This is a genomic window from Pantoea sp. X-Soil-YNGN-785, assembly GCF_059730585.1.
Genome location: NZ_AP035942.1, coordinates 2869677 through 3785892, shown reverse-complemented (window position 1 = coordinate 3785892; position 916216 = coordinate 2869677). Strand labels below are relative to the sequence as shown.

844 protein-coding genes, 22 tRNA genes, 7 rRNA genes, 5 other RNA genes, 6 pseudogenes, 2 riboswitches and 1 other annotated feature (2 of these 887 only partly in view) are annotated in these 916216 nt (G+C 55.5%); of the genes and pseudogenes, 542 read left to right on the top strand and 342 right to left on the bottom strand.

Going from position 1 to position 916216, the window contains the following annotated elements:
- On the top strand, window positions 1–980 hold the 3' portion of the coding sequence (locus tag AC6I8E_RS17660) for a zinc-binding alcohol dehydrogenase family protein (protein ID WP_497824266.1). Its footprint begins 49 nt before the window's first position; only the last 980 of its 1029 coding nucleotides appear in the window; its start codon lies beyond the left edge, outside the window; it ends in the stop codon at window positions 978–980.
- Window positions 981–986: 6 nt separating this feature from the next.
- Here the strand turns inward: AC6I8E_RS17660 and AC6I8E_RS17655 are convergent, their stop codons facing one another.
- On the bottom strand, window positions 987–1907 hold the full coding sequence (locus AC6I8E_RS17655) for a nucleoside hydrolase (protein ID WP_195857588.1): 921 nt from the start codon (window positions 1905–1907) through the stop codon (window positions 987–989).
- Window positions 1908–2012: 105 nt separating this feature from the next.
- Window positions 2013–2088, top strand: a riboswitch (Fluoride riboswitch).
- Between the two features lie 88 nt (window positions 2089–2176).
- Between AC6I8E_RS17655 and crcB the strand changes: the two genes are divergently transcribed.
- Window positions 2177–2554 carry a fluoride efflux transporter CrcB gene (gene crcB / locus AC6I8E_RS17650; protein WP_013359414.1) on the top strand — a complete coding sequence of 126 codons (378 nt, stop codon included), beginning with the start codon at window positions 2177–2179 and terminating at the stop codon, window positions 2552–2554.
- A gap of 120 nt (window positions 2555–2674) precedes the next feature.
- Window positions 2675–3490 carry a sugar phosphate isomerase/epimerase family protein gene (locus AC6I8E_RS17645; RefSeq protein WP_497824265.1) on the top strand — a complete coding sequence of 272 codons (816 nt, stop codon included), beginning with the start codon at window positions 2675–2677 and terminating at the stop codon, window positions 3488–3490.
- On the opposite strand, the gene AC6I8E_RS17640 is transcribed toward AC6I8E_RS17645, so the two are convergent.
- The 3 genes from AC6I8E_RS17640 to AC6I8E_RS17630 form a co-directional block, all read right to left on the bottom strand.
- Complete coding sequence (locus AC6I8E_RS17640) at window positions 3487–4092, bottom strand: alpha/beta hydrolase (RefSeq protein WP_013359412.1); 606 nt, start codon at window positions 4090–4092, stop codon at window positions 3487–3489. The two genes, AC6I8E_RS17645 and AC6I8E_RS17640, sit on opposite strands and share 4 nt — an antisense overlap.
- Window positions 4093–4103: 11 nt before the next feature.
- A complete protein-coding gene (locus AC6I8E_RS17635) occupies window positions 4104–5045 on the bottom strand; it encodes a glutathione S-transferase family protein (protein WP_201252195.1) in 942 nt (313 codons plus the stop codon).
- Between the two features lie 98 nt (window positions 5046–5143).
- Window positions 5144–6049: a LysR family transcriptional regulator gene (locus AC6I8E_RS17630; RefSeq protein WP_013359410.1), complete on the bottom strand. Its 906-nt coding sequence runs from the start codon at window positions 6047–6049 to the stop codon at window positions 5144–5146.
- 141 nt (window positions 6050–6190) lie between these two features.
- On the opposite strand from AC6I8E_RS17630, the gene AC6I8E_RS17625 reads away from it, so the two are divergent.
- Window positions 6191–7315: a GNAT family N-acetyltransferase gene (locus AC6I8E_RS17625; protein WP_497824264.1), complete on the top strand. Its 1125-nt coding sequence runs from the start codon at window positions 6191–6193 to the stop codon at window positions 7313–7315.
- On the opposite strand, the gene AC6I8E_RS17620 is transcribed toward AC6I8E_RS17625, so the two are convergent.
- Window positions 7312–9144, bottom strand: coding sequence for an ABC transporter ATP-binding protein (locus AC6I8E_RS17620; RefSeq protein ID WP_497824263.1), 1833 nt, complete (start codon window positions 9142–9144; stop codon window positions 7312–7314). The two genes, AC6I8E_RS17625 and AC6I8E_RS17620, sit on opposite strands and share 4 nt — an antisense overlap.
- Before the next feature lie 72 nt (window positions 9145–9216).
- Between AC6I8E_RS17620 and AC6I8E_RS17615 the strand changes: the two genes are divergently transcribed.
- On the top strand, window positions 9217–9717 hold the full coding sequence (locus AC6I8E_RS17615; protein WP_013359407.1) for a GNAT family N-acetyltransferase: 501 nt from the start codon (window positions 9217–9219) through the stop codon (window positions 9715–9717).
- A gap of 35 nt (window positions 9718–9752) precedes the next feature.
- Here AC6I8E_RS17615 and AC6I8E_RS17610 read toward each other — a convergent pair whose 3' ends face one another.
- A complete protein-coding gene (locus AC6I8E_RS17610; RefSeq protein WP_110331034.1) occupies window positions 9753–10670 on the bottom strand; it encodes a sugar ABC transporter substrate-binding protein in 918 nt (305 codons plus the stop codon).
- A 420-nt stretch (window positions 10671–11090) separates the two neighbouring features.
- Between AC6I8E_RS17610 and AC6I8E_RS17605 the strand changes: the two genes are divergently transcribed.
- The 9 genes from AC6I8E_RS17605 to AC6I8E_RS17565 all read left to right on the top strand — a co-directional run bounded on the left by AC6I8E_RS17605 (window position 11091) and on the right by AC6I8E_RS17565 (window position 22707).
- A complete protein-coding gene (locus AC6I8E_RS17605; protein WP_497824262.1) occupies window positions 11091–12482 on the top strand; it encodes an MFS transporter in 1392 nt (463 codons plus the stop codon).
- Entirely contained in the window at window positions 12463–13419 is a 957-nt protein-coding gene (locus AC6I8E_RS17600; RefSeq protein WP_497824261.1) for a 2-hydroxyacid dehydrogenase, read from the top strand. The genes AC6I8E_RS17605 and AC6I8E_RS17600 overlap by 20 nt, the downstream gene beginning before the upstream one ends.
- Before the next feature lie 157 nt (window positions 13420–13576).
- Window positions 13577–14743 carry an HD-GYP domain-containing protein gene (locus AC6I8E_RS17595; RefSeq protein ID WP_033784242.1) on the top strand — a complete coding sequence of 389 codons (1167 nt, stop codon included), beginning with the start codon at window positions 13577–13579 and terminating at the stop codon, window positions 14741–14743.
- A gap of 108 nt (window positions 14744–14851) precedes the next feature.
- Window positions 14852–14941, top strand: coding sequence for a K(+)-transporting ATPase subunit F (kdpF, locus tag AC6I8E_RS17590; protein ID WP_010253443.1), 90 nt, complete (start codon window positions 14852–14854; stop codon window positions 14939–14941).
- On the top strand, window positions 14941–16629 hold the full coding sequence (gene kdpA / locus AC6I8E_RS17585) for a potassium-transporting ATPase subunit KdpA (RefSeq protein WP_013359402.1): 1689 nt from the start codon (window positions 14941–14943) through the stop codon (window positions 16627–16629). Before kdpF ends, kdpA begins: the two co-directional genes overlap by 1 nt.
- Window positions 16626–18674: a potassium-transporting ATPase subunit KdpB gene (kdpB, locus tag AC6I8E_RS17580; protein WP_033784240.1), complete on the top strand. Its 2049-nt coding sequence runs from the start codon at window positions 16626–16628 to the stop codon at window positions 18672–18674. The genes kdpA and kdpB overlap by 4 nt, the downstream gene beginning before the upstream one ends.
- Before the next feature lie 10 nt (window positions 18675–18684).
- Window positions 18685–19251 (top strand): potassium-transporting ATPase subunit KdpC, encoded by a 567-nt coding sequence (kdpC, locus tag AC6I8E_RS17575; RefSeq protein WP_278495452.1) that lies wholly within the window; start codon window positions 18685–18687, stop codon window positions 19249–19251.
- Window positions 19252–19476: 225 nt separating this feature from the next.
- A complete protein-coding gene (kdpD, locus tag AC6I8E_RS17570) occupies window positions 19477–22155 on the top strand; it encodes a two-component system sensor histidine kinase KdpD (protein WP_107319128.1) in 2679 nt (892 codons plus the stop codon).
- A gap of 54 nt (window positions 22156–22209) precedes the next feature.
- Window positions 22210–22707, top strand: a complete 498-nt coding sequence (locus tag AC6I8E_RS17565) for a TIGR00645 family protein (protein WP_003852093.1) — start codon at window positions 22210–22212, stop codon at window positions 22705–22707.
- A 37-nt stretch (window positions 22708–22744) separates the two neighbouring features.
- Here AC6I8E_RS17565 and AC6I8E_RS17560 read toward each other — a convergent pair whose 3' ends face one another.
- Entirely contained in the window at window positions 22745–23713 is a 969-nt protein-coding gene (locus AC6I8E_RS17560) for a LysR family transcriptional regulator (protein WP_497824260.1), read from the bottom strand.
- A 93-nt stretch (window positions 23714–23806) separates the two neighbouring features.
- Here AC6I8E_RS17560 and AC6I8E_RS17555 point away from each other — a divergent pair, with 93 nt between their 5' ends.
- The 4 genes from AC6I8E_RS17555 (at window position 23807) to AC6I8E_RS17540 (ending at window position 27849) form a co-directional block, all read left to right on the top strand.
- Window positions 23807–25009 (top strand): MFS transporter, encoded by a 1203-nt coding sequence (locus tag AC6I8E_RS17555; protein WP_013359397.1) that lies wholly within the window; start codon window positions 23807–23809, stop codon window positions 25007–25009.
- A gap of 61 nt (window positions 25010–25070) precedes the next feature.
- On the top strand, window positions 25071–26417 hold the full coding sequence (locus tag AC6I8E_RS17550; RefSeq protein ID WP_201252191.1) for a cation:proton antiporter: 1347 nt from the start codon (window positions 25071–25073) through the stop codon (window positions 26415–26417).
- Between the two features lie 22 nt (window positions 26418–26439).
- Window positions 26440–26784, top strand: coding sequence for a hypothetical protein (locus tag AC6I8E_RS17545; protein ID WP_013359395.1), 345 nt, complete (start codon window positions 26440–26442; stop codon window positions 26782–26784).
- Window positions 26785–26952: 168 nt separating this feature from the next.
- Window positions 26953–27849 carry an alpha/beta hydrolase gene (locus AC6I8E_RS17540; protein ID WP_013359394.1) on the top strand — a complete coding sequence of 299 codons (897 nt, stop codon included), beginning with the start codon at window positions 26953–26955 and terminating at the stop codon, window positions 27847–27849.
- Window positions 27850–27959: 110 nt separating this feature from the next.
- Here AC6I8E_RS17540 and gorA read toward each other — a convergent pair whose 3' ends face one another.
- Complete coding sequence (gene gorA / locus AC6I8E_RS17535) at window positions 27960–29312, bottom strand: glutathione-disulfide reductase (RefSeq protein ID WP_418162640.1); 1353 nt, start codon at window positions 29310–29312, stop codon at window positions 27960–27962.
- A gap of 127 nt (window positions 29313–29439) precedes the next feature.
- Between gorA and rnz the strand changes: the two genes are divergently transcribed.
- A complete protein-coding gene (gene rnz / locus AC6I8E_RS17530; protein ID WP_013359392.1) occupies window positions 29440–30351 on the top strand; it encodes a ribonuclease Z in 912 nt (303 codons plus the stop codon).
- Here rnz and AC6I8E_RS17525 read toward each other — a convergent pair.
- Entirely contained in the window at window positions 30348–31166 is an 819-nt protein-coding gene (locus tag AC6I8E_RS17525) for a CPBP family intramembrane glutamic endopeptidase (RefSeq protein ID WP_110331025.1), read from the bottom strand. The genes rnz and AC6I8E_RS17525 overlap by 4 nt on opposite strands.
- Window positions 31167–31172: 6 nt before the next feature.
- A complete protein-coding gene (locus AC6I8E_RS17520; RefSeq protein WP_095706545.1) occupies window positions 31173–32015 on the bottom strand; it encodes a 23S rRNA (adenine(2030)-N(6))-methyltransferase RlmJ in 843 nt (280 codons plus the stop codon).
- Between the two features lie 406 nt (window positions 32016–32421).
- On the opposite strand from AC6I8E_RS17520, the gene prlC reads away from it, so the two are divergent.
- Both prlC and rsmJ read left to right on the top strand, forming a co-directional pair.
- Window positions 32422–34464 carry an oligopeptidase A gene (prlC, locus tag AC6I8E_RS17515; RefSeq protein ID WP_013359389.1) on the top strand — a complete coding sequence of 681 codons (2043 nt, stop codon included), beginning with the start codon at window positions 32422–32424 and terminating at the stop codon, window positions 34462–34464.
- A gap of 8 nt (window positions 34465–34472) precedes the next feature.
- A complete protein-coding gene (gene rsmJ / locus AC6I8E_RS17510) occupies window positions 34473–35219 on the top strand; it encodes a 16S rRNA (guanine(1516)-N(2))-methyltransferase RsmJ (protein WP_033784229.1) in 747 nt (248 codons plus the stop codon).
- A 60-nt stretch (window positions 35220–35279) separates the two neighbouring features.
- Here rsmJ and uspA read toward each other — a convergent pair whose 3' ends face one another.
- Complete coding sequence (uspA, locus tag AC6I8E_RS17505; protein ID WP_013359387.1) at window positions 35280–35717, bottom strand: universal stress protein UspA; 438 nt, start codon at window positions 35715–35717, stop codon at window positions 35280–35282.
- A gap of 415 nt (window positions 35718–36132) precedes the next feature.
- Here uspA and uspB point away from each other — a divergent pair, with 415 nt between their 5' ends.
- Window positions 36133–36468, top strand: coding sequence for a universal stress protein UspB (gene uspB / locus AC6I8E_RS17500; RefSeq protein WP_013359386.1), 336 nt, complete (start codon window positions 36133–36135; stop codon window positions 36466–36468).
- 37 nt (window positions 36469–36505) lie between these two features.
- Here uspB and pitA read toward each other — a convergent pair whose 3' ends face one another.
- A complete protein-coding gene (gene pitA, locus AC6I8E_RS17495; RefSeq protein ID WP_133163748.1) occupies window positions 36506–38008 on the bottom strand; it encodes an inorganic phosphate transporter PitA in 1503 nt (500 codons plus the stop codon).
- Between the two features lie 243 nt (window positions 38009–38251).
- Here pitA and AC6I8E_RS17490 point away from each other — a divergent pair, with 243 nt between their 5' ends.
- The gene (locus tag AC6I8E_RS17490) at window positions 38252–39436 is read left to right on the top strand and encodes a BaiN/RdsA family NAD(P)/FAD-dependent oxidoreductase (RefSeq protein ID WP_013359384.1); all 1185 of its coding nucleotides are present in this window, start codon (window positions 38252–38254) and stop codon (window positions 39434–39436) included.
- A gap of 7 nt (window positions 39437–39443) precedes the next feature.
- Here the strand turns inward: AC6I8E_RS17490 and AC6I8E_RS17485 are convergent, their stop codons facing one another.
- Window positions 39444–40430: an aldo/keto reductase gene (locus AC6I8E_RS17485; protein ID WP_497824259.1), complete on the bottom strand. Its 987-nt coding sequence runs from the start codon at window positions 40428–40430 to the stop codon at window positions 39444–39446.
- A 293-nt stretch (window positions 40431–40723) separates the two neighbouring features.
- Here AC6I8E_RS17485 and AC6I8E_RS17480 point away from each other — a divergent pair, with 293 nt between their 5' ends.
- Both AC6I8E_RS17480 and AC6I8E_RS17475 read left to right on the top strand, forming a co-directional pair.
- Window positions 40724–40921 carry a hypothetical protein gene (locus AC6I8E_RS17480; RefSeq protein WP_013359382.1) on the top strand — a complete coding sequence of 66 codons (198 nt, stop codon included), beginning with the start codon at window positions 40724–40726 and terminating at the stop codon, window positions 40919–40921.
- A 1-nt stretch (window position 40922) separates the two neighbouring features.
- Entirely contained in the window at window positions 40923–41750 is an 828-nt protein-coding gene (locus AC6I8E_RS17475; RefSeq protein ID WP_033784226.1) for a hypothetical protein, read from the top strand.
- A 58-nt stretch (window positions 41751–41808) separates the two neighbouring features.
- On the opposite strand, the gene AC6I8E_RS17470 is transcribed toward AC6I8E_RS17475, so the two are convergent.
- A complete protein-coding gene (locus AC6I8E_RS17470; RefSeq protein WP_013359380.1) occupies window positions 41809–42828 on the bottom strand; it encodes a LacI family DNA-binding transcriptional regulator in 1020 nt (339 codons plus the stop codon).
- Window positions 42829–43055: 227 nt separating this feature from the next.
- On the opposite strand from AC6I8E_RS17470, the gene AC6I8E_RS17465 reads away from it, so the two are divergent.
- Entirely contained in the window at window positions 43056–43733 is a 678-nt protein-coding gene (locus AC6I8E_RS17465) for an SDR family oxidoreductase (protein ID WP_095706552.1), read from the top strand.
- A gap of 15 nt (window positions 43734–43748) precedes the next feature.
- Here AC6I8E_RS17465 and AC6I8E_RS17460 read toward each other — a convergent pair whose 3' ends face one another.
- Entirely contained in the window at window positions 43749–45137 is a 1389-nt protein-coding gene (locus AC6I8E_RS17460; RefSeq protein ID WP_013359377.1) for a sugar porter family MFS transporter, read from the bottom strand.
- Window positions 45138–45408: 271 nt separating this feature from the next.
- Here AC6I8E_RS17460 and AC6I8E_RS17455 point away from each other — a divergent pair, with 271 nt between their 5' ends.
- The gene (locus AC6I8E_RS17455; RefSeq protein ID WP_013359376.1) at window positions 45409–46068 is read left to right on the top strand and encodes an epoxyqueuosine reductase QueH; all 660 of its coding nucleotides are present in this window, start codon (window positions 45409–45411) and stop codon (window positions 46066–46068) included.
- On the opposite strand, the gene AC6I8E_RS17450 is transcribed toward AC6I8E_RS17455, so the two are convergent.
- A complete protein-coding gene (locus AC6I8E_RS17450) occupies window positions 46069–46569 on the bottom strand; it encodes a helix-turn-helix domain-containing protein (RefSeq protein ID WP_013359375.1) in 501 nt (166 codons plus the stop codon).
- A gap of 345 nt (window positions 46570–46914) precedes the next feature.
- Between AC6I8E_RS17450 and AC6I8E_RS17445 the strand changes: the two genes are divergently transcribed.
- Entirely contained in the window at window positions 46915–47937 is a 1023-nt protein-coding gene (locus AC6I8E_RS17445) for an alpha/beta fold hydrolase (RefSeq protein ID WP_033784224.1), read from the top strand.
- Window positions 47938–47963: 26 nt separating this feature from the next.
- On the opposite strand, the gene AC6I8E_RS17440 is transcribed toward AC6I8E_RS17445, so the two are convergent.
- The 5 genes from AC6I8E_RS17440 to uxuA form a co-directional block, all read right to left on the bottom strand.
- Window positions 47964–48932 (bottom strand): GGDEF domain-containing protein, encoded by a 969-nt coding sequence (locus AC6I8E_RS17440; RefSeq protein ID WP_013359373.1) that lies wholly within the window; start codon window positions 48930–48932, stop codon window positions 47964–47966.
- Between the two features lie 103 nt (window positions 48933–49035).
- Window positions 49036–50013: a porphobilinogen synthase gene (gene hemB / locus AC6I8E_RS17435; RefSeq protein WP_033734324.1), complete on the bottom strand. Its 978-nt coding sequence runs from the start codon at window positions 50011–50013 to the stop codon at window positions 49036–49038.
- A gap of 127 nt (window positions 50014–50140) precedes the next feature.
- On the bottom strand, window positions 50141–51646 hold the full coding sequence (proP, locus tag AC6I8E_RS17430) for a glycine betaine/L-proline transporter ProP (RefSeq protein ID WP_013359372.1): 1506 nt from the start codon (window positions 51644–51646) through the stop codon (window positions 50141–50143).
- A gap of 438 nt (window positions 51647–52084) precedes the next feature.
- On the bottom strand, window positions 52085–53692 hold the full coding sequence (locus AC6I8E_RS17425; RefSeq protein ID WP_497824258.1) for an EAL domain-containing protein: 1608 nt from the start codon (window positions 53690–53692) through the stop codon (window positions 52085–52087).
- Between the two features lie 282 nt (window positions 53693–53974).
- Window positions 53975–55159, bottom strand: a complete 1185-nt coding sequence (uxuA, locus tag AC6I8E_RS17420; protein ID WP_013359369.1) for a mannonate dehydratase — start codon at window positions 55157–55159, stop codon at window positions 53975–53977.
- Window positions 55160–55307: 148 nt separating this feature from the next.
- On the opposite strand from uxuA, the gene AC6I8E_RS17415 reads away from it, so the two are divergent.
- Entirely contained in the window at window positions 55308–55991 is a 684-nt protein-coding gene (locus tag AC6I8E_RS17415; protein WP_033784220.1) for a FadR/GntR family transcriptional regulator, read from the top strand.
- On the opposite strand, the gene AC6I8E_RS17410 is transcribed toward AC6I8E_RS17415, so the two are convergent.
- On the bottom strand, window positions 55980–57035 hold the full coding sequence (locus tag AC6I8E_RS17410) for an AI-2E family transporter (RefSeq protein ID WP_013359367.1): 1056 nt from the start codon (window positions 57033–57035) through the stop codon (window positions 55980–55982). The genes AC6I8E_RS17415 and AC6I8E_RS17410 overlap by 12 nt on opposite strands.
- Before the next feature lie 276 nt (window positions 57036–57311).
- On the opposite strand from AC6I8E_RS17410, the gene AC6I8E_RS17405 reads away from it, so the two are divergent.
- Window positions 57312–58526: an MFS transporter gene (locus AC6I8E_RS17405; protein WP_312217075.1), complete on the top strand. Its 1215-nt coding sequence runs from the start codon at window positions 57312–57314 to the stop codon at window positions 58524–58526.
- Between the two features lie 84 nt (window positions 58527–58610).
- Here the strand turns inward: AC6I8E_RS17405 and AC6I8E_RS17400 are convergent, their stop codons facing one another.
- Complete coding sequence (locus AC6I8E_RS17400; RefSeq protein WP_312217074.1) at window positions 58611–59426, bottom strand: TIM barrel protein; 816 nt, start codon at window positions 59424–59426, stop codon at window positions 58611–58613.
- Between the two features lie 420 nt (window positions 59427–59846).
- Between AC6I8E_RS17400 and AC6I8E_RS17395 the strand changes: the two genes are divergently transcribed.
- Window positions 59847–61352, top strand: a complete 1506-nt coding sequence (locus AC6I8E_RS17395; protein WP_095706558.1) for a CoA-acylating methylmalonate-semialdehyde dehydrogenase — start codon at window positions 59847–59849, stop codon at window positions 61350–61352.
- A 112-nt stretch (window positions 61353–61464) separates the two neighbouring features.
- On the top strand, window positions 61465–62283 hold the full coding sequence (gene iolB, locus AC6I8E_RS17390) for a 5-deoxy-glucuronate isomerase (protein ID WP_312217072.1): 819 nt from the start codon (window positions 61465–61467) through the stop codon (window positions 62281–62283).
- A gap of 79 nt (window positions 62284–62362) precedes the next feature.
- On the opposite strand, the gene AC6I8E_RS17385 is transcribed toward iolB, so the two are convergent.
- Together AC6I8E_RS17385 and AC6I8E_RS17380 are read right to left on the bottom strand one after the other, a co-directional pair.
- Entirely contained in the window at window positions 62363–63211 is an 849-nt protein-coding gene (locus AC6I8E_RS17385; protein ID WP_033784214.1) for a MurR/RpiR family transcriptional regulator, read from the bottom strand.
- A gap of 561 nt (window positions 63212–63772) precedes the next feature.
- The gene (locus tag AC6I8E_RS17380; protein WP_497824257.1) at window positions 63773–65686 is read right to left on the bottom strand and encodes a bifunctional 5-dehydro-2-deoxygluconokinase/5-dehydro-2-deoxyphosphogluconate aldolase; all 1914 of its coding nucleotides are present in this window, start codon (window positions 65684–65686) and stop codon (window positions 63773–63775) included.
- 544 nt (window positions 65687–66230) lie between these two features.
- On the opposite strand from AC6I8E_RS17380, the gene iolD reads away from it, so the two are divergent.
- The 3 genes from iolD (at window position 66231) to iolE (ending at window position 70188) form a co-directional block, all read left to right on the top strand.
- Window positions 66231–68171, top strand: coding sequence for a 3D-(3,5/4)-trihydroxycyclohexane-1,2-dione acylhydrolase (decyclizing) (iolD, locus tag AC6I8E_RS17375; RefSeq protein ID WP_033784213.1), 1941 nt, complete (start codon window positions 66231–66233; stop codon window positions 68169–68171).
- Between the two features lie 62 nt (window positions 68172–68233).
- On the top strand, window positions 68234–69244 hold the full coding sequence (gene iolG / locus AC6I8E_RS17370; protein WP_013359358.1) for a bifunctional inositol 2-dehydrogenase/D-chiro-inositol 1-dehydrogenase: 1011 nt from the start codon (window positions 68234–68236) through the stop codon (window positions 69242–69244).
- A gap of 47 nt (window positions 69245–69291) precedes the next feature.
- A complete protein-coding gene (gene iolE / locus AC6I8E_RS17365) occupies window positions 69292–70188 on the top strand; it encodes a myo-inosose-2 dehydratase (RefSeq protein WP_033784211.1) in 897 nt (298 codons plus the stop codon).
- A gap of 49 nt (window positions 70189–70237) precedes the next feature.
- On the opposite strand, the gene AC6I8E_RS17360 is transcribed toward iolE, so the two are convergent.
- Both AC6I8E_RS17360 and AC6I8E_RS17355 read right to left on the bottom strand, forming a co-directional pair.
- Entirely contained in the window at window positions 70238–70792 is a 555-nt protein-coding gene (locus AC6I8E_RS17360) for a DcrB family lipoprotein (RefSeq protein WP_041457273.1), read from the bottom strand.
- 117 nt (window positions 70793–70909) lie between these two features.
- On the bottom strand, window positions 70910–71575 hold the full coding sequence (locus tag AC6I8E_RS17355) for a 7-cyano-7-deazaguanine/7-aminomethyl-7-deazaguanine transporter (protein WP_033784210.1): 666 nt from the start codon (window positions 71573–71575) through the stop codon (window positions 70910–70912).
- Window positions 71576–71779: 204 nt separating this feature from the next.
- On the opposite strand from AC6I8E_RS17355, the gene tusA reads away from it, so the two are divergent.
- Window positions 71780–72031 (top strand): sulfurtransferase TusA, encoded by a 252-nt coding sequence (tusA, locus tag AC6I8E_RS17350; protein ID WP_010253330.1) that lies wholly within the window; start codon window positions 71780–71782, stop codon window positions 72029–72031.
- Window positions 72032–72083: 52 nt separating this feature from the next.
- On the opposite strand, the gene AC6I8E_RS17345 is transcribed toward tusA, so the two are convergent.
- Both AC6I8E_RS17345 and AC6I8E_RS17340 read right to left on the bottom strand, forming a co-directional pair.
- Entirely contained in the window at window positions 72084–74360 is a 2277-nt protein-coding gene (locus AC6I8E_RS17345; protein WP_497824256.1) for a zinc/cadmium/mercury/lead-transporting ATPase, read from the bottom strand.
- A gap of 93 nt (window positions 74361–74453) precedes the next feature.
- Window positions 74454–75083, bottom strand: a complete 630-nt coding sequence (locus tag AC6I8E_RS17340) for a lysoplasmalogenase (RefSeq protein ID WP_013359353.1) — start codon at window positions 75081–75083, stop codon at window positions 74454–74456.
- Window positions 75084–75220: 137 nt separating this feature from the next.
- On the opposite strand from AC6I8E_RS17340, the gene AC6I8E_RS17335 reads away from it, so the two are divergent.
- Complete coding sequence (locus tag AC6I8E_RS17335) at window positions 75221–75577, top strand: DUF2500 domain-containing protein (protein WP_013359352.1); 357 nt, start codon at window positions 75221–75223, stop codon at window positions 75575–75577.
- 24 nt (window positions 75578–75601) lie between these two features.
- On the opposite strand, the gene AC6I8E_RS17330 is transcribed toward AC6I8E_RS17335, so the two are convergent.
- Window positions 75602–75874, bottom strand: coding sequence for a DUF1145 family protein (locus AC6I8E_RS17330; RefSeq protein WP_003852192.1), 273 nt, complete (start codon window positions 75872–75874; stop codon window positions 75602–75604).
- Window positions 75864–76463: a 16S rRNA (guanine(966)-N(2))-methyltransferase gene (rsmD, locus tag AC6I8E_RS17325; protein WP_497824255.1), complete on the bottom strand. Its 600-nt coding sequence runs from the start codon at window positions 76461–76463 to the stop codon at window positions 75864–75866. Before rsmD ends, AC6I8E_RS17330 begins: the two co-directional genes overlap by 11 nt.
- 231 nt (window positions 76464–76694) lie before the next feature.
- Between rsmD and ftsY the strand changes: the two genes are divergently transcribed.
- The 4 genes from ftsY to rpoH all read left to right on the top strand — a co-directional run bounded on the left by ftsY (window position 76695) and on the right by rpoH (window position 81139).
- Window positions 76695–78389, top strand: a complete 1695-nt coding sequence (gene ftsY / locus AC6I8E_RS17320; protein ID WP_497824714.1) for a signal recognition particle-docking protein FtsY — start codon at window positions 76695–76697, stop codon at window positions 78387–78389.
- Window positions 78390–78394: 5 nt separating this feature from the next.
- Window positions 78395–79063, top strand: a complete 669-nt coding sequence (ftsE, locus tag AC6I8E_RS17315; protein WP_313680121.1) for a cell division ATP-binding protein FtsE — start codon at window positions 78395–78397, stop codon at window positions 79061–79063.
- The gene (gene ftsX / locus AC6I8E_RS17310; RefSeq protein ID WP_313680123.1) at window positions 79053–80042 is read left to right on the top strand and encodes a permease-like cell division protein FtsX; all 990 of its coding nucleotides are present in this window, start codon (window positions 79053–79055) and stop codon (window positions 80040–80042) included. The genes ftsE and ftsX overlap by 11 nt, the downstream gene beginning before the upstream one ends.
- Before the next feature lie 239 nt (window positions 80043–80281).
- Complete coding sequence (gene rpoH / locus AC6I8E_RS17305) at window positions 80282–81139, top strand: RNA polymerase sigma factor RpoH (protein ID WP_003852201.1); 858 nt, start codon at window positions 80282–80284, stop codon at window positions 81137–81139.
- 60 nt (window positions 81140–81199) lie between these two features.
- Here the strand turns inward: rpoH and panM are convergent, their stop codons facing one another.
- Complete coding sequence (panM, locus tag AC6I8E_RS17300) at window positions 81200–81595, bottom strand: aspartate 1-decarboxylase autocleavage activator PanM (RefSeq protein ID WP_013359346.1); 396 nt, start codon at window positions 81593–81595, stop codon at window positions 81200–81202.
- A 395-nt stretch (window positions 81596–81990) separates the two neighbouring features.
- On the opposite strand from panM, the gene AC6I8E_RS17295 reads away from it, so the two are divergent.
- The 10 genes from AC6I8E_RS17295 (at window position 81991) to ugpQ (ending at window position 92435) form a co-directional block, all read left to right on the top strand.
- Window positions 81991–83103 carry a branched-chain amino acid ABC transporter substrate-binding protein gene (locus AC6I8E_RS17295; RefSeq protein WP_013359345.1) on the top strand — a complete coding sequence of 371 codons (1113 nt, stop codon included), beginning with the start codon at window positions 81991–81993 and terminating at the stop codon, window positions 83101–83103.
- Window positions 83104–83237: 134 nt separating this feature from the next.
- The gene (gene livH, locus AC6I8E_RS17290) at window positions 83238–84164 is read left to right on the top strand and encodes a high-affinity branched-chain amino acid ABC transporter permease LivH (protein WP_009087789.1); all 927 of its coding nucleotides are present in this window, start codon (window positions 83238–83240) and stop codon (window positions 84162–84164) included.
- Entirely contained in the window at window positions 84161–85432 is a 1272-nt protein-coding gene (locus AC6I8E_RS17285) for a high-affinity branched-chain amino acid ABC transporter permease LivM (RefSeq protein ID WP_033734298.1), read from the top strand. Before livH ends, AC6I8E_RS17285 begins: the two co-directional genes overlap by 4 nt.
- Window positions 85429–86196, top strand: a complete 768-nt coding sequence (gene livG, locus AC6I8E_RS17280; RefSeq protein WP_013359342.1) for a high-affinity branched-chain amino acid ABC transporter ATP-binding protein LivG — start codon at window positions 85429–85431, stop codon at window positions 86194–86196. Before AC6I8E_RS17285 ends, livG begins: the two co-directional genes overlap by 4 nt.
- Window position 86197: 1 nt before the next feature.
- Entirely contained in the window at window positions 86198–86911 is a 714-nt protein-coding gene (gene livF / locus AC6I8E_RS17275) for a high-affinity branched-chain amino acid ABC transporter ATP-binding protein LivF (RefSeq protein ID WP_095706565.1), read from the top strand.
- A 609-nt stretch (window positions 86912–87520) separates the two neighbouring features.
- Window positions 87521–88837, top strand: a complete 1317-nt coding sequence (ugpB, locus tag AC6I8E_RS17270; protein ID WP_095706566.1) for a sn-glycerol-3-phosphate ABC transporter substrate-binding protein UgpB — start codon at window positions 87521–87523, stop codon at window positions 88835–88837.
- Between the two features lie 53 nt (window positions 88838–88890).
- On the top strand, window positions 88891–89778 hold the full coding sequence (ugpA, locus tag AC6I8E_RS17265; RefSeq protein ID WP_013359339.1) for a sn-glycerol-3-phosphate ABC transporter permease UgpA: 888 nt from the start codon (window positions 88891–88893) through the stop codon (window positions 89776–89778).
- A complete protein-coding gene (gene ugpE / locus AC6I8E_RS17260) occupies window positions 89775–90620 on the top strand; it encodes a sn-glycerol-3-phosphate ABC transporter permease UgpE (protein ID WP_497824254.1) in 846 nt (281 codons plus the stop codon). The genes ugpA and ugpE overlap by 4 nt, the downstream gene beginning before the upstream one ends.
- Window position 90621: 1 nt before the next feature.
- Complete coding sequence (locus tag AC6I8E_RS17255) at window positions 90622–91695, top strand: sn-glycerol-3-phosphate import ATP-binding protein UgpC (RefSeq protein WP_013359337.1); 1074 nt, start codon at window positions 90622–90624, stop codon at window positions 91693–91695.
- A complete protein-coding gene (gene ugpQ / locus AC6I8E_RS17250; protein WP_497824253.1) occupies window positions 91692–92435 on the top strand; it encodes a glycerophosphodiester phosphodiesterase in 744 nt (247 codons plus the stop codon). Before AC6I8E_RS17255 ends, ugpQ begins: the two co-directional genes overlap by 4 nt.
- Here ugpQ and AC6I8E_RS17245 read toward each other — a convergent pair.
- Entirely contained in the window at window positions 92432–92719 is a 288-nt protein-coding gene (locus AC6I8E_RS17245) for a DUF2756 domain-containing protein (RefSeq protein ID WP_013359335.1), read from the bottom strand. The genes ugpQ and AC6I8E_RS17245 overlap by 4 nt on opposite strands.
- Before the next feature lie 208 nt (window positions 92720–92927).
- Here AC6I8E_RS17245 and ggt point away from each other — a divergent pair, with 208 nt between their 5' ends.
- A complete protein-coding gene (gene ggt / locus AC6I8E_RS17240) occupies window positions 92928–94679 on the top strand; it encodes a gamma-glutamyltransferase (protein ID WP_147789606.1) in 1752 nt (583 codons plus the stop codon).
- 316 nt (window positions 94680–94995) lie between these two features.
- Here the strand turns inward: ggt and AC6I8E_RS17235 are convergent, their stop codons facing one another.
- Entirely contained in the window at window positions 94996–95490 is a 495-nt protein-coding gene (locus tag AC6I8E_RS17235) for a GNAT family N-acetyltransferase (protein ID WP_312217064.1), read from the bottom strand.
- 348 nt (window positions 95491–95838) lie between these two features.
- Here AC6I8E_RS17235 and AC6I8E_RS17230 point away from each other — a divergent pair, with 348 nt between their 5' ends.
- From AC6I8E_RS17230 to gntU, 4 genes are all read left to right on the top strand, one after another.
- The gene (locus tag AC6I8E_RS17230) at window positions 95839–96534 is read left to right on the top strand and encodes a pirin family protein (RefSeq protein ID WP_013359331.1); all 696 of its coding nucleotides are present in this window, start codon (window positions 95839–95841) and stop codon (window positions 96532–96534) included.
- Between the two features lie 102 nt (window positions 96535–96636).
- The gene (gene gntR, locus AC6I8E_RS17225) at window positions 96637–97632 is read left to right on the top strand and encodes a gluconate operon transcriptional repressor GntR (RefSeq protein WP_013359330.1); all 996 of its coding nucleotides are present in this window, start codon (window positions 96637–96639) and stop codon (window positions 97630–97632) included.
- A 140-nt stretch (window positions 97633–97772) separates the two neighbouring features.
- On the top strand, window positions 97773–98309 hold the full coding sequence (gene gntK, locus AC6I8E_RS17220) for a gluconokinase (RefSeq protein WP_033784195.1): 537 nt from the start codon (window positions 97773–97775) through the stop codon (window positions 98307–98309).
- A 2-nt stretch (window positions 98310–98311) separates the two neighbouring features.
- On the top strand, window positions 98312–99652 hold the full coding sequence (gntU, locus tag AC6I8E_RS17215; RefSeq protein ID WP_013359328.1) for a gluconate transporter: 1341 nt from the start codon (window positions 98312–98314) through the stop codon (window positions 99650–99652).
- Between the two features lie 24 nt (window positions 99653–99676).
- On the opposite strand, the gene AC6I8E_RS17210 is transcribed toward gntU, so the two are convergent.
- From AC6I8E_RS17210 to AC6I8E_RS17195, 4 genes are all read right to left on the bottom strand, one after another.
- Window positions 99677–99994 carry a DUF805 domain-containing protein gene (locus tag AC6I8E_RS17210; protein ID WP_081463855.1) on the bottom strand — a complete coding sequence of 106 codons (318 nt, stop codon included), beginning with the start codon at window positions 99992–99994 and terminating at the stop codon, window positions 99677–99679.
- Window positions 99991–100416 (bottom strand): hypothetical protein, encoded by a 426-nt coding sequence (locus AC6I8E_RS17205; protein ID WP_013359326.1) that lies wholly within the window; start codon window positions 100414–100416, stop codon window positions 99991–99993. Before AC6I8E_RS17205 ends, AC6I8E_RS17210 begins: the two co-directional genes overlap by 4 nt.
- Window positions 100413–100994: a hypothetical protein gene (locus AC6I8E_RS17200; protein ID WP_312217062.1), complete on the bottom strand. Its 582-nt coding sequence runs from the start codon at window positions 100992–100994 to the stop codon at window positions 100413–100415. Before AC6I8E_RS17200 ends, AC6I8E_RS17205 begins: the two co-directional genes overlap by 4 nt.
- A 128-nt stretch (window positions 100995–101122) precedes the next feature.
- On the bottom strand, window positions 101123–101716 hold the full coding sequence (locus AC6I8E_RS17195) for a YhgN family NAAT transporter (RefSeq protein WP_013359324.1): 594 nt from the start codon (window positions 101714–101716) through the stop codon (window positions 101123–101125).
- A gap of 217 nt (window positions 101717–101933) precedes the next feature.
- Between AC6I8E_RS17195 and asd (AC6I8E_RS17190) the strand changes: the two genes are divergently transcribed.
- The 7 genes from asd (AC6I8E_RS17190) to AC6I8E_RS17160 all read left to right on the top strand — a co-directional run bounded on the left by asd (AC6I8E_RS17190) (window position 101934) and on the right by AC6I8E_RS17160 (window position 114539).
- A complete protein-coding gene (gene asd, locus AC6I8E_RS17190) occupies window positions 101934–103043 on the top strand; it encodes an aspartate-semialdehyde dehydrogenase (RefSeq protein WP_013359322.1) in 1110 nt (369 codons plus the stop codon).
- A 911-nt stretch (window positions 103044–103954) separates the two neighbouring features.
- Window positions 103955–106138, top strand: coding sequence for a 1,4-alpha-glucan branching enzyme (gene glgB / locus AC6I8E_RS17185; RefSeq protein WP_013359321.1), 2184 nt, complete (start codon window positions 103955–103957; stop codon window positions 106136–106138).
- Window positions 106135–108117 carry a glycogen debranching protein GlgX gene (gene glgX / locus AC6I8E_RS17180; RefSeq protein WP_497824252.1) on the top strand — a complete coding sequence of 661 codons (1983 nt, stop codon included), beginning with the start codon at window positions 106135–106137 and terminating at the stop codon, window positions 108115–108117. Before glgB ends, glgX begins: the two co-directional genes overlap by 4 nt.
- A gap of 10 nt (window positions 108118–108127) precedes the next feature.
- Complete coding sequence (gene glgC, locus AC6I8E_RS17175; protein ID WP_013359319.1) at window positions 108128–109420, top strand: glucose-1-phosphate adenylyltransferase; 1293 nt, start codon at window positions 108128–108130, stop codon at window positions 109418–109420.
- Between the two features lie 63 nt (window positions 109421–109483).
- A complete protein-coding gene (gene glgA / locus AC6I8E_RS17170) occupies window positions 109484–110917 on the top strand; it encodes a glycogen synthase GlgA (protein WP_013359318.1) in 1434 nt (477 codons plus the stop codon).
- A 19-nt stretch (window positions 110918–110936) separates the two neighbouring features.
- Entirely contained in the window at window positions 110937–113384 is a 2448-nt protein-coding gene (gene glgP / locus AC6I8E_RS17165) for a glycogen phosphorylase (RefSeq protein WP_013359317.1), read from the top strand.
- A gap of 228 nt (window positions 113385–113612) precedes the next feature.
- Entirely contained in the window at window positions 113613–114539 is a 927-nt protein-coding gene (locus AC6I8E_RS17160) for a LysR family transcriptional regulator (RefSeq protein WP_033784187.1), read from the top strand.
- On the opposite strand, the gene mdcH is transcribed toward AC6I8E_RS17160, so the two are convergent.
- From mdcH to glpD, 9 genes are all read right to left on the bottom strand, one after another.
- The gene (gene mdcH / locus AC6I8E_RS17155; protein ID WP_095706574.1) at window positions 114529–115431 is read right to left on the bottom strand and encodes a malonate decarboxylase subunit epsilon; all 903 of its coding nucleotides are present in this window, start codon (window positions 115429–115431) and stop codon (window positions 114529–114531) included. The two genes, AC6I8E_RS17160 and mdcH, sit on opposite strands and share 11 nt — an antisense overlap.
- Window positions 115428–116045 carry a malonate decarboxylase holo-ACP synthase gene (locus AC6I8E_RS17150; protein ID WP_497824251.1) on the bottom strand — a complete coding sequence of 206 codons (618 nt, stop codon included), beginning with the start codon at window positions 116043–116045 and terminating at the stop codon, window positions 115428–115430. The genes mdcH and AC6I8E_RS17150 overlap by 4 nt, the downstream gene beginning before the upstream one ends.
- 1 nt (window position 116046) lies before the next feature.
- Window positions 116047–117006: an AEC family transporter gene (locus AC6I8E_RS17145; RefSeq protein WP_201252171.1), complete on the bottom strand. Its 960-nt coding sequence runs from the start codon at window positions 117004–117006 to the stop codon at window positions 116047–116049.
- Between the two features lie 133 nt (window positions 117007–117139).
- Window positions 117140–117940, bottom strand: a complete 801-nt coding sequence (gene mdcE / locus AC6I8E_RS17140) for a biotin-independent malonate decarboxylase subunit gamma (RefSeq protein ID WP_013359312.1) — start codon at window positions 117938–117940, stop codon at window positions 117140–117142.
- On the bottom strand, window positions 117940–118773 hold the full coding sequence (locus tag AC6I8E_RS17135; protein WP_013359311.1) for a biotin-independent malonate decarboxylase subunit beta: 834 nt from the start codon (window positions 118771–118773) through the stop codon (window positions 117940–117942). The genes mdcE and AC6I8E_RS17135 overlap by 1 nt, the downstream gene beginning before the upstream one ends.
- Window positions 118766–119065 carry a malonate decarboxylase acyl carrier protein gene (mdcC, locus tag AC6I8E_RS17130; RefSeq protein WP_033784182.1) on the bottom strand — a complete coding sequence of 100 codons (300 nt, stop codon included), beginning with the start codon at window positions 119063–119065 and terminating at the stop codon, window positions 118766–118768. Before mdcC ends, AC6I8E_RS17135 begins: the two co-directional genes overlap by 8 nt.
- 8 nt (window positions 119066–119073) lie before the next feature.
- Window positions 119074–119934: a triphosphoribosyl-dephospho-CoA synthase gene (locus tag AC6I8E_RS17125; protein ID WP_013359309.1), complete on the bottom strand. Its 861-nt coding sequence runs from the start codon at window positions 119932–119934 to the stop codon at window positions 119074–119076.
- On the bottom strand, window positions 119935–121590 hold the full coding sequence (gene mdcA / locus AC6I8E_RS17120; RefSeq protein WP_195857614.1) for a malonate decarboxylase subunit alpha: 1656 nt from the start codon (window positions 121588–121590) through the stop codon (window positions 119935–119937).
- A 349-nt stretch (window positions 121591–121939) separates the two neighbouring features.
- Window positions 121940–123445 carry a glycerol-3-phosphate dehydrogenase gene (gene glpD, locus AC6I8E_RS17115; RefSeq protein ID WP_013359306.1) on the bottom strand — a complete coding sequence of 502 codons (1506 nt, stop codon included), beginning with the start codon at window positions 123443–123445 and terminating at the stop codon, window positions 121940–121942.
- Between the two features lie 230 nt (window positions 123446–123675).
- Between glpD and glpE the strand changes: the two genes are divergently transcribed.
- The 5 genes from glpE (at window position 123676) to malQ (ending at window position 130296) form a co-directional block, all read left to right on the top strand.
- Window positions 123676–124002 (top strand): thiosulfate sulfurtransferase GlpE, encoded by a 327-nt coding sequence (gene glpE / locus AC6I8E_RS17110; protein ID WP_049788879.1) that lies wholly within the window; start codon window positions 123676–123678, stop codon window positions 124000–124002.
- Window positions 124003–124031: 29 nt separating this feature from the next.
- On the top strand, window positions 124032–124853 hold the full coding sequence (gene glpG, locus AC6I8E_RS17105; RefSeq protein WP_013359304.1) for a rhomboid family intramembrane serine protease GlpG: 822 nt from the start codon (window positions 124032–124034) through the stop codon (window positions 124851–124853).
- 32 nt (window positions 124854–124885) lie between these two features.
- Window positions 124886–125644, top strand: a complete 759-nt coding sequence (locus AC6I8E_RS17100; RefSeq protein ID WP_013359303.1) for a DeoR/GlpR family transcriptional regulator — start codon at window positions 124886–124888, stop codon at window positions 125642–125644.
- Between the two features lie 155 nt (window positions 125645–125799).
- Window positions 125800–128205: a maltodextrin phosphorylase gene (gene malP, locus AC6I8E_RS17095; protein WP_095706579.1), complete on the top strand. Its 2406-nt coding sequence runs from the start codon at window positions 125800–125802 to the stop codon at window positions 128203–128205.
- Window positions 128206–128214: 9 nt separating this feature from the next.
- The gene (malQ, locus tag AC6I8E_RS17090; protein WP_095706580.1) at window positions 128215–130296 is read left to right on the top strand and encodes a 4-alpha-glucanotransferase; all 2082 of its coding nucleotides are present in this window, start codon (window positions 128215–128217) and stop codon (window positions 130294–130296) included.
- A gap of 35 nt (window positions 130297–130331) precedes the next feature.
- Here the strand turns inward: malQ and nfuA are convergent, their stop codons facing one another.
- Both nfuA and gntX read right to left on the bottom strand, forming a co-directional pair.
- Window positions 130332–130907: a Fe-S biogenesis protein NfuA gene (nfuA, locus tag AC6I8E_RS17085; protein ID WP_010253194.1), complete on the bottom strand. Its 576-nt coding sequence runs from the start codon at window positions 130905–130907 to the stop codon at window positions 130332–130334.
- Between the two features lie 58 nt (window positions 130908–130965).
- Window positions 130966–131646, bottom strand: coding sequence for a DNA utilization protein GntX (gntX, locus tag AC6I8E_RS17080; protein ID WP_312217056.1), 681 nt, complete (start codon window positions 131644–131646; stop codon window positions 130966–130968).
- A gap of 34 nt (window positions 131647–131680) precedes the next feature.
- On the opposite strand from gntX, the gene bioH reads away from it, so the two are divergent.
- Together bioH and AC6I8E_RS17070 are read left to right on the top strand one after the other, a co-directional pair.
- Entirely contained in the window at window positions 131681–132457 is a 777-nt protein-coding gene (bioH, locus tag AC6I8E_RS17075) for a pimeloyl-ACP methyl ester esterase BioH (RefSeq protein ID WP_147789592.1), read from the top strand.
- A 170-nt stretch (window positions 132458–132627) separates the two neighbouring features.
- The gene (locus AC6I8E_RS17070; RefSeq protein ID WP_003853019.1) at window positions 132628–132897 is read left to right on the top strand and encodes a YdgH/BhsA/McbA-like domain containing protein; all 270 of its coding nucleotides are present in this window, start codon (window positions 132628–132630) and stop codon (window positions 132895–132897) included.
- On the opposite strand, the gene AC6I8E_RS17065 is transcribed toward AC6I8E_RS17070, so the two are convergent.
- The 4 genes from AC6I8E_RS17065 to yjbE all read right to left on the bottom strand — a co-directional run bounded on the left by AC6I8E_RS17065 (window position 132898) and on the right by yjbE (window position 138044).
- Window positions 132898–134583, bottom strand: coding sequence for a sugar phosphorylase (locus tag AC6I8E_RS17065; RefSeq protein WP_312217055.1), 1686 nt, complete (start codon window positions 134581–134583; stop codon window positions 132898–132900).
- A gap of 128 nt (window positions 134584–134711) precedes the next feature.
- Window positions 134712–137039, bottom strand: coding sequence for a Tex family protein (locus tag AC6I8E_RS17060; protein WP_312217054.1), 2328 nt, complete (start codon window positions 137037–137039; stop codon window positions 134712–134714).
- Window positions 137040–137142: 103 nt separating this feature from the next.
- Window positions 137143–137616, bottom strand: coding sequence for a transcription elongation factor GreB (gene greB, locus AC6I8E_RS17055; protein ID WP_013359296.1), 474 nt, complete (start codon window positions 137614–137616; stop codon window positions 137143–137145).
- A 179-nt stretch (window positions 137617–137795) separates the two neighbouring features.
- A complete protein-coding gene (gene yjbE, locus AC6I8E_RS17050; protein WP_013359295.1) occupies window positions 137796–138044 on the bottom strand; it encodes an exopolysaccharide production protein YjbE in 249 nt (82 codons plus the stop codon).
- Between the two features lie 535 nt (window positions 138045–138579).
- Here yjbE and ompR point away from each other — a divergent pair.
- Window positions 138580–139299: an osmolarity response regulator transcription factor OmpR gene (gene ompR, locus AC6I8E_RS17045; protein ID WP_003853014.1), complete on the top strand. Its 720-nt coding sequence runs from the start codon at window positions 138580–138582 to the stop codon at window positions 139297–139299.
- The gene (envZ, locus tag AC6I8E_RS17040; protein WP_013359293.1) at window positions 139296–140663 is read left to right on the top strand and encodes a two-component system sensor histidine kinase EnvZ; all 1368 of its coding nucleotides are present in this window, start codon (window positions 139296–139298) and stop codon (window positions 140661–140663) included. Before ompR ends, envZ begins: the two co-directional genes overlap by 4 nt.
- Before the next feature lie 39 nt (window positions 140664–140702).
- Here envZ and pckA read toward each other — a convergent pair whose 3' ends face one another.
- The 5 genes from pckA to AC6I8E_RS17015 all read right to left on the bottom strand — a co-directional run bounded on the left by pckA (window position 140703) and on the right by AC6I8E_RS17015 (window position 146861).
- Window positions 140703–142322: a phosphoenolpyruvate carboxykinase (ATP) gene (gene pckA, locus AC6I8E_RS17035; RefSeq protein ID WP_013359292.1), complete on the bottom strand. Its 1620-nt coding sequence runs from the start codon at window positions 142320–142322 to the stop codon at window positions 140703–140705.
- A 367-nt stretch (window positions 142323–142689) separates the two neighbouring features.
- On the bottom strand, window positions 142690–143556 hold the full coding sequence (gene hslO, locus AC6I8E_RS17030; protein ID WP_497824250.1) for an Hsp33 family molecular chaperone HslO: 867 nt from the start codon (window positions 143554–143556) through the stop codon (window positions 142690–142692).
- Between the two features lie 50 nt (window positions 143557–143606).
- A complete protein-coding gene (gene hslR, locus AC6I8E_RS17025; protein ID WP_497824249.1) occupies window positions 143607–144008 on the bottom strand; it encodes a ribosome-associated heat shock protein Hsp15 in 402 nt (133 codons plus the stop codon).
- 13 nt (window positions 144009–144021) lie between these two features.
- Window positions 144022–144669 (bottom strand): GMP/IMP nucleotidase, encoded by a 648-nt coding sequence (gene yrfG, locus AC6I8E_RS17020; protein ID WP_033784167.1) that lies wholly within the window; start codon window positions 144667–144669, stop codon window positions 144022–144024.
- Window positions 144670–144725: 56 nt separating this feature from the next.
- The gene (locus AC6I8E_RS17015) at window positions 144726–146861 is read right to left on the bottom strand and encodes an intracellular growth attenuator family protein (RefSeq protein WP_497824248.1); all 2136 of its coding nucleotides are present in this window, start codon (window positions 146859–146861) and stop codon (window positions 144726–144728) included.
- A gap of 391 nt (window positions 146862–147252) precedes the next feature.
- On the opposite strand from AC6I8E_RS17015, the gene nudE reads away from it, so the two are divergent.
- Complete coding sequence (nudE, locus tag AC6I8E_RS17010; RefSeq protein WP_033784164.1) at window positions 147253–147816, top strand: ADP compounds hydrolase NudE; 564 nt, start codon at window positions 147253–147255, stop codon at window positions 147814–147816.
- Between the two features lie 50 nt (window positions 147817–147866).
- On the opposite strand, the gene AC6I8E_RS17005 is transcribed toward nudE, so the two are convergent.
- From AC6I8E_RS17005 to mrcA, 4 genes are all read right to left on the bottom strand, one after another.
- Window positions 147867–149165 (bottom strand): cytosine permease, encoded by a 1299-nt coding sequence (locus AC6I8E_RS17005; RefSeq protein WP_497824247.1) that lies wholly within the window; start codon window positions 149163–149165, stop codon window positions 147867–147869.
- A gap of 19 nt (window positions 149166–149184) precedes the next feature.
- Window positions 149185–149874 (bottom strand): helix-turn-helix transcriptional regulator, encoded by a 690-nt coding sequence (locus tag AC6I8E_RS17000; protein WP_497824246.1) that lies wholly within the window; start codon window positions 149872–149874, stop codon window positions 149185–149187.
- 24 nt (window positions 149875–149898) lie between these two features.
- Window positions 149899–150309, bottom strand: a complete 411-nt coding sequence (locus AC6I8E_RS16995; protein ID WP_497824245.1) for a GNAT family N-acetyltransferase — start codon at window positions 150307–150309, stop codon at window positions 149899–149901.
- A gap of 487 nt (window positions 150310–150796) precedes the next feature.
- Entirely contained in the window at window positions 150797–153346 is a 2550-nt protein-coding gene (gene mrcA, locus AC6I8E_RS16990) for a peptidoglycan glycosyltransferase/peptidoglycan DD-transpeptidase MrcA (protein ID WP_497824244.1), read from the bottom strand.
- Window positions 153347–153463: 117 nt separating this feature from the next.
- Here mrcA and pilM point away from each other — a divergent pair, with 117 nt between their 5' ends.
- From pilM to hofQ, 5 genes are read left to right on the top strand one after another with little or no spacing between them, the layout of a single operon-like run.
- Window positions 153464–154270 (top strand): type IV pilus biogenesis protein PilM, encoded by an 807-nt coding sequence (pilM, locus tag AC6I8E_RS16985; RefSeq protein WP_497824243.1) that lies wholly within the window; start codon window positions 153464–153466, stop codon window positions 154268–154270.
- Complete coding sequence (locus AC6I8E_RS16980) at window positions 154267–154812, top strand: PilN domain-containing protein (RefSeq protein WP_497824242.1); 546 nt, start codon at window positions 154267–154269, stop codon at window positions 154810–154812. Before pilM ends, AC6I8E_RS16980 begins: the two co-directional genes overlap by 4 nt.
- Window positions 154805–155302, top strand: coding sequence for a HofO family protein (locus AC6I8E_RS16975; protein WP_195857622.1), 498 nt, complete (start codon window positions 154805–154807; stop codon window positions 155300–155302). Before AC6I8E_RS16980 ends, AC6I8E_RS16975 begins: the two co-directional genes overlap by 8 nt.
- The gene (locus tag AC6I8E_RS16970) at window positions 155292–155675 is read left to right on the top strand and encodes a HofP DNA utilization family protein (protein WP_497824241.1); all 384 of its coding nucleotides are present in this window, start codon (window positions 155292–155294) and stop codon (window positions 155673–155675) included. The genes AC6I8E_RS16975 and AC6I8E_RS16970 overlap by 11 nt, the downstream gene beginning before the upstream one ends.
- Window positions 155614–156885 carry a DNA uptake porin HofQ gene (hofQ, locus tag AC6I8E_RS16965; protein WP_497824240.1) on the top strand — a complete coding sequence of 424 codons (1272 nt, stop codon included), beginning with the start codon at window positions 155614–155616 and terminating at the stop codon, window positions 156883–156885. Before AC6I8E_RS16970 ends, hofQ begins: the two co-directional genes overlap by 62 nt.
- A 91-nt stretch (window positions 156886–156976) precedes the next feature.
- Here the strand turns inward: hofQ and AC6I8E_RS16960 are convergent, their stop codons facing one another.
- The gene (locus AC6I8E_RS16960; protein ID WP_223811662.1) at window positions 156977–157150 is read right to left on the bottom strand and encodes a hypothetical protein; all 174 of its coding nucleotides are present in this window, start codon (window positions 157148–157150) and stop codon (window positions 156977–156979) included.
- Between the two features lie 97 nt (window positions 157151–157247).
- On the opposite strand from AC6I8E_RS16960, the gene aroK reads away from it, so the two are divergent.
- The 7 genes from aroK (at window position 157248) to trpS (ending at window position 163360) form a co-directional block, all read left to right on the top strand.
- On the top strand, window positions 157248–157769 hold the full coding sequence (gene aroK, locus AC6I8E_RS16955; RefSeq protein ID WP_003852989.1) for a shikimate kinase AroK: 522 nt from the start codon (window positions 157248–157250) through the stop codon (window positions 157767–157769).
- Window positions 157770–157807: 38 nt separating this feature from the next.
- Window positions 157808–158896, top strand: coding sequence for a 3-dehydroquinate synthase (gene aroB / locus AC6I8E_RS16950; RefSeq protein WP_147789585.1), 1089 nt, complete (start codon window positions 157808–157810; stop codon window positions 158894–158896).
- A 72-nt stretch (window positions 158897–158968) separates the two neighbouring features.
- Window positions 158969–160021, top strand: a complete 1053-nt coding sequence (locus AC6I8E_RS16945; RefSeq protein ID WP_147789584.1) for an SPOR domain-containing protein — start codon at window positions 158969–158971, stop codon at window positions 160019–160021.
- 93 nt (window positions 160022–160114) lie between these two features.
- Window positions 160115–160930 carry an adenine-specific DNA-methyltransferase gene (gene dam, locus AC6I8E_RS16940; protein WP_013359279.1) on the top strand — a complete coding sequence of 272 codons (816 nt, stop codon included), beginning with the start codon at window positions 160115–160117 and terminating at the stop codon, window positions 160928–160930.
- A gap of 67 nt (window positions 160931–160997) precedes the next feature.
- Window positions 160998–161681 carry a ribulose-phosphate 3-epimerase gene (gene rpe, locus AC6I8E_RS16935; RefSeq protein WP_013359278.1) on the top strand — a complete coding sequence of 228 codons (684 nt, stop codon included), beginning with the start codon at window positions 160998–161000 and terminating at the stop codon, window positions 161679–161681.
- A complete protein-coding gene (locus AC6I8E_RS16930; protein ID WP_147789583.1) occupies window positions 161665–162342 on the top strand; it encodes a phosphoglycolate phosphatase in 678 nt (225 codons plus the stop codon). The genes rpe and AC6I8E_RS16930 overlap by 17 nt, the downstream gene beginning before the upstream one ends.
- A 16-nt stretch (window positions 162343–162358) precedes the next feature.
- Complete coding sequence (trpS, locus tag AC6I8E_RS16925; protein ID WP_013359276.1) at window positions 162359–163360, top strand: tryptophan--tRNA ligase; 1002 nt, start codon at window positions 162359–162361, stop codon at window positions 163358–163360.
- A 55-nt stretch (window positions 163361–163415) separates the two neighbouring features.
- Here the strand turns inward: trpS and cysG (AC6I8E_RS16920) are convergent, their stop codons facing one another.
- Genes cysG (AC6I8E_RS16920) through nirB form a run of 3 tightly spaced genes read right to left on the bottom strand, consistent with a single transcriptional unit; the run spans window position 163416 to window position 167689 of the window.
- Window positions 163416–164780, bottom strand: a complete 1365-nt coding sequence (gene cysG, locus AC6I8E_RS16920) for a siroheme synthase CysG (RefSeq protein WP_497824239.1) — start codon at window positions 164778–164780, stop codon at window positions 163416–163418.
- Window positions 164781–164825: 45 nt separating this feature from the next.
- Window positions 164826–165152 carry a nitrite reductase small subunit NirD gene (nirD, locus tag AC6I8E_RS16915; protein ID WP_013359274.1) on the bottom strand — a complete coding sequence of 109 codons (327 nt, stop codon included), beginning with the start codon at window positions 165150–165152 and terminating at the stop codon, window positions 164826–164828.
- Complete coding sequence (gene nirB / locus AC6I8E_RS16910; protein ID WP_497824238.1) at window positions 165149–167689, bottom strand: nitrite reductase large subunit NirB; 2541 nt, start codon at window positions 167687–167689, stop codon at window positions 165149–165151. Before nirB ends, nirD begins: the two co-directional genes overlap by 4 nt.
- Before the next feature lie 221 nt (window positions 167690–167910).
- Here nirB and AC6I8E_RS16905 point away from each other — a divergent pair, with 221 nt between their 5' ends.
- Window positions 167911–169188: a cytosine deaminase gene (locus AC6I8E_RS16905; protein WP_497824237.1), complete on the top strand. Its 1278-nt coding sequence runs from the start codon at window positions 167911–167913 to the stop codon at window positions 169186–169188.
- 35 nt (window positions 169189–169223) lie between these two features.
- Here the strand turns inward: AC6I8E_RS16905 and tsgA are convergent, their stop codons facing one another.
- Entirely contained in the window at window positions 169224–170402 is a 1179-nt protein-coding gene (tsgA, locus tag AC6I8E_RS16900) for an MFS transporter TsgA (RefSeq protein ID WP_033734170.1), read from the bottom strand.
- 261 nt (window positions 170403–170663) lie between these two features.
- Between tsgA and ppiA the strand changes: the two genes are divergently transcribed.
- The 5 genes from ppiA to argD all read left to right on the top strand — a co-directional run bounded on the left by ppiA (window position 170664) and on the right by argD (window position 174008).
- Window positions 170664–171236, top strand: coding sequence for a peptidylprolyl isomerase A (gene ppiA / locus AC6I8E_RS16895; RefSeq protein ID WP_003852970.1), 573 nt, complete (start codon window positions 170664–170666; stop codon window positions 171234–171236).
- Between the two features lie 99 nt (window positions 171237–171335).
- Complete coding sequence (locus tag AC6I8E_RS16890) at window positions 171336–171506, top strand: YhfG family protein (RefSeq protein ID WP_013359270.1); 171 nt, start codon at window positions 171336–171338, stop codon at window positions 171504–171506.
- The gene (locus AC6I8E_RS16885; RefSeq protein ID WP_033784152.1) at window positions 171496–172089 is read left to right on the top strand and encodes a putative adenosine monophosphate-protein transferase Fic; all 594 of its coding nucleotides are present in this window, start codon (window positions 171496–171498) and stop codon (window positions 172087–172089) included. Before AC6I8E_RS16890 ends, AC6I8E_RS16885 begins: the two co-directional genes overlap by 11 nt.
- Window positions 172090–172130: 41 nt before the next feature.
- A complete protein-coding gene (locus tag AC6I8E_RS16880) occupies window positions 172131–172706 on the top strand; it encodes an aminodeoxychorismate/anthranilate synthase component II (RefSeq protein WP_278495510.1) in 576 nt (191 codons plus the stop codon).
- Between the two features lie 81 nt (window positions 172707–172787).
- A complete protein-coding gene (argD, locus tag AC6I8E_RS16875; RefSeq protein WP_013359267.1) occupies window positions 172788–174008 on the top strand; it encodes a bifunctional acetylornithine/succinyldiaminopimelate transaminase in 1221 nt (406 codons plus the stop codon).
- 1 nt (window position 174009) lies between these two features.
- Here the strand turns inward: argD and AC6I8E_RS16870 are convergent, their stop codons facing one another.
- Entirely contained in the window at window positions 174010–176085 is a 2076-nt protein-coding gene (locus AC6I8E_RS16870; RefSeq protein WP_013359266.1) for a YccS/YhfK family putative transporter, read from the bottom strand.
- A gap of 57 nt (window positions 176086–176142) precedes the next feature.
- A complete protein-coding gene (gene crp / locus AC6I8E_RS16865; RefSeq protein ID WP_003852956.1) occupies window positions 176143–176775 on the bottom strand; it encodes a cAMP-activated global transcriptional regulator CRP in 633 nt (210 codons plus the stop codon).
- Between the two features lie 303 nt (window positions 176776–177078).
- On the opposite strand from crp, the gene AC6I8E_RS16860 reads away from it, so the two are divergent.
- Window positions 177079–177483: an OsmC family protein gene (locus AC6I8E_RS16860; RefSeq protein ID WP_013359265.1), complete on the top strand. Its 405-nt coding sequence runs from the start codon at window positions 177079–177081 to the stop codon at window positions 177481–177483.
- A gap of 519 nt (window positions 177484–178002) precedes the next feature.
- On the opposite strand, the gene AC6I8E_RS16855 is transcribed toward AC6I8E_RS16860, so the two are convergent.
- The 3 genes from AC6I8E_RS16855 to AC6I8E_RS16845 form a co-directional block, all read right to left on the bottom strand.
- Window positions 178003–178872: a phosphoribulokinase gene (locus AC6I8E_RS16855; RefSeq protein ID WP_013359264.1), complete on the bottom strand. Its 870-nt coding sequence runs from the start codon at window positions 178870–178872 to the stop codon at window positions 178003–178005.
- 61 nt (window positions 178873–178933) lie between these two features.
- Complete coding sequence (locus AC6I8E_RS16850) at window positions 178934–179152, bottom strand: YheU family protein (protein ID WP_013359263.1); 219 nt, start codon at window positions 179150–179152, stop codon at window positions 178934–178936.
- 4 nt (window positions 179153–179156) lie between these two features.
- Window positions 179157–180170, bottom strand: coding sequence for a hydrolase (locus tag AC6I8E_RS16845; RefSeq protein WP_497824236.1), 1014 nt, complete (start codon window positions 180168–180170; stop codon window positions 179157–179159).
- Window positions 180171–180228: 58 nt separating this feature from the next.
- Between AC6I8E_RS16845 and AC6I8E_RS16840 the strand changes: the two genes are divergently transcribed.
- A complete protein-coding gene (locus tag AC6I8E_RS16840) occupies window positions 180229–180831 on the top strand; it encodes a LysE family translocator (RefSeq protein WP_013359261.1) in 603 nt (200 codons plus the stop codon).
- 1 nt (window position 180832) lies between these two features.
- Here the strand turns inward: AC6I8E_RS16840 and AC6I8E_RS16835 are convergent, their stop codons facing one another.
- Window positions 180833–181813, bottom strand: coding sequence for a LacI family DNA-binding transcriptional regulator (locus tag AC6I8E_RS16835; RefSeq protein ID WP_497824235.1), 981 nt, complete (start codon window positions 181811–181813; stop codon window positions 180833–180835).
- A gap of 236 nt (window positions 181814–182049) precedes the next feature.
- Between AC6I8E_RS16835 and tauA the strand changes: the two genes are divergently transcribed.
- From tauA to tauD, 4 genes are read left to right on the top strand one after another with little or no spacing between them, the layout of a single operon-like run.
- A complete protein-coding gene (tauA, locus tag AC6I8E_RS16830) occupies window positions 182050–183027 on the top strand; it encodes a taurine ABC transporter substrate-binding protein (protein WP_107320139.1) in 978 nt (325 codons plus the stop codon).
- A gap of 9 nt (window positions 183028–183036) precedes the next feature.
- Window positions 183037–183804: a taurine ABC transporter ATP-binding subunit gene (gene tauB / locus AC6I8E_RS16825; protein ID WP_013359258.1), complete on the top strand. Its 768-nt coding sequence runs from the start codon at window positions 183037–183039 to the stop codon at window positions 183802–183804.
- Entirely contained in the window at window positions 183801–184628 is an 828-nt protein-coding gene (gene tauC, locus AC6I8E_RS16820; RefSeq protein ID WP_147789576.1) for a taurine ABC transporter permease TauC, read from the top strand. The genes tauB and tauC overlap by 4 nt, the downstream gene beginning before the upstream one ends.
- Window positions 184625–185464, top strand: a complete 840-nt coding sequence (tauD, locus tag AC6I8E_RS16815; RefSeq protein ID WP_013359256.1) for a taurine dioxygenase — start codon at window positions 184625–184627, stop codon at window positions 185462–185464. The genes tauC and tauD overlap by 4 nt, the downstream gene beginning before the upstream one ends.
- Before the next feature lie 31 nt (window positions 185465–185495).
- On the opposite strand, the gene AC6I8E_RS16810 is transcribed toward tauD, so the two are convergent.
- The gene (locus AC6I8E_RS16810) at window positions 185496–187400 is read right to left on the bottom strand and encodes an ABC transporter ATP-binding protein (RefSeq protein ID WP_497824234.1); all 1905 of its coding nucleotides are present in this window, start codon (window positions 187398–187400) and stop codon (window positions 185496–185498) included.
- Between the two features lie 112 nt (window positions 187401–187512).
- On the opposite strand from AC6I8E_RS16810, the gene kefG reads away from it, so the two are divergent.
- The 4 genes from kefG (at window position 187513) to slyD (ending at window position 190850) form a co-directional block, all read left to right on the top strand.
- Window positions 187513–188064 (top strand): glutathione-regulated potassium-efflux system ancillary protein KefG, encoded by a 552-nt coding sequence (gene kefG / locus AC6I8E_RS16805; RefSeq protein WP_013359254.1) that lies wholly within the window; start codon window positions 187513–187515, stop codon window positions 188062–188064.
- Window positions 188065–189873, top strand: coding sequence for a glutathione-regulated potassium-efflux system protein KefB (kefB, locus tag AC6I8E_RS16800; RefSeq protein WP_013359253.1), 1809 nt, complete (start codon window positions 188065–188067; stop codon window positions 189871–189873).
- A gap of 24 nt (window positions 189874–189897) precedes the next feature.
- The gene (locus tag AC6I8E_RS16795) at window positions 189898–190092 is read left to right on the top strand and encodes a YheV family putative zinc ribbon protein (protein ID WP_010253033.1); all 195 of its coding nucleotides are present in this window, start codon (window positions 189898–189900) and stop codon (window positions 190090–190092) included.
- A gap of 197 nt (window positions 190093–190289) precedes the next feature.
- Window positions 190290–190850, top strand: coding sequence for a peptidylprolyl isomerase (gene slyD, locus AC6I8E_RS16790; RefSeq protein ID WP_009087618.1), 561 nt, complete (start codon window positions 190290–190292; stop codon window positions 190848–190850).
- Window positions 190851–190947: 97 nt separating this feature from the next.
- Here slyD and AC6I8E_RS16785 read toward each other — a convergent pair whose 3' ends face one another.
- Window positions 190948–191166, bottom strand: coding sequence for a SlyX family protein (locus AC6I8E_RS16785; RefSeq protein ID WP_095706600.1), 219 nt, complete (start codon window positions 191164–191166; stop codon window positions 190948–190950).
- A gap of 269 nt (window positions 191167–191435) precedes the next feature.
- Between AC6I8E_RS16785 and fkpA the strand changes: the two genes are divergently transcribed.
- The 11 genes from fkpA to bfr all read left to right on the top strand — a co-directional run bounded on the left by fkpA (window position 191436) and on the right by bfr (window position 199677).
- Window positions 191436–192281, top strand: a complete 846-nt coding sequence (fkpA, locus tag AC6I8E_RS16780) for an FKBP-type peptidyl-prolyl cis-trans isomerase (protein WP_013359250.1) — start codon at window positions 191436–191438, stop codon at window positions 192279–192281.
- Between the two features lie 166 nt (window positions 192282–192447).
- The gene (locus AC6I8E_RS16775) at window positions 192448–193170 is read left to right on the top strand and encodes a helix-turn-helix transcriptional regulator (protein WP_013359249.1); all 723 of its coding nucleotides are present in this window, start codon (window positions 192448–192450) and stop codon (window positions 193168–193170) included.
- Window positions 193170–193556 carry a sulfurtransferase complex subunit TusD gene (gene tusD, locus AC6I8E_RS16770; RefSeq protein WP_013359248.1) on the top strand — a complete coding sequence of 129 codons (387 nt, stop codon included), beginning with the start codon at window positions 193170–193172 and terminating at the stop codon, window positions 193554–193556. Before AC6I8E_RS16775 ends, tusD begins: the two co-directional genes overlap by 1 nt.
- Window positions 193556–193915, top strand: a complete 360-nt coding sequence (gene tusC / locus AC6I8E_RS16765; RefSeq protein WP_497824233.1) for a sulfurtransferase complex subunit TusC — start codon at window positions 193556–193558, stop codon at window positions 193913–193915. The genes tusD and tusC overlap by 1 nt, the downstream gene beginning before the upstream one ends.
- 9 nt (window positions 193916–193924) lie before the next feature.
- Window positions 193925–194212, top strand: a complete 288-nt coding sequence (gene tusB, locus AC6I8E_RS16760; protein WP_095706601.1) for a sulfurtransferase complex subunit TusB — start codon at window positions 193925–193927, stop codon at window positions 194210–194212.
- A gap of 124 nt (window positions 194213–194336) precedes the next feature.
- On the top strand, window positions 194337–194711 hold the full coding sequence (gene rpsL, locus AC6I8E_RS16755) for a 30S ribosomal protein S12 (protein WP_003852912.1): 375 nt from the start codon (window positions 194337–194339) through the stop codon (window positions 194709–194711).
- Between the two features lie 96 nt (window positions 194712–194807).
- A complete protein-coding gene (gene rpsG / locus AC6I8E_RS16750) occupies window positions 194808–195278 on the top strand; it encodes a 30S ribosomal protein S7 (protein WP_009087603.1) in 471 nt (156 codons plus the stop codon).
- A gap of 90 nt (window positions 195279–195368) precedes the next feature.
- On the top strand, window positions 195369–197483 hold the full coding sequence (gene fusA, locus AC6I8E_RS16745) for an elongation factor G (protein ID WP_147789573.1): 2115 nt from the start codon (window positions 195369–195371) through the stop codon (window positions 197481–197483).
- Window positions 197484–197551: 68 nt separating this feature from the next.
- On the top strand, window positions 197552–198736 hold the full coding sequence (gene tuf / locus AC6I8E_RS16740) for an elongation factor Tu (protein WP_013359243.1): 1185 nt from the start codon (window positions 197552–197554) through the stop codon (window positions 198734–198736).
- 172 nt (window positions 198737–198908) lie between these two features.
- Window positions 198909–199103, top strand: a complete 195-nt coding sequence (bfd, locus tag AC6I8E_RS16735) for a bacterioferritin-associated ferredoxin (RefSeq protein WP_033784140.1) — start codon at window positions 198909–198911, stop codon at window positions 199101–199103.
- A 100-nt stretch (window positions 199104–199203) separates the two neighbouring features.
- Window positions 199204–199677 (top strand): bacterioferritin, encoded by a 474-nt coding sequence (gene bfr / locus AC6I8E_RS16730; protein ID WP_013359241.1) that lies wholly within the window; start codon window positions 199204–199206, stop codon window positions 199675–199677.
- Here bfr and AC6I8E_RS16725 read toward each other — a convergent pair.
- The gene (locus AC6I8E_RS16725; RefSeq protein WP_033784139.1) at window positions 199664–200431 is read right to left on the bottom strand and encodes a prepilin peptidase; all 768 of its coding nucleotides are present in this window, start codon (window positions 200429–200431) and stop codon (window positions 199664–199666) included. The two genes, bfr and AC6I8E_RS16725, sit on opposite strands and share 14 nt — an antisense overlap.
- Window positions 200432–200824: 393 nt before the next feature.
- Between AC6I8E_RS16725 and rpsJ the strand changes: the two genes are divergently transcribed.
- The 32 genes from rpsJ to AC6I8E_RS16565 all read left to right on the top strand — a co-directional run bounded on the left by rpsJ (window position 200825) and on the right by AC6I8E_RS16565 (window position 217513).
- Window positions 200825–201136: a 30S ribosomal protein S10 gene (rpsJ, locus tag AC6I8E_RS16720; protein WP_001181005.1), complete on the top strand. Its 312-nt coding sequence runs from the start codon at window positions 200825–200827 to the stop codon at window positions 201134–201136.
- A gap of 32 nt (window positions 201137–201168) precedes the next feature.
- Window positions 201169–201798 carry a 50S ribosomal protein L3 gene (gene rplC, locus AC6I8E_RS16715; protein ID WP_003850712.1) on the top strand — a complete coding sequence of 210 codons (630 nt, stop codon included), beginning with the start codon at window positions 201169–201171 and terminating at the stop codon, window positions 201796–201798.
- A 10-nt stretch (window positions 201799–201808) separates the two neighbouring features.
- A complete protein-coding gene (gene rplD, locus AC6I8E_RS16710; RefSeq protein WP_003850711.1) occupies window positions 201809–202414 on the top strand; it encodes a 50S ribosomal protein L4 in 606 nt (201 codons plus the stop codon).
- Complete coding sequence (rplW, locus tag AC6I8E_RS16705) at window positions 202411–202713, top strand: 50S ribosomal protein L23 (RefSeq protein WP_003850708.1); 303 nt, start codon at window positions 202411–202413, stop codon at window positions 202711–202713. Before rplD ends, rplW begins: the two co-directional genes overlap by 4 nt.
- A gap of 17 nt (window positions 202714–202730) precedes the next feature.
- On the top strand, window positions 202731–203552 hold the full coding sequence (rplB, locus tag AC6I8E_RS16700; RefSeq protein ID WP_013359239.1) for a 50S ribosomal protein L2: 822 nt from the start codon (window positions 202731–202733) through the stop codon (window positions 203550–203552).
- Between the two features lie 16 nt (window positions 203553–203568).
- Entirely contained in the window at window positions 203569–203847 is a 279-nt protein-coding gene (gene rpsS, locus AC6I8E_RS16695) for a 30S ribosomal protein S19 (RefSeq protein ID WP_001138115.1), read from the top strand.
- A gap of 13 nt (window positions 203848–203860) precedes the next feature.
- Window positions 203861–204193 carry a 50S ribosomal protein L22 gene (gene rplV, locus AC6I8E_RS16690; RefSeq protein WP_008927136.1) on the top strand — a complete coding sequence of 111 codons (333 nt, stop codon included), beginning with the start codon at window positions 203861–203863 and terminating at the stop codon, window positions 204191–204193.
- Between the two features lie 17 nt (window positions 204194–204210).
- Complete coding sequence (rpsC, locus tag AC6I8E_RS16685; RefSeq protein WP_008927135.1) at window positions 204211–204909, top strand: 30S ribosomal protein S3; 699 nt, start codon at window positions 204211–204213, stop codon at window positions 204907–204909.
- Between the two features lie 12 nt (window positions 204910–204921).
- Window positions 204922–205332: a 50S ribosomal protein L16 gene (gene rplP / locus AC6I8E_RS16680; RefSeq protein WP_008927134.1), complete on the top strand. Its 411-nt coding sequence runs from the start codon at window positions 204922–204924 to the stop codon at window positions 205330–205332.
- Window positions 205332–205523: a 50S ribosomal protein L29 gene (gene rpmC / locus AC6I8E_RS16675; RefSeq protein ID WP_003850146.1), complete on the top strand. Its 192-nt coding sequence runs from the start codon at window positions 205332–205334 to the stop codon at window positions 205521–205523. The genes rplP and rpmC overlap by 1 nt, the downstream gene beginning before the upstream one ends.
- Window positions 205523–205777: a 30S ribosomal protein S17 gene (rpsQ, locus tag AC6I8E_RS16670; protein ID WP_003850147.1), complete on the top strand. Its 255-nt coding sequence runs from the start codon at window positions 205523–205525 to the stop codon at window positions 205775–205777. The genes rpmC and rpsQ overlap by 1 nt, the downstream gene beginning before the upstream one ends.
- A gap of 358 nt (window positions 205778–206135) precedes the next feature.
- Window positions 206136–207488, top strand: a complete 1353-nt coding sequence (locus AC6I8E_RS16665; RefSeq protein ID WP_313680308.1) for an 8-oxoguanine deaminase — start codon at window positions 206136–206138, stop codon at window positions 207486–207488.
- A gap of 248 nt (window positions 207489–207736) precedes the next feature.
- On the top strand, window positions 207737–208108 hold the full coding sequence (gene rplN / locus AC6I8E_RS16660; protein ID WP_006120590.1) for a 50S ribosomal protein L14: 372 nt from the start codon (window positions 207737–207739) through the stop codon (window positions 208106–208108).
- A 10-nt stretch (window positions 208109–208118) separates the two neighbouring features.
- The gene (gene rplX, locus AC6I8E_RS16655) at window positions 208119–208433 is read left to right on the top strand and encodes a 50S ribosomal protein L24 (RefSeq protein ID WP_003850150.1); all 315 of its coding nucleotides are present in this window, start codon (window positions 208119–208121) and stop codon (window positions 208431–208433) included.
- 14 nt (window positions 208434–208447) lie between these two features.
- Window positions 208448–208987, top strand: coding sequence for a 50S ribosomal protein L5 (gene rplE, locus AC6I8E_RS16650; protein WP_003850155.1), 540 nt, complete (start codon window positions 208448–208450; stop codon window positions 208985–208987).
- 14 nt (window positions 208988–209001) lie between these two features.
- Entirely contained in the window at window positions 209002–209307 is a 306-nt protein-coding gene (gene rpsN / locus AC6I8E_RS16645) for a 30S ribosomal protein S14 (RefSeq protein ID WP_008927132.1), read from the top strand.
- A 32-nt stretch (window positions 209308–209339) separates the two neighbouring features.
- The gene (gene rpsH / locus AC6I8E_RS16640; RefSeq protein WP_003850158.1) at window positions 209340–209732 is read left to right on the top strand and encodes a 30S ribosomal protein S8; all 393 of its coding nucleotides are present in this window, start codon (window positions 209340–209342) and stop codon (window positions 209730–209732) included.
- Between the two features lie 13 nt (window positions 209733–209745).
- On the top strand, window positions 209746–210279 hold the full coding sequence (gene rplF / locus AC6I8E_RS16635; RefSeq protein ID WP_497824232.1) for a 50S ribosomal protein L6: 534 nt from the start codon (window positions 209746–209748) through the stop codon (window positions 210277–210279).
- Window positions 210280–210288: 9 nt separating this feature from the next.
- Window positions 210289–210642 carry a 50S ribosomal protein L18 gene (gene rplR, locus AC6I8E_RS16630; RefSeq protein ID WP_003850163.1) on the top strand — a complete coding sequence of 118 codons (354 nt, stop codon included), beginning with the start codon at window positions 210289–210291 and terminating at the stop codon, window positions 210640–210642.
- Window positions 210643–210656: 14 nt separating this feature from the next.
- Entirely contained in the window at window positions 210657–211157 is a 501-nt protein-coding gene (rpsE, locus tag AC6I8E_RS16625; protein WP_003850164.1) for a 30S ribosomal protein S5, read from the top strand.
- 5 nt (window positions 211158–211162) lie between these two features.
- A complete protein-coding gene (gene rpmD, locus AC6I8E_RS16620) occupies window positions 211163–211342 on the top strand; it encodes a 50S ribosomal protein L30 (RefSeq protein ID WP_003850166.1) in 180 nt (59 codons plus the stop codon).
- 3 nt (window positions 211343–211345) lie between these two features.
- Complete coding sequence (gene rplO, locus AC6I8E_RS16615) at window positions 211346–211780, top strand: 50S ribosomal protein L15 (RefSeq protein ID WP_003850168.1); 435 nt, start codon at window positions 211346–211348, stop codon at window positions 211778–211780.
- A 7-nt stretch (window positions 211781–211787) separates the two neighbouring features.
- Complete coding sequence (secY, locus tag AC6I8E_RS16610) at window positions 211788–213119, top strand: preprotein translocase subunit SecY (RefSeq protein ID WP_003850175.1); 1332 nt, start codon at window positions 211788–211790, stop codon at window positions 213117–213119.
- Window positions 213120–213151: 32 nt separating this feature from the next.
- A complete protein-coding gene (gene rpmJ, locus AC6I8E_RS16605; protein WP_010252805.1) occupies window positions 213152–213268 on the top strand; it encodes a 50S ribosomal protein L36 in 117 nt (38 codons plus the stop codon).
- A gap of 146 nt (window positions 213269–213414) precedes the next feature.
- A complete protein-coding gene (rpsM, locus tag AC6I8E_RS16600; RefSeq protein WP_003850176.1) occupies window positions 213415–213771 on the top strand; it encodes a 30S ribosomal protein S13 in 357 nt (118 codons plus the stop codon).
- Between the two features lie 16 nt (window positions 213772–213787).
- Entirely contained in the window at window positions 213788–214177 is a 390-nt protein-coding gene (gene rpsK / locus AC6I8E_RS16595) for a 30S ribosomal protein S11 (RefSeq protein ID WP_004160563.1), read from the top strand.
- Window positions 214178–214210: 33 nt separating this feature from the next.
- Window positions 214211–214831: a 30S ribosomal protein S4 gene (gene rpsD, locus AC6I8E_RS16590; RefSeq protein ID WP_008927131.1), complete on the top strand. Its 621-nt coding sequence runs from the start codon at window positions 214211–214213 to the stop codon at window positions 214829–214831.
- A gap of 25 nt (window positions 214832–214856) precedes the next feature.
- Window positions 214857–215846: a DNA-directed RNA polymerase subunit alpha gene (locus AC6I8E_RS16585; RefSeq protein WP_003850179.1), complete on the top strand. Its 990-nt coding sequence runs from the start codon at window positions 214857–214859 to the stop codon at window positions 215844–215846.
- Window positions 215847–215886: 40 nt separating this feature from the next.
- Window positions 215887–216273 carry a 50S ribosomal protein L17 gene (rplQ, locus tag AC6I8E_RS16580; RefSeq protein ID WP_003850180.1) on the top strand — a complete coding sequence of 129 codons (387 nt, stop codon included), beginning with the start codon at window positions 215887–215889 and terminating at the stop codon, window positions 216271–216273.
- A 95-nt stretch (window positions 216274–216368) separates the two neighbouring features.
- Window positions 216369–216740 (top strand): DnaJ family domain-containing protein, encoded by a 372-nt coding sequence (locus tag AC6I8E_RS16575; RefSeq protein WP_013359236.1) that lies wholly within the window; start codon window positions 216369–216371, stop codon window positions 216738–216740.
- Window positions 216741–217157 carry a Zn(2+)-responsive transcriptional regulator gene (gene zntR, locus AC6I8E_RS16570; protein ID WP_033784135.1) on the top strand — a complete coding sequence of 139 codons (417 nt, stop codon included), beginning with the start codon at window positions 216741–216743 and terminating at the stop codon, window positions 217155–217157.
- A gap of 59 nt (window positions 217158–217216) precedes the next feature.
- Entirely contained in the window at window positions 217217–217513 is a 297-nt protein-coding gene (locus tag AC6I8E_RS16565; RefSeq protein WP_071822199.1) for an alternative ribosome-rescue factor A, read from the top strand.
- Here AC6I8E_RS16565 and mscL read toward each other — a convergent pair.
- From mscL to def, 5 genes are all read right to left on the bottom strand, one after another.
- Complete coding sequence (gene mscL, locus AC6I8E_RS16560) at window positions 217449–217859, bottom strand: large-conductance mechanosensitive channel protein MscL (protein WP_013359234.1); 411 nt, start codon at window positions 217857–217859, stop codon at window positions 217449–217451. The genes AC6I8E_RS16565 and mscL overlap by 65 nt on opposite strands.
- Before the next feature lie 124 nt (window positions 217860–217983).
- Entirely contained in the window at window positions 217984–219360 is a 1377-nt protein-coding gene (trkA, locus tag AC6I8E_RS16555) for a Trk system potassium transporter TrkA (RefSeq protein ID WP_013359233.1), read from the bottom strand.
- 18 nt (window positions 219361–219378) lie between these two features.
- Window positions 219379–220680: a 16S rRNA (cytosine(967)-C(5))-methyltransferase RsmB gene (rsmB, locus tag AC6I8E_RS16550; protein ID WP_013359232.1), complete on the bottom strand. Its 1302-nt coding sequence runs from the start codon at window positions 220678–220680 to the stop codon at window positions 219379–219381.
- A 49-nt stretch (window positions 220681–220729) separates the two neighbouring features.
- Window positions 220730–221674 (bottom strand): methionyl-tRNA formyltransferase, encoded by a 945-nt coding sequence (gene fmt, locus AC6I8E_RS16545; protein WP_013359231.1) that lies wholly within the window; start codon window positions 221672–221674, stop codon window positions 220730–220732.
- Window positions 221675–221694: 20 nt separating this feature from the next.
- On the bottom strand, window positions 221695–222207 hold the full coding sequence (gene def, locus AC6I8E_RS16540) for a peptide deformylase (RefSeq protein WP_013359230.1): 513 nt from the start codon (window positions 222205–222207) through the stop codon (window positions 221695–221697).
- 115 nt (window positions 222208–222322) lie between these two features.
- On the opposite strand from def, the gene dprA reads away from it, so the two are divergent.
- The 6 genes from dprA to AC6I8E_RS16510 are packed head-to-tail and all read left to right on the top strand — an operon-like array spanning window position 222323 to window position 226117.
- Complete coding sequence (gene dprA / locus AC6I8E_RS16535) at window positions 222323–223447, top strand: DNA-protecting protein DprA (protein ID WP_013359229.1); 1125 nt, start codon at window positions 222323–222325, stop codon at window positions 223445–223447.
- Complete coding sequence (gene smg, locus AC6I8E_RS16530; RefSeq protein ID WP_013359228.1) at window positions 223419–223892, top strand: DUF494 family protein Smg; 474 nt, start codon at window positions 223419–223421, stop codon at window positions 223890–223892. The genes dprA and smg overlap by 29 nt, the downstream gene beginning before the upstream one ends.
- Before the next feature lie 24 nt (window positions 223893–223916).
- Window positions 223917–224465 (top strand): DNA topoisomerase family protein, encoded by a 549-nt coding sequence (locus tag AC6I8E_RS16525; protein WP_033734101.1) that lies wholly within the window; start codon window positions 223917–223919, stop codon window positions 224463–224465.
- 3 nt (window positions 224466–224468) lie between these two features.
- Window positions 224469–225041 (top strand): L-threonylcarbamoyladenylate synthase type 1 TsaC, encoded by a 573-nt coding sequence (tsaC, locus tag AC6I8E_RS16520; RefSeq protein WP_013359226.1) that lies wholly within the window; start codon window positions 224469–224471, stop codon window positions 225039–225041.
- Between the two features lie 3 nt (window positions 225042–225044).
- Complete coding sequence (gene aroE, locus AC6I8E_RS16515; RefSeq protein ID WP_278498533.1) at window positions 225045–225863, top strand: shikimate dehydrogenase; 819 nt, start codon at window positions 225045–225047, stop codon at window positions 225861–225863.
- Window positions 225860–226117 (top strand): DUF1488 family protein, encoded by a 258-nt coding sequence (locus tag AC6I8E_RS16510; RefSeq protein ID WP_095706606.1) that lies wholly within the window; start codon window positions 225860–225862, stop codon window positions 226115–226117. Before aroE ends, AC6I8E_RS16510 begins: the two co-directional genes overlap by 4 nt.
- On the opposite strand, the gene AC6I8E_RS16505 is transcribed toward AC6I8E_RS16510, so the two are convergent.
- Window positions 226084–226638, bottom strand: coding sequence for a gamma carbonic anhydrase family protein (locus tag AC6I8E_RS16505; protein ID WP_013359223.1), 555 nt, complete (start codon window positions 226636–226638; stop codon window positions 226084–226086). The two genes, AC6I8E_RS16510 and AC6I8E_RS16505, sit on opposite strands and share 34 nt — an antisense overlap.
- 491 nt (window positions 226639–227129) lie before the next feature.
- Here AC6I8E_RS16505 and AC6I8E_RS16500 point away from each other — a divergent pair.
- The 6 genes from AC6I8E_RS16500 (at window position 227130) to rrf (AC6I8E_RS16475) (ending at window position 232419) form a co-directional block, all read left to right on the top strand.
- Window positions 227130–228669: ribosomal RNA gene (locus tag AC6I8E_RS16500) — 16S ribosomal RNA — on the top strand.
- Between the two features lie 89 nt (window positions 228670–228758).
- Window positions 228759–228833, top strand: a tRNA-Glu gene (locus AC6I8E_RS16495).
- A 230-nt stretch (window positions 228834–229063) separates the two neighbouring features.
- Window positions 229064–231971 (top strand): 23S ribosomal RNA (locus AC6I8E_RS16490).
- Window positions 231972–232063: 92 nt separating this feature from the next.
- Window positions 232064–232179 (top strand): 5S ribosomal RNA (rrf, locus tag AC6I8E_RS16485).
- A 14-nt stretch (window positions 232180–232193) separates the two neighbouring features.
- Window positions 232194–232269, top strand: a tRNA-Thr gene (locus AC6I8E_RS16480).
- Between the two features lie 34 nt (window positions 232270–232303).
- Window positions 232304–232419: ribosomal RNA gene (rrf, locus tag AC6I8E_RS16475) — 5S ribosomal RNA — on the top strand.
- The 16S, 23S and 5S rRNA genes sit together here with 2 tRNA genes alongside, the layout of an rRNA operon.
- Before the next feature lie 202 nt (window positions 232420–232621).
- On the opposite strand, the gene AC6I8E_RS16470 is transcribed toward rrf (AC6I8E_RS16475), so the two are convergent.
- The 14 genes from AC6I8E_RS16470 to msrP form a co-directional block, all read right to left on the bottom strand.
- Window positions 232622–233383, bottom strand: coding sequence for an amino acid ABC transporter ATP-binding protein (locus AC6I8E_RS16470; RefSeq protein ID WP_013359221.1), 762 nt, complete (start codon window positions 233381–233383; stop codon window positions 232622–232624).
- An 8-nt stretch (window positions 233384–233391) separates the two neighbouring features.
- Window positions 233392–234492 carry an amino acid ABC transporter permease gene (locus tag AC6I8E_RS16465; protein ID WP_013359220.1) on the bottom strand — a complete coding sequence of 367 codons (1101 nt, stop codon included), beginning with the start codon at window positions 234490–234492 and terminating at the stop codon, window positions 233392–233394.
- 15 nt (window positions 234493–234507) lie between these two features.
- Window positions 234508–235686, bottom strand: a complete 1179-nt coding sequence (locus AC6I8E_RS16460; RefSeq protein WP_033784127.1) for an amino acid ABC transporter permease — start codon at window positions 235684–235686, stop codon at window positions 234508–234510.
- A 68-nt stretch (window positions 235687–235754) separates the two neighbouring features.
- Window positions 235755–236780 carry an amino acid ABC transporter substrate-binding protein gene (locus AC6I8E_RS16455; protein ID WP_095706608.1) on the bottom strand — a complete coding sequence of 342 codons (1026 nt, stop codon included), beginning with the start codon at window positions 236778–236780 and terminating at the stop codon, window positions 235755–235757.
- 544 nt (window positions 236781–237324) lie between these two features.
- Window positions 237325–237621: a DNA-binding transcriptional regulator Fis gene (fis, locus tag AC6I8E_RS16450; protein WP_003855228.1), complete on the bottom strand. Its 297-nt coding sequence runs from the start codon at window positions 237619–237621 to the stop codon at window positions 237325–237327.
- A 23-nt stretch (window positions 237622–237644) separates the two neighbouring features.
- Complete coding sequence (dusB, locus tag AC6I8E_RS16445; protein ID WP_497824713.1) at window positions 237645–238610, bottom strand: tRNA dihydrouridine synthase DusB; 966 nt, start codon at window positions 238608–238610, stop codon at window positions 237645–237647.
- Between the two features lie 367 nt (window positions 238611–238977).
- The gene (gene prmA / locus AC6I8E_RS16440) at window positions 238978–239859 is read right to left on the bottom strand and encodes a 50S ribosomal protein L11 methyltransferase (RefSeq protein ID WP_033784125.1); all 882 of its coding nucleotides are present in this window, start codon (window positions 239857–239859) and stop codon (window positions 238978–238980) included.
- A gap of 16 nt (window positions 239860–239875) precedes the next feature.
- Entirely contained in the window at window positions 239876–241321 is a 1446-nt protein-coding gene (panF, locus tag AC6I8E_RS16435) for a sodium/pantothenate symporter (RefSeq protein WP_013359215.1), read from the bottom strand.
- Window positions 241311–241553 (bottom strand): YhdT family protein, encoded by a 243-nt coding sequence (locus tag AC6I8E_RS16430; protein WP_013359214.1) that lies wholly within the window; start codon window positions 241551–241553, stop codon window positions 241311–241313. The genes panF and AC6I8E_RS16430 overlap by 11 nt, the downstream gene beginning before the upstream one ends.
- A 72-nt stretch (window positions 241554–241625) precedes the next feature.
- Complete coding sequence (accC, locus tag AC6I8E_RS16425) at window positions 241626–242975, bottom strand: acetyl-CoA carboxylase biotin carboxylase subunit (protein ID WP_013359213.1); 1350 nt, start codon at window positions 242973–242975, stop codon at window positions 241626–241628.
- Between the two features lie 11 nt (window positions 242976–242986).
- The gene (gene accB / locus AC6I8E_RS16420; RefSeq protein ID WP_013359212.1) at window positions 242987–243448 is read right to left on the bottom strand and encodes an acetyl-CoA carboxylase biotin carboxyl carrier protein; all 462 of its coding nucleotides are present in this window, start codon (window positions 243446–243448) and stop codon (window positions 242987–242989) included.
- A 25-nt stretch (window positions 243449–243473) separates the two neighbouring features.
- On the bottom strand, window positions 243474–243926 hold the full coding sequence (gene aroQ / locus AC6I8E_RS16415) for a type II 3-dehydroquinate dehydratase (RefSeq protein ID WP_013359211.1): 453 nt from the start codon (window positions 243924–243926) through the stop codon (window positions 243474–243476).
- Window positions 243927–244158: 232 nt separating this feature from the next.
- Complete coding sequence (gene msrQ / locus AC6I8E_RS16410) at window positions 244159–244761, bottom strand: protein-methionine-sulfoxide reductase heme-binding subunit MsrQ (protein WP_033784679.1); 603 nt, start codon at window positions 244759–244761, stop codon at window positions 244159–244161.
- 3 nt (window positions 244762–244764) lie between these two features.
- A complete protein-coding gene (gene msrP, locus AC6I8E_RS16405; RefSeq protein ID WP_013359209.1) occupies window positions 244765–245769 on the bottom strand; it encodes a protein-methionine-sulfoxide reductase catalytic subunit MsrP in 1005 nt (334 codons plus the stop codon).
- 284 nt (window positions 245770–246053) lie between these two features.
- On the opposite strand from msrP, the gene csrD reads away from it, so the two are divergent.
- From csrD to tldD, 8 genes are all read left to right on the top strand, one after another.
- Window positions 246054–248003: an RNase E specificity factor CsrD gene (csrD, locus tag AC6I8E_RS16400; protein ID WP_095706609.1), complete on the top strand. Its 1950-nt coding sequence runs from the start codon at window positions 246054–246056 to the stop codon at window positions 248001–248003.
- 311 nt (window positions 248004–248314) lie between these two features.
- Window positions 248315–249358, top strand: a complete 1044-nt coding sequence (gene mreB / locus AC6I8E_RS16395; protein ID WP_003855260.1) for a rod shape-determining protein MreB — start codon at window positions 248315–248317, stop codon at window positions 249356–249358.
- Between the two features lie 148 nt (window positions 249359–249506).
- Window positions 249507–250535: a rod shape-determining protein MreC gene (gene mreC, locus AC6I8E_RS16390; RefSeq protein WP_013359206.1), complete on the top strand. Its 1029-nt coding sequence runs from the start codon at window positions 249507–249509 to the stop codon at window positions 250533–250535.
- Window positions 250532–251020 (top strand): rod shape-determining protein MreD, encoded by a 489-nt coding sequence (gene mreD, locus AC6I8E_RS16385; RefSeq protein WP_013359205.1) that lies wholly within the window; start codon window positions 250532–250534, stop codon window positions 251018–251020. Before mreC ends, mreD begins: the two co-directional genes overlap by 4 nt.
- 8 nt (window positions 251021–251028) lie before the next feature.
- On the top strand, window positions 251029–251622 hold the full coding sequence (locus AC6I8E_RS16380) for a Maf family protein (RefSeq protein WP_013359204.1): 594 nt from the start codon (window positions 251029–251031) through the stop codon (window positions 251620–251622).
- Complete coding sequence (rng, locus tag AC6I8E_RS16375; protein ID WP_003855268.1) at window positions 251612–253081, top strand: ribonuclease G; 1470 nt, start codon at window positions 251612–251614, stop codon at window positions 253079–253081. Before AC6I8E_RS16380 ends, rng begins: the two co-directional genes overlap by 11 nt.
- Before the next feature lie 132 nt (window positions 253082–253213).
- Window positions 253214–257044, top strand: a complete 3831-nt coding sequence (gene yhdP / locus AC6I8E_RS16370; RefSeq protein WP_497824231.1) for an AsmA2 domain-containing protein YhdP — start codon at window positions 253214–253216, stop codon at window positions 257042–257044.
- 64 nt (window positions 257045–257108) lie between these two features.
- Window positions 257109–258554: a metalloprotease TldD gene (gene tldD / locus AC6I8E_RS16365; RefSeq protein ID WP_497824230.1), complete on the top strand. Its 1446-nt coding sequence runs from the start codon at window positions 257109–257111 to the stop codon at window positions 258552–258554.
- A gap of 33 nt (window positions 258555–258587) precedes the next feature.
- On the opposite strand, the gene aaeR is transcribed toward tldD, so the two are convergent.
- Window positions 258588–259505 (bottom strand): HTH-type transcriptional activator AaeR, encoded by a 918-nt coding sequence (gene aaeR / locus AC6I8E_RS16360; RefSeq protein WP_497824229.1) that lies wholly within the window; start codon window positions 259503–259505, stop codon window positions 258588–258590.
- A gap of 232 nt (window positions 259506–259737) precedes the next feature.
- Between aaeR and aaeX the strand changes: the two genes are divergently transcribed.
- The 5 genes from aaeX (at window position 259738) to AC6I8E_RS16335 (ending at window position 264733) form a co-directional block, all read left to right on the top strand.
- Entirely contained in the window at window positions 259738–259941 is a 204-nt protein-coding gene (aaeX, locus tag AC6I8E_RS16355; protein ID WP_003855277.1) for a p-hydroxybenzoic acid efflux pump operon protein AaeX, read from the top strand.
- Window positions 259942–259948: 7 nt separating this feature from the next.
- On the top strand, window positions 259949–260881 hold the full coding sequence (gene aaeA, locus AC6I8E_RS16350) for a p-hydroxybenzoic acid efflux pump subunit AaeA (RefSeq protein ID WP_013359200.1): 933 nt from the start codon (window positions 259949–259951) through the stop codon (window positions 260879–260881).
- A 9-nt stretch (window positions 260882–260890) separates the two neighbouring features.
- A complete protein-coding gene (gene aaeB, locus AC6I8E_RS16345; RefSeq protein WP_013359199.1) occupies window positions 260891–262843 on the top strand; it encodes a p-hydroxybenzoic acid efflux pump subunit AaeB in 1953 nt (650 codons plus the stop codon).
- A gap of 113 nt (window positions 262844–262956) precedes the next feature.
- Window positions 262957–264408, top strand: coding sequence for an NAD-dependent succinate-semialdehyde dehydrogenase (locus AC6I8E_RS16340; RefSeq protein ID WP_147789846.1), 1452 nt, complete (start codon window positions 262957–262959; stop codon window positions 264406–264408).
- Between the two features lie 55 nt (window positions 264409–264463).
- Window positions 264464–264733: a barstar family protein gene (locus AC6I8E_RS16335; protein ID WP_013359196.1), complete on the top strand. Its 270-nt coding sequence runs from the start codon at window positions 264464–264466 to the stop codon at window positions 264731–264733.
- A gap of 65 nt (window positions 264734–264798) precedes the next feature.
- Here the strand turns inward: AC6I8E_RS16335 and yhcN (AC6I8E_RS16330) are convergent, their stop codons facing one another.
- The 4 genes from yhcN (AC6I8E_RS16330) to argR all read right to left on the bottom strand — a co-directional run bounded on the left by yhcN (AC6I8E_RS16330) (window position 264799) and on the right by argR (window position 266714).
- Entirely contained in the window at window positions 264799–265062 is a 264-nt protein-coding gene (yhcN, locus tag AC6I8E_RS16330) for a peroxide/acid stress response protein YhcN (protein ID WP_013359195.1), read from the bottom strand.
- Between the two features lie 93 nt (window positions 265063–265155).
- A complete protein-coding gene (locus tag AC6I8E_RS16325; RefSeq protein WP_013359194.1) occupies window positions 265156–265422 on the bottom strand; it encodes a YdgH/BhsA/McbA-like domain containing protein in 267 nt (88 codons plus the stop codon).
- Window positions 265423–265505: 83 nt separating this feature from the next.
- Window positions 265506–265769, bottom strand: coding sequence for a peroxide/acid stress response protein YhcN (gene yhcN / locus AC6I8E_RS16320; RefSeq protein ID WP_013359193.1), 264 nt, complete (start codon window positions 265767–265769; stop codon window positions 265506–265508).
- 474 nt (window positions 265770–266243) lie between these two features.
- Window positions 266244–266714: a transcriptional regulator ArgR gene (argR, locus tag AC6I8E_RS16315; RefSeq protein WP_013359192.1), complete on the bottom strand. Its 471-nt coding sequence runs from the start codon at window positions 266712–266714 to the stop codon at window positions 266244–266246.
- A 440-nt stretch (window positions 266715–267154) separates the two neighbouring features.
- On the opposite strand from argR, the gene mdh reads away from it, so the two are divergent.
- A complete protein-coding gene (gene mdh, locus AC6I8E_RS16310) occupies window positions 267155–268093 on the top strand; it encodes a malate dehydrogenase (RefSeq protein ID WP_033784117.1) in 939 nt (312 codons plus the stop codon).
- Between the two features lie 49 nt (window positions 268094–268142).
- Here the strand turns inward: mdh and mscM are convergent, their stop codons facing one another.
- The 3 genes from mscM to rsgA form a co-directional block, all read right to left on the bottom strand.
- Window positions 268143–271472, bottom strand: coding sequence for a miniconductance mechanosensitive channel MscM (mscM, locus tag AC6I8E_RS16305; protein WP_033784677.1), 3330 nt, complete (start codon window positions 271470–271472; stop codon window positions 268143–268145).
- Between the two features lie 14 nt (window positions 271473–271486).
- On the bottom strand, window positions 271487–272386 hold the full coding sequence (gene asd, locus AC6I8E_RS16300; protein WP_497824228.1) for an archaetidylserine decarboxylase: 900 nt from the start codon (window positions 272384–272386) through the stop codon (window positions 271487–271489).
- Between the two features lie 171 nt (window positions 272387–272557).
- Complete coding sequence (gene rsgA / locus AC6I8E_RS16295; RefSeq protein WP_033784116.1) at window positions 272558–273607, bottom strand: small ribosomal subunit biogenesis GTPase RsgA; 1050 nt, start codon at window positions 273605–273607, stop codon at window positions 272558–272560.
- Window positions 273608–273708: 101 nt separating this feature from the next.
- Here rsgA and orn point away from each other — a divergent pair, with 101 nt between their 5' ends.
- The 4 genes from orn to AC6I8E_RS16275 all read left to right on the top strand — a co-directional run bounded on the left by orn (window position 273709) and on the right by AC6I8E_RS16275 (window position 274692).
- Entirely contained in the window at window positions 273709–274257 is a 549-nt protein-coding gene (orn, locus tag AC6I8E_RS16290; protein ID WP_003855299.1) for an oligoribonuclease, read from the top strand.
- A gap of 154 nt (window positions 274258–274411) precedes the next feature.
- Window positions 274412–274487 (top strand) — tRNA-Gly (locus AC6I8E_RS16285).
- A 28-nt stretch (window positions 274488–274515) separates the two neighbouring features.
- A tRNA-Gly gene (locus AC6I8E_RS16280) sits at window positions 274516–274591 on the top strand.
- Between the two features lie 25 nt (window positions 274592–274616).
- Window positions 274617–274692, top strand: a tRNA-Gly gene (locus AC6I8E_RS16275).
- A 350-nt stretch (window positions 274693–275042) separates the two neighbouring features.
- Here the strand turns inward: AC6I8E_RS16275 and queG are convergent.
- On the bottom strand, window positions 275043–276182 hold the full coding sequence (queG, locus tag AC6I8E_RS16270) for a tRNA epoxyqueuosine(34) reductase QueG (protein WP_013359187.1): 1140 nt from the start codon (window positions 276180–276182) through the stop codon (window positions 275043–275045).
- Here queG and nnr point away from each other — a divergent pair.
- The 15 genes from nnr to AC6I8E_RS16195 all read left to right on the top strand — a co-directional run bounded on the left by nnr (window position 276181) and on the right by AC6I8E_RS16195 (window position 294494).
- Window positions 276181–277701 carry a bifunctional ADP-dependent NAD(P)H-hydrate dehydratase/NAD(P)H-hydrate epimerase gene (gene nnr, locus AC6I8E_RS16265; protein ID WP_497824227.1) on the top strand — a complete coding sequence of 507 codons (1521 nt, stop codon included), beginning with the start codon at window positions 276181–276183 and terminating at the stop codon, window positions 277699–277701. The two genes, queG and nnr, sit on opposite strands and share 2 nt — an antisense overlap.
- Entirely contained in the window at window positions 277698–278174 is a 477-nt protein-coding gene (tsaE, locus tag AC6I8E_RS16260) for a tRNA (adenosine(37)-N6)-threonylcarbamoyltransferase complex ATPase subunit type 1 TsaE (RefSeq protein WP_201252441.1), read from the top strand. Before nnr ends, tsaE begins: the two co-directional genes overlap by 4 nt.
- Window positions 278171–279841, top strand: coding sequence for an N-acetylmuramoyl-L-alanine amidase AmiB (amiB, locus tag AC6I8E_RS16255; protein WP_418162685.1), 1671 nt, complete (start codon window positions 278171–278173; stop codon window positions 279839–279841). The genes tsaE and amiB overlap by 4 nt, the downstream gene beginning before the upstream one ends.
- 46 nt (window positions 279842–279887) lie before the next feature.
- Window positions 279888–281747, top strand: a complete 1860-nt coding sequence (gene mutL, locus AC6I8E_RS16250) for a DNA mismatch repair endonuclease MutL (protein ID WP_201252443.1) — start codon at window positions 279888–279890, stop codon at window positions 281745–281747.
- Window positions 281740–282690, top strand: a complete 951-nt coding sequence (gene miaA, locus AC6I8E_RS16245; protein WP_013359182.1) for a tRNA (adenosine(37)-N6)-dimethylallyltransferase MiaA — start codon at window positions 281740–281742, stop codon at window positions 282688–282690. The genes mutL and miaA overlap by 8 nt, the downstream gene beginning before the upstream one ends.
- 104 nt (window positions 282691–282794) lie before the next feature.
- On the top strand, window positions 282795–283106 hold the full coding sequence (hfq, locus tag AC6I8E_RS16240) for an RNA chaperone Hfq (RefSeq protein WP_009087468.1): 312 nt from the start codon (window positions 282795–282797) through the stop codon (window positions 283104–283106).
- 72 nt (window positions 283107–283178) lie between these two features.
- Window positions 283179–284459 (top strand): ribosome rescue GTPase HflX, encoded by a 1281-nt coding sequence (hflX, locus tag AC6I8E_RS16235; protein WP_013359181.1) that lies wholly within the window; start codon window positions 283179–283181, stop codon window positions 284457–284459.
- 227 nt (window positions 284460–284686) lie between these two features.
- Window positions 284687–285925: an FtsH protease activity modulator HflK gene (hflK, locus tag AC6I8E_RS16230; RefSeq protein WP_013359180.1), complete on the top strand. Its 1239-nt coding sequence runs from the start codon at window positions 284687–284689 to the stop codon at window positions 285923–285925.
- A gap of 3 nt (window positions 285926–285928) precedes the next feature.
- Window positions 285929–286933 carry a protease modulator HflC gene (gene hflC, locus AC6I8E_RS16225; protein WP_013359179.1) on the top strand — a complete coding sequence of 335 codons (1005 nt, stop codon included), beginning with the start codon at window positions 285929–285931 and terminating at the stop codon, window positions 286931–286933.
- Between the two features lie 56 nt (window positions 286934–286989).
- Window positions 286990–287190, top strand: coding sequence for a DUF2065 domain-containing protein (locus AC6I8E_RS16220; protein ID WP_010256126.1), 201 nt, complete (start codon window positions 286990–286992; stop codon window positions 287188–287190).
- Between the two features lie 166 nt (window positions 287191–287356).
- Window positions 287357–288655 (top strand): adenylosuccinate synthase, encoded by a 1299-nt coding sequence (locus AC6I8E_RS16215; RefSeq protein WP_013359178.1) that lies wholly within the window; start codon window positions 287357–287359, stop codon window positions 288653–288655.
- Window positions 288656–288873: 218 nt separating this feature from the next.
- Entirely contained in the window at window positions 288874–289317 is a 444-nt protein-coding gene (nsrR, locus tag AC6I8E_RS16210) for a nitric oxide-sensing transcriptional repressor NsrR (RefSeq protein ID WP_013359177.1), read from the top strand.
- Between the two features lie 16 nt (window positions 289318–289333).
- Window positions 289334–291829: a ribonuclease R gene (gene rnr, locus AC6I8E_RS16205; RefSeq protein WP_033734046.1), complete on the top strand. Its 2496-nt coding sequence runs from the start codon at window positions 289334–289336 to the stop codon at window positions 291827–291829.
- Between the two features lie 81 nt (window positions 291830–291910).
- Window positions 291911–292645, top strand: coding sequence for a 23S rRNA (guanosine(2251)-2'-O)-methyltransferase RlmB (rlmB, locus tag AC6I8E_RS16200; protein ID WP_033734044.1), 735 nt, complete (start codon window positions 291911–291913; stop codon window positions 292643–292645).
- Window positions 292646–292865: 220 nt separating this feature from the next.
- Complete coding sequence (locus AC6I8E_RS16195; protein WP_095706615.1) at window positions 292866–294494, top strand: isovaleryl-CoA dehydrogenase; 1629 nt, start codon at window positions 292866–292868, stop codon at window positions 294492–294494.
- Here the strand turns inward: AC6I8E_RS16195 and bsmA are convergent.
- Together bsmA and AC6I8E_RS16185 are read right to left on the bottom strand one after the other, a co-directional pair.
- A complete protein-coding gene (bsmA, locus tag AC6I8E_RS16190) occupies window positions 294468–294794 on the bottom strand; it encodes a biofilm peroxide resistance protein BsmA (protein ID WP_013359173.1) in 327 nt (108 codons plus the stop codon). The two genes, AC6I8E_RS16195 and bsmA, sit on opposite strands and share 27 nt — an antisense overlap.
- A 56-nt stretch (window positions 294795–294850) precedes the next feature.
- Window positions 294851–296782 carry a methyl-accepting chemotaxis protein gene (locus AC6I8E_RS16185; RefSeq protein WP_497824226.1) on the bottom strand — a complete coding sequence of 644 codons (1932 nt, stop codon included), beginning with the start codon at window positions 296780–296782 and terminating at the stop codon, window positions 294851–294853.
- 159 nt (window positions 296783–296941) lie between these two features.
- Between AC6I8E_RS16185 and yjfP the strand changes: the two genes are divergently transcribed.
- Complete coding sequence (gene yjfP, locus AC6I8E_RS16180) at window positions 296942–297691, top strand: esterase (protein ID WP_201252447.1); 750 nt, start codon at window positions 296942–296944, stop codon at window positions 297689–297691.
- A gap of 49 nt (window positions 297692–297740) precedes the next feature.
- On the opposite strand, the gene AC6I8E_RS16175 is transcribed toward yjfP, so the two are convergent.
- On the bottom strand, window positions 297741–297947 hold the full coding sequence (locus AC6I8E_RS16175; protein ID WP_013359170.1) for a hypothetical protein: 207 nt from the start codon (window positions 297945–297947) through the stop codon (window positions 297741–297743).
- A gap of 404 nt (window positions 297948–298351) precedes the next feature.
- Between AC6I8E_RS16175 and rpsF the strand changes: the two genes are divergently transcribed.
- The 4 genes from rpsF to rplI are packed head-to-tail and all read left to right on the top strand — an operon-like array spanning window position 298352 to window position 299792.
- Window positions 298352–298747 carry a 30S ribosomal protein S6 gene (rpsF, locus tag AC6I8E_RS16170; RefSeq protein WP_003855334.1) on the top strand — a complete coding sequence of 132 codons (396 nt, stop codon included), beginning with the start codon at window positions 298352–298354 and terminating at the stop codon, window positions 298745–298747.
- 6 nt (window positions 298748–298753) lie between these two features.
- Window positions 298754–299071: a primosomal replication protein N gene (priB, locus tag AC6I8E_RS16165; RefSeq protein WP_013359169.1), complete on the top strand. Its 318-nt coding sequence runs from the start codon at window positions 298754–298756 to the stop codon at window positions 299069–299071.
- Between the two features lie 4 nt (window positions 299072–299075).
- Window positions 299076–299303, top strand: a complete 228-nt coding sequence (gene rpsR / locus AC6I8E_RS16160) for a 30S ribosomal protein S18 (protein ID WP_002210155.1) — start codon at window positions 299076–299078, stop codon at window positions 299301–299303.
- A 39-nt stretch (window positions 299304–299342) separates the two neighbouring features.
- Window positions 299343–299792, top strand: coding sequence for a 50S ribosomal protein L9 (gene rplI, locus AC6I8E_RS16155; RefSeq protein ID WP_003855506.1), 450 nt, complete (start codon window positions 299343–299345; stop codon window positions 299790–299792).
- A gap of 82 nt (window positions 299793–299874) precedes the next feature.
- Here rplI and AC6I8E_RS16150 read toward each other — a convergent pair whose 3' ends face one another.
- On the bottom strand, window positions 299875–300552 hold the full coding sequence (locus AC6I8E_RS16150; RefSeq protein WP_156105718.1) for a LysM-like peptidoglycan-binding domain-containing protein: 678 nt from the start codon (window positions 300550–300552) through the stop codon (window positions 299875–299877).
- Between the two features lie 220 nt (window positions 300553–300772).
- Between AC6I8E_RS16150 and bamJ the strand changes: the two genes are divergently transcribed.
- Window positions 300773–301393, top strand: coding sequence for a BamJ family beta-barrel-assembly machinery protein (gene bamJ, locus AC6I8E_RS16145; RefSeq protein WP_010256433.1), 621 nt, complete (start codon window positions 300773–300775; stop codon window positions 301391–301393).
- 45 nt (window positions 301394–301438) lie between these two features.
- Here the strand turns inward: bamJ and AC6I8E_RS16140 are convergent, their stop codons facing one another.
- Entirely contained in the window at window positions 301439–303382 is a 1944-nt protein-coding gene (locus AC6I8E_RS16140; RefSeq protein WP_497824225.1) for a bifunctional 2',3'-cyclic-nucleotide 2'-phosphodiesterase/3'-nucleotidase, read from the bottom strand.
- Window positions 303383–303675: 293 nt separating this feature from the next.
- Here AC6I8E_RS16140 and cysQ point away from each other — a divergent pair, with 293 nt between their 5' ends.
- Window positions 303676–304419: a 3'(2'),5'-bisphosphate nucleotidase CysQ gene (gene cysQ, locus AC6I8E_RS16135; protein ID WP_033734032.1), complete on the top strand. Its 744-nt coding sequence runs from the start codon at window positions 303676–303678 to the stop codon at window positions 304417–304419.
- 66 nt (window positions 304420–304485) lie between these two features.
- Here the strand turns inward: cysQ and AC6I8E_RS16130 are convergent, their stop codons facing one another.
- Window positions 304486–305043, bottom strand: a complete 558-nt coding sequence (locus tag AC6I8E_RS16130; protein WP_095706619.1) for a YtfJ family protein — start codon at window positions 305041–305043, stop codon at window positions 304486–304488.
- 315 nt (window positions 305044–305358) lie between these two features.
- Here AC6I8E_RS16130 and AC6I8E_RS16125 point away from each other — a divergent pair, with 315 nt between their 5' ends.
- The gene (locus tag AC6I8E_RS16125; protein WP_003855513.1) at window positions 305359–305565 is read left to right on the top strand and encodes a DUF1107 domain-containing protein; all 207 of its coding nucleotides are present in this window, start codon (window positions 305359–305361) and stop codon (window positions 305563–305565) included.
- Between the two features lie 81 nt (window positions 305566–305646).
- Here AC6I8E_RS16125 and paeA read toward each other — a convergent pair whose 3' ends face one another.
- A complete protein-coding gene (gene paeA / locus AC6I8E_RS16120; protein ID WP_013359164.1) occupies window positions 305647–306969 on the bottom strand; it encodes a polyamine export protein PaeA in 1323 nt (440 codons plus the stop codon).
- 516 nt (window positions 306970–307485) lie between these two features.
- Here paeA and tamA point away from each other — a divergent pair.
- Genes tamA through AC6I8E_RS16105 form a run of 3 tightly spaced genes read left to right on the top strand, consistent with a single transcriptional unit; the run spans window position 307486 to window position 313321 of the window.
- On the top strand, window positions 307486–309201 hold the full coding sequence (gene tamA, locus AC6I8E_RS16115; protein WP_497824712.1) for an autotransporter assembly complex protein TamA: 1716 nt from the start codon (window positions 307486–307488) through the stop codon (window positions 309199–309201).
- Window positions 309198–312965, top strand: a complete 3768-nt coding sequence (gene tamB, locus AC6I8E_RS16110; protein WP_497824224.1) for an autotransporter assembly complex protein TamB — start codon at window positions 309198–309200, stop codon at window positions 312963–312965. Before tamA ends, tamB begins: the two co-directional genes overlap by 4 nt.
- A gap of 2 nt (window positions 312966–312967) precedes the next feature.
- A complete protein-coding gene (locus AC6I8E_RS16105; RefSeq protein WP_013359161.1) occupies window positions 312968–313321 on the top strand; it encodes a gamma-glutamylcyclotransferase family protein in 354 nt (117 codons plus the stop codon).
- Window positions 313322–313380: 59 nt separating this feature from the next.
- Here the strand turns inward: AC6I8E_RS16105 and ppa are convergent, their stop codons facing one another.
- From ppa to AC6I8E_RS16090, 3 genes are all read right to left on the bottom strand, one after another.
- Window positions 313381–313911 carry an inorganic diphosphatase gene (gene ppa / locus AC6I8E_RS16100; protein WP_003855519.1) on the bottom strand — a complete coding sequence of 177 codons (531 nt, stop codon included), beginning with the start codon at window positions 313909–313911 and terminating at the stop codon, window positions 313381–313383.
- 100 nt (window positions 313912–314011) lie between these two features.
- Window positions 314012–314461 carry a DUF441 domain-containing protein gene (locus tag AC6I8E_RS16095; protein WP_013359160.1) on the bottom strand — a complete coding sequence of 150 codons (450 nt, stop codon included), beginning with the start codon at window positions 314459–314461 and terminating at the stop codon, window positions 314012–314014.
- Window positions 314462–314521: 60 nt separating this feature from the next.
- On the bottom strand, window positions 314522–314932 hold the full coding sequence (locus tag AC6I8E_RS16090; RefSeq protein WP_013359159.1) for a lysozyme inhibitor LprI family protein: 411 nt from the start codon (window positions 314930–314932) through the stop codon (window positions 314522–314524).
- A gap of 169 nt (window positions 314933–315101) precedes the next feature.
- On the opposite strand from AC6I8E_RS16090, the gene AC6I8E_RS16085 reads away from it, so the two are divergent.
- The gene (locus AC6I8E_RS16085; RefSeq protein WP_013359158.1) at window positions 315102–316661 is read left to right on the top strand and encodes a methyl-accepting chemotaxis protein; all 1560 of its coding nucleotides are present in this window, start codon (window positions 315102–315104) and stop codon (window positions 316659–316661) included.
- Between the two features lie 375 nt (window positions 316662–317036).
- On the opposite strand, the gene fbp is transcribed toward AC6I8E_RS16085, so the two are convergent.
- Window positions 317037–318044: a class 1 fructose-bisphosphatase gene (fbp, locus tag AC6I8E_RS16080; RefSeq protein WP_013359157.1), complete on the bottom strand. Its 1008-nt coding sequence runs from the start codon at window positions 318042–318044 to the stop codon at window positions 317037–317039.
- Window positions 318045–318212: 168 nt separating this feature from the next.
- Here fbp and mpl point away from each other — a divergent pair, with 168 nt between their 5' ends.
- Window positions 318213–319565: a UDP-N-acetylmuramate:L-alanyl-gamma-D-glutamyl-meso-diaminopimelate ligase gene (mpl, locus tag AC6I8E_RS16075; RefSeq protein WP_033784102.1), complete on the top strand. Its 1353-nt coding sequence runs from the start codon at window positions 318213–318215 to the stop codon at window positions 319563–319565.
- Between the two features lie 352 nt (window positions 319566–319917).
- Window positions 319918–320658, top strand: a complete 741-nt coding sequence (locus tag AC6I8E_RS16070; RefSeq protein WP_195857652.1) for an oligogalacturonate-specific porin KdgM family protein — start codon at window positions 319918–319920, stop codon at window positions 320656–320658.
- 38 nt (window positions 320659–320696) lie between these two features.
- Here the strand turns inward: AC6I8E_RS16070 and yjgA are convergent, their stop codons facing one another.
- The gene (gene yjgA / locus AC6I8E_RS16065) at window positions 320697–321242 is read right to left on the bottom strand and encodes a ribosome biogenesis factor YjgA (RefSeq protein WP_013359154.1); all 546 of its coding nucleotides are present in this window, start codon (window positions 321240–321242) and stop codon (window positions 320697–320699) included.
- A gap of 115 nt (window positions 321243–321357) precedes the next feature.
- Here yjgA and pmbA point away from each other — a divergent pair, with 115 nt between their 5' ends.
- The 11 genes from pmbA to AC6I8E_RS16010 all read left to right on the top strand — a co-directional run bounded on the left by pmbA (window position 321358) and on the right by AC6I8E_RS16010 (window position 331041).
- Entirely contained in the window at window positions 321358–322698 is a 1341-nt protein-coding gene (gene pmbA, locus AC6I8E_RS16060; RefSeq protein ID WP_278497775.1) for a metalloprotease PmbA, read from the top strand.
- 63 nt (window positions 322699–322761) lie between these two features.
- Window positions 322762–323148, top strand: a complete 387-nt coding sequence (gene cybC / locus AC6I8E_RS16055; RefSeq protein WP_497824711.1) for a cytochrome b562 — start codon at window positions 322762–322764, stop codon at window positions 323146–323148.
- A 294-nt stretch (window positions 323149–323442) separates the two neighbouring features.
- Window positions 323443–323778, top strand: a complete 336-nt coding sequence (locus AC6I8E_RS16050) for a glycine dehydrogenase (RefSeq protein ID WP_061063460.1) — start codon at window positions 323443–323445, stop codon at window positions 323776–323778.
- A 13-nt stretch (window positions 323779–323791) separates the two neighbouring features.
- Window positions 323792–324148 carry an SFCGS family glycine-rich protein gene (locus AC6I8E_RS16045; protein ID WP_010256477.1) on the top strand — a complete coding sequence of 119 codons (357 nt, stop codon included), beginning with the start codon at window positions 323792–323794 and terminating at the stop codon, window positions 324146–324148.
- A gap of 2 nt (window positions 324149–324150) precedes the next feature.
- Window positions 324151–324450 carry a DUF4312 family protein gene (locus tag AC6I8E_RS16040; RefSeq protein ID WP_013359149.1) on the top strand — a complete coding sequence of 100 codons (300 nt, stop codon included), beginning with the start codon at window positions 324151–324153 and terminating at the stop codon, window positions 324448–324450.
- Between the two features lie 127 nt (window positions 324451–324577).
- Window positions 324578–325354, top strand: coding sequence for a DUF4311 domain-containing protein (locus AC6I8E_RS16035; RefSeq protein WP_008925780.1), 777 nt, complete (start codon window positions 324578–324580; stop codon window positions 325352–325354).
- Window positions 325355–325365: 11 nt separating this feature from the next.
- Entirely contained in the window at window positions 325366–326007 is a 642-nt protein-coding gene (locus AC6I8E_RS16030; protein ID WP_033734006.1) for a DUF4310 family protein, read from the top strand.
- A gap of 43 nt (window positions 326008–326050) precedes the next feature.
- Complete coding sequence (locus AC6I8E_RS16025; RefSeq protein ID WP_497824223.1) at window positions 326051–327181, top strand: amidohydrolase/deacetylase family metallohydrolase; 1131 nt, start codon at window positions 326051–326053, stop codon at window positions 327179–327181.
- Window positions 327165–328286: a DgaE family pyridoxal phosphate-dependent ammonia lyase gene (locus AC6I8E_RS16020; RefSeq protein WP_313678227.1), complete on the top strand. Its 1122-nt coding sequence runs from the start codon at window positions 327165–327167 to the stop codon at window positions 328284–328286. The genes AC6I8E_RS16025 and AC6I8E_RS16020 overlap by 17 nt, the downstream gene beginning before the upstream one ends.
- Window positions 328283–329023, top strand: a complete 741-nt coding sequence (gene dagF / locus AC6I8E_RS16015; protein ID WP_013359144.1) for a 2-dehydro-3-deoxy-phosphogluconate aldolase — start codon at window positions 328283–328285, stop codon at window positions 329021–329023. Before AC6I8E_RS16020 ends, dagF begins: the two co-directional genes overlap by 4 nt.
- A gap of 107 nt (window positions 329024–329130) precedes the next feature.
- Window positions 329131–331041, top strand: coding sequence for a BglG family transcription antiterminator (locus AC6I8E_RS16010; protein WP_041457115.1), 1911 nt, complete (start codon window positions 329131–329133; stop codon window positions 331039–331041).
- 22 nt (window positions 331042–331063) lie between these two features.
- On the opposite strand, the gene AC6I8E_RS16005 is transcribed toward AC6I8E_RS16010, so the two are convergent.
- Entirely contained in the window at window positions 331064–331963 is a 900-nt protein-coding gene (locus AC6I8E_RS16005) for a LysR family transcriptional regulator (protein ID WP_013359142.1), read from the bottom strand.
- Between the two features lie 129 nt (window positions 331964–332092).
- Here AC6I8E_RS16005 and AC6I8E_RS16000 point away from each other — a divergent pair, with 129 nt between their 5' ends.
- Window positions 332093–332797 carry a pirin family protein gene (locus tag AC6I8E_RS16000; RefSeq protein WP_095706626.1) on the top strand — a complete coding sequence of 235 codons (705 nt, stop codon included), beginning with the start codon at window positions 332093–332095 and terminating at the stop codon, window positions 332795–332797.
- A 52-nt stretch (window positions 332798–332849) separates the two neighbouring features.
- Here AC6I8E_RS16000 and dolP read toward each other — a convergent pair whose 3' ends face one another.
- The 4 genes from dolP to AC6I8E_RS15980 are packed head-to-tail and all read right to left on the bottom strand — an operon-like array spanning window position 332850 to window position 336422.
- Window positions 332850–333422 (bottom strand): division/outer membrane stress-associated lipid-binding lipoprotein, encoded by a 573-nt coding sequence (gene dolP / locus AC6I8E_RS15995; protein ID WP_013359140.1) that lies wholly within the window; start codon window positions 333420–333422, stop codon window positions 332850–332852.
- A 14-nt stretch (window positions 333423–333436) separates the two neighbouring features.
- Complete coding sequence (gene diaA / locus AC6I8E_RS15990; RefSeq protein ID WP_003855538.1) at window positions 333437–334024, bottom strand: DnaA initiator-associating protein DiaA; 588 nt, start codon at window positions 334022–334024, stop codon at window positions 333437–333439.
- A 14-nt stretch (window positions 334025–334038) separates the two neighbouring features.
- On the bottom strand, window positions 334039–334434 hold the full coding sequence (locus AC6I8E_RS15985; protein ID WP_033784093.1) for a YraN family protein: 396 nt from the start codon (window positions 334432–334434) through the stop codon (window positions 334039–334041).
- Entirely contained in the window at window positions 334392–336422 is a 2031-nt protein-coding gene (locus tag AC6I8E_RS15980) for a penicillin-binding protein activator (RefSeq protein ID WP_497824222.1), read from the bottom strand. The genes AC6I8E_RS15985 and AC6I8E_RS15980 overlap by 43 nt, the downstream gene beginning before the upstream one ends.
- Before the next feature lie 62 nt (window positions 336423–336484).
- Here AC6I8E_RS15980 and rsmI point away from each other — a divergent pair, with 62 nt between their 5' ends.
- Together rsmI and rnpB are read left to right on the top strand one after the other, a co-directional pair.
- Window positions 336485–337351 carry a 16S rRNA (cytidine(1402)-2'-O)-methyltransferase gene (gene rsmI, locus AC6I8E_RS15975; protein WP_098052308.1) on the top strand — a complete coding sequence of 289 codons (867 nt, stop codon included), beginning with the start codon at window positions 336485–336487 and terminating at the stop codon, window positions 337349–337351.
- A 33-nt stretch (window positions 337352–337384) separates the two neighbouring features.
- Window positions 337385–337763: RNase P RNA component class A (gene rnpB / locus AC6I8E_RS15970), an RNA gene on the top strand.
- 175 nt (window positions 337764–337938) lie between these two features.
- On the opposite strand, the gene AC6I8E_RS15965 is transcribed toward rnpB, so the two are convergent.
- From AC6I8E_RS15965 to AC6I8E_RS15920, 10 genes are all read right to left on the bottom strand, one after another.
- Window positions 337939–338913, bottom strand: a complete 975-nt coding sequence (locus tag AC6I8E_RS15965) for a glutathione S-transferase family protein (RefSeq protein WP_497824221.1) — start codon at window positions 338911–338913, stop codon at window positions 337939–337941.
- 76 nt (window positions 338914–338989) lie between these two features.
- Entirely contained in the window at window positions 338990–339400 is a 411-nt protein-coding gene (locus AC6I8E_RS15960) for a DoxX family protein (protein WP_098052311.1), read from the bottom strand.
- A 202-nt stretch (window positions 339401–339602) separates the two neighbouring features.
- Complete coding sequence (locus AC6I8E_RS15955) at window positions 339603–339887, bottom strand: YqjK-like family protein (protein ID WP_013359134.1); 285 nt, start codon at window positions 339885–339887, stop codon at window positions 339603–339605.
- Window positions 339887–340282, bottom strand: coding sequence for a phage holin family protein (locus AC6I8E_RS15950; RefSeq protein ID WP_033733987.1), 396 nt, complete (start codon window positions 340280–340282; stop codon window positions 339887–339889). Before AC6I8E_RS15950 ends, AC6I8E_RS15955 begins: the two co-directional genes overlap by 1 nt.
- Window positions 340283–340284: 2 nt before the next feature.
- Window positions 340285–340590 carry an ElaB/YgaM/YqjD family protein gene (locus AC6I8E_RS15945; protein WP_033733985.1) on the bottom strand — a complete coding sequence of 102 codons (306 nt, stop codon included), beginning with the start codon at window positions 340588–340590 and terminating at the stop codon, window positions 340285–340287.
- A gap of 35 nt (window positions 340591–340625) precedes the next feature.
- Window positions 340626–341000: a DUF1090 domain-containing protein gene (locus AC6I8E_RS15940; protein ID WP_033784674.1), complete on the bottom strand. Its 375-nt coding sequence runs from the start codon at window positions 340998–341000 to the stop codon at window positions 340626–340628.
- 190 nt (window positions 341001–341190) lie between these two features.
- Window positions 341191–341538 (bottom strand): EnvZ/OmpR regulon moderator MzrA, encoded by a 348-nt coding sequence (gene mzrA / locus AC6I8E_RS15935; RefSeq protein ID WP_013359131.1) that lies wholly within the window; start codon window positions 341536–341538, stop codon window positions 341191–341193.
- Entirely contained in the window at window positions 341538–342212 is a 675-nt protein-coding gene (locus AC6I8E_RS15930; RefSeq protein ID WP_003850219.1) for a DedA family protein, read from the bottom strand. Before AC6I8E_RS15930 ends, mzrA begins: the two co-directional genes overlap by 1 nt.
- A 323-nt stretch (window positions 342213–342535) precedes the next feature.
- On the bottom strand, window positions 342536–343312 hold the full coding sequence (gene exuR / locus AC6I8E_RS15925) for a transcriptional regulator ExuR (RefSeq protein ID WP_013359130.1): 777 nt from the start codon (window positions 343310–343312) through the stop codon (window positions 342536–342538).
- A gap of 86 nt (window positions 343313–343398) precedes the next feature.
- On the bottom strand, window positions 343399–344703 hold the full coding sequence (locus AC6I8E_RS15920) for an MFS transporter (RefSeq protein WP_418162695.1): 1305 nt from the start codon (window positions 344701–344703) through the stop codon (window positions 343399–343401).
- Window positions 344704–345103: 400 nt separating this feature from the next.
- Between AC6I8E_RS15920 and uxaC the strand changes: the two genes are divergently transcribed.
- The 5 genes from uxaC to AC6I8E_RS15895 all read left to right on the top strand — a co-directional run bounded on the left by uxaC (window position 345104) and on the right by AC6I8E_RS15895 (window position 350291).
- Complete coding sequence (uxaC, locus tag AC6I8E_RS15915) at window positions 345104–346519, top strand: glucuronate isomerase (protein ID WP_095706630.1); 1416 nt, start codon at window positions 345104–345106, stop codon at window positions 346517–346519.
- A 2-nt stretch (window positions 346520–346521) separates the two neighbouring features.
- Window positions 346522–347970 carry a tagaturonate reductase gene (locus tag AC6I8E_RS15910; protein WP_095706631.1) on the top strand — a complete coding sequence of 483 codons (1449 nt, stop codon included), beginning with the start codon at window positions 346522–346524 and terminating at the stop codon, window positions 347968–347970.
- Between the two features lie 4 nt (window positions 347971–347974).
- Entirely contained in the window at window positions 347975–349465 is a 1491-nt protein-coding gene (locus AC6I8E_RS15905; protein ID WP_095706632.1) for a UxaA family hydrolase, read from the top strand.
- A gap of 278 nt (window positions 349466–349743) precedes the next feature.
- Window positions 349744–349983 carry a type II toxin-antitoxin system CcdA family antitoxin gene (locus tag AC6I8E_RS15900; protein ID WP_013359125.1) on the top strand — a complete coding sequence of 80 codons (240 nt, stop codon included), beginning with the start codon at window positions 349744–349746 and terminating at the stop codon, window positions 349981–349983.
- Window positions 349983–350291 carry a CcdB family protein gene (locus AC6I8E_RS15895; RefSeq protein WP_041457112.1) on the top strand — a complete coding sequence of 103 codons (309 nt, stop codon included), beginning with the start codon at window positions 349983–349985 and terminating at the stop codon, window positions 350289–350291. The genes AC6I8E_RS15900 and AC6I8E_RS15895 overlap by 1 nt, the downstream gene beginning before the upstream one ends.
- 342 nt (window positions 350292–350633) lie before the next feature.
- On the opposite strand, the gene sstT is transcribed toward AC6I8E_RS15895, so the two are convergent.
- The 3 genes from sstT to AC6I8E_RS15880 form a co-directional block, all read right to left on the bottom strand.
- On the bottom strand, window positions 350634–351866 hold the full coding sequence (sstT, locus tag AC6I8E_RS15890; protein ID WP_033784084.1) for a serine/threonine transporter SstT: 1233 nt from the start codon (window positions 351864–351866) through the stop codon (window positions 350634–350636).
- A 235-nt stretch (window positions 351867–352101) separates the two neighbouring features.
- Window positions 352102–353070, bottom strand: coding sequence for a TerC family protein (locus tag AC6I8E_RS15885; RefSeq protein WP_161735347.1), 969 nt, complete (start codon window positions 353068–353070; stop codon window positions 352102–352104).
- 255 nt (window positions 353071–353325) lie between these two features.
- A complete protein-coding gene (locus AC6I8E_RS15880) occupies window positions 353326–354312 on the bottom strand; it encodes a Gfo/Idh/MocA family protein (protein ID WP_095706633.1) in 987 nt (328 codons plus the stop codon).
- Between the two features lie 146 nt (window positions 354313–354458).
- Here AC6I8E_RS15880 and AC6I8E_RS15875 point away from each other — a divergent pair, with 146 nt between their 5' ends.
- Entirely contained in the window at window positions 354459–356147 is a 1689-nt protein-coding gene (locus AC6I8E_RS15875; RefSeq protein WP_013359121.1) for a chloride channel protein, read from the top strand.
- Here the strand turns inward: AC6I8E_RS15875 and AC6I8E_RS15870 are convergent.
- Window positions 356144–356647 (bottom strand): M48 metallopeptidase family protein, encoded by a 504-nt coding sequence (locus AC6I8E_RS15870; protein WP_497824220.1) that lies wholly within the window; start codon window positions 356645–356647, stop codon window positions 356144–356146. The genes AC6I8E_RS15875 and AC6I8E_RS15870 overlap by 4 nt on opposite strands.
- Window positions 356648–356730: 83 nt before the next feature.
- Here AC6I8E_RS15870 and rlmG point away from each other — a divergent pair, with 83 nt between their 5' ends.
- Window positions 356731–357849 (top strand): 23S rRNA (guanine(1835)-N(2))-methyltransferase RlmG, encoded by a 1119-nt coding sequence (gene rlmG, locus AC6I8E_RS15865; RefSeq protein ID WP_497824219.1) that lies wholly within the window; start codon window positions 356731–356733, stop codon window positions 357847–357849.
- Here rlmG and AC6I8E_RS15860 read toward each other — a convergent pair whose 3' ends face one another.
- On the bottom strand, window positions 357850–359868 hold the full coding sequence (locus AC6I8E_RS15860; RefSeq protein WP_095706635.1) for an NADPH-dependent 2,4-dienoyl-CoA reductase: 2019 nt from the start codon (window positions 359866–359868) through the stop codon (window positions 357850–357852).
- 209 nt (window positions 359869–360077) lie between these two features.
- Window positions 360078–360785, bottom strand: coding sequence for a purine nucleoside phosphorylase YfiH/LACC1 family protein (locus AC6I8E_RS15855; protein WP_013359117.1), 708 nt, complete (start codon window positions 360783–360785; stop codon window positions 360078–360080).
- A gap of 106 nt (window positions 360786–360891) precedes the next feature.
- Here AC6I8E_RS15855 and AC6I8E_RS15850 point away from each other — a divergent pair, with 106 nt between their 5' ends.
- The 4 genes from AC6I8E_RS15850 (at window position 360892) to AC6I8E_RS15835 (ending at window position 366079) form a co-directional block, all read left to right on the top strand.
- On the top strand, window positions 360892–361701 hold the full coding sequence (locus tag AC6I8E_RS15850; RefSeq protein ID WP_033784078.1) for a 5'-nucleotidase, lipoprotein e(P4) family: 810 nt from the start codon (window positions 360892–360894) through the stop codon (window positions 361699–361701).
- A gap of 579 nt (window positions 361702–362280) precedes the next feature.
- Entirely contained in the window at window positions 362281–362916 is a 636-nt protein-coding gene (locus tag AC6I8E_RS15845; RefSeq protein WP_041457109.1) for a carbonic anhydrase, read from the top strand.
- Window positions 362913–364388 (top strand): SulP family inorganic anion transporter, encoded by a 1476-nt coding sequence (locus AC6I8E_RS15840; RefSeq protein ID WP_033784076.1) that lies wholly within the window; start codon window positions 362913–362915, stop codon window positions 364386–364388. The genes AC6I8E_RS15845 and AC6I8E_RS15840 overlap by 4 nt, the downstream gene beginning before the upstream one ends.
- A 269-nt stretch (window positions 364389–364657) precedes the next feature.
- Window positions 364658–366079 carry a GGDEF domain-containing protein gene (locus tag AC6I8E_RS15835; RefSeq protein WP_013359113.1) on the top strand — a complete coding sequence of 474 codons (1422 nt, stop codon included), beginning with the start codon at window positions 364658–364660 and terminating at the stop codon, window positions 366077–366079.
- Window positions 366080–366099: 20 nt separating this feature from the next.
- Here the strand turns inward: AC6I8E_RS15835 and ddlA are convergent, their stop codons facing one another.
- Window positions 366100–367197, bottom strand: coding sequence for a D-alanine--D-alanine ligase (ddlA, locus tag AC6I8E_RS15830; protein ID WP_013359112.1), 1098 nt, complete (start codon window positions 367195–367197; stop codon window positions 366100–366102).
- Between the two features lie 197 nt (window positions 367198–367394).
- Here ddlA and AC6I8E_RS15825 point away from each other — a divergent pair, with 197 nt between their 5' ends.
- Entirely contained in the window at window positions 367395–368435 is a 1041-nt protein-coding gene (locus AC6I8E_RS15825; protein WP_497824218.1) for a LacI family DNA-binding transcriptional regulator, read from the top strand.
- A 26-nt stretch (window positions 368436–368461) separates the two neighbouring features.
- Here the strand turns inward: AC6I8E_RS15825 and AC6I8E_RS15820 are convergent, their stop codons facing one another.
- From AC6I8E_RS15820 to AC6I8E_RS15800, 5 genes are all read right to left on the bottom strand, one after another.
- Entirely contained in the window at window positions 368462–369808 is a 1347-nt protein-coding gene (locus tag AC6I8E_RS15820) for an MFS transporter (protein ID WP_095706641.1), read from the bottom strand.
- 36 nt (window positions 369809–369844) lie between these two features.
- A complete protein-coding gene (locus tag AC6I8E_RS15815) occupies window positions 369845–372328 on the bottom strand; it encodes a PA14 domain-containing protein (RefSeq protein ID WP_497824217.1) in 2484 nt (827 codons plus the stop codon).
- A 30-nt stretch (window positions 372329–372358) separates the two neighbouring features.
- Window positions 372359–373441 (bottom strand): beta-galactosidase BglB, encoded by a 1083-nt coding sequence (gene bglB / locus AC6I8E_RS15810; protein WP_497824216.1) that lies wholly within the window; start codon window positions 373439–373441, stop codon window positions 372359–372361.
- A 1044-nt stretch (window positions 373442–374485) separates the two neighbouring features.
- Window positions 374486–374561 (bottom strand) — tRNA-Ile (locus AC6I8E_RS15805).
- 202 nt (window positions 374562–374763) lie between these two features.
- Window positions 374764–375555: an SDR family NAD(P)-dependent oxidoreductase gene (locus AC6I8E_RS15800; RefSeq protein ID WP_313677709.1), complete on the bottom strand. Its 792-nt coding sequence runs from the start codon at window positions 375553–375555 to the stop codon at window positions 374764–374766.
- Between the two features lie 138 nt (window positions 375556–375693).
- Here AC6I8E_RS15800 and AC6I8E_RS15795 point away from each other — a divergent pair, with 138 nt between their 5' ends.
- Both AC6I8E_RS15795 and mug read left to right on the top strand, forming a co-directional pair.
- Window positions 375694–376278, top strand: coding sequence for a TetR/AcrR family transcriptional regulator (locus tag AC6I8E_RS15795; RefSeq protein WP_370419264.1), 585 nt, complete (start codon window positions 375694–375696; stop codon window positions 376276–376278).
- Complete coding sequence (mug, locus tag AC6I8E_RS15790; RefSeq protein ID WP_497824215.1) at window positions 376275–376793, top strand: G/U mismatch-specific DNA glycosylase; 519 nt, start codon at window positions 376275–376277, stop codon at window positions 376791–376793. The genes AC6I8E_RS15795 and mug overlap by 4 nt, the downstream gene beginning before the upstream one ends.
- Window positions 376794–376868: 75 nt before the next feature.
- On the opposite strand, the gene rpoD is transcribed toward mug, so the two are convergent.
- The 3 genes from rpoD to rpsU all read right to left on the bottom strand — a co-directional run bounded on the left by rpoD (window position 376869) and on the right by rpsU (window position 381114).
- Window positions 376869–378710 carry an RNA polymerase sigma factor RpoD gene (rpoD, locus tag AC6I8E_RS15785; RefSeq protein ID WP_013359071.1) on the bottom strand — a complete coding sequence of 614 codons (1842 nt, stop codon included), beginning with the start codon at window positions 378708–378710 and terminating at the stop codon, window positions 376869–376871.
- A 323-nt stretch (window positions 378711–379033) separates the two neighbouring features.
- Window positions 379034–380779 (bottom strand): DNA primase, encoded by a 1746-nt coding sequence (gene dnaG, locus AC6I8E_RS15780; RefSeq protein WP_095706648.1) that lies wholly within the window; start codon window positions 380777–380779, stop codon window positions 379034–379036.
- A gap of 119 nt (window positions 380780–380898) precedes the next feature.
- Window positions 380899–381114, bottom strand: coding sequence for a 30S ribosomal protein S21 (rpsU, locus tag AC6I8E_RS15775; RefSeq protein WP_001144069.1), 216 nt, complete (start codon window positions 381112–381114; stop codon window positions 380899–380901).
- A 277-nt stretch (window positions 381115–381391) separates the two neighbouring features.
- On the opposite strand from rpsU, the gene tsaD reads away from it, so the two are divergent.
- Window positions 381392–382405: a tRNA (adenosine(37)-N6)-threonylcarbamoyltransferase complex transferase subunit TsaD gene (tsaD, locus tag AC6I8E_RS15770; protein WP_110330904.1), complete on the top strand. Its 1014-nt coding sequence runs from the start codon at window positions 381392–381394 to the stop codon at window positions 382403–382405.
- Window positions 382406–382630: 225 nt separating this feature from the next.
- Here the strand turns inward: tsaD and plsY are convergent, their stop codons facing one another.
- Window positions 382631–383236, bottom strand: a complete 606-nt coding sequence (plsY, locus tag AC6I8E_RS15765; RefSeq protein WP_003848436.1) for a glycerol-3-phosphate 1-O-acyltransferase PlsY — start codon at window positions 383234–383236, stop codon at window positions 382631–382633.
- Window positions 383237–383344: 108 nt separating this feature from the next.
- Between plsY and folB the strand changes: the two genes are divergently transcribed.
- Both folB and bacA read left to right on the top strand, forming a co-directional pair.
- Window positions 383345–383704, top strand: coding sequence for a bifunctional dihydroneopterin aldolase/7,8-dihydroneopterin epimerase (folB, locus tag AC6I8E_RS15760; RefSeq protein ID WP_013359068.1), 360 nt, complete (start codon window positions 383345–383347; stop codon window positions 383702–383704).
- A gap of 191 nt (window positions 383705–383895) precedes the next feature.
- Entirely contained in the window at window positions 383896–384714 is an 819-nt protein-coding gene (bacA, locus tag AC6I8E_RS15755; protein ID WP_013359067.1) for an undecaprenyl-diphosphate phosphatase, read from the top strand.
- A 15-nt stretch (window positions 384715–384729) separates the two neighbouring features.
- Here bacA and AC6I8E_RS15750 read toward each other — a convergent pair whose 3' ends face one another.
- The gene (locus tag AC6I8E_RS15750) at window positions 384730–385962 is read right to left on the bottom strand and encodes a multifunctional CCA addition/repair protein (protein WP_201252475.1); all 1233 of its coding nucleotides are present in this window, start codon (window positions 385960–385962) and stop codon (window positions 384730–384732) included.
- 158 nt (window positions 385963–386120) lie between these two features.
- Window positions 386121–386741: a TIGR04211 family SH3 domain-containing protein gene (locus AC6I8E_RS15745; protein WP_008925741.1), complete on the bottom strand. Its 621-nt coding sequence runs from the start codon at window positions 386739–386741 to the stop codon at window positions 386121–386123.
- Between the two features lie 273 nt (window positions 386742–387014).
- On the opposite strand from AC6I8E_RS15745, the gene AC6I8E_RS15740 reads away from it, so the two are divergent.
- The 3 genes from AC6I8E_RS15740 to hldE all read left to right on the top strand — a co-directional run bounded on the left by AC6I8E_RS15740 (window position 387015) and on the right by hldE (window position 392706).
- On the top strand, window positions 387015–388325 hold the full coding sequence (locus AC6I8E_RS15740; protein WP_013359065.1) for a CYTH domain-containing protein: 1311 nt from the start codon (window positions 387015–387017) through the stop codon (window positions 388323–388325).
- A 33-nt stretch (window positions 388326–388358) separates the two neighbouring features.
- Window positions 388359–391211 carry a bifunctional [glutamate--ammonia ligase]-adenylyl-L-tyrosine phosphorylase/[glutamate--ammonia-ligase] adenylyltransferase gene (gene glnE / locus AC6I8E_RS15735; protein ID WP_497824214.1) on the top strand — a complete coding sequence of 951 codons (2853 nt, stop codon included), beginning with the start codon at window positions 388359–388361 and terminating at the stop codon, window positions 391209–391211.
- A 70-nt stretch (window positions 391212–391281) separates the two neighbouring features.
- Complete coding sequence (gene hldE, locus AC6I8E_RS15730) at window positions 391282–392706, top strand: bifunctional D-glycero-beta-D-manno-heptose-7-phosphate kinase/D-glycero-beta-D-manno-heptose 1-phosphate adenylyltransferase HldE (RefSeq protein ID WP_013359063.1); 1425 nt, start codon at window positions 391282–391284, stop codon at window positions 392704–392706.
- Window positions 392707–392744: 38 nt separating this feature from the next.
- On the opposite strand, the gene ubiK is transcribed toward hldE, so the two are convergent.
- Window positions 392745–393134, bottom strand: a complete 390-nt coding sequence (ubiK, locus tag AC6I8E_RS15725; protein WP_095706653.1) for a ubiquinone biosynthesis accessory factor UbiK — start codon at window positions 393132–393134, stop codon at window positions 392745–392747.
- A 171-nt stretch (window positions 393135–393305) separates the two neighbouring features.
- Window positions 393306–393463: riboswitch (FMN riboswitch) on the top strand.
- Window positions 393464–393573: 110 nt separating this feature from the next.
- Here ubiK and ribB point away from each other — a divergent pair.
- The gene (gene ribB / locus AC6I8E_RS15720) at window positions 393574–394230 is read left to right on the top strand and encodes a 3,4-dihydroxy-2-butanone-4-phosphate synthase (protein WP_497824213.1); all 657 of its coding nucleotides are present in this window, start codon (window positions 393574–393576) and stop codon (window positions 394228–394230) included.
- Between the two features lie 236 nt (window positions 394231–394466).
- Window positions 394467–395252 (top strand): 4,5-DOPA-extradiol-dioxygenase, encoded by a 786-nt coding sequence (gene ygiD / locus AC6I8E_RS15715; RefSeq protein WP_497824212.1) that lies wholly within the window; start codon window positions 394467–394469, stop codon window positions 395250–395252.
- A gap of 53 nt (window positions 395253–395305) precedes the next feature.
- Here the strand turns inward: ygiD and AC6I8E_RS15710 are convergent, their stop codons facing one another.
- The 3 genes from AC6I8E_RS15710 to tolC form a co-directional block, all read right to left on the bottom strand.
- Entirely contained in the window at window positions 395306–396466 is a 1161-nt protein-coding gene (locus AC6I8E_RS15710; RefSeq protein WP_013359058.1) for a glutathionylspermidine synthase family protein, read from the bottom strand.
- A 7-nt stretch (window positions 396467–396473) separates the two neighbouring features.
- Window positions 396474–397145 carry a DUF1190 family protein gene (locus AC6I8E_RS15705; RefSeq protein WP_033733914.1) on the bottom strand — a complete coding sequence of 224 codons (672 nt, stop codon included), beginning with the start codon at window positions 397143–397145 and terminating at the stop codon, window positions 396474–396476.
- Between the two features lie 142 nt (window positions 397146–397287).
- Entirely contained in the window at window positions 397288–398754 is a 1467-nt protein-coding gene (tolC, locus tag AC6I8E_RS15700) for an outer membrane channel protein TolC (RefSeq protein ID WP_278497716.1), read from the bottom strand.
- Between the two features lie 213 nt (window positions 398755–398967).
- Here tolC and nudF point away from each other — a divergent pair, with 213 nt between their 5' ends.
- The 6 genes from nudF to AC6I8E_RS15670 all read left to right on the top strand — a co-directional run bounded on the left by nudF (window position 398968) and on the right by AC6I8E_RS15670 (window position 404418).
- Window positions 398968–399603, top strand: coding sequence for an ADP-ribose diphosphatase (nudF, locus tag AC6I8E_RS15695; protein ID WP_033734725.1), 636 nt, complete (start codon window positions 398968–398970; stop codon window positions 399601–399603).
- On the top strand, window positions 399600–400025 hold the full coding sequence (locus tag AC6I8E_RS15690) for a DUF1249 family protein (RefSeq protein WP_008925735.1): 426 nt from the start codon (window positions 399600–399602) through the stop codon (window positions 400023–400025). The genes nudF and AC6I8E_RS15690 overlap by 4 nt, the downstream gene beginning before the upstream one ends.
- Window positions 400026–400067: 42 nt before the next feature.
- Window positions 400068–400895: a 3',5'-cyclic-AMP phosphodiesterase gene (cpdA, locus tag AC6I8E_RS15685; RefSeq protein WP_497824211.1), complete on the top strand. Its 828-nt coding sequence runs from the start codon at window positions 400068–400070 to the stop codon at window positions 400893–400895.
- A gap of 3 nt (window positions 400896–400898) precedes the next feature.
- Window positions 400899–401480 (top strand): esterase YqiA, encoded by a 582-nt coding sequence (yqiA, locus tag AC6I8E_RS15680; protein ID WP_013359053.1) that lies wholly within the window; start codon window positions 400899–400901, stop codon window positions 401478–401480.
- A 49-nt stretch (window positions 401481–401529) separates the two neighbouring features.
- A complete protein-coding gene (gene parE / locus AC6I8E_RS15675) occupies window positions 401530–403425 on the top strand; it encodes a DNA topoisomerase IV subunit B (protein ID WP_033784060.1) in 1896 nt (631 codons plus the stop codon).
- A 93-nt stretch (window positions 403426–403518) separates the two neighbouring features.
- On the top strand, window positions 403519–404418 hold the full coding sequence (locus AC6I8E_RS15670) for a LysR substrate-binding domain-containing protein (RefSeq protein WP_107320108.1): 900 nt from the start codon (window positions 403519–403521) through the stop codon (window positions 404416–404418).
- 373 nt (window positions 404419–404791) lie between these two features.
- Here AC6I8E_RS15670 and AC6I8E_RS15665 read toward each other — a convergent pair whose 3' ends face one another.
- The gene (locus AC6I8E_RS15665) at window positions 404792–405100 is read right to left on the bottom strand and encodes a putative quinol monooxygenase (RefSeq protein ID WP_013359050.1); all 309 of its coding nucleotides are present in this window, start codon (window positions 405098–405100) and stop codon (window positions 404792–404794) included.
- Window positions 405101–405148: 48 nt separating this feature from the next.
- Window positions 405149–405730, bottom strand: a complete 582-nt coding sequence (locus AC6I8E_RS15660) for an NAD(P)H-dependent oxidoreductase (RefSeq protein ID WP_013359049.1) — start codon at window positions 405728–405730, stop codon at window positions 405149–405151.
- 167 nt (window positions 405731–405897) lie between these two features.
- Between AC6I8E_RS15660 and AC6I8E_RS15655 the strand changes: the two are divergent.
- From AC6I8E_RS15655 to ftsP, 4 genes and pseudogenes are all read left to right on the top strand, one after another.
- Window positions 405898–406662: pseudogene (locus AC6I8E_RS15655) on the top strand (transporter substrate-binding domain-containing protein).
- Between the two features lie 192 nt (window positions 406663–406854).
- Window positions 406855–409128, top strand: coding sequence for a DNA topoisomerase IV subunit A (parC, locus tag AC6I8E_RS15650; RefSeq protein WP_013359047.1), 2274 nt, complete (start codon window positions 406855–406857; stop codon window positions 409126–409128).
- 45 nt (window positions 409129–409173) lie between these two features.
- Window positions 409174–409911, top strand: a complete 738-nt coding sequence (locus tag AC6I8E_RS15645) for a 1-acylglycerol-3-phosphate O-acyltransferase (protein WP_013359046.1) — start codon at window positions 409174–409176, stop codon at window positions 409909–409911.
- Between the two features lie 142 nt (window positions 409912–410053).
- Window positions 410054–411484 carry a cell division protein FtsP gene (gene ftsP, locus AC6I8E_RS15640; RefSeq protein ID WP_497824210.1) on the top strand — a complete coding sequence of 477 codons (1431 nt, stop codon included), beginning with the start codon at window positions 410054–410056 and terminating at the stop codon, window positions 411482–411484.
- Between the two features lie 74 nt (window positions 411485–411558).
- On the opposite strand, the gene dkgA is transcribed toward ftsP, so the two are convergent.
- The gene (gene dkgA, locus AC6I8E_RS15635; protein ID WP_013359044.1) at window positions 411559–412383 is read right to left on the bottom strand and encodes a 2,5-didehydrogluconate reductase DkgA; all 825 of its coding nucleotides are present in this window, start codon (window positions 412381–412383) and stop codon (window positions 411559–411561) included.
- A gap of 203 nt (window positions 412384–412586) precedes the next feature.
- On the opposite strand from dkgA, the gene AC6I8E_RS15630 reads away from it, so the two are divergent.
- Window positions 412587–413495, top strand: a complete 909-nt coding sequence (locus tag AC6I8E_RS15630) for an AraC family transcriptional regulator (RefSeq protein ID WP_013359043.1) — start codon at window positions 412587–412589, stop codon at window positions 413493–413495.
- A 30-nt stretch (window positions 413496–413525) separates the two neighbouring features.
- On the opposite strand, the gene AC6I8E_RS15625 is transcribed toward AC6I8E_RS15630, so the two are convergent.
- The 5 genes from AC6I8E_RS15625 to AC6I8E_RS15605 form a co-directional block, all read right to left on the bottom strand.
- Window positions 413526–414188, bottom strand: coding sequence for a DedA family protein (locus AC6I8E_RS15625; protein WP_033733897.1), 663 nt, complete (start codon window positions 414186–414188; stop codon window positions 413526–413528).
- 175 nt (window positions 414189–414363) lie between these two features.
- Complete coding sequence (gene metC / locus AC6I8E_RS15620) at window positions 414364–415554, bottom strand: cystathionine beta-lyase (RefSeq protein WP_497824209.1); 1191 nt, start codon at window positions 415552–415554, stop codon at window positions 414364–414366.
- Window positions 415555–415687: 133 nt separating this feature from the next.
- Entirely contained in the window at window positions 415688–416974 is a 1287-nt protein-coding gene (locus tag AC6I8E_RS15615) for a TRAP transporter large permease (protein WP_061063367.1), read from the bottom strand.
- A 14-nt stretch (window positions 416975–416988) separates the two neighbouring features.
- The gene (locus AC6I8E_RS15610; RefSeq protein ID WP_147789804.1) at window positions 416989–417495 is read right to left on the bottom strand and encodes a TRAP transporter small permease; all 507 of its coding nucleotides are present in this window, start codon (window positions 417493–417495) and stop codon (window positions 416989–416991) included.
- 49 nt (window positions 417496–417544) lie between these two features.
- On the bottom strand, window positions 417545–418516 hold the full coding sequence (locus AC6I8E_RS15605) for a TRAP transporter substrate-binding protein (protein WP_013359038.1): 972 nt from the start codon (window positions 418514–418516) through the stop codon (window positions 417545–417547).
- Window positions 418517–418865: 349 nt separating this feature from the next.
- Between AC6I8E_RS15605 and exbB the strand changes: the two genes are divergently transcribed.
- From exbB to AC6I8E_RS15590, 3 genes are all read left to right on the top strand, one after another.
- The gene (gene exbB, locus AC6I8E_RS15600; protein ID WP_013359037.1) at window positions 418866–419588 is read left to right on the top strand and encodes a tol-pal system-associated acyl-CoA thioesterase; all 723 of its coding nucleotides are present in this window, start codon (window positions 418866–418868) and stop codon (window positions 419586–419588) included.
- A gap of 6 nt (window positions 419589–419594) precedes the next feature.
- Window positions 419595–420017: a TonB system transport protein ExbD gene (gene exbD / locus AC6I8E_RS15595; protein WP_013359036.1), complete on the top strand. Its 423-nt coding sequence runs from the start codon at window positions 419595–419597 to the stop codon at window positions 420015–420017.
- A gap of 236 nt (window positions 420018–420253) precedes the next feature.
- Window positions 420254–421576, top strand: a complete 1323-nt coding sequence (locus tag AC6I8E_RS15590) for an MFS transporter (RefSeq protein WP_013359035.1) — start codon at window positions 420254–420256, stop codon at window positions 421574–421576.
- Here AC6I8E_RS15590 and AC6I8E_RS15585 read toward each other — a convergent pair.
- From AC6I8E_RS15585 to AC6I8E_RS15565, 5 genes are read right to left on the bottom strand one after another with little or no spacing between them, the layout of a single operon-like run.
- On the bottom strand, window positions 421573–422550 hold the full coding sequence (locus AC6I8E_RS15585; protein ID WP_013359034.1) for a Csu type fimbrial protein: 978 nt from the start codon (window positions 422548–422550) through the stop codon (window positions 421573–421575). The two genes, AC6I8E_RS15590 and AC6I8E_RS15585, sit on opposite strands and share 4 nt — an antisense overlap.
- Entirely contained in the window at window positions 422547–424994 is a 2448-nt protein-coding gene (locus AC6I8E_RS15580) for a fimbria/pilus outer membrane usher protein (RefSeq protein ID WP_370426752.1), read from the bottom strand. The genes AC6I8E_RS15585 and AC6I8E_RS15580 overlap by 4 nt, the downstream gene beginning before the upstream one ends.
- Window positions 424995–425001: 7 nt before the next feature.
- Window positions 425002–425697, bottom strand: coding sequence for a fimbrial biogenesis chaperone (locus AC6I8E_RS15575; protein ID WP_497824208.1), 696 nt, complete (start codon window positions 425695–425697; stop codon window positions 425002–425004).
- A 25-nt stretch (window positions 425698–425722) separates the two neighbouring features.
- The gene (locus AC6I8E_RS15570; RefSeq protein ID WP_013359031.1) at window positions 425723–426238 is read right to left on the bottom strand and encodes a Csu type fimbrial protein; all 516 of its coding nucleotides are present in this window, start codon (window positions 426236–426238) and stop codon (window positions 425723–425725) included.
- A gap of 22 nt (window positions 426239–426260) precedes the next feature.
- Window positions 426261–426830 (bottom strand): spore coat protein U domain-containing protein, encoded by a 570-nt coding sequence (locus tag AC6I8E_RS15565; protein WP_013359030.1) that lies wholly within the window; start codon window positions 426828–426830, stop codon window positions 426261–426263.
- Between the two features lie 545 nt (window positions 426831–427375).
- On the opposite strand from AC6I8E_RS15565, the gene AC6I8E_RS15560 reads away from it, so the two are divergent.
- From AC6I8E_RS15560 to AC6I8E_RS15550, 3 genes are all read left to right on the top strand, one after another.
- Window positions 427376–429457: a putative bifunctional diguanylate cyclase/phosphodiesterase gene (locus tag AC6I8E_RS15560; RefSeq protein ID WP_497824207.1), complete on the top strand. Its 2082-nt coding sequence runs from the start codon at window positions 427376–427378 to the stop codon at window positions 429455–429457.
- A gap of 144 nt (window positions 429458–429601) precedes the next feature.
- Window positions 429602–431749, top strand: coding sequence for a putative bifunctional diguanylate cyclase/phosphodiesterase (locus AC6I8E_RS15555; protein WP_497824206.1), 2148 nt, complete (start codon window positions 429602–429604; stop codon window positions 431747–431749).
- 127 nt (window positions 431750–431876) lie between these two features.
- Complete coding sequence (locus tag AC6I8E_RS15550; protein ID WP_312216966.1) at window positions 431877–433280, top strand: aminotransferase-like domain-containing protein; 1404 nt, start codon at window positions 431877–431879, stop codon at window positions 433278–433280.
- Here AC6I8E_RS15550 and AC6I8E_RS15545 read toward each other — a convergent pair.
- On the bottom strand, window positions 433277–433759 hold the full coding sequence (locus AC6I8E_RS15545) for a YlaC family protein (RefSeq protein WP_312216965.1): 483 nt from the start codon (window positions 433757–433759) through the stop codon (window positions 433277–433279). The two genes, AC6I8E_RS15550 and AC6I8E_RS15545, sit on opposite strands and share 4 nt — an antisense overlap.
- Before the next feature lie 331 nt (window positions 433760–434090).
- Between AC6I8E_RS15545 and AC6I8E_RS15540 the strand changes: the two genes are divergently transcribed.
- Window positions 434091–434702 carry a cupin domain-containing protein gene (locus AC6I8E_RS15540; protein ID WP_497824205.1) on the top strand — a complete coding sequence of 204 codons (612 nt, stop codon included), beginning with the start codon at window positions 434091–434093 and terminating at the stop codon, window positions 434700–434702.
- Window positions 434703–434974: 272 nt separating this feature from the next.
- Complete coding sequence (locus AC6I8E_RS15535; RefSeq protein ID WP_312216964.1) at window positions 434975–437824, top strand: EAL domain-containing protein; 2850 nt, start codon at window positions 434975–434977, stop codon at window positions 437822–437824.
- A gap of 11 nt (window positions 437825–437835) precedes the next feature.
- Here the strand turns inward: AC6I8E_RS15535 and AC6I8E_RS15530 are convergent, their stop codons facing one another.
- Window positions 437836–438900, bottom strand: coding sequence for a LacI family DNA-binding transcriptional regulator (locus tag AC6I8E_RS15530; protein ID WP_033733874.1), 1065 nt, complete (start codon window positions 438898–438900; stop codon window positions 437836–437838).
- A 223-nt stretch (window positions 438901–439123) separates the two neighbouring features.
- Here AC6I8E_RS15530 and AC6I8E_RS15525 point away from each other — a divergent pair, with 223 nt between their 5' ends.
- A complete protein-coding gene (locus AC6I8E_RS15525; protein ID WP_497824204.1) occupies window positions 439124–440434 on the top strand; it encodes an MFS transporter in 1311 nt (436 codons plus the stop codon).
- A gap of 10 nt (window positions 440435–440444) precedes the next feature.
- Window positions 440445–442808, top strand: a complete 2364-nt coding sequence (locus AC6I8E_RS15520) for a glycoside hydrolase family 31 protein (RefSeq protein ID WP_370420168.1) — start codon at window positions 440445–440447, stop codon at window positions 442806–442808.
- Between the two features lie 304 nt (window positions 442809–443112).
- Here the strand turns inward: AC6I8E_RS15520 and ftnA are convergent, their stop codons facing one another.
- Window positions 443113–443619 (bottom strand): non-heme ferritin, encoded by a 507-nt coding sequence (gene ftnA, locus AC6I8E_RS15515; RefSeq protein WP_033733871.1) that lies wholly within the window; start codon window positions 443617–443619, stop codon window positions 443113–443115.
- A 490-nt stretch (window positions 443620–444109) separates the two neighbouring features.
- Between ftnA and AC6I8E_RS15510 the strand changes: the two genes are divergently transcribed.
- From AC6I8E_RS15510 to mrdA, 13 genes are all read left to right on the top strand, one after another.
- Window positions 444110–444778: a nucleoside recognition domain-containing protein gene (locus AC6I8E_RS15510; RefSeq protein ID WP_013359020.1), complete on the top strand. Its 669-nt coding sequence runs from the start codon at window positions 444110–444112 to the stop codon at window positions 444776–444778.
- Window positions 444768–445241: a YjiG family protein gene (locus AC6I8E_RS15505; RefSeq protein ID WP_003848518.1), complete on the top strand. Its 474-nt coding sequence runs from the start codon at window positions 444768–444770 to the stop codon at window positions 445239–445241. The genes AC6I8E_RS15510 and AC6I8E_RS15505 overlap by 11 nt, the downstream gene beginning before the upstream one ends.
- A gap of 4 nt (window positions 445242–445245) precedes the next feature.
- Entirely contained in the window at window positions 445246–446349 is a 1104-nt protein-coding gene (locus AC6I8E_RS15500) for a M20 peptidase aminoacylase family protein (protein ID WP_095706678.1), read from the top strand.
- 291 nt (window positions 446350–446640) lie between these two features.
- Complete coding sequence (gene prfC, locus AC6I8E_RS15495; protein WP_033784671.1) at window positions 446641–448227, top strand: peptide chain release factor 3; 1587 nt, start codon at window positions 446641–446643, stop codon at window positions 448225–448227.
- Window positions 448228–448484: 257 nt separating this feature from the next.
- Window positions 448485–449099: a molecular chaperone OsmY gene (osmY, locus tag AC6I8E_RS15490; protein ID WP_013359017.1), complete on the top strand. Its 615-nt coding sequence runs from the start codon at window positions 448485–448487 to the stop codon at window positions 449097–449099.
- A gap of 96 nt (window positions 449100–449195) precedes the next feature.
- Window positions 449196–449357 carry a DUF1328 domain-containing protein gene (locus tag AC6I8E_RS15485; RefSeq protein ID WP_003848537.1) on the top strand — a complete coding sequence of 54 codons (162 nt, stop codon included), beginning with the start codon at window positions 449196–449198 and terminating at the stop codon, window positions 449355–449357.
- A gap of 221 nt (window positions 449358–449578) precedes the next feature.
- Window positions 449579–450631 carry a patatin-like phospholipase family protein gene (locus AC6I8E_RS15480; protein WP_095706680.1) on the top strand — a complete coding sequence of 351 codons (1053 nt, stop codon included), beginning with the start codon at window positions 449579–449581 and terminating at the stop codon, window positions 450629–450631.
- On the top strand, window positions 450628–451425 hold the full coding sequence (locus tag AC6I8E_RS15475; RefSeq protein WP_195857681.1) for a TatD family hydrolase: 798 nt from the start codon (window positions 450628–450630) through the stop codon (window positions 451423–451425). The genes AC6I8E_RS15480 and AC6I8E_RS15475 overlap by 4 nt, the downstream gene beginning before the upstream one ends.
- A gap of 234 nt (window positions 451426–451659) precedes the next feature.
- Window positions 451660–452439 (top strand): deoxyribose-phosphate aldolase, encoded by a 780-nt coding sequence (gene deoC / locus AC6I8E_RS15470; protein WP_013359014.1) that lies wholly within the window; start codon window positions 451660–451662, stop codon window positions 452437–452439.
- A gap of 62 nt (window positions 452440–452501) precedes the next feature.
- Window positions 452502–453830, top strand: coding sequence for a thymidine phosphorylase (deoA, locus tag AC6I8E_RS15465; protein ID WP_497824203.1), 1329 nt, complete (start codon window positions 452502–452504; stop codon window positions 453828–453830).
- Between the two features lie 95 nt (window positions 453831–453925).
- Window positions 453926–455149 carry a phosphopentomutase gene (gene deoB, locus AC6I8E_RS15460; protein ID WP_033784036.1) on the top strand — a complete coding sequence of 408 codons (1224 nt, stop codon included), beginning with the start codon at window positions 453926–453928 and terminating at the stop codon, window positions 455147–455149.
- Between the two features lie 26 nt (window positions 455150–455175).
- Window positions 455176–455889 (top strand): purine-nucleoside phosphorylase, encoded by a 714-nt coding sequence (deoD, locus tag AC6I8E_RS15455; RefSeq protein WP_013359011.1) that lies wholly within the window; start codon window positions 455176–455178, stop codon window positions 455887–455889.
- A gap of 221 nt (window positions 455890–456110) precedes the next feature.
- On the top strand, window positions 456111–457982 hold the full coding sequence (gene mrdA, locus AC6I8E_RS15450; protein ID WP_013359010.1) for a penicillin-binding protein 2: 1872 nt from the start codon (window positions 456111–456113) through the stop codon (window positions 457980–457982).
- 29 nt (window positions 457983–458011) lie between these two features.
- On the opposite strand, the gene AC6I8E_RS15445 is transcribed toward mrdA, so the two are convergent.
- Window positions 458012–459331, bottom strand: a complete 1320-nt coding sequence (locus AC6I8E_RS15445) for a methyl-accepting chemotaxis protein (RefSeq protein ID WP_013359009.1) — start codon at window positions 459329–459331, stop codon at window positions 458012–458014.
- 222 nt (window positions 459332–459553) lie between these two features.
- Between AC6I8E_RS15445 and AC6I8E_RS15440 the strand changes: the two genes are divergently transcribed.
- A tRNA-Phe gene (locus AC6I8E_RS15440) sits at window positions 459554–459629 on the top strand.
- A 76-nt stretch (window positions 459630–459705) separates the two neighbouring features.
- Here the strand turns inward: AC6I8E_RS15440 and AC6I8E_RS15435 are convergent.
- The 6 genes and pseudogenes from AC6I8E_RS15435 to AC6I8E_RS15410 all read right to left on the bottom strand — a co-directional run.
- Window positions 459706–459816: pseudogene (locus tag AC6I8E_RS15435) on the bottom strand (DUF3487 family protein); the annotation flags it as partial.
- 11 nt (window positions 459817–459827) lie between these two features.
- Window positions 459828–460040: a DUF2976 domain-containing protein gene (locus AC6I8E_RS15430; RefSeq protein WP_497824202.1), complete on the bottom strand. Its 213-nt coding sequence runs from the start codon at window positions 460038–460040 to the stop codon at window positions 459828–459830.
- A gap of 339 nt (window positions 460041–460379) precedes the next feature.
- The gene (locus AC6I8E_RS15425) at window positions 460380–460721 is read right to left on the bottom strand and encodes an integrative conjugative element protein, RAQPRD family (protein WP_497824201.1); all 342 of its coding nucleotides are present in this window, start codon (window positions 460719–460721) and stop codon (window positions 460380–460382) included.
- 89 nt (window positions 460722–460810) lie between these two features.
- Complete coding sequence (locus AC6I8E_RS15420; RefSeq protein ID WP_497824200.1) at window positions 460811–461515, bottom strand: HNH endonuclease; 705 nt, start codon at window positions 461513–461515, stop codon at window positions 460811–460813.
- Entirely contained in the window at window positions 461512–462882 is a 1371-nt protein-coding gene (locus AC6I8E_RS15415) for an AAA family ATPase (RefSeq protein WP_497824199.1), read from the bottom strand. The genes AC6I8E_RS15420 and AC6I8E_RS15415 overlap by 4 nt, the downstream gene beginning before the upstream one ends.
- Before the next feature lie 98 nt (window positions 462883–462980).
- Window positions 462981–463694 (bottom strand): annotated as a pseudogene (locus AC6I8E_RS15410) (TIGR03747 family integrating conjugative element membrane protein); the annotation flags it as partial.
- Between the two features lie 344 nt (window positions 463695–464038).
- Between AC6I8E_RS15410 and AC6I8E_RS15405 the strand changes: the two are divergent.
- Window positions 464039–464920, top strand: a complete 882-nt coding sequence (locus AC6I8E_RS15405) for a hypothetical protein (RefSeq protein WP_497824198.1) — start codon at window positions 464039–464041, stop codon at window positions 464918–464920.
- Here the strand turns inward: AC6I8E_RS15405 and AC6I8E_RS15400 are convergent.
- From AC6I8E_RS15400 to AC6I8E_RS15385, 4 genes and pseudogenes are all read right to left on the bottom strand, one after another.
- Window positions 464903–467434: a DEAD/DEAH box helicase gene (locus AC6I8E_RS15400; protein ID WP_497824197.1), complete on the bottom strand. Its 2532-nt coding sequence runs from the start codon at window positions 467432–467434 to the stop codon at window positions 464903–464905. The two genes, AC6I8E_RS15405 and AC6I8E_RS15400, sit on opposite strands and share 18 nt — an antisense overlap.
- The gene (locus AC6I8E_RS15395) at window positions 467431–468258 is read right to left on the bottom strand and encodes a HamA C-terminal domain-containing protein (RefSeq protein WP_497824196.1); all 828 of its coding nucleotides are present in this window, start codon (window positions 468256–468258) and stop codon (window positions 467431–467433) included. Before AC6I8E_RS15395 ends, AC6I8E_RS15400 begins: the two co-directional genes overlap by 4 nt.
- A gap of 336 nt (window positions 468259–468594) precedes the next feature.
- Window positions 468595–469086: an STY4534 family ICE replication protein gene (locus AC6I8E_RS15390; protein ID WP_497824195.1), complete on the bottom strand. Its 492-nt coding sequence runs from the start codon at window positions 469084–469086 to the stop codon at window positions 468595–468597.
- A 614-nt stretch (window positions 469087–469700) separates the two neighbouring features.
- Window positions 469701–470155 (bottom strand): annotated as a pseudogene (locus AC6I8E_RS15385) (PFL_4669 family integrating conjugative element protein).
- A gap of 566 nt (window positions 470156–470721) precedes the next feature.
- On the opposite strand from AC6I8E_RS15385, the gene AC6I8E_RS15380 reads away from it, so the two are divergent.
- From AC6I8E_RS15380 to AC6I8E_RS15365, 4 genes are all read left to right on the top strand, one after another.
- Window positions 470722–471687 (top strand): sensor domain-containing diguanylate cyclase, encoded by a 966-nt coding sequence (locus tag AC6I8E_RS15380; RefSeq protein WP_013359008.1) that lies wholly within the window; start codon window positions 470722–470724, stop codon window positions 471685–471687.
- 751 nt (window positions 471688–472438) lie between these two features.
- Window positions 472439–472603, top strand: a complete 165-nt coding sequence (locus AC6I8E_RS15375; protein WP_004571242.1) for a con-10 family general stress protein — start codon at window positions 472439–472441, stop codon at window positions 472601–472603.
- 503 nt (window positions 472604–473106) lie between these two features.
- Window positions 473107–473589: a YciE/YciF ferroxidase family protein gene (locus AC6I8E_RS15370; RefSeq protein ID WP_033784034.1), complete on the top strand. Its 483-nt coding sequence runs from the start codon at window positions 473107–473109 to the stop codon at window positions 473587–473589.
- Window positions 473590–473599: 10 nt separating this feature from the next.
- A complete protein-coding gene (locus AC6I8E_RS15365; RefSeq protein ID WP_147790041.1) occupies window positions 473600–474106 on the top strand; it encodes a ferritin-like domain-containing protein in 507 nt (168 codons plus the stop codon).
- A 74-nt stretch (window positions 474107–474180) separates the two neighbouring features.
- On the opposite strand, the gene treF is transcribed toward AC6I8E_RS15365, so the two are convergent.
- Together treF and AC6I8E_RS15355 are read right to left on the bottom strand one after the other, a co-directional pair.
- On the bottom strand, window positions 474181–475839 hold the full coding sequence (gene treF, locus AC6I8E_RS15360) for an alpha,alpha-trehalase TreF (protein WP_071822194.1): 1659 nt from the start codon (window positions 475837–475839) through the stop codon (window positions 474181–474183).
- A 351-nt stretch (window positions 475840–476190) separates the two neighbouring features.
- Complete coding sequence (locus AC6I8E_RS15355; RefSeq protein ID WP_013359004.1) at window positions 476191–477048, bottom strand: SDR family oxidoreductase; 858 nt, start codon at window positions 477046–477048, stop codon at window positions 476191–476193.
- 98 nt (window positions 477049–477146) lie between these two features.
- On the opposite strand from AC6I8E_RS15355, the gene AC6I8E_RS15350 reads away from it, so the two are divergent.
- The 8 genes from AC6I8E_RS15350 to AC6I8E_RS15315 all read left to right on the top strand — a co-directional run bounded on the left by AC6I8E_RS15350 (window position 477147) and on the right by AC6I8E_RS15315 (window position 484281).
- Window positions 477147–477527, top strand: coding sequence for a winged helix-turn-helix transcriptional regulator (locus AC6I8E_RS15350; RefSeq protein WP_013359003.1), 381 nt, complete (start codon window positions 477147–477149; stop codon window positions 477525–477527).
- A 782-nt stretch (window positions 477528–478309) separates the two neighbouring features.
- A complete protein-coding gene (locus tag AC6I8E_RS15345) occupies window positions 478310–479722 on the top strand; it encodes a cytochrome ubiquinol oxidase subunit I (RefSeq protein WP_013359002.1) in 1413 nt (470 codons plus the stop codon).
- Between the two features lies 1 nt (window position 479723).
- On the top strand, window positions 479724–480728 hold the full coding sequence (gene cydB / locus AC6I8E_RS15340; protein WP_013359001.1) for a cytochrome d ubiquinol oxidase subunit II: 1005 nt from the start codon (window positions 479724–479726) through the stop codon (window positions 480726–480728).
- 1 nt (window position 480729) lies between these two features.
- Entirely contained in the window at window positions 480730–480903 is a 174-nt protein-coding gene (locus AC6I8E_RS15335) for a DUF2474 domain-containing protein (protein ID WP_071822193.1), read from the top strand.
- Between the two features lie 305 nt (window positions 480904–481208).
- Window positions 481209–482078, top strand: a complete 870-nt coding sequence (locus AC6I8E_RS15330; protein WP_033784030.1) for a helix-turn-helix domain-containing protein — start codon at window positions 481209–481211, stop codon at window positions 482076–482078.
- A gap of 240 nt (window positions 482079–482318) precedes the next feature.
- Entirely contained in the window at window positions 482319–482501 is a 183-nt protein-coding gene (locus tag AC6I8E_RS15325) for a hypothetical protein (protein ID WP_223811653.1), read from the top strand.
- A gap of 341 nt (window positions 482502–482842) precedes the next feature.
- Window positions 482843–483670, top strand: a complete 828-nt coding sequence (locus AC6I8E_RS15320; protein WP_430736511.1) for a siderophore-interacting protein — start codon at window positions 482843–482845, stop codon at window positions 483668–483670.
- Window positions 483671–483741: 71 nt separating this feature from the next.
- Window positions 483742–484281 (top strand): PadR family transcriptional regulator, encoded by a 540-nt coding sequence (locus tag AC6I8E_RS15315; RefSeq protein WP_033784027.1) that lies wholly within the window; start codon window positions 483742–483744, stop codon window positions 484279–484281.
- Here the strand turns inward: AC6I8E_RS15315 and AC6I8E_RS15310 are convergent, their stop codons facing one another.
- Window positions 484282–484578, bottom strand: coding sequence for an Rdx family protein (locus tag AC6I8E_RS15310; RefSeq protein WP_013358996.1), 297 nt, complete (start codon window positions 484576–484578; stop codon window positions 484282–484284).
- A gap of 239 nt (window positions 484579–484817) precedes the next feature.
- Here AC6I8E_RS15310 and AC6I8E_RS15305 point away from each other — a divergent pair, with 239 nt between their 5' ends.
- The 6 genes from AC6I8E_RS15305 to AC6I8E_RS15280 all read left to right on the top strand — a co-directional run bounded on the left by AC6I8E_RS15305 (window position 484818) and on the right by AC6I8E_RS15280 (window position 491446).
- On the top strand, window positions 484818–487190 hold the full coding sequence (locus AC6I8E_RS15305; protein WP_147790039.1) for a TonB-dependent receptor domain-containing protein: 2373 nt from the start codon (window positions 484818–484820) through the stop codon (window positions 487188–487190).
- 48 nt (window positions 487191–487238) lie between these two features.
- On the top strand, window positions 487239–488270 hold the full coding sequence (locus AC6I8E_RS15300; protein ID WP_147790038.1) for a hemin-degrading factor: 1032 nt from the start codon (window positions 487239–487241) through the stop codon (window positions 488268–488270).
- Window positions 488267–489088, top strand: a complete 822-nt coding sequence (locus AC6I8E_RS15295; protein ID WP_013358993.1) for a heme/hemin ABC transporter substrate-binding protein — start codon at window positions 488267–488269, stop codon at window positions 489086–489088. The genes AC6I8E_RS15300 and AC6I8E_RS15295 overlap by 4 nt, the downstream gene beginning before the upstream one ends.
- Window positions 489081–490079: a FecCD family ABC transporter permease gene (locus tag AC6I8E_RS15290; protein WP_497824194.1), complete on the top strand. Its 999-nt coding sequence runs from the start codon at window positions 489081–489083 to the stop codon at window positions 490077–490079. Before AC6I8E_RS15295 ends, AC6I8E_RS15290 begins: the two co-directional genes overlap by 8 nt.
- Window positions 490076–490855 carry a heme ABC transporter ATP-binding protein gene (locus AC6I8E_RS15285; RefSeq protein ID WP_147790036.1) on the top strand — a complete coding sequence of 260 codons (780 nt, stop codon included), beginning with the start codon at window positions 490076–490078 and terminating at the stop codon, window positions 490853–490855. The genes AC6I8E_RS15290 and AC6I8E_RS15285 overlap by 4 nt, the downstream gene beginning before the upstream one ends.
- 93 nt (window positions 490856–490948) lie before the next feature.
- Entirely contained in the window at window positions 490949–491446 is a 498-nt protein-coding gene (locus AC6I8E_RS15280; RefSeq protein ID WP_013358990.1) for a CinA family protein, read from the top strand.
- 31 nt (window positions 491447–491477) lie between these two features.
- Here AC6I8E_RS15280 and acuI read toward each other — a convergent pair whose 3' ends face one another.
- Window positions 491478–492461 (bottom strand): acrylyl-CoA reductase (NADPH), encoded by a 984-nt coding sequence (gene acuI, locus AC6I8E_RS15275; protein ID WP_013358989.1) that lies wholly within the window; start codon window positions 492459–492461, stop codon window positions 491478–491480.
- A gap of 563 nt (window positions 492462–493024) precedes the next feature.
- Between acuI and AC6I8E_RS15270 the strand changes: the two genes are divergently transcribed.
- The gene (locus AC6I8E_RS15270; RefSeq protein WP_497824193.1) at window positions 493025–495178 is read left to right on the top strand and encodes an ornithine decarboxylase; all 2154 of its coding nucleotides are present in this window, start codon (window positions 493025–493027) and stop codon (window positions 495176–495178) included.
- Between the two features lie 389 nt (window positions 495179–495567).
- Here the strand turns inward: AC6I8E_RS15270 and AC6I8E_RS15265 are convergent, their stop codons facing one another.
- From AC6I8E_RS15265 to mutY, 4 genes are all read right to left on the bottom strand, one after another.
- Window positions 495568–495828 carry a hypothetical protein gene (locus AC6I8E_RS15265; protein WP_497824192.1) on the bottom strand — a complete coding sequence of 87 codons (261 nt, stop codon included), beginning with the start codon at window positions 495826–495828 and terminating at the stop codon, window positions 495568–495570.
- 441 nt (window positions 495829–496269) lie between these two features.
- The gene (gene mltC / locus AC6I8E_RS15260) at window positions 496270–497349 is read right to left on the bottom strand and encodes a membrane-bound lytic murein transglycosylase MltC (RefSeq protein ID WP_013358985.1); all 1080 of its coding nucleotides are present in this window, start codon (window positions 497347–497349) and stop codon (window positions 496270–496272) included.
- Between the two features lie 54 nt (window positions 497350–497403).
- The gene (locus AC6I8E_RS15255; protein WP_003853409.1) at window positions 497404–497676 is read right to left on the bottom strand and encodes an oxidative damage protection protein; all 273 of its coding nucleotides are present in this window, start codon (window positions 497674–497676) and stop codon (window positions 497404–497406) included.
- Window positions 497676–498761, bottom strand: coding sequence for an A/G-specific adenine glycosylase (gene mutY / locus AC6I8E_RS15250; protein ID WP_033784019.1), 1086 nt, complete (start codon window positions 498759–498761; stop codon window positions 497676–497678). Before mutY ends, AC6I8E_RS15255 begins: the two co-directional genes overlap by 1 nt.
- A gap of 154 nt (window positions 498762–498915) precedes the next feature.
- Between mutY and trmB the strand changes: the two genes are divergently transcribed.
- The 3 genes from trmB to AC6I8E_RS15235 all read left to right on the top strand — a co-directional run bounded on the left by trmB (window position 498916) and on the right by AC6I8E_RS15235 (window position 500743).
- Window positions 498916–499635 (top strand): tRNA (guanosine(46)-N7)-methyltransferase TrmB, encoded by a 720-nt coding sequence (gene trmB / locus AC6I8E_RS15245; protein ID WP_010248887.1) that lies wholly within the window; start codon window positions 498916–498918, stop codon window positions 499633–499635.
- A complete protein-coding gene (locus AC6I8E_RS15240; protein ID WP_003853403.1) occupies window positions 499635–499961 on the top strand; it encodes a YggL family protein in 327 nt (108 codons plus the stop codon). The genes trmB and AC6I8E_RS15240 overlap by 1 nt, the downstream gene beginning before the upstream one ends.
- Before the next feature lie 65 nt (window positions 499962–500026).
- Window positions 500027–500743 (top strand): YggN family protein, encoded by a 717-nt coding sequence (locus AC6I8E_RS15235; protein ID WP_013358982.1) that lies wholly within the window; start codon window positions 500027–500029, stop codon window positions 500741–500743.
- A gap of 49 nt (window positions 500744–500792) precedes the next feature.
- On the opposite strand, the gene hemW is transcribed toward AC6I8E_RS15235, so the two are convergent.
- The 4 genes from hemW to AC6I8E_RS15215 are packed head-to-tail and all read right to left on the bottom strand — an operon-like array spanning window position 500793 to window position 503814.
- The gene (hemW, locus tag AC6I8E_RS15230; protein WP_061063312.1) at window positions 500793–501932 is read right to left on the bottom strand and encodes a radical SAM family heme chaperone HemW; all 1140 of its coding nucleotides are present in this window, start codon (window positions 501930–501932) and stop codon (window positions 500793–500795) included.
- The gene (locus AC6I8E_RS15225) at window positions 501925–502518 is read right to left on the bottom strand and encodes an XTP/dITP diphosphatase (protein ID WP_041457076.1); all 594 of its coding nucleotides are present in this window, start codon (window positions 502516–502518) and stop codon (window positions 501925–501927) included. The genes hemW and AC6I8E_RS15225 overlap by 8 nt, the downstream gene beginning before the upstream one ends.
- 21 nt (window positions 502519–502539) lie before the next feature.
- On the bottom strand, window positions 502540–503094 hold the full coding sequence (locus AC6I8E_RS15220; protein WP_013358979.1) for a YggT family protein: 555 nt from the start codon (window positions 503092–503094) through the stop codon (window positions 502540–502542).
- Window positions 503095–503106: 12 nt separating this feature from the next.
- On the bottom strand, window positions 503107–503814 hold the full coding sequence (locus tag AC6I8E_RS15215) for a YggS family pyridoxal phosphate-dependent enzyme (protein ID WP_095706708.1): 708 nt from the start codon (window positions 503812–503814) through the stop codon (window positions 503107–503109).
- A gap of 14 nt (window positions 503815–503828) precedes the next feature.
- Here AC6I8E_RS15215 and AC6I8E_RS15210 point away from each other — a divergent pair, with 14 nt between their 5' ends.
- Window positions 503829–504824: a type IV pilus twitching motility protein PilT gene (locus AC6I8E_RS15210; protein WP_312217397.1), complete on the top strand. Its 996-nt coding sequence runs from the start codon at window positions 503829–503831 to the stop codon at window positions 504822–504824.
- Window positions 504825–504829: 5 nt separating this feature from the next.
- Here the strand turns inward: AC6I8E_RS15210 and ruvX are convergent, their stop codons facing one another.
- The 6 genes from ruvX to AC6I8E_RS15180 all read right to left on the bottom strand — a co-directional run bounded on the left by ruvX (window position 504830) and on the right by AC6I8E_RS15180 (window position 509047).
- Window positions 504830–505249 (bottom strand): Holliday junction resolvase RuvX, encoded by a 420-nt coding sequence (ruvX, locus tag AC6I8E_RS15205; RefSeq protein ID WP_013358976.1) that lies wholly within the window; start codon window positions 505247–505249, stop codon window positions 504830–504832.
- Entirely contained in the window at window positions 505249–505812 is a 564-nt protein-coding gene (locus AC6I8E_RS15200; protein ID WP_013358975.1) for a YqgE/AlgH family protein, read from the bottom strand. The genes ruvX and AC6I8E_RS15200 overlap by 1 nt, the downstream gene beginning before the upstream one ends.
- An 87-nt stretch (window positions 505813–505899) precedes the next feature.
- Window positions 505900–506844 carry a glutathione synthase gene (gene gshB, locus AC6I8E_RS15195; RefSeq protein ID WP_147790033.1) on the bottom strand — a complete coding sequence of 315 codons (945 nt, stop codon included), beginning with the start codon at window positions 506842–506844 and terminating at the stop codon, window positions 505900–505902.
- Window positions 506845–506950: 106 nt separating this feature from the next.
- On the bottom strand, window positions 506951–507682 hold the full coding sequence (gene rsmE, locus AC6I8E_RS15190; protein ID WP_013358973.1) for a 16S rRNA (uracil(1498)-N(3))-methyltransferase: 732 nt from the start codon (window positions 507680–507682) through the stop codon (window positions 506951–506953).
- Window positions 507683–507753: 71 nt separating this feature from the next.
- The gene (gene endA / locus AC6I8E_RS15185; RefSeq protein ID WP_107320079.1) at window positions 507754–508458 is read right to left on the bottom strand and encodes a deoxyribonuclease I; all 705 of its coding nucleotides are present in this window, start codon (window positions 508456–508458) and stop codon (window positions 507754–507756) included.
- A 76-nt stretch (window positions 508459–508534) separates the two neighbouring features.
- Window positions 508535–509047 (bottom strand): SprT family zinc-dependent metalloprotease, encoded by a 513-nt coding sequence (locus tag AC6I8E_RS15180; protein ID WP_051926533.1) that lies wholly within the window; start codon window positions 509045–509047, stop codon window positions 508535–508537.
- 209 nt (window positions 509048–509256) lie between these two features.
- Here AC6I8E_RS15180 and AC6I8E_RS15175 point away from each other — a divergent pair, with 209 nt between their 5' ends.
- Window positions 509257–510402, top strand: coding sequence for a glycosyltransferase (locus AC6I8E_RS15175; RefSeq protein WP_312217396.1), 1146 nt, complete (start codon window positions 509257–509259; stop codon window positions 510400–510402).
- A gap of 25 nt (window positions 510403–510427) precedes the next feature.
- Window positions 510428–511660, top strand: a complete 1233-nt coding sequence (locus AC6I8E_RS15170; RefSeq protein WP_497824191.1) for an O-antigen ligase family protein — start codon at window positions 510428–510430, stop codon at window positions 511658–511660.
- An 81-nt stretch (window positions 511661–511741) separates the two neighbouring features.
- Here AC6I8E_RS15170 and AC6I8E_RS15165 read toward each other — a convergent pair whose 3' ends face one another.
- Window positions 511742–513139 carry a sugar porter family MFS transporter gene (locus AC6I8E_RS15165; RefSeq protein WP_013358968.1) on the bottom strand — a complete coding sequence of 466 codons (1398 nt, stop codon included), beginning with the start codon at window positions 513137–513139 and terminating at the stop codon, window positions 511742–511744.
- Between the two features lie 533 nt (window positions 513140–513672).
- Complete coding sequence (metK, locus tag AC6I8E_RS15160) at window positions 513673–514824, bottom strand: methionine adenosyltransferase (RefSeq protein WP_010248851.1); 1152 nt, start codon at window positions 514822–514824, stop codon at window positions 513673–513675.
- Between the two features lie 843 nt (window positions 514825–515667).
- Between metK and speA the strand changes: the two genes are divergently transcribed.
- The 3 genes from speA (at window position 515668) to AC6I8E_RS15145 (ending at window position 519340) form a co-directional block, all read left to right on the top strand.
- On the top strand, window positions 515668–517644 hold the full coding sequence (gene speA, locus AC6I8E_RS15155) for a biosynthetic arginine decarboxylase (protein WP_071242808.1): 1977 nt from the start codon (window positions 515668–515670) through the stop codon (window positions 517642–517644).
- Window positions 517645–517814: 170 nt separating this feature from the next.
- Complete coding sequence (gene speB / locus AC6I8E_RS15150) at window positions 517815–518735, top strand: agmatinase (RefSeq protein WP_013358965.1); 921 nt, start codon at window positions 517815–517817, stop codon at window positions 518733–518735.
- A gap of 194 nt (window positions 518736–518929) precedes the next feature.
- On the top strand, window positions 518930–519340 hold the full coding sequence (locus AC6I8E_RS15145) for a YidB family protein (protein WP_033733689.1): 411 nt from the start codon (window positions 518930–518932) through the stop codon (window positions 519338–519340).
- Window positions 519341–519404: 64 nt separating this feature from the next.
- Here the strand turns inward: AC6I8E_RS15145 and loiP are convergent, their stop codons facing one another.
- Entirely contained in the window at window positions 519405–520160 is a 756-nt protein-coding gene (gene loiP / locus AC6I8E_RS15140) for a metalloprotease LoiP (protein ID WP_013358963.1), read from the bottom strand.
- A 271-nt stretch (window positions 520161–520431) separates the two neighbouring features.
- Between loiP and tkt (AC6I8E_RS15135) the strand changes: the two genes are divergently transcribed.
- From tkt (AC6I8E_RS15135) to AC6I8E_RS15105, 7 genes are all read left to right on the top strand, one after another.
- On the top strand, window positions 520432–522426 hold the full coding sequence (tkt, locus tag AC6I8E_RS15135; RefSeq protein ID WP_033733687.1) for a transketolase: 1995 nt from the start codon (window positions 520432–520434) through the stop codon (window positions 522424–522426).
- A gap of 313 nt (window positions 522427–522739) precedes the next feature.
- Complete coding sequence (gene epd, locus AC6I8E_RS15130) at window positions 522740–523759, top strand: erythrose-4-phosphate dehydrogenase (RefSeq protein WP_033733686.1); 1020 nt, start codon at window positions 522740–522742, stop codon at window positions 523757–523759.
- Window positions 523760–523810: 51 nt separating this feature from the next.
- The gene (gene pgk / locus AC6I8E_RS15125) at window positions 523811–524974 is read left to right on the top strand and encodes a phosphoglycerate kinase (RefSeq protein WP_013358959.1); all 1164 of its coding nucleotides are present in this window, start codon (window positions 523811–523813) and stop codon (window positions 524972–524974) included.
- Between the two features lie 105 nt (window positions 524975–525079).
- Entirely contained in the window at window positions 525080–526159 is a 1080-nt protein-coding gene (fbaA, locus tag AC6I8E_RS15120; protein ID WP_013358958.1) for a class II fructose-bisphosphate aldolase, read from the top strand.
- A gap of 190 nt (window positions 526160–526349) precedes the next feature.
- Complete coding sequence (gene mscS, locus AC6I8E_RS15115) at window positions 526350–527225, top strand: small-conductance mechanosensitive channel MscS (protein WP_147790030.1); 876 nt, start codon at window positions 526350–526352, stop codon at window positions 527223–527225.
- Window positions 527226–527358: 133 nt separating this feature from the next.
- A complete protein-coding gene (gene argO, locus AC6I8E_RS15110) occupies window positions 527359–527982 on the top strand; it encodes an arginine exporter ArgO (protein ID WP_095706716.1) in 624 nt (207 codons plus the stop codon).
- Window positions 527983–528126: 144 nt separating this feature from the next.
- Window positions 528127–528849, top strand: coding sequence for an oxidative stress defense protein (locus AC6I8E_RS15105; protein ID WP_147790029.1), 723 nt, complete (start codon window positions 528127–528129; stop codon window positions 528847–528849).
- A 344-nt stretch (window positions 528850–529193) separates the two neighbouring features.
- Here AC6I8E_RS15105 and AC6I8E_RS15100 read toward each other — a convergent pair whose 3' ends face one another.
- Window positions 529194–530099: a LysR family transcriptional regulator ArgP gene (locus AC6I8E_RS15100; protein WP_010248822.1), complete on the bottom strand. Its 906-nt coding sequence runs from the start codon at window positions 530097–530099 to the stop codon at window positions 529194–529196.
- Between the two features lie 182 nt (window positions 530100–530281).
- Here AC6I8E_RS15100 and rpiA point away from each other — a divergent pair, with 182 nt between their 5' ends.
- Together rpiA and serA are read left to right on the top strand one after the other, a co-directional pair.
- Window positions 530282–530941 (top strand): ribose-5-phosphate isomerase RpiA, encoded by a 660-nt coding sequence (gene rpiA / locus AC6I8E_RS15095; RefSeq protein ID WP_013358954.1) that lies wholly within the window; start codon window positions 530282–530284, stop codon window positions 530939–530941.
- 279 nt (window positions 530942–531220) lie between these two features.
- The gene (gene serA, locus AC6I8E_RS15090) at window positions 531221–532459 is read left to right on the top strand and encodes a phosphoglycerate dehydrogenase (protein ID WP_033733680.1); all 1239 of its coding nucleotides are present in this window, start codon (window positions 531221–531223) and stop codon (window positions 532457–532459) included.
- 429 nt (window positions 532460–532888) lie between these two features.
- On the opposite strand, the gene AC6I8E_RS15085 is transcribed toward serA, so the two are convergent.
- From AC6I8E_RS15085 to zapA, 3 genes are all read right to left on the bottom strand, one after another.
- Window positions 532889–533482: a 5-formyltetrahydrofolate cyclo-ligase gene (locus AC6I8E_RS15085; RefSeq protein WP_497824710.1), complete on the bottom strand. Its 594-nt coding sequence runs from the start codon at window positions 533480–533482 to the stop codon at window positions 532889–532891.
- Between the two features lie 92 nt (window positions 533483–533574).
- Window positions 533575–533758, bottom strand: a non-coding RNA gene (gene ssrS / locus AC6I8E_RS15080) — 6S RNA.
- Window positions 533759–533798: 40 nt separating this feature from the next.
- The gene (gene zapA / locus AC6I8E_RS15075; RefSeq protein WP_008925677.1) at window positions 533799–534128 is read right to left on the bottom strand and encodes a cell division protein ZapA; all 330 of its coding nucleotides are present in this window, start codon (window positions 534126–534128) and stop codon (window positions 533799–533801) included.
- A gap of 170 nt (window positions 534129–534298) precedes the next feature.
- Here zapA and AC6I8E_RS15070 point away from each other — a divergent pair, with 170 nt between their 5' ends.
- The 8 genes from AC6I8E_RS15070 to AC6I8E_RS15035 all read left to right on the top strand — a co-directional run bounded on the left by AC6I8E_RS15070 (window position 534299) and on the right by AC6I8E_RS15035 (window position 544342).
- On the top strand, window positions 534299–534877 hold the full coding sequence (locus AC6I8E_RS15070) for a YecA/YgfB family protein (RefSeq protein ID WP_033733679.1): 579 nt from the start codon (window positions 534299–534301) through the stop codon (window positions 534875–534877).
- Window positions 534878–534923: 46 nt separating this feature from the next.
- Window positions 534924–536246 (top strand): Xaa-Pro aminopeptidase, encoded by a 1323-nt coding sequence (gene pepP / locus AC6I8E_RS15065; protein WP_497824190.1) that lies wholly within the window; start codon window positions 534924–534926, stop codon window positions 536244–536246.
- Complete coding sequence (ubiH, locus tag AC6I8E_RS15060; protein ID WP_497824189.1) at window positions 536243–537421, top strand: 2-octaprenyl-6-methoxyphenyl hydroxylase; 1179 nt, start codon at window positions 536243–536245, stop codon at window positions 537419–537421. The genes pepP and ubiH overlap by 4 nt, the downstream gene beginning before the upstream one ends.
- 13 nt (window positions 537422–537434) lie before the next feature.
- Window positions 537435–538637: an FAD-dependent 2-octaprenylphenol hydroxylase gene (gene ubiI / locus AC6I8E_RS15055; RefSeq protein WP_418162750.1), complete on the top strand. Its 1203-nt coding sequence runs from the start codon at window positions 537435–537437 to the stop codon at window positions 538635–538637.
- Between the two features lie 433 nt (window positions 538638–539070).
- Window positions 539071–540168, top strand: a complete 1098-nt coding sequence (gcvT, locus tag AC6I8E_RS15050) for a glycine cleavage system aminomethyltransferase GcvT (RefSeq protein ID WP_033784006.1) — start codon at window positions 539071–539073, stop codon at window positions 540166–540168.
- Between the two features lie 23 nt (window positions 540169–540191).
- Window positions 540192–540578 (top strand): glycine cleavage system protein GcvH, encoded by a 387-nt coding sequence (gcvH, locus tag AC6I8E_RS15045; RefSeq protein WP_033733675.1) that lies wholly within the window; start codon window positions 540192–540194, stop codon window positions 540576–540578.
- A gap of 80 nt (window positions 540579–540658) precedes the next feature.
- On the top strand, window positions 540659–543532 hold the full coding sequence (gene gcvP / locus AC6I8E_RS15040; protein ID WP_418162752.1) for an aminomethyl-transferring glycine dehydrogenase: 2874 nt from the start codon (window positions 540659–540661) through the stop codon (window positions 543530–543532).
- A gap of 66 nt (window positions 543533–543598) precedes the next feature.
- Complete coding sequence (locus AC6I8E_RS15035; protein ID WP_033784003.1) at window positions 543599–544342, top strand: SDR family oxidoreductase; 744 nt, start codon at window positions 543599–543601, stop codon at window positions 544340–544342.
- Between the two features lie 17 nt (window positions 544343–544359).
- Here the strand turns inward: AC6I8E_RS15035 and AC6I8E_RS15030 are convergent, their stop codons facing one another.
- Together AC6I8E_RS15030 and AC6I8E_RS15025 are read right to left on the bottom strand one after the other, a co-directional pair.
- Window positions 544360–545799 (bottom strand): 6-phospho-beta-glucosidase, encoded by a 1440-nt coding sequence (locus AC6I8E_RS15030; protein ID WP_497824188.1) that lies wholly within the window; start codon window positions 545797–545799, stop codon window positions 544360–544362.
- A gap of 115 nt (window positions 545800–545914) precedes the next feature.
- Entirely contained in the window at window positions 545915–546634 is a 720-nt protein-coding gene (locus AC6I8E_RS15025) for a MurR/RpiR family transcriptional regulator (RefSeq protein WP_013358940.1), read from the bottom strand.
- A gap of 170 nt (window positions 546635–546804) precedes the next feature.
- Here AC6I8E_RS15025 and trhA point away from each other — a divergent pair, with 170 nt between their 5' ends.
- Window positions 546805–547470 (top strand): PAQR family membrane homeostasis protein TrhA, encoded by a 666-nt coding sequence (gene trhA, locus AC6I8E_RS15020; protein WP_313678110.1) that lies wholly within the window; start codon window positions 546805–546807, stop codon window positions 547468–547470.
- Window positions 547471–547519: 49 nt separating this feature from the next.
- Here trhA and ygfZ read toward each other — a convergent pair whose 3' ends face one another.
- Window positions 547520–548506 (bottom strand): tRNA-modifying protein YgfZ, encoded by a 987-nt coding sequence (gene ygfZ / locus AC6I8E_RS15015; protein ID WP_497824187.1) that lies wholly within the window; start codon window positions 548504–548506, stop codon window positions 547520–547522.
- A gap of 226 nt (window positions 548507–548732) precedes the next feature.
- On the opposite strand from ygfZ, the gene sdhE reads away from it, so the two are divergent.
- Together sdhE and AC6I8E_RS15005 are read left to right on the top strand one after the other, a co-directional pair.
- On the top strand, window positions 548733–548999 hold the full coding sequence (sdhE, locus tag AC6I8E_RS15010; protein WP_497824186.1) for an FAD assembly factor SdhE: 267 nt from the start codon (window positions 548733–548735) through the stop codon (window positions 548997–548999).
- Window positions 548974–549384: a protein YgfX gene (locus AC6I8E_RS15005; protein ID WP_497824185.1), complete on the top strand. Its 411-nt coding sequence runs from the start codon at window positions 548974–548976 to the stop codon at window positions 549382–549384. The genes sdhE and AC6I8E_RS15005 overlap by 26 nt, the downstream gene beginning before the upstream one ends.
- A 72-nt stretch (window positions 549385–549456) precedes the next feature.
- Here the strand turns inward: AC6I8E_RS15005 and fldB are convergent, their stop codons facing one another.
- On the bottom strand, window positions 549457–549975 hold the full coding sequence (gene fldB / locus AC6I8E_RS15000; protein WP_201253051.1) for a flavodoxin FldB: 519 nt from the start codon (window positions 549973–549975) through the stop codon (window positions 549457–549459).
- Window positions 549976–550077: 102 nt separating this feature from the next.
- Between fldB and xerD the strand changes: the two genes are divergently transcribed.
- The 6 genes from xerD (at window position 550078) to AC6I8E_RS14970 (ending at window position 556918) form a co-directional block, all read left to right on the top strand.
- Complete coding sequence (xerD, locus tag AC6I8E_RS14995; RefSeq protein ID WP_013358934.1) at window positions 550078–550971, top strand: site-specific tyrosine recombinase XerD; 894 nt, start codon at window positions 550078–550080, stop codon at window positions 550969–550971.
- Between the two features lie 21 nt (window positions 550972–550992).
- Window positions 550993–551706 carry a bifunctional protein-disulfide isomerase/oxidoreductase DsbC gene (dsbC, locus tag AC6I8E_RS14990; protein WP_013358933.1) on the top strand — a complete coding sequence of 238 codons (714 nt, stop codon included), beginning with the start codon at window positions 550993–550995 and terminating at the stop codon, window positions 551704–551706.
- A 3-nt stretch (window positions 551707–551709) separates the two neighbouring features.
- Window positions 551710–553446: a single-stranded-DNA-specific exonuclease RecJ gene (recJ, locus tag AC6I8E_RS14985; protein WP_147790018.1), complete on the top strand. Its 1737-nt coding sequence runs from the start codon at window positions 551710–551712 to the stop codon at window positions 553444–553446.
- Between the two features lie 232 nt (window positions 553447–553678).
- A protein-coding gene (prfB, locus tag AC6I8E_RS14980) for a peptide chain release factor 2 (protein ID WP_098052461.1) occupies window positions 553679–554777 on the top strand; the annotation gives its coding sequence in 2 pieces (ribosomal slippage) (window positions 553679–553753 and window positions 553755–554777; 1098 coding nt in all).
- Between the two features lie 2 nt (window positions 554778–554779).
- Window positions 554780–556300 (top strand): lysine--tRNA ligase, encoded by a 1521-nt coding sequence (gene lysS / locus AC6I8E_RS14975; RefSeq protein WP_013358930.1) that lies wholly within the window; start codon window positions 554780–554782, stop codon window positions 556298–556300.
- A gap of 123 nt (window positions 556301–556423) precedes the next feature.
- Window positions 556424–556918, top strand: a complete 495-nt coding sequence (locus tag AC6I8E_RS14970) for a cupin domain-containing protein (protein ID WP_497824184.1) — start codon at window positions 556424–556426, stop codon at window positions 556916–556918.
- On the opposite strand, the gene AC6I8E_RS14965 is transcribed toward AC6I8E_RS14970, so the two are convergent.
- Window positions 556915–557541: a serine protease gene (locus AC6I8E_RS14965; RefSeq protein ID WP_013358928.1), complete on the bottom strand. Its 627-nt coding sequence runs from the start codon at window positions 557539–557541 to the stop codon at window positions 556915–556917. The genes AC6I8E_RS14970 and AC6I8E_RS14965 overlap by 4 nt on opposite strands.
- Window positions 557542–557902: 361 nt before the next feature.
- Here AC6I8E_RS14965 and AC6I8E_RS14960 point away from each other — a divergent pair, with 361 nt between their 5' ends.
- A complete protein-coding gene (locus tag AC6I8E_RS14960; RefSeq protein ID WP_497824183.1) occupies window positions 557903–559066 on the top strand; it encodes an MFS transporter in 1164 nt (387 codons plus the stop codon).
- Here the strand turns inward: AC6I8E_RS14960 and AC6I8E_RS14955 are convergent.
- Complete coding sequence (locus AC6I8E_RS14955) at window positions 559063–559983, bottom strand: LysR family transcriptional regulator (protein WP_013358926.1); 921 nt, start codon at window positions 559981–559983, stop codon at window positions 559063–559065. The two genes, AC6I8E_RS14960 and AC6I8E_RS14955, sit on opposite strands and share 4 nt — an antisense overlap.
- A 102-nt stretch (window positions 559984–560085) precedes the next feature.
- Here AC6I8E_RS14955 and lysA point away from each other — a divergent pair, with 102 nt between their 5' ends.
- Window positions 560086–561342: a diaminopimelate decarboxylase gene (gene lysA / locus AC6I8E_RS14950; RefSeq protein WP_201252834.1), complete on the top strand. Its 1257-nt coding sequence runs from the start codon at window positions 560086–560088 to the stop codon at window positions 561340–561342.
- Between the two features lie 3 nt (window positions 561343–561345).
- Entirely contained in the window at window positions 561346–561795 is a 450-nt protein-coding gene (locus AC6I8E_RS14945) for a GNAT family N-acetyltransferase (RefSeq protein WP_497824182.1), read from the top strand.
- Window positions 561796–561834: 39 nt separating this feature from the next.
- On the opposite strand, the gene AC6I8E_RS14940 is transcribed toward AC6I8E_RS14945, so the two are convergent.
- The 4 genes from AC6I8E_RS14940 to mutH form a co-directional block, all read right to left on the bottom strand.
- The gene (locus tag AC6I8E_RS14940; RefSeq protein ID WP_061063274.1) at window positions 561835–562875 is read right to left on the bottom strand and encodes an NADP(H)-dependent aldo-keto reductase; all 1041 of its coding nucleotides are present in this window, start codon (window positions 562873–562875) and stop codon (window positions 561835–561837) included.
- 139 nt (window positions 562876–563014) lie between these two features.
- Window positions 563015–563233 carry a YgdI/YgdR family lipoprotein gene (locus AC6I8E_RS14935; protein WP_013358922.1) on the bottom strand — a complete coding sequence of 73 codons (219 nt, stop codon included), beginning with the start codon at window positions 563231–563233 and terminating at the stop codon, window positions 563015–563017.
- A gap of 118 nt (window positions 563234–563351) precedes the next feature.
- On the bottom strand, window positions 563352–564062 hold the full coding sequence (locus tag AC6I8E_RS14930; protein WP_003853954.1) for a TerC family protein: 711 nt from the start codon (window positions 564060–564062) through the stop codon (window positions 563352–563354).
- A gap of 100 nt (window positions 564063–564162) precedes the next feature.
- Complete coding sequence (gene mutH, locus AC6I8E_RS14925; protein ID WP_013358920.1) at window positions 564163–564840, bottom strand: DNA mismatch repair endonuclease MutH; 678 nt, start codon at window positions 564838–564840, stop codon at window positions 564163–564165.
- A 684-nt stretch (window positions 564841–565524) separates the two neighbouring features.
- Between mutH and rppH the strand changes: the two genes are divergently transcribed.
- From rppH to recD, 12 genes are all read left to right on the top strand, one after another.
- Window positions 565525–566052 (top strand): RNA pyrophosphohydrolase, encoded by a 528-nt coding sequence (gene rppH, locus AC6I8E_RS14920; RefSeq protein WP_009087042.1) that lies wholly within the window; start codon window positions 565525–565527, stop codon window positions 566050–566052.
- 12 nt (window positions 566053–566064) lie between these two features.
- Complete coding sequence (gene ptsP, locus AC6I8E_RS14915; RefSeq protein ID WP_033783993.1) at window positions 566065–568311, top strand: phosphoenolpyruvate--protein phosphotransferase; 2247 nt, start codon at window positions 566065–566067, stop codon at window positions 568309–568311.
- Between the two features lie 138 nt (window positions 568312–568449).
- Complete coding sequence (lgt, locus tag AC6I8E_RS14910; RefSeq protein ID WP_033733822.1) at window positions 568450–569331, top strand: prolipoprotein diacylglyceryl transferase; 882 nt, start codon at window positions 568450–568452, stop codon at window positions 569329–569331.
- Window positions 569328–570122, top strand: coding sequence for a thymidylate synthase (gene thyA, locus AC6I8E_RS14905; RefSeq protein ID WP_033783992.1), 795 nt, complete (start codon window positions 569328–569330; stop codon window positions 570120–570122). Before lgt ends, thyA begins: the two co-directional genes overlap by 4 nt.
- Window positions 570123–570310: 188 nt before the next feature.
- Window positions 570311–570781, top strand: coding sequence for a prepilin-type N-terminal cleavage/methylation domain-containing protein (locus tag AC6I8E_RS14900; protein WP_497824181.1), 471 nt, complete (start codon window positions 570311–570313; stop codon window positions 570779–570781).
- Window positions 570778–571305, top strand: a complete 528-nt coding sequence (locus AC6I8E_RS14895) for a prepilin peptidase-dependent protein (protein WP_346436538.1) — start codon at window positions 570778–570780, stop codon at window positions 571303–571305. Before AC6I8E_RS14900 ends, AC6I8E_RS14895 begins: the two co-directional genes overlap by 4 nt.
- Entirely contained in the window at window positions 571302–571706 is a 405-nt protein-coding gene (locus AC6I8E_RS14890; protein ID WP_013358914.1) for a DUF2509 family protein, read from the top strand. Before AC6I8E_RS14895 ends, AC6I8E_RS14890 begins: the two co-directional genes overlap by 4 nt.
- A gap of 25 nt (window positions 571707–571731) precedes the next feature.
- Entirely contained in the window at window positions 571732–571992 is a 261-nt protein-coding gene (locus tag AC6I8E_RS14885; protein ID WP_013358913.1) for a prepilin-type N-terminal cleavage/methylation domain-containing protein, read from the top strand.
- 101 nt (window positions 571993–572093) lie between these two features.
- Window positions 572094–575471 (top strand): exodeoxyribonuclease V subunit gamma, encoded by a 3378-nt coding sequence (recC, locus tag AC6I8E_RS14880; RefSeq protein ID WP_497824180.1) that lies wholly within the window; start codon window positions 572094–572096, stop codon window positions 575469–575471.
- A gap of 108 nt (window positions 575472–575579) precedes the next feature.
- Window positions 575580–578471, top strand: a complete 2892-nt coding sequence (ptrA, locus tag AC6I8E_RS14875) for a pitrilysin (protein WP_033783987.1) — start codon at window positions 575580–575582, stop codon at window positions 578469–578471.
- The gene (gene recB / locus AC6I8E_RS14870) at window positions 578468–582007 is read left to right on the top strand and encodes an exodeoxyribonuclease V subunit beta (protein WP_497824179.1); all 3540 of its coding nucleotides are present in this window, start codon (window positions 578468–578470) and stop codon (window positions 582005–582007) included. Before ptrA ends, recB begins: the two co-directional genes overlap by 4 nt.
- Window positions 582004–583845: an exodeoxyribonuclease V subunit alpha gene (gene recD, locus AC6I8E_RS14865; RefSeq protein WP_497824178.1), complete on the top strand. Its 1842-nt coding sequence runs from the start codon at window positions 582004–582006 to the stop codon at window positions 583843–583845. Before recB ends, recD begins: the two co-directional genes overlap by 4 nt.
- 49 nt (window positions 583846–583894) lie before the next feature.
- On the opposite strand, the gene argA is transcribed toward recD, so the two are convergent.
- Window positions 583895–585223, bottom strand: a complete 1329-nt coding sequence (gene argA, locus AC6I8E_RS14860; RefSeq protein WP_013358908.1) for an amino-acid N-acetyltransferase — start codon at window positions 585221–585223, stop codon at window positions 583895–583897.
- Window positions 585224–585455: 232 nt separating this feature from the next.
- Between argA and amiC the strand changes: the two genes are divergently transcribed.
- The gene (gene amiC / locus AC6I8E_RS14855) at window positions 585456–586700 is read left to right on the top strand and encodes an N-acetylmuramoyl-L-alanine amidase AmiC (protein ID WP_013358906.1); all 1245 of its coding nucleotides are present in this window, start codon (window positions 585456–585458) and stop codon (window positions 586698–586700) included.
- A 110-nt stretch (window positions 586701–586810) separates the two neighbouring features.
- Here the strand turns inward: amiC and AC6I8E_RS14850 are convergent.
- The 3 genes from AC6I8E_RS14850 to AC6I8E_RS14840 all read right to left on the bottom strand — a co-directional run bounded on the left by AC6I8E_RS14850 (window position 586811) and on the right by AC6I8E_RS14840 (window position 587154).
- Window positions 586811–586887 (bottom strand) — tRNA-Met (locus AC6I8E_RS14850).
- 54 nt (window positions 586888–586941) lie between these two features.
- Window positions 586942–587018 (bottom strand) — tRNA-Met (locus AC6I8E_RS14845).
- Window positions 587019–587077: 59 nt separating this feature from the next.
- Window positions 587078–587154 (bottom strand) — tRNA-Met (locus tag AC6I8E_RS14840).
- Between the two features lie 203 nt (window positions 587155–587357).
- Here AC6I8E_RS14840 and mltA point away from each other — a divergent pair.
- Window positions 587358–588506 carry a murein transglycosylase A gene (mltA, locus tag AC6I8E_RS14835; RefSeq protein WP_013358905.1) on the top strand — a complete coding sequence of 383 codons (1149 nt, stop codon included), beginning with the start codon at window positions 587358–587360 and terminating at the stop codon, window positions 588504–588506.
- A 48-nt stretch (window positions 588507–588554) separates the two neighbouring features.
- Window positions 588555–589367 carry a tRNA cyclic N6-threonylcarbamoyladenosine(37) synthase TcdA gene (gene tcdA / locus AC6I8E_RS14830; protein ID WP_497824177.1) on the top strand — a complete coding sequence of 271 codons (813 nt, stop codon included), beginning with the start codon at window positions 588555–588557 and terminating at the stop codon, window positions 589365–589367.
- On the opposite strand, the gene csdE is transcribed toward tcdA, so the two are convergent.
- Both csdE and csdA read right to left on the bottom strand, forming a co-directional pair.
- Window positions 589346–589801 (bottom strand): cysteine desulfurase sulfur acceptor subunit CsdE, encoded by a 456-nt coding sequence (gene csdE, locus AC6I8E_RS14825; RefSeq protein ID WP_497824176.1) that lies wholly within the window; start codon window positions 589799–589801, stop codon window positions 589346–589348. The genes tcdA and csdE overlap by 22 nt on opposite strands.
- Window positions 589802–589803: 2 nt before the next feature.
- Window positions 589804–591012, bottom strand: coding sequence for a cysteine desulfurase CsdA (gene csdA, locus AC6I8E_RS14820; protein WP_497824175.1), 1209 nt, complete (start codon window positions 591010–591012; stop codon window positions 589804–589806).
- Between the two features lie 209 nt (window positions 591013–591221).
- Between csdA and AC6I8E_RS14815 the strand changes: the two genes are divergently transcribed.
- The 4 genes from AC6I8E_RS14815 to rlmM all read left to right on the top strand — a co-directional run bounded on the left by AC6I8E_RS14815 (window position 591222) and on the right by rlmM (window position 594234).
- Complete coding sequence (locus AC6I8E_RS14815; RefSeq protein WP_003854643.1) at window positions 591222–591443, top strand: YgdI/YgdR family lipoprotein; 222 nt, start codon at window positions 591222–591224, stop codon at window positions 591441–591443.
- 334 nt (window positions 591444–591777) lie between these two features.
- A complete protein-coding gene (locus AC6I8E_RS14810; RefSeq protein WP_003854641.1) occupies window positions 591778–592695 on the top strand; it encodes a transcriptional regulator GcvA in 918 nt (305 codons plus the stop codon).
- Between the two features lie 50 nt (window positions 592696–592745).
- Window positions 592746–593141, top strand: coding sequence for a DUF423 domain-containing protein (locus AC6I8E_RS14805; RefSeq protein WP_013358901.1), 396 nt, complete (start codon window positions 592746–592748; stop codon window positions 593139–593141).
- Complete coding sequence (gene rlmM / locus AC6I8E_RS14800) at window positions 593134–594234, top strand: 23S rRNA (cytidine(2498)-2'-O)-methyltransferase RlmM (protein WP_033783981.1); 1101 nt, start codon at window positions 593134–593136, stop codon at window positions 594232–594234. The genes AC6I8E_RS14805 and rlmM overlap by 8 nt, the downstream gene beginning before the upstream one ends.
- Window positions 594235–594258: 24 nt before the next feature.
- Here rlmM and xni read toward each other — a convergent pair whose 3' ends face one another.
- The 3 genes from xni to queF form a co-directional block, all read right to left on the bottom strand.
- Window positions 594259–595014, bottom strand: coding sequence for a flap endonuclease Xni (gene xni, locus AC6I8E_RS14795; RefSeq protein WP_013358899.1), 756 nt, complete (start codon window positions 595012–595014; stop codon window positions 594259–594261).
- 34 nt (window positions 595015–595048) lie between these two features.
- The gene (gene ppnN / locus AC6I8E_RS14790; protein ID WP_201252825.1) at window positions 595049–596413 is read right to left on the bottom strand and encodes a nucleotide 5'-monophosphate nucleosidase PpnN; all 1365 of its coding nucleotides are present in this window, start codon (window positions 596411–596413) and stop codon (window positions 595049–595051) included.
- A 169-nt stretch (window positions 596414–596582) separates the two neighbouring features.
- Entirely contained in the window at window positions 596583–597428 is an 846-nt protein-coding gene (gene queF / locus AC6I8E_RS14785) for an NADPH-dependent 7-cyano-7-deazaguanine reductase QueF (RefSeq protein ID WP_013358897.1), read from the bottom strand.
- A 62-nt stretch (window positions 597429–597490) separates the two neighbouring features.
- Here queF and syd point away from each other — a divergent pair, with 62 nt between their 5' ends.
- The 4 genes from syd (at window position 597491) to AC6I8E_RS14765 (ending at window position 600195) form a co-directional block, all read left to right on the top strand.
- Window positions 597491–598039, top strand: a complete 549-nt coding sequence (syd, locus tag AC6I8E_RS14780; RefSeq protein ID WP_013358896.1) for a SecY-interacting protein — start codon at window positions 597491–597493, stop codon at window positions 598037–598039.
- Window positions 598040–598627: 588 nt separating this feature from the next.
- On the top strand, window positions 598628–598957 hold the full coding sequence (locus AC6I8E_RS14775; protein ID WP_013358895.1) for a YqcC family protein: 330 nt from the start codon (window positions 598628–598630) through the stop codon (window positions 598955–598957).
- Window positions 598957–599736, top strand: a complete 780-nt coding sequence (gene truC, locus AC6I8E_RS14770) for a tRNA pseudouridine(65) synthase TruC (protein WP_095706743.1) — start codon at window positions 598957–598959, stop codon at window positions 599734–599736. The genes AC6I8E_RS14775 and truC overlap by 1 nt, the downstream gene beginning before the upstream one ends.
- A gap of 12 nt (window positions 599737–599748) precedes the next feature.
- Window positions 599749–600195 carry a flavodoxin gene (locus tag AC6I8E_RS14765; RefSeq protein ID WP_013358893.1) on the top strand — a complete coding sequence of 149 codons (447 nt, stop codon included), beginning with the start codon at window positions 599749–599751 and terminating at the stop codon, window positions 600193–600195.
- A gap of 49 nt (window positions 600196–600244) precedes the next feature.
- Here AC6I8E_RS14765 and garD read toward each other — a convergent pair whose 3' ends face one another.
- Entirely contained in the window at window positions 600245–601804 is a 1560-nt protein-coding gene (gene garD, locus AC6I8E_RS14760; RefSeq protein WP_013358892.1) for a galactarate dehydratase, read from the bottom strand.
- A gap of 565 nt (window positions 601805–602369) precedes the next feature.
- Between garD and AC6I8E_RS14755 the strand changes: the two genes are divergently transcribed.
- The 6 genes from AC6I8E_RS14755 (at window position 602370) to AC6I8E_RS14730 (ending at window position 609349) form a co-directional block, all read left to right on the top strand.
- The gene (locus AC6I8E_RS14755) at window positions 602370–603731 is read left to right on the top strand and encodes an MFS transporter (protein ID WP_033733627.1); all 1362 of its coding nucleotides are present in this window, start codon (window positions 602370–602372) and stop codon (window positions 603729–603731) included.
- Complete coding sequence (locus AC6I8E_RS14750) at window positions 603728–605074, top strand: enolase C-terminal domain-like protein (protein ID WP_147790007.1); 1347 nt, start codon at window positions 603728–603730, stop codon at window positions 605072–605074. Before AC6I8E_RS14755 ends, AC6I8E_RS14750 begins: the two co-directional genes overlap by 4 nt.
- 10 nt (window positions 605075–605084) lie before the next feature.
- Window positions 605085–606416: a glucarate dehydratase gene (gudD, locus tag AC6I8E_RS14745; RefSeq protein ID WP_033783974.1), complete on the top strand. Its 1332-nt coding sequence runs from the start codon at window positions 605085–605087 to the stop codon at window positions 606414–606416.
- Window positions 606417–606461: 45 nt separating this feature from the next.
- On the top strand, window positions 606462–607232 hold the full coding sequence (gene garL, locus AC6I8E_RS14740; RefSeq protein WP_497824174.1) for a 2-dehydro-3-deoxyglucarate aldolase: 771 nt from the start codon (window positions 606462–606464) through the stop codon (window positions 607230–607232).
- A 19-nt stretch (window positions 607233–607251) separates the two neighbouring features.
- Window positions 607252–608136, top strand: a complete 885-nt coding sequence (garR, locus tag AC6I8E_RS14735; RefSeq protein WP_013358887.1) for a 2-hydroxy-3-oxopropionate reductase — start codon at window positions 607252–607254, stop codon at window positions 608134–608136.
- A gap of 73 nt (window positions 608137–608209) precedes the next feature.
- The gene (locus AC6I8E_RS14730; protein WP_013358886.1) at window positions 608210–609349 is read left to right on the top strand and encodes a glycerate kinase; all 1140 of its coding nucleotides are present in this window, start codon (window positions 608210–608212) and stop codon (window positions 609347–609349) included.
- Window positions 609350–609524: 175 nt separating this feature from the next.
- Here the strand turns inward: AC6I8E_RS14730 and barA are convergent, their stop codons facing one another.
- A complete protein-coding gene (gene barA / locus AC6I8E_RS14725; protein WP_013358885.1) occupies window positions 609525–612260 on the bottom strand; it encodes a two-component sensor histidine kinase BarA in 2736 nt (911 codons plus the stop codon).
- A 93-nt stretch (window positions 612261–612353) separates the two neighbouring features.
- Here barA and rlmD point away from each other — a divergent pair, with 93 nt between their 5' ends.
- From rlmD to queE, 6 genes are all read left to right on the top strand, one after another.
- Window positions 612354–613670: a 23S rRNA (uracil(1939)-C(5))-methyltransferase RlmD gene (gene rlmD, locus AC6I8E_RS14720; RefSeq protein WP_095706747.1), complete on the top strand. Its 1317-nt coding sequence runs from the start codon at window positions 612354–612356 to the stop codon at window positions 613668–613670.
- A 29-nt stretch (window positions 613671–613699) separates the two neighbouring features.
- A complete protein-coding gene (gene relA, locus AC6I8E_RS14715; protein WP_497824173.1) occupies window positions 613700–615931 on the top strand; it encodes a GTP diphosphokinase in 2232 nt (743 codons plus the stop codon).
- A gap of 151 nt (window positions 615932–616082) precedes the next feature.
- Window positions 616083–616871 carry a nucleoside triphosphate pyrophosphohydrolase gene (gene mazG, locus AC6I8E_RS14710; protein WP_147790004.1) on the top strand — a complete coding sequence of 263 codons (789 nt, stop codon included), beginning with the start codon at window positions 616083–616085 and terminating at the stop codon, window positions 616869–616871.
- A 230-nt stretch (window positions 616872–617101) separates the two neighbouring features.
- Window positions 617102–618739: a glutamine hydrolyzing CTP synthase gene (gene pyrG / locus AC6I8E_RS14705; RefSeq protein WP_497824172.1), complete on the top strand. Its 1638-nt coding sequence runs from the start codon at window positions 617102–617104 to the stop codon at window positions 618737–618739.
- A 76-nt stretch (window positions 618740–618815) separates the two neighbouring features.
- Window positions 618816–620111: a phosphopyruvate hydratase gene (gene eno, locus AC6I8E_RS14700; protein WP_013358880.1), complete on the top strand. Its 1296-nt coding sequence runs from the start codon at window positions 618816–618818 to the stop codon at window positions 620109–620111.
- A gap of 149 nt (window positions 620112–620260) precedes the next feature.
- Window positions 620261–620932, top strand: coding sequence for a 7-carboxy-7-deazaguanine synthase QueE (gene queE / locus AC6I8E_RS14695; protein ID WP_497824171.1), 672 nt, complete (start codon window positions 620261–620263; stop codon window positions 620930–620932).
- 91 nt (window positions 620933–621023) lie between these two features.
- Here queE and queD read toward each other — a convergent pair whose 3' ends face one another.
- Entirely contained in the window at window positions 621024–621383 is a 360-nt protein-coding gene (queD, locus tag AC6I8E_RS14690; RefSeq protein WP_497824170.1) for a 6-carboxytetrahydropterin synthase QueD, read from the bottom strand.
- Between the two features lie 298 nt (window positions 621384–621681).
- On the opposite strand from queD, the gene cysJ reads away from it, so the two are divergent.
- The 3 genes from cysJ to AC6I8E_RS14675 are packed head-to-tail and all read left to right on the top strand — an operon-like array spanning window position 621682 to window position 625945.
- Window positions 621682–623493 (top strand): NADPH-dependent assimilatory sulfite reductase flavoprotein subunit, encoded by a 1812-nt coding sequence (gene cysJ / locus AC6I8E_RS14685; RefSeq protein WP_013358877.1) that lies wholly within the window; start codon window positions 621682–621684, stop codon window positions 623491–623493.
- On the top strand, window positions 623493–625214 hold the full coding sequence (gene cysI / locus AC6I8E_RS14680) for an assimilatory sulfite reductase (NADPH) hemoprotein subunit (protein WP_013358876.1): 1722 nt from the start codon (window positions 623493–623495) through the stop codon (window positions 625212–625214). Before cysJ ends, cysI begins: the two co-directional genes overlap by 1 nt.
- A complete protein-coding gene (locus AC6I8E_RS14675) occupies window positions 625211–625945 on the top strand; it encodes a phosphoadenylyl-sulfate reductase (protein WP_004571209.1) in 735 nt (244 codons plus the stop codon). Before cysI ends, AC6I8E_RS14675 begins: the two co-directional genes overlap by 4 nt.
- A gap of 59 nt (window positions 625946–626004) precedes the next feature.
- On the opposite strand, the gene AC6I8E_RS14670 is transcribed toward AC6I8E_RS14675, so the two are convergent.
- Together AC6I8E_RS14670 and AC6I8E_RS14665 are read right to left on the bottom strand one after the other, a co-directional pair.
- Window positions 626005–626289: a YciI family protein gene (locus AC6I8E_RS14670; RefSeq protein ID WP_013358874.1), complete on the bottom strand. Its 285-nt coding sequence runs from the start codon at window positions 626287–626289 to the stop codon at window positions 626005–626007.
- A 9-nt stretch (window positions 626290–626298) separates the two neighbouring features.
- Entirely contained in the window at window positions 626299–627312 is a 1014-nt protein-coding gene (locus tag AC6I8E_RS14665) for an aminopeptidase (RefSeq protein WP_497824169.1), read from the bottom strand.
- A gap of 365 nt (window positions 627313–627677) precedes the next feature.
- On the opposite strand from AC6I8E_RS14665, the gene cysG (AC6I8E_RS14660) reads away from it, so the two are divergent.
- The 13 genes from cysG (AC6I8E_RS14660) (at window position 627678) to rpoS (ending at window position 639040) form a co-directional block, all read left to right on the top strand.
- Window positions 627678–629093: a siroheme synthase CysG gene (gene cysG, locus AC6I8E_RS14660; RefSeq protein ID WP_497824168.1), complete on the top strand. Its 1416-nt coding sequence runs from the start codon at window positions 627678–627680 to the stop codon at window positions 629091–629093.
- Between the two features lie 9 nt (window positions 629094–629102).
- Window positions 629103–630011 (top strand): sulfate adenylyltransferase subunit CysD, encoded by a 909-nt coding sequence (gene cysD / locus AC6I8E_RS14655; RefSeq protein WP_013358871.1) that lies wholly within the window; start codon window positions 629103–629105, stop codon window positions 630009–630011.
- 11 nt (window positions 630012–630022) lie between these two features.
- Entirely contained in the window at window positions 630023–631450 is a 1428-nt protein-coding gene (gene cysN, locus AC6I8E_RS14650) for a sulfate adenylyltransferase subunit CysN (RefSeq protein ID WP_013358870.1), read from the top strand.
- Window positions 631450–632055: an adenylyl-sulfate kinase gene (gene cysC, locus AC6I8E_RS14645; RefSeq protein WP_013358869.1), complete on the top strand. Its 606-nt coding sequence runs from the start codon at window positions 631450–631452 to the stop codon at window positions 632053–632055. The genes cysN and cysC overlap by 1 nt, the downstream gene beginning before the upstream one ends.
- Before the next feature lie 52 nt (window positions 632056–632107).
- Entirely contained in the window at window positions 632108–632428 is a 321-nt protein-coding gene (locus AC6I8E_RS14640; RefSeq protein ID WP_013358868.1) for a DUF3561 family protein, read from the top strand.
- Between the two features lie 169 nt (window positions 632429–632597).
- Entirely contained in the window at window positions 632598–632915 is a 318-nt protein-coding gene (gene ftsB, locus AC6I8E_RS14635) for a cell division protein FtsB (RefSeq protein WP_013358867.1), read from the top strand.
- Between the two features lie 3 nt (window positions 632916–632918).
- Window positions 632919–633635, top strand: coding sequence for a 2-C-methyl-D-erythritol 4-phosphate cytidylyltransferase (gene ispD, locus AC6I8E_RS14630; RefSeq protein WP_033783964.1), 717 nt, complete (start codon window positions 632919–632921; stop codon window positions 633633–633635).
- Window positions 633635–634117: a 2-C-methyl-D-erythritol 2,4-cyclodiphosphate synthase gene (gene ispF / locus AC6I8E_RS14625; RefSeq protein WP_008927107.1), complete on the top strand. Its 483-nt coding sequence runs from the start codon at window positions 633635–633637 to the stop codon at window positions 634115–634117. The genes ispD and ispF overlap by 1 nt, the downstream gene beginning before the upstream one ends.
- On the top strand, window positions 634114–635154 hold the full coding sequence (gene truD, locus AC6I8E_RS14620) for a tRNA pseudouridine(13) synthase TruD (protein ID WP_095706754.1): 1041 nt from the start codon (window positions 634114–634116) through the stop codon (window positions 635152–635154). Before ispF ends, truD begins: the two co-directional genes overlap by 4 nt.
- Before the next feature lie 191 nt (window positions 635155–635345).
- Window positions 635346–636107, top strand: a complete 762-nt coding sequence (gene surE, locus AC6I8E_RS14615) for a 5'/3'-nucleotidase SurE (protein WP_013358863.1) — start codon at window positions 635346–635348, stop codon at window positions 636105–636107.
- The gene (locus tag AC6I8E_RS14610) at window positions 636101–636727 is read left to right on the top strand and encodes a protein-L-isoaspartate(D-aspartate) O-methyltransferase (RefSeq protein WP_013358862.1); all 627 of its coding nucleotides are present in this window, start codon (window positions 636101–636103) and stop codon (window positions 636725–636727) included. The genes surE and AC6I8E_RS14610 overlap by 7 nt, the downstream gene beginning before the upstream one ends.
- Window positions 636728–636889: 162 nt before the next feature.
- Window positions 636890–637990, top strand: coding sequence for a murein hydrolase activator NlpD (gene nlpD, locus AC6I8E_RS14605; protein ID WP_013358860.1), 1101 nt, complete (start codon window positions 636890–636892; stop codon window positions 637988–637990).
- 57 nt (window positions 637991–638047) lie between these two features.
- Window positions 638048–639040 (top strand): RNA polymerase sigma factor RpoS, encoded by a 993-nt coding sequence (gene rpoS, locus AC6I8E_RS14600; protein ID WP_009086923.1) that lies wholly within the window; start codon window positions 638048–638050, stop codon window positions 639038–639040.
- A gap of 133 nt (window positions 639041–639173) precedes the next feature.
- On the opposite strand, the gene mutS is transcribed toward rpoS, so the two are convergent.
- Together mutS and narL are read right to left on the bottom strand one after the other, a co-directional pair.
- Window positions 639174–641735, bottom strand: a complete 2562-nt coding sequence (gene mutS, locus AC6I8E_RS14595) for a DNA mismatch repair protein MutS (protein ID WP_033783961.1) — start codon at window positions 641733–641735, stop codon at window positions 639174–639176.
- A 305-nt stretch (window positions 641736–642040) separates the two neighbouring features.
- Window positions 642041–642643, bottom strand: coding sequence for a two-component system response regulator NarL (gene narL, locus AC6I8E_RS14590; RefSeq protein ID WP_497824709.1), 603 nt, complete (start codon window positions 642641–642643; stop codon window positions 642041–642043).
- A 356-nt stretch (window positions 642644–642999) separates the two neighbouring features.
- Between narL and AC6I8E_RS14585 the strand changes: the two genes are divergently transcribed.
- From AC6I8E_RS14585 to AC6I8E_RS14555, 7 genes are all read left to right on the top strand, one after another.
- Window positions 643000–644391 carry a NarK family nitrate/nitrite MFS transporter gene (locus AC6I8E_RS14585; RefSeq protein WP_497824167.1) on the top strand — a complete coding sequence of 464 codons (1392 nt, stop codon included), beginning with the start codon at window positions 643000–643002 and terminating at the stop codon, window positions 644389–644391.
- Between the two features lie 101 nt (window positions 644392–644492).
- Complete coding sequence (locus AC6I8E_RS14580) at window positions 644493–648254, top strand: nitrate reductase subunit alpha (protein WP_497824166.1); 3762 nt, start codon at window positions 644493–644495, stop codon at window positions 648252–648254.
- Window positions 648251–649795: a nitrate reductase subunit beta gene (gene narH / locus AC6I8E_RS14575; RefSeq protein ID WP_313678027.1), complete on the top strand. Its 1545-nt coding sequence runs from the start codon at window positions 648251–648253 to the stop codon at window positions 649793–649795. The genes AC6I8E_RS14580 and narH overlap by 4 nt, the downstream gene beginning before the upstream one ends.
- Window positions 649792–650520: a nitrate reductase molybdenum cofactor assembly chaperone gene (gene narJ / locus AC6I8E_RS14570; RefSeq protein WP_497824165.1), complete on the top strand. Its 729-nt coding sequence runs from the start codon at window positions 649792–649794 to the stop codon at window positions 650518–650520. The genes narH and narJ overlap by 4 nt, the downstream gene beginning before the upstream one ends.
- Window positions 650517–651194 (top strand): respiratory nitrate reductase subunit gamma, encoded by a 678-nt coding sequence (narI, locus tag AC6I8E_RS14565; RefSeq protein WP_013358834.1) that lies wholly within the window; start codon window positions 650517–650519, stop codon window positions 651192–651194. Before narJ ends, narI begins: the two co-directional genes overlap by 4 nt.
- Before the next feature lie 149 nt (window positions 651195–651343).
- Entirely contained in the window at window positions 651344–652426 is a 1083-nt protein-coding gene (gene mltB / locus AC6I8E_RS14560; protein ID WP_033733598.1) for a lytic murein transglycosylase B, read from the top strand.
- A gap of 80 nt (window positions 652427–652506) precedes the next feature.
- On the top strand, window positions 652507–652842 hold the full coding sequence (locus AC6I8E_RS14555; RefSeq protein ID WP_013358832.1) for a zinc ribbon domain-containing protein YjdM: 336 nt from the start codon (window positions 652507–652509) through the stop codon (window positions 652840–652842).
- Between the two features lie 33 nt (window positions 652843–652875).
- Here AC6I8E_RS14555 and AC6I8E_RS14550 read toward each other — a convergent pair whose 3' ends face one another.
- Window positions 652876–653763 carry a dihydrodipicolinate synthase family protein gene (locus tag AC6I8E_RS14550; protein WP_497824164.1) on the bottom strand — a complete coding sequence of 296 codons (888 nt, stop codon included), beginning with the start codon at window positions 653761–653763 and terminating at the stop codon, window positions 652876–652878.
- Between the two features lie 165 nt (window positions 653764–653928).
- Between AC6I8E_RS14550 and tam the strand changes: the two genes are divergently transcribed.
- The 14 genes from tam (at window position 653929) to luxS (ending at window position 664972) form a co-directional block, all read left to right on the top strand.
- Entirely contained in the window at window positions 653929–654705 is a 777-nt protein-coding gene (tam, locus tag AC6I8E_RS14545; RefSeq protein ID WP_497824708.1) for a trans-aconitate 2-methyltransferase, read from the top strand.
- A gap of 105 nt (window positions 654706–654810) precedes the next feature.
- The gene (gene pncC, locus AC6I8E_RS14540; RefSeq protein ID WP_497824163.1) at window positions 654811–655305 is read left to right on the top strand and encodes a nicotinamide-nucleotide amidase; all 495 of its coding nucleotides are present in this window, start codon (window positions 654811–654813) and stop codon (window positions 655303–655305) included.
- A 95-nt stretch (window positions 655306–655400) separates the two neighbouring features.
- Window positions 655401–656471, top strand: coding sequence for a recombinase RecA (gene recA / locus AC6I8E_RS14535; RefSeq protein ID WP_013358828.1), 1071 nt, complete (start codon window positions 655401–655403; stop codon window positions 656469–656471).
- A 121-nt stretch (window positions 656472–656592) separates the two neighbouring features.
- Complete coding sequence (locus AC6I8E_RS14530) at window positions 656593–657111, top strand: regulatory protein RecX (RefSeq protein WP_013358827.1); 519 nt, start codon at window positions 656593–656595, stop codon at window positions 657109–657111.
- 133 nt (window positions 657112–657244) lie between these two features.
- Window positions 657245–659872 (top strand): alanine--tRNA ligase, encoded by a 2628-nt coding sequence (alaS, locus tag AC6I8E_RS14525; RefSeq protein WP_095706760.1) that lies wholly within the window; start codon window positions 657245–657247, stop codon window positions 659870–659872.
- Between the two features lie 250 nt (window positions 659873–660122).
- On the top strand, window positions 660123–660308 hold the full coding sequence (csrA, locus tag AC6I8E_RS14520; RefSeq protein ID WP_008927091.1) for a carbon storage regulator CsrA: 186 nt from the start codon (window positions 660123–660125) through the stop codon (window positions 660306–660308).
- 282 nt (window positions 660309–660590) lie between these two features.
- Window positions 660591–660683: transfer RNA gene (locus AC6I8E_RS14515), tRNA-Ser, on the top strand.
- Window positions 660684–660691: 8 nt separating this feature from the next.
- A tRNA-Arg gene (locus tag AC6I8E_RS14510) sits at window positions 660692–660768 on the top strand.
- A 211-nt stretch (window positions 660769–660979) separates the two neighbouring features.
- Window positions 660980–661056 (top strand) — tRNA-Arg (locus tag AC6I8E_RS14505).
- A gap of 85 nt (window positions 661057–661141) precedes the next feature.
- A tRNA-Arg gene (locus AC6I8E_RS14500) sits at window positions 661142–661218 on the top strand.
- Window positions 661219–661675: 457 nt separating this feature from the next.
- Window positions 661676–662242, top strand: a complete 567-nt coding sequence (gene yqaB / locus AC6I8E_RS14495) for a fructose-1-phosphate/6-phosphogluconate phosphatase (RefSeq protein ID WP_013358824.1) — start codon at window positions 661676–661678, stop codon at window positions 662240–662242.
- Complete coding sequence (locus tag AC6I8E_RS14490; protein ID WP_033783952.1) at window positions 662239–662667, top strand: YqaA family protein; 429 nt, start codon at window positions 662239–662241, stop codon at window positions 662665–662667. Before yqaB ends, AC6I8E_RS14490 begins: the two co-directional genes overlap by 4 nt.
- Window positions 662668–662698: 31 nt before the next feature.
- The gene (gshA, locus tag AC6I8E_RS14485) at window positions 662699–664306 is read left to right on the top strand and encodes a glutamate--cysteine ligase (protein WP_497824162.1); all 1608 of its coding nucleotides are present in this window, start codon (window positions 662699–662701) and stop codon (window positions 664304–664306) included.
- A gap of 150 nt (window positions 664307–664456) precedes the next feature.
- Window positions 664457–664972, top strand: coding sequence for an S-ribosylhomocysteine lyase (gene luxS, locus AC6I8E_RS14480; RefSeq protein WP_013358822.1), 516 nt, complete (start codon window positions 664457–664459; stop codon window positions 664970–664972).
- A gap of 61 nt (window positions 664973–665033) precedes the next feature.
- Here the strand turns inward: luxS and AC6I8E_RS14475 are convergent, their stop codons facing one another.
- Both AC6I8E_RS14475 and AC6I8E_RS14470 read right to left on the bottom strand, forming a co-directional pair.
- A complete protein-coding gene (locus tag AC6I8E_RS14475) occupies window positions 665034–666320 on the bottom strand; it encodes an HlyC/CorC family transporter (protein WP_013358821.1) in 1287 nt (428 codons plus the stop codon).
- Between the two features lie 15 nt (window positions 666321–666335).
- Window positions 666336–667136 (bottom strand): cytochrome C assembly family protein, encoded by an 801-nt coding sequence (locus AC6I8E_RS14470; RefSeq protein WP_013358820.1) that lies wholly within the window; start codon window positions 667134–667136, stop codon window positions 666336–666338.
- Window positions 667137–667301: 165 nt separating this feature from the next.
- Between AC6I8E_RS14470 and ffh the strand changes: the two genes are divergently transcribed.
- The 5 genes from ffh to rplS all read left to right on the top strand — a co-directional run bounded on the left by ffh (window position 667302) and on the right by rplS (window position 670810).
- A complete protein-coding gene (gene ffh, locus AC6I8E_RS14465; RefSeq protein ID WP_013358819.1) occupies window positions 667302–668663 on the top strand; it encodes a signal recognition particle protein in 1362 nt (453 codons plus the stop codon).
- A 141-nt stretch (window positions 668664–668804) separates the two neighbouring features.
- Window positions 668805–669053, top strand: coding sequence for a 30S ribosomal protein S16 (gene rpsP / locus AC6I8E_RS14460; RefSeq protein WP_003849041.1), 249 nt, complete (start codon window positions 668805–668807; stop codon window positions 669051–669053).
- 18 nt (window positions 669054–669071) lie between these two features.
- Window positions 669072–669620: a ribosome maturation factor RimM gene (gene rimM, locus AC6I8E_RS14455; protein ID WP_013358818.1), complete on the top strand. Its 549-nt coding sequence runs from the start codon at window positions 669072–669074 to the stop codon at window positions 669618–669620.
- Window positions 669621–669655: 35 nt separating this feature from the next.
- Window positions 669656–670420 (top strand): tRNA (guanosine(37)-N1)-methyltransferase TrmD, encoded by a 765-nt coding sequence (gene trmD / locus AC6I8E_RS14450; protein ID WP_013358817.1) that lies wholly within the window; start codon window positions 669656–669658, stop codon window positions 670418–670420.
- Window positions 670421–670462: 42 nt separating this feature from the next.
- Window positions 670463–670810, top strand: a complete 348-nt coding sequence (gene rplS, locus AC6I8E_RS14445; protein ID WP_003849035.1) for a 50S ribosomal protein L19 — start codon at window positions 670463–670465, stop codon at window positions 670808–670810.
- 96 nt (window positions 670811–670906) lie between these two features.
- Here rplS and AC6I8E_RS14440 read toward each other — a convergent pair whose 3' ends face one another.
- The gene (locus tag AC6I8E_RS14440) at window positions 670907–671443 is read right to left on the bottom strand and encodes a GNAT family N-acetyltransferase (protein WP_312217463.1); all 537 of its coding nucleotides are present in this window, start codon (window positions 671441–671443) and stop codon (window positions 670907–670909) included.
- Window positions 671444–671732: 289 nt separating this feature from the next.
- Between AC6I8E_RS14440 and AC6I8E_RS14435 the strand changes: the two genes are divergently transcribed.
- Both AC6I8E_RS14435 and tyrA read left to right on the top strand, forming a co-directional pair.
- Complete coding sequence (locus tag AC6I8E_RS14435) at window positions 671733–672812, top strand: 3-deoxy-7-phosphoheptulonate synthase (protein WP_497824161.1); 1080 nt, start codon at window positions 671733–671735, stop codon at window positions 672810–672812.
- 5 nt (window positions 672813–672817) lie between these two features.
- On the top strand, window positions 672818–673939 hold the full coding sequence (gene tyrA, locus AC6I8E_RS14430) for a bifunctional chorismate mutase/prephenate dehydrogenase (RefSeq protein WP_312217462.1): 1122 nt from the start codon (window positions 672818–672820) through the stop codon (window positions 673937–673939).
- A gap of 41 nt (window positions 673940–673980) precedes the next feature.
- Here tyrA and pheA read toward each other — a convergent pair whose 3' ends face one another.
- From pheA to bamD, 4 genes are all read right to left on the bottom strand, one after another.
- Window positions 673981–675144 (bottom strand): bifunctional chorismate mutase/prephenate dehydratase, encoded by a 1164-nt coding sequence (pheA, locus tag AC6I8E_RS14425; protein WP_147789999.1) that lies wholly within the window; start codon window positions 675142–675144, stop codon window positions 673981–673983.
- Between the two features lie 22 nt (window positions 675145–675166).
- Window positions 675167–675291 (bottom strand) — a sequence feature (Phe leader region).
- Window positions 675243–675290, bottom strand: a complete 48-nt coding sequence (gene pheL, locus AC6I8E_RS14420; RefSeq protein WP_187507180.1) for a pheA operon leader peptide PheL — start codon at window positions 675288–675290, stop codon at window positions 675243–675245. (Overlaps the previous feature by 48 nt.)
- Window positions 675292–675379: 88 nt before the next feature.
- Window positions 675380–675715, bottom strand: a complete 336-nt coding sequence (gene raiA / locus AC6I8E_RS14415; protein ID WP_013358812.1) for a ribosome-associated translation inhibitor RaiA — start codon at window positions 675713–675715, stop codon at window positions 675380–675382.
- A 281-nt stretch (window positions 675716–675996) separates the two neighbouring features.
- Window positions 675997–676728: an outer membrane protein assembly factor BamD gene (gene bamD / locus AC6I8E_RS14410; RefSeq protein WP_009086788.1), complete on the bottom strand. Its 732-nt coding sequence runs from the start codon at window positions 676726–676728 to the stop codon at window positions 675997–675999.
- Window positions 676729–676857: 129 nt separating this feature from the next.
- Between bamD and rluD the strand changes: the two genes are divergently transcribed.
- From rluD to AC6I8E_RS14365, 9 genes are all read left to right on the top strand, one after another.
- Window positions 676858–677835, top strand: coding sequence for a 23S rRNA pseudouridine(1911/1915/1917) synthase RluD (rluD, locus tag AC6I8E_RS14405; protein ID WP_033783946.1), 978 nt, complete (start codon window positions 676858–676860; stop codon window positions 677833–677835).
- Window positions 677835–678563, top strand: a complete 729-nt coding sequence (yfiH, locus tag AC6I8E_RS14400) for a purine nucleoside phosphorylase YfiH (RefSeq protein ID WP_497824160.1) — start codon at window positions 677835–677837, stop codon at window positions 678561–678563. Before rluD ends, yfiH begins: the two co-directional genes overlap by 1 nt.
- A 114-nt stretch (window positions 678564–678677) precedes the next feature.
- Window positions 678678–681263, top strand: coding sequence for an ATP-dependent chaperone ClpB (gene clpB, locus AC6I8E_RS14395; RefSeq protein WP_179291149.1), 2586 nt, complete (start codon window positions 678678–678680; stop codon window positions 681261–681263).
- A 473-nt stretch (window positions 681264–681736) separates the two neighbouring features.
- Window positions 681737–683278 (top strand): 16S ribosomal RNA (locus AC6I8E_RS14390).
- A gap of 73 nt (window positions 683279–683351) precedes the next feature.
- Window positions 683352–683428 (top strand) — tRNA-Ile (locus tag AC6I8E_RS14385).
- 146 nt (window positions 683429–683574) lie between these two features.
- A tRNA-Ala gene (locus tag AC6I8E_RS14380) sits at window positions 683575–683650 on the top strand.
- 208 nt (window positions 683651–683858) lie between these two features.
- Window positions 683859–686766 (top strand): 23S ribosomal RNA (locus tag AC6I8E_RS14375).
- A gap of 91 nt (window positions 686767–686857) precedes the next feature.
- Window positions 686858–686973, top strand: a 5S ribosomal RNA gene (gene rrf, locus AC6I8E_RS14370).
- 277 nt (window positions 686974–687250) lie between these two features.
- The gene (locus AC6I8E_RS14365) at window positions 687251–688540 is read left to right on the top strand and encodes an MFS family transporter (RefSeq protein ID WP_497824159.1); all 1290 of its coding nucleotides are present in this window, start codon (window positions 687251–687253) and stop codon (window positions 688538–688540) included.
- On the opposite strand, the pseudogene AC6I8E_RS14360 reads toward AC6I8E_RS14365, so the two are convergent.
- From AC6I8E_RS14360 to trxC, 5 genes and pseudogenes are all read right to left on the bottom strand, one after another.
- Window positions 688537–688772: pseudogene (locus tag AC6I8E_RS14360) on the bottom strand (YfiM family protein). The gene AC6I8E_RS14365 and the pseudogene AC6I8E_RS14360 sit on opposite strands and share 4 nt — an antisense overlap.
- A gap of 70 nt (window positions 688773–688842) precedes the next feature.
- Window positions 688843–690198, bottom strand: a complete 1356-nt coding sequence (gene pssA, locus AC6I8E_RS14355; protein ID WP_497824158.1) for a CDP-diacylglycerol--serine O-phosphatidyltransferase — start codon at window positions 690196–690198, stop codon at window positions 688843–688845.
- A 117-nt stretch (window positions 690199–690315) separates the two neighbouring features.
- Complete coding sequence (locus tag AC6I8E_RS14350) at window positions 690316–692973, bottom strand: bifunctional acetate--CoA ligase family protein/GNAT family N-acetyltransferase (RefSeq protein WP_497824157.1); 2658 nt, start codon at window positions 692971–692973, stop codon at window positions 690316–690318.
- A gap of 139 nt (window positions 692974–693112) precedes the next feature.
- A complete protein-coding gene (locus tag AC6I8E_RS14345; RefSeq protein WP_013358803.1) occupies window positions 693113–693790 on the bottom strand; it encodes a tRNA-uridine aminocarboxypropyltransferase in 678 nt (225 codons plus the stop codon).
- An 81-nt stretch (window positions 693791–693871) separates the two neighbouring features.
- Complete coding sequence (gene trxC, locus AC6I8E_RS14340; RefSeq protein ID WP_013358802.1) at window positions 693872–694291, bottom strand: thioredoxin TrxC; 420 nt, start codon at window positions 694289–694291, stop codon at window positions 693872–693874.
- Between the two features lie 159 nt (window positions 694292–694450).
- Here trxC and AC6I8E_RS14335 point away from each other — a divergent pair, with 159 nt between their 5' ends.
- On the top strand, window positions 694451–695635 hold the full coding sequence (locus AC6I8E_RS14335) for a tRNA/rRNA methyltransferase (protein WP_497824156.1): 1185 nt from the start codon (window positions 694451–694453) through the stop codon (window positions 695633–695635).
- Window positions 695636–695800: 165 nt separating this feature from the next.
- On the opposite strand, the gene emrB is transcribed toward AC6I8E_RS14335, so the two are convergent.
- From emrB to AC6I8E_RS14290, 9 genes are all read right to left on the bottom strand, one after another.
- Entirely contained in the window at window positions 695801–697336 is a 1536-nt protein-coding gene (gene emrB, locus AC6I8E_RS14330; RefSeq protein WP_033783940.1) for a multidrug efflux MFS transporter permease subunit EmrB, read from the bottom strand.
- Window positions 697337–697352: 16 nt separating this feature from the next.
- Window positions 697353–698525, bottom strand: a complete 1173-nt coding sequence (emrA, locus tag AC6I8E_RS14325; protein ID WP_013358799.1) for a multidrug efflux MFS transporter periplasmic adaptor subunit EmrA — start codon at window positions 698523–698525, stop codon at window positions 697353–697355.
- Window positions 698526–698675: 150 nt separating this feature from the next.
- The gene (gene mprA / locus AC6I8E_RS14320; RefSeq protein ID WP_003850381.1) at window positions 698676–699206 is read right to left on the bottom strand and encodes a transcriptional repressor MprA; all 531 of its coding nucleotides are present in this window, start codon (window positions 699204–699206) and stop codon (window positions 698676–698678) included.
- A 303-nt stretch (window positions 699207–699509) separates the two neighbouring features.
- Window positions 699510–700697, bottom strand: a complete 1188-nt coding sequence (locus AC6I8E_RS14315) for an MFS transporter (RefSeq protein WP_497824155.1) — start codon at window positions 700695–700697, stop codon at window positions 699510–699512.
- A gap of 295 nt (window positions 700698–700992) precedes the next feature.
- Window positions 700993–701952: a class 1b ribonucleoside-diphosphate reductase subunit beta gene (gene nrdF, locus AC6I8E_RS14310; RefSeq protein WP_497824154.1), complete on the bottom strand. Its 960-nt coding sequence runs from the start codon at window positions 701950–701952 to the stop codon at window positions 700993–700995.
- 8 nt (window positions 701953–701960) lie between these two features.
- Window positions 701961–704042, bottom strand: a complete 2082-nt coding sequence (gene nrdE / locus AC6I8E_RS14305) for a class 1b ribonucleoside-diphosphate reductase subunit alpha (RefSeq protein WP_497824707.1) — start codon at window positions 704040–704042, stop codon at window positions 701961–701963.
- A 26-nt stretch (window positions 704043–704068) separates the two neighbouring features.
- The gene (gene nrdI, locus AC6I8E_RS14300) at window positions 704069–704482 is read right to left on the bottom strand and encodes a class Ib ribonucleoside-diphosphate reductase assembly flavoprotein NrdI (RefSeq protein ID WP_497824153.1); all 414 of its coding nucleotides are present in this window, start codon (window positions 704480–704482) and stop codon (window positions 704069–704071) included.
- 4 nt (window positions 704483–704486) lie between these two features.
- Window positions 704487–704729 (bottom strand): glutaredoxin-like protein NrdH, encoded by a 243-nt coding sequence (nrdH, locus tag AC6I8E_RS14295; RefSeq protein ID WP_033783939.1) that lies wholly within the window; start codon window positions 704727–704729, stop codon window positions 704487–704489.
- Between the two features lie 297 nt (window positions 704730–705026).
- Window positions 705027–705344, bottom strand: a complete 318-nt coding sequence (locus AC6I8E_RS14290) for a DUF883 family protein (protein ID WP_033733577.1) — start codon at window positions 705342–705344, stop codon at window positions 705027–705029.
- A 154-nt stretch (window positions 705345–705498) separates the two neighbouring features.
- Between AC6I8E_RS14290 and AC6I8E_RS14285 the strand changes: the two genes are divergently transcribed.
- The 4 genes from AC6I8E_RS14285 (at window position 705499) to AC6I8E_RS14270 (ending at window position 708810) form a co-directional block, all read left to right on the top strand.
- Window positions 705499–705834 carry a DUF2002 family protein gene (locus tag AC6I8E_RS14285; protein WP_003850360.1) on the top strand — a complete coding sequence of 112 codons (336 nt, stop codon included), beginning with the start codon at window positions 705499–705501 and terminating at the stop codon, window positions 705832–705834.
- A gap of 136 nt (window positions 705835–705970) precedes the next feature.
- Window positions 705971–707380 (top strand): S-methylmethionine permease, encoded by a 1410-nt coding sequence (gene mmuP / locus AC6I8E_RS14280; protein ID WP_013358792.1) that lies wholly within the window; start codon window positions 705971–705973, stop codon window positions 707378–707380.
- On the top strand, window positions 707370–708305 hold the full coding sequence (mmuM, locus tag AC6I8E_RS14275; protein WP_497824152.1) for a homocysteine S-methyltransferase: 936 nt from the start codon (window positions 707370–707372) through the stop codon (window positions 708303–708305). The genes mmuP and mmuM overlap by 11 nt, the downstream gene beginning before the upstream one ends.
- Before the next feature lie 85 nt (window positions 708306–708390).
- Complete coding sequence (locus tag AC6I8E_RS14270; protein WP_497824151.1) at window positions 708391–708810, top strand: hypothetical protein; 420 nt, start codon at window positions 708391–708393, stop codon at window positions 708808–708810.
- Here the strand turns inward: AC6I8E_RS14270 and speG are convergent, their stop codons facing one another.
- From speG to AC6I8E_RS14240, 6 genes are all read right to left on the bottom strand, one after another.
- A complete protein-coding gene (speG, locus tag AC6I8E_RS14265; RefSeq protein ID WP_003850356.1) occupies window positions 708811–709356 on the bottom strand; it encodes a spermidine N1-acetyltransferase in 546 nt (181 codons plus the stop codon).
- Window positions 709357–709568: 212 nt separating this feature from the next.
- On the bottom strand, window positions 709569–710246 hold the full coding sequence (locus tag AC6I8E_RS14260) for an ABC transporter ATP-binding protein (RefSeq protein WP_013358790.1): 678 nt from the start codon (window positions 710244–710246) through the stop codon (window positions 709569–709571).
- Entirely contained in the window at window positions 710239–711069 is an 831-nt protein-coding gene (locus AC6I8E_RS14255) for an ABC transporter ATP-binding protein (RefSeq protein WP_061063185.1), read from the bottom strand. Before AC6I8E_RS14255 ends, AC6I8E_RS14260 begins: the two co-directional genes overlap by 8 nt.
- The gene (locus tag AC6I8E_RS14250; RefSeq protein ID WP_033733571.1) at window positions 711059–711916 is read right to left on the bottom strand and encodes an ABC transporter permease; all 858 of its coding nucleotides are present in this window, start codon (window positions 711914–711916) and stop codon (window positions 711059–711061) included. The genes AC6I8E_RS14255 and AC6I8E_RS14250 overlap by 11 nt, the downstream gene beginning before the upstream one ends.
- Window positions 711913–712965 carry an ABC transporter permease gene (locus AC6I8E_RS14245; RefSeq protein WP_110330788.1) on the bottom strand — a complete coding sequence of 351 codons (1053 nt, stop codon included), beginning with the start codon at window positions 712963–712965 and terminating at the stop codon, window positions 711913–711915. Before AC6I8E_RS14245 ends, AC6I8E_RS14250 begins: the two co-directional genes overlap by 4 nt.
- Window positions 712965–714533: an ABC transporter substrate-binding protein gene (locus AC6I8E_RS14240; protein ID WP_418162787.1), complete on the bottom strand. Its 1569-nt coding sequence runs from the start codon at window positions 714531–714533 to the stop codon at window positions 712965–712967. The genes AC6I8E_RS14245 and AC6I8E_RS14240 overlap by 1 nt, the downstream gene beginning before the upstream one ends.
- Before the next feature lie 658 nt (window positions 714534–715191).
- Here AC6I8E_RS14240 and mgtA point away from each other — a divergent pair.
- The gene (mgtA, locus tag AC6I8E_RS14235) at window positions 715192–717894 is read left to right on the top strand and encodes a magnesium-translocating P-type ATPase (protein ID WP_497824150.1); all 2703 of its coding nucleotides are present in this window, start codon (window positions 715192–715194) and stop codon (window positions 717892–717894) included.
- Between the two features lie 10 nt (window positions 717895–717904).
- The gene (gene mgtU / locus AC6I8E_RS14230; protein ID WP_368656836.1) at window positions 717905–717991 is read left to right on the top strand and encodes a magnesium transporter protection protein MgtU; all 87 of its coding nucleotides are present in this window, start codon (window positions 717905–717907) and stop codon (window positions 717989–717991) included.
- A gap of 56 nt (window positions 717992–718047) precedes the next feature.
- On the opposite strand, the gene AC6I8E_RS14225 is transcribed toward mgtU, so the two are convergent.
- The 7 genes from AC6I8E_RS14225 to AC6I8E_RS14195 all read right to left on the bottom strand — a co-directional run bounded on the left by AC6I8E_RS14225 (window position 718048) and on the right by AC6I8E_RS14195 (window position 724200).
- Window positions 718048–718902 carry a PA4780 family RIO1-like protein kinase gene (locus AC6I8E_RS14225; RefSeq protein ID WP_497824149.1) on the bottom strand — a complete coding sequence of 285 codons (855 nt, stop codon included), beginning with the start codon at window positions 718900–718902 and terminating at the stop codon, window positions 718048–718050.
- 316 nt (window positions 718903–719218) lie between these two features.
- Window positions 719219–719707 (bottom strand): cold-shock protein, encoded by a 489-nt coding sequence (locus tag AC6I8E_RS14220; RefSeq protein ID WP_013358783.1) that lies wholly within the window; start codon window positions 719705–719707, stop codon window positions 719219–719221.
- A gap of 195 nt (window positions 719708–719902) precedes the next feature.
- Window positions 719903–720148 (bottom strand): YmjA family protein, encoded by a 246-nt coding sequence (locus AC6I8E_RS14215; RefSeq protein WP_033783932.1) that lies wholly within the window; start codon window positions 720146–720148, stop codon window positions 719903–719905.
- 114 nt (window positions 720149–720262) lie between these two features.
- A complete protein-coding gene (locus AC6I8E_RS14210; protein ID WP_497824148.1) occupies window positions 720263–720991 on the bottom strand; it encodes a proteasome-type protease in 729 nt (242 codons plus the stop codon).
- A 73-nt stretch (window positions 720992–721064) separates the two neighbouring features.
- On the bottom strand, window positions 721065–721847 hold the full coding sequence (locus AC6I8E_RS14205; RefSeq protein ID WP_195857742.1) for a transglutaminase family protein: 783 nt from the start codon (window positions 721845–721847) through the stop codon (window positions 721065–721067).
- A complete protein-coding gene (locus tag AC6I8E_RS14200) occupies window positions 721844–722770 on the bottom strand; it encodes an alpha-E domain-containing protein (RefSeq protein ID WP_013358779.1) in 927 nt (308 codons plus the stop codon). Before AC6I8E_RS14200 ends, AC6I8E_RS14205 begins: the two co-directional genes overlap by 4 nt.
- Window positions 722764–724200 carry a circularly permuted type 2 ATP-grasp protein gene (locus tag AC6I8E_RS14195; RefSeq protein ID WP_278497565.1) on the bottom strand — a complete coding sequence of 479 codons (1437 nt, stop codon included), beginning with the start codon at window positions 724198–724200 and terminating at the stop codon, window positions 722764–722766. The genes AC6I8E_RS14200 and AC6I8E_RS14195 overlap by 7 nt, the downstream gene beginning before the upstream one ends.
- 178 nt (window positions 724201–724378) lie before the next feature.
- Between AC6I8E_RS14195 and AC6I8E_RS14190 the strand changes: the two genes are divergently transcribed.
- Window positions 724379–724501: a hypothetical protein gene (locus AC6I8E_RS14190; RefSeq protein WP_497824147.1), complete on the top strand. Its 123-nt coding sequence runs from the start codon at window positions 724379–724381 to the stop codon at window positions 724499–724501.
- Window positions 724502–725028: 527 nt separating this feature from the next.
- Here the strand turns inward: AC6I8E_RS14190 and oxlT are convergent.
- The 13 genes from oxlT to AC6I8E_RS14125 all read right to left on the bottom strand — a co-directional run bounded on the left by oxlT (window position 725029) and on the right by AC6I8E_RS14125 (window position 734951).
- The gene (gene oxlT, locus AC6I8E_RS14185; protein WP_497824146.1) at window positions 725029–726303 is read right to left on the bottom strand and encodes an oxalate/formate MFS antiporter; all 1275 of its coding nucleotides are present in this window, start codon (window positions 726301–726303) and stop codon (window positions 725029–725031) included.
- Between the two features lie 454 nt (window positions 726304–726757).
- Window positions 726758–727054, bottom strand: coding sequence for a contact-dependent growth inhibition system immunity protein (locus tag AC6I8E_RS14180; protein WP_095706782.1), 297 nt, complete (start codon window positions 727052–727054; stop codon window positions 726758–726760).
- 7 nt (window positions 727055–727061) lie between these two features.
- Entirely contained in the window at window positions 727062–727883 is an 822-nt protein-coding gene (locus AC6I8E_RS14175) for an RNase A-like domain-containing protein (RefSeq protein WP_147789544.1), read from the bottom strand.
- A 486-nt stretch (window positions 727884–728369) separates the two neighbouring features.
- A complete protein-coding gene (locus AC6I8E_RS14170) occupies window positions 728370–728843 on the bottom strand; it encodes a hypothetical protein (RefSeq protein WP_095706784.1) in 474 nt (157 codons plus the stop codon).
- A gap of 2 nt (window positions 728844–728845) precedes the next feature.
- A complete protein-coding gene (locus AC6I8E_RS14165; RefSeq protein ID WP_497824145.1) occupies window positions 728846–729568 on the bottom strand; it encodes a hypothetical protein in 723 nt (240 codons plus the stop codon).
- A gap of 489 nt (window positions 729569–730057) precedes the next feature.
- A complete protein-coding gene (locus AC6I8E_RS14160; RefSeq protein WP_497824144.1) occupies window positions 730058–731245 on the bottom strand; it encodes an Arm DNA-binding domain-containing protein in 1188 nt (395 codons plus the stop codon).
- The gene (locus AC6I8E_RS14155; RefSeq protein ID WP_497824143.1) at window positions 731209–731412 is read right to left on the bottom strand and encodes an excisionase; all 204 of its coding nucleotides are present in this window, start codon (window positions 731410–731412) and stop codon (window positions 731209–731211) included. The genes AC6I8E_RS14160 and AC6I8E_RS14155 overlap by 37 nt, the downstream gene beginning before the upstream one ends.
- A gap of 231 nt (window positions 731413–731643) precedes the next feature.
- Complete coding sequence (locus AC6I8E_RS14150) at window positions 731644–731841, bottom strand: hypothetical protein (protein ID WP_497824142.1); 198 nt, start codon at window positions 731839–731841, stop codon at window positions 731644–731646.
- 1 nt (window position 731842) lies between these two features.
- Window positions 731843–732073 (bottom strand): ANR family transcriptional regulator, encoded by a 231-nt coding sequence (locus tag AC6I8E_RS14145; RefSeq protein WP_497824141.1) that lies wholly within the window; start codon window positions 732071–732073, stop codon window positions 731843–731845.
- A 237-nt stretch (window positions 732074–732310) separates the two neighbouring features.
- Window positions 732311–732517, bottom strand: coding sequence for a ParE family toxin-like protein (locus AC6I8E_RS14140; RefSeq protein ID WP_497824140.1), 207 nt, complete (start codon window positions 732515–732517; stop codon window positions 732311–732313).
- A gap of 297 nt (window positions 732518–732814) precedes the next feature.
- The gene (locus AC6I8E_RS14135; RefSeq protein WP_497824139.1) at window positions 732815–733390 is read right to left on the bottom strand and encodes a hypothetical protein; all 576 of its coding nucleotides are present in this window, start codon (window positions 733388–733390) and stop codon (window positions 732815–732817) included.
- 173 nt (window positions 733391–733563) lie between these two features.
- Window positions 733564–733962 (bottom strand): transcriptional antitermination N peptide, encoded by a 399-nt coding sequence (locus AC6I8E_RS14130; protein ID WP_497824138.1) that lies wholly within the window; start codon window positions 733960–733962, stop codon window positions 733564–733566.
- A 308-nt stretch (window positions 733963–734270) separates the two neighbouring features.
- Window positions 734271–734951, bottom strand: coding sequence for a S24 family peptidase (locus tag AC6I8E_RS14125; protein WP_497824137.1), 681 nt, complete (start codon window positions 734949–734951; stop codon window positions 734271–734273).
- A 116-nt stretch (window positions 734952–735067) separates the two neighbouring features.
- Here AC6I8E_RS14125 and AC6I8E_RS14120 point away from each other — a divergent pair, with 116 nt between their 5' ends.
- The 3 genes from AC6I8E_RS14120 to AC6I8E_RS14110 are packed head-to-tail and all read left to right on the top strand — an operon-like array spanning window position 735068 to window position 736995.
- The gene (locus tag AC6I8E_RS14120; protein ID WP_497824136.1) at window positions 735068–735292 is read left to right on the top strand and encodes a transcriptional regulator; all 225 of its coding nucleotides are present in this window, start codon (window positions 735068–735070) and stop codon (window positions 735290–735292) included.
- Between the two features lie 36 nt (window positions 735293–735328).
- On the top strand, window positions 735329–736255 hold the full coding sequence (locus tag AC6I8E_RS14115) for a helix-turn-helix domain-containing protein (RefSeq protein WP_497824135.1): 927 nt from the start codon (window positions 735329–735331) through the stop codon (window positions 736253–736255).
- Entirely contained in the window at window positions 736252–736995 is a 744-nt protein-coding gene (locus AC6I8E_RS14110; RefSeq protein WP_497824134.1) for an ATP-binding protein, read from the top strand. Before AC6I8E_RS14115 ends, AC6I8E_RS14110 begins: the two co-directional genes overlap by 4 nt.
- 584 nt (window positions 736996–737579) lie before the next feature.
- Here AC6I8E_RS14110 and AC6I8E_RS14105 read toward each other — a convergent pair.
- On the bottom strand, window positions 737580–739319 hold the full coding sequence (locus AC6I8E_RS14105; RefSeq protein WP_497824133.1) for an AAA family ATPase: 1740 nt from the start codon (window positions 739317–739319) through the stop codon (window positions 737580–737582).
- 437 nt (window positions 739320–739756) lie between these two features.
- Here AC6I8E_RS14105 and AC6I8E_RS14100 point away from each other — a divergent pair, with 437 nt between their 5' ends.
- The 4 genes from AC6I8E_RS14100 to AC6I8E_RS14085 all read left to right on the top strand — a co-directional run bounded on the left by AC6I8E_RS14100 (window position 739757) and on the right by AC6I8E_RS14085 (window position 744961).
- Window positions 739757–741181, top strand: coding sequence for an Eco57I restriction-modification methylase domain-containing protein (locus tag AC6I8E_RS14100; RefSeq protein ID WP_497824132.1), 1425 nt, complete (start codon window positions 739757–739759; stop codon window positions 741179–741181).
- Window positions 741171–742208, top strand: coding sequence for a DUF262 domain-containing protein (locus AC6I8E_RS14095; RefSeq protein ID WP_497824131.1), 1038 nt, complete (start codon window positions 741171–741173; stop codon window positions 742206–742208). Before AC6I8E_RS14100 ends, AC6I8E_RS14095 begins: the two co-directional genes overlap by 11 nt.
- Before the next feature lies 1 nt (window position 742209).
- Window positions 742210–743178 (top strand): hypothetical protein, encoded by a 969-nt coding sequence (locus AC6I8E_RS14090; RefSeq protein ID WP_497824130.1) that lies wholly within the window; start codon window positions 742210–742212, stop codon window positions 743176–743178.
- Between the two features lie 508 nt (window positions 743179–743686).
- A complete protein-coding gene (locus AC6I8E_RS14085; protein WP_497824129.1) occupies window positions 743687–744961 on the top strand; it encodes a hypothetical protein in 1275 nt (424 codons plus the stop codon).
- Between the two features lie 111 nt (window positions 744962–745072).
- On the opposite strand, the gene AC6I8E_RS14080 is transcribed toward AC6I8E_RS14085, so the two are convergent.
- Window positions 745073–745906, bottom strand: coding sequence for a DUF6216 family protein (locus AC6I8E_RS14080; protein WP_497824128.1), 834 nt, complete (start codon window positions 745904–745906; stop codon window positions 745073–745075).
- A 950-nt stretch (window positions 745907–746856) separates the two neighbouring features.
- Here AC6I8E_RS14080 and AC6I8E_RS14075 point away from each other — a divergent pair.
- Window positions 746857–747273, top strand: a complete 417-nt coding sequence (locus AC6I8E_RS14075) for an antiterminator Q family protein (protein WP_497824127.1) — start codon at window positions 746857–746859, stop codon at window positions 747271–747273.
- 87 nt (window positions 747274–747360) lie between these two features.
- Here AC6I8E_RS14075 and AC6I8E_RS14070 read toward each other — a convergent pair whose 3' ends face one another.
- A complete protein-coding gene (locus AC6I8E_RS14070; protein WP_497824126.1) occupies window positions 747361–747909 on the bottom strand; it encodes a hypothetical protein in 549 nt (182 codons plus the stop codon).
- Window positions 747910–748646: 737 nt separating this feature from the next.
- Here AC6I8E_RS14070 and AC6I8E_RS14065 point away from each other — a divergent pair.
- The 3 genes from AC6I8E_RS14065 (at window position 748647) to AC6I8E_RS14055 (ending at window position 749795) form a co-directional block, all read left to right on the top strand.
- Window positions 748647–748895, top strand: a complete 249-nt coding sequence (locus AC6I8E_RS14065) for a hypothetical protein (RefSeq protein ID WP_497824125.1) — start codon at window positions 748647–748649, stop codon at window positions 748893–748895.
- Between the two features lie 152 nt (window positions 748896–749047).
- Window positions 749048–749389 (top strand): phage holin, lambda family, encoded by a 342-nt coding sequence (locus AC6I8E_RS14060; RefSeq protein ID WP_497824124.1) that lies wholly within the window; start codon window positions 749048–749050, stop codon window positions 749387–749389.
- The gene (locus tag AC6I8E_RS14055) at window positions 749376–749795 is read left to right on the top strand and encodes a structural protein (protein ID WP_497824123.1); all 420 of its coding nucleotides are present in this window, start codon (window positions 749376–749378) and stop codon (window positions 749793–749795) included. The genes AC6I8E_RS14060 and AC6I8E_RS14055 overlap by 14 nt, the downstream gene beginning before the upstream one ends.
- 381 nt (window positions 749796–750176) lie before the next feature.
- Here AC6I8E_RS14055 and AC6I8E_RS14050 read toward each other — a convergent pair whose 3' ends face one another.
- A complete protein-coding gene (locus tag AC6I8E_RS14050; protein ID WP_497824122.1) occupies window positions 750177–750455 on the bottom strand; it encodes a hypothetical protein in 279 nt (92 codons plus the stop codon).
- Here AC6I8E_RS14050 and lysC point away from each other — a divergent pair.
- The 9 genes and pseudogenes from lysC to AC6I8E_RS14005 all read left to right on the top strand — a co-directional run bounded on the left by lysC (window position 750454) and on the right by AC6I8E_RS14005 (window position 758454).
- On the top strand, window positions 750454–750714 hold the full coding sequence (lysC, locus tag AC6I8E_RS14045) for an Rz1-like lysis system protein LysC (protein ID WP_497824121.1): 261 nt from the start codon (window positions 750454–750456) through the stop codon (window positions 750712–750714). The genes AC6I8E_RS14050 and lysC overlap by 2 nt on opposite strands.
- A gap of 157 nt (window positions 750715–750871) precedes the next feature.
- Window positions 750872–751447, top strand: a complete 576-nt coding sequence (locus tag AC6I8E_RS14040; RefSeq protein WP_497824120.1) for a BRO family protein — start codon at window positions 750872–750874, stop codon at window positions 751445–751447.
- Window positions 751444–751659, top strand: coding sequence for a hypothetical protein (locus AC6I8E_RS14035; protein ID WP_497824119.1), 216 nt, complete (start codon window positions 751444–751446; stop codon window positions 751657–751659). The genes AC6I8E_RS14040 and AC6I8E_RS14035 overlap by 4 nt, the downstream gene beginning before the upstream one ends.
- Window positions 751660–751912: 253 nt before the next feature.
- Window positions 751913–752425, top strand: a complete 513-nt coding sequence (locus AC6I8E_RS14030; RefSeq protein ID WP_497824118.1) for a DUF1441 family protein — start codon at window positions 751913–751915, stop codon at window positions 752423–752425.
- Window positions 752422–754521 (top strand): phage terminase large subunit family protein, encoded by a 2100-nt coding sequence (locus AC6I8E_RS14025; RefSeq protein ID WP_497824117.1) that lies wholly within the window; start codon window positions 752422–752424, stop codon window positions 754519–754521. Before AC6I8E_RS14030 ends, AC6I8E_RS14025 begins: the two co-directional genes overlap by 4 nt.
- Entirely contained in the window at window positions 754518–754730 is a 213-nt protein-coding gene (locus AC6I8E_RS14020; RefSeq protein WP_497824116.1) for a DUF6148 family protein, read from the top strand. Before AC6I8E_RS14025 ends, AC6I8E_RS14020 begins: the two co-directional genes overlap by 4 nt.
- A complete protein-coding gene (locus AC6I8E_RS14015; protein WP_497824115.1) occupies window positions 754730–756235 on the top strand; it encodes a phage portal protein in 1506 nt (501 codons plus the stop codon). Before AC6I8E_RS14020 ends, AC6I8E_RS14015 begins: the two co-directional genes overlap by 1 nt.
- 13 nt (window positions 756236–756248) lie before the next feature.
- A pseudogene (locus AC6I8E_RS14010) lies at window positions 756249–756509 on the top strand (Clp protease ClpP); the annotation flags it as partial.
- A 256-nt stretch (window positions 756510–756765) separates the two neighbouring features.
- A complete protein-coding gene (locus tag AC6I8E_RS14005) occupies window positions 756766–758454 on the top strand; it encodes a phage tail tip protein J-related protein (protein WP_497824114.1) in 1689 nt (562 codons plus the stop codon).
- 168 nt (window positions 758455–758622) lie between these two features.
- On the opposite strand, the gene ssrA is transcribed toward AC6I8E_RS14005, so the two are convergent.
- Together ssrA and smpB are read right to left on the bottom strand one after the other, a co-directional pair.
- Window positions 758623–758984: a transfer-messenger RNA gene (ssrA, locus tag AC6I8E_RS14000) on the bottom strand.
- 43 nt (window positions 758985–759027) lie between these two features.
- The gene (smpB, locus tag AC6I8E_RS13995) at window positions 759028–759510 is read right to left on the bottom strand and encodes an SsrA-binding protein SmpB (protein WP_010257694.1); all 483 of its coding nucleotides are present in this window, start codon (window positions 759508–759510) and stop codon (window positions 759028–759030) included.
- A 158-nt stretch (window positions 759511–759668) separates the two neighbouring features.
- On the opposite strand from smpB, the gene AC6I8E_RS13990 reads away from it, so the two are divergent.
- Both AC6I8E_RS13990 and AC6I8E_RS13985 read left to right on the top strand, forming a co-directional pair.
- Entirely contained in the window at window positions 759669–760103 is a 435-nt protein-coding gene (locus AC6I8E_RS13990; protein WP_013358774.1) for a type II toxin-antitoxin system RatA family toxin, read from the top strand.
- Window positions 760096–760389 (top strand): RnfH family protein, encoded by a 294-nt coding sequence (locus tag AC6I8E_RS13985; protein WP_033783916.1) that lies wholly within the window; start codon window positions 760096–760098, stop codon window positions 760387–760389. The genes AC6I8E_RS13990 and AC6I8E_RS13985 overlap by 8 nt, the downstream gene beginning before the upstream one ends.
- A 91-nt stretch (window positions 760390–760480) precedes the next feature.
- Here AC6I8E_RS13985 and bamE read toward each other — a convergent pair whose 3' ends face one another.
- The 3 genes from bamE to nadK all read right to left on the bottom strand — a co-directional run bounded on the left by bamE (window position 760481) and on the right by nadK (window position 763639).
- The gene (bamE, locus tag AC6I8E_RS13980) at window positions 760481–760828 is read right to left on the bottom strand and encodes an outer membrane protein assembly factor BamE (RefSeq protein WP_013358772.1); all 348 of its coding nucleotides are present in this window, start codon (window positions 760826–760828) and stop codon (window positions 760481–760483) included.
- A gap of 186 nt (window positions 760829–761014) precedes the next feature.
- Window positions 761015–762676, bottom strand: coding sequence for a DNA repair protein RecN (gene recN, locus AC6I8E_RS13975; RefSeq protein ID WP_143813124.1), 1662 nt, complete (start codon window positions 762674–762676; stop codon window positions 761015–761017).
- 84 nt (window positions 762677–762760) lie between these two features.
- Entirely contained in the window at window positions 762761–763639 is an 879-nt protein-coding gene (gene nadK, locus AC6I8E_RS13970) for an NAD(+) kinase (RefSeq protein WP_497824113.1), read from the bottom strand.
- 122 nt (window positions 763640–763761) lie between these two features.
- Here nadK and grpE point away from each other — a divergent pair, with 122 nt between their 5' ends.
- Window positions 763762–764343, top strand: a complete 582-nt coding sequence (grpE, locus tag AC6I8E_RS13965; RefSeq protein WP_003848585.1) for a nucleotide exchange factor GrpE — start codon at window positions 763762–763764, stop codon at window positions 764341–764343.
- Window positions 764344–764400: 57 nt separating this feature from the next.
- Here the strand turns inward: grpE and ung are convergent, their stop codons facing one another.
- Window positions 764401–765081: a uracil-DNA glycosylase gene (ung, locus tag AC6I8E_RS13960; RefSeq protein ID WP_497824112.1), complete on the bottom strand. Its 681-nt coding sequence runs from the start codon at window positions 765079–765081 to the stop codon at window positions 764401–764403.
- Between the two features lie 242 nt (window positions 765082–765323).
- Between ung and grcA the strand changes: the two genes are divergently transcribed.
- Complete coding sequence (gene grcA, locus AC6I8E_RS13955; RefSeq protein WP_013358769.1) at window positions 765324–765707, top strand: autonomous glycyl radical cofactor GrcA; 384 nt, start codon at window positions 765324–765326, stop codon at window positions 765705–765707.
- 217 nt (window positions 765708–765924) lie between these two features.
- Here grcA and srmB read toward each other — a convergent pair whose 3' ends face one another.
- A complete protein-coding gene (srmB, locus tag AC6I8E_RS13950; protein ID WP_033783912.1) occupies window positions 765925–767253 on the bottom strand; it encodes an ATP-dependent RNA helicase SrmB in 1329 nt (442 codons plus the stop codon).
- Window positions 767254–767417: 164 nt separating this feature from the next.
- Between srmB and trmN the strand changes: the two genes are divergently transcribed.
- The gene (gene trmN, locus AC6I8E_RS13945) at window positions 767418–768167 is read left to right on the top strand and encodes a tRNA(1)(Val) (adenine(37)-N(6))-methyltransferase TrmN (RefSeq protein ID WP_497824111.1); all 750 of its coding nucleotides are present in this window, start codon (window positions 767418–767420) and stop codon (window positions 768165–768167) included.
- Here the strand turns inward: trmN and nadB are convergent.
- A complete protein-coding gene (gene nadB / locus AC6I8E_RS13940) occupies window positions 768152–769771 on the bottom strand; it encodes an L-aspartate oxidase (protein ID WP_033784661.1) in 1620 nt (539 codons plus the stop codon). The genes trmN and nadB overlap by 16 nt on opposite strands.
- A gap of 414 nt (window positions 769772–770185) precedes the next feature.
- Between nadB and rpoE the strand changes: the two genes are divergently transcribed.
- The 11 genes from rpoE to acpS all read left to right on the top strand — a co-directional run bounded on the left by rpoE (window position 770186) and on the right by acpS (window position 779643).
- Window positions 770186–770761, top strand: coding sequence for an RNA polymerase sigma factor RpoE (gene rpoE / locus AC6I8E_RS13935; RefSeq protein WP_013358764.1), 576 nt, complete (start codon window positions 770186–770188; stop codon window positions 770759–770761).
- Window positions 770762–770791: 30 nt separating this feature from the next.
- Complete coding sequence (gene rseA, locus AC6I8E_RS13930; RefSeq protein WP_013358763.1) at window positions 770792–771445, top strand: anti-sigma-E factor RseA; 654 nt, start codon at window positions 770792–770794, stop codon at window positions 771443–771445.
- Window positions 771445–772401: a sigma-E factor regulatory protein RseB gene (rseB, locus tag AC6I8E_RS13925; RefSeq protein ID WP_013358762.1), complete on the top strand. Its 957-nt coding sequence runs from the start codon at window positions 771445–771447 to the stop codon at window positions 772399–772401. The genes rseA and rseB overlap by 1 nt, the downstream gene beginning before the upstream one ends.
- Window positions 772398–772862, top strand: a complete 465-nt coding sequence (gene rseC / locus AC6I8E_RS13920) for a SoxR-reducing system protein RseC (RefSeq protein ID WP_033783909.1) — start codon at window positions 772398–772400, stop codon at window positions 772860–772862. Before rseB ends, rseC begins: the two co-directional genes overlap by 4 nt.
- A 218-nt stretch (window positions 772863–773080) precedes the next feature.
- A complete protein-coding gene (lepA, locus tag AC6I8E_RS13915) occupies window positions 773081–774880 on the top strand; it encodes a translation elongation factor 4 (protein WP_013358760.1) in 1800 nt (599 codons plus the stop codon).
- Window positions 774881–774889: 9 nt separating this feature from the next.
- Window positions 774890–775864: a signal peptidase I gene (lepB, locus tag AC6I8E_RS13910; RefSeq protein ID WP_033733550.1), complete on the top strand. Its 975-nt coding sequence runs from the start codon at window positions 774890–774892 to the stop codon at window positions 775862–775864.
- A gap of 131 nt (window positions 775865–775995) precedes the next feature.
- Window positions 775996–776676 carry a ribonuclease III gene (gene rnc / locus AC6I8E_RS13905; protein ID WP_010257656.1) on the top strand — a complete coding sequence of 227 codons (681 nt, stop codon included), beginning with the start codon at window positions 775996–775998 and terminating at the stop codon, window positions 776674–776676.
- Between the two features lie 144 nt (window positions 776677–776820).
- On the top strand, window positions 776821–777726 hold the full coding sequence (gene era / locus AC6I8E_RS13900; protein ID WP_033733549.1) for a GTPase Era: 906 nt from the start codon (window positions 776821–776823) through the stop codon (window positions 777724–777726).
- Window positions 777727–777730: 4 nt separating this feature from the next.
- The gene (gene recO / locus AC6I8E_RS13895; protein ID WP_497824110.1) at window positions 777731–778459 is read left to right on the top strand and encodes a DNA repair protein RecO; all 729 of its coding nucleotides are present in this window, start codon (window positions 777731–777733) and stop codon (window positions 778457–778459) included.
- A 72-nt stretch (window positions 778460–778531) separates the two neighbouring features.
- Window positions 778532–779263, top strand: coding sequence for a pyridoxine 5'-phosphate synthase (gene pdxJ / locus AC6I8E_RS13890; protein WP_013358756.1), 732 nt, complete (start codon window positions 778532–778534; stop codon window positions 779261–779263).
- Window positions 779263–779643 (top strand): holo-ACP synthase, encoded by a 381-nt coding sequence (acpS, locus tag AC6I8E_RS13885; RefSeq protein ID WP_013358755.1) that lies wholly within the window; start codon window positions 779263–779265, stop codon window positions 779641–779643. Before pdxJ ends, acpS begins: the two co-directional genes overlap by 1 nt.
- Here acpS and AC6I8E_RS13880 read toward each other — a convergent pair.
- Window positions 779640–779888 carry a YfhL family 4Fe-4S dicluster ferredoxin gene (locus AC6I8E_RS13880; RefSeq protein WP_033733547.1) on the bottom strand — a complete coding sequence of 83 codons (249 nt, stop codon included), beginning with the start codon at window positions 779886–779888 and terminating at the stop codon, window positions 779640–779642. The two genes, acpS and AC6I8E_RS13880, sit on opposite strands and share 4 nt — an antisense overlap.
- Before the next feature lie 55 nt (window positions 779889–779943).
- Window positions 779944–780783, bottom strand: coding sequence for a MurR/RpiR family transcriptional regulator (locus tag AC6I8E_RS13875; RefSeq protein WP_010257643.1), 840 nt, complete (start codon window positions 780781–780783; stop codon window positions 779944–779946).
- Window positions 780784–780938: 155 nt separating this feature from the next.
- On the opposite strand from AC6I8E_RS13875, the gene yfhb reads away from it, so the two are divergent.
- Both yfhb and tadA read left to right on the top strand, forming a co-directional pair.
- Complete coding sequence (gene yfhb, locus AC6I8E_RS13870) at window positions 780939–781577, top strand: phosphatidylglycerophosphatase C (RefSeq protein WP_370420421.1); 639 nt, start codon at window positions 780939–780941, stop codon at window positions 781575–781577.
- Window positions 781578–781664: 87 nt separating this feature from the next.
- A complete protein-coding gene (gene tadA / locus AC6I8E_RS13865; protein ID WP_041457032.1) occupies window positions 781665–782132 on the top strand; it encodes a tRNA adenosine(34) deaminase TadA in 468 nt (155 codons plus the stop codon).
- Here the strand turns inward: tadA and mltF are convergent.
- Window positions 782129–783586 (bottom strand): membrane-bound lytic murein transglycosylase MltF, encoded by a 1458-nt coding sequence (gene mltF, locus AC6I8E_RS13860; protein ID WP_013358751.1) that lies wholly within the window; start codon window positions 783584–783586, stop codon window positions 782129–782131. The two genes, tadA and mltF, sit on opposite strands and share 4 nt — an antisense overlap.
- Window positions 783587–783853: 267 nt before the next feature.
- On the opposite strand from mltF, the gene purL reads away from it, so the two are divergent.
- From purL to glnB, 5 genes are all read left to right on the top strand, one after another.
- Window positions 783854–787741, top strand: a complete 3888-nt coding sequence (gene purL / locus AC6I8E_RS13855; protein WP_497824109.1) for a phosphoribosylformylglycinamidine synthase — start codon at window positions 783854–783856, stop codon at window positions 787739–787741.
- A 562-nt stretch (window positions 787742–788303) separates the two neighbouring features.
- Window positions 788304–789731, top strand: a complete 1428-nt coding sequence (locus tag AC6I8E_RS13850) for a sensor histidine kinase (RefSeq protein ID WP_013358749.1) — start codon at window positions 788304–788306, stop codon at window positions 789729–789731.
- A gap of 3 nt (window positions 789732–789734) precedes the next feature.
- Window positions 789735–790403, top strand: coding sequence for a two-component system QseEF-associated lipoprotein QseG (gene qseG / locus AC6I8E_RS13845; protein WP_497824108.1), 669 nt, complete (start codon window positions 789735–789737; stop codon window positions 790401–790403).
- Complete coding sequence (gene glrR / locus AC6I8E_RS13840; protein WP_061063753.1) at window positions 790403–791737, top strand: two-component system response regulator GlrR; 1335 nt, start codon at window positions 790403–790405, stop codon at window positions 791735–791737. Before qseG ends, glrR begins: the two co-directional genes overlap by 1 nt.
- A gap of 184 nt (window positions 791738–791921) precedes the next feature.
- Window positions 791922–792260, top strand: coding sequence for a nitrogen regulatory protein P-II (gene glnB / locus AC6I8E_RS13835; RefSeq protein ID WP_003848647.1), 339 nt, complete (start codon window positions 791922–791924; stop codon window positions 792258–792260).
- Between the two features lie 280 nt (window positions 792261–792540).
- On the opposite strand, the gene hmpA is transcribed toward glnB, so the two are convergent.
- Entirely contained in the window at window positions 792541–793725 is a 1185-nt protein-coding gene (gene hmpA, locus AC6I8E_RS13830; RefSeq protein ID WP_095706788.1) for an NO-inducible flavohemoprotein, read from the bottom strand.
- A gap of 327 nt (window positions 793726–794052) precedes the next feature.
- Here hmpA and glyA point away from each other — a divergent pair, with 327 nt between their 5' ends.
- Window positions 794053–795306 carry a serine hydroxymethyltransferase gene (gene glyA, locus AC6I8E_RS13825; RefSeq protein ID WP_201252410.1) on the top strand — a complete coding sequence of 418 codons (1254 nt, stop codon included), beginning with the start codon at window positions 794053–794055 and terminating at the stop codon, window positions 795304–795306.
- A gap of 128 nt (window positions 795307–795434) precedes the next feature.
- Complete coding sequence (locus AC6I8E_RS13820; protein ID WP_497824107.1) at window positions 795435–796583, top strand: 3-phenylpropionate MFS transporter; 1149 nt, start codon at window positions 795435–795437, stop codon at window positions 796581–796583.
- Here AC6I8E_RS13820 and csiE read toward each other — a convergent pair.
- Window positions 796565–797833, bottom strand: a complete 1269-nt coding sequence (gene csiE / locus AC6I8E_RS13815) for a stationary phase inducible protein CsiE (RefSeq protein ID WP_497824106.1) — start codon at window positions 797831–797833, stop codon at window positions 796565–796567. The genes AC6I8E_RS13820 and csiE overlap by 19 nt on opposite strands.
- 155 nt (window positions 797834–797988) lie before the next feature.
- Here csiE and AC6I8E_RS13810 point away from each other — a divergent pair, with 155 nt between their 5' ends.
- The 3 genes from AC6I8E_RS13810 (at window position 797989) to AC6I8E_RS13800 (ending at window position 800798) form a co-directional block, all read left to right on the top strand.
- Window positions 797989–798615, top strand: a complete 627-nt coding sequence (locus AC6I8E_RS13810) for a DUF1007 family protein (protein WP_497824105.1) — start codon at window positions 797989–797991, stop codon at window positions 798613–798615.
- Entirely contained in the window at window positions 798606–799580 is a 975-nt protein-coding gene (locus AC6I8E_RS13805) for a nickel/cobalt transporter (protein WP_110330749.1), read from the top strand. Before AC6I8E_RS13810 ends, AC6I8E_RS13805 begins: the two co-directional genes overlap by 10 nt.
- Window positions 799581–799784: 204 nt before the next feature.
- Window positions 799785–800798, top strand: a complete 1014-nt coding sequence (locus tag AC6I8E_RS13800; RefSeq protein ID WP_013358739.1) for a TIGR04086 family membrane protein — start codon at window positions 799785–799787, stop codon at window positions 800796–800798.
- Window positions 800799–800861: 63 nt separating this feature from the next.
- On the opposite strand, the gene suhB is transcribed toward AC6I8E_RS13800, so the two are convergent.
- Window positions 800862–801665, bottom strand: coding sequence for an inositol-1-monophosphatase (suhB, locus tag AC6I8E_RS13795; protein WP_013358738.1), 804 nt, complete (start codon window positions 801663–801665; stop codon window positions 800862–800864).
- Window positions 801666–801797: 132 nt separating this feature from the next.
- Here suhB and trmJ point away from each other — a divergent pair, with 132 nt between their 5' ends.
- The 5 genes from trmJ (at window position 801798) to sseB (ending at window position 806684) form a co-directional block, all read left to right on the top strand.
- The gene (trmJ, locus tag AC6I8E_RS13790) at window positions 801798–802550 is read left to right on the top strand and encodes a tRNA (cytosine(32)/uridine(32)-2'-O)-methyltransferase TrmJ (protein WP_013358737.1); all 753 of its coding nucleotides are present in this window, start codon (window positions 801798–801800) and stop codon (window positions 802548–802550) included.
- 130 nt (window positions 802551–802680) lie between these two features.
- Window positions 802681–803178 carry a Fe-S cluster assembly transcriptional regulator IscR gene (iscR, locus tag AC6I8E_RS13785; protein ID WP_013358736.1) on the top strand — a complete coding sequence of 166 codons (498 nt, stop codon included), beginning with the start codon at window positions 802681–802683 and terminating at the stop codon, window positions 803176–803178.
- An 88-nt stretch (window positions 803179–803266) separates the two neighbouring features.
- Window positions 803267–804427 (top strand): IscS subfamily cysteine desulfurase, encoded by a 1161-nt coding sequence (locus tag AC6I8E_RS13780; RefSeq protein WP_013358735.1) that lies wholly within the window; start codon window positions 803267–803269, stop codon window positions 804425–804427.
- A gap of 159 nt (window positions 804428–804586) precedes the next feature.
- A complete protein-coding gene (gene pepB, locus AC6I8E_RS13775; protein ID WP_095706794.1) occupies window positions 804587–805873 on the top strand; it encodes an aminopeptidase PepB in 1287 nt (428 codons plus the stop codon).
- Window positions 805874–805919: 46 nt separating this feature from the next.
- Window positions 805920–806684 carry an enhanced serine sensitivity protein SseB gene (gene sseB / locus AC6I8E_RS13770; protein ID WP_147789529.1) on the top strand — a complete coding sequence of 255 codons (765 nt, stop codon included), beginning with the start codon at window positions 805920–805922 and terminating at the stop codon, window positions 806682–806684.
- Window positions 806685–806724: 40 nt separating this feature from the next.
- On the opposite strand, the gene sseA is transcribed toward sseB, so the two are convergent.
- Window positions 806725–807567, bottom strand: coding sequence for a 3-mercaptopyruvate sulfurtransferase (sseA, locus tag AC6I8E_RS13765; RefSeq protein ID WP_033783894.1), 843 nt, complete (start codon window positions 807565–807567; stop codon window positions 806725–806727).
- 146 nt (window positions 807568–807713) lie between these two features.
- Here sseA and AC6I8E_RS13760 point away from each other — a divergent pair, with 146 nt between their 5' ends.
- The 13 genes from AC6I8E_RS13760 to AC6I8E_RS13700 all read left to right on the top strand — a co-directional run bounded on the left by AC6I8E_RS13760 (window position 807714) and on the right by AC6I8E_RS13700 (window position 827831).
- Window positions 807714–812606: an alpha-2-macroglobulin family protein gene (locus AC6I8E_RS13760; RefSeq protein ID WP_497824104.1), complete on the top strand. Its 4893-nt coding sequence runs from the start codon at window positions 807714–807716 to the stop codon at window positions 812604–812606.
- Between the two features lie 12 nt (window positions 812607–812618).
- On the top strand, window positions 812619–814943 hold the full coding sequence (pbpC, locus tag AC6I8E_RS13755) for a peptidoglycan glycosyltransferase PbpC (RefSeq protein ID WP_497824103.1): 2325 nt from the start codon (window positions 812619–812621) through the stop codon (window positions 814941–814943).
- A 175-nt stretch (window positions 814944–815118) separates the two neighbouring features.
- Complete coding sequence (gene ndk, locus AC6I8E_RS13750) at window positions 815119–815550, top strand: nucleoside-diphosphate kinase (protein ID WP_003848684.1); 432 nt, start codon at window positions 815119–815121, stop codon at window positions 815548–815550.
- Between the two features lie 187 nt (window positions 815551–815737).
- Complete coding sequence (gene rlmN / locus AC6I8E_RS13745) at window positions 815738–816907, top strand: dual-specificity RNA methyltransferase RlmN (protein ID WP_013358729.1); 1170 nt, start codon at window positions 815738–815740, stop codon at window positions 816905–816907.
- 80 nt (window positions 816908–816987) lie between these two features.
- A complete protein-coding gene (gene pilW / locus AC6I8E_RS13740; protein ID WP_147789526.1) occupies window positions 816988–817722 on the top strand; it encodes a type IV pilus biogenesis/stability protein PilW in 735 nt (244 codons plus the stop codon).
- Window positions 817712–818728 (top strand): cytoskeleton protein RodZ, encoded by a 1017-nt coding sequence (rodZ, locus tag AC6I8E_RS13735; protein ID WP_312215860.1) that lies wholly within the window; start codon window positions 817712–817714, stop codon window positions 818726–818728. Before pilW ends, rodZ begins: the two co-directional genes overlap by 11 nt.
- Window positions 818729–818765: 37 nt before the next feature.
- Entirely contained in the window at window positions 818766–819887 is a 1122-nt protein-coding gene (ispG, locus tag AC6I8E_RS13730; RefSeq protein WP_003848692.1) for a flavodoxin-dependent (E)-4-hydroxy-3-methylbut-2-enyl-diphosphate synthase, read from the top strand.
- Window positions 819888–819992: 105 nt separating this feature from the next.
- Window positions 819993–821273, top strand: coding sequence for a histidine--tRNA ligase (gene hisS / locus AC6I8E_RS13725; RefSeq protein WP_095706797.1), 1281 nt, complete (start codon window positions 819993–819995; stop codon window positions 821271–821273).
- A gap of 33 nt (window positions 821274–821306) precedes the next feature.
- Complete coding sequence (locus AC6I8E_RS13720) at window positions 821307–821924, top strand: YfgM family protein (RefSeq protein ID WP_013358725.1); 618 nt, start codon at window positions 821307–821309, stop codon at window positions 821922–821924.
- Window positions 821925–821943: 19 nt separating this feature from the next.
- Entirely contained in the window at window positions 821944–823125 is a 1182-nt protein-coding gene (bamB, locus tag AC6I8E_RS13715; RefSeq protein WP_013358724.1) for an outer membrane protein assembly factor BamB, read from the top strand.
- A 174-nt stretch (window positions 823126–823299) separates the two neighbouring features.
- On the top strand, window positions 823300–824790 hold the full coding sequence (gene der / locus AC6I8E_RS13710; protein ID WP_346435208.1) for a ribosome biogenesis GTPase Der: 1491 nt from the start codon (window positions 823300–823302) through the stop codon (window positions 824788–824790).
- Between the two features lie 63 nt (window positions 824791–824853).
- On the top strand, window positions 824854–825075 hold the full coding sequence (locus AC6I8E_RS13705; protein ID WP_497824102.1) for a zinc ribbon domain-containing protein: 222 nt from the start codon (window positions 824854–824856) through the stop codon (window positions 825073–825075).
- A gap of 314 nt (window positions 825076–825389) precedes the next feature.
- Window positions 825390–827831, top strand: coding sequence for a glucose/quinate/shikimate family membrane-bound PQQ-dependent dehydrogenase (locus tag AC6I8E_RS13700; RefSeq protein WP_497824101.1), 2442 nt, complete (start codon window positions 825390–825392; stop codon window positions 827829–827831).
- 271 nt (window positions 827832–828102) lie between these two features.
- On the opposite strand, the gene AC6I8E_RS13695 is transcribed toward AC6I8E_RS13700, so the two are convergent.
- The 3 genes from AC6I8E_RS13695 to xseA form a co-directional block, all read right to left on the bottom strand.
- On the bottom strand, window positions 828103–828435 hold the full coding sequence (locus AC6I8E_RS13695; protein ID WP_033733520.1) for a protealysin inhibitor emfourin: 333 nt from the start codon (window positions 828433–828435) through the stop codon (window positions 828103–828105).
- Complete coding sequence (locus AC6I8E_RS13690; RefSeq protein ID WP_418162813.1) at window positions 828432–829445, bottom strand: M4 family metallopeptidase; 1014 nt, start codon at window positions 829443–829445, stop codon at window positions 828432–828434. The genes AC6I8E_RS13695 and AC6I8E_RS13690 overlap by 4 nt, the downstream gene beginning before the upstream one ends.
- A gap of 282 nt (window positions 829446–829727) precedes the next feature.
- Window positions 829728–831101, bottom strand: coding sequence for an exodeoxyribonuclease VII large subunit (xseA, locus tag AC6I8E_RS13685; RefSeq protein WP_147789565.1), 1374 nt, complete (start codon window positions 831099–831101; stop codon window positions 829728–829730).
- A 168-nt stretch (window positions 831102–831269) separates the two neighbouring features.
- On the opposite strand from xseA, the gene guaB reads away from it, so the two are divergent.
- The 3 genes from guaB (at window position 831270) to AC6I8E_RS13670 (ending at window position 835447) form a co-directional block, all read left to right on the top strand.
- Entirely contained in the window at window positions 831270–832736 is a 1467-nt protein-coding gene (guaB, locus tag AC6I8E_RS13680; RefSeq protein ID WP_013358717.1) for an IMP dehydrogenase, read from the top strand.
- Between the two features lie 68 nt (window positions 832737–832804).
- Complete coding sequence (gene guaA, locus AC6I8E_RS13675; protein ID WP_095706801.1) at window positions 832805–834385, top strand: glutamine-hydrolyzing GMP synthase; 1581 nt, start codon at window positions 832805–832807, stop codon at window positions 834383–834385.
- 288 nt (window positions 834386–834673) lie between these two features.
- On the top strand, window positions 834674–835447 hold the full coding sequence (locus AC6I8E_RS13670) for a DUF3750 domain-containing protein (RefSeq protein ID WP_201252420.1): 774 nt from the start codon (window positions 834674–834676) through the stop codon (window positions 835445–835447).
- Between the two features lie 30 nt (window positions 835448–835477).
- Here the strand turns inward: AC6I8E_RS13670 and AC6I8E_RS13665 are convergent, their stop codons facing one another.
- The gene (locus AC6I8E_RS13665) at window positions 835478–835657 is read right to left on the bottom strand and encodes a GDFGVC terminal motif YodC-like protein (protein ID WP_013358712.1); all 180 of its coding nucleotides are present in this window, start codon (window positions 835655–835657) and stop codon (window positions 835478–835480) included.
- A 176-nt stretch (window positions 835658–835833) separates the two neighbouring features.
- Between AC6I8E_RS13665 and AC6I8E_RS13660 the strand changes: the two genes are divergently transcribed.
- Complete coding sequence (locus AC6I8E_RS13660) at window positions 835834–836079, top strand: hypothetical protein (RefSeq protein ID WP_095706802.1); 246 nt, start codon at window positions 835834–835836, stop codon at window positions 836077–836079.
- A gap of 20 nt (window positions 836080–836099) precedes the next feature.
- A complete protein-coding gene (locus AC6I8E_RS13655; RefSeq protein WP_013358711.1) occupies window positions 836100–836597 on the top strand; it encodes a helix-turn-helix transcriptional regulator in 498 nt (165 codons plus the stop codon).
- Here the strand turns inward: AC6I8E_RS13655 and mgtE are convergent, their stop codons facing one another.
- The 5 genes from mgtE to ppk1 form a co-directional block, all read right to left on the bottom strand.
- On the bottom strand, window positions 836598–838031 hold the full coding sequence (gene mgtE / locus AC6I8E_RS13650) for a magnesium transporter (RefSeq protein WP_033783872.1): 1434 nt from the start codon (window positions 838029–838031) through the stop codon (window positions 836598–836600).
- Between the two features lie 134 nt (window positions 838032–838165).
- Entirely contained in the window at window positions 838166–838351 is a 186-nt protein-coding gene (locus tag AC6I8E_RS13645) for a YfgG family protein (protein ID WP_013358709.1), read from the bottom strand.
- 101 nt (window positions 838352–838452) lie between these two features.
- The gene (gene tehB / locus AC6I8E_RS13640; RefSeq protein ID WP_497824100.1) at window positions 838453–839067 is read right to left on the bottom strand and encodes a tellurite resistance methyltransferase TehB; all 615 of its coding nucleotides are present in this window, start codon (window positions 839065–839067) and stop codon (window positions 838453–838455) included.
- A 41-nt stretch (window positions 839068–839108) separates the two neighbouring features.
- Window positions 839109–840635 (bottom strand): exopolyphosphatase, encoded by a 1527-nt coding sequence (ppx, locus tag AC6I8E_RS13635; protein WP_497824099.1) that lies wholly within the window; start codon window positions 840633–840635, stop codon window positions 839109–839111.
- A 5-nt stretch (window positions 840636–840640) separates the two neighbouring features.
- Window positions 840641–842701, bottom strand: a complete 2061-nt coding sequence (ppk1, locus tag AC6I8E_RS13630) for a polyphosphate kinase 1 (protein ID WP_033733510.1) — start codon at window positions 842699–842701, stop codon at window positions 840641–840643.
- A gap of 150 nt (window positions 842702–842851) precedes the next feature.
- On the opposite strand from ppk1, the gene AC6I8E_RS13625 reads away from it, so the two are divergent.
- Genes AC6I8E_RS13625 through pstB form a run of 3 tightly spaced genes read left to right on the top strand, consistent with a single transcriptional unit; the run spans window position 842852 to window position 847350 of the window.
- Entirely contained in the window at window positions 842852–844939 is a 2088-nt protein-coding gene (locus AC6I8E_RS13625; protein ID WP_107320012.1) for an ABC transporter permease subunit, read from the top strand.
- Complete coding sequence (gene pstA, locus AC6I8E_RS13620; RefSeq protein ID WP_497824098.1) at window positions 844936–846570, top strand: phosphate ABC transporter permease PstA; 1635 nt, start codon at window positions 844936–844938, stop codon at window positions 846568–846570. The genes AC6I8E_RS13625 and pstA overlap by 4 nt, the downstream gene beginning before the upstream one ends.
- 12 nt (window positions 846571–846582) lie before the next feature.
- The gene (pstB, locus tag AC6I8E_RS13615) at window positions 846583–847350 is read left to right on the top strand and encodes a phosphate ABC transporter ATP-binding protein PstB (RefSeq protein ID WP_497824097.1); all 768 of its coding nucleotides are present in this window, start codon (window positions 846583–846585) and stop codon (window positions 847348–847350) included.
- A gap of 127 nt (window positions 847351–847477) precedes the next feature.
- Here pstB and purN read toward each other — a convergent pair whose 3' ends face one another.
- A complete protein-coding gene (gene purN / locus AC6I8E_RS13610; protein ID WP_313678314.1) occupies window positions 847478–848116 on the bottom strand; it encodes a phosphoribosylglycinamide formyltransferase in 639 nt (212 codons plus the stop codon).
- Window positions 848113–849153 carry a phosphoribosylformylglycinamidine cyclo-ligase gene (purM, locus tag AC6I8E_RS13605; RefSeq protein ID WP_033783865.1) on the bottom strand — a complete coding sequence of 347 codons (1041 nt, stop codon included), beginning with the start codon at window positions 849151–849153 and terminating at the stop codon, window positions 848113–848115. The genes purN and purM overlap by 4 nt, the downstream gene beginning before the upstream one ends.
- Before the next feature lie 229 nt (window positions 849154–849382).
- Here purM and upp point away from each other — a divergent pair, with 229 nt between their 5' ends.
- From upp to hda, 3 genes are all read left to right on the top strand, one after another.
- The gene (gene upp / locus AC6I8E_RS13600) at window positions 849383–850009 is read left to right on the top strand and encodes a uracil phosphoribosyltransferase (protein WP_009088774.1); all 627 of its coding nucleotides are present in this window, start codon (window positions 849383–849385) and stop codon (window positions 850007–850009) included.
- Window positions 850010–850154: 145 nt separating this feature from the next.
- Window positions 850155–851438, top strand: coding sequence for a uracil permease (gene uraA / locus AC6I8E_RS13595; RefSeq protein WP_033733504.1), 1284 nt, complete (start codon window positions 850155–850157; stop codon window positions 851436–851438).
- A 107-nt stretch (window positions 851439–851545) separates the two neighbouring features.
- Window positions 851546–852247 (top strand): DnaA inactivator Hda, encoded by a 702-nt coding sequence (hda, locus tag AC6I8E_RS13590; RefSeq protein ID WP_195719715.1) that lies wholly within the window; start codon window positions 851546–851548, stop codon window positions 852245–852247.
- On the opposite strand, the gene arsC is transcribed toward hda, so the two are convergent.
- Both arsC and bepA read right to left on the bottom strand, forming a co-directional pair.
- The gene (arsC, locus tag AC6I8E_RS13585; protein ID WP_095706808.1) at window positions 852244–852585 is read right to left on the bottom strand and encodes an arsenate reductase (glutaredoxin); all 342 of its coding nucleotides are present in this window, start codon (window positions 852583–852585) and stop codon (window positions 852244–852246) included. The two genes, hda and arsC, sit on opposite strands and share 4 nt — an antisense overlap.
- A 51-nt stretch (window positions 852586–852636) precedes the next feature.
- The gene (bepA, locus tag AC6I8E_RS13580) at window positions 852637–854100 is read right to left on the bottom strand and encodes a beta-barrel assembly-enhancing protease (RefSeq protein WP_095706809.1); all 1464 of its coding nucleotides are present in this window, start codon (window positions 854098–854100) and stop codon (window positions 852637–852639) included.
- 754 nt (window positions 854101–854854) lie between these two features.
- On the opposite strand from bepA, the gene AC6I8E_RS13575 reads away from it, so the two are divergent.
- From AC6I8E_RS13575 to AC6I8E_RS13535, 9 genes are all read left to right on the top strand, one after another.
- Window positions 854855–855460: a DsrE family protein gene (locus tag AC6I8E_RS13575; RefSeq protein WP_033783862.1), complete on the top strand. Its 606-nt coding sequence runs from the start codon at window positions 854855–854857 to the stop codon at window positions 855458–855460.
- A gap of 31 nt (window positions 855461–855491) precedes the next feature.
- Window positions 855492–856100 carry a DsrE family protein gene (locus AC6I8E_RS13570; protein WP_147789515.1) on the top strand — a complete coding sequence of 203 codons (609 nt, stop codon included), beginning with the start codon at window positions 855492–855494 and terminating at the stop codon, window positions 856098–856100.
- Between the two features lie 124 nt (window positions 856101–856224).
- A complete protein-coding gene (locus tag AC6I8E_RS13565) occupies window positions 856225–857247 on the top strand; it encodes a LacI family DNA-binding transcriptional regulator (protein WP_147789514.1) in 1023 nt (340 codons plus the stop codon).
- Window positions 857231–858253, top strand: coding sequence for an ABC transporter substrate-binding protein (locus AC6I8E_RS13560; RefSeq protein WP_147789513.1), 1023 nt, complete (start codon window positions 857231–857233; stop codon window positions 858251–858253). Before AC6I8E_RS13565 ends, AC6I8E_RS13560 begins: the two co-directional genes overlap by 17 nt.
- Entirely contained in the window at window positions 858253–859128 is an 876-nt protein-coding gene (locus AC6I8E_RS13555) for an ABC transporter permease (RefSeq protein WP_013358693.1), read from the top strand. The genes AC6I8E_RS13560 and AC6I8E_RS13555 overlap by 1 nt, the downstream gene beginning before the upstream one ends.
- Complete coding sequence (locus tag AC6I8E_RS13550) at window positions 859125–859940, top strand: ABC transporter permease (RefSeq protein WP_041457249.1); 816 nt, start codon at window positions 859125–859127, stop codon at window positions 859938–859940. Before AC6I8E_RS13555 ends, AC6I8E_RS13550 begins: the two co-directional genes overlap by 4 nt.
- Window positions 859937–860920: an ABC transporter ATP-binding protein gene (locus AC6I8E_RS13545; RefSeq protein WP_095706812.1), complete on the top strand. Its 984-nt coding sequence runs from the start codon at window positions 859937–859939 to the stop codon at window positions 860918–860920. The genes AC6I8E_RS13550 and AC6I8E_RS13545 overlap by 4 nt, the downstream gene beginning before the upstream one ends.
- Before the next feature lie 10 nt (window positions 860921–860930).
- Window positions 860931–861761, top strand: coding sequence for a phosphodiesterase (locus AC6I8E_RS13540; protein WP_095706813.1), 831 nt, complete (start codon window positions 860931–860933; stop codon window positions 861759–861761).
- Window positions 861762–861922: 161 nt separating this feature from the next.
- Entirely contained in the window at window positions 861923–863488 is a 1566-nt protein-coding gene (locus AC6I8E_RS13535; protein ID WP_013358689.1) for a sensor domain-containing diguanylate cyclase, read from the top strand.
- Between the two features lie 106 nt (window positions 863489–863594).
- On the opposite strand, the gene bcp is transcribed toward AC6I8E_RS13535, so the two are convergent.
- Together bcp and AC6I8E_RS13525 are read right to left on the bottom strand one after the other, a co-directional pair.
- Window positions 863595–864062 (bottom strand): thioredoxin-dependent thiol peroxidase, encoded by a 468-nt coding sequence (bcp, locus tag AC6I8E_RS13530; RefSeq protein WP_010260016.1) that lies wholly within the window; start codon window positions 864060–864062, stop codon window positions 863595–863597.
- 151 nt (window positions 864063–864213) lie between these two features.
- Window positions 864214–864795 (bottom strand): glycine cleavage system transcriptional repressor, encoded by a 582-nt coding sequence (locus AC6I8E_RS13525; protein ID WP_033783854.1) that lies wholly within the window; start codon window positions 864793–864795, stop codon window positions 864214–864216.
- A 143-nt stretch (window positions 864796–864938) separates the two neighbouring features.
- Between AC6I8E_RS13525 and dapA the strand changes: the two genes are divergently transcribed.
- The 6 genes from dapA to ypfH all read left to right on the top strand — a co-directional run bounded on the left by dapA (window position 864939) and on the right by ypfH (window position 871448).
- Window positions 864939–865817 (top strand): 4-hydroxy-tetrahydrodipicolinate synthase, encoded by an 879-nt coding sequence (gene dapA / locus AC6I8E_RS13520; RefSeq protein ID WP_010260008.1) that lies wholly within the window; start codon window positions 864939–864941, stop codon window positions 865815–865817.
- 14 nt (window positions 865818–865831) lie between these two features.
- On the top strand, window positions 865832–866863 hold the full coding sequence (gene bamC, locus AC6I8E_RS13515) for an outer membrane protein assembly factor BamC (protein WP_013358687.1): 1032 nt from the start codon (window positions 865832–865834) through the stop codon (window positions 866861–866863).
- A gap of 145 nt (window positions 866864–867008) precedes the next feature.
- Window positions 867009–867722 carry a phosphoribosylaminoimidazolesuccinocarboxamide synthase gene (purC, locus tag AC6I8E_RS13510; protein ID WP_013358686.1) on the top strand — a complete coding sequence of 238 codons (714 nt, stop codon included), beginning with the start codon at window positions 867009–867011 and terminating at the stop codon, window positions 867720–867722.
- A gap of 141 nt (window positions 867723–867863) precedes the next feature.
- Window positions 867864–868730: a KPN_02809 family neutral zinc metallopeptidase gene (gene ypfJ, locus AC6I8E_RS13505; RefSeq protein WP_497824096.1), complete on the top strand. Its 867-nt coding sequence runs from the start codon at window positions 867864–867866 to the stop codon at window positions 868728–868730.
- Window positions 868730–870694, top strand: coding sequence for a tRNA(Met) cytidine acetyltransferase TmcA (locus AC6I8E_RS13500; RefSeq protein WP_497824706.1), 1965 nt, complete (start codon window positions 868730–868732; stop codon window positions 870692–870694). Before ypfJ ends, AC6I8E_RS13500 begins: the two co-directional genes overlap by 1 nt.
- 73 nt (window positions 870695–870767) lie before the next feature.
- Entirely contained in the window at window positions 870768–871448 is a 681-nt protein-coding gene (gene ypfH / locus AC6I8E_RS13495) for an esterase (protein WP_095706815.1), read from the top strand.
- 268 nt (window positions 871449–871716) lie between these two features.
- Here the strand turns inward: ypfH and AC6I8E_RS13490 are convergent, their stop codons facing one another.
- From AC6I8E_RS13490 to AC6I8E_RS13480, 3 genes are read right to left on the bottom strand one after another with little or no spacing between them, the layout of a single operon-like run.
- Window positions 871717–871905 carry a YpfN family protein gene (locus AC6I8E_RS13490; RefSeq protein WP_003848800.1) on the bottom strand — a complete coding sequence of 63 codons (189 nt, stop codon included), beginning with the start codon at window positions 871903–871905 and terminating at the stop codon, window positions 871717–871719.
- A gap of 22 nt (window positions 871906–871927) precedes the next feature.
- Window positions 871928–873055 carry a succinyl-diaminopimelate desuccinylase gene (gene dapE / locus AC6I8E_RS13485; protein WP_013358682.1) on the bottom strand — a complete coding sequence of 376 codons (1128 nt, stop codon included), beginning with the start codon at window positions 873053–873055 and terminating at the stop codon, window positions 871928–871930.
- Between the two features lies 1 nt (window position 873056).
- Window positions 873057–873425, bottom strand: coding sequence for an ArsC family reductase (locus AC6I8E_RS13480; RefSeq protein WP_013358681.1), 369 nt, complete (start codon window positions 873423–873425; stop codon window positions 873057–873059).
- A gap of 413 nt (window positions 873426–873838) precedes the next feature.
- On the opposite strand from AC6I8E_RS13480, the gene ypfM reads away from it, so the two are divergent.
- Complete coding sequence (gene ypfM / locus AC6I8E_RS13475; RefSeq protein ID WP_376747919.1) at window positions 873839–873901, top strand: protein YpfM; 63 nt, start codon at window positions 873839–873841, stop codon at window positions 873899–873901.
- Window positions 873902–874000: 99 nt separating this feature from the next.
- Here ypfM and acrD read toward each other — a convergent pair whose 3' ends face one another.
- The 3 genes from acrD to narQ all read right to left on the bottom strand — a co-directional run bounded on the left by acrD (window position 874001) and on the right by narQ (window position 879733).
- Window positions 874001–877117 (bottom strand): multidrug efflux RND transporter permease AcrD, encoded by a 3117-nt coding sequence (gene acrD, locus AC6I8E_RS13470; RefSeq protein ID WP_497824095.1) that lies wholly within the window; start codon window positions 877115–877117, stop codon window positions 874001–874003.
- Window positions 877118–877285: 168 nt separating this feature from the next.
- The gene (locus AC6I8E_RS13465; protein WP_013358679.1) at window positions 877286–877915 is read right to left on the bottom strand and encodes a response regulator; all 630 of its coding nucleotides are present in this window, start codon (window positions 877913–877915) and stop codon (window positions 877286–877288) included.
- 129 nt (window positions 877916–878044) lie between these two features.
- Window positions 878045–879733 carry a nitrate/nitrite two-component system sensor histidine kinase NarQ gene (gene narQ, locus AC6I8E_RS13460; protein WP_033783845.1) on the bottom strand — a complete coding sequence of 563 codons (1689 nt, stop codon included), beginning with the start codon at window positions 879731–879733 and terminating at the stop codon, window positions 878045–878047.
- A gap of 254 nt (window positions 879734–879987) precedes the next feature.
- Between narQ and AC6I8E_RS13455 the strand changes: the two genes are divergently transcribed.
- From AC6I8E_RS13455 to AC6I8E_RS13440, 4 genes are all read left to right on the top strand, one after another.
- Window positions 879988–880260: a YdgH/BhsA/McbA family protein gene (locus AC6I8E_RS13455; protein ID WP_033783843.1), complete on the top strand. Its 273-nt coding sequence runs from the start codon at window positions 879988–879990 to the stop codon at window positions 880258–880260.
- A 280-nt stretch (window positions 880261–880540) separates the two neighbouring features.
- The gene (gene ansP / locus AC6I8E_RS13450; RefSeq protein ID WP_497824094.1) at window positions 880541–882037 is read left to right on the top strand and encodes an L-asparagine permease; all 1497 of its coding nucleotides are present in this window, start codon (window positions 880541–880543) and stop codon (window positions 882035–882037) included.
- Window positions 882038–882179: 142 nt separating this feature from the next.
- A complete protein-coding gene (gene nudK / locus AC6I8E_RS13445; protein ID WP_033733476.1) occupies window positions 882180–882758 on the top strand; it encodes a GDP-mannose pyrophosphatase NudK in 579 nt (192 codons plus the stop codon).
- Between the two features lie 186 nt (window positions 882759–882944).
- The gene (locus tag AC6I8E_RS13440) at window positions 882945–884018 is read left to right on the top strand and encodes a DUF1176 domain-containing protein (RefSeq protein ID WP_033783839.1); all 1074 of its coding nucleotides are present in this window, start codon (window positions 882945–882947) and stop codon (window positions 884016–884018) included.
- Here the strand turns inward: AC6I8E_RS13440 and ampH are convergent.
- The 5 genes from ampH to amiA form a co-directional block, all read right to left on the bottom strand.
- Window positions 884015–885178: a D-alanyl-D-alanine-carboxypeptidase/endopeptidase AmpH gene (ampH, locus tag AC6I8E_RS13435; RefSeq protein ID WP_033783837.1), complete on the bottom strand. Its 1164-nt coding sequence runs from the start codon at window positions 885176–885178 to the stop codon at window positions 884015–884017. The genes AC6I8E_RS13440 and ampH overlap by 4 nt on opposite strands.
- A 258-nt stretch (window positions 885179–885436) precedes the next feature.
- Window positions 885437–887437 (bottom strand): transketolase, encoded by a 2001-nt coding sequence (gene tkt / locus AC6I8E_RS13430; protein WP_497824093.1) that lies wholly within the window; start codon window positions 887435–887437, stop codon window positions 885437–885439.
- 57 nt (window positions 887438–887494) lie between these two features.
- Window positions 887495–888445 (bottom strand): transaldolase, encoded by a 951-nt coding sequence (gene tal / locus AC6I8E_RS13425; protein ID WP_013358671.1) that lies wholly within the window; start codon window positions 888443–888445, stop codon window positions 887495–887497.
- 346 nt (window positions 888446–888791) lie between these two features.
- Window positions 888792–889706 carry an oxygen-dependent coproporphyrinogen oxidase gene (gene hemF / locus AC6I8E_RS13420; protein ID WP_442797722.1) on the bottom strand — a complete coding sequence of 305 codons (915 nt, stop codon included), beginning with the start codon at window positions 889704–889706 and terminating at the stop codon, window positions 888792–888794.
- Between the two features lie 100 nt (window positions 889707–889806).
- Window positions 889807–890655, bottom strand: coding sequence for an N-acetylmuramoyl-L-alanine amidase AmiA (gene amiA, locus AC6I8E_RS13415; RefSeq protein ID WP_013358669.1), 849 nt, complete (start codon window positions 890653–890655; stop codon window positions 889807–889809).
- Between the two features lie 207 nt (window positions 890656–890862).
- Between amiA and AC6I8E_RS13410 the strand changes: the two genes are divergently transcribed.
- From AC6I8E_RS13410 to AC6I8E_RS13365, 10 genes are all read left to right on the top strand, one after another.
- Window positions 890863–891288, top strand: coding sequence for a GNAT family acetyltransferase (locus AC6I8E_RS13410; protein WP_003848834.1), 426 nt, complete (start codon window positions 890863–890865; stop codon window positions 891286–891288).
- Complete coding sequence (locus tag AC6I8E_RS13405; protein WP_497824092.1) at window positions 891278–891745, top strand: DUF2919 family protein; 468 nt, start codon at window positions 891278–891280, stop codon at window positions 891743–891745. The genes AC6I8E_RS13410 and AC6I8E_RS13405 overlap by 11 nt, the downstream gene beginning before the upstream one ends.
- 65 nt (window positions 891746–891810) lie before the next feature.
- Entirely contained in the window at window positions 891811–892428 is a 618-nt protein-coding gene (locus tag AC6I8E_RS13400) for an RpoE-regulated lipoprotein (protein WP_147789507.1), read from the top strand.
- Window positions 892429–892681: 253 nt separating this feature from the next.
- Window positions 892682–893698 (top strand): sulfate ABC transporter substrate-binding protein, encoded by a 1017-nt coding sequence (locus AC6I8E_RS13395; RefSeq protein WP_095706821.1) that lies wholly within the window; start codon window positions 892682–892684, stop codon window positions 893696–893698.
- Complete coding sequence (gene cysT, locus AC6I8E_RS13390; protein ID WP_013358665.1) at window positions 893698–894531, top strand: sulfate/thiosulfate ABC transporter permease CysT; 834 nt, start codon at window positions 893698–893700, stop codon at window positions 894529–894531. Before AC6I8E_RS13395 ends, cysT begins: the two co-directional genes overlap by 1 nt.
- The gene (gene cysW, locus AC6I8E_RS13385) at window positions 894531–895406 is read left to right on the top strand and encodes a sulfate/thiosulfate ABC transporter permease CysW (protein ID WP_013358664.1); all 876 of its coding nucleotides are present in this window, start codon (window positions 894531–894533) and stop codon (window positions 895404–895406) included. Before cysT ends, cysW begins: the two co-directional genes overlap by 1 nt.
- Window positions 895396–896484: a sulfate/thiosulfate ABC transporter ATP-binding protein CysA gene (gene cysA / locus AC6I8E_RS13380; protein WP_013358663.1), complete on the top strand. Its 1089-nt coding sequence runs from the start codon at window positions 895396–895398 to the stop codon at window positions 896482–896484. Before cysW ends, cysA begins: the two co-directional genes overlap by 11 nt.
- Before the next feature lie 81 nt (window positions 896485–896565).
- Entirely contained in the window at window positions 896566–897450 is an 885-nt protein-coding gene (gene cysM / locus AC6I8E_RS13375) for a cysteine synthase CysM (protein WP_033783827.1), read from the top strand.
- A gap of 168 nt (window positions 897451–897618) precedes the next feature.
- Window positions 897619–898299: a response regulator transcription factor gene (locus tag AC6I8E_RS13370; RefSeq protein ID WP_013358661.1), complete on the top strand. Its 681-nt coding sequence runs from the start codon at window positions 897619–897621 to the stop codon at window positions 898297–898299.
- The gene (locus AC6I8E_RS13365) at window positions 898296–899636 is read left to right on the top strand and encodes an ATP-binding protein (RefSeq protein WP_497824091.1); all 1341 of its coding nucleotides are present in this window, start codon (window positions 898296–898298) and stop codon (window positions 899634–899636) included. The genes AC6I8E_RS13370 and AC6I8E_RS13365 overlap by 4 nt, the downstream gene beginning before the upstream one ends.
- Before the next feature lie 61 nt (window positions 899637–899697).
- Here the strand turns inward: AC6I8E_RS13365 and crr are convergent, their stop codons facing one another.
- From crr to cysZ, 6 genes are all read right to left on the bottom strand, one after another.
- Window positions 899698–900198, bottom strand: coding sequence for a PTS glucose transporter subunit IIA (crr, locus tag AC6I8E_RS13360; RefSeq protein ID WP_008926530.1), 501 nt, complete (start codon window positions 900196–900198; stop codon window positions 899698–899700).
- A 42-nt stretch (window positions 900199–900240) separates the two neighbouring features.
- Entirely contained in the window at window positions 900241–901968 is a 1728-nt protein-coding gene (gene ptsI / locus AC6I8E_RS13355) for a phosphoenolpyruvate-protein phosphotransferase PtsI (RefSeq protein WP_013358659.1), read from the bottom strand.
- A 161-nt stretch (window positions 901969–902129) separates the two neighbouring features.
- Complete coding sequence (gene ptsH, locus AC6I8E_RS13350) at window positions 902130–902387, bottom strand: phosphocarrier protein Hpr (RefSeq protein ID WP_003848868.1); 258 nt, start codon at window positions 902385–902387, stop codon at window positions 902130–902132.
- 172 nt (window positions 902388–902559) lie between these two features.
- On the bottom strand, window positions 902560–902754 hold the full coding sequence (locus AC6I8E_RS13345) for a hypothetical protein (protein WP_013358658.1): 195 nt from the start codon (window positions 902752–902754) through the stop codon (window positions 902560–902562).
- Between the two features lie 20 nt (window positions 902755–902774).
- Window positions 902775–903743 (bottom strand): cysteine synthase A, encoded by a 969-nt coding sequence (cysK, locus tag AC6I8E_RS13340; protein ID WP_013358657.1) that lies wholly within the window; start codon window positions 903741–903743, stop codon window positions 902775–902777.
- A 141-nt stretch (window positions 903744–903884) separates the two neighbouring features.
- Window positions 903885–904652: a sulfate transporter CysZ gene (gene cysZ, locus AC6I8E_RS13335; RefSeq protein ID WP_095706823.1), complete on the bottom strand. Its 768-nt coding sequence runs from the start codon at window positions 904650–904652 to the stop codon at window positions 903885–903887.
- Between the two features lie 218 nt (window positions 904653–904870).
- Here cysZ and zipA point away from each other — a divergent pair, with 218 nt between their 5' ends.
- The 3 genes from zipA (at window position 904871) to AC6I8E_RS13320 (ending at window position 908183) form a co-directional block, all read left to right on the top strand.
- Window positions 904871–905869: a cell division protein ZipA gene (gene zipA, locus AC6I8E_RS13330; RefSeq protein WP_033783817.1), complete on the top strand. Its 999-nt coding sequence runs from the start codon at window positions 904871–904873 to the stop codon at window positions 905867–905869.
- Window positions 905870–905944: 75 nt separating this feature from the next.
- Window positions 905945–907963, top strand: a complete 2019-nt coding sequence (gene ligA, locus AC6I8E_RS13325) for an NAD-dependent DNA ligase LigA (RefSeq protein WP_312215818.1) — start codon at window positions 905945–905947, stop codon at window positions 907961–907963.
- A 1-nt stretch (window position 907964) separates the two neighbouring features.
- Entirely contained in the window at window positions 907965–908183 is a 219-nt protein-coding gene (locus AC6I8E_RS13320; RefSeq protein WP_041457009.1) for a DUF3820 family protein, read from the top strand.
- Window positions 908184–908210: 27 nt separating this feature from the next.
- Here the strand turns inward: AC6I8E_RS13320 and AC6I8E_RS13315 are convergent, their stop codons facing one another.
- Complete coding sequence (locus AC6I8E_RS13315) at window positions 908211–909221, bottom strand: bile acid:sodium symporter family protein (protein ID WP_013358652.1); 1011 nt, start codon at window positions 909219–909221, stop codon at window positions 908211–908213.
- Between the two features lie 95 nt (window positions 909222–909316).
- Here AC6I8E_RS13315 and AC6I8E_RS13310 point away from each other — a divergent pair, with 95 nt between their 5' ends.
- Window positions 909317–910237, top strand: a complete 921-nt coding sequence (locus AC6I8E_RS13310) for a LysR family transcriptional regulator (protein ID WP_013358651.1) — start codon at window positions 909317–909319, stop codon at window positions 910235–910237.
- Here AC6I8E_RS13310 and AC6I8E_RS13305 read toward each other — a convergent pair.
- The 7 genes from AC6I8E_RS13305 to AC6I8E_RS13275 form a co-directional block, all read right to left on the bottom strand.
- On the bottom strand, window positions 910234–910575 hold the full coding sequence (locus AC6I8E_RS13305) for a FlxA-like family protein (protein ID WP_013358650.1): 342 nt from the start codon (window positions 910573–910575) through the stop codon (window positions 910234–910236). The two genes, AC6I8E_RS13310 and AC6I8E_RS13305, sit on opposite strands and share 4 nt — an antisense overlap.
- A gap of 337 nt (window positions 910576–910912) precedes the next feature.
- Window positions 910913–911046, bottom strand: a non-coding RNA gene (locus AC6I8E_RS13300) — RtT sRNA.
- A 43-nt stretch (window positions 911047–911089) separates the two neighbouring features.
- Window positions 911090–911223: non-coding RNA, RtT sRNA (locus AC6I8E_RS13295), on the bottom strand.
- Window positions 911224–911266: 43 nt separating this feature from the next.
- Window positions 911267–911342: transfer RNA gene (locus AC6I8E_RS13290), tRNA-Lys, on the bottom strand.
- Window positions 911343–911346: 4 nt separating this feature from the next.
- Window positions 911347–911422, bottom strand: a tRNA-Val gene (locus AC6I8E_RS13285).
- A 34-nt stretch (window positions 911423–911456) separates the two neighbouring features.
- Window positions 911457–911532: transfer RNA gene (locus AC6I8E_RS13280), tRNA-Val, on the bottom strand.
- Between the two features lie 40 nt (window positions 911533–911572).
- Window positions 911573–911648: transfer RNA gene (locus AC6I8E_RS13275), tRNA-Val, on the bottom strand.
- A gap of 272 nt (window positions 911649–911920) precedes the next feature.
- Here AC6I8E_RS13275 and gltX point away from each other — a divergent pair.
- A complete protein-coding gene (gltX, locus tag AC6I8E_RS13270; RefSeq protein WP_013358649.1) occupies window positions 911921–913336 on the top strand; it encodes a glutamate--tRNA ligase in 1416 nt (471 codons plus the stop codon).
- Between the two features lie 35 nt (window positions 913337–913371).
- On the opposite strand, the gene AC6I8E_RS13265 is transcribed toward gltX, so the two are convergent.
- Entirely contained in the window at window positions 913372–913725 is a 354-nt protein-coding gene (locus tag AC6I8E_RS13265; protein ID WP_013358648.1) for a YfeC-like transcriptional regulator, read from the bottom strand.
- A gap of 111 nt (window positions 913726–913836) precedes the next feature.
- Window positions 913837–914625 carry a formate/nitrite transporter family protein gene (locus tag AC6I8E_RS13260; RefSeq protein WP_013358647.1) on the bottom strand — a complete coding sequence of 263 codons (789 nt, stop codon included), beginning with the start codon at window positions 914623–914625 and terminating at the stop codon, window positions 913837–913839.
- Window positions 914626–914984: 359 nt separating this feature from the next.
- Between AC6I8E_RS13260 and AC6I8E_RS13255 the strand changes: the two genes are divergently transcribed.
- A tRNA-Ala gene (locus AC6I8E_RS13255) sits at window positions 914985–915060 on the top strand.
- A gap of 44 nt (window positions 915061–915104) precedes the next feature.
- A tRNA-Ala gene (locus AC6I8E_RS13250) sits at window positions 915105–915180 on the top strand.
- 324 nt (window positions 915181–915504) lie between these two features.
- On the opposite strand, the gene AC6I8E_RS13245 is transcribed toward AC6I8E_RS13250, so the two are convergent.
- Window positions 915505–916216: the 3' portion of a NupC/NupG family nucleoside CNT transporter gene (locus AC6I8E_RS13245; RefSeq protein ID WP_497824090.1), read on the bottom strand. Its footprint extends 479 nt past the window's final position; only the last 712 of its 1191 coding nucleotides appear in the window; its start codon lies off the right edge, out of view; the stop codon is at window positions 915505–915507.

The window sequence follows — 916216 nt, the reverse complement described above, 5'->3', positions numbered from 1 at the left end:
GGGCCATCCGCGACACCCCCACGCCTGCCGCGGGCGAGGCACTGATTAAAATCCTGACTGCCGGAATCTGCGGCACTGATATCCACGCCTGGTCCGGCAATCAGCCGTTCTTCAGCTATCCACGGGTACTGGGCCATGAAATCTGTGCAGAAGTGGTGGCGCTGGGCAGTGGCGCGGAAGGCTTTCAGCCAGGCCAGCGGGTGGCACTCATGCCCTACATCTCCTGCCTGCGCTGCGACGCCTGCCAGAGCGGAAAAACCAACTGCTGTGAGCGGATCTCGGTGATTGGCGTGCATCAGGATGGCGGTTTCTGCGACTACCTGAGCGTGCCGGTCAGCACCCTGCTGGCGGTGGATGAGGTCGCACCGGAAGCGGCCGCGCTGATTGAGCCGTTTGCCATCAGCGCCCATGCGGTGCGGCGTGCCGGAATTGGAGCGGATGAGCAGGTGCTGGTGGTCGGAGCCGGGCCGATTGGGCTGGGTGTCGCCGCCATTGCCGCCGCCAGTGGTGCGCAGGTGGTGGTCGCGGATACCAGCGAATTTCGTCGCCAGCATGTCGCTGACCAGCTCGGTCTGGCGGCACTGAATCCGGCTGATGAGGCGTTCGATAGTGCGCTACGCGAGCAGTTTGGTGGCCGTCTGGCGCTGAAAGTGATTGACGCCACCGGCAATCCGGCGGCGATGAACAATGCAGTCAACCTGATGCGGCACGGCGGCACCATCGTCTATGTCGGTCTGCACAAAGGCGATCTGGTCATCCCGGACAGTGAATTCCACAAAAAAGAGGCCACGCTGATGGGCAGCCGCAACGCCACCCGCGAAGACTTTGATCGGGTGCGTGTGTTAATGGCCAGCGGCCAGCTGCGCGCCGACATGATGCTGAATCACCATCTGGCTTTCTCCACGCTGGATGAAACCTTTGAGGCGCTGGTCATCAACAACCGTGAGCTGATCAAAGGCGTCATTCACTTCGACAGGTAACGTGATTCAGGGCGCGGTGAGGATCTCAAAGAAGTGCGCCCGCACCGCGTCGGCATCCACGCCAAGCGCGATGCGCTGGGCCGGCAGACCGGCAAACGGATCGGCTCGTGATGCCAGCGCGCTGAGCTTACGCACCGTCTGACCGCAGGCGATGCCCTCGGTAATCACCCGCAGCGGGCTTTCGGTGAGCGTAAACGCCTGCGGCAGCGTCAGCCACGCCACCGCCAGGGTGTCGTGCAGCGCCATACCCGCAAAACCCTCTTTCTGCAGGCTGTAAGCCAGGTAAGGGCGACAGATCGCGCTCAGCACCGGCTGGTTCAGACGCTGCACCTCATCGCCGCTGATCAGCACCTTGTGCGTGACATCCAGCGGGATCACTACCACGTTCAGCGCCGACGCGAGCACCTGATCGGCGGCGTGCGGATCTTTCCAGATATTAAATTCGCTGAAAGGCGTCACGTTGCCGCTGTGGCCGTCGGTGCCAAACGCGCCGCCCATGATCACCAGCTCTTTGACCAGCGGAATAATATCCGGCGCCTGATTAATGGCCGTGGCGATATTGGTCAGCGGACCAATTGCCACCAGGGTGATCTGATGCGGCTGCGCCCGCACGCTGTCGATAATAAACTGCACCGCGCCTGGCGCCTCATCGCTAAAAGCATTATCAAACGCATCGCCCAGCCCATCTTCGCCGTGCAGCCTGGCGGGCGCAGAGGGGGTCAGCGCCAGCGGCCGTGAACAGCCGCGCCAGACCGCTGCGTTAATCGCCATTTTGTCGCAGAATAGCCGGGCATTTTTCACCGCCTGACCCACTGCCACGTTACCAAAAACCGTGGTAATCCCCAGCAGATGCTGCGTCCGCGCCGCATAAGCCAGCGCAAAGGCGTCATCCACGCCGATATCAGTATCAAAAATCAGGGTACGCATAGGCTCTCCGCAACAGGCTGTAAACCTTCAGCATTACCCCGCCAGCGGGCAGGGCGTCAAGCGATTCAGCCGTATTGCCAGCCTGGAACGGGCGTCGTATTATCACCGGCTCAAGGTGATGGCGTGCCACCTTTCCTAACCGCCGGTGGGCTTAACACCGGCTGATGACGCCTGACACTCAATTCCTTCGCGGGAGCTGAGGTGTCAGGCGCAGTTTATCTCTGCCTCTCCTCCTCAGCCCGGCATTACTCTGTAATCAGGAGCAAGACATGTTTAAACCCTTACTGGCTGTGGTGATCGGCGGCTCTGCCGGCTGTGTACTGCGCTGGCTGTTCGCAATGCGTTTTAATGCACTCTTTCCCAACCTGCCGCCCGGCACGCTGCTGGTGAATCTGATCGGCGGTCTGGTGATCGGCGGGGCGATGGCCTGGTTTGTCCGCCATCCCGACATCGACCCGATCTGGAAACTGTTAATCGTCACCGGACTCTGCGGCGGCCTGACGACTTTCTCCTCTTTCACGGCAGAATTAATGGTGTTGCTACAATCAGGGAAGTATTTCTGGGCGATGGCCAGCGCGCTGGTGCATGTAATTGGCTCGCTGCTGATGGCGTTTGCCGGTTTCGCACTGGTCACGCTGCTGGGCTGACCCGGCGCATCATACCGCTCAAGCGATACTGATTTCGGGCGTGTGCGCGGTGCATCGGATAATGCGCGGCGCTGACGCTGACCCTCACCGATTATTCCGGACGATTAAGGAGCCGAGCAAATGCGAACCAATCCCACCTTCCTTAACCTGGTGTTGTTAAACGGTGAACCCGGCCAGAAGCTGCAGGCGGCGCGTGACGCCGGTTTTGATCAGGTCGAGATCTGGCGCGAGGATGTTGAAGCCTGTGAAGGCGGTGCAGCGGCACTGGCTGAGATCAGCGCACGACAGGGACCTGGCTTTACCAATCTGCAGGTGCTGCGTGATTTCACCGGCGCACCCAGTGCGTTGCGATCTCAGAAGCGCGAAGAGCTGCGTCAGTTTATACAGATTGCCCAGGCGCTGAGCTGTGACACCATTCAGGCACCGGCCAGCACCCGTGAGGATTGCTGTGCCGACCAGATTGATGATGACCTGCGCTGGATGGCCTCTGAAGCCGCGCGCTACAACATGCGCATTATGTATGAGCCGATGGCCTGGTGCAGCGTGGACAATACGCTGCCGCTGGCGTGGCAGCGATTGCAGCGGCTCGATCAGCCTAATATCGGGCTGGTGGTCGATCTGTTCCACATCTGCGCGCTGGGCGGTGATGCCTCCCATCTGGACGGCATTCCCGCCGATCGCATCTATGAAGTGCAGCTGTGTGATATGGCCGCCGTTCCCGCGCAGGATAAGCAGAGCCTGATGGCGATGGCGAAGCACCAGCGTCTGCTGCCCGGCGATGGGATTATCAATGTTGAGCGCTTTGTCGATAAGCTCAAAAGCGCGGGCTATCAGGGGCCGGTGGGGATTGAAGTCTTTAATGATGCGCTGAAACGCCTGCCGCCCGACGTGGCTTCCCGCCATGCCTGGCAGGCGTTAACGCGCTGCTGGGGTTAATCCTGTAAGCACTGCCCGATAAACGCGGCGGCGTGCATGGCACCCTGAGCGGAAATGGTGTGGCCGGTGGCGGGTTCAAAGCGCGCGTCGACCGGCACCGCCGCGGCTCGCAGCCGGGCCGCCGCAGATTCGCTCTCCTGCCACGGGATGACTTCATCGGCCTGGCCGTGGATCAGCAGGGCGGGCACATGAGCCTGCGGAGTTAATTCACCGTCAACCGCCAGACGACCGGAAAAGGCGACCACGCCCGCCAGCGGATAACGGCCAGACGCCAGCGCATCCAGCGCCATGATCGACCCCTGAGAGAAGCCCACCAGCACCACATCCTGCCAGCGGTCGGCAAAGCCGTGCTGCGCGACAATTTCATTGAGTGTCGCATCAAACGCGGCCCGTGCCGCCCGAACCCGACCAGGCCGGTTTTCTGGCGTTACGTCTGTCAGGCTGAACCACTGCCAGCCAAAACCGGCGGGAAAACGTTCAGGTGCATTGGGCGAGGCAAAAACCACATCCGGCAACAGCGTCGCCCAGTGACGGCCAATCGGAGCCAGATCGTCGCCGTTACTGCCTACGCCATGCAGAAAAATCACCAGTGCTTTTGCCATCATTGTTCCTTTTATAAACCGTATTCACTCAGGTCAGGACCCGCCGGAACGATGCCGTTCGGGTTCAGCGCCTTGATCGAGTAGTAACCCTGTTTGATATGGTCAATGTTGACCGTTTCACGTACGCCAGAGACCGACAACATGCTCTTAAGATAGCGGTTCAGCAGCGTATAGTCGCGGATCCGGCGCAGGTTGCATTTGAACAGGCCATGATAGGCGACGTCAAAGCGAATCAGGGTCACAAACAGCCGGATGTCGGTTTCCGTCAGCCGTTCACCCAGCAGGAAGGTACGACCATCGCTGAGCAGCGCCTCCAGTTCATCGAGCTGGCTGAAAACGTCATTAAACGCCTGCTGATAGCTGACAGAGGTCGTGGCGAAGCCCGCGCGATAAACACCGTTATTCAAACGCGGATAAAGGCTCTCATTCAGCGCATCAATCTCCGCACGCAGCGCGGCGGGATAAAGGTCGATGCGGTTATCGGCCAGATCGCCAAAGCCGCTGTTAAACATCCGCACAATGTCCGCAGACTCGTTGCTGACGATGGTGGCAGTTTTCCTGTCCCAGAGCACCGGCACAGTGGCCCGCCCGGTGTAGTCGGGCGCGACGCGGGTGTAAATTTCATGCAGGTATTGCGCGTTATTCAGCGGGTCCGGCTGCGCGCCGGGAAAGTTGCCGAAGCGCCAGCCCTGAGAGCCAAGCTGCGGCTCGACCACCGTCACGCCGATCAGCGATTCCAGCCCCTTGAGCTTACGGGCGATCAGCGCACGCGACGCCCATGGGCAGATCAGCGCCACATAGAGGTGGTAGCGATCGGGTTCGGCGGCGAATGCCGTGGAGCCATCGCTGCTGATAAAGTCCCGGAAGCCGGACGTCTGACGGACAAAGCCGCCCTGTTTATCGGTAGCCTGCACCGGATGCCAGTCACTACTCCATTTGCCTTCTACTAACATCGCGCGACTCCTCTCTGTTTTGAGAAGCAGCTTAACTGATGACTAAACGGCTGATAATCCGGTCATAAAGACAATCATTTCTTCCATTATGGAAGGAATCACGCAGGCGGGAAGTGGGTAAAGTGGGTAACCAGAAAATCGATGAGCAGGCGCGCCCGGTGCGCCAGATGACGGGCGGGCGGATAGACCACAAACAGGCCCAGCGGCGGTGTGTCGAAGTTATCCAGCAGCCGGACAATATCACCCTGTTGCAGCGCGGGAGCGGCGATGAAACCGGGCAGGCGCGCAATGCCTAATCCGGCCATCGCTGCCTGCAGACAGGCTTCAGTGTTGGCAAATCGCAGACGGCCCCGGACCGGCACGGTGACAATCTCGTTGCTGCCGTCACCGCTGACAAACGGCCAGTGCCAGGGATCGCGGAAATTGGTGTCGATAATGCACTGATGCTGCGCCATGTCCCGCCAGTGTTGTGGCGTACCGAACTGCTCAAGATAGATCGGTGACGCAGCAATGCGGACATGCACTTCGCCCAGCTTGCGCGCCACCAGACTGCTGTCGCTGAGGTTGCCGATGCGGATCGCCATATCAAATCCCTCATCGACGATGTTCACGGCCCGGTCGGAAAAGCTGACATCCAGTTCAATCAGTGGATAGCGCCGGGCAAACGCCACCAGCACCTGAGAAAGCACCGCCGTGCCAAAAGAGCCGGGCGCACTGATTTTCAGCCTGCCGGTGGGGGTGGTGGCGCTTTCACGCACGCTGGCATCCAGCGTTTCAAACGCATCGAGCAGGTTTTTTACCCGCTCATAATAACTACGGCCAACGTCGGTGGGCGAGAGGGCGCGCGTGCTACGCTTAAACAGCTGGACGCCGAGCTGCTGCTCCAGCTTTGAAACCAGTTTAGAAGCCTGACTGCTGCTGGTACCGAGACGCAGCGCTGCCGCTGAAAAGCTGCCGGTTTCCAGCACCGTGACAAACATCCGGTCACAATCGAGTCGATCCATGGCGAAGTCCTGAAAGGGTAAAGTCGCAGTATAGAAGCTGCGGCCAGGCGTTGCAGCCTTCACTTTGCGTGCCTTAACCCTTTCGCTGCCGCGGAAAACCTGCTTGACTGACGCTCTGCCCGACGTTCTCTGGAGTAATTCATGTCGCTGATTCACCTGACGTCACTGGCGGCGATCCCGGCCGCCGAGTGGGATGCGCTGTTGCCTGATGACCAGCCGTTTTTGCGCCACGCTTTTCTGCTCACCTTAGAAGAGAGCGGCAGCGTGCGGCCTGAATCGGGCTGGCAGCCTGATCACCTGCTGTGGCGGGAAAAGGGCGTGACGCGCGCCGCGCTGCCGGGCTACCAGAAATATCATTCACAGGGCGAGTATGTCTTTGATCACGCCTGGGCGGATGCCAGCCAGCGCGCCGGGATCCGCTACTACCCGAAATGGCTGGGGGCGATTCCCTTCAGCCCGGTCAGCGGCGCGCGCCTGCTGGGTGACACCTCTGCCGCCGCACAGCTGCTGTCGGCCCTGCCGGAGAGCCTGTTGCAGCACGGCTTAAGCGGCGCGCACATCAACTTTACCGATGCGCAGGCGAACCTGCTGCTGGCCGATCAGCCCGACTGGCTCTCCCGGCTCGGCTGTCAGTATCACTGGCACAACCGTGGCTACCGTGATTTTCAGGACTTCCTGGACACGCTGATGTCGCGCAAGCGCAAACAGCTGCGTAAAGAGCGTGAGCAGGTGGCGCAGAGCGGCTTTGCGTTTGACCGCTATCGCGGTGACCAGCTGCGTGAAGATCAGTGGGATTTTGTCTACACCTGTTACGCCAACACCTACGCGGTGCGCGGCCAGCGGCCCTATCTGACGCGCAACTTCTTCAGCCTGCTGGCAGAGCGGATGCCGCAGAATATTGTGGTGGTAATCGCCCGCCTGCAGCAGCAACCGGCGGCGATGGCCTTTTATCTGCGCGACAGCAACACGCTTTATGGCCGCTACTGGGGCTGTCTGGCGGAGTTTGACCGGCTGCACTTCGAAACCTGTTTTTATCAGGGGATGGATTTAGCGATTGACGAAGGGCTGACGCGATTTGATGCGGGGGCGCAGGGCGAGCACAAGCTGGTGCGCGGCTTTGAGCCGCAGATTACCCACTCCTGGCACTATCTGCTGCATCCCGGCCTGCGCGAGGCCGTGGCAGATTTTCTGGTGCAGGAGCGGGAAGGCGTACGCGGCTGGGCGGAAGAGGCGCGCGACGCCTTACCCTATCGACGCGGCGATTAATCGACGCCGACAAATCCGCCGGTCTGAAGCTGCCACAGTCGGGCATAAAGACCGTTCTGCGCCAGCAGCTCCTGATGGCTGCCCATCTCGGCAATACCGCCTTTATCCAGCACCACCAGCCGATCCATCTTCGCAATGGTCGACAGGCGGTGCGCAATGGCGATAACGGTTTTGCCCTGCATTAAGGACTCCAGGCTCTCCTGAATGGCGGCTTCCACTTCAGAGTCGAGGGCAGAGGTCGCCTCATCCATGATCAGAACCGGCGCATCCTTCAGCAGCACGCGGGCAATCGCCACACGCTGACGCTGACCGCCCGACAGCTTCACGCCGCGCTCGCCCACGTGCGCGTCCAGCCCGGTGCGGCCCAGCGAGTCGGAGAGCAGCGGAATAAACTCATCGGCGCGGGCGCGGTGAATGGCCAGTTGCAGCTCCTCTTCAGTGGCGTCGGGACGGCCATAGAGCAGGTTTTCACGGATTGAGCGATGCAGCAGCGAGGTGTCCTGGGTGATCATGCCAATCTGGCTGCGCAGGCTCTCCTGGGTCACGGCGGCAATATCCTGTTCGTCGATCACAATCCGCCCACCGTTCAGGTCATAAAGACGCAGCAGCAGGTTCACCAGCGTCGATTTACCGGCACCCGAGGGACCAATCAGACCAATCTTCTCACCGGGTCGGATGTCGAGGTTAAAACCGTTAATCACCTGACGGCCACCGCCATAATCGAAGCGCACATTTTCAAAGCGGATGTTGCCACGCGTCACCTTAAGCTGCTTCGCCTGCGGCGCATCCTGCACGCTCAGCGGCTGCGCAATGGTGTTCAGGCCATCCTGCACCATGCCGATGTTTTCGAAGATGCCGTTGACCACCCACATGATCCAGCCGGACATATTCACCAGACGAATCACCAGCCCGGTCGCCAGCGCAATCGCCCCGACGCTGATCAGCGACTGGCTCCACAGCCACAATGCCAGGCCGGATGTTGAAACAATCAGCAGGCCGTTCAGCGCCGACAGCGTCAGATCCATACTGGTGACCATGCGGCTGGCGTGCTGGGTTTTGTCGGTCTGCTCCTGAATCGCCTCACGCGCGTACTGACGTTCCAGGTCGCTGTGGGCGAACAGCTTGATGGTGGCGATGTTGGTGTAGCCGTCAACAATGGTGCCCATCAGCTTTGAGCGCGCTTCCGAGGAGACCACAGAACGGGCTTTGACGCGCGGTACAAAGAAACGCAGCGAGGCGCTGTAGGCCACCATCCAGATAATCAGCGGGATCATCAGCCGCCAGTCGGCACCGGCAAACAGTACCAGCGAGGTTACGGCGTAGATCAGCACGTGCCAGATGGCGTCCACCAGCTGCACCGCCGAGTCACGCAGTGAACTGCCGGTCTGCATAATGCGCTGGGCAATACGCCCGGCGAAATCGCTCTGGAAGAAGTTAAGGCTCTGACGCAGCACGTAGTTGTGATGCTGCCAGCGGATCATGCTGGTCATGCTCGGGCTGATACTCTGATGCACCAGCATATCGTGCAGGGCGATAAAAACCGGCCGCAGAATCAGCGCCACCGCGCCCATCCACAACAGTATCGGCCAGTTATCCCGGAACAGGGTGGCGGGCGTTGAGTGATTGACCATATCGATAATGCGGCTCAGATAGCTGAACAGCGACACTTCAATCAGGGCTGATGCCAGCCCAACCACCAGCAGCGCGGCAAAACTGGGCCAGACCTGCCGCAGATAGTAGAGGTAAAACGACCAGACCGTTGAGGGGGGCGAATCGGTGGGTGCGTCCTGAAATATATTGATAAAACGCTCAAAACGACGATACAACATAGCGATACTCTTTCCGTCCGGTAAAGAGCTACAGCTTAGTGCATGAACCCCATTCGGCTAACAGGAGAAAATATGGAAATCACAATTCGGGCACGGGAACCGCAGGACGCTGCCGCTTATCAGCGGCTTTACAGTCATCCCGACGTCTATCCCTGGACGCTGCAGTTGCCGTTTCCCAGCGTCGCCACCTGGGAGAAAAAAATCGCCAGAATGGATGCCGAGGGCTTTATCGCCTTTGTCGCCGAGATCGACGGCGTGCTGGCCGGCGAACTGACGCTGTTTGTGGATAACAAGCCGCGCACCCGCCACTGCATCAGCTTTGGGCTGGGCGTGCATCCCGATTTTGGTGGTCGCGGCGTTGGTGAGCGCCTGATCCGCACTGCGCTCGACTACTCCCGCAACTGGCTGGGCATTACCCGTATGGAGCTGGAAGTGTTTCACGACAACGATCGTGCGCTGCGGCTCTATGAGCGGCTGGGCTTTGAGCGGGAAGGGGTGAAACGCCAGGCCGCACTGCGTGACGGTCAGCTGCGCGATGTGGTGATGATGGCGAAGCTGCTGAACGGGGAGTGATAACCGGCGCGGCAGTGCTGCCGCGCCGTGTTGCGTTACGGATTTTTAGGGCTGTACTGCTGCATGTTCTGCTGTGTGACCAGCTCAAACGGGATCCATTGGTGGGCGTCGACCTTCTGGCCTTTGATCATCTGTTGCGCCACCTCAACCGATTTCCTGCCCTGGCCCACGGCATCCTGGAACACCGTCACCGCCAGTCTGCCGCTCGCCAGCGCTTTCAGGCCATCCGGCGTGGCATCAATGCCGCCGACCAGAATGGTTTTCTTCGGCTTCGCCTGAGCAATCGCCATGGTTGCACCAATCGCCATTTCGTCGTTGTTAGCGGCGACAATATCAATCGCTTCCCCGTTCGACAGCCAGTTGAGCATTAAATCCATGCCCTCATTGCGCGCATAGTTGGCAGTCTGCTTGAGCACCACTTTCATTCCGGGATACTTTGCCACTACCTGCTCCACATCCCGGGTGCGCTGCAGTGCGCCCGCATCGCTGAGGTTACCGATCATGATGGCGACATTGCCGCGGTAACCGGCCTGCTTCGCCAGCGCCTCCATCTGCAACGTGCCGGACTCGCGTTCGTCAGAGCCGACAAACACCACGCCCGGTGGCAGGGTTTTATCGCCCGGCGTGCGGTTAACGTAGACCAGCGGAATGTGCGCCTGCTGCGCCAGTTTCGTCAGGGCTGGGGTGCTGGCGGAGTCGACCGGATCGACAATAATCGCATCCACCCCGGCGCTGATAAAGCTCTGTACCTGATCGGTCTGACGGCCGACGTCGCCGCGTGCATCTTCGAACTGCGCATCCAGCTGACGCGCTTTCGCCTCTTTCTCAATCGACTGGCGAATAATAGTCAGGAAGTTCTGGTCGAAATAAGCCATCGAAACGCCAATCTTCTCTGCCAGCGCCGACGTGGAAAGAGAGAGCAGACAGAGTAAGGCCCATGCGCGTGTTTTCATTGCGGACTCCCGAGGTTAACCGGATGGAATGGATTTTTCATTTATTATAAAAATGGATAAATAGGATCATCTGCAGCTTAGAAATTGCCGCCAGGTTTGACAAGCCGCCCGTTTCACTCTTGCTGGCGTCGCCACACTTTGCTGCAAATTCGTCGCGTCATAGCTGCCCGGGCCGGTTAAAACCCCGATCGGGTGCACACTCTGCGGAAGAGAGCAGCAGCTTTTTGCGCTTTTGTGCAGCGCCGCACGGGCGGTTGTGGCGGTTGCCAGAAAATCGCTGAATCGGCCCCGTCGATCTCTACATCCGCACAATGACCGATGGTTAGCGGCCTATCTATATTTCCAGAAGCGGGAAATCTCAGCGTTATTCCTGAAAAAAACCTCGTGGCGCAACCTGCCGCTTTTTAAGGAATTCAGCTCATGCCTAAAGATGCAACGCCTCAACGGACCACCCATGTCCGCATCGGGATCCTCTGCCTGATCCTGTTTTTGTCAGTCGTGGCGTACGCCGACCGTTCGATCCTCTCGATCTCCGGATCGGCCATCAAAGAGGAGTTCGGCCTGTCAGCGATCCAGCTGGGACTGATCCTCTCTGCTTTCAGCTGGGCCTACGTTATCGGCCAGATCCCCGGTGGACTGTTTCTTGACCGCTTCGGGGCCAAAAAAGTGTATGGCATCACGCTGGCGCTCTGGTCTGTCTCGACACTGGCGATGGGATTTGTGGGTGAATTCTCCAGCGGTATGACCGGCGCACTGATGCTGATGTTTGGTCTGCGCTTTATGCTGGGACTCATTGAAGCGCCCAGCTTTCCTGCCAATGCGCGCGTGGTGATTATGTGGTTCCCTGGCGCTGAGCGGGGACGGGCATCATCGCTGTTTAGTTCGGCGCAATATTTTGCCGTTGCCATCTTCTCGCCGCTGTCAGGCTGGCTGGTGTCGCGCTTCGGCTGGGAGTGGCCGTTCTTTGTGCTGGGCGGCATTGGCCTGCTGGCGGTGTTCGTCTGGGCGGCCTGGATGCGCGAGCCGCGCAATCACCCCGGCGTGTCGGAAAGCGAACTGCGCCACATCATTGACGGCGGCGCGCTGGTGGATATCGACGCGGCGCAGACGCTGAAAGCGCGGCCACCGGTCAGCAAAGCGATGTTCAGAAAGCTGTTTACCAATCGTATGCTCTGGTGCGCCTATCTTGGTCAGTACTGCATCATTGCGCTCAGCTACTTCTTCATTACCTGGTTCCCGATCTATCTGGTGCAGGCACGCGGCATGAACATTATGGAGGCGGGATTCGCCACCATCGCCCCGGCGGTGTTTGGTTTTCTCGGCGGGATCAGCGGCGGTTACCTGTCAGATAAGTTAATCGCCCGGGGCTGGAGCGTCTCATGGGCGCGTAAAACCCCCTACATCGTTGGCATGCTGATGGCGTCGAGCCTGGTGCTGGCGGCGATCATTCCCGGTAATGGCGGCATTATCGCCATTATGTCCTTCGCCTTTTTCGGCAAAGGCATCGCGGCGGGCGCAGGCACCTGGACGGTGATCAGCGACACCGCGCCCAAAGAGGCGGTGGGTCTGGCGGGGTCCATTTTTAACGGCATCGGCAATATTGCCGGTTTCACCACGCCGCTGCTGTTCGGCATCATCGTCGGGCTAACCGGCAGCTACAGCATCGGGCTGGCATTTGTGGCGGCACACTGCGTGGTCGCGGCGCTGCTGTTCCTGCTGGTGATGGGACCGATTGAACGCGTCGGCGAAGAGACCAATCGCCCGGCAGCCTATAACCATCAGGAGAAAGAAGATGGCATTAAAGCAATGTAAGGTGCTGATCAAACGGAAATTTCTGCCACCAGAGCTGATTGCGAATATCGAAAATGCGTTCACCGCCTTCCGGCTATGGGAGGCGGACGATGAGGCGGCTTTTCTGGCTGAACAGGGTGCTGCCATCGACATACTGGTCACCAGCGGCAACGCGGTGATGGGCGCACCCGCCGCACTGATCGCGGCATTGCCCAACCTCAAAGCGATCTGCAGTAACGGCGTCGGGTATGACAGCATTGATACGGAAGCCGCCCGGTCACGCGGCATTGTCGTCACCAACACGCCCGAGGTGCTGAATGATTGCGTTGCCGACCTGGGCATGGCGCTGCTGCTGGATGTGGCGCGCCGCATCAGTGAGGCCGATCGCTTCACGCGTGCCGGGCACTGGACGCAGGGTCGCTTTCCGCTGAGCAGTAAAATTGGCGGCAAGGTGTGCGGTATCGTCGGGCTGGGCAATATCGGCCAGGCGGTAGCCAGGCGCGCACAGGCGTTTGATATGCAGATTCACTATTACAACCCGCGTTCACGCCCCGACGTGCCCTTTACCCGGCATGAGAGTCTGATAGCGCTGGCGCAGCAGGCCGATTTTCTGGTGCTCACGCTGCCGGGCGGGGCCGCAACGCGGCATATTATCACTGCGGAAGTGCTGCAGGCGCTGGGCCCGCAGGGTTATCTGATCAACATCGCGCGCGGCAGCGTGGTGGATCAGCAGGCGCTGGTGGCGGCGCTGGAATCCGGGCAGATCGCCGGTGCCGGACTGGATGTTTTTGAACAGGAGCCGCAGGTGCCTGACGAATTGCGTCAGCGCGACAATGTGGTGATTACGCCACATATCGCCAGCAGCACCCGCGAAACCATGGCGGCGATGGCCGACCTGGTGTTTGAGAACATGCTGGCGTTTGCCCGTGGAGAGCCGGTGCTGACCCGCGTAGTCTAACGGCAACAACGACTTAACCATGATGGACAGAGAGTGAGGCAGGAGGCCTCTCCTCTGACCACTCGCCCGCACGCCGCCTCCGCACAAAACAGCCTGAAGAATATTTGTCCAGCTGCCGATATCACCTTACCACCCGCTGATCGTAAGGAGTGATAGCGTGATAAAGCTGATTACCATTGATGAACTGCGCCCAGGGATGTTTATCCACAAACTGGAGGTCTGGTGGATAAAGGACCAGCGTATTCATAATCAGATGCTGATCACCGATCCACGACAAATCGCCACGTTACGCAGTGAAGGGATCCGCCAGCTCTGGATCGACCTCGATCGTTCCGTGCAGGCGCCGATCTCCACCTCGATCGCGAAAAGAACCATTGGCCGCACCCCGTTTTTTCAGGAGCTGGACCAGGCACAGCTGATCTTTCAGCAGGGCAAACCGAAAGTACTGGCGATGTTCAACGAAGCGCGGCTGGGCAACGGCCTGAAGCTCGATTATATGATGGATCTGGTGGATGAAATCGCCGGCTCGATCACGCGTGAACCCTCAGCGATGCTCAGCGTGGCACGGCTGAAAAATCATGATGACTACACCTATCTGCACTCTATGGCGGTCTGCGGGCTGATGATTGCGCTGGGTAAAAAACTCGGGCTGGATGAGCAGCAGCTGCGTCGGGTGGGCATGGGCGGTTTACTGCATGATGTGGGCAAAGCCGCTGTGCCGCTGGCGATCCTGAACAAAGCAGGCAAGCTGACGGAAGAGGAGTTCAGGGTGATGCGCGAGCATCCGGTGGTGGGCACGCAGATGCTGATTGAAGCCGACGCCGATGACGATCTGCTCGATATCGCCCTGCATCATCATGAAAAATATGATGGCAGCGGCTATCCGCACCGTCTGAAAGGCGAGGCGATTTCGTTCTACGCCCGGATGGCAGCGGTGTGTGATGTCTACGATGCTGTCACCTCAACCCGGTCCTATCGCAACGGCTGGACACCGGCAGAGGCGATGCACCAGATGCTGAGCTGGCGTGGCCACTTCGATCCGGGCCTGCTGCACACCTTCGTGCGAACTATCGGCATCTATCCGGTGGGATCGCTGGTGCGTCTGGCCTCCGGCCGGGTGGCGCTGGTGGTGAAAGCGGGGGAAAAATCGCTGATGCGTCCCTGTGTGCACGTCTTCTGGTCGCTGCACGCCCAGCGTGAAGTGAAACCGGAGGAGCTCGACCTCGGCGACAGTTTCTGCACCGACAGCATTGTGGGCGCAGAGGACAGTACGCTATGGGGTAACGTCGATCTCAATCGCATCTGGGCGCTGGAAGTCGCCTGATTTTTCGCCATTTTTACACTATTTTTACGCCCGCCCGCTGCATTTTAACCCCTTCTTTATACGCCTCCGCGCAAGCTAAGCCATAAATCCAATCCTCTGGAGGTTCCTGTGAGCGTGGGCGTAATAACCGGCATTGTGCTGGTGGTGTTGTTACTGGGCTATCTGATCTATGCCCTGTTAAATGCGGAGGCCTTCTGATGGCGGCCAATGCTTTTTTACTCATCGCATTTTATCTGGTGCTGCTGATGGTGCTGGCACAGCCGCTTGGCCGGGGTCTGGCCGCGTTAGTGGCTGATAAACCGGTGTTTGCCCGTTTTGAAGCGCCGCTGTGGCGACTGCTGGGCGCGCAGCAATCGGAGATGCGCTGGCCGCACTACCTGCTGGCGATACTGCTGTTTAACGCGCTGGGGTTCGTGGTGCTGCTGGCCATACTGCTGTTGCAGGGCTCGCTGCCGCTGAATCCGCAGCAGCTGCCTGGCCTGAGCTGGCATCTGGCGCTCAACACCGCTGTGAGCTTCGTCACTAACACCAACTGGCAGTCCTACAGCGGCGAAAGCACCCTGAGCTATTTCAGCCAGATGGTGGGCCTGACGGTGCAGAACTTCCTCTCTGCCGCAACCGGGATCGCCGTGGCGTTTGCGCTGATCCGGGGTTTCGCTAATCGCAGCTCTGCATCCCTGGGTAACGCCTGGCGCGACCTGACACGCATCACGCTCTACGTCTTACTGCCGATCAGCCTGCTGATGGCGCTGTTCTTTGTCAGTCAGGGCAGCATTCAGAACTTCGCGCCTTACCACAGCTTCACCACGCTGGAAGGCGTACAGCAGACGCTGTCGATGGGACCAGTGGCGTCGCAGGAAGCGATTAAAATGCTGGGCACCAATGGTGGCGGCTTCTTTAACGCCAACTCCGCCCATCCGTTTGAAAACCCGACGGTGCTGACCAACCTGGTGCAGATGCTGAGCATCTTCCTGATCCCGGCCGCGCTCTGCTTTGCGTTTGGCGAAAGCGTGCGTGACCGTCGTCAGGGCCACATGCTGCTATGGGCGATGACGCTGATGTTTGTCGCGGCGGTCGCCGTCGTGATGTGGGCCGAACTGCAGGGCAACCCGCATTTCCTCCAGCTGGGTGCCGACAGCGCCGTCAACATGGAAGGCAAAGAGACGCGCTTTGGCATTCTTAACAGCAGCCTGTTCGCGGTCATCACCACTGCGGCCTCCTGCGGTGCGGTGAATGCCATGCACGACTCCTTTACCGCGCTGGGCGGCATGGTGCCGATGTGGCTGATGCAGCTGGGTGAAGTGGTGTTTGGCGGCGTCGGTGCCGGTCTCTACGGCATGCTGCTGTTTGTGCTGCTGGCGGTATTTATCGCCGGGCTGATGATTGGCCGTACCCCGGAGTTCCTGGGTAAAAAAGTCGACGTGTGGGAGATGAAAATGACCGCGCTGGCGATTCTGGTCACCCCGGCGCTGGTGCTGATCGGCACCGCGCTGGCGATGATGACCGACGCTGGTCGCAGCGCAATGGCGAACCCCGGCATTCACGGCTTTAGCGAAGTGCTCTACGCCGTTTCCTCGGCGGCTAACAACAACGGCAGCGCCTTTGCCGGACTGAGTGCTAACACGCCGTTCTGGAACCTGTTACTGGCGGTCTGCATGCTGCTGGGCCGCTTCGGCATCATCATTCCGGTGATGGCGATTGCCGGTGCGATGGCGGTGAAAAAAGTGCAGCCGGTGGGTAACGGCACGCTGCCCACCCACGGCCCGCTGTTTATTGCCTTACTCATCGGCACGGTGCTGCTGGTGGGTGCACTGACCTTTATTCCTGCTCTGGCGCTGGGCCCGGTGGCTGAGCATCTGCAACTTGTTCAGGGACAATCCTCATGAGTCGTCAACAACAGGCGTTATTTGACGCAGCCCTGCTGCGTACCTCGGCCTGGGATGCGGTGAAAAAGCTCGATCCGCGGGTACAGTTCCGTAATCCGGTGATGTTTGTGGTCTGGCTCGGCAGCGTGCTGACCACGCTGCTGGCGCTGGCAATGTTATTCGGCAGGATCAGCGGCAGCGCCAGCTTTACCGGCGCGATTGCACTCTGGCTCTGGTTCACCGTGCTGTTCGCCAACCTGGCGGAGGCGCTGGCAGAAGGGCGCAGCAAGGCCCAGGCCAGCAGCCTGAAAGGGGTCAAAAAGACCAGCTTTGCTAAAAAACTGTCAGCGGCGCGCTATGGCGCGGAGTGGCAGCAGGTCAGCGCCGATGCGCTGCGTAAAGGCGACGCGGTGCTGGTCGAAGCGGGTGACATCATTCCCTGCGACGGTGAAGTGATGGAGGGCGGTGCCTCAGTGGATGAGAGCGCGATTACCGGTGAATCTGCACCGGTCATCCGTGAGTCAGGCGGTGACTTCGCCTCTGTGACGGGCGGTACGCGTATTCTCTCTGACTGGCTAGTGATCACCTGTAGCGCCAACCCGGGCGAAACCTTCCTTGACCGGATGATCGCCATGGTGGAAGGGGCGAAGCGCCGTAAAACCCCGAATGAGATCGCCCTGACCATCCTGCTGGTGTCACTGACCATCGTGTTCCTGCTGGCGACCGTCACACTCTGGCCGTTCTCGGCATGGGGCGGCACGCCGGTCAGCATCACCGTGCTGGTGGCGCTGCTGGTCTGTCTGATCCCGACCACTATCGGCGGCCTGCTGTCGGCGATTGGTGTGGCGGGAATGAGCCGGATGCTGGGTGCGAACGTCATTGCGACCAGTGGACGTGCGGTGGAAGCCGCCGGCGATGTGGATGTGCTGATGCTGGACAAAACCGGCACCATCACGCTGGGTAACCGTCAGGCGACCCAGTTCCTGCCCGCGCCGGGCGTCAGCGAAGAGCAGCTGGCCGACGCCGCGCAGCTCGCCTCGCTGGCTGATGAAACGCCAGAGGGCCGCAGCATCGTGGTGCTGGCGAAGCAGCGCTTTAATCTGCGTGAGCGCGATCTCAGCAGCATGGGTGCCAGCTTTATTCCGTTCTCAGCCCAGACCCGCATGAGTGGCGTAAACGTGCAGGAGCGGCTGATCCGCAAGGGCGCGGTCGATGCGGTCCGCCGTCATATCGAAGCGAACCATGGCCGTTTCCCTGCCGAGGTCAATGCGCAGGTGGAAGAGGTGGCCCGCAGTGGCGGCACGCCGCTGGTGGTGTCCGAGGGCGCGAACGTGCTGGGCGTGGTGGCGCTGAAAGATATCGTGAAAGGCGGCATCAAAGAGCGCTTTGCCGAACTGCGCAAAATGGGCATCAAAACGGTGATGATCACCGGCGATAACCCGCTGACCGCCGCGGCCATTGCGGCGGAAGCAGGCGTGGATGACTTCCTGTCAGAGGCGACCCCGGAAGCCAAGCTGGCGCTGATCCGCCAGTATCAGGCAGAAGGACGGTTAGTGGCGATGACCGGCGACGGCACCAACGATGCGCCTGCCCTGGCGCAGGCGGATGTGGCGGTGGCGATGAACTCCGGTACGCAGGCGGCGAAAGAGGCGGGCAACATGGTCGATCTCGACTCGAACCCGACCAAGCTGCTGGAAGTGGTGCACATCGGTAAACAGATGCTGATGACGCGCGGTTCCCTGACCACTTTCAGTATCGCCAACGACGTGGCGAAATATTTCGCCATTATTCCGGCGGCGTTTGCGGCGACCTATCCGCAGCTCAACATGCTGAACGTGATGCAGCTGCACTCGCCCGCCAGCGCAATTCTGTCAGCGGTGATCTTTAACGCCCTGGTGATTATCTTCCTGATCCCGCTGGCCCTGAAAGGCGTCAGCTACCGCCCGCTGAGTGCCGCTGCGCTGCTGCGCCGCAACCTGCTGATTTACGGTCTGGGTGGCCTGCTGGTGCCGTTTGTCGGCATCAAAGCGATCGATCTGCTGTTAGTGCTTTCAGGCATGGCCTGAGGAGAAAAAAATGAGTCAGTTACGTCCGGCAATTTTACTGTTGTTGCTGCTTACGCTTGTTACCGGCGTGGTTTATCCTTTCCTCACCACCGGGCTGGCGCAGTGGCTGTTTCCGGCCCAGGCCAATGGCTCGCTGCTGGAAGAAGATGGCGTGGCGCACGGATCCGCGCTGATTGGGCAGAACTTTACCCAGCCCGACTATTTCTGGGGCCGTCCTTCAGCCACCAGTGATAAAGCCTATAACCCGCTGGCCTCGGGAGGCAGTAATCTGGCCGCCAGCAACCCGGCGCTGGATAAAGCGGTCGCCGACCGCGTCGCTGCACTGCGTGCCGCCAATCCGCAGGCACCTGCAGCCGTGCCGGTTGAGCTGGTGACGGCTTCCGCCAGCGGGCTGGACCCGGATATTTCGCCCCAGGCTGCCCTGTGGCAGGCTCCGCGTATCGCTGCCAGCCGCAACGTGCCGGTCGCGCAGGTCGAGGCGCTGATTGAAAAGATGACGCATCGTCCGCTGATGCCCTTCCTTGGCACGCCGACCCTCAACGTGCTGCAGCTGAACATGGCCCTCAACGAACGGTAATGGTGTTAAGAGCCTATCCCATCAGGCTATTTTATTTGTCAGTCTGAACCTGGGCAGTGCTCACACAGGCTGCTTTAGCAACCTGAACGCCTGTCAGGGCGGCCCTGAAGGGGCGAGCGCAGCGAGTAATCCTCACGTACTACGTGTACTACGGATTGTTCCGCGCTGTCCGTGTCCAGACTGTCTGCAACAATTACGCCTACTGGCATAGGCTCTAAGGAAGCGATGAACCACGACGAACCCCAGCGTCCCGATCCCGACGCGCTGCTGCAGGCTAACCGCGAAAGTCATCGCGGGCAGCTGAAGATTTACTTTGGTGCCTGTGCGGGCGTGGGCAAAACCTACGCCATGCTGCAGGAGGCACAGCGGCTGCGTGCGCAGGGTCTGGATGTGCTGATTGGCGTGGTAGAAACCCACGAACGGCCGGAAACCGCGCAGCTGCTGACAGGCTTAACCCTGCTGCCGCGGCGCGCAACCGGCCGCTCGCGTCATGCGGAGTTTGATCTTGATGCTGCGCTGGCCCGCCATCCGGCGGTGATTCTGATGGATGAGCTGGCGCACACCAACGTACAGGGCTCGCGCCATCCCAAGCGCTGGCAGGATATCGAAGAGCTGCTGGAAGCGGGCATCGACGTGCTGACCACCGTCAACGTGCAGCACCTTGAAAGCCTCAACGATGTGGTCGGCGGCGTCACCGGCATTCAGGTGCGCGAAACCGTGCCCGATCCCTTTTTCGACAGCGCTGATGAAGTGGTGCTGGTCGATCTGCCGCCCGACGATCTGCGGCAGCGGCTGAAAGAGGGCAAAGTCTACATTGGCGACCGCGCGGAACGCGCCATCGAAAACTTTTTCCGCAAAGGTAACCTGTTCGCCCTGCGTGAACTGGCCCTGCGTCGCACTGCCGATCGTGTGGACGACCAGATGCGCGCCTGGCGCGATCAGCAGGGACGGGATCGCGTCTGGCACACCCGCGACGCCATTCTGCTCTGCATTGGTGACGACAGTGGCAGTGAAAAGCTGGTGCGTACCGCTGCCCGGCTGGCGGCACGGCTCGGCAGTGAATGGCACGCGGTCTATGTCGAAACACCCCGGCTTAACCGGCTGCCCGAAGCGCGGCGACGGGCGATTCTGCGCACCTTACAGCTGGCGCAGGAGCTGGGTGCGGAAACGGCCACGCTGTCGGAACCGGATGAAGCGGAAGCGGTGCTGGGCTACGCCCGCGAGCACAACCTGGGCAAAATTGTCACCGGTCGTCGCCCGCTGCGACGCTGGCGGCGTGACAGTTTTGCCGAACGTCTGGGCCAGCTCGGCCCCGATCTCGACCTGCTGGTTGTCGCACTGGATGAGCCGCTGAAGGATGCGCCGCATCCGCTGCCGGATGGCCGCGTGACGAGTGAAAAATGGCGCATTCAGCTGCGCGGCGTGATGATGGCGCTGGTGCTCTGCATCGTCGTCACCGCAGCCGGACAGTCGGTACTGATCAATTTCGATCCTGCCAACTGTGTGATGATCTACCTGCTGGCGGTGGTGATCGTGGCGCTGCGCTATGGCCGCTGGCCGTCGGTGATCGCCACGGTGATGAATATCGTCGCCTTCGACCTCTTTTTTGTGGCCCCCACCGGCACGGTGGCGGTCTCCGACCTGCAATATCTGGTGACCTTTGGCGTAATGCTGGCGGTGGGCGTCATTGTCGGCAACCTTACGGCAGGCGTGCGTTATCAGGCGCGGGTGGCGCGCTACCGCGAGCAGCGGGCGCGGCAGCTCTACGAGATGGCAAAATCGCTGGGCAGCGCGCTGACGCCGCAGGATATCGCCGCCACCAGCCAGCGGGTGCTCGACGCCACTTTGCAGGCGCGCTGCCTGCTGTTGCTGCCGGATGAGCAGGGTGAGCTGCAACCGGTGGGCGAGGCGTTACCGGCCAGCGAACCGGATCGCGCCATCGCGAAATGGAGTTACAGCAAAGGCCAGCCTGCGGGCGCGGGCACCGATACCTTACCGGCGGTGCCCTATCAGATCCTGCCGCTGAAAAGCGGTGCACACTGTCGGGGTCTGCTGGTGGTGGAGCCGCAGAACCTGCGTCAGCTGATGATCCCCGAACAGCAGCGGCTGGTGGAAACCTTTACGGTACTGATTGCCAATGCGCTGGAGCGAATGGCGCTGTCGCACAGCGAGGCGGCATCCCGGCTCTCGGCCGAGCGTGAACAGCTGCGCAATGCGCTGCTCTCGGCGCTGTCCCACGACCTGCGCACCCCGCTGACCGTGCTGTTTGGTCAGGCGGAAATGCTGATGCTCGACCTGGCCAGCGACAACTCAAAATATGTGCCGCAGGCCAGCCAGATCCGTGAGCAGACGCTGAGCACCATCCGGCTGGTGAGCAACATGCTGGATATGGCACGCATTCAGTCGGGCGGCCTTAACCTGCGGGAAGAGTGGCTGGCGCTGGAAGAGGTGATCGGCGGCGCGCTGAGCAGCATGGCACCGTCGCTGAAAGGGCATGAGGTTCAGCTCGATCTGCCGGATGACATCGTGCTGATTAAAGGCGACAGCACGCTGCTGGAACGCGTCTTCACCAACCTGATTGAGAACAGCCTGAAGTATGCCGGTAACAGCACTCCGCGTGGCATCCGCGCCTGGCGTGCTGCAACACGGCTGGAGATTGCGGTGTGGGACAGCGGACCGGGCGTTGCCGAAGACGATTTAACCCGGATATTCGATAAGTTCTGGCGCGGTGATAAAGAGTCGGCGGTGCCGGGCGTCGGGCTGGGTCTGGCAATCTGTAAAACCATTATTGAGAGCCACGGCGGCCAGATCTGGGCAGAGAACCGACCCGAAGGCGGCGCGGCATTTCGTCTCTCACTGCCGCTGCCGCCGGTCCCTGAAATTTCTGACGAAGGGCTGAAATAACTTCACAGTGGATCGGTTATACTTCCGGACCTGTTTGATTATTCGTGGGATTGTATGGAACGTTTTACCGAAAACCTGATGTATGCATCGCGCTGGTTGCTGGCTCCGGTTTACATTGGACTTTCGCTGGGATTGCTGGCGCTGACCATTAAATTTTTCCAGGAAATTTTCCACCTGCTGCCCAACATTTTCAGCATTGCGGAAAACGATCTGATCCTGCTGCTGCTGTCGCTGGTGGATATGACGCTGGTGGGCGGCCTGCTGGTGATGGTGATGCTGTCGGGTTATGAGAACTTCATCTCCAAGCTTGATATCGACGAAGACAAAGAGAAGCTGAGCTGGCTGGGCAAGATGGACTCCGGCTCGCTGAAAAACAAAGTCGCGGCTTCTATCGTGGCCATCTCCTCGATTCACCTGCTGCGGGTGTTTATGGAAGCGCGCAACGTCGAAAACGACAAGCTGATGTGGTACGTGATTATCCACCTGACCTTTGTGCTCTCGGCCTTTGTGATGGGCTGGCTGGACAAAATGTCGCGCTACGATAAAAAGTAATTTATCACCTGGCGACCCGCTGACGCGGGCGCCTGCTTTATCCCTTCCGCTCTGCTTCCCCTGAACGACCTGCCGGCTGCGATGCCGGGCGCGTGCCCGCCAGCTGTGGCATCACCTCTTTGATCATGGCAAAAAAGTGTCGCAGCCTGGCCGGGTAGTAACTCGCCCAGGGATAGGTCAGCCATACCGGCAGCGGCGGGGCCTGCCAGGCGGGCATCAGCTGAACCAGACTGCCGTCCGCTAAATCGTCCTGCACCGCCCACGAGGAGACAATCGCCGCGCCCATCCCGGCCAGCGCCGCTTTGCGCACTGCATATAAGCTGTCGCTGCTCAGCCGGGGCGTAATCGCCAGGTTCACTGGCTGGCCGTCGTCAATCTTCTGCAACGCCACTTCATTACGGTAAAAGCTGGTCAGCGCCAGCCAGGGCAGATCGCGAAGCTGTGCCACACGTTCAATAGGCGGATGCTGCGCCAGCAGGTGCGGGGCCGCCACCACAATGCGCGGTACTTCGGCCAGCAGAATCGCCACGACCGAAGGATCGGTGGGCGCACCGACCTGAATGGCGCAGTCCACGTTCTCCGCCATGAAGTCGGGCGTGCGGTCATTCAGCATCCACTCGATATTGAGGCGGGGATAGCGGTGCAGATAGTCCACCAGCGGCGCGATCAGTTGATCCTGACCAAAGGCGTGCGGCGCACGAACCCGCAGCGTACCGACCGGGTCATCGCTGGCACCGGTCAGCTCATCTTCCAGCGCATGCCAGGTCGCCAGCAACTGCCGTGCCTGGGCGTAGCAGCGTTCGCCATCATCGGTGAGTTTCAGCGCATGGGTGGTGCGCAGGATTAGCTTGAGGCCCAGCCGCTGCTCCAGGGTCTGCAATCGGCGGCTGACGGTGGGCTGTGTCGTGCCAAGCTGGGCTGCTGCTGCGGACAGGCTGCCGCTCTCAACGATACGGATAAATGTCTGCATCAGGTCGATGCGATCGCTGCTGTTGGGATTGTTCATACGCGCCACGCATAACGGTTTTGTCTGGTATCAGTCTACCGCGTATAACCATAATGCGCTTTAATGGCTGCACGAAATGATGAGGATTACAGCATGTCAGCCATACAGACTCAGACGCAAAATGAATCGCTCTCTACGCCGCTGGTGTTTACCCTGGCGGCCGGAGCCGGGCTCAGCGTTGCATCGATTTACTACAGCCAGCCGATGCTGGATATCATCAGTAAGCAGTTTAATGCAGGCATCGGCGCAGTTGGCATGGTGCCGATGCTGACTCAGGCGGGCTATGCGCTGGGTATTCTGCTGCTGGCCCCGCTGGGGGATCGTCATGACCGCCGCACCATTATCTTTATCAAAGGCTTACTGCTGGTCGCTGCGCTGCTGCTGTGTGGCTTTTCCGGCGGACTCAGCGCGCTACTGGTTGCCAGTTTTATTACCGGCCTGACCGCCACCGTGGCGCAGGATATTGTGCCCGCGTCGGCGACGCTGGCCCCGGAACGCAGCCGGGGTAAAACGGTCGGCACGGTGATGACCGGACTGCTGGTCGGCATCCTCCTGTCGCGGGTAGTCAGCGGGGTGGTGGCGGAATATTTCGGCTGGCGCACCATGTACATGATCGCCGCACTGGCGGTACTGCTGATTACGCTGACGCTGTGGCGGGTGTTGCCACGCTTCGCGCCGGGCACCTCAGTGAGCTATCCGCGCCTGTTGCTGTCACTGGTGCATCTGTGGCGTCACCATCAGACGCTGCGCCGCGCCGCGCTGGCTCAGGGTCTGCTGTCGGTCGCCTTCAGCGCCTTCTGGTCGACGCTGGCGTTAATGCTCAGCGACCGCTTTCATCTCGACAGTGCGGTGGCGGGGGCGTTTGGTTTAGCCGGTGCAGCAGGCGCTATGGCAGCACCGCTGGCGGGCAGTTTTGCTGACCGCATCGGCCCGGCACGCGTCACGCAGGCCGGTGCCGCGCTAGTGACGATCTCTTTTGCGCTGATGTTTCTGCTGCCACTGCTGCCCATGCCCGCACAGTTGGCGCTGATTGTGGTCTGTACCATCGGCTTTGATTTAGGAGTGCAGGCCACGCTGGTGGCGCATCAGACGCTGGTCTATGGCCTGGCACCGGAAGCACGCAGTCGCCTGAATGCATTGCTGTTTACTGTGGTGTTTATCGGTATGGCGACCGGTGCGGCGCTGGGCAGTCTGGCGCTGGCTCACTGGGGCTGGAATGGCGTCGTTGCGCTCGCCACTTTAGCCGGTGCCGCGGCTCTCGCGGTCCGCTTCGCCAGTCGTCACCTGAAAAACTGACGCCTCGCCCGTCAAAAAATGTGCCAGGCTTATTCATAAACCCGAAATATTGTGGAGTGTTATGAACTTTTTAGCCTGGACAGCAGCGACGGGCGGCCTTCTGCTGCTGATGTCGCTGGCTTCCGGTTGGATTCACCGGGGGCCAGTCACCTCATTTGGTCTGTTCCTGATCGCGGGCATGCTGTGCGGCCCGTGGGGATTTGATGTTATCCACCTCGATATCGTCACCCATTCCGAAGCCGTGGCCCATATCACCGAAATCACCATGGCGGCCTCGCTGTTTATCACCGGTCTCAAGCTGCGTCAGCCGCTGCAGAACAACTGCTGGCACACCGGGCTGAAGCTGGCGTTTCCCGCCATGCTGCTTACCGTTGCCGCGATGACCCTGCTGGCACACTTCCTGGTGGGATTAGACTGGCCGATTGCGCTGGCGTTTGGGGCGATTGTCGCGCCGACCGATCCGGTGCTGGCGAGCTTAATCTCGGTCAACGATGCGCAGGATGATGACTCGCTGCGTGTGGCGATCTCCAGTGAAGCGGGCATGAACGATGGCTCCGCATTACCCCTGCTGATGCTGGCGCTGCTGCTGTTTAATGGCGAGAGCCTGAGTGGCGCGATGCTGGCGCACTGGGGCGCGGTCGAGGTGCTCTGGGCGATTGGCGGCGGTCTGATCATTGGCTTTGTTCTGGGGCAGTTAATCGGCATGCTGGCGACCCGACTGCGCAATGCGAATGGCGACGTTGCGCCCAATGATTTCCTGGCGCTGGCGCTGATAGCCCTCAGTTATTCGCTGGTGGAGTACCTGGGTGCCTCCGGCTTCCTGGCCGCCTTCGCCGCCGGACTGGGGTTACGCCGTGCCGAACTGGGTGTGTTCCATCGTCATCAGCCGGAAGACCTCTCTGACGATGAGCGCGTATTGCCCTCTGAGGCGCTGGTGAATCCTAACAAACGCCTGGCCCATCAGGGCGGCAATAATATGGTGAAGTCGATTGGGTTTGTAGTAGGCGACGCGCTCTCTTTTGGCGATACTATTGAACGTTTACTGGCGGCTGGCATGATGGTCGTACTGGGCGTAACACTGGCGCAGCACTGGAACATCTATGGCGTGCTGATTGGGCTGGTACTGTTTGCCGTAGTACGACCGATGGCCGTCTGGCTGGTGACGCTGCGCGCCGGACTGCCGCTCGGGCAGCGCTTGCTGATTGGCTGGCTGGGCATCCGGGGAATTGGCAGCCTGAACTACATCGCCTATGCCTGGACGCACGGCATGCAAGGCCCGCAGATGGAAATCATGACGAATATAGCGTTAACGCTGGTGGTCTGCAGCGTGGTGGTTCACGGCACCACCGTGACGCCGCTGCTGAACTGGCGTCAGAAGCGCCTCGAAGCCCTTCAGCGCAAGGTTTAACCTGAACGAACAGGAGTTAAAAATGAAAGTCACTCAGATAGTGCTGCTAAGCCTCCTTGCCTCCGGCAGCGCGCTGGCAGCGGACGACGCTGATACTGAGCAGAATGTTTACGCCAGTCAGTTGTGCCACATTGTCAGCGGCGAGAAAAAGGTCGCGAGTGCGGATCAATATGTTGAACAGATGAAATCGTCAGTCGCGAGCAGTCAGTCATCATCGGCGATGAATCAGCCGGAATTTGATGAAGAGTCCGCGCGTGAAGTGGCCAGTGCCTGGCTGCAACTTGGCGATGATGAGCGGGCCAAACTGCGCGTCAACGAACAGCAGTGTGAACAGGCCGTGATGGCGCAGTTCCAGCAGGAAGATTAACCATACGGAATGAAATAAAAACGCGCCTGCCCGGCGCGTTTTTTTATGGCTTTCCTGGGGCTATTGCGTACATAATCGCCACCCATGGCACCAGACTTGCATCTGTTACTTCTTCTGTAGCCTGCCGCAACGGCTTGCTCATTACTCTGGCATCACACAACAGGCATTATGATTACGCGTCGACGCTTTATTCTCGGCACGGGAGCGCTCGGGCTCTCCATGACCACCGGCAAATTATTTGCCCGCGATGACATTATTCCCCTCTGGCCGGACGATCCGCCCGGCGGCGGCGGCCCATCCGGCCAGTTGCATATTAACAGCAGTGGTTCCTGGTCAAATATCGTCAGCCCGGCGATTCAGCGGTTTAAACCAGAAAATCCGAATGGCGAAGCGGTATTAATCGCCGCAGGCGGCGGGTATCGCTGGATCGGCATGGCGCGTGAAGCCTGGCCGGTAGCGCGCTGGCTGAATGCCAGTGGCTATACTGCCTATGTGCTCAGCTATCGGTTGCCGCATGAGAAGTGGCAGGCGGGTCGGCTGGCGCCACTGCAGGATGCGCAGCGCGCCATCCGGCTGGTGCGATCTTTCGAACGCAAGGTGCATGTGCTGGGTTTCTCGGCAGGCGGACATCTGCTGGGGCTGGCGGCGGCGCGGCCAGACTTTGAATCTTATCCGGCCATCGATCCGCTGGATGAAGTGGTGCCGAAAGTCGACAGCGTCGGCCTGATCTATCCGGTCATTACCCTGGAAGCGCCTTATCAGCACACCAATACGCATCTGATGATGGTAGGTAAAAATGCCACGCCGCAGGATGAGGCGAACTGGTCAGTGCAGAACTATGTGACCCGGCAATATCCGCCGACGTTTCTGGCGCAGGCCGAGGACGATCACACCTCCAATCCGTTTAACACCGAGCTGATGCGCGACACCTGTCGCCGCAACCGCGTGCCGGTTGAGCTGATTCAGATCAGCAAAGGCGGACACGGATTTGGCCTCGGCAAGGCGGGTACGCCCGCAGCGTTGTGGGATCAGGCGTATGTCCGCTGGCTGGATCGCGTAAGCTGAAGTGCACTGACGCGGTGCTATGCTGCACGGTCAGAAAGCGGAAGTGGATGCGGCATAAAAAAACAGGCGACCTTAAGGTCGCCTGTTCTGTTTCTGAAGCCCGGTGCGGATTAACGCATTGTCACAAATTCTTCCGCTGCGGTTGGGTGGATCGCCACGGTGTTATCGAAGTCTTTCTTGGTCGCGCCCATCTTCAACGCCACGGCGAAGCCCTGCAGCATCTCATCCATACCGAATCCGATGCCGTGAATGCCGACGATCTTCTCATCGGCACCCACACACACCAGCTTCATGCGGCACGGCTGACGATGCTGGGTGACCGCGGTGTACATGGCGGTAAACGACGATTTATAGACCTTCACCTGATCGTCGCCATACTGTTCGCGCGCCTGCGGCTCGGTCAGTCCTACGGTGCCGATCGGCGGATGGCTGAACACTACGGTCGGCACGTTGCTGTAATCCAGATGCTCGTCCGGCTTGTTGTTAAACAGACGCTCAGAGAGACGACGTCCGGCGGCAACCGCAACCGGCGTCAGCTCAACCGCACCGGTGTTGTCGCCCACGGCGTAAACGCCTGAGACATTGGTGTTCTGGAATTTATCGACGCTGATATAGCCTTTCTCGTTCAGCGCCACGCCTGCGGCCTGAATATTGAGATTGTCCGTTTCAGGCTCACGGCCAATCGCCCAGACCAGGCAATCCACGGTGTAGTCGCTGCCATTTTCCAGCTGCAGCGTCAGGCTGCCATCGCTGTTTTTAACTACAGCCTTAGGAATGGCTTCGGTGTGCAGCGCCGGACCTTCGGTGTTCATTACTTCGACCAGCGTCTCGGTGAGCAGCGGGTCGAAGCTGCGCAGCGGCGCGTGTTTACGCACGAACAGGTGGGTTTCTGACCCCAGCGCGTTCACGACGCCCGCCAGCTCAACCGCGATATAGCCCGCGCCGACAACCGCGGTGCGTTTTGGCAGCGCGTCCAGCTCGAAGAAGCCGTCGGAATCAATGCCGTACTCCGCACCCGGAATAGAAGGGTGAACCGGACGACCGCCAGTGGCGATCAGAATGTGGTTAGCCGTAATAATCTCGCCGTTCACTTCAACGCTGTGCGCATCGACAAAGCGGGCAAAGCCTTTGATCACTTCAACTTTGTTCTTACCCAGCACGTTGTCATACGAGCTGTGGATGCGATCGATATAGGCGCTGCGGTTTTTGACCAGCGTGGCCCAGTCAAAGCGGTTTACGGTGGTGTCGAAGCCATAATCCGGGCCATAAAGATGGATAGCTTCGGCGATTTGCGCGGCGTGCCACATGATTTTCTTCGGCACGCAACCCACGTTCACGCAGGTGCCACCCAGCTCTTTTGCTTCAATCAGGGCGCATTTCTGGCCATACATAGCTGCACGGTTAATCGAGGCGATGCCGCCGCTGCCGCCGCCAATGGCGAGATAGTCGAAATGTCGGGTCATTGAAGTATCCATCCGGTTGCATAAAAAATTGGGGTTGAGTGTAACGCTGCGGGTCGAAATGACGCAAAGTTTGCGCCTATGATTGTAATAGGGTTCTGTTTTTCACTCGCTTACAGGGAAGCATACCATGCACCTTACTTTTCTTGGCACCGGCGGCGGTGCTCCCAGCCTGCAACGTAACGTGACCTCCATTGCTTTTACCCGCGCGCTGAGTGGTGAAACCTGGCTGTTCGACTGCGGGGAGGGCACGCAGTTACAGTTTATGCGCTCCAGCCTGAAACCGGGCAAGCTGGATAAGATTTTTATCACCCATCTGCATGGCGATCATATCTTCGGCCTGCCGGGCTTACTTACCAGCCGGTCGATGGCCGGACTGACCTCACCCATGACGGTTTATGGCCCCAGAGGATTGAAGACCTTTGTTGAGACGGCGCTGTCGATCAGCGGTTCCTACACCGATTATCCGCTGAACATTGTTGAGATTGAGGCGGGCTGGACGCTGGATGACGGTGAGTTTCGTATCAGTGCCTGGCCGCTGAGCCATCCGGTGGAGTGTTTTGGCTATCGCATTGAACAGCATGACAAACCCGGCCTGCTGGATGCCGAGCGGCTGAAAGCCGAAGGCGTGCCCCGCGGCCCGTGGTTCCAGCAGCTGAAGCAGGGGGAATGTGTGACGCTGGAAGATGGGCGGGTAATTAACGGCGCTGACTACCTTGGCCCGGCGACACCCGGTAAAAAGCTGGCCATCTTTGGCGATACGGCTCCCACGGAGGTTGCGCTGCAGCTGGCGGCGGAGGTTGACCTGATGGTGCATGAAACCACGCTGGAGGCGGCGATGGTGGAGAAAGCCAACGGGCGCGGGCACTCCACAACCCTGCAGGCGGCGGAGGTGGCAAAGCGCGCCGGGGCAAAGCGGATGATCGCCACCCATTTCAGCTCCCGCTATCTGGCAAAGGACATGAGCCGCCTGCTGGCGGAGTGCCAGACCATTTTCCCCCGCACCGAGCTGGCCTCGGACCTGGCGGTGTTTACGGTTTAGTGATGCAGCGCCGGATAAGTAAACAGCAGCAGATGGGTGAGGTTAAGCGCGAAGTGCAGGGCGGCTGCCAGCCATAAGCGGCCGCTCCAGTGCCACGCCAGACCATAAAGCAGCCCGGCCAGCGTCGCGAAAACTACCAGCAGTACGCCGCCGGTTGCATGCGCCAGCCCGAACAGCAGCGTGCTAATCAGCAGCGCGGGCAACCCACCCAGCTTCTCGCTCAGCCGCTGTTGCAGATAGCCCCGGAACAGCGCCTCTTCGGCCAGCGAGACAAAGAACAGATTCGCCAGCATAAACGCGGGCAGCCAGGGCGGAAAATGAGGCTCAACGGCCAGACCACCCAGCAGCACGGCGCTACCCAGCAGCAGCGGCACGGCGGCGATTAATGCCAGCGCAGCGATCCACGGATAACGTGGTGGACAGGCCCGGGCACGGAACAGCGTCGGCAGGCAGGCCAGCAGTACAAAGGGGATCAGCGCTTTATCGAAGTTGAAGGAGAAACTGAACGGCAGGCTCTGTGCGCCCACCTTTACCTCATCGACGACGAGGGGATTGTGAAAGCCGGGAAAAAGATGGAGGAACAATCCCAGCGAAATCAGCACCAGCAGCGCTTCACTCAGAATGTGCTGCCGGGAACGGATTGGGTCAAAGCGGCGCAGCGCGACCAGTGCCGCGATCCCGGCCAGCAGCGGCAGTACTGGCCATGTCAGGACGTCGTGATAAAACCCCAGCAGCGCAGCGAGCGCTAACAGCAGTAGCGCCAGCCGCCGGGCGGGTTGCAGCGCGCCCAGCGCGCCTGCCAGCAGAATCCACATAATCGGTTATTCAGGAACGATCTGGTTCACCACGAAGTGACCGGTACCGGCCGGAACCAGTTTTTTGTGCAGCCATGGCAGCAGGGTATTCATCTGATCGGCCAGCTTCCACGGCGGGTTAATCACGATCATGCCGGAGGCGGTCATGCCGCGCTGATCGCTGTCCGGACGGGCAGCCAGTTCGATCTGCAGGATATTGCGGATGCCGGTTGCTTCCAGGTCGCGCAGCATGTGTTTGATCTGCTGACGTAACACCACCGGATACCACAGCGCAAAGACGCCGGTGCCAAACCGTTTATGACCTTCCTGAATGCCTTTCACTACTGCCTGGTAGTCGCTTTTCATCTCATAAGGCGGGTCGATCAGCACCAGACCGCGACGCGACGGCGGTGGCAGTTTCGATTTTAACTGCTGATAACCGTCGGCACGGTCGACGCGCGCGCGGTTGTCTTTGCTAAACTCGTTGCGCAGCAGCGGATAGTCGCTGGAGTGCAGCTCGGTGAGTTGCAGCCGGTCATCTTCACGCAGCAGATGACGGGCAATCAGCGGTGAACCCGGATAGTAGCGCAGAGAAGGGCCACGATTCAGCGCACCGATGGCGTCAAAATAGGGTTGCAGCAGTTCCGGTGCATCGGGCTGTTGCCAGATACGCGCGATGCCTTCCAGATATTCACCGGTACGCTCGGCGTGCTCGCCGCTCAGCTGGTAGCGGCCTGCGCCCGCATGGGTATCCAGGTAGAAAAACGGTTTCTCTTTCTCTTTCAGCGCCGTGATGATCAGGCTCAGAACAGTGTGCTTCAGCACGTCGGCGTGGTTGCCCGCATGGAAGCTATGGCGATAACTCAGCATTGTTTATCCTGTTGAATGTATAAGGTTTTAATTGATGGAAAATCAATTTATACCAATTATTACCTCACGTATTACCTACAGAACGACGCACAGCAACCGACGCAGGAAAAGCATGAGAATCCGCGATTATATCAGGGATGGCCTGGCGATGGGCCAGAAGCGTGATAACAAATCGGGATTACAGGGCGCGGCATCCTGTTGCAGGCATGCAGGTACGGAAAGCTGCCCGACGCGCTCATCGCAATCGCAGCCATAGTTTAAAAGCAGCGGGCTTTCGGGTAGCCATTCGCGCGTTTCTTCCCCACCTCATCCTGACCCCCATTGATTTTCACTACACTAAGCCGCATGTTACTTAGATTGCGTTGCGCGACCCGCTGCGCCCCATACATCGATAAAGGACTGCGCTATGACCAATCCGCTACTGACATCTTTTACGCTCCCCCCTTTTTCTGCTATCCAGCCTGAGCATGTTGTTCCTGCCGTGACGGAAGTGCTGAGCCAATGCCGCGCAGAAGTCGAAAAAGTGGTGGCGCAGGGTGCGCCGTACACCTGGGATAACCTGGTTCAGCCGCTGGCGGAAACCGACGATCGCCTGAGCCGTATTTTCTCCCCGGTCAGCCATCTTAATTCGGTAAAAAACAGCCCGGAGCTGCGTGAAGCCTATGAGCAGACGCTGCCGCTGCTCTCTGAATACAGCACCTGGGTCGGTCAGCATGAAGGGCTGTATCAGGCGTATCGCAACCTCAAAGAGGGCGATCAATACGCGGCACTGGATCTGGCGCAGAAGAAAGCGGTCGATAACGCCCTGCGTGATTTCGAACTCTCTGGAATCGGCCTGCCAAAGGATAAACAGCAGCGCTATGGCGAAATCGCCGCGCGCCTCTCTGAGCTGGGTTCGGCTTACAGCAACAACGTGCTCGATGCGACCATGGGCTGGAGCAAGCTGATCACCGATGAAAGCGAGCTGGCCGGTATGCCGGAAAGCGCGCTGGCGGCGGCGAAAGCTCAGGCTGAAGCCAAAGAGCAGGAAGGCTGGCTGCTGACGCTGGATATTCCAAGCTATCTGCCGGTCATGACCTACTGCGATAACGCGGCGCTGCGCGAAGAGATGTATCGCGCCTATGCGACGCGTGCTTCCGATCAGGGTCCGAACGCCGGTAAATGGGACAACGGTCCTATCATGGCGGAAGAGCTGGCGCTGCGTCACGAGCTGGCTCAACTGCTGGGCTTCGACTCCTACGCGGATAAATCGCTGGCGACCAAAATGGCGCAAAGCCCGTCCCAGGTGATCGACTTCCTGAATGACCTGGCTGAACGCGCCCGTCCGCAGGGTGAAAAAGAGCTGGAGCAGCTGCGCGCCTTCGCGCAGAAAGAGCATGGCGTTGAGCAGCTGAATCCATGGGATCTCACTTATTATGGTGAAAAGCAGAAGCAGCATCTCTACACCATCAGCGATGAGCAGCTGCGTCCTTACTTCCCGGAAGAGCGCGCGGTCGCCGGTCTGTTCGAAGTGGTGAAACGCATTTACGGTATCACTGCGAAGCAGCGTACCGACGTTGAGGTTTATCATCCTGACGTGAAGTTCTTCGATTTGTTCGATGAAACCGGTGAACTGCGCGGCAGCTTCTATCTCGACCTCTACGCCCGCGAGCACAAACGTGGCGGTGCCTGGATGGATGACTGCGTGGGCCAGATGCGTAAAGCCGATGGCAGCCTGCAGAAGCCCGTTGCTTACCTGACCTGTAACTTTAACCGTCCGGTGAAAGGCAAACCTGCGCTGTTCACCCATGACGAAGTGATTACCCTGTTCCATGAGTTTGGTCACGGCCTGCACCACATGCTGACCCGCATCGAAGCGCCTGGCGTTTCCGGTATCAGCGGTGTGCCATGGGATGCGGTCGAACTGCCAAGCCAGTTCATGGAAAACTGGTGCTGGGAGCCGGATGCGCTGGCCTTTATCTCCGGTCACTTTGAGACCGGCGAACCGCTGCCGAAAGAACTGCTGGATAAAATGCTGGCGGCGAAAAACTATCAGGCCGCGCTGTTTATTCTGCGTCAGCTGGAGTTCGGCCTGTTCGATTTCCGTCTGCATACCGAGTTTAATCCGGAGAAAGGCGCACAGATTCTGGAAACCCTGCGCGAAGTGAAAAGCCGCGTAGCAGTCGTTCCGAGTCCGGAATGGGGCCGTTTCCCGCACGCCTTCAGCCACATCTTTGCCGGTGGCTATGCAGCAGGTTACTACAGCTATCTGTGGGCGGACGTGCTGGCGGCGGATGCTTACTCCCGCTTCGAGGAAGAGGGCATCTTTAACCGTGAAACTGGTCAGTCGTTCCTGGATAACATCCTGACGCGTGGCGGCTCTGAAGAGCCGATGGAGCTGTTCAAACGCTTCCGTGGCCGTGAGCCACAGCTCGATGCGATGCTGGAACATTACGGCATTCAGGGATAAGTCGGTTCGTGAAAATCTGTTTGCTCGATGAATCAGGCGCCGGAGACGGCGCCTTATCACGTTTAGCGCAGCGCTGGCAGCTGGAGCACGAGGAAGACGCGCTGCTGGCACTGGTGCAAACGCCGACGCACCTTGAGCTGCGCAAGCGTGATGAGCCAAAGCTGGGCGGTATTTTTGTTGATTTCGTCACCGGGGCAATGGCGCATCGCCGTCGCTTCGGCGGTGGACGTGGCGAAGCTGTCGCCAAAGCGGTTGGCATTAAAGGCGGCTATCTGCCGGATGTGGTGGATGCGACGGCCGGACTTGGACGTGATGCGTTTGTGCTGGCGGCGCTCGGCTGCCGGGTGCGGATGCTGGAACGCCATCCTGTCGTGGCTGCGCTGCTGGAAGATGGCCTGCAGCGCGGTTATCAGGATGCGGAAATTGGCCCCTGGCTGCGCGACCGCCTGACGCTGATTCATGCAGCCAGTGCGCAGGCGCTGGGCGAGATTACGCCGCAGCCGGATGTGGTCTATCTTGATCCGATGTATCCCCATCGCCAGAAAAGTGCGCTGGTAAAAAAGGAGATGCGGGTCTTTCAGTCGCTGGTAGGGCCGGATGAAGATGCCGATGCGCTACTGGAACCGGCCCGGCGGCTGGCGAAGAAACGGATTGTGGTGAAGCGGCCAGACTATGCACCGCCGCTGGCGGGTGTCGTGACGCAGGCGGCGGTCGTAACCAAAAGCCATCGCTTTGATATTTATCCTCCGCTTTAACCGATTTAAACGTATAAAAAAGCCGGCTCCGTGCCGGCTTTATTCATTTAAGCGGCTGAATTACGCCTCGTCTTCATCGCGCAGCGGCACAATCAGCATGTCGATATGCACGGTATTGATCAACTGACGAGCTGAAGACATCAGCTTGCTCCAGAAATCCTGATGATGACCGCACACCACCAGGTCAACGTCATATTTTTTGATCGCATCAACCAGCACCTGGCCGAGGTCGCCACTGCCGCTCAGCGTCTCGCTGATCGGATAGCCCGCGGCATCTGATAACCCTTTCAGTGCCGTATGCGTCTCTTCAGAGATGCGCTTCTGCATATCCCCTAAGTTGACATCAATCAGGCCGGTGTAGAGGTCGGAGTAATTCACATCAACGTGAATCAGGGAAATTCTGGCATCGTACGGGCGAGCCAGCGAGACGGCCTTATCCACCAGTAACTGACTTTCGGGAGAAAGGTCTACTGCAATCAGGATGTGTTTATAAGCCATGATAAAACTCCTTTCACGAGATTAAGGATGGCATCCGGTGTTCCTGCCGCGTCACAGCTTAGCGAAATCCTTTGCGCGAGCGGGCGATGAGCGCCACCAAAGTGTCTACCTGCGTTGCAGGTGATGATGTTGTTATGTTCTGAGTATAGCCTTCTCTCACTGCAAATGCTGCCGTTGCCGCCTGGCTTATGAATAAGATCAAGGCTATGCCAGATTTACTCGCGCTGAACGAAAATCATCGTTGGAAAAAATGTAAAGAATTCTCCTACACTGAAAAAAGGCGGTCCGGTTCGCAGCCGCTCAGGGGGTCGAAAATTTTCGCAGTCCGGTGATTCAGTGGCTGGTTTTTTCTGCAGGCGGATACAGTGTCTGACGCTGGGTCTGTTGCTGCGATGCCAGTCGGGAGGGGGAGAATATGATCAACACTATTGCGCTTTTTTGGGCTCTTTGTGTGGTGTGTATCGTGAATATGGCGCGCTATTTTTCATCGCTGCGTGCCCTGCTGGCGGTATTACGGGGCTGTGATCCGCTGCTGTATCAGTATGTCGATGGGGCGGGATTCTTCACCTCTCACGGTCAGCCGAGCAAGCAGGTGCGGCTGGTCACCTATATCTGGGCAAAGCGCTATCTTGATCATCATGACGATGAGTTTATCCGGCGCTGCGAGCGGGTGCGGGGGCAGTTTCTTCTGACCAGTGCACTGTGCGGACTGGTAGTGATAAGTCTGGTGGCGCTGGCGATCTGGCATTAAAAAAGGGCGACTTACGTCGCCCTTTTGTCTGCTGGCATCACACCAGTTTTAAGGCAATCCAGTAGAGCGAACCTGACAGCAGAATACAAACCGGCAGGGTGAATATCCACGCCATGGCGATGTTCTTGATGGTCCGGCTCTGCAATCCGCCCCCGTCAACCAGCATCGTACCGGCTACGGATGAAGAGAGGATATGCGTAGTCGAGACGGGCATGCCGGTATAGCTGGCGACACCAATCGACACTGCGGCGGTCACTTGCGCTGACATGCCCTGTGCATAGGTCATGCCTTTTTTACCAATCTTCTCACCAATGGTAGTGGCAACACGACGCCAGCCAATCATGGTGCCGATGCCCAGCGCCAGCGCGACGGCCACAATAATCCAGATCGGCGCATACTCAATGGTGCCAAGCAGGTCGCTTTTCAGCTTATTGAGGAAGCGCTTGTCATCCGGTGATGTCTCTTCCAGACGGGCCGCTTTATCGGCGGTGTCTGAGATACACAGCAGCAGACGACGCATCTGACCGCGCTGATCAACCGTCAGTTGGTCGTAGCTTTGCAGATTATTCAGCAACACCTGAGCACGCTGAACTGCCTGCAGTGCACGCGCGCTGTCACAGTGGAACTCCTGCGGGCTGGTCGCTGGCACTTCTTCCGGCGTTGGCAGCTTAGGCGGTGCCATCTGGATGATGTGCGTCAGCGAGGCGTTATGCTGCTGGTAATACTGCTCCAGGTGATTAACCGCATCGCGGGTACGCGTAATGTCATACCCGGAGGCATTCATATTTACCACGAAACCGGCCGGAGCCACGCCAATCAGGACCAGCATGATCAGGCCAATGCCTTTCTGACCGTCATTCGCGCCGTGCGAATAGCTCACGCCAATTGCCGAAACAATCAGGGCGATACGGGTCCAGAACGGCGGCTTTTTCTTGCCGTCGATCTTCTCGCGGTCAGCAGGCGTCATATGAATACGCGCACGCTTTTTGGTATTACTCCAGTAGCGACGCAGAATGAAGATCAAGCCGCCCGCCATCACCAGGCCGACAATCGGCGACAGGATCAGAGAAAGGAAGATGTTCAGGACTTTCGGGATGTTGAGTGCATCAACTACCGAGGTTCCGGTCATCAGGGCGTTGGTCAGACCGATACCGATAATGGCGCCGATCAGGGTATGGGAGCTGGAGGCCGGCAGACCGAGATACCAGGTGCCGAGGTTCCAGATAATCGCCGCCAGCAGCATAGAAAACACCATGGCGAGACCGTGAGCCGATCCAACATTTAACAACAGATCGGTGGGAAGCATATGAACAATAGCGTAAGCGACACTCAATCCACCGAGCAGCACGCCAAGGAAGTTGAATACACCCGCCATCACCACAGCAAGCTGGGCACGCATGGCACGCGTATAGATGACCGTCGCAACTGCGTTGGCCGTGTCGTGGAAACCGTTGATCGCTTCGTAAAACAATACAAACAGCAGGGCAAGAACCAATAACAGGCTAGTACTGAGGTCTAGACCAGCAAACAGATGTAGCATAAACGTTACGCCATTTTTGGAGGACATGAACGCGGCGCATTATCCGCGACAACGTGCTGTATGGGAAAGGAAAATATAGCGTTAATTTGACCTTTCGTCGTAAGGCTGAAGGGTAACTCAGCTAAAAAGGGTTAGATATTAAGCAGATACAATATGACACATTTACGGCAATTTTTTGACGCTGGCGTCTCAGTGAGCAGATCACTACAATCTGCGCCTTTCCAGTTAAGTGAGTGAACCGCAGTGGAACAGTTTGACGTTATCATCATTGGTGCCGGCGCCGCCGGTCTGTTCTGTGCCGCCCAGGCCGGACAGCGGGGACGCCGCGTGTTACTGCTGGATAACGGCAAAAAGCCGGGACGCAAGATTCTGATGTCGGGCGGTGGCCGCTGCAACTTCACCAACCTCTATACCGAACCGGCGGCCTATCTGTCGCACAATCCCCACTTCTGTAAATCGGCGCTGGCGCGTTATACCCAGTGGGATTTTATCGATCTGGTCAATCGTCATGGTATTGCCTGGCATGAGAAAACCCTGGGTCAGCTCTTCTGTGATGACTCGGCTCAGCAGATTGTCGATCTGCTGCTGGCCGAATGTGACAAGGGCAATGTCACCCTGCGGCTGCGCAGTGAAGTGCTCAGCGTGGCGCGCGATGAAAGCGGTTATACCCTGCAACTCAACGGCAGTACGGTTCAGGCGGAGAAGCTGGTCATCGCCAGCGGCGGCCTGTCGATGCCAGGTCTGGGGGCTTCGCCATTTGGCTATAAAATTGCGGAGCAGTTCGGCCTGAGCGTCTTTCCGACGCGGGCGGCGCTGGTGCCTTTTACTCTGCACAAGCCGCTGCTGGAGCAGCTGCAGACGCTGTCAGGCGTGGCGCTGGAGACCACGATTGATGCGCAGGATGGCACCCGCTTCAAAGAGGCGATGCTCTTCACCCATCGCGGCCTGTCCGGTCCGGCGGTATTGCAGATTTCCAGCTACTGGCAGCCGGGTGAATTCGTCACTATCGATCTGTCGCCCGCCACACCGCTTGAGGCGTTTCTGACGGCACAGCGTGAAGCACATCCGAATCTCAGCCTGAAAAACAGTCTGGCGAAAATCCTGCCGAAGCGTCTGGTGGAAGTCCTGCAGGCGCTGAAGGTGGTCCCGGACATCACGCTGAAGCAGCTCAACAGCAAACAGCAAACGGAGCTGGCGCAGACGCTGCACGCCTGGCGCATCCAGCCAAACGGCACAGAGGGCTATCGTACGGCGGAAGTAACGCTGGGCGGCGTGGATACGACGCAGCTCTCCTCGAAAACCATGGAGGCGCGTGCGGTGCCGGGGCTTTACTTTATTGGTGAAGTGGCCGATGTCACTGGCTGGCTGGGCGGATATAACTTCCAGTGGGCGTGGAGTTCTGCCTGGGCCTGTGCCCAGGCGTTGTAACGCGCGTTTACCAGCGCTGATGCACGTGAGGCGCGATCTTCTCCTGATAGATCTGCTTCAGCGCTGCCATTGTCTCCTCAGAGAGCGCATCGACATCGCTGGCGCGGGCATTGGCTTCAGCCTGTTCGCGATTTTTCGCGCCAGGAATCACCACGCTGACATCTTCGTTCATCAGGATCCAGCGCAGCGCAAACATCGCCATGGTGGTGTCCCCGGTGACGAAGCGGCGAATCTCCTCAACCACTTCCAGCGCCACCTCATACGGCACGCCGGAGAAGGTCTCGCCCTTATCGAACGCTTCGCCATTGCGATTAAAGGTGCGATGGTCGTCAGCGGCAAACACGCTGTCGGCATTCATTTTACCGGTCAGCAGACCTGACGCCAGTGGCACACGGGCGATGATCGCCACATCACGGCGTTTCGCCTCACGCAGCAGCAGTTCCGCCGGACGCTGGCGGAAAATGTTGTAGATCAGCTGAATCGACGAGACGTTGGGAAATTCCAGCGCCTTCAGCCCTTCCTCGACTTTCTCAACGGAAACACCGTAGTGACGGATTTTTCCGGCGGCCACCATCTCATCCATCACCGCGAAGACGTCCGGGTTGTAGTAGATCTCGGTCGGCGGGCAATGAAGTTGCACCAGATCCAGCGTTTCGGTCTGCAGATTTTCACGTGAGCGATCAATAAAGGCGTTGAGATTTTCGGCGTTGTAGCCCTCAGCCACGTGTGGTGAAAGGCGACGTCCCAGCTTGGTGGCGACAAACGGACGTTCCCCGCCGCGCTGGTTCAGCACCTCCGCGATAATCTTTTCGGAGCGACCATCGCCATAGACATCGGCGGTATCAATAAAGGTGATGCCCGCATCCAGCGCGGCGTTCAGCGCGGCTTTGGCATCCTCCATGCTCACTTTTCCCCAGGTTCCGCCAATGGCCCATGCGCCAAAGCCAATTTCAGAGACGCGCTGACCGGTACGGCCCAGTGTTCGTAATTTCATGCAAACCTTCCTCGATGCGTTTCAGACAGGGTGACAGAAAAGGGCTAACCATTGATCTTAGCGCTTTCCGGCGGTGAGGCGATTCGGCGTTGTTGCATACCAGACCCGTATAAACAGGAGGCTTTTTGCGGCAGGCTGCTGGTTACGTTGAAGATTTCTGCAAAAAACAGGCCGGATCGTGTGGATACCGCTTCGCTAATTAATTGATTTTAAGAAATTTCACCTGAAATTAAACAGGCGAGAGTGTGGATTCGGTCACATACTTCAATTTTCAGGCCAACAATGGGATCGCTATGTTTAAATTTGTTAAGTCGGTCTTTGCCAGTCCCGAGAAGTTTCTACAGATCATGACCCGTCAGGATATCAACGACTCCATCGCCGAAGGTGAGCGCATCATTATTGATGAGAACGGCAATATCTCGGTCAATACGCTGAGTGAGGAAGTCCACGAAGATTTTGCCCGCCATGTGAATACGTTAAAGGGAGTGTAAGGTGGGTACCGCAATATTTATGGTGCTGATGGTCAGTGGTTACTGGTACACCAGCCGTGATTTAAACAGCCGCTTTAAAATCCGCCGCTCGTCGGGCTGGGATGTCTATTTTCTGGTCGCGCTTTACGGCTGTATTTTTGTTCTGCAGGGCGTGTTCGCCACTGGCATCGTCTGGCTGCTGCTGCTCTGTATGTCCGGTATCGCCAATGCCCTGCAGATGATCCCCGGCGTGCATCTGAAGTGGCAGGTGGAGTTCATGAACTGGAGTTTCCTGGGCATCCAGGCACCGGTTGTCATTATGCTCGCCTTCGCCATTCTGCTCTGCCTCTATCGCTCAAACTGGGCGGGCAGCGCACGCCTGAATGTATCAGGGCGTAAAGATCTCTATCAGCGGCTGTCACGATCCAACGGCGTGGAGCAACTGCTGTTTCAGTGCATGGAAGAGGGTGAACTGGCGTGGATTACGCTGAAGTCGCGCCGTATTTACATCGGCATGGTGCATGCCTCGACCTTTGAATATGAGAGCACCAAAAACATCGTGCTGATCCCGATGCTGAGCGGCTATCGCGACAGCAAAACGCTGAAGCTGGCGGTAGAGCATAACTACAGCAAATGGTACGCCGAGCATGAGATCACGCTCGACTCGAAGCCTAAAGATGCGATGTCGTTTCGTAAAGTGATTATGGTGGACCAGATTGAGAGTCTGTCACTGTTCGATCCGGCCAGCGCCACGGCACTTTCGATGGGACATCCGCAGGAAGTGGAGAAGAGTCAGGGTAATGATGACGACAGTCCGGACAGCAATGAAAGCCGTGACGAGTCGGATTAAGAATGCTCACCTGGTTTTCCCTGATTAAATTGTCTCATCAGGGGAAACCGGGTTCATCTCACACCATATTTTCCGCCGTAAACAGCCGGAACGCGACTTTACCCGCCTGATAGACATCCGGCTGATAGCCGGTTTCCAGATGACTCAGCATCAGATCGATCGCTAATCGGGCATGCTGCCGGGCATGTTGATCCAGCGTAAACGCCACTTCATCGTTCAGCAGTAGCTGACGGGTCACATCATAAAGCTCATGGGTGATGTAGGTGCATTTACCCAGCAGCTGATGAGCGCGCAGGGTATCGCTGACGTCCGTGTTGCCCATGCCGGTGTTGTAGACCCCGGCAATCGCCTGTGACGAACGCAGATTGCGGGCCAGCTCGCTGCGGATGGTTTCCCGCTGATCCTGACCCGACAGCACCTCACGCAGATAACGCTGCGGCGCACGCTGCTCCATGGCTTCACGGAAGCCGGCGATACGCTGACGGTGGGCGCGATAATCAAAGCGGCCGCTGACCATCAGAATGTCGCCGGGCTGGTTCAGGGTTTTACTCATCAGAAGGCCCGCGGTGCGGCCTGCCTGATACTGGTCGATGCCAACATGACACAGGCGGTCAGCGTCGGGCAGATCGGTGACGATGGTGATCACCGGCACATTGCGGCTGCGGCACAGCGCCAGTGCCCGATAGACAGGCGGTGAGTCATGTGCAAACACGATAATGCCGTCGCGGGTGCTGCTGCGGGCGACAATGCTCTGCGCCAGCTGCTCGGGCTGCGCTTCGGCCACGAGCGTTTTGTGCAGCTTCAGGCGGCGATAGCCAAGCTGACTGGCGATCTCGCTGAAACAGGTGGTGAGCTGCTGAAAAAAGGATGAGCCGTTGTTACTAAGGAAGACTTCGATTTGCCACGGATGCTGATACTCCTCTGGCAGCAGACGCCGGAGTCCCGCTTCACGCGCGGCCTTCAGAACTTTGCGGCTGGTCTCCAGCGAGACGCCGCCGCGCTCATTCAGCACCCGGTCAACCGTCGCAATCCCGACGCCCGCCATTTTTGCCACCACCTCTAAGGTGAGCTTTTTCATTCAGACTCCACGCGTAAATGGCGATTAGCTGCTGCCTGCCAGACTGTTTATCTCTTCTAACCGGTTAAAAGTAAAAGATAAAGTAATTTGATGATGGAAAACCATCAACAGCGTTGCGCCATGCGCTTTTACCCTCAGTGCGGTCGTCAGGTTAAAAAGCACAGCGGGCCGCTGTCCGGGCGGAAATACCGTTAAGCTTGTAGCGAGACAATTAACGAGGAGTGAATATGGCGCAGCAAAAAGAAGTTCTGATTATTGGTGCTTCACGCGGTATCGGTCTGGCGGTCGTGCAGGCGTTTGCCGGTGAGGGCTGGCAGATCACGGCCACCCATCGCAGCGGTGTTCCGGAGCAGGGCAACAGGCCAGGTATCGACTGGCAGGCGCTGGATATGACCGACGCATCGGCGGTTCAGCAGCTTGCTGGCCAGCTCAGTGGCAACGCGTTCGATGCGATTCTCATCAATGCCGGAATTTCCGGGCCTTCGCACCAGAAGGTGTCGCAGAGTGACGATCAGGAACTGGCACAGCTGTTCCTGACCAATGCGATAGCCCCGGTTCGCACTGCAGAGATTCTGCTGCCGCTGCTGAAGCCGGAGGGCGTACTGGCGCTGACCTCATCCCAGCTCGGCAGCCTGAATGAAAATCCGGAGGCGCAGATGCCGATTTACTCGGCCAGCAAAGCCGCACTGAATATGCTGAGCCGCACGCTGACCCCGGCGGTTGAAGCACAGAACGGGACGCTGCTGACGCTGCATCCCGGCTGGGTGAAAACGGACATGGGCGGCGAGAGTGCGCCGCTGACGGCAGAAGAGAGCGCCGCCGGTATCGTTCAGCAGCTGACCCAATGGCGCGGACGCGGGGGTCATCACTACGTCGATTACGCCGGCCAGCAGCTGCAGTGGTAGGCTGATACGGGGCGGTTACGCCCCGATGTCACGCAGTGCCTTACCCTTCATCAGATTACGTTCAATGTGTTCCAGCGTTACATGTTTGGTCTCGGGTACCAGCATCATCGTCAGCACGATAAAGACCAGGTTGAGCGCGCCGTAGAACCAGAAGGTGTTGGCATTCCCCAGTTGATCCAGCATCGTCAGGAAAGTGGCTCCCACTATCATGTTGCCGACCCAGTTGGTGGTGGTGGAAGCAGTAATGCCGAAGTCACGCCCTTTCAGCGGCTGAATTTCTGAACAGAGCAGCCAGATGACCGGTCCGGCCGCCATTGCAAAGCCAACGATAAACATCAGCAGCATCGCGACCGCAAAGTATTTGCGGAAATCTGTTTCGACGCCGATATGCAGCAGCGTGCCCAGTACGCCCATGCCCACCGCCATCACCAGAAAACTGGTGGTGAGCATAGGCTTGCGACCCCAGCGATCGACAAAAAAGATGGCAATCAGCGTGGCCAGCATGTTGACCAGCCCGACAATCACCGTGCCCCACATCTGCTCACTGGTGCTGGAGAAACCGGCAATATTGAAGATTTTAGGGGCGTAATACATCACCACGTTCATGCCGGTAAACTGCTGCATTACCTGTAGCAGCATCCCCAGCCAGACCGCGCGGCGGAAATTGCCATTAGAGCGGAACAGCGACCAGCCGCGCTGTTTCACCTGGAGGCTTTCCCGGATCTCTTCCAGCTCCTCCCGTGCCTGTTCGCTGCTGTTACGCAGCCGATCCAGCACGCGCTGCGCCTCGTTGAAACGTCCGTGCGCCGCCAGCCAGCGCGGACTGTTGGGCAAAAACAGCACGCCGATAAACAGGATCACCGCCGGAATAGCGATAACGCCGAGCATCCCGCGCCAGTTGCCGCTGTAACTGAACGCGGTGTCGGAGAGATAAGCGACCACGATGCCGGTGGTCAGCATCAGCTGGTACATCGAAATCATTGAGCCACGAATACGTTCCGGCGCAATCTCCGCCAGATAGAGTGGCGCGGTATAAGAGGCGATCCCTACCGCCAGCCCCAGCATCACACGGGCACAGACCAGCGACTCCACATCGGGAGAAAAGGCGGACCACAGCGAACCAATCACAAACAGCGTCGCGCCCGCCAGCATGCTTTTCTTACGTCCCAGCTTTGAGGACATCCAGCCCGCCGCCAGCGCACCCAGCGCCGCACCAAACATCATCGAACTCACCACCCACTCCTGCTGATGGTTGGTAATCTGCAAATCTTTCGCCAGGAACGGCAAGGCCCCTGCGATGACGCCGATATCCAGACCAAACAACAGGCCGGACAGCGCCGCCATAAAACAGACGAACCAGGTAAAACGGTTCTGATGATTTCCCGATTTTTTAGCCGCGGCCATGCGAGTCTCCTTGCGGTGATTCAGTGTCAATATTGTTAATGTTATGTAAACATAGTCGATATCAATGTGGGTCCGATCACACTTCCGGCTATCGCTGGGGTCGCACAACATGGCTGTGAAAAGAAAGCATCGGAGATCAGCAGGTTGATGCAGAAACGGGAAACCGCAGCCAAGGCACGAATATGCAAAGCAGCCTGCATCAGGTCAGATTTTGCAACTGACCGCCTGCGGCATTACACTTCCGCCTTTCTGCTATTGATTGAAGGTACTTATGTCTGAACCTTTCCAGCGTCAGCCGCTGCCCTTGCCGGGCGGCCATAAAAAAGTTTTACTGCACTCCTGCTGCGCACCCTGTTCGGGGGAAGTGATGGAAGCGATGCTGGCCTCCGGCATTGAATACACCATCTATTTCTACAACCCGAATATTCATCCGCTCAAAGAGTATGAGCTGCGCAAAGAGGAGAATATTCGCTTTGCCGAGAAATTTGGCGTGCCGTTTGTCGATGCTGACTACGACCGGGATAACTGGTTTGAGCGGGCGCGCGGGCTGGAGTGGTCGCCGGAACGGGGTGAACGCTGCACCATGTGCTTTGATATGCGCTTTGAGCGCACGGCACTCTATGCCCATGAAAACGGATTCCCGGTAATGACCAGTTGTCTGGGTATTTCACGCTGGAAAGATATGAAGCAGATTAATAGCTGTGGTGTCCGCGCAGCGGCGGCGTATCCGGATCTGCTCTACTGGGATTTTAACTGGCGTAAAGGTGGCGGATCGGCGCGAATGATTGAAATCAGCAAGCGCGAGAGCTTCTATCAGCAGGAATATTGCGGCTGCGTCTATTCACTGCGCGACACCAATCGTCATCGCGTCACCCAGGGACGTGAGCGTATTAAGATTGGTGTGCAATATTATCAGCCGGATGAATCCTGATTAACTGATATCGCAGAAAGCATCTGCCTGCGCATAGCCGCGCGCTGAGCGCGTAACAGGCCGGACTGTTACGCCACAGCTCTGCTTTATGCTGCCTGGCCGGACGTAGCTGCACAGCGCGCAGGGGTCGTCAACGTCGGCCATCTGCTGCTTCGCTTCTTCACTCATCAGTCGTTTACGGCAGGCGCTTGGCGTGCAGCCCATAATCTGCTTAAACGAGCGGGTAAAAGATTGCTGGCTTTCAAAATGGTATTTCAGCGCCAGGCTGATGATGGGCGTGCGGCTGTTTTTTAAATCATTCACACTGGCGTTAAGTTTTTTCTTACGAATATAGCGCGCCAGCGTTTCATTATGATAACGGGCAAAGAGTTTCTGTAAATACCATTTCGAATACCCGGCTTTTTCTGCAATATCATCCACGCTTAAACGCTGGTCGAGATTATTGTTAATCCACTCAGTGATAGAGACGATCACGCTTTCGTTATATCTGTTTTCTTTCATAGCTGTTCTCCCCTGTTTAATTCAGCGGAATTATGAATTATTTATCTTAATGTGCTTATTCTTTGCGTAAAGTTCTTTCAGTATTTGAATCGTTATCTCTGAAGAGATTCATATGAACAGCAGTTTTTAATAAAACAGATGAATTGTAATTAGTCTGTTGTTAATTATAAGGGGAATAATTGATCCCGGGCGGATAACGATAAACGCGAGCATAGTATTTCGCTTGCCGCTTCGCGGTTAAGGCGGCCAGCGTCTGTGAAATCAACGCCATAGCACGGACCATCAATAGATTTTCTGCCGCGACATGCCAGGCTTACGACTCACCTTTAACCTGGAGAACCCCGGATGAGCCCGACATACGCGTTGAAAAAACCGCTTGCCGCTTTGCTCACCTCGCTGGCTTTATTTGCGCATGCGCCCGCCAGTGCCGCGCCTGTTTATGGCGAACAGCTGGAAGGATTTCATTACCCCTATCCTCTGCAGCATTTCGATTTTCAGTCCCAGCAGCAAACGCTGAGTATGGGCTATATGGATGTGAAGCCGGTGCAACAGGCCAACGGCAAAACGGTGGTGCTGATGCACGGTAAAAACTTCTGTGGTGCAACGTGGGAAGAGACCATTCGCGCGCTGAGTCAGCAGGGCTATCGCGTTATCGCGCCTGACCAGATTGGCTTCTGCAGCTCGACCAAGCCCGCCAGCTATCAATACAGCTTTCAGCAGCTGGCTGAAAACACCCATCAGCTGCTCGCCCGGCTGGGTGTGGAGAAGGCGGTGATCATCGGTCACTCTACGGGCGGAATGCTGGCCACGCGTTATGCGCTGATGTACCCGGAACAGACGCAGAAGCTGGTGCTGGTCAACCCGATTGGGCTGGAGGACTGGAAAGCCAAAGGCGCACCGTGGCGGTCGGTGGATCAGTGGTATCAGCGCGAACTGAAACTCAGCGCGGAGGGCATTAAGAAGTATGAGCAGCAGACCTACTATGTCGGGCGCTGGAAACCGGAATATGACAGGTGGGTCGATATGCTGGCCGGGCTCAACAGCGGGCCGGGACATCAGAAAGTGGCGTGGAACTCCGCTCTCATCTACGACATGATTTTCACGCAGCCGGTATTTTATGAATTTGGCGATCTGAAAGTCCCGACCACTCTGATGATCGGCACCTCAGACACCACGGCCATCGGCAGTGATATCGCCTCAGCAAAGGTCAAAACCCGGCTGGGCGATTACGCGGTGTTGGGTAAAGAGGCCGCAAAACGTATTCCGGGCGCGCGCTTAATTGAATTCCCCGGGATGGGGCACGCGCCACAAATGGAAGAACCGGCAACGTTTAATCAGACGCTGCTCGACGATCTGGCGCGGCCCTGAATGGTCAGGCGCTGCGGCGCCTGATCTCAAACCGCTACGCGTTTCTGCTTTTTCCTGAGGTACATCTGCTCATCGCTGTCGTGCAGCAACTGTTCCAGCGACTGTGGATGCGCTGCGTCAAACTCCACCACGCCGGACGAGAATTGCAGGCGGTAACGACGATTCAGACTGACTGACTGCTGTTGCAGATAATGGTCGAACCGGGCGAGTAACGCTTCGCTCTGCTGCTGCTGCAGGCCGTTAAACAGCACCACGAACTCATCGCCGCCCAGACGGGCAAACAGATCGGAGTGCTTAAACACCACCTTCATCGCATCGGCAAAGTCCATCAGCGCGCGGTCGCCTTCACGGTGGCCCAGCGTGTCGTTAATCTGCTTAAACTTGTCGAGATCGAGAAAGGTCAGGCAGGCGGGCCGGTTTTTCATCAGGCACTCATTCAGAACCATCTGCCCCAGCGTCATAAAGCCGCGACGGTTGGTAATCTGGGTCAGCTCATCGCAGGTGGCGGTCTGAAAGGCGACCAGTTCCGCTTCGGCCATCGCGGCCAGGTCGCGCATCGTGGCCTGATCCTCTTCGTTGAACTGACGCGGTTCGCGACCAATAATGCAGAGCGTACCCATTTTCGCGCCGCCGGGCGCACGCAGTGGACAGCCTGCATAAAAGCGAATATGCGGTTCGCCAGTCACCAGCGGGTTATCATGAAAACGCGCATCTTTTTGCGCATCTTCAACGATCATGATCTCATCCTGCAGGATGGCGTGGCCGCAAAAGGAGATGTTGCGGGGTGATCCTTTAGGTTCATAGCCCTGAGCAGATTTAAACCACTGATGGTCATTTTCCAGCAGGCTGACTAACGCGATAGGGACGTCATACAGGCGGCGCGCCAGGCGGGTTAAACGATCAAACCGCTCTTCCGCTGGCGTGTTCATTATGTTCAGCGCACGCAACTGCGATAAACGTTGTGCCTCGTCGGCAGGGATTTCAGGTGCTTTCATCACAGAGACCTTTATTGTTTTAGCGGAAGCCAGGTTCTGGTGTTTGCCTTACGGCGAAGAAGAAGAGCGTGACATAGCAACCACGCTCTTTATGAGGAGGGGATCAGAGCACTTTTTGTTCTGCGAGATCAAGGGCGAAATAGCTGAAAATCAGGTCCGCACCGGCGCGTTTAATCGCACCGAGACTTTCCAGCACCACATTACGCTCATCAATGGCACCGGCCTGTGCGGCAAATTTAATCATCGCGTATTCGCCGCTCACCTGATACGCCGCCAGCGGCAGTTCGGTGCGTTCACGAATGTCGCGCAGAATATCCAGATAGGCACCTGCCGGCTTCACCATCAATGAATCCGCGCCCTGGGCCGCATCAAGCAGCGATTCACGGATCGCTTCACGGCGGTTCATCGGGTTCATCTGGTAGGTTTTACGGTCGCCTTTCAGCGCCGTTCCGGCGGCTTCACGGAACGGGCCGTAAAACGATGAAGCGAATTTGGTGGAGTAGGACATGATGGCGGTCTGGGTAAAGCCCGCCGCGTCCAGTGCCCGGCGAATCGCCTCAACCTGACCATCCATTGCCGCTGACGGCGCAATGAAATCCGCACCGGCTGCGGCGGCAACCACGGCCTGCTTACCCAGATTGGCCAGGGTTGCATCGTTATCGACGCCGTGATCGCAGAGCACGCCACAGTGACCGTGGCTGGTGTATTCGCAGAAGCAGGTGTCAGACATCACGATCATTTCCGGCACGGTGTCTTTGCAGATGCGGGACATGCGTGCCACCAGACCGTTTTCGTTCCAGGCATCGCTGCCGGTCGCATCGGTATGGTGCGAAATACCAAAGGTCATCACCGAGCGAATGCCCGCTTTGGCGATGCGCTCAATCTCATAAGCAAGGCGTTTTTCCGGAATACGCATTACGCCAGGCATCGCCTGAATCGCTTTGTAATCGTCGACTTCTTCTTCAACAAAAATAGGCAGAGCCAGATCGTTCAGGCTCAGAGAAGACTCCTGGAACATTTCACGCATTGAAGCGCTGGCGCGCAATCTTCTTGGGCGCTGGATAAGGGAATAATCAGACATTTTCATTCTTACGCAGGTGAAAAAAGTGACGACAGTTTACTCTCTTTGCCCGCGAGGCATGAAGGTTTGTGTGCGGTAATAAGAGGGGAAAAGGACTCTCCCGCCGGACGGCGGGAGAGCAGAACGATTACTCGTTGATATCCGGATGCTGCTGCACCAGGTTTTTACGTTTCGCTTCCAGGCGTGCAATTTCTTCGTCGATATCTTCGATTTTGTGCTCGATGTTATCGTGATGCTCCTGCAGGATTTCGCGCGCTTCTTCCATGTCTGAGGCCGCTGGCGTCGCACCTTTCAGTGGCTTGTTTGCCGTCTCTTTCATGAACAGACCGGTAATCAGACCAATCACCGCCACCACCATGAGATAGTAGGCTGGCATGTAGAGGTTGCTGGTGGTTTCTACCAGCCAGGCCGCCAGCGTTGGCGTCAGACCGGCAACCAGTACCGAGATGTTAAACGCACTCGCCAGCGCACTGTAGCGGATGTGCGTCGGGAACATCGCAGGCAGTGACGAGGCCATCACACCGGTAAAGGCGTTGAGGATCACCGCCATCAGCAGCAGACCACCAAAAATCAGGCCCAGCACGCCACTGTTGATCATCATAAAAGCGGGAATTGCGAAGACCAGCAGGGCAATACTGCCGATGATGACAAACGGACGACGGCCAAAACGGTCACTCATCATGCCGATCATCGGCTGAACAAACAGCATACCGATCATAATGGCGATGATAATCATCACGCCGTGATCTTCGCTGTAGTGCAGGTTGTGCGACAGGTAGCTCGGCATGTACGTCAGCAACATGTAGTAGGTGACGTTCGTCGCGATAACCAGACCGATACAGGAGAGCAGGCTGCGCCAGTGTTTGGTCGCAATCTCTTTAAACGAAACCTGCGGACCATCCTGCAGGCCTTCGCGGTCGCCCTGTTCCAGTTTGTCCACGTGCTGCTGGAATGCCGGGGTCTCTTCCAGCGCATGACGCAGGTAAAGACCGATGATGCCCAGCGGCAGCGCGACGAAGAACGGCAGACGCCAGCCCCACTCAAGGAAGCTTTCTTCCCCGATAATGGAGGAGATCAGCACCACCAGGCCCGCACCGAGCACGAAGCCCGCAATCGAACCGAAGTCGAGCCAGCTCCCCATAAAGCCACGTTTACGGTCAGGCGAATATTCGGCGACAAAGATTGAAGCACCGGTATATTCACCGCCTACCGAGAAGCCCTGTGCCATCTTAGCTAACAGCAGCAGAATCGGCGCCCAGATGCCGATGGAGGCATAGGAGGGTATCAGGCCGATACAGAACGTACTGACCGACATGATGATGATGGTGATGGAAAGGATTTTCTGACGACCATATTTGTCGCCCAGCATACCGAAGAACAGACCACCCAGCGGACGGATCAGGAAGGGTACAGAGAAGGTACCCAGCGCGGCGATCATCTGCACGCCTGGTGATGCATCCGGGAAGAAGACTTTACCCAGTGCATAGGCCACAAAGCCATAAACACCGAAGTCGAACCACTCCATCGCGTTACCCAGAGAGGCCGCGGTGATGGCTTTACGTAAACGGGCATCATCGATGATGGTCACATCATCGATCCCAATTGGTTTTACACGCTTCCTACGCAATTTCATAGAATTACCCTGTAATGGAACACGAAAGTCCTCAACGGCGCGAGCCGCGGTGAGTCATCAGACCGCTGCGTTGAGAAATTTAAGCATAGCTTCAAATAAGCGCGGTTTACGCGCCCACTGACACAATAATTACTGTTGTTATTATTGCGAACAGCGACAGAGTATACCGTTTTTGTGTGATATCTGTCATGTTTGGGCTACATACAGGCTATTTTTACCACTGATACGGCTGATTAGCTGCGCAAAAAAATTATCACGCTGCGTGACGACCGCCGTTTTTTTCAGCAAATTGGGGGCGGGAAGGGGTGATGAGCGGCGATACCGACGCCGCAGGTGGTTATTCGCTATACAGAGCAGGGTGGCAGTAAGCCATGCGACCTAACGAAAGACACACAGACGCCGATATTGCGCGGCAAGCCTGTTAAGTTCAGGGTCGGTTCAGATGCTGGCTGCCTGATGAGTCTCAGGGGCGTGATCCGCTTTAACCAGCTGTTCGCCCTGTCTGGCGAGCCAGGCAATCAACGCCGCGTTGTCCATCGGGCGGGCATAATAAAAGCCCTGGATGAAGACCACGCCGCGCCGTTGCAGATAGCTGAACTGCAATGCGCTCTCGACGCCTTCCCCCAGCACTTCCAGCTCAAGCTCATGACTGAGCTGAATGATTGCATCCAGCACCGGGGTTCTGCCCTCCAGGGATTCAATCGCGTTGATAAAGCCGCGATCGATCTTCAGATAGTCCATGGTGAAGGTCTGTAAGTAACTCAGCGAACAGTGACCGGTACCAAAATCATCAATCGCCACTTTCATTCCGCAACCGCGCAGCTGCTCCAGCTTGCGTGCCACCTCAACGCCATCTTTGATCAGGCTGCGTTCGGTCAGCTCCAGGGTAATCAGGAACTGCTTATCTTTAACCCGGTCAGCAAAGTGCAGCATATCGTCGACAAAGTCCGGGTGCTGCAGATGATCGGCCGCCACGTTAATGGCCAGATGGAAGCCTGGTTCAACCTGCCACGCCTGCACATCCTCTGCAATTAAATCGAGCAGATGACGGGTAAGTGGCACAATCATGCCTTCCGCTTCAGCGGCACCGATAAAAATATCGGGCCGGATGCCGTTACCGTCGGGCGTTGTCCAGCGCAGCAGTGCCTCTGCGCCGCTACAGCGCTGCAGCCGGTTGTCATAGACTGGCTGATAGTGCGCCCTGAACTGACCGCTGGCGATGGCCCGCCGAATCTCATCGCGCCAGGAAATACGCCGTTGCAGCCAGTTCGCCATCAGCATCATCAACAGAATCGAGAAAATGATCGCCATCGGCATGATGATCAACATTACCTGACGCCAGGCCAGGATCAGCTCAGAGGGTGAGGCAATAAGGGTGACAGAGAGCGGATAGCGGCTGGAGCTGGCCTGATAAATCAGCGGTTCAAACCAGCCGGACAGGGCGATTTGCGGATCGCCAAACGAGATCGGCGCGCCGTCGTTAAATTCCATGCTGAAATGATAGAGATGGGTACTGCTGATGGCGCGCATAAAATCGATCAGATACTGGCCATCAACGACTGCCCAGAACCCCTCACCATCGGGCAGATCGCGCATAAAAATCACTGCGGGACGGTCCGGCACACCCGCCGTTCCGGCAATCGACAGGCTCCACCAGGCTTTTCCGGTGACCGGCGCATCACGCATGATCATATCGCTCAGAAAAGCAGGCTTCGTACCATAGGCTGAAGAGCAGGCAATTCTGTTTTCTTCCATTTTACCAATGGCGCGAAAATAGGGATTCAGCGCACCGATGCGCTGTAACTGGTTTTCAATCTGGCTGCAGGGCTGATGCTGAAACTGGCGCAGCTCAGTAATCATATTCCAGGCGCTGTCGCTCATTCTCTCGGCCTGAGATAACAGCGTCTTTGCCGCGTTCACCTGCTGCTGCCGCACGGTGTGGCGCGCATCTAGGGCCGTGAAAAAAATGCCAATAATCAGAGGCAGCACGCCGGAGATAATAATCACCAGCCTGGCGTAGTCGCGTTTTCGTTTCAGTAGCGGCACCGCTAAATCCTCTGGATATTATTGGTATTATACGGAGGGGCTAATCAGTGGCGCAGCATAGCATTTCTCCGGGCGGTGCAGATTAGCGTTTTTGCGATCAACTGAACTGACTCAGGTCAATTATCGACCAGACTTTACATTTTATTGACAGGTTGTTTTGCCTTTATTGGTATTCAGCAAAAAAACAGGTGAGAACGGGAGGCAGGGCAGAAGGACGAATCGCTGCTGCCGCCTGGGGTGACCCTGGCCCGCCTGAGCGCGGACGCAGGGTAAAGGTGATTCTTAATCAGCAAAATAGATCTGTTTCAGCGCCACTTCAACGCCGCGCAGCTCAGCCAGTCCTTTCAGCCGGCCAATGGCAGAATAGCCGGGATTGGTACGTTTATGCAGGTCGTCCAGCATCTGATGGCCGTGATCGGGGCGCATCGGAATTGCTCGCTGATTGCCCGTCCGCCGCCGCCGCTGCTCTTCCGCCAGAATGACCCTGATGACGCCGACCATATCGACGTCGCCCGCCAGGTGCGCGGCTTCATGGAAGCTGCTGGGGTTTGCCTCGCGCTTTGTGGCGCGCAGGTGGACAAAGTTGATGCGGTCGGCATAGGTTTCCGCCATCTCAACCAGCGCATTGTCGGCACGCACGCCATAGGAACCAGTACAGAAGCAGAAACCGTTGTGCAGACTGTCCACGGTTTCCTTCAGCCACTGCATATCTTCCTGGGTAGAGATGATGCGCGGCAGGCCCAGAATCGGTCGCGGTGGATCGTCCGGATGCACTGCCAGTTTAATCCCCACTTCCTCCGCAACCGGCACGATAGCGCGCAGGAAGGTTGCCATATGCTCGCGCAGTTTCGCTTTGTCGATGCCGTCATACTGTGCCAGCTGCGCCTGGAACTGCTCCAGGGTGTAACCCTCTTCGGCACCAGGCAGACCGGCGATAATATTGCGCACCAGCGTACTTTTATCCTCAGCGCTCATGGTGGCAAAGCGCTGAGCGGCGGCCTGCTGTTCAGCCGCGCTGTAATCCTGCTCCGCGCCCGGACGCTGCAGCAGATAAAGTTCGAAGGCGGCGAAAGCGTCGGCGTCGAAGCGTAGCGCTTTTGCGCCATCCGGCAGCGTCCAGGCGAGGTCGGTGCGTGTCCAGTCCAGCACCGGCATAAAGTTGTAGCAGACGGTATCGATGCCACAGGCGGCCAGATTGCGTATCGACTGCTGATAGCTGGCGATATAGCGAAGGTAGTCACCGCGCTGGGTTTTGATCGCCTCATGAACCGGGATGCTCTCCACCACCGACCAGACCAGACCCTTTTCCGCCAGCAGTGCCTGACGCGCTTTAATCTCCTCAACCGGCCATACTTCACCGTTAGGGATATGGTGCAGCGCCGTCACAATACCGGTTGCGCCCGCCTGACGCGCATCATCCAGGGAGACCGGATCGTTCGGGCCGTACCATCGCCATGTATGTTCCATTTTTACTCCTCAACTGTGATGTGGCCCAGTGGTCAGGCCGCTGGGCCAAGAGTATGATAGTGGACACATCAGGGCCGTGATCCGGATCGCAGCATGACAAACTGCATCCGGCAAGTGAGCGGTTTATGCGGAATAAAAGGAGAGGGTAATGAGCCTGCCAGTCATCAAGACGGAGCGCCTGTATCGTCAGATCGCCAACGCCATTATGGCCGGTATCACGCGCGGTGATTTTGTGGCGGGCGGCCTGCTGCCGCCCGAACGCGAGCTGGCAAAACAGTTAGGTGTCAGCCGTTCGTCAGTGCGTGAAGCATTGATTGCGCTGGAGATGACCGGTTGGGTCGATATCCGCACCGGCAACGGTATCTACGTCGCTCAGCCGCTGCCACAGGCCGCCATCCCGCAGGAGAGTGAAACCTGCAGCCTGCAGGATCTTTTGCAGGCGCGTGAAGCCTTTGAAGGCATGCTGGCAGGATTTGCCGCCCTTAACGGTACCGCCGTACAGCGAGAGGCACTGCTGGCGCTGACCGCTGAACTGCAGCACTACAATGAAAACGATGCGGCGTTTCTGGAGCAGGATAAACGCTTCCATCTGCTGATCGGCGAGATGAGCGGTAATGACGTGTTACGCGACCTGCTGGAGCAGCTCTGGAACCGGCGTCACAGCCCGCATGTGCAGCGGCTGGAACGCCATTATGCCGATAACAGCTTTGCGCAGGCGATGAACGCTGATCATCAGCAGATTGCCGACGCGATTGTGGCAGGCGATGAAGCAGCGGCTCGCCAGGCGATGGAGAGCCATCTGCAGCACGTGCAGCAGCGGCTACTTGGTTAGTCCCCGGACGCGTTTAGGTCGTCCGGTGCCCAGCATAATCGCCAGACGGCTGCCGCCCGGCGTGGTCTCCATCAGGATTTTGGTAATGCTGGTCAGCGGCACCGAGAGCAGCATGCCGACCGGACCGAGCAGCCAGCCCCAGAAGACCAGAGACAGGAACACTACCAGCGTTGATAAGCCCAGGCCGCGACCCATCAGGCGCGGTTCCAGCATATTGCCGAACACCATATGAATCGCGGTAAACAGCGCAGCCACCATCGCGGCATCAAACAGGCTGTTCAGTAAAAGCGCCTGCAGAAAGGGCGGAATGCCGGCAATAATCGGGCCGATATTAGGAATATAGTTGAGGATAAAGGCCACGACGCCCCACAGCAGCGCGAACTTCACATCCAGCAGATAGAGACTCAGCCAGACGGCGATGCCGGTGATGAGACTCACCAGGGTTTTCAGCGCCAGATAGTGCGTCACACCTTTCAGCGCCTTATGCAGCCCGGCGATACGAATTTTCGGGTTCACCAGCGCGTTACGCATTTTGTAAGGCAGATGGTGAACCTCAAACAGCATAAAGACCACGGTCAGCACCAGCAGCACAGTATTGGTCATCGCACCCGAAAAGCCGCTGAGCGCCGCGCTCGCCAGGTTCACCATGGTATTCGGATCGAAACGCTGCACCAGCGCGTCGGTAGAAATATTGAGATGAAAGCCCGCTGCCAGATGTTGCAGCACCGTCATTTTCTGTTCCATGGTGGCGCGCAGTTGCGGGTAAAGGTCAGAAAACTCGCTCATTGAGCTGGCGATGATGGCACCCAGCAGCAGGATACCGCAGAAGATCACAGTAATGACCAGCCCAATCGCCAGTCCACGGCGGAAGCCACGACGCATCAGCATTGTCACCAGCGGGTTGAGCACAATGGCAAAGAACGCCGCCAGCAGAAGCGGGACCAGAATATCGGACGCGGCCCGAACCCCGGCAAGAATGATGACCAGCATCGCCAGTTTTATCAGAATATTTTGTCCAATCTTTTCCCGTTGCAGCTCGCTCATTGCCTCTCCCGTGACGTAATCTGGCTGTTGGAAGTGTAGCTGAAAGAAAATTAACAATCTGATTTATCAGAGAAACGGTAAAGCGCGGCGGCATAATAGCGTGATAATCAGCACCATCGCACTCAGCTATGACGGCAGGACCGCGACCTCCTGCTGTTCCTGTTTTTGCGCCGCGTTTTACTGCCCGATAACCGTGCCAGTGTGATGCGCCGGTGGCGAAAGCAGGTATAGTTAAAGGATAAACCTTATCATTCAGCCAACTACGTGCGAGAACCTATGCCTGAACAGCCTGCAGCGGAACAGAATGCTCCATCCGGAAACATGAACATCTCGCTGCTGATCCTCTCAATCGTCGCCTACAACTTTGCCAGCTATCTCACCATTGGTCTGCCGCTGGCGGTCCTGCCTGGCTGGGTGCATGACCAGCTGGGCTTCAGCGCATTCTGGGCGGGCGTGGTGATCAGCCTGCAATATGTGGCGACGCTGCTGAGCCGGCCACATGCCGGGCGCTATGCCGATCTCTGGGGGCCAAAGAAAGTGGTGGTGACGGGCCTGGTGGGCTGTCTGATTAGCGGGTTGTGTATTCTGCTGGCGGCGCTGATCGCATCCCCGCTCTGGAGCCTGATACTGCTCTGTGTGGGCCGGTTGATTCTGGGTGTGGGCCAGAGCTTTACCGGCACCGGCACTTCGTTGTGGGGGGTAGCGCGGGTCGGTTCACTGCACATTGGCCGCGTAATTTCCTGGAACGGCATCGTCACCTATGGCGCGATGGCGATAGGTGCGCCGCTGGGCGTAGTGATCTTCCGGGTCGGCGGGCTGCTGTGGCTATCGCTGGTGATTGTGGCCATCTGCGTGGTTGGCATCGTCTGCGCGGTCCCGCGTCCGGCGGTAAAAGCCAGCCGCGCCAGACCGCTGCCGTTTCGGGCGGTGCTGGGGAAAATCGCTGGCTTTGGCGCGATTCTGGCGATGGGGTCAGCGGGTTTCGGCGTGATTGCCACCTTTATCACGCTGTTCTATCAGGATAAAGGCTGGGAGGGAGCCGCCTTTGCGCTTTCCCTGTTCAGCGGCGCTTTTGTCGGGGCGCGCCTGCTGTTCCCGAATGCGATTAACCGTCACGGTGGCCTGCGGGTCGCCAGCGTTTGTCTGGCGGTTGAGGCTGCCGGGCTCTTTCTGGTCGCCGCCGCAGGCGATCCGTGGATGGCAAAAACGGGCGCGTTTATGACCGGCGCCGGATTTTCACTGGTGTTTCCGGCACTGGGCGTGGTGGCGGTAAAAGTGGTGCCGCAGCAGAATCAGGGCAGCGCCCTGGCGACCTATACCGCTTTTATGGATCTGTCGCTGGGAATAACCGGGCCACTGGCCGGATTCATCATGAATTATGCCGGTGTCTCACGCGTCTACTTGCTCACGGCGCTGCTGGTCTGCGTCGCTTTCTTCTGCACGCTGCGCCTGCAGCGGCGTCAGGCTTCAGAGCCCGTAAGCGGGGATTGATCAGGATAAAAAAATGGCCCAGCAGCGGGCCATAACGTCTTTTCAGACACAGATAAACCAATAAATTTCGGGCGCGAACAGGTTTCAGGCCTGCAGCAGTTCAATACTGTGGCGGATCTGGCGTTCAATCTCCGCCGGTGTCCAGTTGTTGAGCTGACCGGAGAACGGCTCAAAAGCGTAGACGCCCTTGTAGCCGAGCATCTCCAGCCGTTTAACCTGCACCACGCTCTTCAGCACATCGTTGTCACTCAGCATGATGCGTTCGTCGTCGGTCAGTTCGGCAGTCGGGCGCCGATCTTCCACACCCGAAAGATGCACCAGCCCAATCTGGTCAATATCGATACCCGCCGGAAATTCCTGTTCAGCCTGTTCATAGAGATGATGGTGAAAGGTATCCAGCAGCAGCCTGAAGGGCACATCCGCCGCGGCGATCAACTGCTGCGCCTGTACGATCGAACGCAGTGAGCTGACCGGAAACCCCAGCGGCTCGACCAGCCCCTGAATGCCATAGTGTGCAAAGCGCGGCGCCAGCTGCTGCATAGCCGCGTGCGTCTGCTGAGGCGACACGGTAATCCCCTCATTCAGCGGACACATCACCAGTGCTTTTGCGCCGATCTGTTGTGCTGTCTGTAACAGCGACTCCGCCCGCGTCAGCAGCGCGTCATCGATCCGGTTAAAGGGATAGAGCGCATTAATCGTGACGATATCGATGTGATATTTATCCGCCAGGGCGCGCAGCTGATCGGTGCTGAGGTCATCGGTGACGCTGCCGCCCGGCATGTCATTACGCAGTTCGACCTTGCTTAGCCCCAGACGCTGAACCAGCTGAAAGAAGGCCTCCAGCGAGAGCCGGGGCGCAATTTTGCGGTTGATACAGAAACGTGTGGGATCGATGGCCATGCGCTGACTCCGGGACAGGAGAAGGATGGACTAAAGAAAACATTTATTTCATTAATAGTGAATTATGAAATGCAGATTATTAGATCGGTCTCGCATTAATTTCATATTCCGTTTCAGTCCGATGCATAAACGCTGGATCAACTTCGCAGGAATACCCGCTCTATCCGCCTCTGCTTTTCGCCTGCCTGACTAAGGCTGAGCGCTGGTAAACGCCTCCTGCCATCAGGACATCTTCAGTGGCTTGAGGGCGGCAAAAATGCGATCCGTGCCGCTAAAAGCAAATTTTCCAAAAAGAACTATTTGAAAAATTTATTCCACTGTAATAGCTTCATAGCACGCTTTCAGGTTTGCCTGGTCAGGCAGTGTGGCAGGCCACAGGGCCCGTCTGCAGGGAACTTAACCATCTTAAGAGGCAACATCATGACAATCATAGGTAACTTTATTGGCGGCAAAACGACTTTCAGCGCCAGCAACGAAACCATTCCTGTTTACGATCCGGCAACCGGCAAAGTGGTACGTGAACTGACGCAAAGTACCGCCGATGAAGTGGCCCAGGCGATTGGTGTCGCGCATGACGCATTTGCTGCCTGGTCAAAAACCTCGCCGCTGCGTCGCGCCCGCGTTCTGTTTAACTTTAAAGCCCTGATGGAGCAGCATCGTGAAGAGATGGCGGCGCTGATTGTCTCTGAGCATGGCAAAGTCTGGTCTGATGCCTTAGGTGAACTGACGCGCGGCATTGAAGTGATTGAGTTTGCCTGCGGGATCCCCCATCTGCTTAAAGGTGAATATTCCCCGAACGTCGGCGGCGGCGTTGACAGCTTTTCGCTGATGCAGCCGGTGGGTGTCGTAGCGGGTATTACGCCGTTTAACTTCCCGGCGATGGTGCCGCTGTGGATGTTCCCGATCGCGCTGGCCTGCGGTAATACCTTTGTTCTGAAGCCACCGGCGCTGGATCCCTCTGCGGCCGTGCGCATGGCCGAGCTGCTGACCGAAGCGGGCCTGCCGGATGGCGTATTCAACGTGGTGCACAGCTCTAACGAAGATGCTGAGCAGCTCTATAAAGATCCGCGCATCGCAGCGGTGAGCTTCGTCGGCTCGTCCGGTGTGGCTGAGCATATCTATAAAACTGCCAGCGCCCACGGTAAGCGGGTGCAGGCGTTTGGCGCGGCGAAAAACCACGCTATCGTTATGCCGGATGCCGATCTGGATGCCACCGTTAACGCGATTATGGGCGGTGCGTTTGGCTCGGCCGGTGAACGCTGCATGGCGCTGCCGGTTGTGGTCGCGGTGGGCGATGACACAGCTGACAAGCTGATTGCCCGTCTGACGCCACTGGTGAAAGCGCTGCGGATCGGTCCTGGGATCAATCAGGGTGCCGATGAAAATGAGATGGGACCGGTTGTCTCAGCCGCGCATCAGAAGAAGGTGCTGGGTTACATCGACAAAGGCGAGCAGGAAGGCGCGAAGCTAGTGGTCGATGGTCGTAACGTGCAGGTTGCAGGTCACGCCGAAGGTTACTACGTTGGCGGCACGCTGTTTGATAACGTCACCTCTGAGATGGTGATCTGGCGTGAAGAGATTTTTGGGCCGGTGCTGAGCATCATGCGTGCACCGGACTACGACAGCGCGCTGCAGCTGGTCAACAGCCATGAGTTTGGTAACGGCAGCGCAATTTTCACCAGCAACGGTCACACCGCGCGTGAGTTTGTGCAGAACGTTGAAGCGGGCATGGTCGGTGTTAACGTGCCGGTTCCGGTGCCGATGGCATTCCACAGCTTCGGTGGCTGGAAGCGTTCCGTGTTTGGCGCGCTTAATGTTCACGGGCCGGATGGCGTGCGCTTCTATACCCGCATGAAAACCGCCACCGTGCGCTGGCCGTCCGGTCAGCAGACCGTGTCTGAATTCAGTATGCCAACCTTAGGCTGATCTATTTCAACGCTGATCGCGACCGGCAGGAGACTCTGCTGGTCGCTTTGTTCGCGGGCACCTCGCCCGTGAAACGACCGCAGCGTCAATCGTGACAGAGAGGAGGATCAGGATGTCTTTACTGTCGAAAGCACAGGCCCCGGACGCACAGGGCCGTATTCAGCATGTCACGCCTGAGCGTGCTGGCTGGCGTTATGTTGGCTTTGATGCTTATCTGCTGAAAAAAGGGGAAACTCTGCGCCTGACCAGCGGTGACAAAGAGCTGTGTCTGGTGCTGGTGGCCGGGCTGGCCTCGGTGAAAACCCGCCATGCTGAGTTTCCCGGAATCGGTAAGCGCATGTCGCCTTTCGAACGCGTGCCGCCGTATTCCGTGTATGTGCCGCATGACGATGAAGTGGAAGTCTATGCTGACAGCGATCTTGAGCTGGCCGTCTGTAACGCGCCCGGTCAGGGCAATCTGCCTGCAAGACTGATTGCGCCAGCCGATGTCGGTGTTGAGCATCGCGGTAAAGGGCGCAACCAGCGTCTGGTGCATAATATCCTGCCTGATATTGAACCCGCTGACAGTCTGCTGGTGGTGGAGGTTTATACCAACGAAGGCGATACCAGCTCCTATCCCAGCCACAAGCATGATCAGGAGGAGAGTGAAAACGAAACCTACCTGGAAGAGACCTACTATCACCGTTTCGATCCGGAACCTGGTTTTGCCATGCAGCGCGTTTACACCGACGATCGCTCACTGGATGCCTGTATGGCACCCTATAACCGCGACGTCGTGATGGTGCCGCGTGGCTATCATCCGGTGGCGACGCTGGCCGGATACAACAACTACTATCTGAACGTGATGGCAGGGCCGGTACGGCTGTGGAAATTCAGCTGGGAAAAAGATCACGCCTGGGTGAACAGCGACAGCTATCCACGATCAGAGTAAGGCTCAGCGGTTTTATCAGCGCATGCCTGTAAAAAAGGGCAGCCGATTAGGCTGCCCTTTTTACTGTGCGAAACGCAGGTTACTGAGCGGAACTATCGGCGTTATTCAGCGCCAGTGACACCGCCAGCGTCTGTGCCAAACAGAGTGAGGCGACCTGCGAACGGAAGCCATCGACCTGCGCTTCACGCACCACAAAGCAGACATCGCTAAAGGCAGCCAGCGGGCTGACCTGGCTGTCGGTAATGGCGATCTGATGCGCGCCACGCTTGGCCCCCATTTCGACGACCTCGACCGCTTCACGCGCATAGGGCGAGTAGCTGATCGCAATCACCACATCTTTCGGATTAACCAGGCTGAGCTGCTCGGTAAACATCCCGCCCAGACCATCAATCAGAAACGCACGACGCTCCAGATGACGCAACGCGTAGACCAGATAGGAGGCGACGCTGAACGAGCGACGCAGGCCAATGACATAGATGTTCTCAGCCTCATTCAGCAGTTTTACTGCTTTGTTCAGCTGCTCAGGATTCACCTGCATCGCCAGCTGCTGCAGCGCCTGGCTGTTCACCATGGTAAAGACGTTGAGGATTTCCGCCGGACTCTCAGGCGCACTGGCGCTGTCGTCCGTTGAGGTCTGACGAAACAGACGCGCGCGCTCGGTATAGTTGACCGTCTCTTCCATCAGGTGCTGACGAAAAACCTGTTTCATTTCGTTGAAGCCGCTGAAGCCAAACGCATTCGCAAAACGGATCAGCGTCGACGGTGGTACATCGGCCTGCTGAGCAATCGAGGCGACGGTATCGAAAGCAATACTGTTACTGTTATCAAGGATGTAGCGCGCAACCTGTTTAAGACGCTTGCTCAGCGTTTCGTAGCGGCGACGAATATCGTCCTGCAAGAGAGAAAGTTGGGTGGGATTATTGTTCATCACTTCTGCCCGTATCATTAGAATAATGGCTGCATAATGAGCGCTATAGTATCAGATGGATGGAAAATTTCATTTGTTTGCGTCAACGAAGCGGTTTATTTCATGGCTTTATGAAATGGTTCACAGATTGGCTTTAGCGCGCCCAGGCGGGCAATGACAGGGTGAAAACCGGGATGAAATGACAGCAGGGATTAAGGGTAACCAGTAAAACGCCATCCCGGTTGGGATGGCGTGATATTACTAAAAAATCTGTCTCTGCCTGCTATGAGTCCGCACAGGCTCAGGTAACACGGTCAGATCGGAAAGTCGCTCAAGCCATCCATGGCCGCTCGGCCCGCGCGATTACGCACCTCATCCATGAGGTGCGCCCGTTGCCGGGCCAACGCTTCGCGTTGTTCAAAAACGCTCCCGGCGTTTTTGTCCCTGGCGCGGGACGCTTTCCTCTTCTGACCGTGTTACCTGCGCGCTGAGCTTATTCGTTGCTGCAACATTCACCCTGCTTTGAGTGAGTCAGCAGTCTGAGGCCATCGTGGTTGAGACAGTCTGGGGCAGAGCAGCAAATCAGGCGCGGGCAGCGCGCCAGTACGCAATCAGCCGCAGATAGTTGCCTTTTACGGTCTCAATCAGCGCCTGATCGTCCAGTTCACCCTGCAACCACTGACGCGAAGGCTGACCAAAGATGGTGCGACCCACCGCAAAACCTTTTACCCATGGCGCGTTGGCCGCCGCAGCGAAGCCCGCTTTAAGCTTCTCTTCGGGTGCATCCAGACCCAGCAACAGAATGCCGCGACAGAGAGGATCCTGCTCCTCAATCAGACGACTGATCGCCTGCCAGCTCTCTGCGGATAGCGGAGGCAGTTTCCACCAGTCCGGCTGAATACCCAGACTGTAGAAATGACTCAGTATATCAAGGTAATAGGCTTCATTCTTATCCGGGTTGCTCTCGGGAAGAATTACTTCCAGCAGCAGCTCATGGCCACTTTTGTTACAGCCTTTCCAGACGTCGAGCACCAGGTCATCCTGCTCTTTGCGCAGTTCAGCACTGTCATGCGGATGATAGAAAACCAGACATTTCACGACATGCTCGGCGGGCCAGTCGATTAGCTGCGAGCCGATGTTGCCATGCTCCAGACGCAGTGGACGTGAGCTGGGCAGCTCGATCGGGCGGCCAATCCACCACTTCTTACCCGTGATGGCATTCAAGGCTTTCTGACCATACGTGGTATCCGCCAGAATGCCGCTTTTGTTCTCTAATCCCGCCTCACTGGCCGCCTGCTGAGCGGCTTCCAGCAGCAGCAGTTTCAGCTGTGGAATACGGCTCTCATCAACGCCCGCTTCCTGCGCCATATCCGCCAGCTGTTTGCGATGGTCAAAAGCGAACACGTTCAGCTCCGGCCATTGCTGCTTACGGGTGGTCACACGGTGCAGATGGTTCAGACGACTGTCGAGATCGGGACGTTTCACCTCTGTGTCGCGGCTCAGGAAATCATCCAGCTCCGCTTTGGTTGGCATGGCAGGGGCACAGCCGTGGCGTGACACGACCAGCGCGCCACAGGCGTTAGCATAACGGCACGCCTGCTCCCAGCCTTCATCATTCAGCCAGCCGCGCAGCAGGCCAGACATAAAGGCATCGCCCGCGCCCAGCACGTTGAGCACGTCGACGCGCACGCCGGTGTGCAGCTGAGTCTGTTCCCAGCTATCCGGAATTTCACCTTCAAAAACCACGCAACCCAGCGGACCGCGTTTGCAGACCAGCGTCGCCTGGCTCGCCTGACGCACGTTCTTCAGCGCAGTCAGGGTATCGGTGCTGCGACCGGCAATATGAAACTCCTCTTCGGTGCCGACGATCAAATCGAAATAGTGCACCACTTCCTGCAACTGCTGAGTGACCTGAGACGACTCAATGAAACGTGTTTCACCGTCACCCAGAGAAGTCAGTCCCCATAACACCGGGCGGTAATCGATATCCAGCGCCGTTCGCAGGCCATTGCGGCGGGCGATATCCAGCGCTTTCAGCACCGCTTCACGGGTCTGCGGATGAGATAAGTGCGTGCCGGTGACTGCCACCGCGCGGGACGAGGTAATAAAGCCTTCGTCGATATCGTCCGGTACCAGACCCATATCAGCGCAGTTATCACGGTAGAAAATCAGCGGAAAAGTCTCTTCATCTTTAATCCCCAGAATCACCATGCCGGTCAGGCGTTTTGCATCGGTGATCAGAGCATCGGTGTTGCAGCCCACGCGCTGCAATTCCTCACGCAGAAAGCGACCATTGTGCTCATCTCCCACCCGCGCCAGCATCGCCGATTTCAGCCCCTGAATCGCGGTGCCATAAGCGACGTTGCCCGATGATCCGCCCAGATATTTAGCAAAGGAGGTGACATCTTCCAGCCGTGCCCCAATCTGCTGGCCATAAAAATCAACGGCGATGCGCCCGATACAAATCACATCAAGCGGCTTCTGTTGTGTACTCATACCTGTGGTTTCCTTCTGTGATTCGCAGAGCTGGCGGGCGAAAAGATCGATCCAGGCAGGCTCTGCTTCCGGGTCTGTGGGTATCTGGCTGGCTATGAGAGAAGTATGAGGAATAAAAATTCCATATTCAATATGAAATGAAATATCCATCGCAATTTTGTGAACCAGGTAAAACTCCTGATTGCCTCCCGCCTGCGCGGTCTCTGCTGTCACGATGTGCGGTATGTCAGGGTTGTGAAGGCGATCGCAGGAATCCGTACGCCAGTCAGGCAAGCTGCCCCATTGAAATGAATTTTTTCATCATGAACCACTCTCTGCTAAACGTTCCAGATTTCCCCGTCGTGATCGCCCGCCAGACCTGTTGCCATCGTTAAATTTGATCTCACTCGCAAAATGAAATGTTTCTTCTGTAATCGTGTTTTATGAAAAATATATTTGTTTATAATCGCCTCACGTTTCAGTTATTCCGGCCGCTTTTCCGCCAATGACAACGCCTTGCGCGCTGTCGCGGAAGTCGGGGTCCACCAGCATGTAAGGAAGAAACATGGGCACAATCAGACTGACCACGGCACAGGCGCTGGTTAAATTTCTTGATAATCAATTCATCGATGTTGATGGCACTGAGACGAAGTTCGTCAAAGGCATCTTCGCGATTTTCGGCCATGGCAACGTGCTGGGGCTGGGCCAGGCGCTGGAACAGGATAGCGGCGATCTGGTGGTCTGGCAGGGTCGTAACGAGCAGGGCATGGCCCATGCTGCCACCGGCTTTGCCCGTCAGTCGCTGCGCCGTCAGATTATCGCCTGCAGTTCGTCTGTGGGACCGGGTGCGGCTAACATGATTACTGCCGCCGCCACTGCGACCGCTAATCGCATTCCGCTGCTGCTGCTGCCCGGCGACGTCTTCGCCACCCGTCAGCCCGATCCGGTGCTGCAACAGATTGAGCAGAGCTACGATCTTAGCATCAGCACCAACGACGCCTTCCGCGCCGTCAGCAAATACTGGGATCGCGTCAGCCGTCCTGAGCAGCTAATGTCCGCCTGTATCAATGCCATGCGCGTGCTGACCGATCCGGCCGAAACCGGCGCGGTCACGCTGTCGCTGCCGCAGGATGTGCAGGGTGAGGCCTGGGATTACCCGGACTACTTCTTCCAGAAACGCGTGCACCGTCTGGATCGCCGCCTGCCGGTCGCGGCGCAGCTGGCGGATGCCCTGACGCTGATTAACCGTAAGCGCAAGCCGATAATTATCTGCGGCGGCGGGGTGAAATACTCTGAAGCGGGCGAGGCGCTGCGCCAGTTTGCCGAGCGCTATCAGATCCCCTTTGCCGAGACGCAGGCGGGCAAGGGCACGCTGGTCTCTGACCATCCGCTGAATGTCGGCGGCGTAGGCGAAACCGGCTGTCTGGCCGCGAACCTGCTGGCGAAAGAGGCCGATTTAGTCATCGGCATCGGCACCCGCTACACCGACTTTACCACCGCATCGAAATGGATTTTCCAGCATCCCGATGTCAGCTTCCTGAACATTAACGTCAGCAACTTCGACAGCTACAAGCTCGATGGCGTGCAGCTGCTGGCCGATGCCCGTGAAGGGCTGACCGCGCTCACCGCTGCACTGGCCTCACAGCACTACAGTAATGACTGGGGCAGCCAGATTGAGCAGGCGCAGAGCCAGCTGCTGAAAGAGACGCAGCGCGTCTATCAGGTGGAATATCACGATGGCGACTTTGTGCCGGAGATAGCTGACCATCTCGACCGCGAAGCGGTGTTCGCAGAATTTAACCGCCTGACTCAGTCACTGCTGACGCAAAGCAGCGTGCTTGGCACCTTAAACGAGCAGCTGCCGAAAGATGCGGTCGTGGTAGCCGCCGCAGGCAGCCTGCCGGGCGACCTGCAGCGCGTCTGGCGCACCAAAGATTACAACGCTTACCACGTCGAATATGGCTACTCCTGCATGGGCTATGAAGTCAATGCCGCGCTGGGTGCAAAACTGGCGCAGCCGCAGCGCGAGGTCTATGCGCTGGTCGGCGATGGCTCCTTTATGATGCTGCACTCTGAGCTGGTCACCTCGATTCAGGAAGGGGCGAAGATCAACGTCGTGCTGCTGGATAACATGACTAATGGCTGTATCAACAACCTGCAGATGGAACACGGTATGGACAGCTTCACCACCGAGTTCCGTTTCCGTAACGCGGAAAGCGGCAGGCTGGACGGCGGCTTTATTCCGGTCGATTTCGCGGCCATTGCTGCCGGTTATGGCTGCAAAACTTATCGCGTCACCAGCCTGGAACAGCTTAAAGCGGCGCTGGAAGATGCGCGCACCCAGACCGTCTCCACCCTTATCGACATCAAAGTGCTGCCAAAGACCATGATCCACAAATATTTCAGCTGGTGGCACGTCGGCGTGGCGCAGGCGTCGAAAACCGAACGCGCTCAGGCGGTGGCGGACAAGCTCAACAGCCATCTGGATCAGGCGCGCAAATATTAATTTCTGGGCCGTGCTGCGGCCCGTTTTCCTCTTCTCCGTACGAACCCTACACAGGTGTAATTATGACTTTGAAACTTGGCGTCATCGGTACAGGTGCAATTGGTCAGGAACATATTCGCCGCTGCAGCCATGTGCTGCAGGGTGCGCAGGTGGTTGCCGTCTCTGACATCAATGTCGACGGCGCGCGGGCCGCACTGCAACGCCTGAACATTGAGGCGGAGGTGTTCGAAAATGGCCACGATGTGATTCAGTCACCCAACGTCGATGCGGTGCTGGTCACCTCATGGGATCCGACCCACGAAGAGTTCACCTTAGCGGCGATTGCCGCCGGTAAACCGGTCTTCTGTGAAAAACCGCTGGCGATGAGCGCCGAGGGCTGCCGCCGGGTGGTGGATGCAGAGATTCAGGCGGGTAAACGCCTGGTGCAGGTTGGCTTTATGCGCCCTTACGATGCGGGCTACCGCGCCCTGAAAAAAGTGATCACCGATGGCGATATCGGTGAGCCGCTGATGCTGCACTGCGCGCACCGTAACCCGACCGTGCCAGAAAACTACACCACGCCAATGGCGATCACCAACACACTGATCCACGAGCTGGATGTGCTGCGCTGGCTGACAAACGACGACTATAAAACGGTGCAGGTGATCTTCCCTCGTGTGACGTCAAAGTCCCACGGTCAGCTGAAAGACCCGCAGATCGTCCTGTTCGAAACCCACAAAGGGGTGCGCATTGACGTCGAGATTTTCGTTAACTGCGCTTACGGCTATGACATTCAGTGTGAAGTGGTCGGTGAAGAGGGGATTGCCCGCCTGCCAGAGCCTTCTTCGGTGCAGCTGCGCAAAGATGCCCGCCTGTCGAACACCATTCTGGTGGACTGGAAAGATCGTTTTATCGAGGCGTATGACGTTGAGCTGCAGGCGTTTATCAACGACATCAAAGCGGGTCAGCTTACCGGTCCTTCTGCCTGGGATGGCTTCGCCGCCTCCGTGGCCGCCGATGCCTGCATCAAAGCGCAGAACAGTGGTGCGATTGAGCCGGTAGAGATGCCGCCGCGTCCTGCTTTCTATAACTGATTTAGCTCTCTCTGCGGCCTGGCCGCTCTCCATCCGGGAATAAGAAGATGAACAAAGAGAACGTAAAACTGGCGATCGCGCCGATCGGCTGGACCAACGATGACATGCCGGATCTTGGCAGTGAGAACACCTTCCAGCAGACCGTCAGTGAGATGGCGCTGGCGGGCTTTACCGGCAGTGAAGTGGGCAGCAAATATCCGCGCGATCCGGCGATTCTGAAACCGATGCTCGATATTCGCGGCATCGAAATCTGCAACGCCTGGTTCAGCACCTTTTTTGCCAACGGCGACAAAGAGAAAACCATCGAACAGTTCATCGAGCATATGAACTTCCTGCATGCGATGGGCGCGCGGGTGATTGGCTGTTCTGAGCAGAGTAAAAGTATTCAGGGCACCACGCTGGCAGTGTTTGAAGAGAAAGCGATTTTCAGCGATGAAGAGTGGCGGTTAACCGCAGAAGGCTACAACGAACTGGCTCGCATCGCAGCAGAGAAGGGGATGCGCGTGACACTGCATCACCACATGGGCACCGGCATTCAGACCACTGAAGAGATCGACCGGTTTATGGCGATGACCGACGAGCAGGTTGGTTTGCTCTATGACACCGGCCACGTCTACTACTCCGAAGGCTCCCAGCAGAAGATGCTGGCGGTACTGGAAAAATATCTGCCGCGCATCTTCCACGTGCATCTCAAGGATGTGCGTGATGAAGTAGTGGCTGAGGTACGCGAGAATCATCTCTCGTTCCTGGAAGGGGTAAAAAAGGGCACCTTTACCGTGCCGGGCGATGGCGTGATCGACTTTAAGCCAGTGTTTAAAATCCTGGACGATTACGGCTACAAAGGCTGGATGGTGGTGGAAGCGGAGCAGGATCCGGCGCTGGCCAATCCGTTTGAGTATGCGGTGAAAGCGCGGAAATATATTCGGGAAAATACAGGGTTATAACGTGCTCTGAATAAAGGCGGGCTTCCCTGTGGGAAGCCCGCCTTTTGTTTTACTTCAGCGTAATGCTTTTCACAATGCTGTCAGCATCGCTCTGGGCCTGCTGCTGATTATCGCCTGGCAGCGTAATCTGCAGCGTCACCAGTTTGCCATCCACTTTTGCCAGAACCACGGAAGACCATGAAGTCTGGTTGTTGGCAGAAATCACGGTATCCAGCTGCTGAGCGGGCTGATCTTTTAGCGTCACAGATTTGTTCGACACCACCTGCAGCTGCGGATCGCGGTTGCGCTGCTGCTGTTCCATGCGCTTCGACAGCACATCCAGCCCGTCATTGGTCGGGTCACCGGCAATCACAATAATGGCGCGGGCTCCGGTTTCATCCGCATAAACGTGCATGTTCGTGGTCTGCGAACCCAGTTTACCGCTTTTATCTGACATGCCTGGTGGCAGTGAGAAGCTCAGTTTGCCATCCATCAGCGTGACGGTCTGCGCCGACTGACTGGCGCTGACGCCATTGTCGTTCGCCGCTTCATCTTTCTTCTGGTCACAGGCCGCCAGGCCAAGTACCAGTAAACCCATTCCTACATATTTCACCAGGTTGCGCATCAGAATCCCTTTTTTAAGTTTCCAGTCAGGCATTAATACAACAGGAATCAGGTTGCAAACGCAACCTGATGATTGTCAGAAGATCTTAGCGGGTAATGGCGGAAATTATATAAGTTCTTAGCCGAAATTGACCTGGCGGGCGGTCTGGCGTTCAGCCAGACGTTTTAGCGCGGCATTGAGCAGCACGCCGTAGGCGGGCAGGAAGAAGACCATGCAGATCAGCACCTTGAAGCTGTAATCCACCAGGGCGATCTCGACCCAGTGCTGCGCCATAAACGCATCGGGGCTTTTATAGAAGGCGATAAAGAAGAAAGCCAGCGTATCGCTGATATTCCCCAGGAACATGGCGCAGCCGGGTGCTATCCACCACTGAGGCAGACGACGCAGACGGTTAAATACATGAACGTCGAGGATCTGACCCAGTGCATAAGCCATAAAGCTGGCGCAGGCGATACGGGCAACAAACAGGTTCATCACTTCCAGCGCCTGCCAGCCCTGCCATTCACCCTGATAGAACAGCGCCGAGACAGCGTAAGAGATAAATAGCGCCGGGATCATCACGGCCAGAATAATGCGTCGGGCCAGCGGTGCGCCAAAAATACGCACGGTGAGATCGGTCGCCAGGAAGATAAACGGAAAGCTGAACGCACCCCAGGTGGTGTGGAAGCCAAAGACAGAGATCGGCAACTGAACCAGGTAGTTACTGGAGGTGATCACCAGCAGGTGAAACAGCGATAACCAGAAAAGCGCATGCATGCGCTGACGTGAAGAAAATGCGAGCATATTCAACCTTTTTAATGTTGGGGTGAGGGAACCCATTGCGGGACGCCGTTCGGGCAGCGCCTGGCAGTTTTATGAGCAAAAAGCGGCGGCATATTACCGCGTTGTGCTTTTTATGCAATGGTTAATTTTAACGCAATCGTTATCGCCTTGCTTCACCGCCAGCACGCGCTAGAATGAGCGCCCCTTACCTGAACCGAGTTGATTATGAGCGATGCTTTTTCCTCTGCCGACCATCAGCTGGACGCCCGTGGCCTGCGTTGCCCGGAGCCGGTGATGATGGTGCGCAAAACCGTACGCAGCCTGCAGGATGGCGAGACGTTACTGATTATTGCCGATGATCCGGCGACGACCCGCGATATTCCCGGCTTCTGCCGCTTCATGGAACATGGCCTGCTGGCACAGCAGACCGACACGCTGCCCTATCAGTTTCTGATCCGCAAAGGTATGGCGGGTTAACAGCAGCCGTTCAGGCCGCCGTTAACCCTACTCTTCAGACAGAGCCTTTTACTCAGTCACGGCGCCGCAGTAACCGCAGCGCGTTGGCGGTGACCAGCGCGGTCGCACCGGAATCTGCCAGCACCGCCAGCCAGAGTCCGGTCAGACCCAGCAGGGTGGTGACCAGGAAAATCGCCTTCAGCCCCAGCGCAATGCCGATATTCTGGCGGATGATGCGCCGCGTACGACGCGCCAGCGCAATCATCGGGGCCAGGTTGCTGAGCTGATTCCGCGTCAGGGCCGCATCGGCCGCTTCCAGCGCGACATCGGTGCCGCTGCCCATCGCAATGCCCAGCGTCGCCGCTCTCATCGCCGGGGCGTCGTTAATGCCATCTCCGATCATCGCCAGCGGCTGCTGCTGACTCAGTTCACGGATGGCCGCCACCTTATCGGCGGGCAGCAGGCTGGCGCGATAATCAATATCGAGCTGGCGGGCAATGGTTGCTGCCGCGCGCGGGTTATCGCCGGTCAGCATCAGGCTCTCAATGCCCAGCTTTTTCAGCGCTTTTAACGCCTCCACGGCATCGTCGCGCAGCTGATCGCGCAGGGCCAGCGCACCGAGCGCCTCGCCATCGCGCATCAGTACCACCAGGGTTTCACCTTCGGCTTCCTGCTGCGCAATCTGCGCGCTTTGCTGCGGCGTCAGGCCGGGCGTATGGCCGGGCGTCAGCAGCTGAATCTGCTGGCCTGAGACCCGCGCACTGATGCCGCGTCCCGCCTGCACCTGCTGATCCTGCGCGTCAGGAATGACCAGATCACGCGCCTGCGCGGCCGCCACGATAGCGCTGGCCAGCGGATGGGTCGCACCCTGTTCCGCCGCAGCGCTTAACGCCAGCATCTCTGACTCGCTGGCTGTGCCAAACCGCAGGATCTGCGTCAGCTGGGGCTTACCCAGCGTCAGGGTGCCGGTTTTATCAAAGGCCATCCTGCGCAGCGAACTCAGGCGTTCCAGCGCCGCACCACCTTTAATCAGTGCACCCTGACGCGCCGCCGCAGCCAGCCCGGAGGTAATCGCGGCTGGCACAGAGATCACCAGCGCACAGGGGCAGCCAATCAGCAGCAGGGTCAGTCCTTTGTAGATCCACGGCTGCCAGTCGCCTGCGAAGAGCAGGGGTGGCACGACCATCACCAGCAGCGACAGCAGCATCACCAGCGGCGTATAGATGCTGCTGAACTGATCGATAAAGCGTTCAACCGGCGCACGGTGCGTTTCTGCTTCCTCAATCAGCTGCAGGATACGGTCAATCGCGCTTTCACCGGGTTTTGACACCACTTCCAGCGTCACCAGCCGGTCGATGCTGGTGGCCCCGGCCAGGATTTGTTCACCGCTGGCGCGGGTGACTGGTAATGACTCACCGGTCAGCGCGCTCTCATCGAAACTGGCGAGCGGGCTGATTAAACAGCCATCGACCGGCAAACGGCTGCCCGCCGCGACTTCAATCACATCACCCGGTTGCAGCGCCGCCAGCGGCACCTCACTGCGCTTGCCCTGTTCCAGGCGAATCGCTGATTCAGGCCGCAACGCCATCAGGCTGGTGACGCCGCTGCGTGCCTTGGACGCGGCATAGCTTTCCAGCTGTTCGCCCAGTTGAAACAGCACCAGCACCATGGCGGCTTCTGCATGCGCGCCAATGATCAACGCGCCTGCCGACGCCAGCGTCATTAATGTCTCAATGGTAAAAGGCGATCCGCTGCGCAGACGCTGCCAGGCACCGCGCGCGACCGGAACCAGGCCGACCATGGTGGTCAGCACAAACAGCCGATCGCCCCAGACGGGCGCGAACTGGCTGAGAACGCTGCTGGCAAGCGCCAGCAGCGCCAGTAAAATCAGTATCCGGTTCTGCTGCCAGAGCGAGCTTGCGGACGGCGTCTCCGAAGGTGTAGCAAGCCGGAAACCGGCTTTTTTTACCGCCTGTTCAACGGCGCTTTGTACATCGTTGTCAGCGTTAACCACCAGCTTCTCGCTGCTGAACAGCACGCGGGCATCGGTCACGCCTTTTACCTGGCGGACGGCGGTTTCAATGGTGCGGGCGCAGCCCGGGCAATCCATGCCGCTGACCTGCCAGCTAAAGGGCCAGGCACCTCGCCGGTCGCTTTCCTCAGCAGTGTCGGCCTCATTGCCAGGGCTGCTGTTGCAGTCACAGCAGCAGCCTGCCGTATCCGCCGTCACGGGCGTAGCAGCATGAATAGAAAGGGAGAGTGGACGGGCCTGACGAACCTGGCACAGCGGTTTTGCTGCGGCGTGGCTGGCACGCGGTTTGCCACAGCCACAGGCGTGATGTTGATGCATATGACCTCCGGAGTGTAAGAGTCGCGGGATGAGCAACGTTGCTCATCCCTTATCCTACACTCTGGAGTGAACTCCAGAGTCAAGACTAATTTCTCAGACGACCCACAGTGAACGCACGATCATAAAGTGACCGGCAAAGTAGCAGGCGGCCACAATCGCGCTGTCAGCGCTGAAGCGACGACGATAGTGCGAGATAAACCAGACCGCGTTGGCGAGCAGCAGCAGACCGGCACCGACCATGATCGAGAAGCTGTAATCGGTCGGACGGAAAAAGTACTGCTCGGTCGCTATCCAGGTCATCACTACCGTCATGCCAATAAAGGTGCAGACAGGCCAGCGCAGATCCTCCAGTCGGCTCCAGATGATGCCAATCAGAGCAGCACCGATGATGAGCAGCGTCAGCGGAATCGGCCAGAAGAAGGTCATGGTCATGCTGGCGGCGAAGCAGAGCGTATAGAGCAGGTGCGACAGGAAAAACGCCCCGACGGCATAGAGCATCTGCTGACGCGGCAGTAGCGTTAACGCATCACCGACCAGTGTCGCAACCAGACCGGCCAGAATCAGATAGTCCGTGGTTTGCAGCACCGGAGCCTGCCAGGCGAGCCCGACCAGCAGCAGCAGCGTGACGGGCTTAAACAGCCAGCGCTGCCATTGTGGGCCGCGATAGGTGGCATCGACATAGAGCCAGCCGGAGAAAAGTACAGCGAGGAAAGACCAGAGCATTGTTTCTCCCTTTTTTACTCAAAATGGTGAAAGATCCCAAAATATCTCTTCCAGTTTAGGTTAAGCCTCTGAGATGTGACAATCAGGCAACTCTGGTTGTATGCTTTGCCGCCTGATTTAACAGGCATGAGAGCGCTATGAGCAAACCACCGTTAATCTTTATCATCGTTCTGGCGATTATTGCCGTGCTGGCGAGTCGTCAGTTTATTAAGCAACGGCGTGAGGCTGCGGTGAATGATGCCTCCCCCACGCGTGCTCTGCAGGCTGAAGTCAAAACTAAGCGTGAATTCCCTTCGCCTAATCGTCGTTCACGGCAGCGTGAAGTCATCGCCGGGGAAGAGATGCGGTATGAGGTGCTGTTTCATCCGCTGAACGGTGACAGCGACATCAAAGTGCAGCTTAAAGAGGGGGAGTATCATCAGCTGGATAAAGGCGCGAGAGGAGAGCTGAAGATGCAGGGCACGCGCTTTATCAGCTTCACGCCCGTGCAGTAAGGCGGGCATTGCGCCCGCCCGACACTACTTTTTGCGTGGGAAGTTTTTCTTCTGCCAGGCGACCAGTTCAAACACGCCAAACAGAAACACTTTCGCCTGGGTGACGCGGTCAATCGGCGGTGCATCTTTGGTCTGCGTCGTGCGCAGTAATACCAGTTGCAGACCATGCATCAGGATCATGAAGATCAGTGCAACGTTGATAAAATAAGTCAGTGGCTTCGGGTAGGGATGGACCAGATTAGCCAGTAAAAATCCCCACACGCATAGCATCAACAGACGCCCCAAATTAAGTAACATCCTGCGTCTCCTGTTGACGTTGATACAAACGATAAGCCACTTGTCCGGCTATTCTCTCGCGATAAAGATCCCACTCTGGCGGCACCGGTGGTGCGCCATTTTCCACTTCACTTTCGACGTAAATCAGCGCCTGATCGGCCAGCCAGTTATTCTGCTCCAGCAACTGTAGCGTCTGCTCCAGCAATCCCTGACGAAACGGCGGATCGATAAACACCACGTCAAAGGGTGTACCCGCCTGTGCCAGCCAGTTTAGCGCATTGGTCTGAACCACGGTGGCATTCGTAGCGCGCAGCGTCTGCAGATTTTTTGTTAACTGCTGTGCCACCGGACGTTCCAGTTCCAGCAACGTCGCCGATCCCGCGTAACGCGACAGCGCTTCCAGTCCTAATGCGCCGCTACCGGCAAAGCAATCAAGGCAGCGCGCCTCTGGCAGCACCGGGGCCAGCCAGTTAAACAGCGTCTCGCGAACCCGATCGGTGGTCGGGCGCAGTCCGGCGCTGTCCGGCACCGGCAATTTGCGTCCGCGCCACTGACCGCCAATGATGCGAATCTGCCCGGCACCGCCTGTATTGCGGGGGTTTTTATTCATCTTGCTCACAACTCGTCATAATTTGTTGCGTAGTTTAACGGGCGAATCGGTGAGAAGAAACGTTAAAAAAGGGTGCTGTGGTGAGCTGGCTGGAAAGTGTTAGACTACTGAGTTGCTGAAGTCATGCATTATTCTGCGGTTTACGCCGGTCTGGCGCTGACCAATTTCATTGATTTACCCCTGGAAACCACGCGCGACCGGGACAAAGCCATCGAGGAGTGTCGTCACACAATGGCAAAAGAGAAAAAACGTGGCTTTTTTTCCTGGCTGGGATTTGGCAAAGAGGAAGAGAAACAACCTGCAGCAGAGGAGCAGACACCAGAGGTCGCTCAGCCCGAACAGCAGCAGACAGAACAGGAAGCCCCGGCATTAAGCCAGGCTGAAGCACAAGCGGAAGAGACTGTCGCCATCACCGAAACGGTGGCCGGACAGCAGCGTGAGGCGGAAGTCACTGCGGCAGCGCCGCATGAATCAGCACCTGCGGTGCTGGATGAGGCTGAGCCGATTGAGGCCGACCCTGAAGCGCTACTGGAAGTTGCTGCACCTGAACATGACGCGACGCCGGTTATCGACGCCGACGATGTGGTTACGCCGATCGCTGATGCGGAACCCGCAGACGCGCCGTTAAGCGAAGAGGAGCTGACGGCACTGGCGCTCGGCGACGCAGAAATCGTTGACATCCCGCACAGCGAAACCGAGGCGCCGTTAAGCGAAGAAGAGCTGACGGCGCTGGCGCTGGGCGATGCAGAGATCGTCGAACCCCCGCACAGCGAAGCACTGTTAAACAACGAAGTGCTCACGCCACAGGTTCTGGATGACGCAGCGATCGCGGAAACTCAGGATAGCGAAGCAGATGCGCCGCTGACCGAGGAAGAGCTGACCGCACTGGCACTGGGTGACGCCGACGTCACTGACCAGGAACCGACTGAGTCGTTATCCGATACCGTCAGCGATCTGCCGCTGGCCGCCGCACCGCTCATCGTGCAGGAGCAGGAGCGTCCCAGCAAAGAGGGCTTCTTCTCCCGCCTGAAGCGCAGCCTGGTCAAAACCCGTCAGAACCTCGGTTCCGGTTTTATCAGCCTGTTCCGTGGCAAAAAGATTGATGATGACCTGTTTGACGAGCTGGAAGAGCAGTTGCTGATTGCGGATGTGGGCGTGGATACCACGCGCCGCATCATCACCAACCTTACCCAGCAGGCAAACCGCAAGCAGTTGCGTGACGCGGAAGCGCTCTACGGCCTGCTGAAAGCAGAGATGGCCTCGATTCTGGCGAAAGTGGATGCGCCACTGGACGTGTCAGGCAAAACGCCGTTTGTCATCCTGATGGTGGGCGTCAATGGCGTGGGTAAAACCACCACCATCGGTAAGCTGGCGCGCCAGTATCAGGCCGAGGGCAAGTCCGTGATGTTAGCGGCCGGTGATACCTTCCGTGCCGCGGCGGTTGAGCAGCTGCAGGTGTGGGGCCAGCGTAATAACATTCCGGTCATTGCGCAGCATACCGGCGCAGATTCCGCTTCGGTGATCTTCGATGCCATTCAGGCCGCGAAATCACGCGGCGTTGACGTGCTGATAGCCGATACGGCGGGTCGTCTGCAGAACAAATCGCACCTGATGGAAGAGCTGAAGAAAATCACCCGCGTGATGAAAAAGCTGGATGATTCCGCGCCTCACGAAGTGATGCTGACGCTGGATGCCAGCACCGGACAGAATGCGGTCAGCCAGGCCCGACTGTTTAATGAAGCCGTCGGCCTGACCGGGATTGCGCTCACTAAGCTGGATGGCACCGCCAAAGGCGGCGTGATCTTCTCGGTGGCCGATCAGTTCGGTATCCCGATTCGCTACATCGGCGTCGGTGAAGGCATTGAAGATTTACGGCCGTTTAAGGCGGAAGATTTTATTGAGGCACTGTTTGCCCGAGAGGACTAATTAGGATGATTCGCTTTGAAGAGGTCAGTAAGGCATATCTCGGCGGACGTCAGGCGCTGCAGGGGGTAGATTTCCATCTGCGTCCCGGCGAAATGGCGTTTCTGACCGGCCACTCCGGTGCCGGTAAAAGTACCTTGCTGAAGCTGATTTGTGGCATTGAGCGCCCGAGTGCCGGAAAAATCTGGTTCAGCGGCCATGACATTTCCCGCCTGCGTAATAGTGAGGTGCCTTTCCTGCGTCGTCAGATTGGCATGATCTTCCAGGATCACCACCTGCTGATGGATCGGTCGGTTTATGACAATGTGGCGATCCCGCTGATTATTTCCGGTGCCAGCGGTGAGGATATCCGTCGTCGCGTTTCGGCGGCGCTGGATAAAGTGGGCCTGCTCGACAAAGCGAAAAGTTATCCGATTCAGCTTTCGGGCGGTGAACAGCAGCGTGTGGGCATCGCCCGTGCGGTGGTGAACAAGCCGGCCGTGCTGCTGGCCGATGAACCGACTGGTAACCTGGACGACGCGCTGTCAGAAGACATTCTGCGCCTGTTCGAAGAGTTTAACCGCGTCGGCGTCACCGTCCTGATGGCGACGCATGACAGCGGCCTGATCGCCCGACGCAACTACCGGATGATGACGCTGAATCAGGGACGTCTGCACGGAGGCCACGATGGTGAATAAACGTATTAAACGTCCGGCTGCACCGAAAGCGAAGCAGCCGTCGAAGTCGAAGAGTAAAGCGCTGAAGGGCGGCTGGCAGGAGCAGTGGCGCTATGCGCTGCGCGGCACACTTTCGGACATGTGGCGTCAGCCACTAGCGACGCTGCTGACGGTGATGGTCATCGCCATTTCGTTGACGCTGCCCAGCGTCTGCTACATGGTGTGGAAAAACGTCAGCCAGGCGGCCACGCAGTGGTACCCGGCGCCGCAGTTGACCGTTTATCTCTCCAAAACGCTGGATGATACGGCGGCAGAAAATGTGGTGGCACAGCTCAAGCAGGTTGAAGGCGTGGATAACGTCAACTACCTGACGCGGGAAGAGGCGCTGAACGAATTCCGTAACTGGTCAGGCTTTGGTGGCGCAATGGATATGCTGGAGCAGAATCCGCTGCCTGCGGTGGCCATCATCACGCCTAAACTCAATTTCCAGAACTCAGACACTATGCAGAGCCTGCGCGATCGGGTGAGCAAAGTGCAGGGCGTGGATGAAGTGCGAATGGATGACAGCTGGTTTGCGCGGCTGGCGGCGCTGACCGGGCTGGTGGGGCAAATCGCCTCAATGATTGGCGTGCTGATGATTGTAGCGGTCTTCCTGGTGATCGGTAACAGCGTCCGTCTTAGCATCTTTGCCCGGCGCGACACCATTAACGTGCAGAAGCTGATTGGTGCCACTGACGGCTTTATCCTGCGTCCGTTCCTCTACGGCGGAGCGCTGCTGGGCTTCAGTGGGGCAATGCTGTCGCTGCTGCTGTCAGAAGTGCTGGTGCTGCGTCTGCAGTCGGTCGTCGCCAGTGTGGCAACCGTATTTGGTACCACTTTCTCGCTGGAAGGCTTTTCCTGGGATGAAGCGCTACTGCTGCTGCTGATTGCGGCCATCATCGGCTGGGTCGCAGCCTGGCTGGCGACGGTACAACATTTACGTCGATTTACGCCGCAGTAAACGCCTGCAACATTTTTTTGTTATAATGGTCCTCTGCTACCGATGGTGGGTGCAGAGGATTTTCCCCTCTTCCCTTCCTGTCATCTGTGTGTAAAATATTCACTGCTATAATTGAACTTGTGGATAACTTTATCACTCTAAGTAGCACAGATTGCTTTCGGATCTCGCGTGACGTTGACGTAATGTATCGTCTGCGCAGGGAAATGTGCGGCAATTCCACTGAATTTGTGAGGGTTTGAATGACCAAAGAAATGCAAACTTTAGCTATTGCTCCTCTTGGCAACCTGGAGTCTTACGTCCGGGCGGCGAATACCTGGCCGATGCTTTCGGCAGAAGAGGAAAAAGCGCTGGCTGAACGGCTGCATTACCAGGGCGATCTGGAAGCAGCTAAGACGCTGATCCTGTCACACCTACGCTTTGTAGTTCATATCGCTCGTAATTACTCCGGCTATGGTCTGCCACAGGCTGACCTGGTCCAGGAAGGTAACATCGGCCTGATGAAAGCGGTGCGTCGCTTCAACCCTGAAGTGGGCGTGCGTCTGGTTTCGTTCGCCGTGCACTGGATTAAAGCGGAGATTCACGAATACGTGCTGCGTAACTGGCGTATCGTGAAAGTCGCGACCACCAAAGCACAGCGTAAGCTGTTCTTTAACCTGCGTAAAACCAAGCAGCGTCTGGGCTGGTTCAATCAGGACGAAGTCGAGATGGTTGCGCGCGAGCTGGGCGTAAGCAGCAAAGACGTGCGCGAAATGGAATCGCGTATGGCCGCGCAGGATATGACCTTTGATATGTCTGCTGACGACGAGAGCAGCGAAGGCCGTTCTATGGCACCGGTGCTGTATCTGCAGGATAAAACCTCTGACTTTGCCGACGGCATCGAAGAGGATAACTGGGATGCGCACGCGGCTGACAAGCTGAGCTATGCGATGGAAGGTCTGGATGAGCGTAGTCAGCACATCATTCGCGCCCGCTGGCTGGACGAAGACAATAAAACCACGCTGCAGGAGCTGGCCGATCAGTACGGCGTATCCGCCGAACGTGTCCGGCAGCTGGAAAAGAACGCCATGAAGAAACTGCGTATGGCGATTGAAGCGTAACGCACTTCAACACCTTAAGGGGCGACAGATGATGTCGCCCTTTTTGTTTTCTGCGTCTGGCTAGTCTGCCGCCCGTATCCAGCCGTCGCTCTGCGCCCTGAAGCCACACGCCTGCATAAACGCCGCGCGTACCTGCTGATCGTCACTGCCATCATCGGCAATCCACCAGTCCGCGATTGAACCATTCTGCCTGATCGTCTCCTCCAGCAAATACTGGCCTACCCCGCGTCGCCGGGTGACATCGCGCACCGCCAGCCGGTGAACCTTGCCGTGGATGCCGGAGATTTCCAGCTGCAAACCCGCCAGCAGGCGGTCGTTAAAACGCGCCGCGTAAAGACGATGAGACTCACTCAAACCCTGTTCCAGTTTTTCCATCTCCAGATCCGGCCAGACTTTGCCAAGATCGATGCGGTCCTGCGGCGTCAGCGCAGTCAGGCGCTGGATAGTGAGCTTCATAACAAAAACCTCTAAAAAAGGGGAAAGTGTAGCGAAAGTATACAACCAGAGGGCCACCACATTTTCATCAATAAAACAGGTCAAAAGATGGCCTGGATGCCAGGATAACAGGAGTAAACCTGGATAGCGGGCGATCAATCCAGCATAACGCGCTGGCAAAGTGGTTATAAACCGGCCGTTGCATCCAGTGTATTATGCTGTTTAACCCGGTCAATTCTGAATGTGTCAGTTGATTTACAGAAGAAACTTCCTGTTTAATAAACTGAAAAATAAAGCCTTATTACTAATAAATGTCAGAAAAGTACGCTAACTCATTCATCATTAATCAGTTTTCGACTTTATCTGGCAACGCAAGCACTCACAACATACACGACAAAACAAATGGGGTAGTCAGGATGAAAATGAAAGGTCGCGCATTACTGGCGGGATGTGTAGCACTGGCGATGAGCCATGCGGCGCTGGCTGAAGATATCAAAGTGGCCATTGTCGGCGCAATGTCGGGTCCGGTGGCGCAGTACGGCGACATGCAGTTCGCCGGTGCAACGCAGGCGATTGAAGATATCAATGCCAAAGGCGGCGTTAACGGCAACAAGCTGGTGGCGGTGAAATATGACGACGCCTGTGATCCGAAACAGGCGGTTGCGGTCGCGAACAAGGTGATTAACGACGGCATCCGCTACGTCATCGGCCACCTTTGCTCTTCCTCCACCCAGCCGGCGTCTGACATCTATGAAGATGAAGGCGTGCTGATGATCACCCCGGCCGCGACCGCACCTGACCTGACTTCCCGTGGCTATAAACTGATTATGCGCACCACCGGCCTCGACTCCGATCAGGGGCCGACCGCCGCGAAATACGTAATGACCGAGCTGAAACCGCAGCGTATCGCTGTGGTGCATGACAAACAGCAGTATGGCGAAGGCCTGGCGCGCTCCGTGCAGGAGAGCCTGAAAAAGCAGGGCGCTAATATCGTGATGTTTGAAGGGATCACCGCAGGCGATAAAGATTTCTCTACGCTGGTGGCCCGCTTCAAGAAAGAGAACGTCGATTTCGTCTATTTCGGCGGTTACTACCCGGAAATGGGGCAGATCGTGCGTCAGGCGCGCGCTGCGGGTCTGAAAACTCAATTTATGGGACCAGAAGGCGTGGGTAACGCCTCGCTGTCGAACATCGCCGGTGCAGCCTCTGAAGGCATGCTGGTGACTCTGCCGAAACGCTACGACCAGGTTGAAACCAACAAACCGATTGTGGACGCGCTGAAAGCGAAGAAACTGGATCCGACCGGCCCGTTCGTCTGGACCACCTATGCAGCACTGCAGTCGCTGGCAACCGGCATGGAGCGCAGCAAGAGCGCAGAGCCGGACGCTATCGTGAAAAACCTCAAGGAAGGCGCTGCGGTCCCAACCGTGATGGGCAACCTGAACTGGGATGAGAAGGGCGATCTCAAGGGCTTTGAATTCGGCGTCTTCAAATGGCATGCCGATGGCACCTCGACCGCTGTGAAGTAAACCAGGCTGTTTTGTGGTGAGCGGGAAGCCGGATAACCGGTTTCTCCTGACCAGCGACACGAACGCCTGGTGCCCGTTTGCCAGGCGTTTTTTGTACCCCGATCGCCTGCGATCGGTTAAGTAAGGGTCAAGGTATGTCCGAGCAGTTCCTCTATTTTATTCAGCAGATGTTTAATGGTGTGACCCTGGGAAGCACCTACGCGCTGATCGCCATCGGTTACACCATGGTTTACGGCATTATCGGCATGATTAACTTCGCCCACGGCGAGGTTTACATGATCGGTAGCTATGTCTCCTTTATCGTGATTGCCGCCCTGATGATGATGGGCATCGACACCACCTGGCTGATGATTGCAGCTGGCTTTGTGATGGCAGTGATTATCTCCAGCGCTTACGGCTGGAGCATTGAGCGCGTCGCCTACCGGCCTGTGCGTTCATCCAAGCGCCTGATTGCGCTGATCTCCGCCATCGGGATGTCGATATTCCTGCAAAACTACGTCAGCCTGACCCAGGGGTCACGCGACCTGGCGCTGCCGAGCCTGATCACCGGACAGTGGACGGTAGGCGAGAGCAACGGTTTTGCCGCGACCATCTCTACCATGCAGATTGTGATCTGGGTGGTGACCTTCCTGGCGATGCTGGCGCTGACCACCTTTATCCGTTACTCCCGCATGGGCCGCGCCTGTCGCGCCTGCGCAGAAGACCTGAAAATGGCCAGCCTGCTGGGGATTAACACCGACCGCGTGATCTCGCTGACCTTTGTGATCGGTGCCGCGATGGCGGCAGTGGCGGGCGTATTACTGGGCCAGTTCTACGGTTCGATTAACCCCTTCATCGGCTTTATGGCGGGCATGAAAGCCTTCACCGCTGCTGTGCTGGGTGGGATTGGCAGTATTCCGGGTGCCATGATTGGCGGCCTGGTGCTGGGGATTGCTGAAGCGCTGACTTCTGCGTATCTCAGCACGGAATATAAAGATGTGGTTTCGTTTGCCCTGCTGATTGTGGTGCTGCTGGTGATGCCGACCGGGATTCTGGGTCGTCCGGAGGTCGAAAAAGTATGAAGACCTCTTTTATCAACGCCCTGATCTCCTCCCTGATGCTGCTGGTGCTCGCCACCTTCTTTATGGGACTGCGCCTGAATCTGGACGGCACGAATCTGGTGGTGCAGAACGCCGGTAGCGTGCGCTGGAACTGGATCGCCGCAGGCTGTGCGGTGGTGTTTCTGTTCCAGCTGCTGCGTCCGATCTGGCAAAGCGGCCTGAAGAAAATCTCTGGTCCGGCGCTGGTGTTGCCTGGTCTGGATGGCTCGACGCCGAAGCAGAAGCTGGTGATGGCGGTGCTGATTATCGCCGCGATTGCCTGGCCATTCCTGGTGTCACGCGGCACCGTCGATATCGCTACCATGACGCTGATCTACGTGATGCTGGGTCTGGGCTTAAACGTCGTCGTCGGCCTCTCTGGCCTGCTGGTACTGGGTTATGGCGGCTTCTACGCCATCGGCGCTTATACTTTTGCGCTGCTGAACCACTATTACGGTCTTGGCTTCTGGCAGTGCCTGCCGCTCTCTGGCATGGTTGCGGCGCTGTTTGGCCTGCTGCTGGGCTTCCCGGTACTGCGACTGCGCGGCGACTATCTGGCGATTGTGACGCTGGGCTTCGGTGAGATCGTACGTATTCTGCTGCTGAACAATACCGCCCTGACCGGCGGGCCAAATGGCATCAGCCAGATCCCGAAACCGACGCTGTTTGGTCTGGAGTTTGGCCGTACGCCGCGTGAAGGCGGCTGGGATACTTTCCACAACTTCTTTGGGCTGAAGTACGATCCCAGCGACCGCATCATCTTTCTCTACCTGGTGGCGCTGCTGCTGGTAGTACTGACGCTTTTTGTGATCAACCGGCTGCTGCGGATGCCGCTGGGCCGGGCCTGGGAAGCGCTGCGCGAGGATGAGATTGCCTGCCGTTCACTGGGCCTGAGTCCGACCCGCATCAAGCTGACCGCCTTTACCATCAGTGCCGCATTTGCGGGCTTTGCCGGTAGTCTGTTCGCGGCGCGTCAGGGCTTTGTCAGTCCGGAGTCCTTTACCTTTGTCGAGTCCGCCTTTGTGCTGGCGATTGTGGTACTGGGTGGGATGGGCTCGCAGTTTGCGGTGATTCTGGCCGCCATTCTGCTGGTGGTGTCACGCGAGCTGATGCGCGATCTTAATGAGTACAGCATGCTGGTGCTGGGTGGCCTGATGGTGTTGATGATGATCTGGCGTCCGCAGGGATTATTACCGATGAAGCGTCCGCATCTGAAGCTCAGAGCCGCTAAAAAAGGAGAACAGGCATGATTCAGCCTTTATTAGCCGTTGAAGGCCTGATGATGCGCTTCGGCGGTCTGTTAGCCGTGAACAATGTGGCACTGGAGCTGCGTCCGCAGGAGATCGTTTCACTGATTGGCCCCAACGGTGCCGGTAAAACCACCGTGTTCAACTGCCTGACCGGCTTTTACAAGCCCACCGGCGGCACGATCAAATTGCGTGAGCAGCATCTGGAAGGGCTGCCGGGCCAGAAGATTGCGCGGATGGGCATCGTGCGCACTTTCCAGCATGTGCGCCTGTTCCGTGAGATGACGGTGATTGAGAACCTGCTGGTCGCGCAGCATCAGCATCTGAAAAGCGGCGTATTTTCCGGCCTGCTGAAAACCCCGGCGTTTCGCCGCAGTGAGAGCGAGGCGCTGGATCGTGCGGCGACCTGGCTGGAGCGGGTGGGTCTGCTGGATCTGGCAAACCGTCAGGCGGGTAATCTGGCCTATGGTCAGCAGCGTCGGCTGGAGATTGCGCGCTGCATGGTGACGCGCCCGGAGATCCTGATGCTGGATGAACCGGCAGCGGGTCTTAACCCGAAAGAGACCCATGAGCTGGACGCGCTGATTGCGGAGCTGCGTGGCGAACACAAGGTGTCGGTGCTGCTGATTGAACATGATATGAAGCTGGTGATGGGTATTTCTGACCGTATTTACGTGGTTAATCAGGGAACGCCGCTGGCTAACGGAACGCCGGAGGAGATTCGTAATAATCCGGATGTCATTCGTGCCTATTTAGGAGAGGCCTGAGATGGCAAATGCGATGTTAACCATTGAGAACGTCAGCGCTCACTACGGCAAAATTCAGGCGCTGCACAACGTCAGCCTCTATATCAATCAGGGCGAAATTGTCACCCTGATTGGCGCTAACGGAGCCGGAAAAACCACGCTGCTGGGCACGCTTTGCGGCGAACCGCGCGCGACCCAGGGCACTATCACCTTTGATGGCAAAGCGATTACCGACTGGCAAACGGCGCGCATTATGCGTGAAGCAATCGCCATCGTGCCAGAGGGACGGCGGGTGTTTTCGCGCATGACGGTGGAAGAGAACCTGGCGATGGGCGGCTTTTTTGCCAGCCGCCCGGAGTATCTGACGCGGATTAAGCGCGTGTATGAACTCTTCCCGCGGCTGCAGGAGCGTAAAATCCAGCGCGCCGGAACGATGTCAGGCGGCGAACAGCAGATGCTGGCGATTGGCCGTGCGCTGATGAGCCAGCCGCGCCTGCTGCTGCTGGATGAGCCGTCGCTGGGACTGGCACCGATCATTATTCAGCAGATCTTCGACACCATTGAGCAGTTGCGCAGCGAAGGGATGACGATTTTCCTGGTGGAGCAGAATGCGAATCAGGCGCTGAAGCTGGCGGATCGGGGCTATGTGCTGGAGAACGGGCATGTCGTGCTCGAAGATAGCGGTGCAGCTCTTCTCTCCAACGAAGCCGTCCGCAGCGCGTACCTCGGCGCTTAACGTTTAGAGGCCTGGCTTACTTGCCATTTCGACACCGGGCAGTGCTCGCATTCCTCACGTACTCCAGTACGCTCCGGATGCTGTGCGCTGGCCGGTGCCGAACTGCCTGCGACGCCGACGGCCTTTAGTGTTGGTTTGAGTGGTAGTGTCGATGGCCTTTACATTTGCGCAAAAGCACGGACAAGCGCTGCTATTGCCCGAGGCCGTTGCAGCTTATGGTAATAAATTCGACGTAGTAATGATGTGTAGCCGCTCAGACTGCTGACAAACCCAAATCAGGGTGAATCTGGCCGCAACAAATAAACTCAACGCGCAGGGAACACGGTCAGAAGAGGAAAGCGTCCCGCGCCATGGACGGCGCGGGCCGAGCATGTCATGGATGACGGATTTTGCGTCTTTCCGATCTGACCGTGTTTCCTGTGCATGCTCAGTCTTACAGCAACCTGGCTAGATTTTGTCCACAAAGTAGTGCTGCTCCGCCCTTCCTCTCTTTCGCCTGTCACCCCGCTGTCATCTGCCTGTTATTAATCCGTCATTTCCTCGTGTCATGTTACTTCGCGAACCAGAAATCCGTGATTTCACGCGTATTTACCTGCACAGGAAAATTCTATGTCCGTCGTTACCTTTCGTCGTAGCCTGATGAGCGTGCTGCTCGGTCTGACGCTCAGCAGCCATGCCATGGCCGCCACTGAGATCCCCTTCTGGCACTCTATGGAAGGCGAGTTAGGCAAAGAAGTGGATTCGCTGGCACAGCGTTTTAACGAGACGCATCCCGATTACAAAATTGTTCCGACCTACAAAGGTAACTACGAGCAGAGTCTGGCGGCAGGGATTGCGGCCGTGCGCAGTGGTAAAGCGCCTGCGGTGCTGCAGGTCTATGAAGTCGGTACGGCGACCATGATGGCCTCTAAGGCGATTGTGCCAGTGCATCAGGTTTTCAAAGATGCCGGCATCCCCTTTGATGAAAAACAGTTCGTACCCACGGTGGCGGGCTACTACAGCGACAGCAAAGGTCAGCTGATCTCTCAGCCGTTTAACAGCTCGACGCCGGTGCTCTACTACAACAAGGACGCCTTCAAAAAAGCGGGTCTGAACCCGGATCAGCCACCGAAAACCTGGCAGGAGCTGGCGACCGATGCCGCGGCACTGCGCAAAGCGGGCATGAGCTGTGGTTACGCCAGCGGCTGGCAGGGCTGGATCCAGATCGAAAACTTCAGTGCCTGGCATGCTCTGCCGGTGGCGACGGAGAACAACGGATTTGACGGCCTCGACGCGGTGCTGGAGTTCAACAAGCCGGTGCAGGTTCGTCATATCGACCTGCTGGAAGCGATGAATAAGAAAGGTGACTTCACCTACTTTGGCCGCAAAGATGAGTCCACCGCCAAGTTCTACAACGGCGACTGCGGTATCACCACCGCTTCATCCGGTTCGCTGGCCGATATCCGTCATTACGCTAAATTCAACTTCGGCGTCGGCATGATGCCGTATGACGACACCGTACCGAATGCGCCGCAGAACGCCCTGATTGGTGGTGCGAGCCTGTGGGTGATGAAAGGCAAAGATGCGGCAACCTACAAAGGCGTGGCTGAGTTTATGCAGTTCCTGGCGAAACCGGAAATCGCTGCGGAATGGCATCAGAAAACCGGCTATCTGCCGATTACCACCGCCGCCTACGAGCTGACGAAACAGCAGGGCTTTTACGACAAAAATCCGGGTGCAGATATCGCCACCCGCCAGATGATGAACAAGCCGCCACTGCCGTTCACCAAAGGGATGCGTCTGGGTAACATGCCGCAGATCCGCACCGTGATCGACGAGGAGCTGGAAAGCGTCTGGACCGGTAAACAGTCACCGCAAAGCGCGCTGGATAACGCAGTGAAACGCGGCAACGAGCTGCTGCGCCGCTTCCAGCAGCAAATGAAGTAATCTTTCCCCTGGCCAGCCCAGGCTGGCCCCTCTTTTCTGACGTCAGGTACGCCATGTCTTCATCCCGTCCGGTCTTTCGCACCAGCCTGTTGCCTTATCTTCTGGTGCTGCCGCAACTGCTGATTACCGCCATCTTCTTTCTCTGGCCTGCCGGTGAAGCGCTGTGGTACTCGCTGCAAAGTCTCGATCCCTTTGGCATCTCCAGCAGCTTTGTTGGGCTGGAGAACTTCAGACGCCTGTTTGCCGATCCCTACTATCTGGATTCGTTCTGGACCACCATCAAATTCAGCAGCATGGTCACGGTCTTCGGCATGGTGTTTTCGCTGCTGCTGGCGGCGCTGGTGGATTATGTGGTGCGACTGCGCCGCCTCTATCAGACCCTGCTGCTGCTGCCCTACGCCGTTGCCCCGGTGGTGGCCGCGGTGCTCTGGATGTTTCTGTTTAACCCCGGTCTGGGCCTGTTCAGCTATCTGCTGAACCACATCGGCTACAACTGGAACTATGCGCAGAACAGCGGTCAGGCGATGTTCCTGATTGTGCTGGCGTCGATCTGGCAGCAGATGAGCTACAACTTCCTGTTCTTCTTCGCCGCACTGCAATCAATCCCCAAATCGCTGGTGGAAGCCGCCGCCATCGACGGTGCCGGGCCGGTGCGTCGCTTCTTCAACCTTTCTCTGCCGCTGATTACGCCGGTCAGCTTCTTTCTGCTGGTGGTGAACCTGATCTACGCCTTCTTCGATACCTTCCCGGTGATCGATGCCGCAACCGGCGGCGGGCCGGTGCAGGCGACCACCACGCTGATCTATAAAATCTATCGCGAAGGATTTACCGGTCTGGATCTCTCCTCATCCGCGGCGCAGTCGGTGGTGCTGATGCTGCTGGTCATCGGGCTGACGGTACTCCAGTTCCGCTTTGTTGAACGTAAGGTGCAATACCAATGATTGAGAATCGACGCGGACTGGATCTCTTCAGCCACATCGTACTGGTGCTGGGCGTGCTTACCATCCTGTTTCCGCTCTATGTTGCCTTTGTGGCGGCGACGCTGGATAACGAGGCGGTCTATCATGTGCCGATGACGCTGGTACCGGGCACGCATCTGTGGGAGAACATCTCGCGCATCTGGACGCACGGCGTTAACGGCAGCGGACCGGCGTTTGGCCTGATGTTGCTCAACAGCATGATCATGGCGCTGGGCATTACCTTCGGCAAAATCACGGTGTCGATGCTGTCGGCGTTTGCCCTGGTCTGGTTTCGCTTTCCGCTACGCACGCTCTTTTTCTGGCTGATCTTCATCACGCTGATGCTGCCGGTTGAGGTGCGTATCTTCCCCACGGTGCAGGTGATTGCCGACCTTAATCTGCTCGACAGCTACAGCGGCTTAACCCTGCCGCTGATGGCCTCAGCGACCGCCACTTTTCTGTTTCGTCAGTTCTTTATGTCACTGCCGGATGAACTGGTGGAAGCGGCGCGCATCGACGGTGCCAGTGCGATGCGCTTCTTCATCGACATTGTTCTGCCGCTGTCGAAAACCAATCTGGCGGCGCTGTTCGTGATCACCTTTATCTACGGCTGGAACCAGTATCTCTGGCCGCTGCTGATCATCAATGACGCCAGCCTCGGCACCGCGGTGGCGGGGATCAAAAGCATGATCTCCTCCAGCGGATCGCCAACGCAGTGGAACGAAGTGATGGCGGCAATGTTATTAACCCTGATCCCACCGCTGGCGGTGGTGTTAGTCATGCAGCGTGCCTTTGTGCGCGGTCTGGTTGAGAGTGAGAAATAAGATGGCAGGCGTAACCCTTCAGGCAGTAACCAAGTCCTACGATGGCAAAAATCAGATCATTCAGCCGCTGAACGTCACCATCAATGACGGCGAGTTTATGGTGATGGTCGGGCCATCCGGCTGCGGGAAGTCGACCCTGCTGCGCATGGTGGCCGGACTGGAGCGCGTTACCTCCGGTGATATCTATATCGACAACCGGCGTGTCACTCAGGAAGAGCCGAAAGATCGCGGCATTGCGATGGTGTTTCAGAACTACGCGCTCTATCCCCATATGTCGGTGGAGGAGAACATGGCCTATGGCCTGAAAATCCGTGGGATGGGCAAAGAGCAGATCCGCCAGCGGGTGCTCGACGCGGCACGTAGTCTGGAGCTGGATCACCTGCTGATGCGCCGGCCTCGCGAGCTTTCGGGCGGACAGCGCCAGCGCGTGGCGATGGGGCGCGCCATCGTGCGTGAACCGGCGGTGTTTCTGTTCGATGAGCCGCTGTCTAATCTCGACGCCCGCCTGCGGGTGCAGATGCGGCTGGAGCTGCAGCAGCTGCATCGCCGCTTACAGACCACCAGCCTCTATGTGACGCACGATCAGGTTGAGGCGATGACCCTGGCGCAGCGGGTGATGGTGATGAATAAAGGTGTCGTCGAGCAGATCGGCACGCCGGTCGATGTGTATGAACGTCCCGCCAGCCAGTTTGTCGCCTCGTTTATCGGCGCGCCCGCGATGAATCTGCTGAAAGGGCAGATCAGCAGCGATGGTTCGCGCTTTAATCTCGATGCCTCGCACGCACTGCCGCTCAGTGACAGTAAACCGAAATGGGCTAACCAGCCGGTGGTGCTGGGTATCCGGCCAGAGCATATCCGGCAAAGCAGCCGTGAGCAGGGCGGCGTACCGCTACGCGTCGATACGCTGGAGATGCTGGGCGCCGATAATCTGGCACATGGTCGCATCGGGGACACGCCACTGGTGGTACGCTTAGCCCACAGCGAACGGCCGCAGCCAGGCAGTACGCTGTGGCTGCATCTGCCGTCAGATGCGTTACACTTCTTCGATTCAACCCATGGAAAGCGTCTGGAATGAGCACACAACACTGGCCCTATCCCCGCATCGTTGCCCATCGCGGTGGCGGTAAACTGGCACCGGAAAACACCCTGGCGGCAATTGATGTCGGCGCAAAGTATGGTCATCAAATGATTGAGTTTGATGCCAAATTATCAATGGATGCGCAGATCTTCCTGCTGCATGACGACACGCTGGATCGCACCAGCAACGGCTGGGGCGTGGCAGGTCAGCTGCCGTGGGAGAAGCTGTCGCAGCTTGATGCGGGCAGCTGGTTTGGCAACGCATTTACCGGCGAAAAGCTGGCGCGGCTGGACGAAGTAGCGGCACGCTGTCGTCAGCATCAGATGATGGCGAACATCGAGATCAAACCGACCACCGGCAGCGACGCTGAAACCGGACGCGCCGTGGCGCAGGCTGCCGCGGTTCTGTGGCAGGATCAGACCGCACCGCTGCTCTCGTCGTTCTCTTTTGAGGCGCTGGAAGCGGCGATGCAGGTCGAGCCGCAGTTGCCGCGTGGCCTGCTGTCGCACAGCTGGGATCCCGAGTGGCAGGAGAAAACGAGCGCGCTGGCGTGCGTCTCCATTCATCTCAATCACAAGGTCCTGACCGCTGAGCGGGTCACCGAACTGAAAGCAGGCGGACTGAAGATTCTGGTGTATACCGTGAACAGCCCGGACCGGGCGCGGGAATTGCTGAAGTGGGGCGTCGATGCCATCTGTACTGACAGCATCGACATCATTGGCCCCGATTTTCATTAGTTCTGATTCGGATTCTGGTTCTGCTGGCCCGGCTGCGTGGTAATCACCCGCTGCTGGGCGCTGTTGCGCTGCTCCTGCATTTTACGCTGCATGTCCTGCGTCTGACGCTGCTGATCCTGGCGCAGCTTCAGCTGTTGCTGCTGTTGCTGGCTCTGCATCTGCGACTGCATCCGCTGCTGACTCGGGTTATAACCCGGTTTATTCGGATCGTTGGTGCTGTTCAGCGTGTTCGCCTGACTGGCGAAAGGCAGCAGGGCGGCTAAAACAATCATCCACTTTTTCATCTTTCCTCCTTCCTTTATCGCGACAGGTTTTTTGGGTGCACAACGGCGCACACCGATATCAGGGTCGCACCCATAAGTTTACGCGATATCACAGACCTTACTTTCAGATGTATTCCTGATTTGACTTAACCCCGGTTATTTTGCTGTATTTGTAGGCACTTGCAGAAATGATAAAAAAATGTAAATAACAACATGGGATGGTGGCAGGATGAAAATGCAGCAGACAGTGCGTCAGCTTAGCTGGTCGCTGGTGATGAGTTTTACCGTGGTGGCAGGCGCGAACGCCGCGCCCACTCAGGCTCCGCCGGTCTCCTACGGTGTGGACAGTGATACTTTTCACCCGGTAAAAGCGCAGCACGGCATGGTGGCGTCGGTGGATGCGCTGGCAACCCAGGTGGGCGTGGAAATTCTGCGTCAGGGCGGGAATGCGGTGGATGCCGCGGTCGCCGTGGGCTTTGCGCTGGCCGTGACCCATCCGCAGGCGGGCAACCTGGGCGGCGGCGGCTTTATGCTGCTGCGCACCGCCTCTGGTCGCGCTACTGCTATCGATTTCCGTGAAATGGCGCCGGGCCATGCGTCGCGCGACATGTTCCTGGATAAGCAGGGCAACGCCGACAGTAAGCTGTCGCTGACCTCTCATCTCGCCTCCGGCACGCCGGGCACCGTCGCTGGACTGGCGCTGGCTGCGCAGAAATATGGCACTCTGCCGCTGAGCACTCTGCTGGCACCGGCTATCAGACTGGCGCGTGACGGTATTCCAGTCAACGATGCGCTGGCGGATGACCTGAAGACCTACGGCAAAGAGGTGCTGATTACCCATCCCAACAGCAAAGCGATCTTCTACAAACCGGACGGCACGCCGTGGCAGAAGGGCGATCGGCTGGTGCAGAAGAATCTCGCGCACAGTCTGCAACTGATTGCCCGCCAGGGGCCGGATGCCTTTTACAAAGGTGAAATCGCGGATGAGATCGCCGGCGAGATGGCGCAGCACGGCGGGCTGATCAGCAAAGCTGACCTGGCGGCCTATCGGGCGGTCGAGCGTCAGCCCATCAGTGGTACCTACCGCGGTTATGAAGTCTTCTCAATGCCACCGCCCTCATCCGGTGGTATCCACATCGTGCAGATTCTCAATATCCTGGAGAACTTCGATCTGGCGAAGATGGGCTTTGGCAGCGCTGACGCCATGCAGGTGATGGCGGAAGCGGAAAAATATGCCTACGCGGACCGCTCGGAATATCTCGGCGACCCCGATTTCGTGAAGGTGCCCTGGCAGGCGCTGACCAGTAAAGCCTATGCTAAAACGCTGGCGCAGCAGATTGACGTGGCAAAGGCGCGGCCTTCCAGTGAGATCAAACCGGGCAAGCTCGAACCTTACGAAAGTAACCAGACCACCCATTTCTCGGTGGTGGATAAGCAGGGCAATGCCGTTGCGGTCACCTACACGCTGAACACCTATTTCGGCAGCGGAATTGTGGCGGGCAAGAGTGGCATCCTGATGAATAATGAGATGGATGACTTCTCCGCCAAGCCGGGCACGCCCAATGTCTACGGGCTGGTGGGCGGGGAAGCGAATGCGGTGCAGCCGGCGAAACGTCCGTTGTCATCAATGTCGCCGACCATCGTCGCTAAAGGCGGCAAAACCTGGCTGGTGACCGGCAGTCCGGGCGGCAGCCGCATTATCACCACGGTGTTGCAGATGGTGGTGAACAGCATTGATTTCGGGATGAACGTGGCGGAAGCCACCAACGCACCACGCTTCCATCATCAGTGGCTGCCGGATCAGCTGCGGGTGGAGAAGGGCTTCAGCCCTGATACATTGCGTCTGCTGGAAGCCAAAGGCCAGCATGTGAAGGTGCTGCCGTCGATGGGCAGTACGCAGAGCATCATGATTGGGCCGGATGGCATGCTGTATGGTGCTTCCGATCCGCGCAGCATTGATGATTTGAGTGCGGGATACTGATACAAACCTGACCCAGGTGAATCTGACAGCAATAAATAAGCTTAACGCGTAGGGAACGGGGTCAGAAGAGGAAAGCGTCCCGCGACTGGGACAAAAACGCCGGGAGCGTTTTTGAACAACGCAACGCGTTGGCCCGGATACGGGCGCACCTCATGGATGAGGTGCGTAATCGCGCGGGCCGAGCGTGTCATGGATGACGGCTTTTGCGTCTTTCCGATCTGACCCCGTTTCCTGTGCAGGCGATGACTGACAGCGAACCGTGCCAGGGTTTTCAGCATAAAGGGCACCAGCAGGTGACCTTTTTCATCATCACACGTCAGGCTTTAACCCGCGCCATATAATGCGCGTCGATGAGTTCACCGTGCCGTATGGCGAATCCTTTAGCCGTTCCCTCAATCTCAAAACCGAAACGCTGATACAGGGCGATGGCCGGGCCATTATCGACGAACACCGTCAGCTCCATCCGGCTCACCTGTAGCCAGTTGTCGCACAACGAGACCATTTCACGCATGAGTGCAGTGCCGACGCCTCGCTGCCGGTAACGCTCATCCACGCCCATCCCTAACGAGGCGACGTGACGGCGTCTGGGGCGCGCTACTGCGTCCAGCGCGCACTGGCCAACAACCTCTTTGTCGATGCAGGCTACCAGCAGATGTGAATGAGGCTGTGGCGAAGCGAGTCGGGTCTGCCACATCTGTAGCGATGAGTGAGGCAGATGCAGCGTGCTGGCCTGGGTATCTGGCTGACTGTAAATCCTGTGCAGCGCGGCTGCATCTTCTGGCATGACGTGGCGGACAACTATTTCACTCATGATCGCTCCTTTCTCCCATAAAAACCTTTTAAACATCAAGGTATTCAGATCATTAATCAAGCTAAAAAAAGTGAAAATGACTTTACAGACGCGAATGATAATGATTATTATTGCCATGCGTTTCCGGGAGGTCGCCCGACAGCCTGGAAAAGCACGACATTGCTCACATTGCTTCCAGTATTATTTCGCCAGCTTAGATGCTGGCTTTTTTTTGCCTGCTCTCCTTCAATGCTTTTCAGCCACTCCTGCACGATCATTCAATGAATTTGAACAGAGGAGTGAAGTTTTTCAGCTATCAATCAAACCGCCTCAGGGACACACTATAAAAAACATTGAGGAGATTTGAACATGATCTATGTACGCAAAGCTGAAGAACGCGGTCACGCAAACCATGGCTGGCTGGATAGCTGGCACACCTTCTCTTTCGCCAGCTATCACGATGCGAACTTCATGGGTTTCTCCGCGCTGCGGGTCATCAATGAAGATGTGATCGATGGCGGTCAGGGATTTGGCACCCATCCGCATAAAGATATGGAAATCCTGACCTACGTGCTTTCCGGTACGGTTGAGCATCAGGACAGCATGGGCAACAAAGAGCAGATCCCGGCAGGGGAGTTCCAGATCATGAGTGCCGGCACCGGTGTGCGTCACTCTGAGTACAACGCCAGCGAAAGCGAACCGCTGCACCTCTATCAGATCTGGATCATTCCTGAGCGTACCGGTATTGAGCCACGCTACGATCAGCGCCGCTTCCCGGATGTGCAGGGACGCCAGCTGGTGTTAAGCCCGGATGCCCGTGAAGGGTCGCTGAAAGTTTATCAGGACATGACCTTGTCGCGCTGGGTACTGGCTGCCGGTGAGCAGGATAACGTTGCGATTGATGCGGGACGTCGTATCTGGATTCAGGTCGTGAAAGGTGATGTTACCGTTAACGGCAACGCGGTCACCACCAGCGACGCCCTGGCGATCTGGGACGAAAGCGCGCTGACGATTGAAGCCAGCTCGGCGGCCGAAGTCCTGCTGTTTGATCTGCCACCTGTCTAAGCAGATAACGGGCGCGCCTCGTCGCGCCCGGTTAGGAATTTTGTGACAGAAAAGTGATAGACTCATCGTACTTTAGCTTTCAGGGCGATCCCAGGCGCTACGATGAAGAAGAAAAGACCGGTATTACAGGACGTTGCCGATCGCGTCGGCATTACTAAAATGACCGTCAGCCGTTACCTGCGTAATCCTGAGCAGGTCTCTGTTGCCCTGCGGGACAAGATTGCAGTGGCACTGGATGAGCTGGGTTATATCCCCAATCGCGCCCCCGATATGCTTTCTAACGCTACCAGCCGTGCCATCGGTGTGCTGCTGCCGTCGCTCACCAACCAGGTTTTTGCTGACGTATTGCGCGGCATTGAAGCCGTCACTGACGAAGCCAACTATCAGACGCTGGTCGCCCACTTTGGTTACAACCCGCAAAAAGAGGAGCTGCAACTGCGCTCGCTGCTGGGCTGGAACATCGATGGCGTTATCCTCACCGAACGCACCCATACGCCAGGCACGCTGCGTATGCTGGAAGTGGCCGGTATTCCGGTGATTGAGGTGATGGACAGCGTTACACCCTGCCTGGATATGGCTGTCGGCTTTGATAACGTCGAAGCGGCCCGGCAGATGACACAGGCGATCCTCAGCAAAGGCCATCGTCACACTGTCTATCTTGGCGCACGCCTTGATGAACGCACGCTGCAAAAGCAGCGCGGTTATGAAATCGCCATGCGCGAAGCGGGTCTGACGCCGCACAGCGTGATGATGGAGGATGCCTCATCATTCAGCGCCGGTGGCGATCTGCTGCGTGAAGCACAACGTCTCTATCCTGAAACGGATAGCCTGTTCTGTACCAATGATGATCTGGCGGTCGGCGCGATGTTTGAGTGTCAGCGCCAGGGATTGCAGGTACCCACTCAGATGGCGATAGCGGGTTTTCACGGCCATGATATCAGTCAGGTCGTCACACCACAGCTGGCGACAGTGCTGACGCCGCGCGACCGAATGGGCCGTGAAGCGGCGGCAATGTTGCTGGCGCGTATTGCCGGTGAGAGCAGTGATGATCCGCTACGGGATATCGGTTTTGAGATCAGTGAAGGTGGCAGCATCTGATTGTGATGTTTTTATGAGTCAGCTCACACTTTCATGCTTTTCCTGGTAAAAAGGTTGCCAGGCTGTTAACCGGCCAGGAGAATGAGAAACGACATTGTTATCGGTAACATTGGCAAATTCTCACCTGCCGGAGCAGAAAAATGACAACGCAATCCCCGTCGCATCACGTTTTTATCCTGATGGGCGTTTCAGGCAGCGGAAAATCTGCTGTCGCCAACCAGGTCTCTCACCAGCTGAATACCGCTTTTCTTGACGGTGATTTTCTCCACCCGCGCGCCAACATCCTGAAGATGGCCGATGGTCATCCGCTGGATGACAGCGATCGCCAGCCGTGGTTACAGGCGCTGAATGATGCCGCGTTTGCCATGCAGCGCACCCAGGCGATCTCCATCATTGTCTGCTCAGCTCTGAAAAAAAGTTATCGCGACATTCTTCGTCAGGGCAACGATAACCTGCGTTTCGTTTACCTGAAAGGCGATTTCGACACCATCGAAGCCCGCCTGAAGGCGCGTAAAGGCCACTTCTTCAAGCCGCAGATGCTGGTCACCCAGTTTGCCACGCTGGAAGAGCCGGGCAGTGATGAGCCGGATGTCCTGGTCGTGGATATCGCGCATTCACTGGACGAGGTGGTGGCGGCTACGGTTGCGACTATCCAGGACGCTATCAGCCAGGATTAGAGATGAATACCGCAACACTCGTTTTGACCGCAGCAGGCTCCGTCCTGCTGCTGCTTTTTCTGGTGATGAAGGCCCGTATGCACGCCTTTGTCGCGCTGATGTTAGTCTCCATCGGTGCCGGACTCTTCTCCGGCATGCCACTGAACAAAATCGCGGAAACCATGCAGAAGGGGATGGGCGGCACGCTCGGCTTCCTTGCCATTGTGGTCGCGCTGGGCGCGATGTTCGGCAAAATCCTGCATGAAACCGGCGCCGTGGATCAGATCGCTATCCGGATGCTGAAAACCTTTGGTCAGAGCCGCGCCCATTATGCGATGGGCATTGCCGGTCTGATCTGCGCGCTGCCGCTTTTCTTTGAGGTGGCGGTGGTGCTGTTAATCAGCATCGCGTTTGCGGTGGCGCGGCGTACCGGCGGCAATCTCGTGAAGCTGGTGATCCCGCTGTTTGCCGGTGTGGCCGCGGCGGCGGCGTTCCTGCTGCCCGGACCGGCTCCAATGCTGCTGGCTTCACAGATGCACGCGGACTTCGGCTGGATGATATTGCTGGGTCTTTGCGCGGCGATCCCGGGCATGCTGATTGCCGGGCCGCTGTTTGGCAACTTCATCGGCAATCACGTTACCTTCAGCGCACCGCCGGAAGATCATCAGCCGGATGTCGATGAGAGCAAGCTGCCGTCGTTTGGCTTCAGCCTCTCACTGATCCTGTTCCCGCTGGTGCTGGTCGGCCTGAAAACCATCGGCGCACGCTTCACGACCGAAGGCACCACGCTGTACGAGTGGCTGGAATTTATCGGCCATCCTTTCACTGCCATTCTGCTGGCGCTGCTGGTGGCGATTTATGGCCTGGCTTACCGTCAGGGTATGGATAAAGAGCGGGTGATGCAGGTGTGCGGCAGCGCGCTGCAACCGGCCGGGATTATCCTGCTGGTGATTGGTGCGGGTGGCGTATTCAAGCAGGTGCTGGTGGATTCAGGCGTAGGGCCGGTGCTGGGCAATGCGCTGACCGGCGCGGGTCTGCCGATTGCGCTGGCCTGCTTTATTCTGTCGGGCGCGGTGCGGGTGATTCAGGGGTCGGCGACGGTCGCCTGTCTGACCACCGTGGGCTTAATCATGCCGGTGATTGAACCGCTGCATTACAGCGGTGCGCAACTGGCGGCGCTGTCGATCTGCATCGGCGGTGGCTCGATTATTATCAGCCATGTGAACGATGCCGGGTTCTGGCTGTTTGGCCGCTTCACCGGGGCCAGCGAAGCGGAAACGCTGAAAACCTGGACGCTGATGGAGACCATTCTCGGCACCGTGGGCGCGATCGTCGGGATGATTGCGTTCGAACTGCTTTCCTGACCAACCTGACGGGCTATCTGCCCGTCAGGTTTTTTCCCGCGAGCGGGGGAAGAGTAAAAAAGGGAACAGCAAATAAGGCGCTACCACCAAAAGGACAATGACGCCGCGTGAATAGCCTGCGTCATTTATTCTCCTCACTCCGCAGGAAAAAACAGGCAAAATAAACAGCAGCAGCGCGGTTAAGCCTATTTCATGCTCTGGCCCGGTTAACCATTGCAGATAACTGCAGAACCAGACCAGTTGGAACAGCAGGAAAATAAAATAGCTCGTCCTTCCTTCACGCCCTTGATAGTTAAACGTGCGCAGCAGACAGCTTTTGATAATCTGCAGCAGCCTGTTCATGCCCATTTTCTTCTTATCAGCGCAAAACTAACCAGCGTAATGGCGGCGGCAAGTAAGTAAACCCAGGCAAAATCAGTAACGTCAACCTGCATCAGTTGCACGTCATTCAACGCCGCTTTCTGTCCCGAGACGGATAATACGGTTAAGCCAGCTAAACAGAAGATATTTGCCAGAAAGAATAGCGCCTGAAAGGCTGTTTCTTTAGCTACGGACAGGAAGGCAATTTTTCTGAAACCCCACCAGGCTACCAGATAAACCAGCAGCCAGAACAGCGCGCAGAGTAGCGGGGCAACCAGATAACTGCGCATATCTGTGATCACCCCTGAATGCCCGCTGTTGGCATACTGCAGGACTTCCTGAAGGGAGAAGTAACCTGTAATCAGATAGAGCGCGCCGAAAAAAAAGGGTAATAACAATCTCATTGTATTTCCCTCCAGGTTTTCAAACGCTGCATCAGCTGCGGCAGCTCTTTTCCGGGGTCCACCATCACCAGCTGTTTACTTTTTGCATCGTATTTCGCGGCGGCGGTCGGGTCACCTTTACCGCCCTCCGCCATCACAAAGCGGGCATCTGAACGGCCATAAAGGCCAACATGCGGAAAAGGATCACTGCCAAACGCCAGCACGTTGCGGCCAGGCAGGGTATATTCTCTGGTCAAAAAATCCGGGATTCTTTTTGAGTCGATACCTGATAAAGGCGTAGTGACAAAGCGGGAACCTGCGTAGTCGAGGGAAAAGCAGATCTTGTTATCGGCTGCATTTTTCTGCACTAAATCCGCGCCAAACAGGATTTTTAAACGCTGCCAAACCGTCGCGCTGTCGGGTTCGATCTTCTCGCCTTCCAGATAAACATCTTGTTTATGATAAAGTTGGTAAACCATTTTGTGAATCTGCATCATGGAGGCGCCAACACCGTGCCAGTTCGGCCCATCCCTGCTGTAAAGCCGCTCAACGATAATAAAGACGCCTGTCCCAGCATAATTTTCGATACTGCCCGCCATAGAAACCTCCTTTTTTTACAGCATTATATAAATATTATTGTTCATTTCAACGCTGTGACTTTGTGATAAACAGGCTGGAATAATGTGGCTGCCTGCCGGCCTGGCAGGGTAAAGAGACAAAGGTGTGCTTACAACTTCAGATAAGCGCGAATGCCATCCAGGAACATCTGGGTTGCCAGCATAATCAGTATTAATCCCATCAGACGCTCCAGCGCATTCACACCCTTATCGCCCAGCAGACGCAGGAACAGACCTGACATCAGCAGAATAGCGACCGTTACGCCCCATGCGATCAGCAGCGCACCCACCAGATGCGACATCTGATGTGGATACTGATGCGACAGCAGCATCAATGTGGCCAGCAGCGATGGCCCGGCCACCAGTGGAATCGCCAGTGGCACCAGGAACGGTTCTTCGCCCGCCGGTAAGCCAGAACTGCTGCTTTCAGCCGACGGGAAAATCATCTTGATGGCGATCAGAAACAGGATGATCCCGCCAGAAATCGACACGGTTTCGGTGCGCAGATTCAAAAACGCCAGGATGCGTTCGCCGGTAAACAGGAACAGCAGCATGATGATCAGGGCAATCAGCATTTCACGGATTAGCACCACCCGCCGCCGTTTCGGCTCCAGATGCTTTAAAACCGACATAAAAATCGGCAGATTGCCCAGTGGATCCATAATTAACAACAATAATATTGTTGCCGAAATCATTTCAGTCATCGGTTTTGCGCCATGTTGTTCGCGAAAAAGCGGAGTTATTAGTTACGCTGCTGAAAAAGTTAGCGTAATCGAATTAATTCACTTGCTACCCGGCCTGCATTTTGTAGAGTGAGGGGACACAGGTAAATCCTATTATTACGCAGAGCGGCGTGAAAATAGCACGCGGCTCTCTCCTCTGAAATGAAAAGCAGGTGTAACTGCCTTAGACGGACACGACATGAAGAATGTAGGTTTTGTTGGTTGGCGCGGCATGGTCGGCTCAGTGCTGATGTCCCGCATGAGTGAAGAGCGTGATTTTGATGCAATCAATCCAGTCTTCTTCTCGACGTCGCAGCATGGTCAGGCGGCACCCGCGTTTGCGGGCAAACAGCAGGGCACCCTGCAGGATGCGTTTGATATTGAAGCGCTGCGCGCGCTGGATATCATTATCACCTGCCAGGGCGGCGACTACACCAGTGACGTCTATCCAAAGCTGCGCGCCAGCGGCTGGCAGGGATACTGGATTGATGCGGCCTCTACGCTGCGCATGAAGGATGATGCCATCATCATTCTCGATCCGGTCAACCATGCTGTGATTCGCCAGGGCATTGACCGTGGCATCAAAACCTTTGTCGGCGGTAACTGTACCGTCAGCCTGATGCTGATGTCGCTGGGCGGCCTGTTTGCGCAGGATCTGGTGGAGTGGGCCTCGGTTGCCACCTATCAGGCAGCCTCTGGCGGCGGTGCGCGCCACATGCGCGAACTGCTGACCCAGATGGGCATGCTGCACGATCACGTTGCGCCTGCGCTGCAGAACCCGGCTTCCGCCATCCTCGACATCGAGCGTAGCGTGACCGACTTCACCCGTTCCGGCACCTTACCAACCGACAACTTCGGCGTCCCGCTGGCGGGCAGCCTGATTCCGTGGATCGACAAGCAGCTGGAAAACGGTCAGAGTCGCGAAGAGTGGAAAGGCCAGGCGGAGACCAACAAGATCCTCGCCACCTCTAAGGTCATCCCGGTTGATGGATTATGCGTGCGCGTCGGCGCTCTGCGTTGCCACAGCCAGGCGTTTACCCTGAAGCTGAAACGCGATCTGCCACTGGCTGAAATCGAACAGCTGCTGGCCTCCCATAATGAGTGGGTCAAAGTGGTGCCGAATGATCGCGAGCTGACGATGCGTGAACTGACGCCTGCCGCCGTGACCGGCACGCTGACCACGCCGGTTGGCCGTCTGCGTAAACTGAACATGGGGCCGGAGTACCTTTCCGCCTTCACGGTAGGCGACCAACTGTTATGGGGCGCTGCCGAACCGCTGCGTCGCATGCTGCGGTTGCTGACCAACTAACCAGCAAACATCGCCTGAGTCATGCCGATCGGATAAGACAAAAAAGATCGGATGGCTATATGAAAGCCCGTAATCATCATTGATGGTTGCGGGCTTTTTTGCTGACTGGCCTGGAATGGTGTTATTGCGTTTTAAGCAACATACCGCTCTGTACTTCATGGCTTGTAGGGCCACTGATGGCTGGCGTCTGGCTGTGTGGCGTGCTTAACCTGTTTTTCGATAACCCATTCTTTTTGCATCCTTACAGAGTGTCTGTGCAGTCAGGGCGTTGAGTCATAACGACAATGTTACTCTGCCTGTAATACAGAGCAGGCGACACGAAGATGCTGAGCAGGATGAAGTACAGGTGCCCTGTATCTTAGCCATTATATGCTCTTATCTCTGAGTCGATTAGAAACATGCTGTTAACCATCGCTTTACAACACGTTATCAGGTAGCTTTTCTCCATCGCCGTCTGCGTTCATCACGCCGGGTGTCTGACATTGTCTGCCGGCAGAGATGCTGTTCCAGTCCGGTGAAAAATGCAGCGTCTTTCATCCGGACACGCCGGGCAGCATAAATGACACTAATCCGCGGATTTATCCGGCCTTTTTTGTCCCTTTCGTACACGAAACAATCTGCCGTTTCGCTTACTAAGTGATCAGCTTCCCTTTTTTGCCGATCGCTAAAGAATATTTTGCTTAAGTCCATGGCAACTGCCGCGACCAAGCTATGATTTAACCATGATGTGCCACAGGTCACTCTTGTGCTTTCCGGACTAAATGGTTGTGGTACACGGCAAAAAAATTTTCCCACGGAATGGCCTGACTTCTTTGTCGTTGTACGTATGGCTCAATGAAGAGCAGCGCAGGTGAAGCGTGACAGGCTATGTTGCGTTCATTTCGGCTGCCAATTATCACAGGAAGAAAGTCATGTCAGAGCTTCCCGATCGCGATGCGATCAATGCCCTGTTTGCGGGTAATTATGCCGACCCTTTTTCGTTACTAGGGATGCACCGAACTCAGCAAGGCCTGGAAGTCAGGGCATTGCTCCCCGAAGCGCTCGAAGTGTGGGTCATTGAAACCTCCACCGGGCGTAAACTGGCCCAGCTGGTGTGCGAGGATGCACGCGGCTTCTTCAGTGGCGTCATTCCACGCCGTAAAAATCATTTCCGCTACCAGTTGGCGGTGAACTGGCACGGCCAGCAAAATCTGGTCGATGATGCCTACCGCTTTGGCCCGCTGCTGCAGGAGATGGATCTGTGGCTGCTGGCGGAAGGAACACACCTGCGTCCTTACGAGACGCTGGGCGCGCATGGCGACGTCATCGATGGCGTCTTCGGTACCCGCTTCTGCGTCTGGGCACCCAACGCCCGTCGCGTCTCAGTGGTTGGTGACTTCAACTTCTGGGATGGCCGCCGTCATCCGATGCGCCTGCGTCAGGAACTGGGCATCTGGGAGCTGTTTGTACCGGGCGCGGTCAACGGTCAGCTCTACAAATATGAAATTATCGATGCCAATGGTGAACTGCGCATCAAAGCGGATCCTTACGCCTTTGAAGCGCAGATGCGCCCGCAAACTGCGTCGATGATCTGTGGCCTGCCAGAGCCGGTTGAGATGAAAGAGGAGCGTAAAGCCGCCAACGGTTTTGACGCGCCCATCTCCATCTATGAAGTGCATCTGGGCTCCTGGCGTCGTCACACCGACAACAACTTCTGGCTGAGCTACAAAGAGCTGGCTGAACAGCTGGTGCCTTACGTTAAAGAGATGGGCTTTACCCATATCGAACTGCTGCCGATCAACGAGCATCCGTTTGATGGCAGCTGGGGCTATCAGCCACTAGGCATGTATGCACCGACCCGCCGTTTTGGAACCCGTGATGAGTTCCGCGCCTTTATTGACGCCGCCCATGAAGCGGGCCTCAACGTGCTGCTCGACTGGGTGCCGGGTCATTTCCCCAGCGATGATTTCGGTCTGGCGCGCTTCGACGGCACGCAGCTCTATGAGCACAGCGACCCGCGTGAAGGCTTCCATCAGGACTGGAACACCCTGATTTACAACTTTGGCCGCCGCGAAGTAAGCAATTACCTGTCGGGCAATGCGCTCTACTGGACCGAACGTTTTGGCATTGATGGCCTGCGCGTGGATGCGGTGGCGTCGATGATATACCGCGATTACAGCCGTAACGAAGGGGAGTGGGTGCCGAATCAGTTCGGTGGCCGTGAGAACCTCGAAGCGATCGAATTTCTGCGTTACACCAACCGCACGCTCGGCACCGTCGCGTCCGGGTCGGTAACCATGGCTGAAGAGTCCACCGACTATCCTGGCGTGACACGTCCGACCGAAGGCGGCGGGCTGGGCTTCTGGTTCAAATGGAATCTGGGCTGGATGCACGACACGCTCGACTACATGCAGGTCGATCCCATCTACCGCAAGCACCATCACAACCTGATGAGCTTCGGCATGATGTACAACTACACCGAAAACTTTGTGCTGCCGCTGTCGCATGACGAAGTGGTGCACGGTAAGCGCTCGATTCTCGATCGTATGCCGGGCGACGCCTGGCAGAAGTTCGCCAACCTGCGTGCCTACTACGGCTGGATGTGGGGCTTCCCGGGCAAGAAACTGCTGTTCATGGGCAATGAATTTGCTCAGGGCCGCGAGTGGAACCACGACGTCAGCCTGGACTGGCATCTGCTGGAAGGGGATGACAACTGGCATCACGGTGTTCAGCGTCTGGTGCGCGACCTCAACCACACCTATCAGCACTACACACCGCTGCATCAGCTGGACTTTGATCCGGCAGGCTTTGAGTGGCTGGTGGTGAACGATGCGGAACACTCAGTCTTCGCCTTTGTCCGCCGCGACCGTGAAGGCAACGAAGTGATCGTCATCAGCAATTTCACCCCGGTGGCGCGTCCGGGCTATCGCTTTGGCGTTAATCAGCCTGGCTACTGGCGTGAAGTGCTGAACACAGATCAGCACGAGTATCACGGCAGTGACGTGCGCATTCATCGGGTGCATACCGATGAGCAGGAGAGTCACGGACGACCGCAGTCGCTGAGTCTCAATCTGCCGCCGCTGGCAACAGTCTGGCTGGTGCGGGAGGCTGAATGACCATTACTGCCGGCGATCCCGAACCGCTGGGTGCCAGTTACGATGGCAAAGGCGTTAACTTCACTCTGTTCTCACAGCATGCAGCGCGCGTAGAGCTCTGCCTGTTTGATGAACAGGGCGCAGAACAGCGTCTTGACCTGCCTGGCCGCAGTGGGGATATCTGGCACGGTTATGTTCCGGCGTTAAAACCGGGACAGCGCTACGGCTACCGGGTTTATGGCCCCTGGTCGCCGCAGCAGGGACATCGCTTTAATCCGGCAAAGCTGCTGGTTGACCCCTGCGCCCGCGCAGTGCAAGGCGATGTTCCGGATGACCCGCTGTTTCAGGGCGGCGAAGCGCAGCCCGATCCGCATGACAACGCCGCGATTGCGCCTAAATGTGTGGTGGTAGCCGAAGATTTTGACTGGCAGGGCGATGTCGCGCCACGTACGGCCTGGGGCAACACGGTAATTTATGAAGCCCATGTGCGCGGCCTGACGCAGCAGCATCCGGAAATTCCGGAAACGCTGCGCGGGACTTACGCGGCGCTGGGTCATCCTGTTATGGTGGATTACCTGCGCAAGCTGGGAATTACCACTCTTGAGCTGCTGCCGGTGGCCCACTTCGCCAGCGAACCGCGATTGCTGCAGCTTGGCCTGAGCAACTACTGGGGTTATAACCCTTTTGCGCTCTGGGCGGTGGATCCCCGTTACGCCTCCGATCAGCCGGGTGTGACGCCGTTGCAGGAGTTTCAGCAGGCGGTCAAGAGCCTGCACGCCGCGGGTATTGAAGTACTGCTGGATGTGGTGTTCAACCACACTGCCGAACTGGACGAGATTGGCCCGACGATCTCGATGCGCGGTATCGACAATGCCAGCTACTACTGGCTCGATGAGCAGGGCGGTTATCAGAACTGGACCGGCTGCGGCAACACGCTGAATATCCACCATCCGCAGGTGATGGCGTGGACCTTAGAGGCGCTGCGCTACTGGGTGCGCGTCTGCCATGTCGACGGCTTCCGCTTTGACCTTGCGCCGGTTCTGGGCCGCACACCCGATTACCAGCGTGATGCACCCTTTTTTGAGGCGATACGCGCCTGTCCGCTGCTCTCTCAGGTCAAGCTGATTGCAGAACCCTGGGATATCGGCCCTGACGGCTATCAGGTTGGCCGTTTTCCGCCACCGTTTGCCGAATGGAACGATAAGTTTCGCGACACCGCGCGTCGTTACTGGCTGCATGGCGGCTTGAGCAATGGCGAGTTCGTCCGGCGCTTTGCCGCCTCCAGCGATCTCTATCAGCATGATGACCGGCCGCCACACGCCACGGTTAACCTGATCACCGCCCATGACGGCTTTACGCTGTGGGATGTGGTGAGCTTCGAACGTAAACACAACGAAGCGAATGGGGAAGATAACCGCGATGGCCACGGTGATAACTACAGCCACAACCACGGCAAAGAGGGGCTGAACGTCAGCTTTGACGTGATCGAACGCCGCCGCCGCAGCGTGCGGGCACTGCTGACGACGCTGCTGCTGTCACAGGGCACGCCAATGCTGCTGGCCGGCGATGAGCGCGGCCATACGCAGCGCGGCAACAACAACGCCTACTGTCAGGATAACGCCCTGAGCTGGCTTGACTGGCAGGCGGATGAGAAGGGATTAGTCGGATTCACCGCAGCACTGATTGCTCTGCGCCAGCGCATTCCGGCGCTGACCGCAGATCGCTGGTGGCAGGACGGTGACGGTAATGTGCAGTGGCTCAATGCCGGTGGCCAGCCACTGCAACACGATGAATGGGCCCAGGGGATGCACAGATTGCAGATCCTGCTGTCCGGCCGCTGGTTAATAACAATAAACGCCACGGATACGGTGAATGACATCGTGTTACCAGACGGAGAATGGCGTGCCCTTCCTCCTTTCGCCGGGGACGATAACCCCATCCTGCTAACTGTCTGGCATGGTCCCGCACACGGTGTGTGCGTGTTCCAAAAGCAATCATAAGGAGTCAGACATGGTTAAGTTAGACAGAACAGATCACCTGATGCTGGCCCGCCAGCTCCCTACACAGACGGTTGCTCTGATCCTTGCCGGCGGACGCGGCACGCGCCTGGTCGATTTAACGGCCAAACGTGCTAAACCGGCGGTGCATTTCGGCGGCAAGTTCCGCATTATCGACTTTGCCCTCTCCAACTGCGTCAACTCCGGTATCCGACGGATTGGCGTGATTACCCAGTATCAGTCTCATACCCTGACTCAGCATATCCAGCGTGGCTGGTCGATCTTCAATGAAGAGATGAATGAGTTTGTCGATTTGCTGCCAGCGCAGCAGCGCTTTTCGACCGAACAGTGGTATCGCGGAACGGCCGATGCCGTGACGCAAAACCTTGATGTAATTCGCCGCTATCAGGCGCAGTACATCGTGATCCTTGCCGGGGACCACATTTATAAGATGGATTATTCACGCATGCTGCTGGATCACGTGGTGAACGAGGCGAAATGTACCATCGCCTGTTTACCGGTGCCGGTACATGAGGCTACGGCCTTTGGCGTGATGGCGGTGGACGAAGATAACATGGTGATCGACTTCGTGGAGAAACCCGCGAAACCGCCCACCATGCCGGGTGATGACACGCAGTCGCTCGCCAGCATGGGGATTTACGTGTTTAACGCGGACTATCTCTATGAACTGCTGGAGGAGGATCTGCAGACGCCAGGCTCTAACCATGATTTCGGCAAAGATATCCTGCCGAAAATCGTGGCAAGCGGCGAAGGCTATGCACACTCCTTTGCGCTCTCCTGCGTCCAGAACGATGACAATGCGCCGCCTTACTGGCGCGACGTCGGAACGCTGGAAGCTTACTGGCGCGCCAATCTTGACCTGGCCTCGGTGATGCCTGAGCTGGATATGTATGACGTCACCTGGCCGATTCGTACTCACATGGAGCCGCTGCCGCCGGCCAAATTTGTTCAGGATCGTTCCGGCAGTCACGGGATGACCATGAACTCACTGGTATCGGGCGGCTGCATCATCTCCGGTTCGGTGGTGGTCAATTCCGTGCTGTTCCCACGCGTCCGCGTTAACTCGTTTTGCAATATTGATTCAACTGTACTGTTGCCTGATGTGGTAGTGGGCCGATCGTGTCGCCTGCGTCGCTGTGTGATTGATCGCGCCTGCGAACTGCCGGAAGGCATGGTTATTGGCGAAAACCCCGATGAAGACAGTCGCCGGTTTCACCGTTCGGATGAAGGGATCGTACTGGTCACCCGCGCCATGCTGGCAAGGCTGGCCAAAGCGGGGCTGTAAGCGATAAGCGGAACTTACGCAATCGGCACGCGGAGCGTGCCGGATAACTTAATGAGGTCGAGGATGCAGGTTTTACATGTCTGTTCAGAACTTTTCCCGCTGCTGAAAACGGGCGGACTGGCTGATGTAGTCGGGGCATTACCTCAGGCGCAGATTGCGGGCGGCACGGATACACGGGTACTGTTGCCCGCTTTTCCCGCATTGCGCAAAGGCATACCCGATCTCCAGGTAGTGACGGAGCGAGAGACATTTGCCGGTCATATACGTCTGCTATTTGGTGAATTTAATGGTGTGGGCATTTACTTAATTGATGCGCCCGGCCTCTACGATCGTCCCGGCAGTCCCTACCATGACGAGTCGCAGTTTGCATATGTCGACAACTATCTGCGCTTTGCGCTGCTGGGCTGGGTCGGCTGTGAACTGGCGTGCGGCATGGACTCTATGTGGCGTCCTGAGATCGTGCATGCGCATGACTGGCATGCTGGCCTGACCTGCGCCTATCTGGAAGCGCGTGGTCGTCCGGCTAAATCCGTCTTCACCGTACATAACCTGGCATACCAGGGGCTGTTCATGGCGCATCACATGGATGAGATTGGCCTGCCGTGGTCGTTCTTTAACATGCATGGGCTGGAGTTCTTTGGTCAGATCTCCTTCCTGAAAGCGGGACTCTTTTACGCTGACCACATTACGGCGGTGAGCCCGACTTACGCTCATGAAATTACCTCTGCCGAATTTGCTTATGGCATGGAAAGCCTGCTGGCGCAGCGGATGCGGGAAGGCCGTCTTAGCGGGATCCTCAATGGCGTCGATCCCTCTATCTGGGACCCGGCGCACGACCTGCTGCTGAGTGCGCGCTATAACCGCGACACGCTGGAAGCGAAAGCGGAAAACAAACGGCAGCTGCAGGTGGCGATGGGGCTGAAGGTGGATGATAAAGCGCCGGTATTCTGCGTGATCAGCCGACTGACTAAACAGAAAGGCCTGGACCTGGTGCTGGAAGCGCTGCCTGGCCTGCTGGCGCAGGGCGGACAGCTGGTGCTGCTGGGACAGGGTGATGCCGAGCTGCAACAGGGATTCCTGGCGGCAGCGGCGGAGCATCCGGGCAGCGTGGGTGTGCAGATTGGCTATCACGAAGCGTTCTCCCATCGCATTGTCGGTGGCGCGGATGTGATCGTGGTGCCGAGTCGCTTTGAGCCCTGCGGCCTGACTCAACTTTATGGCCTGAAGTATGGTACGTTGCCGTTAGTGCGCCGCACCGGCGGGCTGGCAGATACCGTCAATGACAGCTCTCTGGAGAACCTGGCCGACGGTATCGCCAGTGGCTTCAGCTTTGAAGATGCCAACGCCTGGTCGCTGTTGCGGGCCATCCGGCGCGCGTTTGTGTTGTGGTCCCGTCCTTCACTGTGGCGTTACGTTCAGCGTCAGGCGATGGGCATGGACTTTAGCTGGCAGGTGGCCGCACAAGCCTACCGTGATCTCTACCAACGTTTGATGTAACGGATTGGGAAAACTGGATATGAATGCACCTTTCACTTACGCCTCACCAACGTTGACGGTTGATGCCTTAAAGCATTCGATTGCCTACAAACTGATGTTCACTATCGGCAAAGATCCCTCGATCGCCAACAAGCACGAGTGGCTCAACGCCTCGCTGCTGGCAGTGCGCGACCGGATGGTGGAGCGCTGGCTGCGTTCCAGCCGTGCTCAGCTCTCTCAGGATGTCCGCCAGGTCTATTACCTGTCGATGGAGTTCCTGATGGGCCGCACGTTAGGGAATGCGCTGCTGGCGATGGGGATCTATGACGATCTCAACCAGGCACTGGATGAGATGGGTCTGGATCTGGCCGAGCTGATGGAAGAGGAGAACGATCCGGGGCTGGGCAACGGTGGTCTGGGTCGCCTGGCGGCCTGTTTCCTCGATTCGCTGGCGACGCTGGGCATGCCGGGCCGCGGTTATGGCATCCGCTATGATTACGGCATGTTCAAACAGAACATCGTGGAAGGTGAGCAGAAAGAGTCGCCGGATTACTGGCTCGAATATGGTAATCCGTGGGAATTCCAGCGTTTCAATACCCGTTACAAAGTACGATTTGGCGGTCGCGTTCAGCATGAAGGCACGAAGGTGCGCTGGCTGGAGACCGAAGAGATCCTGGCGATGGCCTATGACCAGATCATTCCGGGCTTCGACACGGATGCCACCAATACCCTAAGACTGTGGGGTGCGCAGGCCAGCAACGAAATCAACCTCGGCAAGTTCAACCAGGGTGACTATTTTGCGGCGGTGGAAGATAAAAACCACTCTGAAAACGTGTCGCGCGTGCTCTACCCGGATGACTCCACCTATTCAGGCCGTGAGCTGCGTCTGCGTCAGGAATATTTCCTGGTCTCCGCGACCGTGCAGGACATCCTGAATCGCCACTGGCGGATGCACCAGACCTGGGACAACCTGGCGGACAAGATCGCCATTCACTTGAATGATACCCATCCGGTGCTGGCGATCCCCGAACTGATGCGCCTGCTGATTGACGAACATAAATTCAGCTGGGACAGCGCTTTCGACGTCTGCTGTCAGGTCTTCTCCTATACCAACCATACGCTGATGACCGAAGCGCTCGAGACCTGGCCGGTCGATATGATCGGTAAGATCCTGCCGCGCCACCTCAGCATCATTTTCGAGATTAACGACTTCTTCCTCAAGACGATTCAGGATCACTATCCTGATGACCTGGATCTGCTGTCGCGCATTTCGATCATCGACGAAAACGATGGACGCCGGATACGCATGGGCTGGCTGGCCGTCGTCGTCAGTCATAAAGTGAATGGCGTGTCAGAGCTGCACTCCAATTTAATGGTGCAGTCACTGTTTGCCGACTTCTCCCGTCTGTTCCCGGGCCGCTTCTGCAACAAAACCAACGGCGTCACTCCACGTCGCTGGCTGGCGCTGGCGAACCCGGCGCTGTCAGAGGTGCTGGATGAGGAGATTGGTCGCAACTGGCGTACCGATCTCAGCCAGCTGGATGAGCTGAAAGCCCAGATCGACTATCCGGCGTTTATCGAAAAAGTCGCGGTTGCCAAGCATCAGAACAAGCGTCGGCTGGCCGACTGGGTAGCGAAGAATCTGGATGTGGTGCTCGACCCGAACGCGCTGTTTGATGTACAGATCAAGCGTATTCACGAGTACAAACGTCAGCTGCTCAACGTGCTGCATGTGATCACCCGTTACAACCGTATCAAGGCCGATCCGCAGGCGGATTGGGTGCCGCGCGTGAATATCTTTGCCGGTAAAGCAGCGTCGGCTTATTACGTCGCCAAGCACATCATTCATCTGATCAACGATGTCGCGAATGTGATCAACAACGATCCGCAGGTGAAGAACAAACTGAAGGTGGTCTTCGTCCCGAACTACAGCGTGAGCCTGGCGCAGATCATTATCCCGGCGGCCGATCTCTCTGAGCAGATCTCGACCGCAGGGACGGAAGCGTCCGGCACCAGTAACATGAAGTTTGCGCTGAACGGTGCGCTGACGATCGGTACGCTGGATGGCGCCAACGTTGAGATGCTGGATCACGTCGGGGAAGAGAACATCTTTATCTTTGGTAATACCACGCCGCAGGTCGAAGCGCTGCGTAAGGGCGGCTATAACCCGCGTGACTATTACGAAAAGGACGATGAGCTGCATCAGGTGCTGACTCAGATTGCCTCTGGCGTATTCAGCCCGCAGGATCCGGGTCGCTACCGCAATCTGTTCGATTCTCTGGTTAACTTCGGCGATCACTACCAGTTACTGGCGGATTATCGCAGTTATGTGGATACCCAGGATAAGGTGGATGCGCTCTATCGTAAACCGGATGAGTGGCAGCGCCGCGCAGCGAAAAATATCGCCGGCATGGGCTACTTCTCGTCGGACCGTACCATTCAGGAGTACGCCGATGAGATCTGGAACATTACACCAATAAGGCTGTAGGGTCCGGGCAGTACGCCTTTCTGACGTTCTGTGCGGCCGGGTAACCGGCCGCCACATTGCCATCTTCTCTTCAGACCCTCCCGCCATCCCTCACCCTTTTTCACAGGGTTCAGCGTCTCATGATTTCTGTGCCTGTATCTGCCCGCAGAGCGAGCCAGATCATTACACCCTGGCTGAGAATCGCTACTATGCGGGAAAGCAAAACGACCCGACAGGCAACCGCGGCCCATGAGTGACAACATCAATCAGGAAATTACCTTTCGCAAGCTCAGCGTCTTTATGATGTTTATGAGCAAAGGGAATATCGCCCGCACGGCGGAAGCGCTGGCCCTGAGCAGCGTCAGCGTGCACCGCGCGCTGCACACGCTGGAAGAGGGCATCGACTGTCCGCTGTTTATCCACAAAGGCCGTAACCTGGTGCCGTTGCCTGCCGCCTGGACGCTGCTGGACTACTGTCGTGACGTGACCACCCTGATGGGTAAAGGTATTGAAGAGGCGCGCAAGGTGGCGGGTATCGGTGTGGGTCGTCTGCGGCTTGGCACGCTCTACTCGCTGACGCTTGAAACCATCCCCCGACTGATTATGGGCATGAAACTGCGCCGGCCCACGCTGGAGCTTGATCTGACCATGGGCTCCAATCAGATGCTGCTGAACATGCTGGAAGATGACGCGCTGGATGCCATTCTGATCGCCACCGATGACGGCGAACTCAGCGATGCGCATTTTGATGTGATTCCGCTGTTTGAAGACCGTATCTTTCTGGCCGCGCCAGCCGGGGAGACGCGGGAGGGAACCGGCCCGGTGGATCTGCGTGATTTTGCCGACCGTGATTTTGTTTCACTGGCTGAGGGATTTGCCACCTATACCGGTTCGCAGGAGGCGTTTCAGATAGCCGGATTTGAACCGCGCATGGTCACGCAGGTAAATGACATCTTCTCAATGATAAGCCTGGTGCAGGCGGGCATCGGCCTGGCGCTGATCCCGGGACGGATGAAGAAGGTGTATGAAAACAACATTCAGTTGCTGCCGCTGGCTGAGCCTTATCAGATGCGTCAGCAGATCTCGATTGTCTACTCACATCGTCGCGAACGCGATAATGACCTGCTGGCCCTGGCGGCAGAAGGGCGGATGTACGCCCGCAGCCTTACTGACTGAGTCGTTTAGCCAGATGCAGCGCAACGTCGATACTGTTACGCTCCAGACAAATCGCTTCGCCCTGCCAGCCCGCCTGCAGCGTCAGGCCGGTCAGCACATTGCCAGGCGGCATCTCAATCGCCAGTCGGGCATCGCGCTGATTAGCTGAAACCATCGCATCATTCCACTGCACCGTGCGCGCCATATTAAAGGCGAGATCGTCAGCAATCTTTTCCGGCTCCCAAATCACCCGTCCGGTGGAGCCGCTGAGGTAAGCGCAATCGGGCCGCGAGAGGCTGACGGACTCAAATGCGCGCGCCAGTTCAGCGGCGGGTTTATCCAGCAGCGCGCAGTGCGACGGCACGCTCACCGCGAGTTTAACGGCTTTACTGGCACCGGCATCCAGTGCTTTCTGCGCCACGACAGCCATATCCTCGTCACGACCGGCAATGACAATCTGCGTTTCCGCATTCAGGTTGGCGATGTAGGTATTGCTGCCAGCCAGCAGTTTCTCAAGACGACTCAGCGTTAAACCGGTGATCGCGGTCAGGCCATATCCCTGCGGATAAGCCTGTTCCATCAGATCGCCGCGCAACGCCACCAGCCGCAGGGCGTCGCTGAAATCGAGCGCGCCGGAAATCACCGCAGCGGGAAATGCACCAATCGACAGACCACTGACGATGTCCGGTTTCACCCCACGGCGGATCAGCTCGCGCGCCCAGGCGACTCCCGCAATCAGCAGACTGAGCTGGACGGCGCGGGTGTGGCGCAGCGCATCAGTGCTGTCGAGCCGGTCGGTCTCGTCGCCCAGTACCGCTCGCACGCTGTTTAACACCGCGTCGCCGTCGGGCAGATGCTGCAGCATCCCGGCACGCTGGGTGCCCTGGCCGGGAAAGGTAAAGAGTATTTTCATGGATTCTCCCTGCTCCAGGGTGAAGCGGTCAGTATCGGTCCGGTATCGGTTTTTAACAGCACGCGACCCTCACGCAGCCACTCGTTCAGCGCAAACGCGCCAGACGGCGTTTCGACCTGGGTATCTACCCGGCAGTCCAGTGCGTCAGTCTGCGTCAGCCACTGTTGCAGCGCATCGCGTGGCATTGGCTCTGGCGCGCGGATCACTAAATCAAGATCGCTGGCAGCGTGCAGCACAAGTCGCTGCGTCGCCAGCGCATAACCGGTGCTGCCGGTAATGCCCCAGTGCCAGGGCCAGAGAGTCTCGCTGAGCGCAATCGCCGCGCGAACCGGCGCATAAGCGGTAAAGGGTGAATCCAGCAGCCATGTCCGTTCTGCCAGCCTCTCTGGCGTCACCATCCGGACAATATCGGCTGGACTAATCCAGCCGGCGGCGCGCTGCTCACGTCGTTCACCGCGCACACCCACCGGAATCAGACCGGATTCACGGTGGTCGCGCCGTACCACCACCGGCAGATCGGGATGCCAGAACGGGCTGACCCAGCTCTCTTTAACCGCGGCTAACGCGTCACTGTGACGCAGCCAGAGCAGATCGTGGGGGCGCGGCGCACTCATATTACATTCCTGATGTCAGCGTGATGAACAGCGGTAACGATAAAATACACAGAATTGAGCTTAACAGCAGCACGGCTTCAGCATCGGGTGACTGCACGCCAAAGCGGTTGCCGAACACCACGCCGAAGAAACCGGCCGACAGCGCAATCATCAGGATAGCGGTGATGGCGACTGAACCGTTAAGTCCCAGCGCCAGTACCAGACCCCAGGCGATAAAGGGCTGAATCAGCAGCTTAGCCACAGTACCGACGCCGACGACGGCGTTGAGTTTCAGCTGACGCGCAGAGAGGATGACACCCGTCAGGAACAGCGCAGCGGCGGTGGCCGCCAGGCCCAGCGGTTTGATCGCGGCCAGCACCAGATCCGGCATTTTAACGCCCAGCGCTGACAGAACCACCCCAATCAACGGTCCCATCACGATAGGTTTTTTTACTGAACGCCACATCAGGATCGGCAGCATTTTCAGCGTTGAACCGTGTTCGGTACCTGCGGCAAACGCCTTTTCACGTTCCAGGATCAGCAGGCACAGCGGGGTGAGCAGCACTGAACCACAGGCAATCGACACCGCCACGGAGAGGGAGGTGGCCGCATTTTCACCCAGCACGCTGGCCAGAATGGGCAGTCCCAGTGCGGCGTAGTTAGGCAGCGCCACGGTCAGCGTCAGAACGGCCGCATCCTGCGGTGACTTTTTGAACACTTTGGTCGCAAGGAAATAGACGGTGCCATAGGTAATCCACATTGCACCGGTGATCACCACAATCAGCGGCCACTGCGCCACAATGCCTGGCCACGGTGTCTGAACCGTGGCGCTGAACAGCGCGGCGGGCAGTGCAAAATCCATCACGAAGATATTAAGCAGAGAGACATCTTGGTTGTTGACCATTCCGGCCTTACCGGCCCAGAAACCCAGCAGCATAATGACAAAGATCGGAGCAAGGGCATGAACAATTATATAAATCATAAATCACCTGTATTTAAGAAGAACTCTTTAAAAAACAGCGATGTTTATAATTCTGAACACGGCCACTGCTCCGGGGCGCAATTAGCGATGCGCCCCGTCAGACCGGTTTCGGCAGGTTTATTTTTTTAGTTAATTACCAGGCCGCGCGCATACGTTCGCGAACCAGGGAGGAGCTGTGACGATTGGAGGCACCGAGGCGGCTTTTCAGGCTCGGATCCTGGCGAGCGTCGCTGATCGCCTTGTGCAGCGCAATCTCAACCATCGCCACATCGGCGTCAGACGGCGCATCAGGATTGCCCACGTTCAGCAGATCGGAGAGCAGGCCCAGCGTGGCGAAGTTATTTACGTCGTAAGCCATCGGTGGAATGGTCGCAGCCAGTTTTTCCAGCGCTTCCACGGAACGCAGCGTAATACGCGCCGCCGATGCTTTGCCCATGGCATGCACCAGCACACCCTGATCGTTGAGCGCAATCAGTCGGTTAGCCTGATAACCGTGTGCCAGGAACGCACCGGACATCGCTTTGCCGACAATCAGGCCAATCACCGGATGACCGTCAAGGCGTGCGTTGGCATACGCCCCCGCTGCACCCGCCAGCGCCTGATGAATACCAAATGCCTCTTCGCGGCGGCCATAGGCCTGACTTGGCACATCAATCACCGCCACAATCGGACGTTTTACGGCACTGTTTTTGTCTGCTTCGCGCGTTTCATTCACCACTTTCGCCAGCGTCCAGCCCTCCAGCAGACCGACTTCACCCTGCGCGGCGCGCGGATAGTGGTTTTGTGGATCGGGCACGACGGCAATAAAGCGGACGTTTTCGCCATTGAGCTGGCCGTCAGCCACCTGAACAGAGGCACACAGGCCGCTAAGACGCTGTGCATTGGGTGCGAGTTTTTCCAGCCAGGTTGCACCGCGGCTGCTTGTCTGAGTCATTATTTCTCCTCCCGGGCGAAAAGCTGTTTAATCTGCGCGGTATCCGCCTGCTGGCGGGTATCAAACTGCGACAGACGTGACAGGAAATCGGCATAGTTATCGCTGCGGTTCTGAGCCGGAACGCCTTTGGCAATAAACTCATTCATGGCGGTTTTTACCGCGTTGATGCCGTCACTCACCAGCGCATCGACCAGGCCGCTGGCGTAGCGGATTTCGCCGCCGGTCATGCTCCAGATAAACGGGCGATCGCGCGAGTCATACTCTTCAATGCCTGCTTCCTGCTCAATGACCTGTGGACCGTTCAGTCCCAGACGGGCTTCGCGCGTGACAATCAGGTAGCTGCAGAGTGCGGCAGCGATAGACATCCCGCCGAAGCAGCCAACGGTGCCGCTGACGATGCCGATAACCGGGGTGTAGCGACGCAGATCGACAATCGCTGCGTGAATATCCGCAATCGCCGCCAGGCCAAGATTCGCTTCCTGCAAGCGCACGCCACCGGTTTCCAGGCAGAGCACCGCCTGAGTCGGAATGCCGTTGCGATTGTCTTCCGCCGCCAGCTCCAGCGCTGCCGCCATTTTCGCCCCGGAGACTTCGCCCATGCTGCCGCCCTGGAAGGTGCCTTCAATGGCAACCACCACGGCAGGCTGACCGTTCAGGGTGCCGCGTGCGACCACCATGCCGTCGTCTGACTGAGGCACCACGCCCTGCGGGGCCAGCCATGGCGACATAATGCCTTCAAAGGGATCAAGCAGTTCGCGGTAGCTGCCTGCATCCAGCAGCGCATGGGCGCGTTCACGGGCCCGTAATTCAATAAAACTGGCATCGTTACGCATGGCTCACCTCTTCAAAAACCTGTTCAATACGGATACGCGCTACGCCGGGTGTCGCGCCGAAATCGTGAATAATCAGCTTTCCTGCGGGCAGGCCGTTAATTAAGTTCAGGCGGTCAAACAGCGCCTTCCAGCGAGCGTCGCTGTTATCCAGTGAGGTGGTGATATCGATGTTCAGTGTCTGGCCTTCAGTTGCGGTGTACAGCACTTCCATATCACCGGAACCAACGACCCCGGCCAGCGCTCTGCCATTGAGCAGGCGGTTAGCAGGTAAAGATAATGTGATGTGTTCCATAATGGCCTCTAAAAATAAGAATGTTCAGGCGAGCAGACCCGATCAATAAACAGCGTCGCGGCCAGCAAATCGGCGGCCCCGCCAGGCGAAGCATTGAGCGCCAGCATGCGCCGGTCAAGCTGCGACAGTGCCACCTGACCTGCAGCTGTGCGGCAGCCTCCCGCCAGCAGTACGGCGCGTGCGCCCTGCTGCATGGCGTCTAGTCCGGTCATACCCGCACGTGACAGCACGCAGGTATCGCTGAGCGAGGTCATGATCGCCATCAGCGCATCAAGACGGGCTTCACTTTCACTGGCACCCACCGCCCGGCTGGTCAGCAGCTGCGGCAGCGCCAGCTTCATCACGTGAGGAAACGCCTGTTGCGCCTCTTCGCGTGCGCCGGGCACCTGATAGCGGTGCATTGCTTTTAACCCTTTGCTGAACAGCTTTGGCGCAGCCCGGTCGGGCAGGCTGGCCAGTGCGGCGGCGGTGCGGGTCAGCTGGTCGGCACTGGCAGCGCCACCGTGCATGGCCGCGGCACTCACCAGCAAGCCCAGCGCCCAGATTGCGCCTCGATGGGTGTTAACGCCGCCGGTTGCCGCCATCATCTGCTGCTCACCGTCACGGCCCAGGCGGCCTACCGTTTCGCGCAGGGCGATATCAGCGGGACGCAGCCAGCTGTGACGGGCCAGCGCCAGAAAAGCTGGCATCAGGCTGTGAGCGGAACGCTCCATTAGCGCCAGCGTCAGATCCTGATGCGCGCCGTTTCCCCGACTGTCGACCAGACCCGGCTTAGGGCTCAGGCGTGCTTCATCGATCAGACAATCGCGCGCCATCGTCGCCAGCTGGCTGGACTGCGCCTCGGCTTGAGTCTGTGACAGGAGTTTCATTTACCAGCTCCGGAATTTAGCAGGTGGGTTGTACAGGCCATCTGACCATTCAACCAGGTCAGCGACGCTGCCCGCTGCCAGCAGTGAACGCGTGGCGTCAGAGCGGCGGATACCCATATCTTCCGGGTAGACCACTTTGCCGCTTTTACGCAGGGCTGCGACGCGTGCCGCATCCACACCCAGGCCGATGTCGGTAATGCCCGCAACGGCAGCGACCATAGCGCGACGCTCTTCAAGACTTTCTGCGCGATAGAGATAGGCGATGCCTTCCTCAGTCAGCACATGGGTCACGTCATCGCCGTAAATCATGACCGGTGCCAGCGGCATACCGGAGGTTTTGGCGACCTCAACCGCATCCAGGGTTTCAACGAAGGTCGGTTTCGCGCCTGCCTGGAAGGTTTCGACCATCTGCACCACCAGTTTTTTACCGCGCTGCATCGGGTCTGGCTCGGTGATCATGTTCAGCCAGGCGGGCGTTGCATGACGACGGCCATGGGGATCGTGACCCATGTTAGGTGCGCCGCCGAAACCTGAAAGACGACCACGCGTCACGGTAGAGGAGTTGGCCAGACCATCAACCTGCAGGGTGGCACCGATAAACATATCAACTGCGTACTGGCCGGCCAGCTGACAGAAGGCGCGGTTAGAGCGCATTGAGCCGTCGCTGCCGGTAAAGAAGATGTCGGGACGGGCGCGGATATACTCTTCCATCCCCAGCTCACCGCCGAAGCAGTGCACGCTCTCGACCCAGCCGCTCTCAATCGCCGGGATCAGCGTCGGATGCGGGTTCAGCGTCCAGTGCTTACAGATTTTGCCTTTCAGGCCGAGCTGCTCGCCGTAGGTTGGCAGCAGCAGTTCAATCGCGGCGGTATTAAAACCGATACCGTGGTTCAGCGACTGCACCTGGTGTTCGGCATAGATGCCTTTAATCGCCATCATCGCCATCAGGATATGTTCCTGTTTAATCAGGCGCGGATCGCGGGTAAACAGCGGTTCGATAAAGAACGGTTTGTCTGCGACGACGACGTAGTCAATCCAGGAGCCGGGGATATCGACGCGAGGCAGGTCGGTTTCGTCATCGACCAGTTCATTGACCTGGGCTATCACGATACCGTCACGAAACGCGGCGGCTTCCACCAGTGCCGGGGTATCTTCGGTACTCGGGCCGGTATAGAGGTTGCCTTTGCGGTCAGCTTTGTAACCGGCAATCAACGCCACATTCGGGCTGAGATCAACATAGAGGCGGGAATAGAGTTCGATATAGGTATGGATAGCGCCGATTTCCAGCTGGCCATCCTGTAACAGCTGAGACATGCGCAGACTTTGCGGACCGGAAAAAGAGAAGTCGAGTTTGCGGGCGATGCCTTTTTCAAAAATATCGAGATGCTCACTGCGGCCGACGCTGGGCATAATCATATGCAGGTCGTGAATCTTTGCCGGATTCACCGCTGCCAGCGTGCGGGATAAGAAGTCAGCCTGTTTCTGGTTATTCCCTTCAAGCACCACGCGGTCGCCTGGTGCAATGAGTGTTTCCAGTGCTTCGGTAGCTCTTTCTGAAGGAATGACTTTGCCATTAAGGGGAAAGGAAGCTATACGGCGCGCTTTTTCACTGCGGCGTGTGTTCCACTCCCGGGCAGGCGTTTGGCCTGTGTTCATTTCAACCTCCTGATTAGAATCGCTGTTGCTTCGTTTATGCTGAGGGAAGTCTGAGCTTTCTTAATGCATCGTTCAATTAAGCAAAAAAACTGAACGTTAGATTTAAGGTAACGATAGAGAAAGAGGGGGAGAGAGATAAGCGAAGGGTTAAGTGTAGACTGAGAAAGATGAAGTAAAAGTTACAGTGGTGAATATTGCTGGTCGTAATTAATTATCAATATAAATATTCAGCCATGCTTAATATTCAGCTAGCGTTAATCCTGGAGCGTGAGGATTCTGAACGTTTATCCGGTGAATATGCCATAAAAGAAGCAGGCCGAAGCCTGCTTTCTGTATTTTAAGTCTCTGTTCAGGAGGCCAGTGACAGAACGGGTTTTGCTTTCGCTGCCAGCCACTCGGCAACGCGAGCCTGCTGCTCTTTGGTCAGCCACATACCCTGTTTGGTACGACGCCAGATAGCATCATCCAGTTCACGCACCCACTCATGCTGCACCAGGTAGCGCAGTTCGGCTTCGTAGAACTCGTGTCCGAAGTTCTCACCCAGGTCATCCAGACTTTTCGCGCCAGCCAGCAGGGTTTCCGTACTGCTGCCATAAGTGCGCGAGAAATGACGCGCCATATTTTCGCTGATGAACGGATAACGACGACGCAGACTGGCTGCATAATCCTCACGGGTGCCGGAGATATTGCCACCCGGCAACACGCAGTTTTTGGTCCAGGCCGGACCGGCGTTCGGGTAGTATTTCACCAGTTTTTCCAGCGCATGTTCCGCCAGCTTACGATAGGTGGTCAGCTTGCCGCCGAATACGGAAAGCAGCGGTGCCTGACCATTATCGTCGCGTACGTCCAGCGTGTAGTCACGGGTGATCGCCTGCGGTGAATCGGATTCATCATCACACAGCGGACGCACACCAGAGTAAGACCAGACGATATCGTCAGCGGTCAGCTGCTTTTTAAAGTGCCCGTTGAACACTTTCAGCAGGTATTCGGTCTCGTTGTCGTCGATATTGACGTTTTTAGGATCGCCTTTGTACTCCACATCGGTGGTGCCGATGATGGAGAACTCATCCATCCACGGGATGACAAACACGATACGGTTATCTTCGTTCTGCAGAATATAAGCCTGCTTCTCGGTATGAACGCGCGGCACCACGATGTGGCTGCCTTTGATCAGGCGGATACCGTAAGGCGATTTCAGCTTCAGGCTGTCATCAAACAGCTGCTTAACCCATGGGCCAGCAGCGTTGACCAGGCCTTTCGCCTGCCAGGTAAAGGTTTTGCCGGTATCGACATCTTCCGCTTCAACCTTCCACAAGCCACCTTCGCGCCAGGCACGGGTTACACGGGTGCGGGTACGGACTTCACCGCCACGCTTCACCACTTCCTGCGCATTCAGTACTACCATGCGGGCATCATCGACCCAGCAGTCAGAATATTCGAATCCGCGCGTAATCTCCGGCTTCAGGGCCGAATCTGCGCCAAACCGCAGACTTTTACTGCCTGGCAGGCTGGTACGCTTGCCGAGATGGTCATACATAAACAGGCCGGTGCGGATCATCCATGCCGGACGCAGGTGCGGACGGTGCGGCAGACGGAAGCGCATCGGGAACGCCAGATGCGGGGCCATTTTCAGCAGGACTTCGCGCTCGGCCAGTGCTTCACTGACCAGACGGAATTCGTAATGTTCAAGGTAGCGCAGGCCGCCGTGAATCAGTTTTGAACTGGCAGAGGAGGTCGCGCAAGCCAGATCCCGCGCCTCCAGCATTAACACCGACAGTCCGCGTCCTGCAGCGTCTGCTGCAATGCCGGCACCGTTGATGCCGCCGCCGATCACGATCAGGTCTTTGGTTTCCACGTCATCTCCTCCGATGTTCGGAATAGTTCATTAATGTTCGTTTTCGAGCATAATAATAATCGCAAACCAACATTGACGCCAGCTTTTAACCGGGTAAAAACATTTTTGCGTGATATAGCTAACATTCTGCCCACCAAAAAAACAGATAGCCGTAACGATTGTCAGGTTATCGGCGTGGATTCTCGGGTTACACTACGCAGCATTACGACGACGCTGTTATGAGAGATTCCATGGAAATGTTCGAATGTATTAACGTGCAGCAGGCGCAGGCGCATCTGGCTGAGGGTGCACTGCTGGTGGATATCCGCGATCCGCAAAGTTATGCCCTGGGCCATGCGGCAGGCGCGCTGCATCTGACCAACACCAACCTCAGCGACTTTGTCAGTGGCGCAGACCACAGCCTGCCGGTACTGGTAATGTGCTATCACGGCAACAGCAGCAAAAGCGCGGCGCAATATCTGCTGGGACAGGGTTTCAGCGCGGCCTACAGCATTGATGGCGGCTTTGATGCCTGGCGTGCCGCTTTTCCTCAGCAGGTTGCCCTCGGCAGTGAATAAATTGCAGCCCGTCACATGGAGAGTTAATGATGCGCATTACCCAGTTTAATCAGCCACGCATGGCGCAGGCGTTTGTGGACTACATGGCGACGCAGGGCATCACGCTGCGCATCGAGCATGAAAATCACTACGTCATCATGCTGGATGACGAGAGCAAGATCTCAGTGGTCGAAAACGAACTTCAGCAGTTTTTGCACGACCCTAACCATCCGCGTTATCAGGCTGCCAGCTGGCACAGCGGCAAGACTGACAGCGGTCTGCGCTATGAGCGTAGCAACATCTGGGCGAATATCCGCGAGCGGGCCGGTCCGCTGACCATGTCCCTGATGGTGCTCTGTATCGCTGTGTTTATTCTGATGCAGGTGATGGGCGATCAGACCGTGATGGCCTGGCTCTCCTGGCCGGATGCCGACCAGCATCTGCAGGTCTGGCGCTGGTTCAGCCATGCGCTGCTGCACTTTTCACTGCTGCACATCCTGTTTAATCTGATGTGGTGGTGGTATCTCGGCGGCGCGGTCGAAAAGCGCCTTGGCAGCGGCAAACTGTTCGTGATTATGCTGATTTCGGCGCTGCTCAGCGGCTGGCTGCAGGCGAAGTTCAGCGGCATCTGGTTTGGCGGTCTGTCTGGCGTGGTGTATGCGCTGATGGGTTACTGCTGGCTGCGCGGTGAGCGCGATCCTGACAGCGGCGTCTATCTTGAAAGGGGATTGATCGGATTTGCGCTGGTCTGGCTGGTGATTGGCTGGTTCGGCGTCTTTGGTCTGGCGATTGCTAACGCGGCGCACGTCGCCGGTCTGGTCGTCGGGCTGGCGATGGCGCTGGTGGATACGCGTCACGTCACGCGTCGTTAGACAGGATATAAGCGGGTTAACAGGAGAGGAACGTGAAGCAGACGCAACGTCATGATGCGATTATCGATTTAGTCCGTCGTCAGGGATATGTCAGTACTGAGGAGCTGGTGGATCACTTTGAGGTCAGCCCGCAAACCATTCGTCGCGATCTCAACGATCTGGCCGATCAGAACAAAATTCAGCGTCACCACGGCGGCGCGGCGCTTCCTTCCAGCTCTGAGAATACCGCCTGGCACGATCGTAAAATGATGTGGTCAGCGGAAAAAGCGCGGATTGCGCAGCGTGTTGCCAGCCAGATCCCGGATGGGGCCACGCTGTTTATCGACATCGGCACCACGCCGGAAGCGGTGGCGCACGCGCTGCTCAACCACAGCGATTTACGTGTGGTGACCAACAATCTTAACGTGGCGATGCTGTTAATGGGCAAACCCGACTTCCGGGTGATCATCGCAGGCGGTGAAGTACGGACCCGCGATGGCGCGGTGATGGGGGAAGCGACGCTCGACTTTATTTCCCAGTTCCGGCTCGATTACGGCATCCTGGGGATCAGCGGCATCGATATGGATGGATCGCTGCTGGAGTTCGACTATCACGAAGTCCGCACCAAGCGTGCCATCATTGAAAATTCACGCTGCGTGATGCTGGTGGTGGATCACTCGAAGTTTGGCCGTAACGCCATGGTTAACCTGGGTAACATGAGTCTGCTGGACTATCTCTACACCGACAAAATGCCGCCCGCCAGCGTTATGAAAGTGATTGAGCAGCATGAGGTTCACCTCGAACTCTGCTGATTCCTGCTACGCCAGCCGCCCGGCTGGCGTTTTTCTTTGATTGCTGTCGCTTTTTTCCTCACTCACGTCTTTACTTAACGGTTGCTGGCACCCGGTTGCCAGCCCGTGCGCTTTCTATTTTTGCTTCACCTCATTGCGTAACAGAAGGGAGTGATATGCCGCAGCAAAAATTTAATAAAGCCCGTTTTAACGCCGCATTGACCCGCCAGTGGCAGCAGTTAAGTCTCCTCTCCGCACAGCAGATGACCCCGCACCAGGCGTGGCAGGCGGTGAGCGCGGCGCTGGCCGAACTGCTGGCCGCCCAACCGGCACCGCGTCCGGCGGTGCAGCAGCGTCACGTTAATTATCTGTCGATGGAGTTTCTGATAGGCCGTCTGACCGGCAACAACCTGCTGAATCTCGGCTGGTATGACGAGGTTAAAGCGGCGCTGGCTGAGCAGCAGCTCGATTTAACCGAACTGCTGGAGCAGGAGGTCGATCCGGCGCTCGGCAACGGCGGGCTGGGACGGCTGGCCGCCTGCTACATGGATTCAATGGCAACGGTAGGGCAGTCCGCCACCGGCCATGGACTGAATTACCAGTACGGCCTGTTCCGCCAGTCTTTTGACGAGGGTAAGCAGATTGAAGCGCCCGATGACTGGCAGCGCGAACGCTATCCCTGGTTCCGTCACAACGCGGCGCTGGATGTTGACGTCGCGATGGGCGGTCGGGTAGAAAAACTGGAAAACGGCGGTGTACGCTGGCATCCCGATTTTACGCTGCGCGGTGAGGCCTGGGATTTGCCGGTCACCGGCTACCGCAACGGCGTGACGCTGCCGCTGCGCCTGTGGCAGGCAGTGAGCGCGCATCCGTTTGATCTCACCGCCTTTAATGACGGCCACTTCCTGCAGGCGGAGCAGCCCGGTATCGAAGCGGCAAAGCTCACCAAGGTTCTTTATCCCAATGACAACCATCAGGCTGGCAAGCGGCTGCGCCTGATGCAGCAATATTTCCAGTGCGCCTGTGCGGTGGCCGATATTCTGCGCCGTCACCATCTGGCGGGGCGCAGCATTCACAGCCTGCCGGATTTCGAAGTGATCCAGCTCAATGATACCCATCCGACCATTGCCATTCCGGAGATGCTGCGCGTGCTGCTGGATGAGCATCAGCTGAGCTGGGATGAAGCATGGCAGATCACCAGCCGGTTGTTTGCTTACACCAACCACACGCTGATGCCGGAGGCGCTGGAGCGTTGGGATGAGAAGCTGATGCGCAGCCTGTTGCCGCGCCACATGCTGATTATTAAAGAGATTAATCAGCGACTGAAGAAGCAGGTGAAGCAGCGCTGGCCGGATGACAAAGCGATGTGGCACAAGCTGGCGGTGGTGGCTGACGGTCAGGTGCGGATGGCCAATCTCTGCGTCGTCAGCGGCTTTGCGGTCAACGGCGTGGCGGCGCTGCACTCCCGTCTGGTGGTCAGCGATCTCTTCCCGGAGTATCACCAGCTCTGGCCGCAAAAATTCCATAACGTCACCAACGGCATTACGCCGCGTCGCTGGCTGAAGCAGTGTAACCCGGCGCTGGCCGGTCTGATTGATGAGACGCTGAAAACCGAGTGGGCCAATAACCTTGATGCATTGATCGGTCTGGAGGCTTATGCCGACGATCAGGCGTTTCGTCAGCGCTATCGCAGCATCAAACAGCAGAACAAAGCGCAGCTTACAAAGTATATCGCGCGGCACACCGGCATCATCGTGAATCCGGCTGCGCTGTTCGATGTGCAGATCAAGCGTCTGCATGAGTACAAGCGCCAGCATCTCAGCCTGCTGCATATCCTCTACTGCTATCAGACGCTGTGTAATAAACCGGAAGATGTCACCTTTACACCACGGGTATTCCTGTTCGGGGCTAAGGCCGCGCCGGGTTACTACCTCGCCAAAAATATCATCTACGCCATTAACAAAGTGGCGGAGGTGGTGAACAACGATCCGCGGGTTGGCGACAGACTCAAAGTGGTGTTTATCCCCGACTACCGTATCACCGTGGCCGAGCAGATGATCCCGGCAGCGGATCTCTCTGAGCAGATCTCCACCGCCGGTTATGAAGCCTCCGGCACCGGCAACATGAAGCTGGCGCTGAACGGTGCGCTGACGATTGGCACGCTGGATGGAGCTAATGTCGAAATTGCCGAACAGGTGGGCGAGGAGAACATCTTTATCTTCGGTCACACCGTGGATGAGGTGAAGGCGCTCAAGGCGAAAGGCTACAACCCGAAAAAGGTGCGTAAGCAGAACAAGCCGCTGGACGATTTACTGAAATCGCTGGAGAAGGGCAAATTCAGCGACGGGGATAAGCACGCCTTTGACCTGATGCTGGAAAGCCTGACGAAACACGGCGATCCCTGGCTGGTGCTGGCCGATTTCCAGGCCTATATCGAGGCGCAGCAACGGGTGGAAGCGCTATGGCGTGACCCCGAAGGCTGGACCCGCGCCGCCATCCTCAATACGGCACGAACCGGCATGTTCAGTTCGGACCGTTCCATTCGTGACTATCAGCAACGTATCTGGCAGGCACCGCGCTAAGGAGCAGCAATGAAGCAAAATTCACTCGATCAGGCCGCCCGTGCCGCAGGCATTTCACTGGATTACATCGACGTCAACGGCAGGAAAGAGGCTGTCAGCGATGAGACCAAACGCGCACTGCTGGCGGTGATGGCAGAACCGCAGAAGGCCAGTAAATCCCCGTTGCCGCCGGTCGCGGTGTTCAGCGGCAGCAGTAAGCGACAGCTGACGGCTCAGGGCAGTGGCACTTACAGCTGGCAATTGCAGACTGAAAAGGGCAAACAGCACAGCGGTGAGTTAACCGCCGGGGAGCCTTTTACGCTGCCGGGACCGTTGACCCAGGGTTATCACCAGCTGACGCTCACTAAAGGAAAGAAAAGCTGGCAGACGCGGGTTATCGTCGCACCGCGCCGCTGCTATCTGCCTCCGGCGCTGGAGGCCGGAGAAAAACGCTGGGGTGCACTGGTTCAGCTTTATACCGTGCGCTCTGAACAGAACTGGGGCATCGGCGACTTCGGCGATCTCGATCAACTGCTGGTGCAGCTGGCTGAACGCGGCGGCGATTTCGTCGGGCTGAATCCGCTGCATGCGCTCTATCCCGCCAGCGCCGGTTTTGCCAGCCCGTATAGTCCGTCATCGCGCCGCTGGCTGAACGTAATCTATATCGACGTCAGTCAGGTGACCGATTTTCAGCAAAGCGCGGCGGCGCAGAAATGGTGGAAAAGCGCGAAAACACAGAAGGCGCTGACCAAAGCACGTGAGGCGGAGCAGGTTGACTACGAAGCCGTGATGGCGCTGAAGCTGGCGGCGCTGCGCCATGCCTGGACACACTTTCAGGCGCGTGACAGCCAGAGCGAAGAGCCTCTCTCCTTTGCTGCTTTTGTGCGTGACGGCGGTGACAGCCTGCGCTATCAGGCTGCCTACGATGGCATACAGCTGGAGCGGCAGGCAGACAAGTCGCAGCAGGGCGGCTGGCCTGCCTGGCCAGAGGCGTGGCGCAACAGTCAGTCGCCGGAAGTGCAGCAGTGGTGTGAACAGCATGAACAGGAGATCGCCTTCTGGCAGTGGCTGCAATGGCTGGCGCAGCAGCAGTTCTCAGGCTGCTGGGCGCACAGTCAGGCGCTGGGCATGAGTGTCGGTCTCTACCGTGACCTGGCGGTGGGCGTGGCGGAAGGCAGTGCGGAGACCTGGCACGACCCGGAGCTTTATCGCCTCAAGGCCTCGGTGGGCGCACCGCCTGACCGTCTGGGACCGCTGGGACAAAACTGGGGCTTACCGCCGATGGATCCGCATGTGATGCAGGCGCGCGCCTATCAGCCATTTATCGACATGCTGCGCGCCAATATGCGTGACTGTGGCGCGCTGCGTATCGACCATGTGATGTCGCTGCTGCGTCTGTGGTGGGTGCCAGCCGGAGATACGGCGGATAAAGGTGCTTATGTGGCCTATCCGGTCAACGATCTGCTGGCTATTCTGGCGCTGGAGAGCCACCGGCTGCGCTGTATGGTGATTGGCGAAGACCTCGGCACCGTGCCTCAGGAGATCGTCAGCCTGCTGCGTAAAAGCGGCGTCTTTTCATGGAAGGTGCTGTGGTTTGAGCAGGAGAAAGATGAGCGCTATCGCGCCCCTGAAGACTATCCACGTCAGTCTATCGCCAGCGCCAGTACCCATGATCTGCCGACGCTGACCGGCTTCTGGGAGCAGGGCGATCTGGAACTGGGCGAGAAGCTGGGTCTTTATCCGGGCGATGCGGTAAAAGCGTTACATGAGCAGCGTGCCGCACAGAAGCAGGCGCTGCTGGATGCGCTGCAGCAGGCGGGTGCCTTACCGGCTCGCAGCCAGAAGAAGGCGGAGAAGCTGGCTATGACGCCTGCGCTGAACCGGGCGATCCATCGCTTCCTGGCGGATACCGACAGTGCGCTGCTGGGGCTACAACCGGAGGACTGGCTCGGAATGACCACGCCGGTTAACGTGCCGGGTACGGTGGATCAGTACCCTAACTGGCGACGCAAGCTGAGCAAAACGCTGGAGGAGATTTTTGCGGACAAGGAAGTGAATGCGTTACTGAAGGTCGTGAGTCAGCAGCGTCAGTCAGGAAAGAAAGAGAAGTAAGAAGGGCGCGGCAGCCGGACTGCCGCGCTTTATCATCAGTAGAACGAGTGTTCGCCGCGCTGATGCTCGGTAATATCGCGCACGCCTTTCAGTTCCGGGAAGGCGGCCAGCAGCTCTTTCTCAATACCATCTTTCAGGGTCACGTCGATCATCGAACAGCCGTTACAGCCGCCGCCAAACTGCAGGATGGCGTAACCTTCATCGGTGATCTCCATCAGCGACACGCGACCGCCGTGGCCAGCCAGCTGTGGGTTGATCTGCGCCTGCAGCAGATACTCAACGCGCTCAACCATGGGCGCATCATCAGAGACTTTACGCATTTTGGCATTCGGCGCTTTCAGCGTCAGCTGTGAACCGAGATTGTCGGTAACGAAGTCGATTTCGGCATCTTCCAGATACGGCTTGCTCAGCTCATCAACGTAGGCAGAGAGCTTTTCGAACTTCAGTTCGGTGTCAGTAGCTTCAACTGCATCGGGCGGACAGTAAGAGACGCCACACTCGGCTGTTGGCGTACCCGGGTTAATCACGAATACGCGAATCTGGGTGCCATCTTCTTGTTTGGATAGCAGTTTAGAAAAATGTTCCTGGGCAGAGTCAGTAATTCGGATCATGTCGATTGCTCAATAGTTGACTAATTTAGTTGGTTATAATACGCCCATCAATGACGCTCTACAAGGTACGGCACAGGCACCAGACCTGCACGCTGGCGGCACCCTGCGCCAGTAACAGACGACTGATTTCATCTACGGTACTGCCGGTCGTAATGACGTCATCCAGCAGGACGATATGGCGTCCCTGCACCGCCATTTCAAGGCGGAAGGCACCGCGTAAGTTGGTGCGGCGCTGCCGGGCGCTGAGCTGATGCTGTAATGCGCCCCTGCGCCTGCGGGAAACACCTTCACGCCATTCACATCCCAGCCAGTGCGCCAGCGGAGCGGCCAGCAGTACCGTCTGATTGAAGCCGCGCTGCCAGCGTCGCCGCCGGTGCAGCGGAACCGGCAGCAGCAGATCGGGACGCGGCACCGTGCCACGCCGGTAAACATTCAGCCAGCTTAGCAAAAGCAGCCGCGCCAGCATCACCCTGAGTGCGGTTATGTGAGAAAACTTCAGCTGATTAACCCACTGGCTGAACGGCGGACAGTAGTCATTGACGCAGACCAGCGCCTGCCAGGCAGGCGGTTTAAGCTGGCAGCGACCACAGGCGACCTTTGCTGAGCCTGCCGGTAATCCGCAGCGTGGGCAGAGCAATGGCAACGGCGGTAATCCGCGCAGGCATAAACTGCAGATGCCGTGCCGGGCTATCCGTAACGGCATCCGGCATAGCCAACACAGGGCGGGCATTGCTAGCATAGCGATCTCCTTATCAATTTCGGGATAGTAACTGATGACGTCGCTCTACTGGCACACCTGCGGGGAAGGAAAACGCGATCTTGTGCTGCTGCACGGATGGGGACTGAATGCCGAAGTCTGGCAAAGCATTATTCCGCGACTCAGCCCGCACTATCGCCTGCATCTGGTCGATCTGCCGGGTTATGGCCGGAGCGGTGATTTTGGTGCACTGACGCTGGCGCAGATGGCAGAAGAGCTACTGCCTTTGCTGCCACCGCAGGCGATAGTCGTGGGCTGGTCGCTGGGCGGACTGGTGGCAACGCAGCTGGCGCTGACAGCGCCAGAAAAGCTGGCTGCACTGATTACCGTGGCGTCGTCGCCCTGTTTCACCGCCACAGAGCGCTGGCCCGGCATTAAACCGGAGACGCTGCAGAACTTTCAGCAGATGCTCAGCAACGATTTTCAGCGCACGGTGGAGCGCTTTCTGGCGCTGCAGACGCTGGGCACTGAAACCGCGCGTGCCGATGCTCGACAGCTGAAAGAGGTGGTGCTGTCACAACCGATGCCGGAGGTAGCGGTACTGGATGGCGGTCTGGAGATTCTGCGCCAGGTCGATCTGCGCGACGCGCTACCGCAGATCAGGCTGCCGTTCCTGCGACTCTATGGGGCGCTGGATGGACTGGTGCCGCGCCGGATAGCCGCTGAGATAGATGAAATGTTGCCAGATTCGCCTTCGGTGGTTATCGAAAAAGCAGCGCATGCACCTTTTATTTCCCATCCTGACAACTTCTGTCAGCATATTGTTAACTTTATCAGTAATTTATCAGGATAGTGCTGCTTTATATTGGCAAAATCGCTGACAGCAGCAATACTTCTCTCTGTGAGCAAGGCCGCTGCAATTTTATGTGATTAGTCACGGAAATGACTATGCCGTTCCATACTGCCTTACGCGTTTAGCGGCTGCTTACATCTCACAATGGATCATGAATGAGGGTAAACATAATGAAGGTTTTTAAATGGGTTGTGGCTTCAATGATGATGGGCGCGATTTCATTTTCTGCGATGGCAGCGAAAGAAGTCACCAAAGAAGAAGTTAAGACAATGAACCTGCAGAAGATTGGCACCGTTAACACCACGGCGGAAACCACCTCGCCAATGGATGCTAAAAAAGTGCTGTCTAAGCTCGCTGACGAAAAAGGCGGTAAATATTACCTGGTGATCGCCGGTCGCGAACACGGTAAATTCAGCGCCACCGCTGAAGTCTACAAGTAATTAACGTAGCCACATGAACTGCCAGGCATCCAGCTTAACCGGCTGGGTGCCATCAATTTTCTCTCCGCTCACCACATCCTGCAACGTATGCGCCACCGGCAGTTGCGTCATCACTGACCGTCCACTGAGATTAAACACGCACAGCAGTCCGTCGCCGCTCTCTGGCTGATGACGGCTGAGCACCAGCACGGCATTTTCGCTGTCATAGATCGTCATCGGATTATCAGGATGAAACGCAGGCTGGCGACGTCGTAACTGAATCAGCTGGCCAAGACGGGTATAAACCTGCTGACGCAGCCAGTCATCGCCCGCCAGCGCCGCCTCAATCTGCTGCAAATCATACTTCTGCCGATTAATCGCCCGGTTGTGCCCGGCTGCGCGTACGCCATCATAATGGTTACGGCCGCCCAGAATGCTCTGGATATAGATAGCCGGCACGCCAGGAAAGACCAGCAGAATCGCATGGGCCAGCAAAAAGCGTTTCAGCCGCGTGGCGTCATCGTCAGCTTCGCTATTTAACGCATCCAGATAGGTGACGTTGATTTCATAGGGGCTGGTGGTGCCGTCGGGATTGTTTTTATAGGAGACCAGCGCGCCTTCCAGCGCCAGATCGCGCACTAGCGCCACAATCTCCACCTCCGACAAAATGCCGCGTGCCGGATTCAGCCCGATACCATCGTGGGATGCCAGAAAATTGAAGAAGGTGGTGTCGTTGCTGCTGAGATCCAGCGAACTGGCCCACTGCCGCAGTGCGCGCGCCGATCCGGTATGAATGGCGTGCAGGACCAGCGGCGGCAGTGAAAACTGATAGACCATCTGCGCCTCATCGTGCCCGTTGCCCAGATAACTGATGTTGTCCTGATGCGGCACGTTGGTCTCGGTGATAATCACCGTTCCAGGCGCGACATGGTCGGCAATGGCGCGAAACAGCTTCACCAGCTGATGGGTTTTTTCCAGATGAATACAGCGCGTGCCGGGCGTTTTCCACATATAGCCGACCGCATCGAGACGTACATAGTCAGCGCCACGGATCAGGTAGTCGAGCAGCACGTTGACCATGCGCAGCAACACATCAGGATTGGCAAAATTAAGGTCGATCTGGTCGGCGCTGAAGGTGGTCCAGATAAAGCGGGTGTCGCCATCAGCCATCTTAAACGGCGTCAGCAGCGGCGAAGTGCGCGGTCGCGTGACGGCACTGAGATCGGTGGCGGGCGGCATGCTGATAAAGAAATCGTTCCAGCCGGGATCCTGCGCCAGAAAGTGGCGGAACCAGGCGCTCCGTGACGACATGTGGTTGCAGACGAAGTCAAACATCAGCCGGGTTTCCTGATGCAGGCGCGCAATATCCTGCCAGTCGCCGCACTGCGGATCGACCTGATGATAATCAATCACCGAAAAGCCGTCATCGGACGACCAGGGAAAAAAGGGCAGCAGGTGGACCAGCGGAAACGTGGATTGCAGATGCTGCTGATAGAAACGGGAAAAGGTGCTGAGCGTGGGTTTACCTGCTTCCCGAAACTGATCGGCGTAGGTGATCAGCACCACATCCTGTTCATCCCAGTGTGCCTTACGTGGCAGCTTAATCGCCTCGCGGGCGGTAGCGATGTCAGCCTGCAGGCGCGCAAAGGTCGCCTCCGGGAATGTGCCAGCATAAATCTTCTCAATCAGATCGGTGATCGTTTCCATCGTGAATTGGGTGCCACAGCAGGTGTTGTTTTTATGACAGGCATCTTTTTAGCGTAGCGCGATGGCGGGGATTTTCAACCGGGGAGAAGGGTGTGAAAGGGGGGCCAGTTGATGGCCCCCTGAAAAGCTTAGCGTTTTTTACCGAACGCCGCAGCCAGCGCATCACCCATCGCGCTGTTACCCGCGGACGTGCTGACCGGACGTGGACGGCCTTTACCGGCGGCCGGACGTTTCTCTTCGCGCGGGGCGGCATGCTTCGCGCCGCCACGTGCATTGCTTTCGCCTGGCTGCTCATCAAGACGCATGGTCAGGGCAATACGTTTACGCTGGAGATCGACTTCCATCACTTTCACTTTGACGATATCACCCGCTTTCACCACCTGATGTGGATCTTCCACAAAGCGGTCAGAAAGCGACGAGATATGGACCAGGCCATCCTGATGCACGCCGATATCCACAAACGCACCGAAGTTAGTGACGTTGGTGACAGCACCTTCGAGGATCATGCCCGGCGTCAGATCGTTCAGCGTTTCCACGCCTTCCGCAAACTGCGCGGTTTTGAACTCAGGACGGGGATCGCGGCCCGGCTTCTCCAGCTCTTTCATGATGTCGGTAACGGTCGGCAGACCAAAACGTTCATCAATGAAATCGCGGGCGCTGAGATTACGCAGGCTGCCCGCGTTGCCCATCAGATCGCTCAGTGCCTGCTCGGTGGCGGCCAGAATACGCTCCACGACCGGGTAAGCTTCCGGGTGGACGGTCGAAGCATCCAGCGGATTGTCGCCGTGGTTAATGCGCAGGAAGCCCGCACACTGCTCAAAGGCTTTTGGCCCAAGACGGCTCACTTTCAGCAGCTGCTGGCGATTCTGGAAGCGGCCATTCTCATCACGCCAGCCGACAATGTTTTGCGCCATCATGCGCGTCAGGCCCGCGACGCGGGTCAGCAGCGGCACCGAGGCGGTATTCAGGTCCACGCCGACGGCGTTCACGCAATCCTCGACGACGGCGTCGAGTTTCTTCGCCAGCTGGCTCTGGCTGACATCATGCTGATACTGGCCGACACCGATTGATTTCGGATCGATTTTCACCAGCTCGGCCAGCGGATCCTGCAGACGGCGGGCAATCGACACCGCGCCGCGCAGCGAAACATCGAGATCCGGGAATTCCAGCGCCGCCAGTTCAGAGGCTGAGTAGACCGATGCGCCAGCTTCGCTGACAATCACTTTCTGTGCCGTGACCTGCGGGAACTGCTGCTGCAGATCCAGGAAGAAACGCTCGGTTTCACGGGAAGCGGTACCGTTGCCAATCGCCACCAGCTCGACCTGATGCTTAATGCAGAGCGCGGCAACAGCGGCAGCGGCTTTGGCGGTCTGGCCGGTGTGCGGATAAACGGTATCGGTCGCCACGACTTTGCCGGTGGCATCGACCACAGCGACCTTAACGCCGGTACGCAGGCCGGGATCCAGTCCCATGGTGGCACGCATGCCCGCCGGGGCTGCCATCAGCAGGTCGTGCAGGTTGCGGGCAAAGACGTTGATCGCTTCATCTTCTGCGCGTTCGCGCACCGTACCCATCAGTTCGGTTTCCAGATGCAGCATCACCTTGATGCGCCACGTCCAGCTCACGACGGCTTTACGCCAGCTGTCGGCAGGGGCGTTATTCAGGCGCAGGTTCAGGTGTTCAGCAATCAGGGTTTCGCCGTGGCTTTCACGCGGTGCTTCGTCGAACTGCGGATCGGCATTGAGCGAGAGTTGCAGCACGCCTTCGTTGCGGCCACGCAGCATTGCCAGCGCACGATGCGACGGTACGGTGCTCAGCGCTTCATGATGATCAAAGTAGTCACGGAACTTCGCGCCCGCTTCCTCTTTGCCTTCCACTACGCGTGAGACCAGGTGGGCATTTTTCCACAGGTAGTTACGCACTTTGGCCAGCAGCGCGGCATCCTCGGCGAAACGCTCCATCAGAATGTAGCGGGCACCATCCAGCGCGGCACGGACGTCTGCGACGCCTTTATCAGCATCGACATACTGCTCCGCCAGCTGCTCAGGGATGTGCGACGGATCCTGCCACAGTGTGTCCGCCAGCGGTTCCAGACCGGCTTCAATCGCGATCTGTCCACGCGTGCGGCGTTTCTGTTTGTAGGGCAGGTAGAGGTCTTCAAGCTCGGTTTTGCTGAGGGTGGTATTGATGGCGCGGGCGAGGTCGTCAGTCAGTTTTCCCTGATCGTCAATCGACTTCAGAATCGACTGGCGTCGCTCTTCAAGTTCACGCAGATAGCTGAGGCGGGTTTCCAGCTGGCGGAGTTGGGTATCATCCAGGCCGCCGGTGACCTCTTTACGATAGCGTGCGATAAACGGCACGGTATTCCCTTCATCTAACAGGCGAACGGCGGCATCAACCTGCTCTGGTCGCGCCTGTAGCTCACTGGCAATTATCTGGCTCAGAACTTTCATCATCAGGACTGTCTTGCTTTCCGGGTTGAGAAATAGCCGACAGTTATACGGATTGATGGTCAAAATTGCCAGAGACGCGGGCGGCTTTCAGCGATAATCTGAATCGTTATTGCGGGTAGTCAATCGCGTTGACATACCACAGTGCCGGACCCAGTGGCGTCTCAACGGTGGCGGCATCGCCGACCTCTTTTTTCAGCAGCGCCCGCGCCATCGGCGAGTCGATTGAGATGTAATCTTTGCGGCCAAAAATCTCATCGTAGCCCACAATGCGGAAGCGTTTGAGGTCGCCCTCATCGTTTTCAATTTCTACCCAGGCACCAAAGAAGACTTTGCCATCCTGCTGGGGGGAATAGTCAACAATACGCAGCTGTTCAAGACTTTTGGTCAGATAGCGAACGCGGCGGTCAATTTCACGCAGCCGTTTTTTGTTGTACTGATAATCGGCATTTTCACTGCGATCGCCAAGACTGGCAGCCCAGGTGACTTTTTTCGTCACTTCCGGTCGCTCTTCACGCCATAAATAGTCGAGTTCCGCTTTTAGCTTATCGAAGCCTTCGCGGGTAATAAGTCGGGTTTTCATGCTATACCGGCCACAGTGATCTCAGGAGCGACAGTGTAAGGCAAAGAGGGCGCAGCAAAAAAGAGTCGGGGAAAGGGTTTTTAAAGGCTAAAAACCCACGTTGATTTCCCCGGCGGCGAAAGGGTTGGTGCTGTGATTCAAAATCAAACCAGTAATCTGAAGCCAGTAGATGCTTAAACTTATTTTCCGGCGTGAGTCGCCGTGGTGGTCGAGGTGCCGGTGCTGTGACCGTCACCGCCGCCGCCGCCCATGGTGGCCAGCGCAACGCCCAGCAGGGCTGCGACTGCACCCACACCGATGGCGTCAGAGTTACCTTTTGCAGTCGTTGTCGCTGCTGCACCGGCGGCTTCACCGGTTGCTGTGGCAGCATAACCTGGGCTGACGCTGCCTAATGCCAGCGCGCTCAGCAGTAAAATTGTTTTTTTCATTGTGTATTCCCCGTTGAGACATCGAATGTTGCCAGAGCAGTCTGGTTCAAAACGAGAGGGGCGAAAAGTTGGCTTTACTGATTGATTTAAAGGGCTTTAATTTAAAATGGCCTTGCTGAGAGGGCCGCTGAAACTAATCCGAGAGGAGCGTGGGGCGTTACGCAGGTTTACTGGAATATTATGCTGCCGCTTCGCTGTTGAGGTAGATTATCTGGAGCTTATCTACAATGATGGCTGATCATTAAGTCAAATTATCTGCTAACTCACTGAATTGATTCATTGATTAAAAACTGGCTCGCTTCTGACGCCAGCGATACAGAGAAACAGGGCCTTTTTTTCAGATTTGCCGTATCAGGGGCCGGGCAGGGGCAAATGGGTTAAAACAGGCCCGAAATCACCTTAATTCAAATATAAGCTCCTGTTTAATATGCTTTGTAACAATTTTGGCTAGAATATAAACCATTAATGACTGTCACTATAAGGCATCTTTTTTTAACAATGTTGGCTCAGGCAATAGCGCCTTTGGGAGTTGAAAATGCAAGAGAACTACAAAATTCTGGTCGTCGATGATGATATGCGTCTGCGTGCACTGCTTGAACGCTATCTCACCGAGCAGGGCTTTCAGGTGCGCAGTGTCGCTAATGCCGAGCAGATGGATCGTCTGTTAACCCGTGAATCCTTTCATCTGATGGTGCTCGATCTGATGTTGCCGGGCGAAGATGGCCTCTCTATCTGCCGTCGTCTGCGCAGTCAGAGCAACCCGATGCCCATTATCATGGTGACCGCCAAGGGCGAAGAGGTGGACCGTATCGTGGGGCTGGAGATCGGCGCTGACGACTACATTCCCAAGCCTTTCAACCCGCGTGAGCTGCTGGCGCGTATCCGCGCGGTGCTGCGCCGTCAGGCCAACGAACTGCCAGGCGCACCGTCGCAGGAAGAGGCGATTATCGCCTTCGGTAAATTCAAACTTAACCTCGGCACCCGCGAGATGTTCCGTGAAGATGAGCCGATGCCGCTGACCAGCGGTGAGTTTGCCGTGCTGAAAGCGCTGGTAAGCCACCCGCGTGAGCCGCTGTCCCGTGACAAGCTGATGAACCTGGCGCGTGGCCGTGAATACAGTGCCATGGAACGTTCGATCGACGTCCAGATCTCCCGCCTGCGTCGCATGGTGGAAGAGGATCCTGCGCATCCGCGTTATATTCAGACCGTCTGGGGTCTGGGCTATGTCTTTGTGCCGGACGGCAGTAAAGCATGAAGCGACTGCGCTTCTCGCCACGGAGTTCGTTTGCCCGCACCCTGCTGCTGATCGTTACCCTGCTGTTCGTCAGCCTGGTCACGACCTATCTGGTGGTGCTGAACTTCGCCATTCTTCCCAGCCTGCAACAGTTCAATAAGGTGCTCGCTTACGAAGTTCGTATGCTGATGACCGACCGGTTGCAGCTGGAAGATGGCACGCAGCTGGAAGTGCCCCCGGCGTTTCGCCGGGAAATCTACCGCGAACTGGGGATCTCGCTCTACACCAATGCAGCAGCAGAGGAGAGCGGATTGCGTTGGGCGCAGCACTATGAATTCCTGAGCGAGCAGATGGGGCAGCAGCTCGGCGGTCCGACCGATGTCCGGGTTGAGGTGAACAAAAACTCACCGGTGGTCTGGCTGAAAACCTGGCTGTCGCCCGATATCTGGGTGCGGGTGCCGCTGACGGAAATTCATCAGGGCGACTTCTCACCGCTGTTCCGCTATACCCTGGCGATTATGCTGCTGGCGATTGGCGGTGCCTGGCTGTTTATCCGCATTCAGAACCGACCCCTGGTGGATCTGGAGCACGCCGCTCTGCAGGTGGGACGCGGGATTATTCCGCCGCCGCTGCGTGAGTATGGCGCGTCAGAAGTGCGATCGGTAACGCGTGCCTTTAATCAGATGGCGGCCGGGGTGAAGCAGCTGGCGGATGACCGCACGCTGTTAATGGCGGGCGTCAGCCACGATTTGCGTACGCCGCTGACCCGTATTCGTCTCGCCACCGAGATGATGAGCGAGCAGGATGGCTATCTGGCCGAATCGATTAACAAAGATATCGAAGAGTGCAACGCCATCATCGAACAGTTCATCGACTACCTGCGCACCGGTCAGGAGATGCAGACCGAGCGCGCCGACCTGAACAGCGTGCTGGGTGAAGTGGTGGCGGCGGAAAGTGGCTACGAGCGTGAAATCGAAAATGCGGTGATGCCGGAAGAGTTAATGCTGGATATCAACCCGCTGTCGATTAAGCGCGCGCTGGCTAACCTGGTGGTCAACGCCGCACGCTACGGCAATGGCTGGATCAAGGTCAGCAGCGGACGGGAACTGCATCGCGCCTGGTTCCAGGTGGAAGATGATGGACCTGGCATCAAGCCGGATCAGCTGGCGCATCTGTTCCAGCCGTTTGTGCGGGGCGACAGCGCCCGCAGCACCAGCGGAACCGGTCTCGGCCTGGCGATTGTACAGCGGATTATCGATGCCCATCAGGGCTCGCTGGAGATTGGCGAAAGCGAACGTGGCGGGTTACGTATTCGTGCCTGGTTGCCGTTAGTGGAAACGATGGCGCTGAGTCACAACAATGGCAGTAACAGCATCTCAAACTGATAAACGCGGCGCGGCAGCATCACTGCCGCGCCGGTTCTTTTAGCGTTGCGGGCCGGCTTTCACCAGCGCAGCACCTGCGGCGTTATCTGTATACTTGTCGAAGTTATCAATAAAGCGCTGTGCCAGACCTTCGGCGGCAGCGGTCCACTTCTCTTCACTTTCCCAGCTACGACGCGGATCGAGCGTGTCACTGTCCAGCTCGCCCAGCGCAACCGGCATCTGCAGATTAAAGATTGGCAGCGTTTCTGTCGGTGCATCATCCAGCTCACCCGCCAGGATTGCATTGATAATGGCGCGGGTATTCTTCAGTGAGATGCGTTTGCCACTGCCGTTCCAGCCGGTATTGACCAGGTAAGCCTGCGCACCGGACGCCTCCATCCGCTTCACCAGCACTTCAGCGTACTGCGTCGGATGCAGCGTCAGGAATGCCGCGCCGAAACAGGCGGAGAAAGTCGGGGTCGGTGCTGTCACGCCACGCTCGGTGCCGGCCAGTTTGGCGGTGAAGCCTGACAGGAAATGATACTGCGTCTGCTCCGGCGTCAGACGTGAAACCGGTGGCAGCACGCCAAACGCATCGGCGGTCAGGAAAATCACCTTCTTCGCGTGGCCCGCTTTTGAGACCGGCTGCACGATATTGTCGATGTGATTAATCGGGTAGGAGACGCGGGTGTTCTCTGTTTTGCTGCCATCAGCGTAATCAACACTGCCATCTTCGCGCACTACCACGTTTTCCAGCAGCGCATTGCGGCGAATGGCGCGGTAGATCTCCGGCTCAGCCTGCTCAGAAAGATTGATGGTTTTGGCGTAGCAACCGCCCTCGAAGTTAAACACGCCATCATCGTCCCAGCCGTGCTCATCATCGCCGATCAACTGGCGGTCAGGATCGGTGGAGAGTGTGGTTTTGCCGGTGCCGGAGAGGCCGAAGAAGACCGCCACATCACCTGCTTTACCGACGTTAGCTGAACAGTGCATTGAGGCGATGCCTTTCAGCGGCAGCAGGTAGTTCATGATGGCGAACAGACCTTTCTTCATCTCGCCACCGTACCAGGTGCCGCCAATCAGCTGCATGCGTTCCGTCAGATTGAAGGCAACAAAGTTCTCCGAGTGCAGACCCTGCGCCTGCCAGTCCGGATTGGTGCATTTGGCCCCGTTCATCACCACAAAATCAGGCGTGAAGTCGGCCAGCTCAGCGTCTGTAGGCTGAATAAACATGTTTTTCACGAAGTGCGCCTGCCAGGCCACCTCGGTGACAAAACGAACGCTCAGACGTGAATCGGCATTGGCACCGCAGAAGGCATCCACCACAAACAGACGCTTGCCGGAAAGCTGGCGGGTCACGCAGCTTTTCAGTGCGTTCCAGGTCTCCTGTGACAGAGGCTGATTGTCGTTTTTGCCGGTGCCCTGGTCGTTCCACCACAGGGTATCGCGCGTGGTGTCGTCACGCACAATGTACTTATCCTTTGGCGATCGCCCGGTGAAAATCCCGGTGTCTACTGCAATCGCGCCGCTCTGCGTCAGGGTGCCACGAGCAAAACCTTCGAGGTCCGGGCGCGTCTCTTCCTGAAATAGCGTGTCGTAATCAGGGTTGTAAACCACTTCCGTGGTATCCACGATGCCCAAAGCGGCAAGGTCTTGCGAGGTCAGGCCGTTAACGCGCATTTTACTGCTCCTTAAATCGGTGTCTGTTCTGCAAAGCAGAGATAGGTTGGGATCGTGCCACCGGCTGTTGTATCGGGTGCGGTGAATCACTGACGGTTTACTGCGCGTCGTTACGACAGCCTGCAAAGATAACCGGGCTATTCAGGGCATCTGCCCCTGGCTTCCGGGCGTTTGCACGATCGCGCGCAGTTTACTCTTCTGCGTTAAGGGAAAAAGGGCAGTGATCTAAAAATGCGACTCAGGGCGCGTTAAGGCCATGTTTCGAACGTTTAAAAGATGTTATGAAAGTAAAAAAAGATAATTTGTCTGAAAAATTATGGGGATAGGCTGGGGAATCGAGAAGGGGCGGCAGACGCCGCCCGATTAATCAGTGCAGTCGGTCGTTATTCTCATGGGAGTGGCTGCGGATGGCGGCAATGTCTACTGCGTCAAACACGTAGTTTGAGCCGCAATAGTCGCAGTGCATGTCAATTTTGCCATCTTCCGCGATGATCTCATCCACTTCTTCCTGCGGCAGCGTGGTCAGCACTTCGCCACAGCGTTCGCGCGAGCAGGTGCACTTGTAGATCACCGGCTGCGGATCGTAGAGGGTGACCTCTTCCTGATGGTAAAGACGCCACAGCGCCTCATTGGCAGGGAGATCGATCAGCTCTTCCGTTTTAATGGTTTCGGTCAGGGTCGCCAGGTGCTCGAAGACCTCTTTCTCCGTGTCCTGCGCGGGCAGCACCTGCAGCAGAATACCGGCAGCGCCTTTGTCGCTGGTGCGGATAAACAGACGCGTGGGCAGCTGCTCGGAGCGCATGAAGTAATCTTCCAGGCACGCCGCGAGGGTGTCACCTTCCAGCCCGACCACGCCCTGATAACGCTCACCTTTTTCAGGGGAGATGGTGATCACCAGATAGCCATTGCCGACCATGCTTTTCAGGGTGCTGTCGTCCGCGATGTCGCCTTTGATACGTGCGACGCCGCGCAGCTCCTGGTTGTTGTTACAGTTGATCACCGCCAGCGACAGCGGACCGTCACCCTGCAGCTGCACGGTGATTTCGCCATCGAACTTCAGCGTAGCGGTCAGCAGGCTGGTGGCGACCAGCATCTCACCCAGCAGCGTTTTAACCGGTGCCGGATAGTCGTGGTTCTTCACGGTTTCACGCCAGGTGTCAGAGACGTTCACCAGCTCGCCGCGCACGGCGGCATTTTCAAACAGATAACGGTGCAGTTGATCCTGGACTGACATATTTTTTTCTCTCACTGGAACGGGGCGATGGTGCGTCAGCGAAGACGGCGTTATTCATCGCCCGATAATTTAAACTTCATCAAATCGCGACGCTCTTTTTTGTCAGGTCGCCGATCGGGATGGGGCATAGTCAGCGCATTCATCTTGCGCGCCTGCGCCATTTTTTCGCGTTTTTCAATGCTGGCATCGGTTTCGTGATAGAGCTGCTGGGCTTCGCTGGCGGGACGGCGCTGCGCGGTGATACCCGCCACCACCACGGTGCGTTCATCATTGCCCTGACGCAGTGTCAGTTCCGCATTCATTTCTACCACTTTGCCGGGTTTGCTGCGCTGGCCGTTGTAATGCACCTTGCCGCCTTCAATCATTTCCCGCGCCATCGCCCGGGTTTTGTAGAAGCGCGCGGCCCACAGCCACTTGTCGAGGCGGACCTCTTCGCTGCTTTTCTCTTTCATTGCTGCTCCTGACTCAGATCAGCGTCCGGTAATCGTCCGTGGCGCGGTGACGCTGAAAGATTTGTTCAGGACGACCCGAATCGGGATTCTTAACGCCTAAACACCAGCCGATGCCCCATAACGTTGCAGCATCCAGAATCACTTCGCTATCGTCGATAAACAGCGTGCGCGGCGCAGAAAAGCCGGTGTGCTGTTGTACCGCGTGCCATAAACGCGGGTCTTCTTTCGGATACCCAAAGGTATGGGTGGAAAGTAATAAATCAAGGTGCGGCGCTAAACCTGTCTGCGCCAGTTTGACGTCCAGATTGTAAGGATGCGCGTTGGTCAGCAGAATCGTGGACTTTCCGGCGCGACGCAGGGCCTGCAAAAAAGGCAGCGTATCGTCACGCAGTGCGATCCGGCTGCGCATCGCCCAGGTCATGGCACGGATGTCCAGCGACAGCGCCTCTGCCCAGTAATCCAGACAATACCAGTTTAGCGTATGGGCGACGGCCTGATACTTTTCCGTGATGATCGCGTCGGCTTCTGCACGGGTGATGTCGCGTTGCTGGCTGAGCTGTTCAGGGACATGCTCCAGCCAGAAGTGGCGATCGAATGCCAGATCCAGCAGCGTGCCATCCATGTCAAGCAGCACGGTATCAATCTCAGACCAGTTGAGCATCGTAGTGTCAGACCCTGTAAAAAACCGGGCGACAGGGTAGCACAGAAGGGCAGGGCTCAGAATATCGAGCGCACGCTCTGCAAAGTGCCGAGGTTATGGTTGAAACACTTGTCGTAGTATTGCTGGATATCGATCATGCGCTGGCGATTACGGTGCATGCGACGCAGCGCCAGCAGTCCGTTGATCACGCCGCAGGTCAGCAGCACCAGCAGCAGCAATACGGTGCCGAGATAGCGCCACTGCGCCATAGCGTCCGGTTCATTGTGCAGCATGATGTGACGTGTGCCGTTGGCATCGGTAGAAATGCCAGTAATGATGCCGCTGGCGCTGAACGGCGTGTGCAGCAGCATGGCAGAAATACGTTGCAGCTCGTGCCACTGAGAGGGTGGATCAAGATCAAACAGTGACACGGTGGGCTGTGGCTGATTCACCAGCTGGCGACCCTCGTCGCTAACGATCAGGAATCCCCCTGGCGGCGGGCTGTTGAGATTTTCTGCCGCACGACGGGTTTCACGGAAAAAGAAGGTCGAGGTGGCGGTATTGACCAGATTTTCCAGCGCTTCGGCGCTTACCGGCCGCAGCAGCACATTCATGCCGTTGAGCTGACCGGAATCTGCCCGGCGCATCAGCGCTTCCCAGTCTTTAGCATTGCCCAGGTTCACCAGCGCATTTTTCAGGCGCATACAGTCCTGCGGCTGATTGCAGAGATCCTGCGTTTTCATCACCAGATCGGAGAAATCATCCAGCAGAATCATGCCGGACTTCTGAATCGCGGACGCCAGCTGTGGATTGAGTTTGGGATCGGTATTGGTTTCCGGATGCAGCTGCTTTGTCGTGGTATCCAGCAGCGCCGCGGCTTTGTCTATGATGTCAGATTGTGGCTGCGGCAATGGCATGGCGTTATTCCAGTAGACCGCCGAGCAGTCAAACGGCATATAGGCGTAACTGCGGTTGCTCTGGTAGTTGTCCGGCACGGAACACATGCCAGTGCCACTCACTTTGAGGTTGTCGCCAATATTCAGCGGCACGCTGCTGAGTTTATCGACGCTGTTGACCTCCAGACTATCCGTGCCTCTGGCCCAGGCCAGACTGAGCTTAATCGGCATACCCAGCGGGATCCAGGTGACCAGCATGGTCAGCACCATCAGCGAACCACAGGCCAGCACCACGTTTTTCCGCCAGCGCTGGATAGGGAAGTTTTTGACTTCATCCTGCAGCGACAGGAAACGTCCCTGACGCACCACCTGGCGGTTGAGGTAGATTTCGACATCCGTCACCTGACCGAGATCGTGTGCCACATAGGGCTGCCAGTGCGGGGGATAGGCCAGGTCAATAATCCCCAGCGTAATGTTGCTCTGCTCCTGATTAGATTCGCTGAACAGGCCCCAGCGCTTTGGCGCGCCGCGCAGGCAGTGAATATCACGCAATCCGCGCTCACCGGGAATACGATAGAGCAGCCACAGACTGGCCGCGATCGTGACTGCGCCCGTCAGTACCAGCCAGATCATTAGTGTGGTGGGCACTAGCAGGCTGAAGAAAAAGAGTAAGAAGGCAAGGGAGATCATCACCGCTTCACGCGTGCCGTCTGGCCGTGACAGCCGATACTCTTCCGCTGTCTCTTTGCGCACCTGCAGCAGTTCGACATTTTCCGTTTCTGCTTTGCGGATAGAGGCGTTGGTCGACACCGGGCGCATCAGTGTTGGCAGCGATTGCTGGTCGACCGCGTAATCCACCAGCGAGTGGCCGTTCAGTGAGATTACCAGCGGAATGGACTGGGTGCGGATTAACTCAACGTAGTTTTCGTCGGTGATGTACTGTTCCCACAGCGGCGGCAGATGAACTTCAACTTCATCCAGATAGTAGCGCCATTTATGGGGATCGTCAGTCGAGAGGCCATAGCGGGTAATGGCGCGGGTAACCGGATAGACATTGCTGCTCTGCGCCGTGAGTGTCAGACGTTCAGGCGCGCTGCGCTTATCGGTAGTCAGCGTGGTACGGGGCTGCTTTTCCAGCGCGGCGACATATTTATCGACCGCCTCACGCTCCTGGGCAGAAAGTTTACGGCAGGGCGGACTGATGAATGGCAGCGGTTTCGCCAACGGCGGGCGATGCCGCATAGCGTACCAGAACCCAATACCTGCCAGGATTGAACAGGTCAGCACTATGGCCAGGATCATAAAGATTGTGCTCATGCTCTGCTCAATTCAGCCAAAATGCTGCCTTCACTTTAAACTTTCGCCTCCGGTTATGCTCACTATAAAAGAGGCATTCCGGAAGATTATATAACCCTGAGGAGTCAGACACCCGATGAAATAGTGCCAGCGTATATCTTATTGGCATTTGTTAAACCCTGCCTTGTCCGAATGGTAACTGGCACAGACTGGATTAAATATCGGTATTATCTGAAACTTATCGCAGCATATTGACTAATGCAAATTTAGTCTTAACTGATCACCAAAGGCTGTTATTCAATCGCTGTAATCTATGCAACGATAACGTCATTGCCTGACTGTCGCACAATTGCCTTTGGTTAGGTATGCTAATTCGCTCCAGATAGCCGACGCAGAATAATTTGAGGCTGATATGAAAATTCCAAAAAAACCCGACATCCTCAATATCACCGCCGTGGCACGTTCACGGTTATTCACTATTGAGTCGGTCGATCTGGCTTTCAGCAATGGGGCGCATCGCGTTTATGAGCGGATGAAGCCCTCTGAGCGTGAAGCGGTGATGATTGTGCCGATTATTGATGACCATCTGATCCTGATTCAGGAGTATGCCGTCGGACTGGAAACTTACGAGCTGGGTTTTCCGAAAGGGCTGATCGATGCAGGTGAAACCGTGAATGAAGCGGCGGTGCGCGAACTGAAAGAAGAGGTGGGTTTTGGTGCCGAACAGCTGACCACGCTGGGTAAGCTCACAATGGCCCCCTCCTATTTTTCCAGCAAGATGAATATTGTGATAGCGGAAGGTCTCTACGCCGAAAAGCTGGAAGGCGATGAGCCGGAGCCGCTGATTGTCCACCGCTGGCCGCTGAGCGATATGCTGTCGCTGCTGGACGAACCCGATTTCCGCGAAGCACGCAATGTCAGTGCGCTGTTTATGGCGCGCGAATGGCTGGTGAAACAGGGGCGGCTGAATTACTGAAGCGTAACGGCTGAGAAAAGAAACGCGCCTGCCACAGGCGCGTTTTTGCTTTATTCAGCAGTAACTTTTTCCTGTAAGGACGATGATCGCTTTAAGAGTGGCGCGGTCAGCAGGTAAATGACACACGCGACAAGAATTGAATTAAGCACCGGTACGCCGCGCTCAACCAGCAGACCCGTGGCTGCACCTGCGACGCTGGCGATCAGCGCGGGCCAGCCAATAAGCTGGGAGGTTGCCGGTAAGGCATCGCTGGTACGACTGAGCGCCAGCGTCTGTCGGTCAGTTTTCAGTACGTAATAGTCAACGATCATTACGCCCAGTATCGGCGGGAAGATGACGCCCAGCAGTTCCAGAAAATCGACAAAACGATCAAGAATCCCGAACACTGAACAGAGTGTACCGAGCAGCCCCAGCAGCAGCGTAATCATCTGATAACGCGGTTTATAGCCGGTCACGCCTTCAATCGCGTTAGCGATGCCCAACGTGGATGAATAGAGATTCAGGTCATTGATGCGCAGGGTAGAAAAAACGACAGCCAGCAAACCCAGTGAACTGGTGGTTTGCGTAATAATCGCGATGATATCTGATGTCTGCAATTCTCTGGCGATAAGAATCGCTACGCCATTGACCCCATATTCGCCCGCCAGAATGGTCAGCAGCGTGATGGCAAACACATCTTTGCCGTGACGTGAGAAGCGCGTCAGGTCAGGCGTCATCAGGCTGGCAAGAATTGCGCCGCCAATCACCATGGTCATCGCGGCGCTTATGGTAATGGCCTGGCTGGCGATAACCGGCGGTATATTCTGGCCAGACTGGCTGTGAAATGCGTGCCAGAAAATCCAGCCGACCAGCGCGATGAAAAGCGGAACCGCAATGCGTGCGGTAAAGCGTAGCGCCTTAAAGCCAAAGGTAACCAGTAACGTCAACACGGTACCTGAGAGTGCGGCCGACTCTGCAAAGCTGAGCTTGCCATTCAGGGCATAGCTCAGCGATCGGGCAAACACCGCGTTCTGAATGCCGAACCATCCCAGCAGGCTGACCGCGACCAGCAGGCCAATCAGCACAGAGCCGTGGCGACCAAAACCACACCAGCGCGCCAGCAAGCTCCCCGGCAGTCCCTCGCGCATTCCTGCATAGCCGAGCGCAAAGGTCAGCACGCCAAACAGCAGGCTGGCCAGCGTGATTGCGGTAAACGCCTCTGCCAGCGTCATGCTGTTGCCCAGAACCGCGCCGAGCATAAACTGATCCAGCGCAGTCAGCATACCCATATGCACAATAGCGACGCTCAGCAGTGAGAGCCGTTTGTTTGCCGGGACAGGGCTCAGTGGATAATCATCAAATTTACTCACGACAGGGTTTCCTTACCGTTTATATATAAATAACGCCTGTGCTGAGAAACCGCTCTGGCAGATAATTCTCCAGTGACTCCGCACGGCAGTAGCTTTCAAATTGTTGTAGCGAATGCACACCCGCTTTTTGATACAGCGTGGTGATGCGATTACCGACAGTTTTTACGCTGAGGTTATAGATGCGGGCGATCTCTTTTGCGCTGAAGCGCCGTAGCAGCAGAAAAATGACATCCAGCTCGGCGGGGGTGAACAGGGCATGTTCCAGACGCGTCGTCAGTACAGAGGATTTTCTGGGGTCGATAAAGATCATTGCCGTAAGGTTATCAACCGGACGAGCATTCCAGATGCAGCCCAGCCACTGATTTCGATTGTCGAAAACAGGGTATTTTTCACTGATAAACGGGGTGAGATAATTGTTGCCATACCAGTAATGGGTTTCAATCACGGCTACGCAACGGTTATTCAATTTTACCTGTTGATCGTGATCGCAGAATTCATCGGCGCAATCACTCCAGCGCGTGGGAAACTCACAGTCTTTTTTTCCCTCTAATAAATAACTTTTAGGCGTAGCAGTATACAATTTCGCAGCTTCATTCATATAAAGATGCTGCGATGCAGCATTCTTAAAACCCCAGGGCGTTGGTAATAAATCCATGGTGGTGGCGAATGCAGAAATGAATTCATCGATACTACGGTATGGGCTGTCCATGGCGCCTCGCTGAAAGCGTTCAGATTATAATCTTTTTGCCAGATAATAACGTGCGTAGCGCTGCGCATAGCCATCCTGTTCGCCATAAACGCGATAACCCAGCTTTTCGTAGAAACCACGCGCCTGAAAACTTAACGTGTCAACGACGGACATATGGCAGCCTCGATTTCGTGCTTCCTCTTCCGCCGTCTGCATCAGCTGACGTCCGGTACCAAGCAGGCGCCAGGCATCATCTATCCAGAGGTAGTGAATATCCAATGTGCCGCACCAGGTATGGGCTAACAGGCCACCCTGGATATTTTGCTGATCGTCATACAGGATAACATTCAGCGTTTTCATGTTAATGTCAGCAAAGCGTCCATTATGCTGCCAGAGTCGCTGAATAATATATTCTTCGGTTTTGGGGTCTTGCGTATGGCCCACTTTAATTTCCATATACAAAATATCCATAGGTGATTAAATCAAATTAGAGGTTTTTTGAGCTTTCTATTCTTATCATGATGATAAGCGATGCGCAAGAGTTAGTATTCCTCCTGTTATTTATCGTAATTAACAGTACGCTGGTAACCGTTGTTTGTTTGATATGCCAATAATTATATTTGCTGGCACCAGGGAAGACTAAGCTAATCATAGCAATATAATAACTATATTATTTTTTTCGGTTCACTTACTGAATCGCTTAATACACATTGCTTTATATTGTCAGACTCAATTAATGCCGATCGCTCAGAGTGATCGGCATTTTTCTCAGCAACAGATGATGCTTTCTTCGGTTTTTACCTTTCTTATTTCCCGCCCCGACTGACTGAGCCGCGCAGGTACGCAAAGCATCGCCTGTTTCGTCAGGATAAACGGGCCGATAAAAAAGGCTGGTCACCTTACAGTGACCAGCCTCAGACAATTTAAATTGATGGATATCACATCAGAACAGCTCGTGACTCTCGCCGTTATCCATAATCGTCGTACCCACATCATGCACCGAATATTCGGTTGGCTGGGTGCCATTGATGAAGTACTCCTGACGGGTGTTGCCACCGCCATTGGCCAGCTTGCCGGTGCTGCGGTCGATAGTCACTGTGATCACGCCATCCGGCGGGGTTAACGGCTGTACCGGCACACCGTCCAGCGCGCTCTTCATGTACTCATCCCATGCCGGTTGTGCACTCTTCGCACCACCTTCATAGCCCGAAATCTGATCGGGAATCGCACCGGAGAGCGTGCTGCGGCCCAGATTGCGGCGCGCATCATCAAAACCGATCCAGACTGACGTCACCACGCCAGGGCCGTAACCCGAGAACCAGGCGTCTTTCGAGCTGTTGGTGGTACCGGTTTTGCCGCCGATATCATTACGCTTGAGGTCACGCCCGGCACGCCAGCCGGTTCCCATCCAGCCCGGTTCGCCAAAGATATTACTGTTCAGCGCGCTCTTAATCAGGAAGGTGAGTGGGGTATTGATCACGTGCGGCGCATATTGCTGCTCACCCTGCTGTGCCTGCGCAGGAACCTGCTCCAATTCAGGCTGAGGAACCGCCTGATTCTGGTTGTTATTTGAAGCAGCAACGTTCTCGACGCTCTCTTCATTCAACGCCAGCGCTTTTTTGGTCTCACCGTAGATGACCGGCAGATTGCACTGTGGACAGGCGATCTTCGGTTTCTCTTCAAATACGGTGCCGCCCTGTTCATTCTCAATTTTGGTAATGAAGTAAGGATCGACCAGGAAGCCGCCATTCGCCATTACGGAGTAGCCGCGTACCACCTGTAACGGTGTGAATGAGGCTGCACCCAATGCCAGCGACTCGGTGTGCACAATGTTCTGAGCCGGGAAACCAAAGCGCTGCAGATACTCTGCGGCGTAGTCTACGCCCATCGCACGCATCGCACGTACCATGACGACGTTTTTCGACTGGCCGAGTCCCTGACGCAGACGAATCGGACCATCATACGTTGGCGGTGAGTTCTTCGGACGCCAGTCCGCACCGGCACCCGCATCCCAGCGGGAAATCGGCACATCGTTAAGGATGGAAGCGAGCGTCAGGCCGCGATCCATGGCGGCGGTATAGAGGAAAGGCTTAATGTTAGAACCGACCTGGCGCAGCGCCTGGGTCGCACGGTTAAACATGCTCTGGTTAAAGGCGAAACCGCCGACCAGCGCGCGCACCGCACCATCATTCGGGTCCAGCGAGACCAGCGCCGAGTTCACATCCGGCATCTGGCCCAGCCACCAGTCGTCACCCACTTTACGCACCCAAATCTGCTGGCCTGCCTGCAGGACCTGCGTCACGCTTTTCGGCGTCGGGCCCTGCACGGTGTCAGACTTATAAGGACGTGCCCAGCGCACACCCGCCAGTGCCAGCGACACATTGCTGCCATCTTTCAGCATCACGGTCGCTTCATCGCTGCGTGCTTCTGTGACCACGGCCGGATGCAACGGTCCATAGACCGGCAGCGGCTTCAGCGCCTTCTCAATCTTCGTCTGATCCCAGGCAGGTTCACCCACTTTCCACAGCACGCTGGTCGGGCCGCGATAGCCATGACGCATATCGTAAGCCATGACGTTATTGCGCACCGAGGTCTGAGCGGCTTCCTGCAGACGGCGGGTGACAGTGGTGTAAACCTTGTAACCGTCGGTATAGGCATTGTCGCCGTAGCGTTTCACCATCTCCTGACGCACCATCTCGCTGAGATAGGGAGCAGAGAAGGCGATTTCCGGACCGTGATACTTCGCCACCAGCGGCGTATTGCGTGCCTCGTCATACTGCTGCTGCGTGATGTAATGCTGATCCAGCATACGCGCCAGTACTACGTTGCGGCGTGACAGGGCGCGGCTCGGTGAATAAAGCGGGTTAAAGGTGGACGGCGCTTTTGGCAGACCGGCAATCATCGCCATCTCACTCAGCGACAGCTGGTCAACCGGCTTACCAAAATAGACCTGCGAAGCTGCACCGACGCCATAAGCACGGTAGCCGAGGTAGATCTTATTCAGGTAGAGCTCAAGAATTTCATCTTTGTTCAGCAACTGCTCAATGCGGATCGCCAGGAACGCTTCCTTTATTTTACGCATCAGAGTGCGTTCCGGGCTCAGGAAGAAGTTACGGGCCAGCTGCTGAGTGATGGTACTGGCACCCTGTGAGGCGTGACCGGAAACCAGCGCAATGCTGGCCGCACGGAAAATACCCACCGGGTCAACACCATGGTGCTCATAGAAACGGCTGTCTTCGGTCGCAATAAACGCTTTCACCATCACAGGTGGCACTTGCTGCAGAGTCAAAGGGATACGGCGCATTTCGCCATACTGGGCGATCAAATCGCCATCGGCGCTGTAAACCTGCATCGGGGTTTGCAGACGCACATCTTTCAGCGTGTTTACGTCGGGCAGCTGTGGCTCTATGTATTTGTATAAACCATAAATCGAGCCAGCTCCCAACAGGATGCAACACACTGCAAGGATCAATAAATACTTTACGAACTTCACCTGGAATTTCCCATCTCTTGTCGTTTGAGCAGTTTATAAACAACCGCGCGGTAGTATAAAGGCAAGCCAGACGCTTTGATATGTCCATCTTTCCCGGACGATAAGGAGATCGCGCGCATGGCTTTTCATACCTGGCAAATTGGGCTGGATATTCAGAATAGGCAGATTTGTGCCCTGGCCCTCCAGCCTCGTCGTGATGGCTGGCAGCTACGCCACTGGTGGCAGCAGCGGCTGCCGCAAGATACGTTAAGAAACGGCGTGCTGCAATCTTCGCCTGAATTACTGGCAACCTTAACGGCCTGGCGTCAGCGGTTGCCGCGTCGTTACTCGCTGCGTGTCGCGCTGCCCGCCCGGCTGGTACTGCAGCGCCAGCTTCCCCTGCCCGCACAGTCGCTCAATGAGCCTGCGCTGGGGCACTACGTGCAGGCGGCCGCGCGCCGTCTCTTTCCGCTGGAGCCTGCTGCGCTGGCACTGGATTACCGCACGGATGCACAGAGCGGTCAGCTCTGCGTCACGGCGGCCCGGCTGGAGATTATAGACCAGTGGGCAGCGCCACTGTTGCAGGCGGGATTAAAGCCGCAGGTGTTCGAGCTGACTACCGAAGCGCTCAGGCGGCTGGCCCGCCAGGCCGCGCTGCAGGAGGGTGCGGTACTGGTGCTGCAGCAGGATAACCGCTGGCTCTGGAGCGATGTGCATACCGCGGCTGACAACGGCGAAGCTGCCACGCTTGCGGCACTACAGCAGCAGGCCTTCCCCGATGCCCGTTCTGTCGTCTGGTGCTCAGCCGATAATTCTGCGCTGCCCGCTGGCGCCCGCGCGTTTTCCCCTTTTGATCTGTTCCATTATAAACAGCCGCCGTTACCGGAAAATCCGGGTGCCTTTGCGCTGGCGGCCGGGCTGGCGCTGCGCGACGGAGATCAATGATGGTCGCAGTGAATCTGTTGCCGTGGCGGCAGCGCCGTCAGCAGCAGCAGCGGCGACAGAGCCTTGTCGTGCTGTCACTGATGCTGAGTGCTGTTCTGGTGGGAGTCATGCAGCAAAGCTGGCGCATCTGTCAGGCGCGTGAGCAGGTGGCGCAGACGGGCAGGGTACAGCAGCAGGCGCTGGAAAACCTGGACGCGCAGCTGGCGCAGCAAAAGACATTACTGGCACAGCGCACGGCAGTGCAAAAACAGCAGGCGAAGCAGCGCCAGAAGGCATTGCAACTGACCGCATGGCATCAGTTCTGGCTCGATTTACCCGCGTTACTGCCTGACACCGCCTGGCTGACCCGGCTGGAGAAGCGCGACAATCGTCTCACGCTGGAGGGGCTGGCGCAGGATATGGCGGCGGTCCGGCAGTTCCGTGAGCAGTTAACCACCGTCGCGCTGTTTGGTCAGGTGAGGCAGGGCAGCGTTAAGCGTCAGGCTGATAGTCATTATCGCTTTTCACTGCGGGCAGAGGTGAAGGAGGTGACTGATGAATGAGTGGTGGGATCGCTGGTGGCAGATGGCTGCACTTCCGCGTTACGGCATGCTCGCTGCCGTCTCAGCCAGCCTGTTACTGATCTCATGGGTTTTCTGGTTGCGGCCACAGCAGCAGACGCTGATCGCTGAACAGCAGAAACTGTTGCAGTTGAACCGTACCCTGGAACAGCGGCGGCGGCAGTGGGGCCAGAACCCGGATATAGCGCAGTTGCAGGCGCAGCTGCAGTCGATGCAGACCGCCAGATCTGCACCGGGTGCATCGGGCCGGGCAGTGGAAGCGATGCTGGCGGCACGGCGTCATCAGCTGGAAGAGTGGCAGCCGGATTATCCTTCACGCACGCTGACCCTGCATCTGCAGTGGCCGGCGTTTCAGTCACTTTTTGCCGAGCTTGCCGATGCTTCCCTGACGTTTCCGGTGCATTTCCAGCTGCTGGCGCAGCCGCAGTATCTGGTGGCTCAACTCTGGCTGGAGCCCGACGATGCGCAATAGCCTGCTGATTTTACTGCTGTGCTGTGGCGGTGTGCTGGCACGTGATCCGTTCCGGCCTGTTGCCGGTTCGATTTGTGAGGCGCTCGTGGAGCCGCTTACCGGCTGGCGTCTGCAGGGGATCATTGGCCATGAGACGGATTTTCATGCCTGGCTGCTAAACCCGCAGGGTGAGAGCGTCGCAGTCCGCACAGGCAAGCCATTTCCCCTGTCGCCCTGGCAACTCGCTGAGATGACCCGCCGCAGCCTCTCCTTAGCGGTACCGAATAGCTGCACTGCACAACAGACTTCGTTTTACTTAAAAGGACGTTCGCATGAAAAGGATAGCTACTCTGCTGCTGCTCATAAGCTGCCTGCTGCCGGTTTACGCCGCTGATGAGGAGCCTCTCAGCCTGACATTTGATAACGCGCCGGTAGCGCGCATTTTACAGGCGCTGGCTGACTATCAGCAGATCAACCTGATGATAGCGCCAGAGGTGGAAGGGTCGTTATCGCTGCGGCTTGATAACCTGCCGTGGCATCAGGCGCTGGACCTGGTAGCGCGCATGGCAAAGCTGACGCTGATAGAACAGGATAATGTGCTGCTGGTCTATCCGGAGAGCTGGCAGCAGGCTCAGCAGCAGGCACGGGAAGCGGAGCAGCAGGAAAAGTTGCAGCAGACGCCTTTGCAGCAGCGCGCCGTGATATTGCGCTATGCCAGCGCCAGCGAGGTGCATGCCAGCCTGCTGACTGAACGGCAGTCGCTGATGACACCGCGCGGTAGCGTGACGGTCGATAAACGCACTAACGCCCTGTTACTGCGCGATACGGCGGCGGCTTTGAAAGAGACGGAACGCTGGATACGGGCGCTGGACCTGCCACTGGAGCAAATCGAGCTATCGGCGCATATCGTCACCATCAGCGAAGAACATCTGCAGGAGCTGGGCGTGAAGTGGGGATTGCAGGCGGGTGACGCCGCCGTGACAGACATCCTGCATCATCCCCGGCTGGATATTCCGCTGGCGGTGAGTTCACCCGGCATCAGCGTGGGTATGGCGCTGGCGCGCATCGGCGGTCAGCTGCTGGATCTGGAATTAAGTGCGCTGGAGCAGGAGAACCAGATTGAAATCATCGCCAGTCCGCGCCTTTTTACTTCACATCAGCAGACCGCGTCGATTAAGCAGGGCACGGAGATACCTTATGAAGTGTCGGCGGGAAACAGCGGTGCCACCAGTATTGAGTTTAAAGAAGCGGTGCTGGGCATGGAGGTAACACCGACGATTTCCGGGAATGGCCGCATCCAGCTGAAGATCCATATCAGTCAGAACATGCCGGGTCGCAGCATCAGAACCGGCGACAGTGACATATTATCCATCGATAAACAGGAAATTGAGACGCAGGTCACGGTCAGTGACGGGCAAACACTGGCGTTAGGGGGTATCTTTCAGCAGCAGCGCAGTCACGGAGAGAATAAAGTGCCACTGCTGGGAAATGTGCCGCTGATTGGCGGGTTGTTTCGTCAGCAATCGGAGCAGCGCAAAAAAAGAGAGCTGGTGATCTTCATAACGCCGCGATTGGTCAGGGAAGCAGCGCTTACGGCTGGATAAAACGGAAAATGCGTCCCTTAAGGCCATCTGCGTTGACGCAGGAGAGGAATTAGCTTACAAGGTTTAGCGATTTTCAATACGGTGTAACCGTCTATGCAGGGTAAATCCCGGCAAACAGATCAGAAAACTCCTCTGTAAGCAGCGTTGTAAAGACGCAGCGCTGGCGCGTTACAGTTTCGCGAACACAGGCCAATTCAGAAATGGATGTGCTGAAGGCAATATAATCGGTTGCCAAACAGCCTTGAGTGTTGAGATAATTTTTCATCTGACTCTTGCTAACGCTCATGAGGTCTCAGTTCCTGTCCCGCCAGCAAATGCTGAACGCGGGGTATCATTAACGAATTCTTAGTAATACCGACAAAATGGCAGAGAAACGCAATATCTTTCTGGTTGGGCCGATGGGTGCCGGCAAAAGCACTATTGGCCGTCAGTTGGCTCAGCAACTCAACATGGAGTTCTTCGATTCCGATCAGGAAATTGAGCGACGCACCGGAGCGGATGTGGGCTGGGTTTTTGATGTCGAAGGCGAAGCTGGCTTTCGCGATCGCGAAGAAAAAATCATTAACGAACTGACCGAGAAGCAAGGCATCGTCCTGGCGACAGGCGGTGGTTCCGTCAAATCCCGGGAAACGCGTAATCGTCTCTCCGCCCGCGGTGTTGTGGTTTATCTTGAAACCACCATCGAGAAGCAACTGGCGCGCACCCAACGTGACAAAAAACGTCCGTTGCTGCAGGTGGATTCACCGCCGCGCGAAGTGCTTGAAGCGCTGGCTGGCGAACGCAACCCGCTCTACGAAGAGATCGCCGATGTCACCATTCGCACAGATGATCAGAGTGCAAAAGTGGTGGCGAATCAGATTATCCACATGTTGGAAAAAAGTTGATCCAACGTTCGAAGGCTTTTTAACAGGTATCGGGCATCATGGAGAAGATCACCGTCTCACTGGGGGAACGCAGTTACCCCATCACTATCGCCGCCGGACTGTTTAACGATCCGGCTTCTTTTTGGCCGCTGACCGCGGGCGAAAACGCCATGGTGGTGACAAACCAGACGCTGGCTCCGCTCTATCTTGACCAGCTGACAGCGCGGCTGACAGCGGCAGGTGTAAAAGTGGATCAGGTGATCTTACCCGACGGCGAGCAATATAAGACGCTGGCCGTGATGGATCAGGTCTTTACCGCGCTCCTGCAAAAGCCGCACGGTCGTGATACGACGCTTGTCGCCTTAGGCGGCGGCGTCATTGGCGATCTTACCGGTTTTGCTGCGGCCAGTTATCAGCGTGGCGTACGCTTTATCCAGGTACCGACCACCTTACTGTCGCAGGTTGATTCTTCAGTTGGCGGCAAAACGGCCGTTAACCATCCGCTGGGCAAAAACATGATCGGCGCGTTTTATCAACCCGCGTCAGTGGTGATTGATACGGCCTGTCTGAAGACGCTGCCTGCGCGTGAGCTGGCGTCTGGCTTAGCGGAAGTCATTAAGTACGGCATTATCCTCGACGGTGCGTTTTTCCAGTGGCTGGAGCAGAATCTCGATGCTCTGCTGGCGCTGGATGAACAGGCGCTGGCGTACTGCATTCGTCGCTGTTGTGAACTGAAGGCTGAAGTCGTGGCGGCCGATGAGCGTGAAAACGGTCAGCGGGCGTTGCTTAATCTGGGCCATACTTTTGGTCATGCGATTGAAGCACACATGGGCTACGGCAACTGGCTGCACGGTGAAGCGATTGCGGCGGGCATGGTAATGGCAGCACGCACGGCTGAACGTCTGGGACAGTTCCGGGCGGAAGAGACCGACCGCATTATTGCCCTGTTCAGGCGTGCCGGTTTACCGGTGCATGGGCCGCAGGCAATGAGTGCAGAGATGTATCTGCCGCACATGATGCGCGATAAAAAAGTTCTGGCGGGCGAACTGCGGCTGATACTCCCGCTGTTGATTGGCCGCTCTGAAGTGCGTGGTGGCGTGGCACATGATATGGTGCTGGCTGCAATTAACGATTGTCAGCAACCCTGAGATTAAGCAGTTGAGTGGTGACGCGGCGCGCAGGGTGCGCAGTGCGGAATGCCGCTTTACGGAGGAGCCAAAATGGATGAGTTTAAACCGGAAGACGAGTTAAAGCCTGACGCCAGCGACCGCCGTCCCTCGCGCCCTCGTAAGTCCTCTACTGCGGCCAAAACACCGGTTTCGCGCCAGCGTATCATGATGGGCGTCGGGATCCTGGTTCTGCTATTACTGGTACTGGGGATTGGTTCGGCCCTGAATGGCCCGGATGAGAAAAAACCGACCACGGCGGGCACAACCCCTGCCGCCAATGGCGGTTCCGGCAGCGAGAAGAACATTGACCTGGGCGGCTCCTCTTCCATGTCCGGTGGACAGACGCCTCCGTCAGGTGCGCAGACTACCCCCGCCACCAGCGAAAATAACGCGGCGACCAGCGGTGATGCTGCCTCTAATCCGCAGCGCGACATCTCGATGCCGCCTGTGGCTTCAACGCCTACCCAGGCCGCACCGGTTGATGCGCCTGCGAATCAGCAGCGTGTCACGCTGCCGGGCGATCTGAACAGCGCGCTGACTAATCAGCAGCAGCAGGTTGACAGTGCCGCGATGGGCACGCAGGGCGGCAGTTCACTGCCAACGGCGCCAGCAACGGTCAGCGGCAATGCCGGAACGGCTGCTAATCCTGTTACGGCACCTTCAGTCCGTCAGACACCGAACAAATCCAATACCGCTGCTCGTCCGGCGCACGATTCATCGCATAAAACAGCATCGAAGCCTGTAACCCGTGACAGCAAAACGCACACCACGCCAGCGCGTACGCCAGTGAGTTCTGCGCCAGCTACCACGGCTGCGGGCAGCAGTTCAGCCAGCAAATCACTGCCAGGTGGCAGCTACACTCTGCAGCTGAGCGGTGCATCGAAGCCGGAAAGCCTGAATGCCTGGGCTAAGCAACAAAATCTGAGTGGATATCACGTCTACAAAACCACCCGTAACGGTCAGTCGTGGTACGTGCTGGTGAGTGGCTCCTATGCCACACCGGCCGATGCCAAACGCGCTGTAGCATCGCTGCCTGCAGACGTGCGTGCGAAGAACCCGTGGGTAAAACCCGTCAGCCAGGTGAAGAAAGAAGCCAGCCAATAGCGGATGTGGGGCCAGGCTCTGGCCCCGTTTTAAGCGCAGATCTGCTGTCGGTCCAGCCACAGCCTCACAATAAGATGTTATAACCACGACAGCATGAAAAAAAATCGCGCTTTCCTGAAATGGGCAGGGGGAAAATTTCCCTTAGTAGAAGAGATCCATCGTCATCTGCCGCAAGGCGACTGTCTGGTCGAGCCATTTGTTGGCGCGGGTTCGGTGTTTCTGAACACGGAATTTGATCGCTACCATCTGGCTGATATCAACAGCGACCTGATTAATCTCTACAACATTGTCAAAACGCGTACTGCGGATTTCATCCGTGACGCGCAGCTGCTGTTTACGCCGGAAGGTAACAACGAAATCTGTTATTACCAGCGCCGCACCGAATTTAATACCAGCACCGACGCCTACCAGCGTGCGCTGCTGTTCCTCTATCTGAACCGTCACTGTTACAACGGCCTCTGCCGCTATAACCTGCGTGGTGAGTTCAACGTGCCGTTTGGCCGCTATCGCAAACCCTACTTTCCGGAAGCCGAACTGTTATGGTTTGCCGAGCGCGCGCAAAAAGCGACGTTTGTCTGTGAATCGTACGATGTTACCCTGACCAGTGCTGGTAAAGGCTCGGTGGTCTATTGCGATCCGCCTTATGCACCGCTGTCGGCCACGGCCAATTTTACGGCTTATCATACCAACAGCTTCAGCCTGCGTGAGCAGGAGAATCTGGCGGCGTTAGCGGCACAGCTGGCTGCGTCGGAGCACCGGATTCCGGTACTGATTTCTAACCACGACACTGCACTGACGCGTTTATGGTATCAGGATGCAGTGTTACATGTGGTCAAAGCACGGCGATCTATCAGCCGGAGCATAGCCGGTCGCACCAAGGTCGACGAACTGCTGGCACTTTATCGCTAGTCTGTTTCGTCCGCGACCAACGCATTACGCCAGCCTGAGTGCTGGCGCACAACAGTGGGAGAATCGGATGAAACAATATTTGCTGGCCCCTTCAATCCTGTCGGCGGATTTTGCCCGCCTGGGCGAAGACACAGCCAAAGCGCTGGCGGCCGGAGGTGACGTGGTTCACTTCGACGTAATGGACAACCACTACGTCCCTAATCTGACCATGGGTCCGATGGTGCTGAAAGCACTGCGCGACTATGGCATCACTGCCCCCATCGATGTGCATCTGATGGTAAAACCGGTCGATGCGCTGATCCCGGAGTTTGCCAAAGCCGGTGCCACCTATATTACCTTTCATCCGGAAGCCAGCGAGCACGTTGACCGCACCCTGCAACTGATCAAAGAGCACGGCTGTAAAGCGGGTATGGTGTTTAATCCGGCGACCCCGCTGAGCTACCTCGATTACGTCATGGATAAGCTGGATATCATTCTGCTGATGTCCGTGAACCCAGGTTTTGGCGGTCAGTCATTTATTCCCGGCACCCTGGATAAACTGCGTGAAGCGCGCAGACGTATCGATCAGAGCGGCTACAACATTCGTCTTGAAGTGGATGGCGGCGTGAAGATCGACAATATCCGCGAGATTGCGGCTGCCGGTGCAGATATGTTTGTCGCGGGTTCTGCCATATTTGGTCATCCTGACTATAAAAAAGTGATCGACGATATGCGCAACGAACTGGAGAAAGCCAATGGCTCATTTCACTGATATTCGTGCGCTGGCGTTTGATCTCGATGGCACGCTGGTGGATAGCGCGCCAGGCCTTGCCGATGCGATCGACCGCACGCTGAAGGATCTTCGTCTGCCGCAGGCGGGCCTTGAGCGTGTCTCAACCTGGATTGGCAACGGTGCCGATATCATGATGGCCCGTGCGCTGACCTTCGCGCTGGGCCGTGAGCCGCAGCCGGAAGAGCAGCGCGATGCACGCGCGCTGTTTGACCGCCACTACGCCGACACCGTGGATGCGGGCAGCACGCTGTTCCCACAGGTGAAGCAGACGCTGGATGCCTTAAAAGCTTCCGGGCTGCCGATGGCGATTGTGACCAACAAGCCGACGCCGTTTGTGGCACCGCTGCTTGAATCGCTTGGCATTGCCGATGCGTTTTCGCTGATTATCGGTGGCGATGATGTGCCGGTTAAAAAACCGCACCCCGCAGCGATCTTCATGGTGCTGGGCACCTTCGGCGTACTGCCGAACGAGTTGCTGTTTGTTGGCGACTCTCGCAATGATATCCAGGCGGCGCAGGCGGCAGGCGTACCTAATGTCGGTATGACCTTTGGCTATAACTATGGCGAGCCGATTGCCACCAGCCAGCCCGATTTAACCCTCGACTCTTTCGACGAACTTTTGCCCACACTGGGGCTGTAAATATCAGGACTTAAGTATGAAACCCATCGTTTTCAGCGGCGCACAGCCGTCCGGCGAACTGACCATTGGCAACTATATGGGAGCGCTGCGTCAGTGGGTGCAGATGCAGGATGATTTCCACTGCATTTACTGCATTGTTGATCTGCACGCGATCACCGTGCGTCAGGATCCTGCTGCACTGCGTAAAGCGACGCTGGATACGCTGGCGCTCTATCTGGCCTGTGGTATCGACCCGCAAAAAAGCACCATCTTTGTTCAGTCGCATGTGCCAGAGCACACGCAGCTGAGCTGGATCCTGAACTGCTACGCCTATTTCGGTGAACTGAGCCGTATGACGCAGTTCAAGGACAAATCAGCGCGTTACGAAGAGAACATCAATGCCGGTCTGTTCGACTACCCGGTGCTGATGGCGGCGGATATTCTGCTCTATCAGACCAATCAGGTGCCGGTCGGTGAAGATCAGAAGCAGCACCTGGAGCTGAGCCGCGATATTGCGCATCGCTTCAATGCGATCTATGGCGATATTTTCCGGGTACCAGAGCCGTTCATTCCGAAGTCTGGCGCGCGCGTGATGTCGCTGCTGGAACCGACCAAAAAGATGTCCAAGTCTGATGACAACCGCAACAACGTGATCGGCCTGCTGGAAGATCCGAAAGCGGTTGTGAAGAAGATCAAACGCGCCGTTACCGATTCTGAAGAGCCGCCAGTGGTGCGCTACGACATCAAAGAGAAAGCGGGCGTCTCTAACCTGCTGGATATTCTGTCGGGCGTGACCGGTAAAACCATCGCCGAGCTGGAGCAGGAGTTCGAAGGCAAGATGTATGGCCACCTGAAAGGCGCAGTAGCCGATGCGGTATCGGGCATGCTCTCTGAGCTGCAGGAGCGTTATCACAGCTTCCGTAACGATGAAGCGCTGCTGGAGCAGGTAATGCGTGATGGCGCGGCGAAAGCACGCGCACAGGCGCAGGAAACGCTGAAGAAGGTTTACGAAGCGGTAGGCTTTGTCGCGATGCCGTAATGGCTGAGCGGATAAAAAACGGCGGGCATTGTGCCCGCCGTTTTTATTTGCCCATTCAGAACCAGCGCAGGCTGTCGCGCAGACTCACCACGCTGCCAATAATCATCAGGCTGGGGCTGCTCACCTGACCGGCTAACGCTTCCAGTTCGTTCAGTGTCCCGGTGACCACGCGCTGACGCGTGCTGGTGCCGTTTTCCACCAGCGCCACCGGCATATCGCTGCGCATCCCATGTTTTATCAGCTGCTGCTGAATTTCTCCGGCCTGGCCCAGCCCCATATAAAACACCAGCGTCTGCTGTTCTGCCGCCAGCGTCTGCCAGGCGAGCGTACCGGATTTCTGCAGATGCCCGGTTACCAGCCTGACGCTCTGCGCATGATCGCGATGGGTCAGGGGAATGCCACTGTAGGCCGCACAGCCTGATGCCGCGGTGATGCCCGGCACCACGCTGAACGGAATCTTCAGCTGTGCCAGCGCTTCCAGCTCTTCACCGCCGCGACCAAAGATAAAGGGATCGCCGCCTTTCAGCCGCACCACGCGTTTGCCGCACTGTGCCTGTTCGCAGAGCAACTGGTTGATCGCATCCTGCGGCACGCAGTGATGTCCGGCGCGTTTACCGACAAAGATGCATTCGGCATCGCGGCGCACCAGATTCAGGATTTCATTGGAAACCAGCCGGTCATAGACGATGACGTCTGCCTGCTGGATCAGCTGCAGGCCTTTGAGTGTGAGCAATCCGGCATCGCCCGGACCGGCACCGACCAGCGCTACTTCACCCTGTTGCGGAAGGTCTGCGCTAAAAAGTGCGTCGGTAATCTGATCCGCGCGTTCACCGTCGCCGTTAGCCAGCGTCTGGGCCAGCCGTTCGCTGTTAAAAAAGCGCTCCCAGAAGTGGCGTCGGGCATTGAGGGAGCCGAACTGCTTTTTCACCCGATCGCGCAGGCCGCCCGCCAGCTGCGCTAGCTGACCCAGATGCTGCGGCAGCATCGCCTCCAGTTTCTCCCGCAGCAGCCGCGCCAGCACCGGCGCGCGTCCACCGGAAGAGACGGCGACCATCAGCGGTGAGCGGTCAATGATCGACGGCATAATGGCGCTGGCCTGCTGCGGCGCATCCACCAGATTGCAGAAGATCTGCTGTTTTTCAGCTGTGTCAGCCACCTGCTGATTGACCTTGTTATCACTGGTGGCGGCGACCACCAGCCAGCAGCCGGTCAGCCACGCGGGATCGAAATGCCCCGACAGCAGCGTGACGGCTTTCTGCTGCGCCCATTGCAGGAAGGCAGGGGAGAAATCGGGGGCTCCGACCCACAAATCGGCACCGGCCTCCAGCAGCAGGCGCGCTTTTCGCTCCGCCACGTCACCCGCGCCGACCAGCAGACAGCGTCGGCCCTGCAGGCGGCAGAACAAGGGAAAATAGTCCATCAGAGGTCCTTAAAAAAGCCCGCTAAGGCGGGCTGTTAACAGGCGTTACAGGCAGACTTCAACCTGTCCGGCATTGACCCGCACCGGCCAGGCCGCCACGGAGCGCGTTTCATCCTCCATGCAGTAGCCATCGCTGAGGCGGAAATGCTGCTTTTTCAGCGGGCTGGCCACCCACAGCGCATCCTGATGTTCGGCGATAATGCCGCGTGACAGCACGCTGGCATCGGCAAACGGGTCGATATTGCTGATGGCATAGAGCTGCTCATCGTCGCGCGGGCGGAAAATAGCCACCTGCTGGCCTTTGACCAGCGCACAGACGCCCGTGGCGGGCAGGATCTGCGTCAGCGGGCACACCGGATTCCACTGGCTCATAGTTCGGTCTCCTCAATCAGGGTCACGGCAATACGTTCTTCGGGGCGCGCCGGGCGATGCTGGTCGCGCTCCGCCACCCGCTGCACTGCAGGGTCGCGCTGCGGCGAATTGATAAAGTGGGCAAAGCGCGTCAGCTGGCTCTCATCTTCCAGCGTCGCCTGCCATTCACAGCGAACGCTGGCGCGCAGCGCGGCGAGCTGCTGTTCCATCTGGCTGTTAAGGCCGAGTTTGTCATCCACGATCACGCTACGCAGATAGTCGATGCTACCTTCCAGACTCTCCAGCCACAGCGAGGTGCGCTGCAGGCGATCGGCGGTGCGGATATAGAACATCATGAAGCGGTCAAGATAGGTGACCAGCGTCTGCTGATCGAGATCTGCCGCCAGCAGGTCGCCATGACGCGGTTTCATGCCGCCGTTGCCGCAGACGTAGAGGTTCCAGCCTTTTTCGGTGGCGATAATACCGACATCTTTGCCCTGGGCCTCTGCGCATTCACGGGTGCAGCCAGAGACACCAAACTTCATCTTGTGCGGTGTACGGATGCCTTTATAGCGGTTCTCGAGCATGACGCCGAAGCCGAGGCTGTCGCCCACGCCGTAACGGCACCACGCGCTGCCTACGCAGGTTTTCGCCATACGCAGCGCTTTAGCATAGGCCTGACCGGTTTCAAATCCGGCCTCGATCAGCTGTGACCAGATAGCGGGCAGATCGTCTTTCTGCGCGCCAAACAAGCCGATGCGCTGCGACCCGGTGATTTTGGTGTAGAGCTGGTAGCGTTCGGCGATCTCGCCAATCACTTTCAGTCCCTGTGGTGTAATTTCACCGCCGGGCGAGCGCGGGATGACCGAATAGGTGCCATCTTTCTGAATATTACCCAGATAGAGGTCGTTGCTGTCCTGTAACGGCGCGTGCTGCGGCTTGAGCACATACTCATTCCAGCAGGAGGCGAGCAGGGAGCCCACCGCAGGCTTGCATATTTCACAGCCGTAACCCTGACCATAGCGGGCCAGCAGTTCATCAAAGGTTTTGATCTCTTCAACCTGAATCAGGTGATACAACTCCTGACGTGACCAGGCGAAGTGGGCACAAAGGTGATTATTGACCTCGATACCCTGACGACTGAGTTCACTGTTCAGTACCTGGGTGATCAGGGGGATACAGCCGCCGCAGCCGGTACCGGCTCGGGTGCTGCTTTTCAGGGCGGCCACGGTGTGACAGCCACCCTGAACCGCTTTGATGATGTCGCCTTTGCTGACGTCGAAGCAGGAGCAGATTTGCGCGCTGTCTGGCAGGGAGTCGACGCCGATAGCCGGTTTATCTCCGCTGCCCGCAGGCAGAATCAGCGCTTCAGGGTTATCCGGCAGTGGAATACCATTCAGCACCAGCTGCAGCAGGTTGCCATAGTCGCTGGTGTCGCCCACCAGCACCGCACCCAGCAGGGTTTTCTGATCTTCGCTGATAATCAGGCGTTTGTAGACCGATTTGCTTTCATCCAGCCAGACCACGCTGCGTGCGCCTGGCGTGGTGCCGCGCGCATCGCCAATGCCGCCGACATCGACACCCAGCAGCTTGAGTTTGGCGCTCATGTCCGCGCCGGTAAACGCATTATCGCGGCCCAGCAGCTGATCGCTGGCGACCTGCGCCATTTTGTAACCCGGCGCCACAAGGCCATAGACGCGATTCTGCCAGGCGGCGCACTCACCGATGGCGTAAATGGCGGGATCGCTGGTGCGGCACTGGTCATCAATGGCGATACCGCCGCGCGGACCCAGAGTTAATCCACACTGTTTTGCCAGTTTGTCCTGCGGGCGGATGCCGGTGGAGAAAACGATGAAATCGACTTCCAGCGCACTGCCGTCGGCGAACTGCAGCGTTTTACCGCCGTGCTCATGATGCACTATCTGCTGGGTGTTTTTGCTGGTGTGGACCCGCACGCCCATCTGCTCAATCTTGCGACGCAGCTGTTCCCCGCCTTGCTGATCGAGCTGTTCTGCCATCAGTACCGGCGCAAATTCAATAACGTGGGTTTCAATACCCAGATTTTTCAGCGCGCCCGCGGCTTCCAGTCCCAGCAGGCCGCCGCCAATCACCGCACCGCGTTTGCTGCGGCGCGAGCAGGCTTCAATGGCATTGAGATCTTCGATGGTGCGGTAGACAAAGCAGTCGCTGCCTTCGGCACCCTTAATCGGCGGGATCCACGGATAAGAACCGGTGGCAAAAATCAGCGTGTCGTAGTGAACGGCTCGCCCGGTGCTGGAGTGGATGAGCTTCTCATCACGGTTAATGGTGATGGCGCGCTCGCCCAGCAGCAGATTGACCTGATGTTTGTCGTAATAGCCTTCACGAACCAGCGACAACTCTTCGGCGGTGTGATGGGAGAAGTAAGCGGACAGGTGGACACGGTCGTAGGCGACGCGGGGTTCTTCACAAAAGACGGTCAGCGAAAACTGGTCGGGTTCCGCTTTCTCAAGTAACTCTTCTATGAAGCGGTGGCCGACCATGCCGTTACCGATAACGACGACATTGTGCTTGCTCATTTTTGCCTCAAATTTGCGATATCTGCGGCTACAATAGCGCGCCCTTTCTGACGCTTATTGATATGTATCAACCACAACGCCATATACCCATTAAGAGGTATATAGTTGATTTTAATTAGGTTTATCTGGCGCGGCTAACCTGCTGAATATCCTGCATTGCGGGTGAGGGTAGGAATTGTGCTAGTTTTAACCACACGGGTTTTTCGGATAAGGAATCAGCCATGCTGTCACCTAAGTGGATCAATAACGTGCGTTTACCCTGGCGGGAAGGATTGTGGCAAATCGAAATCGCCGACGGAAAAATAGCCCGGATTTCAGCCCAGCCGCCGCAGCCTTCTCCGGTGGAGCAATCGCTGGACGGCGAGGGCGGCTTAGCCTGCGCGCCCTTCATTGAGCCGCATATTCATCTGGATACCACCCAGACGGCGGGTGAACCGGCATGGAATCAGTCCGGCACGCTGTTTGAAGGAATTGAGCGCTGGGCCGAGCGAAAGGCGCTGCTCAGCCATGAAGATGTCAAACAGCGGGCGTTGCAGACGCTGAAGTGGCAGATCGCCAACGGCATTCAGTTTGTCCGCACCCATGTTGACGTGTCTGACCCCTCACTGACGGCGCTGAAAGCGATGCTGGAAGTGAAAGCGGAGATGGCACCCTGGATCACCATCCAGATTGTGGCGTTTCCCCAGGAGGGCATTCTCTCTTATCCTAACGGCGAAGCGTTGCTGGAGGAGGCCCTGCGGCTGGGCGCGGATGTCGTTGGCGCGATTCCGCACTACGAATTCACCCGCGAATATGGCGTCGAGTCGCTGCATAAAACCTTTGCGCTGGCTGACCGCTATGATCGGCTGATCGATGTTCACTGCGATGAGATCGATGATGAACAGTCGCGCTTTGTGGAAACCGTGGCGGCGCTGGCACATCGCGACGGCAACGGCGCACGCGTGACGGCCAGTCATACCACCGCGATGCACTCTTACAATGGCGCGTACGCCTCACGGCTGTTCCGGCTGCTGAAGCTGTCGGGCATTAACTTTGTCGCCAATCCGCTGGTTAATATTCACCTGCAGGGCCGCTTCGACACCTATCCTAAGCGGCGCGGCATTACGCGGGTAAAAGAGATGCTGGAGGCAGAGATCAACGTCTGCTTTGGCCATGACGATGTGTTTGATCCCTGGTATCCGCTGGGCACCGCCAACATGCTGCAGGTGCTGCATATGGGATTACATGTCTGTCAGCTGATGGGCTATGAGCAGATTGATGCGGGTCTGGATCTGATTACGCATAACAGCGCGAAAACGATGCAGCTTGCAGGCTATGGCATTCAGAGCGGCAACGAGGCCAGTCTGATTATATTGCCAGCAGAGAGCGGTTTTGATGCGGTAAGAAGGCAGGTCCCGGTGCGCTATTCAGTGCGTCGTGGCGTGGTGGTGGCGGAGACGAAGCCTGCAGAAAGTGAGATTTACTGGCGGGAACGGGAGCGCGTAGATTTCCGACGTTAATGAGCAGGGCGGCGATCGCTCGCCGCCCTGAAGGATTAATGCGTGACGTGACCGTGAGTACGATGACGGCTGACAAAGCCGAGCAGGGCACACATCACAAATACCACGGCGTAAAGCGCATTCGCCGTCGCCAGTGCGGTATGCACACCACTTTTCTCAACGATAGGCGCCGTGACCACAAAGGTCAGCATGGTGCCGACGGTGCCGCAGGTCAGAATGAAGTTCACCAGCTTCGGTGACGCCACTTTGGTCTGGAGCGAGCCGAGAGTGATGATGGTGGTATAGATAGCACTTGAGCTGAAGCCCAGAATCATGATGATCCATTTCAGCATGCCGGCATCGCTGCTGCTGACGAACCAGTACATCAGTACCGTAGCCAGACCCGCCAGCACCATCAGAATACGTTGCAGATCGAAGAAGCGCAGCAGGAAGCTGAAGGCCCACATACCGACCATATATGCCGTCCAGAAGCTGCCCACCAGTTGTCCGGCGTCATTGATGTTCATGCCCATAACTTTGGTGGCATATTCCGGCACCCAGGAGATAAAACCGAGCTGGCCCAGGATGTAGCAGAGTGCCGCGACAGCCAGTAGCAGCACGCCCACACCCCATTTCTCTTTCTCAACGGTCGGGCTGTTCTCAGGCTTACGCAGCACCGGGAACTCCACAAACAGCGTCATGACGAAGATGGCGACGTAGATAACGCCAATGCAGACGTAGACCCAGTACCACGGCAGCTGACGCGCCAGCAGAATGCCTGCCAGCACCGGAAACAGCGTGCCCGCCATGCTGAAGAAGGAGTCGGTAAACAGCAGACGTGAACCACGCTGACGGCCTTCATACATGTGAGTGATCAGGAAGGTGCCGATCGACATGGTGATGCCGCTGACCACGCCCAGCACAAACATACAGAGCGAGAAGATGGTCAGATCGCGGCTGGTCATCAGCCCGATTATCGCCAGCACCATCAGGACGAAGCCGAAAATCAGCTGGCGCTTCAGTGGCACAATCACCATCAGCCAGGCGTTCAGGAAGACCGCCGCCAGGATGCCGCTGTTGAGGAATGTGAAGGTGTTACTCATGCTGGAGATAGGGATCTGGAAATCTTTTGCGATATCGCCCATTACCATGCCGGTAACGATCACCAGCGCGCCGGTCAGCGCGTAGGAGAAGAAGCTTATCCAGGTAAGGCCAATACGATTACGGTTTGTCATGTTCTGAACCTGTTGAGAACCGGGTGCCAAAAAGTGTCAGAAAGTGTAAACGGAACTGTGATCTTAATAAACAAGCAGTGAAACTACAGATCCATATTTCATGTGTTGTGTGATTTTAATCACGCAATTACGGTTGTTTAACGTTTGCTCAGCGCTTTTGCCGCAACAGCGTAAATATAGGTAAAACGCTGGCTCATGGAATAGAGTCTCTTTACAATCAATCACGTTTTTGTGCCCGCTCTCCCAGGTAAGGAATCTTTCATGTTTAAACGTACTTTAACAGCGGCCATCACCCTGTTAGCGCTCTCTTCCGTTTCCGCCCAGGCGCTGGCCGCAAAAGGTGACACCCACGTTCTGCTCACCACCTCCGCCGGCAATATCGAACTCGAACTGAATAACCAGAAAGCGCCGGTTTCTGTGAAAAACTTTGTTGATTACGTCAACAACGGTTTTTACAACAACACCATTTTTCATCGCGTGATCCCGGGCTTTATGGTGCAGGGTGGTGGCTTCACCACGGATATGCAGCAGAAGCAGACCAACGCGCCAATTAAAAACGAAGCGGACAATGGACTGCGTAACCTGCGCGGTACCATCTCTATGGCGCGTACTGCCGATAAAGACAGTGCCACCAGCCAGTTCTTCCTCAACGTTGCGGATAATGCCTTCCTCGACCACGGCCAGCGCGATTTCGGCTATGCCGTATTTGGTAAGATTGTGAAAGGTCAGGATGTGGTTGAAAAAATTTCTCAGGTTCCGACCAAAGATGTGGGTCCGTACCAGAATGTGCCGTCCAAACCGGTAGTTATCCTCTCTGCCAAAGTCCTGCCTTAACGCTTTTTGTCGCCATCTGCGGATGGCGACCGCCTGTCGCTTCCGGCAAAGCCAGAATTTGCTCTTATACTTAGGGCAAAAAACTGAGCAGGAGGCGGTATGGCGAACAAACTCACCGAAAAACAGAAGGTCACTCTGTGGCAACAGCGGCGTAGCGCCAGCTATCAGGCCAGCTGTAAGCTGGAAGGCTTTGCGCCGAATGAAACCAGCCTGAACAGTGAAGATGCGGCTGCACGCCTGGCGTCACTGAGGAGGCAATATGGACTCTAATACCGCTGTGACCCAGGATCCTTACCTGTGGCAGCATGACACGGTGCTGAAAAATCTGGCCGACATTCATGACGCCGCGCAACTGCGCAAGGCGGAGCTGAGCTTCAGTGCAGCGCGTGCCGCCACGCTGGAACTGGGGCCGCGTAATCCCGGATTGCCTTACCTGCGCCAGATCCACCGCACGCTGTTCCAGGACATTTACAGCTGGGCTGGCGAACTGCGCACCATCGATATCTGGCGTGATGAGACGCCGTTCTGCCATTTTGAATATATCGAAAAGGAAGGTAACGCGCTGATGGCCGCGCTGGAAGAGGAGAAAGGCCTGGCTGAGTTGCCGCGTGACGAATTTATTCAGCGCATCGCTCATTACTACTGCGAAATCAATATGCTGCATCCTTTCCGTCATGGAAATGGCCGGGCGCAGCGGATTTTCTTTGAGCAGTTGGCGCTGCATGCCGGTTATCTGCTGAACTGGGAAGAGACGGATGCTGAAAGCTGGAAAGCCGCTAATCAGGCGGGTGTAGCCGGAGACCTGACTCCGCTGGAGCAGGTGTTTGCGAAAGTGGTGAGTGAGGCGGCTTAACCGCGTAGAATAGCGGCGCGGTTTATCATTCTGGACGCGTCATGCTGCTGCTTATCGACAATTACGACTCCTTTACCTGGAATCTTTATCAATACTTCTGCGAGCTGGGCGCGCAGGTTCAGGTGGTGCGCAATGATGCCATCACCCTGGAGCAGATGGCAGCGTTACCGCTGACCCATCTGGTGATCTCCCCTGGCCCCTGCACGCCGTCAGAGTCGGGCATCTCGCTGGCGGCGATTCGGCATTTCGCCGGTAACGTGCCGGTGCTGGGTGTCTGCCTGGGCCATCAGGCGATTGCGCAGGCCTATGGCGCGAAAGTGGTGCGGGCGCGTCAGGTGATGCACGGCAAAACCTCCGCGATTCAGCACACCGGCCAGGGCGTGTTCCGAAATCTCAATAATCCCCTTACCGTGACCCGTTACCACTCGCTGATTGTGCAGCGCGATTCCCTGCCCGATGCGTTCGAGGTGACGGCCTGGACGGTGCGTGACGGCGAGCCTGACGAAATTATGGGATTCCGTCATAAAACCCTGGCGCTGGAAGGCGTGCAGTTCCATCCCGAAAGCATTCTCAGCGAGCAGGGACATCAGCTGCTGCGCAATTTCCTTTCGCAATAAGTTGCCTTTGAGTGATTTTTTATGCATATTTTGTGATTATTATTTCAATGTTGCACAACAATCATTCAAATGGGGTCACTAATGGCAGCGGAAAAAATGGCGGTCACGCGGGAGACGTTCGATAACGTTATTTTGCCTGTTTATGCACCTGCGCAGTTTGTGCCGGTAAAAGGCAAGGGCAGTCGCGTATGGGATCAGCAGGGCAAAGAGTATATCGACTTCTCGGGTGGTATTGCCGTTACCGCACTTGGACACTGCCATCCTGCGCTGGTAGAAACACTGAAAAGCCAGGGCGAAACGCTGTGGCATACCAGTAATGTCTTTACCAACGAACCGGCACTGCGTCTCGCCAGTAAGCTCATTCAGGCGACCTTTGCCGATCGCGTTTTCTTCGCCAACTCCGGTGCCGAAGCCAACGAAGCGGCGTTTAAGCTGGCGCGCTACTATGCCTGCAAACGCCACAGCCCGTTCAAAAGTAAGATCATCGCGTTTCACAATGCCTTTCATGGCCGGACGCTGTTTACCGTTACGGTCGGCGGCCAGCCAAAATATTCTGATGGATTCGGCCCTAAACCGGCGGATATTGTCCACGTGCCGTTCAATGACCTGGACGCCGTGAAAGCGGTCATTGACGATCACACCTGCGCCATTGTGGTTGAACCGATTCAGGGTGAGGGCGGCGTCATGCCCGCGACGCAGGAATTTATGCAGGGACTGCGTGCACTTTGCGATCAGCATCAGGCGCTGCTGGTACTGGACGAAGTGCAGAGCGGTATGGGACGTAGCGGCAAACTGTTCGCCTATGAGCATTATGGCGTCCAGCCCGATATTCTGACCTCAGCCAAAGCGCTGGGCGGCGGTTTCCCGGTGAGCGCCATGCTGACCACCAATGAGATCGCTTCGACTATGGCACCAGGCGTGCATGGCACCACCTATGGCGGTAATCCGCTGGCCTGCGCCATCGCCGAAACGGCGCTGGATATCATCAATACGCCAGACGTGCTGGCGGGCGTTGAGATGCGTCGCCAGCACTTTGTTACGGCGCTACAGGCCATCGACGCGAAGTATGACCTGTTCAGTGACATTCGCGGCAAAGGTCTGCTGATTGGCGCGGCGCTGAAACCTCAGCATGCCGGCAGGTCGCGCGACATTCTGAATGCAGCTGCCGCTGAAGGGGTGATGGTGCTGGTGGCGGGCACCGATGTGATGCGCTTTGCTCCGTCGCTGATCATCGAACCTGCTGACATTGAAGAGGGCATGCGCCGCTTCGCCACCGCCGTCGGCAAAGTGCTCAACGGCTAGCTTAGTTTTTACGTAAGCGTCTGATTAGCCAGCGGCCATGTTGCGGTCGCTGGTTCCACGCCAGCGATGAAATGGTGTACATCACGCTCAGGTGATCGAGAATGCGCCGCACATGCTGTTCCACCACCGTGATCGGTCCTTCACTGATGTTCTCCAGGTCATCCAGCAGATTCACCTGTGAGCTTTCACCATCATATTCCAGCCGCTGCTGACACCGCTGCAGCGCAATTTCGCAGGATTGCAGATAGCGTTGAGCCAGCGAGGCGGTCAGCATCGTGTGCTCGCGCGCCAGAATCGTTATCGCATTGATATGCTCGACGATAAACTGACTGTGGGTGACCCAGAGCCGCATATCACTCAGATAGCGGGAGTTGAATGCCGGTTCCTGCATCGCCTGATTCAGTGAGTTAAACAGCGCATTGTGTGCCTGATTCACTTTCACGCGCTGATAAGCCAGTTTCTCTGGCGACTGTTCATCGCCCAGCAAGAGCCGCAGCGCATCCTGATAGGTTTCCAGCGCGTCGTGGGCGTTTTGCCGCAGTAAGCCGCTCTGCCACTGCGGCCACAGCCACAGCATCCCGCCAAAGGCGATCAGACAGCCCATCAGCGTATCCATCAGTCGCGGCAGCAGAAACTGTGCGCCATTCAGTGACAGCAGTTGCAGCGAGTAAACCGCCGTGACCGTAAAACCAATCATCGACCAGCCATAGAACTGGCGGGTAAAGCGATAGCTGATAAAGGTGATCGCCAGCATGATCAGCAGTACCAGTGACTCCGGCACCGCCAGCCGCAGCGTGGCAGCCGCAATCACCAGTCCTGCAAAGGTGCCCAGCGCCCGGTGCTGGATACGGACGCGGGTAGCGCTGTAGCCGTTCTGGCTGACGAACATAATGGTCATCAGGATCCAGTAGGGCTTAGGGATGTTGAAGAACAGCGCCAGCGCACTGCCCAGCATCAGCATCACCGCAAAGCGACCCGCCGTGCGCAGCGCCGACGAGCGAAACGAGAGATAACTGCGCAGCGCCGGTAACAGCGGCAGGCGGCGCTGGCGGTCTGCCATCAGGTCGCGCTGGTAAAGCGGCTTCTGGGTGCGCAGCACGCGCGCAATGCGGTTGAAGTGATAAAGACAGAAGTTACCCACCGGATTATCGGGGTGCTGATGGGCGATTTTCTCCAGCGCGCCGAGCTGTTTATCCATCGCAAAGCGGTCGGGTAACTGGTGATAAAGGATGTTATCCGCCAGTACCCGCAGTCGGGCCGAGATGGTTTTGGCATTCCAGCGGATCACCGCTTCAGCATGGCTCTGCTCCACCAGCTTTTGCACCTCTTCCGGGCGGTGCAGGCTGACCGAGATATGCTCCTGCAGATCGAGTGCCACCTGAAAAGCGCGCGTCAGCCGCTTATGGCTGTGATCGCGGCTTGCCGACAGCATGTGCATCTGCTGATAACAGGTGTTGATCAGATCGACCACTTTCTGCTGGTGAGCCAGCAGCGGCGGCAGCGCTTTTTCGGGATCGGTCAGCTGCGTCAGAAGGGTATATTTGGCGTCGCAGTAGTTGGCCAGCTCGCGGTAGATCAGGCTCAGGCTCTCACGCATCGGCTGCTCTTTCCACAGCCAGAACCAGAACCAGTTAAATACCCCATACCAGAGCGTGCCGCCGATATAGAGCAGCGGAGTGACATAGATGGGCATGCGGCCAATCAGGCTGAGGGTAAAGATGGCGGCAATAAGGGTGCCGGGCAGCAGGCGACCATGCAGCGGGCTGATCTCACCGGTGACGCCAAGCAGCAAAGGCATAGCGAAGAGGATCAGCGGCAGTGGAATCGCATGCAGGGTGAGCCACTGGATCAGAAAACTGCCGAGGGCAAACAGGCTGCCGCCTACAATCAGACGTTTGAAGAAGCGTTTATGCGGAGTATCAAGACCGGCGATATTGCAGCAGGCGGGCACTAACGAGAACAGCAGACCTTTTTGCAGGTCGCCAGCCAGCCAGCCCAGCGCCACCGGCAGACAGAGCACCAGCGTTTGTCGCAAGGCGTAGTTAACTTCAGGATGGTAAATGATTCGACGCCACATCGGCCCAACACAAACAATAACGGCGTGATGTTGCCATCACGCCGTGGATGACAGGAATTAGCGGGTGCCGTAAACGACGATAGTTTTGCCGTGTGCGGAGATCAGGTTCTGATCTTCCAGCATCTTCAAAATACGGCCCACGGTTTCACGTGAACAACCCACAATCTGGCCAATTTCCTGACGAGTGATTTTAATTTGCATGCCGTCGGGATGCGTCATGGCATCTGGCTGCTTCGCCAGGTTAAGCAGAGTCTGTGCAATGCGTCCGGTGACATCGAGGAAAGCGAGATTACCCACTTTTTCAGACGTGACCTGCAGGCGACGCGCCATCTGCGAGGAGAGTCGCATCAGGATGTCGGGGTTAACCTGGATCAGCTGACGGAATTTCTTGTAAGAAATCTCCGCTACTTCGCACGCGCTTTTCGCACGTACCCAGGCGCTGCGCTCCTGACCTTCTTCGAACAGGCCAAGCTCACCAATAAAATCGCCCTGATTCAGGTAGGAAAGAATCATCTCTTTGCCTTCTTCATCTTTAATCAGAACCGCGACGGAACCTTTCACGATGTAGTAAAGCGTTTCTGCTTTTTCACCTTGGTGAATCAGCGTACTTTTGGATGGATACTTGTGAATATGGCAATGGGACAGGAACCATTCGAGTGTAGGGTCTGTTTGCGGTTTGCCGAGAACCATTCGCTATTATCCTCTGTTGTAATCGTGCCCAAAATACAGGGGGCAGTTTTCCCTGTCAGGCGGTGAAAGCTTCAAGCGTTTCCTTTTCAGGAAATTATTCGGGCCGCATCAGGCGCAGTGCGCATCATTCTTCCCGGCTTCGCCATCGGGTGACGAAAAATATTTTCAGCACTGTTTGTAGCACAGCTTTTGCCGACTGTCTTCTGTTGTCTCGCTTCAGCTACGGGCGGATTTCTCTGGATTGCTGTTTACCAGGTGAAAGCGTACTCTGGCGACAAAACAGCGTATTCCGGAGCAAAAATCATGCAGGCAAGAGTGAAATGGGTAGAAGGGCTGACATTCCTCGGAGAATCCTCATCCGGCCATCAGATACTGATGGATGGGAATTCGGGTGATAAAGCGCCCAGCCCAATGGAGATGGTGCTGATGGCGGCGGGCGGATGCAGCGCGATTGACGTGGTTTCAATTCTGCAAAAAGGCCGCAACGATGTGGCTGATTGTGAAGTAAAACTGACCTCAGAACGTCGTGAAGAGGCGCCGCGAATCTTTACGCACATCAACCTGCATTTTATCGTGAGTGGAAAAGCGCTCCAGGATAAAGCGGTCTCACGCGCCGTCGATCTTTCGGCGGAAAAATATTGCTCTGTGGCCATCATGCTGGGTAAAGGTGTGACGATTACGCATAGCTATGAGGTGGTTGAGCTGTAGTCATTGCAGACCTGCTAACTTCACTTCCAGTGTCTGCTGCAGGTTGCTTTAAGACTGTGCCTGCGCAGAGAACCGGGTCAGATCGGAAAGACGCAAAAACCGCCATCCATGGCATGCTCGGCCCGCGCAATTACGCACCTCATCCCTGAGGTGCGTCCGTAGCCGGGCCAACGCGTTGCGTTGTTCAAAAACGCTCCCGGCGTTTTTGTCCCTGGCGCGGGACGCTTTCCTCTTCTGACCCGGTTCCCTGCGTGTTGAGCTTATCTATTGCTGTCAGATTCTTTGTGCCCATGGTTTGTCTGTAGCGGTCTTACTGAAACCGGATGCGGTTGCCGGACGTGAAGCGAAGGGAGCATACGCCTGTAGCAAAGCATAGCGGGCCAGGGATGGCGGTTTTGCATCTTTGCGAAAGGCGTATGCTCCCTGAAGCCTGCTCAGCAGTAAGCCTTTATCCGCAGAAAAGCCGGTTTGACATTTTTGCGAAAGGCATCTGCTATCTGAGGGTTTTTTGCTGGCCTCTTACTCAATCCGTTTACCTTCCATCAGCCGCTTCACCAGCGGGCCCATGATCAACTCCATCGCCAGCCCCATTTTGCCGCCAGGCACCACCAGCGTATTTATGTGCGAAATAAACGAACCCTGCAGCATTGCCAGCAGGTACGGGAAGTCAATGTCCTCCAGCCCCTGAAAGTGAATCACGACAAAGCTCTCATCCAGTGACGGAATGGCGCGGGCTGCGAACGGGTTGGAGGTATCAATGGTTGGAACGCGCTGAAAGTTGATATGGGTGCGTGAAAACTGGGGCGTGATGTAGTTGATGTAATCTTCCATTGAGCGCACCACGGAATCCATCACTGCTTCACGTGAATGACCGCGCTCGCCGGTGTCGCGCACCAGCTTCTGAATCCACTCCAGGTTAACAATCGGTACCACACCCACCAGCAGATCGACCTGTTCCGCCACGTTGTGCTGCGCCGTCACCACACCGCCGTGCAGCCCTTCATAGAAGAGAATATCGGTGTTCTGCGGTAACGGCTGCCAGGGCGTAAAGGTGCCGGGCACCTGGTTCCACGGCACCGCCTCATCGTAGGTGTGCAGATATTTACGCGACTGCCCCTGCCCGCTGTGACCATACTCTTTAAAACTCTGCTCCAGCAGGCCAAAGTCATTGGCTTCCGGGCCGAAGTAGCTGACATGACGTCCCAGATCGCGCGCCTTACGAATCGCCATATCCATTTCCGGGCGGGTAAAGCGATGAAAGCTGTCACCTTCAAGCTCCGCCGCATGCAGGTCAAGCTGCTGAAAGATTTTGCGGAATGCCAGGCTGGTAGTGGTGGTTCCTGCGCCGCTGGAACCGGTCACCGCGATAATGGGATGACGTGCAGACATAGAAAAGCTCCCTGTGAGGTCGGACGATGAGCATTGTTATCATGAAAGGGTGCCGGGTGCATCAGCCACGAAATTCTTTGCGCGGCATGATATTGACCGATTCATGCAGTTCCGACCATACCAGCACCACTTCACCGGTTTCCAGCTGGCGTCGCACATCAGCCACCTTGTCCAGCAGACTACGTTCATGCTCGCCATAGTCAGTGCCTTCTCGCAGCACAAAGGTTTCAATCAGATTTTCAAGGGTCTCAGGAGAGACCTGTTGCCAGGGAATAATCACGAGATCAGTTATCCAGAAAAGGGGCGATCCACTGCGGGATGCGCTGTTCCAGCCACATTTCGGGCTGGCGTAATGTCCCGCCGACAAAACCGACGTGGCCGCCGTGTGGTGTCAGTTGATAAGTAATAGTGGCAGATAATTGGCTGCTGTGCGGGATCACCTCATCACTCATAAAAGGATCGTCTTTGGCGTGGATGATCAGCAGCGGTTTCTCTGCGTGCTTCAGCCAGGGCATGGCGCTGGCACGATGATAGTAATCGGCTGCATCGACAAAACCGTGGGCACGGGCAGTAATCGCATCATCAAAATCGCGCAGTCGCCGCAGTGCTTTTAGCTGCGCCAGATTAACCGGCAGCGTATCCGGCCAGGCGTGCAGTTTACGGCGGGCATTTTTCTTCAGCTGCGCCAGCAAATAGTATTGATAGAAGCGTGAGAAGCCGCGTTCCAGTTTTACGCTACACGGCTCCAGCAGCAGCGGGGCGGAGACAATGACGCCTGCATCCACTTCGGCAGCTGCGCCCTGCTGGCCCAGCAGGCAGCCCAGCATATTGCCGCCCAGCGAAAAACCGATGGCGACGGTCGGCACCTGGCCCCAGCGACGCAGCCAGTGCAGGAAAAAGCGGGCATCTTCCGTTTCGCCGGAGTGATAGATACGGTTTAGCCGGTTAGGTTCGCCGCTGCAGCCGCGAAAATGCATCACTACTGCCAGCCAGCCGCGCGCACGGCAGATGTTCATCAGGCCATGAATATAGGGGCTGTGAAAGCTGCCCTCCAGCCCATGAAACAGCACGACGCGCGGTTTATGCTGCGCCAGTTGTGGATCTTCGCTCCAGGCGAGATCGACGAAGTCGCCATCCGGCAGATCGAGTCGCTGCCAGTGAGGAACGAACGTGACACGGCGACGCAGCAGGCGCGGCAGCATCGTCTGAAGGTGGGCGTTACGCAGGCTGTCAGGCGGCGTGAATTGCTCGTTTTCCGGTCCGGTAAATTTCATGTGGTAAAAGCTTGTCTGTTCCATATCACACTGTTAGCTTCGATAAGTTTTTTCTTGCAAGGGTAAGGAGTACCCGATTGCCATGGAACTGAGTCTTTTCTTATCAATGTTGGGCTTTCTTTGGGTCGCGGCGATTACGCCCGGGCCTAATAATATGTTACTCACCGCCTCAGGCGCTAATTTTGGCTTTTTGCGCACCATTCCGCTGATGATCGGCATCATGATCGGCATGCAGGTGATGCTGCTGATGGTGGCCTTTGGCGTTGGCGGTCTGATCCTGCTCTATCCGTCTCTGCACCTGGTGCTGAAGATCGCTGGTAGCCTCTATCTGCTCTGGCTGGCGTGGAAGATAGCGACGTCCAGCTATGAAAAGCTGGAAACCGATCAGGCACCGGATGCGCCGATGCCGTTCTGGCAGGGTGGGTTGCTGCAGCTTATCAATCCTAAGGCCTGGCTGATGGCGCTGGGCGCGGTCGCCAGCTTCAGTCTGGCGGGTGATGCATATCGTCATTCAGTGATGGCGATAAGCGTCGGCATGTTTCTGGTTAATCTGGTGTCAGGCGCGATCTGGATGGCTTTTGGCGCGATGATCGGCCGCATTCTGCGCAGCCGTCGTGCCTGGAAAATCTTTAACCTGGCTATGGGGCTGCTGACTGCGGCCTGCGTGCTGTTAATCTGGCACTGAGTCAGCTGGATGCGCGTTCAACGCGCGTCCAGGGCAGCACCTCACGGATGACCGGCGCATTCGGATTGCGGATCTTCTGCAGCAGCAGCTGCACGCTGCGCGCGCCGAGCTGATTCATCGGCTGCTCAATGGTGGTCAGCGGTGGATTCAGGCTGCGGGTAAACGGCACGCCATCAAACCCGACGACCGCCAGATCTTCCGGCACGCGCAGACCTGCTTCCAGCGCCGCATGAACCACGCCCACCGCCAGTACATCTGATACCGCAAACACTGCATCCGGCGGTTCCGGCAGCGCCATCAACTCCCTCAGCCCCTGACTGCCTGCTTCAGGAGAGATTTCATAGGTATAAGAGACGCCAGACCACGCATACCCCAGCTCCTCAATCGCCTGCCGGTAGCCTTTTTCACGATGATGCGAGTAGAGGTAGCGCATGTCGCCATTGACCAGCCCGATGCGTTTACGCCCTTTACCGGCGAGGTAATGGACGGTGTCACGCGCGGCTTCAAGGTGATCAATGCTGACCGAGGAGGCGGGAATATCCGGATCAAATTCACAGCACTGCACCCAGGGGGCTCCGGCGATCAGCGCCTGCAAATCCTGTAAGCCGGAGGCCGCATCCATGGTAATCACGCCATCCACCACTTTGCCGGTCAGCAGACTCAGATAGGCGGCTTCGCGCTGAAGCTGCGAGGCGGAGTTACAGAGCAGGATATGATAGCCATGCAGTTCCGCTTCGGCCTCAATGCCCTGAACCACGCGTGAACAGAAGGGATTCGTGATATCCGAGATCAGTACCAGCAGCATGTTGCTTTGCGCCGTACGCAGCTGACGCGCCAGCAGATTGGGCTGATAGTCGCAGGCAGAGATTGCCGCCAGAACTTTCTCACGCGTATCGGGCTTTACGCCGGGATGCGCGTTGAGAACCCGCGATACCGTGGCTTTGGAGACGCCAGCCAGCAGAGCGACTTTCTCGATCGACATCGGATACAGAGACCTTAACAGGCAATAATTGGGAACGCATATCAATAGCACAGGGATAATGTGAGCGCCTGACATTTTTGCTTACTTTAGCTATTTTCAGCATTTGCGATTTTTAACTTAGTTTTGCAGATAGTGATCTAAGAACTTATTTCTATTAGGGATAATTTTTAATTCCTTTATGAAACTATAGCGGCCGCAGACACTACCTCCACTATAAAAACGGCGGGGTAATGATCATGGCAGCAACACGTTTAACTTTTTTAGCCGCAGCGCTGGCACTGCTGGCGTTTCGGGCAGATGCGGTCAATGTCACCGTGGCGTACCAGACCTCAGCCGAACCTGCGAAAGTGGCGCAGGCTGACAACAGTTTTGCGAAAGAGAGCGGGGCCAGCGTTGACTGGCGTAAGTTTGACAGCGGTGCAGGCGTCTTACGCGCACTGGCGTCCGGCGACGTCCAGATTGGCAACATCGGTTCCAGTCCCTTAGCGGTCGCAGCAGCGCAGAAACTGCCAATTGAAGCGTTTTTACTCGCCTCTCAGCTGGGCAACTCTGAAGCGCTGGTGGTAAAAAAGACCATTACCTCTCCTAAAGATCTCATTGGCAAACGCATCGCGGTGCCGTTCATCTCTACTACTCACTACAGCCTGCTGGCTGCACTGAAACACTGGGGCATCAAGCCGTCGCAGGTTCAGCTGGTAAACCTGCAGCCGCCAGCGATTATCGCGGCCTGGCAGCGTGGTGACATTGATGGTGCCTATGTCTGGGCGCCCGCAGTCAATGAGCTGGAGAAAGAAGGCAAGGTGTTAACCGACTCTGCGGAAGTGGGGAGCTGGGGTTCACCGACGCTGGATGTCTGGGTAGTCCGCAAAGATTTTGCCGAACAGCACCCGGAGATCGTGACCGCCTTTGCCCGCAGCGCGATCGATGCGCAGCAGGCCTATCTTAACAGTCCCGACAGCTGGCTGAAGCAGCCTGATAACCTCAGCAAACTCTCACGCCTGAGCGGCGTGCCGGAAGCGCAGGTGCCGGGTCTGGTGAAGGGCAATACCTACCTGACAGCGCAGCAGCAGGTTGAGCAGCTGGGCAAGCCGGTCAATAAGGCGATCGTCGATACCGCGCAGTTTCTGAAAGCGCAGGGCCGGGTGCCGCAGGCAGATAACGACTACAGCGGTTATGTGACCTCCCGTTTCGTCGAGCCATTAGTTAAACCGTAAGGAGGCACTATGCTGCGCATCGCTCACCTTAATGCCCGTTATGCCGGGCAGCCCGTGTTGCAGGATATCAATCTGCAACTGGATAGCCAGGAACTGCTGGTCGTGCTCGGCCCCTCCGGCTGTGGCAAAACCACGCTGCTTAATCTGGTGGCCGGATTCCTGCCGGTGGAGTCGGGCAGCATCACGCTGGATAACCAGCCGGTGACCGGGCCAGGCGCGGAGCGCGGCGTGGTGTTTCAGAATGAAGGGTTACTGCCGTGGCGCAACGTGCTGGATAACGTCGCCTTTGGCCTGCAGCTGGCGGGGATGCCGCGCCAGGCACGTGAGGCCATCGCGCGGAAACTCATCAGGCAGGTCGGGCTGGAAGGGGCGGAAAAGCGCGCCATCTGGCAGTTGTCCGGCGGTCAGCGTCAACGGGTAGGTATTGCCCGCGCGCTGGCCACCGATCCGCAACTGCTGCTGCTGGATGAGCCGTTTGGCGCACTGGATGCTTTTACCCGTGAGCAGATGCAGACCCTGCTGCTGACGCTGTGGCGCGACAGCGGTAAACAGATCCTGCTGATTACACACGATATAGAAGAGGCGATTTTCCTCGCCAGTGAACTGATTCTGCTGTCGCCAGGACCGGGCCGTATCGTGGAGCGGCTACGGCCCGAATTTGGCCGCCGTTTTGCTGCGGGAGAGTCGTGCCGCAGCATAAAATCCGATCCGCAGTTTATCGCTCAGCGCGAATATGTGCTGAGCCGGGTATTTGATCAGCGGGAGGCGTTTGCATGAGTGCGTTAATCCACGATAAGTCTCTGCCGGTGCGCCGTCGGTTGCGCTGGCCGTTTTCAACCGCCTTTACGCTGAGCGTTCTGAGCCTCTCTCTGCTGTTACTGCTCTGGTGGGGCGTCACCGCGCTGGGCCTGATTGCTCCGCTGTTTCTGCCGTCGCCGCAGCAGGTGTTCAGCAAGCTGCTGGTGATTGCCAGCGCGCAGGGCTTTATGGATGCCACGCTGTGGCAGCATCTGGCCGCCAGCCTGACGCGGATGCTGATTGCGCTGACGGCTGCTGCCGCTATCGGTATTCCGGTGGGGATTCTGATGGGCCTCAGCCCGGCCGCACGCGGGCTGCTCGATCCGCTGATTGAAATTTATCGCCCGATTCCGCCACTCGCCTATCTGCCGCTGATGGTGATCTGGTTCGGCATTGGTGAGACATCAAAAATCCTGCTGATCTATCTGGCGATCTTCGCGCCCGTGACGCTCTCTACCCTGGCCGGGGTGCGTAACACGCAGCAGGTACGTATTCGCGCCGCTCGCTCGCTGGGGGCTAACCGCTGGCAGCTGCTGCGCTGGGTGATCCTGCCGGGCGCGCTGCCGGAGATTCTGACCGGTCTGCGCATTGGTCTGGGAGTGGGCTGGTCAACGCTGGTGGCAGCGGAGCTGATTGCCGCAACGCGTGGCCTCGGTTTTATGGTGCAGTCAGCGGGAGAGTTTCTCGCCACCGATGTGGTGCTGGCGGGTATCGCGGTGATCGCCTTTATCGCTTTTAGTTTAGAACTCGGGCTCCGCGCGTTGCAGCGCCGTCTGACGCCCTGGAGTGGAGAACAGTCATGAATGAACGTATCAGTTTTACCCCGCTTAGCCCCTATATCGGCGCGCAGGTTTCAAACCTGGATGTCTCCCGGCCATTAAGTGATGCGCAGTTTGAACAGCTTTACCATGGCCTGCTGCGCCACCAGGTGCTGTTTCTGCGTGACCAGAAAATTACGCCGGAACAGCATCGTGCCCTGGCGATCCGCTTTGGCGACCTGCATATCCATCCGGTCTATCCCCATGCAGAAGGCGTTGAGGAGATTATCGTGCTGGATACGCATCAGGATAATCCGCCGGATAACGACAACTGGCACACCGATGTCACCTTTATCGACACGCCACCGGCCATCGCTTTGCTGGCCTCAAAAGTGTTACCGGAGGCGGGCGGTGACACGCTCTGGACCAGCGGCATTGCGGCCTATGAGGCGCTCTCTGAGCCTTTTAAACAGTTGCTGGCAGGCCTGAGTGCCGAGCATGATTTCAAAAAGTCATTCCAGGAATATAAGTACCGCAAAACCGAAGAGGAGCATCAGCGCTGGCAGCAGGCGGTGGCGAAGCATCCGCCGGTGCAGCATCCGGTGATCCGCACCCATCCGGTCAGCGGCAAAAAAGCGCTGTTTGTGAACGAGGGTTTTACCACTCGGATTGTGGATTTAAGCGAGAAGGAGAGTGATGCGCTGCTGGACTTCCTGTTTGCGCATGCCACCAAACCGGAGTTTCAGGTGCGCTGGCGCTGGCAGCCAGACGATCTGGCTATCTGGGATAATCGGGTGACGCAGCATTATGCCAATGCTGACTACTATCCCGCCCGGCGCATCATGCAGCGGGCAACGGTGCTGGGCGATAAACCGCGTTAAAAGATTCTCCCCGCGAGCGGGGAGAGTTTATTTATGAAGCCATCATCTGTTCGAGCTGTTCCTGGGCCTCCAGCCACGCCATCTCAACCTCTTCCAGCGCAGACTTACTCTCCGCCTGACGCTGCAGCGCGGTGGTCAGGTCCGCTTTACGGCTCGGCTCATAAATTGCACTGTCTGAGAGCTGCGCTTCGGCATCGGCCAGCTGGCTCTGCCATTTGCTCATCTGCTTTTCCAGCTTCTCGATCTCTTTGCGCAGTGGTTGCGTCTGGGTGCGCAGTTCGGCATCGCGGCGCTTCTGATCTTTACGCGCCTGGGCACTGTTGCCGTTATCCTGCTTCGGTGCGGCATCCTGTTGCGCCTGCTGTTTCTGCAGATCGCTCAGCCACTGCTGATAATCTTCGAGGTCGCCCTCAAACACATCCACTTTGCCATCGTGCACCAGATAGAGATCGTCGGTGGTGGCGCGCAGCAGGTGACGGTCGTGCGACACCACCACCAGCGCACCTTCGAAGTCGATCAACGCTTCGGTCAGCGCCTGACGCATATCGAGATCGAGGTGGTTGGTAGGTTCATCGAGCAGCAGCAGGTTAGGGCGCTGCCAGACAATCAGGGCCAGCACCAGTCGCGCTTTCTCACCGCCGGAGAAGCGCTCGGTGTTTTCAGTGACTTTATCTCCACGGAAATCGAAGCCACCCAGATAGTCGCGCAGCTGCTGTTCAAGCACCTGAGGCGCAATGCGCGACAGATGCTGCAGCGGCGACTCGTCAGCCCGCAGATACTCCAGCTGATGCTGGGCGAAGTAACCGAGCTTGATCCCTTTCGCCAGCCCCATCTTGCCGTCCATCGCTTCCAGCTCACCTGCCAGCAGCTTGATAAGGGTCGATTTACCGGCGCCGTTACGTCCCAGCAGGCCGATACGCGATCCCGGAACCAGGTTGAGCTTGATGGCGTCGAGAATGATACGGTCGCCATAACCCGCGGTGACCTTCTCCATCTTCATCAGCGGATTAGGCAGGTTCTCCGGCTTGCGGAAGGTGAAGCTGAACGGATTGTCGACATGGGCAGGCGCGACCATCTCCATGCGCTCCAGCATCTTGATTCGGCTCTGCGCCTGCTTGGCTTTAGTGGCCTGCGCACGGAAGCGATCAATGTAGCTGTGTAAATGCGCCACTTTCTCCTGCTGACTCTCATACAGCGCCTGCTGCTGAGCCAGTTTGGCGACGCGCTGCCGCTCAAAGGAGCTGTAGTTGCCGGTGTATTCGAACATCGACTCCTGTTCGATATGGATAATTTTGTCGATGACCGGATCGAGGAAGTCACGATCGTGCGAGATCAGGATCAGCGTGCCTTCATAACTCTTCAGCCAGCGTTCCAGCCAGATCACCGCATCGAGATCGAGGTGGTTGGTCGGTTCATCCAGCAGCAGCAGATCGGAACGACAAATCAGCGCTTGGGCCAGATTAAGGCGCATACGCCAGCCACCGGAGAAGTCGCTGACCGGACGCTGCAGCTGTTCCTGACTGAAGCCCAGACCGTGCAGCAGGCTTGAGGCGCGCGCATGAATGCTCCACGCCTGCACCGCATCCAGCTTGCCATGCAGCAGCGCGATGGCATTACCATCGTCGCGCAGATTGGCATCCGCCAGTTCTGCTTCAAGCTGGCGAAACTGGCGATCGCCATCAATCACGTACTCCAGCGCAGCTTTATCCAGCGCGGGAGTTTCCTGATTCACCCAGGCCAGTGCCCAGTGAGAGGGGAACGTGACGGTACCGGCATCGCTGGTGATTTCACCTTTTAACAGCGACAGCAGCGTGGATTTCCCACAGCCGTTTTTACCCACCAGCCCGACCTTCTGACCGGGATTGATGGTGGCGGTGGCATTGTCGAGCAGGACGCGGATGCCGCGGCGAATTTGTAAGGCTGAGAAGACAATCATGTAAGCGCCGTATCGTCAGAATATGTTAATTTACTGGCAACATAATGAGATTTTGCTGCGTCGTGCATGGTAGCGGAAAACCGCACCAATGACGACGCTTTGGAGGGAAAGGATGTCGCAGCCACCCAGGGTTTTGCTGCTTTATGCTCATCCGGAATCACAGGATTCGGTCGCAAATCGGATCCTGCTGCAGCCGGCTCAGGCACTGGAACACGTCACCGTGCACGATCTGTACGCGACCTATCCGGATTTTTTTATCGATATTCACTATGAACAACAGCTGCTGCGCGAACACGACGTCATCATTTTCCAGCATCCGCTCTATACCTATAGCTGTCCGGCGCTGCTGAAAGAGTGGCTGGATCGCGTTCTGTCACGCGGTTTCGCCAATGGTGTGGATGGCAATGCGCTCGAAGGCAAGTACTGGCGCAGCGTGGTGACGACCGGAGAACCGGAAAGTGCTTTTAAACAGCAGGGTCTGAACCGCTATTCGCTCAATGACATTATGCGTCCTTTTGAGCTGACCGCGCAGATGTGCCGTATGCACTGGATGCCGCCGATGATCGTCTACTGGGCGCGTCGGCAGAGTCCGGAGTTAATGAAAAATTATGCCCGCGCCTATGGCGACTGGCTGGCAGCACCGCTGCCGAATGGAGGGGTATAGATGGAAGGGCAAACGCTGCTGACCGCCGGGGTGATTTATCTGGTCGCGGCGGTATTGATTGTGCCGGTGGCGGCTCGCCTCGGTATTGGTGCTGTTCTGGGCTATCTGGTGGCGGGTATCGCTATCGGCCCGTGGGGCTTAGGCTTTATCAGCGACGTCGATGAGATTCTTCACTTCTCTGAGCTTGGCGTGGTTTTCCTGATGTTTATTATCGGGCTGGAGCTGAACCCGGCAAAGCTGTGGGCGCTGCGCCGCTCCATTTTTGGCGTCGGCGCAGCGCAGGTCATCTTCTCAGCGGCTATTCTGGGTGGCTTATTATGGCTGACCGACTTTAGCTGGCAGGCGGCAATTATCGGTGGGATTGGTCTGGCGATGTCTTCGACCGCCATGGCGCTGCAGCTGATGATGGATAAAGGTATGAACCGCAGCGAAGCCGGACAACTGGGCTTTTCGGTGCTGCTGTTTCAGGATATCGCGGTCATCCCGGCGCTGGCGCTGATCCCGCTGCTGGCCGGCACCGACAGCGGTCACATCGACTGGATGAAGGTCGGTATGAAAGTGCTGGCGTTTGCCGGCATGCTGGTGGGCGGACGCTATCTGCTGCGGCCGATCTTCCGTTACATCGCGGCATCAGGCGTGCGCGAAGTCTTTACCGCGGCGTCGCTGCTGCTGGTGCTGGGTTCCGCATTGTTCATGGATGCGCTGGGCCTGTCGATGGCGCTGGGCACCTTTATTGCCGGGATCCTGCTGGCAGAAAGTGAATACCGGCATGAGCTGGAAGTCGCTATCGATCCGTTTAAGGGGCTGCTGCTGGGCCTGTTCTTTATTTCGGTGGGCATGGCACTCAACCTCGGAGTGCTCTATACCCATATTGTGACCATCCTGCTGGGCGTGGTAACGCTGGTGGCGGTGAAAACGCTGGTGCTCTATCTGCTGGCGCGCATTTATGGCCTGCGCAGTTCCGAGCGCCAGCAGTTTGCTGGCGTACTGAGTCAGGGCGGCGAGTTTGCCTTTGTGCTCTTTTCAGCGGCCTCGTCGGCAAAGCTCTTCTCAGGCGATCAACTGCCGATGCTGCTGGTGACGGTGACGCTGTCGATGATGACCACGCCGTTGCTGATGAAGGGTATCGACCGACTGCTGGCACGCCGCTTTAATGAGCCGGACGAAAATGCAGAGAAACACTTTGTCGAAGATGATCAGCCGCAGGTCATTGTGGTGGGCTTTGGTCGCTTCGGACAGGTGATAGGTCGCCTGCTGATGGCGAACAACAAACGCATTACCGTGCTGGAACGGGACATCAGTGTGGTGAGTCTGATGCGCAAATATGGTTACAAAGTCTATTACGGTGATGCCACCGAGCTGGAGTTACTGCGTGCCGCCGGTGCAGCCAGCGCCCAGTCGATTGTGATCACCTGTAATGAGCCGGAAGATGTGATGACTATCGTGCATCTGTGCCAGCAGCATTTTCCGCAGCTGCAGATTCAGGCGCGCGCCCGGGGCCGTGTGGAAGCGCATGAGCTGCTGCAGGCAGGCGTCACCCAGTTCTCGCGTGAGACCTTCTCCAGTGCGCTGGAGCTGGGCCGTAAAACATTGATGTCACTGGGGATGCATCCCCATCAGGCGCATCGCGCTCAGCAGCATTTTCGCCGGCTTGATATGCGGATGCTTCGCGAGCTGGTGCCGACGCTCTCTGAAAGCGCTGCACAGGCTTCACGTGTCCGTGAAGCGCGGCGTGAACTGGAAGATATCTTCCAGCGTGAAATGCAGCGCGAAAAGCGGCAGATCGACGGCTGGGACGATGATCAATAACCTTTTTAAAACAGGCAGAAGCTAATGCGTAAACGTTTTATTGCTGGTGCGACATGCCCGCACTGCCAGGAGAAGGACACGCTGGCGATGTGGCGTGAAAACAATGTCGATGTAGTGGAGTGTGTGAAATGTGGTCATCAGATGCGTGAGGCAGATAAGCAGGCGCGCGATCAGGTTCGGACCAATGAACAGGTTATCGGCATTTTCCATCCTGAATAGCGGAATCGGGCAGCTTTTTTCACGCTTAAACTTACAGCGGGATTGAATTCCGTTACAATTGACGCCATTAAGGCTGAAGTCGCAAGAGAAAGTGAAACCCCTCTTGCACTCAACCCCGAACCTTTCTGGTTGGTGTTATTGCACGCAAGAATAGACCAATGAGACGGGATCTCAGCTCTCAACGGTTAGGAGATATCATGAAAGTAGCAAAAGACCTGGTGGTAAGCCTGGCCTATCAGGTACGTACAGAAGACGGCGTGTTAGTTGACGAGTCACCGGTGAGTGCACCGTTAGACTACCTGCACGGTCATGGTTCCCTGATTTCTGGTCTGGAAAATGCGCTGGAAAACCACGTTGCCGGCGACAAGTTTGACGTGCATATCCCGGCAAACGATGCTTACGGTCAGTATGACGACAACCTGGTGCAGCGCGTACCTAAAGACGTCTTCATGGGCGTTGACGAACTGCAGGTTGGCATGCGCTTCCTGGCAGAGACCGATCAGGGTCCGGTACCGGTAGAAATCACCGAAGTGGAAGACGATCACGTCGTGGTTGATGGTAACCACATGCTGGCGGGTCAGAACCTGAACTTCAACGTTGAAGTGGTTGCTATCCGTGAAGCCACACCGGAAGAACTGGCTCATGGCCACGTTCACGGTGCAGATGGCCATCATCATGACCACGATCACGGCCATGATCACGACCACGACCATGGTAAAGGCGGTTGCGGTACTGGCGGTTGCGGCTGCAGCCACTAAGTCTCAACAGACCTTTCAAGGCCACCTCCGGGTGGCCTTTCTTTTGGCTGATACTCTGGTTCGGCCCGGCTGAGCCAGGGCCAGACACCGCCCATCATCAGTAGTGTGGCGGTGGCGTCTCTTCAGACTGCGAGGCGACCATCGATGGCGCATTCGCTTTGAGCTTGTCGGTTAAAATGCGCATCTGTTCACGCATCTTGTTCATCTCCAGCTCGTGCTGAACCACCGCGTTGTTCAGCTGCTCAATGGTCATCTCCTGAAAGGCCAGTTTACTTTCTAACGTCTCCAGACGCTGTTCCCACTCAGATTGTTGCATGACCTGTTCCTCTGTTAAGGTGCGACTCAGGGCGTGATTCTACGACCTGAATGCCAGGAATCACCTGTTTTTTTCACGCCCGGAGGCGTTGCGCTTGAAAAAAGGCAGCGCGGCATCATCTCTGATGAAACTTCCCGATGTTATAAAGGTCGGAGGTAGACCGGGTAATTACATTGTGGGAGTGTTCGACACTGCCACGTAAAGTTATAGTGTGGGCCCTGAAGTCCGCAATGTTTCCCGAGGTTAGACGCTTCGGTTTTGGAGAATGGATGAAATCACTGTTTAAAGTCACATTGTTAGCTACCACCATGGCTGTTGCACTGAATGCATCAATGGCAATGGCAGCAGACACCGCTGCGGCGCCACAGGCTGCACCAGCCGCCGCGCCACAGTCCGCGCCTCAGGCACCTAAGAATGCGGCTTTCAAAGATGAAGACCAGCAGTCTGCCTACGCACTGGGTGCTTCACTGGGTCGCTACATGGACAACTCCCTGAAGGAGCAGGAAAAACTGGGCATCAAACTGGATAAGCAGCAGCTGATTGCTGGTGTTCAGGATGCGTTTGGTGGCAAGAGCAAACTGTCTGACGAAGAGATTGAGCAGACGCTGCAATCCTTTGAAGGCCGCGTGAAAGGCGCAGCCTCAGCGAAAATGGAAAAAGATGCGAAAGAGAACGCTGAAAAGGGCGACGCTTTCGCAACCAAATTTGCTAAAGAGAGCGGCGTGAAGAAAACCGAAAGCGGCCTGCTGTATAAAGTTGAGAAAGAAGGTACTGGCGACGCACCTAAAGACAGCGACACTGTCGTGGTTAACTACAAAGGTACGCTGATCGACGGTACTGAATTCGACAACTCTTATACCCGTGGTGAGCCGCTCTCATTCCGTCTGGATGGCGTTATCCCAGGCTGGACTGAAGGTCTGAAGCACGTGAAGAAAGGTGGCAAGATCAAGCTGGTGATCCCACCGAATCTGGCTTACGGCAAAAACGGCGTTCCGGGCATCCCGGCTAACTCCACTCTGGTCTTTGATGTTGAACTGCTTGATATCAAACCCGCGCCTAAAGCAGATGAAAAAGCACAGGCTCCTGCGCCTGCTGCTGCAGAAAAAGCGCAGTAATGTGCTGACCGCCGCCTCCGGGCGGCGGTTTCATTTTAGCTTCACGACAAACCTCTGGCATAAGCCGACGACATTTGCCAGACTAATGCCTGCCTAATTATCCCAATATTGAGTCTGCCCATAAGCCGCTGTGACAGGCTCCAGCCATTCAGGGTGATACTCTTCAATGTCTAATCCATTCAATCCGGGTGAACTGAGCGACTTCGATCTTCTGGAGCAGCGCCCGTTCGAAGAAACTGATTACGATATTCTGAAATCGTACGAGGCTGTCGTGGATGGCCTGGCGATGTTGATCGGCTCGCATTGTGAAATTGTCCTGCATTCGCTTGAAGATCTGAAGTGTTCGGCCGTGCGTATCGCCAATGGTGAACACACTGGTCGTAAAGTCGGTTCGCCGATTACCGACCTGGCCCTGCGTATGCTGCATGATATGCATGGCGCGGACAGCAACGTGTCACGTGCCTATTTTACGCGTGCCAAAAGCGGCGTGCTGATGAAGTCGGTCACCATCGCGATCCGTAACCGCCAGCAACGGGTTATTGGCCTGCTCTGCATCAACATGAACCTGGATGTGCCGTTCTCACAGATCATGTCGACTTTCATGCCGCCTGAGATGCAGCAGGTTGATTCCAACGTCAACTTCGCCAGTTCGGTCGACGATCTGGTGATGCAGACGCTGGAGTTCACCATTGAAGAGGTGAGTGCCGATCGCAACGTGTCGAACAACGCCAAGAATCGTCAGATTGTGCTGAACCTGTATGAGAAGGGAATCTTCGACATTAAAGATGCCATCAATCAGGTGGCGGACAGGCTGAACATCTCGAAGCACACCGTTTATCTTTACATCCGCCAGTTTAAAAATGGCGACTTCCAGGGACAGGATCGGTAATGCGTTACACCCTGCTGGTCACCGGCCCGGCTTATGGGACGCAACAGGCGACCAGTGCATATCTGTTCGCCCGCGCGCTGCTGACGGCGGGCCATCAGCTCGAAAGCGTATTCTTCTATCGCGAAGGGGTGCTGAACGCTAATCAGCTCACCGCTCCGGCCAGCGATGAGTTTGATCTGGTGCGCGCGTGGCAGACATTACATCAGGAGCAGGGTGTGGCACTGAACATCTGTGTAGCGGCTGCGCTGCGGCGTGGTGTCAGCGATCAGCAGGAAGCGGCCCGACTCCAGCTGGCGGGCAGTAACCTGCAGCCGGGTTTTACCCTGAGCGGGCTGGGTGCGCTGGCAGAAGCGGCGCTGAGCTGTGAACGTATGGTGCAGTTCTGATGAATCGTGTCGCATTTGTCTTTACCCAGGCTCCGCACGGTAGCAGTGCAGGGCGCGAAGGGCTGGATGCCGCGCTGGCCACGGGGGTACTCAGTGAAGATATCGGCCTGTTTTTTATCGGCGATGGCGTACTGCAGCTCAATCTGCACCAGCAGCCTGAGGCGATTAAGAGCCGTCACTATGCCGCGACCTTTGGCGTGCTGGCGCTGTATGACATTGAACAGTGTTATCTCTGCCGGACATCGCTGATAACGCGTGGATTAGCGGTTGACGCTGACCGGTTGCTGGATGTTACGCTACTGGACGCGACGGAGCTGCGTCAGACGCTGGCCAGCTACGATCGCATTCTGACTTTTTAAGAGACGTTAATGCTGCACACCTTAATGCATTCACCGGCACACTGTGACCTCGAAACCCTGCTTTTAATCGCGGGTGAGGGGGATGACCTGCTGCTGCTGCAGGATGGCGTGCTGGCTGCCTTAGCAGGCAGTCGCGCATTGGCGCAGTTGTCAGCGTGTAAAGCAACGCTATGGGTGCTTGCTGAAGATGTCCAGGCGCGCGGACTCACTGAACAAATTTCAACCAGCGTGCAGTCAGTAGACTATACTGGCTTTGTCACGCTAACGATCAGGCATCCGCAACAAATGGTCTGGTAATCGGCTAAAACCTGGTTATTTCTTGACACCCCTTTGACTCAGCCCTAAAATTCTGCCTCCTCGTAATTCTACGAGGCGATTTATTACGTGTTTACGAAGCAAAAGCAAATCCAGGAGCTATTTAATGGCAACAGTTAACCAGCTGGTTCGCAAACCACGCGTCCGCAAAGTTGCAAAGAGCAACGTGCCGGCGCTGGAAGCTTGCCCGCAAAAACGTGGCGTTTGTACTCGTGTGTACACCACCACTCCTAAGAAACCAAACTCCGCACTGCGTAAAGTCTGCCGTGTGCGTTTGACCAACGGTTTTGAAGTTACCTCCTACATCGGCGGTGAAGGTCATAACCTGCAGGAACACTCCGTGATCCTGATCCGTGGCGGTCGTGTAAAAGACCTGCCAGGTGTGCGTTACCACACCGTTCGTGGCGCGCTGGACTGCTCAGGTGTTAAAGACCGTAAGCAGGCTCGCTCCAAGTACGGCGTGAAGAAGCCAAAGGCTTAATGGTTCTCCGTTAAGTAAGGCCAAACGTTTTAAATTAAATGTCATAATAAACTCATAGAGTTTTGGACAATCCTGAATTAACAACGGAGTATTTCCATGCCACGTCGTCGCGTCATTGGTCAGCGTAAAATTCTGCCAGATCCTAAGTTCGGATCAGAGCTGCTGGCTAAATTTGTAAATATCCTGATGGTAGATGGTAAAAAATCTACTGCAGAATCAATCGTTTATACCGCGCTTGAGACCCTGGCTCAGCGTTCAGGTAAAAACTCCCTGGAAGCCTTTGAAGTAGCGCTGGAAAATGTGCGTCCGACTGTCGAAGTTAAGTCACGTCGCGTTGGTGGTTCTACTTATCAGGTACCAGTTGAAGTCCGTCCGGTTCGTCGTAATGCCCTGGCAATGCGCTGGATCGTAGATGCTGCTCGTAAACGCGGTGATAAATCAATGGCTCTTCGCCTGGCGAACGAACTTTCTGATGCTGCAGAGAACAAAGGTACTGCAGTGAAGAAACGTGAAGACGTTCACCGTATGGCTGAAGCCAACAAGGCGTTCGCTCACTACCGCTGGTAACAGTCGCGTAGTTGTTAAACCAGCGGGCGCCCAAAGGGCCAACCCGCTGGGGTTGACTAATTTTGAACGTCCGAAAAACCGAGGAATCAAATGGCTCGTAAAACACCCATTGCTCGCTACCGTAACATCGGTATCAGTGCGCACATCGACGCCGGTAAGACTACCACTACCGAACGCGTTCTGTTCTACACCGGTGTAAACCACAAAATCGGTGAAGTACATGACGGCGCAGCAACCATGGACTGGATGGAGCAGGAACAGGAACGTGGTATTACCATCACTTCCGCTGCGACCACCTGTTACTGGTCTGGTATGGCTAAGCAGTTCGAACCACACCACATCAACATCATCGACACCCCAGGACACGTTGACTTCACCATTGAAGTAGAACGTTCTATGCGTGTGCTTGATGGCGCGGTAATGGTTTACTGTGCAGTTGGTGGCGTTCAGCCACAGTCTGAGACCGTATGGCGTCAGGCTAACAAATACAAAGTTCCACGCATTGCGTTCGTTAACAAAATGGACCGCATGGGTGCTAACTTCCTGAAAGTTGTTAACCAGATGGAAGTTCGTCTGGGCGCAACTCCAGTTCCTCTGCAGCTGGCTATCGGCGCAGAAGAGAAATTCACCGGTGTTGTTGACCTGGTGAAAATGAAAGCAATCAACTGGAACGACGCAGATCAGGGTGTAACCTTCGATTACGAAGATATTCCAGCTGATATGCAGGAACTGGCTGAAGAATGGCGTGCGAAGCTGGTTGAAGCCGCTGCTGAAGGCTCTGATGAGCTGATGGAGAAATTCTTCGGTGGTGAAGAACTGACTGAAGAAGAGATCAAAACATCTCTGCGTAAGCGTGTTCTGAACAACGAAATCATCCTGGTAACCTGTGGTTCTGCATTTAAGAACAAAGGTGTTCAGGCGATGCTGGATGCAGTTGTTGAATATCTGCCAGCACCGACTGACGTTACCGCGATCAACGGTATGCTGGACGACGGTAAAGACACGCCGGCTGTTCGTCACTCAGACGACAACGAGCCGTTTGCTGCACTGGCGTTCAAAATCGCTACTGACCCGTTTGTAGGTAACCTGACCTTCTTCCGCGTTTACTCTGGTGTTGTTAACACTGGCGACACCGTGTTCAACCCGGTTAAGTCAAACCGTGAGCGTCTGGGCCGTATCGTTCAGATGCACGCTAACAAGCGTGAAGAGATCAAAGAAGTCCGTGCGGGTGATATCGCAGCTGCAATCGGCCTGAAAGATGTGACTACTGGTGACACCCTGTGTGACCCAGAGAACGTCATCATCCTTGAGCGCATGGAGTTCCCGGAGCCGGTAATCTCTATCGCCGTTGAACCAAAAACCAAAGCTGACCAGGAAAAAATGGGTCTGGCTCTGGGCCGTCTGGCGAAAGAAGACCCATCATTCCGCGTATGGACTGATGAAGAATCTAACCAGACCATCATCGCAGGTATGGGTGAGTTGCACCTCGACATCATCGTTGACCGCATGAAGCGTGAGTTCAACGTTGAAGCAAACGTGGGTAAACCACAGGTTGCTTACCGTGAAGCGATTCGCAACAAAGTTACCGATGTTGAAGGTAAACACGCCAAGCAGTCTGGTGGTCGTGGTCAGTACGGTCATGTTGTTATCGACATGTACCCACTGGAGCCAGGTTCGAACCCGAAAGGTTACGAATTTGTCAACGACATCAAAGGTGGTGTGATTCCTGGTGAATACATCCCTGCGGTTGACAAAGGTATCCAGGAGCAGCTGAAATCAGGCCCTCTGGCTGGTTATCCGGTTGTGGATCTGGGCGTGCGTCTGCACTTCGGTTCTTACCATGATGTCGACTCCTCAGAACTGGCGTTTAAACTGGCCGCGTCTATTGCCTTCAAACAAGGCTTTAAACAAGCGACACCTGTTCTGCTTGAGCCTATCATGAAGGTTGAAGTTGAAACGCCAGAAGAGAACACGGGTGATGTCATCGGTGACCTTAGCCGTCGTCGTGGTATGCTCAAAGGGCAGGAATCTAACGCTACTGGCGTTCAGATTCACGCTGAAGTTCCGTTATCTGAAATGTTCGGATACGCAACTCAGCTGCGTTCTCTGACCAAAGGTCGTGCTTCTTACTCCATGGAGTTCCTGAAGTATGACGATGCGCCGAACAACGTAGCGCAGGCCGTTATTGAAGCTCGTAGCAAATAAGCTACGGTTTAAATTTGAACTGATGCCTTCACCCAGATGGTGAAGGCACAACGTAAGGAATTATCGCCATGGCGAAAGAGCAATTTCAGCGTAACAAACTGCACGTAAACGTGGGCACCATCGGTCACGTCGACCACGGTAAAACCACCCTGACTGCAGCTATCACCACCGTACTGTCTAAAACTTACGGCGGCCAGGCTCGTGCATTCGATCAGATCGATAACGCACCAGAAGAGAAAGCACGTGGTATCACCATCAACACTTCACACGTTGAGTATGAAACCCCGTCACGTCACTATGCACACGTTGACTGCCCAGGCCACGCCGACTATGTGAAAAACATGATCACCGGTGCTGCGCAGATGGACGGCGCGATCCTGGTTGTTGCTGCGACTGATGGCCCGATGCCACAGACCCGTGAGCACATCCTGCTGGGTCGTCAGGTTGGCGTTCCTTACATCATCGTGTTCCTGAACAAATGTGACATGGTTGATGATGAAGAGCTGCTGGAACTGGTTGAGATGGAAGTTCGTGACCTGCTGTCAGCCTATGACTTCCCAGGCGACGACACTCCAATCGTTCGTGGTTCTGCTCTGAAAGCGCTGGAAGGCGAAGCTGAGTGGGAAGCGAAAATCATCGAACTGGCTGAGCATCTGGATACCTATATCCCAGAACCACAGCGTGCGATCGACATGCCGTTCCTGCTGCCAATCGAAGACGTATTCTCAATCTCTGGCCGTGGTACTGTTGTTACCGGTCGTGTTGAGCGCGGCATCGTTAAAGTCGGCGACGAAGTTGAAATCGTGGGTATCAAAGATACTGCGAAATCAACCTGTACCGGTGTTGAGATGTTCCGTAAGCTGCTGGACCAGGGTCAGGCAGGCGAAAACTGTGGTGTTCTGCTGCGCGGTATCAAGCGTGAAGACATCCAGCGTGGCCAGGTTCTGGCTAAGCCAGGCTCAATCAAGCCGCACACCCAGTTCGAGTCAGAAGTTTACGTTCTGTCTAAAGACGAAGGTGGCCGCCATACTCCGTTCTTCAAAGGCTATCGTCCACAGTTCTACTTCCGTACCACTGACGTGACCGGTTCAGTAGAGCTGCCAGAAGGCGTTGAAATGGTCATGCCAGGCGACAACATTAAAATGGTTGTTACCCTGATCCACCCAATCGCAATGGACGAAGGTCTGCGCTTCGCAATCCGCGAAGGTGGCCGTACCGTTGGCGCGGGTGTTGTTGCTAAAGTTATCGCTTAATTGTGATACCTGCTGTGGTCGTGCAAACGGCCACTGCAACACAGTGAAAAAGAGCACTCCGGTGCTCTTTTTTTTGCTCTGAAAATGGCCATAACCCTGCAAAGGGTAGGTTTGAAATAAAAACGATTCGCATTTACACTGTGTACAGAAAATGTACCCGAGTGATGAATCAATGTACGTCTGCCTGTGTAATGCCATCAGTGATAAAACCCTTCGTGAAGTTGTGCGTCGATATCAGCCCAAATCTATTCAGCAGCTGCGCCAGTTTGTTCCGGTAGGCAAACAGTGTGGCAAATGCGTTCGTGCTGCGCGTGAGATTATGGATGAAGAGATGCAGCATGCCCCGCTCTATAAAGAGATAGCCTGACTGCCCCTGGATGTGTGAATACCCACAATATCTATCGCGTTTTTTTGACTTCTTTTTAACCACATCTACGCTCTAATAAACCAGACGCGGAGGGTTAACAATGAAGGGCGATATCAAAGTTATCAGTCATCTTAATAAACTGCTTGGAAATGAACTGGTTGCCATCAACCAGTACTTTCTGCATGCGCGCATGTTTAAAAACTGGGGGCTGACGCGCCTCAACGATGTGGAGTATCACGAATCGATCGACGAGATGAAGCATGCTGACAAATACATTGAACGCATACTCTTTCTTGAGGGCATTCCAAATCTTCAGGATCTGGGACGTCTGCGTATTGGTGAAGACGTCGAGGAGATGCTGAGTTCAGACCTGAATCTGGAGCTGGAAGGCGCTAAAGATCTGCGTGAGGCCATCTCCTATGCTGACAAGGTACATGACTATGTCAGTCGTGACATGATGATTGAAATCCTGGCTGATGAAGAGCATCACATCGACTGGATTGAAACGGAACTTGAGTTAATCCAGAAGATGGGCATCCAGAACTATCTGCAGGCTCAAATCAAAGAAGAGTGAATCGGGTCTGCAGCACGATCGTTACCCAGCCCGCAATGGCCAGGAAAGGGCCAAACGGCAGCGGGCTTTTCCCCTGAATTATCCCCCGACGCTGCAGCATTACAATTGTCGCCAGTGCCAGAAAAGTGCTTCCCAGTGCAATCCAGGGTAGTGCCTGCCATCCACAGCACGCCCCTAACGCCGCGAAAAGCTTCATATCACCATAACCCAATCCTTCGTGGCCCCGAACCTGCCGATAGCTCCAGGCAAGTAGCCATAATGTACAGTAGCCCGACAGGGCGCCCCATATCGCTGCTGTTTCATTTCCGGTTACGGTGGCGTGAAGTAATCCCAGCCAGAGCAGCAGATAGCTGAGCGGGTCAGGTATACAGAAGTGGTGGCGATCAATGGCAGCCACCAGAAGCAGCAGGCTGGAGGCAGTAATGATGAAGATAGCGTCGGCAGGATCGGTGAAGCTTTGCAGCACCAGCAGGCAAAGTATTGCGACCAGCCATTCAGTGATAAAGCTTTTCGCACCGAACGGATGATGACAGAAGCGGCACCGGCCTCTTAACCATGGCCAGCTAATCAATGGCAGCGTATCGCGCCATAGCAGGCGCTGCTGACAACAATCACACCGTGAACCGGGAAAGCAGAGTGCGACAAACCACTGAGCGGGCGAGAGGGCAGGTGAGAAGCGCACACAGGCCAGCGAAAGAAAGCTTCCCAGTGCGCCTCCGCCAGCGAGTGCTATGAATTGAGTGAACAGTGACATGATGCTGCTCCGGATGAGAAGTTAAGAGCACTTTCATCGGCTTCTTATTCTGTGTCATCCATGGATAAATAACGGCGGAAAAGTGCTCGCAACAAAATTTGTGGTTTAACCGCTCTGTGGCAATGCATTGCGACGCGTGCCGCACGAACCGGCCACTATTTAACAGGGAAAACCGCAACACGGGTTGCTTCCTGAACAGATTTACGTATAATGCGCGGGCCTGCAGATATTGCAGGCGCGATTCGAGCAGAATCGCAGACGGCTGAAATATAGGCCGCCTGACAATACTCCCAATTGGGGAGTTATATGCTGAACGATTACACTCTCCCATCAATCGTAATGGGCTCGAGTAGTAATTTTTTTCGTCTATAAAAAGTTTGGAGCTCTGGTCTCATGCAGAACCAAAGAATCCGTATCCGTCTTAAAGCGTTTGATCATCGTCTGATCGATCAATCAACCGCGGAAATCGTTGAGACCGCCAAGCGCACTGGTGCGCAGGTTCGTGGTCCAATCCCGCTGCCAACCCGCAAAGAGCGTTTTACTGTTCTGATCTCTCCGCACGTTAACAAAGATGCGCGTGATCAGTACGAAATCCGCACTCACAAGCGTCTGGTAGACATCGTTGAGCCAACTGAAAAAACGGTTGATGCTCTGATGCGTCTGGATCTGGCTGCCGGTGTTGACGTGCAGATCAGCCTGGGTTAATCAGGTCATCGAGCGATTGAGAGGTTGAAACAATGATTGGTTTAGTCGGTAAAAAAGTGGGCATGACCCGCATCTTCACTGAAGATGGCGTTTCTATCCCCGTCACCGTAATCGAAGTTGAAGCGAACCGCGTTACTCAGGTCAAAGGCCTGGAAAACGATGGTTACCAGGCAATTCAGGTTACCACCGGTGCTAAAAAAGCAAACCGTGTGACCAAACCTGAAGCTGGTCATTTTGCTAAAGCTGGCGTTGAAGCTGGCCGTGGCCTGTGGGAATTCCGCACCGCTGAAGGTGAAGAGTACTCTGTAGGTCAGAGCATCAGCGTTGAGATTTTCGCTGAAGTTAAGAAAGTTGACGTAACCGGTACCTCTAAAGGTAAAGGTTTCGCCGGTACCGTTAAGCGCTGGAACTTCCGTACCCAGGACGCTACTCACGGTAACTCCTTGTCTCACCGCGTTCCGGGTTCTATCGGTCAGAACCAGACTCCGGGCAAAGTGTTCAAAGGCAAGAAAATGGCAGGTCAGCTGGGTAATGAGCGCGTAACCGTTCAGAGTCTGGACGTAGTACGTGTTGACGCTGAGCGCAACCTGCTGCTGGTTAAAGGTGCAGTTCCCGGTGCTACCGGTAGCGACCTGATCGTTAAACCAGCTGTGAAGGCGTAAGGGGATAGCAATGGAATTAGTATTGAAAGACGCGCAGAGCGCGCTGACTGTTTCCGAAACTACCTTCGGTCGTGATTTCAACGAAGCGCTGGTTCACCAGGTTGTTGTTGCTTACGCATCTGGCGCCCGCCAGGGTACTCGTGCGCAGAAAACTCGCGCCGAAGTAACCGGTTCAGGCAAAAAGCCATGGCGTCAGAAAGGCACCGGCCGTGCGCGTGCAGGTTCTGTAAAGAGCCCAATCTGGCGTTCAGGTGGCGTGACCTTTGCTGCGAAGCCGCAGGACCACAGTCAAAAAGTTAACAAAAAGATGTACCGCGGCGCGCTGAAAAGCATCCTGTCCGAGCTGGTACGTCAAGATCGTCTGATCGTTGTCGAATCATTTGCTGTAGAAGCACCGAAAACCAAGCTGCTGGTACAGAAACTGAAAGACATGGCTCTGGAAGACGTGCTGATCATCACCGGTGAACTGGATGAGAATCTGTTCCTGGCTGCGCGTAACCTGTACAAGGTTGACGTGCGTGATGCATCCGGTATCGACCCAGTTAGCCTGATCGCCTTCGACAAAGTCGTTATGACTGCTGATGCAGTTAAGCAAGTTGAGGAGATGCTGGCATGATCCGTGAAGAACGTCTGCTGAAAGTACTGCGCGCGCCGCACGTATCTGAAAAAGCATCTAGCGCGATGGAAAAAACTAATACCATCGTTCTCAAAGTTGCTAATGACGCGACCAAAGCAGAGATCGTTGCTGCTGTTGAGAAACTGTTCGAAGTTGAAGTTAAAGACGTAAACACCCTGGTAGTTAAGGGCAAAGTTAAGCGTCAAGGACAGCGTATCGGTCGTCGTAGCGACTGGAAAAAAGCTTACGTCACCCTGAAAGAAGGCCAGAATCTGGACTTCGCTGGCGGCGCTGAGTAAGTCGGAGGAGAAAGACAATGGCAGTTGTTAAATGTAAACCGACATCTCCGGGTCGTCGCCATGTAGTTAAAGTGGTAAACGCGGAGCTGCACAAGGGCAAACCATTTGCCCCGCTGGTAGAAAAAAACAGCAAATCCGGTGGCCGTAACAACAATGGTCGTATCACTACCCGTCATATCGGTGGTGGTCACAAGCAGGCTTACCGTATTGTTGACTTCAAACGCAACAAAGATGGTATCCCGGCAACCGTTGAACGTCTTGAGTACGATCCGAACCGCTCTGCGAACATCGCACTGGTTCTGTACAAAGACGGCGAGCGCCGTTACATCCTGGCCCCTAAAGGCCTGAAAGCCGGCGACCAGATCCAATCTGGCGTTGATGCTGCGATCAAAGCAGGTAACACACTGCCGATGCGTAACATCCCGGTGGGTTCAACCGTGCATAACGTAGAAATGAAACCAGGCAAAGGCGGTCAGATTGCTCGCTCAGCTGGTGCTTACGTGCAGATCGTTGCGCGTGAAGGTTCTTACGTTACCCTGCGTCTGCGTTCAGGTGAAATGCGTAAAGTCGAGTCTGACTGCCGCGCAACACTGGGCGAAGTCGGCAACGCTGAGCATATGCTGCGCGTTCTGGGTAAAGCTGGTGCAGCCCGTTGGCGTGGTGTTCGTCCGACCGTTCGTGGTACCGCGATGAACCCAGTTGATCACCCGCACGGTGGTGGTGAAGGTCGTAACTTTGGTAAGCACCCGGTAACTCCGTGGGGCGTTCAGACCAAAGGTAAGAAGACCCGTAGCAACAAGCGTACCGATAAGTTTATCGTACGTCGCCGTAGCAAATAATATTAGAGGATAAGCCATGCCACGTTCTCTCAAGAAAGGTCCTTTTATTGACCTGCACTTGCTGAAGAAGGTAGAGAAAGCGGTGGAAAGCGGTGACAAGAAGCCTTTGCGCACTTGGTCCCGTCGTTCAACGATCTTTCCTAACATGATCGGTTTGACCATCGCTGTCCATAATGGTCGTCAGCACGTTCCTGTCTTTGTTTCCGACGAAATGGTTGGTCACAAACTGGGTGAATTCGCGCCGACACGTACTTATCGCGGTCACGCGGCTGATAAAAAAGCCAAGAAGAAATAAGTAGGAGGAAGAGATGGAAACTTTAGCTCAACATCGCCACGCTCGTTCTTCTGCTCAGAAGGTTCGCCTTGTTGCTGACCTGATTCGCGGTAAGAAAGTGTCGCAGGCACTGGACATTTTGACCTACACCAATAAGAAAGCGGCTGTACTGGTCAAAAAAGTTCTGGAATCTGCCATTGCTAACGCCGAACACAACGATGGCGCTGATATCGACGATCTGAAAATCACGAAAATTTTCGTTGATGAAGGTCCGACCATGAAACGCATTATGCCGCGTGCCAAAGGTCGTGCAGATCGCATCCTGAAGCGCACCAGCCACATTACTGTGGTTGTGTCCGATCGCTGAGACTCTGGAGACTAGCAATGGGTCAGAAAGTACATCCTAATGGTATTCGCCTGGGTATTGTAAAACCATGGAACTCTACCTGGTTTGCGAACACCAACGAATTCGCTGACAACCTGGACAGCGATTTTAAAGTACGTCAGTTCCTGACTAAAGAACTGGCTAAAGCATCTGTCTCTCGTATCGTTATCGAGCGTCCAGCGAAGAGCATCCGTGTGACTATTCACACCGCTCGTCCGGGCATCGTTATCGGTAAGAAAGGCGAAGATGTAGAAAAACTGCGCACGGTCGTCGCGAAAATCGCTGGCGTTCCTGCACAGATTAATATCGCCGAAGTCCGCAAGCCGGAACTGGACGCGAAACTGGTAGCTGACAGCATCACTTCACAGCTGGAGCGTCGTGTGATGTTCCGTCGTGCTATGAAGCGTGCAGTTCAGAACGCCATGCGTCTTGGCGCGAAGGGTATTAAAGTTGAAGTTAGCGGCCGTCTGGGTGGCGCTGAGATCGCACGTACCGAATGGTATCGTGAAGGTCGCGTGCCATTGCACACACTGCGTGCTGACATTGACTACAACACCTCTGAAGCGCACACCACTTATGGTGTAATCGGCGTTAAGGTATGGATCTTCAAAGGTGAGATCCTGGGTGGTATGGCTGCTGTTGAACAACCGGAACCGGCTGCTCAACCTAAAAAGCAGCAGCGTAAAGGCCGTAAGTAAGGAGAGTCGCTGATGTTACAACCAAAGCGTACGAAATTCCGTAAGGTGCACAAAGGCCGTAACCGCGGTCTGGCTGCGGGTACGGATGTCAGCTTCGGTACTTTCGGTCTGAAAGCTGTTGGCCGTGGTCGTCTGACTGCTCGTCAGATCGAAGCAGCACGTCGTGCTATGACCCGTGCAGTTAAGCGTCAAGGTAAGATCTGGATCCGAGTATTCCCGGACAAACCGATCACCGAGAAGCCGCTGGAAGTGCGTATGGGTAAAGGTAAGGGTAACGTAGAGTATTGGGTTGCCCTGATCCAGCCTGGTAAAGTCCTGTATGAAATGGACGGCGTACCAGAAGAGCTGGCCCGTGAAGCATTCAAGCTGGCAGCAGCAAAACTGCCTATCAAAACCACCTTTGTAACTAAGACGGTGATGTAATGAAAGCAACTGAGCTGCGTGAAAAAAGCGTTGAAGAGCTGAACACTGAGCTGCTTAATCTGCTGCGTGAGCAATTTAACCTGCGCATGCAGGCAGCATCTGGCCAACTGCAGCAGACTCATCTGCTGAAACAGGTTCGCCGTGATGTTGCACGCGTTAAGACTTTACTGACTGAGAAGGCGGGTTCGTAATGACCGATAAAATCCGTACTCTGCAGGGTCGTGTAGTAAGTGACAAAATGCAGAAATCTGCAGTTGTTGCTATCGAACGTTTTGTGAAACACCCGATCTACGGCAAATTCATCAAACGTACGACCAAGCTGCACATCCATGACGAGAACAATGAATGTGGAATTGGTGACGTGGTAGAAATCCGCGAATGCCGTCCACTGTCCAAGACTAAATCCTGGACCCTGGTTCGCGTAATCGAGAAAGCGGTTCTGTAATAAGAATTGTATTCTCTGAGGAAACCCTCTGCTTCGGCAGGGGGTTTTTTTTTGCCTGTAATCGGGGGTTGATCCATTTGTGCCTGTGACAGAGCAGATTTGATGGTGCTCAAAAATTTAGCAGATTGTCAGGTCTAAGCTGAGACGGTTCAGGCAATGAGGCCTGAAAGCTGTGGGCCATAAAGGTCTGGGTTATCATAACTGTACAAGGAAATGTGCGGTGAAAATGGAGAGTCCTGACCGCTTACGCCGGTCACTGATAAAGCTGCCACTGTTAGCTGCGTTACCTGCGATTAGCTCTGCCAAAAGCTTGCCGCTATTATCGGGTAGCACACAATCTCAACCCACAGGCAATAGCATGGAACGAACTCTGTTACTGAAGAATGCTGAATGCGTGGTTTGCATGGATGCCGACCGGCGGGAAATACGGAACGCCAGTATTCTGATTAAAGGAAATCAGATCGTTGCGGTCGGGGAAGCAGGATCGTTACCCGATAGCGCAGATGAGATTATCGATCTGCGGGGACACATTGTTATACCTGGCCTGATTAATACGCATCATCACATGTATCAGAGCCTGACCCGGGCTATTCCTGCGGTACAAAACGGCGAACTGTTCAACTGGCTTACCCATCTCTACCCACTATGGCAGAATCTGACACCTGAGATGATTCATATCTCAACGCAGATTTCGATGGCCGAGTTAATGCTCTCCGGTTGTACCACCACCAGTGACCATCTCTATGTCTACCCTAACGGCTGTAAGCTTGACGACAGCATTGAGGCTGCAGCGTTAATGGGCATGCGTTTCCATGCCAGCCGGGGCAGCATGAGCGTCGGTAAATCCCTGGGTGGCCTGCCGCCTGATTCGCTGGTTGAGAATGAAGCCGCCATCCTCAGGGACACGCAGCGTGTGATTGAGCGCTATCACGATGACAGCCACGGCTCGATGTTACGCATCGTGGTGGCACCATGTTCACCGTTCTCGGTCAGTCGTGAGCTGATGAAGCAGTCCGCTGCACTGGCACGCAGCTTCAACGTCTCGATGCATACTCATCTGGCGGAGAACGACAGCGATATCCGCTATAGCCGCGAGAAATTCAACATGACGCCAGCGCAGTACGTTGAGGACCTCGGCTGGGTAGGGCCGGATGTCTGGCATGCACACTGCGTAAAACTGGATCAGCATGGTATGGAGCTCTTTGCACGTACCGGAACCGGCGTCGCACACTGCCCCTGTTCAAACATGCGTCTCGGTTCGGGTATTGCACCGATACGCCACATGTGTGATGCCGGTGTCCATGTCGGTATGGGCGTGGATGGGCCAGCCTCCAATGACAGCTCAGACATGATGGCAGAGGTACGTCAGGCGATGCTGTTGCAACGCGTGGGTTTCGGCCCGGATGCGATGACGGCACGTCAGGCTCTGGAGCTGGCGACGCTGGGTGGAGCAAAAGTGCTGAATCGCGACGACGTGGGCGCCATTGCACCGGGCATGATGGCTGACTTGGCGATCTTTGACCTGAATCGCATTGGTCTTGCCGGGGCAGGGCACGATCCTGTCGCCGCCATGGTGTTCTGTAATCCGGGGCAGGTCGCTTACAGCATCATCAACGGAAAAGTCAGGGTGCGTGACGGACAACTGGCCGGAATTGAACTGCCAGCCGTGCTGCATCAGCATAACCAACTGGCCAGAAAACTGGTTAGTTGAGTCAGAAGGGCACTTTATTAGGGAGGCGACGAAAAATAAGGCAGATTACATTTGCTACTGTTCGCACTATTCCCTAGAATACGCCCTCCCTGTCATCAGGGAAAATCAGCGGCTCGATTGAGAGCCGTTTATTTTTTCTACCCATCTGTGAGAACCGGTGTTACAATGCCGCGCCCTCAATTATGGGGCTTTCTAACGACCTGAGGTTTAGGTCCCGAAGTAGTAGTTGACATTAGCGGAGCACTAAAATGATCCAAGAACAGACTATGCTGAACGTCGCCGACAACTCCGGTGCACGTCGCGTAATGTGTATCAAGGTTCTGGGTGGCTCGCACCGTCGCTACGCAGGCGTCGGTGACATCATCAAAGTTACCATCAAGGAAGCAATTCCTCGTGGTAAAGTCAAAAAAGGTGATGTCCTGAAGGCGGTAGTGGTGCGCACCAGGAAGGGTGTTCGTCGCCCGGACGGTTCTGTCATTCGCTTCGATGGTAATGCATGCGTTATTCTGAACAATAACAGTGAGCAGCCTATCGGTACGCGTATTTTTGGGCCGGTAACTCGTGAACTTCGTACTGAAAAGTTCATGAAAATTATCTCTCTGGCACCAGAAGTACTCTAAGGAGCGAACAATGGCAGCTAAAATCCGTCGTAACGACGAAGTTATCGTGTTAACCGGTAAAGATAAAGGTAAGCGCGGTAAAGTTAAGAATGTCCTGTCTTCTGGTAAGGTCATCGTTGAAGGTATCAACCTGGTTAAAAAACATCAGAAGCCGGTTCCGGCCCTGAACCAACCAGGTGGCATCGTTGAAAAAGAAGCTGCTATTCAGGTTTCTAACGTTGCACTGTTCAACGCGGCAACTGGTAAGGCTGACCGTGTAGGCTTTAGATTCGAAGACGGCAAAAAAGTCCGTTTCTTCAAGTCTAACAGCGAAACTATCAAGTAATTTGGAGTAGTACGATGGCGAAACTGCATGATTACTACAAAGACGAAGTAGTCCAGAAACTCATGACAGAGTTTGGCTACAATTCTGTCATGCAAGTCCCTCGGGTCGAGAAGATCACCCTGAACATGGGTGTTGGTGAAGCGATCGCTGACAAGAAACTGCTGGATAACGCAGCAGCTGACCTGGCAGCAATCTCCGGTCAAAAACCGCTGGTCACCAAAGCACGCAAATCAGTTGCAGGCTTCAAAATCCGTCAGGGCTATCCGATCGGCTGTAAAGTAACTCTGCGTGGCGAGCGCATGTGGGAGTTCTTTGAGCGTCTGGTCACCATTGCAGTTCCACGTATCCGTGACTTCCGTGGCTTGTCCGCTAAGTCATTCGATGGTCGTGGCAACTACAGCATGGGTGTACGTGAGCAGATCATCTTCCCAGAAATCGACTACGACAAAGTCGATCGCGTTCGTGGTTTGGATATCACCATTACCACTACTGCGAAATCTGATGATGAAGGCCGTGCTCTGCTGGCTGCCTTTGACTTCCCGTTCCGTAAGTAAGGTAGGGTTACTTAATGGCTAAGCAATCTATGAAAGCGCGCGAAGTTAAGCGTGCAAAATTAGCAGACAAATTCTTCGCTAAACGCGCTGAACTGAAAGCGATCATCTCTGATGTGAACGCTTCCGACGAAGACCGTTGGGATGCTGTTCTGAAGCTGCAGAGTCTGCCGCGTGATTCCAGCCCTTCACGTCAGCGTAACCGCTGCCGTCAAACAGGTCGTCCGCACGGTTTCCTGCGGAAGTTTGGGTTGAGCCGTATCAAGGTCCGCGAAGCCGCCATGCGCGGTGAAATTCCGGGTCTGAAAAAGGCTAGCTGGTAATTGTCACCAATTGAATCACGGGAGTAACACAGATGAGCATGCAAGATCCGATCGCGGATATGCTGACCCGTATCCGTAACGGTCAGGCCGCGAACAAAGTTGCGGTCACCATGCCTTCCTCCAAGCTGAAATTGGCAATTGCCAACGTTCTGAAGGAAGAAGGATATATTGAAGATTTCAAAATCGAAGGCGACATCAAGCTGGAACTGGAACTTACTCTCAAGTATTTCCAGGGAAAAGCTGTTGTAGAAAGCATTCAGCGAGTAAGCCGTCCTGGCCTGCGCATCTATAAGAAAAAAGATGAGCTGCCAAAGGTAATGGCTGGTATGGGCATCGCTGTAGTTTCTACATCTAAAGGTGTCATGACTGATCGTGCAGCGCGCCAGGCAGGTCTTGGTGGCGAAATTATCTGCTACGTAGCGTAATCGGAGGATACATATGTCTCGTGTTGCTAAAGCACCTGTCGTTGTTCCTGCCGGCGTAGAGGTAAAACTCGACGGTCAGGTAATTTCGATTAAAGGTAAAAACGGCGAGCTGACTCGTACTATCAATGATGCTGTTGAAGTTAAGCATGCTGACAACGCTCTGACTTTCGCTCCGCGCGAAGGTTTCGTTGACGGCTGGGCGCAGGCGGGTACTTCTCGCGCGCTGCTGAACGCAATGGTTATCGGTGTTACCGAAGGCTTCATTAAGAAGCTGCAGCTGGTTGGTGTAGGTTATCGTGCAGCCGTTAAAGGCGACGTGGTAAACCTGTCTCTGGGCTTTTCTCATCCAGTCGATCACCAGCTGCCCGCGGGTATCACTGCAGAATGTCCAACTCAGACTGAGATCGTGCTGAAAGGCGCTGATAAACAGCTGATTGGTCAGGTTGCTGCGGACCTGCGCGCCTACCGTCGTCCTGAGCCTTATAAAGGCAAGGGTGTCCGTTACGCCGACGAAGTCGTGCGTACCAAAGAGGCTAAGAAGAAGTAAGGTAACACTATGGATAAGAAATCTGCTCGTATCCGTCGTGCGACCCGTGCACGTCGCAAGCTCAAAGAGCTGGGTGCTACTCGCCTGGTGGTACATCGTACCCCGCGTCATATTTACGCACAGGTAATCGCCCCGAACGGTTCCGAAGTTCTGGTCGCTGCTTCTACTGTAGAAAAAGCTATCACTGAACAACTGAAGTATACCGGTAATAAAGAAGCCGCAGCTGCAGTAGGCAAAGCTATCGCAGAACGCGCAATCGAAAAAGGCATCACTGGTGTTTCTTTCGACCGTTCCGGTTTCCAATATCATGGTCGCGTCCAGGCACTGGCAGATGCTGCCCGTGAAGCTGGCCTTCAGTTCTAAGGTAGAGGTCTAAGATGGCACACATCGAGAAACAAGCTGGCGAACTGCAGGAAAAACTGATCGCGGTAAACCGTGTTTCTAAAACTGTTAAAGGTGGTCGTATCTTCTCCTTCACAGCACTGACTGTGGTAGGTGATGGTAATGGTCGCGTAGGTTTTGGTTACGGTAAAGCGCGTGAAGTTCCAGCAGCGATCCAGAAAGCGATGGAGAAAGCCCGTCGCAACATGGTTAACGTCGCGCTGACCAACGGCACCCTGCAGCACCCTGTTAAAGGTGCACACACGGGTTCCCGCGTGTTCATGCAGCCGGCTTCAGAAGGTACCGGTATCATCGCCGGTGGTGCAATGCGCGCCGTTCTGGAAGTCGCTGGAGTTCATAACGTACTGGCAAAAGCCTATGGTTCTACTAACCCGATTAACGTGGTTCGTGCAACTATCGACGGCCTGGGCAATATGAAATCTCCGGAAATGGTCGCTGCTAAGCGTGGTAAATCCGTTGAAGAAATTCTGGGGTAATCACGATGGCTAAGACTATTAAAATCACTCAAACCCGTAGTTCAATCGGCCGCTTGCCTAAGCATAAAGCCACTCTGGTTGGCCTGGGTCTGCGTCGTATTGGCCACACCGTTGAGCGTGAAGACACGCCTGCAGTACGCGGTATGGTTAACGCGGTTTCCTATATGGTTAAAGTGGAGGAGTAAGAGATGCGTTTAAATACTCTGTCTCCGGCCGAAGGGTCTAAGCACGCTACCAAGCGTCTGGGTCGTGGTATCGGTTCTGGCCTCGGAAAAACCGGTGGTCGTGGTCACAAAGGTCAGAACTCACGTTCTGGCGGTGGCGTACGTCGCGGTTTCGAAGGTGGTCAGATGCCTCTGTACCGTCGTCTGCCGAAGTTCGGTTTCACCTCTCGCAAAGCAATGATCACCACAGAGATTCGTCTGTCTGATCTGGCGAAAGTTGAAGGCGGTATCGTCGACCTGAACGCGCTGAAAGCAGCCAACATTGTCGGTGTTCAGATTGAATTCGTTAAAGTAATTCTGTCTGGTGAAGTATCTACACCGGTAACGGTTCGCGGCCTGCGTGTCACCAAAGGTGCTCGTGCTGCAATCGAAGCTGCTGGCGGTAAAATCGAGGAATAAGTAGCAGATGGCTAAACAACCGGGATTAGATTTTCAAAGTGCCAAAGGCGGCTTTGGTGAGCTGAAACGCAGACTGCTGTTTGTAATCGGCGCACTCATTGTCTTCCGTATTGGCTCTTTTATTCCAATCCCTGGTATTGATGCCACTGTACTTGCCAAACTGCTTGAGCAACAGCGTGGCACCATCATTGAAATGTTTAACATGTTCTCTGGTGGTGCTCTCAGCCGTGCTTCTATTTTCGCACTGGGTATCATGCCGTATATTTCGGCATCGATTATCATCCAGTTATTAACGGTGGTTCATCCAGCGTTAGCGGAAATTAAGAAAGAAGGGGAGGCTGGCCGTCGTAAGATTAGCCAGTACACCCGATACGGTACGTTGGTATTGGCCATATTTCAGTCGATCGGTATTGCTACCGGTCTGCCGAATATGCCAGGGATGCAAGGCCTGGTCATGAATCCAGGCTTTGCTTTCTACTTTACCGCTGTTGTGAGTCTGGTCTCAGGAACGATGTTCCTGATGTGGCTGGGCGAACAGATTACTGAGCGTGGTATCGGTAACGGTATTTCGATCATTATCTTCGCAGGTATTGTTGCGGGTCTTCCGCCGGCCATTGGCCATACCATCGAGCAAGCGCGGCAAGGCGACCTGCACTTCCTTCTGTTGCTGTTGGTTGCAGTACTCGTATTCGCAGTGACCTTCTTTGTTATCTTCGTTGAACGTGGTCAGCGCCGCATTGTGGTGAACTACGCAAAACGTCAGCAGGGTCGTCGCGTTTACGCTGCACAGAGCACACATTTACCGTTGAAAGTGAATATGGCGGGCGTTATTCCAGCCATCTTTGCTTCCAGCATTATTCTGTTCCCGGCAACGATTGCATCGTGGTTTGGGGGCGGTACCGGTTGGAACTGGCTGACAACAATTTCGCTGTATTTGCAGCCAGGACAGCCGCTTTATGTGCTACTCTATGCGACTGCAATCATCTTCTTCTGTTTCTTCTATACGGCGTTGGTTTTCAACCCACGTGAAACAGCAGATAACCTGAAGAAGTCTGGTGCATTCGTACCGGGAATTCGTCCGGGAGAGCAAACGGCGAAGTATATTGATAAAGTAATGACGCGACTGACCTTAATCGGCGCGCTGTATATTACTTTTATCTGCCTTATCCCGGAGTTCATGCGTGATGCGATGAAGGTTCCCTTCTACTTTGGCGGTACTTCACTGCTCATCGTAGTTGTCGTCATCATGGACTTTATGGCTCAAGTGCAAACTCTGATGATGTCCAGTCAGTATGAGTCGGCACTGAAGAAAGCTAACCTGAAAGGCTACGGCCGTTAATTCAGTTGGTTGAGAAGTTACGGAGAGTAAAAATGAAAGTTCGTGCTTCCGTCAAGAGATTATGTCGTAACTGCAAAATCATTCGTCGCGACGGTGTCGTACGTGTGATCTGCAGCGCCGAGCCAAAGCATAAACAGCGCCAAGGCTGATTTTGTCACATATTTTTCTTGCAAAGTCGGGTTGAGCTGGCTAGATTAGCCAGCCAATCTTTTGTATGTCAGTACGTTTCCATTTGAGTATCCTGAAAACGGGCTTTTCAGCATGGGACGTGCTTGTTTAATTATAGGAGTGCATAGTGGCCCGTATAGCAGGCATTAACATTCCTGATCAAAAACATACCGTTATCGCATTAACTTCGATCTTCGGTATCGGTAAAACCCGTTCAAAAGCCATCTGCGCTTCAACGGGTATTGCTGAAAATGTTAAGATCAGTGAGCTGTCTGAAGAACAAATTGATCAGCTGCGTGATGCAGTTGCGAAATTCGTTGTAGAAGGTGATCTGCGCCGTGAAATCACCCTGAGCATCAAGCGTCTTATGGACCTTGGTTGCTACCGTGGTTTGCGCCATCGTCGTGGTCTTCCGGTTCGCGGTCAGCGTACTAAGACCAACGCACGTACCCGTAAGGGTCCGCGTAAACCGATCAAGAAATAATCGGGGTGAGTAAATAATGGCAAAGGCACCAGTTCGTGCACGCAAGCGTGTAAGAAAACAAGTCTCAGATGGCGTGGCTCATGTCCATGCTTCTTTTAACAACACCATCGTTACCATTACTGATCGTCAGGGTAACGCACTGGGTTGGGCAACCGCCGGTGGTTCCGGTTTCCGCGGTTCACGTAAATCCACTCCGTTTGCTGCTCAGGTCGCTGCAGAGCGCTGTGCAGAAGCGGTAAAAGATTACGGAATTAAGAACCTGGAAGTTATGGTAAAGGGTCCGGGTCCAGGTCGCGAATCTACGATTCGTGCTTTGAACGCCGCTGGTTTCCGCATCACTAATATTACTGATGTGACTCCGATCCCTCATAACGGTTGTCGTCCGCCGAAAAAACGTCGCGTATAACGCCCGTTTTTTTAGGATAGTTGGAGAAAGAAAATGGCAAGATATTTGGGTCCTAAGCTCAAGCTGAGCCGTCGTGAGGGCACTGACTTATTCCTTAAGTCTGGTGTTCGCGCGATTGATTCCAAGTGTAAGATTGAACAAGCCCCTGGTCAGCATGGTGCGCGTAAACCGCGTCTGTCTGATTACGGCGGTCAGTTACGTGAAAAGCAGAAAGTTCGTCGTATCTACGGCGTGCTGGAGCGTCAGTTCCGTAACTACTATAAAGAAGCAGCTCGTCTGAAAGGCAACACCGGTGAAAACCTGTTGGCTCTGCTGGAAGGTCGTCTGGACAACGTAGTTTATCGTATGGGCTTTGGTGCCACTCGTGCAGAAGCACGTCAGCTGGTGAGCCATAAGTCTGTTCTGGTAAATGGCCGCGTTGTTAACATCGCTTCTTATCAGGTATCTCCGAATGATGTCGTTAGCATCCGTGAGAAAGCCAAAAAGCAATCTCGCGTGAAGGCCGCTCTGGAGCTGGCTGAGCAGCGTGAAAAGCCAACCTGGCTGGAAGTTGATGCGACTAAGATGGAAGGTGTGTTCAAGCGTATTCCTGAACGTACTGATCTGTCTGCGGACATTAACGAACACCTGATCGTCGAGCTTTACTCCAAGTAAGGCTTAGTACCAAAGAGAGGACACAATGCAGGGTTCTGTGACAGAGTTTCTAAAACCGCGCCTGGTAGATATCGAGCAAGTGAGTTCGACGCACGCCAAGGTGACCCTTGAGCCTTTAGAGCGTGGCTTTGGCCATACTCTTGGTAACGCACTGCGCCGTATTCTGCTTTCATCCATGCCGGGTTGCGCGGTGACCGAGGTTGAAATTGATGGTGTACTTCATGAGTACAGCACCAAAGAGGGCGTACAGGAAGATATCCTGGAAATCCTGCTCAACCTGAAAGGGCTGGCGGTAAGAGTTCAGGGTAAAGATGAAGTTATTCTGACCTTGAATAAATCTGGCATTGGCCCTGTGACTGCAGCCGACATTACCCATGATGGTGATGTCGAAATCGTCAAGCCTCAGCATGTCATTTGCCATCTGACCGATGAGAACGCTGCTATCAGCATGCGTATCAAAGTTCAGCGTGGACGTGGCTATGTGCCGGCTTCTGCCCGAATTCATTCGGAAGAAGATGAGCGCCCAATCGGCCGCCTGTTAGTTGACGCTTGCTACAGCCCTGTAGACCGTATCGCCTACAATGTTGAAGCAGCGCGTGTAGAGCAGCGCACCGACCTGGACAAGCTGGTCATCGAAATGGAAACCAACGGCACAATCGATCCTGAAGAGGCGATTCGTCGTGCGGCAACCATTCTGGCAGAACAACTTGAAGCTTTCGTTGACTTACGTGATGTACGTCAGCCAGAAGTTAAAGAAGAGAAACCAGAATTCGATCCGATCCTGCTGCGCCCTGTTGACGATCTGGAATTGACTGTCCGCTCTGCTAACTGCCTTAAGGCAGAAGCTATCCACTACATCGGTGATCTGGTACAGCGTACCGAGGTTGAGCTGCTTAAAACGCCTAACCTTGGTAAAAAATCTCTTACTGAGATTAAAGATGTGCTGGCTTCGCGTGGTCTTTCTCTGGGCATGCGCCTCGAGAACTGGCCGCCAGCAAGCATTGCTGATGAATAATCAGATCACAGGTTAAGGTTTCACTGAGAAGGATAAGGTCATGCGCCATCGTAAGAGTGGTCGTCAACTGAACCGCAACAGCAGCCATCGTCAGGCTATGTTCCGCAACATGGCCGGTTCTCTGGTTCGTCATGAGATCATCAAAACGACTCTGCCGAAAGCCAAAGAACTGCGTCGCGTAGTTGAGCCGCTGATTACTCTTGCCAAGACCGACAGCGTAGCTAATCGTCGTCTGGCATTCGCCCGTACTCGTGATAACGAGATCGTGGCAAAACTGTTTAATGAGCTGGGCCCGCGTTTCGCGAGCCGTGCCGGTGGTTACACTCGTATTCTGAAGTGTGGCTTCCGTGCTGGTGACAACGCTCCGATGGCTTACATCGAGCTGGTTGATCGTCCAGAAGCTCAAGCAGAAGCAGCCGCAGAGTAATCTGTAGCAACGTAAAAAACCCGCTTCGGCGGGTTTTTTATTGCCTGAAATTTACTACCTTAGAAAGATGTCTTTCATGTTCAAAGGAGCCGATTATGTGGCTGGTTGATGAACTTGCGGAACAGCATATTAAGGCAGCGCTGGAAAAGGGTGAGCTTAGCAATCTTCCGGGCTCTGGAAAGCCATTACAGCTGGATGATGACAGCCATGTTCCTCCTGAATTAAGAGCGGGCTACCGGCTACTGAAAAACGCGGGCTTTCTGCCGCCGGAGCTGGAGTTAAGACGGGAGGCGATGGAAGTGAACGATCTTATTCGCCAGCTCGATCCCGCGGATCATCACTATCAGGATCATTGTCATCGGCTTCAGTTGCTGGCGTTGCGATTACGCCAGGCGGGTATGAGCACGGATTTTCTGCATGGCGATTATTCGACAGCCCTTCAGAATCACTTCAGCGAGGAGGAGTAGATGTTTCGCATCGGACAGTTAGCTAAGCTTGCTGACGTCACGCCAGACACCATCCGTTTTTATGAAAAACAGCAGATGATGGATCATGACGGTCGTACGGAAGGGGGGTTTCGCCTATATACCGAGGCCGATCTTCAGCGTCTGAAATTTATCCGCTACGGTCGTAAACTCGGGTTTAGCCTTGAAGCCATCAGAGAGCTACTTTCCATCCGGGTCGATCCTGCGCATCATACCTGTCAGGAATCAAAAGCGATCGTTGAAAAACGGCTAAGTGAAGTGGCTCAGATGATCACAGAATTAGAAACGATGCAGCGCTCTTTGCGACACCTCTCGGATGCGTGTTGTGGTGACAGTCACAGTAGCATTTCGTGCTCAATTCTTGAGGCGCTGGAGCGTGGAGAGGCGTTGAGTAAATAAGCATCTTGTTATTTTGCTGCAAAGGAATAGAGTATCTGACCATCTCAACAGGAGGCTTTATGAGTAAATATCAGCATACTAAAGGGCAAATTCGCGATAACGCGATTCAGGCATTGCTGCACGACCCGTTATTTCGACAACGTATTGAGCAGAAGCAAAAGGGTAAAGGCAGTTTTAAGCGGAAAGAGAAACATGGTAAGGGGACTGGATGGGAGGGCAGTGATAAGAAAGCGTCTTATCACTGCCCTTCTGCTTTTACAGTAAAAAACCGCCTTCGTGGCGGCTTATTCACTATACCCGGGTATTCTGCTGTTTCAGCAGATCGCGGATTTCGGTCAGTAAGACTTCTTCGTTAGACGGTTTAGCGGCTGGCTTCTCCACTTCTTTTTTCTTGTACAGACGATTCATCAACTTAATCGCCATAAAGATCGCGAAAGCGATAATGACGAAATCAAAGATGGTCTGAAGGAAGATACCGTACTGCATAACAACAGCTGGCGCATCGCCTGTTGCGGGCTTAAGAACCCATGCGAATGATTTGAAATCGACTCCGCCGATCAGCAAGCCTAATGGTGGCATGATGATATTAGCGACTAATGATGAAACGATTTTACCGAATGCTGCACCGATGATGACACCCACGGCTAAATCCATTACATTGCCGCGCATTGCGAAATCACGAAACTCTTTGATTAAACTCATACTTATCTCCTTGCCTAAGCCAACGCCATAAAGTCTAACAAACCTCACTGTTTTTGCCATCAACGCAGCCATTTAAGCGGCAGTTTTGCATGCAGCATGCTGAGTTAGCCTGTAAAAGCGGCATTTACAGGAAAAACGGACTCGGCTGGAATAGGCGTTCCACATCTGATACGAATTTCTTATCGGTCAGGAACATGATGACATGATCGCCTTGTTCAATACGCAGGTTATCATTGGCAATCATCACATCATCACCACGAACGACTGCGCCAATAATGGTCCCTGGCGGCAGTTTGATGTCATCAATCGAACGACCCACAACGCGTGACGTCGACTCGTCACCATGCGCTATCGCTTCGATCGCCTCTGCAATACCGCGTCGTAACGATGAAACGCCCACGATATCCGCTTTGCGCACATGACCCAGCAGAGCAGAGATCGTGGCTTGCTGAGGGGAAATAGCGATATCGATGACGCTGCCCTGGACCAGATCGACGTAAGCGCGGCGCTGAATCAGTACCATCACTTTTTTCGCACCCATCTTTTTCGCCAGCATGGCTGACATGATGTTCGCTTCATCATCGTTGGTGACGGCGATAAACAGATCGACCTGCTCAACGTGCTCTTCAGCGAGCAGCTCCTGATCGGACGCATCGCCATAAAACACCACGGTGTCATGCAGATGTTCTGCAAGTTCCGCTGCGCGCTGGGGATTCCGCTCAATCAGCTTAACGCTGTAGTGTTTCTCAAGTCGCTGCGCCAGACCGAAACCGATGTTGCCGCCACCGACCAGCATAATCCGTTTATAAGGTTTCTCCAGCCGCTGCATTTCACTCATCACCGCACGAATATTCTGACTGGCAGCGATGAAGAACACTTCATCACCTGCTTCTACAATGGTTGAACCCTGCGGACGAATAGGACGATCCTGCCGGAATATAGCGGCTACGCGTGTATCGATGTGTGGCATGTGCTCACGCATGATCGAGAGCGGATTTCCTACCAGCGGCCCGCCATAATAGGCTTTTACCACTGCCAGACTGACTTTTCCCTCAGCAAAGTTAACCACCTGCAATGCGCCAGGATACTGAATCAGCCGGTAGATATTGTCGATTACCAGCTGCTCAGGTGAGATCAGATGATCAATAGGCACTGCTTCAGGTATAAACAACTTGTCTGCATCGCGCAAATAGTCGGCCGCGCGGATACGGGCGATGCGATTCGGGGTATTGAAAAGCGAATAAGCAATCTGGCAAGCGATCATGTTGGTTTCATCCGAGTTGGTTACGGCAACCAGCATGTCGGCATCTTCCGCACCCGCCTCACGCAGAATTCGCGGATGGGAACCATGGCCCTGAACAACGCGCAAATCGAACTTATCCTGCAGATGACGCAGACGTGAAGAATCGGTATCGACCACCGTAATGTCGTTGTTTTCACCGACCAGATTTTCTGCCAGGGTTCCGCCAACCTGTCCTGCACCCAGAATGATTATTTTCATCGCTTATCAATACTCATCTCAGTTTGTACCCGATTTCTTTATCAGCTTAGCGTAGAAGAAACCATCTCCGCCTTCGGCCTGCGGGAATACCTGCAAGCCGTTCGCCGGCGCACCCCTGAGGGATTCTGCCTGAGCATCGTGCTGGCGTTGCAGGAAAGCCTCAATCTGCTGATGATTCTCTTCAGGCAGGATCGAGCAGGTGGCATAAATCAGCGTACCGCCTGGTTTCAGGTGCGGCCAGATGGCGTCAAGAATTTCACTCTGAAGCTTTGCCAGCTCGGCGATATCGCGATCGCGACGCAGCCATTTAATATCAGGATGGCGTCGGATTACACCGGTCGCAGAGCAGGGCGCATCCAGCAGAATACGGTCAAACTGACGATCACCGCACCACTGTTGCGGCGTTCGTCCATCACCCTGTTTAACGTCTGCTTTCATGCCCAACCGCTGCAGATTTTCCTCAACACGTTTAAGGCGCTGCGCATCTACGTCGACGGCCATCACTTCTGCTTCCGGCGCAATTTCAAGAATGTGGGTCGTTTTACCGCCAGGCGCCGCGCATAAATCCAGAATCTGTTCGCCATTTTGCGGTTCAAGCAGCAAAGCACAGCGCTGAGCGGATAAATCCTGCACGGTCACCCAACCCTGATCAAAGCCGGGTAGCTGGCTGACCGGGGCAGGCGCGTCAAGCCGCAGCGCATCCGGTACGTCGTCAGCGGGTTGTGCATTTCTGTCGATTTCGACCAGCATGGCCAGCCATGCGTCACGATTGTGGTGCTGGCGGTTAACCCGCAGCCACATCGGCGGACGAAGATTATTGGCTTCGACGATCTGCTGCCACTGTTCAGGCCAGGCATGCTGTAACCGCTTTAGCAGCCATCCCGGATGAAGATAACGCTGTGGACCATCCTGAATGCTGGCAAGCAGCTCTTCCCGCTGGCGCTGAAACTGGCGTAATACACCATTTAACAAGCCTTTCAGGCTGGTACGCTTCAGGACTTCGGCGCCCGCGACGGTTTCTGCCAGTGCGGCATGGGCAGGCACACGGGTATATTCCAGCTGATAAAGCCCGACCATGATCAGATAGTGCAGAACCCGCTGTTTGCCGGTCAGTGGACGCTCCATCAGTCTGCCGATCAGCGCTTCAAGCTGCGGCAATGTGCGCAATACGCCAAAACAGATTTCCTGCACTAACGCGCTATCTTTGTCAGAGAGTTTTTTCTGGGCGGCCGGCAGTGCGGTATTCAGGGATTCGCCTTTGTCGACCACACGCTCAATAAGTTGAGCGGAAAGGCTTCGCAGGTTGATAGATTTAGTCATAGGGTTTTGTCATCAAACAAAAGGCCCGGTGAGTGACCGGGCCTGGGAGTCAGTCGAGAAGGGTTCCAGGTTCAAACCATTCCCGGCGCGAGTTGAGAAGATCCTGAGCCGACATCGGTTTTTTACCGGCAGGCTGTAACTGCAGCAGATTCAGTACACCCTGAGCCGTCGCGACCTGTATGCCATGCTTATCCGCACTGATAATTTCACCCGGCGAACGATCGCTGTGCGGCAGAACGCTTGCCTGCCAGACTTTTACGGGTTGATCATCAATGGTGAAAAAGCTCATCGGCCACGGGTTAAACGCGCGAATACAACGTTCAAGCTGGTCTGCAGAGAGGGTCCAGTCGAGACGTGCTTCCTCTTTGCTAAGTTTCTCAGCATAGTTGGCCAGTGTTTCATCCTGCTTTTCAGGTGAAGCCTGTCCTGTGCTCAGTAACGTCAGCGTATCCAGCAGCCCCTGTGGACCAAGCTGTGCCAGCTTGTCATAGAGCGTTGCACTGGTATCTTCAGCGGTAATCGGGCAAGCCAGCTTATGCAGCATATCGCCGGTGTCTAACCCCACGTCCATCTGCATGATGGTCACGCCGGTTTCGCTGTCGCCAGCCCACAGTGCGCGCTGAATAGGCGCGGCTCCACGCCAGCGCGGCAGCAGCGAACCATGAACGTTGATACAGCCGAGACGTGGCATATCCAGTACGGCCTTTGGCAGAATTAATCCGTAGGCCACAACGACCATCACGTCTGCCTTCAGATCAGCGACCAGCTGCTGATTTTCTTCAGGTCGCAGTGACTTAGGCTGATAAACCGGAATGTCATGTGCCAGCGCCAGCGTTTTGACCGGGCCCGGCGTGAGTTTGTTACCGCGGCCCGCAGGACGGTCGGGTTGTGTGAATACGCCGATAACCTGATGTTCAGAAGCAAGCAGCGCGTCAAGATGACGCGCTGCGAAGTCAGGTGTGCCGGCAAAGATGATTTTTAGCGGGGCAGACACGTTTATCCCTTCTTAAGATCTCAGGAAGCCTGCGCGTTCTGACGCGCCAGTTTCTCTAACTTAGTTTTGATTCGTTGCCGCTTCAGAGGCGACAGATAATCAATAAACAGTTTGCCTTCCAGATGATCAATCTCATGCTGGATGCAGATGGCCAGTAACTCGCTGGCTTCCAGCTCGAAACTTTTACCATCACGATCAAGTGCGCGAACCTTTACCCGCTCAGCACGTGGAACAAACGCGCGCTGTTCCGGAATAGAGAGGCAACCCTCTTCAATACCGGTTTCGCCGCTTTTTTCCAGCAGCTCAGGGTTAATCAGGACTAAACGCTCTTCACGACTTTCAGAGACATCAATCACGATAATGCGCTGATGAATATCGACCTGCGTAGCCGCAAGACCGATACCTTCTTCGGCATACATCGTCTCGAACATATCATCAACGATACGCTGAATGTCTGCGTTAACTTCTTTAACGGGCGCAGCGACTTTGCGAAGACGCTCGTCAGGGAAATGTAATACCTGCAAAACTGACATAAATATCCAGATCTGTATTCGGTTAAGAAAAGATTACTGCCTCATATTGTAGACTTTTCGAGGCCTGATTGACAGCATTGTGCGGCAGGAAGCAAGGGCGATCAGGGAGCAAGAGATGGACAAAACAGGGCAGTATGTGCGGCTGGCGGCCGTCACCGGAATGACAGGAAAACGCTGGGTTGACGTGGCGCAGCAGACAGGTGCCGGACTGGCAGACGATGAGCAGCTTATCCGGCTTGGGTTAGATGCCAGCCAGCGACAGCAATATTATGAATTTAATGAAAAAAATATTGAGGAAGTCTTTTCCTGGCTGGCGCAGAGTCCGGCTCATCATCTGATTACCGCTCTGGATGCAGCTTATCCAGCCCGTCTTAAAGAAACCAATCGCTTTCCGCCGCTGCTTTATATTGATGGCGATCCTGCTGTTATCAGTACACCACAGTTAGCAATTGTAGGAAGCCGGAACAGCTCTCACTATGGCCGTTACTGGTGTGACTGGTTTACCCAGCATTTAAGCCTGGGCGGATTGACCATCACTAGCGGACTGGCGCGGGGTATTGATGGCGTTGCGCATCAGGCCGCACTTAACGTGGGCGGTAAAACGGTGGCGGTGTTAGGAAGCGGGTTGCAGCATCTTTATCCCAAAAACCATACCCGTCTTGCCGCAGAGATTGTCGGGCAGGGCGGTGCTATCGTTTCTGAGTTTCCACTGACCACCATACCGCATCCCCTTAATTTTCCACGCCGTAATCGTATCATTAGCGGCCTGAGCCACGGTGTGCTGGTGGTAGAAGCCTCGCTGAAAAGTGGCTCACTGGTGACGGCCCGCTATGCGCTGGAGCAAAATCGTAATGTCTATGCCTTACCTGGCGCGCTCGGTAACCCGTTAAGCGAAGGCGTAAACTGGCTGATTCAGCAGGGCGCGCTGCTGGTGGCTCATCCCAATAACATCGCAGAAGATCTGGCAAATGCACTTAACTGGCTACCTGTGGCTCAGGCGGATGAAATTTATTCTGAGGTGAGGGACGATGCTCCATTGCCATTTGCTGATGTGTTGGCTAACGTAGGAGATGATGTTACACCTGTTGACGTTGTCGCTGAACGTGCCGGCCAATCTGTGCCAGTTATCTCAGCTCAGTTGCTGGAACTGGAGTTAGCAGGATGGATCGCAGCTGTACCCGGCGGCTATGTCCGATTGAGGAGGGCATGCCATGTTCGACGTACTGATGTACTTGTTTGAGACATATATCCACAACGAAGCAGAAATGGGTGTTGATCAGGACAGATTGACAGATGACCTGACGGATGCCGGGTTCCATCGTGAAGATGTTTACAGTGCGCTGAACTGGTTAGAAAGACTGGCTGACTATCAGGAAGGTCTGGTAGAACCAATTTTACTGACAAATGATCCGCTCTCCATGCGTATTTATACCGATGAAGAGAGCAAACGTTTAGATGCTGACAGCCGTGGTTTCCTGCTGTTCCTGGAGCAGATTCAGGTGCTGAACCTGGAAACCCGTGAAATGGTCATCGAACGTATCATGGCGCTGGATACCTCTGAGTTTGATTTGGAGGATCTCAAATGGGTAGTGCTGATGGTGTTGTTCAACATCCCGGGATGTGAAAATGCCTATCAGCAAATGGAAGAACTGCTATTCGACGCCAATGAAGGTATGCTGCATTAAATTTCCTTTCATGCATTGATCGCTATGAGTAAAGCTGCACTCTTCACCGTGCGTAAACAGGATCCCTGCCCCGCTTGCGGGGCAGAACTGGTTATCCGTTCCGGTAAACACGGTCCTTTTCTGGGCTGCGCGAACTACCCGGCTTGTGACTACATTCGACCTTTAAAAGGTCAGGCCGATGGCCATGTGGTCAAAGTGCTGGAAGGACACGCCTGTCCTGAATGCGGTGCGGATAAAGTGTTGCGGCAGGGACGTTTTGGTATGTTTATCGGCTGCAGCCTCTATCCGGAATGCGGATACACAGAAACCATCGATAAACCGGATGAAACCTCGCTGGCCTGTCCACAGTGCCATGAAGGCCGGTTAGTTCAGCGGCGTTCCCGTTATGGCAAAACGTTTCACTCCTGCGATCGTTATCCGGCCTGCCAGTTTGTCGTCAATCTGACACCCGTTGCCGGAATCTGTCCTTATTGTGAGTATCCGCTGTTAGTTGAGAAAAAGACGGCGCAGGGCGTTAAGCGCTTCTGCGCCAGTAAGAGTTGTGGCAAAGCCATCGCTGAAGAGAATTCATAGACCATGGAAAATCAACACCTCGCCGATTCACTTGAGACCTGTTTAGAGCATCTGAATCGTCAGGCAGTCATCGCCTATCCTACGGAAGCCGTATTTGGTCTGGGCTGTGACCCTGACAGTGAATCTGCCGTTATGGCGTTGCTGGCGCTGAAACAGCGCCCGGTAGAGAAGGGGCTCATCCTGATTGCGGCTGATTACAGTCAGCTAGAACCTTACATCTCGGCGCGCGAACTTTCTGTAGTCCAGCGAGAGCGGATGTTTGCCTGCTGGCCCGGCCCGGTGACTTTTGTCGTGCCTGTGCCGCCACAGACGCCTCGCTGGCTTACCGGACAGTTTGATTCACTGGCCATTCGCGTCAGTGACCATCCGGATGTTCAGGCGCTATGTCGGGCGTTTGGCAAACCGCTGGTTTCGACCAGCGCAAACCTGTCAGGCCAGCCTCCCTGCCGTACGGCTGAAGAAGTGAAGCAGCAGTTTGGTGAGCCGTTCCCGGTTCTGTCGGGGAAAACGGGTGGACGACTCAATCCTTCTGAAATCCGCGATGTCATCAGCGGCGAACTCATACGTCAGGGTTAATTCATGGATCACTTCGCCGTTTTCGGTAATCCGATCAGCCACAGTAAATCGCCGCTGATCCATCAGGCTTTCGCTGAGCAGACGGGCATTGAACATCGCTATGGTCGCATCTGTGCCCCGGTTGATGGTTTTCCTCAATCGCTTTCTGCCTTTTTCGAACAGGGAGGTCGTGGTGCCAACGTGACGTTACCCTTCAAACAGCAGGCATGGGAATTTGCCGATCAGCTCAGCGAACGTGCAGCTCTGTCCGGTGCGGTAAACACCGTTAAAAAGCTCAGTGATGGGCAGATCCTGGGAGACAACACGGATGGTATCGGCCTGTTAAGCGATCTTGAACGGCTGAATATGATCAATGCTGGCGACAATGTCTTGCTGGTAGGAGCGGGCGGGGCCGCACGCGGTGTTATTCTGCCGCTGCTTTCAGCAGGCGTGACACTGACCGTCGTCAATCGTACCGCCGCGCGCGCTGAAGAGCTGGCGAACCTGTTTAGCGCGAGCGGGACTATCCGGGCATCTGGTTTTGAGCAACTGACGGATCAGCGCTTTGATCTGATCATCAACGCCACTTCAAGTGGTGTGAATGGAGAAACGCCTCCTTTACCTGCAGAGGTCATCCATTCTGAAGTGCGCTGCTACGACATGTTTTACCAAAGCGGGCTGACGCCTTTTTTACGCTGGTGTCAGGCGCACGGAAGTGATCATCTGGCCGATGGACTGGGGATGCTGGTGGGTCAGGCTGCGCATGCTTTCTACATATGGCACGGTGTGATGCCGGAAATCACGCCCGTGATTGCTCAGCTTAAGCAGGCCATGCAGCCATGAATCAGGCGATACAGTTCCCGGATGAGGAATCCTATGACGCTGAACTGAACGCGGTCTGTTTTCCAGTACTGGTCAACGGCATGCGGCTGAATTGTGCAATCAGCCGCGATTCGCTGAATTCACGTTTTGGTGAAGGAGAGGCGATGGCGCTGTTTCAGCACCATCGCTGGGATCTGGAAGATGAGGCCGAAGCGGCCATTCGTCAGGATGATGTAGATAATCAGGGCTGGATCTGGTTATCTCCCGCCAGATAATCATCCTTCCAGCCAACATAGTTATTAGCGGAATAGCGTAAACCTTCCTTTTCACTGTCATTCAGCGGCCTGACCTGCTTTACCGGGCTACCCAGGTAGAGATAGCCACTCTCCAGCCTTTTACCCGGCGGCACCAGACTTCCGGCACCAATCATTACCTCTTCTTCTACTATTACGCCATCCAGCAGAATCGATCCCATTCCGACCAGCACGCGATCGCCAATGGTACAGCCGTGTAGCATCGCTTTATGCCCGACGGTGACGTCCTCGCCGATAATAAGAGGGAAGCCCTGGGGGTTGGCGGCTGATTTATGCGTGACGTGCAGAACACTGCCGTCCTGCACGTTAGTACGGGCACCAATGCGGACCTGATTCACATCACCTCTTATCGCAACCAGCGGCCAGATGCTAACGTCATCCTCCATAATCACATCACCGACGACAACACTGCTTGGATCGACCATAACGCGCTGGCCCGTTTGCGGGAAAAGATCTTTATAGGGACGTAGGGCGGAAGTCATCTTGTTCTCCTTTGTTCTATTTTCACTGCAGCCTGATGCCATTTTAGCCAGCTGACAAGCCAATTTTGACGCGGATCGCTGGCGATCTCACCAATCTGGATCATTTATAACCGTTCAGATAAAAGATCCTAAAAAAGGGTTGTGCTCTCAAACGGGATCCCTATAATGCGCCTCCATCGACACGGAACACCGGCAACGGGAAACGGGTCGGGAGGCACAGGAGACTGCGCCGCCGGAGAAAAACTTCTGAAATAGAAGTTGACTCTGCAGGAGGAAAGCGTAATATACGCCACCTCGCGACAGGACGCTAACGCACTGTTCGCACTGCTCTTTAACAATTTATCAGACAATCTGTGTGGGCACTCGCAGGATTGATATCAGCGTCTCCGGACGCAACAAAATATCAAAGCCTCACGAGTGAACACATAATGAAATTCATTATGACGTTTTACAGATGAGCACCGCTTAACTTGTTTAAGCAAATCAAACTTAAATTGAAGAGTTTGATCATGGCTCAGATTGAACGCTGGCGGCAGGCCTAACACATGCAAGTCGGACGGTAGCACAGAGAGCTTGCTCTTGGGTGACGAGTGGCGGACGGGTGAGTAATGTCTGGGGATCTGCCCGATAGAGGGGGATAACCACTGGAAACGGTGGCTAATACCGCATAACGTCGCAAGACCAAAGAGGGGGACCTTCGGGCCTCTCACTATCGGATGAACCCAGATGGGATTAGCTAGTAGGCGGGGTAATGGCCCACCTAGGCGACGATCCCTAGCTGGTCTGAGAGGATGACCAGCCACACTGGAACTGAGACACGGTCCAGACTCCTACGGGAGGCAGCAGTGGGGAATATTGCACAATGGGCGCAAGCCTGATGCAGCCATGCCGCGTGTATGAAGAAGGCCTTCGGGTTGTAAAGTACTTTCAGCGGGGAGGAAGGCGATGTGGTTAATAACCGCGTCGATTGACGTTACCCGCAGAAGAAGCACCGGCTAACTCCGTGCCAGCAGCCGCGGTAATACGGAGGGTGCAAGCGTTAATCGGAATTACTGGGCGTAAAGCGCACGCAGGCGGTCTGTTAAGTCAGATGTGAAATCCCCGGGCTTAACCTGGGAACTGCATTTGAAACTGGCAGGCTTGAGTCTTGTAGAGGGGGGTAGAATTCCAGGTGTAGCGGTGAAATGCGTAGAGATCTGGAGGAATACCGGTGGCGAAGGCGGCCCCCTGGACAAAGACTGACGCTCAGGTGCGAAAGCGTGGGGAGCAAACAGGATTAGATACCCTGGTAGTCCACGCCGTAAACGATGTCGACTTGGAGGTTGTTCCCTTGAGGAGTGGCTTCCGGAGCTAACGCGTTAAGTCGACCGCCTGGGGAGTACGGCCGCAAGGTTAAAACTCAAATGAATTGACGGGGGCCCGCACAAGCGGTGGAGCATGTGGTTTAATTCGATGCAACGCGAAGAACCTTACCTACTCTTGACATCCAGAGAACTTTCCAGAGATGGATTGGTGCCTTCGGGAACTCTGAGACAGGTGCTGCATGGCTGTCGTCAGCTCGTGTTGTGAAATGTTGGGTTAAGTCCCGCAACGAGCGCAACCCTTATCCTTTGTTGCCAGCGATTCGGTCGGGAACTCAAAGGAGACTGCCGGTGATAAACCGGAGGAAGGTGGGGATGACGTCAAGTCATCATGGCCCTTACGAGTAGGGCTACACACGTGCTACAATGGCGCATACAAAGAGAAGCGACCTCGCGAGAGCAAGCGGACCTCACAAAGTGCGTCGTAGTCCGGATCGGAGTCTGCAACTCGACTCCGTGAAGTCGGAATCGCTAGTAATCGTGGATCAGAATGCCACGGTGAATACGTTCCCGGGCCTTGTACACACCGCCCGTCACACCATGGGAGTGGGTTGCAAAAGAAGTAGGTAGCTTAACCTTCGGGAGGGCGCTTACCACTTTGTGATTCATGACTGGGGTGAAGTCGTAACAAGGTAACCGTAGGGGAACCTGCGGTTGGATCACCTCCTTACCTGAAGATACCTTCCCGCGCAGTGTCCACACAGATTGTCTGATAAAAAAGTAATGAGCAGGACGGCTGCGAAGTCGTGACACTATCGTGTCCCCTTCGTCTAGCGGTTAGGACTCCGCCCTTTCACGGCGGCAACAGGGGTTCGAATCCCCTAGGGGACGCCACCTGCTTGGTGACAGGTGAAAGGTGTCTCCATACAGTATCTCAAAACCGATTTGGTTGCGTAAGCAGCCGGGCCGCGTTTGAGATATTTGCTCTTTAACAATCCGGAACAAGCTGAAAATTGAAACGACGTGTCGTTTTCATTCTCCGTAATAAGAATGAAAAATACGACATGTTCGAGTCTCTCAAATGCTTGCAGCTTACAGCGTTGAAAAACGCCTGTGGGTTGTGAGGTTAAGCGACTAAGCGTACACGGTGGATGCCCAGGCAGTCAGAGGCGATGAAGGACGTGCTAATCTGCGTAAAGCGACGGTAAGGTGATATGAACCGCTACAGCCGTCGATGTCCGAATGGGGAAACCCGGTGCACTCTGTGCATCATTGCAGCATGAATACATAGTGCTGCAAGGCGAACCGGGGGAACTGAAACATCTAAGTACCCCGAGGAAAAGAAATCAACCGAGATTCCCCCAGTAGCGGCGAGCGAACGGGGAGCAGCCCAGAGCCTGAATCAGCATGTGTGTTAGTGGAAGCGTCTGGAAAGTCGCAGGGTACAGGGTGATACTCCCGTACACAAAAGCGCATATGCTGTGAGCTCGATGAGTAAGGCGGGACACGTGGTATCCTGTCTGAATATGGGGGGACCATCCTCCAAGGCTAAATACTCCTGACTGACCGATAGTGAACCAGTACCGTGAGGGAAAGGCGAAAAGAACCCCGGCGAGGGGAGTGAAACAGAACCTGAAACCGTGTACGTACAAGCAGTGGGAGCCTTCTTTATGGGGGTGACTGCGTACCTTTTGTATAATGGGTCAGCGACTTATATTCTGTAGCAAGGTTAACCGTATAGGGGAGCCGCAGGGAAACCGAGTCTTAACTGGGCGTTAAGTTGCAGGGTATAGACCCGAAACCCGGTGATCTAGCCATGGGCAGGTTGAAGGTTGGGTAACACTAACTGGAGGACCGAACCGACTAATGTTGAAAAATTAGCGGATGACCTGTGGCTGGGGGTGAAAGGCCAATCAAACCGGGAGATAGCTGGTTCTCCCCGAAAGCTATTTAGGTAGCGCCTCGTGAACTCATCTTCGGGGGTAGAGCACTGTTTCGGCTAGGGGGCCATCCCGGCTTACCAACCCGATGCAAACTGCGAATACCGAAGAATGTTATCACGGGAGACACACGGCGGGTGCTAACGTCCGTCGTGAAGAGGGAAACAACCCAGACCGCCAGCTAAGGTCCCAAAGTCATGGTTAAGTGGGAAACGATGTGGGAAGGCACAGACAGCCAGGATGTTGGCTTAGAAGCAGCCATCATTTAAAGAAAGCGTAATAGCTCACTGGTCGAGTCGGCCTGCGCGGAAGATGTAACGGGGCTAAACCATGCACCGAAGCTGCGGCAGCGACACTATGTGTTGTTGGGTAGGGGAGCGTTCTGTAAGCCGTCGAAGGTGTGCTGTGAGGCATGCTGGAGGTATCAGAAGTGCGAATGCTGACATAAGTAACGATAAAGCGGGTGAAAAGCCCGCTCGCCGGAAGACCAAGGGTTCCTGTTCAACGTTAATCGGAGCAGGGTGAGTCGACCCCTAAGGCGAGGCCGAAAGGCGTAGTCGATGGGAAACAGGTTAATATTCCTGTACTCGGTGTTACTGCGAAGGGGGGACGGAGAAGGCTATATCAGCCGGGCGACGGTTGTCCCGGTTTAAGCGTGTAGGCGGAGGGTCCAGGTAAATCCGGTCCCTTATTAACGCTGAGGCGTGACGACGAGGCACTACGGTGCTGAAGTGATAAATGCCCTGCTTCCAGGAAAAGCCTCTAAGCATCAGGTAACACAGAATCGTACCCCAAACCGACACAGGTGGTCAGGTAGAGAATACCAAGGCGCTTGAGAGAACTCGGGTGAAGGAACTAGGCAAAATGGTGCCGTAACTTCGGGAGAAGGCACGCTGGCGCGTAGGTGGAGGGACTTGCTCCCCGAGCCGAAGCCAGTCGAAGATACCAGCTGGCTGCAACTGTTTATTAAAAACACAGCACTGTGCAAACACGAAAGTGGACGTATACGGTGTGACGCCTGCCCGGTGCCGGAAGGTTAATTGATGGAGTTATCCGCAAGGAGAAGCTCTTGATCGAAGCCCCGGTAAACGGCGGCCGTAACTATAACGGTCCTAAGGTAGCGAAATTCCTTGTCGGGTAAGTTCCGACCTGCACGAATGGCGTAATGATGGCCAGGCTGTCTCCACCCGAGACTCAGTGAAATTGAACTCGCTGTGAAGATGCAGTGTACCCGCGGCAAGACGGAAAGACCCCGTGAACCTTTACTACAGCTTGACACTGAACATTGAGCCTTGATGTGTAGGATAGGTGGGAGGCTTTGAAGCGCGGACGCCAGTCTGCGTGGAGCCAACCTTGAAATACCACCCTTTAATGTTTGATGTTCTAACGTAGGCCCGTAATCCGGGCTGCGGACAGTGTCTGGTGGGTAGTTTGACTGGGGCGGTCTCCTCCTAAAGAGTAACGGAGGAGCACGAAGGTCAGCTAATCACGGTCGGACATCGTGAGGTTAGTGCAATGGCATAAGCTGGCTTGACTGCGAGAGTGACGGCTCGAGCAGGTGCGAAAGCAGGTCATAGTGATCCGGTGGTTCTGAATGGAAGGGCCATCGCTCAACGGATAAAAGGTACTCCGGGGATAACAGGCTGATACCGCCCAAGAGTTCATATCGACGGCGGTGTTTGGCACCTCGATGTCGGCTCATCACATCCTGGGGCTGAAGTAGGTCCCAAGGGTACGGCTGTTCGCCGTTTAAAGTGGTACGCGAGCTGGGTTTAGAACGTCGTGAGACAGTTCGGTCCCTATCTGCCGTGGGCGCTGGAGAATTGAGGGGGGTTGCTCCTAGTACGAGAGGACCGGAGTGAACGCACCACTGGTGTTCGGGTTGTCATGCCAATGGCATTGCCCGGTAGCTAAGTGCGGAAAAGATAAGTGCTGAAAGCATCTAAGCACGAAACTTGCCCCGAGATGAGTTCTCCCTGACCCCTTGAGGGTCCTGAAGGGACGTTGAAGACTACGACGTTGATAGGCCGGGTGTGTAAGCGCAGCGATGCGTTGAGCTAACCGGTACTAATGACCCGTGAGGCTTAACCTTACAACGCCAGAGGCGTTTTTGAGAGACACGATTTTCAGCTTTGTTACCGGATATTCTGCGCGGCCCCTGTGGCGGCGCGGAGACAGAATTTGCCTGGCGGCTTTAGCGCGGTGGTCCCACCTGACCCCATGCCGAACTCAGAAGTGAAACGCCGTAGCGCCGATGGTAGTGTGGGGTCTCCCCATGCGAGAGTAGGGAACTGCCAGGCATCAAATTTAGTGTGCTGATATGGCTCAGTTGGTAGAGCGCACCCTTGGTAAGGGTGAGGTCCCCAGTTCGACTCTGGGTATCAGCACCAGTTAAGACACGAGTTCGGTAAATAAAAGAATTTGCCTGGCGGCTGTAGCGCGGTGGTCCCACCTGACCCCATGCCGAACTCAGAAGTGAAACGCCGTAGCGCCGATGGTAGTGTGGGGTCTCCCCATGCGAGAGTAGGGAACTGCCAGGCATCAAATAAGAGAGAGCCCTTCGCATATGCGAAGGGCTTTTTTCGTTGTGGCAAGCCGATAATCTGCAATAAAACCTCCTCTTATCAGCCTTCTGTCCCTTACCTTTATCATCGCATCCAGTTAGTCAGCTCAATGCACCTGCTGGTCAGGCCATAAAAAACCCGGCACCAGGCCGGGTAGTAAGATGAACGGAGTCGGTAATCAGTGAATAACCTGCGATAAAAACGCCCGGGTACGCTCCGATTGAGGATTCGCAAAGAACTCCTGCGGTGGTGCAACTTCGACGATCTCACCTCGATCCATGAAGATCACCCGGTCAGCCACCGTTCGGGCAAAGCCCATTTCGTGGGTGACGCACAGCATGGTCATCCCATCCTCAGCCAGACCAATCATCGTATCCAGCACCTCTTTAACCATCTCAGGATCCAGCGCTGACGTTGGCTCATCAAACAGCATAATTTTAGGCTTCATACAGAGTGAGCGAGCGATGGCGACACGTTGTTGCTGTCCCCCGGAAAGCTGACCCGGAAACTTATGCGCATGCTCAGCAATACGCACGCGTTGCAGATAATGCATAGCCAGTTCATCCGCTTCCTTCTTTGGAATCTTTCTCACCCAGGAAGGTGCCAGCGTGCAATTTTGCAAAACAGTCAGATGCGGGAAGAGATTGAAGTGCTGGAATACCATCCCCACTTCTGTGCGTACGCGCTCAATGTTACGTACGTCGTCATTAAGGTGGATACCGTCAACAACAATACGCCCCTGCTGATGCTCTTCCAGATGGTTGATACAGCGGATCGTGGTCGATTTGCCGGAGCCGGAAGGGCCGCACAGCACGATGCGCTCCCGGGGTTTAACCTGCAGGTTGATGTCTTTCAGTACGTGAAACTGCCCGTACCATTTATTCACGTTCTCAAGCGAAATCATCAACGCGTCGGAAGAGTGTGTCATAGAGTCAGTCATGTAAAACCTCAGTGCGATGTACGCCCGGTGTGAAAGCGCTTTTCCAGATACTGGCTGTAGCGCGACATGCTAAAACAGAAAATCCAATAGACCAGTGCAGCAAAGACATAACCTTCAGTCGACATGCCCAGCCAGGTCGGATCGACCGTTGCCTGCTGGACGCTGCTGAACAGATCGAAAAGACCAATGATGATGACCAGGCTGGTATCTTTAAACAGTGCGATGATGGTGTTAACCAGGCCAGGGATGGTGAGCTTCAGTGCCTGGGGAAGAATGACCAGCATCTGCGTTTTCCAGTAGCCCAGCGCCAGCGATTCTGCAGCCTCATACTGACCTTTCGGCAATGCCTGCAGGCCACCGCGCACCACCTCCGCCACATAGGCGGACTGGAACAGGATTACACCGACCAGGGCACGCACCAGCTTATCAATGGTGGTGCCTTCAGACATAAACAGCGGCAGCATCACCGATGACATAAACAGTACGGTAATCAGGGGCACGCCACGCCAGAACTCAATAAAGATAATCGACAGCGTGCGGACCACCGGCATCCGTGAGCGACGGCCAAGCGCCAGCAGGATGCCCAGCGGCAATGCACCGGCAATACCGACCGACGCGATAATCAGCGTCAGCGTTAACCCGCCCCACTGACGTGTTTCCACACGTTCCAGTCCCAGATAGCCGCCATACAGCAGGAACCAGACAATCACCGGATAGATGACGGCCCAGGCCGCAATGTAGCGTCCACGATAGGGCAGGCTTTTGAGAAACATCGGCACAATCGACAGCAGACCAATCACCAGCGCCAGGTTAATACGCCAGCGCAGCTCATGTGGATAAAGCCCATACATGAACTGACCGAAACGCGCATGGATAAAGACCCAGCAGGCACCTTCTTTGGTGCAATCGGCGCGCGTAGTGCCAATCCAGTTTGCCTGAAAGACCAGCCAGTTCAGCGCAGGCGGAATGACGTGCCAGATAACCCAGATGCAAAACAGCGTCAGTAACGTGTTAAACCAGCTGGAAAACAGGTTTTTACGAGCCCAAAGCCAGGCGCGACTGACAGGCGTCGTCGGCACGGGGGGCGTTTCATGCGTAGTGACAGACATAGTTATCCCGTTCTCTTAACGCTCAACCAGCGCAATTTTGCGGTTGTAGAAGTTCATAAGCAGCGATATCAGCAGACTGATAATCAGGTAAACGCCCATTGTGATAGCAATCGTCTCGATGGCCTGACCGGTCTGATTCAGCACCGATCCCGCGAACAGCGACACCATATCGGGATATCCGATAGCAGCTGCCAGTGAGGAGTTCTTCACAATGTTCAGATACTGGCTGGTCAGCGGCGGGATAATGACGCGCATGGCCTGCGGAATAATCACCTGACGCAGCGTCACCGGATTCGGCAGACCCAGCGAGCGTGCAGCTTCGTGCTGACCATGCGGCACCGACTGAATCCCCGAGCGGATGACTTCAGCGATAAACGACGAGGTATAGATCGACAGTGCCAGGGTCAGCGCCGCCAGCTCCGGAATCATCACCGAGCCGCCACGGAAATTGAACCCGCGCAGTTGCGGCACATCCCAGTGCGTTGCTGCACCAAACCCAAGGTGCGCAAGCAAAGGAAAGAGGATCAGCATTGCAACAGCGGCGGGCCATGTACGACGTAACTCACCGGTTTTCAGCTGATGCTGACGGTTAAAGCGGTACAGGCCATAGCTGACAGCCACGGCCAGCAGCAGTGCGATAACAAACGGCCAGCTGCCTGGTGCATAGGTCGGCCACGGGACGTAGAGTCCGCGATTGCTTACATAGGCCAGATCAAACGCATTCAGCGCCTGACGCGGGCCTGGCAGATTGCGTAATACCGCGAAGTACCAGAAGAAGATTTGCAGCAGAGGCGGAATATTACGGAAGGTTTCGATATAGATATTCGAGAGCTTCCGCAGCAGCCAGTTATCAGAAAGGCGGGCAAGACCGACCGCGAATCCGAGAATCGACGCGAAAACAATACAGAGTGCAGAGACCAGCAGCGTGTTGGTTAATCCGACCAGAAACACGCGCGCGTAGGTATCTCCCTCCGTGTACTCAATCAGATGCTGAACGATGCCGAAACCGGCAGTGCGCTCAAGAAATCCAAACCCTGATGTAATGCCGCGATTGGCAAGGTTGATAATGGTGTTATGCACCAGATAACCCACCACACCAAGCACCGCGACGACGGCGATGAACTGATAAATCCAGGCGCGAACCGTGGGATTACCAAATGAAAAATCCCTTTTCACGGTTGGGCGTTGTGACATGTTGAAACCTCAGTAACGAAAGCTGGGGTAGGGCACCGCAGAATACGGTGCCCGATTGGTGAGGTCTGTTAACGTACCGGTGGTGCGTACTGAATCCCGCCCTGGTTCCACAACGCATTCTGACCGCGCGCGATCTTCAGTGCGCTGTCTTTACCGACGTTACGGTCAAAGCTTTCCTGATAGTTGCCGACCTGTTTGATGATGTTATAGGCCCACTTGTTATCCAGCTTCAGATCTTTACCAAAGTCACCCTCAGCACCCAGCAGATGCGCCATATCTGGCGTGGTCGGCTTAGCTGTCATCTGATCAACATTCTTCGAGTTGATGCCCATCTCTTCGGCATTCAGCATGGCGTAGAGCGACCATTTGACGATGGTGAACCAGTCATCATCACCACGACGCACCAAGGGTCCCAGCGGCTCTTTGGAGATCACTTCTGGCAGGACGATAAATTCATCGGGTTTGCCGAGCTTGATGCGCAGGGCATAAAGCTGAGACTGATCAGACGCCAGCGTATCGCAGCGACCGCTGTCCAGCGCCTTAGCTGACTCGTCAGAGCGGTCGAAAGTCACCGGCGTATATTGCATTTTGTTGGCTTTGAAGAAGTCTGCCACGTTCAGCTCGGTGTCTGTTCCCGCCTGAATACAGACGGTGGCACCATCCAGCTCTTTCGCACTTTTCAGACCGGCTTTCTGGTGAGTCAGGAAGCCGATGCCGTCGTAATAGTTCACGCCCGCAAACAGGAAGCCCATGCCGCCATCACGCGATGAGGTCCAGGTGGTGTTACGTGAAAGTACATCCACTTCACCTGACTGCAGCGCGGTAAAACGCTCTTTTGCGGTCAGCGGGGTATATTTCACTTTGGTCGCATCGCCGAATACCGCGGCGGCGGCAGCACGACACACATCCACATCGATACCGGTAAACTTGCCACCAGCATCTGCATAGGAGAAGCCCGGCAGGCCGTCACTGATACCACATTGAACAAAACCTTTTTTCTTTATCGCATCCAGTGTGGTGCCTGCTTGTGCCTGCTGAGTAATGGCAACCAGCGAGGCGGCAGCGATCAGCGTAGAGAGCATCATCTTTTTCATAAAGCATCCTGTGTGGCGGGATCATGTTGTTATGTTTGCGCACTTTGGTGTGCGTTTTTCCTGTCTGTGGCGGTCAGCCATCCACGACTCTGCAAAGCTGATGCCAGGTTTGCAGAATCCTGAATTCGTATGAAAGAACGGTTAATAATCAGAAGCACCTGGAAAGTTTCGCTAATATGGCGCACCAAAAGGAAGCAATGCGAGTCGACCCGATCACATTTAGTGCAAATAGTTTCACTATATGAGAGCAGTGTGAGCGCTCGCTCAGGCAGAAATGTATGAAGAGAAGACGTTGCTTTTTTATGCGCAGGACGTCACATGCCCAGTAGTGACGGGCATAGGCAGCAAAGCTGGAGGCAGGACATTACTTAAATCAAATCAGATCGGACGAAAGCGAGGGGATGAAATATCACGCCAGCGATTGCAACTATAGTTACCATACGACAGGCAACTGTTTCACTCTCCCTGCCGTTACTTTGTGCGATGACGCACAAATAAAAACGCCAGCCCGAAGGCTGGCGTGATTAACAGACAGAACTAAAAATCAGTTCATGCCGTATTTTTTCAATTTCTTACGCAGCGTACCGCGGTTGATACCCATCATCAGGGCAGCACGGGTCTGGTTGCCACGGGTGTACTGCATCACCATGTCCAACAGAGGCTGCTCGACTTCAGCCAAAACCAGCTCATACAGGTCGCTCACATCCTGACCATTCAGTTGAGCAAAATAGTTCTTCAGTGCCTGTTTAACCGAATCACGCAAAGGTTTTTGAGTTACCTGATCCTGTGAGTTAACGGTAGAAACGGTCAGTACGTCAGAATTTACGCGTTGTTCGAACATAGTTCTTTCAGCTCTTTATTTCGTTACGCAAGATTTTCGAAGTATGCCTCCAACGCCTCCAGCTGTACGCTGGCATCCTCTATGGCGTTGAATGTGCGCCGAAACTGGTCATTCGGGGCGTGCTCCTGCAGGTACCAGGAGACGTGCTTTCGCGCTATACGGTATCCCTTGCCTGAACCGTAAAAGTCGTGCAGCTCACGTATATGCGAAACAAGCAAGCGCTTGACCTCTGCCATCGGCAGCGGGGCAAGCAACTCCCCAGTGTCCAGATAATGCTGGATTTCCCGGAAGATCCACGGTCTTCCCTGAGCAGCGCGTCCTATCATCAGAGCATCGGCCCCTGTATAGTCGAGCACCGCTCTGGCTTTATGCGGGTCAGTTATGTCTCCATTCGCGATAATCGGAATGGAGACACTCTGCTTAACTGTCCGAATGCTGTCATATTCAGCTTCTCCGTTGAACAGGCAGGCACGAGTGCGACCATGTATCGTCAGAGCCTGTATACCGCAGCGTTCAGCCAATTGGGCAATCGCGACACAGTTCCTGTTTTCAGGATCCCAGCCAGTACGAATTTTCAGCGTAACCGGCACATTCACTGCATTAACCACTGCGGAGAGAATAGACTCCACCACGGCGGGATATTGCAGCAAGGCTGAACCCGCCATTTTGCGGTTAACCTTCTTGGCAGGGCATCCCATATTAATGTCGATGACCTGTGCACCAGCCTCAACATTAATGCGTGCAGCTTGCGCCATTTCACTGGGATCGCAACCGGCAATTTGCACGGCGCGAATGCCTGGCTCATCACTGTGAACCATACGTAATCGAGATTTGTCGCTAGCCCAGACTTCCGGGTTAGAAGACAGCATCTCAGAAACTGCCATGCCTGCACCCATTTCGTGACACAGCGTCCTGAACGGCCTGTCGGTAATACCGGCCATCGGTGCTGCAATCAGTCGATTTCTCAGCTGGAGGTTTCCAATACGCATGAAGTCAGAATGGCCATACTGTGTCTGCAAGGCGGCGTATATTACGCATTTTTGCAGGAAGATGAAAGGCCAAACTTTGAACAATCAGCAAGAAAGATCAATGAAATCCGGATGATGATCGGTGTTATTCATTAATAATGTTAAATAACAATGATTTAGCTATTTATGCTGAAATTGTGAGCAAAAGTTATTCCAGAAAAGTACGTCAATTCGCCAGATAAAAAACGTCACATGCCGTGATTAACGATACAAGCATCCATTTGAAATCGGGAAAGCCCGCAACTTACGCTACGGGCTGGCTGAATATTCTGTTAAGCCGCTTTGTTACGGCGACGGCGATATCAGCGCAAACGAACTAACGTTAAAATCAGGATTTAATCCCGGTAATCCGGCACCACTCCTCTTTGACCGCAACCGGGTCGAGTGTGAACTCGCTGGCATAGGCCTCACAGACGCTCTCCGCCTGGCTCTCTAACACGCCCGAAAGACCCAGGTGACCGCCAGACTTCGGCAGTACCCCGATCAACGGTGCCAGTTCACGCAGCGGGCCTGCCAGGATATTGGCTACCACCACATCAGCCTGCAGATTGTCAGGTTGCTGGTGGGGCAGATAGAGCGACAGGCGATCGGAGACACCGTTGCGTTCAGCATTATCCCGGCTGGCCTGAATAGCCTGCGGATCGATATCAATGCCGATCGCCTGAGCCGCGCCCAGCTTCAGGGCGGCGATCGCCAGGATCCCGGATCCACAGCCGAAATCGATCACCGTTTTGCCTTCCAGATCCAGCCCATCAAGCCACGTCAGACAGAGCGAGGTGGTGGGATGCGTACCGGTGCCAAATGCCAGACCGGGATCGAGCATGACGTTGACGGCATCAGGATCCGGCACATCACGCCAGCTCGGACAGATCCAGAGACGCTCGCCGAAGCGCATCGGGTGGAAGTTTTCCATCCATTCGCGCTCCCAGTCTTTATCTTCGATCTGTTCGATCCGGTGACGAAAACCGTCACCCAGCAGCGGATGCTGCGCCAGTTCGGCAGTAATCAGGGCCATATCTGTTTCTGCATCGAACAGGCCGATAACGTCGGTGTCGCCCCACAGGCGCGTTTCGCCTGGCAGCGGCTCATACACTGGCGTGTCGTTGGTATCCTGAAAGGTGACTGAAACCGCACCGATCTCCATCAGCGCATCGCTCAGCGTTTCCGCATGTTCACCTGAGCTGTTAATTTTGATTTGAATCCACGGCATAACGTCTCTCTTTCCGTCAATGTTGCGGCGCGTCGGCCACGTGCGGCGCGCGTCCAAACAGGTTGCCCACCAGAAATGCCAGCAGGCTTAAAAGCAGGGAGGGCACGATAGGGTGAAAACCCAGAATCTGCAGGTTAAGGCTCGCCATAAAAGCGTAGCAGCCTCCACCTGTTACCATGCCGGTGATGGCGCCTGCGGCATTGGCACGTTCCCAGTAGAGGCCCAGAACCAGCGGCCAGAGGAAAACCGCCTCCAGGCCGCCAAATGCCAGCAGGTTGAGCCAGATAATCATATCGGGCGGATTCCATGCCGCAATCAGCAGCAGGATACCCAGTGCGAAGGTAATGGTGCCAGATAACAGCCGCAGCCGTGACTCATTTTCCAGCTGCTGCGGGGCGACACGCAGGTAGAGATCTTTAATCAGCGTGGCTGAAGCCTGTAACAGCTGGGCATTGATTGTCGACATAATTGCGGCCATCGGGGCTGCCAGAAACAGTCCGGCCGCTAACGGTGGCAGAACAGTGATCATCAGCGTCGGAATGACGCTATCCGGCACGGTCAGATTCGGCAGTACCGCGCGGCCCAGCGCACCGGCCAGATGCATGCCCAGCATCAACACCACCACGACAATAGTGCCCAGAATAATGGCCCGATGGACGGCCTTACTGTCTTTATAAGAGATACAGCGCACCGCCGTATGCGGCAGGCCAATCACCCCAAAGCAGACCAGCACAACGAACGAACTGAGGAAGGTTGGCGTAATAATCTCGCCCGGCCCCTGTGGCGACAGCAGAGCCGGATCGATGTCATGCAGTTTCTGCACCGCCGTGCTCAGGCCACCTGCCTGATGAATCACTGCGAACAGCAACAGAAAAGTGCCAATCAGCATTACAATGCCCTGCATGGCGTCATTGAGTACGCTGGCACGGAATCCACCGAAAGCGGTATAGAGCGCGATGGTGCCACCAAAAATCAGCAGGCCGGTGTCATACGGGATGCCAGCGGCGGTTTCGAGCAGCCGTGCACCACCGATAAACTGCACCGTCATGGCACCGATAAAGGCAATCAGCAGACTCAGACTCGCCAGCCAGATCAGCAGCGGGCTCTGATAGCGGGCATAGAGCATATCATTCAGCGTTACCGCATTATGCTTGCGTGCCAGAATGGCAAACTTTTTCCCCAGCACACCCAGCGACAGCCAGACGGCGGGAACCTGCACCATCGCCAGCAATACCCAGCCCAGCCCATATTTGTAGGCGGCACCGGGACCCCCGATAAATGAGCTGGCGCTGATATAGGTGGTAGTGAGCGTCATCGCCAGTACGAATCCGCCCATGGAACGGCTGCCAAGGAAATATTCAGTCAGGAAGCTGCCTTCACGCTTTTTACGGACGGCAAATACCGACAGCGCGGCAATCAGCACCAGATAAATCAGTAACGGCAGGATAATTTCACTGTTCACTTTGATCCTCCAGCGGCATGTCGCGGAAAATCACACGCACCATCATCCAGCACAGAAAAATGAACAACAGGGGAGCAAACAGGCAGGAGAGTTCAAACCAGCGCGGCAGGCCGGTAATACCGATTTCACTGCCACCCAGCCAGGCAGAGAGCCCCCAGGCGGCGAGCCAGAGCAGTGTGAGGTAAAGCGACCAGCGCGCCTCTTTATGTGCCTGTATAAAACGAGCATCCATGATTCAACCTTAACGCCAGCGGCAAAAGAAAAAGGCCGGATTAACCGGCCTCAGACTGACTCAGCGTTGCGATTATTTCTCGTGCAAGCCGAGTTTTTTCTCCAGATAGTGGATATTGGTTCCACCGTGCTGGAAGTTTTCGTCGGACATGATTTTCATCTGCAGTTCAACGTTGGTTTTGATACCGTCGATGATCAGTTCCGCCAGCGCATTTTTCATGCGAGCGATAGCCACGTCACGCGTTTCGCCATAGGTGATCAGCTTGCCGATCATGGAGTCGTAATAAGGCGGTACGGTGTAGCCTGAGTAAATATGCGACTCCCAGCGCACGCCAAAACCGCCTGGCGCGTGGAAGCGGGTGATTTTACCCGGGCTTGGCAGGAAGGTGACTGGATCTTCAGCGTTGATACGGCACTCGACCGCATGTCCGCGAATGATCACATCTTCCTGTTTAATTGACAGTGGCTGACCGGCAGCAATACGCAGCTGCTCTTTGATCAGGTCCACACCGGTGATCATCTCGGTTACCGGATGTTCTACCTGAATACGGGTGTTCATCTCAATGAAGTAGAACTCACCGTTTTCGTACAGGAACTCAAAGGTACCTGCGCCGCGATAGCCAATCTCAATACAGGCCTGGGAACAGCGGTTGCCGATAAAGCGACGCTGTTCTTCTGTGATGCCTGGGCCTGGCGCTTCTTCGACAACTTTCTGGTGACGACGCTGCATGGAGCAGTCACGTTCGCCCAGATAGATCGCGTTGCCCTGACCGTCAGCCAGTACCTGAATCTCGATGTGGCGCGGATTCTCCAGATACTTCTCCATGTAGACCATGTCGTTGTTGAAAGCCGCTTTGGCTTCCGCTTTCGTCATGTTGATGGATTCTTCCAGATCTTTGTCGCCGCGCACTACGCGCATACCACGACCGCCGCCGCCGCCAGACGCTTTGATGATGACCGGATAACCGATGCGCTTGGCAAAGGCACGGTTTTTTTCCATATCATCCGTCAGCGAACCGTCAGAACCGGGTACGGTCGGGACGCCTGCTTTCTTCATCGCATTGATTGCAGAAACTTTGTCACCCATCAGGCGAATGGTATCTGCTTTCGGGCCGATAAAGATAAAGCCGGAGCGCTCAACCTGCTCAGCAAAATCGGCATTCTCAGAGAGGAAGCCGTAGCCAGGGTGAATCGCCACCGCGCCGGTGATCTCTGCTGCAGAGATCAGCGCCGGGATGTTGAGGTAACTTTTGACTGACTGCGCCGGGCCGATGCAGACGGTTTCGTCTGCCAGCAGCACGTGCTTCAGGTCACGATCCGCGCTTGAGTGTACCGCAACAGTCTTGATGCCCAGTTCTTTACAGGCACGCAGAATGCGCAGTGCGATCTCACCACGGTTAGCAATAACAATTTTATCCAGCATGATCTGCCCCGTTACTCGATGATAACCAGTGGCTCGTCAAATTCGACCGGCTGACCGCTTTCAACCAGGATAGCTTTCACCACGCCTGATTTGTCAGCTTCGATCTGGTTCATCATTTTCATAGCTTCGACGATGCACAGGGTATCGCCGGCATTCACTTTCTGGCCAACTTCCACAAAGGCTTTCGCATCCGGGCTCGGCGTACGGTAGAAGGTACCTACCATTGGTGAACGCACGATGTGACCGCTGATTTCAGCCGGTGCCGCTTCGGCAACGGCTGCAACAGGGGCAACGGCTGTCGCCAGAGCAGGCTGTTGAACCGGCGCAGCGTAAGCCTGCTGCATCATCGGGTAACCCACGTTTGCAGGTGCACGACTGATGCGAACGGACTCTTCACCTTCAGAGATTTCCAGCTCAGAAATGCCAGACTCTTCAACCAGTTCGATCAGTTTTTTAATTTTACGAATATCCATGAGTGGGGTTCCGTACTCAGTTTGATTAATTAGTTTGAGACAGGCGTTTTACTGCCGTTTGTAAAGCCCATGTGTAGCCGTCAGCGCCAAGCCCACAGATCACGCCAGCAGAAACATCAGAAAGATAGGAGTGATGACGGAAGGGCTCGCGGGCATGCACATTTGAGAGATGAACCTCGATAAACGGTATTTCTACCGCCAGCAGGGCATCACGCAGTGCGACACTGGTATGGGTAAACGCGGCAGGATTAATGATGATGTAATCCACATTGCCTTTGGCCTCATGAATGCGATCAATCAGCTGAAATTCAGCATTGGTTTGCAGGTGGCTCAATTCCACATTCAACTGGTCTGCCTGACGCGTCAAATCATCAACGATCTGACTCAGCGTGGAATGACCATACTTCTCAGGTTCACGTGTTCCCAACAGATTCAGGTTGGGCCCGTTTAAAAGCAGAATATGTAATTTATGCGCCATCGTGCTGCCATCTCCCGCAATCATTGAGGCATCGCGTAAAATACCTTGCGAATCTTCATTTGTCACCTTTCAGGCTGAAAAAGAAGACCCGACGAGCAATAAAGCCGGGCATTATATCCGTTTCGTGTCATTTCGCAGCAAAATACTGGTCTTATCTGCGAAGATGATCGGATGTGGCCTGCGGGCCACATCTTTTATCAGAAAACAGCAGAGGAAAACAACGGGTGAAGTGCTAGCGGGGCCACCATTTGAGAAATTTTTTGTAACGCCAGGCTAACAGCAATGCAGCAAGGAGGGCATAGATAAGTGGCTGCGGGGACACGGTTTTTACCGACCAGATATAGTGAATCGGTACCAGAATCGCCACAAGATAGACCGCGTTGTGCAGGGTTTGCCAGCGTTTACCAAGCCTGCGCTGAGCGCGCTGAAACGACGTTACCGCCAGAGCCAGTAATATCAGCCAGCTGATAATTCCCAGTGTCAGATAGGGCCGGGAGATGAGTTCGCTGCCCAGCAGACGCAGATTATCCACGCCCAATTCCAGCAGGTAGTAGCTCAGCAGGTGGAGAGAGGCCCAGACAAACGTCCAGACGCCGAGCAGGCGCCGGGTGCGGATTAATAACGGCTGCCTGCCGTAGCGTGCCAGTGGTGAAACCAGCAGCGTACCCAGCAGCAGCTTCAGCGCCATGCGGCCGGTAAAATGCTGAATATCTTTTGCCGGGTCCGCACTCAGACCACCCTGCATCGCGGCAAGCACCAGATAGACCAGCGGCAACAGGGCTGCCAGGTGCAGAATCACCTTGAGCCACATGATCTGTTTTATCGACAGGCGCACCACCTAATAATTCTCCCGTAAGTCCATGCCGCGGTAGAGCGACGCCACCTGTTCGGCATAGCCGTTAAACAGTAGCGTTGGCTGACGTTCGACCTTCAGACTGCCGCCTGGGCCAATAAACCGCTCTGTCGCCTGTGACCAACGTGGATGATTAACGTGGGGATTCACATTGGCATAAAAACCATACTCGTCGGCGGCAATCTGGTTCCAGGTGGTTGGCGGCTGTTTGTCGGTCAGTGTGATTTTGACGATCGACTTAATGCCTTTAAAGCCATATTTCCACGGCACCGTCAGACGAATCGGCGCGCCATTCTGCGGCGGCAGCGCTTTGCCATAGACACCGGTGGTCAGTATGGTTAGCGGATGCATTGCTTCATCCAGACGCAAACCTTCGACATAGGGATAATTGAGGCCACCGCCAATAAAGCGATCCTTCTGGCCCGGCATCTGCTCGGGATCGTAGAGCGTCTGAAAGGCAACAAAGCGCGCTTTGCTGGTGGGTTCCGCCAGCGAGAGAAGTTTATTCAGCTCGAAGCCTACCCAGGGCACCACCATCGACCAGGCCTCCACGCAGCGCATGCGATAAATTCGCTGCTCCATAGCAAAGCGTTTGAAGATGTCATCCATATCCAGGGTTACGGGCTTCGACACTTCGCCATCAATGGTCAGTTTCCAGGGCTCTGTTTTCAATGTTCCGGCATTGGCAGCCGGATCGGCCTTATCCAGCCCGAACTCGTAGAAATTGTTGTAGCCAGAAACTTTATCCGCAGGCGTCAGCGTCAGATCGGCCTGATATTGCGCCGGTTTGGTGAAGTCGAGCGGCCGGCCTGCTGGGGCAGGTGGGCGATCGTTGCCTTTGAACCAGCTGAGGATATCGGCATTTGCCACGCCCGGCATACCCATCGCCGCAGCGCTCAGTCCCAGTGTTTTCAGCACCTGGCGGCGCTTCATATTAAATATGCTTTCCGGCGTTACGTCGGCTTCGGTCAGACAGGGTATGCGTTTCATGGGGCTTCTCCAGACAGGATGTCATCAACCAGCATGATGACTATCGCTGATATCAGCCAGTTTCGCCCTGAAAATGTGAAATTTCCTGGCTGGCCTGCGCGATGAGAATGCGCTGAAAAGTGTCGGGATTAACATCAGCAATCCTGTCCCGACGATATACTTCGGCTTCATGCGACTCGGCGCTGTCGGCAGCGGCAAATTATGCTATTTTGCTCGCGTTTTCGTCAGGCTGACGGTACAAGGTGGGGTGATCCGGTTATCACCGCAGCAATACAGGCACAGGGATGCGATTAACCACAAAATTATCTGCGTTTATTACCTTTTTAAGCCTGCTGGCGATGTCATTAATGCTGGCAGGCTGCGCATTCAGTGTTTTCTGGTTCAGTCATCAGCGGGTTGAACATCGGGCGCAGGTGCTGGCGACCGAGGTCGATCAGGCGATGTTCTCCGAGACGCCAGAACAGCTTCATAACTGGCTTACGCGCATGATGCCCATAATGAATGCCGAGCAGATTTCCCTTCATAACGGCAGGCAGACTTTCCTCACACTCTCCCGACACGAAAACCAGATGCTGGAAGACGAACCCAATCGTTTTATCCAGGTCGATGTGCCTTTGATGCATCAGACCGGTTTGCAGCTGCGGGTTGTCACCCTTGATCCTGCCAAAACCTGGCTGCGCTCATTCACCGGTACCTCTACGCTGGGCATTCTGTTTACGGCCATGCTGGTGATGAGTCTGCTGTTGCTGATGATGCATCGCTGGCTCAGCCGTCAGTGGCGTGGCATGGAGCATCTTGAAGTACGGGCAGAGGCGATTATCAACGGCGAACGCGGGGTCGTGCCGAAACGGGATGTGGATGAGTGGCCACCCAGAGCGAGTCGCGCGATGGATGTACTGCTGGCGGATCTTCAGGAAGCGGGCGAACAGCGTCTGCGTATCGACACGCTGATCCGCACCTTTGCCGCGCAGGATGGACGCACTGGCCTTAACAACCGGCTGTTCTTTGATAATCAGCTCGCGACCCTGCTGGAAGATCAGGAAGCTGTCGGTACCCACGGTGTAGTGATGATGGTGCGCCTGCCCGATCTGGACGCGCTGAAAGATTCACTGGAGCCGGCGCTGGTTGAGGAGTACCTGTTCAATTTCGTCAACATGCTCTCTACCTTTGTGCTGCGCTATCCCGGCGCCTTGCTGGCACGCTATTTTCGCAGTGATTTTGCTGTATTACTGCCGCATCGCAGTCTTAAAGAGGCAAACAGTATTGCCGATCAGCTGATCAATGCTGTTGATTCTCTGCCGCCGATGCGCCTGGTCAATCGCGATGATCTGATCCACATCGGTATCACCGCCTGGCACAGCGGGCAGACCGTCCTGCAGGTGATAGAAAATGCCGAAATGGCCACGCGACGTGCGGCACTGCTGGGGGGTAATAACTGGACTAATGGCGAAGGAAATCCTCAGGACGCCGGGCGGGGTAGCGTGCGCTGGCGAACCCTGCTGGAGAACACGCTTAGTCGCGGCGGTCCGCGGCTGTACCATAAACCCACCGTGAATACCGAAGGCAAGGTACAGCATCGGGTCATGCTGACCCGCATCTTCGATGGCGATAAAGAGGTGCTGGCCGCAGAATATATGCCGCTGGTGCAGCAGCTCGGTATGGCTGATGGCTGGGATCGTCAGCTGGTCACGCGCATCGCGGCACTCTCTGAACTCTGGCCGGAAGAGACGCTGGTGATGCCGGTGACGATAACCTCTCTCCTGCAACGTTCATTTGTCCTCTGGCTGCAGAATATGCTGCTGCAGTGCCCCAAATCACAAAGAAAACGATTTTTATTTGAACTTGCCGAGGCAGATGTCTGTCAACACATCGACCATTTAACGCCAGTATTCCGTGCACTTAAGGCTTTTGGCTGTCGGGTAGCGGTAAATCAGGCGGGTTTAACCGTCGTCAGCAGCGCCTATATACGACACCTGCCGCTGGAACTGATCAAGCTTGATGCGGGTCTGGTGCGCAACATTGAACGGCGGACCGCCAATCAGCTGTTTGTACAGAGTCTGCTGGAGGTCTGTAAGTCCACGGGTATTCAGGTGTTTGCTACCGGTGTCCGCACTAAAGCGGAGTGGCAGACATTAGTGGCGCTAGGTGTGGCAGGCGGGCAGGGCGACTTTTTTGCCCCTTCGCTTCCGGTTAACAGTAACGTGAAGAAGTATTCCCAACGTTACCGTATTTAATGATTTGCTGTCGTAATGACAGAAATTGACGGTTTTTTTTAATGTTAAGCCGCATCTGAACCCATAACCATCGTGCCGGAAATGTTAAATTTTATGTCGGGCATGGCAAGCGGAAATCACGGCAAATGCAGCACTGATGGCGTCTGGTCGCCATTCTGCTGCTACGGATCGCGGGTTCAGATGACTTAAACGCAATCAGGCGTCTTTTTTCACCGAAGCAGAACGTTTTTGCGCCTTGTGGCAGCTTCGTGTGGTTGGTAAAGTAAGCGGATTTTATTTTCCGCCCCCAGCTTGCAGGATTATCCCTTAGTATGTTTAAAAAATTTCGTGGCATGTTTTCCAACGACTTGTCCATTGACCTGGGTACCGCGAATACCCTGATTTACGTAAAAGGACAGGGCATCGTGCTGAACGAGCCTTCCGTGGTTGCTATTCGTCAGGACCGTGCCGGTTCACCGAAAAGCGTCGCGGCCGTAGGTCATGACGCCAAACAGATGCTCGGCCGTACGCCAGGCAATATTGCCGCTATCCGTCCGATGAAAGATGGCGTTATCGCTGACTTCTTCGTGACCGAAAAGATGCTGCAACACTTCATCAAGCAGGTTCACAGCAACAGCTTTATGCGTCCCAGCCCACGTGTGCTGGTCTGCGTACCCGTCGGGGCTACGCAGGTAGAACGTCGTGCGATTCGTGAATCCGCTCAGGGCGCCGGCGCGCGTGAAGTCTTTCTGATTGAAGAGCCGATGGCTGCAGCAATCGGGGCAGGTCTGCCCGTTTCTGAAGCGACCGGTTCAATGGTCGTTGATATCGGTGGTGGTACTACCGAAGTGGCGGTGATCTCCCTGAACGGTGTGGTCTACTCCTCATCCGTACGTATTGGCGGCGATCGTTTCGATGAAGCTATTATTAATTATGTGCGTCGTAACTACGGTTCACTGATCGGTGAAGCGACCGCAGAACGTATTAAGCATGAGATCGGTTCAGCCTATCCGGGTGATGAAGTCCGTGAAATTGAAGTGCGTGGCCGAAACCTGGCAGAAGGTGTACCGCGCGGCTTCACGCTGAACTCCAACGAAATTCTGGAAGCGCTGCAGGAGCCGTTAACCGGCATCGTCAGCGCGGTGATGGTTGCTCTTGAGCAGTGTCCGCCTGAGCTGGCCTCCGATATCTCAGAGCGCGGTATGGTGCTGACCGGTGGTGGTGCATTACTGCGCAACCTGGATCGCCTGCTGATGGAAGAGACGGGTATTCCGGTTGTTGTTGCTGAAGATCCGCTGACCTGTGTGGCGCGCGGTGGCGGCAAGGCGCTGGAAATGATCGACATGCATGGCGGCGATTTGTTCAGCGAAGAATAATTGCCTCAACCGGCTGAGAACGCAATGCTCATGCGAGGGAGTGGCATGTGAACCGGCGAAATCTGTGCCGGTACAGTGCGTTCAGCCCAGGGAAGCACGGTGTTTTGCCGTCGCTTCCTCTCCTGTTGTCGAGGATCACGCAGATTATATGAAGCCGATTTTTAGCAGGGGACCTTCCCTGCAGTTGCGTCTTTTCCTGGCGGTCATTGTGGCAATTGCCATTATCATTGCCGACAGCCGTGTGAGCTCTTTCACCCAAATACGCAACTATCTGGATACGTCGGTCAGTCCGTTTTACTTCCTGGCTAATGGGCCACGTCAGCTGCTGGATGGCGTGTCGGAGTCGCTGGCGTCGCGTCAGCAGCTGGAGCAGGAAAATAAAGCGTTACGTCGTGAGCTCTTCCTGAAAAACAGTAACCTGCTAATGCTGGGGCAATATAAGCAGGAAAACGCACGCCTGCGTGAACTGCTGGGTTCACCGCTGCGTCAGGATGAGCAAAAGATGGTGACACAGGTGATCTCCACCGGCACCGATCCTTACACCGACCAGGTGGTGATCGACAAAGGCAGCGTTAACGGTGTCTATGAGGGTCAGCCGGTCATCAGTGATAAAGGCGTGGTCGGTCAGGTTATCGCCGTCGGACAGCTCACCAGCCGTGTTCTGCTGATCTGCGATGCGTCACATGCGCTGCCTATTCAGGTGCTGCGTAATGACATTCGTGTGATTGCCGCGGGTAACGGCTGTACTGAAGATCTCCAGCTTGAGCATCTGCCGGGTAATACGGACATTCGGGTCGGCGATGTGCTGGTGACGTCAGGTATCGGTGGTCGTTTCCCTGAGGGTTATCCGGTGGGCGTGGTCTCCTCAGTGAAAGTGGATACTCAGCGCGCTTACACGGTGATTCAGGCGCATCCGACCGCGGGTCTGCAGCGTCTGCGTTATCTGCTGCTGCTGTGGGGCGCAGATCGCAATGGCGATATGCCGCTGCCGCAGGATGAGGTTCATCGCGTTGCGAATGAGCGTCTGATGCAGATGATGCCGCAGGTCTTACCGCCTGCGGGTGAAATGGGTCCGCCTGCACCCACCGCACAGATGGGGCCGCCTGCTCCATCAACAGGCAGCAGTGGCAGTAGCGGACAGAGCAACTCCTCGCGTTCACGCGGGGGGCAGCCTTGAGTCGATATCGCAGCCAGGGACGTTGGGTCATCTGGCTCTCTTTCCTGGTCGCGTTAGTCCTGCAGATCATGCCATGGCCGGATGAAATTTATATGTTCCGGCCTTCATGGCTGCTGCTCATCCTTATCTACTGGGTTCTCGCACTGCCGCATCGGGTCAACGTCGGCAGCGGATTTATGCTGGGTGCTATCATGGATCTGATTGCCGGATCCACGCTGGGCGTACGTGCGCTGGCACTCAGTATCATCGCCTACCTGATAGCCTTTAAGTTCCAGTTATTCCGCAACTTAGCGTTGTGGCAGCAAGCGTTAATGGTTATGGTGCTGTCACTGGCGATGGATGTAATTGTCTTCTGGGCTGAATTCCTGGTAATCAACGTTTCATTCCGACCTGAAATTTTCTGGAGCAGTGTCGTCGACGGTATTCTCTGGCCCTGGCTATTCTTACTTATGAGAAAAATTCGTCGTCAGTTCGCTGTTCAATAAGGAAATTTATGGTAACCCTCTATCTTGCTTCCGGTTCACCGCGTCGTCGTGAGCTGTTAACTCAACTTGGCCTGACATTTGAGCGCATCGTGACTGACGTTGAAGAACAGCGTCAGCCGAATGAAGCGGCTGAGAGCTATGTCCGCCGTCTGGCTAATGACAAAGCGCAGGCGGGCGTAAAACTGGCCGCGCAGGATCTGCCGGTGCTGGGCGCAGATACGATTGTCGTGCTGAATGGTGACGTGCTGGAAAAACCGCGCGATGCCGCCGATGCCCACGCGATGCTGCGTAAACTCTCCGGTCATACGCATCAGGTCATGACGGCAGTGGCGCTGGCCGACAGCCAGCAGGCGCTGGATTGCATCGTGACGACTGATGTGACATTCCGCACCTTAACTGAGAGCGACATCGACGACTATATCGCGACCGGTGAGCCAATGGATAAAGCGGGTGCATACGGTATTCAGGGCAGGGGAGGAAACTTTGTCCGCAAAATTAATGGAAGTTATCATGCAGTGGTCGGATTACCGTTAGTTGAGACAGCGGAACTGCTCAGCCATTTCCAGTCACTGCGTGCCGTAAGGGGTCAACATGACGGCTGAATTACTGGTTAACGTCACGCCTTCTGAAACACGCGTTGCTTACATTGATGGCGGCATCCTTCAGGAAATCCATATTGAGCGCGAAGCGCGGCGCGGCATTGTTGGCAATATTTACAAAGGACGGGTAAGCCGTGTTCTGCCCGGCATGCAGGCCGCCTTTGTCGATATTGGCCTGGAAAAAGCCGCCTTTCTGCATGCTTCTGACATCATGCCGCATACGGAATGTGTAGCGGGCGACGAAAAGAAAAATTTCATCGTGCGCGATATCGCCGAGCTGGTGCGTCAGGGACAGGACCTGGTGGTTCAGGTAGTTAAAGATCCGCTTGGCACCAAAGGCGCCCGGCTGACCACCGACATTACCCTGCCTTCGCGTTACCTGGTCTTTATGCCTGGCGCATCACACGTCGGTGTCTCTCAGCGCATCGAGAGTGAGAAAGAGCGCGATCGGCTTAAAGCGGTGGTGGCGGATTACTGCGACGATCTGGGCGGTTTTATCATCCGCACCGCCGCAGAAGGGATCGGCGAAGAGGAGCTGGCGCAGGACGCGGCTTTTCTCAAACGTCTCTGGACCAAAGTCAGCGAGCGTAAAAAGCGCAACCAGACCCGCTGCCTGCTCTATGGCGAGCTGGCCCTGGCGCAGCGTATCCTGCGTGATTTCGCGGGCGCAGCGCTGGATCGCATTCGGGTCGACTCGCGTCTGACCTGCGACATGCTGGTGGAATTTACCGGCGAATATATTCCGGAGATGGCCGGTAAACTGGAGCTCTACAACGGTAAACAGCCTATTTTTGACCTGTTTGACGTTGAAAATGAGATTCAGCGCTCGCTGGATCGCAAAGTTGAACTAAAGTCAGGCGGATATCTGATCATCGATCAGACCGAAGCGATGACGACTATCGATATTAATACCGGTGCATTTGTTGGGCATCGCAATCTCGATGAGACGATATTCAACACCAATGTTGAAGCCACTCAGGCGATTGCGCGTCAGCTGCGACTGCGTAATCTGGGCGGTATCATCATTATCGACTTCATCGACATGAGCAATGAAGACCATCGACGCCGGGTACTGCATTCACTGGAAAGCGCGCTCAGTAAAGATCGGGTTAAAACCGGGATCAATGGTTTCTCGGCGCTGGGTCTGGTGGAGATGACGCGTAAGCGTACCCGTGAAAGCATTGAGCATGTCCTGTGCCAGGATTGCCCGGTCTGCAAAGGGCGCGGCACGCTGAAAACGGTTGAAACGGTCTGCTATGAAATCATGCGTGAGATTGTGCGGGTTCATCACGCTTATGATTCTGACCGTTTCCTGGTCTATGTTTCACCAACGGTCGGTGAGGCGCTAAAAACCGACGAGTCTCATGCGCTGGCTGAAGTGGAAATCTTTGTGGGTAAGCAGGTGAAAGTTCATGTTGAAGCGCTCTACACTCAGGAGCAGTTCGACGTGGTAATGATGTAACGTCAGCCCGTAATCGGGCTGAATAAACGCCCTTGTTTGGGATAAAATGCGTATCTTTAACGCTTTTATTCGAAGACGGTCGGGTATGAGAACCAACTATCCGTCGTTTACGGAACACAAGGAGAGGCGTGAGTGAGGCAGTTGCCGAGGATTTTGTTACTGCTGGTCGCGGCAATCATCGTGATTGTCGCGCTGCTGGTCAGCGGATTGCGTCTGGTGATGCCGCATCTCGACAGCTATCGCAACAACCTTCTGCAATTCATCTCCGACAAAACGGATGTGCCGGTCAACGCCAGCCAGTTACAGGGTAAATGGGAGAATTTCGGCCCAACCCTGCAGGTTCGTGACCTCAGCGTCGATCTGCATGAAAACGGCAAACTCACGATTAAACGTATCAATCTGGCGCTCGACGTCTGGCAGTCCCTGCTGCACTGGCGCTGGCAGTTCCGCGATCTGACCTTCTGGCAGCTGCACCTCGACACGAATCGCCCCTTACTCGACAACGACAAAGAGAAAAACAGTTTCCGTCCGGCGCAGATTAACGAACTTTTCCTGCGTCAGTTTGACCACTTTGACCTGCGCGACAGCACCATTCGTTTCCGTACGCCTTCCGGCCAGCATGCTGAGCTGGCGATCCCCCGACTCACCTGGGTCAATGAAGATAACCGCCATCGCGCCGAAGGCGAAGTCAGTCTGTCGAGCTTTACCGGTCAGCACGGCGTGGTTCAGGTGCGGCTCGACCTTAACGACAGCAACGGTTTACTTAATGACGGCCGCATCTGGATGCAGGCCGACGATGTCGACATGCGTCCATGGCTGGGCCGCTGGGTGCGCGACAATACCCGGCTGGACAGCGCCCGCTTCAGCCTGGCGGCCTGGGTTAACCTGCGTGATGGCGACATCTATGCTGGCGATCTGCTGCTGCGCAAGGGCGGCGCCAGCTGGCAGGGCGAAACCGGACGACACCGCATAGAAGTCGATGGGCTGACCGCGCATCTGTCACGCTTCCAGAATGGCTGGGTGGTCAATGTGCCGCAGACGCGGCTCAGTACTGACGGCGAGGCCTGGCCTGCCGGTCACTTCTCGCTGCTATGGCGTCCTGAAGATAAGCAGTTGCTGGGGCCGGATGGTCAGCAGGAAGTGCGGGTGCGCGCCACACAGCTGGTGCTGAGTCATATTGCGCCGATCGTTCCGTTATTTGCGCCGCTCTCTCCGACGCTGTTTGAAAACTGGCAGACGCTGCAGCCACAGGGCACCATCGATGGCCTGGCGCTGGATATTCCATTACAGCAGCCTGAAAAAACCCGCTTACAGGTGAAGTGGCGTGATTTCAGCTGGCAGCACTGGAAACTGTTGCCGGGCATCAGTCACCTGAGTGGAGAAGCACGCGGCAGCCTGAGCCATGGTCAGGTCAGTGTGGATATGGGCGCGGCAACCGTCCCCTATGGCGACATGTTCCAGGCACCCTTAGAGATTAAGCGGGTGACCGGGGCACTGCGCTGGCTTAAAGATGAACATGGCCTGACGCTGGCGGGTGAAAACCTTGACCTCGAAGCGCGCTCACTCTGGGCGCGCGGCGACTTCAGCTACCAGCAGAATAGCGGCGGCGAGCCCCGTCTGGATATTCTGGCGGGTATCCGGCTTACCGATGCGGGCGATGCCTGGCGCTACTTCCCGGTGCCGCTGATGGGTAACAGCCTGACGCACTATCTGAGTGGGGCGGTGAAGGGTGGCAGGGTGGACAACGCCACGCTGCTGTTTGCCGGTAACCCGGCGCTGTTCCCTTTCAAGCACAATGATGGCATGTTCCAGGTCTGGGTGCCGCTTCGCCAGGCGACCTATGCATTTCAGCCCAAATGGCCGGCGCTGAGCAATCTCGATGTCGACCTCAATTTCCTGAACGACGGTCTGTGGATGAAAGCGCCAGTGGCCAGACTGGGCGAAGTAGATGCTCGCAACGTCACGGCGGTGATCCCTGACTACCTGAAAGAAAAACTGATCATCGACGGGGATATCAGTGGTGAAGGCCAGCAGATCGCTGACTATTTCGATCAGACGCCGCTTAAGCCGTCACTGGGTGCCGCGCTGGAGCAACTGGAAATTAAAGGCCGTGTCGGTGGTCATCTGAATCTGGATATTCCACTGGATGGAGAGCAGGTCCACGCCCGCGGCAATGTCGATCTCAATAACAATTCGCTGTTTATCAAACCGTTAAAAACCACCATCAACAATCTTTCTGGCCGCTTCCGTTATGACAACGGCAATCTGGCCAGTGAGGACCTGCGGGCGAACTGGTTTGGGCAGCCGATGGGCATCCGTTTCAGCACCCGGGAGAATCCGGATGACTTTGGCGTTAACGTCAAACTTCAGGGCGACTGGCAACCCGCGAAAATCAGCCAGGTTCCGGCAGCTGTCAGCAAGCAGCTCGGCGGGCATCTGCCGTGGCAGGGGGACGTCAATATTACGCTGCCGCATCATGGCGGGGCACGTTATGACGTGACGCTGAACGGTAATGCCAAAGAAGTAAGCAGTCACTTACCTGCACCACTCGATAAAAAAGCCGGTGAGGCGATGCCAGTTGCCATTCAGGCCAGCGGCGACCTGAACCATTTCGATCTCAGCGGCAGCGTCGATGCAAACCACCGTTTTAACAGCCGCTGGTTGCTGGAGCCGACGCTGCGCGTTGATCGTGGCATCTGGCTGAATGATGCACAGAAAACGCCTGCGCTACCTGATCATGAGGGCATGGTACTGAATCTGCCCGCGCTGGATGGTGAGGCCTGGGTAGCGATGATGGCTGCAGGCGGCTCTGCGGGAGCGGGTGTGTCGGGCGGCGGGAGCGACTTCCAGACCGGTGGCGTTACACTGCCGGGTAACATTACGCTGCGCAGTCCTGCGGTTACGCTGGCCGGACAGCAATGGCATGAGGTTGAGGCGACGCTGGCACAAAGTTCAGGTGGCCGAGGTCAGGTCAGCGTCAATGCGAAAGAGCTGCGCGGTGAACTGGCGATGGCCCCCAGAGCGCCATGGCAGGTGAACCTCGATTACCTCTACTACAATCCGCAATGGGAAAACGAGGCAGGCAAGGGCGGCAAAGCGTCTTCTCAGCAAACCACAAACATTAACTTCAGTCAGTGGCCCGCCTTACAGCTGCGCTGTAAAGAGTGCTGGGTACTGGGCCAGAAATATGGTCAGGTCTCCGCGATGCTGCAGCCTAAAGGAGATACGTTAGCGCTTACTAACGGAAAAGTGGATACCGGCAGCTCGCAGCTTAAAATTAACGGTGAGTGGGTTAATCGCGCGGACGACCAGCGCACCTCGCTGAAGGGCACGCTTAAGGGGCCGAATATTAATAATGCGACCAACTGGTTTGGCGTGAATACCCCGCTGCGCGATGCGCCTTTTGATATTGCTTACGACCTGCACTGGCGCTCTGCACCGTGGCAGCCCTCGGCAGAGACGCTGAGCGGCACCCTTAAGACCCACTTTGGCAAAGGCCAGATCGCGGATGTGAACACCGGCACGGCGGGAAAAATCCTGCGACTGGTGAGCTTCGATGCGCTGCTGCGCAAGCTGCGCTTCGACTTCAGCGACACCTTTACCAACTCGTTCTATTTCGATTCGATTAACGGCACGGCCTGGATCGAAAACGGCGTCATGCGCACCGATAACCTGCTGGTGGATGGACTGGAAGCAGACATCGCCATGCAGGGCAATCTCGACCTGGTGAAACGTCAGATAGATATGGAAGCGGTGGTTGCGCCTGAGATCTCTGCCTCTGTCGGCGTAGCGACTGCCTTTGCCATTAATCCGGTGATTGGCGCGGCGGTATTTGCCGCCAGTAAAGTTCTGGGACCCCTGTGGAACAAGATATCGCTGCTGCGTTATCACATCAGTGGCCCGCTGGATAAACCGGAAATCAATGAAGTGCTGCGTAAACCGCGTGAAACAGACAACAAGTGAATTTGACGCCGTACCGGAATTACCGCAGGCTATGATTATCTGAGCACATAATGAGTGAGAAACGATGACTCTGAACCTGGTAAGTGAGCAGTTACTGACTGCTAACGGCATTAATCAGCAGGACCTATTTTCCCTGTTAGGGCAGCTTTCAGAACGTCGTCTGGATTATGCCGATCTCTATTTTCAGTCCAGCTTTCACGAATCCTGGGTGCTGGAAGACAAAATCATTAAAGATGGCTCATACCATATCGATCAGGGCGTCGGCGTGCGCGCGGTCAGCGGTGAGAAAACCGGCTTCGCCTATGCCGACCAGATTACGCTGAATGCGCTGCGTCTTTCCTCTGAAGCGGCTCGCAGCATTGTACGCGAACAGGGAAACGGCAAGGCCCATACGCTTTCTGCCGTGATGAACCGTTCGCTCTATTCGGCGGTCGATCCGCTGAGCAGCCTGACGCGTGAAGACAAAATTGCCCTGCTGCATCGCGTCGATAAAGTCGCCCGTGCGGCTGATCCGCGCGTGCAGGAAGTCAATGCCAGCCTGACCGGTGTTTACGAGCAGGTGCTGGTGGCGGCCACTGATGGCACGCTGGCGACAGACGTTCGTCCGCTGGTTCGCCTCTCTATCAGCGTCCAGGTTGAAGATCAGGGCAAGCGTGAGCGCGGCGCAAGCGGCGGCGGTGCACGTACCGGCTATGCGTTCTTCCTTGAAGATGAAAATGGCGACGTACGTGCTGATGCATGGGCGCGTGAAGCGGTGCGTATGGCGCTGGTTAACCTCTCAGCCGTGGCGGCACCTGCTGGCGCGTTGCCGGTGGTGCTGGGTGCTGGCTGGCCTGGTGTGCTGCTGCATGAGGCAGTCGGTCATGGTCTGGAAGGCGACTTCAACCGCCGTGGCACCTCGGTGTTCAGCGGTAAAATCGGTCAGCAGGTTGCCTCTGAACTCTGTACCGTGGTGGATGACGGCACCCTCGAAGGTCTGCGCGGCTCACTGGCGGTCGATGATGAAGGCGTTCCCGGTCAGTACAACATGCTGATTGAGAACGGCGTGCTGAAAGGCTACATGCAGGACAAGCTGAATGCGCGACTGATGGGCGTCAGCCCGACCGGTAACGGACGCCGTGAATCCTACGCGCATTTGCCAATGCCGCGCATGACCAACACCTATATGTTGGCAGGCAAGTCATCGCCACAGGATATTATTGAGAGCGTTGAATACGGCATCTATGCGCCGAACTTTGGTGGCGGTCAGGTGGATATCACCTCCGGCAAATTTGTCTTCTCCACCTCAGAGGCTTATCTGATTGAGAAGGGCAAAATCACCAAACCGGTCAAAGGCGCGACGCTGATTGGCTCCGGTATTGAAGCGATGCAGCAGATCTCAATGGTGGGTAATGACCTGGCGCTGGATAAAGGCGTCGGCGTCTGCGGTAAAGAGGGTCAGAGCCTGCCGGTCGGTGTCGGTCAGCCAACCCTGAAGCTGGATAAACTGACCATCGGCGGCACCGCCTGATGTGACCTCAACAACCCGCCGCCCGGCGGGTTGTTAGCTTTTACGGTGCTGCTGATACTGTTCAGCCACCTGTTCAAAATAGTCGGTCAGATAATCGATGCAGACCTGCACCTTCAGCGGTAGTTTATCCTTCTCGGTGTAGAGCGCATACACCGGACGCGGATCGGACTGATAGTGCGGAAACAGAATATCGATCTCGCCTGCGGTGATCTCATCAATCACCCACATCATCGGCACATAGGCGATGCCATTGCCCGACTTGAGCCAGCGAATCAGCGTCAGCGAATCGTTGGTCACGAAACGCCCCTGTGGCGCGAGGCGGGTGACTAAGCCTTCTGGTGCCATCAGCTCAAAATTGTTGTCGGGCCGTACGCTATATTCCAGCCAGGAAAAATTATCGATATCGCCCGGCTTCTCCGGCGTGCCGTGCTGGGCCAGATAGCTTTTTGCGGCGCATACCACCATCGGCATCGCGCCAAGACGACGCGAAAAGAGGCTGGAATCTTTTAATGCGCCCACCCGAATCACCAGATCCAGACCATCCGCAATCAAATCCGGGGCCGGAACGCCAGTAACCAGGTTCACACTCAGCCCCGGATACTCCCGCAGCATATCGCTGGTCATACCGGCTAACACATTCTGCGCCATGGTCGAAGAGCTGCCAATGCGCAACACACCAATCGGCGTATTGTTAAACGCGTAGAGCTGTTCATGCACCTGCGTCGCTTCCGCCAGCATACGTCGGCAGCCCTGATAATAGATTTTACCCGCCTCGGTCAGCCCGATACTGCGGGTACTGCGATTCAGCAGCTTAACCTGCAATGCATCCTCCAGTTTCGCGACGATCTGGCTGATGGATGAGACGCTCAGATGGAGCTGACGCGCCGCAGCAGTAAACGAACCGAGTTCGACCACTCTGGCGAAGACAGACATACCTTTCAGTCGTTCCATTATTTACTCTGGCTTAAAAGTGATTTAGATCACATTCTGTAGAAAACTTATAGTCAGGCGCGTTATTATAAGCGCGCCGGGGTATTTCCCGGTGATTCTTCATTGCCTTAAACCCTTCGATGATACGCTATTATTAAGCCAGCTGCGGTTCGGATAGCGCTGCCAGAGGGTTTTCCTGCAACATCTGAAAGGGCAACGAAGTATCCCGGCAAGGTCGAACTAAGGATTTGTGATGAGTGTGCTTCCGGTATTTGTCATGTTTGGGCTCTCTTTTCCGCCCGTTTTCATCGAATTGATTATTTCACTGATGCTGTTCTGGTTAGTGAAACGCGTGCTGACGCCGAGCGGCATCTACGATCTTGTCTGGCATCCGGCACTTTTTAATACAGCGCTTTACTGCTGTGTGTTTTACCTTGTCTCCCGTTTATTAGTCTGAGGTTGAAGTGAAAGCACTCATAAGAAAAATCGCGCGCTACGCGATCACTATTCTGCTGGTCATCATCGCAGTGGTTATCATCTTCCGCGCCTGGGTGTTCTATACCGAATCACCCTGGACTCGTGATGCACGTTTTGCCGCTGACGTGGTGGCGATCTCGCCTGACGTCACTGGCCTGATTACTGAGGTCCCGGTACACGACAACCAACTGGTGAAGAAGGGCGATACGCTGTTTGTGGTTGACCGCCCTCGCTATCAGAAGGCGCTCGATCAGGCACAGGCGGATGTTGAATATTACCAGGCCCTGGTGAGTGAGAAACGTCGCGAAGCCGGCCGCCGTAATCAGCTTGGTACCTCTGCAATGTCGCGCGAGGCGATCGAGCAATCTAACAACGATCTGCAAACCAGCGAGCATCAGCTGGCAAAATCGGTGGCGACGCGCGATCTGGCGAAGATCGATCTTGAGCGCACCACCGTGAAAGCGCCATCCGATGGCTGGGTCACCAACCTCAACGTCTATCAGGGCGAATTTATTACCCGTGGTTCTGTGGCGGTGGCGCTGGTTCAGCAGCACTCTTTCTATGTGCTGGCTTACCTGGAAGAGACCAAACTGCACGGCGTTGAGAAGGGCTTCCGCGCTGAAGTGACGCCACTTGGCAGCAACATTGTGCTGCGTGGCACCGTCGACAGCGTCGCGGCGGGCGTCACCAACAGCAGCAGCTCGGTCGACAGTAAAGGCATGGCAACGGTAGATTCCAATCTGGAGTGGGTCCGTCTGGCACAGCGTGTGCCGGTGCGCATCCGGCTTGATCAGCAGCCCGGTAATCGCTTCCCGGCGGGAACCACCGCGACCGTGGTGATTACCGGTCAGGCCGATCGCCAGCCTGAACAGGTTTCACCCATGATCCGACTGTTCAATCGCCTGCGTGAGTTTGGTTAAGAGGGCGATATGATCGAGTTCCTGCGTTTCCCGGTAAAGCTGACCTTCGCGCTGGTGTTAGCGCTGATGGTAGGGTTTCACTTTAACCTTGAAACACCACGCTGGGCAGTCATGACCGCCGGGATCGTGGCGGGCGGCACCGCGTTTGCAGCGGGTGGCGATCCCTATTCCGGCGCACTGCGCTATCGCGGCGTTTTACGTATTATCGGGACATTCATCGGCTGTATCGCTGCACTCGCCATCATGATCGCCACCGTGCGTGCGCCGGTTGTGATGCTGCTGCTGTGCTGCATCTGGGCAGGGCTTTGCGTCTGGCTCTCTTCGCTGATTAAGGTAGAAAACTCCTATGCGCTGGGACTGGCGGGCTATACCGCGCTGATTATTGTGGTGACGGCTAACGCCAGCGGCGGTCTGACGCTGGTGCCGCAATATGCGGTTGAGCGCTGCAGTGAAATCGTACTCGGTATCCTGTGCGCCATTCTGGCCGACATGATCTTCTCGCCACGTTCGATTAAAAAAGTGATCGACGCGGAAGTTGATTCGCTGCTGGTGGCCCACTACCAGTTGCTGCAACTCTGCGTCGCCCATGGTGATAAGGAAGAGGTCGATAAAGCCTGGAGCGCGCTGGTACGGCGCACCACGGCGCTGAACAGCATGCGCAGCCAGCTGATGATGGAGTCGTCACGCTGGAAGAACAGCAACCGCCGTTTGCAGATGCTTAATACCCTGTCACTGACGCTGATAACGCAGGCTGCCGAAACCTTCCTCATTCAGAATTCCCGTCCGGACTACATTCCGCCCCAGTATCGGTTGATGGTTGAAAAACCGGCCTCGACGGTTGAAGAGGTGCATAAGCGGATGAAAGTGATGCGGCGGGTGATTGGCGCTACGGGCAAAATAACGCCGGTCACGCTGGCCAGTTGGGTAGGCAGCGCCACTGAATATCTGCTGCTGCTTAAAGGCATCAAAAGCAACAGCCGGATAACCTCGCTGGAAGAGGAGATTCTGCAGCGCGAAGTGGTGATTCAGGCGCGTTCGGCTGAAACACATCATGCAATGATTAACGGCATCCGTACCTTCGTTGCAACCGCGCTGGGTTCGCTGTTCTGGCTCTATACGGGCTGGACGTCTGGCAGTGGCTGTATGGTCATGCTGGCCGTTATTACCGCGCTGGCGATGCGTATGCCTAATCCGCTGATGATGGCCAAGGATTTTCTCTACGGCATGACGGTCGCGGTTCCACTCGGGGCGCTCTATTTTATGTATGTTCTGCCCGCGACGCAGCAGAGCGCGCTACTGCTCTGCATCGCCATCGGCATACTGGGATTTATCGGCGGCATCTTCATTCAGCGGCGTCAGCTCGGCACGCTGGGTGCGTTGATTGGTACGCTTAACGTTCTGGTCCTTGATAATCCGATGGAATTTCACATTAACGTTTTTCTCGATAATGTGCTCGGTCAGGTTATCGGCTGCTTTGTCGCGATGATGGTCATTCTGCTGATTCGGGATAAATCGAAGGCGCGCACCGGCCGCAAACTGCTGAACCGCTTTATGTATGCAGCGGTCTCGGCCATGACCACCAATCAGGCGCGTCGGCGCGAAAATCATCTGCCGGCGCTCTATCAGCAACTGTTTCTGCTGCTGAACCTGTTTCCTGGCGACATCAATAAATATCGCATCGCCCTGACGCTGATTATCGGTCATCAGCGATTACGCGACGCAGAAGTGCCCGTTAACGCCGATCTCTCTGCGTATCACCGACAGCTGCGTTACACCGCCGATCGGGTGATCTCCGCCAGCAGCGACGACAAGCGCCGTTACTACTTTGAACGTCTGCTCAAAGAGCTGGATGTCTATCAGGAAAAACTGGTCCATTACGAGGCTCCTGTCAGCGTAACGGAACCGGTCAAACGACTGGCGACGATGCTGGATAAATACCAGAACACGCTCATCCAAATCTGAATCTGGCCGCTGCGACCTGCAGCGGCCTGTGCAATCCCCATCCATCACAAAATCTGTCGCTTTTGCCAACTATACTCTCCAGACGGAAGAGCAAAACTGACAGGAGCGAATCAATGAAATCACTGCAAGAGAGCGAACTGTTTCGGACCGGCTATTTAGCGGACGGCCAATGGCATCAGGCGGCGTCCACCTTTGACGTGACCAATCCGGCAACCGGCGAGGTGATTGCGCAGGTGGCAAAAGCAGGTAAGGCGGAAACGGAACAGGCGATCGCTGCCGCGGAACGCGCCTTTCCCGCCTGGCGGGCGCAGACCGCAAAAGCGCGTGCTGAAATTCTCACTCGCTGGTACCAGCTGATCATTGAGAACAAGCGCTGGCTGGGCGAGCTGATGACGACCGAACAGGGCAAACCCCTGAAGGAGGCGGAGGGAGAGGTTGAATATGCCGCCAGCTTTATTCAGTGGTTCGCCGAGCAGGCGAAGAGGGCGAACGGCGAGATCATTCCGCCGGCAAAACCTGGATCCCGCATTCTGGCGACCCGCGAACCGATTGGCGTAGTGGCTGCCATTACGCCGTGGAATTTCCCGATGGCGATGCTGACCCGCAAGCTGGGTCCGGCTCTGGCGGCAGGCTGCACCGGCATTATCAAACCCGCTAATAACACGCCACTCTCCGCCTTTGCCCTGCTGGCGCTGGCGAAGCAGGCGGGCGTGCCGGATGGCGTGCTGAATGCGGTGGCGGGTGATACCCATGCCATCAGCGATGCGATCATGGCCAGCAAAGCGGTGCGTAAAATCTCGTTCACCGGCTCCACCCAGGTAGGCAAGCTGCTGATGCGTAATGCTGCCGAAACCATGAAAAAAGTGTCGATGGAATTAGGCGGAAATGCCCCATACATCGTGTTCGACGATGCCGACATTGATGCCGCGGTACAGGGTGCGATTGCCAACAAATTCCGTAATGCGGGTCAGGTGTGCGTCAGTGTTAACCGCTTCTATATTCATAACGCTGTCTATGATGCGTTTACTCAGCAACTGGCTGCCGAAGTGAACAAGCTGAAGGTGGGCAACGGCATGGACGAAGGCGTGATTGTCGGGCCATTGATTGAAGCGTCGGCGGTGGAAAAGGTTGAGCAGCACGTAAAAGATGCAGTAGCCAAAGGCGGCAAATTACTGGCGGGTGGTGAGCGCCATGCGCTGGGAGGCAACTTCTGGCAGCCTACGGTCATTACCGAGGCGCATGAAGGCATGCAGCTTGCGCAGGAGGAGACCTTTGGTCCGGTAGCCGCCTGTTTCCGCTTTGATGATGAAGATGATGTTATCCGCCGCGCCAATGATACGCCATTCGGCCTTGCCGCTTACTTTTATACCCAGAATCTGCAACGGGTGTTTCGCGTTTCAGCGGCGCTGGAAAGCGGCATGATCGGCATTAACGAATGTGCTGTTTCCACCGAGCTGGCGCCGTTTGGTGGAGTGAAAGAGTCGGGTCTGGGCCGCGAGGGTTCGGTACTCGGTATGGAAGAGTATCTGGAGGTCAAAGCGCTGCACCTGGGCGGTTTGAGCTAACGGTCACGAACGGGCGGCAGAGGTCGCCCGCAGACGGAGCATGGGAGCCGTCAGCATGAAAATCGAGCGTTTTGATTTTAATGAAATAGTCGACCAGTCCCATTTCTTTCGCCAGTTCAGCGAGCGATTTGCACTGGAGGAGCGCCGCATCTGCGATCTGGATGGATTGTGGGATGTCGTGACAGGGGATCTGTTACCGATGCCGCTGGAGATTGAGTTTGTCAATCTGGGCAGGGGACAGCGACGACGCTATGGCGCGCTGATTCTGTTATTTGATGAAGCGGAAGAGGAGCTGGAAGGCCGGCTGCACTTTAACGTCAGATAATACATCAGATGAAAAAAGGCCCCGGCGAGCGGGGCCAAAGGGTTCGTCATAGATCTGACGAGGAATTACTTATAAAGCTGTGCAGTGATGTGATAGCTATCACCGGTGCGCGCTTCAATGACTTTATAGGCGCTGGCACCCTGTTCATCCGCTTTCTGTGAAAGCTCAGCGCGGTAATCCATTGGGGATCCCCCGGTTCCACTGATGCTTACGGTGCCCGCAGGCTGCAGGTTCTGCGTCTGTTCGCTGGTGACCAGCTGTGCGGCTGATGCGCCGAACGCCATAACGGAAAGCAGACTGACTGTAGCGATGGTTGTTTTGATATTCATGATTATCTCCTCAATACATTCAACAACCTGCGGTTACTCGTAAGGGCCGGTCGTCGATATTTGTTATGCGCCTTCAGGCGTCATCACGGTTAATTATTTATAAAGCTCAGCGGTGACATGCCAGGTGTTGTCCTGGTTGTTTTCGATGATGCGATAATGGCTTGCGCCCTGTGCATCCGCTTTCTCTGACAGCACCTGACGGATATGCGTCTGGTCGCCGTTACGTCCACCAATGCTGATGGTCTGATTCATGGGCTGCAAACCCTGCGCCTGTTCATTTGATACCAGGCTGGCGGCGCTGGCACCCACTGAGAACAGGGACGCCAGACTAAGAGCAGCAATCGCTAATTTCATTTTCATGGTCAACTCTCCTGAAGATTTTGCTTCGGTCCTCCGGAGCGCAAAAAGGCGCGTCAGACAGAGAGCCGCTGGCATTATTGGGTTTAGTTATACAGCGCGGCGGTAGCGTGATAATTGCCGTTGTTGTAAGCCTCGATCACGCGATAGGCTTTTGCGCCCTGCTGATCCGCTTTGTCACTGAGCTTCTGTTTGATATCCATCGGGGAACCCGCGACGCCGCTGACACTGATGGTGCCAATAGCCTGCAGATCCTGTGCCTGTGCGGCATCGATAGATTCTGCTGCTACTGCACCAAATGAGAGTGCAGAGAAAATGCTCAGGGTAGCGATGGTAGTTTTTACGTTCATAGATATTTCCTCGTCGTCTATTTTTATCTTTCTAGTTAGTGTGATTTGCATCACGAAAAGAAGTATAGAACTAATAACGAGAGAAATTAATACCCGGCTAATAATGTTTTTTTGTGATTCTTTATCCTTATGCCTACTTTTAATAACTTAACGTTATAAAAACAGCATAAAAAATAGCCTTTACGGTGATTTTAATCAGAAAAACAGTGAGATAGATCACTTTAACGTTTAGTGCGAAACTATGAGGCGTATTGGACTGGAGTTTGATCTGGATCCGGGCAATGGTGCCGGATCACTGATGTAAAGCAGTGTAAAATAGCGCAGAAGGTTAAGCAGAGTAAGCGATCTGACCAGGAGTCAGGTGTATTAAAACTGGCTTATTAGTATTAAACAGCGGGGCAGTGTGCCGCAAAACGATGGGTAGAAAGAACAAACTGACGACCCGGGGCGGGATAGCAGGCCGTCAGTCAGCGATCAGAGTTCCTGTTCAAACAGGTTGAGGATCGCGCTGTGCAGCTGCTTAACCGTAAAGTCGCGCGCACGGGTAATAAAGATCGTGTCATCGCCAGCGATCGTGCCAAGAATCCCATGTGCTTTGCCCAGCGAATCCAGCATACGTGCAATCAGCTGTGCTGCACCCGGACTGGTATGAATCACCACCAGCGCATCGTTGTAGTCGATATCCAGTACCAGGTTTTTTAACGGGCTGGTGGTGGTCGGCACGCCCAGTTCAGCGGGCAGGCAATAGACCATTTCCATCCTGGCATTACGGGTGCGCACTGCGCCAAACTTGGTCAGCATCCGCGAGACTTTGGACTGATTGATATTTTCAAAGCCCTCATCCTGAAGCGCCTGAACAATTTCGCCCTGGGAACTGAATTTTTCTTCTTTTAATAAGGCTTTGAAAGCCTTGATCAGATCGTCTTGTTTCGATGGGTTTCGCATAGGTTACCAATAAATAGAGAGAATAACCGCGCATCCGCCCGCGGCAGAGTGGTGATTATGCATTTAAATGCATTTTTATGCAATCGGTCGATTGATGAGCAGAGTTCGGGTGGCTAGCGGGCGGCGATAATAGCAAATAAATCCGCTCAGACCAAAACCCCCGTCACAGCCCCGAAAGGCGAAGGTTGCAAAGTTGTTATATTATTGGTGGTGTAGTATCAGAAGTAGTAACAGAAAACGCACATAGCCGTTCTCTGTCTGACGACGGCAAAGTTGTCGGTCATTCAGGCGCAATGATAAGTAACTTTTGAATCCGGCGAGCAAGTGTGAAAACACGTAGAATTAACAGCGGATATTTATCATCGCCTGAGCAGTTGATTAAGGTCTGACACAGATAGAATTTCGGCCCATCTCTGCCCCACCTTAATAAGGAGTTAAGAATGAAAGTTGCCGTTCTCGGTGCCGCTGGCGGCATAGGCCAGGCGCTCGCACTTCTGCTCAAAACCCAGCTTCCCGCAGGTTCAGAACTCTCACTGTATGACATTGCGCCGGTTACGCCTGGCGTCGCCGTTGATCTCAGCCATATTCCTACTGCTGTCTCTATTGAAGGTTTTAGTGGAGAAGACGCCACGCCTGCCTTACAGGGTGCCGATGTGGTACTGATTTCTGCGGGCGTCGCACGTAAACCTGGTATGGATCGCGCTGACCTGTTTAATGTGAACGCAGGCATTGTTCGTAATCTGATTGAACAGGTTGCCACAACGGCCCCTAAAGCCTTGATTGGCGTTATTACCAATCCGGTCAATACCACTGTTGCCATTGCGGCAGAAGTGCTGAAAAAGCACGGCGTCTATGACAAAAATCGTCTGTTTGGCGTGACCACGCTGGACATTATTCGTGCTAACACCTTTGTGGCCGCGCTGAAAGGCAAGCAGCCGGATCAGGTGGAAGTCCCGGTGATTGGCGGCCACTCTGGCGTAACCATTCTGCCGCTGCTGTCACAGGTCAAAGGCGTCAGCTTCAGCGATCAGGAAGTGGCTGATTTAACCAAACGCATTCAGAATGCTGGCACAGAAGTCGTGGAAGCTAAAGCGGGTGGCGGATCGGCTACGTTGTCGATGGGCCAGGCGGCCGCGCGTTTTGGTTTGTCGCTGGTACGCGCGTTGAAGGGTGAAGCGAATGTTGTAGAGTGTGCTTACGTGGAAGGCGAGGGCGAATATGCCCGCTTCTTCTCTCAGCCGCTGCTGCTCGGTAAAAATGGCATTGCTGAACGCAGGCCAATTGGCACACTTAGCGCTTACGAACAGCAGGCGCTGTCAGGCATGCTCAATACGCTGAAGAAAGATATCGCTCAGGGTGAAGAGTTCGTTAAACAGTAACTGACGGCTCAGATCTGAAGTAACGCCCGGCTTTGCCGGGCGTTTTGCATTACAGGCCGCCAGATTTGTAGGCGCGGGCCGCGGGCGCACCGTTGCTGGCAGGCAGCTTCTTACCCAGCGTTTCCATGCGCATCTGGAACGGTGGGAACGGCATCTCGATACCGTGTTGCTCAAATCCGAGCAGAATCAGCTGGTGCAGTTCATGACGCAGCGGCATACGGTGCCCCATCTCTGCAGCATGTACCCTGATCTCAAACAACTGAATCCCCTGCTGCAGATCGACGAGGAACGCTTCCGGCGGTGGCGTATCAAGCACATAACTGCAGCGCTCGGCCGCCTGCACCAGAATGGTGGTTACCTGCTCACTGCTGACTTTGGCCGGGGCAGGGATAGTGAGTACCACCCGCGTTACGGAATCGGACAGCGACCAGTTAATAAACTGCTCGGTGATAAAGGCCTTGTTTGGCACGATGATCTCTTTGCGGTCCCAGTCGGTGATCGTGGTCGCACGCGTGTTGATCCGGGTAATACTGCCGGTCAGGTCGCGGATCGTCACGGTATCGCCGATACGAATCGGCTTTTCGAACAGGATAATCAGGCCAGAGATAAAGTTGGCAAAAATCTCCTGCAAGCCAAACCCCAGTCCCACACCCAGCGCAGCAACCAGCCACTGCAGTTTCGACCATTCAATACCAATCATCGAGAAACCAATCAGCCCGCCAATCAGCAGCAGCAGATATTTGGTCAGTGTAGTAATGGCGTAACCGGTACCCGGCGTCAGATTAAGATGCTGCAACAGTGCCAGCTCAAGCAGCGCGGGCATATTGCGCACCAGCTGAGTGGTGATGATAAACACCAGAATAGCAATCAGCACCGAACCCAGGGTAATTGGCTGAATCGACTCCACGCCCTGTACAGATGTACTGACATCCCACAGCTGAATATTCTCCAGGAAGCCGAAGGCCGAGTGAATTTCTGACCACAGCACGATCACCGAGACCAGGGCAATCAGCGTCAGGATAGAACGCACCAGCCGCAGCGACTGCGCACTGATCGCATCCAGATCAATCACCGGTTCTTCGATTTCAATCGCGTCGGTATTCAGCGCGCTTTGCTCTTTTTCTTCTTCACTGCGCGCCCGGTTAGCCAGCATATCGGCACGGCGCTGACGGGCGCGGTCAAATCCAAGACGGCGACGCTGAATCAGCATCCAGCGCCGGATAATGTGATAGATAACCAGCAGCAGAAACCAGATGGCGACGGAGGTTTCCAGTCGCGCCAGCAGCGCCTGCGCGGTTGCCAGATACCCTACAGCGGAGGCGAGGGCAGCCATCAGCGGCATGGCGATCATCAGGTTCCACAGCATCCGGTTCACTATGTTCTCGCCATTTCCCTCTTTATCGAGATAGAGCGGAATACCGGACCGCTTCAGGCTGACGGTAACAATGCTGATTGCTCCGCAGATCAGGATGAAACAGAGGCGACCCAGCGACGAGGAGAACTGCCGATCTTCCAGATTGCCAAAGGCGATTAGCAGCATAATCAGCGGCACAATCAGCCCGATGCTCAGCGAGTAGTAGCGCATGGCGCGCGCCACCCGGTTCTGCGGCCAGCGGAAATGCACAATGAACAGGCCATTCGGACGGGCAAAGGCGGCGCTGATCATAAATGCCCACAGCAGCGGCAGCGTGGCGGTAATGCCATCGCCAATCGCCACGGCGATAGGGTAGGGCCAGGCGTTCTGCAGGCCATAACCCAGTGCACCCCACAACACCGGCAGCGGCAGCGCCACCAGAATCGACCAGAACACGGTACGAATGGTCAGACGGAAACGATCCTGGGTGACCTTGCCGACTTTACTGGCAGAACGTTCAAGAAAGGCATTGAAGTGGCGGCGCGAGCTGATGCTAAAGCCGACCAGCAGCAACGCACCAATAATCGGCAGCACCGAATTGCGGCTGGTAAACATCATCGCCATCGCTTTGCCGAGCTGACCCAGCGTATCCAGCGACAGCAGGCGGGAAAGGTCTTTAGCCAGATCCAGCGGATAACTCAGACCGATCGGACTGACGTCAGCGGTCCAGAACAGATAGCGGTGCGTCGCGTCTTTGACTTCCGTCAGCGCATCCTGCAGCTGAGTGTTGCCGACCTTGAGCTTGGTGATCTCCAGAATCAGGGTGTCACAGCCGGAGATCAGGGAGTTGAGCAGTTCACGCTGGGTGCGTAGCTGCGCATCAAGAATACGCTTCTGTTCTGCGCTGAAGGGCTGACCATCGGCCTGCCGTCCTTTGCGCAGCGTCTCCTGACGCTCCAGCAGATCTTCATAATAGAGACGCTGCACGCGAAGCTGTGCCATCTCATTATCAATCTGCTGAGACTTAGGCATCTCTGGCAGACGTGCGACCTGCGCACGAAGCGCTTCGCCCAGCAGATTAGAGGCGCCCAGCCACTGCGACTGTTCTCTCAACGTAGAGAGCGCCTGACGGACCTGAATAATCTGGTTGGTGGCCAGCCGCTGCTGCGACGCCACCAGATCCATACGCTGCGCCTGCTGATTCAGCGCAACCGAGAGTTCGCGGTTAACCCGAAACTGATCGCTGATTGCTGGTGGCAGATCGCCGCTGTTTTCCGCCAGTTGCTCGGTGCGGGCGAGAGCGACTTCCGCTTCACGTTGCCGCTGATCGTTGAGCTGGTTGCGCAGCGCCTGCAGGTAGTTATCGAGCTGTGTCGCTTTACGCTGGTGAACTTCAGCCCGCATCCGCGCCAGTTCCTGACGGTTATTGGCGGAGAGCTGGGCCAGCTCAAGTTCATCGACCAGCGCTTTATTAGCGGCGCTTTCCGCCTGACGCGCCGCCAGTTGCAGCTGGCCCTGCGGTGAACTGGTACTGACGCCCTGCAGCCGGCGTTCACTCTCTGTCATCGCCCGGCGCGCTTCGGTCTGCTGCTGCGGCAGTTGCGACAACGAATCGCTGATTTCCCGCGCCCGATCCTGCTCCTGGCGAGCCTGACGACCCTCTTCCAGCAGCTGACTGCTGACCTGCAGAATCTCCTGATCCAGCTCGGCGCTGCTCATGTTGCTGCGTACGGTTTTTCCGCTGTCGCTCAGCGCGGCGATCTGCTGACGCAGTTCGCGCGCCAGACGCGGAAAGTCATCAATCACCTGCTGATATTGCGCCGCGCGCTCCAGCGAGTCATCGCGTTCAGAGAGGAAGTTCAAGGCAGCTTCAATCGTCTGGATCTGTTCCGCCTGGGATGGAGAACTTTTGGCCGATTTTATCTCTTCCAGCTGCTGTTTGAGCTGGCTGGCGTCAGGAAGGCTGGCCGCGAAGGCCGGGCTGCTGAGCCACAGGCTCAGCAGCAGGAGGAGAATCGAACGCACAGAGGACACTCAATTTAGTCGACGATGACGTCGGAAATGTCTGTCGCCACAGGCAGCGCGATCGCCAGCGGTTGGCCCAGACGGGTTTTGCTTTCTGCTTCCAGACTTTCAGCCAGTTTGACGCGGCCAGGTGCGAACAGGTTGATGACGGTAGAGCCAAGTTTAAAGCGGCCCATTTCCTGTCCTTTCAGCAGTACTACCGCGCCTTCATCATCCGCTGCCGGATAGTGCCAGCGTTTGATCACACCTTCACGCGGTGGCGTGATGGTGCCCGCCCAGACAGTTTCAATGCTGCCGACAATCGTCGCACCCACCAGAATCTGCACCATCGGTCCGATATCCGTTTCGAAATAGCAGATGACGCGCTCGTTACGGGCAAACAGGTTGGGAATATTACGCGCGGTCAGCGGGTTAACTGAATAGAGATCGCCAGGCACATAAATCATCTCACGCAGGATACCGTTGCACGGCATGTGGACGCGGTGATAATCGCGCGGAGCCAGATAGGTGGTGACGAACTCACCCTCGACAAACTGAGCGGCCATCCGCTCATCACCCGCCAGCAGAGCATCGATGGTGTAGTGATGACCTTTAGCCTGGAAAATCTGATCGCCATGAATATGGCCGAGCTGGCTGATAGCACCATCTGCGGGCAGGGCGATCAGGCTGGCGTCTGCATCCACCGGACGCGCATCGTCTTTCAGCGGACGAACGAAAAAGTCATTAAACGTGCGATAGCTGGCGGTATCGGGCTTGCGCGCCTCCGCCATGTCGACTTTGTAAAACCAGACAAAGATGTCAATGACCAGTTTGGTCAACCAACCACCGCGGCGACTGGCGCCCCAACCGGCAAGTTCAGTCAGCCATTTCTTCGGGAGAATATGATTCAAGCCGAGTTTTAAACGATCAAGCACCTTAGCCTCCTGGCTATTTCAGGACATGGTAAAAAAGGGGGCGGATTGTAGCAGTGCCCCGTTCAGATGGCGACTATACCTGATTTCCGGCACGCTGCACGCTCCGGACGCCTGATCGGAATCCACCTCGCAAAATGCAGCAGCTCATCCGCTCAGACGCGGTTACACCGATTAACTTTCACCATCAGGGAAGTTTTTACGCGTTTTTACCTGCGCCATGCTCTCCAGAATACGGTGGTAGTTATCGAAACGGGACCGGTTGATTTTTCCCTGTTCGACCGCTTCACGAATCGCACAGCCGGGATCGCTGCCATGTTTGCAGTCACGGAATTTGCAATAGCCCAGGAAGGGGCGGAATTCGACAAAGCCACGCGTAACCTGTTCCGGCTCCAGATGCCACAAACCAAACTCACGCACGCCGGGAGAATCGATCACATCGCCGCCATGCGGGAAGTGATACAGGCGGGATGCGGTGGTGGTGTGCTGGCCCAGGCCTGAGCCATCTGATACTTCATTGGTCAGAATCGCGACCTGCTCATCTTTGTCGAAGCCGAGCAGGGCATTCAGCAGGCTCGACTTACCGACACCAGACTGACCGGCAAAGATACTCACACGGTCGGTTAAGGCCGCTTCCAGATCGTCCAGGCCGTTTTTCGCCCGGCTGGAGACCATCACCACGCGATAGCCAATATCGCGATAAATATCCATCTGCTGATCAACAAAGCCGCGCGCCTCGTCATCCAGCAGATCGGTTTTATTCAGGACCAGTAACGGCTCGATGTCCAGCGTTTCACTGGCAACCAGATAGCGATCGATGATGTTCAGCGACAGTTCCGGCAGGATCGCAGAGACGATGATGATCTGATCGATATTCGCCGCCATCGGCTTTACGCCGTCGTAAAAATCGGGGCGGGTTAATACGCTGGTGCGTTCATGCACCGCTTCAACAATGCCTTTGCCGCCGCTGGTGGCCGGACGCCACAGCACACGGTCGCCCGTAACCAGCGAACGGATAGTACGGCGGATATTGCAGCGGTGGGCGACGCCTGCGCTATCCTCAACATCAGCATGCATGCCAAAACGGCTCACAACGACCCCATCTGCAGCTTCACCAAACAGGTTGTCATCCGCTTCCGGACGCTCTCTGCGCTGGTTGAGACGGCGATCGTGGTTAGCGCTTACGCGACGTTGTTGGCCCTTCGACAGTTTATTTTTACTCACTCACCCTCACAGCGTTAGCCAGATTTCGCCCGGCTGGGCAAAACGTCTATGATACACCTTATTCATCGTGAATGACGACTACAGCAACCGCAGGAAACAGCATGGCTACTGGAAATGAACAGAATCTGATCTGGATTGATCTTGAGATGACCGGACTTGATCCGACGCACGATCGCATTATTGAAATTGCGACCCTGGTGACTGACGCCAACCTGAACATTCTGGCGGAAGGGCCGGTCATGGCCGTCCATCAGTCCGATGCGCAGCTGGCGCTGATGGATGAGTGGAATGTCCGCACCCACACCAACAGCGGTCTGGTTGCGCGGGTGAAGGAAAGCCAGATTGACGATCGCGCAGCCGAACTGGCGACTATTGAATTCCTGAAACAGTGGGTGCCGGCTAACACGTCGCCTATCTGTGGCAACAGTATCGGGCAGGATCGCCGCTTCCTGTTTAAGTATATGCCTGAGCTGGAAGCGTATTTCCACTATCGTTATCTGGATGTCAGTACCCTGAAAGAGCTGGCTCGTCGCTGGAAACCGGAAATCCTGCCCGGCTTCAAAAAAGGCGGTACGCACCAGGCGCTGGATGATATCCGCGAGTCGGTGGCGGAGCTGGCTTACTACCGCGAACACTTTTTGCAGCTTTAATCGACGACGGGTGCGCATGAAATCACCAGGTTGCTGATTTAATCAGCAAACGCGCGGAAAGCGAAAAATTTTGCTTTCAGATGCTTGCAGCAGCAACGATTTCTCGTATAATGCGCACCCCGTACCGGTGAAGAATTTAGTGTCGGTACAAGGCGCGGGAATAGCTCAGTTGGTAGAGCACGACCTTGCCAAGGTCGGGGTCGCGAGTTCGAGTCTCGTTTCCCGCTCCAGATTTAAAATGTAAGCAGTAACCTCTTTGCGGGAATAGCTCAGTTGGTAGAGCACGACCTTGCCAAGGTCGGGGTCGCGAGTTCGAGTCTCGTTTCCCGCTCCAGTTTTATAAAGCAGTACCCTTCTATGCGGGAATAGCTCAGTTGGTAGAGCACGACCTTGCCAAGGTCGGGGTCGCGAGTTCGAGTCTCGTTTCCCGCTCCAGATTTTACATCACCCCCTGTTTCAGTTCGTTATACGACTGTTTTTGGTCGCGTGATTTTAGTTGTCTCCAGAAGGTTATCCACAGCACCACCTCCCATCTTTCGTGCCTGTCAGGGCGATCTGCAAATGCGTTCTGAACAGAGTTATCCACAGCTTTGTGATTTAACCGCAGCGGTAGTCTCATTATTAAATAAACACAACTTTTTCATAAGTTGTTGATATTTATGTTTATGAAGATATTTCAATTTGTTGTTTCACAGTGAAATCAGCGTTGTTGCAGTTGAATGACAACAGCTTTTTATTTTTATTCACAGCATGTGGAAAAAGATATCCAGTGGCTCGCTGTTCAATCATGCATCACGCGGTAAACCCTTCTCAACTGCACGAACCAGCCGTTTCTGCTGGGCGGGCTGCACTTCAACTACCAGCTGCTCGCGTTTCTGCTGCTGTTGCATCACTGCCCACTGAATATGTTCATCCAGCAGTTCACTCTCACCCAGTCGTTGTTCCAGCACATGAATAATGTGGGGCGACCAGGGTGCATTACCCAGCGCCACGGCAATATTGCGCAGCCAGCGCAAATGGCCAATACGGCGAATCGCTGAGCCTTCCGTGATGCGTAAAAATTTCGCTTCGTCCCACTGAAACAGATCGAGCAGCTCCGGTGCATGTAACGCCGCACGCGGTGAAAAGTCGCTTTCGTCACTGAGTTGTCCATAGCGATTCCACGGACAGATCAGCTGGCAGTCATCGCAGCCATAAATCCGGTTACCCATCAGCGGACGAAACTCTTCCGGGATAGCCCCTTCCAGCTCAATGGTGAGATAGGAGATACAGCGCCGGGCATCGACGACGTAAGGCTCAACGATAGCGCTGGTAGGGCAGATGGTCATGCAGGCAACGCAGCGGCCACACTGCTCCTGCTGCGGGGAGTCGACCGGTAGCGGAATGTCGATCAGCAGCTCGCCGAGGAAAAACCACGAGCCGGCTTCCCGATTCAGTATCAGCGAATGTTTGCCGGTCCAGCCGAGTCCGGCTTTAGCCGCCAGCGGGCGCTCAAGCAGCGGTGCCGAATCCACAAACGGCCGGAAATTCAGCTCGCCACAATGCTGCTGGATCATTTCTCCGAGCTTTTTCAGTCGATTGCGCAATACTTTGTGGTAATCACGGCCGAGTGCATAACGGCTGACATAGCCCAGTCGGGGATTTTTCAGCGTGCTGGCAAAGGCAGCTTTGGCCGGAAGGTAGTTCATACGAACGCTGATGACGCGCAGCGTGCCGGGCAGCAACTCATGAGCACGCGCCCGCATCATGCCGTGTCGCGCCATCCATGCCATCTCACCATGATACTGCTTATCCAGCCATTCCTGCAGGCGCGGCTCTTCTGCACTGAGATCGGTATCGGTGATGCCGACCTGCTGAAAGCCGAGATCCAATCCCCACTGTTTAATCTGTTGTGCGAGTTCATGAAGATCGAGAGGGTATGACATGAGTAACCAGGATTCGAAGAAAAACAGCCGCAGTTTACCATATTCTGTCTGGCCTGCGCAGGCTGTGGCGCAGCTTGAGCAAGAGGGAGCCGATGTGCTCGGGATTACTCTGTATGAGCTGATGCAGCGTGCCGGGCAGGCCGCTTACGAGCATCTGACAGCACACTGGCCCGAAGCCAGCCACTGGTTAATCCTGTGCGGTCACGGCAATAACGGCGGTGATGGCTATGTGCTGGCGCGACTGGGCCAGGCGGCGGGGAAAACCATTACGGTGCTGGCGTGCGAAAGTGAAAAAGCGCTGCCGGAAGAGGCGCAGCGCGCGCGGGACGCATGGCTGGACGCGGGCGGTGAAATCCATGCGGCCGATGCGGCCTGGCCAGAGCAGATTGATGTGATTGTCGATGCCCTGCTGGGAACCGGCAGCAATCGCGCGCCCGAAGAGCCCTATGCCATGCTGATCCAGCGGGCAAACGCCCATGCAGCACCGACAGTTGCCATTGATATGCCCTCCGGCTTATCCGCGCGCAACGGCACCGCGCCCGGCGAGGTGATTAATGCCAGTCACACGCTGAGTATGATCGCCCTGAAACCGGGCCAGATCACTGGCAAGGCGCGAGACTACATCGGAAAGCTCTGGTATGCCGATCTTGGTCTGGCTGCTTTTCTGGCCGGAGAAGAGGCACCTATCGCCCGTTATGATGCCAGCACATTAACCCGCTGGCTTAAGCCACGCAGACCAACCTCGCACAAGGGCAGTCATGGCCGTCTGCTGGTCGTGGGAGGCGATGCAGGTACCGCTGGCGCAGTACGCATGACGGCAGAAGCCGCGTTACGCAGCGGTAGTGGATTGGTGCGAGTACTTACTCACAAAGATAATATTATTCCGATTCTGACCGCACGGCCTGAAATTATGGTCGATGAACTGACGGATGAACGCCTGACGGAGGCGCTGGAGTGGGCTGATGTCATTGCGATTGGACCCGGTCTGGGTCAGCGTGAATGGGGAAAGCAGGCACTGAAGCGGGTAGCAGGCAGTGAAAAGCCGATGCTTTGGGACGCGGATGCACTTAACCTGCTGGCAATCAGTGCTGAGAAACGTCAGAATCGCATTATTACGCCGCATCCTGGCGAAGCGGCGCGTTTGCTGAATATCGAGACCAGTGAAATTGAGAGTGACCGCTTACATGCAGCGCAGACATTGGCGCAACGTTATGGTGGCGTAGTGGTACTGAAAGGTGCCGGCACGCTGATTGCCAGCGAGAAGGGCGAAATGGCGTTTGCGGATGTGGGCAATGCCGGTATGGCTTCCGGCGGTATGGGCGATCTTCTGAGTGGAATTATTGCCTCGCTGGTGGGTCAGAAACTGACGCTGTTCGATGCGGCCTGCGCGGGTTGCGTTGCACATGGTGCAGCGGCCGATGCGGTTGCGGCAGAACGCGGTACTCGCGGTATGCTGGCCACTGATTTACTGGATCTGCTGTGGCAGTTTGTTAATCCTGAGATGAATAAAGAAGCATGAAGACCTGTGTTATCTCTTTGCCCGATGAGGCGGCTACGCTCAGTTTGGGCGCTCAGCTGGCGCGCGCCTGTGGCAGCGCGGCAGTGATTTATCTCTATGGCGATCTGGGGGCGGGTAAAACCACCTTCAGCCGCGGCTTTCTGCAGGCGCTGGGCCATAAGGGCAATGTCAAAAGTCCTACTTACACCCTCGTTGAACCCTACTCGCTGGATGACCGTACGCTCTACCACTTCGACCTCTATCGCCTTGCGGATCCCGAAGAGCTTGAGTTTATGGGCATCCGCGACTACTTCAGCGATGAAGCCATCTGTCTGGTGGAATGGCCGCAGCAGGGTGCCGGTTTTCTGCCGCAGCCCGATCTCACCTTAACGCTGCGTTATGTAGGTGAGGCGCGTGAAGCGGAACTGACGGCACAATCCGCGTCCGGCCAGCAATGGCTTGAACACGTTGGGCAGGGCAGGGATCAGGCATGATGTCACGGATGAAAATAGCACTGGTATCATTGATGCTGCTGGTCTGTACGCCCCTGTTTGCCGCCACGCTGTCTGATATCAAAGTGGCCAATGGCGATAGTCAGGCTACCGTTACGCTGAACTTTGCCGGACAGCCGGTCTATGCCTTCTTCTCTCTGCACAACCCGAATCGTGTGGTGCTGGATGTGCGCCAGAGCGGCGTAGTTCAGGGGCTGCCGCTGAATTTCAGTGGCGAAAACATCGTAAAGCGAATTCGTACCAGCACCCCAAAAGACAAACAGAGCGTGCGGCTGGTGTTTGAACTGACGCAGGCGGGTAAAACCCGGGCAGTCACCCAACGCAATGGCAACAGCTACAGCGTGGTCTTCACAATTACCGGCAAGCCGCCCGCTGTCACGCGAAGTCTGCCTGCGCCCGTCACAGCACCGACGCGCCTACCTGCGCAGAGTGCCGCAGCGGCTAACCCGTTCAATTCGAATCCGGTGACGTCCGTGACCAGCACCGCGAGTTCCGTACGTCCCGGCACTGCCGTCAGCCAGAATGACACTGTGATTGTGGCAATCGATGCCGGACATGGCGGTCAGGATCCCGGCGCTATCGGGCAGCGCGGACTGAAAGAGAAAAACGTCACTATCGCCATTGCGCGCAAACTGCGGGTGTTGCTCAATAACGATCCGATGTTCAAAGGCGTCCTGACGCGCGATGGTGACTATTTTATCTCGGTCATGGGACGTTCCGACGTGGCGCGTAAAGCTAATGCCAATGTGCTGGTCTCTATTCACGCTGACGCCGCGCCAAGCCATGCGGCGACCGGCGCCTCGGTCTGGGTCCTGTCCAACCGTCGCGCCAACAACGAGATGGCAAACTGGCTGGAGCAGAAAGAGAAACAGTCTGAGCTGCTGGGCGGCGCGGGTGATCTGCTGGCTAACAGTCAGGCCGATCCCTACCTCAGTCAGGCAGTACTGGATTTGCAGTTCGGCCACTCGCAGCGTGTCGGCTATGACATCGCGCAGAAAGTCTTGCAGCAGATGCGCAGCGTCACCTCGCTGCACAAACGTCTGCCTGAGCATGCCAGCCTGGGCGTGCTGCGTTCGCCCGATATTCCTTCTTTGCTGGTGGAAACCGGCTTCATCAGTAATTCCTCGGAGGAGCGACTGCTAGGCAGTAGCGCACACCAGGATAAGATTGCGCAGTCGATCTACAAAGGTCTGCGCACTTATTTCCTGGCGCACCCGCTACAGTCCATCCCAAAGGAGGAAAACCGGCCGCTGGGCTCATCGCCAGCGGTTAGCGTCGCCAGCAACCCGGCGACCGGAGTGACGCAATATACCGGCGCAACGCAGCGCCATACGGTAACGCGCGGTGAGACACTTTCCGGGATTGCCGCGAAGTATGGCGTCAGCATGGACACCCTGCGTGAGATGAATACCCTGAAGCGGGATGTGGTGTGGGTCGGACAGCGGCTGAAAGTGCCGGCCAGTGCAGTCGCCAGTCGCACCGCGCCCGCTACGCCACGCGGCGTTGTGCGCCACAAAGTTGTGGTGGGTGATTCATTAACCGGCATTGCCGCACACTACGGCGTCAGTCCGAAAGCGATAATGCAGACTAATAATCTGAAGTCGACCAACGTCATGTTGGGGCAGAACCTGAAAATTCCTGCATCCTGATTGTTTGCCCGGCCACTGCGCCGGGCTGCCAGCTAAAAGGAAAATCATGCCGATTCAAATTTTACCACCCCAGCTGGCTAACCAGATTGCGGCGGGTGAAGTGGTTGAGCGTCCTGCCTCCGTGGTTAAAGAGCTGGTGGAGAATAGCCTGGATGCCGGCGCGACGCGCATTGACGTTGATATTGAAAAGGGCGGCGCAAAGCTGATTCGCATTCGTGACAACGGCTGCGGCATCGTGAAAAGCGAGCTGTCGATGGCACTTGCCCGACACGCGACCAGTAAAATAGCCTCACTGGATGACCTGGAAGCGATCATGAGCCTGGGTTTTCGCGGTGAAGCGCTGGCCAGTATCAGTTCTGTCTCCCGCCTGACACTCACCTCACGCACCGCCGATCAAACTGAAGCCTGGCAGGCCTATGCAGAAGGGCGTGATATGGCGGTAACGGTTAAACCGGCGGCACATCCCTGCGGTACCACGCTGGAAGTACTGGACCTGTTTTATAACACGCCGGCACGCCGCAAATTTATGCGCACCGAAAAAACGGAGTTCGGTCATATCGACGAGGTCATTCGCCGTATTGCTCTGGCACGTTTCGACGTGGCACTGTCGCTGAGCCACAACGGTAAAATGATGCGTCAGTATCGGGCCGTCAGCGAGGAGAGCCAGCGCGAACGGCGACTGGCTTCTATCTGCGGCACCACGTTTATGCAGCATGCGCTGCGCATCGACTGGCAGCATGACGACCTCTCGCTGCGCGGCTGGGTTGCCGACCCTGCCGGTTCGCGTCAGGTCACCGATCTGCAGTATTGCTATGTGAATGGCCGGATGATGCGCGATAAGCTGATTAACCACGCTATCCGCCAGGCGTTCCAGACCCAGCTTCAGGATGACCAGCAGCCCGCTTATGTGCTCTATCTGGAGATTGACCCGCATCAGGTTGATGTCAACGTCCATCCGGCCAAGCATGAAGTACGGTTTCATCAGTCACGCCTGGTGCATGATTTTATCTATCAGGGCGTGGTCAGCGCATTACAGGCGATGGCGGCACCGACCTTACCTGCGCTTCAGGCAGAAGAGCCCGCACCGCGCTGGCAGCCGGAAAACCGTCAGGCAGCAGGTGGTAATCATTTTGCGCAGCCTGCGGCGTCTGCCAGCGAGAAGAAATCAGCAGCATCCGGGCGTGAAACACAGCCTGCACCGGCCTGGCAGAACAAAGAGAATGTGTATCGTCAGCGTGAAGGGGCGGTTTATCAGCAGTTACTGAAAAACCCTGTCAGCACGTCATCACCGACAAAAGCCCGCGAGCCGATAGCGCGTCAGGCCGAAAGACCTTCGCCACTGGCCGCGCATGCTCAAAGTTTTGGCCGTGTACTGACCGTGTTGCACCATCATTTTGCACTGCTGGAGCAGGATCAGACATTAATGCTGATGGCGTTGCCGGTGGCGGCGCGCTGGCTGAAACAGGCGCAGCTTGAACCAGGCGAAGAGGGACTTAAACCGCAGCCATTGCTGATCCCGGTGCGCCTGAAAATCGCCCAGGAAGAACGACAGGCGGCAAAAGAAAATAGCAGCCTGCTCAATCAGATGGGCATTGAACTTCAGCCCGAAGGAGACCACGTGACGTTGCGCGCGGTGCCTTTACCGTTACGAACACAAAATTTACAAATCTTGATTCCTGAGCTGTTAGGCTATCTCGCCCGGCAGCAGGAGAACTCTGCGACGCAACTGGCCCAGTGGCTGGCGCGGCGTCAGGAAACAGAGTCCTCTGACTGGAATCACTCACAGGCGATCAACCTGCTGGCAGAGCTTGAACGGCTTTGCCCTCAGTTGCTGAAATCGCCGCCTTCAGGCTTATTACAGCCCATAGAGATTGAGAGCGCGGTCAACGCGTTGAAGCATGAGTGAACTAAACCAGGCTGGCCGGCCAAAGGCTATTTTTTTGATGGGACCCACGGCGTCTGGCAAAACGGCTTTAGCAATTGAATTGCGTAAGCAGTTACCAGTGGAACTAATCAGCGTAGATTCTGCCTTAATCTATCGTCAGATGGATATTGGCACGGCGAAACCGTCGGCTGAGGAGTTAGCAGTGGCACCCCATCGTCTGCTCGACATCCGCGACCCCGCAGAAGCTTATTCGGCAGCGGAGTTCCGGCGGGATGCTTTAGCAGAAATGGCGGATATCGTTGAAGCCGGACGAATACCGTTGCTTGTTGGTGGAACCATGCTCTACTTCAAGGCGTTACTTGAAGGATTGTCGCCGTTGCCCTCGGCCGATCCCGACGTTCGTCAGCGGATAGAGCAAACGGCGCGTGAAAAAGGCTGGGAAGCTTTACACCGCCAGCTGTGTGAAATCGACCCGGTTGCCGGAAGTCGTATTCATCCGAATGATCCGCAGAGACTTTCGCGAGCACTGGAAGTTTTTTTTATTTCGGGTAAAACTTTAACGGAACTGACAAAAACATCCGGTGAAGCGTTACCCTACGACGTGCAACAGTTTGCCATCGCCCCCGCGAGCCGCGAATTGCTGCACCAGCGCATCGCGTTGCGTTTTGAGCAGATGTTGGCGTCAGGATTTGAAGCGGAGTCTCGGGCCCTGTTTGCACGAGGTGATTTGCATACGGACATGCCTTCCATTCGTTGTGTTGGTTATCGTCAGATGTGGTCTTATTTGTCGGGCGAAATCGATTACAGCGAGATGGTTTATCGGGGAATTTGCGCAACCCGGCAGCTTGCTAAGCGACAGATGACCTGGTTACGCGGTTGGGAAAATGTTCACTGGCTTGACAGTGACGAGCCCCGGCTGGCGCGTGATACAGTGTTACAGGTTCTTAGTGCGAAGCATGGGTGATTGTGTACAATTGATGGGTTATCGTGCGCAAATTTTTACGCAGTTTTTTTCAGAACCATAGGTTCTACTAGCAACAAACAACAAGCATATAAGGAAAAGATAGAATGGCTAAGGGGCAATCATTACAAGACCCGTTTTTGAACGCATTGCGTCGTGAACGTGTTCCGGTTTCGATTTATCTGGTTAACGGTATTAAGCTGCAGGGTCAGATTGAGTCATTTGATCAGTTCGTCATTTTGTTGAAAAACACGGTAAGCCAGATGGTTTATAAGCACGCCATTTCTACCGTTGTTCCTTCGCGCCCGGTTTCTCACCATAGCAATAATACCGGTGGCGGCAGCAACAATTACCATCATGGTGGCAGCAACACATCTGCGCAGCCACAGCCACAACAAGACGGTGATAACGCAGAATAACGCGTCGCCGTACAGCCAGGAACGGAGAACAGAGGTTTTCCGTCCTGGTCTTTTATTTAGCGAGGTTATAGCTTGTTTGACCGTTATGATGCCGGTGAGCAGGCCGTACTGGTACACATCTGGTTCTCCCAAGACAAAGAAGTAGAAGATTTACAGGAGTTTGAAACCCTGGTCTCTTCTGCTGGCGTTGAGGCGCTGCAAGTGGTTACTGGCAGCCGTAAAGCGCCACACCCCAAGTATTTTGTCGGTGAAGGAAAAGCCGTTGAAATTGCCGATGCGGTAAAAACAACTGGAGCATCGGTCGTATTATTCGATCATGCCCTTACGCCCGCTCAGGAAAGAAACCTCGAGCGCCTGTGCGAATGCCGTGTCATTGATCGCACTGGTCTTATTCTGGATATTTTTGCCCAACGCGCGCGTACCCACGAAGGTAAATTGCAGGTTGAGCTGGCGCAGCTACGTCACCTTGCGACACGTCTGGTACGTGGCTGGACGCACCTTGAACGTCAGAAAGGCGGGATCGGCTTGCGTGGCCCGGGTGAAACACAGTTAGAAACCGACCGCCGTCTTCTGCGCGGACGTATCAGTCAGATCCTGTCTCGTCTTGAGCGGGTTGAAAAACAGCGTGAGCAGGGACGACAGTCTCGTGCTAAAGCGGATGTGCCAACTGTTTCGCTGGTGGGTTACACCAACGCCGGCAAGTCGACCCTCTTTAACGCTATGACCTCTGCCAACGTCTTTGCCGCAGATCAGCTGTTTGCGACACTTGACCCCACACTGCGTCGTCTGAATGTTGCCGATGTCGGAGACGTGGTTCTGGCGGACACGGTCGGCTTTATTCGCCATCTTCCTCACGATCTGGTTGCCGCATTTAAAGCCACGCTGCAGGAGACACGTCAGGCGACGCTGTTACTGCACGTGATTGATGGTGCCGATCTTCGCGTTACGGAAAATATCGCCGCCGTTGATGCCGTACTGGAAGAGATTGAAGCGGACGAAATTCCGACCTTACTGGTCATGAATAAAATCGATATGCTCGACGGATTCGAACCGCGTATCGATCGCAACGAAGAGAACCTGCCCATCCGCGTCTGGCTTTCCGCCCAGACCGGTGCAGGCATTCCGTTGCTGTGGCAGGCTTTGTCCGAGCGCCTGTCAGGGGAAATTGCCCAGCACGCGTTACGTCTGCCACCGGAGGCGGGGCGACTTCGCAGCCGTTTCTATCAGTTGCAGGCGATTGAGAAAGAGTGGAATGAAGAGGACGGCAGTGTAGGATTGCAGATACGTATGCCCATCATTGAGTGGATGCGTTTATGTAAACAGGAACCGTCGCTGACCAGTTACATTGTTTGATATTGCCCAAACGCATTTACCTTAAAAATTGAAGATTGTCGCACTTTCGTTGCAGGCCTGAATACGCAGGATTTACCCGGGTATTTCGGATTTCAGCAAGGCGGCAACTGAGTGAATCCCCGGGCGCTTACGCAGGTAAGTGAATGGGATGAGCGAAGGCAGCCAGTACCGCTGCAATCCGAAAGATGAAGGGTAAAAACCGTAATTACAATAAATGGAGTAGAGACATGGCGTGGAATCAGCCCGGAAATAACGGACAGGACCGCGACCCGTGGGGAAGCAGCAATAATCAAGGCGGCAACTCTGGGGGAAATAAGGGAGGACGGGAATCCGGGCCTCCTGATCTGGATGATATCTTCCGTAAGCTGAGCAAGAAGCTTGGTGGACTGGGCGGTGGCAAACAGAGCGACAACGGTCAGCGCGGCTCCGGCAGCGGTGGCAAAATCGTTGGCATCGTGGCTGTTGCTGCTGTAGTCATCTGGGCTGCAAGCGGTTTCTACACCATCAAAGAAGCGGAACGTGGCGTGGTAACGCGCTTCGGTAAGTTCAGTCACCTGGTTGAGCCCGGTCTGAACTGGAAACCGACATTTGTTGATCAGGTACGCGCGGTTAACGTTGAAGCAGTGCGTGAACTGGCGGCTTCTGGCGTGATGCTGACCTCAGATGAAAACGTCGTGCGCGTGGAAATGAACGTGCAGTATCGCGTGACCGATCCGGAACGTTATCTTTATGCCGTGACCAGCGCGGATGACAGCCTGCGCCAGGCCACTGACAGTGCGCTGCGCGGCGTGATTGGTCGTTCTACCATGGACCGCATTCTGACCGAAGGCCGTACCGTGGTGCGTAGCGACACCCAGCGTGAAATCGATGAAACAATTCGCCCTTACAACATGGGGATCGCGGTGCTGGACGTCAACTTCCAGGCTGCCCGTCCGCCGGAAGAGGTGAAGTCTGCGTTTGATGATGCGATTGCCGCACGTGAAAACCGCGAACAGTATGTTCGTGAAGCAGAAGCTTACGCCAACGAAGTTCAGCCTCGTGCTAATGGCCAGGCGCAACGTATTCTGGAAGAAGCGCGCGCTTACAAAGAGCGTACCGTTCTGGAAGCACAGGGTGAAGTGGCGCGTTTCGCCAAGATTCTGCCGGAGTATAAAGCCGCGCCTGAAATCACCAAAGAGCGTCTCTATATCGAGACCATGGAACGTGTGCTGAGCCATACCCGCAAAGTACTGGTTAACGATCGGGGTAACAACCTGATGATGCTGCCGCTGGATCAGCTGATGCGTGGCGGTCAGGCGACATCGGGTCAGAATGGTCAGAAAGGCGGTAACAGTTCTTCACTGCCAGCCACCTCCGATCGCAACGCCAGCCGCAATGACACGTCGTCATACAGTCCGGACAATATTATGGATCAGCGTCGGGCGAATGCTCAGCGCAGCGACAGCCAGCGCGAAGGGAGAGAGTAATCGATGCGTAAGCCAATAGTATTTTTAATCATTGTCGTGCTGGTGGCGCTCTATGCGTCGCTGTTTGTGGTGCAGGAAGGGCAGCGGGGCATTGTTCTGCGCTTCGGTAAAGTCCTGCGCGACGGCGAAAATAAACCCCAGGTGTTTGAGCCGGGTCTGCATTTTAAGATCCCTTTCCTGGAAACGGTTAAAACGCTGGATGCACGCATTCAGACTATGGATAACCAGGCCGATCGCTTCGTCACCAAAGAGAAGAAAGATCTGATCGTGGATTCCTACATCAAATGGCGTATCAGCGATTTCAGTCGCTACTACCTGGCAACCGGTGGCGGTGATGTTTCTCAGGCGGAAGTGCTGCTGAAACGTAAGTTCAGTGACCGTTTGCGTTCTGAAATGGGTCGTCTGGATGTGAAGGATATCGTCACAGATTCCCGTGGTCGCCTGACCACCGATGTGCGTGACGCGCTGAATACCGGTTCTGCGGGCAGCGATGATGAAATCGCCACGCCTGCGGCTGATGATGCGATTGCCAGCGCAGCAGCCCGTGTAGAGCGTGAAACCAACAGCAGTGAGCCAGCGCCGAATCCGAACAGCATGGCAGCACTGGGTATTCAGGTTGTGGATGTGCGCATCAAGCAGATCAACCTGCCGACCGAAGTGTCCGATGCAATCTTCAACCGTATGCGTGCTGAGCGTGAAGCCGTAGCGCGTAGTCAGCGTTCACAGGGTCAGGAAGAGGCAGAAAAACTGCGTGCTCAGGCCGATTATCAGGTGACGCGTACGCTGGCTGAAGCCCAGCGTGAAGCCCTGATCACTCGCGGTGACGGTGATGCAGAAACGGCGCGGTTGTTTGCGGATTCGTTCAGCAAAGATCCTGACTTCTACGCCTTTATTCGTAGCCTGCGTGCCTACGAAAACAGCTTTAATGAAAATCAGGATGTGATGGTGTTAAGCCCGGATAGCGACTTCTTCCGATATATGAAGGCGCCCTCTAACGCGACACGTTAAGAACTGATATAACCTGTGGGCCGACAATGTTGTCGGCCTTTTTTTTGGGTAGCAAGATGAAAACAAGCATCTGGATGGCACTGGCGCTGGTATTAGTGCTGGAAGGGTTGGGACCGATGTTTATGCCACGCGCCTGGCGACGCATGATCCTGACGATGACCCGCTTACCCGACCGTCTGCTGCATCGCTTTGGCGGCGGACTGGTGGTCGCGGGCATGGTGATTTACTGCATGCTCAGCCTGCATGGCAACCTCTGATACCAGGGTTAAGACCGGCTAAATTGTGCCTCTTCGCGCCATTATCCCCAACATGTTGTAGTGATCAAAACTCAGGCAAAAAAGCGCGCAATCGTATGCTAAAAGTGCTGAAAACCATGGGATCAGATGGTAGAATCCTTTTTTAAGCAATCGGTGATTTTGAGAAATGGGTAAGAACGTCGTCGTACTGGGCACCCAATGGGGTGACGAAGGTAAAGGTAAGATTGTAGACCTTCTGACTGAGCGCGCGAATTACGTTGTGCGTTATCAAGGCGGCCACAATGCGGGCCACACGCTTGTCATCAACGGTGAAAAAACCGTCCTCCACCTGATCCCCTCTGGCATTCTGCGCGATAACGTCACCAGCATTATCGGTAACGGCGTAGTGCTTTCTCCTGAAGCCTTAATGAAAGAGATGAAAGGCCTGGAAGCGCGCGGGATCCCGGTACGTGAACGTCTGCTGATTTCTGAAGCCTGTCCGCTGATTCTGCAATATCACGTTGCGATGGATATGGCGCGTGAACGTGCCCGTGGTGCCAAAGCGATTGGTACTACCGGTCGTGGCATCGGTCCTGCTTATGAAGACAAAGTCGCCCGTCGTGCACTGCGCGTCAGCGACCTGTTCAACAAAGAAACCTTTGCTGCCAAGCTGAAAGAAGTGGTCGATTTCTACAACTTCCAGCTGGTTGAGTACTACAAAGAGCCGGCAGTGGACTTCGACAAAGTGCTGAGCGATGTGATGGAAGTCGCTGACATCCTCACTGGCATGGTGGTTGACGTTTCAGAACTGCTGGACAGCGCGCGTAAGCGTGGCGATCTGATTATGTTTGAAGGCGCGCAGGGTACGCTGCTGGATATCGATCACGGAACTTATCCGTACGTGACGTCGTCCAACACGACCGCAGGTGGCGTGGCAACCGGCTCAGGCATTGGTCCGCGCTATGTCGACTACGTGCTGGGTATTGTGAAAGCGTACTCAACCCGCGTGGGCGCAGGTCCATTCCCGACTGAGCTGTTCGATGAAACCGGCGAATTCCTCTGTGCGCAGGGCAATGAGTTTGGTGCGACCACCGGACGTCGTCGTCGTACCGGCTGGCTGGATGCGGTCGCGGTTCGCCGCGCGGTTCAGATCAACTCCCTGTCAGGTTTCTGCATGACCAAACTGGACGTGCTGGATGGCCTGAAAGAGGTGAAAATCTGTGTTGCTTACCGTATGCCTGATGGCCGTGAAGTGACTACTACGCCACTGGCGGCAGAGAACTGGGAAGGCATTGAGCCGATCTACGAAACCCTGCCAGGCTGGAGCGAGACTACATTTGGCGTGAAGACGCTGGAAGGTTTGCCTCAGGCTGCACGCGACTACATTAAGCGTGTAGAAGAGGTAACGGGTGTGCCGATTGATATTATCTCAACCGGTCCAGACCGCAGTGAAACGATGATTCTGCGCGATCCATTCGACGCATAATCATTCAGGCCGGACGCTGTCCGGCCCTTGTTTTTCCACTCTTTGATGCCACTTTACCTCCCTTCGCTTGTCAAACCTTGTGCTGGCTTAAAAAAACGCACGGCAAATCAGACTCTGGTTTATCATCGTAGCTAATCGAATGACGATCCGATTTAATTCTGACATCAATCACAGGGCGAATAATGCAATGCCACGCCTGAAGGTTCACTGAGGTTACTGTGCAGCTCACGAGTTTTACTGATTATGGCTTACGGGCGCTGATTTATCTGGCAGCGTTGCCTGAAGGTCAGCAGACTAATATTACGGAAGTGACAAATACCTATGGTTTGTCCCGTAATCATATGGTCAAAATCATCAATCAGCTGAGCCGTGCGGGCTACGTTGCCGCAACACGTGGAAAAAATGGGGGCATTCGCCTGGGTATGCCGCCTCGTCAGATTGTTATTGGCGACGTGGTACGCAAGATGGAACCGCTACAATTAGTGGATTGCGCCTCCTGTTCCATCACACCAGCCTGCCGTCTGAAGCAGGCACTGCACGATGCAGTGCAGCGCTTTTTGCAGGAGCTGGATAGCTATACGCTGGCAGATTTGGTCGAAGGAAATACACCACTTTATGAAATCATCCTTTCCAAATCGCCGGCGGAAATAAATATTAAATGACATCGGAGGAACCGCTATGTCAAAAGATCCTTTTCAGGATAGAGAAGCTGAAAAATACGAAAACCCTATTCCAAGCCGTGAATTTATTCTGGCGCTGTTAGAAAAACGTGAAAAACCAGCCAGCCGTGAAGAGCTGGCTGAAGAGATGAACCTGCACGAAGAAGAGCACCTTGAGGCGCTGCGTCGCCGCCTTCGCGCCATGGAGCGTGATGGTCAGCTGGTGTTCACCCGCCGTCAATGCTATGCGCTGCCAGAACGTCTTGATCTCCTGCGCGGTAAAGTCATTGGCCACCGTGATGGCTACGGCTTCCTGCGGGCAGAAGGTCAGAAAGATGACCTTTACCTCTCCGCAGAGCAGATGAAATTCTGTATGCATGGTGACGTAATCCTGGCGCAGCCGCTGGGTGCCGATCGCAAAGGCCGCCGCGAAGCGCGCGTGGTCCGCGTGCAGGAACCACGTAACAATCAGATCGTTGGCCGCTACTTTACCGATGCCGGTGCCGGCTTCGTGGTACCGGACGACAGTCGCCTGAGTTTTGATATCCTCATCCCGCCTGAAGAGACGATGAATGCCCGCATGGGTTCCGTGGTGGTGGTTGAGCTGGTCCAGCGTCCGAACCGCCGCACCAAAGCGATCGGTAAAGTGGCTGAGATTCTGGGTGATGATATGGGCACCAGCCTGGCCGTTGATATGGCGCTGCGTACCCATGAAATTCCGCACACCTGGCCGCCAGAAGTGGAAGCTCAGGTCAGCAAGCTGAAAGAAGAAGTTCCGGAAGAGGCCAAAAAAGGCCGCGTCGATCTGCGCAAACTGCCGCTGGTCACCATTGATGGTGAAGATGCCCGTGACTTTGATGATGCGGTCTACTGCGAGAAAAAACGCGGTGGCGGATGGCGTCTGTGGGTCGCTATCGCCGATGTGAGCTATTACGTCCGTCCGGGCACGCCACTGGATGACGAAGCGCATCAGCGCGGCACCTCAGTCTACTTCCCGTCGCAGGTTGTGCCGATGCTGCCGGAAGTGCTGTCGAATGGCTTATGCTCGCTTAACCCGCAGGTCGATCGACTCTGTATGGTGTGCGAGATGACCATTTCGACCAAAGGTAAGCTCACCGGCTTTAAGCATTACGAAGCGGTGATGAACTCCCATGCGCGTCTGACCTACAACAAAGTCTGGAACATCCTGCAGGGCGACAAAGAGCTGCGTCAGCAGTATGCACCGCTGGTCAAAGATCTTGAAGAGCTGCACAACCTCTACCAGGTACTGGACGCTGCACGTGAAGAGCGCGGCGGTATCTCGTTTGAAACGGAAGAGGCGAAGTTCATCTTCAATGCCGAGCGCCGTATTGAACGGGTTGAGCGCGCGTCACGTAATGACGCCCACAAGCTGATCGAAGAGTGCATGATCCTGGCGAACATCGCCTCAGCACGCTTCGTTGAGAAAAATCAGGAACCGGCACTGTTCCGCGATCACGATCGCCCGACCGATGAGAGCATCAAGAGCTTCCGTACCGTGCTCAACGAACTGGGATTGACTCTGCCAGGCGGCAACAAACCACAGCCTGTGGATTATGCGGCGCTGCTGAAGCAGGTTGCCGATCGTCCTGATGCAGAAATGCTGCAAACCATGCTGCTGCGTTCGATGAAGCAGGCGGTATACGATCCGGAAAACCGCGGTCACTTTGGTCTGGCACTCTCATCGTATGCGCACTTTACTTCGCCAATTCGCCGCTACCCGGATCTGACGCTGCACCGCGCCATTAAATATCTGCTGGCAAAAGAGCAGGATGAAGGTAAAGGTCTGGTACAACGCGCCATCAAATATCTGATGCCGAAGGAGCGCAATGTCGCCAAAGATATGACGACAGCAACCGGCGGCTATCACTACGAGATGCCGGAGATGCTGCAGTTGGGTCTGCACTGTTCCCTGACCGAGCGTCGCGCCGATGAAGCAACCCGCGACGTCGCGGACTGGCTCAAGTGTGACTTCATGCAGGATCAGGTCGGCAATGTCTTCAACGGCGTCATCTCCAGCGTGACCGGATTTGGCTTCTTTGTCCGCCTGAGCGATCTGTTCATCGATGGTCTGGTGCACGTTTCAACCCTCGACAACGATTACTACCGTTTTGACCCGGTAGGTCAGCGTCTGATCGGTGAATCGGGCGGCCGCACCTATCGTCTGGGTGACACCGTTGAAGTGCGTGTCGAGGCGGTCCATATGGACGAGCGTAAAATCGACTTTGCTCTTATCTCCAGCCAGCGTCAGGTGCGTGGTGAAGGTAAAACTGCGCGTGATCGGGCGAAGCGTGAAGACAACGCGCCAGCTAAGCGTCGTCGTAACGTGAACAAAAAGTCCAACTTCGAGCCGGATGCTGCATTCCGGGGTGACAAGGGCAAACCTGCCGCCGCCAATACCGAGAAAAAAAGTAAAAACGTCTCGGAAAAAACCCGTAAAATCGCCGCCGCCACCCGGGCGAAGCGCGCCAGAAAAAAAGCTGAGCCTGAAGGCTGAGCGTAACAGGATGCGCGTACCCGCCCTTTCTCTCCGCAGAAAGGGCGGTCATTTATTCATTTCCAACCACTGAGCAGATCGATGAGCGAAATTATTTTTGGTATCCATGCCGTGCAGGCGCTGCTGGAACGTGATCCACAACGTTTCCAGGAAGTCTTTATCCTCAAAGGCCGCGACGATCGTCGCCTGCAACCCGTGGTCGCCGCGCTGGAAGCTCAGGGGATCGTGATTCAGCTGGCCGAGCGTAAGTGGCTCGACAGCCAGGTTGAAGGCGGTGTGCATCAGGGCATCGTGGCGCGGGTAAAACCGGGTCGTCAGTATCAGGAAGGCGACCTGCCGGATCTGCTGCAGAGCCTGGAGAAGCCTTTCCTGCTGGTGCTGGATGGGGTTACCGATCCGCACAACCTGGGTGCCTGCCTGCGCAGCGCCGATGCGGCGGGTGTTCATGCGATTATTGTGCCGAAAGATCGCTCTGCTCCCCTGAATGCCACGGCCAAAAAAGTGGCCAGCGGTGCGGCAGAGAATGTGCCGCTGATTCGCGTTACTAACCTTGCGCGTACACTTCGCCTGCTGCAGGAGTACAACATCTGGGTGGTCGGCACCGCAGGGGAAGCGGATCATACCGTCTTCCAGAGCAAAATGACCGGTCCGATGGCACTGGTGATGGGTGCGGAAGGCGAAGGCATGCGTCGTCTGACCCGCGAGCATTGTGATGAGCTGATCAGCATTCCGATGGCGGGCAGTGTTTCTTCACTCAACGTCTCGGTCGCAACCGGTGTCTGCCTGTTTGAAGCGGTGCGTCAGCGCAACGCCTGATCCCCGATGTGATCCTCGCCACAAATTAGTTTCTGTACCAGGCATAACTGCGCTTCATTCGTATATACCCAAAGGATTTCGGGTTGCATTGAGGCGGCAAGAGAACGAATCCCGATGAGCTTACATGAGTAAGTGATTCGGGTGAGTGAACGCAGCCAACAAAAATGCAGCTTGAAAGACGACGGGTATACTTAGTGAGTGACATCCGCGAGGAGTGGTTATGACCTGGACAACACACACCGTTTTTAATCAGCCCCATCCTCTGAGCAACAGTAACCTGTTCCTGTCCGACACGCCGCTTGGCGAGGCACTGTCACGCGAAGGCGCCGGATGGGATGGGGAATGGCTGGCGTCAGTCGGCCGCCAGCTGGGCAGCGCCGAGTCGCTGGAGCTGGGGCGGCTCGCCAACGCTGAACCGCCTGAACTGCTGCGCTACGATGCCCGTGGCGTGCGCCTGGATGAGGTTCGCTTTCATCCTGCCTGGCACTTGCTGATGCAGGGCGTCTGCGCCAGTCGTCTGCACAATCTCAGCTGGCAACCGACGGTGCGTGAACAGGCCAGTGTAGCGCGCGCTGCACGCTTTATTCTGCACGCACAGGTAGATGCGGGTACGCTCTGCCCGGTGACCATGACGCACGCCGCCATTCCGCTGCTGCAGGCTTATCTGCCCGCCGCGTTTGAAAGCTGGCTCGATCCGCTGCTCAGCGATCGCTACGACACGCACGCACAACCCGGCGACCAGAAACGCGGATTGCTGATCGGGATGGGCATGACAGAAAAGCAGGGCGGCAGCGATCTGCTTACCAGCACCACCCGTGCCGAGCCGCTGGGCGCACGAGGCCCGGGTGAAGCCTGGCGGCTGACCGGCCACAAGTGGTTTTTCTCAGCGCCGCAGAGTGATGCGCATCTGGTCCTGGCCCAGACGCCCGAGGGACTAAGCTGCTTTTTCCTGCCGCGCCTGTTGCCCGACGGGTCACGTAACGCCATCCAGCTTGAGCAGCTCAAAGATAAGCTGGGCAATCGCTCAAATGCCAGTTGCGAAGTGGAGTTTCGCGACGCGACCGGCTGGCTGCTGGGGGAGGAGGGCGAAGGCGTACGGCTGATCCTGAAAATGGCCGGTATGACGCGCTTTGACTGCGCGCTCGGCAGTCATGGTCAGATGCGGCGCGCCTTCTCGGTGGCGCTCTGGCATGCTCATCAGCGTCAGGTCATGGGGAAAAATCTGGTGGATCAGCCGCTAATGCGGCAGGTTCTGGCACAGCAGGCGCTGCAGCTTGAGGGGCAAACTGCCCTGCTGATGCGTCTGGCTCGTGCCTGGTCACAACCGGCCAAACCGCATGAGGTCGCCTTTGCCCGCTTATTCACGCCAGCGGCAAAATATGTGATTTGCAAAGCGGGTGCGCCGTTTGTGGCGGAATCGATGGAAGTGCTGGGGGGCATCGGCTACTGCGAAGCGAGTGAGCTGCCGCGCCTCTATCGTGACATGCCGGTCAACAGCATCTGGGAAGGATCGGGCAATGTAATGTGTCTTGACGTGCTGCGCGTACTCAGCCGCCATGCAGAGGTGACCGAGATGCTGAGTCAGGAGTTTGAGGCGGTAAAAGGGAGTAATCGGCATTTCGATACGCGCTGGCGTCAGCTGCGATTGAGGCTCAAGAACGTTCCCGAAGAGCAGGCGCGCGACGTCACCCACACGCTGCTGCAGCTGGCGACAGGCGCTCAGCTACTGAAATACAGTGAGCCACCCCTGGCTGATGCGTGGTGCCAGCAGTGGCTCGACCAGCGCGGTTCGCACCCGTCTGAGGCTGCAGTGACTGACCGGTTACTGGCCCGTGCCTGTGGCCGGTGAGGCACCGTACAGAATCGCGCTGGCGTACCATAAACCGGGCATCACCGTTTCGCTCAGCATCACAATTTGATAGTAAGCCGCGCCAGCCTGATTAGCCTGAGCGGCGATGGCCCGCTGGGCATCATCCGGTGAGCCATGCACGTTAACGGTAATGTTACCCAGCTTCGGCAAACCGCCACTCTGTGCCCGTGAAATCTCCTGCGCCTGTTGGGTTGGCGCAGGCGGGGCTTTGGGCGTGGTTTCAAGCGCAGAACAGCCTGCCAGCAACAGACTTATTATCAGTAAGTAAGCGGAACGCATAGCAAAACCCCTGTTCAGGACGAAACAGTAAGTGTATGTCATCGTCCTGAATGACGTCAGGATTTAAGGCTGAAAACGCTGACCAGTTGGGTCAGGTGATGCCCTTTATCACTCAGGTTCTGTGCGCTGTTTTCTGCCTGTGCCACCAGTTCGCTGTTCTGATGGGTCGCCTGGCTGATCTGGTTCATCGCCAGATTCACCTGGCCGATACCCGCCGCCTGCTCCTGTGCTGCCACGTTGATCTCGCCCATCAGCGCCTGCACCTGTTCGATGTGGGTCACAATGTCGGTCATCGCATCGCGCGTCTGCTCAGAGAGCTGGTGGCCCTCCGCCACGTTGGTGATGGAGGTGGCAATCAGTCCATCTATCTCCTTGGCGGCCTGCGCGGAACGCTGTGCCAGCGCACGCACTTCTGCGGCCACCACGGCAAAGCCACGGCCCTGATCACCGGCTCGGGCCGCTTCAACGGCCGCATTCAGTGCCAGAATATTGGTCTGGAAGGCGATCGACTCAATCACATGGGTGATATCCGCAATGCTTTGCGATGACACCTTAATGGCTGACATGGTGTTGACCGAGCGCACCACCGTCTGGCTGCCATGACTGACGATATCGCTGGCTTCGGCCACCAGTGACATCGCCTGACGCAGGCTGTCAGCAGTGTGTTCGACCGTGGCACCAAACTGCTCCATGCTGGCTGAGGTCTGCTCCACGCTGCTGGCCTGACGCCCGATCTGCTCGCTGATGTTATGGCTGCTGGCCGCGATGGTGTCCGTGCCGTCGCTGATCTCCTGCGCTGCGCCACGCACCTGGCCAACGATTTTTTCCAGCCCATCGCCAATGCCGTTAATCGCAATAATCAACTGACCGACTTCATCACGACGGCGGGTATCCATATGGACCTGCAGATTTCCGGCGGCATACTGCTCCGCCAGATGGATCACCTGCTGCAGCGGACGGGTAATCGCCCGACGGCTGTACCAGACAAAGCCCAGCGCGAAGATCACCACCAGAATCAGTCCGGTAATCAGGAACAGGTTACGGCTGTGGGTAATCGGGGCGAGCAGGCTGGCACGGTTAACTTCACCGGTAATCACCCAGTTCCAGCCCGGCAACTGCTGCCATGCCAGCATCTGCTGCTCACCGTTGATCTCCACCTGCTGCATGCCCTGCGGCTGCGTCAGCAGCGGCTGCAGTGTCGCATCATCCCAGTCTGGCCGTTTCCCTTCGTTGTGCTGATCGAACAGATACTCGCCCTGATTCTTGCCGGGCGTGCCGTTGAGCACATAGAAATGGCCGCTGTCGCCCAGCCGGCGTGCCAGAATCTTCTCGCGCATCAGGGCATACTGCTTATCAATGCCTACGCCGACAAACAGGATGGCGACGACCTTGCCACTCTCATCTTTTACTGGCTGATACTGGGTGATGTAGCGGTGGCCGAACAGCGTGGCCAGCCCCTGATACACCTCGCCCTGATGAACGCTTTTCCAGGCGGCACCTGTGCGGTCAAGCTGCGTACCAATCGCGCGGCTGCCATCCTGCTTTTTCAGGGAGGTGGAAATACGGATAAAATCGTCGCCGTCGCGCACAAAAATGGTCGCCACGGCGGCGGTGCGGTCGGTGAAATCGTCAACCGCGGTCTGATCGAGGTTCAGCGTTTTTAACCCGGCGCGCAGCACGGGCGTTGAAAAGGCACCGACCTGCACCCGCGAGCTTTCATCCAGGCTAAAGCGCTTAGGCAGAAAGCTGGTAAAGAGGCTGGTGTAATGAGACACCTCTTCGGTGAGGGTGGCATTGAACATCGTGGTCATTTCACTGATGCCCTGCACCTGATTGTGCATGTCATCAATGGCGAGATTTTCCAGCTGGCGCGAGGCGTTGTGGCTTTGAGTCAGTGTCAGTACCAGCAACAGCAGCGTTACGCTGAGAGACGTCAGTACAGACAGCTTAACTCCGAGACTCAGTCCGCTGAGAGATAGACGCTTCATAAATTACCTTTGATCAAGTTAGGGGAATACACGATCAACGGCACGCTGCGGAAAAAGTTTAGCGTGGAAAAGCATAACTAAGCGCAGCGGGGAATTTCGCAAATTAACCCGCAGTACGTACACTTGAACGGCACGCCTTACCCCTGCTCAGGAGAGACCATGATTGAACTCACCACAGAAACGCTGGCCGGTATCGAATGCCTGCACGCTACGCCTGCCGGACAGCGGCATCAGCCACTGCCGACCGTACTGTTTTATCACGGCTTCACCTCATCAAAAGAGGTCTACGCCTACTTCGCCGTTGCGCTGGCGCAGGCGGGATTTCGGGCAGTTATGCCGGATGCCGAACTGCACGGCGCGCGTTATCACGGTGACGCCGAAGCACGGCTGGGCCGCTTCTGGGAGATTCTGAAACAGAACATTGATGAACTGCCGCTGCTGGAGACTGCGCTGCGTAATAAGAATCTGATCGCTGACGGGCATTTCGCTGTGGCAGGCGCGTCGATGGGCGGGATGACGGCGCTGGGTGCGATGGCGCGTTATCCGCAGATTCAGAGCGTCGCCTGCATGATGGGATCGGGCTATTTTATGCAGCTCAGCGAGTCGCTGTTTCCGCCGCTGGTGGCTGACACGCCGGAGCAGAAGGCGCAGTTTGCGGCCCGCATGGCCCCGCTGGCGGACTATGATCCCTGCAACCATCTGGAGGCACTGGCAAACCGTCCGTTGCTGTTGTGGCATGGCGAGGCGGATGAGGTGGTGCCCTGGGCGGAGAGCGTACGACTGGAGCGCGCACTGCGTGAAAACGGGCTGGCCCAGCATCTGACCTCACTGTCAGAAAAGCAGATTGGTCACAAGATCACCCCATCCGCTTTAACGGCGCTGGTCAGTTTTTTTAAAAATCAGCTTTAAACGATGAACGGGCGGAGAAGGACTCTACCGCCCGTAAACTTACCGGCCCTTACCAGTGTGCAGACGATTTTTCTGCTGTTCTGGCAGGCGCATTAACCGGGTTTCTTTCCGGCGTATCCAGCCGGTTAACGTAGACATAACCCGATGCCGCTTCGCTGCTGTGACTTCTCATCTGCTGCGCACAGTCAGCATAGCTGGCAAGAGCGGGTGGAGACAGGAAGAGACCCAGTAAAGTGGCGATGACGAACGTTTTCATGCCCGACTCCTCACTTCAGGGAACACACTCTGAATGACGCCACTAAGCGAACCGTCGCGTCTTTATTCAGTTTAGCGACTGAGCATATTATCGCCAGATCGTTCCTCTGAACCTCTCTGTCAGCGTTTTTGAACAAAGCGGTATTAACCCGCTGTATTCACATCATTAGCACAAAAAGCCACGGTATCTGGCACGCTGCCGGCAATTTGTTTAAATGTGCGCTTGAGTTCAGGGGCCGTCGCCAGTATGATTACGCGTCAATTTTTCAGCCGCATTCTCAGGCTGTGTCCCACAAGCGCTCGTCACAGCGAACCTTTGTGGGACACAGCCTATAACGTTCCTTGCTTCCATGGGCCGCGGTTGACCCCGACAGGAGGCTGAATAATCCGTAAGGAGCAATTTCGATGCGTCATTACGAAATCGTATTTATGGTTCATCCTGACCAGAGCGAACAGGTTCCTGGCATGATCGAGCGTTACACTGGTGCTATCACTGGTGCAGAAGGCACGATTCACCGTCTGGAAGACTGGGGCCGCCGTCAGCTGGCTTACCCGATCAACAAACTGCACAAAGCGCATTACGTTCTGATGAACGTTGAAGCGCCGCAGGAAGCGATCGATGAGCTGGAAACGAACTTCCGCTTCAACGACGCCGTTATCCGTAGCATGGTTATGCGCGTTAAAAACGCGGTAACTGAAGCATCGCCGATGGTTAAAGCGAAAGATGAGCGTCGTGATCGTCGCGAAGATTTTGCTAACGAATCCGCTGATGAGTCAGATGCTGGGGATTCTGAAGAGTAATCCATCGTGACGGTCAATCGGCTTCGCCTGTCTGGCACTGTGTGCAGGACACCGGTTCGAAGAGTTAGCCCGTCAGGAATTCCTCACTGTCAGTTCGTGCTTGAGCACCGCTCAGTGCAGGAGGAGGCCGGGTTTCACCGGCAAGCCTGGTGTCGTATGCCTGTTATTATTAGCGGCAGCGCCCATCAGGTGATTACTCAACATATAACGGTCGGCACGCAACTCACACTCGACGGTTTCATTAGTTGCCATCAGGCACGAAATGGCCAGAGCAAAGTGGTGTTCCATGCCGAGCAGATTGAATTGATAGATTCTGGAGACTAGCCTAATGGCACGTTATTTCCGTCGTCGCAAGTTCTGCCGTTTCACCGCGGAAGGCGTTGTTGAGATCGATTACAAAGACATCGCAACGTTGAAAAACTACATTACCGAAAGCGGTAAAATTGTCCCGAGCCGTATCACCGGTACTCGTGCAAAATACCAGCGTCAGTTGGCTCGCTGCATCAAGCGCGCGCGTTACCTGTCTCTGCTGCCGTACACTGATCGTCATCAGTAATCGGCAACTGTCCATTAACGACTTTAAGAGGATAAGGTAATGCAAGTTATTCTGCTTGATAAAGTAGCAAACCTTGGCACCCTGGGTGATCAGGTTAACGTTAAAGCGGGCTACGCTCGTAACTTCTTAGTACCACAGGGCAAAGCTGTTCCTGCTACTAAGAAAAACGTTGAGTTCTTCGAAGCACGCCGTGCTGAACTGGAAGCCAAACTGGCTGACGTTCAGTCTGCAGCAACTGCTCGCGCTGAGAAAATCAATGCACTGGGCACGGTAACCATCACGTCTAAAGCAGGCGATGAAGGTAAACTGTTCGGTTCAATCGGTACCCGCGACATCGCTGATGCAGTGACTGCAGCAGGGGTTGAAGTGGCTAAGAGCGAAGTTCGTCTGCCAAACGGCGTTCTGCGCACTACCGGTGAGCATGAAGTAAGCTTCCAGGTTCACAGCGAAGTCTTCGCTAAACTGAACGTGAAAGTTGTTGCTGGTTAATCCTGATTAACTGAGCACGACATTAACGCCGGCCCTGTGCCGGCGTTTTTGTTTTTATGCCTTTCTCCAGGCACTGTTCGCGTTACTGCGCGCGAATAAAGCTGCCATCGGGCTGACGGGTAAACAGCACCGGGCCGTTAGCGCCATCCACGGTCAGTCCTGTTACCACGCCCTGCGCATCCTGACGGATTTTAACCTGCTGGCCACTTTTCAGTGTGCTGAGCGGCTGATCGCTGCCTTCCACCCGCGCCATCGCAAACACATCATTGACCGGCAGACTATTGTCACGAAACAGCTGCGCCAGCGTCTGACCGGATGCAATGGTCAGGTTACGCCATTCCCCCTGAGAATCGGCTTTTGGCGTCTGCTGAGATTGCGAGGATGAAGGCTGACGGGTACCGTTGTTTTCATAAATATCCGCCTGCATCGGCACCTCTTTCTCAGCCTGCGGTGCGACAGGCTGCTCAACCGGATAGCGCAATGTACTGGCGGGCCAGAGAAACGCCACCAGCATCACCAGCAGAGCGGCAACGATGCCCCGACGGTGCGGCGCAGGCAGCGGGTCCATCCAGCGAATGTGGTCGGTAAAATGCCAGATACGCTGAAGCCATGTCGGCAGGCGGGATGACGCGTCTGAAGCCATTCGGGGTTTCTCCTCTCCGGCAGGCTGCTGTGGCCTGCGTGCGGCCAGCCAGCTCTGCAGCCGGGATACAATATGTTGTGCACGCATCCTGCGGCGTCGTGGGGCAATCTGGCCCATGTTTGCTCTCTTATTCAGGTGCTACAGACGGGATGATCCCCATCGATAGTTATAGTATGGGCAATACCGGCGCGAAGTGCCTGCCAGCATTGATAAATTTGACGGCTCTATTGTTTCTCTTTCCCCCGCAAAAGTCATCTGCGACGCAGGGCATTTTACGCCAGCGGCCTGCGCTGCTATGCTGCCGGTTCGAATTTATCCGAGAGTGAAAGGAACGAAGATGACTACCCCTTCTTTCGACAGCGTCGAAGCACAAGCAAGTTACGGTATTGGTTTACAGGTTGGCCAGCAGTTGCTGGAATCTGGTCTGCAGGGTCTGCAACCAGAAGCACTGCTCGCGGGTCTGCGCGACGCGCTGGAAGGGAACTCACCGGCCGTACCGGTTGACGTGGTTCATCGCGCACTGCGTGAAGTACACGAACGTGCGGAAGGCGTACGTCGTGAGCGTACCGAAGCCATGGCAGCAGAAGGTCAGGCGTTCCTGCAGGAACATGCGCAGCGTGAAGGCGTGAGCAGCACCGAATCAGGCCTGCAGTTCAGCGTGATTACTCAGGGCGAAGGTCCAATCCCATCACGTCAGGACCGCGTACGCGTTCACTACACCGGCAAACTGATAGACGGCAGCGTATTCGACAGCTCGGTTGCCCGTGGCGAACCGGCAGAATTCCCGGTCAGCGGTGTTATCCCTGGCTGGATCGAAGCACTGACCCTGATGCCGGTTGGCTCAAAATGGGAACTGGTGATCCCACAGAACCTCGCGTATGGCGAGCGCGGTGCGGGTGCCTCTATCCCGCCATTCAGCACCCTGATCTTCGAAGTTGAGCTGCTGGAAATTCTGTAATACCCGGACGCTGCAACCAACCCGGTTGCAGCGTCTTCTCCCGCCTTATTTCTGCTGTAAATTCACCTGCCACAGCGCAAAGCCAATCGCATCTGTCCCTTTGGGCTGAAGCGGATATTGTGCATGCTGCTGAATAAAGCCGGTCGCCTTATCACCCGGTGCCGTTTCAAACTGAATATCGAGTGGGGTGGATGAGGTAATCGGTGCCAGACGCCAGTTATTGTCCGCCTTCGGCTGCACTTCACCGTGTGCTTTGGTTTCCGCGCTGATATAAGCCGCAACCACTGCCCGGTTCTCGTCCGGCGAAGCAAAGGCAATGTATTTATCCCCGGTGCCGGCAAACTTGCCGCCGTAAGCGCGATAGTTATTGGTCGCGACCAGGAAAGTGGCCTGCGGATCGACGGGCTTACCCTGCCAGGTGAGCTGACGGATACGTGAAGCATCCGGGTGGATCAGTTTACACTCCGCGTCGTAGCGCGCGGGCTGTGTCACATCGATCTGGTAATTCACCCCGTCAATCACATCGAAGTTATAGGTGCGGAAATCCCAGTTGATCAGCGACTGCGTTTTGCTGCTGTGTGGATCGATCTGGTTAAACTGGCCCGTAGAACACTCCAGCCACTCTTTGACCTGTGCGCCCGTGACTTTCATCACTACCAGCGTATTGGGATAAAGATAAAGGTCGGCGGCGTTACGGAAGGTCAGCGCGCCTTTCTCTACTTCGGTGTAGCTCGATGGGTCGTTTTTACGTCCGCCCGCTTTAAACGGCGCAGCAGCAGAGAGCACCGGCAGTCGGCCCAGATCCGGATCGCCCTGAATAAAGTGCTCTACGTAGGCGCGCTGCGCATTATTGACGATCTGCACTGTCGGGTCGTCCTGCACCAGCGACAGATAGCTGTACATCACATCGGCGGATTTGCCGATAGGCTTCGCCACAAACCCCCGCGTCGCGCGGTGATCGTCAGCGAGCACTTTCACCAGCGCCGGATCTTCAGCCGCCAGCGATTTCTTCGCGGCGATATCATAAATCGGCCGTGCCTGCGCTTTGCCGCTGCTTACCTGCCAGTGTCCATCTTGATTGCTCAGCACCAGATCGACCACGCCCAGGTGATCGCCCCACATGCCTGGCATCACCGCCGGAATGCCGTTCAGCGTGCCGTTAGCAATGTCCGCACCCTTAATGGCTGCGAACTCCTCACTGGGGAAGACCGCATGTGCATGACCAAACAGGATGGCGTTGATGCCTTCCACCTGGCTGAGATAGTAAACCGAGTTCTCCGCCATCGTGTGATACGGCTCGCTGCTCAGGCCGGAGTGGGGGATAGCGATAATCAGATCGGCACCCTGTGCGCGCATCTCAGGCACATAACGGCGTGCCGTTTCGGTGATGTCGTCGACCCGCACCTTGCCCTGCAGGTTGGCTTTGTCCCACACCATAATCTGCGGCGGCACAAAGCCGATATAGCCAATCTTCAGGGTCTGTGTTTTGCCGTCGCGATCAACCACCGTGGTGGATTTGATGATGTATGGGGTAAACAGCGGTTTGCCGCTCTTCACGTCAATCACGTTGGCATTTACATAAGGAAAGCGGGCGCCTGCCAGCGCTTTTTTCAGGTAGGGCAGGCCATAATTGAATTCATGATTACCGAGGTTGCCGACGCTGTAATCCAGCGTATTGAGCGCCTTATAGACCGGATGGATCTCGCCCTCACGTATTCCTTTGGCCGCCATATAGTCACCCAGCGGGCTGCCCTGGATGATGTCACCGTTATCGACCAGCAGACTGTTCTTCACCTCCTGGCGCGCGGCGTGAATCAGCGTGGCGGTTCGCACCAGGCCAAACTTCGCGGTTGGGGTGTCTTTGTAATAGTCGAAATCCATCATATTGCTATGCAGATCGGTGGTTTCCAGTATCCGCAAATCTACCGTTGCGGCCTGGGTTGCGACGGAAACGCTCAGGGCCAGTAACATCATTCCGGGCTTAAACATGCTTGCTCCTGCTGCAAATTAAATTAAGGCTCTCAAAATAATGTAAAAGCATGACAGATAGTCATTTTAAATCGTGATGGATATAACGTTTTGACGCATCAGCCAGCGGCGGATTCTTATACGACGAAGGCGCAGCAGCGCAGGCGTGGCGATTGTCGGATAACTATGATATTGATATATCTATGAATTGATGGGTCAGCCTGCCTGCACATGAGCACTGCAGGCTGAACTGCTAAAATGTCACTAGCTGGGGTGAACCTATCCCGCAGCAGACAGACACAACGAGGTGAAAAATGTTAGAGCAAATCTGCCAACTGGCACGCGAAGCGGGCGACGCGATTATGCAGGTCTATAACGGTGCCGCGCCGCTTGACGTTTCTCACAAATCGGACGATTCACCGGTGACCGCTGCGGATATTGCGGCGCACAACGTTATCATGAAGGGCCTGAAGCAGTTATCGCCAGAGATCCCGGTGCTGTCAGAAGAAGATCCCCCAGCCTGGGAGGTGCGTCAGCACTGGCAGCGTTACTGGCTGGTCGATCCGCTGGATGGCACCAAAGAGTTCATCAAACGCAACGGCGAATTTACCGTCAATATTGCGCTAATCGAAGCGGGCAAGCCGGTTATGGGCGTGGTTTATGCACCGGTGCTGGGCGTCATGTACGCCGCTGCAGACGGTAAAGCGTGGAAAGAAGAGGGCGGTCAGCGTGAACAGATTCATGCCCGTGACGCGCGTCCTCCGCTGGTCGTGGTGAGCCGCTCACATGGCGATGACGCCGAGATGAAAGAGTACCTGAAACAGCTGGGTGAACATCAGACCGTCGCCACCGGCTCTTCTCTGAAATTCTGCCTGGTGGCGGAAGGGAAAGCTCAGCTCTATCCCCGTTTCGGGCCCACCAACATCTGGGATACCGGCGCGGGTCATGCCGTGGCGATGGCCGCTGGCGCCCATGTGCATGACTGGCAGGGTAAAACCCTGGACTACGCGCCGCGCGAATCCTTCCTTAATCCTGGCTTCCGCGTCTCCCTGTTTTAATGCTGTCTGAATTTGCAGGCTGATGAAATCCCGGCGGTTGCGCTGTGACCGCCGGGATTTCAGCGATTACTCTTTCAGCAGTGAGGCCAGCAGCGCCATCACCTTTGTCACTTCATCCTGCGTCAGCGATCCATCCTTCACAAATCTCACCTTGCCCTGTTTATCCAGTACCACAATGGCGGAACCGCCCGACTGTAACTGCCAGGCGTGCTGGACATTGCCCTTGCTGTCGATGACAAACTGCGACCACGGATATTGCTGCTTGTTGGTCTCGACGCTGCTGCGAACAAACATGCCGGTGCCGGGAATGGCGTCATCGGTATTCACGATAGTGGTGGTCTGATAGCGATCGTGTGGCAGCTTCGCCGCTTTGATCGCCTCTATCAGTGCCGCATTCATCTCTTTAGCGGAGGAGCGACCAGCAATATGCTGGACCACACGAACTTTTCCACTGAGTTGCGCGCTATTCCAGTTTTTGTAGCTAAACTTCTCCTGCTGTAATAACAATTCGCCCTTATCGTTGACGCCAGTGGCGGGGACTCGTGATCCCAGCCTGAGGTCATGGGCCATCACGCTTGCTGGTATCAGCAAAGACAACGCCACAGCGGTCAGAATGTTTCGCATTGCTATTTCCTTAAGTGATCGGACCAGTCAGTCATTTTACTGCAATAGTAAGCAGGGATGATGCGCCTGTCATGGAAAGGTGTCAGGTTTGTTATGGACACCACAATTCCTTAACCAATGAAGGTTTATACTGTCTTGTATGACCCTGATAACAGAGTGTTCTGTAATGATGTGTCAATTCAGTAAAAAAATTCACTTTTCGGAACACCAGACGATTTTAGTGTTCTATAGTTATCGCGAATTCGCGCTTCATGGGCTGGAACCAAATTTGGAAACGGCGAAGCGTGCTTTAAAAATGTACAGGAGTTAGTCAGTATGAAGATCTTCCAGCGCTATAATCCGCTACAAATAGCGAAATATGTAAAAACGCTGTTCAAAGGAAGGTTGTATATCAAGGACGTTGGCGCGTTCGAGTTCGATAAAGGGAAAGTCTTAATCCCGCGCGTCAAAGACAAACAGCATCTGAGCGTGATGTCAGAAATTAACCGCCAGGTCGTTCGTCTCAAGCTTGAGTTCAACTAATATCAAGGGCGCCGATGGCGCCCTTAGTGTCTGGCCCGTCAGACTATTTATTTCACAGTCTGAAGCTGGCCCTCGGTCATTCTACTCTTCTTCGCTTTTCGTCATGCTCAGCACCGGCGGTCGTTCGTCGATGCGGGTAACCAGCAGCTGGTCGATGCGATAGCTATCAATATCCACCACCTCGAACTTGTAGCCAGCAAACTTCACAAAATCAGTACGCTTCGGAATCTTACGTAGCATATACATCATAAAGCCGCCGATGGTTTCGTAGTTGCCTGACTGCGGGAAATCATCAATGTCCAGCACGCGCATCACGTCATCAATCGGCGTACCGCCCTCAACCAGCCATGAGTTTTCATCGCGCGCCACAATCTGCTCTTCCATGCCCTGGCCCACGAGGTCACCCATCAGCGTGGTCATCACGTCATTCAGGGTAATGATGCCCACGACCAGCGCATACTCGTTCATGATCACTGCGAAATCTTCACCAGCGGTTTTAAAACTTTCCAGCGCTTCGGAGAGGGTCAGCGTGTCCGGCACAATCAGCGCAGAGCGAATCTGCAGGCCACTGTTCAGCGCCATACTTTGATTGCCCAGCACACGCAGCAGCAGTTCTTTAGAGTCGACATAACCAACGATATGATCGATATCACCGCTGCAGACCAGAAACTTAGAATGCGGATGCTCAGCGATTTTGGTCTTGAGGCTGGTCTCATCTTCATGCAGATCAAACCAGACGATATTCTCACGTGAGGTCATTGAAGAGGGAACGGTACGCGATTCCAGCTCAAACACGTTTTCAATCAGCTCATGCTCCTGCTTACGCAGCACGCCCGCCAGCGCACCCGCTTCAACGACGGCATAGATGTCGTCAGAGGTGATGTCATCTTTACGCACCATCGGCAGTTTGAAAATACGGAAGAAGACGTTGGCCAGGCCGTTAAACAGAAAGACCAGCGGACGCATCACCAGCAGGCAGAAACGCATTGGGTTGATGATGCGCAGCGCGATGGTTTCCGGGGCGACCATACCAACCCGCTTTGGGGTTAAATCGGCAAAGAGGATGAACAGGCTGGTCACGATAGTGAATGAGCAGATAAAGCTGAGCTGCTCCGCCAGTTCCGGTGAAACAAAGCGGTTAAACAGGCCGCTGAAAACCGGTGAAAAGGCGGCGTCGCCGACAATACCGCCAAGGATGGCGACGGCGTTAAGGCCAATCTGCACCACGGTGAAGAACATGCCCGGCGTTTCCTGCATTTTAAGAACACGCTGCGCATTAACATTGCCTTCATCGGCGAGCAGTTTCAGTTTGATCTTACGGGCGGCCGCCAGCGATATCTCTGACAGAGAAAAAAAGGCACTGATTACGATCAGCAACAGAATGACAAGCAAGCTATCTAACATATGAGATCCAAAGGGTTATCCACTTGTCATTTTTGGCCTGGGCAGCGTGGGTAAGCGCAAACAGAGTTGGTTTATCCGTGAATCACAGCTATCCGTGCCAAAAATGTCTGCGCCTGTTCGACAGGAAAAAGATGTCGGGGCAGAAATGAAAACAGGCGGAATGCCTGTGGTGGCAGATTATAGCAGGAGCGCTCATTGTGCCGCCAGAGGGCAAACCGCCGCATCACACCGCATCTGCGTCCAGAGCGGCCGGTTATTGACTCGGATTTATCTGAGTGAGTCATCCGGATTTGATCATTCCGCCCCTCGGGAGTTGTATCGCGATCCCCATTTACCGACAATACCCTGTTATTTGACTTAGATGTCAGCGTTGCGTCGCCGTTTACCATAAAGTGCGGCTATGATGAGGGTGTTGCCGTTGCGGTAGTGCGGGCAAAGATGATTAATAAGTGCCCCGCGGAAAAGGGGCAGGCATGATTAACAGGAGTACAGGTGCCACGATTTTATGTTTATTGCATGGCTGGCCTGCTGCTTGCCGCGCCCGCCCTTGAGGCGGCGACAGTGCGATTACAGGTAGACGGCTTAACCGGGGATCTTCAGCGAAATGTCAGGGCGCGCCTGTCGACCATCGGCAGCGATGAGGTCTCTAACGATGGTCGTTTTCGTGCGCGTGTTTCTGTTGCGATAAAAGAGGGGCTGCGCGCACTCGGTTATTATGAACCCACCATTGATTTTGAATCCCGCCCCGCGCCAGCGCAGGGCGGACGCCCGGTATTAGTGGCCCATGTCACCCCCGGCGAACCGGTAAAAATCGGCGGCAGCACCATCGTGGTCGAAGGCGATGCGCGCAATGACGCAGATTATAAAGCCTGGGTGAAGCAGGGACGGCCCAAAGTGGGTACGCAGCTTAACCACGGGCAATATGACAAATTCAAAAGCGGCTTCTCAAATCTTGCGCTGCGTAACGGCTATTTCGACGGCACCTTTAAAAAAAGCCAGCTCGGCGTCTCGGTAGAGCGGCGGGAAGCCTTCTGGGATATTGATTACGACAGCGGCGAGCGCTATCGCTTTGGCGACGTCACGTTCCAGGGTTCGCAGATTCGCGAAGAGTACCTGCAGAACCTGGTGCCGTTCAAAGAGGGGGATTACTACAGCTCCCGTGATTTAGCCGAACTGAATCGGCGTCTCTCCGCCACCGGCTGGTTTAATTCGGTGGTGGTCGCGCCCGAATTCAGCAAGGGACGCCAGACCAAAGTCCTGCCGCTGAATGCCGTGATGTCGCCCCGCACCGAAAACACCATTGAAACCGGTGTCGGCTACTCCACAGATGTCGGTCCGCGCCTGAAAGGCACCTGGAAAAAACCGTGGATCAACGATAGCGGCCACAGCCTGGCGGCCAGCGCCTACGTTTCTGCGCCGGAACAGCAGGTCGATCTCAGCTACAAAGTGCCGCTGCTGAAAAGCCCGCTGGAGCAGTACTACACCTTCTCTGGCGGCCTGAAGCGCACCGACCTCAACGACACTAAAGCCGACACCACGACGCTGGCGATGTCGCGCAACTGGGACAGCAGTAGCGGCTGGCAGAAGGCAGTTAACCTGCGCTGGAGCCTGGATCACTTTACGCAGGGCAGCGTGACCAACACCACGATGCTGCTCTATCCCGGCGTCAGCGTAAACCGTACCCGTTCGCGTGGCGGTCTGATGCCGACGTGGGGCGATTCACAGCGCTACTCGGTGGACGTCTCTGATACGACCTGGGGTTCAGACGTTGACTTCCTGATCCTGCAGGCGCAGAACGTCTGGATCCGCACGCTGGGCGACAGCCATCGCTTTGTGGCGCGCGGCGATCTTGGCTGGATCGAAACCAACGACTTTGACAAAGTGCCGCCGGATCTGCGCTTCTTTGCCGGGGGCGACCGCAGTATTCGCGGCTACAAATACAAAAACATTTCACCGCGTGACGACGACGGCAAACTCACTGGTGCATCCAAACTCGCCACCGGATCGCTGGAATATCAGTACAACGTCACCGGGAAATGGTGGGGCGCGGTGTTCGTTGACTCGGGTGAAGCCGTTAACGACATCAAACAGAGCAATATCAAAACCGGTGCGGGCGTCGGCGTGCGCTGGTCTTCGCCGGTTGGCCCCATCAAATTTGATATCGCCAGACCCATCGGGGATGACGAGGCACATGGATTACAATTTTACGTAGGGCTGGGGCCAGAACTATGAAGCTGTGGAAAAAGGTCCTGATCGGTATTCTGATCTTTCTGGTACTGCTGTTGGGCGGTATGGCATTTTTAATCGGTACCACGCCGGGGCTGCATTTAGTGCTGAAGGGGGCATCGCGCTGGGTGCCCGGCCTGTCCATCAGACAGGTTGATGGCGGCTGGCGTAACCTGACGCTCAACGGTCTGCGTTTTGAGATGCCAGGTGTCAGCGTCGATGCCGGGCAAATCCATCTGGCGGTGGATCTCAACTGCCTGCTGCACTCCTCCGTATGCGTTAACGATGTTTCCCTGCGTGATATCAGCGTGGTCGTCGACAGCAAGAAGATGACACCTGCTGCGCCAGCGCCGGAAGAGGAAAGTGGCAACACCAACCTCAGTACGCCGTACCCGATTACGCTGCGTCACCTTGGCCTGCACAACATCAATGTCAAAGTGGATGACACGGCGATCTCGCTGCTCGACTTCACTACTGGCCTGCAATGGCAGGATCGCGCGCTGACGCTGAATCCGACCCATATTCAAAGCCTGCTGATTGCGCTGCCGAAAGCGGCGAAAGTCGTGAATGACGAGGTGGTGGAGCCGAAGGTTCAGCAGCCTCACCCTGCGGAGAAACCGCTGGGTGAAACGCTGCAGGCGATGTTTGCCCAACCGCTGCTGCCTGCGCTGCCCGATTTCCGTCTGCCGCTGGATATTGAGGTGCAGCAGATTCTGGGTGAACAGCTGCGCATTACCGGCGACACCGATATCTCCGTCAGCCGGTTACTGCTGAAAGCTAAAAGCGCCGATCGTCATATGCAACTGACGACGCTGGAAGTGGACTCGAATCTTGGCAACCTCAACGGCAGCGGACAGGCGACGCTGGCGGATAACTGGCCGGTCGATTTCACCCTGAACGGCACGGTTAACACCGACCCGATCAAAGGCGAAAAGCTGGCGCTGAAACTGAATGGTGCAATGCGCGACGAGCTGAAGCTGGGACTGAATCTTTCCGGTCCGGTGAAGGCACAACTGGACGCCACGACGCAGCTGGCGGTAGCAGGACTGCCGCTGTCACTGCAGTTAACCAGCCCGCAGCTGCGCTGGCCGTTAACCGGCCCGGTACAGTATCAGGCCGATGACCTGAACTATCAGTTTAAAGGCAAAGCCACCGACTATGTGATGTCACTGCAGACCGCCGTGAAGGGCGAGTCCGTACCACCAGCCACTGTCTCGCTGACGGGTAAAGGCAATGTTGAGCAGTTCAGCCTGGATCGCCTGCGCGTGGCTGCATTGCAGGGCAATATTGACCTCACCGCGCTGGTGGACTGGAGCAAGGCGATCAGCTGGCGCAGTGAGCTGACGCTGGCCGGGATCAACACCGCAAAACAGTATCCTGACTGGCCGGCGCGGCTGGATGGAAAAATCACCACCCGCGGCAGTCTCTATGGCGGCAGCTGGCAGCTGAGTGTGCCGCAGCTTCAGCTGAAAGGAAACGTGAAGCAGAACGCCGTGACCGCTGACGGTTCACTGACCGGTAACAGCTACAACCAGTGGACGGTGCCGGGCATTAAGCTGGCGCTGGGACGCAACCATCTGGATGTCAAAGGGGCGCTGGGCGACAGTCTGGATCTTGATGCCAGCATCGACGCGCCACAGCTCGACAATGCGCTACCCGGTCTGGGTGGTGTCGTCAACGGCACCCTCAAAGCGCGTGGCACGCTGAAAGCCCCGCAGCTGCTGGCCGATCTCAATGCCCGTGGTCTGCGCTGGCAGCAGATGCAGATCAATCGCGTTACGCTGAATGGTGACGTGCGCTCCGGCGAACAGGTGGCGGGTAAACTGCAACTGCGCGTCGAGCAATTGAAGCAGGATGCGCTGAACATCAGCCTGCTGACGCTGAATGCGGACGGCAACGAGCATCAGCATCAGCTGAAGCTGAATGTGCAGGGCAAACCGGTCTCTGGCCAGCTGGCGCTGAACGGCAGCTTCGATCGCCAGACCGAACGCTGGAGAGGCACGCTGAACGATACCCATTTTGATACGCCTGTCGGCGAGTGGCGTCTGACCCGCGCGATGGCCATCGACTATCTCAACAGCCGCCAGACGGCGACCATCGGGCCGCACTGCTGGCAGAACCCGAATGCACAGATTTGTGTACCAGAACCGGTAGAAGCCGGGCCGGCAGGCAAGGCGCATGTCGTGCTGAATCGCTTTGACCTGGCGATGGTGAAGCCGTTTATGCCGGATGCGACCCAGCTCAGCGGCCTGTTCAGCGGCGATGTGCGCGTCAACTGGACGGCCGACGGCGCGCTGCCGACCGGCACCGTGGCGCTGAAAGGCAACGGCGTGAAAGTGGTGCAGGATGTGCAGGGCAATAACCTGCCGATCGCCTTCGACACGCTGAACCTCAATGCCGCGTTGCAAAACGGACGTGCTAAGCTCGACTGGCTGATCCGCATCGCCAAAAACGGGCAGCTGGATGGCAACGTGCAGATCGACGATCCGCAAAACCGCCGTAAGCTGGGCGGCAACGTTAATATCCGCAATATCTCGCTGGCGATGATCAATCCGGCGCTGATGCAGGGTGAGAAGATCAAAGGCAGCCTGAACAGCAGCCTGCGTCTGGGTGGCAGCATCCAGCAGCCGCAGGTATTTGGTCAGCTTGGTCTGACGGGTGTCGATGTGGATGGCAACTTTATGCCGGTCGATCTCACAGCCGCTAACCTGAATCTGGTGTTCAACGGGATGAGCTCGACCCTGAACGGGCTGGTGCAGACCGCGCAGGGCAACATTAACCTCAGCGGTAACGCGGACTGGAGTCAGCTTGATAACTGGCGTGCGCGCATTGCGGCGCAGGGCAGCCGGGTTCGCGTGACCGTGCCGCCAATGGTGCGTATGGATGTCTCGCCGGATCTGGTGTTTGAAGCGACGCCAGCCGCCTTTAACCTTGATGGCCGGGTCGACATTCCGTGGGCGCGCATCACGGTGCAGGAAGTGCCGGAAAGCGCCACTGGCGTCTCGTCGGATGAGGTGATGCTGGATGAACAGCTGAAGCCAATTGCACCGCAAACCGCCGCGATCCCGATTAACAGTAATCTGGTGATCCACGTCGGTAACGATGTGCGGCTCTCGGCATTTGGCCTGAAAGCGAAACTGAATGGCGATCTTAAACTGGTACAGGATAGGACAGGGCTTGGTCTGAATGGCCAGATCAACATTCCGTCCGGTCGCTTCCACGCTTATGGTCAGGATCTGATCGTCCGTAAAGGCGAGCTGCAGTTTGCCGGTCCGCCTGATCAGCCTTACGTCAATCTGGAAGCTATCCGTAACCCGGATGCGACTGAAGATGGCGTCACCGCCGGTCTGCGCGTCACTGGCCTTGCCGATGAGCCGAAAGCAGAAGTCTTCTCCGATCCGGCAATGTCGCAGCAGGAAGCGCTTTCCTACCTGCTGCGCGGTCAGGGACTGGGCAGTGACGGCGACAGTAACGCCCTTACTTCGGCCCTTGTTGGCTTAGGGGTTGCACAAAGTGGGCAGGTTGTGGGTAAAATCGGGGAGACATTCGGTGTCAGTAATCTGGCCGTTGATACTGCGGGTGTTGGCGACAGCCAGCAGGTGCAGGTCAGTGGCTATGTACTACCGGGTCTGCAGGTAAAATACGGTGTTGGCATATTTGATTCACTGGCGACGTTAACCTTGCGTTACCGCCTGATGCCTAAGCTCTATCTGGAAGCCGTATCCGGTGTGGATCAGGCTCTCGATTTGCTCTATCAGTTTGAGTTTTAGCAATGCGAATAATTGTCTACGGCAGTTTACGGCGCAAACAGGGAAACAGTCACTGGATGACGAATGCGCAGTGGCTGGGTGATCACCAGATTGAAGGCTTTGAGCTTTACAGTCTGGGGCATTATCCCGGCGTCATAGAGGGCAATGGAGCGGTACAGTGTGAAGTGTACCGCATTGATGCCTCAACCCTTGCGGAGCTGGATGCGCTTCGCACCAAAGGGGGAGAGTACAAACGTTATCTGACTCAGACGCCGTTTGGCAGTGCATGGCTTTATGTCTATCAACGCTCAGTGGCAGGACGCCAGCGCATTATGAGTGGTGACTGGCTGAAGCGCGATGAGGAGCCAGAGGCCTGAACAAAAACACCGTCCAGTTGGACGGTGTTTTTTTTTCGACTCACAAACCGGCAGCAGAATTACTTCTTCTGTGCACGCTCGTAAGAGGAGATGATTTCGGCTTTAGCGGCTTCGGCGTTATCCCAGCCATCCACTTTCACCCATTTGCCTTTTTCCAGATCTTTGTAGTGCTCAAAGAAGTGGGTGATCTGTGCACGCAGCAGTTCTGGCAGGTCGTTCACATCTTTGATGTGATCGTACTCTTTAGACAGTTTGGTGTGCGGAACGGCAACCAGTTTGGCATCTTCGCCAGACTCGTCGGTCATTTTCAGCACGCCAACCGGACGGCAGCGGATCACTGAGCCCGGGACCAGTGGATACGGGGTCGGAACCAGTACGTCAACCGGATCACCATCCAGAGAAAGGGTGTGGTTGATGTAGCCGTAGTTGCACGGATAGAACATGGCGGTAGACATGAAACGGTCTACAAACAGGGCACCAGACTCTTTATCAACTTCATATTTGATCGGATCAGCATTCGCTGGGATCTCAATGACAACGTAGATATCTTCTGGCAGGTCTTTACCTGCTGGCACCTGGTTCAAACTCATCTGGCATTCCTTCAGTAGTCGTATGTTGAGTGTCGGCTATTATAGCCAACTGACTCTGAAAGTATGCCCTCTTTTTGGCGTTTCGGAATGCGCCCTAACGCTACTTAGCCGCCACAAACAGCGAAACAATGCCTGCGGCAATCAGTGGTCCTACCGGCACGCCGCGGAAGAACGCTACGCCAATCACCGTACCAATCAGCAGCCCCCCGATAACCGACGGCTGCACGCTCATAAAGTTCACGCCACGACCGCCCAGCCAGGCGACAAAAATCCCCACCACAATCGCCACAATCGACTTCCAGTTGGCAAAGGATTTAAGCAGCGCGGAGGCGGGCAGTGAGCCGCTGGCCAGCGGCGCCATTACCGCCACGGTAAGAATAATGATGCCCAGGGTAATGCCCTGTTTTTCCACGTAGGGAAAGAACTGCGCCAGCGGGGTAATTTTAATCGCCAGCAGCACCAGGATAGAAATGGTGACTGCGTTGTTGTGAACAAAATAGCTCAGTACGGCAAGGGCAATCAGAATCAATGTCGAGGCGTAAGCAGCCATGGTTTCTCCCTGAAGGTTAACAGCGCACTGACGTCAGCCAGCGCAAAAGCGGGTTATGGGTCAGCAGTCATCGGGGTTGGCACAACTGCCTTTACCGAGGGACTGCAACATCAATGCCTGATTGCGTACCAGGCTCAGGCCCTGGGCACTCAGCGCTACGCTGCCCAGCGTTCCCTGCGTCGCCAGCTGGCTGTGGCTCGCTGCAAGCCAGCTATCGCGGTAGCTCAGCCACGCGCGCTGTGCAATACGCAGTCTGTTTTTAGCGTCGCCGTTCAGGGTCTTCATCAGTGTGTTGTACTGCTGATTCATCTGCTGATCCCAGATCGTTGTAGCCGCAGCATAGCACTGGTTCATCTCAAGGGTCGCAGAGGCGTCATTGAGGCAGCGATCCAGTGCGGCGTCTGAAGGCAAATCCTTCGCTATCGTCGCCGTACTGACGAACAGCAGCATCAGAAGTAATCCCGATTTCATTCTTTTCTCCGGATAGCGGGCAGGCGGCGATCAGATTGAGCGATGTTTCTGTGATGATCAAGTTGTTAACACTAATCAGAGTTAAAGTTTCGCCCCGTTACTGCCGATAATTTCTCCGCTTTAGGGCCGCTTCAAAATTCGCCTTTTCACATACACGGAAACTATCAGGATGAAACAGTTATCACTTCGCACGGGGTTGCTGGCATTGCTGGCATTTATGACACTGCTGCTGTTGGCGGTGAGTTTTATGGGTATCGTGGCAATTAATAAAGGCAATCGCTCGCTGGATGTAATCAATCGCATTCAGGGGATCGAGCTGAACAGTCTGTATAAGAGCAATTCCGATCTGATGCGGGCCCGCGCAAACGCGGCGCTGGCGGTACGTAAAATTGAAATTGGAATGCTGGAAGAGGGCGCGGCAGTGACAAAACTGTCGCAGGCGGATGTGGTGTCATCGCAGAAACACCTGAAGCGTTTTGTTGATGCCGGAACAGTGACGGCGCACGGCAAAATGCTGGCGGATGCGGTTTCAGCCAGTTACAAAGCCTATCTCGATCAGGGCATCAAACCGATGATGGATGCGCTGGATAAGCAATATACCGACGAATATTACCAGCTGCTGGAAGGCAATCTGGCGACGCTGGCGGCCAGTTACGACAAGGCGGTCAATGACTTCAGCCAGCTGGCCGATCAGATCACTCAGGCCCAGCTTGAACAGGCGGCCTACAACGAAACCAAAATGAAAATCCTGATCGCCGTAGCGGGGGTATTAACCCTGCTGCTGCTGGTGCTCGCCTGGCAACTGCTGCGCCGGATGCTGCTGCAGCCGCTGAACCAGGCAATTGTCCATCTTGAGCAGATCGCGTTGGGCGACCTGTCACAGGCGTTACCACCGTCAAGTAACAACGAGCTGGGACGACTTAACCACGCGCTGAGCGGGATGCAGCAGTCACTGCGCACCTCAGTGAGTCAGGTGCGTGAAGCGAGTATGCAGATCGACATCGGCAGCCGTGAACTGGCCGCGGGTAACGTCAATCTGTCGCAGCGCACCGAAGAGTCTGCCGCTTCGCTGGAGCAGACGGCGGCCAGCATGGAGCAGCTCACGGCAACCGTGCGCCTTAACGCCACGAATGCTCAGCAGGCGAATCAGCTGGCTAGCGCGGTCTCCGAGACTGCCGATCGCGGCGCTGAGGTGGTCAGCTACGTGATGGAAAAAATGCATGAGATCACCGACAGCGCCAATCGCATCGGCGACATTCTCAGCGTGATTGACGGTATCGCCTTCCAGACCAACATTCTGGCGCTCAACGCTGCCGTCGAAGCGGCGCGTGCAGGCGAGCAGGGCCGTGGCTTTGCGGTTGTCGCAAATGAAGTGCGCACGCTGGCACAGCGCAGTGCTAACGCCGCCAAAGAGATTCGCACGTTGATCAGTGATTCACAGTCGCGGGTCAAAGAGGGCAGCGAGATGGCGACGCGCGCCGGGGAAACCATGGATGAGATTTCTGGCGAAGTGATGCGCGTAACGGCATTGATGAAGGAGATCTCGATGGCCTCCGACGAGCAGAGCCGTGGCATTGAGCAGGTCAATCTGGCGGTCACGCAGATGGATGCGGCGGCGCAGCAGAACGCGGCGCTGGTGGAACAGGCCACCGCCGCGACCCAGTCGCTGGAAGCGCAGTCCGATCAGCTTCAGGCAACCATGGCGCAGTTCAGATTGCAGACGGCGTAAAAGCAAAAAGGGCGCGATATCGCGCCTTCAGACAGCTCATTAATACATATCAGGGCGAACCTGGCCGCAACGGATAAGCTCAGGGCGCAGGGAATATGGTCAGAGGAGGAAAGCGTCCCGCGCCAGGACAAAAACGCCGGGAGCGTTTTTGAACAACGCAACGCGTTGGCCCATTTACGGGCGCACCTCAGGGATGAGGTGCGTAATCGAGCGGGCCGAGCGTGCCATGGATGGCGGCTTTTGCGTCTTTCCGAGCTGACCGTGTTTCCTGCGCAGCGCCCGTATTAAAGCGGTTCGAATCCGTGCATCATCAAAAAAAGCAGGGCGCGATAAACGCGCCCTGCTTTTTTATATGGCTTTTATACTACGACCAGATTAACCCTGACGGCAATCCGGGAACTCAGCCAGGAAACGCTCAACGTCGTTTACCATTGCCTCATTACCGCAGTAGAACGGGCAGCGCTGATGCAGCGTGACCGGTGGAATATCCAGAATACGCTTCTGACCGTCGCTGGCTTTACCGCCCGCCTGCTCGGCCAGGAAGGCCATCGGATTGCACTCATACAGCAGACGCAGCTTGCCCTGAGGATGGCTGGCGGTGCTTGGGTAGAGGTAGATCCCGCCTTTCAGCAGGTTACGATGGAAATCCGCGACCAGCGAGCCGATGTAACGTGAGGTATAAGGACGGTGCGTTGGCAGATCCTCTTCCTGACAGAACTTCAGATATTTCTTCACACCCTGCGGGAAACGAATGTAGTTACCTTCGTTAATCGAGTAGGTGTAACCGGTTGGTGGATAGGTCATACGTTCGTGGCTGAGGCAGAACACACCCAGTGACGGATCGTAAGTAAACGCATGCACGCCTGCACCGGTGGTGTACACCATCATGGTGGATGAGCCGTAAACCACGTAACCGGCAGCAACCTGCTTGTTGCCTGGCTGCATGAAGTCCGCTTCAACCACTGGCGTACCCGGCTCGCTGACGCGATGATAAATAGAGAAAATGGTACCTACGGAAACGTTAACGTCGATGTTAGAAGAACCATCCAGTGGATCCATTAACACCACGTACTTACCGTTTTCCTCACCTTCAAAGATAACGAACTCGTCTTCTTCCTCAGAAGCGATACCGGCGACGATGCCACGTGCTTTCAGTGCTGCCTTCAGTTTTTCGTTAGCGAACAGATCCAGTTTCATCTGCTGTTCACCCTGAACATTTTCCACACCACTGGCACCGAGAATATCCACTAAACCGGCTTTATTGATGTCGCGGTGGATAATTTTGGCACCCAGCTTGATAGCTGAAATCAGCGCCGTCAGTTCACCTGTGGCGTGCGGAAAGTCGTGCTGCTTCTCGACGATAAATTCGCCCAACGTTTTCATAACACATTCCCTGAATCTTCGATGGAGTGGCAGCACGCGTAACAGTCTGCCAACGGATGCGTACGCAGTTTAGCCGATTGAACTTCAAAAACCATAGTCCTAATCCGTTTCTTCCGTCTGCGAGCGGCGTTACACTGTGCGCCGAACTTTTGAGTAATGGATCATGTTATGCGCATTCACATCCTCGGGATTTGTGGCACTTTTATGGGTGGTCTGGCGGTGCTGGCTCGTTCACTGGGTCATCAGGTGACCGGTTCAGACGCCAACGTTTACCCGCCAATGAGTACACTGCTCGAACAGCAAGGCATTGAATTAACGGAAGGTTATGACGCCAGTCAGCTTGATCCGGTGCCTGACTTAGTCATTATCGGCAATGCGATGACGCGAGGTAATCCTTGTGTGGAAGCAGTGCTGGAACGCAACATTCCCTACCTCTCTGGCCCTCAGTGGCTGCATGATTTCGTGCTGCGCGACCGCTGGGTGCTGGCCGTGGCCGGAACCCACGGTAAAACCACCACAGCCGGCATGGCAGCGTGGATTCTCGAGGCCTGCGGCCTTGAACCCGGCTTCATTATTGGTGGTGTGCCTGGAAACTTCGATGTCTCGGCAAAATTAGGAAAAAGTCCATTCTTCGTGATTGAAGCGGATGAGTACGACTGCGCGTTTTTTGATAAGCGTTCCAAGTTTGTCCATTACTCTCCACGAACCCTGATCCTCAACAACCTTGAGTTTGATCACGCCGATATCTTTGACGATCTGCGGGCGATCCAGAAACAGTTCCACCATCTGGTGCGGATCGTGCCGGGCCAGGGCAAGATCCTGCTGCCGGAACATGATCCTAACCTCAAACAGGTGATGGCGATGGGTTGCTGGAGCGAGCAGGAGAGCGTTGGCGAGCACGGGCGCTGGCAGGCGAAGAAGCTGACCAACGATGCGTCTCACTGGGAAATCTGGCTCGACGGTGAGAAAGTCGGGGAAGTGAACTGGGCGCTGGTGGGCGAACACAACATGCACAACGGCCTGATGGCAATTGCTGCCGCGCGGCATGTAGGTGTGAAGCCGGAAGATGCCGGCCAGGCGCTGAACACCTTTATCAATGCACGTCGCAGGCTGGAGCTGCGTGGCGAAGTGAATAACATCAAAGTCTATGATGACTTCGCTCACCATCCGACGGCCATTCTGGCGACACTGGCTGCCCTGCGCAGTAAAGTGGGTGGCAGAGCACGCATCCTGGCCGTGCTGGAGCCTCGCTCCAATACGATGAAGATGGGCGTCAGCAAAAACGACCTGGCGCCGTCGCTGGCGCGTGCTGATGAGGTCTTCCTGTTCCAGCCGCACCATATTCCGTGGCAGGTTTCAGATGTAGCAGAAGCGTGCATTCCGCCTGCGCACTGGAGCGCGGATATCGATACCCTGGTGGAAATGGTGGCTAAAGCCGCTCAGCCTGGCGACACGATTCTGGTGATGAGCAACGGCGGGTTTGGTGGCATTCATCAGAAGCTGCTGGACAGGCTGGCCTGAAAATCAGGCGCCCGTTTCGGGCGCTTTTTTTTAAAGCGTTATTGCCGTTAATATTATTTCCTGAATAAATCCCGCATAGTTTGAATCCGATCTGCTCACTCTTCCTTCAGTTGCCATATTTTCTTTATTAGTGTCTGAAACAGAAAGGCCACACCTGCCGGTTATTTTTAGCATCGTCTCTGTTGCAGCTGAGAAATAAATAATAATCAGAAGGATTGAGATTAAAGAAACAATTAACAGGTTTTCTTTATGTGGCATCTTATATTAATACAGGGTTTAAATATAAGTTAAATTTGGGTTAAATGAATTCGGATAATTCATTGCCCTTATTACTGAGAATAAGGACATTTTTATGGGAAAAAGTACAGCACGATCATTAGCTCTGGGCGTCACGCTGTTATGCACTTCGGCGGCAGCGCTGGCAACGGCTACGGTGGATTACCGGCACGAGTACCGTCTTCGCGACCGCACGCACTATGACAAGCTGGGGCTGAGTACCACACTGCCGGATAATATGTTTCTTGGCGTCGAAACCAAATTTAAAACCGGTGGCGCAGATCCAAAAGATAAATATTATAACGACACCGTGTTAAATGTGGTGGAAGTCACCTTTCTGAAGTCCTGGTACTGGGGGAACTGGACGCTATCGCCTTTTATTCAGCCGGAATTTAACTCCTCGCGCACCGAATGGAAGTTTGGTGTGGCACCCTGGTATAAAATTAATGACCGCTGGTCTGTTGGCGGATTATATCGCCTTGAACTGACCGATTATGCCCATGACGATCACTGCCGCACCGGGGGTATTGATTATTGCGATACTGACCGGCATCGCACGGCTAACCGTTTTGATCTCTATCTGCGGAATAAAACCGATCGCCTCACCACTACCTATAAGCTGGTGTATAAGCACGCGGATGCGAAACTGTTTGCTAATAAACATGATGACTATGAACAGGAGTTACAGTTCGATTATGCGCTTGGCAACGATCGCGTCTGGGTGCCTTACGTCACCTTTGGCGATATCGGACGTTCTGCTACATCGAGCGAACGCCAGTTGCGGCTGCGCACCGGTATTCTCTATATCTATCGGTAAGTGCTGCCGGGAGGCGGGCGAGACTGCCCGCCATGGCATTACTGCGCTTCGGCCAGCTCACGCAGATACTGGAAAATCTGACGGGCAGACTTCGGCGGCTTGTTGCCCGCTTTCTCTTTCTGCGCATTACGGATCATACTGCGTAACTGCTGACGATCGGCATCGGGATAAAGCGCAATCACGTCGCTCATCGCCTCATCACCTTGCTCAATCAGACGATCGCGCAGCATTTCCAGTTTATGGAACAGCGCAACCTGCTGGTTGTGGCGATTCTTGAGCTTATCCAGCGCAATGCGGATAGGCTCCACATCAATGCTGCGCAGCAGTTTACCGATCAGCTGCAGCTGACGGCGGCGACCCTCTTTCTTGATGCGCTGTGCCAGTTCGATCTCGGTGCGCAGGCGCTCATCCAGCGGGATTTTATCCAGCGAGTTTTTACCCAGATCAACCAGTTCGGCTCCCAGGCGCTTTAACTCTTCTGCATCGCGTTTAATTTCACTCTTACTGACCCAGATAATCTCTTCATCTTCTTCTTCGTCATTATCTGGCACATCGTCGAGCCACTCATCGGGCTGTCTGGTCATTTCCGGGCTCCCAAAAAAAAGAGGCTAATCCTACCAGTTTATCGGGTGACTGCGAAATTGTTCTCTGACTCTGATAGACTCAAATCATTCACACATAAGATTAGACGGCAGGTCGATGAACGTATCTACTCAGGTTGCAGAACAGCGAAAAGTACTGGAGCAGGCCATTGCGCAGGCACTTGAACTGGCTAAAGCAAGCACTGACAGCGCGGAAGTGGCTGTCAGTAAGACCACCGGCATCGGGGTCAGCACCCGTTATGGCGAAGTGGAAAACGTTGAATTTAACAGCGACGGTGCGCTGGGCATCACCGTTTATCATCAGAATCGTAAAGGCAGTGCCTCATCGACCGACCTCAGCCCGGATGCGATCAAACGTACCGTGCAGGCGGCGATTGATATTGCCCGCTACACCTCGCCCGATCCGTTTGCCGGTCTGGCCGACGCAGAGCTGCTGGCCTATGATGCGCCGGATCTGGATCTTTACCATCCGTGGGAAATTGACGCTGACCGCGCCATTGAACTGGCCGCGCAGGCGGAGCAGGCGTCACTGCGTGCCGACAAGCGAATTACCAACACCGAAGGCGGCAGTTTCAACAGCCACGTCGGCATTAAAGTCTTTGGCAACAGCCACGGAATGTTGCAGAGCTACTGCTCAAGCCGCCATTCGCTCTCCAGCTGCGTCATCGCTGAGCAGGATGGCAACATGGAGCGCGACTACGCCTATACCATTGGCCGTGCATTTGAAGATTTGAAAAGCCCGGAGTGGGTAGGAGCCGAGTGCGCGCGCCGTACGCTATCCCGTCTGGCCCCGCGTAAACTGCCGACCATGAAAGCCCCGGTAATTTTTGCCGCTGAAGTGGCGACCGGCTTGTTTGGTCATCTGGTTGGTGCGATCAGCGGCAGCAGCGTTTACCGTAAATCGACTTTCCTGCTGGATTCAATGGGTCAGCAGATTCTGCCGGAGTGGCTCACCATCAGTGAACAGCCACACCTGCTGAAAGGGCTCGCCTCTACGCCGTTCGACAGCGAAGGGGTGCGGACTCAGGCGCGCGACATCATCAAAGATGGCATATTGCAGACCTGGCTGCTGACCAGCTATTCCGCCCGTAAACTGGGTCTGACCAGTACCGGTCATGCTGGTGGTATTCATAACTGGCGCATTGCGGGTCAGGGCCACAGCTTTGACGACCTGCTGAAGCAGATGGGAACCGGATTAGTGGTGACCGAGCTGATGGGCCAGGGCGTCAGCGCCATTACCGGTGACTACTCACGCGGTGCAGCCGGTTTCTGGGTTGAGAATGGCGTCATTCAGTACCCGGTCAGCGAAGTCACCATTGCCGGCAATCTTAAAGAGATGTGGCACAACATGGTGACCATCGGTGACGATATTGAAACCCGCAGTAATATCCAGTGCGGTTCCGTGTTACTGCCTGAGATGAAGATAGCGGGCCAATAAAGATGAATTCCTGAAGCAGCCGGTTGGCTGCTTTTTTTTCATCACAATAAAAAGGAAGTAATGATGCGTAAGCATGTGATTGCAATGTTGTCGGCTTCTCTGTTGTTCTCCAGCGTCAGCCTCTATGCGGCAGATCTGGAGCAGGATATGGATACGCTCAATGCGAATCTGAAAATCGTTAAGAAAACGGACAGTGCGCAGGAGATGCAGCAGGCGTTAACCAAAATGCGAACCGCGGCGCAGGATGCCAAAAAGTCGACGCCCGATAAGCTGGAAGGTCAGCCTGCTGACAGTGCGCAGATCAAAGACTACCACGCGGGCCTTGACTCACTTATCGCACAGATTGACGTGGTCAGCGCGCTGGCGAAAGCTAACAACGTGGACGACGCAAAGCGCGAAGCCGCTAAATTTGATGACATCCGTAATACCAACCATAAGAAATTCCGCTAATCCGACCGCCGGTCAGCCCGACCGGCGGTTTTTACCATCACTTCTGCTTATCACCGCACCGTAAACCATCGCCCGGCAGTCTGGCTGCCGCACAACATCACCGCCTTGCGAGGCTAATGGCATCATTTTGCGCATTTTGCGACGCATATCGCACTAAGCGTGCAGCCTGCGATCTGACGCACAACCTTCACTTCAATTTCCACTTACTGCTGGAAATGTTGCCTCTCCACAGCCGGGGTGATGACCGCTAATTTATTTCTAACGCGAATTATCCGGTTTAACAGGAGTAGCAAGGTGAGCAATAACGGCGTCCCGGTGTATGAAGCGCCACCGGAGAAAGTGCAACAGCTGGCTGACAGCGTGATGACGCAGATTGCGGCGATCTATCAGCAGCATGGCATTCAGCCCAACGCGGTCCAGCAGCAGATGCTGCAATCGCATGTCGGGGCCATGGCGTCACGTTCGCTGAGCGGGGAGCCGCTGCCGGAAGTGGAAGCGGAGCTGTTTGAGGATATTCCGCCTGAAACGGTCGCGCTGGCGCAGCAGGTCGTCGACCTGTTCGGCAATCTCCCCCGCGAAGAGGCCTGGCTGCTGTCTGTGCATATTGAAGTCGCGCGATCAAATAACTGAAGAGGAACACACCATGGTAACAGTAGTGATTGGCGATCGTTTAGGTAAGGGCCAGAAAGTGGCGGCGGGCATCGAGAAAGCGGGTGGTCGTGCTGTCGTGGTGCCAGGCGTGGCCGCTGACATGAAGCTGGGTGACGTGATGAAGGCAGAAAACGCCGATTTCGGCATCTCGTTCTGCGGCAGCGGCGGCGCGGGTGCTATCACCGCGCAGAACAAATATGGCTACAAAGCCAAACACGGCATGCGTTCTGTTGACGAAGGCGTCACCGCCATCAATGAAGGCGCCACGGTGCTGGGCTTCGGCTTTATGGATAAAGAAGAGTTAGGCGAACGGCTGGTGCAGGCCTGGAACAAGAAGCACGGCAGCTGATTATGAAAGAACACTACGTTACCCAGGTGACGGTTGAGGGCAAAGGCGACACCAAAGCGAAAGCCTTTGCCGATGCCCTGAGTCGTGTGCAGAACCAGGTTCTGCGCGCGACGCAAAAAATTCTGCTGCGCATCGAACCTCAGGATGTCCGGGTGCTGCGCGCGCAGGAGAGCGTCAGAACCGAGAAGTTTCTCTTTTTCTTTCTGGCGCGCCAACGGCGGAGCTTCAGCGTGACGCTGGAGATCACCGTCAGCGTCACCGTTTTCGACACCGAGCAGGTGACGTTCACGGCGGCATCATAAAACAGAACCTGTTTACATCAGCCCGCCGTTTGCCCATTCCACTGCTGTAGCGATAGCGCGGCGGTCAGGCCGGGGCGATGCGGCGGCGCGGATAGGGCGGGTAAAAACGACAACAAGGTACAACAACATGTTTTTAATCATTTTGTTTAAGTCGTTGATCATTGGGGGCCTGGTAGGCGTCGGCGTTGGCGCGGGGGCTGCACGTATGTTCCACGCGCCCACCACCCAGGGCATGGGGGCGTTTCGTACGCTGGGCGAGCTGAACTCGTGTGAAGGCGATCCGGCATCTCATTTCTCCTTTGGTCTTGGCTTCTTTTTCAATGCCTGGGCATCGTCTGTCGCAGCCGGTTCATTCACGCAGGATGTGGACCATCGCATCATTCCAAACTGGGGTGCGGCTGCCCTGATGGTGAAGAATCGTAATGTGGCGGAGACGCTGCACGATCCGAAAAAAATGGCCATCGCCTGCGGCATCATCGGCATGATCGTGGTCGCATTCCTCAATTCTACCGCCTCTGCTGTGCCGGCTGCGCTGCAGGTGACGGCGGTCAAAGTGCTGGTGCCCGCCGCAAACCTGCTGGTGAACACCGTCATGCCGGTCATCTTCTGGCTGGCGGCGATCGATGCAGGCAAAAAATCAGGCTTCTGGGCCACCATTTTTGGCGGTCTGGCGCAGCTGATCATGGGCAACGCCGTACCAGGCCTGGTGCTGGGGATCCTGATCGGTAAAGGCGTGGAAGAGAGCGGCTGGAACCGGGTCACCAAAGTAATGATGACCGCCATCGTGCTGCTGTTTGTGCTGAGCGGCTTCTTCCGCGGTTTCGACATGAAGCTGCTGCAGTCCTTCCAGCTCGGCATTCCCGGCTGGCTCGACATGATCCACAACTCAGTCAGCGGCAAATAAGAGGCGATGCGATGAACGAAAATAAAGGCTTCTGGTACGCCGACTGGTCTTTCCCGATCTTTGTTGGCCTGCTCTCCTCGGGGGTTTTCGCCGGGACCCACATGTATTACCTCTATGGCATTGGCGCGTTTAACGAAGTGGCGTTTGTCTCGATGCTGCGCGCCGGCATGGAAACCGGCGTCTACGGTGCGGTCGCCGCCTTTGGTGCCAGCTTCCTGTTTGCCCGCATTATCGAAGGCTCGCTGGTGGGCATTCTCGATATCGGCGGCGCGATCCAGACCGGGGTCGGGCTGGGTGTGCCGGCACTGCTGCTGGGGGCGGGCATCATCTTCCCCGTAGCGAACTTCGCAGCTTCGCTGGCGACGGGCCTGGTGATTGGCGTGGCGATTGGCTACCTGATCATTCTGGCGCGTAAATTCACCATCAATCAGAGCGACTCCACCTACGGCGCAGACGTGATGATGGGTGCAGGTAATGCTTCAGGCCGCTTTCTGGGGCCGCTGATCATCCTGTCCGCCATGGCGGCCTCCATTCCGATTGGTCTGGGCTCGCTGCTGGGTGCGCTGCTGTTCTATCTCTGGAACAAGCCGATTACCGGCGGTGCCATCCTCGGCGCGATGATCCTGGGTGCACTGTTCCCGATTGCCCTCTGATCTCACCGGCAGCCCGGCAGCGGGCTGCCGTTAAGGAGAAACCATGTACGACTTGATTATCCGCAATGCGCGCCTCAGCGATGAGCAGGTGGTCGATATTGCGTTGCAGGATGGCCGCATTGCTGCCATCGGCAAGGTGCAGGGCAGCGCACCGCGTGAGCGCGATCTGGCGGGCCGCTACTACCTCAGCGCGGGCTGGATCGACTCCCACGTTCACTGCTATCCCAAATCACCGATTTACCATGATGAAGCAGACGCGATTGGCGTGGCGCATGGCGTCACCACGGTGGTCGATGCGGGCAGCACCGGCGCAGAACACATCGATGACTTCTACCAGCTGACGCGCGCGGCGCAGACCCAGGTCTATGCGCTGATCAATATCGCCCGCACCGGCATCGTCACTCAGAATGAGCTGGCCGATATGACGCAGATCGATGGCGAGGCGGTGCAGCAGGCCGTGGCTCGACTGCCCGATTTTATTGTCGGCCTCAAGGCGCGCATCAGCAGCAGCGTGGTCGGTCAGAACGGCGTTCAGCCGCTGATCAAAGCCAAAGCGATCCAGCAGGAGAGCGGCGGTCTGCCGCTGATGGTTCATATCGGCAATAATCCACCCAATCTCGACCAGATTGCGGATCTGCTGACCACGGGCGACATCATCACGCACTGCTTTAATGGCAAACCCAACCGCATTCTGACGCCGCAGGGTGAACTCAAAGCGGCGGTAAAACATGCCATCGCACGTGGCGTAAAACTCGATGTTGGCCACGGCAGCGCCAGCTTCAGCTTCGAGGTCGCCCGCGTGGCGATTGCGCAGGGCATTCTGCCCGACACCATCAGCTCTGACATCTACTGCCGTAATCGCCTGACCGGGCCGGTTCACAGCCTGGCGCATGTGATGTCGAAATTCTTCAGCGTCGGCATGATGCTGCCGCAGGTAATCGACTGCGTGACGGTCAATGCCGCCACCGGACTGCGCCTGCAGCGCAAGGGCCAGCTGAAAGTGGGTTACGACGCCGACCTGACTGTTTTTAGCGTCAAAGAGGAAATCCGGCCCTTTATCGATTCAGAAGGTGAACAGGTAACCGGTGAGAAGCATCTGGTTCCGCTGGCGGCCGTGGTCGCTGGTACGTGGATCGCGACAGAAGAAGGAATAGCGCATGACCTCGGTATATGAAAAGTATGGCCTGAAGCCGGTAATTAACGCCTCTGGCCGTATGACGATCCTCGGCGTCTCTACGCCGTCGAGTGACGTGATCGATACGGTGAAGTACGGCCTCGACCACTACTTCGAAATGAAAGATCTGGTGGATAAGACCGGTGCTTATATCGCCGGTCTGCTGAAGGTGGAGAACGCGCTGGTGGTCTCCTGCGCCTCCGCAGGAATCGCCCAGTGCGTGGCGGCGGTGATAGTGAAAGACAATGACTGGCTGGTGGATAACCTGCACGCCGCACCGCTGACCATCCCGCACCAGATTGTGGTGCCGAAAGGGCACAACGTGAACTATGGCGCCCCGGTCGGCAGCATGGTGGCACTGGGTGGCGGGCAACTGGTGGAAGCGGGTTACAGCAACGAGTGCTCAACTGCCCAGCTGGCGGCGGCGATCACGCCGCAGACCGCAGCAATCCTCTATGTGAAATCGCATCACTGCGTGCAAAAGAGCCATCTCGATGTAGCGCAGGCCGCGGCGGTTGCGCGTGAGCATGGTGTACCGCTGATCGTCGATGCAGCCGCGGAAGAGGATCTGCAGTGCTACTACCAGGCGGGCGCCGATCTGGTGATCTACAGCGGCGCAAAAGCGATTGAAGGGCCGACCAGCGGGCTGGTGATTGGCAGACACCACTACGTTGAGTGGGTCAAACGCCAGACCAACGGCATTGGCCGCGCAATGAAAGTGGGCAAAGAGGGGATTCTGGGGCTGACCCAGGCAATCGAAAACTATCTGACGCAGCCAAAAATCAGCGGCGCGCAGATGGTGGAAAAAATGACGCCGTTTATTGAGCAGCTCAATGGCCTGAATGGCGTGACGGCCCGCATCGTGTGGGATGGTGCCGGACGCGATATTGCCCGCGCTGAGATCGCCTTTGACGAAGCCGCGATCCAGCAGCGCACCGGCGATCTGGTGCAGGCGCTGAAAAAGGGCGACGTCGCGATCTACTTCCGTGGCTACAAAGCTAACGAGGGGATCATTGAAGCAGACGTGCGCAGTGTCAGCGCCGATCAACTGAACACTATTTTTACCCGCATTCAGGCACTGTTAAACGGAGAGAAACACGCATGACGCTGACCCCCAACTTTTATCAGGATCGTCTCTGCCTTAACGTTCTGGCGGGATCAAAAGAGAATGCCCGCGCCATCTGGCAGGCAGCAGAAGGTCACGTGCTGGTCGGCGTGCTGTCAAAAAACTACGCCAGCAATGACGCCGCTATCGCTGATATGCGTGAGTATGCCGCGCTGATTGATAATGCGCTGTCGGTGGGGCTGGGTGCGGGTGATCCTAATCAGTCACAGATGGTGAGTGAGATCTCCGCGGTGCTGCAACCGCAGCATGTGAACCAGGTCTTTACCGGCGTCGCCACCAGTCGTGCGCTGCTGGGCCAGTCACAGACCATCGTGAACGGTCTGATCTCGCCCACCGGCACGCCGGGTCAGGTGAAAATCTCTACCGGACCGCGCAGCGCAAAACAGCAGGACGGGATCGTGCCTATCGAAACGGCGATTGCGATGCTGCAGGATATGGGCGGCAGCTCGGTGAAATATTTCCCGATGGGCGGTCTGCAGGCGGTGGATGAGTATCGCGCCGTGGCGGAAGCCTGTGCAAAACTCGATTTCTGGCTGGAGCCCACCGGCGGTATCGATCTGGAGAATTTCGGCGAGATCGTGCGCATTGCGCTGGAGTCCGGCGTCAGCAAAGTGATCCCGCACGTCTACAGTTCGATCATCGACAAAGCCAGCGGAGAAACCCGCATCGAAGATGTGCAGCAGCTACTGGCTATCTGTAAAACGCTACTGGCGTAGAGATCGACACGATCAGCCTGCAGCAGGCCGATCGCGCAACATGGACGTTGTGTGACGATCGCCGTAGGCTGATGTTCCCACTTTCTGTCTGCAAACAGGTAACGCTTGTGAGATTTCCCAATCAGCGCCTCGCGCAACTGTTCGATGCCCTGCAAAACGAAACGCTGCCTCAGGATGAGCTGGCGCGGCGTTTTGCCGTCTCGACCCGCACCGTGCGCACCGATATCACGGCGCTGAATGCGCTGCTGGCAGAGCATGGCGCGCAGTTTATCCTGAGCCGTGGCGCGGGCTATCAGCTGAAGATTGAGGATGCTCAGCGCTTTCAGCATCTGCAGCAGCACACCGCGTCGCCGCTACGGGTGCCACGCAGCTCGCCAGACCGGGTTCGCTACCTGCTGACCCGCTTTCTCACTGCGGCCTATTCGCTGAAACTTGAAGAGCTGGCCGAAGAGTGGTTTGTCAGCCGCGCCACCCTGCAGAATGATATGGCAGAAGTCCGCGAATGGCTGGGGCGCTATCACCTCACTATTGAAAGCAAGCCACACTACGGCATGAAGCTGTTCGGCAGCGAAGTGGCGATTCGGACCTGCCTGACCGATCTGTTATGGCAAATCGATCAGGCGCAGCCGGAGAGTCCGCTGCTGACGATTGAAGCGCTCAACAGCGGCATGCTGGAGACGCTGCGCCCGCTGCTGCAAAACTGCTTTGCCCAGCACAATATTCGTCTCAGCGATGAGGGCGAGCGCTATCTGCGGCTTTACTGCGCCGTGGCGGTGCGTCGCATCAGTGAAGGCTATCCGCTAAACGATCCGGGAGCCGAGGAGATTGGTGATGAGGTGCGTGAAGCGGCACATCAGCTGATTAATCTGATGCGCCCGCTGGTCAGCAAACCGATTTCACCAGCGGAAGAGAACTGGCTGCGGGTCAATATTGCGGCGCGGCGCATTCAGGCGATCGCCCCCAGCGCTATTAATGCCGATGACGCCGACGCGCTGGTGGATTACCTGCTCAGCTTTATCAACACCCACTACAACTTCAATCTGCAAAACGATCAGCAGCTGCGTGCCGATCTGCTCACCCACATCAAAACCATGATTACCCGGGTGCGCTATCAGATCCACATTCCCAACCCCTTGCTCAGCAACATCAAGCAGCACTATCCGATGGCCTACGATGTCACCTTAGCGGCGGTAACCAGCTGGGGGAAATATACCCCGTATGTTATCTCCGAAAATGAGATCGGCTTTCTGGTGCTGCATATTGGCGTCGGGCTGGAGCGCCACTATGACGTCGGCTATCAGCGCCATCCGCAGGTGCTGCTGGTGTGCGACAGCGGTAACTCTACGCTGCGCATGATTGAGGCAATGCTGCTGCGTAAATACCCGCAGTTACAGGTCACGGCGCGCCTGTCACAGCGCGAATATGAGGCGCGCAGCCGTATCGACGAAGATTTTGTTATCTCGACCATCCGGCTCAGTGAAAAAGAGAAACCGGTGGTGGTGATGTCACCGTTTCCCACCGGTTTTCAGCTGGAGCAGATTGGCAAGCTGGTGCTGGTCGACCGGACCCGGCCCTATATGTTGGCGAAATTTTTTGATGCCCAGCATTTTCATATTGTTGACAGGCCGATGACCCAGTCTGAACTGTTTCGTCAGCTGTGCGATCAGCTGCAGGCGGAGGGCTTTGTGGATGCGGCGTTCTGTCCGTCGGTTGAAGAGCGTGAAGCGATTGTCAGCACCATGCTGGGCGAAGGGATCGCACTGCCGCACTCGCTGGGACTGCTGGCAAAGAAAACCGTGGTCTATACCGTGCTGGCACCGCACGGCATCGCGTGGGGCGACGATACCGCTTATGTCATCTTCCTGCTGGCAATCAGCAAAAGTGAGTATGAAGAGGCAATGGCGATATACGATCTGTTTGTGACGTTCCTGCGTGAACGGGCGATGACCCGCCTGCGGGACAGCAGCGATTTCAACAGCTTCAGGGCGGTAGCGATGGATTGCCTGAGCCGGTCTTAGCTTCGCCCTGAAACCATGATACTTAGTTTTTCTTCGCCAGCAGGCGCGGGATCTCGCGCAGACACCAGGATTTGGCTTCGCCCATGCTGTCACGTCGCCACGCCATAATAATATCGACCTCGCGGGTATACTCCGGACTCACCACCCGCAGGCGGCCTTCGGCAATATCCTGCTCGACTAATGAATAGGGCATGGTTGCCACGCCCAGGCCCGCCAGCAGCGCACGGCGCTTGTCGTCCATGCTGCTCACGGTCAGGCGCTGCTGCTTATCCAGCAACTGCACGGTCAGCACCGGACGCTCACGTGCGGTATCCGCAACCGCAATGCCACGGTATTTCACCCGCGTTACTTCAGACTGCGGTTCCGGCTCGTTATGAATCGGGTGATCCGCACTGGCGACGTAGACGCTCATCATGGTGTAGAGCTTGCGGGTGTTGATCTCGGTAGAGGCGCGGAAGTGCATATCGGGGGCAATCACGATATCGGCGCGGCCCTGTTCCAGTCTTTCCCATGCGCCCGCCAGCACTTCCGTCACCAGCGAAAACTGCGTGTTGGCTTTGTCGGCCAGACGGGTCACCAGCGGAAACAGTGCATCAATGGGCACCAGCGCTTCGGTAACAATGGTCAGATGGGTTTCCCAGCCACGCGCCAGCGCTTCCGCATCGGTGGTGAGCTTGTCGGCCGCTTCCAGCAGTACCCGGCCACGCTCCAGCAGCATGCGTCCCACGTTGGTAAATTTGGTACGGTGACCGGAGCGGTCAAACAGCACCACATCCAGCTCCTCTTCCAGCTTCTGCATGGTGTAGCTGAGGGCGGAAGGCACGCGCCCCAGTTCATCTGCGGCTGCTGCGAAACTGCCACGCCGATCAATCGCATCCATAACGCGTAACGATTCAAGGGTTAACGCACGCTCTTTAGCCATCCCGGTTCTCTGTCAGGAAATTTGAACATGCCGGGCAGATTAACTGGCTAACAATCCGGCGTCCAGACTTTTACCATAGGTGCATAAAGTCCGTGGCCGATCCTCGTCACCGGATGCCGGAGGTAAATAATGATAACGACACGCAGTGCGTCCGCCTGTGGTCAGGCCGATTTCGGCTGGTTACAGGGCCGCTACAGTTTCTCTTTTGGCCACTATTTTGATCCCAAACTGATGGGTTACGCGTCGCTGCGCGTACTGAACCAGGAAGTGCTGGCACCGGGTGCCGCTTTTCAGCCGCGCACTTATCCTCAGGTCGATGTGCTGAACATCGTGCTGCAGGGTGAAGCCGAATACCGCGACAGTGAAGGCAACACGATCAGCGTGCGGGAAGGGGAAGCGCTGCTGCTCTCTGCTCAGCCCGGAGTGAGTTACACCGAAATTAACCTGAGCAAAGATCGCCCGCTGACGCGCATGCAGCTCTGGCTGGCCGCCTGTCCAGAGCGCGAAAATCCGCGGATGCAGAAAATAGCCCTGACGGAAGGTCGCGTGTCTCAGCTGATTGCTTCGCCGGATGGCGTGGACGACAGCCTGCAACTGCGTCAGCAGGTGTGGATCCATCAGGTCGAGCTGGCACCGGGCGAACATTACTCGCTGCCGATACAGGGGCCGCGAGCCTATCTGCAGTCGATTCACGGTTCGCTGGAGGCGATGTCCGGCACGGATCATCAGGAGAAGCTGGGCTGTGGCGATGGTGCCTTTTTGCAGGAAGAGAGGCAGTTGCAGTTGACTGCAAAAACCGCGACCCGCGCGCTGGTTATCGACATTCCGGTCTGAAAACCGGGCAATAAAAAAGGCGGCCAGGGCCGCCTTTTTGCGCTTTTACCGGTTACTTCAGCATGGTAAAGGCGGTGGTGACGTGCTTCACGCCACTGACGCGGCTGGCAACATCGGCCGCGGCCTGCGCTTCCTGTTGCGTCACCAGACCCAGCAGGAACACTTCGCCATTCTCGGTCGTCACCTTCACGTTGGAGGATTTCACCTGATCGCTGCCCAGCAGTTGCGAGCGAATTTTGGTGGTGATCCAGGTGTCGGACGACGTGGTGCCCAGCGTCACTTTCTGGCCGATGCGGATCTCGTTGTAGACTTCGGTTGCGCCATCAACGCCCATGGTGATCTGTTTGGCACGATTGGCGATCTCCTGCGAAGGTGCCTGGCCGGTCAGCAGCACTTTGCCCTGATAAGCCGTGGCGATGACGCGGGCATCGGTTTTAATCTGCTGATCTTTCGCCAGCGCGTTAGTGACGCGCAGCTCCAGGGTGCCGTCATCAACCTGCGTCCCTACCGAGCGGGGATCGGTCGCCGTTTTGGTGGCAACCGCTGCGCCGCCAGCCACAACCGCAACGCAGCCCTGCAGCAGCATGGCGGTTAACAGAATAGCTATAGCATTCAATGCTTTCATTCGTGCTCCTTCGGTCATTCCTGATGGGGAAAGAGAGTGTTATCGATCAGATCGCATAAGCAATTAACGGTGAGCATATGCATCTCCTGAATACGGGCGCTGCGGTGCGACGGAATGCGGATTTCCACATCCTGCGGACCCAGCAGTCCGGCGAGCTCTCCGCCATCATACCCGGTAAGCGCAACGATAGTCATATCGCGTGTTACCGCCGCTTCTACCGCCTTGACGATGTCGCGGGTGTTGCCCCGGGTTGAGATAGCCAGTAACACATCGCCTGCGTGTCCCAGTGCGCGTACCTGCTTGGCATAGATTTCATCATGCAGACGGTCGTTACCAATCGCGGTCAGCATCACGTTGTCGGCACTTAAGGCCAGCGCCGGTAAGCTGGGGCGTTCGGTCTCAAAACGGTTGATCATGCTGGCGGCGAAGTGCTGGGCATTGGCAGATGAAGCACCGTTACCACAGCTCAGGATTTTATTGCCATTCAGTAGCGACTGCACCAGCGTCATGGCCGCGCGCGAGATAGCATCGGGCAACGCCTCGGCTGCGGCAATCTGGGTTTGAATACTTTCGGTAAAACACGCTTTAATTCTTTCCTGCACACGACCACCTGGTTCTAAACGTCTGCATTAAAGGCATTCGGCAGCCACTCGAGCGCCGTGCCGGTAATGGCGATGATGTCGAAACGGCAATTCACTGTTTCAAAACTGCCGCCGCGTTGCGCCAGCCAGAGAGCGGCAGCGCGCAGCAGCTTTTGTTGTTTATTCCGGGTAACGCTGGCAAGTGCGCCACCGTAACGCGCATCGCGCCGGTAGCGGACTTCAACAAACACCCAACAGTGCCCGTCACGCATAATCAGGTCAAGTTCACCATTGCGAAAGTGAACATTGCTGGCGACCCATATCAGGCCAGCCTGCTCCAGATAGCGCCGGGCATCTTCTTCATGCCCGGCACCAATCTGACGGCGATTTAGTTGGCCGGTGCGATTTCGCCCCGACGATACTGGTTCCATGTCAACTTCCTGTTGATCACACAATCCGTGTCGGCGCTGAGCTTGCCGGTATTGCCATCCAGCGTAAAGCCAGGAGACTGACGCATCTGGTTGAAGTGATTCGCCAGCGTCCAGGCATCCATACCCATGGCATAGAGACGCACCAGCGAGTAGTCATTATTGAATGACTTTGAGGTCTGCTGCATCAGGCCAGGGTTGCTGCCGGAGAGCAGCGGAATATCGCTGAACTGCAGGCCATCCATTTCCAGACGGAAGTCCGGGCCGGCACCCGCCTGCGCGCTGCGCGAGCTGGCATACAGCGAAATGTTGCTGCGGCTGCCGGTGCGCATGGCAATCATAGGCTTGATCAGCTGCAGTTCATCCTGCGTGGAGACGATGTAGACCGCATCGACGCCGCCACCGCTGCTGGTGCTGACCACATCTGGCGTGCTCTGTTGCGGTGCCGGAATGGTCAGGCCCGCAATCGAAACACCCTGCGGCTCAGCAGGTGCAGCGTTCACCGGCGTACCCGATAAGCTGATGCCCGCACCGCTGTTGATGCCCTGTTTCAGCTCAGATGTCGAGCCAAATCGCTGCTGCATGACGGTGCTGCCACCCAGTTTCTGCCACTCCTGAGCAAAAGCGTTGGTGACGCGATCGCCCAGTCCGCTGCGCGGCACCAGCAACAGCGGCTGGCGTTTGCCCTGATCCCAGATATGGTGCGCGGCATCGCGCGCTTCGTCTTCAGGAGAAAGCGCAAAGTAACAAATATTCGGATGGTTCTGGATCTTCTCCGGCTCATTAAGCGCCAGCACATTCAGTGGCGTCTGGCTGTTAGCGACCTTCTCAACGTTGCTCTTCAGCAGCGGGCCGACCACGATAGTCGCGCCATCCTGCTGTGCCTGCTGCATCACCTGCTCAATCGGCTGGCTGCTGGTGTCATAGACTTTGATCTGGGCGTTGCTGGCCGGTGCGGCAGTAGCAGGCTGAGACTGGGGCTGTGACTGAGGTTGAGTTGTGGTGTCGGCAGACTGCTGCGGTGCGCTGATGGGATCGGCAGCCGATCCCGCGGCACCGGCAGGTTGCGTGCTGGCCGTCGCATCTGCAGCGGCAGGCTGGGCAGCAGCAGGCTGAGCGACCGGTGCGGAGACGCCATTCTTCGCATCGTTAAAGCCTTTCTGAATCGCATTCGCGAACACCTGCGCCTGGCCGTTCAGCGGCAGCAGCAGCGCGATGATGCTGGTTGAGGCTTTAGTGTAGTTCTGCATCTGGCTCAGCTGCGTCGGCAGCGTTTTGGCCGCCGGGTTCTGTGGATAGCGGGTCTGCCAGTCTTTGATGCCTGACTTCAGCATCTCCGCATCCTGCGCGTTGGCGCGCCAGACCGCGAGCAGATCGAGCCAGCCCTGCAGCACATTTTCGTCGGCATTAATCACCAGGTTGCTGGCCTCCTGCGGCGACATCTGCGTCAGTGTCTGCCAGGTGGCGTCAATGTTGGCCTGATGATCGGTGCCTTTCAGCAGCGGCTCCTGCGCAATATAGGTGCGCAGCAGTGAGAGTGAAGGGCGACCCTGGGCGCTGGCGATCTGCAGGCTGTAATAACGCGCCAGCTGATCCTGCGACAGCGAACCGGTTTTCACCTGTGCTAACAGGGGTTCAGCCTCTTTGGTTTTCTGCTGTGAAATCAGCAATTGCGCTTTCAGCAGCAGGGATTCCTGTTGCTGAGTCTCAGAGAGCTGCTGCGGCAACTGGCTCAGTTGCTGGGTCGCCTCAGGATACTTTCCTTCCTTCAACAGGGCGCGGATTGCGAGTAATTGCCAGTCGGTCTTGCTATCATCGCTGCTTTGCTGCGCTTGCTGCAGATAGTAAGCGGAGCTGGCGGTGACTGGCCCCTGAATATTGACGGTTGAGGTTTGCGGCCCCTGACCGCTACATGCGGCTAAAATCAGCCCAGCAAGAATGACAGGCAGAAAGCGTCCTGCTTTATGACGAACGACTTTTGAAGGAAGCATACTGTATCCAGTGATGTTTTTTTCAAGATGCTCAATATTAAATCGGCAATTCGGATGAAACAATGAAACAACTCGATCGGGCAGAGATTTCTGCCAGCACGCTCTACATCGTTCCAACCCCGATTGGTAATTTGGGTGATATCACCCAGCGGGCGCTGACGGTGCTTTCGAGCGTCGATCTGGTCGCTGCGGAAGATACACGTCATACCGGGCTGTTGCTACAACATTTCGCCATCAATGCGCGACTCTTCTCACTTCATGACCACAACGAGCAGCACAAGGCTGAACTGCTGTTAACGAAGCTGCAGGAGGGTCAAAGCATAGCCTTAGTTTCCGATGCTGGCACGCCGCTGATCAACGATCCGGGCTACCATCTGGTGCGTCGCTGCCGTGAAGCGGGTATTCGTGTGGTGCCGCTGCCCGGTGCCTGTGCTGCCATTGCCGCGTTAAGTGCTGCAGGACTGCCATCCGATCGTTTCTGTTACGAAGGGTTTCTGCCCGCCAAAACCAAAGGCCGCTGCGATGCGCTGCGGGCGCTGGTACAGGAGCCACGCACGCTGATTTTTTATGAATCGACCCACCGTCTGATCGACAGTCTGCAGGATATGGTGAGTGAGCTGGGGGCTGAACGCTACGTCGTGCTGGCGCGCGAGCTGACCAAGACCTGGGAGTCAATTTACGGTGCACCGGTTGGCGAACTGCTGGCCTGGGTGAAAGAAGATGAGAATCGTCGTAAAGGTGAAATGGTGCTGATTGTTGAAGGGCACAAGGTCGATGACGAAGACGCGTTACCGGCCGATGCGCTGCGTACGCTGGCGCTGCTGCAAAAAGAGCTGCCACTGAAGCGCGCCGCTGCGCTGACCGCTGAGATCCACAGCGTGAAGAAAAATGCCCTCTATAAGTATGCGCTGGAGCAGCAAGAGGCGTGACAAATGCCGGCGAATGTCCTATTATCCCGCGCCGAAGCTGACCAGACAGTCGCCGCTTTGTCGTCGTCCTCACTTGTGGGGAGACGGGCAGAGGGGAGGAAAGTCCGGGCTCCATAGGGCAGGGTGCCAGGTAACGCCTGGGAGGCGCAAGCCTACGACCAGTGCAACAGAGAGCAAACCGCCGATGGCCCAGAAATGGGATCAGGTAAGGGTGAAAGGGTGCGGTAAGAGCGCACCGCGCGACTGGCAACAGTTCGTGGCACGGTAAACTCCACCCGGAGCAAGGCCAAATAGGGGTTCACAAGGTACGGCCCGTACTGAACCCGGGTAGGCTGCTTGAGCCAGTGAGCGATTGCTGGCCTAGATGAATGACTGTCCACGACAGAACCCGGCTTAACGGTCAGCTTCGACTTTTTACCAGAAACCCCGCCTCGGCGGGGTTTTTGCTTTTGCGGGCCTGGTGCAGGCAGCGATGAATGACTGTCCACGACGCTCTCTATGAAAAGAACGCGGCTTAACGGTCAGCTTCGACTTTTTACCAGAAACCCCGCCTCGGCGGGGTTTTTGCTTTTTGGCGCTAACAACATTTAACCGCGGCCGTGCGGTTCATCCCAGTCAAACGCCGGGCCCAGCGAAATGACGCCGCTCGGGTTGATGGTCTTGTGGCTGCAGTAGTAGTGATGACGGATATGCGGCAGATTGACTGTCTCCGCAATGCCCGGCATCTGATAGATATCACGCAGGAAACCGCTGAGGTTTCTGTAATCACCGATCCGGTGACGATCGCATTTGAAGTGGGTCACATAGACCGGATCAAAGCGCACCAGCGTGGTCCACAAACGCAGATCCGCTTCGGTCAGCTGATCGCCGGTGAGATAGCGATGCTGGCCCAGGACCTGCTCCAGGCGCGACAGCGAATGAAACAGCGCAGTGACAGCCTCATCGTACGCGGATTGCGACGTGGCGAAGCCCGACTTATAGACGCCATTATTCACGGTGTCGTAGATCCAGCCATTCAGCTCATCAATTTTTTCACGCAGCGCAACGGGATAGTAGTCACCGGCACGGGCGCCCACCGCATCAAACGCACTGTTGAACATGCGGATGATATCCGCCGACTCATTGCTGACGATGGTGTTCTGCTGTTTGTCCCACAATACTGGCACGGTGACACGCCCGCTGTATTGCGGATCGGCGTGCAGATAGAGTTGATAAAGGAACTCGTTCTGGTAGAGCTTATCGCCAGTCGCATCCTGAAAGGTGTCATCGAACGTCCAGCCATTCTCCAGCATCAGTGGATGCACCACGGAGACATCGATCATGCTGTCCAGACCTTTCAGCTGGCGCATCAGCAGCGTGCGGTGCGCCCAGGGGCAGGCCAGCGAGACATAAAGATGATAGCGATCGCGCTCAGCGGCAAATCCCGCTTTACCTGACGGACCGGCGCTGCCATCCGGCGTTACCCAGTTGCGAAAAGCCGACTCTGAACGCTTGAAACGTCCACCGGTAGATTTGGTGTCGTACCAGATGTCATGCCAGACACCGTCAATTAACTGTCCCATAATGGCTCCAATGCAAACAGGGCGGGGAAATGTCCCCGCCCTGTTAAGTATATGTGGCAATACGCTTTATGTGAGATTAGCGCGTAATCGCCTGTGGTTTTCTTTTGCTGATCAGGCGATCAAGGCTGTATGCACCCGGGCCGACCAGACCTAACACCAGGAAACCACCTGCGATAGAGAGGTTCTTCATGAACATCAGCTGGTTTACGCCTTCGGCGAAGTTACTGTGAAACAGAAACGCGGTCAGGATGGTGAAGCCGGCAGTGAACAGGGCAGTAAAACGGGTCAGGAAACCAAACAGGATGGCCAGACCGCCGCCAAACTCCAGCAGGATAACCAGCGGCAGCATAAAACCAGGCACGCCCATCGCTTCCATATATTGCTGAGTACCTGCATAACCGGTGATTTTGCCCCAGCCGGCCGTAATGAACAGAATTGGCATCAGGATACGAGCCACTAATAAACCAACGTCTTCGAATTTTTTCATCATTTACTCCAGCGCTATCAGGGATGCAGGGCAGACTGCCCGCAGGGTTTATGCCCGCTGAAAGCAGTTCTGCATTCATTGGGTTGATAGCTGGAGATGATAATCGCGGCGTGGAAAGGTTGTAAGCGAGATATACTGTCAGTGTTCTTCAGAAATTCTGAAGAAGAAAAGCCGGCCTTTTCAGGACCGGCTTTAAGCGGGATTAACGCGGGGGCATAGCAGACTTGATCATGCGCCAGGTGCTCCAGGCACCGAATCCCCGCTTCGCCCAGCGTAACAGCTTGCTCGGACTGCGAATGGAGTAAACGGCGAGCGCGCTGCTGCCAATGGCCAGATAGCGACGTAAGCTGAGGAAAGTAAACCAGCCGCGATCGTAGTGGGCGGTGCCTTCCAGCCAGTCACGCCGCGCAGCGCTTAAATCCAGCCGCTGCTGCTGCACATGCTTAAGCAGTTCATGGATGCGTTCTTCACGCTCGCGGCGGCTCATCAGCGCTGGTCCTCAAGCAAATTACGGTCTGTTTCCAGCTCTTTGCGCGTATGGCGCAACAGCGTGGACTGACGTGATTTGTGAAGCGTCCAGAGCCCGAAAATAACCGCCAGCAAAAACAGCGTACCGGTCGTGATGCCAATCGCCATCAGACGATATTGTGCATCGACTGCCCAGATGATCAGAACCATCAGGCTCATCAGACCAAATGCAGTGAACAGCATTGTCAGGCCAATCATCAACAGCATCTGTATCAGATTCGCTTTCTCATGCTCCAGTTCCACCACTGCCAGACGAACGCGTGTCTCAACCATGCCAACCAGCGTGGTAACGATACGCTGGCCGATGTTAATGACCCCTTTAGCCGGGCCGTGGTTCTGCTGTGAGTCGGCCATGGTTAGCGACGCGAAATGAGCATGCCGAGTGCGACGCCAATCGCTGCACCGATACCCACACCATGCCATGGATTCTCACGCACGTAGCCTTCGGCTTTCTGCGCCGCTTCGCGCGTAGTCGCTGCGATGCGCTCGCCTGATTCGCCCAGACGCTCACGTGAGCTGTCCAGCGCATCACGCGCTTTACTGCGAAGTTTATCCAGCTCGCCTTTGGATTTTTCGGTGCTGCTGCTCAGCACTTCTTCCAGGGTGTCGGCAAGGTTTTTCAGTTCAGCACGCAAATGTTCCGATGATGTGTCTTTAGACATAAAATACTCCTTTAACATCAGTTGGTTAATTCCGATTAATAGGGCTCCGCCTGTAACTTTTTCAGCTCCCGGCGCGCTTCATCCAGTTTTTGTTGTCGTTTGGCAATCTTCTCCCTGTCATGGCCCTCTTCACGCTCTTCCCTGAGTGCGTGCTCACGCTCAGCCACTTTCTGCTTCTGAGCATTAATTCTTTCCAGATGGGCGGCTTCCAGCTTTTTATCGCTGCAATCAGCCCGGACTTCGGTCAGCGCACGCTCCAGGCCGTTAACCCGGCGCTGGTTGTTATGCTTCTGCGCCATCCCGATTTCACGCTGAATATCCTGTTCTTTCTGTTCACAAAGCGATTCTGCTGCCAGCAGCGAACCCGACAGCGAAAGCAGCGCGACGCCCAGCAATACTTGATATTTCATCGGTCCTGAACCTTCCATTGCGACCTGATTCGTCATCACGCGTCAGGCATTATGCCTGCAGGTGCTGAAAATCGACTCTCGGTTAAGCATAGACATCGATAGTAAAAAGTTCAAAGAAGACCGGGAGATAGAGAGCCTTTCAGACCGCCGCACCCTTTCGCGGCGGTCTGAAAGCAAAGAGAGGGTCAGATTACGCCAGAGAGAGGTGCTGAGCGTGATCGTGCTGAGCGACGATAAAGCCCTGCGGCAGAAGGCGGCGTAATACCTTCTGTGCGGCCAGGCTCTGCTCTTCACTGTCAAAATGAATGATCAGTGCGTCACCCGCAGGCGTGATGCTTTTGATACGGATCCCCTGCGCGCTTAATTGCTGATAGAGATAAAAGCCATCAGGCAGCGTTGCGCCAGCATGAGAAACCCGAATCTGCACCACCGTCTCGTGCTGCATCAGAGGAGGAACCACACAAAGCGCGGTCAGCGCAAGCGCGCCAGCAATCAACCACGGTATCCACCGTTTAGGAATAGCCTGCAGCAGTTTCATTACTCGGCTTTCCCGTTCTGATTCGCCTGACGCTTACGCCATAACACGACCAGCGACCCCACCAGGCCAAAGACCAGCAGCGCCAGCGGCAGCATCATCAGGAAGAACATCATCTCATCTTCATAACGACGGAAAATGGGGGTTTTACCCAGTGCAAAGCCGATAACGGTCAGAATGACCACCCAGAGAAAAGCACTCACCCAGTTAAAGAACTGAAAGCGGGCATTGCTGAGGCCTGATAACCCGGCGATGGTTGGCAGCAGCGTTCGCACAAAGGCGATAAAGCGGCCAATCAACAGGGCAGATAAGCCGTGACGGTGGAACATACTGTGCGCGCGCAGATGATACTGGGCGGGTAGATGAGAAAGCCATTTCTGTACCGTAGGTGTATTGCCCAGCCAGCGGCCCTGAATGTAGCTCACCCAGCAGCCGAGGCTGGCTCCGGTGGTTAAAACCAGAATCGTTAATGGGAAACTCATGGTGCCTTTGGCAATCAGAACGCCGACCAGAATCAGCAGACTGTCACCCGGCAGAAATGCGGCAGGAAGCAGGCCATTTTCTAAAAACAAAATCATGAACAGCACGCCGTAAATGGCCCATACCAGCGTGGGGTCGGAGAGGGTTTCGTAGTCCTGTTGCCACAGGGCATGCAGCAACGCTTGCAAAATATCCATCAATCATTCCTGAACATCATTGTTAAACATGTCCCACAGGGACTTAAACGCAGACCGGCATTTCGTTATAAATTTTAGGAGCGCAGCCTGGGCGGGGTTTTCCGGATCCTTCCAGAATTGATTGTTAAATCAGCGACTTTATAAAACCCTGTCGCAAAGGGTAATAAAAGGGCGATAACTGTAACAAAAATCGCCTGTCTGAGACAGGAAAACTCTCTGGCGAACAGGAGTTTTACCTTGTGAAACGGCGTGTAAAAAGGAGCTTTACATGACCTGACACTATTGCAGATTAACTGACCATCTCAGGGTGTTTTCAGGCACGTTTAGCGGGCGTTATTGGACCCATCAGGCAGGATGACCGGATTTTCACCAAACATGTAACGATCCACGTTAAATTCAAAATCATCCGCCGTCGCGTTAAACAGCATCTGTTTAGTATTTTCCAGATGTTGCCACATCGCCAGTTTGCTGGCGGCGGGATCTTTACGCATCAGCGCTTTAAGAATCTGATCGTGGTCGTCGCACCAGCTGAGAATGCTGCGCTGGTCGATATGTTCGTGAAGTTTAAGCCAGTAGGGATTGTGCAGACGATGCAGCCACATTTTTTCAACGATGGCGGCTAAGGCACTGTTCTGGGTGGATTGCGCAATACGCACATGAAACTGCATGTCCCACTCGGAGTCGCGGAAGTGATCCTCCTGGCGGGCTTTTTCCTGTATCGCCATCAGATCGATAATGTCCTGACGCGTTACCTGGGTGGCAGCGAATTCCGCCACGTTACTCTCAATCAGCTGGCGCGCCTGAAGTAATTCAAACGGACCAAAGGTGGCAAACTCGAGCTGGCTGCTGGTGGCGGCGATACGATTCTGCTGCTGGCTGGCAATGACGTGAATGCCTGAACCTTTACGGACCTCAACATAGCCTTCCACTTCCAGCATGATAATCGCTTCGCGGACGACGGTACGGCTCACTTCCATCTCTTCGGCAATCAGGCGCTCAGCAGGCAGTTTGTCACCCACCGGATAGATTCCGGTTTCAATGCGGCTTTTCAGCTCGCTGGCCAGCTGTTGATAGAGTCGACGGGATTCAGTGATGTCCATAGCACAATCCTGGTAGCAGACAGATAAGTTGTTATACCACTTCAGGGCGTGCGAGGAAATGGGCTGACATAAGCCAGCCCGGCAGATTAACTGCGAACAACGCTGGCCTGCGGAATAACCGCTTCAGTATTCAGCTCTGAAATCGGTTTATTTTTCAGGACCGTCCAGATAACAACGGCACCCAGCAGATCAAATACCGCAAGTGCGGCAAACAGCGGGCTGAAGCCCAGCGTATCGGCCAGGGCGCCGACAACCAGCGCAAATAGGGTGCTGGCGGTCCAGGCGGCCATGCCGGTTAAGCCATTAGCTGTCGCAACTTCGTTGCGGCCAAAAACGTCTGACGACAGGGTGATCAGCGCGCCAGAGAGGGCCTGATGCGCAAACCCGCCGACGCACAGCAGACCAATGGCGACGTAAGGACTGGTGAACAGCCCGATGGTGCCCGGCGCTATCATCAACACCGCACCCATTGTCACCACCAGCTTACGGGAGACGATCAGGTTAACGCCGAACCAGCGCTGAAACAGCGGCGGCAGATAGCCACCCAGAATGCAGCCGAAATCCGCAAACAGCATCGGCATCCAGGCGAACATCGCAATCTCTTTCAGGTTGAAGCCGTACACCTTGAACATGAACAGCGGAATCCAGGCGTTGAACGTACCCCACGCCGGTTCTGCCAGAAAACGCGGCAGCGCAATGCCCCAGAACTGGCGGTTACGGATAATCTGCAGGGCCGACATTTTGCGGGTGTTGCCGGTCTGATGCTGCGCTTCCTGACCGGAGAGAATATAGTCGCGCTCTTCATCGCTCAGCTTCGTCTGCTGTTTCGGGTGCTTGTAAAACACCAGCCAGCAGAGCGCCCAGGCCATGCTCAGTACGCCGGTCATGATAAAGGCCATCTGCCAGCTGTGCGCCACGATCGCCCAGACCACCAGCGGCGGAGCCAGCATCGCCCCGATAGACGAACCGACATTAAAATAACCCACTGCGACGGAACGCTCTTTGGCCGGGAACCACTCACTGCTTGCCTTCAGTCCAGCCGGAATCATCGCTGCTTCAGCTGCACCGACGGCGCCACGTGCCAGAGCCAGGCCGCCCCAGCTGCCTGCCATCGCGGTTGCGGCACAGAATATTGCCCACAACACGGCAAACATGGCATAGCCGACTTTGGTGCCGAGAAGATCCAGCACATAACCTGCCACCGGTTGCATCAGCGTGTAGCAGGCTGAATAGGCCGCAATGATGTAGGAGTACTGCTGCGTGGTGATATGCAGCTCTGACATTAATGTCGGAGCCGCCACGGCAATGGTGTTACGGGTCAGATACCCCAACACTGTGCCGATCGTCACCAGTCCAATCATGTACCAGCGTAACCCTTTGATCTTACGCATCCTCTACCTCTTCCAGTTCTGTATGCGGTCTTGCCGCTGTTGTTATCTGGAGCGGGACAGCACGTGATGCAGCTCTGCTCACGCCCGCAGGTTCTGTGTGAGCAACCCTGTTATGACCTTGCCGTTATCTGAGTCTCTAACGACCTCATGATGGAGCGAGAGCCTAACTTGTTATACAACTTTAAAAGTTGAGAGCCATCACAAAAACCCTTTCTGCACTGTGGGATACTGGAAACCTGCGTAATGACAGCCATTTAGCGCGCTACGGGCGACAGAAATGTCCATAACGGCAGTCAGGGACCGCCGTTTATGTGAGCAGGATCGCAAATAAATTCGTAACGGACTAAAATTGGTATGATAACTTTGGGCCATCAGTGGTTCAGTCGATGAGGAAGCTTGTATGTCACGTTTCATGACCGAGGATTTTTTACTGGATAGCGAATTCGCCCGTCGTCTCTATCACGACTACGCGAAGGATCAGCCGATTTTCGACTATCATTGCCACTTACCGCCGCAGCAGATTGCCGAAAACTATCGTTTTGCTAACCTTTATGACATCTGGCTGAAGGGCGATCACTACAAATGGCGGGCAATGCGCGCCAACGGTGTGGCTGAAGCGTTCTGTACCGGTAACGCCAGCGATCGTGAAAAATTTGATGCCTGGGCACGCACCGTGCCGCACACCATCGGCAACCCGCTTTATCACTGGACCCACCTGGAATTGCGCCGGCCTTTCGGCATTACCGATACGCTGCTTTCTGAGAAAACCGCCGACAGCATCTGGCATCGCTGCAATGAACTGCTGGCTCAGGATAGCTTTACCACGCGCGGCATCATGCAGCAGATGAAGGTGAAGATGGTCGGCACCACCGACGATCCGCTGGATGACCTGCGCCATCACCGTGCACTGGCAGACGATGCCAGCTTCAGCGTCAAGGTGCTGCCGAGCTGGCGTCCGGATAAAGCCTTTAATATCGAAGCCGAAACCTTCCTGCCGTGGATCGCGACGCTGGAGCAGCTGACCGACATCAGCGTTCAGCGTTTTGACGATCTGCGCCGCGCACTATATCAGCGGCTGGATCACTTTGCGGCTCACGGCTGTAAAGTTTCCGATCACGCGCTGGATGTGGTCTGTTATGCCGAGGCGGATGACGCCACGCTGGATGCAATCCTGGCGCGTCGTCGTAGCGGTGCCGCGCCGAACCCGCAGGAAACGGCCCAGTTTAAAACGGCGGTACTGGTCTGGCTGGGCAGCGAATATGCCCGCCGTGGCTGGGTACAGCAGTACCACATTGGCGCACTGCGCAATACCAACCCGCGCCAGTATCAGCTGCTGGGGCCGGATGTGGGCTTTGACTCCATCAACGACCAGCCGCTGGCGGAACCGCTGGCACGCCTGCTGGGCGCGCAGAATCTCAACAATGCACTGCCGAAAACTATCCTCTATTGCCTGAATCCGCGCGACAACGAAGTGTTGGCCACCATGGCGGGCAATTTCCAGGGAGAAGGTCAGGCGGGCAAAATGCAGTTCGGTTCAGCCTGGTGGTTCAACGATCAGCTGGACGGTATGCAGCGTCAGATGACGCAGCTGGCGCAGATTGGCCTGCTGAGCCGCTTCGTCGGGATGCTGACCGACAGCCGCAGCTTCCTCTCCTACACCCGCCACGAATATTTCCGCCGGTTGCTGTGCCAGATGATTGGCCGCTGGGTAGAGCAGGGTGAAGCCCCCGCCGATGAAGCGCTGTTAGGTCAGATGGTACAGAACATCTGCTTTAACAACGCCCGCGATTACTTCGGTATCGAGCTGGGAGCCTGATAATGAAAAGGCTAAACCGCCACGACTTTCCCGGTGCAGTCTATCGCGACCGGGTGATCCAGTTTGGCGAAGGCAATTTCCTGCGCGCCTTTATCGACTGGCAGATTGACTGGCTGAATGAACATCAGGGCACCGATGCCGGGATCGTGGTGGTGCGGCCACGCAACCGTGAAGTCAGCGACAGCCTGAACCAGCAGGATGGCCTCTACACCACGCTGATCCGCGGACTGAACGATCAGGGCGAGCAGGTCAGCGAAACCCGGCTGATCCGCAGCCTCAACCGTGAAATCCAGCCCTGGCAGCAGTTCGGCGAATTTATGGCGCTGGCCCGGAATCCTGACCTGCGTATGGTCTTTTCCAACACCACTGAGGCGGGCATCACTTTTGTCGGCACGGACCAGCTCACCGATCAGCCTGCCAGTAGCTTCCCGGGCAAACTGACGCAACTGCTGTGGGCGCGCTATTCACACTTCAATGGGGCCAGCGATCGGGGCTGGCTGGTGGTGCCGTGCGAGCTGATTGACCATAACGGCGACGCGTTGCGCGATCTGGTTCTGCGCTACGCCGATCACTGGCATCTTCCATCCGAATTTAAAACCTGGATTCATCAGCACTGTGCTTTCTACAACACCCTGGTTGACCGCATCGTTACCGGCTTCCCGGCGGAAAGCGAGCAGCTGCAACGTGAGCTGGGTTATGAAGATCGCTATCTGGTGGCGGGTGAAGTCTACTATCAGTTTGTTATTCAGGGGCCGTCGGCGCTGTTCAGTGAGCTGAAGCTGGCGGCGCTGTCGCCGCAGGTCCGGCATGTGGATGACATTGCGCCCTATAAAGCGCAGAAAGTGGCCATCCTTAATGGCGCGCATACCGCGATGGTGCCGGTGGCGTTTCTGGCCGGGATTGAGAGCGTGGGTGAGGCGATGGCCGATCCGGCCATTGCCGGATTTGTGGACAACCTGCTGCGTTACGAAGTGATCCCGACGCTGGATCTGCCGACAAACGAACTGCACGCCTTTGCCGATGCGGTTCAGCGGCGCTTCCGCAATCCGTTCATTCGTCACGCGCTGCTGTCGATTGCCCTCAACGGCATGACCAAATTCCGCACCCGTCTCCTGACGCCACTGCTTGCCGCACATCAGCAAACCGGTGAATGGCCGGCACACATCACCTTTGCGCTGGCGGCGCTGATTGCTTTCTACCGCGGTGAGTCAGCCGGAAAAAGCTGGCCGTTACAGGATGAGCCGCAGTGGCTACAGCGCTACGCCGACGGCTGGAAAGCGGTTGATGCGGACCAGATGTCGCCGCAACAGCTGGTGCACGCTGTGCTCAGCGACGCGCAACACTGGGGCGAAGATTTAACCCGTCAGCCCGGACTGGCTGCGGTTGTTACCCGACACCTGCAAAATATCATCGCTCACGGAATGCGTGAGGCGCTGAGCCAACTGAGATAACGCTATGCAAGATGCAATCAAAATTGATCCCCGCGACAACGTCGCCGTGGCGTTACGTGACCTGGATGCGGGCGCCACGATAGCGCTGCCGCCACTGAGCGTGGCGCTGCAACAGGCCGTGGGACGCGGGCATAAATTTGCCCTGAAGCCTATCGCGCAGGATGAGCTGGTAATCAAATATGGGCTGCCAATTGCCCATGCCACACAACCTGTGGCCGCCGGTGAGGTCATCCATTCGCAGAACGCCCGCACTAATCTCAGCGATCTGGATCATTATGCGTATCAGCCCGATTTTGTGACGCTGCCACCGCAGCCGGGTGACCGTGAGGTGCAGATCTACCGTCGCGCTAACGGCGAAGTCGGCATCCGCAATGAGCTGTGGATCCTGCCGACCGTTGGCTGCGTCAACGGGATTGCACGTCAGATCCTGCAGCGTTTCCTGAAAGAGACCCAGGAGGCAGAAGGCATTGACGGTGCATTCCTGTTCAGCCACACCTTCGGCTGCTCGCAGCTGGGGCAGGACCACGAAAACACCCGCACCATGCTGCAGAATATGGTGCGCCATCCCAACGCGGGCGCGGTGCTGGTGATTGGTCTGGGTTGTGAGAACAATCAGGTCGATGCCTTCCGCGATACGCTTGGCGCGTTCGAAAGTGACCGGGTCGAATTTATGGTCTGCCAGCAGCACGATGACGAGGTGGAAGCCGGGCTGGAGCGTCTGCATGCGTTGTATGAAAAAATGCGCCACGACCGGCGCGAGCCAGGCAAGCTCAGCGAGCTGAAGTTTGGTCTGGAGTGCGGCGGCTCAGACGGTTTTTCAGGTATCACTGCCAACCCGCTGCTGGGGCGTTTCTCAGATCAGATGATCGCTAATGGCGGCACGACCGTGCTGACCGAAGTGCCGGAGATGTTTGGCGCAGAGCGGATTCTGATGAGCCGCTGCCGCGACGAAGAGACCTTCGGCAAAACGGTGGCGATGATCAACGACTTTAAACAGTACTTTATCGATCACCAGCAGCCGATCTACGAGAACCCGTCACCGGGCAACAAAGCGGGCGGCATCACCACGCTGGAAGAGAAGTCGCTGGGCTGTACCCAGAAAGCAGGGCAGAGCCAGGTGGTCGATGTGCTGAAGTATGGCGAGCGGTTAAAAACGCCGGGGCTGAATCTGTTGAGCGCACCGGGTAATGATGCGGTTGCCACCAGTGCGCTGGCCGGAGCCGGTTGCCACATGGTGCTGTTCAGTACCGGACGCGGCACACCGTATGGGGGTTTTGTGCCGACGGTGAAGCTGGCGACCAACACGCCGCTGGCGGAGAAAAAACCGCACTGGATCGACTTTAATGCCGGACGTTTGATCGAGGGGATGAGCATGGATGCGATGCTGGAAGATTTTGTCGACAGCATTGTGGCAATTGCCAGCGGTCAGCAGACCAACAATGAGAAAAACGATTTCCGCGAGCTGGCGATTTTCAAAAGCGGTGTGACGCTCTAAACAAAAACGACCCGCCAGAGTGCGGGTCGTTTCAAATCGTTGATAAAATCTGGCCGGTTGCAGGACCTACGTTTTGCGTTGTTCAAAAAATGCTCATGGCGTTTTTATCCGGGGGGCGGACCGCTTATCCTGCTCTGCCCGTATTCCCTGCGCTTTAAGGCGAAGAGAATGTCAGACACAAAGAAACATCTTTTCGATCGCCTGGACTTAATTTTCCTTGTTTGCGAGCTATTGATGTGCGTAGTCTACCCACATCAATACGCACGCTGGAGGTTTATATGGGCGAAGTAGCCACAAAACCAACGAAAAACATCAACGTCACTATCGACACGAAACTGGCCCTGGAAGCGCGTGAAGCAGGGATTAACTTCTCTCAGACACTTGCTAAAGCGGTGCGCGCAGAGCTGAAATCTCTCGCAGCAGAACGCTGGAAACATGAAAACGCGGACGCTATCGACTATCTGAACCAGCTCAGTGACGAGCATGGCCTTTTCTCTGACGAACACAGGACGTTCTGATGCAGTTTGACGTTTACAGGAACACCGGGAAGGCGGAGATATACCCATTAGTTTTGGACGTTCAGAGCGACATCATTGGCCGGCGGAAAACCCGGATGGCTATTCCTCTGTTCCCGCATGAGAACTACAAAGGGCCACGTGCTGAACGGCTAACGCCAATTCTGGTCATAGAGGGGCAAAAATACGTGATGATGACCCACGAAATGGCGAGTGTACCGGAAAAGGCGCTACGCGAAGACGTGGAGAACATCAGCGGTCAGGCGGTGGTGATAAAATCTGCCCTCGATTTTCTGTTTGATGGTATCTGAAAACCTGACTGAAAGGGCTGGTTTTAAGACACACGTTAAACCCTATCGTGTTTATCACACCCTAACGTGTCCGCCATTTGAAATCCTGCCCGCTTTAAAGGACGGGCAGTATGCCAAAAACGTCAGGTCGCGCCCGGCTACCCATTGCCTGGTGATTCAGGCATTGAAGCGACCTTCTTGTTATCGGTTTATCAGGGTGAAACAGGCGTAAGACCCAAATCTGAATTCAAAAATGTAATCAGTTAACGAATTCAGTCGGTACTTGGTTCAGGCAAGGCGCAAAGGCTTACTGTGAGCCGTCCAGGGCCATATACCGACTAATCGTCTTTTTGTCTTCCAGAATCAGGCCCGGCTGGTTTCGCGCTCCGCTTCTGCCTGACAGACAGCGGCGGTAAACAGAATATCCGTTGAGGAGTTCAGCGCGGTTTCCGCTGAATCCTGCAGGACGCCGATAATAAAGCCCACGGCCACCACCTGCATCGCCAGATCATTCGGAATGCCGAACATATTGCAGGCAACCGGGATCAGCAGCAGCGAACCGCCCGCCACGCCCGATGCACCACAGGCACAGAGTGACGCCACCAGACTCAGCAGAATCGCCGTCGGCACATCAATGCTGATCCCCAGCGTATGCACCGCCGCTAGCGTCAGCACGGTAATGGTGATCGATGCACCCGCCATACTGATGGTCGCGCCCAGCGGAATCGACACCGAATAGGTATCCTCATCCAGATCCAGACGTTTCGCCAGCGCCATATTCACCGGAATGTTGGCGGCAGAACTGCGAGTAAAGAAGGCGGTCACGCCGCTTTCACGCAGGCAGGTGAAGACCAGCGGATAGGGGTTACGACGGATTTTCCAGAACACCAGCAGCGGGTTTACCACCAGCGCCATCAACACCATGCAGCCCAGCAGCAGCGCCAGCAGATGGGCATATTGCCACAGCGCGCCAAAGCCGGTTGAGGCCAGAATCGACGCCACCAGACCGAAAATACCAACCGGGGCGCAGCGGATGACGCAGCGCACCAGCCAGGTCACCGCCTCAGAGGCATCGTTGAGAAAGGCACGGGTGCTGTCACTGCTGTGACGGAACGCCAGCCCCAGGCCAATCGCCCATACCAGAATGCCGATGTAGTTCGCCTGCATCAGAGCCGTGATCGGATTCGACACCATGCTCATCAACAGTCCACGCAACACTTCGGTAATGCCGGAAGGGGGAACGATTTCCGTGCTGCCCACCGCCAGCGTCAGCGTTTGCGGGATCAGATGGCTGAAGACCACCGCGACGACCGCCGCGAAAAAGGTGCTCAGCAGATAGAGCATGATGATTGGCCGGATATTGGTTTTCTGGCCCTGCTGGTGGTTGGCAATCGAAGCGATGACCAGTACCAGAACCAGCAATGGCGCGACCGCTTTCAGCGCACTGACAAACAGTTCACCCAGCAGACCGACCGCCAGCGCGGCATCGTGTGAAATCCAGGCGAGCGCCACACCGGCGATCAGCCCAATCATGATTTGCTTCACCAGGCTTCCGGCGAGCAGTGTGCCCAGACGTGCGGAGAGAGTTTTCTGCATAATATTTTCTATATTTTGTCGCGGATGTAGTTTCAGACGCGATGTTTTACATCGGCTAAAACGGTTTGCCCGGCGGAGTATAAGGAAATGACAGGCTGAGAAAAGAGAAAGTTCTGTCGCTGTGGCACAGGTCAGGTTTTTATTATGCTGGATAGTGGAAGTGTGACAGAGAGATGAAATGGCGTGACAGGCTGCCACAAAATAAAACAGGGGCATCCGCTGCCCCCGCAGGTAATTATGGTGTGAGCTTTTTCTGGTCTCTTTTGCGGTTAACCCAGGCGTTGATCAGCAGGGTAGACGCCAGAATGGCACCGACTACACCCAGTGAGATCCCGACCGGGATATGGTAGAGGTCGACAATCAGCATCTTGAAGCCGATGAACACCAGCACAATCGCCAGGCCATACTTCAGCATCGAGAAACGTTCCGCCACGTTCGCCAGCAGGAAGTACATGGCACGCAGGCCCAGGATAGCGAACAGGTTTGAGGTCAGCACGATGAACGGGTCGGTGGTCACGGCGAAGATCGCCGGGATACTGTCGACGGCAAAGATCACGTCACTGAGTTCCACCATAATCAGCACCAGCAGCAGCGGCGTCGCAAACAGCACGCCGTTTTTGCGGGTGAAGAACTTCTCGCCGTCGAGATCGTCGGTCATGCGTAAATGCTTACGCAGCCAGCGCACCACAGGCTTGTCGCCGACCGCACCGTCATCCTCTTTCGCCAGCGCCATTTTCACGCCGGTAAACAGCAGGAAGGCACCGAAGACATAGAGGATCCAGCTGAACTGCGTGACCAGCCAGCTACCCGCGAAGATCATGATGGTACGCAGTACTATAGCGCCCAATACGCCGTAGATCAGCACGCGGCGCTGCAGATTAGCCGGAATAGAGAAGTAGCTGAACAGCATCAGCCAGACGAAGACATTATCGACCGCCAGCGCTTTTTCCAGCACGTAACCGGTCAGAAAGGCGAGCGTCTGCGTATTAGCCACTTCACGTCCTGCGCTACCCTCCAGATACCACCAGAAGGCGGCGCTGAACAGCAGTGAGACAGAAACCCAGATCAGCGACCAGACAGCCGCCTGTTTGAAAGACATGGTCTGCGCGCCGCGGCGTCCCTGCAACAGCAGGTCGATAGCCAGCATGATCAGCACCACAACCGCAAAGCTGCCCCACAGTAGAGGCGTACCCACAGTTTGCATATTCGTATCCTGTCTTAAAAATAAAAAAACGGCTGAAGTCAGAAGACGTCAGCCGCTTATTTTTGTGTAAGCAAACCTCGCCTTCCGGCAAGGTCTCACTTACAACACAGAAATGGATTCCGGGTTGCCTGATGACCGGATGCTTGCGCAACGTAATGACGATCAATCAGCTTACAAGTTACTCCCCTTTGCAGGAGGGTAAGTTACGGTCTCGCCGCACAGGAAGCAACACCTCGCAGACATATTTAGAAATATTTACACAGCCGCCCGATCGGCCGGGAAGATCACGCCGGTCTGACGGCGGATTTCAGTCAGCAGTGCGGCGGTAATCCGCGAAACCTCAAGTCCCGGATGGTCCACCTGACGATGCTCAACCAGCCGGGCAAACGCGGCTGCTTCATACAGCATGGTGTTGATATGCTGCGGCTGGCTCAGCGCCTGCTTTTCCGCACCGCGAGGGATAAAGGTCAGCTGCTGGCACTCCGATAGCTTTTCAATCACCAGCGCGCCCGCCTCACCCTGAATCTCGCTGGGCAGGCTGGAGTCACTCACTTTTGAATGCAGGATCGTCACGTCGAAGTCGCCGTAGCTCAGCACGACGACGCCATGCGCATCCACGCCGCTCGCCAGCAAGGTCGCGGTGGCCTGCACACGACCCGGCTCGCCCCACAGCGCCACCGCCGAGGCCAGGCAGTAATAACCGATATCCATCACCGAACCGTTCGACCAGCGCGGATCAAAGGTATTCGGGTTCTCGCCGTTAAGATAGCGCGGATAACGTGAGGAGTACTGACAGTAATTCAGCAGCGCTTTTCGCAGTTTGCCCACGTCAGGCAGCGCCTGCTGCAGCCGCAGGAAATTCGGCAGGCTGGCGGTTTTAAACGCCTCAAATAGCACCACCTGATGCTCACGGGCGCAGGCGATCATCTTCTCTGCTTCCGCCAGATTCGAGGCCAGTGGTTTTTCGCAAATGACATGCTTGCCGTGCGACATAAACAGCAGCGCCTGCTCGCAGTGCAGGGCATTGGGACTGGCAAGATAGACCGCATCAATCTCCGGGCTGGCGGCCAGGGCGTCCAGTGAAGTGAAGGTCTGTTTGCAGGGATAATCGGCAATAAAGCCGTCAGCCTGTTGCTGACTGCGTGAATAGACCGCGCAGAGCTTCATCGCTCCGGTTTCATGAGCGGCATCAATAAACTGGCGTGTAATCCAGTTTGTTCCCACAATGGCAAAACGAATCACGTCATCTCTCCGGCAGCGGTAAAGCGGCAGAGTAACATCTCACCGACGCGGTGCAAGCGCGCCGGGCAGGCAGGGATTGATCCTGCGATCCGCATTCCAATACTATGCGGAAGCGATAATAAACAGGCATCAACCAGGGAGCACAGGTGAAAGCAAGTAAGCACGCATTAAACTGGACCACATTGCTGATTGCCATTCCGGTCGGGTGTGCGGCGTCGCTGGTGACGCTGGCTTTTCGCGGCGTCATTGAGCTGATCAACCATCTGCTGTTTGCCCGCAGCGGCGACATTACCGAATCACTGCATCTCTGGCCGTGGATCTTCTGGCCGCTGCTGGTGGGCGCAGGCGGGGTGCTGGCGGGCTATTTCCTGCGTTATGCGGTAGCCATCGAGCAGCAGCAGACGGTGAAAACGGATTACCTTGAAGTGATCAACGCCCGGCTCGACGCGGTGCCGACCAAAACCTCGCTGTTCCGCGCCTTGTCGTCGATTGCCAGTATCGGCAGCGGTGCGTCGATCGGTAAAGAGGGGCCGATGGTGCAGCTCTCGGCACTGTGCGGCAGCGCGATTGGCCGCCTGTTACCGTCCTCGCTTAACCTGAAAAACAGTGACGTGGTGGCGATGGCGGCCGCGGCAGGCCTCGCGTCGGTCTACCATGCGCCGCTGGCCTCCGCGATTTTCGTCGCGGAGATCGCCTTCGGCATTTCCGCGTTGCAGCGGCTGATCCCCCTGATCATCGCCTCGGCAACGGCGGTGATGACCATGTGGACGCTGGGCTTTCGCAGCGCGCTCTATCCGCTGGCGGAGGCGAGCTTCGCCATGGATCTCAGCAGCCTGCTGATGACGGTAGTGATTGGTCTGAGCGCCGGACTGGCGGGCTGGATGCTGATTAAGTGCATCGCCCGTAGCAAAATGATGTTCAGCCGGGTTGCCTCGCTGCCCGTGCGTCTGGGCGTGGGCGGCTTTGCGGTAGGCTTACTGGCGCTGATCTCCACCGATATCCTCGGCAACGGCTATGAAGTCATCGTCAAAGTGATGGCGGGCAACTATCTGCTGCCGGGGCTGCTGCTGTTGCTGGTGCTGAAAACCCTCGCCACCAGCCTGTCGGTAGGGTCGAACGCCGTTGGCGGACTCTTCACACCTTCGCTGCTGATTGGCGCGCTGCTTGGCGTCATCATCGCCACGGTGGGGGCAGCGCTGCATCTGCCGCTGGGTAATGTGCTGCTTTATGCCGCGATTGGCATGGCGGCGGTGCTGGCGGCAGTCAGTCAGGCGCCGTTGATGGCGATGCTGATGGTGCTGGAGATGACGCTTAACAGCAGCCTGCTGTTCCCGCTGATGATCGCCACCGTGCTGGCTTCAATGGTGGTCTATCGCCTGCAATCGGCCAGTACCTATCCAGTAGTGAGTCATCATTTCAGCCGTTCAGAGGCGAAATATGATTTCGATAACATGCGCATTGCCGAGTTAATCATTCCCGGTGCGGCGCTGCAGCCGGAAGAGTCAGTGGGGCAGGCGCTGGCGGTCAGCTCGCTGAAGCGTGAACGCTACGTCTATGTCATTAATGCCGCCGGCGCTTTCCTCGGCGTGGTGTCGATTCATGAGATTTCGCGCCGGGTGCTGGCGCAGGAGATCACCCTCGATTCACCGGTGCAGTGCGTGATGGATCAGGATTTCCCGGTGGTGTTTGAGAATCAGAGTATGCGCGAGGGCTGGGAGGCGTTTGCGGCGGTCACGCTGGAGCGACTGCCGGTGCTGAATAATCCCCGGGAGCGACGCTTTCTGGGGGCGCTGACCAAAACCAGCCTGATTCAGAAAGCGCAGGAGTTTCTTTAAGCTGCGTTGCCGCGCATCGCCTGGTCAGTCATCCAGAGTCGCGCATCAAATTCGAGCTGGTGGTAATCCGGCTCCATATGGCAGCAGAGCTGATAGAACGCCTTATCGTGATCTTTCTCTTTCAGGTGCGCCAGCTCATGCACCACGATCATCCGCAGAAACGGCTCTGGCGCGAGGCGGAAAATGGTCGAGATGCGGATCTCCGCTTTCGCCTTGAGTTTACCGCCCTGAATCCGTGAGATGGCCGTGTGCAGGCCAAGTGCGTGTTTCATCACCTTAATCTTGTTATCCCACATCACTTTGCTGATCGGTGGTGCGTTGCGCATATAGCGGTTTTTCAGCGCCTGGGTGTAGTCATACAGCGCTTTATCACTCATCACGTCGTGGGTGTCGGGATAACGTTCCTGCAGAAACGCACCTAAGCGCTGATGGGTAATCAGCGTCTGAACCTGCTCAAGCAGAGGGGCAGGATAGCCCTGAAGGTAGATCAGTGAGGACATTAGGGATTCCAGGCGAAAGACAGTATACTGCGCCCCCGTTTTTGGGGCGAAAATCAACCAAAGTGTACCACGCCGGAGAATTCATGAGCCAACTTGAACTGAACGATCGCACACTGATCCTGCATCGCTTCCCGCAGATGCGTGACGAAAGTCCATTACAAGCCTGGGATGCGGCTGATGAATATCTGTTACAGCAGGCGCTGCCGGGAGGACCGGTGCTGGTCTTCAACGACAGTTTCGGGGCATTAACCTGCGCCCTGAGTCCACGCACCGTCTGGCACGTCAGCGACTCCTGGCTCAGCCAGCAGGCCGCCCGTCAGAACCTTTCCTTTAATGGGCTGGATGACAGCGACGTACATTTTGTTGATAGCCTGGCTGAACTGCCGGCGGCTCCGGCGGCGGTGCTGATTAAGATACCGAAAACGCTGGCGCTGCTGGAGCATCAGCTGCGTGCCATTCGCGAAGTCGTCACACCCGATACGGTGATTCTGGCGGCGGCGCGCGCCAAAGAGATCCATAACTCGACTCTGCAGCTGTTCGAACAGATCATCGGTGAAACCAAAACCTCACTGGCGTGGAAAAAAGCGCGTCTGATTTTCAGCCAGTTTAGCAAGCCTGCACTGCGTGAGGCGACGCTGGCGCTGGTCTGGTCGCTGGATGGCACCCCTTACCAGATTCACAACTACGCCAACGTCTTCTCACGCTCGTCGCTGGATATCGGCGCACGGCTGTTTGTGCAGCATCTGCCGGAAAACATTGAGGGTGAGATTGTCGATCTGGGCTGTGGCAACGGCGTGGTAGGACTGGTGGCGCTGGAGCAGAATCCGCAGGCCGAAGTGCATTTCCTTGATGAGTCTTATATGGCGGTCGCCTCCAGCAAGCTTAACGTGGAAGTAAACCGCCCTGACGATCTGTCGCGCTGCCAGTTCCTGGTGAACAACGTGCTGAGCGGCTATCCGTCGGATCGGCTGCATGCGGTGCTGTGCAACCCGCCGTTCCATCAACAGCACGCCGTCACCGATCATCTGGCATGGCAGATGTTCCGCGATGCGAAACGCTGCCTTCAGTATGGCGGCGAGTTGCGCATTGTCGGCAACCGCCACCTCGATTATCACCACAAGCTGAAGAAGCTGTTCGGCAACTGCACGCTGATCGCCTCTAACCAGAAGTTTGTGGTGCTGCGCGCGGTGAAAATGCGCTAGTCAGACCGTTAACGCCAGCTGCGTCGCCTGCGCGATCGCGCGGCGCGCATCCAGCTCCTGCGCCACATCTGCACCGCCTATCACCGTCACCACCTGTCCTTTTGCACGCAGCGCGGCTTCCAGTTCGCGCTGCGGCTCCTGTCCGGCACAGATAATCACGTTATCCACCGCCAGCAGCAGCGTTTCGCCGTTGCGCCGCAGATGCAGGCCGCTGTCATCAATCGCCAGATACTCCATGCTGCCCCACATCTCCACGCCGCGCGCCTGCAGACTGGCGCGATGGATCCAGCCGGTAGTTTTTGCCAGTCCGGCACCGGGTTTCCCCGTCCTGCGCTGCAGCAGCCAGATTTGCCGTAACGCGGCAGGCGGCTCAGGTTTCACGATGCCACCGCGCTGCGTCAGGCTGTGGTCGATGCCCCATTCGGCGTAAAATGCCGCCCGATCCTCGTCATGGGAAGGCTGTGACAGATACTCCGCCACATCAAAGCCAATCCCGCCGGCGCCGATAATCGCCACCCGTTTACCCACCGGGCGCTTATCGCGCAGCACCTCAAGATAGCTGAGCACGCTGGGGTGATCGATGCCCGGAATATCGGGCGTGCGCGGCTGGATGCCGGTTGCCAGCACCACTTCATCGGCGTCACACAGCTGATCCGCCGTGACCCGACAGCCGGTTTTAACCGTCACGCCCGCAGCCGCCAGCTGATTGCGGAAGTAGCGCAGGGTTTCGCTGAACTCTGATTTGCCGGGGATCTGCCGGGCAATATTGAACTGGCCGCCAATGTCGGGCGCGGCTTCATACAGCGTCACCTGATGGCCGCGCTGCGCCGCCTGCAGCGCAAACGCCATTCCGGCGGGACCGGCACCTACCACCGCCAGCCTGCGCGGTGCGATGGTGGCAATGACCGGCATCAGCGACTCATGGCAGGCGCGCGGATTGACCAGACAGGAGGTGATCTTCCCGGCAAACACCTGGTCGAGGCAGGCCTGGTTACAGGCAATGCAGGTGTTGATGCTGTCGGGTTGGCCGCGCTGTGCTTTGCTGACAAAAGCAGGATCGGCAAGGAAAGGGCGCGCCATCGAGACCATATCGGTGCAGCCCGACTGCAATAGCTCTTCGGCAACGGCGGGGTGGTTAATGCGGTTGGTGGCGATCACCGGCACAGACACGTGGGCTCGCAGGCGCTGCGTTACCCAGGCAAAGGCCGCGCGCGGCACGCAGGTAGCGATGGTCGGGATGCGCGCCTCGTGCCAGCCAATGCCGGTATTGAACAGCGTGACGCCACACTGCTCCAGCTCGCCCGCCAGCAGCAGCGTCTCCTCCAGCGTGCTGCCCTCTTCGATCAGGTCGAGCATCGACAGCCGGAAGATGATGATAAAGGCGTCGCCGGTTGCGGCACGCACCGCGCGGGTAATTGCCAGCGCGAACTGCATCCGCTGGCGGAAGTCGCCGCCCCAGCGATCGGTGCGCTGATTGGTGTGCTTCACCAGAAACTGATTAATCAGGTAGCCTTCGGAACCCATAATCTCCACGCCATCGTAGCCCGCCTGCTGCGCCAGACGGGCACAGCGGGCAAAGTCCTCAATGGTCTGTTCAATCGCCGCCTCACTCATCGCCTGTGGCGTGAACGGGTTAATCGGGGCCTGACGTGCCGAAGGCGCAACCAGATCGGGCTGATAGCTGTAACGGCCGGTATGCAGGATCTGCAGGGCGATTTTGCCCTGATGCTGATGCACCGCCGCCGTGATCTGACGATGCCAGCTGCACTGCGCCTCATCGGTAAGCATCGCGCCATGCGCGGTGGTGACACCCTGCGCATTGGGCGCAATGCCGCCGGTGACGATCAGCGCGACGCCTTCACGCGCCCGCTCGCCATAGAACGCCGCCAGCCGGGCTGCGCCATCCGGATGCTCTTCCAGACCGGTGTGCATCGATCCCATCAGAAAGCGGTTTTTCAGTTGAGTAAAGCCAAGATCCAGCGGCGTAAACAGCGCAGGATAATCAGGATTGACGGACATGATAGTCACTCACAGTTAAGTGGTCGGATGAGTTTACTCTAGCCACTTCTGCGTTAAAAAAAAGTGAAAGAATGTCAGGGTGTGAGTGAAATCATAAACATCGGTGGGGAAAGGCGAATGAGTGGGAGCAGGGAGGTTGTGCGTTACGCAGCACCGCCATCTCCTGCATCGCTTTTGATGTTCAGACCGATTAACCGGCTCTGAAACCGCTAACGCCGCCGGATCCACGAATAGCGTGAGCGATAGCCGCTGCCATGGTGAGTATTAAAGCGGTAGCTTGATCCGCTCTCAGCCATGCAGTAGGTGCAGACATTCACGTTATCAATCTGCGCGGCCGGGACGCCCGCGATCACCAGCAACTGCGTCGCCAGCGCAGGCAGATCGAACCAGACGCCCTGCTGGTGAGCAGAGGCCTGAGTACGCTGCGCCAGCGGGTTGACCGGCTGCTTCTGGTGCCAGCGCAGCCCGAGGGCAAACGCCGGGTTCTGCGCTATCTCCGCCAGTTGCGGTTCGGCCAGTTCATAGCAGCAGGGGCCCATCGCCGGGCCGATGGCCACCACCAGATCCTGCGGCTCACAGCCCAGCTCGCCCAGTTTTTCCACGGCGCGGGTCAGCACGCCCGCCAGCGTGCCCTTAAGTCCGGCATGCACCGCCGCCACGATTCGCTTATTGCGATCGGCGAACAGCACCGGCAGGCAGTCAGCGGTATAAACCGCCACCGGGCGCGTCCCGCTGCCGATTACACCATCTGACTCGCAGCTTTTCGGCGGGATGTTCTCAATGTCGGTGACCACGGTCGCGCTGTGGCGCTGATGGCCCCAGGCGGCATCGGCGGGAGGCGGCTCACCGGCGGGCTGAAACGCATAATCGAGCCACTCCAGCGAATCGAGCAATGGCGAGCGCGGGATCACGGCCATAAGAATCTCCTGTTATAACAGCGTGCGTTGGGCTGCCCACAGCTTACGTTAACTGCTACATTTTTGAAGCTTCTCCTCAGACCTTTATCACCTTAAGGATGAAATGATGAAAACCTCCGCAAAACTCGCTGCATCCGGACTGGTCGCATTGCTGCTGACCGGTTGCGCCTCGTCGTCACATCAGACCGCACAACAGCAGCTCGGCCAGCAATCGGTGCTGGCGCTGAACTGGTTCCAGCAGTCTGGTGAATATCAGGCGCTGACCTGGCAGGCGTTTAACACCGCGCGCATGGCGTTTGATCAGGCACCGTCGCTGACCGGCAAACCCAAAGCGGTGATTGTCGATCTGGATGAAACCATGCTGGATAACAGCGCCTACAGTGCATGGCAGGCGAAGAACGGCCAGCCGTTCAGCAGCAAAACCTGGTCAGCCTGGACACAGGCGCGTCAGGCGAAAGCGGTGCCGGGTGCAGTAGAGTTCGCACGTCATGTGACAGAGAAGGGCGGTACGCTGTTCTATGTGTCGAACCGCGATCAGAAAGATTACGCCGCCACTGTCGCTAATATGCAGCAGCTCGGCTTCCCGAACGTCAGCGATAAAACGGTACGTCTGAATACCGACAGCTCCAACAAGCAGGCGCGTTTCGATGCTATCAAAAACGCGGGCTACAACGTGGTGCTCTATGTCGGCGACAACCTCAACGATTTCGGTGGCTCGACCTGGCATAAGGGTAATCAGACGCGTCGCGATTTTGTGAATCTTAACCACCAGCAGTTTGGTACGCAGTTCATCGTGTTGCCGAATCCGCTCTACGGCGACTGGGAGAGTGGAATGGCGGAAAACTACAATAAACTGACACCCGAACAGCAGCTGTCGGTGCGGGAATCACGGCTGCAGAGCTGGAACGGTAAATAATTCGTCAAGAAAAAGAGCCTGCCCGTTCAGGCTCTGTTCAGAAATGGCCCTGATTTACTTACTGCCGTCACTATTCTGCTGCAAATCAAATTAATCATCTCTTGCTTCATTCTTCTCTTATTACAGGCATATTTAACTGGCTGTCAGTAATTAAGCTGGTGGATTGTGCTAATGGTTAATTTTTTAATTAAGAGTATTCCTGGTAAAAAGCACGCCGGTTGGTATGGCAGTGAATATCCCCTTATTTAATGTTTGTATTTATTTGTCAGCGGCAACCTTAGTTTATTTTTACTTATTTTTTAGCTAATTGATTTTAATGGATTAATAAGGCGATTGGTTTATCTGACCTCATTTCTGCTGCTGAATTAAATTTACTTAAGCCTGACCTTTACTGACCGTTGACTGACAAAAACCGCGTTGTTAAATCGCTGTGAAATATTGCGCGTGCATTGAAATTGGTTAGCGTCTATAACCTTTTTCTGTGACTCAGTTCTTATTAACCTGGCGGCTCACGCTTTATTTGTGAGCCGATACACTTTGTGGTTAGCCAGGATGCGACATCCCGGTAGTAGAGAGAAGATGATTGTGACGACACTTAAACCCTTATTAGCGAAAAATCGCAGTTGGGCATTACAGCGCCGCCAGCGTAATCCGGATTATTTTAATAAATTCCTTCATCAGCAAAAGCCGCACTCACTCTGGATTGGCTGTTCTGACAGTCGCGTTCCGGCAGAAGTCTTAACCGGCTCCCATCCTGGCGAACTCTTTGTGCATCGCAATATCGCCAACATGGTGATCGAGGACGATGACAATTTACTGAGCGTGCTGCAATACGCACTCTTCTTTCTCGGCGTTAAACGCATTGTATTAAGCGGTCACTATGGCTGCGGCGGTGTAGAAGCCGCGCAAAATCTGCCGGGCAGCGTGCTGGACGGGCAGGATAGCGCGCTGGCGAGACGCATCCAGACCCTGCGTGATGATATTCAGCATGGCCTGGCAGAAATGCCTTCCTCAGACGTACCGCCGGGTGAACAGCTCGATCGGCTGGTTGAGGCCAATGTTAAGGCGCAATTCGCCAGACTGGTGAAATCTGAACCGGTCAGGCAAATCTGGCAATCGGGCCAGGAACTGGAGGTGTTTGGTTGTGTTTACGACCTGCGCTCCGGTCATCTCAAAGAGCTGATTCATCAATCTGCAGAGGAGCCTTCATTATGAACCTCGATACCCTGCGTCGCGATATTCCTGCGGGTCTGGTGGTTTTCCTGGTCGCCTTACCGCTCTGCCTTGGCATCGCACAGGCCAGCGGATTACCCCCGTTTGCCGGGCTGCTGACTGGTGTGATTGGTGGTCTGGTGGTGACGTCGCTGAGCCCATCCCGGTTTGCCGTCAGTGGCCCGGCGGCGGGTCTGGTCACCATCGTCGTCGCCTCAATGGCCTCACTGGGCAGTTTCTCCGCCTTTCTCACTGCGCTGATTATTGCCGGGGCACTGCAATGCGTGTTTGGTCTGCTGCGCGCCGGGCGGTTTATTTCGCTGGTGCCAGGTAGCGTCATCAAAGGGATGCTGGCGGCGATTGGCCTGCTGCTGATTATGCAGCAGATCCCGGTAGCGCTGGGTGCCGCTGGTGATGCAGAACTGGTGTCACTGGTGACCGGCCAGATGACTTTCTCGCTGCCCGCAATCATGGTAGCGGGTGTCGGTCTGGCCATTTTGTGTCTCTGGACGACCGCGCCGGTGAAACGGATCAAAGCGCTCGCCTGGATCCCCGGCCCGCTGATTGCGGTGCTGATCGGTTGCCTGGCTACCGTGGTGGGAGGACGACTTTTTCCTGAGATGACGCAGGGGCTGGCGCGCATCTCTTTACCCGCTTTTGACAGCGTCTCTGCGCTGGTGGCTGAACTGGAAACGCCCGACTGGATGGCCTGGCAGAATCCGCAGGTCTGGGTGGTTGCGGTGACGCTGGCACTGGTCGCCAGTCTGGAGACCCTGCTGAGTCAGGAGGCGCTGAAAAAATTGCGTCCTCAGACACCCGCGCCATCGCCCAACAAAGAGATGTTCGCGCAGGGTATCGGTAATCTGGCGGCCGGTTTTCTTGGGGCGATGCCGATAACGGCAGTGATTGTGCGCAGCTCAGTCAACGTCAGTGCGGGCGCGCAGACGAAGCTCTCGATCTTCATTCACGGCGTGCTGCTGCTGATTTGCGGCATGTGGTTCAGTGAGATGCTGAATGCCATTCCGCTGGCCAGCCTGGCTGCCGTGCTGCTCTATACCGGTTATAAACTGGCGACACCCAAACTGTTTGTTGAGCAGTTCCGGATGGGGGCACAGCAGTACGTGCCGTTTCTGGCCACCATCGTCGGCATTATCACGCTGGGTATGCTGGTCGGTATCGGCATCGGCATCGCCACGCAAATCCTCTACAGCATCTATAAGAGCCATCGTAACGCGCTGCAGCTTACCCGCTATGACGACCACTACGTGCTGCGTTTCCAGCAGAACCTGACCTTTATGCACAATCCAAAGCTGCAGGGATTGCTGGATGAGATCCCGGAGAACAGCGTCGTCATTGTTGATAACGACAATGCGGAGTATATCGATCCGGACGTTAAAGCGGTGCTGAAAGATTTTGGTGATAACGCCGACAAACGTGGCATCCGCCTGAGTCAGTGGCCGGTCGCGGTAAAATAGCGCTTAGCGCAACGGTAAAGTCGTTTAAAAGGCAAAAATCGGATATCTCGGATATCCGATTTTTTTATTTGCGAGGCATAATAAGTTCCTAATTTCTGCTGTCATCTGATGGGTTTAACCTCTGCAGGATAACTTTCCTGAATCAGCCCGTGAAATGAGGCTTTATCGCCGGATGACATTGAGGGTATTCAGGATTTAATCATTCTGACACCACGCGCCTGTTCAGGCTGGCGTGGACAGCCAGCCTCTCTGCGACAAGGTCCGGATGTATGCGCATACAGCTGTTTGAAGAGCACAACGCTAAGAAGAACGCATTTTTGCTGTTTTTGATCACGCTGCTGTTTTGCTTTATCGGCGGACACCTGCGTTTCCCCCAGGAGCTGTCTCTGTTCTGGCCGGTCAACGCGATCGTCACTGGCGTTATCGTCCGTAATCCTTTTCTGCATCAGACCCGCTCTTATTTGGCTATTTTTGCCGCGATGGTGTTTAACGACACCGTATTTTCTGGCTGGGCGCTCTCTGCATTTACCCTCAACCTGGCGAATCTTCTGTTTGTGCTGGTGGCTGCCACGCTGCTGGTAAAGCATCTTCAGCACGACTCCGGCAGCGAGCGTATTACCAGTGTGCTGCGTATTTTTCCGGCCTGTCTGCTGGCCGCGCTGGCCTGTGCCAGCTGGGGAGCACTGGCACAGCAGGCTGATTTTAATGCCGGACTGGCGGTGGCATGGGGTGACTGGTTCAGCGAGCAGTTCTCAACCGGGCTGATGCTGCTGCCCTTTTTGCTGACGCGCGACTGGTCGTCGCTGTCGCCCCGCCAGTTTCTGCAAATCCGCAAGCTGGCACCGGTCATCGCTGTGATGGTTTCGCTGATGATCGGCGCGATGATGGGCGGCGCGGGCAGTTTGACGCTGCCGGTTCCGGCGCTGGTCTGGTGCGCCATTGTGTTGCCGATGCCGCTGACCAGCCTGGTGATCCTGCTGACCGGCATTACCGAAATCATTCTGGTCTCTCATGGTGTGATGAACATTCAGGGCGACGATAATCTGTTGCCGATTAGCCATCTGACCTCTGCGCGGCTGGGCGTGGCAACCATCGCGATCAGTCCGCTGATCGTGGCCGCAAGCATGGATGCAATCCGCCAGCTTAATCAGCGTCTGGCGCTGCGCGCGAATTACGATTTCCTGACCCGCCTGCTGTCACGTTCCGGTTTATATGAAAGCCTGCGTGCGGAGCCGATTTTCCCGGATCGGAGAGTGGGCGTGATCCTGCTGGATGTCGATTACTTCAAAGCTATCAATGACAATTTTGGTCACGATGCAGGTGACAGCGTGCTGGAAGAGATCGCCCGCCGGATGCAGCGGGTAGTGGGTAAAGCGGGGCGTATCTGTCGCTTTGGCGGAGAGGAATTTGTGGTGGTGCTGTTCGACCAGAACGCGGAAAAGCTCTATTTTCTGGCGGAGGCAATCCGGCAGAAGATGGCGAAAGAGAAGTTCTGGCTGCAGGGCAGCACGGCCACGGTGACCGTCAGCCTGGGGCTGGCCCATGGCAGTGCCGATGAGGCGACGGAATGGCATCGCGTGATCAACCGGCTGATCTCCGCGGCGGATAAAAATCTCTATCTGTCGAAGCGTAATGGCCGTAATCAGACTTCGCCGGTTAACTACCGCGCCATTACCAGCGACGTGGCATAGCGCCACGTCGCCGGGTTCGGTCAGCTGACGCTGCTTTTCAGGGTGCTGGCCTGCTGGTGGCGTTCAATCGCCAGGTCGATCAGACGGCTGATCAAATCCTGATAACTGAGTCCGGCCGCCTGCCACAGTTTCGGATACATGCTGATATTGGTGAAGCCGGGCAGGGTATTCACTTCATTGACGATAATCTCGCCGTCATTGGTCAGGAACACATCGACGCGCGCCATGCCAAAGCACTCCAGCGCGGAGAAGGCTTTGATGGCGACGTCACGGATTGCATCGCTGGTTTCCGCTGCAATGGCTGCCGGAACCACCGTCTGTGCACCGCTTTCAGAGATATATTTGGTGTCATAAGAGTAGAAGGCGTCATGCACCACCACCTCGCCGCACGGGCTGGCTTCAGGCGCATCGTTGCCGAGTACCGCGCACTCAATCTCCCGGCCTTTGATGCCCTGCTCAATCAGCACTTTGCGGTCAAAGGAGAAGGCCAGCGCCAGCGCGGCATCAAATTCTTCAATGCTATCCACTTTGCTGACGCCAACTGATGAACCCTGGTTGGCAGGTTTGATAAACAGCGGCAGGCCAAAGCGGGCAATCACGGCTTCGGCGTCCAGTTGCGCGCGCTGCGCCTGGGTGACGCTCAGCCATGGCGCCACGTTGAGGCCAGCATCGCGTAACAGGCGTTTGGTAAAATCTTTATCCATGCTGACAGCAGAACCCAGCACGTCAGAGCCGACAAACGGTAATGATGCCATGCGCAACAGGCCCTGCAGGGAGCCATCTTCACCCAGCGTACCGTGCACGATAGGGAAGATAACGTCGATCTGCGACAGCGGATGGGCGTTGTGGCGGGTGATGATCTGCTGCTGCGTGTTACCCGGCACCAGCGCCACATCTTCAGCGGCGTGATTCAGCGCGATCAGCGCCGGGTTTTCAGCGTTCAGTAAGAAGTTCGACGCATCATTCAGACGCCAGTGTCCCTGTTTGTCGATGCCCAGCAACACTACGTCAAACCTGGTTTTGTCGATCGCCTCAAGGATATTTTTGGCCGACTGCAACGACACCTCATGTTCAGCCGATTTGCCGCCAAACACGATCCCTACCCGCAACTTTGTCATCAATTTTGCCCACTGAAAAAATCAAAACCACAAGATAGCATGGGGTTTGCGCGGGTTAAATTACCTGAAATTCAAATGTCGGTGACAGAAATGGCCAGCTTATGCTGTTTTAATAGTGGCCACTCTTTTAGAACATTGTACAAAGCAGGCCTCAGGGATTACGTCGGATGAAAAACTGCCCCAAAAAAGGATGATAAATGAGTAAATCTGATGATCAGGCAGAGGGCGGCGCAGGATATCGCCGCGTAAGACTGGAGGATATTGCTATCCGTTGTCGCACCTCGCTCAGTACGGTGTCGCGGGCACTTTCAGGAGAAAAAGGGGTTAGCCACGAACTGCGTACACGGATTCAGGATGTGGCGCGCGCTATGCGTTATACGCCAGCTCAGGAACTGGGCGGTGCGCGAATCGTGCTGGCCATTTCGCAGGTGGCGATGCTGGATTATCACCGCTATCAGTTTAGCTGGTACGTACTCCAGGGACTGAAGGCGCGGGCGACGTTGCTGGGTGTTGATCTCATCACTCATCCGCTCAACGATAACGATAATGGCGCTCTGCAGGCGCTGCTGGAAGAACCGGACGTCGGGGGCGTGCTGGCGCTGACGGTAGATGACAGCGGCTTTCTTGATATGCTGGTGAACCTGCAAAAACCGGCAGTATTGGTGAATACCGAAGATCCGCTGATGCGGTTATCCAGTGTGCTGCCCTGTAACCGTTCCGCCACGCGTATGGCCTGTGAATATCTGCTGGATCGCGGCCATCGCGACATTCTTTTTCTGACCCATCCTGGCAGACGACCTATCGAACAACGTGAGGAGGGCTGGCGTGAAGCGATGCGCTGCCGCCAGTTAATCTGCGACGATTCGCGCATACTGACGGTAACAGACTGGCTGCCGGAGCTGGCAGAGCGCGCGGTGATCGCCCGTTTCCGCGACAATCCGCATGAATGCACGGCGATACTGTGCGCCAATGATTCGCTGGCGCTTGGTGCGATGAATGGTATGCGGGCCTTGGGCGTGCGCGTGCCGGAAGAGATGTCGGTGATGGGGATGAATAACCTGCCGCAGGCGGAGTTTGCTACACCGCCATTGACCACCGTTCACCTCTCTGTGCAGGAGATTGGCACGCTGGCGCTGGAATTATTGCAGGACATCATAGAGGGCAGGATGGCAATCCCAAGGCGTGTTGAGCTGGCGTGTGCCATCGTCGAACGTCAATCGGTGGCTCGTATCGGGTGATAAGGGCCACCGGGAGAAGAGGCGGGTTACTCGAATTTAGCCCGATCCATTTTCGGTATTAACAGCAGATACATCACCGCCCATGCCAGCAGGTAAGCGACAGAGCTGATAGCAAACAGCGCCCAGTAGTTTCCTGAAGATTCAAGCACGGCGCCAATCACGGTAGAGAAGATCACGCTGCCGATCATCCCGAAGGTACTGCCGATTCCCACGACCGACGCCACGGCTGCGCTCGGGAAGAGATCGGATACCGAGGTCAGGATATTAGCGGACCAGCCCTGATGCGCCGCCGCAGCCAGCCCGACCAGTGCGACCGCTGCCCACAGATTTTCGACCTGCGTGGCGGCAAAAATCGGCAGTACCAGACAGGCGCAGATCAGCATCGTGATTTTACGCGCGCTGGCGGTGCTAAACCCTTTACTCATCAGCTTACCGGGTAGCCAGCCTGCGCCCAGACTGCCGACGATGGCGAAGAGATAAATGACGATCAGCGGCAGACCCAGACCCTCCATCCTGATACCGCGTGATTCATTGAGCCATTTCGGCAGCCAGAAGAGGAAGAACCACCAGATGGGGTCAGTTAACATTTTGCCTATTGCCACGGCCCACAGCTGGCGATAGCCCAGCAGACGCGTCCATTTGATAGCGGAAACACTGACGACTTGTTCTTTATCCTGCGCAATCCAGGCCTGCTCTTCTGCGCTGGCTTTTGCTTTTACCGGGCCAAAGAAGAGGAACCAGGGAATCAGCCACAGGAAGCCGATGGCACCAAGAATTAAGAATGCGCCGTGCCAGCCGTAGTGTACCGCGATAAGAGGGATAAGCGCTGGCGAGATGACCACGCCGACATTGACCGCGACGCCAAGAATGCCCGTTGCCAGCGTACGTTCCTTTTTAGGATGCCACTCGGCAATCACCTTCATCGCGGCCGGGAAATTAGCGGATTCACCCAGTCCAAGCAGAATGCGAACCAGCGCAAAACCCGCGACTGAACCGACGACCGCATGTGCCATTGCCGCAGCACTCCAGACCACCATCGCCATCGCATAGCTGATTCTGGTGCCCAGCTTGTCGATAATACGCCCGCATACCAGGGTGCCAAGGCCGTAGGCCAGGGTAAATGCATTGACCAGCCAGCTGTACTCCATCTGCGTCCAGCCAATATCTTTTTGCAGCATCGGCGCCAGCAGGCCGAGAATCTGACGATCCATGTAGTTAACCGTCGTCGCAAATACCAGCATGGAGCAGATGATCCAGCGATAGTTGCTTTTGGGTCTGGCCACCTCACGAGCCGGATTGTGCAGCGCATTCGGATTAACATCACCGGAGGTCTGCCGGGAAGGAACAGCCTGTTTGTCGATTTGCGTATCCATTATTATTTTCCTTGCCCGGTCTCTGCCGGGCGTTGGTTACAGAGGAAGTTCACGGCTGCTGCCCACGACGCTCCACTGCTGTGGATCAAGGGTCCGGTTTTCGGCGTTGACGCGTCCATCGGCCAGGAAGTGCACGGTTCCGTACAGTGGATCGTTCACGCTGATCGTGCCGTCATCGTCTTGCGTCATGGTCAGATCGCTGAAGCGCGCGCTAAAGGCATCCAGCGAGCTATCGACCTGGTCGTTGATACGAACCAGCCAGCAGGTTTGCTGTCCGTTAAGGCGAATTTCACAGCCGCGGGTGGGGCCGCTATTCACCGTTTCGAACGCGTGATTGCCCACCAGCAACGCCATACCCTCACCGCTGCGTACGAGCGCACGCCTGTCGCGGATAGCTACTTCATCGAACTGGCTTTGCGGCAGCCATGCGTGAGTAAAGGGCGGCTGATCGGCATGGAGATGAAAAGTCAGCACTGCCAGCCCGCGATATTGCTGAACGCGGGGCAGCGTGCCGCATCCACCCCAGTAGGAGGGGCGACCGAATCCACCGTGCAGGGTCTCGCCAGGATGATTGATCCAGATCTGCGCTTCGGGCTGGTTGCCCAGGCGTAAATGAAAGGGCGTCTCCTGATAGCCCCATTCCCCCCAGCGATAACCCGCTATCGATCCCATTGCCGCATGGCGATTTTTGTAGTGATAGAGTCGGGCAATCCGGTTAGCGCCCTGGGCAAAACACCACTCAAGGGCGCTCTCTTTTTGCCAGGCGGCAACCTCCCGGAGTTCTGCCGGAAGGGTGAGCAGGCCCTCGCGCAGCAGCAAGGCCAGTTGCGGCAGCGCATGGAAACGACAGCCGTAGTTGCCTTTGCCCCAGAGCAAACGTGAAATGGCCGCCAGTTCCAGAGAACGCCCGGCGCGCAGGGTATGTTCGTAAGACCGTCCCTGAGAGGCGGTCAGAAAACCCTGGTGGGTAGAATGGGCAATCTGCGTCAGTAAACGCTTGATTGCCGCGATGGCTCGCTGACTGATCTGCGCATCGCCCGACAGCGCAGCCAGTGCAGTGAGGCCTTTGAGATCGATGGGGAAGTAGGGCGCGGAGTTCCATTCGGCCATTTCGCACTGTTCGAAATGGTCCAGCCAGCTGATGACACGTGCTTTACCCGCCGCCGCCTGCTCACGCCCACTGCGCCCGGAGCGGGTAAAAACGGCATTCGGGTGGAGGTTACCCGCCAGCAGCGCCGCAGTGTGGAACAGCAGTGCGTGGTTCTCAGAGAAGTACCACTGAACATCGTTGCCAGGTTCATCCATCCAGTAGCGGAAGCGCAGAATGGCATCATCAATACGCCCGCGAACCGCCGGATCGATGCTGTCGCCCCATACCGTGCGGCACCACAGCAGCGGCACGAGCGTAAAATCCGCACAATCATGGCAGTCGAGTACCGAGGGCAAGACGCCATCCAGCATCTGCTGGGTCTGATCATCGTTGAGGCCACAGGCCAGTCGTGCCAGCGCTTTGACGCTGCTGTATTCACCTTCATGAGCGACCACGTTCAGCGCTTCAGTAATCCGCGCTTCCTGTGTTGGCGGGGTCGCTGTCTGGCGGTCGGCGTGGCAGATTTCAACGCCCAGCGTGCGGCTAATCCTGAACCCTTCACGTTGTAACGTGATATGGAAATTACGGAAGTCCGCTGGAATGGCTTCGCTTTCCGCAATGGCGACCAGCGACTCGTCCGCAGTCAGTCGGCTATGAAGTGTGACCGGCTCATCCAGCGAGATAAAGTCGCCCAGTACATCGACATGCAGATCGTAGTCCGTCGACGCAGGCTGAGGAAAGGCCAGACGAATAGTGCCGCGGTTGTAGACCGGGTGCTCAAAGGAAACGCCATCAAGTAACTGCTCAAGCTCTTTGACCTGCGCGGCGGGAAGCGGGGTTTCCAGCGCGATATGCAGCGGTTCACCGGCAAGGTAGTCGAGCTGAAAAAAGAAGCGGATATCGCGTTCGGCTAAGTCATCAAACCAGAGTTCCAGTTCGTTTTTTCCTGACTGAAGACACAGGCTGAATTCGCGCTGACTCTCCAGGTTACGCTGATAATCAGCCATCCAGAGCACATCTTTACCGTTCAGCTTCAGTAATGCCCCGCCGCACGTTGCCAGCCGAAAACGGTACTCGCCCGCCTGTGGGCAATCGATCAGCGTTCTGGCCCAGGCACCGACACGGGTTGGCCGGAACCAGAAGCCGGAGAGATCAACCCGATCTGAGGCGAAAGGGAACCACCAGCGAGAGTAAACTGCATTCGCGAACGGCTGCGGTTTCTGGCCAGCAAAATGCTGGTGAAAGTCGTCCCGGCACGGGTAGGTGTGAGGAATAAAATTTTTGTGCATACTTAAAAAGAAAAACGGATCCATTTCGCCAGCCATCGGTGAATCCACCGTGTCATAACGCAGGCTGGTAATATCGGATAACTGCCAGTAGTGCACAGCATTACCTGCCGTTAAATTAAAATTGCTATATTCGATAGGCATTATTTTTCTCCCGAAGAGAAGGGTCGTGTTTTATTTTTTATCAGCGAGGCGCAGACCTTCAGTCAGGCATAATATGGCTAGTGCCTGACCATATCCGGTAGGCTGCAATGGAATATCTTTATAAAACTGCAATGTCCGGCCCATTCGTGTGCCATAAGAAACATTGTGTACCGTCCCTTCGGCATCAATATTATTCTGAACAATTGTCAGCGCTTTTACTCCCGCCTGTTGCCATCGGTCATCGCCAATGCCAAGACGCGCGCCTTTTAATAAGCCGTAGCCAAAACCGGCGGTTGCGGAAATTTCGATATAGGAGTCAGGATGGTCGAGCAGGGTGTGCCAGGCACCGTTTTCCGCCTGCAGGTCGATCAGCGTATTAACCTGCTTTTTCAGGCACTCAATAAGGTATTCACGCACGCCCGCACTGACGTCAGCCAGCTCCAGCAGCTCAAGTATGCCAACGGTAATCCACGCATTGCCGCGCGCCCAGCGGGCTCTGGCAAAGTTACTGTTCTCAACAAAGCTCCAGCCGTGGAACCACAACCCGGATTGCGGATCGTTGAGGTAGCGCGCATGCAGCAGGAACTGTCGCACTGCCTCATCAACCAGCTCCTGACGCCCGGAGACTGTGCCGTAGTGGGCCAGGAACAGCACCACCATGAATAGCGTGTCGTCCCAGATTTCCATTTCGTTAACGCCGTCGGAAACCACATGCTGAAAGCCCTGTTCCGGCGTACGTGGGAGTTCAGTCATTACGCGCGTCGCCCATTTATCCAGTACCTGCTGATAGTGGGGCTGCCGGTGATGAGACCAGAACAGCGACAGGGGAAGCATCGGCGCGGTAGTATTTACGTTAAGGACTGGCAAACCCTTTTCAATATTGTTCTGGAACCACAGGTCGATAATTTTAAAAATCTCATCAGACTTCGTATTTTCCCATAAGCGAACCAGTCCAAATAGCCCAACGCCTTGTGGCCACTCCCAGCTGGAGAATGAAATATAATCTCCGGCGCTACCGTCAAGGTTGGGTTCATTAAATCGCCCATTATCTTTTAATTCAGTAAAGCCGCGCAGGAGTAATTGAATATTTTTATTTATCGAACGCTTTTCCATTTTTATCCCCAACTGTTTTTTAAAATAATTATTCAAAAGGGATTAAATCACTGTGCATTTCATATGCGCAATACGAAAAAATTTTGCGTTTATATTTTGTGAGCTTTACCTGAATTTATAAGACCTGAAGCACCCTCTGTTTTACAGTAAAAAAAACGGGAACCATTGATAAATAAATGATTTTATGAAACGTTATTTCATTTTTCAGGTTGGGTTTGCGCAAATTTTTTGCGTCATCGTTGAACAGGGTTTTAGGGCTGTTGATTAACAGCAGGTGTCACGGGTGTCAGGGGGCAGCGATCTGTGATGGGTCGATGATGTCGTATTCAGGATTGCATTGCGGCTGGTGATTGGCGGTGCTACAGGAGAAGGTAAAAGTTTGATCTGGCATACAGCAGTCATCATGGAAGGTGGCTTCTGCCCGGCCCGCTTGTGTTCAGGCCAGCAGGGATAAGGAAGAATACGTTTTCTCAGGTGCCCTCATCTTTGTGCGGCACAGCATCTTTTCTTTGATCGGACGTTATTTTGCATAGCGGTTTATAAGTAAGACCTGAGATCTTCCTGGCGTCCCTGACAGGCTTTCTCTCCTTTCGCTTTCCCGACATGAAAGGCCACGCGCTAAGTAACTCGGAAAGTATTTCGAAAAGCTGGTGCATGATTGTGTTCCTCTCTTCATCAGGTCCGGCAATGCCAATGACTTTAGCATGGCGCTAACATTTAGTGGGCTGGATTTATGAGAGGTGTTGAGGGTGAGTTGCAGGTGACAAAGCGGGTCGTTGTTGTACGTCTCGGTGATGGTTGATGAATGGTGGGTTCTTTGAAACCGTTCACCGGGTCTGCTGTATGACGCCTGGCCTGTCATTGATGATAAAGGCTGGCAGAAGGCACAATATTCACAGTTCTGATTCAGACTGTTTGAGGTAATCAGTTGAGTGTTTACCGTGGCGGTGAAAATACGCCGCCACGTTGCCGCCACTATAAAATGCAGGCACAAAAAAACCGCTTCAATGAGCGGCTTAACTCTATGTCTTCATAGGATAAATTTGGTGGCCCCTGCTGGGTTTGAACCAGCGACCAAGCGATTATGAGTCGCCTGCTCTAACCACTGAGCTAAGGGGCCAGCGGAGCGGGGATTATAAAGTATCTCTTCAGGGCAATCCAGCACTCCGCCACCGGTTGCCGAAATAAGCAGCAGCAATTTAGCTGCTGATTTCTATAACAAATCTGGCAACGCCTGAAGCTGCAGTCGCAAAACGGCACGGATAATGCTTCTCCGTACCGTTAACGAAACCGGACTTCAGCCGCGATAAGTTAACGCTGACTCAGTTCTGACGATAGCGGGATGCGGATTTATCCCGTGAAAGGTGAGGGACCATAGCACCACGCGCCCGATCGTAATCGTGCCACATCTGAAGATCCTCCAGCGCCGGAATGGTTACCCCCTCTTTGCTGTCCAGACCGGCAAGCGCGGCATCCACCATCTCATCAACGTCCATCAGCATCTCAGCCGGGATTTCGTTGATCGACTGGCCGGCACGGTCGAAAATTTCAGTGCGGGTTGCGCCGGGTAATACGGCCTGTACCTGCACGCCGCTCTCTGCAAGTTCTCGCTGCATGGCGCGCGTCAGAGTCAGCACGTAAGATTTAGTGGCGTTATAGGCGCCATTGAACATCTCGTGCATTAGCGACAGCACCGAGGCGATATTGATAATGATGCCATGACCGCGTGCTTTGAATGCCCGGCCCGCCGCCTGTGCCAGTCGGGTTGGGGCCAGAATATTTAACGCCAGCATGCTGTTGATGCGTGTAATGTCTGCCTCCAGAAACTCGCCTTCCACGCTCATGCCAGCGTTGTTCAGCAGCAGCGTAATCTCTGGGTTGTTCGCCAGCTCCGACTCCACGCGCTTCAGGTCCTGCTCCTCCGTTAAGTCAGCCTTCATGACGGTCACCCGGATAGCATGCTGTTGTGCCAGTGCATCCGCCAGAGTGGTGAGTCGCGCCTGATCCCGCGCCACCAGGATCAGATCATAACCGCGTGCTGCCAGTCGTTTTGCATAAGTCGCGCCGATACCGCTGGATGCGCCGGTGATTAATGCTGTGCCTGATTTTGACATCTTTTCTTCCTCGTATGATGATCGTCATAATGGCTATAAATATGACGATCATCATATCGGCAGTCAAGCTGGAATATGATGACCGTAATAATTACTATAATAGCCAGAAGCTACCGGGCAGAAACCGAAGGAAATAAGATGGAGAAGCAGAGCAGCAAAGCACAGACGCGACAGCGTATCCTTGATGAGGCGGCGCGTGTGATGCGTGAAACCGGTACCGAAGGGATCGGTGTGGCGGCGCTGATGAAGCGGGTAGGGCTGACACACGGCGGTTTTTATGCACATTTTGCGTCACGTGAGGAGCTGGTTGAGGAGGTGCTGAAACATATGTTCGCTGAAGCCGATACCTTTAAGCCCGCTCAGTCAGTGACCCAGCCAGCGCAGCAGCTGGCAGACTTTATTGATAGCTATCTTTCCGAGGCGCATCGCAATGCACCGGCGCAGGGCTGTCCGCTGGCGGCACTGGTGAGCGAAGTGGCCCATCTTCCACAGCCGACACGGCAGATCTTCGCCCAGGGCTTTAATACGATGCATGCCGGTCTGGCGCAGATACTGCGTGAGCTTAGATTGCCGGATGTGGAAGCGCTGGCCTCCAGCATGCTGGCAGAGATGGTGGGCGCACTGGCACTGGCGCGGGCCTGTCCGGATGCAGAGCAGGCCAGCCAGATGCTGCAACGCAGCCGCGATGCGCTGAAGCAGCGTACGCTGGAGGTGGCAGCATGAGTGAGCACGCTATCAGGGACATCATCAGCTCCGATCTTGATGTGCTGTTCTGCGGCATCAATCCAGGTCAGTCAACTGCCCATCAGGGATTTCACTTCGCGCATCCCGGCAACCGGTTCTGGAAGGTGATTCATCTGGCGGGATTCACCCAACAGCAGCTGAAACCGGAAGAGGAGCGGCGTCTGACAGAAACCGGCTGCGGCATCACCATGCTGGTTGAACGACCCACTGTACAGGCGAATGAATTAGCGCCTGATGAGTTGCGTGATGGCGGTAAACGTCTGATGCAAAAGGTGCTGGATTATCAGCCCGCTGCGCTCGCGATTCTGGGTAAAGATGCTTTTCGTCGCGCCTTTAAGCAGAGCAAAGTCGAATGGGGCAAACAGCCAATCTGTATGGGGAAAACGCAGGTGTGGGTGTTGCCGAATCCCAGCGGTCTGAATCGCGCATCACTGGACGAAATGGTTGAGGCATATCGTCAGCTCTGGCTGGAACTGCACCCGGAGAGCAAGTGAACCTGCTAAGGGCTGGGGAGAGGCGCTAACAGGCAGGCATAAAAAACCCCGGCGAACCGGGATTTTTGTCGGACTTTAATCGTCGAGGAAGCTACGCAGCACTTCCGAACGGCTCGGATGGCGCAGTTTACGCAGGGCTTTCGCTTCAATCTGACGAATACGCTCACGCGTAACGTCAAACTGTTTGCCCACTTCTTCCAGCGTATGGTCCGTGTTCATATCGATACCGAAACGCATGCGCAGTACTTTCGCTTCACGCGCGGTCAGGCCAGCCAGCACGTCGTGAGTAGCAGAACGCAGGCTCTCTGAGGTAGCAGAATCCAGCGGCAGCTCCAGCGTGGTGTCTTCAATAAAATCGCCCAGATGTGAATCTTCATCATCACCAATCGGCGTCTCCATCGAGATCGGCTCTTTAGCGATTTTCAGCACTTTGCGGATTTTATCTTCCGGCATCAGCATACGCTCAGCCAGCTCTTCCGGCGTCGGTTCACGGCCCATCTCCTGCAGCATCTGGCGCGAAATACGGTTGAGCTTGTTGATGGTCTCAATCATATGAACCGGAATACGGATGGTACGCGCCTGGTCAGCGATAGAGCGGGTGATAGCCTGACGGATCCACCAGGTCGCATAGGTCGAGAACTTGTAACCACGGCGATATTCAAACTTATCTACCGCTTTCATCAGGCCGATATTACCTTCCTGAATCAGATCGAGGAACTGCAGACCGCGGTTGGTATATTTTTTGGCAATCGAAATAACCAGACGCAGGTTCGCTTCCACCATCTCTTTCTTGGCGCGACGGGCCTTAGCTTCACCGATCGACATGCGACGGTTAATGTCTTTAACCTGCTCAATAGTCAGGCCGGTCTCTTCTTCAACCTGTGCCAGTTTCTGCAGGGACCGCATCACGTCATCCTGCACTTCCAGCAGCTTCTCAGACCACGGCTTGTTCATGGCCAGTGCGGCTTTGAACCAGCTTTCGTTGGTTTCGTTGCCGGTAAACAGCGTGATGAAGTTTTTCTTTGGCATTTTGCACAGCTCAATACAGAGCTTCATGATCAGACGTTCCTGAGTACGGACACGTTCCATCATGGTGCGCATGCTGCCTACCAGGTAGTCGAACTGCTTCGGTACCAGGCGGAACTGCTTGAAGACGTCGGAGAGGTTCTGGATTTCGGCAACGGCAGCAGCATGACTGCGACCTTTGCTTTTAATCACGTCGCGGGTGGTTTCATACTGCTTACGCAGGTCAGAAAACTTCTCGCGCGCCAGTTCCGGGTCGATAGAGTTATCGTCGTCGGAGCTGTCATCATCCTCTTCATCTTCTTCATCGTCGTCGTTACGATCGGCTTCAGAAAGTTCAGAACCCACGTGCGTTGCCGTCGGGGCCAGATCTTCTTCTGCGTTAGGATCGACGAAACCCGTGATCAGATCGGAGAGGCGTGATTCACCTGCTTCAACTTTGTCGTATTGATCCAGAAGATAAGTAATCGCTTCAGGGTATTCGGCTACAGAACACTGAACCTGGTTGATACCGTCTTCAATACGCTTGGCGATGTCGATTTCGCCTTCGCGCGTCAGCAGTTCAACGGTACCCATTTCACGCATATACATGCGAACCGGGTCGGTGGTGCGCCCGATTTCAGATTCAACGCTGGATAACACCTGAGCGGCAGCTTCCGCGGCATCTTCGTCAGTATCGGAGCTGTTTTCATTCAGCATCAGATCGTCGGCATCCGGGGCTTCTTCAACCACCTGAATACCCATGTCGTTAATCATCTGGATGATGTCTTCGATCTGATCTGAGTCGACGATATCTTCCGGCAGATGGTCATTGACCTCAGCATAGGTCAGATAGCCTTGCTCCTTACCACGGGTGACAAGAAGCTTGAGCTGTGACTGCGGGTTTTGCTCCATAAGACGGTATCCACACTTCTGTTAAATTAGATTGGTGTCGGTCGGCAGCGCGCCAACAATAGCAGTGAAGGCGTTTAATTCTTGCCGCTGCCTTCGTCGCGGCGTGGGCTTTGCCCAACAGTAATCGGCACTTAAGCCGCTTGTATAAATTTTTGGTGGTACAGGCCTGGCTTACTCGCCATTCTGCTTCCCGGCAGTGCTCGCTCTCCTCACGTACTTCAGTACGCTCCGGGAGCTGTGCGCTGGCGGTAACCAGACTGGCTTAACGCTCCCGGCCTTAAAACAGCCACGCCGCCCTTCGTCAGAACGGGCAGCGTGCAAAATTATTTCCTGGCAAACGCCTGACTGAGTGTCCAGAGTTCACGGCGCTCATCGGCGCTCAGTCCCTGGGTGCGCTCACGCGCAATTAAAAACTCCAGGCGCTCTTCAAGAGCAGAATCGTAGATGCTGGCCAGCGAGTCCTGAAACACCGCTTCGGCTTCTTCATCTACTATCATGTGGTTCCAGATCGCCAGCGTTTCAAGCGTCTGACTAAAATTTGTTCCGCGATATAACTCTAGTAGCTGTCCGGTGGTCAATCCAGGATTCTCGGTACAACGACCCACTAACTCAATAAATAGCGGTAAACCCGGCATTTTTGACTCAGACAGCCCATCAAGCGAAGGCACCAGGGTGGCCAGCTGCGGGTTCTGAATCAGCAATGCTACCAGCACGCGCATGGTGGTCCGTTTCAGCGGTGGCGCAACCGGCGCCGTTCCGCTTGCGGCCAGCTTTGGCATCAGCTTTTCAAGCTGATTGTCGTCAAGAATACCGAGCTTGTTCCCCAGTTCCTGACGCATATAAATACGTAAGGTCTCACCGGGGATCTGCGTAATCAGCGGTAAAGCCAGCGTGCTCAGACGCGCTTTTCCGTCGCGTGAGCTCAGATCAACCTGCGGCAGCAGGCTATCAAACAAAAACGAAGAGAGCGGCATCGCCTGCTCCATCCTCGCTTCGAAGGCGGCTTTACCCTCTTTGCGTACCAGCGTATCCGGGTCTTCACCATCGGGTAAAAACATAAAGCGTAGCTGACGACCATCATTCATGTAAGGCAATGCGGTCTCAAGCGCACGCCATGCCGCTTCACGACCCGCCCTGTCGCCGTCGTAACAGCAGATCACGGTGTCGGTACTGCGAAACAGCAACTGAATGTGTTCAGCCGTGGTGGAGGTACCTAACGACGCAACAGCATAATCAATGCCGTACTGCGCCAGCGCAACCACGTCCATGTATCCCTCGACCACTAACAGGCGGGCGGGTTCAGGATGGTTCTTAACTGCTTCATACAGGCCATAAAGCTGGCGGCCTTTATGGAAAATAGGGGTTTCCGGTGAGTTCAGATACTTCGGCGTATCGTTACCCAGTACGCGACCACCAAAACCGATGACGCGTCCGCGTTTATCGCGGATCGGAAACATGACGCGGTCGCGAAACCGGTCATAGGTACGGCCTTTGTCATTGCTGACCAGCATGCCCGCTTCCATCAACGATTCGCGGTCTTCCGATTGCTTACCAAAACGCTTGAGAACATTATCCCAGCCGGCTGGCGCGTAACCTATGGCGAAATGATTGATGATGTCGGCGCTCAGACCACGACGATCAAGATAGTCGCGTGCTGGCTGCGCACTGGATTGCTGCAGACCCTGCTGATAAAAACCGTTCAGGTTCTCCATCAGCTGATACAGGCTCTGGCGCTGATGGCGTTCCATCTGGCTGGGCCCGCTGCCTGCTTCGTAAGGCACGTCTAAACCGTGGGAAGTGGCCAACTCTTCAATACTTTCAACAAACTCCAGACGATCAAAGTTCATTAAAAAGTCGATAGCGTTGCCGTGTGCACCACAGCCGAAACAGTGATAGAACTGTTTTTCGCCGTTTACGGTGAAAGAGGGCGTTTTTTCATTATGGAAAGGACAGCACGCATGGAAATTCTTACCCTGCTTTTTCAGCTTAACGCGGGCATCGATAAGATCCACGATATCCGTGCGGGCAAGTAAATCGTTGATAAATACGCGTGGAATTCGTCCAGCCATACGCCCCAGATTTTCAGCTCATAAACGGCAACAAGCCGCGCTTCCTTTCGGAAAGCACGGCCTTTTACTTGACTCTGTCTGCGTGAATCACGCGTTGGAGGCGAACCTCCGGAACGACTTTAGTACAGACGAGTGCGGCGTGCGTTTTCGCGAGCCAGTTTCTTGGCGTGACGCTTAACTGCTGACGCTTTAGCGCGCTTACGTTCGGTAGTCGGTTTTTCATAGAACTCACGACGACGAACTTCAGCCAGAACACCTGCTTTCTCGCATGAACGCTTGAAGCGACGCAGTGCTACGTCAAATGGCTCGTTTTCACGTACTTTAATTACCGGCATGTAACTCTCACCTCGATAAAATTCGGTTTTGCTGCTGACTGCGGCGCCAGCACATTTCAAAATGGTGCAGCATTTTACTCCAACTCATGTTGGTTTGTAAAGCACCATGGATAATTTGAAACCAACAGGAGCGTTTGCCTGTGCGGCTGCCGGTTTTTCCAGGGGCGGGAGTATAGCGCACTCTTTAGCCGACAGAAAATGACTTTTTACGCGGGATGTCCGCGCTGCACATCACATTGCTGTGATAAACTGCGCGCCGCAAGAATGAGGTGATGCAATGCGAATTCTGGGTATTGAAACGTCGTGCGATGAAACCGGCATCGCAATCTATGATGACGAGGCTGGATTACTGGCTAACCAGCTCTACAGCCAGGTAAAACTGCACGCCGATTATGGCGGTGTGGTGCCGGAACTGGCCTCACGCGATCACGTGCGTAAAACCGTGCCGCTGATTCAGGCGGCGCTGAAAGAGGCGGGGCTTGAGCCGCAACAGATTGATGCCGTGGCTTACACAGCCGGTCCCGGACTGGTGGGTGCGCTGCTGGTCGGCGCCACCATTGGGCGCGCGCTGGCGTTTGCGTGGAAAGTGCCTGCCGTGCCGGTTCATCATATGGAAGGCCACCTGCTGGCACCGATGCTGGAAGAGAATCCACCGGAATTTCCGTTTGTCGCACTGCTGGTGTCTGGCGGACATACCCAGCTGATTAGTGTCACTGGCGTCGGTGAATATGAATTGCTGGGTGAATCGATCGATGATGCAGCAGGCGAAGCCTTTGATAAGACGGCGAAGCTGCTGGGTCTGGATTATCCGGGCGGGCCGATGCTGTCGAAGATGGCGCAGCAGGGTACGGCAGGGCGTTTCACCTTCCCGCGGCCGATGACCGATCGTCCGGGCCTGGACTTCAGCTTCTCCGGCCTGAAAACCTTTGCCGCGAATACGATTCGCGGCAATCCTGATGATGCGCAGACCCGTGCTGACATCGCCCGCGCCTTTGAAGATGCGGTGGTGGATACGCTGTCGATAAAATGTAAGCGCGCGCTGGATCAGACCGGCTTTAAGCGTCTGGTCATTGCCGGGGGCGTCAGCGCTAACCGCACACTGCGCGAGCAGATGGCGGTCATGATGCAAAAGCGCGGCGGCGAAGTGTTTTACGCCCGCCCGGAGTTCTGTACCGACAACGGTGCGATGATCGCGTATGCGGGCATGGTGCGGTTAAAAGGCGGAACGCGGGGCGAGTTAAGTGTCAGTGTGCGACCGCGCTGGCCGCTGGCGGAGTTGCCCGCCATCTGACGTAAAAAAAGCCGGCTCAACAGCCTGAATGAGAGTGCCTCTGGCCGCAACGGATAAGCTCAACACGCAGGGAACTGGGTCAGAAGAGGAAAGCGTCACGCGCCATGGATGGCGCGGGCCGAGCGGTCAGGGATGACGGCTTTTGCGTCTTTCCGATCTGACCCTGTTTCCTGAGCAGTGCCGGTCGCACAGCCACATTTTTTGGACACCCTATTGCCGGCTTTTTTATGGCTGAGATTTCTTTTTGCGCTTCCAGATTTTGCCTTCCTGACCGCGCCACAGCCGCTGAATATTATCGTGATGACGCAGCAGGATCAGACAGGAGAGCATGGACACCGGAAAGGTGAACTGCGGTTTGAACCACCAGACATAGAATGGCGCGATCAGTGCACTGACAATCGCCCCCAGCGAGGAATAGCCGCTGAGTAAAACCGTGAGCAGCCACGTGCCGGTGACCAGCCCGGTTAAGTCCCAGCCAATCGGCGCAATCGCGCCAAATGCCGTCGCCACACCTTTGCCTCCGCGAAAGTGAAAGAAGACCGGATAGATATGTCCGAGACAGGCGGCAATGGCGGTCAGGCCAAGATAGAGCGGCGTCACGTGCATCAGATAAGCCAGCCAGACCGGCACCATCCCCTTCAGCACATCAAACACTAATACGGTTGCTGCTGCGGCTTTACCGCCCAGACGCAGTACGTTGGTGGCACCCGGATTACCGGAACCGTGTGTGCGGGGATCGGGCAGGCCAGCGAGTTTGCAAACCAGAATCGCACTGGAAATCGAACCGCAAAGATACGCGAAAATAATCATACCAAGCGCGAAAGCACTCATAACACCGTACCGTTCCCTTTAGGGTCGTTTTGATCTCATCAACCGTGGATAATACGCATAATCCGCCGGAAGTGGTATCCGGCTTAGCCAAAAACAGAGACCCTCATCATGGATATCGTATTTATAGAACAACTCACGGTGTTCACCACCATTGGCGTTTACGACTGGGAACAGGGTATACAGCAGAAGCTGGTGCTCGATGTCGAAATGGCCTGGGATAACCGTCTGGCGGCCAGCAGCGACGATGTTAAAGATTGTCTCAGCTATGCCGATGTCTCCTCGGCGATTCTGACCCATCTGAACGGGGGGCGTTTTGCCCTGGTTGAGCGGGTAGCTGAAGAAATCGCGGATCTGTTGATGAACCGTTTCAATTCGCCTGGCGTACGCATAAAGGTAAGCAAACCGGGCGCTGTAGCCCAGGCGGCGCAGGTTGGCGTGCGAATTGAGCGCGGGACTATTCCTAAATAAATACGATGTGATTGCCATCACAATGAAACCAAACCAAATTACTGTCTGTCATAGCGTGAACCGTTTCGTTACAGCAGGCGAAACGGAGCGGACCTTAAGGTTTAATTCAGGCTAATTGCGGCATGATTTCAGGCGATAGCAACGCGCTACCGCCTTTTTAATGGTTTTGAAACGGATAGAGGGAACATTTGATGGCAGATATTCATCAGCTTTGGGTAGCTGCAATCCTGGGCGTTGTGGAAGGGCTGACCGAATTTTTACCGGTCTCTTCCACAGGGCACATGATTATAGTGGGTCACCTGCTGGGCTTTGAAGGTGAAAAAGCCGAGACCTTTGAAGTTGTGATCCAGTTAGGATCGATTCTGGCTGTAGTAGTGATGTTCTGGCGCCGTCTGTTTGGCCTGATCGGCATTCACTTTGGCGAAGTCAAACATGAAGGTGTCGGCACCGGGCGCCTGTCGCTGATCCATATCCTGCTGGGTATGGTTCCGGCTGTGGTAGTGGGTCTGGTGCTGCACGATCAGATCAAAACGCTGTTCAATCCGATCAACGTGATGTACGCGCTGGTGGTGGGGGGGGTGCTGCTGCTGGCCGCAGAGTATCTTAAGCCAAAACAGCCGAAAGCCGTCGGCGTCGATGATATTACCTATCGTCAGGCCTTCATGATTGGCTGCTTCCAGTGCTTAGCGCTGTGGCCGGGCTTCTCACGTTCCGGTGCAACCATCTCCGGCGGAATGCTGATGGGTGTGAGCCGCTATGCCGCGTCAGAGTTCTCCTTCATCCTGGCGGTGCCAATGATGATGGGTGCGACCGTACTGGACATGTACAAGAGCATCGGCTTCCTGACCATGGCAGACTTTCCGATGTTCGCCGTGGGCTTCGTAACGGCATTTATCGTGGCGCTGATTGCGATTAAAGCTTTCCTTGAGCTGATCAAACGCATCTCGTTTGTCTCGTTCGCCATTTACCGCTTTATCGTGGCGGCAGCGGTTTACATGATCTTCATGTAAACCCGTGGCAGCCTGCTAGTCAGGCTGCCCGATCGCCAGACCCTGCGCGACGGCGGCAATGCGTCGTCGCGTCATCTCTTCCCTCACTTCCATCCCTTTAAATCCCGCTTCGACCACCGCTCTGGTCGGCACCGCCTGCGCCAGCGCAAAAGCACGACGCAGATAGTCGCCCTGCGGATAAGGCATACTCTCCAGCCCGGCACGTCCGCGCGCATCTGCTTCGCTGGTCAGCGCCATCTGCTCAACGCGCTGCGGCTTACGCCAGGCATCAATGCGGTCAAACAGCGCTACCAGTGACGCCGCAGATTGCCGCTCAATGGTGTGCACAATGTCGTGAAACTCGGTCACGATCAGCGCCAGATCGCGAATTGCATTGGGCACCCGCAGCCGCTGGCACAGCGCCTCGACCAGCGGAACGCCTGCCAGACCATGACCGTGATGGCTCGGCCACAGCTCAGGCGGCGTCAGCGCTTTACCGACGTCATGAAACAGTGTGGCGAAGCGCACATCGATCTCACTGGAGAGCGCGGCGGCCATCGCCAGCGTCATCAGCGTATGTACACCGGTGTCGATCTCCGGGTGCCATTTAATCGGTGCAGGAATACCAAACAGATTATCCAGCTCAGGAAACAGTACCTGCAACGCCCCGCAGTCGCGCAGCACCTGAAAATAGACCTGTGGATTGCGTGAACTCAGCGCTTTTTCCGTCTCTTTCCACACCCGTTCGGCAGTGAGATTCGACAGCTCACCGCTTTCGGCCATCTGCTGCATCAGCTGCTGGGTTTCGGGGGCAATACGAAAGTTGAGATGGGCAAAACGCGCAGCAAAGCGCGCGACGCGCAATACCCGCAGCGGGTCTTCACTGAAGGCTTCTGAGACGTGACGCAGCAGGCGCTGTGCAATATCACGCTGGCCATTGTAGGGATCAACCAGCTCGCCGTTTTCATCCTGCGCAATAGCATTGATGGTCAGATCGCGGCGCTGTAAGTCCTGCTCCAGCGTCACGTCGGGCGCAGACCAGGTGACAAAGCCGGTGTAGCCTTTCCCGTTTTTCCGCTCGGTCCGGGCCAGCGCATACTCTTCGCGACTGACGGGATGCAGGAAAACGGGAAAATCGCGACCGACCTGTTGATAACCCTGCTCAAGCATGACTTCGGGCGTGGAGCCTGTTACCACCCAATCTTTGTCTGTAACCGGCAGATTCAGCAGCGCATCACGCACCGCACCGCCAACAAGAAACGTCTTCACGCAAAACTCCAGAGAAAAAGAAATGACCTGCACGCCGGGCGTATCCCGCGCCTGAAATCAGCGGTGCATCTCATTTTATTGTTGCACAGATTCCCCGGATTGCAGACATGCCAAAAGGGGGATCCTGCGATCCCCTGCTCAAACCCGACAGAAGGGGGTCAGTTCATCCAGCGATCGCTTTTCTTACGGCGCGGCAGCATGTGCGGCAATAAGAGTCCCAGCAGCAGGCCAACACCCAGCACGCCGCCGCCATACATAAACCACTGCATGATGATGGTGCGCTGCTTGTCATCCAGCTGAACGTTAGCGGCGCTGACTTTCTTCTGGGCGACGATCAGCTCATTTTTCAGCTTCTGATTCTCGCCTTTCAGCCCGTTGATCACGCCGTCGCTGCTGGCGACTTTGTTCTGCATCTCAGCAGTACGCTGATTCCAGCTGTTGTCGATGTTATCCAGCTTGGCCGTCAGATCTTTCACCTGCTGCTCAAGCTGCGGCACCCGGGTACGCAGGCTCGGATTGGCACTGAGCTGCGACAGGGGGATCCAGGTGGTGCGGCCTTCCGAATCACGGATCTGGCCATAATGGGTGTCATTGTTAGTCTGTAGCAGCTGCACCTCTTCCCCGGCGTTCAGCTTACCGAGCAGGCGGAACTGATCGCCCGGCCCGCTGCGGACCCAGGTTGAGAGTTCATCAGAAACATAGCGTTTTTCGTCGGCATGGGCAGGTGCAAGGGTGCTGAGGGCCAGCAAAGTGAGTCCAGCGAGTGTGATTTTTTTCATTCGATTTCGTTTGGCTTAGTCTGACTTAAAATTTACCGGCACAGTCTGGAGAGGCCTCGCATAAATCTGAATGAGAACTATCCTGGTCTCATGAGAGTGCGAAAAGGTCTGCGAAAGAGCAAAGAAAGCAGAGACAGCGCGGCTTCTGTGCATTAATCTTCGCCTCATAAACCCCTTGCCCTCCAGGCGGCAGCGTGAGTAACCTGCTGATAATCGCCTGAAATATGCAGGAAAAACCCTCTTAAGTGCCAGCGGCGTAGTGAATAAAAAATTATGACCATCGAAATCGAACTAAAGTTCATTGCAACTCCACAGGCAGCCGGGAAACTGGCTGAACTGCTCTCCACTCTGCCGCATCAGCATCAGGCTGCTCGCGAGCTGACCAACATCTACTTCGAAACTGACGACAACCAGCTTCGGCGCTGGGACATGGGATTACGTATCCGTGGCGTCGACCAGCGTTATGAAATGACGCTGAAAGCGGCGGGGCAGACGCTCGGCGGCCTGCATCAGCGTCCGGAATATAACGTTGAGCTCAGCGAGCCGGTGCTGGATATTGCGCGCCTGCCCGCAGAGATCTGGCCTAAGGGCACTGATGTCGCGGCGTTGCAACAGCGGTTACAGCCGCTATTCACCACCCATTTCCAGCGCGAAGTCTGGCTGATCACCACAGGCAATAGTGAAATTGAAGTCGCATTTGATCAGGGTGCGGTCACGGCGGGTGAGCTCAGCGAACCGCTGTGCGAGATCGAACTGGAGCTGAAAAGTGGCGAACGCCAGGATCTGCTGGCCTTTGCGCAGCAACTGGTGGCGCTGGGCGGTCTGCGTATGGGCAGCCTGAGCAAAGCCGCCCGCGGTTATCAACTGGCGCAGGGTAATCCGCCGCGCCAGATTGAGGCTTTCCCGCTGCTGAAAGCAGGCGCTAAAGCGACCGTTGAGCAGGGCATGGTCGCTTCAATGTCGGCGGGGCTGCGTCACTGGCAATATCATGAAGAAGTCTGGCTGCGCGGCAACGCGGCGGCGCAGGATGCAGTGCGCGAAGCGCTGGATCTGTTGCGTCAGGCGTTCAGCCTGTTTGGTGCGCTGGTGCCACGCAAAGCCAGCAGTGCTCTGCGTCAGCAGCTGACCACGCTGGAAGAGACGCTGGTAAACGAAGAGCAGGAGGCGGCGACGTTCTGCTTATCTTCCCTCTCGGTTGAAACGCAGCTGGCGCTGACCCACTGGCTGGCGGAGTCTCAGTGGCGTCAGTGGATCGATGCCAAAGGAGAAGCCAAGCTGCAGGGTTCGTTTAAGCGTTTCAGCGACATCATGCTGAGCCGCGTCAATGCCGATCTGAGAGAGACATTCATCACGGTCAAACAGCCCAATGAGTATCAGGACAAAGCTACCCGTCTGGCGCGTCAGCTGCTGACGGTGCACCTGCTGGCGGGTTCCTATCCCGTGGAAACGGTGATGGCCTGGCTCGAACCCTGGCAGCAACTGCTGTCGGCGATTCATGAAAAGCAGTCATCCGGATTAGCCTGGCTGACGTCGCAGGCACTGAAACAGCAGCCATTCTGGCTCACCAGCGGCGCTAGCCGCTAACGGGTAATTCGTACCGCCATCAAGGAGGGCGTTATGTTGGCAGCACTTCCCGCGTTGCTACGCGACCAGGCCGACCAGGCCGCCCGACAGCTTGGGGTTCCGCTGACTTCGCTTAGCCCGGAGCAGGCCGCCGGGCTGGCTTTCAGCGATTTCGTGCTGGAAAACCTGCAACAACATCCCGACTGGTGGCAGACGATGCTCGACCAGCCGCTGCAGCCTGATGAGTGGCAGCACTACGCTGTATGGCTAAATGAGGTACTCAGCGGCATTGACAGTGAAGCGAGCCTGATGCGCGAACTGCGGCTGTTTCGCCGCCGTATGCTGGTGCGTATCGCCTGGATGCAGGCTCTGCAACACGCCACGACTGAACAGAGTCTGCAACAGCTTAGTGTCTTAGCTGAGGTGCTGGTCAGCAGGGCGCGCGACTGGGTATATCAGGATTGCTGCCGTGATTTTGGTACGCCCTGTAATGCCGATGGCGACGCTCAGCCGCTGCTGATTCTGGGCATGGGCAAGCTGGGTGGCGGTGAACTGAACTTCTCCTCTGACATTGACCTTATTTTCGCCTGGCCAGAAAACGGCACCACGCGCGGCGGACGGCGTGAGCTCGATAATGCTCAGTTCTTTACCCGTATGGGCCAGCGGCTGATCAAAGTCCTGGATCAACCCACCATGGATGGCTTTGTCTACCGTGTGGATATGCGGCTGCGGCCGTTTGGCGACAGCGGTCCGCTGGTCATGAGCTTTGCCGCACTGGAAGATTACTACCAGGAGCAGGGACGTGACTGGGAGCGTTACGCCATGGTCAAGGCCCGCCTGATGGGCGATGACCACGACCGCTGGAGCCTGGAGCTGCAGCAGATGCTGCGGCCGTTCGTATATCGGCGTTACATCGATTTCAGCGTGATCCAGTCGCTGCGTAACATGAAAGGGATGATCAGCCGTGAAGTCCGGCGACGCGGGCTGAAAAACAATATCAAACTGGGCGCGGGCGGCATCCGTGAAACCGAGTTTATCGTGCAGGTGTTCCAGCTGATTCGCGGCGGACGTGAACGCTCGCTTCAGTTGCGTTCGCTGCTGCCGACGCTTGAGGCGATCAAAACGCTGGCCCTGCTGCCTGCTGAGCAGGTGGATGCGCTGCGTGACACCTATCTGTTCCTGCGGCGGCTGGAGAATCTGCTGCAAAGCCTGGGCGACGAGCAGACCCAGACGCTGCCCGAGGATGAGCTGCATCGCGCCCGGCTGGCGTGGGCGATGGATTGTGCCGACTGGCCTGCGCTGATGACCCAACTTGATGCTCAGATGGCAGCGGTACGGACAATCTTTGATGAGCTGATTGGGGAAGATACGCCTGAGATTGGCGATCAGCGTGAGCTGGCGGAGTTTCAGGTGCTGTGGCAGGACCAGCTGGAAGATAGTGAACTGGCTCCGCTGGTGCCGCAGCTCAGCGACGATCAGCGGCTTACGCTGCATCAGACGCTGGAGGCGTTTCGTCAGGACATCAGCCGGCGCACCATCGGCCCGCGTGGCCGTCAGGCGCTGGATCAGCTGATGCCGCGCCTGCTGAGCGAGGTCTGCCCGCGTGAAGACGCGGCGGTCACGCTGAGCCGTCTGACGCCACTGCTGCTCGGCGTGCTGACCCGCAGCACCTATCTGGAGCTGCTGATCGAATATCACGGTGCCCTGCGTCACCTGATTCGCCTGTGTGCGGCCTCACCGATGGTAGCCAGCCAGCTGGCGCGTCACCCCCTGTTGCTGGATGAACTGCTCGATCCCGCCACGCTCTATCAGCCGACTGCCACCGACGCCTATCGTGACGAGCTGCGGCAGTATCTGCTGCGCATCCCCACTGAGGATGAGGAGCAGCAGCTGGAAGCGGTGCGGCAGTTTAAGCAGGCGCAGCATCTGCGTATCGCTGCTGCTGACATCGCGGGCACGCTGCCGGTGATGAAAGTCAGCGATCATCTCACCTGGCTGGCGGAAGCAATCATCGACTCTGTGGTGCGTCAGGCGTGGAACATGATGGTGCAGCGCTACGGTCGTCCCTCTCACCTGAGCAATGAACATGAACGCGGTTTTGCGGTGCTGGGTTACGGCAAACTGGGTGGCTGGGAGCTGGGTTACAGTTCTGATCTCGATTTAGTCTTCCTGCATGACTGTCCGGCAGACGCCGTGACCGAAGGGGATCGCAGCATCGATGGTCGTCAGTTCTATCTGCGGCTCGCTCAGCGCATTATGCATCTCTTTAGTACCCGCACTGCCTCCGGCATTCTCTACGAAGTGGACGCGCGGCTGCGCCCTTCTGGCGCGGCGGGGATGCTGGTCAGTACCTTTGAGGCATTTGAAGAGTATCAGCGCAGTGAAGCCTGGACATGGGAACATCAGGCGCTGGTCCGGGCGCGCGTGGTGTTTGGTGAGGCGGCACTGGGTGACCGTTTCAACGCGATTCGTCAGACGATTCTGTCGCTGCCACGTCCTGCAGACGCGCTGCAAACCGAAGTGCGTGAGATGCGTGAAAAGATGCGCGCTCACCTCAGCAACAAACATAAAGGTCGCTGGGATATCAAAGCCGATGCGGGAGGCATCACCGATATTGAATTCATCGCCCAATATCTTGTCTTACGCTACGCCGCTGAGCAGCCTGAACTGACGCGCTGGTCTGACAATGTGCGCATTTTCGAGCTGATGGCGAAGTACCATAAAATGCCCGCCGATGAAGCGCAGGCGCTGACGCAGGCTTATGTCACGCTGCGCGACGCCCTGCACCATCGCGCCCTGCAGGAGCTGCCGGGCCACGTTGAGCCAGAGGCTTACGCAGCGGAGCGGCAGACGGTTCTGAACAGCTGGCAGCGCTGGCTGATAACGCCTGCGTCTATCCTGGCGTGATGCTGATAGCACAAATCGCAACTGTGCTATCATCCGCGCACTATTTTTAATGCAGTCTGGAGTGTCTGGAATGAAAGTGACTCTGCCCGCGTTCGGCCAAGCCTCAGTGCTGGTTGTTGGCGATGTAATGTTGGATCGTTACTGGTATGGCCCAACCAGCCGTATCTCCCCTGAAGCACCGGTTCCGGTGGTGAAAGTGGACACGGTTGAAGAGCGCCCTGGCGGCGCGGCAAACGTAGCGATGAACATTGCAGCACTCGGTGCCGCGTCCCGGCTAATCGGCCTGACCGGCGAAGATGATGCGGCGCGCGTGTTGAGCAACACGCTGAAAGACGTCAACGTTCATTGTGACTTCGTGGCGGTTAAAAGCCATCCGACCATTACCAAACTGCGCGTGCTTTCCCGCAACCAGCAGCTGATCCGCCTCGACTTTGAAGAGGGCTTTGAACAGGTCGATCCGGAGCCAATTCATCAGAAAATGCGTGATTCACTGGCCGCAGCGGGTGCGCTGGTGCTGTCCGATTATGCCAAAGGCGCGCTCTCCAGCGTGCAGACCATGATTACCCTTGCGCGCGAAGCGGGCGTGCCGGTATTGATTGATCCGAAAGGCACTGATTTTGCGCGCTACCGTGGCGCGACGCTGCTGACGCCGAACCTCTCCGAATTTGAAGCCGTGGTCGGCAAATGCAAAAACGAAGAGGAGATCGTGGCGCGTGGCACCCAACTGATCGCTGATTTTGATCTCTCCGCACTGCTGGTGACCCGTTCCGAAAACGGTATGACGCTGCTGCAGCCGGGCAAAGCGCCTCTGCATCTGCCAACCCAGGCGCAGGAAGTCTATGACGTCACCGGTGCCGGCGATACGGTGATTGGCGTGCTGGCGGCAGCGCTGGCAGCCGGCGACTCGCTGGAAGAAGCCTGTTTCCTGGCCAACGCGGCAGCGGGCGTGGTGGTGGGTAAACTCGGTACCTCGACCGTCAGCACCGTTGAACTGGAAAATGCGATTCATGCCCGCCCGGAACAGGGTTTTGGCATCATGACGGAAGCGCAGTTAAAAGCCGCCGTTGAGATGGCCCGCCGTCGTGGCGAAAAAGTGGTGATGACTAACGGCGTGTTCGACATTCTGCATGCGGGACATGTCTCTTATCTGGCCAACGCCCGCAAGCTCGGCGATCGACTGATCGTTGCGGTGAACAGCGATGCGTCGACTAAGCGTCTGAAAGGTGAAAGCCGTCCGGTCAATCCGCAGGAAAACCGGATGATCGTGCTGGGTGCGCTGGAAGCGGTCGACTGGGTGGTCGTATTTGAAGAGGATACGCCGCAGAGGCTGATTGCGGGCATTCTGCCTGACCTGCTGGTCAAAGGCGGTGATTACAAGCCGGAAGATATCGCGGGCAGTAAAGAAGTCTGGGCAAATGGCGGCGACGTGCAGGTGCTGAACTTCGAGGATGGTATCTCCACTACCAACATCATCAAAACCATTCGCGGCAGCTAACGCAGAGGGTAAGCGGGAGCCTGGCTCCCGCTTAACGCTTATTCTGACTTGTTGTCCGGAACAGGTTTCACGACATCGGCAACCGGTGGCGGTGAAACAGCGGGTGAGGTGGCTACTGAAGCAGATGGTGTGGCCGCTGCAACAGGTGTTGCCGGTGCGGTTGCCGTCGGAGGCGTACCCGCTGATGAACCCTGACTTTCCAGCTGGGCCAGACGCTGCTCCAGCGCCGCCAGTTTCTCCCGCGTACGCAGTAATACCTGCGTCTGCACATCAAACTCTTCACGGTTGACCAGATCCATCCGGGTCAGCTGCGCCTGAAGAACCTGACGAATTTTCTTTTCGACATCATCACCAAACTCACGAACACCTTTAGGCATCGCTTCGTGAACCTGACGGGCAAGTTGTTCAATTTTTTTCGTGTCGATCATGATGATTTCCTGGTTACGGGGAGCTGTGTCAGCGTGTTTACCAACGTAATAAGTGTTAAGTGTAATGCCAGAAATGAAAAGGATAAACCTCAAATCCGTAACGCAGGAAATGCAAAAGCAATTGCGCTATTGATGATTGCCGCCTCAAACGATCGGCGTTATAGTTGAAAGGCTTATTCTCAGGGCGGGGCGCAATTCCCCACCGGCGGTAAATCAGCTTTGGCTGAAAGCCCGCGAGCGCTTTATCTTGATGAAAAGAGAGATAAAGGTCAGCAGATCCGGTGTAATTCCGGGGCCGACGGTTACAGTCCGGATGGGAGAGGGTAACGACATCTGTCGGACAATTGTGTCTGCATCACGTTATTGCCACGTCTTTTTGACGTCACTCCTAAGCACGCCCTGATTCTGGTAACCCATACATTTTAAGGTTTTTATTACCATGAATCAGACGCTACTTTCTGAATTTGGCACGCCTGAACAGCGTGTAGAACGTGCTATCGCCGCCCTGCGTGAGGGACGCGGTGTGATGGTACTCGACGATGAAAATCGTGAAAACGAAGGCGATATGATCTTCGCCGCAGAAACCATGACCGTTGAACAAATGGCACTGACTATTCGTCACGGCAGCGGCATCGTCTGCCTCTGCCTGACCGAAGCGCGTCGCCAGCAGCTCGACCTGCCGATGATGGTAGAAAACAACACCAGCTCCTTTGGCACCGGCTTCACCGTGACCATTGAGGCCGCAGAAGGTGTCACGACGGGTGTTTCCGCGCAGGACCGTATCACCACCATCCGCGCGGCGATTGCCGACGATGCAAAACCAGTCGATCTGCATCGCCCTGGTCATGTCTTCCCGTTGCGTGCCAGCGAAGGCGGCGTGTTAACCCGTGGCGGACACACTGAAGCAACCATCGATTTAGTAACGCTGGCCGGCTTTAAGCCTGCAGGTGTTCTGTGTGAACTGACTAACGATGATGGCACTATGGCCCATGCGCCTGAAGCGATTACGTTCGCGCGTCAGCACAACATGCCGGTAGTGACAATCGAAGATCTGATCGCCTGGCGTCGTACGCACGAAACGCGCCACGCCAGTTAATCTTTCTGCTGCGATAAACAGGCCCCGATCAGGGCCTGTTTCATTTTTTTCATACCGCCATGACGCCGGCTGAACTCTCGCTTTTCCACACTTCTCTCTGCTGAATACCTATGCCAGCTGTTACGTCAGATTTCATTCAAATTTCCTGGTGATCATCATCATGGTTATCCGCGTGATAACCTGGCGAATGCGCGTATCGTAGTGGCTATTAAACCACCGGATGCCGGAGAGTACGAATGAGCCAGTTACGCATGCCAGCCCTGTTTTTAGGCCACGGCAGCCCGATGAATGCCCTTGAAGAGAACCGCTATACCGCCGCGTGGCGTCACGCAGGCGACACGCTGCCACGTCCACGCGCCATTATTGCGGTTTCGGCGCACTGGTATACGCGTGGCACCGCCGTGACGGCAATGGCAAAGCCGAAGACCATTCATGATTTTGGTGGCTTCCCACAGGCGCTGTTTGATACGCGCTATCCGGCACCCGGATCGCCTGAACTTGCTCAGCAGCTGGTGGAGCAGTTAGCGCCCGTTGAGGTGAAGCTGGATCAGGACTGGGGACTGGACCATGGCTCCTGGGGCGTCCTGATTAAGATGTACCCGGATGCCGATATTCCGGTGGTACAGCTCAGCGTTGATGGCACTAAACCTGCGGCATGGCATTTTGAGATGGGCCAGAAACTGTCTGCACTGCGCGATCAGGGCGTAATGATTGTCGCCAGCGGCAACGTGGTGCACAACCTGCGTAAAGTGCGCTGGGATGGCAACAGCGAAGTCTATCCGTGGGCCAGCAGTTTTGAACAGTTCGTCCGCGATAACCTGGCAGTACAGAGCGATGCGGCTTCTCATCCGCTGGTTAACTTTATGGATCATCCCGGCGCGGCACTTTCTAACCCGACGCCTGAGCACTATCTGCCGCTGCTCTATGTGCTGGGCGCACGTCAGCCGGATGACGTCATCAGTATTCCGGTTGATGGCATGGAGATGGGTGCTATCAGCATGCTGTCGGTTCAGGTAGGTTAGGGCGAAGCTGAGAGAAAACAGGCCAGAAGCTGGCCTGTTATTATCGCGGTGCGTTAACCGATAAAGGCGTGCGGATAGAAACGGGAAAGATCCTGAGTGATCAGGTCGCGATCTTCACGCAGGCCGATCCCAGCCGGTTGATCGTCGATCAGCCAGCTACCAATCAGCGTATAACTGTCGCCAAATTTTGGCAGCGGATGGAACTGCTGGACGATCATTCCCTCTTCGCCGTACGGCCCATCAACGCGGGCAATCTCCTGACCATTCTCTACGATGCGGATGTTAGCCCCTTCACGTGAAAACAGCGGCTTCACCACATATTTTTCCATGTGTGGCACGTCATCTTCCGCGAACCAGGCGGGCAGCAGGTTAGGGTGATTCGGGAACATCTCCCACAGCAGCGGCAGAAGAGCTTTGTTCGAAATGATGCTTTTCCATGCCGGTTCCAGCCAGCGCACGCCCGCATCGCCCAGCTTAGTAGAGAACATTTCACGCAACATGAACTCCCATGGATAGAGCTTGAACAGGTTACTAATCACCTGATCATGAGCGTCGGTGAATTCACCTTTTTCGCCCAGGCCAATCTCATCAATATAGAGAAACTCACTCGGCAGACCCGCTTCGGTAGCGCAATCCTGAAGGTACTGCACGGTGCCACGATCTTCGTCGGTGTCGCGGCAGCAGGCGAAGTGCAGCCAGTTAAAGCCGTGCTGCTGATGTAACGCGGCAAAGCGTTCAATCAGCTTTTCCTGCAGGCTATTAAACTGATCGCTGCCAGCGGGGAGCTGACCGGCATTAAGCTGGTCTTCCAGCCAGAGCCACTGGAAAAATGCTGCTTCATACAGCGAGGTCGGCGTATCAGCATTGTTCTCCAGCAGCTTCACATCACCCTTGCCATCCCAGGCGAGATCCAGACGAGAGTACAGTGATGGCTGACGTTGATGCCATGAATCGCGCACGAAATCCCAGGTATGCTTAGGGATGCGGAATTTAGTCAGCAGCGCTTCGCTGTTGACCACTTTTTCCACCACCTGCAGGCACATCTGATGCAACTCGGCGGTGACCTCTTCCAGATGCTCGATTTGCGCCAGCGTGAACTGGTAATAGGCCTCTTCACACCAGTAGGGTTCGCCATGCATGGTGTGAAAACGAAAACCGAACTCGGTGGCTTTTTCGCGCCAGCCTGGGCGCTCTGAAATGGCAATGCGTTCCATCGGGGCGTTAGCCTCCCATTGAGCGGCTGGAGGTGCCGGTGGCGCTGCTGCGCTGCATGCTGTTCTGCTTCGCGACGGTTTCACCGAAGCCACCACGGGTAATGGTCGACGTGGTGGCCGGTTTTGGTGCCAGCGCCGTTTTCGGCACGGTCATGGTTTTGCCGGAGGTAGCTGCGCCGTAGTTACGGCCCGATGCATCAACAAACTGACCATTGGCCGGGCTACGGGCATTTTTCGGCGAGAACAGCGGTTGCTGCGCAAAGCCTGAACCACCGCCCATCATGCGGCCCATCATGTAACCCGCCATCAGTGGCATCCAGAAGCTTCCGCCGCTCTGCTGTGATTCCGCATTGGTGGTGCCTACACCTGCCTGAGCCGGTGTCTGCTGACACTGGTTTTCGCCAAATTCAGCGACACAATCTTCACGGGTGGCATATTTTGGCGCGGTGCGTTCCGCCTCTTTTTTAGCCTCATTGAATGCGGTGGTACATTGCGCACTCTGGCCCGGATTGGCTTTCGAACAGTCATCGGCGTTCTGGTACATCGAAACCGTTTCATCGTTCTGTTCACAGCCAGCCAGCATAAATACCGCCGAAACGGCGATAGCAACGGGCGTTAAATGGCGTGCCTGCCAGCTCTTACGAAAAGCGGCATAGCGAATAGATTTTGTGCGTTTCATTATGATTATCCTGTGCCCAAAGGTAGCGCATAGAATAGGGGATGGGGGGGTAAAATTGAAGCTGGAGGCCTGATACAACAGGGATCTTTACTTAGTTATACGTTCAACAGAGAGGCGGGCCGCAAAGCAGCCCGCCCGCAGATTAATTACCGAAAGGATTACCGCTGCTGTGGCGAGCTGCAGGACGCGCTGCCTCAGAAGAGCCGGTTGCCGCCGGACCGCTATCCACACGTGCGGTCTGCTGGGCATTTTCCGGTGCCACGGTTTCCGGTGACGTCGGGATCTCTTTACCCAACTGACTGTTCAGTTTCTGCAGGCTCTGCTCATTGAGCGTACCCAGCGCATAGCTGATATTCAGCTGGTTAATCAGGTAGCTATAGCGCGCATCGGAAAGCTGCTGCTTCGCGTTATAGAGCACGGTAGTCGCATCGAGCACATCGACGATAGTACGCGTACCCACCTGATAGCCTGCTTCTGACGCATCCAGAGAGCTTTGTGCAGAAACGACGGCCTGTTTGTAGGCGTTGATGCTGCTGATAGACGCATTCACGTTGTTAAACGATGAACGTACCGTCTGGACGGCTGAGCGGTGCGCGCTTTCCAGCGATTCGCTGGCGCTGACGAAGCTGTACTGCGCCTGCTTCACCTGAGAGGTGACGCTACCGCCGCTATAGAGTGGCAGAGAGAAGCTCAGGCCAACCTGATTTGAACCGGTAATCGAGTCAGTAGAACCGGCACTCTGATTCGCACGGCTGCCGCCATATTTGCTGTTCGACATGCCGGTAGAGGCGGTCAGATCCAGCGTCGGCATATGACCTGTTTCTGCAGAGCGAATCTGCTCACGGGCTAAATCCTGATTCAGACGGGCAGAGAGCAGCGACAGGTTACGGCTTTCAGCCTGCTTAAGCAGCGCACTGACCGCTTCAGGTTTATCGGTTCTGAAGCGATCGATGCTCAGCGAAGCCAGCGACATGTAATCCATGCCGGTGATCTGACGCAGCGTTTCTACGTTATTATCAAGGTTGTTACGCGCGGTGACTTCGTTGGCCAGTACGCTGTCATATTGCGCGCGGGCGTTCTGCACGTCAGTGATGGCAACCAGGCCAACGTTAAAGCGCTGCGTGGTCTGATCCAGCTCGCGATAGATCGACTGTTTCTGCGCTTCGGTGTAAGAAAGAGTATCAATCGCTTTCAGCACGTTGAAGTAGGCGGTCGCGGTGTTCAGTATCAGATCCTGCTGTGCGACCTGATAGGTGACATCCTGAATACCGGCTGCTTTTTCCTGCAGGGTCAGCGCGCGCCATTTCGACATGTCGAAAATAGTCTGGGTTAATTGCAGCGAGCCGCTGGTCGTGTTGGAATGAAGACCGCTGCTGTCGCGATAGCCGTTGTTATAGGTGTAGTCTGCACCCAGGCCGAGCTGGGGTAATAGGGGGCTGCGCGCTTCGTTGATTTTCTCAAAAGCAGAATCGCGATCGGCAGCGGCACTGCGCAGATCCGGGTTGCTCAGACGCGCTTGTTGATAAACCTGAAGCAGGTCTTCTGCCTGGCTGGCGAAGCTGAAACCGCCCAGGCTCAGCCCAATAAAAAATGGGAGCAGTTTTTTCATTTGCATTCCTTTTGTTGCAGCAAATTGCAGTGGGTGCGCTGCCGGGTAAGCCAAAAAATTATCGCCGATTCTAGCAGAGGGCAACTGTGAGATAAGTTGGCTGAACGTGCCTTCTCCCCCTAATTTACGTAAATAATTCAGAAAGAACTACTTACATGGAGCACAGTTACAGGCTTTTTTCGCTCCACTCCAATCTGCACAAGGAACCTGATGATGCCGGAAGAAAAAAAATCCCCTGTGACTTTCACAAAAAACGATGTAGAAATTATTGCACGCGAAACCGTCTATGATGGTTTTTTTTCCGTCGAACGTTACCGCTTCCGCCACCGCCAGTTTAATGGCGAAATGAGTGGGGAAGTGCAGCGTGAAGTTTTTGAGCGCGGACATGCCGCCGTGCTGCTACCTTATGATCCCTTACGCGATGAAGTGGTGCTGATTGAACAGATCCGCATCCCGGCTTATGACAGCAGTGCTTCACCCTGGCTGCTGGAGATGGTCGCCGGCATTATTGAACCCGGCGAATCGGTTGAGCAGGTTGCGCGCCGTGAAGCCGTTGAAGAAGCAGGTTTAGACGTTGGCCGGGTTAAGCCTGTGCTTAGCTATCTGGCCAGCCCTGGTGGCACCAGCGAACGTCTGTCGGTGCTGATTGGGGAAGTGGATGCCAGCCAGGCAGAGGGATGCCATGGTCTGGAGGAAGAGAATGAGGATATTCTTGTGCATGTGGTGAGCCGCGAACAGGCTTATCGCTGGGTGGAAGAGGGGATAATCGATAATGCGGCGTCTGTCATCGCCCTGCAATGGCTGGCGTTGCACCATGAAAAACTACGCGAAGAGTGGATACAAAAATGAAACAGCGCTATACCCCTGACTTTCCCGAAATGATGCGGCTCTGCGAAACCAACTTCGCCCAGTTACGCCGCCTGCTGCCGCGCAACGATGAGGCGGGCGAATCGGTGATTTATCAGGTGAGTGGCGCCCGTTATCAGCTGACGATTCAGGAGTCGACGCGCTACACCACGCTGGTGGAGATCCGCCAGGTCGCGCCTGCCGTGAGTTACTGGAGCCTGCCCTCAATGTCGGTCCGGCTCTATCACGATGCGATGGTCGCCGAAGTGTGTTCAACTCAACAGATCTATCGCTTCAAAGCGCGCTATGATTATCCTAATAAAAAATTGCATCAGCGCGATGAAAAGCATCAGATAAACCAGTTTCTTGCAGACTGGCTGCGCTACTGCCTGGCGCATGGCGCAATGGCAGTTCCGGTCTGCTGATGCGTATAATGCAGTAAATGGCGTGGAGACGAAGGAAACGCTTTGGATAGCCTGCTAACTCTTCCTGCAGCGAACGGTTCCGAAATCAGGATTTTGCAAATCACGGATACTCACCTGTTCGCGGGAAAACATGAATCGCTGCTTGGCGTGAACACCTGGTCGAGTTATGACGCGGTGCTGGATGCGATTATTGCGCAACAGCGCGACTATGACCTGATCATCGCCACCGGCGATCTCGCCCAGGATCACTCTGTCGAAGCCTATCAGCATTTTGCTGAGGGTATCGCACGTTTACCGCGCCCCTGTGTCTGGCTGCCCGGTAATCACGACTTTCAGCCCGCGATGGTCGACACGCTGGCGGCAGCGCACATCAATGCCCACAAGCAGGTGCTGGTGGGTGAGCAGTGGCAGATTGTGTTGCTCGACAGCCAGGTTTACGGTGTCCCGCATGGGATGCTGAGCGACTATCAGCTGGAGTGGCTCGACAACGCACTGTCCCGCTTTCCGCAACATCATACGCTGGTCCTGCTGCATCACCATCCGCTGGCCTCGGGCTGTACCTGGCTCGATCAGCACAGCCTGCGTAATTCCCATCAGCTCGATGCGGTGTTACAGCGCTATCCCTTAGCCCGGACGCTGGTCTGTGGTCATATTCATCAGGAGCTGGATCTGGAGTGGCACGGTCGCCGCGTGCTGGCGACGCCGTCAACCTGCGTCCAGTTCAAACCGCACTGCACCAGCTTTACGATTGACACGGTGGCACCGGGCTGGCGCTGGTTTACCCTGCATCCGGATGGCGGCCTTGAGACCGAGGTCAACCGGCTCGACACCGACGCTTTTCGTCCCGATTTAGACTCAGAAGGATACTGACGCGTGGCGGCATTGCTTTATCTGCACGGTTTTAACAGCTCGCCGCAGTCGGCGAAGGCAACACAGTTCCGGCAATGGTTAGAGACGCAGCATCCCGGGATCGAGATGATCGTGCCTCAGTTGCCGACTTTTCCGGCCGATGCCGCGGCCATGCTGGAAGATCTGGTACTAAGCCGTAGTGGCGAAACGCTGGGGCTGGTGGGCTCCTCGCTGGGCGGTTATTACGCCACCTGGCTGTCGCAATGCTTTATGCTGCCTGCCGTGGTCGTTAATCCTGCGGTGCGACCTTTTGAGCTGCTGGCGGATTTCCTGGGCGAAAATCAGAATCCCTACACCGGCCAGCAATATGTGTTAGAGTCACGCCACATTTACGATCTCAAAGTAATGCAGATTGAACCGCTGGAAGCGCCCGATTTACTCTGGCTGCTGCAACAGACCGGCGATGAAGTTCTCGATTACCGCCAGGCGCTCGACTATTACAGCGCGTGCCGTCATACGGTAGAAGAGGGCGGTAATCATGCATTTACTGGATTCGAGCGCCATTTCCCGCAGATTCTGGACTTTCTCGGTCTGAATCATCCCTGAGTAATGCGGAAATCGCACCCCATTTCACCCTTCTAATCAGACATTTACGATGAGTCAATCTAACTATAACGCGGATGCCATTGAGGTCCTGACTGGCCTTGAGCCTGTTCGCCGTCGTCCGGGCATGTACACCGATACGACGCGTCCCAACCATTTGGGTCAGGAAGTGATTGATAACAGCGTCGATGAGGCGCTGGGCGGCCATGCGAAGCGGGTTGAAGTGATTCTGCACGCTGATCAGTCGCTGGAAGTGATTGATGATGGTCGCGGCATGCCGGTGGACATCCACCCGGAAGAGGGCGTGCCCGCTGTCGAGCTGATCCTGTGTCGTCTGCATGCGGGTGGCAAGTTCTCCAACAAAAACTATCAGTTCTCGGGCGGCCTGCACGGCGTCGGCATTTCTGTGGTTAATGCCCTGTCAAAACGTGTTGAAGTCACGGTGCGCCGTAATGGCGAAATCTATGACATGGCGTTTGAAAATGGCGACAAAGTGCAGGATCTCACCGTCACCGGCACGGTGGCGAAACGTAATACCGGCACGCGCGTCCATTTCTGGCCTGATGAAAGCTTCTTCGACAGCCCGCGTTTCTCGGTATCGCGTCTTTCCCATCTGCTGAAAGCCAAAGCGGTGCTCTGCCCTGGCGTTGAGATTGTCTTTAAAGACAAGCTGAACAATACCGAGCAGCGCTGGTGCTACGAAGATGGTCTGACCGACTACCTGTGTGAAGCGGTGAATGGCCTGCCGACGCTGCCGGAAAAACCCTTTGTCGGCAGCTTTGCCGGTGATGTGGAAGCGGTGGACTGGGCGCTGTTGTGGCTGCCGGAAGGCGGCGAGCTGTTAACGGAAAGCTACGTTAACCTGATTCCGACCATGCAGGGCGGGACGCACGTCAACGGCCTGCGTCAGGGGCTGCTGGATGCGATGCGTGAATTCTGCGAATACCGCAACATTCTGCCGCGTGGCGTGAAGCTCTCAGCGGAAGATATCTGGGATCGCTGCGCCTATGTGCTGTCGGTGAAGATGCAGGATCCGCAATTCGCCGGACAGACCAAAGAGCGTCTCTCTTCCCGTCAGTGTGCTGCCTTTGTCTCTGGCGTCGTAAAAGATGCCTTCAGCCTGTGGCTGAACCAGAATATTCAGACGGCGGAAATGCTGGCTGAGCTGGCGATCTCCAGCGCCCAGCGGCGTATGCGGGCAGCCAAAAAAGTGGTGCGTAAAAAGCTCACCAGCGGACCGGCGCTGCCGGGCAAACTGGCGGACTGCACCGCGCAGGATCTGAATAAAACAGAACTGTTCCTGGTCGAAGGGGACTCGGCAGGTGGCTCGGCCAAACAGGCGCGCGATCGTGAATATCAGGCGATTATGCCGCTGAAAGGCAAGATCCTGAACACCTGGGAAGTCTCTTCCGATGAGGTGCTGGCGTCGCAGGAAGTGCATGATATTTCCGTGGCGATCGGCATCGATCCTGACAGCGAAGATCTGTCGCAGCTGCGCTATGGCAAGATCTGCATTCTGGCGGATGCGGACTCCGATGGTCTGCACATTGCTACGCTGCTCTGTGCGCTGTTCGTGAAACATTTCCGCTCACTGGTCAGAAATGGCCACGTTTACGTCGCCATGCCGCCACTCTACCGTATCGATCTCGGTAAAGAGGTCTACTACGCGCTGGACGAAGATGAGAAAGAGGGCGTGCTGGAGCAGCTGAAACGTAAGAAGGGCAAACCGAACGTTCAGCGCTTTAAAGGGCTGGGCGAGATGAACCCGCTGCAGCTGCGCGAAACGACGCTGGATCCCAATACCCGCCGTCTGGTCCAGCTGACGATCAGTGAAGAGGATGTTGACCAGACGCTGCGCATGATGGATATGCTGCTCGCGAAAAAACGTTCCGAAGACCGGCGTAACTGGTTGCAGGAAAAAGGCGATTTGGCCGATATTGAAGTGTAAAAAACAGGACGCGAAAGCGTCCTGTTCTCTTTGTGCTTCAGCCCGCACATCCTCAGAGAACCCGGCAGATTCAGAGCAGAGACAGTAACCCTTGTGAAAATTACCCTGGAAGAGCTACGCGCCTGGGTGGCGGTGGTGGACAGCGGTTCCATTACGGCGGCGGCAACCCAGCTGGCGCAGACCAGTTCGGGCATTAGCCGGGCGTTGTCGCGGCTGGAGAGTAAGCTGCAGACCACCCTGTTACATCGGACTACCCGACGGCTGGCACTGACCGAAGAGGGACAGGTCTTTCTGGAGCATGCGCGCCAGATCCTGGCCTCGGTTGAGCAGGCGGAAGAGCAGATTGCCCTGCGGCGCGAGATGCCGTCAGGACGGCTGCGGGTGAACGCTGCCACGCCCTTTATGCTGCATGTGATTGTGCCACTGGTAGAGGATTTTCGCGCTCGCTATCCGCTGATCCAGCTTGAGCTGAATACCGACGATATTATGATCGATCTGCTGGAGCAGCAGACCGACATTGCCATTCGTATCGGGGAATTGCGCGACTCCACGCTGCGCGCCCGGCTGCTTGGCAGTAGTGCAATCCGGCTGATGGCCAGTCCGGCCTATCTGGCGAAAGCGGGCACGCCACAGAGTGTTGCCGATCTCGCGCAGCATCAGACTATCGGCTTCAGTTATCCTGACACCCTCAACGTCTGGCCGATCTGGCAGCCCGATGGTGATTTTATGCGCGTCAAGCCGACACTCGCAGCCTCCAGCGGTGAAACCATCCGGCAGCTGGCGCTGGCAGGACAGGGTATCGCACGGCTCTCCGACTTTGTCAGCCGGGAAGATTGTGCCGCTGGCCGACTGGTGCCGGTTCTTACCGCGGAAACCCGCGATTTGCGGTTGCCGGTGCATGCGGTTTATTACCGTAATACCACGCTCTCGTCGCGTATCGGCTGTTTTCTCGATTTTCTCCGCACCGAGATTGATCGGCGTCAGATGCTTTAAACCGGTCTGTCAGAAAGAAAAAATCTCTGACGCAGAGCAGAGGTTTAAGGTGGGTAACAAAGTCTGGCCGGTTTTGCTTTCTGATTGTGCCCGCTCAGGGAATATGGACAGATCGGAAAGACGCTCAAGCCAGTCCCTGGTCGCTCTACCCGCGCGATTACGCACCTCATCCCTGAGGTGCGCCCTTGTCGGGCCAACGCTTTGCGTTTTTCAAAAACGCTCCCGGCGTTTTTGTCCCTGACGCGGGACGCTTTCCTCTTCTGACCGTTTTCCCTTCGGGTTGAGCTAATGCGTTGCTGCCAGAGCCACTCAGCTTTGAGTTTGCCAGCAGCCTCCGGCACGAATACAGGAGCATTAGCAATCAGCTTATTAGTCAGGCACTCGGTTCCAGCACCAGAATCTTCACATCCACCACATCATCTTTAATGATGGCGCGATGCGCATCCATGTGCGGCATCTGCTGATGCTGCTCAAGATGGCGCAGCGTTTCCCACTGCTCCAGCATGAAAATAGAGTCTGGCGAGTTCTGCTTCCATGGCACCTGCGCCTGGTGATCCAGCAGCGCGTCATACTGATGGCAGCCATCTTCTTCTAAGACCTGCGGGATCAGCTTTTTCACTGCATCCAGCACAGCCTGACGGCGACCGGGTTTAACACAAATTTCAGCAACGACTGTTAACATTCGCGAATTCCTCTTTCGTGGGAAAATAGGGGATAGCCCCTTACCATCTTACGCAAAAACGCGGCTAAGATGGGTCCGATAAGCGGCAATATCGCGTGGCACGTCCGGCGCTTTAATCACGTCGTTGCAGATAAAGGTCGGCAGCGCGTCCATTCCCAGGAACTGGTTGGCCTTGTGGAAGTGCAGATAGAGACCATCGACGCCGACGCCTTCAAAGAACTGCTCCGGGTCGGTAAAGGCCTGCAGCGGCGCATTCCAGGTGAGCGACAGCATATATTTTTTGCCCTGCAGCAGACCGCCGGAACCATATTTTTTTGCTGCATCGGAACGGGTACGGCCATCGCTGGCATAGAGCGAACCGTGGCCTTCAGTAAAGACTTCATCGATGTAACGCTTCACCGTCCAGGGCTCGCCCATCCACCAGCCCGGCATCTGATAAATCACCACATCGCTGTCGACATATTTCTGCACTTCATCGGCGATCACGTAATCGCTGTCAGCTACGGTGACTGACACCTCATGTCCCATGTCACGCAGCTGGCTGGCCGCAACATCGGTCAGCGTGTGGTTCAGTTCGCCTTTAGAGTGGGCAAAAGTTTTGCCGCCATCGATAATTAAAATCCTGCTCATGAATAGGTTGCCTCGTTTCCTGAATATGGCGCTCAGCTTACGCGCGCCGCAGCCGCAGAAAAATGCGAGGTTGATCACAACACTTTTGCTGTAGCAGCAACAATACGCCGGTTTATGGCACCATCGGTGGGCAAACTCACCATAAAAAATCATAGAAAATAATCAGAATGAAAAAATTAATCCTCGCTTTGCTGCTGGCCAGCGGTGCTGTCCACGCGCAGTCTCATCTCGACACCGTTCTCAGTTCTAAGACGCTCAAAGTCTGCACCACCGGCGATTACAAACCCTACAGCTATCTGCGACCCGATGGTCAGTATGAAGGGCTGGATATCAGCATGGCGAACGCGCTGGCGATGTCGCTTGGTGCGAAGGTGGAGTGGGTACAGACCAGCTGGAAAAACCTGATGCCAGACTTTCTGGCAAAGCAGTGTGACATCGCCGTTGGCGGCGTCTCCGTCACGCTGAAACGCCAGCAGACCGCCTAGTTCGCGCAGCCGCTGGACGTGGATGGCAAAATCCCGCTGGTGCGCTGCAGTGATAAAGAGCGCTTCCAGACCATCGAACAGCTCAACCGGCCTGATGTGCGGCTGATTGAACCGGCTGGCGGCACCAACGAAGCCTTTGTCCACAGCCATCTGCCAGAAGCCTCACTGACGCTATTCCACGATAACGTCACCATCTTTCAGCAGCTGGTCGATAACAAGGCGGATGTGATGATCACCGATGCCTCTGAAGCGCGTTTTCAGCAGCAGCATTACCCGACGCTGTGCGCGATCAATCCTGATAAACCGCTGCAGTATGGCGAGAAGGCTTACATGATCCCGCGTGACGACATCAGCTGGAAGCTCTATGTCGATCAGTGGGTGCATCTCAGCACCGCCACCGGTGAATATCGCGATATTGCCCGGCAGTGGATAGGGGCAAAGCCCTGATTCACTTCCGCAGAGAGGTCAGGGACTTGCCGGTCTGAATCCGGCGTGCCTCCGGCACATGAAATCGCCCGGCGGGACGCCTCTTGTCCCGTGCTTCCCCTGTGACTAACACCAGGGAATAAGGTACTATCCTCGCCAAACCACCGCCGGGTGTCCCGCCGTTGTGGGTCACGATGTGAGGATGAAAAATTCATGAGTGAACTGACGCAGGATGGTGCAGAGCGTCTTGCCCTGCATACCTTTACCGAAGATGCGTATTTAAAATATTCGATGTACGTCATCATGGACCGCGCGTTGCCTTATATCGGCGACGGGCTGAAGCCTGTACAGCGACGCATTATCTACGCCATGTCGGAACTGGGCCTCAATGCCAGCGCCAAATTTAAAAAATCGGCGCGTACCGTGGGTGACGTGCTGGGTAAATACCATCCGCACGGCGACAGCGCCTGCTATGAAGCAATGGTATTGATGGCGCAGCCGTTCTCCTATCGTTATCCGCTGGTTGACGGTCAGGGTAACTGGGGTGCGCCGGATGATCCTAAGTCGTTTGCAGCTATGCGTTACACCGAATCACGCCTGTCAAAATATGCCGAGCTGTTGTTAGGTGAGTTAGGCCAGGGAACGGTAGAATATCAGCCAAATTTTGACGGCACGCTGCAGGAGCCGAAAATTCTGCCAGCGCGTCTGCCCAATATTCTGCTCAATGGCACCACCGGTATTGCCGTAGGTATGGCGACCGATATTCCGCCGCACAATCTGCGCGAAGTCGCTCAGGCTGCCATTGCGCTGATTGACGCCCCGAAAACCACGCTGGAACAGCTGCTGGATATTGTTCAGGGGCCTGATTACCCGACCGAGGCTGAGATCATTACGCCGCGTGACGAAATCCGCAAAATTTATCAGACCGGGCGCGGCTCCATCCGCCAGCGTGCGGTATGGAAGAAAGAAGAGGGCGAGGTGGTTATCACCGCGCTGCCGCATCAGGTATCAGGCGCGCGCGTGCTGGAGCAGATTGCTAACCAGATGCGCAACAAAAAGCTGCCGATGGTGGAGGATCTGCGTGATGAGTCGGATCATGAGAACCCGACGCGTCTGGTGATCGTGCCGCGCTCTAACCGCGTCGATCTCGATCAGGTGATGAACCATCTGTTCGCCACCACCGATCTGGAGAAGAGTTACCGCGTTAACCTCAATATGATCGGCCTGGATAACCGCCCGGCGGTGAAAAACCTGCATGAGATCCTGACCGAATGGCTGGTGTTCCGCCGCGACACGGTTAAACGTCGTCTGAACTACCGACTGGATCGCGTGCTGCGCCGCCTGCATATCCTGGAAGGTTTGCTGGTCGCATTCCTGAACATCGATGAAGTGATCGAGATCATCCGTACTGAGGATGAGCCGAAGCCGGTCCTGATGTCGCGTTTTGGCATCAGTGAAACGCAGGCCGAATCGATCCTTGAACTGAAGTTGCGCCACCTGGCAAAACTGGAAGAGATGAAGATCCGTGGCGAGCAGGCGGATCTGGAAAAAGAGCGCGATCAGCTGCAGGCGACGCTGGCGTCTGAACGCAAGATGAATACCCTGCTGAAAAAAGAGTTACAGGCTGACAGCGCCAGCTACGGCGACGAGCGTCGTTCGCCGCTCTGTGAGCGTGAAGAAGCCAAAGCCCTGAGCGAAACCGAGCTGGTGCCGTCTGAACCGGTCACCATTGTGCTGTCGCAGATGGGCTGGGTGCGCAGCGCTAAAGGCCACGATATCGATCCCGCCGGACTGAGCTACAAAGCGGGCGACAGCTATCTGGCTGCCGCACGCGGCAAGAGCAATCAGCCGGTGGCCTTTATCGACTCCACGGGCCGCAGCTATACGCTGGATCCGACATCGCTGCCTTCTGCGCGCGGACAGGGCGAGCCGCTGACCGGTAAGCTGACGCCACCGCCGGGTGCGGTGGTTGAACAGGTGCTGATGGAGCCAGATGACCAGCGTCTGCTGATGGCGTCTGATGCGGGCTACGGCTTTATCTGTACCTTTAGCGATCTGATATCGCGCAACCGCGCCGGTAAAGCGCTGCTGACGCTGCCCGACAATGCCCGCGTGATGACGCCAATGGCGGTGCATCATGAAGATGACATGCTGCTGGCGATTACCCAGGCGGGACGCATGCTGATGTTCCCGGTTGGCGAACTGCCGCAGATGTCGAAAGGCAAAGGCAACAAAATCATCTCCATCCCGTCAGCAGAAGCCGCCGCCGGTCAGGACAAACTGGCCTGGCTGATGATTCTGCCGCCGGGCAGCGCGATCACACTGCACGTGGGCAAGCGTAAAATGCTGCTGCGCAGTGAAGAGCTACAGAAATTCCGCGCCGATCGCGGACGTCGCGGCACGCTGTTACCGCGCGGCCTGCAAAAAATTGATCGTGTTGAACTGGATGCGCCTGCACGTCCGGCGAGCCCGGATAGCGAAGCGTAAACTACCCGGCTGACCCTGCGTCAGCCGTGGCTCAATGAGGGAACTATGTTACTGATTCTGCGTGCTATTATCGTCATCATTTATTCGATCCTGATCTGTATCTTTGGCTGTATCTGGTGTCTTTTTTCACCTCGCGATCCGCGCCACGTCGCCACTTTTGGCCATCTGTTCGGCAAATTGTCGACGGTATTTGGTCTTAAAGTCGATCTGCGCAGACCTGAAGGCGCTGAGAATTATGGCAATGCGATCTATATCGCCAACCATCAGAACAACTACGACATGGTCACCGCGGCCAAAATGGTGCAGCCCTATACGGTCACCGTGGGCAAGAAGAGCCTGCTGTGGGTGCCGTTTTTTGGCCTGCTCTACTGGCTGACCGGCAACCTGCTGATTGACCGCGATGACCGGGCGAAAGCGCGCGGCACCATCGGTGAGCTGGTGGATCAGTTTAACCGCAAGCGCATCTCTATCTGGATGTTCCCGGAAGGGACGCGCAGCCGTGGCCGTGGCCTGCTGCCGTTTAAAACCGGTGCCTTCCACGCTGCCGTGGCGGCGGGCGTGCCGATCATTCCGATTGTGGTCTCCAATACCCATGGCAAGATCGATCTCAATCGCTGGAACAACGGTCTGGTCATTGTTGAGATGCTGCCGCCGGTTGATGTAAAAGCATTCGAGTCTTCGTCGGTGCGTAAGCTGGCAACTCACTGCCGCGAACTGATGGCGGCGAAGCTGGAAGAGCTCAATGCCGAAGTCGCAGAACGCGAAAAAAACGGAAAAATCTGACCGGCGAGTCATTCGCCGAACTATCCTGCATGGATGCCGCGCGGCGAGCCTTATCCGGCTCGTCGTGAACGCAGCACAGCAAAAACAGATCAATAAAAACAGGGCCGGCGCTTAGCGCCACGCGTAAAGGGTCAGAAGTTTTATGTCTTTCAGCAGACGTCAGTTCATCCAGCTTTCTGCCGGAGCGGCGCTTAGCGCCAGTTTACTCCCTCATGCGGCATATGCCGCTTCTTCAGCTAATGGCGATACGCCACTTCCGGTTCCGCCGTTGCTGGAATCCCGTCGCGGCCAGCCGCTGTTCCTGACGATGCAGCGCAGCCACTGGTCATTTAATGGCGACAATAACAAAGTGCCGGTGTGGGGCATTAATGGCCTCTACCTTGGCCCGACCGTCCGGGTTTACAGCGGTGACGACGTTAAGCTGATCTACAGCAACCGGCTGAATGAGTCCGTCTCCATGACCGTCAGCGGTTTGCAGCTGCCGGGTGCGTTAATGGGTGGCGCGCCACGTATGATGTCGGCCGGTGTCGACTGGGCGCCGGTGCTGCCGATTCGTCAGGCAGCCTCAACCTGCTGGTATCACGCCAATACCCCAAACCGCATGGCGCCGCATATCTATAACGGTCTGGCGGGCATGTGGCTGGTGGAAGATGACATCGGCAAACAGCTGCCGCTGCCGAAGCATTACGGCGTCGATGACTTCCCCATCATCATTCAGGACAAGCGGCTCGATAACTTTGCCACGCCGGTCTATGACCCGCCGCAGGATGGTGGTTTCCTGGGTGATACGCTGCTGGTGAATGGGGTACGCAATCCTTATGTTGAGGTGTCACGCGGCTGGGTGCGCCTGCGTCTGCTGAACGCCTCGAATGCGCGACGCTATGAGATGGTGCTCAGCGACAATCGTCCGTTTATGGTGATTGCCAGTGATCAGGGCTATCTGCCTGCGCCGGTTGCGGTGCAGCGTCTGTCACTGGCGCCGGGCGAACGTCGTGAAGTGATGGTGGATATGTCGCAGGGTGACGAAGTGTCGATTACTGCCGGAACGGCGGCAGGCATTATGGATCGGCTGCGAGGTTTCTTTGAGCCATCTTCTATTCTGACTTCCACCTTGATCCTGACGCTGCGCCCAACCGGCTTACTGCCGCTGGTGACGGATAATCTGCCGATGCGGCTGCTGGCCGACCAGATTCTGGATGGCGTGGCGGTGCGCACCCGTGAATTCCGCATCGGTGATAGCATGCCGGGCATCAACGGCGCGCTCTGGGATATGAACCGCATTGACACCACTGCGCAGCAGGGCACCTTTGAGCGCTGGATCCTGCACGCCGATCGGCCGCAGTCGCTGCATATTCAGGGCGTGATGTTCCTGATTAAAAGTGTGAATGGCGCACAACCGATGGGTGAAGATCGTGGCTGGAAAGATACGGTGTGGGTCGATGGCAGCGTGGAACTGATGGTCAGCTTCCCGCAAAGTTCGTCAGATCACTTCCCGTTTGTCTACCACAGTCAGACCCTGGAACTGGCCGATCGCGGTACGGCGGGTCAGCTGGTGGTGCAGCCCACGGCATAACAGCGCGGTCAGGCGGGAAGAACCCGTCTGACCGCGTTACTCTCTCAGCCCGGCAACGGCAGGGCTGAGGGTTTTTAGTTAAAGGTTTCCGGATCTGGTCCCAGACGATTGCCGCTGTCCAGTTTCGCAATATCACTCACTTCATGCTTATCCAGACGGAAGTCGAACACCTTAAAGTTCTCTTCGATACGCGCTGGCGTCACCGACTTCGGAATCACCACCAGACCGCTATCCAGATGCCAGCGGATCACGATCTGCGCCGGGGTCTTGCCATATTTCTTCGCCAGCGACTTGATGATCTCCTGGTCGAAGACCCCTTTGCCGCCCTGGGCCAGCGGACTCCAGGATTCGGTCTGGATCTGGTGCAGCGCGTTCCACGCATGCAGCGTGCGCTGTTGTAGCATCGGGTGCAGCTCAATCTGGTTCACGACCGGCGTCACACCGGTTTCATCCAGCAGACGCTTCAGGTGCGCTTCATGGAAGTTACAGACGCCGATGCTTTTGGTCAGCCCCTGCTGCTGCAGTTCGATCATCTTCTTCCAGGCATCAACGTAATGGTCTTTTTCCGGGCACGGCCAGTGCATCAGATAGAGATCGACCTGATCCAGTTTGAGTTTCTCCAGGCTGGTTTCCATCGCCTGCTGAACATTCTGCTGATCGTCGTTCCACAGTTTGGTGGTCACGAAAATCTCTTCGCGCGGTACGTCGGTTTCCTGCAGAGCCTGGCCAATCGCCTCTTCATTCTTATAGGCGGCGGCGGTATCGATTGAGCGATAGCCGACCTCAAGCGCTTTCAGCACCGCATGACGCGCATCTTCGATGCTGGCCTGCCATACACCGAGTCCGAGTTGCGGCATCATATTGCCATCGCGCAGTTTGATAATGGGTTGGTCTGCCATAGTTGCTCCTTTCCGTTGCGGTTAACCCGTGAGAATTCACTGTGCTTAAGTCTAGCCAACAATTTTCAGCCTGCTCAGCGCCAGCAACAACAGCGGGTCTGCTCTCCTGCCCGATTCGGTAAATTTCTTGCCTGATTCTCCATGCTGCTGGCGGTTAAGGCATTAGCACGGCACACTGGCTTTTTGCCCGTAAAGGAGTCGCTATGGCGCACGATGCACTGTGTCACCGGCTGGCACAGCAGGTAGTCACCTTAATGACCCATGGTCGCGACCGTCTTTGCCCGGTCGAAAATGTGTCGCTGATTTATGCTAATCAATATCGTCCCCGTACGCCGATGATGTATCAGCCCGGCATTGTCATCCTGTTTCAGGGCAGCAAAACCGGCTATCTCGGCAGCACCGTGTTTCAGTATGACGCCAGCAAATACCTGATGCTGACCGTGCCGCTGCCGGTGGAGTGCGAAACCTGGGCCTCGCCGGAGATCCCGATTGCCGGGCTGTGTCTCAGGGTTGATACCGCCAGCCTGCAGGATCTGCTGATTGAAATTGGCGACGACGATCAGTTTCAGCCGCAGCCGCAGACTTCGGGTATTCACTCGGCCTGGCTGACGGAACCGATGCTGTGCGCCGCGGAGCGACTGCTGGATGTGATGACCCAGCCGCGCGATGCGCGCGTGCTGGGGCCGCATATCGTGCGGGAAATTATCTACTATGTGCTGACCGGCCCGATTGGCGGCGCGCTGCTTTCGCTGGTGAGCCGACAGACGCAGTTCAGCCTCATCGCGCGCGCCCTGCGACGGATTGAGAATCACTATGCGGAAAACCTCAGCGTCGATGCGCTGGCCGCGGAAGTGAATATGAGCGTCTCAGCCTTTCACCATAACTTCAAAGCGGTGACGCAGACCTCGCCGTTACAGTATCTCAAGCGCTATCGCCTGCATCAGGCGCGGCTGCTGATGCTGCACGATGGACTCAAGGCGAGTGCGGCGGCGGTGCGGGTGGGCTATGAAAGCCCTTCGCAATTTTCGCGGGAGTTTAAACGCTATTTCGGTGTGACGCCGGGGGAAGAGGTGAGTCGTGTCAGGCAGACGGTAGCGGATCCGTCCGCCTGAGTGGCGGTGGATCCGAAAGCCAGACGCGCGTCAGGCGCGTTTCTGGCGACGCTTTTTCCAGATCACCACAATGCTGCCGGACAGGCCGAGCACCAGCAGCACCATCGGCAGTATCATCAGAATCGCCATCACCTGATCTTCATGACGCTTGATAAACGGCACCTGGCTGATGCCATAGCCAAAGGCAACCACAATGCCGACCCACAGCACGCCGCTGAGCCAGTTAAACAGCTGAAAGCGGCCATTCTGCAGGCCTGCAATGCCCGCCATGGTCGGCAGGATAGTGCGGATAAAGGCAAGAAAACGGCCAACCAGCAGCGCCATCAGCCCGTGACGGTTAAACATATTCCAGGCGCGCTGGTGATACTGTGCCGGCAGATGCATCAGCCAGCTTTTCACCAGTCGGGTATTCCCCAGCCAGCGGCCCTGCAGATAGCTCAGCCAGCAGCCGAGGCTGGCGGCGGTCGTGAGGATCACCATCGTCGGCACAAAATCCATCACCCCTTTAGCCACCATCGCGCCTGCCAGCAGCAGCAGACTGTCGCCCGGCAGGAAAGAGGCGGGCAACAGACCATTTTCCAGAAACAGCGTCAGGAACATCACGCCGTACACCACCCACACCACATCCGGATTTGCCAGCGCGGCAAAATCCTGATGCCAGAGCGCCTGGACAATCTCGTGTAAAACACCCATTAGCGATTCCATCACGTCACAAGGAACAATCCGTCTGCGTTCAGGCAGCACGGCAATCTCACCGGTAAGCTGAACGATGCGGGATAAATTTTAACAACAAATGAGCCGGTGCCCGGCAAACTCTCCGGGCCGCCGCTACGTGGTTTATCTTCTGTTTACTTTCTGTTTATCTGACTTAGCGCGTCAGGCGCGCAAAACCGGCCTCCAGGTCAGCCAGCAGATCATCAACGTGCTCCAGACCAATGTGCAACCGCACCAGCGTGCCGGTGAAATCCACACCGCCCGCCGGTCGAATCTCAGCCAGCTCTTCCGGCTGATTCGCCAGGATCAGCGATTCATAGCCGCCCCAGGAGTAAGCCATGCTGAAATGATGGAAGTGATCGAGATATTCCGCCAGTTGGGGCGCGTCTAATTTTTCCTGCAGGATGAACGAGAACAGGCCGCTGCTGCCGTTAAAATCGCGCTGCCAGAATGCATGACCTTTGCTTTGCGCCAGCGCCGGGTGATTGACACGTGCCACTTCCGGGCGCGCCGCCAGCCACTCAGCCACCTGAATTGCGCTCTCTTCATGCTGACGCAGACGGGTGCCCAGTGTACGCAGACCGCGGCTCGCCATGTAGGCGGTATCGGCATCCACCATCTGGCCCATCAGATAAGAGTTCTCACGCAGCTGGTCGATACAGCGTGCATTGGCGACCGCCGTGCCGATCATCGCATCGCTGTGACCAATCAGATATTTGGTGCCAGCCTGAATCGAGATGTCGATGCCGTGCGCCAGCGCGTCAAACAGAATACCGGCCGCCCAGGTGTTGTCGATCATGATGATCGCCTCGGGCGCTTTAGCGCGTACCGCTGCCACAATCGCCGGAATATCCTGAACTTCCATCGTGATTGAAGCGGGCGACTCCAGGAAGACAACACGGGTGTTGGGTTGCACCAGCTCACCGATTTCACTGCCGATGCAGTGATCGAACCAGCCCGTGGAAACCTGCAGCTTAGCGAGAATTTTAGTACAGAAGTCCTGCGTCGGTTCATAGACCGCACCGCTCATCAGTACGTGGTCGCCCGCCTCGACAAACGCCAGAATCGCGTTTGCCACGGCAGCCGCGCCGCAGGGATAGAGCACACAGCCCGCACCGCCTTCCAGCTCGGTCATCGCATCCTGTAGCGCAAAGTGCGTCAGGGTGCCGCGACGGCCATAAAAAAGTTCGCCTTTTGCCCGACCGGCGGTGGCGCGTTTCTTCTCTGCAACCGTATCAAAAACCAGCGAAGAGGCGCGCTGAATGACGCTGTTCACCGAGCCCTGGGTATAACGCTTGCTGCGTCCTGCACTGACGAGCATGGTATCAATTTTTCTGGTGGTCATGAGTCGCCTTTACCGCTTCAGACTAAGCCCTCACGTTATCACGAAACGGCCAGCAGGGTTGAGACTCAATGGTGATTATCAGAGTGCGTCGCAGGAAAAAAACCGGCCCGCAAGCGAGCCGGTTTTCATTGCCTTACATCACGCCCATCAGGCGCGGCAACCAGAGTGAAATAGCGGGAATATAGGTAATCAGCATCAGCACCAGGAACAGCATGCCGTAGAACGGCAGCATCGCCCCGACGACCTGCTCAATCTTCTGCTTACTCACCGCGCTGGCCACAAACAGCACGGTGCCGACCGGCGGCGTAATCAGCCCGATGCCCAGGTTCGTCAGCATGATCATGCCAAAGTGAACCGGATCGACCCCCAGCGCGGTGGCTACCGGCAGCAGCACCGGCGTCAGGATCAGAATCAGCGGCGCCATATCCATCAGCGTGCCCACCACCAGCAGCAGGATGTTGATACACATCAGGATCACATATTTGTTATCGGAGAGGCTGGTGAACGCTTCGGTAATAATGGTTGGCAGCTGCATAAAGGTCATTACCGCGCCAAACCCGGCCGCGAAAGCGATCAGCACCATCACGATGGTGACGGTTTTAATGGTGCGGAACAGCAGGATATGCAGCTGACTCCATTTAAAGTCGCGATAGATAAACATGGTGACGAAGAACGCCCAGATACAGGCAATCGCAGCGGACTCCGAGGCGGTAAAGATGCCGGAGAGGATCCCCCCCATGATGATCACGACGGTAAACAGCCCCCAGAACGCGTCGAAGAAAATCTTCAGCGCCTGACGAAACGGAATACGCTCGCCTTTGGGGTAGCCGCGTTTACGGGCAAAGCCCAGACACATCACCATCAGGCAGGCCCCCAGCAGCAGGCCAGGAAAAATCCCGGCGACAAACAGCGAGGAGATAGTCACCATGCCGCCGGTCGCCAGCGAGTAAATCACCGAGTTGTGGCTGGGGGGCGTCAGCACCGCCTGAACGGAGCCGCTGGCGGTTACGGCCGCCGCAAAGTCACGCGGATAGCCTTTCTCCTCCATCTGCGGAATCATCACCGAACCAATCGAGGCGGTATCGGCTACCGACGATCCGGAGATAGCGCCAAAAAAGGTTGAAGCGACGATATTAACCAGCGACAGCCCGCCGCGAATAAAACCGACAAAGATATAGGCGAAGTTGACCAGGCGACGGGCAATGCCGCCCTCTGCCATAATCGCGCCAGCGAGGATAAAGAACGGAATGGTCAGCAGCGAAAATTTGTTAATTCCGTTGGTCACCTGAATCACCACCGCTTCCAGCGGCAGATCGATCCACCAGGCTCCAATAAAGGCGCTCAGTCCCACCGCAAAAGCGACCGGAAAACCCACCATCAGCAACACCAGCAAACTGCCTATCAAGATCAATGCATCCATTTTTCTGCTCCGCGTTAGTGGGTGCCGCCCAGCGTGACAATCGGCCGCTGGCTCTGATCGCCGCTCAGCAGACGCTCAATAACAAACAGCAGGGTGAAAATTGCACCAATCGGGATCGGCAGATACATCTCGCCGTAAGTCACTGCCGGGAGTGAGGCGAGGGTCTGCACCCACATCGCTTCGCACAGGCTGTAACTGGCCTGGAAGATCACCAGACAGGTGACGATCATCAGCAGATCGCTGACGCGCAGCATCAGGCGCTGCCGGGCAGGCGACAGGCGGTCAGTGACCATCGACACGCAGATATGGGTTCCGGCGCGCAGACCCACCGGTGCGCCAATAAAGGTAAAAATAATCATGCAGATAATGGCAACCGGCTCCGGCCAGGAGAGCGCGCCGTTCATCACGTAACGGGCGAAGATCCCCATCGGGATTACCGTCACCATGATCAACAGCGCCACGGCGGCCACCAGCATGCAGAGCAGATAAAGCCCATCCATCAGACGTGCATAAGCAGACATAATTGATACCTGATTAAATACGCCACACGGCAGCGCGGCGCGGGAAGGGTTATTTCACCTCAGCGATCCGGGTCATCAGATCCTGATATTTGCCGCCAAACTGATCGCGTACTGGCTGAGTCGCTTTGACGAAATAGTCGCGGTCGGTCTGCTGGAAGGTGACGCCGCCCGCCTTCATTTTGGCGATCGACGCTTCGGTATAGGTCGCCCAGAGCTGGCGCTCCTCATCCTGTGCCTCTTTGCCAAGCTTTTTCAGCAGCGCCTGATCCTCAGGCTTCAGGCGATCCCAGGCGCGTTTTGAAAACAGGATCATCTCTGGCTGGATAAAGTGGCCGCTGAGGGTGTAATACTTCGCGACCGGCATATAGTTATGGGCGACAAAGGTTGGTGGGTTGTTTTCGGTGCCATCAACCACGCCGGTCTGCATCGCACTGAACACTTCACTGACGCCCATCGCCACCGGATTGGCGCCCATCGCTTTCAGGGTTGCCAGCGAGATGGCGCTGTTCTGCACCCGGATTTTCATGCCCCTGAGATCGTCCGGCTTCACCAGTGGCTTCTTGGTGATCATGTTGCGCTCACCGGCATCGGTCCAGCCCAGGAACACCATGCGGGCGTTGGGATCGTTATCGAATTTGTCGGCAATCTCGCGGCCTATATCGCCATCCAGCACGTTGTGCATGTGGTCAACGTCGCGGAAAATGTAGGGCAGGGTCAGCACGCTGGTTTCCGGGGCAATCGAGGTGACCGGGGCCAGCGAGACGCGGATCATATCGATAGCCCCCAGCTGCACCTGTTGCAGCGTCTGATCTTCATCACCCAGCACGCCACCGGCGTAGAGCTTCATCTCCAGCCGTCCATCGGTGGCCTGTTTCAGTTTGTCGCCCATGTGTTGCAGAGCGACCACGGTGGGATAACCGGCAGGCTGCACTTCAGCCACTTTAATCACCTGTGCCGTGGCGGTGGCACTCGCTATCATCGCTGCCAGGGCACTGGCCACGCATGTTTTCATCATTCTCATTATATTGTCTCCCGCAGAGGTAAGACGGCCTGCGGTCAGGGCTAACCGCAGAGGGCCGTAAGGAGCCAGCATAGTGAAAACGTGTCTGAGTAAAATGCAGCAATGCTGATTGAATGAATTCCATCACATTTTGAAACGTTGTTTTAATAAATTTTCATGCGGCTTCACATTTTAGAAACATCCTCATAAACCGTGCCTGAACCTGCTCAACATCAGGTCAATAGGGCGGATCAGCTTTGTAAATAGTAATGAGAACGACTATCAATTCGCCGCCATTTTGCTATTATTTGCGCTTGTTTCGCATCCCTGAATCAGAAGTTGGAGAAGCAGCGTGGTAGCCAGTGATTTGATGCAAACGGACCTCTCCGTTTGGGGCATGTATCAACATGCCGATATCGTGGTAAAGGTGGTCATGATTGGCCTGTTATTGGCCTCAGTGGTGACCTGGGCGATCTTCTTCGGCAAATATGCCGAACTCAGCGCGGCTAAGCGTCGCCTGAAGCGTGAGCAACTGGCACTGGGCGAAGCCCGCAATCTGAATGACGCCGCCCGCATTGCCAAAGCCTTTACCGGGCACAGCCACTCTGTGGTGCTGTTGAACGATGCGCAGAATGAACTTGAACTGTCGGCTGGCGTGGAAGATACCAACGGCATTAAAGATCGCACCAGTTTCCGCCTCGAGCGCCGTGTAGCCGCCTTCAGCCGCCATGCGGGTCGTGGCAACGGTTTCCTGGCGACCATCGGGTCTGTCGCTCCGTTTATCGGCCTGTTCGGCACCGTCTGGGGCATCATGAACAGCTTTATCGGCATCGCGAAAACCCAGACCACCAACCTTGCGGTGGTGGCACCGGGTATTGCCGAAGCGCTGCTGGCGACCGCGATTGGTCTGGTTGCTGCGATCCCGGCCGTCGTCATCTATAACGTTTTTGCCCGCATGATTGCCAACTACAAAGCCTCGCTGGGTGATGTCGCCGCGCAGGTGATGCTGCTGCAGAGTCGTGATATCGATCTGGGCACCGTCGCCACAGAGGTTCCGCGTCCTGCGACCGCCCAGAAACTGCGCTTAGGGTAAGTTGTTATGGCCATGCGATTAAACGACGATCTGGAAACCGATGGTGAAATGCATGAGATCAACGTGACGCCGTTTATCGACGTCATGCTGGTGCTGCTGATCATCTTTATGGTGGCCGCGCCACTGGCTACGGTCGATGTGCGCGTTAATCTGCCTGCTTCCACCAGCGCGCCGCAACCGCGTCCGGAAAAGCCGGTCTATCTGTCGATTAAAGCAGATAAACAGCTTTACGTGGGTAACGATCAGGTCACCCCGGACTCGCTGGTTAACGTGCTGACCAGCCAGACGCAGGGCAACAAAGAGACCACCATTTTCTTCCAGGCTGACAAGTCGGTAGATTATGAAACGCTGATGAGCGTCATGGATAAGCTGCGCACGGCGGGCTACCTGAAAATCGGTCTGATGGGCATGGAAACCGTGAAGAAATAGCGGGTTATCCGGCAACATGAAAAGGCGACTGTTAAGGTCGCCTTTTTTTATGGCGACTCTTCAGCCAGATAAAATCAGGCAGATCAGCCGCCTGGCGGATCACTTATGCTGGCTGATCTGAATTGTTAATTGGTTGTTACTTATGTACACAGGATTGTAAAGTGCAATGGTGAGCCAGGTCACATTAATCTCGCCTCAGGCAGGCTAAAACGGCTAAAAAACAACAGGAAGCCGTTATGAGTCACACCCCGTCTTTACAAAAGCCGCCGAAAAGTGCTGCCCGAACCATCTTTAACGTCACCAGTGGTAACTTTCTGGAGATGTACGATTTTATGGTGTTTGGCTATTACGCCACCGCCATCGCCAAAACCTTCTTTCCCGGTGATGACCCGTTTGCTTCCCTGATGCTCACCCTGATGACCTTTGGTGCCGGCTTCCTGATGCGCCCGCTGGGGGCGATCATTCTGGGTGCCTACATCGACCATCATGGTCGTCGTAAAGGCTTATTACTGACGCTGGGCTTAATGGCGATAGGTACCCTGACCATTGCGCTGGTGCCAGGCTACGCCACGCTGGGCGCGGCGGCACCGATTCTGATTCTGCTGGGACGCCTGTTGCAGGGCTTCTCGGCAGGGGTTGAGCTGGGTGGCGTATCGGTCTATCTGGCGGAAGTCGCGCCGAAAGGTCGCAAAGGCTTTTTCGTCAGCTGGCAATCAGGCAGTCAGCAGATTGCGGTGATTTTTGCCGCCCTGCTGGGCCTGATGCTCAATCATCTGCTGGCGAAAGAGGCGGTGACGGAGTGGGGCTGGCGTATCCCGTTTGTGGTCGGCTGCCTGATTGTGCCGTTCCTGTTCTACATTCGCCGGATGCTGGAAGAGACCGAAGCGTTCAGCAAACGTAAACATCATCCGAGCATGACGGAAATTATGCGGTCAGTTGCCAGCAACTGGGCACTGGTGCTGGCGGGTATGCTGATGGTGGTCACCACTACGGTGATGTTCTACATGATCACTGCCTTTACCCCGACCTTTGGTAAAACCGTGCTGATGATGAGCGATAAGCAGGCGTTTCTGGTCACCCTCTGCGTGGGTGTCTCAAACCTGTTCTGGCTGCCGCTGATGGGCGCGCTGTCGGACCGCGTCGGTCGCCGTCCGCTGCTGATCATTTTTACCCTGCTGATGATTGTGACCACCTGGCCGGTGCTGCACTGGCTGGTGGGCTCGGCCAGCTTCGCTCATCTGCTGGAAGCGGAACTGTGGCTCTCGTTTCTTTATGCCAGTTACAACGGGGCGATGGTGGTATATCTGGCGGAGATTATGCCTGCTGAGGTGCGCGCCGCCGGTTTCTCTATGGCCTACAGTCTGGCGACGGCGCTGTTTGGCGGCTTCACACCTGCCATCTCCAGCTATCTGATCCACGCCACTGGTGATAAAGCGATGCCGGGCGTCTGGCTGACCTTTGCTGCCGTCTGCGGGCTGATCGGAACGCTGTTGATTGGCCGGATGGTGAAACAGTATCAGTTGCGCCACAGCGCGACGCCGGCCAGCGCTTCCCTCTAAAAAGACAAATCGACCACCACGCTGTCGCTGTAGTTACCGGCAGGCGGCGTGTTCTGCGTGGTCAGGATGCGCGCGGTGTAGTTAAAGCCGCGCGTCAGTCCATCCGTGGATACCGCCGTCGAGGTGGTACTGCTCCAGCGTTCCGTACCTGCCGGGCCCCAGCGATTGCTGGTGGTACTCTTATAAATCTCATAGCTCAGCCGATTCGTCCCGCTCGCCATATTCCTGACGCTGCTCACCGCATAGCTGCCATTGCTCAGTCCGACGGTATAGGTGCTGCCTTTACTGCACAATACGTTGATGGTTTGCGAGACGGTGGAAAAGCTGCCCACCAGCGGCGCGCTGCCAAAGCTGATATTGGGTGAGGTAATCGTCGTGCAGTCATTGGTCAGGATAGCGGTGATGTTAATCGGGATTACGCCGCTGCCGGTCTGCTCACTTAAGCAGAGATTGCCCACGCCGACGCTGGTGCAGATGCGATAAGTCACCGCCATGTTCAGCGTCACCTGATAGGTTCCGGCGGCAACCACCTGACCGGGAACGGTGCGCAGATAGACCGGAATGGCGAAGTTAAGGCTGCCCAGCAATCCCGCCAGGTTAATCAGCGTTTGTGAGCCATAGACAAAGGGCGTGCCACCGATGGTCAGTTCGGTGGCGCAGGCACTATCGGTGCAGAGTTGCACCGGCACATTATCGCTGCCGGTGTCACCGCTACGCTTGAGGATACCGCGCGTACCGCTGACAGTGGTTGCGCCGGTCAGCTGAAAGGTTATCTGGTTATTGCCGAGCAGCGACAGCGACGAGCCGGAGCCACAGTTGACGTTGGCGTTGGTGGTGACCGAGCTGACGGTGGTATTCGCCACAAAGGTGGTGACCGAACCAAAGCTTGCCGTGGAGGCGGGCAGGGTACAGGCGGCGTAGCTCAGTGACGGCAGTAGCAGCAACAGGCCAGCCAGTAACAGCGATCTCATCATAGTGGATTTCCGGACGTAAAAGGTTCAGCAGGCGCGGCGGCGCTGCCTGCAACAGGAGCCGGCAGCGCGCAGGTCAGAGGGCCATAGGTTTTCAGCGCCTGCGGCTGACCGCTGGCGATATGCAATTCGGTTTCGCAGCGGCGACCATCTGGCGTCACTACCTCGATCGGATTGCTGGCGGTAAGATCTTCCATCCAGACGATGCCATCCCAGCCGACATATCCGGTGGGATGGTCAGGACGCTGCACCAGGCTTGAGACCGGCAGCGGCTGGCCCTGCGCATCGACCAGGATCACACTGGCGGCGCGCAGTTTCTCCACCGGGAAATTGAGCAGGTAGCCGCTCTGACGTTTCACCGCGAAGCGCTGCTCAACCCGCGGCGTGGTCATATCGGCGGGCAGGTCGAGGGTGTCGATATCATATTTGGCCGGATAGTAGCTGCTGATGGCGGGCACCAGCAGATAGCCCTGTTGATTGGTGCGTCCCATCGACTGATTTTCGTAGCGCACGTTCACGTCGGGATAGCTTGTTTTCACCAGCACAAAGGCGTCGTTGATGGCGTTAGCGGCAAAGACGCTGTTATCCATTAACACCAGCGCACCGGAGAGATCGGCCCATTGCGTGAGGTTGTCATCATCGCCATAAAAACCGCCGGAGGTATCAATCTGGTTATTGCGATAGCGCAGACTGCCCTGACGATAATCGCCGCTGTCACCGCTCTGATTCGCCCATGAGGCATCCCAGGCGAACCCGCCGTCGCTGGGCATGGCGCTGGAGGCGTAGATACGCTGGCTGTCGCGACCGCGCTGATCGCGTTCGGTGCTGATGGCCGCGCTGCCCTGTTCACCAAACGGGATCACCAGCGAGAGGGCACCGGTCCAGCTCTTCTCCTGCTGATCGCGGCTGGCAGAGACATAGAGGCTGCTGTTACCCCACAGGTTTTTACTCCATGAGAGGTTCCACAGGCGGGTGCGGTCGCCCTGGCCGTCGGTGATATCGATGAAAGCGGCACCGACGCTGCCAAACTGGTTCAGCGAGACGCTGGTGCTGTACTGCGCACTCCGGCGCGACAGCGCGTAACGGCTATCCGCCTGGCTTCCGGCTCGGCTGCCAACCAGCGCCAGATTGCCGAAGTCGCTGCTGCGCTGGGTCTGCTGCGTGCCGATGTTGAACCAGCTATTGTTGTACTGATAACCCCAGCTGTATTGCCTGCCGCTCTCGCCCTCAAGCTGACTCTGCGCTACCGCGCCGTTGACCACGCCCCAGCTGCCGACGCGCAGCTGACCGCCCAGCCCGCCCATCGCCAGGCTTTCGCTGCCTTCAGCGTGACTCTCCAGCGTCAGCCAGTCGGTCATGCCGTATCGGTAAGAACCGCTGGCGGCGGCCTGCCCATAATCGAAGTTTTTTATGCCGTAGTTCTCGCGGATCGCGCCAGCGGAAAAGGCATAATCCGACAGGCCCGATTTCAGCAGATTACTGGAGACGTAAAACGGCATGGTGGTAGTGACGCGACGGCCCACCGCATCGGTAGTGGTGATCACCGCGTTACCCGCGCCATTAACAAACGGCACATTGGTCATCGACCAGGGGCCGGGCTGCACGTTTTCCTGGCTGGAACGATAGCCGTTGATAAAGAGATCAACGGTGGAGGGAACAGCTGCCTGGCCGGAAAAAGCGGGCAGCGGATAGGTCACCAGATCGGGACGGACGCTGAAGTCGCGGCCGACGCGGATGCCGCCAAGCCGCACGCTGCTGCTCCACGCCAGCGAATCGGTGACCAGATCGCCAACCCGCCAGCTTACCGCCGTGTTCTCATCTTCATTGCTCCACCAGCTGTCGTAGCGGATGTAGCCATCGTTCTGATAAGTCTTATTGCCTTCCAGCTGTTGCTGCCAGACACCGTTAGTGGAGACATGTCCGGTCTCACCAAACATCCGCAGTTCATGTCCGGCGGCAAGGCGGGTGCCGCTGTTATCGGTACGGCTGGCGTAAAGATCGTAGTTAATCAGCGCACCGCTACTGGTGCGGCCTGGATAACGCGGTCCGTTCTTTGCCTCACCAATGACCTGACCAGGCAGCCAGTCAGGCGGCACGGTCAGCAGCAGGCGCTGCCGCGCAGCGTCATACTCCACGCTGATGGATGGCAGGCTGCTGACATCAACCTCTGGCTGCTGGCCCAGCTTAGCCGGTGGCAGACCGGCACGCTGTAGATCGCCGCTACGCAGCCAGAAATGACCGTTGCGCTGCTCCACCGCCACAATGTTGCCGTTCGCCTGCTGGTTAATCACCAGCTCCAGCATATAACGCTGACCGCTGCCGGTGCTCTGCAGGCTGGGCGGCGGGGGCAGGGATGAGTAAGTCTCCGCCAGTACCGGATCCGGCGTAAGCGTGTAAATCACGCTGGCCACCGCCAGCGCGCAGGGATGCAGGGAAAAGGGTCTCATTCAGCGCTTACTTCTGAGCAGCGCTGCGCCACTGGCTTTTGTTCACGTCAGCGGTAAGTTCGCCCCCCACTGGCGAGGTGAGCGGCCAGCGATGCGTGCTGTCTGCCAGCACATAGCCGTATAAGCCTTCGCCCAGTTTGCGACCGCCAATCGCCACATTGCTGAGCCGGGCGTGGCCGTTGCCGCTGTTGGTCAGCTGAAGCCAGCGCTTGCCGCCCTCGCTGATCTGTTGCCAGCGCAGAGCAGGGCGGGCGCTGTCGGTGGAGAGCCCGGTACCATACACAAACAGCGGCACCGAATAGCGCATCTGAAAGGTCAGCCCGGCCTGATTCTCGCCAGGATTGTTCGGCGTCGGGATCTCATCCAGCACCACCCGATAGGCCAGCTCTTTACCGGCCGCCGGGGGCGTCTGTTTAATCAGCCTGACCAGCTGTTTCTGGCCCGGCTCCATTCGTACCATCGGCGGGCTGGCGACCACCTGCTGCTGGGTCTGATACTGCTCCTGACTGTTAATCTGCTGCCAGCTGAAAATCCGGATCTGCATCATGGTCGTACTGTTACCGCGATTCTCCAGCCAGAGTTCGCTGGCTTTCTCTTCAGGGTTAATGGCGGGGTCGATAGGCCAGATCATCACCGAGTTAGCGGCGAAGGCCGGAGAGAGCAGGGTGGGACTCAGCAGCAGCAGGGCGCGCAGTGGCTTCATGATCATATCCTTGTTTTCTATCGCCTCACCAGCTCAGGGTGACGGTCAGCGTGTCGGTATAGACGCCGGCGCGCGCAGTGCCGGGCAGTTGTAGCTGGCCATAGATCGGCAGCGTAATGTTATTGGCATTGCTATAGCTCAGCGACACCGCCTGGTTTACCGGGATGACCGTGGTGCGGCTGGCATTGCTAAAGAGCGTATAGGGAACGGTATTGGTGAAATTGGGCAGCTTCAGATTACGGGTCGTCGTGAAGTTGCTGCCCTGATTGATGCTCATGCTCAGCGTGGTGCCTGGCGTACAGGCAAGGTTAATGGAAGTGCTCTGCACGAAGCTGGCGTTGACGGTGCTGGTCGCCACACCAGACTGCGTGCCGAAATCAAGCGTGCCGAAAACGCCGGTATTGGTACCGGATATCACGCAGCCTGCCACAATCGACGCCGTAACCTGGAAAGTGCTGGTAGGCAGACTCCAGGCGTTAACGCTCCCTATCAGCAGAGGCAGACCGCGTGCGATCGTCAGGCAGGCTCGCCAGAGAACCACCTTTCTTTACCTGCGAGAGCAGTTAATAGTTCACGGCAACGTTGATCGTATCGGTATAGGTTCCGGCAGGGATCAGGGGGTTAAAGCCGCCGCCGACCACCCGGCCATAAATGGCGTAGTTGGTTCCCCGCGTCGGATCCGTCGTACCACTGGAGGCGATCGGCGTATTGTTGGCGATCGCCGTGGTGAAGGAGGCGTCACTGTAGAGGGTATAGGCGATACCCTGCGCATTATTCGATCCCAGAATCAGATAACGCGGCGAGGTAGAGGCAGTACCATAGATAGTAGCTGGCGCAGCATTGCTGCTGGTCACCACCACGTTGTAATCCTGACCGGTGGTGCAGCGCACAAAAATACCGTTACCGGCTGCACCGACCAGGGTGGCGTTCAGGGTATCAAAGGTGGCGGCGCTGCTACCAAAGTTCAGGGTACCAAAGTTAACGCCCGCCGTGGCTGACTGTCCGTTTACCAGACAACCGGTGGTCAGTGTTAACGTGGCATTGATGGTTCCCGAGGTCGTAGCCGCCTGGGTTAATGATGGAACAGCAACAGTTAATCCTGCAGCGGCAAACAGAAAAAGCTTGAGTTTCATAATATTTCCTTACGGATTATCGAGAGTCAGTGCTTTTTCACCCGGTGTTTATTAACGATTCAACCCAAAGTAAGGAAATAAAAATAACAAGTCCGGCAGCGCCGTAGTCCTAAGAAAAATCTCAGACTTAAGAATGATGATTTATATCAGTTTTATTTACTATAGATCAGTTAAAGCGTTACGCGAAGTGCGGCTGTTTATTTTTCGTTAATCAAATGGTCTTTCTGGCCGATAACCCAGTTACAGCAAGGCGTAAAAGCGAGACGGCAAAACAAAATCCCTTGTTTTTTCGGCCTCTGGTATGCTTTCTGCTTCGGTGATATGTTCCTGTACCAATCAGACATAATAACGATTTACCGCCAGAGACAGCAGGCGGTTAATAAGATGCAGGTCACAAATGGCCCTGCGTTTATGGGCCTGTTTTGCCCGGTCTTCAGGGCCAGTAAATACTGAAGTTAATTAACTTTCACCCATTGGGTGTTTTTAAAATTACTTTTCTGACTTTACACAGCACCTGCTTTTCTGCGGGTGGTGAGGAGTTGTACATGTTGCTTGTCACCTGGGATAGCGTGCTGATCTGCGTTTCGCTGCTCGTGGCGTTTATTGCCTCTTTTACAGCGCTGGACACTGCCGGACGGGTGGCGGTCTCCCATGGCTGGAGCGCGCGGTTCTGGCTGCTGGTGGGCGGCACGGCAATGGGGATTGGCATCTGGGCCATGCATTTTATCGGGATGCTGGCAATGATGATGCCGATGACGATGCGCTATGACACGCGGCTGACGATCCTCTCGCTGCTGGTGGCGATCCTGGCGTCAATATTCGCCTTCGGCCAGACGGTTGGCGGCCTGCATCTCACCCGTCAGCGGCTGCTGCGCGGCACGCTGATCCTGGGCGCGGGCGTGGTGGTGATGCACTATCTTGGTATGTCGGCCCTGCTGATTGATCCGCAACCTGAGTGGAATACGATGCTGGTGGCGCTCTCGGTGCTGATTGCGTTCGTCGCCTCGGGCGTGGCGCTGTGGCTGGCGTTTCATCTGCGGCAGGGTGACCATCATCTGCTGCTGATGCGTGGGCTGGCCTCAATAGTGATGGGGATCGCGATTGCAGGCATGCACTATGTGGGCATGGCGGCGGCGGTGTTCAGCCACGACAGCACCATGCTGCCGCACGGCGTCAGTAATCCGGGACTGGCGGTATGGGTCTCGCTGATTACGCTGAGTATTCTGGGGATCACCCTGCTGAGTTCGATGCTGGACGCTCAGGTGCGCGCCGCGCGGCTGGCAACCCGGCTCAATCGCGCTAACCAGGAACTGCGTCAGCTGGCGATGCATGACAACCTGACGGCGCTGCCCAACCGGGTGATGCTGGAGCAGCAGCTTGATCTCGCCATCAAACAGGCGACGCTGAATGAAGATCGCTTTGCCGTGATCTATATGGATCTGGACGGCTTCAAGGCGGTCAATGATACCTGGGGACATCACGTCGGTGACCGGCTACTGGTGGCAGTGGCGGAACGGCTACGCAGTCAGCTCAGTAACACCATGCTGCTGGTGCGGCTGGGCGGGGATGAGTTTGTGCTGATGGCGGAGTGTGATATCAGCCCGGCCCGGCAGCTGGCGCAAAAACTGGTGAAAGTAATCGGTTCGCCGTTTGAACTTGACCGCTATGTACTGCACGTTTCACTCAGTGCCGGTATTGCGATCTTTCCACTGCATGGCCGCAGCCGGCAGGAGCTGTTGTTTAATGCCGACGCGGCGATGTACCACACCAAACACAGTGGGCGAAACGGCTGGTGCCTGTTTGAGCCCGCCATGAGCGCGGCAACGCAGCATCAGCTGGAGCTGGCCAACGATCTGTGGGAAGCGATCGATCGCCAGCAGATGCGGCTGTTCTATCAGCCCAAATTCCGTTCCGGCGGCACACGATTAATGGGATTTGAAGCGCTGCTGCGCTGGCAGCATCCGCAGCGCGGTCTGCTGACGCCTGAGCTGTTTTTGCCGCGCGCCGAAAAAACCGGTCAGATTGTGGCGCTGGGCAACTGGGTGATTGAGGAGGCGTGCCGTCAGTTAAGGATCTGGCACAGTCAGGGACACAGCGACTGGACGGTCTCGGTAAATCTCTCGGCGTTGCAGTTTCACCAGCGCGATCTCCTCAGCACGCTGACCGGGACGCTGGCGCGTTACCAGCTGTCAGGGAGCGCGCTGATGCTGGAGATCACCGAAACGATTGCCATGCGAGACCCTGTTTTCAGCCAGCAGCGGATCCGTGAGTTGCAGCAGGCAGGCGTCAGCGTCGCCATTGATAACTTCGGCATCGGCTATGCCAACCTGTTGCATCTTAAGCATCTGGATGCCAGTGAACTCAAGATTGATCGCAGCTTTATCAACTGCCTGCGACCTGGCAGTGAAGATGCGACCGTGGTCAGCGCCATGCTGACGCTGGCGCAGAGTCTCAACCTGCGCATGGTAGCGGAAGGTGTTGAGACGGAAGAGCAGCAGCATCTGCTCACCAGCTTAGGCTTTGATGCATTGCAGGGATATCTGCTGGGCAAGCCAACGCCTCCGGATCGGGTTGACGCGTTCAGTTTTCCCGCACTGCGGCAGCCGGTGTCGTCGGTTTCTGGCTGAAGCTGACGATAGATTTCATCACTCAGAATGAGTGGAAAGGATGCAGGGTTCGCGGCTCATTAACCGCCGGGCTATGCCGATAACTCATACAAATTTAAAAAAACCTCTGCCCAACCACCAGCACGGCTTTCGCGGGAATGCACTATGTTAGCAACCTCATACGACTCTTTTATCGTCATCGTCTCAGTTCTTGTCGCGATGCTGGCTTCGTTTACCGCCTTAGATATGGCGGGACGGGTGGTACATTCTACCGGCAAAGTGGCGCTGGTCTGGCTGTTCGGCGGCGGTTTCTCCATGGGTATTGGCATCTGGGCGATGCACTTTATCGGCATGCTGTCGATGAGCATGGAGATGGTCATGAGCTACAACGCCGGACTTACCGCCCTCTCCGCCGCCATTGCCGTCTGCGCGTCGATATTTGCACTGTGGCTGGTCTGCAGCAGTGGCGATCTGCCTTTGCCGCGTCTGGCGGGCGGCGCGCTGATCCTCGGCAGTGGTGTCGCGGCGATGCACTACACCGGCATGGCGGCGCTGATGTTCTCGCCCGGTATCGTCTGGCAATGGGGCTGGGTAGCGCTGTCGGTGGCGATTGCTCTGGCCGCTTCGGGCGCGGCGCTGTGGCTGGCGTTTAACCTGCGTGAGGGTCAGACCGGCCGGGTCACACTGCTGCGCATTGGCGCTTCGGTGGTGATGGGCTGTGCGATTGCAGGCATGCACTATACCGGCATGATGGCAGCAGAGTTTCCCACCCACAGTCATCCGGTCGGGCAGGGCGTTAACAGCAACTGGCTGGCGATTCTGGTCACGGTGGTCACCATTTCGATTCTGGGCATTACCCTGCTGGTCTCGATGCTGGATGCGCGGATGCAGGCGCGTACCTCGATTCTCGCCAGTTCGCTGGCTGAAGCGAATCGCGAGCTGGCTCAGCTGGCGCTGCACGATAACCTGACCCGGCTGCCGAACCGTATCCTGCTGGAGGATCGACTGGAGCAGGCGATCAACAAAGCGAACCGTGAGCAGACGCAGTTTGCCCTGATGTTTATGGATCTCGATGGGTTTAAGGCGGTTAACGACGCCTTCGGACATCACATTGGCGACAGTCTGCTGGTCGGTGTGACCGAGCGGATGAGTCAGCAGATGACCGGCTACTACACGCTGGCGCGGCTCGGTGGTGATGAGTTTGTGCTGCTGGTTGAGATCGACGATCCCAATGATGCTGCGGCCATCGCCGATAAGCTGGTTAAAGCGGTGGATCGCCCGTTTGATATCTCACGCTATGAACTGGTGGTCTCACTGAGTCTGGGTATCGCCGTCTATCCCGGTGATGGCGTGGATGAGCGTGAACTGATGTTCAACGCCGATGCAGCGATGTACCATACCAAAAATAATGGCCGCAACGGCTACACCTTCTTCCAGCCCTCAATGAACATTCAGGCGCAGAGCCAGCTTCAGCTGAATAACGATCTCTGGCATGCGCTGGAGAACGACGAACTGCGCCTGTTCTATCAGCCAAAATATTGTGCACCGCGCGGCCCGATCCTCGGTTTTGAGGCGTTACTCCGCTGGCAGCATCCGAAGCGTGGCCTGCTGTCGCCCGATAAATTCCTGCCGATGGCGGAAAAGACCGGCATGATTGTCAGCATCGGCAACTGGGTGATCCATGAAGCCTGTCGTCAGCTGCGGCAGTGGCATCTGCAGGGCCATCCGGACTGGTCGGTGGCGGTGAACCTGTCGGCGCTGCAGTTTGAACAATCGAATCTGGTAGAGACGGTGGTGGATGCGCTGGCAAAACATCAGATTCCGGCCGAACTGCTGACGCTGGAAGTGACGGAGACCACTGCGATGCGCGATCCCGATGAGAGCGTGCGTATTCTCACCGAGCTGACCCAGCTCGGCGTGAAAGCCTCGATTGATGACTTTGGCACCGGCTACTCCAGCCTGCTCTATCTGAAACGGCTGCCGGCCAGCGAGCTTAAGATCGACCGGGCCTTTGTGAATGAGCTGCAACATCAGAAAGAAGATGCCACCATCGTGTCGGCGATTGTGGCGCTGGCGCAGTCGCTGCAGCTGAAAGTGGTGGCTGAAGGCGTTGAAACCGCTGAGCAGCAGGCCTTTCTGACCAGCCTGGGCTGCAATACGCTGCAGGGCTATCTGCTGGGCAAGCCGGTTCCCCCTGAGCGGGTGCCGGATCTGGCTAATTTTGTGGTGCCGGAAACGGAGGTGGCGATGGCAAACGTGAGCCCGATGACTGAGGCCGATCAGCCCCTGACGCCGCAGGTGGCGGTGATCTGACGCGCCTGAGTAGCGCTGAATCAGCGTAATCGGAGACGATAAGCGATGCGCGCCGCCTGTCATTGGCCGCCGTGCGTGGTAAAGTCTCGCGGTCAGACGACTCGCGGTAAACAAGGAGAGGCGACCCGTGGCGAAATACCAGCGCTTGATGGATGAGATTCAGCAGCAGATAGAGGCCGGCATCTGGCTGCCGGGCACCCGTTTACCGTCGCTGCGTCAGCAGGTTGCGCATCAGGGTGTCAGCCTGATGACGGTGCTGCATGCCTATGAGCTGCTGGAGAGTCAGGGCTGGATCGTCTCGCGTCCACAGTCGGGTTACTACGTGGCACCGCGCGCCTTAGCGCCCGCACCGCTGAGTGTGGCGATCAGCGAGCAGGTCGATATCAACGACTTTGTGTTTGATGTACTGCAGGCCACGCGCGATCCCGCCATCGTGCCGTTTGGCTCTGCGTTCCCCGATCCGGCACTCTTTCCGCAGCGTCAGCTGATGCGCTCGCTGGCGAACGTCTCTCATCATCTGACCCCAACCGATGCGCTGCACAATCTGCCGCCCGGCAACGCTACGCTGCGACAGCTGCTGGCGCAGCGCTATGCGCGTCAGGGCATCACCCTGTCGCCGGATGAAATTGTCATCACCAGCGGAGCGCTGGAGGCGCTGAACCTCAGCCTGCAATCCCTGACCGAGCCGGGCGACTATGTGGTGATTGAGCAACCGAGTTTTTATGGCGCGCTGCAGGCGATTGAGCGGCTCAAGCTCAAGGCGCTGGCGATTCCGGTCGATGCAAAGCAGGGCATCGATCTCGTCCAGCTGGAGGAGGCGCTGCAACGCTGGCCGGTAAAAGCCTGCTGGCTGATGACGACGCTGCAGAATCCGCTGAGCGTGACATTAACACCGGAGCGCAAACAGCAACTGGTGGCGCTGCTGGCGCGTTATCAGGTGCCGATGATTGAAGATGATGTCTATGCCGAACTCTGGGCGGGTGAGGCTGCGCCGCTGCCCGCGAAGGCCTGGGATCGCCAGGGAAACGTGCTGCACTGTGGCTCGTTTTCCAAGTCGCTGGTGGCGGGTTTCCGCGTCGGCTGGGTGGCAGCGGGACAGCATGCGCAGCGCATTCAGCGCCTGCAGCTGATGAGCACGCTCTCGACCAGCGCACCGATGCAGCTGGCGCTGGCCGACTTTCTTGCCACGCGGCGTTACGACACTCATCTGAAGCGGCTGCGACAGATACTGGCGAAGCGACAGCAGATGGTGCGTCAGGCGCTGCTGAAGGTGCTGCCGCCGCAGGCGACGGTCAGCGAAGCGCGCGGCGGCTATTTTCTCTGGGTGACGTTGCCGGACAGCATCAATACTACCCGGCTCTACCAGCAGGCGCTGGCGCAGGGGATCAGTATTGCACCGGGGCAGTTGTTTTCGGCAGGAGAGCAGTTCAGTCACTGCTTCAGACTGAATACCGCCTGGCCGTGGGATAGCCGGGCCGAGGCGGCAATAGCGACGCTGGGTCAGTTAATGGCGCAACCGCAGGCAGATTAGACGTGTGCCGCTTCCTGGTGGCCCCAGGTCAGGTAGTAGACATCATAAAAGTCCACTTCCCCTTTTTGCGTCAGCAGACGCTGGATACCACTTTTCACCCGTTCCGGCGTTTCAGGCAGCGACAGAATGCGTGAGATAGCCTGCTCGCGCACCGGCTGAACGTAATACCACTCACCGTTGTAGCAGACACGCAGATCGAGCGCATCGATATCTTCAAAGCGATACTTCGGGTTGATATCAAGCAGCATCAGCACGCTCATCACCAGCACAAATGCGGTGGCAAACCAGAAGGCGGGCCAGCCGAGCATCTCGGTGGTGAAGATCAGCGCCACGCACAGGCCGTAGCAGAGATACATAACGGCCCAGAGGCCGGGATGGTTCTTCAGAAACGAGAGGCTAAATCGCGGCAAATTGTCGCGACGTTCTTCGCGGTTAAGCGTGGCGATCTCGTCAATCAGGATTTGTTTAATAGCGTCCATTTGTTACCTCACTGTCATCTGTTAGCTATTACAACAGATAACAGTCAAGCATATCAGAAACAGATCTGTGCGATTTTTGTATAACAGTTTATCAAAAGAGTGTCCGGACATCGGGCTGCCGTATCTGCGTGCCGGGCCGCCTGACATTTTGCAACACTTTGCCGCAGTAAGAACCGCTATCTGCAGGCGTACAGGCACTATCTGGCCCTATTGTTAACGACACATTTGGCTTTAGTCAGCAATATCAGTTAATTATCTCAATTGTGTCGTCCGGCGCACATTGCATTGTGCTGCGGGTTTGCCACACTTAGAAAAAAACCGGAGAACCTGTATGCGTGCCTCATCCTCCAGTCTGTTATTAATGATGTCCTTTGCCGCGGGTACTTTTTCGGCCGGGGCCTCTGATAATCCTCAGCATCTGATGCTCGCCATCCCGTCGGGCGGCGTACCTAATAACCCGTTACCTCTGATTATCTGGCCGCGCGTGGTGCCGGAAGAGGAGGAGATCGCAGCGTGGTTTGAGAAAACTTTCGACGAAAACGGCTGGCCACCCGCCTGGCGCTATCCGATTTTCCCCTATACCCACTTCCATCCCAACACCCATGAACTGCTCGGGGTTGCGGAAGGCTGGGCGGAAGTGCTGTTTGGCGGTGACAGTGGCCGGATGGTCACCCTGCGCGCAGGCGATGCGGTGCTAATCCCGGCGGGTGTCGGTCATCGCCAGGTCAGCGCCAGCGAAGATTTTATGGTGATTGGTGCCTATCCGCGCGGCATGTCGCCTGAGACGCTGCGCGACGAATCCGCGCAGCTGAAAATGGCGCAGGAGCAGGTGAAAAAAGTGCCGTTGCCGACACAGGATCCGTTCACCGGTAAAGAGGGCGCGTTAACCGAGATCTGGCAGCCGATTGCCGCGATGCATTTACAGCAACAGATGGACTTGTAAACGCCGTTTCTGTCGCGAAATGATTAAGCGCGAGCCAGTCTCGCGCTCTGACCTGGCTGGCTGTAAAACCTGCCTTAACGCCTGACCTCAGGCGCTTATCCCGATCATCACATCATTGAACATTTGCTCGCCGCTGCCGATAACTCCCCTGTTAAGATTAGTTATTCTTCTTAATACGCTTGTCTTCGCAGACCTTTTCCGCTTTAGTCTCGGCTCGCGATTAAGAACATTCCTAAGCCTTTACCGGGCTACCGATCAGCAGGCAAATAACAATGGATAATAACTCTGATGTCATGTATCGCATGCTGGTACAAAGCGTGATCGACTACGCGATCACCATGCTTAAACCGGACGGAACTGTCGCCAGCTGGAACGGCGGGGGTCTGCACGTCCTTGGTTACAGGCCAGACGAAATTATTGGACAGCACGCCGCCCTGTTTTACAACGACGAGGATCGCCGTCGCGGTCAGCCGCAGCGCGAACTCGATATCGCCGTCACCACCGGACGTTACGAAAACGAAGGCTGGCGCTGCCGCAAAGATGGCAGCAGCTTCTGGGCACACGTGGTCATCTATCCGATCCGCGACGAGACCGCTCAGCTGATAGGATTTGCTGCTGTCTGCCGTGACTGCACCCGGCAGCAGGAGCAGCAGCGCAAAGAGCGGGAACAGGAGATGCGCTTCCGCCTGCTGGTGGAGGGCGTCACCGATTACGCCATCTACATGCTCGATCAGGACGGAAACGTAGTGAACTGGAACGCCGGCGCACAGCGGGCCAAAGGCTATGTGGCGGAAGAGATTGTTGGCCAGCATTTTTCCCGTTTCTACAGCGCGCAGGATCGACTCAATCATATCCCCAGCCAGAACCTGCAAACTGCGTATCGTACCGGCCGTTTTGAAGATGAGGGCTGGCGCTACCGCAAAGATGGCAGCGCGTTCTGGGCCCATGTGGTGATCGACACGATCCGTGACGATCAGGGTAAATTGCTGGGCTACGCCAAAATCACCCGTGACTGCACCGAACAGCAGCGTGTCCGCAGCGAGCAACGGGAACAGGAGCAGCGTTTTCGCCTGCTGGTAGAGGGCGTTACCGATTACGCCATCTATATGCTCGATGTCGACGGTGTGGTGGTCAACTGGAATGCCGGTGCCCAGCGCGCCAAAGGGTATAAAGCGGAAGAAGTAGTGGGTCAGCACTTCTCGCTGTTTTACAGCGCTCAGGAGCGACTGAACCGCACGCCGGAAGCCAACCTCGGTGTCGCGCTGAAAACCGGCCGCTTTGAGGATGAAGGCTGGCGCTACCGTAAAGATGGCAGCGCGTTCTGGGCGCATGTGGTCATCGACGCGATCCATGATGATGACGGTAAGCTGATCGGTTTCGCCAAGATCACCCGCGACCGCACGGAAGGCCGTGAGCAGGAGCAGCAGATCCTGCGCGCCCGGGATCTGGCCGAAGCACAGAGCACGCAGAAAACCGCCTTATCTAAATTCCTGGACAATATCATTGCTAATATTCCCTCCTGCGTGATTGTTGAAGATGCGATCACCCGCGAGATCCTGCTGGTGAATGACCGTACTCAGCAACTGTTTGGCCTGTCGAAAGCACTGATCGTCAACAAGCGTCCGCACGAATGCATGTCGCCTGAACTCAGTGACTATTTTAACAATCTGGCGGACGTTGCACTGCGCAGTGAGGGCATGCATGAGCGTGAGCAGTTACTGATGACCGCCAGCGGCGAACGCATTCTGCATACCCGCGCCACCGCGATTAATGGCCAGGATGCACGCCGCAACTACCTGATGCTGCTGGTGGAAGATGTCACCGACCAGCGTGCCGCCGATGCCCGTATTCACCATATGGCGCACCACGACAACCTGACCAGCCTGCCGAACCGCATTCTGTTCCGCCAGCGTCTGAGTGAGGCGTTGCGCACCGCGAATCAGACGCAGCGCCAGACCGCCGCGCTGTGCCTTGATCTGGATAACTTCAAAAATGTGAACGATGCGCTGGGCCATCAGATTGGCGATGAGCTGCTGCGCAGCGTGGCTAAACGTCTGCGTAACACGCTGCGCGATCAGGATACGCTGGCGCGCATCGGTGGCGATGAGTTCGCTATCGTGCTGCCCTCGGTCGCGAACAGTGAGGAGGCGAGCATTGTGGCGCAGCGTCTGATCGAGGCGATTCGTCCGCCGGTCAACGTTGAGGGGCATAATCTGTCGGTCGGGCTCAGCGTAGGCATTGCGCTCAGCACCACCATCACCAATACGCCGGAGCAGCTGCTGCGCTGTGCGGATATGGCGCTGTATGAAGCCAAGCGTAATGGCCGCAACCGCTATGAGCACTTTACGCTGGAGATGGATGATGTGGCACGCAGCCGCCGCCTGATTGAAAACGATCTGCGCGATGCAATCAGCGGCGGGCACCTGCGGCTCTACTATCAGCCCATCACCAATGGCGATCATCGCACCATTATTGGCTATGAGGCGCTGATGCGCTGGCATCATCCGATCCGCGGGCTGATCATGCCCAACGATTTTATCCCGATTGCGGAAGAGACCGGCCTGATTCATATGCTGGGAGCCTTTGCGCTCTATGAAGCCTGTCGTGAAGCGGCGAGCTGGGAAGGGGAGCAGTCGGTCTCGGTCAACCTCTCACCGCTGCAGTTTAAAAACAGCTCGCTGGTGCCGGTTGTCGAAGGCGCGCTGAAAGAGTCGGGTCTCGATCCGGCGCGACTGGAAGTCGAGATCACCGAATCGGTGCTGCTGGATGACTCACTGGGGAATATCCGTACCCTGCAGAATCTCAAGGCGCTGGGCGTACAGATTGCGCTGGATGATTTCGGCACCGGCTATTCGTCGCTGAGCTATCTGCGATCCTTCCCGTTCGATAAAATCAAAATCGACAAATCGTTTATCAACGATATGGGCGACAGCCGCGAGGCGCTGGCGATTATCCGCGCGATTACCGGCATGAGCCGCAGTCTGGATATCCAGATTACCGCTGAAGGCGTGGAGAGCGATGAGCAGTTCGCGAAGCTGCGTGATGAGGGCTGTACGCTGTTCCAGGGCTTCCTGTTCGGACGGCCTCAGCCGTCGGAATTGCGACTGAAAACGCTGGATTAATCAGCACCGGGTTAATCATAAAGGCCATGCTGCTGAACCGGCGCATGGCTGAGATTATCGCGGATGCGGCGCACCGACTCGCGCACCACCAGCCTGCCATTCAGCAGCAGGCTGCCAGTGGGTGTGCCGGGATTCAGCCGCATCTCCTGCAGCATTCTGACTGCTGCGGCGCCCAGCTCATCACGTGGCACCTGCACCGAGGTCAGCGGAATGTCGTGGATAGCGGCCAGGTTAAACCCGTCCATGCTCATTACTGAGATATCCTGCGGCACCCGCAACCCGGCCTGCTCCAGCGCGGTGACGGCACCTGCGGCGATGTAATCCCCGCTGGCGAGAATCGCCGTCGGGCGCAGTGCGTCAGGGCAGTGGCGCAGATATTCACCCAGTCGTTCTGCCGCCTCATTGCTGCTGAAACTGTTCAGGGTCAGCAGATGCTGGCGGCTGTCAAAGCGCAGATTCATGGCGTGCCAGGCGTCACGTACGCCCTGTAAGCGCTGCTCCATGGTGTAGCGGCGCAGGCAGTGCAGCGACAGGATCTGCCGGTGTCCCTGCTCAAACAGATAGCGCGCGGAGAATTCACCAATCAGCTGATGATGCGGCGAAACCGACGGCAGACGCATCCGGCGATCGCGGGCGTTGATCAGCACGCAGGGTTTGTTCATCTCCGCCGCCAGCTGATGAATATGCTCATCATCAATGCCGATCAGCAGGGCGGCTTCGGTCTGCTGCATCTTATCGATAAACAGCGCGGCATTACTCTCCACCTCTTCCAGCGGGCAGTAGCGCAGCCGCACCTCATGTGGCTCCACCGCCTGGCTGATCCCCTGAATCACCTTGTAGTAGAAAATGTCGCTGCGTACGTCAAAGGCGCGCGGCGGGGCAAAGACCATCAGGTTATTCAGCAGCAGGCGACCGCTGTGCAGGTTATCCAGCACGCCCTGCTGCTGCGCCACGGCCAGCACTTTGTCCCGCGTCGCGGGCCGGGTGTTCGCTTTCCCCGCCAGCACCCGCGATACCGTGCTGATAGAGACCCCGCTCAGCGCCGCAATCTCACCGATTTTCAGCCTTTGTTTCATTCTGTGATCGCCTTCAAATCTGCCAATGAAAAATTTTTCATAGCCTGCTGAATCGCGTCAGATAAGCGTTTCAGAGCCATTTTCTGTCGGTATCAAGCCTGCCATGAAAATCGTTGCAAAAAAGTGGCTGTACCCACGTTTCGCACTTTTCTAAGTTCGATAAAAGGACACGCGGTACGCCAGCAGGCGGTGTGCGTCATCAATGGCAATCAGGAGTGGCACAATGAGCCTCGAATCAACAACGAAACCCATCAGTGCATCACGCACGGTGCGCGTGATTAAAAATTTGCGCTGGTGGATGCTGGGAATGTTTTTGCTGGGTGTAACCGTCAACTACATCACCCGTAACTCCCTCGGCATTCTGGCACCGGAACTGAAAACCAGTCTGAACATGACCACCGAACAGTATTCGTGGGTCGTAGCCGCATTTCAGCTCGCCTATACCCTGTTTCAGCCGATTTGCGGCTGGCTGATCGATGTAATCGGACTGAAGATGGGCTTCCTGATCTGCGCGCTGATCTGGTCGGTAACCTGTCTGCTGCACGCCGGTGCGGGAAGCTGGCTGCATCTGGCGCTGCTGCGTTTTGTCATGGGCGCGTCCGAAGCGGCGGCCACGCCTGCTAACGCCAAAGCGATCGGTGACTGGTTTCCGAAAAAGGAGCGTCCGGTTGCGGCGGGCTGGGCGGGCGTCGGCTTTTCGGTTGGTGCGATGCTGGCGCCACCGATTATCTATGTTGCCCACATTACCTTTGGCTGGCAGGGCGCATTTCTGCTGACCGGCGGCCTGGGCCTACTGTGGGTGGGACTCTGGTGGTGGGGCTATCACTCGCCGGAGAGCCATCCCCGTCTTTCCGATGATGAACGCGCCTTTATTAACCAGGACAACGAGGCGATGGGTGAAAAGCTGCCGTTCTTCACCGCGTTGAAAGTGATTGGTAAAGAGAAGAAATTCTACGGCATCGCCATTCCAGCCTTTCTGGCTGAACCCGCCTGGGCGGTGCTGAGCTTCTGGGTGCCACTCTATCTTGCCAACGAGCGCGGCATGGATCTTAAGCAGATCGTCATGTTCGCCTGGCTGCCGTTTCTGGCCGCCGACCTCGGCAGCGTCGCCAGCGGCTATCTCACCAGAATCTATGTGCGCTGGTTTGGTATGACCCGCGTGAATTCCATTGTCGCCAGTTCCGTCACCGGTGCGCTGCTGATGGTGTCGCTGGCGCTGATGACGCTGGTGAAAGATCCCTGGCTGGCTATCGCCCTGATCTCCGTCGGCGGCTTCGGTCATCAGGTGATCTCCTGCATGCTGAGTGCGCTGGTGGTGGAGCGCTTTGATCGCCGCCAGATGGCCACCGTTAACGGCATGCGCGGCTCCTGCGCCTGGATCGCCAGCTTTATCTTCTCGCTGATTATCGGTGTTACCGCCGATACCATCGGCTTTAATCCGCTGTTTGTGGCGATGGGCTTCTTTGACCTGATTGGTGCCGTTTTCCTGGTGATGCTGATCGCCGAACGCCGCCAGCGCCCTGCTAACCCATAAGGATATCGCGATGAAAACCCTGAAGAACTGGACGCTGCATCAGCAGGCCGATCACTTTGTTGAACTCAAGGTCGACGCTCGACATTTCCTGCGACTTTACGTGCTGGAAGAGAAGCTGGTGCGCGTGCTGCTGAAGCGCGACGGCGAGCTGGCGCTGAACCGCACCTGGAGCATTGCGCCAGAGCACGATGTGCCCTGGCAGGGACGTGACCGTGAGGCGCTGGATGGCTTTACGCTGCCCGCGTTTCAGGTGGAGCATGATGCGCAGCAACTGCGCATCAGCACCCGACAGCTGCGGGTCACCGTGCATCAGCCGCTCTGCCTGAGCTGGGAGCAGTTTGATGGTGAGAGCTGGCAGCCGCTGACCGCCGATCGTCACACCGGTGCCTATCTGCTCAATGCCCACGGCGATGGCGTCGAGCACTATCAGCGTCGTCAGCCGCAGGATCGGGTGTATGGTCTGGGCGAGAAGAGCGGCGACCTGAACCGCGTTAACCGGCGTTTCGAGATGCGTAATCTCGACGCGATGGGCTATAACGCCGCCAGCACCGATCCGCTCTATAAACATATTCCGTTCACCCTGACGCAGCGCGATGGCGTCAGCTTCGGCCTGTTTTATGACAACCTCAGCAGCAGCTGGCTCGATCTGGGTAACGAGCTGGATAACTACCATCTGCCTTATCGCCGTTACCGTGCCGAGGCGGGCGATCTCGATTACTATATGATGCTCGGCCCGACGCTGCTCGACGTCACCAAAGCTTTTGTCCGTCTGACCGGGCGTACGCTGTTTCAGCCGAAGTGGAGCCTGGGCTACAGCGGTTCGACCATGCACTACACTGACGCGCCCGACGCACAGCAGCAGCTGCAATCCTTTATCCGCCTGTGTCGCGAGCATGAAATCCCCTGCGACTCGTTCCAGCTCTCTTCCGGTTATACCTCGATCAATAACAAGCGCTATGTTTTCAACTGGAACTACGACAAAGTCCCGAACCCCAACGCGCTGAGCGACGCATTTCACACTGCCGGAATGAAGCTGGCGGCCAACATCAAGCCCTGTCTGCTGCAGGATCATCCGCGCTACCAGGAAGTGGCGACGCAGGGGCTGTTTATTCGTGACTCTGAGTTCGATCGTCCCGAGCGTTCGGTGTTCTGGGATGATGAGGGATCGCACCTTGATTTCACCCATCCGCAAGCGGTGCGCTGGTGGCAGGAGAATGTCACGCAGCAGCTGCTGGAGAAAGGCATCGATTCCACCTGGAACGATAACAACGAATATGAAGTGTGGGATGGTGAGGCGCGCTGTCACGGTTTTGGTCAGCCGATCGCCATCAAGCATATCCGGCCGGTGATGCCGCTGCTGATGATGCGCGCCTCGATGGAAGCGCAGCAGCAGTTTGCGCCAGACAAACGCCCCTATCTAATCTCCCGTTCCGGCTGTGCCGGGATGCAGCGCTATGTGCAGACCTGGAGCGGCGATAACCGTACCAGCTGGCAGACCCTGCGCTATAACATCCGCATGGGGCTGGGAATGAGTCTCTCCGGGCTGTTTAACGTCGGACACGATGTCGGCGGCTTCTCTGGCGACAAGCCGGACGCTGAATTGTTTGTGCGCTGGGTTCAGAATGGCGTGATGCATCCGCGCTTTACCATCCACTCGTGGAATGACGATCACACGGTGAACGAGCCGTGGATGTACCCGGACGTGACACCGATGATCCGCGAAGCGATCCGCCTGCGTTATCGTCTGATGCCTTATCTCTACAACCTGGCATGGCAGGCGAGCGTGGAAGATGAGCCAATGCTGCGTCCGACCTTCCTCGACCATGAGCAGGATCCGCTGACGTATGAGGAGTGTGATGACTTTATGCTGGGCCGCGATCTGCTGGTCGCCAGCGTCGTGGAGCAGGGCGCGCGCAGTCGGAAAGTCTATCTGCCACGTAACCAGGGCGGCTGGTATGACTGGCACAGCGGCAAAGCGTTTGCGGCCGGCGAGACCATCACCCTTGATGCGCCGCTGGATCGGCTGCCGCTGCTGGTGCGGGCGGGTGCGGTGATCCCGCTGGGTGAGTGCGAAACCACCACCGATGCGCGGCGCGATACTGTGCGGCAGTGGCAGCTGTGGCCGGCACCGGAAGGCGTAACAACTCAGGGCGAAATGTTTGACGATGACGGTGAGAGTCACGGCTGGCAACAGGGCAACGCGCTGTGGCTGAGCTGGACGTTGTGCAGCAGTGCCAGCCGAATCGACCTGACGGTAGAAAAACGCGGAGATTATCAGCCCGCCTGGCGGGAGATCGCGCTGTTACTGCCTGCGGGTGAATGTCGTGAGCTGTGGGTAAATGGCGAGAAAGCGGCGAGTTACCGGCTGGGATAGCGGTGGCGTGGTCGCAAAGCCTAATCAATCAGGTTTTGGGCAGCAATGCTTAAATTCATTGAGCAGGGAACAGGGCCAGAGGAGGAAAGCGTCCCGCGCCATAGACAAAAGCGCCGGGAGCGTTTTTGAACAACGCAACGCGTTGGCCCGTTTACGGGCGCACCTCAGGGATGAGGTGCGTAATCGCGCGGGCCGGGCGTGCCACGGATGGCGGCTTTTGCGTTTTTCCGAACTGACCCTGATCCCTGTAAAGGCACGATCTCACAGCGACCGGGTCTTTCTGCCTCTGTGGCCCAAACATAAATTACTCTGCGTGGTTCTCGGTACTCATGCGGCCCAGGTCTTTATCGACCAGGAACAGACCGTTGCCGCTGTTGCTGACCAGCGCCAGTTTATCCAGCACGGTTTTGAACAGCTTCTCTTCTTCGTGCTGCTCGGCAACATACCACTGCAGGAAGTTGAAGGTAGAGTAATCCTGTGACGTCATAGCGGCGTGTGCCAGCTCATTGATTTTGCTGGTGATCAGCTGCTCATGCTCCAGCGCCTGCTGCAGGATTTCATTCAGCGAGGTGAAAGAAACCGGTGGCGCAGCGATGGTGCCCAGCACCGGCATCGCGCCGGTATCGCTCAGATAATCAAACAGACGCTGCATGTGCTGCATTTCTTCGCGTGAATGCATCTTCAGGAAGGAAGCGGCACCCTCAAAGCCTTTGTCGCTGCACCAGGCGCTCATTTGCAGATAAAGATTGGCAGAGAAAAATTCCAGGTTCAGCTGGTCGTTTAAACGCCCAGTCATTTCAGCAGTCAGCATGGCCGAGTCCTTTTAAAAAGATGTTAAATAAACAGGTGGATGCGGTGAATTATGCATCATACATGTTAGTAAAGTGAAGCCTTTTCCGCAAAATAAGTCAATTTATCTGATTGATTTAAATAGAATTATTTCGGAAATTGAATGCGACCAATTCTCATTCTGTATCGCGCAATATCAGGCAACAACATCAGGAGAATCAGCACCATGATAGTGCGGGCGATAGCTATTCTGCTGGTGCAATGGTCGCTGCGGCAGACGAAATACCCACCCTCTGATGCCGTCCCGGAAATATAACGTTGTGTTCTGAAAAATCATTTTCAGAGCGCGATAAGAGGTATGGCGTGGATTAAACGTCCTGTGTCGGCAAGTAAGGCGTTAACAATCGTTCTCATGGCGGCTCTGGCATAAATCCTGCTTAGAACTGAGTTCCATATATTGAAACTTGCCACGGCAGGAAACGGGCGGCAGGCCATGTTATCAGGAGAAAATAATGTCAGAAGAGAGTGTGGTTAATCCGGTAAAAATGACGGCGACCAAAGGCAGTTATATCGCTTTAATTTTTGCCATTCTGTTTTTCTCAGGGCTGTTTTATAACGTCGAGGGCCTTAAATGGCTGGGTGCGTTTGACTTCACCACGCTGGGCGGCAGCTTCGGCACCATGAAAGATCCCGCCAGCAACACCTTTCTTGGCGCAGGCGGACTCAGTGCCAAAGCAGGCTTCCTGTTTGCCCTGTCGCTGACGCCGACGGTAATGCTGGCGCTGGGCGTGCTGGAAATCTTTACCCACTATGGCGCGATTCGCGCGGCACATCGCTTACTGACGCCGCTGCTTAAACCGCTGATGGGATTACCGGGTCGTTGCGGTCTGGCGTTAATTACCGACCTGCAAAGCACCGACGCGGGTGCGGCATTAACCAAAGAGATGGCTGACCAGAAACAGATTGGCAAAAAAGAGCTGGTGGTGATGAGTGCCTGGCAATATTCCGGTGCCGGATTAATCAATAATTACTTCGCCATCGGTTCGGCGCTGTTCGCCTCAATGACGCTGCCGATCATTATTCCGCTGTTATTAATGTTCGTGCTGAAATTTGTCGGTGCGGCGATAACGCGCGCTGTGTTAAACAGTGTTTATAAGAAGGATTTCGCGGATGGAAAATAAAATTGCGACAAGCAGTAATCCGTTCGATGTGTTTGTGACCGGTGCGCGTAAAGGCTTTCATATCGCCATTCACAACCTGATGCCGAATGTGGTGATGGCCTATGTGCTGGCAGAAGTCCTGAATCTGCTCGGCATCATGCAGTTTCTCGGGCATGTGTTTGCGCCGGTGATGGGGCTGTTTGGCCTGCCGGGCGAGGCGATTACTGTGTTGCTCACCGCCTGGCTCTCCTCGTCGGCGGGCACCGGCGTCGCGGTAAGCCTGCTGACCAAAGGGCTGCTGACCGGTGCAGATATCACCATTCTGGCGCCGGCGATTTTCCTGATGGGATCGCAGCTGCAATATATGGGGCGGCTGCTGGGCGTGGCCGATGTGCCCAAAAAATACTGGCCGCTGCTGATGCTGGTGAGCATCATCAACGCGCTGATCGCAATGTCTGTTATGCGTCTGTTTATTCAGGAGTAACGCTGTGTCTAAGGTATTAGAGCATTACCACTATCTGCATGAAATTCCGGAGCTGGGTTTTCAGGAGGTGAAAACCTCGGCCTACATCGCCGATCAGCTCGAGAAAGCGGGCCTGAAGGTGACGCGCAACATCAATAACACCACCGGCATTGTGGCGGAGATCGACAGCGGTGTGCCGGGGCCGGTGCTGGCGCTGCGTGCGGATATGGATGCGCTGGGCCACATCATTGATGGCGTGCCGTGTGCGCGTCACACCTGTGGTCACGATGGACACTCTTCGGTAGTGCTGACGGCAGCATCGGCGCTACTGCAGGAGGGCACGGTGAAACGTGGCCGGCTGAAGATTCTGTTCCAGCCCGCCGAGGAGCTGGGTGCCGGTGCGCTCTCGATGATCGAAGGTGGCGCACTGGATGATGTGGAGATGATTCTGGGCTTCCATCTGCGTCCGCTTGAGGAGTGCGTGGTTGGTCAGGCGGTGCCTGCGGTGCTCTACTCCGCCTGCAGCACGCTGGAAGCGACGATCACAGGCCAGCCCGCTCATGCGGCGCGACCGCATCTTGGCGTGAACGCGCTGGATGCCGCCGTGCAGGCGGTTCAGGCCGTCAACGCCCTCCATCTTTCACCCGGCCTGACCTGGAGCGTCAAGGCGACCCGCTTCCTGTGTGATGCCGGTGTCACCAACTCGGTGCCGGATGAAGCCCGCGTGGTGTGGGATCTGCGTTCGCAGGAGAACGGGCCGATGACGCAGCTGAAAGAGCAGGTCACGCGTGCCATTACTCACAGCGTGGCGGCACTGGGTGCCACCGCCGAGGTCCGCGTGCTGAAAGAGATGCCCGCCGCCGAGATTGATGATGAGGCGACGGCGGTAATCCGCGCGGCCATCGTTGAAGTGCTGGGTGAAGAGGGCGCACTGCCGACCCGAACCACGCCGGGCAGCGAGGACTTTTTCTACTATCCGGTGAAGCGTCCGGGTGTGAAGGCGGGCTTCTGGGGGCTGGGCACTAACCTGACGCCAGGACTGCATCATCCCGACATGCGTTTCGATCTCAGCTCGCTGGAGATTGGTGTGCAGATCTTCAAAGCCTGCGTCAGAAAGGTATTGGGATAACAGAGTGGGGCGGGTGCAGACCCGCCAGATTCTGTTGCCGCATCCGCTATTCTCCGATTCTCCCTCTGCGAAATCCCGCCCCCTTCCCTGTAGGCCGCGCGCGCAAAATATTGTATGCTATGCCGCCTTAAAGCTGACCAGGTAACCGGACTTCACGCCAATGTAACTTCGCGCTGACCCGCCAACGATAAAACATCGTTTTGGCACCGTTTACCCGCCGGTAAGGTTCTGCCGGCCACCGTGATTTATCAGCAGCGCCAGTACGTTGCGCTGCCTATTGAGAAGAATTCCATGTCTAATCCCTTTTTAGAAGAGGTGGCACGCCGCCGCACCTTCGCGATCATTTCTCACCCGGATGCCGGTAAAACCACCATTACCGAAAAAGTGTTGTTGTTCGGACAGGCTATCCAGACCGCCGGTACGGTAAAAGGCCGTGGCTCTAACCAGCACGCCAAGTCGGACTGGATGGAGATGGAGAAACAGCGTGGTATCTCCATTACCACCTCGGTGATGCAGTTCCCTTACCGCGATAGCCTGGTGAACCTGCTGGATACCCCAGGTCACGAAGACTTCTCGGAAGATACCTACCGTACGCTGACTGCTGTTGACTGCTGTCTGATGGTGATCGATGCCGCCAAAGGCGTCGAGGATCGTACCCGCAAGCTGATGGAAGTGACCCGTCTGCGCGATACGCCCATCCTGACCTTTATGAACAAACTTGACCGTGACATCCGCGATCCGATGGAGCTGCTGGATGAGGTGGAAAGCGAGCTGAAAATCGCCTGCGCACCGATCACCTGGCCTATCGGCTGTGGCAAGCTGTTCAAAGGGGTTTACCATCTCTACAAAGATGAGACCTATCTCTACCAGACCGGTAAAGGCCACACCATTCAGGATGTGCGCATCGTGAAGGGGCTTAACAACCCGGATCTCGACACCGCGGTCGGTGAAGATCTGGCGGCACAGCTGCGTGAAGAGCTGGAGCTGGTGCAGGGCGCCTCGCACGAGTTCGAGCAGGAGGCCTTCCTGAGTGGCGAACTGTCGCCGGTCTTCTTCGGCACCGCGCTGGGTAACTTCGGCGTTGACCACATGCTGGATGGCCTGGTTTCCTGGGCGCCGCGTCCGATGCCCCGTGAGACCGATACCCGTACGGTTGAAGCGAAAGAAGAGAAGTTCACCGGCTTCGTGTTTAAGATTCAGGCCAACATGGATCCGAAACACCGTGACCGCGTGGCCTTTATGCGTGTGGTCTCCGGTAAATATGAAAAAGGGATGAAGCTGCGTCAGGTACGCACCGGCAAAGATGTGGTGATCTCCGACGCCCTGACCTTTATGGCGGGCGACCGTTCACACGTTGAAGAAGCGTATCCTGGCGATATCATCGGTCTGCATAACCACGGCACCATACAGATTGGCGACACCTTTACTCAGGGTGAGAACATGAAGTTCACCGGGATTCCGAACTTTGCGCCAGAGCTGTTCCGTCGTATTCGCCTGCGCGATCCGCTGAAGCAGAAACAGCTGCTGAAAGGGCTGGTTCAGCTGTCGGAAGAGGGTGCCGTGCAGGTATTCCGCCCGGTGCATAACAACGATCTGATCGTTGGCGCGGTCGGGGTACTGCAGTTCGATGTGGTCGTGGCACGTCTGAAAAGCGAATATAACGTCGAAGCGATCTACGAAGCGATTAACGTCTCTACGGCGCGCTGGGTTGAATGCAGCGACGCGAAAAAGTTTGAGGACTTCCAGCGTAAAAACGAAGTTAACCTGGCACTCGATGGCGGCAATAATTTGACTTATATTGCGCCAACCATGGTCAATCTTAATATTACGCAGGAACGTTATCCCGACGTGACCTTCCGTAAAACGCGCGAGCACTAATCGCCTGTTTCCGGGCCATTCCAGCAGGGAATGGCCCTGATTTCCCCACTCCAGACTCCTCCTAAAAACCTCGTTTTTTTTCTGTTTTGACGTGTGATCAACCAGTTAGCCAGGCAAATCGCAAAATGCCGTCTATGATTATTCTATCGGACGGCGGAAGAGACTTCTCTTGTCCTTACGTCCTGTAACGCAGCGGCACCTGTGCCTCTGTTTCGCCCACAGTTTTGGGTGAGTTAACTGATAGAAGGAAGATATCGATGAACAAGACTAAGATTGCTAAAACCCTGATGGCCGCCATGATTGGCTCAGCACTGATCAGCGGCAGCGCACTGGCTGACGAATCAGTGTCGCAGAAAGCGTCACAGACAGCCGACAGCGCGGGTTCGAAAATCGATAGTTCTATGAAAAAAGTCGATGGTTATATGGATGACAGCGGCATCACCGCCAAAGCCAAAGCGGCACTGGTGGATGACGACGCAATTAAAAGCACGGATATCTCGGTAAAAACGCATAGCGGCGTCGTGACCTTAAGCGGTTTCGTCACCTCACAGGATCAGGCTGAAAAGGCTGTGGCGGTGGTGCAGAAAATCGAAGGTGTTAAATCCGTCAGCGACAAACTACACGTCAGAGACAGCAAATCATCTTCAGTGAAAGGTTATGCCGGCGATGCCGCTACGACCAGCGAAATTAAAGCTAAGCTATTAGCAGACGACATTGTTCCGTCGCGCAACGTAAAAGTTGAGACCACCGACGGTGTTGTTCAGCTTTCAGGGCATGTTGCTACTCAGGCACAGTCAGATCGTGCAGAAAGCATCGCTAAAGCCATTGAAGGCGTGAAAAGCGTTAAGAATGACCTGACGGTTAAATCTTAAGCTTGCATGCGGTCACTTCGGTGACCGCATGGATAAAAGATACCCATCCGGGGATTAAATAAGCAGTTCGATTTTAAATAGGGTAAGGAGAGGCTTATGTTTCGTTGGGGCATTATTTTTCTGGTGATCGCACTGATCGCTGCAGCGTTAGGTTTTGGCGGTTTAGCGGGCACAGCAGCATGGGCAGCTAAAGTTGTCTTCGTCGTTGGTATTATCCTGTTCCTCATCAGCCTGTTTACCGGCCGTAAAAAGCTTTAGCCGATGAGTCCTGCAGCGTAATGCAACGCAAAGCATAGAGCGGAGACCAGTCATCTGTAGCGACTGACGTGAAGAGAGGGACACCTTCACATCGCTGCGATGGCAAGCCAGTTCAGCTGGCCTGCCGGTTAAAGGAATAGATGACTGGTTCTCCGGAATGCTGCTGTCTTTAACGGATCCCTCCTCCAGCATACCCGGAACCCTTTTTTGAGGTTCGTACAGTGGGTATACGCATTCCCGTCACACTCGGCGCCATTGAACCTCTGGCCCTGACACCCTTTAAAGCTCAGAAAATTGCCCTGGTCTGTGAAGGCGGCGGTCAGCGCGGCATTTTCACCGCAGGGGTACTGGACGAATTTCAGCGCGCCCGATTCAATCCTTTTCAGCTGATGCTTGGCACCTCTGCCGGTGCACAAAATCTCTCTGCCTTTGTCTGTGGTCAGCCCGGCTACGCCCGTCGCGTGATTACCCGCTATACCACCAGTAAACTCTTTTTTGATCCGCTGCGTTTTGTGCGCGGAGGCAATCTGATCGACCTCGACTGGCTGATCGATATCACCCGCAGTGAATTTCCGCTGGCGATGAGCAGTGCGGAGCAGCTGTTCTCCAGCGGCCGCGAGTTTTATATGTGCGCCTGCCGCAGCGACGACTATTCGCCCGGCTACTTTACGCCCACCGCCGACAACTGGCTGGATCTGATCAAAGCTTCCAGTGCGATTCCCGGTTTCTACCGGCTGGGCGTCAATCTGGAAGGGATAAGCTATCTCGATGGTGGCATCAGCGATGCGATTCCGGTGCGCGAGGCCGCACGTCGCGGTGCGGATACCATTGTGGTGATCCGCACAGTGCCATCGCAGATGTTCTACACCCCAAAATGGTTTAAACGGATGGAGCGCTGGCTCAGTACTGGCGCGCTGCAGCCGATGATCAACGTGCTGAATAAGCATGAGCAGAGCTATAGAGAAATTCAGCAGTTTATTGAGAATCCTCCCGACGATTTGCGCATTATCGAAATTTTTCCACCGCACGTGCTGGCCAGCAGTGCCCTGGGCAGCCGGGTTGCCGCGCTGAATCAGGATTATCATCTGGGGCGGCGCTGTGGTCGCTATTTCCTCGCCACGCTGGGCCAGTGGCTGAGCGATGCTGAACCGATGGTCTCAGCGCGCATCGTCACCCCGCCTGCGCCGGTCGCCAATGCACCGGATACCCGACGGATCATTACGCCGCCGCTGGCGGACAATGATGCGGATTACGACAAAGGATCGCTGGCATGACGTTTATCGATACGCACTGCCATTTCGACTTTCCGCCTTTCGAAGGGGATGTTGCCGCCAGCCTGACGCGCGCCGCGGAGGCGGGTGTAGAGAAGATTATCATCCCGGCAATTGATGCCAGCCGGTTTGAGCGCGTCTGCGCACTGGCTGCTGAACACCCGCCGCTTTACGCGGCGCTGGGCCTGCACCCTATCGTCATTGAAAATCACCTTGAGGCGCATCTTGAGCAACTGGAAACCTTACTGCAACAGCGGCCACGTAAGCTGGTGGCGATCGGCGAGATCGGGCTGGATCTCTATCGCGACAATCCGCAGTTTGATAAGCAGCAACGCTTTCTTGAAGCACAGCTGAAGCTGGCGAAACAGTATCAGCTGCCGGTGATCCTGCATTCGCGGCGCACCCATGACAAGCTGGCGCAGATTCTGCGGCGTCTCGATCTGCCGCGCCGTGGCGTGGTGCACGGTTTTGCGGGCAGCCTGCAGCAGGCGCAGGCCTTTATTAAGCTGGGTTATGCGATTGGCATTGGCGGGACCATTACCTATGAGCGCGCCAGCAAAACCCGTCAGACCGTAGCACAGCTGCCGCTCTCTTCGCTGCTGCTGGAAACCGATGCACCCGATATGCCACTGCAGGGCTTTCAGGGCCAGCCAAACCGCCCGGAACGTGCGCGTCAGGTGTGGGAAGTACTCTGCAGCCTGCGAGAGGAGTCACCCGAAGAGATTGCCGATGCGCTGTGGCACAACAGTCAGCAGCTGTTCCGGCTCGATCCCGCTTTCCCGGCGCTGCGTAACTGACCGGATCTGCCTCATCAGCGCTTAAATGTGATAATAGTAACATTGGGCCGGCTGGCGTATAATGGCCATTAAACGCTGTTATCTGCGATTTAAGTCACAGTGATTGTGACACAATTGCATCAATTTCTTATCCCTATGTGACTACTGGCACATATCAGGCCGCTTCTGAGTGTTATTATTATAACATTCCGCCGGCAAGCCGGTGGGTTGCACCCCGATCTTTTGGAGAGCCTCATGACCGATATTAAACCTCTTGCCCTGCGCGCCCTGAAACTGATGGATTTAACCACCCTGAATGACGACGACACCGACGCAAAAGTGATCGCCCTCTGTCATCAGGCTAAATCCCCGGCAGGTAACACCGCCGCCATCTGTATCTATCCGCGCTTTATTCCGATTGCGCGTAAAACGCTGCGCGAGCAGGGTACGCCGGAAATCCGCATCGCCACGGTAACTAACTTCCCGCACGGCAATGACGACATCGATATTGCACTGGCAGAGACCCGCGCCGCCATCGCCTACGGTGCAGATGAAGTGGATGTGGTCTTCCCGTACCGCGCGCTGATCGCCGGTAACAGTCAGGTTGGTTTCGATCTGGTGAAAGCCTGTAAAACCGCCTGTGCTGAAGCGAACGTGCTGCTGAAAGTCATCATCGAAACCGGTGAGCTTAAAGAAGAAGCGCTGATCCGTCAGGCTTCTGAGATTGCTATCGACGCGGGTGCCGACTTCATTAAAACCTCCACCGGTAAAGTGCCGGTTAACGCCACGCCGGAAGTGGCGCAGATCATGATGAATGTGATCCGTGACAAAGGCGTTAGTAAGGAAGTTGGCTTTAAACCGGCGGGCGGCGTGCGCACTGCTGAAGATGCCGCGATCTATCTGCAGATGGCAGAAGAGACGCTGGGTGCCGACTGGGCCGATGCACGCCATTTCCGCTTTGGTGCATCAAGCCTGCTGGCGAGCCTGCTCAACACCCTGGGTCATGACAGCGACACCAGCAAAGCGGGTTACTGATCTTTCAGGCGGTCGCTGACCGCCTGTTCTCCATCCTGATTTCCCTGAACCAGGGGGCTACTTTGTTTCTGCCACAAGAAATTATTCGCAAAAAACGTGACGGCCAGGCGCTGACTGAAGAGGAGATTCGCTTCTTCATTAATGGCGTGCGTGATAACACCGTCTCGGAAGGTCAGATTGCCGCGCTGGCGATGACCATTTATTTCCACGACATGACGCTGCCAGAGCGGGTCGCGCTGACGATGGCGATGCGTGATTCCGGTACGGTACTTAACTGGAAATCACTCAATCTTAACGGGCCGGTGGTGGATAAGCACTCGACCGGCGGCGTCGGCGATGTGACGTCGCTGATGTTAGGGCCGATGGTCGCTGCCTGCGGTGGATATGTGCCGATGATTTCCGGTCGTGGTCTGGGTCATACCGGCGGCACGCTGGATAAACTGGAAGCGATTCCGGGCTTCGATATTTTCCCCAGTGATGACCGTTTCCGCGACATCATTAAGCAGGTCGGTGTGGCGATTATCGGCCAGACCCGCTCGCTGGCCCCGGCGGATAAGCGCTTCTACGCGACGCGTGACATCACCGCCACCGTCGATTCCATTCCGCTGATCACCGCCTCGATTCTGGCCAAGAAGCTGGCAGAAGGGCTGGATGCGCTGGTTATGGATGTCAAAGTGGGTTCCGGCGCATTTATGCCAACCTATGAAGCCTCAGAAAGTCTGGCGCAGTCGATTGTTGGCGTTGCCAACGGCGCAGGCTGCCAGACCACCGCGCTGCTGACGGACATGAATCAGGTTCTCGCTTCTTCAGCCGGTAACGCGCTGGAAGTGCGCGAAGCGGTGCGCTTCCTGACCGGTGAACAGCGGAATCCGCGCCTGCTGGAAGTGACGCTGGCGCTCTGTAGCGAAATGCTGATCTCCGGCAAACTCGCCGCCAGCGACGCCGACGCGCGTCAGAAGCTGATGACGGTGCTGGATAACGGTAAGGCGGCTGAGGTGTTTGGCCGCATGGTCGCTGCCCAGCAGGGACCGGCTGATTTCGTCGAACGTTACGACGCTTATCTGCCCGCGCCATTGCTAAGCAAACCGGTCTATGCCGACCAGCCAGGCATCGTCAGCAGCATGGATACCCGTGCGCTGGGTCTGGCGGTGGTGGCGATGGGCGGCGGACGTCAGCGCGCCAGCGACAGCATCGATTACAGCGTCGGCTTCAGCGAAATGATCACCCTGGGCGAACGTGCCGATGCGCATCGTCCGCTGGCGGTCATTCACGCCAGCAGCGAAGACAAATGGCAGCAGGCCGCCGCAGCGGTTAAAGCTGCGTTGGTGCTCGGGGATTCCGCCCCGGCTGAGACGCCGGTCATCTATCGCCGTGTGAGCGATCTCAGCTAACTGACCAGTAACCGGTGCCAGCCGCGATGCATTCGGGTATACTGATCTGATCGCTTTTTTTTGACTTGTCACGCGCCAATGCGCAGGAGACTTGCATGAAACGTGCTTTTATTATGGTTCTCGATTCCTTTGGAATTGGCTCCAGTAAAGATGCCGATAAATTCGGCGACGCAGGTTCAGATACCCTGGGTCATATCGCCGAAGCCTGTTTTAACGGTGAAGCAGACAAGGGACGTAAAGGCCCATTGCATCTGCCTAATCTCACCGCGCTGGGGCTGGGTAAAGCCGCCGAGCTGTCGACCGGCCGCTTCCCGGCGGGTCTGGATCCTGAGGCAAAAATCACCGGCGCGTATGCTTACGCCAGTGAGCTTTCGTCAGGTAAAGATACGCCGTCAGGCCACTGGGAGATCGCCGGTGTGCCGGTGCTGTTTGACTGGGGCTACTTCAGCGACAAAGAGAACAGCTTCCCGCAGGAACTGCTGGACAAGCTGGTTGCGCGCGCCGACCTGCCGGGCTATCTCGGTAACTGCCACTCTTCAGGTACGGTGATCCTCGACCAGCTGGGCGAAGAGCATATGAAAACCGGCAAGCCGATTTTCTATACCTCTGCGGACTCCGTATTCCAGATCGCCTGTCACGAAGAGACCTTTGGTCTTGAGCGGCTCTATGCGCTGTGCGAAATCGCCCGTGAAGAGCTGACCGAAGGGGGCTACAACATTGGCCGCGTGATCGCCCGTCCGTTTGTGGGTGATAAAGCGGGTCAGTTCGAGCGTACCGGCAACCGTCACGATCTGGCTGTTGAGCCACCATCCGCCACCATGCTGAAAAAGCTGGTGGATGAGAAGGGCGGTCACGTGATCTCCGTGGGTAAAATCGCCGATATCTATGCGGAGCAGGGCATTACCAAAAAGGTCAAAGCGACCGGTCTGGATGCGCTGTTTGACGCGACGATTCAGGAGATGAAAACCGCGCCGGATCAGGCGATTGTGTTCACCAACTTCGTTGATTTCGATTCAACCTGGGGACATCGCCGTGATGTCGCCGGTTATGCGGGCGGGCTGGAGCTGTTTGACCGTCGTCTGCCTGAGCTGATGGCGCTGGTTGGCGAAGATGACATCCTGATCCTGACTGCTGACCACGGCTGTGATCCGACCTGGGAAGGCACCGAGCATACGCGTGAGCACATTCCGATTCTGATCTACGGACCGAAAGTGGAGCCGGGTTCACTGGGATACCGCGAGACTTTCGCTGATATTGGTCAGACAATTGCACACTATTTTGGCCTGTCCGAGATGGACTATGGCAAGAACATGCTGTAAATCAGCAATTTAATAAGGATTAAACAATGGCAACCCCTCATATTAATGCTGAAATGGGTGATTTCGCAGACGTCGTACTGATGCCTGGCGATCCACTGCGCGCAAAACACATCGCAGAAACCTTCCTGGAAAATGCGGTTGAAGTGAACAACGTGCGCGGCATGCTGGGCTACACCGGCACATACAAAGGCCGTAAAGTCTCTGTAATGGGTCACGGAATGGGTATCCCTTCCTGCTCCATCTACACCAAAGAGCTGATCACGGACTTCGGCGTTAAGAAGATCATCCGTGTCGGCTCCTGCGGTGCCGTACGCCCTGATGTAAAACTGCGTGATATCGTGATTGGTATGGGTGCCTGCACTGATTCCAAAGTGAACCGTATGCGTTTCAAAGATCACGACTTCGCGGCGATTGCTGACTTCGACATGGTGCGTAACGCGGTTGATGCGGCGAAAAACCTGGGTGTTGAAGCGCGCGTAGGTAACATCTTCTCTGCCGATCTCTTCTACACGCCGGATCCGCAGATGTTCGACGTAATGGAAAAATATGGCATCCTCGGCGTTGAGATGGAAGCTGCGGGTATCTACGGTGTGGCTGCAGAGTTCGGTGCGAAAGCGCTGACCATCTGTACCGTATCAGACCATATCCGTACGCACGAGCAGACGACTGCTGCTGAGCGTCAGACAACCTTCAACGACATGATCAAGATTGCGCTGGAGTCTGTCCTGCTGGGTGATTAATCCGCGCGGCGGGTGACGATTCCCGCCTGCTGCCCGATCGCCTGTTCAGATCCTCCTTAACCGGAGGATCTGAGTTTCCCGCCTCGCTTTCCCGGTAACATTCACATCAAATGACACACTTTTGCCGAGGCTTGTGCATCTTCGCGCTGGCACGCCGGCGATCGCGCTTTATCATAGTGTGCAATAACAGATAATAATTAGTCGCCTGATAATGCCCCCTGATGAACTTTCGTAACTTCGATGCTGAAGAGAAGCTGTTTGCCCGTCGCGCCGCAATCGCCTTTGCTCTGGTCTGTCTCTGTTTCACTATTCTTAGCGTAAACCTTTTCCGCTTACAGGTGCGCGACCATGCCTACTACCAGACGCGCTCCAACCAGAATGACATCAAGATGATCCCCATCGCCCCGACGCGCGGGCTGATTTATGACCGCAACGGTATTCCGCTGGTGCGTAACGTCAGCTGGTACGCCATCACGCTGACGCCTTATAAAATTGACGATATGAACGCCACGCTGCGGGCGCTGACGCCGATCGTAAATCTGACACCCGATGAGATCGACACTTTCCGCCGTGCGCTGAAGCAGACCAGTCGTTACAAGCCGGTCGTGCTGAAGGAGGAGCTGACCGAAGAGCAGGTTGCCCGCTTTGCGGTCAATCAGTTCCGCTTTACCGGTGCCAGCATTGAGACCTACCAGGATCGTGAATATCCCTATGGGGCCGATCTGGCCCATGTGATCGGTTATGTCTCGAAAATCAACGATAACGACTACAAACGGCTGAATGCGGAAGGTATCGCCGAAAACTATGCGGCTGACCACAACATCGGCAAGCAGGGGATTGAGGGCTATTACGAAGCGCTGTTGCATGGCAAGCCGGGCTATCAGGAAGTGGAAGTGGATAACCATGGCCGCATTGTGCGGGTGCTGAAAGAGGTGCCGCCGGTCGCGGGTAAAAACCTGACGCTGACGCTGGATCTGCATCTGCAACAGTATGTGGAGAGCCTGCTGGCCGGACAGCGTGCGGCGCTGCTGATTGAAGATCCGCGCGACGGCTCCGTGCTGGCGATGGTCTCCAGTCCCAGCTACGACCCGAATCCGTTTGTGAAAGGCATCAGCTATCAGGCCTACAAAAAGCTGCTGCAGGATAAAGACCTGCCGCTGATCAACCGCGTCACGCAGGGACTCTATCCACCCGCTTCCACGGTGAAGCCTTATATGGCGATGTCGGCGCTGCTGACCCATGTGATTACGCCACAGTCGCAGTTCTTTGGTGCGCCGACCTGGACGCTGCCGGGCACGGACCGGCGCTATCGCGACTGGAAGAAAACCGGGCACGGCATGCTGGATGTCACTCGCGCGATAGAAGAGTCTGCCGACACCTTCTTCTATCAGGTGGCTTTCATGATGGGCATTGACCGGATTCACACCATGCTCAGCCAGTTTGGCTATGGTAAATCGACCGGCATCGACCTGAATGAAGAGTACAACGGCTTATTACCAAGCCGTGAGTGGAAGCAGAAGGTGCATAAAAAGGCCTGGTATCAGGGCGATACGGTTTCGGTAGGCATTGGTCAGGGCTACTGGATTGCGACGCCGATTCAGATGGTGAAGGCGATGGTCGCACTGATCAATAACGGTCGGGTCATCGCACCGCACCTGCTGGAGAAAACCCAGCGCGGCACGCTGGTGGAAAACTACCATCCACAACAGCACGAGGCGCAGATTGGCGATCCTCACTCACCATACTGGTCGCTGGTGCGTCACGCGATGTTTGGCATGGCTAACGCGCCCAACGGCACCGGTTATAAATATTTCCATACGGCTCCTTATGGCATCGCGGCGAAGAGCGGGACGTCACAGGTATTCAGCCTGCGTCAGAACCAGACTTATAACGCGAAGATGATCCCAGTGCGGCTGCGTGACCATATCTTCTACACCGCCTTTGCACCGTTTAATGACCCGAAAGTGGCGGTGGCGTTAATTCTGGAGAATGGTGGCGGGGAAGGGGTAACGGCTGCGCCCGTGATGCGGGATATTCTGGACCATATCTTTATCCCGCCGGTGCCAGAAGCACCCGCTCAGGCCACACCGTAAAAAAGGGGGGCGAAGGCCCCCGCAGAGCATCAGACTTTAAGCGTTTTAGTGACCTGTCCGATGGCACGCACCACGTCCGTTGCGCCTTCACGGATTTCTGCAATCACGCCGCCCGCCTCCTGAGCCAGCTGTACACCCTGATCGGCACGTTTCAGGTTCGACTCAATACCTTTCAGCGCACGGCTTGCCAGTAGATGATTTTGCTGAATCCGGTTTTCAATGTCGGTAGTGGCGCGGTTAATGTTGGCTGCCAGCGTGCGGACTTCATTAGCCACCACAGCAAAGCTGCGGCCATGGGTGCCCGCCCGCGCTGCTTCAATGGCGGCATTCAGCGCCAGCAGGTTGGTCTGATCGGCGATCCGGCGAATACCTTCCACAATCGCGCCGATACGATCAGAAGACTCACTCAGGCCGGTAATATCACCGGAGATCCCCTGCAGTTCACCCGCCAGCGCATTCATGGTTTCCACGCTGCTGGCGATCACATCGGCACCCAGCTTTGTGCTTTCATCCGTTTGCAGTGCGGTGTGATAAGCCCGCTGCGCCGCATCATGCTCCTGCTGATTCTTTTCCACCTGTGCGGTCACATCCGTGGCGAATTTGACGATTTTGTAGAGCCGGCCCTGTTCATCAAAAACCGGGTTATAGGTGGCACGCAGCCAGACCGTCTCACCCCGTTTATTCACCCGGGGAAACTGACCCGAGACAAATTCACCCCGGTTCAGTTGCTGCCAGAACTCGCTATATTCGCGGCTGTCGCGTACAGCCTGCGAACAGAAACGACTGTGGTGGATCCCTTCGACCTCTTCACGACGGTAGCCCATGGTTTTCAGAAAATTGTCGTTGGCTTTCAGCACTTCACCTTTGAGGTTAAAGGCGATGACCGCCATCGACCGTTCAATGGCGGTGGTAATGGCGCGCTGCTCCTGGGCATCGTTGATATGGCCCGTAATGTCGGTGGCCAGTTTGACGATTTTAATCACCCGGCCATGGCGGTTCTGCACCGGCACATAGTTGGCTTCCAGCCAGATCGGGCGGCTGTTTTTCGCCATGCGCAGAAATTTATCGCTGAAGCTTTCGCCCCGGTTCAGCCGCAGCCAGAAATCCTGATAGTCCCGCGACTGAAGCTGTTCCGGCGTGCAAAAAAGGCTGTGGTGCTGGCCTTCAATCTCCGCCAGCGTGTAGCCCATGCGCGCCAGAAACAGCGCATTGGCGCTGAGAATGGTGCCATCGGGGGAGAACTCAACCATGGCGATGGAGCCGTTGAGCGAGCTCAGCGTGGCCGCTGAGTGAGCCCGCTTCTGCCAGCCGTGGCGTGAAGTGATACCTGATGTAATGGTGGAAAACATGGCGATCCTTATTATTAGTGTTGGTCTCGCCTCCTATATCGGCAAAATCGCGGCACAATGGAGCCTTTACCGCTCCGCTGACTAAAATTTATCCGGCCAGACGCGAGATTTTTGCGCCGGGTCAAACCCGATATTTGAGTTGATGGAAAAGCCGTCAGTCGATGTGATTTTGGTGAAAAGCGTTTGACGCTGCCGGGCCGCTTTGGTTTAATGCGCCCCGTTGCCCGAATAGCTCAGTCGGTAGAGCAGGGGATTGAAAATCCCCGTGTCCCTGGTTCGATTCCGGGTTCGGGCACCATCTTTAAAGAACCCGCCTCTGGCGGGTTTTTGCGTTTATTGAGCGATCGCCATTGCCCATCTGCTGTTTCATTTCCTCCAACCGCTAATCCAATCAATGCCGCCAGCCCTAATCCCAGCGTGGTGAAACCGCGAAACACTACAGGTTCGGCATTAAGTCGATCGGGAAAGAAACGGATTGTCTGTATGCTTATCCTCATTACAGAATGATTTCGGCAGACTGGCCGAGCAGCCAAATTGTCGCGACCAGCAACATGACGCCGGTTGCGACGATGGAGCCAAACCTGGTCCAGGTGGCGCGCTCGTTACTATGGACCGTGCTGGTTGCGACCCTGTAAATGCCACTACACAAATCAGCAAACCCATGAAGATAATGGAGTCTTCCGCGTAACCTGTGGTCTGATCCATTCATTTATTACCGCCGTTGGATTCCGGCGCTTCAAGGGATGGAAGTTCGGCCAGAGCCGGTTTGCATGTTAGCTAGGCCACAATCAACTCGTAGCCCAGACACATCACCTGAAGGTCCTTGAAGCCAGATAAGCGATCATCCTGATGCAGTCGATCAGTAAAGCCACAGAACAGATAACAAATCGGGCAAGAGCGGTATACCTAACTTTGGTATTTACTTGGTCATGCCAGACATCCATTGCTGTTCATGCTGCCGAGAGAAACAGCACACATTAGAAAAAATACAATAAACATTATATACAGAACGCTAATATCGAAGTCGCCGGATGCAGTTTTAAACGCATTAATTTGCGAGGCGGTCATCGCCATAGCGGACGGACTCAGGTCTAATCGCCGCTGACCTTGCCTGAATTGGCTGCGCACGCGAAGGCTGTGTGTAACGGTCATTACCGGCACGCATTGTGTTGAGGTCTTCGTTAGTTTTCTTCGAGTCAAACAGATAACGGCGGCGCTCATTGGGATCAGATTGGGCAGCAACGGTGCGAGCACGGTCGAGGGAGAGCTGGACTTGGTCTAGTAGGCGTTGGGTGGTGGCGAGTTCGTCGAGTTCAGATGAATAAGTTGATGAGGAAATAATGATTAGCACAAGGCTAATAAAATACTGTAAGGAAGATTTTAACTTCATGTTGCATGCACCAGTAGAGGGGGAGTGCATGCAAAATATTTTTTATTGTTAGAATCAGGAATCCTTAAGTGAATTTCGCGTTACAACAATTAAATACTGCTAGTGATACCACTCACAGAGATTGAGTTAAGTAACTCATCAACTTTCTCCTCTTCTTTGTCTGGAAGTGCATCTTTTAAAGCGTTAATATTAGCTAGTCTGTCAAATATCATATTCTCATCGTTGATTCCAAATGTTGTAATCATCAAGTCAGCTTTCTTTATATCGTCACTTATAATTTCCGCCACTCCATTAGTTAGATTGATTTTAAGGTGTTCTTCAATGTTTTCAAGGAATGGATGAACAATTAAGAACTCCATCGATTCATAAGGTGCATCTGGTGTTGCGCAAAAGTCTTTGTTGCCTTTAACAGTGAAGCCATTACAAATAAAACAGGCTAAAACCAAATTGTTCGGTTCAAATGCATACTTGCCATATTTTTTGTTTTCTGCATTCCTTGGCAAGAAATGATCAATGTGAATATATGAAAGATGACTAGGGCTAGGGCCAAAAATATAAAAAGATCGTCCGCAATAGTAGCAATATTCATCTTGAGAGATGACTAAGTGCTTCTTAATTTTATCGATCAAATTATCTCTAATTGTAATGTCGCCATATTCAAGCCCGATTTCATCTTTGAGTTTTCCAGTCCAAGATTTAGATCCTATTTCATTGAACCTAAGAACGTAGGGCAAGTGTTCTTTGTCATATTTAAAACTAGACTTTGGCTTGATAAACTTAAATCGTTCTTTCATTTTTTTCCCTCTAATGCTTTTCTCGCATTGATCAAAAATAATGAGATAGGATCATTATCTGGAAATTTATACTTCTCTAATCTTTGTAGGGAAACTTGATATTCTTTTAGCTTTTTACCATCTGCGTCCCATTTACTGAGTTGGTTTGCTAATGTTCTAATGTCACTTTCAAACGCCTTGTTTCCTCGAGTCAACACCCCAAAAACACTATAAAGCAACATATCTGAAGACCAACCAGAAGGCGTCGCATCTAAGGGAGAAATGCTTAAAACACCATTTTCGCTTCTTGTTACAAGTATATTTGAATTCTCTATAGGAAGACTACTAACCAAAAGATGAGAGTGAGTGGCAATAATGACATGGCAAGCCTTATAAGGTTTTAATATTTTGTCGATCATGTCTAAATATTTAATCTGCCAGGCTGGATGTAAGCTAATTTCAGGCTCATCAAGTAAAATTAATGAATTATCTTGGGCCTCTTTTACTAAGGTAGACATGTTTTTAATTAGACTGAATTGGCCCGAGCTAAGATTTAATAAATCATCTTTGCCATCGTCTCTCAGGTTTGTAATTCCAATTATTCGCGCAGCCAATAACTTGACTAAAGCAGCAGAAATGGTGGTGTCTGATTTCTCTTTGTTGTAATCTATACTGATTTTAACTGAGAAGGAACCATCAAGAGTTAAGTTATTGGCATCTGCAATGTTTTTTAACAGGAATAGTGACTCATGGTCAAATCTAGCCCGTCTTGTTCCTCTTGATGTATTTATATTTGAAAGGTCACCATCAATATTATTGATGGCATCTAGAACCAATTCTGATTCATTGTTTCTAACAGATTTAAGCTTACTTCTAGCGTCAGATGTTAAAGAGAAAACAAATCGATAGACTTTAGGGAGATCCATAAACTGAAGGAAATCAGAGAAAATATCATCTTTCTTTTTATCTAATGAGATATAGTGAAAATTATGAAAAAGAGCTGCTCTGTAGTTACCTATAAAAATACTATTCCCTGTAGATCTCATTCCTCCATAATAATAATTATTTTTCTCATTGACATCATCTTTGGAAAAAGGAAATTTATCATTAACGCTAAATGTCGAAGCTATAATCTTCTCTGGCCATAACACGCTATTGTTGTCATTTTTAATTTCGATAGTGGTTTTTTTTGCATCGTCATTACTTAGGCTGTATTTACGAAGTGTGTTTATGATTATTTTTAGTAATTCACTTTTTCCTGTGCCATTTTCACCAATTACTAAGGTGTAAACATTCTTATTACTAACTAGATCTTTTGAAGAAAACTCCACTTCCAAATTTCCAAATGCAGGATGTTTTTTAAAATTAACATTAGTGATGTAAGTCATAGTTATCCTTGTCGATGATAAGATTCTGCCGCGCCGCCTTTGCGGCTTGTCTGCTGACGACAGCGTGAAAAGTCGAGCTTTGCACGCTGTCGTCCAGCTTACAAATACTTCTTGAATGACGCTGTCAGCACCGCCAGCGCCATTCCCAGCAACAGCGTAGCAGGCAGCAGCAGCAGATTTGGGTACACAGCCGATGGCCACGATAGATACACCATGCAGGGCACATAGAACGCGGGTTTAACGAAGCGTTTGGCATGATGATAAACAAAGCTGGATTCATATGCCGCGCCATAGCGCCGCAGATCTCGCCGCCCCAAGCCATCAACCACCGCGACCAGTACCACCATCAGAAATAGCGGTATGGATAACACCAGAATCGTCACGCGGATCAGCGTCACCACCGCGACATACACCGTCGCCAGCAAGTATTCCCGCAGCGCCGATGCCAGCCAGCGGCTAGCGGCACTCAATCCGGCAGCAACAGCATTACCACCGCCTTCTATTGCCTGATTTTGCTGAGCGATCCATCCCTGCAAACCGCTGTCGACAACCAGCCACTGATAAACCTGTGTTACCCAAGCTGTGACTGTCACCGTTGGCTGTGACAGCAGCAGGCTGCGCGTGAACTCAGTTGAGAGATAGCCGCTCTCGATCTGCATCACCTGCTGGCTATGCGCCGCACCTTGATCTGGCCAGAAGAATGCAATGCCGATGTACTCCATTACCAGGCTGAAAAATAGCGATGCCAGCAGCACACCGATCAGCTTCCAAGGCCATCCCCATAACAGATTAAATAGAAAACCGTGCTCTTTGGTGAGACTCTATACCCATCGCAAATTTTGCGGTAAGTAAAAACACTACCGCCACACAACGTTGAAACGGCATCATTCATCTCCAATTAATTTATCAAGAATCAAAAAATATCTCAATTGTCGAGAAAGTTAAGTCATCTGATAGTTACCATATGGAAATTTTGATGCATTGATTTAATAAGAAGTGATATTCCACATTAAATCACTTCAATGAGAGTATTAAGTATAAAACTCGGAAAGTGAGTAAGAGGTTAATTATAATGCTAAAATAGACACTTAATGATTGATGTGCTAAAATACTGTTGATTTATACAGTTACTGGTGAGTTCATTGAGGCTTAGGCTATGAATGACAACAAAATTAAGAAAAATGCCACTGTTATATTTTTGAATATTAACGCTTGCGATGGTTTTTTTTCTGCATTCCCCTCTCATTTTAGAAGTATTGAAAATGATGACAGTAAAACAAGGATTATGAATTATAGAGGCAAGAAACATCTAATTAAAATCCAAGATAACAGCTATGGTATTGATGATGCTTACGTTCTGACTGTCGTTAAAGAGAGAAATACATGGCAAACAAAAGCAACTAAAGATGGAAATATTACAGGAATAAGTTTAAACCAAGGTATTGTGGGAGACCCATATTTTTTGTGTATAATCCCTGAAAGAAAAGTAATATTTGGTTTTACATCAGGCCCCAGTGGTACAGTTAAAAGTGTAGCTAAGTTCGTTCTTGAGCAATTTAACAGTAATAGAGCAGAAAAAATATCAATAAATCTAATTCCGAAAGAAAAAGAGTTTGATTCTCTCAATAATGTTCCTGAGTTTAGCAGCCTTCAATTCAATCTAAATTCTTCTTTGTTAAATGACTTAACAGAAAGTGCACCTGAATTTATTAGACAGCTTAGTTCCGCGCCTTATATTGGGCAAGGTATGCAACTGGCATTTAATTTAGATATCAATAAAGGTAACGAGTCTGATTTTTCTAAAGAGAGTATTCTAGAAATAGTTAACTTCCTATCAGACCACGATGGTTGCTCAGTTTTGAAAGTAAAAGGATTAGATCACAATGGGAAAAACTTAAGCTTAGATTTTTCCAATGCATTTTTAACCTACAAAACAGAAATCAATACAAGAAACAAATTTATTGATGAAAAGTGTTCCTCTCAGGTTCTTAAAGATGCCTACAATGATTACCTCAAAAAATTAGCCACGGCTAATTAAATGCCTTATCTCTTTAATCATAATAGCATGGAGGCTATTTTGGCTAAAGTTCTCAAGCACATTTTCAAGGTCACTTATCGATGTAATACTAACCCCTCTTGGGAGTTTATCATGTAGCTCTTTTGCTGCCTCCCTGGACAGACCTAAATTCAACAATGACATCATACGCTCCTCGCTAGCTCCAATCTCAAGAAAATAATGTAACTTCACGGAAGGAACTTCTATCCCCTTCAAGTTCGCAACATCTGCAAGGAGCAATTGATAGCACTTTACTGCATTTGAAAGCTTGAATCTAATATCATTATTTATTACTTTTATTATATTTCTAACTGATGAATTTATGTTACCCCCAGAACTTTCATCATCTTTAACCTTTGATTTTTTTGGTTTATGATTTAAATCCCAATTAATTTGATCATTAATCATTTCTTTGAGGCTAAATCCTTTAACCCATTTTCTCGAAATCATAGTAATGTAGGATGAGGAGTATGAATCTGTAGGATTAAATATGCCAAACTCAATTAATTTGTCGCATATTTTGAGCAGGCGATCATATAGTTCATCAGATTTAGGATGAGGTAAAGACCAAAGACTGAGGTTATCAACGTTACTTAAAAAACTATGAATTTTGTTCTGCTGAATGTAACCAATAGTAGGATTAGACTCTAAAACAAACTGGGGGACTTTTATTGATTCAATTGCAAATTTTACGGACTTTCTCAATTCCTCAATGTCTGACTTATTAAGGGTTATTTCGGGGGAGGAAAACGTTTCGTTAAGTTCATCACTAGAGAAACTCTTGATAAGCTTATTTGCAACTGTATAAAATTTATAATTATCACTTTCCTCAATAGCCGCGCCACCTCTTAAAACTGAAATGATATCACTCATATTTTTATTCATGAGGTTAAAATATGTAGGGATTTTGTCTTCCTTTTTTTCTGTGTCATCAAAATAATCTGTATACTGCCATTTCTCTGGCTCGATCAAGAAAACATTCCCAGAAAAATGCTCAAGCATCCTACCAGCTCGCCCCGTGATATTATTTATTTTTACATCTTCCAATCTAGTAGACGGTTTATATGGGACTCGGTTTATAGGATCGTGAAGAAAAAGATTTTTTGCCGGTAAATTAACACCTTCGGCTAAGGTGCTTGTGCAAACAATATAGTTTACAAGCCCCTCTTTGACCAAGTTTTCTACCAATACTCTAACAGAGGTTGGTAATGGTCCATAATGAAAGGCCACACCACGCCTTAAATTGTTAGCTAAACTATACTCCTCATGAATAAAGCTCTCGATATACTCTGCAGCTTCCTCAAGACTAGGGTTGTTGACATCTTCTTTAATCAGCTTAGCTATTTCATCTGCAGTATTATCGCATGAGTTCGTTTGGTTTCTATAAATGATATTACTTTGACCACCGCCAAGCCTTTTAGCAATATCAGAAAGTTTAGTTCCGTTAAATTTTTTGGGTATAATAATATTATCACCCGTATCCTTACGTTCAATAACAAGATTTCTACTTTTTGGAGTTACTGATATTAGAATTTTCGAAACTGGTGAATGCGATGTAATTCTTTTCGAAAAAGAAATGCCTCTAAATACACTTGAAAAACTATTTGCATATTGAGGTGAGGGCATGCCTATAATAATTTGAGGGGAACTATCTTCTAACAACTTCTCGAGCGTAATGTGTAAGAGCACTCCACGGCTTTCATCGGATATGTTATGAGCCTCATCAATAAACAAGTAGTTAAATGAAATATCACCTCGCTGCAGAATTTCATATAATCTTTCCTGTGTCATAACAAAAATAGTTTTATCCAAAAATTGCTCATCTTTGGGGATTGTACAAATTTCAACTTTATCCTCATGCCTCTTTTCCTGAAGGATCCCATAAATCTTCGATGAAACTTCGGTAATCAAAGCTCTAGTTGGGACCACAATAGCGGCAAAAGCACCGTCACTAGAAATTATCTCCTCAATTAGATAACTAAGAATAATGTGCGTTTTTCCTGCTGAAGTTGGGGCGACAGAAATTACATCTTCCCCGTTACGAAGTTCATCCCAAAGATTTTTTTGAAAATTTGTCAATGGAAAAGCCAACTGTTGGACAGTATTAGCTTCTAAGCGAAGATGCCTGGCCGTTTCTGTATATAAGTTAAAATTAAATGATATGTCTGGAAATCTTTTCTCCAATAAACTTATATTAGGAAAGTCACCTGAGTTGTAATATATATGATTCGCAATTGGAATAATATCATTGTATGTTATAGCACAAACCTCAATCAACATTGATAAAATTACTGTACCCTCCTTCTTTAATACTTCATCATCTGAGTAATAAAATATCTGGGAGGTGGAAATTAATTTTTTCACAGTGATTTTATCAATTCTGACACTATCGCCAACCATTAGGTTAATATATGACTTAAATAATAAAGACCTGTCTTTAATGTAATCATCCGAGTTGGTGATTTTTTTTGCTAGTTTATAATAAAAGTTATTCATTCTTGAATGCCTAAGTAATCAATGAATTGCTGGACGAGTTCATCAGTGGATGAAAAAGGTAAAAGCAAGAGTGAAGATTTTTTTATTTCAATCCCTTGGGCTACGAGTTTGTTAAAATAACTTACTGTATATATTTTAGCTAGATCAATATAGCTTTCAAAAAACTCATTTTCATTGGTTGAATTAGAGAATGAATTGGAATCTACAAACCCAATAAAGCAAGGTGAAAGTATTTTATTTCCATGATCATTTTCAGAATATGGGTCAATGAAGTCAAGAATATCATCTTGTAGATCATCTGTCATATTAGGGAAATCAAGATGGCTCTCAATTAAATCGAATTCATCTCTGAATTTCTCTCTGGCCGATTTAATTGAAGTAACGGCATCAGTTGCTGCACCATTAAAGTCTTTGTGGAGCTTTGATTCGCCAAAGTAGATGAATAAATCATTGCCAACATATTGAGCATGCACAGCATCAGCTCCAAAAACTGCAACGCGACGGCTTGTTTTAAAAGACAATTTACTTAGTATTTTGGGGGCTTCTAAATACACATCTAACAGTGTAAATAAGATTAACTCTCCCAACTCACCTTTAGCCGTGTGCTTACTGAAGCGTCTAATTGCTCTTTTAAATAATTTTTCCACTTCCGTGGGATCTTCAGACCCAATTTTACCTTCAACTTCACTACATTTAAATGCAAAATTTAGGAGTATCTCCTGCTTAATAATTTCAAAAAAATATGTGAAGTCATTATGGCCAGTTTTAAAGGGCAAATAAAAAAGAGAAACTTCTGCCATTGCATCATTTTCAAGAAAGATCATTACATCCTTTTTCTTGAGGATACTCTTGATTCCTTCATGATTTTTTAACTGAGGGGGAAGCTTTTTTATCATGCTTTTCATAATGTTAATTAAAATAACTGCAATTTCATTAACATTTCTCTCACGATTTCCTTGTATGTGTAACCGATGATATCGGTAAGGGAATCTGATGGAAAGGCTATTTTTTATTCTTGACCGGTGTTGCTATGATCCTCTAAAAATTTAACTAAATTTAGATAATTAAATTGCCCATCGTTATTTTTTTCTACTTAACTCTTGAAGTTTAAACTATAAAGATGTAGTGATGAAAAAAGCCTCTATGAAGTGGCTTTGGGGTTAGAACGAATTACTTGCATAGTTTTTTTTAGACAGCGAAGGTTGCGGTGGAGTTTCTTCAGTTTTATCAGACTTATAAACAATCGCCTGACCAATCTTGATCCAATGGACCTTAATCAGTCTTGCTTTCAGGCTAACCCTTGGTTCGCCTGCATGATCACCTTTGTTGAGCGTGAATATGTCAGACGTCAGGTTACTGAGAGTAAACCCAAGCAGCACTTTGTGGTCCTCGTCTACGGCTTTCTGGCAGCGGCTTACAAGGTCCGTTGCTTCTTTACCGGCATTAGTGGCATCAAAGCGCACATAGGTAGGGTTGTCAGTAGGGCCGCTCAGCGCATTAATCACTACGCTAATAAAGCCACCATTCAGGGTTTCAATTCTGCGAATGTTGCTCAGATAACCCAAGCCCTTGATGTTGAGGTTGAAGTATTCATCTTTGGTAGAAGTAGTGCTGGCGTTGTTTGCAGCGTTGTTGGTAGTGGTAGCAGTCATGATGTTTATTCCAGGAGTGGGAAATAGTGACGGAGAAACATTCATCCCTGACGGATAAATGCTTTCCGTCAGGAAGCGCGGATAGCTATGCCGTGTTGGCTGGTCAGTACTAAGAACCTCATCACACAGGTGACATCCGCATTAAGAGGTTGAGCGGATCGACCACTGCAAAAGCAGCACTTCTCTCAGGTCATGAAGTTTTAGGTGGCAACCGCGTAAGCGTCTCTCTCAGGTTGCTGAAACATTGGCTGGTTGTTGAGACAACAACAATAATGCCGTTCCAGTGTCCTGCCGCTAAAAGCGGTTGTCAGCGATAAAGTAGTTTTGCGGGGATGAAAATAAAAAAGCGCCAGCAATTGCCAGCGCTCAGGGCCTGCACGCAGACCGGTGATGTATTCGTTACTCCGGGAGTTGAAGCTCCGGCGCGGTTTTCACAGAGGGCGTGCGCCTTACAGACCAAATCGGATGTGCGGTGATTTGCCTGCCGGACTGATGATTTTCTGTCCCCGTAAAAGACATCCAACCATCCCGCAGTCACGGGGTGCTACATCGAAGCCTGTTAACCTTATCAGCATCGCTAAGGACATAAAAGGCTTTGCTGAAGCGCAAGAAAGTTATTCAGAAGCTTCACTATTTTCAGCCAGCTTTTTCAGGTTCGGTGAAAAGGTGGAGAGCATTTTCCCCGTCATCACCTCCAGATCAACGTCGCCCAGCAGCTTGACGGCTTCGCTGGCAATCACTGTCTTCTGCTCCAGATCGGCGCGCGTTACAGCGAACGAACGGTAATGCTGCGCGACGCCATATACTTTACGCACCAGATGGCCGCCATTACTGAGCATTTCATCGCGCTCTTTGCCGCTAATCAGGCCGTAATGGGAAGCCTGAAACACCTTAATCGACAGCTGATCGTAACCAACCAGCAGCCAGACGCAGCGATAACCCAGCGGTGTGCGGCTGAACACGCCAAATCCAGCGCGTTCTCCAGCTTCAACAGCGCCATATCTGCATAAGGATTATCTCTTTCAGCGTCACGGCTCATCAAACCGGCGCGCTGAATTACGCGCGGCATGCTGAGGATTTGCGGCCTGCCGCGCTCGCGTAAATCGTCAGGAGTTCGGGTGTACACCTGCTTATTGGGTCAATGCCCATTTACTACATTAAAACCGGTAAAAAAATCAAACCTAAAGTCTCAGCAAGGGGGATTGAAAAGCCCCTTGTCCCTGGTTCGATACACTCGCCACATCCTGTGGCTCGCCCTTCGGGTCGCGCTGACGCGCGATGCAAAAATGCTCCCGGCATTTTAGTCCGGGTTCGGGCACCATCTTTAAAGAACCCGCCTCTGGCGGGTTTTTGCGTTATGGCACGAACCCGTTATCGAAGGTTCGCCAGACTCCCCCGACATTTCCGAATTTCACTTCAGTCCGGCGCATTTCGCCGCACAACGCTGTAGCAATGCAAACAGATTTCACGGTGAAACCAATTTGCTGCTTCGCCTCTGTGCTGTGTTGCCAGACCCGCACCGCCTGATGTGCTGTCCAGCCTGCAATTGGCCGCGGCTAATCGTGTTTTAGTAGCCACTCTTTACAGAATCAACCTGACAGGCACAATAGCCATTTTTACAGTTCTCTCATGATCATGTCAGAAGAAGCGCTGCGTCTGCAGATACAGAACCTGAAAAAGCATAATGCGCGTCTGAAGCGTATAGCGCATGACGCCCGTACAAAACTCAACGCGGCGCTGGATGGCACCGGATTATTCCTGTGGCAGCTCGATATTCCCAGCGGCAAACTGGTGATCTTCAACCGGCGCTGGGGCGCGATGCTCGGCTTCCAGCCTAAAGAAACCGACGCCAACTTCGAATCGTGGAAAGAGAGTCTGCATCCTGATGATGCCGCCGAAGTTTTGCGCGCGTTTAACGATCACATCGCCGGAAAAGCGCCTTACTATGAAGCGCTGCATCGCATGATCGCCAAAAATGGCAGTATTACGTGGGTGCTGGATCGGGGCCGGGTCAGCGAGTGGAACGCGCACGGCGAGCCGGTTAAAGTCATCGGCACTCACATCGACATGACCAAAGAGAAGCAATATGAAGAGCAGCTAGCCCTGCTGGCGCTGCACGATCCCCTTACGCTGCTCAATAATCGCCATGCCCTGCAAAATGATTTCTGTGAAATGAAAGCGCAGGGGCCGCTCTGCGTTGTCTTTATTGATCTGGATAACTTTAAACACGTCAACGATACCCTGGGGCATCGCAGCGGTGATGAAGTGTTAATTCAGTTAAGCCAGCGATTGACTGAGCTCTCCCCGGCAGAAGTAATCATTGGCCGGCTCGGCGGCGATGAGTTCGTCCTGCTATTGCCGTTTGCACTCAGGCAGCCGCAGGTCAGACAGCTGGCGCATGCCTGCCTTGATGCGGTACTTACCCCTTTTGATTTGGCTAACGGGCACGCGCACATAGGCGCGTCAGTAGGCGTGTCACAGGTTGAGGTAAAAGATGACTTTGATACCGCCCTGGCACGTGCTGATGAAGCCATGTACCGCATAAAGAAGAACGGTAAACGCGGTGTTGCCTTTTATTCCGCCGTGTCTGACCCCCTCTGACGCTGCCAGGCTTCCTCCCTGCAGGCCACTGACGCCTGATTTCCCAACAGGCACTGCACGATTCCATCCGTCATTTTTTAATTTCTCCTTCTACTCGCCGCCTGCAGGCTCACAAAACCTATGAATGTCCCCACAGAAAACACTTTTTAGTACTATTCCGAAAACCCGATTTTCGTCCCCGATTTACCTGAATATCACCGCTTCGTTTAATTCTGAATATATGTACCAATTATTGCGTATCATTCTGATTAAAATTTTCATTAAATCAGCGTAATTGATCATTTATTGATCAAAATAAGCTATTTTCAGCTGGCGCGGTCAAAGCCTTGCGTCTCGCTTAATTCAGCTTCCAAAACAGCGGCGTGTAAATATATTTACCGCTTCGCTTAGGGAAATTGATCGTTTGTTGATCATCTTCACTAACTGATATTGATGAAGTTATCTCAGTACCGCTTCGGTTACTGTTTTTTCAATTGGACATTTTTCGAAAATGATCGATTAATAGGGCGCGGCGATTTTTGTAAGAAATGTATTTGGAGCCGTAGCTCTTTTTTGAATAGAACAGAGCGATAGTTGAAATGCGTTACCAGTCCGGATGAGGGTTGAGCTGCCAATAAGTCAGATCGGTAGCGGGTTTTTTATTTATCTCGCTTGATCGGTACGGTTTTCTGTCTACATTTAGATTGCTGAATCGGCCTGATTAAGCATTAACTGTGCAAATTCTGATTTTAATTTCAAAGAGGAACACAGAATGACTCAATATCGTGGTGGGGCCGGGAATTTTGCGGCTGACAAAGAGCGTGCTGCGGAAGCAGGGCGCAAAGGCGGTCAGAAAAGTGGCGGGAACTTTAAGAACGATCCCGAACGTGCCATCGAAGCCGGGCGCAAGGGAGGTAAGGTAAGCCGCAGAAGCTAAACGCTTTTAAGGCTGCCGGATGGCAGCTTAACGCGTTTGCCGGGCTGCACAGATTCTCTTTTCATTTTCCTGCAAGATAATTACCTCCTGAATTATGTCGCTGATTTATCATTGACACAGAGAGATGCCGTTAATTAAACCGGTTGGGTTTTACCTGCCGGTTTTTTTATTTCCGATCGATTAAAGCTATACGGTTTAATAAAGTTCTGTACAACTAAGTTTTGACTGGTGCTTTTTTTATGCACTTAATCCTAAAAAATTTATACAGAGATTTATTGCTTTGTACAAATTCCACCGCAGCGAGCGAAGCCGCAGCCATAAAAACCTTTTAGGCTAAATGACTGCTGTAAAAAGGAAAATGCATTTTGCATGCCACTTTTGTATTAAATTCATACTGCCACAGCGTGCGATATTAAGAATCTCCACTAAACTTTTCAGGTGCCAACGATATGACCGGCGTTGCGTTATTACCGACGCAGCTTTTTAATCAATGAGGCTATCTTATGACAGTGAAAACGTTAAACGATCTGTTCATCCACGACCTTTCCGATGTATACAGCGCTGAGAAACAGATAACCCGTGCGTTGCCTAAAATGGCGCGTGCTGCCAGTGACGAAAATCTTATCGCTGCGTTTAATCAGCATCTTGAAGAGACCCGTGCTCAGATTGAACGACTGGATGAACTGGTAGACGTGACACCTGAAGTCAAAATCAAAAGAATGAAATGCCATGCGCTTGAAGGTCTGGTTGAAGAAGCCCAGGAAATTATCGACTCGGTCGAAAAGGGCGAAGTCCGCGATCAGGGGCTGATCGGTGCGGCACAGAAAGTTGAGCACTATGAGATTGCCACCTACGGCACGCTGCATGCACTGGCGCTGAAGCTGGGGTATACCAAAGCGGCAGAGCTGCTGGCAGCGACCCTGAATGAAGAGAAACAAACGGATGAGAAACTCACCTCGGTAGCCGAGGCGATTACCGTCTCTTAAGGAGTGACACATGACTGCGATTGAACATTATCATGACTGGCTGCGCGATGCGCATGCGATGGAAAAGCAGGCAGAAAGCATGCTGAGCAAGATGTCAGGCCGTCTTGAACACTATCCGGCGCTGGAACAGCGTCTGGCGCAACATCTGGAAGAAACCAAGCATCAGCTGACCCTGCTGGAACAGCTGCTCGACAGCCACGCTATCGATCACTCTGTGGTGAAAGATGCGATGGGTAAAATGGCGGCGACCGGCCAGGCGGTGGGCGGTATGTTTAACTCTGATGAAGTGGTGAAGGGTGCCATCAGTGGCTACGTTTTTGAGAATGCTGAGATCGCCAGCTACACCAGCCTGATTGCCGCGGCGGAGCAGGTGGGCGATACGCAGGGCGTTCGCATCCTCAACGAGATTCGCGATCAGGAAGTGGCCATGGCGGAGTGGCTGCTGCAACACCTGCCTGAAGTGACTCAGAAATTCCTGCAACGTGCGTCGCAGCCGGGCGCAGAAGCGAAGAAGTAACGCCTGAATGCCTGTATGAAAAAAGCCGGGAATGACCCGGCTTTTGCGTTTTAGTGATTTACAGGCTGCGACACTCAGTCAGCCATTAAATGCCCATACATCGTCATCAGCTTACGTGTAACGCCGTTCGTCCAGCCGAAGCCATCCTGTAATGGATACTCGCCGCCGCCGCCGGGACGGGCGCGGTCGCCGCTGATGTCATACTTCTCGACCAGCTTGTGGTGCAACTGATAGAAGTTATTAACCGTATTAAGCCAGTTCACCGCGACTTCACTTGCCAGCGTCTCTTCACCATAGTTATTCAGACCCACAACGGCCATCCACTGCATCGGTGCCCAGCCGTTAGGACGGTCCCACTGCTCACCGCTTTCCACCATTGAGGTCAGCAGGCCACCGTTGCTCAGCAACAGATGACGCAGGGAGATTGACTGCAGGTGCGCCTGATGCGGCGTCGCCAGACCCACAAACAGCGGAACGACCGAGGCAACGGTAAAGGCACCAAAACGCTCACGACGCCAGTCGTAGTCACGGAACACACCAGCGGTGCTGTCCCACAGGTAACGGGTAATAGCGCGTTTCCGCGTTTCCGCCTTTTTCTGCCAGGCCAGCGCCGTCAGCTCTTCGCCTTTGGCGTGCGACAGGGTGGCAATCATCAACTCCAGCTTGTACAGGAACGCGTTCAGATCGATAGGGATAAACTGTGTCGTACGGATACTCGACAGACGTTTCGGGTTACGCAGCCAGCGCGAGGAGTAATCCCAGCCCGACTCAGCACCAGCACGCAGGTCACGATAGACTTCGCTGGCCGGACGTTTAGATTCGCGCGCGGTTTCAACATCTTCCATCCACGACTCATCACGTGGCGTATCGCGGTCATCCCAGTAACGGTTCAGCAGCGAGCCATTTGGCATCCGCACGACGTGACGATAAGCCTGGTTTGGCATCAGTGAGCCGGCACCATCCATCCAGAACTGATACTCCTTCATCAGCTGTTCCTGATAGCGCTTAGCACCGCGCACGCCATCCTCTTCGAACAGCTCCACCATCAGGGCAAAAACCGGCGGCTGAGAACGGCTGAGATAATAAGTACGGTTGCCATTTGGCACATGGCCGTAGTTATCGATCAGCCAGGCAAAGTTGTCTGCCATGTGACGCAGCAGGTCATCACGGCCCGATTCCGCCAGGCCCAGCATGGTGAAGTAGGAGTCCCAGTAGTAGGTTTCGCCAAAGCGTCCGCCCGGTACCACATAGGGTTTCGGTAACGGCAGCAACGATGAGTGTGGCATATGCTGCTGCGGCATTTTGGTCAGAACCGGCCACAGGTCATCGATATGCTCATTGAGCGATTTATCCGGGTTGGAGACATAAAAACTTTCGTTTACGCCAGGCAGATAAAAGTGATCGGCGACAAAACGCGACAGGTCGAAATCACTGCTGCGTTTCTGTCGACGATAGCGCATCAGCACATCCAGCGGATCGTACTTAGGCGAACAGTCGGGGAAGGTTTTGCTGTCCTCAAAAATCCGCGACATCTGGACATGTTCAAACAGTTCCAGATAACGATCGGCAGGCGTGAGCGCATCCGGTGCCGGTAAGCCTTCAATCAGCTCCGGTTCCGGTTCAGAATCCTGCATGCGATCCAGTTTCAGTTCATGGGGATCGTATTGATACTCAACTTCCGCCCCGGCACGAACCTCTTCAAGTGCATTTTGTTGCTGGCGATGGGTATTAATAACGGCCTCCTGAGCGGTCGTGGTTGCACAAAGGAGAAATTATAGACCTCTCATCCTGCGGAACAACAATGCAGAATATCTATGAACGTAATAAAAATTGTCGATTAATCGAGGCTTTTTAATAAATTCCAGTCAATTCAACCAAATATAGCGGTATCCACAAAAAACACATTTCGGATGAATCTCTTAGCAGCATGAATAAAAAAATTTAAGCTGAAGAAAACTGGCATTTATTCACATTTTGTAAAAGAAACCGCAGCCGCAAAGGGTGCAGAAAATGGCATACGCAACGGAAATCAGGGCAGGAGTGAGAAGTGAGCGGGCAGGGTTGCCCGCTCAGAGAGAGCTGGATTAAGTGTTCGCCAGTGCTGCGCGGATCACCGCCTGCCAGCTTGTGGTCGGGCGACCGATCAGTTTGCTCAGCTGACGCGAATCATCAAACAGGCCACCTTTTTCTGCACCGGCATCAGAATCCGCCAGCATCTCCGCCAGACCCTCTGGCAGGCCAGCGCCTTTCAGCGCGGCGGCAAAGTCAGCCTGAGACAGATTGACGTAATCGACCTTCTCACCACTCTGTGCGGCAATCTCCGCAGCAAATTGCGCCAGCGTATAGCTGTCGTCGCCGGACAGCTCATAGACTTTGCCCGCCTGATCGTCACGAGTCATTACTTCAGCCGCCGCTTCAGCATAATCCTGTCGGGCAGCCGACGCGATGCGGCCTTCACCTGCCGCGCCGATAAACGCATGATGTGCCAGCGCCGGAGGAATGCTGGCGGCATAGTTCTCGGTGTACCAGCCGTTGCGAAGCAGGGCGAACGGGATGCCTGCGGCTTTCAGCAGCGCTTCAGTCGCGCGATGTTCAACACCTAAACCCAGCGGTGAGGTATCCGCATGCAGCAGACTGGTGTAGGCGATAAAGCCCACGCCTGCAGCCTTTGCAGCGTCGATGACAGCTTTATGCTGCGCCTCACGCTGGCCCACTTCACTGCCCGAGATCAGCAGCAGCTTATCCACGCCTGCAAAAGCGGCCTCCAGCGTCTCTGGCTGGCCATAATCGGCCTGGCGGACAATCACGCCCAGCGCAGCAAGATCGGCCGCTTTGGCGGGCGTACGCACAGCGGCAACAATTTCTGCCGCCGGAACTTTTTTCAGTAATGCATCGATAACGATTCGGCCCAGCTGGCCGGTGGCACCTGTAACTGCAATCATGGGATGACTCCTGTGGCTGTTGGTAAAATCCAGACTAGGGTATAAACTAATTTTTAGTAAGTACTTACAGAATTGTTAGTTTGAGGTACGCAGGTTAAATGTCTGAAAAATTGAGTGAAAAATTTAGTCGTGGTGAACTGCTTAACGTTAATTGTCCGTCGCGCGACGTACTGAAACGGGTGACCAGCCGCTGGAGCGTACTGATTCTGCTGGCCCTGCAGGGCCAGACGCTGCGCTTCAGTGCGTTGCGCCGGGCGGTCGGTGGCGTCAGTGAACGGATGCTGGCGCAGAATCTGCGCTACCTGGAAGAAGATGGCTTCGTGCAGCGCATCGCTTACGATGTCGTACCGCCGCATGTGGAGTATCGTCTGACCCCGCTTGGCCGCGAAGTCAGTGAACAGGTGGTGGGGCTGGCGGACTGGCTGGAGCTGAACCTGAGCCGGATTCTGGCACAGCGTGAAAAATCTGCAGCTGAGTAAAATCCCCCGCCTGTCAGCCATCCCGTCGTGAAGGTGTGGGGATGCTGGCAGGAGATTTCTGATCTGTTCTTCTCTCCCATTTCTCTCACTGAAACCGGAATAACGTAACGGCAGCGAAAATAACCCAAGCGGTTTTTTCGCCTCTTTGCTGGTTATTAAATCATTTCATCAGGCTCTGGCCCGGAATAACCGACTGCTTCGGATGCGCTGTTAATTCAGTCCAGCTTTTTGACCCATTTTATTAACATCTCCCGTGGCGCTTAAAGGCGCCGCTCTGGCTATTTTTTGCCTGGGTGCAGGTCTGAATTAGCAAGGGTAATGCAAAAAAATAAACAAATCGGTGGTGGTACTCATTTACTGATTTAACTTGTTAAAAAATAAGATTATTTAATTTATTTGCTCTCAAATTTGACCTTTCTGAAATCAGGGTTTATAACAAAATAACGTCTGAAAACAGCCGGTTGAGGGCTTTTTTTAGTCAGGATTTGCTTTGCCAATGTGAATTTTTAAAGTGACAAATACCGTAACATTAACGACACATAAATACGCTCTGATTAACCTTTAAGCCTTATTTTTAAATAAGTAATTCCCGTTAAAAACAATGATCAAAATCAACAAAGACTGTTATAGTTTTCATTAACCCCACTGTTTCTGTTTCCTCGTCGCGAATAGTTCTAAATTTGCGGCAGGAATTTTAATAAGCGCAGAGAAGTCAGCGCATCAGGCTTAAGTTGTTAATAATAAGTAAATACATGGTGTTCTATGTGGCAAAGAGGTAAGCAATGTTCGGATTAGATGCCTTTCATCTGGCCAGGATTCAGTTCGCATTTACTGTTTCCTTCCATATTATCTTTCCCGCCATCACCATCGGTCTCGCCAGCTTCCTGGCCGTACTCGAAGGTATGTGGCTCAAAACCCGCGATCAAACCTATCGCGATCTCTACCATTTCTGGTCCAAAATCTTTGCCGTTAACTTCGGTATGGGTGTGGTGTCAGGGCTGGTGATGGCTTATCAGTTCGGCACGAACTGGAGCGGCTTCTCAGAGTTTGCCGGCAGTATCACTGGTCCGCTGCTGACCTATGAAGTGCTGACGGCGTTCTTCCTGGAAGCGGGCTTCCTGGGCGTGATGCTGTTTGGCTGGAATCGCGTAGGTCCGGGTCTGCACTTCTTTGCCACCTGCATGGTCGCCCTGGGTACACTGATTTCGACCTTCTGGATCCTGGCCTCTAACAGCTGGATGCATACGCCGCAGGGCTACATCATTCAGAATGGCATCGTGGTTCCGCAGGACTGGTTCAAAATCGTCTTTAACCCCTCTTTCCCTTACCGGCTGTTCCATATGTCGGTGGCAGCGTTCCTGGCGAGTGCCTTCTTTGTCGGTTCATCGGCGGCCTGGCATCTGCTGAAGGGCAACAATAATCCTGCCATCCGCAGGATGTTCTCCATGGCGTTATGGATGGCGCTGATCGTCGCGCCGATTCAGGCGATGATTGGTGATGCTCACGGTCTGAACACACTGGAGCATCAGCCTGCCAAGATCGCGGCGATTGAAGGTCACTGGGAAAACCCGCCGGGTGAAGCCACACCGCTGATCCTGTTTGGTATTCCCGACATGGAGCAGGAGCGCACCAAATATGCGCTGGAAGTGCCTTATCTCGGCAGTCTGATTCTGACGCACAGTCTGGACAAGCAGGTTCCGGCGCTGAAGTCGTTCCCGAAAGAGGATCGACCTAATTCAACGGTAATTTTCTGGTCCTTCCGCGTGATGGTGGCGCTGGGCCTGCTGATGATCACACTGGGCGTGGTCAGCCTGTGGCTGCGTTTCAAAGGGCGTCTTTATGAGTCGCGTCCGTTCCTGTGGTTTGCACTGTTGATGGGTCCATCGGGTCTGATTGCGATTCTGGCAGGCTGGTTTACCACTGAAATCGGTCGCCAGCCGTGGGTGGTTTATGGCGTGCAGCGCACCATTGATGCGGTCTCGGCACATGGCGATATGCACATGAGCATCAGCCTGCTTGCCTTTATTCTGGTCTACAGCTCGGTGTTTGGCGTGGGGTATCACTATATGATGCGTCTGATTAAGCAGGGACCGGTTGTCGGCGAAGGTCATATCACCGAAGAGGGTGGACCGGGTCAGAAGAAAACGCCAGCGCGTCCACTTTCCGCTGCCACCTTTAAGGATGGAGACCACTAAGATGATCGATTTTTCCGTTATCTGGTTTGTGATTATCGTCTTCGCAACCCTGATGTATATCGTGATGGATGGTTTCGACCTGGGCATTGGTCTGCTGTTCCCGTTCAACAAAGATGCTGGCGAGCGCGACATGATGGTGAATACCGTCGCGCCGGTCTGGGATGGTAATGAGACCTGGCTGGTGCTGGGGGGCGCAGGCCTGTTCGGTGCATTCCCGCTGGCCTATGCAGTCATCGCCGACGCACTATCTATTCCGCTGACCGCCATGCTGATCGGTCTGATTTTCCGCGGCGTTGCCTTCGAGTTCCGCTTTAAAGCGGTGGAAGGCCATCGTGCATTCTGGGACAAATCGTTTATTGCCGGTTCGATCATCGCCACCTTCAGTCAGGGTGTGGCGGTCGGTGCATTGCTGGATGGTATTCCGGTTGAGGGACGCCGCTTTGCCGGTTCCGCAATGGACTGGCTGGCACCGTTCCCGCTGTTCTGCGGCGTGGGTCTGGTGGTGGCCTATGCGCTGCTGGGCTGTACCTGGCTCATCATGAAGACCGAGAATGAACTGCATCGTAAGATGTCTGCGCTGGCGACGCCGCTGGTGATTGCGCTATTAGTGATTATTGGCATCGTCAGCCTGTGGACGCCGTTTGCGCATGCCGACATCTCTCATCGCTGGTTCAGCACGCCAAATCTGTTCCTGTTCCTGCCGGTTCCGGTGCTGGTGCTGCTCTGTTCGTGGGGCATTATTCGCGCCATCAAACGCGAGGCGCACTATTCACCGTTCCTGCTGACGCTGGCGCTGATCTTCCTCGGCTTCTCCGGACTGGGCATCAGTATCTGGCCAAATATTATTCCGCCATCCGTGACCATCTGGGCCGCTGCGGCACCTCCGCAGAGTCAGGCCTTTATGCTGGTGGGTAGCCTGCTGATTATCCCGATGATCCTGGGCTATACCTTCTGGAGCTACTACGTGTTCCGTGGAAAAATCAAAGCAGACGCAGGATATCATTGATATGAAAAGCCTCAGCAGCATGAAAGACCACAATCACACCGCAGAGACAAAAGCACCGTGGTGGAAGCGTGTGATGTGGCTGGTGTTTATCTACGCCGCCAGCGTGCTGGCGCTGGGCGTTGTCGCCTCGCTGTTCCGTATGATGATGACTGCGGCGGGAATGCGTAGTCATTAATTGTCGTGACGACTGCGAGTATTGATAACGAGCAAGCTCAGGGAGCATACGCCCTCCGCAAAGACGCAAAAACACCATCCATGGCCCGCGATGCTTTGCTCCTGGCGTATGCTCCCATCGCTTTACATTCTGAGTTGTCTGAGGCTGACGTCAGTCAGCCTTTTTTAGTTAGTAACCTAAGCAATTAATGCGGAATCGCCCCGAACAGGCGCGTGCGCCTTACCCTTTCCTTACACCGATTCGCAATTTTTGTTATTCTTTTGTAACGAAAATTCCAGTCCTAACCCGCGTCGTAAATCGCCATCATGCTCAGTCAGGCTATTAAAAAGCAGCACATTAACGATCTGGTCGAGTGGATAGAAGCCAACCTCACCGACGATCTCAATATCGATCAAATCACCCTGAAATCAGGTTATTCCAAATGGCACATGCAGCGCATGTTCAAGGAGATGACCGGACAGACGCTGGCGGCATATACCCGCAAACGGCGTCTGACGATGGCGGCCATGGCGCTGCGTCTGACACGCATGACGCTGATCGATATCGCCGTACGTTTTGGCTTTGATAACCAGCAAAACTTCACGCGGGTGTTCAAAGGCCACTTTTCACTGACGCCTGGCGCGTTTCGCCGTATTCCTCACTTGCCGGTTAAAAACTTCCATGGCCGCATTCTGGTGCGATCGCTGGCAGAGCGTGCGACGCTGGTGGAACGTGAGGAAGAACTGCATCTGTGCGGAGAGACACTGGAGTGGGAGTGCAGGTTTGGTGAGTATATTGCCGACCACGACCACCGGGTGGCAGAGCAGGCACGGCATCTGGTCGCGCTGGCGGGCAGCCATGCGACGCACGGCTGGTTAGGCTTTCAGTATGGTCCCGGCCATAGCTCTGCAGACCAACAGAATATCAGCCTGTTTCAGGCGCTGGCACCACAACATGCCGGGCTGCTGGGTGACAATACCGCCAGCTGGAGCGAGGTGTGCGGCCTCTATGCGTCGATCCGCTGGAGCGGCAGGCCGGAGCAGCTGACGCGCTTTATCGAGGATATTTACTATCAGCATTTGCCCATGCTGGGCGTGTCGCGCCGTCCGGGCAAAGACCTGTTGCGTCTTGATTTTGCGCACTGTAAGCCCGACTGGCTCAGCGGCGTTTTTTCTATTCCGGTGATGCAGGCGTAGCTGGCAGGGCAGGGCAGGGCAGGGGCGATCGCTTCTGCTCCTGCCAATGCATCTTTCGTGCGATAAACCGTGACAAACCGCACGATTTTATAAAATAAGTCGCCATTCTGGCGTAAAATCCTCCCCCGAAACCCTGCCATATCTGAATCATCGTACTTCTATGGTAGGGCTGGAACATTCATCTGCATTTCAGGCCTTTTCTGGCCAAAACGACAATCGAAGACAACTATGCGACGCTTAATGATTTCCCTGATCCTGGCATTGCCTGCAATGGCGATGGCGCAGCAGGCTGAGCCTTTCTCACCGCCTGCCGGACTGCATCCGCATTCTCAGGTTACCCAGCATGAAATCCTTGGTGATGGTGAACTGCCGGATCACACCAGCAGTAATGCCTCCCTTTCCGGATTCAACGACACGCTGTAAGTGTTGATGCGCTGCCAGAACCGGCGGCGCGAGATGATGCCCGGCTCATCAGGAGCCGGACAGCTTCTGCCTGATTTACCTGCTCATACTCTGCACCTGCGGCTTCCTCTCTGAGGCCCATTCACCTGCATCTGAAACAGTCTTTACCTGCATGCTGCATCTCTGATGCTTCTGATTCATGCCGCTTCCCGTCCGTATCTCCTCGCTTACGACACTGCTTAAAATATATCTTAAGTTGCAGAATCGCATTTTTCGTTCTTGTGCCGAAGATATATCATAGCTAATCTTGGTGCTTCAGATGAGAATGATTGTTATTCCATTGGTGTTTAATCATGGCGGGTATGCCCCTGACTATCGGGCATAAGCCCTGTTTCAGGAGAAAAATTTTGACTACAACAGCCGATAAGCGCACGCCGCAGCGCGTCCGCAATGAACTGTGTTTTCGCCATATCCAGGTCGAAAGTAAAACCCATATTGCAGGGAAATTCTGGCGCATCCGGTTCAGCGGCAGCGATCTGGCAGGCTTTACGTCGCCAGGCTTTGATGACCACATTAAGGTGTTTTTCCCTTCTGCTGAAGGTGAAACACTGGCTCTGCCGCAGATTACCGACGCAGGCATTGTCTGGCCGGAAGGTTTACGTCCGCAGGCGCGTGATTACACGCCGCTGGAATTCGATGGTGAATCTTCACTGACCCTCGACTTCTATATTCATCAGCAGGGCGTGGCCAGTGACTGGGCCGCGCAGGCGCAGGTGGGCGATAAACTGATTGTTGGTGGGCCACGCGGCTCGCTGGTGGTGCCGACCGATTACGCATTTCAGCTTTACGTCTGCGACGAAACCGGGCTGCCCGCTTTTACCCGCCGTCAGCGTGATGCCCGCGCCCAGGCGCTGCATCTCTATGCCTTTACCGATGAAGCGACCGGTCGCGACTATTTAGCGGATACGGCAGACGTAACGACAAACTGGCTGGGCAGCGGTCAGATGCAAAAAGCGCAGTTCAGCCAGCTGATTACCCGGCTGGATCAGATCGCTATTCCGACGGAGGATTACTTTATCTGGCTGACCGGCGAAGGTGAGTTTGTCAAAGCGCTGTCTGACTACTTTACCTCGCAGCGTGGTCTCGACAGCGACTTCGTACGGGCGGTGGCCTACTGGCATCAGAAGTAAGCCGCGCTGGCAATTGAGTTTTGCCAGATGGCGGACTACCATCACTCTCCTTTTTTTCAGCAGGGCAGGTCATGAAACAGCATCCGACGTCCACTTCATCTGACGAACAGACTTCGCGCGCAGGCGGCTGCGGCGGACGACGTAAACGACGTGAAAAGATGCTGGAAGCGAGTGAGATTCGCCTGCTGATGCTCCATTTCCTGGCGCAGAATGCGGCGCACGGCTATGAGCTGATCAAGTCCGTTGAGGAGCTGTCAAAGGGAGAGTATTCGCCCAGCCCGGGGATCATCTATCCCAATCTGACGCTGCTGGAAGAGATGGAGGCGATTCAGGTGGTGGATGCGCAGGCAGCGCGTAAAGCCTACCGATTGACGGCGGCTGGTGAGGCGCAGCTGTCTGATAATCGCGAAACCGTAGCCAGCCTGATTACGCGGCTCTCTACGCTGGCGATCGTGGTCAATAACCGCAGCATTCCTGCTGTGGAGCAGGCGATTCACGGGCTGAAGATGGCTCTGAATCAACGACTGGCGCAGGAAGATATTTCAGAAGCCGCGCTGCAGACGCTGATTAAGGCGCTGCACGACGCGGCTGATAAAATCACCCACAGTTAATCAGCTGATTTCACTCTTATTCTTGTCGATGTGGCCCAGGGTACGATCCGGGAAACAGATGTCGCGCACGCGCTGTTTCAGGGTAGTCGCATCCGGGAAACCACCGTCCCGCTTACGTTCCCACAGCAGATGACCATCCAGCGTAATCTCAAAAATACCGCCGGTGCCGGGTTTCAGCGTGACCTCTGCCAGATCCTCGGCGAAGGTATGCAACAGTTCCTGTGCCATCCACGCTGACCGCATCAGCCAGTTGCATTGCAAACAGTAGTGAATAACAACCACAGGTTTTTGCGCCATAACTCTCTTCCTTTACGTATTGATAAATGCAGATGCATTCGGGTTAACAATTTGTGCGCTGTGGTTTATGTCTTAATGTAAATAGGATTGATAATGATTATCAGTTGCATTAAATTCGCGGCGATAATGATTACACCCGCATGATGTTCTGACTTTTTACGGCTTTTATGCAGAGCCGTTTTTTATGTTCCAGCAAGCAAGTGAGCGAATACTAACAATTAATCAGGTAATTCGCGCCTATGTCACCACGTTTTCGGAGATTGACGCAACCGCGTCTGTCTGAGCTGGCGTTGCTCGCCACCTTTATCAATACCACCTGCACCTATGCTGCGGGCAGTGAACCTGCCACGCTGACCCTTTCCGACCGCTATGGCAGCAGTGCTGAACCGGTAATGACGGTGAATGCACCGGAAATTAAACAAACGGCGGGCAGTAAAACCACGCTCTCTGCCAGCGATCTGCAGCAACGTGGCGCTACTGATTTTGGATCGATCATGCGTTATGAACCGCTGATCAGTGCCACCGGCACCAGTGGCGGCTCCTCAGCCGGTAAGAGCGGCTTTGACCGGGCCGGTTACACCGGCTACAACATTCGTGGTTTAGAGAGCAACCGCGTGGGTCTCGATGTGGATGGCATTCCATTACCGCAGGCCACCGGCCGCAGCTATGTGGGACGAGCCGGTCTCGACAGCTTTGGGATTGGCCGCGATTACATCGATCCCTATATGTTTGGTCATATTGGAATTGAGAAGGGTGCCACGGCAGTGGATCAGCCGAATAACTCGATTGGCGGCAATGTCTCGTTCCGCAATAAATCCCCGGATGACTATCTGCATCCCGGTAAAGGCAACTATTTCGGTTATCAAAGCGACTACGACTCCGCCAGCCGCAGCTGGCACAACGGCGTTACGGCAGCAGCAGGCGATGATACGCTGCGGGGAATCTTTGTTTACAGTCGTCGTGACGGCCAACAGACCCGCAACAACAGCGACACGGTTGATGCCTATCCAGCCAACTGGCATTCCGATGCCTTTATGACCTCGGGCATCTGGCAGCCCAATGATCTTCACAAGCTCAGCGCGACTTTCGATTACTATCACAAAACGCACCACAGCCATTACGACAGCTGGAGCACGTCCGGCAATACGGTCTGGGGAACGGCGCAGCAGCAGAGCGATACACGACGCTGGGGCATCAGCCTGGTGGATGAGTACACGCCTTATAATGACCTGATCGACAGTCTGACAACCCGCGTTTACTGGCAGCAGACCCAGGCACATGACAACACCTTTATGCCGTCAGGTGCCACCACCTGGCAAACCGTCTACTCCGACTACAACAGCGACAGCTACGGTTTTGACACCCGCGCGCTTAAAAACATCGGGCGCCATGAACTGAGCGCCGGGCTGAATGCGCGTCTGGTGGATACCGAACGGCCTTTCCGTCAGTCGCCTGCGGCGAGCGCCACCAGCGTGATCATGCAACCGCAGGCTAACAGCCGCAGTTATACGGTTGGCGGTTATCTGCAGGATACCATCAGCTTCGATGCTGACGGACACCGTGCGGCTATCGTGCCGGGCGTGCGTGTGGCGTATCAGAACACCCGCCCACGCGATGTGGCGACACTGACGACAAACAGCAGTGTGCTCGACGCCAGCGAAGTCTCCGCGCTCTACGGTTCGCCAAACAGCGACACTCAGGTGTTGCCGTCGATCGCCTTCCAGTACGATCTGACCCCGGCATTGATGACTTATCTGCAATATACCCGTGGCGCGCAGTTCCCTAACGACTCTCAGCTCTATGGCTCATGGAACCTTGGCTCCAGCTATGCCGGTCCCGCGCAGTATGCGCTGATTGGCAATGCCGATCTGAAAACCGAAACCAGCAACAACTACGAATGGGGTATAAAAGGGCAGGTTGCAGAGGGCGTGACGCTTAACGCTGCCGCGTTCTATAACGACTACAAAAACTTCATTGCCTTTACCCGCTACAGCCGGGCGGCCAATCCGGGTAAGTTCGTCAATGTACCCAGCAACATCTATACCACCTATCAGGCGGAGAACCGCGACAAAGCCTATATCTATGGGGCTGAAATCAGCAGCAAGGTGAACTTCGGCAGCTGGTTCAGCGAGGTCGAGGGGCTGAGCGCTAATCTGGCGTTTGGGTACACCCAGGGTGCGGCGAAGTCGAGCTACCTGGGAGACCGCTACGTCGACCTGGAGAGCGTTGCGCCGATGAAAGCAATTGTCGGACTCGCCTGGGATGATGAGGCGCGCGGCTATGGTGCTGCCGTCACCGCCACGTTTGTTAAAGGTAAGAAAGCCAGCGCCACAAATCGCAACAGCTTTACCAACACCGGCAACAGCCTGACTGACTCCAGCACCGATTACATGCGGGTGCCGGGTTATGGCCTGGTGGATATGACGGCCTACTGGCGCGTCACGCACAACGTCAGGTTAAGCGGCGGGCTTTACAACATAACCGACCGTAAATACCGGGATTACCTCAGCAGCCGTCAGCTGACCAGCGCCACCCAACAGGATCGCAACGACCAGGCACTGGCCATAATGCCGGGTCGTACTTTCCAGTTAGGTGTTAATGTCGATTTTTAATCACCGCCGCCCTGCGCTGATGCAGGGCATGACTAAGAGAAGCGAACCATGAACCCGATTTATCAGCACTATCTCGCCCTGAAGAGTGAACATCCGAAGAAATATGCCCGCGATCTGGCCACGCTGATCGGTATCAGCGAAGCGGAACTGTGTGAAGCGCGTATCGGCGTTGATGCCGTGGCGCTGAAACACGATTTCCCGGCGCTGCTGAAGGCGCTGGGCGCGGTCGGCGAGACCAAAAACATTACCCGTAACGCTTATGCGGTGCATGAGCATCTGGGCGAATATCAGAATGTGCAGATCGGCGCACATGGCGGCCTGGTGCTGAATCCCCGGGCGCTCGACCTGCGTCTGTTTGTCGGACAGTGGTTCAGCGCCTTTGCCCTGCAGGAGACAACCGCGAAGGGCGTACGTCACAGCATTCAGGTCTTCGATCGTCACGGCGATGCGGTGCTGAAAGTTTACGTCACGGAGCAGACCAACATGGCGGCATGGCACGCGCTGATCGCCGACTTCACTGACGCCGCTGCGACGCCGCTGGTGGTTGAGCCGGTTACCGCTGCTACTCAGACAGAGACTATTGATGCCACCACGATTGACCGTGAATGGCGCGCCATGACCGATGTTCATCAGTTTTTTGCCCTGCTGAAGCGCCATAAGGTCTCACGGCCGCAGGCGTTCCGCGCAGTGGGTGAGGATCTCGCCTGGCAGACCGGCAACGATGCACTTGAGCGTGTCCTGGAGATGGCACAGCAGGCGGGCAACGAAATTATGATTTTTGTCGGCAACCGTGGCTGTACCCAGATTTTCACCGGCAAAGTAGAGAAGCTGGTACCTATGGATAACTGGCTCAACATCTTCAATCCCCGCTTCACGCTGCACCTGATGGCGGACCAGATCAGCGAAAGCTGGGTTACACGCAAACCCACCGGCGATGGCTTTGTGACCAGCCTGGAACTGTTCGCCGCCGACGGCACGCAGATCGCCCAGCTCTATGGACAGCGTACGGAAGGCACGCCAGAACAGGCCTGCTGGCGTGAGCAGGTGAACGCACTTCGCATGCCAGGAGCGGCGGCATGAAACACCTGAGTCTGTTGTGGCTGCTGCTGACGCTGCCCTCACTGGCCGCGGAGCGGGTGGTGTCGATTGGGGGTGACGTCACCCGGATTATCTACGCGCTGGATGCTCAGTCACAGCTGGTAGCGCGCGACAGCACCAGCCTGCGTCCGGCGCAGGCTGCCCGGCTGCCGGATGTGGGCTATATGCGCCAGCTGAATGCCGAAGGTATCCTGGCGCTGAAGCCGACGCTGGTGCTCGCCAGCGCGCAGGCAAAGCCGTCGCTGGTACTACAACAGATTGCCCGCGCGGGCGTCAGGGTAGTGACGGTCAGCGGCGACAACAGTCTGCAGGCGATCCCGCAGAAAATTATCACGGTGGGTCAGGCGCTGCAGCGTGAAAGCGAAGCTCAGGCCCTGGTGCAGCAAATAACGCAGCAGATTCGCCAGTTGCCGCAGCAATCGCTGCCGGTGAAGGTGCTCTACATCATGGCAAACAGCGGCATGAAAACGATGGCGGCCGGAAATCAGACCGCAGCCGACGGCGCTATTCGCAGCGCCGGGCTGGAGAATGCCATGGGTTCAGTGCCGCACTATCAGGCGCTGTCGCAGGAAGGCGTGATCGCCGCCGCGCCAGATCTGGTGATGATCGGCGAGGATGGCCTGAAAACCCTGGGTGGTGAAGCGCAACTGTGGCAGTTACCCGGCCTGGCGCTGACGCCAGCCGGACAGCAGCATCGTCTGCTGATCATTGATACCCAGGCGCTGCTGGGATTTGGCCTTGATACGCCGCAGGCAATAATGAAATTGCGGCAGGCTGCGGAATCGCTGAACCATGATTAATGGCAATGCGCTGCGGGGTCTGACGCTGATGCTGATTTTCCTGCTGGTGGCGATGGTAGTGGCGGCGAATCTGGGGGCGATGTCGCTGTCGGTGCGGGCGCTATGGCAGGCACCGCTCAGCGATCTCATCTGGCAGATCTGGCTGAATATCCGCCTGCCACGCGTGCTGCTGGCGGTGGCGATCGGTATGGCGCTGGCGGTATCTGGCGCGGTGATGCAGGGTGTTTTCCGTAACCCGCTGGCCGATCCTGGCCTGCTGGGTATCAGCAGCGGCGCGGGGCTGGCGGTCGCGCTGGCAATCGTTATTCCACTGGCGTTGCCACCCCAGCTGGCACTGTGGCTACCGATGATTGCCGCCTTCATCGGCAGCCTGCTGGTTACGCTGCTGATCTTCAGTTTCAGTCGGCTGGCAGAGGGCAATCTCTCCCGGCTGTTGCTGGTCGGCATTGCGATTAATGCGCTCTGCGGTGCGGCGGTCGGCGTGTTGTCGTGGCTGAGCGATGACCAGCAGCTGCGTCAGCTGTCACTGTGGGGGATGGGCAGCCTCAGCCAGGCGCAGTGGCCTGCGCTGCTGATCTGCCTGCTGCTGATTCTGCCTGCGTTGCTGCTGTTACAGAGCCGTGCCCGCCATCTCAACCTGCTGCAGGCAGGTGAAGAGGATGCGCACTACATGGGAATTGATGTGAAGCGTACCCAGCATGAGCTGCTGATCCTTAGTGCGCTGCTGGTCGGTACGGCGGTCTCGGTCAGTGGCGAGATCGGCTTCGTGGGATTAGTGGTGCCGCATGTGATGCGCTTTTGTCTTGGCAGCGATCATCGCTGGCTGCTGCCCGGTTCAGCGCTGGCAGGCGCGATTCTGCTGCTGCTGGCCGATACGCTGGCGCGCACACTTGTGGTTCCGGCAGAAATGCCGGTCGGGCTGCTGACCAGCCTGATTGGTGGCCCCTGGTTTCTCTGGCTGATCCTGCGTCAGCAGCGAGGATTTGAATGATGGAGATGTTAGAGGCGACGGGACTCTGTCTGGCGCGCGACGGCAAAACCGTTATCGATAATCTTGACGTTACGCTGTCAGGTGGAGAGCGGGTGGCGCTCATCGGGCCTAACGGCGCAGGTAAATCAACACTATTGCGGCTGCTGAACGGATTTTTAGCGCCCGACCGGGGCGAGTGCCGTCTGGGCGATCGTGTGTTGTCCGCATGGCCGCGTGAGCAGCTGGCGCGACGCCGGGCCGTGATGCGGCAGCAGAACAACCTGACTTTTACCCAGTCGGCGCAATCGGTAGTGGCGATGGGCCGTGCGCCGTGGCCTGAGAAGCAGACGTCGCAGATTGTGGCTGAAGTCATGCAACTCACCGGCTGTGATTCGCTGGCGTATCGCGATTACCGCCAGCTCTCCGGCGGTGAACAGCAACGGGTGCAGCTGGCGCGGGTGCTGGCGCAGCTCTGGCAGGATGGAAGACCGCGCGGCTGGCTGTTTCTGGATGAGCCGACCTCGGCGCTGGATCTCTTCTGGCAGCAGCAGACTCTGCGTTTATTACGTCAGCTGACGCGCACGGGTGATCTCACCGTCTGCACCGTGTTACATGACCTTAATCTGGCGTCATTATGGGCCGATCGCATACTGCTGCTGCACGCGGGCAGACTGGTGGCTCAGGGATCGCCGCAGACGGTGATGACTGAAAAGACGCTGACGCGCTGGTATCAGGCTGATTTGCAGGTGGTGTCACATGCAGAGAGTGGGAAGCCACATATCCAGCTGCGGGTTTAGACCGTTTCGCTTTAAAAACATTGCCTTGCGTGCTTTTAATCACTGATTTTGCGCTATACCTGGTGTTCAGGACATAATACTCAGGAGACCATAATGGCAAAATCATTAGATCAAACCGCTGAGCAACTGGGTAACATTTTACTCTCCTCCGGACTTCATCTGACGACTGCCGAATCCTGTACCGCGGGGCTGATCAGCATGACGCTGGCCGCGGTGGAAAGCAGCGGCGACTTCTACACCAGCGGCTTTGTGACCTACAGCGAAAATGCCAAAATTCGCCTGCTGGGCGTGCATCCTGACACGCTGAAACAGCACACGGCGGTGAGCGAGCAGACGGCGCGTGAAATGGTACAGGGAGCCTGCGCCCGTTCAGGCGAACCGGTAGGGTTATCGATTACCGGCTATGCCGGACCCGATGGTGGCGAAGATGGCACGCCAGCGGGCACTATCTGGTTTGGCTGGGTATTGCCGGACGGCAGGGACGAGGCGGAGTGCCATCAGTTCAGCGGCGATCCGAAATCCGTGATGGAGCAGGGCACGCAGTTCGCGCTGGAAGGGTTGATCAAACGGCTGCAGCGAGCCAGTCGATAAAGGCGCGCGGTACGCGCCTTATAAAAGCGGGTTAGCGGCAGTCGACAATCAGACGACCCTGTACGCTGCCATCCAGCAATGCCTGAGCACCTTCTCTGGCTTCACTCAGCGGGATCACCCGGCTCAGTTTGCTGAGCCGATCGCTATCCAGCAGCTCACCGAGTCGTTGCCACGCCTGCTGACGAAGCGGCTTCGGACACATCACGCTGTCGACACCCGCCAGCGTGATGCCACGCAAAATAAAAGGCGCGACGCTGGCGGGCAGGTCGAGTCCCTGCGCCATACCGCAGGCAGCCACCACCCCATCACGCTGAATACCGGCCAGCACGTTCGCCAGAGTGTGACTGCCGACGCTGTCTATCGCGGCGGCCCAGCGCTCTTTTGCCAGCGGCTTACCGGGATGGGAAAGCTCTTCGCGATCAATCACCGATGCCGCGCCCAGCGTATCGATAAGATACGCATGGTCACTGGCGCGACCGCTGGAGGCGATCACCTGATAACCCAGACGCGCCAGCAGGCTGACACTATAGCTGCCGACGCCGCCACTGGCACCGGTCACCAGCACGGGGCCATGTTCGGGCGTGATGCCCTGTTTTTCCAGCGCCATGACGCAGAGCATTGCGGTCAGCCCTGCTGTGCCGATGGCCATGGTCTGCAGCGGGCTAAGAGAAGCGGGCACGCGCACCAGCCAGTCGCCGCTGACGCTGGCTTTCTGCGCCAGGCCGCCCCACTGTTTTTCGCCTGCGCCCCAGCCCGTCAGCAGCGCCACATCATCCTCTTTCCAGTCGGGATGACGGCTGGCCGTCACGCGGCCGACAAAATCGATACCTGGCACCATCGGAAACTGGCGCACAATCGGGCCTTTATTGCAGATAGCCAGGGCATCTTTATAGTTCAGGGATGAGTAGCTGACGTCGAGCGTGACATCATAGTCGGGCAGTTGGGATTCGGGGAGATCTTTCAGCAGGGAACGGTAACCTTGTTCGTCATTTTCAATGACCAGTGCCTTAAACATGTAGCCTCCGGCAGAGTGGGAAAGAGAGGGTAAGTTTACGCCCGCGAGTGGCAATGCGGTAGGGCAATGGCCGCCTCTTCGGTTTATGGAGGCAACAGGCAGGGAAAAGTGCGCTGACAGCGCTAGCGAATTATGTGCATAAATCTGCATATAATTCATATAATTAGTCGTATTATGAATTTTTTATGATAAATAGACTATAAAAATCATGTTGTTATCTTTTTATTATGTGACTGAATAATTGCCTGGGTCGGGTTGTTCGTGCATAAAAAAGATGACATTATGACCGCCACTTTTTGACCCTGCTTGTTCACTACAGAGGACGTCGCCATGTCCGGTTCACCGCGCACCAGCCCGGATTACCGTTCGCTTTTTCCGGCGCTCACCGGGTTTTCCTCTTTTCCACACTCTCCGTTATTCGCCATGCGGTGAGGCCAGCCAGGCAGCGGCTGTGGATCTGCTCGCCACACTGCACTATGCCTTCTGACGCTTAATTATTCGCCGGGGCGCTGTCCCCATACTTGTGCTTCTGGCACCTCCTCCCTGACGTTAGGGATCCTGTTATGACTCCACTGAAAATTGCTGCCAGCGCCGCTGTCGCGCCCAGCCTGACCCTGAACACCGCGCGTGACGTAGTAACGCTGGATAACACTGATTTTACGGATGTGGCGGCGGTCGTCGTCTCGCTGGCAGATACCCGCAGCGGCGTGCTGGCGCTGCTGCGTCACACCGGCTTTAATCTGCCGGTATTTGTCGCGAATGCGTTTGAAGAAGAGGTGATGCACCTGCCCGGCGTCAGCGGTGAGCTGAATGGCGAGCCACAGGAGTGGCTTGCGCTGGAAGCAGCTGCGCAGGCGTATGAAGCGGCGCTGCTGCCACCTTTTTTCGAAACGCTGACCCGCTATGTCGATATGCAGAACAGCACCTTTGCCTGTCCCGGACATCAGGGCGGCGCGTTCTTCAAAAAGCATCCGGCAGGCAAACAGTTTTATGACTTCTATGGCGAGAATGTTTTCCGCTCTGACATGTGCAATGCCGACGTCAAACTGGGCGATCTGCTGATCCACGAAGGCTCGGCTAAAGATGCGCAGAAGTATGCGGCAAAGGTGTTTAACGCCGATAAAACCTACTTTGTGCTCAACGGCACCTCAAGCGCCAATAAAGTGGTGACCAATGCGCTGCTGACCCGCGGCGATCTGGTGCTGTTTGACCGTAACAATCACAAGTCGAACCATCATGGCGCGCTGATTCAGGCGGGCGCGACCCCGGTCTATCTTGAAGCAGCACGTAACCCGTTCGGCTTTATTGGTGGCATTGACGCGCACTGCTTTGATGAGGCTTATCTGCGTGAGCAGATCGCGGTCGTCGCCCCTCAGCGCGCAGAAGAGGCGAGGCCTTTCCGTCTGGCGATTATCCAGCTCGGCACCTACGATGGCACGGTCTACAACGCCCGCCAGGTGGTGGATCGCATCGGTCATCTGTGTGATTACATCCTGTTTGATTCCGCGTGGCTCGGCTATGAGCAGTTCATTCCGCTGATGGAAGGCTGTTCGCCGCTGACCCTGGATCTGAATGAAAACGATCCCGGCATTTTTGTCACCCAGTCTGTGCATAAGCAGCTGGCCGGTTTTTCGCAGACTTCGCAGATCCACAAAAAAGATAATCACATTCGCGGACAGCGGCGCTTCTGCCCGCACAAGCGTCTGAATAACGCCTTTATGCTGCATGCTTCTACCAGCCCGTTTTATCCGCTGTTTGCCGCACTGGATATCAACGCCAGAATGCATCAGGGCGAAGCAGGGCGTCGCATGTGGGATGAGTGCGTCATGCTGGGCATTGAGGCGCGTAAAGCGATCCTCGAACGCTGTGAAATGATCCTGCCGTTTGTGCCGGAAATTGTTGATGGACAGCGCTGGCAGGATGCGCCAGTTGAGACGATCGCCCGCGATCTGCGCTACTTCAGCTTTGAACCGCAGGCGAAGTGGCACGGTTTCGCCGGTTACGCGCGCGATCAGTATCGGGTCGATCCCTGCAAGCTGCTGCTGACCACGGCAGGGATCGATGCGGCAAGCGGGGAATACAGTGATTTCGGGATCCCGGCGACCATTCTGGCGAACTACCTGCGTGAGAACGGCATCGTGCCGGAGAAGTGCGATCTCAACTCGATCCTGTTTTTGCTGACCCCGGCTGAGAGCCCGGAGAAGATGGCGAATCTGGTGGCGATGCTGGCGCAGTTTGAGCAGCACATCAAAGAGGATGCGCCGCTGGCCGAAGTGCTGCCGACGATTTACCGCAAAAACGCCGAACGTTATGCCGGGTATACCCTGCGTCGCCTTTGTCAGGAGATGCATGACCTTTACGTCAGTCATAACGTGAAGGATCTGCAGCGCCTGATGTTCCGCGCCGCCGAGTTCCCGGCGGTCAGCGTAAATCCGCAGGATGCACATCAGGCTTATATTCGCGGCGAAGTGGAGCTGGTTCCGATCGCCGAGGCCGCAGGCCGTGTCGCTGCGGAAGGCGCGTTACCTTATCCACCGGGCGTGCTGTGCGTCGTGCCAGGCGAAGTCTGGGGCGGCGCGGTGCAGCGTTACTTCCTGGCGCTGGAGGAGGGGCTTAATCTGCTGCCGGGCTTCTCGCCGGAGCTGCAGGGCGTTTACACCGAAGAGGATGAGCAGGGACGTAAGTATCTGGTGGCCAATATGATGGTGGGGCGCTGATCTGAGCGGGGCAGAGGCGGGTAGCGGCCCGCCAGGCCTTTAGTTCGCTGCGCGAAAGGGCGCTGAGAGAGTTTCGTTCGTCTCACGAGGTGGGCATGCTTTGCAGCGGGCTGGCACTGAGAAGGTTTCGCCCGCCAGGCGATAGGCAGTTTCAGGTCGCCCGTGCAGGCGGACGCGTCAAGGGGCGGACGCCCGCCCCTTAACAATCCCGGCGTCCGGCAGCCTGCGCGCCCCGCTTTGCGGGGTGCCCTCGTCACGCCCTGCGGCCAGCGGACCGTCCGGACGCGCCATCCCTGGCGCGAACCGTCCTTTCGCCGACGTCCTGTCGGCTCATCCTGGCCTCCGGTTGTTCCTCAGCGCTTCGGATGCCTCTGGTAATTCCCCGCCTGTTATCTCTTTTGTTTTCTCTGGTGCTGTATTGTCTGCTGACCTGAAAAGCCAAAGCCAAAGCCAAAGCCAAAGCCAAAGCCAAAGCCAAAGCCAAAGCCAAAGCCAAAGCCAAAGCCAAAGCCAAAGCCAAAGCCAAAGCCAAAGCCAAAGCCAAAGCCAAAGCCAAAGCCAAAGCCAAAGCCAAAGCCAAAGCCAAAGCCAAAGCCAAAGTCAAAGCCAAAGCCAATCCCGGAAACGTAAAGCGATAAAATACCCAACACAAGAACAAGAAATAACAGCGAGGGGGCAGGGAGGCCATCTGAACCGCTGAGCGGATGAGGGATTTCAGGACGAGCGACAGGGATGTCGCGAAGAGGCGGGTTCGCGCCAGGGATGGCGCGTCCTGCCGGTCCGTAAGAAATCCTGAAGAAGCGAAGGAACCGCGAAGCGGCGGTGAAGCAGGCCGGAGCCGGGGGTCAAGGGGCGCGGCGACTGGCGCCCCTTGTCGGTCGCCTGCAGAAGCGTGTCTGAAACTGCACAACTGCTCAGGCGAACGAAACCCTTCTCAGTGCCACCCTGCTGCAAGCGAAACCTTTTCATAGCAAGCCCGCTGCGAAGCGTGCCCCGTTCGCGCAGCGAACACTTTCAGCGTCAGCCCGCGGCAAAGCGAACCTCAAGCCCCATTCGCGCAGCGAACAACCCCCCCGCTTCAGCGGCGCCGATCAGAATCCCCGATAACTCTTCTGCGCCGTACTCACCTTATACAGGTAACGACGCGACTCCGCCGACGGATGCTGGTTCGCCAGGGTCGAATAGACTTTGCTGGGTGACATGCCGTTGATCATGGAGAACGCCCGATCTTTATCGCTGGAGAAGACGCGCAATACGCTGCCTGCACCGCCGTTATAGGCGGTGATCACCGCATAGCGGCGTGATACCGGATCCTGAATGCCGCCCAGATAGCTGCGCTGCAACAGCGACAGATAAGCTGTACCGGCATCGATATTGTTCTCCGGATCCAGCAGATAGCTGCGGCTCGGCTTGCCCCATTTACCTTTCATGCGGAACACGTCAACACCGGCGGTATGCTGCACCACCTGCATCAGACCCAGCGCATCAGAATGGCTCACGGCGTAGGGGTTGAAGCTCGACTCGGTCTGCATAATCGCAAGGATTAAAGAAGCGTCGACACCATACTGCTCGGCGGCTTTACGCACCATCGGCAGGTATTTGTGCGCACGCTTATCCAGGTGGTTCGGCACCATCGGAATCGAAATGCTGTAAATCACATGCAGACCCGAGGTGCGGCGCATTAATTTATTCTGAATCAGATAGTCAGCAAAGGCTTCCGCGCGACCCTGCCAGCGAATCGGCTGACCGGTGTTATCCAGCACCTGACCATAGAGCAGCGGCTCTTTACTGATCTCGATGTCGTTGGCGTCAGAATAGAGATCGACATTGCCCGGATCTTCGCCAATCAACAGCGTGGTCACGATAGCCTGACGCAGACTGGCCATTGGATCGGTGCCAGAAATGGTCTCGATGGTCAGCTTACCGCTTTCAAAGTTGATGTGGCTGCGGGTGTAATAGTTGTCGCTATATTTGACGTAATCTTTCGGTCCGGCGATCAGGACCTCATTGATACCCCAGATATTCTCAATATTGTGAGCAAACTGGCCCATCAGAATATCAAAGCCGTTGGTGTCTTTAACCCACTCCTCGTGGGATTGCTGATTCTTTGACCCGGAACAGGAAACCAAAAGTGGTGCTATCACCAGCAGGGCGATTAATTTTTTATTCATTGGAAATGCAAGCCTGACCTGGATAACCGGCCTCAGCGATGAGGCCCGGAATGTTTACGCTTCTGGCGGTGTATAGCCTTCGATATGAACGTCTTTGCCTTCGAACAGGAAATTGATCATCTCCTTCTCCAGCACCTTACGATCTTCGGGATTCATCATGTTGAGCTTCTTCTCATTGATCAACATGGTCTGTTTCGCCATCCACTTCTGCCAGGCTTCTTTGGAGATGTCGTTGTAAATGCGCTTACCCAGGTCGCCCGGATAGAGTTGAAAATCCTGACCTTCCGCGTCGCGCTGTAAAAAAGTACAAAAAATGGTGCGGCTCATTACTCTTCCTCATTAATCTCACAACTGTCCAAAGCCAGTTGTCGGGGATGGCGCAGCTCGTGTAACAGGCGCTCAACGGGTGCAGCTAATCCCACAGATGGTGGCAGCGCTAAGTTATACCAGAGACCGCCTGCTTCATCCATCGCCGCCCCGGCAGAAGGCCACGACAGCCACATTGGCACGATATCGAGATGGAAATGACTGAAGGTGTGACGAAACGCGGTAAGCTGTTGCGGTTTTGCATGGATGCCACGCGCCGCCAGCCAGTCATTCAGCGCCGCTTCGGTGGTGAACTGCGGGAAGCAGAACAGACCGCCCCACAATCCTACAGGCGGGCGCTGCTCCAGCCAGACATCATCGCCATCCTGCATCATCAGGAACCAGCCGCTGCGCTCCGGCAGCACCTGCTTAGGCTTTTTGCCGGGATAGCTTGCCCAGCTACTGCTGGCGTACGCCTCACAGCCGCTGTTTAGCGGACAGATTTCACACTTCGGCTTAGAGCGGGTACAGACAATCGCACCCAGATCCATCATCGCCTGATTAAACTGGCTGACGCCCTCGGCGGGTGTGACCTCTTCGCTGATCTGCCACAGCCGTTTCTCGACCTCTTTTTTACCCGGCCAGCCGCTGACGGCATAGCAGCGGGCCAGCACGCGCTTAACGTTGCCATCCAGAATCGGGAAATGCTGACCCAAAGACAGCGACAGGATTGCGCCCGCTGTAGAGCGGCCGACGCCGGGCAGGGCAGAAACATCATCGAAATTACGCGGGAATTCGCCCCGGTGAACCTCGACAATCTGTTTTGCCGCTTTGTGCAGATTACGCGCACGGGCGTAGTAGCCGAGGCCGGTCCAGAGATGCAGCACCTCATCCAGCGGTGCCGCAGCGAGATCGGTGACCGTGGGGAAGCGCGCCATGAAGCGTTCAAAATAGGGAATAACCGTGGCAACCTGGGTTTGCTGTAGCATCACTTCGGAGAGCCACACCTTATAAGGCGTTTTCTCCAGCTGCCACGGCAGGGTTTTGCGACCAAAGCGCTGATACCAGTCCAGCACCTGTTGCGCGAACTGCGGCGCTTGCATCATAAGAAGGAAATTTTCCGTGTTTACTCTACACTCAGGCAGGAATTCCAGCACATGCGCACCTGGGTGTAAACCGGAAGATTGCAAAGGCTTGCTTCTGCTTATGAACTTTGCATAATGCCCGTTTCCCGGAACAGGCTAACCAGCAGGCTTTTACATGATTAATGACGTCATCACCCCAGAATTTGATGAGAACGGGCGGCCATTGCGCCGGATCCGCAGCTTTGTGCGCCGCCAGGGTCGCTTAACCAAAGGCCAGCAGCAGGCGCTGGATACCCTGTGGCCGGTCATGGGGGTGGAATATCAGCCTGAGCCTGTCGATCTGCCCGCGCTGTTTGGCCGCGAAGCCCCGGTCACGCTGGAGATTGGCTTTGGCATGGGCGCATCGCTGGTGACCATGGCGCAGAACACGCCACATCAGAACTTCCTGGGTATTGAAGTGCATGCGCCGGGCGTGGGTGCCTGTCTGGCCGCCGCCAAAGAAGCCGACGTGCAGAACCTGCGGGTCATGTGCCATGACGCGGTGGAAGTGCTGGAGAAAATGATTCCGGATAACTCGCTGCGCATGGTTCAGCTCTTCTTCCCCGATCCGTGGCACAAAGCGCGTCACAACAAACGCCGTATCGTCCAGGTGCCGTTCGCCGAACTGGTGATGCGTAAACTGAAGCTGGGCGGCGTTTTCCACATGGCGACCGACTGGGAAGCCTACGCGGAGCATATGCTGGAAGTGATGAACAGCATCGATGGCTACCGCAATCAGTCAGAGCAACAGAATTACGTGCCGCGTCCTGAGACGCGTCCACTGACAAAGTTTGAGCAGCGCGGGCAGCGTTTAGGCCATGGCGTATGGGATTTAATGTTTGAGAGGGTGAAATAATGGCCACACAACGCAGCCGCCGTTTACGTAAAAAACTGCACATTGACGAGTTTCAGGAACTGGGCTTCTCCGTTGCCTGGCGTTTCCCGGAAGGCACCAGCGAAAGCGAAATTGATGAGACGCTGAACCAGTTCATCAATGAAGCGATCGATCCTAACGGCTTGGCCTTTGATGGCAGCGGCTACCTGGTGTGGGAAGGTCTGGTTTGCCTGCAGAAAACCGGCAAATGCACCGATGAGCATCGTGCGCTGGTCCGCAAATGGCTGGAAGACCGCAAGCTGCAGGATGTGCAGATGACGGAACTCTTTGACGTCTGGTGGGACTAAGTCGTCACACAGTGTCGGGCTGCGGCCCGAACGGAGGGTTTCAGACCCGATCTTAGGGAGTAGATATGATGCGTAAAGCGCTTCTTGCTGTGCTGCTGGTGGCAGCAACTCAGGCTCAGGCAGCCTACGAATGCAGCGTTAAGCCGCAGGACGATGTGGTGATTAAACCGCAGAGCGTGCAGGTGGTCGGTGCTAACGGCAATATGGAAATCTCGCCGCAGGGCGACGTGCAGTTCAATGGCCAGAAAGTTTCGCTGGATATCGCTGAACGTCAGAAAGCGATCGACTATCAGAACGCGCTGCGTCGCGATCTGCCGTGGATCGACAGCGGAGCGACATCCCGTCTGGAGAAAGGACGTGCGGCACTGGATCGGGTCATCGTTGAAAAACTGGGCACCGACAGCAACGTGCGTAATCGGCTGACCACGCTGAATGGCCAGCTGAAACAGCAGATGAACCGCATCATTGAACACCGTGAAGACGGTCTGACGTTCCACCATCAGGCGATCGATCAGGTGCGCGCCGAAGGCGAAAGGCTGGTGCAGTCAACGCTGGGCGGCGTGATGCAGGACAGTCTGAATGAGATGGGCAGTAAGCAGGGCAGTGGCGGCAGTAATCCGCTGCAGGCGATTATGGGCAATCTGGGCGGTCTGCAACAGTCGATTCAGGCTGAGTGGAGCAAGCAGGAGCAGGATTTCCAGAACTTCGGACACGAAGTGTGTAATCGCGTGATTTCGCTGGAAGATCAGCGTAAACAGCTTACCGGCGCACTGAAAAAATAAGTTAACGCCTCAGCCTGACGGGCTGAGGCGCTTTTTTACTCTTCCGCACTCACTCTTCCGCTAAGAACAGCTCCAGCAGCGAATTCAGGAACAGCTTCCCTTTCTCCGTAATCTGCCACTGCTCAGCGGTTTCCGTCACGTAACCGGCGGCAATCGCGGCATCCATCTGCGGACGGATCACCTGCTCTGACAAACCGGTGTAGCGGCTGAACTCGTCGCGCGGCGCGGCCTCCAGCAGGCGAAAGCGGTTCATGAAATATTCAAACGGCTTGTCGCTATCGGCAACCTCATACTGTTTTTCGCGGTAGTTACCCTGCATGAAGCCACGCGGATGACGGGTTTTCACCGTGCGGACAATGCGGCCATCCGGCTGGGTCAGTTTGCCGTGTGCGCCACAGCCAATCCCCAGATAGTCGCCAAAGCGCCAGTAGTTGAGGTTGTGTTCACAGCGATATCCCGGCTTCGCGTAGGCGGAGGTCTCATACTGCTGATAACCGGCCGCCTGCAGCAGCCGATCGCCCTGCTCGAAAATATCCCACAATGCATCATCATCCGGCAGCACCGGCGGGCGTGAGCCAAACAGGGTGTTGGGTTCGATGGTGAGCTGATACCAGGAGAGATGCGGCGGATTCAGCGCAATCGCCTGACGTAAATCGTCGAGCGCCTCTTCCAGCGACTGATCGGGCAGGCCATGCATCAGGTCGAGGTTAAAGCTGCGCAGCGATAGAGACTCCGCCAGTTCAGCGGCGCGGACGGCCTCTTCCGGGCCATGAATGCGGCCAAGACGCTGCAGCTTTTGCGGACTGAAACTCTGTACACCAATCGAAATACGGTTGATACCGGCACGCTGATAAGCGCTGAACCGGTCAGCTTCCACGGTGCCAGGATTGGCTTCCATGGTCACTTCCGCATCAGGGGCGAGCGTCAGACGCGCCCGCACGCCATCCATCAGCATCTGCATCGCACTGCTGCTCAGCAGGCTGGGCGTACCGCCGCCAATGAAAATCGTGCGCACTTCCCGGCCATTGATCAGCGGCAGGTCGATCTCCAGATCGCGCAGCAGGTGCTGCACGTATTCAACGTGCGGCACCTCATCTTTCAGCGCGTGGGAGTTAAAATCACAGTAGGGACACTTCTGTACGCACCACGGAATGTGGATGTAGAGACTTAACGGCGGCAGATTAGGCATTACGCATCGCTTCCAGCAACAGCGTCAATGCTTTACCCCGGTGAGAAACTGCACCTTTTTCCGCTTTGCTCAGCCCGGCCGCGGTTTTACCCAGCGCCGGGACAAAGAAAATCGGGTCATAACCAAAGCCACCGGCGCCAGAGGCGGAGCGGGCAATCTCGCCCTGCCAGCTGCCGTGGAACACCAGCGGCGTCGGGTCTTCCGCATGACGCAGATAGACCAGCACGCAGTGGAACTGCGCCTGGCGCTGACCGTCAGGCACGTTTTCCAGCGCCTGCAGCAGTTTCTCCAGGTTCTGCTGATCGCTGGCCTCTTCACCGGCGTAGCGCGCCGAGTAGATGCCAGGCGCGCCGCCCAGCGCATCCACGGCCAGACCGGAGTCATCGGCGATGGCCGGTAATCCGGTGATCTGTGCCGCGTGACGCGCCTTGAGAATCGCGTTCTCAATAAAGGTCAGGCCAGTCTCTTCTGCCGATTCAACCCCAAGGTCAGTCTGCGCGACGATATCCAGACCAAAGGCGGAGAGTAACTCCGCCAGTTCACGCACTTTGCCGGGATTGCCGGTTGCGAGCACAACTTTTTGCATAACAGTTCCAGTTTGATTCATTTACAGCAGATACCAGAGACCCGGGAACAGGTCCATGCCGAGAAAGTTCAGGGCATACAGCACCAGGATGACGATCATCGCTGAGAAATCGATGCCGCCCATCGCAGGCAGAATACGGCGAATAGGTGCCATCATCGGCTCGGTCAACTGCACCAGCAGATAATCGACCGGGCCACGGCCCTGGCTGATCCAGCTCATCAGAGAGCGAACGATGATGACCCAGAAGACCAGATAGCCGGCGGATTTCACCAGCGATAGCAGACCGACCAGGAGATTCGTCGGATCGACCGAGAACACGCCTACCTGAATCAGCAGTAAAATCGGGTATTTCAGCGTGGTCAGCACAAAGGCCAGCAGCAGCGAGGCGGTATCAATCGGCCCCAGAGCCGGCAGTATGCGGCGCAGTGGCTTAACAATCGGCTGTGTCACTTTTACGACAAACTGCGCCACTGGATTGTAAAAATCGCAGCGGGACCACTGCATCCAGATGCGTAACAACAGCACCATGACGTAGAGATCGATCAGCGTTTTTACTAAAAACGTCAGTGTTAACATGAAGTTCCTCTGTTATTGTTGTGAGTTGTGCGCATAATCTCGTGCGCCAAAAATGGCGGTGCCGATACGCACCATCGTACTGCCTGCGGCGATTGCCGCCTCCATGTCATCGCTCATTCCCAGCGAAAGCGTATCTGCCTGCGGATAGTGCTGTTGCAACTGCCGGAAGGCTTCCGCCATCTGCTGACACACCGCCAGCTGCCGCTGGTAATCACTCTCCGCTGCCGGAATCGCCATCAATCCCCGCAGCCGCAGTTGCGGCAGGGCAGCGATCTGCTCCGCCAGCCCGGAAACGGCCTCCAGCATGATGCCAGATTTGCTGTTCTCGTCACTGATATTTACCTGAATTAACACATTCAGTGGTGGCAGCGAGGCGGGCCGCTGATCGTTGAGCCGCTGCGCAATGCGCTGGCGGTCAATGGTGTGACACCAGGCGAAATGCTCTGCCACCAGACGGCTTTTGTTGGACTGCAACGGGCCGATGAAGTGCCACGCCAGTTCAGGATGTGCGGCCAGTGCCTGAACCTTTTCAACCCCTTCCTGGACGTAATTTTCACCGAAGGCAATCTGGCCAGCGGCAAAGGCTTCTTCGACCGCGCTCGCAGGTTTGGTTTTGCTGACTGCAAGCAGGGTTATTTCTTCCGGAGCGCGGCCGCAACGCGCGGCAGCGGCGGCGATTCGCTGTCGCACTTGCTGTAGGTTCTGCTGGATTGAAGTCATAGTCAGGAGAAATTATGAATCTGGATGAAATGGTGGGGCTTAGTGTAAAGCATAATGCCGCCGATCTGCACCTTTGCAGCGGACATTTGCCCTACTGGCGGCGGCAGGGAAGGCTGGAGGTGATTCCGCAGCAGGCCAGACTTTCTGCCGCCTGGATGGCAGAGTTTATGACCCGCTGGCTCAGTGACCCGCAGCGTCAGCAGCTGGAGCATGCAGGGCAGCTCGATTTCGCCCTGAGCCTGACCTGCGGCCAGCGTCTGCGTGCAAATCTGTTTATGCAGCGCAACGGCCTGTCACTGGCGCTGCGTATCATTGCCACCGCGTGCCCGACGCTGGAGAGCCTGCAACTGCCCGCCGTTGTGCCGACGCTGCTGGAGCAGCAGGATGGCCTGATTCTGGTGACCGGTGCGACCGGCAGCGGTAAATCGACCACGCTGGCGGCGCTGGTCGATGCGCTGAACCGCCAGCAGGCGCGCCACATCATTACGCTGGAAGACCCGATTGAATTTATCCATCACAGCCAGCAGTCGCTGATTCAGCAGCGCGAAATTGGCCTGCACTGCGATTCGTTCTCGCTGGGGATAAAGGCGGCGCTGCGTGAAGATCCCGACGTCATCCTGCTGGGCGAACTGCGCGACAGCGACACCATCCGTCAGGCGCTGACGGCGGCGGAGACTGGTCATCTGGTACTGGCGACGCTGCACACCCGCGGCGCGGCGCAGGCGGTGGACCGGCTGGTGGATGTCTTTCCGGCGGAGGAGAAACAGCTGGTGCGTACGCAGCTGGCGGGCAGCCTGAAAGCAGTGATTGCGCAGCGGCTGGTGTCTTCAATTGCCGGATCGCGCATCGGACTGTTTGAAGTTCTGATTGCCACGCCCGGCATCACTAATCTGATTCGGGAAGGTAAGATGCACCAAATCCCTGCGCTGCTGCAGACCGGCGCGCAGGCCGGCATGCAGACGTTTGAGCAGAGCCGGCTGGCGCGTCAGGCCGCCGGTCTGATTGAGTAAGCCGATCAGTAATGGTTTTCGAACCAGTCCTGCAAAATGATGGCCGCGGACTGTGAATCGACCGACCCTTTGTTGAGCGCGCGATAGCCGCCGCGCTCAAACAGGCCAGCACGTGCTTCTACCGTACTGAGTCGTTCATCCTGCAGCTCTACCCGGATGCCAAAGCGACCATGCAGGCGGTTGGCAAATTTACGCGCGCGATCGGTCAGCGGCTGCTCGGTGCCATCCATATTCAGCGGCAGGCCGACGACCACGAAATCGGGCTGCCACTCTTTCAGTAGCTTTTCAATCACCTGCCAATCCGGGATGCCATCCTGCGCTTTAATCGCGGTCAGCGGACGGGCGCTGCCCGTGAGTTCCTGACCTACAGCGACACCAATACTTTTGGTGCCGAAGTCGAAACCTAACAGAGTCTGAGTTGACATCAGGCGTGTCCCGCGTCGCTGGCCATATTGTGAATATCGACGCCAATACTGCGCGCCGCTTCGCGCCAGCGCTCTGAAATCGGCGTCTGGAACAGGATATTGCTGTTAGCTGGCGTGGTCAGCCAGGCATTTTCCATCAGCTCATTTTCCAGCTGATCTTTTTCCCAGGCGCAATAGCCCAGCGCGACCAGCACATTGGTGGGCTGAGACGCGGTGCCGATCGACTCCAGCACGTCACGGGATGTGGTGATAATCGTGTTATCTGAGACACGGATGCTGGAGGTAAACGTGCGTTGTGCTGAGTGCAGGATAAAGCCACGATCTTCTGCCAGCGGGCCGCCGGTAAACACCGGTTTATCCAGCCTGATGGCCGGGTCGCGATCGTCAGCAGAGATTTTCAGCTTCTTCAGAATGCCTTCAACCGTCAGGTTTTCCATGGGTTTATTGATGATCAGTCCCATTGCGCCCTCTTCGTTATGTTCGCAGAGATAGACCACAGAACGCTTGAAGAAAGGATCCTGCAATGAAGGCATGGCAATCAAAAAGTGATGTTGTAAATTCATTCTCACACGATGTACCAAAAAAATAACCGGCACGCGACGACCGCACCGGTATTGGGTTGATCACGGAGCCACGCCCCGGCTTCTTGCTCAGCCCAGGCGCTTCTCAATGGCATCCATCAACATGCCGGTGATGGAGATCGGGAACGCAGCCTCAATTTCACGAATGCAGGTTGGGCTGGTCACGTTAACTTCAGTCAGTTTATCACCGATGATGTCGAGACCGACAAAAATCAGTCCTTTTGCTTTCAGTGTCGGGCCAACACGGCGCGCAATTTCCCAGTCGCTTTCGCTCAGCGGACGCGCTTCACCACGACCACCGGCGGCGAGGTTGCCACGCGTTTCACCGCCCTGCGGGATACGTGCCAGGCAGTAAGGCACCGGTTCGCCATCCACAACCAGCACGCGTTTGTCACCTTCTTTGATCGCCGCAATGTAGTTCTGCGCCATGCAGAAACGGCTCTCATGCTCGGTCAGGGTTTCGGTAATCACACCAAAGTTAGGATCGTCTTTCTTCACGCGGAAAATCGACGCGCCACCCATGCCATCCAGCGGCTTCATGATGATGTCGCCATGCTCCTGCCAGAAGGCACGCAGCTGCGCTTTGCTGCGGGTCACCAGGGTGTCAGGCGTGAACTCGGCAAACCAGGCGGTATAGAGCTTTTCGTTACAGTCACGCAGGCTCTGCGGTTTGTTCACGATCAGCGTACCCAGCTCTTCTGCGCGCTCCAGAATGTAGGTCGCATAGATGAACTCGGTGTCGAATGGCGGATCTTTGCGCATCAGCACCACGTTCAGGTCAGCCAGCGGGATCACCTGCTCGCTGCCGAACTGATACCAGTTTTCAGGGTTCTGCTCGACGGTCAGCAGGCGGGTGCGGGCAGAGGCCACGCCACCGCGCATAGAGAGATCGTGCATCTCCATGTAGTGAATTTCGTAACCACGGCGCTGTGCTTCCAGCAGCATAGCGAAGCTGGAGTCTTTTTTAATATTGATGGACGAAATAGGGTCCATCACGATGCCAAGTTTAATCATTATTATCTCCTCGGTGAGGCGGTATTTACCGCCTCGTCTGGTTCGGTCTGCAGTGGGCCGATCGGTCAGGACATCATGCCTGCGCTCTTTCCGCTGAAAGTATCGCTTAACCCAGGTCGCCAAACCTCACCTGAAGTGCCGTAATGGCCGTCAGCGCGGTGGTTTCGGTACGCAATACCCGTGGGCCAAGCAGAATGTCAGTAAAATCGTGCTGTGCCGTCATCGCAATCTCGTCCGCAGACAAACCGCCTTCAGGGCCAATCAGCAGTCGTACCCGCTCAACAGGCTGTGGCAGCGTGTTGATGCTGTGGCTGGCGCGCGGATGCAGGTTGAGCTTCAGACCGCTGTCAGCCTCTGCACACCAGGCTTCCAGCGTCATCGCTTCACGAATCTCCGGCACGCGATTACGGCCACACTGCTCGCAGGCGGCAATAGCAATTTTCTGCCACTGCTGGATCTTCTTCGCCAGACGTTCAGCATCAAGCTTTACGCCACAGCGCTCGGAAAACAAGGGTGTAATGACATTCACGCCCAGTTCGATCGATTTCTGGATAGTGAATTCCATTTTTTCACCGCGCGACATCACCTGACCTAAATGCAGATGCAAAGGTGACTCGCGATCGTCCGGCTGGCTCTCTGTGACCGATACTTTTACACGCTTTTTATCAACATGCGTGATCTCTGCTGCAAAAGTCAGATTAGTGCCATCAAAGAGTTCCAGACGCTGGCCTGCCGTCATCCGGAGTACCCGGCCCACATGATTGGATGCATCTTCATCCAGGGTAATTTCACTGCCGATCTCTAATGGCCCGGCGTGATAGATGCGAGGTATGCGCATAAGGTTCCTGAAACCGGACGCCGCGCTGCGGCGGCGTCATGGGGAAAAAAAGCTAGTGTAGGGCAGGGATTTTAGCGCTGGCAAGCCTGCTGCACATATGGATTGTGATTGCCCTGAACCTTTGCAATGCGCTGGTCGCGTTCGCACTCCCATTTTGTGACAGGATAGAGCTTGTCCCAGGCGGTAAACAGCTGCGTCTGCTGGCGCGAAATGCGCAGATGGTACTGGTCGCGCATATAGAAATAGGTGCGGGCAATGGCACCGCGCGCCCGCGCGGGTGGCTCCGCCTGTTTAAGTTTGAAATCGATCTTCATCTCACACTGACCGTACTGCTTCTCGCTGCCGTTCCATTGACTGTAGGCGAAGTTACCACGGTCGCCATTCACTTCACCCACTGCGGGCTGAAGGTTATGCAAATCAGTTTCGATGCGGCGATACTCGGGATCCTTGCTGCAGTTTTTGCGGCCACCGTCCTGCCAGCACTGGCGCTGATGACCAAACTCCCAGGCCGGCATCACATGTTCCCACTCAATGCGCCCGGCGCGATTGGCGTTCTTGCGCACCTGATAGCCACAGCTGTTGAGATCGGGAATGCCCTTTTTGCCCTGCCACTGAATCTTACAGCCACAGTAGAACGAACCCGGTGCATCGGCGTTAATCGCCGCCGCAAAGGTTTTGGCCTGCTGGAAGTTATTTTGATGATAGTTATTCAGATTAAGAGCGTCAGCGGCAGGTGCAAACAGCAGCGCAACCGCCAGACTTAGTATGCGAGACATATTCCGGATTTCTTCCTGGTACGAAAAAGGGCGGCAGGTTAACAGAATGTGGAATAGGGCGGAATGGGGATTGTTCTCAGGAAGCGACAAACTCGCCTGCCACCAGCAGGCTGCCGCAGTGCACGCAGCGATATTCACTTTCTTTGCGCAGAATACGATTGTGGCGGCGAACCGTCAGCTGATGCTGCTGGCACTGGCAGCGGTAAGCAAAGGTGTTACTGCGCACGGAGGCGATCTCAAACTGATGGGTGCGGCGTGCCGGCACCCCCAGCACCTGCTCCATCATCCACTTCCACTCTTTGCCGTGCGGTGCGACGCGGCCAAACTGTTTCCACACCAGCAGATGCGCCAGCTCGTGCGGCACCACTTCATCGATAAATGCCTGCTGGTTTTCCAGCAGCAGCACCGGATTGATGCGGATCTCCCAGGATGTCAGCCAGGCGGTGCCCGCCGCCGTACCGCGTTGCTGGTAGAGCAGCTTCGGTTCCGGATAATGGGTTTTCAGGGCCTGATTTGCACGCTCAAGCGACTGGCGCAGTGAGCGCATCACGGCCTGCTGCAGGGCAATGGGGAGACGAGGTGTTTTCATGGCGCTCAGAATAATCGCCGTCGCCCAGGAACTCAACGTTACCCGCGAAAACGACAGCGCAGCGACTATACTCTTCCGCCAGTTTTAATTCATACGATCCACAGCGAGCGTGTGGCCCGACGTAGCCCTGCAATTAGTTAAAATTCTGGATTAAATATTGTTACGGTCTTTTTTAGAATATCCTGTTGATAATGTTCACTGCAGAGTGAATGGATCAGAATCGGAAGGCACAGTGTACGGACAACGCAATGAAAAATAATAACATCAGGAAACAGCGTATTGTGCTGGTTACCGATCTCATGGCTGGCCGCGGCGGTATGGAGAATGTGACCTGCCAGCTGATTACCGCCCTGAATAAGGAACCCGGAACGGAAGCGGGGCTGTTTATTATCAACAGCGGAGAGGAGAGCCTCTCCCGTGCCTGGACCGCCAACGCAGTTTTATCAGAGAGCGTCTGCATGCTGCGGAATAAGAAAATAAAAAATCTTATTCACACGCTGAGAATGGCCGCCTTCTTTCGTCGCTATCAGCCCGACCATGTTCTGACCCTCAACACCATTCCCTGTCTGATGACGCGCCGGGCCATTACGCTCTCAGGACGCAAAATCGTGTTGTCGAGCTGGATGCACCTGCCACCGCGGGAGCGCTACCGTCCCCACTATCTGCTGCGGGCCGATCACCATTTTGCCATCAGTAAGCAGATCAAAGAGCAGCTGGTGGAGCTGGGCGCACCCGCTACTGACGTTGACGTCATCTATAACCCGATCCGGCGTAATGACGTGGTTATCGGCAGGCCGCAGGGGCTGAAGTTTCTCTATATCGGTCGCGTCCATTTTCAGCGGCAGAAACAGCTTAAAGATCTGTTTGATGCGTTGAAGCATCTGGATGCGCCGTGGACGCTGGAGATTGTAGGTGACGGAGAAGACCTGACGCAGTGTCAGCACTACGTGACGCAACTCGGCATTCAGGATCGTATTACCTGGCATGGCTGGCAGGAGAACGCCTGGGAGTACGTCATCCGCCATATCAGACAGGTCACCTGTCTGCTCATGACCTCGAACTTTGAAGGCTTTCCGCTGATCCTGCTGGAAGCGATGTCACGGGGTGTTTACTGCGTCTCATCCGACTGCATCAGCGGTCCGTCAGAGATTATTCAGAACGGTCTCAATGGTCAGCTCTACCCCACTAATGACAGCATGGCGCTGGCCGCTATTCTCAACGCCATGAGCCGGGATTTCCACTTTCCCGATCATCAGGTTATTAAAGCGAGCATCACCGGTTTTTATGAGGAAAATTATATGAAGCACCTGATGAGTGCGTTTAACCGTCTGACTGAGGTTAAGCATGACGAATAAAAGCAGTCGTAATGGATTAACGTTAATGGTTAATGCTTCAGTTATTGCGCTCTGTCTGGCGCTGTCACTGAATATGTTTGTTTCCGGCCTGCCGCAAAAAATATTTTATCTGGTCTCTTATCTCTCCGTCGCATCTGTGTTGTATGGCCTGGTGCGCAGGCGAGTGGCGTTTAAAGAGAACGGTTTTTATGTCGTCCTGTTTGCTGTGCTGATTCTCTTCGCTCTGATCCGTCTGTTCTGGGCGATACACACAAAGGGGCTTGAAACCGCACCCTCAAACGATGCCATCACCAATATCGCCAACTATCTGCTGGGGGCGAAGCGGCTGTTGCTGGGAGCCTTTGTGCTGCTCAGTCTGGCGATTTATGGCAACCGGGTCTCTGCAACCACGCTGCGCATTGGAAAAGTGTTAATTCTGGTCGGTCTGCTGATTACGCTGGGCTTTGGTATTCATGAGCATCTCTATACAGAGAATATCCGCATCAAGCTCACCACCGAAGCGGCCTCGATGTCCTCCTACATGATTCTGTTTATCTACTGCACCTGGCTGTGGCTGAGCCGTTACGAGACGCACGCATACTGGAAGATTGCCGATATCACTGTGCTGGCTGTGACCTTTGCCTTGCTCTACCTGTGCGGCACCCGCGTAACGCTGATTGCACTGATTGCCGTGGGGCTGCTGTTCCTGTTGCAGACCTACCGGCTGTCGCTGCTGACCAACTGGCGAATCAGCGCATTACTGTTGGGCGTGCTGGCGGTGCTGATCCTGATGACCAGTAACCGCTGGGTAGAAGGGATGCAGGACATTGAGAATTACGGGTCAAACAGCTCGACCTCGCTGGGCGCACGCGTGGCTATCTGGGGCGGGGCGGTCAACTTTATTGAGCATCATGGCGGTTTTGCCACGCCGGATGCACGCACCACGGAGGCGCGGGAGTTCATCATGGCGCGCTATCCGCTTAATGGTGAAGGCTACACCAACGTTAAGTACAACATGCACAACGAGTTTCTGGAAGTGACGACGCTGCAGGGCTGGCTGGGTGCGCTGTCGCTGGCGCTGATCTATCTGGCGGTGCCTGGCGGCTGGCTTAAGAAGTGCGATCTGCGCGGCGTGGCGCTGCCAATGCTGGCACTGTTTATCTGCGGACTGACCGATTCAGTACTGCCGTATAATCAGACAGCCACTATTTTCATTATGGCGCTGGCGCTCTGCTGCATACGGCAGCCATTGCCGGCAGGGCGGGTTAACACGCTTTAATCATGCATTGAACAAATAAAAACGGCGGGGTTTCCAGAGAAACCCCGCCGTTTTTTTTACCGCATTTTTTATCGGGTAATATTAGTCACGTGAACCGATGTCGCGCAGTTTCTTACCTGCCATCAGGTTACGTTCGATGTGTTCCAGCGAGACGTTTTTGGTCTCAGGAATCAGCATCACGGTCAGCAGAATGAAGAACAGGTTAAGCAGTGCGTAGACCCAGAAGGTATTTGCGTTGCCCAGTGTATTCAGCATCGTCAGGAAGGTCGCACCCACGATCATGTTGGCGATCCAGTTGGTGGTCGTGGAAACCGTGATACCGAAATCGCGGCCTTTCAGCGGCTGAATTTCGGAACAGAGCACCCAGATCAACGGACCGGCTGACATCGCAAAACCAACGATAAACATCAGCAGCATACCGACCGCGAAGTACTGTGCGCCCGCGGAGTGAATACCGAAGTGCAGCATCGTACCCAGCACGCCCATACCGGCTGCCATCACCATAAAGCCCAGAATCAGGGTAGGTTTACGGCCCCAGCGATCCACCAGACCAATAGCGATGAAGGTCGCCAGTACGTTGACCAGACCCACAATCACCGTACCCCACATCTGCTGGGTGGTGTTGGTGAAGCCCGCGATTTCAAAGATTTTTGGTGCGTAGTACATGATGACGTTCATACCGGTAAACTGCTGCATGACCTGCAACAGGATGCCCAGATAGACCGCACGACGGAAGTGGCTGCTGCTGGTGAACAGCCCCCAGCCAGACTGCTTGACCTTCAGGCTTTCACGAATCTCTTCCAGCTCACGTTTTGCCTGCTCACTGGTGTCACGCAGACGATCCAGTACGCGTTGCGCATCGCGGAAGTTGCCTCGCGCCGCCAGCCAGCGTGGGCTATTTGGCAGGAAGAAAACACCGATCAGCAACAGCAGGGCCGGAATGGTGATGATGCCCAGCATCCAGCGCCAGTTGCCGGTAAAGCTGAAGGCGGTATCGGTAAGGTAAGCACCCAGAATACCGATGGTGATCATCAGCTGGTAAAGCGAAATCATACTGCCGCGAATTTTTTCCGGAGCGATCTCAGAAAGATAAAGCGGGGCGGTATAAGAGGCAATACCGACGGCCAGGCCCAGCAGAACGCGGGCGCTGATCAGCATTTCCGGGTTTGGCGACATCGCTGACCAGAGTGAACCGATAACGAACAGAATCGCACCGGCCATCAGGCTTTTTTTACGGCCCAGGCGGGATGACATCCAGCCGCTGCCGATAGCACCGACCGCCGCACCAAACATCATGGAACTGACGATCCACTCCTGCTGATGAGGGGTGACGTTAAAGTCCTTTGCGATAAACGGCAGGGCACCGGCGATAACGCCGATATCCAGACCGAACAGCAGTCCCGCAAGGGCCGCCAGAAAGCAGACAAATAAGGTCATCGCCTTATTTGAAGTTCTGCTTTTGTGTGTATTGCCAGGCATGGGAGCCTCCAGGTTTATCCATCATTGTTTTTATCAATGTTAAAAAACCTTTTGCGGGAAAAAAGTGAGTCTGATCACATCAGTGTAATCGTTTACACATGCTGAAACCCTGAAATTCAGCATATTTTTCCCGGAAAGATTAATTAACCAGTGAGGTATAGCACTCATTAAGTTTCTGACAATGCTCTATTTAGTGGCTATCAGACGACGCTGAAAATAACGCATTTTCAGCATAATAACTACGTGCGTTAATTCCTAAATATCGGAAAAACAAAGCATTTCAATTTGTAATCGTTAACATTTTGTCGTCAGAAAAAGCGAAAGGAAGTGTAGCTGAGAATGGAAAATTTGCTGCAGAGTGAAAGAGATGCCGGGCAGATTGGTTTTTATAACATCTGACGGTCACCAGTAACTGCGCGGATAAAGCGTTCAGCCTGCATGCGTGAGAAAGCATTCTCTGGTCAGCAATGGGGCTGAAAAGGCGATAAAAAACCCCGCCGCAGGGGCAGGGTTTTCATCAGCAGCTGCTGACCTTACAGGCCAGCGGCTTCACGCAGCAGGGCCGCTTTGTCGGTTTTTTCCCAAGGGAAATGTTCGCGACCAAAGTGACCGTAAGCCGCCGTCTCTTTATAGATTGGGTGCAGCAGATCCAGCATCTGAATCAGACCGTATGGACGCAGGTCGAAGAACTCGCGTACCAGCAGCGTCAGCTGTTCAGTAGAGATTTTCTCAGTGCCGAAGGTTTCCACCATGATTGAGGTTGGTTCAGCCACGCCGATTGCGTAGGAAACCTGGATTTCACAACGGTCAGCCAGACCGGCCGCCACGATGTTTTTCGCCACGTAACGCGCTGCATAGGCTGCAGAGCGGTCAACTTTTGACGGATCTTTACCCGAGAACGCACCGCCACCGTGACGCGCCATGCCGCCGTAAGTATCCACGATGATTTTACGACCGGTCAGACCGCAATCGCCCATCGGGCCGCCGATCACAAAGCGACCGGTTGGGTTGATGTGATATTTGGTTGAGGCGCTCAGCCATTCTGCTGGCAGAACCGGCTTGATGATCTCTTCCATCACCGCTTCCTGCAGATCTTTCTGGCTGATGGATTCCGCGTGCTGGGTAGAGAGCACGACGGCATCAATGCCGACGATTTTGCCATCGTCATACTGGAAAGTGACCTGGCTCTTGGCATCCGGACGCAGCCACGGCAGGGTGCCGTTTTTACGCACTTCAGCCTGACGCTGCACCAGACGGTGCGCATAGGTCACCGGCGCAGGCATCAGCACGTCTGTTTCGTTAGTGGCGTAGCCGAACATCAGGCCCTGATCGCCCGCGCCCTGTTCCAGCGGATCGGTACGGTCAACGCCCTGATTGATATCCTGAGACTGTTTACCAATCGCGCTTAATACCGCACAGGAGTTGGCATCAAAGCCCATATCGGAATGAACATAGCCGATTTCACGTACGGTCTTGCGGGTGATCTCTTCGATATCGACCCAGGCGCTGGTGGTGATTTCACCGCCAACCAGCACCATACCGGTTTTAACGTAAGTTTCGCAGGCCACGCGCGCTTTCGGATCCTGTTCAAGGATCGCATCCAGCACAGCATCGGAGATCTGGTCGGCGATTTTATCGGGATGTCCTTCTGATACGGACTCGGACGTAAAAAGGTGTTTAGCCATTCTGTTCTTTACCTTAAATATGGTTTGAGTACGACTGCATAGCGCCAGTGAGGTTGTCTGACCTGACGCCCCTTCAGGCAAAGCCGCGAGCAGTGAGGTTGTGTCAGCACAGCGGGCCAACACCGCCTGGATAGTAACCTGTTTAGATGGAAAACCATCTGGACGGCTATTTTAGGATAGAGGGTAAACCAATTACCAGCCCTTTTTCTGTTTCAGCATTTAACCTGTTATCGTTATCGACATAATTTGCTGACACTTCACGCAATTCCCGGATAATCTTTTTGCATTTTAGGGCCGTAAACGGTATAAAACGCCGCTGCTTCGAGAGCAGCAGCAAGAATGACGCCACTCTCTGCGTCGCGCCTGTCGGACTCTGATCTGGCTTTCACCCAGGTTGTTTTCCATGTGCCCCTGGCATATGCGGAGGTGATACAAGTAATGAACCACGCTTTTTCTTTTTCCGGTTCTCTGCGCTGCGGCGTGGCGCTGGCTCTCTCCTGCTTCCCATCTGTTTCTCTTTTCTGCCGACACGACGTCCGATGCGGTAATTTTACCGACACAGGCGCCGGCTAATCTTTATCTCTGCTCGATCGGTTTTGTCTCTTCTCTGCGCCCGCGCAGCGGAACGACGCAGATTATCCATGGTCAATAGTGATCGGTTAAATGTTCTCTGTTTCAACGGAGATGGCCAGGGTGTTTTACACTTAACTCTCATGTGTGAATCGCGCTGACGGCAATGTCAGGTGAACAGGACAGTGGATTTAATGTGGCAACAGGTTTTCAGATTAGCGGCCATAAAGCCGGTTAACAGTTCTATCTTTCAACGGAAAATTGAGGTTCGCGATGTCTGACGACATGAAGAATATCAAAGGTTCGTCAGCTGGCGAACAGGGTACACTCCGCTCCATGCAGGAGGTTGCAATGAACGATCAGGATGCGAGCAAAATGTTGCGTACGTACAACATCGCCTGGTGGGGCAACAACTATTACGACGTTAACGAACTGGGCCACATCAGTGTCTGCCCCGATCCGGACCGTCCGGATGTGCGCGTTGATTTAGCCCGCCTGGTGAAAGAGCGCGAAGCGCAGGGCCAGCGTCTGCCCGCCTTGTTCTGCTTCCCGCAGATCCTGCAGCATCGTCTGCGTTCGATTAACGCCGCCTTTAAGCGTGCGCGTGAATCTTACGGTTACAAAGGCGACTACTTCCTGGTTTACCCGATCAAAGTTAACCAGCACAAACGCGTCATCGAATCGCTGATTCACTCTGGGGAACCGCTGGGACTGGAAGCAGGTTCCAAAGCAGAGCTGATGGCGGTGCTGGCGCACGCCGGACAGACCCGTTCAGTGATCGTCTGTAACGGCTATAAAGACCGCGAATATATTCGTCTGGCGCTGATCGGCGAGAAGATGGGCCACAAGGTCTATCTGGTGCTGGAGAAGATGACAGAAGTCCGGCTGGTGCTGGAAGAAGCGGAGCGTCTGAATGTGGTGCCGCGTCTCGGTATCCGTGCGCGTCTGGCTTCTCAGGGCTCCGGTAAATGGCAGTCGAGCGGCGGCGAAAAGTCGAAGTTTGGCCTGTCTGCGACCCAGGTGCTGAAGCTGGTTGAGATCATGCGTGAAGCGGGTCGCATCGACAGCCTGCAACTGCTGCACTTCCATCTGGGTTCGCAGATGTCCAATATCCGCGACATCGCCACCGGTGTGCGTGAGTCGGCGCGCTTCTACGTCGAACTGGCGAAGCTGGGCGTTAATATCAAATGTTTCGACGTCGGCGGCGGTCTCGGCGTCGATTACGAAGGCACACGCTCGCAGTCGGACTGCTCGGTCAACTATGGCCTGAATGAGTACGCCAACAATGTGATCTGGGCGATTGGTGCGGCCTGTGATGAGCACGGTCTGGACCATCCGACGGTGATCACCGAGTCCGGTCGTGCCGTGACCGCGCACCACACGGTGCTGGTCTCCAACATCATCGGTGTGGAGCGTAACGAGTTCAGCGAACCCGAAACGCCGGATGCGGATGCGCCGCGCCCGATCCTCAGCATGTGGGAAACCTGGCAGGAGATGCACGAGCCGGACACCCGTCGTTCGCTGCGTGAATGGCTGCATGACAGCCAGATGGATCTGTCTGATATCCACACCGGCTACGCGTCCGGCACTTACGATCTCAAACAGCGTTCATGGGCTGAGCAGCTCTATCTGAGCATCTGCCACTACATTCAGCAGCATCTGGATCCCAGCAACCGTGCGCACCGTCCGATCATCGACGAACTGCAGGAGCGTATGGCGGATAAGATCTACGTTAACTTCTCGCTGTTCCAGTCGATGCCGGATGCGTGGGGTATCGATCAGCTGTTCCCGGTTCTGCCGCTGGAAGGGCTGAACAAGAAGCCGGAGCGTCGTGCCGTGCTGCTCGACATCACCTGTGACTCTGATGGCACCATCGATCACTACGTGGATGGCGACGGTATCGCGACCACCATGCCGATGCCGCAATATGACGTTGATAACCCGCCAATGCTGGGCTTCTTCATGGTCGGGGCGTATCAGGAAATCCTGGGCAACATGCACAACCTGTTCGGTGACACCGAAGCGGTGGATGTCTACGCACGCGAAAATGGCGAAGTTGAAGTGCAGCTTTCGGATGAAGGTGACACCGTGGCTGACATGCTGCGTTATGTGCAGCTTGATCCTAACGAGCTGATGGCGCTGTTCCGCAATCAGGTGCAGGCGTCCGATCTCGACGACGAACTGCGCGCGCAGTTCCTGGAAGAGTTTGAGAGCGGCCTCTACGGATACACCTATTTAGAAGATGAGTAATCGGCCCTGGCAGCCCGCAATCGCATATTGCAGTTGCCGTTAACTATGTCGATAATCTGAACCACTCAATCCCTTCCTCGTCGGGCCTAACGACGCGGAGGGGATTTTTTTCATCTCAACCTTAATGGCATGCGGGCCTCGCCCGACTTACGCACATAGAGAGAGCAATTATGTATAACACGCTTGGCAATCAGTACGACAACTCCCTGGTTTCTAACGCCTTTGGCTTCATGCGTTTTCCGCTGAATTTCCAGCCTTACGACAGCGACGCCGAGTGGGTTATCACCGGCGTGCCGTTTGATGCCGCCACTTCCGGTCGTCCGGGCAGCCGCCTGGGTCCGGGCGCAATCCGTCAGATCTCAACTAATCTGGCCTGGGAAGGCTGCCGCTGGCCGTGGGATTTCGACCTGCGTCAGCGTCTGAACGTCGTCGACTGTGGCGATCTGGTTTACGCCTTCGGCGATTCGCAGGATCTTTCTGACAAGTTACAGGCCCATGCGGAAAAACTGCTGGCCAATGGCAAGCGCATGATGACCTTTGGCGGTGACCACTACGTTACGCTGCCTCTGCTGCGCGCCCATGCGAAACATTTCGGCAAGATGGCGCTGGTGCATTTCGATGCCCATACCGATACCTACTCCAACGGCCCGACCTTTGACCACGGCACCATGTTCTTTACCGCGCCGAAAGAGGGTCTGATCGATCCACAGCACTCCGTGCAGATCGGTATCCGTACCGAGTTCGACAGGAGCCTGGGCTTCAACGTGCTGGATGCGGCGCAGGTTAATGACCGCAGCGTTGACGATATCCTCGCCGAAGTAAAACGCACCGTCGGCGATCTGCCGGTTTACCTGACCTTCGACATCGACTGCCTGGATCCGGCCCATGCGCCTGGCACCGGCACACCGGTCATTGGCGGCCTGACCACCGATAAAGCGACCAAGCTGATTCGTGGCCTGCAGGGCATGAACATTGTCGGCATGGATCTGGTGGAAGTGGCACCGGGTTACGATCACGCCGATCTGACAGCACTGGCGGCGGCGACGCTGGCACTGGATATGCTGCATGTTCAGGCCGTGAACAAGGGCTAATCCCATTCTGAGCCTGCCGGGCCAACCCGGCAGGCTTTGCGCTGCCACCTGAAGCGGCGCAGTGTCAGTAACGGTCACCATCCGCTTTTTCCCCTCCGGATTTTTCTCCCGCTTTTGATAGCGCACGCGCCTCAGGCGTAACCACGCATCAGCAACTAAACTGACTGATATCAATTCTCAACGTGGAGGCAATTATGGGCTTTCTGGATGAACTGGCGGGAGCGCTGCAGGGCAACCAAAGCGACGGGCATCTGCCTGGGCAGTTGCAGGCGGTCTGGCACTGGGTACAGGAGCAGGGCGGCATCGAAGTGCTGCTGCAAAAATTCCAGCAGGGCGGGCTGGGTGAGGTGTTTGGTTCGTGGATCGGCACCGGGACGAATCAGCCGGTAGAACACAGCGACATCCACTCGGCGTTTGGTGAGGCGGAACTGCAGTCACTGGCGGATAAGCTGGGAACCGACGTGAAAGGCGCAGCGGGCACGCTGGCAGTTATCCTGCCGCAGCTGATTGATAAGATGTCACCGCAGGGGCATATGGATGAAGCCTCACTGCACGAGAACAAACTCGATTTAGGTTCGATGGTGGATCAGATATTCAAACGTTAGGCCACAGATACTGACCTGACACGCTCTGCAGGCGCATGCACAATGCACGCGCCTGCCGTCCGTATTACTTCGCGTCAGCAGCAATACGTTCGCGGATGTGCTCGGCGCGCGCTTCAGAAGCCGGGTGCGAGTCAAACATCGAGCTCTGACGTCCCTGTTCCAGTTTCGCCAGTTTCTCAAAGCTGGTGACCAGGCCTTCCGGGTTGATGTTGCGCTTCTTCATCAAATCGTAGGAGTAGTCATCCGCCTGTGATTCCTGTGTCTGGGAGAACTGCGCATTGACCAGTTTTTCCCCCATCTCACCCAGTTGCGACTGCGACAGTGAACCGATCACGCCGCCCACTGAGGCTGCTGCCGTGCGGGCTGCGGTCGTGGCATACGCCAGTTGCATCGCCTTGCGCGTATGACCTAACGCCACGTGCCCCATCTCATGACCCAGCACGCCTTCCACTTCATTGTCAGTCATCATATCCATCAGGCCGCTATAAACGCGGATACAGCCGTTGGCCATCGCCCAGGCGTTAACATCTTTGGTCTGATAGACCTTGTAGTTAGCCGGGACGCCGTTGATGTTGTCGCCCAGCGCGGCCGCAATCTTGTTCAGACGCTGCTGATACTCACTGTTCGCAGGCGCAACCTGATTATCTTTGTCCATCTGCTCACAGGATTTATCGCTCAGCTGCTTAACCTGATCGTCGCTCAGGGTGTACGCCTGAAACGCCTGCGCGCCCGACTGCATCAGTCCATTATTGTCTAAACCCTGACAGCCGCTGAGCAGCGTTGCCAGCCCAAGCGCTAACACCGTTTTCTGGATTTTCATGCTCTATCCCATTCATAACAAGGTAAGAAAAACAAACACCTGAAACTCAGTCAGGTGAATAAACGATTTGGTTATAGCGTGCCAGTCTGCACTTTGCTAGCAGAGTTGGCCGGAAAAGCCATACGAAGCGGTTACATTTAGCGTTTTACAGCATGTACTTTTGCCCCGATTTTCATGTACATTGATGGGCAACTTTTTCCTTGTTTTGCCCACTAACTCATTAATAACAATAAGTTAAGGCGCGAAGCATTAATCCGACCTGGAGTAGAAAATGCCCTCTCGTAAAGAGCTTGCCAACGCCATTCGTGCGTTAAGTATGGATGCAGTACAGAAAGCGAAATCGGGACATCCGGGTGCCCCAATGGGCATGGCGGACATCGCTGAAGTACTCTGGCGCGGCTACCTGAACCACAACCCAACCAACCCGCTGTGGGCCGACCGCGACCGTTTCGTTCTGTCTAATGGTCACGGCTCCATGCTGATCTATAGCCTGCTGCACCTGACCGGCTACGATCTGCCACTGAGCGAGCTGGAAAACTTCCGCCAGCTGCACTCAAAAACTCCAGGTCACCCTGAATATGGCTACACCGTGGGCGTTGAAACCACCACCGGCCCGCTGGGGCAGGGCATCGCGAACGCAGTCGGCTTCGCCATTGCGGAACGCACGCTGGCCGCACAGTTCAACCGTCCGGGTCATGACATCGTAGACCACAACACCTATGTCTTCATGGGCGATGGCTGCATGATGGAAGGTATTTCGCACGAAGTCTGCTCACTGGCGGGTACGCTGAAGCTGGGCAAACTGGTTGCGTTCTATGATGACAACGGCATCTCTATCGACGGTCACATTGATGGCTGGTTCACCGATGACACCGCGAAGCGCTTTGAAGCGTACGGCTGGCACGTGGTGCGCGGCGTTGATGGTCACGATGCGGACGCGATTGCGAAAGCGATCGACGAAGCGAAAAGCGTCAGCGACAAGCCTTCACTGCTGATGTGCAAAACCGTTATCGGCTTTGGTTCACCGAACAAAGCGGGTACGCATGATTCACACGGCGCACCACTGGGTGATGATGAAGTGGCACTGACCCGCAAACAGCTGGGCTGGAACCACGCGCCATTCGTTATTCCTTCTGACATCTATGCAGAGTGGGACGCGAAAGAAGCGGGCCAGGCAAAAGAGTCTGCATGGGATGAGAAATTCGCTGCGTATGCGCAGGCACATCCTGAACTGGCTGCCGAGTTCAAACGTCGCGTTAGCAACGAACTGCCCGCTAACTGGCAGGAAGAGTCGCAGAAGTTCGTTGAACAGCTGCAGGCGAACCCGGCGAAGATCGCCAGCCGTAAAGCCTCACAGAACGCTATCGAAGCTTTCGGTAAAATCCTGCCGGAGTACCTGGGCGGCTCAGCCGACCTGGCACCGAGCAACCTGACTATCTGGTCTGGCTCTAAGCCAATCAACGAAGATGCAGCGGGTAACTACATCCATTACGGCGTGCGCGAGTTCGGTATGACCGCTATCGCTAATGGCCTGGCGCTGCATGGCGGCTTCCTGCCGTACACCGCCACCTTCCTGATGTTCGTTGAATATGCGCGTAATGCAGCGCGTATGGCGGCACTGATGAAGATCCGTCAGATCATGGTCTACACCCACGATTCTATCGGTCTGGGCGAAGATGGTCCGACGCACCAGCCGGTTGAGCAGATGGCGAGCCTGCGTACCACACCAAACATGAGCCTGTGGCGTCCATGTGACCAGGTTGAATCTGCCGTGGCGTGGAAATATGCCATCGAACGTCAGGATGGCCCGACAGCACTGATCTTCTCTCGTCAGAACCTGGCGCAGCAGGAACGTGACGCTGCACAGCTGGCTAACGTGGCACGTGGCGGTTATGTACTGAAAGATTGCGACGGCACCCCTGAGCTGATCCTGATCGCTACCGGTTCAGAAGTTGAGCTGGCTGTCGGTGCATGGGACAAACTCACCAGCGAAGGCCGTAAAGTGCGCGTGGTCTCTATGCCCTCAACGGATGCTTTCGACAAGCAGAGCGATGAGTACCGCGAATCCGTACTGCCGAAAGCGGTCAGCGCGCGCGTCGCTATCGAAGCGGGCATCGCGGATTACTGGTTCAAATACACCGGCCTGAACGGCGCTATCGTGGGTATGACCAGCTTCGGCGAATCTGCACCTGCGGATCAGCTGTTTGAACTGTTTGGCTTCACCGTCGACAACGTGGTCGCGAAAGCGAAGGCGCTGCTGGCGTAAAAACCGGCCAGGCGGGTCTGTTCCCGTCTGGCAGTGAAACAAGAGGGGCGAAATTTTCGTCCCTTTCTTTATTATTCCTCCAGTAATAACTGACTATGGCCCGAATTTGTGACGCAGATCCAAATTTAAGCAGTCAGATTGATCACAGTCATTCCTGTTATTCCTTCCTTCTATTATTGTGGCTGAACCGTTTCAGTCGCTGTGCACACCGCCCTGATTTCGGACAATGCCGGGTAAGAATCTCCTGTACAAAATGCAGTGAAACGCTCAGGCTAACGGCACGTTTTTTTCAGTCTGACGTGGCAGGAGAGAAATGACGGTACGGGTAGCGATAAATGGTTTTGGCCGGATTGGACGCAACGTCCTGCGCGCGCTCTATGAAACGGGCCGGCGTGCAGAGATCACCGTGGTCGCCATTAACGAGCTGGCAGAAGCCACCGGTATGGCGCATCTGCTGAAATACGATACCAGCCATGGCCGTTTTGCTTTCGACGTCCGTCAGGAGCGCGATGTGATGTGGGTGGGGGGTGATACCCTGCGTATTCTGCACCGTGCAGACATTGCCGATTTGCCCTGGCGTGAACTCGACGTGGATGTGGTGCTGGACTGTACCGGCGTCTATGGCTCGCGGGCTGATGGCGAAGCGCACCTGCAGGCTGGCGCTAAAAAAGTGCTGTTCTCTCATCCCGGCGGCAACGATCTCGACGCCACGGTGGTGTATGGCGTTAACCAGCAGGCACTGACCGCCAGTGACCGCATCGTCTCCAACGCCTCCTGTACGACGAACTGCATTATTCCGGTGATTAAGCTGCTGGATGATGCGTTTGGAATCGAATCCGGCACTGTCACTACGATCCACTCGGCGATGCACGATCAGCAGGTGATCGACGCCTATCACAGCGATCTGCGCCGCACACGTGCAGCCAGTCAGTCGATCATCCCGGTAGATACGCGTCTGGCGGCTGGCATTACCCGTATTTTTCCGAAATTCAACGATCGCTTTGAGGCGATAGCCGTTCGCGTCCCGACGATTAACGTGACGGCCATTGATCTCAGCGTTTCTGTGCATAACGCGGTGACAGCGTGTGATGTTAACACCCTGTTGCGGAGCGCGGCAGAAGGGGCATTTCGTGGTATAGTTGACTATACGGAATTACCGTTAGTCTCAGTAGATTTTAACCATGATCCGCACAGTGCCATTGTGGATGGAACACAAACGCGGGTCAGCGGTCAACACCTTATCAAGACCCTGGTCTGGTGTGACAACGAATGGGGCTTTGCTAACCGAATGCTCGACACGACGTTAGCGATGGCCGCAAGCGGTTTCAGGTAAGACGCGGTTTGCGTCTGGCAAAACTTATGAGAATCAACGAGAGGGTTCACCATGTCTGTAATTAAGATGACCGATCTGGATCTGGCTGGCAAACGCGTTCTGATCCGTGCCGATCTGAACGTACCAGTTAAAGAAGGTAAAGTGACGTCTGATGCACGTATCCGTGCTTCTCTGCCAACCATTGAAGCGGCGTTGAAACAGGGCGCGAAAGTAATGGTTACCTCCCACCTGGGTCGTCCGACCGAAGGTGAGTACAACGAAGAGTTCTCGCTGCTGCCGGTAGTTAACTACCTGAAAGAGAAGCTGAGCGGCACCAATGTGACCCTGGCAAAAGATTACCTCGATGGCGTTGAAGTCGGCGCTGGCGAACTGGTGGTGCTGGAAAACGTTCGCTTCAACAAAGGCGAAAAGAAAGACGACGAAGCACTGTCTAAAAAATATGCTGCGCTGTGCGACGTATTTGTGATGGACGCCTTTGGTACTGCGCACCGTGCGCAGGCGTCTACCCACGGCGTCGGCAAATTTGCTCCTATCGCCTGTGCCGGTCCGCTGCTTTCTGCAGAACTGGAAGCGCTGGGTAAAGTTATGAGTAACCCGGAACGTCCGCTGGTGGCTGTTGTTGGCGGTTCTAAAGTCTCTACCAAATTTGACGTGCTGCAGTCTCTGGTCAAAATCGCGGACACCGTGATTGTGGGCGGCGGTATTGCTAACACCTTCGTGGCTATCGACAACAATGTCGGTAAATCACTCTATGAACCAGACTTCGTTGAAGCGGCCAAAGGCCTGCGCGATCAGCACGGTATCCCGGTTCCGACTGACTCACGCGTCGGCACAGAATTCTCTGAAACTGCGCCAGCGACCGTGAAAAAGGTTTCGGAAGTGGCGGATAACGAAGAGATTATGGACTTTGGTGACGAAACCGCACAGGCGATGGCGGCTATCCTGAAGGATGCTAAAACCATCCTGTGGAACGGCCCGGTGGGCGTGTTTGAGTTCCCTAACTTCCGTAAAGGCACCGAGATCGTGGCGAACGCCATTGCAGACAGCGATGCCTTCTCTGTTGCTGGCGGTGGCGATACCTTAGCGGCTATCGACCTGTTCGGCATTGAAGACAAAATTTCCTACATCTCTACCGGCGGCGGCGCGTTCCTTGAATTCGTTGAAGGCAAAAAACTGCCTGCAGTTGCTATGCTGGAAGAGCGTGCGAAGCAGTAATCCTTTGGGGGCGATGCCTGGCGGCATCGCCTGAAGTCTTGCCCGTCTGGGCGTTTAAATCGATGTTCCCGAGCGGGAACAACGGTCACGAAACAGGACACAATCATGTCTAAAATTTTTGATTTCGTAAAACCCGGCGTTGTCACTGGTGATGACGTACAGAAGATCTTCAAAGTTGCGAAAGAGAACAAATTCGCACTGCCAGCCGTAAACTGCGTCGGCACCGACTCTATCAATGCCGCACTGGAAGCCGCTGCGAAAGTTAAAGCGCCAATCATCATCCAGTTCTCTAACGGCGGTGCTGCATTTATCGCGGGTAAAGGCTTCAAGACTGATAAACCACAGGGCGCGGCCATTTTCGGCGCTATCGCGGGTGCACACCATGTTCACCTGATGGCTGAGCAGTATGGCGTGCCGGTTATCCTGCACACCGACCACTGTGCCAAGAAACTGCTGCCATGGATCGACGGTCTGCTGGACGCGGGTGAAGAGTATTTCCAGAAAAACGGTAAACCACTGTTCTCTTCTCACATGATCGACCTGTCAGAAGAGTCTCTGGAAGAGAACATCGAGATCAGCAGCAAATACCTGGCGCGTATGGCGAAACTCGACATGACGCTGGAAATCGAACTGGGCTGCACCGGTGGTGAAGAAGATGGCGTGGATAACAGCCACATGGACGCTTCTGCACTCTACACTCAGCCGGAAGATGTGAACTACGCGTATGAAAAACTGCATGCGATTAGCCCGCGCTTCACCATTGCGGCTTCATTCGGTAACGTACACGGCGTTTACAAGCCAGGTAACGTGAAACTGACCCCGACCATTCTGCGCGATTCGCAGAAATATGTGTGTGAAAAACATGGCCTGCCGCACAACGCGCTGGACTTCGTTTTCCACGGCGGTTCAGGTTCTTCAGCTGCAGAAATCGAAGAGTCTATCAGCTACGGCGTGATCAAGATGAACATCGATACCGATACCCAGTGGGCAACCTGGGACGGCATCCTGCAGTACTACAAAAAGAACGAAGGCTATCTGCAGTCGCAGCTGGGTAACCCGGAAGGCGACGACAAGCCAAACAAAAAATACTACGACCCACGTGTCTGGCTGCGTTCTGCCCAGGCCTCTATGGTCGTGCGTCTGGAGCAGGCTTTCAAAGAGCTTAACGCTGTCGACGTGCTGTAACTGACATTCAGTTATCGTACAAAAAAGGCCCGAAAGGGCCTTTTTTTATGCAAAATTTTCGTAAAAACGCGCTTTAAAGCCTGACGGTTTGGCGCTTAAGGGGATAATTGATTACCCTTGATGGCAGGGTGTCGGATGTCATCTGGCAGTTTTTTCATTCCCGGTGGGAATCTAACAACAGGGCTTATTAATGGAAGATTTACACGTCGTCGACGGCTTAAATAACGCAGGTAACTGGCTGATTCGCAATCAGGCGCTGATCATCAGCTATGCCGTGAATATCGTTGCCGCTATCGCCATCATCATTATCGGGATGGTCATCGCCCGTATCATCTCTAATGCCGTAAATCGCCTGCTGCGCGCCCGTCATATCGACGCGACTGTGGCAGACTTCCTCTCCGCGCTGGTGCGCTATGGCGTTATCGCGTTTACCATTATCGCAGCCCTGGGACGCATTGGAGTACAGACTGCCTCGGTGATTGCTGTACTGGGTGCTGCTGGTCTGGCAGTTGGTCTGGCCTTACAGGGATCGCTCTCAAACCTGGCCGCAGGCGTCCTGCTGGTCACCTTCCGCCCGTTCCGTACAGGCGAGTTTGTTGATCTGGGCGGCGTGATGGGCACCGTACTGCATGTGCAGATTTTCTCCACTACGCTCCGGACCGGGGATGGCAAAATTGTGGTGGTGCCAAACGGTAAAATTATCAGCGGAAACATCGTTAACTTCTCGCGTGAGCCGGTTCGTCGCAATGAATTTATCATTGGCGTCGCTTATGAAGCGGATGTGGATGAAGTCATTGCCTTACTGCAGCAGGTCGTTGAAGCCGACAGCCGTGTATTGAAAGAGAAGGGTATTCAAATTGGTCTTAACGAACTGGCTGCTTCTTCCATGAACTTTGTGGTGCGTTGCTGGAGCAACAGCGGAGACCTGCAGGACGTTTACTGGGATCTGCTGAAGAACTTCAAACGTGCGCTGGATAGCAAAGGAATTGGTATTCCTTATCCGCAGATGGATGTGCATCTGCATCAGAAATCCGTGCCTGAAGCCGTCGAAACGCAGGTTCAGTGACAATAAAAATCGATCAATGGGCGGCGACCGTCGCCCATTAATTTTGCTAATCGCAGATTAATTCTTTCAATTTCCGCTAATCATTTCCTCTCTTTATACTTCTTCGCATCTGACCATGTGAGGACGTAATGCTGTGATATCTCTCTACTTTCAGGGGCTTGCCCTCGGCGCCGCGCTGATACTGCCGCTGGGGCCGCAAAACGCATTTGTGATGAATCAGGGTGTAAAACGTCAGTACCATCTGATGACGGCGGCACTCTGCTCGCTGAGCGATATTCTGCTGATATGCGGCGGCATCTTTGGCGGCAGCGCCTTGTTGAGCCAGTCTCCGCTGCTGCTGATGGTCATCACCTGGGCGGGCGTGGCTTTTCTGCTGTGGTATGGCTGGGGCGCGTTGCGCAGTGCTTTTCGCGGTGAGGCCGATCTGACGGATGGTGCGCCGTTAAAGCAGAGCAGGGGACGCATCATTGCGACGCTGCTGGCGGTAACCTGGCTCAATCCGCACGTCTACCTCGACACCTTTGTGGTGCTGGGCAGTCTTGGCGGTCAGTTGCCGACTACCACGGCGCGTCAGTGGTTCGCGCTGGGCACCATCAGTGCGTCGATCCTCTGGTTCTTTGGCCTGGCCCTGCTGGCCGCGTGGCTCTCACCGCGCCTGCGTACCGCGAAAGCCCAGCGCATTATTAACCTGCTGGTGGGTGCGGTAATGTGGTTTATCGCCCTGCAGCTGGCGCGCCAGGGCATTGCCGGTTTTTGATCCCGGCTGCGATCCGCGCCAGTAATTGCCGCACCGCAGGCGAACTTTTGCCATAATGACCACTCAAAGCATGGCGCATACCGATGCGCTTTTGGGCTTCGCCGGTTGGAAGCCGTCATAGTGACCTTTTCAAGGAGGACTTTCATGAAACTGAAAGCATTGGCTCTGGCCGCAATCATGAGCGCCGGGGCATTGCCTGGCGTACACGCTGATGAGTTACCGAACGGACCGCACGTGGTGACCTCAGGCAAGGCAACGGTCGATGCCCGTCCCGATATCGCGACGCTCTCAATCGTGGTGAACGTGTCGTCGAAAGATGCTGCAGATGCGAAAAAGCAGGCGGATAGCCGGGTTGCGCAATATTTCGATTTTCTGCAGAAAAACGGCATTGAGAAGAAAGATATCGATGCAGCTAACCTGAGCACACAGCCTGAGTACGATTACACCAAAGAGGGTAAATCGGTACTGAAAGGCTATCGCGCGGTGCGTCAGGTGCAGGTCACCCTGCGTCAACTGGACAAGCTGAACGATCTGCTGGACGGGGCGCTGAAGTCTGGTCTGAATGAGGTACGCAGCGTTGAGTTAGGCGTGGCAAACCCGGAAAGCTACAAAGATCAGGCGCGTAAAGCCGCGATTAAGAACGCGACTCAGCAGGCCTCACAGCTGGCTGAAGGCTTCAACGCGAAGCTGGGATCCATCTACAGCATTCGTTATCAGGTTGCCAACTATCAGCCGATGCCAATGAACCGCATGTATAAAGCGGCAGCCGCGGCAGATACGTCGGCGCAGGAAACCTACGATCAGCAGAGCATCAACTTTGACGATCAGGTAGATGTGGTGTTTGAGCTCAAGCCCAACACGCCATAATGCAAAACGGAGCTGATGTCCCGTTTGAGATTGTTGACAAAACCTGGCCTGGTTCGCTGTGAGACGGTGCCTGCACAGGAAACAGGGTCAGATCGGAAAGTCGCTAAGGCCAATCCCTGGCCGCTCGGCCCGCACAATTACGCACCTCATCCCTGAGGTGCGCCCGTGACCGGACCAACGCGTTGCGTTGTTCAAAAACGCTCCCGGCGTTTTTGTCCCAGGCCGCGGGACGCTTTCCTCTTCTGACCCTGTTCCCTTCGCGTTTAACTTTTCTGTTGTTGTAAGACTCCTGGTTATCCCGATTTGTCAGCAACAAAAACGGGGCTTTCGCCCCGTTTTTGTTTTCAGGCTGCCACGTCATCCTGCCGCAGCACCCGATGTCCATGCGCAATCAGCGCATCGGTCACCCGACGCATTAAGCGGCTCTCCGGCGCAAACCGATGCCAGTAGAGCATCCGGCGCTGACACAATCCCGGCGTCAAATCTATTAACTCACCGCTTGCCAGCTCACGCTCAATCTGAAGATGCGGGATCATACAGCAGGTTGAACCCTGCCGCGCCATCTGCACAAAGGCTTCAGAGGAGTTCACGATGTGGCAGGGCACGCTGCCGGGTGAAAGATCAAAGTTCTGCTGCAGGAAGGCCTGATGCATATCATCAAGATGGTCAAACGCCACCGCAGGCGCTTTCAGCAGGGCTGAGCGCGTGACGCCGTTAGGAAAGAAGCGATCGGCAAAGTCGCGTGACGCGACAAACAGATAGTCGAGAGCACCGAGCTGATCCACCAGACAACTCGGTAGCGGCTGCGGCTGAATACTCACAGCACCGACTACTTCACCCCGACGCAGACGCTCCTGAGTGCGGGTTTCATCTTCGACCTGCAGATTCAGACGGACAGGGGAATCTGCCAGCACATCTTTCAGCGCAGGCAGCAGCCAGGTCGCCAGACTGTCGGCATTGACCGCCAGCGACAGCAGCAGCGGCGTGGTGCCACTGTTCTCATCGCCCAGCCACTCCTCTTCCAGCAGCTCTACCTGATGCAGTAACGCCAGCAGTTTTTGCCCCTGTTCAGTCGGACGCGGCGGCACGGTGCGCACCAGCAGCGGCTGACCAAACAGGTTCTCCAGCTGCTTGATACGCTGTGAAACCGCCGATTGGGTGATACACAACTTTTGTGCGGCACGCTCAAAGCCGCGTTCGCGGATCACTGAATCCAGCGCCTGAAGCGTTCGATAATCCGGGCGTTTCATTCTTCTTCTCTCTCCTTCAGGGTGGACGTCACTATGCCACAAAAGTGTCACCTGTGATGGCTCGCTTGTTTTTTGTGGGCTGGCTTCCAAAGCGTTAAATCCACGTCGGACAGCCGAGCATTTTCAGCAAGCCTTGTTTTATACTACGCGCACTTCGTTGTCGCACAGGTTTTAAACATACCATGACCCAGGATGAACTGAAAAAAGCCGTTGGCTGGGCTGCACTTGACTATGTGCAGCCGGGCACCGTTGTTGGTGTAGGCACCGGATCCACCGCTGCCCACTTTATTGATGCGCTGGCCACGGTCAGGCATCAGATCGAAGGTGCCGTCTCCAGCTCCGACGCCTCTACCCAGAAGCTGAAAAGCCTGGGCATTCAGGTGTTCGATCTGAACGAGATTGACCTGCTGTCGGTTTACGTTGATGGCGCGGATGAGATCAACCCACAGATGCAGATGATCAAAGGCGGCGGCGCAGCGCTGACGCGTGAAAAGATCGTGGCCGCGGTGGCCGAGACCTTTATCTGCATCGCTGACGCCTCAAAAGAGGTCGATGTGCTGGGGCGTTTTCCGCTGCCGGTCGAAGTGATTCCGATGGCGCGCAGTTACGTGGCGCGTCAGCTGGTGAAAATGGGCGGCTTACCTGAGTATCGTCAGAACGTGGTGACCGATAACGGCAACATTATTCTTGATGTGCATAATCTGCGCATTCTCGATCCGATTGAGCTCGAAAAAACCATCAATGCCTTGCCTGGCGTCGTTACCGTTGGCCTTTTTGCCGCGCGCGGTGCCGATATCGCATTGATTGGCGGTCCTGATGGCGTGAAGACCATCAAAAAATGATCTGTCTGGCGCTGTAAAGGCGCCGGTTATTTCTGCCTGCAAATCATCTTTTCTCACGTCGGTGAAATTTGGTGACTTATGTCACATAACCGTCATCGACAGTAGGTTCGTTCTCTCTTCATCGCTGACATCATGATTTTGTCCGGCAATGTGCTGCTGTCAGCCATTGCCGTGCTGGCTGCCGGGCAATCGTTTGTATTGCCGGACGCGATTTTTTTGATATTTTGACAGAAGGCTGGCTTATGGTAGTCCTCATTGAATGCTGAATAGGATCGGGAAATGGCAAAGGTATCACTGGAAAAAGATAAGATTAAGTTCCTGCTGGTGGAAGGTGTCCATCAGAGCGCGCTGGAGAATCTGCGGGCTGCAGGCTACACCAACATCGAATTCCACAAGGGCGCACTGGACTCCGACGCGTTAAAAGCATCGATCCGCGATGCGCACTTCATTGGTATCCGTTCCCGCTCCCAGCTCACTGAAGAGATTTTTGCGGCGGCTGAAAAGCTGGTTGCCGTTGGCTGTTTCTGTATCGGCACTAACCAGGTTGATCTGCAGGCGGCTGCGAGCCGGGGTATTCCGGTATTCAATGCGCCGTTCTCGAATACCCGCTCGGTGGCAGAGCTGGTCATTGGTGAGATGCTGCTGATGCTGCGTGGCATCCCCGAAGCGAATGCGAAAGCACACCGTGGTATCTGGAATAAGATTGCCAAAGGCTCATTTGAAGCGCGTGGTAAAAAGCTGGGTATTATCGGTTACGGTCATATCGGGATGCAGCTGGGCGTGCTGGCAGAAAGCCTGGGTATGCATGTTTTCTTCTACGACATTGAAAACAAGCTGCCGCTGGGTAATGCCACCCAGGTACGCCATCTGGCCGATCTGCTCAACATGAGCGACGTTGTCAGCCTGCACGTGCCGGAAACCGCCTCTACACAGGATATGATCGGTGCAGAGCAATTGGCGCAGATGAAACCCGGTGCGCTGCTGATTAACGCCTCACGTGGCACCGTCGTGGATATTCCGGCGCTGTGTGATGCCCTGGCCAGCAAGCATGTGGGTGGCGCAGCCATCGATGTCTTCCCGACCGAGCCTGCCACCAACAGCGAGCCGTTTATCTCTCCACTGAGTGAGTTCGACAACGTGATCCTGACACCGCACATTGGCGGCTCGACAGAAGAAGCGCAGGAGAACATCGGAATTGAAGTGGCGGGTAAGCTGGCGAAATATTCCGATAACGGCTCGACTCTCTCGGCTGTTAACTTCCCGGAAGTATCACTGCCGATTCACGGTATCAGCGCCAGTCGTCTGCTGCACATCCATGAAAACCGTCCCGGCGTGCTGACGGCCATCAACCAGATCTTCGCAGAGCAGGGCATCAACATCGCCGCGCAGTATCTGCAGACCTCGCCGTTTATGGGTTATGTGGTTATCGACATTGATGCAGAGCCAGAAGTGGCAGAGAACGCACTGCAGCTGATGAAGGCGATTCCGGGCACTATCCGCGCGCGTCTGCTTTACTAAGTGATACCAACCTGGAGAGGCGCTTAGTCGCGTCTCTTCAGGTAGTTAATACAGGCTGTCCCGATTTGCTGTAAGACCGAGACTGCGAAGAGAACACGGTCAGATCGGAAAGACGCAAAAGCCGCCATCCATGGCATGCTCGGCCCGCGCGATTACGCACCTCATCCCTGAGGTGCGCCCGTTGCCGGGCCAACGCGTTGCGTTGTTCAAAAACGCTCCCGGCGTTTTAGTACGCACCTCATACCTGAGGTGCGCCCTTAAAAGGGCCAACGCGTTGCGTTGTTCAAAAACGCTCCCGGCGTTTTTGTCCCTTGCGCGGGACGCTTTTCTCTTATGACCATGTTCCCTGCGCGTTGAGCTATTTCATTGCTGCCAGATGCGCCCAAATATGGGTTTAAGCCGTCTGAAAATCCCGTAACAGTGCTTCTTCTACTCCCACTGCCAGAGCTTTGACGGCGTCATCACCGCTGGCAAAGGCACATCCCATTCTGCAACCGGCAGGCTATCCACCTGCTGACAGTCGTGTGCCAGACCGACGGGCAAAAAACCGTGCTGCCGCCAGTTCTGTAGCGTACGGTCATAGAAGCCGCCGCCCATTCCCAGCCGTTGCCCATGCTGATCAAAGGCCACCAGCGGCACCAGCATCAGATCCAGTTGATCAAGTGTGATCAACTGCCGGATATCGAGCGGCGGTTCAGGAATACGCAGTTTATTCGGGATCAGTGGTGTATCGGGCGAGTAGCGCAGAAACAGTAAATTACCGGGGGAGAAAGGGTGTAAAACCGGCAGATAGACGGCTTTCTTCAGATGCCAGAGCCGGGCAATCAGCGGACGGGTATTCAGCTCACTATCAACCGACAGAAACAGGGCAATATTGCGCGCGGCAGTAACTGGAGCGTAGTTAAGGGCAAGTTCAGCAAGCTGTTCGGCCGCCTGGGCCTGCTGCTCATCCGTCATGGCACGACGCAGATGGCGCACCTGCTGACGAATTTCCTGACGCTGTAACATTGAAGGTGATGACATGGAAGGTTCAGACATGATTTCCCCGCCGTTTAAGCCGCTGTGCAGCGACTATAACATGTCGGTCCGGGGAAAAAAGCAGGACTACAGAAAGGGAGATCTCCGAGATGCCGCCGTAGGCTGTAACCCTTGAACCCTTGGTTCAAGGTGAACATGCCGTCGTAACCATCAGGCTTCTCGGACGAACCGAGCATGCACACAGGTTACAGAGCGTCACATTCTGTTTTTTCGAAATATCGGCTCAGGGGACTGGCCCACATGCAAACATCTCAGAGAAAATTTACCTCACCGTTGCTGTAACGATAGCAACCATGAAGTTTTATTCGAACTTCGCACCCTCACGCTCAGAGATGCGACCTTGCTCAACCAGTGCCTGTTCTATCGTCTGCTGCAACATACGAATACGCTGTTCCATATTAGCAGCATAATCGCGCGTTTTCACTTTCTCTTGCGCCAGCTCGTGGCAGACGTTTAACGCGGCGATGAACACCAGTTGTTCTGTATTTGTGACTCTAGTGCGAACTTTTAGATCTTGCAACCGTTGATTGAGATCTTCAGCCGCGCTATTGAGCGCATCTTGCTGCTCTGGCGGACAATTCACTCTCAACGAACGACCAAAAATTTGTAAATCTACCGGTTGTGCAGACATGCCACCTTCCTGACTGATTACTTCGCTCGCAACTCCCTTAGCAGTCAATGGCTTGGGAGGCGGGCAACTATATAGACCCACGAAATAAGATACAACCCCTTTTCTGGAAACCTTGAGGCAGCTAGTGGTAGCATAACACGAACTTATTCTGCCAACGACGATGAAAACTTATGTCCTTACAGAACGCAACCCCCGATTACAACGCGCTCGCGGCTGTGCTCTCCCAGCAGGGCGTTGGCATGACGCCCGCGGAAATGCATGGCCTGCTGAGCGGGATCCTCTGTGGCGGTAACCAGGACACCAGCTGGAAGACGCTGGTACACGATCTGGCTAACGAAGGCATGGCGTTTTCACACACTCTTGCCGTGCCGCTGGCGGCGCTGCACGAGCACACGGCCACCACGCTTGAAGATGACGGCTTCCTGTTTCAGCTGATGCTGCCTGCTGACGATGACATCACTGTCTTTGACCGCGCAGATGCACTGGCAGGCTGGGTTAACCATTTTCTGCTCGGCCTGGGCGTAACACAGCCTAAACTGGATAAGGTCACCGGCGAAACCGGCGAAGCAATCGACGATTTGCGCACTATCGCCCAGCTTGGTTACGAAGAAGATGAAGACCAGGAAGAGCTGGAGCAGTCGCTGGAAGAGGTGATCGAGTATGTGCGTGTCGCCGCACTGCTGTGCCACGATACGTTTACCCGTCCCCAGCCCACCGCGCCAGAAGTGCAAAAACCGACGCTACACTAATTTCAGGTCAACGCGTTTAACCGGTCAGTTTACAGGGAGTGCAGAGATGATTTCACTGGAACGATACCTGCAGCGTCGTCAGGCGCTGCTGGCAAAGATGGCGCCTGGCAGCGCAGCGCTAATTTTTGCTGCGCCCGAAGTGACGCGCAGTAATGACACGGAATACCCGTTCCGCCAGAGCAGCGACTTCAGCTATTTCACCGGCTTTAACGAGCCGCAGGCACTGCTGGTGCTGATCAAAAGCGATGAAAATCATAATCACAGCGTGCTGTTTAACCGCGTGCGTGACCCGGCAGCAGAAGTCTGGTCTGGCCGTCGGCTGGGCCAGGAGGCGGCTCCCGAAAAACTGGGCGTTGATCGTGCCTTACCCTGGAGTGATATCGGTGAACAACTCCACCTGCTGCTGAATGGCCTTGACGTCATTTACCATGCGCAGGGCGAATATGCCCATGCGGATACGCTGGTGTTCAGCGCGCTGGACAAGCTGCGTCGCGGTTTCCGTCAGAATCTCAGTGCGCCGGCCACCGTCACTGACTGGCGACCGTGGGTGCATGAGATGCGCCTGTTCAAAGATGCTGAGGAGATTGCACTGTTACGTCGCGCCGGGGAAATCAGCGCACTGGCGCATACCCGTGCCATGCAAATCTGTCAGCCCGGCATGTTTGAGTACCAGCTCGAAGGGGAGATTCATCACGAATTTACCCGCCACGGCGCGCGTTATCCCTCCTACAACACCATCGTGGGTTCCGGTGAGAACGGCTGCATTCTGCACTACACCGAAAACGAAAGTGAAATGCGCGACGGCGATCTGGTGTTGATCGATGCAGGCTGTGAATTCTACGGCTATGCGGGCGATATCACCCGCACCTTCCCGGTTAACGGCAAATTCAGCCCGGCGCAGCGCGCGATTTACGACATTGTGCTGGCTTCGCTGAAGCGATCGCTTGAGATGTTCCGCCCTGGCGTCAGCATTCGTGAAGTGAATGATGAAGTGGTGCGCATCATGATTACCGGTCTGGTTGAACTGGGCATTCTTGAAGGCGACGTTGATACCCTGATCGCTGAAGAAGCGCATCGCCAGTTTTACATGCATGGCCTGGGGCACTGGCTGGGACTGGATGTGCACGATGTTGGTCACTATGGCACGCCGAGCCGCGACAGGATTCTGGAGCCAGGTATGGTGTTAACCGTCGAGCCGGGTCTTTATATCGGGCCGGATGCGGACGTGCCCGCACAGTATCGCGGCATCGGCATTCGAATTGAAGATGACATTCTCATTACGGAAGATGGCATTGAGAATCTCACCGACAGCGTGGTGAAAGAGGCCGATGAGATTGAAGCACTGATGGCGGCGGCAAAACAGGCATGACGATTCTGATTGCCGGAGGCGGCATGACCGGGGCGACGCTGGCGCTGGCGATCTCCCATCTTACCCAGGGCACACTGCCGGTGACGCTGATTGAAAGCAGTGAGCCTGGCAGTCGGGCGCATCCTGGTTTCGATGGCCGCGCGATTGCGCTCTCTGCCGGCACCTGCCAGCAGCTGGCGGACATCAATCTGTGGCAGCGCATCGCCAGTTGTGCCACCCCGATTACCGATATCCATGTTTCCGACCGCGGGCACGCTGGCTTTGTATCGCTGGCAGCGGCTGATTACGCGATTCCGGCGCTGGGACAGGTGGTTGAACTGTTTGACGTCGGTCAGCGGCTGTTTGCTGAACTGAAAAAAGCGCCAGGCGTGACGCTGCGCTGTCCGGCGCGCGTCACGCATGCCCAACGCAGCGAGCAGCAGGTAGAGGTGACGCTGGACAGTGGCGAGCAACTCAGCGGCAAACTGCTGGTGGCGGCGGATGGCACGCGATCTGCGCTGGCCGCCTCGTGCGGTATCCAGTGGCAACGGGACGACTATCAGCAGCTCGCCGTGATTGCCAATGTCACCACTGCGTTGCCTCATCAGGGTCGGGCATTCGAGCGTTTCACCGAACATGGCCCGCTGGCGTTGCTGCCGATGTCCGGCAACCGTCTGTCACTGGTCTGGTGTCATCCGCTTTCGCAGCGTGAACGCATTGAGCAGTGGAGCGAGGCCGAATTCCTGAGCCAGCTTCAGCGTGCCTTTGGCTGGCGCCTGGGCAAATTCACCCACACCGGTCAGCGTGAATATTACCCGCTGGCACTCCACCGGGCGATCTCGCCCGTGACCCACCGCGTGGCGGTGGTGGGCAATGCAGCGCAGACGCTGCATCCGATTGCCGGACAGGGCTTCAATCTTGGCCTGCGGGATGTGATGTCGCTGGCCGAAACCCTGGCCGCCGCCCATCGCCAGCAGCAGGACCCCGGCAGCTATGCGGTGCTGAACAATTACCAGCAGCGTCGTCAGCCCGACCGCGCCGCGACTATCGGTATTACCGACGGTCTGGTTCGTGTCTTTGCGAATCGCTATGGCCCGATGGTGGCCGGTCGCAACCTGGGTCTGCTGGCGATGGATCATCTGCCGTGGTTACGAAATCAACTGGCTGAGCGTACGCTTGGCTGGGTTAAGCGTTAATAAAGAGGCTCAGATGCAAACTTTTGATGTGGTGATTGCCGGTGGCGGTATGGTGGGGCTGGCGGTGGCCTGCGGCTTGCAGGGCAGCGGGCTGCGCATCGCCGTGCTGGAAAAATCGCCGGAGCCACCGCTGGCGCTGAGTGCGTCTCCGTCCATTCGCGTGTCGGCAATCAATGCTGCCAGCGAACGGCTGCTGCAGAAGCTGGATGTCTGGTCGACCATTCTCTCGCTGCGCTGCCGCGCATATCACGGCATGGAAGTGTGGGATAAGGACAGTTTCGGCACCATCGCCTTTGATGATGAGCAGCAGGGCCTGTCGCATCTGGGCCATATCATCGAAAATCCGGTGATTCATAACGCGCTCTGGCAACGCGCCAGCGCCTGCAGTGACGTAACGCTGATGGCACCCTCGCAGTTACAGCAGGTGGCATTTGGCGACAACGAAGCCTTTATTACTCTGCAGGATGGCAGCATGTTAAGCGCGCGATTAATGATTGCCGCTGACGGGGCTAACTCCTGGCTGCGCAACAAAGCCGACATTCCGCTGACCTTCTGGGATTACGATCACCATGCGTTAGTGGCTAACGTCCGCACTGAGAAGCCTCACGATGCGGTAGCGCGCCAGGTGTTCCACGGCGACGGCATTCTGGCTTTCCTGCCGATGCAGGATCCCCATCTGAGCTCCATCGTCTGGTCGCTCTCGCCGCAGGAAGCGAGTCGTCTGGAAACCATGCCAGACGCGCTGTTCAATCAGCAGCTCTCGGTGGCGTTTGATATGCGCCTTGGCCTGTGCCAGCTCGAGAGCGAGCGTAAGTCGTTCCCGCTGGTGGCGCGCTATGCCCGCAACTTTGCGGCACACCGTCTGGCGCTGGTGGGCGATGCGGCCCACACCATTCATCCACTGGCGGGTCAGGGCGTTAACCTTGGCTTTATGGATGCCGCCGAATTGATTGGTGAAATTCGCCGTCTGCATCAGCAGGGTAAAGATATTGGTCAGCACCTTTATCTGCGTCGCTACGAGCGCAGCCGTAAGCACAGTGCTGCCATGATGCTGGCGGGAATGCAGGGCTTCCGTGAAATGTTCGCCGGTAATAATCCGGCAAAAAAACTGCTGCGCGATGTCGGTCTGAAACTGGCCGATCGCCTGCCTGGGGTAAAACCCATGATGCTGAAGCAGGCGATGGGCCTGAATGATTTGCCCGCCTGGCTACGCTAAATCCACACCTTCTGATAAGCCAGCATCTGCTGGCTTTTTTTATCCCTTAACCCCTCTGCACCACCAAAAGGCAACGCTGCACCATCAGGGATCTTCGTTTGATTTATTCTAATTTTGCGGCCGAATTCGCATTACTTTTTCTCATTCATCTCCTGGCAGGGTGCGGAATTTTTTTAACATCCTGAATGCCATCCCGCATAAATTTGCTGCGTATATTTAAAAGCCCTGCATTTATTGCGCGATTAATCACAAAATTGCAGTTTTTTATCCTGTGGTCAGTTGTTCCTGGTTAGGCTGTGCATCTGCTTTCGACCCCGGTTTGCTTATGGTTAATCGTCAGATTCGGTGGTAACGTCAGCCGTAAGAGAACGTTTGCGTCCGGCCCTTAATTCCGGCGCACTTTTGCACTCAACCGCTTCTGCACAGGATGGTTATGACTCAGCAAACACCTCTGTTTGAACAGCATCAGGCCTGCGGTGCCCGCATGGTAGATTTTCATGGCTGGATGATGCCGCTGCACTATGGCTCCCAGATGGATGAACATCATGTGGTGCGCAGCGACGCCGGTATGTTTGATGTCTCTCACATGACCATTGTTGACCTGACAGGTCCGCGTACCCGCGAATTCCTGCGCTACCTGCTGGCAAATGATGTGGCAAAACTGACGCAGCCGGGTAAAGCGCTCTACACCGGCATGCTGAATGCTTCAGGTGGCGTCATTGATGATTTAATTGTTTACTTTATGAGCGAAACGTTCTTCAGGCTGGTGGTGAACTCCGCGACCCGTGAGAAGGACCTCGCCTGGATTACCCAACACGCAGAGGGCTATGGCATTACGCTCACCGAACGTGATGACCTGGCGCTGATTGCCGTGCAAGGGCCGCAGGCGCAGCAGAAAGCGCAGACCCTGTTCAGCGAAGAACAGCGTCTGGCTGTCGCTGGCATGAAGCCGTTTTTCGGTGTGCAGTCAGGTGACCTGTTTATCGCTACGACCGGCTACACCGGCGAAGCGGGCTATGAAATTGCGATGCCCGCAGAAGAAGCGGCCAATTTCTGGCAGCGTCTGCTGGCCGCTGGTGTAAAACCGGCTGGCCTTGGCGCACGCGATACGCTGCGTCTGGAGGCGGGTATGAATCTTTATGGTCAGGAGATGGATGAAGGCGTGTCACCGCTGGCCGCCAACATGGGCTGGACCGTCTGCTGGGAACCCGCCGATCGCGATTTCATCGGCCGGGAAGCGCTGGAACTGCAGCGTGAACGTGGCACCGAAAAACTGGTGGGGCTGATCCTCACAGAAAAAGGGGTGCTGCGTAACGGCCAGCCGGTGCGTTTCACCGATGACCAGGGGCAGTTGCAGGAAGGCATCATCACCAGTGGTTCTTTCTCACCGACGCTGGGTTACAGCATCGCCCTGGCGCGTGTTCCAGCCTCTATCGGCAGCACTGCCATCGTTGAGATCCGTAACCGCCAGATGCCGGTTCAGGTTACCCGTCCCGTTTTTGTCCGCGCCGGTAAACCGGTCGCCCAGTAAATTTTATTCAGGAGAAATGGCCAATGAGCAATGTGCCGAATACGTTGAAGTACCGCGACAGCCACGAATGGGTGCGCAAAGAAGCTGATGGCAGCTACACGGTGGGGATTACGGAACATGCGCAGGAGTTACTGGGCGACATGGTGTTTGTTGATCTGCCTGAAGTGGGCGCGACGTTTGCTGCCGGTGAAGAGTGCGCGGTGGCTGAATCCGTTAAAGCAGCCTCAGACATCTATGCGCCGATCAGCGGTGAGATTGTGGCGGTCAACGAAGCGCTGACCGACTCGCCGGAGCAGGTCAACAGCGAGCCTTATGACGGCGGCTGGTTATTCAAAATCAAAGCCAGCGACGCGTCTGAAATCGACACGTTGCTGGATGCGGATGCTTACAAAGCCTCCATCGACGAGTAGTCGTCAGGCGGCCTCGTGCAGAGGCCGCAGATTTCTGTTTGCTCTCCGGTTCCCCCAGCCCGATTCAGGATTTACTGCTAATGACTCAGACTCTCAGCCAGCTTGAACACAACGGTGCATTCATTGAGCGCCATATTGGTCCTTCACCTGAGCAGCAGGCGCAGATGCTTGACGCGATTGGTGCCCGTTCGCTGGACGCGTTAATCAGCACGATTGTGCCGGCAGACATTCAGCTGCCTGGCCCGCCCGCGGTGGGCGAAGCCGCTACGGAACAGCAGGCGCTGGCCGAACTGAAAGCCATTGCCAGCCAGAATCTGCGGTACAAATCCTGGATAGGTATGGGATACAGCGCGGTCATCACCCCGCCGGTCATCCTGCGTAACATGCTGGAGAATCCGGGCTGGTACACCGCCTATACGCCGTATCAGCCTGAAGTTTCACAAGGCCGTCTGGAAGCGCTGCTGAACTTTCAGCAGCTGACGCTGGATCTCACCGGCATGGATATCGCGTCCGCCTCGCTGCTGGATGAAGCCACTGCCGCCGCCGAAGCGATGGCAATGGCAAAACGCGTCAGTAAGCTCAAAAACGCCAATAAATTCTTCATTGCCGACGATATTCATCCGCAGACGCTGGATGTGGTCCGTACCCGTGCGGAGACGTTCGGCTTCGAACTGATCATCGACAGCGCCGACAAGGCATCCGATCACGACGACCTGTTTGGCGTGCTGCTGCAACAGGTGGGCACAACGGGTGAAGCGCACGATTACAGCGCGCTGATTGCCGGGCTGAAAGCACGCAAAGTCGTAGTCAGCATGGCGGCGGACTTTATGTCGCTGGTGTTACTGGAAGCGCCAGGTAAGCAGGGCGCAGACATCGTCTTTGGTTCCGCTCAGCGCTTCGGCGTGCCAATGGGTTACGGCGGCCCGCATGCCGCCTTCTTCGCCAGCCGCGATGAGCATAAACGCTCCATGCCAGGCCGCATCATCGGTGTGTCACGTGATGCCGCAGGCAATACGGCGCTGCGTATGGCGATGCAGACCCGCGAACAACATATCCGCCGTGAAAAGGCCAATTCCAACATCTGTACTTCTCAGGTGCTGCTGGCCAACATCGCCGGTCTCTACGCGGTGTTCCACGGGCCGGCCGGTCTGAAACGCATTGCCTCACGCATTCACCGCTTCACGAATATTCTGGCAGCCGGACTGCAACAGGGTGGCCTGAAGCTGCGCCATCAGCACTGGTTCGATACGCTGACGGTGGAAGTGGCGGATAAAGCCGCCGTGCTGAACCGCGCCCTGAGCTTTGGCGTTAACCTCCGCAGCGACATCCATAACGCCGTTGGCATCACGCTGGATGAAACCACCTGCCGCGACGATATTCTGGCGCTGTTCGCTATTCTGCTGGGTGATGAGCACGGCCAGGATCTGGAAAAGCTCGACAGCGAAGTTGCCAGTGAAAGCCACGCGATTCCGGCTGGCCTGCAACGCCACAGCGAAATCCTGACCCATCCGGTGTTCAACCGTCATCACAGCGAAACCGAGATGATGCGTTACATGCACAGCCTGGAGAAAAAGGATCTGGCGCTGAATCAGGCGATGATCCCGCTCGGTTCCTGCACCATGAAGCTCAACGCTGCTGCCGAAATGATCCCGATCACCTGGCCGGAATTTGCAGAATTACATCCGTTCTGCCCGGCTGAACAGGCTACCGGCTATCTGCAGATGATCGGCCAGCTTTCACAGTGGCTGGTGCAGCTCACCGGCTATGACGCACTCTGTATGCAGCCGAACTCCGGCGCGCAGGGTGAATATGCCGGGCTGCTGGCGATCCGCCGCTATCACGAAAGCCGCGGCGAGGGCGATCGTCATCTCTGCCTGATACCGAGCTCGGCGCACGGTACGAACCCGGCATCCGCCCAGATGGCGGGCATGGACGTGGTGGTGGTGGCCTGCGATAAACAGGGCAACATCGACCTCGGCGACCTGCGCGAAAAAGCGGCGCAGGCGGGCGATAAGCTCTCCTGCATCATGGTGACGTATCCGTCCACCCACGGCGTTTACGAAGAGACCATCCGTGAGGTGTGCCAGATTGTGCATCAGTACGGCGGCCAGGTTTATCTGGATGGCGCGAATATGAATGCGCAGGTCGGCATTACCACGCCGGGCTACATCGGCGCCGATGTCTCGCACCTCAATCTGCATAAAACCTTCTGCATTCCGCACGGCGGCGGCGGTCCGGGTATGGGACCGATTGGCGTGAAAGCGCACCTGGCGCCGTTTGTTCCGGGGCACAGCGTGGTGCAGATCGACGGTGTGCTGACGCAGCAGGGCGCGGTCTCCGCAGCGCCGTTTGGCAGCGCCTCGATTCTGCCGATCAGCTGGATGTACATTCGCATGATGGGCGCGGAAGGGCTGAAGCAGGCCAGTTCAGTCGCCATTCTGAATGCCAACTATATTGCCAGCCGCCTGCAGTCCGCCTATCCGGTGCTTTACACCGGCCGTGACGGACGCGTAGCACATGAGTGTATTCTCGATATCCGCCCGCTGAAAGAGCAGACCGGAATCAGTGAGTTGGATATCGCTAAGCGCCTCATTGATTACGGATTCCACGCACCGACCATGTCTTTCCCTGTGGCAGGCACGCTGATGGTGGAGCCGACCGAGTCAGAGAGCAAAATCGAACTGGATCGCTTTATCGACGCGATGCTGGCGATCCGCATGGAAATTGACCGGGTTACGGCAGGTGAATGGCCGCTGGACGACAATCCACTGGTGAATGCGCCGCATACCCAGCTGGAGATCGTCAGTGAGTGGTCACATCCTTACAGCCGCGAACTTGCCGTCTTCCCGGCGGGCAGCCACAACAAATACTGGCCGACGGTGAAACGTCTGGATGATGTATTTGGCGACCGTAATCTGTTCTGCTCCTGCGTGCCGATGAGCGACTATCAGTAATCTTCGCACAGACAAGCATTAACCATCAGGGGCCGCTTCGTCGGCCCTTTTTTCTGGAGAATCAGCATGAAACTGGCACTGGTTACGGGTGGCAGCCGCGGTATCGGACGGGCCACCTCGCTGTTACTGGCCGCGCGGGGTTATCGGGTTGCGGTGAACTACCGTCAGCGCGAGGCAGAAGCGCAACAGCTGGTGGCACAGATCCAGCAGCAGGGCGGTGAAGCCTTTGCGGTTCAGGCGGATATCAGTGATGAAGCCCAGGTGATGGCAATGTTTGCGCAGCTCGACCAGCAGTCTGTGCCGCTGGCGTTGCTGGTGAACAACGCCGGGATTCTGTTTCAGCAGTGCCGTACAGAGCAGCTGGATGCGGCGCGCCTGCATAAGGTCTTTGCCACCAACGTCATCGGGACCTTTCTCTGTTGTCGTGAGGCGGTGAAGCGGATGGGCACCCATCACGGCGGTCAGGGCGGCGCGATCGTAAACGTCTCGTCGGCCGCGTCACGTACCGGTGCGCCTGGTGAATATGTCGATTACGCCGCCTCAAAAGGGGCGATGGATACGCTGACGAAAGGATTGTCGCTGGAAGTGGCGCAGCAGGGGATTCGGGTTAACGGCGTCCGTCCGGGATTCATCTATACAGAGATGCATGCCGATGGCGGCGAGCCAGGCAGGGTGGACCGGCTTGCCAGCATTATCCCGATGGGACGTGGCGGTGAGGCAGAAGAGGTGGCGGAAGCGATCGTCTGGCTGGCCAGCGACGCGGCCTCTTACGTCACCGGCAGCATCATTGACGCTGCCGGTGGGCGTTAACGGGTTTCAGTAATGAATCAGAGGTTTTCGCCGTTGCTGGCGATAACCTGCTGATACCAGCTAAAGCTCTTCTTCTTCGCACGAGAAAAGTCGCCGCTGCCATCATCGTTTTTATTCACATGAATAAAGCCGTAACGCTTGTCGTACTGGCCGGTGGTAAACGAAACGCAATCCAGGCAGCCCCACGGCGTATAGCCCATTAATTCGACGCCATCATAGGTCACGGCTTTCTTCATCTCTTCGATGTGCGCACGCAGATAGTCGATACGGTAATCATCTTCAATCAGCCCGTCGGCATTGGGCTTATCAATAGCACCAAAGCCGTTTTCCACAATAAACAGCGGCTTCTGATAACGCTCGTACATCTCGTTCATGGCATAGCGCAGGCCCACCGGGTCGATCTGCCAGCCCCAGTCTGACGCTTTCACATGCGGGTTTTTCACCACGCCTTCAAAGCCGGTAATCGGGTCGTCAACGCCGCTGGCATCGGTCTTCACGGCGTTACTCATGTAGTAGCTGAAGCCGACATAGTCGGCGCAACCCTGGCGCAGCGTCTCGGCATCGTCCGCTTCCATCTGGATGTTATACCCTTTGCGCGCCCACTCTTTCAGGGTGTACGCCGGATAGTAGCCGCGCATCTGCACGTCACTGAACACATAGCGCTGATGCATCGACTCCTGGGCCAGCACCACATCGTCCGGATGGCAGGAAAACGGGTAGACCGGGACCATGGCGATCATGCAGCCAATCTGAAAGTCAGGATTGATAGCGTGACCGAGTTTGACCACTCTGGCGCTGGCAACAAACTGGTGGTGCATCACCTGATACATTGCCTCTTCAGGCTTCTCGTGTTCGGTGAAGATCACGCCTGAACAGCAGTAACCAAACAGCGGGTACTGCCAGTTACGCTGATTGTTGATCTCGTTAAAGGTCATCCAGTATTTCACTTTGTTCTTATAGCGATTCAGCACCACTTCGCTGAAGCGCACAAAGAAGTCGACCACTTTACGGTTATGCCAGCCGCCATACTCTTTGACCAGGTGATAAGGCATTTCGAAGTGCGAAAGGGTGATAACCGGTTCAATGCCATACTTCAGCAGTTCATCAAACAGATCGTCATAGAATTGCAGACCCGCTTCGTTGGGCTGCTGCTCATCCCCGTTGGGGAAAATGCGGGTCCAGGCAATGGAGGTGCGGAAGCATTTGAAGCCCATCTCGGCAAACAGCGCGACATCCTCTTTGTAGTGGGAGTAAAACTCCACGCCCTTGTGGTTCGGATAAAAATGGCCAGGCTGCACGCCGTCGGTGATCACCCGGTCAACGCCATGCGAACCGCCGGTCAGCACGTCAGCAATGCTGACGCCTTTGCCGCCCTGATCCCAGCCGCCTTCAACCTGATGCGCCGCCACCGCGCCGCCCCACAGAAAGCCTTTTGGTAACTGCAATTCTGCACTCATGCTCCACCCCATTGCGGATATTGAAATTGGGCTGAGTGTAGCAAGGCAATAATGAAAGTCACGATATAACAGCGCGCCAGTCATTGCGTTTGTTACACCTGAAAAACAGGCTGTTTTATTTGCCTAGCTGGCGGCCGATCGCTTCAATAATATAGGTCACTGGCACCTGCGTCGTAATATCGGTGTTGTCCGCCATGCGGATAATCGGCACATGGTAGCAGAGGTTGAAATCACCAATCTTCGCCAGCGAGCAGCTTTCCGTATTGGTTATCGCAATGATTCTGCACTTATTCAGACTGAACTGGCTGGCAATACGCAGGATCTCTTCGGTTTCACCAGAGACGGATAAAATAATGGCAATGGCATTTTCATAGAGATCGGGAGCGACCGGGTAATAGGGATCGTCAATCGCATGACTGAATTTACCGAGATTGGAAAAAAAGCGCGCGCCATATTTTGCCAGGCTGCCGGAGGTGCCGACACCAATAAAGAAGACCCGCTCAGCCTGATTAATTTTCTGCGCGGCCTGGGCGATGAGCTGTTCAAATTCCGGGTTATTAATACTTTTAAAAAAGCTCAGCATCTCGCTGACGCCCGCCGTGTTGAGCAATGGCGCGCTCTGTTTTTCGCTTAAGCGCAGGCGGATGCGGAATTCCGACCAGCCTTCGCAGTCCATCTTGCGGCAGAAACGCAGCACGGTGGTGGTGGAGACACCAGCCTGCGCAGCCAGCTCGCGGATCGTCATGTAGCTGACGCCTTCGCGATGCTTAATGATGAACTGATAGACCTGCATTTCCAGATCGTTAAGGCGGGCAAGATCGCGATGCGAAAACATGGATGGCTCATTGAACAGTTGACCGGCGGTCAGTTTACCAGATTCAGCACCGGGTTTAACGGAGAGTGAATTTCAGCTAAATAATTTTAGCGTACACGTGTACACTGAAAAAATTATTGGCTACGCTGGGTAACAGTTATGACTGCTATGGCGCTGTTCAGGAACCGGATATGACCACTACACTCTCTCAAAAACACCGGCCCGCTGCGGGTTATTCAGTTGCTGAAGAAATTGCCAACAGTATCAGTCACGGCCTTGGCTGCCTGTTCGGTATCGTCGGGCTGATACTGATGATCAGTCAGGCCACTGCGCGGCAGGCGGACACCCTCACTTTTATCAGTTACAGCCTCTATGGCGGTAGCATGATCCTGCTGTTTCTGGCCTCGACGCTCTATCATGCGGTTCCGGATGGACCGGCCAGACCCTGGCTGAAAAAGCTGGATCACTGCGCCATCTATCTGCTGATTGCGGGCACCTATACGCCGTTTCTGCTGGTCGGGCTGAGGACGCCGCTGGCATATGGATTAATGGCGGTGATCTGGGGGCTGGCGCTGGCAGGTATCGTGTTTAAGCTTACGATTGCGCATCGTTTTAAAGCGCTGTCGCTGGTGACCTATCTCTGTATGGGGTGGCTGTCGCTGATTGTGGTTTACCAGCTGGCGATGATCCTGCCAGCGGGCTGTATCTGGCTGCTGGCCGCAGGCGGGATTATCTATTCGCTGGGCGTGATCTTCTATGTGGCGCGCCGCATTCCCTATAACCATGCCATCTGGCATTTGTTCGTGCTGGGCGGCAGCCTTTGCCACTTCTGCGCCATCTACTTCTATGTGCGCTGAGTAGATTGCGGCATGGCCCTTCCGTTAAAGGAAGGGCCTGGACGTTACATCACTCTTCAGTCAGCGAGTAGGGTAGTGGCTGAATGGTCAGATACCCGCCCTCGTCACCTTCAACCCGCAGCACGCTATCCGGCTCCAGATCGTTATTCAGCACCACCTGAATCCAGCTGATGCCGTCATCTAACTGCACCGCAGCCAGCACGCTGCCGGTACGACGCCAGCGTTCACCCATCTGCAACTCCAGCGGGGCGTTGGCTTCGGGCAGATGACTGGCCTGACCCGCCAGCCAGTAAAGCGCGCGTTTATTGGCACCGCGATATTTCGCTCTGGCGACCATCTCCTGACCGGCATAGCAGCCCTTTTTAAAGCTGATGGCATCCAGCGCCTGCAGGTTGGTGGCCTGCGGAATAAATTGCACGCTGGTGGCCGGATCGATCACCGGAATTCCCGCTTCAATCTCCAGCGCCAGCCACTGCTGACTGTCATTGAACTGCGCATCATCATTAAGCTTCTGCTTCAGCGTCTCAGCCTGTGCCTGCGAGGTAACAATCAGAAAACGTTCGGCGGGATGGGCAAACCACAGCAGCGTCGTTTCTCCCTGCTGTACCACCGGTTTCTCGTTGTCGGGCAGGGTATCAAACAGATTCGCCAAGGCGGCACGCGCCTGAAAACCGGCTACGCCCAGCAGCACAGACTCGTCGTCAGCCGCCATCGTCACTTTCGAAAACACCGCGTATTTTTTTAACTCGGTCAACTGGGTGTCGCGCAGGTCACGGCGAATCAGATAGGCATAGCCTTCGCCGCGATGGAACAGGCGCATATTGCTCCACATTTTGCCTTTAGCATCGCAGTGTGCGGCGGGCGAATGGTGGTCTGCATCCAGCGCCGCGACATCCAGCGTTAACTGACCTTGCAGGTAAGCGGTGCTGTCGGCACCGGTAATGGAAATCAGCGCCCAGCTATCCAGTGACATCAGGGTTAACGGCAGACGAGACGACGCGGCAGGCTGGCGCGGCGGTAAAGTAAAAGTGGGCATGGAGGTATCCTGTATAAGAAGCTTCATCCGGAACATTGTCTTCAATGTTAAAAGAGCCGACTGGCAATGCAACCTGTTTACGGAAAACGGCGCACAAAAGGCGTGATAACCCTGAAAACAGATAATCTTAAATGTGGCAGGTTGCACAGCCTGCGACGCTGCGCCTGCGAGCCGCAGTAAACCAGGTTACACTAGCGGCCACGTTGTGAATTGTGGAAATTGACGCATGGATATTAATGATAAATCACGTATTCAGTGGGCCTGCCGTCGCGGCATGCTGGAACTGGATGTGGCGATTATGCCGTTCTTCAAATTTGAGTATGACACGCTGAACGACACGGATAAGCAGGTCTTTGTTGCCCTGCTGAAGAGTGACGATCCCGATCTGTTTAACTGGCTCATGAATCATGGCGAGCCAGCCGATCCGGAGCTTAAGCGGATGGTAAATCTGATCCAGCAGCGTAACCATGATCGCGGCCCGGTGGCAATGTAAGCTGCGACCCTCTCGCCTGGCGTGCGGATGTCTGTGCGCCTGGCTGGTGGCTGCCGTTCCTGGTGTAATCCTGATGACGCTGCCTGTGGGCGGCTGGCTGATTAAAACGCTGGTTATTCTGCTGATGCTGGCTGAAGGCTGGCGTTGTTACCGGCGATTGATTCGGCGACACGGCACATTGCAGCGGGAAAGCGTTCATTGCTGGATCTGGCAGGGAAAACGCTGGCGGCCCACCCAGCCGCTGCGGTGGTTACCGATTGGCGTACTGCTGGTAGCGAAGAGCGAGCAGGGGGCTGCGCTGCGCTGGTGGCTGATGCAGGACAATATGCAGCCGGACGAATGGCGGGCGTTACGCGCCAGCTGCTTCAGTAAGGCGCGGCATTAACGGCAACAGGGCTGGCAATCATCGTCTGCTGGCGCATGGGTTCAACAACAGCAAACCAGCGCGCCTGACCGGTCAGAGCAGTGCGGCGGTTTCGGTTAACACCTGTTCACACCACTGCTCAACACGCTCATCGGTGACCTCAAACTGATTCACATCATCCAGCGCCAGCCCCACAAACTGCGCGCCATCGGCACTCAGCGGTTTCGGGCTGGTAAATTCATAGCCTTCAAGCGGCCAGTAGCCGACAAAGCGCACGCCCATCGGCTGGAGCAACTCGTGCAGCATGCCGAGCGCATCTAAAAACCACTCGCCATAGCCAATCTGATCGCCCATGCCATAGAGCGCGACAATCTTGTTTTGCAGATTCAGCGCGGGCAGTTGCGTCCAGATGGCTTCCCAGTCCTCCTGCAACTCACCGAAATCCCAGGTCGGTATGCCCATGATCAGCAAGTCGTACTGTTCCATCAGGCGCGGGTCGTCATCTTTGACGTTATGCAGCGTTACTAACTCTTCGCCAACAAAATCGCGAATTTTTTCCGCTACGATTTCGGTGTAACAGGTACTGGAACCGTAAAAAAGACCGATTTTCATGCAGATAACACTCTGTAAATACTGACTTTGGCGCAATTGTACCAGAAGCACCGCTGAATCAGGCATAATGAGCATGATTTTACACCAGACGGCGGAGATAACGTGCAGGACAGTGAACTGACAGAACAGTTTCTTGATGCGCTCTGGATTGAACGCAATCTGGCGCAGAATACTCTCTCCTCTTATCGTCAGGATCTTCAGACGCTGACCGGCTGGCTGACGCATCACCAGCTGACGCTGCTCAGCGTGACGCCGCTGGATCTGCAGCAGTTCCTGGCCGAACGGCTGGAGGGCGGCTACAAGGCGACCAGCTCAGCGCGGCTGCTCAGCGCGATGCGTCGCCTGTTCCAGTATCTTTATCGCGAAAAGCTGCGCCCGGACGATCCCAGCGCGTTGCTGTCCGCGCCAAAACTGCCGCAGCGTCTGCCGAAAGATCTCAGTGAAGCCCAGGTTGAGCGGCTGTTGCAGGCACCGGATACCAACATTCCGCTGGAGCTGCGCGACAAGGCGATGCTGGAGGTGCTCTATGCCACCGGCCTGCGCGTCTCTGAACTGACTGGACTGACGCTCAGCGACATCAGCCTGCGCCAGGGCGTCGTGCGGGTTATCGGTAAAGGCGATAAAGAGCGGCTGGTGCCGTTAGGTGAAGAAGCGGTTTACTGGCTGGAGCAATATATGGAACATGGTCGCCCATGGCTGCTCAATGGTCAGACGCTGGACGTGATGTTTCCCAGTAATCGGGCACAGCAGATGACGCGCCAGACCTTCTGGCATCGCATCAAGCATTACGCCACGCTGGCGGGGATCGACAGCGAAAAGTTATCGCCGCATGTGATGCGTCACGCCTTTGCGACCCATCTGCTGAACCACGGCGCGGATCTGCGTGTCGTACAGATGCTGCTGGGACATAGCGATCTCTCTACCACCCAAATTTATACGCACGTTGCCACTGAGCGCCTGCGTCAGTTGCATCAACAACACCATCCGCGAGCCTGATTCGCGGTCATAAGGATAAAAATGAACAAGCATTTTGCCATGCTGGCCCTGTTAGCCAGCGCCTTTTCCGGTCTGGCACAGGCCGATGACAGCGCCATTCAGCAATCTCTTAAAAAGCTCGGTCTGAACCAGACGGAGATCAGCCCGTCACCGCTGCCGGGATTTAAAACCGTGCTGTCGGAAAGCGGCGTGCTCTATGTGACCGATGACGGCAAACATATGATTCAGGGCCCGCTCTATGATGTCAGCGGCAAACAGCCGGTCAACGTCACCAACCAGCTGCTGGACAAAAAAGTCGAGGCGCTGGTGCCGGAAATGATCGTCTATAAAGCGCCAAAAGAGCAGCATGTGATCACGGTCTTCACCGACATCACCTGCGGCTACTGTCACAAGCTGCACGAGCAGATGGCGGACTACAATGCGCTGGGCATCACCGTGCGCTACCTGGCGTTTCCGCGTGAAGGGCTGAATGGTCAGATCGAACCAGCGATGAAAGCGATCTGGTGCAGCGCTGATCGCAATAAAGCGTTCGATGAGGCGATGAAAGGCAATGCACCGAAAATGGCCGCGCCGGACAGCTGCAAAATCGATATTGCTCAGCACTACAAACTGGGCGTGCTGTTCGGCATTCAGGGCACGCCCGCGATGCTGACCGACACCGGCATGATGATCCCGGGTTATCAGTCGCCGCAGGAGCTGAAGCAGGTGCTGGACAATCAGAAGCGTGGTGGTTAATCGGTGTTAAAACAGGAAGTGGAACTGCGTCGCCGGGAGGTGACGGTTGATGATGCGCTGCCGGCTACGCTGCCGCCGCTGCTGAAACGACTCTATCTGCAACGCGGCGTGTGCGACGCCGCGGAACTGGAGCGCGGTGCGAAAAACCTGCTGCCGTATCAGTCCTTAAGCGGGATTGAGAGCGCTGTGGCGCTGCTGCACCAGGCGCTGCTGGATGGGCGTCGCATTATGGTGGTGGGCGACTTTGATGCCGATGGCGCAACCAGTACTGCGCTGACGGTGATGGCGCTGCGCAGCATGGGGGGCGGCAACGTGCAGTATCTGGTGCCTAACCGCTTTGAAGATGGTTATGGCCTCAGTCCGGAAGTGGTTGAGCAGGCGCGCGCGCGCGGTGCCGCGATGATCCTGACGGTCGATAACGGCATCTCCTCTCATGCCGGTGTGGAATGCGCACATCAGCACGGTATTCCGGTGCTGATTACCGATCACCATCTGCCGGGCGAAACCTTACCGGCCGCTGAGGCGATCGTGAATCCCAATCTGCCGGACTGCAACTTTCCCTCACGTGCGCTGGCGGGCGTTGGCGTCGCGTTCTATCTGATGCTGGCACTGCGCGCCCATCTGCGTACCCAGGGCTGGTTTGGCGCTACCCGCGCTGAACCGAATCTGGCGGATATGCTGGATCTGGTGGCGCTCGGCACGGTAGCCGATGTGGTGCCGCTCGACGTTAATAACCGCATTCTGGTGTGGCAGGGGCTCAGCCGTATCCGGGCCGGAAAATGTCGGCCAGGCATCCGGGCGCTGCTGGAGATTGCGAATCGCGATGCGCGTCAGCTGGCGGCCAGCGATCTCGGTTTCGCGCTGGGGCCGCGGCTCAACGCCGCAGGCCGCCTCGACGATATGTCGGTGGGCGTAGCGCTGTTAATGACCGACGATCTCAGCCAGGCGCGCATGCTGGCCAGTGAACTGGATGCGCTGAACCAGACGCGCAAAGAGATAGAGCAGGGCATGCAGAGCGAAGCGCTGGCGCTGTGTCAGGCGCTGGAGCGTGAACAGAGCGATCTGCCGCTGGGACTGGCCTTTTATCATCCCGAATGGCATCAGGGCGTGGTGGGCATTCTCGCCTCTCGTCTGAAAGAGCGTTTCCATCGTCCGGTCATTGCCTTTGCGCCGGCCGGCGACGGCACGCTGAAAGGTTCGGGCCGTTCGATTGCCGGTCTGCATCTGCGCGACGCACTCGAGCGTCTGGACACGCTGAATCCAGGCCTGATGCTGAAGTTCGGCGGTCACGCCATGGCGGCCGGTTTATCGCTGGAAACCGCACGTTACGAGGAGTTTCGTCAGCGCTTTGCCGACCTTGTCGGTGAGTGGCTGGATGGCGAATCGCTGCAGGGCATCATCTGGTCCGATGGCGCGTTACAGCCGCAGGAGTTTTCGCTGCAGACCGCAGAGATGCTGCGCGAAGCCGGTCCCTGGGGCCAGGCGTTCCCGGAACCCGCGTTTGACGGCAAATTTAAGCTGCTGCAACAGCGTCTGGTGGGCGAGCGTCATCTGAAAGTGATGGTCGAGCCGCTTAATGGTGGGCCGCTGATCGATGGTATCGCCTTTAATGTCGATACCACGCTTTGGCCCGACAGCAGCATTCGTCAGGTCGAACTGGCGTATAAGCTGGATATTAATGAGTATCGCGGTAACCGCTCAGTGCAGCTGATCATCGACCATATCTGGCCGCTGAACTGAGTCAGACAGGCTGTCGCGACTCTCCGGCCACGGCAGATGCGCGACAGCCTGATTATCCCCTGCATTAACCCGCTACCTGCGAGCATGTCGACGCGCTGCAAGACGCAAATGCGACACGTCACACAACCCCGGCATCCGCCCGCTGTCTCAGCGCTACAATCTGCCGCCAGTTTCGGGTAAACTTGTGCGTTAATTTTCCTGTCCCATCGAACATAAGAAAGACGCTAAAGCCATGTTTGAAATCAACCCGGTCAAAAACCGTATTCAGGACCTCAGTGAGCGCAGCGACGTTCTTCGGGGGTATCTTTGACTACGATGCCAAGAAAGAACGCCTCGAAGAAGTAAACGCCGAGCTGGAACAGCCCGATGTCTGGAACGAACCTGAGCGTGCTCAGGCGCTGGGCAAAGAGCGCTCCTCGCTGGAAGCCATCGTGCAGACGCTGGAACAGATGTCGCAGGGCCTGGAAGATGTGCAGGGTCTGCTTGAGCTGGCCGTAGAAGCGGAAGACGAAGAGACCTTCAACGAAGCCGTTGCCGAGCTGGATGTCCTTGAGGGCAAGCTGGGCGAACTGGAATTCCGCCGCATGTTCTCCGGCGAGTATGACAGCGCCGACTGCTACATCGATCTGCAGGCGGGTTCCGGCGGCACCGAAGCGCAGGACTGGGCCAGCATGCTGATGCGTATGTATCTGCGTTGGGCCGAAGCAAAAGGCTTCAAAACCGAAATTATCGAAGAGTCTGAAGGTGAAGTTGCGGGCATCAAGTCGGTGACCATTCGCGTGTCAGGCGACTACGCCTTTGGCTGGTTGCGCACCGAAACGGGCGTGCATCGCCTGGTGCGTAAGAGCCCATTCGACTCCGGCGGCCGTCGTCACACCTCCTTCAGCTCAGCCTTTATTTACCCGGAAGTGGATGACGATATTGATATCGACATCAACCCAGCCGATCTGCGCATTGACGTCTATCGTGCGTCGGGTGCGGGCGGCCAGCACGTTAACCGGACCGAATCTGCGGTGCGTATTACCCATATTCCAACCGGTACCGTCACCCAGTGTCAGAACGACCGTTCTCAGCACAAGAACAAAGATCAGGCAATGAAGCAGATGAAAGCGAAGCTGTACGAGCTTGAGATGCAAAAGAAAAATGCTGAGAAACAGGCGCTGGAGGACAACAAGTCCGACATTGGCTGGGGAAGTCAGATCCGTTCTTACGTTCTCGATGATGCACGCATCAAAGATCTGCGCACAGGCGTAGAGACGCGTAACACCCAGGCGGTGCTGGACGGCGATCTGGATCGTTTCATTGAAGCTAGTTTAAAAGCAGGGTTATAGACATGTCTGAACAACAACCGCAGAGCGCTGATGCCGCCGTTGAGTTAAATAACGAACTGAAAACGCGCCGTGAAAAGCTGAGCGCGCTGCGTGCCAACGGTCTGGCGTTTCCCAACGATTTCCGTCGTGACAGCCTTTCGAACCAGCTGCTGGAAAGCTATGGCGAGAAGAGCAACGAAGAGCTGGAAGCGCTGGGTATCGAAGTCAGCGTCGCCGGCCGCATGATGACCCGCCGTATCATGGGTAAAGCCTCTTTCGTCACCCTGCAGGATGTGGGCGGCCGGATTCAGCTTTACGTTTCACGTGACGATCTGGCGGAAGGCATCTACAACGAGCAGTTTAAGAAATGGGACCTCGGCGATATCCTGGGTGCGCGTGGCAAACTGTTCAGAACCAAGACCGGCGAACTGTCGATTCACTGTTCAGAACTGCGTCTGCTGACCAAAGCACTGCGCCCGCTGCCGGATAAGTTCCACGGCCTGGCCGATCAGGAAACCCGTTACCGTCAGCGTTACCTTGATCTGATCGCCAACGAAGAGTCTCGCAACACCTTCAAAATTCGTTCGCAGATCATGGCCGGTATTCGCCAGTTCATGGTGGGCCGCGACTTTATGGAAGTGGAAACCCCGATGATGCAGGTGATCCCGGGCGGTGCCTCTGCGCGTCCGTTTATCACCCATCACAATGCGCTGGATATCGACATGTATCTGCGTATTGCGCCAGAGCTCTACCTGAAGCGTCTGGTGGTGGGCGGCTTCGATCGCGTATTCGAGATCAACCGTAACTTCCGTAACGAAGGTATTTCGCCACGTCATAACCCAGAGTTCACCATGATGGAACTCTATATGGCTTATGCGGATTACAAAGATCTGATCGAGCTGACCGAAAGCCTGTTCCGTACGCTGGCGCAGGATGTGCTGGGCAGCACGGTTGTGCCTTACGGCGAGCAGGAGTTTGATTTCGGCAAGCCGTTTGAAAAACTGACCATGCGTGAAGCGATTAAGAAATACCGTCCGGAAACGGATCTGGCCGATCTGGAAGACTTCGACAAAGCCGTGGCGATTGCACAATCCCTGCACATCAAAGTAGAGAAGAGCTGGGGTCTGGGCCGCGTCGTGACCGAGATCTTCGAAGAGACGGCAGAAGCGCATCTGATTCAGCCAACCTTCATTACCGAATATCCGGCTGAAGTCTCTCCGCTGGCCCGCCGTAATGACGAGAACCCGGAAATCACCGATCGCTTTGAGTTCTTCATTGGTGGTCGTGAAATCGGCAATGGCTTCTCCGAGCTGAACGATGCAGAAGATCAGGCTGAGCGTTTCCTGCAGCAGGTGAATGCCAAAGATGCGGGTGACGACGAAGCGATGTTCTACGACGAAGACTATGTCACCGCACTGGAACACGGTCTGCCGCCAACCGCGGGTCTGGGCATCGGTATTGACCGTATGGTGATGCTGTTTACCAACAGCCACACTATCCGTGATGTGATCCTGTTCCCGGCATTGCGTCCAGGCAGCAAGTAAGTCTGACTGTTCTCAGAAAAGGCCGGGCATCCCGGCCTTTTTTATATCTGCTGTTCGCCTCGCCATGCTTGAGTCATGCCGCTTCCTCTGCCAGGCTGAATGTCTCAACCTGGAGCCATCATCATGACGCAACGTCCCGACTGTATTCGCCACTGGCAGCCGCTGGAAGGCGAAGATAACGAACACTATGCCGACAGCGATGAGCGCATGTCGATTGGTGCGCCACTGGGGAGATTGCTGGGATTAACCCGCCTTGGCATTCACCATGAAAGGCTGTTGCCCGGACGCCGCTTGTCTTATCCCCACGCGGAGAGCGCGGAAGAAGAGTTCATTTTTGTGCTTGAAGGACATCCTGACGCCTGGATTAACGGCGAGCTTTATCCACTGTCGCCGGGCGATGCAGTGGCCTTTCCGGCGGGCACGGGCATTTGCCACACCTTTATCAATAACAGCGAGCACGAGGCACGCTTTTTAGTGGTGGGGGAGACCAGCAAGCCTGAAAATCGTATTACTTATCCTCTTAACCCGGATTACGAAGCAACCCGTAAAGACAGATGGCTGAATCCGCCCGAACATCCTATGGGCAACCATCCCGGTTTGCCCGACAAAAAAACTTAAGATTTTATCGCCTGATCCAGCCAGGTCTGGAACCGTGAATAGGGCACATAGAGCGCAACGTTCTTATACAGCGTCTTACCGCTGGCATTGTCATTGATGTTATTGCTGTAGCCAATAATTACACCTGCCAGCGTGTCGTCTGAGGCGTTATAGACCGCGCCGCCCGACATCCCTTTCACCACACCCGCATTCGCAGCGACGACGACACAGTCTGGCTTGTTCCAGCTGTTTGCCAGCGTGGTATTAATCAGGTTCTGTCCGCTGGAGCTGACCGGCATGGCCGAAATAAAACTGTAGCCGTAGAGATTCACCTGGTCGCCGATATGACTGTTGCGGAAGCTGGGTGGCAGGTTCATTTCGCTGTTTTTGTGGTAGACCACCGCCAGATCGCATTGCGGATGCCAGGCTTTGACGCGGTAAAGTGAAAACTTCGCCACGTGCGCGGCGGTCAGACTGTACTCCGGCGTCAGCGGGATAGTGGTACCGAGCGTACCAAAGCCCAGCACGGTGGGAATGCCGGTGACGGTCATATCAACCCGTTTTTCAGCCTCTTTACTGTACTCATAATGACCCACCGAGCAGCCGGTTAAGCCAAACACCATTAAGGCTATGAGTCGTTGCATTCTCTCTCCCTGCGTCAGAAGTTGATTACATCACCTGGCAATTGATTAGGGATATATCGGCAACGTTAAAGATTTATTAATTAATTCCGCATTAAAAAGCGTAACCGGTTAACAGAAAATGACAACCTGACAGTGGGGGAATGAGGCTGTGCGGGCCTGGCCTGCAGGCTGGAGACGAAAGATTTTTACGATAACGCGGCAGGATTATTGCGGCGGCGGCAATAATCCTTTGCTGCACGCAGGCTATGTCGCAAATCAGTGCTGTGCTGTAATACTCAACGTGACGCAGATCAAATTCTAACAAGCGTCGAGGGGCGGCGCGTCTGCGCGGTTCACCTGCAAATAAAACCGGGAGAGTGTTATGCCTGTAGCATTAATGGCGCTGGCGTTGAGTGCGTTCGCCATCGGAACCACCGAATTTGTCATTATGGGGTTGCTGCCGGAGGTGGCACGTGACCTTCAGGTGTCGATTCCGTCGGCGGGCTGGCTGATCAGTGGCTATGCGCTGGGAGTGGCGATTGGTGCGCCGATTATGGCATTGCTCACCGCCAGATTGCCGCGCAAAAAAACGCTGATCCTGCTGATGGTGATCTTTATTGTCGGCAACCTGCTGTGTGCGCTGGCTTACAACTACAACCTGCTGATGCTGGCGCGAATCGTCACCGCGCTCTGTCACGGTGCTTTCTTTGGTATCGGCGCGGTGGTGGCCGCCAGCCTGGTGCCGGCCGGTCGTCAGGCTTCTGCTGTGGCGCTGATGTTTACCGGGCTGACCCTGGCTAACGTGCTGGGCGTCCCGCTGGGAACCAGCTTCGGACAGATGTTTGGCTGGCGCGCTACGTTCTGGGGCGTAGCGGTGATCGGCGTGCTGGCGTTTATCGCCCTGATCGTGAGTCTGCCGAACAATAAAGAAGAGAAGCCGGTTCATCTGGCGAGTGAAATCGGTGCGCTGGCCAACGGCAAACTCTGGCTCTCGCTGCTGATGACGGTGTTCTTTGCCGCGGCGATGTTTGCCCTGTTCAGTTACATTGCGCCGCTGCTGTTAGAGGTAACGGGCATCAGCGATCGGGGGGTCAGCTGGACGCTGTTCCTGATTGGCGCGGGCCTGACAGTGGGTAACATTCTTGGCGGCAAACTGGCCGACTGGAAAGTCTCCTTCAGTCTGATCCTCAGCTTTTCTCTGATCGCCATCTTCTCGCTGCTGTTCAGCTGGACCAGCCATGCGCTGTGGCTGGCGGAGCTCACCCTGTTCCTGTGGGCAATGGCGACCTTTGCCACGGTACCGGGCCTGCAGATCAACGTGGTCCGTCACGGCAAAGAGGCACCGAATCTGGTCTCAACCCTGAACATTTCGGCGTTTAACGTCGGTAATGCGCTGGGTGCCTGGGTCGGCGGGGCAGTCATTGGCCGTGGTTTTGGCCTGACGGCGGTGCCGGTTGCGGCAGCTGCGCTTGCCACTATCGGCCTGCTGATCTGCCTGATGACCTTCCGTAAATCGGGCAGCGCAGCCGCCAGAGTTCGCGCTTAAGCCAGGCGGGCGGCAATACGTGCCGGAAAGTCAGCCACCTGCTGCTGCAGATGGCTGACAAAGGCATCGACCAGCGCTGACGCGGGACGGTGTTGTGGCCTCACCAGGCTGACGGTAAACGGCACCGCCACGCTGAATTTTCGCATCACCACACCGCTGTCGGCGTAATCCAGCGCCGTCAGCGGATTTACAATCGAAATACCCACGCCCGCTCTGACCATCGCGCACACCGACGCGGCGCTGTGCGTCTCCATCACCAGCCGCCGTTCGACGCCCTGATCCTGAAACAGCGCATCCAGCAGTTGACGATAGCTGTCGTTGCGCGACAGGCTGACATACTGTTCGCCCGCAAAGTCGTGCGGTGTCAGTTCTGCACGCTGACTCAGAGGATGATGCTGTGGCAACACGCATACTTCATCACAGGTCAGCAGGGCGAGGCGGTCAGTGCCAGCCGGCGCGTGCTGGGTTTCGGTTAAGCCGATATCGTAGCGCTGTGCCGACAGCCACTCCTCCAGCAGCGGCGACTCCTGCGGAATCACATTCAGGCTCACATCCGGGTAGCGCTGTAAAAAAGGCTGACACAGCGGTGGCAGCAGCGACTGCGAAAAAACCGGCAGGCAGGCGATCGACAGCTCACCCTGACGAAACTGACGCAACCCTTCTGCCGCTTCCATGATGCGATCCAGCCCATACCAGGATCGCTGTACCTCTTCAAACAGACGTAACCCCTGCACCGTCGGCTGCAGGCGACCGCGTACCCGCCCGAACAACGCTAATCCCAGCTGCTGCTCCAGTCGTGCCAGCTCCCGGCTTACGGTCGGCTGTGAGGTATGCAGCAGCGTAGCAGCCTGGGTCAGGTTGCCGCTGGTCATCACCGCATGAAAAATTTCGATATGCCGCCAGTTAATGTTCGCCACGCCGCCTTCCTATATCTATTCTGAATAGATGCTATTAAAACAGATATTTTTCGCTATGGCATGATTCTGGCTTAATGCGGTTATCGCCACAGGAGAATTGCTATGCCACGTTCATTACAGAGTACCGACACCACCCTCAACGCCACTAACCTGCTGCCGCTGGCACGCCGTTATGCCGGTCCATTCTGGGCTTATGACGCACAGATTATTCAGGCGCGTATTGCTCAGCTGCAGGCGTTTGATGTGGTGCGTTTTGCGCAGAAAGCCTGCTCAAATATTCATATCCTGCGCCTGATGCGTGCAGCGGGTGTGAAAGTGGATTCGGTATCGCTGGGTGAGATCGAACGTGCGCTGGCTGCTGGCTACCAGTCTGGCGGTGACGAGATCGTCTTCACTGCGGATCTGTTCGATCAGCCGACACTGGCGCGGATTACTGCGTTGAAGGTGCCGGTCAATGCCGGTTCGATCGATATGCTGCATCAGCTCGGCGCGGTGTCACCGGGACATGCGGTGTGGCTGCGGGTCAACCCAGGTTTTGGTCATGGCCACAGTCAGAAAACCAATACTGGCGGCGAAAACAGCAAGCACGGTATCTGGCACGACGACTTAGACGAGGCGCTGGCGGCCATTAAACAGCACGGCCTGAAGCTGGTGGGTATTCACATGCACATCGGCTCTGGCGTGGATTATTCGCATCTGCAGCAGGTCTGTGATGCGATGGTGGAACTGGTGATGGCATCGGGTCAGGATCTGACTGCGATCTCTGCGGGCGGTGGCCTTTCTATTCCTTATCGCTACGGCGAAGAGGCGATCGATACCGATCACTACTTTGGACTGTGGGACGCGGCGCGTCAGCGTATCGCTCAGCATCTGGGTCATGCGGTCAAACTGGAGATCGAACCGGGCCGTTTCCTGGTGGCCGAAGCGGGCGTGCTGGTGTCGCAGGTGCGGGCAGTGAAATCGATGGGCAGCCGTCACTTCGTGCTGGTCGATGCCGGTTTCAGTGATCTGATGCGTCCCTCCATGTATGGCAGCTATCACCATATCTCGCTGATGGCAGGCGATGAACGGGCGATTGATGAGCAGCAGACCATCGACACGGTAGTGGCCGGTCCGCTGTGCGAATCGGGCGATGTCTTTACCCAGCTGGAGGGCGGCATGGTCGAACCGCGCGCGATGCCGGCAGCAAAAGTGGGCGATTATCTGGTGTTTCACGACACCGGTGCTTACGGTGCCTCTATGTCCTCAAACTACAACAGCCGTCCGCTGATCCCGGAAGTGCTGTTTGAGCAGGGCCAGCCGCGCGAAATCCGTCGCGCGCAGACGATTGAGTCGTTGCTGGCGCTGGAAATCGATTAACTTATGAAAATCGTCCCGCTCAGCGATGTGCCGCAGTTTGCCGATCAGATCACCGACTGGCAGTGGCGCGCTTTTGGCGAAGCCAGCAGCCAGGCGTTCTTCGCCAGTGTGGTAAACAGCAGCCTGACCGGCGCTGATTTTCCGGTCACCTTTGTCGCCGTAGAGGCGGGCAGGGCAATCGGCACGGCGGAATTCTGGCGCTGCGATCTGATCAGCCGTCAGGATCTCTATCCGTGGCTGGCGGCGCTCTATGTGGATGAGTCGGCGCGCGGCAAAGGTGTCAGTGAGGCGCTGCAGCAGCATGTCATTGCTTATGCACAGGCTAGCGGCTATCCACGGTTGTGGTTATGGTCAACGTTTGGAGGTTACTACGAACGGTCTGGCTGGCTGGCGCAGGGAGAGGCGCTGGAGTATCCCGATAAGCCGGTGAAACTCTATTATCGTGACCTGTGAGAGAGGCCAGCCGCCCTGCGGCAGCTGGCAACAGAGTATTTATGGCGCAGGATAGGTGTAACGGCGGTGGATCGCCTCAATACCTTCCAGAATCTCTGCATTTAAAGTCAGATTGAAACTGTCGATATTAATCTGCAGCTGCTCAAGCGTTGTGGCACCCAGCAGCGTGCTGGCCACAAACGGCTGCTGACGCACATAGGCCAGCGCCATCTGCGACGGGTCAATCTGATGCTGTTGCGCTAACGCTACATATTCGGCAATCGCCTTCTGAGACTGCTCGCCGCTATAGCGGGTAAAGCGGCTGAACAGCGTGTTACGTGCGCCCGCAGGCTGCGCACCGTTCAGATATTTGCCGCTCAGCGTACCAAACGCCAGGCTGGAATACGCCAGCAGCTCGACGCCTTCATGCTGGCTGATTTCGGCCAGACCCACTTCAAAGCTGCGGTTCAGCAGGCTGTAAGGATTCTGAATGCTGATAATGCGCGGCAGTTCATGCTTCTCCGCCAGCTGCAGATAGCGCATCACGCCCCACGCGGTTTCGTTCGACACGCCGATATAACGGATTTTACCGGCGCGCACCTGCTCGGTCAGCGCTTCCAGCGTCTCCAGCAGCGTCACCTGGGCCGTGGTCTCGCTGTACTGATAGCCCAGCTTGCCAAAATAGTTGGTCTGGCGCTGCGGCCAGTGCAGCTGGTAAAGATCAAGGTAATCGGTGTTCAGACGTTTCAGGCTGGCATCCAGTGCGGCGCGGATGTTTTTACGGTCCAGTGCCATATCCGGGCGAATCGACGCATCATTGCCGCGTGACGGACCCGCCACTTTACTGGCCAGAATGATTTTGTCGCGGCTGCCGCGCTGTTTAAGCCAGCTGCCAATATATTGTTCGGTCAGACCCTGGGTTTCCGGGCGCGGTGGCACCGGATACATTTCAGCGGTATCAATAAAGTTGATGCCGGAACGGATAGCTAAATCCAGCTGAGCATGGGCGTCGGCTTCGCTGTTCTGTTCGCCAAACGTCATAGTGCCCAACCCCAGCTGACTCACTTCCAGCGTGCTGTGGGGAATACGATGATAGTGCATTGCCAGCTTCCTTTTTTTATGGAATGGAATGTTGTGTCCTCAGGGACTATAGCGCGAGCAACGGCGGGGAAGGAAGGGGGAAAAGTCGGGGAAATCACCTGCCAGCACGGAATCGGTGGCAGGTAATTAAATCGGGCACTTAACGTTCAATGATCGTTGAGACCTCATCGCTGTTAATCTGCACCTCGTGACCCGTCTGGTCGGTGTACTGCACCAGGCCGGTCTCTTTATCAATGCTCGGCTTGCCCTCGGTCATGATCATCCGGCCATCTTTGGTCGCCATGACATAATCAGAACTGCATCCACTCAGTAACGCTGCGGTTACCATCACCAGTGCTACGCCTGCCAACCCTTTCATCACGCCTCTTCCTCACAAATCGTTAAGTGCAAAAAGTGTAGTAATAAATGGTTTTGCCGGCAGGGTTAATCGTAGGATTCTGAAAATAACCGGGCGAGCAGGCTCGCCCTTGACTTTCTCAGGCGTGCTTTTTCTTACTGCGCATCAGGTTTAGGCACTCAACCGCCATGGAGAAGAACATAGCGAAATAAATGTAACCTTTTGGTACGTGGACCGCGAAACTCTCCAGAATCAGGGTAAAACCGACCAGAATCAGGAAGGAGAGTGCCAGCATTTTCACTGACGGATGGCGCTCGACAAACTCACCAATTGCGCGTGCGGCAAACATCATCATCAGCACCGCAATCACGACGGCAGCCATCATAATGAACAGATGATCGGAGAGGCCGATGGCAGTGATCACCGAGTCGAGGCTGAAAATGATGTCGAGCATCATGATCTGCACAATCGCGCCAAGGAACGAATGAACGCGGGTGTTGTGTTCGCCTTCGCTGCCTTCAATCGTTTCATGGATCTCCATGCTCGATTTCCACAGCAGGAACAGACCGCCAAACAGCAGAATCAGATCGCGCGCCGAGAACGCATGATCCATCAGCGTAAACAGCGGATTAGTCAGGCGGGCGACCCACGCGATAGAAGCCAGCAGGCCAAGACGCATTAACATCGCGCCCATCAGACCAATGCGGCGTGCACTGGCTTGCTGGTGTTTTGGCAGTTTAGCGACCACCAGTGACAGGAAAATGATGTTATCAATACCCAGTACCACCTCAAGGATGGTCAGGGTGCCCAGCGCCAGCCAGGCGTTGGGATCGGAAATCCACTCAAACATACCGGCATTCAATCCTAAACGAAAAGTAAACGGCGATTATACGCATTGAATTCGCCAATCTCCCACAAAATTGCGACGATGGTCGCGCAGGATAAGCGATTTACAGGAGAAAATGGCGCGCCAGCAGGGGACCGGTGAAGCTCTTCTTCAGGTAGAAGCCGCGCGGCAGGGTCATGATGGGCTGGCCCTGATCGCCGATTCCCTCGGTCAGTGCCTTACTGTTAGCGGCTTTAGGCCGGATTTGCAGCCAGGCACCATGCCGTGCGGTAATCTGCTCAACACGCCCCAGCACGATCATATCCATCAGTTCTTCCCAGTCCTGACGCAGCATCTCATCTTCTTCCGCATCCGGGCTCCATAACAGCGGCGCGCCGACACGGCGTTCCCGCAGCGGAATCTCGCGTCCGCCTTCAACCGGGATCCACAACACCCGCGCCAGCTTGTGACGCACATGGCTGGTGAGCCAGGTCACGCCGCTGTTACCGGTCAGCGGTGCGACGCAGACAAAGGTGGTTTCCAGCGGTTTACCCTGTGCATCAATCGGGATGGTTTTCAGTTCGATACCGAGATGGGCAAAGTCCTGTTCCGCTTTGCTGCCTGCGCTCGCCCCAAGGTGCCACTCCAGCAGCATGCCGACCCAGCCTTTATCGCGTTTAAGATCCGCAGGCATGGGCAGACCGGCACGCGCAGCCAGCGTTTCCATAGGTAATCCGGCTAAATCCTGCGCGCGTGCCAGCAGGCTGGCTTCATCTTCAGGTGGTCCTGGTGGATAACGCATGTTGATAACTCGCAATGGTTAAAATTCGTACAGCTGCGGGTGGCTAAGTTATCCCGCTAAAATAAATCGTGTCCGGGATCGATAATAACATGATAGATCATGCTTTTTTAGGTGGATTGACCTTGCGCTATCCGCAGTGAGTCAGGGTTATCCCAGCTTACCCGCAACAATGAACAGGATCTCCAGCCCGGTTATCCACAGAAAAGTGGGATAACCCCCTTATGTTTGCGGTACTGGTTCCATTTACAGCCTTGACTTTTCGCTATTTGACCAAATTTTCACCGCCATGACCTAACCCTGAGCAATTATCTGTGGATAAAAAGCACTGTGCTTATAATTTAGCCAATTGTCAGTGGGCGTAAAAATATTCGCTGTTTATAAAAAGCCGATGAAGCGAGATTCTTTATTAATTTAATTATTAATCAATAAGATAATAAACTAACTCTTTTTGGCATTCCCAGGTGTGATGGCAGGGTTATTCAGTTAACTCCCGCGTTCTGCACAAAGCTATCCACAGAAAAGGTGAATAAGATCGATCTTTTTTGCGGTCTTTGTTTATAACTTTGCCCTTTTCTGTGAGTTATCCCGCTATTGATGGCTCAACCCCCCATGAATCCAGTGGTTTACCGCCTGTAAGGAGTGTGAAACAATCAGGCCATTCAAATTTTGCTTTGAGGTAGTCCGGTGATCGATGATGATGGCTACCGCCCGAATGTTGGTATCGTAATCTGTAACCGGCAGGGACAAGTGTTATGGGCCAGGCGCTTTGGACAGCACTCCTGGCAATTTCCTCAGGGAGGCATCAATCCCGGTGAAACCGCAGAACAGGCGATGTATCGCGAACTGTTCGAAGAGGTCGGATTACACCGGAAAGATGTTCGAATACTTGCCTCTACCCGTAACTGGTTGCGTTACAAGTTGCCAAAACGTTTGGTGCGTTGGGACACAAAGCCGGTATGTATCGGCCAGAAACAAAAGTGGTTTCTTCTGCAGTTAATGTGTAATGACGCGGATATCAATGTGCAGCACAGCAGCACGCCGGAATTTGACGGCTGGCGCTGGGTCAGTTTCTGGTATCCGGTGCGTCAGGTTGTCTCCTTTAAGCGCGATGTCTATCGTCGGGTAATGAAGGAATTCGCTGGCGTGGTGATGTCTATGCAGGAGAGTGCGGGGCAGCGAAATAATCCTGCCCATCGACGTAAGAGAGGATAGGCCACGCCCTTTATGCTCACTCAGTTGCGCGAAATTGTAGAAAAAGTGGCGAGTGCGCCGCGTCTCAATGAAGCACTCGACATCCTGGTCAATGAGATCTGTCTGGCGATGGATACGGAAGTCTGTTCCGTTTACCTCGCCGACCACGATCGTCGCTGCTATTACCTGATGGCGACGCGCGGCCTCAAAAAACCGCGTGGCCGCACCGTGACGCTGGCGTTTGACGAAGGTATCGTCGGTTTAGTGGGCCGTCTGGCCGAACCGATTAACCTTGCTGACGCCCAGAGTCACCCCAGCTTTAAATATATCCCCGCAGTCAAAGAGGAGCGTTATCGCTCCTTCCTCGGCGTGCCCATTATCAGCCGTCGCCAGCTGCTTGGCGTGCTGGTGGTGCAGCAGCGCGAACACCGTCAGTTTGATGAAAGCGAAGAGTCATTCCTGGTGACGCTCGCCACCCAGATGGCGGCGCTGCTGTCGCAGTCTCAGATGGGTCAGCTGTTTGGTCAGTTCCGGCAGACGCGCGTGCGCGCCATTGCGGCAGCGCCTGGCGTAGCGGTGGCACCCGGCTGGGTCGATGAGACGCAGCCTCTGCTCGATCAGGTTTCGGCCGCCTCGACGCTGGATGTGCAGCGTGAACGTGAGCGTCTGTCGCTTGCCATGAGCGAAGCGGCCAGTGAATTCCGCCGCTTCAGCAAACGTTTCAGCGCCAGCGCACAGAAAGAGAGCGCGGCCATTTTCGATCTCTACTCTCACCTGTTAACCGATGCCCGGCTGAAGAAAGATCTGTTCGACGAGATCGAGCGCGGATCGGTCGCGGAGTGGGCCGTTAAACAGGTGATCGAGAAGTTTGCTGAACAGTTCGCCAGCCTGACTGACAACTACCTGCGTGAACGCGCAGGCGATCTGCGGGTGCTGGGTCAGCGTCTGCTGTTTCACCTCGATGATACTCTGGTCGGCACGAATGCCTGGCCGGAACGCTTTGTGCTGGTCGCCGATGAGCTGACTGCCACTACCTTAGCGGAGCTGCCGCAGGAGCGGCTGGCGGGTGTGGTAGTGCGTGACGGCGCGGCTAACTCCCATGCGGCGATCCTGACCCGTGCCATGGGCATCCCGACGGTGATGGGCGCTGACATCCAGCCTCATCAGCTCAACAAACGCCTGCTGATCGTTGATGGCTATCGCGGTGAGCTGCTGATCGATCCCGAGCCGGTGCTGGTGCAGGAGTATCAGCGGCTGATCAGCGAAGAGAACGCGCTGAGCAAAATGGCGGAAGGCGTGGTCGATCAGCCGGGTGAGCTGAAAAGTGGCGAACGCGTGCAGGTGATGCTCAATGCCGGATTAAGCCCGGAACATGAACAGGCGCTGGGCAGCTGGGTGGATGGTATCGGCCTCTACCGCACCGAAATCCCGTTTATGCTGCAGAACGGCTTCCCGTCGGAAGAGGAGCAGGTGGCGCAGTATCAGGGCATGTTGCAGCTGTTCCACAACAAGCCGGTAACGCTGCGAACGCTGGATGTGGGGGCAGACAAACAGCTGCCCTACATGCCGATCAGTGAAGAGAACCCCTGCCTGGGCTGGCGTGGCATCCGCCTGACGCTCGACCAGCCGGAAATTTTCCTGGTACAGGTGCGCGCGATGCTGCGCGCCAATGCCGCCTCCGGCAACCTCAGTATCCTGCTGCCGATGATCAGTCATATCGACGAAATCGACGACGCAAAACAGCTGATCGATCGTGCCGGACGCGAAGTGGAAGAGATGCTGGGCTATGCGATTCCCGCGCCGCGTATCGGCATCATGATCGAAGTGCCGTCGATGCTGTTTATGATCCCGCATCTGGCGTCCCGGGTCGATTTTGTCTCGGTCGGCACCAACGACCTGACGCAGTATCTGCTGGCGGTGGATCGTAACAATACCCGCGTCGCGAACCTGTACGACTCGCTGCATCCGGCGATGCTGCGCGCACTGAATGCGATTGCGCAGGAAGCCCGCCTGGCCAATCTGGAATTGTGCCTGTGTGGTGAAATGGCAGGTGATCCGATGTGCGTCGCGCTGCTGGTGGGCCTGGGTTATCACCATCTCAGCATGAACGGTAAAAACGTACCGCGCGTTAAGTACCTGTTGCGTCATCTGGATCATGAAGAGGTACAGAAGCTCAGCGAACAGGGAATGAATGCCGACACTGCCACCGAAGTTCGCCATCTGGTCTCGGCCTTTATGGAGCGGCGCGGATTAGGTGGGCTTATCCGTGGTGGTCGTTAGACGCTGAAGCAGGCTTTACGCGTTATCCGCGTTTACATTTGCAAGACAATTCACAAAACCGGCTGTGCTATGATGCGCAGCCTTAATTTATGTGCCTGACAACGCCCCTTTTCAGGGTTGAAAAATAGACGGTGAATGATGAATAACGGCTATATTGCATTTCCGCAGTTCGATCCGGTGATCTTCTCGATCGGACCGGTTTCGCTGCACTGGTACGGTCTGATGTATCTGGTGGGCTTTGTTTTCGCCATGTGGCTGGCAGTACGCCGCGCCAATCAGCCTGGCAGCGGCTGGAAAAAAGAGGAAGTTGAGAACCTGCTTTACGCCGGTTTCCTGGGCGTCTTCCTGGGCGGCCGTATCGGCTATGTCCTGTTCTACAACTTACCGCTGTTCCTGGAAAATCCTCTCTATCTGTTCAAAGTCTGGGATGGCGGCATGTCGTTCCACGGTGGCCTGATCGGGGTGATTGTGGTGATGCTGATCTTTGCCCGCCGCACTAAACGTAATTTCTTCCAGGTTTCGGATTTCATTGCGCCGCTGATCCCGTTTGGTCTGGGTGCCGGTCGTCTCGGCAACTTCATTAACGGCGAGCTTTGGGGACGTGTCGATCCGGGCTTCCGTTACGCCATGCTGTTCCCCGGCTCCCGCAGCGAAGATGTCGCGCTGGCCGCCACCAATCCGCAATATCAGGAACTGCTTAATACCTACGGCGTACTGCCACGTCATGCTTCGCAGCTCTATGAACTGGCGCTGGAAGGTGTGGTGCTGTTTATCATTCTGAACCTGTTTATTCGCAAGCCGCGCCCGATGGGCAGCGTCTCTGGCCTGTTCCTGATTGGCTACGGTGCCTTCCGTATCATCGTTGAGTTCTTCCGCCAGCCGGATGCCCAGCTTGGCCTGTTTGAAGGCGGAATCAGTATGGGACAGATCCTCTCTGTGCCGATGATTGTTGCCGGTATTATTATGATGATCTGGGCGTATCGTCGTCGCCCCCAGCCACAATTTCGCGAGGAAAAATGAAACAGTATCTGGATTTAATGCAACATGTGCTGCACGAAGGCACACCAAAAGCTGACCGTACCGGCACGGGTACGCTTTCAATTTTTGGTCACCAGATGCGTTTCAATCTGCAGGATGGTTTTCCGCTGGTCACCACCAAGAAATGCCATATCCGCTCCATTATTCATGAGCTGCTATGGTTCCTGAAAGGTGACACCAACATCGGTTATCTTAAGGAAAACAACGTCTCCATCTGGGACGAGTGGGCAGATGAGAATGGCGATCTCGGCCCGGTGTATGGCAAACAGTGGCGCAGCTGGGGCACGGCCAGCGGTCAGCAAATTGACCAGTTAAGCCAGGTGATGGAGCAGCTGAAGCGCGATCCTGACTCACGCCGGATTATCGTTTCTGCCTGGAACGTTGGTGAGCTCAGCGAGATGGCGCTGGCACCGTGCCATGCGTTCTTCCAGTTCTATGTGGCGGATGGCAAGCTCTCCTGCCAGCTTTATCAGCGCTCGTGCGACATCTTCCTGGGGCTGCCGTTTAACATCGCCAGCTATGCGCTGCTGGTGCATATGGTGGCGCAGCAGTGCGATCTGCAGGTGGGCGACTTCGTCTGGACGGGTGGTGACACGCACCTCTACAGCAACCATCTGGAGCAGGCGCGCCTGCAGCTGACCCGCGAGCCGCGTCCGTTGCCAAAGCTGGTGATCAAACGCAAACCAGCATCACTGTTTGACTATCAGTTCGACGATTTCGAGATTGAAGGCTACGATCCGCATCCCGCGATCAAAGCACCTGTCGCCATCTGATCCGCAGTAAACGATAACGCCCTGGCAACTTCGCCGGGGCTTTTTTTTGCCTGCATACCGGTAAATCTGCGGCACCCCTCGCACGCTTCTGCCACTGCCTGTGTGGGGGGGAAGATTCTCTGCGGCACGCTTTCCAGCCTGTCACAACACCTGTTGTTTCGACTGTTCATCACCCGCACTCTGACGCCATGAAAACAGCACATTTACGCGGTTTTACCCTGCCGGAGCTGCTGCTGGTAATGGTGATTGCCGGCATTCTAAGCCTTGCCGCGCTACATGGCTGGCAGCGCTGGCAACAGCGGCAGCAACTGCGCGACAGCGCTCAGCAATTGCAGGGATTCCTGCTACGACTGCGTGCCCATGCCAACCGGCAAAATAGCGACCTGGTGTTATGGTCACTGCCTGGCGATCCCTGGTGCATCGGTGCCGGCAGCCACCCCATTGCGGGGTGCGTTCACGGGAAACGGCTGCATTTCATCGCGCCGCACACGGGCGTGGCGCTCTATGACATTCGGGGCGAGCCGGGTTTCTATGGCCGCCGCAATGTCGCTAAGGCGGGCAGTATAGAGCTGGGAAACAGCGCCGGACGCATGCGGCTGATTATCTCAGCCAGAGCCCGTATTCGCCTCTGCATGATGGATGAGGAGACGTGCCGTTGAAGATCGCCGGATTCAGCCTGCTGGAGATGCTAATCGCCATGGCAATCAGCGCGGTCGTCATGTTAAGTACCGGGCGTTTTCTGCCGCTACTGCTGGCGGAGAGTGCCGGCGTACTGCAACAGGCGCAGCTGCGTCAGGAGTTACAACAGATGATGGCCACACTGGAAAAGGCGGTTCGGCGTGCCGGTTATTGTCACGGTGAGTGCGGTAGTGGTGCGCTGAAAATCAGCGAGAACTGCCTGCTGCTGCGGTGGGATGAGAACAGCAACGGTAAATGGGAACCGGTGGGCCATACGGAGAGTGACTATTACGGCTTTCGCCTGCGCCAGCAGCAGCTTGAGATGCAGCGCGGTGTTGACCAGTGTCAGTCAGCGGGCTGGGAACGGCTCTCCGATCCCGCATTCATGACAGTTGAGCAGTTCGGCATCAGCCAGCAGGGTACACAGGTCAGGATCGTGCTGCAGGGACGGGCCGGACGCTGGCTTGAAACGGTGGAGAGCTGGATAGAGGGCGTGAACCTGTGAAGCAGCGAGGCAGCAGTGCGCTGGGCATGGTGCTGATGATTATGGTGATCGGCAGCTTTACGCTGCATGCCAGCCGAAAGATGTCTGAGCAGGGAATGCGACTGCTGGCGGATGAGCAGCAGTTTATTCAGGATTTCTGGCGGGCGCAGTCGGCGCTGCAATGGGGTCTTTCTCTGAGTTGGCCAGCGACGGAGTCAGCCCTGTGTCAGCAGGATGATCGTCAGGGCTGGCGCAGCTGTTTACAGCGAGGTGAAAGGGATGAAGGACTGCTTAAAGGTGAGGCCAGCGGCAGTGGCATGGCGGTATGGCATTGGGTGCATTTACGGGGCAATCAGATTAGTGCGCTGCCGCACGGCTGGATTGATTACTGTCCGCTCACGTCCCCGGCAACCTGCCAGTAAATGCGGCGGATTCAGTCTGCTGGAAGTGTTGTTTGCTCTGCTGTTAATGGCATTAAGCAGCAGCACGCTGTTGCACTATCATCGCGCACTGGCGCTGGGATTCAGTCAGCAGTGGTATCAGCGCGAGGCATGGCGGGTGGCTGAGCAGCGCCTGGCAGGGCATGACGTTGCGGGCTGGACATCGACGCTGCAGCAGCAGAGCGGCCCTTCAGGCTGCACCCTGGAGCGGGCTGACGTGACGGGGCCTTATCAGCGCCGCGCTACTCTGACACGGCTGCGATGTTAAAGGTCGCGGGTCGCCCTTTTGATGGGTTTCAACCGCGATACGCGGTAAAGTGACAGAGCCGCAATACCGTAGTCACGTTCTGAGTTATCACAGGAGTTTTCATGTTTCACGTTTATCACTCAAATCAGCTTGATGTGCTGAAGATTCTGGCGGCGGCGGTGATTAAACATGATCCTCTTGATGATCCTTTCGCCTCAGAAATGGTGCTGGTACAGAGCCCGGGAATGGCGCAATGGCTGCAGATGGAGCTGGCGCAAACCTTTGGCATTGCGGCCAATATCGAATTCCCGCTGCCTGCCAGTTTTATCTGGGAGATGTTCGTCCGCGTACTGCCCGATATCCCGGTAGAAAGTGCTTTCAGCAAGGCCAGCATGGGCTGGAAGCTGATGCATCGGCTGCCGGTGATGCTCGAACAGGAAGAGTTTGTCTCTTTACGCCACTATCTCCATGACGACGGCGACAAGCGAAAACTGTATCAGCTCAGTTCACGCGTGGCCGATCTGTTCGACCAGTATCTGGTTTATCGTGCCGACTGGCTCAACAGCTGGGAGCGTGGCGAAACCATTGACGGACTGGGCGAAGCGCAGCGCTGGCAGGCCGCACTGTGGCGCGATCTGGTAAGTTACACCCAGGCGCTGCGCCAGCCCGAATGGCACCGTGCCAACCTCTATTCGCGATTTATCCAGACGCTGGAGCAGGCGAAAACTACGCCGGAAAATCTGCCGAAACGGGTCTTCATCTGTGGTATTTCTGCGCTACCGCCGGTCTATCTGCAGGCGTTGCAGGCGCTGGGACGACACATCGACATCCATCTGCTGTTCACCAATCCCTGCCGCGACTACTGGGGCGACATTCAGGACTATGCGTTTCTGGCGAAACTGCAGAGCCGTCAGCGCCGACGTCATGGTGCCGATGAATCACGCGGACTTTTCCGGGATGCAGAGCAGGCTCCGGCGCTGTTTAACGACGCTGGTGAACAGCAGCTCACTAACCCGCTGCTTGCCTCATGGGGCAAGCTGGGGCGCGATAACCTGTTTCTGCTCAGTCAGATGGAGTCAAACGACGATATTGATGCGTTTGTGGATGTGGAGCCAGATAACCTGCTGCACTGCATGCAGCACGATCTTCTCAACCTGCAGGATAACGCCGTCATCGGGCTGAATGCGGCGGAACTGGCGCACAGCGATCAGAAGCGCTGTCTGGATCCGGAGGACCGCTCCATTGCGGTTCAGGTCTGCCACAGCGCCCAGCGTGAAGTCGAAGTATTGCAGGATCATCTGCTGGCGATGATGGAGGCCGATCCGACGCTGAAAGCGCGTGACATTATCGTCATGGTGGCCGATATCGACGCCTACGCGCCGTTTATTCAGGCAGTGTTCGCCAACGCACCCGCCGATCGCTACCTGCCGTTTGCGATTTCAGACCGGCGGGCCAGTCAGGCGCATCCGGCCATTGTGGCATTTCTGAATCTGCTGGCACTGCCGGACAGCCGTTTTGTCTCAGAGGATGTTCTGGCGCTGCTGGATGTTCCGGCGCTGGCTGCTCACTTCTCTATTGATGAAAGTGGCCTGCGCTTACTCCGGCGCTGGGTCAGCGAATCGGGTGTGCGCTGGGGGCTGGATGATGCCAGCGTAGAAGCGCTGTCACTTCCGATTACCGGCCAGCACACCTGGCGCTTTGGCCTGCAGCGTATGCTGCTGGGCTATGCAATGGAGAGCCACAACGGTGACTGGGAAGGGATTCTGCCTTATGACGAGTCGAGTGGTCTGGTGGGGGAACTGGCGGGACATCTGGCTGAGCTGCTCTCCCGGCTTAATCACTGGCGACAGCTGCTGGCCGAACCCCGTCCGCTGGTCGCCTGGCTGCCACTGTGCCGGGAATTGCTGAACGCCTTTTTCAGCCCCGATGCAGAAACCGAGGCTGCCCTGCTGCTGGTGGAAGAGCAGTGGCAGCAATTAATCGAATATGGGATGGATGCGCGCTTTGAAGAGGCGATTCCGGTGGCGCTGCTGCGCGATGATCTGCGTAGCCGCCTTGATCAGCAGCGCATCAGCCAGCGTTTTCTGGCCGGACAGATTAACTTCTGCACCCTGATGCCGATGCGCTCCATTCCTTTTCAGCTGGTCTGTCTGCTTGGCATGAACGACGGCGTTTATCCCCGGACCCTGGCACCGTTGGGCTTTGACCTGATGCAGCAGCAGTCCCGCAAAGGTGACCGCAGCCGCCGTGATGATGATCGCTATCTCTTCCTGGAGGCGATGATTTCGGCACAGCAGCAGCTCTACATCAGTTATATCGGCCGGGCGATTCAGGATAATACGGAACGCTACCCGTCGGTGCTGGTCACAGAACTGCTGGATTACATTGGACAGAGTTTTTATCTGGAGGGCGACGGTCATCTTGAGCTGGATGAAAGTGCCGAACGGGTGCGGATGCACCTGCAGCACCTGCACAGCCGGATGCCCTTTGCTGCAGAGAACTTCCAGCCGGCTGCCAGATTGCAGAGTTTTGCCCGTGAGTGGCTGCCTGCGGCGCAGGGAGCAGGGCAGCCGCAACCCGATTTTGTTCAGCCGCTGGAAGCGCCGTTAATTGATGCGCTGACGCTGGAAGCGTTTCTGCGTTTCTGGCGGCATCCGGTCCGCGCCTGGTTCCACCAGCGGCTCGGCGTGAGTTTCTGGCTGGAGGAGAACGAACTGCCCGACAGCGAGCCGTTTGCGCTCGACAACCTGGAGCGTTACCAGATCAACGCGCAGCTGCTGAATGCCCTGGTCGAAGGCGAGGACACCCAGCGGCTTTATGCGCACCATCGCGCGGCCGGTAATCTGCCTTACGGCGCGTTCGGTGAGCTGTTCTGGCAGGCGCAGCGTGATGAGATGCAGGAAGTGGCTGCTGAAGTGGTCACTCAGCGCAGTGATGGCGAGAGCTGGGAAGTAAACCTGCAGCTGGAGCAGGTCAGCTTAACCGGCTGGCTGACGCAGGTGCAGAGTGACGGATTACTGCGCTGGCGGCCGGGCGTGCTCAATATGAACGACGGACTGTTACTCTGGCTGGAGCATCTGGTCTACTGCGCGCTGGGCGGCACCGGCAGCAGCCGGATGTTTGGCCGGCAGCAGAGCCGCTGGTGTTTCCTCGCCGTACCGCAGGCTGAGGCGATCGCTGCGCTGAATGAATATGTCACAGGCTATCTCGCCGGTATGCGCCAGCCGCTGATGCTGCTTAACAAGAGTGGCGGCGCGTGGCTGACCGCCAGCTATGACAAAAAAAGCCAGCAGTTGCTGACCGATGAAGCGACGCAGCTCAAAGCGCGTAATCGACTGCTGACCGCCTGGCAGGGTAACTATCAGGTTGAGGGCGAGGGCGGCGATCCCTATCTGCAGCGTCTTTGCCGTGTGCTGGATGAGCCACAACTGCAGCAGATAACTGAGGCGGCACAGCGCTGGTATTTACCGGTGCTGGCTGCACATCAGGATGATGAATAGCAGGTCAGAAGGCATTTTTGCTAGCTGGCTTATTACACAGAAATTTTGCTCTGCTTTGAGCCGCCGTGTCAGAGATTGGCGGTTTATCGGGAAACGAGAGGGGTTTACATGCGGGTACATGCACGCTGGATAGCGGCGCTATTGTTAAGCCTGGTGGCTTGCACAGCACAGGCGCAGACATCATCAGGCTGGCAGCCAGTTAACGACACTATTCGCAAAAGTGAACAGGATCCGCGCCACTATCAGGCGATCCGGCTCGACAACGGGATGACGGTGTTACTGGTTTCCGATCCTGTGGCACCGAAATCGCTGGCGGCGCTGACGCTACCGATAGGATCGCTGGACGATCCCGATCAGCAGGCGGGACTGGCACACTACCTCGAGCATATGGTGCTGATGGGCTCAAAGCGCTACCCGCAGCCGGACAACCTGGCCGAATTTCTGAAAAAGCATGGCGGCAGCCATAACGCCAGCACCGCTTCTTACCGCACCGCTTTTTACCTGGAAGTGGAAAACGATTCGCTGGAACCGGCGGTTGATCGCCTGGCGGATGCGGTGGCAGAGCCGCTGCTGGATCCGGTTAACGCCGATCGAGAACGCCACGCCGTGAACGCCGAGCTGACCATGGCGCGCTCGCGCGATGGCCTGCGCATGGCCCAGGTGGGTGCTGAAACCCTGAACCCGGCGCATCCGGCGTCACGTTTCTCGGGCGGCAATCTTGAAACACTGAAAGATAAGCCCGGCAGCAAACTGCATCAGGCGCTGCTGGATTTTTATCACAAGCATTACTCCGCCAACCTGATGAAGGCGGTGATCTACAGCAACAAACCGCTGCCAGAGATGGCATCGATTGCGGCTAAAACCTTTGGCCGGGTGCAAAATCATGACGCCAGCGTGCCGGAGATTACGGTGCCGGTGGTGACGGATGCACAGCAGGGCGTCATCATTCATTACGTTCCGGCCCAGCCGCGTAAGCAGCTCAAAATTGAATTTCGCATTGCCAATAACAGCGACAGCTTCCGCAGTAAGACCGACACGCTGATTAGCTATTTAATCAGTAACCGCAGCAAAAACACGCTGACTGACTGGCTGCAAAAGCAGGGGCTGGCCGACGGGGTCAATGCGGGCGCTGACCCGATGACCGAGCGTAACAGTGGCGTATTTGCGATTACCGCGTCACTCACTGATAAAGGCCTGGCACAGCGTGACGAAGTGGTAGCGGCCATATTCAGCTACATCAATCTGCTGCGTCAGCAGGCCGATGATAAGCGCTATTTCGATGAAGTTTCACACGTGCTGGCGCTCGACTTCCGCTATCCCTCTATCACCCGCGATATGGATTACATCGAATGGCTGGTTGATACCATGCTCCGCGTGCCGGTTGAACACACGCTGGATGCGCCCTATCTGGCGGATCAGTACGATGCCGCTGCGATCAAAGCCCGGCTGGACGAGATGACCCCGCAGCATTCGCGCATCTGGTATATCAGCCCGCAGGAGCCGCATAACAAAACCGCCTATTTTGTGGATGCGCCTTATCAGGTTGAGAAAATTACGCCACAAACCTTTGCCGACTGGCAGCAACGCGCCAGCCAGATCACGCTGGCGATGCCCGTGCTGAACCCCTATATCCCGGACGACTTCACCCTGTTGCCGTCGGACGGAAAAACGTATCAGCACCCGGTGAAGCTGGATAACCATGATGGTATGCGCATTTACTGGATGCCCAGTCGTTATTACGCCAGCGAGCCTAAAGCGGCGATAACCCTGGCGTTACGCAATAAAAATGCCATCAGCGACGCCCGTCAGCAGGTGCTGTTTGGCCTGAATGACTACCTCTCCAGCCTGGCACTGGACGAGCTTAACTCGCAGGCCTCGGTGGGCGGCATCAGCTTTTCAACCGGTGAAGATCAGGGGCTGGTGTTCAGCGCCAACGGTTTCACGCAACGTCTGCCGACGCTGCTGAAGAAACTGGTAGAGGGCTATGCCACCTTCCAGCCGACAGAACAGCAGCTGGAGCAGGCCAAATCCTGGTATCTGGAGCGGCTGGACGCGGCGGAAAAAGGCAAAGCGTTTGAGCAGGCGATTCAGCCGATGCAACTGCTGTCGCAGCTGCCTTATACCCAGCGCGAGACCCGCCGCAAGCTGGTCAGCACAATCTCACTTAAGGATGTGACGACCTATCGCGATACGCTGTTCCGCGACGCGACGCCAGAGATGCTGGTGGTGGGTAATCTCAGTGCTGACAGCGTGACGCAGCTGGGACATGAGCTTAAGCAGCAGATGCAGAGTAATGCGACCCGCGACTGGCACAGCCAGTATGTGACGATTAAAAAACCGCTGAAAGCCAACCTGCAACAGCAGGGTAGCAGCACCGACTCCGCTCTTGCCGCTCTCTATGTTCCACTGGGATATGGTGAATATCAGAGCATGGCGCACAGCTCGATGCTGAGCCAGATCGTTCAGCCGTGGTTCTACAATCAGCTGCGTACTAAAGAGCAGCTCGGCTATGCGGTGTTTGCCTTCCAGATGCCGGTGGGCCGACAGTGGGGTGTCGGCTTCCTGCTGCAAAGTAACAGCAAACAACCGGACTGGCTGTTGCAGCGTTATAAAGCCTTCTATCCACAGGCAGAAAAACGATTACGCAGCATGAGTAAGGCAGATTTTGCCCAGTACCAGCAGGCGATGATCAACGATTTGCAGCAGCGTCCTCAGACGCTTTTTGAGGAAGCGGATCGTTTTAGCCGCGACTTTGATCGGCAGAATGATCACTTTAATACCCGGCAAAAAGTGATCGAGCAGGTTCAGCAGTTAACCCCGGCCAGCCTGGCAGACTTTTTCCGGCAGGCCGTGATTGAACACAAGGGCATGGTAATGACCTCGCAGATTGCCGGCACCGGCACTGGCAAAACTGAATTTGCCCGCCAGCCTGGCTGGAAAACCTGGAATGAAGTGGCGCAACTGCAGCAGTCGCTGCCGGTAAAGAGTGAGACCCAATGATGCAATTACCGCCCGTCTCGCTGAATCCTTTAACGCTGCCGCTTAGAGGCGAGCGGCTGATTGAGGCGTCAGCGGGCACCGGAAAAACCTTTACCATTGGTCTGCTCTATCTGCGCCTGCTGCTGGGGCTGGGCGGAGAAAACGCCTACAGCCGCCCGCTTTCGGTAGAAGAAATTTTAGTGGTGACCTTCACCGAGGCCGCCACTGCGGAGCTGCGCGGGCGCATCCGCGAGAATATTCATCAGCTGCGTCTGGCCTGTATCCGCGGCAAAAGCAGCAACCCGATGCACCAGTTACTGCTGGAGCAGATGCCCGATTTGAGTCAGGCCGCCGCGCAACTGCTGGCTGCTGAACGGCAGATGGATGAAGCCGCCATCTTCACCATTCACGGCTTCTGTCAGCGGATGCTCAATCTCAACGCCTTTGAATCGGGCATGCTGTTTGAGCAGGAGTTAATTGAAGATGAGCAGGCGCTGCTGAAACAGTCGACCGCCGACTTCTGGCGTCGTCAGTGCTATCCACTGAGTCTGGATGTCGCGCGGATCATTGCCGCAGAATGGAGCGGGCCCGACAGCCTGCTGACCACGCTGCGCCCCTGGCTTCAGGGAGAATCACCCAGCCTGAAACGTCCGCCCGCAGCCGATGAGACGCTGGCATCACGTCACGCCCGTAACCTGGCGCGCATTGAGGCCATCAAGCAGCAGTGGCAGGCGCTTAGCGCCGATGTTGAAGGCATGATCAGTGCCTCGGGTGTGGATAAGCGCAGCTACAGCAGTAAACATCTGCCCAACTGGGTCGCAAAAGTCACGCAGTGGGCCAGCAGTGAGACGCTGGATTATCAGCTGCCGAAAGAGCTGGAACGCTTTGGTCAGCAGGTGCTGGATGAGAAAACCAAAAAAGGTGATGCTCCGCGACACTCGCTGTTTGAGGCGATCGATCAGTTTCTGGCAGAACCCTTGTCGCTGCGCGATGTGATTATCGCGCAGGCGCTGACCGATGTGCGTGCCACGGTACAGCGTGAAAAGCGGTTACGCGCGCTGTTAGGTTTTGACGATCTGCTCAGTAAACTGGATGAGGCGTTGCAGCAGCCCGGCGGCGTGTTGCTGGCAGAAACCATCCGGGCGCGTTTCCCGGTGGCCCTGATTGATGAATTCCAGGATACCGATCCACAGCAGTATCGCATCTTCCGCACGCTCTATATTAATCAGCCGGAGCAGGCGCTGTTTCTGATTGGCGATCCCAAGCAGGCGATCTATGCGTTTCGCGGCGCGGATATTTTTACCTATCTGCGGGCCAGAAGCGAAGTCAGTGCTCACTACACACTGGATACTAACTGGCGTTCTTCACCTGAGATGGTAGAGAGCGTCAACCGCCTTTTTTCTCAGCTCGATTCACCTTTCCTGTTTTCGGCGATTCCCTTTCTGCCGGTGAAACCTGCTGCGCCCAACGAGTCACTGAAGCTGATTTTTGATGAGCAGCAGCAACCGGCATTACGTTTCTGGCTGCAGCCTGGCGAGGGGGTCGGCAACAGTGACTACCAGCAGTTTATGGCGCAGCAGTGTGCCGCCGATATCAGCCGCTGGCTGGTGGCAGGACAGCAGGGACGAGCCTGGCTGGGTAAAGGTGAGGCGCTGCAGCCAGTGCGGGCTTCCGATATCACTGTGCTGGTGCGCAGTCGCAATGAGGCCGGCTTAATTCGCGACGCGCTGAATGCACTGTCGATTCCGTCGGTCTATCTCTCCAGCCGTGACAGCGTCTACACCACGCCGGAAGCGCGCGAATTACTCTGGTTGCTGCAGGCGATACAGGCACCGGAACAGGAACGGCTGCTGCGTAGCGCGCTGGCGACGTCGATTTTTGCCATCGATGCGGCGACGCTGGACGCGCTGACACAGAATGAGCGCGAGTGGGATGCGCTGGTGGAGCAGTTTGCCGTCTGGCAGCAGCTGTGGCATCAGCGCGGCGTGTTACCGATGCTGCGTGATGTGATGATCAAGCGGCAACTGGCGGAGAATATGCTGGCCTCGGAGAACGGTGAACGTCGCCTGACTGACCTGATGCATCTGGGTGAACTGCTGCAGGAGGCCTCGGTGCAGCTGGAGAGTCCGCACGCGCTGGTACGCTTCCTGGCGCAGCAGATTGCCCGGCCAAACAGCCAGGCCTCCAGCCAGCAGCTGCGTCTGGAAAGCGACCGCCATCTGGTGCAGATCATCACCATCCATAAATCAAAAGGGCTGCAGTATCCGCTGGTCTGGCTGCCGTTTGCTGCCGGGTTCCGCGAGGCGGCCAGCGCGCTCTATCACGATCGCGACAACTTCACGGCGCTGCTCGATGTGCAGGGTGATGCGCAGAGCCTGGCGCTGGCCGAAGAGGAGCGTCTGGCAGAGGATCTGCGTCTGCTCTACGTGGCGCTGACCCGTTCCGTTTATCACTGCAGCGTTGGCATTGCACCGCTGATCAAAGGCACCCGTAAAAAAGAGGGCGAAAGCGATCTCCACAAGAGCGCACTGGGCTACCTGGTGCAGCAGGGGCAGGCGGCCGATGCGCAGCAGCTCAGCCAGCGACTCAATGCATTAACCGGTGAAGGGATTGCACTGGTTGAAGAAGATCTGCTGCCGGGCGAAATGTGGCGGGACGCTGAGCAGGGTGATGAGGCGCTAAGCAGCCGCGACGTGACCCGCGCCCTGGCGGATGTCTGGCGGGTAACCAGTTACTCCGGTCTTCAACAGCATCACAGTTCGCCACTGCTGGATGCGCTCCCTAACTTCGATATCGACGCAGCGGGCGAAGAAGAAAATGGTGAAGAAGCGGCACTGACGCCGCATCACTTTCCTCGCGGAGCGGCACCCGGTACCTTCCTGCACGGTCTGTTTGAGTCGATCGATTTTACCGAACCGCCGGATCGCATCTGGCTGGAAGATCAGCTGCAGCACAATGGTTACCCGCTGAGCTGGTTACCGGTCATTGAACAGTGGATTGATCGGGTGTTACATACCCCGCTCAATGCGGAGGGGCTGACGCTGTCGGCAATCAAAAGCAGCGAACGGCTCATCGAGATGGAGTTTTATCTGCCGATCAACAATCTTCTGACGGCGGCGGATCTTGACGATCTGCTGCGTCGTCACGATACACTCTCTCAGCAGGCCGCTCCGCTGGATTTCCGCCAGGTGCGCGGCATGCTGAAGGGCTTTATCGATCTGGTCTTCCGCTGGCAGGGAAAATATTATCTGCTCGATTATAAATCGAACTGGCTGGGAGAGAGTCACGCCGCTTATACGCCCGAGGCGATGGCGCAGGCGATGATTGGCCACCGCTACGATCTGCAGTATCAGCTCTATACGCTGGCGCTGCATCGCTATCTGCAGCATCGCCTGCCGGACTATGACTATCAGCACCATTTTGGTGGGGTGTTTTATCTGTTTTTACGCGGGATGGATGGCAGCTCGGCGGACAACGGCATTTTTGCCACCCGACCTTCCGAAGCTTTTGTGGAAGAGATTAATGCGCTGTTTGGTGAAACCGGGGAGATGCTATGAGTGACATGCTGAGTCTGCTGCTGCAGGCGGTTGAGAAGCGTCTCCTGCGGCCGCTGGATATTCAGTTTGCCCGTCTGGTGGCGACAGAATCACAACCTGCGCTGCTGCTTGCCGCTGCCTGCATCAGCGCAGAGGCGGGAGAAGGTCACGTCTGTCTGCCGCTGAGCAACCTCTGTGAAGACAGTCTGTTTGCCGGGCGTCAGCCTGCGCTGGCCCAGGCCATCTGGCAGGCAGCGGGTAAGCCGGATGACTGGCCATCACTCCTGGCAGACTGGTCGGCGGTCAGTAATGGCAGTCGGGTGACGCCGCTGGTGCTGAGCAACCAACGTTTGTATCTGCATCGGCTATGGCACAGTGAAGGCCGGGTCGCCGACTTTTTTGCTGCGCAGGACGTGAAAACCGCGTTTGATATGCGTGCCGCGGGTGACGTGCTGAACAGTCTGTTTGGTGACCAGCCGGAGAACTGGCAGAAAATTGCTGCGGCCGTGGCGCTGACCCGCAAGACGGCGGTCATTTCCGGCGGGCCGGGCACCGGTAAAACCACCACCGTGGCGAAACTCCTCGCTGCCCTGATTCGCCTGAATCCCGGCGCGCTGCGGATTCAGCTGGCAGCACCGACAGGCAAAGCCGCTGCGCGACTGACCGAGTCGCTGGGCCGGGCGCTGCAGGATCTGGCGGTCAGCGACGAAGAGCGGCGGCGTTTTCCCGCCGAAGCCACCACGCTGCATCGTCTGCTGGGCGCACAGCCCGATACCCAGCGGTTACGCTACCATGCCGGTAACCCACTGCATCTTGATGTGCTGGTAGTGGATGAAGCGTCGATGGTCGATCTCTCGATGATGGCAAAACTGATCGCCGCGCTGCCTGCCCATGCCCGCGTGGTGTTTCTGGGCGACCGCGATCAGCTCGCCTCCGTTGAAGCCGGTGCGGTGCTGGGCGATATCTGCCGCTGCACGGAAAGCGGCTACAGCCTGGCGCGGGCCGAACAGCTCGCCCTGCTGACCGGCTGTACGCTGCAGGGCAGTGACGATGGACAGGCACCGGTCGTGCGCGACAGCATCTGCCTGCTGCAAAAAAGTTATCGTTTTGACGCTTCATCCGGCATCGGCCAGCTGGCAAAAGCGATCAACCTTGGTGATGCAGAGCAGGTCAGGGCGGTATTTGCTGCGGCCCATGACGATGTCAGTTACCAGACGCTGAACAGCGCGGAAGCGTATCAGGTGATGATGGATGAGGTCGCACAGGGCTATCAGCCCTTCCTGCAGCTTATCCGACAGCAGGCGGATCCTGCTGAGGTGATTGCCGCCTTTGGCCGTTATCAGCTGCTGTGTGCGTTACGTGACGGGCCATTTGGCGTGCAGGGCCTGAACCAGCGAATTGAGCAGCGACTGATGCAGCTGCAGCGCATCCGGCGTCCTGGTATCGGCAGTCGCTGGTATGCCGGGCGTCCGGTGATGATCACCCGAAATGACAGTGCGCTCGGCCTGTTTAACGGTGATATCGGCATTACGCTGCGGGATGAAGAGGGTAACCTGAAGGTCTTTTTCCCGCTGCCGGATGGGTCAATCAAGGCGATCCAGCCGAGCCGGTTACCTTCACATGAAACGGCCTGGGTGATGACGGTGCATAAATCGCAGGGGTCGGAGTTCGACCACACTGCGCTGGTGATGCCGACGCAGTTTCTGCCGGTGCTGACCCGAGAACTGGTCTATACCGCGATTACCCGCGCACGTAAGCAACTGACCATTTACAGCGAACCGGGCGTATTTCAGCGCGCCGTGCAGTTGCAGACGCAGCGACGCAGCGGTCTGGTGGAACGACTGGGTGAAACCGGCTGAGAAGAAGGGGGACAGTCCACGCCAGGTGGCCTGTCCCTTCAGGATTGAATCAGGTGAGGTCGGCCATCAGCACCTTGGAACGGCGCTGATAGTTGTACATCTCTTTTTTACTCTCGGGCAGTGACTCGATATCAACCGGCGTAAAGCCGCGCTCCTGGAACCAGTGGATGCTGCGCGTGGTTAACACAAACAGCTTTTGCAGTCCCATCTGCTTCGCCTGTAGTGCCACGCGCTGCAGCAGCATTTCTCCGCGTGAGGAGCTGCGATAGTCAGGATGAACCGCCACACAGGCCATCTCGCCAATCTTCTCATCCATAAACGGATAGAGGGCGGCACAGGCGATGGTCAGATTGTCACGCTGAATAATCGTGAACTTATCGATCTCCATCTCCAGCTGCTCGCGTGAGCGACGCACCAGAATACCCTGCTGCTCCAGCGGACGGATCAGTTCGAGGATACCGCCGATGTCGTTGATATTGGCACGACGAATCTGCTCGGCCGACTCCATCACAATCTGCGTACCGATACCGTCGCGTGAGAAGAGCTCCTGCAACAGTGCGCCATCTTCCTGGTAGCTGATGAGATGGCTGCGGCGCACGCCACTGCGGCAGGCTTTCACCGCACCGCGCAGGAAGCGGACCGTGCCAGAAAGATAATCACCTTCTTTTTCAATCTCGTCGATGCGGGCCTGCGCATCGTTCGGGAACAGCTCGGAAATGATTTCACCGTCGCTGTTCAGCACACCCTGCTCGGAGCAGAAGCCGATCATTTTTTCGGCTTTGAGCTTAATCGCCAGTTGGGTAGCCACTTCTTCTGAAGTCAGATTAAAGCTCTCGCCGGTCACAGAGACCGCCACCGGTCCCATCAGCACGATGGCATCGTTATCCAGCTGGCGATGAATCGCCTCTTCATCGATACGACGGATACGCCCGCTGTGGCAGTAATCCACGCCATCATCCACGCCCAGCGGCTGCGAAATAATGAAGTTGCCGCTGACCACATTGATATGCGCGCCCTGCAGTGGGGTATTGTTAAGACTCATTGAGAGGCGGGCAGTGATATCTAACTGCAACCGACCGGCAGCCTGCTTCACTAACTCCAGCGATTGCGCGTCGGTCACCCGGGTAAATTTATGATAAACCGGTTCCAGCTGCTGCTGAGCCAGGCTGGCGTCTATCTGCGGCCGTGCGCCATAAACCACCACCAGGCGGATGCCCAGGCTGTGCAGCAGGCCGATGTCGTTAACGATGCCAGAGAAGTTCTCATGCTCAATCGCTTCGCCACCCAGCATGATGACAAAGGTTTTACCCCGGTGGGCATTGATATAGGGAACGGTATGGCGAAAACCCTGAACCAGTTCGGTACTACGTTCCTTCACGGCCAACCCTCAGTGAATGTTTATTCGTATTTTCTGTATTTTTATGCTTTTACGCCCGATTTTGCAAGTCTTAATCCTGACGAAAATTTACGTTTTTATGGATGTCAAAGCCGCTAACAGCCTGCATTATTTAGGGTTTCCGGGGTGACATCATCCTGCGGATTGGATAAAGTTTTCGCCGCCATTTGATTAACTGGCGCTTTTTTAGACATAACACAGCAGCTGGAGCGGCATGTCAGACGGTAATTCCCATTTTTCACGCAGACGTTTTTTACAGGGGACAGGCGCCTTACTGCTGTTGAGCGTCAGCCGCACAGGCCTGGCGGCAAAAAACCACATTGTGGCGGTGCGTATCTGGCCCTCATCCACCTATTCGCGTATGACGCTGGAGTCCAGTGTCGCGCTGAAATACAAGCAGTTTGCGCTGAGCAATCCCGAACGTCTCGTCATAGATATTCAGGGCCTGCATCTTAATTCGGCCCTGAAAGGGGTGGATAAGCAGGTACGGGTCGACGATCCCTTTATCAAAAATGCCCGGGTCGGCCAGTTCGACAGCAACACGGTGCGCGTTGTTCTGGAGCTGAAGCGCAACGTCGCACCGAAGATCTTTAATCTGGCACCGGTCGCCGGGATCAATCACCGGCTGGTGGTCGATCTCTATCCGACCCAGAACCATGTGGAAGACGATCCGCTGCTGGCTCTGCTGAAAGATTATAATCAGGGCGATCTGGACAAGGATGAAGGGGTGCAGGCGCCGTTACCCGGCAAAGCGGGACGCGATCGTCCGATTATCATCATGATCGATCCCGGTCACGGTGGAGAAGATCCTGGCGCGCACGGCAAATATAAGACCCGCGAGAAAGATATTGTGCTGAAGATCGGACGGCGGCTCAAAGCGCTGATCGATAAAGAGCCCCATATGAAAGCCTATATGACGCGCAATGAAGATGTCTTTATTCCGCTGCGCGTCCGGGTCGCCAAAGCCCGCAAACAGCGCGCCGATCTCTTTGTGTCTATTCATGCGGATGCGTTTACCAGTCGGGCAGCACGCGGCTCTTCGGTGTTTGCCTTATCCACCAGCGGTGCCACTTCAGCCGCCGCCCGTTTCCTGGCGCAGACCCAGAATGAATCAGACCTGATTGGCGGCGTCAGCAAAAGCGGCGACCGCTATCTTGATCACACCATGTTCGACATGGTGCAGCGGCAGACGATTCACGACAGCCTGAAGTTTGGTAAAGAGGTGCTGCATCGTATGGGGCGCATCAACCATCTGCACAAACGCACCGTGGATCAGGCTGGCTTTGCGGTGCTGAAAGCCCCGGATATCCCGTCAATCCTGGTAGAGACCGCGTTCATCAGTAATGTGGAAGAGGAGCGTAAGCTGCGAACCACCCGCTATCAGCATCAGGTGGCAGAGGCGATTCTGAACGGTATCAAAGCGTATGTTGAGAGTGGGGCGGCACTGGCCCATCGGTAAAGGTGTGCGGGTAGTCACGGCTATCCGCGCATTTATCTGCGGGAGAGAGGTTTAAGAGGAATTCGCGAACGGCAGAAACAAAAAAACACCCTTTCAGGTGTTTAAATGATTGGTTGCGGGGGCCGGATTTGAACCGACGACCTTCGGGTTATGAGCCCGACGAGCTACCAGGCTGCTCCACCCCGCGTCCGTATCATACTTATTTCACATTGTGACTTCTGTAAAACGACTGCAGAAGTATTGGTTGCGGGGGCCGGATTTGAACCGACGACCTTCGGGTTATGAGCCCGACGAGCTACCAGGCTGCTCCACCCCGCGTCCGTATTGCTTCTGTTACTTCTCACACTGTGACTTCTGTAAAACTGCTGCAGAAGTATTGGTTGCGGGGGCCGGATTTGAACCGACGACCTTCGGGTTATGAGCCCGACGAGCTACCAGGCTGCTCCACCCCGCGTCCGTGGAAGCGCACTATACTCTCCGCGCTAATTCATGCAACCCCTTTTTAAAGATAAAAGCCAAATTAACAGCCAGTTGCTGAAGGATTCAGCCATCTGATTAATTATTGAACTGATATGCGCTACGTCAAAGCGGATGCATTTCATTCTGTCGGGGGCTTTGCTATCGTCGCGGGGCGAACAGTTATAAAAAGAGAAGAGAATGAAATCACATTGGGTGAAGTATGCACTCACTGGCGCGTTAATCACGCTGCTGGCGGCCTGTAGCTCTAAACCGACCGATCGCGGTCAGCAATATAAAGATGGCAAACTGGAACAGCCGCTGGCGCTGGTGAATCAGCCCAATGCTAAAGGCGCGCCGGTTAATGGCAAAGACTTTGGCGATCAGGTGCGCCAGATTCAGTCCGCCTCATCCGCTCTTTATAGTCGTCAGAACGGCACTTACAGCGCCATTGAAAGCTGGCTGATGGCGGGTGCTGATACCCGGCAGCTTCGCCAGTATGGCCTGAATGCCTGGCAGATGGAGGGCACGGATAACTACGGTAATGTGCAGTTCACCGGTTACTACACGCCGGTCGTGGAAGCGCGCTACACCCGTCAGGGCGAATTCCAGTATCCAATCTACCGTATGCCGCCGCGCAAACGCGGAGAGAAATTACCGAGCCGCGCCTCTATCTATAGTGGCGGACTTGATGACCGCTACGTCATTGCCTACAGCAACTCGCTGATTGATAACTTCATGATGGATGTGCAGGGCAGTGGTTACGTCGACTTTGGCGATGGCCGCCCGATGACCTTCTTTGGTTACGCCGGTAAAAATGGCTGGGGCTACCACAGTATTGGTAAAGAGCTGATCGACCGTGGTGAAGTGAAGCGCGAAGATATGTCGATGCAGGCGATTCGCCAGTGGGCGCAGGAGCACTCACCGCAGGAAGTGCGTGCGCTGCTGGAAACCAACCCGTCATTCGTCTTCTTTAAGGCTGAGCCGTTTACGCCGGTGCGCGGTGCCAGCGCCGTTCCGCTGGTAGCGAAAGCCTCGGTGGCTTCTGACCGCTCAATTATTCCGGCGGGCACGGTGCTGCTGGCAGAAGTGCCGCAGTTGAATGAGAAGGGCAAATTCAACGGCAAATATGAGATGCGCCTGATGGTGGCGCTCGATGTGGGTGGCGCGATTAAGGGACAACACTTTGATATCTATCAGGGTATCGGCCCGGATGCCGCGCATCTGGCGGGCTTCTATAATCACTACGGACGCGTCTGGGTAATCAAAGCCGCACCGGGTGCCGGACAGCCGCTGTTCTCCAGCCCGCAAAACGGTAATAATGGTTCACTGCTTCTCGGCTCTAACTAATGTCTTCTCTGCGGGCCTCCGGGCCCGCACGACGTAACAGGTTCAACTATGAAAGTGTTAAATGACGCCTGGCATCAGCGCTTTGGCGGCACGGCGCGTCTCTATGGCCAGGATGCGCTGCAACGTTTTGCTGACGCACACTTCTGCGTCATTGGTATCGGCGGCGTGGGTTCCTGGGCAGCGGAAGCGCTGGTGCGCACCGGCATTGGTAAAATCACCCTGATAGATATGGATGACGTCTGTATTACCAACACTAACCGTCAGCTTCATGCGCTGCAGGGCAATGTCGGCAAAGCCAAGACGGACGTGATGGCAGAGCGGCTACGGGCGATCAATCCGGACTGCGACGTGATCTGCATTGATGACTTTATTACGCCTGAGAACACCGCCGAACTGATGGCCGCCGGTTTCGACTATGTGATCGACGCGATCGACAGCGTACGCCCTAAAGCGGCGCTGATCGCCTGGTGTCGCCGGAATAAGATCCCGCTGATCACCACCGGTGGCGCGGGCGGACAGATTGATCCGACCCAGATCCAGGTCGCCGATCTGGCGAAAACCATTCAGGATCCGCTGGCGGCGAAGCTGCGCGAACGCCTGAAAAGCCTGGGGGTGGTGAAAAGCAGCAAGGGCAAACTTGGCATCGACTGCGTTTTTTCTACCGAAGCGCTGGTCTATCCGCAGGCCGACGGCAGCGTTTGTGCTTCACGCAGCACGGCAGAGGGTCCGAAGAGAATGGATTGCACATCCGGCTTTGGCGCGGCCACCATGGTGACCGCGACGTTCGGTTTTGTGGCCGTTTCGCATGCGCTGAAGAAGTTTCTGGCACGTGCCGCCCGTCAGGATGCGGTCAGCGCCTGACGCGCGGCATGCTCTACCGCAGCAGCCAGCGCCTGCAGACCGCTGCTGCGTGAGGCGCTGAGCTGGGCACGCAGCCCCAGCTCATCAAACAGGGTTAAGGGATCGGTGGCCAGTAATTGCTGCGGCGTCTGGCCCTCAACGGCGGTCAGCAGCACGGCCAGCAGGCCGCGCACGATCCGTCCTTCACTGTCACCATAGAAATGCAGTGAGCCATCCTCACACAGCTGGCTGCCCAGCCAGACCCGGTTTTCACACCCGCTCAGTTCAATTTCCGCTGTTTTCAGTTCCTCCGACAAGGCAGGTAACTGGCGGCTCAGCTGGATCAACTGACGATAACGATCTTCCCACTGATGAAAGCGGCCAAAGCTCTCTTTCAGACTGGCAACGGTAATCTGTTCGCCAAACGGGTGTGGCGCTAACCGCGATGAACACATAATCAAAACTCCGATAACAGCGCGATGGCGCTCTTCATGGCGCGCACCAGCGCATCAACATCCTGCAGATTATTATAGGGTGCAAAAGAGGCGCGCAGCGTGCCACTGACGCCCAGCGCCGCCAGCAAGGGCTGCGCGCAATGCTGACCGGCGCGCAGTGCGATTCCCTGCTCGGCCAGCAGCGTTACCAGGTCACTGTGATGCAGACCTGCGAATTCAAAGGCCAGCAAGCTGGCATTGCCACAGCGGAAGCTGCGAAAGCCGGGCAGTTCTGCCAGTTGCTCTTCCGCCAGCGAGGCAAGCTGCTGACTCCAGCGCTCGGCTTCGGGCAGATCGTACTGCGCCAGCCAGCTCAGTGCCGCACTCAATCCCACCACCCCAGCCACATTCGGGGTGCCAGCCTCAAAACGCCACGGTACCGGCTGCGGCGTGAAACCATTGAAGTCGACATCCGTGATCATCTTACCGCCGCCCTGCCAGGGCGCCATCGCCTCCAGCAGCTCCGCTTTGCCATATAACGCGCCAATGCCCATCGGGCCGTAAATTTTATGGCCGGAAAAAGCGTAAAAGTCGATATCCAGCGCCTGTACGTCAGGCGGGCAGTGCACCACCCCCTGCGCGCCATCGACCATCACTTTCGCGTCCACGGCATGTGCCAGTGAAATCGCCTGTGCGAGATCGGGGCATCCCCCGGTGACGTTCGACATCTGACCTACAGCCAGCAGGCGGGTGCGGCTGTTAAGCAGAGCGGGTAACAGGCTGATATCGGGCAGACGATCTGGCCCTAACGGCCATTTTACGACGCGGGCACCGCACGCCTGCGCAGCCATCAGCCAGGGAACCAGGTTGGCGTGGTGCTCAGCCTCACTCACCACGATCTCATCACCGGGCTGCAGGCGCGGACGCAGCCAGCTGTTCGCCACCAGGTTTATCGCTTCGGTGGTGCCACGCGTCCAGACAATCTCTCGATCGTCCGCGGCGTTAACCCAGCGAGCAACCTGATTGCGCGCCTGCTCATAGCGCTGGGTTAAGGCCTGCGCCGCAGCAAACTGGCTGCGATGAACCGTACCCGCGCTGAGGCTGTAAAACTGCTGCGTGCTGTCAATCACGGCCTGCGGTTTCAGCGTGGTCGCGGCGCTGTCGAGGTAGACGCCGGCGTCGGCGAGCGCGGGAAACTGCTGGCGGAATGCGGTGGGATTAAATGCGGTCATGCCGGGTCCATGATAAGAAAAATTAGGACCACACTGAAAGAATGGTCTGCGTCTGGCAAAGCTGGAAAAGCGCGTTATGCTGAATATTGCAAGGTTTGAACCAAACCCGCATAACGATCGGACGTTTAATAGTCGATCTCACTTATCGGCTGCCTCTGGTTAGCGTAACGCGGGTGGTTTGATGCAATCAATCTACAAGGAGATAGCAGATGAAAAAACTTACCGCAGTCCTGGCCGTGTGTACTCTGGCTTTTACCCTGAGTGCCTGTTCAAGCAATTATGTCATGCATACCAACGATGGTCGCACCATCGTGGCTGCCGGCAAGCCTAAAGTTGATAACGATACCGGCATGATCAGCTATAAAGATGCGAATGGCAACGAGCAGCAGATCAACCGTTCTGATGTCAAAGAGATGGTCGAGTCAAAGTAAGCAGCAAAAAAAAAGCACCGCAATTTGCGGTGCTATTTAAAAATCACTATGGACAGACAGGGTAAATCTACAGGAATTAAGAGTTCGATCCGCAATCGTCGGATCAAAAATTGCAAACACAACATCACGACCACAAGCCAAAAGCTTTCAGAAAATCTGCGAACTCACTCACAAATCTAAAAACTTTTCGTTCCGGCTCAGGAAGTGCGGCAACTATAGGTATTTGCTGGAGGTTCCTCAACGGACAAATTATAATGCCTCGGATTAAAAATTCTAATACGTAAACGCTTTGTATAAGCCTGCGTATTTTTCGCCGATCCGGATACGGAAAACCATGTCGAAACGCCTTCCTCCTCTTAACGCACTGCGGGTTTTTGATGCCGCTGCGCGCCATTTAAGCTTTACCAAAGCCGCTGAAGAGCTGTTTGTCACCCAGGCTGCCGTAAGCCATCAGATTAAATCTCTGGAAGATTTTCTGGGGTTAAAGCTGTTTCGCCGGAGGAATCGTTCGCTGTTACTGACCGAAGAAGGGCAAAGCTACTATCTCGACATCAAAGAGATTTTCTCGGCAATTAACGAAGCGACCCGCAAACTGCAGGCGCGCAGTGCCAAGGGCGCGCTGACCGTCAGTTTACTGCCGAGCTTTGCTATTCAGTGGCTGGTTCCCCGCCTCTCCAGCTTTAATATGGCTTATCCGGGAATCGACGTACGTATCCAGGCCGTTGACCGCGATGAAGAGAAACTGGCCGACGATGTCGACGTGGCAATTTTCTACGGCCGTGGCAACTGGCCCGGCCTGCGGGTTGAAAAACTCTATGCCGAATATCTGCTGCCGGTCTGTTCGCCATCACTGATGACCGGCGATAATCCGCTGAAAACCCCGATGGATCTCTCGCGCTTTACCCTGCTGCATGATGCCTCCCGCCGTGACTGGCAATCGTATATCCGCCAACTGGGTTTACAGCATATCAACGTGCAGCAGGGGCCGATCTTCAGCCACAGCGCCATGGTGTTGCAGGCGGCGATTCATGGTCAGGGCGTGGCGCTGGCCAACAACGTCATGGCGCAGAGCGAAATAGAGGCCGGGCGATTAATCTGCCCCTTTAATGATGTATTAGTCAGTAAAAACGCTTTTTATCTGGTTTGTCATGACAGTCAGGCAGAACTGGGTAAAATAGCCGCCTTCCGACAGTGGATCCTGGAAAAAGCTGCAACCGAACAAGAAAAATTCCGCTTTCGCTATCAACAATAACATCTTGATTTATTTGCATTACGATGCAAAAGCATCCTGAGGATAGGTTAATGTCCAGTCGTGCCATGTTTGTTTTTGCGGCTATCAGCGGCTTTCTGCTGGTGGCTTTTGGCGCATTTGGTGCCCACGTTTTAAGTCAGTCGCTGGGTGCGGCTGAGATGGCCTGGATTCATACCGGGCTGGAATATCAGGCTTATCACACGTTAGCGGTGATGGGACTGGGTGCCGCGATGCTACGCCGCGCCAATATCTGGTTTTACTGGAGCAGTGCGCTGATGGCGCTCGGCACCGTTTTGTTTAGTGGCAGCCTCTATTGTCTGGCGCTGTCACATCTGAAGTTTTGGGTTTTTATCACACCGGTAGGCGGGATCTGTTTCCTCGCCGGTTGGGTATTGATGTTGATTGGCGCGCTGCGTCTTAAACGAAAGGCAGAACGCCATGAATAAAGTTTTACTCTATTGTCGTCCCGGTTTTGAAAAAGAGTGTGCGGCAGAAATCAGTGCCAAAGCAGCGGAACGTGAAATCTACGGCTTTCCGCGGGTTAAAGATGACTCCGGCTACGTGTTGTTTGAGTGCTATCAGTTTGAAGATGCTGAGCGTCTGGCGCGTGAGTTACCGTTTGACGAGCTGATCTTTGCCCGGCAGATGCTGGTTGTCGGTGAAATGCTGCGTGACCTGCCGCAGGAAGATCGCATCACCCCGATCGTCGGCATGCTGACCGGCGTGGTGGAGAAGGGCGGCGAACTGCGTGTTGAAGTGCCGGACACGAACGAAGCCAAAGAGCTGACCAAATTCTGCCGTAAGTTCACCGTGCCGCTGCGTTCAGCACTGCGTGAAAGCAAGATTCTGCTGAACTATGAAAGTCCGAAACGCCCTGTGGTGCATGTGTTTTTCATTGCGCCAGGTACCTGTTACGTCGGCTACTCGATCCGGGAAAACAGCTCGCCGTTTTACATGGGTATTCCACGGCTTAAGTTCCCCTCCGATGCACCAAGCCGCTCGACCCTCAAGCTGGAAGAGGCGTTCCACGTCTTTATTCCTGCGGATGAGTGGGATGAGCGTTTAGCCAGCGGCATGTACGCCGTGGATCTCGGCGCCTGCCCGGGCGGCTGGACCTATCAGCTGGTCCAGCGCAGCATGATGGTTTATGCGGTGGACAACGGACCGATGGCCCCCAGCCTGATGGATACCGGCCAGGTGATGCACGAGAAAGCCGACGGGTTTAAATTCCGTCCACCCCGCACCAATATCAGCTGGCTGGTGTGTGACATGGTCGAAAAGCCGGTGCGTGTGGCTAACCTGATGACCGACTGGCTGGTTAACGGCTGGTGCCGTGAAGCCATCTTCAACCTGAAGCTGCCGATGAAAAAGCGTTATGAAGAGGTGACGCAGAATCTGGCCATGATGCAGGAGCGCTTTGATGAGAATGGCATCAACGTGCAGATTCGCGCCCGCCAGCTTTATCATGACCGCGAAGAGGTAACGGTACATGTGCGTCGTATGTGGGCAGCGACCGGTGGCCGTCGCGACGAACGTTAATCGCCGGGCTGAGTGCAGCTGCACTCAGCCGGTATAACGCAGCGTATTCAGATTGCCCTGCAATACCAGATCCCGCTTCAGCGTGGCCACCTGACGGCTGATCTCAGCCATCTGCTGGCCTTCTGCAAGCTTTTCCCGCCATTTAGCGGGCACCTGATCCAGTTGCTGATAGATCCCTTCAAGCGTGTGAAACTCTGCCAGCAGCTGTTTCGCACTTTTCGGGCCGATGCCGGTGATGCCTGGAATTTTACTGCTGCTGATGCCGCATAATCCCCAGTAGTCGGGGAGTAACTGGGGTGCCACGCCAAATTCAGCCTCGATAAAAGGCAGATCGAGCCAGCGTTTCTGGAAGTAGTCGCGGATGCGGATTTCGGGGGCCAGCAGCTGACAGTAACCTTTGTCGGTGGACACGATGGTGGCCAGGTGTCCGGCCTGCGCCATTTTCACCGCCAGCGTCGCCGCTAAATCATCTGCCTCATCCTCGCCCGCTATCCAGCAGCTTACACCTGCCGAACGAAAGGCCTCCTGCAACGCCGGCATCTCTGCCTGTAAATCGTCTGGCATCGGCGGGCGACCGCTTTTGTAATCGGGCAGCAGCTGATGTCGCCAGCCCTGATGACGTGCCTCGCCATCAAATACTGCGACAGCGTGAGTCGGACGGGCGTGACCCAGTACCTGGCGCAGCGCAGCCACGCAGCCGTCGACACAGGGTGAGCCCTGTACCGCATGCAGACGGCGAATCAGATTCAGCGCGTCAACAATAACAAGATGAAGAGCCATGAGCGTATCGGCAGCCCGGGGGCTGCCTCCTGGGTTATTTGATAATTTCGTAGCAGGGGATGTAGGCGGTGCCTGGCAGTTTCATGCGTTGCTGGGCAACGAATCCCTGTAGCAGCTCATCCATGCGGTGCATGATGTCGGGATCGCCATGCAGTCTGTAGCGTCCCTTCTCGCGGATTTCGCGGATGCCCATCTCTTTAACATTACCGGCGACAATACCTGAGAAGGCGCGGCGCAGGTCGGCAGCCAGCTTCTCGGGAGGCTGATTGGTATAGAGATTGAGGTTGGCCATATTTTCATGCGTTGGCATGAACGGCACCTGCAGATCGGGCTCAATGCGAATCGACCAGTTAAAGCTGTACGCATCGCCGGTTTCACGACGGTTCTCTTTCACCTGCGGCATCGCTTTCTTCATCAGACGCGCCACTTCTGCCGCGTCATCAATGATGATCTGGTAATGCTTACGCGCCTGTTCACCTAGGGTGTTAACGATGAAATCATCCAGCACGCGGAAGTAATCGGCGCTCTCTTTCGGCCCGGTCAGAATCAGCGGCAACACCTGATTGTTGTTCTGCGGATTCATCAGGATGCCCAGCAGATAGAGCAGCTCTTCAGCCGTACCGACGCCGCCAGGGAAAATGATGATGCCGTGGGCGATACGCACAAACGCTTCCAGACGTTTTTCAATGTCCGGCATGATGATCAGCTCATTCACCAGTGGATTTGGCGGTTCAGCTGCAATGATTGAGGGTTCGGTGAGGCCGATAAAGCGGCTGTCGCGATAGCGCTGCTGGGCATGGCCAACCGCTGCGCCTTTCATCGGTGCTTCCATCACGCCCGGCCCGCAGCCGGTACAGATATTCAGCTCACGCAGTCCAAGCTGCGTACCGACATTGCGGCAATACTGATACTCAACGGCGTTGATTGAGTGACCACCCCAGCAGACTACGGTGTTGGGATACTCGCCGATATGCAGAGCCCGCGCATTACGCAGAATGGAAAACACCGTGTTGGTAATGGTGGCGGAATCATTCTCTTCGGCTGCACTTAACCGGCCCGGTATGTTGAGCTGGCCGCTGACAAACAGGATGTCACGCAGCACCGCAAACAGGTTAGCCTGCAGTGAGCGGATGATGCGGCCATCTACGAACGCCTCTTCCGGCGGATTGATCAGTTCCAGTTTGACGCCGCGCTCCTGGCGCAGCACGTTGATGTCGAAATTCTCAAAGCGGGAGAGCAGTTCGTGGCTGCTGTCAGTCTGGCTGCCGGAGTTAAGCACGGCCAGAGAGCAATTGCGAAACAGCTGGTAGAGGTCGCTGCTGGCTGTGCGCTTGAGCATGTCGACTTCCAGCTGCGAGAGCAGATCCATTGAGCCAAGTGGGCTGATATGGGTAATCAAATGAACTCCTTTGCACCCGCCTGGGTGCTGATTGGCACTGCAATGGCAGTGACGAAAATCCCTGGTCGGCAACCCGCAGATTGCCGCCTTCACCAGAGTAGCCTTGTCGGCCCGCACAGCTCAAGCGGAACTGCGCTTACGGCACCCAGCCTGAGAGAAGTCTCGCAAACTACTGACGGACCAGCCGCGAAAAACCGGGCGAGAAGGGCACATTGGTGCGCCACGGGTTAATATCCAGCCCGCCACGACGGGTGTAGCGCGCATAAACGGTCAGCGCTTCCGGATGGCAGAATCGCATCACATCATTAAAGATGCGTTCAACACACTGCTCGTGAAATTCGTTGTGCTGACGGAATGAGACCAGATAGCGCAGCAGTGCTTCACGCGCGATACGCGGGCCTTTATAGCGGATCATCACCGAGCCCCAGTCGGGCTGGTTGGTAATCAGGCAGTTCGACTTGAGCAGATGGCTGACCAGCGTCTCTTCAACGATTTCGCTGCCTGCGGCATCCGCCAGATAGTCAGCATTGAAGCGGTAATCCTCTATGGCGATATCCTGCTCATCAATGCAGCAACCCTCAAAATGACCAATCGGCTGACCTTCTATTTCATTGAGACGGAACAACGCGACCCGCGCTTCCCCTTCAGCACAGGCACTCAGGTCCCGCTCCAGCGTCTGACGAACCTCACCCCAGTCGGCAAAGCGGGTCTGATTGAAACTGTTCAGGTAGAGCTTGAAGCTTTTCGACTCGATAAGATTACGGCTTTGCGCATCCAGCACCACTTCGCCAACGGCAACCTGTGGCAGACCTTTGCTGTTGAGCCACGAGAGTTCATACAGGGTCCAGATATCGCTGCCGGTAAAGGGCAGACTGTCGGGAAACAGGCCAAGCGGTTCACGGTTCAGGCTGCGCGGCACCGCCTGCAGTAAGCTGTTGTCATACCGATCGTGATAGGCTGTGGGTTTGCCCAGCGTCAGGTTACTGAGCGCCTGATCCTGTTCGTGAGTAGTCATTGCGGTTACCACCAAAATTAATCAAAGTGGCTAAGTGTAACCTATCAGAAGTGAGAATATGAATGATGCAGCAAACTGCCGCCGCGTTGCGCGACTTTACCACCCGATACTGCCAGCACTGGCTTCAGCAGGCGGGACATGGGCCGGCCAGCAGCGATCTCTATGGCGTTCCTTCGCCCTGTGCACTGGAAGATCGCGAGCAGCGGGTCGTCTGGCAGCCGCAGCCGTTTAGTCTGCCAACGACGCTGGATGCGATTGAGCGGGCGGTCGACATCCAGCTTCAGCCGCCGATCACGGCGTTCTATACCACGCAGTTTGCCGGCGATATGCAGGCCCGTTTTGGCGAGAATCAGCTGACCCTTTTGCAGGTGTGGAGTGAAGAGGATTTCCTGCGATTACAGGAGAATCTGATTGGGCATCTGGTGATGCAGCGCCGCCTCAGACAGTCGCCTACGCTATTCATTGCCACCACCGATTCAGAGGAGGAGATCATCTCCCTGTCTAATCTCAGCGGCGAAGTGATTCTGGAGCAGCCTGGTCGTAAACAGCGCGTGGTACTGGCAGAAAGTCTTGAGATATTTCTTAAGTCATTACAACCGGTTATCATCTGAATTGCAGTGATTTGCCGCCTGGCTTGTGAGACATCTCTTACATATGCTGTGAGAGATCGCCATATAACAGTTGAGACATCCGGAAGGCCGTGATGTAAAAATATTGTGAATCATCAACTTAATGGCGTTAATCTGAATTTGTGCAGCACATTTCGTAAAGTTTCGCTGTGAGTACCTTGTGCGCGTAACGAGTTCTGTCAAAATGTTTCCCACTGCAGGATGCTCAGGAAACAGATATCGTCAGGATGATGATAAGCCATGAGGCAGGAACGTAACGGAGCTTACGGCACACGGAAGGTTTCAGGATGAAACAGGATCGCTCAGGAGTGAGCAAGGGACACCTCCAGGATGGAGAATGAGAACCCCCTCAGAAGAGGTGGTGGGCCAGGATGCTAAGGATACATCAGGACGATGCGCGACAGGAGTTCGCACTGGACAAGTTGTCATGGAAGAGCAGGGAGCAAAAACGTAGCAGGATGGCTGCAAACGAACCGGGAGCACTGTTTATACAGTGCTCCCTTTTTTTGTGCCTGTGCCAACAAGTGATATGCTTGCCGCCCATTTTTGACTGCTTGCCGGAGGTGGCGCATGACGCCTGAACAATTGATTACGCAACGGCTGGAGCAACTGGAAGCGGTGATGCGTGAGCACCATCTCTGGCAGAGTACCCCTCCGGCCGAAGACGCGCTCGAGAGCCGTGAACCCTTTTGCCTGGATACGCTGGAGCCGCTGCAGTGGCTCCAGTGGGTGCTGATCCCGCGGATGCATGCCCTGATTGCTGCTCAGCATCCGTTACCGCAAAATTTTGCGGTTGCTCCCTACTACGAGGTGGCGCTGGTGCCTGACCAGCCCGGTATTGCGCCGCTGCTGCTGACCCTGCGTCAGCTTGACGCGTTAATCAAGGATGCAGCCCACTGATGCTGGAGATACTCTATCAGGATGAGTGGCTGGTTGCCGTCAACAAGCCCAGCGGCTGGCTGGTTCACCGCAGCTGGCTGGATCGCCATGAAACCGTGTTTGTGATGCAGACCGTTCGCGACCAGATTGGACAGCATGTGTTTACCGCGCATCGTCTGGATAAACCCACCTCAGGCGTACTGCTGATGGGGCTTTCAAGCGAAGTCGGTCGTCTGCTTTCCCTGCAGTTCGAACAGCACCAGATGCAGAAAACCTATCATGCTGTCGTACGCGGCTGGCTGGAGAGCAGCGGAACGCTCGACTATCCGCTGGTGGAAGAGCTGGATAAAATTGCTGACAGGCATGCCACTGAAGCGCGCACCGCACAGCCCGCCGTCACCGATTATCAGTCACTGGCAACGGTCGAGATGCCGGTCGGCATTGGCCGCTATCCCACTTCGCGTTACAGCCTGGTTGAAATGGCCCCTAAAACCGGCCGCAAACATCAACTGCGTCGTCATATGTCGCACCTGCGTCATCCGATTATTGGCGATTCGGCGCACGGCGATCTGCGCCAGAACCGGGGGGCCGCTGAACACTTTGGTGCTAACCGGCTGATGCTGCACGCCAGCAGCCTGGCACTCACCCATCCGGTGATCGGTGAACCTTTACTGATCCGTGCCGGGCTGGATGGCGTCTGGCAGAACGTGATGAACCAGTTTGGCTGGCAGGATCGCATTCCTGAGGTGCCGCGGGTTGAGTTTAACGCAGCGCCAGGACAGGATAACGTTTCAGAATAAGGGAGAAAGCAGATGGCAAAGATTGGCATTTTTGTAGGGACGGTATACGGCAATGCGCTGCTGGTAGCGGAAGAAGCAGAGCCCCTTCTGCAGCAGCAGGGTCACAGCGTCACCGTGTTTGACGATCCGACGCTGGCAGACTGGCAGAACTATGCCAGCGACGTGGCGTTAATTGTCACCTCAACCACCGGACAGGGCGATTTTCCTGATACGATTTCAGGCCTGTTCCATGCGGTTAAAGATAAGCTCGGTCATCAGCCTGCGTTGCGCTATGGCGTGATTGCGCTGGGTGACAGCAGTTATGACCATTTTTGTGGCGCGGGTAAAACTTTCGATGCGCTGCTGCAGGAACAGGGCGCACAGCGGGTCGGTGAGGTGTTACTGGTTGATGCCACCGAAAATCCTGAGCCGGAAGCGGTGACCTCTCCGTGGGTTGAAGCCTGGGGCGCGCAGCTCTGATGGCAACGCCAGGCTTATCGCAGCATAAGGATAAGCCTGGCGTGTGATATCAGGTCACCGGTGCCGGGTTAAACACCGCCAGCTGATTACGGATGCCCCAGCGATCGGACCAGGTCTGCTTCCGGCCACTGGCAATATCCAGAATCAACTCAAACAATCGCCAGCCCACCTGCTCAATACTCTCTTCACCGGTCGCAATCGTCCCGGCATTAATATCCATCAGATCGTGCCAGCGCTCGGCCAGCGCATTGCGCGTTGCCATCTTGATGACCGGAATCGCAGCCAGACCGTAAGGCGTTCCGCGGCCGGTAGTAAACACCTGTAGCGTGATACCGGATGCCAGCTGCTGCGTACCGCAGACAAAATCGCTGGCGGGGGTTGCTGCGTAGATCAGGCCACGTCGCGTAGGTCGCTGACCGGGCGAGAGCACTTCGACAATGGCGCTGCGCCCCGATTTGGCGATCGATCCCAGCGCTTTTTCCACCACGTTCGCCAGTCCGCCTTTTTTATTGCCCGGCGACGGATTCGCGCTGCGATCGGTCTGGCCCTGGTCGAGGTAGTTGTCATACCAGGCCATCTCCTCCAGTAAGCGCTTACCGACTTCCTGATTAATCACCCGCGGCGTCAGCAGGTGAATTGCATCACGCACTTCAGTGACTTCCGAAAACATCACCGTCGCACCGCAGCGCACCAGCAAATCAGACGCGAAGCCCACCGCCGGATTCGCCGTTACGCCCGAAAACGCATCGCTGCCACCGCACTGCATGCCGACAATCAGTTCTGCAGCAGAACAGGTTTCGCGCTGGCGCTGATTCAGCCGCTGGAGATGGCGCTCCGCTACCTGCAGAATCTCATTTACCATCGCCCCAAAACCGACCAGCTTCTCATCCTGCAGGCGCACAATGTCATGATCGTCCAGCGAAATCGCCTGCACGTCGGGCGTGCCGGTCAGCAGACGCTCCGGCTGTAACTTCTCACAGCCCAGGCTGACGATCATCACTTCGCCACCGAAATTGGCATTCAGCGCCAGGTTATGAATCGTGCGAATCGGCACCACCGCCGCAGGTGCATTAATCGCCACGCCGCAGCCATAAAGGTGATTGAGCGCGACCACGCCATCCACATTCGGGTAGCGCGGCAGTAAATCCCGTTCAATGATCTGTACGACATGATCCACCACACCGGCCACGCAGTGGACGCTGGTGGTGATGCCGAGCAGGTTACGCGTGCCGACGCTGCCATCCGCATTGCGATAACCTTCAAAGGTATAGCCTTCCAGCGGCGGCAATTCAGGCGGAACCTGCGTGGCTAACGGCAGACTCGCCAGCGGAGGCGCTTCCGGCAACGCGACCAGCGACTCATCAATCCAGCTGCCCTGGGCAATATCCCGTAATGCATAGCCGATGACTTCGCCGTAACGCACGATCTCTGCACCCTGGTTAATCGCGCGCAGCGCGACTTTGTGACCCTGTGGCACATGCTCCGTGAGTGTCAGGCCATCCGCAAACTGCGTGCCAGCCGGCAGGCCCAGGCTGTTAACCACTATCGCCACATTGTCGTGCTCATGGACTTTGATATAGAGCGGTTGTTCATCTGTTTTGGGGTACATCGCTCACCTTCCCGTCTGTCGTGCCGTACTTGTGCGGCACGCTGTAATGTTCTGACCTGTCACACGTTTGTTTGCCATCTTCAGTATAGGGAGGCGGAGCAAGGCGCGCATTGTGCAAATGACCACCATTGAGACAATTCACCTTATCGATTTGGGGCGATTATCCAGAAGCAAGTGAAGAGCCTCACAAACAGCGGGGGAAAGCGTTACCTAAGGCGGTTATTGCTCAGTTATTTGCCGCTTTCGTGAGCCATCCCGCAGGGTTTTGTGCATCCGCCACACAATCACTTCTGCACGGGCATTATTCCAGGGCGATGTGCCAATGTGCTCGCTTCAGGCTGTTCTTATACTGGGTTCCGTTAGCCAAAGTCAGGTTATCTGTCACGACGTATTACTCATCCGCAGAGGTCGCAGAAGCGCATTGGCTGCCACCTCGCAGATGGATAAATAAAGGTTTGCCAAAACAAAAAGATCGCCGTGTTTAACCCAACTTCTCTCTGATACCCAACGCGATGTGTATGCAGTCAGAGCGAATGTAGCTCACGCTATATTTCAGGAGTGCATCATGAATAGTTTCAGCCAGACCGCGGAAACGGTGCAGAAGCGCACCAATGCCCGCTACTGGATTGTGGTGATGTTATTTATCGTCACCTCATTCAACTACGGTGACCGCGCAACCATCTCGATTGCCGGTTCCGCGATGTCCAAAGATATCGGCCTCGATTCGGTCGGACTGGGCTATATCTTCTCTGCCTTCTCATGGGCGTACGTTATTGGCCAGATTCCGGGCGGCTGGCTGCTTGACCGCTTCGGCTCTAAACGCGTCTATTTCTGGAGCATCTTTACCTGGTCGCTGTTTACGCTGCTGCAGGGTTTCGTGGATATCTTCAGCGGCTTCGGCATCATCATGTCGCTGTTTATTCTGCGTTTCCTGGTGGGTCTGGCTGAAGCGCCTTCCTTCCCCGGCAACAGCCGGATTGTAGCCGCCTGGTTCCCGGCGCAGGAGCGCGGCACGGCAGTGGCGATCTTCAACTCCGCGCAATACTTCGCCACCGTGATCTTTGCACCCATCATGGGCTGGCTGGTCTCTGAAGTGGGCTGGGCGCATGTGTTCTGGTTCATGGGTGGCCTGGGCATCATCCTCAGCTTTATCTGGCTGAAAGTGATCCACGATCCCACCGATCACCCCGGCGTGAACAAAGCTGAACTGGAGTACATGGAGCAGGGCGGCGCGCTGATCAACATGGATGTCAAAAAGGATACCCGCAAGGTGAGCTGGAGCGAGAAGTGGTTCCAGATTAAGCAGCTGCTGACGTCACGCATGATGCTGGGTATCTACCTCGGTCAGTACTGTGTTAACGCCTTAACCTATTTTTTCATCACCTGGTTCCCGGTCTATCTGGTGCAGGCGCGCGGCATGTCGATTCTGAAAGCGGGCTTTATTGCTTCGATTCCGGCAGTGTGCGGCTTCCTGGGCGGCGTCCTGGGCGGAGTCATCTCCGACTGGCTGATGCGTAAAACCGGCTCGCTGAATATCGCGCGTAAAACGCCGATCGTGCTCGGCATGCTGCTCTCTATTTCGATGGTGATGTGTAACTACACCGAGACCGAATGGGTGGTGGTGTTCTTTATGGCACTGGCGTTCTTTGGTAAAGGCATTGGTGCGCTGGGCTGGGCGGTGATGGCGGATACCGCACCGAAAGAGATCAGCGGACTCAGCGGCGGCCTGTTTAACATGTTCGGTAACTTCTCCGGCATCGTGACCCCCATTGCTATCGGCTACATCATCGCCACCAGTGGTTCCTTTGAAGGTGCACTGGTCTATGTCGGCATTCATGCCTTTGTTGCGGCATTCAGCTTCCTGGTGATTGCCGGTGATATCAAACGTGTCGAACTGAAATCCTGGCACGGTAAGGATGCATCATGAATACGCAAAGTTCCCCGGTAATCACGGAGATGCGGGTTATCCCGGTCGCCGGTTACGACAGCATGCTGCTTAATATTGGCGGTGCCCACAACGCCTGTTTTACCCGCAACATTGTGGTCCTCACCGACAGCGCCGGCCACACCGGCGTGGGTGAAGCGCCCGGCGGTGACACCATCTATCAGACGCTGGTGGAGGCGATTCCGCGGGTTTTAGGCCAGCAGATTGCCCGCATGAACCGTCTGGTGCAGCAGGTACACAAAGGGAATCAGTCGGCTGACTTCACCACTTTTGGCAACGGTGCCTGGACTTTTGAGCTGCGCGTCAATGCGGTGGCCGCGCTGGAAGCGGCGCTGCTCGATCTGCTGGGACAGTGTCTGGGCGTCCCGGTGGCTGAACTGCTGGGGCCGGGCAAACAGCGTGATGAAGTCACGGTGCTGGGCTATCTGTTCTATCTCGGCGACCGGCGTAAAACCGATCTGCCCTATCTCACTGGTGAGCAGGCCAGTCACGACTGGTATCACCTGCGCCATCAGGAAGCGCTAAGCAGCGATGCCGTGGTGCGGCTGGCTGAGGCGGCACAGGATAAGTACGGCTTTAAAGATTTCAAGCTCAAAGGTGGCGTGCTGCCGGGCGAGCAGGAGATCGCCACGGCGGCGGCGCTGAAGCAGCGCTTTCCCGATGCGCGCATTACAGTTGACCCCAATGGGGCCTGGCTGTTGGATGAGGCGATAGCGCTGTGTAAAGGGATGCAGGATGTGCTGAGCTACGCTGAAGATCCCTGCGGCGCGGAGCAGGGCTATTCGGGCCGTGAAGTCATGGCCGAGTTCCGGCGTGCCACCGGCCTGCCGGTCGCCACAAACATGATCGCCACCAACTGGCGCGAGATGAACCACGCAGTGATGCTGAATGCGGTCGATATTCCGCTGGCGGATCCGCACTTCTGGACGCTGAGCGGTGCCGTGCGTGTCGCCCAGCTGTGCGATGAGTGGGGCCTCACCTGGGGTTGCCACTCTAATAATCACTTCGATATTTCCCTGGCGATGTTCACCCATGTGGGTGCGGCGGCGCCGGGTAATCCCACCGCGATTGATACCCACTGGATCTGGCAGGAGGGCGATCAGCGCCTGACGAAAAATCCGCTGCAAATCCGCAATGGAAAAATCGCCGTACCGGATGCACCGGGTCTGGGCATTGAGCTCGACTGGGACCAGGTAAACAAAGCCAATCAGCTTTATCAGTCACTGCCCGCCGGTGCACGTAACGACGCGACGGCGATGCAGTATCTGATCCCCGGCTGGACTTTTGATCGCAAGCGCCCGGCATTCGGCCGGAAAACAGCATAAGGAGCAGGAGATGAGTTCAACACCGAAAGTGACCGCCATGCAGGTTATTCCGGTCGCAGGCTATGACAGCATGCTGCTGAACCTCAGTGGCGCTCACTCGCCATTCTTTACCCGCAACATTGTGATTATCAAAGATAACGCCGGACATACCGGCGTCGGTGAAATTCCGGGCGGCGAGAAAATCCGTCAGACGCTGGAAGATGCCGCCTCGCTGGTGATCGGCAAAACGCTGGGTGAGTACAAAAATACCCTCAGTCTGGTGCGCAGTACTTTTGCTGACCGCGATGCGAGTGGCCGCGGCAACCAGACCTTTGATCTGCGCACCACGATTCATGTGGTAACCGGCATCGAAGCGGCGCTGCTTGATCTGCTGGGTCAGCACCTGGGCGTCAACGTCGCCTCGCTGCTGGGTGACGGGCAGCAGCGTGACCGTGTTGAGATGCTCGGTTACCTGTTCTACATCGGCGACCGCACTAAAACCTCGCTCTCTTATCAGAACCAGCAGAATGATCCGTGCGACTGGTATCGCCTGCGCCACGAAGAGGCGTTAACGCCGGATGCGGTAGTGCGTCTGGCGGAAGCGGCCTATGAGAAATATGGTTTTAACGACTTCAAACTTAAAGGTGGCGTGCTGCGCGGCGGTGAAGAGGCCGAAGCGGTTACGGCGCTGGCAAAACGTTTTCCTGAAGCTCGCATTACCCTCGACCCCAACGGGGCCTGGTCACTCAACGAGGCGATCATGCTCGGCAAACAGCTCAAAGATGTGCTGGCCTACGCAGAAGATCCCTGTGGCGCAGAGCAGGGCTACTCAGGGCGTGAAGTGATGGCGGAGTTCCGCCGTGCGACCGGCATGCCCACCGCCACCAATATGATCGCCACCGACTGGCGGCAGATGGGGCATACCCTGTCGCTGCAGTCGGTGGACATTCCGCTGGCCGATCCGCACTTCTGGACCATGCAGGGTTCGGTGCGCGTGGCGCAGATGTGTCACGACTTCGGCCTGACCTGGGGTTCGCACTCCAATAACCACTTCGACGTTTCGCTGGCCATGTTTACCCACGTGGCCGCCGCCGCACCGGGCGCTATTACCGCCATTGATACCCACTGGATCTGGCAGGAGGGCAATCAGCGCCTGACCAAAGAGCCGTTCCAGATCAAGGGCGGTATGGTGCAGGTGCCGCAGAAGCCGGGTCTTGGCGTAGAGCTGGATATGGATCAGGTGATGCAGGCCAATGCGCTCTATCAGAAGCAGGGGCTGGGTGCGCGTGACGATGCTGAAGCGATGCAATTTTTAGTGCCGGGATGGACTTTCGACAATAAACGTCCGTGCCTGGTACGTTAACCTTTCTGGCTCCCGCCGCGGAGCCATCGTCACAGGAGTTCAACCATGAGTAATGCAGCCTGGCCCAATGGATTTCGTCGTCGCCTGTTAGCGGGCGACACCCTGATTGGCAGCTGGTGTGCGCTGGCCAGCCCGATCTCAACTGAAATCCTGGGGCTGGCCGGTTTCGACTGGCTGGTACTGGATGGCGAACACGCGCCCAACGACATCACGACCTTTGTGCCGCAGCTGATGGCGCTGAAAGGCAGCCACAGCGCCCCCGTGGTGCGTCCGCCCTGCAACGAGCCGGTGATCATTAAGCGTCTGCTGGATATCGGCTTTAACAACTTTCTGGTGCCGTTTGTCGAAACCGCAGAGGAAGCTCTGCGTGCCGTCGCCTCAACCCGCTATCCGCCCGCCGGGATTCGTGGTGTCTCGGTGTCGCACCGCAGCAACATGTACGGCACGTTGCCGGATTACAACAGCACCATTAATGACAACATCACGGTGCTGGTGCAGATCGAAACCCAGCAGGCGGTCGACAACATTGACGTCATCGCGGCGGTGGATGGTGTCGACGGTATTTTCGTCGGGCCGGGCGATCTCTCCGCTGCGCTGGGCTATCTCGGTCAGCCTGCGCATCCTGAAGTGCTGAAAGTGATTAAACACATTTTTGAACGTGCCAAAGCGGCCGGTAAGCCGAGCGGCATTCTGGCGCCGGTGGAAGCGGACGCGCGTCGCTATCTGGAGTGGGGAGCCACTTTTGTGGCCGTCGGCAGCGATGTCGGAATGTTCCGCAACGCCTCGCAGGCGTTATGCGACAAATTTAAGCGCTAATCGATCAAGGAGAAACGCAATGAAAATTGGATTTATTGGCCTGGGCATTATGGGCAAACCCATGAGTAAAAATCTGGTGAAAGCCGGTTATTCGCTGGTGGTACGCGATCACAACGCCGAAAACGAAGCGGAGCTGACGGAACTGGGCGCGACCGTAGCGAAATCGCCTAAAGAGGTGGCGGAACAGTGCGACGTGGTGATTACCATGGTGCCTAACTCGCCGCAGGTGATCGAGGTCTGCCTGGGTAAAAATGGCATTGTCGAAGGGGCGAAGCCGGGCCTGGTGGTGATCGACATGAGTTCGATTGCGCCGCTGGCGAGCCGTGAAGTCCATGATGCGCTGGCAGAAAAAGGCATCAAAATGCTGGATGCGCCGGTCAGCGGCGGCGAACCTAAAGCGATTGAAGGCACGCTCTCTGTGATGGTCGGTGGCGATAAAGCGGTGTTCGATGCCTGCTACGACATCATGAAATCAATGGCGGGATCGGTCGTGCATACCGGCGACATCGGTGCAGGTAACGTCACCAAACTGGCAAACCAGGTGATTGTGGCGCTGAACATTGCGGCCATGTCCGAGGCGCTGTCGCTGGCGACGAAAGCGGGTGTGAATCCGGATCTGGTTTATCAGGCAATTCGCGGTGGCCTGGCGGGCAGCACGGTACTGGATGCCAAAGCGCCGATGGTGATGGACCGCAACTTCAAACCGGGCTTTCGTATCGACCTGCATATCAAAGATCTGGCGAACGCGCTGGATACCTCGCACAGCATCGGCGCGCATCTGCCGCTGACGGCGGCGGTGATGGAGATGATGCAGGCGCTGCGCAACGAGGGTCAGGGTACTGCCGACCACAGTGCGCTGGCCTGCTATTATGAGAAGTTAGCGAAGGTTGAAATCGCCCGCTAAAACCCGGTGCCGGTTTCCTGAAACCGGACTGGTTAAGAGCCGTTTCAATTACTCAACTGCGCTCGGATTGCCTATGAAAATCGTAATCGCACCGGATTCATATAAAGAGAGTTTATCCGCCCTGGATGTGGCATCGGCGATTGAAGCGGGTTTCCGTGACATTTTCCCCGATGCGCATTACGTGAAAATACCGGTCGCCGACGGTGGCGAAGGCACGGTAGAAGCGATGGTGGCGGCGACGAAGGGAAAGATCGTCAGGTTGAAGGTGACAGGTCCGCTGGGCACGCAGGTTGATGCCTTTTACGGTCTGTCGGGAGATGAACGTACCGCCTATATCGAAATGGCGGCGGCCAGCGGACTGGAGCGGGTGCCCGCTTCACAGCGTGACCCGCTGATAACGACGTCGTTTGGCACCGGCGAGTTGATCAGGAATGCACTGGATAAAGGCGTTGCTCACATCATTATTGGTATCGGCGGCAGCGCCACCAACGATGGCGGTGCCGGGATGATGCAGGCGCTGGGCGCCCGATTGCTCGACGCCCAGGGCAGCGAGATTGGTCACGGTGGCGGCGCGCTCTCTGACCTCGCCAGCATTGATATTGACGCCCTGGATGCCCGTATCCATCAGTGCCGCATCGAAGTGGCCTGTGACGTGACCAATCCGCTGACCGGCAAAGAGGGTGCATCGGCCATTTTCGGTCCGCAGAAAGGGGCGACCCCGGCGCTGGTGCAGCAGCTCGATCAGGCGCTGGCCCATTACGCCGCGATTATTCACCGCGATCTTGATATCGATGTGCTGCATATTCCCGGCGGCGGCGCAGCGGGCGGCATGGGCGCGGCGCTGCACGCCTTCTGTCAGGCGGAGCTGCGGCGCGGCATTGAGATTGTTACTGAGGCGCTGGGGCTGGCTGAAGAGGTCAAAGATGCGGACCTGGTGATTACCGGTGAAGGGCGTATCGACAGCCAGAGTATTAATGGCAAGGTGCCGATTGGAGTCGCCAGCGTGGCAAAGCGCTTTAACAAGCCGGTGATTGGCATCGCCGGAAGCCTGACGGCGGATGTCGGCGTCGTACATCACCACGGGATTGATGCGGTATTCAGCGTGCTCTACAGCATCTGTACGCTGGATGAGGCACTCGCGAATGCCGGAAAGAATGTCGAGATGACGGCGCGTAACGTAGCCGCGACGCTGAAACTGGCCGGATTCCACTGACCGTCAGGACTATCCGGCCATGCAATGCGGGCCGTGATCTGTAGAGGGTGATGCAGGTGGTCAGGCATAGTTTTACGGCGTCAGTCCGTGACTTCGGCGGCAGGTGTGCGTCAGCGGAAGCTAAAGCACCTGCCGGTTAGCGTTTGCGCATATAGCTGGCGTGGCAGCAGGCCGGTCAGACTTCCCCGAACCCTAACAGTCGCCGGGCTTCTCTGGCGACGTTCTCCATCTCATCCTGCAGCTCCAGCAGTTCCGGCTCCAGCGCGGCGATATCGCTGGCCTCCAGCAGCCCCCGTTCCAGCTGATGACAAAGTTGCTTCATGCGCGGCACGCCGCTATAGCTGGCACTGCCGTGCAGCTTGTGAATAATTTCACGCAGGGCGTTGACCTCATTGGTCGTCATAAACTGCGCCATCTTCGCATGCACTTCCGGTAAAAACTCCAGCAGCATTCGTAGCAGATCGCGCGCCAGCTCGGGTTTGTTCGCCGCCTGACGCAGCGCCAGCTGCCAGTCCAGCGTCGGTAATATTGGCTGCAGTTCCGGCAGGGAGACCACCGGCGGCGGCGTATAGCGCGCCAGCAGCTGTCTCAGCTTGCTCTCATCAATCGGCTTGGCAAGATAGTCATTCATACCCGCCTTGATCAGCTGTTCACGCTCGCCATCAATCGCATGTGCGGTCACCGCCACAATCGGTGTATTTGCGTGATGCGGCAGACCCCGGATAATTTCGCTGGCGCGAATGCCATCAATCTCAGGCATCTGAATATCCATCAGAATCACATCCAGCGACTGCTGACGCGCTTCGCGGATGGCGTGTTCGGCGCTGCTGCACAGCAGGATATTCTGCACCTGCTCCTCCAGCAGCGCGCCAATCAGCTTGAGGTTGGCGGGATTATCATCCACCGCCATCACCGTCAGCGGCAGTCGCGGTGACAGCGGCAGTTCGCTGACCTGGCGGGTATGGATATCCAGTAACATCGGCAGAAGCCGCGTCAGAGAGATCGGTTTAGCGATGCAGCCGTCAATGCCGCGTACCTTTAGTTCATCAGCCAGCAACATCATCGGGCTGGGAAGGGCCATCAGCACGTTGTCTGCCCGATCCAGCAGCCCATTGATCAGGCGCTCATTAAGCAGTTCAGGCTGGCTGATACCGACCGGCATCGCCATCAGCAGTAGCGGATAGTGAGACGCTTTCAATCCCTCCAGCGTTTCACTGTAGTCAATCTGCAATGGGGTGGCGCTCAGCATCTCCAGCGCGGCGCTGGCAACGTTAGCATCCGCTTCCACATAAGCAATACGCGCCTGGGACAGCGTTTCCAGCACGCGGGGCATGCCGGGCGCATTGGGATTGAGATCCAGCTGCACGCGAATCATAAAGGTCGAACCCTGATCCGGCTGGCTGCTGAAGGTAATTTCCCCCCCCATCTCCCGCACCAGCTTCTGGGTGATGACCAGACCCAGCCCGGTGCCGCCATGACGCCGCGAAATGCTGGCGTCAGCCTGACGAAACGCCTGGAACAGCTGTGTCTGTTGCTGCTCAGAGATACCGATACCGCTATCCTCAACCTGAATCTCCAGCTCGACGCGCGACTGGGTAATCACCCGCTGTCCGACGCGCAGGCCGATGTATCCTTTCTCAGTAAACTTGATGGCGTTACCAATCAGGTTGATCAGAATCTGTTGCAGTCGCAGCGCATCGCCAATCACGTTGTCCGGCACGCTGCTGTCACACACCACCGTCAGCTCCAGCCCCTTTTCATGCGCCGACGGCGCCAGCAGCACCAGGGTTTCATCCAGCGTGGCGCGCAGCGGGAAGGGGATCGCCTCCAGCATCAGCTTGCCCGCTTCCAGCTTCGAAAAATCGAGCACGTCGTTGATAATACTGAGCAGATTATTGGCTGAGCGTTCAATGGTTTGCATATAGTCGCGCTGCGTGGTGCGCAGCTGGGTTTTCAGCATCTGCCGGGTAAAACCCAGTACGCCATTGAGCGGCGTTCGCAGCTCATGCGACATATTGGCCAGAAACTCAGATTTAATACGCGCGGCTTCCTGCGCGCGTTTCTTCGCCAGATCCAGTTCAACGTTCTGAATTTCCAGCTGTTCCAGCGTCTCTCTTAAATCGTAGGTTGCCTGGTCGATATTGTGCTGCATCTCTTCGTGATAGGCGGTCAGCGACATCGCCATCGCGTTAATACCGTTTTTCAGAATGTTGAGTTCACCCAGCATGTAGCCCTCAACGCGGCTGTCGAGCTGGCCGCGACGGATGCGGTCAACGGTGGTGACCATATTGCGGATCGGGCCGGTAACATCGCGCATCAGACGATAAGCAAACAGCATGGCAAGACAGAGGCAGAAGAGCAGCATCAGCGTGGCAACAAACACCTCTTTGTACTGCTGCAGGCGCACCGACTGCAGATCCAGTTCAATCGCCACATAGCCCAGCGGATTGCCCGCGGGCTTGGCATCTTCATCCGGTAATTCGTCTACATCGTAACGCTCGGAGGTAATCGGCGTGCGCAGAATTAATAGGCTGCCGTGGCGCTCCATTGAGACATCGTCAGGCAGGGCGCGGATATCATCCTGTTGCAGCAGGCTGAGGTTTTGCTTGTGGTTAGAGGTGACATAGAGCTGATTATGATTATCAAACACCGAGATGGCCCGGACGATGCCGGAATGGCGGCGGTGCAGCAGGCTGACCAGCTCACGCATGGCATCCCGATTGTGCCAGGTCATGCTGTATTCGCTGGAGATTGCCAGTGGTTCGATGATGTTAGCCCCGGCATCGATCACCTGGCGCTGCAGTTCGTTGTAGCGGTGCACCACAAAAAATGAGCTGAGCAGCAGGCCAACCATCAGCGTGGGTGCCAGGATTAAAATCATCATTCGCGCCCGCAGGCTGTATTTGGTCATAATAGTCGCCTGGCTACTCCGGCATTAACGTCCCTGTGCATGCGGTCGACAAAACGATGCAGGCCGTTTTCGATAAAGAGAATGAATAACACTATGGCGCAATTTTACGTTGCAAAACAGCGCGTGACGACGCAACAACGGATCACCGTCACCATTGATGAGCTCGATCCGTTCGGACAGGGCGTGGCGCGTCACAAGGGCAAAACCCTTTTTGTCACGGGTGCTCTGCCGGGTGAACAGGCGGAGGTCGTACTGACAGAGGATAAACGTCAATTTGCCCGGGCGAAAGTGACACGACTGATTAGCCGCAGTCCGGACCGCGTTACGCCGCGCTGCCCGCACTATGAACGCTGTGGTGGCTGTCAGCAGCAGCATGCGGATGTGGCGCTGCAACAGCAGAGCAAAGCCCAGGCGCTGAGCCGGATGCTGAGCAGGGCCGCAGCACAGAATGTGGCGGTAGATGAGGTGATTGCCGGGCAGCCCTGGGGCTACCGCCGTCGCGCCCGTCTGGGTCTGCAATGGCAAAATAAAGCGCAACGCTTACAGATGGGCTTCCGCCAGGAAGCCAGCAACGATCTGGTCGATATTCAGCACTGCCCCATTTTAGCGCCCGAACTTGAAGCGTTACTGGTTCCGCTGCACCAGTGCCTCAGTGCGTTGCGCGCCGTCAGGCGTCTCGGACATGTGGAACTGGTGCTGGCGGATAACGGCCCGCTGATGATTCTGCGCCATCTTGATGCGCTGCATGCCGATGATCGTGAAAAACTGGAACAGTTTTCGCATAAGCATCAGCTGATGCTGTTCCTGGATGCGGGGGAAGAAGAACTGAATGCGTTAAGTGAGTCGGTGCCGTTTTATCACTCGCACCAGCTTAAGCTCACCTTCAGCCCACAGGATTTTATCCAGGTTAACGATGCGGTTAATCAGCAGATGGTCGCGAAGGCGATCGCCTGGCTCGACCTGCAGCCGGAAGACCGGGTGCTGGATCTGTTTTGCGGCATGGGAAACTTCACACTTCCTGTAGGAATCTTCGTACAAAATGTGGTTGGTGTGGAGGGGATTGCAGCATTAGTGCGGCAGGCAGCGTATAATGCTGATTTGAATAATCTTAAAAATGTCAGTTTCTTTCAGCATAATCTGGAAGAAGAGGTGTCGCGCCAGCCGTGGGCGGCACAGGGATTTAATAAGGTATTACTCGATCCGGCACGCGCCGGGGCTGCGGGCGTAATGGCGCATGTGGTTAAACTTGCACCAGAACGCGTGGTCTATGTTTCGTGTAATCCCACAACACTCGCCCGCGACAGCCAGACATTGCTGTCGGCAGGCTACCAATTGGAAAGGGTCGCGATGCTGGATATGTTCCCACATACCCGTCATCTCGAATCCATGGTGCTGTTCAGAAAAACATAAGCGATGAATGTCGTTGTGCAGGAGAGGTTATGGTTGCGGTCAGAAGTGCGCATTTAAATACTGAGGGGGATTTCGCCCTCGACCAGTGGATCGCCAGTCTCGGTATTGCCAACCCGCAATCCTGTCAACGCGTTGCTGAGACCTGGCGCTACTGCGAAGCGCAGACGCAGGGCCATCCCGATCAGTCGCTGCTCCTGTGGCGCGGTATCGAGATGGTGGAGATCCTCTCCATGCTCAGCATGGATATTGAAAGCCTGTGTGCGGCGCTGATTTTCCCGCTGGCTAACGATGAAGTGGTGAGTGAAGAGGAGCTGGAAACCGCCGTCGGTAAAGGCATCGTCTCGCTGGTTCACGGCGTGCGCGATATGGACGCCATCCGCCAGCTGAAAGCGATCCACAACGACTCCATGGCCTCTGAACAGGTCGATAACGTCCGCCGCATGCTGCTGGCGATGGTGGAAGATTTCCGCTGCGTGGTGCTCAAGCTGGCCGAACGCATCATGAACCTGCGCGAAATGAAAGATGCGCCGGAAGATGAGCGGGTGCTGGCCGCCAAAGAGAGCACCAACATCTATGCGCCCCTGGCCAACCGTCTTGGTATCGGTCAGCTCAAATGGGAGCTGGAAGATTACTGCTTCCGCTATCTGCATCCCGACGAATATAAGCGCATTGCTAAATTACTGCATGAGCGTCGCATCGATCGTGAGCAGTACATTGATAACTTCGTTAACAATCTGCGCAAAGAGATGGTTAAAGAGGGCGTGCGCGCCGAAGTCTACGGACGTCCGAAACACATCTACAGCATCTGGCGCAAGATGCAGAAAAAATCGCTGGCCTTTGATGAGCTGTTTGACGTGCGTGCGGTGCGCATCGTGGCGGATCGCCTGCAGGATTGCTACGGCGCGCTGGGCACGGTGCATACCCTCTATCGCCATCTGCCCAGCGAATTCGATGACTACGTCGCTAACCCAAAACCCAACGGCTATCAGTCGATTCATACGGTGGTGTTAGGGCCGCAGGGCAAAACGGTGGAGATCCAGATCCGTACCCGCCAGATGCATGAAGATGCCGAGCTGGGCGTGGCGGCGCACTGGAAATATAAAGAGGGGCCAACCTCCAGCAGCGCGCGCGGCGCCGCGGGTCACGAAGAGCGTATTGCCTGGCTGCGTAAGCTGATTAGCTGGCAGGAAGAGATGGCCGACTCCGGCGAGCTGCTGGAAGAGGTCCGTAGTCAGGTGTTCGACGACCGGGTTTACGTCTTTACCCCGAAAGGTGACGTGGTGGATCTGCCGGCCGGATCGACGCCGCTCGACTTTGCCTATCATATTCACAGTGACATCGGTCACCGCTGCATCGGTGCAAAAATCGGTGGTCGCATCGTGCCGTTCACCTATCAGCTGCAGATGGGCGATCAGGTCGAAGTGATTACCCAGAAACAGCCGAACCCGAGCCGCGACTGGCTCAACCCGAATCTGGGCTATATCACGACCAGCCGTGGACGCTCGAAGATCCACAACTGGTTCCGCAAGCAGGATCGCGACAAGAACATTATCGCCGGACGGCAGATTCTGGATAACGAACTGAATCAGCTTGATATCAGCCTGCGCGAAGCAGAGAAACTGCTGCTGCCGCGCTACAACGTGACCTCACTGGAAGAGCTGCTGGCGGCGATTGGCGGCGGCGATATTCGTCTTAACCAGATGGTTAACTTCCTGCAGGCGAAGCTGAACAAGCCGAGTGCTGAAGAGGAAGATCGCGAAGCGCTGCGGCAGCTGACCCAGAAATCGTACTCGCAGTCTGCACGCAAAGAGAGTGGGCGCGTGGTCGTCGAGGGTGTGGGCAATCTGATGCACCACATTGCCCGTTGCTGTCAGCCGATTCCGGGCGATGATATTGTCGGCTTCATCACTCAGGGGCGCGGCATCTCCATTCACCGTGCCGACTGCGACCAGCTCTCTGAACTGATTTCACATGCGCCGGAACGTATCGTCGATGCCGTATGGGGCGAGAGCTACTCCAGCGGTTACTCGCTGGTGGTGCGCGTCACCGCCAACGATCGCAGCGGCTTGCTGCGTGACATCACCACCATTCTTGCCAACGAGAAAGTGAATGTACTGGGCGTCTCAAGCCGCAGCGACACTAAAAAGCAGCTGGCGACCATCGACATGGATATTGAGATCTACAACCATCAGGTACTGGGACGTGTCCTGGCGCGCCTGAACCAGGTCTCTGATATCATTGACGCCCGCCGCCTGCACTGATATTCAGTCAGGCACTGCGGCAACTGGAGCCTGCGCGGGCGTTTTCTGCATCACAACACACTGGCGGATGCTGTTCACCGCATCCGTCAGTGTTGCTCGCCTTGGCTCTTCGCCCGCTGCCTGTCACCTGACTACTCAAGGACCCGTCTGAATGAACGCTATCGAGCGCCTGCTTGGCATCATGAAAACCCTGCGCGATCCCCAACATGGCTGCCCGTGGGACCGTGAACAGACCTTCACCTCTATCGCGCCCTATACGCTGGAAGAGACCTATGAAGTGCTGGACGCCATCCAGCGCGAAGATTTTGACGATCTGCGCGGCGAACTAGGCGATCTGCTGTTTCAGGTGGTGTTCTACGCGCAGATGGCCAGCGAACAGAGTTGCTTTAATTTTGAGGATATCTGTCACGCCATCAGTGACAAGCTGGAGCGCCGTCATCCGCACATTTTTGGCGATGCCACGGCAGAAACCAGCAATGACGTGCTGAAAAACTGGGAAGCGATTAAAACCGCCGAGCGGGCTGATAAAGCCCAGCATTCGGCGCTGGATGACATTCCTAAAGCGCTGCCCGCACTGATGCGTGCCCATAAGATTCAGAAGCGCTGTCACAATGTGGGATTCGACTGGACCACGCTGGGGCCGGTAGTGGCAAAAGTGCATGAAGAGATTGATGAAGTGATGCACGAGGCGCAGCAGAGCGTGGTGGACGGCGAAAAGCTGGAAGAGGAGATTGGCGACCTGCTGTTTGCCACGGTTAACCTGTCGCGTCATCTTGGCAGCAAAGCGGAAACGGCGCTGCAAAAGGCGAATGACAAGTTCGAGCGCCGGTTCCGTGAAGTCGAGGCAATCATCGCAGCACAGGGGTTAAGCATGCCGGGTGCCACACTGGAGCAGATGGAAGCGGCCTGGCAACAGGTGAAACAGGGCGAGAAGCGCTGATTATTCCAGCGCTGTGCATAAAGTCGCCATATATGCTTACTCGTTTCAGCGCGGCTACAACTTTGTGACGCACATCAACATTTCATTGGCAGCTATCCGCTATGTTAGGACGCAGCAATGCGTTGGAGGATGGCTGTGATTCATCAATTGTGGCTGATAGCGGTTTCCAGTATACTGTTTTCCCGTCCTGGTTATTCCACCGTCTTTAAACCTAAACTCTCAGGTTCAGCATGACAACGAATTATATTTTTGTGACCGGCGGGGTCGTTTCCTCTCTGGGTAAAGGCATTGCCGCCGCCTCCCTCGCAGCCATTCTCGAAGCTCGTGGTCTGAACGTGACCATCATGAAGCTGGACCCGTATATCAACGTGGATCCAGGCACCATGAGCCCGACCCAGCACGGCGAAGTTTTCGTCACTGATGACGGCGCTGAAACCGATCTCGATCTGGGTCACTACGAGCGCTTCATCCGCACCAAAATGTCGCGCCGTAACAACTTCACCACCGGCCGTATCTACTCAGAAGTCCTGCGCAAAGAGCGCCGTGGCGACTATCTGGGCGCAACCATTCAGGTTATCCCGCACATCACCAACGCCATCAAAGAACGCATTATTGAAGGCGGTGAAGGTCATGATGTAGTGCTGGTCGAAATCGGCGGCACAGTAGGGGATATCGAATCACTGCCGTTCCTGGAAGCGATTCGCCAGATGGCCGTGGATGTGGGCCGCGAACACACCATGTATATGCACCTGACGCTGGTGCCTTACATGGCGGCGGCCGGTGAAGTGAAAACCAAACCGACTCAGCACTCCGTAAAAGAGCTGCTGTCGATTGGTATCCAGCCAGACGTGCTGATTTGCCGTTCTGATCGTGCCGTTCCGGCCAACGAACGCGCCAAAATCGCCCTGTTCTGTAACGTCCCTGAAAAAGCGGTTATCTCGCTGAAAGACGTGGATTCCATCTACAAGATTCCAGGCATGCTCAAGTCGCAGGGCCTGGATGACTACATCTGCAAGCGCTTCAACCTGAATGCACCGGAAGCCAACCTGGCCGAGTGGGAGCAGGTAATCTACGAAGAAGCCAATCCAGGTGGTGAAGTCACCATCGGTATGGTGGGCAAGTATGTTGAGCTGCCGGATGCCTATAAGTCAGTGATTGAAGCGCTGAAACATGGTGGCCTGAAAAATCGCGTCACCGTGAATATCAAACTGATCGATTCGCAGGATGTTGAATCCCGCGGTGTCGAATTACTGAAAGATCTGGATGCGATTCTGATCCCAGGCGGCTTCGGCTACCGTGGTGTGGAAGGCAAGCTGATGACCGCCCAGTACGCACGTGAAAACAACGTGCCGTACCTCGGCATCTGTCTGGGCATGCAGGTCGCGCTGATGGAGTTCGCGCGCAATGTCGCGGGCATGCCGGGCGCCAACTCCACTGAATTTGTGCCAGACTGTAAATACCCGGTGGTGGCATTAATCACCGAATGGCGTGACGAAGAAGGCAACGTCGAAGTCCGCAGCGAGCAGAGCGATCTGGGCGGCACCATGCGTCTGGGCAGCCAGCAGTGTCAGTTAACGCCGGGCAGCCAGGTTCGCCAGCTCTACGGCTCTGACACCATCGTTGAGCGCCATCGCCACCGCTATGAAGTAAACAATATGCTGTTAAAGCAGATTGAAGCAGCCGGTCTGCGCGTAGCAGGTCGCTCGGGTGATGATCAACTGGTTGAGATTATCGAGATCCCGAACCATCCGTGGTTTGTGGCCTGCCAGTTCCACCCTGAGTTTACCTCGACCCCACGCGACGGCCATCCGTTGTTTGCCGGCTTTGTTAAAGCCGCGCATGAGTATCAGAAGCGTTTAGCGAAGTAAGTTTCACAGACAACGCGCGAACTTTTCGCGCGTTGTCTGTCTTAGGATTGACTAACTTGTACTGAGGAAAATCGTAATGTCCAAAATCGTAAAAGTCATCGGTCGCGAAATTATCGACTCACGTGGTAACCCGACTGTTGAAGCTGAAGTGCATCTGGAAGGCGGTTTTGTAGGCCTGGCAGCTGCACCATCAGGTGCCTCTACCGGTTCACGCGAAGCGCTGGAACTGCGTGACGGTGACAAATCACGTTTCCTGGGCAAAGGCGTAACCAAAGCCGTTGCTGCAGTAAACGGTCCGATTGCTGAAGCGGTAAAAGGCAAAGACGCGAAAGATCAGGCGAACATCGATAAGATCATGATCGACCTGGACGGTACTGAGAACAAATCTAACTTCGGTGCTAACGCCATTCTGGCTGTTTCACTGGCAGCGGCTAAAGCAGCGGCAGCTTCTAAAGGTCAGGCGCTGTATGAGCACATCGCTGAGCTGAACGGCACCCCAGGCAAATACTCTATGCCACTGCCTATGATGAACATCATCAACGGCGGCGAACATGCCGACAACAACGTCGACATCCAGGAATTCATGATCCAGCCGGTTGGCGCTTCTAACGTTAAAGAAGCTATCCGTATGGGTTCTGAAGTATTCCACAACCTGGCAAAAGTGCTGAAAAGTAAAGGCATGAGCACGGCAGTGGGTGACGAAGGCGGCTACGCGCCTAACCTGGGTTCCAACGCCGAAGCGCTGGCAGTTATCGCTGAAGCGGTAAAAGCAGCAGGCTACGAGCTGGGCAAAGACATCACCCTGGCGATGGACTGTGCGGCATCTGAGTTCTATAAAGATGGCAAATACGTTCTGGCCGGTGAAGGCGGTAAAGCGTTCACCTCTGAAGAGTTCACCCACTTCCTGGAAGATCTGACTAAACAGTATCCGATCGTCTCTATCGAAGATGGCCTGGATGAATCTGACTGGGACGGCTTCGCTTACCAGACCAAAGTGCTGGGCGACAAAATCCAGCTGGTGGGTGACGACCTGTTCGTAACTAACACCAAAATCCTGAAAGAAGGTATCGATAAAGGTATCGCCAACTCCATTCTGATCAAATTCAACCAGATCGGTTCTCTGACCGAAACCCTGGCTGCGATCAAAATGGCGAAAGACGCGGGCTACACTGCCGTAATCTCTCACCGTTCAGGCGAAACTGAAGATGCAACCATCGCTGACCTGGCGGTAGGTACTGCAGCGGGCCAGATCAAAACCGGTTCAATGAGCCGTTCTGACCGTGTTGCTAAGTACAACCAGCTGATCCGTATCGAAGAAGCGCTGGGTTCTAAAGCGCCATTCAACGGTCTGAAAGAAGTTAAAGGTCAGTAATGACCCTGTGCTGATGGCGCATTAAGCGGCATCGCATACGCTGAAAGCCCCGCCTTGTGCGGGGCTTTTGCTTTTTCGTGTCGCGCAGCTGTTGTTGTGCGACACACGCTGGCATAATCAGCGCCCCGATTTATCCAGGCGAGTAAAAAATGTTCTACCCGATTAACGAAATGTTCCAGACACTGCAGGGCGAAGGTTATTACACCGGCGTGCCTGCCATTTTCATCCGCCTGCAGGGCTGCCCGGTGGGCTGTAGCTGGTGCGATACCAAACACACCTGGGAAAAGCGGGCAGATCGGGAAACGTCTCTGGGTGATATTTTGATCAAAACGGTGGAGAGCGACGCCTGGGGCGATGCCGATGCCTCCACACTGCTTCGTAGCATCGAACAGCAGGGCTGGACGGCGCGTCATGTGGTGATCACCGGTGGTGAACCGGCGATTTACGACCTGCGTCCGTTAACCACGATTCTGGAACAGCACGGTTTCCAGTGCCAGATTGAGACCAGCGGCACTCACGAGATCCACTGTTCTGAGCAGACCTGGGTGACTGTCTCGCCGAAGGTCAACATGCGCGGCGGCTACGATGTGCAGCCCCAGGCGCTGAGCCGGGCCGATGAAATTAAACATCCGGTGGCACGTCAGCGTGATGTGGACGCACTGGATGGGCTGCTGGCGGGGATTGACGACACCAAAGCCCGAATCATCGCTCTGCAGCCTATCAGCCGTAAAGACGATGCCACCCGACTCTGCATTGAGACCTGCATTGCACGTAACTGGCGTCTGTCGATGCAGACCCATAAATATCTCAATATCGCCTGATAGAGTGTGCTGAGCGGTTAACCACAGGGAAGAGGCTTGATGCGGGATGGAAGCGAAACAGCGTCGGATCGAAAGGCTCGATCCGACAGGCTTAGCCGCGGTAAACGCAGCCTGCGGTGCAGGTTTCTTTGATCATGACCGCGCTTAACAGCGGCAGTTGCGGCTTCATCTGATCCCAGATCCATTTTGCCAGCACTTCGCTGGTGGGATTTTCCAGGCCAGGAATATCATTCAGATAGTAGTGGTCCAGCCGATTGTACAGAGGCTTAAACGCCGCCTTCAGTTCAGCAAAATCCATAACCCAGCCGGTATGCGCATCCACTTCGCCGGTAATCTCCAGACGAATCAGGAACGAATGACCGTGCAGACGGCCACATTTGTGTCCGGCCGGCACATTCGGAAGATGGTGCGCGGCTTCGAACTGGAACTCTTTAAACAAGGTGGTAGACATAATGGTTCTCAGACATTAAAAAACCGCTGAATTCTACCTGATTACCGCTTTTTTCGCACCCGCGCCGCACAAAGCGATACTTTCACATCCGATTGCCGGATCGTGTCCAGCTAATTAACTGATAAATCACCCGTTTACTTACCAGTTTTAACGATTACCTCTACCAGGAAAACCACTTAGTCATTTTGGTTATTTGATATGTCGAAGGCGTATTTAATCGTTAATATACAGCCCGGTAACCTACGCACTCTTACGCCACTTTACGGTCCGGACTTCTGATACTGGAATTTTTAACGCGATGACGACTCAGGCACCTGGTTCACTGCTTCCGCTCTCCCCGGAACAACTCGCCCGCTTACAGGCGGCGACGACAGATTATTCCCCGACTCAACTGGCGTGGCTGTCAGGCTATTTCTGGGGCCGGGTAGAGCAGACGCCGGGTAGCGCCGTCGCCAGCAGCGCACCGTCCGCGCCCGCCGCTGAAACGCCGGTTATTACCCTGCTTTCTGCTTCCCAGACCGGCAATGCCCGTCGTCTGGCTGAGCAGCTGCGTGATGACCTGCTAGCCGCGAAGCTGAACGTAAACCTGGTGAATGCCGGTGATTACAAGTTTAAGCAGATTGGCCAGGAAAAAATGCTGGTGGTCGTAACCTCTACTCAGGGCGAAGGCGAGCCGCCGGAAGAGGCGGTAGCGCTGCATAAATTCCTGATGTCGAAGAAGGCACCGAAAATGGAGGGTGCGGCCTTTGCGGTGTTTGGCCTGGGCGACACCTCTTATGAATTCTTCAGTCAGGCGGGCAAAGATTTTGACAATCGTCTGGCTGAGCTGGGCGGCGAACGCCTGCTGGATCGCGTTGATGCGGATGTCGAGTACGCAGAGCAGGCTTCGGCCTGGCGCAGTGCGCTGACCGACATTCTGAAACAGCGCGTGCCGACCGAATCCCCGGCGCAGGCTGCGGCGACAGCGGCAGGCAGCGTCAACGAAGTGACCACCAGCCCCTACAGCAAAGAGTCTCCACTCAGCGCCAGTCTGGCGGTAAATCAGAAAATTACCGGACGTGACTCAGACAAAGATGTGCGCCATATCGAAATCGATCTGGGCGACTCCGGTCTGCGCTACCAGCCTGGCGATGCGCTGGGCGTCTGGTATGAAAATGACGCGGCGCTGGTCAGTGAACTGCTGGAGCTGGTCTGGCTGAAAGGCGATGAGCCGGTAGAGATTCAGGGCAAAACCCTGCCGCTGGCGGAGGCGCTGCAAAAGCATTTCGAGCTGACGGTGAACACCGCGCAGATCGTCGCGCAGTACGCCCAACTGTCCCGTAATGCGGAGCTGCTGGCGCTGGTGGATGATAAAGCCCGGTTGCAGCACTATGCGCAGAACTATCCGATTGTGGATATGGTGCGTCTGGCTCCGGCTGAACTGACGGCAGAACAGCTGACCGGCCTGCTGCGTCCGCTGACGCCGCGACTCTATTCTATCGCCTCTTCGCAGGCCGAAACCGACACCGAAGTGCACATCACTGTGGGTGCAGTGCGCTTCGATATTGAAGGTCGCCAGCGCGGCGGCGGTGCATCGACCTGGCTGGCCGATCGCATTGAAGAAGAGGGCGAAGTCCGCGTCTTCATTGAGCACAACGATAATTTCCGCCTGCCGGCTAATCCGGACGCGCCGGTGATCATGATTGGCCCGGGCACCGGCATCGCGCCGTTCCGCGCCTTTATGCAGCAGCGCGACAACGACGGTGCCAGCGGCAAAAACTGGCTATTCTTTGGTAATCCGCACTTCACCGACGATTTCCTCTATCAGGTGGAGTGGCAGAAATATGTGAAGGATGGGCTGCTGACGAATATCGACCTCGCATGGTCACGCGATCAGGCAGAGAAGATTTACGTACAGGATAAGATCCGCGCGAAAGGGGCTGAAGTCTGGCGCTGGATTGAAGAGGGCGCGCATCTGTATGTCTGTGGCGACGCGAATCGTATGGCAAAAGACGTCGAGCAGGCATTGCTGGATGTGGTGGTCGAACACGGCGGAATGGATCGTGAAACGGCCGACGAATTTTTAAGTGAGCTGCGCATTGAGCGCCGTTATCAGCGAGACGTTTACTAATGAGCGATAAACACCCTGGACCGCTGGTTGTAGAAGGCAAATTAGCAGACGCTGAGCGTCTGAAGAAGCAGAGCAACTATCTGCGCGGCACCATCAAAGAAGATCTGGAAGAGGGTCTGACCGGCGGCTTTACCGGCGATAACTTCCTGCTGATCCGTTTTCACGGCATGTACCAGCAGGACGATCGCGACATCCGTGCCGAACGTGCCGAGCAGAAGCTGGAACCGCGCCACGCCATGATGCTGCGCTGCCGACTGCCGGGCGGGATCATTACGCCGACGCAGTGGCTGGCCATCGACAAATTTGCCACCGATAAAACCATTTATGGCAGCATCCGTCTGACCAACCGTCAGACCTTCCAGTTTCACGGTATTCTGAAGAAGAACGTCAAGCCGACGCATCAGATGCTGCATGAAGTGGGGCTGGATGCGCTGGCGACTGCCAACGACGTCAACCGTAACGTGCTCTGTACGTCGAACCCGGTTGAGTCGGAACTGCATCAGGAAGCGTATGAGTGGGCGAAGAAGCTCTCCGAGCATCTGCTGCCGCGCACCCGTGCCTATGCCGAGATCTGGTGGGATAAAGAAAAAGTCGCGACAACAGACGAAGAGCCGATTCTCGGTGAAACCTATCTGCCGCGTAAATTCAAAACGACGGTAGTGATCCCGCCGCACAACGATGTGGATCTGCACGCCAACGATCTGAACTTTGTCGCCGTCGCCGAGAACGGCAAGCTGGTGGGCTTCAACCTGCTGGTGGGTGGCGGTCTGTCGATCGAGCACGGTAACAAAGCGACTTATGCGCGTACCGCCAGCGAATTTGGTTACTTCCCGGTTGAGAAGATCCTTGATGTTGCCGAGGCGGTCGTGACGACGCAGCGTGACTGGGGTAACCGTACCGATCGTAAAAACGCCAAAACCAAATACACCCTGGAACGTGTTGGCGTCGAGACCTTTAAAGCGGAAGTCGAAAAACGCGCTGGCCTGACGTTTGAGCCGATCCGTCCCTATGAGTTCACCACCCGTGGCGATCGCATTGGCTGGATCAAAGGCATCGACAACAAATGGCACCTCACGCTGTTTATTGAAAATGGTCGCCTGCTCGACTATCCGGGCCGACCGCTGAAAAGCGGCATCGCGGAAATTGCGAAAATCCATCAGGGCGACTTCCGCCTGACTGCCAACCAGAACCTGATTGTGGCGGGCGTGCCGGAAAGCGAAAAAGCGCAGATTGAAGCGATCGCCCGTGAACATGGACTGATGGATCACGTGACGCCACAGCGCGAAAACTCCATGGCTTGCGTCGCGTTCCCGACCTGTCCGCTGGCGATGGCAGAAGCCGAACGCTTCCTGCCCGCGTTTGTGACCAAAGTCGAGGGCATCATGCACGCGCATGGCGTTGGTGATGAGCACATAGTGTTACGCGTTACCGGTTGTCCGAACGGTTGCGGCCGTGCCATGCTGGCTGAGCTGGGTCTGGTGGGTAAAGCGCCAGGCCGCTACAACCTGCATCTGGGCGGAAACCGCAGCGGAACGCGTATTCCCCGTATGTATCGTGAAAACATTAACGAAAGCGAAATTCTCGCCACTATTGATGAGCTGGTGGGACGCTGGGCCACCGAGCGCCAGGCCGCTGAAGGCTTTGGTGACTTCACCATCCGCGCAGGCATTGTTGCGCCGGTGCTGGACCCGGCACGCGACTTCTGGGAGGAAGCAAAATGAGTCAGCCCGACCTCGCAGCACTGAATGAGATGTCCAAAGTCCAGCGTGCGATGGCGCTGGCCGCGACCAATGCACAGCTGGAGAAGTCATCAGCAGAAGAGCGGGTCAGCTGGGCGCTGGAGAATTTACCGGGCGCCTACGTGCTCTCCTCCAGTTTCGGTATTCAGGCGGCGGTGTCGCTGCATCTGGTGACGCGTCAGCAGCCCGATATTCCGGTGATCCTCACCGACACCGGCTATCTGTTCCCGGAGACCTATCGTTTTATTGATGAGCTGGCGGACCAGCTCAATCTCAACCTCAAAGTGTTCCGCGCCGAAACCTCACCGGCCTGGCAGGAAGCGCGCTACGGCAAGCTGTGGGAGCAGGGCGTCGAGGGGATTGAGAAATATAACGAGATCAATAAAGTCGAGCCGATGAACCGGGCTATCGAAACCCTGGGTGCCCAGACCTGGTTTGCCGGCCTGCGCCGTGACCAGTCCGGCAGCCGGGCAAATCTGCCGGTGCTGGGCGTGCAGCGTGGCGTCTTTAAGCTGCTGCCGATTATTGACTGGGATAACCGCCAGATTCATCAGTACCTGGAACAGCACAAGCTGAAGTACCATCCACTGTGGGATGAAGGCTATCTTTCAGTAGGTGATACCCATACCACCCGCAAATGGGAGCCGGGTATGGCAGAAGAAGAGACACGCTTCTTCGGTCTTAAGCGCGAGTGTGGTCTGCACGAAGGCTGATGACGTTCTTCTCTCCTCCGCGAGGGGGAGAGAATGTCTTCACGCAGTCAGTCAGGAAGTTAAACGCCTTTTAATCCGGCAAACGCCTCCGCTTCGCGCGTCACATTCACCTTCGTCACCTCATACTCCGCCACGGCAACAAATGGATCTTCCGCTAAGATCGCATCCAGCTTTTCACGTTCCATCTCTCTGACCAGCAACATGCCGCCCGTGCGTGGATCTTTACGTCCCGCGGCAATAAAAAAGCCCGCATCAAAATAGCGATCGAGCCAGTCGATATGGCCTGCCAGCAGCGCTTCAACCTCTTCTACCGGACGAACATAATTCAGAAAAACTACGTACATGTCAGATCCTCACACTTTAGGATTGGTCAGTTCGCTGATCAGCGGCAGCAGCACGCGGACGCTGTCGCGGGTTCGCAGGGCTATCTGGCCCGGCAGCCAGTGGTCGAGATAGCTCAGATTATCCAGGTCAGTCTGATGACGGGTCACGCCATCCGGAAAGTGGTGGCTGCGATGACGCTGTAATGCGCCATCTTTATTCCCCAGCGTCCAGTTGCTGGCGGTCACATCGAGCAGCGGAAAGCCCGCCCTGTCGAAGGCATTCAGACCGTTGAAGTCTTTGCGAGTCAGCTGATGACTGGCAGCGGGAATGCCCTGCTGACGAGCCAGTAACAGCGCGCGATCGCTGGTCTGCTTGCGCACCGCCCGGGGCGTATTCATGCCGCTGTTGAAATAGAGATGATCGCCGGTGATCAGGCTATTGAGATCGATGACCAGCAGCGTGTTCTTCTTTTCACGCGTGCTCATCCGCTCAACGTAATCATCCATGCCGTGCAGGTCGGTTTCTCCGGCGCTGAGTGCCACAAAGCGGATGCCGTAGTGCAGCGGTTTACGACTCAGCTGCTGCGCCAGCTCCAGCATCACGCCAAGACCCGACGCATTATCGTCGACGCCCTGCAGACGTAAGCCGCCCAGATTATGATGGACCTGGCTGCTGTTCTGCGGCGTCCAGGTATCCAGATGTGCCACGATCAAAATCTCCTGCGGCACGCTGCCGGCGCGCGCAGCAATCACCGAGGTGGCCGTGAGCTTATGCCAGCGCTGCGTGCCGTCATCTTCCTGCCACTTATAGCCGGTGTTGAACTGGCGGGTATCGGTTTTATACCCCAGCGCGGTAAATTGCTGTTGCAGATAGTCAGCGGCCATCAACTCAGCCGGACTACCACTCATGCGACCAGGAAAATAAGTGGCGATGTGCCGGACCTGCTGTTCGGCAAACTGACCCGCTGGCGCGGCCAGGGCCAGCGGGGAAATGAGTGCGCTCAACAAAACTGTCGCGACCCTCAGGCGGAGGGAACAAAACATAGTGCATCCTTTTTTACATTATCCGGGAGCTAACAGGCATGCGGGCCAGGCCTGCTCATGCCGCGCGCATTATACCCCTTTTGTTCTGCGAGCTGGTTAGCGGAATCGGGCGCTGCTGAGTGGGAAAGTACCCACGCACATTTATCGCTGGCACTTATCTGCTTTTGCGGGCGCAGGCGCTGACCGGAATGTGTGAGCCTGTTCACGAAAAAGCCATTAAATTTCATCTGTTAAGATCAAATTGTTCTGTGCTTTGCGGTGTCGTTATTCCATTCGGTAACTACTCATTCCAATTCGTAATTTCATCTGGATAAACTCAGCGACGTATAGTCGCGTTAATACAAAGTTAAATCATCAGGGTTAACGTGGACTATTTGCCTCTTTTTGCCGATCTCTCTGGCCGCCCGGTTCTGGTTGTCGGCGGTGGAGATATTGCGGCGCGAAAAATTGAACTGCTGCGTCGCGTGCGCGCGCGCGTTCAGATCGCCTCTCGTGACCTCTGCCCGGAACTGCAGGCACTGCGGGATAAGCAGGAGCTGGAGTGGGTGGCGACCGAATTTGATCCGTCCCAGCTGGATGGCGTTTTCCTGGTGATTGCTGCCACCGACGATAACCATCTCAACACCCAGGTTTTTGAAGCCGCAAACGCGCGGCATAAGCTGGTTAACGTGGTCGACGACCAGCCAAAATGCACCTTTATCTTCCCGTCGATTGTTGACCGCTCACCGCTGGTAGTGGCGATCTCCTCCAGCGGCACCGCGCCGGTGCTGGCACGCATGTTGCGCGAAAAAATCGAAACGCTGCTGCCTGCCAGTCTTGGTCAGATGGCGGAGGTAGCCGGACTCTGGCGCGATAAGGTCAAACAGCGCTTCAGCCGCATGTCCGATCGTCGGCGTTTCTGGGAGCGGGCCTTCGACGGTCTGTTCGCCAGTCAGATGTCAGCCGGTAACGTCGAAGAGGCGAAGCGCACGCTGGATCGTGAACTGCTGGAAGAGCCAACCCGTCAGGGCGAGATCTTTCTGGTCGGTGCCGGGCCGGGCGACAGCGGCCTGCTGACGTTGCGTGGCCTGCAGGTAATGCAGTTAGCCGATGTGGTGCTCTACGACCATCTGGTCAGCGAAGAGGTGCTGGACCTGGTGCGTCGCGACGCCGACCGCATCTGCGTCGGTAAACGCGCCAGCGCGCATACGTTACCGCAGGAAGAGATTAATCAGTTGCTGGTTTCACTGGCGCTGAAAGGTAAGCGCGTTGTCCGCCTCAAGGGTGGCGATCCCTTTATCTTTGGTCGCGGCGGCGAAGAGCTGCAGGCGGCACAACAGGCGGGCGTGCCGTTCCAGGTGGTGCCGGGCGTGACCGCGGCTGCTGGTGCGACGGCCTATGCCGGGATTCCGCTGACCCATCGCGATTACGCGCAGAGCGTGATGTTTATTACCGGTCACTGCCGTCCCGATGGCGATGATATCGACTGGCCATCGCTGGCGCGCGCGCGTCAGACGCTGGCGATCTACATGGGCACGGTTAAGGCGGCTGCTATCAGCGCGGCGCTGATTCAGCACGGTCGCGCGCCATCAACGCCAGTGGCGGTGATCAGTCGTGGCACCCGTCAGGATCAACAGGTGCTGACCGGCACCTTAGAACAACTTGAGGCGCTGGCCGCCTCGGCACCTACCCCGGCGCTGCTGGTGATCGGAGAGGTGGTTAATCTGCACGGGCAACTCGCCTGGTTTAAACATTCAGCACAGCAGGGGACTCGCGAGTCCGCCGTTGTCAATCTGGCTTGAGGGAAAATCATGGACCAAAAACGACTCACTCATCTGCGTCAGCTGGAGGCGGAGAGTATCCACATCATTCGCGAAGTGGCGGCGGAGTTCAGCAATCCGGTGATGATGTACTCTATCGGCAAAGACTCCTCGGTGATGCTGCATCTGGCGCGTAAAGCCTTTTATCCGGGCACGCTGCCGTTCCCGCTGCTGCATGTGGATACCGGCTGGAAATTCCGTGAAATGTACGCGTTCCGCGACCGCACCGTGAAAGCGATGGGCGCAGAGTTGCTGGTTCACCGCAACCCGGAAGGCGTGGCGATGGGGATTAACCCCTTTGTCCACGGCAGTGCCAAACACACTGACATCATGAAGACCGAAGGGCTGAAGCAGGCGCTGAACAAATATGGTTTCGATGCGGCGTTTGGCGGCGCACGTCGTGATGAAGAGAAGTCACGCGCCAAAGAGCGTATTTACTCCTTCCGTGACCGCTTCCACCGCTGGGATCCGAAAAACCAGCGTCCTGAGCTGTGGCACAACTACAACGGCCAGATCAACAAGGGCGAAAGCATCCGCGTCTTCCCGCTGTCGAACTGGACTGAACTGGATATCTGGCAGTACATCTTCCTGGAAAACATCGAGATCGTGCCGCTCTATCTCGCCGCGCCACGTCCGGTGCTGGAGCGTGATGGCATGCTGATGATGATCGATGACGATCGCATCAACCTGCAGCCGGGTGAAGAGATCACCCAGCGGATGGTCCGTTTCCGTACGCTCGGCTGCTGGCCGCTGACCGGTGCGGTAGAGTCCGAAGCGCAGACGCTGCCGGAGATCATCGAAGAGATGCTGGTCTCCACCACCAGCGAGCGTCAGGGCCGCATGATCGATCGCGATCAGTCCGGTTCGATGGAACTGAAAAAACGCCAGGGTTATTTCTAAGGAGACGCCAGATGAATACCGTAATTGCACAACAGATTGCCGACCAGGGCGGCGTTGAAGCCTGGCTGACCGCTCAACAGCATAAGAGCCTGCTGCGTTTTCTGACCTGCGGCAGCGTTGATGACGGAAAAAGTACCCTGATTGGTCGTCTGCTGCACGACACCCGTCAGATCTATGAAGATCAGCTTTCATCACTGCACAACGACAGCAAACGTCACGGCACCCAGGGCGAGAAGCTCGATCTGGCGCTGCTGGTGGATGGCCTGCAGGCGGAACGTGAGCAGGGCATTACTATTGATGTGGCCTACCGCTACTTCTCGACCGAAAAGCGTAAATTCATTATTGCGGATACGCCGGGACATGAGCAGTACACCCGCAACATGGCGACCGGCGCGTCAACCTGCGATCTGGCGATCCTGCTGATCGATGCGCGTAAGGGCGTCCTGGATCAGACCCGCCGTCACAGCTTTATCTCGACGCTGCTGGGCATCAAGCACCTGGTGGTGGCGATCAACAAGATGGATCTGGTGGAGTACGAGCAGGCACGCTTCGAGCAGATCAAACAGGACTACCTCGACTTTGCTGCCCAGTTGCCGGAAGATCTTGATATCCGCTTTGTGCCGATGTCAGCGCTGGAAGGGGATAACGTCGCCTCTGCCAGCCAGACTATGCCGTGGTACAGCGGCCCGACTCTGCTGGATGTGCTGGAAACCGTGGAGCTGAAGCGCGTTGTCGATCATCAGCCGATGCGTTTCCCGGTGCAGTATGTCAACCGCCCGAACCTGGATTTCCGTGGCTATGCCGGTACCCTGGCGTCAGGCAGCGTGCAGGTCGGCCAGCGCGTAAAAGTGCTGCCGTCTGGCGTGGAGTCGACGATTGCCCGCATTGTCACCTTTGATGGCGATCTGCAGGAAGCGGGTGCAGGTGAAGCGATCACCCTGGTGCTGCAGGATGAGATTGATATCAGCCGTGGCGATTTGCTGGTCGATGCCAGCGAAGCGCTGTCGGCGGTGCAGTCTGCCAGTGTTGATGTGGTCTGGATGGCGGAACAGCCGCTGCAGGCCGGTCAGAGCTATGATCTGAAAATCGCCGGTAAGAAAACCCGTGGTCGCGTTGAGAAGGTGCTGCATCAGGTTGAGATCAACTCGCTGGAGACACGTCAGGTCGATTCGCTGCCGCTGAACGGTATTGGTCGCATTGAGATCACCTTTGACGAACCGATGGTGCTCGACAGCTATCAGCAGAATCCGGTAACCGGCGGCATGATCTTTATCGATCGCCTGAGCAACGTCACCGTGGGTGCCGGTATGATCCATCAGCCAAATCATGATGCGCCGGTTAACAGTGGTGAATTCAGCGCGTTTGAGCTGGAACTGAATGCGCTGGTGCGTCGTCACTTCCCACACTGGAACGCGCGCGACCTGCTGGGCGGTCAATAATGGCGCAGCACGATGACAACGTGGTGTGGCATGACCATCCGGTAACACGCGCTTCTCGCGAGCAGCAGCACGGGCATCAGGGCGTGGTGCTGTGGTTCACCGGGCTTTCGGGCTCGGGGAAATCCACCGTCGCAGGTGCGCTGGAGCAGGCGCTGCACCGCATCGGTGTCAGCACCTATCTGCTGGATGGTGACAATGTGCGCCACGGCCTCTGTCGTGACCTCGGCTTCAGCGATGATGACCGCAAGGAAAACATCCGCCGGGTCGGTGAAGTGGCGAAACTGATGGTGGATGCCGGACTCGTGGTGCTTACCGCCTTTATTTCGCCGCATCGCGCCGAGCGTCAGATGGTGCGCGACCTGCTGGAGCCAGGGCAGTTTATTGAGGTGTTTGTCGATACGCCATTAGCCGTGTGTGAAGCGCGCGATCCGAAAGGGTTATATCGCAAAGCGCGCGCCGGTGAGCTGCGTAATTTCACCGGCATCGACAGCGTCTATGAGGCGCCAGACAGCCCGGAAATCCAGCTGGATGGCGAACAATTGGTTACAAAACTGGCCGCCCAATTGTTAGATCTGCTGCGCGACCGCGATATCATCAGATCCTGAAGAGACAGCGGCAGATCGTCTGATCTGCCGCCCTCGCGCCAACAGGATGCCTATGCAGAACATTACCCCAATGCTCGCCCGTAAAGATGACTCCGCCCCGGATGAGCCACGCTCACTGCTGCCGGGCGGCGTTATCGGTTTTCTTGCTTACGGGTGTGCGCTGGCGATCCCTTTCCTGCTGTTCGGCTCTAACACGCTGTTTTTCTTTCTCTATACCTGGCCATTCTTTCTGGCGTTGTTGCCGGTCGCTGTGGTTACGGGTATTGCACTGAATACGCTGCTGAGCGGGCAGTGGCTCTGGGCCGCACTCGCCACCGTGATTATGGTGGTCACGCTATTCTGGTTAATGTTCTCCTTTCTCTCCGGCTGGTAAGCCATCACTGCGCCCGTGCTGATGTGCAAACGCATCGGCAGGTTACAAATCTTTTCCCGCCAGAATCGGTACTCATTACGCATACGCGCAGCAAAGCATGCCATTTTCGCCGCTGGTGTGGAGTCCTGTGCAAAGTTATGGGATGATTGGGCCGTTTTTAGGGGGCGGGATGGGAAAACTGACGTTACTGTTATTGGTGCTGCTAGGCTGGCTGCAATATTCATTGTGGCTGGGGAAAAATGGCATCCATGACTATACGCGCGTCAATGATGATGTCGCGGTGCAACAGGCAAACAATGCCAAACTGAAATCGCGAAACGATCAGCTGTTTGCCGAAATTGACGACCTCAATGGCGGCTCGGAAGCGATCGAGGAGCGTGCACGCAATGAACTGGGCATGATTAAGCCCGGTGAGACTTTCTATCGTCTGGTGCCTGACCAGAACAAACGCAACGCGCAACAAGCAGCGCAAAACCAACAACGATAAAACATGAACACTCTGGCCTCCCTTGCGGATGTGATTGCCGTGGTGCCCGCTGCCGGGATCGGCAGCCGCATGCAGGCAACCTGTCCGAAGCAGTATCTGACGATTGGTCAGCACACCCTTCTGGAACACAGCATTGCACGTCTGTTTTCCCATCCCGCCATCAGACAGGTGATTGTTGCCCTCAGCCCCGATGACGAGCACTTTGCTTCCCTGCCGCTGGCACGCGATCCACGCGTGCTCAGGGTGACAGGCGGAGAAACCCGTGCCGAATCGGTGCTGGCCGGACTCCAGGCCGCACAGGGTTCCGCCTGGGTGCTGGTGCATGACGCTGCGCGTCCCTGTCTGCATCCCGACGATCTCCAGCAACTGCTCAACGTGCGCGAACAGAGCCACGTCGGCGGAATTCTGGCTGCGCCCGTGCGTGACACCATGAAGCGGGGCGAGCCGGGCAAAGCGGCAGTAGCCCATACCGTAGAACGTGACGATCTTTGGCACGCCTTAACGCCGCAATTTTTCCCTCATGCGCTGCTTACCGCCTGCCTGACGCGGGCGCTGACAGAAGGCGCGACCATCACCGATGAAGCGTCGGCGCTGGAGTATTGCGGCTACCATCCGCTGTTAGTCAGCGGACGCAGTGATAACATCAAAGTCACCCGGCCAGAAGATCTGGCCCTGGCGGCTTTTTATCTGAGTCAGATTCAATTAAAGGAGAGCGCATGATGCGTATCGGTCACGGTTTTGACGTTCACGCCTTTGGCGGAGAAGGTCCGTTAGTGATTGGCGGTGTGCGGATCCCGTTTGAACACGGTTTTATCGCCCATTCCGATGGCGATGTGGCGCTGCATGCGCTTACTGACGCACTGCTGGGCGCAGTAGCGATGGGCGATATCGGCAAGCTGTTTCCCGACACCGATCCGGCCTTTAAAGGGGCGGACAGCCGCGGCCTGCTGCGTGAGGCCTGGCGTCGTATTGAAGCCAAAGGCTATCGTATCGGTAATGTCGACGTCACGATTATTGCTCAGGCACCGAAAATGCTGCCGCACGTGCCACAGATGCGTATCAACATCGCAGAAGACTTAGGCTGCCACATGGATGCGGTCAACGTCAAAGCGACCACCACCGAGAAGCTCGGTTTTACCGGGCGCGGCGAAGGCATCGCCTGTGAAGCGGTCGCATTAGTCCTGAAAGCTGACAGCCAATGACGCTGAATTACCTGCACGGCACGCCCACAGCCGTCGGCGTGATCAAAGCCAATCCGGAAGATTTCGTGGTGGTGGAAGACCTCGGGTATAGCGCGGATGGGGAAGGTGAGCATCTGCTGGTACGCATCCGTAAAGTCGGGGCCAATACCCGCTTTGTGGCGGAGGCGCTGGCTAAGTATCTTGGTATTCATCAGCGCGACATGAGCTATGCCGGGATGAAAGACCGCCATGCGGTCACGGAGCAGACCCTCTGTTTCCGTCTGCCAGGCAATGCGATGCCCGATCTGCGCGGTTTTTCGCTTGAGGGCGTCGATATTTTGCAGGTGGTGCGTCACAAGCGTAAGCTGCGCATCGGCGCACTGGCGGGAAATGCGTTCCGGCTGGTTATCCGCCAGATCAGCGACCGCGATGCGGTTGAAACGCGTCTGGTGCAGGTTCGCGATGCGGGCGCGCCCAACTATTTTGGTGAACAGCGATTTGGTCGCGGCGGCAATAACCTGGTGATGGCGGAGAAGTGGGCGCGCAATGAGATTATTATTCGCGACCGCAACAAGCGCAGCCTGATGCTCTCTGCCGCACGCAGTGCGCTGTTTAATCAGGTGACCAGCGCGCGTCTGCAACAGCAGGGCAGCCTGACGCAGGTGCTCAATGGCGATGCTTTGCAGCTGACTGGCCGTGGCAGCTGGTTTGTCGCCCAGCCTGATGAACTGGCAGAGTCACAGCGCCGGGTTGAACAGCATGAGCTGCGCATTACCGCGCCGCTGCCGGGACGCGGCCAGCCTGGCCCGCAGGCTGACGCGCTGGCCTTTGAACAGCAGGCGCTGGCGGATGAGTCGCTGCTGCTGGGATTGATCGAACGTGAGAAGGTCGATGCTGCCCGCCGCGCTATGCTGGTGGTGCCGCGCGATATGCAGTGGGGCTGGTGGGATGACGTCACGCTGGAACTGTCGTTCTGGCTGCCTGCGGGCAGCTTTGCCACCAGCGTGGTCCGGGAGCTGCTGACTCAAACGGATTCGCCCGATCAGCCTGATGAGTAATCTTCGCTGCAACATGACCCGACTTGTGGGTAATGTTGCGGCAAACCCCCACCGTCGTGTGATTTACGCCTACCACTTCCTTGCGTGCCTCGCTAGAATGCAAAAATCGCTGTCCATTCATCACCTGTTGCCATGCCGTTCAAACAGGTCCAGTCACGGCGACCAGTCGAATAAAAAAAGGTCAGAACGAAATGCGGATATTGCTCAGCAACGATGACGGCATTCATGCGCCAGGCATTCAGACTCTGGCAAACGCTCTGCGGCAGATTGCTGACGTGCAGGTTGTTGCTCCCGATCGTAACCGAAGCGGTGCCTCTAACTCCTTAACGCTGGAAACACCCCTGCGTACTTTCACCCATGAAAACGGCGATATCGCGGTTCAGATGGGTACCCCGACCGATTGCGTCTATCTGGGGGTGAATGCGCTGATGCAGCCGCGTCCCGATATTGTCGTGTCAGGCATCAACGCCGGCCCCAATCTGGGCGATGATGTCATCTACTCCGGCACGGTGGCGGCGGCGATGGAAGGGCGGCATCTTGGTTTACCGGCGATAGCGGTTTCACTTAACGGCCATCAGCACTATGCCACCGCGGCAGCGGTGACCTGCGCGATCCTCAGGGCGCTGACGCATGAACCGCTGCGCACCGGCCGCATTCTCAACATCAATGTCCCCGATCTGCCGCTGACCGAACTCAAAGGCATCCGCGTGACGCGCTGTGGCAGTCGCCATCCGGCGGATCAGGTGATTGCGCAGCAGGATCCGCGTGGCAATACCCTCTACTGGATTGGCCCGCCGGGCGAAAAACTGGATGCGGGCCCGGATACGGACTTTGCCGCCGTGGATCAGGGTTACGTTTCTGTCACCGCACTGCATGTCGATTTAACGGCACACAGCGCGCAGAACGTGCTTAGTGACTGGCTGGCTAAAGCTGAGGTGAACCTGGCATGGTGAATCGGCGTATTGAGACACTGCTGTCACAACTGCGTCAGCAGGGTATTGATGATGAAAATCTGCTGAAAGCCATCAGCGAGGTGCCGCGCGAACGGTTTATCGACGAGGCGTTTGAGCATAAAGCCTGGGACAATGTGGCCTTGCCTATCGGCTCCGGTCAGACGATTTCACAGCCTTATATGGTCGCGCGGATGACCGCGTTGCTCGGGCTGAATCCGCATTCGCGTGTACTGGAGATTGGTACGGGTTCCGGGTATCAGACAGCGATTCTTGCCCATCTGGTCGACCATGTCTATTCAGTGGAACGCATCAAAGGGCTGCAATGGCAGGCCAAACGCCGTCTGAAACAGCTGGATCTGCATAATGTATCAACCCGCCATGGCGATGGCTGGCAGGGCTGGCCATCTCGCGGTCCGTTCGATGCCATCATTGTTACCGCCGCTCCACCGGAAATTCCGATTGCGCTGATAGCACAACTGGCAGAAGGCGGCATTATGGTGCTGCCGGTTGGCGAAGATCAGCAGGTACTGAAGCGCCTGCGCCGTCAGGGCGAAGAGGTCACGGAAGAGATCATTGAACCGGTGCGTTTTGTTCCGCTCGTACAGGGCGATCTCGCCTGACGCTCTTCGTATTTCTTCACAACTGTTTCATGGCACCACCTGGTTGATATTGTTACTATCCAGTTCATTCAACGAAAACACAGATTTTATCGCGCCGCGCAGAGCATTCTGCTGGCGGGTACAGTGAAACAGATAGATCAGCGTTGCCATCACGGGGGATTAATGAGCACGGGAAGCACACTTTTTCAGTTACGCCGTCTGGCGGCACTTTCACTGGTAGGATTCTGGCTGGCAGGCTGCAGCTCTGGCGACAACTCACAGGCACCGATCAGCCGCGTTGGCGATGATGGCGGCATGATGAACAGCCAGGCTGGCGCAGGCCCGGTTTCGGGTGGTGTGCCTGCCGCGCCGTCTCAGGGACAAATGTTAAGCAGAAATTCAGCATCCGTCCCCAGCAATGGCGGAATGGTTAGTACCAACAGTAATGTTGAGACGCAGAACGGCCGGATCGTGTACAACCGCAGTTACCAGAATATTCCTAAGGGTAGCTATTCCGGTGAAACGTATACCGTTAAGCGCGGAGACACCTTGTTTTATATTGCCTGGATTACCGGCAATGATTTCCGTGATTTAGCCCAGCGCAACAACGTTGCTGCGCCATACAGCCTGAATGTGGGTCAGACTTTACAGATTGGTAACGGGTCGGGTCAGCCGATTACCGGTGGCAATCCCATTACCGTTGCTGATGCAACGCAGGGCGGCGTTCCGGCAGCGCCACAAATTAAATCGCCTGCTGTTGCACAGCAACCTGTTATTACGTATTCTGATGATTCAGGTAATTCGGGTGGCAGCAAATTGTTGCCTTCGAAAGGAGCAAATGTTGCAACGACAACAGCTCCGGTGGTTACCGCACCCCCAACGGTTAGCAGTACTACCAACAGTTCAACGCCGGTCGGAAGCTGGCGCTGGCCGACTGACGGGAAGATTATCGATAACTTCTCTGCCGCCGAAGGTGGCAATAAAGGCATCGATATCGCCGGGACGCGCGGACAATCTGTGGTTGCCACTGCTTCAGGACGAGTGGTTTACGCAGGTAACGCACTCCGGGGTTACGGTAATTTAATCATCATTAAACACAACGATGATTACCTGAGCGCCTACGCCCACAACGATACAATGCTGGTTCGGGAACAACAGGAAGTTAAGGCGGGGCAAAAAATCGCTACCATGGGTAGCACCGGAACCAGTTCAGTCAGATTACACTTTGAAATTCGTTACAAGGGGAAATCCGTAAACCCGTTGCGTTATTTACCGCAGCGATAATCCGGCAGAACAAACCCTTTTTATGTTCTGCCCTGGAATCACGGGTAGGAGCCGCTTATGAGCCAGAATACGCTGAAAGTAAACGAGTTACATGAGAACGCGGAATTCGATGAGAACGGAGCTGAAATTTTTGACGAGAAGGCCCTTGTTGAAAATGAAGCCAGTGATAGCGACGTAGCGGAAGAAGAGTTGCTATCACAGGGTGCGACGCAGCGTGTATTAGATGCGACGCAGCTCTATCTTGGGGAGATTGGCTATTCTCCGTTGTTAACGGCAGAGGAAGAAGTTTTCTTCGCTCGCCGTGCATTGCGGGGTGATATCCCTTCCCGTCGTCGCATGATCGAAAGTAACTTACGCCTGGTGGTGAAAATCGCCCGTCGTTACAGCAATCGTGGTTTAGCACTGCTGGACCTGATTGAAGAAGGTAACCTCGGCCTGATTCGCGCCGTAGAGAAATTTGACCCGGAGCGTGGGTTCCGTTTCTCAACGTACGCCACCTGGTGGATTCGTCAGACTATTGAACGGGCGATCATGAATCAAACCCGTACCATTCGTCTGCCGATTCACATTGTTAAAGAACTGAATGTTTATCTGCGTACCGCGCGTGAACTTTCCCACAAGCTCGACCATGAGCCAAGTGCGGAAGAGATCGCCGAGCAGCTTGATAAACCAGTTGATGACGTAAGCCGTATGTTACGTCTCAACGAACGCATTACCTCAGTTGATACGCCATTAGGCGGTGATTCTGAAAAAGCGCTGCTGGATATTCTGGCCGATGAGAAAGATAACGGCCCGGAAGACACCACGCAGGACGATGATATGAAACAAAGCATCGTCAAGTGGCTGTTCGAACTGAACGCCAAGCAGCGTGAAGTGCTGGCGCGTCGTTTCGGCCTGTTGGGCTATGAAGCGGCAACGCTTGAGGATGTGGGTCGTGAAATCGGCTTAACCCGTGAGCGTGTACGTCAGATTCAGGTTGAAGGTTTGCGCCGTCTGCGCGAAATCCTGCAGGCGCAGGGTCTCAACATTGAAGCACTGTTTCGTGAATAATCGTCTGTAAGATGGTCTGAGTTCGAATGCAAAAAGCGGTGGTGAAAACCACCGTTTTTTTTATGCCTGCAGAAAAGTGATTTACAAAGAAATGCCAGTGCCGCACCGTGCTTTTACACGATACGGCGTGCTATCACACCAGCGATTTAAGCCGATAAATCCAGTCAAGTGCCTGACGCGGTGTCAACGTATCCGGATCCAGCGCCTCAAGCGCCTCCACCGCTGGCGAGGTCTCTTCAACCAGCAGCGGCAGCTGAGAACCATCTACCGTTGATGATGCCGAGTGGTTTGAAACGGTCTCCAGCTCTTTCAGCTTGTTGCGCGCCCGCTTGATCACCTCTTTAGGCACGCCGGCCAGCGCGGCTACCGCCAGACCATAACTCTTGCTCGCTGCACCTTCCTGAACGCTGTGCATAAAGGCGATGGTGTCGCCATGCTCAACCGCATCCAGATGAACGTTGACCACGCCTTCCATTTTTTCCGGCAATGTTGTCAGCTCGAAGTAGTGAGTGGCAAACAGTGTCATTGCCTTGATGCGGTTCGCCAGGTTTTCAGCACAGGCCCAGGCCAGCGATAAACCGTCGTATGTCGAGGTGCCGCGTCCAATCTCATCCATCAGCACCAGACTGTTTTCAGTGGCGTTGTGCAGGATGTTGGCGGTCTCGGTCATCTCCACCATAAAGGTCGAGCGCCCGGAGGCGAGATCGTCAGCTGCACCGACGCGGGTAAAGATGCGATCCAGCGGGCCAATCAGCGTCTCATCAGCAGGAACAAAACTGCCGATCCATGCCATCAGTGCAATCAGTGCCGCCTGTCGCATATAGGTACTTTTACCGCCCATGTTGGGACCGGTAATGATCAGCATTCTGCGCTGTGGTGCCAGTGACAGCGGGTTAGCAATAAACGGCTCTTTCAGAACCTGCTCAACCACCGGATGGCGACCGCCGCTGATTTTAATTCCGGCTTTATCCTGCAGCACCGGACGGCAATAGTTCAGGGTCCAGGCGCGTTCGGCCAGGTTGCTCAATACGTCCAGTTCGGCCAGCGCGGCGGCACTCAGCTGCAACGCTTCAAGGTGCGGCAGCAGCTGATCGAACAGTGCCTCATACAGGCTTTTCTCCAGCGACAGTGCTTTGCCCTTCGAGGTGAGGACTTTATCTTCGTACTCTTTCAGTTCCGGGATGATATAGCGCTCAGCATTTTTCAGCGTCTGACGACGGACATAGTGCATCGGCACCTGATGGCTCTGTCCCCTGCTGACCTGGATGTAATAGCCATGCACACCGTTAAAGCCGACCTTCAGCGTATCCAGTCCCAGCTTCTCACGTTCACGGATCTCCAGCCGGTCAAGGTAGTCGGTTGCGCCATCGGCCAGCGCGCGCCACTCATCCAGCTCCGCGTTGTAGCCGGGCGCAATCACCCCGCCGTCGCGAATCAGCACCGGCGGTGACTCAATCACCGCCTGCTCCAGCAGCTCGCGTAGAGCGGTGAACTCACCCATCTGCGTGCGCAGCTTTTGTAGCTGTGGCGCTTTTACGTCGGCCAGCAGCTGGTTCAGTTCTGGCAGTTGCTGAAACGCATGGCGCATGCGGGCCAGATCGCGCGGACGGGCGGTGCGCAGTGCGAGTCGCGCCAGGATACGTTCCAGATCGCCAACCTGACGCAGCACCGGTTGCAGGACTTCGCTGAGATTCTGCAGCTCAGCAATCGACTCCTGACGCTGGTTAATGATGCGCACATCGCGCAGCGGCATATGCAGCCAGCGCTTCAGCATCCGGCTGCCCATTGGCGTGACGGTTTTATCCAGCACGGCCGCTAAGGTATTGTCGGTGCCGCCTGCCAGGTTCTGGGTGATCTCCAGATTACGGCGGGTGGCGGCATCCATGATGATGCTGTCCTGCTGCCGCTCCATGCTCAGCGAGCGGATATGGGGCAGCGTGGTGCGCTGGGTATCTTTGACATATTGCAGCAGGCAGCCCGCCGCGCTCAGCCCGAGGTGCGCGTTCTCCACGCCGAAGCCATTGAGGTCGCGGGTGCCAAACTGCAGGTTCAGCTGCTGGCGCGCGGTATCGATCTCAAACTCCCACAGCGGACGACGGCGCAGGCCACGACGCTGATCGATCAGCGACATTGCCTGAAAATCCTCGGGATAGAGCAGCTCGGCGGGGTTGGTGCGCTGCAGCTCTGCCGCCATGGTTTCAGCATCCGCCGGTTCGCTTAAGCGAAAACGGCCTGAGCTGATATCCAGCGTGGCGTAGCCAAAACCGCGCGGACTTTGCACAATCGCCGCCAGCAGATTGTCATGCCGCTCCTGCAACAGCGCCTCATCACTGATGGTGCCGGGTGTTACGATGCGCACCACTTTGCGCTCCACCGGGCCTTTGCTCAGCGCCGGATCGCCTATCTGCTCACAGATGGCAACCGATTCGCCCAGCTGCACCAGCTTAGCCAGATAGCCTTCAACCGCATGATAGGGCACACCCGCCATCGGGATCGGTTCGCCCGCGGACGCCCCGCGTTTGGTAAGTGAAATCTCCAGCAGCTGCGAGGCGCGTTTGGCGTCGTCATAAAACAGCTCGTAGAAGTCACCCATCCTGTAAAACAGCAGAATATCAGGATGCTCCGCCTTGAGGCGCAGGTACTGCTGCATCATGGGCGTATGGGAAGGAAAGTCCTTTTCGGTTGGCTCTTGCATAAGGTTTTAACTCATCTTTAATGCGGTGAATTTCTGGCGGTCAACGCCCATGAAACCGAAAGGAATTCCAGGCGCGCAGGATAACCAGATGATAACGAATAGGGCAGGGCATATGCCAGCCTGATAATCGCCCTGATCCTGACCGGGGGTAACCTGACAGGCATCCTGGCAAATGTGGCGACGGCTGGCGACAGAAAAGTGGCGTTTTTCATGACGCTGGCGCGGTGCTGCGAGGCGGCTCGCGATTTCTGCGTCAGTTTACGGTGTGCGGGGCGGCGCTATAGCGCACAGCAGAAGAAAAATGCTCAGTGCAGCCCGTTCTGCAGCGCCCAGACGGCGGCTTCAAGGCGGGACTTGAGGTTCATTTTTTTCAGCAGATATTTGACGTGAACCTTAACCGTGCTTTCACTGATGTCCAGTTTGCGGGCAATGGCTTTATTGGTCATTCCATCGCTGATCAGTTGCAGGATGTCGCGTTCACGTCGGGTTAGCTGGCTGATATCGCGCGTCTGTGCAGGCTGCGATTCGCGCAACCGCGCAACCAGAATCGGGGTTAACGCTTCGCTGAGTACGATCTGCCCGGCGGCCGCCTGATGCAGCGCTTTCAGCAAGGCTTCCGGTTCCATATCTTTCAGCAGATAACCATCCGCGCCGCGCTTCATTGCGCTGACCACATCCTCTTCATTATCGGAAACGCTGAACACCACCACGCGGCCAGAAAGGGCGATTTCGCGCAGCTGGGTCAGGGTATCCAGCCCGTTCAGACCCGGCATATTAAGATCCAGCAGGATCAGGTCGGGATCGTGCTGTTGTGCCAGCGCCAGACCATCAATGCCGTTACCCGCTTCGGCCACCACCTGCAGTCGTTCATCCAGCGCAATCAGCTGCTTCAGCCCGTTGCGCAGCATGGGGTGGTCATCGATTAATAAGAGCGTAAATTTCTCTGCCGTCACAATCTTTCCTGTCCTGTACGCCGGCCCTGTGCGGGCGAAGGTGCCTATCTTACCGGTGAAGCGGGGTTGCTATATACCCCCAAAGGACTACTCCTTTATTTCCATTCAGATGCCCTTTTGCTGAAGGGGTTCGCAGCAGTAATTAAACCGCATGATTTATAAGGGTTATCTGCATTCAGTTAACTACTTAACCAGGATAATCAGAGATTGCCACGCCTTTGTAACCTGCATTGCCGTTGATTTGTATCAAGCAAGCCGCCAGGCCGGATGCGCAGGATATGCACAATTATTATTCTGCTGATGAGAGATTTATGACCCAATCTGCCCCACTGCAAACCCCGACGCGCGGCGCATTAATCCAGGACTGGCAACCGGAAAACGAGGCGTTCTGGCAGACGCGCGGCAAGCGTATCGCCAGCCGTAATCTGTGGATTTCTGTTTTTTGCCTGCTGCTGGGCTTCTGCGTCTGGATGCTGTTCAGCACCGTCGCGGTTAACCTGAATAAAGTCGGCTTTAACTTCACTACGGAGCAGCTCTTTTTGCTGACCGCGCTGCCGTCGGTGTCCGGCGCGCTGCTGCGTGTGCCTTACTCTTTTGTGATCCCCATCTTTGGTGGCCGCCGCTGGACCGCCTTCAGTACCGGTATCCTGATCATTCCCTGCCTGTGGCTCGGCTTTGCGGTACAGGACAGCCAGACCTCATTCGCGACATTTATGGTGATCTCCCTGCTGTGCGGATTTGGTGGCGCTAACTTCGCGTCAAGCATGGGCAACATCAGCTTCTTCTTCCCTAAAGCCCATCAGGGCGGCGCGCTGGGTATCAACGGTGGCCTCGGTAATCTTGGCGTCAGCGTGATGCAGTTTGTCGCACCGCTGGCAATTTCCTGTGCCATTTTTGGCTTTGCCGATGTGGGCCATACCACCGCCACCGGCGACAGCCTCTGGCTGGAAAATGCGGCCTGGATCTGGGTGCCGTTCCTGGCGGTCGGTACGCTGGCGGCCTGGTTCGGCATGAACGATCTCGCGGCGGCGAAATCCTCGCTGCGTGAGCAGTTGCCGGTGCTGAAACGTCCACACCTGTGGATCATGGCGCTGCTCTACCTGGCGACCTTCGGTTCCTTTATCGGGTTTTCTGCCGGTTTCGCCATGCTGACGAAAACGCAGTTTCCGGATGTGGTGATCATGCATTACGCCTTTTTCGGCCCGCTGATTGGTGCGCTGGCCCGTTCAGCAGGCGGCATTGTTTCTGACCGCCTCGGCGGGACCCGCGTCACGCTGGTCAACTACATCCTGATGGCGCTGTTTGCCGCGCTGCTGTTTCTCACGCTGCCGGGGGACGGACATGATGGCTCGTTTATCGCCTTCTTCGCGGTGTTTATGGGCCTGTTTCTGACTGCCGGTCTGGGCAGTGGCTCCACCTACCAGATGATTGCGGTGATCTTCCGCAAGCTGACGCTGGAACGTATTAAAGCTGAAGGTGGCGACGATGCGCATGCGCAGCGTGAAGCGGCGACAGAAACCTCGGCTGCGCTGGGCTTTATCTCCGCTATTGGCGCACTGGGCGGCTTCTTTATTCCACAGACCTTTGGCCTGTCGCTCGCCATGACCGGTTCACCCGCTGGCGCGATGAAAATCTTCCTGGTCTTTTATCTCTGCTGCATCGCCGTGACCTGGCTGGTTTACGGACGAAAAACCCGCGCCTGATAACGACAAAGCCGGTGTGGCGCACCGGCACCATTTTACTTTCTGTGTCGCGACAGATGCAGAGTCAGCAATGTCATACCAGGCCTTCAGGAGTATTCCGGATGAGCAAGTTTCTTGATCGATTTCGTTATTTCAAACAGCTGGCTGAGCCCTTTTCCGGCCAGCATGGGCAGACCTTAAACAGTAACCGCGACTGGGAAGATGGCTACCGCAGCCGCTGGCAGCACGATAAAGTCGTGCGCTCCACCCACGGTGTTAACTGTACCGGCTCCTGCAGCTGGAAAATCTACGTCAAAAATGGACTGGTCACCTGGGAGACCCAGCAGACCGACTATCCACGTACCCGTCCCGATCTGCCCAACCATGAGCCGCGCGGCTGCCCACGCGGAGCCAGCTACTCCTGGTATCTCTACAGCGCTAACCGCCTGAAGTATCCGCTGATGCGTAAGAAGCTGATCCAGCTGTGGCGCGACGCGAAAGCGCAGCACAGCGATCCGGTAGAGGCCTGGGCATCCATCATCAGCAATCCAGAGAAAGCGAAAAGCTATAAGCAGGCGCGCGGACGCGGTGGCTTTGTGCGTTCCAGCTGGCAGGAAGTGAACGAGATGATCGCTGCTGCGAACATCTGCACCGCGAAGACCTACGGCCCTGACCGTATTATGGGATTCTCGCCGATTCCGGCGATGTCGATGGTCTCCTACGCTGCGGGCGCACGTTACCTGTCACTGATCGGCGGAACCTGCCTGAGCTTCTATGACTGGTATTGCGATCTGCCGCCAGCGTCACCGATGACCTGGGGCGAGCAGACCGACGTGCCGGAATCGGCCGACTGGTACAACTCCTCATACATTATTGCCTGGGGCTCGAACGTGCCGCAGACCCGTACCCCGGATGCGCACTTCTTCACGGAGGTCCGCTATAAAGGGACAAAAACCGTGGCCATTACCCCGGACTATGCCGAAGTCGCGAAGCTGTGTGACCAGTGGCTGAGTCCGAAGCAGGGCACCGACAGCGCGATGGCGCTGGCGATGGGCCATGTGATGCTGAAAGAGTTCCATCTTGATCGCGAAGTCGGCTATTTCCGCGATTACGTGCGCCGCTACACCGATATGCCGATGCTGGTCATGCTGGAGCCACGCGAGGGCGGTTACTACGCCGCAGGCCGTCAGCTGCGTGCCAGCGATCTGGTGGATGGTCTGGGTCAGGAGAATAATCCGGAGTGGAAAACCGTGGCGCTGGATCAGGCGACCGGTGAACTGATTGCCCCGCAGGGCTCTATCGGCTTCCGCTGGGGTGAAAAAGGCAAATGGAACCTGGAGCAGCGCGACGGCCTGTCGCAAAAAGAAGTGGAGCTGCAGCTCAGCCTGCTCGGCAGCCACGATGAGGTGGTTGAGGTCGGTTTCCCTTACTTTGGCGGCATCACCCGCGAGCATTTTAACAGCGTCGCGCTGGATGAGATTCTGCTGCACAAGCTGCCGGTGAAACGCCTGCAGCTGGCGGATGGCAGTGAAGCGCTGGTTACCAGCGTCTACGATCTGACGCTGGCGAACTATGGTCTGGCTCGTGGTCTGGATGATGCCAACTGCGCGCAAAGCTATGACGAGATTAAAGCCTACAGCCCGGCCTGGGCAGAGCAGATTACGGGCGTTTCCCGTCAGAACATCATCCGCATTGCCCGCGAATTTGCCGAAAACGCTGAAAAAACCCGTGGCCGCTCAATGATCATCGTCGGTGCCGGTATGAACCACTGGTATCACATGGACATGAACTACCGTGGCCTGATGAACATGCTGATTTTCTGCGGCTGCGTCGGTCAGAGCGGCGGGGGCTGGGCGCACTATGTCGGTCAGGAGAAACTTCGTCCGCAGACCGGCTGGACACCGCTGGCCTTTGGCCTGGACTGGCAGCGTCCGCCACGTCAGATGAACAGCACCTCTTTCTTCTACAACCACTCCAGTCAATGGCGCTATGAAACCCTGGCCACCAGCGAACTGCTGTCACCGCTGGCGGACAAAAGCCGCTACAGCGGCAGCCTGATCGACCTTAACGTCCGTTCCGAACGCATGGGCTGGTTACCTTCCGCGCCGCAGCTTAACGTCAACCCGCTGCATATCGCGGCGAAGGCGAAAGCCGCCGGCCAGTCACCGCTGGATTACACCGTGGAGAGCCTAAAGCAGGGCACTATCCGGTTTGCCGCTGAACAGCCGGACAACCCGCAGAACTTCCCGCGCAACCTGTTTGTCTGGCGTTCCAACCTGCTCGGTTCCTCAGGTAAAGGGCATGAGTACATGCTGAAGTACCTGCTGGGCACCGAAAACGGTATTCAGGGGAAAGATCTAGGTCAGCAGGGCCGCGTGAAACCCGAAGAAGTGGAATGGCTGGATCAGGGCGCCGAAGGCAAGCTGGATCTGGTGGTCACACTCGACTTCCGTATGTCGAGCACCTGTCTCTACTCTGACGTCGTGCTACCAACCGCTACCTGGTATGAAAAAGACGATATGAATACTTCGGATATGCATCCGTTTATTCATCCGCTCTCGGCCGCTGTTGATCCTGCCTGGGACTCAAAAAGTGACTGGGAGATCTACAAAGGTATCGCCAAAGCCTTCTCCGATATCTGTCCTGGCCATTTAGGTGTTGAAACGGATGTGGTGACGCTGCCGGTGTTGCATGACTCGCCCGCCGAACTGGCACAGCCGTTTGAAGCAAAAGACTGGAAAAAAGGCGAGTGCGACCTGATTCCGGGCAAAACCGCGCCACACATTATGGTGGTAGAGCGCGACTATCCGGCGACCTGGGAGCGCTTTACCTCGCTGGGGCCGTTGCTGGATACCCTGGGTAACGGCGGTAAAGGAATCAGCTGGAACACCAGCAAAGAGGTCGATTTCCTCAAACAGCTTAACTATGTCAAAGCGGATGGCCCGGCAGCGGGGCGGCCGAATATTGACACGGCGATTGATGCAGCCGAAGTGATCCTGGCGCTCGCTCCGGAAACCAATGGTCAGGTGGCGGTGAAAGCCTGGCAGGCGCTGGGCGCGATTACCGGTCGTGACCACACGCATCTGGCACTGAACAAAGAAGACGAGAAGATCCGCTTCCGCGATATTCAGGCGCAGCCGCGCAAAATTATCTCCAGCCCGACCTGGTCAGGTCTGGAAGATGAACATGTCTCCTACAACGCCTGCTACACCAACGTTCATGAGCTGATCCCGTGGCGTACCCTGAGCGGTCGTCAGCAGCTCTATCAGGATCATGAGTGGATGCGCGCCTTCGGTGAGAGCCTGATGGTCTATCGTCCGCCTATCGATACCCGTGCGGCGAAGCCATTGCTGAACAGCAAGCCTAACGGTAATCCGGAGAAGGCGCTTAACTTCCTGACGCCACATCAGAAGTGGGGCATCCACTCTACCTACAGTGACAACCTGCTGATGCTGACGCTGTCGCGTGGCGGACCGATTGTCTGGATGAGTGAAGATGACGCCCGCGAGCTGGGCATTGTGGATAACGACTGGATCGAGGCGTTCAACGCCAACGGTGCACTGACCGCGCGTGCGGTGGTGAGCCAGCGTATCCCGGCCGGTATGACCATGATGTACCACGCTCAGGAACGCATCGTGAATATTCCCGGCTCGGAGATCACCAGCCAGCGCGGCGGCATCCATAACTCCGTGACGCGAACCTGTCCGAAACCGACCCATATGATCGGCGGTTATGCCCAGCTCTCCTGGGGCTTTAACTACTACGGCACCGTCGGCTCTAACCGTGATGAGTTCGTGGTGGTGAGAAAAATGAACAACGTTAACTGGTTAGATGGGGAAGGCAACGATGCCTGCCAGGGCAGCCAGCAGGAGGTAAAACCATGAAAATTCGTTCACAGGTCGGCATGGTGCTGAACCTCGACAAATGTATCGGCTGCCACACCTGCTCGGTGACCTGTAAAAACGTCTGGACCAGCCGCGAGGGCATGGAATACGCCTGGTTTAACAACGTCGAAAGCAAGCCTGGCGTCGGCTATCCGCACGCCTGGGAAGATCAGCAGAAGTGGAAGGGCGGCTGGATCCGTAAGATCAACGGCAAGCTGGAGCCGCGTATGGGCAGTCGCGTCGGCCTGCTGTCGAAGATCTTCGCCAACCCGGATGTGCCTGCGCTGGATGAATACTACGAGCCGTTCGATTTCGATTATCAGCATCTGCACAACGCGCCTGCCGGTAAACATCAGCCGATTGCGCGTCCGCGCTCGCTGATCACCGGTCAGCGGATGAAAAAGATCGAAAACGGCCCGAACTGGGAAGAGATCCTCGGCGGCGAGTTTGCTAAACGCTCACAGGATAAGAACTTCGACAACGTCCAGAAGGAGATTTACGGCCAGTTTGAGCACACCTTCATGATGTACCTGCCACGCCTGTGTGAGCACTGCCTCAACCCGGCGTGCGTGGCGACCTGTCCGAGCGGCGCGATCTACAAGCGCGGTGAAGATGGCATCGTGCTGATCGACCAGGATAAATGTCGCGGCTGGCGGATGTGTCTCACCGGCTGTCCGTACAAGAAGATCTACTTCAACTGGAAAAGCGGCAAATCAGAAAAATGCATTTTCTGTTATCCGCGCATCGAAGCGGGCCAGCCCACCGTCTGCTCGGAAACCTGTGTTGGCCGTATCCGTTATCTTGGTGTGCTGCTCTATGATGCGGATCGCATTGAACAGGCGGCCGCAGCGGAAAACGAGAAAGATCTCTATCAGCGCCAGCTGGATATCTTCCTTGATCCCCACGATCCTGCCGTGATCGCCCAGGCACTGAAAGATGGCGTCGCGCAGAGCGTGATCGACGCCGCGCAACGTTCACCGGTTTATAAAATGGCGATGGAGTGGAAGCTGGCGCTGCCGCTTCACCCTGAATACCGCACGCTGCCGATGGTCTGGTATGTGCCGCCACTGTCACCGATTCAGTCGGCGGTAGATGGCGGGGCGCTGGCGCACACCGGCGTGCTGCCGGATGTGGAAAGCCTGCGCATTCCGGTGGAGTACCTGGCGAACCTGCTGACCGCTGGCGACACCGCGCCAGTGCTGCTGGCACTGAAACGTATGCTGGCGATGCGCCATTACAAGCGCGCAGAAAGCGTAGAGGGTGAGCATGATATCCGGGCGCTGGAGCAGGTCGGTCTGACCGAAGCACAGGCGCAGGAGATGTACCGCTATCTGGCGATCGCCAACTATGAAGATCGCTTTGTGGTGCCTTCAAGTCATCGTGAACTGGCGCGTGAAGCCTTCCCGGAAAGCAAAGGCTGTGGCTTCAGCTTTGGCGATGGCTGCCACGGCAGCGACAGCAAATTTAACCTGTTCAACAGCCGCCGAATTGATGCTATCGACGTCAGCAGGAAAACCACGCGTCCGGAGGATGCCTCATGATCACGCTGCGTATTGTGTCGCGCCTGCTGGACTATCCGGACGAGGCGCTGTTTACCCACTATCCCGAGCTGATCGCAGCTCTGGAAGAGGCCAGCGAATTCTACCTGCAGCAGAGCGCACGGCTGGTGCGCTTTATTAATCAGCTCTGTACCCGGCCCTTGCTGGACGTGCAGGCTGACTACTGCGAACTGTTTGATCGCGGCCGCGCCACCTCGCTGCTGCTGTTTGAACATGTGCACGGGGAGTCCCGCGATCGCGGCCAGGCGATGGTTGATCTGCTGGAACAGTACCGGGCCGACGGTCTGGAGCTGGACAGCAAAGAACTGCCCGATTATCTGCCCCTCTACCTGGAATATCTCGCCTGTAAAAGCGATGAGGCGGCGCGTCAGGGGCTGGACGACATCGTGCCGATCCTGGCGTTGCTGGCCGCGCGACTGGAAACGCGTCAGAGCCCTTATGCTGACCTGTTCACGGTGTTACTGACGCTGTCCGGCAGCGCGGTCGATCCTGCGGCCCTCAAGCCCCAGGTAGCGCAGGAAGCGCGCGACGATACCCCGGCCGCACTCGATGCGGTCTGGGAAGAGGAGCAGACTAAATTTCTCGGCGAACAGGGCTGTGCCTCGGCGCAGCAGGCGATGCATCAGCGTCGCTTCGCCGATGCGGTCGCGCCGCAGTATCTGGATATCGCCGCGGCGACGGCGCGCACCACAGGAGAATCAGCATGAATTTTATTAACACTTTCTTCTTCGATATTTACCCTTACCTGGCCGGAACGGTTTTTCTGGTCGGGAGCTGGCTGCGCTATGACTACGGGCAGTACAGCTGGCGGGCCGGTTCCAGTCAGATGCTGGACAAAAAAGGAATGCGGCTTGCCTCTAACCTGTTCCACATCGGCATCATCGGGATCTTCTTCGGTCATATCGTCGGGATGCTCACCCCGCACTGGATGTATGAATCGTTCCTGCCGATCGACGTGAAGCAGAAGCTGGCGATGATTGCCGGTGGCCTGTTTGGTGCGATGACGCTGGCGGGCGGCGCGCTGCTGCTGAAACGCCGTCTGACCAATCCTCGGGTGCGGGCGACGAGCAGCGTCGGCGACATTTTGATCCTGACGCTGCTGGTGGCTCAGGCCACGCTGGGTCTGCTGACTATTCCTTTCTCCGCCCAGCATATGGACGGCAGTGAAATGATGAAGCTGGTGGGCTGGGCGCAGGCGGTGGTGACCTTCCACGGTGGTGCATCGCAGCATCTTGAGGGCGTCGCGTTTATCTATCGCATGCATATGGTACTGGGCATGACGCTGTTCCTGCTGTTCCCGTTCTGCCGTCTGGTGCATATCTGGAGTGCGCCGGTTGAGTATCTGACCCGCCGTTATCAGCTGGTGAGAAATCGCCGCTAAACGCCGGATGGCTGCGGGGGAGATACTGCCCCGCAGCCCTTTTCACCCACCACTGCATTGACGTTTTTTTAAGATTCCGGACTGTATGTCAATGCGCTGAACGACTACTATTACCGCATCTGAATTTACCCCTCGTTTATGGATAACCGATGCGTCTTAAGCTAGCCCTCCTTGCGTTCATCCCGCTTCTGGCCTCCTGCAGCAGCAAACCTGACGTTCCGTCCCAGCAGAAGATGCTGGCTGCGCCGCAGGGCGGTTTTTTACTGCAGCCGTCGCACAGCGGACAGGCGATGTTCGGCGACTTTGCCGGTAACCCGGCCGCAGAGCAGTTTATCGATAAGATGGTTGAGAAGCATGACTTCGACCGTGAGCAACTGCACAACATCATTGGTCAGGCTAAGCGACTGGATTATGTGCTGCGGCTGATGGATCGTCAGGCACCGAGCTATACGCCAGCGCCGGGCCCTAACGGGGCCTGGATCCGCTATCGGAACAAGTTCATTACGCCGGATAACGTGCAAAACGGCGTGGCGTTCTGGAACCAGTATCAGGATGCGCTGCAACGCGCGCAGCAGGTCTATGGCGTGCCGCCGGAGATCATTGTCGGCATTATTGGCGTAGAAACCCGCTGGGGCCGCGTGATGGGGAAAACGCGGATTCTGGATGCGCTGGCAACCTTATCGTTTAACTATCCGCGCCGTGCGGCGTACTTCAGCAGCGAGCTGGAAACCTTCCTGCTGATGTCGCGTAAAGAGCAGGATGACCCGCTGGCGCTGAAAGGTTCTTTCGCCGGAGCGATGGGCTATGGCCAGTTTATGCCTTCCTCTTACAATGATTACGCGGTTGATTTCAATGGCGACGGCCATGCAAACCTGTGGGATCCGGTGGATGCGATCGGCAGCGTGGCGCACTACTTCCAGAAGCATGGCTGGCGCAGCGGTGAAAATGTGGCGGTCCCGGCCAGCGGTCAGGCACCGATGCTGGAAGATGGCTTCAAAACCAGTTACAGCGTGAGCATGCTGGCGGCGTCAGGCCTGTCACCGCAGGGCTCGCTGGACGGTAACAATCAGGTCAGTCTGCTGCGTCTTGATTTAGGCACCAGCTATCAGTACTGGTACGGCTTACCCAATTTCTATGTGATTACCCGCTACAACCACAGTACCCACTACGCGATGGCGGTATGGCAGCTGGGTGAGGCGGTGAGCAAGGCACGGCAGGGCGGCCTGTTATAAAGGCTATCCTTGTTAACTGTAAGGTTATATGATGACGCCCTTTTTCAGGCCACACAGCCACTGATATCTCTGGAGTCGTTATGTCTTTACCTGCCTGCCCAGCCTGTCACGCCGATTACACCTGGCAAGATGGCGAAAACCTCAACTGCCCCTCCTGCGGTCATATCTGGACCGAGGGAGAGGGTGACAGCAGCAACGGATCGCTGGAAGTGCGTGATGCCAACGGTAATCTGCTGGCCGATGGCGACAGCGTCACGGTGATCAAAGATCTTAAGGTGAAGGGCAGTTCCTCATCGCTGAAGATCGGCACCAAAGTGAAAAGTATTCGCCTGGTTGAAGGGGACCACAACATCGACTGTAAAATCGACGGTTTTGGCCCGATGAAATTAAAATCTGAGTTCGTGAAAAAGAACTGAGATGCGGGGCGCAGGGATGCGCCCGCCTTCCTTCTAACTGAACAGCCGATCAATTGCGGCGCACTGTTCCGCGTTCAGAGCACCACCGTAATTACGCGAGTTACTGCTCATTGAATCATAACGTCGCGCCACGGCCGTTTTAATCGTGGTCACAAAATCATCGCCAATACTGTAAATCGCCATCAGCCGGCCGATCTGCTGCTGCAGCCGCGTCAGCTCAGGCAGATTGCCTGTTCGCCATGCCGCCATCATCTCGGCAAAGTATTCCGGCACAATATTATTCAGGCCTGAAATCACCCCGGCACCTCCCGCCAGCAGATTGGGAAGCAGGTATTCGTCATACCCTGATAGCACGGCAAAATCACTGCGTACCTTGCGGGTCTCTTCGATCATCACCCGGTTATGCGACAGGCAATCCACCGTATCTTTGATGCCGATAAAGTTGGGCAGCTTTGCCGCCAGAGCGGCTATCAGCGTGGGCGTCAGATCGCAGCCGGTGCGAGCCGGGAAGTTGTAGGCAAACCACTTGCCACCCAGTTGCGCGTCGAGCGCTTCGAAGTAGTGCATCATCTGCTGTTGCGTCTGGCCGTAGTAGTAGGGCGGCAAGACCATTACCGCATCAAAATCGTTTCTCCACGCGGCTTCAGCCAGCGCCAGCATGTCGGGGATGCAGGTTGCCGAGACGTTCGCTACCATCTTCAGCGGTGACAGGGGCCTGGCTTCCTGAATCAGCTGTAAACGTTCCTGTTGCGTCAGGGAGGCAAACTCGCCAATGCTGCCCATCACCAGCAGGGTGTCGATACCGGAGTTATTAAGGCGGGAGAAGTGTCGCCCGAGCGCGTCGATATCAAGGCCACCCTGTGCATTGAACGGGGTGACGGTAGGGCACCAGACACCGGCAAAGGCCGATTTTTCACGCATAGCTGACTCCTGAAGCAAATGTTAAAAATGAAACAGCGTTTTAACTTAATGGCTCCAGCCAGTCTCTGCCAGCGCATGATTCAAAAGTGAGCAACGGGTCGCACTTTTTCGTTTTTCGTTCGTCTCAGTAAGCGGATGCTTCTGACAACTGAACGAGAGGTGATGATGAAAGAATGGGATCCCGTGCTGTATCGCAAATTTGAAGCGGAACGAACCCGTCCGGCCCGCGAGCTGCTGGCGCGCATCAGCCTGGAACAGGTTGAGCAGGTGACCGATCTGGGCTGCGGACCCGGCAACAGCACCGAGCTGCTCGCCGATGCCTGGCCGCTGGCGCAGATTACCGGACTCGACAGTTCTGCGGCGATGCTAACTCAGGCGGGTGAACGCCTGCCGCACTGCCGCTTTATCCAGGCAGATATCCGCACATGGCAGGCGGATGCGCCGCAGCAGGTGATTTATGCCAACGCGTCTCTGCAATGGCTGGATAATCACGTCACGCTGTTTCCTCATCTGATCAGCCAGCTGGCACCCGGTGGCGTGCTGGCGATCCAGATGCCTGATAACCTCAATGAGCCGTCGCACCAGCTGATGCGCGAGGTGGCGGCTGACAATCGCTGGTCGTCGCGCATTAATGCCAGTGCCGCTGAACGTACACAGCTGCTTTCTACGGGCGAATATTATGCTCTGCTGACCCAGGCCGGCTGTGAGGTGGATATCTGGCGAACCACCTATTATCACGTGATGGCCGACGCACAGGCGATTATCAGCTGGCTGCAGGCGACCGGCCTGCGACCTTTCCTGGCGATGCTGAATGAGTCTGAACAGACGGCTTTTCTGTCTGATTATCATCAGCGCTTACTTACCGCTTATCCGGCTCAGGCCGATGGTCAGGTTCTGCTCGCCTTCCCGCGACTTTTTATGGTTGCAGTGAAAAAAAGGTGAGGGCGCTGGAAAGCAGGTCGCAAAATCAGGGCAATAATGATAAGAGCCCTTGAAAAAGTGGTTTTTCTGCACCACCTTCAACCCACGACCAAAGGGAGAGTCGAAATGGACGATCAGCAATTGCAGGCGTTAAGCGCGCAGATAGGTGAGAAGCTGAAGCAGCGTAATGCCACCGTAACCTGTGCGGAATCCTGCACTGGCGGCTGGATTGCCAAAGTCTTTACCGATATCAGCGGCAGCTCTGCCTGGTTCGAACGCGGTTTTGTCACCTACAGTAATGAGGCGAAACAGCAACTGGTGGATGTTAAGGCCGACTCGCTGGCGCAGTATGGCGCGGTGAGTGATGCGGTGGTGAGTGAGATGGCGCTGGGTGCCCGCAAGGCGGCCCATGCTGACTACGCGATCTCCGTCAGCGGCATTGCCGGCCCGGATGGCGGCAGTGAAGAAAAACCGGTCGGCACGGTGTGGTTTGGCTTTGCCGGGCCGCAGGATAACGTATTGACTTTTCAGCAGCATTTTAGCGGCGATCGTGATGCCGTCCGCCGCCAGTCGGTGGCATGGGCCCTGCAGAAACTGTATGGCGAATTTCTGACAAATTAAACTTGATACTGTATGATTATACAGTATAATTGTCGGCAACAGAAAGAGTGCAGGCACCCTGAGTGCGTGTTTACCCGGCTTGATTAGGAGTTGAAATGGCGATTGATGAAAACAAACAGAAGGCTTTAGCTGCCGCGCTGGGCCAGATTGAGAAACAATTTGGTAAAGGCTCCATCATGCGCTTGGGTGAAGACCGCTCAATGGATGTGGAAACCATCTCTACCGGTTCGCTCTCGCTGGACATCGCATTAGGCGCAGGCGGTCTGCCAATGGGCCGTATCGTTGAGATCTACGGACCAGAGTCTTCCGGTAAAACCACGCTGACCCTGCAGGTTATCGCATCTGCACAGCGTAAAGGCAAAACCTGTGCCTTTATCGATGCTGAGCATGCGCTTGATCCGGTTTACGCCAAGAAACTGGGCGTAGATATTGAAAACCTGCTCTGTTCTCAGCCCGACACCGGTGAGCAGGCGCTGGAAATCTGTGATGCCCTGGCGCGCTCTGGTGCCGTTGATGTCATCATCGTTGACTCCGTTGCGGCGCTGACGCCGAAAGCGGAAATCGAAGGTGAAATCGGTGACTCACATATGGGCCTCGCGGCACGTATGATGAGCCAGGCGATGCGTAAACTGGCCGGTAACCTTAAGCAGTCCAATACGCTGCTGATCTTCATCAACCAGATCCGTATGAAAATTGGTGTGATGTTTGGTAACCCGGAAACCACGACCGGTGGTAACGCGCTGAAGTTCTATGCGTCTGTCCGTCTTGATATCCGCCGTATCGGTGCCATCAAAGAGGGCGATAACGTGGTGGGCAGTGAGACCCGCGTTAAGGTAGTGAAAAACAAAATCGCTGCGCCATTTAAACAGGCTGAATTCCAGATTATGTACGGCGAAGGTATCAATACCTTTGGTGAGCTGGTCGATCTGGGCGTGAAGCACAAGCTGATTGAAAAAGCGGGTGCATGGTACAGCTACAATGGCGACAAGATTGGTCAGGGTAAATCGAATGCCGGCAACTTCCTGAAAGAGAATGCTGCTGTGGCAAACGAAATTGATCTGAAGTTACGTGAGATGTTGCTCAACGGCGCGGATGAGAAACTCGCAGCAGCAGATAAGTCTGCTGAGAAAGAAGACGCGGCAAGTGAAGCGAACGAAGACTTCTGATTTATGATGCGGGAGGGGCAAAAGCCTCTCCCGCTGTTTTATCCCCCCTGATACCTTTCCTGCCTTCCCTCTGTCCTGTTCTGTCGCCATAATCTCCCTCTGTTTGTAGAAGGTGCGCAGTATGACTGAATCCTCTCAGCCCCAACCCAATGTTGTCTCTTATTCTCGTCTGCTTGACCGTGCGATGCGCATTCTGGGTCAGCGCGATCACAGCCGTGCAGAGTTATCCCGTAAGCTGCAACAGTCAGCTCAGCGCGCCGCGTGGGCGCAGAAAAAAGAGCCTGAAATTATCACTGAAGCGCTGCTGGAGCAGGTACTGGACTGGTGTCAGGAAAGCGGCTGGTTAAATGACGAGCGTTTCACCGATCGGTTTATTCAGAGCCGAAGCCGTAAAGGTTTTGGGTCGCAGCGCGTACGGCTTGAACTGGCCCAGAAAGGCATCGATCGTGAAGCTATTGATATTGCGATGGAAGAGACGGATGTTGACTGGGCAGCCTGCGCTGCACAGCTGGCTGAACGAAAATTCGGACATCCGCTGCCCACAGAGTGGAAAGAGAAAGCGAAAGTACTACGCTATCTGCAGTCAAAGGGCTTTCAGACCGACGATATCCAGTCTATTTTCAGAAATTTTGATGACTAAAAGCCGATGTAATTTTACTTCCCACTGAAGAAAATTTATCTTATTCCCACTTTTTGTTCCGCTAATCAGGCACCACGAGAATGTGGCCGCGCCGATCAGAGGGAACGTTCGTTAGCGTGATTCCAGGACATTTATGAGCAAGAGCACTGCTGAGATCCGTCAAGCGTTTCTCGACTTTTTTCATAGCAAGGGACATGAGGTTGTAACCAGCAGCTCCCTCGTACCGAATAACGATCCAACGTTGTTGTTTACCAACGCCGGGATGAACCAGTTTAAAGATGTGTTCCTCGGTCAGGACAAACGTGATTACACACGTGCGACCACGTCACAGCGCTGCGTTCGCGCAGGCGGTAAACACAACGATCTTGAAAACGTCGGCTACACCGCGCGTCACCACACGTTCTTTGAAATGCTGGGTAACTTCAGCTTTGGTGACTACTTCAAGAGAGAGGCGATTGGTTTTGCCTGGGAACTGCTGACGAGCGAGCAGTGGTTCAGCCTGCCGAAAGAGCGTCTGTGGGTGACGGTCTATGAAACCGATGATGAAGCCTACAATATCTGGGCGGATGAAATCGGCGTGCCACGCGAGCGCATTATTCGCATCGGCGACAACAAGGGCAGCGCGTACGCGTCAGATAACTTCTGGCAGATGGGCGATACCGGTCCTTGTGGTCCATGCAGTGAAATTTTCTACGATCATGGCGATCACATCTGGGGTGGCCCGCCAGGCAGCCCGGAAGAAGATGGTGATCGTTATATTGAGATCTGGAACATCGTCTTTATGCAGTTCAACCGTCAGGCTGACGGCACTATGCTGCCGCTGCCAAAACCGTCGGTTGATACCGGAATGGGCCTTGAGCGTATTTCTGCCGTTCTGCAACACGTCAACTCCAACTATGAAATCGACCTGTTCCAGAAACTGATTCAGGCTGTGGCACAGGTTACCGGCGCAACCGATCTGAGTAATAAATCGCTACGCGTGATTGCCGACCATATCCGCTCCTGTGCTTTCCTGATTGCCGATGGTGTGATTCCATCGAATGAGAACCGTGGCTATGTGCTGCGTCGTATCATTCGTCGCGCCGTACGTCATGGCAACATGCTGGGCGCCAAAGAGGCCTTCTTCTATAAGCTGGTTGCGCCACTGGTTGAAGTCATGGGTGCTGCGGGCGAAGAGTTACAGCGCCAGCAGGCTCAGGTTGAGCAGGTGCTGAAAAGCGAAGAGGATCAGTTTGCCAGAACGCTGGAGCGTGGACTGGCGCTGCTGGACGAAGAGCTGGAAAAACTGCAGGGCGACACGCTGGATGGCGAAATCGTCTTCCGTCTTTACGATACCTTTGGCTTCCCGGCTGATTTAACGGCTGACGTCTGCCGCGAACGCAATCTGAAAATTGATGAAGCGGGCTTTGAGCAGGCGATGGAACAGCAGCGTCAGCGTGCACGTGAAGCAAGTGGCTTCGGCGCTGACTACAGCAACGTTATCCGCATTGATGCCGCCTCTTCCTTCAAAGGTTACGACCAGCTTGATTTGGCTGCCACGGTGAAAGCGCTCTACGTTGCGGGCGAGGCGGTTGATGAAGTGACCGCAGGTCAGGATGCCGTAGTCGTGCTGGATGAAACCCCATTCTATGGCGAATCCGGTGGTCAGGTCGGCGATACCGGTCTGCTGAAAGGGAAGAATGCTGAATTTAGCGTCCAGGATACACAAAAATATGGTCAGGCAATCGGTCATGTCGGTAAGCTGACCGCAGGGCAGTTGCGTATTGGAGATCGCCTTGAGGCCCAGGTTGATGCGGCACGTCGTGCGCGCATTCGTCTTAACCACTCTGCGACCCACTTATTGCATGCCGCATTGCGTCAGGTTTTAGGTGAGCACGTGGCGCAGAAAGGCTCGCTGGTTAATGACAAATACCTGCGTTTCGACTTCTCGCATTTCGAAGCGATGAAACCTCATGAGATTCGTCAGGTCGAAGATATTGTCAATGCGCAGATTCGTCGCAACCTGCCGGTTGAAACTGAAGTGATGGATCTTGAAGCGGCGAAGTCTAAGGGTGCAATGGCACTGTTTGGCGAGAAATATGATCAGCGCGTACGCGTTCTGACCATGGGTGATTTCTCGGTTGAGCTGTGCGGGGGTACGCATGCTGCGCGCACCGGTGATATCGGCCTGTTCCGTATTCAGGCTGAATCAGGAACGGCAGCCGGTATCCGTCGTATCGAAGCGATTACCGGTGAAGGCGCGCTGGCGCAGGTCAATGCGCAGAGCAGCCAGCTGCAGGATCTTGCGCAGCTGGTTAAAGCAAACAGCAGCAACCTGAACGAGAAAGTGCGTGGTCTGGTCGATCACGTGCGTGCTCTCGAGAAAGAGTTGCAGCAACTGCGCGATCAGCAGGCCGCGCAGGAGAGCGCCTCACTGAGCAGTAATGCCATCGACGTTAAGGGTGTGAAACTGCTGGTCAGTGAGCTCAACAACGTCGAGCCTAAAATGTTGCGTACCATGGTTGATGATCTTAAGAATCAGCTGGGATCGGCGATTATTGTGCTGGCGACAGTTGCTGAAGGTAAGGTGTCGCTGATTGCGGGTGTGACCAAAGATCTGACTGACCGTGTTAAAGCGGGTGAGTTGATTGCCGGTCTGGCACAGCAGGTTGGCGGGAAGGGCGGTGGTCGTCCTGATATGGCACAAGCTGGTGGTACTGATGCTGACGCGCTGAAAGGCGCTCTGGCAGGGGTCGAGAGCTGGGTTAACAGCCGCCTGTAATGTAAACAGAACAAGGCATTGTCTGAAGCGTCAGAACCCCGGTTCCGGCGCTTTTTAATACGATGCTAAAGCAACAAATGACAAAGTCAGGTTGATGTAGTGTATTTCGGCTAAACTAACTATCAGCAGAATGTATTGGCGCATCGATGTGCATTGGTGTATTTCTCATAGTCAATGTGCAGCGTTAAATGATGGATAATGCCGGGAGCCTGTACAAGCCCGACTCTTTTAATCTTTCAAGGAGCAAAGAATGCTTATTCTAACTCGTCGAGTTGGTGAAACCCTCATGATCGGTGATGAGGTAACTGTAACGGTGCTGGGTGTTAAGGGTAACCAGGTTCGCATAGGGGTTAACGCGCCGAAAGAAGTGTCTGTGCATCGCGAAGAGATCTATCAACGCATCCAGGCTGAAAAAACGCAACAAACCAGCGTTTAACGGATTCAGCGTCTCGCACCTGTGCGAGGCGCTACCGCTTTCTGTAAAAATCCTGCCTTTTCTTTTCTGCTTTCTCTTCCCTGTTTCGTTAACGACATCATCTTTCATTGTTGATAATTCACTCTTTTTGTCGCCATTTTGTCCCAATTGTGTGTGATTTGCTCAATCAAACAAAGTTTCGGAAAAATTGTTTGACTTAAAAGTCCGGGAAAGTAATATGTGCGCCACGCAGTGCCGATGAGCAGAAACAAGTTCAGAAGCACGGTTCGAAAGAAAGCGTAAGGTGAGGTGGCCGAGAGGCTGAAGGCGCTCCCCTGCTAAGGGAGTATACGGTCAAAAGCTGTATCGAGGGTTCGAATCCCTCCCTCACCGCCATTTTCGATGCATCCATAGCTCAGCTGGATAGAGTACTCGGCTACGAACCGAGCGGTCGGAGGTTCGAATCCTCCTGGATGCACCATATTTTCGAATATGGAGAAGTGCCTCGGTGTGACATGACGCATTAGCGTTCAGGCCGCACTAAGGAGGATAACGTTGCATCAGCAACGGCCCGCAGGGCGAAGCGTAAGCTGAGTAATCCTCCTGGATGCACCATAGAAAAACAAAGTGAATTAGCAATTCCTTTCATGGTGAGTAGTTAGCACCCTGCGTTGTACAAGAATCAGATTTATGCATCCATAGCTCAGCTGGATAGAGTACTCGGCTACGAACCGAGCGGTCGGAGGTTCGAATCCTCCTGGATGCACCATTCTTTGTAACATCCTCAGGTTGGTTTCTGTAAGTCCATAAAAAGTTGTACCTCGAAAGACAGACCCCAAAAGATAGACCCCAATGCATCCATAGCTCAGCTGGATAGAGTACTCGGCTACGAACCGAGCGGTCGGAGGTTCGAATCCTCCTGGATGCACCATCTTTTAGTTTTCAAAAATCCCTCAATTTATCGTGGCGTGATTATCGCTAAGATTGTGCCTGACACCACTCTTTTGCATCATTTACCGCCCATGACCCAAAGTTAAGCAAGTTTCCTTATAACCCCTGCAGTTTCTCTCTGGCTTTACCCATACTGTTTTTCTGCTTAACCCGCCTCACTGATTCATCATTCTGACTTAAGCGAATTACAGCGCCTGTTTCACGTGTCAGCACTCTCTGTTTTGCTGCTCACGCCCGTCCGCCGCCGCCTGTCTGCCAAAATAATGTTAAAAAATCGCTGCAAATTCGTACGGTTATCCCTGGCCGCGCATGATCACCTTTATCTGAAAACAAAAATTGCTAATGCTTTCAAAGCATTTGCTGTTCATCCCCCCTGGCGACAACCTGTCCACATTAGGCTAAAGTAATGTCTCATTTGGTGAATGTCCGGAGTGACAATGTACGATCAATATGACGCCCTGATTTTCGATATGGACGGCACGATTCTTGATACTGAGCCGACACATCGAAAAGCGTGGCGTCAGGTACTGGCGCGTTATGGATTAACGCTGGATGAAGCGCGTATTATCGACTTCAATGGCGCTCCCGCCTGGCGGCTGGCGCAGTTCATCATTGAATCCAATCAGTCCTCACTCGACCCTCATCTTCTTGCTGCAGAAAAAACGGCTGCTGTGAAAGCGATGCTGCTGGAAAACGTCAGGCCACTGCCATTAATGGAGGTGGTAAAAGCGTATCACGGGCGTCGTCCGATGGCGGTGGGTACCGGAAGCGAACACAGCATGGCAGAGGCGTTACTGACGCAGCTGGGCGTGCGTGAGCTCTTCTCAGCAGTTGTCGGCGCTGACGACGTTCAGCGTCATAAACCTGAGCCTGAAACCTTCTTACGCTGCGCTGAGCTGCTGGGTGTGGCGCCGGCACGTTGTGTGGTGTTCGAGGATGCGGACTTTGGGATTCAGGCCGCGAAGGCGGCGGGCATGGACGTGGTGGATGTCCGCTTACTGTGAGTGACGTTCTCGCCTATGCCTCGATGTTCGGCAGCAGTTTTCTGAGTGCGACGCTCCTGCCGGGAAGTTCCGAAGCACTGCTGATAGCACTATTGATAGCAAAAAAGACATCAGTTTACGGGTTGCTTTTGGCCGCATCCCTGGGAAACACCTTGGGCGGCTTAACCAACATTCTTATTGGTCGCTTGCTGCCGCTAAAACGTCAGGGGCGATGGCATGACACAGCAATGACGTGGTTGCACCGACTGGGACCTGCAGCACTGTTATTCAGCTGGCTGCCGGTGGTAGGTGATCTGCTCTGCGTTCTCGCAGGCTGGTTACGTTTCGCCTGGCTACCTGCGATGCTGTTTCTCGCCGTCGGCAAAACACTGCGTTATATCGTTATCGCGACTGCCACATTACAGGGTATGCAATGGTGGCATTGATTCGCACAGATTCGAGGCTACGGTTAACATTATGCTGAACAAAAATAAATTATTATCACAGCGGGGGGGTAATGTGATCCCGGACGTATCTAAAGCGCTCTCCTGGCTGGAAGCGCATCCCAATGCCCTGAAAGGTATTGGCCGTGGCATCGAGCGTGAAACGCTGCGTGTACAGGAAAATGGCGATCTGGCAAAAACCGGCCACCCTGAATCTCTGGGCTCGGCGCTGAAGCATGACTGGATCACCACTGACTTTGCCGAAACACTGCTGGAATTTATTACGCCAGTGGATCACAGCATCGATCATATGCTGGCTTTCCTGCGCGATATCCACCGTCACGTTGCCCGTGAACTGGGTGATGAACGCATGTGGCCTTTCAGTATGCCGTGCGAGATTGACGACGCGGACAATATTGAGCTGGCGCAATATGGCATCTCCAATATCGGCAAGATGAAGACCCTCTATCGTGAAGGCCTGAAAAACCGTTACGGCGCGTTGATGCAGACCATCTCCGGCATTCACTATAACTTCTCGCTGCCGCTTTCATTCTGGCAGGAGTGGGCTGACGTGAAAGATCAGGAAAGCGGCAAAGAGACTATCTCAGCGGGCTACCTGCGGCTGATCCGCAACTACTATCGCTTCGGCTGGGTGATCCCGTATCTGTTTGGCGCCTCGCCGGCTATCAGCTCCAGCTTCCTGCAGGGCCGTGAGAGTGCGCTGCCGTTCGAAACCAATGACAAAGATACCATGTGGCTGCCTTACGCCACCTCGCTGCGTCTGAGCGATTTAGGCTACACCAATAAATCGCAGAGCTCACTGGGCATCACGTTTAACTCTCTGGAAGGCTATGTCACTGCGCTGAAGAATGCGATCAGAACGCCATCTGAAGAGTATGCGGCGATGGGCACCAAAGATGCTGACGGTAACTGGCTGCAGCTCAATACTAACGTATTGCAGATTGAGAATGAGCTTTATGCGCCAATCCGCCCTAAGCGTGTGACACGCTCGGGTGAAGCACCTTCAGATGCGCTGCTGCGTGGCGGCATTGAATACATTGAAGTGCGCTCGCTGGATATCAACCCGTTCTCTGCCATCGGCGTTGATGAGAATCAGGTTCGCTTCCTCGACCTGTTCCTGATCTGGTGTACCCTGGCGGATGCGCCGGAAATGAGTGCCGATGAGTTGCAGTGCACCCGAAAAAACTGGAACCGGGTGGTGCTGGAAGGGCGTAAACCGGATCAGAAAATTGCTGTGGGCTGTGGAGATGCGGAGCATTCGCTGGTGGAAGTAGGCAAGACCCTGTTTGCCGATCTGCGTCGCGTTGCTGAAGTCTTAGACAGCAATAATCAGGACAGCACGGAATATCAGCAGGTTTGCGATCAACTGGTAGCATCATTCGACGATCCTGAGCTAACCTACTCGGCGCGCATCCTTCAGGCAATGAAGGACAATGGTGTCACCGGAACGGGCGTGGCGCTGGCTGAACAGTACCGCCATCTGCTCTGCGAAGAGCCGCTGGAAGTGCTGACAGAAGACGATTTCACGCGTCAGGCGCAGGAATCTGTTGCTGCACAGCAAGAGCTGGAAGCGAATGATAAGCTGGATTTTGAAGCGTATCTGGCGAGCCGGGAAGGGTAGAAAAGAAAAAGGCCACATCAATGTGGCCAAATTAACATCTCTGTTGTCAGGGATGATGATAACAAATGCGCGTCTTTCATATATTCAGACGTTGGGCGAACAGAAAAGTTTCATCGTTTTAAAAAAAATTCTCAGAACAGGAGGTGACGTATGCCACTACTGGACAGTTTTACCGTTGATCACACCATCATGGGCGCACCGGCAGTACGCGTTGCAAAAACCATGAAGACTCCGCATGGCGATACGATTACCGTCTTTGACCTGCGTTTTTGCCGCCCGAACATTGATATCCTCACTGAGCGTGGCATTCATACGCTGGAGCATCTCTTTGCCGGATTCATGCGTGACCACCTGAATGGTGACGGTGTGGAAATCGTCGATATCTCGCCGATGGGTTGCCGCACCGGCTTCTACATGAGCCTGATTGGTACGCCAGACGAGCAGCGCGTTGCGAAAGCGTGGAAAGGGGCGATGGAAGATGTTCTGAAAGTGAAAGATCAGAACCAGATCCCTGAGCTTAATGAATACCAGTGTGGCAGCTACAAACTGCACTCACTGGACGAAGCGCAGCAGATCGCCCGCAATGTGCTGGCGCATGAGATCGGCGTTAACCGCAACGACGATCTGAAACTGCCTGCTGATAAGCTGAAAGAACTGCACATCTAGTCAGGACTTCTCTGCTAAAAAAAACGCCGCATCCTGTCGATTGCGGCGTTTTTTTATGGCTTCAGGAACCGACCGATTTTTTTAGCGGCGTCTTTGGCGTGATGCGCACCTGTTTGATCATGTTGTCCTGCACGTCCAGAATATCGACGTTGTAGTGGCCGATCTGAACCCGGGTGGCGATGGCGGGGATCTCTTCCAGCGCTTCCAGCAGCATGCCGTTGATGGTGCGGGCTTCCTGCTCTGGCAACTGCCAGTTAAATGCCTTGTTGATTTCACGCACGTTAGCACTGCCCTCAATCAGTACCGAGCCATCATTCTGCGGCATTACTTCCTCTGCCAGCGACGGTGACATGGAGGTGGTAAAGTCACCAACAATCTCCTCCAGAATGTCCTCAATTGTCACCAGCCCTTTGATATCGCCATATTCATCCACCACTACGCCCGCTTTCTCTTTATTGCGCTGAAACTTCACCAGCTGAGTGTTCAGCGGTGTACCTTCCGGGATGTAGTAGATCTCATCGGCGGCACGCAGCAGTGTCTCTTTGGTGAACTCTTTTTTCTCCGTCATCATGCGCCAGGCTTCGCGTACCCGCAGCATGCCGACGCAGTCATCCAGCGAATCCCGGAACAGCACGATGCGGCCGTGTGGCGAGTGACTCAGCTGACGTACGACCGACTTCCAGTCATCGTTGATGTTGATGCCGACGATCTCATTACGCGGCACCATGATGTCGTCAACGCTGACTTTCTCCAGGTCGAGCACAGAGAGCAGCATGTCCTGGTTCCGGCGTGACATCAGGCTACGCGACTCATAGACGATGGTACGTAACTCCTCTTTGCTCAGCGCAGAGTTAATGGCACCGTCAGCGCGGATACCCGCTATTCTCATCAGCAGCCGGGTAATGGTGTTGAGCAGCCAGACCAGCGGCAGCATGATGTATTGCAGCGGGACCAGCAGCAGGCTGCTGGGAAAGGCGACGCGCTCGGGATAGAGCGCCGCCACGGTTTTCGGCAGCACTTCGGCAAAGACCAGCACCACAAAGGTCAGGATGCCGGTCGCAATCGCGACGCCTTCATCACCGTGAATACGCATGCCTACGATGGTGGCAAGGGCGGAGGCCAGAATATTGACCAGGTTGTTACCGATTAAAACCAGACTGAGCAGCCGGTCAGGACGACGCAGTAGCTTTTCCACCCGGCGTGCGGCGCGATTACCGTTTTTTGCCTGATGGCGCAGCTTATAGCGGTTAAGCGTCATCATTCCGGTTTCCGACCCGGCAAACCAGGCGGAAACCAGGACCATGACGCAGAGAATAATAATCAGCGTGGTGGTTGAAACATTCTCCAACGCAGAACTTCCTTTTTAACGAGAGGTAGGGACAAGCAGATGCTGCAGGATGCGACTGCCGAAGTAAGCCATGGTTAACAGCACCGCACCGCTGCAGTTAAACCAGACGACGCGGCGACCACGCCAGCCTTCATGATAGTGCCCCCAGAGCAAAACGATATAAACAAACCACGCAATGATGGAGAGAACGGCTTTATCGACGTTTTCTGCGCTGAAGAGATCCTGCATATAAAACAGACCTGTGCAGAGCACCAGCGTCAGCAGCACGACGCCCACCTGGGTAATGTGAAACATCTTACGTTCGATGGTCAGCAGCGGCGGCATATCCTGGGTAAATGCCAGTCGCTTGTTTTTCAGCTGGTAATCAATCCACGCCAGCTGCAGCGCATAGAGCGCGGCAATAATCAGCGTCGCATAGGCGAACAGCGACAGGCCGATATGGATCATCATGCCTGGCGTGGTTTCCAGATGGGTAATGAACGCATTGGGGACGAAGGTGGCGAAGGCCAGATTAATCAGCGCGAAGCTGTAGACAATCGGCAGCAGCAGCCAGCCACGGTTGCGTGACGCCACAATGGTCATGATGGCGCAGATCAACAGGCTCACCAGCGAGCCAATGTTGAGCAGGCTTAAATTCTGTCCGCTATCAACCGCAAATATGCGTTGCTGCAGGGCGACCGCGTGTGTCACCAGCGCCACACAGGCAGAGAACATCGCCATTCGCCGCCAGCCGCCGTTACGTTTCAACAGGCTGGGAATGATAAGGGCAAGACTTAAGGAGTAGGCGAATAGCGCCACTATCGCGAAAACGAACATAGATCCTTTCAGGTCAGTCAGATAAGGAAAAAGGCAGTATAGCGCCAGCCGAAGCAGGCTCCAAACGATCTGAGGGGCAATTGCAGAGATCGCTGAGGCTTCGTGTTATAATCTGCCGCATTCTGCCGATCAGGCACCTCGCGATCTTTTTTTTAGTGAGAGACCATGTTTGATAATTTAACCGATCGTTTGTCGCAAACCCTGCGAAATATCAGCGGCCGCGGAAGGCTGACTGAAGAGAACATCAAAGAGACCCTGCGTGAAGTGCGCATGGCGCTGCTTGAAGCTGACGTTGCACTGCCGGTGGTGCGTGACTTCATCAACCGTGTGAAAGAGAGCGCGGTCGGCCATGATGTGAATAAAAGCCTGACGCCAGGTCAGGAGTTCATCAAAATCGTTCGTAACGAGCTGGTTGCGGCGATGGGTGCAGAGAACAATGCACTCGACCTGGCAGCTCAGCCACCAGCCGTAGTACTGATGGCGGGCCTGCAGGGTGCCGGTAAAACTACCAGCGTCGCTAAGCTGGGTAAGTTCCTGCGTGAGAAACATAAGAAGAAAGTCTTAGTGGTTTCTGCCGACGTCTATCGTCCGGCGGCAATCAAACAGCTGGAAACCCTGGCACAGCAGGTTGGCGTGGATTTCTGTCCGTCCGATCTCAGTCAGAAGCCGGTCGATATCGTTAACAATGCGCTGCGTGAAGCCCGCCTGAAGTTCTACGATGTGCTGCTGGTGGATACCGCCGGTCGTCTGCACGTTGACGAAGCGATGATGGACGAAATCAAACAGGTTCATGCCGCGATTAAACCGGTAGAAACGCTGTTTGTGGTCGATGCCATGACCGGTCAGGATGCCGCAAACACGGCGAAAGCCTTTAATGAAGCGCTGCCGCTGACCGGGGTTATCCTGACCAAGGTCGACGGCGATGCCCGCGGTGGTGCAGCGCTGTCGATTCGCCATATCACCGGCAAGCCGATTAAATTCATGGGTGTCGGTGAAAAAACCGAAGCGCTTGAACCGTTCTATCCTGACCGTATTGCGTCACGTATCCTCGGCATGGGTGACGTGCTGTCACTGATCGAAGATATCGAAAGCAAGGTTGACCGCGACCAGGCGGAGAAACTGGCCAAGAAGCTGAAAACCGGCGACGGTTTTGATCTCAATGACTTCCTTGAGCAGCTGAAGCAGATGCGCAACATGGGCGGCATGGCCAGCCTGATGGGTAAACTGCCGGGTATGGGACAGTTGCCTGACAATGTGAAATCGCAGATGGATGACAAAGTGCTGGTACGCATGGAAGCCATCATCAACTCGATGACGCGCAAAGAGCGTGAGAAACCAGAAATCATCAAAGGCTCGCGCAAGCGCCGCATTGCAACCGGCTCCGGAATGCAGGTGCAGGACGTTAACCGCTTATTGAAGCAGTTCGACGACATGCAGCGTATGATGAAGAAAATGAAGAAGGGCGGTATGGCGAAAATGATGCGCGGCATGAAGGGTATGATGCCGCCAGGATTCCCCGGCCGCTAAGCGTTCCACAAAAAAGCCCGGAAAGGCACGGTTTAGGTTGCTTTTTTCGCCAAAATGAGTAAAATTTTCGGGCTTTTTATACAGCACCCGGACCCCGTTCCTCGATGGGGGCCGGGTGTTTTATTAACTGAAGAGGATGTTATGGTAACAATTCGTTTGGCACGTCACGGCGCTAAAAAGCGTCCGTTCTATCAGGTCGTCGTTACTGACAGCCGCAATGCACGCAACGGTCGTTTCATCGAGCGCGTTGGTTTCTTCAACCCGATCGCATCTGGTCAGGCTGAAGGTCTGCGTCTGGATCTGGACCGTATCGAGCACTGGGTTGGCCAGGGCGCAACACTCTCTGATCGCGTTAACGCGCTGGTCAAAGAAGCTAAGAAAGCAGCTTAATCTGTCACGGTGGTGAGCATGAGCAGACAACTTGCCGCACAGCCTCCTGTTAACCCGATTGTATTGGGTAAGATGGGAGCCGCCTACGGTATTCGCGGCTGGCTCAAAGTGTTTTCCTCCACTGAAGACGCTGAAAGCATCTTCAACTACCAACCCTGGTTCATCCAGCGCGCCGGTAAATGGCAGCAGGTCGAACTGGAAGGTTGGAAGCACCACAATCAGGACCTGATCATCAAAGTCAAAGGCATTGACGATCGGGATGCGGCGGCTCAGTTAACCAATTGCGAAATTCAGGTTGACTCGACGCAGTTGCCATCGCTTGAAGAGGGCGACTACTACTGGAAAGACCTTATGGGCTGCCAGGTAGTTAACCTTGAAGGCTACGAGATGGGTAAAGTCATCGACATGATGGAAACCGGCTCGAACGACGTACTCGTCGTTAAGGCAAACCTGAAAGATGCATTCGGTGCTCAGGAGCGGTTAATTCCGTTTCTTGATGAACAGGTTATCAGGAAAGTCGATCTCTCTACTGGCGTCATTGAGGTAGATTGGGATCCTGGTTTTTGATCTCCGAATCGAACGGTAACGTAACGGCGAATACAATGTGGATTGGTGTTATCAGCCTGTTTCCAGAAATGTTTCGCGCTATTACCGATTACGGGGTAACTGGCCGGGCTGTAAAAAACGGTCTGCTCAGCATTCAGAGCTGGAGTCCTCGTGACTTCACGCACGACCGGCACCGTACCGTGGATGATCGTCCTTACGGCGGCGGACCGGGAATGCTGATGATGGTACAACCCTTACGGGATGCCATCTCCGCAGCGAAAGCAGCGGCAGGTGATGGCGCCAGAGTGATATATCTTTCACCTCAGGGTCGCAAACTGGACCAACAGGGCGTTTGCGAACTGGCGGCACGGGACAAGTTAATTCTGGTCTGTGGCCGTTATGAAGGGATTGATGAGCGCGTAATTCATTCCGAAATTGACGAAGAATGGTCAATCGGTGATTACGTTCTCAGCGGCGGGGAACTGCCAGCAATGACGATGATTGACGCAGTTGCCCGGTTTATTCCAGGCGTACTCGGCAAGCAGGCGTCAGCCGATGAGGATTCGTTCTCTGATGGCTTGCTGGATTGTCCGCACTATACCCGACCTGAAGTGTTAGACGGCGTGGAGGTCCCTGCAGTATTACTGTCAGGTAACCATGCTGATATTCGCCGCTGGCGTCTGAAGCAGTCGCTAGGCCGTACCTGGCTGAGAAGACCTGAACTTCTGGAAAACCTGGCTCTGACTGAAGAGCAAGCAAGGTTGCTGAATGAGTTCCAACGGGAATCTCAGCAGCAACAAAACGATGATGTGGAAGAGTGATCTTCCCCGACTATCAGTTTACCCAGGATATGAGATTTAATTATGAGCAACATTATCAAGCAAATTGAACAAGAGCAGATGAAACAGGACGTACCTTCCTTCCGCCCGGGTGATTCCGTGGAAGTGAAAGTATGGGTCGTTGAAGGTTCTAAAAAACGTCTGCAGGCATTCGAGGGCGTGGTTATCGCTATTCGTAACCGCGGTCTGCACTCTGCATTCACTGTTCGCAAAATTTCTAACGGCGAAGGCGTTGAGCGTGTATTCCAGACTCATTCACCTGTCATTGACAGCATCGCTGTTAAACGTCGTGGCGCTGTGCGTAAAGCCAAACTGTACTACCTGCGTGAGCGTACTGGTAAGTCTGCTCGTATTAAAGAGCGTCTTAACTAAGGTATCGCTAACGCGACATCTAAAAGTTAATAGCAAACAAGGGGTTGGCATCTGCCAGCCCCTTTTTTTGTCCTGATGGTAACCAGATAGCAGCAGTTAACCGGCATCCGGCCGCTGAAAATGATAAATCGCGGTATTCACCGGCCCCGCCTCTAATACGATCAGGCCATAGCGACAGCCAATAAACTGGCCACCGCACTTCTCCGCTACGCCCCGACTGGCCAGGTTTTCCTCAGCGGCCAGAATTTCAATTACCCGTGTCTCCGGGCGTGAAAATCCGAGCGGCAGCAGCTTTGCTACCGCGCGGCTCGCGATCCCCTGACGCTGTGCATCACTGCGAACCCAGTAGCCAATTGCGCTGGTGTCACCCGGATGACGGGCAAAGCGTATGCCTGCGCCTCCCAGCAGCCGGTCATGTTGATCGACAATCGCAAACTCTTCTGCTTCCTCCTTCATCCGCTGCCAGTGAGTAAAGCGGATCCAGCTTTCTGCTTCGTGAGGCTGATAATCGTGATGCGCCCAAACCATCCAGGGGATCAGGCTGTCCAGAGAGGCATTAACCGCAGCAGTAAATGCGGCTATGTCATTGAGCTCAAACGGTCGCAGATAAATTTTCTGTAGCGATGGGCGCATAACTCTCTCAGTTTTAACAGAACAATTCTTTCATTCTGCCTGTGGGGAGCAGAAATGCAACATACGCATGTGTAAACATATAATTACATTATGGTGGCTCGCCATTTTTTTGCGTGCCTTAATTAAGGTTATGAATTTAAAGGTTATTTAATTGGAAAGCTTGGCAGTGTTTGATCTGTGGTAATAAATGTGTACATATAATATTGCACTATGTATTGCCTGTGATACAGTATTTGCATTCCTCAATGAGGAGCCACAATCAGCTAATACGAGCTAAAGGATCGCCATCATGCAAAAAGACGCGCTGAACAATGTGCATATCGCCGGTGAACAGGTACTCATTACGCCTGAAGAGCTGAAAGCGAAGTTTCCACTGACTACTGAACAGCAGGAGCAGGTCGCGGCGTCCCGCCAGACTATCTCTGACATTATTGCCGGCCGCGATTCGCGTCTGCTGGTGGTGTGCGGACCCTGCTCGATTCACGATACTGAAGTGGCGCTTGAATATGCTCATCGTCTGCAAACCCTTTCTGAAGAGCTGAAAGATCAGCTTTATATCGTGATGCGCGTCTATTTTGAAAAGCCTCGTACGACTGTCGGCTGGAAAGGGCTGATTAATGATCCTTACATGGATAACTCGTTTGATATGGAAGCGGGTCTGCACATAGCGCGTCAGCTGCTGGTGAACCTGGTTGAAATGGGCCTGCCGTTGGCGACTGAAGCACTGGATCCGAATAGCCCGCAATACCTGGGCGACCTGTTCAGCTGGTCTGCCATTGGCGCACGGACGACAGAATCTCAGACGCACCGTGAAATGGCCTCGGGCCTGTCGATGCCGGTCGGCTTTAAAAACGGCACCGATGGCAGTCTGGGAACGGCAATCAACGCCATGCGTGCTGCTGCAATGCCGCACCGTTTTGTCGGGATCAATCAGGCTGGTCAGGTCTGCCTGCTGCAGACGCAGGGCAATCCGGATGGTCACGTGATTCTGCGTGGTGGCAAAGCGCCGAACTACGGTCCTGAAGATGTCGCGCAGTGTGAAAAAGATATGCTCAAAGCGGGACTGCGTCCAGCCTTAATGATAGATTGCAGCCATGGCAATTCGAACAAAGACTACAGCCGTCAGCCTGGCGTAGCGGAATCCGCTATCGCGCAGATCAAAGACGGTAACCGTTCAATCATTGGTCTGATGCTGGAAAGCCATATCAATGAGGGTAACCAGTCTTCTGAACAGCCACGCAGCGAAATGAAGTATGGCGTTTCCGTAACTGATGCCTGCATCAACTGGGAAGTGACCGAAACGTTGCTGCGTGAGATGCATCAGGATCTGCAGGGAGTGCTGTCGGCGCGTCTGTCACAAGAGGTGTAAGAGCAATGGTGGCTGAACTGACCGCGTTACGCGATCAAATTGACAGTGTTGATAAAGCGCTGCTGGATCTGCTGGCTAAACGGCTGGAGCTGGTAGCGGAAGTAGGGGAGGTCAAGAGCCGTTACGGACTACCTATCTATGTCCCTGAACGGGAAGCGTCTATGCTGGCTTCCCGTCGCAAAGAGGCTGAGGCGCTCGGTGTACCACCGGATTTGATAGAGGATGTGCTGCGTCGTGTGATGCGCGAATCCTATACCAGCGAAAATGACAAAGGCTTTAAAACCCTCTGTCCTGAACTGCGCCCGGTGGTGATCGTCGGTGGCAAGGGCCAGATGGGCCGGTTGTTTGAAAAAATGCTCGGGCTGTCAGGCTACACGGTCAAAACGCTGGATAAAGAGGACTGGCCACAGGCTGAGTCACTGCTTAGCGATGCCGGTATGGTGATCATCAGTGTTCCGATCCATCTGACCGAGCAGGTCATTGCTCAGCTGCCGCCACTGCCTGAAGATTGTATCCTGGTCGATCTGGCGTCAGTGAAAAACCGCCCTCTGCAGGCGATGCTGGCCGCTCATAACGGCCCGGTGCTGGGTCTGCATCCGATGTTTGGCCCGGACAGCGGCAGCCTGGCAAAACAGGTGGTGGTCTGGTGTGATGGAAGAGAGCCGGAAGCCTACCAGTGGTTCCTGGAGCAGATCCAGGTCTGGGGTGCGCGTCTGCATCGTATCAGCGCCGTTGAGCATGACCAGAACATGGCGTTCATTCAGGCGCTGCGCCACTTTGCTACCTTTGCCTATGGTCTGCATTTAGCTGAAGAGAACGTCAATCTCGATCAGCTATTGGCGCTCTCGTCGCCGATTTACCGGCTGGAACTGGCGATGGTGGGACGATTGTTCGCGCAGGATCCGCAGCTTTATGCGGATATCATCATGTCCTCAGAGAGCAATCTGGCGCTGATCAAACGCTATTACCAGCGGTTTGGCGAAGCAATAGCCCTGCTGGAGCAGGGTGACAAGCAGGCGTTTATTGCCAGCTTTAACCGGGTAGAGCAGTGGTTTGGCGATCACGCGAAACGCTTCCTGGTTGAAAGCCGCAGTCTGTTGCGTTCGGCCAATGACAGCCGTCCATAAATGAAGAAGGCATCCAATCGGATGCCTTTTTTCTTTTCTTTTTATTCGCCAGGGTCAACTGGCACCACATTCTCGCTGGGATAGCAGCCCAGCACCTTCAGCGAGCGTGTCATGGTTTGCAGTTCCTGAAGCGCCTGCTGCATCCGCTCTGACTGCAGATTGCCCTGCACATCAATGTAAAACATCTCTTCCCACGGATTGCCATTAATCGGGCGGGACTCCAGCTTGCTCATAATCAGATTGTGCTGACGCAGAACCAGCAGCGCATCGACCAGCGCACCCGCCTGCTGGCCGGTTGCCATGATCAGCGTGGTTTTCGCCGGGACCTGGTCCGACACCTCAATTGGTTTGCGGGCCAGCACGATAAAGCGGGTATGGTTCTGCTGCTGATTGGCCAGATTACGTTCCAGCACCTGCAACTGATAGAGCTCGCCGCCTGCTTCACTACCCAGCGCTGCCACCTTAGATGAGTTGAGCGCAGCCACTTTCTCCATCGCTGCTGCGGTACTCTCGGTATATTCGATTTTCCAGTGCGGGAAGCGGTTAATGAACTGGCTGCACTGCTGGAAGGGCTGAGGATGGCTGTACACCGTCTCAATCTGCTGCAGATCGGTAGGGCCATTCACCAGCACGCAGTGGTCGATAGGTAAGGTTAATTCGCCCACGATAGAGAGGCTGGTCTGTTGCAGCAGATCGTAGACGTCGTTAATAGAGCCCGAACTGGTATTCTCAATCGGCATTACGGCGTAATCAGCCACGCCATTCTCGACCTGTTTGATGATGTCGTGAAACTTCAGGCAGCCACATTCCACCATGCTATCGAAATGGCGCGATGCGTAGTTGCGTGCGGCAAGATGTGAGTAAGAGCCTTTCGGACCAAGGAAAGCGATGCGGGCGGCATGCGCATGGGGATGGTTGAGGTTTTTCTGCAGCAGTGCCTGCTGAGTCAGCACGGAATCTTCGATGACCAGCTGGAACAGGCGGGTGATGTAGTGCGCATCCAGTTTGTGCGCTTTACCGAGCACAATCAGATTCTCCAGCAGCGCACGTTCGCGCTCCACATCGCGAATCGGGCGATGCGTTGCCAGTTTCGCTTGCGCGACTTCAACTGCCAGCAGACGACGCTCGGCCAGCAGCGTCAGAAGTTTTTTATCCACTGCGCTGATCTTGTCGCGTAGCGCCAGCAATGGATTGTCGGGATTCATAGGGCTCACCTGTATGCTATCCAATAAAAAAGCCTCCCGGTTGGGAGGCTTCGTTGTTCGTCTTCGCTTTCATTTTCACACGACGAATGGCCTCCCGTTCAGGGGAAGGTAAAAAAGAAAGCGAAGAAAAACAGATCAAGTTTCATGGGAATGTCCGAAAAGAGAGTGACCTGAGAGTAACCGTACTGCTTAAAAGCTGTCAATAAAAAACGCGCCCGAAGGCGCGTTAACAAACTCAGGACTCTTCGTCGGCGGGGATAATATCTTTTACGCTGGCACTGGCGCGGCGTGCTTCAGACTTATGCTGAACTTTATTCAGCTGACGTTCGAGCTTCGCAATCAAATCGTTGATCGCGGTGTACATATCATCATGCTTGGCGCTGGCCACCAGAGTCCCGTTAGGTGTGTTAATGGTGGCGTCAGCCACGAATTCTTTGGGCTCTTTGGACAGGACAATATGCGGGTTAATCAGGTCAGTTTGCCATTTTTCGAGCTTGGCGAGACGGTCTTCAACATGGCTTCGGATTGCCGGAGTAATTTCCATTTGTTTACTGGTAATGTTCAGAATCATCGTTCTTACCTCTCTGTCATTTCCGTCTTGGTCTTTTCAGCATAGCGTGAAAAAGCGTTGAATGTGCGATTTCGATCACGAAAAAATGTCACTTTTTGTCAGTCACGACATTCTGTGAGAAAGGCTGAGAAACTGGCTGAAATGGCTTGAAGCGAAACGATTAACACGGCATGCTTGATGAGTTAGCTCGCTGGCATCAGATCCACTTCTGACTGTTCTTTGAGCAAAAAAAAGCAGCCATCGCAGGCTGCTTTTTTTATGGCTGAAAAACTATCGGGCTATCAGCTGTTGTTCGCTGCAATGATTTTGGCCACTTTGTCTGCTTCAGCGTTGAGCTGCAGATTGCGGTAAGCATTTTCCATCAGCGGCAGCGCATCGTGTGTTGCCTGAGTATCCGGATAATCGCGCATCATACCTTCGACACGGTTAACAACCGCGACATACGCCTCACGCTTAGTATAGAATTGCGCCACTGACAGCTCATATTTCGCCAGGCGGTCTTTCAGATAAACCAGGCGTTTCTGAGCATCAGCCGCATACTGGCTGTTCGGGTAACTGCGCAGCAGCTGGGAGAAGTCGCGGAAGGCATCACGAGCGTGCGTCGGATCGCGGTCAGAACGATCGATACCAAAGAAGCCCTGCAGTGCTGAGTCATCCAGCGCCATATCCGTCAGACCTTTCATATAGATGACATAGTCAATGTTCGGATGTGTGGGGTTAAGACGCATAAAGCGGGCAATGGCAGCCTGAGCCAGGGGCAGATCGGCATTTTTATAGTACGCGTAGATTAAATCCAGCTGCACCTGCTGCGAATAAGGACCGAACGGATAACGATTATCCAGCGCTTCCAGTTGCTTAATCGCGGCTTTAAAGTTACCGTCCTGCAGCTTTTGCTGCGCTGTAGCATAGATTTCAGAAGGCGGGCTGTCCGGTACCGCGTCATTTGAGCCGGAACAACCAACAAGTGCCAGGCTCAGTGTGGCAGCAGCCACCAGATGTTTCATACGCGTCATGACGAAGTGATTATCCTCAAATGTTATGGCGGAAGCTGTCCGTATAGCTCCCGGTAATGACCAGGTACGATAGCACATTATATTAAACGGCATCGCCGTGAAAACCCAACGTTAACGAAGAAGCTGTATATGGCACAACAAGTTCAACTCACCGCAACGGTATCCGAATCACAACTCGGACAACGCTTAGATCAGACTTTGGCGGAATTGTTCCCTGATTATTCACGTTCCCGCATAAAAGAGTGGATCCTCGACCGTCGCGTAACAGTAAACGGCGTCATGGTCGATACACCTAAAGAAAAAGTGCTGGGCGGCGAGCTGGTCGCGATTGACGCTGAGATCGAAGAGGCACAGCGCTGGGAACCGCAAAATCTGCCACTCGACATCGTTTATGAAGATGAAGACATCATCGTCATCAACAAACCACGCGACTTTGTGGTTCACCCTGGCGCCGGTAATCCGGATGGCACGGTACTCAACGCCTTACTTCATCACTATCCGGCGATTATGGATGTGCCACGCGCGGGCATCGTACACCGCCTGGATAAAGACACCACCGGTTTAATGGTGGTGGCGAAAACTGTACCGGCTCAGACGCATCTGGTGGACTCGCTGCAACGTCGCGAAATCACTCGTGAATATGAAGCGGTCGCGATTGGTAATATGACGGCGGGCGGCACGGTTGAGCAGCCTATCAGCCGCCACTCAACCAAACGCACCCACATGGCGGTTCACCCGATGGGTAAGCCGGCGGTGACGCATTACCGCATCATGGAGCACTTCCGCGCGCATACCCGTCTGCGTCTGCGCCTGGAAACGGGTCGTACTCACCAGATCCGTGTGCATATGTCTCACATCAGCCATCCGCTGGTGGGCGATCCGCTTTATGGTGGCCGTCCGCGTCCGCCAAAAGGCGCATCAGAGGCATTTATCACTACGCTGCGCAGTTTTGATCGTCAGGCTCTGCACGCTACCATGCTGCGTCTGTATCACCCTATCAGCGGGATTGAAATGGAATTCCATGCGGCGCTTCCGCAGGATATGGTTGATCTGATCGCGGCGTTAAAAGCAGACACCGAAGAATTTAAAGACCAGATGAACTGGTGATGAATCTGATTACGCCTCAATGGCCCGCTCCGTCACGCGTTCGGGCCTGCTCGACGCAGCGACAGGGTGGCATCAGCACATCGCCCTGGGATGCACTGAATCTCGGCGGGCACGTGGGGGATATTCCGGATACGGTAACGCGTAACCGGCAGTTGCTGGTGGAAGAGGCGGGCTTGCCTGCGATGCCGCAGTGGCTGGATCAGGTTCATGGCACGGAGGTTGTGCATCTGGCTGCAGGAGAAGGTACGCCATTCCGTGCCGATGCCTGTATCACCGATCAGCCCGGCGTCGTCTGCGCCATCATGACCGCTGACTGCCTGCCGGTTCTGTTCTGTTCGCAGGATGGGACGGAAGTGGCGGCAGCACATGCAGGCTGGCGCGGACTGTGTGCGGGTGTACTGGAAAATACCCTGGCGCAGTTTCGATCGCCATCGGATCAGATCCATGCCTGGCTGGGTCCGGCAATCGGGCCGGATGCATTTGAGGTCGGTGCAGAAGTACGTGAGGCCTTTATAGCTCAGGATCCTCGCGCCGTGCAGGCTTTCCGCCCTTCAGGCGAGAAATTTTACGCTGATATCTGGCTGCTGGCGCGTAGGCGACTGCAGGCTGCGGGCGTGAAATCAATCAGTGCCGACAGCCGTTGTACCTTTACGCAGCGCGACGATTTCTTCTCCTTCCGCCGCGATGGGATCACCGGGCGTATGGCAACTTTGATCTGGCTGTTATAACCTTACGCCATAAGACGGTCCAGTTAGCGTATTTTTTACTCAAATCTCAGGTCATTAACCTTGAAATTTTTGAGGGATGACCTCATTTAATCTCCAGTAGCATTTTGACCTGTAATGGGAGGAATTATGCGTCTGGATCGTCTTACTAACAAATTTCAGCTGGCTCTCGCCGACGCGCAGTCCCTGGCTCTGGGACACGACAACCAATTCATTGAACCTCTGCACCTGATGAGCGCGTTGCTCAAACAGGAAGGCGGATCGGTTTCACCTTTACTGACTTCTGCGGGTGTCAACGTTACCCCCTTACGCGTTCAGGTTGAGCAGGCCATCGATCGCCTGCCACAAGTTGAAGGCAGCGAAGGGGATGTACAACCCTCATCTGACCTCGTCCGGGTATTAAACCTGTGTGACAAGCTGGCGCAGAAGCGCAACGATAACTTTATTTCATCCGAATTATTTGTTCTGGCCGCCCTTGAATCTCGTGGTTCACTGGCCGATCTACTTAAAGCAGCGGGCGCAACGCGCGAAAAAATCACCAGTGCGATTGAACAGATGCGGGGAGGAGACAACGTGAACGATCAGGGGGCTGAAGATCAGCGCCAGGCATTGAAGAAATACACTATTGATCTGACCGAGCGTGCCGAGAAGGGCAAACTCGATCCGGTCATCGGCCGCGACGAAGAGATTCGCCGCACCATTCAGGTTCTGCAGCGCCGTACTAAAAATAACCCGGTGCTGATTGGTGAGCCTGGCGTGGGTAAAACCGCGATTGTCGAAGGGCTGGCGCAGCGCATCATTAACGGCGAAGTCCCTGAAGGTCTGAAAGGCCGCAGGGTACTGGCGCTGGATATGGGTGCGCTTGTGGCCGGGGCGAAATATCGCGGTGAATTCGAAGAGCGTCTGAAAGGCGTGCTGAGTGACCTGTCGAAGCAGGAAGGTAACGTCATTCTGTTTATTGACGAACTTCATACCATGGTAGGCGCCGGTAAAGCGGACGGTGCAATGGACGCCGGTAACATGCTTAAGCCTGCGCTGGCGCGTGGTGAACTGCACTGCGTGGGCGCCACTACGCTGGATGAGTACCGTCAGTACATTGAAAAAGATGCTGCGCTGGAGCGTCGTTTCCAGAAAGTCTTTGTGGCTGAGCCGAGTGTGGAAGACACCATCGCTATTCTGCGTGGCCTGAAAGAGCGTTACGAACTGCATCACCATGTGCAGATTACTGACCCGGCGATTGTCGCAGCGGCGACGCTGTCTCATCGTTACATTGCTGATCGCCAGTTGCCGGATAAAGCGATTGACCTGATTGATGAGGCGGCATCCAGCATTCGTATGCAGATGGACTCGAAGCCGGAGTCACTGGATCGTCTTGAGCGCCGCATCATTCAGCTGAAGCTGGAGCAGCAGGCGCTGAAGAAAGAGGCGGATGATGCCAGTATCAAACGTCTGGAGATGCTGGAAACTGAGCTGAACCAGAAAGAGCGCGAATATGCCGAGCTGGAAGATGAGTGGAAGACTGAGAAAGCTTCGCTGTCGGGCACGCAGAATATTAAAGCTGAACTTGAGCAGGCGCGTCTGAACTTAGAGCAGGCTCGTCGTCAGGGCGATCTCGCTCAGATGTCAGAACTGCAGTACGGTAAAATTCCGGAACTGGAAAAACAGCTAGCCGCAGCGACCCAGGCGGAAGGCAAAACCATGAAGCTACTGCGCAACCGTGTAACGGATGTGGAGATTGCGGATGTGCTGGCGCGCTGGACCGGTATCCCGGTGGCGCGAATGATGGAAGGTGAGCGCGATAAGTTACTGCGCATGGAACAGGATCTGCACGGCCGGGTCATCGGACAGGATGAAGCGGTTGAAGCGGTATCCAATGCCATCCGCCGTAGTCGCGCTGGCCTGTCAGATCCTAACCGGCCAATTGGTTCCTTCCTGTTCCTGGGACCTACCGGGGTAGGTAAGACCGAACTGTGTAAATCGCTGGCTAACTTCCTGTTCGACAGTGACGATGCGATGGTGCGTATCGACATGTCCGAATTTATGGAAAAACATTCGGTGTCGCGGCTGGTGGGCGCACCTCCGGGCTATGTCGGCTATGAAGAGGGCGGTTATCTGACCGAAGCGGTACGTCGTCGTCCTTATTCGGTCATTCTGCTGGATGAAGTCGAGAAGGCGCATCCTGATGTCTTCAACATTCTTCTGCAGGTGCTGGATGATGGGCGTCTGACGGATGGGCAAGGTCGTACGGTCGACTTCCGTAACAGTGTGGTGATCATGACCTCTAACCTGGGATCAGATTTAATCCAGGAACGGTTCGGCAATCTCAGCTACCCAGAAATGAAAGATATTGTGATGGGTGTGGTCGGACAGCATTTCCGTCCGGAATTCGTCAACCGTATTGATGAAGTGGTCGTCTTCCATCCGCTGGCTGAAAAACATATCGCGTCGATTGCGCAGATTCAGCTGCAGCGGTTGTACAAACGTCTGGATGAACGTGGTTATCAGCTGCACATCTCAGAGGATGCGATCAAACTGCTGGCCGAGAACGGATATGATCCGGTCTATGGTGCACGACCTCTCAAACGTGCGATACAGCAGCAGATTGAGAACCCGCTGGCTCAGCAGATCCTTGCCGGTTCGCTGGTGCCAGGCAAAACCATCGAAATGGATGTGGAAAACGACGTCATTACTGCACATCAGTAATAATTTGAGTTGAAAAACGGGCCACTGGCCCGTTTTTTTTGCCCTTTTGCGGGGTTTTTGCTTATTTAGCATACCTTTTGAGTGCAAATTGAACGGTCAGTAAAAAAGTTATCATTTGCACTTGCGCTATCTGAGCCGTTCCCTATAATGCGCCTCCATCGACACGGAACACCGGCAACGGGAAACGGGTCGGGAGGCACAGGAGACTGCGCCGCCGGAGAAAAACTTCTGAAATAGAGGTTGACTCTGCAGGAGGAAAGCGTAATATACGCCACCTCGCGACAGGACGCTAACGCACTGTTCGCACTGCTCTTTAACAATTTATCAGACAATCTGTGTGGGCACTCGCAGGATTGATATCAGCGTCTTAGGACGCAACAAAATATCAAAGCCTCACGAGTGAACACATAATGAAATTCATTATGACGTTTTACAGATGAGCACCGCTTAACTTGTTTAAGCAAATCAAACTTAAATTGAAGAGTTTGATCATGGCTCAGATTGAACGCTGGCGGCAGGCCTAACACATGCAAGTCGGACGGTAGCACAGAGGAGCTTGCTCCTTGGGTGACGAGTGGCGGACGGGTGAGTAATGTCTGGGGATCTGCCCGATAGAGGGGGATAACCACTGGAAACGGTGGCTAATACCGCATAACGTCGCAAGACCAAAGAGGGGGACCTTCGGGCCTCTCACTATCGGATGAACCCAGATGGGATTAGCTAGTAGGCGGGGTAATGGCCCACCTAGGCGACGATCCCTAGCTGGTCTGAGAGGATGACCAGCCACACTGGAACTGAGACACGGTCCAGACTCCTACGGGAGGCAGCAGTGGGGAATATTGCACAATGGGCGCAAGCCTGATGCAGCCATGCCGCGTGTATGAAGAAGGCCTTCGGGTTGTAAAGTACTTTCAGCGGGGAGGAAGGCGGTGCGGTTAATAACCGCGTCGATTGACGTTACCCGCAGAAGAAGCACCGGCTAACTCCGTGCCAGCAGCCGCGGTAATACGGAGGGTGCAAGCGTTAATCGGAATTACTGGGCGTAAAGCGCACGCAGGCGGTCTGTTAAGTCAGATGTGAAATCCCCGGGCTTAACCTGGGAACTGCATTTGAAACTGGCAGGCTTGAGTCTTGTAGAGGGGGGTAGAATTCCAGGTGTAGCGGTGAAATGCGTAGAGATCTGGAGGAATACCGGTGGCGAAGGCGGCCCCCTGGACAAAGACTGACGCTCAGGTGCGAAAGCGTGGGGAGCAAACAGGATTAGATACCCTGGTAGTCCACGCCGTAAACGATGTCGACTTGGAGGTTGTTCCCTTGAGGAGTGGCTTCCGGAGCTAACGCGTTAAGTCGACCGCCTGGGGAGTACGGCCGCAAGGTTAAAACTCAAATGAATTGACGGGGGCCCGCACAAGCGGTGGAGCATGTGGTTTAATTCGATGCAACGCGAAGAACCTTACCTACTCTTGACATCCAGAGAACTTTCCAGAGATGGATTGGTGCCTTCGGGAACTCTGAGACAGGTGCTGCATGGCTGTCGTCAGCTCGTGTTGTGAAATGTTGGGTTAAGTCCCGCAACGAGCGCAACCCTTATCCTTTGTTGCCAGCGATTCGGTCGGGAACTCAAAGGAGACTGCCGGTGATAAACCGGAGGAAGGTGGGGATGACGTCAAGTCATCATGGCCCTTACGAGTAGGGCTACACACGTGCTACAATGGCGCATACAAAGAGAAGCGACCTCGCGAGAGCAAGCGGACCTCACAAAGTGCGTCGTAGTCCGGATCGGAGTCTGCAACTCGACTCCGTGAAGTCGGAATCGCTAGTAATCGTGGATCAGAATGCCACGGTGAATACGTTCCCGGGCCTTGTACACACCGCCCGTCACACCATGGGAGTGGGTTGCAAAAGAAGTAGGTAGCTTAACCTTCGGGAGGGCGCTTACCACTTTGTGATTCATGACTGGGGTGAAGTCGTAACAAGGTAACCGTAGGGGAACCTGCGGTTGGATCACCTCCTTACCTGAAGATACCTTCCCGCGCAGTGTCCACACAGATTGTCTGATAAAAAGTAACGAGCAGAAAAAACCTCTACAGGCTTGTAGCTCAGGTGGTTAGAGCGCACCCCTGATAAGGGTGAGGTCGGTGGTTCAAGTCCACTCAGGCCTACCAGATTTCTTCTCATGCTGCGTTATGCGCGCGGTCGTTTACCCCGGTAAACGTCCCTTCCGCATGCCTTGCCTGAAAAGAAATTACATCCTTCGTCAGAAGAATGTAACTCGGTTGAGTGGTAGTAGTGGTCTCTGCAGTAACTGTATGGGGCTATAGCTCAGCTGGGAGAGCGCCTGCCTTGCACGCAGGAGGTCAGCGGTTCGATCCCGCTTAGCTCCACCATACCGTTTTAACTGTTTTTTCTGAATACTTCAGAGCGTACCGGCAACGGTGTGCTGCGAAGTATTATGCTCTTTAACAATCCGGAACAAGCTGAAAATTGAAACGACGTGTCGTTTTCATTCTCCGTAATAAGAATGAAAAATACGATGCGTTCGAGTCTCTCAAATGCTTGCAGCTTACAGCGTTGAAAAACGCCTGTGGGTTGTGAGGTTAAGCGACTAAGCGTACACGGTGGATGCCCAGGCAGTCAGAGGCGATGAAGGACGTGCTAATCTGCGTAAAGCGACGGTAAGGTGATATGAACCGCTACAGCCGTCGATGTCCGAATGGGGAAACCCGGTGCACTCTGTGCATCATTGCAGCATGAATACATAGTGCTGCAAGGCGAACCGGGGGAACTGAAACATCTAAGTACCCCGAGGAAAAGAAATCAACCGAGATTCCCCCAGTAGCGGCGAGCGAACGGGGAGCAGCCCAGAGCCTGAATCAGCATGTGTGTTAGTGGAAGCGTCTGGAAAGTCGCAGGGTACAGGGTGATACTCCCGTACACAAAAGCGCATATGCTGTGAGCTCGATGAGTAAGGCGGGACACGTGGTATCCTGTCTGAATATGGGGGGACCATCCTCCAAGGCTAAATACTCCTGACTGACCGATAGTGAACCAGTACCGTGAGGGAAAGGCGAAAAGAACCCCGGCGAGGGGAGTGAAACAGAACCTGAAACCGTGTACGTACAAGCAGTGGGAGCCTTCTTTATGGGGGTGACTGCGTACCTTTTGTATAATGGGTCAGCGACTTATATTCTGTAGCAAGGTTAACCGTATAGGGGAGCCGCAGGGAAACCGAGTCTTAACTGGGCGTTAAGTTGCAGGGTATAGACCCGAAACCCGGTGATCTAGCCATGGGCAGGTTGAAGGTTGGGTAACACTAACTGGAGGACCGAACCGACTAATGTTGAAAAATTAGCGGATGACCTGTGGCTGGGGGTGAAAGGCCAATCAAACCGGGAGATAGCTGGTTCTCCCCGAAAGCTATTTAGGTAGCGCCTCGTGAACTCATCCTCGGGGGTAGAGCACTGTTTCGGCTAGGGGGCCATCCCGGCTTACCAACCCGATGCAAACTGCGAATACCGAAGAATGTTATCACGGGAGACACACGGCGGGTGCTAACGTCCGTCGTGAAGAGGGAAACAACCCAGACCGCCAGCTAAGGTCCCAAAGTCATGGTTAAGTGGGAAACGATGTGGGAAGGCACAGACAGCCAGGATGTTGGCTTAGAAGCAGCCATCATTTAAAGAAAGCGTAATAGCTCACTGGTCGAGTCGGCCTGCGCGGAAGATGTAACGGGGCTAAACCATGCACCGAAGCTGCGGCAGCGACACTATGTGTTGTTGGGTAGGGGAGCGTTCTGTAAGCCGTTGAAGGTGTGCTGTGAGGCATGCTGGAGGTATCAGAAGTGCGAATGCTGACATAAGTAACGATAAAGCGGGTGAAAAGCCCGCTCGCCGGAAGACCAAGGGTTCCTGTTCAACGTTAATCGGAGCAGGGTGAGTCGACCCCTAAGGCGAGGCCGAAAGGCGTAGTCGATGGGAAACAGGTTAATATTCCTGTACTCGGTGTTACTGCGAAGGGGGGACGGAGAAGGCTATATCAGCCGGGCGACGGTTGTCCCGGTTTAAGCGTGTAGGCGGAGGGTCCAGGTAAATCCGGTCCCTTATTAACGCTGAGGCGTGACGACGAGGCACTACGGTGCTGAAGTGATAAATGCCCTGCTTCCAGGAAAAGCCTCTAAGCATCAGGTAACACAGAATCGTACCCCAAACCGACACAGGTGGTCAGGTAGAGAATACCAAGGCGCTTGAGAGAACTCGGGTGAAGGAACTAGGCAAAATGGTGCCGTAACTTCGGGAGAAGGCACGCTGGCGCGTAGGTGGAGGGATTTACTCCCCGAGCCGAAGCCAGTCGAAGATACCAGCTGGCTGCAACTGTTTATTAAAAACACAGCACTGTGCAAACACGAAAGTGGACGTATACGGTGTGACGCCTGCCCGGTGCCGGAAGGTTAATTGATGGGGTTATCCGTAAGGAGAAGCTCTTGATCGAAGCCCCGGTAAACGGCGGCCGTAACTATAACGGTCCTAAGGTAGCGAAATTCCTTGTCGGGTAAGTTCCGACCTGCACGAATGGCGTAATGATGGCCAGGCTGTCTCCACCCGAGACTCAGTGAAATTGAACTCGCTGTGAAGATGCAGTGTACCCGCGGCAAGACGGAAAGACCCCGTGAACCTTTACTACAGCTTGACACTGAACATTGAGCCTTGATGTGTAGGATAGGTGGGAGGCTTTGAAGCGCGGACGCCAGTCTGCGTGGAGCCAACCTTGAAATACCACCCTTTAATGTTTGATGTTCTAACGTAGGCCCGTTACCCGGGCTGCGGACAGTGTCTGGTGGGTAGTTTGACTGGGGCGGTCTCCTCCTAAAGAGTAACGGAGGAGCACGAAGGTCAGCTAATCACGGTCGGACATCGTGAGGTTAGTGCAATGGCATAAGCTGGCTTGACTGCGAGAGTGACGGCTCGAGCAGGTGCGAAAGCAGGTCATAGTGATCCGGTGGTTCTGAATGGAAGGGCCATCGCTCAACGGATAAAAGGTACTCCGGGGATAACAGGCTGATACCGCCCAAGAGTTCATATCGACGGCGGTGTTTGGCACCTCGATGTCGGCTCATCACATCCTGGGGCTGAAGTAGGTCCCAAGGGTACGGCTGTTCGCCGTTTAAAGTGGTACGCGAGCTGGGTTTAGAACGTCGTGAGACAGTTCGGTCCCTATCTGCCGTGGGCGCTGGAGAATTGAGGGGGGTTGCTCCTAGTACGAGAGGACCGGAGTGAACGCACCACTGGTGTTCGGGTTGTCATGCCAATGGCATTGCCCGGTAGCTAAGTGCGGAAAAGATAAGTGCTGAAAGCATCTAAGCACGAAACTTGCCCCGAGATGAGTTCTCCCTGACCCCTTGAGGGTCCTGAAGGGACGTTGAAGACTACGACGTTGATAGGCCGGGTGTGTAAGCGCAGCGATGCGTTGAGCTAACCGGTACTAATGACCCGTGAGGCTTAACCTTACAACGCCAGAGGCGTTTTTGAGAGACACGATTTTCAGCCTTGTACCGGATATTCTGCGCGGCCCCTGTGGCGGCGCGGAGACAGAATTTGCCTGGCGGCTTTAGCGCGGTGGTCCCACCTGACCCCATGCCGAACTCAGAAGTGAAACGCCGTAGCGCCGATGGTAGTGTGGGGTCTCCCCATGCGAGAGTAGGGAACTGCCAGGCATCAAATAAGTGAAGAAGCCCCGCACGCGAGTGCGGGGCTTTTTTACGTCCAGATTTTGCGACATTAAGTAGAAATAGTGACCGCAATTCCACTTCCAGCAGCCCTCGCAACCCCCATGCTTCTCTCAAGAATCACCAGCAACTCGCTGATTTTTCGCTAATTGGCGATATGGCTCACAATATTAATCTCAGATTACCCCGCCTTTACCTTCAGTAGACTTAAATGCTTTACTCAATCCTTTAAACGCTGTTGATCAGCAAGGAACAGAGGTAAGGCATGACAACAACAAATAATAAAATTCAGCCGGATGATACAAGGAAACGCATCTGGGCTATCGTCGGCGCGTCATCGGGCAACCTGGTTGAATGGTTCGACTTCTATGTCTATTCATTCTTCTCGCTCTACTTTGCGCACATCTTCTTTCCGCAGGGCGATACCACCACGCAGTTGTTACAGACTGCGGGCGTTTTTGCGGCAGGATTTCTGATGCGTCCGATTGGTGGCTGGCTGTTCGGCTATATCGGCGACAAACATGGCCGAAAAAATTCGATGCTGGTTTCGGTCTGTATGATGTGTTTCGGGTCGCTGGTCATTGCCTGCCTGCCTGGTTACGCAACGATAGGCGTAGCGGCTCCCGTCATTCTGCTGCTGGCGCGTATGTTTCAGGGATTATCGGTGGGTGGGGAATATGGGACCAGCGCAACCTACATGAGCGAAGTGGCACTGGAAGGGCGCAAAGGATTCTACGCCTCATTTCAGTATGTCACGCTGATCGGTGGCCAGTTAGCGGCGGTACTGACGGTGGTGGTGCTGCAATTTCTGCTCACTGACGCGGAGCTACGCAGATGGGGCTGGCGAATCCCCTTCTTCCTCGGCGCACTGCTCGCGGTTGTCGCATTATGGTTACGCCGCTCTCTGGAAGAAACGTCAGACAAGACCAGCCGCGAACATCGCGATGCGGGAAGCGTAATTGGATTGTTGCGCAACCATACCCGTCCTTTCCTGATGGTGCTGGGTTTCACCGCAGGCGGTTCCCTGAGTTTTTATACCTTCACCACCTACATGCAGAAGTATCTGGTTAATACATCGGGTATGGATCCTAAAACGGCCAGCGGGCTGATGACCGGTGCGCTGCTGGTCTTTATGCTGATTCAGCCGATTATTGGTGCATTGTCAGATAAAATCGGTCGTCGCACCTCGATGATGATCTTTGGTGCGGGCGCGGCTATCTGTACCGTGCCAGTTCTGACGCTGCTCCAAAATGTGCAGAGTCCCGGCGTGGCTTTCCTGTTAATTATGCTGGCATTGCTGATTACCAGCTTCTACACGGCTATCAGCGGAATCCTTAAAGCCGAAATGTTTCCGCCGCAGGTGCGCGCACTGGGTGTCGGGCTCTCCTACGCCGTCGCGAACGCGATCTTCGGTGGTTCGGCAGAGTATGTCGCGTTGCTGATGAAGAAGCAGGGGATTGAGACCACCTTCTTCTGGTATGTCTCAGCGATGGGGGCGGTGGCGTTTCTGGTGTCGCTGTTGCTGCACAAGCGTGATAAGGGGATTAAGCTTTAAAACAGCCACTGACTCAGATTCCACAGGGCAATGCCGCTGGCTGCACCGGCGGCATCCCAGGCGAAATCTTTCCAGCTCCAGCCGCTGCCATTCTGGCGGCTGTCATACAGCTCTTTTCCCGCCCCAGGACTTAACGAAAACAGAATGCCGACAGACCTGCTTTGCCTGCCAGAACTGCGGAAGCGACAACGTGTTCTGCTTTATCCCGTCCGGTCCATTGATCTTCCGCCATATGGGCACATCCACTACACAACAGCAAAGCAGCACGCTTCGCATAATGGATGCCTTCATGGCCGCAGGGATTAAAGAATACGGCTGATCAGACGATCGATACGTATCCGGCGCAGACGACGAATCAGTTTCCGCACCTTGGCCGGATAATCAGCAATACTTTCAAGCTCACGGAAATGCGTCACTACCGTGGTGTGCTGACGGATTAGCGTCAGCTCTTTTTCACGCTGCGCTGCTAACTGCTGATGAGGATCGTGGATCAGCACCGCATTTTCCAGGTCGAGCCGCCATGCGCGTGGATTGAGGTTATTGCCGGTAATCAGCTGCCATTCATCATCGACCCACATCCCTTTAAGGTGATAACTGTTCTCGCCATCCTTCCACAGTCTTACGACCAACTGGCCGGTCGTAACGTAGTAGTGCAACCGGCTAAGGAAACGGCGCAGATTGATTTCATACAGGTATGGCAGCGCGCCGATAATTTTGAACGGCTGGTCGGGCGCAATATAGAAATCATTGGCTGTTTTATCACCGACGATAATCTCGACCTGTTTTCCCTGGCGCAGCAGGTTAATGATATTACGCACCAGCAAGGCGGGCAGGTTGAAGTAGGGCGTACAGATAATCAGCTTCTGTTCTGCACAGGGCATCAGATGAAAAATGGTTTTATTAAGCAGACTATGCTTACCCAGACCGACCAGCGGCGTGACCGCCAGCTCATCGTTGCCGGCATTCCCTTCAAACTGATAATTGAAGCCACGCAGATCCTGACGGAACTGGCGCGTCTCGTTTTTAATTTCAGGGCTGGAAGGGCGCTCAGCAAAATCGAGCCGGTTAACCGCTTCTGCTGGCTTCAGATTGAGCGTGATCCAGTCATACATGGTATCGGTCAGCTGCGAATTGCGGATAACCTGGTAGCGATCGTAGCGATACTTGTCATGCTGATGCAGGTAAACATCATTGATGCTGGCGCCGCTGTAGATCAGCGTATCATCAATAATGAAACCTTTAAGATGGAGTACACCCAGTGCTTCCCGGGTATTAACCGGGATACCATACACCGGGATGGCAATATCGGCATAACGCGTCGCCATTTCGCAATACCAGTCGGCATTGGTTACGCCTCGCGCTGCGCCAATTCGCCCACGCTGCGCACGATGCCAGTCTACCAGAATTGAGATATCCAGCTCCGGTCGCGCCTGCTTCGCATGATAAAGCGCATCCATGACGGCACGTCCGGCGTCATCGTTTTCCAGATAGAGCGCAACGATACAGATGCGGGTCTGCGCTGCCGCAATCTTCTCCAGCAACGTCTGACGAAATTCGGCCGGCGAGTAAAGTGTCGACATATCCGCAATGGATTGTGACAGTTTCGGCAGCTCTGCGAGGTGTTGTTGGTGTTTATTACGTTTAAATTTAGACAACATCACAGTGCACTTCTTCTCTGTTCATTGCATGGCCTTTTGCCATCAAATCAGGGTTATAACCATAAATAATAACATCAACTTCGTCGATTCGAACGTTTTTTACCTTTCTCTACAAGGTTAGCTGATCTCATTCTGTAAAGACAATTTCAGGCTGACAATACCGTCATCCAGTTGAATATCAACATGAAAATTGAGTTTTCGGGCCAGGGTAATCATGCCGCGGTTATGAGGCATGGTGATACCGTTTAATTGTTGCAAGCCGTGATGTCGGGTATAGCGGATCATCTTTTCCAGCAGACGACGGCCCATACCTAACCCTTTCAGGTCCGAACGGACCAGCACTGAAAACTCCGCATCAATGTTATCAGCGTCAGAGATGGCGCGGGTGACGCCAATGATTTCGGGGCGCCCCTGATGCTGACGGACCGCCACAATCGCCATCTCGCGGTCATAATCGATCTGAGTCATATTGGCGAGGTCATCATGCGTGAACTCGTTGATCTCACTGAAGTAGCGGTAGTAGAGATCCTCTTTGGTGACCTGACTGATAAAATCGCGCAGTAAAGGCTCATCCTCTGGCAGAATCGGGCGGAACAGGCAGAATTGCCCATCTTTTAACTCTACCTGCTCTTCCAGATGCTGCGGATAAGGGCGAATGGCCAGTCGTGTTTCGTTATCGCCGTGGAACGGGGCCAGCGTCAGAGTGACGTCCAGCAGGGTAAAGTCATTGCCCGCCGCCAGCAGCGGATGAATATCCAGTCGCTGGATCTCCGGGCAATCCACGACCAGATCAGAGACTTGCACCAGCAGCTGACTCAGGCCGGGGATATCCAGCGGATTCAGGGCGCTGCGGCTGCGGATTTTTCCGCTCTTGATCGCCTGAATGACCAGATAGCGTGCCAGCGTCATATTCAGCGGGGGGAGGGCAACGGCAGCCTGTTTATCGGCCTGCCATTCAACACCGCCTTCGCCCAGCATAATGATTGGGCCAAACAGTGCATCCTGTTCGACCACGACCCGCAGTTCCTGCGCGCCCGCACGGCTGGCCATGCTTTGAACCAGCAGCCCCTCAATACGTGCCTGCGGCAGCGTCTGCTTTACCCGATCAAAAATGGCTTCGGCGGCATGCTCCACTTCACTGGCATTGCGCAGGTAGAGCATCACCCCCTGAACCTCTGACTTATGGGCGATATCGGGTGAACGCAGCTTCAGCGCCACCGGATAGCCAATCTGATCGGCAATGGTTACCGCTGCCGCACTGTCGCTGGCGATCCAGGTTGGCAGCGTGGCCAGCCCATAAGCCTGCAGCACCGGCTGCACTTCATGAGTGTCCAGTGAGGTAATGCCGCGCGCCAGCGCCTGTGACAGCAGCTGGTGAGCATGTGCACTGTCCTGGTTAAGCGTGGCGGGCAGGGCAGGCGTTTCGCGCAGCTGCTTCTGATTACGCCGATACTCAACCTGATGCATAAAAGCGGTGACAGTGCCTTCCGGCGTGCGCCAGGTCGGTATACCCGCCTGCGTAAAGGCACGACGCGCAGCCTGTGAAGAGAACTCGCCGCTCCAGTTGGTCAGCAGCGTCACCAGCTTGCCGCGCGGGTGGCGGGCCACGGTATCGATCAGATGAGCGGCTGTTTCAGTCGCGGGCGCGACCGCGCTTGGCGCATGAATGATCATTAAGGCATCAAGTTCATGGCTGTCGAGGAGGATCTCCACACAGGCAGCGTAGCGCTCAGCGGTGGCGTCATCTTTTAAATCCAGCGGATTACCGCGACCCGCACCAGCAGGCAAAATAGCCTCAAGCTGCTGACGCGTTTCATCGCTGAGCTGCGCCAGTTTCCCGTTGCGGGCATAAAGCTCATCCAGCGCCAGCGCGGCGGGCGCCGCACCATTACTGATGATCATCAGCCTGTCGCCGCGCAGTGGCCGCATATGACTCAGCGATTCAACGGCGGAAAACAGCTCATGGGTATCCTGTACCCGCAGCAATCCGGCGCGCTGAATGGCCGCATCCCAGGCAGCGTCCAGACCACTGTGGGTGCCAAGCAGCGCCTGCGCTTCACGGCTGCGACCACTCTTGATCACCAGAATCGGTTTATTACGGGAGGCGCTGCGTGAGGCGGAAACAAAGCGACGTGCGTCACTGAGGTGCTCCAGATAAAGGAGGATGGCGCTGGTTTTACCGTCGCGAGCCAGGAAGTCGAGCAGGTCATCAACATCGGTGTCCAGGCTGTCACCCAGCGCGATAAACCACGAAAAACCGAGGTTACGCTGCTGCGCCCAGTCGAGAATGGTATTCGACACGGCGGCGGACTGGGAGATAAACGCGATACGGCCTTTCTCTATGGGTACCGGCGAGAAGCTGGCATTGAGTCCCTGCCAGGGGGCCAGCAGACCAAGACTGTTCGGTCCCAGCAGACGTATCTGCCACTGGCTGGCGCAGGCTTTAAGTTCCGCTGACTGGCTGGCAGGCGCAGAGAGAATAATACAGGCCTTGCAGCCTTTCTCGCCGAGCTGTTGCAGCAATTCGAGGTTACGTTTTGAGTGGGTGCAGATCACCGCCAGGTCAGGCGCGAAAGGTAAGCTGTCGATAGTGGGCCAGGCCAGCACGCCGCTGACCGCTTTATATTTGGGCGTCACCGGCAGCACCGGTCCGCTAAAACCGCCTGCCAGCAGGTTACGCATCATAAAGTAGCCGGCACGCCCGGGCGTGACCGAGGCACCAATCACCGCAATTGATTTAGGTCGTAACAGCGCTTCCAGTCCGCGTTGGCTCATCTCGCCCTCCAGAGATCGGGATTTGCGTGATTGTAAACGCTTTTTGCTGGCCGTGCTTCCGGGCAGATCGCAGGCTGAACATCCGGAGCATGGAAACTGTCTGGGCAGGCTCACACCTGCCAGCCGGAGAGGGATGCGGTTAAGCCTGTCCGGCGTGATGCGGTTTTCCTGCCAGGTAAGCCGTGCGGAACCGATCGAAATGGTGAGATAGCGCCTCTGCCGCCCGCCGATCGCCCGCCTGTGCCAGCAGTGCCGCTGCCACTTCAGCGGTACAGTGCTGACCTTCACCGTGGGCCTCACGCAGCGTATAGCGCGAAGGTGTGCTGACATCCAGCGACATCACCGGCAGGGCATCAAGCCAGGGACTTTTGCGAAACATCTTGCGCGCTTCGGTCCAGGTGCCATCCAGCATAATAAACAGCGGCGGCTTGCCGCTGATGGGCGGCGTTGTCAGCACCTCGCGACCGGGATCGGCATAGGAAGCCGGAAAGACGACCAGCGGCTGATAATCGGGATTACGCACGGCCGCCAGCAGTAGCGGATCCGGTTCGGTGCGTGACCAGCCAAATGCCTGGGTATCCGGCAGAATATCGGCAATCAGACGACCGGTGTTACTTGGCTTCATTGGCTCGGTATCAAACATCACCAGGCAGAAGCGACTGCGGGCAGACTGCGGCACGATCTGACTGCAGAGGCAGTTGGCCTCTGGCAGCAGGCAGCCCTGGCAGCGAATGACCCGATTTCCGCGCGCGAGGAAAGGACGGGTGGCACGGGCCAGGCGTTGGGTGCGCAAGCGCAAAACGGCATTATCAGACATGAGTATTCAGGGCAGGAAAAACGTCAGTGTAATCGAAGCGCAGATGAAAAGGAAAAGGCCAGACTGGCTGGCCTTTGAAGTTTAGAGTGATTCGTCAAGCCATTCGTTAAACGGCGCTTTGGGCATAGCACCGTTCAGCATGTCGACCCGCTCGCCATTTTTAAACAGCATAATGGTCGGGATGCTGCGAATGTTGAAACGGGCGCTCAGGGCGGGCTCCGCTTCGGTATTCACTTTAATAAAGCGGACCTTGCCGCTGCGTTCACTGGCGACATCTTTAAACACCGGCGCAAAATTGACGCAGGGGCCGCACCAGGGCGCCCAGAAATCGATCACTACCGGCAGATCATCCTGCAGATATTTGTCAAAGTTGGCGCTGGTGGCATTCACCACTTCGCCATCGAACAGCTCATTTCCGCAGCGACCACATTTCGCCACGTCGGCAAGGCGTTCGTCAGGAACGCGATTGGTTGCCTGACATGAAGCGCATACCGTATTCATAGGAACCTCTGATGTTGAAAAGTGTCAGTCTGGTAATAGTTGTCCATTATGAAAGGGGGCGGTTTTTCGCTCAATCTGGATTGCTCTATAGGTTCAATAGTTGATAGCTAAGCGCCAGCACATCAGGTAATCTGCGCGCTCTAAATGCAGGAGGAAGACATGAACGACGAATATAAAGGCAAGAGCGGCAAAGTTAAGGTGATGTACGTGCGTGGCGAGGACGATAAAAGCGCGCGCGCGTCGAATCCTCGTACAGGCAAAGGTGGTCACTCTGCTGCCCGCCAGGATGATAATCGTCGTTCATCTGGCCCCCGCACTGAACGCACTCAGGAAGGCGGTCGCTCCGCTGGTCGTCGTAGTGACGACACCGGTCGCAGCAGTTCACCGCGTCGTGATGAAGGCGGACGTGGTGCACCACGCCGTTCAGACGATGGCGCAGGTCGCCGCAACGATCGTGGTGATGACAGCCGCGGCGCCTATGGCAGCAGCGACTCCCCGTGGCGCACCGTGTCACGCGCACCATCCGCCGATCGTGCGTCATCCCCTGAGAGCGATAAGCCGGATCACGGCGGCATCAGCGGCAAGAGCTTCGTCGATCCTGAGCAGATCCGCCGTCAGCGTAATGAAGAGACCCGCGTCTATGGCGAGAACGCCTGTCAGGCGCTGTTCCAGAGCCGTCCGGAAGCGATTGTTCGCGCCTGGTTCGTGCAGGAAGTTACACCGCGTTTCCGCGAAGCGCTGCGCTGGCTGGCGGCTAACCGCAAAGCCTATCACGTGGTAGAAGATGCTGAGATCACTAAAGCATCAGGTACAGAGCATCATGGCGGCGTCTGCTTCCTTATCAAAAAGCGTATGGGCATGGCGGTGTCTGAATGGCTGAGCCAGGCAAATACGAAAGATTGCGTACTGGCACTGGAAGATGTCAGCAACCCGCATAACCTCGGCGCAATTATGCGCAGCTGCGCGCACTTTGGCGTAAAAGGTTTGCTGGTGAATGACGCTTCACTGCTGGAGTCAGGTGCAGCCGTGCGTACCGCAGAAGGCGGCGCTGAGCATGTGCAGGCGATCAGCGGCGCAACCTTCAGCGAAGGTCTGGAAGCGTTCCGTAAATCAGGTTACACCATCGTGACCACCTCCAGCCATCAGGGCACGCCGCTGGCGCAGGCTCAGCTGCCGGAGAAAATGGTGCTGGTGTTAGGTCAGGAGCGTGAAGGTCTTTCTGACACCGCGTTCAAACAGGGTGATATGAGCCTGTCGATTGGCGGCACCGGTAACGTGGAAAGCCTCAACGTCTCTGTCGCAACCGGCGTACTGCTCGCCGAATGGTGGCGTCAGAACGCATAAAAAAACGGGCCGAAAGGCCCGTTTTTTTTGGCAGGTACGGGTCAGCGTTAAGATTGAGCCTGCGCAGGGAACAGGGTCAGCTCGGAAAGACGCAAAAAACGCCATCCCTCTGTGAACATGTCAGAAATGAAAAACGGGCCGAAAGGCCCGTTTTGCTGTGTGACATCAGTGCGCGCCACCACCACCACCGCCTGCCCCAAACGGCGGACGGGCAAACCAGATCAGCACCAGCAGGATCAAAAATACTCCCGCCGATGCCCAGAAGATCTCATTCGCTGAAATAATCAGTCCCTGATTGGTAATCTGCTGCGCGATATAAGCTGACGCCTGCTGCTGCGTCATCCCCATGCTCTCCAGCTGGCTATACATCTGCTGTGAATTGACGTTATACGGGGTAATCGACTCCGTCAGATAGCTATGATGCATCGACTCGCGATTCGTCCACATGGTGGTGGTAATCGACGTTCCCACTGAACCGGCAAAGGTTCGCATAAAGTTCGACAGGCTGGAGGCGGCGGCCATGCGCTCCGGCGGCAGTCCCGACAGCGTAATGGTGGTCAGCGGCATAAAGAAGCAGGCTACGGCAAAGCCCTGGATAAACTGCGGCCAGGCTGAGGCACCAAAGTCCATGCCCGGTTCAAACGTATACGCGCGCCAGTAGAAGCAGACGGCATACATAATGAAGCTGAACGTGACCAGCCGTCGCATGTCGAGCTTATGCGCAAAGCGACCAATAATCGGCGACAGGATTACCGGCAAAATCCCCACCGGCGCAGATGCCAGACCCGCCCAGGTTGCGGTGTAGCCGTAGACCTCCTGCAGCAGTTGCGGCAACAGGACTATCGAGCCGAAGTAAAGCATATAAGCCAGACTGATCGACAGGCAGCCAATGGTGAAGTTGCGCGATTTAAACAGCGACAGGTCGATGATAGGGTGATCGTCCGTCAGCTCCCACACCAGCAGCACTGACAGCGCAATAACCGCCACGACCCCGAGCACGATAATCTCGGACGAGTTAAACCAGTCAAGCTCCTTTCCGCGGTCCAGCATCACCTGCAGACAGCCGATCCCCACCACCAGCAGCACCAGACCGACCATATCGATCGGCCGGATTTCTGTTTTGGTTTCCCGGCCACGCAGGGTCTGCAGCGTCAGTATGACTACTGCCACACCAATGGGCACGTTGATAAAGAAGATCCAGCCCCAGTGGTAGTTATCGCTAATCCAGCCACCCAGTATCGGGCCACAGATCGGCGCAACAATCACCGTCATCGCCCACAGCGACAGCGCAACACTCCGCTTGGCCGGAGGATAGTTGTTGAGCAGAAGACTTTGCGACAGCGGAATCAACGGACCCGCGACGATCCCCTGAATGACGCGGAAAAAGATCAGCATCTCCAGACTATCTGACATGCCACATGCCCATGAGGCGATAGCAAACAGAATGGTCGACCAGGTGAAGAGCTTCACTTCACCGATGCGTTTTGCCAGCCAGCCGGTCAGGGGGATCGAAATCGCATTGGCGACGCCAAACGAAGTGATCACCCAGGTGCCCTGAGAGTTCGACGCCCCCAGGTTCCCGGCAATGGTAGGGATAGCCACGTTGGCGATGGTCGAGTCCAGAACCTGCATGAACGTCGCCAGCGACAGCGCAATGGTCATCAGGACCAGCGGCATCCCTTCAAGCGGTTTTTGTGCCATTACAGACTCCGCGTTCTCATCCGGCGTTAGCGCGGACGATATCGGTGATCAGCTGATTGACCGGTGCAAGGTCAATCGCCAGCGCGTTGCTGCTGTAAGCGGCCTGCTGACGGGCGCTGGTGGCGAGCGCGCTACCCTCTTTGCTGGTGGTATCGATTTTAACCAGCGTGGAGAGGCCGATGCGCAGCGGATGTCTGGCGATATCGTCCTGATTCAGTTCGATACGAACCGGCAGACGCTGAACTACTTTAATCCAGTTACCGGTGGCGTTCTGTGCGGGCAGCAGAGAAAAGGCGCTGCCGGTGCCCATATCCAGCCCCACGACTTTGCCCTGATAAACCACTTCGTCACCGTAGATGTCGGCGACCACGGTGGCAGGCTGACCGATACGAACGCCTGCCAGCTGCGTCTCTTTGAAATTCGCATCGACCCACAGATTGGTGGCAGGTACGACAGCCAGCAGCGGGGTGCTGGTAGAGATTTGCGAACCGACCTGTACGCTGCGACGGGAGACAAAGCCATCCATCGGGCTGCGAATTTCGGTGCGCTGCAGCGCCAGCCAGGCGTCACGCAGCTCAGCCGCGCTCTGTTGCACGGCAGGCTGATTCTCCAGCGAGGTGTTGAGGATCATCGCCTGATTCGCATTGTATTGCTGAATGGCTACGTCCAGCTGCGCTTTGGCCGTTGCCACGGCGTCACGGGCGTGCTGCAACTCTTCACGGCCAATCAGGTTAGCCGCACCTAATGGCTCACGACGTTTCAGGTCGGCTTCTGCCTGCGCCAGCGCGGTCTGCTGCAGCGTAATGCTGGCCTGATACTGTTTGCCATTAATCATCAGCTGATGCGTCTGACGCACGCTGGTGGCCAGTGCCGTCTGCGCTTTTTCAAACGCCTGCTCGGCATCGGTCTTATCGAGTGACACCAGCACATCGCCTTTTTTGACGAAATCGGTATCTTCAAACCAGACTTTATTCACGCTACCGGAGACCTGGGCCATCACCTGCACCTGATTACCTGCAACGTAGGCGTCATCGGTTTCCTGAAAATGGCGCAGGACCAGGAACCAGTAAACGCCCCAGGCAATACCAATCAGCACAAAGATCAGCGCCAGCACAATGAGCACGCTTTTGCGCTTCTTCTTTTTGCTGGCTGACGGTTGCGGGCTTTGTGCTTCTGCCGTTGCACTCATGACTTTCTCCACGTTTTCCATTTAGTCGGGCGGCAGAAATCCTTTTCTGCCAGCGCCCGAGTCGAAAAAGCCAGCGACTGAGCGCTGGCCAGATAAAAAAGGAAATTAAAATAACGATTTCGACAGGTGATTGTGTCGCACTTATTGCTATTAGCGGGACAGCGAGGCGATCAGCTGATCTTCATCCATTTTATCAAGACGATTAAGCAACTTACGGGTGATGCCTTCGAGCTGAGACTTCTCATCGACTGACAGCGACGACCAGAGGTACTGCAGGCTCTGATGCTGAGGTGGCAGCAACTGACGCAGGAACTCCATCCCTTTATCGGTCAGATGCAGGTGCAGACAACGACGATCGTGATCGCTTTCGCGACGCTCAATCCAGCCGCGCTTTTCCAGCTCATCAGCAATGCGCGTGGCATTGGTGCGTGAAGAGCCAAGGGCAGAGCTGAGTTCAGAAGGCTGAATGCTGTGATTTTCCTGCGCATCCAGTGTAATCAACGCCATAAACAGGGTCTCATTAATACCCTGTGCTTTCAGCATCTTATTGCGGTTGTCCAGCAGTTTACCCTGCATATGCATACAGAGACGCGTCAGAATAATTTCCTGCAACGGAAAATCCTTATGGCGATTGGCACGGATGTTTAGCATCTGCTCAATGGGAGTAAACGAACTTTCCATTAAAAAAAACCTCACTAATTGCAACTTGTATAATAACTATGGTGACAGGCTAAGCGTAGTCACTTTTTGGCAGGTGGTCGCTGACAGACTCGCACGCTGCACCATCAAAGGTATTCCAGGCCATTCCCTGGCCTTGGGTCAAAAACCCGTACGCCCGGCGTCAGCCGCAGTGCCGGGACGTTATCAAAAAGGGGGCAAATTTAATAATATCGCGAGGAAAAATAACTGAAGTGAATAGGTTTGTTACTAACCATAACAAACCTAACCATTTGTGACCAGACCAATGCACTGTCCGGACAGCCTTCAGTTAATTTTTTCCGGCTCAAAGCGCGATCCGCCCGCCCAGATCAGCAGATTCACTAAAGTCAGTAACGCACCAGCGATACAGACACCATACCAGCCCGCAAGATGGTAAGCGGTAGCGGAGAGCAGCGAGCCCGCCGCACCACCGATAAAGTAGCTGGTCATGTAACCGGCATTCAGACGATTACGCGCCTCCGGCATCTGCGCATAAATCACGCTCTGATTGGTGATATGAACAGCCTGTACTGCCAGATCCAGCAGCAGGATGCCGACGATCAGCGGCACAAGCTGCTCCGCACCCCACGCAATGGCGGCCCACGACAGCAGCATCAGCAGCAGGCCCAGTCGGGTCGTCAGCTTCGCTTTGCCTTTATCCGCCAGGGAGCCCGCCTGGCGTGCGGCCAGCGCACCCGCGGCACCGACCAGACCCAGCAAGCCAATTTTGCCTTCTGAGAAGTGATAGGGCGCGCCGGAGAGCAGAAACGCCATTGAGGTCCAGAGCAGGCTGAAATTGGCAAAGGAGAGACAGCCGGTCCAGGCGCGTGTGCGGATCACCCGATTGCCTGCATACAGACGAAAGATGGACGCCAGCAGTTGCGGATAGCTCATGGGCACGGACTGTTTCACGCGTGGCAGCGATCGCCACAGCGCCAGCGCCATAATCATCATCAGCAGGCTGGCGGTCCAGTAGACGGTGCGCCAGCCGCCAAGCTGTGCCAGGCCGCCTGCCACGGTACGCGCCAGCAGAATTCCCAGCAGCAGACCGCTCATTACCGTTCCGACAATTTTACCGCGTCGCTCCGGCTCAGCCAGCGTGGCGGCCAGCGGCACCAGAATTTGTGCGGCGACCGAAAACAGGCCGGTCATGACCGTGCCCAGCAGTAAAAAGAGGAACGTGTGCGACAGGGCGATAATCACCATGCCCGCCGCAGCCAGCAGGATCATCGTCACAATCAGGCTGCGTCGTTCAAAGCGATCGCCCAGTGGCACCAGCAACAGCAGACCGCAGGCGTAGCCGAGTTGCGCCGTGGTGACAATAAACCCGGCAAGGCTCACAGAGAGATCAAACTGCTGGGCGATGGTATTGAGCAATGGCTGAACGTAGTAATTACTGGCTACGCAGAGGCCGGTTGCTACCGACATCAGCATTACTAAAGCAGGCGTCAGACCCTGGCGAGTCGCATTCATAAACAGCATCGGTCGCTAATAATCATTTGAGGTTAATAATAACTCAAAAAACTATTTCACACGCATGTTTATTAACAGGCCATACCAGTCATAACAAGAGGTTTAAACCGCGGTAGAGGATTTACGGGTGACGTTATGCGAACAGGCTCAGGAAGCATACGCCTTTCGCAAAGACGCAAAAGATGCCATCCATGGCCCGCTATGCTTTGCTACAGGCGTATGCTCCCATCTGCTTTGAGTTTTGGTGCCGTCTGAATGAAGAAACGCTTTCAGATCAGGACGACCTGCCCGACTATCAGAAATTCCAGTCTTCGTCTTCAGTTTCGACCGCTTTCCCCATCACATAAGAGGAGCCTGAGCCGGAGAAGAAGTCGTGGTTCTCGTCAGCGTTGGGTGAGAGCGCCGACAGAATGGCCGGATTCACGTCCGTCAGCTCCGCCGGGAACAGCGCCTCATAGCCCAGATTCATTAATGCTTTGTTGGCATTGTAGTGCAGGAAAGTTTTTACCTCTTCCATCCAGCCGACATCACCATAGAGCGCTTCGGTATAGGCTACTTCATTCTCATACAGCGCCAGCAGCAGATCATAGGCAAACTGCTGCAGCTCTTCGCGACGCAGATCGTCAGCGCTGGCCAGCGCCTGCTGATATTTGTAGCCGATGTAGTAACCGTGCACCGCTTCATCGCGGATAATCAGGCGAATCAGGTCTGCAGTGTTGGTCAGCTTGCCCCGGCTTGACCAGTACATCGGCAGCCAGAAGCCGGAATAGAACAGGAACGACTCCAGGAAGACGCTGGCGATCTTCTTCTTCAGCGGATCATCTGCCCGGTAGTGCTCCAGGATAATGCGCGCTTTGTTCTGCAGCGGCCCATTCTCTTCGCTCCACTGGTAGGCGGCATCCACATCCTGCGTGTTGCACAGGGTTGAGAAGATCGAACTGTAGGAGCGGGCATGTACCGCTTCCATAAAGCTGATATTCGACAGCACAGCCTCTTCGTGTGGGGTAATCGCATCCTCCATCAGTCCCGGCGCGCCGATCACGTTCTGAATGGTGTCGAGCAGCGTCAGGCCGGTAAAGACCCGGATAGTCAGCTGCTGCTGCTGTTTATCCAGCGTCTGCCAGCCGGGCAGATCGTTGGAGAGTGGCACCTTTTCCGGCAGCCAGAAATTGCTGGTGAGACGATTCCACACCTCAAGATCTTTATCATCCTGAATGCGGTTCCAGTTAATGGCCTGAATCTGTTTAAGTTTCATCGTTTTCATTACAGGGAGCATGAGACGCAGCCCTGAACCTCCGTGCCCTGAAGCGCCATCTGACGCAGTCGAATGTAATAGAGCGTTTTGATGCCTTTTTTCCACGCATAAATCTGCGCTTTGTTGATGTCACGGGTGGTGACGTCATCGCGGAAGAACAGCGTCAGCGACAGGCCCTGATCGACGTGCTGCGTTGCTTCTGCATAGGTATCAATAATCGCTTCCGGCCCAATCTGATACGCATCCTGATAGAGGTGAAGATTCTCATTGGTCATAAATGGCGCGGGATAGTAGACGCGGCCGGTTTTGCCCTCTTTGCGGATCTCGATAGGGGAGACAATCGGATGGATGCTGGAGGTGGCGTGGTTGATGTAGGAGATCGAACCGGTCGGCGGGATCGCCTGCAGGTTCTGATTAAACAACCCGTGCTGCATCACCGCATCACGCAGCGCCTGCCAGTCTGCCTGCGTGGGCAGCGTCAGTCCGGCATCGGCAAACAGTTTAGCTACCCGTTCAGTACGCGGCAGCCACGCGCGCTGCAGATACTTATCGAAATAAACGCCGCTGGCGTAGTCCGAATCCGCAAAGCCGTCGAAAGTCTGCTGATGCTCCTGCGCCAGCTGATTAGAGGTACGCAGCGCATAGTAGGTGATGCAATAGAAGTAGAGATTGGTGAAATCCAGCGCTTCCGGCGAACCGTAGGCGATGCCTTCACGCGCCAGATAGCCGTGCAGGTTCATCTGACCCAGGCCAATGGCGTGCGAGCGGCGATTGCCTTCGGCGATGGAAGGCACCGAGCCGATCTCGCTCATCATCGATACCGACGTCAGGGCGCGAACGGCCACATCCACGGTGCGCGCCAGATCGCGCGAATCCATGGCGTGTGCAATATTCAGTGAGCCGAGATTACAGGAAATATCTTTGCCGACGCGGCGATAGCTGAGATCGTCGTTGTACTCGCTGGCGCTGTTTACCTGCAGGATCTCAGAGCAGAGGTTGCTCATATTGATGCGACCGGCAATCGGGTTGCTGCGGTTCACACTGTCCTCATACATGATGTAGGGATAGCCCGACTCAAACTGAATTTCGGCCAGCGTCTGGAAAAAATCACGCGGCTGAATATAGGTTTTGCGGATGCGATCGTCCGCCAGCATCTCGTCATACTTCTCACTGATACTGATATCACCAAAGGCCTGACCGTAGATCCGCTCCACGTCGTAGGGTGAGAACAGCGCCATCGGTTTATTCTCTTTCGCCAGCTGGAAAGTGATATCGGGGATTACCACGCCCAGCGACAACGTTTTAATGCGAATCTTCTCGTCGGCGTTTTCGCGCTTGGTATCCAGAAAGCGGAAGATATCGGGATGGTGCGCATTGAGCCACACCGCGCCAGCGCCCTGACGTGCGCCAAGCTGATTCGCATAAGAGAAGGCATCTTCCAGCATTTTCATTACCGGGATAACACCTGACGACTGATTTTCTATGCGCTTGATCGGCGCGCCGGACTCTCGCAGGTTTGACAGTAAAAAGGCGACGCCGCCGCCCCGTTTTGACAGCTGCAGTGCCGAGTTCACGGCGCGACCAATCGACTCCATATTGTCTTCGATACGCAGCAGGAAGCAGGAGACCAGCTCACCGCGCTGCTGTTTGCCGCAGTTCAGAAAGGTGGGTGTGGCAGGCTGGAAACGGCCGCTGAGGATCTCCTCCAGCAGCGCCCGCGCCAGCGTTTCATCGCCCTGGGCCAGCGTCAGCGCCACCATACAGGCGCGCTGCTCGAAGGTTTCCAGATAGCGTTTGCCATCAAAGGTCTTCAGCGTATAGCTGGTGTAGTACTTCCAGGCACCCAGAAAGGTTTTGAACTCAAATCCCCGGTTCTCCGCCACCTCATGCAGCGCAAGCAGGAATTCAAAGTCGTACTGGTTCAGCACATCCGCTTCGTAATAACTCTCCGCCACCAGATAGCGTAAACGCTCAGCGTTGCTGGCGAAGGAAACCGTATTGGGCTGCACATGCTGCAGATAAAACTGACGTGTCGCTTCGCGATCCTTGTCGAACTGGATACGGCCATCGGCGTCATAGAGGTTCAGCATGGCATTAAGGGCGTGATAATCGAGCGTCACGTCGTTGAGGGTATCAGTTGTTGCCAAAATTGGGTTACTCCCGCTTTAACTTTCGCAATATCGTCAGGCGTTCCCATCAGCTCGAAGCGGTAGAGACAGGGAACCTGACATTTTTTTGCAATGATGCTGCCCGCCAGGCAGTAACCGGCACCGAAGTTACGGTTGCCGGCCGCGATCACGCCACGAATACCGCGCCGGTTCGCTTCATCATTAAGAAACTGAATCACCTGACGGGGCACCGCACCGCGACTGCTGCCACCGCCGTAACTGGGCACCACCAGAATATAGGGCTGGTCGATATGCAGCGCCTCCCGGGCATCCAGCGGGATGCGCCGGGCGGGCAGGCCGAGGCGTGTCACAAACCGGTGGGTGTTTTCCGACTGGCTGGAAAAATAGACCAGCGGGAACATGCGGTTAGCCTCCGACAGCGGCAAGCTGACGCAGCGTGGCGATCTTGTCCGGGCGGAAGCCGCTCCAGTGATCGTTATCTGCCATCACGACCGGTACCTGGCGGTAACCCAGTGTTTTCAGGTTATCGATAGCATCCGGCTGGCTGTCGAGATTGATCAGCTGATAGGCGAGCCCCTGACGATCCATGGCATTTTTGGTTGCCGTACACTGGACACAGTTATCTTTAGTGTAAATAATAATGCGCATGATTCGTATTTCCCTCTGTGTGCGGTTCTCATGCCCGGAAATAAAGCTGATGCAGCCTGTTGCGTGCTTTATTCGGGCGAGCATCTGGTATCGTGTTGATGAGGTAAATACTAGATGTAGTGGTTTGAGGGGTCAAGCCCACCAGATATAGGGTTTTATGATTTGCATTTGCGCAACTCAGGCAAAGCCAGCAGGGATGCGCCATGCCGCCTGGAAAATTCTTTTGTAAATGTCGCAGGCCGGAAAAAAGGCAAAAAAAAGCCCCGCACGGGGCAGGGCTCAGGGGATTTTTTGTACTTAGCGGCGTGAAGCCAGCAGTATACCCACTACGATACCAAACGCGGCGCCGACACCGACACCGTGCCATGGTTTGTCATGCACGTAGGTATCAACCTGTGCACCGGCATCACGTGCAACCTGAGATACGCGGTTGCTGCCACCGTTCAGTTTAGAGCGGGTCTGCTTCAGCAGTTTTTCTGCCTGACTACGGGCAGAATCCACTTCGTCTTTGGCGTCACTGCCATAAGATTTCAACAGCGCTTCCAGTGAATCGGCCAGCTCATTCACATCCTGATTGATATCAATGTCATCGTTTTTTACAGTGCGATTAAACATTTTTTAGCTCCCTTTGATTTAAAAACGTAATACTAGTGTAGACGACCTTTTTGATAAACGAGACGCGGGAGTGTTCTTTAGGGAAAATTCCGAATGCCCACTCTGTCATGCTGATGTAAGGTTGCGAAGCTTTTGAAAGAGGAGAGGATCGAGCATGTATTTACGACCAGATGAGGTAGCGCGCGTACTGGAAAAAGCGGGTTTCGAAGTCGATGAAATTACCCCACGGGCCTATGGCTATCGCCGTGGTGAAAACTACGTTTATGTGAATCGCGAAGCGCGCATGGGGCGCATGGCTTTAGTGATTCACCCGACGCTGAAAGAGAAAAGCCAGCCGTTCGCTGAACCTGCTTCAGAAATGAAGACCTGCGATCACTACACCCAATTCCCTCTCTACCTGGCGGGTGATTCACAGGAACATTACGGCATCCCGCACGGATTCAGTTCCCGCATGGCGCTGGAACGCTATATTCAAAGTGTTTTCGGCTAACGCATCAGGCCCCGCCGCGACGGGGCACTGAACCTCCTGACCATCCTCCCTGTTTACCCTGCCGTTGCAATTACCGGCTGTGACGCGTATAAATTTGTCCCTTATAGATGTTTAGACGTCCATACGGATAAAAGTGATGAGCGAACAGCCAACTCCCTCGCAGGAACAATTTAAACGCACCATGAAAGTGCGCCATCTGGTGATGTTATCGCTGGGCGGCGTGATCGGCACCGGCCTGTTTTTTAACACCGGCTATATCATTTCAACCACCGGCGCGGCGGGAACGCTGCTCGCCTATCTGATTGGCGCGCTGGTGGTCTGGCTGGTGATGGTCTGCCTGGGCGAACTCTCCGTAGCGATGCCGGAAACCGGCGCGTTCCACGTCTACGCCGCGCGTTATCTCAGCCCGGCAACCGGCTACACCGTGGCCTGGCTCTACTGGCTGACCTGGACGGTGGCGCTTGGCTCCAGCCTGACGGCGGCGGGTTTCTGTATGCAGTACTGGTTCCCGCAGATCCCGGTGTGGATCTGGTGCCTGGTCTTCTGCTGCGCCATCTATCTGCTCAACGTCATCTCAACCCGCTTCTTCGCGGAAGGAGAGTTCTGGTTCTCACTGATAAAAGTCGTCACGATTGTCGCCTTTATCGTGCTGGGCGGCGCGGCAATGTTTGGCTTTATCCCGATGAAAGATGGCACGCCCGCGCCGGGCCTGAGTAATCTCACCGCGCACGGCTGGCTGCCCAATGGCGTACTGCCGATCCTGATGACGATGGTAGCGGTGAACTTCGCCTTTTCCGGCACCGAGCTGATCGGGATTGCTGCCGGTGAAACTCAGCAGCCGGAGAAAGTGTTGCCGCTGGCGATCCGCACGACGGTGGCCCGACTGATTATTTTCTTTATCGGCACCGTATTTGTGCTGGCGGCGCTGATCCCGATGGATCAGGCGGGGATTGTGAAAAGCCCGTTTGTGCTGGTGTTTGAAAAGATCGGCATTCCTTATGCGGCTGACATCATTAACTTTGTGATCCTGACCGCTATCCTCTCTGCGGCCAACTCGGGCCTGTATGCCTCCGGGCGCATGCTCTGGTCGCTGGCTAATGAAAATACACTGCCGCGCGCCTTTGCCAGCGTCAACAAGCGCGGCGTGCCTCTGCTGGCCATCACCGTCAGCATGATCGGTGGCTTACTGGCGCTGGTCTCCAGCGTGGTCGCACCGGACACGGTATTTGTGGCGCTGTCGGCCATCTCCGGCTTTGCGGTGGTCGCGGTCTGGCTCAGCATCTGCGCCTCGCATTTTGTTTTCCGTCGCCGTCATCTTCAGCAGGGCAAATCGCTGGCCGAGCTGGGCTACCGTGCGCCGCTCTATCCGCTGACGCCGATTCTGGGCTTTCTGCTCTGCCTGCTGGCCTGTGTCGGGCTGGCATTTGATCCGACCCAGCGCATTGCGCTGTGGTGTGGCATCCCGTTTGTGCTGTTCTGCTACGCCGCTTACCATCTGACCCACAAATCATCCCCGAAGCCTGAGGAGGCCAAAGATGTCGCATAACCCTGTCGCGCAGGCTTTAATGGAGTCGTCCCCGCTGATTCTGGATGGCGCGCTGGCCACCGAGCTGGAAGCCCGCGGCTGCCATCTGGCCGATGCGCTCTGGTCAGCGAAAGTGCTGATGGAAAATCCTGAGTTGATCTACCGGGTTCACTACGACTATTTTGTTGCCGGGGCGCGCTGTGCCATCACTGCCAGCTACCAGGCGACGCCGCAGGGCTTTGCCACGCGCGGTCTCGATGAGGCGCAGTCACTGGCGTTGATCGCCCAGAGCGTCGAACTGGCGCGCCGCGCCCGTCACGATTACCTGGCGGTACGGCCCGATGCGAAAACGCTGCTGGTGGCGGGATCGGTGGGGCCGTATGGTGCCTTCCTGGCGGATGGTTCGGAATATCGTGGCGACTACGCGTTGCCGGAAGTTGAGATGATGGCGTTTCACCGCCCGCGCGTGCAGGCGCTGCTGGCGGCGGGTGCCGATCTGCTGGCCTGTGAAACACTGCCTTCCTTTGCTGAAGCGCAGGCGCTGGTGAAGCTGCTGGCTGAATTTCCTGAAAGCCGCGCCTGGTTCACGTTTACCCTGCGTGACGCCGGACACATCAGCGACGGCACGCCGCTGTCAGAGGTGGTGAGCTGGCTGAATCAGCAACCACAGGTGGTGGCCATTGGGATCAACTGCGTGGCACTTGAGAGCGTGACGCCCGCGCTGCAGCAGTTGCAGAAGCTGACCGACAAACCGCTGGTGGTCTATCCCAACTCCGGGGAACAGTATGATGCCGACAGCAAAACCTGGCATTCAGCGCCCTCGGGCTGCACGCTGCATGACAAGCTGGACGAGTGGCAACAGGCGGGCGCGAAGCTGATTGGCGGCTGCTGCCGTACCTCTCCCAACGACATCGCGGCTATCGCCCGCGCTTGTCAACCGCAATAAGCTGGCTGAATCGGGCGATGATAGCCCGATTGAGTCTGAAAGGGCGGTCTACACTCTGATCATTGATCACTCTGTGGACCCCTTCATGAAACAGCGAATTCTGGCTCTGGCCGCCGCGCTGCTGCTTAGCGGCTGTGCCACCATTGTCGGCACTGAAACCCAGATGGTGCGCATCGACTCTCTGCCGCAGGGCGCGCGCTTTACCGTGCAGGATGAGCGTGGCTATGCAGTGGCGCAGGGTTTCACGCCGCAGACCGTTGAGCTGCCTAAATCGACCGGTCGCTACTTCGGCAAAAAGCACTACCTGCTGATGCTGGAAAGCCCGGGCTACGTGCCGGTCACGGTGCCGATTGAGGCGCGCGCTAACCTCTGGTATCTGCTGGGCAACATTCCGCTGGGTGGATTCCCCGGCTGGCTGCTGGTCGATCCTTTCTATGGCGGCATGTACGACCTCAAGCCGGAACATCCGCGTCCCTTTATGAACCCGGTTGGCGCGCGCGGCTGATTACTGCGCGGTTGGCTTCACCATTCCGCCTGGCGTTTTATGGCGTTCCAGATACTGATGCTGGAAAATGCACATGCGGATGGTGTTGCGGTACTCCCCGTTAATGAAAAACTCATGCTTAAGCACGCCTTCGATCTCGAAGCCGAGCTTGGTGTAGATGTGGATCGCTTTTTCGTTTTCCTGATCGACAATCAGGTAGAGCTTATAAAGATTCAGCACCGAAAAGCCGTAATCCATCGCCAGCTTTGCCGCCTGCGTGGCCAGCCCTTTGCCCTGATGGGCCGGATCGATAATGATCTGAAACTCAGCGCGCCGGTGCACATGGTTAATCTCGACCAGTTCCACTAATCCCGCTTTCTGCCCGCTGTGCTCCACCACAAAGCGGCGCTCGGTCTGATCGTGAATGTGTTTATTATAGAGATCGGACAGCTCTACAAACGCCTCATAAGGCTCCTCGAACCAGTAGCGCATCACGCTGGCGTTGTTATCCAGCTGATGGACAAAGTGCAGATCTTCCCGCTCCAGCGGACGCAGTTTTACCGTCATTACCTGACTCCTTTTTTAAAGAAACTGCGGCGAGTATACCGCATCAGCCTGGTGCTGCGATTTGCGCAGTCGCATACGGTTGCTGGCTTCAGCGAACAGTGCGCTGTTCCGGCAGGGGAGAAGAGAGGTTAACGGCGGGCATAGAGGCGTGTTAAGACAGGGGGGAGTAAGCAGTAGCGCCGGACGGCAGGAGAACGCCGTCCGGCCTGAGTTCAGGCAGAGATCTGTTCGATGATGCGACCCTGCGCCATGCGCACGGCGCGATCGCACATGTGATCAATAACGTCGGGATCGTGGCTGACCAGCACCATCGTCAGACCATCCTGTCGTTTCAGATCGTTGAGCAGATTAAGGATCTCGGCCTGCACTGACATATCCAGCGCTGACGTCGGCTCATCCAGCAGCAGGATCTTCGGCTGCAGCAGCAGGGCACGCACGATAGCGACGCGCTGACGCTGACCGCCGGAGAGCTGATGCGGATAGCGATCTGCCAGCGCAGGATCGAGTCCGACGTGACGGAAGCCCTGATCGATACGATCGTTAATATTGTCGCGTTTCAGCAGCTTCAGCGGCTCCGCCAGCGTGCGGCGCAGGCGGTGACGCGGATGCAGTGAGGCATAAGGATCCTGAAACACCATCTGCACTTCCTGACGCAGTGCGCCGGTAAAGGCTTTGCCCGGCTGAACCTCGTGACCGGCAAGCTGCATCTGGCCCTGCCAGTGTGGATTGAGACCTGCCAGCACCCACAGCAGCGACGACTTGCCGCAGCCTGAAGGTCCTACCAGACCAAAACACTCGCCAGCGTTAACCTTCAGGTTGACCTCATGCACCACGGTGCGCAGTTCGTAACCCTGTTTGTGGGCGACGCTGAGATTGTGTAACTCAATCATAATTCGCCTCCAGCGCGGCGCGATCCAGCACCGGTAAAGCCTGTCCGTGAGTCGCTTTGCCCGGGCGGCAGGCCCACAGCGTGCGGGTATAGGGATGGGTCGCGCGCGGCAGATCGGCGGCGGGCAGCGTATCCAGCAACCGGCCTTTGTACATCACCATCACCCGCTCGCAATGTTCCGAGACCTGCTGCAAATCATGGCTGATCAGGAGCAGACCCATGTTGCGCGCCTCCACCAGGCCGCGGATCAGCGCCAACACCTGATCGCGCATGGCGTGATCCAGCGCGGAGGTCGGTTCATCGGCGATCAGGAAGTCCGGATCGGTGATCAGTGCGATCGCCAGCATCACACGCTGGCCCATACCGCCAGAGAGCTGATGCGGATAGTGCTGCATCAGACGACGCGGATCGGGCAGGCCGACCGCATCCAGCATCTCGCACACCTTCTCTTTGCGCTCGGCACGGCTCAGACGGCGATGCAGGATCAGCGGCTCTTCAACCTGCCAGCCAATCGTACGCGTCGGGTTAAGGGCATATTTCGGGTCCTGCATCACCATCGCCACGCGGTTACCGCGCAGCTGGTTCCAGTGGCGCTCACTCAGCGTCAGCACATTCTCACCGGCCACCTGCAGCTGGCTGGCCTGCAGATGCAGCGCGGGCGAGAGCAAGCCCATCAGGCTGCGGGCAGTGAGTGACTTGCCGGAACCGGACTCACCCACCAGCGCCACACGCTCGCGGCCCACGGAAAAACTGATGTTATCGACCAGCAGCGCATCATCGCTGCGAATGGTCAGCCCTTCGGCATGAAGCAGATTATTTTGCATGACGGGTATCCAGTCGGTCGCGCAGGCCATCGCCTGTCAGGTTAAAGGCCAGGCTGGCAAACAGAATGGCCGCGCCCGGTGCGGCAGCAACCCACCACTGATCGAAGATCACTTTACTGCCTTCGGCGACCATTGAACCCCATTCTGCCGTCGGCGGCTGAACGCCCATGCCGAGGAAACCAAGTCCGGCCGCGGCCAGGATAATCCCGCCCAGGCTCAGCGCGGCGCGGACGACCGCTGTCGGCATACAGAGCGGCAGGATATGACCAAACATCAGGCGAAAGCCCGTAATCCCCTGCATCCGCGCAGCGGCAAGGTAGTCGCTGCGGCGCAGTGCCAGCGTTTCAGCGCGCGCCTGACGGGCAAACGGCGGCCAGCTGGTCAGCGCCAGTGCCAGCGCCCCATTCATCAGGCCAGGGCCGAGAATCGCCACCAGCGCCAGTGCGATCACCAGGTTCGGCAGCGACAGGAAGATATCGGTAATGCGCATCAGCAGGCGTTCAGTCCAGCCGCCAACGTAACCGGCGGTGATGCCGATCAGCAGCCCGGCCGGAATGGTCAGCACCAGAATCAGCGACACCAGCAGCAGCGTAGGACGTGCGCCGTAAATCACGCGCGACAGCAGATCGCGGCCAAAGCCGTCGGTGCCAAACCAGTGCTGCGCCGACGGTGCCAGCAGGCGGCTCGACATGGTCTGCATATTCGGATCGAATGGCGCAATCAGCGGTGCCAGCAGCGCCATCAGGATAAGAATCGCCACCAGCGTCAGCCCAACGGTTAACGAGGTCACGCGTTGACGGCGACGGCGTGGTCGCAGCGTTTCGAGTTCAGAAAGTTGTTGCGTCATCGGGTTCTCGGATCGGTTAACCAGGTTAAAACATCCGCCAGGGCGTTAATCAGAATAAAGCAGCTGCCGATCAACAGGGTGGAGCCCAGAATCGCCGGCACATCGCCGGAGAACAGCGCATTGGTCATGTAGCGACCCACACCCGGCCAGGCGAAGACGGTTTCGGTCAGCACCGAACCTTCCAGCAGGGTGGCGTAGGAGAGGGCGATGACCGTGACCAGCGTGCCCAGCACGTTAGGGAAGATATGGCGCAGCAGGATGCGAACCCGACCCGCGCCTTTGGCACGCGCCAGCACCACATACTCTTTGCTGCTCTCTTCCAGCAGCGCAGCACGCAGCAGGCGGGTAATGCCCGCCATCGCCAGCAGGCCGAGGATCACCACCGGCAGCCAGAGGTGCGCAATCGCATTGCGGAACATCTCCGGTTCACCCGACAGCCAGCTGTCGATCAGCACAAAGCCGGTCTTCGGCTCCAGGGTATAAACCCAGATATCATCCAGCCGTCCCGGTCCGGCGGACCAGTGCAGCACCGCATAAAAGAGCAGCAGGCCCAGCAGGCCGAGCCAGAACACCGGCACCGAGTAGCCCAGCAGCGAGATAAAGCGGGCGAGGTTGTCGATCCAGCTGCCCGGTTTCCACGCCGCCAGCAGCGCCAGCGTGACGCCGAACACCACCGCGAAGATCATCGCGCAGGTCGCCAGCTCAATGGTGGCGGGGAAGGTGGTCATCAGGTCGCCACTCACTGACTGATTGGTCAGACGGGAGACGCCCAGATCGCCCTGCGCCAGATGTTCGATGTAGCGCCAGAACTGCATCAGCACCGGCTGGTCGAGACCCAGATCGTGACGCACCTGCTGATAGGTCGCTTCACTGGCGTGATCGCCGGCAATCTGCTGCACCGGGTCAATCGGCGAGAGATGCGACAGCATAAAGGTGAAGGCGAGCAGGCCAAGCAGCGTGACCAGCAGCGACAACACGCTACCGATCAGCCGTCCGCCACGCTGCCAAAAAAGCCGGGCGAACCCGGCTGAAGAAACAGACTGTGCCATTACTTAGTGACCTGCGAGTAATACACCATGTCAGGGTTAATGCCCTGCACATAGCCTTTCAGGTTGTCGCGCACGGCGATCAGGTTCTTCGCCTGCATGCCAATCACGTAAGGGGAGTTCTTCATCACTTCACGCTGCATCGCTTCATACAGCGCGATGCGTTTCTTCGGATCGCTTTCCGCCGTCGCCGCAATCACCTGCTTGTTCAGCTCAGGAATATGCCAGTCTGAACGGTAAGCGATGGTTTTACTGCCATCTTCCGGGTTGTAAGCAAATGAGGCGGCGTTAGTGTTGGGATCGAAGTAGTCGGAGCCCCAGGCATTCAGCGTCGCTTCATATTTATGCGCTTTCACGTTGGTTGAGACTTCGGAGCTCAGGCCCGGCACCACTTCCACTTTCACGCCAGCTTTGGCGAAACTGCCCTGCAGCGCCTGCGCAATATCCAGATAAGGCGGCTGGTTGCTGGTGGAAAGCTTGAAGGTGACGTTGCTCAGGCCCGCTTTCTTCAGAATCGCTTTGGCTTTTTCCGGGTCGTAGCTGTAAGGCGTGTCGTTGATTGCGCCCAGGAAGCCCTTCGGCAGGAAGCTCTGATGCACGTCGAACTGGCCTTTCAGCAGCTCGTTGGCAATACCTTTGTAATCCCACAGGTAGCGTGCGGCTTCCCAGAAGGCCGGGTTCTTCATCGTCTCGTTCGCGCCGATGTTGAACTGGATGTAGTAGAGCGACGCCATTGGAATCGCTTCTGTCTTCACGCCAGGTTTGCCGTTAAGCGCAGCAATCTGATCGGCACCCAGGTTACGGGCGATATCGGCATCACCCTGTTCCAGTAGCAGACGACGCGCCGCCGGTTCCGGTACGTTCTTGATCAGGATGTTCTTCATTTTTGGCGCGCCCGCCGGTGAGGTCGGGTTGGCGCTGAGCAGCACCACCTGATGCATCACCACTTTGCGGATCTGATACGGACCGCTGCCCGCCGAGTGGGTTGCCAGCCAGGCGTTACCGAAGTCGCCGTTCTTCGCATTCGCCATCGCCGTTTTTTCATCGACAATGGACGAGACCGGCGCAGAGAGCAGGCTCAGTACGTAAGTCGGGCTGACGTTGGCGGTCCAGCTGATCTGCACATGATTGTCGTCAACTTTCTTCAGGAAGCCATCGACGTTATCTTTGGTCCAGCCGAGCTGCGTCAGGATGAAAGAGGGATCGAGGTTCAGTTTCACCACGCGGCCCAGCGAGAAGATCACATCTTCCGGACGCAGCGGGTTACCGGCGGAGAATTTCGCATCTTTGCGCAGTTCAAAGGTCAGGCTGCGGTTATCGCTGCCGGGCTGCCACGAGGTGGCCAGTGTCGGTTTCAGATCCACGGGATTCTGTGGGTCAGACTGTACCAGACGCTGATAGATATTCGTAAAAGCCTGAACGCTGGTCAGTTCAAACCCTTTGGCCGGGTCGAAGCTGTCGGCGTCGTCGGTAGATTGGGCAATCACCAGCGTATCTTTTGGTGTTGCGGCCTGTGCTGTGAAGGCGGCAGCCAGCGTCAGCGCTAGCAGTGATGGAATTATAGTTTTCATGAAATTTCCTTGCCTCTAAAAAGTTACGCGAGTTTACGAAAGGGCCGATGCGAAGAATAGTCGAATATAGGCTAACCATATGCCAAAAGGTTATAAGTATTAGGTTGTGGTTATAAGAAGATCGCCATGTTGTTACCGAAGCGGCAACCTGAGCAGAAACAAATCCTCAACGAAGCGGTTATTTATCCCTTAATCGCTTTACCCCAATATTCCTCTCTCTATAATAGCGGCAAATAACTTCAGGAGAATTCAGTTGGACAGTCACCCTAGATTAATTTTAATTCTGGCAAGCTGAATTTTCTCTGCTGCTTGCCAACCGGCGAGCAGCGATCCCCGCTTTAATTAACGATCGCGCTCCTTGTTTTTAATCCTGTTATGCACAGGAGTGCGCGTTATGCTGCTGTTTATATTAGCTCTTTTTCCTCCGCCCCGACTGGCGTAGCTCAGGCTGCGCCCGAACGCCGATATCAGACCTTTAAAACGCAGCGCTTAACAGGCGTTACGTCACCCTGCGCGCGTCATTATTTTTCACGCAGGCGGAATAACGTCATTATTCCCAAAGGTCACCTTATTAAATAACCCGGCCACGCCAGGTTTTATCCATGCACCTAATTTTACGTGCAGGACAACTATTGCTTTAAATCAGGGAGATGTCGAAATGAGCGACATGAAACTGGAACAGGTTGCGATCACCTCATCCGGCAACCGTAACGATAAAAAAAGTAAAAAAATATTTGCTGTCGCACAGCAGGCAGGCCAGCACGTTGAGATGACGCTGGCGAACCTGCGCAGTCAGCGTCAGGGTCTGACTCAGGCTGAAGCGGCGAAACGACTGGCTCTGTATGGCCGCAATGAAGTGGCACATGAGAAAGCACCACCGGCGCTGATTCAGCTGCTGATGGCGTTTAATAACCCGTTTATCTACGTCCTGCTGGTCCTGGCGCTGGTGAGCTTCTTTACCGACTATATATTACCGCTGCGCGCCGGTCAGGAGACCGATCTCTCCGGCATCATCATCATCTGCACTATGGTGATGCTGAGCGGGCTGCTGCGCTTCTGGCAGGAGTTTCGGACCAACCGTGCCGCGCAGGCGCTGCAGTCACTGGTTCGCAGCCAGGTCACCGTGCTGCGGCGGGAATCGGGCAGTGAAACCGCGCAGCGTCAGGATGTGGATATGAGTGAGCTGGTGCCGGGCGACATTATTCTGCTCAGCACCGGCGATCAGGTGCCTGCCGATGTGCGCCTGCTGAGCTCACGTAATCTGTTTATCAGTGAAGCGGTGCTGACTGGCGAGTCGCTGCCGGTTGAAAAACACAGCAGCGATGCGGGTATTGATGCTGAAGAGCAGACTGCCCAGGAGCTGCTGGCGTCACCGAACATCTGCCTGATGGGCACCAGCGTGGCCAGCGGCACAGCCAGCGCCGTCGTCGTTGCGATCGGAGGCGAAACCTGGTTTGGTTCACTGGCCTCATCGCTGACCGGAAGTCGTCCACAGACTGCGTTTGACCGTGGGGTGAACAGCGTCAGTAAACTGCTGATCCGCTTTATGCTGGTGATGGTTCCGGTGGTGCTGCTGATTAACGGCTTCACCAAAGGGGACTGGATGGATGCCACGCTGTTTGCTCTGGCGGTCGCGGTCGGGCTGACCCCGGAAATGCTGCCGATGATTGTCAGCGCTAATCTGGCCAAAGGCGCCATTGCGATGTCCCGGCGCAAAGTGATCGTCAAAAAGCTCAATGCCATTCAGAACCTTGGCGCGATGGATGTGCTCTGCACCGATAAAACCGGCACGCTGACCCAGGACACTATCCTGCTGGCGCATCATCTGGATGCGCAGGGCAGTGAAGATGAGCAGGTCCTGCTGCTGGCCTGGCTTAACAGTGGCAGCCAGAGTGGCGCAAAAAACCTGATGGATCGCGCCGTGCTCTGCGCAGGCGATAAAGTCATTTCACAGACTCAGCGCAGCCAGTATCAGCTGGTTGATGAGCTGCCGTTTGATTTTACCCGCCGTCGTGTGTCGGTGCTGGTGGAAGATCTGACTCAGCATCGCTCGCATCTGATCTGCAAAGGCGCAGTTGAAGAGATGTTGGCAGTCAGCGTTGCCGTGCGGCAGGGTGATGCGGTCGTTGCACTGGATGCGGCACAGCGTGCGGCGTTGCTGGCGCAGACCGAACGCTATCATCAGCAGGGTTATCGCGTGCTGCTGGTGGCAACCCGTGATGGCGAGCTGCACGCGCCGCTCAGCGACAGTGATGAGCGCGATCTGGTTATTCAGGGCATGCTGACCTTCCGCGATCCACCAAAAGCCAGTGCCGGTAAGGCGATTAAAGCCCTGCGCGACAGTGGTGTAACGGTGAAAGTGCTGACCGGTGACAATCCGCTGGTGACGCTGCGGGTCTGTGCCGATGTCGGGCTGACCGATCCGGCCATGCTGACCGGCGATCAGATTGAGGCGATGAACGATGATGAGCTGGCACTGGAAGCAGAGCGCTGCACCCTGTTTGCCCAGCTGACGCCATTGCAGAAATCACGTCTGGTACGGCTGATGCAGCAGAACGGTCACACCGTGGGATTCCTCGGCGATGGTATCAATGACGCGCCTGCACTGCGTGCGGCTGACACCGGTATTTCTGTGGACAGCGCGGCGGATGTGGCGAAAGCCTCATCGGACATCATCCTGCTGGAGAAAGATCTTCAGGTGCTGAATGAGGGGGTACTCAAAGGACGCGAGACCTTTGGCAACATCATCAAGTATCTCAACATGACCGCCAGCTCCAACTTCGGCAACGTGTTCTCGCTGCTGGTGGCCAGTGCCTTTATTCCGTTTCTGCCGATGCTGTCGATTCATCTGCTGATTCAGAACCTGATGTATGACGTCTCCCAGCTGGCGCTGCCGTGGGATAAGGTTGACCGTGAGTTTCTGAATAAGCCGCGTAAATGGGATGCCGGCAACATTAAACGCTTCATGCTTTGGATGGGTCCGACGTCATCAATTTTTGACGTGACCACCTTTGCGCTGATGTGGTTCGTTTTCAGCGCTAACCATGCAGGCGTGCAATCGCTGTTCCAGTCTGGCTGGTTTATCGAGGGACTGCTGTCACAGACGCTGGTGGTACATATGCTGCGTACCCGGAGGATTCCGTTTATCCAGAGTCGTGCCACCTTACCGGTGATGCTGACCACGCTGGCGGTAATGGCGCTGGGCATCCTGATTCCATTCTCTCCGCTGGGTGCGATGGTCGGTCTGGTGCCGCTGCCATGGCAATATTTCCCGTGGCTGGTGCTGACGCTGTTCAGCTACTGTCTGGTGGCGCAGGGCATGAAACGTTTCTATATCCGTCGGTTTGGTCAGTGGTTCTAGGGAGGCAAAGATGAAAAAAGGCAGGCTTGATACGGTATTTGTCGGCGTGATGATCATCGGCTTGACTCTGATTGCGCTGACGGTCATCGTTAGATGAAAGGATTGTGATAGTGCGATAGTACAGAGGCAGCGAGGTAACTCGCTGCCTTTTTTCTAATCTTCGTCGCGCTCACGGCTGGCGCGCTGGCGCTCGTAGTATTCATCTTCTGCGGTGATGATCTCATCCATCAGCGAATCCATATCCACCACGCGCTCCTCTTCAACAAACTGTCCGGTCAGCGGTGTTTCCGGGGTCAGCTTGCCATCTTCATAAAACTGCCAGATCTCTTTGGCATAGCGCGTCTTCAGCAGCGCCGGAGCGAACTGACCGTAGTAGGAGGTAATGTTGTCTACGTCACGTTCGAACATCGACTCAGCATGGTTATTGGCTGCCGCATCGACCGCCTGTGGCAGGTCAATAATCACCGGGCCCTGATCGTCCAGCAGCACGTTGAACTCGGATAAGTCACCATGGACGATACCGGCACAGAGCATACGCACGATGTTGCGAATCATGGTGTGGAAGTCGGTAATCGCCTCCTCTTCGGAGAGCGTGACGTCGCTGAGGCGCGGCGCGACAGAGCCATTGGCGTCGGTCACCAGCTCCATCAGTAACACGCCGTCAATGCAGAGATAAGGCTGGGGCACGCGAACACCGGCATTAGCCAGGCGGAACAGGGCGTCTACTTCGGCAGTCTGCCAGGACTCCTCCTGCTGCTTACGGCCAAACTTCGTGCCTTTCTGCATGGCGCGGGCGTTACGGCTGTTGCGGGTTTTACGTCCTTCCTGATACTGCACCGCCTGCTTGAAGCTACGCTGGGTCGCTTCTTTATAAACTTTGGCGCACTGCACTTTACCGCCGCAAAGCACGGTATAGACGTCTGCTTCTTTGCCGCTTTTCAGCCGCTGCAGCACATCGTCAATGAGGCCGTCATCGACCAGGGGCTGGATTCTGTTTGGGATTTTCATGCGGCTTTATACCTTATTTCACCCGCTTTTCGTATCACTTTGCGATGATGGAAAACATTGGCAATGACTGAACAAAGTATCTGATTCTACCCTGGAAAGATGCGTTGTGGGGATGAACCTTGATGCGTTGCGCTTTTGACCTTTGTTTTATCATAAACAACGGATTAGGCGGGAGAGCAGGGCGGTTTTATCTGCCAGAGATTCGCTTTTTCACGGCACCGGGCAGCATCATGTCAGAGAGATGTGCCTGAATGGCAGGCGGATGCGGGCATAAAGGCCGAAATCCTGCTCACAGAATCCCGGCCTGCCTGCGGGATTACTTCAGACCTTTAAGCACTTTAACCGTGCTTTCGATGTCGATCTCATCTTCGGAGAAGATCAGCGTCGTTCCCTGGAAAGTGGTCACCGCCAGCTTTTTCAGCGAGCGCATCTCACTGGCGTTCGGGTCAGACTTCGGACGGATATTATTCAGCAACAGGCCCACTGAAAGCACCGCGTTCTCTTTATCGACACCAGCATCAACCGGGACGTCTTCGTTGTAAACCAGGTAAGACTTAATCGAAGTGATCTTCAGCCGCTCACCTGCGATATAGATGTATTTGCTGGTCGGCGCGACCTTCACCGCATAGGCGGATAAGCCTTTGTTGTTGGTGGTGGGTTCAAATGTCACCGCCGCATCTTTCTTAATCAGATCAGGATTGGCGACTTTAATCACATGAAAATAGCGGTTATCACCGTTTTCATCTTTGATAAAGCCAAAACCTTTATCTTCAAACCAGGTTGTGATTGTTCCGTTCATCGCCATTTTTTGCCTGCTTAATCTACTCAGTTTTTTACAGCGCGCAGTGTAAAACACAATGCCTGCGCAGACTATATAAGTCTGGATGATAATTTACGGGCGGGCAAGAGGCTGGGGCGGATGCCCGACGCGGAGGTGAATGCGGTAGTCAGAAAGGTTAACCGGCCGACGGCGCAACGCTCGTCTGCCGGTGCGTATCTCTTACTCGTTGCCCCAGCGGTTCAGGAACTCAGCGATATCATCAATACGCTGCTCATCGATACCCGCTTCGCGCGCCATATCCTGCTGCGACTCTTCACTGATCTCTTCGTTATTCATCAGACGGGTGATCAGCAGCTGGAAGTAATGCGCCAGCGGAGTACGCTCTGCTTCGCTGACCGGCTTAGCCGCCTCCGTCGCGTACTCATCTGCGACATCATAATATTTGAGAGAAATTTCGTTATTCATAAGGGGATCCGCAGAGTTGAGAATTAGTAGCGACCGGATTCTGACCCGGCTTGTGGAGGTATTATTTCGTGTTTAGGTTGGGGCTGTAAAGGAGAACAGGATGCCCGATTCTGACTAGAGAACCAGCGGCGGAAGCTGTCTGAAGGTGTTGACTAAGCCTTCTCCCCAGCCTTTACGGATAGTACTGAAGTACGGATGGTCTTCGTTAATGCGGTATTGCCGGGCATCGCTGTAGCTGTCACAAGGGTAGATCATCACGTCGAGCGGCAGGCCGACGGACAGATTACTGCGCAGGGTCGAATCCAGTGAAATCAGCGCGCATTGCATCGCCTGATCCAGAGACATGTCGTAGTGCAACACCCGGTCAATAATCGGTTTGCCGTACTTGCTTTCACCAATCTGGAAATAGGGCGTATCACGGGTTGCTTCGATGAAATTACCCTGAGGATAAATATGGAACAGGCCAATATCATCCCCGTTGATTTGCCCGCCGAGCAGCAGGTTGCAACTGAAGTCTGTCGTGCTGCCATTCTGTTGCGCCTCACTGTCACGCTGGATCACCTCACGAACCGTTTCGCCTATCAGCGACGCGGCCTCATAGAGGCTGGAGACATTCAGCAGATTGGGACAATCGGCATTCCTGCTGCGGTGTCGCAGCAAGCTGATGATACTTTGCGTGGTCGCCAGATTACCGGCAGTCTGAAGCACCAGCGTACGATCGCCGTCCTGATGAAACACGTGCAGTTTACGGAAGGTGGAAATATGATCCACGCCAGCATTAGTCCGTGAATCGGATGCAAAGACCAGCCCGGATGACAGGCGCATGGCCACACAATAGGTCATACCATACTTCCTTCAAAAAAAGATTTGCACGCCATCAGCGTGCATGAAGTTTTCACCATCAGCAAGTCGCGATTTACATCATTTGTACGGCAGCAATCGCGCACATATCTTCGTATCCACCGCCAATCCGTAAACCGCGCACCGGACAGGCATCCAGGTAATCAATGCCGACGGCAAGCTTAAGATGTTGATCAGGCATGCGAGTATTGTTGGTGACGTCAAAGCAGTGCCAGCGATCTTCCACCCAGACTTCGGCCCAGGCATGGGTCGCGACATGGGTAGAATCTTTGCTGTGCAGGTAACCGCTGACGTAGCGGGCCGGTATATTCAGGCTACGACAGCAGCTCAGAAAGACATGCGTATGATCCTGGCAGACGCCGGTACTGGCGGCGAAAGCCTCCGCGGCACTGTCGGTCACAAGGGTAGAACCTGGGGTGTAAGGCATCCTGAGCAGCAGGTCTCCCATCAGGTTTTCCAGGGCGGCCAGTATCGCCTGAGGCTGATGATAACGCAGGGCAAACGCCTGAATCGCCGCATCGGGCTGGGTCAGCGGACTGTGGCGCAGGAAAACCAGCGGCGATAGATGTCCCTGAGCCTGATCTTCAATGCCGTGTTCAATCTCTACCACGCCATGTGCCTGAATGGTGATGGACTCATGCGGTTCATCGAGTGTCAGCACATGCATGATGTTGCCGAAGGCATCCGTGGTGCAGACCGCCTTCTCCGGCAAGGTCAGTTGCCAGGAAAGTATGCGTTGATGAGGCGATTCCTGAGGCGTCAGACGCAGGTACTGAATACTCCGTTGCACTGCCTGGTCGTAGCGATAGTGCGTGTTGTGCTCAATGCTAAGTTTCATTGCGCCTCCAGATACGTGTGATGAATACTTTCGGCGATCTCGTTGACCTGGGCGAGAAAGGCTTCCAGCCAGTTGTTCAGCCCGATTCTGTTCAGGTCTTTCATGGAACTGAAGCGCAGCTCGGCGTGCAGGATGTGCGCCAGGCGGCGTGGCGGATTTGCACGGCCCCCAATCAGCTCCAGTTGCTGAACCATATCGTTGATACACGCCAGCAACGAACGCGGCAGCTCGTTGCGCAGGATCATCAGTTCGGCGATAGTCTCCCGGCTCAGGGGCTGCTTATAAATACTATGGTAGGCTTCGCGCGCACTTACTGCCTGCAGCAGTGTGTCCATGCGGTAATATTCGCGCACCGGATCGTCATCAATGTCCATCAGTCGGTTTTTCACCTCCAGCAGACGGGCGGTGCCATCAGCCCGTTCCAGCAGCGTCCCAAGACGGATAAAGTGCATCGCATCGCTGCGGAGCAGGGTACCGAACATGGCACCGCGGAACAGATGAGAGCGCTCTTTCACCCAGTCAAAGAAGGCGTCGGCACCGTCTGAGCCGATGCCCTGACGGCGTATCGATTTCATCCCGATCCAGGTGGCATTGATACACTCCCATACTTCGGATGACAGACTGCCACGCACCGCATGCGCATTGTTCCAGCCCATCTGCAGGCAACTGAAGATGCTGCTGTGATTCCGGTTATCCAGGGCGAAAAAACTGACCAGATTGGGCATTGTCAGTGTCGGGTAGGTCTCAGCATACAGCCCGCTGGTGCTGGTCAGATTGAGCGGTACCAGCAGATCATGCGTACCCCCGTTACGGATTGGCATCATCGACAGCTTGTTGGTGACGTCCAGCACCCGGGCGATATTTTCTGCCCGCTCCAGATAGCGGGCCATCCAATAGAGTTCACTGGCTGTCCGGCTCAGCATAGATCATCCTCCAGTACCCAGGTGTCCTTGGTTCCGCCGCCCTGAGATGAATTGACGACCAGCGATCCTTCCGTCAACGCGACGCGGGTAAGCCCGCCAGGCACCAGCCGGATCTCCGCGCCACTGAGCGCAAAGGGCCGGAGATCGATATGACGTGGTGCCAGGCCGTCGTTGACAAACGTGGGACAGGTGGACAATGCCAGCGTGTTTTGCGCGATGTAATTCTGCGGACGCGCCAGCAACAGGTCACGGAAGTGGGCGAGCTCAGCTTTGCTCGCGGCGGGGCCAATCAACATGCCGTAACCGCCAGCGCCGTGAACTTCTTTCACCACCATTTTTTCGAGGTTTGCCAGCACATACGACAGCTCATTTTTATGCCTGCACTGCCAGGTTGGGACGTTGTTGAGGATCGGTTTTTCCTGCAGATAAAAGCGCACCATATCCGGTACGTAGGGGTAGATAGATTTGTCATCAGCCACACCCGTGCCGATGGCATTTGCCAGGACAACATTGCCAGCCCGATAAACTGACAGCAGTCCTGGTACGCCGAGCATGGAGTCCGGGCGGAATGCCAGCGGATCGAGGAAGGCGTCGTCAACCCGACGATAGATCACATGTACTCTGCATGGCCCGGCCGTCGTGCGCATGAACAGCATGCCATCCTTCACGAACAGATCGGCGCTTTCAACCAGTTCCACGCCCATTTGCTGAGCCAGGAAGCTGTGTTCGAAGTAAGCGCTGTTAAAGCGGCCTGGAGTCAATACTACCACGGTGGGATCGTTGACGGGTGAGCTTTCGCGCAGCGTTTGCAGCAGATGCGATGGGTAGCGTTCTACGGGCGCAATGCGTTGCTGTGCAAACAGTTCCGGATAGAGCCGCATCATCATCTTACGGTTCTCCAGCATATAGGAGACGCCGGAGGGGGTACGCAGGTTATCTTCCAGGACGTAATATTCGCCATCACTGTTGCGCACCATATCCACGCCGATAATGTGTGCGTAGATGTTACGGTGGAGATCAACACCCTGCATACAGGGCTGATACTGTTCGTTAGCCAGAACCTGTTCTGCCGGAATGACGCCCGCTTTCAGAATATGTTGTTCATGGTAGATATCGTAGAGAAAGGCATTGAGCGCCTGCACACGCTGACGAATGCCGGCATCGAGCATGGCCCACTCGGCGGCCGGGATAATACGTGGCACGCTGTCGAACGGGATCAACCGTTCAGCGCCATTATCGTCATCGTAGACATTGAAGGTAATCCCTACCCGGTGAAACAGGAGGGCGGCTTCTTCCCGCTTGCGCTGTACCGCCTGGTGATCGGCCTGCTGCAGCCATTGCCAGTAGGCGGCGTAGTGGTCACGGTGTTCACCTTCAGCCAGAAGCATCTCATCAAAAAAGGGTGAAGCGGAGAGATTGATATTCAGCATCGTCACCTCGCAGACGTTAAAGGCTGTCACTCTATCCAAGCATAAAGTGTGCCAGCCTCAGAAGAAGCGGAACGGTGCAACGCCGTGATAGTGCAAGGGTTAAAGCACTTTTTTGGTGCAGGCGCAGAGCAGCAATGTCTTAATATGGCGCTTAGTCTTTCGTGGTGAAAAAACGGTCATGGTTAAGGCGTCTTTAGCCCATGAATGCTGTCGCTCAGACGGTAACGGTAAAATGGGGGATTTTATCGAGCTGCCGGGTGTGCTCGGGCTGGTGAATCTGGAAAAAGTTATCGCCGCGTAGCCGGATGTCTATCTGGTCAGCGGCGCCAGGACGCCGAAAGCGGGCGATCCGCTACCCGCCGGTTAAGTGCTGGGCGCGCAGACTACTGCAGAACAGGCGAGTGCCAGCCTGAAGCCGCACTGGCGCGTAAAGGCATCAGCACGCTGAAAGCGGTTGAAGCCGGTCGCAGTTTTGGCATCTGGTACCATTTCCCCTGTAACGTGCTGGCCGTGCAGTTCTTCGCCAGGATGTTTTATCTGCAGAAGTTTGCCGATCCCGATGCGTAGCAAACACAAAAAAACTATAAACCGTTCCTTGCCGTCGAACCGACCGGCACTTACTGGACAAAATAAAAGGGACTTTGCCCCGACTGCCGGGGCGTTTTAATTCACGGAGAGAAGAGAATGAAGATCAGCGGATGGTCACTGTCTCCGCTATCGAACAGAGTCTTAACGATGCGCCCGGAGTTCTGACAGGCGAAGTATTTTCAATGGCAATACACGCAGTCGGGGGACGCTGTTTTAAGCGCTTTATTCACTACCTGATAATCAGCGTGAAAGAGTATCTTGCGCCTGCATAAATCGCGCACGCCAGGGCTTGAGAACCCACAACGCCAGACCAGCGGTGATGAAGTCGAAGGTAATCGCGCAGCCAGAGACCAGGTGCCAGTTATGGGTGTGCTGATACATCAGCGCCGCCAGCGGACCACCAAAAATTGCGCCGATACCCTGCGAGATATAGAGCCAGCCATAGTTCGCTGAAGCATTTTCACTGCCAAAGGTGTCAGTCAGTGTGGAGGGGAACAGTGAGAAGATTTCGCCCCAGCCAAAGAACACAACGCCTGAAAGCAGTACGAAGAGCAACGGATCTTCGCGGCAGGCAAGCCACAGCGTCATCGCTACACCTTCCAGCGCGAAGGCAATAAACATGGTATTTTCGCGGCCGTAGCGGTCAGAAATAAAACCAAATAGGGGACGCGTTAATCCGTTAGTGAAACGATCAATGGTCAGCGCAAGCGGAAGGGCGGCCATACCGAAAATTACCGCCTTGCTGATGCCGAAGTCTTCGGCAAAAATCGCCATCTGCGAAGTCACCATCAGCCCTGAAGTCGACATCATGGTCATCATCATGAACATCAGCCAGAACAACGGCTGGCGCAGCATTTCCCCGGATTTAAACTGGCGCTGGCCCAGCACGGGAGACGGTGTTTTGCTGACCGGTATCATCCTGCTGGTTTCAGGCAGTCTCAGGTTCTGGCTGGCGAGAAGACCCGCAGCGGCGAAGATGAGTCCAAATGTCGTCATCGTCTGTTCCAGCCCGTAGCTATTAAGAGAAATAGAAATCGGGAAGGTGGTGAAAATGGCCCCCATGCCGTAGCCCGCCGCCACGGTTCCGGCGGCAAAGCCGCGCTGCTGTGGAAACCACTTCATCACCAGCCCCACCACGCCGATGTAAACAATACCCGTCCCCAGTCCGCCAAGGCAGCCATAGGCCAGATACAGTGAGGTCAGGCTGTTGACCCGGGCAGCGATCACCCAGCTGAAACCCGCCATCAGTGTACCGATGGAGATCAGCAGACGTGGTCCAAAGCGCTCGACCAGCCGACCCTGAAAAGGTGAGAAAAAGGTCTGCAGAATAATCAGCAGCGAGAATGTGACCTGAAGTTCCGCCAGCCCGACGCCGAGTTTAGCAATCATCGGTTTGGTCAACAGCGTCCAGACATATTGCGGGCTGGAAATGGCTGCCATGCAAAGTAATCCAAGCAGAAGCTGTACCCACTTGCTATGTTTCGCTATTACTACCGGTTCACTTATCGAGGTCATTGTCTGTCTCCATAATTACGCTTTGCTCTGCTTAACCACTTTTTTGTCGTCGCACCTATTCAAACCATTGCCTTCAAATGCTCCTTCTCCGAAACCATCCCGATACGCGGATATGTACGTAAAGCGATAAAGCAGGATGTGTGCCAATTTAAAAAAATGATTAAATTCAATTAGTAATGGAATTACGGGCGGAATAAATGTGATGAGGTGTAAAAAATGAGTGCGCTGAGATGGTGCGTAGGAGATGGTTGATTGCCAGTCAGAAAGGCCATCGGGTACATTCTGATATTCGAGGTGATGCAGCGAAAGGCGTTATTGGAAAAAGATGACCAGGCGTTTGAAATGTTCGAATTGAGGACACAAAAAAGCCCGCAAAGCTTTCACCTTGCGGGCTCTCAGGACTTCGATGATGGTTCTGGTAACCATCAACCAGGAAAATATCCTCTCGGAAACCTCATTTCTCTGACGAGACCTGACGTACTGTCATCAGGAATTCATGAGCAGTGGTTTCCCAAAGTTCAGGCGAAAAATCAAACCCGTATCGTTTCCTGAACTCCTCTTCGACACCGTCACCATAGGCGGAGATAAAATCATCAACTTCTTCGGCGAGATCTTTGAGCATCCAGTCTGGTACTGACTTTTTGAATAGCCGTACTATGCCTTCGACCGTATCCTCGCCATCATTGATGATGTCCGCGTCCTGGTTGAAATAACCGAAAATAAGTTGGTCAAGGAAGTGGAATTTTTGCATTTTGTACCTATAGATCCGGGAATGCTGTGAGAATGTAATAGGGTTTGCCGTTATATTGCTGAAACTCGATAACAATTCTCACATTTGTCATGACTATTCGCTGGTTACTCCCGCGCCGGAAACCGTAGCCAATTGCTTTGCCAGATGCATTTCGAATAGTTAACCTGGCTCCCTGTCTGCCTCCGCCAAGGACCGATTTTATAACGTCCCGATTAGCAAAAATCGCTTTCGATATGGCTTCTTCGGCTATCTGCACGTTGGTAAAGGTAGTGGAATACTGCAAACGCTTATTGGCTTCAAAGCGGGATAATAGTTCTGCATCGCTTTTGCCAACATGTGTGGAAAGCGTATGCCCGCCGGGTTTCAACCCTGTTACTGACTCATGCTCAGTAAGTTTAATACGGCCAGCTCTTACTGCTGCTACACGACTTGCGCCGATGCCAAGTGCAAATCCTAGTGGAACAGCGATATCGACAGTCAGGCCGATTTTCATCGCCGTATCTTCATCTGCTCCAAAGGATTTAGCAATTGCTGTTGCTGCCTCGTATGTTGCTGTGCGAGTGTCTCTACCCACAATGAGCTGATTTGCAGCTGCGTGAATGCTATCGAGACTATGTGCGCCGACAACTACACATCCTGCTTTTGTTAATCCGGTAGGTTCAGGTGCGATACACAGAGCGGTGGCGCCTGCAAGCTCAAGTGAACCCATGACAAGCCCTAGCCCTCCGAGAAGGCGGTTACTCATCGTTTCCGCCTCTGTCACTGTCTTATCAGAGAGTGCGGCAGCAAGCTGAACAGGGGACATCGCGATCTTTATGCCATCATCCATAATGTGACCTTATGTGTTTAAAAGGCAAACAGCATAATTGTATGCTTTTTTCAGGTGCAGCCAACCATTTCAGTGCCATAAATTAAGTTAGTGAAAGCTATTCATTTCTCACAGGTGGTTGAAAGGAGCTGGCGCTGGATAAACAGGAGAAAATGCTGAAATGATGTGGCAGCGGCAAAAAGTAAATTGGATCACACGGTGCGGCGTTTACCGAACTTGCAGATCCTAATTGGCAGTCAGCCCTGCGAAAAGTGAGCCCGTAGCTGCTATGTTTCATTAACTTGCGTATATGTCGTGAAAAGCTTTCTCCGACGTTTGACAGTGTTGTCCTTAACCGGGTTAAGTACGTAGTGAGATTAACTGGCTAAGCAATAATGCCGGCAGCATTCGCACATTTAACTAATATTCCTAAGCTTACATCTATGCCGTTTTGTTCGCTGCCTTATCGCCTGATCAACTAATAGGGAAAAGGGTCTTCAGGTTGCCCTATCGACTACCATCTGCTTTGGCTGGTGCAGGGTTAGCATTGATATCAATGTATTTTCTCAATCCCATTGTGCGGCTTACTCCGGGAGGATCGGAAAAGGGGAGTTTAAACGTTGGAGATGCTGATACTTTTACTGTCCACGTGGTATCACCGATGAAGCGGAAGCTCGCAGAATGAGGTGAAACTTTCAAAGCCTCGAAATGACCTGAAGTATAGATACCCCCAATAGTCAGTTTCTCTAAAATTCCCTGAGAGAGATCTAACAGCAGGAGCGTCAGCATTTCTTCAAAAAGAACGTCATCTGTTATGAATAAAAGATAGCGGCGCTCATCAATTATTATCGCACCCTCAAGCACTTTTCCAGGGATGATAATTCCCGTTGAGATGCCGTCAATCAAAACTTCGGAACGAGCCTGGGCGGTATCTGTTGCCTCATTAACTTCCGACAGCGATAGTGTAGTGACTTCTTCCATTTCTATTTCCACCAGTTGCCCATTTCCCACGCCGCTAAAGCACCGCCGACAAATCCGCCTAATAGCACGCATACGGGTGCGCCAGGTCCACACATTAAACCAGCAACGGCACCGCCAGCCCAACCGCCCGCAATCCCAGCTCCGTTAATAGCAACCTGCCTGCCGGTTTCTGAGGCTTTGTTGTCTGACGTGTATATTTCATACACAGATACCCCGATAGAAAGAACTATCAAGCCTTTAGCTGCACGGGATAATTTCATCATTCTCAGGTTGACCTGAGGATTTGATTTACCCGCTGACTCTATAATTGCGGCATAAACCTGATTTTTTTGCGTTTCAGTTAAGCTGTAAAAATTAGCCTTTGGCCCGAACATAGCGGCAGTTTTTTTGGCGACTAATTCATTAAGCGTTACGCCTGAAGTCTTGATCCTTTCTGCCATTGCCCTGCCAAGTGGCGTACTCCGGGTGCGCACCATATCCATTATCAGATTTCTGGTTTCCTGTGCCTCCATTGCATCTTTATCCCAGCTGATAATGCCACTATTCGCTTTTGCTCTGAGATCCTCGGCCATTTCTTTAATGCGCTTAGAATACTCAAGACGCAGTCGGGGATCGACAGAGAGCCTTGCCGCTGCCGCAGAAACATCGCCTTGTAGTGCGTTTACTGCGCTTTCAAATTTCGCTTTTCCTTCTGAATCCAGCGCACTAAGTAAAGTCGTATCCATGTTCAGTCCCTGCTAGATGAGCAACTCCACGAATATAGCAAATGTGCTAATGAAATTGAAAATAGCCTCGTTATGCTATCCGCCGACTTTTCATGCTGAGCGGATTCTTGAGACTGCTGGCCTCCATTCAGGCAGTCTGTAGTAGTAGAGGTAATGCCTGGCCTGACACGGACTGATACTGACATTCCCCCTCTAGAGTTCATTGGCTCCGACATGTGCAGGATCACCCTGCGGCGAGATATGTTGCCTGTTATGGCATTGATGCGGGCACAGTCACCGCTACACAATTGCCGGGTTGGTTTGAATCATTTCAGCTGATTACAGACACAAAAAAGCCCGCAAGGTTTTCACCTTACGGGCTCTCAGGACTTCGATGAGGGTTCTGGTAACCTTCAACCAAGAATTTGGCTGGCGGGAGTTGAACACGGCTGGACGCTTCGTAAGACAATGAATTGAAAGTTGATTTTTTTGAAAAAGATACGCGGCTGTTCATGCGGCTCCTTTTGACGGTTTTTCAACGAGTCTGAGGGCCCTTTTGTCGGTATGACCGTCATACTCTTCCAGATAAGCGCCATAATGGCGGAACAGCATTTCCGGGCCTTTATGTCCCATCTGAGAAGCCAGCCAGAACAGGTTAGCGCCCTGACTGATGTGACGGGTCGCAAACGTGTGTCGGGTCTGGTAGGGATTACGGTAACGTATGCCCGCCTTTTTTATGGTCGGCACCCAGGCTTTCTTGCGAATGGCATCAGCACCCGCCCAGGGCTGGCCCGTTTTCGGATCTTCAAAAACACAGGCTCCTTTCTCATAGGTGAACGGTTTCTGCTGGTTCAGCGCAACCAGTGCATCATCGTTCAGATCGACCTTCCGTTTACCGGCGCGTGTTTTGGTCGACTTGATGATGCCGACCACACTGGCGTTATGAACGCTCGCTTTCCGTTTAACGAAGTCAATATCCTTCCATGACAGTGCACACAGTTCAGAACTTCGCAGGCCTGTATTGATGGCAAACCTGAAAAGATTTTCCCATTGCCGATTACCGGCAGCCCGAAGCAGGGCGATGACTTCCTCCGGTGAGAGCAGATCAACCACGTAGTTGCTCTCTTCCGACCGCTGGCTGCGGTAACGGGATGCTTTCACCAGCGAGACCGGATTGACCGGAATAATCCCGTCAATCACTGCCTCATCCAGAGCTGAGCGCAGAAAAGAGAGCTGATTTCTGATGGTCTTCAGCACTGTCGTCTGTTTTTTAATCCAGTGTTTTAACAGTGCCGGTGTCACATCTTCAGCACGCACCTCGTGTAAATCCCGTAGCGCTTCCATGCACTTTTTATAGCCCCGTATAGTGGAGGGCGAGAGATTGCGGGTCTGGCAGATGGCCAGATATTCCGTGAGGTAATGTCTGACCTGTCCGCCATTGCTCGTTTTGCCGAATATCTTCAGCCTTGAAGACTTAGGAAAATAGTCGGCATAATTAAACGCTCCCCGCGCGATATGGTTGTAAACTTCACCCAGTAACCTCTCTGCGTATTTAATGTTTTTGGGATTTACCGCGAGATGTGACAGCGGCTCTCTGCACTTCACACCTTTATAGGTAAAGGTAATGTTTATTGTGGTTCCATTGCGATGCTGGCGAAGGGTTACTCCGCGCGGCAGTCTGACGTCTGTCGTGCCCATTTACTGACCTCATTTAAATCAATCCAGCGTTCCTTGGCTCCATTCACTTTCAGTACCTGAATACCCTCCCGCCAGAACCCCCTCTGAACGCGTTTGGTTATCGCGTCAGGAGTTTCACCGGTCTCTTTGCAATAAACTGATATGGGTACACATTGCAGATTCAGCATATTTACCTCTGTTAATGAAACTGTCCCTGAGTCGCGACATACAAAATGACACCCGGCACAAGCCGGGCATCGGCATTAGCGACTGGCCAGAGCGAGCAGTACCGATAAGGATGCTGCTACACAAAGCACGCCCGTCATCAGTCCGGCCCCGACAGTCACCGAAACCATAAAGATGTATCCGAACTGACGTACGGATTGAAGCAGACCTGAAGGCGATGTTTTCATCATGAATTACCTTTGATACGCAGATTTTTTCCCATCCAGGGAAGGTGAGTCGGCGCTGGCTTTCAGCGCCATGTGAATGATGGTAAACATCATGGCCAGATGAATCAGCACGCCCAGAACAATCAGTGATACCAGCAGCGTAATAGCTAACACGCTACAATCCTCACCATAAAGGTGTGCTAAATAGATGTCGTTCAGGTTCATTTCATTCCTCCTCATCTCGTGTAATGACTCCCCACTCGCGCCTGAGTGCGTTATCACAAAGTGCACTTCTGTCTTCAGCCCATAGCCTGTTACTGTCACGTCGTGCCAGGCCAGCCGCCGCTTTCCAGGCAGATGCCGCAAATTCGTACGCGCCGGAAGTTTCAGCTTCAGCCGCGATAGCGGCCAGCCGCATGTAGGGCGTATGTTTCTGCAGGGCAATGGCTTTATTCATGATTTACCCTCCTGCAGTAAAATTTCGAATGCCCGATCAAATCCCACCTGTAACTGGGGGAGTGGTGGCTGAGGGGGTAATGCGGGTGGGGGGGAGGACGTGAAACTGGCACTGGCCAGAATGTTGGCCTCCGTGAATTCAATAGAGCGAACAGCATTAAAGGGGCGAGCAAAAGCGGCATCGCCCCTGATGTGTGAATGCATCATGGGAAATGTTCCTCTGTCAGGTGGTAGGGTATTAAATCTGGTTGTTGTAATCGGCGTGGCTGAGTAATTCCCAGTGCCTGCCATTATCTCTTGAAAGCAGCCTCCACTGGTAAGTGACCCGAAGTGACAGGTACCTGTCACGGTAAGTGCGGCGTGCATGAATATTGCCAGCACGCCATAAACTGATTATCTGCTCAGCACGCTGTGTTATTCGTTCAGGAGCATGAGGTTTGGGCATTATCCCTACTCCATCTCAGCGGCGCAGGCTGTGGCCAGAAACTGTTCATATGTCAGGGCGATTTTTAACACGAACCTGTCAGGCTGAAGGCTTAGTGTCGACGGGCAGGGCGTGAATATAAGACGTCGATTTTTGAAGTGAATAATCATTTTTAGTTTCCTTAGGGTACAAAAAAACCGCCTCAGTGGGCGGTTTGGCTATTCATTCGCTGGTTTATGGCTGCCACCTGGAAAGGCAGGCCTTCATCCTGCCTCAGGCGGGCAGAGGCCATAACTGCTAATTATTCAAAATGGGTGGTCACTTTGAGCTTCTAATAAAGCTGCTTGAAGAAAAAGCAGGCATGCTCTCTTTTGCTATTCTCTCAGCTTCAGCAGTAACACGGCTTTCTAAGCCTTCACCCTTTTCAATGATGATATCCTCATCTTTAATCATGAGTGTGTACATTGGCATATATTCAGATCTGTAGTTCACGTAGGTTTTAATTTTTAATTTAAACTGAACGTTACCAGACAAAGTCTCTGCTTTTAATGCTTTTTCACCAGTGATGCCCTGACTTTTGTTCACTTCTTTTGCGATTTTTTCGAGCGCTTCATGAACTTCTTTGGAGAAATTCTCAGGGTCAACGTCAGTTAAATTTATTGCTTCCGGGGATTTTTCTTCGGAATTTCTAAGAATAATATCCATGCCCCGGCTTTCACTGTAAACCTTGCCAAGGTTTACATGACCTACCGTAGTTGTAAGTATGTTTTCTTTAGGTTGTGCTTTTTCTTTTTGTAGAATGAGTCCGCTATTCACCATGGCAGCCAGCAAAATTGCTGTACTCAAAATTACAGCCGCACCTATCAATGAAATGACTAAATTTTTATTGTTCACGAGTTAAGGTCCTTGTTTTGTAAAATCAGACTGCTCAACTCTAATCAGTGAGGATGCCAAACAAATGCTCGAACAGGCTTCAATAAGTCTCTCTATTGATGCTTTATCAGAGAAATGAGCAAAGTAAACCAGCGATGCACTGCTACTGCTTTGTGCTCGCTTTCCGCTCTGGTTTATTTGACCGTCAAAGTTCGCCTTACCCTAGTTATGTGGGTTGCATCTTTGCTAACACAACGATGCCCGGCATTAAATATCGCTACAGTGGGCATACAGATCCCGTTTTCAAGCTCACCTCCGGCATATCTGGCCGCGCCAGCCAGAATCTGCTTGTGGTAAACCGTATCTGTTTCCACAGCCTTACTGACGCGTCCGCTTACCGTTCGTTTATAACTGTGTTCGGCTTGGTTTGACTCTATTGATCCGGCTGGCAGCTCCCATCTCAGCTGATCTGATAGAATTTCCTCAATCTTACGGCGCTCAATCGCCTCCAGCATGCGACGCATGTGCCGTCGCGCTCTGGCATTGTTTTTCACCGCAGGTTTAACAGAGCTGCCATAGCTCACTTTCGCCATACATACCCTCCGTTAAGTTACTGGCTGCACTGTCGTAACAATGCACTCAGTAACCTGGAATATGGTGCCTTCTCGGCACCGGCATAGAGCTTCCCGCTCGTTGTTAAAGATCACTTAACCGCACAGCCTAATAATACGTTGCTCAAAGCTGGCTTTATCTTTGTGATAAGGTTTGGTCAATATCATATTGATGATTTTTTAGGGGAGGGGGTTTATCATTTTGAGGTGGAGTGATTTTTTGTACTAAAAACCCGCCTTGAGCGGGTTCTTTGAACTTAACTACAAACAGTATTACAGCGTAAGATTAACTAACAGGCGGGATTGGGATGCTCAAAAAAGCGGGTATGTTTGAGTATGGCAGCAACGTACTGTACCTGTTCTACCTCACTGGCATCTAATGTTATAGGGCGATGTTCATTGTTGATACTGGTTAAGAGAAAAGAGCCGTCTCTTGTTTTATTGAAGATTTTAATCATGTTACGGCCGTCTTTGGTTCTTACGAATACTTCATCGCCAACCTGAACGGGCGTGTTCGGCTCTATTAATACAAACTCTCCAGACTGGATTCTCGGCCACATGCTGTCGCCTTTTACCCTTAGACCAAAGGCCTCTCTGTCGCGACTGCAGATACATAACCACCCTCCCGGCAACTCTACCATATCGACAGATCCATCGGTCCCTAACCAGGCTTCACCTGCAACTTTAACAAAGCCGCTTCCGGGTCTTCCTGCTATCTCCAGCTCATCCTCATCAGCACTTTTGGGATGAATGCTATCCAGCCATCCTGTCGGAAGCTTAAGTGCTGTCTCAATTCGCCGTGCGAGCCTGTCACCAATATTCCTGAATGCTTCGCTACCTAACACCTGACTAAGCTGAGCGGGATTTAGCCCACACATCTCAGCAAAGCCTGTCTTAGTTGCATCAGGCTGCTTCAGGTGCTCTTCAAGGAGCTGTGACAGGTTCACTTTTCTGATTTCTTTATTTTCCATCCCGGAATTCTCACATGGTTTATCCATACGATAAATGTTCAAAAAGATAAATTTAGTTGATTTGATTTTATCTGATTGATAACGTCACCCCATTAACTTAATGCGGAGGACGGTTTATGAGTAACGATCTTTTGCGCTGGCGTAAAGAGGCCAGTAAAGAAGAGTGGGCTTTACTGGCGGAAAAAGCCAATACAACAGTGGGCTATTTGGATCTGCTTGCATATGGCTTTCGGAGAGCTTCGCCTAAGAAAGCCATGCAGATTGAGAATGCCTCATTAGAGTTCGTTTCTCGTAAGCCGGTCCACAAAGAAAATTTGGTTTTCGGTTTCTCTCGTAAGTAATCGCCTTTATTCAGAGGGGCATAAGAGGGTTTCAGTATGAGTAGCTGCATTCTTGGCAACGTATGGGACGCCTGCGCAGCGCATGGCATCAAAGGCGCAAAGCTGATGATCATGGCGCGGCTGGCTGATTATTCAAACGATGATGGCGTGAGCTATCCCGGGGTTGAGACAATTTGCCGTCAGTTGGGGCTCGGCGAAAGTACGGTAAGAACGGCCATCACTGAACTGGAGTCTGCTGGCTGGTTGCGCCGTGAGATGAGGCGCAAGGGCAACCGGAATACCTCAAACCGCTACTATCTCAATGCTGACCGGCTCGAAAACCTGGCCCGGATTGAAAAAGACCGGGTGAAACGCCTTCGTCAACTGAAAAACGAAACCAGGAAGTTTCACCCTTCAGATTCTGAAGGTTCACATTTTGACCCGTCAGATTCTGAACGTTCAGGGCGTTTTGACCCTTCAGATTCTGGCAAAAAGCGGGTTTTGACCCTTCAGAATCTGGACCCAGAATCACAAGGTTTAAAACCTGATCCACAAGTAACTTCAAAACAGGAATCACAAGATACTGGCACATCGGCTGACGCCATTGTGCCGTCCTCGCCAGGCATACCGAAATACTCACCAGTTTTTGAAGAAGTCTGGTATGCCTATCCAAAACGGGCAGGTGGTAATCCGAAAGTTTCTGCGTGGAAAGCCTGGTCAGCCCGGTTACGAGAGGGCGTCAAGCCAGAGGATATTCTGGCGGGTGTGAAGCGTTACGCAGATTACGTTCGTGCGACAGGCTGTGCCGGAACGCAATTCGTTAAGCAGGCAGCAACGTTTTTCGGTCCCGATCGCTATTTTGACGAGGACTGGGAGAAACCCTGTGCTGCGCACGTTGTGGGCTCGAAAGAGCCGGGCTTTTACATCGCAGTTTCTGAGCCTGACAAGACGATTCCCGATGGCTTTACGGGGTATCTATCATGAAAAATCTTACGTCGTCAGGAGGCGTGATTGAGCGCCTGAAAAAACTCATGCCAGCTGGTATCAAGCCAAAATTTAGCACGGTGCAGGAATGGCAAAAATGGCAGGCTCGTGAAGGACGTCGGTACGCTGAAGAGGTCATGCGGGCCAATGAGCAAACGCGGGCAGAACGCATTCTTGGTCGTAGTGGTATCCAGGAACTCCACCGGCACTGCACGTTTGAAAACTACGTCGTTTCCTGTGACGGGCAGCGGCATGCGCTGAACATGGCGAGGCGCTACGCACAGGATTTTAGCCAGGGATTTGGATGTTTCGTCTTTAGCGGCAAACCCGGAACCGGCAAAAATCATCTGGCGGCTGCGATCGGCAATCACCTGCTGCAGACCAAACGAACGATGCTTATCGTGACCGTCCCCGATCTCTCCGCACAGGTGCGTTCAACCTATGATGCTGAAGGGGGCTCAGAACTTGCGATAATCAGTGATCTTTGCCGGGTAGATTTGCTGGTACTGGATGATGTTGGTGTTCAACGCGTTACGAAAAGCGAATGGGTACTACTGAACCAAATAATTGACCGTCGTCTATCTGCACTGCGTCCTGTTGGGATTCTGACGAACTTGAACCATCAGCAGACCAGCGAGGTGCTGGGTGCAAGAATCATAGACCGTCTAAAAATGGACAGTGGCATCTGGGTCAATTTTGACAGGGAGAGTTACCGGGATAAGGTGAAACATTTAACCTAATCAACTAATAATATGCTGCAAATGGATTACTCAAAACTGCGCATTTAGTCGATCAGAAGGCAAATAGCTCTGAGAGGCGCAGTGGGACCTGAAACTAGCCCAGCGGTTGATGGAGGGACGCTAGTGTCATCGCAGTGAAGGGCGCCACGACGCGATATAAATGTGATAGCTGAGACTTCATATTAAATACCTGAGGGTTTCAGAGGCGGGTAGGATACAAGCTTATCAATTTAACTCAATCTATTGCTAAATACGACTGCTGTGAAGGCTAGGGGCCGCTATGAACGAGGAGCAGAAATTGCTAACAGCATTCTGTGAGAATCAACAGGAAGCAGGTCAATACATTTATACAAATTCGCACACAGAAGCCGGTTATTCTTGATCATGCTTGGATCATTTTCGGGATGAGTGCAATAATGCTGGAGTAAGAGGCATTTCGAGGGAGTAAAGTTAAAAATCATAGCTTGTAGAAATAGTTTATAATAAATATTATAAAGTTAGCAGCTATTTAATCTGCAATTTATTTATTCTCTTGGTCATACTACAAGCATGCTCAGTATAAGTGAGCATGCTTGTAACATCAATTAAATAGGTTTTTGTAATAAAATAGTTAACTCTCTTTCAAACTTAGACCAAGATTCAGATGTTCTTTCTTCTAATGTGGGTAAAACGTTACAGAAAAATGAAACTAGCTCATTTATAGCAATTCCTTCCCTCATCTGTGAAGTTAGCAATTTCCAGAACACTTTACCATCAGCATCATAGTTATTTAAAGATGGTTCAATATTCTTTCTTTTAAAGTTCTCTGACAGAAAGTATTCACCAGCTTTCGTTTCGTAAGTGGATATTAAATCTGACACTGAAGAGTTCCCAAAATAATTCAATGATTCAAGTGAGGATATCAAATCATAATCAGTATTGGTTATTAATCTTTCTCTAACTTCCTTTTCTAAACTTGATAAAGGAAGAAATATAACATCATTATATAGTGGATATGAATCTTTTACGATTTTGCAATCAAGTTTCGGAATATCAAGGCCGCAGTCTGATACGATTCTTTTATTCTCTTTGATGAAATTATGATAGTTACAGCTACGGCAAGGAGAACCATTTTCTTTATGGAACTGCACCTCGATGTCACCATCCAGTACTATAACCATTTTTGAATTGTTGAATAAGCCATTTATTTTAAACTCATGAGTGAAGTTTAAAACTTCACGCCAACCACCCAAGGCTGAAACATTCACTAATTTATTTTTAGATAGTGATTTCTTTTTTATAGTTTCAGTCACTATTTTTTTTGCCAACTCATCTTCAACACAAACAATATAATCATATCCAGAGGCTTCATAAATTCCTCTTATAGCATAGTTTGGATAGCAGGGTGTAGTGATCGCAACACGCCCATTGCTTAGATGGGATTCAATAAGATGAATTTGGTCTTGGTTAAGGTTGGAAATGATATCCCTGCTATGGGTAGAAAATATTATGCAGATACCGTGATCTTTAGAAACTTTATTGCAGAATTGAATTAATCTTTTCTGTGAAGATGGATGAAGAGCAATCTCAACTTCGTCAATAATAATAAGAAACGGATCTTTACTATCCTTACCGGTTTGTGAAGGATAGGTTATTCTGTAGTAAATATAATCCAATATTTTTAGGAGTAAATACTCTCCTGAGCTCATTTTATATTGGGTTATATAACCGCTATCTTTACTAAGTAAAAATGGGCGCTCGTTTTTAATTAAAAACGTATCATTGTCTTTATTACTTGTCTCTTTAACCTCCTTGTCTCTAATTAATTTAGCTTGCTCATTTAATGAACTTTTAGTGATTGTCTTAAGCCCTTTGTAATGATTCTCATTACCTTTTAATATCTTACCTAGATTTTTTACCACAAACTCATTAGCGGATATTAATAAACTTTCGTCTATGTTTGAATAATGATCGCAGTACTTGTTTATTATTTTTAGAGATGAGTTATTAAATCTATTTCCATAGATGACACCTGATTCCAAAAAACCTTTGTATTGCTTTAACGATCCATTCTTCAACCACTTTCCATTTTTTCTGGTCCAAGTGCAAGTTTTATCATCAATAGTCATTGTTATCTCAGAGGAATCTCTTTTCTCGTCAAAAAAATATCTATCGATTTTATTACCTTCTACAATTTGGGAAAGTGCATTAAGTATAGTTGTCTTTCCAGATCCATTTCCGCCGACGAAACAAATAAGCCCTGGCTTTAAGTCTATCGACATAGATAATTCTGAAATTGATTTTATATCTTTTATTTTAACTTCCAATTTTCCATTGTTTGACATGCTAGTTAATCCTTTTTGGGTTTTAAAATTATCATTTTTAATCTACTTACACCCCCCCAATTTGAGAAGGGGGAATGACGTGTCTCTATTTAAAATAATGGTTCAATCGTTAAATGTGATAATAAATAATATTTTTTCATTCAATAATTTCTTTCTTTCAGTAAAAAATATCACTTCCTACAATCATTAGAGTACTAACACTGAAAATAGTGTTATCGGCAAAGTTTTAATTTACTTTAATTTTTTACCTGCTAAATATAGAAAAGCATCCTACTTATTAAGTATGTTTATTGGTGAATTTTAGGAATTACACCATCATTTAATTGATTTATAATAGGTGCTTATAAAGTGTAACGTACATCTTCTTAAAATGATTAGTTTGATGTATACTGTCTATACGAAAAAATCAACTTGAAATTGTGAGTAATAACAACAGGATGAATGAGTTTGAGCTAATCGATAATGTTAGGTTAAGAGCGTCAGTCAGCGTGCGTGACAAAAGACAAAAACTTAACGAGCAATACTTCACGCCAGGATATGTGACGAACTTCATTTCTCATAATCTTATCGATTTATCACAGGTGAATTATGATATTCTTGATGTTGCTGCCGGTGTGGGTAATATAGGTGCTGCTGTTTCTTTAGTTATTTCTAAAAAGACGAATTCATTTAATAATAAATTATTTTCAGTTGAAATTGATCATGATTTATTCAAAGAGTGCGATTCTTTATTATCTCATTTATTAAAAGGTACATCAGTAAGTTATGATGTTTTTAACTGCGATTTTCTTGACCTTTATTGTAAGTTTAAGTCTGAAAATAAAAAATTCACAACAATAGTGATGAATCCACCTTATAAAAAGTTTTCACGGAAAGATTTTGATGCACTAAAGTTAGCGCGTCATGGAGTAGAATACTCGCCTAACTTATATTCGTTAATGATGTCTTGCGCACTAGACCTGCTCAATAACAATGGAGAACTGATTGCAATAGTGCCTAGGAGTTTCTGTAGTGGTACTTTATTTCATGCGTTTAGGAAAAAGATAGTTAGTAATTTTAAAATATCATTTATACATCTTTTTAAGTCACGTACAAAAGTTTTTTCTTTTGATGGAGTTCAACAAGAAACCATCATAATAAAGTTGGTAAAGGATTGTTCTATCAAAATGCCAACCACTATTAGCTATGGTGATGACTTCGATAGTGCCTCAATCGTTAACAGAGATTTCAACTCTATCGTTTTCCCGAACGATAATCAGCATGTTATACATATACCACATAATGAGATTGATGAGATTGTTTTAAATAAAATTCTATCTTTCAAATCATCATTAGATGAATTAGGGCTTAAAATATCCACAGGGAAAGTTGTTGATTTCCGCAATAAACCTCATCTAAGATCAGAAAAAGAAAATAATGGTTTATTATTTTGCAAAGAAAATTTGGGGAGAGATTTTTTTGTTTTTGGTCCAGACAGGATTAAAAATTATATTGAAGTTAATGAAATGACAAAATCTAAGTTTTTAGATCACCAATGTCACATTGTGATGAATCGTATGTTTTTTAAAGAGAGTAAAAATGTTATAACTGCGCAAATTATTGACTGCAGTTCTAATGGTAAGACACAGATTGCAATTGAAAATCATCTAAACTACATTTCTGGCTTAAAAGATTCGTATTTAGAATTTGACCTGGCTATGGGGTTGAAATTATATTTAGAGTCTAAACTTGTAAGTGATTATTTTAAGAGGTTTTTAGGAAGTACACAGATTAATGCAGCTGATGTGAAGTCTTTACCTTTTCCAAGCGAAAGATATTTAATTCAATTAGGTAAAAAAGGAAAATTTGAATATGATGAGTGAACGCAGAACGACTACACAAGACATTACTTGGTTTTTGGACTTATTCGATTCTGAAAAAATAGATCTCGATCCTCCGTATCAGCGGCGCAGCGTTTGGACTAGAAAAGATAAGCAATATTTCCTTGATACAATCTTTAAAAAATACCCTTGCCCTGCAGTATTCTTACATAAAACTCAAGATGAGAGAGGACGTGCAACATATCACGTAGTAGATGGAAAACAACGCCTACAAACTATCATTGAATTTTTTCAAAATAAAATACCGCTTGGTCTTGATATTGGTGATGAACGATTAAATGGCAAGCGTTGGAAACAGATTGAGGATGCTGAATTAAAAAAAGGATTTTGGGATTATGTTATTCCAGTTGATCTACTTACTACCATTGATAAGACTGTAGTTGATGAGATTTTTGATAGGTTGAATAGAAATTCAAGAAGATTAGAGAGACAAGAGTTAAGGCATGCCAAATATGATGGATGGTTTATAGAATTAGTTGAGCGCACGGCTGAAATACCTTGGTTAAAAAACTTAGGAATAGTTACCGCTGGTCGAGCAAAGCGAATGAAAGATGTGCAGTTTATATCTGAACTTGCGTTATCGCTGCTTAAAAATGACGTCTGCGGCTTTGATCAGGATGATCTCGATGAAGTCTATGCTAAATACGATAATCCTGAAGATGATTATTTTGATTTCGAGCCTGAGGAATTTGAATCCAAATTTGTTGAGGTTTTTTCAGTTATGAAAAGCATCAACGAAGTAAATAATATAATTAGAGAACACTCGAAGCTAAATGTCTTATACACTATTTTTAATTACTTAAGCCTAACTAAAATAGATCTTATTGTAAGTAAATCATTTCCTTATGAATCCACGGCAATTAAGTTGAAAGAGTTTTTGGAGGCTGTTACTTCCGGCTCTACAGACTCAAACGTAGTTGCTTTCAGAAACAATCTGGTCGGTGCAAATACTGAATATCAGCAACGAGCTAATAGGTTGGACGCTTTGGTTAAATTCATGGAAGATTAATATGAAAATTCCATTGTCAATAAAGGAAATTTATTCATCAAGAGTTGATGTATACAAAATTTTACATGATTCTGTGGGGGAATGGATTGAAAGTGTAAGAAAAGCAAAGTGGCATTATGAAAGCCGGGTTAAAGAACTCGAAAGTTTTGCTTTGAAGTTCGAAACTGGTCGATTCACTCCAACTTCTATATTTGATGATTTTTTCGGAGGGATGATTGTCGTTCCCACTCATGCAGAGATCGGAATGGTAGAAGAAATGCTACGCGAGAAATTCGTTTTGGTTACCAAAAAACCAAGCGACAAATCATTTGCAACATATTCCCCAGAGCATTTTGTATTCGATGACCTGAGGTTGTACTTAAAGTTTGATAAAGGGAAGTTTTTATCCCCTTCAGCAGAACCGCTAGATGGATTAGTATTCGAAGTTCAGATAAAGACTTACCTACAGCATGCTTGGTCGTTGTCAACACACGATCTTGTTTACAAAAGTGAAAATATTTCTTGGTCCAAACATCGTGTTGCATATCAAGTCAAAGCTATATTGGAGAATGTTGAGCTTTCAATATCAAGTGCTGATTCATTATCCTCTAATGAGATAATTAATAAGGAGGACAAACGTTTCAAGAAATTAGGTAAAATAGTAGAGTTGATCGAGTCTAAATGGGAGGATGAAAGTCTACCTAGTGACAAAAAGAGACTGGCTGAAAATGTTTATGAATGTATAGTAAAGCTAAATATTGATTTAAAGAATCTAAAATTAGTCATTGAGGAGACGGGTTGTAATAAAATAAAGAACATGTCTCCTTACCAATCTATTTTAATGGCAGTTATTAACAAGAAAATAGATTATTTTGAGAAGGATAATCCAAATAGACTTAAATTATTGATAAGTGAGGAACTGAGTGAGGTATTAGATAAAGATAAAGCTCAATTCATAAAAGATAATGGCTATGCAATTTATTTATCCTGATTTGAAACGGTGCCTAATTAGTGTTCTTTTCAATGCCCTTGGGTTTATGAAACCCAAGGGTAAGTTGTCCTTCTTTCAATGATTTTTTTGTGATCATCCATTTACTGCTATGTATTGTTATAGATGATATGTATCGAGCGTAATATGCTTTGTAAATTAGAATTTTTATTCTACGAAAATGTGGCTTTTATTAATTATTATATTTGGCTTTTTGGAAATTTTAATTATTGGTTTTAACTGAGATGCGTCATTTCATCAATTGGTGTTTCTTTATCTAGGTGATAATAAGTTTGTTTAAGTAGGGCCCTCTTATTAAGTCAACTTATATCATTAGTTCTGTTTTCCAATAGTTATAAATTTAGGTTAATGAGATATTTATTGGTGGAGGAAAGTACTGTTCAAGTTGACTGACGTTGTCAATTAATTTGGGTGAGAATACTGAACCGTTAATCAAAGGAGATGAACTTATTATACAATGTCGAATCATTAGGGTGAGGAGTGGCACGCTATGGAGCTTCCGGGCAACAGACAATCTTTGTATGAGTTGGTTTGGTCTAAACCAGCGGGTGAAATTGCCATGACTTTTAAAATCAGCGAGCAAACGCTTATTGCCAGATGCGTCGAGCTCCAGATCCCCAGGCCATTAGAGGGCTACTGGCGTGCGGTAGCGAAAGGTATTGCTCCGTCCATTCCTTCATTGCCCCCATACAAAGTTAAGGCAAGTATCAATCCTTCCAAATCTCCTGATGTACCGCCAGCTACTGAAGTACAGGCCGTGCAAACATTACCTTCTGGTTCACAGCCTGCTCCAAGTGGTAGGCATAAATCACCTACTCGTTCCATCTCGGGGGCGCAGTTGTTTTCAGCTACTAAGGAGATTTTGCTTAAATCACAAATCACCGAGCTGGGGTACTTCAAGCCAACTAAACGCAAACTGATGGATGTGAATGTATCGGACACGGGGCTTTCTGATGCCGAGGCTTTTCTGCTGAAATTTCTGGCTGCTGCGGAAAAAAATGGATTTCGGGTAAGGCTGGCTGAAATGGGAGAAGGCCTTCGAAGAAGAGACATCACGGTCAGTGAGGATGGAAGACGCGATTATTTGTATCCATCGCTGTGGAAGCCCTCCGGTCCAAGCATCATTAGCGCAGAAGGAGTAAGCGTTGGGTTTTCGCTGGTGGAGATGACGGAAGAGGTACCGACCAAACAGGTAAAAGGGCGTTATGTGCGTGACGAAAAAATGATTAACTGGTCCCGCGGTAAAAACTCAGCTGACCTGGGTTACTACAGCCGGCGGCATATCCCCTGTGGACGTTTCCGGTTACAGCTTTACTCACCCTATGAGCCGGAGGGATGGCATCAGGTTTTCATTCAAACCAAAACCTGCGGACTGATAAGCCAGATATCGACGATTATCAAAGCGGCAAAATCCGCGCTGCCAGTGTTGAAAAAAGAAATCCAGGTGCAGAAAGAGCGTGCTGAAGACCAGCGCCTGCGAACTGAACTGCAGATGATTGAGTATAAAAAACGGGAGATTATCCGGAAGCGGGAAGAGGCGCGTAAAGCCAGCGTGAATGAACTGCAGACCATAATGGCTAAGTGGACAGAAGATATGCGCATTGAACAATTCTTCAGGGAGGCAGAGAGGGACATAGAAAACTATGACCCGGTTCTGCAGGAAAAACTAAGAGAAAGACTTAATGCCGCAAGAGAGTTTTTGCAGGGTGAAACGGCGCTGCAACGCCTATTGATATGGAAAGCACCCGATGAGCGGTTAAAATAAATATCTGCCTGTGTTGAGTTGGTTATATATTTGACTGAAATATCTCCTGTTACCAGGCTGGAAGCTTGGTCAGGCTTAATTCAAACGGGTATTCAGCAACTGACTTCACACCTATTTCAAAGGAAGAGTAGTTTGTACAGGTTGCATGTATTTCCTTTTGAGATAACCCCTGCAATCTCTGGCGCAAAAACGTCTGACTGAGAAAATAAATATCTGAAATGCAACCACTAACAAAAGAACTGCAATCCATGGCAAGCCCTTTTGACCTGAAATGTATTTATCAATAGCTTTTGCATCGTCTTTACTATTAAATGATTGACATATGGCTTGAATGGAATTTATTGATAGTTCCGTTTTTTCATGAATATTCACAGCATTAAAGTTTTCCTTCTTGCATGTTTCAGGTGTTATTTTATATTTATTAAATATAGGTTTGGCCATTTTATGATTGATCGCAATCCATGGTTCTCCGTCATTAAACTTTAGTATGGCCTTATCACTGACACCGACTGCAATGATAACAATACTGAAAAGAAAAACACCGATAGAAAAAAAGAGAGTCATGAAACTCCCTGTCAGTGAGGGCTTTCTCATTTTTAACGTGTGGAAATCAAAATTACCTTTTGATTCGGATATTCTTTTTATGTCAATGCCATACTTTTCTATTCTTCTGTGAAACCTTAAAAGGTCGACTTTTGTTTTTGCCTCTGTATTAAATACCGCGTTGAATTTGTCAAGGTCTTTTCGTTCCTGCATGTATTTCTCAAGGTTATTATCATAAAAAACCTTTTCGCCAACAAATAGAGACCATAGTCGATAATATAAGCTGTAAGTGGAACCACTTCTCGAGTAAAAAATATAGCCTATTCCTAATATAATAAATATTGCAACGGTGGCGCTAATCAATGTGTCAAATTTTATGATGCTTTGAATCAGATTTTCCATGTTAATAAAACCTCCTAATGGTTTGTAATGATGATTTAAGTTTTATTGGTGCAGTTTAAGGTTGATTTTATCCGTTATTGCGATGTAAGCAGCGACTATTAATATATAAATTATAGATGCGATATAGAAAAGGGTTATGCATAAAGTGTTTAATCTAAGTTCCTGTTGGGCATCGGATGCGAGAGAGAAAATAAGAAGAATAACTACTAGATCTGGAAGGATATCTAAGGTTCTACGTATGAAAGACATTCTATAAGTAATAATTTTGGGATTAGCTATTATATACTGATACTGTCGATAACTCTCTACCAGGGAATAACATCTTGGAGCAATTGCTGCGATTAGAGTAATTATAGTTGCAAAAAAATAAACGATTATTTTTTCGTTTGAAAGGGCATAAGATAGACCGCCGTACGTAGTAAGGAAAAGGCAAGTGACAATCAATGGGCGGAAACCTAATGAAAAATAAAGTTTCAAGTTAAATATTAAAAATGAAAGTATCACAATAATGGCAGTGACAATTAGTGGAATAAATATAAGTCCGTAACTGTTCAATGTCAGTTCTCCGGGTGAGGTTTGTTGAAAGTGCTAATCTGTCACTTTAAATGCCATAAGATCGTGTCTGAATTCGGAATTTTACTTTTTATTAACCTATCATTTTCAAACGTCCTGCTCAAGGGGGTAAGTATTAAAATTGATTGGTCTTCATTAAGGCATTTTTTTGATGTGTTTTATGAATCATTCGGTGTTCTTAAATTAAATAATTCCAGTAATCTGATTTTAATTTTTTACTGGCTGTCGGGTTTTCAGCCAGTAGAAGTCATAAGCTCTGCAGGGCTCCTGAGACGAGAGTGGCGAAGCACAAGAAAGGATATTGTCTTTTCAGGTAAGCTATAGGAGTAAAATCTAGTAAATTACAGTCATAGTTCGGGCTGTATCAGGAGTCTATTTTGCGTGATATTCAACAAATACTTGAACGCTGGGGGGCATGGGCGGCTTGCCACCCTGAACAAATCACATGGCATGCCGTTGCGGCAGGTTTTAAAGGACTTTTCCCTGTCAAGGTAAGGTCGCGCCCTCAATGCTGCGATGAAGATGGTCTTATTATCAGCCATTGTGTGGCGAGACTTTACCTAAACAACACTGACCTGCACGATCTGCTGGTGGACTACTACGTTATTGGTCATACCTTCATGACACTAGCAAGGAAGCATCACTGTTCAGATGGACACATTGGGAAAAGGCTACAGAGGGCTGAAGGCATCATTGAGGGAATGCTAGTCATGCTCGATACGTCACTTGATATGGACCGGTGTGTGCAACGTATGTCATGCTCATATTCAAGTGAAACCACTTTACGTACGTAAAAGTCTAAGTATTCTGTCATAACTGGGTAATCAGGTCAGTGGGACAAAGCTAACTCTTTTTTTGATGCATGATTCTCTTGATGTTGCTTAATCTGATTGGCGAGAGTGCTCAGTGGATATGTCGAACAACTTCCAATCCTGTCCTTTAAGCAGTTCCAACGCGATAAGATGGTCATCAGGATTTCTTAACATGATCAACTTATCAGTTAAGGCATACAAAGGGTCGGAGCGAGTCATGTTTGAAGGCAGATCTAACTGCTTTTTTACGTCATCAAATAACGTAAGACTGCGAGAGATACAGCAACATTGTGACTTCTTGAGTGAGTCTAAATATGTGTAATGAATTGAATCCTCTCGGGTTATATTATGTACATAATAAAGCTCATCAAAATCTGGCAAGAGTTCCTCTTCACGCAGCTCAATCTCAAAAACCGAGATGTGTTCATCTTTTTTGAAATAGGCTTCCTTGTTGGCCATGTAGATTGCATAACCAATATTACTCGTCAGGTAAACGAATCCATCGGTGGTCGGCACAGTGCTCGCCACATCATATGTGCGCTCAATCTCATGAAATATTTTTCCTGAACGATTAATGCTCTGAGAGGCACTTAAGGAGGTGCCGTGATAAAGGTGCATTGTTTATCCCGTTTGCTTTAGTCACCGCTTTTTTACTTGCGTGATAAAAATCATGCAACCTTGTCGAGGCAATTCAATACGTTATGCCTTATCCCCCTGCTAATGCAGATTTTTCTTTTGCTGATTTCGGTCAGGCAGGAGAGAAGGAGGCGAGTCTTCTAAACAGATTGCAAGATGTAATCGAGCAAATAAAGGAACGTTGTAGTTTGCAGCACCATACTGAATTCCGTTGTGAAACAAAGAAATGAATCAGCAGTTACATTCCCTTGCATCCCACAACAGGCAAACGCTCCATTTTATTTTTAAGATCTCCTCCGATCTCTACCTCTGTGTGAGGGAGGATGTTTATATATCGGTAGCGTGAGGAGTTACAGCTGTGAGAGCCGAAGTGAAATGTGCGTTAGCCGTGATGATGTTGCTGATCACCGGTTGCGAGTCATCATCAGCGCTGGCTCAATTTTCCTCACAAAAAGTGACATTTGACGGTGAGGAAATAGTACTTCCAGTTAATGATGAATATCCTCATTGTGGAAAAAACATGAATTCTGCCTCTGAAAACTCCTCTGGTGTCAACAATCTGACTAAGTGTCGGCATAAATACGTAGAATGCATGCAAAATTATCAATGGGCTCATCACTTTGAGGCCGGAAAATCGCGATGTCAAAGGTGGTATGAGATCTGTTTATCACAAGGTTACTGGCCTGGTTACTGATTTTTAAGCGAATGGAGGTGAAGGCATGGATTACAAATTCGAACTTTCAGTCGATGAGGAGGCATGTTTTAGATATATCCTCTCAACCTGTTCCGAACAATGGCAGTTCGGTCCTGAAATCATAGTGAGAGTTATGGAGCAGTTTTACTTAACGACAGGTAATACCGGAGAGGATCTGGCGATTGAAGAGAGACTCCGGCATCTTCATCAGCAGGGCTTGATAGACATTGATCATCCGGACAAACCTTACGGTAAGTACAGTGTGAAACTGTAAGAGCACTAATCCGGGAATAGAGACAGTCTTCATAATCATGACATTGCTATAACTCAGCCTAAAACCTTTATGTAATTACTATGCATCACATCAAGACCCTGCCAACCCGGCGGGGTTTTTTCATATCAGGCCCTGCTAAGAGGTATCGGAGAATGAAAATGCAGACGCATCCGCAGGTAATGACCTGCCTGAACGACCTGCTACAAAGCTGGTGGCGGGGTGAAACACCAGTAGGGGCCATGCTTCTGGCCATGTTTATGGCGGTACTACGTATCGCATACACGGGAGGGGGCTGGAGAAGAATGGTACTGGAAGGTCTGCTTTGCGGTGCGCTGACATTGACCGTTGCTTCCGGGCTGGGTTATCTCGACTGGCCACGCACAGCAACCATAGCTATAGGCGGCGCAGTGGGGTTCATTGGCGTTGATTCCCTGCGCGCTTTTGTTCTGCGTTTTATCGGTAATCGTATTGGTGTGAAAGATGACAGTCAGTAACGCCAGGGGCATACGCAACAATAATCCCGGTAATATTCGGTGGGGTGATCAGTGGCGGGGTCTCGTTCCTGAATCTCAGCACACAGACAAAGATTTCTGCCAGTTCGTCAGCCCTGAATATGGCATACGGGCAATAATGATCATTCTAAAACACTATCAGATCCAGCATGGCCTCAATACCATCATGGACATCATTCACCGCTGGGCACCGCCTCAGGAAAATGACACGAAGGCTTACATTGATGGTGTGTCCACCGTAACCGGTATTCCTGCTCACCATCATATTGATCTAATGGACGGCATGACGATGTTAAAACTCATCCGGGCCATTATTGTTCACGAAAACGGATATCAGCCATACGATGATGACGTCCTTAAAAGAGCAGAGGAACTGGCACATGAGTAATCTGAGGCTTCTTTTAATCTGGATAGTTTTCCTGGTGACGAGCTAATTAAGGCTGATTAACGCCGTTCGATGGTGAAGAAAGAAGGAAGGGATGGAGCCTGATAGCGAGTGGGCCATCATGATGTAAATACTTTCACAAAATCTAAATATAACGAAGCCCCGGGGTGTTAGCCGCACTCCGGGGCTTCTGCTTTCCAGCGTTACAGAACTAACGAGGAACATAGGTGAACTATAAACGAATTTTGTTGAGGTTAACTATGAAAAGTGGACTCGAACTGGAATCCCCGATTACACCTGAAATTAGTCGAGCTACTGCATGGGCCATACGTGTCATTGCATTGACTTTACTTTTATATGGCATCGCCCGGGTTATAGCTGTCATTAAATGGTGGTGAGGTGCGCAGATACATTTTCAGCGTTCTGATTATTGTCATTCTCATACTTAGTTGGGCTGCCGACCATTTCCATAATGAAATGCTCCAGGCTCAAAAGGCTGAGCGTGACGCCCGAAAAGAACAGCTGAAATCTCAGTCTGTGCTCAGAAACACACTGGCAGCAGTCACACTGTTTCAGGATATAGCCCGGATCACCCATGAAGACAGGCGAAGTAATGTTGCCGAAAGCGAGAAGCGCATTGCCCGTATCAGGAGAGAGATGCATGAAGACGACTGTGCTCACCATCCTGTGCCTGCCGGGGTTGCTGACCAGCTGCGTGCGCATAGAGAAAGAATTCGTACGCGATCCCGCGATCCCGGTCCCGCTGGAATTGCTGGTGGACTGTGACGTCCCCGATATCCCTGAGCATATGACTTACGGTGACAGCCTTGAGCTGAATGAAAAGCTTCTTACCGTCATTGAGAACTGCAATCTGGATAAAGCAGCTATTCGGAAGATTGAAGAAAACCAGGCCTCGCAATAGCGGGGCTTTTTTATTTGCTAAAAAGCGGGCGCATCTCACGCGCATCATCACTCAGAACCTTTCAGGGTGACCCTTGAGGAATTCGGCTGGCTGTCGGATGCCTTCTGAGGGCCGTAATCCTGTGAGACAAGGTTCACCACTAAAAGGTTATTCCGATATGAACACTCAACTGATCTTTAAGGAGCATGCGATTGTCCCGTTTGACAATTGCGATGGAAAAGTCTGGTTTACCACAGAGCACATTGCTGAACTTCTTGGATATAACGATCCGAAGCATGTTAATAAAATTTATCAGCGTCATAAGGATGAATTCACCGAAAGCATGACGACCAAAGTGACGGTCTCGGACAAATCAAATACTTACGGCATTTTGCAATCCCAACTCCGCCTATTCTCCCCACGTGGTGCACATCTGATTGGCATGGTGTCTCGTACGAAAGTCGCTAAGGATTTGCGTATCTGGCTGCTGAATCTGGCAGAAAAGGAATCAGGTATCGAACTGGGCCAGCTGCCGGTCACCGAACTGGCCAGCCTTACAGGTCAGAAACTTCACGATGCGATTGCAGGCTTTGATCAGAAATCCTTTGTCTTACGGGGTCAGCGCGGCAGCGGACTCATGGCCCAGCGTAAGCGCGATATCAAACGCGTGAAAGAGGCAACGCGTCTGGCGCTAAGTCTTACACAGATGACGATTCCAGACCTTGGGGAGTTCTCTGAGGAGAGGCCATCATGAATCTGACACCGGTTCAGTTTCTGGAGAAACACATCATCTCAGAACTCACTCAACAGGGCTTCAGCTCTGACGTCGCACACATCAGCGCGCGTGAGCCGCTGAAGTTTTATCAACGTGCTGGCTCATGCTGTGGAAAGAACAGGATGTTCGATGAATGTCTGAACGTGGCGAAAGCCTGGGCAATTAAAAGTCACGGAAAAAAGAAAACATGATCTCCCCGGCAGGCTATGAATCTGCGGGTCCTCCCCGGCGGGGTGCCCTGTCCACGAGGCGGCGGCCCCGCAGAAAACGGCTAGTTTTGCGATTTTCATAGGGACACCACCACGTGTCGTAACTAATTGAATATACGAACTAAATCAGGTTTTGAGGTGTCCATTTCGCCAAAAGCAGTGACAGGTGGATAGCGGTTAATTACATGATATTAAAAAGGAAATCCGTAACTGAGCTGGTGTGTTGAGGTGAGGAATGTCAGACATCAGCAGAATCGGGGATGCCTATAACTGGAGTATTGCGAAAATTGCTGAAGCGTTCGGCATAGATCGCAAGACAGTCAGAAAGAAAATCATGAACGCGCAGATTGCATCCGCCGGAAACATTCGTGGAAATCCGGTCTATGCCCTTAAGGACATCGGTCCTGTTCTCTTTACCCCTGATGAAACCGCCACAACTGAAACACTTCATGATCCTTCTCGCATGGATCCTAAATCCCGTAAGGACTGGTTTCAGTCTGAGAATGAGCGCGTAAAGCTTGAAGCTGCGCTCAGCCAGCTCGTACCTGCTAACGAAGTACATCGCGAGATGGCCATGATGGCGAAGTCTGTTTTACAGGTACTGGATACATGGCCCGACAGGCTGGAGCGCGATCGTGGGTGGTCTCCCCATCAGATTTCAGAAGCACAAAGCATTGTTGATGAAATTCGGGAATCACTGGCTGCGGAGATCCGCAGTGCAGATATTATCGAAGAGAGTGAGCCATGACATACGCCTCAGCTGCTGAGATACGTCAAGACGTATCCGAACTCTTCAAGGCTCCGCATCGAATGCCGGTAGCTGATGCGGTTAAACGTTACATGCGCGTGCCTTTGGGTGGCGGCAGTTCACTCCCCTGGGATGCGACGCTGACCCCCTATATTGTTGAACCCATGAACTGCCTGACGTCGCGCAATTTTGACGCGGTGGTTTTTGTCGGCCCCGCGCGGACGAGTAAAACGCTGGGTCTGATTGATGGCTGGATAACCTATTCTGTAGTCTGCGACCCGGCTGATTTCCTGCTGATACAGATGACTGAAGAAAAGGCGCGCGAACATTCAAAGAAACGCCTTGAACGCACTTTTCGCTGCAGCCCTGAGCTTTATAGCCGTCTCAGCCCACGCGCCAGCGATAATAATGTGCATGACCGGACTTTTCGCGCCGGCAACTACCTGAAAATTGGCTGGCCATCCGTCAATATCATGTCCTCATCCGATTATCGATATGTTGCACTCACTGACTATGACCGCTGGCCCGATGATATAGACGGAGAGGGGGATGGTTTTTCCTTGGCGTCCAAACGCACCACCACCTTTATGTCAGCTGGCATGACGCTGGTGGAGAGCTCCCCGGGCCGGGATATTTGCGATACAAAATGGAAGGCTTCGACGCCACATGAAGCACCGCCAGCAACTGGGATCCTCTCGTTATATAACCGGGGCGATCGCCGCCGGTGGTACTGGCCGTGCCCGCATTGTGGGGAATATTTTCAGCCGGAAATAGCCAATATGACAGGCTATCGCGGCTATACCGATCCGGTACTGGCCAGTGAGGCTGCAAGGCTGCAGTGTCCCGCCTGCTCTGAAATGATTGAGCCCGATATGAAGCGTGTCCTGAATAGCCGCGGCGTATGGGTGCGTGACGGGCAGCGCATTGATTGTGAGGGGCAACTCAGCGGGAAAGCACGCCAGTCTCGGATTGCCTCTTTCTGGATGGAGGGACCGGCGGCGGCATATCAGACATGGACTCAGCTGATTTATAAATATCTCACTGCCGAACAGGAGTATCAGGCAACAGGCAGTGAAGAGACCCTTAAAGCCGTCTTCAATACTGATTTCGGCAGGCCTTATTTTCCCCAGACCGCCCTTGAACAACGCAAAGGAGAACATCTGGAGAGCCGGGCAGAGGATATTCCCGAGCGAACGGTTGCAGACGGGGTGAGGTTTCTTGTTGCGACTGTTGATGTGCAGGGCGGCCGGCATCGTCGTTTCGTAGTGCAGATAACCGGTTACGGTGCGATGGGAGAACGATGGGTCGTTGACCGGTACAACATCCGTCATTCGTTGCGCAGCGATGACCTTGGCGAAAGCCGCCCTCTCAATCCCGGCAGTTACCCTGAGGACTGGGATCTGCTTCTCTCGGACGTGCTGTACAAAACCTGGGCGCTGGCCAGTGATCCGTCAAAACGAATGTCGCTCATGGCGATGGCTGTAGATTCAGGAGGCGAGGACGGTGTGACCGACAACGCCTATCGCTTCTGGCGAAAATGCCGTCGGGAGGGGGAAGGAAAGCGTGTTTATCTTTTCAAGGGCGACAGCCATAAGCGTGAAAAGCTGATCACCCGGACATGGCCTGACAACACGGGACGCTCAGCGCGCCGGGCAAAGGCCGCGGGGGATGTTCCGCTTTATCTGCTCCAGACCGATGCGCTCAAGGACCGGGTGAATAACGCGCTGTGGCGTGAAGCTCCGGGGCCCAATTACGTTCATTTTCCGGCCTGGATCGGGAGCTGGTTTTATGAAGAGCTCACCTATGAAGAGCGTTCGCCAGAAGGCCGGTGGCGTAAACCGGGGCGCGGAGCCAATGAAGGGTTTGACCTGCTCGTCTATGCCGATGCGCTGGTCATTCTGCATGGCTACGAAAAAGTCAAATGGCCCGATGCACCTTCATGGGCTCGTCGGGAAACCTGGCTTGAAGACAGTGATACAGACAACGCTCTGGAAAGTGCGTCTCCGCCACTGAAAGCCCGTACCCGCAAATCCTCATCAGGCCCGACTCCCGACATGACCAACAATCCCTGGATGACAAACGGAGGCTGGATATGAACCAGAGCGATGTGGAAGCCATGATCCGCTATTACACCGAGGCAGAGGTTGCCGTACTGAGCGGCAAAACCATCATGCTGAACGGGCAGTCCATGACGATGGAGAATCTGGCAGACATTCGAAAGGGACGGCAGGAGTGGAAGCGCCGCCTGGCCGGATACCTTAAAAAACACTGTGGTCAGACGGGATATCGTTTAGCGAGGTTCTGATGTCATTCCTGGATAATGCAATCGGTGTTTTTTCGCCGTCGTGGAAGGCTGCCAGGCTGCGTGCCCGCATGCAGATCCGCGCCTACGAAGCCGCGCTTCCCACACGCACACATAAGGCCAGACGCGAAACACGCTCAGCCAACCAGCTCAGTCAGGCCGGGGCCGTTTCCCTTCGTCAGCAGGCCAGGGCGCTGGATGCGAATCATGACCTGGTGATTGGCATACTGGACAAGCTGGAAGAGCGTGTTATCGGCGCAAAAGGCATCATCGTTGACCCGCATCCGCTGCTGAAAGACGGCCGTGTGGCCACGGAGTTGGTGAAAACCATACGCAAAAAATGGGGTGAATGGTCACTGCGGCCTGATGTCACCGGCGAGTTTTCCCGGCCAGTACTGGAGCGTCTGATGCTGCGCACCTGGCTCAGAGACGGAGAGGTTTTTGCTCAGCTGGTGAGCGGCCATGGTGCCGGACTCAGGGCAGATGGCGGCGTACCTTTCTGGCTTGAAGCACTTGAGCCAGATTTCGTGACCATGAACTCTGATCCTGCCGCCGGGCTCATCCAGGGCGTCTGGCTGAACGAGTGGGGTAAGCCGCTTAAGTATCAGGTCTATAAAAATCTCCCCGTCAGCGGTTTGCTCTCTGATACCAAAGAGGTGTCTTCTGACGCCATGCTGCATCTTAAATTTGCACGGCGTCTGCACCAGGTGAGGGGCATTACCATCCTGTCCGGTGTGATGATCCGCCTGAGCGCACTGAAAGATTATGAAGAAAGCGAAATGGTGGCCGCGCGCATCGCCGCTGCGCTGGGGATGTACATCAAAAAAGGTGACGGGCAGGACTATTCAGAAAGCCTGAGTGGCAGCAGTGAGCGTGAACTGACTATTCAGCCGGGCATGTTGTATGACGATCTCCGGCAGGGTGAAGAGATTGGCATGATCAAGTCAGACCGGCCCAACACCAACCTTGAATCATTCCGGAACAGGCAGCTACGTGCCGTGGCTGCCGGTACACGTCTGAGCTTTTCGAGCACAGCCCGCAATTACAACGGCACATACAGCGCGCAGCGGCAGGAGCTGGTGGAGTCTACGGACGGATATCTCATTCTGCAGGACTGTTTTATTGCTGCTGTCACCCGGCCGGTTTATCGCGCATGGCTGAAGCAGGCGCTTGCGGCGGGCGTGATTAAGCCACCCGCCGACATCGCGCTTTCCACACTGTATGACGCCATTTACTCGGGACCCGGTATGCCCTGGATCGACCCTGTGAAAGAGGCGACAGCCTGGAAAATTCAGATACGGGGTGGGGCGGCAACCGAATCCGACTGGGCACGGGCATGCGGGCGCAACCCTGATGAGGTTAAACGTCGCCGCAAAGCGGAAGTCGATGAAAACCAGAAAGAGGGGCTGGTGTTTGACACTGACCCGGCAAACGACAAAGGAGTCAGCAGTGACCGAGAAAGTAAAGCAGATCAGCCAGCGTCAGGCGACACAGGTGAAGAAGACTGAATCCTGGTTCTGGATGGCCGCACGGGACGAAGCTGAGGCAGAAATTTATATCTATGACGAAATCGGTTTTCAGGGGGTGTCGGCAAAACAGTTTATCAGCGACCTCCAGGCACTCGGCGAGATTAAACACATCAACCTTCATATCAATTCGCCGGGTGGCAGCATTTTTGAAGGGATCGCCATTTTTAACGCACTCAAATATCACCCTGCTGCCATTACGGTTCATGTCGACGGCGTGGCCGCGTCGATGGCCTCCGTCATCGCCATGGTCGGTGACCGCCACCGGTGGCCGGATCATTGCCGCAGAGCCTGAGAAAAAACTACTCAGGCTTGACCGCCCTGTGTCTCTTCCAGGAAAGGGGCGCGCCACGCTGAATCTGATGAGCGAGACCGGACAGCCTGTGACCGTCAGCGTGACCGGCCATCCTGAACCTGACTGTGTCGAAGTGGACAGCATGCCTGAAGGCATAATGTCATTAAGCGTCTGGGGACTGAAACTGCCGGGTCTGCGGCAGCGTCTGTTTCGCTGCGTGGCCATTCGTGAAAGCGAAAACGGCGGCTATGCCGTGACTGCGCTTCAGCACTGCCCGGAAAAGCAAGCGCGGGTGGACGAAGGCAGGCGTTTTTCAGAACCCCCGGCCAGCGAGCACGGCATGTTACCGCCCGCTGGCCGGCATCTTCATGTCAGCGTCAGCGCCTCATCCGGCCACATTCATGCCAACGCCCGATGGGAAATCCTGCGCACCCTCAGCAGCGCGCGATTTGACATCCGGGTCACGCGCGGCGATGACGCTTCGGGTAACCTTGTGTTCAGTCACAAGGTGTACAAGCCTGAATGTACGTTCACGCTGCCTGAACCCGGGCGCTACTGGGTGTCCGTCTGGTCTATCAATGAGAGGGGACAGAAAAGTGAACCGGTTACGACCGGCATTACGGTTGCCGCACCCGAGCCTCCCGTGTCCGTTGACGTGACGCCAGGCTATTTCCAGGTAACACTGGTACCGCACCAGGCCGTATATGACGCCACCGTCCGCTATGAATTTTATTTCTCACTGAAAAAGATCACGTATTCCGCTGATGTGGAAACCCAGGCGCAGTATCTCGGGGAAGGCACCAGCTGGATAAAGGACGGGCTGAAGCCCCGCGTGGATTATTACTTCTATGTGCGAAGCGTGAATCTGTTAGGTAAATCGGACTACCTTGAGAAAATTGCGCGTGCCAGCGAAGATGCCGATGGCTACCTGGAGTTCTTTAAAGACAAAATTACCGACACTCACCTGGGAAAAGATTTACTCCAGAAAATGACGGTGCTCGGCGAGGGCGCGGCGAAAATCGAGAAAATCAGTAAGAGCTGGACTGACACGCAGGGACATCTTAATTCCTTGTGGTCAGTGAAGATGCAGCAGCTAAGAGACGGTAAGTACTGCCTGGCGGGCTTCGGCATGGGGATTGAGGAAAAGCCTGACGGCATGCACAGCCAGATTTTAATGGCCGCCGATCGCGTGGCGTTCGTCAATCCCCGGAACGGTAATCACTCTCCCGCCCTGGTGATTGAGGACGACCGGATATTCTTTGATGAAGCCCTTATCAAAAAACTGCAGGCGGTCAGCATTACCGGCAGCGGTACACCGCCCGCGTTTGAGCTGACACCTGAAGGAAAGCTTACGGCAAAAAAAGCGGACATCAGTGGAACGATTCGTGCGTTAAAGGGGGAGCTGGATAATGTACTCATTAAGGACACCTGCACCATTAACGGGACGCTGGATGCGAAGCACATTACCGGGGATATCTATAACGCGCAGTCGGGAGGAATTGATTTGCCGTCCGGCAAATTCAGCTGGTCAGACACCGGTGGATGGCACGTCATCTTTTACATTGCGGGCGAAAACTTTGATCGCATCCTGGATACAAACCTGACCGTGACGGCTGAATGCCGGAGACAGAGGCAGCAGTTTCATCTTCTTTTAAATAGCGAGGGTGAAAAAAAACATCTCTGTAAGGCCGATACGGGAAACAAGGGGCGGCTGCCGGGCATGAATTTCAGGCTACAGGGCATCAGACTGCCAGCGATTGGCCGTGGTAAGCAGCATGCACTGATGATGAAGATTGGCGATTCTTACCGCTCTTCATCGGTTTACTGCAAGCCGCCAGCAGGCGAGGTACCCCGCTTCGCTGTATATCGGGCGGGAAATGCTTTTATCACAAGCGGAAGCCTGTAATAAAAGATACAGCCACAAAAAAGCCCGCTTTCGCGGGCCTTCTGTCGCGTCGGAGCCGGGGCTCCTTTGCGTATCTCTCTTTGTCCGGTTTCAGGCTGGTTCCTGCCCGGGCTCAGTGGTTAACGTGATGACTTACAAGCCCGTGTCTTCCCACTGTACAACTTTAATTGGTGGAGCTGGCGGGAGTTGAACCCGCGTCCGAAATTACTACACCGTCGGCACTACATGCTTAGTCAGTTTTTACATTCGCCGGTTAGCTGCGAACAGACACGCCACTAACAGACTATCCTGATTGGATTTAACGCTTCAACCCCAGGCAAGGCATCCACGCGATCTCTTTTGGGTTTGACTTCTCTTGATCCCCGTCTTAAGAGCGGAAGCTAGGGAGAGAAGGCTAAGAGCAGGTTATTAAGCTGCTAAAGCGTAGTTTTCGTCGTTTGCGACTATTTTTTTGCGGCTTTTTACGAGGCAAACCGCCCCTCGGCATGCTCCTAAGGCTTCACAATCCCGTCGAGTCCAGAATCAGCCCCAGAACTTCAAATACTAGCAACAAATCAAATGAAAATCCAGTGCTTAACGCTTTGAATTCTTCATGATACGTGCTTTGTCTAACTGCCATTCGCGGTCTTTGATATCGTCGCGTTTGTCGTGCTCTTTCTTACCGCGTGCAACACCAATCTTCAGTTTGCACCAGGCATTCTTCCAGTAAAGCGACAGTGCCACGATGGTGTAACCTTCGCGGTTAACGCGGCCATACAGGGAGTCGAGTTCACGTTGCTTCAGCAGCAGCTTACGGCTGCGCGTTGGGTCACAGACCACGTGGCTGGAGGCAACGGCTAAGGGTTGAAAGGTTGAACCGAACAGAAAGGCTTCGCCATCGCGCAGCAGAATATAGCTGTCGCTGATGTTGGCTTTACCGGCACGAAGTGACTTAACTTCCCATCCTTGTAACGACAATCCCGCTTCATACTCCTCTTCAATGAAGTACTCGTGGCGGGCGCGTTTGTTCATGGCAACAGTGGCAGAACCGGGTTTGTGTGCTTTTTTCTTTGTCATAGTGCGGCGTATTTTACATCACTTAGTCGGTTATCGCATCCCCAGTCCAGCGGGGCAGCAGGAAACGGGATATTCTAGCACACCCTCACTCGGGGACATTTTTGTTTAATCGCTGAAAATGCTATTATTCAGCGGTTTTGTGATGAACAGGAACCATTATGGCTCAGATTAGTCGTTCGGCGCTGGTCCCGTTTAGTGCCGGGCAGATGTACCAACTTGTAAATGACGTGGATGCCTATCCGCAATTCCTGCCGGGTTGTACCGGAAGCCGCGTGCTGGATGCGTCTGATAATCAGATGACGGCATCCGTGGATGTGTCGAAAGCGGGCATCAGCAAAACGTTTACCACCCGCAACACCCTGACGGATAACCAGAGCATTCATATGCAACTGGTTGATGGGCCGTTCCGCAAGCTGACCGGCGGCTGGACGTTCGTCTCGCTGGGCGATGACGCCTGTAAGGTTGAGTTAAGCCTGGAGTTCGAATTCACCAACATGCTGGTAGAGATGGCCTTTGGACGTATCTTCAAAGAGCTTGCCAACAGCATGGTGCAGGCCTTCACTCAGCGTGCCAAAGAGGTTTATCGTGCCTGATATCTCCGTCGAGGTAGTCTATGCCTTGCCTGAAAAGCAGTATCAGCTTTACGTGAAAGTGGAGCAGGGCAGCACGGTAGAGCAGGCCATCCTGAAGTCAGGCCTGCTGGAACTGCGGCAGGAGATTGACCTCGCCAGCAACAAAGTCGGCGTCTACAGTCGACCAGTAAAGCTGGATGATGTGGTTCAGGAGGGTGATCGTATTGAGATCTATCGTCCGCTGATTGCCGATCCTAAAGAGTTGCGTCGTCAGCGCGCAGAGCGAGCGGCAGAAAGTAAAAAATAAGTCGTTATATCGCCTGAAATAGCGAATAACAGGCATAAAAAAGGCGCTCAATGCGCCTTTTTTGCTGTCTTTAAAACGGTCTGTCGTGAAATCAGTCGTTGTTCTTTGACAGATTCTGCTTGTTATCGATGTTGGTCAGAACACCGTTGCCATCAAAGGTCAGCGTCAGCGTCTGCTGCTTCACGCTCTCATGGCCTGGCTCCTGACGGAAAACGTAATACCAGACGTTGCTGCCAAACGGATCTTTCATCATCGGCGTACCGAGCGTGTAAGCCACCTGCTGCTGTGTCATACCGGTATGGATCTTGGCCACATCGTTGGCAACCAGATAGTTACCCTGGTTGATATCAGGACGATAGACCACGCGCTCTAAGGTGGAACATCCGGCGGTCATCATCAACATTACCACTGCCGCGGCAGTCAGCGTTTTACAGCGCATCTATACATTCCTTTTCCGGGGCCAAACGCCTTTAACAGGCGGCTTTCTTGCCATCAAAATCTGAACTCTGCCTGCGGCAGGCTTTATTACTCTGACAACATAAGTGCCGATGATAATAAACCTTTTCGCCGTTGGAAACCTCTACAGAGCAAGCATATGACCACGGTACGTTAAAAAAGTGCGCTGCTATGCGGCTAAAAGTTCTTTTGCGTTGGCCAGGGTATTGCGTGTCACCTCGCTGCCGCCCAGCAGTCGCGCCAGTTCCTGCAGACGCGCTCGCTTGTCCAGCGGCTGCATATGGGTTTCGGTCATCGCACCATCGGTCTCTTTGCTGACATAGAAGTGCTGATGTCCGCAACCGGCAACCTGCGGCAGGTGGGTGACGCACATGACCTGGGTCGATTCACCCAGCTGACGCAGCAGTTTACCGACGACGGCAGCAGTCGGGCCGCTGATTCCGACATCTACTTCATCGAAAATCATCGCCGGCGTTTCCATTTTCTTCGCAGTGATCACCTGAATCGCCAGCGCGATACGTGACAGTTCACCGCCCGAAGCGACTTTGCCTAACGGCTGCAGTGGCTGACCTGGGTTGGTGGTCACCTGGAAATCGACGCGGCTCGCGCCATCTGCCGTCAGCTGATCCGGATTAAAGGTCAGCGCGATTTTAAACTGGCCGTGTGGCATTGAGAGCAGATGCATACTCTGCGTAATCAGCTGCTGCAGTTCATCAGCAAAGTGGCTGCGCTGCTGATGCAGCTGCTCTGCACTTTGCAGTGCCGCCTGATAATGTTCACCCACTAGCGATTGCAGGCTTTCCTGATCGCTTTCGTGCTGTGACAGTAGCTCCGCTTCCGCCAGCAGTTGCTGATGCAGTTCAGGCAGCGCTTCTGGCGTGACGTGATGCTTACGCGCCAGCGCAATCTGGCGGGAAATACGCTTTTCCAGTTCGTACAGGCGATTGGGGTCCAGATCAAGGCTGTCGCAGTAGTGACGCAGCTCGTCGCTGGCTTCGCTCAGCTGAATCGCCGCCTCTTCCAGCAGGTTATGAACGCCGTTCAGTTTCTCATCCAGCGAGGTCAGTTCTGAAATCATCTCACGCGCAGTGTAGAGCAGGCTGTTGAGATTATTGTCATCGCTGTCTGCTAACAGCTGCAGCGCCTGCTGGCTGGTCGACAGCAGCTGTCCGCTGTTGGCCAGGCGCTTGTACTCTTCGTCAATCTGCTCATATTCTCCCTGCTGCGGTGCAAACTCGTTCAGCTCTTTGAGCTGATACTGCAACAGCTCGCGGCGTGATTCGCGTTCCTGCGCCTGCTGCTGATGCAGCGCGAGTGTGCGACAGCTCTGGTGCCATGTCTGATAACTGGCGCGCATTTGCTGCAGGAGATCGTCGTGACCGGCATAGGCATCCAGCAGATGCTTCTGATGATCGGGTTTGAGCAGAAGCTGGTGGGCATGCTGACCGTGGATCTGGATCAGCAGCTGGCCCAGATCGCGCAGCTGAGAAAGTGGCACCGCCGTGCCATTGATAAAGCCACGGGAACGACCATCAGCACTGATCACCCGGCGCAGCAGGCACTCATTGCCGTCGTCGAGTTGATTATCCATCAGCCAGCGCTGAGCAGAAGGGGAGGACTTAAGCTGGAAGCGGGCGCAAAGGTCGGCCCGGCTGGCACCCTGACGCACCATGTCAGCATCGGCACGGCCGCCCAGACATAATCCCAGCGCATCAATCGCGATAGACTTACCGGCACCGGTTTCACCAGTGATTGCCGTCATGCCGCGTTGGAAATCAATGTCGAGCTCACGAACGATAGCGAAATTACTGATGGTCAGTTGGGCCAGCATAGGTTCACCTGTACGAATAAACACATATGGTTTTTCATACAGTATAAACTGGTTTTTTATCCAGTAAAGAGGTGAGGCCGGTTTTCAGAACAATTTTTTTGACCAGCCCAGTTTTGAACTCAGCGTATTGAAATAGCTATAGTTTTTAGGATGAATTAAATCAAGATGACCGGCACTGCGCCGAATCAGTACATCCTCACCTTCCTGAATTGGCAGCGCAATCTGGCTGTCACAGCTGATTTCCAGATCGTTACGGCGTGAAGAAAAGCGCAGACGAATGGTACTGCTGCTGTTAATGACCAGTGGCCGCGCTGACAGCGTATGCGGGAACATTGGCACCAGCACAATCGCTTCGAGTGATGGCGTCAGAATCGGGCCACCCGCAGAGAGGGAATAGGCGGTAGAGCCGGTGGGGGTCGAAATAATCAGCCCATCAGAGCGCTGGGAAAAGGCGAACACTTCATCGATGTAAACTTCAAATTCGATCATGTGCGCGACTTTACCGGGATGCAGCACCACTTCGTTGATGGCGGAGCCAATACGCGGTGAGCAGTCAGATTTGCACACCTGCGCTTCCAGCAGAAAGCGACTCTCGACGAAATAGTTACCCTGCAGCACCTCATCCAGCTGTTGCTGCGCATTGTCCGGGTCAAGGTCGGTGAGAAAACCAAGGTTACCGCGGTTAATGCCAATCACTTTAATGTCATAGCGCGCCAGCACCCGCGCGGCGCCCAGCATGTTACCGTCACCGCCCACGACGACCGCTAAATCAGCCTGCTGACCAATCTCCGCCAGCGTGCCGGTCTGCACGTCGTGAAGCGACAGCTCCTGCGCAATCTGCTTCTCAACGATCACTTGATAACCTTTGGCTGTCAGCCAGCGCCAGAGCATCTCATGCGTGGTTAACGCGGTGGGATGGCGCGGATGACCCACGATACCAATGCAGTTAAAGTGTTTGTTCATCTGGTCGGTGTTCCTTATAAGCCAAAACGGCAAGGCAATGTGATAGGTTCCCTTGAATCCGTCATACCAATCCCCATAATAAGCCAACCAGCGAAATGAATGTGCAAAACGCGGAGAAATTCATGAGTAGTAAAGAACAGAACACCCCAAACGAGCAAGTCTCAGACGAAATTCAGCAGGATCAGCAGCAACCTCAGGAAGCGGAGACAGCAGCAGAGGTGGATCCGCGTGATGAGCGTATTGCTCAGCTCGAAGCTGAATTAGCGCAGTCGCAGACCGGTGTACGCGATGCCCAACTGCGTGCGCAGGCTGAGGTTGAGAACATTCGTCGTCGTGCCGAGATGGACGTTGAGAAGGCGCACAAGTTTGCGCTGGAGAAGTTTGCCAACGAACTGCTCCCGGTCATCGACAGCCTGGAACGTGCGCTGGAAGTGGCCAATAAAGAGGACCCACAGCTGGCATCCATGATCGAAGGGATTGAACTGACGCTGAAGGGCCTGCTCGGTGCCGTGCGTAAGTTCGGTGTTGAAGTGGTCGGCGAAACCGGCGTGCCATTCAACCCTGAAGTCCATCAGGCGATGTCGATGATGGAGTCTGAAGAATTTGAACCTAACCATGTCATGCTGGTGATGCAGCGTGGCTATACGCTGAATGGTCGCCTGCTGCGCCCGGCGATGGTTGCGGTTTCTAAAGCTAAAAGCTGATTCAACCTGAATCCTGTTACACGGCCGCGCACTGACGCGGCCGTGTGCGTTTGGGCGCTATTCAGGTAAGACCGGCGTCCAGTCCACCGGCTTTTTACCGGCAGCGCTCAGCAGTTCATTGGTCGTTGAGAAGTGTTTGCTGCCGAAAAATCCACGGTGCGCGGAGAGCGGCGAGGGGTGCGGCGCCTGCAGCACATGATGGCGCTTGCGATCGATAATGCTGCCTTTCTTCTGCGCATGTGAGCCCCACAGCAGGAAAATCACCCCTTCACAGTGCTGGTTAATCGCCGCAATCACGTTGTCCGTAAAGGTCTCCCAGCCAAAACGAGCATGGGAATGGGCTTTACCCGCCTCAACCGTTAACACCGTGTTCAGCAACATCACCCCCTGTTTTGCCCAGCTCTCAAGAAAGCCGTGATCGGGTTTTTGGAAGCCGGGAATATCCTGCATCAGCTCTTTATAGATATTCTGCAGTGAGGGCGGTACCTGAACGCCCGGCAGCACCGAGAAGGCGAGTCCGTGCGCCTGATTCGGCCCGTGATAGGGATCCTGCCCCAGAATCACGACGTTGACGTCACCGAGTTCCGTCAGGCGAAACGCATTGAACACATCTTTCTGCGGCGGATAGACGGTTACACCCGCGGCGCGTTCATCGGAGACCTGCTTCAGCGTCTCAATAAAATAGGGTTTCTCTTTCTCTTCAGCCAGCACGTCGTGCCAGGTCAGCTTTTCAGCCATGTTTAACTCCCTTAACGTTAGTGGAGTAAGCTTAGCCGTTCCTGCCGCTGACCTGAAGGCAAAAATAATTTGAAAAATACAAATTATTTTTAGCTGGCAGGCATTTGGAGATCAATGGGTTAGCTAAAAAGCGCGCTGAATCGCTGATTAATATTGATACAGGTCAAGGCTGTGTCGAATGAACGATGGTATACCGGGGCCTCAAATTTGATTTATTCACGTATTATCCGGGAGACGCAATCATGATCACTGGTATCCAGATCACTCAAACTAACAATTCACAACTTCTGAACTCCTTCTGGCTGCTGGATGAAGAGAAAGCTGAAGCGCGTTGCCTGTGTGCAAAAGCGGGCTATGAAGAAGATCAGGTTGTCGCCATCAGCGAACTGGGCGAATTCGCTTACCGTGAAGTGCCGGTAGAAATCAAACCTCAGGTACGCGTTGAAGGCGGACAGCATCTGAACGTCAACGTTCTGCGTCGCGAAACACTGGAAGATGCGGTAAAACATCCTGAAAACTATCCGCAGCTGACCATTCGTGTTTCAGGCTATGCCGTGCGTTTTAACTCACTGACGCCAGAGCAACAACGCGACGTGATCACCCGTACCTTTACCGAAAGTTTGTAAGCCGCCTGAATTATCGGGTGCTGAAAATTAGCGCAAAGCGCACACAGCAATTTTTATTAATATTATGAAAGAGATAAGCAGTTAATTACCCGGCATGCGGATGCCAGTTTTGTGAAGAAAGGGAACTGGCAGAAAAAACATTCTGAAAAGGCCGTAACTGATTATCAGATAAAAAAAATCGCCTCCTGTGAGGCGATTTTTTTATGCGTGTGATGTTTTATTCCGCATTCTCGTTAGCTGGCGTCGTACCGCTTGCCTTGCGGCGTTTGCCGACGTTTTTGGCATCACGATGGCGTTTTTTCACGCGCGGCTTTTCTGTTTCGCTCGCTTTCTTCTCGGCACGCTTTGCCAGCACCTTTTTCGACGGTTTACCCGTGGTTTTAGCACCAGGCGCACGCGTCTCAGGACGCAGCTCATCAATCACACGCGCTTTGATCGGCTCGTTCACGTAGCGTGTGATTTTGCCCAGCAGAACGAAGTCGTGCGCTTCAACCAGTGAAATGGCGATGCCTTTGCGGCCCGCACGACCGGTACGACCGATGCGGTGCAGATAGGTATCGGCGGTACGCGGCATGTCATAGTTGAAGACGTGGCTGACATCTTCAACATCAATACCACGGGCGGCGATATCCGTTGCTACCAGCACGTTAACGCGTCCTTCACTCAGACGCTTAATCGCTTCGTTACGCTTGGCCTGCACCATTTCACCTTCAAGATAGCTGCTACGAATCCCCGCTTCGTGCAGCCAGCTCACCAGTTCATGCAGACGTTCACGCTTACGTACGAACACAATGCTGCGCGTTACATCCGGCTGCTTCAGCAGATGAATCAGTAATTTGGTTTTATGCTGCAGATCATCAGCGCGGTAGTACCACTGCTGGATCTTTTTGCGCTCGCGACGGCTCGGATCCGCTTCCAGTTCAACCGGTTCGTTCAGCAGACGTTCGGCGAAGTCACGGATATTGTCGCCTTCCAGCGTGGCGGAAAACAGCATGGTTTGCTTGCGCCAGCGCGTTTCAGCCGCGATGGTTTCGATATCCTGAGCAAAGCCCATATCAAGCATGCGGTCCGCTTCATCCAGCACCAGCGTTTCTACGGCGCGGCAGTCAAAGTTCTCTTCTTTGATGTACTGCAGCAGACGTCCGGTAGTCGCGACCACGATATCCTGGTTTTCGCTGAAGACTTCGGCATGGTTCATGTAAGCCACGCCGCCGGTGATCGTGGCGATGTCCAGATGCGTATGTTTCGCCAGCTCACGCGCATGATCGGCAACCTGCATCGCCAGTTCACGGGTCGGGGTCACAATCAGGATGCGTGGTGGTCCGGATTTCTTGCGCGGAAAATCAAGCAGGTGCTGCAGCGCCGGTAACAGATACGCGGCGGTTTTCCCGGTTCCTGTAGGTGCCGAACCCAGAACGTCACGGCCCTCCAGCGCGGGCGGAATTGCAGCGGCCTGGATCACTGTTGGGCGCGTAAAGCCTTTTTCCTGCAACGCTTGTAGCAGGCTTTCGTCGAGTTCGAGTTCGGAAAATGTGGTTACTGTCATGGTCTACCTCAGTTTGGGGCGCTGATTATAGACAGATCAGACTGAATCTTCATCTGTTAATCCGTTTCCGCTGCGCCTGGGGTTGTCTGCTGCGTGAATTCCCACTGTCGTCACGTTACACTCATGCGCTGCCGTGCGGCAGGAAAAAACGATGGTAGTGACGAATGATGCAGGATAAGCCGCGTGAACGGCCTCAGTTAAACAAGAACGGATTTACCTTTAAACAATTTTTTGTTGCCCACGATCGCTGTGCGATGAAAGTGGGCACCGATGCCATTCTGCTTGGTGCCTGGGCGCCGGTCGCCGGAGTCAGACGCATTCTGGATATTGGCAGTGGCAGCGGGTTAATCGCACTGATGCTGGCGCAGCGCACGCCGTCACAGGTCCAAATCGATGCGGTGGAGTTAGAACCTGAAGCCGCACAGCAGGCGCAGGAGAATGTGCAGCAGTCGCCGTGGCCTGAACGTATTCAGGTTCATCAGCAGGATATCGCCAGCTGGGCTGAGCAGTGCGATAAACGTTACTCGCTGATTGTCAGCAATCCCCCTTATTTTACGCCGGGCGTAGCCTGTTCTACCGTGGCACGGGACAATGCACGCGCGACAGCCTCGCTCGATCATCAGACGCTGTTACGCAGTGCAGCCTTATTAATTGAAGAAGAGGGGATGTTCTGCGTGGTGCTGCCCCTCGATATTGGGCAGACGTTTATCACCCTGGCGCAGGCCGATGGCTGGCATCTTCGTTTCCGGCTGGACGTGGCGGAATATGCCCATCGTCCGCCACACCGCGTCGTACTGGGTCTGTCGCCGCAGGCTGGGGAAACGCTGCTGGAGCGTCTCGCAATCCGCGCACCAGACACCCGCTATTCCGATGAGTGGTGTAGCCTGACGCAGGACTTTTACCTCTTCATGTAACCCGGTGGGGTCAGAATAGTCGGCAGCGCTTCTGGCAGTAAGTCCGGATAGTCACGGATATAGTGCAGGCCGCGACTCTCTTTTCGCTCCAGCGCGCAGCGCACCATCAGGTCAGCGACCTGCACCAGATTCCGCAGCTCCAGCAGATTATTGGAGAGGCGGAAGTGGTGATAATACTCATCGATCTCCTGCTGAAGCAGATTGATGCGGCGTAACGCCCGTTCCAGCCGCCGGGTGGTGCGGACGATTCCCATGTAATCCCACATGAATAACCGTAACTCGTGCCAGTTATGCTGGATCACTACGCGTTCATCGGCGTCATCAACCTGACTCTCATCCCATGCAGGAAGGGCAGTGACGGCTTCAATGCCGGGCAGGGTACGCATCAGCTCCTCTGACGCGGACCAGCCATACACCAGACACTCCAGCAGCGAATTGGAGGCCATGCGGTTAGCGCCATGCAGGCCGGTATAACTCACTTCACCAATGGCATACAGGCCACTGACGTCGGTCTGACCGTGCTGATCGACGACGACGCCACCGCAGGTGTAGTGCGCGGCAGGCACAATCGGAATCGGCTCTTTGGTCAGGTCAAAGCCAAAAGTCAGCAACTTCTCATAGATCATCGGGAAATGTGCGCGCACAAATTCTTCAGGCTGGTGGCTGATATCCAGATACATACAGTCAACGCCCAGCCGTTTCATCTCGTGGTCGATAGCGCGGGCAACAATATCGCGCGGGGCCAGTTCGGCGCGTTCATCGAAGTCGGGCATAAAACGACTGCCATCGGGACGTAACAGCCAGGCGCCTTCTCCGCGTAACGCTTCGGTTAACAGGAAATTCTGCGCCTGCGGATGAAACAGGCAGGTCGGATGAAACTGGTTAAATTCCAGATTGGCTACCCGGCAACCCGCGCGCCACGCCATCGCGATGCCATCACCAGAGGCGATGTCAGGGTTAGTAGTATATTGATAGACTTTGGCGGCCCCGCCCGTTGCAACGACGACGGCCCGCGCCCGACAGGTTTCGACCTGCTCGCGATTGCGATTCCAGATCCACGCACCCACCACTCGCCGAGCGCCAGGCAGGCCGATTTTATCTGAAAGAATCAGATCGACCGCGTTGGTGCGCTCCAGAATCCGGATGTTAGGGTGGCTTAATGCCTGGCTCACCAGCGTGGTTTCTACCGCATGGCCGGTGGCGTCAGCACTGTGCAGAATGCGGCGATGACTGTGGCCGCCTTCGCGCGTCAGGTGATAGCGCATGTCACCCGCCGCCTGCGGATCGAGATCAAACGCAACGCCGTTGTCGATCAGCCACTGCACACAATGCCGGGCATTACTGGCAATAAACGACACGGCCTCACGGTCGCATAATCCCGCGCCGGCAATCAGGGTATCTTCGATATGTGACTCGATGCTGTCCGTCTCATCAAATACCGCAGCAATACCGCCCTGCGCATAAAGGGTTGACCCTTCATTGACCTGCGCTTTACTGAGGACGGTCACCTGATACTGTTTTGCCAGCCGTAACGCCAGCGACAGTCCAGCCGCACCGCTGCCCACAATCAACACATCACACTGATAATCCGGGTTCGCATTCATCATAATGTTTAATTTACTAAACAAGACCAGGCCTGAGCATAAGCCTAACAGGGATTTCTGTGAAGTATTTTAAACATCAGATGCGCGCGTTAATCTGACAATTATCTAAAGTCACCTATAATCAGTAAGTTAAAAACAGGCCGTTTCAGCCGTGGTTTTTTATAGCAAACTTATTAAACCTAAAGGATTTAATGATGAAAAAGCTGTTGTCATAGGTTACTCTGCCTGCGATTTACGCTCCTGACACTGAACGAAAACGAACAACCTGTGTTATCTCCATCGGAGCGGTAAATATCACGGCGGGAAGTGAACTTCGCACCACATCACAACTCTAAGCGCATGCTTGCTCAGAAACATGAGATGTGCTGGCAGTTACTTTATGCATATGAAAAATTTGGGGAGACATTACCTCGGATGAGCGAGCAGTTAACGGATCAGGTCCTTGTCGAGCGGGTACAGAAGGGAGATCAAAAAGCGTTCAACTTACTGGTGATTCGTTACCAGCATAAAGTGGCGAGTTTGGTTTCACGCTATGTTCCCTCGGGCGACGTACCTGATGTAGTACAGGAATCGTTTATTAAAGCGTATCGCGCACTGGACTCTTTCCGGGGCGATAGCGCGTTTTATACCTGGCTGTACCGCATTGCGGTAAACACAGCGAAAAATTACCTGGTTGCTCAGGGGCGTCGTCCGCCATCCAGCGATGTGGATGCGATTGACGCAGAAAATTTCGAAAGTGCGGGTGCATTAAAAGAAATTTCGAACCCTGAGAACTTAATGTTGTCTGACGAATTGAAACAAATTGTCTTTCGTACCATCGAGGCGCTACCCGAGGACTTGCGTATGGCAATCACCCTCAGGGAACTGGACGGTCTGAGTTATGAAGAGATCGCCGTCATTATGGATTGCCCGGTAGGCACTGTTCGATCACGTATCTTTCGTGCGCGAGAGGCCATTGATAACAAAGTTCAACCGCTTATCCAACGTTAGTGATAACGGCTACTGGAAGGGTACATAGGCATGCAGAAAGAAAAACTTTCCGCTTTAATGGATGGTGAGACCTTAGATAACGAGCTGTTTTCCGCCTTGTCTAAGGATGCAGAACTACAGAAAAGCTGGGCGAGCTATCATCTTATTCGCGATACCATGCGCGGTGATGTGGGCGATGTCCTGCATTTTGATATCTCTGCGCGCGTCGCTGCTGCTATCGAAAAAGAACCGTTGCGTACGGTTACCACGCTGATCCCTGAAGCTCAGCCAGAACCTTCCCGCTGGGAAAAAATGCCGTTCTGGAAAAAAGCGCGCCCGTGGGCTGCGCAACTGACTCAGGTGGGCGTAGCTGCCTGTGTGTCACTGGCCGTGATCGTGGGTGTTCAGCACTACAACCAGCCGCAGGGTAGCGCCACGCAGACCTCTGACTCTCCGGTATTTAATACGCTGCCGATGATGGGTAAAGCTTCACCAGTGAGCCTGGGCGTGCCGTCTGATGCCTTTGACACCAACAGTTCAAATCAGCAGGTTCAGGATCAGCGTCGTCGCGTGAACGCCATGCTGCAGGACTATGAACTGCAACGTCGTCTGCATGCTGATCAGCTGCAGTTTGAAACCGATGCGCCAAAACAGGCGCAGGTTGATGTTCCCGGAAACCAGTCATTAGGACAGCAGCAGCAGTAATGAAGCCGTTTTGGTATGCTGTTAGCCTGCTGACAGGCAGCCTGTTGTGGTCATCTGCCGCCCCGGCGCAAACTACTGCGTCCGGGGCGCTATTGCAGCAGATGGAGCAGGCAAGTCAGAACCTTAACTACGAATTTGCCTATATCAACGTCTCGCGCATCGGCATTGAATCGCTGCGTTATCGTCATGCTGTGATCGATAACCGGATATTCGCGCAGCTGTTGCAGATGGATGGGCCACGTCGGGAAGTGATCCAGCGTGGCAACGATATCAGCTACTTCGAACCCGGCCTTGATCCTTTCTCGCTCCCTGGCAATCACATTATTGACGCTTTGCCGTCGGTGATTTTTGCTGACTTCACCAAGCTCGCCACTGCCTACGATTTTATTACCGTGGGACGCTCGCGCATTGCCGATCAGATGTGTGATGTGTTGCGCATCGTGTCACGCGATGGCACGCGTTACAGCTATGTGGTCTGGCTGGATGTCGATACCAAGCTGCCGCTGCGCATCGACCTGCTCGATCGTGATGGTGAAACGCTGGAGCAGTTCCGCGTCATCAGCTTTGCGGTTGATGAAGGGGTGCGCAATCTGATGCAGGGGCTGGAGAAAGCGAATCTGCCACCGTCGCTGTCCGTGCCGAAAGGGGACGCAGTTACCGTCGCCTGGCAGCCAGGCTGGATACCCGCAGGCATGTCGCTGGTGTCGCAGAATCGTCGCACGCTGCCGGGGCTGAACAAAAATATTGAGTCGAAGCTCTACAGCGATGGTCTGTTTAGTTTCGCGATCAACGTGACGCCAGCTGATAAAAGCAGCACAACCCAGACATTGCGCACTGGGCGTCGTACGGTCCAGACCGTTGTGCGCAATAATAACGAAATTGCGGTGATCGGCGAATTACCGCCCTCAACCGCAAAACGTATTGCGGACAGCATCGACCTGGGGTCACAAAAATGATGAGAGAATGGGCCACCGTGGTGGCATGGCAGGATGGCATTGCCACACTGCACACTGAAGCAAAAACGTCCTGCAACAGCTGCCAGGCACGCAAAGGCTGTGGCAGCCATATGCTGAACAAACTCGGTCCGAAGAATGCTCACGTGATGCAGATTGCCAGCAGCAAGCCGCTGCAGCCGGGACAGCGCATTGAGTTAGGCATCAAAGAGAGCAGCCTGCTGGGTTCAGCGCTGCTGGTCTATATGACGCCGCTGTTTGGCCTGTTTGTGGTTGCCGGATTGTTTCAGTCGCTGTTCAGCAGCGATCTGGCGGCCGCCTGTGGCGCACTGCTGGGCGGCATCGGCGGTTTTATTGTCGCGAAAGGCGTTTCAATGAAATTTGGCGATCGCGAAGCCTTTCAGCCGGTCATTCTGAACATTGCCCTCCCTCCCGATGCGCTGCGTGTTGAAAGCGAAGCGTAATGTACGTCCAGGCCGCGCATCCCGCGGCCTTTGTCCGTTCTGCCTTGCGCAGATATCTGTTTCGCTTCCACCACGTTCCATTCTTTTATGCGCGGCGTTAACAGTGTAATATGCGTCGTCATTAATGAGGCTGACAGGATTGTGGGTAAAGAGCGATCTTCCTGAATGTGTCTGTGCTCAGATTTTCAACTGAATTTTAAGCGAAGATATCCCTATAAATGAAGCACATAAGAAATTTCTCCATCATCGCTCATATCGACCATGGTAAATCTACGCTCTCTGACCGCCTTATTCAGATCTGCGGTGGCCTCTCTGACCGTGAAATGGCTGCGCAGGTTCTTGACTCCATGGATCTGGAGCGGGAGCGTGGCATTACTATCAAAGCACAGAGCGTCACACTCGATTACCACGCGAAAGACGGCGAAACTTACCAGCTCAATTTCATCGATACTCCGGGCCACGTAGACTTCTCTTATGAAGTTTCCCGCTCACTGGCTGCCTGCGAAGGTGCATTGCTGGTGGTGGATGCGGGTCAGGGTGTTGAAGCGCAGACACTGGCGAACTGCTACACCGCGATGGAGATGGATCTGGAAGTAGTGCCGGTTCTGAACAAAATTGACCTGCCGGCCGCCGATCCCGATCGCGCTGCGCAGGAGATTGAAGATATTGTCGGCATCGATGCGGCTGATGCGGTGCGCTGCTCCGCTAAAACCGGCGTCGGCGTTCCGGACGTGCTGGAACGCTTAGTGCGCGATATTCCGCCGCCGGAAGGCGATCCGGAAGGCCCGCTGCAGGCGCTGATTATCGATTCCTGGTTTGATAACTACCTGGGCGTTGTCTCGCTGGTGCGTGTGAAAAACGGCACCATGCGTAAAGGTGACAAGATCAAAGTCCTCAGCACCGGCCAGGTCTATAACGCTGATCGCCTGGGTATCTTTACCCCGAAACGTGTCGATCGTAATGAACTGAACTGCGGTGAAGTCGGCTGGCTGGTCTGCGCCATTAAAGATATCCTCGGCGCACCGGTGGGGGATACCCTGACCACCGCCCGCAACCCGGCAGACAAAGCGCTGCCAGGCTTTAAAAAAGTGAAGCCGCAGGTTTATGCCGGTCTGTTCCCGATCAGCTCTGACGACTATGAAGCGTTCCGTGATGCGCTTGGCAAGCTGAGTCTGAACGATGCCTCGCTGTTCTATGAGCCAGAAAGCTCAACGGCGCTGGGCTTTGGTTTCCGCTGTGGCTTCCTCGGTCTGCTGCACATGGAAATCATCCAGGAGCGTCTGGAGCGCGAATACGACCTCGATCTGATTACCACTGCACCGACGGTAGTGTATGAAGTCGTGACCACCGGCGGCGAAATTGTTCATGTCGACAGCCCATCCAAGCTGCCGCCACTGAATAACATCGAAGAACTGCGTGAGCCGATCGCGGAATGTCACATGCTGCTGCCGCAGGAGTATCTGGGCAACGTCATCACGCTCTGTATTGAGAAGCGTGGCGTGCAGACCAACATGGTTTACCACGGCAATCAGGTTGCACTGACGTATGAAATTCCGATGGCAGAAGTGGTCCTCGACTTCTTTGACCGTCTGAAATCCACCTCGCGCGGTTATGCCTCGCTGGATTACAACTTCAAACGTTTCCAGCCTTCAGACATGGTGCGCGTCGACGTACTGATTAACTCTGAACGTGTGGATGCGCTGGCGCTGATTACTCACCGCGACAATGCGCCTTATCGCGGCCGCGATCTGGTTGAGAAAATGAAAGAGCTCATCCCGCGTCAGCAGTTTGATATTGCGATTCAGGCTGCGATTGGTAACCACATTATCGCGCGTTCAACCGTTAAACAGCTGCGTAAAAACGTTCTCGCCAAGTGTTATGGCGGTGACGTCAGTCGTAAGAAGAAACTGTTGCAGAAACAGAAAGATGGTAAGAAGCGTATGAAGCAGGTTGGTAACGTTGAGCTGCCACAGGAAGCGTTCCTCGCCATTCTGCATGTCGGTAAGGACAGCAAATAAGGATTTCCAATGGCTAATATGTTCGCCCTGATTCTGGCGATAGCGACGCTGATTACTGGCATCGTCTGGGTAATTGATCGTTTCAAATGGGCACCCGAGCGTCGCGCGAAACAGGCGGCGGCGCAGGCCCAGACCGGTAACGCGCTTGACAGCAAAACGCTGGCGAAAGTCTCTTCACAGCCAGGCTGGGTTGAGACCACCGCGTCCGTGTTCCCGGTGCTGGCCGTGGTTTTCATCGTGCGTTCGTTTATTTACGAACCGTTCCAGATTCCCTCTGGCTCGATGATGCCAACACTGCTGATTGGCGACTTTATCCTGGTGGAGAAGTTTGCTTACGGCATTAAAGATCCGATTACCCAGACGACGCTGATCCCAACCGGTCAGCCGAAGCGTGGCGACATTGCGGTATTTAAATACCCGAAAGATCCGAGCCTGGACTACATTAAGCGCGTTATTGGCCTGCCAGGCGATAAAGTCATCTATGATCCTTACAGCAAAACGCTGACGGTGAAACCGACCTGTGGTGATGATAAAGCCTGCGACACAGCGTTAGCAGTGACTTACACCGACGTTGAGCCAAGCAATTTTATTCAGACCTTTAGCGGCTTTGATGGCAACGAAACCGGCAACGGTTTTTATCAGGTGCCACAGGGCGATACCCTGCGCGGTGGTCTGCGCCTGGGAACCCGCAAAGAGACAATCGGTAACGTGACGCATGACATTCTGCTGGTTAACGAAGCGCAGAGTCAGGCAGGCATGTATTATCAGCAGCCAGGTCAGCCGCAGGCGAGCTGGGTCGTGCCGAAAGGGCAATACTTCATGATGGGCGACAACCGTGATAACAGCGCCGACAGCCGCTACTGGGGCTTTGTCCCTGAGCGTAATCTGGTCGGCAAAGCGGTCGCTATCTGGATGAGCTTTGAGAAACAAGAAGGTCAGTGGCCAACCGGCGTGCGATTCAGTCGCATCGGCGGTATCCACTAATAATTTTGTCTGATTAACAGGCAAATCGGGTGGCCTCCTCAGGGAGGCCACTGCACACCAAACGGAACGTGTTGGACTGCCAGCCCCGTTTGGTATGCAGAGTCACAGACGCAACAAAGAACTGGAATCGCATGAACCCCATCCTGATTAACAAGCTTCAGCGCAAACTGGGCTACACTTTTACTCATTCGGAACTGTTACAGCAGGCCCTGACTCACCGCAGCGCCAGCAGTAAGCACAACGAGCGCCTGGAATTTCTGGGCGATTCTATTCTTAGCTATGTGATTGCGAATGCCCTTTATCACCGCTTCCCGCGTGTTGATGAAGGTGACATGAGCCGCATGCGTGCCACGCTGGTGCGTGGCAATACGCTGGCTGAAATGGCTCGCGAATTTGATCTTGGCGAGTGCCTGCGCTTAGGGCCGGGGGAGCTGAAAAGCGGCGGTTTCCGTCGCGAATCGATCCTGGCGGATACGGTGGAAGCGCTGATTGGAGGCATCTTCCTCGACAGCAGCATCGAGCGGGTAGAGCAGCTGATCCTCGACTGGTATCAGACGCGCCTGGATGAAATCAGTCCTGGCGACAAACAAAAAGATCCCAAAACGCGCCTGCAGGAGTATCTGCAGGGACGTCATCTGCCGCTGCCAAGTTATCTGGTGGTGCAGGTGCGTGGCGAAGCCCACGATCAGGAATTTACCATTCACTGTCAGGTGAGTGGCATGGCCGAGCCGGTCGTCGGCGTCGGCTCCAGCCGCCGTAAAGCCGAGCAGGCAGCGGCTGAACAGGCACTGATAAAATTAGGTCTCGAATAGGTCTGTCGGGGTGACAGTGCCGGACCGGCGCTGAATCAATCACCCTCTGACGGCTCTATCCCGGCGTCAGAAGACGCTGAATGACACATGACTCAAATAGCACTCTTCGGCGCCGCATCAGGCGCTGAACAATTCAGGACTCGAATGAGCGAAAACGTTACTTATTGCGGCTTTGTCGCGATTGTTGGCCGACCGAACGTCGGTAAATCCACCTTACTGAACCAGTTGCTGGGGCAGAAGGTGTCGATCACCTCGCGTAAGCCGCAAACCACGCGCCACCGCATCATGGGCATTCATACTGAGGGCAACTATCAGGCAATTTACGTCGATACCCCCGGACTGCACATGGAAGAGAAGCGCGCCATTAACCGTCTGATGAACCGTGCAGCCAGCAGTTCTATCGGCGACGTAGAGCTGGTGATCTTCGTCGTTGAAGGTACCCGCTGGACGCCAGATGATGAGATGGTGTTAAACAAACTGCGCGACAACAAAGTGCCGGTTGTGCTGGCTGTGAATAAAGTCGACAACATCCAGGATAAAACCATTCTGCTGCCGCATCTGCAGTTCCTGAGCCAGCAGATGAACTTCCTTGATATCGTACCAATCTCTGCGGAGAGCGGCAAAAACGTCGATACCATTGCGGCCATTACCCGTAAGCATCTGCCGCAGGCCGATCATCACTTCCCGGAAGATTACATCACCGATCGCTCTCAGCGTTTCATGGCGTCAGAGATGATCCGTGAAAAACTGATGCGCTTCCTGGGCGCTGAACTGCCTTACTCGGTCACCGTGGAGATTGAGCGCTTCGTGACTAACGAACGCGGCGGTTATGACATCCATGGTCTGATTCTGGTCGAGCGCGAAGGGCAGAAGAAGATGGTGATTGGCAACAAAGGTGCCAAAATCAAAGTCATCGGAACAGAAGCACGCAGGGACATGGAAGAGATGTTCGAAGCGAAAGTGCATCTCGAACTGTGGGTGAAAGTGAAATCCGGCTGGGCAGATGACGAACGAGCGCTGCGCAGCCTGGGTTATACAGACGATCTCTGATTTAATGGAAGGCTGGCAACGCGCCTTTGTGCTGCATAGTCGTCCCTTCAGCGAAACCAGCCTGCTGCTCGACCTGTTCAGTGAAAACGAAGGGCGGGTTCGGGTGCTGGCCAAGGGCGCACGCTCGCGGCGCTCCCAGCTGAAAGGTGCGTTACAGCCTTTTACCCCGCTGCTGGTTCGCTGGAGCGGGCGTGGGGACGTTAAAACCCTGCGCAATGCCGAAGCGGTGTCGCTGGCTTTACCGCTCAGCGGCATTACGCTCTACTGCGGTCTCTACGTCAATGAGCTGGTCTCTCGCGTACTGCAGCCGGAATCGCCTTTCCAGGAACTCTTCTTCGACTATCTCAACTGCCTTCAGGCATTAGCCTCAACGCACGGCAAGCCCGAACCGGCACTGCGCCGTTTTGAACTGGCGCTGCTCGGTCACCTGGGCTACGGCGTCGACTTCCTGCATTGTGCCGGCAGCGGCGAGACGGTCAGCGACGACATGACGTACAGTTACCGTGAAGAGCGTGGCTTTATCGCCAGTCTGGTGGTTAATCAGCGCAGCTTTACCGGCCGTGAGTTGCACGCCCTGTGCGAACGTGAGTTTCCCGATGCCGACACGCTGCGCGCTGCGAAGCGGTTTACCCGTATTGCCCTGAAGCCCTACCTGGGTGGCAAGCCGCTGAAAAGTCAGGAGCTGTTCCGCCAGTTTATCCCGAAGAAAAAGCCCGAACAGGCAGATGAATAGCGCAGGGTGTACTGACGGTTTATAGTTGCGCGGTACACTCAACATCACGATGGAAAAGAAGTGAGGATGGTTATGGCTGAGTTGCTGTTAGGCGTCAATATCGATCACATTGCCACGGTGCGTAACGCCCGTGGGACAAACTATCCCGACCCGGTGCAGGCGGCGTTCATCGCCGAGCAGGCAGGCGCAGACGGCATTACAGTGCACCTGCGCGAAGATCGCCGTCACATTACCGACCGCGACGTGCGAATTCTGCGGGACACCATCCAGACGCGCATGAATCTGGAGATGGCGGTCACTGATGAGATGATCGGCATCGCCTGTGATATCCAGCCCCATTTCTGCTGCCTGGTGCCGGAAAAGCGTCAGGAAGTGACTACGGAAGGCGGACTGGATGTGGCAGGGCAGCAGGAGAAGATGAACGCGGCCGTACGACTGCTGCGTGACGCGGGCATTCTGGTTTCACTGTTTATTGATGCCGACCACCGCCAGATCGAAGCGGCCGTTGCCACGGGTGCGCCTTACATCGAAATTCACACCGGCGCTTATGCCGAGGCTCCCGAGGGACGAGCGCGTGACGCAGAGCTGGCACGCATTCGCCATGCCGCGACCTTTGCCGCCAGCCTGGGGCTGAAGGTGAATGCCGGTCACGGTCTGACCTACCACAACGTGCTGCCGATTGCGGCGCTGCCGGAAATGCATGAGCTGAATATCGGCCATGCGATTATCGGCCGTGCGGTGATGAGTGGCCTGCCGGATGCGGTCAAAGAGATGAAGCAACTGCTGCGTGAAGCCCGCCGCTGATGGCTATTCTGGGTCTGGGCAGCGACATCGTTGAGATTGAACGCATTGCCGACGTGATAGCGCGCTCCGGCGACAGGCTGGCGCGTCGGGTGCTGAGTGAAGCCGAATGGCAGCAGTATCAGGCGCACAAACAGCCGGTGCGCTTTCTCGCCAAACGCTTTGCGGTTAAAGAGGCGGCAGCCAAAGCCTTCGGCACCGGCATTCGCGGTGGTCTGGCATTTAATCAGTTCGAAGTTTACAACGATGCGCTGGGTAAACCGGGGTTACGCTTCTTTCAGCAGGCCGCTGACGTGGCAGAGAAGCTGGGCGTTAACCACGTTCACGTAACGCTGGCCGATGAGCGTCACTACGCCTGCGCCACGGTGATCATTGAAAGCTAGCCGTGCAGCAGCACGAACTTATCCCACAGCGCATCGCGTGATTCGGTGTGCTGTGGGTCAGTGATAATGGTGTTGTCGATGGGGCAGACCCGCTGACAGGTTGGCGCTTCATAATGCCCGACGCATTCCGTGCAGCGGCTGACATCAATCTCATAGATCGCATCGCCCAGTGAAATCGCCTGGTTCGGGCACTCTGGTTCACACATATCGCAGTTAATGCATCTGGACGTAATCAACAGCGCCATTTATCCCACCTGGTAACAATAGAAAAAACGCGGGTATTATACGCGCTGCCACTGATCAGACCAGCTTTTTCACCAGCGCTTCGCTGTGACGAATATGACTCGACGCACGTTCCGGATCGTTTTGCACCAGCGCCATAAACAGCAAATCGGTCAGGGCCAGCTGCGCTGTGGTCGAGGAGATCGCCGCGCTGCGGGTGCTCTGCTCTTCCGCCACCGTGTAAAGACAGTAGCTGGCACTCTGTTGCAGGGTGTTCGGCGTAAAGCCGGTAAACGCCACCACATCGGCCCCAACCTGAACCGCTTCCTGCGCCGCCAGATTAATCTCGCGCCGTTCCCCGGTGTAGGAGATGGCGAGCAGCACATCGCCTGGCCCCATCGCCTGTACGCTGGCCAGCAGGGCGTGCATGTCCTGTTCCGCCACCGCATTGATACCAATCTTCATCAGCTTCCAGGAGAAGTCCTTTGCCACCAGGCCCGATGCGCCGATGCCGACCAGTAAAATGCGCCGGGCATTTTTCAGCAGCTGTAACACATCGTTGAGCTTCTCTTCGCTATTGATATCCAGCGTGGCGCGGATCGCCGAGAGCTTTTCGGTCAGCAGCTTTTCGCCCACCATTTTAAGCGGATCGTCGCTGAGAATATGGTTATGCACGGTAATGGCATCCTTGTCCGCCAGTGACTCACTCAGAGCCAGCTTAAGCGCCGGAAAGCCTTTATATCCCAGCTTCTGAGCAAATTTCACCACGCTCGACTGGCTGACGCCCGACTCTTCCGCCAGCTTTTGCGAACTCAGGTGACGTGCCCGATCGGGTTGCGACAGTAAAAAATCCGCCAGCCGACGCTCGTTCAATGCCAGACGTGGATAAAGCTGGCGAATGCGCAGCAATGAACTCATGCCCAATCCTCATAATTCAGGGATAATCAGTGAAGAATAAACTATTCATCGGGCATTGTAGTCATCGGAATTAAAAATGACCGTCATCGCCGTACCGCCTGATGATGGCTACACTACTCTTTATCATCCCGGAATCAGCCGTTAAGGAGAGTTGTTTGACCAGGGGAACACAACGTCGCATCGTATTTTTCGACCTCGATGGCACTTTGCATCAGCAGGACATGTTCGGCACCTTTATGCGCTATCTGCTGCGTCGCCGCCCGCTTAATCTGCTGCTGCTGGTGCCGTTACTGCCGGTGGTGGGCATCGGCCTGCTGTTTAAAGGCCGCGCGGCACGCTGGCCCATGAGCCTGCTGCTCTGGTCAATTACCTTTGGCCGATCCGAGCAGACATTGCTGCGCCTCGAAGCCGAGTTTGCCCAGTGGTTTCGCCTGCGCGTAAAAGCCTTTCCAGTGGTACAGCAGCGCCTGACGGATTACCTCGGCAGTGATGACGCTGACGTCTGGCTGATCACCGGATCGCCACAGTCGCTGGTGGAGCAGGTCTATTACGACTCCGCGTTTCTGCCACGCGTGAAGCTGATTGCCAGTCAGATGCGTCGCGGCTGGGGCGGGCGTGTGCTGGCGATGCGCTGCCTCGGTCATGAGAAAGTGGCTCAGCTTGAAGAGAAAATCGGCACGCCGTTACAGCTCTACAGTGGCTACAGCGACAGCAAACAGGACAACCCGTTACTGTTCTTCTGTCAGCATCGCTGGCGTGTAACCCCGGCGGGTGAACTGCAACAGCTGGAATAAGTTTCGACACGCTCGCAGAGATCGCTATAATGCGCCGCTTTTCAGTCGCCCGGAGTGGTCAGCGTGAAACAACAAGATGAATACTGGATGCGCCATGCGCTCAGCCTGGCGCGCCGCGCCTGGGAGCAGGGCGAAGTGCCGGTGGGGGCCGTGCTGGTTCAGAACGACCGGGTGATTGGGGAAGGCTGGAACCGGCCCATCGGCCAGCACGATCCGACCGCGCATGCAGAGATCATGGCGCTGCGGCAGGGCGGTAAAGTACTGGAAAATTACCGCCTGCTGGATACAACGCTTTACGTCACGCTGGAGCCGTGTGTGATGTGTGCCGGTGCCATGGTTCACAGCCGTATTAGCCGACTGGTCTATGGTGCGCACGATATTAAAAGTGGGGCGGCGGGATCGCTGCTGGATGTGCTGGGCCATCCTGGCATGAATCATCAGGTTGAACTGCATAGTGGCGTGCTGGCTGAAGAGTGTGCCGCCATGCTGAGCGACTTCTTCCGTATGCGTCGCGAGCAGAAAAAAGCGCTGCGTCAGGCGCAACGCCAGGGTTAGTTCATGGCGATCTTCGGTTCGACCGCCGGGTAGCCCTTCGCCAGTTCGGCCTGGGCTTCAGCCTGCCGCGCCAGACGCTTCTCCTGCTCCTGCAGATAACCCACCAGGCTTATCTGATACTTGCGGATATTCTCCACGTAGTTATAGGCTTCATGCCCACGGGCATAGCCATAAGCTGTCTGAGTGTAGTAGCGCTTCTGGCTTAACATGGGCAGACGCAGCTTCACATCCGCCCAGCTGTCCGGATTACCGCCCTGGCGGGCCGTCAGTTTGCGGACGTCAAGCATATGGGCATAACCCATGTTATAAGCCGCCAGCGCAAACCAGATGCGCTCATCTTCCGGGATGGTCTGCGGCACCTTCGCCATCATATCCTGCAGATACTGACTGCCGCCGCGAATGCTCTGTTCGGGATCGGTTCGATCGCCCACATCCAGGCTATCAGCGGTGTTACGCGTCAGCATCATCATGCCGCGCACGCCGGTCGGCGAGGTAGCCTGCGGGTTCCAGTGCGACTCCTGATAGGAGATCGCCGCCAGCAGCCGCCAGTCGATGCTGGTGGCGTACTTCTCAAACAGCGGCTTGATGTCGGGCAGCGTATTGTCGATGGCGCGCAGGAACGTGCGGGTATCAACATAGTCAAAGGTGCCGACGTGACCGAGGTATTTCTCCTCCAGCCGCGCCATCGCGCCTTCTTCGCCCATACCATTAAAAAAGTCGAGCATTGCTGCATTCAGACTGTCGTCATCGCTGTGCCGCACATACCAGGTCACCGGCTCTTCATCGGTAACGTCGAACGCCACCGCCAGCTGCGGATAGATGCGCTGCAGCAGGGCGATGGTCACCGAGTCACCAATGGTGTAGTCGAGCTTGCCGTCGGCGACCGCTTCCAGCAGGGCCTTAGGACTCTGATCGGTGGAGATCGCCCAGTCCAGATCGGGGAACTGATTGGAACGGGCGCTCTTGAGCGTGGACAGATAGGCCGATCCGGACGCAACTGTCAGCCGCCCCTTTAAGTCACCGAGGTTTTTAGGGCGTGGCTTATCCACGCGATAGACCAGCTGTTGTGAAACGTTGTAGTAACCTGGCCCGGTCTGATAGCGCGTCAGGCGTTCATTGTTGTAGTTCAGGCCAGCGGCCAGCAAATCGGCTTTACCCTCGTCAAGATCATCAAACAGATCGCTCAGGTTAGGACGAACCGTCACCTTCAGTTTGACGCCAAGATAATCGGCGAAGCGTTTTGCCAGCTCATAATCCATACCGGCCGGTAACTGGTTAACTGTGTAGTACGTTAATGGGGAGTTGATGGTACTGACCCGCAGGACTCCCCGTGATTTAATCTGTGAAATCCTGTCCTGCCCACCCCCATACCAGGGAATGGATGGCCACAGCGCTAACGCTAACAGCACGGCAACCAGACCGATAAACAGATAATTAAATTTTAGGCGTTTCAAATAGTTATCTCTCGCTGGCTCTAAGGCCTCTGTCTTTTAAAGGCAGTATTTATCTTCTTTGAACTCCCAGAGCGAGGGGCATTTTGCGCAACAAAATCACACTGAGCAACTTTTATAGCAGCTTTTGCGCAAAATTCAGGCAAATCCGGGTTGCCAAAAATTGTGCGCAAACGGTTTCGTCGCGAGGTCGCTTTCTCTATAATACGCCCCGTTTTCCCTGTTGCGCCCAATCAAGCGTCGCCCGGCGCCCTGACGAGAGACTTATTAATGGAAATTCTGCGTGGTTCGCCCGCCCTGTCGGCATTTCGTGTAAACAAACTGCTGACCCGCTTTCAGGACGCTCATCTGCCGGTGAGTGATATTTACGCTGAGTACATCCATTTTGCTGATGTCAGTACGCCTTTAACCGCTGACGAACAGAGCCGCCTGCAACGCCTGCTGAAGTATGGTCCCTCTCTCGCTGAACATGCCCCACAGGGACGTCTGCTGCTGGTGACACCACGTCCCGGCACCATTTCGCCCTGGTCATCCAAAGCCACCGACATTGCTCATAACTGCGGCCTGCCGCAGGTACGTCGTCTGGAACGCGGTCTGGCTTTTTATGTGCAGGCTCCGCAACTGACAGAAGCGCAGTGGCAGACGCTGGGTACACTGCTGCACGATAGGATGATGGAAACGGTCTATAGCGATCTGGCCCAGGCTGAGCAGCTGTTTGCGCACCATACGCCGCAGCCGGTGAAGAGCGTCGATCTGCTGGGTGAGGGCCGTCAGGCGCTGGTTCAGGCAAATATCTCGCTGGGTCTGGCGCTGGCAGACGATGAAATTGACTACCTGGTGGCGGCATTTACCGCGCTGGGCCGCAATCCCAACGACATTGAACTCTATATGTTTGCGCAGGCGAACTCTGAGCACTGTCGTCACAAGATCTTCAACGCCGACTGGATTATCGACGGCGAGAAACAGCCGAAGTCGCTGTTTAAGATGATCAAAAACACCATGGAGCAGACGCCGGACTTCGTGCTCTCTGCTTATAAAGATAACGCCGCCGTGATGGAAGGGTCAGAGGTTGGCCGCTTCTTTGCTGACGCCGGCGAGAGCGAATACCGCTGGCATCAGGAAGCCGCGCACATCCTGATGAAGGTGGAGACGCATAACCATCCAACGGCCATCTCGCCGTGGCCTGGTGCCGCGACCGGTTCCGGTGGTGAGATCCGTGATGAAGGCGCAACCGGACGCGGCTCCAAGCCCAAAGCGGGCCTGGTTGGATTTTCGGTCTCTAACCTGCGCATTCCGGGCTTTGAACAGCCGTGGGAAGAGGACTTCGGCAAACCAGCCCGCATCGTCAGCGCGCTGGAAATCATGACCGACGGTCCCCTGGGTGGCGCTGCGTTTAACAATGAATTTGGTCGTCCGGCGCTGAATGGCTACTTCCGTACCTATGAAGAGCAGGTCACCAGCCACAACGGCACCGAGCTGCGCGGCTATCACAAGCCGATTATGCTGGCGGGCGGCATCGGTAACATCCGTGCCGATCATGTGCAGAAAGGCGAAATCACCGTCGGCGCGAAGCTGGTTGTGCTGGGTGGACCGGCTATGAACATCGGCCTGGGCGGCGGCGCAGCATCATCCATGGCCTCGGGCCAGTCTGATGCCGATCTCGACTTCGCCTCGGTTCAGCGTGATAACCCGGAAATGGAACGCCGTTGCCAGGAAGTGATCGACCGCTGCTGGCAGCTGGGCGATGAGAACCCGATTCTGTTTATTCACGACGTAGGCGCGGGCGGCCTTTCCAACGCCATGCCGGAGCTGGTCAGCGATGGTGGCCGCGGTGGCCGGTTTAACCTGCGTGACATCCTGAGTGACGAGCCAGGCATGAGCCCGCTGGAAGTCTGGTGTAACGAATCACAGGAACGTTATGTGATGGCCGTCGCGCCCGATCAGCTGGCACAGTTTGAGGCGATCTGCCAGCGCGAACGCGCTCCGTTCGCGGTGATTGGTGAAGCGACCGAAGAACTGCACCTGAGCCTGGAAGATAGTCATTTCGATAATAAGCCAATCGACATGCCGCTTGACGTGCTGCTGGGCAAAACGCCGAAGATGACGCGTGATGTGGTGACACAGCAGGCACAGGGGACCGAACTGCAGCGCGACGGCATTACGCTGGTCGATGCGGTGAATCGCGTGCTGCATCTGCCTGCCGTAGCGGAGAAAACCTTCCTGATCACCATCGGTGACCGCAGCGTGACCGGCATGGTAGCGCGCGATCAGATGGTCGGCCCGTGGCAGATCCCGGTTGCCAACTGTGCGGTGACTACCGCCAGTCTCGACAGCTACCACGGCGAAGCCTTTGCCCTGGGCGAACGTTCTCCGGTTGCGCTGCTGGACTTCGCGGCGTCGGGCCGTCTGGCGGTGGGTGAAGCACTGACTAACCTGGCGGCAACGCAGATTGGTTCGCTGAAACGCGTGAAACTCTCGGCTAACTGGATGTCTGCAGCCGGTCATCCGGGCGAAGATGCCGGTTTATATGCGGCGGTGAAAGCGGTCGGCGAAGAGCTTTGCCCGGCGCTGGGGATCACTATCCCGGTCGGTAAAGATTCGATGTCGATGAAAACCCGCTGGCAGGAAGGCACCGAACAGCGTGAGATGACCTCACCGCTGTCGCTGGTGATTACCGCGTTTGCCCGCGTCGAAGATGTTCGTCGTACCGTCACGCCACAGCTGCAGGCCGATCAGGATAACCTGCTGCTGCTGATTGACCTGGGCAACGGCGCGAATACGCTGGGCGCAACCGCGCTGTCGCAGGTCTATCGTCAGCTCGGCGATAAACCTGCCGACGTGCGTAATGCCACACAGCTGGCGGGCTTCTTCAATGCAATTCAGGCGCTGGTGGCTGAGCAGAAATTGCTGGCCTACCACGACCGCTCTGACGGTGGCCTGCTGGTGACGCTGGCCGAGATGGCGTTTGCCGGTCACTGCGGTATCGACGTTGATATCGCCTCGCTAGGCAACGATGCGCTGGCTGCTCTGTTTACCGAAGAGCTGGGCGCGGTGATCCAGATGAATGCCGCCGATCGCGCGGCGGTTGAGCAGATCCTGGCGGATCACGGCCTTGCCGCCTCGACGCATCTGCTGGGCAGCGCACAGCCGGGCGATCGCTTTGTGATCCGTGCCGGTGACAGCGCGGTTTACAGCGAAAGCCGTACCACGCTGCGCACCTGGTGGGCGGAAACCACCTGGCAGATGCAGCGCCTGCGTGACAACCCGGCGTGTGCCGATCAGGAGCATGAAGCGAAGAAGAACGACAGCGACCCTGGCCTGAACGTGAATCTGACCTTCAATCCGCAGGAAGATGTGGCGGCGCCGATGATCGCTACGGGCGCACGTCCACGCGTCGCGGTGCTGCGTGAGCAGGGCGTGAACTCACACGTCGAGATGGCCGCCGCCTTTGACCGGGCTGGCTTTACCGCCATTGACGTTCACATGAGCGATCTGCTGGCCGGACGTCGCGGATTGGAAGAGTTCCAGGCGCTGGTGGCCTGTGGCGGCTTCTCTTACGGTGATGTGCTCGGTGCCGGTGAGGGCTGGGCGAAATCGATTCTGTTCAACCCGCGCGTGCGTGACGAGTTCGAAACCTTCTTCCACCGTCCGCAAACCCTGGCGCTGGGCGTCTGCAACGGTTGCCAGATGATGTCCAACCTGCGCGAACTGATCCCGGGCAGCGATCTCTGGCCGCGCTTCGTGCGTAACCAGTCTGAGCGCTTTGAAGCACGCTTTAGCCTGGTCGAGGTGGCCGCCAGTCCGTCACTGCTGCTGGACGGCATGGCCGGTTCGCATATGCCTATCGCGGTTTCGCACGGTGAAGGCTTTGTCGAAGTCCGTGATGCGACGCATCTGGCAGCGCTGGAGTCGAAAGGGCTGGTGGCACTGCGCTTTGTCGATAACTTCGGCAAGGTGACAGAAACCTATCCGGCTAACCCGAATGGTTCTCCTAACGGCATTACCGCCGTGACCAACGAAAGTGGTCGCGTCACCATTATGATGCCGCATCCGGAGCGCGTGTTCCGTACCGTCAGCAACTCCTGGCATCCGGCTGAGTGGGGCGAAGACAGTCCGTGGATGCGCATTTTCCGCAATGCGCGCAGGCAGCTGGGTTAATTTAATCCACTGAAATGAACAGGAGGCCAGCGTGCCTCCTGTTCTTTTTTGCGCCGCTGTTGGCAAATGGCGACAACAGAGTCATTGCACTGTCGCTGCATGGCGACATTTATCTCGTTGATTTTTAATGTGTGCTTATCAGACTGGTTTTAGTGTCGCCTTACGGAGACAGACAGCCTGTGCTGATATAAGATTTTTCGCGACAGTCAGCGGGCGGGCCTGCTCAATTTGCTGAAAAATATAATGATTTATTTTCTGGCATGGAACTTGCTATACTGATGCAGCTGCTCATTCACCTGTTTATGATTGCCCCGCTTAGCGGATAAGAGCTCATAAAGCCCGAATGACGCACCAAACGGAGCCTGCCGTCCACCTGACCGATAATCGCTTGCGTTATCAAACACCGGACGTAACGTTGAGTAAGGCTCCACCCATTCTTACGCGATGCACTACGCGTCGTGCCAGCGGCAGGCCATTGAGCCTGCCGTTTTCTTTTGTTCCCCTTTCTTCCGCAGACAGAGTCCGCTAGCATCCAGACAGCGAATCTTAAGGAAGCGGCTGCGTGAAAAAATGGCGTTTATTTCCCCGTTCTCTGCGTCAGCTGGTGCTGATGGCGTTTGTCCTGGTGCTGCTGCCCCTGCTGGTACTGGCCTGGCAGGCGTGGGAAAGTCTCTCTGCATTAAGCGAACAGGCTGCGGACACCAACCGCAATACCTTTACCGATGTACGCAGAAGTGAGGCGATGGCGCGAACGGCAGTTGAGCTGGAGCGTAGCTATCGCCAGTACTGCGTGCTGGATGATGCCTCGCTGGCGCGCCTCTATCAGACTCAGCATACCCGCTACAGTCAGATGCTGAGCTCACACAGCGCCAGCCTGCCCGAACTGCCCGCATTCCAGACCTTACAGGCGACACTGCCGCTGCTGACGCCACTGAAATGTGACAATGGCAATCCGGTGCCGGTTGCCGCAGAGGCGCTGGATCGCTTTTCTGCGACCAATGCGCAGATGGTGCAGGACACGCGCGAGGTGGTCTTTTCGCGTGGCTTACAGTTGCAGCGCGAAATTGCCGATCGGGGCCAGTTTTTTGGCTGGCAGGCGCTGATTCTGTTTATCATCAGTCTGGCACTGATGACGCTGTTTACCGGCATGATTATCGGTCCTGTTAAGCGTATTGAACGGATGATCAACCGGCTTGGCGAAGGGCGGGCACTGGGTAACAGCGGGACATTTCGCGGTCCGCGCGAATTGCGATCGCTGGGACAGCGCATCGTCTGGCTCAGCGAGCGGCTTCAGTGGCTGGAATCGCAGCGTCATGAATTTCTTCGCCATCTCTCTCACGAGCTGAAAACGCCGCTGGCCAGCCTGCGTGAAGGCACGGAACTGCTGGCGGACGAAGTCGCCGGCTCGCTGAATGCCGATCAAAAAGAGGTGGTCACTATCCTCGACAGCAGCAGCCGCCATCTGCAGCAGCTGATTGAACAGTTGCTCGATTACAACCGCAAACTGGCGGATGGCCCGATCGCGCTGGAGCCGGTCAGCGTGGCGGAGATTGTGGAAGATGTCGTTAACGCACATGCGCTCTCGGCGCGCGCCAAACTGATGCAGACGGTCGTCGATCTTAAGGTCAATCACTGCCTGGCAGAACCGATGTTACTGATGCGGGTCATCGACAACCTCTATTCGAACGCCGTGAACTACGGCAGCGAATCCGGTACCATCTGGCTTCGCAGTCAGCAGCAGGGCGATCGGGTCTGGATTGAGGTCGCGAATAGCGGCTCGCCGATTCCGCCGGAAGAGCAGGCAATGATTTTCGAACCGTTCTACCAGGGCAGCCAGCAGCGTAAAGGGCCGGTGAAAGGCAGCGGGCTGGGATTGAGTATCGCCAAAGATTGCCTGCGCCGGATGCAGGGCGACCTGACGCTGGTCTCCTGCGATCAGGCTGACGTCTGTTTTCGAATTGAACTTAACACCACAGCCGGGAAAGTCTGACTGATGAAATATTTACCCGCTTTGCTGTTGAGCACGCTGACTACGCTGCTCCTCAGCGGATGTACGACCTCCCCGGCCACCTCCTCTTTGCCATCAGGCCATCAGGTGGCGGAACCCGAGGTCAGAATCGCTGATTACCTGGCGACCCGCTGCAGTGACCTGTGGCCGATAGAAAATAATACGGCGCTGGGTAACACCCTCTACTGGATGCGGGCGATCGACTGTGCCGAACGTCTTTCTCCCGCGGAGGCCCGTGCCGAAGCCCATCGCTGGCCGGCTGAAAACTGGTCGCGCGCCTTCAAGCAGGGCGTACTGATGTCCAACGGCAACGTGACGCCTGTTGAACGTCGTCGCTATGTTGAAGCCCTGGATCGCTACAGCAGCGATTTCCCGCAGTCCGTGCGCCCGCTGATTCAGCTGTGGCGCAGTAATCAGACCGCGCAGCTTGACCTCAGTGAAGCGCGCACCCGGTATGCCCATCTGCAGCAGAGCAGTGATACGCAGCTTGAGGCGATACGCCAGCAGATGGTGAAACAGCAGCAGCAGCTCAGCGACACGCAGCATAAGCTGGAGCGGCTGACTGACATCGAGCGTCAGCTTTCATCACGCAAAGCCCCGGATGTGTCTGACAGCGGTCACGGCACGGCACTGCCGCAGGATGAGGAGCAATGATGGTAAGACAAGCGGCAAAATTGCTGCTGGTGGATGACGATCCCAGCCTGCTGAAGCTGCTGGGCATGCGTCTTCGCAGCGAAGGATATCAGGTCACTACTGCGGCCAGCGGACCTGAAGCGTTGCGTCTGCTGCAGAAAGAGAAAATCGAGCTGGTGATCAGCGATCTGCGGATGGACGAGATGGACGGTCTGGCGCTGTTTGGCGAAATCCAGAAGCGCCACACCGGTCTGCCGGTGATTATCCTGACGGCGCACGGCTCCATTCCGGACGCGGTCTCTGCCACGCAGCAGGGCGTCTTCAGCTTCCTGACCAAGCCGGTGGACAAAGATGCGCTCTATAAAGCCATTGATGAGGCGCTGGCACAGCAGGCGCCGGTCAGCGATGACCGCTGGCGCGAAGCGATTGTCACCCGCAGCCCGCTGATGTTGAAGCTGCTGGAGCAGGCGCACATGGTGGCGCAGTCCGACGTCAGCGTGCTGATTAACGGTCAGAGCGGCACCGGTAAAGAGATGCTGGCGCAGGCAATTCACGCCGCCAGCCCGCGTAACGGCAAGCCGTTTGTCGCCATTAACTGTGGCGCACTGCCGGAGCAGCTGCTGGAATCAGAGCTGTTCGGTCACGCTAAAGGGGCGTTTACCGGCGCGGTCAGTGCCCGTGACGGTTTGTTTAAAACCGCTGGCGGCGGCACGCTGTTCCTGGATGAGATTGGCGATATGCCGCAACCGCTGCAGGTGAAATTGCTGCGGGTGCTGCAGGAGCGTAAGGTCAGGCCGCTGGGTAGCGATCACGATATTGAGATCGACGTGCGCATCATTTCAGCTACCCATCGCGATCTGCCAAAGGCGATGGAGAAGAAGGAATTCCGTGAGGATCTCTTCTATCGTCTGAATGTGGTGAATCTGAAGATTCCGGCGCTGCATCAGCGCACCGAAGATATCCCGCTGCTGGCTAATCATCTGTTACGTCAGGCGGCAGAAAGGCATAAACCGCAGATTCGCAGTTTTTCTGTCGATGCGATGAAGCGTCTGATGGCGGCCAGCTGGCCGGGCAACGTGCGTCAGCTGGTGAACGTGATTGAGCAATGCGTGGCACTGAGTTCATCGCCGGTGATTAGCGATGCGCTGGTGGAGCAGGCCTTAAGCGGCGAGAACAGCGCGTTGCCGACCTTTGCTGAGGCGCGCAATCAGTTTGAGCTGAACTATCTGCGTAAGCTGTTGCAGATGACCAAAGGCAATGTGACCAACGCCGCACGTCTGGCCGGGCGTAATCGCACGGAGTTCTATAAGCTGCTGTCCCGGCATGAACTGGACGCCAGTGATTTCAAAGAGTAGCGGGGGCGGCGAAGTGATACCGGGAGGTTGACTGATCAGGCCCGACGCAGAATGGCTGCAGTCAGCACAATCTGACAGCGCTTGCGGCAACCTGAAGAAACCCGGATATTACCGCCCGACAGCGCCAGTAACATTTATACTTGATAAACCCTCTGACCATGGAGGGAGTGAAAAAGGGTCTGACATGAAAAAGATTGATGCGATTATCAAACCATTCAAACTCGATGATGTTCGTGAAGCCTTAGCGGAAGTGGGCATCACCGGGATGACCGTGAGTGAAGTAAAGGGCTTTGGTCGCCAGAAAGGGCACACTGAGCTGTACCGCGGCGCAGAGTATATGGTCGATTTTTTACCTAAAGTGAAAATCGAGATGGTGGTGGGCGACGATATCGTTGATACCTGCGTCGAGACCATTATGCGCACGGCGCAGACCGGCAAAATCGGTGATGGTAAGATCTTCGTCTTCGACGTGGCGCGCGTAGTGCGTATCCGTACGGGTGAAGAGGATGAAGAGGCGATCTGATAACCTCTTTATCAGCATAAAGAAGCCCGCGCTGCGGGCTTTTTTTATGCTGGGACTTGGTGAGGTTGGCTTTGAAACCGAGCCCGCTCCGGGAACACGGTCAGATCGGAAAGACGCAAAACCCGCCATCCATGGCACGCTCGGCCCGCGACGTCCTGTCGCGGGACGCTTTCCTCCTCTGCCCGTGTTCCCTTCGCTTTAGACTTATGTGCGGCTGCCTGGTTTACATTGGATTTGTTGGCAATTTAAACACGCGCTGCGAGCTTTTTTTATGGCTCAATCACATACCTTTGTGCGGACCAAAGAGTTCGTAATGGATGTGTGAATCTGCCACACCGGCATCACGCAGTTGCGCTACCACATGTTGCATAAAAGGCAGCGGGCCACAGAGATAGAAGTGGGTGTCAGGTAAGGTGAGCCGAGCTGAAAGCGCGGTGATATCCATCAGACCCTGCGCGTCATAGCGACCGGCATCTTCAGCCGCGGGATCGCGGTACCAGACATGACTGACGAAATCGGCGAGCTGTGCGCCTGTGTCACGAACTTCCGCGCTAAACGCATGCTGTTTACCGTTCTCTGCGGCGTGCAGCCAGCTGACCGGCGCGCGGTGCTGGCTTGCTGCCAGCGCATGGAGCATCGCCAGCATCGGCGTCTGACCCACGCCTGCGGAAATCAGCGCGACTGGCGTGACAGGATCGACCTCAAGGAAGAAGTCGCCGTGCGGTGCGGCGAGCATCAGTTCATCACCCACCTTGCCATTCTGATGCAGCCAGCCGGAGACGGTGCCCTGCGCTTCACGTTTCACCGCGATGCGATACGCTTTGCCATTGCTGAGATGCGTCAGCGAGTACTGACGAATCTGGTGATGTTCGAAGCTGGCAGGCTGCAGGTGGACTGTCAGATACTGACCGGGCTTAAAGGCGGCGACCGGGCCGCCATCTACCGGCGTAAAGGTAAAGCTTTTAATCACATCGCTCTGCTGCGCAATTGCGCTGATGCGAAACGCCCGGGTGCCGCGCCAGCCGCCGGTTTGCTGCTCCGTGGCCTGATAAATTTCCTCTTCGCGATTGATGAATACGCTCGCCAGTACGCCGTAGGCTTTGCCCCATGCCGCCAGCGCCTCTTCGCCTGGATCCAGCAGCTCTTTAATGGTTGCCAGCAGATTTTCACCGACGATGGCGTACTGCGCAGGCTGGATATTCAGGCTGGTATGTTTCTGCGCAATCTTTTCCACCGCAGGCAGCAGCGCCGCCAGATTCTCCAGATTCGCGCCATAGGCACAGATGGCGTTGAACAGCGCTTCACGCTGATCGCCGTTGCGCTGGTTGTTCATGTTGAAGACGTTTTTGAGTTCCGGATGCTGCGACAGCATGCGGTCATAGAAGTGGGCCGTAAGCTTTGGGCCGCAGGCAGCGATGGCAGGCAGGGTCGATTTAACGGTAGCGATGGTGTGGGCATCAAGCATGGAATTAGCCTCTCAGATAAACATGTATTTTAAATGCATCTTATGGCCGCTCCGTCTACGGTGTAAATAACCCAATGAACTTTCTGGTTGTCTGAGTGGCAACTTTTTAGTGCATCATGAAAAACCTTCGTCACAGTCTGAAGAAAAATCGTGGCGTCTGAACGGGGTAAAAAGGTGTAAAAATGCCGAGCCAGCAGCCAGCCAATCGTTTGCGTAAAAAGAGGCGGTTCACCCTACCTTCACCTGTTAAAACGGTTTACACTGTGGGCCTTCGCCCCTGAAGGGGGGTAAATACCGTCAGAAAGTTAGCTGAGTCAGGAGATCCGGATGTTAAAGCGTGATATGAACATTGCCGATTACGATGCCGAGTTGTGGCAGGCAATGGAGCAGGAGACAGTGCGTCAGGAAGAGCACATTGAACTGATTGCTTCTGAAAACTACACCAGCCCGCGTGTTATGCAGGCGCAGGGTTCTCAGCTCACCAATAAATACGCTGAAGGCTATCCGGGCAAACGCTACTACGGCGGCTGTGAGTACGTTGATATCGTTGAGCAACTGGCGATCGACCGTGCAAAAGAACTGTTTGGCGCTGATTACGCTAACGTGCAGCCACACTCTGGTTCCCAGGCTAACTTCGCGGTTTACACCGCGCTGCTGCAGCCGGGCGATACCATCCTCGGGATGAACCTGGCGCACGGTGGACACCTGACTCACGGATCACCGGTTAACCTGTCCGGCAAACTCTATAACGTAGTGGCTTACGGTATCGATGAGACCGGTAAAATCGACTATGACGAACTGGCTGAACTGGCGAAAACCCACAAGCCAAAAATGATCGTTGGCGGGTTCTCTGCGTACTCCGGCGTCTGCGACTGGGCAAAAATGCGCGAAATCGCGGATAGCGTAGGTGCATGGCTGTTTGTCGATATGGCACACGTTGCTGGCCTGATTGCCGCAGAAGTCTATCCAAGCCCGATTCCACATGCGCACATCGTGACCTCCACCACCCACAAAACGCTGGCGGGTCCGCGTGGCGGCATCATTCTGGCGAAAAACGGCGATGAAGATTTCTATAAGAAACTGAACTCTGCTGTCTTCCCTGGCGGCCAGGGCGGTCCACTGATGCACGTTATCGCCGGTAAAGCAGTTGCCTTTAAAGAGGCGATGGAGCCAGAGTTCAAAATCTACCAGCAGCAGGTGGCAAAAAACGCCAAAGCGATGGTAGAAGTGCTGATCGAGCGTGGCTATGACATCGTGTCTGGCGGCACCCATAACCATCTGTTCCTGATCGATCTGGTGAGCAAGAACCTGACCGGTAAAGAAGCCGATGCGGCGCTGGGCCGTGCCAACATCACGGTTAACAAGAACAGCGTGCCAAACGATCCGAAAAGCCCGTTTGTGACGTCCGGTATCCGTATCGGTACACCAGCAGTTACCCGTCGTGGCTTCAAAGAAGCAGACGTGCGTGAGCTGGCTGGCTGGATTGCCGATGTGCTGGATAACATCAATGACGAAGCAACCATTGAGCGCACCAAGAAGAAAGTGCTGGATATCTGCAGCCGTCTGCCGGTCTACGCTTAATCGCTAACCTGTTGTGAGACAGAATAAAAAGGATGGCATCTGCCATCCTTTTTTATTGCCTGTCCCGCGGCGCTCTGCCAGAGTAGCGCCCACTCATGCTGCGAGGCAGCACACTTGCTGGAGGGAATATGGCAATCGGCTCCGCCAGATGGCTCGGATTGGGCTACTTCACTTACTTCTTCTGTTACGGCATCTATCTGCCATTCTGGGGCGTGTGGCTGAAAGGCACCGGCCTGGATGCTGAGAAGATTGGCCTGCTGCTTGGCTGTGGTATGGTCGCGCGCTTCGTCGGTAGTCTGCTTATCGCTTCTCAGGTTAAGAATCCCGGCCGGTTGATTACGGCGCTGCGTCTGCTGGCGTTGATGACCTGCCTGTTCGCCGCCGGTTTCTGGGTAGGTGAGCAGTGGATGTGGCTGCTGACTGTGATGATCGGCTTTAACCTCTTCTTCTCGCCGCTGGTGCCGCTCAGTGATGCGCTGGCCGCGACCTGGACACAGCAGATTGGGCTGGCGTACGGGCCGGTGCGGCTGTGGGGATCGCTGGCCTTTGTAATCAGCTCGGCGTTAACCGGCGTGCTGGTCAGTGCTTACTCCTCTCAGGCTATTCTGCTGCTGCTTTCCGTTGGTATCATCGCCATGCTCGCGGGCATGATGCTGAGACCGGCCACCCAGCCACAGGGTCATGAGCGTCAGAGTGCTGCGGGCGGCGGCTGGCAGGAATGGCGTGATTTGCTGCGTGAAAATGCAGTATGGCGATTTATGCTCTGCGTAACGCTGCTGCAAGGCGCGCACGCTGCCTATTACGGCTTCAGCGCTATCTGGTGGCAGGAGAGCGGCTACTCCGCCTCGACGGTGGGTTATTTCTGGTCGCTGGGCGTAGTGGCGGAAATTATCGTGTTCGCTCTGAGCAGCCGCCTGTTCCGCCGCTGGAACGCGCGTGACTTGCTGCTGCTTTCAGGCATCTGCGCGCTGATCCGCTGGGGCCTGCTGGGAGCCAGCACCGCGTTGCCGCTGCTGATTGTGGCGCAAATCCTCCACTGTGGCAGTTTCACCGTCTGTCATCTGGCGGCGATGCGCTTTATCGCGGCGCGGCAGGGGGCGGAAGTGATCCGGCTACAGTCGCTCTATTCCGCGCTGGCGATGGGCGGGGGTATTGCAGTAATGACCATGATCTGCGGCGTGCTGTTCGCGCATCTGCAGGGGCATCTTTTCTGGGTGATGGCACTGGTGGCCCTGCCCGCACTGTTCCTGCGTCCCGGCTACGACTCCAGTAAATAACGAATGCGCTGCTGATGGTGCAGCGTCAGCGGCAGTTCCGCATGCACCAGCGGCGGAGAGAATAAGGGCAGCGAAGTAGGGTAGGGCGAAATGATGATGTCGACATCCCGCGGCGCGCCGTCCCGCTGAAACTGCTTTACGTCCAGGTAGGAAATATTGACAGGCAGCAGCGTGATCTCCCGGATCTGCTGCTCCACGTCCTGCTCCAGATCGGCATCGTCGCCGGTCAGGATCAGGACCTGTTTCTCCTGCAGCGCACTCTCCTGCATCAGCCAGGCGCCAAATATAATGGTGACTAAACTCACCTCTTCCGGCGTAAAAGTAATGTTGTAATGCTGCTCAAAAGCCTGCAGGGCCTGCTGAGTGGTGCGCAGCAGGCGAGGATAGAGGCGGCTGACATCCAGTGCGACGCTATTGTCGATACCGATAGTAAAGTGAGTGCGATCCAGCGCCTGCGCCAGATGCGGATAGAGCTGGTGCAGCAGTTCGTCGCGGTCAGCAAAGGTGATTTCGGCGCAGGCTTCAAAGTCATTGATCAGTTGCTGCGTCGCGTTCATCAACTGCTGTTCAGCAGGATGGGTAATCGCGTCCACGACCGGCGTATGAATCTGGCTGAACAGCAGCGTCCAGAAGTCGGTTTCACTGACGTGCGGGGCAAGATGGCAGCGTTTTCGCCAGTGATGTATCACATCTTCGGCGGCCTGCCGCTCAGGCTTCTGCTGCAGCCAGAGAGACTGTGCCTCACTGAACAGCACCGGCTGACGCTGGCACAAGCCATACTTCATAAATATCTGCAGAAAAAGCCGGTCACGTTCGCTGAAATCACGTTTCAGACGCAGGCTGCAGTGCTGAATCAGCGCCTGTAAATTGGTCTCATCCCACAACGCTTTTTCAATCTTCATGACCTTCAGGCGCTGACGCAGCGGCGTGGCAAAATGCTGGCAGACAAAGTCCTGCGATAAACGCAGACTGCGTCGCAGGTTGTGCAGCAGACAAAGGCGCCGGTCCAGCTCTGTACCATGAAGACGAAAGCTGCCATCCACCATCTGATGCAATTCCAGCTGGTGATATCGCTGTATCTCAAGGCCTACATCCGCGATATCCTGTCGGGCAACGGCAGGATCGATGCCATTCAGCTGGCAGATTTTTTCAAGCGTAAGCACGGGTGCGGGCAGAAACAGCAACAATAAAAGATGGCACTGACGCTGTGAACGGGTGAAGAGTGGTGCCAAAGGGGTAGCAGAACTCATCAATCAGATTTCCAGCAGGCTATTTTGAGCTAAGCGTAGTCAACCCGGTCAGCGCCCGCGCGGTTTACGCGGTTTATTTGCCGGAGGTTTAAGGCGGGTCACAAAATTTTGTTACTTATAGATTCTTTTCATCAGGAACGTTACTTTATAACATTATGAAACGCGCACTCTTTGCCTTACTGATGGTATTAAGTCCGGCTCTGCTGGCCCATCCTCACAGCTTCATCGACATGAAAACCGAACTGGTGGTGCAGAATGACACCTTCACCGGATTAAAGATGACCTGGACCATGGATGAGATCACCTCCGCCGACCTGCTGTATGACGCGGGCGAGGCGAAGCCAGGCAGCGTGGTGTGGAAAAAGCTGGCGGCGGGCGTGATGGCGAACGTACTGGGCCAGCACTACTTTTCTGAAATCTGGCACAACCAACAGCGGGTAAAGTTTTTGAATCTGCCAACGGAATATAATCTGTCGCGTAGCGGTCACAAAGCGGTGCTGGAGTTTGTTCTGCCGCTGGCGGAACCCCCGACGCTGGCCGGTCAGCGCTTTGAGATGCTGACCTTCGATCCCACTTACTTCGTCGATATGTTCTATGACAATCCCGGCGCGTTAACGCTGCCGCCGGCGTTGCAGACCCGCTGTAAATTTGCGCTCAATACACCAACACCCAATGACTCTCTGAAGCAGTATGCGCTGTCGCTGGATAAAGCCGATGCGCCTGCGGAGGAGATGGATTTAGGTCGCCAGTTCGCACAAACGGTGGTACTGACATGTCAGTAATCTCCGCCCCCCTGCGGGCTTCCCGGCTCTGGCCGCTGTGGTTGCTGGCGGGACTCTTCATCGGCGGCGCATTGCTGGTCTGGCTTTACTGGTCGCAGATTCTGCTGCAGAGCGTGTTGTGGCAAAAAGATCTGCACCGGCAGATGACCCAGCTGTTACAACAGGTGGCGGAGCAGCCCAACAAGGCGGGCCTCTCGCTGGTGATATTCAGCCTGCTCTATGGCGTGCTGCACGCGCTGGGTCCGGGCCACGGCAAAGTGGTGATCGCGACCTTTCTGGCAACTCATCCTGCAAAAGTGAAAACCAGTATCAGGCTGACGCTACTCGCCTCGCTGTTGCAGGGTTCGGTGGCGATTGGGCTGGTGACGGTGATGCTGGTGGTGCTGAAAACCTCGTCGCGCCAGCTGCATCTCAGCAGTTTCTGGCTGGAGAAGGGCAGTTATCTGCTGGTGATTGGGCTGGGCGTGATGATCGGGTATCGGGCGCTGCGTTCACTGTGGCGGGCATTGCGTCCAGCCCCGGTATTTCGTGCCTTCCGGCCCCACCATCAGCATGATGAGCATTGCGGCTGCGGGCATGCGCATCTGCCAACCCCGCAGCAGATGAGCGGCAACGTTAGCTGGAAAACCCAGCTGCTGGTGGTGGTGTCGATGGGATTACGTCCCTGCTCCGGCGCGATTATGATGCTGCTGTTTGCCAAAGTGATTGGCGTTTATGGCTGGGGCATTCTCTCTGCTGCCGTGATGGCGGTCGGCACGGCGCTGACCATTTCGGCGATTGGCCTGCTGGTGCAGCAGGCGCGCTCGGTGGCGCAACGGCTGGCACAGCCTGGTGCAGTCTCAGGCATCTCGCGACTATTGTTGCCAACGCTGGCCTTAACCGGTAGCCTGATTTTAATTGTGGCGGGCATCGCATTATGGCAGTCAGCACAGCTGACGGCAGGCGGCGGAATTCGACCTTTCTGATTATAAACGCAGCGGGAATAAAATTCCCGCGGTTATCCTTACCTCGCTAATTATCTCTTAATTCATCTCTTTATTTTTTTCTCAGGGCAGTTTAGTGGAGAAATGACTATTCCCTGTCTACGCTGTTAATACCAAAACGGCATTCCGCCGTCGGGATGATAAAAGATCAGAGCCGTTTTCTGTTTATTGCGAGGAGTATATTTCATGGCTGATACCCGTATTAATAATGGCTACACCGAAACGCTGGCGACCGGGCCGGCAGGACTACCGTTAAAACGTATTTCCTGGAGCGCGGTGTTTGCCGGTGTTATTTGTGCATTAATCGTTCATATCATTCTGACGCTGCTGGGAACCGCCATTGGTGCTACCACCATTGATCCGATGAAAGAACAGAATCCGCTGGACGGCCTTGGTACTGGCGCGCTGGTCTGGACGGCCATTGAAATGCTGGTCGCGATGGCGGCGGGTAGTTATGTTGCCGGTCGACTGGCACAGCGTGAAGGCGCACTGCACGGTTTACTGATGTTTGGCCTTAGCACAATTTTCACTATTTACCTGGCAATTGCGCTGGCAACCAGCGTATTAGGTGGCGCGATGAATATTGTGGGTTCAGGCTTCCAGGCACTGGGTAGTGGTATTTCCGCCGCTGCGCCTTCGGTCACTCAAATGGCAAAAGAAAAGCTGCAGGAAAATAATATTAATTTAGATAACCTGCAGAACGAACTGGAAACCACATTACGCCAGACTGGTAAGCCGGAATTACAGCCAGAGAATTTGAAGCAGGACGCAAATAAAGAAGCGCAGAATGCGGAAAACCAGGCTAACAACACCGCGAACCATCCGCAGACAGCCGATACCGATCTGACTAACTGGGTCAAAGGTGTGATGGATCGTCATTCAGATACCCTGCAGGCAGCCGACCGTGACGCACTGAAAAATATCATCAAAGCGCGTACCGGTAAAAGCGATGAGGAAGTGGATCAGATCGTTGCGAAAACCGAGCAGAGCTATCAGCAGGCCGTTCAGAAGTATAATGAACTGAAACAGCAGGCTGAGCAGAAAGCACGTGAAGCGGGTGAAAAAGCCGCTGCTGCGACCGCTAAAGCGAGCTGGTATGCCCTGATTCTGCTGATCATCGAAGCCGTACTGGCTGGTGTCATGGGTATGGTGGGTCGTCGTACTCAGCCTCGTCAGGTGCTGGCACACGAACGTCGTTAATCATCACTGATTAGCAGGCAATAAAAAAGGCGGCTGATAAGCCGCCTTTTTCTGTACTGAGACTTAGCGTTTTAACGCTTCGCTCAGCTCATCACGCATGTTCGACAGCATCGCTTTCACCACACGCGGGTTACCCGCGACCAGGTTACCTGACAGCAGATAGCCGTGGTTACCGGTGAAGTCAGTGACCAGGCCGCCCGCTTCACGAACCAGCAGTTCACCCGCCGCAAAATCCCACGGCTTCAGGCCAATCTCAAAGTAGCCATCTACGCGACCTGCAGCCACATAGGCCAGATCCAGCGCAGCAGAACCGGTGCGACGGAAGTCAGCGCACTGAGTGAAGAGTTTGGTCAGGATGTTCATGTAAGCAGGCGCGTGCTGCTTCATTTTGAACGGGAAGCCCGTTGCCAGAACGGTGCCATCCAGATCGCGGGCAATGCTGCCACGCAGACGATAGCCATTCAGCTGAGCGCCCTGGCCACGTGAAGAGGTGAACAGTTCATTGCGCATTGGATCGTAAACGACGGCGACTTCAGTGCGGCCTTTGATGCGCACCGCGATCGAAACAGCAAAGTGGGGCAGACGTTTGATGAAGTTGGAGGTGCCATCCAGCGGATCGATAACCCATTGAACATCCTGATCTTCGCCCGCCAGTTCACCGCTTTCTTCAGTGATGATGGTATGTTTCGGGTAAGATTTACGAATAATTTCGATAATCAGGCGTTCTGCTTCGCGGTCAACATTGGTTACGAAGTCGTTGCTGCCTTTCTGGCTGGCTTCGACGGCGTCCGGGGTTTCATAATATTTGGCAATTAAATTTCCGGCCTTGCGCGCTGCGCGCACGGCAATGTTGAGCATTGGATGCATCGGTATCTCTCGCTGGATGTTAAAGAACGGGGAAAACGGCGCGGAGTATAGCAGCGTGTTCGGTAAATGTCCTGCTTTATGTTACGATTCTCTCCACTGATTTTACTGACCCGTTTCTGAGTATCCCTAATCATGTTGCAAAATATTCGTATCGTGCTGGTCGAAACTTCTCACACCGGTAACATGGGCTCCGTTGCGCGCGCCATGAAAACCATGGGTTTAACCAACCTCTATCTGGTTAATCCGCTGGTCAAACCCGACTCACAGGCGATCTCCCTGGCCGCCGGTGCCAGTGACGTTATCGGCGACGCAAAAATCGTCGATTCACTGGATGAGGCAATTGCCGGATGCAGTCTGGTGGTCGGGACCAGCGCACGTTCGCGTTCGCTGCCCTGGCCGATGCTGGATGCACGTGAATGCGGCGTAAAAAGTGTGGAAGAGGGCCAGCAGGCACCGGTCGCACTGGTGTTTGGTCGTGAACGCGTTGGCCTGACCAACGAAGAGTTGCAGAAGTGCCACTATCACGTCGCGATTCAGGCTAACCCGGAGTACAGCTCGCTGAACCTGGCGATGGCAGTACAGATTATCGCCTATGAAGTGCGCATGGCATGGTTACAGTCGCAGGAGCAGGCCAGCCCGCCGCCAAAGTTTGAAGAATCGCCTTATCCGCTGGTGGATGACCTTGAGCGCTTCTATCAGCATATGGAACAGATGATGCTGAACAGCGGCTTTATCCGTGAAGCCAATCCAGGCCAGGTGATGAGCAAACTGCGTCGTCTTTATACCCGTGCCCGTCCGGAACGTGATGAACTGAACATCCTGCGCGGTATGCTTTCGTCGTTTGAAAAGCGAAAAAACGAGAAAAAAGAACCAGATAATAGTTGAGTAAATTACCTGGTTAAATACCTGACTAATTTACCAGGTTAAATAGTTGACCAATTTACTCGGGAATGTCAGACTTCATGGCATCTGTTGCTAATCCTCCGATAACCGGACGCTATTGAGGTCGTACGCTATGAGACTGACATCCAAAGGACGTTATGCCGTTACTGCAATGCTGGACGTTGCCCTTCACTCCCATGAAGGTCCGGTCCCGCTGGCTGATATTTCAGAACGTCAGGGCATCTCGCTCTCCTATCTGGAGCAGTTATTCTCCCGACTGCGTAAAAACGACCTGGTTTCCAGCGTTCGTGGCCCGGGTGGCGGTTATCTGCTGGGTAAAGCGTCAGACACCATCTCTGTCGGCGAAGTGATCACTGCGGTTGATGAGTCAGTTGATGCCACCAAATGCCAGGGTAAAGAAGGCTGCCAGGGCGGTGAGCGTTGTCTGACTCACGTGCTGTGGCGCGATCTGAGCGTGCGTATCAGTGACTTCCTGAACAATATTACGCTGGCTGAGCTGGTGAATAATCAGGAGATTCTGGATGTGGCCGATCGTCAGAATGCGATCGATAATCGTCGCTTCCAGAGCCCGCGTTCGCAGGAAATTAACGTCAACCAGCGCGCCTCGTAATCCCCGCTGTTGCGGCCCTTACTGCTAACGCGGTCAGGGCCGAATCTGCTATAAAGACGTATGATTTTCTATACGGAGCTGTAGCGCAATGAAATTACCGATTTACCTGGATTATGCCGCCACCACGCCGGCCGATCCGCGTGTAGCCAGCAAAATGATGCAGTTTCTGACGCTGGATGGCACGTTCGGTAATCCGGCTTCGCGATCGCACCGTTTTGGCTGGCAGTCTGAAGAAGCGGTCGATGTTGCCCGCAATCAGATTGCCGAACTGGTCAACGCCGATCCGCGCGAAATCGTCTTTACCTCTGGCGCCACCGAATCCGATAACCTCGCGATTAAAGGCGCAGCCCACGCCCATCAGGCGCGCGGTAAACATATCATCACCAGCCAGACGGAACACAAAGCGGTGCTCGACAGTTGTCAGCAGCTGGAGCGCGAGGGCTTTATCGTCACGTATCTGACGCCGGCAGCTAACGGCATTATCTCGCCTGAACAGCTGCGTGCGGCGCTGCGCGATGACACCATTCTGGTTACTCTCATGCACGTCAATAATGAAACCGGCGTGGTTCAGGATATCGCCGCCTTTGGTGAACTCTGCCGCGAGCGTGAGATTCTGTTTCATGTGGATGCGACCCAGAGCGTCGGTAAGTTGCCCATCGACCTCAGCCAGTTACCGGTCGATTTGATGTCCTTTTCGGCCCACAAACTCTATGGCCCGAAAGGCATCGGTGCGCTCTATGTGCGGCGTAAACCGCGCGTGCAGATTGCTGCGCAAATCCACGGCGGCGGGCATGAACGCGGAATGCGCTCCGGCACCCTGCCGGTGCATCAGATTGTCGGTATGGGCGAGGCCTATCGTATCGCGGCAGAAGAGCGCGAAACGGAGATGGCGCGTCTGCAGGCGCTGCGCGATCGTCTGTGGCAGGGCATCAGCACGCTGCCGGACGTTACCCTCAATGGCGATCCGCATCAGTGTGCGCCGAACATTCTTAACATCAGTTTCGCTGACGTTGAGGGTGAATCCCTGATTATGGCGCTGAAAGATCTGGCCCTCTCTTCCGGCTCGGCCTGTACCTCTGCCAGCCTGGAGCCTTCCTATGTTTTACGCGCGCTGGGCGTAAGTGAGGAGCTGGCGCACAGTTCGCTGCGCTTCTCGCTGGGACGCTTCACGACCGAAGAAGAGATCGACTACGCCATCGCCCTGGTGCAGAAGTCGGTAACCCGGCTGCGTGCCTTAATGAAATCCTGATACCCGGTCATAGTCCGGAAACTGCGCCAATATGGGCGCTTCGCTGGCAACGTCCAGCGGAATCTGTTATCAGGTCTCTGCGAAATACATTTAACATCTTATTAAAGCCGTCATAACAATCAGGCTGGATGAAACAGATAACGATTACGGAGCTTTTCGATGACCACACAACCCATGAACATTACGCTTAGCAGCCAGCCCGCTGATGCGCGCTGGGGCGAAAAAGCGATTCTGAGCAGCAACGACAGCGGCATGACGCTGCATCTGACCGGCGCGGATGCGCTGAATACCATTCAGCGTGCGGCGCACAAAATCGACAGCCAGGGCATCCGCCACGTGGCGCTGACCGGCGAAGGCTGGCACCTGGAGCAGTGCTGGGCATTCTGGCAGGGCTTCCGTGGCCCGAAAGGGCAGCGCCAGGTTGAGTGGCCAGCGCTGGGCGAACATGAGCAGGCGGAGTTTGATCGCCGTCTGAAAATCATCGACTGGGTCCGCAACGTCATTAACCTGCCTGCAGAAGATCTGGGTCCGGAACAGCTGGCGCATACTGCCGTCGATCTGATCAGTGAAGTGGGCGGCAGCGCCGTGAGCTATCGCATTACCAAAGGCGACGACCTGCGCGTTCAGGGCTATATGGGCCTGCACACCGTAGGACGCGGTTCAAATCGCCCGCCGGTTTACCTGGCGCTCGACTACAACCCAACCGGCGATGAGAATGCACCGGTATACGCCTGTCTGGTCGGTAAAGGCATCACCTTTGATACCGGCGGCTACAGCCTGAAGCAGAGCAGCTTCATGGACTCGATGAAGTCTGACATGGGCGGCGCGGCGACCGTTACCGGCGCACTGGCAATGGCGATTGCGCGTGGCCTGAATAAGCGCGTCAAACTCTACCTCTGCTGTGCCGATAACATGGTCAGCAGCAACGCCTTCAAGCTCGGCGACATCATTCGCTATCGCAACGGCAAATCGGTGGAAGTCATGAACACCGATGCGGAAGGTCGCCTGGTCCTGGCCGACGGTTTAATCGACGCCAGCGAGCAGAACCCGACGCTGATCATCGATGCTGCCACGCTGACCGGCGCGGCTAAAACGGCGCTGGGCAACGACTATCATGCGCTGTTTACCTTTGATGATGTGATGGCACAGTCGCTGATGGGCAGCGCGGTAAGTGAGAACGAGCCTTTCTGGCGCCTGCCGCTGGCTGAATTCCATCGCAGCCATCTGCCGTCTAACTTCGCCGATCTCAATAACATCGCCAGCCCGTCTCATGCGGCAGGTGCCAGCAGTGCGGCAGCGTTCCTGTCCCACTTCGTGAGCAACTATCAGCAGGGCTGGCTGCACATCGACTGTTCCGCTACCTATCGTAAAGGGGCAGTTGATCAATGGGCGGCGGGTGCAACAGGTCTTGGCGTGCGAACCATCGCTAATCTGTTACTGAAATAAGAAGGGCTCAGCGGTGGCAGATGCCGCCGCTGTTCAGAGGGAAACTATGAACCGTCTTGAAGAGGTGCTGAAGCTGGCAGCCACCGAGCCTGCCCATCGGCCCGAATTTTTTCAACTGCTGCTGGAGTCTGATGTCTTTGTTCCAGGCGAAAGCACTACGCAACAGCTTGATGCCAGCACGCCCGTTGATCTGCAGCACTGGGAAAAAGAGGATGGCAGCAGCATCATTCCTTTTTTCACGTCTGAAGAGGCGATGAGTGAAGCGGTGAGCGGTGAGCAGTCCTGGCTGCGTCTGCCGGTCCGGACGCTGTTTGAGATTACACGTGGCGAGACGCTGTTTCTCAATCCCAAACTGCCTTCCGGTAAAGAGTTTACTGCAGCCGAGATCACCCATCTGCTGGCTGAAGAGGGCAGTGCGCTAAGCCAGCAAACCGTGCTGGAAGGCGGACAGTCCCTGCTGTTGTCTGAAGTGGCCGAGCCGCCTGCGCAGATGATCGATTCGCTGACGCAGCTGTTCGCTAAGCATAAGCAGGTGCGTCGGGCGTTTATCGCCAGCATTCGTGAGCGGGCAGACGAAGCGGCCAATCTGCTGATTGGTATTGAAGCGGACAGCAACATTGAGGCGATTATTCAGGCGGCGGGCAGTGTGGCAACGGACACGCTGCCAGACGATGCACCGATTGATATTTGTGAAGTCACGCTGCAGGACCGTGGCATCAGCCACTTCTTTACCGCCCACATCACGCCATTTTATGAACGTCGCTGGGGCAGTTTCCTGCGTGACTTCAAGGGCAGTGAGCGGATTATCTGATTCACTTAAAAAAACAGGCGGCTTATCAGCCGCCTGATTTTTATTTCGCTATCGGTAAGTCGTCGCGACTGCCCCATTCGCCCCAGGACCCGTCATACAGCGTGGCATCCCGAGCGCCCAGCGCCGTCAGCGCCAGAATCAATACCACCGCCGTTACGCCAGAGCCACAGCTGGCGACCACCGGTTGTGTGATATCCACGCCCGCGTCAGCAAACAGCCTGCGCAGTTCCGCTTCCGGCTTGAGTTTTCCCTGCTCAACCAGCGTATTCCACGGCACGTTCAGGCTGTTGGGAATATGTCCGCGATGCAGGCCGGGACGCGGTTCGTCCACTTCGGCGTTAAAACGATTAGCGGCACGCGCATCAACAATCTGTGCACCGCCTTCATGACTGATCAGCAGCACGTCCGTCAGACGTTTCACCCGGCTTTCATCTGCGTGCGCTTCAAACTCACCTTCCGGCAGATTCACGTCGCCGGTTGCCAGCGCAAAACCGGCTTCTTTCCAGCCCTGCAAACCACCGGCCAGAATCGACACCTGCGCCACACCAAAGGTCTTCAGCATCCACCAGGCGCGTGGCGCGGAAAAGAGGTTACCCTCGTCATAGACCACCAGATGCTTATCACTGCTCACGCCCAGCTCGCGCATCGCGACGGCAAAGGTCTCGGCACGCGGCAGCATATGCGGATAAGGGCTGGTGTGATCGGAGAGCGCTTCAATATCAAAGTAAGGGGCGTCGGGTAGATGACCTGCCAGATATTCAGCCTGGACATCGCGAACCGCTTCCATTCCGGGTGGCAACAGACGTGCATCCAGCACCTGAAGTCGCTCATCGTTGTAGTGTTCTTGTAACCAGTCGGCGGACACAAACAGTGGCGTCGTCATAACAACCTCATTTCAGCAATCTGTCATACCAGTGTCAGGGAATGTGCGCACCATCTCAAGAGAAGCGTTGATTAAATGCGAGCATTGATATGAAATTGCGCAGCGTAATCAAACGACACTCCCTGCGTCCCGGTGAAGGAACTACCATGAAGAAACGCACTACCCGGCTGCTGCTCAGCATGCTGATCGGTGGCTCGCTGCTGTCAGCGACCCTGTTACCTGCTTTGCCTCTCCAGGCAGCAGAGGCACCCGCAACCAAACATGTCAGCAAACCGCTGACGATTATCGATCTCTCGGAACTGCAGATCGACGGTGCTGCTGCGCTGGTTTTAACCTTCAGTCAGCCGCTGGATGACAAACAGGATATCGCGCAGAAAGTCAGGCTGACCGATGATAAACAGGGCCGGGTGGATGGCGGCTGGGAGCTTTCCGCTAACCGTAAAACGTTGCGCTTCCGCCATCCCGAACCGTCGCGCCACTTCACCGTCACGGTGGATGCGGGACTGCGTGCGGCCAGCGGTGAGACGCTCGCCGCCGATTACAGTAAAAAAATCGCGTCCAGCGATATCCAGCCGATGGTGGGCTTTGCCAGCCGCGGTTCACTGCTGCCGCTGCGTATCACGCAGGGCCTGCCGGTACTGGCGCTGAATGTTAACCAGGTCGATGTCGATTTCTTCCGCATTAAGAATGCTGGCCTGGCGGAATTTCTCTCGCAGTGGAATTACGGCAATAACCTCTCCAGCTGGCAGTCACAGGATCTGCTGAAAAGCAGCCAGCTGGTCTATACCGGACGCTTTGAGCTTAATCCGGCGCGAAACACCCGTGAAAAACTGCAGCTGCCGATGAGTGACATCAAGGCGCTTCAGCAGCCCGGCGTCTATCTGGCCGTCATGAAGCAGGCCGGGACTTATCACTACAGCCAGCCCGCCACACTCTTCACTCTGAGCGATATTGGCCTGTCACTGCACCGCTTCCCGACTCAGTTCGAACTCTTCGCCCAGAGTCTGGCAAACGGCCAGCCGCTCTCCGGCGTCAGCGTCAGATTGCTGGATGAGAAAGGGCAGGTGCTGCAGAGCGACACCAGTGACAGCACCGGTCATCTGCGCCTGAAAGCGGATGAAAAAGGCAAGATCCTGCTGGCCGTGCAGGGTGAACAGACCTCAATGATCGACCTGGCGCGTCCGGCGCTGGATCTGGCTGAGTTTCCGGTAGCCGGGCCGCAGGGCTATGACAAACAGCTGTTTGTCTTCGGGCCGCGCGATATCTACCGTCCCGGCGAAATCGTCATTGTTAATGCGCTGCTGCGCGATGCCGACGGACGCCCGCTTCCCACACAGCCGATTAAAGCGGAGCTGGTGCAGCCTGACGGCCAGGTGATGCGAACCTTTGTCTGGCAGCCGGAAGCGGGACTCTACCAGCAACGACTGGCGCTGCCCGCGTCCGCCATGACCGGCGACTGGATGCTGCGGCTCAATACCGGCGATAACCTTAAGCGTGAGTGGAAATTCCACGTTGAGGATTTCCTGCCGGAGCGCATGGCGTTAACCCTGAAAAATGATCCTCAGCCGCAGCCTGCTGATGCCAGCGTTGAGTTCGGTATTGAAGGACGCTACCTCTATGGCGCGCCAGCTGCCGGGAACACCTTACAGGGGCAACTCTATCTGCGACCGGCGCGTGAAGCCGTGGCTGCACTGCCGGGCTACCAGTTTGGTGACATCACCGAAGAGGGATTAAAGCGCACGCTGGATGAAGTGGACCTCAAGCTCGATGCCAGCGGTAAAGCGCAGCTTACGGTAGAGAATCAGTGGGATCAGCTGCACTCCCCGCTTAACCTGATCCTGCAGGCCAGCCTGCTGGAGACCGGCGGACGTCCGGTCACCCGTCGGGCCACCCAGGCTATCTGGCCCGCTGACGCCCTGCCAGGCATCCGGCCGCTGTTTGGTAATAAGGCAGTTTATGACTACCGCAGCGACAGCTATCACGATGAGCCTACCGTGCCGGAAGAGAGCCTGGCCGAATTCGACATTGTCTATGCCAACAGTCAGGGCAGGAAACTGGCGGCAGACAAGCTGGACGTGCGACTGATCCGTGAGCGCCGTGATTACTACTGGAGCTTCTCTGACAGCGAAGGCTGGCAGTCGCATTACGGCGACAAAGATCTGCAGGAAGATGAACGCGCCATCTCAATCCCGGCTGACGGCAGCACCAAAGTCAGCTTCCCGGTCGAGTGGGGCCACTACCGGCTGGAAGTGCAGGCGGGCGAGAAGATCGTCAGCAGCGTGCGGTTCCAGGCCGGTTATGACTGGCAGGACAACACCAACGGGACGGGTGCGTTGCGCCCCGATCAGGTCAGACTGAAGCTGGATAAAGCCGCTTACCAGCCGGGTGACACCGTGCATCTGCAGGTCGAATCACCGGCTGCCGGTAAAGGCTACCTGATGGTGGAGTCGAGCAGCGGCACGCTCTGGTGGCAGCCGCTGACCGTACCAAAGGGCGGCACCACGGTGGATGTGCCGGTGGCTGAGAGCTGGCAGCGTCACGATCTCTACTTCAGCGCTATTGTGGTGCGTGATGGCGATAAAGTCAGTGGTGCCACACCCAAACGCGCGGTAGGGCTGTTACACCTGCCGATGGCGACCGAAGCACGTCGCTTAAACCTGACGCTTGCGGCACCTGATAAAATCCGTCCTGAGCAACTCCTGACGGTCAACGTTCATGCCAGTCGTGACGGCGGTCCGCTGCCTGAAAAAGTGAATGTGCTGCTGTCAGCCGTGGACAGTGGCGTACTCAGCGTGACGGATTTTAAAACGCCCGATCCATGGCAGGCTTTCTTTGGCCGTAAACGCTACAACGTCGATCAGTACGACGTTTTCGGTCAGTTGATCGAAGGCGGCGGCCGGCTGGCGGCGCTGCGTTTTGGTGGTGATGGCGAGGATGAATCGATGACGCGCGGCGGTAAAAAGCCGGTGACGCACGTCAATATCGTCGCGCAGCAGTTACAGGCGGTGACGCTGAATAAAGAAGGCAACGGATCGATTACGCTGCCGATCCCGGCCTTTAACGGTGAACTGCGGCTGATGACGCAGGCCTGGAGCGATGACAGCTTCGGTGCCGCAGAGCGCAAACTGGTGGTCGCGGCACCGCTGATCAGCGAGCTGGCTACCCCACGTTTCCTTGCCAGCGGCGATACCGCATCACTGGCGCTGGATCTCACTAACCTGACCGATCTGCCGCAAAACCTTAAGGTTGATCTCTCCAGCAGTGGCCTGGTGGATCTGGCCGGTGCTGCCAGCCAGAGTGTGACGCTGGCTAAAGGTGCACGCACCACGTTACAGATTCCGGTCACGGCGAAAACCGGCTTTGGTGACGGCGAGGTTACCGTACAGATTTCCGGTCTGAATCTGCCGGGTGAGCAGGTGAAGCCTGGCAGACAGCAGTGGAAAATGGGTGTCAGACCGCCTTATCCGGCGCAGACGCTGAACTTTGATGCCGTAATCAATCCCGATCAGACTTGGGAGATCGCGGCGGCGGCGCTGACGGGGCTGGATGCACAAACCCTGAGCGGCCAGCTGACGCTGAGCAATCGTCCGCCGCTGAATATCGCCAGCTATATCAGTGCGCTTTACGCCTATCCCTACGGCTGTCTGGAACAGACCAGCAGCGGACTCTGGCCTTCGCTTTACACCAGCCATGCTGAGCTGACCGCGATGGGCATTAAAACCAGCAGCGATGAAGCACGACGGGCCGCCGTCGACACCGGCATTGCTCGTCTGGCTGGCATGCAGCGCGCCAACGGCAGCTTCGGGCTGTGGGATAAACAGAGTGAAGAGGAGTTCTGGCTGACGCCTTACGTGACGGACTTCCTGCTGCGCGCCAGCGAGGCGGGCTATGCGTTGCCGGATAATGTGGTGGAGCGCGCTAATGCCCGGCTGCTGCGCTATCTGCAGGATCCCTCGCAGATCAGCGGCGGCGGTGATAACAACGCCGCGCTACAGTTCAGCGTACAGGCTTACGCCGGGCTGGTGCTGGCGCGTCAGCAGCGCGTTCCGCTGGGTGCGCTGCGCGCCTTGTATCAGCAACGTGAGAAGTCCCGCTCCGGCCTGGCGCTGATGCAGCTTGGCGTCGCGCTGAAGCTGATGGGTGACGGACAGCGTGCACAGCAGGCGATCATGCAGGGTGCCACGCTGACGCGTTCGGATAAAGAGTGGTATGGCGACTATGGCAGCACGGTGCGCGATCAGGGGATGATGATTGCGTTGCTGGCGGAAAATAAGCTGCAGCCGGATGTGCAAAACAGTCTGCTGCTGTCACTGTCCAGAGAGGTCAATGGCAAACGCTGGTTCTCGACTCAGGAAAATAACGCACTTTATCTGGCAGCTCACACTCTGCAACGTGCGCAGGGCGGAAGCTGGCAGGCGCTATTGTCGGGCAATCCTGAACCGCTGCAGGGCGATGCGCCACTCAATAAAGGGCTGGCGGCTGACCGCCTGTTACAGGGCTTAGCCATCCGTAATCCGGGCAGTGCACCGCTGTATGGTCGTCTGGACGTCACCGGTTATCCGCTGGCCGCGCCTCAGCCTGAGAGCAATGTGCTCGGGATAAAGCGTGAATACTTTACCCTGGATGGCAAAGCCGCCGATCTCAGTAATCTGCGTAGCGGGGAGTTGCTGGTGGTGCGTCTGACCGTTTCGTCAAAGCGCAGCATCAGCGATGCGCTGGTGGTGGATCTGCTGCCTGCCGGTCTGGAGCTGGAAAACCAGAATCTGGCCGACAGCAGCGCCAGTCTTGGCGACAGTGCGGATGCGCTGAAAGAGAGTATGGGCGATATGCAGCAGGCTGACATTAAGCATATTGAGTTCCGCGACGATCGCTTTGTCGCGGCACTGGCGGTAGATACTTATCGTCCCGCAACGCTGGTCTATCTGGCGCGGGCGGTCACACCGGGTCGCTTCCTGATGCCGCCGCCGCAGGTCGAGTCGATGTATGTGCCGGAGTGGCGCGCTACCGGCATTACGCCGTCGCAGCTGCATATCCAGTAAGTGACGCGACGCGTGTTAAAACCTCGCACCCTTAAAAAGTGGTGGCTCGCGCTGCCGCTTTTTTTTCTGGCGTTATGGCTGGCGACGTGGGGACTGGATCGGCTGTTCCCGCTGCCGCTTAAACAGGTGCAGCCTGCGCGGGTGATCGTTGCCAGCGACGGTACGCCGCTGTGGCGCTTCGCTGACAGCAAGGGCATCTGGCGCTATCCGGTTACACCAGAAGAGGTGGCACCGGCCTATCTGCAGGCGCTGCTCACCTACGAAGATCGCTGGTTCTGGTATCACCCCGGCATCAATCCCCTGGCGCTGGTGCGCGCGGCCTGGCAGGATTTGCGTCATCAGAGTGTGATTTCCGGCGGCAGCACCCTGACCATGCAGGTGGCACGCCTTGTCGACCCGCAACCCCGCACGTTGCGGGGCAAGCTGATTCAGGCGTGGCGTGCGCTACAGCTGGAGTGGCATCTTTCCAAACGAGACATCCTGACGCTCTATCTTAATCGTGCGCCTTTTGGCGGTACGCTGGAAGGGGTGGGCGCGGCAAGCTGGAGCTGGCTGGGCAAAGCCCCGTCACAGCTGACGCCGGGTGAAGCGGCGTTGCTTGCCGTGTTGCCGCAGGCACCCAGCCGTCTGCGGCCCGATCGCTGGCCGAAGCGGGCGGAAGCCGCTCGCAATAAAGTGCTGGATCGGCTGGCGGAATACCACATCTGGTCCGCGGAACAGGTGGCGGAAATTCGTCAGGAGCCGGTGTGGCTGCCGCCGCGACAGATGCCGCAGATGGCACCGCTGCTGGCCCGGCGGCTGCTGTCGATCAGCCGCAGCGATAAGATTGTTTCCACGCTCGATCCTTCACTGCAGCGCGAACTGGAAAGCCTGGCGCTGAACGTTAAAAATCAGCTGCCGCCGCGCACCTCGCTGGCGATGCTGGTGGTGGATCACACCACCATGGCCGTTCGCGGTTATGCCGGCTCGGCCGACTTTACCGATGACAGCCGTTTTGGTCATGTGGATATGATCGCCAGCGTGCGCTCGCCAGGTTCGGTGTTAAAACCCTTTATCTACGGCATGGCGCTGGACGAGGGACTGATTCATGCCGAATCGCTGCTGCAGGATGTGCCGCGTCGCTTTGGTGATTACCGGCCCGGCAACTTTGACACCGGCTTTCACGGACCGGTCAGCGCCAGCGACGCGCTGGTACGCTCCCTGAATCTGCCCGCCGTTCAGCTGCTGGAGGCGCTGGGGCCGAAAAACGTCGCGGCGCGTCTGCGCAATGTGGGTCTGAATTTACGTTTTCCGCCTGGCGCTGAACCCAATCTTTCATTGATTCTTGGCGGCACCGGGGCGCGCATGGATGAAATTGTCGCGGCCTACAGCGCTTTTGCCCGCCACGGCAATGCCGCTCAGCTGCGCTGGATGCCCGATCAACCGTTGCAGCAGCGACCGCTGCTATCGAAGGAGTCGGCGTGGATCATCCGGCGTATCCTGGCCGGCGAAGCGCAGCCTGCCGGTAATGGCAACGTGCCCGACGTAGTGCCGCTGGCCTGGAAGACCGGCACCAGTTACGGCTATCGCGACGCCTGGTCGGTGGGCATTAATCCCCGTTACCTGATTGGCGTGTGGGTCGGACGACCTGATGCGACGCCGGTTGCCGGCCAGTTTGGTTTTGCCTCAGCCGTGCCGATCATGAATCAGATTAACAGCGTGCTGATGAGCCGCCTCGGCAGGCGTGACGTGCCAGGCGATCCGCGTCCGGCCTCGGTCACGGTCGCGACCATCTGCTGGCCTGGTGGTCAGCCGCTGCCCGCCGGAGACGAAAACTGTCGTCAGCGGCGGCAAAGCTGGGTTGCTTCGGATACGCTGCCGCCAACGCTGCTGGCACCCGGCCAGGAGAGCCTCAGCGGATTACGCCTGAGTTACTGGCAGAATGCGCAGGGACTGCGCGTTGCTGCCGACTGTCCCGGCGCCACCCGTCACGAACGGCTTGTCTGGCCGCTGCCGCTGGAAGCCTGGCTGCCGCCTCAGGAGCGGCGAGCGCAGCGTCTGCCACCTGTTGATACGCACTGTCCACCGTTACAGCAGGGCAGCAGTGCACCGCTGATCATTACCGGCATCATTGAGGGGCAAATTGTTAAGCCGCTGCCGGGCAACAGTGCGCTGACGATCCCGGTCGCGGTGCAGGGCGGGCAGGGTACGCAGCGCTGGTGGTTCCTGAATGGTGAACCTCTCATAACGCAAAATGCCGCAGAGATGTCGCTGCATCTCGATCATCCGGGCGAGTATCAACTGGTGGTGATGGATGAAGAGGGTCAGCTTGTCTCGATCACTTTTAGCCGGGGCTGACGCTTTTCTGCGCTAAATCATAACCGTTGCGCTTCTGCTTCGACTCAGATCAAGAATTTTCAACAAATCAGGGATCTCTGGTAGGCAATGCCGGACTCAGCCCCTATAATCGGCGCCGTTTCTTAACCGGGGCGGACGCCACCGGTTTCTTCAGAACGTCAAGACAGAGGTCATCATGGCAATCGAACGTACTTTTTCTATCATCAAGCCAAACGCCGTCGCTAAAAATGTGATTGGTGCTATCTACAACCGTTTTGAAAGCGCAGGCTTCAAAATCGTTGGCGCAAAAATGCTGCAGCTGAGCAAAGAGCAGGCTGAAGGCTTTTACGCTGAGCACCAGGGCAAGCCATTCTTCGATGGTCTGGTTGAATTCATGACCTCTGGCCCGGTTGTTGTTTCCGTGCTGGAAGGTGAAAATGCCGTTCAGCGTCACCGTGACCTGATGGGTGCCACTAACCCGGCAAACGCACTGGCTGGCACACTGCGTGCTGACTACGCTGACAGCTTCACCGAAAACGCGACCCACGGTTCAGATTCTGCTGAATCCGCTGCCCGCGAAATCGCTTATTTCTTCGGCGAAAACGAAATCTGCCCACGTACCCGTTAATCGCCTGGCGATAAACGTTACAGCGGCTTTACAAAAATCTGCGTAGGGGAGGTCACTCCCGCCTGTTATCAGGCCGCAGATGTTGTACAATATTGCGCCTTCATTGACATCGCTTAATGAAGGCGCAATTTTTTTCACCTATCCCTGAACAGCGCCATAACGTGTAACAACGAGGCCAGAGAATATTATGTCCGAACAGATTGTGACGTCCGCGTCCGCATCCCCTATTGTCGTCTCCCCCAAAAGCCAGAAAATCAACCTGCTGGATCTCAACCGTCAGCAGATGCGCGAATTCTTCCTGTCGCTGGGTGAAAAGCCGTTCCGCGCCGATCAGGTCATGAAGTGGATTTATCACTACTGCTGCGATGACTTCGAGCAGATGACCGACATCAACAAAAAGCTGCGTAACCGGCTGATGGAGCTGACGGAGATCCGCGCGCCAGAAGTGGCGGAAGAGATGCGCTCTACCGACGGCACCATCAAATGGGCCATTCGTGTCGGTGACCAGCTGGTGGAAACGGTCTATATCCCGGAAGGCGACCGCGCTACGCTCTGTGTCTCTTCACAGGTGGGGTGTGCGCTGGAGTGTAAATTCTGTTCGACCGCACAGCAGGGCTTTAACCGTAACCTGCGGGTGTCAGAAATTATTGGTCAGGTGTGGCGTGCGGCGAAAATTGTCGGCGCAGCGAAAATCACCGGCCAGCGTCCTATCACTAACGTGGTGATGATGGGCATGGGCGAGCCGCTGCTCAACCTCAATAACGTGGTGCCGGCGATGGAGATCATGCTGGATGACTTCGGCTTTGGTCTGTCGAAGCGTCGCGTGACCCTCTCTACTTCGGGTGTCGTTCCTGCGCTGGATAAACTGGGCGATATGATTGACGTCGCGCTGGCCATTTCCCTGCATGCGCCGAACGATAAGCTGCGCGATGACATCGTGCCAATCAACAAAAAGTACAATATCGAAACCTTCCTGGCGGCGGTGAAACGCTACATTGGTAAATCCAACGCCAATCAGGGACGTGTGACCATTGAGTACGTGTTGCTGGATCACGTCAACGACAGCACCGACGATGCGCATGAGCTTGCCGCATTACTGAAAGAAACACCGTGTAAAATCAACCTGATTCCGTGGAACCCCTTCCCGGGCGCGCCGTATGGCCGTAGCTCAAATAGCCGCATCGATCGTTTCTCCAAGGTGCTGATGGACTATGGTTTTACCACCATCGTGCGTAAAACCCGTGGCGACGATATTGATGCCGCCTGTGGTCAGTTAGCCGGAGAAGTGATCGACCGTACCAAGCGAACGCTGCGTAAAAAAATGGCGGGTGAAGCCATATCTGTGAAGGCTCTCTAGAAGAGTGACAGAGTGCGTTTCCTGAAGTGTTGACGCGTGGCAGGCTGCAGCCTGTCAACGTCAACCGGATGGAAACGATTATGCGTAACGGATTACCTGCAGTTTTACTGGCGCTGTTTGTTGTAAGCGGGTGTGTCAGCCAGCCGTATGAACCCGGCGCTGAAGAGGTGCGTCTGCAGTTAGGGATGCACTATCTGGCCGGTGGAGACTATGCCGCAGCTGAGCGAAACTTTCTGCGTGCACAGGCCGCCGCGCCCGAGGACTACCGGGTCTCGCTTGCACTGGCACGGCTGGCGCAGCAGCAGGGTAATCAGACAGCGGCGCAGGCACGGTTTATACTGGCACAGCAGCAGGCCCCGGATAATGGTTTTGTTGCTAACAATTACGGTGCGTTTCTCTGCGCTTTAAGGCAGTATGACGAAGCGCATCAACAGTTTAGTCGGGCAGGCGCTGCACCTCAGTTTGATGCACGCAATGACGCGCGTGAGCTGGCAGGGTTTTGTTATCTGCAGGCGGGCGATGTTGCCGCTGCCCGCAGGACGTTACGCCAGGCCCTTGAGGCCGACAGACGCAAAGCGGATTCGCTGCTGTCGGAAGCTGAAAAGCTGATGGCAGATAACCAGCTGGCAAAGGTGCAGGTTTTGCTCGACGTTTACCAGCAACAGTTGCCCGAAACGGCACGAAGTCTGGCGTTACACTTACGTTTCGCCGCGCTACAGGGAAATGCCGCTGACGTTTCACGTTATGGCGACCAGTTAGCGCGACGTTTTCCGCAATCGATACAGTACCAGCGTTATTTAGCTAATGAATACTGAAGCCACTCAAGAAAACTCTGCATTACATTCAACAGGTGAACGCCTGCGTCTGGCCCGTGAGCAGATGGGGCTGACGCAGCAGAACGTCGCTGAGCGCCTGTGCCTGAAACTCTCTACCGTGCGTGACATTGAGGAAGACAAATCGCCTGCCGATTTAGCCTCTACGTTCCTGCGCGGCTACATTCGTTCTTACGCGCGTCTGGTGCACATTCCTGAAGAGGAACTGCTGCCAATGATGGCGAAACAGACACCGGTTCGGGCTGCAAAAATCGAACCGATGCAAAGTTTCTCACTGGGTAAGCGTCGCAAAAAACGCGACGGCTGGCTGATGATTTTCACCTGGCTGGTGGTGTTTGTGGTGGTGGGGCTGACCGGTGCCTGGTGGTGGCAGAACCATAAGGCGTCGCAGGATGACCTGGTGCCGATGACCGATCAGAACAGCAGTAGCGGCGATAATGGCCAGTCGATTCCGCTGGGTGAATCCAGCGGTGACAGCGCGGCACCTGCCGCGCCGGACGAAAGCAATACCACGACAAGCGATAACAGTGCGGCCAGCACGCCAGCGAGTGCGGCTCCAGCCGCCAGCGCCAGCAATAGCGCGACTGCCGCACAGCAGGACACCAACAGCAATGCGGTGGTATCGCCGAGTCAGGCACCTGTGGAAAACACGGCGGCTGCCCCTGCAGCTACCCAGTCCGGTAACAGCACATCACCTCAGATGCCAGTAGGCGCAGCCGCAGTCAGTGAACCGGCTGCTGACCCTAACGCAGTGGTCATGACCTTTAACGCCGACTGCTGGCTGGAAGTGAGTGATGCGACCGGTAAAAAACTGTTCAGCGGTATTCAGCGCAGTGGTGGTAAACTCAGCCTCGCAGGAACGCCTCCGTATCGTCTGAAAATTGGCGCGCCTTCCGCGGTTCAGGTGCAATATCAGAATCAGCCCGTTGATTTAAGCCGTTTTATCCGTAATAACCAGGTTGCTCGCCTGACGTTGGGTGCGCAATAACAGCGTATCGCGTACCGGGCAATTGTGGAGAAGAAATATGCATAACGAAGCACCCATTATCCGCCGTAAATCCAAACGCATTTACGTCGGCAAGGTGCCGGTCGGTGACGGCGCGCCAATCGCCGTTCAGTCGATGACCAACACCCGCACCACTGACGTGGAAGCGACGGTAAATCAGATCAAAGCCCTTGAGCGCGTCGGTGTCGACATCGTGCGTATCTCGGTGCCTACCATGGATGCCGCAGAAGCATTCAGACTGATCAAACAGCAGGTAAACGTGCCGCTGGTTGCAGATATTCATTTTGACTACCGCATCGCCCTGAAAGTCGCCGAATATGGCGTCGACTGCCTGCGCATCAATCCTGGTAATATCGGGAACAATGAGCGCATCCGTATGGTGGTCGACTGCGCACGCGACAACAATATTCCGATTCGAATTGGCGTGAACGCCGGTTCGCTGGAAAAAGATCTGCAGGAAAAGTATGGCGAGCCGACGCCACAGGCGCTGCTGGAATCTGCCATGCGACACGTCGATCATCTCGACCGTCTTAACTTCGATCAATTCAAAGTCAGCGTAAAAGCGTCTGACGTCTTTCTCGCGGTTGAATCTTATCGCCTGCTGGCGAAACAGATCGAACAGCCTCTGCATCTCGGCATCACCGAAGCGGGTGGCGCGCGCGCAGGCGCAGTAAAATCAGCGATTGGCCTGGGGCTGCTGCTGTCAGAAGGGATCGGCGATACGCTGCGCATCTCGCTGGCGGCCGATCCGGTTGAAGAAGTGAAAGTCGGTTTTGATATCCTGAAGTCACTGCGCATTCGCTCTCGCGGTATCAACTTCATCGCCTGCCCGACCTGCTCACGTCAGGAGTTTGACGTTATCGGTACGGTCAACGCGCTGGAGCAGCGTCTGGAAGACCTGATCACGCCGATGGATGTGTCGATTATCGGCTGTGTAGTCAACGGACCCGGCGAAGCGACCCTCTCTACGCTGGGCGTTACCGGCGGCAGCAAGAAGAGTGGTTTCTACGAAGATGGTGTGCGTCAGCGCGATCGTCTCGACAACAATGACATGATCGATCAGCTGGAAGCGCGCATCCGTGCCAAAGCGTCGATGCTGGATGCCAGCCGCCGTATTGATGTGCAGCATCTGGAAAAATAATGGCGTGCGCGGCCTGCGTACGTGACTTTTTTGACTGAACCTGTGCGGTTTCATCCTCATAAGGTATGATGCCGGACAGGTTTTTTTGCATTAAGAGATTTTAACGTGGCGAAGAATATTCAGGCAATTCGCGGGATGAACGACTACCTGCCTGCGGATACTGCCCTCTGGCAACGGATTGAAGGCGTTCTCAAGCAGACGCTGGCGAGCTACGGTTACAGCGAAATTCGCTTACCGCTGGTAGAGCAAACCCCACTGTTTAAACGCGCCATCGGTGAAGTCACCGACGTGGTTGAAAAAGAGATGTATACCTTCGATGACCGCAACGGTGAAAGCCTGACGCTGCGTCCGGAAGGTACGGCAGGCTGCGTGCGCGCCGGTATCGAACACGGTTTACTCTACAACCAGGAACAGCGCCTGTGGTACATGGGACCGATGTTCCGCTACGAACGTCCGCAAAAAGGCCGCTATCGTCAGTTCTATCAGATCGGTGTGGAAGTGTTTGGTCTGCAGGGACCGGACATCGATGCTGAACTGATCATGCTGAATGCCCGCTGGTGGAAAGCCCTGGGTATCTCTGAGCACGTTCGCCTGGAACTTAACTCTATCGGTTCGCTGGAAGCCCGTGCTCACTATCGTGACGCGCTGGTCGCCTTTCTTGAACAGCACAAAGACGTGCTGGACGAGGATTGCAAACGCCGCATGTACAGTAACCCGATGCGCGTTCTCGACAGCAAAAATCCCGATGTTCAGCAACTGCTGAATGATGCGCCACAGCTTGGCGACTATCTGGATGACGACTCCCGCGAGCATTTCAGCGGCTTGTGTGCCCTTCTGGATGACGCAGGTATCAGCTACACCGTCAATCAGCGTCTGGTACGCGGCCTGGATTACTACAACCGCACCGTGATTGAGTGGGTTACCGATAGCCTGGGTTCACAGGGCACGGTGTGTGGCGGCGGTCGCTATGATGGCCTGGTTGAGCAGCTCGGTGGCCGTGCAACGCCTGCCGTGGGTTTCGCCATGGGCATGGAGCGTCTGGTGCTGCTGGTTCAGGCGGTTAATCCTGAATTTGAACCGACGAGCAATGTGGATGTCTATGTTATCGCTTCAGGTCAGGGCGTGCAGTCTGCTGCGATGCAGCTGGCTGAGAAATTGCGTGATGAAGCGCCGGAACTGAGGCTGATGACTAACTTTGGCGGCGGCAACTTCAAGAAGCAATTTGCCCGTGCTGACAAGTGGGGCGCACGCGTTGCCCTGGTGTTAGGCGAAGACGAAGTCAAAGCCGGTCAGGTCGTGATTAAAGATCTGCGCCGTGGCGAGCAGCAAACGCTGGATCAGGCAGAGGCTGCTGCTGTATTGCGCACGCTGTTACAGTCAGCGTGACACAGCACCAACCATAGAAAGGAGAGGGATTGCGTGGAAGTGTATAGCAATGAGAACGAGCAGACCGACGCGCTGCGCAACTTTTTTGCCAGTAATGGCAAAGCGTTAGCCATTGGCGTAGTCATCGGCATTGCTGCGCTGGGTGGCTGGCGTTACTGGAGCAGTCATCAGGATGATACGGCGAAATCCGTGTCCGCGCAGTATCAGCAGCTCACCAGCGCCATGCAGGCGGGTAAACCGGAAACGCTGGAAGCGGTCAGCCGTTTTGCCAGTGAAAACAGCAATACCTACGGTGCGCTGGCTGCGATGGATCTGGCGAAGCAGTATGTTGACGCTGGTCAGCTTGATAAGGCCGCAACGCTGCTGCAAAACGGACTGAAAGACACCAAAGATGCCAATCTGCAGGCGGTGATTAACCTGCGCCTGGCACGCATTCAACTGCAACAGAATCAAGCGGATGCGGCGCTTAAAACCCTTGACGGTGTGAAGGGTGATGGCTGGACAGCCATTGTGGCCGATATTCGTGGCGAAGCGCTGCTGACCAAAGGTGACAAGCAGGGCGCGCGCGATGCCTGGAGTAAAGGAGTCGAATCTGACGCCTCTCCGGCATTGAAGCAAATGATGCAGATGAAGATGAATAACTTAAGCTAAGCCAGTCAAGAGAGCGCACATGGAATTACGTAAATACCTGCTGCCAGGACTGATTTCAGTCACTTTGCTCAGCGGTTGTTCGCTGTTTAGCGGCGAAGAAGATGTAGTAAAAATGGCCCCGTTGCCGAAGGTAGAAAATCAGTTCACGCCACAGAAAGTGTGGAACACCTCGGTAGGCGATGGCGTTGGTGATTTCTACTCAAATCTGCATCCGGCCTGGCAGGACAACACTGTTTTTGCAGCCGATCGTTTTGGTATTGTCAAAGCGCTGGATGCCGCAGACGGTAAAGAAAAATGGAAAGTCGATCTCTCTGAGAAAACCGGCTTCTTCTCGAAAAACCGCTCAGCGCTGTTATCAGGCGGCCTGACCGCTGATGGCGATCGGGTTTATGTCGGCAGCGAGCGCGGCAAAGTTTATGCCCTGAACAGCAGCGATGGCAGCCTGGCCTGGCAGACCAGCGTCGCAGGTGAAGCGCTGTCTCGTCCTGTTGTCAGCGATGGTCTGGTACTGGTGCATACCAGTAACGGCATGCTGCAGGGACTGGATCAGAGCAGCGGTGCGGTGAAGTGGAGCGTCAATCTGGATATGCCAGCGTTGTCTCTGCGCGGTGAATCTGCACCTGCTGTCGCATTTGGCGGCGCCATTGTCGGTGGCGACAACGGTCGCGTCAGTGCCGTGGTGATGAACCAGGGACAGCTGATCTGGCAGCAGCGTATTTCTCAGGTCAGCGGTGCCACTGAGATCGACCGTCTTAATGACGTCGATACCACGCCGGTTATCGTTAATGGCGTAGTGTATGCACTCGCTTACAACGGTAACCTGTCGGCGCTGGATCTGCGTTCCGGCCAGATTTTGTGGAAACGCGAAATTGGCGGTGTGAAAGATCTGATTGTCGATGCCGGTCGTATCTATCTGGTCGATCAGGATGACCGTGTGATTGCGCTGAACGCTGATGGCGGTGTTGCCATCTGGCGTCAGAGCGATCTGCTGCATCGCAACCTGACGTCACCGGTGCTCTACAACGGCTACCTGGTGGTCGGCGACAGTGAAGGTTATCTGCACTGGCTGAACACCACCGATGGTCGTTTTGTCGCACAGCAGAAACTGGATAGCTCAGGCTTCCAGACTGAGCCGGTGGTTGCCAGCGATAAGCTGCTGATCCAGTCGAAAGACGGCGAGGTTTATGCGATTACCCGTTAACGGGTAAACGTCTGGCAGGTGAAATCCTCCGTTCCGACGGCTCCTGATTTAATCAGGGGCCGTTTCGTTTTTAGTCAGGCATGGTATTCTTTGCGCCTTAAGCCTGAACTTAGCGGCCAGAGCCGTTATAATCACGCCATTCGGGCGATTCATTATTTATTGAGGCATTTTGTTATGGTACCTGTGGTCGCGCTGGTTGGGCGTCCCAATGTGGGAAAATCTACGCTATTTAACCGCTTAACCCGCACACGTGATGCGCTGGTAGCGGATTTTCCTGGACTGACTCGCGATCGCAAATATGGTCGCGCCGAAGTGGAAGGGCGCGAATTTATTGTTATTGATACCGGTGGTATCGACGGCACCGAAGAAGGTGTTGAAACGCGGATGGCCGAGCAGTCACTGCTGGCGATTGAAGAAGCCGATGTCGTGCTATTTATGGTCGATGCACGTGCGGGCATGATGGCCGCCGATCAGCAGATCGCTAAGCATCTCCGCTCGCGTCAGAAAGCGACTTTCCTGGTGGCGAACAAAACTGACGGTCTCGATCCGGATCAGGCGATTGTCGACTTCTATTCACTGGGCCTGGGCGAGATTCATGCCATTGCAGCCTCGCATGGTCGTGGTGTGAGCAGCCTGATAGAAGAGGCACTGCTGCCGTGGATGGAAAAAGTTGAGACGGTCGAGCTCACTGAAGAAGAAGAGAACCAGGCTTACTGGGCTGCGCTTGAAGCTGACGAGATTGCTGAGCACGAAGCCGCAGAGGAAGAGGAAAACTTCGACCCGACTGGCTTGCCAATCAAACTGGCGATCGTTGGCCGTCCTAACGTAGGTAAGTCAACGCTTACTAACCGTATTCTCGGTGAAGACCGCGTGGTGGTCTACGATATGCCGGGCACCACCCGCGACAGTATCTATATTCCGATGGAGCGTGATGGACGTGAATACGTTCTGATCGACACCGCAGGCGTGCGTAAGCGTGCCAAAATTTCTGACACCGTTGAGAAATTCTCGGTAATCAAGACGCTGCAGGCAATTGAAGATGCCAACGTCGTGATGCTGGTGATTGATGCCCATGCCGGTATTTCCGATCAGGATCTCTCGCTGCTGGGCTTCATTCTTAACAGTGGTCGCTCGCTGGTGATTGTGGTCAACAAATGGGATGGCCTGTCGCAGGAAGTGCGTGATGAAGTGAAAGAGACGCTGGATTTCCGTCTGGGCTTTATCGATTTCGCCCGCATCCACTTTATCTCTGCGCTGCACGGCAGCGGCGTGGGTAATCTGTTTGAGTCGATTACAGAAGCCTATGACTGTTCGACCCGACGCGTTAACACCTCGCTGCTGACCCGCATCATGAACATGGCGGCAGACGATCACCAGCCGCCGCTGGTTCGCGGTCGTCGCGTTAAGCTTAAATATGCGCATGCTGGTGGCTATAACCCGCCTATCGTGGTGATCCATGGTAACCAGGTTAAGGATCTGCCTGATTCTTATAAACGCTACCTGATGAACTATTTCCGTAAATCACTTAACGTGATGGGAACGCCAATTCGCATTCAGTTCAAAGAGGGTGATAACCCTTATGAAGGCAAACGTAACCTGCTGACGCCAACGCAGCAGCGTAAACGTAAGCGTCTGATGGCGCATATGAAAAAGAATAAGCGTTAATAAAATGAGGGCCATCTGGCCCTCTTTTTTTTGCGCTGAATAACGCAGTGAGGGGAGAACACAATGCGTGTACTTTGTGAAAAATGTCAGCAACCGCTGTCGCTCAGCGACGGTGAATTTACCTGCACAGCCTGCGGAGCGCATTACCCGACGCATTCCTGCTGTCCTGAGTGTCATCAGCCACTTGAGGTGCTGAAAGCCTGCGGCGCAGTGGACTATTTTTGCCGCAACGGACATGGTCTGATCTCCCGCAAGCGCGTACTTTTCCAGCCACCCGGTCACTGACCTCGCTTTCAGCTACGCTTAAAATGTCAGATAACGCAGAGTGACCCCTGGCCCTTTTTTGTAGCAAAAATGCTATTACTCCGTAACAAACGCGTTGTATATGTTCACTCTGTAATGTACCAGGTGGTACAATCCTGCCGCGTCGTGGGAGGGGTCAGCCACATCCGTGCTCTTCCGGCCCACAGATTCTCACGGACGCGGGTCTGTTTATATTCGATTTGAAACAGAGCAATGCTCTGCGCGGACGTGCATAACGCGCCAGAGACCGGACGGCATCTGTCCGGATGCTCTGTTTATTCAGGAGAGTAAGTGTTATGGCTGAAACATCCTCCCGCTCCGGAAAGGGGCTGGGAATCGCATCCGTGCTTCTCGGACTGGTGCTGCTTGCCACCGGTCTGTTTTTTGCCATTGGCGGCGGCAAACTGGTAGCCCTTGGCGGCAGCTGGTACTTTTTAATTGCGGGTATCGTCACTGTGCTCTCCGCAATTCAATTCTTCCGTCGCAAATCATCGGCAGTGGTTCTGTTCCTGCTGGTCTTTGTCGGCACCCTGATCTGGTCGCTGTTCGATGCGGGTCTGGAGTTCTGGCCACTGGTTTCGCGCCTGATGGTCCCAGCCGGACTGATGCTGCTGGCCTTCCTGATCTGGCCTTCACTGCGTAAGCACGAAGGTAAGCACTCACTGGCAAAACCTTCATACGCCTTCTCTGCGCTGCTGGCGGCAGGCATGGTGGTGACGCTGGTGCAGATGTTCCAGCCACATCCTACCGTTGCAGCGACCGGCGAAGAGCTGCCACTGATCCCGGTTGATAAAGCGAAACAGCAGAAAGACTGGGATAACTACGGTAATACCCCGCAGGGCAGCCGCTTTGTGGCGCTGGACCAAATCACCCGCGACAACGTGAAAGATCTGCAGGTCGCCTGGACCTTCCACACCGGTGATACGCCTGTCAGCCCGACCGGTAACGGTGCGGAAGATCAGCAGACACCGTTGCAGATTGGCAATACCCTTTACCTCTGTACGCCGCACAACAACATCATCGCGGTTGAAGCCAACAGCGGTAAGCAGATCTGGAAACGTGAAATCAATGCCAAAGCAGAAGTCTGGCCACGCTGCCGTGGTCTGGCTTATTTTGACGCAACCAAACCGCTGCAACAGCCGGATAAGCCGGGCTCTTCACCTGTACCTGCCGCTGTGCTGCCAGCCGGTGACAGCTGCCAGCGTCGAATTCTGATGAACACCATCGACGCGCGTCTGATTGCGATTAACGCCGACAACGGTGAGTTCTGTGAAAACTTCGGCGATCACGGCATCGTTGATCTTAAAGCGGGACTGGGCCAGGCACCGGATCCACAGTATCAGCTGACCTCTGCGCCAACGCTGGCGGGCACCACCGTCGTGGTGGGTGGTCGTGTCGCAGATAACGTGCAGACCGATATGCCAGGTGGTGTGCTGCGTGGCTTTGACGTTATCACCGGTAAAATGCGCTGGGCGTTTGACCCAGGCAATGTAGACCCGAATGCGATTCTGATGCCGGGTAAAGATTATACCCGCAGTACGCCAAACTCCTGGGCGCCGATGTCGTACGACCCGGCCATGAACACGGTGTTCATCCCGATGGGTAGTTCCTCGGTTGACCTCTGGGGTGCGAACCGTACCGAACTGGATCACAAATACGGTGCTTCAGTGCTGGCACTGGATGCGACTACCGGTAAAGAGAAGTGGGTCTATCAGACCGTACATAACGATCTGTGGGACTTCGACCTGCCGATGCAGCCAAGCCTGATCGACTTCCCGCAGAAAGATGGCAGCACCACGCCAGCGGTGGTGATTGGTGGTAAAACCGGCATGATCTTCGTGCTTGACCGTATGACCGGCAAGCCGCTGACCAAAGTCGAAGAACTGCCGATGCCGCAGGGTCATATCCCGAACGAGCAGTACACGAAAACACAGCCACACTCGACCGGTATGCCGCAGATTGGCAACCAGACGCTGAAAGAGTCTGACATGTGGGGTGCAACGCCGTTCGATCAGCTGGCCTGCCGTGTTGCCTTCAAATCGATGCGCTACGACGGCCTGTTCACCGTGCCGGACACCGACAAGTCGCTGAGCTTCCCGGGTTCGCTGGGCGGGATGAACTGGGGCAGCATGTCGATCGATCCGAACAACCATCTGCTGTTCGTCAATGACATGCGTCTGGGCCTGTGGGTTCAGATGATCCCGGCGGATACCAGCAACATTGCCCGTGGCAGCAACGGCGGCGAAGCGATCAACACCGGTATGGGTGCCGTTCCGCTGAAAGGCACGCCATATGCTGTGAACAAAAACCGCTTTATGTCGCCGCTGGGCATTCCTTGTCAGAAGCCGCCATTTGGTACGCTGTCGGCGATTGATCTGAAAACCCAGAAAATCGTCTGGCAGGTGCCGGTCGGCACTGTGCAGGATACCGGTCCGTTTGGCATCAAAATGCGTGTGAAAATGCCGGTTGGCATGCCAACGCTGGGCGGTACGCTGGCAACACAGGGCGGCCTGGTGTTCATCGCCGGTACGCAGGATTACTATCTGCGCGCCTTTGACTCTTCAACCGGTAAAGAGGTGTGGAAAGCACGCCTGCCGGTCGGCAGTCAGGGTGGCCCGATGAGCTACGTTTCACCGAAAGATGGTAAGCAGTACATCCTGATCTCGGCAGGTGGCGCACGTCAGTCACCGGACCGCGGTGATTACGTGATTGCTTACGCGCTGCCAGACAGCAAGTAACAACGCATAAAGAAAAGGGCCGACAATGTCGGCCCTTTTTTTGAAAAAGTCTTACCCCATTTGCTGTAAAACCGAGCATGCTCAGGGAAAACGGTCAGATCGGAAAGTCGCAAAATCGTCATCCATGACTGCTCGGCCCGCGCCGTCCATGGCGCGGGACGCTTTCCTCCTCTGACCGTGTTACCTTCGCTTTAGGCTCATTCGTTGCAGCTAAATTCACATCAGATTATCAGCTGTCTCCGGGCCGACATTGTCGGCCCTTTTTATTTGCTTATTTTCCGTCGTGCCACAGCGCCTTTAGCTCAGGCGGGGCTATCTGTTCCGGAATCAGCAGCACAATGGTGCCCGCCTCACGGCGGGTGGCATACTGAATCTGGATGCGAAAATAACGCTGGTCGCCACTGCCCACCTGTGCGGCTTTCTCCTCGGGTTCGCCCAGCGGCATCGCCTGCTCAAGCGCGTGGCAGACGCGCTGTTTTTCAGGGGGTGGCAGTTCGCCCAGCATAAAACGACGTTCGGCACGCAGCCCCGGAATAAAGGCCATGCCGCCTTCACGCGCGACGACAATGGTCGCATCATCGGTGAGTTCGGGCAGGTCACTCATAGCACGCCAACCTCCTTCCACGCCTGTTCAATGGCACTGCTCACTGACGGGTTAAACCGCTTTTCGCCATGCTTAATGGTGAAGCGAGCAAAGGTTTTAAAATCTGCATCCTGTGGCAGTTCGTCGTCACACACCGTGTCATACCAGGCATATCCCGCCTGTTCCCACGCATGACCACCCAGCGCTTTGGCCGCCAGATAAAAAGCCCGGTTAGGAATGCCGGAGTTGATATGCACGCCGCCATTGTCTTCGCGGGTTTTCACATAGTGATCCATGTGGGCCGGTTGCGGGTCTTTGCCCAACAGCGGGTCGTCGTAGGCGGTGCCGGGTTCGGACATCGACCGCAGACCACGCCCGTTAATACCCTTCGCCAGCAGCCCTTCACCAATAATCCAGTCTGCTTCATCCGCACGCTGCTTTTTGCTGAACTGTTTTACCAGCGAGCCAAAGACATCCGACAGCGACTCATTCAGTGCGCCAGCCTGCTCAAAATAGATTAATCCGGCTTCGTTTTCCGTGACGCCATGTGCCAGTTCGTGGGCCACAACGTCAATCGCAATGGTAAAGCGATTAAAGATTTCGCCGTCACCATCGCCAAATACCATCTGCTGACCGTTCCAGAAGGCGTTCTGGTATTTCTCACCATAATGCACGGTACCCAGCAACTTCAGGCCCTGACCATCCAGCGAATTACGCTGATACGCCTGCCAGAAGAAGTCATAGGTGACGCCAAGGTAGTCCCAGGCTTCTTCAGCCGCGACATCATCATTACCCGGCTGGCCCTCCTGACGAATCAGCTTACCCGGCAGGGTTTCCTGGTTTTGCGCATCATAAATTTCACGATCAACATGACCGCCCGCCGCTGTTTTCACGCCGGTCGGTTTTTGCCAGTGTTCCGCCATCAGGTGCTGAACGTGCGTCAGGGTGCGGCGCGCCTGCGCCTGCTGGTGGCCGGAACTGTGAGCGATGATCTTGCGAAGGATATAGGGAGGAATAACGCAGTAAGCCATGTAAGACTCCTTGGCAAAAAGGAATGAGTCAAAAGTATAGACCCGTCTGGCTGGTTAGACCTCATTAGCGAGGCCAGCGGTAAATGGAAAAATGTGAGGTGGCGCGCAAAGTCAGTGTCAGGGGCGGATTGGAGATGGCGCTTATTTTTCAGACAACCATTCTCACGGGTTCTATGAGAATTTTTGGCAGCAAAAATCAGCCCTAAAAACAATCGATCAGGCTGTACAGGACTCATGAATGAGGCCAGCGTTAAGTGGAGGAGTGTGAGCTGGCGGAGAGCGTCAGGAAGCGGTTTTACGGCGGCGCTTTTTCTCAGGTAACAGCTGTGTCACCTGGCTTTCAACCCAGCCATCATCCAGACGGGTGCGCAGCAGGTCGCCGCTCTGCAGCTGTGCGGTTTTCTTCACCACCTGACCGGCGGTGTCGGTGGTCACGCTAAAACCACGCGCGAGCGTCGCCAGCGGGCTGACACCTTCGAGCTGTGCGACCAACTGACCAAACTGCTGTTTATTATTGCTCAGCTGTGTTGCCATGCTCTGCTGCAGGCGATAGTGCCAGCTTTGCAGCTGTTTTTGCGCCTGGAACAGACGCTGCTGCGGCTGTTGAGCGTTGAGCCGATGCGCCAGGCGATCCTGCTGACGTGTGGCCTGACGCAGGCGGGTTTCCATCGCTTCACCCAGACGCTGCTGCAGGCGGAACAGGGCGGTCTGCTGACGGGCCAGACGCAGCTGTGGATGCTGCTGCTGCAGGCGATGTTCAAGACGCGTGTAAAGCCGCTGCTGGCGCGCCAGATAGTAATCCATCGCCATCTCCAGCCGCTGTTGCTGCGATTGCAACTGGCGCAGCAGCTCCAGCTGGTTCCGGCTGACGATTTCTGCGGCTGCTGAAGGGGTAGGGGCGCGTAAATCGGCGACGAAGTCCGCGATGGTGACATCCGTTTCATGACCGACGGCGCTGACGACAGGAATGCGGCTGGCAAAAATGGCACGCGCCACGCGTTCGTCGTTAAAGCTCCATAAATCTTCCAGCGAACCGCCGCCGCGCCCGACGATTAACACATCGCACTCATTGCGCAGGTTGGCAATTTCAATCGCCCGGACGATAGCGGCTGGCGCATCGACGCCCTGTACCACAGTCGGGTAGATGACTACAGGCAGGGAGGGATCACGGCGATGCAGCACGCGTAACACATCGTGCAGCGCTGCGCCGGTGGAGGAGGTGATCACCCCGACCTGACGCGCCGGTTCCGGCAGCGGTTGCTTATGCTGCGGCTCAAACAAGCCTTCGCTCGCCAGCTTTGCTTTCAGCAGTTCAAACTGCTGTTGCAGCAGGCCTTCACCCGCCGGATGCATGCTTTCAGCAATCAGCTGATAGTCACCGCGAGGTTCATAGAGCGTGATGTTGGCGCGAACCAGTACCTGCTGACCATGCTGCGGCCGAAAGGTGACGCGACGGTTGCTGTTGCGGAACATGGCACAGCGAACCTGAGCGCCATCATCTTTCAGCGTGAAGTACCAGTGACCGGAGGCCGGTTGCGTGAAGTTGGAGATCTCGGCGCTGATCCAGACCAGGCCCATCTCTTTCTCCAGCAACTGACGCACTGTCGTATTGAGACGGCTGACGGTAAAAATATTGGCGGTAGATGGCAGCGACATGTGACGAAGATCAAATTCCAAATCAGCAGGTTAATTCATCGATACTACAGGGCTGTCAGTGCGGATCAAGAGTTTTTCGTAAATAATGCTGGAGGCAATCGATTACGGCCTGTATAATGCCACGGCAATATTTTATCTAATCTCAATCACCCGAGGTGGAGTATTGCCATGTTAAGAATCGCTAAAGAAGCACTCACTTTTGACGACGTTCTGCTCGTTCCTGCTCACTCCACCGTCCTGCCTAATACGGCCGATCTCAGCACTCAGCTGACCAAAAATATCCGTTTGAATATTCCTATGCTCTCCGCTGCCATGGATACCGTGACCGAAGCGGGTCTGGCGATTGCGCTGGCACAGGAAGGCGGCCTTGGCTTCATCCACAAAAACATGTCGATTGAACGCCAGGCGGATGAAGTGCGCAAGGTGAAGAAACATGAGAGCGGCGTGGTTACCGATCCGCAGACCGTGCTGCCAACCACGCCACTGGCTGACGTTAAAGCGCTGACCGAGCGCAACGGCTTTGCGGGCTATCCGGTTGTTAACCTCGACAACGAACTGGTCGGTATCATCACCGGTCGTGACGTCCGCTTTGTAACGGACCTTTCTCAGCCGGTCTCTGCGGTTATGACCCCGAAAGATCGTCTGGTGACGGTGAAAGAGGGCGAAGCACGCGACGTCGTGCTGCAGAAAATGCATGAGAAGCGCGTTGAGAAAGCGCTGGTGGTGGATGACAGCTTCCATTTGCTGGGCATGATCACTGTTAAAGACTTCCAGAAAGCCGAACGTAAACCTAACGCCTGTAAAGATGCGCAGGGTCGTCTGCGTGTCGGTGCGGCAGTAGGCGCGGGTGCCGGTAACGAAGAGCGTATCGATGCGCTGGTTGCTGCGGGCGTTGACGTGCTGCTGATCGACTCTTCACACGGCCACTCTGAAGGCGTGCTGTCACGTATCCGTGAAACCCGTGCCAAATATCCTGACCTTGAAATCGTCGGCGGCAACGTCGCTACCGGCGCAGGCGCACTGGCGCTGGTCGCGGCAGGCGTCAGCGCTGTTAAAGTGGGTATCGGTCCTGGCTCTATCTGTACGACCCGTATCGTGACCGGCGTGGGCGTTCCGCAGATTACTGCCGTTTCTGACGCCGTGACTGCGCTGGAAGGCACTGGTATTCCGGTTATCGCCGATGGCGGTATCCGTTTCTCCGGCGACATCGCCAAAGCGATCGCCGCAGGTGCCTCCTGTGTGATGGTCGGTTCGATGCTGGCGGGGACCGAAGAGTCACCGGGCGAGATCGAACTCTATCAGGGCCGTTCGTTCAAATCCTATCGCGGTATGGGTTCACTGGGCGCGATGTCCAAAGGCTCTTCTGACCGTTACTTCCAGACTGATAACGCCGCCGACAAACTGGTGCCGGAAGGCATCGAAGGCCGCGTGGCCTATAAAGGCCGTCTGAAAGAGATCGTACATCAGCAGATGGGCGGCCTGCGTTCGTGCATGGGCCTGACCGGTTGCCCGACCATTGACGACCTGCGCACCAAAGCGGAATTTGTCCGCATCAGCGGCGCAGGCATCAATGAGAGCCACGTGCATGATGTGACCATCACCAAAGAGTCACCGAACTACCGCATGGGTTCATAATCCCGATTTCCCGCCCGGCTTCAGCCGGGCGCTTTTATTGATCAAGTCACCGTTCTGGAAACCCCTCAATGACGACGGAAAATATCCATAAGCACCGCATTCTGATTCTCGATTTCGGCTCACAATATACTCAGCTGGTTGCCCGCCGCGTGCGCGAACTCGGCGTTTACTGTGAACTCTGGGCATGGGATGTCACCGAAGAGCAGATCCGCCAGTTCAACCCAAGCGGCATCATCCTTTCCGGCGGCCCGGAAAGCACCACCGAGCTGAACAGCCCGCGTGCACCTGAATATGTCTTCAGCGCTGGCGTGCCGGTGCTGGGTGTCTGCTACGGTATGCAGACCATGGCGATGCAGCTGGGCGGCACCGTTTCAGGATCAAATGAGCGCGAATTTGGTTATGCGCAGGTCGAAGTCACCACGCCAAGCGCGCTGGTTCGCGACATCGAAGATGCGATTAGCGCTGCGGGTAAACCGCTGCTGGATGTCTGGATGAGCCACGGCGACAAAGTCACGGCGATCCCGGCTGACTTCGTGACCGTTGCCAGCACAGAAAGCTGTCCGTTCGCTATCATGGCCAACGAAGAGAAGCGTTTCTACGGCGTGCAGTTCCACCCGGAAGTGACCCACACCCGCCAGGGTCTGCGGATGCTCGAGCGCTTCATCATCGACATCTGTGAATGTGAAGCCCTGTGGACCCCTGCCAAAATCATTGAAGATGCCGTTGAGCGCCTGCGTGAGCAGGTGGGTAACGACAAAGTGATCCTCGGTCTGTCAGGTGGCGTGGACTCCTCTGTGACCGCAATGCTGCTGCATCGCGCCATTGGTGACCGCCTGACCTGCGTGTTTGTGGATAACGGCCTGCTGCGTCTGAACGAAGCACAGCAGGTGATGGATATGTTTGGCGACCACTTTGGTCTGAACATCATCCATATACCGGCTGAAATGCGCTTCCTGGATGCGCTGGCGGGTATTGATGAACCTGAAGCCAAGCGTAAAACCATTGGTCGCGTCTTTGTGGAAGTGTTCGACGAAGAAGCGCTGAAGCTGCAGGACGTGAAGTGGCTGGCGCAGGGCACCATCTATCCGGACGTGATTGAATCGGCGGCGTCTGCCACCGGTAAAGCGCACGTGATCAAGTCACACCACAACGTGGGTGGTCTGCCGAAAGAGATGAAGATGGGCCTGGTTGAGCCGCTGAAAGAGCTGTTCAAAGACGAAGTGCGTAAGATTGGTCTGGAGCTGGGCCTGCCATACGACATGCTGTTCCGCCATCCGTTCCCGGGTCCGGGTCTGGGCGTGCGCGTACTGGGCGAAGTGAAGAAAGAGTATTGCGACCTGCTGCGTCGTGCCGATGCTATCTTCATCGAAGAGCTGCACAAAGCGGATCTCTACAACAAAGTCAGCCAGGCATTCACCGTCTTCCTGCCGGTTCGTTCGGTCGGCGTGATGGGTGATGGCCGTAAATATGACTGGGTTGTCTCGCTACGTGCGGTAGAAACCATCGACTTTATGACCGCACACTGGGCGCACCTGCCGTATGATTTCCTGGGCCGCGTCTCTAACCGCATCATCAATGAAGTCGACGGTATTTCCCGTGTAGTGTATGACATCAGCGGTAAGCCACCGGCGACGATTGAGTGGGAATAAACCGGTTTGCGCCGATTAAACCCTGATGCCTAAAAAGCCCGCTTCCAGCGGGTTTTTTATTGCCTGAAACACACGCAGACTCCCCGCTTTAACCTTTCGGCACATCCGGATAGCCATCTGGCGGTTTTCTGTTCACATTGCCGGGAATTACGCTATCCTCCATGCAGTAAAAGCTGCACTTCACTTCAGCTGTGTCCCGCTTTCACCGATCTATCCCAACGCCACCACTTACTGAAACCGCCTGCTGATCAGGCATTTCGTGATTCTTACGTCACCAGGAATGTTGTCATGCTCTCACTGAAAGTGTTCAGCCTGTTTTTTGTTGCCGTACTGCTGTTATCGCTCGGAGCCAGCATTGCGCAGGCAACGCGTCACGGCGAAAGTTCAGAGTCAGGTGGCTGGGCGACTGCCCGGCGTGATTCGGCTGGCATAGCGCCCGATCCGCGCGCTTTATATAGCCTGGCTATCGTGCAGGTCTATGCCGCACCGACCTATGGCTGGAAAGGGCGGGTGGCGGTGCATCCGTGGATCATCTTCAAGCGTGCGGGTGAAACACGCTACACGCGCTATGAAGTGATTAGCTGGGGCAGTGGTGATAAGGTCCGCCGCAACACCAACCTGCCGGATGGTTACTGGTATGGCGCAAAACCGCGGCTGCTGGTGGAACATCGCGGACCGGAAGCTGAAGCAATGATCCCGCAGATAGAAGCCGCCATTAAATCGTATCCGTGGCCGACAACCTACCGTGCCTGGCCAGGTCCGAACAGCAACACCTTCCTGGCACACATTGGCCGTGAAGTGCCCGCCCTGAGGCTGGATCTCCCCGCCAATGCGCTGGGCAAAGATTACCGGCCACTGTGGCGTCCTGTCGGGCTGCCGCCATCCGGGCGCGGTGTGCAGGTGTCGATTCTGGGCGTGGCGGGCGTGACACTGGGTGCAGAAGAGGGATTTGAAATGAACCTGCTGGGTCTGAACATGGGACTCGATTTTTCGCCATTCCGGCTGCGGCTGCCGTTTATTGGCGGTCTGGGCAACGACAATCTTCAGCAGGACAAGCCCTGACAATATGGCCCCGTCAGGGGCCGTTTTGCCTCAGCACACGCCAAAGTCACCTTCTTCATGATAGAGGTTGACGCTCTCTGCCTTCACTTCAATCTCTTTCTTCGCCGCATCATCAATGCGCGCGCACCACAGGGTGTCGCCTTCTACGCGGAGCACCTGCATTTTAGGGCCGCCGGTTTTCGACTGAACAAAATCCTCTGCTTTAAACATATTGCCTCCAATAATTATCGTTACTGCTGCCGATCGTTTTTTGCGTGACGTTTTCCAGTTTATACCCTGACTGTTTTACTGCGAGAAAAAGTCTCCGCATGCTGAGCCATATTAAGAAATATTCATTGAGTTGTCAGTTGACAACTCATTCATTCGGCGTCAGCATAGGGGCACATATGGCAAGGAAGCGGCATCCCGGTAAAGAGATAGAGATGGCGTTACGTTACGCCGAATCCCACGGCTGGCTGGTGGTTACCGGAGGCCATCATGCCTGGGGCAAAATGTACTGCCCGAAAAATCTGTTGATGTGCCGATGCGGGGAGTTCTGTCTGACCTGTATCTGGAGCACACCAAAAAACGTACATCATCATGCCCGTGCGCTGCGGCGCGTGGTCGATAACTGTCACTATCTGAAGTCCTGAGAAAGCACAAGGAGAGGCATATGGAATATTGTTTTACGCTACGGTTCAGCCTGCCGGAAGGGCATGCGCCGGTGGATGAGATGCTGGAAACGCTGGCAGCAGCAGGCTGTGACGATGCGCTGATCGGTCTGGGGATGCCTGGACGAATTGCACTGGAGTTCACCAGGGAGTCTGACTCTGCAACGGACGTATTAAAGCAGGCGGAAGAGGATGTACTGCGCGCGATACCGGGCGCCACGCTGGTGGAAGCAGCCCCCGATTTTGTGGGCCTGACAGATGTGGCGGAGATCATCGGCATGACGCGACAGAATATGCGTAAGCTGATGCTCAGCCACCGCCCGCCGTTTCCGCTGCCGGTGCATGACGGTAAAACCGCTATCTGGCACTTAGCGGATGTACTGGAGTGGCTGAGCCAGCGCGGTAATTATATGCTGCCTGCGGCGACCCGTGAGCTGGCACAGGTGACGCGACAGCGCAATCTTAACGGGTCGCTGCAACGTTACGGCCTTCGCGGCTAATCAGTGCGGCAGCAGGAAGATTGTCGCCAGCCCCAGGAAGATAAAGAAGCCACCGGTATCGGTCAGCGCGGTGATCAACACGCTGGAACCCACGGCCGGATCGCGCTTCATTTTGGTCATCACCAGCGGCACCAGCACGCCCATCAGCGCGGCCAGCAGCAGGTTCAGCGCCATGGCCAGCATCATGACGCCGCCCAGTGCCATATTGTCATACATGAGCCAGGTAATGCCGCCCATGATGCCGCCCCAGAACAGGCCGTTGATCAGCGCCACGCCAAGCTCACGGACGATCAGGAAAGAGAAGTTACCCGGTTCAACCTGATGTAAGGCTAGCGCCCGCACAATCATGGTGATGGTCTGGTTACCGGTGTTGCCGCCGATACCCGCGACAATGGGCATCAGGGTTGCCAGCGCGACGATCTGAGAAATCGTCCCTTCAAACAGCCCGATAACGCGCGAGGCGACAAAAGCGGTACAGAGATTAATCGCCAGCCAGGCCCAGCGTTTACGCACCGATTTACGCACCGGCGCGAAAACATCCTCTTCCTGACTGATACCGCCCATTTTACGGATGTTGCTTTCGTTTTCGGCATTCACCAGGTCGATGATGTCTTCAATGGTGACACGGCCAATCAGTTTGCCTTTTGCGTCAGTGACGGCGGCAGAGATCAGGTTATAACGCTCAAAGGCGCTGGCGGCGTCTTCGGCCTTATCGTTGAGCTGGAAGGTGGTTGGGCGCGCATTCATGACGTCGCTCACCAGGGTTTTAGGTTTGTTAAGCAGGATATCTGTCAGCATCAGCTCGCCCAGCAGCTGATTCTCTTTATTGGTGATAAACAGCTTATCCGTGCCGCCTGGCATGTCTTTACGCTTACGCAGAAAACGCTGCACCGTTGCCAGCGTGACATCGTCGCGCACCGTCAGGATATTGAAATCCATCACCCGGCCCACGCGATCGCGGTCGAGCTGCACCATATCGAGCATGCGGGCGCGTAGAGCAGGCTCCACGGTTGCCAGCAGGCGTCCGGTCAGGTCACGCGGCAGATAACGCGCCAGCCAGACCTGGTCGTCGATATCCAGCGGCTGGATAGCTCGCAGAATATCGCGATCGCTCATCTCCTCGGTGAGGCTGGCCCAGACCGTTTCAGAGGCTTCAACCAGCACGTGGCCGCGCCGCTCATTTGGCACCAGCCGCCACAGCGCCTGACGCTCCTCTTCGGGCAGGGCTTCGAGAATATCCGCGAGGTCAGCGGCATGCAGTTGCAGAATGTCCTGTTCCAGCGCATCACGCTGGGCCGCATTTTCACGTTGCTGTTCAGGATTGAGATCGCCGGATTTCTCCAGCAGAGCATCAACCAGATCGTGCTCGTTGAGCAGCAGCGTCAGAATGCGATGACGTATTTCACTTAAACGTTGAGAGTGAGAGGCAGACACAATGAGATCCCTTTAGTCTGAAAGCACCAGCACGAAGTGTAGCGTTTCGCCTGAAAAAGGGATGCAAAAAAGAGTCCAGTTGTCTGGATAACATTTACTTTTAAGAAGTCTTTCAGGCGAAAAGTCAGTATTCGTTAGCGCGTATCACCTGATGTAACGGTAACCGGTTCAGGAATCGCTTTCTGTTGCTGGTGATGCTCGAAGGCAGCGGGCAGGATAAATATCAGGCGACTAAAGAGAATGATAAAACTGATCAGCAACACAATACGGGTCATGGTGCCGGTTTTTTGACGTCTTCGGGGAGAAATAGCGCTGTTCACGCGGGGTGGTTCCTGTAATGACCCCATCAGGGGCGACTGCAATATTTAGTCACAGTCGCCTGATGAAATCAATCGCTGTTGAAAAAAACAGCAGATAAAGATCAGTAACTCGCTTTTTGTGCCAGCAGCGTAGCAAAGCGGCAGGTAATGCGATTGCCATTTTCATCTTTACGATGCAGCTGACCGGGATGTTCGTTGTACTTCACGATGTGCCAGTTGCGGTAATAGTGGCTCAATTCGCCCGACTTGAAAGCAAAGGAGAAATCAGCCGGGCAGGGCATATCTTCCGTATTCATCGCCGCCACAATCAGGTTGAAACCATCCCTGACCGTACAGGCCTGCATGTCAGCAATCAGCTGTGGAATGGTCTGCGGCTGCAGAAACATCATCACTACGGTCGACAGCACAAAGTTGAAGCCGCCATTGAAGCGCGTGTTGTTCAGGTCGCGCTGCTCGGTGTGAATTCCGCTGAGGTTTTCCCGGGCAATAATATCCTGCAGGCGGGCCAGGCTTTGCGGATTATGGTCCCATGCCGTGACGTCAAAGCCGTGCTGGTTCAGAAACAGCGTATTGCGTCCCACGCCACAGCCCAGATCCAGCGCCTTGCCGACGTTGAGCTGAGGCAGAGCCGCAACCACTTCGGAGTGGGGCGATGTTAAACCATAGGTTTCGGCAAAATAGTTTTCGCCTGAAAGTGGTGCAGTTGGTTGTGTCATATTCATCAATTCAGTTAAACGGGCACCAGGCGCCCGGGTTGTCAGGCTTCTTCTTCGAGGATCAGCTTCCATCCTGTAACGTCGTTCCAGTAAACCTGCTCACGTTCCAGATCGAGCTGAACCAGGTTGTTCTGGTTGAAGTAGCCCGCCGGGAAAATCAGCGTCCAGTGGCCGTCATCGCATTTCAGAGTTAACGCATCCGGACGCGTAGTGGCCTGGCGCTGATTGTTCAGCAGGGTACCCAGGCGCAGCAGGAAAATCAGCGGCACAAACTGCTTTTTCTTGAACAGCGTGACGCGCGGCAACTCGTCGAGCTTCACCGCTTTGCGGTGGAATCTGACCAGCGCCGCCAGCAGCATCTGCTGATCCTGATTGAAGCCCGGCAGGTTGGTATTTTGCAGGATATAGGCGGAATGACGTTGCAGGGCGCTGTGATTAATCGTCAGGCCCACTTCGTGCAGCATCGCCGCCCACTTCAGCAGAGCGGCCAGCTGCGGATTAGCCAGTTTCGGGTTCTGCTCGCTCCACTGCAAATAAAGCTGCTCGGTGGTGTCCAGCACGCGGCGCGCCTGATCGCTGTCGATGGCGTAATGATTCGCCAGACTTTGTGCCGTACGGCTGCGAATATCCTGATGGCGGAAACGGCCCTCCATCTCATAGAGCACGCCTTCACGCAGTGCACCGTCAGAAAGACGCAGCTCGCGAATCGCCAGCGCATCAAACACGCCACACAGAATCGCCAGTCCGGGCACAAACACCCCTTTGCGTTCTTCCGACAGGCCCGGCAGGCTGAGGGCCGCAAAGGATTTGTGCTTCATCACCTCGTCGTAGAGCTTGTCGAGGCGCTCAGTCGTAATCAGCTTCTCTTTCTCATCCATCGCCTGCAGCACTTCGCAGGCGGCCTTGATGGTGCCGGACGCACCCAGCGCATATTGCCAGCCATGCAGACGGTATTGCCACGCCAGCGTTTCCAGCTTCTGCGCAGCCGCTAAGCGGGCGCGACGGAAGTTTTCACGACTGATTTCGCCTTTCGGGAAATAGAGCTGGGCGAAACTGACGCAACCCATGCGTCGGCTCTCAACCAGTTGCGGTTCAAAATCCTCGCCAATCACCAGCTCGGTGGAGCCGCCGCCGATGTCGATCACCAGCTTGCGACCTTTCTCCGGCTGCGTGTGTTCAACACCCATAAAGATCAGACGCGCCTCTTCATGGCCTGAAATCACTTCGATCGGATAAGGGATCACCTCAGCAGCCCGCTGCAGGAAGGTTTCGGCGTTGACCGCCTCGCGCAGCGTATGGGTGCCGACAATCGTCACGTTGCTGGGACTGAACCCCTGCAGGCGCTCGGCGAACAGAGCCAGACAGGCTAATCCCCGCTCCATTGCCTCTTCGCTGAGGTTGTGTTGAGCATCCAGCCCGTCAGCCAGATGGACGCGCTGTTTAAGGCGGCCCAGTACCTGCATCGCACCATCGACGACCCGCGCAATCACCATATGGAAACTGTTCGAGCCCAGGTCAATCGCCGCAAACTCCTGGGGTTTTGGCGTACTTTTATGAGAAATTGGCATAGGATTTATTCAGGTTGTTCCAGTTTCTTGATGTAATCATAGATGGCCAGCTGCGAGCGCACTTTACGACGGTTGCCGCGCTGGACGTAATGGTTACTCAACTCTTTATCGACGATGCGGGCTTTCACCGTATCACTCAACTGAATAGCAATAATGTCGAGTATGCGCTGCCGGATGTGGGGATCGAGGATCGCCACGGCCACTTCGATGCGGTAATCGATGTTACGTGTCATCCAGTCAGCGGAGGAGAGGAACACCTTCTTATCGCCGCCATTCTCAAAAATATAGACGCGATCGTGTTCCAGATAGCGGTCAACAATACTGATGACACGAATATTTTCACTGATCCCCGGCAGGTCCGGGATTAATGAGCACATTCCGCGCACCAGAAGATTGACCTTCACCCCTACGCTGGAGGCTGTATAAAGCCGATCTACCAGACCTTTGTCCACCAGATTGTTGATTTTCAGAGTAATGCCGCAGGGCTTATTCTGCTGTGCATTGGCAATTTCGGTGTCGATCAGTTCATACAGCATCCGGCGCGAGTTCTGTGGCGACACCATCAGGTGATCGAACGTCACGGGCCGGTAAGGATTCTCAATAAAGTTGAACACCCGGCGTACTTCATTGGTGATGCGCGCATCCGCGGTCAGCAACGAGTAATCGGTATAAAGCCGCGCGGTCTTCTCATTAAAGTTGCCGGTGCCGATATGCGCGTAGCGCACAATCTCTTCGCCTTCGCGGCGTGAAATCAGGAACAGCTTGGCGTGAATTTTCAGGCCGGGTGCGGAGAAAATGACATGCACGCCTGCTTCGGTCAGGCGTTTCGCCCAGTAAATATTGGCTTCTTCATCAAAGCGTGCCTGCAGCTCAACGACCACCGTGACTTTTTTACCGTTATAGGCGGCATGGATCATCGCATCCATGATGCGGGAGTGTTTAGCGACGCGGTAGATGTTGATTTTGATCGCCAGCACGCTGGGGTCAAACGACGCCTGACGCAGCAGTTCCAGCACGTGCTCAAAGGTGTGGTACGGATAGTAGAGCAGTACGTCGCGGTCGCGGATCGCATCAAAGCCGTTGCGGAAGCCATCAAAACCGATGTGGCGAATCTGCGGCAGCGGGCGGTTGACCAGGTTGTTTTTACCTACGTTCGGGAAGCCGATAAAGTCTTTGAAGTTGTGATAGCGGCCGCCCGGCAGTATTGAGTCAAAGTTGGAAATCGAGAGCTTGTGGCACAGCAGCTCAACCATCGCCTCCGGCATGTCACGCTGATAGACAAACCGCACCGGCTCCGCCGTCAGTCGCTGCTTCAGGCTGGAGGACATCAGCTCCAGCAGGCTCGACTCCATCTCCGTCACCAGATCGTACTCGGCGTCACGCGTCATTTTCATTGAATAGGCGTTAAGCGCGTCGTAGTCATAGAAGCCTTTGAAAATATCATCCAGGCAGTAACGTAAGATGTTGTCCAGCAGGATCATTGGCTTGCGACGGCGCGGTGGCTCTGCCGGTAAATTGATGAAGCGCGGCACTTTATCGGACGGGATCTCCAGCAGTGCATAACGAATATCGTCACCACGGATAATCTCTACCGCCAGGTAGGTGTAATCATCTTTAAGGAATTCGGTCAGGTCAGTTTCATGGGTGATCAGAATCGGGGAGATATGCTGACGCAGTTCATGTTTGAAGTAGTGGCGCAGCCACGCCTGCTGGTTGGGCGACAGCTGGCGTTCATTGATCAGGAAGATCTGGTTACGTGCCATCTCAAGCAGCAGGTCGTTATAAAGTGCGTCGAACTCCTGATCGGACTTCATCACCCGCTGCTGAATTTTCTTAAACAGATGGCGTGGCGTACTGGCGGAACCCTGCTCTTCACCAATCAGAATGCGGCGTTTGAGGTCGGCGAAACGCACTTTATAGAATTCGTCGAGATTGTTGGAGTAGATGCCCAGAAAGCGCATCCGCTCAATCAGTGGATTGCTTTTGTCTGCTGCTTCCTGCAAAACCCGTTCATTAAAGGATAACCAGCTTAATTCTTTTTCTATATAAAGCTTTACCTGACCCATTCTCACTCCATTTAGCGGTTGCAGGACTGAAGATCCAGTATCCACCAACATTATGGCGAGAGTATGGCAGCGTTGTCCAACGCCAGGAGTTGTCTTATCAATCGGCTACGGGCAACATAGCGGCTTATTTTGGCCTGCTACCGGAACCGCATGAGCGCAAACCACATTCCTGTCCAATTCAGCGATCGCAAGCGTCGTGCCGTTGATCGTCTGACGCGGCGGCTGATCACCTGCTGTGGCGTCGCGATCCTGCTACTGATGCTGCTGCTGTTCTGCTGGCTGATTGGCGTGGTATTACCGCTGTTTAATGCGCCGGGCCTGCAAATCGCGGCCAGCCAGCAACTCTGGGATCGTACGCCCGCTTTAGCAATAGGCAATCAGGGCAACATTGGCTGGCGTATCAGCGCGCACGGTGCAGCACGTTTTATTCCGCTGGATGGTCAGCCTGCGGAACCGGCGTTGGCGCTGACCCCGGCGCCTGATGAGGTGGTGCAGAGTGCCGATGGGCAGACGCTGCTACTGAATATGCAGGGCGCGCTGACGCTGATGCAGCCTGCGACCGACCAGCAGTGGCGCTTCCCGCTGGGCGACAAACCCTTTCATCTGCCTGATGGCGCAGTGACAAAGATGGCGCTGGCGACGCGTCATGCGGGTCAGTGGCGCATCGCTGCTCTCACTGAGGCCGGACTGCGGGTGCTGACGCTGGGCACCGATCGTCAGGCGTCGGTTATCCCGCTGCCGCAACGCCAGCTTGATCTGCTGGCGATCTCGCCCTCCGGCGATCTGCTCTACACCACCGAAGGCACGCTGCTGCGGGTCTGGCAGCTCGACGATGACCGTGCCCTGCTGCGCGAAACGCATACTCTGTCGCAGCCCCCACAAAGTCTGCATCTGCTGGTGGGCGGCAAAAGCCTGCTGATTCAGGATCGCAGCGGTGTCACCCAGTGGTTTGCTATCGCCAGCGATCAGGGGCCGCGCCTGCAGCGTATCCGGACCTTTGCGCACAGCGATGGCGAGACGATTCTGGTAACAGAATCACAGCGTCGCGTGTTTGCGACGCTCAGTAAACAGGGAATGCTGCGACTGTTCGCCAGCAAGCAGACTGGCCCGATACTGCAGCGTCAGCTTGAACCCGGCATCGTGCAGGCGCAGTTTTCACCCCATGGCGACAGCCTGCTGATTGAGCGGGCGGGAAGCTGGCAAACCCTGCGGCTCGATAATCCGTGGCCGGATGTGACCTGGCGTAATTTCTGGCAGAAAATCTGGTATGAAAACTACCCCGGACCCGACTGGGTCTGGCAATCCACCGCCGCCGGTGACAGCTATCAGGCCAAGTTCAGCCTGATGCCGATGGTCACGGGAACGCTGAAAGCGGCCAGTTTAGCGTTGCTGTTTGCCACGCCGCTGGCGCTGGCCGCGGCGATGTACACCGCATGGTTCATGGCACCGGGGCTGAGGCGCTGGGTTAAACCAGCCATTGAAATGATGGGCGCGCTGCCAAGCGTAGTGGTGGGGCTGATTGCCGGGATCTGGCTCGCGCCGCATATTGGTCAGGCGCTGGTGGGGGTACTGCTGCTGCCCCTGACGCTGGCAGGCGCGCTGCTGCTGTGTGGCGTATTCAGCGCGCGTTTACCGCCGCGCTGGCGTCAGCCGGGCCGGGAAGTAGTGATTCTGTTGCCGCTGTTGCTGCTGGTTACACTGCTGACACTGTGGCTGCCCACGCTTTTTATACCGGATGCGGGCGACTGGCTGCCCCATTACGAGCAGCGCAATCTGCTGGTGGCCGCGCTGGCGATGGGCTTTGCGCTGGTGCCGCTGATCTTCACCCTCTCTGAAGATGCGCTGTTCAGCGTACCTGCGGCGCTGGGCCAGGGTTCGCTGGCACTGGGCGCAACGCCATGGCAAACCCTGACCCGCGTCGTACTGCCGGGCGCCTCCGCCGGGATTTTTGCCGCGCTGATGATCGGTCTGGGACGCGCCGTGGGAGAAACCATGATTTTGCTGATGGCGACCGGCAACACGCCGCAAAGTGAAGGTGGCCTGTTCAGCGGTCTTCGCGCACTGTCCGCCAACATCGCCATTGAGATGCCGGAAGCGGCAGCGGGCAGTGCGCACTATCGCGTGCTGTTTCTCAGCGCCCTGATGCTGTTGCTGTTTACGCTGGTGATTAACACGGTTGCCGAACTCATCCGCCAGCGGCTGCGTCAGCGTTACAGCCAGCAGGAGGAGCAGGCATGAAGGCGATGCGACAGAACGATCGCTGGCGCTGGTTAACCGCGGGTGCCGTCGCCGTCTGCCTGCTGGCCTTCACGCTGCTGATTGGGCTACTGGCGTGGCAGGGCGTCCGTGCTTTCTGGCCGCAGCGCGTGGATCTCTATACCTTCAGCCAGCCTGAAGGCGGTGAAACGCGCCTGTTGGGTGAAACCCTGGAACATCAGCGGCATTTTCCAGCGCCGGCCGATGAGCAGGGCAACAGCGGTGGTCAGATGAATCGCTATCTGATTAAAACCGGTAACCGCGACTGGGACGCTCCCGATTTCCGCGTGGTCTACAGCCGTGCAGCGGCAACAATCAGTCAGCCACCGGACGTCATGGTGCTGCAGCGGCGCAGCCACGGTCAGGCCTATGGCTGGTTTGTCGGCCTGCGTGAAGATAACGAAGAGTTAACTGCACAGAATCCCGATGCGCTGCTGCATCAGCGGCTCGGTCAGGTACAGATGCTGGTGCGGCAGGCTAACCAGATTCGCCGGGTGGATATGGCGCGCCTCAACAGCCAGCGTGAAGAGCTTGATGAGCAGGCGGCCATAAACCGGGCTGCCGGACGCTTTGATCTGCAGGCAGAGTCAGAATATCAGGCGAATCAGGCCGCACTGCAGCGCCGCTTTAATCAGCTGAGTGAGACACTGGCTTCTCTGCAACAGCAGAGTCAGCGCGATCTGTTAATCCTGCGGGATGGGCAGGGCAATGAACATGCGATTCCGCTGACCGAAATCGTCGACAGCTGGAAGCCGAACGCGATGACGCTGACCGGCAAAACCGGACATTTTCTGCATCAGCTGTGGCGTTTCGTCAGTGATTCACCTGCCGGGGGCGAAAGTGAATCCGGCGCGTTTCCGGCGATTTTCGGCACCGTGCTGATGGTGCTGCTGATGTCGGTGGTGGTGATGCCGCTGGGCGTCGTCGCCGCTATCTGGCTGCATGAATATGCCGGACGGAATGCGCTGACCAGGCTGGTGCGCATCGCGGTAGTCAATCTGGCCGGCGTTCCTTCCATTGTTTATGGGGTGTTTGGTCTGGGCTTCTTTGTCTGGCTGGTGGGCGGCACGATTGATCAGCTCTTTTTTGCCAGCGCACTGCCCAATCCCACCTTCGGCACGCCAGGTTTACTCTGGGCGTCGCTGACCCTGGCGTTACTGACGCTGCCGGTAGTGATTGTGGCGACCGAAGAGGGCTTATCGCGTATTCCCAACAGCCTGCGGCAGGGTTCGCTGGCGCTGGGCGCGACCCAGGCGGAAACGCTGTGGAACGTGGTGCTTCCGATGGCAGTGCCGGCCATGCTGACCGGCCTGATTCTGGCGGTGGCGCGTGCAGCAGGTGAAACCGCGCCGCTGATGCTGGTGGGCGTGGTAAAAATGGTGCCGGAACTGCCGGTCGACGCGGTGTTCCCTTATCTGCATCTGGATCGCAAGTTTATGCATCTGGGCTTCCAGATTTACGATCTGGCGTTTCAGAGTCCGAATATTGAAGCTGACCGGCCGCTGGTGTTCGCCACCGCGCTGCTGCTGGTGCTGATTATTCTGTCGCTTAATCTGCTGGCGATGGGCCTGCGTCACCGTCTGCGTGAACGCTATCGCCTTATGACTCAATAACAGGCTATGACTATGACGTCCGAAACGGATATCGCGCTGACCGTTAACCATCTGTCGCTGTGGTATGGCGAGCGCCAGGCGCTGCAGGATATTTCGCTGCAGGTGCCGAAAAACAGGATTACCGCGCTGATTGGCCCCTCGGGCTGCGGCAAGTCGACGCTGCTGCGCTGCTTTAATCGCATGAACGACGTGATTGATCACTGCCGGGTAGAGGGTGAAGTGTTACTGGGATCGCAGCCGATCCTGCGCCCCGAACAGGATCTCTCCGCGCTGCGCCGTCGGGTCGGCATGGTGTTTCAGCGGCCTAATCCTTTTCCAAAATCGATTTATGAAAATGTGGTTTACGGGCTGCGTTTACAGGGTGTGCGCGATCGGCGGGTACTGAACGAGGCGTGTGAGCGTGCGCTGCGTGCGGCGGCGCTGTGGGGTGAGGTGAAAGATCAGCTGTCACAGAATGCGCTGACGCTCTCGACCGGACAGCAGCAGCGGCTGGTGATTGCCCGCGCCATTGCCATTGAGCCGGAAGTGCTGCTGCTGGATGAGCCGACCTCCGCGCTGGATCCGATCTCCACGCTGGTGATTGAAGAGCTGATGACCACGCTGAAGCAGCACTTCACGCTGGTGCTGGTGACGCACAACATGCAGCAGGCCTCGCGCGTGTCAGATTACACCGCGTTTATGCATCAGGGCGCGTTAGTGGAGTTTGATGAGACTGACCGGATCTTCACCGCGCCGAAACAGCGACGAACCGAAGATTACATTACGGGTCGTTACGGCTGAGAAAGGAGATACAGCGGGTTTTCGTGCGGGGCGAATGAAGCACCGGCTCAGGGAGCCAGTGCCCTTCGTAAAGACGCTTTAAGCTTTTCAGCCGTTTGTGGGAAAATCTGTCACGGCTTTTAGAACGTCAATCGTTAGCATAGCCTTGTGGTGGCAGCGCTTCGCCATCCAGCCAGGCTTTACCGTCACGCATCAATAGCCGGCCTTCAACAAACCAGCCAATCACCAGCGGATAGATCGCGTGTTCCTGGTGCTGCACCCGCTCGGTAATCTCCGCTTCGCTATCGTCAGGAAAGACCGGGACTTTAGCCTGCAGGATTACCGGACCGCCATCCAGTTCATCCGTCACGAAATGCACGGAAGTACCATGTTCGCTGTCACCATTTTCCAGCGCCTGACGATGCGTATGCAGTCCTGGATATTTCGGCAGCAGGGAAGGATGGATGTTCAGCAGGCGATCGTGAAAATGCGCCACGAAAGCGCTGCTGAGAATGCGCATATAACCGGCCAGCACGATCAAATCCGGACTATAGGCTTCTATTTCAGCGATGAGCTGACGATCAAAAGCTTCGCGGTCAGCGAAGTCGCTGGCGGCAAGCGCATGGGCGGGAATCCCCGCCTCCTGCGCCCGCGTCAGCCCATAAGCAGCAGCACGGTTACTGAACACGGCAGCGACGCTGCCGTGAATCCGCCCGCTTTTACAGGCATCAAGGATGGACTGAAGGTTACTTCCGTTGCCGGAAATCAGTACAACCAGCTTCTTCATCCGTTGATGACCACACGCTCTTCGGCATCCGACGCTTTAATCACGCCGAGCTTCCAGGCTTTCTCGCCTGCGGCCTGCATCAGCGCAATCGCTTTGTCCGCGTCTGCCGGGCTCAGTGCGATGATCATGCCGACGCCACAGTTAAAGGTACGATACATCTCGAAACGGCTGACGTTGCCCGCCTGCTGTAACCAGCTGAAGACCGCCGGCCACTGCCAGCTCTTCTCGTCGATGACAGCCTGGGTGTTGTCGGGCAGGACTCGCGGGATATTTTCCCAGAAGCCGCCGCCGGTCAGGTGCGCGATAGCGTGCACATCGACCTGCTCAATCAGGCTCAGGATATTTTTCACGTAGATGCGGGTCGGTTCCAGCAGATGATCGGCCAGCGGTTTGCCTTCCAGCTGTTCAGCCAGCGGATCGGTGTTGCTGACTTCCAGAATCTTACGCACCAGCGAATAGCCGTTGGAGTGCGGGCCACTGGAGCCGAGGGCGATCAGTACGTCGCCATCCTGCACCTTGCTGCCGTCGATAATTTCTGACTTTTCCACCACGCCGACACAGAAACCGGCCACGTCGTAATCTTCGCCGTGATACATGCCTGGCATCTCAGCGGTTTCACCGCCCACCAGCGCACAACCTGACTGCAGACACCCTTCGGCGATGCCGGTGATCACTGCAGAGGCGGTATCCACATCCAGTTTGCCGGTGGCGTAGTAGTCGAGGAAGAAGAGCGGCTCAGCGCCCTGAACCACCAGGTCATTGACGCACATCGCGACCAGGTCAACACCAATGGCATCGTGACGTTTGAGATCCATCGCCAGACGCAGCTTGGTGCCCACGCCATCGGTGCCGGAGACCAGCACGGGTTCACGGTATTTTTGCGGCAGCGCGCAAAGCGCACCAAAACCGCCCAGTCCACCCATCACTTCCGGGCGACGCGTCTTTTTCACTACGCCTTTAATACGGTCAACCAGAGCGTTACCAGCATCAATATCAACACCGGCGTCTTTGTAACTGAGAGAGGTTTTGTCGGTCACTGCGAGGTCCCCACGCGAGTTGCGGTTGGTGGTTTAAAATAAAGCGCGGCAATTCTATCAGTGCAGGCAAACGTTTGCGAGTCCGGCATTGCGCATCGGGCGATTTTCATTAATCCTCTATTTGTCCCGGTAAAAGCCGCGGCTTTGCGCAAGACCAGGTGGCGCAGCGTGCAAAAGGCGGTATAATCCCGCGATTTTTTTTAGCTCAACTCATTCCGGGAGAACACCAATGAAGATCGTGGAAGTCAGACACCCGCTGGTCAAACATAAACTGGGCCTGATGCGTGAGCATGATATCAGTACAAAGCGTTTTCGCGAGCTGGCCTCTGAAGTGGGCAGCCTGCTGACCTACGAAGCGACCGCCGATCTGGAAACAGAGCGCGTCACCATTGAGGGCTGGAACGGCCCGGTAGAGATCGATCAGATCAAAGGCAAAAAAATCACGGTGGTCCCGATCCTGCGTGCCGGCCTGGGCATGATGGAAGGGGTGCTGGAACACGTTCCCAGCGCCCGTATCAGCGTGGTGGGTGTTTACCGTGATGAAGAGACGCTGGAGCCGGTTCCCTATTTCCAGAAGCTGGTCTCTAACATCGAAGAGCGCCTGGCGCTGGTGGTCGACCCGATGCTGGCGACCGGTGGCTCCATGATTGCTACTATCGACCTGCTGAAGAAAGCGGGCTGCACCAGCATCAAAGTGCTGGTTCTGGTTGCCGCACCAGAGGGGATTGCCGCACTGGAGAAAGCGCATCCTGACGTCGAGCTTTACACTGCGTCAGTGGATCAGGGACTGAACGAAAAGGGTTATATCATTCCCGGGCTCGGCGATGCCGGGGACAAGATTTTCGGAACCAAATAAATCGCACAGCCGACCAGAGAGTCGGCTTTTTTTTGACAAAAATAATGCCCCGAACGGATTCGGTCTGCCGCAAGGCGCACCGGCGTGCCTGCTGCTGTGCCAGAGGCGCGAACCCACGGGGATACAAAACATAAGGGGATAAATGATGACTCGTCGCGCCATTGGCGTCAGTGAACGGCCGCCGTTACTGCAAACCATTCCACTCAGCCTGCAACACCTGTTTGCCATGTTTGGTGCCACGGTACTGGTGCCGATTCTGTTCCACATCAACCCGGCGACGGTGCTGTTGTTTAACGGTGTCGGCACACTGATTTATCTTTTTATCTGTAAAGGCAAAATTCCTGCCTACCTCGGTTCCAGTTTTGCCTTTATCTCGCCGGTGCTGCTGCTGTTGCCGCTGGGTTACGAGGTCGCGCTGGGCGGATTTATCCTGTGCGGCGTGCTGTTCTGTATCGTGGCGCTGATTGTGAAACGCGCGGGCACCGGCTGGCTCGACGTAATGTTTCCTCCGGCAGCGATGGGCGCGATTGTCGCCGTCATCGGTCTGGAGCTGGCGGGTGTCGCCGCCAATATGGCTGGCCTGCTGCCCGCTGAAGGCAGTGCGCCCGACAGCAAAACCGTGCTGATTTCGCTGGTCACGCTGGCGGTAACGGTCTTCGGTTCGGTACTGTTCCGTGGCTTCCTGGCGATTATCCCGATTCTGGTCGGTGTGGTGGCAGGCTATCTGCTCTCTGCCTTTATGGGCATCGTTGACTGGAGTGGCGTGGTCAAAGCCCCCTGGTTTGCCCTGCCAACCTTCTATACGCCGCGCTTCGAGTGGGTGGCAATGCTGACGATTCTGCCTGCGGCGCTGGTGGTCATTGCCGAGCATATCGGTCATCTGGTGGTTACGGCCAACATCGTGAAAAAAGATCTGATTCGCGACCCTGGCCTGCATCGTTCAATGTTCGCTAACGGCTTATCCACCGTTATTTCTGGCTTCTTTGGTTCGACGCCGAATACGACCTACGGTGAAAACATCGGCGTGATGGCGATTACCCGCGTCTATAGCACCTGGGTGATTGGCGGTGCGGCGATTCTGGCGATTCTGCTCTCCTGCGTCGGCAAACTGGCGGCGGTGATCCAGGCGATCCCGGTGCCGGTGATGGGCGGCGTGTCGCTGCTGCTGTATGGCGTGATTGGCGCATCCGGTATCCGCGTGTTGATCGAATCCAAAGTCGATTACAACAAAGCGCAGAATCTGATCCTGACCTCGGTGATCCTGATCATCGGCGTCAGCGGGGCGAAGGTACATATCGGTGCGGCAGAGCTGAAAGGCATGGCGCTGGCGACGATCGTGGGTGTTGGCCTGGCGCTGATCTTCCGCGTGATCTCGCTGTTGCGTCCGGAAGAAGTGGTGCTGGAGGCTGAAGAACCGCGCGAACATTGATCGCAGCGCGCCTGACAGGATCGGGGCAGGGACGCCCCATTCATCTCTTTCTGAAAACTGTGTTAGACTTCCCCCGATTTTTTGCTTGTTCTCTTGCTGAGGTGCTTCTGAACACGCCGGCACAATTGTCATTGCCACTCTATTTACCCGACGATGAAACCTTCTCCAGCTTCTGGCCGGGGGAAAACCCGTCGCTGATTGCCGCACTCAAAGGCGCTCTCAACCAACAACATGGCAGCTATCTCTACTTCTGGTCACGCGAAGGCGGTGGGCGGAGCCATCTGCTGCACGCCGCGTGCGCTGAAATGTCCGCGCGCAGCGAAGCGGTCGGTTACGTTCCGCTGGATAAACGCACCTGGTTTGTGCCGGAAGTGCTGGAAGGAATGGAGCAGCTGTCACTGGTCTGCATCGATAACATCGAGTGCATTGCAGGCGAACCGGAGTGGGAGATGGCGATCTTCGATCTCTATAACCGCATTCTGGAAACCGGCAATACGCGCCTGTTTATTACCGGCGATCGTCCGCCACGTCAGCTGAATCTGCAGCTGCCCGATCTCGCCTCGCGGCTGGACTGGGGGCAGATCTATCGACTGCAGCCGCTCTCCGACGAAGACAAACTGCAGGCGCTGCAACTTCGTGCCGGGTTACGTGGTTTTGAGCTGCCGGAAGATGTGGGTCGCTTCCTGCTGAAGCGACTGGATCGTGAAATGCGCACGCTGTTTGATACGCTGGATCGGCTTGATCGCGCCTCGATCAGCGCGCAGCGTAAACTCACTATTCCCTTCGTTAAAGAGACGCTCGGCCTTTAAATAATGTCGAGCACCGCTTCTGGCGGACGTCCGATCCGCGCTTTATCGCCATTGATCACAATCGGCCTTTCAATCAGCACCGGGTTTTCTACCAGCGCATCCAGCAGCGCACTTTCGTTTTTGTCGCCGAGTGCCAGCTCGCTGTAGATCGCCTCTTTGGTACGCATCAACTCTCGTGCACTCTGCATCCCCAGTTTCTGTAGCAGAATCTGCAGCGTCTCGCGATCGGGCGGCGTCTGCAGATAGAGCACCACTTCCGGCTCAATGCCGCGGACGTTCAGCAGCGCCAGCGTTTCGCGGCTCTTACTGCAGCGCGGGTTGTGGTAAATCGTCACCATTTCAGACTCTCCTTTTATTGTCTCTTCAAGCGGCGCTGGCAGCACGCAGGCTTAGCCTTTCTGATACTGCTTAAAGCGCTGCTGCAACTGGCGCAGCTGATCGATACGGGCATCGTAGCGCGCCTGCTTCAGGCTGCCGAGTGGCACCTGTGCGCTGGCGCTGCCTAACGCGGTGATGGCCTGATCAAGCTGGCCATTCAGCGCCAGACTCTCTGCACGCGCAGATAACTCTTCATCATTCAGTCCCTGCTGTGCAGAAGCCTGTGCCAGTAAATCCCAGCCGTTGGGATCGTCTTTATTGGCCCAGGTATAGCGGTTCAGAATACGGCTGGCACTGGCATACTGCTTCGCTTCCACGTAGGCGTTCGCCAGGTTGAGCTGCACCACCGGGCTGTTTTTGGCACCGGTTGCGGCGGTGAGCAGGGCGATCGCCTGTTGTGGCTGGTTCAGGCCGATGTCGATGTCCGACATGATATCCAGGAACCAGATATTATTAGGCTGTTTCGCCAGCAGTGGCGTCATAATCCGCTTCGCATCGGCATAGCTCTTCGCCTGTAAAAACTGTATGGCTTTGCCATATTGTGACGCCAGCTGTTCACGGGCATTGCCGCTGGCATACTGACTCAGCAGTTCGTCAGTGAGCTGATTACGCCCGGTGGCGTACATCCCCAGCGCACGCACCTTCGCCAGGTAAAAATCTTCAGTGGACTGCACGACGACCGGGCGCATCTGGTTAGCACGATTGCGGGCATCCGCCAGACGGCTGTCGGGCAGGGGGTGCGTCAGCAGAATTTCAGGTGGCTTGGAGGAGAAGCGGCTCTGATCGGCCAGCTTCTGCAGAAAATTTGGCATCGCCTGGGGATCGAATCCGGCGCGCTGCAGCACCTGAATGCCGATGCGGTCAGCCTCCTGCTCATTGCCCTGCGTAAAGCTGATAATCCCCTGCTGCGTACCCGCCAGGGTGCCAGTCAGTGCGGCCATACCCGCCTGCGGACTCGCCATCGCCAGCAGTATCGAGCCCAGCGCACCGACCCAGGTGAGTGGGGCATTGCGCTTCTGATCTTCCATGGCGCGCGCCAGATGGCGCTGGGTGACGTGTGATATCTCATGCGCCATCACGGATGCCAGCTGACTTTCATTTTCGGTAAAGCGGAACAGCGCTGAGTGCAGCACCACATTGCCACCGAAGAAGGCAAAGGCGTTGAGCTCATCGTTCTGAATCAGAAAGAAGTGGAACGGGGTTTTGACGGAGTCAGCATGCGAGACCAGCCGCTGCCCCAGCTGATTAATATACTGATTAAGCAGCGGATCGTTGATCAGCGGCGCACTGGCACGCAGCTGGCGCACATAGAAGTCGCCCATCTGCAGTTCCTGATTAATCGACAGCGTCGAACCGGCCGTGGTGCCAATATCGGGAAGTGAATCACTGACATCGGCCATGGCAGGTGTCAGAGTGGTAAAAATGAGCGTCGGGAGGAGCGCGGCGATCAGCGTTTTCTTTAACCGGTTCAACATGCCTTAATCCTGTAGAGAGGCCCTGAAAATGGACAGGTGCGCAGCGGGAATGTTCCATTTTTCGCAGATAACGGCGGTTCGGGACTATCTTAACCAGAGCATCAAAAGAAAGAAATGTCGTTTTCTGGCCAGTGCCTGGCGTAATTTGTGCAAGATCGCAGATTTTGACGAAAAAAACTGAACATCCTGCAAACTTAAACCGCAGTTAAACGAAAAAAATCCGGCGAGGTTTTACCGGGGTCCTGAGCCGCTAATTTGCCACTTATCTGTTTATTCCCGTCGTGCTTCGACCGAATAAAGCAGAATCTGCTGACAGATATCCGGAAGTGTAATTGTTCTTTTTTTAAAGTTATGTAAATTCAATCAGAAAAACTGAATATGGCACGCATTTTTCCAGGTCTACTCTGAAAAAACAGCCCGCGCTCAGCCGCAAAATGTTTCTGCACCATTGATTAATTAAATCGTATCGCTTGCAACACTCTTCCTGATTCCAGCTATGCCTGGCTGTTATTTTCTCGCAGCAACTTAACAGAAAGAGATTAAATTCGTGATAGTCAGATCCACTGCGGCTAAGACTCTTTTTTCTGCATGATGAAAACCTTCGATTAATTCTCTGAGTGAATAATTTCATCGGTTATCAATAGCGCGTTGACCTGAATTTACAGAAGCGAGAATTAAACCTGCGCTGTGGTATAGATAGCCGACCTGATTCAGCCCTGAATCTGACAGACATTATTTGCCGGAGAGAAGTGTTATGCGTTCAGTTGTTTCATACGCGTTAATCGCCATTATTGGCGGCGTCGTTGGCGCGGCTGTCACACAGAGTGGCGATATTTACGACAAAGTGACACGTCATTTTGCAACCGAGCCACAGGAAGCGCCTGGATTCTGGAGTACCCCGGCGATTGAAGGTTACGGCAAAATTCATTACGAGCCTGATGCTGCGTTTAAACCGGTGGCGGGCCTGAGCAACAAAATTGTTTTCCAGATTACCCGCAGCGACGGCGCGATGACCGCACCGAATCTGGGACTGGAGCGTGTGGCGCGCGTGGTGAATTTGTATATCGCCTCTGGCGTGCCGGCCGACCAGCTGAAGTTTGTGGTTTCGGTCACCGGTGACGCAACGCCTGCCATGCTGGATAACGCCCATTTCAAACAGTTTTATGGCATCGAAAATCCAAACCTGAAGCTGATTGATGAGCTGAATCAGGCGGGAGTGAAAGTCTCGGTCTGCGATCAGTCCGTGGCATTCCATCACTATCCGAATAACTGGATTGATAAATCAGTCATCCATGCGCTTTCCAGTCCAACCACCGTATCAACCCTGCAAAACCAGGGGTACGCGTGGCTGGCAATGTAATTGATGTTTTAAACGACCGGGAGAAGAGTGAATGCGTCCAGCAGCGTTAGTAGTGATGGCAGCCGTAGCAGGATTTATCGGAGGCAATGTTTTACAGTTGCCGGAATTATTCGATAAGGTCAGCGGAAAAATGGCAGATAATAAATCTGAGCCCGCTGATTTCTGGAGTACGCCTGCGATTGAAGGCTACGGCAAAATACATTATGTCGATACGCCGGCATTTAAACCCGGCACCACTGCGGGTCTGAGTAATAAAATTGTTTTCCAGATTAACCACAATGACGGCGATATTCGTAAGCCGAATCTGGGCCTGGAGCGTGTGGCACGTGTCACCAACCTCTATTATGCGGCGGGTGTGCCGCTCGACCAGCTGAAATTTGTGGTGTCTATCAACGGCGACGCGGTATCGTCAGCGCTGAATAACGACCAGTTCAGCAAAGCCTACGGCGTGGATAACCCGAACCTGAAGCTGATCAGCGAACTGAAAAAAGCGGGCGTTCAGGTCACTATCTGTGATCAATCCGTGGCGTTTCATCAGATCGATCGCAACTGGATCGATCCGATGGTCACCCACACTATCTCCAGCGGCACCACCGTTGCCACGCTGGAAAACAGCGGTTACGCCTTCCTGATGCTTTAATTACCCGCAGCGGCGTCACTGCCGCTGTCACCTGCCGGTCATGTTACCGTGATGCGCCTGTCATATAACGCCGCTAGTTTACGTCGCAATGAGATCGATCTCATCGACGATAAACGAGGCAGTGATGACAGATTTAATCAGCGTAGCCCGACTGGCAGGGGTCTCCCGCGCAACCGCCGCGCGCGCCTTCTCTGATCCTCATCTGCTGAAACCGGGCACGCTGCAAAAGGTGCTTGCCGCCTCGGAACAGATCGGTTTTCGCCCGAATCATATTGCCCGTCAGCTCCGCACTCAACACTCGACCACGCTTGGCGTACTGCTGCCTTCACTGCTTAATCCGGTTTTTGCCCTGCAACTGCAGGCCATGGAGCAGCAGGCCCGTCAGGCTGGGTATGCGCTGCTGGTGGCAACCAGTGATTATCAGGCTGAGCGGGAAGCGGCCATTGTCGAACATATGCTGCACCAGCGTGTCGCCGGTCTGGTTCTGACGGTGGCAGACGCCGACCGCAGTGCGCTGCTGCCGACGCTGGCGGCAGCAAAGATGCCCTTCGTGCTGACCCACAACGTGCCGCAACAACACGACTGGCCCGCGCTGTGCGTCGATAACCGTAAAGCGATGGCGGAAGCGACTGCCCATCTTATCGCCCTCGGCCATCGCCACATCGTGATGGCCGCTGGACCTATGCAGCAATCTGACCGTGCGCGTCTGCGCTACCTTGGCTACTGCGAGGCGATGCAGCAGGCCGGTCTCCAGCCGCGGGCGATGATTGAGATGCCCAGCCATATTCAGTCCGACTTCCGGCTGCTGCTGCCCCTGATGAATGCCCCTTCGCCGCTGACCGCCGTGATTTGCAGTAATGATCTGCTGGCTATCAGCCTGCTGGGGGCGGCTGCGCGTGCCGGTATCAGCGTACCCAATCAATTGTCAGTCATCGGCTTCGACGGCATTGAGCTGGGTGAACAGCTTTCACCGTCACTGGCCAGCGTGGTGCAGCCGATTGCGCTGATGGGCACGCGCGCCATCGATCTGCTTCTGAATCCGGGCGGCAAAACCCACTTGCTGGCCCATCATTTACGGCTCGGGGAGAGTATCGCCCCGGCATTTCATGGTTCTATTTCAGGGAAACATCATGTCACTCAACCTTAATATCAGACAGGTCGCCAGCGCTGCGCTGCTGGCCGGATGCTCGCTTACCAGTTCGTGGGCGCAGGCGGCGGAAAATGCCATCTGCTATAACTGCCCGCCAGAGTGGGCCGACTGGGCCACGCAGCTTCAGGCGATTGAAAAAGCGACCGGCATCCATGTGCCGCAGGATAATAAAAACTCAGGTCAGGCACTGGCGCAGCTGGTGGCGGAGAAAAACAATCCGGTCGCCGACGTGGTCTATTACGGCGTCAGCTTTGGTATTCAGGCCGTCAGTGCCGACGTGGTCAGCGCTTATAAACCGGCTAACTGGGATGAGATTCCGGCAGACATGAAAGATCCCAATGGCAAGTGGGTGGCGTTGCACTCCGGGACCATGGGCTTTATGGTTAATGTCGATGCGCTGGGTGGCGCGCCGGTGCCGCGCGCCTGGGATGATCTGCTGAAGCCGGAATATAAAGGCATGGTGGGCTATCTCGATCCGGCCAGCGCCTTTGTAGGCTATGTCGCAGCGGTCGCGGTGAATCAGGCCAAAGGCGGCAGCCTGCATGATTTCACCCCGGCGATTAACTGGTTTAAGGCGCTGCAGCGCAACCAGCCAATTGTGCCTAAGCAGACCGCCTATGCGCGTCTGATTTCGGGCGAAATCCCGATTCTGATCGACTATGACTTCAACGCCTATCGCGCCCGCTACAAAGATCACGCCAACGTTGAGTTTGTGATCCCGAGCGAGGGAACAGTCACGGTGCCTTACGTCATCAGCCTGGTGAAGAATGCGCCGCATCCGGCCAACGGTAAGAAAGTGATTGATTTCGTGCTGTCAGATGCCGGTCAGGCTATCTGGGCCAATGCCTGGCTGCGTCCGGTGCGGGCGGGAGCGATGTCACCCGAGGCGAAAAAATATTTCCTGCCTGATAGCGATTATGCGCGCGCCCACACGGTCGATTATCAGCAGATGGCCGATGCGCAGAAAGGCTTCTCCGCGCGTTATCTGAGTGAGATTCGCTGATGTCACTGTCAGAAATCAACCTGTCTGCCGCTGGCGGGCCGGTTCGCCAGCGGCTCCGGCCGCTGGGGGCGAACTGGCCGTGGATGCTGCTGCCTGCGCTGCTCTTCTTTGCGGCCTTCTGGCTACTGCCGTTTGCCCGCCTGTTGCAGATCGGCATGACGGAGGATCGTACCACGCACCACAGCGGCTATTGGACAGTTATCAGTCAGCCGCAGTATCTGCAAAGCCTGCTGAACACCGTGCTGCTCTCGGCGGCGGTCACGCTGGTGACGTTGCTGATTGCGGCGGTAGTCGGCTGCTTTCTGGCGCGGCAGCGCTTTACCGGGCGCGGCACGCTGCTGGCACTGCTGACCTTCCCGCTGGCTTTTCCGGGCGTGGTGGTGGGATTTCTGATGGTGATGCTGGCGGGGCGTCAGGGTGTGCTGGCGCAACTCAGCCTCAGCCTGTTTCATGAGCGCTGGGTTTTCGCCTATTCGCTCAGCGGCTTATTCATTGGCTATCTCTATTTTTCGCTGCCGCGCGCCATCGTGACATTGGTGGCGGCGAGTGAGAAGCTGGATCGATCGCTGGAGGAGGCGGCCCGTTCGCTGGGAGCCAGCCAGTGGCGCATCATCATCGACGTGATCATTCCGGGGCTGAAACCAGCGCTGCTCTCCTGTGGCGCGCTCTGTTTCGCCACCAGCATGGGGGCTTTTGGCACCGCCTTTACCCTGGGCACAGAGCTGGCCGTGCTGCCGCTGACCATTTACGGCGAGTTCACTAATTACGCCAACTTTGCCACCGCGGCGGCACTCTCGGTGGTGATGGGCGCGGTGGCCTGGCTGGCGCTGATGCTGGCTAATGGGCTTGCATGCCGGAAGGCGCGTTCATCATGAAGCGCCGGGGTCTGTTCTGGCTGCAGGTGGCGATCACCAGCCTCACCGCGCTGTTTATGATCGTGCCGGTGGTGCTCTCAATGCTGGCGGGCGTCACGCAGAACTACTTCGCGGGCCTGCGCAGCGGGCTGACGCTGAAGTGGGTGGAGCAGGTATGGCAGATGTATGCCGACACCTTCTGGCTGTCGCTGCTGATCGCCCTGAGCTGTCTGGCGGTGACGGTCATCGTGGGTGTGCCCGCCGCCTGGGGCTTACTGAAGTCACCGTCACGCTGGGCCTCACGCATTGAGGAGTGCCTGATGCTGCCGGTTGCGTTGCCGGGCCTCGCAACCGCGCTGGGTATCATTCTGCTTTATGGTCAGTTCAGCGCACTGCGCGACAGCTGGCTCTTCATCCTGATCGGCCATGTGCTTTTTACGCTGCCCTTTATGATCCGACCGGTGCTGTCGGTAATGCAGGCGATTGATCTGCCGCGGCTGGAAGAGGCCGCCGCGAGCCTGGGGGCGAGCTTCTGGCGTCGCTTCTTTACCGTGGTCGTCCCGAACTGTCGCAATGGCATTCTGGCGGGTGCGTTTATGGTGATTACGCTGTCGGTAGGGGAGTTCAACATCACCTGGATGCTGCACACGCCCCTGACCAAAACCCTGCCTGTCGGGCTGGCCGACAGCTACACCTCGATGCGGCTGGAAGTCGGATCCGCCTACACCCTGATTTTTATCATGATGATTTTACCGCTGCTGCTATTGCTCAATGCCTGTAATCACTGGCTGGAACGGCAATCAGGGCGGCAGCAGAGAGAGGAAACTCTATGAAAGAGGCCGTCAACGTGACGCTGCGCCACTGCTCGCGTCGCTTCAATCAGCAGGTCGCGCTGCATCCGCTCGATCTGCGGGTCCACGCCGGAGAAACGCTGGTGCTGCTGGGGCCATCCGGCTGCGGAAAAACCACACTGTTGCGTATCATTAGCGGTCTGGAAAGCAGCGATGCGCCAGGGGAAGTCTGGTTTGATCAGCGGAACGTTACCGCGCTGCCGATTGAGAAACGCAGCGTTGGCATGGTGTTCCAGAACTACGCGCTGTTCCCGACGCTCAACGTGGCGCAGAACGTCGCCTATGGCCTGAAGGTGCAGGGCGTGCCGCGAGCCGAACGTGAGGCGCGGGTGGCAGAAATGCTGGCGCTGGTGGATCTGACGCATCTGTCACATCGCGCGATAGATAAATTGTCCGGCGGGCAGAAGCAGCGGGTGGCACTGGCTCGCGCGCTGGCCGCCCGGCCTAAAGTGCTGCTGTTTGATGAGCCGCTGGCGGCGCTTGATGCCAGGCTGCGCGATCGACTGCGGCTGGAGATCGGCGCACTGCTCAAGCGGCTGGCGATCACTGCCGTTTACGTCACGCACGATCAGCAGGAGGCGATGGCGCTGGGCGATCGTATCGCGGTGATGGAGCAGGGCCGTCTGGTGCAGCTCGATACGCCGCAGGGCATCTATCAGCGCCCGGCCTCCCGTTTTGTGGCCGACTTTGTGGGTGCCATTAACTGCATTGCGCACGATCTCCATGGTCAGCCCCTGCGTTTTTGCCGCCCGGAAGATGTGCTGCTGGCCGACGACACGCGCTATCCCCAGCGCGGCGTAGTGGTGGGCAGCACCTTCCTCGGCGCTTCGCAGCGCTTATTGATCGATATCGGACTGGATAGCCCCATTCAGGTAGAGCGTCATGCACGCGAAATCTGGCAGGCCGGGCAGCGCATCAGCTGGTCGCTGACCAGTCAGGCCGCGCTGGAATTCAGTTGCTAAGGAGTCTGTTGTGTCTGTTCAACCTACGATGATTGCGCAAATCAGCGATCTGCATATCAAGGCCCATGGCCGCCTCTCTTACAAACAGGTCGATACCTATGCGGCATTACTGCAGGTTATCGATACCCTTAATGCGCTGCAGCCGCGGCCCGATGTGGTGGTGATTACCGGAGACCTGGTCGATTTTGGCCGACCTGAAGAGTACCAGACGCTGCGGGAAGCCCTGCAGCGCCTGCAGCTGCCGTTTTACCTGATGGCGGGCAATCATGACGATCGCGAGGCGCTGCGTGCCGCTTTCCCGCATCACGCCTATCTGCAGGCGGGGGCCACCCTGAACTGGCAGCTTCGCGTCGGCGACGTCAGGCTGCTGGCGCTGGATTCCAGCGTACCGCAACAGCCGTGGGGAGAGCTGGACGAACACCAGCTGCAATGGCTGGATCAGGCACTGAGCGCGGCTGCCGATCAGCCCACGCTGGTGATGCTGCATCATCCTCCTTTTGCCTGTGGCATTGCCCATATGGACCGGCAACGATTACGTCATCCGGAGGCCCTTGAGGCGATCATCGCCCGCCATCCGCAGGTTGAGCGGGTGCTCTGCGGTCATCTGCATCGCAGTCTGCAGGCCCGCTTTGCCGGCACGCTGGCCTGTGTTGCGCCAGGCGTGTCGCATCAGGTGGCGCTGGATCTGCATCCCGACGGGCCGGCTCACTTTATTCTGGAGCCGCCCGGCTTTTTGCTGCATTGCTGGCAACCCGGGCAGGGAATGGTCTCGCATCAGTGTGCGATTGGCCGCTTTTCGGGACCCTGGCCTTTTTACGATAGTCAGGGATTAATCGATTAGTGCCGGTCAAATCTGGATTCTCAGGCGTGAAATTTGTCTTAATGCTGCTCAAAAATGCCGACACCGTGTAGACTTAAGCCCGGATATCAGGGCTTCTGGCACACATTAAAAAAATAATCAGGCATTGACGACATGACATTTATCTCCGCGGCGGCGACGCCATGTTAAAGCTCTTTCGGCCCAAGGCCGATTTGCGCAATCTGATCGCCCTGCTGGTGATTGTCAGCATTGTTATCACGCTCGCGAATACGCTTTACGCCACCTGGCGGGTTCAGCGCCAGGTGCTGATTGACACCACGCTTGAGGCCAATCGCGCCTACGCCGCCAAACTGGCCTCAACCAGTGAGATTTTCTTTCAGCTGGCGCAGTCACAGCTGCACTACAGCGCTAATCAGCTCAGCCGCGACTTTAATAATGAGGCGCTGCTGGAAAGCGAAGTCAGCCGCCTGCGCGAGCAGACCAGCAGTTTCAACTCAGTGGCGATAGTGGATGCGCAGGGCGTGATCAAGGCGATTTCGCCTGAGTCGCTGACCCTGAAAGGCATGCACCTGACCAGCGACGCCTCACGGGAAGCGCTGACCCTGCGGCAGCCGAGCATCAGTAAACCCACGCTCTCTGCCGCCAACAATCTGCTGGTGTTTATCTCCTGGCCCGTCTGGAGTGCCGATGGCGACTACCTGGGCTACATCGGCGGCACCATCTATCTGAAGAAAAAAAGCATTCTGAATGCGCTGCTGGGTGAGCAATTTTACCGGGATGGCACCACGGTCTATGTGCTCGACAGCAATAATGAGGTGTTGTATCACCAGAACCGGCAGCTGGTGGGTAAAACGCTGCCGGCCATCGTCAGTCCGCGTGACGAGCAGACCAATGGCTCGCTGATGCTTGCCGGTCCGGGTGAGTCAGCTCAACTGGCGGGCTTTGCGATCGTGCCGACTACCGGCTGGACGGTGGTGGCTCTGAAGCCGATTAACGTCACGCTGGATCCGCTGTCGGGCCTGTTAATGAAAGTCCTGAAAAATTCGGTGCCGTTCGCGCTGCTGACTCTGCTGGTGGCCGTGGTGCTGGCGCGGCTGATCGCCCGGCCACTCTTCCAGCTGGCCCGCAAAGCCAGCCGGATGGATGCGCAGGGGGTATCAAAAGAGATTGGTGGTATCACCGCCTGGTATTTTGAGGCGGCTCAGGTCAAACGTGCACTGCTCACCGGTATTGGTCTGGTGCAGGACAAAATTGGCCGTCTTAGCTCGGAAGCGCAGACCGATCCACTGACCCAGTTGCTGAATCGCCGTGGTCTGAATGCGGTGCTGGAGTATTACCGCACCCTGCGCCAGCCTTTCTCGGTGCTGGCTCTGGATATCGACCACTTTAAAAACGTCAACGACAGCTGGGGTCATGATGTCGGTGACCGGGTGATTCAGCAGGTGGCGAGCACGCTGCGTGCCAGCGCCCGTCAGTCTGATGTGGTATGTCGCAACGGTGGAGAGGAATTTCTGATGCTGCTGCCGGGCACGGCCCTGGATGAGGCACAGATCATCGCAGAGCGCGTACGGCTGGGTATTGCCGAAGCCTGGCTCACGGATGTAGGACGAATTACCTTGTCTATTGGCGTTGCAGCATGGAACGGCACCCAGGATGCCGGGCTGGAAACGAGTCTGAAACAGGCGGATGCAGCGCTCTACGCGGCGAAAAATGCCGGGCGAAACTGCGTGATCGTCGCCACAGCTTAATCGCACGACTTAATCGCACAAAGAGCAGATGTTTTTTACGGCAGGCAAGCGTGAAGGGAAAGAAGATAAGCAGGGCGCGGCGGTCGGGCTACCGCGCCCCTCAACATCAGGCTGACTTAACGTAATCCAGCACCATGTCGTGGTGATTCGAGGTCTTAAAGTTATCAAACACTTTCTCAATCCTGCCCTCAGCATCGATCAGGAAGCTGATGCGATGAATACCGTCATAGGTTTTCCCCATAAAGGTTTTTTCACCCCAGACGCCAAACGCCTGGCAGACTTCATGATTTTCATCTGACAGCAGCGTGAAGTTCAGCAGCTCTTTTTCGACAAACTTTGACAGTTTTTCCGGTTTGTCGGTGCTGATGCCCAGGACTTCCACGCCCGCTTTTTTCAACTCATCCATGTTGTCACGCAGACCGCACGCCTGCACGGTGCAGCCTGGCGTCATCGCTTTCGGGTAGAAGTACACCAGAACGCGCTGTCCCTGGAAGTCGGTCAGATTCACGTGTTCGCCGTCCTGGTCGGGCAGGCTAAATGCAGGTGCAGTATCTCCGGCTTTCAGTGGATTCATCACATCTCTCCATTTTCTTATTCAGGCTGTGGGTAATACACCATCTGGCCCGAAACGACCAGAGGGAATATGACCATCAGGGGGTATTTCACCACATAGCCGATCACGCGTCAGGCATGTGGAGAAATAACTCCGGTTTATTAACTAAAGCTTAGCGTACCGCGCTGACCGATTCGCTGTTGTCAGCGTCAGACACACTGTAGAGACGCAGTGTTCCCTGGGCATTCAGCTCCTGACACAGGTTATTAAAAGCCTGCTCAAAAGTGGTGCCACTGGTTCGTGTCGGACTGTGGGCGGTCATTTGAATATAGAGCGTTGGTGGCAAATCGTGTTGCGCGGGTGTGATGCGCGACACCAGTTCGGCCACGTTCATCTGATGCTTATCAATAAGATCGGTAAAGCGTTCAATAATATGCGGCGAGTCGGCCACTTCAACCTGAATGAACGCGGTATCGGGCATCGGCGGACGAACCCCGGCGTTGGTGCGCTTCATGACGATCAGCAGCTCCAGCTCTGCGCCTTTCAGCGGCAGCGTCGATTCAATCAGCGTAATCGCGTTCCAGCTGCCTGACAGCAGCATGATAAAGGTGAATTCATCCCCAAGCATGGCAAGACGGCTATCTTCAATATTGCAACCGCAGCTGCTGACGTGTCGGGTAATCGTATTGACGATACCCGGACGGTCAACACCGAGCGCGGTGATCACCAGATGATGGGGCTGAGATTGCGGCAAAATGGCTTTTCCTCTGCTTTCGCTAATAACCATAAGGTAAACATAAAAAAAACTGCTGACAAGCGCGGGAATGGCGTGGCTTGCTTGCTTTTCCCTAAGTGTAAAACGTACCATGAAGCACTTGTTTGTCGAGGGGATCGCCAATGTTTACGGGAAGTATTGTTGCACTCGTTACGCCAATGGATGACAGCGGTAATGTCTGCCGGTCGAGTCTGAAAAAACTGATTGATTATCACGTCGCCAGCGGCACCGCGGCGATCGTTTCCGTCGGCACCACAGGCGAATCTGCAACCCTGAGCCATGAAGAACATGGTGATGTGGTGATGCTGACCCTGGAACTGGCCGATGGCCGGATTCCGGTGATTGCCGGAACCGGTGCCAATGCCACCGCTGAAGGCATCTCTCTGACGAAGCGTTTTGAAAATTCCGGCGTGGTGGGCTGTCTGACTGTGACGCCATACTATAACCGCCCCACGCAGGAAGGGCTGTTCCAGCACTTTAAAGCGATTGCGAATAGCACCAGCCTGCCGCAGATGCTGTATAACGTTCCCTCGCGTACCGGTTGTGACATGCTGCCGGAAACCGTTGCCCGCCTGGCCGAAATTAAAAATATTATCGGAATCAAAGAGGCAACCGGGAACTTATCGCGGGTTAGTCAGATCCAAGAGCTGGTTAATGAAGACTTTATTCTGGTGAGTGGCGATGACGCGACTGCGCTGGACTTTATGCAACTGGGCGGCAAAGGCGTCATTTCGGTGACCGCCAATGTGGCTGCACGTGAAATGGTCGAGCTGTGTCAACTCGCACAGCAGGGCAATTTCGTTGAGGCACGCCGCCTGAATCAGCGTCTGATGCACCTGCACCAGACGCTTTTCTGTGAACCCAATCCTATCCCGGTGAAATGGGCTGCGAAACAGCTAGGATTAATCGCTAACGACACGCTGCGTCTGCCAATGACGCCACTGACTGCAGCCGGCCAGCCGAAAGTGGAGCAGGCGCTGGTGAAAGCGGGTTTGCGATAATTTAGGGAGTTTGAATGAATTACTCAGTAAAGCGGTCAACAGTAGCCACAGTAGTCGGGCTTTCTACTCTGATGCTGTTGTCGGCCTGTTCAAGCGATCAGCGTTATAAGCGCCAGGTCAGCGGTGACGAATCTTATCTTGAAGCCAGCCAGTTAAGTGAACTGAAAGCGCCAGCCGGTATGATCCTGCCGGTTCAGCGTGGTGACTATGATGTGCCGCGCACCAGCAGCCAGGCACCCACCGGTAAGCAGCTTGACATTCGTCCGCCAGCTCAGCCGCTGGCGCTGATGAACGGGACCCGCGCGCAGTTCAGTAACAATACCGGTGCGCTGATGATCGATAACAGCCGCGGTTCAGTCTGGTCACGGGTCGTTAACGTCGTTGAGTCAAACAAATTCCCGATTGCTTCACGCAACGATGCCGGTCAGCAGCTGACGACCGACTGGGTGCAGTGGAACCGTGCTGATGAAGATCAGCAGTATCGTGGCCGCTATCAGATCAGCGTGCAGTCGCAGAGCTATCAGCAGCAGCTTACCGTGCGTCTGCTGGAGCTGCAGCAGGATGGTAAAACCATTACGTCACCTGTGCAGATCCAGCGTTACACCGCGCAGATGCTGAATGAAATCAGCACCGGTCTGGACAAAATTGATACCGCCAGTGAAAACGCGGCATCAGGCCGGGTAAGTGGCGCTATTGATGTGCAGAGCGGCGCAGATGACACCGGTCTGCCAATGCTGATCCTGCGTACGCCATACAACGTGGCATGGCAGCGTCTGCCAGATGCGATGAAACGCGTCGGGATGGAAGTGACCGATACCACCCGCTCAACCGGCAGCATGAAGGTGACCTACAAGTCACCGGGCAGCAGCGACTGGGATTCAGTCGGTGCAAAAGATCCGGAATTACCAAACGGTGATTACAAAGTGCAGGTCGGCGATCTCGACAACCGTACCAGTCTGCAATTCATTGACCCGAAAGGGCATGTGCTGACTCAGTCGCAGAACGATGCGCTGGTGGCCGTGTTCCAGGCGGCGCTGAACAAATAAAGTTGCCTCAGGCCGGAGATTCTCCGGCCTTTTTATTTTGTTTTTGGCATAATAGCGCGCGGCGAAGTAAACGATTGCGTCAAGGCAATCGCCGCAGCGGCACTGGTCGCTGAACACCCGTTATTTCAAGTCTGGAGTGAACAAGATGCAAAAGCGAGCTGAGTTGTATCGCGGTAAAGCGAAAACCGTATACAGCACCGATAACCCGGATCTGCTGATACTCGAATTCCGCAACGATACGTCAGCAGGTGATGGCGCCCGAATCGAGCAGTTTGATCGCAAGGGAATGGTTAACAACAAGTTTAACCACTTCATCATGACCAAATTGCAGGAAGCAGGTATCCCGACCCAGATGGAAGCGCTGCTGTCCGATACCGAAGCGCTGGTGAAGAAGCTGGAGATGGTGCCGGTCGAGTGCGTGGTGCGTAACCGTGCTGCAGGCTCGCTGGTAAAGCGTCTGGGCGTGGAAGAGGGCATTGTGCTCAATCCGCCGCTGTTTGATCTTTTCCTGAAAGATGATGCAAAGCACGACCCGATGGTCAACGAATCCTACTGCGAAACCTTTGGCTGGGTCAGCAAACAGAACCTGGCGCGGATGCAGGAGCTGACCTTTAAAGCCAACGACGTGCTGAGCAAACTGTTCGACGATGCGGGCCTGATTCTGGTCGACTTCAAACTGGAATTTGGTCTGTTTAACGGCGAAGTGACGCTGGGCGATGAGTTTTCACCAGACGGTGCGCGCCTGTGGGACAAAGAGACGCTGGATAAAATGGACAAAGACCGTTTCCGTCAGAGCCTTGGCGGCGTGGTTGAAGCCTATGAAGCGGTGGCACAGCGATTGGGCGTAAAACTCGACTGAGTTTGTCTTTAGCGCACAAAGAAAGCACAAAGAAAGAGGAGAGCCCCGGCTCTCCTCTTTTCATTTCAGGGTAAAGCTGGTGATTGCTCCGTCACGCAACTAAAATCATGCCATCTGAAAAAATGACTGAGGGAATACAGCATGCGCTGGCAAGGGCGTCGCGAAAGCGACAATGTAGAGGACCGTCGCGATCAATCGTCCGGTTTAGGTGGCGGAGGCCGCCAGATTCGTCTGCCGCGTGGCAAAGGCGGTATCGTGTTGCTGATCGTGGTGGCAGTCGCCGGTTATTACGGATATGACCTGACCGGACTGCTGACGGGGGGTGACGTCGCACCGACCAGCCAGCAGCAACAGCGCAGCGTCAGTGCCAATGATGACGAGGCCGCGAAATTCACGAAAGTGATTCTGGCCACCACGGAAGACACCTGGGGCAAGCTGTTCCAGCAGATGAACAAACAGTATGTGGCGCCGAAGCTGGTGATGTATCGCGGTGCAACCCGCACCGGCTGCGGAACCGGGCAGTCGGTGATGGGACCGTTCTACTGTCCTGCCGATCAGACTGCCTATATTGACCTCTCTTTCTATGACGAGATGAAAACTAAGCTGGGCGCAGGCGGTGACTTCGCTCAGGGCTACGTCGTCGCGCATGAAGTGGGCCATCATGTACAGAAACTGCTGGGCATTGAGCCGAAAGTGCGTGAAATGCAGCAGGGTGCCAGCGAAAAGCAGGTGAATCAGCTCTCCGTGAAAATGGAACTGCAGGCGGACTGTTTTGCCGGTGTCTGGGGACACTATATGCAGAAGGAAAACATCCTTGAAGCGGGCGATCTGCAGGAAGCGCTGAATGCCGCTGAGGCGATTGGCGATGACCGTCTGCAGCAGAAAGGCCAGGGCCGCGTCGTGCCGGACAGCTTCACCCACGGCACCTCTGAGCAGCGCTACACCTGGTTTAAGCGCGGGTTTGATGGTGGCGATCCAGGACAGTGCAACACCTTCGCCAGCAACTGATGATCCCAACGCAGCTTATGCAACAGGCCGGTGTGCGTCGTCTGGCAGTCATCAGCGGCGACCCGGCCTGGTGCTTAGATCGGGCTGCGGCATGGCGTGAAGCGTTGCCAGGCGACTGGCTGGCGCTGAGTTCGGCGCCGCTATTCTCTGACGAGTCAGCTTTGCACAGGCAGCCTGGCGCGGTACGCACGCTGCTGGGACGCGAATTCCATCATGCGATATTCGACGCCCGCCAGGGCTTTCATGCCGAGGCTTTCGTGGCGCTTGCCGGTACGCTCACCGCCGGAAGCTGGCTGCTGCTGCTGGTCCCATCCTGGCAAGCGTGGTCGCAACAGCCTGACAGCGACAGCCTGCGCTGGGCAGATGTCGCTGAACCCATCGCAACACCTCATTTTGTCCACCACCTGCAACAGCTGATCCTGGCAGATGACCAGGTGCTGCTGGAGCGGCAGCATCAGCCCTGCCGTTTTCCGGCGCAGCGTGACTGGCCGCAGTGGCACTGTCAGGCTCCGCAACAGCAGCAGGCGATACTCGATCGGCTGATGATGCTGCCCTCGGGTGTCGCTGTGCTGACCGCTGCCCGTGGACGGGGTAAATCGGCCCTGGCGGGTATGCTGGCCCGGCAGAACAGCCATTGTCTGGTAACGGCACCGGCCAAAGCCTCAACAGAGGTGCTGGCCACCTTTGCCGGGGAGCACTTTCACTTTATGGCACCCGATGCGCTGCTGGCGCTGGAGACGCCGCCACCGGCGGACTGGCTGATTGTAGATGAAGCCGCGGCGATTCCGGCACCGCTGCTGCAGGCGCTGGTCAGCCGCTATCCCCGCGTATTGCTCACCACTACCGTACAGGGCTACGAAGGGAGTGGACGCGGCTTTATCCTTAAATTCTGCGCCGGGCTTGCAGATGCACACTATTTCACGCTGGATGAGCCGTTGCGCTGGTCACGTTTCGATCCGCTGGAGCAGTGGCTGAACCAGGCGCTGCTGTTTGACGATGCCACCGCCGCTGCGCCCGATACTCCGGCAACACCGCACCGTATTGAACGTCATGATTTCAGCGCGCTGGAAGCCGCTTATCGTCTGCTCGCTAGCGCGCACTACCGCACGTCGCCGCTTGATCTGCGCCGCCTGCTGGATGCACCCGGTATGCAGCTGTGGCGGGCGGGAGATACAACCGCGTTACAGGGTGCGCTCTGGCTGGTGGAGGAGGGCGGTCTTGAACCTGAGCTGGCGCAGGCGGTCTGGGCGGGTACCCGGCGACCGCGTGGCAATCTGGTTGCACAGTCGCTGGCAGCGCACGCCGGTCTGGCTGAAGCGGCAATCCTGCGCTCACAGCGCATCAGCCGGATTGCCGTGGCGGCGGAGAGCCGTCGTCGGGGAACCGGACAGCAGCTTGTTGCGGCGGCGGCTGATGCGGCTGCCGATCACGACTACCTCTCTGTCAGCTTCGGCTACACTGAATCACTCTGGGCGTTCTGGCGCGCCTGCGGTTTTACCCTGGTAAGAATTGGTAGTCAGCGCGAAGCCAGCAGCGGCTGCTACGCAGCGATGGCGATATTGCCCTGTTCTGCTGCGGGTGAGGCACTGACACGCCGGGCGGCAGAGCAGCTGGCGCGTGACTGGTCGCGGTTGCGGCAGCATATCGCGCTGGACCTGCAGTTTGATCAGACCACAGATGACGGATTGACTGCTCAGGATAGCCATCTGGCCGTCGGTTTTGCCTGGGCGCAGCGGCCACTGGAGGCGAGTCTGCCAGTGTTGCAGCGTCTGGCAGAGGCCAGTGCCGTCTCCGTACCGCTGCTGGCCGCCGCGGTTGCTGCACCTGATGCGCTAAGCGACCTGGCCCGGCAGACGGGCTTAAGCGGCCGCAAGGCGTTAATAGCTAAGCTGCGTCAGCAGGCGGCTTCAGCCCTCGAAAGTTTGGGCGTTACTGCGGACGCGCTGCACCGTCCGTTGAAATAATTCGACCATCTGCCTCAAATTATCCTCATATCATTTTGTGCCAGGCGGCGTAGAGTGAACACAGGAGGTCAACATGACACTGAAATATGTAATCGTTCAACAACCTGCCACCACCGCACAGCTGTTTCTGCTCTACCATGGCGTTGGCGATAATCCGGATTCAATGGGCGAGATTGGCAACTGGTTTGCGAAAACCTTTCCCGACGCGCTGGTGGTCTCCGTTGGCTCACCCGGCGCGGGTCGTCAGTGGTTCGGCGAAACCGACCTGCACGATCAGACTATCCAGCAGCGGGTAAATGCGGCAATGCCGCAGTTTTTTGAGTCGGTGCGTCACTGGCAGAAAAAGAGCGGCGTGCGGCCCGAAGCGACAGCCTTAGTCGGCTTTTCGCAGGGCGGCAGTATGGTGCTGGAAGGCGTCAAAGCGCATCCGGATCTGGCGGGGCGCGCAGTGATCTTTAATGGCCGGTTTGTTACCCTGCCAGAGAAAGCGAGCACCCGTACTACGATTCACCTGATCCACGGTGATTATGATGAGCAGATCCCGATGTACCATGCGCAGCAGGCGGAGCAGCGGCTGACCGCCTGCGGTGGCGACGTCACGCTGGATATCGTTGACGATTTGGCGCACGCCATCGATCACCGCAGCATGGAACTGGCGCTGAATCATCTGCGTTATACGGTGCCAAAACGCTATTTTGATGAGGCGTTAAGCGGCGCAAAACCCGGTGACGATGACGTTATCGCCATGATGTAAAAAAGCCCCTACCTTGCAGGGGCTTCTGACTAATGACATAACCAAATCAGGTTGAATCTGACAGCGACGAATAAACCCGAAGCGCAGGGAACACGGTCAGAAGAGGAAAGCGTCCCGCGCCATGGAAGGCGCGGGCCGAGCGTGTCATGGATGACAGCTTTTGCGTCTTTCCGATCTGACCGTGTTCCTTGTGCCAACTCGGTTTGATCGCCACCGAGCCGGACTTTAACAACATATTCAAGCCCCTGCATTACAGGGGCTTTTTCGTTTACTTCTTCTTCGGCCAGTTGTCGTCGTCATCCCACTTATCGTTGAAATCACGATGCGGCGGCAGGTCAGGTTTGTTATCCATAAATTTTTTGTGATCGATGCGTTTCAGATCTTTATAAACGTTCATCAGCACGCCAACCATCAGCAGGATCACCAGGATCCACCAGTAATCTTTAATAAATTCCATTTGATGCTCCTTAACATCGCCGTCAGGCGATCAGTTGTTCCATGATGCGCTGGTACATCCGGCTCAGCATCTGCAGGTCGGAGGCTTTCACACACTCATTGATTTTGTGAATGGTGGCATTCACCGGCCCCAGCTCCACCACCTGCGCCCCCATCCGGGCGATAAACCGGCCATCGGAGGTGCCGCCTGTAGTCAGCAGCTGCGGCTTAATTTCATTATAGTGCGCCACAGCTTTCACGACGGCATCCACCAGCTTACCGCGCGAGGTCAGGAAGGGCTGACCCGAGAGTTTCCACTCGATGGTGTAACGCAACTGGTGACGATCCAGCAACTCTGCGACCCGCTGGCGGATCATCTCATCGGTGAGTTCGGTGCTGAAGCGGAAGTTGAACTGCACAAACAGCTCGCCGGGGATCACATTGTTGCTGCCGGTGCCCGCCTGGACATTCGCAATCTGCATGCTGGTGGCCGGGAAGAACTCATTTCCCTGATCCCACTCCGTCGCGACCAGCTCCGTCAGCGCAGGCATCGCCCGGTGAACCGGGTTATCCGCCAGATGCGGATAGGCGACGTGGCCCTGCACACCGTGCACCGTCAGGTTGGCGGTAATTGAGCCGCGTCGGCCATTCTTCACCACGTCACCGACGACTTCCGTGCTGGACGGCTCGCCGACCAGGCAATAGTCAAGCCTTTCACGGCGCGCCATCAGCCGTTCAACCACTTTAACCGTGCCGTTGGTCCCGCTGGCCTCTTCATCAGAGGTAATCATAAAGGCGAGGCGGCCCCGATGATTGGGACGCACCGCCACAAAACGTTCGGCGGCCACCACCATGGCCGCCAGTGACCCTTTCATGTCAGCAGCGCCACGGCCAAACAGCATGCCATCGCGGATCGTCGGTTCAAAGGGCGGGTTAATCCAGCGGCTGGCATCGCCAGGCGGCACCACATCGGTATGACCGGCAAACGCCAGCGTTTCACCTTCGCCACGGGTGGCCCAGAAATTCAGGGTGTCGTCGATGTTCATCGTTTCAATCTTAAAGCCAATGGCTTCAAGACGGGCGATCAGCAGAGCCTGACATCCGGCATCATCGGGGCTGAGAGAGGGGCGACGAATAAGCTGCTGCGTCAGCTCAATGACCGGGCAAAACATATTATAACTTCTCCTGAATAGCATTCTGATAGGTGGCTTCGCTGAAACCGGCGAGCAGGGAGCCATCCGGAGCACGCAACAGCGGACGCTTAATCATGGCGGGATGCACCAGCATCAGCGCTTTGGCGCTGCTGGCATCGTTAACCGCTTCACGATCAGCCTCGGGCAGTTTACGCCAGGTCGTGCCGCGTGTGTTAAGCAGGGCTTCATAGCCCAGTGCATCGATAAATTCCTGCAGCAGGGCATCGCTCAGGCCATCGGCACGGTAGTCGTGAAAGTGATAATCGATGCCTGCATCTGTCAAAAAGCGCCGGGCTTTTTTTATGGTGTCGCAATTTTTAATCCCGAACATCACCCACTGCGTGCTCATTGCCCGATCCTTATTATCCTGTGAAAAGAGAAAGCTGAAAAAAGCAGCCAAAGCGCGAGTTTAGCATAGTGTGATCGGTTGCGGCATCCGCGCTGGCGCGTGAATCAGTCCGGATATCATGCGCGCCGTGTCGTTATTTCGTTGCGGGTAACCGCTATCAATTTCGCAGGCAATTATTACCCTGCTTATCGATGAGTGCTTAAGAATTTCGCCATGTTGATAAAATAGTCTACCGCTGGGCTTAAAATAAATTATCTTCAATCAGGTTAAGGGGTTGCTGAAATGTGCGTCAGCTTCCAGAATCAGCAACATTCATGTTTTTATAGTCTCTGCCGATAGAGTTAACAGGTGTAAACGTATTCACCTGCTTAAAAAAAGCGCGTAATATTGCCAGCACAATAAGAGAGGGCATTATGATTGACACTGAAATGGGAACCTGGAAAGAATTTATCGAAGCGATGTTACGCAATAAGTAACACGTGGAGATTAAAGCAGGTCAGTCCCACTTGCTGGAATTCTTACCACACACAGAAATAAAGCGGCCACTGAACTCAGTGGCCGCTTTTTATTTAGCTTTAGTCGTGCGGTTTCTCTTTAAGCGGGAAGCGACGGCGGACCAGCACAAAGAACAGCGGCACAAAAAAGATTGCCAGCAGCGTGGCGGAGATCATCCCGCCCATCACGCCGGTTCCCACGGCGTGCTGGCTGCCGGAACCTGCACCGCTACTGATTGCCATCGGCAGCACCCCAAAAATAAAGGCCAGCGAGGTCATCAGAATCGGCCGCAGACGCTGACGCGATGCCTCCAGCGTCGACTCCACCAGTTCACGTCCCCGGCTGTTAATCTCATTAGCAAACTCAACAATCAGGATGGCGTTTTTGGCGGATAGCCCCACCACCGTCAGCAGGCCAACCTGGAAGTAGACATCATTCTCCAGCCCGCGCATCCAGGTGGCGATAAGCGCGCCCACCACGCCCAGCGGCACCACCAGCATTACCGAGAACGGGATCGACCAGCTCTCATACAGCGCGGCCAGGCAGAGGAACACCACCAGCAGCGAAATTGCATAAAGCGCCGGAGCCTGCGAGCCGGAAAGGCGCTCCTGATAAGAGGCTCCGGTCCACTGGAACCCGACGCCCAGCGGCAGGGCATTGACCAGCTTTTCCATTTCATCCATCGCCGTACCGCTGCTGACGCCATTCGCCGCTTCGCCGACAATCTCCAGCGATGAATAGCCGTTATAACGTTCAAGGCGTGGTGAACCGGTCTCCCAGCGGCTGCTGGCAAACGCGGAGAAGGGCACCATTTTGCCGCTGCTGTTGCGCACGTACCATTTGTTGATGTCGTCCGGCAGCATGCGGAATTCGGCGGCAGCCTGCACATAGACCTTTTTCACCCGGCCCCGATCCAGGAAGTCGTTCACATAGCTGGAGCCCCATGCGGTGGTCAGGGTGTCGTTAATGGTGTCCAGCGACACGCCCAGCGCCTGCGCTTTACGGGCATCCACATCGATCTGCAGCTGCGGGCTGTCATCCAGCCCATTGTGCCTCACCCGCGATAGCGACTTATCGTTGCCCGCCATCTCCAGCAGTTTGTCGCGCATCGCCATCAGTTGCGTATGACCGATACCCGCGTGATCCTGTAGTTGCATGTCAAAGCCCGAGCTGCTGCCCATGCCGGTAATGGCGGGCGGGCTGCTGGCAATCACACGCCCCTCTTTAATCTTCTGAAACGCCTGAGTCGCACGATCGATAATAGCGAATGAGGTGCGATCGGCACCGGGCCGATCTTCCCAGTCTTTCAGCCGCACAAACAGACGCGCCACGTTCTGCCCATTGCCGCCCGGGCCGGCGCCGATGGTGGAGAAGACCGACAGCACGTTGGCCTTTTCCTCGGTGAGATAATAGTGTTCGACTTTCGCGACCACGCTGGCGGTTTGCGCAAGCGTTGCGCCTGCCGGAAGCTGAACCTGAGTCAGGAAGACGCCGCGATCTTCCAGCGGCAGAAACGAGGTAGGCAGACGCAGAAACAGCAATGCCATCAGGCCGATAATGCCGAGATAGAGCAGCAGCCAGCGACCGCCCCGGCGCAGAATGCCTGCAACGCCGCGCTCATAGCGGTCAGCATTGCGATTGAAGTGACGATTGAACCAGCCGAAGAAGCCGCGACGTTCAGGCTGCTCGCCTTTCGCCACGGGTTTCAGCAATGTGGCACACAGCGCCGGTGTCAGGATCATCGCGACCAGCACCGACAGCACCATCGCCGAAACAATGGTGATGGAGAACTGACGGTAAATCGCGCCGACGGTACCGCCGAAAAACGCCATCGGCACAAACACCGCAGAGAGCACCAGCGCGATCCCGACCAGCGCGCCCTGAATCTGGCCCATCGATTTTCGCGTGGCGGCACGCGGCGAGAGTCCCTCTTCGTGCATGATGCGCTCAACGTTTTCCACCACCACGATGGCATCGTCCACCAGCAGTCCTATCGCCAGCACCATGGCAAACATGGTCAGGGTATTGATACTGAACCCGCAGGCATAGAGCACGCTGAAGGTACCGAACAGCACCACCGGCACCGCAATAGTCGGGATTAATGTGGCGCGGAAGTTCTGCATAAACAGGTACATCACGCCAAACACTAGCACGATCGCCTCCAGCAGCGTCTTCACCACATCGGTGATCGACGCTTTAACGAAAGGGGAGGTTTCGTAGGCAATTTTTGCTTCCAGCCCGTGCGGGAAGTAGTGCGACAGCTCCTCAATGCGCGCCCGCACCAGCTTATCGGTGTTCATCTCGTTAGCACCGGATGCAAGCTTCACCCCCAGACCGGATGCGGGCTGGCCATTGTAGCGGCTCAGATAATCATACTTTTCTGCGCCCAGCGCCACGGTGGCGACATCACCCAGCGTCACCACGGAACCGTCGGGATTGTTCTTCAGGGTAATGGCCCGGAACTGCCCGGGGGTCTGCAGCATCGACTGCGCATTCACCGTGGCATTCAGCGCCTGCTTCTCTACGGATGGCAGACCACCGACCTGACCCACGGCAACCTGAGTATTCTGCGACTGGATTGCACTGACCACATCGTCGGTGGTCAGCGAGTAGGCGATCAGTTTGTTGGGATCGAGCCAGATGCGCATCGCATATTGTGAGCCGTAAGCGTCTACCTGGCCAACGCCATCAATACGGCTTAACGGGTCCTGAATATTACTGGCGACATAGTCTGAAATATCCTGCTTATCCATACTGCCGTCGGTTGAGACGAAGGCGACCATCAGAATATTACTGTCACCGGTTTTATTGACCGTCACGCCCTGCGACTGTACCGCCTGCGGCAGTTTGCGCAGCGCTGACTGCAACTGGTTCTGAACCTGCTGACGGGCTTCATCAGGATTAGTCCCGGCGGTAAAGGTGAGGGTGATCTGTGCCTGACCGGTATTGCTGCTGTTCGAGGACATGTACATCAGATTATCGATGCCGGTCATGTTCTGCTCGATGACCTGGGTAACGGTGTTCTCCAGCGTCTGGGCGGATGCGCCCGGATAGTTGGCGGTGATGCGCACGTTGGGGGGTGCCAGATCGGGATACTGTTCAACAGGCAGCGAAATAATTGAAAGCGTGCCGCACAGGCACAGCAGAATCGCCAGAACCCAGGCAAAGATGGGACGGTCGATAAAGAAATTCGACATTAAATCGACACTCCTCAGGGACTTTTATAAGCGTTCAGGCCCAGCGGCAACGGGCGCACCGGCGGGCAAACCGGATGCTCTATGCCACGATTTTCCGCCGCCATTTACTCTACGTGCGGCAGCGGGGGAAATCGTGGAGAAATTGAGGAGAAAATGTAAATTCGTTGGCTATTTGCGGCTTTCAAGCCACATCACCGTGGCGGCAACGCGTGAGCGGACATCCAGCTTACGCAGCAGGTTGCGGATATGCACTTTTACGGTCTCTTCGGAGATATGCAGATTCGCCGCGATCTCTTTATTCGACAGGCCGCGCGCCACCTCCTGCAGCACGTCGCACTCACGCCCGGTGAGCTGACGCAGGGGATCGGCACTGTGCTGGCGATTAGCCAGATAACGGGCCACGCCTTCACTGAAGACCTTTTCACCCTGCGAGGCCTGCAGAATATGCCCCAGCAGGATCTCCGGCTCGCTGTCTTTAAGCAGATAGCCATCGGCACCCGCATCCACCATGGCGAAAATATCACTGCGGGCGTCGGAGACGGTCAGGACCAGAATGCGTGAACTGATCCCTTCATGGCGCAACGCCTTCAGCGTATCCAGCCCGGACATACCTTTCATATTCAGGTCGAGCAGAATGATATCGGGTTCCTGACGGCGGGCCTCGGCCAGCGCTTCCGTGCCGTTGTTGGCTTCTGCGATGACCTCAAGCCGGGGATCCAGCGCCAGCAGCTGACGGATACCGCGGCGCATCAGCGGATGGTCATCCACAATCATCAATGTTAATGCGGGCTGTTGCATAGGTTCTCCATTTCATCGGCTTCAGATGGCGGCAGAAGAGCAGGGCTGGTACCAGATGGCGCCTTATCCGCTGGCCTGCGCGCTGAGACCGATAGATTATCTGAATAAGTTAACATCATGCCGGGCGCTTTATGTCAGTGAGCGCGCCGGCTGCGGTGGAAAGCGCAGTTCGACCCGGGTGCCGCGTTGCTGAGTATGGATAGTCAGATTGCCACTCAGGCGCTGGGCACGCTCTGTCATAATCGTCAGGCCGTAATGGCCCGCGGGTTCGTCAGTGCTGTTCATTCCCACCCCGTCATCCGTAATTGTCAGTAAGTGCTCACCTTGTTCGCTATGCTGATAATCCACCCGAATCACCTGCGCGCTGGCGTGACGAATGGCATTCAGCAGCGCCTCACGGGCGATCTGTAACACATGCACCTGCTGTTGTGCCTCCAGACTCTGCAGGCCGGTCTGGTAGTTAAAGTGTATCTCTGCGCCGCTTTTCTCCTGCAACGAGGCGATCATCGCCTGCATTGCCGCCACCAGATCCGCCTGCTCAATGGTCAGGCGGAAGGTGGTCAGCAGTTCACGCAGCTGACGGTAGGCATCGGCCAGCGCCTGATCGAAGTCAGCGATAATCGCGTGGGCGGCGCTGTCATCCTTATCCACAGTGCGGCGCAGCAGGGTTAGCTGAATGCGTAAAAACGAGAGCGACTGGGCCAGCGAGTCATGTAATTCCCGGGCAATGGTGGCGCGCTCTTCAATCAGCAGCATCTGCTGATACTGCTGCTGTGCCTGCCAGATCCAGATTGCCCGTCCCAGCATCGCCGCCAGGCTGCGCATCAGCTCATTGGGATGGGTGACGCCAGGCGACTGCCAACGCAGTTCGCCAATCTGCTGATCGTCCTGTTGTAACGGCAGGCGTTGCCACTCACCGTCAGCCTGAGCATCCCCGGCGCAGAACTGAAACTGGTCGCTGTTAAGACGGATCGCTGTCAGTTTCTCGCGCGTCAGTACAGTGGTTAACACTGCCTCAAACAGTGCCGGGTGCAACGGGCTCGCCGTCAGCATCTGCGAGCTGTCGTAAAGCAGTGACAGCGTGCGATTCGCCTGGGTTAAGTCTTCCGTTTTCGCGCGTACCGTGCTCTCCAGCAGCTGGTAGTGCGAATGCAGACGTGCCGCCATGCCGCTGAAGGCGTGCGACAGTACCCGCAGTTCATTCTGCTGCTCAACGTGTAGCGGCGGAAAAGCAAAGTTACCGCTTTCAACGTAGCGACTGGCCGTGACCAGCGCATTGAGGGGCCGCACCACGTGTAGCCGGGTAAAGCGAATCGTCATCAGGGCCAGCACGACAATCGCGATGACACCCGCCAGGCTGCTGGCCGCCACCAGACGCATTTTCAGCTCGGTATAGCGCTGCAGACCCAGCACAAAGCGATCGATTTCACCGACGTAGATCGGCACCTGCTGCTGGTATGCCACGGTATCACCCTGCTGCAACTGCTGCTGCAGGGAAGGCCAGGCAGCACGCAGTCGCTGATAGCGAGCGCTGACTTCGCGTGGTACCCAGGGCCGATCCAGCTTTTGCAGCACCGGGGCATCCAGCGTTTGCTGATAGAGCGTCAGGTGATGCACCAGATTTTGTGGCTGACGGCTGGCATCCCACGCCATGCGATAGCTCTGCATGCGCAGGGATCCCGCCAGATTGATCGCCTCCGCATCGCGCTGACTGCTGAGCAGCGTGACTAAGGCCAGACCGGTGGTGAGTAGCGACAGCAGAACAATCGCGCTGAGCGCCTTAGCGATGCTTTGAGTAACGGAACGTTTAACAATCACATGGATGGCCCTGTTGAAAGTGCGGGAATTATAAGAGCGCAATAACGTAACGCAAATGATCCATCCCCTGTTTATCGCACAGGCGGTTACACATCGCACATAAAATGACCACAACTGACAGTTCCCAGGATGGGCTACCGTTTTGTGGTTAAAAAAGGAACAGGTTTACATCGTCCCGATGTTGCTTTTCATTGCAAGGCTAATAATTCATCCAGTCATCAGCTCAACCCCGATCGCAGATTAAGGAGCATCCAATGAAAAAACTGAATGCTGTACTGGCGGGCGCATTACTGGCTACCGCTTCCTTTGCCACTTTCGCTGCTGCGCCGGTCGACCCGTCACAGGCGCAGAATATGCAGAGCATCGGCAGCGTGTCTGTCTCCGGCGTTCGCGGCTCACTGGACGATGCTAATCGCCAGCTGTCGCAAAAAGCGGAAGAGATGGGCGCCAGCCATTACCGCGTTATTGGTATCGATAACCCAGGTGACTCCAGCCTGTGGAGCGGCACCGCAGAGATTTATCGCTAACCCAACCCTCCTGTTTCCATCCCTGTAGCTTTTACCGGCCTGAAAATGGCCGGTTTTTTTGTTTTTGTGCATCAGGATGGATTCTTACAAATCAGCCTGTGCATCTGCCCGGTATATTTTGCTTCGTTCTTGCAGAACGGGTAGGATTCATCGCCGTAAATTCCCGCGTTGCCCGGCACTCACTCACGGGCAAAGGCACAGAGGAAAATCCCCCATTTTGCAGGACGTTACGTCCGCATTGGGGAGACGACGACTGATGGTCAGGACAAACAGGAATGCTATGAAATCTAAAAAGAAAACCCCAAGTGAGATGCGCGCTGCCAAGCGCCGCTGGCTGAATTCTCACGATGCTGGTTACCAGAAGGCGATGGGTAACCGTCACGTACAGATGATTGCGATCGGCGGTGCCATCGGTACCGGTTTGTTCCTGGGCGCAGGTGGCCGTTTGCAGGCTGCTGGCCCCGCGTTAGCCATCATCTATCTGGTGTGTGGCATCTTCTCCTTCTTTATTCTGCGTGCGCTGGGCGAACTGGTATTACACCGCCCCAGCAGCGGCAGCTTCGTCTCCTACGCCCGTGAATTCCTGGGCGAGAAAGCCTCCTTCGTGGCGGGCTGGATGTACTTCGTCAACTGGGCGATGACCGGCATCGTCGATATCACCGCCGTCGCGCTCTACATGCACTACTGGGGCGCGTTTGGTGATGTGCCGCAGTGGGTGTTCGCCCTTGGCGCGCTGGCGATTGTCGGCACCATGAACATGATCGGCGTTAAGTGGTTTGCCGAGATGGAGTTCTGGTTCGCGCTGGTAAAAGTGCTGGCGATTGTCATCTTCCTGGTGGTGGGCGTGGTGTTCCTTGGCACCGGCAAACCGCTGGATGGCAACAGCACCGGTTTCCATCTGATCACCGATAACGGTGGCCTGTTCCCGCACGGTTTACTGCCTGCGCTGGTGCTGATTCAGGGCGTGGTGTTCGCCTTTGCCTCTATCGAACTGGTGGGTACGGCGGCCGGCGAATGTAAGGACCCGAAAACCATGCTGCCGAAAGCGATAAACAGCGTCATCTGGCGTATCGGCCTGTTCTATGTCGGCTCTGTGGTGCTGCTGGTGCTGCTGCTGCCATGGAACGCCTATCAGGCGGGTCAGAGTCCGTTCGTGACCTTCTTCTCGAAACTGGGCGTGCCTTACGTTGGCAGCATCATGAATATCGTCGTATTGAGTGCGGCGCTTTCCAGCCTGAACTCCGGCCTCTACTCGACCGGGCGTATCCTGCGCTCCATGTCGATGGGTGGCTCTGCACCGAAATTCATGTCGAAAATGAACAGTCAGCAGGTTCCTTATGCCGGTATTCTGGTGACCGTCGCCGTCTATGTGATTGGTGTGGTGCTTAACTACTATGTGCCTTCTCAGGTGTTTGAGATCGTCCTGAACGTGGCTTCCCTGGGCATTATCTCCTCCTGGGCCTTTATCGTGGTTTGCCAGCTGCGTCTGCGCAAAGCGATCAAAGAGGGCAAGGCGGATGATGTCAGCTTCAAGCTGCCAGGCGCGCCGTTTACCTCGTGGCTGACGCTGGTGTTCCTGTTCAGCGTGCTGGTGCTGATGGCGTTTGACTATCCGAACGGGACGTACACCATCGCCTCCATTCCGCTGATTGCGGTATTGCTGGTGCTGGGATGGTTTGGCGTGCGTAAGCGCGTTCACGCCGTCGCTCAGACCGAACAGGATCATCACGAAGAAGAGCCTCAGCCGACCCGACTGGCTGACGACACCTCACGCTGATAAATTCTGCAGCAATCAGGCCAGCCTCCGGGCTGGCTTTTTTTTGGCTGCGAATCGACACGTTACGACAAGAATTAGGATAGTTTTCCGGTAAGCCCCCCTCTATGATGAAAGGCTCCCTTTATGCGGTAGCGGAGTCATCATGTCGTTCAAGATCAACATCATCAAAGATAAGCTCCTGTCTGAAAACTGGTTTGTGCTGCGTAACTACACCTATGACATCACCGATCGCCGTGGCGAGGTTATTCGCCATAAACGCGAAGTCTACGATCGCGGAAACGGGGCAACTATCCTGCTCTACAACCGTGAAAAGAACAGCGTGGTCCTGACGCGCCAGTTTCGTATCGCCACGTACGTTAACGGTAACGACGACGGCATGTTAATCGAAGCCTGTGCCGGCTTGCTGGACGACGACTCCCCGGAAGATTGCATCCGCAAAGAGGCGATTGAAGAGACCGGTTATGCGGTGGGCGAGGTGGAAAAACTTTATGCCTGCTATATGTCGCCGGGTGGCGTGACTGAGCTTATCCACTTTTTCGCGGCAGAATATAATGAGTCGTTGCGCGACAATGCCGGCGGTGGCGTCGAAGATGAGTCAATCGACGTGCTGGAATTACGCTTTCCGGATGCGCTGGCAATGGTCGCTGAGGGTCGCATTCGAGACGGCAAAACCATTATGCTGCTTCAGCATGCACAGATTGCGGGCTGGCTGACGCCATAAAACCGTGCCACTAAGCCTGTTGCCGCGTGAAAGCGTTAAGGGAGAGTGGTGAGCGTTAATCCACTTTATGCACGCTTTTTAAGCAGTTAACTGCGCTTTTTGCACAGGTTCACAGAATGCGAACCCTGTCAGGCCCGTTGATGCGCTATTCTCTCCACTCTGGGTATTCGGGGATCGATCTTCTTAATGTCGTATTGGATGAAATCGCTTTGGCTGTTGCCGTCTCTGTGGGTTGCCTCTGTTCAGGCGGAACCGTTGCAAAAGTCATTCAACGACTGGCAAATCACCTGCAACAATGAAGCCTTTTGTGTGGCGCGCAATATTCCGGGAGACAAAGGGCTGGTGATGACGATTTCGCGCCATGCGGGTGTCAACGATCGCCCTTTGCTGCGCATCGACTACGGCAGCGCCTACAGTGGTGCGCTGCCGGGTGGCCCGCTACAGGATAACCTGCTGCTCGATCAGCGCCGGCTTAAACCCGACCTCAAGCACTGGACGGTAGAGCCGCATCATCTCGCTACCAGCAATGCTATCGCCATTGATGAATTTTTTGATCTGGTGATGGAGGCCAAAAACCTGCAGCTCACCTACGATCCCAATGCGCTGATCTCTCTGCGCGGCATGAAGGCCGCGCTGTTGCTGATGGATGACACGCAGGGACGGGTCAACAGCATGAGCGCGTGGATCAAACGTGGCGACAGAGCCAGCTGGGATGTTCCGCCACCGCCTGCACTGCCACCGCTGCCGCCTGCGGTCAGGTCACCCGCTGCCCTGACGCGCGATGAGACCAGCGGATTGATTGATTACGGCACCTGGCGGGTTAACACCGACTCCTGCTCACTCGATCCGCTGCGCCGCGAAGTCAGCGTGGCGCCGCTTACCGACCAGCGCGCGCTGCTGCTGGTGAGTTGTGAAATGGGGGCGTATAACGTGATCGATCTGGCGTTTGAAGTGACGCGCAGCCCGCCCTATGTGGCGCGTGGCATCACCCTGACTCTGCCTTTTACCCCGCCCGGAGCCAGCGATCGACAACTTGAGCTGATTAACGCCGAATACGACGCGGCCAGCGGCCAGCTCTACACGTTTGGTAAGGGCCGTGGATTAGGCGACTGCGGCAGGGCGACACGCTGGCAGTTTGATGGTACACGTTTTGTGTTAGCGGAATATGCGGAAGAGTCGACCTGTGACGCCTGGCACAGCAGTGATGACTGGCCAACCCTGTGGGTCAGCCAGTCTGACGGTGGTGTACAGCAGCGTTAACGAATGACCTGCACCATCATCGGTGAGCCAAGCTGGTTGCCGACCAGTTCGGCCAGCATATTATTCACTCCGTCGCTCATCGGCGTAAAGCGGGTCAGCGGCGAGCGCGTCACCACCACAAAAACCCCCACGTTATGCTGCGGCACCATCGCCATATAGGTGATGAATCCACCGCCGCCGCCGGTTTTCTGAATGATCCCAGGCCGACCACTTTTCGGTCCCATGTAGACCCAGCCCATGCCCAGCGCATCCGCTTTACCCGGGACATCCATGCCTTCTACTTTGTTCAGTTGGTCGCGGCGATAGATCAGCGTCTGCAGGCGATCGATCTGCGGCGTGCGATGGTTAACCGACGAGTTCAGGAACTGCTGCATCCAGCGACCCATATCATCCGGCGTTGAGTAAACCCCGCCGCTGCCAATCGCGGCCAGCGTGTTATTACACGGGCTGGCCCCTTTTTCGGCCACCATCAGGCGTCCGCACTGCTCAGGCGACGGCGTAAACGTGGTGTCCTTCATGCCGAGCGGGCGGGTAATCAGCTGCTGAAACAGCGCCGGATAGGGAGTTCCGCTGGCACGCGACAGCGCATCGCCCAGCAGATCGTAGCCCAGGTTGGAGTAGGCGGCACTGCTGCCTGGTGCCGCTTTGAGGTTCGCGCGCGCCAGCCATGCCCAGCGTTCGCTCTTCGTTGGCCAGACAAACACCGGACGCTGCGCTTTGCCGCCGGGCTGCTCGCGCGGCAGTCCGCTGGTATGGGTCGAGAGATTAATCAGGCGAATCGGCTGGCCATTGTAAGTGGGCACCCGTGCACCCGGAGGCGCATATTTACTCAGAGGATCGTCAAGGCGAATCTGTCCGCGCTCAGCCATTTTCACCATCACTTCACTGGTCATCAACTTACTCAGCGAAGCGATACGAATCAGCGAATCTTTCTGCGGACGGACATTGTTGCCGGGGCGGGTTTCACCGAAGCTGGCGAACACCCGCTGATTGCCATCAATCGCCACCAGCGCCATACCGGTTGCGCCGCTGCCATAAAAGATATGTTCCGCATAGCGATCAACAATCTGTGAGGCCAGCAGCGGATCGGGCGCAACCTGCGCCATGCTTTTTAATGGAAGCAGTGAAACCATCAGGGCCAGTAAATAGGGTGTACGCATGTTCAACGGAAGTGGCTTCGCTATAAAAATCGGAGGAAATCTGCCTTCACTCATCAGGATGCATCAGGTCGCAGCCGCGTTATCCCGGCAGAATGACAGCAGGAAAAGACGGTCAGCCCGTACACAGGCAGCATTAAGTATGACGGCTCTATAGTAATCAGTTTGCGCGGAGCGGGAAGAGGGGAATGGATATTTTTTTATCTGCGAGGCTGCAAAATAAAATGGCCCTTCCCGATGAGGCCGGGAAGGGCAAATGCATTAAACCGGCTTGAGTAATGCTTCAGCGTGGCTGACGATGTTCTCAACCGTGAAGCCAAACTCCGGGAACAGCTGACTGGCTGGCGCGGATTCACCAAAGGTGGTCATGCCCACAATTGCGCCGTCCAGACCGACATACTTAAACCAGTAGTCAGCAATACCCGCTTCTACCGCCACACGCGCTTTCACGCCGCTCGGCAGCACGGATTCACGGTAAGCGGCATCCTGCGCATCAAACAGGTCAGTAGAAGGCAGTGAAACCACCCGCACCTTGTGACCACCTGATTTGAGCTTCTCAGCTGCACCCAGGGTGATCTCAATCTCTGAACCGGTCGCAATCAGAATGACTTCTGGCGTGCCGTCGCAATCCTTCAGCACGTAGCCACCGCGTTTGATGTTTTCGATCTGCTCCGGGGTGCGTTCCGGCTGCAGCAGATTCTGGCGTGACAGGATCAGGGCAGTCGGCCCATGATGGCGCTCGACAGCGGCTTTCCACGCCACCGCGGTTTCTACCTGATCGCATGGACGCCATACGCTCATGTTTGGCGTCAGACGCAGGCTGGCGATCTGCTCAACTGGCTGGTGCGTCGGGCCATCTTCGCCCAGACCGATCGAGTCATGGGTGTAGACAAGAATCTGGCGTGCCTTCATCAGCGCTGCCATACGCGCGGCGTTACGCGCATATTCGACAAACATCAGGAAGGTTGCGGTATAAGGCACGAAACCGCCGTGATGCGCGATGCCGTTACCAATTGCCGTCATACCAAATTCGCGCACACCGTAGTGGATGTAGTTACCCGCCGGATCCTCTTTGATCGATTTGGAACCCGACCAGATGGTGAGGTTACTCGGAGCCAGGTCAGCGGAACCGCCAAGGAATTCCGGCAGCATTTTGCCGTAGGCTTCCAGCGAGTTCTGAGACGCTTTACGGCTGGCAATTTTCTGCGGATTAGCCTGCAGATCCTGGATGAAACGGGTCGCTTCCGTTTCCCATGTGGCGGGCATTTCGCCATTCATACGGCGCTCATACTCTTTCGCCAGCTCGGGATGGGCCTCTTTATAAGCCGCAAACTTCGCATCCCAGGCTTTTTCGCGTTCCGCACCCGCTGCTTTGGCATCCCACTGCTGGTAGATTTCAGCCGGGATCTCAAATGCCGGATAGTTCCAGCCAAGCTGTTTACGGGTCAGCGCCACTTCGGCTTCGCCCAGCGCTGCGCCGTGCGATTCCTCTTTACCGGCTTTGTTCGGTGAACCGAAACCGATAATGGTGCGGCAGATAATCAATGAAGGCTTATCGGTGACGCTCTGCGCTTCTTTGATCGCCTCGCGGATAGCATCAGCGTCATGGCCGTCGATGTCGCCGATCACATGCCAGTTGTAGGACTCAAAACGTTTATGCGTATCGTCGGTAAACCAGCCCTCGGTTTCGCCATCGATGGAGATGCCGTTATGGTCATAGAAGCCGATCAGTTTGCCCAGACCCAGCGTGCCCGCCAGAGAACAGACTTCGTGCGAGATCCCTTCCATCAGACAGCCGTCGCCCATGAACACATAGGTATGGTGGTCGACGATTTCATGGTCCGGACGGTTAAACTGTGCAGCCAGCGTGCGCTCAGCAATCGCCAGGCCCACGGCATTAGCCAGGCCCTGACCCAGTGGGCCGGTGGTGGTTTCAACGCCTGGGGTATAGCCGATTTCCGGGTGACCCGGCGTTTTAGAGTGCAGCTGACGGAAATTTTTCAGCTCTTCAATCGGCAGGTCATAACCGCTCAGGTGCAGCAGGCTGTAAAGCAGCATCGAGCCGTGGCCGTTGGAGAGGATGAAGCGGTCGCGATCAAGCCAGGCGGGATTAGCTGGATTGTGCTGGAGGAAGTCGCGCCACAACACTTCGGCGATATCGGCCATACCCATCGGCGCACCGGGGTGGCCTGAGTTTGCCTTCTGGACTGCATCCATGCTCAGTGCACGAATCGCGTTTGCCAACTCTCTGCGTGAGGACATAAAGTTCTCCCTTGTTATGCATCAGGGCGGGAAAGTCCCGCCCGATTAAAATAAAGACTACAGGCGTGCGGCGAGCACATCTTCCAGCTTCTGCTGGTCAACCGCGAACTGGCGGATGCCGTCAGAGAGTTTTTCGACTGCCATTGGATCCTGGTTATGTTCCCAGCGGAACTCCGCCTCGGAGAGCGGCGACGGCTGATGGAAGCCCTCGGTAGAGGGTTCCAGTTTGCGCTCCAGCGGCGCATCGCTGTTCTGCAGCTCTTCCAGCAGGTTCGGCGACAGCGTCAGGCGATCGCAGCCGGCCAGCGCGATAATCTGCTCCACTTTACGGAAGCTGGCGCCCATGATGATGGTGCTGTAACGGTGCTTTTTGTAGTAGTCATAGATACGACGCACAGATTTTACGCCTGGATCTTCATCCGCCACGTACGGTTCCAGTGGCTTGCGTGAGTTGTACCAGTCGTAGATACGGCCCACGAACGGGGAGATCAGGAACACGCCCGCTTCGGCACAGGCACGCGCCTGCGCGAAGGAGAACAGTAGCGTCAGGTTACAGTGGATGCCGTTCTTCTCCAGCTCTTCCGCTGCACGGATGCCTTCCCAGGTGGAGGCCAGCTTGATCAGCACGCGTGAACGGTCGATGCCGTGCTCTTCATACATCCGAATCAGTTTTTCTGCTTTGGTGACACACATGCCACGATCGAAGGAGAGGCGCGCATCCACTTCGGTCGAAACACGGCCTGGTATGCTTTTCAGGATTTCCATACCGAGGTTGATCGCCACTTTGTCGCTGGCGTTGATAATCTGCGTCTCTTTGCTGCCGCCCTGTTTTTTCGCGTACTCAATCGCGTCATCCATCAGGTGCTTATATCCTTCCAGACCGGACGCTTTCAGAATGAGTGAAGGGTTGGTGGTGGCGTCTTCCGGGTGGTAATTACGAATCGATTCGATATCACCACTGTCCGCCACCACGGTGGTGAACTGTTTTAGGGCTTCTAGCTGGTTCATCTCTAAACTCCTTGAAAAGAAAAATGAAAGCGAACAGGGTGCACCTCAGGCCTCGCAGCCGGTCTGTGGCATGTTCTGCTACCGGTAACGCGAACCCATAACATTGCAACAGAGACTTTCTGATGAAAATGCGGTTTCTCTGATTGTTGCGCTGCGAGGCGGTGCGAAGGAGCCGTCATGCGGTTTTTACCGTGGGGTGCGCCATATTCCATCCTTAAGCATAGCAGTCAGGACGAATGACGCAGGTAACACTGTAGCAATCTGTGCCCTGTGAAACGGAACGGGTCGGTCGGGAGAAAGGTAAGCGCAGCGCGGATTACGGGCCGCGCTGCAGCAGGAGAAGCGATCAGACGGGGAGGTTCAGCCAGTTTTTTACCGGCAGGAAATCGCGATAGAGCGCAGCTTCAGGCGAGTCGGCATCGGGCTGATAATCATATTCCCAGCGCACCAGTGGTGGCATCGACATCAGAATCGATTCCGTACGGCCGCCGGTCTGCAAACCAAACAGCGTGCCACGGTCCCACACCAGATTAAACTCCACATAGCGACCACGGCGGTAGAGCTGGAACTGGCGCTCACGATCGCCCCACGGGTGATCTTTACGGCGCGCCACAATGGGCCGATAGGCATCCATAAAGCCGCGGCCTACTGCCTGCATAAAGCTGAAGCTTTGCTCAAAGTCGGGCGTGTTGAGATCGTCAAAAAAGAGGCCGCCAATGCCGCGCTGCTCATCACGATGCTTCAGATAGAAGTAATCATCACACCACTTTTTATAGCGCGGATAGACATCCTCGCCAAAAGGCTGACAGAGACTGGCGGCGGTCTGATGCCAGTGCAGCGCGTCTTCTTCAAAGCCATAAAACGGCGTCAGGTCAAAGCCGCCACCAAACCACCAGACCGGATCGGCCCCCGGTTTCTCTGCGATAAAAAAGCGCACGTTGGCGTGGCTGGTCGGCACATAGGGGTTATTCGGGTGGATCACCAGCGACACGCCCATCGCTTCAAAGCTACGACCGGCCAGCTCAGGCCGGTGCGCGGTCGCTGATGCCGGCATCTGATCGCCATGCACATGCGAAAAGTTGACGCCCGCCTGCTCAAACACCGTGCCGTTGCGCAGGACGCGGCTCTGACCGCCGCCGCCGCCAGGGCGCTGCCAGCTATCTTCAGCAAACTGTGCGCCGCCATCTTCAGCCGCCAGCTGGTTACAAATCTCATCCTGCAATGCGAGCAGGAACGCTTTTACGCGGGAAATATCAGCCATCTTTTCGCTTATCGTTTGTCAAAGTCTGACGCGATTATACGCAAAACCGCGCCGCTTGCATGAGCGCGGCGCGTCGCACGATGCAAACCAGCCAGACGAATCAGGCGTTGCGGCGGTCAAACTCATCGAAGTAGTTGACGATGCCGCTGGCAATCGCTGAAGCAATTTTCTGGCGAAACGCGGTAGTGCCGAGCAGCTGCTCTTCACGGGGATTGGTAATAAAGGAGGTTTCGACCAGCACCGAGGGAATCGACGGTGACTTGAGCACCGCGAAGGCCGCCTGCTCGGTATGCTGGCTGTGCAGATGGTGCACCGGGCGGATCTGATCCAGCACGTGCTTGCCCAGCGTCAGGCTGTTTTTGATGGTATCGGTCTGCACCAGGTCGAACAGAATCTGCTGCAGATAGTGATCCTGCTGCTGTGCCTTTACGCCGCCCAGTTTGTCCGCATCGTTCTCACGCTGTGAGAGATAACGTGCCATCGAGCTGCTGGCACCGCGGTTAGAGAGCGCAAACACCGAGGCACCGCTGGCATCGGGGCTGGTAAAGCCGTCGGCATGAATCGACATAAAGAGATCGGCACCGTGCTGGTGGGCGATTTCCACCCGCTGATAAAGCGGAATAAAGTGGTCACTGTCGCGGGTCAGGCGCACTTCAATGCGCGGATGGCTCTGAAGCTGCCGCTGCACGTTACCGGCAATCTCCAGCACGATATGCTTCTCTTCAGAACCCTCTTCACCCACCGCACCAGAGTCGATGCCACCGTGCCCCGGATCGATCATCACGATGCGTTTACCGTTTTTCGCTGGCGGGGCAGGGCGCGTATGGCGATTTGCCCCGGTAAGGCCCGACTGCTCTTTAGCCTGAATCGCACGCGGCGATAAAATGGCCAGAGCCAGACCGGAAAGAAGTAACTGACGACGATGAATCAAACGTTTAAGCAGCTGCATGTACGGGTCCGGTAACAGGAATCTTGCCGGTGTTATAGCCTAAGGCTCTGTTGCCTGCGATCACAGAACCATTTCAGGGCATTACTTTGTATTGCAGGTCGCGAACAGAAAATTTGCGCTTTTTTATTTTCCGCCGGTCATCGAGGGTTGCGTGCGGCAGAGAATGCGTGATAATCAGCAAATTGTGCTTATCTGCAGGTAAATAAGATGGAAATCCGCGCCTTCCGCCAGGAAGATTTTGAAGAAGTGATCACCTTATGGGAACGTTGCGATTTGTTACGGCCATGGAACGATCCGGAGCTGGATATCGAACGCAAAATGAATCACGACCCCGATCTCTTTCTGGTTGCTGAAGTGGGCGGCGTGGTCGTTGGCACGCTGATGGGCGGTTACGATGGCCATCGCGGCGCGGCGTATTATCTGGCGGTGCATCCTGACTATCAGGGACGCGGCTTTGCCAATGCCCTGATGAACCGTCTGGAGAAGAAACTCATCGCGCGCGGCTGTCCGAAACTGCATCTGATGATCCGCGAAGAGAACGATCAGGTGGTGGCGTTCTATGAAAAGCTCGATTATGAGCCGGTCGACGCGCTGCTGTTTGGTAAACGTCTGATCGAAGATCGTGAATACTAATCCGTTGCCTAGCTATTCGCCGGACGAGTATGACGCCAGAGGGCAGCTGCGGCTGCCGTTTCTTTTTTGGCCGATCCTGTTACTTCAGGCGCGGACCTGGCTGCTGCTGGTGATGGCCGGAGCGTCACGGCAGCAGGGCAACGACCTGCTGGCACTGTTCTATCCGGATCGTCAGGCGTTCTGGGTCGGCCTGGCGCTGGGTTTACCGGCGCTGGCGGGCCTGCTGCTGACCGGCTATCGCACGCGACTGCCGCGCCTCTGGCAGCACTGGCGCAGCGTGTTAGCGCTGTCGCTGCTGGTGAATCTGCTCTGGCAGGGCTGGCAGTTTGTGCAGGGCGATCTGCTAAGTTCGCCGCTGCCGTTGCTGCTGACGCTGTTCGACCTGCTGGCGCTGATCTGGCTGCAATCGAATCGTCGCTGTCGCGACTGCTTTCTGCCTGAACATCATCTCAACTAAACTTTTTGTCGCTTTGCGACTCCAATCAGTTCCGCCTTTACGGCATCGCATTTACAGGAGTTCTCATGAAAGCTGTTCGTTCCACGCTACTGATCGCCGCCGTTGCACTGAGCGGCTGTGCCAGTTCGGGTTCCGGCGCTGACAGCAGCCAGCAGGCAAGCTGGTGGAATCCGCTGACGTATCACTGGTCTTCGGTGCTGCCGTGGAACTGGTTCGGTTCCTCGCTGACCGCGACTGAACAGGGTGTAGGGGGATTAACCGCCTCCACCGCCATGAAAGAGGACGCGATTAAGGACGGACTGAACGGTGACTATACCCTGCGTCAGGGCATGCGCAGTCAGAACGGTCAGGTGGTCTCTTTCTGGCAGGCGCTGGATGACGGCAAGGTCAAGCTGGTGATTTACGGACAGTCGCAGATCGAACGTATTGAGGTGATGGACAGCGCGATTGCCAGCAGTGACGGCAGTAAAGTGGGCGACGCCTTCAGTAATAAATTCAGCAAAGCCTTCGACAACTGCACACTCGCCAGCGGCACTGATGCGCGTGACGTGGCGTGCCGTGCGCCTGGCAGCCAGCATCTGACCTATGTCTATCACGGCGACTGGCACGGACCGGAGGGATTGATGCCCTCTGACGATACCCTGAAAAACTGGAAAATCAGCAAGATTGTCTGGCAGCGTTAATCTTTTTCTTCAGCGTGCCGCCCCTCCGGCGGTCGCTGAACCCTCGTAAAACCCCTGCCCGCATGGGCTGCACGCGGTTCCTCTCCTCCATCGGCTTTTGCTGATTTCTGCATAAACTCTGCCGTCGTCTTATGCTTTTTTCGACTTTGAAATCATCAAACGATATATAAAACCGTTACTGGTTTTCACTGAGTTATAAATAAACTGATGCCTCAGCGGGTGAGATCCGCATCAAACTTTTTCAGGGTGCCAAATGACATTACAAGCGATGAAAAAAATCGTGAGCGGTATCGCGTTGTCGCTGAGCCTGGCCGGCGCAGCCAATGCCACTGAACTTCTTAATAGCTCATACGATGTATCGCGGGAGCTGTTTGTCGCCCTGAATGCTCCGTTTGTTAAACAGTGGGATGCCAGTCACCCGACTGATCCCCTGACCATTAAGATGTCGCACGCCGGTTCATCGAAGCAGGCGCTGGCTATCCTGCAGGGACTGCGCGCAGATGTGGTCACGTACAACCAGGTAACAGATGTGCAGGTGTTGCACGATAAAGGCAATCTCATTGCCGCAGACTGGAAAAGCCGTCTGCCGAACAACAGCTCGCCTTTCTACTCCACCATGGCGTTTCTGGTGCGCAAAGGGAATCCAAAGCAGATTCATGACTGGTCAGATTTGACCCGCAGCGATGTGAAGCTGATTTTCCCGAACCCGAAAACCTCGGGTAATGGCCGCTATACCTACCTGGCCGCCTGGGGCGCAGCAGATAAAGCGGACGGCGGCGATCAGGCCAAAACCCGTGCCTTTATGACGCAATTCCTGAAAAACGTGGAAGTGTTCGACACCGGTGGTCGTGGCGCAACCACCACCTTTGCTGAGCGCGGCCTGGGCGACGTACTGATCAGCTTTGAGTCGGAGGTGAATAACATCCGCAACCAGTACGGTAAAGATGAATACGAAGTGGTGGTGCCGAAAACCAACATTCTGGCGGAATTTCCGGTGGCATGGGTGGATAAGAATGTCGCCACTAATAAAACCGCTGATGCGGCCAGCGCCTACCTGAACTATCTCTACACGCCAGAAGCGCAGAATATTATTACTCACTACTATTATCGTGTGAACAATCCACAGCTGATGGCGGAGCAGAAAGATCGCTTCCCGCAGACCCGCCTGTTCCGGGTCGAAGATGCCTTTGGCGGCTGGGATAAAGTGATGCAGACGCATTTCGTCAGCGGCGGTGAGCTCGATAAATTGTTAGCGGCGGGGCGCGGATAATGTTTGCAGCCAGCCATAAACGCGTGTTGCCCGGCTTCGGTCTCAGCCTGGGTACCAGCCTGCTCTTTACCTGTCTGATCCTGCTGTTGCCGATTAGCGCCGTGATCATGCAGCTGTCGCAGATGACGCTGCAACAGTACTGGGATGTCGTGACCAACCCTCAGCTGGTGGCCGCCTACAAGGTGACACTGCTCTCTGCCGGTGTCGCGTCCCTGTTTAATGCGGTGTTCGGCATGCTGATGGCATGGATATTGACCCGTTATCGTTTTCCTGGCCGGACACTGCTGGATGGCCTGATGGATCTGCCGTTTGCACTGCCAACTGCGGTAGCAGGTCTGACCCTGGCCGGACTCTTTTCGGTCAACGGCTGGTACGGACAGTGGTTCGCCCAGTTCGACATCAAAATTTCATACACCTGGATTGGTATCGCCATTGCCATGGCCTTTACCAGCATTCCGTTTGTTGTGCGTACCGTCCAGCCGGTGCTGGAAGAGTTGGGCCCTGAGTATGAAGAAGCGGCCGAAACGCTGGGTGCTACGCCGTGGCAGAGCTTCCGACGCGTCGTGCTGCCGGAAGTCGCGCCTGCGCTGCTGGCCGGTACGGCGCTCTCCTTTACCCGCAGCCTGGGTGAGTTTGGTGCGGTAATCTTTATTGCCGGTAACATCGCCTGGAAGACGGAAGTCACCTCGCTGATGATTTTTGTCCGGCTGCAGGAGTTCGACTATCCGGCAGCCAGCGCTATCGCCTCGGTGATCCTGGCGGCATCGCTAATTCTGTTGTTCGCGATTAATACATTGCAGAGCCGCTTTGGCCGTCGTCTGGGAGGTCACTAATGGCCGAGGTTTCACAACTTAATCACGCGGCGCGTCAGCCTGTGAACTGGGGCAAATGGCTGCTGATTGGTATCGGCGCGCTGATCTCAATTCTGCTGCTGGTGGTGCCGATGGCCTCCATCTTCTGGGAAGCGCTGAATCAGGGGCTGATTGTCGCGCTCAGCAATCTGGCCGATCCGGACATGCTGCACGCCATCTGGCTGACTGTGCTGGTGGCGCTGATTACCGTTCCGGTGAACCTGGTGTTCGGCACGCTGCTCGCCTGGCTGGTGACGCGCTTTACCTTTCCGGGCCGTCAGCTGCTGCTGACCCTGTTTGATATTCCTTTTGCCGTGTCGCCCGTCGTAGCTGGTCTGATGTATCTGCTGTTCTGGGGCGTGAATGGCCCGGCAGGCGGCTGGCTGGATGCACATAACATCCAGATTATGTTTGCCTGGCCTGGCATGGTGCTGGCGACGGTGTTTGTGACCTGTCCGTTTGTCGTGCGCGAACTGGTGCCGGTGATGCTGAGCCAGGGCAGTCATGAAGATGAAGCGGCGGTGCTGTTAGGCGCGTCCGGCTGGCAGATGTTCCGTCGTGTGACGCTGCCGAACATTCGCTGGGCGCTGCTGTATGGCATCGTCCTGACCAACGCCCGTGCGATTGGTGAATTTGGTGCGGTCTCGGTGGTATCGGGATCGATTCGCGGTGAGACCTACACCTTACCGCTTCAGGTTGAATTATTGCATCAGGACTACAATACCGTTGGCGCGTTTACTGCCGCCGCCCTGTTAACCCTGATGGCAATTGTGACGCTGTTTCTGAAAAGTATTGTGCAGTGGCGTTTAGAGCAACAGCACAAACGCCTGCAACAGGAGGGAAATCATGAGCATTGAGATTAACAAGATCAACAAGTCCTTTGGTCGCACCTCGGTGCTGAACGATATCTCTCTGGATATTGCCTCAGGTGAAATGGTGGCGCTGCTTGGCCCGTCAGGCTCGGGTAAAACCACGCTGCTGCGCATTATTGCCGGGCTGGAGCATCAGAACAGCGGTCAGATCCGTTTTCACGGCAACGATGTCAGCCGCCTGCATGCGCGCGATCGTCAGGTCGGCTTTGTCTTCCAGCACTATGCGCTGTTCCGCCATATGACGGTATTCGACAACATCGCCTTTGGCCTGACCGTGCTGCCGCGTCGTGAACGCCCTTCAGCGGCGGAGATCAAACAGCGTGTAACCCGTCTGCTGGAGATGGTGCAGCTGGCCCATCTGGCGAACCGCTTCCCGGCACAGCTGTCAGGCGGCCAGAAGCAGCGTGTGGCGCTGGCGCGTGCGTTGGCAGTTGAGCCGCAGATTTTGCTGCTGGATGAACCTTTTGGCGCGCTGGATGCTCAGGTGCGTAAAGAGCTGCGCCGCTGGCTGCGTCAGCTTCATGAAGAGATTAAATTCACCAGCGTGTTTGTGACCCACGACCAGGAAGAGGCGATGGAAGTCGCGGATCGCGTGGTGGTGATGAGTCAGGGCAACATTGAGCAGGTCGGCACGCCAGATGATGTATGGCGCGATCCGGCGACCCGCTTTGTGCTGGAGTTCCTGGGGGAAGTGAATCGCTTTGATGGCGAAATTCAGGGATCGCAGTTCCATGTCGGCGCGCACCACTGGCCGCTGGGTTATACCTCAGCTCATCAGGGCGCGGTTGAGCTGTTCCTGCGTCCGTGGGAAGTCGACGTGTCACGCCGCAGCAGTTTAGAAACCCCGCTGCCGGTGCAGGTGCTGGAAGTCAGCCCGCGTGGCCACTTCTGGCAGCTGGTGGTTCAGCCTGCTGGCTGGCAGAGCGAGCCGTTCTCACTGGTGTTTGAAGGTGAGCAGACAGCCCCGATTCGCGGCGAGCGCCTGTTTGTTGGCTTGCAGCAGGCGCGGCTCTATAAGGGCGACACGCCGCTGCGCGCAGTTGCCTTTGCACAAAGCGCCTGATATTTTCTCATCAACACCGGGCGGGAGTGTCACTCCCGCCTTTTTTTCGCCTCTCGTTTGTAAGATGCCAGGAACTGCACCGTGACGACTCTTGAACATACCATCGGCAATACCCCGCTGATTAAGCTGCAGCGCCTGACGCCAGCTAACGGCAGTGAGGTCTGGCTCAAGCTGGAAGGCAATAATCCGGCAGGCTCGGTAAAAGATCGCGCGGCCTGGTCAATGATCAATCAGGCGGAGTTGCGCGGTGAAATTTCACCCGGCGATCAGCTGATTGAAGCCACCAGCGGCAACACCGGCATTGCGCTGGCGATGATCGCGGCGATGAAAGGCTACCGACTTCGCCTGCTGATGCCGGACAACATGAGTCAGGAGCGGCAGGATGCGATGCGTGCGTATGGCGCAGAGCTGATTCTGGTGCCGCGGGAGCAGGGCATGGAGGGCGCACGCGATCTGGCACTGGCGATGGCGGCGCGTGGTGAAGGCCGGGTGCTGGATCAGTTTAATAATCCCGATAACCCGCTGGGTCACTATCAGACCACCGGGCCGGAGTTGTGGCAGCAGTCGAACCAGCGCATGACCCATTTTATCTCCAGCATGGGCACCACCGGCACGATCACCGGCGTGGGACGTTTCCTGAAAGAGCACAACACGGGCGTGCAGGTGATCGGTTTACAGCCGAGTGAAGGCAGCAGTATTCCGGGCATTCGTCGCTGGCCGCTGGCCTATCTGCCGGGGATCTACCGCCCCGACTTAGTGGATGATGTGATGGATATGACGCAGAAAGAAGCGGAAGAGACCATGCGGGCGCTGGCTCGCCGTGAAGGTATTTTCTGTGGCGTCAGTTCGGGCGGCGCGGTGGCGGGTGCGCTGCGTATTGCGCAGGCAAATCCGGGCAGCGTCGTGGTGGCGATCGCCTGCGATCGTGGCGATCGTTATCTCTCGACCGGACTCTATCATCAGTAATCTCTGCTAATACGGAACCAGACCTGTGCGCGCCTTTAACGCCCACAGGTCTTTTTTTTAGCCAGCACTCCCATAACGGATAGACTGAATCTGTAAGGATCGCGTAAATCAGGCTGCGCGAATGCCCGGCACAGGACAAAATAGCGCCAATTCTGTCGAGAGATAACCATGAAAATTTTGCTTGTTGATGATGATGTCGAATTAGGCACGATGTTAAGCCAGTACCTTATTGCCGAAGGATTTGATGCCCAGCTGGTGCTGACCGGCAGCGCCGGGATTCAGGGCGCGCTCTCCGGCGAGTTCACTGCCATGATTCTGGATATTATGCTGCCCGACATGAGTGGCATCGATGTGTTACGTCAGGTGCGCCAGAACAGCCGGATACCGGTGATCATGCTGACTGCCAAAGGCGATAATATTGATCGCGTGATCGGCCTGGAGATGGGGGCGGATGACTATATGCCTAAACCCTGTTATCCCCGTGAACTGGTCGCCCGCCTGCGCGCGGTATTGCGCCGTTTCGAGGAGCAGGTACCGCAGCCGGATGCTAAAGAGCCGCTGCGCTGGGGAGACCTGACGCTTAATCCTGCCACCCGAATGAGTGAATGGCAGGGCAAAACCTTCGATCTGACTGCTTCAGAATTTAATCTGCTGGATCTGCTGCTGCGCGCGCCGGACAGGGTCGTGTCAAAAGATGAACTCTCTGAAAAGGGGCTGGGTCGTCCGCGTGAAGCCTACGATCGCAGTGTTGATGTGCACATTAGCAACATTCGCCAGAAGCTTAGCGCGTTAACCGCTGATAGCATCAATATCGAAACCGTACGCAGCATCGGTTATCGCATTCGATGAAACAGAGTTACCGCGGTCGCATGTTCTGGAAGATCTTTATCGGCTTCTGGGTCGTTTTTGTCATCATGAGCCAGCTTATCTGGCTCGGTTTTTCGCTTTCCGGTAAACGGCATGAACCGCCTGAAATAATGGCTATCCGTCGCATCATTGATCTGCAGATGACCTCTGCTGCATCGGTGCTGGAGCGGGGCGGGCCTGATGAGCTGAATGCGATGCTGTCTGACTGGGATGAAACTGACCGTCAGTTCTTTCACGTTACGCAGCAGACTAAATCGCCACAATCCCAGAACAGCGGCAACCTGGATTTCAGGGGCCGTCTTCCTGAAGAGGTGGTGCGCTGGGTACAGGGTGCGGATGGCAAAGAATATCAGCTGCGCTACGACCTGGATGGTATGCGCATGAACAGCAAACAGAACATGATGCCGCGAAAATTTTTGAATATTCCCGAGCCGATGTTTGTCTTCGCCGGTTCGGTGGGGTTGCTGTTCAGTCTGCTGCTGGCCTGGAATCTGACGCAACCCATGCGTCAGTTGCGGGAGGGATTTTCCCGCGTCGCCGAGGGCGATCTAAGCGTGCGTCTGTTCCCGATTATGCGTAAGCGCCACGACGAGATTTCAAATGTCGCAGAAGCGTTTGATGCCATGGTTGAGCGGCTTGATACCCTGGTGCGCGCCCGGGAAGAGCTGCTGCACGATATCTCACATGAGCTTCGTTCACCGCTGGCGCGACTGCAGCTGGCGACCGGACTTGCCAGACAGACGCCAGAAAGCGTAAACAGTTCGCTTGATCGCATTGATGAAGAGGCGCGTCGTCTGGACAAAATGATAGGTGAACTGCTAACGCTGTCGCGGGCTGAACATGAAAGCATCCCAGATGAGCAATATTTTGACCTGACCGGATTGCTGGAGGCGGTCATCACCGATGTCCGCTATGAAGCACAGATCCCTGGTGTGCAGGTGGAGTTACAGGTTGACGAGCGGGGCGATTACACCGTGCGCGGCAATGCGGAGTTGATACGGCGCGGTGTCGAGAACGTCTTACGCAATGCGCTGCGCTTCTCTTTGCCTGGGCAGCGGATTGAGGTCGACTTACGCGCAGAGCAGCAGTGGCTGGCGATTCAGGTGCGCGATCAGGGGCCGGGTGTCGATGAGGAGAAACTCTCCAGTATTTTCGACCCGTTTGTGCGGGTGAATTCGCCGCTGATGGGCAAAGGTTATGGTCTGGGACTGGCTATCGTGCGTAAAGTGATCCTGGCGCATCATGGTGAAGTTGAGGCGCGGAACCGGCCAGAAGGCGGACTTGAACTGACGCTGCGCCTGCCACACTGGCAGGGTTAAAACTTCATACAGCAGAAACGATAACGGCACCCGCAGGTGCCGTTATGTTATATACGAATGCTTACTTCCTGATGCGAATTACCGGCGTTTCGCCGACGGTGACCTGGCCAGACAGCTTAATCAATTCCTTGATTTCATCCATGTTGGAGATGACAACCGGTGTCAGGGTTGATTTTGCTTTCTCTTCCAGCAACGGCAGATCGAACTCAATAACCACGTCGCCTTTTTTGACCTTCTGGCCTTCTTCAGCAATGCGTTTGAAGCCTTCACCTTTCAGTTCAACCGTATCGATACCGAAGTGGACGAACAGCTCGATGCCGTTGTCTGATTCGATCGAAAAAGCGTGATTGGTTTCAAAAATCTTGCCGATAGTGCCATCAACAGGCGCAACCATTTTGTTGCCGCTGGGTTTGATCGCAATACCGTCGCCCACGATTTTTTCTGCAAACACCACATCTGGTACGTCTTCAATGTTCACGATTTCGCCTGACAGAGGCGCTACGATGTCGATTGTCCCAGCGCTATCCGTTTTTTCGCCAAAAAGTTTAGAAAACAAACCCATGATCTTCTCCTAAGCAGTAATTTGGGGCCAGCATCATGCAGGTTAGCAGAGCGTTTTTTCCTTAATGAACTTGTTAACCAGGCTCATTAAGTCTTCCGCTGTCGGTTGAGCCAGTGCCTGCTCTGCCAATGCCTTCGCATCTTCAAAATTAGTATTACGAATGATTTTCTTGATGCCAGGGATAGAAATGGCACTCATGCTGAACTCGTCCAGCCCCATTCCCAGTAACAGTAGTGTAGCACGTTCATCACCTGCCAGCTCACCACACATGCCGGTCCATTTACCTTCAGCGTGAGATGCATCAATGACTTGCTTGATTAAGTTAAGCACAGACGGCGTCATTGGGTTGTACAGGTGCGAGATCAAATCATTACCACGATCGACCGCCAGAGTATACTGCGTCAGATCGTTTGTCCCAATACTGAAGAAGTCGACTTCCTTCGCCAGGTGATGGGCAATGACGGCTGAAGCCGGGGTCTCTACCATGATGCCGACTTCGATGCTTTCATCAAAGGCTTTACCTTCTTCACGCAACTGCGCTTTCAGCAGTTCCAGTTCCGCTTTCAGGCTGCGTACTTCTTCAACCGAAATGATCATCGGGAACATGATGCGCAGTTTACCGAAGGAGGAGGCGCGCAGGATGGCACGCAGCTGTGCATGCAGAATCTCTTTACGGTCCATCGCGATACGGATAGCACGCCAGCCGAGGAACGGGTTCTCTTCTTTCGGCAGGTTCATGTAAGGCAGATCTTTGTCACCGCCAATATCCATGGTACGCACGATAACGGCCTGTGAACCCATCGCTTCAGCAACGGCTTTATACGCCTGGAACTGCTCTTCTTCACTTGGCAGAGAGTCGCGATCCATGAACAGGAATTCGGTACGGTAGAGGCCAACGCCTTCCGCGCCGTTACGCTCAGCACCGGCGATATCACGCACAGTACCGATGTTGGCACAGACTTCAACCTGATGGCCATCCAGCGTCACGGCTGGCAGATCTTTAAGCTTGGCTAATTCGTGTTTTTCCGACAGATATTGGTTCTGTACGGCTTTCAGCTCTTCCTGAATCGCTTCCGAAGGATTGACGTGAATCGCATTGTTAACGCCATCCAGGATCAGGAAATCGCCGTTTTTAACCGTGACGGTTACATTGCCGGTGCCGACAATAGCCGGGATTTCCAGCGAGCGCGCCATGATTGAGGTATGTGAGGTACGGCCACCCAGATCGGTGATAAAGCCCAGCACCTTTTTCAGGTTCAGCTGTGCGGTTTCTGACGGCGTTAAATCTTTGGCCACCAGAATGGATTCGTCCGGAATCGCGCTCAGGTCAACGATGTGCAGACCGAGGATGTTTTGCAGCAGACGCTTACCGATGTCACGCACGTCAGCCGCACGCTCTTTCAGGTATTCGTCATCTAACTCTTCCAGTGCTTTCGCCTGGCCATCAATGACCGAATAAGCAGCAGCATCGGCAGTCGCGTGATCTTTTTTGATCAGGTCGATGATTTCCTGCTCCAGCTCTTCATCTTCCAGCAACATGATGTGGCCTTCGAAGATGGCTGCTTTCTCTTCACCGAGGGTTTCACCCGCTTTGACGCGAATCGCTTCCAGTTGTAATGCCGCTTTGCTGCGGCCATCGAGGAAGCGCTGAACTTCCTGCTCAACCTGGTCATCAGAAATTTTCTTGCGGTTGATGACGATCTCGTCTTCTTTCAGCAGCAGTGCTTTGCCGAAAGCGATACCTGGTGATGCTAAAATGCCTGAAATCATAACGCTACCTTTTAATCACGATGGCTGATGGGACTCTTTGCGGTGCCATTGTCGCGGGACACGTACTCTACGAAAGCAATAACGCGGACAGGTTGTCCGCGATCAAGATGTTTGCACTCAATGGCGCAGAGGAGTCTATTGGCTGGAGAGCTGAGCGGAGGTTACTCCAGTTCAGCCATCAGTTTGACCAGATGCTCAACTGCTTTCTGCTCGTCTTCACCTTCCGCGGAAAGGGTCACAACCGTTCCCTGGGTTAAACCCAGCGTCTGCAGTTTGAACAGGCTTTTCGCGCTCGCTGATTTGCCGTTAGAGGTCACGGTGATTTCTGACTGGAAAGCTTTGGCTTCTTTAACGAATTGCGCAGCTGGGCGAGTATGCAGACCGTTTGGTGCAGTAATGGTAACTTCTTGCTGGAACATTCTATTTCCCCAACGTTATCAGGATGAGTGTTATGGATCTAAAGTCTAGCCTGGAGCCTTCACTTTAGCCTGTGTAGGTGCGCGGGTATAGCTTCATGCTGACCAAAGACGCGCATGCGTCAAATCTACAATCCGTTGCGTCTCAAAACCGATTCTACACGTCACCGGTTAATTATGCCGTGATTCGCCGTTTCACTGAATCCGTAAATCGATTCAGCTTGATCCACTTCAAATGCGGATTAATTTCAGGCATCGAAATAATTGGCAGTCTGAATACCAGATCGGCATCACTGAAATCAATCTGCCGGGTGGCGAAAGTGAGATCTGCACCACAAAAAAGCACCCGAATGGGTGCTTTTTTCGACATTTTCAGACTATCTGCTCCGGCTACTGCAGCTCTTTCTCAGTGAAGAGATCGGCGAACAGCGCGGTACTCAGATAGCGTTCGCCAGAGGAGGGCAGAATCACCACGATGTTTTTATTTGCGAAGGTTTCGTCTTCCTGCAGCTTCAGCGCGGCGGCGACGGCAGCACCGGAAGAGATACCGGCGAGGATACCTTCTTCTTCCATCAGCCTGCGCGCCGTACTGATCGCTTCTTCATTGGTAATGGCCACTACGCGGTCAACCAGGTTCAGCTCAAGGTTACCCGGAATAAAGCCGGCACCAATACCCTGAATTTTGTGCGGGCCGGGTTTAATCTCTTCACCTGCCAGCGCCTGCGCAATCACCGGTGAATCGGTCGGCTCAACCGCGACAGTAATCAGTTCTTTTTTGCCTTTGGTGTTTTTGATGTAGCGACTCACGCCGGTCAGCGTACCGCCGGTGCCGACACCGGCAATAAAGACATCCACTTCGCCATCGGTGTCTTCCCAGATTTCCGGGCCGGTGGTCTTTTCGTGGATTTCCGGGTTAGCCGGGTTGCTGAACTGCTGCAGCAGCACATATTTGTCCGGGTCGCTAGCGACAATCTCTTCCGCTTTGCCAATGGCACCCTTCATGCCTTTAGCACCTTCGGTCAGAACCAGCTTCGCGCCCAGCGCCTTCAGCAGCTTACGACGTTCCACCGACATGGTTTCCGGCATGGTCAGCGTGAGTTTGTAACCACGCGCAGCAGCCACGTAGGCCAGCGCAATACCGGTGTTACCGCTGGTCGGTTCCACCAGCTCAATGCCGGGTTTCAGAATACCGCGTTTCTCTGCGTCCCAAATCATATTGGCACCGATACGGCATTTAATGCTGAAACTCGGGTTACGGGATTCAACTTTCGCAAGAATGCGGCCGTTACCGATGCGGTTCAGTCGAACCAGCGGCGTATGACCAATTGTCAAAGAGTTGTCTTCATAGATCTTACTCATAGCCTGCCCTTAACTGTATGAATTATTGGGAACCCTATGAGCATACCTGTTCTGCCTGGGGGCGGAAGGAAAGAAATCGTATATCTATATGCCCCCCGGCAATAAGCCCTGCGAAAAAGAGCATAAGGCGCGCTGATGAGTCTAGCGCACCTCATTGCGTGCCAGCTGCGGCCGGTAGCGATCGACCCACATGGCGGTGGCACCGCAAACGGCAACCGGCATAATCACGAGGTTCAGGATCGGAATCATAGTGAACAGGCTGGTGAGTGCGCCGAACTGCATATTCGCGGTTTTGTGGCGACGCAGGGCGTTCCGCATCTGCTGAAACGGCACTTTATGGTTGTCGAACGGATAGTCGCAATACTGAATGGATAACATCCAGGCACTGAACAGGAACCACAGAACGGGCGCAACCGTCTGACCAAAGCCAGGAATAAAGTAGAGCAGCAGCAGTCCCAGCGCACGGGGCAGATAATAGCCCAGCTTCTGCAACTCGCGCTTCATGATGCGCGGCACATCTTTGATCATTCCTGCCCAGCCGCTGTCAGGCAGGGGCTTGCCGGTCAGACGGCCTTCCAGCTGTTCGGCCAGCAGGCCGCAGAAAGGAGCGGCAATAAGGTTTGCCAGCGTCGAGAAGAAGTAGCTGAACACCAGCACAATCGCTATCACCGACAGCGGCCATAACAGATAGCTCAGCCACTGCAGCCAGTCGGGAATATGGGCCATCAGGCGCGGGATCCAGTCACCGAGACGATAGAACAGCCAGATGAATGCGCCACCGAGCATAATAATGTTAATCAGCAGCGGCATCACCACAAAGCGGCGAATACCAGGCAGACGGACCAGTTTCCAGCCCTGGCTAAAGTAGTGCGTGCCGTTAAAATCTGAGACCGAATTCTCACGGGCCATAAAGCCATTTCTCCTGAAAGTGTTGAGGCGCGCCCACTATAACCTGGCTTTTTCTCCAGGCCAGGTGCCGTTTGGGTAAAAAAACAGCGAAAAAGCGTGGGTTGCCTATCTTATTTGTCAGAAAATAGTGCACAGACTTGCACTTGTGTAGCAGGGCAAATACAGTTAGAGGATAAAGTTTGCCGCGGTGGCAAGGTATTGGAACAACAGAGAATACAATGATGCAGGATTTGCGTCTGATATTAATCGTTGTTGGCGCGATCGCCATTATAGCGCTCCTTCTTCACGGGCTGTGGACCAGCCGTAAAGAGCGTTCGTCAGTGTTCCGCGATCGCCCGCACAAACGTCTGAAACAACGTGAAGAACATGATGAGCAGGACCTGATTGACGACGAAGATGACGGCGTCGGCGAGGTTCGCGTTCGTTCCGATCGAAGCACACACCAGGAACCGCGTTTCGATGAGATTCGTGAGCCACAGCCAGAAGCGCCGCGTAAGCAAGCGCCTGCTGAGCCTGTGCGTCAGCCTGCGCCACGACCCGCACCGCAACCTGAACCAGAAAGCGATCCGCTTTTCAACACGGCGCCGAAGCCTGCTCCGCAGCCGCGCCCAGAACCGGTTCGTCAGCAGCCTGCACCGACATTTGTTGCGCCGCCCGTTCAGGCTGACCCGCTGCTGGATCTCGATCCGCTGGAATCTGTCCAGCCCGCTCCGCAGTACCAGGCAGAACCTGAGCCACAGCCTGAAGTAACGCCGGCTCCCGCGCCTTCACAGCCTGCAGCGAAAGCGCCAGCGGAAAAACCGAAAGAAGCGGTACTGGTGCTGCATGTTGCCGCCCATTCGGGCGGTGAGCTGAACGGTGAGGCATTGTTGCAGGGGATTCTGCAGGCGGGCTTCCAGTTTGGTGAAATGAATATTTTCCATCGTCATCTCAGTCCTGCAGGCAGCGGTCCGGTCCTGTTCAGTCTGGCTAACATGGTTAAGCCAGGCTCGTTCAACCCGGACCTGATGACCGATTTCAGCACGCCAGGCATCTCTATCTTTATGATGGTGCCTTCTTATGGTGACGCGAATCAGAACTTCAAGCTGATGCTGCAGTCGGCACAGCGTATCGCTGATGACGTTGGCGGTGTCGTGCTGGATGATGAGCGTCGCATGATGACGCCGCAGAAGCTGGAAACCTACAAAGCGCGTATCCGCGATGTGGTTGGCGTCTGAGACCTGCGCTGACCGCTATCTGAATTGTTAAAATAAACCCCCGCCTGTCGGGGGTTTTTTATCTGATGGGGCTATATGAAATCCGTCCAGGATCACATCACCGAACTGCGCACCACGTTGCGCCATCACGAATATCTCTATCACGTCATGGATGCGCCGGAAGTGCCGGATGCCGAATACGATCGTCTGATGCGTGAACTGCGTCAGCTGGAAGAGGAACACCCCGATCTCATTACCCCGGACTCGCCGACGCAACGCGTAGGTGCTGCGCCGCTAACGGTATTTGAGCAGGTCCGCCACGAAGTCCCGATGCTGTCGCTGGACAACGCCTTTGATGAAGCCACGTTCATGGCTTTCAACAAGCGCGTGCAGGATCGGCTGAAAAGCAGTGACGACATTACCTACTGCTGTGAACTCAAGCTCGATGGGGCTGCAGTCAGCCTGATGTATGAAAATGGCCTGCTGGTCCGGGCCGCGACGCGCGGTGACGGTACTACCGGCGAGAACATTACCGCCAACGTTCGTACCATTCGCGCGATTCCGCTGCGGCTAAAAGGCGACAATATCCCGGCCCGGCTGGAAGTCCGCGGTGAAATATTTATGACGCAGCGCGGCTTCGAAAAGCTGAATGAGGAAGCGCGACGCACTGACGGCAAAGTTTTTGCTAACCCGCGCAACGCAGCGGCAGGCTCTCTGCGTCAGCTTGATCCGCGCATTACCGCTAAACGTCCGCTGACCTTCTTCTGCTACGGTTTCGGCCTGCTGGAAGGCGGGGAGATGCCGCACAGTCACATGGGGCGCCTGCAACAGTTTAAAGCCTGGGGCCTGCCGGTCAGCGACCGCATTAAGCTGGTTCACAACGCCGAAGAAGCCCTGGCTTTCTATCGGGATATTGAGCAACAGCGTCCGAACCTGGGTTTTGATATTGATGGCGTGGTGATCAAGGTCGATTCACAGGCATTACAGGAGCAACTGGGCTTTGTGGCGCGCGCACCGCGCTGGGCGATTGCCTTCAAATTCCCGGCACAGGAACAGCTGACCTGGGTACGTGACGTCGAATTCCAGGTTGGCCGCACGGGCGCTATCACGCCGGTGGCTCGTCTTGAGCCGGTGCAGGTGGCAGGCGTCATCGTCAGCAATGCCACGCTGCATAATGCGGATGAAATCGAGCGGCTGGGATTACGCATTGGCGACCGTGTGGTGATTCGCCGTGCCGGTGATGTGATCCCGCAGGTGGTCAACGTAGTGATCGCTGAACGCCCTGAAGAGACGCGTGAAGTAGTCTTTCCTGCCCATTGCCCGGTCTGTGGTTCCGAGGTGGAGCGGGTCGAAGGCGAGTCAGTCACGCGCTGCACTGGCGGTCTGATCTGCGGTGCGCAACGTAAAGAGGCACTGAAGCACTTTGTCTCGCGTCGGGCGCTGGATGTGGACGGTATGGGCGATAAGATTATCGATCAGCTGGTGGAAAAAGAGTACGTCAATACGCCTGCCGATCTGTTCCGTCTCACGGCCGGCAAGCTGACCGGGCTGGATCGCATGGGGCCTAAATCGGCGCAGAATATCGTCGAGGCGCTGGAGAAAGCGAAGTCGACCACGCTGGCGCGTTTCCTCTATGCGCTGGGCATTCGCGAAGTGGGTGAGGCTACTGCCGCCAATCTGGCTAACCATTTTGGTGAATTACAAAAGGTGATGGATGCCGATCTTGAGGCACTGATTGCCGTGCCGGATGTCGGCAAAGTCGTTGCCGCACACGTGCGCAACTTCATGGAGGAGGAGAGCAACCGTGAGGTTATCCGTCAGCTGACAGACGACATCGGCATTCACTGGCCGCAGGTGGTCGTGGTGAAAGCCGAAGAGATCGACAGTCCATTTGCCGGTAAAACGGTGGTGCTGACCGGTTCGCTGTCGCAGATGAACCGCGATGATGCCAAAGCGCAGCTTATCGCGCTGGGGGCAAAAGTCAGCGGCAGCGTATCGAAGAAAACCGATCTGCTGATTGCCGGTGAAGCGGCCGGTTCAAAGCTGGCGAAAGCACAGGAGCTGGGCATTGAAGTGATTGATGAAGCGGAAATGATCCGCCTGCTGGGTGCCTGAAATGGATGAGCATCAGCTGGTGGCGATAGCCAATACGCCTATGCCGTTTGGCAAATACAAAGGGCGGATGCTGATCGATCTGCCTGAGCCTTATCTGCTCTGGTTTGCCCGCAGTGGCGACTTTCCGTCTGGTCAGCTTGGTGATCTTATGCAACTGACCCTGACCATAAAAACAGAGGGCCTGGAGGGATTAGTTAAGCCGCTCCAGACCCGCACATAATCGTGCCCGCACAGGCGGGCAACGGTTTTACTTCTGAGACTCCATCACTGAATCTTTCACCTGCAGAGCCTGCTGTTTCTCATTGGTCTTCTTGTAGCGTCCGGCGATAAACGAGCAGACCATCAGTTGTACCTGATGGAAAATCATCAGCGGCAGCACAATAATCCCCACCGTACTGGCCGGGAACAGAATATTCGCCATCGGCACGCCATTCGCCAGACTCTTCTTCGAGCCACAAAACAACACCACGATTTCATCGGCGCGCTTAAAGCGGAACAGACGCGAAGCCAGCAGATTGATGAGCAGCACGGCGGTCAGCAGAATAATGGAACCGGCCACAATCCACACCAGCGTCATTAATCCAACGCGATGCCAGATGCCGTTCACCACGGCTTCACTGAAGGCGGAATAGACTACCAGCAGAATCGAAGTCTGGTCAGTTTTGCCAATCAGGCTACGGTGTTTCTCAATCCAGCCACCGATCCAGCGACGTGAGAGGTGACCCAGAATGAAAGGCACCATCAGTTGCAGCATAATCTTACCGATTTGCTCCAGACCATCACTCGGCGCGCTGCTGTGGATATCCATAACCAGATTCACCAGCAACGGTGAAATAAACACACCCAGCAGGCTCGATGCCGAGGCGCTGCACACCGCTGCCGCGACATTCCCGCCCGCCATTGAGGTAAAGGCGATAGCAGACTGGACGGTAGCCGGCAGGATACAAAGGTAGATAAAGCCGGTATAAATTTCCGGGCCGACATCAACCGGATGCCACCAGACCAGCAGCAGACCCAGCGCCGGAAACAGCACAAAGGTGCTGAACATGATCCACAGATGCAACTGCCAGTGACTGCTGCCTGCGATGATCTTTTCACGCGAAAGTTTGGCACCGTGCATAAAGAACAGCAGCGCTATCGCTGCCGTCGCGAGGTAACTGAAGATATCAACGTAGATCCCTTTTGCTGGCAGGAAAGAGGCCAGCAGCACGGTGATGATCAGTTTAACCATCATCGGATCGAGTTTTAGAAAGCCCATTGCTAAATTCCGGTAAATTATTCAATAGCGCGATTGTGCGGCAAGTAGTTTTAGAAATAAAATTGATTTATTGAATTAATCTATGAGCGAAATCGATGAATTATACCCTGCGTCAGCTGCGAACGTTTATTGCTGTGGCCCACTATGGTGGCTTCAGTCAGGCAGGGCAGGCGATAGGCCTGAGCCAGTCGGCAGTCAGCCACAGTATTAAAGAGCTGGAAGCCGAAACCGGCGTGCGGTTGCTGGACAGAACCACCCGGGAGGTGATGCTGACAGAGGCGGGAAAACAGCTGGCGTCACGCATGGAGCGCCTGCTGGAGGAGATTCATACCACGCTACTGGACATCCGAAGTTTTGGCGAGCAGCGCAGTGGAACGGTCAGAGTGGCAGCCAGCCAGACCATTTCCGCGCATCTGATGCCGCAATGTCTGGCCGCCAGCCAGCACCATTTTCCCGATATCAAAGTGATTCTTCACGATCGCGCCCAGCAATGGGTGCTGCAAAGTGTGCGTAACGCCGAAGTCGATTTCGGCATCGTGATTGGGCCGCTCAGCGACAGCGATTTCGATAGCATCGCGATTCTGGATGAGCCTTTCCTGCTGTTATGTCGCGAAGATGATCCGCTGGCGAAAGTGGAAAGGGCTGAATGGGCGATGCTCGATGGTCGCACGATGGTATTGCAGGATTACGCTTCAGGCAGTCGGGTTTTGATTGATGCGGCAATGCAGCAGCAGAATATCAGGGCTGAAGTCGTGCAGGAGATTGGTCATCCCGCCACGCTGTTCCCGATGGTACAGGTGGGAATCGGCATCAGTATTCTGCCTGCGCTCGCGTTACCCTTACCAGCGGATCGCGCCCTCACGGTGCGGCGTCTCTATCCGGAAATTAATCGTAGCCTGACGCTAATTAAACGTAAAAACCGCTCGCTGACCCCGGCTGCCGAAGCGATCTGGCAGGAGGTACGCCAGCAGGCGATGCTGCTGGCGCAACAACGCGCGGTTAAACCGGCGTTTTAGATATAAACGTCAACTTTGTTAGTATCGGTTGGGCGGTTAATCCCGTCCGCTTTGATCTCACTGACGGGCGAACTGTCACTTTTTGGCTGATCCTGCTCAGCCTGTTTCTGTTCCAGTTGCGCAATCTGTGCCTGCAGCATGGTGATTTGTGACTGGTACATCTGCTGCATCTCAGACTTCTGTTCGTCAGTCAGTTCTTTATTGTCAGCCAGCTCCTTAACCTGCGTTAACACACCCTGAATCTGTTTATTCAGTGCCGCAACCTGCGAGGCCACACTGCCGCCGCCGCTGTCACCGCTACTGACCGCACTGCTTAAAATTCCGGAAATTGAAGACATCATTTTCTCCCTGTAAGTGGTCACATGCGTTATCGGCACGCTGCGAAACGACTTGAGAGCGTAGATTGTTAAGGTTTCGAAAAGGCAGGCGCTTATTTAAGAAGCCAATGTCAGTGCAGCAGAAACGAAAAAAGCGCCCAAAAGGCGCTTTATTCTGAATGGGTGGGTCGTGCAGGATAGCCTCGGCCCATAGTGGGCCTCGCCCTCCAAGTGATGCTGTCGCATCAGCCTGAATCGCCGGACGATTCAGTCGAACCTGCAGCAGGTTCTCATCCTGCACAGTAGAGTCCGTGCCCCGGAAACGAAAAAAGCGCCTAAAAGGCGCTTTATTCTGAATGGGTAGGTCGTGCAGGATAGCCTCGGCCCATCCTGGGCCTCGCCCTCCGGGTGATGCTGTCGCATCAGCCTGAATCACCGGGCGATTCAGTCGAACCTGCAGCAGGTTCTCATCCTGCACAGTGAAGTCCGTGCCCCGGAAACGAAAAAAGCGCCCCAAAGGCGCTTTATTCTGAATGGGTGGGTCGTGCAGGATAGCCTCGGCCCATCCTGGTCCTCGCCCTCCGGGTGATGCTGTCGCATCAGCCTGAATCACCGGGCGATTCAGTCGAACCTGCAGCAGGTTCTCATCCTGCACGGTAGAGTCCGTGCCCCGGAAACGAAAAAAGCGCCCCAAAGGCGCTTTATTCTGAATTGGTGGGTCGTGCAGGATTCGAACCTGCGACCAATTGATTAAAAGTCAACTGCTCTACCAACTGAGCTAACGACCCGAAGTGGTGGGTGATGACGGGTTCGAACCGCCGACCCCCTCCTTGTAAGGGAGATGCTCTACCAACTGAGCTAATCACCCACTTCGTACTTCGATACTGCTAACAGGCAAGATATGGTGGGTGATGACGGGTTCGAACCGCCGACCCCCTCCTTGTAAGGGAGATGCTCTACCAACTGAGCTAATCACCCATATCTTCATACCTGTTCACTGCGGGCACCCTGTTAAGAGTGGTGGGTGATGACGGGTTCGAACCGCCGACCCCCTCCTTGTAAGGGAGATGCTCTACCAACTGAGCTAATCACCCCCGCTGTGTGGAGTCGCATTATAGGGATAGTTGATTTTGAGTCAACGCTTTTTAAAACATAAATGTGCGTTCGGTTTATTTTTAAACATCCTGTAGCGCTTTTAGTCAATGTGCTGGTTTTACTGGCAGAAAAGCCCCTTTTCCCGGAGGGCAACCGGCGTGCATGCATTGAGGATTCACCGTCAGATGCTAGAATGTGCCCACTGTTTTTTCGCGTCTAACCTGTTTTTTGTCATCCAGACAGAGAACCCGCGCATCTAAGGCAATACTCAATGAAAATCAAAACACGCTTCGCGCCCAGCCCGACCGGCTATCTGCATGTCGGTGGCGCCCGTACCGCACTTTACTCCTGGCTCTTTGCCCGTCATAACCAGGGCGAGTTTGTGCTGCGTATTGAAGATACCGATCTGGAACGCTCCACGCCGGAAGCTATCGAAGCCATCATGGATGGCATGAACTGGCTCAGTCTGGACTGGAACGAAGGCCCTTACTACCAGACTAAACGTTTTGATCGCTACAACGCGGTCATTGATGAAATGCTGGAAGCGGGCACGGCTTACAAATGCTACTGCTCTAAAGAGCGTCTGGAAGCCCTGCGTGAAGAGCAGATGGCCAACAACGAAAAGCCGCGTTACGACGGCCGCTGCCGTGACAGCCATGAACATCATGCCGATGACGAGCCGTGTGTGGTGCGCTTCCGCAACCCGCAGGAAGGATCGGTCATCTTCGACGACCAGATCCGTGGTCCGATTGAGTTCAGCAACCAGGAACTGGATGATCTGATTATCCGCCGTACCGATGGTTCGCCAACCTATAACTTCTGCGTCGTGGTGGATGACTGGGATATGGGCATCACGCACGTTATTCGCGGTGAAGACCACATCAACAACACACCGCGTCAGATCAACATTCTCAAAGCCATTGGCGCACAGGTTCCGGTCTATGCCCATGTTTCGATGATCCTGGGCGATGATGGCAAAAAACTCTCCAAGCGTCATGGCGCGGTAGGGGTAATGCAGTATCGTGATGATGGCTATCTGCCAGAAGCGTTGCTCAACTACCTGGTTCGTCTGGGCTGGTCACATGGCGATCAGGAAATTTTCAGCGTGCCTGAAATGACTGAGCTGTTTACTCTGGACGCTGTCAGCAAGTCTGCCAGTGCGTTCAACACCGAGAAGCTGCAGTGGCTGAATCATCACTACATCAATACGCTGCCGCCAGAATATGTGGCGACGCATCTGCAGTGGCATATTGAAGAGCAGAAAATTGATACCCGCACCGGGCCTGAACTGGCGAAACTGGTTAGCCTGCTGGGCGAGCGCTGCAAAACGCTGAAAGAGATGGCGGCGTCCTGTCGCTACTTCTATGAAGATTTTGCAGAGTTTGATGCTGATGCCGCGAAGAAACATCTTCGTCCGGTGGCGCGTCAGCCGCTGGAAGTGGTGCGCGATAAGCTGGCCGCAATCACTGAGTGGAACGCTGAAAACGTCCATCAGGCGATTCAGAGCACCGCCGATGAGCTGGAAGTGGGGATGGGTAAAGTCGGCATGCCGCTGCGTGTGGCGGTGACCGGCGCCGGTCAGTCACCGGGTCTGGACGTCACTGTTGAAGCGATTGGACGCAGCCGCAGTGTGGCACGTATTGAGCAGGCTCTGGCCTTTATCAGTGAGCGGGAAGCACAGGCTTAATAAACTTAGCCGGAAGCGTCACGCTTCCGGTTTCTTTACTCTTCACCAATTCCCAGACGCTGCATTACGCCCTTAATCCCTTCACGTAAGATTAACGCGGTGAACTGATCCTGTTCATCCTGACTCATTTGCTGGATGGAACTTATCAATAACGCAGGTAAAGAATTCGCCACTGCACCATAGGTCGCTGCGGGCTCGTTGAGATTACGTGTCGACTGAATAAAACTTTTTACGCGTTCATCAATATGAATCAGACGCGCCTTACCGCCTTGTACACCGGGCTTTGGCGTGGTTGTCCAGTTCTCTCGCTTGATCCATTTATTCACCGTTTGCCGACTGTAACCCGTTTCTGCAGCCAGCTCTTCGGGAGTAAGCCATTCCTTTTTCACGATGCTATCCCTGTTAAATACATTAGCGGTACATATTACAGCAAAACGTAACGGGGGAAAGTAACTGAAGCTGAAATTGCCTTTTGTCTTTTGACAAAAGGCAAAACAGGATTACTGCGGGTTGCTGGCAGGTTCTGCGGCAGGGCGGAAGGCAAGGAAGTAGGCCAGGCCAACGAAGACGGCACCGCCCACGGCATTGCCTAGGAAGACGGCAACAAAGTTAGGCAGATACTCTGCCCAGCTCATCTGACCGGCAAAAATGGCGGCCGGGATGATAAACATGTTGGCGACAACGTGCTGGAAGCCAATGGCAACAAACGCCATCACCGGGAACCACATGCCGAAGATCTTGCCGACCACATCTTTACTGGCAAACGCCAGCCACACCGCCAGACACACCAGCCAGTTACAGCCAATGCCTGAAATAAAGGCGTGCAGGAAATCGGCATGGACTTTTGCAGAGGCAATCGCAACGGTCTTTTTCAGGTAATCGCCTTCGGTCATGCCCAGCATATGGCCAAAGAACCAGGCGACAGCCACGCTGCCGAGGAAGTTTGCCAGAGTCACCCAGAACCAGTTCCGCGCCACGCTCATAAAGCTGATGCGGCGGGCGAACCAGGCTACCGGCAGGGTCATCATATTACCGGTCAGCAGCTCACCCCCTGCCAGCACGGTCATGATGATACCTACAGGGAAGACAGCGGCACCTAACAGGCCACCAAACGAGCCCCACTCAGCGGGCAGGGTGTTTATCACGTGAAGATCCAGCAGGAAGCCGGTCGCAATAAATGCGCCCGCCATGAAGCCGAGAATCAGAAGGATGCTGACAGGCGCACGGCTTTTTGCCACGCCTGACTGGATCGCCAGTTGTGCGATTTCTTTAGGTGTATGCAGCGACATAGTATCTCAATAGTTTTTTTATGATTAATGGGACGATAACGCCTGGTGGACGCGTGGTGTGCGGGAGAGGGTCCCGGTGACCACTAAATTAGCGGGCTAAGTTTTGCACGCGAAAAAGACGAAGACAAGAAAATTCCTATAACATATTTAACCGGGAATTAACCTGACGGCAGACTGAATAACAGTTAAAAAACGGCCCTGCTGGGACAGACATGATTTTCAGCTGCGGCATGCTGCTGAAACTTCGCAGGTTGCCGCCTTTTTCAGCGATCAAACAGAGAATGTCATTTTGCCGTTGACACCCCGGAGGCGGTTTCATATTATGCCGTCCGTCGCTTAACGCGACAGTTTTTCGGTTCGGGGCTATAGCTCAGCTGGGAGAGCGCCTGCATGGCATGCAGGAGGTCAGCGGTTCGATCCCGCTTAGCTCCACCAAACTTCTTCCCAGAAGTTTGGCACTGAAAAACGATTCCAGATGTGGGGGTATAGCTCAGCTGGGAGAGCGCTTGCATGGCATGCAAGAGGTCAGCGGTTCGATCCCGCTTATCTCCACCATTTTCTGACACGTTGCAGTCAAACTTCTTTCCGATTTATCTTTAACTCGTCTTTTCCTGCGAATCTATATTCATTGCGATTTACATTACGCTGCTGCGCACGCTATTTACTGGCAATACCTTCTGTAACGCCTCCAGCACCCCTGGCGGGACATTGTGCTGTCCGTCGCGCATGGGTTAACTCCAGACGTGACCAGGGTGTGCAGTGGAAGCAGGCATGTAAAAGAAGAGGCAAAGCGGAAAGGGCGAATCAGCGGAAGCTGAGCAGGGATGGCGCAAAATGAAAAGGGCGAGCCAGGCTCGCCCTTTATTGCTCAGAACCGTATCAGAACGCCAGAACCAGACCGGCGATAGCGGCGGAGAGTACGCTGACCAGCGTAGAGCCGTACAGCAGCTTCAGGCCAAAGCGGGAAACCACGTTACCCTGCTCTTCGTTCAGACCTTTAATCGCACCGGCCACGATGCCGATTGAAGAGAAGTTGGCGAATGACACCAGGAACACGGACAGAATACCTTCTGAATTTGGCGACAACTGACCCGCGATTTTCTGCAGATCCATCATGGCTACAAACTCATTCGATACCAGCTTGGTCGCCATAATGCTGCCGACCCGCAGCGCTTCGCCAGAAGGCACACCCATCATCCAGGCAAACGGATAGAAGACAAAGCCGAGAACGCCCTGGAAGCTGATGCCGAAGATCAGATCAAACAGCGCATTCAGGCCTGAAATCAGCGCGATAAAGCCAATCAGCATGGCGGCGACAATAATCGCGACGCGGAAACCGGCCAGGATATATTCGCCCAGCATCTCGAAGAAGCTCTGACCTTTATGCAGATCCTGCAGCTGCAGATCTTCTTCGTTCTCAACACGGTACGGGTTGATCAGCGACAGCACGATAAAGGTACTGAACATGTTGAGCACCAGTGCAGCGACCACATATTTTGGCTGCAGCATCGTCATGTAGGCGCCGACGATAGACATCGAAACGGTGGACATTGCGGTAGCGGCCATGGTGTACATGCGGCGCTGTGACATC

Bases quoted from the DNA above. Each gene is read 5' to 3' on its own strand.
- AC6I8E_RS15225 (WP_041457076.1), bottom strand. From the start codon at position 502,518: ATGCAAAAAGTTGTGCTCGCAACCGGCAATCCCGGCAAAGTGCGTGAA.
- ung (WP_497824112.1), bottom strand. From the start codon at position 765,081: ATGGCTGAAAAGCTGACCTGGCACGACGTGCTGGCTGAAGAGAAAGAG.
- yjgA (WP_013359154.1), bottom strand. From the start codon at position 321,242: ATGACCAGACAGCCCGATGAGTGGCTCGACGATGTGCCAGATAATGAC.
- AC6I8E_RS16960 (WP_223811662.1), bottom strand. From the start codon at position 157,150: ATGAAAAATTATCTCAACACTCAAGGCTGTTTGGCAACCGATTATATT.
- AC6I8E_RS16045 (WP_010256477.1), top strand. From the start codon at position 323,792: ATGGTAACAGTAGTGATTGGCGATCGTTTAGGTAAGGGCCAGAAAGTG.
- greB (WP_013359296.1), bottom strand. From the start codon at position 137,616: ATGAAAACCCGACTTATTACCCGCGAAGGCTTCGATAAGCTAAAAGCG.
- glgB (WP_013359321.1), top strand. From the start codon at position 103,955: ATGTCAGAGCTTCCCGATCGCGATGCGATCAATGCCCTGTTTGCGGGT.
- AC6I8E_RS15350 (WP_013359003.1), top strand. From the start codon at position 477,147: ATGTCTGAAAAATTGAGTGAAAAATTTAGTCGTGGTGAACTGCTTAAC.
- nlpD (WP_013358860.1), top strand. From the start codon at position 636,890: ATGAGCACGGGAAGCACACTTTTTCAGTTACGCCGTCTGGCGGCACTT.
- pssA (WP_497824158.1), bottom strand. From the start codon at position 690,198: ATGTTGTCTAAATTTAAACGTAATAAACACCAACAACACCTCGCAGAG.
- AC6I8E_RS17455 (WP_013359376.1), top strand. From the start codon at position 45,409: ATGTCTGAACCTTTCCAGCGTCAGCCGCTGCCCTTGCCGGGCGGCCAT.
- mrdA (WP_013359010.1), top strand. From the start codon at position 456,111: ATGAACTTTCGTAACTTCGATGCTGAAGAGAAGCTGTTTGCCCGTCGC.
- AC6I8E_RS14470 (WP_013358820.1), bottom strand. From the start codon at position 667,136: ATGTTCGTTTTCGCGATAGTGGCGCTATTCGCCTACTCCTTAAGTCTT.
- mreC (WP_013359206.1), top strand. From the start codon at position 249,507: ATGAAGCCGATTTTTAGCAGGGGACCTTCCCTGCAGTTGCGTCTTTTC.
- AC6I8E_RS15820 (WP_095706641.1), bottom strand. From the start codon at position 369,808: ATGGATACGCAAATCGACAAACAGGCTGTTCCTTCCCGGCAGACCTCC.
- rplX (WP_003850150.1), top strand. From the start codon at position 208,119: ATGGCAGCTAAAATCCGTCGTAACGACGAAGTTATCGTGTTAACCGGT.
- AC6I8E_RS16090 (WP_013359159.1), bottom strand. From the start codon at position 314,932: ATGAAATCGGGATTACTTCTGATGCTGCTGTTCGTCAGTACGGCGACG.
- AC6I8E_RS15870 (WP_497824220.1), bottom strand. From the start codon at position 356,647: ATGTCCTCACTGATCTACCTTCAGGGCTATCCTGCCCCTCTGCTTGAG.
- rpsS (WP_001138115.1), top strand. From the start codon at position 203,569: ATGCCACGTTCTCTCAAGAAAGGTCCTTTTATTGACCTGCACTTGCTG.
- AC6I8E_RS16505 (WP_013359223.1), bottom strand. From the start codon at position 226,638: ATGACTTCCGCCCTACGTCCCTATAAAGATCTTTTCCCGCAAACGGGC.
- AC6I8E_RS15965 (WP_497824221.1), bottom strand. From the start codon at position 338,913: ATGGGACAGTTAATTGACGGTGTCTGGCATGACATCTGGTACGACACC.
- purC (WP_013358686.1), top strand. From the start codon at position 867,009: ATGCAAAAGCGAGCTGAGTTGTATCGCGGTAAAGCGAAAACCGTATAC.
- AC6I8E_RS15005 (WP_497824185.1), top strand. From the start codon at position 548,974: ATGATCGCGGCCCGGTGGCAATGTAAGCTGCGACCCTCTCGCCTGGCG.
- AC6I8E_RS17125 (WP_013359309.1), bottom strand. From the start codon at position 119,934: ATGAAACTCCTGTCACAGACTCAAGCCGAGGCGCAGTCCAGCCAGCTG.
- glnE (WP_497824214.1), top strand. From the start codon at position 388,359: ATGTTGGCAGCACTTCCCGCGTTGCTACGCGACCAGGCCGACCAGGCC.
- iolG (WP_013359358.1), top strand. From the start codon at position 68,234: ATGACTTTGAAACTTGGCGTCATCGGTACAGGTGCAATTGGTCAGGAA.
- AC6I8E_RS17485 (WP_497824259.1), bottom strand. From the start codon at position 40,430: ATGAAATTACGAACACTGGGCCGTACCGGTCAGCGCGTCTCTGAAATT.
- glrR (WP_061063753.1), top strand. From the start codon at position 790,403: ATGGTAAGACAAGCGGCAAAATTGCTGCTGGTGGATGACGATCCCAGC.
- cysW (WP_013358664.1), top strand. From the start codon at position 894,531: ATGGCCGAGGTTTCACAACTTAATCACGCGGCGCGTCAGCCTGTGAAC.
- AC6I8E_RS14435 (WP_497824161.1), top strand. From the start codon at position 671,733: ATGCAAAAAGACGCGCTGAACAATGTGCATATCGCCGGTGAACAGGTA.
- AC6I8E_RS15835 (WP_013359113.1), top strand. From the start codon at position 364,658: ATGCGCATACAGCTGTTTGAAGAGCACAACGCTAAGAAGAACGCATTT.
- plsY (WP_003848436.1), bottom strand. From the start codon at position 383,236: ATGAGTGCTTTCGCGCTTGGTATGATTATTTTCGCGTATCTTTGCGGT.
- rpmJ (WP_010252805.1), top strand. From the start codon at position 213,152: ATGAAAGTTCGTGCTTCCGTCAAGAGATTATGTCGTAACTGCAAAATC.
- csdE (WP_497824176.1), bottom strand. From the start codon at position 589,801: ATGTGTTCATCGCGGTTAGCGCCACACCCGTTTGGCGAACAGATTACC.
- gcvP (WP_418162752.1), top strand. From the start codon at position 540,659: ATGACTCAGACTCTCAGCCAGCTTGAACACAACGGTGCATTCATTGAG.
- AC6I8E_RS14290 (WP_033733577.1), bottom strand. From the start codon at position 705,344: ATGTTTAATCGCACTGTAAAAAACGATGACATTGATATCAATCAGGAT.
- gntX (WP_312217056.1), bottom strand. From the start codon at position 131,646: ATGCTAGCAATGCCCGCCCTGTGTTGGCTATGCCGGATGCCGTTACGG.
- AC6I8E_RS13370 (WP_013358661.1), top strand. From the start codon at position 897,619: ATGAAAATTTTGCTTGTTGATGATGATGTCGAATTAGGCACGATGTTA.
- mmuP (WP_013358792.1), top strand. From the start codon at position 705,971: ATGAGCGAACAGCCAACTCCCTCGCAGGAACAATTTAAACGCACCATG.
- AC6I8E_RS13565 (WP_147789514.1), top strand. From the start codon at position 856,225: ATGACAGATTTAATCAGCGTAGCCCGACTGGCAGGGGTCTCCCGCGCA.
- tadA (WP_041457032.1), top strand. From the start codon at position 781,665: ATGCGCCATGCGCTCAGCCTGGCGCGCCGCGCCTGGGAGCAGGGCGAA.
- cysG (WP_497824239.1), bottom strand. From the start codon at position 164,780: ATGGACTATTTTCCCTTGTTCTGCCGCCTGCAGGGCCGACGCTGTCTG.
- hflC (WP_013359179.1), top strand. From the start codon at position 285,929: ATGCGTAAGCCAATAGTATTTTTAATCATTGTCGTGCTGGTGGCGCTC.
- AC6I8E_RS16130 (WP_095706619.1), bottom strand. From the start codon at position 305,043: ATGCGAAACATTCTGACCGCTGTGGCGTTGTCTTTGCTGATACCAGCA.
- recD (WP_497824178.1), top strand. From the start codon at position 582,004: ATGAGTGACATGCTGAGTCTGCTGCTGCAGGCGGTTGAGAAGCGTCTC.
- suhB (WP_013358738.1), bottom strand. From the start codon at position 801,665: ATGCATCCAATGCTCAACATTGCCGTGCGCGCAGCGCGCAAGGCCGGA.
- gcvH (WP_033733675.1), top strand. From the start codon at position 540,192: ATGAGCAATGTGCCGAATACGTTGAAGTACCGCGACAGCCACGAATGG.
- AC6I8E_RS14085 (WP_497824129.1), top strand. From the start codon at position 743,687: ATGGAGCTTCCGGGCAACAGACAATCTTTGTATGAGTTGGTTTGGTCT.
- AC6I8E_RS13990 (WP_013358774.1), top strand. From the start codon at position 759,669: ATGGCTCAGATTAGTCGTTCGGCGCTGGTCCCGTTTAGTGCCGGGCAG.
- AC6I8E_RS14585 (WP_497824167.1), top strand. From the start codon at position 643,000: ATGACCCAATCTGCCCCACTGCAAACCCCGACGCGCGGCGCATTAATC.
- kefG (WP_013359254.1), top strand. From the start codon at position 187,513: ATGTCGCAGCCACCCAGGGTTTTGCTGCTTTATGCTCATCCGGAATCA.
- rlmN (WP_013358729.1), top strand. From the start codon at position 815,738: ATGTCCGAACAGATTGTGACGTCCGCGTCCGCATCCCCTATTGTCGTC.
- aroE (WP_278498533.1), top strand. From the start codon at position 225,045: ATGGATCACTTCGCCGTTTTCGGTAATCCGATCAGCCACAGTAAATCG.
- AC6I8E_RS14530 (WP_013358827.1), top strand. From the start codon at position 656,593: ATGACTGAATCCTCTCAGCCCCAACCCAATGTTGTCTCTTATTCTCGT.
- AC6I8E_RS15475 (WP_195857681.1), top strand. From the start codon at position 450,628: ATGACGTTTATCGATACGCACTGCCATTTCGACTTTCCGCCTTTCGAA.
- yrfG (WP_033784167.1), bottom strand. From the start codon at position 144,669: ATGCTCAACTGGTCTGAGATTGATACCGTGCTGCTTGACATGGATGGC.
- ptsI (WP_013358659.1), bottom strand. From the start codon at position 901,968: ATGATTTCAGGCATTTTAGCATCACCAGGTATCGCTTTCGGCAAAGCA.
- AC6I8E_RS15295 (WP_013358993.1), top strand. From the start codon at position 488,267: ATGAAACACCTGAGTCTGTTGTGGCTGCTGCTGACGCTGCCCTCACTG.
- tauD (WP_013359256.1), top strand. From the start codon at position 184,625: ATGAATGAACGTATCAGTTTTACCCCGCTTAGCCCCTATATCGGCGCG.
- nrdE (WP_497824707.1), bottom strand. From the start codon at position 704,042: ATGCTGAACCTCTATGACGCCGATGGCCGTATCCAGTTCGACAAGGAT.
- AC6I8E_RS17295 (WP_013359345.1), top strand. From the start codon at position 81,991: ATGAAAATGAAAGGTCGCGCATTACTGGCGGGATGTGTAGCACTGGCG.
- AC6I8E_RS14930 (WP_003853954.1), bottom strand. From the start codon at position 564,062: ATGTTTGAGTGGATTTCCGATCCCAACGCCTGGCTGGCGCTGGGCACC.
- AC6I8E_RS15445 (WP_013359009.1), bottom strand. From the start codon at position 459,331: ATGTTTTCCACCATTACATCAGGTATCACTTCACGCCACGGCTGGCAG.
- yfiH (WP_497824160.1), top strand. From the start codon at position 677,835: ATGAATCTGATTACGCCTCAATGGCCCGCTCCGTCACGCGTTCGGGCC.
- recA (WP_013358828.1), top strand. From the start codon at position 655,401: ATGGCGATTGATGAAAACAAACAGAAGGCTTTAGCTGCCGCGCTGGGC.
- pheA (WP_147789999.1), bottom strand. From the start codon at position 675,144: ATGAATCCCGACAATCCATTGCTGGCGCTACGCGACAAGATCAGCGCA.
- recN (WP_143813124.1), bottom strand. From the start codon at position 762,676: ATGCTGGCCCAACTGACCATCAGTAATTTCGCTATCGTTCGTGAGCTC.
- AC6I8E_RS14810 (WP_003854641.1), top strand. From the start codon at position 591,778: ATGTCGAAACGCCTTCCTCCTCTTAACGCACTGCGGGTTTTTGATGCC.
- AC6I8E_RS15710 (WP_013359058.1), bottom strand. From the start codon at position 396,466: ATGGAACGCATTGCCATTTCAGAGCGCCCAGGCTGGCGCGAAAAAGCC.
- AC6I8E_RS13305 (WP_013358650.1), bottom strand. From the start codon at position 910,575: ATGTCTTCAATTTCCGGAATTTTAAGCAGTGCGGTCAGTAGCGGTGAC.
- lepB (WP_033733550.1), top strand. From the start codon at position 774,890: ATGGCTAATATGTTCGCCCTGATTCTGGCGATAGCGACGCTGATTACT.
- AC6I8E_RS17520 (WP_095706545.1), bottom strand. From the start codon at position 32,015: ATGCTGAGTTATCGCCATAGCTTCCATGCGGGCAACCACGCCGACGTG.
- AC6I8E_RS14270 (WP_497824151.1), top strand. From the start codon at position 708,391: ATGAAACAGCGAATTCTGGCTCTGGCCGCCGCGCTGCTGCTTAGCGGC.
- rpiA (WP_013358954.1), top strand. From the start codon at position 530,282: ATGACCCAGGATGAACTGAAAAAAGCCGTTGGCTGGGCTGCACTTGAC.
- AC6I8E_RS15395 (WP_497824196.1), bottom strand. From the start codon at position 468,258: ATGATCTTTCTTGAAAATGATGCAATGGCAGAAGTTTCTCTTTTTTAT.
- amiC (WP_013358906.1), top strand. From the start codon at position 585,456: ATGTCAGACGGTAATTCCCATTTTTCACGCAGACGTTTTTTACAGGGG.
- AC6I8E_RS16855 (WP_013359264.1), bottom strand. From the start codon at position 178,872: ATGTCTGCACGTCATCCCATTATCGCGGTGACCGGTTCCAGCGGCGCA.
- rpsJ (WP_001181005.1), top strand. From the start codon at position 200,825: ATGCAGAACCAAAGAATCCGTATCCGTCTTAAAGCGTTTGATCATCGT.
- ptsH (WP_003848868.1), bottom strand. From the start codon at position 902,387: ATGTTCCAGCAAGAAGTTACCATTACTGCACCAAACGGTCTGCATACT.
- rplN (WP_006120590.1), top strand. From the start codon at position 207,737: ATGATCCAAGAACAGACTATGCTGAACGTCGCCGACAACTCCGGTGCA.
- uspA (WP_013359387.1), bottom strand. From the start codon at position 35,717: ATGGCTTATAAACACATCCTGATTGCAGTAGACCTTTCTCCCGAAAGT.
- uxaC (WP_095706630.1), top strand. From the start codon at position 345,104: ATGTCACGTTTCATGACCGAGGATTTTTTACTGGATAGCGAATTCGCC.
- tamB (WP_497824224.1), top strand. From the start codon at position 309,198: ATGAAGCTGTGGAAAAAGGTCCTGATCGGTATTCTGATCTTTCTGGTA.
- cysI (WP_013358876.1), top strand. From the start codon at position 623,493: ATGAGCGATAAACACCCTGGACCGCTGGTTGTAGAAGGCAAATTAGCA.
- rnr (WP_033734046.1), top strand. From the start codon at position 289,334: ATGTCAAAAGATCCTTTTCAGGATAGAGAAGCTGAAAAATACGAAAAC.
- AC6I8E_RS13660 (WP_095706802.1), top strand. From the start codon at position 835,834: ATGGCAAGGAAGCGGCATCCCGGTAAAGAGATAGAGATGGCGTTACGT.
- AC6I8E_RS13465 (WP_013358679.1), bottom strand. From the start codon at position 877,915: ATGCAACAGCCCGCATTAACATTGATGATTGTGGATGACCATCCGCTG.
- AC6I8E_RS15305 (WP_147790039.1), top strand. From the start codon at position 484,818: ATGTCACCACGTTTTCGGAGATTGACGCAACCGCGTCTGTCTGAGCTG.
- mreB (WP_003855260.1), top strand. From the start codon at position 248,315: ATGTTTAAAAAATTTCGTGGCATGTTTTCCAACGACTTGTCCATTGAC.
- AC6I8E_RS15625 (WP_033733897.1), bottom strand. From the start codon at position 414,188: ATGGGTGTTTTACACGAGATTGTCCAGGCGCTCTGGCATCAGGATTTT.
- AC6I8E_RS15815 (WP_497824217.1), bottom strand. From the start codon at position 372,328: ATGCCTATCGAATATAGCAATTTTAATTTAACGGCAGGTAATGCTGTG.
- AC6I8E_RS14315 (WP_497824155.1), bottom strand. From the start codon at position 700,697: ATGAATGCGACTCGCCAGGGTCTGACGCCTGCTTTAGTAATGCTGATG.
- msrP (WP_013359209.1), bottom strand. From the start codon at position 245,769: ATGAAACGCATACCCTGTCTGACCGAAGCCGACGTAACGCCGGAAAGC.
- bamJ (WP_010256433.1), top strand. From the start codon at position 300,773: ATGACTACCCCTTCTTTCGACAGCGTCGAAGCACAAGCAAGTTACGGT.
- tsaD (WP_110330904.1), top strand. From the start codon at position 381,392: ATGCGAATTCTGGGTATTGAAACGTCGTGCGATGAAACCGGCATCGCA.
- AC6I8E_RS15165 (WP_013358968.1), bottom strand. From the start codon at position 513,139: ATGCCTGGCAATACACACAAAAGCAGAACTTCAAATAAGGCGATGACC.
- AC6I8E_RS17640 (WP_013359412.1), bottom strand. From the start codon at position 4,092: ATGGCAAAAGCACTGGTGATTTTTCTGCATGGCGTAGGCAGTAACGGC.
- garL (WP_497824174.1), top strand. From the start codon at position 606,462: ATGAGTAATGCAGCCTGGCCCAATGGATTTCGTCGTCGCCTGTTAGCG.
- AC6I8E_RS15405 (WP_497824198.1), top strand. From the start codon at position 464,039: ATGAATGACAACAAAATTAAGAAAAATGCCACTGTTATATTTTTGAAT.
- glgC (WP_013359319.1), top strand. From the start codon at position 108,128: ATGGTTAAGTTAGACAGAACAGATCACCTGATGCTGGCCCGCCAGCTC.
- rpsN (WP_008927132.1), top strand. From the start codon at position 209,002: ATGGCTAAGCAATCTATGAAAGCGCGCGAAGTTAAGCGTGCAAAATTA.
- rplB (WP_013359239.1), top strand. From the start codon at position 202,731: ATGGCAGTTGTTAAATGTAAACCGACATCTCCGGGTCGTCGCCATGTA.
- AC6I8E_RS15535 (WP_312216964.1), top strand. From the start codon at position 434,975: ATGGATAATAACTCTGATGTCATGTATCGCATGCTGGTACAAAGCGTG.
- mdcE (WP_013359312.1), bottom strand. From the start codon at position 117,940: ATGACTCAGACAAGCAGCCGCGGTGCAACCTGGCTGGAAAAACTCGCA.
- AC6I8E_RS15825 (WP_497824218.1), top strand. From the start codon at position 367,395: ATGAGTAAATCTGATGATCAGGCAGAGGGCGGCGCAGGATATCGCCGC.
- AC6I8E_RS13320 (WP_041457009.1), top strand. From the start codon at position 907,965: ATGGATGAGCATCAGCTGGTGGCGATAGCCAATACGCCTATGCCGTTT.
- mug (WP_497824215.1), top strand. From the start codon at position 376,275: ATGAGTGAGCACGCTATCAGGGACATCATCAGCTCCGATCTTGATGTG.
- speB (WP_013358965.1), top strand. From the start codon at position 517,815: ATGTATAACACGCTTGGCAATCAGTACGACAACTCCCTGGTTTCTAAC.
- der (WP_346435208.1), top strand. From the start codon at position 823,300: ATGGTACCTGTGGTCGCGCTGGTTGGGCGTCCCAATGTGGGAAAATCT.
- AC6I8E_RS14020 (WP_497824116.1), top strand. From the start codon at position 754,518: ATGAACCAGAGCGATGTGGAAGCCATGATCCGCTATTACACCGAGGCA.
- queF (WP_013358897.1), bottom strand. From the start codon at position 597,428: ATGACTACTCACGAACAGGATCAGGCGCTCAGTAACCTGACGCTGGGC.
- ppx (WP_497824099.1), bottom strand. From the start codon at position 840,635: ATGCCAATTTCTCATAAAAGTACGCCAAAACCCCAGGAGTTTGCGGCG.
- relA (WP_497824173.1), top strand. From the start codon at position 613,700: ATGGTTGCGGTCAGAAGTGCGCATTTAAATACTGAGGGGGATTTCGCC.
- AC6I8E_RS15070 (WP_033733679.1), top strand. From the start codon at position 534,299: ATGTCCTTACAGAACGCAACCCCCGATTACAACGCGCTCGCGGCTGTG.
- AC6I8E_RS14775 (WP_013358895.1), top strand. From the start codon at position 598,628: ATGACGCCTGAACAATTGATTACGCAACGGCTGGAGCAACTGGAAGCG.
- accB (WP_013359212.1), bottom strand. From the start codon at position 243,448: ATGGATATTCGTAAAATTAAAAAACTGATCGAACTGGTTGAAGAGTCT.
- bamC (WP_013358687.1), top strand. From the start codon at position 865,832: ATGAATTACTCAGTAAAGCGGTCAACAGTAGCCACAGTAGTCGGGCTT.
- AC6I8E_RS15615 (WP_061063367.1), bottom strand. From the start codon at position 416,974: ATGGATGCATTGATCTTGATAGGCAGTTTGCTGGTGTTGCTGATGGTG.
- ansP (WP_497824094.1), top strand. From the start codon at position 880,541: ATGAAATCTAAAAAGAAAACCCCAAGTGAGATGCGCGCTGCCAAGCGC.
- AC6I8E_RS14440 (WP_312217463.1), bottom strand. From the start codon at position 671,443: ATGCGCCCATCGCTACAGAAAATTTATCTGCGACCGTTTGAGCTCAAT.
- AC6I8E_RS17630 (WP_013359410.1), bottom strand. From the start codon at position 6,049: ATGGATCGACTCGATTGTGACCGGATGTTTGTCACGGTGCTGGAAACC.
- gcvT (WP_033784006.1), top strand. From the start codon at position 539,071: ATGACTCAGCAAACACCTCTGTTTGAACAGCATCAGGCCTGCGGTGCC.
- AC6I8E_RS13880 (WP_033733547.1), bottom strand. From the start codon at position 779,888: ATGGCGCTGTTGATTACGTCCAGATGCATTAACTGCGATATGTGTGAA.
- AC6I8E_RS14120 (WP_497824136.1), top strand. From the start codon at position 735,068: ATGAGTAACGATCTTTTGCGCTGGCGTAAAGAGGCCAGTAAAGAAGAG.
- AC6I8E_RS13260 (WP_013358647.1), bottom strand. From the start codon at position 914,625: ATGTCGCTGCATACACCTAAAGAAATCGCACAACTGGCGATCCAGTCA.
- AC6I8E_RS14165 (WP_497824145.1), bottom strand. From the start codon at position 729,568: ATGGATACGACTTTACTTAGTGCGCTGGATTCAGAAGGAAAAGCGAAA.
- AC6I8E_RS17285 (WP_033734298.1), top strand. From the start codon at position 84,161: ATGAAGACCTCTTTTATCAACGCCCTGATCTCCTCCCTGATGCTGCTG.
- AC6I8E_RS14215 (WP_033783932.1), bottom strand. From the start codon at position 720,148: ATGAATAACGAAATTTCTCTCAAATATTATGATGTCGCAGATGAGTAC.
- AC6I8E_RS17205 (WP_013359326.1), bottom strand. From the start codon at position 100,416: ATGAGATTGTTATTACCCTTTTTTTTCGGCGCGCTCTATCTGATTACA.
- srmB (WP_033783912.1), bottom strand. From the start codon at position 767,253: ATGACAGTAACCACATTTTCCGAACTCGAACTCGACGAAAGCCTGCTA.
- mutY (WP_033784019.1), bottom strand. From the start codon at position 498,761: ATGATGCAAGCGCCGCAGTTCGCGCAACAGGTGCTGGACTGGTATCAG.
- AC6I8E_RS15430 (WP_497824202.1), bottom strand. From the start codon at position 460,040: ATGAATGGATCAGACCACAGGTTACGCGGAAGACTCCATTATCTTCAT.
- AC6I8E_RS15945 (WP_033733985.1), bottom strand. From the start codon at position 340,590: ATGTCTAAAGACACATCATCGGAACATTTGCGTGCTGAACTGAAAAAC.
- AC6I8E_RS14025 (WP_497824117.1), top strand. From the start codon at position 752,422: ATGACATACGCCTCAGCTGCTGAGATACGTCAAGACGTATCCGAACTC.
- nudE (WP_033784164.1), top strand. From the start codon at position 147,253: ATGAAAATTCCAAAAAAACCCGACATCCTCAATATCACCGCCGTGGCA.
- sdhE (WP_497824186.1), top strand. From the start codon at position 548,733: ATGGATATTAATGATAAATCACGTATTCAGTGGGCCTGCCGTCGCGGC.
- AC6I8E_RS14115 (WP_497824135.1), top strand. From the start codon at position 735,329: ATGAGTAGCTGCATTCTTGGCAACGTATGGGACGCCTGCGCAGCGCAT.
- AC6I8E_RS13780 (WP_013358735.1), top strand. From the start codon at position 803,267: ATGAAATTACCGATTTACCTGGATTATGCCGCCACCACGCCGGCCGAT.
- nudK (WP_033733476.1), top strand. From the start codon at position 882,180: ATGTCGTTCAAGATCAACATCATCAAAGATAAGCTCCTGTCTGAAAAC.
- tam (WP_497824708.1), top strand. From the start codon at position 653,929: ATGAAAGAATGGGATCCCGTGCTGTATCGCAAATTTGAAGCGGAACGA.
- hemF (WP_442797722.1), bottom strand. From the start codon at position 889,706: ATGGCTGATATTTCCCGCGTAAAAGCGTTCCTGCTCGCATTGCAGGAT.
- exuR (WP_013359130.1), bottom strand. From the start codon at position 343,312: ATGGACATCACTGAATCCCGTCGACTCTATCAACAGCTGGCCAGCGAG.
- AC6I8E_RS14150 (WP_497824142.1), bottom strand. From the start codon at position 731,841: ATGAACCTGAACGACATCTATTTAGCACACCTTTATGGTGAGGATTGT.
- sseA (WP_033783894.1), bottom strand. From the start codon at position 807,567: ATGACGACGCCACTGTTTGTGTCCGCCGACTGGTTACAAGAACACTAC.
- raiA (WP_013358812.1), bottom strand. From the start codon at position 675,715: ATGATTCTGAACATTACCAGTAAACAAATGGAAATTACTCCGGCAATC.
- cysN (WP_013358870.1), top strand. From the start codon at position 630,023: ATGAATACCGTAATTGCACAACAGATTGCCGACCAGGGCGGCGTTGAA.
- gntR (WP_013359330.1), top strand. From the start codon at position 96,637: ATGAAGAAGAAAAGACCGGTATTACAGGACGTTGCCGATCGCGTCGGC.
- epd (WP_033733686.1), top strand. From the start codon at position 522,740: ATGACGGTACGGGTAGCGATAAATGGTTTTGGCCGGATTGGACGCAAC.
- AC6I8E_RS17610 (WP_110331034.1), bottom strand. From the start codon at position 10,670: ATGAAAACACGCGCATGGGCCTTACTCTGTCTGCTCTCTCTTTCCACG.
- rseC (WP_033783909.1), top strand. From the start codon at position 772,398: ATGATGAGAGAATGGGCCACCGTGGTGGCATGGCAGGATGGCATTGCC.
- cysK (WP_013358657.1), bottom strand. From the start codon at position 903,743: ATGAGTAAGATCTATGAAGACAACTCTTTGACAATTGGTCATACGCCG.
- parC (WP_013359047.1), top strand. From the start codon at position 406,855: ATGAGTGAACTGACGCAGGATGGTGCAGAGCGTCTTGCCCTGCATACC.
- AC6I8E_RS13560 (WP_147789513.1), top strand. From the start codon at position 857,231: ATGTCACTCAACCTTAATATCAGACAGGTCGCCAGCGCTGCGCTGCTG.
- pstB (WP_497824097.1), top strand. From the start codon at position 846,583: ATGACGTCCGAAACGGATATCGCGCTGACCGTTAACCATCTGTCGCTG.
- tkt (WP_497824093.1), bottom strand. From the start codon at position 887,437: ATGTCCTCACGCAGAGAGTTGGCAAACGCGATTCGTGCACTGAGCATG.
- gorA (WP_418162640.1), bottom strand. From the start codon at position 29,312: ATGACCCGACATTTCGACTATCTCGCCATTGGCGGCGGCAGCGGCGGC.
- AC6I8E_RS17635 (WP_201252195.1), bottom strand. From the start codon at position 5,045: ATGTTAGTAGAAGGCAAATGGAGTAGTGACTGGCATCCGGTGCAGGCT.
- ppk1 (WP_033733510.1), bottom strand. From the start codon at position 842,701: ATGGGTCAGGTAAAGCTTTATATAGAAAAAGAATTAAGCTGGTTATCC.
- AC6I8E_RS15425 (WP_497824201.1), bottom strand. From the start codon at position 460,721: ATGAAGTTAAAATCTTCCTTACAGTATTTTATTAGCCTTGTGCTAATC.
- AC6I8E_RS16565 (WP_071822199.1), top strand. From the start codon at position 217,217: ATGAGTAAATATCAGCATACTAAAGGGCAAATTCGCGATAACGCGATT.
- AC6I8E_RS16150 (WP_156105718.1), bottom strand. From the start codon at position 300,552: ATGGGCCAGATTGCCCCACGACGCCGCAGGATGCGTGCACAACATATT.
- upp (WP_009088774.1), top strand. From the start codon at position 849,383: ATGAAGATCGTGGAAGTCAGACACCCGCTGGTCAAACATAAACTGGGC.
- rplC (WP_003850712.1), top strand. From the start codon at position 201,169: ATGATTGGTTTAGTCGGTAAAAAAGTGGGCATGACCCGCATCTTCACT.
- AC6I8E_RS14815 (WP_003854643.1), top strand. From the start codon at position 591,222: ATGAAAAAACTTACCGCAGTCCTGGCCGTGTGTACTCTGGCTTTTACC.
- AC6I8E_RS15585 (WP_013359034.1), bottom strand. From the start codon at position 422,550: ATGATGAGATCGCTGTTACTGGCTGGCCTGTTGCTGCTACTGCCGTCA.
- AC6I8E_RS14765 (WP_013358893.1), top strand. From the start codon at position 599,749: ATGGCAAAGATTGGCATTTTTGTAGGGACGGTATACGGCAATGCGCTG.
- ggt (WP_147789606.1), top strand. From the start codon at position 92,928: ATGAAAATGCAGCAGACAGTGCGTCAGCTTAGCTGGTCGCTGGTGATG.
- AC6I8E_RS13700 (WP_497824101.1), top strand. From the start codon at position 825,390: ATGGCTGAAACATCCTCCCGCTCCGGAAAGGGGCTGGGAATCGCATCC.
- AC6I8E_RS17480 (WP_013359382.1), top strand. From the start codon at position 40,724: ATGTTTAAATTTGTTAAGTCGGTCTTTGCCAGTCCCGAGAAGTTTCTA.
- secY (WP_003850175.1), top strand. From the start codon at position 211,788: ATGGCTAAACAACCGGGATTAGATTTTCAAAGTGCCAAAGGCGGCTTT.
- recC (WP_497824180.1), top strand. From the start codon at position 572,094: ATGTTTCACGTTTATCACTCAAATCAGCTTGATGTGCTGAAGATTCTG.
- AC6I8E_RS14550 (WP_497824164.1), bottom strand. From the start codon at position 653,763: ATGCGTGAAAAATCGGCCTTTGCCGGTGTCTGGTGCCCTACCGTCACC.
- rpsK (WP_004160563.1), top strand. From the start codon at position 213,788: ATGGCAAAGGCACCAGTTCGTGCACGCAAGCGTGTAAGAAAACAAGTC.
- AC6I8E_RS15960 (WP_098052311.1), bottom strand. From the start codon at position 339,400: ATGAAAAAATTCGAAGACGTTGGTTTATTAGTGGCTCGTATCCTGATG.
- AC6I8E_RS13365 (WP_497824091.1), top strand. From the start codon at position 898,296: ATGAAACAGAGTTACCGCGGTCGCATGTTCTGGAAGATCTTTATCGGC.
- AC6I8E_RS17340 (WP_013359353.1), bottom strand. From the start codon at position 75,083: ATGCTCTGGTCTTTCCTCGCTGTACTTTTCTCCGGCTGGCTCTATGTC.
- dagF (WP_013359144.1), top strand. From the start codon at position 328,283: ATGACGCTGACCCCCAACTTTTATCAGGATCGTCTCTGCCTTAACGTT.
- rpsG (WP_009087603.1), top strand. From the start codon at position 194,808: ATGCCACGTCGTCGCGTCATTGGTCAGCGTAAAATTCTGCCAGATCCT.
- emrA (WP_013358799.1), bottom strand. From the start codon at position 698,525: ATGAGTGCAACGGCAGAAGCACAAAGCCCGCAACCGTCAGCCAGCAAA.
- tsgA (WP_033734170.1), bottom strand. From the start codon at position 170,402: ATGACAAACCGTAATCGTATTGGCCTTACCTGGATAAGCTTCTTCTCC.
- tcdA (WP_497824177.1), top strand. From the start codon at position 588,555: ATGAAAGTGTTAAATGACGCCTGGCATCAGCGCTTTGGCGGCACGGCG.
- proP (WP_013359372.1), bottom strand. From the start codon at position 51,646: ATGAAATTGCGTAGGAAGCGTGTAAAACCAATTGGGATCGATGATGTG.
- oxlT (WP_497824146.1), bottom strand. From the start codon at position 726,303: ATGACCTCGATAAGTGAACCGGTAGTAATAGCGAAACATAGCAAGTGG.
- nrdH (WP_033783939.1), bottom strand. From the start codon at position 704,729: ATGCGCATTATTATTTACACTAAAGATAACTGTGTCCAGTGTACGGCA.
- ppa (WP_003855519.1), bottom strand. From the start codon at position 313,911: ATGAGTTTGAACCAGGTGCCAGCAGGTAAAGACCTGCCAGAAGATATC.
- hflK (WP_013359180.1), top strand. From the start codon at position 284,687: ATGGCGTGGAATCAGCCCGGAAATAACGGACAGGACCGCGACCCGTGG.
- ptrA (WP_033783987.1), top strand. From the start codon at position 575,580: ATGCGGGTACATGCACGCTGGATAGCGGCGCTATTGTTAAGCCTGGTG.
- AC6I8E_RS13690 (WP_418162813.1), bottom strand. From the start codon at position 829,445: ATGGCTTACTGCGTTATTCCTCCCTATATCCTTCGCAAGATCATCGCT.
- ubiK (WP_095706653.1), bottom strand. From the start codon at position 393,134: ATGATCGACACGAAAAAAATTGAACAACTTGCCCGTCAGGTTCACGAA.
- AC6I8E_RS16585 (WP_003850179.1), top strand. From the start codon at position 214,857: ATGCAGGGTTCTGTGACAGAGTTTCTAAAACCGCGCCTGGTAGATATC.
- kdpD (WP_107319128.1), top strand. From the start codon at position 19,477: ATGAACCACGACGAACCCCAGCGTCCCGATCCCGACGCGCTGCTGCAG.
- gntK (WP_033784195.1), top strand. From the start codon at position 97,773: ATGACAACGCAATCCCCGTCGCATCACGTTTTTATCCTGATGGGCGTT.
- AC6I8E_RS17415 (WP_033784220.1), top strand. From the start codon at position 55,308: ATGAGCCTGCCAGTCATCAAGACGGAGCGCCTGTATCGTCAGATCGCC.
- tusA (WP_010253330.1), top strand. From the start codon at position 71,780: ATGAGCGATGCTTTTTCCTCTGCCGACCATCAGCTGGACGCCCGTGGC.
- AC6I8E_RS13875 (WP_010257643.1), bottom strand. From the start codon at position 780,783: ATGAGTTCATTGCTGCGCATTCGCCAGCTTTATCCACGTCTGGCATTG.
- AC6I8E_RS14080 (WP_497824128.1), bottom strand. From the start codon at position 745,906: ATGGAAAATCTGATTCAAAGCATCATAAAATTTGACACATTGATTAGC.
- hldE (WP_013359063.1), top strand. From the start codon at position 391,282: ATGAAAGTGACTCTGCCCGCGTTCGGCCAAGCCTCAGTGCTGGTTGTT.
- rodZ (WP_312215860.1), top strand. From the start codon at position 817,712: ATGAATACTGAAGCCACTCAAGAAAACTCTGCATTACATTCAACAGGT.
- AC6I8E_RS15885 (WP_161735347.1), bottom strand. From the start codon at position 353,070: ATGCAAACTGTGGGTACGCCTCTACTGTGGGGCAGCTTTGCGGTTGTG.
- bioH (WP_147789592.1), top strand. From the start codon at position 131,681: ATGACGTCGCTCTACTGGCACACCTGCGGGGAAGGAAAACGCGATCTT.
- AC6I8E_RS15330 (WP_033784030.1), top strand. From the start codon at position 481,209: ATGCTCAGTCAGGCTATTAAAAAGCAGCACATTAACGATCTGGTCGAG.
- cysZ (WP_095706823.1), bottom strand. From the start codon at position 904,652: ATGGCCCGTGAGAATTCGGTCTCAGATTTTAACGGCACGCACTACTTT.
- AC6I8E_RS16430 (WP_013359214.1), bottom strand. From the start codon at position 241,553: ATGGATGCTCGTTTTATACAGGCACATAAAGAGGCGCGCTGGTCGCTT.
- AC6I8E_RS15375 (WP_004571242.1), top strand. From the start codon at position 472,439: ATGACTCAATATCGTGGTGGGGCCGGGAATTTTGCGGCTGACAAAGAG.
- glyA (WP_201252410.1), top strand. From the start codon at position 794,053: ATGTTAAAGCGTGATATGAACATTGCCGATTACGATGCCGAGTTGTGG.
- fbp (WP_013359157.1), bottom strand. From the start codon at position 318,044: ATGAAAACGTTGGGCGAATTTATCGTCGAGAAGCAGCACGACTTTCCG.
- AC6I8E_RS15855 (WP_013359117.1), bottom strand. From the start codon at position 360,785: ATGGCCGTGATCCCGCGCTCGCCATTGCTCGATTCGCTGGAGTGGCTC.
- rplV (WP_008927136.1), top strand. From the start codon at position 203,861: ATGGAAACTTTAGCTCAACATCGCCACGCTCGTTCTTCTGCTCAGAAG.
- AC6I8E_RS15560 (WP_497824207.1), top strand. From the start codon at position 427,376: ATGTTGCTTGTCACCTGGGATAGCGTGCTGATCTGCGTTTCGCTGCTC.
- AC6I8E_RS17525 (WP_110331025.1), bottom strand. From the start codon at position 31,166: ATGTGGATTCTGCTGGCAGGCGCGCTGGGCGCGCTGCAACCCGCCCGG.
- mdcA (WP_195857614.1), bottom strand. From the start codon at position 121,590: ATGAACACAGGCCAAACGCCTGCCCGGGAGTGGAACACACGCCGCAGT.
- nudF (WP_033734725.1), top strand. From the start codon at position 398,968: ATGCCGGAAGAAAAAAAATCCCCTGTGACTTTCACAAAAAACGATGTA.
- AC6I8E_RS17230 (WP_013359331.1), top strand. From the start codon at position 95,839: ATGATCTATGTACGCAAAGCTGAAGAACGCGGTCACGCAAACCATGGC.
- xni (WP_013358899.1), bottom strand. From the start codon at position 595,014: ATGGCTCTTCATCTTGTTATTGTTGACGCGCTGAATCTGATTCGCCGT.
- AC6I8E_RS17195 (WP_013359324.1), bottom strand. From the start codon at position 101,716: ATGACTGAAATGATTTCGGCAACAATATTATTGTTGTTAATTATGGAT.
- ubiH (WP_497824189.1), top strand. From the start codon at position 536,243: ATGACGATTCTGATTGCCGGAGGCGGCATGACCGGGGCGACGCTGGCG.
- kdpC (WP_278495452.1), top strand. From the start codon at position 18,685: ATGAGTCAGTTACGTCCGGCAATTTTACTGTTGTTGCTGCTTACGCTT.
- AC6I8E_RS14255 (WP_061063185.1), bottom strand. From the start codon at position 711,069: ATGCAAAATAATCTGCTTCATGCCGAAGGGCTGACCATTCGCAGCGAT.
- deoC (WP_013359014.1), top strand. From the start codon at position 451,660: ATGACCGATATTAAACCTCTTGCCCTGCGCGCCCTGAAACTGATGGAT.
- AC6I8E_RS14750 (WP_147790007.1), top strand. From the start codon at position 603,728: ATGAATACGCAAAGTTCCCCGGTAATCACGGAGATGCGGGTTATCCCG.
- AC6I8E_RS15215 (WP_095706708.1), bottom strand. From the start codon at position 503,814: ATGACTTCAATCCAGCAGAACCTACAGCAAGTGCGACAGCGAATCGCC.
- hfq (WP_009087468.1), top strand. From the start codon at position 282,795: ATGGCTAAGGGGCAATCATTACAAGACCCGTTTTTGAACGCATTGCGT.
- AC6I8E_RS15860 (WP_095706635.1), bottom strand. From the start codon at position 359,868: ATGTCCGTCAATCCTGATTATCCTGCGCTGTTTACGCCGCTGGATCTT.
- rseB (WP_013358762.1), top strand. From the start codon at position 771,445: ATGAAGCCGTTTTGGTATGCTGTTAGCCTGCTGACAGGCAGCCTGTTG.
- AC6I8E_RS16220 (WP_010256126.1), top strand. From the start codon at position 286,990: ATGAAAACAAGCATCTGGATGGCACTGGCGCTGGTATTAGTGCTGGAA.
- AC6I8E_RS16175 (WP_013359170.1), bottom strand. From the start codon at position 297,947: ATGAAAACGTTCGTCATCGCCACTTTACTGGGTCTCTTCCTGTCTCCA.
- ispF (WP_008927107.1), top strand. From the start codon at position 633,635: ATGCGTATCGGTCACGGTTTTGACGTTCACGCCTTTGGCGGAGAAGGT.
- osmY (WP_013359017.1), top strand. From the start codon at position 448,485: ATGAACAAGACTAAGATTGCTAAAACCCTGATGGCCGCCATGATTGGC.
- AC6I8E_RS15025 (WP_013358940.1), bottom strand. From the start codon at position 546,634: ATGTTTTCGCATCGCGATCTTGCCCGCCTTAACGATCTGGAAATGCAG.
- AC6I8E_RS14125 (WP_497824137.1), bottom strand. From the start codon at position 734,951: ATGGAAAATAAAGAAATCAGAAAAGTGAACCTGTCACAGCTCCTTGAA.
- grpE (WP_003848585.1), top strand. From the start codon at position 763,762: ATGAGTAGTAAAGAACAGAACACCCCAAACGAGCAAGTCTCAGACGAA.
- AC6I8E_RS16030 (WP_033734006.1), top strand. From the start codon at position 325,366: ATGAACGAAAATAAAGGCTTCTGGTACGCCGACTGGTCTTTCCCGATC.
- dsbC (WP_013358933.1), top strand. From the start codon at position 550,993: ATGAACAAGCATTTTGCCATGCTGGCCCTGTTAGCCAGCGCCTTTTCC.
- pitA (WP_133163748.1), bottom strand. From the start codon at position 38,008: ATGCTACATCTGTTTGCTGGTCTAGACCTCAGTACTAGCCTGTTATTG.
- AC6I8E_RS13665 (WP_013358712.1), bottom strand. From the start codon at position 835,657: ATGTTTAAAGCAGAGGATTTTGTTCAGTCGAAAACCGGCGGCCCTAAA.
- AC6I8E_RS17360 (WP_041457273.1), bottom strand. From the start codon at position 70,792: ATGCGCAACCTGGTGAAATATGTAGGAATGGGTTTACTGGTACTTGGC.
- AC6I8E_RS15200 (WP_013358975.1), bottom strand. From the start codon at position 505,812: ATGAATTTACAACATCACTTTTTGATTGCCATGCCTTCATTGCAGGAT.
- trmJ (WP_013358737.1), top strand. From the start codon at position 801,798: ATGTTGCAAAATATTCGTATCGTGCTGGTCGAAACTTCTCACACCGGT.
- AC6I8E_RS15355 (WP_013359004.1), bottom strand. From the start codon at position 477,048: ATGATTGCAGTTACAGGTGCCACCGGCCAGCTGGGCCGAATCGTTATC.
- AC6I8E_RS15705 (WP_033733914.1), bottom strand. From the start codon at position 397,145: ATGAAACGCACAAAATCTATTCGCTATGCCGCTTTTCGTAAGAGCTGG.
- AC6I8E_RS14100 (WP_497824132.1), top strand. From the start codon at position 739,757: ATGAATGAGTTTGAGCTAATCGATAATGTTAGGTTAAGAGCGTCAGTC.
- fbaA (WP_013358958.1), top strand. From the start codon at position 525,080: ATGTCTAAAATTTTTGATTTCGTAAAACCCGGCGTTGTCACTGGTGAT.
- AC6I8E_RS16000 (WP_095706626.1), top strand. From the start codon at position 332,093: ATGATAACGACACGCAGTGCGTCCGCCTGTGGTCAGGCCGATTTCGGC.
- AC6I8E_RS14285 (WP_003850360.1), top strand. From the start codon at position 705,499: ATGTATTTACGACCAGATGAGGTAGCGCGCGTACTGGAAAAAGCGGGT.
- narL (WP_497824709.1), bottom strand. From the start codon at position 642,643: ATGCTGCGCAACGGGCTGAAGCAGCTGATTGCGCTGGATGAACGACTG.
- AC6I8E_RS13695 (WP_033733520.1), bottom strand. From the start codon at position 828,435: ATGAGTGACCTGCCCGAACTCACCGATGATGCGACCATTGTCGTCGCG.
- ampH (WP_033783837.1), bottom strand. From the start codon at position 885,178: ATGCGTACACCCTATTTACTGGCCCTGATGGTTTCACTGCTTCCATTA.
- AC6I8E_RS14140 (WP_497824140.1), bottom strand. From the start codon at position 732,517: ATGCCCAAACCTCATGCTCCTGAACGAATAACACAGCGTGCTGAGCAG.
- AC6I8E_RS15900 (WP_013359125.1), top strand. From the start codon at position 349,744: ATGGGCGAAGTAGCCACAAAACCAACGAAAAACATCAACGTCACTATC.
- metC (WP_497824209.1), bottom strand. From the start codon at position 415,554: ATGACCACCAGAAAAATTGATACCATGCTCGTCAGTGCAGGACGCAGC.
- AC6I8E_RS15665 (WP_013359050.1), bottom strand. From the start codon at position 405,100: ATGTTAACAGTCGTTGCTGAAATTTGTGTTAAACCCGGTCGCCGTCAG.
- AC6I8E_RS15520 (WP_370420168.1), top strand. From the start codon at position 440,445: ATGAAAACCCTGAAGAACTGGACGCTGCATCAGCAGGCCGATCACTTT.
- AC6I8E_RS14035 (WP_497824119.1), top strand. From the start codon at position 751,444: ATGAATCTGACACCGGTTCAGTTTCTGGAGAAACACATCATCTCAGAA.
- AC6I8E_RS15210 (WP_312217397.1), top strand. From the start codon at position 503,829: ATGAATCTGGATGAAATGGTGGGGCTTAGTGTAAAGCATAATGCCGCC.
- AC6I8E_RS13760 (WP_497824104.1), top strand. From the start codon at position 807,714: ATGAAGAAACGCACTACCCGGCTGCTGCTCAGCATGCTGATCGGTGGC.
- AC6I8E_RS15950 (WP_033733987.1), bottom strand. From the start codon at position 340,282: ATGGCCGACTCACAGCAGAACCACGGCCCGGCTAAAGGGGTCATTAAC.
- lysC (WP_497824121.1), top strand. From the start codon at position 750,454: ATGAAGACGACTGTGCTCACCATCCTGTGCCTGCCGGGGTTGCTGACC.
- hemW (WP_061063312.1), bottom strand. From the start codon at position 501,932: ATGCCTAATCTGCCGCCGTTAAGTCTCTACATCCACATTCCGTGGTGC.
- AC6I8E_RS13545 (WP_095706812.1), top strand. From the start codon at position 859,937: ATGAAAGAGGCCGTCAACGTGACGCTGCGCCACTGCTCGCGTCGCTTC.
- rpoH (WP_003852201.1), top strand. From the start codon at position 80,282: ATGACCAAAGAAATGCAAACTTTAGCTATTGCTCCTCTTGGCAACCTG.
- AC6I8E_RS16025 (WP_497824223.1), top strand. From the start codon at position 326,051: ATGTACGACTTGATTATCCGCAATGCGCGCCTCAGCGATGAGCAGGTG.
- AC6I8E_RS17440 (WP_013359373.1), bottom strand. From the start codon at position 48,932: ATGAAAGCACCTGAAATCCCTGCCGACGAGGCACAACGTTTATCGCAG.
- rsmD (WP_497824255.1), bottom strand. From the start codon at position 76,463: ATGAATAAAAACCCCCGCAATACAGGCGGTGCCGGGCAGATTCGCATC.
- rpsU (WP_001144069.1), bottom strand. From the start codon at position 381,114: ATGCCGGTAATTAAAGTACGTGAAAACGAGCCATTTGACGTAGCACTG.
- bglB (WP_497824216.1), bottom strand. From the start codon at position 373,441: ATGGAAAAGCGTTCGATAAATAAAAATATTCAATTACTCCTGCGCGGC.
- AC6I8E_RS14220 (WP_013358783.1), bottom strand. From the start codon at position 719,707: ATGGCGATGAACGGAACAATCACAACCTGGTTTGAAGATAAAGGTTTT.
- bsmA (WP_013359173.1), bottom strand. From the start codon at position 294,794: ATGCGTTCCGCTTACTTACTGATAATAAGTCTGTTGCTGGCAGGCTGT.
- AC6I8E_RS15175 (WP_312217396.1), top strand. From the start codon at position 509,257: ATGGATCAGAATCGGAAGGCACAGTGTACGGACAACGCAATGAAAAAT.
- AC6I8E_RS15690 (WP_008925735.1), top strand. From the start codon at position 399,600: ATGAAACAGCGCTATACCCCTGACTTTCCCGAAATGATGCGGCTCTGC.
- crr (WP_008926530.1), bottom strand. From the start codon at position 900,198: ATGGGTTTGTTTTCTAAACTTTTTGGCGAAAAAACGGATAGCGCTGGG.
- amiA (WP_013358669.1), bottom strand. From the start codon at position 890,655: ATGCAGCTGCTTAAACGTTTGATTCATCGTCGTCAGTTACTTCTTTCC.
- glgA (WP_013359318.1), top strand. From the start codon at position 109,484: ATGCAGGTTTTACATGTCTGTTCAGAACTTTTCCCGCTGCTGAAAACG.
- kefB (WP_013359253.1), top strand. From the start codon at position 188,065: ATGGAAGGGCAAACGCTGCTGACCGCCGGGGTGATTTATCTGGTCGCG.
- ugpB (WP_095706566.1), top strand. From the start codon at position 87,521: ATGTCCGTCGTTACCTTTCGTCGTAGCCTGATGAGCGTGCTGCTCGGT.
- AC6I8E_RS16775 (WP_013359249.1), top strand. From the start codon at position 192,448: ATGTCTAATCCATTCAATCCGGGTGAACTGAGCGACTTCGATCTTCTG.
- AC6I8E_RS14350 (WP_497824157.1), bottom strand. From the start codon at position 692,973: ATGAGCCAACGCGGACTGGAAGCGCTGTTACGACCTAAATCAATTGCG.
- pstA (WP_497824098.1), top strand. From the start codon at position 844,936: ATGAAGGCGATGCGACAGAACGATCGCTGGCGCTGGTTAACCGCGGGT.
- mdh (WP_033784117.1), top strand. From the start codon at position 267,155: ATGAAAGTTGCCGTTCTCGGTGCCGCTGGCGGCATAGGCCAGGCGCTC.
- qseG (WP_497824108.1), top strand. From the start codon at position 789,735: ATGAAATATTTACCCGCTTTGCTGTTGAGCACGCTGACTACGCTGCTC.
- uxuA (WP_013359369.1), bottom strand. From the start codon at position 55,159: ATGGAACATACATGGCGATGGTACGGCCCGAACGATCCGGTCTCCCTG.
- AC6I8E_RS17625 (WP_497824264.1), top strand. From the start codon at position 6,191: ATGTCGCTGATTCACCTGACGTCACTGGCGGCGATCCCGGCCGCCGAG.
- AC6I8E_RS14200 (WP_013358779.1), bottom strand. From the start codon at position 722,770: ATGCTGAGCCGGACAGCCAGTGAACTCTATTGGATGGCCCGCTATCTG.
- AC6I8E_RS17200 (WP_312217062.1), bottom strand. From the start codon at position 100,994: ATGGCGGGCAGTATCGAAAATTATGCTGGGACAGGCGTCTTTATTATC.
- AC6I8E_RS15645 (WP_013359046.1), top strand. From the start codon at position 409,174: ATGTTACTGATTCTGCGTGCTATTATCGTCATCATTTATTCGATCCTG.
- AC6I8E_RS14580 (WP_497824166.1), top strand. From the start codon at position 644,493: ATGAGCAAGTTTCTTGATCGATTTCGTTATTTCAAACAGCTGGCTGAG.
- AC6I8E_RS16005 (WP_013359142.1), bottom strand. From the start codon at position 331,963: ATGGCTAAAGAGCGTGCGTTAACCCTTGAATCGTTACGCGTTATGGAT.
- grcA (WP_013358769.1), top strand. From the start codon at position 765,324: ATGATCACTGGTATCCAGATCACTCAAACTAACAATTCACAACTTCTG.
- bfr (WP_013359241.1), top strand. From the start codon at position 199,204: ATGAAGGGCGATATCAAAGTTATCAGTCATCTTAATAAACTGCTTGGA.
- eno (WP_013358880.1), top strand. From the start codon at position 618,816: ATGTCCAAAATCGTAAAAGTCATCGGTCGCGAAATTATCGACTCACGT.
- AC6I8E_RS15745 (WP_008925741.1), bottom strand. From the start codon at position 386,741: ATGAAAAAAATCACACTCGCTGGACTCACTTTGCTGGCCCTCAGCACC.
- AC6I8E_RS15985 (WP_033784093.1), bottom strand. From the start codon at position 334,434: ATGGAACCAGTATCGTCGGGGCGAAATCGCACCGGCCAACTAAATCGC.
- AC6I8E_RS17135 (WP_013359311.1), bottom strand. From the start codon at position 118,773: ATGCGTAACGATGCCAGTTTTATTGAATTACGGGCCCGTGAACGCGCC.
- panM (WP_013359346.1), bottom strand. From the start codon at position 81,595: ATGAAGCTCACTATCCAGCGCCTGACTGCGCTGACGCCGCAGGACCGC.
- AC6I8E_RS15035 (WP_033784003.1), top strand. From the start codon at position 543,599: ATGAAACTGGCACTGGTTACGGGTGGCAGCCGCGGTATCGGACGGGCC.
- AC6I8E_RS16975 (WP_195857622.1), top strand. From the start codon at position 154,805: ATGAATGAGTGGTGGGATCGCTGGTGGCAGATGGCTGCACTTCCGCGT.
- AC6I8E_RS13625 (WP_107320012.1), top strand. From the start codon at position 842,852: ATGAGCGCAAACCACATTCCTGTCCAATTCAGCGATCGCAAGCGTCGT.
- ispG (WP_003848692.1), top strand. From the start codon at position 818,766: ATGCATAACGAAGCACCCATTATCCGCCGTAAATCCAAACGCATTTAC.
- nrdI (WP_497824153.1), bottom strand. From the start codon at position 704,482: ATGTTCCCGCTGGTCTATTTTTCCAGCCAGTCGGAAAACACCCACCGG.
- AC6I8E_RS14040 (WP_497824120.1), top strand. From the start codon at position 750,872: ATGAACACTCAACTGATCTTTAAGGAGCATGCGATTGTCCCGTTTGAC.
- AC6I8E_RS16870 (WP_013359266.1), bottom strand. From the start codon at position 176,085: ATGTGGCGTCGAATCATTTACCATCCTGAAGTTAACTACGCCTTGCGA.
- AC6I8E_RS15525 (WP_497824204.1), top strand. From the start codon at position 439,124: ATGAGCCTCGAATCAACAACGAAACCCATCAGTGCATCACGCACGGTG.
- amiB (WP_418162685.1), top strand. From the start codon at position 278,171: ATGATGTCACGGATGAAAATAGCACTGGTATCATTGATGCTGCTGGTC.
- AC6I8E_RS16795 (WP_010253033.1), top strand. From the start codon at position 189,898: ATGCGTAAACGTTTTATTGCTGGTGCGACATGCCCGCACTGCCAGGAG.
- smpB (WP_010257694.1), bottom strand. From the start codon at position 759,510: ATGACAAAGAAAAAAGCACACAAACCCGGTTCTGCCACTGTTGCCATG.
- aaeX (WP_003855277.1), top strand. From the start codon at position 259,738: ATGAGTGTGCTTCCGGTATTTGTCATGTTTGGGCTCTCTTTTCCGCCC.
- AC6I8E_RS13395 (WP_095706821.1), top strand. From the start codon at position 892,682: ATGACATTACAAGCGATGAAAAAAATCGTGAGCGGTATCGCGTTGTCG.
- ygfZ (WP_497824187.1), bottom strand. From the start codon at position 548,506: ATGCCCACTTTTACTTTACCGCCGCGCCAGCCTGCCGCGTCGTCTCGT.
- AC6I8E_RS15145 (WP_033733689.1), top strand. From the start codon at position 518,930: ATGGGCTTTCTGGATGAACTGGCGGGAGCGCTGCAGGGCAACCAAAGC.
- pepP (WP_497824190.1), top strand. From the start codon at position 534,924: ATGATTTCACTGGAACGATACCTGCAGCGTCGTCAGGCGCTGCTGGCA.
- ugpQ (WP_497824253.1), top strand. From the start codon at position 91,692: ATGAGCACACAACACTGGCCCTATCCCCGCATCGTTGCCCATCGCGGT.
- gshA (WP_497824162.1), top strand. From the start codon at position 662,699: ATGCTGAACAAAAATAAATTATTATCACAGCGGGGGGGTAATGTGATC.
- AC6I8E_RS15320 (WP_430736511.1), top strand. From the start codon at position 482,843: ATGCCCCTGACTATCGGGCATAAGCCCTGTTTCAGGAGAAAAATTTTG.
- mscL (WP_013359234.1), bottom strand. From the start codon at position 217,859: ATGAGTTTAATCAAAGAGTTTCGTGATTTCGCAATGCGCGGCAATGTA.
- AC6I8E_RS17235 (WP_312217064.1), bottom strand. From the start codon at position 95,490: ATGAGTGAAATAGTTGTCCGCCACGTCATGCCAGAAGATGCAGCCGCG.
- AC6I8E_RS17565 (WP_003852093.1), top strand. From the start codon at position 22,210: ATGGAACGTTTTACCGAAAACCTGATGTATGCATCGCGCTGGTTGCTG.
- hmpA (WP_095706788.1), bottom strand. From the start codon at position 793,725: ATGCTTGATGCCCACACCATCGCTACCGTTAAATCGACCCTGCCTGCC.
- deoD (WP_013359011.1), top strand. From the start codon at position 455,176: ATGGCAACCCCTCATATTAATGCTGAAATGGGTGATTTCGCAGACGTC.
- AC6I8E_RS16945 (WP_147789584.1), top strand. From the start codon at position 158,969: ATGGATGAGTTTAAACCGGAAGACGAGTTAAAGCCTGACGCCAGCGAC.
- AC6I8E_RS16215 (WP_013359178.1), top strand. From the start codon at position 287,357: ATGGGTAAGAACGTCGTCGTACTGGGCACCCAATGGGGTGACGAAGGT.
- AC6I8E_RS15220 (WP_013358979.1), bottom strand. From the start codon at position 503,094: ATGTTAACACTGACGTTTTTAGTAAAAACGCTGATCGATCTCTACGTC.
- AC6I8E_RS14245 (WP_110330788.1), bottom strand. From the start codon at position 712,965: ATGGCACAGTCTGTTTCTTCAGCCGGGTTCGCCCGGCTTTTTTGGCAG.
- glgP (WP_013359317.1), top strand. From the start codon at position 110,937: ATGAATGCACCTTTCACTTACGCCTCACCAACGTTGACGGTTGATGCC.
- rplO (WP_003850168.1), top strand. From the start codon at position 211,346: ATGCGTTTAAATACTCTGTCTCCGGCCGAAGGGTCTAAGCACGCTACC.
- pmbA (WP_278497775.1), top strand. From the start codon at position 321,358: ATGAACGTATCTACTCAGGTTGCAGAACAGCGAAAAGTACTGGAGCAG.
- yhcN (WP_013359195.1), bottom strand. From the start codon at position 265,062: ATGAATATCAAAACAACCATCGCTACAGTCAGTCTGCTTTCCGTTATG.
- arsC (WP_095706808.1), bottom strand. From the start codon at position 852,585: ATGGTGACGATTTACCACAACCCGCGCTGCAGTAAGAGCCGCGAAACG.
- crcB (WP_013359414.1), top strand. From the start codon at position 2,177: ATGTTTAAACCCTTACTGGCTGTGGTGATCGGCGGCTCTGCCGGCTGT.
- dkgA (WP_013359044.1), bottom strand. From the start codon at position 412,383: ATGGCAGACCAACCCATTATCAAACTGCGCGATGGCAATATGATGCCG.
- AC6I8E_RS14240 (WP_418162787.1), bottom strand. From the start codon at position 714,533: ATGAAAACTATAATTCCATCACTGCTAGCGCTGACGCTGGCTGCCGCC.
- pepB (WP_095706794.1), top strand. From the start codon at position 804,587: ATGACCACACAACCCATGAACATTACGCTTAGCAGCCAGCCCGCTGAT.
- AC6I8E_RS16575 (WP_013359236.1), top strand. From the start codon at position 216,369: ATGTGGCTGGTTGATGAACTTGCGGAACAGCATATTAAGGCAGCGCTG.
- tusB (WP_095706601.1), top strand. From the start codon at position 193,925: ATGCTGCACACCTTAATGCATTCACCGGCACACTGTGACCTCGAAACC.
- AC6I8E_RS16070 (WP_195857652.1), top strand. From the start codon at position 319,918: ATGGGAAAAAGTACAGCACGATCATTAGCTCTGGGCGTCACGCTGTTA.
- AC6I8E_RS17460 (WP_013359377.1), bottom strand. From the start codon at position 45,137: ATGGCCGCGGCTAAAAAATCGGGAAATCATCAGAACCGTTTTACCTGG.
- AC6I8E_RS16125 (WP_003855513.1), top strand. From the start codon at position 305,359: ATGAAGATCTTCCAGCGCTATAATCCGCTACAAATAGCGAAATATGTA.
- mutS (WP_033783961.1), bottom strand. From the start codon at position 641,735: ATGCAAGAGCCAACCGAAAAGGACTTTCCTTCCCATACGCCCATGATG.
- AC6I8E_RS14130 (WP_497824138.1), bottom strand. From the start codon at position 733,962: ATGGCGAAAGTGAGCTATGGCAGCTCTGTTAAACCTGCGGTGAAAAAC.
- AC6I8E_RS17245 (WP_013359335.1), bottom strand. From the start codon at position 92,719: ATGAAAAAGTGGATGATTGTTTTAGCCGCCCTGCTGCCTTTCGCCAGT.
- AC6I8E_RS15800 (WP_313677709.1), bottom strand. From the start codon at position 375,555: ATGTCAAAATCAGGCACAGCATTAATCACCGGCGCATCCAGCGGTATC.
- AC6I8E_RS13810 (WP_497824105.1), top strand. From the start codon at position 797,989: ATGAAACGCGCACTCTTTGCCTTACTGATGGTATTAAGTCCGGCTCTG.
- rpsE (WP_003850164.1), top strand. From the start codon at position 210,657: ATGGCACACATCGAGAAACAAGCTGGCGAACTGCAGGAAAAACTGATC.
- AC6I8E_RS17330 (WP_003852192.1), bottom strand. From the start codon at position 75,874: ATGTTACTTAATTTGGGGCGTCTGTTGATGCTATGCGTGTGGGGATTT.
- AC6I8E_RS16980 (WP_497824242.1), top strand. From the start codon at position 154,267: ATGATGGTCGCAGTGAATCTGTTGCCGTGGCGGCAGCGCCGTCAGCAG.
- AC6I8E_RS15505 (WP_003848518.1), top strand. From the start codon at position 444,768: ATGGAAAATAAAATTGCGACAAGCAGTAATCCGTTCGATGTGTTTGTG.
- AC6I8E_RS15290 (WP_497824194.1), top strand. From the start codon at position 489,081: ATGATTAATGGCAATGCGCTGCGGGGTCTGACGCTGATGCTGATTTTC.
- AC6I8E_RS17645 (WP_497824265.1), top strand. From the start codon at position 2,675: ATGCGAACCAATCCCACCTTCCTTAACCTGGTGTTGTTAAACGGTGAA.
- trxC (WP_013358802.1), bottom strand. From the start codon at position 694,291: ATGAATACGGTATGCGCTTCATGTCAGGCAACCAATCGCGTTCCTGAC.
- kdpB (WP_033784240.1), top strand. From the start codon at position 16,626: ATGAGTCGTCAACAACAGGCGTTATTTGACGCAGCCCTGCTGCGTACC.
- AC6I8E_RS14175 (WP_147789544.1), bottom strand. From the start codon at position 727,883: ATGGATGATGGCATAAAGATCGCGATGTCCCCTGTTCAGCTTGCTGCC.
- AC6I8E_RS14365 (WP_497824159.1), top strand. From the start codon at position 687,251: ATGACAACAACAAATAATAAAATTCAGCCGGATGATACAAGGAAACGC.
- AC6I8E_RS15920 (WP_418162695.1), bottom strand. From the start codon at position 344,703: ATGCGTAAGATCAAAGGGTTACGCTGGTACATGATTGGACTGGTGACG.
- AC6I8E_RS14060 (WP_497824124.1), top strand. From the start codon at position 749,048: ATGAAAATGCAGACGCATCCGCAGGTAATGACCTGCCTGAACGACCTG.
- speG (WP_003850356.1), bottom strand. From the start codon at position 709,356: ATGACGGTAAAACTGCGTCCGCTGGAGCGGGAAGATCTGCACTTTGTC.
- rpsL (WP_003852912.1), top strand. From the start codon at position 194,337: ATGGCAACAGTTAACCAGCTGGTTCGCAAACCACGCGTCCGCAAAGTT.
- crp (WP_003852956.1), bottom strand. From the start codon at position 176,775: ATGGTTCTCGGCAAACCGCAAACAGACCCTACACTCGAATGGTTCCTG.
- loiP (WP_013358963.1), bottom strand. From the start codon at position 520,160: ATGAAAATCCAGAAAACGGTGTTAGCGCTTGGGCTGGCAACGCTGCTC.
- AC6I8E_RS13800 (WP_013358739.1), top strand. From the start codon at position 799,785: ATGGCTGATACCCGTATTAATAATGGCTACACCGAAACGCTGGCGACC.
- bepA (WP_095706809.1), bottom strand. From the start codon at position 854,100: ATGTTGAACCGGTTAAAGAAAACGCTGATCGCCGCGCTCCTCCCGACG.
- ypfH (WP_095706815.1), top strand. From the start codon at position 870,768: ATGACACTGAAATATGTAATCGTTCAACAACCTGCCACCACCGCACAG.
- parE (WP_033784060.1), top strand. From the start codon at position 401,530: ATGAGTCAATCTAACTATAACGCGGATGCCATTGAGGTCCTGACTGGC.
- hemB (WP_033734324.1), bottom strand. From the start codon at position 50,013: ATGTCTGATTATTCCCTTATCCAGCGCCCAAGAAGATTGCGCGCCAGC.
- argR (WP_013359192.1), bottom strand. From the start codon at position 266,714: ATGCGAAACCCATCGAAACAAGACGATCTGATCAAGGCTTTCAAAGCC.
- envZ (WP_013359293.1), top strand. From the start codon at position 139,296: ATGAAGCGACTGCGCTTCTCGCCACGGAGTTCGTTTGCCCGCACCCTG.
- AC6I8E_RS14900 (WP_497824181.1), top strand. From the start codon at position 570,311: ATGAAAACAGCACATTTACGCGGTTTTACCCTGCCGGAGCTGCTGCTG.
- ruvX (WP_013358976.1), bottom strand. From the start codon at position 505,249: ATGTCAACTCAGACTCTGTTAGGTTTCGACTTCGGCACCAAAAGTATT.
- mltA (WP_013358905.1), top strand. From the start codon at position 587,358: ATGAAATCACATTGGGTGAAGTATGCACTCACTGGCGCGTTAATCACG.
- AC6I8E_RS15530 (WP_033733874.1), bottom strand. From the start codon at position 438,900: ATGAAACAAAGGCTGAAAATCGGTGAGATTGCGGCGCTGAGCGGGGTC.
- AC6I8E_RS14070 (WP_497824126.1), bottom strand. From the start codon at position 747,909: ATGCACCTTTATCACGGCACCTCCTTAAGTGCCTCTCAGAGCATTAAT.
- xseA (WP_147789565.1), bottom strand. From the start codon at position 831,101: ATGTCGCTGCCATCTACCGCCAATATTTTTACCGTCAGCCGTCTCAAT.
- AC6I8E_RS16040 (WP_013359149.1), top strand. From the start codon at position 324,151: ATGAAAGAACACTACGTTACCCAGGTGACGGTTGAGGGCAAAGGCGAC.
- rpsD (WP_008927131.1), top strand. From the start codon at position 214,211: ATGGCAAGATATTTGGGTCCTAAGCTCAAGCTGAGCCGTCGTGAGGGC.
- tkt (WP_033733687.1), top strand. From the start codon at position 520,432: ATGCCCTCTCGTAAAGAGCTTGCCAACGCCATTCGTGCGTTAAGTATG.
- zipA (WP_033783817.1), top strand. From the start codon at position 904,871: ATGATGCAGGATTTGCGTCTGATATTAATCGTTGTTGGCGCGATCGCC.
- malP (WP_095706579.1), top strand. From the start codon at position 125,800: ATGCCGCAGCAAAAATTTAATAAAGCCCGTTTTAACGCCGCATTGACC.
- mmuM (WP_497824152.1), top strand. From the start codon at position 707,370: ATGTCGCATAACCCTGTCGCGCAGGCTTTAATGGAGTCGTCCCCGCTG.
- AC6I8E_RS17540 (WP_013359394.1), top strand. From the start codon at position 26,953: ATGATTACGCGTCGACGCTTTATTCTCGGCACGGGAGCGCTCGGGCTC.
- AC6I8E_RS13400 (WP_147789507.1), top strand. From the start codon at position 891,811: ATGAAAGCTGTTCGTTCCACGCTACTGATCGCCGCCGTTGCACTGAGC.
- narI (WP_013358834.1), top strand. From the start codon at position 650,517: ATGAATTTTATTAACACTTTCTTCTTCGATATTTACCCTTACCTGGCC.
- AC6I8E_RS15240 (WP_003853403.1), top strand. From the start codon at position 499,635: ATGGCCACACAACGCAGCCGCCGTTTACGTAAAAAACTGCACATTGAC.
- AC6I8E_RS17560 (WP_497824260.1), bottom strand. From the start codon at position 23,713: ATGAACAATCCCAACAGCAGCGATCGCATCGACCTGATGCAGACATTT.
- gudD (WP_033783974.1), top strand. From the start codon at position 605,085: ATGAGTTCAACACCGAAAGTGACCGCCATGCAGGTTATTCCGGTCGCA.
- hofQ (WP_497824240.1), top strand. From the start codon at position 155,614: ATGAAAAGGATAGCTACTCTGCTGCTGCTCATAAGCTGCCTGCTGCCG.
- AC6I8E_RS15610 (WP_147789804.1), bottom strand. From the start codon at position 417,495: ATGTCTGCTTATGCACGTCTGATGGATGGGCTTTATCTGCTCTGCATG.
- tauA (WP_107320139.1), top strand. From the start codon at position 182,050: ATGGCAGCAACACGTTTAACTTTTTTAGCCGCAGCGCTGGCACTGCTG.
- nirD (WP_013359274.1), bottom strand. From the start codon at position 165,152: ATGAGCCAGTGGAATCCGGTGTGCCCGCTGACGCAGATCCTGCCCGCC.
- rng (WP_003855268.1), top strand. From the start codon at position 251,612: ATGACGGCTGAATTACTGGTTAACGTCACGCCTTCTGAAACACGCGTT.
- AC6I8E_RS17405 (WP_312217075.1), top strand. From the start codon at position 57,312: ATGCCTGAACAGCCTGCAGCGGAACAGAATGCTCCATCCGGAAACATG.
- narJ (WP_497824165.1), top strand. From the start codon at position 649,792: ATGATCACGCTGCGTATTGTGTCGCGCCTGCTGGACTATCCGGACGAG.
- AC6I8E_RS15180 (WP_051926533.1), bottom strand. From the start codon at position 509,047: ATGAAAACACCTCGTCTCCCCATTGCCCTGCAGCAGGCCGTGATGCGC.
- pyrG (WP_497824172.1), top strand. From the start codon at position 617,102: ATGACAACGAATTATATTTTTGTGACCGGCGGGGTCGTTTCCTCTCTG.
- AC6I8E_RS14095 (WP_497824131.1), top strand. From the start codon at position 741,171: ATGATGAGTGAACGCAGAACGACTACACAAGACATTACTTGGTTTTTG.
- rimM (WP_013358818.1), top strand. From the start codon at position 669,072: ATGAGCAGACAACTTGCCGCACAGCCTCCTGTTAACCCGATTGTATTG.
- rpoD (WP_013359071.1), bottom strand. From the start codon at position 378,710: ATGGAGCAAAACCCGCAGTCACAGCTCAAGCTTCTTGTCACCCGTGGT.
- ubiI (WP_418162750.1), top strand. From the start codon at position 537,435: ATGCAAACTTTTGATGTGGTGATTGCCGGTGGCGGTATGGTGGGGCTG.
- AC6I8E_RS13455 (WP_033783843.1), top strand. From the start codon at position 879,988: ATGAAAAAACTGAATGCTGTACTGGCGGGCGCATTACTGGCTACCGCT.
- guaA (WP_095706801.1), top strand. From the start codon at position 832,805: ATGACGACGGAAAATATCCATAAGCACCGCATTCTGATTCTCGATTTC.
- miaA (WP_013359182.1), top strand. From the start codon at position 281,740: ATGAGTGAACTAAACCAGGCTGGCCGGCCAAAGGCTATTTTTTTGATG.
- AC6I8E_RS14110 (WP_497824134.1), top strand. From the start codon at position 736,252: ATGAAAAATCTTACGTCGTCAGGAGGCGTGATTGAGCGCCTGAAAAAA.
- AC6I8E_RS17545 (WP_013359395.1), top strand. From the start codon at position 26,440: ATGAAAGTCACTCAGATAGTGCTGCTAAGCCTCCTTGCCTCCGGCAGC.
- AC6I8E_RS17600 (WP_497824261.1), top strand. From the start codon at position 12,463: ATGGCATTAAAGCAATGTAAGGTGCTGATCAAACGGAAATTTCTGCCA.
- AC6I8E_RS15085 (WP_497824710.1), bottom strand. From the start codon at position 533,482: ATGTCATCACCTTCAATGTTACAGCGTCAGGAAATTCGTCAGCAGGTG.
- AC6I8E_RS15300 (WP_147790038.1), top strand. From the start codon at position 487,239: ATGAACCCGATTTATCAGCACTATCTCGCCCTGAAGAGTGAACATCCG.
- gltX (WP_013358649.1), top strand. From the start codon at position 911,921: ATGAAAATCAAAACACGCTTCGCGCCCAGCCCGACCGGCTATCTGCAT.
- AC6I8E_RS15170 (WP_497824191.1), top strand. From the start codon at position 510,428: ATGGTTAATGCTTCAGTTATTGCGCTCTGTCTGGCGCTGTCACTGAAT.
- mzrA (WP_013359131.1), bottom strand. From the start codon at position 341,538: ATGAAACTGCTGCAGGCTATTCCTAAACGGTGGATACCGTGGTTGATT.
- AC6I8E_RS16465 (WP_013359220.1), bottom strand. From the start codon at position 234,492: ATGTCTGTCACTACGCATGAAACGCCCCCCGTGCCGACGACGCCTGTC.
- AC6I8E_RS17395 (WP_095706558.1), top strand. From the start codon at position 59,847: ATGACAATCATAGGTAACTTTATTGGCGGCAAAACGACTTTCAGCGCC.
- ypfJ (WP_497824096.1), top strand. From the start codon at position 867,864: ATGCGCTGGCAAGGGCGTCGCGAAAGCGACAATGTAGAGGACCGTCGC.
- AC6I8E_RS15630 (WP_013359043.1), top strand. From the start codon at position 412,587: ATGGCGCACGATGCACTGTGTCACCGGCTGGCACAGCAGGTAGTCACC.
- alaS (WP_095706760.1), top strand. From the start codon at position 657,245: ATGAGCAAGAGCACTGCTGAGATCCGTCAAGCGTTTCTCGACTTTTTT.
- AC6I8E_RS16970 (WP_497824241.1), top strand. From the start codon at position 155,292: ATGCGCAATAGCCTGCTGATTTTACTGCTGTGCTGTGGCGGTGTGCTG.
- rsmB (WP_013359232.1), bottom strand. From the start codon at position 220,680: ATGACTAAATCTATCAACCTGCGAAGCCTTTCCGCTCAACTTATTGAG.
- AC6I8E_RS15285 (WP_147790036.1), top strand. From the start codon at position 490,076: ATGATGGAGATGTTAGAGGCGACGGGACTCTGTCTGGCGCGCGACGGC.
- mgtU (WP_368656836.1), top strand. From the start codon at position 717,905: ATGAAAAAAGGCAGGCTTGATACGGTATTTGTCGGCGTGATGATCATC.
- AC6I8E_RS15545 (WP_312216965.1), bottom strand. From the start codon at position 433,759: ATGGACGCTATTAAACAAATCCTGATTGACGAGATCGCCACGCTTAAC.
- AC6I8E_RS15850 (WP_033784078.1), top strand. From the start codon at position 360,892: ATGAAAACCTCCGCAAAACTCGCTGCATCCGGACTGGTCGCATTGCTG.
- rsmI (WP_098052308.1), top strand. From the start codon at position 336,485: ATGAAACAACTCGATCGGGCAGAGATTTCTGCCAGCACGCTCTACATC.
- acpS (WP_013358755.1), top strand. From the start codon at position 779,263: ATGGCTATTCTGGGTCTGGGCAGCGACATCGTTGAGATTGAACGCATT.
- slyD (WP_009087618.1), top strand. From the start codon at position 190,290: ATGAAAGTAGCAAAAGACCTGGTGGTAAGCCTGGCCTATCAGGTACGT.
- AC6I8E_RS13570 (WP_147789515.1), top strand. From the start codon at position 855,492: ATGCGTCCAGCAGCGTTAGTAGTGATGGCAGCCGTAGCAGGATTTATC.
- ompR (WP_003853014.1), top strand. From the start codon at position 138,580: ATGCAAGAGAACTACAAAATTCTGGTCGTCGATGATGATATGCGTCTG.
- truD (WP_095706754.1), top strand. From the start codon at position 634,114: ATGACGCTGAATTACCTGCACGGCACGCCCACAGCCGTCGGCGTGATC.
- rpmC (WP_003850146.1), top strand. From the start codon at position 205,332: ATGAAAGCAACTGAGCTGCGTGAAAAAAGCGTTGAAGAGCTGAACACT.
- yjbE (WP_013359295.1), bottom strand. From the start codon at position 138,044: ATGAAAAAAACAATTTTACTGCTGAGCGCGCTGGCATTAGGCAGCGTC.
- AC6I8E_RS14675 (WP_004571209.1), top strand. From the start codon at position 625,211: ATGAGTCAGCCCGACCTCGCAGCACTGAATGAGATGTCCAAAGTCCAG.
- kdpA (WP_013359402.1), top strand. From the start codon at position 14,941: ATGGCGGCCAATGCTTTTTTACTCATCGCATTTTATCTGGTGCTGCTG.
- rpsR (WP_002210155.1), top strand. From the start codon at position 299,076: ATGGCACGTTATTTCCGTCGTCGCAAGTTCTGCCGTTTCACCGCGGAA.
- hslO (WP_497824250.1), bottom strand. From the start codon at position 143,556: ATGTCAGTCCAGGATCAACTGCACCGTTATCTGTTTGAAAATGCCGCC.
- AC6I8E_RS16195 (WP_095706615.1), top strand. From the start codon at position 292,866: ATGACCTGGACAACACACACCGTTTTTAATCAGCCCCATCCTCTGAGC.
- AC6I8E_RS14805 (WP_013358901.1), top strand. From the start codon at position 592,746: ATGTCCAGTCGTGCCATGTTTGTTTTTGCGGCTATCAGCGGCTTTCTG.
- aaeB (WP_013359199.1), top strand. From the start codon at position 260,891: ATGATCGAGTTCCTGCGTTTCCCGGTAAAGCTGACCTTCGCGCTGGTG.
- guaB (WP_013358717.1), top strand. From the start codon at position 831,270: ATGTTAAGAATCGCTAAAGAAGCACTCACTTTTGACGACGTTCTGCTC.
- purN (WP_313678314.1), bottom strand. From the start codon at position 848,116: ATGAAGAAGCTGGTTGTACTGATTTCCGGCAACGGAAGTAACCTTCAG.
- uraA (WP_033733504.1), top strand. From the start codon at position 850,155: ATGACTCGTCGCGCCATTGGCGTCAGTGAACGGCCGCCGTTACTGCAA.
- rplE (WP_003850155.1), top strand. From the start codon at position 208,448: ATGGCGAAACTGCATGATTACTACAAAGACGAAGTAGTCCAGAAACTC.
- AC6I8E_RS16880 (WP_278495510.1), top strand. From the start codon at position 172,131: ATGCTGCTGCTTATCGACAATTACGACTCCTTTACCTGGAATCTTTAT.
- ftnA (WP_033733871.1), bottom strand. From the start codon at position 443,619: ATGCTGACTGCTGAAATGACTGGGCGTTTAAACGACCAGCTGAACCTG.
- rlmB (WP_033734044.1), top strand. From the start codon at position 291,911: ATGAGCGAAATTATTTTTGGTATCCATGCCGTGCAGGCGCTGCTGGAA.
- AC6I8E_RS15910 (WP_095706631.1), top strand. From the start codon at position 346,522: ATGAAAAGGCTAAACCGCCACGACTTTCCCGGTGCAGTCTATCGCGAC.
- AC6I8E_RS13655 (WP_013358711.1), top strand. From the start codon at position 836,100: ATGGAATATTGTTTTACGCTACGGTTCAGCCTGCCGGAAGGGCATGCG.
- AC6I8E_RS15105 (WP_147790029.1), top strand. From the start codon at position 528,127: ATGAAACTGAAAGCATTGGCTCTGGCCGCAATCATGAGCGCCGGGGCA.
- rplR (WP_003850163.1), top strand. From the start codon at position 210,289: ATGGATAAGAAATCTGCTCGTATCCGTCGTGCGACCCGTGCACGTCGC.
- mprA (WP_003850381.1), bottom strand. From the start codon at position 699,206: ATGGAAAGTTCGTTTACTCCCATTGAGCAGATGCTAAACATCCGTGCC.
- rplQ (WP_003850180.1), top strand. From the start codon at position 215,887: ATGCGCCATCGTAAGAGTGGTCGTCAACTGAACCGCAACAGCAGCCAT.
- AC6I8E_RS15940 (WP_033784674.1), bottom strand. From the start codon at position 341,000: ATGAAATATCAAGTATTGCTGGGCGTCGCGCTGCTTTCGCTGTCGGGT.
- tauB (WP_013359258.1), top strand. From the start codon at position 183,037: ATGCTGCGCATCGCTCACCTTAATGCCCGTTATGCCGGGCAGCCCGTG.
- cysD (WP_013358871.1), top strand. From the start codon at position 629,103: ATGGACCAAAAACGACTCACTCATCTGCGTCAGCTGGAGGCGGAGAGT.
- AC6I8E_RS15415 (WP_497824199.1), bottom strand. From the start codon at position 462,882: ATGACTTACATCACTAATGTTAATTTTAAAAAACATCCTGCATTTGGA.
- fusA (WP_147789573.1), top strand. From the start codon at position 195,369: ATGGCTCGTAAAACACCCATTGCTCGCTACCGTAACATCGGTATCAGT.
- AC6I8E_RS13345 (WP_013358658.1), bottom strand. From the start codon at position 902,754: ATGTCGAAAAAAGCACCCATTCGGGTGCTTTTTTGTGGTGCAGATCTC.
- bacA (WP_013359067.1), top strand. From the start codon at position 383,896: ATGGCAGATATTCATCAGCTTTGGGTAGCTGCAATCCTGGGCGTTGTG.
- csrD (WP_095706609.1), top strand. From the start codon at position 246,054: ATGCGATTAACCACAAAATTATCTGCGTTTATTACCTTTTTAAGCCTG.
- AC6I8E_RS15605 (WP_013359038.1), bottom strand. From the start codon at position 418,516: ATGAGAATGATGAAAACATGCGTGGCCAGTGCCCTGGCAGCGATGATA.
- AC6I8E_RS15335 (WP_071822193.1), top strand. From the start codon at position 480,730: ATGAAAAGCCTCAGCAGCATGAAAGACCACAATCACACCGCAGAGACA.
- truC (WP_095706743.1), top strand. From the start codon at position 598,957: ATGCTGGAGATACTCTATCAGGATGAGTGGCTGGTTGCCGTCAACAAG.
- ispD (WP_033783964.1), top strand. From the start codon at position 632,919: ATGAACACTCTGGCCTCCCTTGCGGATGTGATTGCCGTGGTGCCCGCT.
- AC6I8E_RS14665 (WP_497824169.1), bottom strand. From the start codon at position 627,312: ATGTTTTGTTCCCTCCGCCTGAGGGTCGCGACAGTTTTGTTGAGCGCA.
- bamD (WP_009086788.1), bottom strand. From the start codon at position 676,728: ATGACGCGTATGAAACATCTGGTGGCTGCTGCCACACTGAGCCTGGCA.
- glnB (WP_003848647.1), top strand. From the start codon at position 791,922: ATGAAAAAGATTGATGCGATTATCAAACCATTCAAACTCGATGATGTT.
- AC6I8E_RS14145 (WP_497824141.1), bottom strand. From the start codon at position 732,073: ATGAATAAAGCCATTGCCCTGCAGAAACATACGCCCTACATGCGGCTG.
- glpE (WP_049788879.1), top strand. From the start codon at position 123,676: ATGGAAATGTTCGAATGTATTAACGTGCAGCAGGCGCAGGCGCATCTG.
- nrdF (WP_497824154.1), bottom strand. From the start codon at position 701,952: ATGAAACTTAAACAGATTCAGGCCATTAACTGGAACCGCATTCAGGAT.
- AC6I8E_RS17605 (WP_497824262.1), top strand. From the start codon at position 11,091: ATGCCTAAAGATGCAACGCCTCAACGGACCACCCATGTCCGCATCGGG.
- mutH (WP_013358920.1), bottom strand. From the start codon at position 564,840: ATGCGTTATCCACCAGGACCACCTGAAGATGAAGCCAGCCTGCTGGCA.
- AC6I8E_RS16845 (WP_497824236.1), bottom strand. From the start codon at position 180,170: ATGGAACAGACAAGCTTTTACCACATGAAATTTACCGGACCGGAAAAC.
- yjfP (WP_201252447.1), top strand. From the start codon at position 296,942: ATGATTGAACTCACCACAGAAACGCTGGCCGGTATCGAATGCCTGCAC.
- emrB (WP_033783940.1), bottom strand. From the start codon at position 697,336: ATGGCACAAAAACCGCTTGAAGGGATGCCGCTGGTCCTGATGACCATT.
- AC6I8E_RS14640 (WP_013358868.1), top strand. From the start codon at position 632,108: ATGCAGAACATTACCCCAATGCTCGCCCGTAAAGATGACTCCGCCCCG.
- AC6I8E_RS14945 (WP_497824182.1), top strand. From the start codon at position 561,346: ATGAAAATCGTCCCGCTCAGCGATGTGCCGCAGTTTGCCGATCAGATC.
- mdcC (WP_033784182.1), bottom strand. From the start codon at position 119,065: ATGGAACACATCACATTATCTTTACCTGCTAACCGCCTGCTCAATGGC.
- AC6I8E_RS17385 (WP_033784214.1), bottom strand. From the start codon at position 63,211: ATGAACAATAATCCCACCCAACTTTCTCTCTTGCAGGACGATATTCGT.
- lgt (WP_033733822.1), top strand. From the start codon at position 568,450: ATGAATAACGGCTATATTGCATTTCCGCAGTTCGATCCGGTGATCTTC.
- folB (WP_013359068.1), top strand. From the start codon at position 383,345: ATGGATATCGTATTTATAGAACAACTCACGGTGTTCACCACCATTGGC.
- speA (WP_071242808.1), top strand. From the start codon at position 515,668: ATGTCTGACGACATGAAGAATATCAAAGGTTCGTCAGCTGGCGAACAG.
- AC6I8E_RS14965 (WP_013358928.1), bottom strand. From the start codon at position 557,541: ATGCAACGACTCATAGCCTTAATGGTGTTTGGCTTAACCGGCTGCTCG.
- AC6I8E_RS17355 (WP_033784210.1), bottom strand. From the start codon at position 71,575: ATGCTCGCATTTTCTTCACGTCAGCGCATGCATGCGCTTTTCTGGTTA.
- mltB (WP_033733598.1), top strand. From the start codon at position 651,344: ATGCGTCTTAAGCTAGCCCTCCTTGCGTTCATCCCGCTTCTGGCCTCC.
- AC6I8E_RS14670 (WP_013358874.1), bottom strand. From the start codon at position 626,289: ATGTACGTAGTTTTTCTGAATTATGTTCGTCCGGTAGAAGAGGTTGAA.
- rpe (WP_013359278.1), top strand. From the start codon at position 160,998: ATGAAACAATATTTGCTGGCCCCTTCAATCCTGTCGGCGGATTTTGCC.
- malQ (WP_095706580.1), top strand. From the start codon at position 128,215: ATGAAGCAAAATTCACTCGATCAGGCCGCCCGTGCCGCAGGCATTTCA.
- pilM (WP_497824243.1), top strand. From the start codon at position 153,464: ATGGCTTTTCATACCTGGCAAATTGGGCTGGATATTCAGAATAGGCAG.
- AC6I8E_RS13315 (WP_013358652.1), bottom strand. From the start codon at position 909,221: ATGGGCTTTCTAAAACTCGATCCGATGATGGTTAAACTGATCATCACC.
- glgX (WP_497824252.1), top strand. From the start codon at position 106,135: ATGACCATTACTGCCGGCGATCCCGAACCGCTGGGTGCCAGTTACGAT.
- ndk (WP_003848684.1), top strand. From the start codon at position 815,119: ATGGCAATCGAACGTACTTTTTCTATCATCAAGCCAAACGCCGTCGCT.
- nadK (WP_497824113.1), bottom strand. From the start codon at position 763,639: ATGAACAAACACTTTAACTGCATTGGTATCGTGGGTCATCCGCGCCAT.
- dusB (WP_497824713.1), bottom strand. From the start codon at position 238,610: ATGCGTATTGGAAACCTCCAGCTGAGAAATCGACTGATTGCAGCACCG.
- dnaG (WP_095706648.1), bottom strand. From the start codon at position 380,779: ATGGCTGGACGAATTCCACGCGTATTTATCAACGATTTACTTGCCCGC.
- zapA (WP_008925677.1), bottom strand. From the start codon at position 534,128: ATGTCTGCACAACCGGTAGATTTACAAATTTTTGGTCGTTCGTTGAGA.
- AC6I8E_RS15485 (WP_003848537.1), top strand. From the start codon at position 449,196: ATGTTTCGTTGGGGCATTATTTTTCTGGTGATCGCACTGATCGCTGCA.
- AC6I8E_RS14730 (WP_013358886.1), top strand. From the start codon at position 608,210: ATGAAAATCGTAATCGCACCGGATTCATATAAAGAGAGTTTATCCGCC.
- orn (WP_003855299.1), top strand. From the start codon at position 273,709: ATGGCTACTGGAAATGAACAGAATCTGATCTGGATTGATCTTGAGATG.
- queD (WP_497824170.1), bottom strand. From the start codon at position 621,383: ATGTCTACCACCTTGTTTAAAGAGTTCCAGTTCGAAGCCGCGCACCAT.
- bcp (WP_010260016.1), bottom strand. From the start codon at position 864,062: ATGAATCCACTGAAAGCCGGAGATACTGCACCTGCATTTAGCCTGCCC.
- AC6I8E_RS13705 (WP_497824102.1), top strand. From the start codon at position 824,854: ATGCGTGTACTTTGTGAAAAATGTCAGCAACCGCTGTCGCTCAGCGAC.
- AC6I8E_RS15270 (WP_497824193.1), top strand. From the start codon at position 493,025: ATGACTCCACTGAAAATTGCTGCCAGCGCCGCTGTCGCGCCCAGCCTG.
- AC6I8E_RS16095 (WP_013359160.1), bottom strand. From the start codon at position 314,461: ATGGCTGCTTACGCCTCGACATTGATTCTGATTGCCCTTGCCGTACTG.
- mscS (WP_147790030.1), top strand. From the start codon at position 526,350: ATGGAAGATTTACACGTCGTCGACGGCTTAAATAACGCAGGTAACTGG.
- AC6I8E_RS14940 (WP_061063274.1), bottom strand. From the start codon at position 562,875: ATGCACTATCATCGTATTCCCCACAGCACGCTGGAAGTGAGTCAGCTG.
- cysQ (WP_033734032.1), top strand. From the start codon at position 303,676: ATGTTAGAGCAAATCTGCCAACTGGCACGCGAAGCGGGCGACGCGATT.
- AC6I8E_RS15845 (WP_041457109.1), top strand. From the start codon at position 362,281: ATGATTGTGACGACACTTAAACCCTTATTAGCGAAAAATCGCAGTTGG.
- surE (WP_013358863.1), top strand. From the start codon at position 635,346: ATGCGGATATTGCTCAGCAACGATGACGGCATTCATGCGCCAGGCATT.
- ftsY (WP_497824714.1), top strand. From the start codon at position 76,695: ATGGCAAAAGAGAAAAAACGTGGCTTTTTTTCCTGGCTGGGATTTGGC.
- sseB (WP_147789529.1), top strand. From the start codon at position 805,920: ATGAACCGTCTTGAAGAGGTGCTGAAGCTGGCAGCCACCGAGCCTGCC.
- AC6I8E_RS13410 (WP_003848834.1), top strand. From the start codon at position 890,863: ATGGAAATCCGCGCCTTCCGCCAGGAAGATTTTGAAGAAGTGATCACC.
- rpsC (WP_008927135.1), top strand. From the start codon at position 204,211: ATGGGTCAGAAAGTACATCCTAATGGTATTCGCCTGGGTATTGTAAAA.
- AC6I8E_RS15345 (WP_013359002.1), top strand. From the start codon at position 478,310: ATGTTCGGATTAGATGCCTTTCATCTGGCCAGGATTCAGTTCGCATTT.
- acuI (WP_013358989.1), bottom strand. From the start codon at position 492,461: ATGTTTAAGGCACTGGTCATTGAAAATGACGAACAAGGTTACCGTTCC.
- tauC (WP_147789576.1), top strand. From the start codon at position 183,801: ATGAGTGCGTTAATCCACGATAAGTCTCTGCCGGTGCGCCGTCGGTTG.
- dolP (WP_013359140.1), bottom strand. From the start codon at position 333,422: ATGAAAGCATTGAATGCTATAGCTATTCTGTTAACCGCCATGCTGCTG.
- AC6I8E_RS13500 (WP_497824706.1), top strand. From the start codon at position 868,730: ATGATCCCAACGCAGCTTATGCAACAGGCCGGTGTGCGTCGTCTGGCA.
- ftsP (WP_497824210.1), top strand. From the start codon at position 410,054: ATGTCTTTCAGCAGACGTCAGTTCATCCAGCTTTCTGCCGGAGCGGCG.
- AC6I8E_RS16835 (WP_497824235.1), bottom strand. From the start codon at position 181,813: ATGTCGATCGAGAAAGTCGCTCTGCTGGCTGGCGTCTCCAAAGCCACG.
- gntU (WP_013359328.1), top strand. From the start codon at position 98,312: ATGAATACCGCAACACTCGTTTTGACCGCAGCAGGCTCCGTCCTGCTG.
- ugpA (WP_013359339.1), top strand. From the start codon at position 88,891: ATGTCTTCATCCCGTCCGGTCTTTCGCACCAGCCTGTTGCCTTATCTT.
- AC6I8E_RS14345 (WP_013358803.1), bottom strand. From the start codon at position 693,790: ATGTCTGATAATGCCGTTTTGCGCTTGCGCACCCAACGCCTGGCCCGT.
- AC6I8E_RS17065 (WP_312217055.1), bottom strand. From the start codon at position 134,583: ATGGAAACGATCACCGATCTGATTGAGAAGATTTATGCTGGCACATTC.
- asd (WP_013359322.1), top strand. From the start codon at position 101,934: ATGAAGAATGTAGGTTTTGTTGGTTGGCGCGGCATGGTCGGCTCAGTG.
- AC6I8E_RS16525 (WP_033734101.1), top strand. From the start codon at position 223,917: ATGAGTAAAGCTGCACTCTTCACCGTGCGTAAACAGGATCCCTGCCCC.
- AC6I8E_RS15660 (WP_013359049.1), bottom strand. From the start codon at position 405,730: ATGAGCAGGATTTTAATTATCGATGGCGGCAAAACTTTTGCCCACTCT.
- AC6I8E_RS16840 (WP_013359261.1), top strand. From the start codon at position 180,229: ATGGAACTGAGTCTTTTCTTATCAATGTTGGGCTTTCTTTGGGTCGCG.
- def (WP_013359230.1), bottom strand. From the start codon at position 222,207: ATGTCAGTTTTGCAGGTATTACATTTCCCTGACGAGCGTCTTCGCAAA.
- hslR (WP_497824249.1), bottom strand. From the start codon at position 144,008: ATGAAAGAGAAAAGCAGCGAAGAGGTCCGCCTCGACAAGTGGCTGTGG.
- AC6I8E_RS17380 (WP_497824257.1), bottom strand. From the start codon at position 65,686: ATGAGTACACAACAGAAGCCGCTTGATGTGATTTGTATCGGGCGCATC.
- AC6I8E_RS15740 (WP_013359065.1), top strand. From the start codon at position 387,015: ATGACCATCGAAATCGAACTAAAGTTCATTGCAACTCCACAGGCAGCC.
- cysT (WP_013358665.1), top strand. From the start codon at position 893,698: ATGTTTGCAGCCAGCCATAAACGCGTGTTGCCCGGCTTCGGTCTCAGC.
- exbD (WP_013359036.1), top strand. From the start codon at position 419,595: ATGGCCATGCGATTAAACGACGATCTGGAAACCGATGGTGAAATGCAT.
- uspB (WP_013359386.1), top strand. From the start codon at position 36,133: ATGATCAACACTATTGCGCTTTTTTGGGCTCTTTGTGTGGTGTGTATC.
- AC6I8E_RS15030 (WP_497824188.1), bottom strand. From the start codon at position 545,799: ATGAGTGCAGAATTGCAGTTACCAAAAGGCTTTCTGTGGGGCGGCGCG.
- AC6I8E_RS17000 (WP_497824246.1), bottom strand. From the start codon at position 149,874: ATGGACAGCCCATACCGTAGTATCGATGAATTCATTTCTGCATTCGCC.
- AC6I8E_RS16905 (WP_497824237.1), top strand. From the start codon at position 167,911: ATGCTGTCACCTAAGTGGATCAATAACGTGCGTTTACCCTGGCGGGAA.
- AC6I8E_RS14555 (WP_013358832.1), top strand. From the start codon at position 652,507: ATGTCTTTACCTGCCTGCCCAGCCTGTCACGCCGATTACACCTGGCAA.
- AC6I8E_RS17255 (WP_013359337.1), top strand. From the start codon at position 90,622: ATGGCAGGCGTAACCCTTCAGGCAGTAACCAAGTCCTACGATGGCAAA.
- AC6I8E_RS16930 (WP_147789583.1), top strand. From the start codon at position 161,665: ATGGCTCATTTCACTGATATTCGTGCGCTGGCGTTTGATCTCGATGGC.
- AC6I8E_RS13480 (WP_013358681.1), bottom strand. From the start codon at position 873,425: ATGAGCACGCAGTGGGTGATGTTCGGGATTAAAAATTGCGACACCATA.
- AC6I8E_RS17445 (WP_033784224.1), top strand. From the start codon at position 46,915: ATGAGCCCGACATACGCGTTGAAAAAACCGCTTGCCGCTTTGCTCACC.
- AC6I8E_RS14105 (WP_497824133.1), bottom strand. From the start codon at position 739,319: ATGTCAAACAATGGAAAATTGGAAGTTAAAATAAAAGATATAAAATCA.
- pdxJ (WP_013358756.1), top strand. From the start codon at position 778,532: ATGGCTGAGTTGCTGTTAGGCGTCAATATCGATCACATTGCCACGGTG.
- AC6I8E_RS17345 (WP_497824256.1), bottom strand. From the start codon at position 74,360: ATGCATCAACATCACGCCTGTGGCTGTGGCAAACCGCGTGCCAGCCAC.
- AC6I8E_RS14970 (WP_497824184.1), top strand. From the start codon at position 556,424: ATGACGCAACGTCCCGACTGTATTCGCCACTGGCAGCCGCTGGAAGGC.
- AC6I8E_RS14225 (WP_497824149.1), bottom strand. From the start codon at position 718,902: ATGAAAATCCCAAACAGAATCCAGCCCCTGGTCGATGACGGCCTCATT.
- nadB (WP_033784661.1), bottom strand. From the start codon at position 769,771: ATGAATGCGAACCCGGATTATCAGTGTGATGTGTTGATTGTGGGCAGC.
- trkA (WP_013359233.1), bottom strand. From the start codon at position 219,360: ATGAAAATAATCATTCTGGGTGCAGGACAGGTTGGCGGAACCCTGGCA.
- AC6I8E_RS17060 (WP_312217054.1), bottom strand. From the start codon at position 137,039: ATGATGAAAGTTCTGAGCCAGATAATTGCCAGTGAGCTACAGGCGCGA.
- mltC (WP_013358985.1), bottom strand. From the start codon at position 497,349: ATGAATAAAAAATTAATCGCCCTGCTGGTGATAGCACCACTTTTGGTT.
- mpl (WP_033784102.1), top strand. From the start codon at position 318,213: ATGCGCATTCACATCCTCGGGATTTGTGGCACTTTTATGGGTGGTCTG.
- fldB (WP_201253051.1), bottom strand. From the start codon at position 549,975: ATGAAAATCGGTCTTTTTTACGGTTCCAGTACCTGTTACACCGAAATC.
- aroB (WP_147789585.1), top strand. From the start codon at position 157,808: ATGGAGAAGATCACCGTCTCACTGGGGGAACGCAGTTACCCCATCACT.
- AC6I8E_RS15590 (WP_013359035.1), top strand. From the start codon at position 420,254: ATGAGTCACACCCCGTCTTTACAAAAGCCGCCGAAAAGTGCTGCCCGA.
- AC6I8E_RS13550 (WP_041457249.1), top strand. From the start codon at position 859,125: ATGAAGCGCCGGGGTCTGTTCTGGCTGCAGGTGGCGATCACCAGCCTC.
- tldD (WP_497824230.1), top strand. From the start codon at position 257,109: ATGACTCTGAACCTGGTAAGTGAGCAGTTACTGACTGCTAACGGCATT.
- garD (WP_013358892.1), bottom strand. From the start codon at position 601,804: ATGTACCCCAAAACAGATGAACAACCGCTCTATATCAAAGTCCATGAG.
- acrD (WP_497824095.1), bottom strand. From the start codon at position 877,117: ATGTCGAATTTCTTTATCGACCGTCCCATCTTTGCCTGGGTTCTGGCG.
- pckA (WP_013359292.1), bottom strand. From the start codon at position 142,322: ATGCGCGTTAACGGCCTGACCTCGCAAGACCTTGCCGCTTTGGGCATC.
- AC6I8E_RS13820 (WP_497824107.1), top strand. From the start codon at position 795,435: ATGGCAATCGGCTCCGCCAGATGGCTCGGATTGGGCTACTTCACTTAC.
- lysS (WP_013358930.1), top strand. From the start codon at position 554,780: ATGTCTGAACAACAACCGCAGAGCGCTGATGCCGCCGTTGAGTTAAAT.
- rlmD (WP_095706747.1), top strand. From the start codon at position 612,354: ATGGCGCAATTTTACGTTGCAAAACAGCGCGTGACGACGCAACAACGG.
- AC6I8E_RS17655 (WP_195857588.1), bottom strand. From the start codon at position 1,907: ATGCGTACCCTGATTTTTGATACTGATATCGGCGTGGATGACGCCTTT.
- rplF (WP_497824232.1), top strand. From the start codon at position 209,746: ATGTCTCGTGTTGCTAAAGCACCTGTCGTTGTTCCTGCCGGCGTAGAG.
- AC6I8E_RS15555 (WP_497824206.1), top strand. From the start codon at position 429,602: ATGTTAGCAACCTCATACGACTCTTTTATCGTCATCGTCTCAGTTCTT.
- nnr (WP_497824227.1), top strand. From the start codon at position 276,181: ATGAGTAACCAGGATTCGAAGAAAAACAGCCGCAGTTTACCATATTCT.
- cysJ (WP_013358877.1), top strand. From the start codon at position 621,682: ATGACGACTCAGGCACCTGGTTCACTGCTTCCGCTCTCCCCGGAACAA.
- prlC (WP_013359389.1), top strand. From the start codon at position 32,422: ATGACCAATCCGCTACTGACATCTTTTACGCTCCCCCCTTTTTCTGCT.
- ribB (WP_497824213.1), top strand. From the start codon at position 393,574: ATGAATCAGACGCTACTTTCTGAATTTGGCACGCCTGAACAGCGTGTA.
- AC6I8E_RS14030 (WP_497824118.1), top strand. From the start codon at position 751,913: ATGTCAGACATCAGCAGAATCGGGGATGCCTATAACTGGAGTATTGCG.
- smg (WP_013359228.1), top strand. From the start codon at position 223,419: ATGTTCGACGTACTGATGTACTTGTTTGAGACATATATCCACAACGAA.
- AC6I8E_RS13555 (WP_013358693.1), top strand. From the start codon at position 858,253: ATGTCACTGTCAGAAATCAACCTGTCTGCCGCTGGCGGGCCGGTTCGC.
- AC6I8E_RS16380 (WP_013359204.1), top strand. From the start codon at position 251,029: ATGGTAACCCTCTATCTTGCTTCCGGTTCACCGCGTCGTCGTGAGCTG.
- rnz (WP_013359392.1), top strand. From the start codon at position 29,440: ATGCACCTTACTTTTCTTGGCACCGGCGGCGGTGCTCCCAGCCTGCAA.
- AC6I8E_RS15575 (WP_497824208.1), bottom strand. From the start codon at position 425,697: ATGAAGCCACTGCGCGCCCTGCTGCTGCTGAGTCCCACCCTGCTCTCT.
- ffh (WP_013358819.1), top strand. From the start codon at position 667,302: ATGTTTGATAATTTAACCGATCGTTTGTCGCAAACCCTGCGAAATATC.
- trhA (WP_313678110.1), top strand. From the start codon at position 546,805: ATGACCACTACACTCTCTCAAAAACACCGGCCCGCTGCGGGTTATTCA.
- tamA (WP_497824712.1), top strand. From the start codon at position 307,486: ATGGCTGGCCTGCTGCTTGCCGCGCCCGCCCTTGAGGCGGCGACAGTG.
- AC6I8E_RS15370 (WP_033784034.1), top strand. From the start codon at position 473,107: ATGACAGTGAAAACGTTAAACGATCTGTTCATCCACGACCTTTCCGAT.
- nfuA (WP_010253194.1), bottom strand. From the start codon at position 130,907: ATGATCCGAATTACTGACTCTGCCCAGGAACATTTTTCTAAACTGCTA.
- AC6I8E_RS15280 (WP_013358990.1), top strand. From the start codon at position 490,949: ATGGCAAAATCATTAGATCAAACCGCTGAGCAACTGGGTAACATTTTA.
- trmB (WP_010248887.1), top strand. From the start codon at position 498,916: ATGATTAATGACGTCATCACCCCAGAATTTGATGAGAACGGGCGGCCA.
- AC6I8E_RS16995 (WP_497824245.1), bottom strand. From the start codon at position 150,309: ATGGAAATTAAAGTGGGCCATACGCAAGACCCCAAAACCGAAGAATAT.
- rpsQ (WP_003850147.1), top strand. From the start codon at position 205,523: ATGACCGATAAAATCCGTACTCTGCAGGGTCGTGTAGTAAGTGACAAA.
- paeA (WP_013359164.1), bottom strand. From the start codon at position 306,969: ATGTTAGATAGCTTGCTTGTCATTCTGTTGCTGATCGTAATCAGTGCC.
- AC6I8E_RS14180 (WP_095706782.1), bottom strand. From the start codon at position 727,054: ATGCAAAAATTCCACTTCCTTGACCAACTTATTTTCGGTTATTTCAAC.
- AC6I8E_RS14190 (WP_497824147.1), top strand. From the start codon at position 724,379: ATGGTTAAGGCGTCTTTAGCCCATGAATGCTGTCGCTCAGACGGTAAC.
- yqaB (WP_013358824.1), top strand. From the start codon at position 661,676: ATGTACGATCAATATGACGCCCTGATTTTCGATATGGACGGCACGATT.
- ftsX (WP_313680123.1), top strand. From the start codon at position 79,053: ATGGTGAATAAACGTATTAAACGTCCGGCTGCACCGAAAGCGAAGCAG.
- deoB (WP_033784036.1), top strand. From the start codon at position 453,926: ATGAAACGTGCTTTTATTATGGTTCTCGATTCCTTTGGAATTGGCTCC.
- glpG (WP_013359304.1), top strand. From the start codon at position 124,032: ATGCGCATTACCCAGTTTAATCAGCCACGCATGGCGCAGGCGTTTGTG.
- AC6I8E_RS16020 (WP_313678227.1), top strand. From the start codon at position 327,165: ATGACCTCGGTATATGAAAAGTATGGCCTGAAGCCGGTAATTAACGCC.
- AC6I8E_RS16335 (WP_013359196.1), top strand. From the start codon at position 264,464: ATGAAAATCGAGCGTTTTGATTTTAATGAAATAGTCGACCAGTCCCAT.
- AC6I8E_RS15930 (WP_003850219.1), bottom strand. From the start codon at position 342,212: ATGGATATTTTGCAAGCGTTGCTGCATGCCCTGTGGCAACAGGACTAC.
- AC6I8E_RS15235 (WP_013358982.1), top strand. From the start codon at position 500,027: ATGATGCGTAAAGCGCTTCTTGCTGTGCTGCTGGTGGCAGCAACTCAG.
- recO (WP_497824110.1), top strand. From the start codon at position 777,731: ATGGAAGGCTGGCAACGCGCCTTTGTGCTGCATAGTCGTCCCTTCAGC.
- AC6I8E_RS16665 (WP_313680308.1), top strand. From the start codon at position 206,136: ATGGAACGAACTCTGTTACTGAAGAATGCTGAATGCGTGGTTTGCATG.
- AC6I8E_RS16725 (WP_033784139.1), bottom strand. From the start codon at position 200,431: ATGTCACTGTTCACTCAATTCATAGCACTCGCTGGCGGAGGCGCACTG.
- AC6I8E_RS14935 (WP_013358922.1), bottom strand. From the start codon at position 563,233: ATGAAAGGGTTGGCAGGCGTAGCACTGGTGATGGTAACCGCAGCGTTA.
- AC6I8E_RS15795 (WP_370419264.1), top strand. From the start codon at position 375,694: ATGGAGAAGCAGAGCAGCAAAGCACAGACGCGACAGCGTATCCTTGAT.
- tsaC (WP_013359226.1), top strand. From the start codon at position 224,469: ATGGAAAATCAACACCTCGCCGATTCACTTGAGACCTGTTTAGAGCAT.
- argD (WP_013359267.1), top strand. From the start codon at position 172,788: ATGGCAGCGGAAAAAATGGCGGTCACGCGGGAGACGTTCGATAACGTT.
- AC6I8E_RS17555 (WP_013359397.1), top strand. From the start codon at position 23,807: ATGTCAGCCATACAGACTCAGACGCAAAATGAATCGCTCTCTACGCCG.
- aaeR (WP_497824229.1), bottom strand. From the start codon at position 259,505: ATGGAACGACTGAAAGGTATGTCTGTCTTCGCCAGAGTGGTCGAACTC.
- rplW (WP_003850708.1), top strand. From the start codon at position 202,411: ATGATCCGTGAAGAACGTCTGCTGAAAGTACTGCGCGCGCCGCACGTA.
- purL (WP_497824109.1), top strand. From the start codon at position 783,854: ATGGAAATTCTGCGTGGTTCGCCCGCCCTGTCGGCATTTCGTGTAAAC.
- AC6I8E_RS13535 (WP_013358689.1), top strand. From the start codon at position 861,923: ATGTTAAAGCTCTTTCGGCCCAAGGCCGATTTGCGCAATCTGATCGCC.
- prfC (WP_033784671.1), top strand. From the start codon at position 446,641: ATGTCTAATCCCTTTTTAGAAGAGGTGGCACGCCGCCGCACCTTCGCG.
- cysA (WP_013358663.1), top strand. From the start codon at position 895,396: ATGAGCATTGAGATTAACAAGATCAACAAGTCCTTTGGTCGCACCTCG.
- pncC (WP_497824163.1), top strand. From the start codon at position 654,811: ATGGACGATCAGCAATTGCAGGCGTTAAGCGCGCAGATAGGTGAGAAG.
- AC6I8E_RS17150 (WP_497824251.1), bottom strand. From the start codon at position 116,045: ATGAGTGCGCCGCGCCCCCACGATCTGCTCTGGCTGCGTCACAGTGAC.
- AC6I8E_RS17160 (WP_033784187.1), top strand. From the start codon at position 113,613: ATGAGTGACAACATCAATCAGGAAATTACCTTTCGCAAGCTCAGCGTC.
- AC6I8E_RS13805 (WP_110330749.1), top strand. From the start codon at position 798,606: ATGTCAGTAATCTCCGCCCCCCTGCGGGCTTCCCGGCTCTGGCCGCTG.
- mazG (WP_147790004.1), top strand. From the start codon at position 616,083: ATGAACGCTATCGAGCGCCTGCTTGGCATCATGAAAACCCTGCGCGAT.
- barA (WP_013358885.1), bottom strand. From the start codon at position 612,260: ATGACCAAATACAGCCTGCGGGCGCGAATGATGATTTTAATCCTGGCA.
- AC6I8E_RS17070 (WP_003853019.1), top strand. From the start codon at position 132,628: ATGAAGGTTTTTAAATGGGTTGTGGCTTCAATGATGATGGGCGCGATT.
- tolC (WP_278497716.1), bottom strand. From the start codon at position 398,754: ATGAAAAAACTGCTCCCATTTTTTATTGGGCTGAGCCTGGGCGGTTTC.
- mdcH (WP_095706574.1), bottom strand. From the start codon at position 115,431: ATGAAAATACTCTTTACCTTTCCCGGCCAGGGCACCCAGCGTGCCGGG.
- AC6I8E_RS15955 (WP_013359134.1), bottom strand. From the start codon at position 339,887: ATGAGCCGCCGCGAGCGTGAAGAACGCATCCATGAACTGCTTAAGCAT.
- fis (WP_003855228.1), bottom strand. From the start codon at position 237,621: ATGTTCGAACAACGCGTAAATTCTGACGTACTGACCGTTTCTACCGTT.
- bamE (WP_013358772.1), bottom strand. From the start codon at position 760,828: ATGCGCTGTAAAACGCTGACTGCCGCGGCAGTGGTAATGTTGATGATG.
- AC6I8E_RS15540 (WP_497824205.1), top strand. From the start codon at position 434,091: ATGCGTGCCTCATCCTCCAGTCTGTTATTAATGATGTCCTTTGCCGCG.
- iolB (WP_312217072.1), top strand. From the start codon at position 61,465: ATGTCTTTACTGTCGAAAGCACAGGCCCCGGACGCACAGGGCCGTATT.
- rpsP (WP_003849041.1), top strand. From the start codon at position 668,805: ATGGTAACAATTCGTTTGGCACGTCACGGCGCTAAAAAGCGTCCGTTC.
- AC6I8E_RS16810 (WP_497824234.1), bottom strand. From the start codon at position 187,400: ATGATTGTCTTCTCAGCCTTACAAATTCGCCGCGGCATCCGCGTCCTG.
- rpmD (WP_003850166.1), top strand. From the start codon at position 211,163: ATGGCTAAGACTATTAAAATCACTCAAACCCGTAGTTCAATCGGCCGC.
- AC6I8E_RS15255 (WP_003853409.1), bottom strand. From the start codon at position 497,676: ATGAGCCGCACCATTTTTTGTACTTTTTTACAGCGCGACGCGGAAGGT.
- ugpE (WP_497824254.1), top strand. From the start codon at position 89,775: ATGATTGAGAATCGACGCGGACTGGATCTCTTCAGCCACATCGTACTG.
- rlmG (WP_497824219.1), top strand. From the start codon at position 356,731: ATGAGCCAACTTGAACTGAACGATCGCACACTGATCCTGCATCGCTTC.
- AC6I8E_RS16105 (WP_013359161.1), top strand. From the start codon at position 312,968: ATGCGAATAATTGTCTACGGCAGTTTACGGCGCAAACAGGGAAACAGT.
- yhcN (WP_013359193.1), bottom strand. From the start codon at position 265,769: ATGAACGTAAAAACTACCATCGCTACCCTGAGCATTTTCTCTGCACTC.
- AC6I8E_RS14015 (WP_497824115.1), top strand. From the start codon at position 754,730: ATGTCATTCCTGGATAATGCAATCGGTGTTTTTTCGCCGTCGTGGAAG.
- AC6I8E_RS17335 (WP_013359352.1), top strand. From the start codon at position 75,221: ATGAGCAAACCACCGTTAATCTTTATCATCGTTCTGGCGATTATTGCC.
- AC6I8E_RS17465 (WP_095706552.1), top strand. From the start codon at position 43,056: ATGGCGCAGCAAAAAGAAGTTCTGATTATTGGTGCTTCACGCGGTATC.
- AC6I8E_RS17470 (WP_013359380.1), bottom strand. From the start codon at position 42,828: ATGAAAAAGCTCACCTTAGAGGTGGTGGCAAAAATGGCGGGCGTCGGG.
- AC6I8E_RS16325 (WP_013359194.1), bottom strand. From the start codon at position 265,422: ATGAAAATGAAATTAGCGATTGCTGCTCTTAGTCTGGCGTCCCTGTTC.
- narH (WP_313678027.1), top strand. From the start codon at position 648,251: ATGAAAATTCGTTCACAGGTCGGCATGGTGCTGAACCTCGACAAATGT.
- AC6I8E_RS17210 (WP_081463855.1), bottom strand. From the start codon at position 99,994: ATGAACAGGCTGCTGCAGATTATCAAAAGCTGTCTGCTGCGCACGTTT.
- AC6I8E_RS14610 (WP_013358862.1), top strand. From the start codon at position 636,101: ATGGTGAATCGGCGTATTGAGACACTGCTGTCACAACTGCGTCAGCAG.
- AC6I8E_RS15325 (WP_223811653.1), top strand. From the start codon at position 482,319: ATGATTTCCCTGATCCTGGCATTGCCTGCAATGGCGATGGCGCAGCAG.
- AC6I8E_RS15380 (WP_013359008.1), top strand. From the start codon at position 470,722: ATGTCAGAAGAAGCGCTGCGTCTGCAGATACAGAACCTGAAAAAGCAT.
- thyA (WP_033783992.1), top strand. From the start codon at position 569,328: ATGAAACAGTATCTGGATTTAATGCAACATGTGCTGCACGAAGGCACA.
- AC6I8E_RS14195 (WP_278497565.1), bottom strand. From the start codon at position 724,200: ATGCTGAATATCAATCTCTCCGCTTCACCCTTTTTTGATGAGATGCTT.
- AC6I8E_RS14960 (WP_497824183.1), top strand. From the start codon at position 557,903: ATGCCTGTAGCATTAATGGCGCTGGCGTTGAGTGCGTTCGCCATCGGA.
- dapA (WP_010260008.1), top strand. From the start codon at position 864,939: ATGTTTACGGGAAGTATTGTTGCACTCGTTACGCCAATGGATGACAGC.
- AC6I8E_RS13670 (WP_201252420.1), top strand. From the start codon at position 834,674: ATGCTCTCACTGAAAGTGTTCAGCCTGTTTTTTGTTGCCGTACTGCTG.
- AC6I8E_RS14250 (WP_033733571.1), bottom strand. From the start codon at position 711,916: ATGACGCAACAACTTTCTGAACTCGAAACGCTGCGACCACGCCGTCGC.
- aroK (WP_003852989.1), top strand. From the start codon at position 157,248: ATGGCAGAGAAACGCAATATCTTTCTGGTTGGGCCGATGGGTGCCGGC.
- AC6I8E_RS14090 (WP_497824130.1), top strand. From the start codon at position 742,210: ATGAAAATTCCATTGTCAATAAAGGAAATTTATTCATCAAGAGTTGAT.
- rpoE (WP_013358764.1), top strand. From the start codon at position 770,186: ATGAGCGAGCAGTTAACGGATCAGGTCCTTGTCGAGCGGGTACAGAAG.
- bfd (WP_033784140.1), top strand. From the start codon at position 198,909: ATGTACGTCTGCCTGTGTAATGCCATCAGTGATAAAACCCTTCGTGAA.
- aroQ (WP_013359211.1), bottom strand. From the start codon at position 243,926: ATGGCGCATAAATTACATATTCTGCTTTTAAACGGGCCCAACCTGAAT.
- AC6I8E_RS13440 (WP_033783839.1), top strand. From the start codon at position 882,945: ATGTCGTATTGGATGAAATCGCTTTGGCTGTTGCCGTCTCTGTGGGTT.
- bamB (WP_013358724.1), top strand. From the start codon at position 821,944: ATGGAATTACGTAAATACCTGCTGCCAGGACTGATTTCAGTCACTTTG.
- sstT (WP_033784084.1), bottom strand. From the start codon at position 351,866: ATGCAGAAAACTCTCTCCGCACGTCTGGGCACACTGCTCGCCGGAAGC.
- nirB (WP_497824238.1), bottom strand. From the start codon at position 167,689: ATGAGCAAGCACAATGTCGTCGTTATCGGTAACGGCATGGTCGGCCAC.
- AC6I8E_RS15400 (WP_497824197.1), bottom strand. From the start codon at position 467,434: ATGAATAACTTTTATTATAAACTAGCAAAAAAAATCACCAACTCGGAT.
- AC6I8E_RS16470 (WP_013359221.1), bottom strand. From the start codon at position 233,383: ATGACTGACTCTATGACACACTCTTCCGACGCGTTGATGATTTCGCTT.
- dprA (WP_013359229.1), top strand. From the start codon at position 222,323: ATGGACAAAACAGGGCAGTATGTGCGGCTGGCGGCCGTCACCGGAATG.
- pilW (WP_147789526.1), top strand. From the start codon at position 816,988: ATGCGTAACGGATTACCTGCAGTTTTACTGGCGCTGTTTGTTGTAAGC.
- livG (WP_013359342.1), top strand. From the start codon at position 85,429: ATGATTCAGCCTTTATTAGCCGTTGAAGGCCTGATGATGCGCTTCGGC.
- rsmE (WP_013358973.1), bottom strand. From the start codon at position 507,682: ATGCGCATACCTCGCATCTATCACGCCGGGCCATTAGAGATCGGCAGT.
- rnc (WP_010257656.1), top strand. From the start codon at position 775,996: ATGAACCCCATCCTGATTAACAAGCTTCAGCGCAAACTGGGCTACACT.
- AC6I8E_RS14065 (WP_497824125.1), top strand. From the start codon at position 748,647: ATGGATTACAAATTCGAACTTTCAGTCGATGAGGAGGCATGTTTTAGA.
- livF (WP_095706565.1), top strand. From the start codon at position 86,198: ATGGCAAATGCGATGTTAACCATTGAGAACGTCAGCGCTCACTACGGC.
- ygiD (WP_497824212.1), top strand. From the start codon at position 394,467: ATGAGCCAGTTACGCATGCCAGCCCTGTTTTTAGGCCACGGCAGCCCG.
- AC6I8E_RS15390 (WP_497824195.1), bottom strand. From the start codon at position 469,086: ATGACTGCTACCACTACCAACAACGCTGCAAACAACGCCAGCACTACT.
- AC6I8E_RS16510 (WP_095706606.1), top strand. From the start codon at position 225,860: ATGAATCAGGCGATACAGTTCCCGGATGAGGAATCCTATGACGCTGAA.
- lepA (WP_013358760.1), top strand. From the start codon at position 773,081: ATGAAGCACATAAGAAATTTCTCCATCATCGCTCATATCGACCATGGT.
- AC6I8E_RS14210 (WP_497824148.1), bottom strand. From the start codon at position 720,991: ATGACCTATTGTGTGGCCATGCGCCTGTCATCCGGGCTGGTCTTTGCA.
- queE (WP_497824171.1), top strand. From the start codon at position 620,261: ATGTTCTACCCGATTAACGAAATGTTCCAGACACTGCAGGGCGAAGGT.
- AC6I8E_RS16140 (WP_497824225.1), bottom strand. From the start codon at position 303,382: ATGTTTAAGCCCGGAATGATGTTACTGGCCCTGAGCGTTTCCGTCGCA.
- csdA (WP_497824175.1), bottom strand. From the start codon at position 591,012: ATGACCGCATTTAATCCCACCGCATTCCGCCAGCAGTTTCCCGCGCTC.
- mutL (WP_201252443.1), top strand. From the start codon at position 279,888: ATGCCGATTCAAATTTTACCACCCCAGCTGGCTAACCAGATTGCGGCG.
- AC6I8E_RS15310 (WP_013358996.1), bottom strand. From the start codon at position 484,578: ATGGCGCAAAAACCTGTGGTTGTTATTCACTACTGTTTGCAATGCAAC.
- cysC (WP_013358869.1), top strand. From the start codon at position 631,450: ATGGCGCAGCACGATGACAACGTGGTGTGGCATGACCATCCGGTAACA.
- fkpA (WP_013359250.1), top strand. From the start codon at position 191,436: ATGAAATCACTGTTTAAAGTCACATTGTTAGCTACCACCATGGCTGTT.
- syd (WP_013358896.1), top strand. From the start codon at position 597,491: ATGATGCAGCAAACTGCCGCCGCGTTGCGCGACTTTACCACCCGATAC.
- AC6I8E_RS14205 (WP_195857742.1), bottom strand. From the start codon at position 721,847: ATGAAACTTAGCATTGAGCACAACACGCACTATCGCTACGACCAGGCA.
- rpsF (WP_003855334.1), top strand. From the start codon at position 298,352: ATGCGTCATTACGAAATCGTATTTATGGTTCATCCTGACCAGAGCGAA.
- AC6I8E_RS14160 (WP_497824144.1), bottom strand. From the start codon at position 731,245: ATGGGCACGACAGACGTCAGACTGCCGCGCGGAGTAACCCTTCGCCAG.
- AC6I8E_RS15980 (WP_497824222.1), bottom strand. From the start codon at position 336,422: ATGCTTCCTTCAAAAGTCGTTCGTCATAAAGCAGGACGCTTTCTGCCT.
- AC6I8E_RS15905 (WP_095706632.1), top strand. From the start codon at position 347,975: ATGCAAGATGCAATCAAAATTGATCCCCGCGACAACGTCGCCGTGGCG.
- trpS (WP_013359276.1), top strand. From the start codon at position 162,359: ATGAAACCCATCGTTTTCAGCGGCGCACAGCCGTCCGGCGAACTGACC.
- tsaE (WP_201252441.1), top strand. From the start codon at position 277,698: ATGAAGACCTGTGTTATCTCTTTGCCCGATGAGGCGGCTACGCTCAGT.
- rplP (WP_008927134.1), top strand. From the start codon at position 204,922: ATGTTACAACCAAAGCGTACGAAATTCCGTAAGGTGCACAAAGGCCGT.
- queG (WP_013359187.1), bottom strand. From the start codon at position 276,182: ATGTCATACCCTCTCGATCTTCATGAACTCGCACAACAGATTAAACAG.
- tuf (WP_013359243.1), top strand. From the start codon at position 197,552: ATGGCGAAAGAGCAATTTCAGCGTAACAAACTGCACGTAAACGTGGGC.
- pgk (WP_013358959.1), top strand. From the start codon at position 523,811: ATGTCTGTAATTAAGATGACCGATCTGGATCTGGCTGGCAAACGCGTT.
- AC6I8E_RS16455 (WP_095706608.1), bottom strand. From the start codon at position 236,780: ATGAAAAAGATGATGCTCTCTACGCTGATCGCTGCCGCCTCGCTGGTT.
- AC6I8E_RS16460 (WP_033784127.1), bottom strand. From the start codon at position 235,686: ATGTCACAACGCCCAACCGTGAAAAGGGATTTTTCATTTGGTAATCCC.
- AC6I8E_RS15510 (WP_013359020.1), top strand. From the start codon at position 444,110: ATGTCAGAAGAGAGTGTGGTTAATCCGGTAAAAATGACGGCGACCAAA.
- AC6I8E_RS17015 (WP_497824248.1), bottom strand. From the start codon at position 146,861: ATGAGCACAATCTTTATGATCCTGGCCATAGTGCTGACCTGTTCAATC.
- AC6I8E_RS13490 (WP_003848800.1), bottom strand. From the start codon at position 871,905: ATGGAATTTATTAAAGATTACTGGTGGATCCTGGTGATCCTGCTGATG.
- serA (WP_033733680.1), top strand. From the start codon at position 531,221: ATGGCAAAGGTATCACTGGAAAAAGATAAGATTAAGTTCCTGCTGGTG.
- mgtA (WP_497824150.1), top strand. From the start codon at position 715,192: ATGAGCGACATGAAACTGGAACAGGTTGCGATCACCTCATCCGGCAAC.
- tusC (WP_497824233.1), top strand. From the start codon at position 193,556: ATGAATCGTGTCGCATTTGTCTTTACCCAGGCTCCGCACGGTAGCAGT.
- AC6I8E_RS17410 (WP_013359367.1), bottom strand. From the start codon at position 57,035: ATGAGCGAGCTGCAACGGGAAAAGATTGGACAAAATATTCTGATAAAA.
- AC6I8E_RS17400 (WP_312217074.1), bottom strand. From the start codon at position 59,426: ATGGCCATCGATCCCACACGTTTCTGTATCAACCGCAAAATTGCGCCC.
- trmN (WP_497824111.1), top strand. From the start codon at position 767,418: ATGATGCAGGATAAGCCGCGTGAACGGCCTCAGTTAAACAAGAACGGA.
- AC6I8E_RS17450 (WP_013359375.1), bottom strand. From the start codon at position 46,569: ATGAAAGAAAACAGATATAACGAAAGCGTGATCGTCTCTATCACTGAG.
- recB (WP_497824179.1), top strand. From the start codon at position 578,468: ATGATGCAATTACCGCCCGTCTCGCTGAATCCTTTAACGCTGCCGCTT.
- rplS (WP_003849035.1), top strand. From the start codon at position 670,463: ATGAGCAACATTATCAAGCAAATTGAACAAGAGCAGATGAAACAGGAC.
- accC (WP_013359213.1), bottom strand. From the start codon at position 242,975: ATGCTGGATAAAATTGTTATTGCTAACCGTGGTGAGATCGCACTGCGC.
- cydB (WP_013359001.1), top strand. From the start codon at position 479,724: ATGATCGATTTTTCCGTTATCTGGTTTGTGATTATCGTCTTCGCAACC.
- endA (WP_107320079.1), bottom strand. From the start codon at position 508,458: ATGTCTCGCATACTAAGTCTGGCGGTTGCGCTGCTGTTTGCACCTGCC.
- lysA (WP_201252834.1), top strand. From the start codon at position 560,086: ATGCCACGTTCATTACAGAGTACCGACACCACCCTCAACGCCACTAAC.
- AC6I8E_RS15315 (WP_033784027.1), top strand. From the start codon at position 483,742: ATGAAACAGCATCCGACGTCCACTTCATCTGACGAACAGACTTCGCGC.
- AC6I8E_RS17550 (WP_201252191.1), top strand. From the start codon at position 25,071: ATGAACTTTTTAGCCTGGACAGCAGCGACGGGCGGCCTTCTGCTGCTG.
- AC6I8E_RS17620 (WP_497824263.1), bottom strand. From the start codon at position 9,144: ATGTTGTATCGTCGTTTTGAGCGTTTTATCAATATATTTCAGGACGCA.
- AC6I8E_RS16035 (WP_008925780.1), top strand. From the start codon at position 324,578: ATGTTTTTAATCATTTTGTTTAAGTCGTTGATCATTGGGGGCCTGGTA.
- ftsB (WP_013358867.1), top strand. From the start codon at position 632,598: ATGGGAAAACTGACGTTACTGTTATTGGTGCTGCTAGGCTGGCTGCAA.
- AC6I8E_RS13310 (WP_013358651.1), top strand. From the start codon at position 909,317: ATGAATTATACCCTGCGTCAGCTGCGAACGTTTATTGCTGTGGCCCAC.
- AC6I8E_RS16085 (WP_013359158.1), top strand. From the start codon at position 315,102: ATGAAACAGTTATCACTTCGCACGGGGTTGCTGGCATTGCTGGCATTT.
- AC6I8E_RS14335 (WP_497824156.1), top strand. From the start codon at position 694,451: ATGAACGACGAATATAAAGGCAAGAGCGGCAAAGTTAAGGTGATGTAC.
- rpsH (WP_003850158.1), top strand. From the start codon at position 209,340: ATGAGCATGCAAGATCCGATCGCGGATATGCTGACCCGTATCCGTAAC.
- zntR (WP_033784135.1), top strand. From the start codon at position 216,741: ATGTTTCGCATCGGACAGTTAGCTAAGCTTGCTGACGTCACGCCAGAC.
- AC6I8E_RS16185 (WP_497824226.1), bottom strand. From the start codon at position 296,782: ATGAAGCGTCTATCTCTCAGCGGACTGAGTCTCGGAGTTAAGCTGTCT.
- AC6I8E_RS14170 (WP_095706784.1), bottom strand. From the start codon at position 728,843: ATGGAAGAAGTCACTACACTATCGCTGTCGGAAGTTAATGAGGCAACA.
- ligA (WP_312215818.1), top strand. From the start codon at position 905,945: ATGAAATCCGTCCAGGATCACATCACCGAACTGCGCACCACGTTGCGC.
- rplD (WP_003850711.1), top strand. From the start codon at position 201,809: ATGGAATTAGTATTGAAAGACGCGCAGAGCGCGCTGACTGTTTCCGAA.
- AC6I8E_RS16885 (WP_033784152.1), top strand. From the start codon at position 171,496: ATGGACTCTAATACCGCTGTGACCCAGGATCCTTACCTGTGGCAGCAT.
- tusD (WP_013359248.1), top strand. From the start codon at position 193,170: ATGCGTTACACCCTGCTGGTCACCGGCCCGGCTTATGGGACGCAACAG.
- ppiA (WP_003852970.1), top strand. From the start codon at position 170,664: ATGTTTAAACGTACTTTAACAGCGGCCATCACCCTGTTAGCGCTCTCT.
- AC6I8E_RS16890 (WP_013359270.1), top strand. From the start codon at position 171,336: ATGGCGAACAAACTCACCGAAAAACAGAAGGTCACTCTGTGGCAACAG.
- era (WP_033733549.1), top strand. From the start codon at position 776,821: ATGAGCGAAAACGTTACTTATTGCGGCTTTGTCGCGATTGTTGGCCGA.
- prmA (WP_033784125.1), bottom strand. From the start codon at position 239,859: ATGCCGTGGATTCAAATCAAAATTAACAGCTCAGGTGAACATGCGGAA.
- cybC (WP_497824711.1), top strand. From the start codon at position 322,762: ATGCGTAAGCATGTGATTGCAATGTTGTCGGCTTCTCTGTTGTTCTCC.
- metK (WP_010248851.1), bottom strand. From the start codon at position 514,824: ATGGCTAAACACCTTTTTACGTCCGAGTCCGTATCAGAAGGACATCCC.
- AC6I8E_RS14055 (WP_497824123.1), top strand. From the start codon at position 749,376: ATGACAGTCAGTAACGCCAGGGGCATACGCAACAATAATCCCGGTAAT.
- AC6I8E_RS15895 (WP_041457112.1), top strand. From the start codon at position 349,983: ATGCAGTTTGACGTTTACAGGAACACCGGGAAGGCGGAGATATACCCA.
- ddlA (WP_013359112.1), bottom strand. From the start codon at position 367,197: ATGACAAAGTTGCGGGTAGGGATCGTGTTTGGCGGCAAATCGGCTGAA.
- tal (WP_013358671.1), bottom strand. From the start codon at position 888,445: ATGAACCAGCTAGAAGCCCTAAAACAGTTCACCACCGTGGTGGCGGAC.
- AC6I8E_RS14260 (WP_013358790.1), bottom strand. From the start codon at position 710,246: ATGATTGAGTTACACAATCTCAGCGTCGCCCACAAACAGGGTTACGAA.
- AC6I8E_RS16340 (WP_147789846.1), top strand. From the start codon at position 262,957: ATGAAATCACTGCAAGAGAGCGAACTGTTTCGGACCGGCTATTTAGCG.
- livH (WP_009087789.1), top strand. From the start codon at position 83,238: ATGTCCGAGCAGTTCCTCTATTTTATTCAGCAGATGTTTAATGGTGTG.
- rplI (WP_003855506.1), top strand. From the start codon at position 299,343: ATGCAAGTTATTCTGCTTGATAAAGTAGCAAACCTTGGCACCCTGGGT.
- AC6I8E_RS15365 (WP_147790041.1), top strand. From the start codon at position 473,600: ATGACTGCGATTGAACATTATCATGACTGGCTGCGCGATGCGCATGCG.
- tehB (WP_497824100.1), bottom strand. From the start codon at position 839,067: ATGACACAACCAACTGCACCACTTTCAGGCGAAAACTATTTTGCCGAA.
- AC6I8E_RS13575 (WP_033783862.1), top strand. From the start codon at position 854,855: ATGCGTTCAGTTGTTTCATACGCGTTAATCGCCATTATTGGCGGCGTC.
- AC6I8E_RS15580 (WP_370426752.1), bottom strand. From the start codon at position 424,994: ATGAGACCCTTTTCCCTGCATCCCTGCGCGCTGGCGGTGGCCAGCGTG.
- iscR (WP_013358736.1), top strand. From the start codon at position 802,681: ATGAGACTGACATCCAAAGGACGTTATGCCGTTACTGCAATGCTGGAC.
- AC6I8E_RS15840 (WP_033784076.1), top strand. From the start codon at position 362,913: ATGAACCTCGATACCCTGCGTCGCGATATTCCTGCGGGTCTGGTGGTT.
- AC6I8E_RS17145 (WP_201252171.1), bottom strand. From the start codon at position 117,006: ATGATTTATATAATTGTTCATGCCCTTGCTCCGATCTTTGTCATTATG.
- iolD (WP_033784213.1), top strand. From the start codon at position 66,231: ATGGGCACAATCAGACTGACCACGGCACAGGCGCTGGTTAAATTTCTT.
- luxS (WP_013358822.1), top strand. From the start codon at position 664,457: ATGCCACTACTGGACAGTTTTACCGTTGATCACACCATCATGGGCGCA.
- dam (WP_013359279.1), top strand. From the start codon at position 160,115: ATGAAAAAAAATCGCGCTTTCCTGAAATGGGCAGGGGGAAAATTTCCC.
- iolE (WP_033784211.1), top strand. From the start codon at position 69,292: ATGAACAAAGAGAACGTAAAACTGGCGATCGCGCCGATCGGCTGGACC.
- ptsP (WP_033783993.1), top strand. From the start codon at position 566,065: ATGCTCACTCAGTTGCGCGAAATTGTAGAAAAAGTGGCGAGTGCGCCG.
- exbB (WP_013359037.1), top strand. From the start codon at position 418,866: ATGCAAACGGACCTCTCCGTTTGGGGCATGTATCAACATGCCGATATC.
- trmD (WP_013358817.1), top strand. From the start codon at position 669,656: ATGTGGATTGGTGTTATCAGCCTGTTTCCAGAAATGTTTCGCGCTATT.
- ftsE (WP_313680121.1), top strand. From the start codon at position 78,395: ATGATTCGCTTTGAAGAGGTCAGTAAGGCATATCTCGGCGGACGTCAG.
- tyrA (WP_312217462.1), top strand. From the start codon at position 672,818: ATGGTGGCTGAACTGACCGCGTTACGCGATCAAATTGACAGTGTTGAT.
- AC6I8E_RS14755 (WP_033733627.1), top strand. From the start codon at position 602,370: ATGAATAGTTTCAGCCAGACCGCGGAAACGGTGCAGAAGCGCACCAAT.
- AC6I8E_RS15565 (WP_013359030.1), bottom strand. From the start codon at position 426,830: ATGAAACTCAAGCTTTTTCTGTTTGCCGCTGCAGGATTAACTGTTGCT.
- csrA (WP_008927091.1), top strand. From the start codon at position 660,123: ATGCTTATTCTAACTCGTCGAGTTGGTGAAACCCTCATGATCGGTGAT.
- AC6I8E_RS16785 (WP_095706600.1), bottom strand. From the start codon at position 191,166: ATGCAACAATCTGAGTGGGAACAGCGTCTGGAGACGTTAGAAAGTAAA.
- AC6I8E_RS17615 (WP_013359407.1), top strand. From the start codon at position 9,217: ATGGAAATCACAATTCGGGCACGGGAACCGCAGGACGCTGCCGCTTAT.
- AC6I8E_RS16860 (WP_013359265.1), top strand. From the start codon at position 177,079: ATGCAGGCAAGAGTGAAATGGGTAGAAGGGCTGACATTCCTCGGAGAA.
- garR (WP_013358887.1), top strand. From the start codon at position 607,252: ATGAAAATTGGATTTATTGGCCTGGGCATTATGGGCAAACCCATGAGT.
- rluD (WP_033783946.1), top strand. From the start codon at position 676,858: ATGGCACAACAAGTTCAACTCACCGCAACGGTATCCGAATCACAACTC.
- rlmM (WP_033783981.1), top strand. From the start codon at position 593,134: ATGAATAAAGTTTTACTCTATTGTCGTCCCGGTTTTGAAAAAGAGTGT.
- AC6I8E_RS14050 (WP_497824122.1), bottom strand. From the start codon at position 750,455: ATGCATCTCTCTCCTGATACGGGCAATGCGCTTCTCGCTTTCGGCAAC.
- clpB (WP_179291149.1), top strand. From the start codon at position 678,678: ATGGGAGGAATTATGCGTCTGGATCGTCTTACTAACAAATTTCAGCTG.
- AC6I8E_RS15100 (WP_010248822.1), bottom strand. From the start codon at position 530,099: ATGAAACGCCCGGATTATCGAACGCTTCAGGCGCTGGATTCAGTGATC.
- dapE (WP_013358682.1), bottom strand. From the start codon at position 873,055: ATGTTTTGCCCGGTCATTGAGCTGACGCAGCAGCTTATTCGTCGCCCC.
- csiE (WP_497824106.1), bottom strand. From the start codon at position 797,833: ATGAGTTCTGCTACCCCTTTGGCACCACTCTTCACCCGTTCACAGCGT.
- AC6I8E_RS14155 (WP_497824143.1), bottom strand. From the start codon at position 731,412: ATGCTGAATCTGCAATGTGTACCCATATCAGTTTATTGCAAAGAGACC.
- rseA (WP_013358763.1), top strand. From the start codon at position 770,792: ATGCAGAAAGAAAAACTTTCCGCTTTAATGGATGGTGAGACCTTAGAT.
- AC6I8E_RS15420 (WP_497824200.1), bottom strand. From the start codon at position 461,515: ATGAAAGAACGATTTAAGTTTATCAAGCCAAAGTCTAGTTTTAAATAT.
- rpoS (WP_009086923.1), top strand. From the start codon at position 638,048: ATGAGCCAGAATACGCTGAAAGTAAACGAGTTACATGAGAACGCGGAA.
- gshB (WP_147790033.1), bottom strand. From the start codon at position 506,844: ATGATTAAACTTGGCATCGTGATGGACCCTATTTCGTCCATCAATATT.